We start from the raw sequence: 912,701 nt of genomic DNA on the forward strand, positions 1-912,701 counted from the left end.
GAACGCGACCTGCTGAAGCTGGTGAAGGAGTTGCTGGACCCCACGCCGGCCGAGCCTGAAAAGCCGCCGGTGATGGAAAGCCAGATCCTGAAAGGGCTGGAGCGCAACGAGATCCTGCAAGCGTTTGCCGGCGTGGGTGGCGGCAAGCTCAACCTGGAACAGGGCATGCTGAAAGGCGAGGGCGTGTTTGGCGACGATGGCGCGCGCGTGCGCAAGAATTCGCGCGGCGGCAAGAACAATTATCTATGGAATCCCGTCACCCTGGCCTTCGGCCTGCACGATGTGCACCGCGTGCCGATGCCGCATCTGAAAAAAGCGTTTGCCACCCAGCCGCTGTTGCGCCCCTGGAAAGCGGCCTGGCTGGAGTCGCTGGCCTTGCTGGGCGAGTAATCAGAAAAGGGTGCCCTGCGCCAGGTCGACCTGTCTGGCGCGCCGCGTGGCCAGCCCGGTTTTTTGCGCCTCTTGCTCGCTGGACAGGCCGATGCCTTCCAGCGCCAGCAGGGTTTGCTTGGCCTCCAGGCCACCCGCAAAGCCCGTCAGCGCGCCGGTGGCGCCGATCACCCGGTGGCAGGGCGCGATAATCGACACGGGATTCCTGCCATTGGCCGCACCCACCGCGCGCACGGCGGCCGGCCGGCCGATCTGGCGCGCGATCTCGCCATAGCTGCGCGTTTGGCCGAACGGGATCGTCAGCAGCGCCTGCCATACCTGCTTCTGGAAATCCGTGCCCAAAAAATCCAGCGGCACGTCAAACTGCTGGCGCGTGCCGGCAAAATACTCGCGCAATTGCTGCTGCGTTTGCAGCAGCACCGGATGCGCGCCGTCTTCGCGCAACTCGCCCAGGCGAACCCGGGTCGGCTTGTCGTCCTGCCACAAAATGGCCGCCAGCGCATCGCCGCGCGCCACCAGGGTCAGTTCGCCCACCGGTGAGGGCATAATCTTGTAGACACAGTGCATGGCCATTCCTTGTCAGCGACGATGGTGTCCAGTTTATCAGGAATAAAACCGGTGTAGCATGGCGGCAAGGAGGATGTCGATGGAAGCGATTGCAACTTACGAAACAATCCGCGCGCGGGCCATGCGGCTGGTGCAGGAACGTTATCCGGGCGCCGTGGCGGCGATCATCGGTGGCTCGTTCGCCACCGGCCGGCAGACGGCCACGTCCGATATTGACTTGCTATTGCTGTTCGACCATGTGGAAGCCGCCTGGCGCAGCACCATTGTGTACGAGGGGCAGACCGTCGAATTGTTTGCCCATGACCTGGGGACGTTCCGGTATTTTTGCGAGCAGATCGACGCGCCTGGCGGCAAGGTGCCGCTGGCGATGATGGTGATGGAAGGTGAAAATATTCTGGCCGCCAGCGCGCACCATGCCGGATTGCTGGCGCTGGCGCAAGCGAGCCATGCGGCCGGGCCGCCACCGCTCGATGCAGGGAACTTGCGGCAGCGCCGCTATGCGATTACCAACGCGCTGGAAGACCTGGTCGACAGTCGCCATCCCGGCGAAGCGATGGCGGTGGCCTGCGGCCTGTACGGCATGCTGGCCGACCTGCATCTGCGCGCGGCCGGCCAGTGGAGCGGCGGCGGCAAGCATCTGTTTCGCCGCCTGCAGGCTTACGATGCAGCCATCGCCGCGCAACTCGACAGTGCCCAGAGGTTATTGGCCAGCGACTTGCCGGCCGGCCAGCAAGCCTATGCGCAGGTAACTGGCGCGATACTGGCGCCGGCCGGCGGCCCTTTGCTGGAAGGCTATGATCTTCCGGCGCCGGCGCACTGGCGCAGCAGTTAGAACGTGGTGCGCAAGCTCAGGTTGACATTGTGCGGTTCGCCCCAGAACACGCTGTCATAAAAGCCCACGTTGCGGTAGTACTTTTTATCGAGCAGGTTGCTGACGTTCAGCTGCACCGTCGTCTTGGGCGTCACCGTATAGCTGGCCATCAGGTTGTACAGCGCATAGCCCGCTTGCGGAATGCGCGCCGTATAGTCGCGTGCCGGTGGCCGGCCGTACCAGGTTTCGCTGTAGGTGGCGCTTTGCGCGGTGGCGCTGCCGCCCACTTTCAGGCCTTGCCAGCGTCCTTCGAAGCGCCAGGCCGTCGACAAGCGCAGCAAATGGCGCGGCTGGTTCGGCACGGCGCGCTTGCCGTCGGCTTCCTCGGCCTTCAGGAAGGTATAGCCGCCGCTCGCTTCCCAGCCCGGCGCCAGCTGGCCCGAGAGATCGAATTCGATGCCCCTGGCGCTGATGCCCTCGCCATTGGCCACGTAGGCCGAACCGCCGCCCGGCAGCACAAAACCTTGCGGCACGGTGGTGTCGAGTTCGGCCAGGTTCTTCTTTTTCACTTTGAACACGGCCGCCGACGCGTTCAGCTTGCCGTCGAAAAATTCGCCTTTCACGCCCGCTTCGAGGTTGTCGCCCGTTTCCGGATCGAGGAAATGGTTGTTGCGGTCGCGGTTCGATTGCGGCGTGAACAGCTGGGTGTAGCTGGCATAGGCCGAGTATTGCGGGCTGATGTCGAACACCACCCCCACATATGGCGTGATTTCATTGCGCGTTTCGGAAAAATCGCTGCTGCCGGTGTAGACGCCGCTGGTGTTCCAGGCCCGCGTTTCGGTACGGTAGTTGCTGGTGCGCGCGCCGGCGATCACGTGCAGGGAATCGGCCAGGCTCAGGCGCGTGGCCACGTAGCCGCCGGCCAGGCGCGTCACGTCGCGCGTGTAGGAGCCGTCCGGCGTGAAGACCGGTTTGGGGATATTGCCGGTCCATGTGCGGTAATCGGGCACGGCGGCCGGGTACAGTATCGTCGCCTCGCCGCCCAGCGACTTCGAATTCGTATTGCCGCCATTCCAGCCAACGATGGCGGTGTGTCTGCGGCCCAGCAAGGAGAACGGGCCGCTGGCATACAGGTCATAATTGTCGGCCGTGCTCTTGCCTTCGCCCCAGGCGCCCGTCCACAGGCGCATGCCGGTGCCCGTTTGCGGATTCGGATAGCCGGCGCCGGCATAGGCCACCGTGGTGTTGTTGCTGCTTTCCGTGCGCGCATAGCCCAGGTGCAGCTTCCAGTTGCCGGGCAGATGCTGGTCCAGCGCGGCGAACAGCGTGTGCTGGTCGTTGGCCCAGGTGCTCCAGGGCGTGGTCAGGCTGGTGTTGCGCGGCAGGTTGGCCAGGCTGCCGTCCGCATTCCAGTAGGGCACGGCGCCCCAGGTGGCGCCGGTCGGCGTATTGTCCTGGAAGTCGATACCGGCCGTCAGCAGGGTGCCGGGGCGCAAGTCCGCTTCCAGCACGGCCATGCCGACCGTCTTGCGTTCGTGGTACATATCGAAATAGGAATCGCGCTCCTGCCAGGCGGCTGTGGCGCGGCCGCGCACGCTGCCATCCTGGCTGAACGGCGTGGAAATATCGGCTTCCACGCGGTGGTTGTCCCAGCGGCCCAGGCTGGCGCCGGCGCTGGCCTGGAAGGTTTTGGTGGGGCGCTTGCGTATCATGTTGATGGTGGCCGACGGGTCGCCCGTGCCGCCCATCAGGCCGTTGGCGCCGCGCACCACTTCCACCCTGTCATACAGCACCGTATCTTGCAGCGGCGAATTCGAACCGCGCGGCATGCCGTCGACCTGGATATTGTTGATGCTGAAACCGCGCGCATAAAAACTCGTGCGTTCGCTGTCCTGCTGGCCCACCTGGATGCCGGTGGTCAAGCCCAGCGCCTGGTCCAGGCGCACGGCGCCCAAGTCGTCGAGCAGCTCGCGCGTGATGATGCTGACCGACTGCGGCGTTTCGCGCAGCGACAATTCCATGCGCGTGGCGCTGCGCGCTGCGCCGCTGGTGTAGGACTGCGTGCCTTCGGTGGCTTGGGCCGCCTGGCCGGTGATGGTGATCGCTGGCAAGGTCGGGTCGGCCTCAAGCGTGGCCTCGGCCTCGGCCGCGTGCAGCGGCAGGCAGGCGCCGGCGGCCAGGCTCAGCAGGGTAAGGCGCAGCAGCCGGGGCAGCGGGCGCAGGGCGGGGCGGGGGGTACGGGCGTGTAAAGACATGATCATCCTGGATATTTTAGTTGTGGGTGTCCTATCGCTTCTGGCGCGAGGCGCAGTGGCTGGTGGGATGGCGTGTTGCCGGCCCGGTCTGGCTTGGATATCGAGACGGTGATGCACATTGCGTGAATGAGAATCATTATCAATATAAGTCTTATTGATTAAATGAGCAAGTATTTGCACCGCAACGGTGCATGCGGTGTTGCAAATCAGTCCATGGCCACCCATGCACATGACGCAAACGGTTCTGCGATAATGCAGACAGGATATTTGCCAGATGAAGGAATTGCATGCGTAGAAGAATCGGGATCGGGATCGGGATTGCCTGTGCCGGATGGCTGTGCGCCATGTCCCCTGGCCATGCGCAGGAAGCGCAGACGCCGCCGGCCGTGACGGTGCAGGAACAGCCGCCGCTGCCGCAGCAGCAGGAATTGCCGGCCACCCCCGCACCCGCCGCCCCGCCGGCGCAAGACGCCGCCCCGGCCGTACCCGCACCGGAACCCGTGGCGGCGGAATTGCTGGAGGTGACGCCGCAGTCCGTGACCGTGACGGCCAGCAATATGGCGGCGGCGCCGCGCGTGCGCTTCACGGCCTATCGCGACAGCTATCTGACGGCAAAAAAAGTGTGGCAGGTATCGCGCGGCAACGTGGTGATGGCCTTGCGGCTGATCCCGGCCAAGCTCAGCGCCACTATCGACGATGTGCGCGTGGCCCTGCAGGGCGATGGCGCGCCGGTGGCGATCAAGGTGGGCGAGGGCGGTGTCTTTATCGTGCCGATCAATGACGAGATCGCCGCCCAGGGCGGCAGTTTCCTGGTCAACAAGGGCAAGGGGGAATTGACGGCCAATATGGTGATCCAGCCCTCGGTGCCGCGCGACGCCTGGACGGTGGCGCGGGTGGCGCACGTCCTGCACGACGCCAGGCTGGCCGTGCACGCGATCACGCCATGGTACAAGCGCCTGTTTGCCAGCGAAGTGCAGTCGCTGGCCTTTTGCGCACCCGAGCGGGGCAGCGCCCTGCAACTGATGCAGGACCAGCAGCTGATCGCCACCCTGCCGATGAACGATGCCGCCGTCAACGACATCAACCAGCCTGTGTATTGCAAGATGTTCGATGGCGAAGACAAATATCCGGGCCATTACCGCCTGGTCATGCCCGAGCAGGCGACCGTGCTGATACTGTAAGGTGTCAGTTAGGCTGGCGCTGCACTAATTCCAGCGCCGCGGCCAGCGCCAGGTCCATCGTGGCCTGGTGAAACAGCAGCCATTGCGGCAGCAGGGTCAGCGCATGGCGGCCCTGTTCCACGTCGCCCTCGTCGACGGCGGCCCAGGCGTGGTGCAGGCCGCTGAGCACGCGCGCATGCTGCTCGCGGTGGTTGGCCAGCGATGGAAAGCCGATTGCCTCCATCAGGTCTTCTTCCTCGCGGAAGTCGCGTTCCACGGCCGCGATCAGCTCGCGAAAGCCCACGCTGAATTGCGGGTCGGCCAACTGCGCCAGCCGCGCCAGTTCGTCAAACAGCGCTTCGTGCGCCTCGTCGATGGCGGGAACGCCCAGCGCCATGTCCTGTTTCCATTGAGATGTCAACATGCCAGCTCCTGTGTCAGCCCACGGTCGGGCTGACCGGGCTGTTCCAGTGTGGGCGTGCTGAACGTGGAAATCCATGACCTGGATCAAAAGTTCGATGGGATCAAACGCAGACGATGGCCATCACGGCGTCATCGCTGTGGCCATTTCGACCACATGGCATGGGCATCGACATTCGGCGTCTGCAACACTTGCGCCAGCGAGGGACTGGACCGGTGCAGCATCACCGGCACCAGCATCAGGGACGAGAGGGCAAGGCAGGCCAGCACTTTGAGCGTCAACATGATCATCTCCCGGCAGGCCGGCGGCGGCGCGGGGATGCGGCGCCAGCCGGTTTGCGATGACATCATGCTTGCAGTTTAGGTCAGATGGCGATAAGTTCAACTTATTGCTGTGATGCACTGCACCAAGCCGTGGCCTGCCTTGCAGCTACTTTGCCTTGCGGCTCTTGCGCGGCTTGCCCGCCGCCGGCAGGAAGGAATCGAACCACACCTGCGTCAGCTGCCGCGTGTTCTTTGCCGCTTCACGCTTGATGGCGGCCGTCGCATGGCCGCGCGCCGTGTTGGCGACGCGGTTGGCGGCGCTCAGGTACATGCTCATCCAGGGGTTTTTCATGGCACACCTCACAGTGGAAAGATGGCCCCACTGTAGTCCGATGGCGTGGCACTACCGTGCGGCGCCCCACACAGGGCGCCGGGTTTGATCATCGTTTGTGCCAGATCAATAAACGTCGCGGCGGTAGCGTCCTTGCGCGCGCAAGTCGTCCAGGCCCTCCTGGCCCAGCGCCTCCAGCAGTACCGCATCGACGCCGGCCGCCATGCCCTGCAGGCTGCCGCAGACATACACGATGGCACCGTCCAGCAGCCAGGCGCGCAATTCAGCGGCTTCGCTGCGCAGGCGGTCCTGCACATATTCCTTGTGGTCGCCATCGCGCGAAAAGGTGCGGTCCAGGCGCGCCAGGTGGCCGTCTTGCACCCACGCTTCCAGTTCTTGCGCGCAGACACTGTCCGCGCTCTGCTGTCGCTCGCCGAACAGCAGCCAGTTGCGTGCCAGCCCCGCCTGCCGGCGCGCACGCAAATGGGAACGCAGGCCGGCCAGGCCCGAGCCGTTGCCGATATAGATGCACGGCACTTCGCTCAGCGCCGGCGCGAAGGCCGGGTTCGCTTGCAGCCGCAGGCGGATCTCGCCGCCCAGCGGCGCGAACTGCGTCAGCCAGCCCGAGGCCACGCCATAGCCGCCATTGTTCTCGCCCTGGTGGCGTTCCTGGCGCACCAGCAGTTGCAGTTCGCCATCGTGCGGCATGGACGCCAGCGAATAGCTGCGCGGCGCATGCGGCACGCTGCCGCCGCTGTCTTCGCCTTCGCTGCCGTCGATATTGCACGGAATAATCTCGGCCAGCGCGCCCGCTTCCCAGCTGGCGCCGGCGGGACCGGACAAGCCGATTTCAAACAGCTGGCCACCCTGGCTGCCGGGATTGAGCAGCACGCGGCGCGTCAGACGCCACGCTGCATAGGACGCTTCCTCCTGGCGGCCGATGGCGTCGATCGGGCTGCCGCTGGTGCGCGCCAGCGCCTGCGACCAGGCGGCCAGCGCATGGGCGTCGTGCTTGTCGACTTCGATCAGCGGGAACAGCGGCGTCGCGCCCAGGGCTTGCAGGCGCGAATCCAGCGCATGGCCGAAGCCGCAGAACTCGCGGTAATGGCGGTCACCGAGGGCCAGCAAGCCAAATTCCAGGCCGGTCAGTGCGGGCGCCTTGCTGTCATCGAGCAAGCGCGCAAAGCGGCGCGTGCCGTCCGGCGCTTCGCCCTCGCCAAAGGTGCTGGCGACGATCAGCGCGCGTTCGTACTGGCGCAGCTGGGCGGGAGATAATTGATCGAGCGACTGCACGTCGACCGGCACGCCGGCCTGCTGCAGGGCGCGTGCGCTTTCCAGGGCCAGCCTTTCGGCCTGGCCCGACTGGCTGGCGTAGGCCACCAGGGTCGGCAGGGCGCTGACATGGGGGCCGGGCGCGCCGGCGCCCAGCATGGCGCGCTGGGCGGCGACGGCGCGCTTGGCCTTGCGCCGGCCCAGGTACAACATCCATCCCGTGATGCCGAACAGCGGCATGCACAGGCTGGCGACGGTGACGATAATGCGCCCCGGCAAACCGAAATACGTGCCCATGTGCAACGGGTAGATAATGCTGACCAGGCGTGCGCCTTGCCCCTGCTGGCCATACGGCTTGTCTTCGGTGATGCTGCCGTCGGCCGGCAAGATGGCCATGGTGCTGCGCGCGCGGTCGTGCGGCGCGTCGGCCGCCAGCCAGGTGAACTGCACGGTGTCGTTTGGTCGCGTCGGCATGCGCACGGTGGCCAGGGTCCAGGCGCCGGCGCGTTGCTGGAACGTATTCCAGGCCAGGGTCGTGTCTATCGCGGCGCGCGCCGTTTCCGGTTTTTTCTCGCGTGCTGGTCCTGGTTTGGCGGGCGCCTGCGCCACGCGCGGCGGCTTGCCGGCCCAGGCGTCGATATTGTCGCGCACGATATCGTAGCTCCAGTACAGGCCGGTCAAGGTCAGCATCACATACACCACCAGGCACCAGGTGCCGATCACCGAGTGCAGGTTCCACAAGAACGAGCGGCCTTTCAGGGCCGGATCGAACGTCAGCCAGGTGCGCCAGTCGAGCGGACGGCGCGGCCAGCGCAGGTACAGGCCCGACAGGGCCAGGCCCAGCAGGCACAGCGCCAGCGCGCCCAGCACCTGGCGGCCCGGTTCGCGCGGCAGCAGCAGCCAGCGGTGCAGCGACTCGGTCCACTCGAAAAAGCCCGCGCCCTGCAACGCCGGCCGCGTCGCGCCCGTGTACGGGTGCACATATACGGATTCGCCACGGCGCTGGCCGGCCTTGGGCGCAAAGAACACGCGCGGCGCGGCGCCAGGCTCGGCATACATGGTGATGGAAGCGACCCGCTGGCCGTGTTCGGCGGCCGCCACGCTGGCCAGCTGGCCGGGCGTGAGCGCGGCGCGCGTTTCCACCGGCACATGACGCACGCCGGGATTCATCAGATCCAGCAATTCATCCTTGAACGAGATGGTCGCACCGCTCAAGCCGATGATCATCAACACGGTGCCGGCGGTAATCCCGATAAACCAGTGCAGCTGGAACCAGACCTGTTTCCAGGTCCAGTCCGGCAATAAACGCCGTTGCCGCGTGGCGGCGGGCGCGGCCTGTGGCCTGGCCGGCGCGGCGGTATCGTTGCCGGTGCGGGGCTGGGGCAGGGAAGAAATAGTCATCAATGGGCTTTCGATGGCGTCTGCGCGCAGCGGGAACGCGCATCATGAACGAGAAAGGCTGACATATTATCGCAAATGAGAACCATTCGTAAAAAAGCTGCGCCGGAAAATGTTGTTCGATGGCGGCAGTCGCAGGCAGGCCAATTTACAAGCACGCCCGATTATGTGAAAATGCAAATAGTTCTCATTCATATGTCATCGATCATGTTGATCGGGCCGCCAGCGGTCTTTCCCTTGAGTCGTCTCCCCGTGTCCACACTGTCTCCCGCCGCCGATGTATTTTCCTCCCTGTACGCCAGCCACCATGGCTGGCTGTACAACTGGCTGTGGCGCAAGCTTGGCTGCCGCGATGGCGCGGCCGACCTGGCGCAGGACACCTTCGTGCGCATGCTGGCGGCGCAGTCGGCCGACAGCCTGCGCGAGCCGCGCGCCTACCTGAGCACGGTGGCGAATGGCTTGCTGGTCAACCACTGGCGCCGGCTGACCCTGGAACGCACCTTCCTGGCCGCCCTGGCCAGCCGTCCCGAGTTGACGGCGCCGTCGCCCGAAGAGCGTGCGCTGGTGGTGGAAACCCTGTGTCGCATCGACGCCATGCTCGACACCCTGTCGCCGCGTGCGCGCCAGGCCTTTTTGCTGGCGCAGATCGACGGCCTGACCTACGCGCAGATCGCCGTGCAGCTGGCGGTATCGGAGCGGATGGTCAAGAAATACATGGCGCAGGCCATGCTGCAATGCATGTTGTGCATGGATGATGCCTGACTACGCCATTCTGCAGGAGGCGGCCGAGTGGTTTGCCGTGCTGCGCGGCGAAGACGCCGGCCAGGCCGAGCGACAGGCCTGGGCCCGCTGGCATGCCAGTTCTCCCGCGCACCAGGCCGCCTGGCGCAGGGTGGAAGCGGTCAGCGCCGAATTTCGCGTGCTGCCCGGCGAGCCGGCCCGCATGGCGCTCGACGATGCCGGGCCGCGCGCGCGCGAAGCGCAGCGCCGCCGCCTGGTCAAAGGCTTGCTGACCCTGTGCCTGGCAACGGGCCTGGGCGGCGCCGGCCTGCTGCGCCGCGATACGCGCGCCTGGATCGCCGGCGTGCAGGCCGGTCAACAGACGCGGGTGGGCGAAATCCGCCGCACGGCCCTGCCTGACGGCTCGCAGCTGTGGCTCAATACGGCCACCGCGCTCGATATCGACTACACCGCCAGCCTGCGCCGCATCGCCCTGCATGGCGGCGAAATCCTGCTCGACTCGGCCAGGGACGACCATCTGCCGGCCCGCCCGCTGGTGGTCGATACCGTGCACGGCCGCCTGCGCGCGCTGGGCACGCGCTTTACCGTGCGGCCCGATGGCGACGCCACCTTGCTTGCCGTCTACGAGGGCAGGGTGGAAGCGGCGCCGCGCGATGGGGGCGCCACCCGCATCGTGCCGGCCGGCTTGCGGCTGCGCCTGTCCGCCGATGGCGCCGGCCAGCCGTTTGCCCTCGATCCGAATGCCGCCGCCTGGACCGAACATCGCCTGGTGCCCGACCAGATGCGGCTCGACGATTTCCTCGCGCAATTGTCGCGCTACCGGCGCGGCCACCTGGGCTGCGCGCCCGAAGTGGCCCATCTGCGCCTGGTCGGCAGCTACCCGCTGGCCGATACCGATCGCATCCTGGCCGCGCTGGAGGCCACCTTGCCCGTCAAGGTGCGCCGTCTGCACGACTGGTGGGTGACGGTCGAACCGCTGGCGCAAAATAAATAGAATACTTTTCACGCGGCGGTTCCCTTTTTGCGCGTTCGCTTGGCAATGGAGAATAACCTTGCCATGATGTGAGAAAGAAACCGTGCCGTTGCCCCCTTGTTCCCTGCGATTTCAGCGCCGTCTGCTGCCCTTGTGCCTGACGGCCGCCTTGCTGGCGCTGCCGTGCGTGACGCAGGCGGCGGAGACGGCGCGCAGCTACCGCATCGCGCCGGCGCCGCTGGGCCTGGCGCTGCGCCAGTTCGCCGGCCAGGCGGGCATCCTGCTGTCGGCCGAGGGCAGCCTGACGCAGGGCAAGAACAGCGGCGGCGTCAATGCCACCGTGGCGACCGCCGAGGGCTTGCGGCAATTGTTGGCGGGTACCGGCCTGATCGCGGTGCAACTGCCTGACGGCAGTTATATCGTGCGCCTGGCGCCGGTCTCCACGCCGCCGCGCGCCGCGCTGGACTGGCAAACGCTGCCGGCTGTCAGCGTCACCGGCAGCCAGGAGGCCGGCTACCTGCGCGGCAGTTCATCCACCGCCAGCCGCAGCGAGACGGCCTGGCGCGACACGCCGCAAGCGGTCAGCGTGGTCACGGCCGAGCTGATACGCGACCAGGACATGCGCACCATGGCTGACGCCATGCGTTATATGCCGGGCGTGGGCACGGCGGCCGGCGAGGGCAACCGCGACACGGCCGTGTTTCGCGGCAATAGCTCGACCTCGGATTTTTACCTCGACGGCATGCGCGACGACGTGCAGTACTACCGCGACTTCTACAATATCGAACGGGTCGAAGCCGTCAAGGGACCGAACGCCATGGTGTTTGGCCGCGGCGGCGGGGGCGGCATCATCAACCGCGCCACCAAGCAGCCGCAATGGCGCGACGGCGGCGAGGCCACGCTGAGCCTGGGCGCCTGGCGCAGCCGGCGCGCCACCGCCGATGTGGAGCAGGTGATCGGCGAGGCGGCCAGCGTGCGCGTCAACGCCTTGCTGGACAACAGCGCCTCGTTTCGCGACGGCGTGAATCTGCGCCGCGCCGCCATCAACCCGGCCCTGGCATGGCGTCCGATTGCCGCCACCAGCGTGCAGCTGAACTATGAACATTTTCGCGACGACCGCGTCACCGACCGGGGTGTGCCGTCGTACCAGGGCCGGCCATTCGAGACCGGCCGCTCGACGTTTTTCGGCAAGGCCGGCGCCAGCCCGTCATGGGCGCGCATCGATGCTCTCAGCTCCATCGTCGAGCACGGCTTTGCCGGCGGCGCCGTGTTGCGCAACCGTACCCGCCTGGCCGACTACGACAAGCTGTACCAGAATGCCTTTCCCAGTGCCGTCAGCGCGGACGGCGCCAGCGTCACGGTGCTGGCCTATAACAGCGCCACGCGGCGGCGCAATCTGTTCAACCAGACCGATGTCGAGTGGACGGTCGACAGCGGCGCCGTGCGCCACCGCCTGCTGGCCGGCCTGGAACTGGGCCGGCAGAGCACAGACAATCTGCGCAATACCGGCTATTTCACCAGCCTGGGCAACGACGTCACGCATATCCTGCTGCCGACCAGCCATCCGGTAACGGACTTGCCCATCACGTTCCGCCCCAGCGCCACCGACGCCGACAACCACGGCGTGGCCGACACAAACGCGGTTTATCTGCAGGACCAGCTGCGGCTGTCGCCGCAATGGCAGCTGATTGCCGGGCTGCGCCATGAACGCTTCGCCGTCGACTTTCGCAACCGCCGCAATGGCGCCGTGATCGCCCGCACGGACCGGCCCTGGTCGCCGCGCGCGGCCGTCATCTATCAACCGGTGGCAACGCTGTCCCTGTACGCCAGCGCCAGCCAGTCTTTCCTGCCGCGCGCGGGCGAACAGCTGGCCTCGCTCACGCCGTCCAACGCCGTGTTCGAACCCGAGCGTTTCCGCAACCTGGAACTGGGCGCCAAATGGGAAATCCGGCCCGGCCTGGCGGCCAGCGCGGCGCTATACCGCCTGGCGCGCAGCAATGTGGCCGTGACCGACCCGGACGATATGCTGCGCGCGATCCTGGTCGACGGCCAGCGCAGCGAGGGACTGGAACTCGATCTGAACGGAAAAATCAACGAAGCCTGGAGCATCGCCGGCGGCTATGCGCTGCAGCATGCCGTGCTGGCGGCCACGCAGTCGGCCAGCGCCCAGGATGGCGCGCAAGTGGCCCATGTGCCGCGCCACAGCCTGTCGCTGTGGAACCGCTACGATTTCTCTCCCGCCTGGGGCTTGGCGCTGGGCCTGGTCGCCCGCAGCGCCGTGTATGCCTCGGCCTCGAACACGGTCACCTTGCCCGGCTACGCCCGCCTTGACGGCGCCTTCTATTTCAAGCCGAACCCGTCCTTCCAGCTGCAGCTGAACCTGGAAAACCTGACGGACAAAACCTACTACGCCTCCGCCCACAGCAACGACAACATCGCGCCCGGTTCGCCGCGCGCGCTGCGCATGACGGCGGCGTGGAAGTTTTAATTTGCAGCATTCCGCATCTTGCATTCCATAGCCAGCCAGCCGCGCGCGTGCGGTAGCCAGCCATTATTCATTCATCCGACATACTGAAAGAAAAGCGATGACCTCGAAAGACACAGCACGCACCAGCAAGCCTGGCGCCATTATCCGCAGCCGCAAGCACCAGCCGTCTTCCGCACCGCGCATGCACGGCACCGCGCTGGCCGCCTTTGCCACCCTGGCCCTGCCGTTCGCCGCGCACGCGCAAACGGTGGACAAGCCGCAGCAACTGCAGGAAGTCAAGGTGGTCGGCACCGCCGAGCGCCTGATCCAGGCGCCCGTGAAATCGGCCTCGGACAAGCTGACCGCGCCGCTGCTCGACACGCCGAAATCGGTGACCGTGATTCCGGCCGAAATCATTGCGCAAACGGGCGCCGTCTCGCTGACGGATGCGCTGCGCACCGTGCCCGGCATTACCATCGGCGCCGGCGAAGGCGGCAACCCGGTCGGCGACAACCTGTTCATTCGCGGCTACAACGCCCAGACCGACACCTATATCGACGGCATCCGCGACACCGGCTCGCAATCGCGCGAGATCTTCGCGCTGGAACAGATCGAAGTCGTCAAGGGCCCGAACTCGGCCTACGGTGGCCGTTCGTCGGCGGGCGGTGGCGTCAACCTGATCAGCAAGACGCCGAAAGCGGACAATTTCACCAATGCCTCCATCGCCCTGGGCAGCGCCAAATACCGCCGCGCCACGGCGGACCTGAACCGCGTCGTCAGCGACGACGTGGCCGTGCGCCTGAACGTGATGGCGCATGACGCCCATGTGGCGGGCCGCGACTTCATCAATGGCGACCGCTGGGGCATCGCGCCATCCGTCACCTTCGGCCTGAAATCCGCCACGCAAGCCACGCTCAGCTACTACCACATGCAGTCGAGCGAACTGCCCGACACGGGCTTGCCGTTCAATAATCCGTTCTCGTCCGGTGTCAACGTGGCGAAAAACGGCAACGGCACCCCCGTCGACGTGCCGCGCAATACCTTCTATGGCCTGGTCAACCGCGACTTCCGCGACACGCAAAGCGATATCGGCACCATCGACCTGCGCCACGATTTCGGCGGCAAGCTGGTGCTGCGCAATGTCACGCGCTACGGCAAGACCAGCAACGACTACGTCTGGACCCAGCCCGACGATTCGAAAGGCAACACCATGTTGTACGGCACCGTCTGGCGCCGCGCCAACACGCGCGTCACCGATACCGATGCGCTGGCCAACGCCACCAGCCTGGGCGGTGAGTTTTTTGCTGCGGGCGTGAAAAACACCTATACGGTGGGCATGGAACTGAGCCGCGAGGAAACCGGCCGCAGCTCGTATATCTTCAAGCCGGGCACCAACAACCTGGTCGATAACACGACCGTGTGCAAGGTGTCGGGCGCCGTCACCGGCTACAACTGCGCGCCATTGTTGAACCCGAACGCCAACGATCCGTGGGTCTACACGCGCACGGTGTCGCCGGCCCGCACCAATGTGGTCACCAACACGCGTTCCGTGTATGGTTTCGACACGCTGGAATTCACGCCGCAATGGCTGCTGAACCTGGGCATCCGCTGGGACGACTACAAGAGCGCCCTGAACGTGCCGCAATACACGCTGGACGGCAAGGTCACCAACGCCAGCAGCGCCAATGTGCACGCCACCTTCGCCAGCTACCAGGCGGGACTGGTGTACAAGCCCTCGACCAACAGCAGCGTCTACGTGTCGTACGGCACCTCGTCCACGCCACCGGGCAATGACGGCGGCGACGGCCTCGATGGATTGACGGCGGCGATCCAGAACCTGAAACCGCAGGAAAGCAAGAGTTTCGAACTGGGCACGAAATGGGAAGTGCTGCCGGGCGGCCGCCTGTCCCTGAGCGGCGCCTATTTCCAGAGCAATATGAGCAATGCGCGCGTGACGGCGCCGGACGGCACCACACAAAACGTGGGCGACAAGGAAGTCAAGGGCATCGAGCTGGGCGTGAGCGGCAATATCACGCGCGACTGGTCGGTATTCGGCGGCTACACGCACCTGAACGCCATCGTGAAAAACAACGGCTACGTCACGAATGGCGTGGTCAATGGCGTGACGCAATATGCGCCGTCGCCGTACAACGGCAACCAGTTCCCGACCACGCCGAAAAACAGTGCCTCGCTGTGGACCTCGTATGCGGTCACGCCGGCCATCACCATCGGCGGCGGCGTCAACTATGTCGACAAGGTCTACGCGTCGGTGGCCAACAACAAGTTCGCGCCGGCCTACACCCGCTTCGATGCCATGGCCAGCTATATCGTCAGCCGCAACGTCACCCTGCAGCTGAACGTGCAGAACCTGACCGACAAGCTGTACTTCGACAAGGTCTCCTCGCCGCACTACGCCGGCGTGGCGCCGGGCCGTTCGGCCACGCTGACGGCCAACATGAAGTTTTGATCGTCCTCATCAGCGCCGCCAGCCGAGCGGCGGCGCTTTTTTCATCACCAGGAGGAGCAATATGCCGATGGCCGGTGCCCATTCCATGCCAGGCGGCGATAGCCGTATTTTCGAACGCCTGCGCGCCGCGCGGCTGCGCCCGACCAGCGCCCGCGTCTGCATCCTGCAAATATTATCCGCCAGCGAGCGCGCCGCCCTGAATGCGGAAAGCATCTACCAGCAACTGCTGCAGATCGGCATCGCGGTCAGCCTGGGCACGATTTACCGCGTGCTCAAGGAAATGGAGCAGTCAGGCCTGCTGCTGCGTGAACGCGAGGCCAGTGCCAGCGGCAACAAGGCGCGCTACCTGATCAAGGCCGACCGGGTCGAGACGGACAGCTGCTACCTGGTGTGCCGGGTCTGCGAACGCAGCGTGCTGATGCAGGATGCCGCGCTGATCGAGCAGCTGCGCGGCACCGCCGCCTTGCACGGCATGGAAATCGGCGCCCGGGTGCTGTCGGTGCAGATGCGCTGCGCCAGTTGTGCGGAAGACGTGCCTGGCCGGCGATAGCGACGCCATCTGCCCCATCCGCCGCTTTGGCGCTACAATAGCTGACTCTCTTTTTTTGTAGCTTGCCGCCATGACCACGTCCACACCGAACATCACCATCACGCCTTCCGCCCACCCCCTGTCCGACGCCGAACGCGGCGAGCGCATGAACAAGCCGGCCTTTGGCCGCGTGTTTACCGATCATATGGTGGTGATTCCTTACCGCGACGGCAAGTGGCAGCAGGGCGAACTGAAAGCCTACGGCCCGTTGATGCTGGACCCGTCGGCCTCGTCGCTGCACTACGGCCAGGCCATTTTCGAAGGCTACAAGGCGTTTGCCCAGCCCGACGGCAGCATCAAGACCTTCCGTCCTGAACAGAACGCAGAACGCTTCAACCGCAGTGCCGCGCGCCTGGCCATGCCGGCCATTCCCGTCGACCTGTTCCTGGAAGCGGGCGACGCGCTCATTTCCATCGACCGCAACTGGGTGCCGGGCAAGACCGGCGAGAGCCTGTACATGCGTCCACTGATGATCGCCACCGACCCTTACCTGGGCGTGCGTCCGTCGGAAGAATACCTGTTCGTGCTGTTCGCCTCGCCTGCCGGCGCCTATTTCCCGCAAGGCGTGAAACCGGTCACCGTATGGATCAGCGAAGACTTCGTGCGCGCCGCGCCGGGCGGCACCGGTGAAGCCAAGTGCGCCGGCAACTATGCGGCCAGCCTGATGGCCCAGTCGCAAGCGCAAGAGAAGGGCTGCGACCAGGTGGTCTGGCTGGACGCCGTGCACCGCGAATTCATCGAAGAGATGGGCGGCATGAATTTGTTCTTCGTCTACAAGGACGGCGACAAGGTGACGGTGGTCACGCCGGAACTGACGGGCACCTTGCTGCCTGGCATTACCCGCCGCAGCCTGCTGGAAATGGCGAAAGACCTGGGCTATGCCACCGAAGAGCGCAAGCTGTCGGTACAGCAATGGCGCGACGATATCGCTTCGGGCCGCATGACCGAAGTGTTTGCCTGCGGCACGGCCGCCGTCATCACGCCGGTCGGCGTGGCCAAGGCCAATGGCTTTGAAATGACCATCAACAACAACGAGAACGGCGCCGTCACCCTGGCCCTGCGCGAAGCCCTGCTGGGCCTGCAGCACGGCACGGCCGCCGACACGCACGGCTGGATGCACAAGGTCTGCTGATTTACCGTGTTTGAATCACACTGCGCCGGCACCATGTTGCCGGCGTTTTTACATCGTTGAAGGAAATCCCATGCAACTGCGCTTTATCCTGCCTTTGTTATTGAGCCTGGCCAGCGGCCTGGCGCACGCTGCCGACGCCCAGTGTGTGGCGCCACGCAATATCAGCTTTGCCGACTACGACGTCAAGCCGTCGGACGAAAAAAATACCTGCTACAAGCAGAGCACCAACGTGCCCACCGATTACTTCATGCTGGCGCTGTCGTGGTCGCCCGGCTTTTGCGACAGCCAGCGCCGCCGCGGCGAGATTTCCAAAAAGGCCGCCTTCCAGTGCGCGGAAAGCAATCACTTTGGCTGGATCGTGCACGGCCTGTGGGCGCAGTCCGCCAACCCGGCCAGCTGCGACGATCTTTCCGTCACGCCGCCGCGCAAGACGGACCTGCATCCGCGCTATTGCAAGGGCAACCTGCCGAAACTGGCGCCGTCCGAGATCCTGCCTTATATGTGCATGCAGCCCGGTGAAGCATTGCTGCAGGGCGAATGGGAAAAGCATGGCGCCTGCGATTTCGGCACGGCCAAGGAATATTTCGAGAAGGAGCGTGAATTGTTCCAGGCCCTGAAATTGCCTGCCACTACCATGCCGAAGAACGAGTTGTTCCAGTGGATGAAGGAACACAATCCGCAGCTGAAAGGCCGCTGGCTCGGTTACGAAAAACACTCGGGCGAGCTGCGCATCTGCTACTCGAAGGATTTCAAGGTGATCGATTGTCAGAAGTAAAGCAGGCAGTGATGGTGGGCGAGGATGGCTTGCCGCCCGGTGCGCGCGGCTGGGCCATGTTGTCGCTGGCCATCGGCGTGGGCATGGCCTCGCTCGATACGGCGATCGCCAATACGGCCTTGCCGGCCATCGCCAGCGAACTGCATACGACGCCGGCGGCCTCGGTGTGGATCGTCAATGTGTACCAGCTGGCGATGGTGGCGACCCTGCTGCCGTTTTCTGCCCTGGGCGAGATCGTCGGCTACCGCCGCGTGTTTATCTCCGGCATGTTGCTGTTCACCCTGGCCTCGCTGGCCTGCGCCATGGCCTGGTCGCTGCCCTCGCTGGTGGTGGCGCGCCTGTTTCAAGGCGTCGGCGCCAGCGCCATGATGAGCGTCAACACGGCGCTGCTGCGCGTGCTGTACCCCAGGCATCTGCAGGGCCGGGCCTTCGGCAATAATGCGCTGGTGGTCGCGGTGGCGTTTGCCATCGGCCCCACGGCCGCCTCGCTGATCCTGGCGACCGCGTCGTGGCCGTGGCTGTTCGCCATCAACGTGCCGCTCGGCGTGGCCGGGTTTTTCCTGGCCCGCCGCATGCTGCCGGCCACCCGCTTGTCCGGTCATACAATGGATGGCCGCACGGCGCTGTACAACGTGGGCGCCTTCGGTTTGCTGATTTTACTGTTCGGCGACGCCGCCCACCATGCGCCATGGACCACCTTGCTGCCAGAGCTGGTGGCGGTGGTACTCTTCTTTATCCTGCTGCTGCGCCGGCAAAGCGGCCACCAGGCGCCGATGTTGCCGGTCGACCTGTTTCGCCGGCCGCTGTTCTTTTTGTCGTCGATGACGGCGATCTGCACCTTTGCCGCGCAAGGCCTGGCGTTCGTGTCGCTGCCATTCTATTTTGAAGTGACCCTGGGCCGCTCGCCGATCGAGACGGGCTTTTTGATGACGCCGTGGGCCGTGCTGGTGGCGGTGATGGCGCCGATTGCCGGGCGTCTCAGCGACCGCTATTCGTCGGGCCTGCTGGGCGGCATCGGCCTGGCGGCGCTGGCCACCGGCCTGCTGACCCTAGTGTGGATACCGGCCAACCCCGGCGTGGTCGATATCGGCTGGCGCATGGCGCTGTGCGGCATCGGTTTCGGCTTTTTCCAGGCGCCCAACCTGAAAGCCATCATGGGCAGCGCGCCACCCGAGCGCAGTGGCGGCGCCAGCGGCGTGGTCGCCACCTCGCGCCTGGTCGGCCAGGCCACCGGCGCCGCGCTGGTGGCCTACTGTTTTACCGTTTCAGCCACGCGCGGCACCAGCTATGCCTTGTTGCTGGCGGCGGGCTTTGCGGCGCTGGCCTGCATCGCCAGCTTTTCACGGCTGGTGGTGGCGCAGCCGGCCGCCCAGCCCTGAGGCGCTTCAGACGTCGATTGCCTTGTCGGACTGCATGCGCTTGCGCAGTTCGAACTTCTGGATCTTGCCGGTCGAGGTGCGGGGCAGGGGACCGAAATAGATTGCTTTCGGTACCTTGAAGCCGGCCAGGTTGTTCTTGCAAAACGCGATCAGTTCGGCTTCCGTGACACTGGCGCCCTCGCGCAGTTCCACGAATGCGCAGGGCGTCTCGCCCCATTTTTCGTCGGGCTGGGCGATCACGGCGGCGGCCAGCACCTGCGGGTGGTGATACAGGGCGTCTTCCACTTCCACGCTGGAGATGTTCTCTCCGCCTGAGATGATGATGTCCTTGCTGCGGTCCTTCAGCTTGATATAGCCGTCCGGATAGCGCACGCCCAGGTCGCCCGTATGGAACCAGCCGCCGGCAAACGCGTCCTGCGTGGCTTTCTCGTTTTTCAGGTAGCCCTTCATGCAGATATTCCCACGGAACATGATTTCGCCGATCTGTTCGCCGTCATTCGCCACCGGCTGCATGGTCTCCGGATCGAGCACGGCCACTTCGCTTTGCAGGTGGTAGCGCACGCCCTGGCGCGATTTTTTCACGGCCCGGTCTTCCGGCGACAGCGCGGCCCATTCCTCCTGCTCGGCGCAGATGGCGGCCGGGCCATAGACTTCCGTCAGGCCATACGAGTGGATCAGGTCAAACCCCATTTCTTCGATGCGCGCCACCATGGCCGCTGGCGGCGGTGCGCCCGCCACCATGCCGCGCACGGTCCAGTCGATGCCCTCGCGCCAGCCGGCCGGCGCATTGGCCAGCCCCGCATGCACGATGGGCGCCGCGCAATAATGGGTGACGCGCAGTTCGCGCATCAGGTCGAACACCAGCTTCGGCTCGAACTTGCGCAGGCACACATTGACGCCGGCGCGCGCGGCGATGGTCCAGGGAAAGCACCAGCCATTGCAATGGAACATCGGCAAGGTCCACAGATAGACGGCATGCTTGGGCATGTCCCATTCGAGGATGTTCGACAGGGCGTTCAGCGCTGCGCCACGGTGGTGGTAGACCACGCCTTTCGGGTCGCCCGTGGTGCCGGACGTGTAGTTGAGGGCGATCGCATCCCATTCGTCGGCGGGCGGCTGCCAGGCGTAATCGGGGTCGCCGCCGGCCAGCAGGCTTTCGTAGTCGAGCTCGGCAAACGCTTCCACCTGCGGCCCCAGTTCGTCATTGACCTGGATCACGCGCAGGCCGGGAATCTGTGCCGCCATCTGGCGCGCCAGCTCGGCAAATTCGGTATCGGCCAGCAGGACCTTGGCCTGGCCGTGGCGCAGCATGAAGGTCAGCGAGGCCAGGTCGAGACGGATATTCAGGGCGTTGAGCACGGCGCCGGCCATCGGCACGCCAAAGCTCGCCTCCACCATGGCGGGCGTATTGGGCAGCATCACGGCCACCGTGTCGCCTTTGCCCACGCCCAGTTTCGCCAGGCTGGATGCGAGCCGGCGCGTGCGGGCATAGGTGTCGCGCCAGTTCTGGCGCACGCCGCCATGTGCAATTGCCAGGCGATTGCCATATACTTCGGCTGCCCTGGCGATATAGTCGAGCGGGGTAAGGGCGGCATAGTTGGCGCTGTTCTTGCCCAGGCCGGTGTTGAAATCGGGTGTCATGGTGTGTCTCCTGATTGAAAATCTGCTGCTCCCTGTGGGCGGGGCTGGTGCCGGCCAGCATAGCACCGGTATTGAAAAATCACTGTCACTCAGTTGACAACTGCGGACCAGCAAGGATGGAATGGAACACGATCTGCCCGAACTCGACAGCCACGACTGGTTCCTCGCCCTCGACGCCGGCCACCAGGCGCTGCTGCGCGCCGGCAGCGAACTGCGCCAGTTCGAGGCGGGCACGTATGTCACGCGGCGCGGCGAGCCGTCGCAGCACTGGATCGGCGTGCATGCGGGCCTGATCAAGCTGGCCGTGTACAACGCCGATGGCCGTGGCGCCACGTTTTCGGGCGTGCCGGCCGGCGGCTGGTGCGGCGAGGGCAGCGTGCTCAAGCGTGAACTGCGCCGCTACGACGTGGTTGCCGTGCGCGCCTCCAGCCTGCTGCTGGTGCCGGCCGAGCTGTTCCACCGCCTGCTGGCCGAAAGCCTGTCCTTCAATGCCTATGTGATACGCCAGCTCAACGAGCGCATGGGCCAATTCATCGCCACCATCCAGAACCAGCGCCTGCTGGACGTCGATGCGCAGGTGGCGCAGGCGATCGCGCAGCTGTTTCACCCGATGCTATATCCGCGCACTTCCAGCGTGCTTGCGTTGTCGCAGGAAGAAATCGGCATGCTGACCGGCATCTCGCGCCAGCGCGTGAACCTGGCGCTGGGCCGGCTGGCCGAGCTGGGCCTGATCAGCATCGCCTGGCAGGCCATCCGCGTGGTCGACCTGGACGGCTTGCGCCATTACGGCGTGGCGTCGCTGTGATGACAGACGGCGCGCGCAAAGCATGGCATGCTGGGCGCTGTCATTATCAAGCGAGCTGACGCATGGCCCTGGTTTCCCATCATCCGCAACACTTGCTGGGCCTGCGTTTTCCGCTGCGCCTGCGCGTCACCGTGCGCCAGGGTTTTGTGACACTGCACAATGAAATCGCCGTCAAAAAGCTGGGCAGCGGCGACAGTTTTGTCGTGCCCGCCTTCTTGCGCTTTGCCTGCGACGTGATGCCGGGCCGCGGCAAGCCGGCCGTGTTCAGCCTGGCGCTGGAACAGGACGAGGCAGAGACAGCGGCAGATCATGGCGGTGGCAAGCGCTGGAGCCGCGCGCTGGCCCGGCATATTTTCCAGTCGCCGCAAGGCCAGTGGACGGCCGCCCGTTTGGCCGCGCTGTGGCAGGTGACGCCGCACAAGGCGCGCTCGCGCCTGTTTGCCGAAGGCGAAGCCTTGCTCAGCCTGGTGCGCGAACAGCGGCTGGCGCATGCCCTGCATACGGCGGCGCAAGCCGATCTTGGCAACGAGCGGGGGCTGGCGGAAGTGGCGGCTGGTTCCGGCTTTGCCTCGGTGCCCGCGTTTTGCGATGCCTGCACCGATGTGGCCGGCGTGCGCCCCGGCCTGTTCCTCGGCGGGCCAGGGCCCGCGCTGTGATACTCCGCTATAATCGCGGCATGGGACATTTTTTACAGCGCAAGCAGTGGAGTCTGTGGTTCGCCTGCCTGGCGCTGCTGCTCAATGCCCTGTTGCCGTCTTTGTCGCATGCGTTTGCGGCCAGCCAGGGCAGTGCCGCCGTCGAGATCTGCTCGGCCAGCGGCGCCGTCTACACGCAGGCCGACCTGGCGCCGCCATCCGGTCCGCAGCCCCAGCATATCGAACATTGTCTGTACTGCATGCACCATGCGGGCAGCCTGGCCCTGCCGCCAGCGCCTCCGCCGCTGGTCGCCGTGATCAAGGGACACGATGCGTATCCGCCGCGGTTCTGCCAGGCCTTGCTGCCGCAGTTTGCCTGGCGCGGCGCGCGCCCGCGCGGGCCACCTGCGGCCGCCTGAGTTACCGTCTTTCCCGCCGCCACGCGGCACCATCTTTATGCAGTACTACGCCCATCGGGCCTGATATCATATGAAACGTCGCTTATTCCTTCTCGCCGGCACGGCGGGCATGCTGACGCTTGCCGCCTGCGGCGAGCCAGAACCCAAACCCCATTACAACGGCATCGACCTGACCGGTGGCGATTACAAGCCCGACTTCAAGTTGAGCGGCCCCGACGGCAGGGTCTACACCCTGGCCGACTTCAAGGGCAAGTATGTGATGGTCTTCTTCGGTTTTACCCAATGCCCGGACGTCTGCCCGACGGCGCTGTCGCGCGCCGTCGAAATCCGCAACAAGCTGGGGCCGGATGCCGACAAGCTGCAAGTGATCTTTATCAGCATCGATCCCGAGCGCGATACGGCGGCCTTGCTGGGCGAATACATGCGCGCCTTCGATCCGAGCTTCCTGGGGCTGCGCACCGATCCGCAAGCCACTGCCCAGACCGCTTTCAACTACAAGGTGTTCTACCGCCGCGTGGTCAGCGGCAGTTCCTACACCATGGATCACACGGCCATCAGCTACGTGCTCGACAAGGAAGGGCGCATGCGCCTCGGCCTCAAGCACCAGCTGACGGCTGACGAATGCGCGCAAGACATCAAGACTCTGATGACCGCCAAATACACCTTATAAATCCCCTGAAAGGATCACATCATGTTTCACTTGAAAACCGTTGTTGCCGCCACCCTGGCCGTGCTGTCATTCTCCGCCGCCGCGCAAAGCGCCGTCACCGTCACCGAGCCGTGGGTGCGCGCCACCGTGGCGCAACAAAAGGCGACCGGCGCCTTCATGCAGATCACGGCGCCGAAAGCCATGCGCCTGGTCGAAGTGCGCAGCGCCGTGGCGGGCGTGGCCGAAATCCATGAGATGAGCATGAGCGACAATATGATGCGCATGCGCCAGGTCAAGGAACTCGCGCTGCCGGCCGGCAAGGCGGTCGAGCTGAAGCCGGGCGGCTATCATGTGATGCTGCTCGACCTCAAGGGCCAGGTCAAGGCGGGCGACAAAGTGCCGCTGACCCTGGTGCTGGAAGGCGAGGACAAGAAACGTGAAACCATCGAAGTCAATGCCGTGGCGCGTCCGCTGGGCGGCGCCCCGGCGGCGCATTCGATGCAGCACTGATCGTTGCTTTCCTGAAACCCGGTGCGCCGGGTTTTTTTACGTCCGCTTGAAAATTAAACAGTTGTTTGATATGATCTCAAACAACTGTTTAATTCATCCATACATCATGACCATCGAAAACAATACCGAACCCGCACGCGCCCGCATCTTGCAAACGGCGGCCGAGCTGTTTGCCGAACATGGCTATGCCAGCACCTCGGTGCGCAAGATTTGCGAGGCCGCCCAGGTCAACGTGGCGATGGTCAATTACTATTTTCACAGCAAGGAAGAGCTGCACCTGGCCGCCTTCGACCATGCGCGCGAACTGGCAGCGGCTTCGGCGCCGACGGTAGCCGAGGCCAGCGCGGCAGCCAACCTGCCGCCTGCCGAGCAATTGCGCCTGGCTATCGAAGCGCTGGTGTCCGACATGCTGCGCAGCGGTCCGGCGTCGCTGTTCAGCCGGCTGGTGGCGCGCGAACTGATCGAACCGACGGCCGCCATCCACAAGCTGGCCGAACGCAATGTGCGGCCCCAGCATGCGCTGTTTACCGGTTTGATCCGTGGCGTGGTGGGCGAGGCCATGCCGGCCGCGGTGGTGCAGAAATGCGTGTTCAGCGTGATCGGCCAGGCCGTGTTCTATGCGCGCTCGCGCATCGTGCATGAACTGGTGGCGCCCGAAATCACCTATGACCAGGCGGGCATTGCCGCCATCGCCAGCCACGTGGCGCAGTTTTCGCTGGCCGCGCTGGACGGCATGCGCGCCCGATACACGGCGGAGGTGGCCGCATGAAGGCGCGCAACCTGACCCTGGTGCTGGCCGGCCTGGCCATGCTGGGCCCGTTCGCCACCGATACCTTTTTGCCGTCGTTTCCCGCGATCGCCACCCATTTCGATGTCAGCAGCGTGCTGGTGCAGCAGACCCTGAGCGTCTACCTGGCCGCCTATGCCTTCATGACCTTGTTCTACGGCACCTTGTCCGACTCCTTCGGCCGCCGTCCCGTGATCCTCGGCTCCTTGCTGCTGTTCGCCGTCGGTTCGATCGGCGCCGCGTTTGCGCCCAGCTTTGGCTGGCTGCTGTTCTTTCGCGGCATGCAGGGCGCCTCGGCCGGCGCGGGCAGGGTGATCGGCCAGGCCATCGTGCGCGATACCCTGTCCGGTGCGGCCGCGCAAAAGATGTTGGCAAATATCATGATGGTGTTCGGCATCGCGCCCGCCATCGCACCGATTATCGGCGGCTGGCTGCATGTCGCCTACGGCTGGCAGTCGACGTTTGTGTTTACGTTTTCCGTCACCGTGCTGCTGATGCTGGCCTGCTTGAAAGGCTTGCCGGAAAGCTTGCCGGCCGCCCAGCGCCAGCCGTTTCACCCCGGCACCATCGCCGCCAACTACTGGCAGGCGCTGCGCCACAAGGTGTTCCTGCTGCGGTCCCTGGCCGTCGCCTTTGCCTTTGGCGGCTTCGCCCTGTATATCGCCTCGGCGCCGCATTTCATCCTGGACTTGCTGCGCCTGCCGGAAACGGCGTTCGGCTGGATGTTCGTGCCGATGGTGGCGGGCCTGGTGCTCGGTTCGGCCTTGTCGGGCAAGCTGGCCCATTCCGTGCCGAGCGCCACCCTGGTGCGGCGCGGCCTGCTGGTGATGGCCGCCACCGGCGTGCTGAACATGGCGTACAACCACTGGTTTGTCGCCAGCCTGCCGTTTGCCGTGGTGCCGGTGGCGCTGTATGCCTTCGGCATGTCGATCGCGCTGCCGGGCATGACCATGTCCACCCTCGATATTTTCCCGCAGATGCGCGGCCTGGCCGCCTCCTTGCAGAATTTCGTGCAGATGGTGCTGTTTGCGCTGGTGTCCGGCTTTGTCGCGCCGCTGCTGTTCGACAGCGGCTTCAAGCTGGCGCTGGGGCAGGCGGCGGCCGTCGTGTTGGCCGGTTTCTTCTGGTGGCTGGGCACGCGCCAGGCGGCCGCGCACGCAGTGCAGAAGGCGGTCAAAAGCAACTAATAGTCAGGCATGCATGCTGCTTTGTTACACTGTCACTATCGGCCGCCTGCACGGGGCCAGGCAGCTTTGTAACTTTATTGGCAGATCCATGCACCTTATCAACTCCAGTCTGAACCACGCCCTGCGTGTGCCGCTGGCCGCGGAAATCCATTCGCGGCCCTTTTTGCAACTCGATGCGCCGGAACTGATCACCCACCTGGCCGTCTACAGCAACGACCAGCCCGCTACAGGTGTATCCAACATGCAGGCCCAGCACGCCACCCTGGCGGCGCTGTGCACGCATTTTGGCGTCACCGGCCCCAGCAGCGAAGCGAAATATTTTTATTACGACTTCGGCCGTTTCCGGCTGAAGTGGGAATGCCATACGGAATTTGCCACGTTTACCTTTGCCGAGCATCCCGATGCTCCGGTGCCGCTGGTGCAAGCGTTCGAGTCGATGCCGCTCGAACAATTGCCGCAGCAGTGGCTGGCCGGCCTGAAAGGCAAGCTGATGGTGGCGGCGCACGTGGTGCTCGAGCGCGCCGTCGAGCCGGCTGACGCCTACATGCAGGGTTTGGCCAAGGTCTTCGAAGGCAATACCCTGGTCGGCAGCGAAGTGCTGCAGGGCGGCGAGTTGTGGACCGATTTCACCATCCAGTCCGACGGCTTCAGCCGCTTCATTATCCGCGACGCGGGCATGCGCTCGCAGCAGTCGGGGCGCTTGGTGCAGCGGGTGCTGGAAATCGAGACCTACCGCATGTTTGCCTTGCTGGGCCTGCCTTACGCCATGCAGGCCGCGCCGTCGCTGAACGCGATTGAAAACGAGCTGGCGACCCTGGCCGCCGCCATGGTCGAGACCGATAATGCGCGCGGCGATGACGGCGTCTCCGAGCAGGCCTTGCTGGACCGCATCACGCGCCTGGCGGCCCGCATTGAAAAACTGTCGCTCGACAATAGCTACCGCTTTTCCGCCTCGAAGGCCTACATGGGCCTGGTCCGGGCCCGCATCGAGGAGCTGCGCGAAGTGCGCATCGAGGGCATACCGACGGTCGAGGAATTCATGGACCGCCGCCTGACGCCGGCCATGAGCACCTGCGAAGCGATGGCCAGCCGCCAGGAAGCGATGGCCCAGCGCATCGCCAATACCAATGACTTGCTGCGCACCCGCGTCGGCATCGTGCAGGAATTGCAGAACCGGCAAATCCTGCAATCGATGAACGAACGCGCCGCCCAGCAATTGCGGCTGCAGCAGGCCGTCGAAGGCTTGTCGGTGGCGGCCATTTCCTACTATGTGATCGGCCTGTTCAGCTACACGGGCAAGGCGGCCAAGGTGATGGGCTTGCCGGTCAATCCGGAAATCCTGGTCGGCGCGCTGGTGCCCTTCGTGGCGGCCGGTGTATGGCTGGGGCTGCGGCGCATGCATCACAAGCTGCATGCGCACTGAGCAGGACGACAGCCGCGCCTGAAGTTTGCTATGGTCCGACATTGAGCTTAACAAGGAGCCATGGTGCTAGCAAATGTCGGCGATATCTACAGTGTGTTTTCAATGGAGGTGCAGCAATACGTGGCGTGTCAGGTCACCCAGCTCAAGCCAGCGTCGTCGCCCAAGGGCACGCCGCTGGCGGCCGTGCTGGAACTGGACTGGAGCAGCGATGCCTTGCCCGATGCAGAGGCGGCCGGCCGCATGCGGCCCTTGCGCTACAGCTATTTTTTCATCCGGGACCGCCTCGATCACGGCTTTGTGACGGCCAATGTGCCGCCCGACCACGTGTTCATTGCCAACCTGCCCCCGCTGGTGGAAGAGGAGGTCAACACCTACAAGTTCGGCTGGGACGTGGGCGCCAGCATGGCGCGCCAGCGCAGCTGGGAGAAAATTGATCCCGAACGGCGCGCGCAATTCCAGGCCGCATCGAGCGACAAGCAGGTGACCGTCGGCGGCCATGTCTTCAAGCAGGACGCGACCCGCATCAACGACAGCGTGCTGGACGCCATCAAGGACTTGTCCGAACTGGACCGGTTGCCTTGCCTGATGAACATCGAAACGAAGCAGGGCACGCCCGAGCTGATGGCGTATATGCAGCGGCATCCGTTTATCAACGAACTGGACTGGCAATCGTCGACCGTCACCGATATCGACGTCAGCGCCACCCGCCTGAACCGTCTTATTCTGCAGCCCGAGGGCGTTGCCAGGGTGCGCCTCAATCCCGAGCTGTACCTGTTCTCGCTGACGGCCATGCCGTCGCCGCAGTTGCGGGTCGAGCAGGCGGAGCAGGGGCGCGACCTGACTTTGCAGTGCGTGGAGAACATGCCGGTCCTGCAAGGCTTGGACCGCCTGGGCGCGTTGTCGCTGACCGGCGTCAGGGAGGTCGACCTGGCGCCGGTGGTCCGGCGCCTTCCTCAACTGAGGGAGTTGCGCATCTGGGGCAAGCCCGGCAACGCCAGCAATTTCCACAGCATCGCGCAGCTGCCGCAGTTGCAGATGCTGACCACGTTTGATGTGTTCGGCTTCGGCGCCGACGAGTTCCCCGCACCTGAACAATTGCCGAAGCTGTCGCAGCTGTGGATGACCAGCGTGTCGGCAGATGTCGCCAAGGCCGTCAAGACGGCGTACAAGAAAGCGGCGGCGCAAGGCCTGGATTTGTCGATCAGCAAGCCGCGCAAGCCTGAATGGCTGGCCGAGAACCTGCACAATCCGTTTCGCGACTGGGATGGCAGAGAGCAGATTTCGGCAGCCCAGGCAAAGAAGGCGGCGCTGGCCTACAAGAACTTGCTGGCTGCTACGCGCCGCATCGACGCCGGCATGCCGGCGGCCGAGGCTGCCGCCGCGCTGGACGCCATGGTGACGGCCTATACCGTGGATTTCAACAAGATGGACCGCTCCGGCATAATCGAAACCGTCGAGCGCGAGGAAATCTACAGCGTGCTGGTCGATGTATTGAAACAGTTGGAACAGGAGCTGGGAGAGCAGGGGGGCGTGCTGGTGCGGCAGGAACGCCTGTATGAATTATTCGACCAGTTGCGTGACTTCTGAAACAGGCAGGATTCATCTAGAAATAAAGTTCTAGACATAAAGTTCTAGTGTGGGTATGCTGGCGTCATGTCAAAACATAGCCCACTCCCCACACCTACCGCAGCCGAACTGGAGCTGCTGCGCATCCTCTGGCAGCACGGTCCGCTGGACGCGCGTGCCGTCTACGATGCGCTGGCGCTCGAGCGCGCCGACGCCAGTTACGCCACCGTATTGCGCCAGCTGCAACTGATGCATGGCAAAGGCCTGCTGAGCCGCGATGAAAGCCGGCGGCCTCAGCAATACTGCGCTGTGGAAGCGCAGGAAAAAGTGCAGACCAGCCTGCTCAAGGACCTGATCGGCAAGGTGTTTGCCGGTTCCGGCAAGGCGCTGGTGCTGACCGCCCTGCGCGAGCATGTCAGCGACGCGGACCGGCTGGAAATCGAAAAAATCCTGCGCAACAAGGATGCGGGCAAGCCATGAACCTGGCCATGCTGATTCCCGCACTGGGCTGGTCGCTGCTGTATTTTGTCTGGCAGGGACTGGCGGTCGGCGCGCTGGCAGCCGTGGCCCTGTGGCTGCTGCGAGGCGCTGACGCGCGTGCCCGCCATGCGGTGTGCGCGCTGGCGCTGCTGGCGTGCTTGGTCATTCCTTTGACGCATCTGCTGTATCTGCTCGGCGCCGTAGCGCCGCCGTCCTCCGCCTTTTCTTCGACGCTGCTGAACGCGTGGATGCCGTCGCTGGTGCTGGCCTGGAGCGCAGGCGTGGCCTTGATGAGCTTGCGCCTGTTGCTGGGCCTGGCCTGGGTCGCCCGGCTGCGCCGCCAGGCCATTGCCGCACCGGCCATCTGGCAGCAGCGCCTCGATGCGCTGGCCTTGCGCATGGGTCTGCGTTCCCCGGTCCCGCTCAGGCTGCATGCGGCGCTGGCCAGTCCGGTGACGGTCGGCTTTTTCCGTCCGCTGGTGCTGCTGCCGGCGTCCTTGCTGAGCGGCATGCCGGTGCCTTTGCTGGAAGCCCTGCTGGCGCACGAACTGGCGCATGTGCGGCGCTGGGATTACCTGGTCAACCTGTTGCAGAGCGTGGCCGAAGCGCTGCTGTTCTTCCATCCCGTGGTGTGGTGGTTGTCGGCGCGCCTGCGGATCGAACGCGAACTGGTGGCCGATGCGCTGGCGGCGCAGTCCTTGCAGGATCCGGCCCAGCTGGTCAGTGCGCTACACCAGCTCTCTTTGCAGCCAGCAACGCCTGGGCACGATGGCTTGTTGCTGTCGGCGCGCGGCGGCACCTTGCTCATGCGCATCCAGCGCCTGATGGCGCCCGCGCCCACGCTGATGCCGGGCAGGGCGGGCTGGAAACTGGCGCTGCCGGCCATGCTGCTGGCCGGTTCCACCTTGCTGGCCCAGGCGCCGCGCCCGTCCGCGCCGCCGATACGGCTTGCCGCCGCCAGCATGCTGGCGCTGCCCGTCAATGCCCGCCATATGCTGGTGATCGACGACGCCAGCGGCAAGGTGCTGATGGCGAAGGACGCCGATGCCATCGTGCCGATCGCCTCGATCACCAAGCTGATGACGGCCATGGTGGTGCTCGACGCCGGCCTCGACCCCGATGAAACACTGCGCATCGTGCGCGCCGATGGCGAGCCCAGCCAGCGCCGTGGCGTGCTGGCCGACGGCGTGCAAGTGCCGCGTTCGGTGGCCTTGCAACTGGCGCTGCTGCCGTCCGAAAACCGCGCCGCCGCCGCCCTGGCGCGTACTTATCCCGGTGGCCGCGCGGCGTTTGACCTGGCGCTGCAAGCGAAGATCCGCAGCCTGGGCCTGAAACGCACGACCCTGGACGACCCGGTCGGCACCTCGCCGGCCAACACCTCGACCGCCACCGAAGTGGCGCGCATCGTGGCGGCGGCCGCGCGCTATCCCGAGATCGCCCGCATCACCACGGCCGCGCAAGCGAGCGTGGCCGTCAACGGCAGGCCGCGCACCCTGCACAACACCAATGCGCTGGTCGGCCATGCCGGCTGGGACATCGCGCTGTCGAAAACCGGCAGCAGCAACGAGGCCGGCAGTTGCCTGACCATGCGCATGAAGAGTGGCGGCAAGCATGTCACCGTGGTGCTGCTCGATGCCGACGGCGCCGAGCGGCGCGGCCTCGATGCGGCCCATATCCGCACCGCGCTGGCTTCCAATACCTATTTTTAACCCTGGAGAATAATAATGACGAGATTGGCAAAACTGTTGGTGGTGGTGGCGATGACGGCGGCGGGCATGGCGCAGGCACAGGATGTGCCGGTGAACTGCGACGACTGCAAGGCGTGGAATGCGCCCGTCAAGCCGTTCAATATCTACGGCAATACCTGGTATGTGGGCGTGGCGGGCTTGTCCGCCGTGCTGGTCACCAGTGACGGCGGCCATATCCTGCTCGACGGCGCGCTGCCGCAATCGGCGCCGCTGATCCAGGCTAACATCGAGTCGCTGGGTTTCAGCATGAAAGACGTCAAGCTGATCCTCAATTCCCACGCGCACTGGGACCATGCGGGCGGCATCGCGGCGTTGCAGCGCGCCAGCGGCGCCACCGTGGTGGCCAGCGCCTCGGGCGCACAGGTGCTGCAGAGCGGTACCAACGGCCGTGACGATCCGCAATACCAGGCCAAGCCGGTGGTGCGGGTGGCCAAGGTCGACCAGGTCACCGTGGTAAAAGAGGGCGACGTCGTCAAGCTGGGGAAACTGGCGCTCACAGCCCATATGACGCCCGGCCATACGCCCGGCGCCACCACCTGGACGTGGCAATCGTGCGAGGACCAGCGTTGCAAGAATATCGTCTACGCCGACAGCCTGAACGCCTATTCCAGCGGCGACTTCACCTTTACCGGCAAGGGCAAAACGCCCGATATCTCGGCCTCGTTCCAGGCCAGCATAGACAAGGTTGCCGCTTTGCCGTGCGACGTGATTATCTCCGTGCACCCGGGCATGACCAAGGTGCTGGAAAAAGCCGCCGGGCGCACCAGCGAGCACAATCCCTTTGTCGACGCGGGCGCCTGCCGCGCGTACGCGGACAATGCGGGGAAATTGCTGGCCAAGCGATTGGCGAGCGAGCGGGGGGCGGTGGTGCAGGATGCGGCTACGGGTACGCCGCATAGCCATTAAGATACCTCATTTACGCCAGGATACTCGATGAATGCTGGCTATAACCGCAGCATCCTGCAGGGTGCTGTGAATAACGAAACGCAGACTCAGGCGATGAAAAAATGGCAGGCGAAAAAGCCGGAATGATTCGTTAAACGTGTTTATAACCAGGCGGGTCTTGAGAGCTATATAGACCAACAGACGCGTTTGCCTGCTACGCTTGCAGTGTCGGCACGGCCTGCCGAAGCCAGTGGCGGACAGGTCGTGTTGCCGCAAGACGCTCAGCAGATGATGGTTAGGCGATAATTGCCTGTGATGAGCAGAAACCGCTAGCGTATGGACGCCTGCCGCGCCTGCCTGGATGAGGCCAGAAAAAAATGCCTTCAGGTCTTTAGTGAGAATCGATTATCAATTACAATGCAAGCCTATTGCATTTCATTGACTGTTTTCAGGAAGCTCATGTCTCCATCCCGATTTTTACGCCGCCCCGCCGCACTGTTGCTCGCCGCCGCCAGCCCCCTGGCGCTGGCCGCCGATCCCGTGCCCGCCGAAGACACCACCGGCCACAGCCATATCCCGGAGGTGGTGAACGTGAAAGCCGAGCGCCAGCATTACCGCAGCCTGTCGGCCACCGGCGCCACCAAGACCGACGCCTTGCTGATGGATTTGCCGCAGAGCGTGCGCGTGCTGACCGGCGATTTGCTGCGCGATGCGGGCGTGACGAATTTGGCCGGTGCGCTTGAATTGTCCAGTGGCATTGCCAAGCAAAGCCCGCTGGGCGGCCTGTGGGACAGCTATGCCATGCGCGGCTTTACGGGCGACCCGAATTTCGGTTCCGACTATATGGTCAACGGTTTCAGTTCCAGCCGTGGCTACAACGGCATGCGCGACGCGGCCAATACGCAGAACATCGAGGTGCTCAAGGGGCCGGCGTCGGCCCTGTATGGCCGGGGCGAGCCGGGCGGCACCGTCAATATCACCACCAAGAAGCCGAAATTCGTGCCCGAATACAGCGCCGATGTTTCGCTGGGCAGCTTCAACATGAAGCGCGCCGCCGTCGACCTGACCGGCCCCCTGAGCGACACCGTCGCTTATCGCCTGAACGCCGCGCATGAACAGGGCGACAGCTTCCGCGACACGCTCAAGGTCGAGCGCAGCATCTTTTCGCCATCGTTCATCTGGCTGCTGGGCGACCATACGACGGTGTCCTACGAGATCGAAGCCGTGCGCCAGCGCGCGCCGTTCGACCGCGGCGTGCTGGCCGTCAATGGCAAGCTGGGCGTGGTGCCCGTGTCGCGCTTCCTCGGCGAGCCGAATGATGGTCCGATGACGGTCAAGTCGCTGGGCCAGCAGCTGTTCATCCATCACGATCTGTCTGGCGAGTGGATATTGCAGGCCGGGCTGTCCTACCGCGACAGCGAACTGACGGGCTATTCGAGCGAGGCGAACAACCTGCTGGCGGACGGACGCACCTTGCGCCGCCAGCGCCGCCACCGCGATTTTTCCTCGACCGATGTGTCGGGACGCATCGAACTGCTGGGCAAGCTGACCACGGGCGCGTTCAAGCATGAAGTGCTGCTGGGCGTGGACGCCTACCATTTCGACGACCACCGGGTGCAGCTGCGCCGCAACCCGTCCGCCGGCAATGCTTACGCGATCGATATCTTTGCCCCGGTGTATGGCGGCGTGGCCGATCCGCTGGCGTTGTCGATCGATACGCAAGAGGGGCAGAAGGCGCACGGCCTGTATGCGCAGGACCAGATCGACCTGGGTGCGCAATGGAAGGCGCTGGTCGGCGTGCGCCACGACAGCTATGACCAGGATGTGACGAACAATCGCCTCAAAGTGAGCAATAATCAGTCGCTGTCGGCCACCAGCCCGCGCGTGGGCCTGGTCTACCAGCCGTCGAAAGCGTGGTCGCTGTACGCCAGCGCCGCCAAGGGTTTCCGGCCCAACAGCGGCATCAGCATAGCCAACCAGGCGTTCCCGGCCGAGCAGAGCCGCTCGTACGAACTGGGCGCGAAACTGGACACCGGCAAGCTGACGGGTACCCTGGCCGTGTATGACATCAGCAAGCGCAATGTCTTGACCACCAATCCGCTCAATACCGATTTCGCCATCGCCGCCGGCGAAGTGGGCAGCCGCGGGCTGGAGCTGGACGTGTCGGGCGAACTGGCGCGCGGCTTGCGCGTCTCGGGCGCCTATGCCTACACGGACGCCACCGTCACGCGTGGCGACAATACCATCGTTACCGGCAGCCGTTTTGCCAACGTGGCGCGCCACAGCGCCAATATCGTTGCCACCCAGCAGTTCATCCTGGGCAGCGGCACGGCCAGCGTCGGTGGCGGCCTGCAATACGTGGGCGAGCGCCTCGGTGACGTGGCCGTCAGCAGCAACTTCACCTTGCCGGCCTATACCACCGCCAAGCTGCTGGCCTCGTACTCACCGACCGCGAAGCTGCGCCTGTCGCTGAATGTGGAAAACCTGTTCAACCGCAGCTACTACGCCAGTTCCTACAGCCCGCTGTGGGTGGCGCCGGGGGCGGAGCGGACGGTGACGTTGAATGCGCATTACAGGTTTTGATATGTTTAACCCCCAGTCTCCGCCGTTGGGTTAAATAACGCCATCCTCCCACCAACATTCCTCATGATTTAATGACTGTAAACGCTACTCTCACTCCCATCCCCCTGCGCGCCCGCATCGCCGTGATCGACGTGATGCGCGGCCTGGTGATGCTGATCATGCTGTTCGACCATGTGCGCGAAACCGTGTTCCTGCATCACCAGGTCGGCGATCCGATGGATGCGTCCACCGTCGACCCGGCCCTGTTTTTCACGCGCATGGCGGCCCACGTTTGTGCGCCGATGTTCGTGTTCCTGACGGGCCTGTCGGCCTGGCTGTACGCCCATCCGGCGGCAGGCCCGCGCAGCGCCACCGGCTTCCTGTTCAAGCGCGGCCTGCTGCTGGTGGTGCTGGAACTGGTGTTCGTCAATTTCGCCTGGAACGGCGCGTTTCCGCCGGCGGTGCTGTACCTGCAGGTGATCTGGGTGATCGGCCTGGCCATGATGGCGCTGGCCGTGCTGCACCGCTTGCCCCTGGCGGTATTGCTGGTGCTGGGCGTGGCGATCGTCGCCGGCCAGCATCTGTTTACCGATCTGCATGCGGAAGAGGGCAGCCTGGCCTACTATCTGCTGACGGTGCTGCTGCAGCGCGGCTATCTGGTGGCCGACGGGGCCATGAAAATCAAGGTCAGCTATCCGCTGCTGCCGTGGATAGGCGTGATCGTGCTCGGCTACGCGGCCGGCCCCCTGTATGCGCGCAGCCTTGGCCTGGCAGGGCGGCGCCGTTGGCTGCTGGCGCTGGGCGCAGGCTGTTTGCTGCTGCTGGCCGTGCTGCGCGGTTTTAATATTTACGGTGAAACCCTGCCGTGGGTGGCCGGCGAGACGGCCTTGCAGACGGCGATGAGCGTGCTGAACTTCACCAAGTATCCGCCGTCGCTGGACTTCCTGCTGTTCACCCTGGGCCTGGGCCTGCTGGGCCTGGCCTGGCTGGAAACCCTGGACAACTGGTTCGTGCGCGCCTGCGCCACCTTTGGCGGCGCGCCGATGTTCTATTATTTGCTGCACCTGTACCTGCTGTTGATCATCGGAAAAACTCTTACGGCCGTGCTGGGCGCCAACCATGGCGGCCGCTATGGCGTCGAGCATGTGTGGCAGGTGTGGCTGATCGCGCTGGCCCTGATGCCGCTGCTGTACTGGCCCTGCCGCGCGTTTGCCAACTACAAGCGCACCTCGAACAAAGCCTGGGTGCGCTACTTCTGAGCTGCTTTTTGCAAGACTATTTGCAGTACAGCCGGTCGATGCTGTGCGGCGAAGCCAGGTAGTGCCGCGTCTGCCAGCTGATCGCCACCCGGTAGGCGCAGGGCGCATCAAACGCCACGTTGACGGGGAAGCCGCCGTTATTGCCCGACAGATGGGGGCCGCCCGCGCCGCCGCGGAACAGGTAATTGCTGGCCGGTGGCGGTGGCGTGAAATTGGCGGCCGGCAGCGGTGGCGGCGGATGGGTGATGCCGTTGTTGTTGGAAATCGTCACATTGAAAAAGCGCAGATGCGGGTGGTCTATCGTGTACAGGATATGCACCACGCCGCCCGCGATCGGGTTGCAGGCATTGCTGCGCAGCTCTTCCAGGTCCAGCGCGACAATCACCGGTGAATTGTCGAAGACGATGGAATCGAGGCCGTCGCTGGCCACCAGCGCCAGGGTGGTGGCGTCGCGCACCTCGAAGCCAAGACGGTAGCGGCGCACGGGTTCGCTTTCGGTGCTGGCCAGGCTGCGGCCCGCGTCCAGAATCGGCAGGCCGCCCGGCAGCTTGGGCGGATGCAGGCTGGTGATGGCATCGGTATTGACCACCAGCAGGTCAAAGGTGCGCAGGAAATTGCCGGTACCGACATTGACGACCGAGGTGGTGCCGTCGCGCATGTCGACCGTCACCGCCTTGTTGTCGACCCGTATCCAGCCACCCGCCTGCAGGTCGGCCGTGTCGACGAAGACCGGTGCGGAGTCGCCCAGTCCCAGGCCGTTCGTGTAGAACACATAGCCCACATGGGTGCCGAGCATCTGCGTCAGCGGCGCCAGGCTGGCGGGTGCCACCGAGGGCAGGGCGGCGGGATCTTCGGTGCCGCCGGGCCAGGTCCACTCGCCGACCAGGAAGCGGTATTCGAGCGCATTGGCGGGAATGGCGCTATTGCGCAGCGGGCAATTGCCTTTCAGGGTGACGGCGCCGCCAAAGACATAGGATTGGATGGGGCCGCCCGCATAACCCTGTGGCGAAAAGCCGGGCAGCGACGGAAACGGGTGGATATCGAACACCTCGACCTGTTGCCAGTGCGGCACGGCTTCCACGTCGGGTGGCAAGACTTCGCTCGAGCACAATTCCACGCAGAAGCAGTGGCCGACGTTTTCGCGGCCCGGCTGGCGTCCGGCCGATTGCGGTTCCGACAGAATGGTCACGCCGCCCAGCTGGGCCGTGAAGTACACATCGGGGCCGCCGGCAAACTCGATATTGATCACGGGCGAGAAGGGCGTGAGGGTAAAGTCCGACGCCAGGTAGTCGATGCGAAAGCGGCCGCTCGCGTCCGTCACGGCGTCGCCCAGGGCGTCGTCCTGCAGCCAGTCGGCGTCAAACGCGCGCACGGTGGCGCCGGCGATCGGCGCATGCGGCGCGGCGCAGGTGCGCAGCATGCCGCAGATGGTCCAGGCGCCAAAGCGCGCGCGGATCAAACACCAGAACCGGTGCGGCAGGCAATAGTCCCAGATGGCCAGGAAATCCTCGCCGGCGCGGCGCCAGCGCGGCTGGATGATGGTGATGGAAAACTGCAGCGGTACCGGCTCTCGCGGCCCGGGCTTCAGGTGCGGCACGGTGGGGCACAGCACGTCGACCTCGACCGCCTCGCCCTGGTATTGCGTCTCCTCGTCGATGGTAAAACTGTAGTTGCCATCGGCATCGGTGCGCGCCTCGGCCAGCAAGAACGGCGTCTTGGCCTCGACGTCTTCGTCCCTGAGGATGGCGAAGGTTTCCTTGGCACTGGCCACGGCCAGCGCCGTGGCGTTCTGCGTATCGCGCACACGGTACAGGCGTACGATGACATGCGACAGGTTTTCCGGACACTCTGCACAGATCAAGCCGCACAGTTTGCCTCGCAGGATATAGGCCATGACGATCCCCTTGCTCGATTGAAACAGGCGCCGCAAGACGCTGCGGCTACCCTGTCAAGCTAGCAAACGGCAGCCTGAGGCGTTTGATCTCGCGTAAGGCCGACCCGCTATTTAATCAGGGCAAGCACCTCGCGGAAACGGGGATGGCGGCAGTCGCGCAGCCACTCGAAGGCCAGCATTTCCACCGTCAGCAATTGCGCGCCCAGGGTCGCCAGCCGGCTGAGTGCCGCATCGCGGCTGGACTGCAGGCGCGAGCCGACGGCATCGATGGCGATGATCACGTCGTAGTCGCGTTCCAATAGCCCGATTGCCGTTTGCAGCATGCAGACATGGGCTTCGCAGCCGGTGACGATCACCTGCGTGCGTCCGGCTGGCAACAGTTCCTGCAAACCGTCTTCGCAGGCGCCGAAATGGGTTTTCTGCAGCGTGTCCTGGCACAGCGCGGCGATCCCGGGCGCGTTCGGCCCCAGCTTGCCGCTGTTCTGCTCGGTGCCCAGCACGGGGATGTCGAGCAGCCGGGCAATCGTGGCCAGCCGCACATTCTGCGCCAGCACAGCGTCGCCATCGTGGATCGCCGGCATCAATCGTCCCTGCAGGTCGACAATCACCAGCACCGCTTTATTTGCATCCATCAGCATCGTGTTCTCCTTGGTTTATTCATGGTAACCATTCGGACGTGGACGACTCGCCCATCAGGTAATCATGGTTCAGTTCGATGACCTCGCGCAGATAATTCCACAAGGCCCGCACCCGGGCGATATTACGCCGCTCTGTCGGCGAGATCATCCAGAAAGACCGCTGCAGGTCGATCTGGCCGTCCAGCACCGGCACCAGTTCGGTGGACTGCTGGGCCACGAAGCATGGCAGGATCGCCAGCGCCTGGCCGGCGCGCGCCGCATGGTATTGCGCCAGCACGCTGGTGCTGCGAAAGGCGCGCAGCGACTCGGGCGCCACATGGTCCATATAGCGCAGCTCGGCGCTGAAGACCAGGTCGTCCACATAGCCGATGATGGGGTGCTGCGCCAGCTGGGCCACGCTGGCAATCGGCTCATGGCGCGCCAGATAGGCGGGCGTGGCGTACAGCTTCAGGCGGTAATCCGACAATTTCGTCACCACGTAGGGGCCGGACAGGGGCCGCTCGATGGAAATGGCCACGTCCGCCTCGCGCTTGGACAAGCTGACGAAACGCGGCACGGCGATCAGGTCGACGCTGATATGCGGATGGCGGCCGCAAAAATGCGCCAGGTGCGGCGCCAGCACCACCGCGCCAAAGCCCTCGGTGGCGCCCAGGCGCACCTGGCCCGACAGCAGGCGGTTGTGCTCGCCCAATTCCTCGGTGGCGGCAAACACCGTGCTTTCCATGGTTTCCGCATATTCCATCAGGCGGTGGCCTTCGGGCGTCAGCTGGTAGCCGACGTAATTGCGGTCGAACAGCTGGGTGCCCACCTGCTCCTCGAACTTGCGCATGCGGCGCGAGACGGTCGAGTGATCGATGCCCAGTTTTTTGGCCGCATCGACCAGGCCGGCGCTGCGCGTCAGTTCCAGGAAGACCCGTACATTGTCCCAATCGAGCATTTTGCCTCCTTGTGCATTTTTGCAAAGGAATTATGCAGTAATTTCACTTGAGTGCATATTTTTACACATGCAGAATGCAGATAAACATATAAGAAATATTCTTTATCCATCAGGAGACACTGCATGAAAAAGACCGTTCTGGCCATGGGCGCACTCGCGCTCGCCCTTTCCTTCAACACTGCCCAGGCGCAGATTTCCGATGGCGTCGTCAAGGTCGGCATCCTGACCGACATGTCCGGCCCGTATTCGGCGATGGGCGGGCGCGGTTCCGTCATCGCCAGCCAGATGGCGATGGAAGACTGCCTGAAAGCCGAATGCAAGGGCATGAAGATCGAAATCGTCTCGGCCGACCACCTGAACAAGGCCGATATCGCCGCCTCCAAGGCGCGCGAATGGATAGACCGCGACAAGGTCGATGCGATCGCCGATCTCACCAATTCCTCGGTGGCGCTGTCGGTGCAAAAGCTGATGAAGGAGAAGGGCGGCATCGCCATGTTCAGCGGCCCGGCCACCGGGCGGCTGACCAATGAAGACTGCTCGCCGAACGGCTTCCACTGGATGTTCGACACCTATTCGCAGGCGGCCGGCACGGCGGCGGCATTGACCAAGCTGGGACAGAAATCCTGGTACTTCGTCACCGTCGATTACGCCTTCGGCCACTCGCTGGAAAAAGACGCCAGCGATGTCGTCAAGCGCAACGGCGGTACCGTGCTGGGCGCCGTGCGCCACCCGCTCAACGCCTCGGATTTTTCCTCGTTCCTGGTGCAGGCGCAAGGCTCGAAGGCGCAGGTGATCGGCCTGGCCAATGGCGGCGCCGACGTTGTCTCGGCCATCAAGCAGGCGCGCGAATTCCGCATCGGCAGCGGCAAGGACCAGCGCCTGGCGGCCTTGCTGGTGTTCCTGTCCGACGTGCACGCGCTGGGACTCGAAACGGCGCAGGGCCTGGTCTACGCCGACGGTTTTTACTGGGACTACGACGACCGCAGCCGCGCCTTTGCCAAGCGTTTCGAAGCGCTCAACAAGGGCGCCAAGCCGACCATGGTGCAGGCCGGCGTGTATTCCAGCGTCTATCACTACCTGAAATCGGTAGCGGCCGCGAAAAGCGACGACTCGAAAATCGTCGCCGAAAAAATGCGCGAACTGCCGATCAAGGACGTCGTCATGAACAACGCCTCGATCCGCCCCGACGGCCGCGTGATCCACGATATGTACCTGGTGCAGGTGAAAACCCCGGCCGAATCGAAAGGCGCGTGGGACTACCTGAAAGTGCTGTCGACCATCCCCGCCGACCAGGCGTTCAAGCCGATGGATGCGGCGGCGTGCAACCTGGTCAAGAAATAACCCCCCTATTCTACGGAGCACACCATGAACCAAGCCCTCACCCAAGTCCCCGCCGTCCCCCTGCATATCGGCGGCAAGCACCACGCTTCAAGCACCACCGAATGGCGCGACGTGGTCAATCCGGCCACCCAGGAAATCGTCGCCCGCGTGCCGTTTTCCACCACCGCCGAAGTCGAACTGGCGATCGCCACCGCCAAGGAAGCGTTCAAAACCTGGCGCAATACGCCGCTGGCGGCGCGCATGCGCATCATGCTCAAGTACCAGCATCTGATCCGTGAAAATATCGGTGCCCTGGCCGAACTGATCACGCGTGAACACGGCAAGACCCTGCCGGATGCGGAAGGCGAAGTCATGCGCGGCCTGGAAGTGGTGGAACACGCGTGCTCGATCGCCACCCTGCAGCTGGGAGAAATTGCGGAAAACGCCGCCAACGGCGTCGATGTCTACAATATCTACCAGCCGCTGGGCGTGGGCGCCGGCATCACGGCCTTCAATTTCCCCGTGATGCTGCCGTGTTTCATGTTCCCGATCGCGATTGCCTGCGGTAATACCTTTGTGCTGAAACCGTCCGAGCAGGACCCGTCGTCGACCATGTACCTGGTCGAACTGATGTACCAGGCGGGCCTGCCGGCCGGCGTGCTGAATGTGGTGCATGGCGGCGCCGACGTGGTCAACCTGCTGTGCGACCATGCCGATATCAAGGCCGTCTCGTTTATCGGCTCGACCGCCGTCGGCACCCACGTGTACCGCCGCGCCAGCGAATCGGGCAAGCGCGCGCAGTCGATGATGGGCGCGAAAAACCATTGCGTGGTGCTGGCCGACGCCAACAAGGAGCAGGCGATCAACAACCTGATCGGCGCGGCGTTTGGCGCGGCCGGCCAGCGCTGCATGGCCAATTCGGTGGTGGTGCTGGTGGGCCAGGCGCGCTCGTGGCTGCCGGACATCGTGGCGCGTTCGCAAGCGCTGAAAGTGGGGCCGGGCAGCGACCGCGACGCGGACCTGGGGCCGATGGTCTCGAAGGCCGCCATGCAGCGCGCCGAAAAACTGATACAGGCCGGCGTCGACGAAGGCGCGCAGCTGCTGCTCGACGGCCGTGGCCACCAGGTGGCCGGTTTCGAAGGCGGCAACTTCATGGGGCCGACGATCTTCTCGAAAGTCAACGCCAGCAATTCCGTCTACACGCAGGAGATCTTCGGCCCCGCCATGTGCGTGGTGGAGACCGAGACGCTGGACGAAGCGATCGCCTTTATCAACGCCAACCCGAACGGCAACGGCACCTCGATCTTTACCTCGTCGGGCTGGGCCGGGCGCAAGTTCCAGAACGAGATCGACGTGGGCCAGGTCGGCATCAACGTGGCCATTCCCGTGCCGGTCGCCTATTTCAGCTTTACGGGGTCGCGCGCCTCGAAGCTGGGCGACCTGGGCCCGAACGGCAAGCAGGCGCTGTACTTCTGGACCCAGACCAAGACCGTCACGGCGCGCTGGTTCGCGCCGGACGATGGCGGCAGCGGCGTGAACACCACCATCTCGATGAAATAAGGGGAGGGCGATGAGCACGAATATCGTTTTTATCGGCCTGGGCAACATGGGCCTGCCGATGGCGCAGAACCTGGCGCGCGCCGGCCATGCCGTCACCGGCTTTGATCTGATGCCGGCCAGCGTGCAGCAGTTCGTCGCTAGCGGCGGGCTGTCGTCCGAAGACCAGGCGGCGGCGATTGCGGCGGCTGACGTGGTGATCACCATGCTGCCGGCCAGCCGCCATGTGCAGGGCGCCTACCTTGGCGACTCCGGCATCCTGGCGCACGCCAAATCGGGTGCCTTGCTGATCGACTGCTCCACCATCGCGCCGGAAGTGTCGCGCGAGGTGGCGGAAGCGGCCACCGCCAGGGGCCTGCGCATGATCGACGCGCCCGTCTCCGGCGGCACGGCCGGCGCGGCGGGCGGCACCCTGACCTTTATGGTGGGCGGGGCGGAAGCGGACCTGGCCAGCGCGCGTCCCTTGCTGGAACAGATGGGCAAGAATATCTTCCACGCCGGCCCCAGCGGCAGTGGCCAGACGGTCAAGATCTGCAACAACATGCTGCTGGGGATATTGATGATCGGCACCAGCGAAGCGATCCGCCTGGGCGTGGCCAATGGGTTGGACCCGAAAGTGGTGTCCGACGTGATGGCGAAAAGCTCGGGCCGCAACTGGACGCTGGAAGTGTACAACCCATGCCCGGGCGTGGCCGAGAATGTGCCGGCTTCGCGCGACTACACGGGCGGCTTCGGCGTGGACCTGATGCTGAAGGACCTGGGCCTGGCGGTGGAAAGCGCGGACGCTTCCGGCGCCAGCGTGCCGCTCGGTGAACTGGCGCGCCGGCTGTACGAGCTGCACAGCAAGTCGGGTGCGGGCGGGCTCGATTTTTCCAGTATCTACACATTGCAGAACACGCCGGCTACCCAGGCTTAAGCCGCGAAGCACCGCAGCCCGCACCGGCAGGTGGGGGCTGCGCCCGGACGTGGCTAGACAGCGATGAAGCCACCGTCCACGAATAGCTCGTCGCCTGCGACAAAACTGCTCTCATCCGACGCCAGGAACAGCACGGCATTGGCAATTTCCACGGGCTCCCCAAGGCGGCCGAACGGCGTCATTTGTTTGAAGACATCTTCCGTACCCGGGTTGGCCGTCAGGTAGGCGTGCATCGCCGGCGTCAGGACCATGCCGGGCGAGACCACGTTCACGCGGATACCCTGGCTCTTCAGGTCGGTGGTCCAGGTACGCGCCAGCGAACGGATGGCTGCCTTGGTGGCGCTGTACATGGACAAGGCGGGAAAGCCCTTGCTGCCCGCGCCTGATCCGGCAAGGATGATGGCGCCGCCCGCACTCATCAGCGGCAATGCCTGCTGCACGGTGAAGACCATTCCTTTGACATTCGTGTCGAACAGGCGGTCGATATGTGCCTCATCGATCTGACCGAGCGCTGCCGACTCCGAGATGCCCGCATTGGCAAACACGACGTCCAGGCGTCCGTGGTCCTTGGCGATGCGCGCGTAGAGCCGGTCCAGGTCGCCGCTGCTGCCGACGTCGCCCTGGATGCCAACCGCGCCATGCCCGATCTCTGCCGACGCCTGGTCCAGGCGGTCCTGCCTGCGCCCCGTGAAGTAGACGTGCGCGCCTTCCGCCGCGAATCGTTTTGCTGTCGCCAGGCCGATGCCATCGCTGCCGCCGGTAATGGCAACCACCTTGTTGTCGAATCGATTCATCACATAGTCCTTTCAAGTATTAAGTGGAGGATTGCTCCACATATGATATGGAGGTATCCTCCACTTGGCAAGAACATTTTGAGAAAGCATTCATGACCGAGCACACCTTGTTACGGGCGGACGCCCGGCAAAACCGCGAGCGCATCCTGGTCGCAGCGGAAGAAATTTTTATGGAGCAAGGAGGTGCGGCATCGCTCGACGCGGTCGCCAGGCGCGCGGGGGTCGGCATCGGCACGCTGTACCGGCGTTTTGCGACGCGCGACGCCTTGCTCGCCGCGACCTACAGCGACCGCCTGCTGGCATTTGCCGAAACCTGCCGCGACGGCGCGCCTGCGCGCGACCATTCCGGCGCACTGCGCGCGTATATCGAAGGGCTGGTCATCCAGATCAATATCTACCGCGGTCTGGCGGCGTCGATCGGCATGATCCTGCAAAGCGGAACGCCGGGCTGTGCGGCGGTCGGCGAAGTCGGCGCGACGCTGCTTCAGGCTGCCCAGGAAGGCGGTGCCGTGCGTGCCGACGTCTCATTCACCGACATCGTCCATGTGATCACTGCCGTGTCGCTGGCCGTCGAGCAGGAGGGCGCCGTGCCCGCGCGCATCCCCCATCTGGTCAGCCTGTTTTTCGATGGCCTGAACCGCAGCCCAGGGTGAGCCGGAATGGCGGATTGTTGCTGTCGGCCGCTGCAATCATGGCGGCGACGGTTCTTTCCGCATCGCCGACTACAACGCAGTTGTCCGCGTCCGCGCCGGCTCCGGTGCTGGGTTGCCGGGGGCGCTGAAATGCCGGCTCCGGCCTGCTTTAGCCGTATTACCACGGCTGCGCGGTGGGCATGACAAACAACTCCGCCACGTCGACGTGATCCGGCGCTTGCAGCGCGTAGAGGATGGCGTCGGCGATATCGCCGGGTTTCAGGAACGTCATCTGTTTCTTCAGCTGCTCCATTTGCGCGCGGTAGCCGGCATCCGTGATGTGCTCGAACAACTCGCTTTCCACCGCGCCCGGCTGCAGCGAGGTGACCCGAATATTGTATTTCGGCGCCACCTCCATGCGCAGGATGTCCGAGAAGGCGGCAACCGCGTGCTTGGTGGCGCAGTACACGCCCAGGCCCGGGAAGGTCTTGCGGCCGGCGATCGAGGAGGTGTTGATCATGTGGCCTGCGTTCTGCGCCCGCATGATCGGCAGCACGGCCGCAACCGTGTTGAGCAAGCCTTTGATATTCACATCGACCATGCGGTGCCACTCCTCCAGCTTCAGGCTGGCGATATCGGAAATCGGCATCAGGCCGGCGTTATTGAAGGCGATGTCGATACGGCCGTAGGTCGCGTGCAAGGTGGCCACGCCTGCGGATACCGAGGCCTGATCGGTGACATCCATGTGCAGCGCGATGGCAGCGCCGCCGGCGGCCTCGATTTCCTGCGCCAGCGCCTGCAGGCGATCGAGGCGGCGCGCGGCAAGGCCGACTTTGACGCCATGCGCGGCCAGTTTTTTTGCGGTGGCGGCGCCGATACCGCTCGATGCGCCGGTGACCAGGGCTACTTTGTCTGTGAGTTCCATCATGATTCCTTTCAAGGAGGATCGCTTCTGACCGAATTGTCTGAAGCACGTCACCATGATGGCGCCACGCGCCGTGTGCGTCGCGCGCAGGCTTGCGCGACCTATCGCGATTTTGCCATCTGCCTGATCAGCGATACGATGAAGGGGCGACGCCGGTGTGCTGGCGGAAGACGGACGCGAAGTGGCTGGCGCTGCTGTAACCCACGGCTAGCCCGATATGGATGATGGCCTTGTCGGTTTCGGACAGCAGGCGGCGCGCCTCTTCCATGCGCATGCGGATCAGGTACTGCGACGGCGACAGTCCGGTGGACTGCTTGAACACACGGCTGAAGTGACACGCGCTCAGGCCCGCCAGGCTGGCCAGTTGCGCCAGATGGAAAGGCTGCGCCAGGCCGGCGCGCATGGCCTCGAACACGCGGTGCAGCTTGAAGGCCGGCAGTCCGCCCCTTGGACGGGATGCGGCGATGCGGCAGGTACGGGCCAGGTGCACCGCCAGCGCCTGCGCGATGCCCTGGATGTAGCTGCCGCTGGGAGGGCGCTGGTCCATCAGCTCGGCGCGAATATGTTCCAGCAGCGCAGACAGGACCGGGTCGCGCGCGCCGGAGACTTCGCGCAAGGCGACGTCCCGCATCATGGCGACGCCGATGTACACATGCATCACGATGAACGGCGCATCGGGTTCGGCTTGCCAGCTCATCTCGGTGGGCGTGCTGGCCGTGGTAAGGAAGAAGTCGCCGGCGGCGACGCGATTGGCTTGCCACTCGCCGCCTGGGGCGCGTTCCCGCACCACCGCCACACCGGACAATATCCAGACGATCAGCGCTTCCGGCACCGCCGGGATGATGATGTGGTCCTGCACCTGGCGGCGCGACAGGATTTGCACCAGCACATCCCCGGCGGATTGCGCGCGGTGTTCCTTGAGCAGTTCGCCGTGCAGGTAGTCTTCGAAGGCCTCTGCGGATGTGCGCGGCGTGCAGTGCAATGCCATTCCGGACAGGCGATTAGTATGGGCTGGCGGTAGGCCGCACCACGATCTCGCTGACATCGACGTCGGCCGGTTGCAAAATGGCGAATTCGATGGCCCGTGCAATCGCTTCCGGCTTGATGGAGACCTGGCGGAAGTTGCGCATTTCCTCGCGGCCGGCCGGGTCGGAAATCGACTCCGCCAATTCGGATTCGACCACGCCCGGCGACACCAGCGTGACGCGGATATCCGCCCCCACTTCCTGGCGCAAACCTTCGGTAATGGCGGCGACGGCGAATTTGGTGGCGCAGTAGACAGCGGCCGTCGGGCTGACGGCATAAGCTCCGATCGATGCCATGTTGATGATCTGGCCGCTACGCTGTTCCTGCATCAGCGGCAGGGTTGCGGCGATGCCATGCAGCACGCCGCGAATGTTCACGTCGATCATCCGGTTCCATTCCGCGACCTTGCACGCTTCCAGCCGGGACAGCGGCATGACCCCGGCGTTGTTGATCAGCACATCGACGCGGCCATGTTTTTCGACCGCAAAGCGGACGAATGCATGCATGCTGGCCTCGTCGGTCACGTCCAGCGCAAACGCCGACGCCGAGCCGCCTTCGGCATTGATCGCTGCGGCCAGGCCTTCCAGGCGCTCGGTGCGGCGTGCGCCAAGCACAACGTGCATGTGCCGGGCCAGATGTCTGGCGGCGGCCTCGCCGATGCCGCTGCTGGCGCCGGTGATCAGGACGACTTTCTTGCTGGTTTCATTGCTCATTTTCAGGCTCCCTGGACAAGTTGAACTGCGATGCAGCCAGTATGCGTGCGGAGCAAAACGGACGAAAGATCGGATACTATCGCCGCATTGCCCGATCCTATGAATCCACATTCAACGCTGATGAACAACGAACATCAACACCGCCTGGTTGCCTTGTTAAATGGATTGGCGCCGTTCGAGGGCTACACCTTGTCGGCGCTGGAGGGCGTGCGCTTCATGCGCGCCAACCACCCGTTGCCGCGCATTCCGGTGATGTACGAGCCATCCATCGTCATCGTGTGCCAGGGCCGCAAGCGCGGTTACCTGGCCGATGCCTCGTATGTCTACGATGCCAGTCATTATCTGGTGCTGTCCGTGCCGCTGCCATTCGAATCCGAGACCGACGCCAGCGAGGAGGAACCCATGCTGGCCGTTGCGCTGCGCATCGATTTGACGGTGGCGGCGGAACTGGTGCTGGCGCTGAGCACATCGCGCAAGGACCAGATGGTGGCGCCGGCCGGCATCTGTTCAACGCCGATGAGCGACGACATGAGCGATGCCCTGCTGCGCCTGTTGACCGCGCTGACCGTGCCCGATGATGCGGCCATACTGGGCCCCGCGATCATGAAAGAACTGTTGTATCGGGTACTGACCGGTCCGCAGGGCGGCGCCGTGCTGGCGTCGTTGACGCAGCATGGCCAGTTCGGCAAGATCGGCAAGGCGCTGCGCAAGATCCATGAGCAGTACGGCAGCGGGATGGATGTCGGCACGCTGGCCAGCGAGGCGGGAATGAGCGTGGCGGCTTTCCATGCCAACTTCAAGGCAGTGACACACACCACGCCGATGCAATATTTGAAGAGCACCCGTTTGCACAAGGCGAGGTTGCTGATGGTCCAGGATGGCGTGAGCGCGGCGACCGCGTCCAGTCTGGTGGGCTATGAAAGCAGTTCGCAGTTCAGCCGTGAGTTCAAGCGCTTCTTCGGCCGCACGCCAGTGCAGGAAGCGGTCGAGATGCGCAGCGCCCTGATGCTGATGCCCGCGGAACCCGGCCCCGAGTACGCGATGCAAGGTCTGCGCCCGGGTTTTGAAATCCAACCGTACGCCATGGCAGGAAGCTAAGAATATACAATCAGCAACTTGATCTAATGCAAGATTGGGATGGCTGATGAACGATACGAGCAAACATGCCGCCGACGGTGAGCTGGCGGCGGCGCTGGAACTGGGTCTCAAGGGGCTGGCCGCCATCGACAAGGGGCTGTGGCAGCGCAGCTGCGCCTTTGTGCTGGCAGGCGAACAGGAAATCGTGCTGCAGCAATTGCAGCAGGCCAGTGCGGAGGCGGCCACCATGCTCGGCCATCCTGGCCGCCTCAGCCACGCTTTTTTCGCCATCGGCATCACCGACAGGGAAGCGAAGCAGGCGCGCGCCGGGCTGGTGGCGCGCGCGCAGTTTTATGCGCTGCTCGACGCCGACACCTTGTCGCCCGCCATGCTGGTGCGGCTGGGCAAGCTGCTGGCGGCGGCCGACCAGGGCCAGTCGTTCGAGCCGACCGGCGCCGACGTGCCGGACTGGCTGCACTACCTGGTCAACGACGCCCTGTTCGGCACCTGCAGCGAAACGCGGGAGGACGCCACCTCCGCCAACCGGCGTGCCTGGAATGTGCGGCTGCTGATGCGGCTGCTGGCGTCTGACGGCTTGCCCGAGGCCCTGGCGCTGGAACTGGTGTTCGAGCGCCGCCAGGTCGCCGACTACATGATGGAGCGCTGTCTGCAGCGGCTGCTGGTGCCGAATGTGATCGACAACGTCATGCAGGAGCAGCCCGACGATGTGCGCGCGCTGGCGCCGCGGCTGTCGGCCCAGGGCAAGCGCTTGCTGGCCGAACGCATCGGCGGCGCCGAGGAACTGGCGCAGACCTTTGACGATGTGCTGGTGCGGCTGGCGGTCGACGCCAGCAAGACCGTGCGCGCCGCTGCCGCGCCGTTTGTCAGCGCGATTGCGGAAGAGCGGCAGCTGGCATTGCTGCGCCCCTGGCTGCTGGACGGCAAGCTCGATGAGCGCACGCAGGCGGCCGAGCTGCTGGGCCGCACGCCATCCCAGGCGCGCAGCGCGCTGCTGGCGCAGGCCCTGGAAAATGAAGCGGGCAAGGCGGTCAGGCAGGTGATCGGCAACGCGCTGGCACGCATGGGCGACGTGCAAACCAGTCCAGCAGACGCAGTGCCGCCACCCGCGCCCGAAGCGCCGCTCACCTTCCTGGACGAAGAGGCGATGGTGATCCTGCTGGAAAACCATATCGCGCTGCTGAAAAAATGCGATGAAGACGCGCGCGATGAGGTGGAGCAAAACCGTGGCCGGCGCGAACAGTACGAATTCGAGCGGGAGCGCAGGGAGCAGCAGTATGCGTTCGGCGAGCCGCAGCTGCGCGCCGTGATCGACGCCTTGAATGGTGACGGCGACGATGCCGATCGCGCGCTGCTGAAAGACCATGCGATGCGCGAGACGATCGGATACCGCGACCGCATTTTCGCGCTGGACGGCTTCGGGCTGCGCCAGCTGGCGCTGTGGTATGGCCCGATGCGCCAGCGCTGGCTATCGGTCTGGAACGATGGCCCCTTGCGCGACTGGTTCGAACAGCAGGACCCGGCCGACATCGACCTGCGCACCATCGACACCTTGCTGCGCCAAGCGGGCGCGATGCCGGACCTGGTAGCGTTGGACTGTTTGCAGCCGGCCTGGCGCGGCTCGCCGCTGGACACGCTGCCGCCCGAAAGTATCTGGCCGCTGTTTCATGAGCAGCCGGCGCTGATCGAGCAGGGCCTGGGTCTGTCGGTGGCGCGCAGCGACGTCACCCTGGAACTGGCGTGGACCTTGAAGGTGATCGGAATGTTCCCGCAGCCGCCGGTGCGCTGGCGTCCGCGCCTGATGGAACTGGCGCTGGGCGAAGGCAAGACGTATCGCCAGGGCGCCCAGGATGTCTTGCGCAAGGTGCCCGATATCGGCCTGCAGGTGATCGACAGCCTGGCGTCCAGCAAGCAGGAAGTGCGCAGCGTGGCCGCGCGCTGGCTGGCCGACCTCGATTGCCGCGCGGCCGTGCCGGCGCTGTACCAGGCGCTCGACAAGGAAAGCCGCGAGACCGTCGGCGCCACCCTGATGGCGGCGCTGGAACTGCTCGGCGAGGACCTGGCGCCGCGTTTGAACCCCGACAAGCTGCTGGGCGAGGCGCGCAAGGGCCTGAAAGCCAAGGCGCCGACCGGGCTGGCCTGGTTCCCGTTCGAGACCCTGCCTGCGTGTACCTGGCAGGATGGCGCGCCGGTGGACCCCGACATCCTCTGCTGGTGGGTGGTGCTGGCCTGCAAGTTGAAGGAGCCGGGCGGCAATGGCCTGCTGGCGCGCTACCTTGGCTTGCTGTCGCCAGCCAGCCGCGCCGCGCTGGGCTCGACGATACTGCGTGCGTTTATCGCGTATGACGAAAGCCGCGGCAGCGTGATCGGCGAGAAAGGCGTGCTGGCCCTGGCCGCGCAGGCGCCGGGACCGGAAGCGGTGGGCCTGCTGCAGGCCTATATGCGCGCCTTCCATGTGCGCCGCGCGCAGATCGAAGCGATGCTCGAAAGCCTGGCCGGCGGCATGGACCCGGCCGTGATCCAGCTGCTGCTGGGCGTGTCGCGCCGCTACCGCACCGCCTCGGTACAGGACAAGGCGCGTGAACTGGTGGAACAGATCGCCGAACGGCGTGGCTGGAGCGAAGATCAGCTGGCCGACCGCACGGTGCCCACCGGCGGCCTCGATGACGATGGCCGGCTCGAACTCGATTACAGCGGAAGGCAGTTTGTCGTCACGCTCGACGCGGCCTTGAAACCGGTGCTGCACAATGCGGACGGCAAGGAAATCAAGGCGCTGCCCGAGCCGCGCCAGGGCGACGATGCGGACAGCGTCAAGGAAGCAAAGCAGGCGCTGACCGGCTGCAAGAAAGAACTGAAACAGGTGGTCGAGATGCAGGCGGCGCGCCTGTACGACGCCATGTGCACGGGCCGCGCCTGGCCGCTCGACGAGTGGAAAAATTATCTGCGGGGCCACCCGATCGTCGGGCGCCTGGTGCAGCGCTTGCTGTGGCTGGCGCAGGAAGGCGAGGGCAGTCGGGCGGCGGTGCTGCGCCCGACCGAGGACGGCAGCCTGATTGACAGTGATGACAACGAAGTGACACTGGCGCCAGGCAGCGTGCTGCGGCTGGCGCACGCGTCGCTGCTGGAACCTGGCCAGGCCGCCGCCTGGCAGCGCCATCTGAAGGATTACAAGGTCAAGCCGCTGTTCGAGCAATTGCAGCGCGCGTCGCCCGATGCCGCCCTGCTGAACGATATCGATATCGGCGACCGCCTGGGCTGGGTCAGCGACGCGTTCACCTTGCGCGGCGCCTTCGGCAAGCTGGGCTACCAGCGCGCGCAGGCCGAGGATGGCGCCATCTTCGACCATTACTACAAGGAGTTCGGCGGCGCCGACCTGCGCGTGGTGATCCATTTTTCAGGCAATGCGCTGCCCGAGGATAACCTGCCGGCCGCGCTGAAACACCTGAGCTTCGAGCGCCTGTCCGGGCCGTGGAAGCAGCGCGCGGTGTCGCCGGCGCAGGTGCCGCCAGTGTTGCTGGCCGAGGCCTATAACGACTACCTGGCGGTGGCGGCGCACGGCGCCTTTGACGCCGACTGGGAAAATAAAATGCCCTGGTAGGGCGTTCATGCACACCAAACACGAAAGACGACATGTTTAAAAAAATACTGGAAGTGGCGCAGCAGGCGGTGGGACTCGATGATTACGCGCAGCTCAAAAAAGGCTTGCGCGGCCTGACGCAGATTTCGACCCCGCTGTGGGAGCGTGCCTGCGACTTTGTCTGCAACGGCGGCGACCCGCAGGTGCTGCTGGAACTGCAACAGGAGGCGCCGCGCGCCGGCAAGCTGCTGGGCCGGCCGGGCCGCCTCATCAGCGGGTTTTACAGCTACAACATGGACAAGAAAGACGGCGCGCTGGCCTCCGAAAGCCTGCGCCACCGCCACCAGTTCTACGCGCAGTTCGATGCCGGCAAGCTCGATGCGGCTGTATTGACGCGCCTGGGCAAACTGCTGCAGGCGGCCGACCAGGGCGACTCGCTCGATCGCACCGGCGCGCCCGTGCCCGACTGGCTGCACTATGTCGTCAACGATGCGCTGCACGCCAGCTTCGACGATACGCGCGCCACCGCCACCATCGTCAACCGGCGCGGCTGGCATGTCGGGCTGCTGGTGCGGCTGCTGGAAGCCGAAGGCGAACCGGCCATCGCCGGCCTGCGGATGGTGTTCGAGCGCAGCGGTTTGTCCGACTATGAGCGCGACCGGGCCTTGCCGTACTTGCTGGTGGCGGGCGCGCTGGACGAATACATGCTGGCGCACGCCGAACTGGTGGAGCAGTTGCCAGCCCTGCTGTCGGCCAGCGGCAAGGTGCAGCTGGCCCGGCGCCTGGGTGGCGCACCGGCGCTGGCCGACCGTTTTGCCGCCATCCTGGTGCGCCTGGCCGTCGATGGCGGCAAGACCGTGCGCACGGAAGCGGCGCCGCACCTGGCGGCGATACCCGCGCAGCGCCGCGTCGAGCTGCTGCGGCAACTGCTGGAAACGGGCAAGACGGAAGAGCGCGTGCAGGCGGCCGAACTGCTGGGACGTAGCCTGGGTCCGCAACAGGCGCCGCTGCTGGAAAGCGCATTGGCGGTGGAAACGAGCAAACCGGTGCAGGCGGCGATCCGCAATGCGCTGTCGTGGCTCGGTGCGGCCAGCGATGCCGGCGCCAGTGAGTTGCAGATGCCGCCGCTGCCGCCCGCGCCGCCGGCGACCCGGCTCGGTGACGACGCGCTGCAACTGCTGCGCGCCAACCACGCCACGCTGCTGGCCAAGTATCGCATCGACGCGGAGCAGGAGCGCGAGCAGAACCAGCTGGGCAAGCACAAATACAAATGGCAGCAGGCCGCGCTCAAGCGCTACGAGGCACTGAAGGACGACTACCTGGTGGGGGCCATCCGCGTGCTCAATGGCGAGGGCCAAAAGGGTGACGATCAGCCTCTGAAAAACAATATGGTCACCGGCGTAGTCGAGTTCCAGGGCAAGCTGGCGGCCTTGCCGGAATTCGGCATGGCGCAGATGACGCGGTGGATCATCGCCACGCAGCACAACAGCCAGCGCTTCTGGCATGTCGGCTTCTTCCAGCAATGGCTGGCGCGCCAGGACCAGCAAGCATTCGACCTGCGCCTGCTGGACCGCGCCATGCGCGAAGCGGGCGACCAGAACGACAGCGTGGCGATGGTCTGCCTGGCCAGCAGCTGGTGGGGCGGCAAGCCGCAGCACATGCTGGACGCCGCCATGGTCTGGCCGCTGTTTGCCGAACGGCCGGAACTGATCGACCAGGCACTGGGCCTGCGCGCGCTGGAAAAGCGCCAGGGCGTGTCGCCGCCTGAACTGGGTACCACGCTGGAGATCCTGGCGATGTTCCCCAGCTTGCCGGCGCAATGGCTGCCGCGCGTGATGGAATTCGCGCTCGGCGAAGGCAAGCAGCACCGCGCCAGCGCGCAGCAGGTGCTGGCAGGCCTGCCGGACATCGGCAAGCGCGTGGCCGAAGCGCTGGGCTCGAGCAAGCAGGACATGCGCATCGGCGCGGCACGCTGGCTGAGCGATCTCGATTACCGCGCCGCCGTGCCGGCGCTATACCAGGCGCTGGACAAGGAATCGCGCGAGACCGTGATTGCCGCCTTGCTGACGGCGCTGGAAAAGCTGGGCGAGGACCTGAGTCCGCGCCTGTCGCCCGAGGTGCTGCTGGCCGCCGCGCGCAAGGGTCTGAAGGGCAAGGCGCCGGCCGGCCTGGCCTGGTTTTCGCTGGACCTGCTGCCGGCCTGCCGCTGGCAGGATGGCACGCCGGTCGAGCCGGACATCCTGCGCTGGTGGGTGGTGCTGGCCTGCAAACTGAAGGAGCCGGGTGGCAATGCGCTGCTGCTGCGCTATCTGGGCCTGCTCGACGAGGCCAGCCGCGCGGCGCTGGGCGAGACCATCTTGCGCCTGTTTATCGAGCACGATGTGCGCGGCCCGGCCATGGAGGTGGCCAATGCGCACGCCGCGGCGAACGCGCCGGGCCGCTATCAGCGCTACCAGGACAGCGCCAAGCGCTATCCGCAGTACTACAGCGCGCAGGGCAAGCTGACGCAAGACCAGGTGTTCGACGAGCTGCGGCGCGAAAAGCTGGCCGAATACCTGGGCAGCGCGATCGGCGAAAAAGGCATCCTGGCGCTGGCTTCCTACACGCCGGGCCAGGTGGCGCTGACCCTGCTGCAAGCCTATCTGCGCGATCATTACCCGCGCCGCGCGCAGATTGAAGCCATGCTCGATGCGCTGGCCGACGGCCACGATCCGGCCGTGATCCAGCTCCTGCTGGGCATCGCGCGCCGCTACCGTACCGCCTCGGTGCAGGAAAAAGCGAGATTGCTGGTCGAGCGCATCGCACAGGGCAAGGGCTGGAGCCAGGATCAGTTGGGCGACCGCACCATCCCCACCGGTGGCTTCGACGACCATGGCCGGCTCGACCTGCCGTATGGCGAACGGGTGTTTTACGTGACCCTGGACGGCGCCATGAAGCCGGTGCTGCACAACCCGGACGGCAAGGAAATCAAGGCCCTGCCGGAACCGCGTCAGGATGAAGCGCCGGAAGTGGCCAAGGAAGCCAAGCAGCAGCTGTCCAGCTGCAAGAAGGAGCTGAAGCAGGTCATCACCATGCAGACGGCGCGCCTGTACGAAGCGATGTGCGCCGGCCGCGTCTGGCCGGCACAGGAATGGCGCGACTACCTGCTGCTGCATCCGATCGCCGGCCGCCTGGTGCAGTCGCTGGTATGGATCAGCGAGGACGAGACAGGGCAGATTGTGCTGCGTCCGAGCGACGACGGCAGCCTGCTCGACGCGAATGACGACGAAGTCACGCTGACGCAAGGCAGCCGCGTGCGCCTGGCGCATGCCTCGCTGCTGGACGCGCAGCAGATCGCCGCCTGGCAGCGCCATTTCAAGGACTACAAGCTCAAGCCGCTGTTCGAACAGCTGGCGCACCAGCTGCCCGATGCCTCGCTGATGGCCGGCCGCGAGATCGCCGATCGCCAGGGCTGGGTGGGCGACACCTTCGGTTTGCGCGGCGCCTTCGGCAAGCAGGGTTATCTGCGCGGCCAGGCCGAGGATGGCGGCGTGTTTACCGAATATCACAAGGACTTCCCGAGTGCCGGCCTGCGCGCGCTGATCGAGTTTTCCGGCAGCGGCCTGCCCGAAGAGCAGATGGCGGCGGCGCTGAAAACGCTGGCCTTCTATCGCCTGCCGCAATCGTGGCGCGACGAAGCCGTGCCGCTGACTGAGGTGCCACCGGTGCTGCTGGCCGAAGCGTATGCCGATTATCACGCCGTGGCCAAATCGACTGGCGGTCATGATGCGCAGTGGGAAAGCAAGATGCCATGGTAGAGGTGGCTGCCTCGCACTTGCCGCCGGACGTGACGCTCGGCGACGATGCCTTGCGGCTGCTGCGGGACAACCGCGAGCAGTTGCTGCGGATGGTACACCGGACCATGCTGGCGGACCAGGAAGCCTATCCGGCGTCGCCCCATCCCTTGCAGCGGTACCAGCAGGTCGAACAGCAGTGCGCCTGGTGGAATGACGAGCGCCTGCAAGGACTGCTGCGCGCCGTGAATGGCGAAACAGGGGAGGCAGAGCAATTTTTCAGCCAGCCGCTGGCGTCCGAACTGCTGCGCTGGAAAAACCGGCTGGCCGTGCTGCCGGGCGTGACGTTCCTGCATCTGGCCCGCTACATGCTGGCCACGCGCCATCGCAGCCGCCTGTTCTGGAGCGATGACGGTTTTATCGCATGGCGGTCGCGCCAGCCGGCCGGCAGCATCGATCTGCGCATGCTCGATGCGGCCATGCGCGCAGCCGGCGATACGCAGGATGGCGTGGGCCTGGCTTGCCTGGCCGAGCGTTATTACCGCGAACCGTATCCGCATGCGGTGTTGCCGGCACAGTGTATCTGGCCGTTCTTTGAACAGCGTCCCGACTTGATCGAGCAGGGCCTGGGCTTGTCCGCTGATCCCCGCGTGCCGCCGGACCGTCTGCAGCTGGACGCCACCTTGGGCGTGCTGGCCACTTTCCCGGTGCTGCCACAGCGCTGGCTGCCGCGCGTGATGGAGATCGCGCTGGGCGAGTCCAGGCAATTGCGCGGCCTGGCGCAACAGCTGCTGGCCACGGCGCCCGAGATTGTCAGCCAGGTGGCTGCCAGCCTGGCGTCCGAGCGGCAGGAACTGCGCATCCGCGCCGCGCAGTGGCTGGGCCGGCTCGGCGACCCAGGCGCGGTGCCGGCGCTGTACCGCGCGGTGCAGCGGGAAAAGCGCGATGCCGCCAGCGCGGCGCTGCTGTCCGCGCTGGAGCTGCTCGGTGCGGACCTGGCGCCGCTGCTGGCGCCGGACGTGCTGCTGGCGCAAGCGCGCAAGGGCTTGAAGGCCAGGCAGCCGGCCGGCCTGGCGTGGTTTGATTTTTCCGCCTTGCCGGCATGCCGCTGGCTTGACGGCGCGCCGGTGGATGCCGACATCGTGCGCTGGTGGCTGGTGCTGGCCTGCAAGCTGAAGGAGCCGGCCGGTAATCCGCTGCTGATGCGCTATCTGGGCCTGCTGCAGCCCGGGAGCCGCGCCGCGCTGGGCGAAACGGTGCTGCGCCAGTTCATTGCGCACGATGCGCGCAGCGTCAAGTCGACCCTGTACGGCTTTGAAATGACGGACTACGTGGGCAGCGCGATCGGCGAAAAAGGCGTGCTGGCGCTGGCCTGCCATGCGCCCGGGCCGCTGGCGGTAGCGCTGCTGCAGGATTTCATGCGCGACCATTATCTGCGCCGCGCGCAGATCGAGGCGCTGCTCGAAAGCCTGGCCGCCGGTTGCGATCCAGCCGTGATCCAGCTGCTGCTGGCCGTGGCGCGCCGTTATCGCACCGCCTCGGTGCAGGACAAGGCGCGCCTGCTGGTCGAGCGCGTGGCGGCTGCCATGGGCTGGAGCGCCGGCCAGCTGGCGGACCGCACGATTGCATATGCCGGGCTCGATGACGGCGGCCGCCTCGCGCTGCGGTATGGCGAACGGCAGTATGTCCTGACACTCGGTACCGGCCTGAAGCCGGTGCTGCACAATGCCGAGGGCAAGGCGGTTGCGGCGCTGCCCGAGCCGCGCCAGGGCGACGATCCGGCCAGCATCAAGGAAGGCAAGCGCCAGCTGTCCAGCTGTAAAAAAGCGGTGGCGCAGGTGGTGCGGCTGGAGACGGCGCGGCTGTACGAATCCATGTGCGCGGGCCGGCTGTGGGCAGCCGGCGAATGGCGGCAATACCTGCACCGCCATCCGATCACCGGGCGCCTGCTGCAACAGCTGGTGTGGCTGGAACTGGCGCCGGACGGAGAGCTGCGGCAGGTATTCCGGCCGGCCGAAGACGGCAGCCTGCTCGATGCGCGGGACAACGAAGTCGCGCTGGCCGATGACAGCATGCTGCGCCTGGCCCACGCCGTGCTGCTGGACGCGGAGCGGATCGCCGCCTGGCGGCGCCACCTGCGGGACTACAAGAACACACCGCTGTTCGCGCAGTTTGACCACCGCGCGCCCGACCCGGCCTTGCTGGCCGGCCTGGAAATCGATGACCGGCTGGGCTGGACCGGCAACAACTTCAGCTTGCGCACGGCGTTCGGCAAGCGCGGCTGGGTGCGCGGCGCCGCGCTCGATGGCGGTGTGTTCGACGCCTACCAGAAGGATGTGGCCAGCGCCGGGCTGCGCGCGAACATCAGTTTCACGGGTAGCCAGTTGCCCGAGGAGCGCCAGCCGGCGGCGCTCAGGACCCTGTCGTTCCTGCGGCTGGCGGATTTGCAGGTCGTGCCGCTGGCCGAGGTGCCGCCCGTGTTGCTGGCCGAAGCCCATGCGGATTATCATGCGGTGGCCATGACCTGCGGCTACGATGAAAACTGGGAAAGCCGTACCCCCTTTTAGGCGAGAAAAACCATGAGTGACACAGATAGCAATCAACACGCGGTACGCCGCAGCGCCGAACAGCGCCATGCCGGCGAACTGGCGCGTTTGAAAGAAGCCGATACCGATCCGCGCCCGGAAGGCTGGCTGCTGTCGCCGCGCGCCGTGCGCCGCTTTATCCTCGGCGACGCGGCGCTGCGGGTGAACCGCAAGTTCTATGGCGACGATCCGCTGGTCGACCGCGCCATCGTCACCCTGATGGGCCACCAGGGCCTGATGCTGGTGGGCGAGCCGGGCACGGCCAAGTCGCTGCTGTCCGAATTGCTGGCGGCCGCCATCAGCGGCGATTCGGCGCTGGCGATACAGGGCACGGCCGGCACCACCGAAGACCATATCAAGTATTCGTGGAATTACGCGCTGCTGCTGGCCGAGGGCCCGAGCCGGCGCGCGCTGGTGCCGTCGCCCTTGTTCCAGGCGATGGAGGCGGGCAAGCTGGTGCGCTTCGAAGAGATCACGCGCTGCGCGCCCGAGATGCAGGATGTGCTCATTTCGCTGATGTCGGAAAAGCAGCTGATGATCCCCGAGCTGGGCGGCGACGCGCGCGTGCATGCGCGGCGCGGTTTCAACATTATCGCCAGCGCCAACCTGCGCGACCGGGGCGTGCATGAAATGTCGTCGGCACTGAAACGCCGCTTCAATTTCGAAACCGTGAAACCGATCCGCGACCATGGCTTCGAAGTGGAACTGGTGATGCAGCAGCTCAAGCGCGAGCTCGATGCCATCGGCGCCACCGTGGTGGTGGGCCGCGAAGTGGTCGAGCTGCTGGTGACCACCTTCCAGGAACTGCGTGCCGGCCAGACCCGCGAAGGCGCGGCCATCAAGACGCCGGACGCCGTGATGTCGAGCGCGGAAGCGGTCAACCTGGTGTATGCGGCTTCGCTCGAAGCGCTGCACTTCGGCGACGGCGTGCTGCGCCCGCGCGAACTGGCGAACCAGCTGCAGGGCGTGGTATTGAAGGACAACGCGGACGACATCAAGCGCGTGCGCCATTATTTCGACACGGTGGTGCGCGAGCGGGGCCGCCGCGACGACCTGTGGAAACACTTCGGCGAGGCGGCGCGTCAGCTATGGCTGTAGCATTGCCGCCGTCCTTGGCTGCGGCGCGCGAAAAACTGCATGCCAACGGCCTGTATTTCGCGCCGCTGCGCCACCACAGCCCGGCCTGCGCGTTTGCCTTGCAGGCGATGCTGCGCGAGCTGCGCCCCGCCGCCGTGCTGCTCGAAGGCCCGGACGGTTTCAACGACATGCTGCCCTTGCTGCTGGACCCGCGTACACGCCCGCCGGTGGCGCTGCTGTGCCAGACGCAAGCGGCCGGGGACGATGGCCAGCCACGCACGCAGTCGGCATTTTTCCCGTTCTGCGACTACAGCCCGGAATGGGTGGCCTTGAGGACCGGGCAGGAGGCCGGCGCGCAGCTGGCCTTTATCGACCTGCCATGGCAGGCGCGGGCGGACAAGCATCAAAACGACCAGGAGGCGCGCAGCCTGATGGCCGAACGCTACCTGGCGCACAGCACCTACCTGAATGCGCTGGCGCGGCAAGCCGGTTGCCGCGACCAGGACGAATTGTGGGACCATCTGTTCGAATCGCGCTCGCGCACGGCCTTGCTTGACTGGCGCAGCCTGTTCGGCGACGTGTTTTCCTATTGCGCCATGGCGCGCCTGGACTATGAGCCGGCCGTGCTGGAAGCGGAAGGCAGCCTGCCGCGCGAACGCCATATGGCGGCCCATATCGCGCGCTGGCGCAGCGAGGTGGTAGGGCCCATCGTCGTCGTGACGGGCGGCTTTCATACCAGCGCGCTGATCGACCTGCTTGAACAAGCCAAGCCGATTTCAAGCATGCCCGCAGCAGCCCCCAGCTGGCTGATACGCTACAGCTTCGAGCGCCTCGATGCCCTCAATGGCTATGGTGCGGGCATGCCGGCGCCGGCCTATTACCAGGCCGTGTGGGACGCGCTGCAAACGCCTGGCGACGCGCATCACCTGGCGGTGGCCGTCGACCAGCTGACGCAGCTGGCGCAGCATAGCCGTGCGCGCGGGCTGCAGGACCGCATCTCGACCGCCGAAGTGCAGGCGGCCGTGCTGCAGGCGGCGCGTCTGGCGGCCTTGCGCGGCCATGCGGGACCGGGCCGGATGGACCTGCTCGACGCCATGCGCTCCTGCTTCGTGAAAGGCGCCATCGACGACGGCATGCAGGGCTTGCTGACGGATGTGCGGCGCCAGATGACGGGCAGCCGCCTGGGCGACGTGCCGCCCTCGGCCGGCTCGCCACCGCTGGTGGAAGACGCGCGCGCGCTGGCGCGCCGCCACGGCTTGCGGCTGGACGACGGCGAGCAGCGGCTGGCGCGGCTGGACCTGTACCGCAAGGAGCGCCACCGCTTGCGCAGCCATTATTTCCATCTGATGCAATACCTGGACGCGGGCCTGGCGCGCTGGCAGGGCGGGCCCGATTTCCTGACCGGCAGCCGGCTCGAACTGCTGTTCGAGGAATGGTCGTATGCGTGGACGCCGCTGGTCGAGGCGCGCCTGATCGAGCTGTCCGGCGATGGCGCGACGCTGCTTGAAGTGGCGCTGGCGCGGCTGCTGCGCGAGGAGCAGGCCCTGGCCGCCGAAGGCCGCGCCAGGTCCGCCGGCAGCGCGGCCGCCTTGCTGGTGCGTGCCTGCGTGATCGGCCTGCATGAACGCCTGCCCGGGCTGCTCGATCTGCTGTCGCGTCACCTCGACGAGGACGGCGACTTCGCTTCCGTGGTCGCTTGCGGCCATGCGCTGGTGACCTTGTGGCGCGCGCGCGAGCCGCTGGGCGTGCGTGCGCATCCTGGCGTGCTGCAGCTGATGCGGCGCGTCTGGCCGGCCGCGCTGTTTTTGCTGCCCGCCCTGGCCGATGTGGACGAACACGCGGAGAGTGCGCAGGTGGGGCAGTTGCTGGCGCTACGCGAATTTGGCCGCGCGGCGCGCAGCGCCCTGGGCGAGGAGGAAGCTGGTCTCGCTTTCGAAGTGGACGACCTGCACCGCCATCTGGACAGCCTGGCGCGGCGCGGCGACTGCGCGCCCGGCATCTGCGGCGCGGCCAGCGCGCTGCTGTTCCTCGACGGCGCGTGGGACGAGCGGCAGTTGTCGCTGCTGCTCGAACAGCGCTTCGGCGCTGGCGCCACGCCGCAGGACGCCGTGCGGTTCTTGTCCGGCCTGATGGCCGCCGCGCCCGAGATGCTGCTGACGCAGCCAGCTTTGCGGCGCAGTTTCAATCAACTGGTGGGCAGCTGGGACGAGGCGAGCTTCATCCAGTATCTGCCCGATCTGCGGCTGGCGTTTACAGGCTTGAAACCGCAGGAAACGGGCGAACTGGCCGAAGCGCTGGCGCTGCTCAATGGCGCCGCGCCCGAGGCCTTGCAGGCGGAGCTTCATTACGACGTCAGCGAGGCCGAGATGCTGGCCGGCGGGCGCCTGAACGCGGCGCTGGCCGCCTGCCTGGAGCGCGATGCGCTGGCCGGCTGGTTGAACATCACACCGGAGGCGCCGCATGGCTGACCAACTAGACAATGCCGAACTGCTGCGCCGCTGGCGCCTGATCCTGGGGCGCTATGCGCAGCCTTTGCAAGGCGAAGCGTGGTCCGCTCACGATGGCCGGCTCGACGCCAGCCTCGATTACCTGTATGGCCGCGAATATGAGCGCAAGGGCATGCTGCTTGGCGGCCGCGCCGGTGGCGGCGGTTCGCTCGACCCCAGCCAGCTGCGCGCCATCGACTGGCTGAACCAGGCGCGCAAGCTGTTTCCGCAGGAGGTGTACGAGCGCGTGCAGGGCCATGCGATCGAACGCTATGAATTGAGCGGCCTGCTGCGCGACCCGGCGGTGCTGGCCAGCCTGGAGCCGAACCAGGCGCTGGCGCGCGCGCTGATCGGCATGCGCGGTCGCCTGAGCGCCGACATGCATGATGCGGTGCGCGCCATTATCCGCCGCGTGGTCGAGGAAATCACCGAGCGGCTGCGCAAGGATTTCGTCAATGCCGTGACGGGGCGGCGCAACCGCTTCCGCCGCACGCAGATGAAGAGCGCGCAGAACTTCGACTGGCGCGCCACCATCGCCGCCAACCTGAAGCATTACGACACGGCCAGCGCGCGCATGGTGATCGCGCGGCCCATCTTCAATGCGCGCGTCAAGCGCAGCCTGCCGTGGGACGTGATCCTGTGCGTCGACCAGAGCGGCTCGATGATGGATTCGGTAATCTATGCGGCGGTGGTGGCCGGCATTTTGTCCGGCCTTCCCGCCGTCAATGTGCGGCTGGTGGTGTTCGACACCAGCGTGGTCGACCTGACGCACCTGGCCAGCGATCCGGTCGAAGTGCTGCTGACGGTGCAGCTGGGCGGCGGCACCAATATCGGCCGCGCGGTGCAGTACTGCGAACAGCTGGTGGCCACGCCGCAGCGCACCATCTTCGCCCTGATCAGCGATTTCGAGGAGGGGGCGCCGCCGGCGCCGCTGCTGGCGGCATTGAAGCGCATGGCCGAATCGCGCGTGACCTTGCTGGGCCTGGCCGCACTGGACGAGCGCGCGCAACCCGTCTACGACCGCGGCATGGCGCAGCGCTTGGCCGACCAGGGCATGCATGTGGCGGCGCTCACGCCGCAGCATTTCGCCGAATGGCTGGCGGGGGTGATGCAATGAGCTGGCAAGCGGTGTACCGCAGCTTCGACGACGACAGCCTGGCGACCTTGGCCAATGCGGGCCTGCTGCGCCGCGCCCTGAAGGACGTGGAGGCGGGCAAGGTCGGCTGGCAGGGGGAAGCGGGTGGTGTGGTCCAGGCCGACGGCCAGCGGGTGACGCTCGATGGCGGCGGGCCGCAAAAGGCGCGCTGCGATTGTCCGGCGCCCGGCATCTGCAAGCATATCCTGGCCGCTGCCGTGTGGCTGCGCGAACTGCCCGCTGAAAACACCGGCGTGGCCGCCACGCTTGGCGTGCTGGAAGAAGTACTGGCGCAGGATAGCGCGCTGCTGTGCAAGCAGGCCGGCAAGCCGGCCGTGCGCCAGGCGCTGGCCTGGCTGGCCGAAGGTGATGAGGTTGCGGCGACGGTGGTCAACGCCCGGCTGCAGATCGAGTTGCCGGCCTTGAAGCTGGCCTGCGGCTATCTGCGCGGCGCCGGCTACGAGGGCATGGTGTCGGAGACGCCAGTGAAGCTGCGCAAGGCGCTGCACCTGTATGCGCTGGCCTGCGTGTGGCGCGCGCATGGCCAGGCGTTTGCGTGGCCGGCCGGGATGGACGCGGCACCGGCCGAGGAAATGCCAGGCGTCAGCAGCTCGGAACTGCTGTTCCTGGCCCAGGTGCGCCGGCTGCTGGGCGAACTGTATGACAATGGCCTGTCGCACGCCAGCGCGATCGCGGCCGGCCAGCTGCGCGCGCTGACCATGTCGGCGCGCGGCGAAAACCTGCCGCGCCTGGCCGCCATGCTGCGCGGCCTGGGCGGCACGCTGGACCTGCTGGTGCGGCGCGACTATCACGCCAGCGAACGGCTGGCGTTCGACGAGATGGCGTCGATTTACGCGCTGTGCGCGGCGCTGGAACAGGCCACCGGCCAGCCCTTGCAGCGGCTGCGGGGACAAACGCGGCGCAGCTTCGACGCCGCCGGCGAAGCACCATTGGAATTGCTGCCGCTGGGCGCCTGGTGGTGGGAAACGCGCGGCGGCGCGCATGGCCTCACCCTGTCGTTCTGGGATCACCGGGCGGGACGGATCTTGCAGGCGGTGCTGGCGCGGCCGGACGGCAGCGACCGCTCGTTTACGCGCGAATCGAGCTGGAATGCCATCAGCCTGTGGCAAGGCGCCGGCAGCGTGCAGCGCCTGTGCGAGCAGGGCCTGCTGCTTTCCGGCGCCTCGCTGGCCGACGATGGCCGCATCGCGATGGACAGCCAGGCGCGCGCCAGCAGCGTGCCTTTGTGGGAGCTCGACGATGCGCGCTGGCAGGAAACCGGCTTTGCCGACTGGGCGGCGCTGGCCGCCTTCCTCGGCGAGAACGTCGGGCTCACGGCGCAGCCGGTCGACTGCGTGCTGCTGCGGCCCAGCGCCGTGGCCGCGCCCCGGCTCGATGAGGTGCGCCAGCAGCTGGACTGGCAGGTGTTCGACGCCAGCGGGGCCGTATTGAACCTGGCGATCCCCGCGCAGGAGGCGCTGCGCCCGCGCATCGCGCGGCTGCAGGCGGCGGTGACCGATGGCGCCGATATCCGCGCCGTGCTGGCCAGCCGCGCGCGCGGCGAGCCGGACGGCTGGCAGCCGGTGGCGCTGTTGATCGCCAAGAACGGCAAGCTGCGCGTGGTGTCGCTCGATTTCGCCGTCGACGCGGGCAAGCTGCCGTCGGCGCTGGCGCGTTTTTTCAAGAGCCTGGCCGGCACCAGCATGGCGCCGCCGGTATTGCCGCAAACTTCAGGCCTGTCGCTGGTGCTTGCCCAGGTAATCGATCGGCTGGCGCTGCAATCGCGCAGCGGCCGGCCGCGCCTGGAGCCGGAGGCGGCCAGCGAACTGGCGCGCCATGGCGCCACCTTGCGCGCGCTGGGACTGGACCTGCCGGCCCGTTTGCTGGCCGACTATGTGCGCCATCCACATGCCGGCGAGGCCTTGCGGCTGGCGTATGTCTGCACCACGTGCCTGGCCCTGGATGCCTTGAAATAAGGGCCGAAAAATATTTTCATCTGGAAGGTTTTAAATTGATCATGTGATGCCCCTGGCATGCTTTTAAAGGATCAATGATGCGGTTACGGCAAGCGTGTGTGCTCAGTTTTCCTTTGGGCGGCGTGTATCGGTTCTCCCGTTCAGGCCAATTTCGCCGGGAGCGGGGGCCTGATGGTCGATGGCAGGGTCTGTGGTGCGCCGTTCTATCGCGATCATGCCGCATCGGGCAGCGGCTGGCGGTGAACGGCAACGCCGGCGCCATGTTTCGCGTGGCGCGGATGACTGAAAAAGGACGTGGCACCAGCAAGGGCGGGAATCTCGAGGCCGCCAAGCCCTGGTATCTCAAGGCGGGTGACGCGCGGACGCAGTCCTGGCTGGGCAGGGCGTACATGTCGGGCGATGGCATGCAACAGGATACGGTCGAAGCCTTGCGCTGGTTGCGCCTGGAGGCCGGTAATGGCGATGCCGAGGCGCGCAATGTGCTGGGCCGCTGGTACGAACGTCTCGGCAATGCGGAGCATGACCTGCGGCAGGCGAGTAAGCTGTACCGGCAGGCGTTTGAAAAAGGCGACTTCGATGGTCGCATCGGCTATGCGCGCCTGCTGCTGAACGGCCCGGTCGAGGATCGCGATTCGGTCCGCGCCGCCGCCTTGTACCGGCAGGCCGCCGAAGCGGGCGATCCGCGCGGCATGTTGGCGCTGTCGGTCTTGTATGTCAGCGGCACCGGCGTGAAAGCCGATCCGGAACTGGGGGAAAAATGGCTGGCTGACGCGCTCAAGTTCAGGGATCCGCAGGCGCGCGTGATGCGCTGCGATCAACTGCTGCAGGAGGGGCAGAGCGCGGCCATGCGCCGGTGCAAAGCAAGCTGGCCCGGTGTTTTGAAACGGGCGTGGGCATGCCGCAGGATGCGCGGCGCGCGCGCCTGTGGTACGCGCAGGCATTGCTGGAGGACGATGTGGCGGCGATCGCCGGCATGGCTCGCTTGACTTGGGGCGAGCAGGCGAGCGGCGCTGCGCGTACACTCCAGGCGCCAAGACTGGCGGGCCTGCAGCACCGCCAGTTCAGTCCTGGCTTGTCCAATCTTCCACCTTGTTGGTATTGCCCATCGTCCAGGTGTTGGCGGCGTCAAACCGCAGCCTGACGGCTTCGGCCAAGTCAGTTTGGTTGCTCATGGCGTCGGCTATACCTTCATGCAATCGCCCTGTGGAAGCACCAGCCAAGGCCCGGCCGCTCAGTCCGGCCTGCGCTGGCGGCTGTTCATCGTCGCTCCACTCAGGTCCAGGAACATCAACTTGATGCCATGCAAGGTACAAAAGACTTGCAACTCACGCTTCATTTTGGCGATGGCCAACACCCTGTCGCCCAGGCTCAGTTCCAGCAACTCAGCCGGCATGAGGTCCTGATGCGTGCTGCGGTCATGCAACATGTGATCCAGATCAGGCTGCGAAATGACGATGATCTGCACATCGTTGGCCCAGCTAATTTGTCCCCAACCTTGCGCCTCGATGAATTCATTGGGCGATGCCGCTTCCCCCACGCCGGCGAGCGAACACAGGTATTGCAGCTCCCGATCGGAAACACGCAACAAGACATTGGCAATCGTCGTGATCGAACAGATATCGATGGAATCCGGCGATTTCAGCATTTGCAGCGTGTCCGTCGCCGTGTAGGTGCAGCGCATTTTCACCGCGTCTTTATAGACCACGTAAGACTGGCCGTAGGGCGGAGCCCCGCCCTGCTGCAGGCAACCTGGGCTAAGGGCGATGTAAATTGGCCTGCCATCGCCCGTGGGGGCAATGGAGACGGAGGTGCTGAGTTCCATGAAGAGCTTTTTTTCGCCACTATCGCGCTCCATGCCATAGGCATCTTTGCTGCTCGAACCGAGCGCCCACATATTTTTCATCACGCCCGCCGAGGCCAGCATCTTCCACAGTCTGGGGGTCGGGAAATTGCTGGTGAGTTCAGCCTTGAGCAAGAGCTGGACAATCTTGTTGTAAAGTTGCTTGATAAGAATATCTTGCTGATAACCGAACCAATTGATATTGCCCATCAGCCGAGATATCCTCAACTGCATCGAGGTTTCGATTTCCAGTTGCCTGGTTTGGTTAGGCACGCTCACGCCACTCACGGCCGATACCGCCGCGCTGCGGGCATCTTCGCCATAAGCACGCGCCTCGCTGGAGCGGTGACAGACATCGCACACCAACTGACTGTCAGGGAAGCGGAGAAATACTCCCCAGTTCAATGCCGGCAAATTAAAGTAACACCCGTTGGGGCAGCGTATCAATGGCATAGGAACGGTTCTTCTGCAATGGAATATGGAGCGACTCACTACCATACGCCTCAACTTGGCGCGGCAGGCATGCGATTGATTTTGCCACAATTGCATGCCCACATAGTCATTGAATTGATATTTATTCACCGTGCCTGCGGACGCGGCGCCGGAGCCCGGCACTCAAAAAATTGGCGGGCAAACCCCATAGCCGTTATCGACAATGAATAAAATTGCCAGTAAAATAAGAAAATCGACATTCAAAAGAGGGCACTCATGGCCAGTTTGAGCAAGGCAGGAGAGGAATTATTTATCGCTGAATCGACCGCATTGTCAATTATCGGCGAAATGGATTCGAATGGAATGCTGGCATCCGCCTTGCACATGAGGCATAAAGTCCGGGAAGCGGATATTGAAAAATTATTGGAAACTTGTGCCAAGACGCCGCCGGAAACCTATGCCCGCCTGTTGGCGGTGGCTTATCTGATGTGTTATTCCAGTTCGGCCTACGCTGAAATCAATGCGCTGGTAAAGTCCCATAATTTGAAGGATGTCAACGTGACGCCCCATTTTGGAGGGGGTAGCAGATATTTGAAACTGGCCTGCATTGCGGAACCAATGAATCTGTGGACGGGATGGGCATTGGAAAATACAAAAAGCAACCAGACCACCTTCGATGGACATATGGTCGATATCATTGTCAATAGCGTGACATCGATCAGGATGACCGCGCTGTCAAATGCCCCGTCATCGGGCCAGACCATCACTACGGGGCAAACTGTCTGGAACTCAAGCTTCAGTCCAAACCAGAAACTGCAGGGCACGCATAGTTTCAACTCTTCTAACGCACCGCCAAAGCTTCAACGAACCCTGACGCCAACCAGTGAAGGATTGCAGCAAATGCTGAAGTCAGATCATGTCTACAAGAGTTCCATAAACGAGGGCGCCATCTCCGGCAGGGATGATCTGATCAAGGAGGTTTTGCAGGCCGCGAATAATCCTGGTGCCAATCACGCAGTTCTGCAAAATAAATTAAACGAGGATCTCGATAAAATCCGTGTTGCCTTTAAAGAAATGAAAACATTGGCATTGAATTTGAAGACAAAAGGAAAGCAACACTATCAAGAGTTGTATTCCCAGTTGGAACTCAGATTTCCTCATACCGGCAGGCCGGACATGATAAAAAGCATGCTGGATGTGATCGAGAGCGCGCATGATGGCTGGATCACCAATCGAAATCTGCTGGAGGCTGAGCTGGATCAGGTCATTCTGGCGCTTGCCTCTAAATCAGCTGTACCATTTTTCTTTGATCACTTTTGGGGTTGGCAATACACCTCTTCGTTTTATCTGAGGACGCCCTATAAGTAAAAGCCGGGTTTTCGAGAATTATTCTGAATAATGGCTGTCAAGGCTGGCGCGCCTGCAGCGCCGCCAGTTCGGCCTTGGCTTTTTCCAGTTTGCCCTCGAGCTTGGCGATCTTCTTCGGTTCCTTGTTCGCCTCCTGGGCCAGGCGCAGCGAGCGGTCGGTCTGGTTGACCTTGGCCTGGGCCTTGATGATTTTTTCGTTGTGGCGTTTTACCAGCGCGTCGTCGCGGCAGCTGGCGTTGTTTTCGTCGAGCGCGCGGCTCAGGCCTTCCACCTTGTTGGTATTGCCCATCTGCTGGGCGTCGCGCAGTTCGGCGCGGATGCTTTCGCGCTTGGCGGCGCAGCCGGCCAGCTGGGTTTCGGCCCAGGCACCGCCGCTGGCGGAAATGGCGACAAGCAGGGTCATTGCGGTGAGGGATAGACGGTTCATGGCGGCCTTTCAACAGTGGTGAACGATCCTACCATTATTGCGTGCCGGGCGCTGTCTTGCTGGCGCAGTCAAGTACCATGGCACCCATGCTTAAATATCTATTTGCGCTGGCGTGTCTGCTGCCGGCGTCTACCTTTGCAGAACCTGCACCGCGCCAGCATCCGGCGCTGCTGCCCTTCGACATGAGCGGGCTCGACGCGCTGCGTCAGCGGGTCGACGCGGTGGTCAACCGTCCGGCCGACCTGTCAGCCGACAAGGTCGCCGCGTTTGAGCAGGCGCGGGCCAGCGCGCAGGCCGGCGATGCGGCGGCCCAGCTGCGAATGGCCGGCATGCTGCACGAAGGCCAGGGCACGCCGCGCGACCGCGACGCGAGCCTGGCCTGGCTGAAAAAGTCGGCCGAAGGCGGCAACGGCACGGCGCAATCTGTTCTCGGCGTGGCGCTGACGCATGGACAGGGCGTGGCGGTGGACCGCAAGGCTGGCGAGTACTGGCTGCGCAAGGCGGCGGCGCAAGACATCGAACAGGCGCACATCACCCTGGCGCTGCAGTACGAAACCATCCACGGCAGCCCTGAAGAACGCGCGCATGCGCTGCACTGGCTGAAGGTCTGCGCGGAAAACGGCTACTTCCCGGCCTATAATGAAATCGGCTACCGGCTGATGATGACGGCCACCGGCGAGGCCCAGCGCGTGGAAGCGTTCGGCTGGTACATGCAGGCGGCCAAGGTGCTCGACCCGCCAGGCCTCAACAACGTCGCCTATTCGTACGAAGTGGGGCAGGGCGTGGCGCAGAGCGACGAGGCGGCGCTGGGCTGGTATGAAATGGCGGCGATCGCCAAAAGTCCGCCCGGCCAGACCGGTTTTGCGCGGCTGCTGGAACAGGGCAGGGGCGGGCCGACCCGGCAAGGGCCGGCGCCGCCGCCGTTCGCGCTGTATCTGCTGGCCGCGCAGCAGGGCGATGAGGAGGCGATGGCGCGGCTGGTCAAGGTGTTTGAACTTGGCGAACTGGGGCAGGCCGCCGATCCGGCACAGGCGGCGCTGTGGCGGGAAAAGCTGCGGCAAGCCAGGGCAGCAGGCGGCATGCTATGATATTTGTTATCGATAACAATATGATGAGAGACCGATGAATTCCGCAAGCAATCCCGATTTCCGTTCCAAGCACATGCTGGAACAGCATATCCTGCACACCATGCGTTTTTACCATCCGCGCGCGCTCGACGCCAGCGGCGGTTTTTACCATTTCTTCCTCGACGACGGCACCGTCTACGACGCCACCACGCGCCACCTGGTCAGCAGCACGCGCTTCATCTTCAACTACGCCATGGCCTACCGCCAGTTCGGCGACGACGACTACCAGGCGGCGCTGCGCCATGGCGTGGCGTTCCTGCGCGAGGTGCATCGCGATCCCGAAACGGGCGGCTATGCCTGGCAGCTGCACTGGGAAGACGGCCGCAAGACGGTGGAAGACGGCGCCAATCACTGCTACGGCCTGGCCTTCGTGCTGCTGGCCTATGCGCACGCGCTGCAGGCCGGCATGCAGGAAGCGCGCGCTTATCTGGATGAAACGTTCGAACTGATGGAGCAGCGCATGTGGCTGCCCGAGCACGGCCTGTACGCCGACGTCGCCAGCGCCGACTGGGCCAGCATGGACGGCTACCGCGGCCAGAACGCCAACATGCACGCCTGCGAAGCGATGCTGGCGGCGTTCGAGGCAACCGGCGAAGCGCGCTACCTGCACCGCGCCGAGACGCTGGCCCACAATATCACGGTGCGCCAGGCCGGCCTGGCCGGCGGCATGATCTGGGAACACTACAAACCCGACTGGTCGATCGACTGGGACTACAACCTGCACGACAAGAGCAATATCTTCCGCCCGTGGGGCTACCAGCCCGGCCACTTCACGGAATGGGCCAAGCTGCTCTTGATCATGGAGCGCCACGCCAAGTTCATGGCCGGACCATCGGACTGGCTGCTGCCGCGCGCGCGAGAGCTGTTCGACACGGCCCTGGCCAAGGCCTGGGACCACACGCATGGCGGCATCCATTACGGCTTCGGCCCGCAGGATGAAATCTGCGATGGCGACAAGTATTTCTGGGTGCAGGCCGAAAGCTTTGCCGCTGCCGCCGTGCTGGCCAAGCGTACCGGCGACGAAGGCTACTGGCAAACCTACGACAAGATCTGGGACTACAGCTGGCAGCATTTCGTCGACCATGACCATGGCGCCTGGTACCGCATCCTGACGCCCGACAATCAGAAGATCAGCAACGAGAAAAGCCCGGCCGGCAAGACCGACTACCACACCATGGGCGCCTGCTACGAAGTGCTGAACGTGATTGGCGGTGCGGCATGAGCGGCTTCCCTTCTTTTGTCTCGGCCGGCGAAGCGCTGACCGACATGCTGCGTACTGGCAGCGACCAGTGGAGCAGCCAGGTGGGCGGCTCGACCTGGAACGTGGCGCGCGTGATGGCCAAGCTGGGCGTGCCGAGCGCCTTTGCCGGCGCCGTCAGCCTCGACGTGTTTGGCGACGCGCTGGCCAAGGCCAACGATGCGGCCGGCCTGGATGCGCGTTTCCTGCAGCGTTATGCGAAATCGCCGCTGCTGGCCATCGTGCACGAGCTGAACCCGCCGACCTACTACTTTATCGGCGACGACAGCGCCGACCTGCATTTCGACGCGGCCCGGCTGCCGGCCGGCTGGATGCAGGGCGCGCAATGGGTGCACTTCGGCGGCATCAGCCTGGCGCGCGAACCGCTGGCCGGCAAGCTGGTGGCGCTGGCCGAAGAGCTGAAGGCGGCCGGTGTCAAAATCAGCTACGACCCGAACTTCCGCGTCATGATGGACGAGCGCTACGACGCCACCCTGGCGCGCATGACGGCGCTGGCCGACGTGGTGAAAGTGTCCGATGAAGACCTGGCGGGCCTGTTCCGCCACGACGATATCGACGCCTCGTTTGCCCTGCTGCGCAGCTGGAATCCGCAAGCCGGTTTCCTGTACACGCGCGGCGCCGCCGGCGCAGCCTTGTACCAGGGCGAGCGCAGCTGGCAGGCGGCGCCGCCAAAGATCGAGGTGGTCGACTCGGTCGGCGCCGGCGACGCCAGCATCGGCGGCCTGCTGTACAGCCTGATGTACCGGCCCGAGGTCGATGGCGGCGAGCATTTGCGCTTTGCCGTGGCCGCCGGCGCGGGCGCATGCCTGGCCGCCGGCGGCTCGCCGCCGTCGGTGGAGCTGGTGGAGTCACTGGCGGAACGCACTGTGGTCAGGTAAAGCAGGCGCCGCGGATGATGTCGGGTTACGCCCTGCGGGCTAACCCGACCTACGTGCCAGTGCCGTATCGGGTAGGTCGGATTAGCGGGGCCGCCTAGGCGTAGCGTAATCCGACAACATTGTTGGAGTCGCAGGCATTCAGATTCCCGGCACCCCCGACGACCCCCGCACCATCAGCGTAAATTCCAGCAAGCGGTGCGTCGCCGGCGCCACGTCGCCGGCGCGGCGCTGGCGTATCTCGTCGAGCACCAGGGTGACGGCGGCGCGCGCCATGTCGGCGATCGGCTGGTGGATGGTGGTCAGCTCGGGCCACACGGTGGTGGCCACCGGCGTGTCGTCGAAGCCGCAGACGGACAGCTGCTGCGGCACCTGCAGGCCCATGCCGTGCGCCACGGCCAGGGTGGCGGCCGCCATGTCGTCGTTGCTGGCAAAGATGGCGCTGGGGCGTGCCGGCCCCGCCAGCAGCTTGCGCGCGGCGTCGAGTCCCGAACGATAGGTAAACAGTCCCTGCGCCAGCCGCTCCCGCGGCACGCTCCATCCCGCTTCCCGCATCGCATCGAGAAACGCCTGCCGGCGCAAGAGGGCGGGCGTGTGGGCCGGGTCGCCCTCGATAAAGCCGATATCGCGGTGGCCCAGCCCCAGCAGGTGGCGCGTCATCGCCAGCGCGCCCTTGTAGTCGTCGATGCGCACGGCGGAAATGGCCGGCGACGGCTGGCCAGTGGCCACCGCAATCGAGGGCATGCCGATGCGGTTCAGTTGCGCCTGCACTTCGGGCGAGTCGCACAGCGGCGGCGGCACCAGGATGCCGTCGACCCCGGCCGCCACCAGTTTTTTAATCGCGGCGCGCTGGCTGGCCAGGTCGCTACAGCGTTCCAGCAGCAACTGGCCGCCGCTCTGGCTGCACTGCTCCATGGCGCCGACCAGGAATTCACTGAGATAGGCGGCGCTCGGGTTGCTGTACAACAGGCCGATGCGCAGGGTGCCGGTGCGCGCGGTCCTGGCCGCCAGGTTGGGCTGGTAGCGCAGCGCGGCGATCGCCGCTTCCACCTTGCCGCGCGTGGCGGCGCTGACGCTGGCGCGGCCGTTGATCACGCGCGACACCGTCATGGCCGAGACGCCGGCCAGGCGCGCCACGTCGTGCACGGTGGCGCCGCCCGGCGCATCTGCGGCGATGGGCGTCATCTTATTCGAGATGGCCGCCGAACTTCAGCTTGCCGCTGATGCGCATGCCGTGCAACTGGCCTTCATCGGGCTCGGCCGCGCTGGTGCGCTGCACCGTGTCGCGCCGCGCCAGGCCGACCGACAAGATATCGAGCATCATCAGCTGCAGCAGGCGCACGATCATCGGCACGAAATTGAGGTTGCCTTCGGGGTGGTTCAGGGTCAGCAGCACGTCGGCCTGGCGCGACAGCGGCGAGCCGCTGGCGGTAATGGCCAGCACGCGCGCGCCGCAGCCCTGCGCCACCTTCACCGTGCGCAGCAGTTCGGGCAGGGCGCCCGAGCGTGAAATCACCAGCGCGACGTCGCCTGGTTTGAGCATGGCGGCGCTCATTTCCTGCGCCTGCTGGTCGGCGAAATAACTGCTGACGATGCCCAGGTTGAGCAGCTTGTGCTGCATGTCGTCGGCCACCACGCGCGCGCTGCCGACGGCCAGCAATTCCACCCGCCGCGCGCCGCGCAGCATGTCGATCGCCTCGGTCAGCGCCTTGACGTCCAGCATGTCGCGCATGGCCAGCGCGGCCGAGGCGCTGTTGCCCAGCACCTTGCGCGCCAGTTCGGCGTCGGAGTCCGACATCTCCACATGGCAGTGCGCCACCGTGATGGCGCCGCCCGTCAGGCCCGAGGCCAGTTTCAGCTTGAAATCGGCCAGGCCCTGCACGCCGATCGAGCGGCAAAAACGCATCACGGTCGGCTGGCTGACGCCCACGCGCTGGGCGATTTCGGCGATCGGCAGGGTCAGCATGGCGTTCGGTTCTTTCAGCACCCAGTCGGCCACCTTGCACTCGGAGGGGCTCATGCGGCCGCGCGCCTGGCGCACCGATTCGAGCACCGGCGCGCCGGAATTGGCCCGCTTGAGCTTTTGCGCCAGGATGGCGGCGATGCCCAGAAACGTCGGCAGTTCGGCCGTGATCAGGAAGGTGGGGATCTGCGCCAGGTATTCGTTCAGGCGGCCCTTCTGCTCGAAGCGGGCGCGGAACTGCGAGCGTTCGAACAGGGGGCCCAGGCGCGGCACGATGCCGCCGCCGATATAGATGCCGCCCAGCGCGCCCAGTGTCATGGCGACATTGCCGGCGATCGAGCCGAGGATGGCGCAGAAGCAGTCGACCGCTTCCAGGCACACTTCGCAGTCGTTGGCCAGCGCGCGGCTGGTGATCTCGGCCGCCAGCAGCGGCTGCGCATCGGTCACGCCGGCGCGTTCGGACAGGGCGCGGTAGATCAGCTCCAGGCCGCGCCCGGAAGCGAGGCGTTCGGCCGACACATGCGACAGTTCGCGCCAGGCATAGGACAGCACGTCCATCTCGCGCTGGTCGCACGGCGCAAAGCTGACGTGGCCGCCTTCGCTGCCCAGCGCGATCCAGCGGTCTTCGGCCGGAATCATGCCCGATACGCCCAGGCCCGTGCCCGAGCCGAGCAGGCCGATCACGCTGTCGGCGCGCGCCATGCCGCCGCCGATCTGCATGCGCTGGTCGGGCCGCAGATAGGGCAGGGCCATCGCCAGTGCCGTGAAGTCGTTCACGACCAGCAGGGTGTCGAGGCCCAGCGCGGCGCGCATTGCTTCGATCGAGAAGAACCAATGGTGGTTCATCATGCGGATATTGTCGTCGTCGATCGGGTTGGCGATCGCGATGGCCGCATGGCGTACGCGGGCCGAACCGGCGGCGCGCGCGTCGGGACTGTCGATATAGGCGGTAATGGCCTCCAGCAGGGAGGCATAGTCGTCGCAGGGCAGCACGGCCACCGCTTCCAGGTGGCCCTGGCGCGTTTCCAGCACGAAGCGGGCGTTGGTGCCGCCGATATCGGCCAGCAGGCGCGGTCCGTCGCTGAAACGGTCGGCCGCATCGCCGCCCGCACTCTCTGTTCTTTCATCAATTCTCATGGCGGCGTTCAATGTCTCGTGTGCGTGCGCCGTCTTTGCGGCGCAACTGTCGTTATGGTGAAAACCAAGGATTCTAGAGGGTATTTGGTCTGCGTGCCAAAAAATGCCAGGCATGCCAGATCAGCACTTATCTGTGTTGAAAAAAAACACTTTGCGCAAGGCCAAAGATAGTCAAATAAAGTGTGGCTGACTAGTCGTAGGATTACAACATAATATGTTGATATTTGTTCGTAGTATAGTTACTATGTCTCTGCTGGAAAGATTTCTGGCCAGTACATTCGGCCACGAAGTACTAGAAAAAAACAACTACTGAGGAGACTTACCATGCTGCATCGCAACATGTTGAAGGCCGCGTTGAAAGCGCTGCCTGCTGCCATCGTATTAGCTATCGCCAGCGGTTCCGCCATGGCGGACCCGATGTACCCAACCGATTCCGAAGGCTTCCACGGCTACCTGCGCGCTGGCGCCGGCAGCAACACCTCTAGTGACGGCGGCTCACAAGGCTGCTTCGGCCTGGGTGGCAACACCATGAAATATCGTCTGGGCAATGAGTGCGACGCCTATACCGAATTCGGCTACACCAAAGCCATCGCCAAATCCGGCGACGTAACCTACATGGCCACCGTCTGGGTCAACGCCTACGCACCAAATTCCGATTTCGGCGACAACAAGGTCGGCATCGTCAAAGCCTACGTCGAAGCACAGGGACTCGACTTCCTGAACGGCGGCACGGCCTGGGTCGGCAAACGTTTCTACTACCGTCCTGACATCCACATGCTGGATCTGCAGTACATCAACATGAACGGTACCGGCGCCGGCCTGGACCGCATTCAGGCGGGCCCGGGTAAATTCTCGTATGCCTTCTTCAAGGACAACGACATTGCCCAGTTCGATGATGCCCAGGGTTCGAAGAGCGGCACGCCAGGTGTCTACCTTGGCAACCGTTCGGCCGTGCGCCAGAACTTCATCTACGGTGAAATTCCGGTCAACACCAACGGCACCCTGGACCTGGCCGCGACCTACATCATCGGCGAAGGCAAGGACAACGATTTCTTCGGCAAGAAAAACAACGGCTGGCAGCTGTCGGCATTCCACCGTCAAGGCAAGGTCTTCGGCGGCGGCAATACCTTCGGCGTGCAGTATGGCGTCGGTCCTGGCGTCGGCAAAGGTGCGCAGTTCGGCGCCGCCGGCGACACCTCGTTCGGTTCGGACGTGAAACGTACCCGCGTGTTCAATGACATGGCGATCCAGCCGATGGAAAACTTCGGCATGGAACTGGTCGCCCTGTGGCAAAAAGACGAGTCGAAAGCTGCCGGCTCCTCGACCTGGACCTCGGTTGGCGTGCGCCCTGTCTACGCTTTCACCAACAACCTCAAGCTGATTGGCGAACTGGGCACGGACCGCGTGACGCAATCGGGCGGCCCGACCAAGCGCCTGACCAAGATCACCATCGCACCGGCGATTTCGGCAGGTCCTGGCCTGTGGTCGCGTCCTGAACTGCGCGCCTTTGTCAGCTATGGCAAATGGAACGATGCGGCCACCGCGTCGGTCAACGCGTCGAACAACGGCGGCCCGATCTACAACAACAACACCAGCGGCACCTCGTACGGCTTCCAGGTTGAAGCCTGGTTCTAAGTTTTGACTGATGGGGCCATTCCCGCCGGGGATGGCCCCATCTGACTGTAAAGAGCGCCGGCACAGGCGCAAATTAACCTTTATCGGCAGATTGCGCCGAAGCCCCCTAAAAGCTTGATCAAAAAAAGGAATTGTGGAGATGAAACTGAAATTCAAGATTACCCAAGTCGCCGCCCTGACCGCACTGGCATTCGCCGGCAATGCATTCGCTGCCGACGTGGAAGTGCTGCACTACTGGACCTCGGGTGGCGAAGCCAAGTCGGTCGGCCAGCTGCAGCAGATGGTCAAGGAAGCCGGTTTCGGCTGGAAAGATTTTGCAGTCGCAGGCGGTGCCGGCGAAAACGCCACCACCGCACTGAAAACCCGCGTCATCTCCGGCAATCCACCGACCGCCGCCCAGATCAAGGGCCCGTCGATCCAGGAATGGGGCGCTGAAGGCGTGCTGGCCAATATCGATGAAGCTGCCAAGGCAGGCAAATGGGACGCCGTGCTGCCGAAAGTTGTGGCCGATGGCATGAAATACAAGGGTCACTACGTTGCCGCACCGGTCAATGTGCACCGCGTCAACTGGATGTGGGTCAACCCGGAAGTGCTGAAAAAAGCCGGCGTGGTCGGTACGCCAACCACCTGGCCAGCGTTCTTCGAAGCGGCTGACAAGATCAAGAAATCGGGCGGCATCGCGATTGCCCACGGCGGCCAGCCATGGCAGGACGCGACCGTGTTTGAATCGGTCGCACTGGGTGTCGGCGGCGCCGAGTTCTACAAGAAAGCCATCATCAAGCTGGACCAGAAAGAGCTGACCGGCCCGACCATGCTCAAGGTGTTCGACACCCTGGGCAAGGTCAAGACCTACATCGACAAGGATGCGGCAGGCCGCGACTGGAACCTGGCAACCGCCATGGTCATCAACAACAAGGCAGGCTTCCAGTTCATGGGTGACTGGGCCAAGGGCGAATTTACCGCCGCTGGCAAAGTGCCAGGCAAAGACTACCTGTGCGTCGCCGCACCGGGCAGCGAAAAAGCCTACACCTACAACATCGACTCGTTTGCGATGTTCACGCAAAAGGATGCGAATGCGAAGAAAGGGCAGATCGCCCTGGCCAACGCCATCATGAATCCGAAGTTCCAGTCGATCTTCAACCTGAACAAGGGTTCCATCCCTGTGCGTTCCGGCGTTTCCAAGGACAAGTTCGACGCTTGCGCCCTGAAATCGATGGACGACATGGATGCCAGCAACAAGGCAGGCACCTTGCTGCCATCGTTCGCGCACGGCATGGCGCTGCCATCGGCCACGCAAGGCGCCGTGTTTGACGTGGTTGCCAAGTTCATGAACACCAACATGAGCTCGAAGGACGCTGTTGCCGAACTGGCCAAAGCCGCCAAAGTGAAGTAATCACCACAGCGTCGGCTCCCCGCCGGCGCTGCTGCATCGCAGATGTTGCAGGTATCGCAGGCCCCCTCCGGCATCCGCCCGGACGGGCGCCATACGCAGTTCTACTTCTACGGCTGTCCTATGTCCATACGCAAGCAATTTGATCGATGGATACCACAACTGGTCCTGGGCCCGACGCTCATCGCCAGCCTGGTATTCGTCTATGGTTTTATTTTCCTGACCGGTTATCTGTCCCTGACCGAATCGCGCATGATGCCGAACTTCGAGTTCTCCGGCCTGACGCAATACTATAGTTTGTTCGATAACGAACGCTGGTGGACCTCGCTGAAGAATCTCGGTATCTTCGGCGTGCTGTTCATCGGCCTGTCGATCACCATCGGCCTGTTCCTGGCGATCCTGCTCGACCAGAAGATCCGTGGCGAAGGCTTTCTTCGCGCAATCTACCTGTACCCGATGGCGCTGTCGTTCATCGTCACCGGCACCGCCTGGAAATGGATGCTGAACCCCAGCCTGGGCCTGGAAAAGGTCATGCACGACTGGGGCTGGACCTCGTTCACCTTCGACTGGCTGGTCAATTCGGACATGTCGATCTATACGGTGGTGATCGCCGGCGTGTGGCAGTCGTCCGGTTTCGTGATGGCGCTGTTCCTGGCCGGCCTGCGCGGCATCGATGACGAGATCATCAAGGCGGCGCAAGTCGACGGCGCGTCCCTGCCGACCATCTACTGGCGCATCGTGATTCCCGCCATGCGTCCGGTGTTCTTCAGCGTGATCCTGATCCTGTCGCATATCGCGATCAAGAGTTTCGATCTGGTGATCGCATTGACTTCCGGCGGCCCGGGCAATTCGTCCGACGTGCCGGCAATCTTCATGTACCAGTTTTCCTTCACCCGCGGCCAGTTGGGCCTGGGCTCGGCATCGGCAATGATGATGCTGGCCACCATCGTGGCCGTGCTGGTGCCGCTGATGTACCTGGAAACGCGCAGCGCAAAGGCGATGAGATGACACACACACGCAAGCATCAATTTACCCTGGGGCGGGTGGTCCTGTACCTGTTGCTGATCCTGTTCGCCCTGTATTACATCATTCCGCTGTACGTGACCCTGTCGACGTCGTTCAAGTCGCTCGACGAGATCCGCAGCGGCAACCTGCTGGCGCTGCCGCAGGTATGGCAGTTCGAGTCCTGGGGCAAGGCCTGGTCCTCGGCCTGTACCGGCGTGACCTGCAACGGCCTGCAGCCGTTCTTCTGGAACTCGCTTGAAATGGTGGTGCCGGCCGTCCTGATCTCGACCTTCATCGGCGCCTTCAACGGCTATGTGTTCGCGCACTGGCGCTTCCGTGGTTCGGAACTGCTGTTCGCCGGCCTGCTGGTGGGTTGCTTCATCCCGTTCCAGGTGGTGATTCTGCCGATGGCGCGCTTGCTGGGCGACTTCGGCCTGGCCAATACCACCACCGGCTTGGTGTTCGTGCACGTGGTCTACGGCACGGCCTTCACGACCCTGTTCTTCCGTAACTACTACACCAGCGTGCCGGAAGAACTGATCAAGGCGGCCCGCATCGACGGCGCCGGCTTCTTCCTGATCTTCCGCAAGATCGTGCTGCCGATTTCCGGCCCGATTTTTGTCGTGTGCATCATCTGGCAATTCACGCAGATCTGGAACGACTTCCTGTTCGGCATCGTGTTCGCCAGCGGGGATTCGCAGCCGATCACGGTGGGCTTGAACAACCTGGTCAATACATCGACCGGCGTGAAGGAATACAACGTCAACATGGCGGCGGCGGTGATCGCAGCGCTGCCGACACTGCTGGTCTACCTGGTCGCAGGCCGTTATTTTGTGCGCGGCCTGACCGCAGGCGCAGTCAAAGGTTAAGGAAAAACATGTCTAGCTTATCGATTCGTAATATCCGCAAGGTCTACACCAACGGCGCCGAAGTCCTGAAAGGCATCGACATCGAGATCAAGGACGGCCAGTTCCTGATCCTGGTGGGCGGCTCCGGTTCCGGCAAGTCCACCTTGCTGAACATGATCGCCGGCCTGGAAAGCGTCACCTCGGGCGAGATCATGATCGACAACAAGGTCGTCAACGACCTGCCGCCGAAAGACCGCGACATCGCCATGGTGTTCCAGTCCTACGCCCTGTACCCGTCGATGACGGTGCGCGAGAACATCGCCTTCGGCCTGAACGTGAAAAAGGTCGCCAAGGCCGAACAGGAAGAGATCGTCAACAGGGTCGCCGAGACGCTGCAGATCTCGCACCTGCTCGACCGCCGTCCGGCGCAGTTGTCGGGCGGCCAGCGCCAGCGCGTGGCGATGGGCCGCGCCATTTCGCGCAAGCCGTCGCTGTTCCTGTTCGACGAACCGCTGTCGAACCTGGACGCCAAGCTGCGCGTGGAAATGCGCGCCGAGATCAAGCGTCTGCACCAGCGCCTGAAAGCCACCATCGTCTACGTCACGCACGACCAGATCGAGGCGATGACGATGGGCGACCTGATCGCCGTGATGAAGGACGGCGTGGTGCAGCAGCTGGGCACGCCGCAGGAAATCTACGACAATCCGGCCAATCTGTTCGTGGCCGGCTTCATCGGTTCGCCATCGATGAACTTCATCACCATCAAGCCGGTGATCGAGAATGGCGCCGTGTCGGCCGTGATCGAAAACGGCGGCAACAACATGCGCCTGGACCTGCCGTTCGATGCCGAAAAACTGCGCAGCCATGTCGGCCGCGACGTGATCCTGGGCATCCGCCCGGAACAGATCACCGACATCAGCAGCGCGCACGGCGACGTCGGCCAGGAACTCGGTTGCCTGGTCGACCTGGTCGAGCCGACCGGTCCTGATACCCTGCTGACGACCCGCCTGAACGGCGCGGCCGTGACTTGCCGCACGCATCCGATCGAGGCCGTGCGCCCCGGCCAGACCATGCAGCTGTCGTTCAACCTGTCGAAAGCGGCCCTGTTCGATCCGGCCAATGGCGAACGCATCGCGTAACTGATCGCGATTGAGCGCCACACGCTTGGCCCGGCAGCCGCAAGGTTGCCGGGCCATTGTCGTTTGCATGGCCAGCATTCCAGCTCGCACTTGTGCCGTGAAAACACTTGTGGCCACCCGGACAATGCGATACTTTCTCCTGCCAGCAGTGTGCCGAGTGGCCAAATTTGTTGTTAGCATGGAGTACGGTGGCGCCGTGTTGAAAGGATGGAGGCCATGGACAAGCCGCAGGGCACCGAGGGGCTGACAGCAGCGCAGGCCGCTGAACGACTGCAAAAAGACGGGCCGAATGCGCTGCCTGCGGCACGTCCTTTGGGTGCGGCCGGCCTGTTGATCGAGGTTGTCGTGGAACCCATGTTCCTGCTGCTGGTTGGCTGTGGCGTCATTTATCTGCTGCTCGGCGATCGCAATGAGGCGCTGATGCTGCTGGCCTTCGTTGGCATTGTCATCGGCATGACGTTTTTCCAGCGCAGACGTACCGAAAGCTCGCTGCGTGCGCTAAGCGACCTGTCCAGTCCGCGTGCGCTGGTGATTCGGGATGGAAATCAGGAACGCATCGCTGGCCGGGAACTGGTGGTGGGCGACCTGGTCTTGCTTGCCGAAGGCGACCGCGTGCCCGCCGACATGGAGCTGCTCAGTGCATCGAATTTGACGGCCGATGAGTCGTTGCTGACGGGAGAATCAGTACCGGTGGTCAAGTATGGTTGCTCCGAGGACGGCGTCGGTCCGGCCAGCCTTGTCTATTCCGGCACGCTGATCACTCAAGGCACGGCCAGCGGCCTGGTGGTCGCCACCGGCCCGCGTAGCGCACTCGGTCGCATCGGTGCCTCACTGGTCACACTGGGCAGCGAACTGACGCCAATCCAGTTGCAAACGCGCCGGGTCGTCAAGCAGGTCACCATCGGCGGCCTGGCTCTCGCCGCCGGCCTGGCGCTGGCCTATTGGTGGCTGCGCGGAGAGGGCCTGCAAGGGCTGCTGGCCGGACTGACGCTGGCCATGGCGGTCCTGCCGGAAGAGCTTCCAGTGATCCTGACGCTTTTCCTGGGCCTGGGCGCCTGGCGCTTGGCGCGCGAAAATATTCTGGCGCGCAGTATTCCCGCGATTGAATTGCTCGGCGCGACGACCGTACTTTGTGTCGACAAGACGGGAACACTGACCGCCAACAGCATGGTGGTGGCCCGCATCTGGTCGCAGGAAACCTCTTACGATTGCCGATATCCTGGCGCCGCCGCTTTGCCGGAGTTGCTGCACGGCGTGCTCGAATATGCCGTGCTGGCCAGTCACCGGCGGGCGTTTGACCCGATGGAGTCGGCCATTGTCCGGACCGGCGCAAGTTTGCTGGCCAATACCGAACACCTGCATGCCGACTGGCAGCTGGTCGACGATTATCCTCTGTCGCGGCAAATGCTGGCCATGTCGCGGGTGTGGCAATCGCCGGACCGCTCCGGGTTCCTGGTGGCGGCGAAGGGGGCGCCCGAGGCCATCATCGACCTGTGCCATCTTCCACCGGCGCGCGCGGCCGCTATTGCCACCGAAGTACAAGCCATGGCAGACAGCGGTTTGCGCGTGATCGGTATTGCCCGTGCCATCTTTGCCGCGCCACATCTGCCTGACAATCAGCATGGTTTTGATTTTGAATTTCTCGGCCTGCTGGGCATGCACGATCCGGTACGGCCGGAAGTCCCCGATGCAGTGGCGCAATGTCACGCTGCGGGGATGCGCGTGGTGATGATCACGGGCGACCATCCCGCCACCGCATCGGCGATCGCGCGGCAGGCTGGTATCGCGGGCATGGCGGACAAGCGCTTGTCGGGCAATGATCTGGCCATGCTCGATGACACGGCGCTACAGGAACGCCTGGCGGACACCGATGTTTTTTGCCGTATCGCACCGGAGCAGAAATTGCGTCTGGTGCTGGCGTTTCGCCGGCGCGGTGATATCGTCGCCATGACCGGTGACGGCGTCAATGACGCGCCTGCGTTGAAGGCCGCCCATATCGGCGTGGCGATGGGCGCGCGCGGCACCGATGTCGCGCGCGAAGCGGCCGCGCTGGTACTGCTCAAGGATGACTTTTCCTCGTTGCTGCTGGCGGTCCGTCATGGCCGCTGCCTGTTTGCCAATCTGCGCAAGGCGATCGTCTTTATCGTCGCGGTCCATGTTCCCATCGTTGGCCTGTCGATCCTGCCGGTGCTGCTGGGCTGGCCCATGCTGTTGATGCCGGTGCATATACTCTTCCTGCAGATGGTGATCGACCCTGCCTGCTCGATCGTATTCGAGGCCGAGCCGATAGAAGCCGGTGCCATGCTGAGCAAGCCTAGAAGGCCGGACATGCATTTGTTCGACCGCGACCTTCTGGTACGCGGTTTGCTGCAGGGAATAGGACTGCTGCTCATGCTGCTCGGCGTCTTTGCGTATGTTCGCTGGTCGCTTCAGTCCGACGACGTCGCGCGCACGACGACGTTCCTGGCCCTGGTGCTGTCGAACCTGGGGTTGATCCATGTCAATCGTCAATGGACCCAGCCGTCCTGGCGCAGCGGGGTACGCTCGAACCAGGCGTTCATATGGATCAGCATGGCGACCTTGCTGTTGCTGTTGCTGGCACTGGGTGTGCCGGCGCTGCGTGACCTGTTTGGCTTCGCGCTTCCGGGCATGGCCCAACTGGTGATGTGCTGCCTGGTCGCCATGCTCGCTACCCTCTGGTTCGAGTGCGTCAAGTGGGCGCTCGCCAGAGAGCGCAGGCGCAGTACTGTTGCTGTGCCTGATTGAGATCGGTTCACGCGGCAGCCGGGCGGATGCCGGGCGCATTTCCCCTGCCGGTGATTGCCGCAAGCTTGAAGAAGGAATCCCGATGCGAAAGACTGTTACCCATATGAAATGGCACCAGTCTCAGACTGAAACGACCGTACTGTACGCGCTGAGCAAGCTGAGTGCGCAAGCCAGTTGCGTTGCGATGGGCTCTACCATCGCAGGACTGGAGTGGCGCACCGCGCAGGAGCGGCTGCGGCGCTACGGGCCCAATCTGGTGAGCCGTGATGTGCCACCGGGCATGGCAAGGCAGTTGTGGCGCCGCTTGCGCCAGCCCTTGAACGCCTTGTTAATCGCGCTCGCCGCCGCAGCCTGGGCCTTGGGCGATCGCCCGGCCGCGGCATTGATCTTGTTGATCACCATGCTGGCCACCGGCCTGTCTTTTTTGCAGGAGTATCGTGCCACCGCGGCGGCGACCCGCTTGCGTTCGATGGTCACGAATTGCGCCCGTGTACGGCGTCGTGGCCGGGTGGATGCCGATGCCGATGGCTACGGCGAGCTGCCGATCGAGGCCTTGGTGCCAGGCGACATCATCGCCTTGGCGGCGGGTGACATGATCCCCGCCGATGTGCGCCTGCTGGAGACGAAGGATTTTTTTGTCAATCAGGCGGCCTTGACGGGGGAAGCACTGCCCACGGAAAAATTTTCGGCGCCATTTGACGCGGGAGCCGAGTCGCCTTTTGATCTGCCCAATATGTGTTTCATGGGCGAAAACGTGCAAAGTGGCTATGCTACCGGCGTCATCATTCGAACCGGCTCGGGTACCTTGTTCGGCGAATTGGCTGATCAGGTCGCGCACGGCCGTCCGGCCACCGCTTTTGACCTGGGTGTCAGGCAATTTACCTTGATGATGATACGCTGCATCGCGGTCATGGTACCGGTGGTGTTGCTGATCAATGGCTTGACCAAGCACGACTGGCTGGAGGCCATGATGTTCGCGCTGGCCATCGGGGTCGGATTGACCCCTGAAATGCTACCGATGATCATCACGGTCAATCTGGCAAAGGGTGCGCTGGTGATGGCCCGCGCCAAGGTGATCGTGAAGCGGCTCGATGCGATTCAGAATCTGGGCGCGATGGACATTCTCTGTACCGACAAAACGGGTACGCTCACGCAGGACCGGATCATTCTCAAGCGTCACCTGGACTTGAACGGCAATGAGTCCGAGCGCGTGCTGCGTTATGCCTGGATCAATAGCCATTTCCAGTCTGGCTTGAAAAATTTGCTCGATGTGGCTGTATTGAAACACGCCGAGTTGCATGGCCTGCTGGGCGTGGATGCGGGGTACGCAAAGGTGGATGAAATTCCGTTTGATTTTTCGCGTCGGCGCTTGTCGGTGGTGGTAGCGACACCGGAAGGCCGCCATCTCTTGGTATGCAAGGGTGCCGTCGAGGAAATCATGGCCGTCTGCAGCCACTATGAAGCCGATGGCCGATGCGCCATCCTCGACGCGACGCATATTGCCGCCGTCAATGCCCAGGCCCATGCTTTGAACGATGATGGCTTCCGGGTCGTGGCCATCGGGTATAAAGATGTGCTGGCGGACCAAGCCGGCGGCCATCGCGCTGATGAAACGGAACTGACACTGGCCGGCTATATCGCTTTCCTGGATCCGCCCAAGGAAAGTGCGGCTGCCGCACTCGACGCGCTGGCAGGGCAGGGCGTCGCGGTAAAGATCCTCACAGGCGACAACCCTGTCATTACCCGCAAGGTCTGCCGTGAAGTTGGCTTCGACGCCGGCGTGATCGTGCCCGGCACCAGCCTGGACAGCATGCAGGACGCGGAACTGGCCGTTCTGGCGGAGCGCACACGCGTGTTTGCCAAGCTGACACCGTCGCAAAAGGAGCGCGTGGTGCGCTTGCTGCGCGGCCACAAGCATGTGGTTGGCTTTCTCGGCGACGGTATCAACGACAGTCCGGCCTTGCGGGCTGCCGATGTGGGCCTGTCGGTGGATGGCGCGGTCGATATCGCGAAGGAGGCGGCCGATATCATTTTGCTGGAAAAAAACTTGATGGTGTTGCAAGAAGGGGTACTTGAAGGGCACAGGGTGTTTGCCAACATGACGAAGTACCTGCGGATGGGCGCCAGTTCGAACATCGGCAATATGTTCAGCGTGCTGGGGGCAAGCCTGTTCCTGCCGTTTCTGCCATTGACGCCGATCCAGGTACTGGCGAATAATCTGCTGTATGACTGCTCGCAAATGGCGATTCCGAGCGACAGCGTGGATGCGGCCGAGATTGCCATGCCGTGCCTTTGGGATATGGACCGCATGTTCAAGTTCATGCTGTTGTTGGGGGCGGTCAGTTCCTTGTTCGATTATCTCACCTTCGCCATGTTGCTGTGGTTCTTCGATGCGTGGCGCGATCCTGCACTGTTCCAGACCGGCTGGTTCATCGAGTCGCTGCTGAGCCAGACCCTGATCATCCATATTCTCCGCACGGCCAGGATACCGTTTTTTCAGAGCCGGGCCAGCGTCGTGCTGTCGGTGACCAGTGCCGCTATTTGCGCGCTCGGCATCTGGTTGCCGCACTCGGCCTTTGCCGCCGCACTCGGTTTGCGGCCCTTGCCCCCCTGTTACTGGATATTGCTGCTTCCGCTGTTGTGCGCCTATGCGGTATCGGCTTTTATCGCGAAAAGATATGGTGCGCGGCTCTGGACTGGGTGAATTCTTCTCTGCCAGCCAGTAAATTTGATGCCGCGCCGCTCTGGACGTTTGATCCGCATCAAGCGTGCGGCGCCGCTGTTTTCTATGCTGGTGAAGCAGGAAGGACCTTGCTATCTGATGGGGGCATGCACTGAAAACGGAGGTGGACATGTTGAGCGATGATGAAGTAAAAAAGCAGGTCGAACGTGAGCTGGAGTGGGTGACGAATGTCGCGGCATCGGATATCGGCGTGTCGGTCAAGAACAGCGTCGTCACCTTGTCCGGATTTACGCATAGTTTCGGCGACAAGGTGCAAGCCGAACGTTGTGCGAAAGGCGTCGCCGGTGTCGCCGGCGTGGCCAACGATATCGAGGTACGGCTGGCGGGGGAAGCGCGGCCCGATCCCGAAATTGCGCGCGATGCCGTGGCCGTACTCAAGGCGCAACTGCCTGGTTCATCCGACATGATCAAGGTAGTGGTACAGGATGGCGTGCTGCGGCTGGAAGGGCGGGTTGCCTGGAATTATCAACGTCAGCGTGCCGAGGAGGCGGTACATCACCTGCGCGGCGTGCGCAGTGTGCTCAACCAGCTCGCGCTCAAACCCACCGCCTCGGCCGGCGAAGTGCGGCAGAAAATCCTGTCTGCATTCCAGCGCAGCGCCGCCCTCGATGCCGCGCGCCTGGTGGTCGAGGCGAGTGGCGCGCGCGTGGTGCTGAGCGGCAGCGTGCGCTCGTTCATGGAGCGCGAGGACGCGGAAAAAGCCGCCTGGCACGCTCCTGGCGTGACCGAGGTGGAAAACCACATCAAGATTGATCCGACGCTGGCGTGCTAGCCCCCACGCGATAGCGGGACTGGCCCGGCACGATGTTTTTTGGGATATGCCGCCCAGGCCGATACCGCGTTAACAGGAGATGATGATGAACAGAACGACGCAGCAGATCGTGCACGGCTCAAGATTGTGGCACTTGTTTTCCATGGCCCGTATGGAGGAGTACCTTCAGCGCTGGCGTCTCAAGCATTCATTTTTTTCAATGAAGAAACGCCAGCACTTCCGGCTCGATGTTGTGGAAACGGAGGATGCTTATCTGGTCGAGGCAGAGATGCCCGGTTATGGCAAGGATGCGCTGAAGGTGGAAATCGACGGGAATGAAGTGCTGATTTATGCGCAGGCGAAGGAAGCCACCGGCGCCAACGACGGGGAAGCGCGGTTGACGCCACAGTACCGCTATTTCACCTTGCAGCAAGCCATCGACGATCACAACGCAACGGCGCGCTACCGGCACGGTATCCTGGAGCTGCGCCTGCCGAAAAAGCGTGGAAGCCGTACGGTCCAATTGGCCATCAACTGACGTTGGCCGATATGCGCTGCCCGACGTCAGCGCATCGCCTTCGGGCAGGCTGGCCATGCCCAGGCGCGACAAGGGCGGTGCGTGGCGGGCGCACGGCCGACATGTCACTAGTGCGACATGAGTACCGGCACGGTCATCGATTGCAATACAGTGCGCGTCACCCCGCCCAGCAGGATTTCGTGCCAGCGCGCATGGCCGTAAGCACCCATGACCAGCAGATCGGCATCCCGGTCAGCCGTCAGTGACAACAATGCGTCGCCTATCGGCAATCCGGCCGATGTGGTCTGTTGTAGCACCTCCACATGGACATCATGGCGTGCCAGGAACAGCGCGATGTCGGCGCCGGGCTGAGCGCCGTGTACCCCATATTCGCGCTCCGGATTGAATACGGCCACCGTCACGAGCTTGCTGGCACGCAGTAGCGGCAGCGCATCGCTGATGGCGCGCGTGGCGGCGCGGCTGCCATCCCAGGCCACGATGGCGTGCTGGCTCCAGCGATCCCTGACGCCTGCGTGCGGCAGCACCAGTGATGGCCTGCCCGCATGCAGCGTCACATATTCGGGTAGTTGCCCATTTGTCGTGTCGTCGCGATCCTGCGGATTGCTTTGGCTAAGCATGATCAGATCGGCATAGCGCGCATGCAGCGTCAGGTTGGCCGCGCTGTCTTGCGGTCCCATGCGGCGTTCGAAGGAAACACCGGCAAGGCGCGCCTGCGTTTCAAATCGATCGAATGCCGCCAGGATCTGGTGGCTGGCGGCCGGCAACACGGGTTGCGTTGCCAGGCCGACCAGATGGGCATGTTCGATACTGGCAATCTGTGCCGCCACGACGATACGGTCACGGGCCTGGACCGAGCCGTCAATATGTACCAGGATGGTCTTGTAATGCATGGCTCGCTCCTGTCGGATAAACAATGCCCAGCCTAGCAAATCGGCACGCAAAACCGCATGATCTGCGTCACGCAATCCGGCGTTGGTGGCGCCGGTGCAGACGACGGCCTGCATCGTCGTCGCGACGCTGCGGCCAGCACGGTAACGATCAATGTGCGGTTTCCGGACTGAGCTTATGGACGCCGTGTTCGATAGCGATGGGCCAGCAGCAATGCCAGCGCTGCCGATCCGCATGGCGCTGGCGCATTGTCGCTACCATTGCTCAGAGCGATCGGCACGGCCGCGCCCATGATCACGCCGCAGTTTTCCGCGCCGCCCAGGCATTGCAGCGTTCTGGTGAGCATGCTGCCGGCTTCGAGGTCGGGAGTGATCAGGATGTCCGCATGCAGGCCGACCGCCGACGCGGCGCCACTGGCGCGGGCGGCGAACGGCGAAATGGTCGCGTCGACAGTGAGTGGGCCATCGACCAGCGCGCCGGTGATCTGGCCGCGATCGCGCATCTTGCACAGTGCGGCCGCATCCAGCGTGGAGGCGATCTCGCTAGTCACGGTGTTCAGCGCGCACAGTAGCGCGACGCGCGGTTCCGCATTGCCGAGCGCATGCGCCAGTTCGATCGCGTTCTGCACGATGTCGATCTTGTCGGCCAGAGTGGGACGCACATTGAGCACGCCATCGGAGATCAGAAGGGGTTTGTCATACATCGGCAGTTCAAGGTGGCAGATGTGCGACAGGCGCCGCTTGGTATGCAAGGCCGGTAGCGCCAGCACGGCCTCGATCAGTTCGTCGAGATGCGCCGCTCCCGCCATCAGCATCTCGACCTTGCCGGCGGCGGCCATGGCGGCCCCGCGCGCCGCGGCGGCATGGCTGTGCGGGGCGTCGATCAGCACCACGTCATCGAGCGACAGGCCGAGCGATGCGCCCAGCGCGCGCAACCGCGCCTGCGGTCCGATCAGCAAGGGCGTGATCAGGCGCCGCTGCGCCACGTCGAGCGCCACGCGCAGCGATGGCGCATCGCATGGATGGATCACCGCGCAGCGCAGCGGTTCCAGCTGCGCCACAGCGGCCAGCAGGCTGGCGTAGGGAGGTTGCGCGAAAGGCAAATGCAGCAGCGGCACTCTGGCGCGCGGCCGGCGTATTTTCGCCTCTGGCGCGATGACGGTGGCGACCCCGGTCAATACCGACGTGCCGGTCTGGTTCTTGACTTCGCAATCGAGCTGCACATGACGGTTGGCGGGGTTCTTGGACGTTACCGTGGCCGTGATGCGCAATTCGTCGCCGATGCGTACCGGCCTGAGAAACTGCAGCGTTTGCGCCAGATAGATCGTGCCCGGGCCTGGCAGGCACGTGCCCAGCAGGCGTGAAATCAGCGCCGCTTCCCACATGCCATGCCCGATCACGCCGTGGAAGGGCGTGTGCTCGGCATACTCGGGATCGACATGGGCCGGATTGACGTCGCCGGACACCAGCGCGAAGGCGGCGATATCGTCCGGGCCAAGCTTGCGTGTCAGTCGCGCGCTCTGGCCAATCTGCAGCGCATCGTAGGTGGTGTTCTCAATGAACTCGGGGTCGTCGCTCATGCCGGCAGTGTAGTAAATATCGTCGCCGTGTACTTGATTGCGATCAAATACACGGTAGCGTCTTTTTTACCATAATGTGAAAGGACAGCTGTATCAAGGAGGGCAACATGAGCGCACTGTCATCATTGAGCGTCGTACCGGGCATGGTGCCGCCGCCACCCTTGCCGGCACATCGCAATCTGCTGGACCTGCATCTGCAGAGCCAGATTGCCCGCGTGACGGGAGGTATTTCGCCGGTCGCGATGTCATTGGCGTTCCAGGACTGGTGGCAGCATCTGCTGATGTCGCCTGGCAAATGCTGCGAACTGGCCGCATTTGCCGCCAGCGGCGTGGGCGGCGTCGGCCTGGCGCGCGACTCCGCCGGCGATGGGCGCTTTGCCGATGCCGCCTGGGGGGACTGGCCGTTTTCGCAGTACGCGCAAGGTTTCCGGCAGATCGAGCAGTTCTGGCGCCAGGCTACCAGCGGCGTGTGCGGCGTGACGCCGCACCATGCCGATGTGGTGGCTTTCACGGTGCGTCAGTTGCTTGATATGTATGCACCATCGAATTTTCCGTGGACGAATCCGGAAGTGATTCAGGCGGCGCTGGCCAGCGGCGGACGCAGTCTGCTGCGTGGCGCGCTGAATTGGCGCCAGGACATGTGCCGCCGTATTGCGCCACCGGATATGGCGGTACCGGAGCCGGTCGGTAGCGGCTACCTGCCCGGGCGTGATGTCGCGCTTACCCCGGGCAATGTGATTTATGCCAATGAATTGATGGAATTGATCCAGTACGCGCCGCAGTCAGGCAAGGTGTACGCCGAACCGGTGCTGATCGTGCCGTCCTGGATCATGAAGTATTACATCCTCGATCTGTCGCCACACAATTCGCTGGTGCGCTATCTGGTCGAACAAGGACACACGGTGTTGATGATGTCCTGGCGTAATCCTGACCGGCGCGACCGCGACCTGGGCATGGACGATTATCTGCAACGCGGTGTGTTTGCCGCGCTCGATGAGGTCAATGCGCTGTGTGGCGGCGCGCCGGTGCATGCCGTCGGATACTGTCTTGGCGGTACCTTGCTGGCGATCGCCGCCGCCGCCCTCGATTCCGGCGACCACCGTGCGCATGGCCGGCTGGCGTCGCTGACGCTGTTGGCGGCCCAGACCGATTTCAGCGAACCGGGAGAACTGGGCCTGTTCATCGATGACAGCGAACTGGCATTCCTTGATGCCCTGATGTGGGATCAGGGTTATCTGGCCGGCGACCAGATGGCGGCCTCCTTCCAGCTGCTGCACGCACGTGATCTGGTGTGGTCGCGCATGATGCGCGAGTATCTGATGGGAAGGCGCACCGCGCCAAACGACCTGATGGCGTGGAACGCCGACAGTACCCGCTTGCCATTCCGCATGCATAGCGAGTACCTGCATGGCTTGTTCTTGCACAACGACCTGGCCGAAGGACGTTACCTGGTCGATGGCATACCGGTTGCGCTGAGCGACATCCGCACGCCGATGTTTGTACTGGGCACGCAGCGCGATCATGTCTCGCCCTGGCGTTCGGTATACAAGATACACCTGCTGTGCGGCGCGCCGATGGAATTCGTGCTGGCCGCGGGTGGTCACAATGCGGGCATTGTGTCGGAACCGGGCCACGCCAGGCGCAGTTACTTCAGGCAAGCTGCCAACCTGGTGACTTATGGATACAGCAGCCCGGACGAGTGGCTCGACCGCGCCGTCCTCGCCGACGGTTCATGGTGGCCATACTGGCAACGATGGCTGGTGCAACGATCCAGCCGGAAGCGCGTCGCGCCGCCGCCGATGGGAATCGGTCCAACACTGGGTCCCGCCCCCGGGCGTTACGTACTGCAGTCCTAGTGTGCCACCAGCACCGGCAATGTCATGCCGCGCAGCACCGTACGGGTGGCGCCACCGAGCAGCATTTCCTGGACACGGCGATGGCGATAGGCTCCCATGACCAGCAGGCCGCAGTCCTGCGCGGCCGCCACGCTCAACAGCATTGCACCGATATCGCCGGCCGTGACCTCGCGCATGAGCCGGACCTGCACTGCGTGCCGGGCCAGATAGTTGGCGATGGCGGCACCGGGTTCGATGCCGTCGGGTGATGGCTGATGGCCGCCATTGAGCATCAGTACCGTGACATGTGCCGACAGGCGCAATAATGGCAGCGCGTCGGTCATCGCGCGCGCCGCCTGCATGCTGCCATCCCATGCCAGCAGCGAAGAGCGAGCTGCCAGTGTCGCTGGCGTGCCGTGCGATGCCGGCAGCAGCAATAATGGGCGAGCGGTGTGAAACAGCAACTCCGATGGCAGCGGCCGCGGTATGCCGCGCAGCACGTCATAGGCGTCGCTTTGGCTTAATATCAGCAGGTCGGCATAGCGCGCATGCCGCTGCAGCGCTCCTTCGGCGTCGTCCTCCTCCAGCCAGCGCGACCATTGGCCGACGCCCATGGCACAGGCCTCATGCGCAAATGAGTCGAGCGCTTCCGACGCTTGCTGGCGCCGCTGCGCGATGACGTTGCGTAGCAAAGGTCCGGCGCCGGACTGGGCGTTCCACTGAGCGTGGTGCGATAAGCCCGTCGCCGCGACGCCCGCCAGGTGAGCATCCGTCGCACACGCCAGCCACGTTGCCAGCGCGTAACGTGCCGCTGCGTGACGCGATTGGTCGCAATGGACGACGATCGTTCGATAGCTCATCGCAGTGCCTGACTATCGTGGCGCATCAGCGGCGCCACTACGGCGATGCACGGCCCGGTTACTCTCCGGTGCAAGGCGATCGGGATGAATGTCGCAGAGGGCATCATGAACTCCGGCGATGGTGGACACGGGCCTGGCCAGCCTGCGGGGAAGGCGAGTTCAGTGGTCTGGCGCGACAGCGAAGAGTTCGGTGTGGCCGAAACCTTGCTCATAGTCGAGCACGGAAATAAGCAGCGGATCAATCCGCACGAAAACCGCGCCTGGCCAGTTGCTGGCGGTACTGGGCAGCAGCTGGCGCAATTGCGGGAATCGAAACAGCATCAGGTCGGCGGCATGGGCGTTCTCCTCGGCGTCGCCGACCATCGTGGCCGTACCTGCTAGCGACAACGCGCGGATATGTTGCCAATCGGTATAGGGTGGCGTGATGGTCGCCGACACCTTGTTGTGTTGACGGATGTTATGTGCTTTCTGGCTATCAAGGCCGATGCCGGCATATAGCGTCAGGTCGTCGTGTACAAAACTGACGACCGTGGCCTGTGGGTAGCCATCCGGTCGCAATGTGGCCAGCGTCAGATCATGAGTGGCGCGCATGATGCTGAGAATAAATCGGTGCTGATGGTGGTTCAGTGCCTGCATGGAATTCCTCGCAAACGTCTTCAGGGACACGACGCGACCGAACGCTTACTATGCCATGCTTTTTACATCATCGTTTGCGCTGGATTAAGAGCGATGCACGTGGCGTGTCAAACCCACGTGCATGGTCGGTAGCGGATGCCCGTTTTTCCCATCGGCTGACAAGATGACGTGCGGTGGCGTCTTGCCGGCGTTGAGGGAGACAGCGGCCATGTCCGCATTATTGCCTGTGCGGCGCCACCTGCGCTGGCGGGCCTGGCGCTGCGCGCAACATGGCGCCACTTACGCCATGCGCGTGATGGAACTGCGAAAGCGATGCAGGGAGGCGATGAACAGCAGGGCGCCGATCGCCGCCAGGGCGCCCAGTTGGGGCCAGAGGATGTCAATGCCGGCGCCGCGGAACAGGATGGCCTGGCCGGCCGCCACGAAATGCGTGGTCGGCGCCAGCAGCATCAGATACTGTACCGGTACCGGCATGCTTTCGCGCGGCGTGGTTGCGCCCGAGAGCATCTGTAACGGCAGCAGTACCAGCACCAACAGCATGCCGAACTGCGGCATGCTGCGCGCCAGCGTGGCTAAAAAAATCCCCATCGAGCTGGCTGCAAACAGGTGCAGCAGCGTGACCAGCGCGAATAGCAAGACTGAGCCGCGCACGGGAACCTGTAGCGCCCCCTGTACGATGAACACGAGTGCGGCCATCGCCGCAAGTTCCACCACCAGCCCCATTGACCATATCTTGGCCAGCATGATCTCGATCGGTATGACCGGCATCGCCAGCAGGTGATCGATGGTGCCGTGTTCGCGTTCGCGTATCAGCGCGGCGCCGGTCAGGATGATCGACAGCATCGTGACATTGTTGATGAGTTCTGTGAGCGCACCAAACCAGGCGGGCTCCAGATTCGGATTGAATCGCATCCGCAGGGCCAAATCGACCGGCGGCGGGCCGGGTTGCTGATGTCGACGCATGAAATCGCCGACTTCGTCGGCGACGATACGCTGGATGTAGCCATTGCCTGTGAACGCCTGACTCATGCGCGCGGCGTCAATGCTGAGCTGTACTGCTGGCGCCCGCCCTGCCAGCGTGTCGCGCTGGTAGCCAGGTGGAATTGCCAGCACGAAGGTATAGTCGCCATTGTCCAGGCCGGTATCCGCTTGGTCGGTGGTCAGCAGTGCCGGCGTGCGGAAACGAGGTGGATAGAAGCTGGCGGCAATGCGTGCCGATAGCTGCGAGGAGTCCAGGTCGACAATGGCGACCGCCGCATTGTGGAGGCTCTCCGGCGTGGCCGTGGCCGCCACATAGATCGATAGCGAAAAGGTATACGCGATCAGTACCAGCATCGCTGGATCGCGGACCAGGCTCCATAGTTCCTTGATGCCGAGGCGGTAGATGTGCGCCAGGCTGATGGGCAGGGCGGAGCGTATCATTGGCGCTCCTGTTTCTTCAGCAGCGTAACCGAAGCGGCCAGAATCAGCGGCGCCGCTACCAGCAGCGGCCACAGCGAACCGCTCAGATCCGCCATTCCCAGCGCCTTGTTGAATACGCCGCGGCTGATCGTCAGGAAATGGGTGGCGGGATACAGGTGGCCGATCACGCTACCGGCGCCAGTGAGCCCGGACACCGGATTGAGCAGACCGGCGAACTGCACACAGGGAATGATGGTGCCGATCATCGTGACGAACAGGGCGGCGATCTGGCTGCGCGTAAACGTCGACACCAGCAGGCCCATCCCCGTCGAACAGACCACATAAACTAGCGCGCTCAATGTCAGCGTCGCCAGGCTGCCTTTGAGGGGAACGCCAAAGGCCGTTACCGCCAGCAACGTCAGCAGCATGAAGTTAAGCATGCCCAAGCCAATGTAGGGCAGCTGTTTGCCAAGCAGGAACTCTGCCCGGGTCACCGGCGTCACGTAAAGGTTGATGATCGAACCAAGCTCCTTTTCGCGCACCACCGACAGCGCGGCGAGCATCGCCGGTATCATCATCAGCAACAGGGGTATCACTGCCGGAACCATTGCCGGCAGGCTACGCACGTCTGGGTTGTAGCGATAGCGTGTTTCGATCTGGCCGGGGCTGGAGCTACGCACGCCGTGTCGCTGCCGCGCGATACCCGCCAGCCAATCCTGGTGCATCGCCTGCACGTAAGCGGCGGTCGTTTCTGCCCGCATCGGCATCGCGCCATCGACCCACGCGCCAACCGCCACCGGCGCCCGGCGTGCGATGGCGCGCCCGAACCCTGGCGGCAGCTCGATCGCCAATGCCAGTTCACCGCTGCGCATGCGGCGGTCGAGTTGCGCATGGTCGTCGAGCGGCGCCTGTTCGATGAAGTAACGCGATCCCGCCAGGTTCAGTGCGTAATTACGGCTCAGGCCGCTCTCGTCGCGGTCCAGCACGGCGTAGGAAAGATGTTCCACGTCCATGTTGATGCCGTAGCCGATAATGAACATCAGGATTGCCGCTCCCAGCAAGGCCAGCGTCGAGCGCACCGGATCCCGGCGCAGTTCCAGGGTTTCGCGCAGCGAATAGCTGGAGATCCGCCCCAGGCTGCGACGCCAGCGCGACAGGTCGGCTGGCGCGATCGCCGGTGGGGGGAGCATTGCGGGGGCGGCGGAAGGGACGGCAGGCTGGCCGCCCGCTTCGCGCAGATGGGCGATGAAGGCTTGCTCCAGCGTTGCCACGCCACGCGCCGCCACCAGTGCCGCCGGCGTGGCGCTCACCAGGACATGCCCGGCGTGCATCAGCGCGATGCGGTCACAACGCTCGGCTTCGTTCATGAAATGGGTCGAGATGAAGATGGTCACATGCTCGCGGCGCGCCAGCTCGATCAGCAGGCGCCAGAACAGCTCGCGCGCCACGGGGTCGACGCCGGAGGTTGGCTCATCGAGCAGCAGCAGTTCCGGCCCGTGCACCATGGCCACTGCCAGGGACAGGCGCTGACGTAGGCCCAATGGCAATTGCTCCGGCAGCGATTCGAACACGGTGTCGAGCCCGAAGCGCCCCGCCAGTTCCGCCACCCGGCCGGCAATGTCCGTTTCACGCAGGCCGAACAGGCGCGCATGCAATACCAGATTTTGCGCCACGGTCAATTCACCGTACAGGGAAAATGACTGCGACATATAGCCGACGCGACGTCTGGTCGCCATGTCAGCGGCATCGACGGCACGGCCAAACAGCATGGCCGTGCCGCTGCTGGCCGGCAGCAAGCCGGTCAACATTTTCATGGTGGTCGACTTGCCGCAGCCGTTGGAACCGAGAAAGCCGAAGATTTCGCCGCGGCGAATACGGAGATCCACCTGGTCGACGGCGATAAAATCGCCGAAGCGCTTGCTCAGTCCACACGCTTCGATCGCCACGTCGCCGCCATCGTCGCCATCGCCGCGCCCCTGAAACGGTGGTATCGTCAGCGGTCGCTGGTCGCCGCGCCGGTCGGCCGGCAGCAGGGCGATGAAGGCGGCCTCCAGGGTCGTTGTGGCGCAGCGCGCGCGCAGCGCCTGTGGCGTGCCGGTAGCGAGTATCCGGCCGGCATCCATCGCCACCAGCCAGTCGAAGCGCTCGGCCTCCTCCATGTAGGCGGTGGCCACCACCACGCTCATGCCGACGCGTTGGCGCCGCAACACATCGATCAGTTCCCAGAACTGGGCGCGTGAAAGCGGGTCGACTCCGGTGGTCGGCTCATCGAGAATGAGCAGCTCGGGGTCGTGTATCAATGCGCAGCAAAGGCCGAGCTTTTGTTTCATTCCCCCCGACAGTTGTCCGGCTGGCCGTTGCAGGAAGCCCGCCAGCCCGGTCGCTTGCGTCACCTGGTCGATACGCCGGCGCCGGCTGGCCGCATCCTGCCCGAACAGGCGCCCGAAGAACTGCAGATTTTCTTCCACCGACAGGGTTGGGTAGAGATTGCGCCCGAGACCCTGTGGCATATAGGCGATGCGCGGGCAGACCAGGGCGCGATGGCGCGGGTCAAGCAGGTCGCCGCCCAGCACGAACAGACTGCCGTGCTGCATAGCGCGTGCGCCAGCGAGCAGCGACAGCAGGCTGGATTTCCCGACCCCGTCCGGTCCGATCAAGCCGACCATGCGCCCGGCCGGCAATGCCAGGTCTATGCCTGCCAGTGCGGCGACCTTGCCGTAAGCGAGGCGCACCTGGCCCAGCCGGGCCACATCGTCCTGGTGTGCCGCGCTCATTGCGGCACCCGCACCGTCAGCGCGGCCGGCCAGGGTGTGCGAGGGTCAAGCCGTACCCAGGCCACGCCGGGCAGCCCTGTCTTGACCAACTGGCGGTGCTTGCGCAAGAGGGAAGGATCGATCTGTGCCTTGACGCGAAACATCAATTTTTGCCGCTCGCTGGCCGTTTCGACCGTCTTGGGCGTAAATTGTGCATTGCTGGCGACGAACGATACCTGTGCCGGGATGACGAATTGAGGCGCGGCATCCAGTACCAGCCTTACCGGCGCGCCCAACGGCAGCTTGCCGGCGGCCTGCTCGGGGACGAAGAAGGTCATGTAGACGTCGTCCAGGTCGACCAGGTTGAGGACTTTGTCGCCGCCACCGAGTACTTCGCCAGGTTGGGCGATGAGGTACTGGATACGTCCGGCGCGGGGCGCCAGCAGCGCACTGTCGGCGATGTCGACCTCAATGCGGGCGATGGTGGCCTGCGTGGCCGCCACCGAGGCGCGCGCGCCGCTGGCCTGGGTGCGGGCGGCGTCGATGGCGCTGCGTGCGGCGGCCGCCTGCGCTCGTGCCGCCGCGATCGCCGCATGGATACCGCGCACCCGGCCGCGGTCATCATCGAGCTCCTGTTCGGACGAAGCGCCTTCGCGCGCCAGCAGTTCGGAGCGGTTCAGGCGCCGCTGCGCGGCATCGAGTTCGGCCTCGCGTTGCGCCACCAACGCCAGCACTGCCTGGTAATCGCTTTGCCGTACGGCCACCATGGCCTCGGCGCTGGCAACGACAGAGATCGCTTGTTGCCGCATCGCCAGCGCCTCGTCGCGCTGGGCCTGCAGGGATAGGTCCTGCATGTGGCCGAGTAGCTGGCCGGCGATGACAAAGTCGCCGTCGTTGACCACCAGCTCGACCAGGCGTCCGGGCAATTTGGCCGCCACGTCGATTTCCGTGGCTTCGATACGACCATTGCCACTGATAAATTGTGGACCCCACCCCGCACGGTTCAGGCTTTGCCACGCATACAAGCCTGCGGCAAGAAGCATGACGCCGATGATGCCGGCCATCAGGTGCCTGGAAATCGGAGCGGTCATGAGCGCGGAGTGAGCATGGCGCTGTCCGGCAAGTGCTGCGCGCCACTGCCGGCACCCATCGGGTCGCCGCCCAGCGCCGTGTAGAGCGCGACCCCGGCGCTGAGCAGGGCCCGCTGCAGTTGCAGCACCAGTTGCTCGGCACCAAGAAGGTCGCGCTGGGCGTCGAGCACGTCCAGAAAGGGGGTGGCGCCGCTGTCGTAACGCATCTGCGCAAGGCGTGCCCTGTCGTGCTGCACTTCCAGCGTGCGCTCGGCGATCGCGATTTGCGCGTTCAGCCAGGTGTGTGCGGACAGCGCGTCGGCCACCTCGCGAAAAGCGGCTTGAACGGTCTTTTCGTAATTGGCCACCGCGCTGTCGCGGCGGGCTTGCGCCACGCCGAGGTTCAGCCGCCGTCGACCGCCGTCAAACAGCTGAAGCGTCATGCCAGGTAAGAAGGTCCAGACACGGCTGGCGCCTGCGAACAAGCTGTCGAGTTGGCTACTGGCCGTGCCGTAGGAGCCGGTCAGGGTGATTTTGGGGAAGAGCGCGGCACGCGCCGCGCCAACGTCGGCATGCGCGGCCTTCAGCTCATGTTCGGCGGCAAGCAAATCGGCGCGCCGCTCCAGCAGGGTTGAAGGCAGGCCCGCCTCGAGCGCGGGCAGCCGCTCGAGGCGGGCGTCCGGCAAGCCGGCCGGCAGCGATACGGGGACGCCGACCAGCGCCTGTAGCGCATGCCGCTTGAAATCGCGCTCCTGTTCGAGTTGGGCCACCAGCGCCCGGGCCTGCAGCAGGAGCGTTTCCACCTGCGCCAGATTAAAGCGCGAGGTCGCCCCGAGCGCTGTCCGGTGTGTCAGGATGCGGTAGCTTTCCTGGCGTGTGGCCAGCGTGCGTTGTGCAAGTGCAATACGCTGGTCCATTTCACGCAGGGCGAAATAGGCTTCGGCGACCTGCGCGATCAGACCGACGGTGACCGCGCGGCGTGCCGCGTCGGTGGCAAGATACGCTTCCAGCGCCGCGTCGCCCGCGCTGCGCAGCCGGCCCCAGAAATCGAGTTCCCAGGTTCCCAGGTCGATGCTTGCCTGGTCTTGCCGGCCTATCATTCCCTTGCCTGTCGCGCTCAGGTCGGCTGGTACCCGCTGGCGCTGCCTGGACCACTGCGCCGCCAGCGATGGCAAGCGCGTCGCCTGCGCGATGCCGTAGGCGGCACGCGCCTGCTCGACGCGTAGCGCGGCGATGCGCAAGTCGCGATTATTGTCGAGCGCCAGCGCGATCGTCTCCTGCAGCGGCTCAGCGGAAAAATAGCCGCGCCAGGATGGCAGCGCCGCGTCGGCCGGCAATGCGGGCGCCGTGGCGGTCAAGGGATAGCGTGTGGCCACCGGCAGCGCTGGCCGAACGTAGAAGGGCGCCAATGTGGTACAACCGCACAACAGCATCGCTGCGCACGCCTTTACTGCCGCGAACACCGGCTTGCTGGCGGGCCGCACCGGACTTTCCACATGCTTGCATTGCGCGGTAGCGCTTCGACATGGGCTATTCACATGGAATTTGAGCATCGTGCAACTCCTGATGGTGCGGCATCGGCAATCAGACCCGGGCTTCCCGGCGGGGCGGGCTTCAACTGCTGACTTCCAGCTGGTTCCTGACCGCCGCAATGCCAGGCGCCATCCAGGCTGCGCGTTCGACCTCGTCGCGCTCTTTCCAGGAGCGTACTTTGCCACTCAGGGTCACTGTGTCGCCATCGGCCTCGACCTTGATGCCACTCGCTTCAATCAAGGCGCTACGCCGCAACGCCGCCTGAATCTGGGCTTTCACATCGGCAGGCAAGGCCTTGTGAGCAATCCGGATGTCACTGTCGATGCTGCGAATACCCTGCACGTGGCGCAACGCGCGTACGGCATGCTCGCGCTGATAGTTCCATTCGACCGTGCCTGCCAACAAGACATGACCTTGATCCACCGTCACCTTGATGGATGCCGACGACACCGGTAACTGCAGTGCAATGGCGGCAATCGCATCGCGCAGAATCTCCGAATCCGGACGCGAGGGCGGGTGCACTTCGAGATCGTTGGCCACGCCCTGGACGCCAGCGACGCGCTGGGCATCGCGCTCCGCCGCCAGCTTGTGGCCATAGGCCCGCACATAGCCGGACAGTGTGACGGTCTGTTGCTTGACCGAAACTGCGATATGACTGGCGTCAATCCGCACGTCCCACTTCAGCTCTTGCTCGACGCGTGCCGTGATCTCCTGGTCGGCGTTCATGATGTGTCCCTATGGCAATTAGAAAGCGCCTGAGCGGCTTGGTGATGGCTGCTGCTGGTTGCTCGTTGCCCGTGCCAGTAGTGATACTGCCAGGCGCAACCAGAGGGGCCGGTACCGGCAAGTGCATCAGCGCGAGAGCGTGATCGCTTGTCGAAAGGCTGCGTTGGCGTTCAATGCATCACCAATACAGGCAGCGTGGAATGGCTCAGCAAATGGCGGGTGGTGCCGCCGAGTACCCATTCCTGAAATCGACTGTGTCCAAATGCCCCGGCCACGATCAGATCGGCGCCGTTCTCTTGCGCGATGCCACACAAAGCCGCACCGGATTCTTCGCTCGTCTCGTGGCATAACACTTCCGCCTTGGCACCGTGGCGTGCCAGGTATGTCGAGAGATCTGCCCCTGGTTCCTCGCCATGCCGTCCGGGATGCTGTCGCGGATTGACGATGACGATCTGCACGCGCCGCGCACGCAGCAACAGCGGTAAGGCGCCGATCACCGCGCGGCTGGCCTCGGCACTGGCGTTCCAGGCGATCATGACCGATTCAATGGAGCGGGCCATGGCGATTTCTCGTTCGGGAATGACGAGCAAAGGACGGGCAATATGGAGTGCGAGATAGGAAGGCAGCCGGGTTGACCAGATGAGTGACCGGTCACTCAGGTCGCTTTGACCGACAATTACTAAATCACAATACAAGGATTGCAGTATCAGTGCATCGACCGCGCTGCTATCCTGAAAACGCGTTTCATGTGACGCCACGCCGAGTTGCCGGCATCGGTCATCGAAACGGGCCAGCTGTTCCTGTGCCGCCTTGCGCAGCGGTTCGTAATCCATCGCCGGCGGCGGGGCCAGCGTCATCGCGCCAAAGACGATATAGTCGAGTTGCGGGCCGCCGCTGGCGACCGTTCCAATCAGATGTGATTCATCTTCGCGGGCAAGCGCGGCGGCCACTTGCAGGCGCCGCTCAAAACCGGAAAACTGGTCCGCATATATCAGTATCGTCTTGTACATGGTCGGCTCCGGAGTGAGTCTGGATCATTGATGGCGTTCGGCCTTTTGGTGAACCCCACAGATCGTGCTCGGGCTGACGGGGGCCGCCAGGATGGCGGGCGCGGGCTACGGCTTCTTTCTGCACTGAAGGTCCGCCCGATCGACACCCGCCATATTCATTTGACAGCGTGAAATCCGAATTCCTTCCGTCTTTCAGATTGATCCGGATCAGGCATGCGATTGACGGCCGGCCAGCGCACGGAATTCCCGCGCGCACAGTGGCTGGCTGAACAGGAAGCCCTGGAAAGCATTGCATTGATTCGCCACCAGGAAAGCCTGTTGCTCGGCCGTTTCCACGCCTTCGGCGATGACCGTCAGGCCAAGCGTGTGTCCCAGCACGATCATCACGCGTGCGATGGCGGCATCATTGGGATCGGTCAGCAGATCATGGCAGAAGCTGCGGTCGATTTTCAGCTGATCCAGCGGCAGCCGCTTGAGAGAGGCAAGCGAAGAATACCCTGTGCCGAAGTCATCCAGTGCCAGGCCAACCCCGGCGCGTTTGAGCGTGCTCATTTTTTCGGCGATGCTGGTGAAGTCGTCAAGCATCAAGCTTTCTGTCAGTTCCAGTTTCAGCCGCTGTGGTTCGGCGCCCGCGGCGCGCACGGCATCGTTGACCTGGGACACGAAGCCGGCTTGCTTGAACTGTTGCGGACTGACGTTGATTGCCAGCGTCAGATGCCGCATGACTGGCTCGCTCGCCCAGGTCGCCAGCTGCGCGCAGGCGCTCTTGAGCACCCACTGCCCCAAGCGCAGGATCAGGTCGCTGCTCTCCGCCAGTTCGATGAACTGGTCGGGCAGCACCAGGCCTTTGCGCGGATGGTGCCAGCGCAGCAGGGCTTCGGCGCCAATCAGCTGGCCAGTCGCATTGACCTGGGCCTGGTAGTAGAGTTCGAACTGTTCCTGCTCTAACGCCTGTTGCAGGTCGTGCTCCATTTCGGCTCGTGCGTTGGCCGCTTGCTGCATCCGCGGTTCGAAGAAGCGGAAGGTGTTGCGCCCCGCGGCCTTGGCCTGATACATGGCCAGATCGGCATGCCGCAATACCTCGTCGGTTGTCAGGCGGTGGTCGGAGATCAGTGTCACGCCGACGCTCGACGTGCACAGGTACTGGCGATCGGCGAGCGTGTAGGGACGATTCAGTTCCGCCAGAATATGTTCGGCGATATCCTGTGCCTTGTGGCTTGCTTCGGCCTCCTGGTGGCTCAAGCCTTCGAGCATGATGACAAATTCGTCTCCGCCCAGACGGGCGACCGTGTCGACGCTGCGCAGGCAGGCTGGCAGGCGTCGCGCCACTTCGCGCAGCAGCACGTCGCCCTGGTCGTGGCCCAGCGTGTCATTGAGCATTTTGAAGTTGTCGAGGTCAATGAACATGAGGGCGCCAATCAGATTGCTGCGGCCTGACTTGTCGATGGCGTGGCGCAAACGGTCGACCAGCAGCCGCCGGTTCGGCAGTCTGGTCAGCGGGTCGTAAAAAGCGAGTTGGCGAATTTCCTCTTCGGCCTGCTTGCGGCTGCTGATGTCGCTTTGCGTGCAGACATAGTGGCGAATGATGCCTTGCTGATCGCGGATGGCGCTGATGATGGTCCAGGTAGGATAGACTTCGCCATTCTTGCGGCGGTCCCAGCACTCGCCCTGCCAGGTGCCTTGCCGCGTGATGCTGTCCCACATGGCGGCATAGAAAGCGTCGTCGTGGCGGCCTGATCTCAGCATGTGCGGCGTGTGCCCGAGGATGTCCTGCTCGGTATAGCCGGTGCTGGCCGTGAAAGCGGAATTGATGCGCAGCACGGTCTGCCTGGCATCCGTGATCATCATCGGTTCGTGTGACTCGAACGCGACCGCGGCAATGCGCAGTTGCTCGGCGGCCCGGAGTGTTTCCGTGATGTCGAGCGAGATGGCCAACAGATGCGTTGGCTTGCCTGTATGGTCAAGCAGAACCATTTTTCTGGTATGCAGGAAGCGTGTCGTTCCTTGGGGGGCGCAAAATGTTTCTTGCGCGATATCCACGATCTCGCGTGAATCAATGACCTTGCGGTCGGCGGCCATGCGCGCCTGGGCCTCCGCGCCCGGGTACAGGTCCTGGTCGGTACGGTGGATGATGTCCGCCGACGATTTCCCAAACAGCACCTCCGCGGCCTGGTTGAAGAATTCGTAGCGCAGGTTGTCGGCACGCTTGACGACGATAATTGCCGGCATCTGCTCCATGATCAGCGAGACCAGATGGCGTGATTGCCGCAGGTCTTGGGTGCGCTCATGTACCTCGTGCTCCAGTTCGATGTTGCTGCGCCGGATCGCGGCTTCGGCGTCGAGCCGCACCGCGTCGTCTCGCCGCAGGCGTGCCGCCGCGTCGATCAAGGCATCGGCGACCTGTTGCGTTGCAGGCAGTCGCATACGCCGTGCGGGTAGCTTGCCGTCTGTGCCGAGCGCGCTCGCGAGCGTCAGGAGTTGTTCCATGTCTCGCCTGATCAGCCGGCTGGATCGCCTTGCCAGCAGCAAACCAGTCGCCAGCATGATGGCGCCCAATCCGATACCGCAAGCCAGCCAGCGCCACAGCGCGCCGTCACCACTGCTGTCCGGTGCCCGGTTGGCAGCCGTCTGCCGGCGATCCGGCGGCCGTGGCATCGTACTCAGGTCGGGCAGGCCTTGCCGCGCGTACCAGCTGCGCCGCCGCCATTCGAGCGCAGCCTGGGCAGCGATGTGGCAGTGTGGCAGGCGGCGGCGCGCCGCGATGCCGCCGCCGACGGTCCCGGCGTCAATCCGGGCTCGCGGCGTGTGCCACAAGGCGGGAACACGCCGCGACGAAGGCTGACCGCCATATTCGGAGAGTGGCGCGCCATGGGCGACGCAGGGCGCGCGCGCTTGCCGCGGCGCAGGCGGGATGTGCGCGGCCGGCAGCGTCAAGATCAGCGCGGCGGCGATGAGCAGCGCGAGATGGCGAATGGTGTGCGGTTCGTGCATGGCGTTCGTGCTGCGTGGGCGGCTCGCTGCTGTACGCGTTGAGACTCGATGAAGCGCTCAGCTGCGGTGCGCCTGTCCTCATGCCGGTATTCAGGCACGCGGCGGGCGGCGGGCGGTTGATGCGCATCACTCAATCTGCGTTGTCCGCAAGAAAACGCCGCATCCGGGTCACTTTTTATACCCATGGCAAGGGCTCGCGGTCCGACGCGTCACCTGACAGTCAGGTAAAAAGAAGCGGTGCGGCTGCCTGCCCGGCAAGTCCTGGACCTGTTGCGCGAGGCGCCGGGCCGGCAAGAGCGAGTCGGGATACTGTTTGCCGGCATGGGCCTTCGTGCTGCACTGGATGGGCATCAAAACCCGCCGCTGGCGGCTGGTGATGTGTTGCGAGGCGCGTTGCGTGGCGAGATCGGCGATGATGGCGTCGCCTCGTCGAGCCGGCCCAGTTCCGCACTGAAGCGCGTGATGCGCTCCAGGTAGCATCCGGTGCGGATTTCCCGTTCTCGCAAGCACAGCCTGGCGAACGGTTCACGATGGCACAGGATCGCCATGTCATGCATGGCCTTGTCGCCGCTCCTGCCGCCCATGGTGCAAAATACCGCGACGCGATGAAAATGGTGCTGTTGCTGCAGGATATAGCTGCGCATCGGCGCGCTTGCACGGCCTGCCCAGACCGGCGTTCCCAGCACGATGAACGGATAATCGGCCGGATTGTGCCGGACTGGCGCGATGGGCGCCGCAACGTCATGGACCGCATCCCACAGGGCGCGCAGGAAACCGAAGGCATTGCGATAGGTGTGCTGCGGCCGCAACGCTTCGACATCCGCACCGCTTGCCCTGGCCAGGGCAAGGGCGGCTGCTTCGGTCACGCCGGTGCGCGAGTAGTAGACGATCAGGCAGCTCTTCATTTCATTCTCCTTTGCCCCCGGCGCCGGGGCACATGCGGGACGCCGGCATGGCCCGCTTCATCGGCATGCCGCGTCGTTCGTGCGCCCGTCGGCGCCCGGCGCGATCGGGGCCGCATGGCCGGGGAAACCCACCGATTGTGCCAGCATCACGCGCTGGTTTGCCCGCAGGCCGAGCACGTGCGCCAGCACGGGGCGGTCCACCCAGGCGCGCGCGACAGTGGCGAGGCCCTGGGCGGCGCAGAACAGGTACACATTCTGGCTGATATAGCCGGTATCGAGCGCCGCATACAGCTTCTGCTCCCAGCGCGGTGCGTGATCCATTTTGGCCAGGTCGGCGACATACACCAGGTTGACCGGGACACCGGCGACGAAATCCTGCCAGCCGGTCGCCGCGCGCACATCGCGCTGGTCCAGCTGGCGCAGCGCGCCGGCGGCGGCCTCGAACAGGAACAGACCGTCTTGCTGGGCCACATAAATATCGATCTCCTGCCAGTTCTTCGCCGAGGGCGCGGTACGCTGTCCGGTGGCCGGACGGTTCACGCCGCATGCCGCCCACAGCAGTTGCGCCAGCACCGGCAACGGCACGCTGCGCGCCGAAAACTGGCGCTCGCTGCGCCGCTGTTCGAGTACCTGAAGCAAGGAGCGGCTCAGAGGAGTCAAGGCGGCTTGGCCGCCATCGAGTGGCAAATTGTGCAGCAGCGGATCGGTGGTCAGCAAGGTGCTCTCGGTAGGCATGGCGGACTCCTGCAGATAGGTTCGGACATGAGTGGCGGTTTCGGAACCCGCCATATTTCAGGTCAAGGAATTGATCCGGATGGCAGTTCGACCTTCCGACAGGCGAAAGAGTTCGCGCCGCAGTGACGCTTTCATGCCGCACTTTCGGCGTGGCCTGAATCGGCGTCCCGGCCGACTTTCATTTTTCCGGGATTTGTCGCACATCAAGGCAGATGGGGGCTGCCGTCGTAGTATGTTCTTCTGCGTGGAGCATCATTACGGCATCACGACAGACCGCAAGCACAGGAGGATGTCTGCATATCCGGCACGGCATCAAGGCCTGGCTTTTTGCCGGGTTGATCAGCGCGTTCGCCGGTGGCGCCATCGCCCATTCCGATGCTTTGTGGCCCCAGGACATCGCCGACGGGACGGTCAACAATCCACAGGCCGAGTCTTTGCAGCAGGCACTGGGCGATGTGTCCACTGTCACCAGGCAGGGTCCGCCTGGTCGGCCTTGAACCGCATGGTGTCGTGCTTCCGCCTCATCTTGCCTTGAAGGGAGGGTGTCATGTTTCGACATATTTTATTTCCCACCGATGGAGAAGCGCCGTCCCGCGCGGCCCTGGCGCAGTGCGTGGCATTTGCCAAAGCGTGCGGTGCGCGCTTGACCGGATTGCATGTGGTGCCGCCTTTCCACGTGCTCACCACCAACGCGGCCATGCTGCGTGATACGCCCGAGACTTACGCCGCACATAGCCAGGCGCATGCCAGGGCTTGCCTGGAGCAGGTGGCCGAGTCGGCGCGCGAGCAGGGCGTCGTCTATGAAACCTTGATTGTGGAACACGAGGCGCCTCATGAAGCGATCATTGATGCCGCGCGTAGCCACCATTGCGATCTGATCGCCATGGCATCACACGGGCGCCGCGGCATGCGGGCATTGCTCATCGGCAGCGAGACGCAGAAGGTGTTGACGCACAGTAAGTTACCCGTGCTGGTCTATCGTTGACGCCTATTTCCTGCCTTCCTGAAAGGTGGATAGTGGACAGATTGCCTGAGGAGCAGCGCATGCTGACCCTGGTACCGTCCGGGCAAGCGATGATGGCTGCATTGGCATGTCGCCTGCATGTCGACGCGTCCGGCCGCCAGCGTGTGCCGTTCATCGCGGCGGCATCGAAGGAGGGGGCGATGGGCAGCTTCTGCAAGACGGGTCGCGCGGAACTCATCGCTTCAGGTGCTCTGTGACGTCGGCCGGACAGCAGGACTGCGACGCTGTGCCACAGGCGCGGCTTGTGCGTCGCCTCGCACGCTGCCTGGATACGGCCGATGCGCGCACACAGCTGATCGAGACCGATATTTCCTGGGTATTGTTGGCTGGCGGCTTGGCCTATAAATTCAAAAAAGCAATTCGCCGCGATGTGCTGGACTACGGCAGCCTGGCGGCGAGACGCTTTGCCTGTGAAGAGGAGTTGCGCCTTAACCGTCGTCTCGCGCCGGAACTGTATCTGGGCTTGTCTACCGCCACCGGCAGCCAGGCCTGTCCCTCCATGGATGGGGTCGGCCCGGCGCTTGACGTGGCCGTTCGCATGCGCCGCTTTCCGCAGTCCGCGTTATGGCAGGCACGGCTTGATGCCGGACAACTTGGCACGTTGGAGGTCAAGGAACTCGCGGCGCTGCTGGCGGATTTTCACGTCCGCGCGCCGCGTGCCACGCGTGCGCTGCCTTGGGGTAGCGGCAGGCTGATTCGAGCCCGCACGATGCAGGACCTTGATGGGATTGTTGCCTTGGCAAGCAGTTCGCGCCAGCAGGGCATGCTCGCTGACATCGCAAGCTGGATCGGCGCCCAACACCATGGCTTGAAGCGGATTTTTGCGCGGCGCAAGGAGGACGGCTGGGTGCGTGAGTGCCACGGAGATTTGCATCTCGCAAATATCCTGACACTCGATGGCCTGGTGCGTGTGTTCGACGGCATCGAATTCAGTCCGGGCCTGCGCTGGATTGACGTGGCCCAGGATCTGGCTTTTATCTGGATGGATTTGCAATGTCACGGGCAGCCTCGGTTGGCTGCGCGCTTGCTCAATGATTACCTGGAACGCAGCGGCGACTACGGCAGCCTGGCGGTGCTGCCTTACTACCGGGTGCAACGGGCGCTGGTACGCTGCAAGGTGGCCCTGCAGCGTACCCTGCCCGGTACGCCAGGGCGCATTGCGGCCCTGAAGCAGGCGGCACGTTATCTGGCATTCGCGCATGCCCACACCGTGCCTGGCGCGGCATCGCTGATCATTGCGCACGGCCTGTCCGGCAGCGGCAAGTCCTGGTTGTGCGATGCGCTGGTCGAGCCGCTCGAGGCGGTGCGTTTGCGTTCCGATGTCGAGCGCAAACGGTTGTATGCCGGGGCGGTCATGCCGGCAACAGGATGGTATGACAGCATCCGCAACGCCGCCACGTATCGCCGGCTGGCACGGCTGGCGCGCACCGCCTTGCTGGCGGGTTTTACGGTTTTGGTCGATGCGGCCTTTCTGGAGCGCGATAAACGCCTGGTATTTTGCCGTCTCGCGCAACGCTGCCACGTCGCGTTCCTGCTGCTGCATGTCAGTGCGCCACTTGCCTTGCTGCAATCGCGCCTGGCCGAGCGCGCGGCGTCCGGCCACGATCCCTCCGACGCGGACCATGCAGTGCTGGCCGGCCAGATGGCGCGCTTCGGGCCGCAGGGGTTGCTGGCTGAGGAACTGGGCAATGCTGTCGTCGTTCTCAATGATGCCGGATTTGGCAGCGTAGCGGTGGCCGGGTTGGCGTGTCGCTTGCGTCGCACCTTGCGCAGGAACGCCGCGCCAGTGCGCGACGAACATGGCGTGATGGGTTCGGATGACGGCCTGCCACCGGTCGATTAGCGCGCCCGCATGTCCGCGCCAGCGGCGCGAGCCGGGTCGCCACTCATGCACCTGTCCGCTGGCTTGCCTTGGCTGTTGCAGTCATGCAGTTGGACATCTTGATCGAGATCATGCCAGGTACGGCTAGTGGGTGAGGCGGCATCACCGGGCGCAGCTGGAAGGTGACTTGTCCGGCAGTTTTTGAGCGTCGCAGGGCAGCCAATTTGATGTGCGTCAGATGTCGTTGGGCGGCGCCTTATAAGCTGGATGGGCTGTCTGTTGGAGATGGTCCTGATCTGGCAAGCTTATCGAGGGCATCCGGCAGGCGCGTTCCACTCAAGGAGAATTGCCATGGTCAACAGTTTGATGCCTTTTAGTTCGTTGCGTGATATTGCGCGTTTTGATCCATTCCGGGAAATGGATGATTTTTTTCAAGATTATGCGGCATTCCCGCGTTTGCGCATGGGTGACGCCGCGCAACGCATCCGCGTGGACATGTCGGAAAACGAGCAGGCGTATATGCTCCGGGCCGAGCTGCCCGGAGTCCAGAAGGAGGATATCAAGGTCGCGATCGACGGTAATCAGGTATCCATCACCGCCGAGGTGAAGAAGGAAGAGCAGCACGAGAACGGCAATATGGTCCGCAGTGAACGCTATTATGGTCAGCAGTATCGCAGCTTCAGCCTGCCGCAAGAGGTGGACGAGAGCAAGGCCGAGGCCAAATGCCATGACGGCATCCTGGAATTGACGTTACCAAAAAAACCTGGCGGCGGTGGCAGGACCCTGCAAATTCAGTAGCGTCACCAGGTGGTATCTGACACTGAATCAACCTCGCTGAGGTGATGCCGATGACGTTGACGGGCAGCATGCTGGCGATGCAATGGCCGGGGGCGGGGCGGGACCTGCAGGCGGTAAGCCTTCCGATTCCCGCCTGTGGCGCGCATGAGGTCCTGCTGCGGGTGCTGGCTTGCGGCATATGCCGCACGGATCTGCATATCGTCGATGCGGAGTTGGCGCCGCACCGCGTGCCGCTGATACCGGGGCATGAAATCGTCGGAGAACTGGTGCATGCCGGCAGCCATGTGAACCGCTTCAAGGTAGGCGAGCGACTGGGCGTGCCATGGTTGGGGGGCACATGCGGGCGTTGCCGTTATTGCCGCGCTTCGCGCGAGAATCTGTGTGACCGGCCTTTCTTTACTGGCTACGACCGCGATGGCGGCTACGCGCAGTATGCGCTTGCCGATGCGCGCTACTGTTTCGCGATCCCGCCGCGGTATGACGATGCGCATGCGGCGCCACTGCTGTGCGCCGGCCTGATTGGCTATCGCGCCTACCTGATGGCCGGTGATGGCAGGCGGCTCGGCTTGTATGGTTTCGGTGCCGCAGCCCATTTGCTGGCGCAGGTGGCGCTGGCGCAGGGACGCGAGGTCTATGCCTTTACACGGCCTGGCGACTCGCGCACGCAGCGTTTCGCACAATCGCTGGGCGTCACTTGGGCCGGTGACAGTGACGCCGCCGCACCTGTGCCGCTCGATGCCGCCATCATTTTTGCGCCGCTCGGTACGCTGGTGCCAACCGCGCTCGCTGCGTGCGTCAAAGGCGGTACGGTCGTCTGTGCCGGTATCCACATGTCGGCCATTCCCTCGTTTCCCTATGCGCTGTTATGGCAAGAGCGCTGTCTGCGCTCGGTGGCAAACCTCTGCCGTGCCGATGGAGAGGCTTTCCTTGCGCTGGCCGCCAGCTTGCCGCTGCAGACCACGGTAAGCACATTTCCCCTGCGGGAGGCAAACCGGGCCCTGGCGATGTTACGCGGCGGTGGCCTGGACGGCGCCGCCGTGCTGTTACCGGAATGGCAATCGTGAAGGTCTGCCTGATCCTTGCGCTTCCAGACCGGCGTCCGGGCTGTCTGGCGCATCAGGCGGCGTACTTTGTAGCACCGCGTGTGCCAGCCTCAAGAATGGTCGAGTTGAATCATTGAGTTCCGTTGCATGGAAGCCTGTTTTCACCTCCCTCACACTGCGCAAGCCGTAAAATAATTCGATAATATTTGAAGTATTGAATTTTTCGCGCTATGATAATTCAATATTTTTTGAATTATGAAAGAGTTCCCATGGATAGCAAAGAGGTTTTAGCCGCGCTCTCGGCCATTGCGCAGGAAAGCCGGCTGGGCATTTTTCGGCTGTTGGTACAGGTCGTGCCCGATGGAATGGCCGCCACCAAGATCGCCGAGCAGCTCGATATCGCACCATCATCGCTGTCGTTTCACTTGAAGGAACTGACGCACGCCAAGCTGATCACCTCGCGCAGCGAAGGCCGTTTCGTCATCTATTCGGCCGATATCGCGGTCATGAACGGCGTGATCGGCTATCTGACCGAAAACTGTTGCGGTGGTGTTCCTTGCGGCGCAGGCAGCTGCGACACCCAGCAATCGCCTGCCTGAACCGGAGAACTCCCATGCAAGACAAAGTCTGTAACGTGCTGTTCCTCTGCACCGGCAATTCGTGCCGCTCCATCCTCTCCGAAGCCACCTTCAACCATCTGGCGCCGGTCGGCTTCAAAGCGATCAGCGCCGGCAGCCAGCCGGCCGGCCAACTGCATCCACGTGCCGTCGCGCTGCTGCAGAGCAAGGGGATTGCCACCGAGGGCTACTACAGCAAGTCGTGGGACGATCTGCCGGTGACGCCGGACATTGTCGTCACCGTCTGCGCCAGCGCCGCCGGCGAAGCTTGCCCGGCTTACCTGGGCCCGGTGTTGCGCACGCACTGGGGCGTCGACGATCCCGGTCATGTGGTGGGCAGCGAGGAGGAGATCCTTGCCGCGTTCGAACAGACCTACCGCATCATCCGCGGGCGCATTGACGCCTTCCTGGCCTTGCCGCTGGCCGAGCTGGTCAACGACAGGCCCGGATTGAAAGCCGAACTCGACAAAATAGGTACCATCCTGGCCTGAGCCGGACATCACGCTTTTGACAACGACAAGGACCAGCCGTGCTGATCGCCTTTCTGATTTTTCTCGCCACCCTGATTCTCGTCATCTGGCAACCGCGCGGCCTGGGTATCGGCTGGAGTGCCGCCGCCGGCGCGATCGTCGCGTTGCTGGCCGGCGTGATCCATGTCGCCGATATTCCCGTGGTCTGGCACATTGTCTGGAACGCCACCGGCACCTTCGTGGCCGTGATCATCATCAGCCTGTTGCTGGACAAGGCCGGTTTCTTTGAATGGGCGGCGCTGCATGTCGCGCGCTTGGGCCGCGGCAGCGGCAAACGCCTGTTCGTGATGCTGGTCCTGCTGGGCGCCGCGGTGGCGGCCTTGTTCGCCAATGACGGCGCAGCGCTGATCCTGACACCGATCGTGATCGCCATGCTGCGGGCGCTGCGCTTTTCGGCCAGGGCCACACTTGCGTTCGTGATGGCGGCCGGCTTTATCGCCGACACAGCCAGCCTGCCACTGGTGGTGTCGAACCTGGTCAATATCGTCTCGGCCGATTATTTCAATATCGGCTTCGCGCGCTATTCCGCCGTGATGGTACCGGTGAACCTGGTGGCCGTTGCCGCGAGCCTGGGGGCCCTGATGTGGTTCTTCCGCAAGGATATTCCGGCTAACTACGACCTGGCTCAGTTGAAGGCGGCTGGCGAGGCGATCCATGACCGTGCCACGTTTGTCACCGGCTGGTGGGTACTGGGCTTGCTGCTGGTGGGCTTTTTCTGGCTGGAGGCGCAAGGCGTGCCGATCAGCGCCGTCGCGGCGGTGGGCGCCGCGCTGCTGCTGGCGGTGGCCGCACGCGGCCATCGCATTTCGACCCGTGAAGTGCTGCGCAACGCGCCCTGGCAGGTGGTGGTGTTCTCGCTCGGCATGTACCTGGTGGTCTACGGCTTGCGCAATGCCGGCCTGACCGACTACCTGACCGGCGTGCTCAATACCTGCGCGACCCATGGCGTATGGGGCGCCGCGCTGGGTACGGGTTTTATCACCGCGCTCTTGTCGTCGATTATGAACAATATGCCCACCGTATTGATCGGAGCATTGTCGATCGATGCCACCACCTCGCAAGGCGTGGTGCGTGAGGCGATGATTTACGCCAACATCATCGGCAGTGATCTGGGACCGAAGATCACGCCGATCGGCAGTCTCGCCACGCTGTTGTGGCTGCACGTCCTGTCAAACAAGGGCATCCAGATTTCGTGGGGCTACTATTTCCGCGTCGGCATCGTCCTGACCTTGCCGGTGCTGTTGATCACGCTGGCCGCACTTGCCGTGCGCCTCGCTTGAAGGAAGAACGGTCATGATCGTCATCATCCCCTCTGCCCAATATCAATCCCGAGCAGCTTGACCTGCCAACCCTGGACAAGCTCGCCCCTGTTGCTGAGCTGACGCACCCGTCGCGCATCCTGATGCTGTATGGCTCGCTGCGCGAGCGTTTCTTCAGCCGATTCCTGACCGCAGTCGTTCAACCTGTCGCAAGCGGCCCTGTTCGATCCGGCCAATGGCGAACGCATCGCGTAACTGATCACGACCGAGCACGCCACACGAATGGCCCTGCAGCCGCAAGGTTGCCGGGCCATTCTCGTTTACACTCCCGGTATCGCCATCCGACACCTTTGCCATGAAAAAACTTGCCCTAGTCCTGTGCTGTTCGCTGTTGTCACTGCCCGCCCTGGCCGGCAAGGAAGCGCATGAAGAAGCGGTCTCCGCCATGTTTGCCGACAGCGGCGCCTTGGGCATGGTGGTGGTGACGGTGCAGGGCGGCCAGATCCATGTGTACGGTCGTGGCGAGACGCGGCCCGGCAGCGGCCAGTTGCCCGATGGCCAGTCGCTGGTGCGCATCGGCTCGGGCTCGCAGGTATTGACGGCCGAGGTGCTGGCCCGCCTGGTGGAAGACGGCAAATTGAAACTGGACGATACGCTGCAGCGGCATGCAGGGGCCGGCCGCGTGGTGCCGCGCGCCCCCAGCGTACCCGAGATCACCTTGCTGGACCTGGCCACGCATATCAGCGGCCTGCCGCGCGGCGTATCAAGCGGGCCGCCGAAATATGCGGCGCCGTTTGCCTGGCCAGGCGAAGCCGTGCGCTGGGGCGAACTGAAAGACGGCAAAACGGATGCCGTGCCCCGCACGGAAGCGGTCTACTCGAATCGCGGCTATGACCTGCTCGGCGACGCAATGGCGTCGGCCGGCGGCGCACCGTATACCGAGCTGCTGGCACGGCTGGTGACGCGCCCGCTGCAGATGAAAGACACGACGGCCACGCCGACGCCGGAGCAATGCGCGCGCCTGATGAGCGGCCCCGATCTCGACAACAGCGGGCCGTGCGGCGCGACCACGGCCACCGCCGCCAGCAGCGGCCTGTTTTCCACGCCGCTCGACATGGGCGTCTGGCTGCGCAAGCTGGTCAGCGTGGTGCCGCCGGCGCCATCAACCTGCATGGTGCTGAAACCCTGGCTGACGCGCGCCGCCATGCCGGTCATGAAGGGTTTCGATTTCCCGGGGCCGGCCGATGCGCTGGGACTGGGCTGGGTGCGCCTGGGTGACGGCCAGCAGACCAGTTCGCCGCTCTGGCACAAGACGGGCAGCGGGGCCGGCTTCATGAGCTATACGGCGATCCTGCCCGCGCCGCGCAGCGCCGTTTTTATCGTCGTGAGCAAGGTCGACATGAAAATGCTGCCGCGCCTGACGCGGGCCGGCAATGCGCTGCTGCGCCAGCTGGGGCAGGAAGTGCTCGATACGGTGGGCAGCCAGTTCAATCAGCAGCCTTGCCCATGAGTTCACCCAGCCATTTGCCGCTTTATGTACGATGGCGAACACACGAGTTTTCGGCCAGAAATTAAAATCACTACCGAACATAGCGGTCAGCGAACACTCCCCGGACAATGCAGTGCCACTCGACGACTATTCCTTCGACGCCCTTGTTCCCATGAAGTTGACACCCTATGAACGACAACCGCACTGCCCAGCCGCGCGAACGGCGCAAACCGACCAGCCGCATTTCCACCGGCGTCGCCGGCCTCGATGACATCCTGTGCGGTGGCCTGACGGCCCAGCGCGTGTATCTGGTGGAAGGCTCGCCCGGCACCGGCAAGACCACGCTGGGCCTGCAATTCCTGCTCGACGGCGTGACGCAGGGCGAGACCGGCCTGTATATCACCCTGTCGGAAACGGCCGACGAGCTCGACGCCGTGGCCGAAAGCCATGGCTGGAGCATGGACGGCATCGCCGTGTTCGAGCTGGCGAATGACACCTCGCTCGATCCCGACGCCCAGCAGTCCGTATTCCACCCGTCCGAAGTGGAGCTGGGCGAAACCACCAAAAGCGTGATGGAGCGGGTCAATACCCTGAAACCCTTGCGCGTGGTGTTCGACAGCCTGTCCGAGATGCGGCTGCTGGCGCAGAACCCGCTGCGCTACCGGCGCCAGATCCTGGCGCTGAAACAATTCTTCTCGCTGCGCGACTGCACCGTGCTGCTGCTCGACGACAAGTCCAACACGCCCGACCAGCAGCTGCACAGCATTGCCCATGGCGTGATCAGCCTGGAACAGATCGCCCAGGAGTTCGGCAAGGAACGGCGCCGCGTGAATGTGATCAAGATGCGCGGCACCAAGTTTCGCGGCGGCTACCATGACTACATCCTGGAAACGGGCGGCCTGAAAATCTTTCCACGCCTGATCGCGGCCGAACACAACCGTGATTTCAGCGCCCAGGTCAGCTCGACCGGCTCGGCCGCTTTCGATGCGCTGCTGGGCGGCGGCCTGGCCAAGGGGACGAATACCCTGATCGTCGGCCCGTCCGGCATCGGCAAGACCACGGTGTCGGTGCGCTGCCTGCTGTCGGCGCTGGAACGCGGTGAAAAGGCCTCGTTCTATCTGTTCGACGAGGGCCTGGCGACGTTTTTTGCGCGCTCGGCCTCGCTGCAGATGGACTTGCGGCCGTACGCCGCCCGCGGCCAGCTGGCGATCCACCATATCGACCCGGCCGAGCTGGCGCCCGGCGAATTTGCCCAGATGCTGCGCGACGCGGTCGAGCAGTCCGATGTCAAGTTCATCGTCATCGACAGCCTGAACGCCTATCTGCAGGCGATGCCGGGCGAACATTTCTTGACCCTGCAGATGCACGAACTGCTGTCCTATCTGAACCAGCAGGGCGTGACTACCGTGCTGGTGCTGGGCCAGCATGGCCTGATCGGCGAAGTGCGTTCCGACGTCGACCTGAGCTACCTCAGCGACACTACCGTGCTGCTGCGCTTCTTCGAGTCGAACGGCAAGCTGCGCCGTGCGATTACCGTGATCAAGAGCCGCACCAGCAACCATGCATTGACCATCCATGAACTGAAACTCGGTTCCGGCGGCATCGCCATCGGCGGCGCGCTGGAAGGATTCGAGGGCATATTGACGGGCTTGCCAACCTACCGCGGCGCCACCCCCATGATGCTGGCGGGGCCCGATGAGCCTCGATAACGGCGCGCTCGACGAGCGTATCCTGATCCTGGCGCCGCATGGCCGCGACGCCGAAGTGATCCACCAGGTGCTGGCGCGCAACGGCTTTGGCGGCGGCGCGGTGGCCAGCTTCGACGCCATGGTCACCGAACTGCTGATCGGCGCCGGCGCCTGCGTGATTGCCGAAGAAGCGCTGCAGGATTCCAGCGTCAACCAGCTGCTGGCCTGGCTGCGCACGCAGGAGCCGTGGTCCGACTTTCCCTTCGTGATATTGATCTCCAGGCGCACCGGCCTTACGCCGCAGGCGGCGCGCAGCACCTTTGACCAGCTGGGCAATATCATCCTGCTGGAACGCCCGCTCAATGCCGAGACCCTGCGCAGCGCCGCTGCCTCGGCCCTGCGCGGACGCCAGCGCCAGTACGAGGCGCGCAACATCCTGGGCGAGCGCATGCGCGTGGCGGAAAGCCTGCGCGACAGCCGGGCCCAGCTGCTGCAGCTGAACGAGACGCTGGAATCGCGCATCGAGGAACGCACGCGCGCGCTGGCGCAGGCCAATGACCGCCTGATGAACGAAGTCATCGAACGCGAGCGGGTGCAGCTGGCCATGGTGCAGCTGCAAAAGATGGAGGCGGTGGGGCGCTTGACGGGCGGCATCGCGCATGACTTCAATAACCTGCTCAACGTGATCCAGGGCAGCATGGACCTGATCCTGTACTTGTCGAAGGACGAGAACGCCAAACGCAAGGCCGAAGTCGCCCGACGCGCCTGCGAGCGCGGCGGCAAGCTGACCAGCCAGCTGCTGGCGTTTTCGCGCAACCAGCGCCTGAACCTGCGCGCCACCGAACTGCACACCCTGTTCGACGGCGTGCGCGAACTGATGGCCACCTCGCTGGGCTCGGCGATCACCCTGTCGTTCGAGATCGACCAGCAGGTGCGGTTCGTGATGGCGGACGTCAACCAGATGGAAATGGCGCTGCTGAACCTGGCCATCAACGCGCGCGACGCCATGCCGGCCGGCGGCAAACTGGTGGTGCGGGCCAGCCGCGCGGCCGCGCCCGAGGGACTGCTGGCGAGCGGCATGTATTGCCTGATCGCCGTCACCGATGACGGCCAGGGCATGGACCCGGCGGTTGCCGCCAAGGTTTTCGAACCGTTTTTTACCACCAAGGCGATCGGCAAGGGCACGGGGCTGGGCCTGAGTCAGGTCTACGGCATGGCCCAGCAGTCGGGCGGCACCGCGCGCGTGATCAGCACGGCGGGCGTCGGCACCACGATTGAGATCTGGCTGCGCCTGACCGGCGACGCCACGGATGCCGAGGATGCGGAACCGGCCCAGCCGCCGCCGGTTCCCGGCGCCGGCGCGCGCATCCTGGTGGTCGAAGACGACAGCTCGGTACGCCTGTCGATGGTCGAATCGCTCGAAGCGCTCGGCTATTGTGTCAGCCAGGCGCAGGATGGCCAGGCCGGCCTGCACGAACTGCGGCGCGACAAGCCCAGCCTGATGATCACCGACTACCTGATGCCCGGCATGACGGGCGCCGAACTGGTGGCGATCGCCAACCGCGAGTTTCCCGGATTGCCGATGATCATCGCCACCGGCTATGCGGACATGGAAGCGATCGACCAGGTGATCGGCAGCAATACCGTGCTGCGCAAACCGTTCCAGCTGGCCGACCTGGCGGCGACGGTAACGCAGGCGCTGGGGCGGCAGGCGGGGATGGTTTGATGAGTGAAATCGTTGCGCCCGGCGACCTGATGCTGCCGTCCGAACTTGAACGGCAAAAGATCTTCTACACGCTCAAGAAAGTGAGCTCGATCACCGCCTGGCGCCGCAATTATGCCCTGTATAAAGCCTGGGCCGACGTGACCAAGGCCAGCCTGCAGGAAGCGACACGGCAGGGCTGGGCGCTGGTGACCTCGCTGCCGGCGTCGGAGCTGGCGTTTGTGCAGGGTGGACTGGATGAGTTCAGGAAAGCCATGGCGAAGCTGGAAAAAAACAACTTCAAGGACTTCGGCGATCCGCCTTTTTTCGAACTGATCGCCGCCCGCAAGCGCCTGACCATTCAGCTGAGCGTGCAGCGGCGGGTGGATGAAGGCGAGAACGGCGTCAACGAGCCACATACGCCGCTGTGGCAGGCGTATTGCGACGCCATGCACTCGGCCTACGATGAGTGGGCGGAATGCTCGATGCATCTTTATCAGCGTGATTATTTTCCTGGCGGCCTGTGGTATTACAACCGCTGGCTGAGAAACGATCTGCCGCTGATGCACTTTCCTGATGACATGGAAGCGGTGCCCGATCCTGCCGTCAACACCTTTGTTCGCGCGAATGGCTTCGTGCCTTTTGCCGGCATCTGGGAACCGGTCGCCGCGCCGGCCACGCGCTTTATCGACCGTTTCACCGGTGCCTGGAGGCCGCAGGCGCCGTTCAAGGTGGTGGCGCCGATGAAATATTTCGATCGCGGCGCGCAGGCGCATGCGATGACCTTGCAAGACAACAGCGACAGCGACGACAAGGGCGAAAAACTGCACCTGGCCTGGCGCCTGCTATGGCGCGAGGACCGCTACACGGACGGCACCATGCCCGCGGAAGAGGCGCACTACCGGTTCCTGGAACCCGAGCGTTCGCGCCCCACAACGTCTGGCGGCGAACCCGTCGATGGCGTGATCTGGGCCTGGAGCGGCGCGGCGGCGCCGGCCAGCGGCACCTGGCTGTGCGATACGCAAGGCAAGTACAGGGAAGTGCGAAAAAAGGGCCAGCGCATGGGCTTTTTGCAGGGGGCGCGCGTCGTGCGCTGGGTATTGATACGGCCGGATTGAGCTCTCAGACGGTGGGTATCGTCCCGCCATCGATCACATATTCGCTGCCATGGATGGAGGCCGCCCGCTGCGAGGCCAGGAAGGCGACCAGTTCGGCCACTTCGTCCGGTTTGCCCGGACGGCCGATCGGAATGCCGCCCAGGCTGTCCATCAATAGCTCGCGCGCAGCGATGTCGCTGGTGCCGCCATGCTCGGCGATGCGCCTTATCATGGCGCTGGCCGCCGTGGTTTCGATAAAGCCGGGCGCCACCGTGTTGATGCGGATGCCGCGCGGGCCGAATTCATTGGCCAGGCCCTTGCTGTAGTTGCTCAGGGCCGCCTTGGCGGCGGCATAGGCCAGGGTAGACTCGAACAGCGGCAGGCTGCGCTGTATCGATGAGATATGAATGATGACGCCGGCGCCCTGGTCCAGCATGGCCGGCAGCAAGGCCCGGTCCAGCCGCACCGCCGCCAGCAGGTTGCTCTGCAGCGCCTCCTCCCATAATTGATCGGTCAGTGCCAGCGCGCCGCCGCCGGGTGCGGTCGAGCCGCCGACATTGTTGACGAGGATATCGACGCCGCCATGCGAGACCAAAATGGCGTCGGCCACCGCATCGCTTCCTTCCCGGGTGCCGAGGTCGGCGCGGACGAACGCCACGCCGGGCGGCAGTTCACCGGACGCTTCCCTGGCGGTGGTGATCACCCGGGCGCCACGCGCCTGCATCAGGTCGACGATGGCGCGGCCCATGCCCCTGGTGCCGCCGGTGACGAGGACGCGCTGGCCGGCGAAGTCTTGCGGTTGATTCAATGCGTGGTTCATGATGTGATCTCCAGTACGGTGATTTTTGCGGCATCGATATTGAAAGCAAAGTCCAGCAGCACCGGGCTGCCCGGAAAATTGCCGCTGACTTCGCCCTTGGCCACGCAACCTTCCGCTGTGACGGTGCAGGCGAGGGGCTCCACCGTCGCGGCATATTTGTCGCTGGAGGCGCGTTTCCATTCAGTAATTGCGGCGTGGCCACGATGCACATGGTGCTCGTCGCGCACCTCGCCATCGGCACTGAAACACTGCGCCACTGCAGCCGCATCGTGCGCGTTTTCTGCTTGAAAGTAGGCTGCCACCACGGCAGGCAAGTTGATCGCCATGCTGTTCTCCTGTTGCGTTGATCGAGTGCTCATCATAAGTAACATGATTTATTCCCGATACGCTGGTTCGGCATGTAAGCTATCAACTCAAAGTTAATAATCAACGCCATGAAACCCATCTCGTTTGAAGCCATCCGTATCTTCCTCGCCGTGGCCGAGGCCAGGAGTTTTACCGCCGCGGCGATACGCCTGGGCGTGACGCCGGCGGCGGCCAGCAAGGCGGTCAAGCTGCTCGAAGCGCAGCATGGCGTCATCGTGTTCGTGCGCAATACGCGCCGGGTGGCGCTGACCGAGGCCGGCGGCGTCCTGTACGCCAGCCTGCTGGCGGCCACCGCGCAGATCGACGATGCGTTTGCGGCGCTGACCCGCTTTCGCGACCGGCCGGCGGGCACCTTGCGGCTGACCGTGCCGCGCGCCTTGGGGGCGCTGGTGCTGAAGGGCCTGGCGCCACGCTTCCAGCGCGCGTATCCCGATGTGTCGCTCGATATTTCGCTCGACGATGGCGAGGTCGACTTGCTGGAGCAGGGCTATGACGCCGGCATACGGCTGGGCCAGTCGGTGGCGCAAGGCATGGTGGCGGTGCGCCTGACGGGCGAGCTGGCCTGGTCGGTGGTGGCTACGCCCGCGTACTTCGCGCGCGCCGGCAGGCCGTTGATCCCGGAAGACCTGGTGCGCCACGACACCGTGCGCTACCGTTTCCACCGCTCGAAAGCGCTGGCGCCCTGGGCCTTCGTGCGCAATGGCGACACCTTCCATGTGGAAACCGGGCACAAGCTGGTGGTCAACGACACGGGCCTGATCGCCGACTTTGCCCGCTCCGGGCTGGGCCTGGCCTACCTGCCTGATATCGAGATCGCGCAGGACCTGGCCGACGGGCGGCTCGAACGCGTGCTCGAAGCGTTTGTTCCGCCGTCATCGGGCATGTTCCTGTATTTCGCCGCCAGGACGCAAAGCCAGCCCAAGTTGCGCGCGTTTATCGATATGGCGACTGCCGACAATGGCTTGTTGGCCTCAATGGCAGGCAAGGGCAGTGCATGACCGGCTCAGGTCTTGAACCAGGCTGGTGGCATTCACAGCTTGTCCCACGCGACGCTGGCCGTCTGCACTTGCAGCCTGTATCGATTGCGTATGGTCTCAAATTCAGCGCCGGAGACAGGTCCGGAAATATGGCCTGATTTGATGTCAATGACCATCCATCCGTCTCGGTCGCCACGAAACGTGGCGTATCGCTCGACGCCGATCATCTCGTCGTTCCAGGCCAGGCGAAGAACGGTGCCCTCGATCAGTCCGCCACCTTGCTCAGCCACATGCGATGGTCCGTGCAGATAATAGGTTTTGTTATCTTCCCATCGTTCCAGCTGGTAGTTGCCGGGTAATGATTTGGTGTTATCACATCCCGCCGCAAAAATCAGCGGAAGGGATGCAAACAGTACTCGCCAGGCAGTGCTTTTCATCGAGGTACCAAATAGGATTGCAGCACAATGTAATATCTCAGCTTTCTTCGAACGTCAGTTCGATTACGCTGTCGTCGCTCCAGTCCTTTTCGCGCAAGGGCGGCGTGAACGAAAAACCGCTGAATGGCACGGGTGCGGTTTTTCCATTGTAGCTGATGGTGGCGGCCGTAATGCGCTGCGGTTCGGTAAAGCTGTAAGTGCCTTTCTGCGACACGAAATTGCATGGTCCGCCCAGCGCGCTCAAGGTGGTGCGCATGGCAAACGGCAGCGTGTCCTTGTCGATTGCCCAGTGCACCTCGCACGTCAGCCGCAGGTCGCCCAGGCGGCGGCTGGTATCGGTGGCCGTCGCACTTCGGATATAGGGAATCCAGCGGACCGAGCCGGCTTTGCGGTTGAGCGTCAGGTCGGCCTTTGCAAGGAGCGGGTCCTGCTCGGCTGGCAGGCTGAAAATGCTTTTTTCTTCCAGCGCTATCGGCATACTCGCATAGTCGCTTTCCAGCCGGAGCTGGAGCGCGTTCATGTCGACATCCGCATGGCGCGGCTGCAGGATAAAGCGCAGCCTTGCATCAGGCGCCAGCGCGTGCTTTTCCTCGAATCGATGCACGCCCTTGAGCATGGCGCTGTACGGCTTCCAGTCCGGGTCCCGGATGCCCTTGATATTGACTGACGAGGTGGCCTCGTCCCCGGAGGGTGTCACGGGGGGCGCATCGTCCGCCTGTGCCTGGACCGCGTTACAGCAAAAATACGCCAACAGGCTGGCGGTTTTCAAAGCGCGCAAATGCATCATGTCGTTCAACCCTTTCTCTTCGTATCTATCGCTTTTTGCTGCACATATGCGAAAGACGTGAGTGTAGGAAAAAACAAGGCCGAAAGGCTGTTTTCAAGACAGGTGGTCAATTCAGGGGAATGGACTGCGCAATACCGGCGTTTTTCAGATCGCTTGCCTGGCATATGACGGCAAGCCCTTCGATCCGCAGGGGGTGCGGAGGGCTTGCCGTTGAGGAGGGAACGCTTTATTTCACCAGCGACTTCTTGTAGGCGATCGAATACGTCAGCTTGCCGGTCGGCGTCACCAGGTCGTCCAGCGCGGCCTGGCTGAAGACGCCGGTCCAGCCCAGGCTTTGCGCGGTTGCCGTGCCGCTGACGATGTCGGTCGCTTTCAGCGCCACCATCGCTTGCGATGCCGTCTTGATGGCGGCCATGTAGGCGGTGGTGTCGCTGGTGTCGACTTTCGACAGGTCGACCACCGGCTTGTTGCGCAGCCAGTTGGCCCAGTAGAATTCCAGGAATTCGGTGGCCGTCGACGGCACCACGTAGCCGGCGTCGCGGGTGAAGTAGACCAGGGCGCGGTACGGGTCGTTACCCAGGGACTTCAGGCCGATGGCGGCGGGCAGCTGGCTGGTGGCGATCGCCTGGTTGGTGCCATTCTTCAGCCAGACCTTGCTGGCCTTTTTCATTTGCGCCCAGAAATCATATTCGCCGAGCTTGCTGAAGTTGTCGGTCACCTTGACCCACACTTTCAGTTGATGATTCACGCCGTTGTCGGCATCCCAGAAAGCGCTGAAGGTGTGGTGGCCGTCCGTCAGGTACAGGGTGCCGTTCGGGCCGATGACGACTGTCTTCATGTCGCCCGGTTTGGTACCCACCGGCGACTTGCACTGGAAGCTGGCGGGCGGGTTGATCAGGGTGGCGCCGGCGATATTGGCGGTCTTGGTGACGACGTCGTCCTGGCCGTTGGCTTCGCACAGCTCGGCAAATTTCTTCGGCTTGTTGGTCTTGGCCATGATCAGGTCTTCCGCGCCGTAGCGGCCCAGCTTGTAGTACACCTGGTCGTAGCCGATGGCTGGCTGGGTCGGGCGCAATTCGTCGAGCGACACCTGCAGGAACACGGGCGCGGCGTCGGTGCCGGCGGCGGTCGCGGCCAGTATCTGCTGGCGCGCGGTCAGCACGGGCGGCGTTTCCAGTACCGTCTTGCCGGTGGCCATCGGTGCGCCGCCGTTGAGGATTTGCGCGACGATGCTGCCGCTGGCGTTGACGATGTCGACATCGGTGCCATTGGTTTTGACCTGCAGATTGTCGAGCAGGACGTCGGCCGGGTCCTTGCTGCTCGGGGTCAACGGGCCGTTGACGAAGTCATAGCTGGCAGCCATGCCCAAGGTTTGCAAAGGCGCGGCCAGCGCCTTGCCCAGCCGGGTTTGCGCCGCTTGCAGCTTTGCCGCGTCGACGGCGGCCAGGCTGGCGGCGGTCGCGGCGGCCGGCGTGGCGCCCAGCAACTGGGTGGTGATGATGGACGTCAGCTGGGTCAGGTTGATGGTGCGTTCCTTCAGCGATACCGCCGACAGCACGGTGCCGCTGGCGGTGGTGGCGGTGACCAGGAAGGGCGCCTTGGCGCCAGCGGTGATGGCGATATTGGCCTGGCCGCTGGCATCGGTGGCGCCGAAGCCGACTCTTTCCTTGCTGGCGTCGTAGACATTGACCGTGCTGCCGGCCGCGGCCTTGCCGGTGGCGGCCACCACGCTGACGATGCGCGCAGGCGCGGCTGCTTGTGGCGTGTCATCGGACGAGCTGCCGCCGCCGCAAGCGGCCAGGCTGGCGCCAAAAGCGAGCGCCAGGGCGGCCGACAAGGTGGTGCGGCCGAAGGTGGCCAAGGCGAGTTTGTTCTGCATGTCTGTCTCGTGATGTCGTTCTGAAAAGTGCCGACATGCTAGCGGACGGATATGTCAGGATGATGACAGAGGGCGGGTTTGCTCCGGCTAGTCCAGCAGGCCGGCCGGCGTACGTGGCGAGGACATCAGCTGGCGAAATGCCGCCCAGTGCTGCGCGCGCGTGCCGCCCTGGCGTTCGACCCAGGCCTTGGCCATGTCCTGGCCCAGGTTGTAGTTGATCACGTAGGCGCGCATCTCGTCGTAGAACTGCAGCCGCTGCACCGCTTTTTCCGCCGGATACAGGCGCACGTTGACCAGCCACTCCACCGCTTCTTCCTTGTCCAGGCCGCCTTCCAGGTACTGGCGCGCGATATCGTTGTCGGCATACGCCAGTTGCGCCAGCAGGCGGTTCAGTTCCAGGTAGCGCGGCGCCAGCGCCGGGTCCAGCCCGGCCAGCGGAAACAGTACCTGCTGTTCGAAGGCCAGCCGCTCCGCGTCGGTAAAGCACAGTTCGATGCCATGGTTGGCCGTGCCTTCGGCGATCAGCGATTGCGGCGAAAACAGGGGATAGACGCAATATTCCATCCAGCCCTTGCCGCGCACCAGGTCGCGTTCGAGCAGCACGTTGTACACATGGTGGCCCGGATAGGCTTCGTGGCAACCGAGGTCGACGGCGCGGTCGATATAGATCGGCAAATCGGTATTGATCTGGATCACGCTCTGGTAATTGCCCTTGTACCAGTTGTAGCCGCTCCAGGACTTGTCGGTGACAAATTCGAGCACGAAATCTTCTTCCGGCGGCAGCGCGATATAGCGCAGCGTGCGTTCGCGGCCGGCTTCGATGGCGGCCTGCATGACGGCCTGCAAACGCTCGGGCGCAATCACGAACTGGCGGCGAAATTCCTGCACCCGTGCGCTGACCGTCGCGCTGCCGGGCAGCAGGTCGGCCACCTGCGCCACGATGGCTTCATACCAGGCGCGCGTGTGATGGGGCGAGACGGCGTCGTAGAGGCGCGCGCTTTCTTCGTCAAAGCCCGGCTTTGCGCCGCCGAGCATGGCCACCTTCATTTGCATCGACAGCAATTGCGTGCGCAGGTTGGTGGCGCGCAGCCGCGTTTCCTCGTCAGCGCCCAATTCGCCGCCGTCGAGCTGCGCCAGCGCCGCCACGATGTCCTGGCTGATCTGCGGCAAGGAACGATGGGCGGCGGCAGCGTCCCGCTGCCATGCCGGGGGGCCGTAATACGCGTCGACATAGGAGAGATCATGCTGGCCGATGGCCAGTACCAGATGCACATAACGTTCTGCAATATCGGACAGGGAAGTGGACATGGCGGCAGGAAGAAGGGAATCGAAGAACCAGTATAGCAGCGCCGCGCTGTTGTAAATATGCCGATGGCCAGCAGCAACCCATGTCGCACACCCTTTTTATCAGGGAAATGAATAACTGGTATCTGAAATTGAAAGTGGCTTTATATCTTGGAACGCTTATGATGATATTGCACTGCAACAAACACCGTACATTTCCAGGAGCATCCCATGTCCCACACGACCTCGCCAGCATTGACCGTTTTCTCTTTCAACAGCCTGTCCGGCGCCTTTGAGAAGGCAGCCTCGGCAGTGCAAGCATTGATGCTGCGTCTGCACAATGCGGTCGCCAACGGCATCGAAGAGCGCGTGCGTGAAGAGCAGGATGCGGACCTGGCCGAAGCGACCGACCGTTATGACCTGGAGTTCCGCATGCGCAAGCAGGACCGTTCGGGCGGCGGCAGCTACTGGAGCAATGGCAACAATCGTTAATTCTTCGACGTCTATGTAAAAACCCCCATGCCTGGCAATCAGGCACGGGGGTTTTTTTACATCATGGCTGCATCACATTGGGCCGCGCTGGCGGCGGCACCGGTACCGTGCCGCTGCGTCCCGGCGCGAATGACGCCTCCGTCGTGCCCTGTACCGGCACGGCGGTCTTGCGCAGCTTGGCCACTTGCGATGCCGTTGCGGCGCTGCCGTGATTGCCCCAGCTGGTCTGGATAAAACTGACCACGTCGGCGATCTGCTGGTCGTTCAGGGTCTTGGCGTAGCCGCCCATCACCAGCGCGGAAGGCGCCGTGTGGGTGGCCGGCACCATGCCGCCCGACAGCACGATATTGATGGCCGAGGTCGGGTCCGCCGTCTGCAGCACCGCATTGCCGGCCAGCGCGGGGAAGGCCTTGCTGTAACCCTTGCCATCCGAACGGTGGCAGCCGGCGCAGTTGTTCAGGTACAGCTGCGCGCCCGTGCCATCCACCTTGCCGGCAAACAGCGCCTTGGCGACCTTGTCGTCGCCGACAAAAGGCGGGGCTTTGGCATTGGCCGGCGGCAGCGATTTCAGGTATTTGGCAATACTGCCCAGGTCGTCCTTGCTCATGTACTGCATCGAGTGCGCCACCACGTCGTTCATGGCGCCGAACGAGGCGCTGTGGCTGTTGCGGCCGGTTTTCAGGAACTCGGCAATATCGGCTTCGCTCCAGCGCGCCAGGCCACCGCCGTGCTCGTTGCGCAGCGATGGCGCGACCCAGCCGTCGATGGCGGCGCCGCCTGCCAGGTAGGCGCTGCTGTCGAGTTCGGTCAAGGCTTTCTCCTGCATGCCCACGCCGCGCGCCGTATGGCAGGCGCCGCAGTGGCCCAGGCCCTGCACCAGATAGGCGCCACGCAGCAATTGCTGGTCGCCGCCTGCTGCTGGTGTGTACGGCGCCGGCGTCGGGGCGAATACCCAGCGCCACACCGTCAGCGGGAAGCGCATCGACAGCGGCCACGGAATATCCGCGGCGCGGTTCGGCGACGCGTTGGCCGGCACGCCCTGCATCAGGTAGGCATACAGCGCGCGCATGTCGGCATCGCTCAGCCGCGAATACGAGGGGTAGGGCATGGCCGGGTAGACGGTATAGCCCTGCTTGGTCACGCCGGTGCGCATCAGCTTGTCGAAGTCTTCGAAACTCCAGTTGCCGATGCCGTGCTGCTTGTCCGGCGTGATATTGGTGGAATATACCTTGCCGATCGGTGTCGCCATGCCGAGGCCGCCCGCGTAGGGTTTGCCTTGCGGGGCGGTGTGGCAGGCGATGCAGTCGCCGGCACGGGCCAGGTATTCGCCCTGCTTGATCAGTTGCGCGTCGGCCGGGGCGGCCATGCCGGCGCCGGCCGACAGCAGCAGGGACAGCGTCGCGAGGAGGCGTTGTGTGTGTTTTTTCATGGGGCTGTCCTTACGCGGCGACCAGTGGCCGCGGGTCTTTCAGATATTGTTCGCGCACGGCCTTGGCGCACCAGTAAGTCAGCGCGGCGGCCAGGCCGGTCGGGTTGTAGCCGATGCCGACCGGGAACACGCTCGAACCGACGACGAACACGTTCGACACATCCCAGCTTTGCAGGTAGCGGTTGACGACGCTGGTGCGGCGGTCCGTGCCCATGGCGGTGCCGCCGGCCCAGTGGGTGGTCTGGTAGTTGCGCAAGTCCAGGTGGTCGCCGAAGTTTTTCATCGACACATGGATCGATTTCGGCTTCATGGCTTTCGCCACTTCCAACATCTTGCCGGTCACGTAGCGGCTCATCTTGATGTCGTTGTCCTTCCAGTCGAAGGTGAAGCGCAGCAGCGGCTGGCCGAAGACGTCGGTATAAGTCGGATCGAGGTCGACATAGCAGTCGCGGTAGACCATATTGGCGCCGTGCACGTCGAACGAGACGGTACTGGTGTAGTTGTCCTTGACGGCTTTTTTCCAGCCGGAACCCCACGACGGCGTGCCGTCCGGCACCGGAATGCCGGCGATCGGCTTGACGCCGGCCGGGTTGCACCAGGCGGGCGAGCCGCCGACAAAGCCCAGCGGGCCATGGTCGAAGTTGTCGCCGTTATAGTCATCGACCGCCACGCCGTTGCCGCCCGAGCCGATAAAGGGATTGGTGTTCTTGCCCGGCTCGTAGAACATCTGCACCGTCGACATGGTCTGGTAGGCGATATTGCGCCCGACCACACCTTCGTTGCTCACCGGGTCGTACGGTTTGCCGATGCCGGACACCAGCAGCAAATGCGCATTGTTGTAAGCGAAGGTGCTGGCGATCACCAGGTCGGCCGGTTGCTCGACCGTCTTGCCGTCGGCATTGACATAGGTCACGCCGGTGGCCTTCTGCTTGCTGCCGTCGAGGTTGATGCGCAGCACATTGCAGTTGGCGCGCAGTTCAAAGTTCGACGCCAGGCGCAGCGCCGGCATGATGTTGACCTGTGGCGAGGCCTTGGAGTAGTTGTAGCAGGCAAAACCGGAACAGAAGCCGCAGAAATTGCACGGTCCCATCTGGCAGTTGTACGGGTTGGTGTAGGGCTGCGACGCATTCGAGGACGCGGACACGAAGGGATTGAGCCCCACTTCCTTGGCCGCCAGCTGGAACAGGTGCGCCGTGTACGGCACTTTCTGCGGCGGCAGCGCGTAGTTGTCGGAGCGGTCCGCTTCGAAGATATTGCCGGGGCCGACGATCTTGCCGTTGACCTTGTAGGCCTGGCCCGAGGTGCCGAAGACTTTTTCGACGAAATCGAAATGCGGTTCCAGTTCCTCATACGTGACGCCGAAATCCTGGATCGTCATGCCGTCGGGGATGAATTTCTTGCCGTAGCGCTTTTCGTAATGGCTGCGCAATTGCAGCTCTTCCGGCAGCACGCGCCAGTGCTGGCCCGACCAGTGCAGGCCGGCGCCGCCCACGCCCGTGCCCGGCTTGAAGGCGCCGATCTGGCGATATGGCACGGCAATGCCTTTCACCTCGTGGCGAAAGGTAAACGAGCTTTTCGACATGTCCTGGAAGATCTTGCTGCGCTGGATATAGGTCAGTTCGTCCAGCGTTTTCGGATACGCGCCATCCGGGTAGGTGTCGCGGTACGGGCCGCGTTCCAGGGCCAGCACGTTCAGGCCCGCTTCCGTCAATTCCTTGGCCATGATGGCGCCGGTCCAGCCGAAGCCGACGATGACGACGTCGACCGGTTTCAATGTAATGTCTGCCATGGTGGTTCCTTATGCGATGGAGGCGGGTGGCAGCGGATAGTGGACGCCGTATTGCTCGACCCAGTCCATGTAGTCGGCACGCGCGCCCGGGAAATTGATCATGCGCCAGGCCGCCATGTCCTTGTTGCCGCCATGGGCCGGGTCGCAGAAATAGCCTTCGCGCGTGTTTTGCAGCAATTGCTTGAAGAACACGGTGGCCGGTACTTCGCCGATCGGCAAAGTACCTTTTTCCAGTTCGGCGACCAGCGCGTCACGCTGCGCCACGGGCAGCTCGGCATAGGCCTTGCCGGTCTTGCGCTGCACGGCCTGCGCGAAGCCGGGCAGGGCGCTGCGGTACAGTTCGCGCGGCGCCATATGGAACTGGTAGCCGAATTCGTCCGGCGCGTCGACAAACGGCGCCTGCATGAACCACAGCTTGCCGTAGGCATAGGGCGTATCCATCTGCAGGTCGATGAACTCATGCACGCCAGCCTGCAGCGCGCCAGGGCCTTCCGCATCGGCCGGGATCAGGCGGTCGACCAGCGCGCACAAGGTGGCCCATTCGGCGGCGTTGAAATAGGTGGGCTGGTAGGGCTTGTCCTGCCCGTCGCCGGTGGCCAGCACCGTGCCGGCCGTGCCGATGGCGCCGATGGCGGCTGCGACGGGAACGGCGATGGCCGCCTTGCGCAGGAAATTGCGTCTCTGCGGAGAGATGCCGATGACTTTCATGTAAAGCTCCTATGGCTGTATGGCTTGGAGGATGCGCATCATAACATTTTCAGTCATGTATAGTACATAAATGAACTAAGTAGTCGTGCGTAGAACGGAATGAAACAGTGTCAACATGGTTGCATTACAGCATGTTGAACCGTGCGAGGATATGGCAAAAAGATAGGGAGGGGCGCCGTGGTGGCGAAGGCGGGCTGGAGAGAGGGTAGATAGTCAGGGGGCAGACCCGACGGGGGACTACGTCCCAGTGGGACGTAGTGCGATCGCGAAGCGACTGACCCCGGAATTTCGCTGCTGACAGTTGACTTAAAATTCCACGATACGCCGTTCGCGCATCGCCTGCGTCATGGCAATCCCCAGCCGCGTCGCTTCGGTGGCGTCATTCAAGGTCAGCGACAGGGTGCGCCGGCCCAGCGCCGCGTCGGTAAACTCCTGCGCCTCGATCAGAAAGGCGTCGGCAAAGCGGGCATAGAAGTCGGGCGTGCATTCATTGCGCACGCCGTGCGCGTCCGAAATTTCCACGCGGTTCAGGCGCGGATTGCTGCCCACGGCGAGGCGTCCGCTGGTGCCGAACACTTCGGTCAGCGTTTCGTGGCCGTGCGCCAGGGTGCGCGAGGCCATGAAGGTGGCCATGCTGCCGTCGGAGAACTCGACCGTCGCCAGGCCGTTGTCGACGTCGCCGTATTCCTGCAGGCCCTTGTGGATGGCGTTGGTGCCGCTGGCATACACGCGGGTGGGCGTGGGGTTGCCCAGCAGCCAGCGCGCCAGGTCGATATCGTGCACGCTGCAGTCCAGAAAGATGCCGCCGCTGGTGGGCGCAAAGCGCATGAAGGCGCCGCTGGGGTCGTTCTGGTCGCAGGTTTGCGAGCGTACCAGGTAAGGCTTGCCGATCAGGCCCTGGGCGATCTTTTGCTGCGCGTCATGGTAGCTCGTATCGAAGCGGCGCACGAAGCCGATCATGGTGGTCAAGTGCGGATGGCGCGCCGCTTCCGCTTCCACTTTCAAACAATCGGCCAGGTCCAGCGACAGCGGCTTTTCGCAGAACACGTGCTTGCCGGCGCGCAGGGCGGCGATGATCTGGTCCGGGTGCATCGACGTCGGCGTGACGAGGAAGACGGCGTCCAGGCCCGGGTGGGACAGCAGGGCGTCATAGTCGGCATAGCCGTTGGTGATGCCCAGTTCGCGCGCGGCCCAGTCCAGTTCGGCTGGCACGGGGCTGCAGGCGGCGACGACGTCGGCGTTCGGCACGCGCTGCGCCAGGTTGATGGCGTGGCGCTGGCCCAGCCGGCCCAGGCCGACGATGCCGATTTTCAAGCTTGTATTTGACATGTGTTCTCCAATCTTCACAGGGTGACGACGCGCTGTTCGCGCCACGACAGGGTCGCCGCTTCGGCCAGTTCAAGCGCCTTCAGGCCGTCTTCGACGGTGGTGCGCAATGGCGTGCCATGGCTCAAGGCGTCAAAGAAATGCGCCATTTCCTGCGCATAGGCGACGCGGTAGCGTTCGAGGAAGAAGTCTTCCGGCTTGTCCACGCTGACATTCACCGCGCCATAGGCCGTCACTTCGGTCGGCTTGTGGTTGCCCGCCTGCAGCATCCCCTTGCTGCCCAGCACTTCGAAGCGCTGGTCGTAGCCGTAGGCGGCGCGGCGCGTGGCATTGATCTGGCACAGGCGGCCGCTGGCGGTGCGGATAGTGACCACGGCCGTATCGAGGTCGCCCGCCTCGCCGATGGCGGGGTCGACCAGGCAACTGCCGGTGGCGTGCACGCTGACGGCGGCGTCGTCGAGGATCCAGCGGAAGATGTCGAAGTCGTGGATCAGCATGTCCTTGAAGATGCCGCCCGATACCTTGATATAGCTGACCGGCGGTGGACCCGGATCGCGGCTGGTGACGATCAGCAATTCCGGCGTGCCGATTTCACCGGCTTCGATGCGCTTTTTCAGGGCATTGAAAGTGGGGTCGTAGCGTCGCTGGAAGCCCAGCATGCACAGCACGCCCGCTTCCTTGGCGGCGGCGGCGCAGGCGCGCGCGCGATCTATCGTCAGGTCGACCGGCTTTTCGCAAAAGATGGCCTTGCCGGCGGCGGCCGAGCGCAGTATCAGGTCGGCATGGGTGTCGGTGCTGGACGCGATCACGACCGCCTTGACCTCCGGGTCGGCCAGCGCGGCCTCGATCGTGGCGCTGCTGCCACCATGGATGGCGGCCAGCGCGGCGGCCGCTTCGGCGTTGACATCGACGACGTACTTGAATTGTACGCCGGCCTGGGCCGCCAGGTTGGCGGCGTGGATCTTGCCGATGCGGCCGGCGCCAAACAATGCTACTTGGATCATCTGTGTTCTCCTGTTGTGGTGTGGATCGTCTCGCAATAATTATAAGAGCGATTTCAAAAAACAGAAACAATTTTCTATTTGAAAAAATCTTGAAATTTTCATTGCGTTTGTCGTAAGCCTGGACTAATCTATGCGCAGTGCACCGGACTGCATGCCGCAAAGGTGGAGCAGGCCGGTGTCACCCTTCATCAAAAGCTGACAACTATAAAAATTAATCCATCTAGGAGACATTCATGTATAGCATCAAGAGCAAGGGTTTGTTGAAGTGCCTGGCCATCGCCGCCATGGGCGCCAGCCTGGGATTGAGCAGCGGCGCCAGCCATGCGGCCGGCGAGAAATTCGTGATGGTCAGCCATGCGCCGGACTCCGATTCCTGGTGGAACACCATCAAGAACGCCATCAAGCAGGCCGGCGAAGACTTCAATGTCACGGTCGACTACCGCAACCCGCCGAATGGCGACCTGGCCGACATGGCGCGCCTGATCGAGCAATCGGCGGCGCGCAACTACGATGGCCTGATCGCCGACATCGCCGACTTCAGCGTGCTGCAAAAACCGCTGGGCACGGTGGTGGCGAAGAAAATCCTGCTCGTCACCATCAACTCGGGCACCCTGGCGCAAAGCGAACAGCTCAAAGCCATCATGCACGTCGGCCAGCCTGAATATGACGCGGGCCTGGGCGCCGGCAAGCGCGCCAAGGAGGCGGGCATCAAGTCCTTCGTGTGCGTGAATCACTATGCGATGAATGCCTCGTCGTTCGAACGCTGCCGCGGTTTTGCCGATGCGCTCGGCGTCGACTTCAAGTCGTCCACGCTGGACACCAACGGCGTCGATCCTGGCGTGATCGAAAGCAAGGTCAGCGCCTATCTGCGCAGCAATCCGAAGACCCAGGCCGTGCTGGCGCTGGGACCGGATTCGGCGCCGCCGGCCATGCGCGCGGTGGAAAAAATGGGTCTGAAGGGCAAGATGTATTTCGCCAGCTTCGACTTGTCCGATGAAATCGCCAAGGGCATCAAGGACGGCAGCATCCAGTTCGCGATCGACCAGCAGCCCTACCTGCAAGGCTATATCCCGGTCGCCGTGATGGCCATCATGAAGCAGCAGAAGATCACCGACCTGGCCAAGGTCAAGGAAATCCTGATCGCCAATCCGAAGTACCAGGCGCGCCTGGCCGAATACGGCCTGGCTCCCATCTATGGCCCGCGCCACATCAGTTCCGGCCCCGGCTTCGTGACCAAGGACAACATCTCCAAGGTCGAGAAGTACGCCGGGCAATTCCGCTAATCCAAAAGTCTGCCAGCGGCCCGCAGCGTCTCGCTGGCGGGCCGGTTCCAGCGCCGCGCCACGTGCGTGGGCGGCGCGTCGGATACGTACGCCTGGCGTCCGTATTTCTGGCAAACAAGTAACTGAAAGGACATCACATGACTGCGCTTAAATCCAGCCTGGCCGCCCCCGGCGTGACCCCGGCCCTGAAGCAGGCCGCGCCTGCCGCCGACGAACGGGTCGGCAAGACCAGCCGCGCCAAGCAACTGTTCGGCCGGCCCGAATTCGCCTCCATCTCCGGCACGGTGCTGGTGTTTGCGTTCTTTATCATTACCGCCGGCGACTCCGGCATGTTCAACCTTGACGGCGTGGTCAACTGGATGCAGGTGGCGTCCTACCTGGGCATCATCGCCATCGGCGCCTGCCTGTTGATGATCGCCGGTGAGTTCGACCTGTCAATCGGCTCCATGATCGGCTTTGCCGGCATGATGATCGCCATCCCCACCATCTATTTCCAGTGGCCGCTGTGGGCGGCCATCGTGTTCGCGTTTGCCGGTTCGATGGCGCTGGGCTGGCTGAACGGCTATATCGTCATCAAGACGCGCCTGCCGTCGTTCATCGTCACCCTGGCCTTTCTGTTCATCCTGCGCGGCCTGACCCTGGCGCTGTCGATCATGTTTGCCAACCGTACCATCGTCAGCGGCGTGGGCGATTTGGCGGCCAACGACTGGCTGGCCAGCCTGCTGTTCCAGGGTAATGTTGCCACCGGCCTGTTCCACTGGCTGGGCGCCCACGGCTGGATCGCCGTGCTCGACGACGGCTCGCCGCTGGTCAAAGGCATCCCGAAAGTGATCGCCTGGTGGGTCGTGCTGGCCGGCGCCGCCGCCTTCGTGCTGTCGCGTACCCGCTTCGGCAACTGGATGTTCGCCGTCGGCGGCGACGCCAACGCGGCCAAGAACGTCGGCGTGCCGGTGCGCAAAGTGAAAATCTCGCTGTTCGTCTTCACCGCCTTCTGCGCCTGCCTGTTTGCTACCTTGCAAGTGTGCGACATCGGCTCGGCCGCCGCCGACCGCGGCATGCAAAAGGAATTCGAAGCCATTATCGCGGCCGTCATCGGCGGCGCCTTGCTGACCGGCGGCTACGGCTCGGTGGTCGGCGCCTGCTTCGGCGCGCTGATCTTCGGCGTGGTGCAGATCGGCATCACCTACACCAATATCAATTCGGACTGGTTCCGCGTGTTCCTCGGCGTGATGCTGCTGATCGCGGTGCTGTTCAATAACTTTGTACGCTCACGCGTCACGGAATCGAGGTAAATCATGAGCGACCATATTCTTGCCCTGGAAAATGTCAGCAAGCGTTTCGGCTCCGTGCTGGCGCTGCAGAACATCACCATGCGGTTGAAAGAGGGCGAAGTGCACTGCTTGCTGGGCGATAACGGCGCCGGCAAGTCAACCCTGATCAAGACCCTGGCCGGCGTGCACAAGCCGACCGAAGGCCAGTACCTGGTCGACGGCAAGCCGGTGGTGTTCAATTCGCCCAGCGAAGCGCTGGACATGGGCGTGGCCACGGTGTACCAGGACCTGGCGCTGGTGCCGCTGCTGTCGGTGGCGCGCAATTTCTTCATGGGCCGCGAGCCGATGAAAAAACTGCTGGGCCTGGTGCCCGTGATGGACATCGATTATGCGGCCGAGACGGCACGCGCCAAGCTGGCCGAGATGGGCATCATGGTGCGCGACCCGCACCAGGCCATCGGCACCATGTCGGGCGGTGAAAAGCAGTGCCTGGCGATTGCCCGCGCGATCCACTTTGGCGCCCGCGTGCTGATCCTCGATGAACCGACGGCGGCACTGGGCGTGAAGCAATCGTTCAATGTGCTCAAACTGATCTACAAGGCGCGCGAACGGGGGATTTCCGTGATCTTCATTACCCACAATGTGCACCACGCGTATCCGGTCGGCGACTCGTTCACCCTGCTGAACCGGGGCAAGTCGCTCGGTACGTTCACCAAGGATACGGTGACCAAGGACGCCTTGCTCGACATGATGGCGGGCGGCGAGGAAATGCAAACGCTGATGAGCGAACTCGACGGCGTCACGATTTAAGGATAACCATGAACAATCCCACACAATTTGCTCCGGGCCGCGCGCTCGATGTGATCTGCCTGGGCCGCCTGGCGGTGGACCTGTACGCGCAGCAGATCGGCAGCACCCTGGAAGACGCCACCAGCTTCGCCAAATACCTGGGCGGCTCGTCGGCCAATATCGCCTTCGGCACGGCGCGCCTGGGCCTCAAGTCCGCCATGCTGTCGAAAGTCGGCGACGACCATATGGGGCGTTTCCTGACCGATACCTTGTCGAAAGAAGGCTGCGATGTCAGCCATGTCGGCATCGACCACGACCGGCTGACCGCGCTGGTGATGCTGGGCATCAAGGACAAGGACACCTTTCCTTTGATTTTCTACCGCGAGAATTGCGCCGACATGGCCATCGACGCGGCGTCGGTGGACCAGGCGTTTATTGCCAGCAGCAAGGCGCTGCTGATCACCGGCACGCATTTCTCGACGGCCGCCATGCACGCCGTCAGCTCGCAGGCCTTGCGCCTGGCCCGTGCCAACAATGTGCGCACCGTGCTCGATATCGACTACCGGCCCGTGCTGTGGGGTCTGTCGGGCAAGGCCGATGGCGAAACGCGCTTTGTGTCGAACGAGGGCGTGACGCAACATCTGCAGGGCATCCTGCCGCAGTTCGACTTGATCGTCGGCACCGAAGAGGAATTCATGATCGCCGGCGGCGGTGCCGACATCATGGCGTCCCTACAGGCGGTGCGCGCCGTCAGCGCCGCCACCCTGGTGGTCAAGCGTGGTCCGCTGGGCAGCGCCGTGATCGAGGGTGATATTCCCGCCAGCCTGGACGACGCCTACAACTACCGCGGCGTGCGCGTGGCGGTGCTCAATGTGCTGGGCGCCGGCGACGCTTTCTTGTCCGGCTTTCTGAAAGGCTGGCTGCGCGGCGAAGACTACGAGGCCTGCTGCCGCTATGCCAACGGCTGTGGCGCGCTGGTGGTGTCGCGCCATGGTTGCGCGCCGGCCATGCCGTCGCCCGTGGAGCTCGATTACTTCCTCGCCAACGCCGACAAGCTCACGCACCCCGACCAGGATGCGACCCTGGCGCGCCTGCACCGCACGACGGTGGCGCGCAAGCAATGGGATGAGCTGTGCGTATTCGCGTTTGACCATCGCACGCAGTTTTTCGAACTGTCGCAGCAGGCCGGCGCGACCGAAGCGGCCATTTCAAAACTGAAACAGCTGATGGTGCGGGCCGTGGCGCAAACGCAGGAGGCCCTGCAGCTGTCGGGCAAGACCGGCGTGCTGATCGATGGCCGCTATGGCGTCGATGCCCTCAACGATGCCACCGGACGCGGCTGGTGGATCGGCCGTCCGGTGGAACTGCCGGGTTCGAATCCGCTGCAGTTCGACTGGGGCCGCTCGATCGGTTCGCACCTGGTCAGCTGGCCGAAAGAACATGTGATCAAGTGCCTGGTACAACTGCATCCGGACGACCTGCCGGAAAACCGGCTGGAACAGGAAGCGCAGATCAAGGCCCTGTACGATGCGGCGCAAGTGAGCGGTCACGAACTGCTGCTGGAAATTATCCCGTCCGATGCCTTCCCGCAAGACGAGCACACCGTGCTGCGCGCCGTCAAGCGCCTGTACAACCTGGGCATCTATCCGGAATGGTGGAAGCTGGAAAGCCTTTCCGCGCAACAGTGGCAGGCCATCGACGCGCTGGTGCATGAGCGCGATCCGTATTGCCGTGGCGTCGTGCTGCTGGGCCTGAACGCGCCGATTTCCGAGCTGGCCGCCAGCTTCGACGAAGCGAGAGAGAGCACCACCTGCCGCGGCTTTATGGTGGGACGTACGATCTTCCAGGAACCGAGCCGCCGCTGGCTGGCCGGCCAGATCGATGACGCCGCGTTGATTTCGCAAGTGCGCGCCAACTTCGAGCAATTGATAGTTCTGTGGCAACGCACCCGCAACCATCTGGAGCGTGCGGCATGACGACGCAAAACAAAACCATACGGCTGACCATGGCGCAGGCGCTGGTGCGCTACCTGGCGGCGCTGCGCGTCGAGAGTGGCGAACCCCTGTTCGGCGGCGCGTTTGCCATCTTTGGCCACGGCAATGTGGCGGGCCTGGGCGAAGCGCTGTACCAGTATCGCGCTACTTTCCCGACCTATCGCGCCCACAATGAACAGGCGATGGCGCATGCGGCCATCGCCTACGCCAAGGCCCATATGCGCCGCCGCATGATGGCGGTGACCAGCTCGATCGGTCCCGGCGCCACCAATCTGCTGACGGCGGCCGCGCTGGCGCACGTCAACCGCCTGCCGGTGCTGCTGTTGCCAGGCGACGTGTTTGTCTCGCGCGCGCCGGACCCGGTCTTGCAGCAGCTGGAAGATGGTGGTGACGGCAGCGTCTCTGTCAACGACGCCTTCAAACCCTTGTCGCGCTATTTCGACCGCATTATCTATCCGGAACAGTTACTGACGGCCTTGCCGCGCGCCATCGCCGCCCTGACCGACCCGGCCGCCTGCGGCCCCGTCACCCTGTCGCTGCCGCAGGATGTGCAGACCATGGCGTATGACTATCCGGAAGAGTTTTTTGCGCCGAGGATCGTGCGTTTCCGCGCGCTGCCGCCGGTGCCGTCCGAGCTGGCAGAGGCGGCCGAAGTACTGAAAAAGGCGAAGCAACCGCTGATCGTGGCAGGTGGCGGCGTGCTGTACGGTCAAGCCGGGGACGCCTTGCGCGCCTTTGCCGAACGCCACGGTATTCCGGTGGCGGAAACCCATGCCGGCAAAAGCTCCTTGCCCTGGGATCATCCGCTGCAGCTGGGCGCCATCGGCGTGACCGGTGCGCCGTCCGCCAATGCGCTGGCCAGCCAGGCCGATCTGGTACTGGCGGTCGGCACGCGCTTGCAGGACTTTACGACGGGATCGAATTCGCTGTTTGCGAAAGCCGAGCTGGTCAGCCTGAACGTCAACAGTTTTGATGCACTGAAACGCCGTGGCCTCGGTGTGCAGGCGGATGCAACCCTGGGCCTGCAGGGTCTGTCCGAATTGCTCGGTGACTGGTCGGCCAGCCGCGAATGGAGCGAGCAGGCCAGGCGCGAAGCGGCCGGCTGGCGCGAGACGGTCACGGCCATCACGGGCAAGCGCGAGGTGGCCGGCCTGCCGTATGACGGCGACGTGATCGGCGCCGTGCAGCGCTCGTCCACCACCTCGACGGCCAACGATATCGTGGTCTGCGCGGCGGGCACCCTGCCGGCCGAACTCCACAAGCTGTGGCGCACGTCCACGCCCGGTGGCTACCATATGGAATACGGCTACTCGTGCATGGGCTATGAGATCGCCGGCGGCCTCGGCGTCAAGATGGCCAAGCCCGCGTCCGACGTGATCGTGATGGTGGGCGACGGCAGCTATCTGATGATGAATTCGGAAATCGCCACCTCGGTCATGCTGGACAAAAAGCTGATCATCGTGGTGCTCGACAACCGCGGTTATGGCTGCATCAACCGCCTGCAGCAGGCCTGCGGCAATGCGCCGTTCAACAATATGCTGGCCGATTGCCTGCAGGCGGGCGAGGGCGCGCCACAGATCGATTTCGCGCTCCATGCGAAATCCCTGGGGGCCCTGTCCGAACATGTGGACGGCATTGCCGGCCTGGAGCAGGCCCTGGTGCGCGCCCGCGCCGCCAGCCGCACTTATCTGATCTGCATCGATACCGACGACACGCGCACCACCGACGAGGGTGGTTGCTGGTGGGAAGTGGCCGTACCCGAGGTCTCGACCCAGCCCGGCGTGCAAGCGGCACGCGCCCGTTATGAACTTGATCGCCAAGGACAAGCAAAATGAATACATGGAACGTAAAAATCGGCATCAACCCGATCTCCTGGATGAACGACGACCTGCCGTCGCTGGGCGGCGAGACGCCGTTGGAAACCGCCTTGAAAGAGGGTGCCGAGATCGGCTATGCCGGCTTTGAGTTGGGCAACAAGTTTCCGAAGGAATCGTCGGCCTTGCGCGCCGTGCTGGGCAAATATGACCTGGCCTGCGTGTCGGGCTGGTATTCCGGCCGCCTGGCCAGCCGCTCGGCGCAAGAGGAAATCGCCGCCGTCGGTCCGCATTTGCGGCTGCTGGCCGACAGCGGCGCCACCGTGATGGTGTATGGCGAAGTGGCCGACGCGATCCAGGGCGAAGCACGGCCGCTGTATAAACGCCCGCGTTTCCAAAGCCAGCAGCAATGGCAGGCGTACGCCGACAAATTGACGGTGTTTGCCCGGCACTTGCTGGACCACGGCGTGCGCCTGGCCTACCACCACCATATGGGTGCCTATGTGGAGTCGCCGGCCGATGTCGACCAGTTGATGACGCTCACGGACGACGAAGTCGGCCTGCTGTTCGATACCGGCCATATCACCTTTGGCGGCGGCGACGCGCTGTCGGTATTGAACAAGCACATAGCTCGCATCTGCCATGTGCACTGCAAGGATGTGCGGCCGAACGTGATCAAGCTGGCCAGGAATGGCCACTGGAGTTTCCTGCAGGCCGTGATCAATGGCGCTTTCAGCGTACCCGGCGACGGCAGCATCGATTTCCCCGGCATTCTCACCGCCCTGTACCGCCATGGCTATCAGGGCTGGCTGGTGGTGGAAGCCGAGCAGGACCCGGCCGTGGCCCCCAGTTACCAGTACGCCAAGATGGGCCACGATTATCTGGCCAGGCTGGTCGATGAAATACCACGCCTGGGACAGGAGGCCGCATGAACAGCCTGCTGGTCAAGGGAAACAAAGCCGCTGGAAAAATCGTCGAGGTGACGCCCGAATCGGCCGGCTGGACTCATGTCGGCTTTGCCGCGCACCGGCTGGCGGCGGGCGAACAACTCAGCCTGGAAACCGATGGCCGCGAGCTGTGCATCGTGGTCCTGACCGGCACGGTGACGGTCAAGGCGGGCGAGCAGCGCTGGGAAAACATCGGCGAACGGCTGAGCGTGTTCGAGGACCGCGCGCCGGCGGCCGTGTATGTGCCGCGCCGCATGCGGGTCAATATCATCGCCACCGGCAACGCGGAAATCGGCTTGTGCAGCGCGCCGGGCACGTCCGACCGTCCGGCCCGCCTGATTGATCCGCATACCATGACGCGCTCGGTGCGCGGCAGGGGCGCCAACACCCGCTATGTGTGCGATATCCTGCCGCAGACGGAAGCAGCCGATGGCCTGCTGGTGGTCGAGGTGGTGACGCCATCAGGCCATTCGTCGAGTTACCCGCCGCACAAGCACGATAACGACAATATCCCCACGGAGAGTTCGCTGGAGGAAACCTATTACCACCGCCTCAATCCCGAGCAGGGTTTTGCCTACCAGCGCGTGTATACGGACGACCGCAGCATCGACCAGGCGCTGGCGGTGGAAAACCACGATGTGGTGATGGTGCCGCGCGGCTACCACCCGGTCACCGTGCCGTATGGCTACGACGGCTACTACCTGAATGTAATGGCCGGCCCGAAACGGGTCTGGCATTTTAAAAACGATCCGGCCCATGAATGGCTGATGACGAAATAACCAAGGAAAAACAATGACAACCCCGACAATTGGCCACTTTATCGGTGGCAGCGCCATGGCCTCGCGTTCCGAGCGCAACAGCGACGTCTTCAATCCCGCCACCGGAGAAATCACCGCCAAGGTTGCGCTGGCAAACTCCAGCGAGCTGAACGCCGCCGTGGCGGCCGCCCACACCGCCTTTCCCGCTTGGTCGCAGACCTCGCCGCTGCGCCGCGCCCGGGTCATGTTCAAGTTCAAGGAATTGCTGGAAACCCATTCGGACGAACTGGCCGCGCTGATCACTGCCGAACATGGCAAGGTGTTTACGGACGCGAAAGGCGAGGTCACGCGCGGTATCGAAGTGGTGGAGTTCGCCTGTGGCATCCCGCAAATGATGAAGGGCGAATATTCGGAGCAGGTGGCCGGCGGCATCGACGCCTGGTCGATCCGCCAGGCGCTGGGCGTGTGCGTCGGCATCACGCCGTTCAACTTCCCGGTAATGGTGCCGATGTGGATGTTCCCGATGGCGATTGCCTGCGGTAACACGTTTGTATTAAAACCGTCGGAGCGCGATCCGTCGGCCAGCCTGCTGCTGGCGAAACTGCTCACGGAAGCGGGCCTGCCGGACGGCGTGTTCAATGTGGTACAAGGCGACAAGGAAGCCGTCGACGGCCTGCTGCACCACCCGGACGTGCGCGCCGTCAGCTTTGTCGGTTCGACCCCGATCGCCGAATATATCTACGCCACCGGCTGCGCGCAGGGCAAGCGGGTGCAGGCGCTGGGCGGCGCGAAAAACCATATGGTGGTGATGCCCGACGCCGATATCCCCCAGACGGTGGACGCCTTGATGGGCGCGGCCTTCGGTTCGGCCGGCGAGCGCTGCATGGCCATTTCGGTGGTGGTGGCGGTCGGCAATGTGGGCGACCAGCTGGTGGAAGCCTTGCTGCCGCGCATCGCCGAACTCAAAATCACGCAGGGCATGGACCTGGCGGCCGAAATGGGCCCGGTGGTCACGCAGGTGCACAAGGACAAAATTGCCGGCTATATTGCCGCCGGTGTGAAAGAGGGCGCCAAGCTGGTCGCCGACGGCCGCGGGTTTGTCTTGCCCGGCCATGAAAACGGCTTTTTCCTGGGCGGCAGCCTGTTCGACCATGTGACGCCGGACATGACCATCTACAAGGAAGAGATCTTCGGCCCGGTCTTGTGCATCGTGCGCGTGCCCGATTTCGCCACCGCGCTGGACCTGGTCAACGCCCATGAATACGGCAACGGCACGGCGATTTATACGCGCGACGGCAATACGGCGCGCGAATACACGCACCGGGTGCAGGTCGGGATGGTCGGCGTGAATGTACCGATTCCCGTGCCGATGGCCTTCCACAGTTTTGGCGGCTGGAAACGCAGCCTGTTTGGCGACCACCATGCGCACGGCCCGGAATCGGTGCGCTTCTATACGAAACAAAAGGCCGTGACCCAGCGCTGGCCGGCGTCGACCGCGGCCGGTGCCGAATTTGCCATGCCGACCCTCAAATAAAACGCTGGTTTGATTCTTGCTTACTGTAGTGGCAAATCATCAGCCACTGCAGAAGCCCACATGACGTCCAGCCGTCCCCCTGTTTATTCCGAGCGTCCCTTGCGCATCGTGGTCGTCAATACGATTGTCGACCACGCCGCGCACACGGATAGCGCGCTGGCCGCCCAGGCGCAGCGCGGCAATGCCCTGCGTATCGGCCTGCTGGAAGCGGGCTATGACATCATCGCCTCGCTGCCTGCCGACCTCTACCTCCCCGAGCGCATTGCGCAACTCCAGCCTGACCTGATCATTATCGATGCCGAATCGGACGCGCGCGACGTGCTCGAACATATCGTCATCGCCACCCGCGACGAGCGCCGCCCCATTGTGCTGTTCACCGAAGACGGCGCCACCGCCAGCATCGACGCGGCCATGGCGGCCGGGGTGTCGGCCTATATCGTGGCTGGCCTGCAGGCCGAACGCGTCGCGCCGGTGCTGAACGTGGCGCTGTCGCGTTTCCGCCAGGAAGAAAAGCTGCGCGCCGAATTGATTGATACGCGCCACAAGCTGGCGGAGCGCAAGGTAATCGAGCGCGCCAAGGGCCTGTTGATGACGCATCACGGCCTGACGGAAGAGCAGGCCTACCAGCGCCTGCGCACCATGGCCATGAACAAGAAACTGAAACTGGCCGAAATAGCCCAGCGCATTATCGATGTGGAGGACTTGCTGGGATGACACATCGATGCCGGCTGGCCAGCTCATTGTGGTGCGACGCACCAATACAGTGCATTATTTTTGAATGCCGCGCGACACGGCAGACTTTTCAGCAAGGAATGGTATGACAGAGCAAGCGGGTGGTCACATGCGATGGACGCAGCCTGAAAAACACGTGGTGCGGATCGGCTATCTGCCGCTGACGGACTGTGCCTCGCTGATCATGGCGGCGGAACTGGGCTTTGACGAGCAATACGGCATCAAGATCGAACTGAGCCGCGAGACCTCGTGGGCCGGCGTGCGCGACAAGCTGGGCAATGGCGAACTCGACGCCGCCCATGTGCTGTACGGCCTGGTGTTCGGCGTGCAGATGGGCATCGGCGGCCAGCAGCATGACATGGCCGTGCTGATGAACCTGAACCATAACGGGCAATCGGTGGCCTTGTCGGCAGACCTGGCGCGCGCCGGCGCGGTCGATGGCGCGTCGCTGGCGCGCCAGCTGGGCAGCGCCGGACGTCCTTATGTATTTGCGCACACTTTCCCTACCGGCAATCATGCGATGCTGCTGCAATACTGGCTGGCCGCGCACGGCATCGATCCGGTGCGCGATGCGCGCGTGATGACGGTGCCGCCGTCGCAGATGGTGGCGGCCCTGCGCGCCGGCCAGATGGACGGCTTTTGTGCCGGCGAGCCGTGGGGCAGCAAGGCGATTGCCGACGGCGTCGGCGTGACGGCCACCACCAGCGGCGCCATCTGGCCCGATCATCCGGGCAAGGTACTGGGCACCGGTGCCGCGTTTGCGCAGCAGCATCCGAATACCTGCCGCGCGCTGATCGCCGCCGTGCTCGAAGCGGGGCGCTGGATCGATGCGAGCGATGCCAACCGGCTGCGGATGGCCGCCATCCTGGCCGGCCCCGCCTACCTGAATACGCCGCAGGAACTGCTGGCGCCGCGCATCCTGGGCCACTATTGCGATGGCCTGGGCAAGTGCTGGAACGAACAGCATGGCTTGCGCTTCCATGGCGACGGCGCCGTCAATTTTCCGTATCTGTCCGACGGCATGTGGTTCATGACCCAGCACCGGCGCTGGGGCCTGCTGCGCGACGAACCCGACTACCTGGCGGTGGCCGGCCAGGTCACGCGCCTGGACCTGTACCGCCAGGCGGCCGAAATGACGGGCACGCCGGTACCAATCAGCCTGATGCGCGCATCGACCCTGTGCGATGGGGTAGTCTGGGACGGCAGCAATCCCGAACAGTACGCGGCCTCGTTCGCGATCCGCCACTTTTTTTGAAATTTGACTGAAAGCAGGAGATTTATCATGGCACAAGGCTACGTTACCCTGGTGGGCGCCGGTCCCGGCGACCCGGATCTGCTGACCATCAAGGCGGTCAAGGCCATCGCGTCGGCCGACGTGGTGCTGATCGACGACCTGGTCAACCCGGCCATCCTGGCCCATGCGGCGCCTGGCGTGCGGGTGGTGGAAGTGGGCAAGCGCGGCGGCTGCGCGTCGACACCGCAGGCATTCATCGAACGGCTGATGCTGGCCGAGGCACGCGCTGGCCTGCATGTGGTGCGCCTGAAAGGCGGCGACCCCTATCTGTTCGGACGCGGCGGCGAAGAGCGCGCCTACCTGCGCAGCCATGGCGTGCGGGTCGAGGTGGTGCCCGGCATCAGCAGCGGCCTGGCCGCGCCGTCGGCCATCGGCGTGCCGCTGACCCATCGCGGCTGGAGCCAGGGGGCGATTTTCGTCACCGGCCACGGCAAGGATGCGGCCTCGGAACCAAACTGGGCGGCGCTGGCGCAAAGCGGGCTGACCCTGGTGATCTACATGGGCGTGGCGCGCGTGGCGTCGATCCAGGCGGGGCTGCTGGCCGGCGGCATGGCGCCCGGCACGCCGGTGGCGGTGGTGCAATCGGCCAGCCTGGACGCGCAGCGCCAGTTGCTGAGCACCTTGCAGGACTTGCCGCTTGCCCTGCAGGCCAGTGGCCTGGGCAGCCCCAGCATCATCGTGGTGGGCGAAGTGGTGCGCTGCGCCGACGCCTGGGATGCGCATGGTGGCGCCCATGCGGTGGCGGCGGCGCGATAAGCCGGCATTTTTTTCGACGGGTGTGCATTGTTGGCGAGCTTTGATAGTATCCTCATGACGAGCGGGGCGTTATACCTGCAGGCCGAGGAACCGGAACAAGCGATTGACAATGCATACTCTGAACAAGGGCTGGACGGTATCACAGGTCAGGCTATGGGCCGGCGGCTTGCTGCTGGCGCTGATTGTCGGCGGCACCCTGTATGCGGGGGCGCTGCGCACCATCAACGACGATGCGCGCCAGCGCTTCGACAACCTTGCCTACAGCGCCCAGCAGAGCCTGGTGGCGCGCGTGAAAAGCTATTCCGATCTGCTGCGCGGCATGGAGTCGCTGTTTCGCACCACTGAAAACCTGTCGCGCAAGCAGTTCCACGATTACGTGTCCGGGCTCGATATCGCGCACCAGTTTCCCGCCGTCGAATCGCTGAACTATGCGGTGGCCGTCAGCGCCGCCCAGCGCGCCGCCTTTGTCGACGCCGTGCGCGCCGACGACAGCCTGGTGGCGGGCGGCTATCCCGCCTTCGATATCCGCCCGCCGGGCCAGCGCGCCGAGTACACTGTGCTGACCTTCCTCGAGCCCGATGTGCTGGTGGCCGAGCGCCAGGGCGTCGATATCGGCGCCAACCCGGCCATCGCGCAGGCGCTGGCGCAGGCGCGCGACAGCGGCGAGATCAGCGCTTCGGGCCAGGTGATCCTGATCAAGGGGCCGCCGGCGCGCATCGGCCTGGGCATGCGCCTGCCGGTGTACCGCAACGGCATGCCGCGTGCCACCGTGGCCGAGCGCCGCGCCGCCTACAAGGGCTCGGTCGGGATCGGCTTCGGCGTGGCGCAACTGGTGCGCAGCGCGCTGGAAGGCAATGCCCTGCAGCCGCTGCACCTGACCCTGTACAGCGCACCCGGGCCGTTTGCGACCACCGGCGAACTGCAGCTCACGCCCCACGACCGGTTGCTGTTCAACGATAACGGCGACCTGGCGGCAAGCCCTCCCCAACCTGGCCAGGACGCCGCCTATTTCGACCAGTTGCTGCCGATCGAATACCACGGCGGCTTGTGGAAAGCCCATTTCCGCGTGCGCAAGAGCGAGCTCTACAGCAGCTTCGACCGCTATCTGCCGGCGCTGGCGCTGGCCGTGGGCGTGGCCGGCACCTTGCTGGCCTACGGCTACATGCTGACCCTGTATCTGTCGCGGCGCAATGCCATGGCCCAGCGCGCCATGCTGGAATCAGTCCTCGACAGCGTCGATGCGTATGTCGTCGTGAAGGACGAAAACCTGCGCTTTCGTTATGTCAATGCGCGCATGCTGGAGATTCTCGAGCGGCCCATCGAGCAGGTCCTCGGGCGCCAGGCGGGCGAGCTGATCGGAGAGGAACTGGCGGCGACTTTCCATGCCCGCGAGCAGCAGATCTGCGCCACCGGCGTCAAGTTCGTCGGCGAGGAACGCTTTGTCGACCTGCACGGCAAGGTGCATCACCTGTGGAGCGTCAAAGTGCCGATGGGCCCGCCGGGCGCCGTGACCGGCCTGATCGGCCTGTCCACCGACGTGACCGAACTGCACCAGCTCAAGGAGCGCGCCGACGCGGCCAGCCAGGCCAAGAGCGACTTCCTGTCGAACATGAGCCATGAAATCCGCACGCCGATGAACAGCATTATCGGCATGGCCCACCTGGCCCTGAAATCGGTGGCCGATGCGCGCCAGCGCGACTACCTGCAGAAAATCTACCATTCTGGCCAGCACCTGCTGGGCCTGATCAACGATATCCTCGATTTTTCCAAGATCGAGGCGGGCAAGCTGGAACTGGAGGTCAAGCAGTTCCGGCTCGATACCCTGCTGGCGAATATCTCCAGCCAGCTCGGCGAGGCGGCCGCCGCCAAGCCACTGCATCTGCATTTCGACATTGCGCGCGACTTGCCGCAGCGCTGGTGCGGCGACGCCCTGCGGCTCGAACAGGTCTTGCTGAACCTGACCAACAACGCCATCAAGTTTTCCGACAGCGGCCATGTGTACGTGCGCGTGCGCATGGACGCGGAGGGCGGCCGCCAGGCCATGCTGCGCTTCGAGGTGCAGGACAGCGGCATCGGCATGAGCCCGGAAGAAGTGGCGCAGCTGTTCCGCTCCTTCCACCAGGCCGACGCGTCGACCACGCGCAAATATGGCGGCAGCGGCCTGGGGCTGGTGATCAGCAAGCAGCTGGCCGAGCTGATGGGCGGCGAGGTGGGCGTGCACAGCCAGCCGGGGCTGGGCAGCACCTTCTGGTTTACGGCCCGCCTGGACAAGTACGCGGGCGCGCCGGAAGACAGCGCCGGCGCGGGCGAGCCGCCGCTGCTGGACGTGATACGGGGCGCCTCCATCCTGCTGGTGGAAGACAATCTGTTCAGCCAGCAGGTGGGCTGCGAACTGCTGGAAGACGCGGGCGCCATCGTGCGCGTGGCCAATAACGGCCGCGAGGCGCTGGAACTGCTGGCCCGGCAAAGCTATGACTGCGTGCTGATGGACGTGCAGATGCCCGAGATGGATGGCTTCGAGGCGACCCGCCGCATCCGCGCCGATCCGCTGCTGGCGGGCCTCCTGGTGATCGCCATGACGGCCAATGCCGGCAGCGAAGACCGGGTGCGCTGCCTGGAGGCGGGCATGGATGAATTCCTCACCAAGCCGATCGCGCCCATGCTGCTGTTCCAGCTGCTGGCCAAATGGCTGCGCCGGCGTGGCGGCATCGCCATGCAGGCGCCGGCTGCCGTGACGCCGGCCGGTGGCGCGCGCGACGCCGCGGTGCTCGACGTGGCGGCGCTGTCGCTGACCTTCAGCAACGATCCCGTCAAGATGCGCAAGTACGCCCAGCTGTTCCTCGACACGGCGCGCGACGGCCTGGCCGAAATGGAGCAGGCGCTGGCGCTGGAAGACCTGAAGCGCCTGGCCGACCTGGGCCACCGCACCAAGTCGTCGGCGCTGGCTGTCGGCGCGAATGCATTCGCGGCCCTGTGCCTGGCGCTGGAAGGCTTGCGCCATGGCGGCGACCTGCCGCAGGCGCGCGCGCTGATGGCGGCCATGGGGCCGGCGCTGGCGCAGGTGGCCGAACAAATTTCCCTCGATTTTGCCAACAGCGACACCACCTGACGCAGGCAGCGGCGATAATAGGCGCTGGCCCACCCTGAACCTCATCGCATGCACACTCCCATCACGCCTGGCCTGTTGATTTTGCACGGCAACCAGCTGGAACACCTGCGCGCCGCCGTCTTCCAGTGGCTGCGCAATCATCCGCTGGCGCCGCTGGAAACCGATATCTTCCTGGTGCAGTCGAACGGCGTGGCCGAATGGCTGAAAATCGCGCTGGCCGAGGAAATGGGCGTGTGCGCCGCCACCCGCATCGCCCTGCCGGCGCGCCTGCTGTGGGAAAGCTACCGCGGCATGCTGGGCCGCGAGCGCGTGCCGCGCGTGTCGCCGTTCGATAAATCTCCGCTCACCTGGCGTCTGATGCGGCTGCTGCCGTCCCTGCTGGCCGACCCTGTTTTTGCGCCGCTGCGCTACTTCCTGGCCGATGGCGATTGCGAACGGCGGCTGCAGCTGGCCGAACGCCTGGCCGATCTGTTCGACCAGTACCAGGTGTACCGCGCCGACTGGCTGGCCGACTGGGCGGCCGGGCGCAATGTGCTGAAAACGGCGCGCGGCGACGCTGTCGCACTCAAGGAAGAGCAGTTGTGGCAGCCGCAGCTGTGGCGCGCCGTCAACGCCGACGTCGAGGCGTTCGAGCGCGACACGGGCCGCGCCGATATCCACGACGCCTTCCTGGCGGCGATCGCCGCCGGCGAACTGCCTGCCGGCAAGCTGCCGCGCCGGGTGGTGCTGTTCGGCGTGTCGGCCTTGCCGTATCAAACCCTGCAGGCGCTGGCGGCGCTGGCGCGCCACACGCAGGTGGTGCTGGCCGTGCCCAACCCCTGCCAGTACTACTGGGGCGACATCATCGAAGGGCGCGACCTGCTGCGCGCCAGCTACAAGCGCCAGCAGCAGCGCAACGGCCAGGATCTGGCGCAGCTGCCGCTGGAAGAACTGCATGCGCACAGCCATCCGCTGCTGGCCAGCTGGGGCCGGCAAGGGCGCGACTTTATCCGCATGCTCGACGAATTCGACGAACAGGCGCACGCCGAAGGGCGCGACGACAGCCTGCGCATCGACCTGTTCGGCGAAGAGCAGGGCGTCACGTTATTACAGCAGGTGCAAGTCGCCATCCGCGAACTGCGTCCCCTGGCAGAACATGAGCAGGTGCCGCCCGAGGAGGATGACCGCTCGATCGAATTTCACATCACGCACAGCGTGCAGCGCGAAGTCGAGGTGCTGCACGACCAGCTGCTGGCGATGTTTGCGCACAGCAGCCAGACCGGCCTGCGCCCGCGCGACGTGGTGGTGATGGTGCCTGACATCGATGTGTTCACGGCGGCGATCCACGCCGTCTTCGGCCAGCACCGCCGCACGGACGCACGCTTTATTCCGTTCGAGATCGGCGACGTCAAGGACCGCAGCGTCAATCCGCTGCTGGTCGCCCTGGAATGGCTGCTGCAACTGCCGCTGCAGCGCTGCCGCCAGAGCGAGGTGCGCGACTTGCTCGATGTGCCGGCGCTGGCCGCGCGCTTCGGCCTGCAGGGCGACGATCTCGACACCCTGGGCGCGTGGATCGAAGGGGCCGGCGTGCGCTGGGGCCTGGACCGCGAACACCGCGCCGGCCTGGGCCTGGGCGCGGCCGGCGAGCAGAATGCCTGGATCTTCGGCGTGCGGCGCATGCTGCTCGGCTACGCCAGTGGCGGCGGCGCCAGTTTCGACGGCATCGAGCCGTACGCGGAAGTCGGCGGCCTGGACGCCGCGCTGGCGGGCTCCTTGGCGCAGCTGGTCGAGGCGCTCTTGCACTGGCGCGCCGTGCTGGCGCAATCGCGCACGCCGGCGCAATGGGGCGTGCAGGCGAGGGCGCTGCTGGCGCGCTTTTTCGAGGCCGGCGACGAGGGCGACCGCCTGACCCTGGCGCAGCTGGAGGGCGCGCTGCAGGGCTGGCTGGAAACCTGCGAACATGCGGGCTTTGTCGAGACGGTGCCGCTCGACGTCTTGCGCGTGGCCTGGCTGGGCGCGCTCGACGAGCCGACCCTGAACCACCAGTTCGTTTCCGGTGGCGTGACCTTCTGCACCCTGATGCCGATGCGCGCCGTGCCGTTTCGCGTGGTATGCCTGCTGGGCATGAACGACGGCGACTTCCCGCGCCGCGCGCCGAAAGCCGATTTCGATTTGCTGGCGCTGCCCGGCATGGCGCGCCCGGGCGACCGCTCGCGCCGCGACGACGACCGCTACCTGATGCTCGAAGCCCTGCTGGCGGCGCGCGATAAATTGTATGTCAGCTGGGTCGGGCGCAATGTGCGCGACAATTCCGAGCAGCCGCCTTCGGTGCTGGTGTCGCAGTTGCGCGACTACCTGGCCGCCGGCTGGTCGCTCGACCGTGATTTGAACACGCTGACCACCGCGCATGCGCTGCAGCCGTTCAGCCGCCGCTATTTCGAGGATGGCGGCTTGCTGACCTATGCCGGCGAATGGCGGATCGCCCATGCCGAGGCCGGCCAGTCGCCCGACCTGCTGGCGCTGGGGCCCTACGAACTCGATCCTGGCACCCGGCTGAGCCTGGGCGAACTGGCCAGTTTCGTGCGCCAGCCCGTCAAGTATTTTTTCCGCCGCCGCCTCAGCGTGCACTTTGCCGACGCCGCCATGCTGGGCGAGGACGAAGAACCGTTCGGCCTGAATGCCCTGGAGCGTTATCTGCTGGAAGACACCATGCTCGATGATGGCGGCGCGCAGGAAGTGCTGGCGGACGTGCGCGCCGGTTTGCAGGCGCGCGCCGACAAGCTGGCGCGCGAAGGCGTGCTGCCGATCGGCCTGATCGGCCGGCAGGTGCAGGAGCAGCTGGTCGAGGCGCTGGTGCCGGTGCGCAGCGCCTGGCTGTCCTTGCGCGCCTCGTTTCCCGAGGCGGCCGCCAAGCGCGCCATCGCGCTGCCGTTCGGCGAGCTGCTGGTGGAGGACTGGCTCGACAAATTGCGCGGCAACGATGGTGAAACGGCCTGGCTGGAGCAGATCTCGTCCAAGGTGATGGACAAGTCCGGCCTGGCGCGTGGCGACAAACTGATGCTGATGTGGCTGCGCCAGCTGGCCGCCGCCGCGATTGGTTTCCCCGTCACCGGTTACCTGGTGGCGCGCGACGCCATCGTCAGCATGGCGCCGCTCGACCCGGCCGCCTCGCGCGCGGCGCTGGCCACCTTGCTGGCGCTGTGGCGCGAAGGCATGAACCACCCGCTGCCGACGGCCTGCAAGACGGGCCTGGCGCTGGTGCAGGAGGGCGATCCGCGCGCCGTGTATGACGGCGGCTTCGAGATTGGCGGCGAGCGCGAGGAACTGTGCCTGGCCCGCTTGTGGCCCGAATTTTCCGCGCTGGCGGCCGAGGAGGCGTGGCAGGACTGCACGCGCGAGCTGTACGGCCCGCTGGCCGACTGGCTGCGCGAGCATGTCATCCTGGACCCGATAGGCGCGCCGGACGGCGCGGGAGAAGAACCATGACCAGCCATCTGCTCAACCCGCTGGCATTTCCGCTGCACGGCTCGCGCCTGATCGAGGCGTCCGCCGGCACCGGCAAGACCTGGACCATCGCCGCGCTGTATGTGCGGCTGGTATTGGGCCATGGCGACGACGACACGGCTTTTTCGCGCCCGCTGCTGCCGGCCGATATCCTGGTGATGACGTTTACCCGCGCCGCCACGCGCGAGCTGTCGAACCGGGTGCGCGAGCGCCTGATCGAGGCGGCCGCTTATTTCCGCAATGAGTCCGATGGCAGCGATCCTTTTCTCGACGCGCTGCTCGATTCCTACCCGGACGACAGCGCGCGGCAAAAGGCGGCGCACCGGCTGATGCTGGCCGCCGAGACCATGGACGAGGCGGCGATCTTCACCATCGACGCCTGGTGCCAGCGCATGCTGCGCGAACACGCGTTCGACAGCGGCAGCCTGTTCGACGAAGAATTGGTCAGCGACGAGCAGGCGCTGTTCGAGGATGCGGCCCACGATTACTGGCGCCAGCAGGTCTACCCCCTGCGCGAGCAGGCGCTGGCCGTGCTGCTCGACTGCTGGCCCGATGTGGCGGCGCTGAAAAATGCCGTGCGCGACCTGGCGCGCCGGCCCGGCATGATGGGCCTCGGCGGCGAGGAAGCCTTGTCCTCGCTGATAGCCCGCGAACAGCAGGCTTTGGTGACGCAGCTGGCCGGCCTGAAGCAGGGCTGGGTCGCGCGCGCCAACGCCATGGAGGCGTGGATCGCCGGCCACCGCGCCGCCAATCCCAAATGCTTCAACGGCGTCAAGATGAAACCCGATAACCTGGCAAAATGGTTCGACGGCCTGCGCCGCTGGGCGCAAGATCCCTTGCTGCTGATGCCGGCGATTACCGCCAAGGCCTGGGAGCGTTTGACGCCCGCCGGCATCGAGGACGCGTTCGCCAAGAGTTTCACGGCCAGCGTGCCCGAGTGCTTCGAGCACACCGAGCAGCTGGGGCTGGATCTCGCGGCCATCACGCCGCTGGCGCATACCCTGCACCTGCACGCGGCGGCAAGGATCGCGCACCGCATGGACAAGCTCAAGCGCCAGTCGCGCCAGTTCGGCTTTGCCGACATGCTGCAGCGCCTGCACGACGCGCTGGCCGGCGAGAACGGCGCCGCGCTGCGCCAGCGCATCGTGGAACAATATCCGCTGGCGATGGTCGACGAATTCCAGGATACGGCACCCGCCCAGTACCAGATTTTCAACCTGCTGTACCGGATTGCCGACAACGATCCGGCCCAGGGACTGTTCCTGATCGGCGACCCGAAACAGTCGATCTACGGTTTTCGCGGGGCAGATATTCAAAGCTACCTGGCGGCGCGCCGCGCCACCGAGGGCCGCCACTACCAGCTGGGCACCAACTACCGCTCGACGGCGCCGCTGGTGGCCGCTGTCAACCAGCTGTTTTTGCACGCCGAGCGGCCGGAGGTGCCGTTGGGCGCCTTCCGCTACCGCACGCCGGACGCCAATCCGCTGCCGTTCGAGGCGGTCGCTGCCAAGGGGCGCGACGAACAACTGGTGAATGCGGACGGCGCGCTGCCGGCCCTGCTGGCCGCCTGCGCCAGCGACGAGTCGCTGCGCGGCGATACTTACCGCGCGTATTTTGCCGACCACTGCGCCGAGCATATCGTCGCCATGCTGAACGACCCGCAAGCGGGTTTTGACGGCCCCGATGGCTTTGCGCGCCTGCAGCCGGCCGATATCGCGGTGCTGGTGCGCGACCGCAAGGAGGCCGGCGCGATCCGCCGCGCATTGGCGCGCCGGCGCGTGGCCAGCGTGTATTTGTCCGACAAGGATTCCGTGATCGACAGCGAAGAAGCGGCCGATGTCCTGCGCTGGCTGGCGGCGCTGGCCAATCCGCTCGATGGCGGCCTGGCGCGCGCCGCGTTTGCCACCCGCACCATCGCCCTGCCGCTGGGTGAATTGGCGCGCCTGTCGAGCGACGAGCTGGAATGGGAACGCCGCATCGAACAACTGAAGGCGCTGCACCTGATCTGGCAGCGCCAGGGCGTGCTGGCCATGCTGCGCCGCTTTATCCACGAGCTGCAACTGCCGGCCATGCTGCTGCAGCAGACGGGCGGCGAGCGCCGGCTGACCAATCTGCTGCACCTGGCCGAACTGCTGCAATCGGCCAGCCGCCAGCTCGATGGCGAGCAGGCGCTGATACGCTGGCTGGCCGAGCAGATCGAGGGCGGCGGCGAGAGCGGCGACGAGCGCGTGCTGCGGCTGGAAAGCGACGCCGAGCTGGTGAAAGTGATCACCGTGCACAAGTCGAAGGGCCTGGAATATCCGCTGGTCTACCTGCCGTTTGCCGTCACGGCGCGCAAGGCCGAAAAACGCAACCGCAGCTTTGTCGACTATGCGGACGAGAATGGCGAGCGCCACCTGGACCTGTCGCTGTCGGACGAGGCGATGGCCTTTGTCGAGGAAGCGCGCATCGAGGAAGACTTGCGCCTGCTGTACGTGGCGCTGACGCGCGCACGCCATTTTCTGTGGCTGGGCGTGGCCGCGCTGGCGGCGCGCAAGGCGGGCGAGAATACCCTGCACGAATCGGCGCTCGGCTATCTGCTGACGGGCGGTGACAAGCTGCCGGGCGAGCAGCTGCAGCAGCGCTGGCACGAGGTGTGCGGTGGCTGCGACGCGATCGCGATTGCCAGCCTGGCGCAGCCCGGGCCCGCCACCTTGTTGAACCGCATCGAGCATCGACCCGAATTGCGCGAAGCGCCGCAATTCACGGGCCGCTTCGAGCGCGACTGGTCGGTCGGCAGTTTTACCTCGCTGACGCGCCAGATTGGCGCCGTGGCCAGCCATGTGCCGCAGCGGGCGCTGGAAGAAACCTTGCTAGAAGACGGTACAGGCGTGGCGCCGGCCCCCAGCCTGCCGGCGCCGCACACGGCCGACTCGCCGTGGCACCGTTTTCCGCGCGGCTCGATGCCCGGCAATTTCCTGCACGAGCAGCTCGAATGGATGGGCGGCGAAGGCTTCGATTGCGTGCATGACGCCACCTTCGATGCGCGCCTGGCCGCGCGCTGCGAGCGGGCTGGCTGGGGCAATCGCCAAGAGGACGCCATCGCCTGGTTGCGCGAGGTGGCCATCACGCCGCTGCCGCTGCTGGACGCCTCCCTGGCGCAGCTGGGCAGCACCTTGCCGGAGATGGAATTCTGGTTTCCCAGCGAGCACCTGGCCACCGAGGCGCTCGACCAGCTGTGCACGCGCTTGTTGCTCGATGGCGCGCCGCGCCCGGTGCTGCCGCGCCGCCAGCTGCACGGCATGCTGAAAGGCTTTGCCGACCTGGTGATCGAGCGCGAAGGGCGCTACTGGGTGCTCGACTACAAATCGAATGCCCTCGGCAATAACGACGCGAGCTACCACACCGAGGCGCTGGCGGCCGGCATGGCCCAGCACCGCTACGATATCCAGGGCGCCATCTATATGCTGGCGCTGCACCGGCTGCTGAAAAGCCGGCTGGGTGAACACTACGATCCGGCGCGCCAGCTGGGCGGGGCGATTTTCCTGTTCTTGCGCGGCATCGCCAATCCGGACACGCACGGCTGCTACTGGCTGGCGCCGCAGCTGGAACTGCTGGACGGCCTGGATCAATTACTGGAAGATACGCATGCATAGCACCACCGTGGAACCCTTGCTGGCCTTTTTCGATGGCCTGGCCGATGCGGGCCAGGTGCGCCGCCTGGGCGCGGCCTTTGCGCGCTTTGTCGGCAGCCTGGCACAGGACCAGGTGCAGGCGTCCGATGCACCGGCGCTGGCGGTCGCCTGCGTGGTGCTGTCGGAACTGGAAGGGCGCGGCCACAGCTGCGTGATGCTCGCTGAGCTGGCGCATGCGCCGTCGCAGCTGATGGGCTGGACGGACGAACAATGGCAGGCCGTGCTGGCCGTCTCCGGGCCGCTGCCCGCCACCCTGGAAGACTGGTGCGCGCTGCTGGCCAGGGCGCCGCAGGTGTGGTCGGCCGGCGTGGCAGACACCCATCAGCCGCTGGTGCTCGACGGCGAACGCCTGTATCTGCGCCGCTACTGGCGCGACGAAACGGCCGTCGGCATGGCGATCGCCACGCGCGCCGCCACCGTCGTGGCGCCCCCATTGCCGCAGGTGCGCCAGTGGCTCGATGTGCTGTTCGACCGGCCACCGGAAGGCGGCGGGCCGGACTGGCAAAAGGTCGCCTGCGCCATCGCCCTGCGCGGCAAGGTGGCCATCATCACGGGCGGGCCGGGCACCGGCAAGACCTATACGGTGGCCAGTCTGCTGACCTTGCTGTTTGCCGTCTCGCCGCAGCCCGAGCAGCTGCGCATCGCGCTGGCCGCGCCCACCGGCAAGGCGGCCGCCCGCCTCAAGCAGTCGATCGACCAGGCGCTGGCGGGACTGGCCGAAAAAGTTGGCGCAGCGGCTGGCAATGCGCTGCCCTTGCTGGCCCTGGCGCAGCGCATGGGCGCCGCGCGTACCCTGCACAGCCTGCTGGGTGCGCGGCCCGGCACGCGCGCGTTTGCCCACCACGCCGGCAACCAGCTCGACGTGGATGTCTTGATCGTCGACGAAGCGTCGATGGTGCACCTGGAGATGATGGCGTCGGTGCTGGACGCCCTGCCGTCCACCGCCATCCTGATCCTGCTGGGCGACAAGGACCAGCTGGCGTCGGTCGAGGCGGGCGCCGTGCTGGGCGACCTGTGCCACGATGCGCAGGCGGGCGGCTACGACGCCGCCACCATCGCCTATGCGCAGGCGGCCAGCGGCGTGGTTATTCCCGCCGGCTTTGCGGGCGATGCCGGCGCGCTGGCGCAGCAGACGGTGATGCTGCGCCACAGCCACCGCTTCGGCGGCCCGATCGGAGAATTGGCGCAGGCCGTCAACGATGGCCGGCCGGACCTGGCGAAAGCCTGTTTTGCCAACGACGCCGAAGGCAAGGTGGCGTGGAAGGTGCCGGCCCAGCCGGAAGAGGTGCTGCGCCTGGCCCTGGGGGGCCGCGAGGGCGCGCCGGGCGGCTACCGGCCCTACCTGGAACTGGTGAATGCGGGCAGTGAAGGTCACTTTGATCATGACGACTGGGTGCGCGGCGTGCTGCGCAGCTTCGAGGCGTTCCGCATTTTATGCGCCGTGCGCGACGGCGAGTGGGGCGTGGCGGGGCTGAATACGGCGATCGAACTGCGCCTCGAAAGGGAGGGCCTGCTGCGCCGCGCCGAATGGTATGTGGGCCGGCCCGTGATGGTCACGCGCAATGACTACGGCACCGGCGTGTTCAATGGCGATATCGGCCTGACCTTGCGCGATCCGTCGCGGCCTGCTTCCTTGCGCGTGTATTTCCTCGAAGGCGACAAGGTGCGCAGCGTGCTGGCCACCCGCCTGCGCCAGGTGGAAACGGCGTTCGCCATGACGGTGCACAAATCGCAGGGTTCGGAATTTCGGCACACGGTGCTGGTGCTGCCGCAGGAGGGCGGCGCCATGCTGGCGCGCGAACTGGTCTACACCGGCATCACGCGCGCGCGCGACTTTTTTACCCTGGTATCGCCGACGCAGGCGGTGCTGTTCGACGCAATTTTGCGCCGCACGCAGCGCGCCAGCGGCTTGCGTGGCCTGATCGCGCAGTCGCCTTAGCTCAGGGCGGCGGCGCGTCCTGCGCCGCCAGCCGCCGGGCCGCCTGCGCCGGCGGCGACTGTTTCATCGGCAGCAGCATGGCCGCCCGCGCCAGCAGGCGCACCAGCGTCGCCTCGCCCCGGCGCAGGCCCTGTCCGCGCAGTTGCGGCAGCGAGCGCACCGGTTCGGGCGTCATCTGCACGGCGGCGCGCATCAGCAGCCGCTGCAGCCAGCGCATCGGCGCCGGCAGGATGGCCGCGCCGGACATGATGTGCAGGAACTCGGCCAGGATCTCCGATCCTTCCAGCCGTGGCGCGGTGGCGGCCAGCAGCGTTTCCCATTCGGCCCGCGAACCCGGCGCGCCGCTGGCGCCATACAGCCGGGCGGAAGGCAGGGCTTCGAAAAAGGCGGCATCTTGCTCGCCCGCGCTGAAGGGGCGCACATAGCGGTGATAGGCCTCGGCAAAGCCGAACGTGGCCGTCGCATGCACCCAGTCGAGCAGCCGGGGATCGTTGGCGCGATAGGCCAGTCCATCGGGCGTGCTGCCCTCCACGTGGCCGTGCATGCGCACCACGCGCGCGATCAGTTTTTCCGTCGCCGAGCGCGGGCCATACACGGTCATCATGGCGGCAAAGCCGGTGCGCCTGAGGCGCTTGCCGGGGTCGCGCTGGAAGTCGCTGTGGTCCCAGACGCCTGAACGTACCGACGGTTCGGCCAGTTCGAGCAGCACCGCCGCCGCGCCGCCGATGAACAGCGAGACGGGATTGGCAAATACGCGCCAGGAGACGCCATCGGGTGGCGCCAGCGCCGGTTCTCCCGCCGGCTGGCTGAAGTCGAACGCCATGCCCGCCGGCGGGCGCATCAGTTCTCGCAGCGATGTAAGCATCAGCGCGCTCCCGTGGCGGTGTGGCGGTGCAGTATTGCTTGAGGCGGGATACCAGGCATACAAGCTCCGGAGTCGGCAGGCTTCCAGTGTACCTCGGGTCGCTCGCGCACGAGACAAGACCGCGTGCGCGGCTGCTTTCAGCGCCTTGGCTCGCGCCTTGGCGCCAAGGCGGGAGCCAAGGCGGGCGCCATCTGCCTGGCCAGTTCCAGGAAGGCCTCGGTGGCCGGCGTATTCTGGCGCCGGTCGCGCACGGCCAGGCCCACCTTGCGCATCACCGGTGGGTCGAGCGGCAGGGCGACCAGTTCCGGATACTGGCTGGCCAGGCGCTGCGGCAGCGCCATTTCGGCCACGATGGACACGCCCGTGCCGCGGCTGACCATGTCGAAAATGGTGATCATCTGGCTGATATGGTAGGGCACGTCGGGTTTCAGCCGGGCGTTGGCGAACAGCGGTTCGATCAGCGCCGCGCAACCGGCTTCGGACATGATGAAGGGATCGGTGCACAGCTGCGCCAGCGTGACGGACGCTGCACCAGCGAGCGCATGATTGCGCGGCAGCAGCGCCATCATCTGGTCTTCCACCAGCGGCACCGTATCGAAGCGCTCGTCGGGCAGCACCAGGAAACCCACGTCGACCCTGCGCTCGCGTATCCACTGCACCACCTCATGGTCGGCGCCCTCGTCGATGCGCAGCTCGATGCCGGGATAGCGCTGTTTGAACTGCGCGGTAATCGCCGGCAGCAAATTGAGGGACGAGGTGGCGCCGAACGAGCCGATGCGCAAGGAACCCTGGCGCTGGCCCAGCACATCGGCCGCTTCCTGGCGCATGGCTTCGGACAGGCCCAGGATTTCGCGCGCGCGCAGCAGCAGCTGGCGGCCCACCTCGGTCAGCTCGGCCGACGCCTGGTGGCGCACGATCAGGTCCACCCCCATCTCCTTTTCCAGCGCTTTTAACGCATGCGAGACGGCCGACTGGCTGATGCCCAATTGCATGGCGGCGGCGGAAAAGCCGCGCAGCTCGGCCACCAGGGTAAAAATTTCCAGTTGCGTGAAGGTCATCGGAGGTTCTTGGCGGGTTATGAGTAAATGCTCATTATTTCATGAGCCAGTATTAGTATTAATATATACGTACACCACCCGCCGCACAAGCGGCATCACAGGACTTTCCATGCGCACCATCGCCATTCCATCCATCGCCACCCAGTCGCCACTGGTCTATATCAAACTGATTTTCGTCGCCCTGTTCTGGGGCGGTACCTTTATCGCGGGGAGGGTGCTGGCCCAGCAGATGCCGCCGATGACGGCCGCCAGCGGGCGCTTCGGCGTGGCCGTGCTGCTGCTGGTGCTGCTGGCCTGGAAATTCGAAGGCGGCCTGCCGCGCCTGGACCGCAAGCAATTGGCGACCACCGCCGCGCTGGGGCTGACTGGCATCTTCCTGTACAACCTGTGCTTTCTGGCGGCCCTGTCGCGCATGCCGGCCGGCCGCACGGCGCTGTTTGTTGCACTGAACCCCATCGTCACGGCGCTGGCTTCGGCCCTGCTGTTCCGCGAGCGCCTGGGGGCCTTCAAATGGCTGGGCATCATGCTGGCGTTTTGCGGCACGGCCATCGTCATCACGCGCGGCGACCTGCTCGGCCTGCTGCATGGCAATGGCGGCGGCATAGGCGCCGGCGAGATCTTCATGTTCTGCGGCATTTCCAGCTGGGCCGCCTACACCCTGATCGGGCGCGTGGCCTTGAAAGGCCTGAGCCCGGTGGCCGCCACCACCTATGCCGCCATGTGGGGCCTGGCGTTTTTGCTGGTCGGCGCGGCGTTTGAATTCCCCACCGTGCCATGGCGCAGCTTCGGCTGGCAGGTGTGGGCCGCCATCGGCTACCTGGGCGTGTTCGGCACGGTGATCGGTTTTGTCTGGTATTACGAGGGCGTGAAAGCGATCGGCCCGTCGCGCACGGCCGTGTTCAACAATCTCGTGCCCGTGTTCGGCATCGTGCTGGCGGCCGGCTTGCTGGGCGAGTCGGTGCTGGCCTCGATGCTGGTGGGCGGGGCGGTGACGATTGCCGGCGTGGTCATGACCAACCGGCAAACAAAATAATTATTTGGCGCGGCGGCGCTTCGATGGCTTGGCCGGCGCTTTCTTGTGGCGGCTGGCCGACGCACGTACCGCTTTGCCGGCCGAAGCACGTATCACCGGGCTGGCCGAGGCGCGCACCACCTTCGGCTCTTCGATGCCGTTTTCGGCCGCCAGCATGCGGCGGATATTGACGGCGTCCATGGCGCGCACGGAATTGGCGCGCGCGTTGAGCAAAATCATCGTGGCGAACTTGCCGGCCGACTTGATGCGCATGATCAGGCAGCGCCCCGCTTCATTCGTAAAGCCGGTCTTCGACAGGCCGATATCCCAGCCCTTGGCGCCCACCAGGCGGTTCGTGTTGTGGTATTCCACGTCGCGGCCCTTGATCTGGATAATGTCCTTGGAGTCGGTCGTGATGCGGCTGATTTCCGGATAGCGCGAGGCGGCCACGGCCATCTTGACCAGGTCGGCGGCGGTCGACTGGTTGTTCGGCGACAGGCCGGTCGGCTCTTCGATCACGGTCTGGCGCATGCCCAGCGCCTTGATCTTGGCGTTGACGGCCACCGCAAAGGCGGTCGGGCCGCCCGGATAGGTGCGCGCCAGCGAGGCGGCGGCGCGGTTGTCGGACGACATCAGCGCCAGTTGCAGCACATCGTGGCGCGTCAAGGTGGCGCCCACCGGCACGCGCGAGGTGCTGTGTTTCAAGGTGTCCACGTCGACCTGGTCGATCAGGATCTCTTCCTTCATGTTGGCCTTGGAGTCGAGCACGACCATGGCCGTCATCAGCTTGGTCAGCGACGCGATGGGCACGACCACGTTGGCATTTTTTTCAAGCAGGATTTTACCCGTGCCGTCTTCGACCACCAGGATGGACTGGGAACCGAAGGGCACGGCGATGGCCGCTGTGGATAGCGTCATCAGCACGGCGGCGAACATTTTTTTGAGCATTGGATTTTGTCTGGGAAAGCAGTTTTGGGGCGCCACGGGAGGACGCTGCGCGCAATATAGCGACCATGTCCGCAGGCGTGACATGTATCTCTGAAGCAATATTTGCCAAGCATAGACGATACCATCAAAAACCTGGCAATGTCTATGGCACACCGGTTCGTCAACCCCATTTTGGACCAATCAGGCAAAATAAATCACGGACTATTGCCAGAGTGAAAATTCTCGCCCGCTTATTGATTTCATCTCGGAAACTTCGTACTATTTCAGCAATCTTGGCGGACCCTTATGGTGTTTTCGTCGTTGATGCCCGCCGCTTCGTGTTTCGTCGCCCGCCGCTGTGCCTGCAAAGGTCGCCGCCGTAGACTGCGTTCATGTTTGAATCACGGATCATGGAGAACGCAGCATGTTGAAAAAATTCAGGGACTGGTATCGCAGCATCGATGACGAATCGCTGATGGTGCTGAAACACCCCGAGATGGCGGCGCAGGTGAAGGGCCGCGCGCGCCGCTGCATCGCCCGCAATCTGTCGACCCTGACGCCGATCGAGCGCGAGCAATTGCATGATTTCCTGCTCAAGTACCGTGGCGCCGGCTTTTATATCGCCGCCTTCAAGCTGATGCTGCTGTTCAGCGCCATCGGCGTGGTATTGCACCTGCTGTTCCCGGTCAAGTTCGAATTGCTCAAGGCCGTGGTCTTCAGCAATGGCATGGGGTTTGCGCTGGTGTGGGGCTTGATCGGTGTCTGGTTCAATTACCGCAGTTCGGTGCGCCACAAGCTCAAGAAACTCCTGCTGATCGTCTCGACCTGCGCGGCGGGCGTGGTGACGGGCGTGATGCTGGCCGGCCTGAGCGACACCGGCTCCATGGGCATGGCCTTCGAGCGCCTGCTGCGCGTGGGCGGCATCGCCTTGCTGGTGGCGGTGGTGTTTTACATGGTGCCGCTGGCCATCGTCACCAGCTGGCGCAACCGCCAGTACGAAGCGCTGACCCTGCAGCTGCAACAGGATGCCGAGCGCGACCGCCTGGCGCGCGAACTGAGCGAATCGCAGCTGCGCCTGCTGCGGGCCCAGATCGAGCCGCATTTCCTGTTCAATACCCTGGGCGCGGTGCAGCAGCTGGCCGAGCAGGGTGCGCCAGGCGCGGCCCGGGCGGCGGCGCTGACGGCCGACCTGATCGCCTTTTTGCGCGCCAGCCTGGCCGAGATGCGCAGCGAGCAAGTCGCGCTGCAAAGCGAGTTCGACATGGTGGCCGCGTATTTGCGCGTGATGCAGGCGCGCATGGGGACCAGGCTGCGCTATGCGCTGGACCTGCCGGCCGAATTTGCGCAAATGACCATACCCAGCATGATCCTGCTGACGCTGGCCGAAAACGCCATCAAGCACGGCATCGAACCGTCCTTGCGCGGTGGCGAGATCACCATGTCGGCGCAACAAGTGGACGGCATGCTGCGCCTGCGCGTGCGGGATACGGGCATGGGCTTGCCTCAAGGCGATACCGAGCATGCGCAGGAAGGCGGCCTGGGCCTGGAAAACGTGCGCAGCCGGCTGCGCCTGTCCGACCCGTCCGCCAGCCTGAACCTGCGTGACGGCGAAGAGGGCGGCGTGATCGCCGACATAGTACTCCCCATCAAAATGGCAGCCAGCCTGAAAGAAAACGCCGCATGAATACCACCATCCTGATTGCCGAAGACGAGCCGCTGATGCGCGAGCGCCTGCAAACCATGCTGGCCGTGGCCTGGCCCGAAGCGCGCATCGTGCTGGTGGCCGAAAACGGCAACGACGCCTGGGATGGTTTCCTGGAGCACGAGCCCGAGGTGGTGTTTCTCGACATTCGCATGCCGGGCCTGTCCGGCCTGGAAGTGGCCCAGCGCATCGGCAAGCGCGCCCATGTGGTGTTCGTCACCGCCTACGACCAGTATGCGGTCGACGCGTTTGACGCCGGCGCCGTCGACTACCTGCTCAAACCGGTGCAAACCGAGCGCCTGCAGCGGGCCCTGTCCCGCCTGCGCGAAAAACTGGGCGCCCAGCCGGCCGACATGGCCGATTTGCTGCAATCGCTGCGCGCCGCGCTGCCGGCGCCACCACGCGAAAAAATGAAATGGATCAGGGCCAGCGTGGGCAAGCAGATCCGCCTGATCGATATCGACGAGGTGCTGTTCTTCCAGGCCGACACCAAATACACGCGCGTGGTACTGGCCGGCTCCGAAGCACTGGTGCGTACGCCGCTGAAGGACTTGCTGGGCGGCCTGGACCCCGACCAGTTCTGGCAGATCCACCGCGGCACCATGGTCAACGTCAAAGCCATCGAAGCGGCCGAACGCATCGATGCCGAACGGATGCAGGTGCTGGTCAAGGGCAGCACGGAAAAGCTGCCGGTGAGCAGGACGTTTACGTATTTGTTTCGCGATTAGTGCAGCATCTCTCCCAGCACCACTTGCAAGCGGTCATGGAAGGCCGCGAAGCTGGGCATTGCAGAGGCGCCTTTTGCATCGAATTCGATGTCGCGCATCCACTCGGCCAGTTCAGCCGCGCTTTTTTCGCCGCCGAGCGCACGTGCCAATTGTTCCTTGGCTGAATTTGGTGCGTTGTCATTGCCGGGGACGTCTTCGAGTTTGGCGCAGTGCTGGAATGGCTGTTTCTTTGCCGCACACAGCAGCCAGGCTTCCGACTTGGGATTGGGCAGCATCGGCACGCCACGAGGGAATTGCGCGCGGTGAAAACCGTCAAGCATGGATTTCCATTTTTGATGCCATAGTGCCGGCGGATCGGAGCGCATTTTGTCGTGGTCGCGGAATAGCACAGCCAGCGTCTTGTCCTTGGTTTCTTCTTCTAAATTCAGGCAGGCTTTTCCCAGAGTCATGGCATTGAGATGGAAGTAACCTGTTTCCGCGTCATGTTTTTTGCCAGGTAGCACCATGTTGCGCTTGTTGGCCTTGCGCTCGGCTGCAAGGTCGACCAGATGGGCCTTGCCTATCAGCTGGATGGCACCGGGAATATCGGCCAGCGTGTAACCGATTTTGAGTTCGATTAACTGTTCCAGCAGCACCGTGATTGGACCTGCCTGGAAGTCATCATCGCTACAGCGGCCCTGGGCATTGGTGCAGATACCCAAGTCGCTGGGGCCTTCGCCGCTCAGGACCAGTATCATGCGGCGGCTTTCCTTGATATTGGCGGTTTTTTCGCCTTCTTGTCCACTTCTTCGGTAGCAGCGTCCTGCTTGTCGAGTTCGACGCAGGTCGCCGTCAGTGCCACCAGATCGGTTGGGCCTTGCCTATCAGCTGGATGGCGCCGGGAATATCGGCCAGCGTGTAACCGATTTTGAGTTCGATTAACTGTTCCAGCAGCACCGTGATTGGACCTGCCTGGAAGTCATCATCGCTACAGCGGCCCTGGGCATTGGTGCAGATACCCAAGTCGCTGGGGCCTTCGCCGCTCAGGACCAGTATCATGCGGCGGCTTTCCTTGATATTGGCGGTTTTTTCGCCTTCTTGTCCACTTCTTCGGTAGCAGCGTCCTGCTTGTCGAGTTCGACGCAGGTCGCCGTCAGTGCCACCAGATCGGTATCGACAAAGGCCTCACCGGGTCCCATCAGATCGAGCTTTTCACCGACGCCAGGCAGCGAGAAGAAAGGCCGTACCCGTGTATAACCCTCAGGCGTTTTGTACACAAACAAAACCGACTCACGGGCCACGTCATCTTCCAGATAGTTCAGTATCATCGGGTTGTGCGTGGTAACAAGGATTTGCTGTTTTGCATTGACCAGCAAGTTCACCAGTTTTTCCACGATTTCCGGATTGACGCCATTTTCCACTTCATCGAACAGCAGCATGGCATCGCCATCGAGCGTTTGCGCCAGCATGGCCAGCACGCGCAGCAGGCCATCGTTGATATGGCGTACTTCGGTTTCTACATGCTTGCCGTCGAAGTCTTCGATGATCGACAGCCGTTTCCAGCCGCCTTTGGTTGGGGATGATTTGAAGTCGATCACACGGGGATAAAACGTGCGCAGCAGTTCCAGAGGGTGCTGTTTGTCGCCGCCCTTGATCGAGTGCAGGTAAGCTGAAAGTTTCTCGCCGCCGATGCCTATGCTAGCGGCGTTGTCACGGGTTCGTTGGCGCATTAAATGGGGCGAGAGCAGTTCCAGGGAGCGAATATCGCGCAGAGTGTCGCGAGTGCTTTTTAACGCTGGAGTAAGTTCGGTATCGCGCAGTTGAGTGAGGTGTACTGTCAATAGCGGACACTCTTGTTTCAAGCCACCCGCGGCTGTTTGCTGAATTTTTCAGCGAACAACGCGGGCGGAACATTGCCAAGGCGCGAATGGCGTCGCTGGCGGTTGTAAAAGCTTTCGATATATTCCTGTATTGCGGCTTTCGCGTCGGCCCGGGTCGCGTAACGTTGATGGTGCACCAGCTCGTTTTTCAGGCTGCCCCAGAAGCTTTCCATGGGCGCGTTGTCATAGCAGTTTCCTCGGCGCGACATGGACGGCTTCATGCCGAACTGCGTCACCAGTTTCTGATAGTCGTGGGCGCAATACTGACTGCCACGGTCGGAGTGGTGAATCAAGCCCGGCGCGGGGCGTTTGTTGCGCACGGCCTTCCACAGTGCTGTTGCCGTCAGCGTTTGCGTCATGCGCTCGTCCATCGCGTAGCCCACCAGCTCGCAGGTGAACACGTCCTTGATACCGGCCAGGTAAAGCCAGCCCTCGCCGGTCGCCACATAGGTGATGTCGGTCACCCAGGCTTCGTTCGGCCGGGTCGGCGCGAAAGTCTGATTGAGCAGGTTGTCGGCCACCGGCAGGTCATGATTCGAGTTCGTGGTGGCCTTGAACTTGCGCTTTTGCTTGCAGCGCAGGGCGAGCTCGCGACGCAGACGGACGATACGATCACGGCCGGCCGGAAAGCCTTGCGCCGTCAGTTCCGGCTGCATGCGCAACGGGCCATAAGTCTGCCGGCTCTGCGCGTGCACGGCCTCGATGGCGACCTTCAGGCGTGCGTCGTCCTGCGCCCGCTGCGACGGTTTGCCGTTCGCCCAAGCGTAGAAACCGCTGCGCGAGACGCCAAAGACGCGGCACATGATGGTGACAGGAAATTCGAGTCGCAAGGTCTTCATGACCGCGTACTTGGCAGCGACTCCCGCGCAAAGTACGCTGCCGCTTTTTTTACGATATCGCGCTCCATGCGTGCCTCGGCAAGCTCTTTGCGCAGCTTGGTTACCTCAGCCTCAAGCTCCGGCACGGAGCGGCTACCAGGGGCTACTTTGGGCGACGTGCCGCGCCTTGCCGCACTGACCCAGTTCGCTAGCGTGCCCTTGGGAATGGTGAGACGCAACGCGGCGTCTTCCAGCGTCAGGCCTTGTGTCAGGACCAGTTTTACCGCTTCTTCCCGAAGCTCCGGTGTGTATGTTGTTGAGCGTGTCATAAGTTCTCCAGTTGGTGAAGTTTACCAAACTAGAGTGTCCGAAAAAGTCAGGGTACCTCAGAGAGAGAATAGAGCCTTGATAGCTGAACGCGACCGATTTCATCTCAGAGTTGTTAATGCGATATTGTCTACCCCGTAATAAGAGCACTTCCTCTTCAACCAGTCCGTCATGCCAACATGTAGCTATTTCGAAAAGACATGCTAATTCTTTTCTATTGAACGAACCATACCAAAAATTGTTTAAATCATCATTTTTTTTGCGATTATTTGTAACAAAACTTATATTGCTTGCGGGAGCAAATTTCGATGCAATATCCGCTTTATCCCAACCTCGAGATATCAACCAATCATCAATTCTTCCAGTCATTAACTGAGAAAGAAAATCAAATGCTTGCAAAATAGTGGTTTTCCCTGCTCCATTCAAGCCAATCAAGACTGTGAATTTCGGTAGGGAAGCGCTGATCAATTCGGTTTTCTGACGAGGCTGGCGCGCCAAATACCCGACCGGCAAGCCGTTCAAGCCCGTTTTTCGTTCAATTTGACGCGATGCTGCGCGTCTTTCTGGAGTCAAGACGGACTACGGGATTCGGTGATCGTAAAGCGCCGTCCAGCCAGTACCAGATTGGCAAAGGCGAACAAGGTAAAAAGCTGTGCAGTGTTCTTGGCCAAGCCGCGATAGCGCGTCTTGCGATGACGGAACAGGTTCTTGATGACATGAAACGGATGCTCCACTTTTGCCCGCACGCTGGCCTTCAGATGCTCCAACTTTTCCGTCAGGCGCCCCAGTTTGTTATTGGGCAGCGCCTTGCGTTTGGAGCGCTTCATGGCCACGTGCCATGTCACCGATTTGCCGATGTTTTCGGGCCGTTTTTCCACGCCCTGATAGCCGGCGTCGCCGAGTGCGGCGGTCTCGTCGCCGTGCAGCAACGCGTGCGCCTGGGTTACATCGGCCACATTGCCGGCCGTGCCAATGACCGTATGGACCAGGCCAGAAGCGGCATCGACGCCGACGTGGGCCTTCATGCCAAAGTGCCAGTCGTTGCCTTTCTTCGACTGGTGCATTTCCGGATCACGCTTGCCATCCTTGTTCTTGGTCGACGGTGGCGCGGCGATCAGCGTGGCGTCGACGATGGTGCCTTCGCGCATTATCAAGCCTTTCTCGGCCAAGTGCCCGTTGATCGTGTCGAAGATCTGGCGCGTCAGCCCGTTGGCCTCAAGCAGGTGGCGGAACTTCAGCAAGGTCGTCGCGTCCGGCGCCGATTCGCGGCCCAGGTCGATGCCGACGAAAGCACGAATGGACTGGCTGTCATAGATCGCGTCTTCGATACCTTCGTCCGACAAGCCAAAGCATTGCTGGGCTACGTACATGCGCAGCATGCGCGCCAGTCCAATCGGTGGCCGGCCGGCACCTTCGACCTTCGGATAGAACGGCTCGACGGCTTTATGCAGCTTGCCCCACGGCGTTACGCTGTCAATCTCGGCCAGGAATCGGTCGCGCCGCGTCAGTTTCTTCTTGGCAGCATATTCAAGGTCAGAAAAGCTCTTTTGCATGGTCGATGGGGGACAGTGGGGATGCCGTTATTGTCTCAGGTCGGACCTCAGCAGGGAACGGTGCCAAATGAATAAATCAGTGCTTCCGTAGGGAAATTTGAAAATCAACAAGTGACTTGAAGTTGCTAATGCCAAAAAAATTAATCATCTTTGTAATTTACCTGTGCATGATGCGACAAGACCGTAATTTAATGTCTGTCGGTTTTGTCTATCATCCCACATCGCTAACACTTCTGTCGATTTGATCAAGATAGGTTTAAAAAGCGCTGGCTGTAATCATCGACTATCGGTGGTTTATTGAAACCACCCCGCAAACAATCGACAAACCACCGCCCCGCCGGCCCCGGCGGCGCCGCAGCCCTGTGCACGGACGAGATGATCAATGGGTAGCCCGTGCGCGGCATGTCTTCGGTGTCGAGGATGACGAGGGTGCCGGCGCGCACATCGGCTTGCACCATATGCAGCGGCATGCTGCCCCAGCCGACGCCGTCGCGCAGGAAAGCGTGTTTGGTCGACAGGTCTGCCAGGCGCCAGGTGGTGGGTGAGGACACGCCATAATCCTTGCCGGCCATCAGCGACGAGCGGTCGGTCAGGACCAGTTGCACGTGCTTTGCCAGTGCGTGGCGGGGAAGGCGGCCGCCTGCCCGGGCCAGCGGGTGATCCGGAGCGGCCACCGCCACCAGCGGGACCTCGGTCAGCCGTTCGCCCGCCAGCGAGGGAAAGGCCAGCGGCAGCGCCGCCAGGATGCCGATGCTGCAGCGGCCGTCCAGCACCGGCTGGTAGCCGGCGCCCAGGCCTTCGACGAACAGCCGCAGCGGCGTCAGCGGAAAGCGCTGCGCGAAGGCCTTGGCGGCGCGCGTGATGTCGGCGGTCGGGAAGAACACGTCCACCACCACCGACAGTTCCGCTTCCGTGCCGCCCGCCATCAGCCTGGCGCGTGCCTTGAGCGTATCGACGCCGGCCACGATATTGCGGGCGTCGGCCAGCAGCAGGACGCCTTGCTCGGTGAGGACGGGGAAGCGTGCCGAGCGGTCAAACAGGGTGACGCCGATCTGCTGCTCCAGGCTGCCGACCCAGCCGCTGACCGCCGACTGCACGCGGTTGAGCTTTCTGGCGGCGGCAGAAAAGCTGCCCTCGTCGGCGGCCGCGATAAAGGTCCTCAGTTGATCGAGTGATACGCCGTCCAGCATGCCGTGCTCCTGTATCTCAAAACCAGATGGATTGCATCGCAATATACCGGCTTCTCAGATATGCGTCCAGCGCGCATGATGGCCTTGCCGCTTGCGATCAGGCAGGCGTCTTCCTCCATCTTGCAAAGGACAACACCATGACATATTCGATTATCGGTTCCGGCAATGTCGGCACCGCCCTGGCCCGCCAGTTCGCCCGTAGCGGCATTGCCGTCGGCCTGGCCAATACGCGCGGCGCGGCGTCGATCGCCGCACTGTGCACCGAACTGGGTGACCATGTCAGCGCCTTGAGCCTGCGCGACGCGCTCCAGGCCGACGTGATTGTCCTGGCGATTCCGTTTCGCGCCCATCAGGCGGTGGCGGCGATGGCGCCTGGCTGGCAGGGCAAGATCGTGATCGATGCCATGAATACCTATGGCGTGCCGATCGAGGAACTCCGGGGGCAGGCGTCCAGCGACGTGGTGGCGGGCGCTTACGCGGGCGCGGCACTGGTCAAGACGTTCAACCAGCTGCCGGCCCGGCTGCTGGCGCAGGCGCCGGCAGAGCACGGTGGGCGCCGCGTGATGTTTGTGTCGAGTAACGATGATGCGGCGGCGGCAGAGGTCGCCAGCCTGGTGGAACGGCTGGGCTTTGCGGCGATAGGGCTGGGGACAATCAGGGAAGGCGGCGCCTTGCTGGGCATGGGCGGCGCGCTGATCTTGCAGAACCTCGTCAAGCATGTGTGAATGCCCGGGGCGGCCTGGCCGGGAGCGGATCCCGGCGCAGGGGCGGCTTACTGGATCTTGGCAATCGACACTTCCGTCGACTTGACCAGCGCGATGACTTCGCTGCCGACCTTCAGGTCCAGGTCCTTGATCGAGCGCGTGGTGATCACCGAGGTGACGATGCCATGCGGGGTCTCGACATCGACTTCGGAGACGACGGAGCCGAGGATGATTTCCTTGATCTTGCCGCGAAACTGGTTACGTACATTGATTTCCGAGATAGCCATGGTCTGTCCTTTTGCTGGTGGGTACGCCGGTTGGCGCGACAGGTACAGATTAAGGCCTGGCCGGCCGTTTGCAAACGAATCGATCCGCATACCCATATGCAAAAAATCGCCTGAACATTGCTGTCAGGCGATTTTTTTAAATAAGGCAAGGCGGGCGCCTTGACCTATTATTTTTGGTAGATCTTGTCGAACTCGCCGCCGTCGTCAAAATGTTTCTTTTGCGCTTGTTTCCAGCCGCCGAACACGTCATCGACCGTGAACAGGTTGATCGGCTTGAAGCTGGCCGCGTATTTCTTGGCAACGGTGGCCGAGCGTGGGCGCAGGAAGTGCTTGGCGGCCCATTCCTGGCCTGGTTCCGAGTACAGGTATTGCAGGTAGGCGGTGGCTTCCTTGCGGATGCCGCGGCGGTCGACCACCTTGTCGACCACGGCCACGGGCGACTCGGCCAGGATCGAGACGCTCGGGTAGACCACTTCGAAGTTGTCGCCGAATTCCTTGCGCACCAGTTGCACTTCGTTTTCAAACGTCACCAGCACATCGCCGATTTCACGCTGGGTGAAGGTGGTGGTGGCGCCACGGCCGCCGCCGTCCAGCACCGGCACGTTCTTGAACAAGCGGGTCACCAGGTCGCGCGCCTGCGCTTCGGTGCCGCCTTTTTTCACGGCATAGCCCCAGGCCGCCAGGTAGGTGTAGCGGCCGTTGCCCGAGGTCTTAGGATTCGGCACGATCACCTTGATGCCGGGCTTGGCCAGGTCGTCCCAGTCCTTGATCTGTTTCGGATTGCCCTTGCGCACCAGGTACACCATGGTCGAATAAAACGGTGCTGCATTGTTCGGGAATTTCTTGGCCCAGTCGGCCACCACCAGGCCACGGTCGGCCAGCAGGTCGATGTCATTGGCCTGGTTCATTGTGACGACCGATGCTTCCAGGCCATCGGCGACGGAACGCGCCTGCTTGCTCGAGCCGCCGTGCGATTGCTTGATGGTGATGGTTTCACCGGTCTTCTTTTGCCATTCGGCGATAAAGGCCGGGTTGACGTCCTTGAACAATTCGCGCATCACGTCATACGACACGTTCAGCAGCACCACCGGTTCGGCGGCGCTGGCGGCCATCGGCAAGCCCATGCCCAGCGCGCTGGCAGCCATGGCGCTGGCCAGGAACCAGCGGCGCGTACGCGCGGTGAGGGGCGATGCGGTGAACGGCAATGCAGCGTTTTGTTTGGACATGTTTTTCTCGTGTTGTGGTTGCAGATGGACATAGTCTAAAATTCTGGCCGAAAAGGAAACGAACATTTCGTAATATGCTTAGATCGTATGTCGATTTTCATCAAAAAACAGATATGGATTTTTGAAAACATTCGTGGGCAATGCCGTCGCCAGCGCTTAGCCTGAAACGGACCGCCATCGGCAGAACCGGCTGGCGGCACGGCGCGAAAAAACCGGATCGCGCCGCTTGGTGTATAGTCGGAATCGCGCGCTGCAGGGTGAAACCGCCTGTATCGGCAACCGTAATAATTTGTGAGTATCCATGAGTCTTGAAATTCGTATTGCAACATCGGCCGACGCTGTCGACGCGTGCACGGTATTGCGACGTTCCATCGTCGAATGCTGCGCGCTCGACCACCGGCATGATCCGGCCATCCTGGAAGCCTGGCTGGGCAATAAAACACCGCAGATGGTGGCGTGCTGGTTCGCCTCGCCCACCAATTTTGCGCTGGTCGCCGTCGAGGCGGACAAGGTCGTCGGCGTGGCGCTGCTGACGCGCGCCGGCAAGCTGGCCCTGTGCTACCTGCTGCCCGAAGCGCAGCATCGCGGCGCCGGCACGGCATTGGTGGAGCAACTGGAAGCGCAGGCGAAGCAATGGGGCATCAAGGCGCTGCAATTGCACAGCACCGCCAGCGGTCAGGCATTCTTTGTCAAGCAAGGGTATGCTGAAGCGGGCAATGTGCGTTCGCCGTATGGCGTGGAAACGATATTCTGCTGGAAGGCGCTCGATCCTTCCTGCCTGGTCACGGGCGATCCCAAGGGCGATGCCAAGCGCAAGCGTTTTTGCAACTGCAATTCGGCCTGAGTTTCCACTTGGCGTGACCAGCTTGCTGAAGTCAAGCTATCTGAAAGGCGCAAGGCAAAAAAGCTTGGCCCGATGCGCCTTTGCTTGCGACTAGTGTCTTAATTCTCTTCAATAACTGATCTGGATATACACGCCGCGTTGCGGCGGTGTGTCGTGCAGCAGTGCGCCGCCGGCAAACACTTTCAGTTCGCCGGGGGCAAATGCCGTCCACGGTTCGTTTTCCGTCAGTGGATGGGTGGCGATGACGGCGATGCGGTCGTCGAGGTGGTTGTGCTGGCGAAAGTCGATGCTGCGTTCGCAGTCGATCAGGTGCGCCACGGAAAAGGGGTATTCGCGTATCACATAGTGCAGATGCGTCGAGCAGTGGGCAAATAGGATGTCGCCATCGGACAGGATGAAATTGAAGCTGCCGTTGGCGGCGATCTCGCCGGCGATCTCGGTGATCGCCGCGCGCAGCACGCCGCGTGCCGGTTCGCCGTCGGGAAAGCGTGCGCGCAGCGCGCCCAGCAGGTGACAGAAAGCCTGTTCGCTGTCGGTGTCGCCGGTGGTCGAGTAGTGTGCGCTGGCCGGCGTGTGCCAGGGTTTCAGTTCGCCATTGTGCGCGAACGACCAGGTCTTGCCCCACAATTCGCGGGCAAACGGATGCGTGTTTTCCGGCGCGATGCGGCCGTGCGTGGCCTTGCGGATATGCGCGACGATGTTTTTTGCCTTGACGGGTTTCTCGTGCAACTGCTGCGCCAATGGCGAATCGATGGCGGCCAGGTGGTCGGTCAGCAGGGTGCAGCCTTCGCTGGAGTGGAAAGCGATGCCCCAGCCGTCGCGGTGCTCACCCGTGCGGCCGCCCCGTTCCGTAAAACCGGCGAACGAAAAACCCAGGGCGGCGGGCTTGCTGCTGTTCATGGCGAGTAACTGGCACATACTTGATTCCTCCTGCTGCTATCGGTACAGGATCACAGTAAGGGCAGCGGGGCCGGGCGAAAAGGATTTTTTCCGCATATGCATATGCCGTTGCACCGTGGCCACGCTTATTTGTTATCCGTATATCAAATGGTGAAAGCATTCGTTCATGTTTGCGCGGCGCTGGCTTAATCTGCACGCTTAGTCACCGGGCCTCCCCAAGGGGAAGACGGTGTAGCCCGATATCAAGGAGTCAGCATGCCATTTCCCGTCCTCAAGAATTACCTGGCCCGTTTGTCGCACCAGACGCAAGCCGGCACCAGTGTCTGGCTGGACGAGGAGGGCAGGGCGCTGGGCCGCTTTTTCAATTGCACCATGACCAGCGCCTTCCAGCCGCTGCGCGAGTTGGAAAGCGGCAAGGTGCTGGCCTTCGAAGGCCTGGCGCGCAGCGTGTCGAAGGCCGACGAAGGGCTGTCGCTGTGGCGTTTGCTCGACCACGCGGCCAGCGACGATGAATCGGTGGAGCTGGACCGCCTGTGCCGCATGCTGCATGCGATTAACTTTTTCCGACAGCCCGAGGCCGAACAGGCCGACCTGTACCTGAATGTGCATGATCGCCTGCTCAGTGCGGTGAGCAGCAACCACGGCCACGCCTTCCAGCGCATTCTCGACGCGCTGGGCCTGCCGATCGAGCGCATCGTGCTGCAACTGCCCACCGTCACCGCCAACCAGAGCTGGCTGTTGAACTATGTGGCCGACAATTACCGCCGCAACGGCTTTCGCCTGGCGATCAATGTCAACAGCGTCAACGAAGCCATCGGCCTGCTGGAACGCCTGCATCCGCACAGCTTCAAGCTGGACGCGGGCAACCTCAGCGATGAAACCGCGGCCGCCAATTTTGTCACCCTGTGCCATGCGGCAAAGATCCGCGTGATCTTCAAGCGCCTCGACACGCCCGCCGCGCTGCAGGCCCTGAGTCGCATCGCCGCTGCCACCGGGCTGCCGATCGTGGCCCAGGGCTATCTGCTCGACAAGCCCCTGAGCTCGCTGGCCGTGGCCCACGCGGCCCACCCGTCCGCCTTGCGCTCGCCTGTCGCCGCCTGAGCAATACCATCCCGCCGGCGCCCATCCCCGGGCGCCAGCCCCCGCACTTCTCCCCGCACTGATCGCATCCGCCGTTTCGTTCCTTTATACCGGTATCCGTTTTTTGCGTGACGCGCCGTTGCCGCGCTGATTGCCTGCGCCGCTGCCGAAATCGGATAGCGGCCGCCGCCGCACGCCTTTACAGTCGTTTCCAGCATCAACGCTTCCCCCCAACCGGCCCGCGCAGCGCCATCATGCGCCGGCCATGCCGCAACCGTGGCCAGCAGAGGAAATCCACATGAAACACAGTTTGTTGAAAGCCGCCTTGTTCTCCACCATGTTTGCCGGCCTGTCCGGCGGCGCGGCGCATGCCGCCGAGCAGATCAAGGTGGGATTTTTGACCACCCTGTCCGGCCCGGGCGGCGCGCTGGGCGCCGATATCCGCGACGGTTTCGAACTGGCCGTCAGGCACGCCGGTGGCAAGCTCGGCGGCCTGCCGATCGCGCTGAACATACGCGACGACCAGATGAGCCCGGACGTGGGCCGCCAGGAAACCGAGCGCCTGCTGAAGCGCGACAAGGTCGACGTGATGACGGGCACGGTGTTTTCCAATGTGCTGCTGCCGGTGCTGCCGGGCATCCTGGCCAGCGACACCGTGTACCTGTCGGCCAATACCGGACCGGCCGACTACGCGGGCGCCAAGTGCAACAAGAATTTCTACGTGGTGTCGTGGCAGAACGAGGACCTGCCGGCCGCGATGGGCAAGTACGTGTCCGAAAAAGGCCATAAAAGCGTGTTCCTGATCGGCGCCAATTACCCGGGCGGACGCGAGTCGCTGACCGGCTTCAAGCGCTATTACAAGGGCAAGCTGGCCGACGAGGTCTACGTCAAGATGGGCCAGCTGGACTTTTCCGCCGAACTGGCGCAGGCGCGCGCCTCGGGCGCCGACGCGGTGTTTTTCTTCCTGCCCGGCGGCATGGGCGGCGCGTTCTTGAAACAGATGGCCGGGACCGGTTTGAACAAGACCATGGCCGTCTACACGCCGGGATTCTCGGGCGACCAGGACACCATCAAGGCGGTCGGCCCGTCGATGACGGGCCTGCTGAATGCCTCGCAATGGTCGAGCGACCTGGACAACCCGGCCAACCAGCGCTTCGTGGCCGACTTCGAAAAGCAGTATGGCCGCATTCCCACCATGTACGCGGCGCAGGGCTATGACGCCGGCATGCTGCTCGACGGCGCCGTGCGCGACGTCAAGGGCAAGATCGAGGACAAGGAGGCATTCCGCAAAGCGCTGCGCGCGGCCAGCTTCAAGTCGGTGCGCGGCGCCTTCAAGTTCAACACCAACCAGTATCCGATCCAGAGCTTCTACATGCGCCAGGTGGCCGTCGATGCGCGCGGCCGCCTGAGCAACAAGATCGTCGGCACCATCATGCAGGACTACAGCGACCCGTTTGCGGCCAGCTGCAAGATGAATTGAGCAAGGAAAACACGATGAGCTATACCAACTATACCAACGACCATATCGCCGCCCTGGTGCGTGAGGACAGCGTGCACAAGTGCGTCTACACCGACCCGGCCCTGTACCAGCTGGAGATGGCGCGCATTTACGGCCAGGCCTGGATCTATGTCGGCCACGACAGCCAGGTGCCGAACCCGGGCGACTATCACGCCACCCGCATCGGCGACCAGGACGTGGTGCTGGTGCGCGCCAGCGACAGGAAAGTCCATGTGCTGTACAACCGCTGTCCGCACAAGGGCGCCAAGCTGGTGCCCGACGGCGCCGGCAGCGCAGGCAAATTCTTCCGCTGCCCGTATCACGCCTGGACCTTCAAGCTCGATGGCAGCCATCTTTCGGCGCCAATGAAGGGCGGCTACGAGGGCACCGCGTTCGACGCGAAACATCCTGACTTCGCCATGCGCCGCCTGGCCCGCGTGGAAAGCTACCGCGGCTTCGTCTTCGCCAGCCAGGCCGCCGGCGGCCCCGGGCTGCAGGAGTTTCTCGGCGGCGTGCTGTCCTCGATCGACAATCTGTGCGACCGCTCGCCGGTGGGCGAGGTGGAAGTGGCCGGCGGCGTGTTTCGCGTCATGCAGACTTCGAACTGGAAGGTATTCTACGAAAACCTGCACGACACCATGCACGCGCCGGTCACGCATGAATCGTCGTTCGTGGCGGCGCGCGAACAGGCCGCCGACATGGGCGAGATGCCGCTGGAACTGCATATCATGGACGGCAATGGCGAACCGTACGCGTTCTGGGAAAAGCTGGCGCTGCACGCCTATGACCACGGCCACGGCTATATGGAGGGCATCTTCAATCCCGGCGCGGCCAGTACCGACGCCGTCACGCGGGCCCATTTCGAGGTGCTGGAACAGGCTTACGGCGCCGAGCGCGCCAGCGCCATCCTGGGCCAGAACCGCCACAACACCATCATCTATGGCAGCGGTTCGCCGCATACCGTGTTCCAGCAGTTCCGCGTGATACGCCCGGTGGCGGTCGACCGCACCATGATCGAGATCCAGACGTTCCGGCTGAAAGGCACGCCGGAAGCGATTTTCCGGCGCAGCGTGATGTATGCCAACGTGATCAACTCGCCCTCGTCGAACGTGATGGCGGACGACGTGGAAGTCTACGACCGCTGCCAGAAGGGCAATCTGAGCAACGGCGGCGAATGGATCAGCCTGCACCGCTATGCCGGCCAGGACCTGCCCATCGAAGGCGGCATGCAGTCGACCAACGGCACCAGCGAACTGCCGATGCGCAACCAGTTCAAGGCGTGGAAGGAATATATGCTCGCTCCCGCCTTTGCACATGCCGTGATACCGATCGCCGTCGCCGGCGAGCATGCCTGCGCCGGGGAGGACTGCCATGTTGCTTGATACCGATTTCGATGTGTCGACCGGCGACCTGCTGCCGCTGGCGCTGACCCTGGAAACGCAGCACCGCCTGCAGCAGTTCCTGTTCCACGAGGCGCGCCTGCTGGACCAGCGCCGGCTCGACGACTGGATGGCCCTGTGGACCGACGAGGGCATGTACTGGATACCGCAGCAGCATGGCCAGGCCAGCCCACACGACCATATTTCGCTGGTATGGGAGGGCAAGATGCTGCGCGAAGTGCGCACGCGGCGCCTGAACAATCCGCGCAACTGGTCGCAGCAGCCGCCCACGCGCACCGCGCGCCTGGTCGGCAATATCAGCGCCATCGGCCAGGACCGCGACGGCCACTGGGTGGTGCAGGCGGTGCAGCAACTGAGCGAGTGGCGCAATGGTGAGTTGCGCCAGCTGGCCGCCGCGCTGACCTACAAGCTGCGCCCGCATGGCGACAGCTGGCAGCTGCACTTCAAGCGGGTCGACCTGGTCAATTGCGACGCCGTGTTTTCCAACCTGCAGGTATTTATCTGATGGCCGCGCCGCGCTGCGAGCTGGCGCTGCTGGCGCTGCACTACCAGAACGACGTGCTGCACGAGGACGGCAAGATCAAGGTCGGCCTGCTGGCGGGCAGCGAGCGTCGCGCCGGCGTGATCGCGGCGGCGCAAGCGATGCTGGCTGGCGCGCGCCGGCACGGCGTGCCGCTCATTCACGTGCGCGTCGCCTACCGGCCCGACCATGCCGACCTGCTGCTCAACGCGCCGATTTTCCGCAATGTCGCCGCCAGCGGCGCCGTGATCGAAGGCAGCTGGGGCGCCGATTTCCATGCCGGGCTGGAGCCGCTGGCCGGCGAGTTTGTTGTCAAGCACACCCGCATCAACGCCTTTTACGGCTCGCCGCTGGACGTGGTGCTGGCCGCGCTGGGCGCGCGGCGCCTGGTGGTGGCCGGCGTGGCCACCCACTCGGTGGTCGACAGCACGGTGCGGCACGCGGTCGACGCCGGCTACGAAGTACTGGTCAATGCCGACGCCTGCGCGGCCGGCGCGCCGCAGGCGCACGAGGCGGCGCTGGCCAGCATGGCCCTGATCGCCGAGATCGCCGACGGCGCCGGCACGCTGCGCCATTTTCACATGGCGTCATCATCACAACACGGCAGGTAAATCACATGGATACAAACAAGTTGTCAGCGACTTTATTGAGCGGCAAGGTGGCCATCGTCAGCGGCAGCACGCAGGGCATCGGCGCCGATATCGCGCGCGTGCTGGCCGCCTGCGGTGCGTCGGTGGTGCTGCTCGGCCACGGGGTGGCGACAGGCCAGGCGCTGGCCGCCGAACTGCTGGACGCCGGCGCCGCCGGCGCGCTGTACTGCGCCACCGACGTTGAATCCGACGACGATATCGAACACTGTATCGCGCAGACGCTGGCGCGCTTCGGCCGGCTCGACATCCTCGTCAACAATGCCTGCATCTACAGCGACCAGGGACTCGATTCGACCCGCGCGCAATGGCACCAGACGCTGGGCGTGAACCTGATCTCGGCCGCCATCTTTGCGCAAAAGGCGGTGCCGCACATGGGCGCCGGCGCCGTCATCGTCAACCTGGGCAGCACCGGCGGCAAGTTCGGCGCCGCCGGCCGCGCGCTGTATCCGGCCTCGAAAGCGGCCTTGCTGCAGCTGACCAAAAACCTGGCCGTGACCCTGGCGCCGAACGGCATCCGCGTGGTGGCGGTGTCGCCGGCGTGGACCTGGTCGCCGGCGATCGCGGCCCTGAGCGGCGGCGCGCGCGGCGCGGCCGACGCGGTGGCCGCGCCGTTTCATCCGCTGGGGAGAGTGGGCGACGGCGCCGAAGTGGGGCAGGCGGTGGCCTTCCTGGCGTCGTCGGCGGCCTCGTGGATCACCGGCGTCGACATTCCCGTCGACGGCGGCTTTTCGGTGCTGGGACCGGACCGGGGGATCGCACCGCGCGCCTGGTTTGCGCAGGCGGGAGAGGCGGCATGAGCATCATCAGCCTGCAGGTGGCGCAGATCACACCCTTGAGCGCGCATGTCACGCTGATCCGGCTGCGGCGGGCGGACGGCGCGCCACTGCCCGGCTACCTGGCCGGCGCCCACGTCAAAGTGGAAGTCGAGATCGATGGCGCGCCAGCCTGGCGCCATTATTCGCTGATCAATCTTGAGGCGCGCGCGCACGCCTGCGCCCAGCCGGCTGAATATGTGATCGCGGTGCGGCGCGAGGAGCGCACGCTGGGCGGGCGCGGTGGTTCGCTGTACCTGCACTCCGCCTTGCAAGTGGGCCAGCTGCTGCGCGTGGGCGCGCCCTTGAATGTGTTTGCGCTCGACCCGGAACACGACGACGTGCTGCTGATCGCCGGCGGCATCGGTGTCACGCCGCTGGCGTCGATGGCGGCCGCGCTCAGTGCCGCCGGCAAACGCTACGCGCTGCACTACAGCGGCCGCAGCGTGGCGCAGTTGGCGCTGGTGACAGAACTGCGGGCGCTGGCCGGCGCGGCGCTCACCCTGTATGGCGATGATGACGTGCGCCTCGATCTGAGCGCGCTGCTGGCCGGCTGCAAACCGTCGCAGCCTATCTATGTCTGCGGCCCGAAGGGCATGGTCGACGCCGTGCGCGCGCAGGCGGCGCTGGGCTGGCCGGCGGACGCGGTGCGCTACGAACTGTTCGCCGAGGCGGCCCCCGAGCAGGGCGACCAGCCGTTCGAGGTCGGGCTGCTGCAGTCCGGCTGCCGGCTGCAGGTGGGCGCGCGGCAGACCATTCTCGATGCGATGCTCGACGCCGGCCTGGACCCGCTGTACGACTGCAAGCGCGGCGACTGCGGCGTCTGCACGGTGGACCTGGTCGAGGGCGAGGCCGAGCACCGCGACAACTGCCAGAGCAAGGCCGAACGCGCCGCCGGCAAGGTGATCCAGATCTGCATTTCGCGCAGCAAGGGCGTTCCGCTGGTGCTCGACGCCTGATTCCTGCTTGCCTGCCAGGCTGCTCCAGGGACCCTCGCGGGTCCTTTTTTTCGGCCATCTTTTCCGGCCGCAGGATACGGACAAGCGCCATGTTGTTTTTGCATTTTCCGGATAGTGGCGGGGCAGGCGTGTTGCGTACCATCGTTATCGGTTTGATCCTGATTGATACTTAACAATAACCTTGGAAAGCCTGACCATGAACGATTTGATGACCCCGCGCACATGCGCCGCATCGACACCAGCTGCTGTGTTATTGGGACTGGCGCTGGCCGCGCCGCTGATGGCGCAGGCGCAAAGCAGCGTGACGATAGGCGGCGTGATCGACGCCGGCGTGACCCTCAATTCCAACCAGACGGGCAACCGGAACACGCTGGTCGACACCGGCATCCAGTCGCCCAATCTGCTGCGCTTCCGGGGCACCGAGGATCTGGGCGGCGGCAACAAGGCGATCTTCGTGCTGGAGAGCCAGTTCCAGCTCGACACCGGCGCGCAGGTCGGCAATTTCTTCGGCCGCCAGGCCTATGTCGGGATCTCGGGCGAGTGGGGCACACTGACCGCCGGCAACCAGTACGAGTTCATGTTCGAGTCGCTGTCGCTGCAGCGTTTCGGCCCGGTGATCAAATATGTCAGCCTGTACGATCTGCACCAGGGGCCGTTCCAGGCGCTGGGCACGGCCAATAACGGCATGGACTTCAACCGCGTGGCCGGCGCCTTCCGCGTCAACAACTCGCTCAAGTACACCAGCAAGAATTTCAACGGCTTCAGCTTCGGCGCGCTGATCGGCTTTGGCGAGCAGGCCGAGGCGTTCGGCCGCAACGGCACCACCAGTTTCGGCGCCAACTACGCCAATGGCGGCCTGGCGCTGAACGCGGCGTATGCCTATGCCAAGTCGGCCACCATCGACAACGGCAACGAAGGCATCCGCAACTGGGGCCTGGGTGGGCGCTATGTGCTGGGCGCGCCGACCGTCGACGTGCTGTACACGAATACCACCAACACCTTTACCAAAGGACAGGTCGACGTCTACGAAGCCGGCCTGACGGTGCCGCTGTCGGCGCCGGTCAACCTGCGCGTGTACTACCACCTGATGAAGGGCAACGCGCAACTGACCGACAACAAGTCGCACCAGGCCGGCATGCTGCTCGACTATGCGTTCTCGAAGCGTACCGATGTCTACCTGAACGCGGTGTACCAGAAGGCCAGCGGCGGCGCGTCCGCCCGCGCCTGGATCACCGCTTCGGGCGCCGCGTCCGGCGGCGACACGCAAACCGCGCTGCGGGTCGGCGTGCGCCACGCGTTTTAATCCGCCTGCCCGGCAGGCCGCACGGCGCCCCTGTCTCCGGCAGCGGGCGCCTTTTTCTTCTTCTCTGATTGACAGGAGCGAGCATGCATCAACCCCATCAACTGGCCGCGCGCAGCGACGACCACGCCCTCGAACCGGTACCCGACGGCGCGCGCCAGAACTGGCTGCAGCTGTCGTGGAGCACGGCCGGCATCGTCACCACGCTGGTGCAGCTGTTCCTCGGCGCGCTGACCACCTTTGTGGCCGGCTTTCGCATCGCCATCGTGGCCGGCGTGGCCGTCACCATCATTGGATCTTTACTGGGCTGGGGCATGGGCCACGTGGCCTACCGCACCGGCCTGGCCAGCACGGTGCTGTCGCGCCGCCACGGCCTGGGCCAGCGCGGCTCGGTGCTGCTGGCGCTGGTGTTCGGCTTCATGATCATCGGTTTCATCGCGCTGGAAAACGCCATGCTGTACAAGGGCTTCCTGTTCTATACGGAGCTGGCCGATACGCTGCCGCTGCGGCTGCTGGTGTATGGCGGCCTGACCCTGGCCTGGATACTGCTGACGGCCTTCGGCTACACGCTGGTGTCGCGCGTGGCGTCCATCACGCTGATCGCATTTCTGGCGGTGCTGGTCTACATGCTGTTCGACGTCATCGCCAGTTCCGGCCAGTCGTGGGCCTCGGTGCTGCAATATGGCGCGCAGGTGCCGCCGCAGATGCTGCAGGCGATGGGCGCCGACAGCGACAGCGGCAAGTTCATCTTTTGCGTCAATGTGCTGATCGGTTCGGCCGGCGCGCTGGCGCTGATGGACGCCGACCTGGGCCGCTATGCGCGCTCCTCGCGCGATATCGCGCTGGCGGCGCTGGCCGGCAACCTGTTCATGGACGTGGTGATGGTGGCCGTCGGCGGCATCATCATGTATGCCGGCATGGACCAGCTGATCGCCCATTATGTGCGGGTCGATGGCCTGGCGCCCGAGGCGGCGCGCGCGCTGGCGCTGCAAAGCCCGGACAGCGTGGCGGCCGCCTTCATCATCTTCGGCGGCGCGCTCGGCACGCTGCTGATGGTGCTGGCGCAATCGAAGGCGCAGGTGCTCAATACCTACAGCGCCTCGCTGTCGCTGACCAGCCTGTTCGACGCGCTGTTCGGCTGGCGCCCGGGGCGCTTGCTGTTCGTGGTGCTGGCCAACCTGCTGGCCTGTCTGATGCTGTCGGGCGCGATCCTGGAATGGGTGAACGGCTTCATTACCGTGCTGGGCGTGCTGACCACCTGCTTCTGCGGCATCATCCTGGTCGATTACTTTATCGTCGCGCCGCGCAGGACCGCCGCCGCCATCCCCGACGTGAATTGGGCCGGCGTGGCCACGCTGGTGCTGGCCTTCGTGCTGGCCCACTTCGTCCTCCAGCGCTGGCTGCCGCTGGAGTTTTTCACGGCGCTGGTGGTGTGCCTGGTGGTGTATCCGCTGCTGTCGCTGAAAGGGGCGCGCAGGGCGGGCGCCGCCGTCGCCCGCTAAGTAATCGTCAGGAAATTATTGTGAAGTTATGACGAACAGAACCGGATGCTATGCAAGGCGTCAACTGCGACGCAGTGCGAGCACTGCTAGCAGTTGGCAACGCCGCAGAGCGCCGGTTATGGAAGTCAGAAATCACAAGAATTTATTGGGGGTTACTTAGCTTCAGTGCATCAATTCGCCGGTATGCTTGGGCAGCACGCCGAAGCGCTGGCGGTAGTAGGCTGAAAAACGGCCCAGGTGGCAGAAACCGAATTCGAACGCGGTTTCGGTCACGCTGGCGTCGGGCCGTTCCTTGAGCACGGCGTGCGCCGCGTCGAGGCGCATATTGCGCAGCAAATCCATCGGCGGCACGCCGTGATGGCGGTGGCACAGCATGTTGAGCGTGCGCACGCTGACGCCGGCCGCCATCGCCAGGTCCAGCAGCGACACGGGCGCGCACAGCTTGGCGCGCATATAGCGCTCCAGCGCATCCATGCGCTGGCCGGCGCTGGCCGTCGCCAGGCCCTGGCCCGATTCGAACGCCGCGCTGGCGTGCGGGCCCGCCGCCAGCGGCGGCGCGGACTGCCCCTGCTGGGCCAGCAGGAACAGGCCGATATTGCGTTCGAAATGGTCGATCCAGGCCGCATGCGTGGGCAGGTCCGCCGGCTGCGCCAGGATTTGCAGCAGGGACTGCATCAGCAGGCCCCATTGCATCTCCATCATGTTCGATTGCAGCAGGCCCGAATGCAGGCCCGGGTGCAGGCCGGCGTTCGCTCCACGCTGCGCGCCGGCCGGGGCCAGGTCGTGCAGCAGGGCGTGCGGCACCTTCAGGATCAGCTGCTCGGAACCTTCTTCCCACCACAGGCGCAGATTCTTTTTCGGCGCGACCACCGCCACCTTGCCTTCCGGCACGCGCACCCTGCGGCCGTCGCAGTCGAATTCGGCGCAGCCCTTGAGCGACATGTGCACCAGCGCGAAATCATCGAAGGGGCTGGGCGTGACTTCGACCTGGGCCCCATAGCGCAGCACGAACAGCTGCAAGCGGCTGATGCGGGCCTGGAACAGGGCCGTGTCGGGCGCGCCGCGCTGCCAGCGCAAATCATGGTCGGGCAGCGCGCGAGCCACATGGCCATGCGAGTCGACCCGTTCGTTGCTGTGGAAAACGCAGCGTTGATATACCTGCGCCAGATCGAGTGAACCTTTGAGCATCTGCATCGGGTCTCCAATGGAAAAGGGGGATACGGGTGAGAGGCGGAAAAGCCAGGACACATGGTCCGACGATGAGTTGTTACTGCAAGTTGCGTGCCACTTGCCGGCGATTGGTGACCGTTGGTGGCAGCGCCGCGCCATTTGCCGGATTCGGACTATCCAGCGTGGCGCAGGCGAAAAATGTGCCGAATACGGATAGCGCCGGCCCAATGCGCGTGGTATGGACAGCTGCGGCGGCGCGGCCAGCCCGGCCGCCGGCCTGCGTTGCGATGGTGCGCCGGCCTGCCGCGCCCGGGCCCGATGCGCACCGTGCTGGCGCGCGCTGTCAATCCCCCGCTCGCACTAGCTCGGATGGGCTATGCGCCGGCTTGGCCTGCATGGCAAGAAATGGATAGCTGCGCTTGCCAAGATTGCCAGATGCGGATAGTCGGCCACCGAAGGCCTCCGTAGACTTTCCTCGTACCCCGCTCCGGGGGCCGCCATGCAGTTCGCATTCAACCAACGTTACAACCATCGACCTATAGGAATAACATGACGCAAGCACCTTTCTTCAAGCATCGTTTCGTGGCCGCCGCGGTGCTGGCCGTGATCTGTGCGCCGTCGCTGGCGGCGCCCATCAAGGTGGGCCTCGCGCTCGATGTCTCCGGCCCCTTCAGCGGCCCCGGCCAGGATGCGCGCAACGGCTTTGCGCTGGCCATCAAGCAGCTGGGTGGCAAACTGGGTGGCCAGCCGGCCGAATTCCTGCAGGTCGACATGGCCGGCAATCCCGACCAGGCGCGCCAGCTGGCCGAGCGCTTTATCCAGAAGGACAAGATCGACTTCTTTACCGGCCCCAGCCAATACGCGGGCGCCAAGTGCAGTCCGTATTTTTTCGGTACCGCCTACCAGAACGACCAGTTCCATGAGGCGGCAGGCAAGTTCGCCAGCGACCGCGGCTTCAGGAAAATCATGCTGATGGCGCCCAACTATCCGGCCGGCCGCGATGGCCTGACCGGCTTCAAGCGTGCCTATGGCGCGCCGGTGGCCGACGAACTGTACGTGAAAGTGGGGCAGCTCGACTTCTCCACCGAACTGGCGCAGCTGCGCGCCGACAAGCCCGACGCCCTGTATTACTTCCTGCCGGGCGCGATGGGCATCAATTTCGTCAAGCAGTTCGTGGCCGCCGGTCTGCAGAAAGATATCAAGCTGGTCAGCACCGGCTTTTCCGCCGACGAGGACGTGATCGGCGCGGTCGGCGCGCCGATGCTGGGCCTGTACAACACGGCGCACTGGGCGCACGACCTGGACAACGCCGCCAACCGTACCTTTGTCGCCGCCTACCGCAAGGAGTTTGGCGGGCGCGCGCCATCGATCTACGCGGCCCAGGCGTATGACGTGATCCTGTCGATCGACGCCGCCGTCAAGGCGGTGAAAGGCAATATGGCCGACCGGCCGGCCATCGTCGCGGCGCTGGAGAAAGCCGATTTCGCGTCGGTGCGCGGCCCGTTCAAGTACGCCAACAACCACTATCCGATCGAAAATTTCTACCTGCGCGTGGTCGGCAAGGATGACAAGGGCGTCATCAGTAACAAACTGTCCGGCACCGTGCTGACCGCGTATGGCGACGCCTATGCGGCGCAGTGCCCGATGCCGAGCATCGCGCGAGGCAAGTGATGAGCCTGGTCTTTATTACGGAGCAATTATTGAACGGCATCGGCTACGGCCTGATGCTGTTCCTGCTGGCGGCCGGGCTGACGCTGGTGTTCGGCATCATGGACGTGATGAACCTGGCGCATGGCTCGCTGTTCATGGGCGGCGCCTACGTGGCGGCGCGCGCCCAGGCGCACACCGGCTCGTTCGCGCTGGCCTGCCTGCTGGCCGTGCTGGCGATGGCGCTCGTCGCCGTGCTGGTCGAGCAGCTACTGGTGCGGCGGCTGTACAAGGCAGATCACCTGGTGCAGGTGCTGGCCACCTTCGGCATGATCCTGGTGGCCGACGACGTCGTCAAGATGATCTGGGGCGCGTCGCCGATGATGATCGCGCTGCCGGAAAGCCTGTCGGGTCCGGTGCAACTGCTGCCCGGCCTGATGTACCCCTCGTTCCGCCTCTTGATCATCGGCGCCGGGCTGCTGATCGCGCTGGGCCTGTATTTGCTGGTCAGCCATACGCGGGTCGGCATGCTGGTGCGCGCCGGCACCTCGAACCGCTGGATGGCGCAGCTGATGGGCGTGCGCGTGGCGCGGGTATTTACCAATGTGTTCGTGCTGGGCGCGATGCTGGCGGCGCTGGCCGGTGCGCTGATGGGGCCGCTGGTAGCGGTGCAGATCGGCATGGGCGAGGAAATCCTGATCCCGGCGCTGGTGGTGATCGTGATCGGCGGCATCGGTTCGGTGCGCGGCGCCTTTCTGGCCAGCCTGATGGTGGGCGTGGTCGACATTTCGGCGCGCGCCTTTTTGCCGTCCCTGCTGAAACTGGCGATGCCCGGACCGCTGGCGGCCGACCTGGGGGCGACGTTTTCCGCCCTGTCGATGTATCTGCTGATGGCGCTGGTGCTGCTGTTCAAGCCCAGCGGCCTGTTTTCGGAGCGCAGCGCATGAAGCCGACGACTTTATCCGGGGCGCCTGCCCGCATCATGATCATTGCCGTGCTGGCGGCGCTGCTGCTGGCCTTTCCCCTGCTGGCCGCCGCCACCGGCCTCGATTACTACATCGGCGTGCTGCGCCGCATCGTCATCTTCGCCCTGCTGGCCACCAGCCTGAACCTGGTGCTTGGCTACGGCGGCCTGGTGGCGCTCGGACATGCTGGCTTTGTCGGCGTCGGCGCCTATACGGTGGTGATCCTGGCAGAACGCGGCGTCACTTCGGCGGCGCTGGTGTGGCCGCTGGCGCTGGCGGCCGGCGCGCTGGCGGCCTTGCTGGTGGGCGCCATTTCGCTGCGCACGCGCGGCGTGTATTTCATCATGATCACGCTGGCCTTCGCGCAGATGCTGTATTTCGTGTTCGCTTCGCTGCGCAATTACGGTGGCGATGACGGCTATACGCTGGCGGCGCGGCCGGAACCGTGGCCCGGCGCGCAGCCGCTCGACGATGCCGGCCTGTACTGGCTGGTGCTGCTGCTGTGCGGCGTGCTGTTCTGGCTGTTCCGCCGCATCACCGCCTCGCGCTTCGGCCATGCCTTGAGCGGCATTCGCGACAACGAGGGCCGCATGCATGCGCTCGGCTATCCCGTCTACCGCATCCGCCTGCTGGCGTTCACGCTGGCCGGCGCGTTGGCCGGGCTCGGTGGCGCCATGCTGGCCGCCAATAACAATTTCGTGAGCCCGTCGATGATGCACTGGACCCAGTCGGCCACCTTGATGGTGATGCTGATCGTCGGCGGCGTCGGCCGCATCTGGGGCGGCGTGCTGGGCGCGCTGGTCTGGCTGGCGCTGGAAGAGTGGCTCAAGCAGCAGACCGAATACTGGCATCTGCCGCTGGGCCTGCTGTTGATCTTGATCGCGCTGTATCTGCCGCGCGGCCTGGCGGCCTTGCGCTGGCCGGCGCCGCGCCGCACCACCGGGAAGGAAACACCATGAGTTTGTTTGCATTGCACGGGCTGGTCAAGCGCTTCGGCGGCTTGCTGGTCACCGACCACGTCGACCTGGAGGTCGAACGGGGCGAAATCCACGCGCTGATCGGCCCGAACGGCGCCGGCAAGACTACCCTGGTCAACCTGATTTCCGGCACCCTGGCGCCGGACCAGGGCAGGGTGGTGCTCGATGGCGCCGAGCTGACCGGCCTGCCGGCCCACCGCCGCGTGGCGGCCGGGCTGTCGCGCTGCTTCCAGATCACCAGCATCTTTCCGAAAGCGACTGTGCGCGACAACTTGAAACTGGCCATGCAGGCGCATGCCGGCCACAGTTTTCACTTGCTGGCGGCGCGCGCCGGAGAAATCGCGCTGGACCGCGAGGCCGAGGCGATGGCCGCGCGCTGCGGCCTCGATGCGGTGCTGGAGCAGGTGGCCTGCACCTTGCCGCACGGCGTGCAGCGCACCCTGGACGTGGCGCTGGCGCTGGCGGCGCAACCCAAGCTGCTGCTGCTCGACGAGCCGATGGCCGGCATGGGGCCGCACGAGTCGGCGCGCATGCTCGCGCTGATCCAGTCCCTGCGCGGCGACATGGCGATCCTGCTGATCGAACACGACATGGACGCCGTGTTCGCGCTGGCCGACCGGATTTCGGTGCTGGTGTACGGCAAGGTGCTGATCTCGGGCGACGCCGACACCATCAGGAACGATCCGCAGGTGCAGGCCGTGTACCTGGGCGACGAGGCGGCGTCGGACGCCACCTTTGCCGCATTGGCGCAGGAGGTGGCATGAGCCGCCCGGATGTCTTGTTGAGTGCGCGCGGCATCGAGGCCGGCTATGGCGCCAGCCAGGTGCTGTTCGGGGTCGACCTGGAGATCTATCCGGGCCAGGTGGTGGCGCTGCTGGGCCGCAATGGCATGGGCAAGAGCACCACCATCAAGACCCTGACCGGCACCCTGGTCACGCAGGCCGGCGAAGTGCGTTTCGGCGGCGAGCGCATCAGCGGCACGCCGGTCGACCAGATCGCCCGGCGCGGCATCGCCATCGTGCCGGAAGGGCGGCATGTGTTCCCCAACCTGACGGTGCGCGAACACCTGGTGGCGTTTGCCGACAACCGCAATGGCCAGCGCGACAGCTGGACCCTGGAGCGGCTGTATGCGCTGTTCCCGCGCCTCAAGGAGCGCGAACGCAACCTGGGCAACCAGCTGTCGGGCGGCGAACAGCAGATGCTGGCGATCGGGCGCGCGCTGTCGACCAACCCGCGCCTGCTGATCCTCGACGAGGCCACCGAGGGACTGGCGCCGGTCATCCGCGAGGAGATCTGGCGCTGCCTGGCGGCCCTGAAGGCGGCCGGCCAGACCACGCTGGTGGTCGACAAATACGTCCACCGGCTGCTGCGGCTGGCGGACCGCCACGTGATCCTCGAACGCGGCAAGGTGGCCTGGCAGGGCACCTCGGCCCAGCTTGAAGCCGACCGCAGCCTGTGGAGCACCTACCTGGGCGTGTAGGGTCCAAGGCCCGGGCCGCCGCTGCCGAAAACGGATATCGCAGGTGCCGATACTTGCATTATCCGGATAGAGCGGCGCGGCCCGCCTCGCTAGACTGGCATCAACAGTTACCGCTGCAGTCGCAGTCCCAGTCACAGGAGAGGCCCCATGTCAAACACCGAGCAGCACGCAGCGCCCAGCGTCCACCCGCTGGTGCAATTTCCCCGCACCGACGGCTCGCGCATCCCCTATAAAGTCTTCAGCTCGCAGGAAGTCCACGAGCTGGAACAGGAACGCATTTTCCGTGGCCCCGTGTGGAACTTCCTCGCACTGGAAGCGGAAATCCTGCAACCCGGCGATTTCAAGTCCACCTTTGTCGGCGACACGCCGGTGGTGGTCACGCGCACCGACGACGGCAGCCTGGCCGCCTGGGTCAACAAGTGCTCGCACCGCGGCGCCACGGTCTGCCGCGAACCGCGCGGCAACGCCAGCTCGCACAGCTGCGCCTACCACCAGTGGAGCTTCGACCAGCGCGGCAACCTGCTGGGCGTGCCGTTTCGCCGCGGCCAGAACGGCATGGCCGGCATGCCCAAGGATTTCGATCCGAAATGCCACGGCCTGCGCCAGTTGCGCGTCGACAGCTACAAGGGCCTGGTGTTCGCCAGCTTCAGCGAACTGGCCGAACCGCTGGTCGACTACCTGGGCGCCGAAATGACGCCGTGGCTGGACCGCATCTTCCACAAGCCCATCGTCTACCTGGGCTGCACGCGCCAGTATTCGAAATCGAACTGGAAGCTGTACCTGGAAAACGTCAAGGACCCGTACCACGCCAGCCTGCTGCACCTGTTCCACACCACCTTCAATATCTTCCGCGTCGGCATGAAGGCGCGCTCGATCGCCGACAAGCGCCACGGCCTGCACAGCATCATCACCGCCACCAAGAACCAGGAAGAGACGTCCGATGCCTACAAGCAGCAGGCGATCCGCTCGTTCGACGAAGGCTTTGCGCTGGAAGACCCGTCGGTGCTGGGCCAGATCCAGGAGTTCGAGGAAAACACCACCAACCACATCCAGCCGATCTTCCCGCAACTGGTGGTGCAGCAGATCCACAACACCCTGGTGGCGCGCCAGCTGCTGACCAAGGGGCCGGACAACTTCGAGCTGATCTTCCACTTCTTCGGCTACGAGGACGACACGCCGGAACTGCGCGCGCTGCGCATCAAGCAGGCCAACCTGGTGGGTCCGGCCGGCTATATCTCGATGGAGGACACCGAGGCGACCGAGATGGTCCAGCGCGGCATCCGGCGCGACCCGGACTCGTGCTCGGTGATCGAAATGTCGAAGGACAAGCCGGACCAGGAAGACACCCTGATCACGGAAAGCCTGATCCGCAAGTTCTGGCAGGGCTACCAAAAGCTGATGGGATTCTAAGGAAAATGAACATGGAACAGATGATTTTGTGGTTCGAACTGAACCAGCTGCAGCAAAACTATATCAGCGCGCTCGACAACGACCGCCTGGAAGCGTGGCCGAATTTCTTCACCGAAGACTGCCTGTACGAGATCATCCCGCGCGAGAACGAGGACGCGGGCCTGCCGATCGGCGTGATGTATTGCGACAGCCAGCGCATGCTGCGCGACCGCGTGCTGTCGCTGCGCCACGCGAATATCTACGAGGTGCACAGCTACCGCCACCTGACCTCGGGCCTGCGGATCACCGCCATCGACGCCGACACGGCCGAGACGGAATCGAGCTATGTGGTGATCCAGACGCTGCAGGACGGCGAGTCGTTTGTCTACCAGGCGGGCCGCTACCTGGACCGCGTGGTGAGAACCAGGGACGGCTGGCGCTATGCCAGCAAACGCGTGATTTTCGATACCTCGCGCGTGGCCACCTTGCTGGCGACGCCGATCTGAGGCCGGGAGACTGACATGAGCAACTGGCACGATGTCGGCGCGGCCGATGATATCTCCGACGACACGCCGCTGGCGGCCCAGGCCGGCGGCCAGCCGCTGGCCCTGTTCCGCCTCGGCGACGAAGTGTTTGCCCTGCGCGACAAATGCAGCCATGGCAACGCGCGCCTGTCCGACGGCTATATGGAAGACGGCTGCGTCGAATGCCCGCTGCACCAGGGCCTGATCGACATCCGCAGCGGCGCGCCGCGCTCGGCGCCGATCACCGAGGCGGTGCGCAGTTTTCCGGTGCGGGTGGTGGCGGGGCGGGTCGAGGTAAAGGTGGAGGAGGCCGGCCAGGCGGCGGTGGTGGACTCCGTCGGCGGCTGCCATGGCGCCTGCGCCGCGCAAGCCATGCCGGCCAGCCGCCTTGTTTCGGCCCGCGTCGCCAGCATCGACAAGGTCGGCGCCGACGTGGTGGTGCTGCGCCTGCAGCAGGACGAACATGCTCCGCTCGACTACCTGGCCGGCCAGTATCTGGACGTGCTGCTGGCCGACGGCGTGCGGCGCAGCTATTCGATGGCGAGCGTGGGCGGCGGCGACCAGCTGGAACTGCATATCCGCCACCTGCCCGGCGGGCGTTTCACCGACCAGGTATTCGGCACGCTGCAAGCGGGCGAGCGCCTGCGGCTGGAAGGCCCGGCCGGCGATTTTTACCTGCGTGCCGGCAGCGCGCCGGCGCTGCTGCTGGCCAGCGGCACCGGTTTTGCGCCGATCAAGGCCCTGATGGAGGCGGCCATCGCGGCCGGTGGCGCGCGGCCGATGCGGCTGTACTGGGGCGGGCGCAAGCCGGCCGACCTGTATCACGACGCGCTGTGCCGTGGCTGGGCCGCGACCTTGCCGTGGTTCGACTACGTGCCGGTGATCTCCGAACCGGCGCCCGGCGACGGCTGGAACGGCCGCACCGGCTTTGTTCACGAGGCGGTGCTGCAGGATCACGCCGACCTGTCGGCGCATGAAGTGTATGCCTGCGGCGCGCCGCTGATGGTGGCGGCGGCGCAGCGCGACTTCATGGCGCTGCGCGCGCTGCCGGCCGAACGCTTCTTTGCCGACGCCTTCTTGTCGCAGGCCGATTTGCGCCAGCGCGCTTGAGGGCAACCACGTCACATTGACAATCTCTATGGAGCACAGCATGGCACACTATATCGATATCCCGGCCAAGGACGGCACGGGCAGTTTCAAGGGCTACCTGGCGCTGCCGGCCGGCGGCAGCGGCCCCGGCCTGGTGGTGGGGCAGGAAATTTTCGGCGTCAACCAGAACATGCGCGAAGTGGCCGACATGTATGCCGAGGAGGGCTATGTGGCGCTGGTGCCGGACCTGTTCTGGCGCATGCAGCCCGGCGTCGACCTGGGCTACACCGAAGAGGACTTCCAGCTGGCGTTCGGTTTTTACGGCCAGTTCGACGTCGACCTGGCGGTGGACGATATCGCGGCGTCCATCGAGGCGCTGCGCATGCTGCCGCAAGTGCCCGGCCCCGGCATCGGCTATGTCGGCTACTGCGTCGGCGGCAAGCTGGCCTACCTGGGGGCCGCGCGCACCGATGTCGCTTGCTCGGTCGGCTATTACGGCATGGGCATCGAGGCCATGCTGGACGAAGCGGTTAATATCCGTGGCAAGCTGGTGCTGCATTTCGCCGAAAATGATGCCTATTGCGACGCCGCCGCGCGCGCGCGGATCATGCCGGTGCTGGCCGCGCTGCCGCAGGCCGAGCAGTATGTCTATCCGGGCGCCGACCATGCGTTCGCCCGCGTCGGCGGCATGCATTTCGACAAATCGTCGGCCCTGATGGCGCACGGGCGCACCATCGCCGCGCTGAAATCGGTGATCGGTCCTCACTTCAACCTGTCGGACCTGTGGGAACAGCATGTGTACCACGAGTTCGTCACGCGCGACGTGCCGGCGACCATGGCGACCATGGTGGCCGAGCCATATGTGAACCATATCCCGACCCTGACCGGCGGCGTGGGCTCGCAGCAGCTGGCGCGCTTTTACCGCAACCATTTCGTGCATGCCAATCCGGACGACATGCGCATGATCCCGATCTCGCGCACGGTCGGCGCGCTGCAGGTGGTCGACGAATTCATCATGTGCTTTACCCACACGCGCGAGATCGACTGGATGCTGCCGAACGTGGCGCCGACCGGAAAGTATGTGGAAATTGCGATGATCGGCATTATCAACTTCCGTGGCGACAAGCTCTACCACGAGCATATCTACTGGGACCAGGCCAGCGTGCTGGTGCAGATCGGCCTGCTGGACCCGGCGCTGCTGCCTGTGGCCGGCATCGAATCGGCGCGCAAGCTGCTGGACGAAACGATACCGTCGAACCGGATGATGGCGCGCTGGGCCGGCAGCGAAGGAAAATAGTCGCCCGTTCCCGCGATTTGAGGCCAGCACGATAGTGTCCAGGGTTTTTCTTCGCGACACAATGCGCTATAGTATTCCCCATCGTTATTTGGGGTGGACTATGGCAACGCGCAGAAACTTTCTACAACACGGCATGGGCCTGGCCGCCATCGGCCTGGTGGCCACGCCGCTGATCGGCTGCGCTTCGCGCACGGAAAAACCGGCCATGGCTTCGGCCGGCGCCAAGCCGCGCATGCCGAAGACCGGCGTGCCGCCGCAGCAGCTGGCCAGCGTCGATCGTTCCATCACCACGCCGCGCGGCGCGCCGATCACGGAAATGGCACCGCCGCCCGATATTTTCGATGCGCAGATCCTCGACCTGGAATTCTGGCTCAAGCCGCGCACGCTGGAAGTGGTGCGCCCGGCCAGCAACGAGAAGGCCAAGCTGCTGTACTGGAAAGATGGCGAAGTCATCGATTCGGCCTACCAGGAGCTGTGCCATCTGCTGCGCGACGTCAACGGCAAGAAGACGGCGCCCATCGATCCGAAACTGTTTGAAACGCTGTGGGGCACGCAGGCCTTTATCGCCCGCTACGGCATCGAGCAGCCGCTGGAGATCCTGTCCGGCTACCGCACGCCCGAATCGAACAGCCGCCTGCGCGAAGCGGGCGTGCCCGCCGCGCGCCAGTCGCTGCATATTTCAGGCAAGGCGGCCGATATCCGCGTGGCGAATCTGAACTCCGAAGTGCTCGGTTCGCTGGTGCGCAGCTTCAAGCAGGGCGGCGTGGGCTTCTATTACCGCGCCGGCCCGCGCGGCGGCTGGATCCATGCCGATACGGGCCTGCAGCGCACCTGGAAAGGCTGATGGCTGGCGCGGCGCGACCGGCGCATGCGCGATGAAACTGTCCAGCCACAATATCGAACTGTTCCTGGCCGTGGTCGATGGCGGCTCGTTTTCCAGCGCCGCGCGCGCCCTGCGGCGCTCGCCGTCGGCCGTCAGCATGGCGGTCGCCCATCTCGAAGCCGAACTCGGCATTACCTTGTTCGACCGCGGCGCGCGCATGGCCGTGCCGACCCCGGCCGCGGTGGCGCTGCTGCCGCACGCGCGCCTGGTGGCCGAGCAGCTCAAGCAACTCCACCTGCATGTGCAGCAACTGTCGCAGGGCCTGGAAAGCCGCATCTCGCTGGGCATCGCTGCCGAACTCGACCATGCTCCCTTCCTGCGCGCGGTGCAAGCCCTGTCGCAGCGCCACCCGCTGCTCGATATCGAAGTGCTGACCGCGCCGCAGGACGATGTGCTGGACCTGCTGCACCGGGGCCGCATCAGCGCCTGCATGGCCTTTGGCGGCGGGCGCATCAATCACGAAGAACAATTCCAGCTGGTGGGCAGCGACGCGCTGCTGGCGATAATTTCTACGCAGCATCCGCCTGCCGAGGCGGGGCGCGCCGTGTACATCGAGGAACTGGTCAACCTGCGCCAGATCATCGTCGCCAGCCGCGAGCTGGAACTGGCCGACGCGCGTCCGGTGGTGGGCTTGTCGCACTGGCGCACCGACAGCCTGCCGATGGCGCTGGCGATGGTGGAGGCCGGCCTGGGCTGGGGTAACTTCGCGCAAGCGGCGATCGCGCCCTCGCTGGCGGCGGGCCGCGTGCGCCGCCTGGCGTTCAAGAACACCGGCAACGGCCTGGCGCTGCCGATCCACCTGGTGTGGATGAAGGACCGGCCGCTCGGTGTTGCGGCACGCACCTTTCTTCAGTTGCTGGCCGAAGCGCCCTGAATCGGACTGCTGTCTTCCTTGGGCTGCTGCGCCGACAGCGGCACGCCGAACAGGCCGTCGAACACATAATTGAAGACAAAGCTGTAGCAGGGAATGATCAGCATCAGCGCGAAGTCGAGCACGAAGGCGTCCCACAGGCTGATATCGAGCCACCAGGCGATCAGCGGAATCAGGTACACCACCAGGGTGATCTGGAAGCCGATGGCATGACAGACGCGGCGCCACACGGTGCGCGTGCGCGACACCTGCCGGATCTCCCAGTATTCGAAGGAGGTGTTGTACAGCAGATTCCAGATCACGGCGATGCTGGTGATCATCAGGGCCAGCGGCCCGGTGCTGGTGGGCGACTCGCCCGACAATAAGGTGAGCCACAGGGTGGAAATGGTCATGCCGATGATTTCAAAGGCGGTGACGTAGACGATTTTGCGTTGGATGCCTTGCATGTGCTGCCCGTAATAATGAACTGGCCAGCATGATAGGTCAGGCGTGCTGATATTTAAAGTTGATAGCTGTCAGTTTTACTGATGCTTGTCCAGGCTGGCGTGAACAGCGGATAATGATGGCTGGCGGACAAACGGTTTCGCCGCATCACCGCAAAGAAGGCAACCATGCAAGGCGCATCAGATAACGCAGCAAACAACGCAGCAGAGAACGCAGCAGACCACCAAACCGACGGCACGGCCGCCGACGAGATCCTGGCGCGTCCCCGTTTCCGGCCCCGTCCGTGGGAGCACCTGGAAACGCCGTACGACGTGGAAGTGTGGATCGAGGAGCACAACCGCAGCATGCAGGACAATATCGGCGCGCAGGAAACCGGGGTCGGCATCCGCTTCACCCTGGCCGAAGGGGGCGACATCTACATGCAGACCAGTGCCGACGGCGCCGTCGTGCTCGACGTGACGCCCGATGCGGCCTGGGTGGCACCCCTGATCAGCGCGGCCACCGGCTGTGAAACACCGGCCTCGTCATTGTGGATCTTGCCCGACGATAAATTGATTCAATTGATCGTGGGCCTGTCGAGCCTGGTGGCCAGCACTTTGCTGGTGGTGGGGCATGATTTTGGCTTGCGCCGGCGTGGCATGGGCCGATGAATGACGCTGTCGCCATCAGCGGCGGGTTTGTCGCCTATGTCAGGCCACATTTCCACCGCGCAGGAGGTCGCGCCACAAACGTAGCCTCCGGCTGATGGTTTGCCTGATATCAAAAATCAGGCTGCCGCCTAGTATCTGCTGCAACTGCTTGGCCTGTTTCTGCCGAAAGCGGGTTCTTTCCAGGGTTGCAGCGCTATCGCGCGTGCTGAGCAGGGCGCCCGCCTTGGGCATCGCCTCCAGCACTTCTTTCCAAGGATGAAACAAGGCATCAAGCAGAGTCGCCTTGATCTCCCTGCGCAAGCGTATTCCTTGTAGCAGCGGCAATTGATACGTATCTTTGGCGATACCGATATGAATATGACACAGGGCGATATCGAAAAAAAGCTTGCTGTTGCTGTTCAGGCCCGATGTTGCAAAGTGCTGGCGCGCTGGTAATAATGCTGTGGATAATTCACGAAACGATTTCAAACTGGGCGTTTTGCTGATGCTGCCATCGCGTTGCCGATAATTAATCAGGCAGTGCGGAAGGTAATACAAGTTACTGCAGCTATCCAGCAATTGCGGTATGGCCGTCACATCCTCATACACCCGGCCCTCTGGGAAAACAGGTAATGTTTGTTGCGAATAAATTTCCCGACGGAAAATTTTCGACCACACGAACATATGACATTCATTGAAATAGGTGCTGAGTATTTTTTCCTTATCGGTAGTCAATACATGTGGTGCAAAACTGCTGGTCACGCGTTTGTTTTTTGATTCTTTATTGGGGTACCAGAATTGCAGGTCACAAGCAATGACATCAGGATGCTTTTCTTTGATTACATTTTCAAGTTCATTCAACGATTGAGGCAGCAACAGGTCGTCGCTGTCGACAAAGACAATATATTCTCCACGCGCCAAGGCCAGGCCGTGGTTTCTCGCCGCGGCGACTCCCTGGTTGGTCTGCTCTGCAATATTAATGTGCAAATCGGGATGGGTATTTCGCAGGCCGTGCAGTATGGCCAGGGTCTGGTCGCTTGAGCCGTCATCGATAATAATCAATTCATGCGAGCCATTCATCTGCGAAGTAATCGCAGTAATGGTCGCCTCTATATATTTTTGAACGTTGTAGGCAGGTACTATGATACTGAGTAAATAAGTGTGACTCATGAGATTGCAGTTATAATTTTTTATTATTTAAAATCAAATCAAGAGCTGCGATCATTGATTGATTAACGCAGGCCCAGCAGCGAAATCACGCGTTCGCGGCTGATGCCGACGAGCGCGGAACTGATCGCCAGCAGCGACTCATAGCCCGGCTTGTTGGCCTTGTCGGTAAAGCTTTGCGCCACCGTATCCATGCCGACATCGACCGGCTGGGCCTGGGCGCTTTCGACGCGGGCCGTGGCCTGCGCCAGCGCCAGGCTGACCGAGGCGCGCGACTGCTGGATATGCGCCAGCGCCTGCACTACCTCGTGCAGCGTGGCGCGCAGCGCTTCGGTGTCGCCCGTGTCCCATTGCTCCGGCACGATGACGGCCGGTTCCGGGTCGGTCCTGACGCGGTTCATCTGGCCAGTGGGAAAACGGATGCCACTGCCGCGCACCGCCAGGCTGTCGCGCACATTGGCCCACGACGCTTCCGGGGTGCTGAACACCACCTGGCCATCGTCGCCCTGGCGCACGCGGATATTCGACGGCATCAGGGCGCGGTCGAAGCGGGCGATGATCTCTTCGTCCGACAGGCCCGGTTCGATATTCACCGAGCGCAGCGCCTGGTTGGCGCCGCCGACGGAAAACGCCAGCACTTCCTGCGAACCTTCCTGCAGGCTGGCCATGGTCAGGCCACGGATGGTAAAGCTTTGCTGCGCCGTTTGCGGGCTGCTGTAGCCAAGCTGGGCGTCGAGCGAGCCGCCCGAGGCGCTGCTGCGGTCGCGCCAGGTGCTGCTGAACTGGCGCACGCGCGCTTCGACCTGGCCATCGCGGCCTGCACGCGCGGCCAGCTTGGCCGCCAGCTCGCTTTTCAGCGCCTGCAGCTGGCTGCTGCTGCGTTCGAGGTAATCGAGGGTTTGCTGTGCATTCGAAATCTCGCCCTGCAACTGATGATCCCAATTGCTCAGCCCGCGCTTGAGCGTGGAGGTCGCCCCCCTGGGCGCGGCGGCGTCGGCGCGCGTGCTGGCGCCGTCAACGCTGCCCGAGGCGCCATCGACGCCGCGCGCCGTGCCGCTGCCTTTGCCGGCAATGCCTGAAGAAGTGGGTAGCTGAGCGATTTGCATGGGATCAGAGGAGGTCGAACAGGGAGAGTGAGCCCACTTTGCTGTAGGCTTTGTAGGTGGCTTCCAGCGCGGTCTGGTAGCCGGTCAGGTCGATCGCCGCCGCGCCGATGTCGGCCTTTTTCAAATCGAGCAGGGCGGTGTTGTTCGACAGCGAAACATTGTCCAGGTTGTTATCGAGCGTGGACAGGATGTTTTGCGCGCCGCCGAAGATGGCGATCTTGCCGGACAGCAGTTCCATGCCCTCATCGGTGCCGTCGAGCGCGGTGGTGACGACCGCGCGCACGGCCGGATCGGCGGGATTGAGGCCGGGCGCGCTCAGGGTCTCGATGGTCTGGTCGATCTTGTTAAGCCAGCTTTCCAGCTTGCTGACGTCGACATTGGCCGCCTGCGTGATGCCGTTGCCGACCACCACGGTCTGGGTTTCCGTATTGCCGGTGTAGCTATAGCGCGAGCCGGCCGGTGCGCTGGCGTCATAGGTGATCGCCGGCGCGTCGGTGGCGGTGCCGGAAAACATGTAGCGGCCTTCCTGGTCCTTCAGGTTGGACGTGTAGACCACGCTGTCGCGCATGGCGCGCAGCGATTCGGTCATCGCCTTCAGGTCGGACGGCGCATTGCTGCCATCGGCGGCCCACACCAGCAGGTCGCGCGCCTGGCCCATGTCGGTCACCATGCTCGACAGGTAATTTTCGTTTTTCAGCAGACGCGTCTGGACCGAGGAGATATTGTCCTTGTACTGCGTGATCATGGCCTGTTCGCGCGTCAGGCGCGAAATACGCACATTGCCGATCGGATCGTCCGACGGCAACTGGATGCGCAGGCCCGACGACATCTGCTGCGTCAGGTAATTGATGCGTTCCTGGTTCTGCTGGATCGATACATTGATCATTGTTTGATACTGGCTGCTCGCTACACGCATGATCTCTGCTCCTTAACCCATCATTGCCAAAGTGGCGTCAAACAAGGTGTTGGCGACTGAAATGACTTTCATGTTCGCCTGGTACATATTCTGGAATTCCACCAGGTTCATCGCTTCTTCGTCCTTGTTCACGGCGCTGGTGGCGTTCCAGTCGTTGACCGCCTGCGTGCGCACCGTGTCGGCCGTTTTCAGCAAGGCCTGGTTCTGCTGGCTGGCAATGCCCAGCTTGCCCACCAGCTGGGTATCGGCGTCGCTGATCAGCACTTCGCCCACCCAGCTGACAGTGATCGGCTTGTTCTTGATGTCGATCAGGCTTTGCAGGTTCTTGCTGTCGCCGGCGGCGCCGCCGGCGCTGGCCAGCGCCAGGTCGGCCGCCGTAAAATTCTTCTTGATTGACATTACGCCGTCGGTGTACTCGAACAGGTTGGGACCGGCGGTGCCGGCCATGGTCTGGCCCTGGTTCAGCTGATTGTTGATATTGTCGGTCAGCGTCTTGCCCAGGTCGCGCAGCGACTGCTGCAGCGGCTGCAGGGTATTTTGCTCGAATTCGCCCAGGCCGCCGATCTGGCCGCCGATGGCGATACTGTCGAGCTTGAAGGTCGAGTTGGCGAACTTCAGCGTGATGCTTTGTTCGCCAACCGCGTTCTCGCTGCTGGTCAGCGTGCTCGACATGTTGCCGATCACCAGCGGCTGGCCGCTCTTCAATGAAATATTCATCGAACCGTCCGGCTGGCTGTTGACTTCGATCGCCATCTGCGCAGCCAGGCCGTCGATCAGCTGGTCGCGGGCATCGATCAGCGCCGAGACGTTGGTGCCGGCCGCAGTCGAGGTCGAAATGCGCTGGTTCAGCGCGGCGATGTTCTGCAGCGCGGTATTGGCTTGAGGCATCATCGCGGCGCGCTGCTGGTGCAGCGACAGCACCTGGTTGTTCATCACGTTGTTGATGCTGTTGAAATGCTGGGCCATGGCGTCGGCCGAAGTGACGATCTGCTGGCGCAGCGGGGTCGAGGTCGGATCGACGGCGGCCGCATTCAGGGCCGTGAAAAAGCCGTCGATGCCGTTGCTGATGCTGGACTTTTCATCGCCCATCACGCGTTCGAGCTGGGTCAGGTAAGGCTGGGCCTGCGAGCGCAAGCCCTGGTCCGACGCGGCGCGCCACATCTGCTGGCTTTTGTAGGCGTCGCTGAAACGCATCAGGGCGCCCACTTCCACGCCGTTGCCGGCCGACCGCACGCCAGCGCCGGAAGAGAGCGATGTCAGCAGCACGCCCTGGCGCGTATAGCCCGGGGTCTGCAGGTTGGCGATATTCTGGCTGGCTGCACCAAGCGCCGCTTGCGCGGCGATGCTGCCCGACAGGGCATTGCTGATCATGCTCATGGCATTTCTTTCGTGATAAGGGGCGATGTCGCTACCTCAACTACAGGCGACACTTTATGTTGACTTATTAAGTCCGGCTGCAACTTTGTCCGATGTGACATCGATCCTCGGGGCTGGCGCCGCTGCGGCCGGCAGCAGCTGGCGCAAGATGGCGTCGGCGATGCCGAACGCGCGCTGGCCGGCCATCTTGTCGGCCACCAGGTTGTCGGCCAGCTCCTGCATGTCGCTGTTGACGGGGTCCTTGTAGACGCTGTCTTCGCCGGCCATCTCGCGCGTGCCCGAGCGCATCTGGCGCAGCATGTGCGAGATGAAGAAGGCTTCGAACTTGACCGCCGCCTCGGTGGCCTTGGCCGCATAGCGCGGATCGGTGGGCGCCGCCGCGGCGGGCGACTGGTCGTCCAGCGCCGAAGGCAGGGCGCCGCTGCTGTTGTCGATGGAGAAATTCATCAGATCACCACCAGTTCGCCTTCGATGGCGCCGGCCTGGTCCAGCGCCTGCAGGATCGCCATGATATCGTCGGGCGAGGCGCCCAGGCTGTTGACCACGTCGATGATGGCCTGCAGCTTGGCGCCTTCCGGCCATTTGAACATCTTGCCGTTGCCCTGGTCGACCGTCACCTTCGATTGCGGCGTGACGGTGGTCTGGCCGGCACCGAACGGCGCCGGCTGGCTGACCGCCGAACTCTCGGAAATGACCACTTTCAGCGAACCGTGGGTGACGGCCGCCGCTTTCACGCGCAGGCCTTCGGCGATGACCACCGTGCCGGTACGCGAATTGAAGACCACCTTGGGCATGTCGGTGCCGACGTCGACGCTGAGCGCCTGCAGCTTGGCCATGAAGGCCACGCGCTGGGTCGGGTTTTCGGGGGCGATCACTTCCACGCTGGTGGCGTCGCTGGTGGTGGCGACGGCGCCGAAACGGCGGTTGACGGCTTCGACGATATTGGTCGCCGTCTCGAAATGGGGATGGCGCAAATTGAGCGTGACGGTCGGCTTGGTGGAAAAGTCGCTGAGGATCTCGCGTTCGATATTGGCGCCGTTCGGGATGCGTCCCGAGGTCGGCGTATTGACCGTGACCGACGAGCCGCTCTGGCCGCTGGCGCTCAGGCCGCCGACCACCACGTTGCCTTGCGCCAGGGCGTAGGTTTCGTTGTCGGCCGCGCGCAGCTGCGTCAGCAGCAAGGTGCCGCCACGCAGGCTTTTCGCGTCGCCCAGCGAGGACACCGTGACGTCGATCGCCTGGCCGCGGCGGTAGCCGGGCGGAAACACGGCGCTGACCATCACGGTGGCGACGTTCTTGCTTTTCGATTCGGCGCCGTCGGGCAGCTTGACGCCGAACTGCTTGAGCATGTTGACCACCGACTGGCTGGAAAACTTCACCTGGGTGGTGTCGCCGCTGCCGTTCAGGCCGACCACCAGGCCGTAACCGACCAGCGGATTGTCACGCACGCCTTCGATGCTGACCAGGTTGCGCAGTACTTGCGCCGCCGTGGCGGGCAGCGACATGCTGCAAAAGGCGGCCAGCAGCAAGGTGGCGGGCAGGGCGGAACGAAATCTCATGATGTGACCTTAAAACGGCATCCATGGACCGACGAAAAAGCGCGTCAGCCAGCCCGGGGTATTGGCTTCGGCCAGGGTGCCCTGGCCGGAATAGGCGATACGCGCATTGGCGATGCGCAAGGACGATACCTGGTTGTTCGAATCGATGTCGGCCGCGCGCAGGTAGCCGCGCAGGCGCACGAATTCCTCGCCCTGGTTCAGGGTCAGGGTCTTTTCGCCCTGCACCCGCAGCAGCCCGTTCGGCAGCACTTCCTGCACGATCACGGTGATCGCGCCCGACAGCGCATTTTGCTGCGTGCTGGTCGAGTCGCCGGCGAAATTGCGGTCGGCCGACAGGTCGATGCCGGTCTTGGGGAAGGTCTTGCCCAGGATGTTGGCCGCCTGCACGCCCACCGAGGAACCCTTGTTGAAGGAGGTGCCGGCCTTCTTGCTGGCCTGGGTGGTTTCCTGCAGCGCCACGGTGACCACGTCGCCGACGCGGAAGGCGCGGCTGTCGGAGGTCAGCGACATGCCGGCATCGGGGTTGAACACGCCGCCGGCCACGCCGCCGCGGCCACTGCCGCGCTGCGCCACCAGCGGCTCTTCCGAAAACGTCGGCGCCACCGGCGCGGCCGGACGGCTGGCGCAGCCGGCCAGCAGCACAGCCGCCAGCAGCACCGCGATGGCTTGCCTGGTCGCTTGCATCAGCGTGCCGCTTGCGCCAGGTATTGCAGCATATTGTCGGCCGCCGACAGCACCTTGGTGTTCATTTCATAGGTACGCTGGGCCGCGATCATGTCGACCATTTCTTCGACCACCTGCACATTCGAGCCTTCCAGCGCGAATTGCTTGAGCTTGCCCAGGGCGCCTTCGCCGGGATTGCCTTCGGTCGGCGCGCCGCTGGCGGCGGTTTCCTGGAACAGGTTTTCGCCCAGGGCCAGCAGGCCGGTCGGGTTGATGAAGCTGCTCAGGGTCAGCTGGCCCAGCTGGGTGCCGGCCACATTGCCGGGCACCGTCGCCGAGACCATGCCGTTTTCACCGATGGTGATGCCGGTGGCGTTGTTGGGCACGGTGATCTGCGGCACCAGCGGCAAGCCCTGGGCGTTGACCATCACGCCATTTTCATTGATGCCCAGCTGGCCGGCGCGCGTGTAGGCCGCTTCGCCGTTCGGGCGCAGCACCTGCAAAAAGCCGTTGCCGGTGATGGCGACGTCGAATTCGCGGCTGGTGGTTTGCAGGCTGCCGGTGGTAAACACCTTTTGCGTGCCGACCATGTGGGTACCGTTGCCGAGCTGTACGCCCGACGGCGACAGGGTATTGTCGGCACGCTGCGCGCCCGGCTGCTGGTCGACCTGGTAGAACAGGTCTTCGAACACTACGCGGTCGCGCTTGAAACCGACCGTGTTGACGTTGGCCAGGTTGTTGGCGATGGCTTGCAGCTTGGCGTCTTGCGCCTGCACACCGGTCTTGCTGATCCACATTGCTGGATTCATGATTTACTCCTTGAATTTGGTTGGCGTGCGGGCTCAGGCGCCAAGCAGGCGGTTGCCCGATTCAGTCATGGAATCGCTGGCCTTGAATATTTTCATCTGCACTTCAAAACTGCGGTTCAGGCTCATGGTGGCGATCATTTCCTCGACCGCCGACACGTTGCTGCCTTCGATATGGCGGCCGCGCACCTGCACGTTCGGATCGGCCTGCAGGTTGGCGCCGCCACGCGTGACGATCAGCCCGGCTTCGTTCTTGGTCAGCTCGCCCGTTTCGGAGTTGACCAGCTTGAGCTTGTCGACCACCTGCATCTGCGCCGTGCCCGGGACCTGGATCGAAATCGAACCGTCGACGCCGATCGAGACGCTGGTGTGCTCGGGCAGGGTGATCGGGCCACCTTCGCCCAGCACCGGCCGGCCGTTGATGGTTAGCGCGCCCGTTTCATCGAGGTTCATGGCGCCGGCGCGCGTGTAGGCTTCGCCGTTTTGCCATTGCACCGTCAGAAAGCCGTTGCCGGTGATCGCCACGTCGAGATCGCGGCCGGTTTCCTTGACGGTGCCGGTGCGCGTGTTGATGGCGCTCGACTGCGTCTGCGCCATGTGGCGATCGTCGTAGCCGTAGCCGTTTTGCAGCGGCTGCGCGGTCGACACCTCCAGGTTGGCACGAAAGCCGCCCGTTTCGATGTTGGCCAGGTTGTTGGCGTGTACCTGTTGTGCCCGCAGGGCACGGTCGGCGCCGCTCATGGCGGTGTAAATCAGCGCATCCATGGTTGTTTACCTTTGCGTGTCAAAGATTACAACGCTTGCATCAGCGATTGCAGCATGGCGTTCTCGGTCGACAGCACTTTCGAGTTGGCCTGGTAGTTGCGCTGCGAGGTCATCAGGCCCACCAGTTCGGTGGTGATGTCGACGTTCGACTGTTCCAGCGAGCTGGTGGCCAGCTTGCCGGCCATGCCCACGCCAGGACGCTCGTACAGCGGCGCGCCGGAAGCGGTCGAGGCGGTCCAGCTGGTGTTGTCGGCGGCGGTCAGGGCGCCTTCGTCGGCAAAGTTGGCCAGCGCGATGGTGCCGACATTCTTGGTTTCGCCATTGGTATATTTCGCCATGATCGAGCCGTCCGACGCCAGCTCCACGCCGGTGTAGGTGCCCGAGGCGTAGCCGTCCGACTTGTTGGTCGAGGTGGTCGTTTCGCCGGCGTACAGGGTGGTGTCCGAGTAGTTCAGGTTGAACGCCAGCGCGGCCGCGCCGGAGTTGGCGATCGGGTCGCCCATCTTGACCGCGTCGAAAGTCGGTTTCCAGTCGGCGCCCCTCACTGCCGGTGCCACCGGTTCATTGTTCGGCGCGGCGCCGTTGACTTTCGCCAGCTGGCCATCGGTGCCGAACAGCAACGTACTTACCATTTCTTTCGCTGGCGTCGCCAGTGGCTGCTGCATCATAGGCTTGTCGTCGAGCGTGTAGTGCACTTCGACCGTGCTGGCATCGGTCTTGACGAAATACTGGCTCAGCGTGTGCTTGGCGCCCAGCGAATCGTACAGCACCGATACCTTGGCGCTGTTGTAGGTCTGGATGTCGGTCTTGTCGAACTTGGTGCCGTCCTTGATGGTCCACTCGGACGACAGGTTGGCGACGTAGGACAGGTTTTCGGTCGCCTGCGCGGGGATCTGGCCGGTCGGGATTTTCATGTCGCCCATCGGACCTAGCGTGGTGCTGCCTTTGGCGGCAGGCGCGTAGCCCTGCACCATCTTGCCGTTCGAATCGGTCAGGTAGCCGCTGCTCGAGGCGCTGAAAATGCCGACGCGGCTGTAGCTCAGGGTGTTTTGCGCATCGCGGCTGACAAAGTAGCCACGGCCATCGATGGCGGCGTCCAGGGTGCGGCCGGTGTTCAGCACGCCGCCGTTGACGCTCATGCTTTGCGTGGTTGAACCGATTTCGACACCGGTGGCGCGGTCGCCTGCGTACATCGACGAGAAGTTGGCGCGGCTGCTGCGGAAACCGTAGGTGCCGGCGTTGGCGATATTGTTACTCGAGGCGGTCAGTTGCTCGTTGATGGCCTGGATGCCGGACAGTGCGATGTCGAAACTCATGGTGAACTTCCTTTAGTGAAGGACGGGATTATTGGGCAAAAAGCAAATGGGCGCTACGGGCGGATCAGGAGGTCTTGCCGTTGAAGCCGGTGATCGCGCCAGGGCTGACTTCACCGAGGTTGGCGACGTTGAGGATCATGCTGCCGGTGGCCGACAGGCGAACACTGCTCAGCTTGCCGGCGATATCGACCGACGGCTTCTCGCCGCTGCTGGTGGTCACCGCCATCGTATAGGTGCCGGCTGGCAGGCCCAGCTTTTCCGGGTCGATGGTAAACGGCACGTTACCGGCCGATTTGGCGCCCAGTTCGATCGTGTATTCCTTGTCGAACGCATCTTTCAAGGTCAGGGTGGTCTTGCTGCTGTTGGACGACAGGGCGATGCTGCCGCTGACCTTGCCGCTTTCGAGCTGTACCGTGCTGCTGTTGACCATGACTTCCGAGCCCACCTGAGCGCCCAGGGCCAGCACCTGCATGCTCTGCAGTACGCTGGCGTTGGCGCTGGTCAGGGTCGACAGGTTTTGCATCGCTTCGGTCTGCGCCTGCTGCGTCAACTGGTTGACGAACTGGCTGGGGTCGGTTGGCGCCAGTGGGTCCTGGTTGCGGATCTGCGCCACCAGCAGCTTGGTGAACATGTCCTGCGTGGCGTTGTTTTGCGAGGCGACGGCGTTGCTGGTCGTGCCACCGCTGGTGCTGTTTGTAAAGAGGCTCGTTTCCATGGATTACGCTTCACCTAATTTGAGGAGGGATTGTTGCATCGACTTGATGCGGCCCAGGACTTCCACATTGGTTTCAAAGGCGCGCGAGGCCGACATCATGTCGGTCATCTCGGCCACCTGGTTGACATTCGGGTAGAACACCATGCCGTCGGCATTGGCCATCGGGTGGCCCGGTTCGTACACCTTGCGCAACGGTTCGTCGCTTTGCACCACGTCCATCACTTGCACGCGGCCACCGGCGCCGCCATCCATCACCGCCGTAAACACCGGTTTGCGCGCGCGGTAGGTCTCGCCTTCGGAACCGGCCACGGAATCGGCATTGGCCAGGTTGCTGGCGATGGTATTCAAGCGCACGGTCTGCGCCGCCATCGCCGAACCGGCGATCTTGGAAATATCCTGGAAGCTCATGCTTGTCCTCGTTGCTTATTGTCCCGAGATGGCCTTGGCCAGCCCTTTGAGTTTCATGTTGACGAAGGTCAGGCTGGTCTGGAAGTCGGTGGCGTTCTGCGAGAAGGCGGCCTGTTCCACGCCGATCTCGACGGTGTTGCCATCGCGGCTGGGGTGGTAGGGCACGCGGTACAGCGAACTGGCGTCGTCGTCGGTCGACAGCAGGCCGGCCTCGTTGTCTTGCAGTTGCTGCAAGGCGCTGCCGAAATCCATGTCCCTGGCCTGGAAGCCCGGCGTGTTTTCGTTGGCGATATTGGCCGCCAGCACACGCGTGCGGTCGGCACGCAAGGCCAGCACATCGGCGTGCACACCCAGTGCGTCCTTGAAATTAATCCCCATGGTCATCCTTTGTGTTGAATTTGATCGTACTGCTGCGGTTTGGGCTGGAAATCTGGATGCAGGAGTAAAATGCCTGCCTGGTCATGTTGACGCATGGTAAGGTCATGCTGCTTCAAGATTCTTGATTAGGATTAGCAAATAAGGTTAGTAATGATTTATTCGGACCATCATGTCGCGGCACCGCACAAGGCAGGAGCATTTCGCACGCTGCTCCCCGGCCTGTTTTTAATGACCAGCCTCTATAGTAGTGCAGGACGGGCCGAATTGCCAGCCGACAATATATTTTTGCAAGTGCAGCAATTGGCCCAGGAGCAGCTGGCGCAGCAGGCCGCCTCTGCCGGGCTGCTGGAACCGCTGTTCCAGGTGACTGTTGTAAAAACCACGCGTGTCATGCCCGCGTGCCCGGTGCGGGTCGCGCTCGAGGCCCTCGACAGCCGTTCGCCGCAGCGCATGCGCTTTGTCGCCAGCTGCCCGGGAGCGGCGGGCTGGCGCTATGAAATACTGGCGCGCGCCAGCATCAGCGCCAAGGTCGCGGTGACCGGCGTGCCGGTCACCGCCAACACGCCGCTGCAGGCCGGCGACGTGGCCCTGGAGCGGCGCGACGTGACGATGGTGGCCGACAGCATCGCTTCGCTGCCGGCGGTGGTGGGACAGTCGAGCCGGCGCAGCCTGCGCGCCGGCGAGGTGTTGCGGGAAAGCCAGCTGGCGTCGCCGGTGCTGGTGCGGCGCGGCAGTACCGTCAACATCGTTGCGCGAAAGGAACAGGTACAGGTCAGTACGGCGGGAGTGGCGATGGATCCGGGCGCGCAGGGCGAGATCATCCGCGTGCGCAACGCCGCCAGCGGCACCGTGATCCGCGCCGTGGTGACGGAGGCGGGCACGGTGGCGCCGGCGGACTTGCTGGGACGCTGATCAGTCGATCAGTCGGCTGCGGCAGTGCGTTGCAGGCGCGCTGCCAGCTGGCTCAGCTTGGCCGCGTAGTTGGGGTCGGTGGCATAGCCGCCGCGCGCCAGGCCTTGCGCAAACGCGCTGGCGTCGGCGCCCGTATTGAGCGCGGCGCGGTAGCGCGGGTTGTCGAGCAGCACTTGCGCATAATCGCGAAAGGCGCTGGCCTGGTCCGGATAGCTGCGAAAGCGCTCGGTCTTTTTCAGCGCCGTGCCGCTGTCGCCCGCGTATTCGGTGGTCAGGGCGTTGGTCACTTCCCCCTGCCATTTGGCGCCGGCCTTGATGCCGAACAGATTGTGCGTATCGGCCGTGCCCTGGCGCAGCGGACGCTGGCCCCAGCCCGATTCCAGCGCGGCGTGGGCGGCGACGATTTCCGGCGCCACGCCCAGGCGCGCGCCGGTTTCCTCGGTCCACGGCTTGATCGACGATAAAAACTGCTGCTGCACTTCGCCGATCTCGCCCCCTTGGCTGATCGCACCGAGCACATTGGCTGGCGCGCTGTTGGCCGACCAGGCCCTGCCCTCGGGACTGAGCATGCTGGCGTTGCCGCCACCGTGCTCGATAAATGTCGCCACTTCGCCCTGCACCTGCTGGAACACGCTGCTGAAGCTGGCGGTGGAGGCGGTGGCGCGCACATTGCTCTGGATGGCGGTGGTGGCGCTGGTCGGCAAGGTGGCCGCCAATGGGCGGGCATTGCTTGCAAAAAAATCAGCTTGGCGCATAGATATGTTCCTCGCCATGCAGCACGCGCTGCATGGTCGTGTATTGTTCCGTTAACAGCTGGCTGTTGCGGGTGTTCAAGCGCTTGCATTCAAGCACCATCTGTTCCAGTTCTTCCCAGTTGGCGACGGCTTTGCCACGCGCGTCCGCCTGCAGCAGCGCAAACAGCTGTGTCATGTCGGCCTTGGGGCCGAGCAGGGCGGTGACCAGGCTCATGCGCTGGCGGCGGCGGCCATCGAGCGGCTCGACCGCGGCGACGATCTGTTCGGCCAATACTTTCAATTGCCCGGTCTGGTGGCGCAGGGTGGCCTGGAATTGTTCTTCCAGCAAAGCCAGCAGTTCGGCATAACCGTGGCGGTCATCGGTGATGCCCTGCAGTACCCGCTGCACGGCTTCCTGGCGCGTGAGGCCCTTGCGTGGCGCGGTCATGCGTCGCTGCCGTGAAAGCGCTGGATCAGGCCGGCAATCTTGGACGGGTCGAACGGCAGCTCGCCCCTGGCCAGCGCATCGCGCAACATGGCCACTTTTTCATGGTCGACATCGGGCATGGCGCGCAGCGCCGCCATGGCCGGCTGCAACACGGCCGACTGCAGTTCCGCGCCGGCCGACGAACCGCCGGCGGCCGCCGCGGCGCCGGCATTCTCGGCGATCGCCTCGGCGGGCGCCACGGCGGAGTTGCGCAGCGTGGCGCCGGCGGCTCCCGAGGAGATTTTCATACGTTGTCCCTTGCCTTTAATTTGCATGTTCGGCCTGTTCTTTCTTCGCGGGCAAACCCAGCTTGTCACGCAGGCGTTGCAGCGTGGCCGAATCGGGCGCGCCCACTTCCAGTTCCTGGCCCTGCGACCCCTGGCCCGCCATGCCGAACATGGAGGCGATGCTGTCGGCCTGGCCACGCGTCAATATTAACAGCTCGATGCGGCGGTTGATGCCTGCGCCGGCATTTTTCGTGTCCAGCGGCGCGCGGTCGGCCATGCCGACCACCTGCAACACGCTTTCCGGGTTCATGCTGCCGGCCAGCAGTTGCGCGCGCGCCGACATGGCGCGGTTGGCCGACAGGGTCCAGTTGGAATAGCCATCATAGCCGGTATTGGCGTATTGCATCGAATCGGTATGGCCGACGATCAGCATCTGGTTTTCCATCTGCGCAAAGATCGGCCCCATTTCGCGCAGCAGCTTGCGGAACCGGTCGGTCGGCACGGCGCTGCCGCGCACAAACATGCCTTGCTTGTCGGTGTCGTGCAGCATCACGCGCAAGCCGTGCGGCGTGACCACCGACTGCAGGTTGCTCTTCAGGCCGGCTTCGTCGCTGAGCTTGTCGAGTGCGCGCGACAGCGCCATCAGGTCTTCCGGCGTCTGGTAGCTCATCTTCGGCTTGGCGTCGGCGGACTCCAGCTTGCCGTCTTTCTGCTTGCTGCCTTCCGTGCGGGTGTCGCCCATGCCGTCGCGCGGCATCGGGAAACGGTCGATCAGGCTGCCGCGCGGGCCGCCTTTCTGCTCCGGCATCACGCCTTGCCCTTCGCCTTGCCGGCTGCCCGCCAGCGCGTCCATCATGATTTCCTTCATCGCCTGCTGTTCGCGCGCGGCGATCAGCCACAGCACCAGGAACAGCGACAGCAAGGCCAGGCAGAAGTCGGCGAACGCGACTTTCCAGGCGCCGCCGTGGCCATCGTCATCGTGCTTTTTCCCGGCACGCTTGATGATGGCCTGGTCATGTTTCTCATGCGGCTTTAGCACGGCGGCCTCCCCGGCCTTGGCCTTGCTCAGGTTCTTCGCCGCCACTTTCCAGCGCATTGATCCAGCTTTCCAGCTGGGCAAAGCTCGGCTTGATATTGAGCTGCACCAGGCGCCGGCCCGAGTCGATCGCCAGCAGTGGCGGCTTGCCCGCGACGTGGGTCACCAGCACCACTTTCACGCATTCCATGGTCGAACCTTCTTCGCCGACCAGTTGCTTCATCATGTTGCACATCGGATCGAGCACGCCGTAGCAGAAGAAAATGCCGATAAAGGTACCGACCATGGCGGCGCCCACTTTCGACGAGATTTCCGCCGCATCGGCGCCGTCGGCCACCGAATTCATGGCCATCACGATACCGAGCACGGCTGCCAGGATGCCGAAGCCGGGCATGGCTTCGGCAATCTTGTGCAGGGACTTCGAGGGCTGCAGCAATTCATCGTGGATCGCTTCGAGTTCCTGCTCCAGCACGCCTTCGAGTTCATGCGCGTTGATCTTGCCCATTGCCATCAGACGGAAGTTATCGACGATAAAGGCCAGCAGTTTCGGCTCTTCCAGCACCAGTGGATAGCGCTGGAACAGCGGGCTTTCGCGCGGCGCTTCGACGTGGGCGTCGAGCGCCTTCAGGCCTCCGGCCGCCGTTTGCAGCAATTCATACATCAGCAGCAGCAACTGGCGCTGGAATTCCGAGCCCTGTTTCTTGTGCGTGACGACCTTGCGCATCTGGTGCAGCATTTCACCGAGCACATGCTTGGGATTGCCCAGCACCAGGGCGCCGACGGCGGCGCCGATAATGATGACCAACTCGACCGGATGCCAGATCGCTTGGACGGTACCGCCCATCAGGGCAAAGCCTCCGAATACGCATCCCATCACGATTAAGATACCGATAATTACCATGTCAACTGCCTTTCTGCTTGTGCTGCATCAATTTATGGGTGGAGCTCGATCTTACTTATCCTGCAGCATGGCTTTCATTTTGCCCAGTGCCATCTTGTTCAACTGGCATACGCGCGCGTCGCTCAGGTCCAGCACGGCGGCGATTTCCTTGTAGCTCAGTTCGAACTCGTAATACATCTGCACCACGCGCTGTTCACGCTCGTCGAGCGCGCGCAGGGCCTGCTCCAGGCTGCGCCGCACCATCAATTGCTCTTCCGGGCTCGGTGCGCTGTCGGCCTGGCCCAGGCTTTCCTGCAAAATATCGTCAAAGCTGGCGATCAGCTCGGCGTTTTCGGCCAGCTGGTATTCCTGGTACGCTTGCGGCGTCAGCTTCAGCGCCGCCATGATTTCCGCTTCCTGCGGCTCGCGGCCCAGGCGCCGGGTCAGTGCGCGCACACTGTCGCGCAGGCGGTGGCTTTCCTGGCGCACCGCGCGCGGGCGCCAGTCCTGGCGCCGCAGCTCATCGAGGATGGCGCCGCGGATGCGCAGGCTGGCGTAGCTGCCGAAGGACTGGTCCGGCACGCCGTAGCGGCGCAGCGCTTCGAGCAGGCCCATCAGGCCGATCTGCTCCATGTCGTCGCGGTCGATGGCGCCCGATACCTGCGAATTGAGCTGGCGTACGATGCGCTTGACCAGCGGCGCGTAAGCGACCAGGTGGCGCTGTTCCTCCTCCACGCTGAGCACGGCCGCGGCAGCGCCGGCGGCGGCATATTCGCCGGCGCCGTAGGCTTCCTGGTATTGCTCGGCATAAGCCACGGTATCTCCCATCAGTCGTACTGGCCTGCTGGCGTCGGCTTATTCAATGATCAGCTTGCCTACCATGACTTCACTGAACGGCTTTTCCATCTGCTCGCGTTCATAGCTGACAGTGAAAGCCTTGTTGATCTGCTCGGCGTACTGCTCCACCGTCATGGCTTGCGCCTTGTCCATCGAAAAGCTGGACAGGGTGCTGACGGCGATCGAGCGCATCAGCGGCAAATGGGATTTCGCCAGCTTTTCATTCTCTTCGGTGGTGGCGATCACCAGGTCGGCCGACAGATAATGCGTATCGGTTTCGCCGGGACCGTGGCGCAGCATCACGATGACCTTGTCGAGCGTGAGGAATTTGCGCGCCTTCTTGCCGGTCGCCGGCGGCGGCGCCGGCTTGGCGTCGGCAACCTCGCCGTGACCGGCCACCGGCTTGGCCAGGTACCACATGGCGCCGCCCGCGGCACCGGCGGCCAGCAGGGCCACCAGCACGAAGCCGCCGATCAGTTTTACTTTTGTATTCATCAGTTGTATTCCCGCTCATGCATGGCAAAGGTTGAGCCGTATCGTGTATCGGCAGGCGTGCCGTCGGACAGCGCGCGTCCCGGTTCGGCCTCGTCCTGCTGGCGTCCTGGCTGACGCTGGCCACGGCCATCGCCCTCGGCAAACGCCTGCGCGGCCGGGCTGCGCGGCGCGGCGCTGATAGTCACGGCCACCTCGGTGTACTGGCGCTGCGCCAGGTCGGTACGCATGGTTTCGCCGATGCCTTGCAACTGGCGCAACACTTCCGTGTTCGAGGCGGACAGGTTCACCTGCAGCGTGCCGGCCGTGTGGCGGATCGAAATGTCGATCCGGCCCAGCATCGGCGGATCGAGGCGGATCACCGCATGCTCGCTGTTGCGGCCGATCTGCGTCTGCAGGCGCTCGCCCAGCGCCTCGCGCAGCGGCTCCTGCCATTGCTGGGCAGGGCCGTTGAGCTTGATCGTGTCGGCGCCTGGCGTCGGCAGCGTACTGGCCGCAGCCGGCGCCGTCAGGCCCAGGCCTGCGGCAGGCGTCACTGCGGCTGTGGTGGAGGCAACGTTGCGTTCGGCGTCCAGGCTGCCGGCAACGGGGGCGGCAAACGATGGGCCGACCGTGCCTGCCTTTGCCGGCATGGCGGCAGTGTCGACCGGACCGGGATGCGGACGAAGCGCCGGCCGGACATCGACGGTGGTGTCGGCGGCAATGGTATTGCTGGCAGGGATATTGCTCACAGGCATGGATGGCAACACGGCAGCGGCTGGCGTGCCTGGCGCGGCGGCGGTGGCGGGTTCGAATGCCGCAGCAGTTCCATCGGACCTGGCCGACTGGACACGTGGCACAAGGCCTGGAACAGCCGGTGCCACGGCAGGGGGAGCGGGCAGGATGGCGCTTGCGGCCAGGTCGTCCGTGCCAGTGGCGGGCGCCGCTGGCACGCTGCCAGGCGCAAACGTTGCAATGGCAGCCGGCGTGATGGCCGGAATGAATGTTGCCGCAACAGCAGGCTGCACGGCAGCAACCGGCGCTGGCGCTTCCGCGGCGGCCGGCATGGCTTTGCCGCGCACGGCAGGCGCTGCGGTTTTTGTTTCGCCAGGCGGCACAGGCATGGCCGCCGCCAGTGGCTCGCCCAGCCGGGGCGCTGGCACCAGGGTGCCCAGTTGCGCATTGAATTGCATGGCGACCGGCCGCACCGCCAGCTGCGTGGTGGTGATCGCGGCCATGTCGCGCGGTGCGCCGGCAATCGCGGCGCGCGCGGTTTCCGGTGTCGCCGCCGCCGGGGCGGCGAGAGGCGTTGCCGTGCCGGGCGCCGTGGGCGCCGTGGGTGCCGTTGGCGCCGCTGCCACAGCTGGAGCAGCAGGAATTGATATCGCAACGGTGGCCGGCGTGGCGCTGACTGGCGTGATGGTGACAGGTGTGGCTGCAACCGGCACTGTGCCGGCTTCGGTCGCGATGACAGGGGCGGGTGCCGCCATGTCGTTGCCGCGGCTGCCGTCCATGTCGTGCCGCGGCGGTATCGCTGGTGGTGCCGCCGTCACCTGCGCAGACAGCCATGGCGCGGCCATGGACGGCAACGGGGTTGCTTGCGGCAACGCCGGCACGTCATCGGCTGGCGGTTGTTCGGGCTCGTCCGTCTTCGCGGGTGCCTCGGCGACCGGCCTGGCGGCATGCACGGCGTCGCCGAGGGCGTCCGCAAACAGCGGCATGGCAGGGGCGGGACGAATGCCGGCCAGCACAGGCGGTTGCGCTGTCACGGCCACACTTGCATCAATGGCGGCAGTGCCGCCAGTCGTGGGGGGGCTGCCGACAGTCACCGCTGCCATCGTGCCGAACAAATCGGCTGCGTTAAAACTCGCAGCCTTGAAATTGACTAAAGTATTCATGCTTGATTTCCATCTTGATACATGTCGCTTTCCAGCGCGTAGGCGACCCAGCCTTCCTGCTTGGAATGGATCTCGCCCAAGTGCAGGCCCAGCCTGTGCTTTTCATCGGAGCACAATTGAAACGCGCTTGCATGCGCCGCGCGCAGCGTGCGCAGCGCCACCTGCTCGTTCGCGCTCACGCCGCCCCGTTCGGACAGCAGCGCAAGCTGGCGCGCCAGGCGCTGGTCCAGCACATCGAGCGCGGCCCAGTCCCGCTTGCCGGCAGCGGCCTGGATCTCGCGCGCGAACTGCAGCAGCAAGGCGCTGTTATCCATGCTTGGCCTGGACACCCAGCCAACCCTGCTTGATGGTGGTGAGCAAAGTCGTCACTTCATCGATCAGCGTGGGGTCCAGGTTGATGCCGGCCAAGTAAAGGCGGCCGGTGCAATACTCATACAGGCGACCCAGGTTGGCGACCACCTCGCCACCTTGTTCGAAATCGAGCGAGCTCGACAGTCCGTTGATGATCTCCGTACATTTGTTCAGGCTGACAGCCTTTTGTTCGTAGCGTTTGCCGACGATATGCGCGCGCGCGCGCGCCAGTTCTTCCAGCAAGCCGTCGGTGAGCAGCAAGACCAGTTCGACTGGCGTGGCGCGCGAGGTTTGCGCATCCAGGTTGACGGCGTGGTAATCACTGTAGGCATCGTGGTTCATCATTTTCTTTCACTATAAAATGCTGAGACTGGCAACGGGCGCCAGCCTCTATTTTGTCTTGTCGTTGCCGAACAGGGCATCGAACATGTTGGTGGTTTGGGCCATTCGTTCCTGCAAGATTTGCAGTTCCGTAAATTGCGCCTTGTAGCGGTTGTACATGGTCGTGTAATCGGTTTCGAACTTGGCCTGCCGTTCTGTCAGCGTTTTTTGCAGCTTGGCCACCGAGGTTTCGCGCTGCGCCAGCTGGCCGTTGCTTGATGTCCATATTTCAACAAACTTGTCGAGCTTGCCGGCGATGCCGCTGGGCGCGCTGGCCGAGTTGTTGCCGATAGCCTTGTCGAGGCCGGTCGGATTGGCTTTGACTGCCGCTGCCAGCTTGGTCGTGTCGAGGGCCAGGGTGCCGTTGCGCTGCGCCGTGATGCCAAACGTGGCCAGCGCGCCGCTGGCTGTTTCGCGCAGGGTACGCACCAGCTGGTCGCGCAGGACGCGCACGCCGCTGTCGGTGGAAAACGCGCCGGCGGCCTTGCTGGAGGCCGGATCGCCGGGATCGGTCAGCCCATCGAGTACGGCTTTCAGTTTGTTGTAGGCGTCGACAAAGCTTTGCGCATTGGTGGCGGTGGCCGAGGTGTCGAGCGCCACCGTCAGCGTGATCGGCGCGTCGCCATCGGCCTGCGCCTTGGTAAACGTCATCTTCACGCCATCGATATTGCTGAAGGTGTTAGACGACTGCTTGACGCGGTTGCTGAGGTCGCTTGTGTCAGCCGGCTTGCCGCCAATCCAGATGACAGCGTCCTGCGCCTCGACCAGCTGTTTTGGCTTGACCGCCAGGGCGGTCTTCAGATCGCCATCGGCCATCGCGCTGCCGTCGATCGAGAGCGCGCCTTCTTCGCCACTGACGTTCGAGGTCAGTACCAGCTGCGGCACGCCGCCGATGGTGATCACGGAGGCGGTCACGCGCGAATTGTTTTTCGGTTCCGCATTGATGGCGGCGGCGATTTCCTTGGCCGACAGCGTCTGGTCGCCATCGCTGTTGGCCGTGCTCAGGTCGACCGTGAAATCCGTATTGTTCGCCAGCTTGATCTTCAGGGTGCCGTCGCCGCTGGCAGGTATGGCATTGCCGCCGATGCTGCCCAGCGAAATCTGGTTGCTGGTGGCCACTTTTTCGACGAACAGCGAATACGTGCCGGCCGCCGCCGTGGCGGTGGCGGTGGCGCTGCCGACGGCGGTATTGCTGAGGGTGGCGCCCTGCGCGACCATGGTCTTGCCGTTGGTCAGCGAAAGCAGGCTGGACGTGAAATTGTTCAGCGCCATCTTCATGCTGGTCAGGCCAGCCGAGGTGGCCGTGGCCGCCTTGGTCTGTTCCGTGATGCGCGCCTGCAGGTCGGCCGTATACTTGTCGGTCAGCGCCTGCGCCGATGCGGTCGGATCGTAGGTATTCGATGCGTTGGTGGTGATGGCCATGTCAGACTCCTAAAATTAGCATGCAGGATATACGCAATGACAAGGCGACCAAATATCGACAGTTGTGAAATTATTTCTGTAAAACATCATTTTACCTGCCCGCGGAACCAGAATTGCGTTGCCAGTTCATCTTGGCGCTTGGCATCCATCCGCTGTTGTTCGGTTGCAACGATACGCTGTTTTTGTGTCAGCACCTGGTCCAGCACCTCGCGCTTGGCCCATGCCGTGTTGAGCGCCCGCTGCGAGACGGCCATGTTGGCCTCGTGCAGGTGCAGGTCGGTGCGGTGCTGCTGCGCCATCTCCATCACCGATTGCTTGAAGTTGCCGCAGTTGACCGACAGCGCCAGGTGCAGGGCGCCGCTGGGGCCGCTGTCGGTGTACAGGCTGGTCAGGCGTTCGAGGTTCTTCTGGTAGCGGTCGCGCACGGCTGTCTGCGCCGCCATTTCGGTTTGCAGGCGCTCCACTTCGGTGCTGCGCAGGCCGACCAGGGTCGTCAGGTTGCGGATGGTATGCGAGTTGCTCATCAATGTGCCTAGGACATGATTTGTTCAAGTTGGGTAATGCAGGGCCCCATCGGCGCTTCTTCCTTGGTGCCCTGGCACAGGAACGCTTCGATCTGCGGATGCAGCTGCACCGCGCGGTCGGTGATCGGATCGGCGCCCGGCACATACGCGCCCAGCGGGATCAGGTCGCGCACGCGCGCATGGCGCGCCATGGCCGCCTTCAGTCCGCGCGCCGCCTGCATGTGGCCAGGCTGGATGACTTGCGCCATGCAGCGGCTGATGGAGGCGGCCACGTCGATGGCGGGGTAGTGGCCCCGCTCGGCCAGTTCGCGCGTCAGCACGATATGGCCGTCGAGAATCGCGCGCGCCGTGTCGACCACCGGATCCTGCTGGTCGTCGCCTTCGGCCAGCACGGTGTAGATGGCGCTCATGCTGCCGTCGACGTGGGCGCCGTTGCCGGCGCTTTCCACCAGTTGCGGCAGATTCGAAAATACCGACGGCGGATAGCCGCGCGTGGCCGGCGGCTCGCCCAGGGCCAGCGCCACTTCGCGCAAGGCCATGGCATAGCGCGTCAGCGAATCGACCAGCAGCAGCACGTGCTGGCCCTGGTCGCGGAAATGCGCGGCGATCGAGTGGCACAGCTCGGTGGCCATGATGCGCATCAGCGGCGACTCATCGGCCGGGGCGATCACCAGCACGGCCTTTTTCAAGCCTTCCGCGCCGAGCGACTTTTCGACGAATTCGCGCACCTCGCGGCCGCGCTCGCCGATCAGGCCGACCACCACCACGTCGGCCACGGTCTGGCGCGTGATCAGGCCCAGCAGCACGCTTTTTCCCACTCCGGAGCCGGCCATCAGGCCCACGCGCTGGCCCTTGCCCAGGGTCAGCATGCTGTTGATGGCGCGCACGCCGACGTCGAGCGGTTCGACCACCGGCTGCTTCTTCAGGGGATTTATCTTCGGCGGCGAGACGTCGAGGATATGCTCGCCGCCAAGGCGGCCCAGGTCGTCGATCGGCTCGCCCAGGCCGTTGATCATGCGGCCCAGCCAAGACGGCCCGATCTGCAGGCTGGCCTTGTCGGGCAGGGGCAGCACGCGCGCGCCGGTGGTGAGGCCGGCGGCTTTCTTGAACGGCATCAGGTAGGAGACTTTTTCGCGAAAGCCGACCACTTGCGCGTCCAGCCATTCGCCGCTGACAGTTTCGATCTGGCAACGCTGGCCCGTGTGCAGCTTGCAGCCGGCGCTTTCCAGCAGCAGGCCGGAAGCGCCCACCAGGCGCCCGGTGGGCGTGGCCACCGGGATATCGCCGATCTCGAAACTGCGCAGCGTGTCGGCGATCATGCAGGCGCGCCCTGGTCGGCGTGTTCGGCGGCCAGCGCCAGGTGGCTGCTGACCTGGTCCATGCAGGCGGCCAGGCGCTGATGGCAGCCGGCGTCGACTTCATTGTCGCCGGCCTTGATGCGGCATTCGCCGGCGTCAAGGCGCGCATCGGCGATCAGGTTCCAGCGCTTGGCGCGCTTCGGATCGAGTTCGCTGATGCGTTTCAATTCTTCGGGATTGAGGTAGACGTCGATTTCCTCGCGCGTCGGCGGCATCGAGGCCAGGGTCTCGTCGACCAGGGCCAGCAACTGCACCGGCTGCAGCGCCAGTTCGGCGCGGATCACCTGGCGTGCCACCTTGGCCACCAGGTCGACCACTTCCTTGCGCTGGGCGGCGCGGTAGTCGGCCCGTACTTTCTTCAGGTCGCGCAGGATCGCGTCGACCGGGCGCGCCAGCTTGTCGAGCGCCACTAGGGTTTCATTGCGGCCTTCTTCGCGGCCCTGGACCACGCCGTCGTTGCGGCCCGAGTCGTAGCCATCCTGCTGGCCGCGCACCAGGCCCACTTCATAGCCGTCGCGCTGGCCTTGCTCGAAGCCTTCCGAGACGGACGCCTGCCACTGGCCGTCGGTATCTTCGGAGCTCGAACGCTGGCCGGCGGCGATGAATTGCGACAGCGGCGGAAACCGGTAGGTGCGGAAAGGCTTCATTCGATCACCGCCTCGGCAAACAGTTGAACTTCGATTTCGCCGGCGTCGGCCAGTCCCTTGACGGTGGCCATGATTTCCTGGCGCGTCTGTTCGATGCGCGACATCGGCACCGGACCCGAGCGGCGCATCATGTCCTCGAAGCTTTGCGCCTGGCGGCGCGGCATGGTTTTCAGCACCGCGTCGCGGATAGCCGGCTCGGCGCCCTTGAGGGCGATGGCCCACTGTTCCATCGGCACGTCTTCCAGGATGCGCGTGAGCGTGACATCGCTTTGCGTGGCCAGGATCAGGAAGTCGTACATGCTCAGTTCGATTTCCGAGACCACTTCCGGATCATGCGCGCGCAGCAATTCCACCAGCGCGGCGCGGTTGCCCGGCATGCGGTTGAGGATTTCGGCGGTCTGGCGAATGCCTTCCACGCTGGTGCTCTGGGTGTCGAGCGTGCCCAGACAGCGGCCCACCAGTTCGTCCAGTTCGACCAGCAGGTCGCGGTCGATTTCGTCCAGGCGCGCCAGGTTCAGCAGCACCAGGTCGCGCCCTTCCACCGGCAGCGCGTCGAGGATCTGGCCGGCCAGCGCCGGCGGCAAAAAGGCCAGGAACACGGCCTGCATCTGCACGTGTTCGTTGACGATGTATTCGGCCAGCCACTTCGGCGAGGCCCATTGCAGGCGCGCCATTTTCGGCCGGATCGCATCGCCGTAGATATTGTTCAGCACGCTATTCGCGATATCGCTGCCCAGCGCCAGGTCGAGCGAGCGCTTGAGGTAGCTGCGCGAGGCGCCATGCACGCCGCTTTGCTGGCGGTAGTCGTCGAAAAAGGTCTGCATGGCGGTCTTCACGGCTTCGACCTTGATGCCGCTCATGCGCGACATCACCTGCGTCACTTCCAGCAACTCTTCGCGCGACAGGCAGCGCAGCACGGCGGCCGCCTGTTCTTCGCCTATGCTCAGCAGCACGATGGCCGCCTGCTCGACCGGCGTCAGGCGGGTGTTTTCATCGTCCTGTTCGTCAGGGAAATTATTGTTGTTGAGTTCGGCCATTTTTCTGCATCCATTGTTTGACGACTTCGGCGACACGTTCCGGTTCTTTTTCCGCCAGCACTTTCAAGTGGTCGACCATCACGTCGACGGCCGAACCGGGCGGTGGCAGGTTGTAGTTTTCCAGCAGCGGCACCACCGGCATGTTGCCGCCGGCAGCCGCCGCGCCTTCGAGTGCCGGCGCGCCGGGTGCGGCGCCCAGCGCCGGCACGGCCGCTGCGCTGCCCGCCGTGCCGGTAGCGGCGGCGGGCAGGCCGTTGCCGGGCAGCGCCAGGGCGGGATCGAGCTGCTTCAGTTCCGGTGGCGCCAGGCGGCTGGTCAGCAGGCGCAGCAGCGGCCGCAGGACCAGGAAATAACCGAGCACGGCGCCCAGTGCGTACAGCAGCCAGCTGCTGAAGTCGACCACAGTATCGCGTTCTTCCCACCATTGCGCCACTGGCTGTTTGGCAGGGAAGGGCAGGGTGGTCAGGCTCAGGCTGTCGCCGCGCTGGGCATTGATGCCCAGGCCGCTGCGCAGCATTTTTTCGATATTCGCCAGTTCGGCCGGCGTCCAGCCGGCCTTGGCGTCGGGCGCGGCGGCGCTGTTGAGCACGACGGCCACGCTGAGTTTTTCCAGTCGGCCACGGCTGCGCTTGATCTGCGTGATGCTGCGGTCATAGGCGTACTGGCGGGTGGTGGCATTCTTGCGGGCGGTGCCGTCGTCGGCCGGTTTCGGTGCGCCGCCATCGGCGCCCGCTTCACCGGCCGGGGCCGGCACTGCGGCGGCCGGCGGCCGGTTCGACAGGCTGCCCGGAATGCCGGCCACGGTGCGGTTGCGCTCCTGCTCCTCGCGCATCGCCTCGCTGGTCACTTTCGGCGCTTCGCCGTATTTTTCCAGGGTTTCCTCGACCCGGTCATTGTCGACCGCGGCCGTCACGCTGAGCTTGAAATTGTCTTCGCCGAGGACCGGGCCGAGCAGGCCGGTGATATTGCGGCGGATTTCATCCTGGTAGCGCTTGGCGCCTTCGTTGCCGGCGGCCGAGGCGTCGAAGCCGTCGGCCAGGTCGATATGCGAGGACAGCAGGTTGCCGCCCTGGTCGACCAGGCTGACGCGGGTCGGCGCCAGGCTGGCCACGCTGCCGGCCACCATGTTGATCACGGCGGCGATCTGTTCCGGCGCCAGGGTGCGGCCCGGTTTCACCGCCACCACGATCGAGGCCGACGACTTGTCGCCATCGCTGGCGACGAACGAGGTCGACTTGGCGATCGACAGGTGCACGCGCGCCGAGGCGATCGCATCCATGGTCATGATGCTTTGCGCCAGCTCGCCTTCCAGGCCGCGCCGGAAGCGCACGTCCTGCACGAATTGCGACACGCCCAGCGGGTCGTTCTTGTCCATCAGCTCCAGGCCGGCCGGCAGTTGCGCCGTCACGCCTTTCGAGGCCAGCAGCATGCGCACCTTGCCCAGCATGGCGTCGGGCACCAGCACCTGGCCGCTATCCGGATGCAGGCGGTACGGAATGTGTTCGGCGTCCAGGGTCGCCATCATGTCGGTGACCGCCACTTTTTCGCGCGCGCCGAACACCGGCTTGTAGTTGGCCTGGTCGCGCCAGAAATACATCATCACCATGGCTGTAATGCCGATGGCCAGGACAACGATGGGAACCAGGTTTTTCAGCAGGGCGGGTGGAACGGCGGGCTGGGCGCCAAGGCGCCAGCGCGCAAATGCGGACTTCATGGGGGTAATCACGTGGAATGACTTTCGCTTGGAGGCTGGGCGTGGGGGTAAGCGTATTACAGAGGCAGTTTGATCAATTCATCGACGGCGCCCATGACCTTGTTGCGTACCTGCATCAACATGGAAAAGGACAGGCTCGCTTCCTGGCTGGCCAGCATGGCGCCGACCAGGTCGTCGCTCTTGCCGCTGTCGACATCGCTGACCTTTTGCGCGGCCATGCGTTCATCGGTGTTGATCTTGCTGAAGGCATCCTGCATGCTTTGCGCAAAGGAAAAGCCTGACGGTTCCTGCGCGCCAAAGTTGGCGGCCGGCGCGATGCTGGCTCCCAGCGCGCGCGCATCGTTGCCCAGTGCTGCCAGGTCGGCCTTGATCAGACCTGCGAGTTCATTGCTCATCTTGCCCTCTACTTTCAAAATGCGGTGCGGTATCAATCAGAATTACTGGTGTTGCCATGTCGCCTGGCCCGGTGTTATCGGACCCATCAGTTTTATCAGTTGCCACGCCACGCACTGCGAGAACGATTTTCAAGCAAACTCACACTGTCGTATGCAATATGTCTGCAGGCCATGACAATAATAGTCAGCCGATAAAAACGGCATTTGACGGCAATATCAAACAAAATCAAATTGTCATCAAAGCGGAAATCGGCGAGGTGGAATGGCGTGCTGCAAAGCGATATTTTATGGTCGCAAGCTTACCTCGCGGCAACTATAAAGTAAAGGACGGATTGCCCTCGCCAATATTGACTCATGGCAATATGTATCGATTTACTGTATTGTTCAGCACCGTGGAGAACTAAGATAATCCGAAAGGCGCAATCGTTTGCTCGTGCATTGCGTTGCAGCATAGCGAGCGCTTGCCTTTTCTGTTCCGATTCCGCCGGTAATGGCGAGTGACGCTGTATATCCGCTGTATGCAAGACCGGACGATCCCGTATAATTTGTTCTGCCATCGCAATACCGACATGACCCACATGATAACTACCAAGACAGATCAAACTTTGCGCCATCAAGTCCTCGATTCCTGTCTGCTTGGGCGTCCTGTCCACTTGTTGCACGTCTTCGGCGCCCAGTTGCGCGACGACCTGGCAAGCGGACTGCGCCTGCCGATGAGCCGCCGCTACTGGGGTAATTTCCAGATCGACGACGTCAGCCTGTCGCGCGTGGACAACGAAGACAACAGCAACCGCTGGCTCGCCTTTGCCTCGCCGGCCGGCCAGGCCGGCTTTTCGCTGGACCGCCAGATCCTGCTGCACGTACTGAATTATCGCTACGGCCGCGCCGGCACGAAGAGCGTGGCGGCCGATCCGGCCACCGTGCGCGTGACGGCCACCGAAGAGCGCCTGGCTGTGGTGCTGGGACAACAATTGATTGCCAGCCTGTTTGCGCGCATCCACAATAACCTGCAGGCGGTCGGCAAGGCGAGCAGCATCGATCCGGCGGCAGTGCTGGCGGTGCAGCCCGGCGTGCGCCCCGCGCGCGGCAGCTGGATCGTCACCATCTCGCTCAGCGATGCAGAAGCCGGCCTGGCCGGACAAATCTGGTTTTCTCTCGACAAGCCATTGATGGCCGACGTGTTGCGTGGCCTGCTGCCCGAACGCGCGCAGGCGAAAAAGGCGCTGCGCAGCGTGCGCCCGCTCGCTTCGCGCTTGCAGGTGACGCTGGAAGGGCGCCTGGTCAGCAAGCAGGTGCAACTGGGCGCCTTGTTCGACCTGCGGGTGGGCGACGTGATTCCCGTCAGCCTCAGCCGCACCGATGTGATGCTCGACGATTCACGGCTGTTTACGGCCGCCGTTTCCGAACACAAGGGCAAGCTCTGTCTAACCTCATTTGAAGATGTTGAATAATATGAATATTACCGATACCAACCAGAGCGAAACCTTGCTGGAAGACCTGGGCGATGACATGATCATCGACCAGGGCGATGTGAACGGCGTGAGCGACGTGACCAGCACGCGCGCGCGGCGCGACATTCCGCAGATGATGCGCAAGATTCCCGTCACCCTGACCCTGGAAGTGGGCTCGGCCCGCATCTCGCTCGAAGAGCTGATGGCGATCGGCCCGGACAGTGTGATCGAACTCGACATGCTGGCCGGCGAACCGCTGGTGATCAAGGTCAACGGCACGCCGATCGGCCGTGCCGAGGTGGTGGTGGCCGGTGAAAACTACGGCCTGAAGGTAATCGATCTCGATGGCCTCAATCTCGATCTGATGACAGCATGAAGCTGGCGGTAACCGGCTGGCGCCGCCACCGCGGCGCGCTGGCCGCGGCGGCCGCCGTGCCCTTGCTGATGCTGGCGTGCGCCAGCGCCGGCGCACAGGATCTGCTGGCCGGCGTGGTGCCTGGCGCAAAGACCGACCTGTCGGTCAAGATGCAGATCCTGGTCATCATGACCTTGCTGGGCCTGTTGCCCTTGATGGTCATGATGATGACCAGTTTCACCCGTTTCGTGATCGTGCTGTCCCTGCTGCGCCAGGCCCTGGGCCTGCAGCAGGGCTTGCCCAACCGTATCGTCACCGGCATCGCCCTGATCTTGACCCTGCTGGTGATGCGCCCGATCGGCGAACAGGTGTGGAAAGAGGCGTTCGTGCCGTACGACCGCGACCAGATCGGCCTGCAGCAGGCCCTGAAAACGGCCGAAGTGCCGATCACCCGCTTCATGCTGGCGCAGACGAGCAAGGCGGCGCTGGCGCAGATCGCCCACCTGGCCGGCGAGCCGTCGACCATGCGCCCGCAGGATCACAGTTTTACCGTCAAGCTGGCCGCCTTCGTGCTGTCGGAATTGAAGACCGCCTTCCAGATCGGCTGCATGCTGTTCATTCCCTTCCTGATCATCGATCTGGTGGTGGCCTCGGTGCTGATGGCGATGGGCATGATGATGCTCTCGCCGCTGGTCATCTCGTTGCCGTTCAAGCTGCTGCTGTTCGTGCTGGTCGATGGCTGGACCCTGACTGTCAACACGCTGGTCACCAGCATACAGGCCTATTAAATGCTGACGCCGGAAGTTGCCGTTGACCTGGTCATCGAAGCGCTGCACATTGTCATGCTGCTGGTCGTGGTGCTGGTCGTCCCCGGTTTGCTGATGGGGCTGGTCGTGGCCTTGGTGCAGGCCGCCACGCAGATCAATGAGCAGACGCTGAGCTTTTTGCCCAGGCTGCTGGTCACCCTGCTGGCGCTGATCCTGGCCGGGCGCTGGATGTCGGGCTATCTGATGGATTATTGCGTGTCGATTTTTCAGCGCGCCGCCACCCTGGTCGGCTAGCGGGCGGGCGCATGAACGAGATTTTCAACCAGGTGCTGCCGTTCCTGCTGGCTGTATGGTGGCCGTTCTGCCGCATCCTGGCCATGCTCAGCGCCTCGCCCGTGATCGGCGACGTCACCGTGCCGGTCACCGTGCGCATCCTGTTGTCGCTGATCCTGGCGATCCTGATGCTGCCGGTGATGCAGGCCTCGGGCGCGTCGCGTGAACTCTTGAGCATCGATCCGTTTTCGCTGTACGCCATCGTCGCCACCCTGGAGCAGGCCGTGATCGGCTTTATCCTGGGCCTGGCGTTTCACTTCGCCATGTCGGTGATGTCGGTGCTGGGTTTCCTGGTGTCGAGCCAGGTGGGTTTTTCGATGGCCGTCATGAACGACCCGCTCAACGGCACCTCGTCGGACGTGATTTCGGGGCTGCTCACCATCATGTGCATGATCGTGTTTTTCGCCATCGACGGCCACCTGGTGCTGACCGGCGTGATCGGCGCCAGCTTCAAGGCCTGGCCGGTGGGGCAGGGCTATGGACCGATGCTGCTGCAGACGGTGGCCTACAACGTCTCGTGGATCTTTGCCGCCGCCATGCTGCTGGCCCTGCCGATCGTGTTTTCCACCATGGTGGTACAACTGGGTTTCGGTTTCCTGAACCGCGTGGCGCCGTCGCTGAACCTGTTTTCGCTGGGCTTTTCCATGATTACCGTGTTTGGCCTGCTGATGCTGGCGCAGATCGTGAAATTCATTCCCGAGCACTATATCGCCATGACCAACCGCGTGCTCGACATGATTCAACAACAGATGCGGGTGGCCCATGGCGGATAGCAGCACCGGCGACAAGACCGAAAAGGCGTCACAGCAGAAGCTGAAGAAGTCGCGCCAGGAAGGGCAGGTGGTGCGCTCGCGCGATCTGTCGACGGCGCTCGGCATCCTGATCAGCATGAAGCTGTTCGTGTACCTGCTGCCGGGCTACCTGGAAAGCTTTCGCGAGCTGTTCGCGATGTCCTTCATGCCGCTCGACAGTACGGGCGCGCTCGACAATGCCATGTCGACCGCGTTCACCACCTCGGTCGGCCTGTTGATCAAGATGATCCTGCCGCTGTTCTGCGTGCCGTTTTTTGTCGTGCTGGGCTCCCTGGTCCCGGGCGGCTGGGTGATCAGCACCAAGAACTGGATGCCGAAAATGGAGCGCCTGAGTCCGGCGAAAAACCTGGGACGGCTGGTGAGCCCCAAGCATGGCTTCGAGTTCGGCATCTCGATCGCCAAGGCCGTGGTGCTGGGCATGGTGCTGGTGCATGTCAGCCGCTCCAGCCTGGCGCAATACGTGGACCTGCAGCACCGGCCATTGCAGCAGGCCATGCTCGACGGCTCGGCGCTGATGCTCGACGGCCTGATGGCGCTCATTTCCGTGTTTATCCTGTTCGCCATCATCGACGTGCCGGCGCAGGCGTTCTTCTTTGCCAAGAATCAGCGCATGAGCAAGCAGGATGTGAAGGAAGAGCACAAGAGCAGCGAAGGGCGGCCCGAAGTGCGTCAGCGCATCCGCCAGTTGCAGCAGCAGCTGGGCCGGCGCAGCGTGCGCAAGACGGTGCCCGACGCCGACGTGGTGATCGTCAATCCGGAGCATTATGCGGTGGCCCTCAAGTACGACCAGGACCGTGCCGAGGCGCCGTTCGTGGTGGCCAAGGGCGTCGATGAAATGGCGCTGTATATCCGGCAAGTGGCAAAAGAGCACAATATTGAAACACTCGAGCTGCCGCCGCTGGCGCGCGCCATCTATAACACCAGCCAGGTGCAGCAGCAGATTCCCGTGCAGCTGTACCAGGCCGTATCGCAGGTGCTGAACTACATCCTGCAACTGAAAGCATTCCGGTCGGGGCAGCGCGCTGCCCAGCCCCTGTTACCCACCGAGATGGCAGTGCCATCGAATCTGAGCGAGGTTGTACCGTCATGAATTTCCTGAACCGACTGGTTGCCGAGATGCGCCGCCACAAGTTCGCCACACCGATGTTCCTGTTGGTGATCCTGGCAATGATCATCTTGCCGCTGCCGCCGGTGCTGCTCGATATCCTGTTCACCTTCAATATCGTGCTGGCCCTGATCGTCATCCTGGTCAGCGTCTCGGCCAAGCGGCCGCTCGATTTCTCGGTCTTCCCGACGGTGATCCTGGCCACCACCATGCTGAGGCTGACCCTGAACGTGGCCTCGACGCGGGTGGTGCTGCTGCATGGCCATACGGGCGCGGACGCGGCCGGTAAAGTGATCGAAGCGTTCGGTAACGTGGTGATCGGCGGCAACTTCGTGGTCGGTATCGTGGTCTTCGTGATTTTGATGATCATCAACTTCGCGGTGGTGACCAAGGGCGCGGAGCGGATTTCCGAAGTGTCGGCGCGCTTTACGCTGGACGCCTTGCCGGGCAAGCAGATGGCGATCGACGCCGACCTGAACGCCGGCCTGATCAACCAGGAAAAAGCCCAGATCCGCCGCAAGGACGTGGCCGCCGAAGCGGACTTCTATGGCGCCATGGACGGCGCCTCGAAATTCGTGCGCGGCGACGCCGTCGCCAGTATCTTGATTCTGATCATCAACATGGTCGGCGGCGTGGCGATCGGCTCGCTGATGCACGACCTGTCGTTCGGCGACGCTTTCCGCCAGTACGCCTTGCTGACCATCGGCGATGGCCTGGTGGCGCAGATCCCGGCGCTGCTGTTGTCGGCCGCGGCCGCCATCCTGGTCACCCGCATCAGCGATTCGGGCGACTTCGAGCAGCAGGTGGCGGGCCAGGTCCTGACCTCGCCGACCGTGATCTTCAGCGCGTCCGGCATGATGGTGGCGCTGGCCCTGATCCCGGGCATGCCGTGGTTCATGTTCATGACGTTTGCGGCGGTGCTTGCGTTTGTTGCCTGGCGCCTCACGCAGCAGCGCATCAAGGCACCCGATAACTCCGGCATGGCGGCCATCGAAGCGGCCTTGCTCGGCGACAAGCCAGCCGAGCTGGAATGGCAACAGTTGCCGGCCGTACAGCCGCTGATGGTGATGCTCGGCTACAAGCTGGTTGGCATGGTCGACAAGACCCAGGGCGAGCCGCTCAACAAGCGCGTCAAGGGCGTGCGCCAGAGCCTGTCCGAAGCGATGGGCCTGCTGCTGCCGCAGATCGGCGTGCGCGACGACCTGGCGCTGAAACCCTCGCAATACACCATCATGCTGTCCGGTACGGTGGTGGCCCAGGCCGAAGTGCAGGCCGACCGCCTGATGGCGATCCCGTCGCCCAATGTGTATGGCCAGCTCGACGGCATTCCCGGCATCGAGCCGGCCTACGGCATGCCCGTCACCTGGATCGAACCGGGCGCCAAGGCGCATGCGCTGGGCATGGGCTACCAGGTGATCGAGGCGCCCAGCGTTATCGCCACCCACCTGTCGAAGATGATCCGCGAGTACCTGCCGGAACTGTTCCGCCATGAAGACGTCTCGAACATGATGGAACGCCTGACGGCGCTGTCGCCGAAACTGGCGGCTTCGCTCGACAAGGCGCTGACGCACACCCAGCTGCTGCGGGTATTTCGCGTGCTGCTGGCCGAGAATGTGTCCTTGAAGGATATTGTGCCGATCGCCACCACCTTGCTCGACAGTTCGGAGACGACCAAGGATCCGATCCTGCTGGCGGCCGAAGTGCGCTGCGCGCTGCGGCGCCAGATCGTCGGCGGCCTGTTCGGCCAGAAGATGGAAATGCAGGCGTTCAACCTGGGCGGCGAGCTGGAAAACATGCTGCTGGGTTCCTTGAACCAGGCGCGCCAGTCCGGCAAGGTGACACTGGACAACTACCCGATCGACCCGCATCTGCTGTCGCAGCTGCAGGTGAACATGCCGGTCGCGCGCGAACAGATGAAGCAGCAGGCCACGCCGCCGCTGCTGCTGGTGCTGCCGCAGATCCGTCCGCTGCTGGCGCGCTATGCGCGCCTGTTCGCGCCGGGCCTGCACGTGCTGTCGTATAACGAGATCCCGGAAAACCGCGAAGTGAGCATCATCGGCACCGTAGGATAAGTCAATCCTGCTCGTCGATGGGCGTGAGTAGTGCCGGTTCCGGCGCATCGGCCGGCAGCACGATTTCTTCCAGCGTGGCGTCGCCCCAGTAGTCCTTCGGCGCCGCCACTTCCTTTGACATGATCACCGGCTCTTCCGGCACCGCCGGCGCAGCTTCCGGCCCGGCCGGATCCTGCGCCACTTCCGCTGGCGGGCGCGTCAGCAGCAACGCCACCCCGGCCATCGCCTGGAACAGCGGCTGCGACAGCGCGCTGGCGGCTGCCTGCATCGGATAGCCGGCGTGCGCCGGCTGCGCATGCAGCACGCGGTTCAAGCGGCAGCGCAGCAGCCGCAGGCCGGCCTGGCGCACGCAATCGGCGATCTCGGCCAGCATGCGGCGCAAGTGCGCCAGGACCAGTTCGTCATCGGACGCCAGTTCCAGCAGCACGCCATCGTTGGCCGGCTCCATCTGGATCACCACCCGCCCCACGCCATCGATCAGCAGTTCGACCCGCAGCGCCACCTTGCCGTTGCGCTTGCGCGGCGCGGCGTCCTCTTCGTTGCCGGGCAGCACGCGCAGCAGCAGGCGCTGGCCGCCCCAGCCGTAGACGGCAAAGCGCCACGCTTCGGTGTCGAGCGGCAAGGAGGCGCGCGCCACCGGCTGCGGCTCGGTCATGAACAGGGTGCCTGGCAGGTGCTGGCCGCGCGCGTGTTCCTGCAGCGCCGCATATTGTTCGCCGTAGGTTTTCACCATCACGCGCCAGGAGGCGGCCAGCTGCGCCGCATCGGGCGGCTGCCACACCAGCTGGCGCGTAAAGAATAATTGATTGACCTGCATCGCGCTGCTGTCGCGCGCGGTGGCGCCCAGTCCCGGGTCGCCGGGATTCGGCTTGATCAGGGATGCCAGGCCATCTTGCGCCTGCGCCAGCTGTGCCGGCAGATCGGGCGCCGGCGCCATGAAGGGGCCGACGGGCACCAGCGGCTGCACCACGCCGGGCGTCAGCGGCGTGGCCGCACTGACGTCCAGGCGCTGCGTAATCAGGGGCAGGGCATTGCCTGCGGAGATGCGGTCTATCGCCATTGCTGTTCTTCCCGCCTGGGAGGAAAAAAAAGCCAACTGCTTGCGCAGTTGGCTCTGGTCTGCCTGACCTGAGCCAGGTCAGGAGAATAATACTATTATTGCAGCAGGGACATGACCATCGAGGACATGCTGTTGCTTTGTTTCAGCATGGCGGTACCAGCTTGCAGCAGCATTTGCGACGCGGTCATGTTCGAGCTTTCGGTCGCGAAGTCGGTATCCATGATGCGGCCAGCAGCGCCGGCGGTGTTGGTGCTGACGTTCGACAGATTGCTGTAGACTTTATCAAGACGGTTACCAGCAGCACCCAGTGCCGAACGCGAGGTGCCGACCGAGTCAATCGCCGCTTGCAGCTTGTCGATGGCAGCCGATGCCGTGGAGGCCGTAGTCAGTTCGGCACCTGGGGCGTTCGATGCGGCGCCGAAGGTATTGAAGTTGGCGGTAGCGGCCTTGATGGCGCCTTGCATCGAGGTCAGTTGCGCCGACAGGTCAAAGCTCATCGTTTCGCTGGTCGAAGCGCCGATCTGGAATTGCAGATTGGCCGAGAATTTGCCGTCATTGGCCGCGTTGCTGTTTTGTGCGGCGGTATTGTATGCAGCCGAGGCTGCGGCAGTTGCCCGGGCCAGTTTGTCGGCTTTGTCGGCGTTCAATTTATCGTTCGTTGCGGTGACTACGGCAGCTGCATTGGTCGCGTTTGGCGTGCCGTTGTTCAGGGTCACTGCTGCTGCCAACTTGGTACCAGCTGTGGCGGCAAGGTCGGCAGTGCCTGTAGTTGCGGTGGTAACAACCAGGCCATCAGCGGTAGCTTTGTTCAGCGCATCTTGCTTTTCGCCTGTCGTTGCTGCTTTGGACATCAGCTTGGCGCCAGCGAACGAAGTATTGCCCAGAACGTTGCTCAGTTCGTTGGTCAGCGTGTCGAATTCAGCTTGCATGGCTTTTTGATCGTCAGTGGTCGACGAACCGTCGGCAGCTTGGGTCGCCAGGTCTTTCATGCGTACCAGGATGTTGACGGTTTCGTTCAGCGCGCCGTCGGCAGTCTGGATCATCGAGGTCGCGTTTTGGGTGTTGCGCATGGCCATCGCCATACCGCTGGTTTGGGCTTTCAGGCGGGTTGCAATTTGCAGGCCGGCAGCGTCGTCCATTGCCGTGTTGATGCGGTAACCGGTGGACAGGCGCGTCATCGACGTCGACAGCGATTGTTGGGTTTTCGAGATCGAATTTTGTGCAGACAAGGCCGCTGCGTTAGTGTGAAGGCTCAGCATGAAAGATACTCCAGTTGTTTGGTTACGGTACGGAGCAGCATTTTTGCGCTCTCAATAGTACAAGACGACCATTGCTTCGAAAAAATTAAATTCTTAAAGGAAATTTTTTAAAATAATTTTCATTCGGTGCCTGTGTTTGCCGCGACTTTGCAGCTGGGGTAATCTTTATCTTAGGATCAACTGCAGACTTGATGGCGCTGATAATTGTGTCACTGATAATTATTTTTCAGCGTTTTCATTCTGCAATGCCTGCGCCAGCGGACCTTGAAAATGACTCGTAGCATCGGTTGTCAGGCCGAGCGCATGCTGTGCTCTGGCAAGATTTTCTTGCGCGTCAGCGAATTCCGGTTCGAGTTCCAGTGCATGTCTGTAACAGTCAACTGCTTCTTTGTAATTGTCCTTAGCCTGCCATTCGTTGCCAAGATTGTTCCACGCCTGAGCGTCGCCGGGAGCCAGTTGTACTGCCTGCAGCAGCGTTTGCAAAGCATCCTTGCCTTGAAGTTGCAGCGCAGTACCCAGCACGCTCCAGGCAAAACCTGATGCTGGATAACGTGTTACCAGCGCTTGCGCCGCTGTTTCCAGTTCCCCGTGGCGGCCAGCTTCAAACAGGGCAATCAGCTGTTCTTCCTCTGCGGAGCTTGGGGTATGGTCATCGTTGCCGGACAACTGGCGCACGCGTTGTTGCAGTGCCTGCATTTGTATGTTGTCATGTCCCTGTTCGATGGCAGCGGTGATGGCGGTCAATGCTTGCTGCAATTGCCCTGCTTTCAACAAACCGTTTGCGTAGGAGTAATGAAAGTGGCCTTCGGTGCTGGCAGACTGCAGTGCCTTGTCAAAATAAGGCAAGGCTGCCTCGTGGTAGCCCAACTGGCCGGCCAGCAAACCCATATTGTGGTTGGCAATGGCGTGGTCAGACTGCACATGTAGAATTGCCAGATACAGCGTTTCAGCTTCTTCCAGTCGGCCTGCCTGATGATGCTCGAGTGCCAGAGGCAAGGCAACGTCCACATTGACCTCATGTAAGGCCTTATGGCTGCGGGCGCGCCCGATCAAGGCGCTTTGCTCAGGTTCGGACTCAAAAGAAATCGGCGGCAGGCCGTTACACCAGCGCTGCCAGATGGTGCGCAGTGCATGATCGAGGCCGGCTGCGATCAGTGCCGGCTGCCCGATAGCGCTGTTGCTCAGGCGCGCACGCGCCTGTTTGCGTATCGCGGCCAGGTGTGCCACGTCGGCTGCGAGCCTGACACCTTTCTCAATGAAGTCTGTTTCATCGCTGGCAACGAAGTCGTGCAAGTCTGCTTGCGACATAATGGTGGCGCCCACCCGACATGGCAGGCTCGGGCCTGTCATGGTCAGGGTAGGCACGCCCATCCACAACGCGTACAGCGTGGTTGTGCCGCCAGTGTATGGCGAGGTATCAAGACAGATATCTACCTGTTCATGGAGCTTGAGGTAATCTGCCATATGGGTATGGCGATGGAAGTCGATCCGTTCGTCGGCAATACCTTCCGCAACGAACCAGCCGCGCAAGGACGCAGTAATATGTTCGTCGGTCATGCCTGCCATGACCATACGTGCGGCAGGCAATGCCAGCAATAATTTCGACCAGCGGGCAACGACTTGTTGACTGATCTTACTTGGGCGGTTGAAACTGCCAAAAGTGATATGGTCGTTGCACAGTGCTGGCGGAGAGCTTATTGCTGGCGCAACGGCGGGCGGTAGAAAGGGTGCGCTGGCCGGCAGGCGCAGCAGTTTTTCGGTAAATTGTGCGTCAAGCAGGCCCGGCGGCGAATAATAGCGGTCGCTGAAATAGTAATCCATCGCCTGCAGTCCGGTCGTCATCGGGTAGCCGATCCAGCTGGCCTGCAAAGGGGCTGGCTTGGCGGCAAAAACTGGCAGTCGGTTGCCGCCGGTATGTCCGGACAGGTCGATCAGGATATCGATGCCGTCGCCGATGATCAGTTGAATGAATTTTTCATCGCTCATTTTTTCCACTTGCTGCCACATATTGACCAGCTTTTTCAACTGTCGGCTTGACTCATCGTCATGCAGACTGTTGGCATAGACGATCAGTTCAAGCCCGGTGGCATGGCGAAGATGTTCAAATACCGGCGTAATGAAACTTGCGACAACATGGTTGTACAGATCGGCGGAGACAAAGCCGATGCGCAGGCGGCGCTCGGGATCGCGCACGTTTGCGTGTTGCGGCCAGTTGGCGCGTTGTGGCGCTTCAAATTGTTCTGCGTAGCGCAGATGCTCGGAAAAAACCGCAGAAGGCGCTAATTGTTCGCTATGGGCAAGGGAAAACAGCAGATTGCTGTGGATGTATTTCCAGTCCGGATTGGTCTCTAGTGCCAGACGGCATTGCGTTATCACATCATCATTGCGCCCCTGTCTGAAAAGTATGGAAGTGATATTTGTGCGTGCCTGCAAATGTGCAGGGTTCAGCGCGATGGCGCGCCTGGTGTAGTCCAGTGCCTCGTCAAAGTTGCCCAGTCCCAGCATGCACACGCCCATATTGCACACGGCATCGGTAAAGTTTGGTTCCAGTTCCAGCGCGCGAAGAAAACTCTGCTTTGCCAGTTCTATCTGTCCCTGATTTTGCAGAATTGATCCGATATTGTTGTGAGCAGTGGCGCTCTCCGGCGTCAATTCCAGCATTTTTTGATAGGCAAGCAGGGCATCGTCCAGTGCACCCATTGCCTGTAAAGCCGAGCCAAGGCCGCAGAATACCGCCGCGTCTTCGGTGGCGAGCAGCGATGCGGCGCGGTAGTGAGCCGCCGACTCATCGTATCGATCAAGGCCTAGCAGCAGCGCTGCATAGTCTTTCAGTGCATCGATATGGTCGGGCTTGAGCTCGATTGCCCGTCGAAAGGCCGCCTCGGCATCATTAAATTTATCACTGAGGTATAAGGCATTGCCGATGGCGTAATGAACCTGTGCGTCTCTCGGTAACGTTGACTGCATCTTGCGATAATCGGCAATAGCCGCCGCGATGACCTTGTCAGCCTTGCTGTTGGCGCGGCTTGCGTTGGCGGGGACCGCGTTACGTGCCGATGGTGGAGTGGATGATTCCATATGTGTCCAGACCTCAGTGCAACTGCAGGAACAGCGCCGTACCCATCACGAATACACAGCTGAGACGGTTTTTATTTTCATTCAAGAATTCATCCCCCACCCGTTGCGGCCCGTCGCCATATGGCCAGACGTAATCATCAATGATGATCCAGCCCCCCTTGGTGACATGGCTGCTCCATACCACGACATCATCGCGTACCGCGTCGTAGCTGTGATTGCCGTCGACATGCAATATGGCTATCTTTCCACAATAGGCAGTGGTGCCAAAGGAGGAAGTGGTCACTTCGTGGTTTGTGCCGTAATGTTGTGCAGCATGCGTCGAGGGCAATCGCAAATAGTTAACGTTGCCGTTGCTGTAGGGTAGCAAGCTCATTTCAAAAACGCGCAAAATTTCGTCACTGTTGATTTCTTTGACATAAGTGTCGACCAATCCGGCTTTGTCATTCTGCACGAGGTACTCGTTTTTCCATGGATCGACGCAGAGGGTGTTGCCTATGTCATACAGGCGAGCAAGGCGGGACAAAACGAAGGCCGACTTGCCATAAGCGCTGCCAATTTCGACAATGTCGCCCTGCACACTGTGACGGGCGATTTCGCACAACGCTCCGATTTTTTCATCGTCGCACATCCCGGGGATAATACTGGCGTGACGGAACAGTGTACTGAGTTCAAGTTCAGTAGCCGAAGGCTTTTGCGGCACGCCAGACGCCAGCGACAGGGAGCGTTCCAGCAGATACTGGCTAAGCCGCGTTGCGGCGTGGTAGCCGCTGACTTCTTCCTGCGTAGGCGAGCCGTTGACCAGCGGCGTGCTTGGCGCAATCACTTTGAGCACACGGTTCAGATAGGACCAGGCGACCAGGTTCGGCGTGTAGATGCCTGCAATGTCGTGTTCCGCAATCAATGCGACCAAGGCATCGTTGAAAGCGGGATCGGTAATGTACGGTAAGGCTGCCCAGGCTGGGTACCTGGCTTTTGCCACATCGTAGGCAACTGACGACGAACCGAGGACCGGCTGGCCATTGCGCAGGCACTGTTCCAGGTATTCGATGGAACGGGGCATTCCGGCCGGAAAAATAAGGATGGGTTTGCCTGTACTGGCTACTTGGGTCATAGTAATTTTTGCCAAAGAAGAAGAGGTGATGATCGAGGATGAACGGTCCGCATTGAGGCTAGACGTCTTTGATGACGTTCAGAATATTCTCTAGCTGGATATCTGACAAGTCGGGGTAGATTGGCAGGCAAATAACCTGGGAGGCCATGCGGGACGCCTCCGGCAGGTTACTGCTGGTAGCTGACGGCATTCCACGATACATGGGGAACTCACTGATGAGTGGATAGAAATAGCGCCGAGCATATATGTCGGCGTCACGCAGTTTCTGGAACAGTGCGTCGCGGCTGATGCGATAGCCCGGTTGAACCAGGATCGGGAAATAGGAATGATTGGTCACTGCTCCTGAGGGTGCGGAGGGACAAACGATGCCGGCAACGGTACTAAGGCCGGCGCGGTACTGTGCATCGATTGCCGCGCGCTTTTGTAGGGCGCTGTCGATATTTTGCAATTGCAGCAACCCGAATGCCGCACTGATTTCGTTCATTTTTCCATTGATCCCGGGTGCCACCACCGTCACCTCGTCGACAATTCCAAAGTTTTTCAGATGGTCGATATGTCGCTTGGTCTTCTCGTTGGGAGAGACAATTGCCCCGCCTTCGAATGTGTTGAACACTTTGGTCGCATGGAAGCTCAGAACAGACAAATCTCCCTGATTCAGTACGCTGTTGCCGTCGTACTGCACGCCAAACGCATGCGCTGCGTCATAGATGACCTTCAGTCCATAGTTGCTGGCGATTCTTTCGATGCGGCTCACATCACATGGATGTCCATAGCAATGTACTGGCATGATGGCGGTGGTGTGCGGCGTGATGGCCGCCTCGATCCTCGCGGGGTCGATATTAAATCCGCCAGGCTCAATATCGACAAAAACTGGTTTGACACCGTTCCATAACAACGAATGGGCAGTGGCCACAAAAGAGTAGGGTGTAGTGATGACTTCTCCGGCGATGCGCAATGACTGTAACGCTGTCATCAATGCCAAAGTGCCGTTGGCAAACAGTGAAATATGTTTCACACCCAGATACTCTGCTAGTGCCGATTCTAATTCTTGATGGAATGGACCACAATTCGTCAATATTTTATTGCTCCAAATTTTCTCAAGATAGGGTAAAAACTCTTTAAGCGGCGGCAATGTTGGTTGAGTAACATAAATGGATTTTTCTCGCGTTTTATGTGTCATATCAAATTTGCTAATAATTTTGATTCAGCAAGCAACAAACTTCTGTTGCGACTTTTAATCAGTCTTGCCGGTCTACCTGCATAGATTCCCCAAGCAGCTAGCGACTTATTGACAAGAGTCAGGGCGCCGATGGCGACGCCTTCGTCAAGAAGCACGTTGGGTAGAACCACGCTGCCAGAACCAATGATGACGTGCCGACCCAGATGCACAGGACCGCTTGTGCAATTGGTAAACTCTTCCGGTACGGTGGGATTGGTCATGCTTTTGCCACTATAATCGTCGGTCTTGCTGTACAGGTGGACGCCTTGCGATAAGCCAGAGAAATCGCTCAGCGTAATGCCGGCGCTGCCGGAGAGGAAGCAGTAGCCACCGATATGCACATAGTTACCTATGCGAATATGGCCAGCTGCAGCCACAAGTGTGCTGTAGCCGTCAATGCGCACATTGTTGCCGATTTCGATATTTTCGATACCGATAACTATGCAGTTTTTAGCTATGCGCACATTGCTGCCGAGGCAGCGAAAACCGGCATGCTGTAAATCATCTTCAGTGTAATAACCTGGGTCGAAAAGTTTTGACATGGTTACCCTTCATGTACTTGAAATTGATATCCAGCGCTCTGCACAGGACAGGCAGGCTGGGAGACTTTGTCAGCATCCAGGCAATGGTTGGCAGAAAGCCATCCAATATTTGCGTATGCTGTGTCATGAAATAAACTGAATCGTGATCTATATCACTGGAGTCAAAAAAAAAGGAGAGGGAGCGCAAATTCAAGGTCGCCCGCCGTTTCGTCGGGAGCTGAAATGTGGCGCTGAGTGATGCAGGTCTTGTCGACAATTTTTTGTGCTGGCCAATCAGGAAAAATTTGCGCAAGGACGCTATTGTCGAGAGTTGCCACAGGTAAATGATATGCAATGGCAGCGATTCTTACGTTGTGCATGATCATCCCCTCACTCCTCAGCCGTTTGTTCAATTATCGCTTGTCCATCGACAGCGAACGAGATCGGGGGCAATCCTGCGCACCAGCGTTGCCACATATGACGCAGGGCGACTTCCAGCCTCCGTGCAATCTCGTCCGGGCGCCCGTTGGCTGCGTTGCGCATCCGTTCGCGCATTTCCAGGCGCATCCCGGCAAGCCGGCCGGGATCGCTGGCGTGCGCCACTCCCTTGGACAGGAAGTCTTCTTCGCCGTGGGCGATGAAATCGTGCAATCCCGCATGCGACAGGATGGCGGCGCTGACGTAGCCTGGCAGGGTGGGGCCGACCATGGTCAGAGTGGGCACGCCCATCCACAAGGCGTGAAAGCCGGTGGTGCCGCTGGTGTACGGGTAGGTGTCGAGGCAGAGATCGACCTGGCTGTGCAATGCCAGATAATCGTGGAGATTGGTGTAGCCATGAAACGTCAGCCGGCTCGCGGCGATGCCCTCGCGGGCAAACCACGAGCGCAGCCTGTCGCTGGTCTGCTTGTTGGGCATCGCCGCCAGTAGCATGTTTGCCTCGGGCACCATGCGCAGCAAGGCGGACCAGCGGGCGATGACTTCGCGGCTCAGTTTGCCGGCCCGGTTGAAACTACCGAACGTGATGTGACCGTTCGCGATCGAGGGCGCCGGACTGATGGGCGGCGCCTCGGGCGACGGCAGGAAGGGTGCGCAAGCGGGCAAGCGCAGCAGCTTCTCCGTGAACTGATCATCAAGGGTGCCGGGCGGGGAATAATAGCGATCTGTGAGGAAATAATCCATCGCCTGCAAGCCGGTGGTGCCTGGATAGCCGATCCAGGTCAGCTGCAGCGGCGCCGGCTTGCGCGCAAAGGTTGGCAGGCGGTTGAAGCCGGTATGGCCGGACAGGTCGATCAGAACGTCGATCTTGTCGCTCATGATTAACTGTGCCAGCTCCTCATGGGTCAATTTTTCGACTTGACGCCAGATGCTGAACAGACTGTGCAAATGCCGGCTGACCATATCATCATGGAAGCTGTTGGCGTATGCCACCATTTCCAGATGTGGCGAATCGGCAAGGTGCTCCAGCATGGGTGTAATGAAACTGGCCACGGCGTGGTTGTACAGGTCTGCCGAAACGATGCCAACCCGAAGGCGCCGTTCTGGGTCCCGCACATTGCTGTGTTGCGGCCAGGATGCGCGCAGCGGAGCTTCGAATTGCTCAGCGTAGCGCAAGTGTTCAGCAAACAGGTCTGCGGCCTTCACGTTCGGGCTATGTGTGAGGTTGAACAGCAGGTTGCTGTGTTGTTCATTCCAGTCCGGATGAACCTTGAGCACAGTGCGGATGTGACTGATCGCGTCGTCGATGCGACCCAGTCTGACCAGGGTGGAACCGATGTTGACATGCGCCCGGCGGTTGTCCGGCTCCAGCTTGACCACCGTTTCAAAGCTCCTCAGTGCGTCACTCAAGCGCGCCGCTTCCATCAGGCAAGTCGCCAGGTTGAAATGTGTGGAAGCGACTTTGGGACCCAGTTTCACGGCGCGCCGGGAGCTCGCCAAAGCTGCCTCCGGCTGGCCCATGGCATTCAGGATGGCAGCGATATTATTATGGCTGATCGGATTCTCGGGCGCGATGGCCAGCACTTGCTGAAACGAAGCCAGCGCCTGATCCAGTTGGCCGTCGTCCTGCAACGCCATGCCCAAATTGTTTATCGTATCGATATTGCCAGGTTCCAGCAACAGCGCCGCCCGGTAGACGGCAATCGCCACTTCTTTGCGGCGGGTTTCGCGCAGCAGATCGGCGTAGTGCAGCATCGGCGCGGCAACCGTTGGGTTCATTTCGATGGCGTGCCGGTATGCCGCTTCAGCCGCTTCGGTCTGGCCCCGTGCATGCAGGCTGCGAGCCAGCCCATGGTGATGCGCAGCAATTGCCGTGGTGTGTCCGGTAGCGGCGCGATAGCTGGCTTCCGCCTGCTGGTGGCGGCCTAGCCTGAATAACACATTGCCCAGCCCACCGTGGGCCATGGCATTGGCAGGATCAGCCAGCAACGCCGCGCCATAACGTTCGATGGCTTGCTCGGGCCGGTTCAGTTCCACGCTGACGTCGGCCAGCTTGCGGTGCAGCTCGGAAGCATCTGGTGCCAGCGCCAAGGCTTCCCGGTAACTCGCCTCTGCAAGCTGGAATTGCCGCTGCGCGTAGTGGATATCACCCTTGCCCAAATACGCCACGGCCAGCTTTGGTTCCATCTCCAGCGCACCGCGATAGCACTCCCCGGCTTCCTTCAAATGGCCCTGCGCCTGCAGCACATCGCCCAAGCGGCTCAATGCCTCGGCAAAGCCGGGCGCAATCTCCAGCGCGCGCATGAAGCTGGCCAGCGCCAGGTCAAGCTGGCCGCTGGCCAGATAGGCATTGCCCAGATGCAGCTGTGATTCGGCATCGTCCGGCGCCAGTTCGACGGTTTTCAGCAGGGCGGGCAGGGGGTCCTGACCTTGCGCTTGCAAAGCCACCGCCAGCACGCTCCAGGCGAAGGCCGACGCCGGATGGCGATCGAGCAGCGCGCGCGTGGCGCTTTCCAGTTGTACCGCATCGCCGCGCTCGTACAGCGCCACGAGTTGATCGAGGTCCTGTTGCGAGGGTTGTTGCTCGGCACTGAATGGGACTGCGGCAATATCGTTGGCGTGCATGACTGGGCGATGGAATGGGGCGAGTGTCAATTGTAACTGTTGGCAGTGCAATCGAGAAACTGTTCTGCAGAAGTCTGATCACGGGCCACAACGAAAAATGGCGTGGAGACCATCAGGTGTCCACGCCATGTTACCGCAGCTTGCTGCGACAGTGCTTACATATTCGGATAATTCGGCCCGCCGCCGCCCTCCGGCGTGACCCAGACGATATTTTGCGTCGGATCCTTGATGTCGCAGGTTTTACAGTGCACGCAGTTCTGTGCATTGATCTGCAGGCGTTCGGCGCCGTCGTCGTTTTTGACGAATTCGTAGACCCCGGCCGGACAGTAGCGCGCCTCCGGACCCGCATACGTGGCCAGGTTGACGTCGACCGGCACGCTGGCGTTTTTCAGGGTCAGGTGGATAGGCTGGTCTTCCGCGTGGTTGGTGTTCGAGATGAACACCGACGACATCTTGTCGAAGGTCAGCTTGCCGTCCGGTTTCGGATACACGATCTTTTTCGACTGTGCCGCCGGTTTCAGGCATTCGTGGTCGCCATGCGTGTGGTGCAGGGTCCACGGCGCCTTGCCGCGGAAGATGATCTGGTCGATGCCCGTCATCAGGCTGCCCAGGTACAGGCCTTTCGACAGCCATGGCTTGACGTTGCGCGCCACGTGCAGCTCTTCATGCAGCCAGGATTGTTCAAACGCGACCGGATAGCTGGCCAGTTCGTCGTGCTGGCGCTGCTCGCCCAGTGCGCCAAACGCCGCTTCGGCCGCCAGCATGCCGCTCTTGATGGCGGCGTGGCTGCCCTTGATGCGGCTCATGTTCAGGAAGCCCGCATCGCAGCCGATCAGCGCGCCGCCGGCAAACACCAGTTTCGGCAGCGACTGCAGGCCGCCGGCCGTGATCGCGCGCGCGCCGTACGAGATGCGCTTGCCGCCTTCGAAGAACTTGCGGATTTCCGGATGGGTTTTATAGCGCTGGAATTCCTCGTATGGCGACAAATACGGGTTTTCGTAGTTCAGGCCGACCACATAGCCGACCATCACCTGGTTGTTTTCCAGGTGATACAGGAACGAGCCGCCGTAGGTTTTCGCATCCAGCGGCCAGCCGGTCGAGTGGATCACCAGGCCCGGCTGGTGCTGGGCGGGGTCGATTTCCCACAGTTCCTTGATGCCGATGCCGTACGATTGCGGGTCCTTGCCGGCGTTCAGGTTATACCTGGCCATCAGCTGCTTGCCCAGGTGGCCGCGCGCGCCTTCGGCGAACAGGGTGTACTTGGCGTGCAATTCCATGCCCAGCTGGAAGTCGGGGCCAGGTTCACCGTCGCGCTTGACGCCCATGTTGCCGGTCGCCACGCCTTTGACGGAACCGTCTTCATTGTACAAAATCTCGGCGGCCGGGAAGCCCGGGAAGATTTCCACTCCCAGGTTTTCCGCCTGCTGGCCCAGCCAGCGCACCACATTGCCCAGCGAGACGATGTAGTTGCCGTGGTTCTCGAAGCAGGCCGGCACGGCGAAGTTCGGCGTCTTGATGGCCTTGGTTTCGGTCAGGAACAGGATGCGGTCTTCGGTCACGGCCGTGTTCAATGGCGCGCCCAGTTCCTTCCAGTTCGGGATCAGTTCGGTCAGGGCCTTCGGATCCATGATGGCGCCCGACAGGATATGGGCGCCCAGTTCGCCGCCTTTTTCCAGCACGCAGACCGACACTTCCTGGCTTTTTTCGGCGGCCAGCTGTTTCAGGCGGATGGCGGCGGCCAGGCCGGCCGGGCCACCGCCGACGATCACCACGTCATACTCCATGGCCTCGCGCGGTCCGTACTGTTCGATTAAATTATTTGGCTGTGTCATGGTCTCGTTTTATGGTTACTGAATTCGGTGAGCGGGAATCGCGGATAAATTTAAGCACGAGTGTGCTTGTTTTTGGCGCGGATTGCAACTTTGGCGCCATTTTGCGTGACAATGCCCCTCGCCGCAATCTAAATCCGGGCATTTTGTGTAATGATGGCGTTTACTTTAGCCCAGCCGTGGCCGGCAGGAACTTGTCCGGTTGACCATGCCAGCGATAAAGTGTTATTCAAAACAAAACAGGAGTAGCCCGTGGGCATAGAAGTCAATTTCGAGGGCAAGATCGCCCTGATTACCGGCGCCTCCAGCGGCCTCGGTGCGCGCTTTGCGAAAGTGCTGGCGCAGGCCGGCGCCCAGGTCGTGCTGGCCTCGCGCCGCACCGAGCGCCTGAAGGAACTGCGCGCCGAGATCGAGGCCGACGGCGGCGCCGCCCACGTGGTGGCGCTCGACGTGACCGACTTTGCCAGCATCAAGTCGGCCATCGCCCACGCGGAAACGGAGGCGGGGCCGATCGATATCCTGGTCAACAATTCCGGCGTGTCGACCACCCAGCGCCTGGTCGACGTCACGCCGGAAGATTACTCGTTCGTGATGGACACCAATTTGCGCGGTTCCTTCTTCGTGGCCCAGCAAACGGCCAAGCGCATGATCGCGCGCGCCAAGGGCGACCCGAAGAAACAGCACCGCATCATCAATATCGCCTCGATGGCGGGCCTGCAGGTGCTGCCGCAGATCGGCGTGTATTGCATGAGCAAGGCCGGCATGGTGCACATGACGCGCGCCATGGCGGCGGAATGGGGCAAGTATGGCATCAACACCAACGCCATTTGCCCGGGCTATATTTCTACCGAGATCAACGAGGATTATTTTGCCACCGAGCAGGGCCAGAAGCTGATCCAGATGCTGCCCAATAAACGGCCGGGCAAGCCGGAAGATCTCGATGGCTTGCTGTTATTGCTCGCTGGCGAGGATTCGCACTTCATCAATGGCGCGATCATCTCGGCCGACGGCGGCATGACGGCTTTTTAAGGTTGCCAGCGCAGTCCCACCAGCTTGTGCACCAGTTCCGATGAGGTCGAGGCGGCAAACTTGCGCATCAGCTTGGCGCGGTGCATTTCCACCGTGCGCGGGCTGAGATCGATCTGGCGGGCGATCAGCTTGCTGGTCTTGCCCTCCACCAGCAGCGCGGCGATTTCACGCTCGCGCGGCGTCAGCTGCGCCGTTACGGGGCGTTGTTCGCTGACATCCTCGAAGGTCCAGATGCCGGCCCCCAGCGGCTGGCCCGGCAGCATGGCGTGGCCCGTCACATGGCACCAGAACAGTTCGTCATCGTTGCGGCGCATGATGCGCTCGTCCGAGTAGCGCCCTTTGGCGTTCATGATGGGAATGATGCGCTCACCGGTGCGCAGGAATTCATCGTGGGTAGGGTAGAGTACTTCGAAGGACTGGCCATCGAGCTGGGCGCGCGTGTAGCCGAACATGGCCGCCAGCGCTTCGTTGCAGCTGCGCATGATGCGGTTCTCCGACATGCACATGCCGACCGGCGCGTGCAGGAAGATGCTTTCGTAGTCGACGGCGGGCGCGGCATTCATCTGACGGGGATCACTCTCACAGGGGGAAGCATGGCACGGCGCCGGTAGTTCTACGGTATTGTACTTTCGACCGGCGTATTTTATGCTGAGTCGCTGCAGGCGTCACAGACGCATGCCAAGATGCGGCAAAGAATTTCACAAAAAACTCAAACACACCAGAGGGACACCCATGAACAAAGTTTATCCTGACGCCGCTGCGGCGTTGGCAGGCATCGTCCAGGACGGCCAGACCATTGCCGTCGGCGGCTTCGGCCTGTGCGGCATACCCGAAGCCCTGATCGAAGCCCTGCGCGATTCCGGCGTGACCGGCTTGACCGCCATTTCCAACAATGCCGGCGTCGACGGCTTCGGCCTGGGCCAGCTGCTCACCACGCGCCAGATCAAGAAGATGATCGCCTCCTACGTGGGCGAAAACAAGGAATTCGCGCGCCAGTACCTGGCCGGCGAACTGGAACTGGAATTCACGCCGCAGGGTACCCTGGCGGAAAAACTGCGCGCCGGCGGCGCCGGCATCCCGGCCTTCTTCACCAAGACCGGCGTCGGCACCATCGTCGCCGACGGCAAGGAACTGCGTGAATTCGACGGCGAGCAATACGTGATGGAGCGCAGCCTGGTGGCCGATGTGTCGCTGGTGAAAGCCTACATGGCCGACCGCGCCGGCAACCTGGTGTACCGCAAGACGGCGCGCAACTTCAACCCGAACGTGGCGATGGCCGGCAAGATCACCATCGTCGAAGTGGAAAAACTGGTCGAAGTGGGCGAGATCGATCCGGACGACGTGCATACGCCGAGCATCTTCGTGCACCGCATCGTCGTCAACGCGACCCCGGAAAAACGCATCGAGCAGCGCACCGTGCGCACCGAAGCATAAAAAAGACAACGGAGATAGACATGGCTTGGACTCGTGATGAAATGGCGGCGCGTGCCGCGAAAGAATTGCAGGATGGTTTTTATGTGAACCTGGGCATCGGCTTGCCGACCCTGGTGGCCAATTATGTGCCTGAGAATATCGAAGTGTTCCTGCAGTCGGAAAACGGCTTGCTGGGCATCGGCCCGTTTCCCACCGACGAGGAGGTCGATGCCGACCTGATCAACGCCGGCAAGCAGACCGTCACGGCCTTGCCGGGCGCGGCCTACTTCAGCTCGGCCGATTCCTTCGGCATGATCCGTGGCGGCAAGATCAACCTGGCCATCCTCGGCGCCATGCAGGTGTCGGAAAAAGGCGACCTGGCGAACTGGATGATTCCAGGCAAGATGGTCAAGGGCATGGGCGGCGCGATGGACCTGGTGGCCGGCGTCAAGCGCGTGGTGGTGCTGATGGAACACGTGGCCACCGCCAAGGATGGCACGACGTCGCACAAGCTGCTGAAACAGTGCGACCTGCCGCTGACGGGCGTGGGCGTGGTCGACGTCATCATCAGCGACCTGGGCGTGATCGACGTGACGGAAAACGGCCTGAAACTGGTCGAGCTGGCGCCCGGCGTGACCAAGGAGCAAATCCAGGCCGCCACCGGTGCGGAACTGGACGTGTCGGCTGTGTAATACCCCGCTTCATGTAAAAAAATAGCGGCGGACAGCGATGTCCGCCGTTTGCTTTTGGGCGCCCCTGGCTTGCAGTCAGCGGGGATTTGCTCGATAATGAGAATGCTTCTCATTTATTATCGACTCGCCCCCAGGCAGTCCGCTCTCATGCCTGCCAGCAAGCCTTTCCCAGACACCGATGTCCAGCACGGCGACGCCGTGGGGCGGCTGTATGGCGAACATCATGGCTGGCTGCTGTCGTGGCTGCGCCACAAACTCGGTTCCAGCCACCTGGCGGCCGACCTGGCGCATGACACTTTCTTGCGCGTGCTGGCGGGCCGCGCCGGCCTGACCCTGCTGCAGCCGCGCGCTTATCTGCGCACCATCGCGCACGGCCTGGCCGTCAATCACTGGCGCCGCCTCGATATCGAACGCGCCTACCTGGACGCGCTGGCCGGCCTGCCCGAGGCCCTGGCGCCATCACCGGAAGAGCGCCTGCTGGTGCTCGAAGCGCTGCAGCAGCTCGACGCCATGCTGGCGCGCTTGCCGCACAAGGCGCGCCGCGCCTTCCTCCTGCATCAGCTCGACGGCAACAGCTATGCCGAGATCGCCCTTGAACTGGGCGTCTCCGAACGCATGGTGCGCAAATACATGGCGCAAGCCATGTTGCAGTGCCTGTGCCTGCAGCAGGAGGCCTGATGCACGCCGCCACGCCCCCGCGCGACCATTACATCATCCTGCAACAGGCGGCCGAATGGTTTGCCCTGCTCGAGTCCAGCGAGGCGGGCGAGGCCGAGCGCGCCAAATGGCAGCGCTGGCTGGACGCCGATCCGCGCAATGCCGACACCTGGCGCCAGGTGCAGGCGATCAGCGGGCAGTTTCGCGGCCTGCCGCCGCTGTCGGCGCATGGCGCCCGCGCCGCGCTTGCCGGCAGTCCGGCACAGGGCCGGCGCGCCTTTGCCGCCATGCTGGTCGCGGCCGTGGGCGGCCTGGCGCTGTGGTGGCGCGACGATGAGCAGCCGGGCGGCGTACTGGCAGGCACCGGCAGCCATGCCAGCGGCATCGGCCAGCTACGCCGGCTGCGCTTGCCTGACGGCGGCGAGTTGCAGCTCGATACGGATACCGTGGTCGACATCGATTACGGCGCCAGCGCGCGCCGCATCGTGCTGCGCCAGGGGCGCATCGAGCTCAGCACCGCCGCCGATACCGTGCAGCCGGCGCGCCCGTTGCTGGTGCGCACGGCGCAGGGCAGCCTGCGCGCGCTGGGCACGCGTTTCGAGGTGCGGCAAGCCGCCGGGCGCACCTGGCTGGCCGTGCAGCAGGGCGCGGTGGAAATCACGCCGCGCCATGGCCGGCCCGTCGTGATACCGGCCGGCCAGTTGACCCAATTTGACGCCAACCGGGTTGCCGCGCCGGCAGCCGAGGGCGTGGCGGCGCCGGCCTGGACGCGCCGCATGCTGCTGGCCGATAACATGCGCCTGGCGGACTTCGTGCAGGAATTGGCGCGCTACCGGCACGGCCACCTGGGCTGCGATCCGCAAGTGGCTGGCTTGCGGCTGGTGGGCGCTTATCCGCTCGATGACCAGGACGCCATCCTGGCCATGCTCGAAGCGAGCCTGCCGGTGCGCGTGCAGCGCACGATGCCGTGGTGGGTGACGATTGCGGCCCGCGACGCGCCGCCCTGAAAATATTTTTGCAAAGGGAGTTCCGCTTTTCAGCGCTCGATTGGCAAACAGGAGAAAGCTGATCTCAACTGAAAGGACCCCATGTCATCCCGTATCGCTCCACGCCGCCAATTGGCCCTGACCATCCATCTTGCCCTGCTGGCGCTGCCAGCCGTTGCCGTGCAACCGTCTGCCACCTTGCAGGTGGCCGATGCTGGCCTTGTGCGCCAGTACAACTTGCCCGCCGGCCCACTGAGCACCGTCCTGAGCCGTTTTGCCGGCGAGGCGGGGATCGCCTTGTCGGCCAATGCCAGCCTGACCGACGGCAAGCACGCGCCGGCATTGAGCGGCAGCCATACGCCGGCGCAAGGCTTGCAGCTGCTGCTGGCCGGCAGCGGCCTGGAAGCGATGCTGCGCGCGCCGGGCAGTTATGTATTGCGCGTCCAGGCCGCACCATCGCGCGAGCAGGCCATGGCGGTCATCACCGTGGTCGGCAACTGGCTGGCCCGGCCCGATGCGCACTCCAGCTTTGAACATGGCGGCGCGCGCGACGTGGTGGGGCGCGACCAGATCGTGCGCCTGGGCGCGACCGATGCGCGTGACGTGCTCAACTGCATACCAGGCGTCTCGGCGCCCGCCAACAATGGCACCGGCAGCCACGACATGGCCTTGAATTTCGGCGTGCGCGGCCTCAATCCGCGCCTGGCGGCCCGCTCGACCGTCCTGATGGACCGCATCCCGGTGCCGTTCGCGCCCTATGGCCAGCCGCAGCTGTCGTTCGCGCCGGTTTCGATGGGCAATATGGATGCGGTCGACGTGGTGCGCGGCGGCGGCGCCGTGCGCTATGGTCCGCAAAACGTGGGCGGCATCGTCAACTTCGTCACGCGCGCGATTCCGGAAACAGCCGGCGCCGAGGTCAGCGTGCAGGCCGAGCAAAGCCCCTCGTCGTCCAGCGACAGCATCAAGACCCACACCAGCGCGATGCTCGGGGGTACTTTGGACAACGGCCTGGGCGGCGCGATTTTGTACAGCGGCGTGCGCGGCAGCGACTGGCGCGAACACAGCGACACCAAAATCGACGACCTGATCCTGAAGGGACGCTACCGGATCGATGGCGCCAGCAGCGTCACCGCCATGCTGCAGCGCTATGACGGCGAAGCCGAGATGCCGGGCGGCTTGACGACGGCCGCCTTCGCGCGCGACCCGTATCAATCAACGCGCCCGTACGACAATTTCTGGGGCCGCCGCAACCTGGCCAGCCTGAGCTACGAATACAAGCCCGACCGCCAACGCCAGTTCACGATGCAGGCGTTCTATACGGATACCTTGCGCAGCGGCTACCTGGACCAGGGCCGCAACCTGACCCTGTCGCCGCGCAATTACACGGTGCGCGGCGTGGAAACGCGCTACGCGCAAGCGTTTCGCGCGGGCCAGGTGCGCCATGAAATCGGCGTCGGCCACCGCTTTGTCGACGAGTCCAGCCACGAACTGCGTTACTGGCGCCTGAAGACGGGCGGCGTTCTGCCGACCGAAAGCAGCCCGGTTGACCGCGACACCTCGGGCAGCACGCGCGCCCATGCGCTGTTCATCGACGACCGTATCGATATCGGCAACTGGACCGTCACGCCGGGCCTGCGCAACGAGCGCATCCGGTCGTACCAGGAAAACAACCTGACGGCCAAGCGCGATGGCGGCAACTACAATGTGCTGTTGCCGGCGCTGAGCGCCATCTATCACGTCAATGACGCCTGGAATCTGTATGCCAGCGGCGACAGTTCATTTGGCACGGTGCAGTACAGCAAAATGGCCAATGCCGTGAGCAGTGGCGGCGCCGAGCCGGAAAAGGCCCGCTCATGGGAAGTGGGCACGCGCTACCAGCAAGGCGGCCTGCGTGTTGACGCCAATCTGTTCCTGATCCGTTTCAGCAACCAGTACGAAAGCAACCAGCAGAACAATAGCGTGTATGCGCGCGGCAAGACACGTCACCGCGGCCTGGAAAGCAGCGTGCAGTACGAGCTGGGCGGCGGCGTGAATGTCTACGCCAGCTATGCCCTGGTCGACGCCGCCATCAAGGAAGACGGCCCCAACTTCGGCAAGCAGGTGCCGTTCTCGCCGCGCCACAAGGGGACGGCAGGCATCGGCTACCAGGCCGGCAAGTGGAGCGCCAGCGTCGACGGCATGTTCGAAGGCGGGCAATACGCGGACAGCGCCAATACCGTGACGGAAAACGCGGCCGGCAACAATGGCCGCATCCCCGGCTATGGCGTGTGGGCCGCGCGCGGCAGCGTCGACATCGCCAGCCTGCCGGCCGCGTTTCGCCTGAGCCTGGGCGTGAAAAACCTGTTCGACCAGCGCTACTACACGCGCTCGTTCGACGATAACAACCTCGGCAAATACGTGGCCCAGCCGCGTACGGTATATGTGCAGCTGAGCAGCCGTTTCTGATGTCGTGCAAGCTGCCCGGTCGATCAGCGGATCGGGTAGCTTGATGAAAATCTCAATTTGAGATATTCTGGAATCATCAAGACACTTGAGTGGTTCCGCGATGCGCGTCGTTACCAACAAGGCACTGGTGGATTTTTCTGAAAGTCATCCCTTGGCGTCGGAGCCGCTGCAGGTATGGCGAAAAATTATCGAGTCCAGGACATTTGCTGGTTTTGCTGATCTGAAGTCTGCATGCAATGCGACCGATCGGGTTGGCAATTACTATGTTTTTGATATTGGTGGAAATAAGTACCGGATCATCGCGGCGATTCACTTCAATCGCCAGATGCTGTTTATCCGGCACGTCCTGACACACAAGGAGTATGACGCATGGAAGCGCTGATGGATCGCGAGAAAGTCGCGGCAATTACCGAGCATTATCGCGCCCTGTCGGCCCTGGTGCCGCTGCACGCGATTCAGGATGAGTCCGCTTACAAGCAGGCGGTGCGGGTATTGAATGGCTTGCTCGATGCCGGTGCCGCAGATGAACACCATCCGCTTGCCGCCTTGGCGCATCATCTGGGCGGGCTGATCGGCGACTATGATGATGCCAATTTTCAGCCGCAACCAGTGCCCCCTGCCGCAACCTTGCGGCTGTTGATGGCGCAACATGGATTGACGCAATCGGACATGCAGGAGATCGGCACGCAAGGCGTGGTATCCGAACTGCTCAGTGGCAAGCGAGAAATGAATGTCCGGCAAATCAAGGCGCTGGCCAAGCGCTTCCATGTTCCAGCGAGTGTGTTTCTCGCATAAAGGCTGGCTTTGCAGTATCCAGTTCAGCGATTGTGTGCCTTGCCGCGCAGTCCATCCAGGCTGAACGCGCCGCCACCCGCCGCCGCGAAATACAGGAAGATAAAACTGTACAGCACCGCCAGTTCGCCGCCGTTCAGGATCGGCAGGAAGCCTTGCGGCGCATGCGCCATGAAATAGGCGGCCGCCATCTGGCCCGACAAAATGAAGGCGACCGGGCGGGTGAACAGGCCCAGCAGCAGCAGAGCGCCGCCCACCAGTTCCAGGATGCCGGCCACCCCCATCAGCGAGAACACCTGCAGGCCATCGAACATGGCCACGTGCGGCGCGCCGAACAGCTTAGCCGTGCCGTGCTGCAGATACAGGAATCCCGCGATGATGCGCAGGATGCCCAGCAGGCGTGGGGTCCAAGTGGCGAGGAGGGCGGGCGAGGGGAAGGTGGACATGGCGTACTCCATTCAAGGGTGAAATGAATCGGTGTCATGCTGCAATCCTGTGTGGATGATTATGCATGGGTTTGCCGACGAATGGATCAACTTTAAATGTTTTTGATACGTTGATCATCCAGCAAAAAATTGATGCATCGTTTCCTGTGAATTGATATTCGTCAAATGTTGCGGCCATAAAAAAAGCCCCGCGGAGCGATCCGCGGGGCTTTTTTGACAGGTGAAGGATTACTTCACGATACTGACTGCCGGTGTGATGAGCGTGTCATCGGCCGGGTGGGTCGGATTGGCCAGCTCGCTGTGCAGCTTGTCCATGTCCAGTTCTTTTTCCCATTTCGACACGACGATGGTCGCCACGCCGTTGCCGACGAAGTTGGTCAGCGCACGGCATTCGCTCATGAAGCGGTCGATGCCCAGGATCAGCGCCATGCCGGCCACTGGAATCGTCGGCACCACGGCCAGGGTGGCGGCCAGGGTGATGAAGCCGGCGCCGGTGATGCCGGACGCGCCTTTCGAGGTCAGCATCGCCACGCCCAGGATGGTGAGCTCTTGCCAGATCGTCAGCTCGGTGTTGGTGGCTTGTGCCACGAACAGGGCGGCCATGGTCATGTAGATGTTGGTGCCGTCCAGGTTGAACGAGTAGCCGGTAGGAACCACCAGGCCCACCACTGGCTTGGAGCAGCCCAGGCGTTCGAGTTTCTTCATCAGCGCCGGCAGGGCCGATTCCGACGAGCTGGTGCCCAGCACGATCAGCAGCTCTTCCTTGATGTACAACAGGAAGCGGCCAATCGAGAAGCCCGTGTATTTGGCGATCAGGCCCAGTACCACGAAGACGAACAGGAAGCAGGTCAGGTAGAACGAGCCCATCAGTTTAGCCAGCGGGATCAGCGAAGCCAGGCCGTATTTGCCGATGGTGAAAGCCATCGCGCCGAACGCGCCGATCGGAGCGACTTTCATGATGATGTTGACCATGCCGAAGATGGCATGCGACAGTTCGTCGATCAGCTTGGTGACCGGACGGCCGCGCTCGCCCAGCAGCGACAGCGAGAAGCCGAACAGGATGGCGATCAGCAGCACTTGCAGGATGTCGCCCTTGGCGAACGCATCAACGAAGGTCTTCGGGATGATGTTCATCACGAAGTCGGTCGTCGTCATGCCCTGGGCATGCGTGTATTGCTCGATCGACTTGGCGTCGAGGTGGGCCGGATCGGCGTTGAAGCCGGCGCCCGGTTTGAGCACATTGGCAACGACCAGGCCGATGGCCAGGGCGAAAGTGGAGACGACTTCGAAGTAGATCAGGGCCTTGCCGCCGACGCGGCCGATTTTCTTGACGTCCTGCATGCCGGCGATGCCGGATACCACGGTACAGAAGATCACCGGGGCGATGATCATTTTAATGAGTTTGATGAAGCCATCGCCGAGCGGCTTCATGTCGACGGCGTTCGATGGATAGAACACCCCCAGCAGCACGCCCGCCACGATGGCGAACAGCACCTGTACGTACAGGATTTTATAGAATGGTTTTTTCACGGAAAGTCTCCTCTTGCGGGTTGATGGATGCGATCATCCGCGCATTGGATCGCCCGCTCAATTGTGGATAACCGCAGATATGCACATTTTGTATATCGGGTATTTAACAATGGGAAAGCCGCACCGGGCATGCTGCGCCGCAGCAAATCAGCCGTGCGCTTGGAGCATTGCCCGTGCTGCGCTACACTTCGCCAGAGGCTTGCGCGCGGCACCCGTCACCTGGTACGGCGCGCTGCTGTTTTCCCATCGACTCCACCACCGGAATTAGCATGATCGAAGCCCGTATCCAGTCCGTCCAGTGCATTTCCCCGGCCGGCTTGCACAGCATGTCCTATAAAGAGTGGGGTGCGCCCGACAATCCCAATGTGCTGGTGTGCGCTCACGGCGTCACGCGCGTGGCCGACGACTTCGACAGCCTGGCGCAAGCCATGGCCAGCGACTACCGCGTGATCTGTCCCGACGTGGTCGGCCGCGGACGTTCCGGCTGGCTGGCCAACCCCGAGTTCTACCGCGTGCCGCAGTATGTGAGCGACATGGTGACCCTGCTGGCGCGCGTGCTGGACTATGGCGAGCGCCAGACGGTGGACTGGTTCGGCACCTCGATGGGTGGCCTGATCGGCCTGGGCCTGGCGTCCTTGCCGCACAGCCCGGTCAGCAAGCTGATCCTCAACGATATCGGCCCGACCCTGGCGCCGGAAGCCCTGCAGCGCATCGGCGACTATATCGGCCAGGATCTGCGCTTCGATACCTTCGACCAGGGCGCTGCCTTTGTGCGCGCCGTGTCGGCCAGTTTCGGCCCGCACACGGAGGCGCAATGGCACAAGCTGGCGCTGGACGTGTTGCGCCAGGACAAGGACGGTTACTGGCGCCGCCATTACGATATGGGCCTGGCGCTGCCGTTCCGTTCGGCCACGCCGGAATCGGCCGCGCGCGACGAAGCCATGCTGTGGGCCGCCTACGATGCCGTGCGCTGCCCGACCCTTCTGGTGCGCGGCGCCGAATCGGACCTGCTGACGCACGACACGGCGCAAGCCATGTTGCAGCGTGGTCCGAAGGCCCAGCTGGTGGAAATTGCCGGCGTCGGCCATGCGCCGACCTTTATCCATGAAGATCAGATCGCCATTGCGCGCCAGTTCCTGCTGAACAAGTAAAAGTTTTACCGAATTTGTCATACGATTTTGAAACAAACAGAAAGAAAAGCATGGAAATTACCCGCTTGCACGTAGGCAAACGCCTGTCCGAAGTCGCCATCCACAATGGCACCATTTACCTGGCTGGCCAGATCGCCGAAGACACCACCCAGGACATCGTCGGCCAGACCCGCGAAGTGCTGGGCCATGTCGACCGCCTCCTGATGGAAGCGGGCAGCGACAAGACCTGCATCCTGTCGTGCCAGATCTATATCGCCGACATGCAGCACTTTGCCGGCATGAACGAAGTGTGGGACGACTGGGTCGCCTCGGGCCACACGCCGCCGCGCGCCACCGTCGAAGCCAAACTGGCCAATCCGGCCGTGTTGGTGGAAATCGTCATCATCGCTGCAGAACGCTAAGGTCACCATGGTTTCCACTTCGGCCCCGAATAGCGCCACCACGGAACAACTGGTCGAGGGCCTGAGTGCGCCGGACAGCGCGCGCGTGCTCGATGCGCTGGCCTATGCGACCGAAGCGTATGGCGACAAGCTGACCTTTGCCGGCCGCCCGGCGCTCGACTTCGCCATCGGCGTGGCCACCACCCTCGCGTTCCTGCGCAGCGATGCGGAAACCCGGATTGCCGGTCTGATGTTCGAGCTGACCCTGCTCGAACCCGATACGGCGGCCGATATCGAACCGCGCTTCGGCAAGCAGGTGTGCGACCTGGCCACCGGCGTGCGCCAGCTGATACGCCTGCGCGCGCTGACCCAGACCTCGCATGCGGGCGGCGCCGGTGGGCGCGGCAAGAATGCGGCCCAGCAAGCCGTGGCGCAAGTGGAAACCCTGCGCAAGATGCTGCTGGCGATGGCGTCGGACATGCGCGTGGTGCTGGTGCGCCTGGCGTCGTGCGTGACCACCCTGCGTTATTTTGCGGAATTGAAGTTGTTCAATGACATGACGCGCGAATACGGCCGGGAAACCCTGGACCTGTACGCACCGCTGGCCAACCGGCTCGGCATCTGGCAGCTGAAGTGGGAACTGGAGGATTTGTCGTTCCGCTTCATCGAACCGGACGCCTACAAGCGCATCGCCAAGATGCTGGAAGAAAAGCGCATGATGCGCGAGGGTTTTGTTTCCTCGGCGATCTTGCGCCTGCAGACGGAACTGGCCTCGGCCGGCATCCAGGCCGAAGTGTTCGGCCGCCCGAAACATATCTACAGCATCTGGAACAAGATGCGCGGCAAGGAGCTGGACTTCACGGCGCTGTACGATGTGCGCGCGTTCCGCGTGATCGTCGCTGATGTGAAGACCTGCTACACGGTGCTGGGCGTGGTGCACAATATCTGGACCCCGATCCCGAAGGAATTCGACGACTATATCTCGCGCCCGAAACCGAACGGCTACCAGTCGCTGCACACGGTGGTGATGGCCGACGACAGCCGGCCGCTGGAAGTGCAAATCCGCACCAATGAAATGCACAGCTTTGCCGAATACGGCGTGGCGGCGCACTGGCGCTACAAGGAAGAGGGCGGCTCGAACTTTGCCGGTCAAAAATACGACGAAAAGATCGCCTGGCTGCGCCAGTTGCTGGCGTGGAAGAGCGATGTGGCCGACGCCGTCGTCGGCCAGGAGGAAATCCAGCGTGAATGGGTGGAAAAGCTCAAGTCCGCCACCCTGGACGACCGCATCTTCGTCATGACGCCGCAGGCGCGCGTGCTGGAGCTGCCGGTCGGCGCCACCCCGGTCGACTTTGCCTACCACCTGCACAGCGATGTGGGCCACCGTTGCCGCGGCGCCAAGGTCGACGGCGTGATGGTGCCGCTGAACACCCAGCTGAAAAACGGCCAGACCTGCGAAATCATCACCGCCAAGGGCGCGCCGGGCACGGCCGGGCCGTCGCGCGACTGGCTCAGCGCTGGCTACGCCGTCAGCACCCGCACGCGCTCGAAAATCCGCGCCTGGTTCCATGCGATCGACATGCAGGAAACCCTGGGCCATGGCCGCGCGCTGGTGGAAAAATCCTTGCAGCGCGAAGGCAAGACCGCCGTCAACCTCGAAGCGCTGGCGCACAAGCTGGGGTTTGGCAAGGTCGATGAACTGTTCCTGTCGGTCGGCAAGGATGAATTCAGCCTGCGCCACGTGGAGCAGGCGCTGCACGACAATGGCGAAGTGGCGGAACCGGAAGACGCCGTGCTGGTCGGCAAAAGCCGCGCCTCCAGCGTGGAGCAGGGCGCCAAGTCCGGCGTGCTGGTGGTCGGCACGGAAGGCCTGATGACGGTGCTGGCCAAATGCTGCAAGCCGGCGCCGCCGGACAGCATCGTCGGTTTTGTCACGCGCGGCAAGGGCGTCTCGATCCACCGCGCCACCTGCAAGAATTTCGAGGAAATGCGCGCCAAGGCGCCCGAACGCGTGATTTTCACGGAGTGGGGCAGCACCGGCGGACACGATACGGTGTATCCGGTCGACATCTTCATCCTCGCCGGCGACCGCCAGGGCCTGCTGCGCGATATCTCCGAGATCTTCTCGCGTGAAAAAATCAACGTCATCGGCGTCAACACGCAAAGCGCCAAGGGCCAGGCCCGCATGACCTTTACGGCCGAGATCAGCTCGACGGCGCAGTTGCTGAAAGCCTTGAATGTGATCAAGGACGTCAGCGGCGTGCTGGAAGCGCGGCGCAGCTGATGCTTGCCTGCAAAGGCCCGGGCCGGCCGCATGGCGACGGGCGCTGACCGCCTTCGCTGTGCCCCGTGGCGCCCCGCCGCGCGGTCTGTTGTCATTATTTTCCATCCGGATAAGATGGCAATTGACTTAAGTTCTTGATGGCAATACACTGCAAATTGAACATTTTGCAATTTATTTTGCCGCGGCATGCAGTTTCGCCACGTTTATGTTGTCCATTGCGCGATCAGGCATGCGCCAGGTGTTTCTCGCGTACCGCAGATTGCACCCGGAAATACCACCCTCTCCCTATCGTCGGACATCATGAATCGCATCTACCGCTCCATCTGGAACCAGGCCACCGGCGCCTACGCAGCTGTTTCCGAAAACGTCAAATCGGCCGGCAAGCGCTCGATGCCCGGCAGCGCCGGCGGCGGCGCGCATTTTGCCCTGACCAGCATGGCGGCGGCGCTGATGCTGGGCTATGGCAGTCTTGCGCTGGCGGGGCCCACCGGTGGCACGGTGGTGGCGGGCCAGGCGAACATCACCGGCGCGCCCGGTTCGACGGTGATCAAGCAGGGCAGCCAGAACGCGGTCATCAACTGGGCCAACTTCAATATCAACAAGGGCGAGTCGGTGCAGTTCGTGCAGCCGAACAGCAATGCGGTGGCGCTGAACCGCGTGCTGGGCAGTGACGGCACCACCATCCTGGGCAATCTGTCGGCCAACGGCAAGGTGTTTGTCGTCAATCCGAACGGCATCCTGTTCGGTAAAGAAGCCTCCGTGAATACGGCCGGCCTGGTGGCCTCCACGCTCGATATCAATAACGCCGACTTCATGTCGGGTAACTATAAATTTTCCGGCAACGGCACCGGCAAGGTACTGAACCAGGGGTCGATCAGCGCGCCGGGCGGCTATGTCGCCTTGCTGGGCGCGAATGTGTCGAACGAAGGCACGATCAACGCCCGCCTCGGTTCGGTGGCGCTGGCGGCGGGCCGCGCCATCACGCTGGATGTGGCCGGCGACGGCTTGCTGAACGTGGCGGTGGACCAGGGTGCGGTGGGCGCGCTGGTGCAAAATGGCGGCCTGATCCAGGCCGATGGCGGCAGCGTGCTGCTGACCGCCCAGGCCGCCGGCGACCTGCTGAAAACCGTGGTCAACAATACCGGCGTGATCGAAGCGCACACCATCGATACGCGCAGCGGCACCATCAAGCTGCTGGGCGACATGCAGACCGGCACCGTCAACGCCGGCGGCATCCTGGACGCCAGCGCGCCGACCGGCGGCAATGGCGGCTTTGTCGACACCTCGGCCGCGCACGTGAAAATGGGCGATGGCTTGAACGTCACGACCACCGCACCGCATGGCCTGACGGGGACCTGGCTGATCGATCCGACCGATTTCACGGTGGCGGCCACCGGCGGTGACAAGACCGGCGCGTTCTATACCGATCAGCTGAAAAACACCAGCATCGAGATCCAGACGGTGGCCACTGGCACGGGCCAGGGCAATATCAATATCAACGACACGATTTCCTGGTCGGCCAACAAGCTGACCCTGACGGCGCACAACGATATCAATATCAATGCACCGCTGCACGGTTCGGGCACGGCCAGCCTGGCGCTGCAGTATGGCCAGGCCAACGCCGTATCCGGCAACACGAGCAAATACAACGTCAAGGCCGAGATCGACCTGCCGGCGGGACAAAATTTCAGCGCCAAGCTGGGCAGCGATGGCGTGCTGACCAGTTACACGGTGATCAACAGCCTGGGCGCGGCCGGCAGCATCAGCGGTACCGATTTGCAGGGCCTGACAGGTGCGCTGAATGGCAACTTCGTGCTGGGCGCCAATATCGATGCCAGCGGCACGTCGAACACGTCGGTCTGGGGCGCCAACGGTTTCACGCCAATCGGCACCAGCGGCGTGCAATTCAGCGGCCAGTTCGACGGTCTGGGCCATGTCATTACCGGCCTGGCCAGCGGCACCACCACCGGCAACAGCACGGTCGGCCTGTTCGGTGTCACCAGCACCGCAGCAAGCGTGCGCAATATCGGGATGGTCGGGGTCGCGATCACGGGCAATGCGCCGAACGGTACCTACGGTACGGTGGCGGGCTGGTCGGCATCAATAACGGCAGCATCGATAATGCGTATGTGACCGGTTCGCTCAGCAGCCCGGCCAACGTGGTAATGGGCGGCCTGGTCGGGAAAAACGGCGGCATCATCAGCAACAGCTACAACAGCGCGACGGTGACCGCGCCGGGCACGAGCGCCTTTATCGGTGGACTGGTCAGCCAAAACTTCGCTAACAGCAAGATCATCAGCAGCTATAACAGCGGCGCGGTGACCTCGACTCTCAATAGTGCCGGCGGCCTGGCCAACTACAACCTGGGCAGCATCACCGACAGTTTTAACCTCGGCGCGGTGACCGCCAAAATCGGCGCCGGCGGCATTACCGCCAACAACCGCAGCAAGGCCACCATCAGCAACAGCTACAGCACCGGCGCCATCACGGCCAACGGGCAAGCCGGCGGCCTGGTCGGCTACAACTTTTCGACGGCGCAGATCAACAACAGCTACGCCACCGGAACCGTGACCAATCCCGGCATCGCCGTCTCAGGCGGCATCGCCACCGGTGGGCTGGTCGGCGACAACCGTGGAGCCATTGCCAACAGTTATGCCACCGGCGCGGTGAACGGCAACCTTGCGGTGGGCGGCGTGGTGGGCACGATGTCCATGGCGGGCACGTTGACGAATGTCTATTCGTCCGGCGCCGTGGCCTTGGTCAACGGCGGCATGGGTACGGTGGGCGGCGTGGTCGGCACCATGAGCGGAACCAGTTCGGTCAACAGCGGGTATTTCAATGCGACGCTGAACCCGGCGCAGATGACGGGCGTCGGCTTGAACAACAGCAGCAACAGCCAACCCATCACCTCGGTCATCGGCCTGAGCTCGGCGCAAATGCAAGTGGCCTCGAATTTCGCCAACTTCGCTTTCACGACCGACACTGGCGTGGCGGGCAACAACTGGGTGATGGTCAATACCGACGGTACGCTCAATGGCGCAGGCAACGCGACCGGCGCCACCGGGTCGATGCTGGCGTCCGAATACAGCACCGATATCCGCTCGTCGCACCAGTTGCAACTGATGGCGATGAATCTGGCCGGCAACTACACGCTGAAGCAGGATATCAACGCCGCCAGCACCGGCACCACTGGCGATGTGTGGAATGGCGCCACCTTTGTTCCGCTCGGCGCCAGCACGGCGACGCCGTTCACCGGCACCCTGAACGGTGCCGGTCATGTCATTTCCGGCCTGGTGATCAACCGTCCCGGCACGAATGTCGCCGGCCTGTTCGGCGCCACATCGGGCACCGCGATTGTGCGCGATATCGGCCTCGAAGGCGGCAGCATCACCGGCAAGGATGCCACCGGCGCCCTGGTCGGCAGCAACCTGGGTCTCGTCAGCGGCAGCTACAGCACCGCCAGCGTGACAGGCGGCAGCCAGGTCGGCGGCCTGGTCGGCTTGAACGGCATCGAAGGTGGCACGCCTGGCATCGTCACCAACAGCTACGCCAGCGGCGCCGTCACCGGCACCGGCGTCATCGGCGGCCTGGTCGGCGAGAATAGCGGCACGCTGACCAACAACTATGCCAGCGGCACCGTCACCGGCGGCAGCTCGGCGGGCGGCCTGGCCGGCAGCAATAGCAGCACCGCCACCGTCACTGGCAATTTCTGGGATAGCACGACCAGCGGCCAGTTGAACAGCGCGACCGGCGCCGGCTTGAGCACCGCGCAAATGAAATTGCTGTCCACCTATAGCGGCGCGGCATGGGACCTGGCCGGCGCGTGGATCGTCTATGACAGCTATACCTACCCCTTGCTGCGCGCCTTCATGACGCCGTTGCAGGTGACGTTTGCCGCCAACGCCAGCAAGACCTATGACGGTACCAATGTCTGGACGGCGCCGGGCGTCAGCAGTTCGAACGCCTACGGCTATGCGGCGCTGCAGGGCACACTGAACTATGGCGCGGCGGGCAATGCCGTCAACGCCGGCACCTATGCCATCACGGCCAGCGGCCTGTATTCGGGCCAGCGCGGGTATGCGATCACTGCGAACAGCACGACCTTGACCATCGACAAGCGGGCCTTGACCTTGACCGGCCTGGCCGGGGTCAGCAAGCAATACGATGGCTTGACCTCGGTCACGTTGACGGGCGGTACCTTGCTCGGTCTGGTCGGCAGCGAAGTGGTGACCGTCGGCGCGTCGAGCGGCAGCTACGCCAATGCGAACGCCGGCAGCGGCAAGGCGATCACGGTGGTGCCAGGCACGCTGGGCGACGGCAATGGCCTGGCCAGCAATTATTCGCTCGCCGCGCCGACCGGCGTCACGGGCGCGATCACGACCAAGCTCCTGACCTGGAGCGGCTTGACCGCGGCCAATAAAGTCTATGACGGCACCAAAGCGGCCACCATCACCGGCGGCTCCTTGAACGGCATGGTCGGCAGCGAAACGGTGACCTGGGTCCCCAGCGGCCTGTTTTCCGACAGCAACGCCGCCAATGGCAAGACCGTCACTGTCAGCACCGTCCTGGGCGACGGCAGCAATGGCGGCCTGGCGGCCTGGCGGCCAACTACAGGATCTCCAATACGGTCGCGCCGGCCAACGTCACGAAAAAAGTGTTGACGCTGACCGGCGAGACAGCCAACAACAAAGTCTACGACGGTTTGACGGCGGCCACGTTTACCGGCGGCACCCTGAGCGGCTTCGTCGGGTCGGAAACGGTCATCCTGGACAGCTTGGCCGGCAGCTTCGGCGACAAGAACGCCGGCAACGGCAAGCCCGTGACGATCACCGGCGGCACCTTGAGCAACGGCAACGGCGGCGGCCTGTTCGTCAATTATTCGGTCGGCAGCGTCACGGGCCTGTCCGCCAATATCGCGCAAAAAGCGCTGACGGTCAGCGGCGTCACGGTCGGCAGCAAGGCGTATGACGGCAACACGTCGGCGACGGTGACGGGCGGCACCTTGAGCGGCATGGTCAGCGGTGAAACGCTGGGCCTGTCCGGCCAGACGGGCGAGTTCAGCGACAAGAACGCGGCCAATGGCAAGACCGTGACGGTAAGCGGCGCCACCCTGGTCAACGGCAGCGGCCTGGCCAGCAACTACACGGTCAGCAACGCCACCGGCGCGACCGGCAATATCACGCAAAAAGCGCTGACGATCGACGGCGTGACGGCCGCCGACAAGGTTTACGATGGCAACACTGCGGCCACCTTGAGCGGCGGCGCTTTGACCGGCATGGCCGGTTCGGAAACGCTGGGCCTGTCGAGTCTGAGCGGTGTTTTCGGCGACCAGAACGCGGGCGCAAGCAAGGCCGTGACGGTGACCGGCGGCGCCTTGAGCGACGGCGGCAACGGCGGCCTGGCCAGCAACTATACGGTCGGCGCGGTGACCGGCGTGACGGCCAGCATCACGCAAAAAGCGCTGACGTTGAGCGGCCTGAGCGCCAGCGCCAAGGCGTATGACGGCAATGCCAATGCGACGCTCTCCGGCGGCACCCTGAGCGGCATGGTCGGCGGTGAAACGGTGACCGTGTCCGGCCAGAGCGGCGCGTTCAGCGACAAGAACGCCGCCACCGGCAAGACCGTGACGGTGTCCGGCGTGACGCTGGCCGACGGCAGCGGCCTGGCCAGCAATTATTCGGTGACCGCGCCGACCGGCTTGACGGCCGACATCACGAAAAAAGCGCTGACGATCAGTGGCATCACGGCCGCCAACCGGGCCTACACCGGCACTACCACGGTCACCCTGGGCGGTACCGTGATTCTCGACGGCCTGGTCGGTGCGGAAGGCGTCGGCGTCGGCGGCATGGTCGGTGTCTTTGCCGACAAGAACGTCGGCACCGGCAAGGCCGTCACCATCACCGGCGCGGTCATGACCGTCGGCAGCAACGGCGGCCAGGCCAGCAACTACACGATCAGCAATCCGACCGGCGTGACGGCCAATATCAACAAGGCCACCATCACCTCGGTCACCAACATCGTGACCAACAGCAAGGTCTACGACGGCGGCTTGAACGCCACCGTCAATGCGGCTGGCGCCACGTTCAACGGCATCAAACTCAGCGACAGCCTGACGCTGAGCGCGACGACGTCCACGTTCGCCAACAAGAACGTCGGCAATGGCAAGACGGTGTCGATCAGCGGCATCACGCTGGGCGGCACCGACGCCGGCAACTACAACCTGGCCAGCAGCACCAGCAGCAGCACCGGCAATATCACGCCGAAAGCGCTGACAGTATCGGGCCTGACGGCCGGCACGCGCGCCTACGACGGCACGGCGACGGCGACCTTGAGCGGCGGCACCTTGAACGGCGTGATCAGCGGCGAAACGCTGGTGATCAACGGCGGCAGCGCTCTGTTCGCCGACAAGAACGTCGGCGCGGCCAAGACCGTCACGGTGTCCGGCGTCGGCCTGCTGGATGGCACGGGCCTGGCCAGCAATTACTCGGTGACCAATCCGACCGGCGTCACCGGCGACATCACGCCCAAAGCGCTGACGGTGTCGGGCATGACGGCTGGCAGCAAGGTATATGACGGCTTGCTGGCGGCGACTCTTGCCGGCGGCAGTTTGAACGGCCTGGTCAGCGGTGAAACACTGGTCTTGTCCGGCGGCAGCGGCGTGTTCGGCGACAGGAACGCCGGCGCGGCCAAGGCCGTCACCATCAGCGGCGTCGGCTTGCTGGATGGCACTGGCCTGGCAAGCAACTACTCGGTGACCAGTCCGACCGGCGTGACCGGCACGATCACGCAAAAAGCGCTGACGCTATCGGGTACGCTGTCGGCCAGCGACAAGGTCTATGACGGCTTGACTGCGGCCGCCATTTCCGGCGGCGCCGTCAGCGGCTTCGTCGGCACCGAAACGGTCAGCCTGTCCGGCTTGTCCGGCGCGTTTGCCGACAAGAATGCCGGCAACGCCAAGGCCGTGACGGTTTCCGGCGCCACCTTGGCCGACGGCAGCAACGGCGGCCTGGCCAGCAACTATTCGGTCGGCGCCAGCGCCAGCCTGACAGCCAGCATCACGCAAAAAGCGCTGACGATCACCGGCGCGACGGCGGCCAACCGGCTCTATGACGGCACGCTCAATGCGAGCATCAGCGGCGGCGCCTTGAACGGCCTGGTCGGTTCGGAAACGGTCGGCCTGGCCACCTTGTCCGGCGCGTTCGTCGACAAGAACGTCGGCACCGCCAAGGCGGTCACCGTCAGCGGCGCGGGCTTGACGGATGGCGGCAATGGCGGCCTGGCGGCCTGGCGGCCAACTACACGGTCGCCATGCCGAGCGGCCTGGTCGCCAACGTGACGAAGGCGACCATCGGCAGCTTGAGCAATATCACGACGGTCGACAAAGTATACGATGCCAGCACCAAAGCGACCGTCAGCGGCGCGACGTTCAACGGCATGGTCAGCGGCGACAGCCTGTCGCTGAGCGGCAGCGCCGTGTTCGCCGACAAGAACGTCGGCACGGCCAAGGCGGCCACCATCAGCGCCCTGACGCTGGGCGGCCTGGATGCCGCCAACTACAACCTGACACCGACGACCGGCAGCGGCACCGGCAATATCACGCCGAAAGCGATCACCGTGATTAACATGACGGCGCTCAACAAGGTCTACGATGGCAATACCAAGGCGACCTTGTCGGGCGGTTCGCTGAGCGGCCTGGTCGGCTCGGAAACCCTGGGTTTGAGCGGCTTGACAGCCAGTTTCGCCGACAAGAACGCCGGCAACACCAAGACAGTGACGGCGAGCGGTTCGGTGCTCGTCAACGGCAGCAACGGCGGCCTGGCCAGCAATTATTCGGTCACCGACCCAACCGGCTTGACGGCCAATATCACCCAAAAAGCGTTGACGGTGACGGGCATGACGGCCGGCACCCGGGTGTATGACGGCACGACGGCGGCGACGTTGTCCGGCGGCGCCTTGTCCGGTCTGGTCAGCGGTGAAACGCTGGTGCTCAACGGCGGCAGCGGTGTGTTCGGCGACAAGAACGCTGGCGCGGCCAAGGCCGTCACGGTCAGTGGCGTCAGCCTGGGCAATGGCACCGGCCTGGCCGGCAATTACACGGTCGCCAATCCGACCGGCGTGACCGGCACGATCACGCAAAAAACGTTGACGGTCAGCGGTGCGACGGCGGGCAACAAGGATTACGACGGCAGCACCAAGGCCATGTTGTCGGGCGGCACGCTCGATGGCTTGATCGTCGGCGAAACCTTGACACTGGCCGGCGCGTTCGCCGACAAGAATGTCGCGTCCGACAAGTTGGTCACGGTCAGTGTCAACAACGGCAGCGGTCTGGCCGGCAACTACGCGCTCAGCAACCCGACCGGTCTGACAGCGACCATCACACCCAAAGCCGTCAGCGTCAGCGGCGCGACGGCGGGCAACAAGGTCTATGATGGCAGCATGACGGCCACGTTGTCGGGCGGCACGCTCGATGGCTTGATCGTTGGCGAAACCTTGACGCTGGCCGGCGCGTTCGTCGACAAGAATGCCGCGTCCAGCAAAGCGGTGACGGTCAGTGTCGGCGACGGCAGCGGCCTGGCCGGCAACTACGCGCTCAGCAACCCGACCGGTCTGACAGCGACCATCGCGCCCAAAGCGTTGAGCGTGACCGGCATCACGGCCGGCAACAAAATCTACGATGGCAAGACGACTGCCAGCGTGAACACCCTTGGTGCGACGTTCGACGGCATGGTGGCCGACGACAAGCTGACAGCTTCCGCCAATGGCGTGTTTGCCGACAAGAATGCAGCGACGGATAAAACCGTCACCATCAGCGGCATCGCGCTGGGCGGTGCGGATGCGGGCAATTACAAGCTCGCCAGCACTAGCGCCACCAGCAAGGCCGATATTACGGTCAAGGCCCTGACGCTGAGCGGTTTGACGGCGGACAGTAAAACCTATGACGGCACCAAAACGGCAGCCGTCAACACCGCCGGCGCCAGGTTCGACGGCATCGTCAGCGGCGATGCACTGACGGTCGGCGCGAGCGCCGAATTCAGCGACAAGAACGCCGCGACGGGCAAAACCGTCACCCTCAGCGGCATCGCGCTGGGTGGCGCGGATGCCGGCAATTACAAGCTTGACAGCGCCAGCACCAGCGCCACCACCAAGGCCGATATTACGGCCAGGGGCCTGGCGCTGAGCGGTTTGACGGCCGACAGCAAAACCTATGACGGCAGCAAAACGGCAGTGGTCAACACCGCTGGCGCCAGGTTCGACGGCATCGTCAGCGGCGATGCACTGACGGCCGGCGCGAGCGCCGAGTTCAGCGACAAGAACGCTGCCAGCGGCAAAACCGTCACCCTCAGCGGCATCGCGCTGGGCGGCGCGGATGCCGGCAATTACAAGCTCGACAGCGCCAGCAGCAGCGCCACCACCAAGGCCGATATAACGGCCAAGACGCTGACGCTGAGCGGTTTGACGGCCGACAGCAAAACCTATGACGGCACCAAAACGGCAGCCGTCAATACGGCTGGCGCCAGGTTCGACGGCATCGTCAGCGGCGATGCACTGACGGCCGGCGCGAACGCCGATTTCAGCGACAAGAACGCCGCGACGGGCAAAACCGTCACCATCAGCGGCATCGCGCTGGGTGGCGCGGATGCCGGCAATTACAAGCTCGACAGCGCCAGCAGCAGCGCCACCACCAAGGCCGATATAACGGCCAAGACGCTGACGCTGAGCGGTTTGACGGCCGACAGCAAAACCTATGACGGCATCAAAACGGCAGCCGTAAATACAGCTGGTGCCAAGTTCGACGGCATCGTCAGCGGCGATACACTGACGGCTGGCGCCAGCGCCGAGTTCAGCGACAAGAACGCTGCCAGCGGCAAAACCGTCACCATCAGCGGTATCGCGCTGGGCGGCGCGGATGCCGGCAATTACAAGCTCGACAGCACCAGCGCCACCACCAGGGCCGATATTACGGCCAGGGGCCTGGCGCTGAGCGGTTTGACGGCCGACAGCAAAACCTATGACGGCACCAAAACGGCAGCCGTCAATACGGCTGGCGCCAGGTTCGACGGCATCGTCAGCGGCGATGCACTGACGGCTGGCGCGAGCGCCGAATTCAGCGACAAGAACGCGGCGACGGGTAAAACTGTCACCATCAGCGGCATCGCGCTGGGCGGCGCGGATGCCGGCAATTACAAGCTCGACAGCACCAGCGCCACCACCAGGGCCGATATTACGGCCAAGGTCCTGACGCTGAGCGGTTTGACGGCGGACAGCAAAACCTATGACGGCACCAAAGCGGCAGTGGTCAACACCGTTGGCGCCAGGTTCGACGGCATCGTCAGCGGCGATGTACTGACGGCCGGCGCGAGCGCCGAGTTCAGCGACAAGAACGCTGCCAGCGGCAAAACCGTCACCCTCAGCGGCATCGCGCTGGGTGGTACGGATGCAGGTAATTACAAGCTCGACAGCACCAGCGCCACCACCAAGGCCAATATTACAGCCAGGGTCCTGACGCTGAGCGGTTTGACGGCCGACAGCAAAACCTATGACGGCACCAAAGCGGCAGTGGTTAACACCGCTGGCGCCAAGTTCGACGGCATCGTCAGCGGCGACGCACTGACGGCCGGCGCGAGCGCCGAGTTCAGCGACAAGAACGCCGCCAGCGGCAAAACCGTCACCCTCAGCGGCATCGCGCTGGGCGGCGCGGATGCCGGCAATTACAAGCTTGACAGCGCCAGCAGCAGCGCCACCACCAAGGCCGATATTACGGCCAGGGGCCTGACGCTGAGCGGTTTGACGGCCGACAGCAAAACCTATGACGGCAGCAAAACGGCAGTGGTCAACACCGCTGGCGCCAGGTTCGACGGCATCGTCAGCGGCGATGCACTGACGGCCGGCGCGAGCGCCGAGTTCAGCGACAAGAACGCCGCGACGGGCAAAACCGTCACCATCAGCGGTATCGCGCTGGGCGGCGCGGATGCCGGCAATTACAAGCTCGACAGCACCAGCGCCAGCGCCACGGCTGATATCACGGCCAAGGCCCTGACGATCAATGGTCAGGTTGCCGGTAACAAGGTCTACGACGGCAACACGCAAGCGACGCTGTCGGGCGGAACTTTGAGCGGCCTGATCGGCTCGGAAACGCTGGGCATCGCCGGTCAAAGCGCGACGTTCAATGACAAGAACGCCGCCAGCCGCAAAACTGTGACGGTGACCGGCACGACGCTGGTCGATGGCACGGGCTCGGCCAGCAATTATTCGGTGGACAACCCGACCGGCCTGAGCGCGTCGATCACGCAAAAAGCGCTGACGGTCACCGGCCAGCTGGCTGGCAACAAGGTCTACGATGGCAATGTGCAAGCGACGCTGTCGGGTGGCGCGTTGACGGGCCTGGTTGGCTCTGAAACGCTGGTCATTGGCGGTCAGACCGCAGTGTTCGGCGACCAGAACGCCGCCAACGGCAAGACGGTCACGGTGACGGGCACGACACTGGGCGATACAGCCAATGGCCTCGCCAGCAATTATTCTGTCAGCAATCCGACCGGATTGACGGCGTCGATCACGCAAAAAGCGTTGACGGTGACTAGTCAACTGGCCGGCAACAAGGTCTACGACGGTAATGCGGCAGCAACATTGTCGGGCGGCACATTGAATGGCCTCATCGGCTTGGAAACGCTGGGCATCGCCGGTCAGACGGCAGTGTTCAGCGACAAGAACGCGGCCAATGGCAAGACCGTGACGGTCACCGGCACGACCCTGGTCGATACCTCCACGGGCCTGGCATCGAACTACTCGGTCAGCAACCCGACCGGCTTGACGGCCAGCATTACGGCCAAGGCCTTGACGGTGACCGGCCAACTGGCGGGCAATAAAGTCTATGACGGCAATACCGCGGCGCAATTGTCCGGTGGCACCCTGAGTGGCCTGGTCGCTGGCGAGACCCTGGTGATCGGTGGCCAGAACGCGACGTTTGCCGACAAGAATGCCGGCACCGCCAAGGCCGTGACGGTGACGGGCACGACCCTGGTCGATACCGCCAACGGCCTGGCCAGCAACTATACGGTCAGCAACCCGACCGGCCTGACGGCCAGCATCACGGCCAAGGCCCTGACGGTGACCGGTCAACTGGCGGGCAATAAAGTCTATGACGGCAATGCGCAAGCCAGCCTGTCCGGCGGCGCATTGAGCGGCCTGGTGGCGGGCGAAACGCTGGGCTTTGGTGGTCAAAACGCCGTGTTCAGCGACAAGAACGCGGCCAATGGCAAGACGGTGACGGTCACCGGCACCACCCTGGTCGATACCGCCACCGGCCTGGCCAGCAACTATACGGTCAGCAACCCGACCGGCTTGACGGCCAGCATCACGGCCAAGGCTTTGATGGTCACGGGCCAACTGGCGGGCAATAAAGTCTATGACGGCAATGCGCAAGCCAGCCTGTCCGGCGGCGCCTTGAGCGGGCTGGTGGCCGGTGAAACGCTGGGCTTTGGCGGCCAGAACGCCGTCTTCAGCGACAAGAACGCGGCCAATGGCAAGACCGTGACGGTGACTGGCACCACCCTGCTCGATACCGCCAACGGCCTGGCCAGCAACTATACGGTCAGCAACCCGACCGGCCTGACGGCCAGCATTACGGCCAAGGCCCTGACGGTGACGGGCCAGCTGGCCGGCAACAAGGTCTATGACGGCACGGCGCAAGCCAGCCTGTCTGGCGGCGCCTTGAGCGGCCTGGTCGCTGGTGAAACCCTGGTGATCGGTGGCCAGAACGCAACGTTTGCCGACAAGAACGCCGGCACGGCCAAGGCCGTCACGGTGACGGGCACGACCCTGGTCGACACTAGCACCGGCCTGGCCCGCAACTATACGGTCAGCAATCCGACCGGCCTGACGGCCAGCATCACGCCGAAAGCCCTGACGGTGGCCGGTCAATTGGCCACCAACAAGGTGTATGACGGCACCACGGCGGCGCCATTGTCCGGCGGCGTGCTGGCGGGCCTGGTGGCGGGCGAAAGCCTGGGCCTGGCGGGTCAGACGGCGAAGTTTGCCGACAAGAACGCGGCCACCGCCAAGGCGGTGACGGTGACCGGCACGACGCTGGTCGATACCAGCACCGGCCTGGCCAGCAACTATACGATCAGCAATCCGACCGGCTTGACGGCCAGCATCACGCCGGCCAGCCTGCTGGTGCGCGCCACGGGAGCCGCGTCGCGCGTGTATGACACCACCACCAACGCCAGCGTGACCCTGGGCGACAACCGTATCGCCGGCGACGTGCTGACCATCAGCAACAGCGGCGCCAGCTTTGCCGACAAGAACGCCGGCACCAACAAGACGGTGACGGTGAACGGCATTGCGCTCGGCGGCGCGGATGCGGGCAACTATATTGTCAACACGACGGCGACCACCACGGCCAGCATCACGCAGGCGGCGCTGGGTGTCAAAGTGGACAATGCCGAGAAAGACCAGGGCCGCGCCAACCCGGCCTTCACGGCCAGCTACACGGGCTTGCTGGGCGGCGACACACTGGCGAACGAAGTCAGCGGCAACCTGGCGTTCACCACGCCGGCGACCACCGGCTCGCCATCGGGCAGCTATGTGGTGTCGGCGGCCGGCCAGGCATCGACCAACTATGCGCTGACCTACACGCCGGGCGTGCTGACGGTCAATCCGACCGAAGCGCTGCAAAGCGCGGTGGCCAGCGTGATCGCGGCGGTCAATGTGGCGCCATCGCAAGGCAATATGGTGCAGGCCGAGGTGGTGGCGAAAGGGGAAACCGTCACCAGCAAGGAGGACGCGGTGCAGGTGGCGGTGGAGGGCAGCCAGCCGCAGCAGCAGGGCAGCGCGCCGGTGGTGCAGACGACGGCCTCGGTGAACAGCAATGTGTTGCCGGGCTTGCGCCTGAATGTGATCGATACGGGCCTGCGGCTGCCGGTGGGCACAGGCAACAGCAGCGTCGAAAGCGAGTAACAAGGCCGGTCAACACCGTCGCGCGGCAGGGCAGGCGTCCCAGGGCTGGCCGGGCTGCCTGCTTCAGGCGATCCGGTCGTGACTGTGGTCTTGCTGGTGCAGGCCCGCCATGCCGGCGGTTTCCGCCTGCAAGGTGATATGGTCGATGCCATGCTGGCTCAGCAGCATGGCCTTGATGGCGCGCAGCACCTGCGGCCAGTCTTGCAGTTCATTGATCTGCACGTGGCCGATCAGCGCCGGCTGGCCCGGCGACATGTCCCACACGTGCAGGTCGTGGACCGACAGCACGCCGGGAATCTGCTCGACGTCGGCGCCCACCCGCAGGTAGTCGATCTGGTGCGGCACGCCTTCCATCAGGAAGTGGTACGAGTCCTTCAACACCCCAAACGTCGATTTCAAAATCAGCAAGGAGACCAGCACCGACAGCAGCGGGTCGATCCGCATCCAGCCAGTGAAGTAGATCACGGCGCCGGCGACGATGGCGGCCACCGAACCCAGCAAGTCGCCCATCACGTGGACCAGTGCGGCGCGCGTGTTGACGCTGTCCTTGTCTTTCGACAGCACCCACGCCACCACCACATTGATCGCCAGGCCGATGACGGCCACTACCACCACCGTGTCGCCATGCACGGCTTCGGGGGTGGAAAAGCGCAGCACGGCTTCGTAGCAGATCCAGCCCACCACGCACAGCATGGCCAGGCCGTTGACAAAGGCGGCCAGCGCTTCGGCGCGGCCAAAGCCGAACGAGTGGCGCGGCGAAGGCGGGCGGCGGGCGATCACCTGCGCCAGCAGCGCCAGGCCCAGCGCAGCCGCATCGGTGACCATATGGCCGGCGTCGGAAATCAGGGCCAGCGAGTTGGACAGGAAACCGAACGCCACTTCGACGCCGGCAAACGATAATGTCAGGCCCAGCGCCCACGCCAGCACGCTTTGCTTGCGCCCCGTGAACGAGTGAGTGTGCTTGGCGTCGCCTTTCAGGTGGGCGTGCAGATGGGTGTGGTCGGTGGTGTCATGCATGGCGTGCTTTGTGGAATGATCTTGCTGCCAGTGTAAAGTAAAGGCCGGCGTGCCGTGGGAACGGCTGGCGTAAAAAAACCTGCATGGCGTGAGCAATGCAGGTTTTTTCAGGCAGGCGGCAATTACGCAGTGGCAGCCGTCTCGCCAAACTTCCCTTCACGGAAGTCCTGTACCGCCTGGAATACCTCGGCCTGGGTATTCATCACGAAGGGACCGTACTGCGCGATCGGTTCGTTCAGCGGCTGGCCGGCGACCAGGATCACGCGGCCGCCTTCCGGCGCGGTGATGCGCACGCCGTCGCTGCCTTGTGTATTGGCGAAAATCGCCATGCGCAGGGCCGGCACCGCCTTGCCGTCGACTTCGACCGCGCCCCTGAACGTGTACAAAAAGGCGTTATGGCCGGGCGGCAAGGGCTGCTCGAAGGTGCTGCCGGCCGGCAGGTCGATATCGAGGTACAGCGGTTCGGTGCGATCGCGCTGCACCGCGCCCGCCACGCCATGGCTGCTGCCGGCGATCACTTGCACCGCCACGCCTGCATCGGTGGTGTAGCGCGGAATCTCGCTGCTGTCAAAATCGCGGTACCAGGGCGTGCGCATCTTGTCGCTGGCGGGCAGGTTCAGCCACAACTGAAAACCTTCCATCACGCCTTCTTCCTGTTCGGGCATTTCCGAATGGATCACGCCGCTGCCGGCCGTCATCCATTGCACGCCACCCGAGCTCAGCAGGCCTTCGTGGCCGGCGCTGTCGCGATGGCGCATGCGGCCCGTGATCATGTAGGACACGGTTTCAAAGCCGCGGTGCGGGTGCTCGGGGAAGCCGGCGATATAGTCGTTCGGCTGGTCGCTGGCAAAATTGTCGAGCATCAGGAACGGATCGAGGCGGCGCTGCAATTGCTGCGTCAGCACGCGGTTGATCTTCACGCCGGCGCCATCCATGACGGCCTGGCCGGCAATGACGCGCTCGACGGTGCGTGCGGTGGTGACTGTGGTGGCGGTATTGATATCGTTCATGATGCTCTCCAGTTTTCAGTATGAAACGCTTACACGAGGATGGCGTTGATCTCGGCGTCCGCCTGGGCTTGCGCCTTGGCCACGGCTTCCGGACCCATGCCCATGCCTTCCGAATACACGTACTGCACATCGGTCAGGCCGAGGAAACCGAACATGGTGTTCAGGTAAGGCACCTGGCTGTCGCTCGCGCCGCCACGGTGCAGGCCGCCACGCGACAGGCCGACCAGGACTTTCTTGCCTGTCAGCAGGCCGACCGGGCCTTTTTCCGTGTATTTGAAGGTGACGTTGGCGCGGGCAATCGCGTCGAACCAGCTTTTCAGTTGCACGGTGATGCCGAAGTTGTACATCGGCGCGCCGACCACGATCACGTCGGCCGCCTGCACCTGGGCGATCAGGGCGTCGTCGAGGGCGATGCGGGCCGCTTGTTCGGCAGTGCGCTGCTCGGCTGGCGTGAACAGTGCCTGCAGGGTCGGCTCATCCAGCACCGGATGCGGCTGGGCCGCCAGGTCGCGGCGCACCACGGCAGCTTCCGGGTTGGCGGCGACAACCTTGGCGACCAGGGCGTCGGCCAGGCGGGTGGATGCGGAACCGGTGCTGCGGGCGCTGGAATTGATTTGCAGGATGTTCATCTGTTTTTCTCCGTGTGAGTGAGGTGTCTTGCGATGAATGAACTATAGCAATTCCAAAATTGATGCGGAAGCCGTTAAAATGGATAACATTTATCCACTGATGGAACAATCAAACAAGGAACAAGATGGACATCGATCCCGGCGATCTGCTGCTGTTTGCCCGTGTGGTGGAATGCGGCAGTTTTTCGCGTGCCGCCGAGCGCGTCGACTTGCCCAAGTCGACCCTGTCGCGCCGTATTTCGCTATTGGAAGGCAAGCTGGGCGAACGCCTGCTGCAGCGGACGACGCGCAAGCTGGTGCTGACCGAGTTTGGCGCCAGCCTGCTGGAACACGCGCGCAAGGTGGTGGAGGAAACCGAGGCGGCCGGCGCGCTGGCCCAGCACCGCCAGGCCGGCCCCAGCGGCTTGCTGCGCATTTCGATGCCGGCCGATTTTGCCGATACCCTGATGCGGCAAGTCCTGGCCGAGTTCGTGCGCCGCTATCCGGCGATTTCGCTGGAACTGGATCTGTCGGCGCGGCGCGTGGATTTGCTGGAGGAAAATTTTGATTTGGCGATACGCATGGGTAACCTGCCCGACGACGCCAGCCTGGCGGCGCGCCGCGTGGCCTTCAGCACCCTGGCGCTCTATGCGTCGCCGCAGTACACCAGCGTGCATGGCTTGCCCGAGCATCCCGACGATTTGTTCCGGCACGACCTACTCAGCTTGCCGCGTGCCCAGCATGGCCTGGTGCGCTGGACCCTGATACGCGGCAAGACCACCTGGGAGCGCGACTTGCCGGTGCGCCTGCTGGCCAATTCGCCGGAATTGCTGGTACGCATGGCCTGCACCGGGGTGGGCATCGCGGCCAGCACCGACCGCTTCGCCAAGGCTTATCTGCAAACGGGGGAACTGGTGCGCGTGCTGCCGGAGTGGAGTTTTCCGCTGGTCACGGGCTGGGCCGTGTTTCCCGGCCGGCGGCTGATGCCGGCCAAGACGCGCGCGTTTCTCAACCTGATGGAGGAGATGTACCAGATGGATATGCCAGTCTAAAACGTTACTTGGGCAAATTACCCATCACTTCACCAAGCTGCACCGGTCCGGCCGGCTGCCACGCCGGGTTGAACTGCAGCGTGTCTTTCGGGAACAGCATGACGACGGTCGAGCCCAGCAGGAAGCGGCCCAGTTCCTCGCCTTTTTTCAGCACGATATTGTCGTTGGCATAGCTCCAGTCGCGCACTTGCCCCGAGCGGGGCGGGTTGACCACGCCGTGCCAAACGGTGGCCATGCTGCCGACGATGGTGGCGCCCACCAGGGTCATCACGAAGGGGCCATTGGCGGTGTCGAACACGCACACCACGCGCTCGTTGCGGGCGAACAGGCCGGGGATGCCGCGCGCGGTGGTCGGGTTCACGGAAAACAATTCGCCCGGCACATAGATCATGCGCGTCAGGCGGCCGTCGCACGGCATGTGGATGCGGTGGTAGTCGCGCGGGCTCAGGTACAGGTTGGCGAAGCTGCCGTGCTCGAATTGCGCGGCCAGCGCGGCATCGCCACCGACCAGCGCGGTGGTGCTGAAATGATGGCCCTTGGCCTGGAAGATCTGGTCCTTGTCGATCGCGCCGAACTGGCTGATGCGGCCATCGACGGGGCAGACATAATCGGCTTGCGCGATCGGGCGCACGCCGGGGCGCAGCGCGCGGGTAAAAAAATCGTTGAAGCTGGTGTAGTGCGTGATGTCCGAGTCGAGCGCCTCATCCATGTTGACGTTGTAGCGGCCGACGAACCAGCGGATCAGCCGGGTGGTCATCGAACCGCCTTTGGCACCGGCGACCCGGCCGGCGAAATTGGTCAATGCTCCCTTGGGCAGCAGATATTGGGGCAGGACGGCGAGACGGTCGGACACGATAGGAAGCCTTTGAGGGGATGGAAACAATGATGTAAACGCATTATAGCGGGGTCGCGAAGGCGGCGGCCACGTAATGCGTGCCAGTCAGCAGTTTGACGGCGCGCGGCAGGCCCGGCCAAATTTTATTTGTTATAAACTTTATTTTCTGGAAACTGTGCCGTAGGGCAAAATTTTGTTGCAAAATGCCGCTGCCGTTTTTAGCACCCAGCCACTTCATTCAGCCACGCAGCTCATTCATCATGCCATCGTCCTTGCCTCTGTTTCGCCTCACCCTGTGTACCGCCGCCGTCCTGTTTGCCTGGCATGCCCACGCCCAGCAAGCCACGCCTGACGCCAATCCCGCCGCGCCAGCCGCGCCTGCTGATTCCGCGCCTGCCGTGCAGAAGGTGGAAGTGAAGGGCAGCGGCTACGATCCGCGCCGTGACGACACGGCCAGCAAGATGGTGGTGAATAGCGAAGAAATCCTCAAATATGGCGATACCAATGTCACGGACGTGCTCAAGCGCCTGCCCGGCATTACCGTGACGGGCGCGGCCGGCCGTACCGGCGGCGAGATCCGCATGCGCGGGCTGGGCAGCGGCTATACGCAGATCCTGCTCAACGGCGAGCGCGCGCCGGCCGGTTTTTCGCTCGACACCCTGTCGCCCGACGTGATCGAACGCATCGAGATCCTGCATGCGGCCAGCGCCGAGTACAGCACCCAGTCGATCGCCGGCACCATCAATGTGGTGCTGAAAAAGGCCGTCAAGACGGCGCAGCGCGAACTCAAGCTGGGCCTGGCGGGCAGCCGCGACAGTTTTTCGCCGACGGTCAACCTGCAATTGTCTGACCGCGACGGCAATTTTTCCTACTCGATGGCCGGCTCGCTGTTCCGCTACGACTATCACTACGACAATCCCGCGCTGGAACTGGGCTACCTGCCCGACGGCCGGCAAAACCTGCGGCGCCGCACCACCGGCAGCGGCGACGGCCGTCCCGAAGGCATCAATCTGTCGCCGCGCCTGAACTGGACGCTGAAAAGCGGCGACACGGTCACGGCCCAATTCTTCGTCAACGCCGGCCGTGGCGAGCACCGCAATATCAGCCGCGCCGAGACCGAACTGGGCGCGCGTCCCGATTACGATACCAATACCGGCAGCTCCAGCAATCACAACGCCATGGGCCGCGCCGACCTGACCTGGATGCACAAGCTCGATGGCGGCGCCAGGCTGGAACTGAAACTGGGCGCGACCGGCGCGCGCAATACTTCCGACAGCCTGCAGCGCGGCTATATCGATGGCGCCGGCCTGGCGCTCGAACGCGCGGTGGGCGTCAAGGCGACCGAGAACGGGGTCAGTTCGACCGGCAAATACTCGACTCCGCTGGTGCCGGGCCACGCCCTGTCGATGGGCTGGGACGGCGCCTATACCGAGCGCGAGGAAGAGCGCCGCCAGCGCGAGGCGCAGCTATCCGCTGGCCGGCCGCCGTTCAACAGCGACGAGGATTTCGATGCGCTGGTACGGCGGCTGGCGCTGTTTGCCCAGGATGACTGGGAGATCACGCCGCGCTGGTCGATGTATGCGGGCGTGCGCTGGGAAGGCATCGATACGCGCAGCACGGGCGACAGTTTTGACGCCGTGCGCCAGCGCACCAGCGTCTGGAGTCCGCTGCTGCAAACGCTGTGGAAGCTGCCCGATACCAAAGGCGACCAGATCCGCCTGGCGTTGACGCGCACCTACAAGGCGCAGCCGGCGTCGAGCCTGATACCGCGCCGCAATACCTCGACCAACAACAGCCAGACCGATCCGGACCGCGAAGGCAATCCGAACCTGAAACCGGAGCTGGCGCTGGGCATCGACGCGTCCTATGAGCATTACTGGGCGCAGGGCGCGCTGCTGAGCGCCCGCGCGTCGGCGCGCCGCATCGACGGCTACACGCGCCAGGGCTTGCTGCTGATCGACGAGCGCTGGGTCTCGACGCCCGTCAACGATGGCCGCGCCAATACGCAAACGGTGGAACTGGAAGCGAAGTTTCCGCTGCGCGCCGTGCTGGCGGCCACCGTGCCGGCCATCGATGTGCGCGCCAGCATCAGCCGCAACTGGTCGCAGGTGGAGCAGGTGCCGGGGCCGGACAACCGGCTCGACCAGCAAACCCCCGTCAGCGGCAATTTCGGCCTCGACTACAAGACGGCCGACGGCATGTTGACGGCCGGTGGCAGCTTCAATTTCCGCAACGGCGGCCCGGTGCGCATCACGCAGCAGCAGAGCGCCTACAGCACGCCGCGGCGCGACCTCGATCTGTATGCCTTGTGGAAATTCAACCCGAAAAACCAGCTGCGCCTGGCGGTATCGAACCTGCTGGCGCAGGATTTTGAAAGCAGCACGGTCTATACCGACGCGAACGGGACGATTGCCCGCAACGCGATATCGCCCAGCTCGCCACAGGCGCGCGCGACCATGGAAATGAAGTTTTAAACGATGTCGCCGCGCGATGTCAAACCCTGCCCATGATGCCGTGCCGCCTGCTCGCCGTTCGCCTGGCTGCCGCCGTCATGGTGTTGCTTGCCTGGCAGGCCCGGGCGCAGCAACAGCCAGCTGCGCAGGAGGCGCCGGCAAAGCCGGCTGAACCAGCCCTGCAGCAGGTCGAAGTGACGGGCAGCTACGATCCGCGCCGCGACGACACGGCCAGCAAGATGGTGGTGAACAGTGAAGACATCCTCAAGTATGGCGACACCACCGTCACCGACGTGCTCAAGCGCCTGCCCGGCATCACGGTAACGGGTGCGGCCGGGCGCCAGGGCGGCGAGATTCGCATGCGCGGGCTGGGCAGCGGCTACACGCAGATATTGCTGAACGGCGAGCGCGCGCCGGCCGGTTTTTCGCTCGATACGGTGTCGCCCGACATGATCGAGCGCATCGAGATCCTGCACGCGGCCAGCGCCGAATTCAGCACCCAGTCGATCGCCGGCACCATCAACGTGGTGCTGAAAAAAGCCGTGAAAAAGGCGCAGCGCGACCTCAAGCTGGGCGCCGGCGGCGGGCGCGATGCGCGCTCCGGCAATGGCAGCCTGCAGTTGTCCGACAAGGACGGCATCCTGTCGTATTCGCTGGCGGCCTCGGTCTACCGCTACGACTACGATTTTGGCGGCGCCAGGGAGAGCCCGGCGCTGGACCTGGGCTACCTGCCCGATGGCGAGCAGAACTTGCTGCGCCGTATCAGTGGCGGCGGCAATGGCCGTTCGGAAGGTATCAACCTGGCGCCCAGGCTGAACTGGAATTTTATCGGCGGCGACAGCCTGACGCTGCAATTTTTCCTCAACGCCGGCCGCAGCGAAGGTCACAACAGCTACCACACGCAAACGCTGCTGGGCGCGCGGCCCGATTACGACAGCAACGACGGCCAGACGGCGAACCGGCAGCTGTTCGCGCGCACGGATCTCAGCTGGGTACGCAAGCTCGACGGTGGCGCCAGGCTGGAACTGGGCGTGCGCGCGATGACCAGCAACAGCTCGGCTGGCAACGACACGCTCGGCCGGATCGATGGCGCGGGTCTTGCGCTGGACCGCAGCGTGCGCGTAACGGCGTCCTACGATACCGTGTCGTCCAGCGGCAAATATTCGGCGCCCTGGATGCCGGGCCATGCGCTGTCCATGGGCTGGGATGGCACGCTCAGCCGGCGCGAGGAAGCGCGCCGGCAGCACGAGGAGGCCTTGGCCGGCGCCAGTCCTGTGCGCGACAGCGATGAACACTACCATTCCAGCGTCGGGCTGCTGGCCCTGTACGCGCAGGATGAGTGGGACATCACGCCGCGCTGGTCGATGTATGCGGGCCTGCGCTGGGAAGGGGGCGCTACCCGCAGCGCCGGCGACAGTTTTGACGCCGTGCGCCAGCGCAACAGCGTCTGGAGCCCGTTGTTGCAGACCCTGTGGAAGCTGCCCGATACCAAGGGTGACCAGCTGCGCCTGGCCCTGACGCGCACCTACAAGTCGCCCTCGACCTCGAACCTGATACCGCGCCGCAGTATCTCGACCAACAACAGCCAGGCTGATCCTGACCGCCAGGGCAATCCCCATCTGCAACCGGAACTGGCGCTGGGCATCGACGCCTCCTATGAACATTACTGGGCGCAAGGCGCGCTGCTGAGCGCCCGCGCGTCGGCGCGCCGCATCGACGGCTACACGCGCCAGGGGCTGCTGTTGATCGACGGGCGCTGGGTTTCCACGCCCGTCAATGACGGCCGCGCCGACACGCAGACGGTGGAGCTGGAAGTGAAGTTTCCGCTGCGCGCCGTGCTGGACGCCACCGCGCCGGCGATCGACCTGCGCGCCAGCGTCAGCCGCAACTGGTCGCAGGTGGCGCAGGTGCCGGGGCCAGACAACCGGCTCGACCAGCAGACTCCGCTCAGCGGCAACCTCGGCATCGACTACAGGACGCCGGGCGGCCAGTTGAGCGCCGGCGGCAGCCTGGTCTTCACCGGTGGCGGCCCCGTGCGCATCACGCAGCAGCAGTATGCCTATACCTCGCCACGGCGCGACCTCGATGTGTATGCATTATGGAAATTCAATGCGCAGGTCCAGCTGCGCCTGGCGGTGTCGAATCTGCTGGCGCAGGAGTATGAAAGCAATGCGATCTACCGCGATGCGAGCGGCAGCACGATACGTGCCGGTATCTCGGACACCGCGCCGCAGGCGCGCGCCACCATGGAAATGAAGTTCTGACCGGGGCACCCGGCTGGCCTATAATCGCGGCTTCTTATCCGCTTTGCTGCAAGGTTCCCCCATGACGTTTTCCTCCCTCGGCCTGATCGATCCCCTGGTCCACACACTCGCCGAACTCGGCTATGACAAGCCGACCCCCGTGCAGGCCAAGGCCATCCCCGTCGTACTGGCCGGGCGCGACCTGATGGCGGCCGCCCAGACCGGCACCGGCAAGACGGCCGGCTTCGCCGTGCCGCTGCTGCAGCGCCTGGCCCTGGAAGGCGTGGTGGCGCCGCAGTGCGTGCGCGTGCTGGTGCTGGTGCCCACGCGCGAACTGGCCGAACAGGTGTATGCGAGTTTTCGCAGCTATGGCGGCAGCTTGCCGCTGCGCAGTTTTGTCGCCTATGGCGGCGTGGCGATCGAACCGCAAATCAGCAAACTGCGCAAGGGACTCGACGTGCTGGTGGCGACGCCGGGCCGCCTGCTCGACCTGCAGTCACAGGGCGCGATCAAGTTCGAGCAGGTGCAGACGCTGGTACTGGACGAGGCCGACCGCATGCTCGATCTCGGTTTCGAGCGCGAACTCGACCTGCTGCTGATGACGATGCCGAAACAACGCCAGACCCTGCTGTTTTCGGCCACCTTCTCGGACGCGATCCGCGCCATGGCAAAAACCATGCTCAAGGACCCGGTGTCGGTGGAAGTGAGTCCGCGCAACAGCACCGTGAAAGCCGTGAAACAGTCGGTGATCGTGTGCGACAAGAAGCGCAAGCCCGAACTGTTCCTGCACTTGCTGAAGAAGAAACGCTGGGGCCAGGTGCTGGTGTTCGTGAAAACCCGCAAGGGTGTCGAGGTGCTGGTGAAAACCTTGCTGGAGCAGGGCGTGAGCGCCGATTCGATCCATGGCGACAAGACCCAGTCGAACCGCCTGCGCGCGCTGGCCCGTTTCAAGGCGCGCGAAGTGCAGGTGCTGGTGGCGACCGACGTGGCGGCGCGCGGCCTCGATATCGAGCAACTGCCGCAGGTCGTCAATTTCGATTTGCCGACCGTGGCCGAGGATTATATCCACCGTATCGGCCGCACCGGCCGCGCCGGCGCCAGCGGCGAGGCGATTTCGCTGGTCTGCGCCGACGAAGTGGAATTGCTGTCGGCGGTCGAAGCGCTGACGCGGCAGACCCTGAAACGCAGCGAGGAGCCGGGCTTCGAGGCCGAGCACCGGGTGCCGGGCACGGCCGCCGGCGGCGCGATCCAGAAAAAGCCGGTCAAGGTGCTGGCGCCGAAAGCGGCCGAACGCGCGGCCAAGCGCCGTTTTTACAAATAGCCTGATCGGACGAGTTGTGCTGCACGCCCGGCGCATTCGTGCCATCATGCGGGCATGACCTCGATACCCTTGTTTCCGCTCAATACGGTGCTGTATCCCGATGGCTATTTGCCGCTGCAGATCTTCGAGGTGCGCTACCTGGACATGATACGCAAATGCATCACCGGCGAGCAGCCGTTTGGCGTGGTGCAATTGCTCGACGGCACAGAGGTACGCAAGCCCGGCCAGGATGAAACCCTGGCCCAGGTCGGCACCCTGGCAAAAGTGGTCGACTGGGCCGCGCCCTTGTCGGGCCTGCTGCAAATCAAATGCATGGGCACCCGGCGTTTTCAGATTGGTTCCAGCGAACAGCTGAAAAACGGCTTGTGGGTGGCGGAAGTGGACTTGCTGCCGCCAGATTTGGCGGTGCCGATCCCGCCTGAACAGCAAAACGTGGCCGACGCCCTGGGCGCCTTGATCCGTACCTTGCAAGAACAAAAAATCCCGCTCGACCAGATGCCGATCCAGCCGCCATACCGGCTCGATGAATGCGGCTGGGTCGCCAACCGCTGGTGCGAGCTGCTGTCGCTGACGCCGGTGCAGAAGCAATTGCTGCTGAGCCAGGAAAATCCCGTACTGCGGCTGGAGCTGATCCAGGATAACTTATCCGAAAATGGCTTGCTGGAAGACTAAATTCGGCAGGCTGCACCTGGATCAAGATTCTGTTGTGCAATTGCAATTTCTGTTGAGAAATACTTTACGCTATGCCGCCGCTGGAATAATATGATGCCCCTGAGCAATGCGGCTTTTCCGCCGCAGGCAACGTAGACGAGAACAATCATGGCAAAAGCAAGCGCGGAACAGATCAATGCGGCGATGGACGCGATGGCGGCCGAGGGCCTGCCCATCACGGTGCGCGCGCTGCGCGAAAAACTGGGCAGCGGCGCCTGCCTGGGCACCATCAGCAAGCTGCTGCAACGGCGCAAGGCAGGCGCGCAGCGCCAGATCGCCGCCGCGGCCGAACTGTCGCCCGTGCTGCGCCAGGCCATACTCGATTTTGTAGGACAGGAACTGAGCGCCAGCAACAGCGCGCATGAAGCCGAGATGAATGACAATCAACAGGAATTGATGGACCTGGCCAGCGAGAACGAGCGCCAGCAAGAGCTGCTCGAATTGCAGGCCACCGAGCTGGACACCTTGCGCGCCGAACTCGAGCGCGAGCGCCAGGTCGCCAACCAGGCCCGCACCGACCTGGCCAAGGCCCAGCTGCGGCTGGAAGGCCTGCCGCGCCTGGAAGAGGCGGCCGAGCAGGCGCGCATGGACCTGGCCAAGGCGCAATTCAAGCTCGAAGGCATACCGCGCCTGGAAGCGGCGGCCGAAACGGCGCGCGCCGACCTGATCCAGGCCCAGCTGAAACTGGAAACCCTGACCCGCGTGGAAACCGAACTGGCCACCGCGCGCCTGGAACTGGAAGCCGAACGCGAGGAACTGGGCGAAACGCGCGCCGAGCTGGACGAAGAGCGCACCTTGCGAATCAAGGCCCAGCAATTTATAGTCGACCCGATCTTCAAAACCCCCGTCTGAAGGACACCTGACCAAACCTACTGCGCGTCGGTATAGGCAGCCTGCGATGCTCACCGGCTCGGCGCCCCCGTACTAAAGTACGGTTGCGCTTCTTAGCCGCCTCTCCCTTCCGCTCGCTACGGTTTTGTCAGGTGTCGAGGCGCCTGTTGTTATCCATTTATCTGAGCGTACTGTAGCGTTATCCACACAAATCCCGCCGTATTTACCACCACGGTAATCCAGAACACGATTTGAAACGAGCGCTTGGCGGTCTTGTGGCGCAGCCATTGCTGGGCCAGCAGGGCGCCCGGCCAGCCGCACAGCAAGCCCAGCAGCCAGAGGGTTTTTTCCGGCGTGCGCCAGGCTTGGGCGCGCGCGGCGCGCTTGTCGATCGCGTAGACGGCAAAGCAGGTAATGCTCATCACGCCGTACACGGCCGCCACCAGCAGCGGCAGCTGATATAGCACGGTGGCGGCAAGATACAGCAAAACGAACGCGGCAAGGACTAGATAGGGCATGGGCGGCATCGAAGCGAAGTGAGCCGCATTGTAACCGCTGGCCCGCGCGCTTACCTGTGTTAGCGAACGCACGGAATCGGCCCCGGCGTCCTTTCACAATCAAGGTCAGATGAATCTCCCGAGAGGAAAACAGCTGTGCAATCGCTGATCGTCATGGGGGCCTCCGTCGGCGGCATGGAAGCCTTGTCCACCATTTTTGCCGCCTTGCCGGCCGATTTTCCCGCCGCCATCCTGGTCGTCACCCATGTCGGTGCGCGCAAGAGCCTGCTGCCCGAGCTGCTGGCGAAAACCTCGGCCCTGCCGGTGCGCTATGCGCAAGACCGCGAACCGATACGCCCGGGCCGCATCCTGCTGGCGCCGCCCGACCTGCACATGCTGGTGGCCATCACGGCCGGCCAGGCCATGGTCGAGCTGACCCGCGGCCCGCGCGAAAACCATACGCGCCCCGCCATCGATCCGCTGTTCCGTTCGGCCGCCGCTGCGTTCGGTCCGCACGTGGTGGGGGTGATCCTCAGCGGCTACCTGGACGACGGCACGGCCGGCCTGCAGGCGATCAAGGCCTGCGGCGGCACGGTGCTGGTGCAGGACCCGGAAGAAGCGGTGGCGCCGTCGATGCCGCAAAGCGCGATGCGCAACGTGGTGGTGGACAGCCGCTTGCCGGTGGCCGACATGGCGCCGGTGCTGCTGGCGCTGGCCAGGGGCGCGCCGGCGCCAGCGCAGCCTGGCGCGCCGCCGCAACCGCCCGGCTGGATCGCCGTCGAAAACCGTTTCGCCAGGGGAGTAGGCAATATGGAACAGCTGCAAAAAATCGCCACGCCGTCGACCTTCACCTGTCCGGAATGCCAGGGTACCTTGTGGGAACTGACCGACCAGCAGCCGCAGCGCTTCCGCTGCCATACGGGCCACAGCTTTACGGCGCCGATCCTGGGCGAGCTGCAACACGAAAAAGCCGAGGACGCCATCTGGGCCGCCGTGCGCGCGCTGCAGGAAAAGGAGCAGCTGTTTGCCAGCCTGGCCGCCAAGGCCACCGCCTGGCTGCATCCGGCTACCGCCAGCGAATACACGCAAAAGGCGCGCCAGGCCAGGGAGCAGGCCGATCTGTTGAAGCGGGTATTGCTATCCTGACCGGACTGCCGCCAGCCAGGTTCAATGCAGCTTGATCTTGACCGCCATGTCGCCGTCTTCCACCGTGATGGCCGCATCGGCAAACTTGGGCGGGCCGAAGCGGCTGGCCGCGTCGCGGCTGAAGCCATAGTCTTCCTTGGGGATGCCGATCATGTTGCGGTCCAGTTCGGCGTTGCCGTTTTCATCGTGGTAGGCCAGCACGGCCCAGGTGCCGGCCGGCACGTTGGCCACCTTCAGCACGGTGTCGCCCGCTTGCGCCGGCGCCGACGCCGTATGCACGCATTGTTTCAGGAAATGCTCCTGGTCGCAGACGGCGACGCGGATCTGCCCCTTGGCGTTGCTGATATTGGTCACGTGGACCTCGATGGTGGCGGCCAGCGCCGCGCCGGTGGCCAGCATGGTGGCGCACAGCAGGGCCGCGGCGGCCAGGGTGGAGGCGATCGTGCGGTGTGCGGGCGCCGCTATGGTAGGCTTGCTCATCTTCTTGTCACTCCTGTAAAAAACAAATGTTAATCAATGCATTGATCGTGTTGGCCACCGTGGTGTTCATGGAGCTGTTCTCGATTGTGGCGCATAAATATGTGATGCATGGTTTTGGCTGGGGCTGGCACCGCTCCCACCATGAACCGCGCACCGGCTGGTTTGAAAAAAACGATTTGTACGCCGTGGTGTTCGCCGGCATCGCCATCGTGCTGATTTATCTCGGTACCGAAGGGCGCCATCCGCTCGAATGGATAGGCGCCGGCATGACCGCTTACGGCATGCTGTACTTTATTGCCCACGATGGCCTGGTGCACCAGCGCTGGCCGTTTCACTATGTGCCCAGGCGCGGCTACCTGAAGCGCTTGTACCAGGCGCACCGCATGCACCACGCCGTGCATGGCAAGGATGGCGCCGTGTCGTTCGGCTTCCTGTATGCGCCGCCCGTCACGCATCTCAAACAGCAGTTGCAGGCGCTGCATGGCGGCCCGCTGCGTGAATCGGCCGCTGCCACAGAGCCGCAGGACGGGCCGACGCCGTCTTCCTGAAACGCGACGCCAGCGCATCCACGCCGCCGCGGCACAGCAGCCACAGCTTGGTGGCGCGCGAGGTGCCCACCCGTTCATCCCAGGCCCGCGCGCCGCGCGCTTTCACTTCGATGCCGATCTGCCGATACACGCGGTGCGCGGTGGCGATCGCCCACGCCGAGCGCAGGGGCAGGGCGGCCAGGCCAACGGTCGCCGACGCATAATACGGTTCCGCCTGCTCGACCAGGCGCGCCGCCAGCCTGGCCAGCGCCGCGCGGTGCCGGGGCAACGCCAGTTCTTCCTGGGGAATGCCGGCCTCGCGCAGCCATTGCGCCGGCAGGTAGCAGCGGCCGATTTGCGCATCGTCGACGATATCGCGCGCGATATTGGTCAGCTGGAAAGCAATGCCCAGATCGCAGGCGCGGTCCAGCACCGCCGGCTCTTTCGCGCCCATAATGGTGGCCATCATCAGGCCCACCACGCCGGCCACGTGATAGCTGTAGCGCAGGGTGTCGTCCAGCGTTTCATAGCGCGCTTCCCGCACGTCCATCGCAAACCCTGCCAGGTGGTCGAACGCATGTTGCGGCGCGATCGCGCAGCGCAGCGCCACTTCCTGGAAGGCGGCAAAGGCCGGCTCCTGCATGGGTTCGCCCGCATACGCCTGGCGCGTCTGCGCTTCCAGCCGCGCCAGGGCAGCGGCGGCGGCGCCGGCATCCTGTGCCACCGCCGTAAAACCCAGTTCCTGGCCATCGACCACATCGTCGCAATGGCGGCACCAGGCATACAGCATCAGCACGCTGCGCCGCACCTCGGGCGCAAACAGGCGTGCCGCCGCGGCAAAGCTTTTCGAGCCGACGGCGATGGTGTGGGTGGCGTGTTCCAGCAAGGCTACGCTCATCGTGCGACGTCCTCCAGCATCAGGCCGGCCGTGGCCTTGGCCGAACCGATCACGCCCGGCACGCCGGCGCCGGGATGGGTGCCGGCGCCCACCAGGTACAGGTTGGCGACGTCGCGGTCGCGATTGTGCGGCCGGAACCAGGCGCTTTGCGTGAGGATCGGTTCGAGCGAAAAGGCCGACCCCACATGGGCGTTGAGTTCATCGCGGAAGTCATGCGGCGTGAAAATGCGGCTGGTCACCAGCTGGCTGCGCAGGCCGGGCATATAGCGTTCTTCAAGATAGTCGAAGATGCGCTCGCGATAGCGCGGCCCTTCGACCGCCCAGTCGATGTCGGCATTGCCCAGGTGCGGCACGGGCGCCAGCACATAGTGGCTGCCGCAGCCCGGTGGCGCCAGCGACGGGTCAGTGACGCAGGGCGCATGCAGGTACAGCGAAAAATCGTCGGCCAGGTGCTGGCCCTTGAAAATGTCCTTGATCAGCCCTTCGTAGCGCGGGCCGAAGCAGACCGTGTGGTGGCGCAGCTGTTCATGGTGATGATCGAGACCGAAATACAGCACGAACAGCGAATTGGAAAAGCGTTTCTTGCGCAAGGACGCGGCTTCCGCCACGCCGCGCGGGTGGTGGCCCAGCAGCGAGCCATAGGTATGGACCACGTCGGCGTTCGAGGCCACCATCTGCGCGGGAAACACGCGCCCGTCGTCGAGCCGCACGCCGGTGGCGCGGTTGCCGCTGGTGTCGATGCGCGCGACAGAGGCGTTCAATTCGATGCGCCCGCCCAAGTCCTCGAACAGGCGCACCAGGGCCAGGATCAGCGCACCCGTGCCGCCGCGCGGAAACCACACGCCCCAGCGCCGCTCGAGCGCGTGGATCAGGGTGTAGATAGCCGAGGTGGCGAACGGATTGCCGCCCACCAGCAGCGAGTGGAACGAGAACGCCTGGCGCAGGTGGTCGTCCTCGATAAAGCGCGACACCATGCTGTAGACGCTGCGCCAGGCTTGCAGCCGCGCCAGCTGCGGGCCGGCGGCAATCATGTCGCGGAATGACAGAAACGGCACCGCGCCCAGCTTCAGGTAGCCTTCTTCGAACACGGCTTTCGAGTACGCCAGGAAGCGCTGGTAGCCGGCCACGTCGTTCGGATTGCGTGCGTGGATTTGCCGGTCCAGTGATTCCTGGTCGTTGACGTAGTCGAACTGGTGGCCGTCTTCCCAGCACAGGCGGTAGAACGGCGCCACCGGCAGCATCTCGATATAGTCCGACATTTTTTTTCCGGCCAGCGTGAACAGTTCTTCGATCGCGCTCGGATCGGTAATCACGGTGGGGCCGGCGTCGAACACGAAGCCCTGGTCTTCATACACATAGGCGCGCCCGCCCGGCTTGTCGCGCTTTTCCAGCAAGGTTGTTTGCATGCCGGCCGCCTGCAGCCGGATCGCCAGCGCCAGGCCGCCAAAGCCGGCGCCCACGACCACCGCTTGTTTTGCATTGTTCATTCAGGTTTCCTGATTTGATGAGGGTGGAATTTGAGTGCGGCCTTGATCGCTTGCCCGACCGGCACCGGCGGCTTGCCCGATACCAGGCGCGCCTGGTCGGCAAGGGTCAGCCTGCCCGCATAAAAGCGCGCGATCAGCGGCGCCGGCAAATGATAGAAGCGCCGCATCACGCGCCAGCGGTGGTCCGCCTCGCCGGCCAGGAACAGCATGCGGTTGAGCAGGCGGAAAAAGCGCTGGCCGCGCCATTCCTGCAAGGCATCGGCACGGATGGCGGCGAACAGCGATGCGGCGTCGAAGGTGGCCAGGGCGGCGATGCGCTCGGCCAGGCGCACCGCATGCGGCAGCGAATAGCCGGTGGTCGGGTGGAACAGGCCGGCGCGCAGTCCGGAACAGGGCTGGCCCCGCAGGTCGCTCCAGAAGCTGTCGACATCGCCGGCCAGCACGATCGGCAGCGAGCCGTGTTCTTCGCGCAGCACTTGGGCGATGCGCCAGCCGCGCGCGGCGGCATAGGCCTTGACATTGGCGCGCAGGCGCTGCGGCTCCCAGGCGCTGGTGTCGACATAATGCGTGTCTTCGATCAGCACGCGGTCCGGGCCGAACGGCAGCACGTAGACGAAGCGGTAGCCGCCTTGCTGCTCCACGCTGGCGTCCATGATGATGGGCGCGGTCAAGCCGTGCGGCGCGGCCAGCCGCACGTCCTGGCCAAGAAAGGTCTGGTAGCCGAGCGCCAGGTGGCGGCTGGGCCGCATGCCGCGCCCGTCGATCACGGCGCGCGCCTGCAGTACTTCACCATCGGCCAGGCGCACGCTGGTGGGCGTGAGCTCCTGTATCGGCGTGTCCAGGCGCAGGCAATCGCCCAGCGCTTGCCCGATCACGCGCGCAAAATCCAGCGACGCGATGCTGGCATAGCCGCTTTCCAGCGTGCGCGCATGCTGCGGGAAGATGACCTCGTAACGGGGCCAGCGTGTCGATACCACTGGCGCGAGCCAGCGATGCTGGTCAGCGCTGAGGTCGCCGTCATGGAAGGACCAGGTGTGATTGCCGCCCAGCTGCGCGTCGCGCTCGATCAGCAGGATGCGCAGCTCGGGGCGCTGGGTGCGCAGGCGCCAGGCGATCAGGCCATTGGCCAGGCCGCCGCCGATCAGGATCAGGTCATGATGAGGCTGGCCCTTATGCAAACCGCGCTCCGTTGGCCAGGGCCGGTTTGAGCGATGCCTCGATCAGGGCGGCCGCGCGCGCGGTGCCGCCGGCCTCGCGAATTGATGCGGCGAGACCTGCACCATGGTGCACGAATTCGGGCTCGTCGAGCAGCCGGCGCAATTGCGCCGCCAGCTTGCCCGGACCGGCCCAGCGGGCGGACGCGCGCAGGCCAACGCCCGCATGTGCGATCCGCGCCGCCACGCCCGGCTGGTCAAACGCAATCGGCAGGGCCAGTATCGGCGTGCCGGCGGCAATCGCATCCATGGCGGTGTTCAGGCCCGCGTGCGACACCACCGCATCGGCGCGCGCCAGCACCGCCTGCTGATCGGCAAAGGCACACACCCAGGTCGCTCCTGCTTCCTTCAGCGCTTCGGCCTGGCGCGCATCGAGGCCGCCACAGTGGGCAATCAGCAGTTGCGCGTCGAGCCGGCGGCAGGCCTGGGCGATGCGCCGGAACAGCGCAAAGCGCTCGCCCTGCAGCGTGCCCAGCGAGGCAAACACAAAGGGCCGCTCGCGGCTGACCTGCGCCAGGTCGGGCGCGCCGCTGGTGTCGCGGCCAAGGCCGGGACTGGAACCAAATGGCGCGCGCAGCGGCCCGACATGGTGAAAGTGGGGCGGCAGTTGAAGGCGCGGAAAATCGAAGCCGGCGACAGTCTGGCTCAGTTGCAGCAAGGGCGACAGGCAATCGTGCAGGCCGTCGCGCGGTGACAGCCCCAGTTGCCGCGCGCCGGCGGCGATGGCTTGCCGGTGCGGCGTCATCAGCCAGTCGTACACTTTGCTGCTGCCTTCGCACAGGCGCAGGCTGCGCTCGTCCTGGCCGGCGGCGAACGGCATCACCGGCAGCGGCATGCCCGGTTCGCGGTTGACGGGCAGGGCGCAGGCGACCGATACAAACGGCAGGCCCAGCGCTTCGGCCGCCATGCCGCCGGCCGCTTCCATCTGATCGGCCAGCACGCAGTCGATCCGCTCTTGCCGCAGCGCGCCCGGCAGCTCGCGGCACAGCATGCCGGTCGTCTGTGCCATGTCGCGTATCACGCGGCGCAGCCCCATGATGCTGCCGGGATTGGCGGCCAGCTTGAGCGAGGCCGGCAGCGAGCCGGCCGGGTAGATTTCCTGGCCGAGTGCATGTAAGCCGATGCGGCGCTCTTTCAACAAGGCGCCGGCGTCCGGCCGGTGCAAAAATGTGATGCGGTGGCCGCGTTCCAGCAGGGCCACGGACAGGGCCTCCATCGCGCTGACATGGCTGTAGAACGCGGGTGTCACTACGCCAAAATGCGCCATGCGGTGTGTTCCTTCAGGAGGTCAATAACCGAGCGAGGCCGTGCTGGCCGCGTGGGCCGCCTTGCGCGGTTCGCACGGTGCGCTGGCGGCCGACAGGCTGTCGGCAAAAAAGCTGCCCAGCAAGCGGCGCGTGCCTTGCTGCGCGCCGACCGCGTCATCGAGGTGGCGCTCGGCTTCGTGCAGATGATGGCGCAGGCGCCGCTGCGCTTCCTCCACGCCCAGCGTGGTCAGCAAAGTGGCCTTGCCCGCATCGAGCCCCACGTCCTTGCCGGTGATGGCGCTGTCGTTGCCGGGCAGGTCTTTCAGGTCGTCGCGGATCTGGAACGCCTGGCCGGCGGCAAAGGCGAATGCGCGCAGCGATTGCGCCACGCGCGCGTCGGCATGCGCGATGATGGCGGCCATGTCGACCGTGGCGCCCAGCAGCGCGCCGGTTTTCAATTCGTTGGTCAGCGCGATATCGTCGACGCTGCGCGCCGCGCCGCCATGCAGATCCTGGAACTGGCCCTTCGCCAGGCCCTGCGTGCCGACCGCCTCGGCCAGTGCGCCGACCAGGCTGGTTCGCACCAGCGGCGCCAGCGCCTCGGCCCTGGAAAGAATCCGGAACGCGCGGCTCAGCAGCGCGATCGAGGCGAGGATGGCGACGTCCTGGCCGAAGGTGACGTGGATGGCCGGCGCGCCGCGGCGCAGCCTGGCGTCGTCCATGCAGGGCATGTCGTCCAGCACCAGCGAGGAGGCATGCACCAGTTCCACCGCGCAGGCCACGTCGACCAGCGCCGGCGAGGCGCAGCCCAGGTCGCGCGCGATCACCATCAGCAGCAGGGGCCGCATGCGCTTGCCCGAGCCCAAGGTGGCGGCACGCATCGACATCGACAGCAGGTCGGCGCCGTCGCTGTTGTCACTTAGCAGCTGTTGTATCCGCTCTTCAAAACTGCGCTTCATGGCGTCGAGTTCGTTTGTCGCCGGCTCCCGGAGGGAGTCGCTGGCAACGCTGCCCCGCCGTCGTTCTGTCGTCATGCGCAAATTCCTCCGATAGTGGGTTCGTGCCAGCTGATGAATCAATGATGAGTGTACCGGAATTAGCATGAACGCCGGCGTTCTCCTACGATCCTTGCAAAGCATTTTGTGCGCTGCCGAACATAAAGCAGCCGTAACGAAGGCAAATGCAGGGTGCGACCGTTTTTGTCAGTCATAACCGAAGACGGGAATGGCGCCTTGCGCCAGGTCAGGCAGTAGGGTGATGGTGCTTCGTTTGGGCGCGATATATTCCCACGCGCCCCGAGCACGCGTACGCCACCAGGCAGGCCAGCGCCGCGTACACGCCGATGCCGGGACCGAACAACTCCATCGCCATCACGGTCGAGGCCAGCGGCGTATTGGCGGCGCCGGCGAATACCGCCACGAAACCGACCGCCGCCAGCAATGCGAACGGCTGTTGCAGCAGCGGCGCCAGCGCGTTGCCGAGGGTGGCGCCGATAAAGAACAATGGCGTCACTTCACCGCCCTTGAAGCCGGAACCGAGCGAGACGATGGTAAACGCCATCTTGGCCAGGAAGTCATGGGCCGGCAGCGGCTGTTGCAGCGCGTCGACGATGGTGGGGATGCCCAGGCCGATATAGTGGTCGGTGCCCAGCAGCCAGACCGCCAGCGCCACCACCACGCCGCCCGCGAATGGGCGCAGCGGCGCATAGGCAATCGCGCGTTTCATGGCGCCCGCCAATGCATGGGTGGCGCCGGCAAATACCCGGGCCGTCAGGCCGAACAGCACGCCGGCGATCGCCATCGCGCCCAGGAGCGGGATGGTTACTGCGGGTATCAATGGCGCGGCGTAGTGGGTATGGTGCACGCCCAGCAGGCCACCCCACAGCAGTTCGACCTGGTCGGCCAGCAGGGCGGCGCCCAGGCAGGGCAGCAGGGCGCGGTAAAAGGTCAGCGGCAAGCGGCCCAGGGCCAGCACTTCCAGGGCGAACACGGCGCCGGCCAGCGGGGTGCCGAACACCGAGGCAAAGCCGGCGCTGATGCCGGCCATCAGCACCATGCGCCGGTCGGCCTCGTCAAGGCGGAACCAGCGCGTCAGCTGGTCGGCCAGCGCACCGCCCATCTGCACGGCCGTGCCTTCACGGCCAACCGAGGCGCCGAACAGGTGCGACACCACCGTGGCGCCCAGCACCAGCGGCGCCATGCGCAGCGGGATCGGTTTGCCAGGCGTCTTGATTTCCGTGATCACCAGGTTGACGCCACCTTCGACGGCGCTGCCGTAGCGCAGGTAGAGCCAGCCGGTGGCAAAGCCGGCCGCCGGCAGCAGCCAGATCAGCCAGGAATGCGCGTTGCGGGTGCCGGTGGCCCAGTCGAGTGCGAACAGGAACCAGGCCGAGGCGGTGCCGGCCAGCACCGCGACCAGCGCGGCCAGCAGCAGCCACCGGGCCTGCTGGCGCAGCCTAGCCACGCAGCCCAAGCTCGTCCACCAGCGCCTGGCCGATGGCGCGCTGTTCATCGAGGATGGCGCGCAAATGATGCGGCCGCGTTTTCACATTGCTCATCACCACGCGCAGCACATTGGTGGGGCCGGGGTAGCGCGTCGATTCGAGCACGGTGCGCGACACAAAACTGCGGCCTTCGGCCTTCTGCCGGTTCTGCAGCCTGGCGTTGAGGGAATTGAGCTGCTGGTTCAACGCCAGGGCGGCGTCGATGTCGCCGTTGGTCAATAGCAACTCCATGCGCTGGCGCAGCTGCATGGGCACATAGCGGTAGGTGAGGATAAAGGTGTCGGAACGGGTGATCAGTTCGAAATCCTGCTGGTCCGTCAGCAGGTCCTGGAATTGCTGGCTGAGGGTGGCGGCCTGTTGCAGCAAAGTCGTATAGCCGGACACGCCCAATACCTTGAACGAAGCCCACAGTTTCAGCGCGTCGAAGCGGCGCGAGCCTTCCAGCGAGGTCTGGCCCAGGTCGCCGGAATTGTCGCGCAAGATGTAATTGGCATTGTGCTTCAGCAGGTTCAGGCTGGCGCTGCGCTTGAACAGCACCATGCTTTGCGCCATCGGCACCCACAGCAGTTTATGGCCGTCGATCACCACCGAGTCGGCCAGTTCAATCCCCGCATACAGCGGACGGAACTGTTCTGCCACCAGCAGGGCGCCGCCCCAGGCCGCGTCCACATGGAACCAGATCGCTTCGCGCGCGGCAATCGCGGCCATGGCGGCCAGCGGGTCGATGGCGCCCGTCTCCGTCGTGCCGGCAATGCCGATCATGGCGACGATCCTGATCTTGCGCGCTTTCAGGTCCGCAATGGTTGTTTCCAGCTGTTTGATGTCGATGCGGTTGTCGCGGTCGACCGGCACCAGGTGCAGGGCCGTTTCGCCCAGGCCCAGGGTGGCCAGTGCTTTCTTGACGGAATAATGGCTGCGCGCCGAGCCGATCACGGCCAGGCCGGCATGGCCGGACTCCTGCATCGTCGCGAACAGGCCGCGCTTCCTCGTGCCCGGCAACTGGTGTTCCAGCGCCACGGCCAGCGCCGTCAGGTTGCCCAAGGTGCCGCCGTTGACGACATTGCCCAGCGCGCCACTGGTGGCCGCCATCGCGTCGCGATACACCGCGTCTTCCTGCTGGTAGACCTGGCGGTGCAGCCAGCCCAGCAGCTGCTTTTCGATCAGGGTCGACACATAGGCCGTCTCGATCTTCACCTGGTTCTGGTTCAGCGCGGCCGTAAACGCTTCGGCCAGCACGCTGACCCAGGGCAGGGCCTGCGTCATGTGGCCGATATAGCGCGGGTGGTTCAACTGGGCCGTGTTGGCCAGCACGGTGCTGTCCAGCTCCTGCAGGAAGGCGGCCACCGGCATGCCGTGCGCGGGCGGCCGGGTGTCGGACAATTGCGTCAGCAACTGCTCGAACGGCACGTGCGGATACGGCACCTCGCGCGCGCCTTCCAGCCAGCCGCCCAGCATGGCCAGCGCCTGTTGCAAGGGCTTTGGTGCCTGCCGCAGCGCATCGATGGAAAAATGCTGCGACAGCAGCAGGTCGATAGGGGTGTCGCTCATTGCATCAGAAGTAGTTCAAACCCAGCGCCGACTTGACCTCATCGGCCGTGCGGGCCGCCACTTCGCGCGCGCGGAAGGTGCCTTCTTTCAGCATCTGGATGACTTGTCCCTTGTCCTTGGCGAACTCTTCGCGGCGGGCACGGATCGGCGCCAGCATTTCCTGCAGCACCACTTCCAGGCGTTTCTTGACGATGCTGTCGCCCAGGCCGCCGCGTACATAATGGGCTTTCATTTCTTCCAGTGCCGCTTTGTCCTGGTCGAAGGCGTCCAGGTAGATGAATGCCACATTGCCTTCCAGGTGGCCGGGGTCGGCCACGCGCAGGTGCAGCGGGTCGGTATAGACTTTTTTCACGGCGGCCGTGATTTCTTCCGGCGTGGCGCCCAGGTTGATGGTGTTGCCCAGCGATTTGCTCATCTTGGCCTTGCCGTCGATGCCGGGCAGGCGGCCGATTTCCGGTACCAGCGCCTTGCATTCCATCAGCACTTCGCGGTTGTACATGCGGTTGAAGCGGCGCACGATTTCATTGGTCTGCTCGATCATCGGGATCTGGTCTTCGCCGACCGGCACCACGCCGGCCTTGAAGGCCGTGATATCGGCCGCCTGGCTGGCCGGGTAGGTGAGGAAGCCGGCCGGAATATCGCGCTCGAAGCCGCGCAGGCGGATTTCTTCCTTGACGGTGGGATTGCGTTCCAGGCGCGCCACGGTGACGATGTTCAGGTAATAGAACGTCAGTTCGGCCAGTTCCGGGATCTGCGACTGGATAAAGACGGTGGTCTTGCTCGGGTCGATGCCGACGGCCAGGTAGTCGAGCGCCACTTCCACCACGTTGCGGTGGACCTTGTCGATATCGTCCATATTGTCGGTCAGCGCCTGAGCGTCGGCCAGCATGATGAACTGCTTGAAATCATTCTGGTAAGTCACGCGGTTGCGCAGGCTGCCCACGTAGTGGCCCAGGTGCAGCGGACCGGTCGGGCGGTCGCCCGTCAGGATCACCGATTGCGAAGCGATGGCGGCGGCCGACAGCGGCGCGGCGGCTTCTTGATTGTCGGGAGTATCGGGGGTGTTCGGCAAGCTCATCAAGTTTCCTTTCGAGCCGCCTTGTCGGGATGATCCAGGGTTTGCCTGTTACGCCACCGAGCGAGGCGGCGTTGATCATAAATCACATCACTATGCAGTGGCCGCGCGGAGTGAGCGGGACCACCAATTCGTGCAGGCGTGTTGTGACTGGATAAAATTCATGGCGGTATGGTTGCAGTTTGACAGCGGTCTGTCAAGCTGCCCGGCAATTTATCTGCCGTAAGCGTTTTGTGTTACAGGTATTATTGCTTGTTGGCTATTTTGCCTATATCTTGAAATGGAGTCGCCATGCGCCTTGCACCACCCGTCCGGCTTGCCGGCCTTGCCCTCGCCACCAGCATGCTGGCGCTACCTGCGGCCGTGCTGGCGCAAACGCCGCCGATGACGCCCGATATCGGCAGCAAGCTGGTGATGCCGGATATAAACGACTACGTCAAGCGGGTGGTGATGATCCCCATGCGCGACGGCGTCAAGCTGTACACGGTGATCGTGGTGCCGAAAGATGCCAAGCGCGCGCCGATCATGCTCACGCGCACGCCCTACAACGCGGCGCGCCGCGCCCAGCGCGCCACCAGCGCCAGCATGCTGGCAACCCTGCCGCAGGGCGACGATACCCTGGTCGAGAACGGCTATATCCGCGTGTTCCAGGACGTGCGCGGCAAGCATGGCTCCGAAGGCGATTATGTGATGACGCGCCCGGTGCGCGGTCCGCTGAACAAGACGAAAGTCGACAATGTGACCGACGCCTGGGACACCATCGACTGGCTGTCGAAAAACATTCCCGAATCGAACGGCAAGGTCGGCATGCTCGGTTCTTCGTACGAGGGCCATACCGTGCTGATGGCGCTGGTCGACCCGCACCCGGCGCTGAAAGTGGCGATCCCGATGAGCGCCATGGTCGACGGCTGGCGCGGCGACGACTGGTTTCACAACGGCGCCTTCCGCATGCCCAGCTTGTCCTACCTGGCCTGGCAGACCAGCGTGCGCGGCAGCGCCGAGTCGCCGGTGCTGGGCGTGTATGACGATTACGAGGCCTATCTGCGCATCGGCTCGGCCGGCGATTTTGCCAAAAAGTTCGGCATCGACAAGCTGACTTATACCAAAAAACTGTTCGAACACCCGGCCTACGACAGTTACTGGCAGGAGCAGGCGCTCGACAAGATCCTGGCCAAACGGCCCTTGATCGTGCCGACCATGCACGTGGTGGGCCAGTGGGACCAGGAAGATATCTACGGCGCCTACGCCACGTATGCGGCGATGGAGGGAAAAGACAAGCTCAACAACCTGAACTACCTGGCCGTCGGCCCATGGCGCCACAGCGGCGTCAACTATGAAGGTTCCAGCCTGGGCGCCTTGAAATTCGACGGCGACACGGCGCGCCAGTTCCGCGAAAAGGTGATGCAGCCCTTCCTCAATCAATACCTGAAGGACGATGCGCCGCAGGCGAACACGGCGCCCGTGGTGTCCTACCAGAGCGGCAGCAATCAATGGCAGCGGCTGCAGCGCTGGCCCCTGGCCTGCGATACCTGCGACACCAAACTGACCCCGATTTACCTGCAGGATGGCAACAAACTGGGCTTTGATGCGCCGGCCGGCGCGCCCGAGGCCAGCGGCGCCTTCGACGAATACGTGGCCGACCCGGCCAAGCCGGTGCCGTTCGTGGCGCGCCCCGTGCGCCTGAACGATGGCGACGTGTGGAAGCCATGGCTGGTCAGCGACCAGCGCGGCTATGCCGACCGCACCGACGTGCTCAGCTATGTGTCGGCACCGTTGAAGGAGGCCGTGCGCATCGCCGGTGCGCCGATGGTCAATCTGTTTGCCAGCACCAGCGGCAGCGACAGTGACTGGGTGGTCAAATTGATCGATGTCTACCCGGACGAAGTGCCGTCGCAGCCGGCCATGGGCGGCTACCAGCTGGGCGTGGCGATGGATATCTTCCGCGGCCGCTACCGCGACAGCCTGGAACACCCGACCGCGATACCGTCAGGCAAGGTCGAGCGCTACCGCTTCGCGCTGCCGAACGCCAACCACGTGTTCCTGCCCGGCCACCGCATCGCCGTGCAGATCCAGTCGAGCTGGTTCCCGCTGTACGACCGCAATCCGCAGACCTTTGTGCCGAATATCTTCCTGGCGCAGCCCGGGGACTACAAAAAGGCGACCCAGCGTGTGTATCACGCGTTTGGCAGCGGCAGCGCGGTCGAGCTGCCGATCATTCCCGCGGAAGAGGCGGCGCGGGTGGCGCGCTAGCAGCAGGCAGAAGCAGGCGCCCGCAAGGGCGCCTAGCGCGGCCGTATGCTGGACGACAGCAGCTCGGCGCGGTGGCTGCGCTGGAAGCTTTCCATGATGGCGCCCGAGCGGGCGGCTTTTTCCAGCAGTTCGCGCAGCACCGCCTGGTCGTTCGCATTGAGCGATTTGCGCGAAATATAGGCGCCGGAGAGGCCCCACGGCAGTTCCGGCAGCGCTTCCAGGCGCAGGCGGTCGGCCAGGCCCAGCACACGCGCATCGTTTTGTACCGCGCCCGACAAAATGGTGGGATTCATGATGGTGGCGTCGATAAAGCCGCTTTGCATCAGGCGCGCAATCGACAGGGCGTCGACTTCGTAGAACAGCCGGCCCTGGCTGCTCAGTTCCTTGGCCAGCGCCTGGTAGGGGTGGCCATAGTCGTAGCCGCGCACCAGCGCCACGCGCAGTTCGCGCCTTTCGATCAGTTCCTGCATGCTGTTGACCGGTTCGCGCGCGCCTTGCAGGGAAATCAGCAGCGGGCGGTTGCCCAGCAGGGGAATGAACAGGCCATGCTGGTCGCGCCGCGGCGTGCTGCTTGCCGGAATCAGGATGTCGGCCTTGCCGGTTTCATACAAGGCTTCCAGGCGGGCGCGCGGCACCACGCTGAAGACGAAATTGCAGCCCATCTTGGCGCCCAGGCTGCGCAGTATCTCCGGGTAGATGCCGCTGACCGTGACGCCGCTGCCGACCACGCTGGCGCCGATCTGCGACACGGGGACATGGATGTCGCGCGAGCAATTGGCCCATGCCGCCAGGGGCAAGGCCAGCGCAGGCAATGCCAGCGACAATGCGGCCGCGGTACGGCGCCAGGCGCTGCAATTAAAGTCAGTCATACCCATCCTTGCTTGCCATCGGCTAGCGCTCCGGTAAGGCGCGGCCCATGTTGCGGTTTATCTGCGATCTCGTATTTTATTGTAACGCATTTTCGTCTCTATATTGCCCTATGGCAATGTTGTGCGGCGGTCTATTTTGTGGCGGACACCACCAACCCTGTGTCACCTTGCGTCTTGAAGTAACGCCAGGCCACGATCATGCCCAGGGTCTGCATGATGGCGCAGACAAAAAAGGTGCTGCCGATGCGCCAGTCATTGGCCGGCAAATGGCTGACTTCGCCGAGAATAATGCTGCCCAGCAGCGGCATGATGATGATGCCCAGGCTGCTGATCGACTGCAATGACCCCATCAGTTCACCCTGTTCGCCGGCCGCCGACCCTTTCGAGATAATGCCCTGCAGGGCGGGGCCGGCCGCAAAGGCCAGCAGGTTGCACAGGATCAGCGCATACATCATCCAGCCTTCGGTGGCCAGGCCATACAGCAGATAGGTGATGGCGCCCGAGGCCATGCCCAGCAGCGACAGGCGTACTTCGCCGAGGCGCTTGATCAGGATGCCCAGCAGGCCGGCCTGCACCACCGCCGCGCACAGGCCCACGCAAAACAGCGCGATGCCGTTCTGGCGCGGCGTCCAGTCGAAGCGGAAGTGCGTGTACAGCACCCAGGTGGTGTTGAGCATCATTTGCGCAAACGTCATCAGGCCGAAGGCCAGCACCAGGCCGCGAATCTCCACCCGCCGCGCCAGCTTGACCAGGGCCGCGAACGGGTTGATGCGGGCCAGGGTGAACGGCGCGCGCGGGCCAGGCGCCAGCGACTCCGGCACGAAAAAATAGCCATACACAAAATTGGCCGCCGACAGGCCGGCCGCCACAAAGAAGGGCAGGTGCAGGTTGATATCGCCCAGCAAGCCACCGAGCATGGGGCCGCAGATAAAGCCCAGGCCGAAGGCGGCGCCGATCTTGCCGAAGCTTTTGGCGCGGTTGTCCGGCGTGGAAATATCGGAGGCGTAGGCCGAAGCGACCGACATGCTGGCCGACGACACGCCGCCGATAATGCGGCCGATAAACAGGCAGGCCAGGTTGGGCGCCCAGCCGGTGGCCAGGAAATTGACGCACATGCCGGCCATGGAATACAGCAGCACGGGGCGGCGCCCGACGCGGTCGCTGATGGCGCCCAGCATGGGCATGAAGATAAATTGCAGCAAGCCGAACACGGCCGCCATGATGCCGTACCACATGGCTTGCTGGTCCTTGCCATCGACAAAGTCGCCGATCAGGATAGGCAGCACCGGCACCACCAGGCCGATGCCCAGCATGTCGATAAAGACGCAGACCAGGATGAAATTGAGATTGCCGGCGCGCGCTGGCGCAGCGGGTGGGGAAGAGTCGGGCGTGGCGTTGTCGGTCATGCAAGCTTTCGGCGCGCACCGCGCGGCAGTACGGCCGCGAGGCTGGAATGGTTGGCGTGGCGCCGGCGCCGGAACGCTGCAGCGCGCTGGCTGGACCTTGTATTATAGACAGCGCGCGCCGCGCTGGCTATCGCACGCTTGCCGCTCCCTTGCATCAGGCGCCAGCCGCGCCAGCGCCCCATTCCTCGGCAAAGGTGGCGCGGAAGTCGAGCAGGATCTGCAGCCGTTGCCCTGCCAGCGCGCGGCCGGCCGGCGTCTGCATCTTGCCGGGCAGCTTGTCGAGCTTGGTGACGATATGGTCCAGCGAATACGCCTTGTCGTCGAGCGGGCGGTGCAGTGCCAGCGGATCGCTGCCATGGGCCAGCGCGCTGTCCATGCGGGCCGCCGTATAAAACATGCGCGCCAGGCCCACCGCGCCCAGCGCGTCAATCCGGTCGGCGTCCTGCACGATCTGCGCTTCGATGGTGGTGGGCGCCAGGTTGGCGGAAAAACTGTGGGTTTCGATCGCGTGGGCGACGGCCGGCAATTTGTCTTCTGAAAAACCGAGTTCGGCCAACTGGCGGCAAGCCAGCGCGGCCGCCTGGCGCGAGGCAAGGTGGCGTTCGGCATGGTTTTTCGGCAGGTTGACCAGGTCGTGCAGATAGCAGGCCGCCATCACCACCAGGGCATCTGCCTGCGGGTAATCCTGCAGCAGGATGGACGCGTTGCGCCAGACGCGGTGCAGATGGTTGATATCGTGGGCGCTGTCGTCGCCGAGGCCGGCGGACGCCAGCGCCAGCAGGCGCGGCTGCCATTGTGTAAGCAAAACTTGCATGTTGAGAATGTCGTGAAAAGCAAAGCCGCCAGTGTGGCATAAAACACGGGCCGCAGTCGTCCCGCGCCGCCCGCTGTTCTTTTTTAGTGCAATGAAAATTTACATGCGGTAACATTGCTGAATTGCAATTCCAGTGCATTATTTAGTAATTTTCACGCAGAGTGCGCCAGGCCCGTGGGCCGGCGCATTTTCTGCTTATCAAAGGAATACCATGAACACCACCACCAGCGAGTCCGGCGCCACCGTCGCCAAGGCCGCCGAGTATCTGGCCTTTACCCTTGGCCAGGAAGAGTACGGCATCGATATCCAGAAAGTCAGCGAAATCCGCAGCTATGAAACGCCGACCCGCATCGCCAACGCCCCCGAATTCGTCAAGGGTGTCGTCAATCTGCGCGGCATCATCGTGCCGATCGTCGACATGCGCATCAAGTTCAACCTGGGCACGCCCAGCTATGACCAGTTTACCGTCGTTATCATCCTCAATATCGGCAACCGCGTGGTCGGCATGGTGGTCGACCGCGTCTCCGACGTGACGACCTTGTTGCCGGAACAGATCAAGCCGGCGCCGGACATGGGCCGCTCGATCAATACCGAATACGTGATCGGTCTGGGCACCATCGACGAGCGCATGCTGATCCTGGTCGATATCGACCAACTGATGTCGAGCGCCGACATGGGCCTGATCGAAAAACTGGCGGCCTGATCCCTTAGCCGCGATACCATCTCAGCCCCGCAGTTTGCCGTGGGGTGACAGGCGCACGGTTTGCTTACAAACCGTGCGCCTCTTTTCATGATTACGCCCGATTCCTCCAGCAGCCAGCCAGCACGCCTTGTGCAGTGCCGCGAGCCTGTTGCGCAGTCCGGCTCAGCTCCCAAGGATTTTCCATGAACTTATTCAGAAACATCGGCATCGGTACCCGCCTGGGCGCCGGTTTTGCCATCATCCTGCTGTTTTCCATGCTCATTACCGGCATCAGCGTCTGGCGCCTGCACGACGTGGCGGCCGACACGCGCGCCATGATGGAGCAGCCGCTGGCCAAGGAGCGCCATATTTCGGACTGGTACAGCCGCATCGACAGCGCCGTGCGCCGCACCATCGCGATTGCCCGCAGTTCGGACACGTCACTGAGCGCATATTTTGCCGAGGAATCGAAAGTCTCGTCGGCCAGCTCGGCCGAGCTGCAAAAGAAAATCGAGGCGCTGATAGCCCAGCCCGAGGAAAAAGCCATGTTCGCCGCCTTGCTCGAGCAGCGCAAGGTCTACCTGGGCTCGCGCGACCAGGTCTACAAGCTGAAGGGCGAAGGCCAGGCCGAGGCCGCCAACGAGGTGTTTGAAAAAACCTTTGTGCCGGCCGCCGCCACCTACCAGCAGATGGTGTTCGACCTGCTGGAACACCAGCGCGCCGCCATCGACGCCACCGCGCGCGATATCGATGCGGTGGCCGTCACCAGCCGCAACTTGCTGCTGGGCCTGGCCGCGATGGCGCTGGTGTTCGGCGTGCTGTGCGCCTGGCTGCTGACGATCGGCATCGTCCACCCGCTGCGCACGGCCGTGGGCGTGGCGCGCCGCGTGGCCGATGGCGACCTGACGGCGCAGATCGACGCCAGCGCCAAAGATGAAACCGGGCAATTGCTGCTGGCGCTGAAAGACATGAACGCCAGCCTGTTGACCATCGTGGCCGAAGTGCGCGGCGGCACCGACAGCATCGCCACCTCGTCGACGCAGATCGCAGCCGGCAACCAGGATTTGTCGAGCCGCACCGAGCAGCAGGCCGGTTCGCTGGAAGAAACCGCCTCGTCGATGGAAGAGCTGACCTCGACCGTGAAACAGAACGCCGACAACGCGCGCCAGGCCAACCAGTTGGCAGCCTCGGCCTCGCAAGTGGCCGTCAAGGGCGGCGAAGTGGTGGCGCAGGTGGTCGGCACCATGGAATCGATCAATGCCTCGTCGAACAAGATTGTCGACATTATCGCCGTGATCGACGGCATCGCCTTCCAGACGAATATCCTGGCCCTCAACGCGGCCGTGGAAGCGGCGCGCGCGGGCGAGCAGGGCAGGGGTTTTGCGGTAGTCGCCTCCGAAGTGCGCAACCTGGCGCAGCGGTCCAGCCAGGCGGCGAAGGAAATCAAGACCCTGATCGGCGCCTCTGTCGAGCAGGTCAATGCGGGCAGCATGCTGGTCGCCCAGGCCGGCTCGACCATGAACGACATCGTGGCCAGCGTGCAGCGCGTGAGCGACATCATCAGTGAAATCACGGCCGCCAGCAGCGAGCAGAGCGTGGGCATCGACGAGATCAACCGCGCCATCGGCCAGATGGATGCCGTCACGCAGCAGAATGCGGCATTGGTGGAAGAAGCGGCCGCGGCCGCGGAATCGATGCAGGACCAGGCGCACAAGCTGGCGCAGATCGTCAGCGTCTTCAAGCTCGACCACCAGGCGGCCGCACGCAAGCCGGCAGCCAGGCCGCAAGCGGCGCCGGCCCTGCGCCTGGGCCGCACGCGCTAGATTTTCCCCGGCGGTGCGCGTCCATGCGTGCCGCCTGCAACACCTTCCCCTTTCCAGCTTGCTCTCTTCTTGTTTTTCTTTTACCGTGCTGCTCTGACGCAATTTGCGTTCAAATAGCTTCTGCCAGGGTAATCATATGAATTTATTAAGAGACGTCAGCATCGGTGTACGCCTGGGCCTGGGTTTTGCCGGCATTTTGTTGTTTTCCATGCTGATCACCGGCATCAGCGTCTGGCGCCTGCACAATGTTGCGCAGGATACGCGTGACATGATGGAGCAGCCGCTGGCCAAGGAACGCTATATTTCCGACTGGTACAGCAAGATCGACAGCGGCATCCGCCGTACCACGGCGATTGCGCGCAGCAGCGACACCTCGCTGGGACCCTATTTTGCGGAGGAAGCTAAAGCGTCCTCGGCCGCGTCAAGCGAGTTGCAGAAAAAAATCGAGGCCTTGCTGTCGGCCGACGAAGAAAAAGAAATCTTCAAACAGGTCAGCGAGATGCGCAAGGTCTACCTCAGTTCGCGCGACCAGATCAACAAGCTGAAAGCGGCAGGCCAGCTCGACGAGGCAAAGGCGGTATTTGAAACTACCTTCGTGCCCGGCTCGGCCAAATACCAGAAACATGTGCTCGACCTGCTGTTGCACCAGCGCGCCAGCATCGATGCCACCGCACGCAATATCGACGCGATGGCCGTCACCAGCCGCAACCTGCTGCTGGGCCTGGCCGCGCTGGCGCTGGCCTTTGGCGCCGTCTGCGCCTGGCTGCTGACGATCAGCATCGTCCATCCGCTGCGCACGGCCGTGGGCGTGGCGCGCCGCGTGGCCGATGGCGACCTGACGGCGCGGATCGACGCCAGCGCCAAAGATGAAACCGGGCAATTGCTGCTGGCGCTGAAAGACATGAACGCCAGCCTGTTGACCATCGTGGCCGAAGTGCGGGGCGGCACCGACAGCATCGCCACCTCGTCGACGCAGATCGCGGCCGGCAACCAGGACTTGTCGAGCCGCACCGAGCAGCAGGCCGGTTCGCTGGAAGAAACGGCCTCGTCGATGGAAGAGCTGACCTCGACCGTGAAACAGAACGCCGACAATGCGCGCCAGGCCAATCAACTGGCGGCTTCGGCCGCGCAAGTGGCGCTCAAGGGCGGCGAGGTGGTGGCGCAGGTGGTCGGCACCATGGACTCGATCAATTCGTCCTCGAACAAGATCGTCGACATTATCGCCGTGATCGACGGCATCGCCTTCCAGACCAATATCCTGGCGCTCAACGCCGCGGTGGAAGCGGCCCGTGCGGGCGAGCAGGGCAGGGGTTTTGCAGTGGTCGCCTCCGAAGTGCGCAACCTGGCGCAGCGCTCCGCATCCGCAGCGAAAGAAATCAAGACCCTGATCGGCGCGTCCGTCGAGCAGGTCAATGCGGGCAGCATGCTGGTCGCCCAGGCCGGCTCGACCATGAACGATATCGTGGCCAGCGTGCAGCGCGTAAGCGATATCATTACCGAAATCACGGCCGCCAGCAGCGAGCAGAGCGTGGGCATTGACGAGATCAACCGCGCCATCGGCCAGATGGATGCCGTCACGCAGCAGAACGCGGCGCTGGTGGAAGAAGCGGCCGCGGCGGCCGAATCGATGCAGAACCAGGCGCACAAGCTTGCCGAGGTGGTCAGTGTGTTCAAGCTCGCAGCGTAGGTCGGATTAGCGCTTCGCGCGTAATCCGACACCACCCGTGACGCCAACAATATTGTCGGATTACGCGGCGTTCCGCCGCTAATCCGACCTACTCGTCGCGGCGGTAATCGCCATCTGCGACAGCCGGTCCGCCTCGCCATTGCGGTGACGCGGCACCCAGCGCAGCGACACGTCGGGCAATTGTTCCATCAGCGCCAGCACGGTCGCGCGCTCCGTTGCCAGTCCTTTGACAACGGCAGTGCCCAGCACATCATGGATCACCACCTGGCTGTCGCCATGCAGCAGCAGTTGTGCCGGCTTGACCTTGACGGCCGCCCGCAGCAAGGCGGTCAGGGCCGCATATTCGGCGTCGCTGCTGTCGCCGTCGCCGGCCGGCTCGCTGATTTCGATGCGTTCGCCATCGGGCCCCAGCAACAGGGCGCCGATGCCGAGACGGCCCGGGTTCGGGTGGGCCGAGCCGTCGAACCAGCCGCGCCAGGCCAGCGGCCCGCCATCGTCCTGGCGCTTGGCTGCATGCTGTTCACGCCGCAGCTGCGCCTTGCGCGCGGAAGCTGCCGACACCATTACCTGATGAACAGCAGGTCGACCAGCGCCGCGATCCAGCAGGCGACCAGCACGCCGACGGCCACTTGCATGCCGGGGCCGTCGTTGGCGGACAGGGCCGCCACTTTTTCCGTGATCAGCTGCACGTCGAGCGGCAGCGCGCCGCTGTTGATCTGGTCCATGATCTGCCCCGTGCGCTGCATGATGTTGTTGATCACCAGCAGCAGGGCGATCAATGACGGCACGATGAACAGCGCGCCGCGCGCCTTGCGGCCCAGCAGCAGATGTCCGGTGCCGGGAAAGACCAGGGTCGACAGCAAAATGGCCTTGGGCCGTCTGGAAGAGAGTGTGCCGCTCATGCGCGCCTTCACGGTGGTTACAAGCGGCACATCATACTATTGCCAGCCGAATTTGCGCAGATAAACGCGTTTCATCAATGTCGTCAGTACCGTGTAGGCGACCAGGATGGCCAGCAGCCACGGAAAATAGGCCAGTGGCAGTGCTTGCAGCTTGAAGTAGCTGGCCAGCGGTCCCATCGGCAGGAACACGCCCACCGCCATGATGGCCGTGGTGGCCACCAGCAGCGGCACCGAGGCGATGCTGTCGATAAAGGGCAGCTTCGGCGTGCGGATCAGGTGCACGATCAGGGTCTGCGTCAACAGGCCCACGACGAACCAGCCCGACTGGAACAGCGTCTGCTGGGCCGGCGTATTGGCGCCGAATACATGCCACATCAACACAAAGGTGCTGATGTCGAAGATCGAGCTCAAGGGGCCGAAGAACACCATGAAGCGGCCGATGTCGCGCGGGTTCCAGCTCAGTGGCTGCTGGATCAGTTCGGCATCGACGTTGTCAAAAGGGATAGCAATCTGCGACACGTCGTACAGCAGGTTCTGCACCAGCAGATGCAGCGGCAACATCGGCAGGAAGGGCAGAAAGGCGCTGGCCACCAGCACGGAAAACACATTGCCGAAGTTCGAGCTGGCCGTCATGCGGATATATTTCAGCATATTGCTGAAGGTACGCCGGCCTTCCAGCACGCCTTCCTCCAGCACCATCAGGCTTTTTTCCAGCAGGATGATGTCGGCCGCTTCCTTGGCGATATCGACGGCCGAATCGACCGAGATGCCGATATCGGCCGCGCGCAGGGCCGGCGCGTCGTTGATGCCGTCGCCCATGAAACCGACGATATGGCCGTTGCCGCGCAGCGCACGCACCAGGCGCTCCTTGTGCAGCGGGCTGAGCTTGGCAAACACGGTATGGCTTTCGGCCGCCTGCGCCACTTGCGCATCGTCCATGTCGTCCAGTTCCGGCCCCTGCAGCACGCCGCGCACGGCCAGGCCCACTTCTCGGCAGATCTTCGCCGTCACCAGGTGGTTGTCGCCAGTCAGCACTTTCACCGTCACGCCGTGTTCCTTGAGCGCGCGCAGGGCCGGCGCCGTCGATTCCTTCGGCGGGTCGAGAAAGGCCACATAGCCGATCAGGGTCAGTGCCGTTTCATCGGCCACGCCATACACGGTTTTGTGCGGCGGCACTTCCTTGACGCCGACGGCCACCACGCGCAAGCCTTCGGCGTTCAGGCCGTGGGTGGTGGCCAGCACACGGTCGAGAAGATGGGTGTCGAGCGGTACGTCGACGCCGTCCAGGCGCAGATGGCTGCAGGCGGCCAGCATTTCCTCGACCGCGCCCTTGCAGATCAGCTCGTGGTGATCATTGCGTTCGGAGACCACCACCGACATGCGGCGGCGCACGAAATCGAACGGGATCTCGTCGACTTTTACATAGTCGCGCGCCAGCTGCATTTCCGTCTGCAGCTGCACATGGTCGAGCACGGCGCGGTCGAGCAGGTTTTTCAGGCCGGTCTGGTAGTGGCTGTTCAGGTAGGCAAAGCGCAGCACCTCGTCGGACGGCTGGCCGAACACATCGGTATGGCGTTCCAGCACAATCTTGTCCTGCGTCAGGGTGCCCGTCTTGTCGGTGCACAGCACGTCCATGGCGCCGAAGTTCTGGATCGCATCCAGGCGTTTGACCACCACCTTCTTTTTCGCCAGTTTCACGGCGCCCTTGGCCAGGGTGCTGGTGACGATCATCGGCAGCATTTCCGGCGTCAGGCCCACCGCCACGGAGAGGGCGAACAGAAAGGCTTCCATCCAGTCGCCCTTGGTCCAGCCATTGATCAGGAACACCAGCGGCGCCATCACCAGCGCAAAGCGGATCAGCAGCCAGCTGACGCTGTTGACGCCCGCTTCAAACGCGGTCGGCGTGCGTTCGGTGGCCGTGACGCGGGTGGCGATCGCGCCGAAATAGGTGCGGTTGCCGGTGGCCAGCACCAGCGCCGTGGCGGCGCCCGAGATCACATTGGTGCCCATGAACAGCAGGTTGGCCAGGTCCATCGGATTCTTGCCATTGCCATCGGCGAGTTCGGCCATTTTTTCCACCGGCAAGGATTCGCCCGTCATCGCCGACTGGCTGACAAACAGGTCCTTGGCGCTGAGCAGGCGGCAGTCGGCGGGAATCATGTCGCCTGCCGACAGCACGATGATGTCGCCCTGCACCAGGGCGCGGATCGGCAATTCCGCTTGCGCGCCATCGCGCAGCACGGTGGCGGTGTTGCCGACCATCGCTTTCAGGCGTTCGGCGGCGCGGTTCGAGCGACCTTCCTGCACGAAGCGCAGCAGGGTCGACAGGATCACCATGCTGCCGATGACGATGGTGGCCTTGACGTCTTCGGTCAGGTAGGAAACGATGGCCAGCACCGTCAGCAGCAGGTTGAACGGATTCTTGTAGCACAGCCACAGATGCTGGTACCAGGCCAGCGGCTTTTCGTGTTCGACTTCATTCGGGCCGGTCTGCGCCAGCACGGCGTGCGCCTCGTCGTCGGACAGGCCCGTTTCGCGCGTGGCCAGGCGCGCCAGTGCGGCCGGCAGGGCTTCGGTGGCGGCGGCCAGCAACTGGCGCGCCAGGTGATCGGGCACAGGTACGGTCCGGGCGGTGCTGTTTGCCAAAGGCATGGCCTGGCGGCGGAAATGGCCGGCCGTGTGGCGCTTGCGCAGGAACGATTCGAACAGGCGGGTGAAGAGGGTCATGGCTCTTCCTTTCAGGCTAGGGTGAAATTCAATGTATGTTTTATTTATTGCAACGGCGCGCCGGTCCATACCAGGCCCAGCGACCAGGTCGTGGCGCGCGGCTGGTCCGACTTGCGGCCCCAGCTGGCGTCGAGCTGCAGGCGTCCGGGCACGATGGCGCGGCGCAGGCCCAGCTGGGTGGTGGCGCCACCGCCGCGCTGGCCGAAGCGTTCCAGGCCGATGCCGGTGAGTTCATCCAGCTGCCGTTCCAGGGCCAGGCCCCAGGTCGCCGCCGTACGAGCACTTTGGGGGCGTATCGCGCCCAGGTTGGCGTGCAGCAAAGTGTCCTGGCCTTGCCAGGCCAGGCTGACGGGCAGGTTGATGCTCGTCGCCGCCTGTTCGCCCGCTTGCCGCGCCAGCACCAGGCCAAGTCCCCAGCCGTTGTCCGTCACAGGACGCAGCACGGTCTTGCCCTGCAGGACGGCGGCGTTGCGATGGCCGTTGTCGGCGGGCAGGGAGGCGGCGCCGAGCGCCAGTTCCCAGTTGCCCGTGAAATTGCAAGCGGGCATGGCCCAGGCGGCCGACTTGCCACCGCTGGTTTCACGCCAGCTTTCCAGCTGGCAGTTGCCGCGGTCGGCAATGCCGGCGTCGTCCACCGTCAGGGGGCGGCCGGCGGGCGCGTCGGGCGCGGCCAGCAGCAGGCCCAGCGCGAGCGCGGGCAGTTGCGTGTTGCGTAGTAAATTGCGTTGTAAAGTTTGATGCCAGATCATCACCGACTCCTGTGTGTGCAGGGAGATCAGGCGAGACTTGTTACCGGGAGGGCGACAACAAGCCGCACCCACGGTCGGGCTCAGCGCCGTCCGTCAGGACAATCAATGGTCAGGGGGAGAGTGCGCAACAGGGAAACCTGTTGCGGACCGCACCTTGCTCGGCAAGGCGCGGCGGAAGAGTCGCGTGCTTGCCGGGATTAATTGTCGATGCAAGATCGACTACTGTCACTGGAACAAGTACCCACGTGGGACTCCGTAAAATGAATAATGCACGCATGATAAAAGTGCAGCTTGGCAAGGTCAAGCAAAGATGGGTCACATTACCGAAGCGTAATGAATGGACCTACGGAGCGAGACGTTAGCTGTCACAACCCTCGGCGGTTAGCTATGTTGACGAATAAGCAGATCACTTTTGGTAAATGCGCTGAGCGTCACGACCTAGTAATGTTAATAAGTTACCTGGACCACACAAATGTAAGGCGCCCACGGCGACCAATGTTCGCTTTGGGCTAGCCATTTTATTGAGCAGCATTGAAACCCAAGCTAAGTTCCGACCTTCCAATATGATTTGACGGAGCTTAGGATTTTGGAACATCGGCGATTGCGCTGCGATGTCATGCATCGCTGCTAAGTCCATGGTTATCCACGCTTGATACATCGCTTCGATGGAGCGTTGAGGCGCTGATAGGTCTGCAGCAAGAAGCTCTAGGCTTTGGACCACATCGTCTATAGGTGCGCGGTCTAAAGTCGATACCAGTTCTTCGGCAGACTCTAGGAAATACACTTGCTTTGATTGTTCTGCTGCCCATTGAAGGAACAAATTTTCTACGCCGGCAGAAAGACTAGAGGAAAATGTGGTGCCGAATAACGATACAGCCCATGGTTGGACCGATTCAATCGGGGGGAAATTCGCTGACTCTGGCCAGAGAGTTTGTAAGGTCTCCCAAGTAGCAGGGGTAAGGTGTTTTTTTAAGCTAACGCCAATAGTAGGGCATAAATGATCAATTATGGTTGAGGGATCTGACTCAAAAACAAGCTCTTCGCACCATTCATAGGCATTCACAACCCATTCCGGCAAGCCTGGACTACCGCTTGGAAGCAGGTGCATGGACCCTATGAGTCGCATGTTTGTTCCTGGTAATTCGAAGTACATGGTGGTGAACCTTTACGTTAGGTCTTTATGAAAAAATTCCATCTTGGATATGGATAACATTGCCTAAAAGTAGTCAATTTTACGTCGAGTAGCACCCCCTATGTCAGGATAGATGTCGCGTCACTTGAATCACTTTAATCCATCCGGGGGCGGAGCAAAGACGTACAGTGAATCAGTATCCAGCAGAACGCAAGGAAGCCATTCTTCGGCAGATGATGCCGCCGGAGAACAGGCCGGTGTCGGCCCTGGCGAAGGAGAATGGCATCTCGGAACAGACACTTTATACTTGGCGACGAAATCTACAGTCTCAGGGAGTGCCGGTGCCGGGAAATGGAAAGAATGCCGTCGTGTGGTCGTCGGCAGATAAGTTTGGGGTGGTGCTGGAAACGGCACGCATGAACGAGGCCGAACTGGCTCAATACTGTCGGGGCAAAGGCTTGTTCGTCGAACAGGTTGCCGACTGGCGCGAGGCTTGCCAGCAGGCCAATGAAGCGCCGGCCGAGCGCAACCGGGAACTGCGCGAGCAAGGCAAAAGCGACCGCAAAGAAATCAAGCAATTGAAGAAGGATTTGCAGCGCAAAGAGAAGGCACTGGCAGAGGCAGCGGCGCTGATCATTCTCAGAAAAAAAGCACAGGCGATCTGGGGGGAGCCCGAGGACGATTGATCGGCACCCCAGATCGCCAGCAGGTGATGATATTGGTTGAAGAAGCCGTTGACGGCGGGTGTCGGCGTGCGCAGGCATGTGGTGCGCTGGAGATCAGCCTTCGAACCTATCAGCGCTGGATGCTCGACAGTGATGGCAGCCAGGCCGACGGGCGCAAAGGCAGCCGCCGCAGGGCGCCGGCCAACAAGCTGAGCGAAGAGGAACGCCAGCAGATTCTGACGGTTGCCAACAGCCCTGAATTTGCCAGCAGTCCGCCTAGCCAGATCGTGCCGACCTTGGCTGACCGGGGCGAGTATCTGGCATCAGAATCGACCGTCTACCGGATCTTGAAAGAAGAGAAGCAGCAGCATCACCGCGGTCGGGCGAAGAAGCCCAGCACAAGGGTCGTCACGAGCCACTGCGCAATCGAACCGAACCGCTTGTGGGCGTGGGACATTACCTGGTTGCCGACCGGTGTGCGGGGTTTATATTTTTACTGGTACATGGTTCTTGACGTCTACAGCCGCAAGATCGTCGGGCATGAAGTGAACATCGCCGAGTCGGCGGAAATGGCCTCGCTGCTGATGCGCAAAGCCAGTCTGGCAGAGGGACTGGCCGGGCGTGAGGTGGTGCTGCACTCGGACAATGGCAGCTCGATGAAAGGCTCCACAATGTTGGCGACGTTGGAAAAGCTGGGGATCATGCCGTCGTTCAGCAGGCCCCGTGTGAGCAACGACAATGCCTACGCCGAGTCGCTGTTCCGGACCTGCAAATACCGGCCGAACTATCCGAGCAAGCCGTTTGAAAGTATCGAAAAGGCGCGGCAATGGACGCTGTCATTTGTGCAGTGGTACAACCATCAGCACAAGCACAGCGGCCTGAAATTCGTGACGCCTGCGCAACGCCATGATGGCCGGGACGGAGCGATCCTCAAGCACCGCAAGCAGGTCTACGAGGCCGCCAAGCAACGTCATCCAGAGCGCTGGACCGGGACTACGCGGGATTGGGAATTGAACGATGAGGTCTGGCTGAATCCGGAGCGGAAACCGCCAGAGGAATTAAGAAAAGCTGCATGACTTGACGCGACATCTTTGTTGACAACTACCGAGCATCAATGAATAAAATTTCTGTATAATTAGCAATTGACTGCCCAGGCAGGCAATTTCTTAAAGTGAACAACCCATGAAATTCGATCCTTCCTTGGAATGGAACCAGATGTTTGGCGGCGGCTTCGGCTTTTTGCTGACGCACGCCCGCAATACCTTCCTGGCCGATATGGAACGCGAGATGGCGCCGCTTAACCTGACGGCCGCGCAGTTCCTGGTGGTGGTCGGCATCGCCCACAAAAGGGCGCGCACGCTGACGGAATTCACGGCCTTTCTCGGTTATGACAGCGGTGCCATGAAGCGCTTGCTGGACCGCATCGAAGAGAAGGGCATTATCCGCCGCGTACCTTGCCTGGAAGACCGGCGCAGCCAGATCCTGGAACTGACCGACGAGGGCCGCGCCCTGTATCCACGCGTGATGGAAGCGGCGCGCGTGGTGCATGCGCGTTCGCTCGACGGTTTTACTGCACAAGAAGTCGAACAGTTCCAGGGCTTTTTGCAGCGGGTGATCGCATCGACGGCGCGCTGAACTTGCGCGTTTTTTTTAACTATTTAGCTGCCTGGGCAGTTAGTTTTCATGACCTCCATTTCCCCCTCCAAAACCGTGGTGATTGCCGCCTTGCTGGCCGGCAGCGCCCTGATTGCCTGGTGGCTGCTGGCGCCAAGCAACCATGAAGTGACCGAAGACGCGTATGTCGAAGGCAATGTGGTGCAGGTCACGCCGCAGCTGAACGGCAGCGTGACGGCAATTGCCGCCGACAATACCGATTACGTGCAGGCCGGCCAGGTGCTGGTGCAACTCAACGAGGTCGACGCGCAGCTGGCGCTGGCGCGCGCCGAAGCGCAGCTGGCGAAAACGGTGCGGCAGGTGCGCGCGCAGTTCGCCAGTTCGGGCCAGGGCCGCGCCGCCATCGTGCTGCGCCGGGCCGACGTGGCGCGCGCCGAAACCGACCTGGCCCGGCGCAGCAGCCTGGCCGGCAGCGGGGCGGTGTCGGGCGAGGAGATCAGCCATGCCGAAGACGCGCAGCGCACGGCGCGAGCAGCGCTGGCGGTGGCCGAACAGCAGTCGCTGTCGGCCAGCGCCCTGACCGACCAGACCAGCGTCGCCGGCCATCCCGACGTGCTGGCCGCCAGCGTCCAGTTGCGCGATGCCTGGGTGGCGGCTCACCGCACCACCTTGCGCGCGCCTGTCAGCGGCATCGTTACGCGCCGCACCGTGCAGCTGGGCCAGCGCGTGGCGGCAGGTGCCGCGCTGATGTCCATCGTGCCGCCCGGGCAGATGTGGGTCAGCGCCAACTTCAAGGAGTCGCAATTGCACGGCATACGCCTCGGCCAGCCGGTCGAACTGCGCGCCGACGTGTATGGCAAGGCGGTGCGCTACCATGGCCGCGTGGCCGGACTCGATGCGGGCACGGGCAGCGCATTTGCCCTGCTGCCGGCACAGAACGCCACCGGCAACTGGATCAAGGTGGTGCAGCGCGTGCCGGTGCGCATCGCGCTCGATGCGCAGGAACTGGCGGCCCATCCTTTGAAAATCGGCTTGTCGATGCGGGTGGCGGTCGATACCCGCCAGCGCGGCGGCCTGTTGGCCGCCAGCACGCCTTCCGGCAGGCCCGCCTGGCGTACCGATGTGTTCGACGGCGAACTGGCGCAGGCCGCGGAGCAGGCCGAGGCCGTGATCGCCGCCAATCTGGGCAAGGGCCGTTGAGATGACCGTCCGGCATCCGCGCGAAAAAACGCTGCTCGCCACTATCTTTGTGCTGAATGCCATCGAGTTCCTGCAGGCGGGCATGATCGCCTTTGGCGCCGGCCCCATCATGGGAGAGATCGGCGCCTCGCCCGAGGAATTCACCCTGGCCACCGTGGTGTATGCGGTGGTGGCGATCGCGGCGATCTCCAAGCAGGGCTGGCTGGTCGAGCGCCTGGGCTGGCGCGGCTTTATCATCAGCTCGGTGGTGGTGTTCGTGGCGGGAGCGGCCATCTGCGGCACCAGCAATGACTTTCACCAGTTTCTCGTCGGCCGCGCCGTGATGGGCATGGGTGGCGCCGCTTTCATGACCAGCGCGCGCTTGCTGATCACCCTGATGCCGCCCGGTCCACGCCGTTTTACCGGCATCAAGTCGTTTGCCAGCGCGCTGGCGATCGGCAACGCGCTGGCGCCGTGGCTGGCGGCGCAGTCGGTCGCGCATGACAGCTGGACGGCCATCTTCGTGATCCTGGCGGCGGCCGCCATGCTTGCCGGCTTGCTCGCCACGCAGTGTCTGCCGTCGACCACGGTGCCCCTCGACCAGCGCTCGGACGCACATCCCGTCGCCTTTTTTGCTTTGCTGGGAGGCTGTGCGCTGAGCCTGTATGCGCTGCAGCGCGCCACCTATGATTTTTATGGCAATGCCCTGCCGCTGCTGGCGACCTGGGCCTTGGGTGCGGCAGCGATTGCCTATTTCGTGCGCCACCAGCACGGCCACCCGCGGCCCTACCTGGTATTGAACCGCCTGCGCCAGCCGCGCTACCTGACCGGGCTGCTGCTGTTTACCGTCTGCTATCTGGTGCTGGGCGCCAATAACTACATGCTGCCCGTGCTGACCCAGCGCGCGCTCGGTTTCGGCTGGGAAGTGGTGGGCGGCGTGCAGGGCGCCGGCTTGGTGGCGGCGCTGATCGTGTTCTGGATCATGGCGCACATCCTGCCAAAATACCCGTCGCCGAAGAAATTCTATGTGGCCGGTTTCCTGTCGCTGGCCTTGTGCGGCGCGCTGTTGTCGCGCTTGAGCGGCGAGGCCGACCTGTGGCTGCATGTAATGCCGGCCGTGGCCGCGTATGGCGCGTTTATCATCCTGGTGATGGCCACCACCGCCATCCAGGCCTTTGCCAGCCTGCAGCAGGACGAGCAAGCGTTCGCCCACGGCCAGCAACTGAAAAACATGCTGTCGCAGTTTGGCCTGGCTGCCGGCGTGGCCGGCGCCGCGCTGGGCCTGCAATGGCGCACCGGCGAGCACTATGCAGTGCTGACGGGCCGCTTTGCCCATGGCGACGCAGTCTTCGACCAGGCGCTGGCACAGCTGAGCACGGCGTTTGCCGCCAGTCATGGCGCACAGGCGCCGCAAGTGGCGTTGGGGCAGCTGGTGCAGCAGCTGAATCAGCAAGCGGCCTTGCTGGCCAGTCTCGACTATTTCGGTTTTCTGGTGGTGTTTGCGCTGGTGGGGGCGGCGGCGATGTTGGGGCAGCGGGTGTTGAAGTAAGAGCCATAGTCATCGCGCAGGATTGTCCGGATACCAGGCGACGCTTTACCAGGTGTAGATATGTTGATACGATGAGACTTAAATCCTATTTATGAATGACATTGATCTGCGCATGGAAAAAATAAGTCTTGAAATAAGCGAGGATGACGCCGATGTCGCCTACTTGCGCTTGCCAGGCCACCCGGGAGCCGGTTCGGTTGGGGCGGTAAAAAAAACCATACGCTTGCACGATTTGCTGGTCTATAGCGGTCCTGATATTTACCTTGAATTGGATGAAAGTGGACATCTGATCGGCGCTGAAATTCTGGCCTGAGTCCGATGGCGTGCAACGTTTAACCTTGATTGCCGTTCTCCCCAGGTTCTTTGAAGCGTTCGAACGTCTCCCCCAAAAACCCGACAAACGTCCGTATCCGCGCCGACAGCTGCTGCCGCTGCGGATACACGGCGTAGATATCGGCATCCGGCGTGCGGTAGCCGGGCAGTACTCGTACCAGCCGCCCCGTCTCCAGGTAGCGTTCGATATCCCATTCGGCCCGCATCAGAATGCCGTGGCCGTCCAGCGCCCAGTTCACCGCAATTTCGCCATCGTTGGTGGCCAGGTTGCCACGCACTTTGACGCCCTGCGCATCGCGCTCGGCCTCCTTGCCGCCGTACAAACGCCACAGTCCATACGCTTCGTCGCCCTGGCGGATGCTGATGCAGTTATGCCGGCGCAAGTCCAAAGGCGTCTTCGGCTCGCCGTGTTTCGCCAGGTAGGCGGGCGCGGCGCACAGCAGGCGGCGGTTCGGCGCCAGGCGCCTGGCGATCACGCGCGTGTCGGCCGGGGCGCCGAAGCGGATGCAGACGTCGAACTGGTCGTCCGTCAGCGCGGGCGGGTCGACCGACAACTGCAGTTGCACGTCCACTTCCGGATAGCGCAGCACGTAGCGCGAGATGGCCGGCGCGATATGCAGGCGGCCAAAGCCCAGGGTGGCGTTGACGCGCAGCTGTCCTTTCGGCGCGCTTTTCGAGGCGCCCAGCAACTGGTCCAGTTCGGCAATTTCCGCCAGGATGCGGCGTGCATGCTCCAGCAAGACGTCGCCTTCCGGCGTCATGCTCATGCGCCGCGTGGTGCGGTTTACCAGCGGCACGCCCAACCTTGCTTCGATGATGGACAGCCGCTTGCTGACGGCCGAGGTGGTGATGCCCAGCTCGCGCGCGGCGCCGCTCAGGCTGCCTGCGCTGGACAGGGTGACGATAAAGCCCAGTTCGGCCGGCTGGAAGCCATTGCTCATGATTGTGGAGTCAGAGGTTAACAATGGATTGAGTTTAGCGGGCATTGCGCGTGGCGTCCACCGCGTAGAGTGGTGTCACTACCACCTCATTCCAGGAGACACCCCATGAAAACCTACCATATCGCCACCATTCCAGGCGACGGCATCGGCAAGGAAGTCGTGCCGGCCGGCCAGCAGGTACTGGCCGCGCTGGCCGCCGGCAGCAGCAGCTTCACGTTCGCCTTCGAAGATTTCGGCTGGGGCGGCGACTATTACCGCCAGCACGGCGTGATGATGCCGGCAGATGGCCTCGATGCCTTGCGCAACAAGGACGCGATTCTGTTCGGTTCGGCCGGCGACCCGGACATCGCCGACCATATCACCCTGTGGGGCCTGCGCCTGAAGATCTGCCAGGGTTTCGACCAGTACGCCAATGTGCGCCCGACCCGTATCCTGCCCGGCATCGACGGCCCGCTCAAGCGCTGCGCGCAGGACGACCTGAACTGGGTCATCGTGCGCGAAAACTCGGAAGGCGAATACTCGGGCGTGGGCGGTCGCGTGCACCAGGGCCATCCGATCGAGGCGGCCACCGATGTGTCGATGATGACGCGCGTCGGCGTCGAGCGCATCCTGCGCTATGCCTTCACGCTGGCGCAGTCGCGGCCGCGCAAGCTGCTGACGGTGATTACCAAGAGCAATGCGCAGCGCCATGCGATGGTGATGTGGGATGAAATCGCGGTCGAAGTGTCGCGCGATTTCCCTGACGTCACCTGGGACAAGGAACTGGTCGACGCCGCCACGGCGCGCATGGTCAACCGTCCGGCCACCCTCGACACCATCGTCGCCACCAACCTGCACGCCGATATCTTGAGCGACCTGGCCGCCGCGCTGGCCGGCAGCCTGGGCATCGCGCCGACCGGCAATATCGATCCCGAGCGCCGCTATCCATCGATGTTCGAGCCTATCCACGGTTCGGCTTTCGACATCATGGGCAAGGGCCTGGCCAATCCGGTCGGCACCTTCTGGTCGGTGGTGATGCTGCTGGAACACTTGGGTGAATTCGATGCCGCCAGGCAGGTGATGCGGGCGATCGAGCACGTGACGGCCAATCCGGCCCTGCACACGCGCGACCTGGGCGGCAACGCCACCACGGCGCAGGTGACGCGCGCCGTGTGCGACTTCCTGGCTGCCGCCACGCAATTGCAGGCGGCGTAAGGGCAGGGTCCATGCTCCTGACCGGCCGCAGAGCCGGCGGGGGCGCTGGAAAGCAAGCAATTCATAACAGGAGACAAGCATGTTCAAACGTATTTTTGGCAAGCTGTACGTGCAGGTGCTGATCGGCGTGGTCGCCGGCGGCCTGCTCGGCTATTTTTCCCCCGCGCTCGGCACCGACCTCAAACCCCTGGGCGACGGCTTTATCCGCCTGATCAAGATGGTGTTCGCGCCCGTGATTTTCGCCATGGTGGTGCTGGGCATCGCCAAGATGGAAAGCATGAAGGAACTGGGCCGCGTCGGCGCCCGCGCCCTGATCTATTTCGAGGTGATGTCGACCCTGGCGCTGCTGCTGGGATTGCTGGTGGTGAATCTCGCCAAGCCGGGCGTGGGCATGAATATCGACGCCGCCTCGCTCGACACCAGCAGCATCGCCAGCTATACGGCGGCGGCCGCCAAGTCCTCGCACAGCTTTGTCGACTTCGTGCTGCACATGGTGCCCGTCAGCGTGGTCGACGCGCTGGCCAAGAACGACATTTTGCAGATCCTCGTGTTCGCCACCCTGTTCGGCATTGCCCTGTCGCACATGGGCCGGCGCGCCAAGCCGGTGGTCGATTTCCTCGAAGCGTTCTGCAACAGCATGTTCATTATCGTCGGCATGATCATGCGCGTGGCGCCGCTGGCCGCGTTTGGGGCGATCGCCTTTACGGTCGGCAAATATGGCCTCGGTTCGCTGGTGTCGCTGGGCCAGCTGATGGGCGCCATGTATCTGACCTGCGCCGTGTTCGTCTTTGTGGTGCTGGGCATCGTCGCCCGCGTTTCCGGTTTCAGCCTGTACAAGTTCCTGCGCTATATCAGGGAAGAACTGTTCACCGTGCTGGGCACCAGTTCCTCGGAATCGGTGGTGCCGCAGCTGATGCGCAAACTGGAACACGCGGGCGTCTCGAAACCGGTGGTGGGGCTGGTGATACCGGCCGGCGTCACCTTCAATCCGGACGGCCAGTGCATTTATTACACCATGGCGGCCATCTTTATCGCCCAGGCCACCAATACGCCGCTCTCCATGATGGACCAGTTCATCGTGCTGGGCGTGCTGATGCTGACCTCGAAGGGTTCGGCCGGCGTCACCGGTTCCGGCTTCATCACCCTGGCGGCGACTCTGGCCTCGCTGGGCACCATTCCCGTGGCCGGCATGGTGCTGCTGTTGGGCGTGGATCGCTTCATGTCCGAAGCGCGCTCGATCACCAATACCATCGGCAACGCGGTGGGCACGCTGGCGATTGCCCGCTGGGTGGGCGCGCTGGACCGCGAACGCATGGAGCGGGTATTGAATGGCGAATCGACGGCGGCGGAAATGCAGGCCCTGTACGAGCATCCGGAAGAGGACGAGGCCGCACCGGCGCCGCTGGCGATGGTGCAAAAAGCCAGCGCGTGATCAGGGTGTCGTCAGGGTGTTTTTTTCGGCGGCTGTTGCGGATTGAATTCCATCGACCAGATCACCGAATTGATCTTCCAGCCATGCGTGGTACGCACCAGTTGCCACGCTTCCTGGCCCCAGTTGGATCGATAGTCGCCGCGGTTGAAGTTGTAGTCGAAGTAGACCTGGGCGATATCGCCATCGCTATCGATGCGCACATTGTCGAATTTCTCTTCGATCGCTTCCGTGTCGCTGACGATGGAATCGATGAACTTGACGGCGCTGGCGCCTGGCGTGATCTTGCTGACCTTGTCGCCCCGGTCTTCGATCATGTTCATGCTCTTGTCCTTGATCACGCCGATCCAGGGGATGGTCTCGCTGTACAGCAGCTTCATGAAGCTGGCCTTGTCCTTGTTGATCAGTGACAGGCGGAAGGTTTCCACCACCTGTTCCAGTTGCTGGCGGTCGGTCTGCGAGGGCGCCGCCTGGACGTTGAAAGCGCTGAAAAGCAGAAGGGCAAGCAGGCTGTGTTTCATGGGGTCTTTCAGGAGGTTAAGAAGATTGAATCGACAGCGAATCGGACAAAATCTGCCACAGCGCCGCGTGGCGCTGCTGCAAGGCGGCGCCGCCGGCATAGATCAGTTCCACGTGCAGGCTGTCGACGATGCCCAGATAGGCTTGCGAATACAGTTCGATGCGCGCAGACGGCAGGGCAGGGGCCAGGCGGCCCAGGCTGGCCACGTAGTGCTGCAGCAGTTGCACCAGCAGCGCTTCGAAGCCGGCGCCCACCTGCACCTTGAGTGTCGCCGGCGGCAGGTAGGCGGTGCGCAGCAGGAAACGCAAGTGGGCCGAATCGGCATAGCGCTCGGCCATGCGGTCGCAGTACAGCGAGCCGGCCTGCTGGCCGCCGCTGGCAAACCGGCTCGCTTCATCGGCAAAGCAGCTGTCCATGAAGGCCTGTTCCTGCTCCAGGGCATCGTCGAACACGGCCAGGAACAGCGCGTCCTTGCCGCTGAAGTGCGAGTACAGCGAGGCCTTGCGCATGCCGGCCAGTTCGGCGATATCGTTGAGGGACGAGGCGTCGTAGCCGTGGTCGGAAAAATGGGCGACGGCAACGGCGCAGATGTTATCGGCCGAGGCCGAGCGTTTCTTCATAGGGTTCAGCAAGTGAGCATCAATGTAATGGCAGGCTGGCCGTCTGCAGGGGACAGGAGCGGGCGCTGACCAGCGTCAGCCATGATACCAGCAGGCCCGCCGCGGTCAAGAACAACAGCCATGGCAGCGGTCCCAGCTGCGCCAGGCCGGCCGCCACCGGCGTGGCCAGTGACGAAATCGTCATCTGTATCGCGCCCAGCAGGGCCGCCGTCGAGCCCAGCGCGCGCTGCTGTGAACCCATGGCGATCGCCATCAGGGTCGCTTCGGCCACGCCCAACCCGCCCAGCGCCAGGAACAGGCCCGGCAGCACGCCGGGCAAGCCCAGTCCCAGCGCGGCCGCCGCCAGCGCCAGCACGGCGCCGCCCAGCATGGCGCAGGCGCCCGCCACCGACAGGCGCAGCACGCCGTAACGGCCCACCAGGCGGCCGCTGGCCATCGCGCCCAGCAGCACCGCCACGCCGGTGGCGCCGAACACCAGGCCGAAGGTATCGGCCGGCAGGCCGAAATCGTGCTGGTACACCAGCGAGGCGCCGCCGATATAGGCGAACAGGAAAAAGAAGCTGGCCGCCAGCGCCAGCGCCGGCAGCAGAAAGGCGCGGTCCAGGGCGATGCGGGCATAGGTGCGCAGCGCGCCTGTCGGCGGCACGCGTTTCGCTGCCGGCAGGGTTTCGGGCAGGAACAGCGCGCTGTTGAGCAGGGTCAGTGCGCCGAGGCTGGCCAGCGCCAGCATCACGGCGCGCCAGCCGTAGTGCGCGTCCAGCATGCCGCCCACGGCCGGCGCCAGCACGGGCGCCAGGCCGACGATGGTCATCAGCAGCGCGAACAGCTGCGCCGCCCGCACGCCGTCCGCCACGTCGCGCACCATGCTCATCACCACCACCAGGGTCAGCGCCGCGCCCAGGCCCTGCAGCAGCCGCGCCAGCAGAAGGATGTGCAATTGACCGGCCTGCGCGGCCCACAGGGCGGCGGCGATATACAGTGCGATACCGGCCAGCAAGGGCCGGCGCCGGCCCAGCATGTCGGTCAGCGGCCCGCACAGCAATTGCCCCATGCCCATCGCCAGCAGGAAGACGGTCAGGCTCAGCTGCACGTTCGCATACGAGGTGTGCAGTTCGCGCGCCATGGCCGGCATCGAGGCCAGATACATGTCGATGCCGGCCGGGCCAAGGACGGCCACCAGGGCCAGGGATGCCGCCAGGCCGAAGCTGCCGGTGCGGGGAAGGGTGTGCTGCTGCATGGACTACCTTTCAATAAAAAACAGGGCGTTGACACCGCCGGTGTTTTTTATTGTACACTTACTGCCTACCGGTAGGTAGCTACATTTTTAATCAAGCTTGTTAATCAAAGGAGATGGATATGATGCAATTCGGAATTTTGCTCAGTGGTATCGCGGCGGCCCTGTTGTTTGCGGCCTGGAGCACCAACCGCGCGCGCGGCGAGCGGCGCGACGTGGTGCTGCTGGGCGTGGTGGCCGGCGCGCTGGCCGTGCCGGGCGCGGCGATGCTGGCGCTGTGACATTTCAATAAAAGCGGTGTCAGCCAGCCGACGGTGTCGACCGCGTCCAGCGGTCGCCCGGCTGCTTCAGGTATGTCTTGATCACATGGCCCCATGGCATGGCGATCGGGATGATCACCACCACGCCGACCGCAAACAGGTTCTCCAGCATGGCCTGGTCCAGCGGCCCTGCGCGCCAGGCCGGCAGCGCGACGACGATCAGCCACAGCGTTTTCCAGGTCAGCTCCCACAGCAGCACCGGCAGCATCTGCAGCGGATAGCGGATGCCGAGTGCGCACAGCAGGCCAAACGCGGCCAGCATGCAGTTGACGAAGCCCTGCATCATGTCAAGGAGGTGGCATATGGCAAACACATATCCGGAAGTGGCGAGCGCCGAGGTGGCGGAGATTTATTTCCGCGGCGTCAAGAACCTGGCCGAGCGGCCGCTGGACGATATCTTTCGCTTGCTGGGCATGCCGGTGGACTACGATGACTGGGATCTTGGCCGCGTGGTCTATCAATGGCGCAGCGCCCGGCGTTGCGTGCGCATCCACACCAGGCATGACCGGGTCAATGCGGTGTACCTGATGGACCGGGTCGATATACCGCGATTTGGCGAAGCGCTGGAAGTGATCTTCGATAATCCGGACGGCCAATAAAAAAGCAGGCCGCGTGGCCTGCCTGTTGTCCGTCACCTGCGCGCCTGCGCGGCATCCACCGGACTCAAGCGGCGGCGGCCGATGCGCGGAGGTTGGCGCGCAGGTCCTCGACCAGTCGCTTGCGGCTGCTCGAAGCGTACTCAATCGGCGAGAACGGCATGGACGCCGCCGCGTAGGCGTCGATCAATTCGTGCGTCGCCTGCGCCTGCTGCGGCGAGAACACCGTTTGACTGCCGTTATCACTGATCTGCGTGAGTTTTTCCTGCAGCACTTCCTTGTACGCGATGTGCGCCTCGGAGATTGGATAGGCAACGCACAGGCCGAATGTTCCGTTCAAAAAATACTCCCACGCCGCATCGGTACGCACGCGCAGGCCGGCGTGAATCGGTGCGCCGTCGTCGCCGAAGCTGTCGCGCAAACGCCAGGTGGACAGATTCAGCGTTGCCAGCGCCGTGGCGAAGTTGACCGTGAACTGTGTCTTCAGGCTGGCCTTGATGTCTGCCATGGCGCCGGCCGCGATGGCGCGGCGTGCCCGATCGATCCAGGCCAGCTGCGATGGCGGGAAGTAACGGCCGGGCTTGGAGCCGGGCGCGCTCATCTCGCCGAACACAAAGGAACAGACGTTTCCCGCACTGGTGACCACATACGATGGTGCGGGTACCAGTCGGTCATGTATCAGGGCATCGAGCTCATCGATATGCATGGCGCTTGCGTTGGCCAGTTGTACCTCGTTAAGGAAATGTTTTTCGAGGTATTTATTCAGTTCTGTCATGGGGTGGCTTTCATTGTTGCCGAGTGCGGCCGTTTGCATTGCCAATTAAATACTGGGTATTTATACAGTGTGCCGCTATGTGCTCGTGCATGCAATCTGCTAATGCCTGTTGTCCGGGGCCAAAAAAAAGCAGGCGGCCTTGCGGTCGCCTGCTGTCGTCAAGCTGCCCGCTTGCGCGGGCGGCTGAGGTTTACTCTTCTTCGTACGAGCTGATCGGTGCGCAGCCGCAGAACAGGTTGCGGTCGCCGTAGACGTTGTCGGCACGGCCCACGGGCGGCCAGTACTTGCGCTCGCGCAGCGATGCCACCGGATAGGCGGCCACAGTACGGCTGTACTTGCGGTTCCACTCGTCCGACATCAATACCTGCGCTGTGTGCGGCGCGTTTTTCAGCGGATTGTCGTCATGGTCGAATTCGCCGCTGGCGACCTTGGCGATTTCTTCGCGGATCGCGATCATGGCGTCGATAAAGCGGTCGATTTCCGCTTTCGATTCGCTTTCGGTCGGCTCGATCATCAGGGTGCCCGGTACCGGGAAGCTCATGGTCGGCGCATGGAAACCGAAGTCCATCAGGCGCTTGGCCACGTCTTCGTTGCTGATGCCGGTGGCGTCGGTGAGCGGGCGCAGGTCCAGGATGCACTCGTGGGCGACCAGGCCGTCGTGGCCCGAGTACAGCACAGGGTAGTGCGGCGACAGGCGGCGCGCGATGTAGTTGGCGGCCAGGATCGCCGTCTCGGTCGCGGCCGTCAGGCCTTCGGCGCCCATCATGGCGATATACATCCACGAGATCGGCAGGATGCTGGCCGAGCCGAATGGCGCGGCGCTGACGGCGCCTATCCCTGCATCGGCCTTGTCGCGCCGGTAGCCGGTGGAGCGCTGGTTAGGCAGGAATTTTGCCAGATGGGCGCCGACACCGATCGGGCCCACGCCCGGTCCGCCACCGCCGTGCGGGATGCAGAAGGTTTTATGCAGGTTCAGGTGCGACACGTCGCCACCAAAACTGCCGGGTGCCGCCACGCCGACCAGCGCGTTCATGTTGGCGCCGTCGATGTAGACCTGGCCGCCGTGCGCGTGGATGATCTCGCACAGTTCCTGGATGCCTTCTTCGAACACGCCGTGGGTGGACGGGTAGGTCACCATCACGCAGGCCAGGTTGGCGCTGTGTTTTTCCGCCTTGGCTTTCAGGTCGGCCAGGTCGACGTTGCCGTTCGCGTCGCAGCTGGTGACGACCACCTGCATGCCGACCATATTGGCCGATGCCGGGTTGGTGCCGTGCGCCGACGACGGGATCAGGCAGATATTGCGGTGGCCTTCGCCGCGCGATTCGTGATACGCCTTGATCACCAGCAGGCCCGCGTACTCGCCCTGCGAGCCGGCGTTCGGCTGCAGCGACACGGCCGCATAGCCGGTCAGCGCGCACAGCATTTCTTCCAGCTGCGAGATCATTTCGCGGTAGCCGACGGTTTGCGCATCGGGTGCAAACGGGTGGATGTTCGAGAACTCGGGCCAGGTGACCGGAATCATTTCGGACGTCGCGTTCAGCTTCATGGTGCACGAGCCGAGCGGGATCATGGTGCGGTCCAGCGCCAGGTCCTTGTCGGCCAGGCTGCGCAGGTAGCGCAGCATTTCGTGTTCCGAGTGGTAGCTGTTGAAGACCGGATGCGTCAGGTAGGCGCTTTCACGCGCGAGGTTGGCCGGCAGCGTGCTTTCCACCGCTGCTTCGACGGCGTCCAGGTCCGGTGCGGCCGGCGCGTTGGCCACGCCTTGCGCAAACACGGTCCACAGCAGCGCGATATCGTCGCGCGTGGTGGTTTCATCGAGCGACAGGCCGACGTGGGTGGCGTCGATCTTGCGCAGGTTGACCCCGTGCGCAATCGCGGTGGCGTGCAGCTGTTCTGCATTGTCAACGCGAATCGTCAGGGTGTCGAAGTAGGTCTCGTTGACCACCTTGTGGCCCAGCGTTTTCAGGTTGGCGGCCAGCACACCCGTAAAGCGGTGCACGCGTTTGGCGATCTGCAGCAGGCCGACCGGGCCGTGGTAGACGGCGTACATCGAGGCCATCACGGCCAGCAGCACTTGCGCGGTGCAGATGTTCGAGGTGGCTTTTTCGCGGCGGATATGCTGCTCGCGCGTTTGCAGGGCCAGGCGATAGGCCTTGTTGCCCTGCGCATCGACGGTCACGCCGACCAGACGGCCCGACATATTGCGCTTGAAGGCGTCACGGGTAGAGAGGTAACCGGCGTGCGGGCCGCCGAAACCGAGCGGCACGCCGAAGCGCTGGCTGTTGCCGACCACCACGTCCGCACCCCATTCGCCAGGCGGCGTGAGCATGGTCAGGGCCAGCAGGTCGGCCGCGACGATCACCATCGCGCCATTGGCGTGCAGTTTTTCGACGCCGGCGCGGTAGTCGCGCACCACGCCATTGACGCCCGGGTATTGCAGCAGCACGCCAAAGCAGTCATCGAGCGACTCGATTTCGGCCGGATCAAACGTGCGCACTTCGATGCCGATCGGCTGGGCGCGCGTCTGCACCACTTCCAAGGTTTGCGGCAGCACGTCATTGGCGACGTACAGCACGGTGGACTTCGATTTGCCCACGCGCTGGATCAATGTCATCGCTTCGGCGGCGGCCGTGCCTTCATCCAGCATCGAGGCGTTCGAGATGCCCATGCCGGTGAGGTCCGTGATCACTTGCTGGAAGTTCAAAATCGCTTCCAGGCGGCCCTGCGAAATCTCTGGCTGGTAAGGCGTGTACGCCGTGTACCAGGCCGGGTTTTCAAAGATATTGCGCAGCACCACGCCTGGCGTGAAGGTGTTGTAATAGCCTTGGCCGATCAGGGATTTCAGGACCTGGTTCTTGCCGGCGATGGCTTTCAGGCGCGACAGGGCTTCCTGTTCCGGCATCGGCTGCGAGTAGGCGCCCAAGGGCAGCGCGCCCTGGTTGCGGATATTGGCCGGCACCAGCGCATCGATCAGCGCGGCGCGCGAGGCGTAGCCCAGCGTGGACAGCATGGCTTCCTGTTCGGAAGGGGAGGGGCCGATATGGCGGGCGATGAAGGCATCGCGTGCTTCGAGTTGGGTCAGGCTGGTGCGGGTCATGGTATAGAGGCCAAAAAGACTGAAAAAACCGGGGGCGGCGCGCAGGCGCTGCGAAGAAAAATGCGAACGGGCCGCAAGCGCGGCCCGTCGGTCAAGCGTGATTACTCGCCGGTGGCGGCGCCGTACGCGGCGGCGTCCAGCAGGCCGTCCAGCGACGACACGTCGGCTGGCTTGATCTTGAACAGCCAGTTGGCGTAGGCGTCGGCGTTGATCGATTCAGGCGCGTTGACGACGTCGTCGTTGACGGCCGTGACTTCGCCGGCGACTGGCGCGTAGATGTCGCTGGCGGCCTTGACCGATTCCACCACGGCGGCGTCGTCGCCGGCGTTGAAGGTGGCGCCGACGTCAGGCAGTTCGACGAACACGATATCGCCCAGTGCATCCTGTGCGTACTCGGTGATGCCGACGGTGGCCGTGCCGTCCGCTTCCAGGCGTACCCATTCGTGGGAGGCGGTGTACTTCAGGTCTGCAGGAATGTTCATGTGTGGCTCCAGATGGTAAATGTTTGATTGTTGATGATGTTTGATCGGTCTTGCGGGCGCCTCTAGCCGCTTACGCAACCAGGATTTTACCGTTGCGCACGAAAGGCAGCTTGACTACCGACGCGGCCAGTTGCTTGCCGCGGATTTCCACGTGCACGGTGTCGCCGACATTGACGCCGTTCGGCACGCGCGCCAGCGCGATCGCTTCCTGCATCGATGGGCTGAAAGTACCGCTGGTGATCTCGCCGGCGGCTTCATTGCCAGCCACGATGACTTTTTGATGGGCGCGCAGCACGCCGCCTTTTTCACGCAGGATCAGGCCGACGAATTGCGCGTTCTGGCCTTTGGCGACCAAAGCGGATTTGCCGATAAAGTCGCGCTCGCTGACCAGGTCGATGGTCCAGGCCAGGCCGGCGTCGAGCGGATTGACGCTTTCGTCCATGTCCTGGCCGTACAGATTCATGCCCGCTTCCAGGCGCAGGGTATCGCGCGCGCCGAGGCCGGCCGGCTTGACGCCGGCAGCCGCCAGCGCGTTCCACAGCGCTTCGACCTGGCTTGCCGCCACGCCGATTTCAAAACCGTCTTCGCCCGTGTAGCCGGTACGCGCCAGCATCACTTCGCCGAATGGCGTGTCCTTGACGATGACGGCGTTGAAGGGCTTGATCGCTTCGGACGCGGCTTGCGTCTGCGGCAGTACCTGCCATACCCTGGCGCGCGCGTTCGGGCCCTGCACGGCGACCAGCGCCATCGGATTGTTCGCGCTGCGGCGCTCGGTGATCGTCAGGCCGCTGTTGGTGGCGGTGTTTTGCTGCTGCATCCAGGCCACGTCTTTTTCGGCCGTGCCGGCGTTGACCACCAGGCGGAACCAGTTTTCGTTGAAGAAGTAGACGATCAGGTCATCGATGACGGTGCCTTCGGCATTCAGCATGCACGAGTACAGCGCCTTGCCCGCCACTTGCAGCTTGTCGACATTGTTGGCCAGCAGGCCGCGCAGGAAGGCGCGCACGTTCGGGCCTTCGATATCGACCACGCACATGTGCGACACGTCGAACATGCCGGCGTCGCTGCGCACGGCGTGATGTTCTTCGATTTGCGAACCATAGTTGACAGGCATGTCCCAGCCGCCGAAATCGACCATGCGGGCGCCGCTGGCACGGTGGGCGTTGTTGAGTGGGGTTGCGTTGAGCGTCATTGATTCCTCGGGACGAAGGTGAAAGGGGAGGGTTAACGGTACAGTTAACAGCACACATGCCTGGCCAGCCAATACGGCTTTCCAGCGTGAACATTCACCCCCCTGTCCTTGGTACCTGAGAGATTACGGAGAAAAAAGCTCCGTGCGCCCCTTCGGTGGACCGCCGGCAGTGCCGCGGTCGCTCTCCAGAGTTGAGCCGCAGAATGGCCATTGCCATCGTTGCGCCTCGCCTGATCGGTCCTTTTGCCTGAGAGTTTTTGGGTAGTGCCCCTTCGGCGGCAACGCGAGTTTGCCCTCTCCCGATCAAGTGGTGGGAATATATGCCAGCAGGGGTTTTCTGTCAATCTGTAAACACCCAGCCGGCATGCACCAAAACAGGGCTTGCGGCCTGATATTTCCTGGGTGTAAGTGTGTTGCGTCCGGGATCAGCAAGACGGCGGCGGGCACGAAAATTTGCTATGCTCAATACCATCATCACCGTCCTTTCGAAGAGTGATTGCCATGAGCGAAACCCATAACAGCATCGAACAGCACGGCTGGTTTACCTTGTCCGGCGACGTCAACAGCGACATGGTGCGCCGCGTCTTCAATGCGGTGGCCGACATGACCGAAGACAAGCTGACCACCGCGCATATCCTGATCCAGTCCAATGGCGGCTATGTCAGCGACGGCATCTGCCTATACAACTTTCTGAGCAAGCTGCCGATCAAGCTGGTGACCTACAACACGGGCGCCGTCGCCTCGATCGCCGTCACCCTGTTTCTGTCGGGCCAGCAGCGCTATGCCAGCGATACGGCGCGCTTCATGGTGCACAAGTCGCATGCCACGGCCTCGCCCGGTGCGCGGCCCGACGCGCTCAGCATCATCGTCGAAGGCTTGCGCGCCGACGACCAGCGCACCGAGCGCATCCTGCGCGGCCATGTGGCGCTGAGCGAGGACCAGTGGCTGGTGCATGCCTATTCCGACCTGCACCTGACGGCGGAACAGGCGCGCGAAGTGGGCATGGTCGAGGCGATTCGCGATTTCGAAATTCCCAAGGGCAAGCGCCTGACGAATATCTGACGCTGTGAAAAGGGCCTGGTCCGGCACGCCGGATCAGGCCCTGTTGCATGCGATCCCCGCCGCCAAAGCGGCTCAGGGAAAGTAATTATTTGCCGCTTTTGCTGCCGCTGCCCGACTGTTTGCTGTCGCTGCTGCCCGACTGCTTGTTGCCGTCGTTTTTATGGCTTTGGCGGCCTGCTTCCACGTGCTGCTCGTGGGTGCCGCCCTGTTTGCTGCCCTGGCTGGGGCTGCCCGACTGCTTGTTTCCGCTAGCGGGGGCGCTAGCGGATTGCTTGTTGCCTTGATCGCCTTTTTGATTCGAGTTCATCATATTTCCTTTGAGAAATTAAAGAGTCACGAAAAAAGTCATCCACCGGAGCGCATCGGCAAAGGGGCGCCAGTGGTTGTTGGCCATGCTGTCCTGGCTCCCCTTGGCTGATGTGTCCCGGTAAGGCATGATGCGCGGCAAGCATGAGCGCGACCATCGGAACACCACTTGACGCCGTGTAGGATTTGGCCTGCTTTCTTGATAGAAATATACCGGGCAAATGTAATCGGATGTAATAGTCGCGGGTCGTACCTTGAAAAGCCCGGCGTGACCCTTGCCAGTCTGGCATAGTGCAGCCTGATCATAATGATGCGCAGTGATGATGACTTGGTGGAATGCAATTTCTTTTACGGCCGACATGTCGGTGCTGGGGCCGGCTGGCGTGGCGATCGCCGTCTGGCTGCTGGTATCGAAACAGTGGCGCCTGGTGCTCGGCTGGAGCTTGTGGTACGGCGGCGGCATGTTGCTGGTGGTGCTGTCCAAGCTGGCCTTTATCGGCTGGGGTATCGGCAGCGCCAGTCTTGATTTCACGGGTTTCAGCGGGCACGCCATGCGCGCCGGCGCCGTCTTTCCCGTGCTGATGTATGTGGTGCTGCAGCGCGCGCCGCGCTCCTGGCGCCATGCCGGCGTGCTGTTCGGTGTGGCGTATGCCGTGCTGGTGGCCATCTCGCGCGTGGTGGTGCAGGCGCACAGCGTGTCCGAAGCGGTCAGTGGCTGCGTGCTGGGGCTGGCGATGGCCTTCGGCTTCATGTGGCAGGCGCGTGGCGCCGTCAATTTTGCCGTCAGCCATGCGCTGGCGCTGGCCAGCCTGGGTCTGATGGTGCTCATTACCTTCAAGGCCGAGCCGATGCCGACCGAAGACTGGCTGCAGAAAATCGCCTTGCACCTGTCGGGGCATGAGCGGGTTTTTTCACGCGCCGACTGGAAGCTGGCCGGCCGCCCCTGAGCCTTGACCCCGCACTGCGGTTTTTTGGCCAGAAAAATCATGGCAAATGGTATGATGGGCCACTTTTTTTGCGATGGCGGCAACCGGCGGGGCTGGTCCCGCGTTGCAACCACTGATTACCGCCAGCATAGGCAGGAACTTTAAAACACGTGCGTCTCTCTTCCATCAAGTTGTCGGGGTTTAAGTCTTTCGTCGACCCCACCAATTTCCAGGTGCCGGGCCAGCTGGTGGGCGTGGTCGGGCCGAATGGCTGCGGCAAGTCGAATATCATCGACGCCGTGCGCTGGGTGCTGGGCGAATCGAAGGCGTCGGAATTGCGCGGCGAATCGATGCAGGACGTGATTTTCAACGGTTCCACCCACCGCAAGCCGGCCGGGCGCGCCTCGGTCGAGCTGGTGTTCGACAATAACGACGGCAAGGCCTCGGGCCAGTGGGGCCAGTACGCCGAGATCGCCGTCAAGCGCACCCTCACGCGCGACGGCACTTCCACCTATTACATCAACAGCCAGCCCGTGCGCCGGCGCGATATCCAGGATATTTTCCTCGGCACCGGTCTCGGTCCCCGGGCCTACGCCATTATCGGCCAGGGCATGATCTCGCGCATTATCGAATCGCGCCCGGAAGAGCTGCGCGTGTTCCTCGAAGAAGCGGCCGGCGTATCGAAATACAAGGAACGCCGGCGCGAAACGGAAAACCGGCTGCAGGACACGCGCGAGAACCTGCTGCGGGTGGAAGATATCCTGCGTGAACTGAACGCCAACCTGGAAAAGCTCGAAGCGCAGGCGGCCGTGGCGACCCGTTTCCACGCCCTGCAGGCGGACCAGGAAGAAAAGCAGAAGCTGCTGTGGCTGCTGCGCAAGAACGAGGCGCAAAACGAACAGACGCGCTATTTCCGCGAAGTCGAGCAGGCGCAGACCGACCTGGAAGAGCAGACCGCCAAGCTGCGCAATGTGGAACTGACCTTGGAACAGATGCGCCAGGCCCACTTTGCCGTCGGCGACCGCCTGCACACGGCGCAAGGGCACCTGTACCAGACGAATGCGGAGATCGGCAGCCTGGAAGCGCAGATCAAGTTCGTGATCGAATCGCGCGCGCGCCTGCAGGCGCAGCTGGCCACGTTGACGGCCCAGCGCGACCAGTGGACGCAACAGGGTGGCGAGTACCAGGAACAGATCGAGGAAGCCGAGTTCCAGCTCGAAGAACTGGCCGCCAAGGTCGAGCAGTCGCAGATGATGGCCGAGCAGAAGGGCGAGCAATTGCCCGAGCTGGACGCCGCCTGGCGCGCCGCCCAGCACAAGAGCACGGAATCGCGCGCGAAAATCATGCAGGCGCAGCAGCAGCTGGAACTGGAATCGGCGCACCAGCGCAATGCCTCGAATATTTTGAACAGCCTGTTGACGCGGCGTGAGCGCCTGCAGCAGGAAAAAAACAGCCTCAGCCTGCCCGACAGCAGCCACCTGGAAAACCTCAAACTGCAGCTGGAGGAAAAGCAGCAGACGCTCGAGGAGCAGGGCTTTTACCTCGAAGAGGCACTGGAACAGCAGCCCAAGCTGGAGCAGGAGCGCAGCGAGGCACAGGCCCAGGTCAACGCCGAAACCGCCGCCAACGCCCAGCTCGAGGCGCGGCTGTCGGCCTTGAAGCAGTTGCAGGAACGGGTGCAAACGCAAGGCAAGGTCCAGCCCTGGCTGAAAAAGCACGAACTCGACACCTTGCCGCGCCTGTGGCAGAAGCTGCAGATCGAGGCGGGCTGGGAAGCGGCGATGGAATCGATCCTGCGCGAGCGCACCTCGGCCTTGCAGCTGTCGAACATCGACTGGGCCAAGGCCTTCTTTGCCGACGCGCCGCCGGCCAAGCTGGCCCTGTATGCGCCATCGACGGTGCCGCCGCTGCCACAGCCGGACGTGCCTGGCCTGAAGCCGTTTTTGAATTTGCTGAAACTGAACGATCCTGGCCTGCGCGGCCTGCTGCAGGACTGGCTGCACAATGCCTACGCGGTGGAAGACGCGGCCGAAGCGCTGGCGGAGCGATCCAAGCTGCCGCCGGGCGGCTATTTCGTCACCCGCGCGGGCCATGTGGTCACCGCCGGCAGCGTGCGTTTTTACGCGGCCGACTCGGAACAGGAAGGCATGCTGGGCCGCCAGCAGGAAATCGACAATATCGGTAAACAATTGCGCGCACAGCAACTGCTGGCCGAAGAAGCGCGCGCCCGTTCGGTGCGCGCCGATGCGGCGGTGGCTAGCTTGAGCCGCAATCTGTCCGACCTGCGCCTGCGCATCCAGCAATTGACCTCGTCGGTACATACCCTGCAGCTGGACGTGGTGAAATTGTCCGAAGTCGAGGCGCGCTTCAACCAGCGCAGCACGCAGATCGGCGCGGACCTGGCGGAAATCGCCGCCCAGGAAGCCGAGCAGCAGCAGATCAAGGCGGAATCGGAAGAAAAATTCGAACAGCTCGACATGGAGCTGGGCAATCTGCAGGAAGCGCACGAAGACGGCCAGACCGACTTCCTGCGCAAGGAGCAGCTTTTGTCCGAAGCGCGCGACGCCCTGCGCGACCTGGAACGCGCCGCCAAGGATACCGAATACGCGGAGAAATCGCAGCGCACCCGCATCGAGGAACTGCGCCGCAATATCGCCACCGCCAGCACCCAGGCGCAGCAAGTGACGGCCAGCCTGCAGGCGGGCCAGCTGGAACTGGCCAACCTGGAAAGCGGCGCGGCCAACGACGGCTTGCAGGATCTGCTGGAACGGCGCACCAGCCAGGAAAAAGCGCTGGCCGACGCGCGCCATGAACTGGACCAGATCACCCAGCAGCTGCGCCTGTCCGAAGACGCGCGCACGCAGTCCGAGCGCAGCCTGCAGCCGCAGCGCGACAAGATCATGGAAATGCAGCTCAAGGAACAGGCCGCGCGCCTGAACCAGGAACAATTCGCCCAGCAATTGCTCGAATCCGGCGCCGACGAAGCGGCCTTGAGCGAAAAGCTGCACCCGGACATGCGCCCGTCATATCTGCAGGGCGAAGTGACGCGCCTGACCAATGCGATTGCGGCGCTCGGTGCGGTGAATCTGGCGGCGCTGGACGAGCTGGCGCAGGCGTCCGAGCGCAAGAATTTCCTCGACGCCCAGAATGCCGACCTGACCGAAGCGATCAATACGCTGGAAGACGCCATCCACAAGATCGACAAGGAAACGCGCGACTTGTTGCAAGACACGTTCGACAAGGTCAACCACCATTTTTCGGAACTGTTCCCGATCCTGTTCGGTGGTGGGCAAGCCAGGCTGACCATGACGGGCGACGAAATTCTCGATTCCGGTGTACAAGTAATGGCGCAGCCTCCCGGCAAGAAAAATGCCACCATCCATCTGCTGTCAGGTGGAGAGAAAGCGCTGACCGCGACCGCACTGGTGTTTTCCATGTTCCGCCTGAACCCGGCGCCGTTCTGCCTGCTCGACGAAGTCGATGCGCCGCTGGACGATTCGAACACGGAACGCTTTTGCCGCATGGTCAAGCGCATGTCCGACCAGACCCAATTCCTTTTCATTTCGCATAACAAGATTGCGATGGAAATGGCCCATCAATTGATCGGTGTGACGATGCAGGAGCAGGGCGTATCGCGCATCGTGGCGGTGGACATGGAGTCCGCCGCAAATTTTGCTACCGAGGCACAAGCAGCATGACAGACCTTCAAATTACCTTGTTCGGCGCCGGTGGCGTCTTTATCGTCGCCGTGTTTTCCTACAATAAATGGCAGGAATACAAGGCCAAGAAAAGCGTCGAGCGCGCCTTTTCCACCGACCACGACGACGTGCTGATGCGCGAAGGCGAGGCGCCAGCCGGTTCGCCTGGTGCGCCGGCCGAGCCCGTGTTGCGCCAGGAGCCGCGCTTCGACCCCGCGCCTGCCGCCGCGTCCAACGGCAAGACCGAACCCTCGTTTGGCGCCGCACCTGCCCAGCCTGCACCGGCCGTGTTTGCCGATGAAGTGGGTCAGAGCGATACCGCCTATGGCCTCGAAGCGCAGCCATCGCCGTCGCAGGAAACGAGCGCGGCCAGCGAACTGGCCACCAGCCTGGTCGATCCGCTGATCGATTGCCTGCTGCCGCTGTCGCTGGAAGCGCCGGTGCGCGGCGAAAAGATCCTGCCGGTGCTGCAAACCTTGCGCCTGGTCGGCAACAAGCCGGTGCACTTCATCGGCCTGCATGTCAACGGTGACTGGGAACCGATCACGCACGGCGGCGTGTACACGAAAATGCAGGGCGGAGTGCAGCTGGCCAGCCGCACCACGGCCCTGAACGAACTGGAATACTCGGAACTGGTCACGCGCCTGCGCGTGGTGGCCGACGATATCGGCGCCGAGCCGGAAGTGCCCGACATGATGGAAGTGATGGCGGAAGCGCGCAATCTGCACCGTTTCGTGGCCGGCCACGACGCCCAGCTGGGCGTCAACCTGCATACCAATGGCGCGCCATGGGCGATTTCCACCTTGCTGGTGGCGCTGGAAAAGCAGGGCTTCGACGTGCGCCCGGACGGCCGCTTCGTGATGCCGGACGGCCAGGGCGGCCATCTGTTCTCGCTGTCGACCAATGTCACCCTGGCCGAGGAAACCACGCCACGATTGACCCTGCTGCTCGACGTGCCTTGCGTGGCGTCCGCGCGTGACGGTTTCGGCGCCATGGTCGCCTGCGCCCGTTCGCTGGTGGGCCGCCTGGACGCGACCATCGTCGATGATTACAACCAGGCCCTGTCGGACGCGGCCCTGGCCGAGATCGCCGGCCAGGTACAGGAGTTTTACCAGGAAATGGAAGCGGCCGATATTCCGGCCGGCTCCACCCGCGCCCTGCGCCTGTTCAGCTGAGAAGCGGGTAGCAATGACCGATATCACCAAGGAGGCCAGCGCGCGCGTGCTGGCGCTGACTGCCGAACTGAACCAGCACTTGCACGCTTACCACGTGCTCGACAATCCCACCATCCCCGACGCCGTCTACGACCAGCTCTTTATCGAACTGCAGACGCTGGAAGCGGCCCATCCCGAGCTGCGCGCGCCCGATTCGCCCACCCTGCGCGTGGGCGCGGCGCCGCTGCCTTACTTTGAACAAGTGACGCACGCGGTGCCGATGCTGTCCTTGAACAATGGTTTTTCGGACGACGACATCGTCAACTTCGACCGCCGCGTGCGCGAAGGGCTGGACCACGACGGCGCCGAGGTCGACTACGCGGCCGAAGTCAAATTCGATGGCCTGGCGATCAACCTGCGCTATGAGAACGGTCTGTTCGTTCAAGCCGCCACGCGTGGCGACGGCGCCACCGGCGAAGATGTGACGGCCAATATCCGCACCATCGGCGGCATCCCGCTGCGCCTGCATGGCGATCAGATTCCCGCCTTGCTCGACGTGCGCGGCGAAGTGATGATGTTCAAGAGTGACTTTGCCCGCCTGAACGAGCGCCAGCGCGAAGCAGGCCAGAAGGAATTCGCCAATCCGCGCAATGCTGCGGCCGGCAGCCTGCGCCAGCTCGATGCGCGCATCACGGCGCGCCGCAAGCTGCGCTTCTATGCCTATGGCATCGGCGCCCTGGAAGGGGCCGCCATGCCGGCCTCGCACTCGGCGCTGCTGGACTGGTATGTGACTCTGGGTATTCCCGTGTCGAAAGAGCGCAAGGTGGTGCGTGGCGCCCAAGGCCTGTTTGGCTATTTCAAGGATATCGGCGAACGCCGTCCCGGCCTGCCGTATGAAATCGACGGCGTGGTGTACAAGGTCGACGCCACCGAAGACCAGCTCGAACTCGGTTTCGTGTCGCGCGCGCCGCGCTTTGCGCTGGCGCACAAATTCCCGGCCGAAGAAGCGCTGACGGTTGTGCAGGGCATCGATATCCAGGTTGGCCGCACCGGCGCGTTGACGCCGGTGGCGCGCCTGGCGCCCGTCTCGGTGGGTGGCGTGACCGTCACCAACGCCACCTTGCACAATGAGGGCGAGGTCCGGCGCAAGGATATCCGGGTTGGCGATACGGTCATCGTGCGCCGCGCCGGCGACGTGATCCCCGAGGTGCTGGCGATGGTGCCCGACAAGCGTCCGGCAGGAACGGTTGCTTTCGTGATGCGCGATACCTGTCCCGTGTGCGGCTCGCACGTGGTGCGCGAAGAGGGCGAGGCCATCGCGCGCTGTTCGGGCGGGCTGTTCTGCTCGGCACAGCGCAAGGAAGCGTTCCGCCATTTCGCCGGCCGGCGCATGATGGACATCGAGGGCCTGGGCGAGCGCTATATCGATACCCTGGTCGAACTCGATTACGTGCACAGCCTGGCCGACCTGTACGGCCTGAGCCTGGAAAAACTGCTGGAAATGAAGGTGCGCGCCGACGAGCGCGACGGTTCCACGCCGGAGACCGTGCAGCAAGGAAAAATCCCCACCAAATGGGCGGAAAACCTGCTGGCCGGCATCGAGGCCAGCAAGCGCCCGCCAATGGAACGCTTTTTGTTTGCGCTGGGCATACGCCACGTGGGCGAATCGACCGCCAAGACCCTGGCCGAATGGCTGGGCAGCCTGGAGCGCGTGCGCCATGCCCCGGCCGCGCTGCTGCGCGTGCTGCCCGATATCGGCGGCACGGTGGCCGAGTCGATTGCCGATTTTTTTGCGGAAGACAAAAACCAGCAAGCCTTGCAGGCCTTGCTCGACGCCGGTGTCACGCCGCAAGGCGAACACGCGCCCAGCGCCAAGCTGCGCGAGCAGCTCGACCTGGTCAAGCTGCTGGCCGCCATCGGCATCCCCAAGCTGACCGAGCCGCGCAGCCGGCAGCTGGTCGAGCGCGGCGCCACCCTGGCCAGCCTGGCCGAACAGGGCGGTGGTTTCCAGGCCGGCTTGCCGGCCGGCGTGGCCGAGGCGCTGGCGTCGTGGCTGCAGGTGCCGGCGAACGTGGACTTGCTGCGCCAATTGAACGGCATGCGCGAGCATTTGCTGGCAGAATTACCACAACAGCCAGCAGCCGGCGGCAAGTTCGATGGCAAGACTTTCGTGCTCACCGGCACCTTGCCCACCATGAGCCGCGATGCGGCGGCGGCGCTGATCGAAGCGGCCGGCGGCAAGGTCAGCGGTTCCGTATCGAAGAAAACCAGCTATGTGGTCGCTGGCAGCGATGCGGGCAGCAAGCTGGCCAAGGCACAGGAACTGGGGGTGGCATTGCTGGATGAAGCGGGTTTGCTGGACTTGCTCGCGCAGTAATCGCCGGCTCCAGCCTCAAGACACTCTACACATTGCGAAGACCCATGAAAAAAATCAGAAAAGCAGTTTTCCCCGTCGCGGGCCTCGGCAGCCGCTTTTTGCCTGCCACCAAGGCGCAACCGAAAGAAATGTTGCCCATCGTTGACAAGCCGCTGATCCAGTATGCGGTCGAAGAGGCGGTTGCGGCCGGCATCACGGAAATGATCTTCATTACCGGCCGTAACAAGCGTGCCATCGAAGATCATTTCGATACGGCTTATGAGCTGGAAACGGAACTGGAAGCGGCCGGCAAGCGCCAGTTGCTGGACATGGTACAGAACGTGATACCGAAGCATATCAACTGCATTTATATCCGCCAGTCGGCGCCGTTGGGGCTTGGCCACGCCGTGCTGTGCGCGCGTCCGGTGGTCGGCGACGAGCCGTTCGCGGTCTTGCTGGCCGATGACTTCATGGACGTGGAAGAGGGCGTGCGGCCGGTGCTGGCGCAAATGGCCGACGTCTATCAGTATGAAAACTGTTCGCTGCTGGCGGTGCAGGATGTGCCGCGCGCCGATACGCGCCAGTACGGCATCGTCTCGGCGCGCCATTACCAGCCCGATCTGGAACTGGTGTCGGGTATCGTGGAAAAACCGACTCCGGAAGAAGCGCCTTCGACCCTGGCCGTGGTGGGACGCTATGTGCTTAGCAGCAGCATCTTTGATCACCTGGAAAAAATCGGCGCCGGCGCCGGTGGCGAGATCCAGCTGACCGACGGCATCGCCGCCCTGATGCGCGAAGAGCGCGTGCTGGCTTACCGCTACAAGGGCCAGCGCTATGACTGCGGCTCCAAGCTGGGTTACCTGAAGGCCACCATGGCGATGGGGCTCAAGCATCCTGAAACCGGTGCCTCCTTCCGCGCTTACCTCGACGAATTGAACGCGCCCGTGGAACCGAAATGACCGTACGTGAAATTCTGAAAATGGGCGATCCGCGCTTGCTGCGGATGGCCGAGCCGGTGCGCGACTTCGACACGCCCGAGCTGCACGCCCTGATCGCCGACATGTTCGACACCATGCACGCCGCCAATGGCGCGGGCCTGGCGGCGCCGCAGATCGGCGTCAACCTGCAGCTGGTGATCTATGGCTTCAAGCAGAATCTGCGCTATCCCGATGCGCCGCAGGTGCCGGAAACGGTGCTGATCAATCCCGTGCTGACGCCCTTGTCGGAGCGCAAGGAAGAGGGCTTCGAAGGCTGTCTGTCGGTGCCCGGCCTGCGTGGCAGCGTGCCGCGCTGGAGCGAGCTGCACTATGAAGGCGTGGACCAGTTCGGCAAAGCCATCAGCCGCGACTGCGACGGTTTCCATGCGCGGGTGGTGCAGCATGAAGTCGACCATCTGCATGGCATTTTGTATCCGATGCGGATTGTTGATTTCACGCAGTTCGGGTACACGGAAGTGATGTTTCCCGAACTCGATCCGAACGACGACGATTGATCTCAGGATAGAAAAATGGCCGCTGAAAGCGGCCATTCTTGTCTCTGCAGACGGTGTCAGCGCACCTTGCGCCCGCTGCCCATGGCATCGAGCAAGGCCACCACTTCGTCGCGCATCGCGTCCGTCAGGTTCAGGAAGCGGCAGCCGATCTGTACCTGTTCGCCCAGCAAAAACGAGCGGAAGGTGCGCGAGAGGCGGATTTCCAGGTCGGCGATCATGACCTTGTTCGGCCCCAATTCCAGGCGCACGCGCGACAGCTTGCGGCCCACGTACAGGCCGACCGTGTCGCGCGGATGGGCGCGCATGCCGATGCCGCCGGCCGAGAAGTCATATAGCTGCAGTTCATATGGCCGGCCTTCAAGCACGAAGGCCGCCAGGTAGTAGACACCGAGCGGTGTTTCCAGGCGCGCCGATTCGCGCCGTTCCAGCACCAGGCAATGGCTGGGGAAATTAGTCAGGTAGACGTTGGACCGCTCGGGATAGGCTTCCCATTCGCCATTGATGGTGAATTGCAGCTTGGCGCTTTGCACCCACGACACGAAGGTGGCACTGCCAGGCGGCAAGATCTGCCCTTCGTTCAGCTCCAGCACGAATTGCGGCAGGTCGTCGTCGACCGACAGCACACGCGCCATGATGGCGTCGTCGCTGCCGTTGGCGTAGATGGAGATCGCATCGCCATTATCGGCCAGGCTGCACAGGGTTTCACCGATATCCCACGGGTCGCTCATATGGTGCGGCTTGGTACCGGGCGCCATCGGTTCGGCGACGTCGGCCAGGCTGGGCGCACCTTTGCGCAGGGGATTGGGAATGGGATCGTTCACAACGGCTATCTCTTAGGTTCTATTGGGCAACAGTGTATAGGCTTACAGCAATATTTACTAAGTAAATATTGCACTTGTCGATAACACTATGCTTGCCGGGGGGGCTGTTTAAAACTGCTCGTCGGCACTCAGGTAGCGCCACTGGCCGGTGGGCAGGTCGCCCAGCTTGACCTTGCCGATGCGCACGCGCTTCAGGCCCAGCACTTTCAGGCCGACCAGTTCGCACATGCGGCGGATCTGGCGTTTCTTGCCTTCGCGCAGAGTAAAGCTCAGCTGGTCGTCATTTTGCCAGCGCACCTTGGCCGGCAGCAGAGGCTTGCCGTCGAGCCACAGGCCGTGGTTCAGCCGTTTCAATTCGCTGTCAGGCAGCTTGTCGCCCTTGGTATATTGCACGCGCACCAAATATTCCTTGTCGACATCGGTATCGTGGCCGATCAGCTGCTTGGCCACGCGGCCGTCCTGGGTCAGCACCAGCAAGCCGACCGAGTCGATGTCGAGCCGTCCCGCCGCCACCAGGCTGCGCAACTGGGTCGGGTGGAACTGTTCCGGGCTGCGGTCTTCAGCCCAGCGGTTCTCGGCCTTGATCAGGGCCACGGCCGGCGTGTAGCCGTCTTCGGCCTGGCCGCTGACATAGCCGACCGGCTTGTTGATCAGCACGGTCACGCGCTTGGACTGCTCGGCGGCCGCCTGGCGTTCGACGGTGATGCGCTGGCTGGGAAACACCTTGCTGCCCAGTTCGGACACCACCTTGCCGTCCACGCGCACCCAGCCGCGGGCGATCCATTCATCGGCTTCGCGGCGGGAGGACAAGCCCAGTTCGGACATGCGTTTGGACAGGCGTAATAATTCTTCGGTCATGGTCTTTGTTTCGGTAAAGGTAAAGCGACGCGCACAGGTTTACACTTTCAGCGCGTCGAGTAAATCGGTTTCCAGCAAGATCTGGTTACGGGCATTGTTCAGCGCCGGGCCATCGACCAGGAACACATCTTCGACCCGCTCGCCGAGGGTCATGATCTTGGCCGTGTGCAGGTTGACGCGGTATTTGGTCAGCACATTGGCGATCGAATACAGCAGGCCCGTGCGGTCGTTGGCGGCCACCGACAGCAGGTAGTACTGGCCCCGTTCGTCGGGCCGCAAATCGACCGTCGGCTGGAACGGAAAGGTGCGCGACAGGCGCGACAGCCGTCCCTTGCCGGGCGGCGGCAGCGGCGCCTGCGACAGCAGCAGTTCGCCCAGTTCATGCTCTATCAGGCTGATGATGTCGCGGTAGCTCTTGGCAAAACTCTGCTCCGTCACGAGGAAGGTGTCGAGCGCATAGCCGTTCTTCGTCGTATGGATCTTGGCGTCGAGAATGCTGAAGTTCTTGCGGTCGAAATAGCTGCAGATGCGCGCGAACAAGTCGGGCTGGTCGGGCACATACACGGCCACCTGCAGGCCTTCGCCGATCGGCGCGAGGCGGCATTTTACCACCGGCAGTTTGCTGTCGAGCTTGTCGTACAGCGAACGCGTCTGCCAGGCGATGTCGGACGCGTCGTGGCGCAAAAAATACGCCACGTCGAGCTGCTGCCAGAGTTTCTTGTGCGCGTCCGGCGGCAGGCCGTACAGGCGCAGGGTCGACAGCGCTTCCTGCTGGCGGTTCTTCAGTTCGCGGTCGGCCGAATGCGGCTCGCCCCCCAGCACGCGCAGGGTGACCTTGTACAGGTCTTCCAGCAGCTTGCCTTTCCAGGCGTTCCATACTTTCGGGCTGGTGCCGCGGATGTCGGCCACCGTCAGCAGATACAGCGCCGTCAGGTGGCGCTCGTCCCTGACCACCTTGGCGAACGCTTCGATCACGTCGGGATCGGACAAATCCTGCTTTTGCGCCACTTGCGACATGCTCAAATGGTTTTCCACCAGGAAGGCCACCAGTTCCGTGTCTTCCGCCGACATGCAGTGCTCTTCGCAGAACTGGGTGGCGTCGGCCACGCCCAGTTTCGAGTGGTCGCCGCCGCGGCCCTTGGCGATATCGTGGAACAGGGCCGCCACGTACAGCAGCCAGGGCTGCGAAAAATCGGCCATCAGCTGGCTGCAATACGGGTATTCGTGCGCGTGTTCGCTCATCGTGAAGCGGCGCATGTTGCGCACCACCATCAGGATATGCTGGTCGACCGTGTACACATGGAACAGGTCATGCTGCATCTGGCCGACGATGCGGCGAAAGTTCGGCAGGTAGCGCCCGAGGATGCTCATCTCGTTCATGCGCCGCAGCGCATGGATGATGCCCACCGGCGCTTTCATGATGCGCAGGAACAGGGCGCGGTTGGCCGGGTCATGGCGGAATTGCGCGTCGATCTTGAAGCGGGCGTGCCACAGCGCGCGGGTGGCGCGCGAGGTCATGCCCTTCAGGGCCGGGCGTTCCGTCATCAGGACAAAGATTTCCAGCATCGCCGACGGATAGCGTTCGAAGGTGTCGTCGGCGCTGATGTCGATCAGGCTGTTGACTTCATTGAAACGGGGATTGATGGCGACGGCCACGTCGTCTTGCGGGAACAGCCGCGCCTCTATGTTCTGCAGCAAGATGGTATTGAGTTGCGTGACCGTCTTGGCGGCCCAGTAATAGCGCTGCATCAGGAATTCGCTGGCGCGGCGCATGTGCGGACCGCTGCCGGTCGCCTGCAAGCCCAGCGATTCGGCGATCGCCGTCTGCACGTCGAACACCAGGCGGTCTTCGCGCCGCCCGGCGTGCAGGTGCAGGCGCACGCGGATATCCTTGAAGGCGCGCTCCTTTTCCATCAGCTGGCGCGCTTCCGTCAGCGTGATCAGCCCGCTGGTGGCCAGGGTGCGCCAGGAATTGGCCAGGCCGGCCGCCTTGGCGACCCACAAGATCACTTGCAAATCGCGCAGGCCACCCGGGCTTTCCTTGCAATTGGGCTCCAGGCTGAAGGCCGTGTCTTCGTACTTGGCGTGGCGCTGGCGCATTTCCGCCGTCTTGGCCTGGAAAAACGCCTGCGGGTCCATTGCCGCCGCATAGCGGTCCTGCAGTTGCGTGAACAGCGTCTCGTTGCCGCACACCAGGCGCGCTTCGAGCAGGCTGGTCTGCACCGTGATGTCGGCCCTGGCTTCGCTCAGGCACTCGTCGACCGTGCGGATGCTGTGGCCGATTTCCAGTCCCAGGTCCCACAGCAGCTGCACCAGCTCTTCCAGCTTTTCCGTGGTGGGCGCATCGGGCGCGTGTTCGAGCAGGATTAGCAGGTCGATGTCGGAATACGGAAACAGTTCGCCGCGGCCGTAGCCGCCCACTCCGACCAGCGCCGTGCCGGGCGGCAGGGCCGCTTCTTCCCAGGCGCGCGCCAGCACGCCGTCGACGCTCTGGCGCAGGTTGCGCAGCAGTTTTTCAGGCTTGCCGTCGGCCTGGAAGGCGGTGATGACGACCTGGCGGTCGGCTTTCAGTTGCTGCTTGAGCTCTTCGCGTACATGCTTTTTCATCGGTACCCTGGGGTGGCTGCTGCGGCTGCGGGTTGAAAATCAGGCTTTTTGCTGGATAAAGGCCGGTGGCGGCGGCATCTGCGGCGACACGGTCAGGATTTCGTAGCCGGTTTCCGTCACCAGCACCGTGTGTTCCCATTGCGCCGACAGGCTGCGGTCGCGCGTCTTGATGGTCCAGCCGTCGTTCATTTCGCGGATTTCGCGGCGGCCGGCATTGATCATCGGCTCGACCGTGAAGATCATGCCCGCTTCCAGGCGTTCCAGGGTGCCCGGCTTGCCGTAGTGCAGGACCTGCGGCTCTTCATGGAACACCGTGCCGATGCCGTGGCCGCAAAATTCGCGCACCACGCTGTAGCCGGCTTTTTCCGCGTGCTGCTGGATCGCATGGCCGATATCGCCCAGGTGCGCACCCGGCTTGATCTGGTCGATTCCCAGCCACATGCATTCATAGGTGATTTCCGCCAGACGCTTGGCGAGGATGGTCGGCGTGCCGAGCAGGAACATGCGGCTGTTGTCGCCGTGGTAGCCATCCTTGATGACGGTGATGTCGAGATTGACCGAGTCGCCGCTTTTGAGCACTTTGTCGCCGGGAATGCCATGGCATATCACGTCGTTGACGGAAGTGCAAATGGCCTTCGGATAGGGGGTGTAGCCGGGCGGGCAGTAATTGAGCGGGGCAGGGATGGTGCCCTGCACGTTGACCATGTATTCATGGCACAGGCGGTCCAGTTCGCCGGTGGTGACGCCGACCTTCACGAACGGCGTGATGTAGTCGAGCACTTCGGCGCCCAGTTTGCCGGCGACGCGCATGCCTTCGATGTCGGCGGCGGAGTTGATACGGATGGTGGACATGATGGGTATCGCAATCTGCAAGATATTCGGTGAAAAAGCGCAGAACAGTCCTGTCGGACAAAAAAAATCTGCAAATATGCCGAAATTATAAACGAGGCGGTAGCGATGCGCGGCGGCGCTTTCAGAGTGGGAAAGGAGTCGATGGCGAAATGCGCCAGATTGGTGCGCCAGGGAAAACAGGCAAACGAAATAAACCGTTTTTTTCCTGAGCATTGGCCATGTTTTTTGCGGCCGGCACTGGCGTGGCTGGTATTTGCGGAGTTTTAACGATAAATGCACCGGAAAAGCGCATTGCGCCATGCGGCGGCGACGCCATTGCACCGAAGAATGGCATGCACTCCTGTATTAAAGAATAACAACGTTCTTTTGCCCTGGAAATTGAAATATTTCACCGTGAAGAAAGTGTTGTTTCTTTGTTGAATTTAGTTTTTTGCAACATTGAATCGACATGCGCAATCTGGGCGCGAACCGCCTGCTGGTGCTGGTCGACGGCAAGCGCTGGACCCCATCGGTTGACGGCTACACCGACATCTCGACCATTCCGATCTCGATGGTCGGGCGGATCGAAATCCTGAAGGACGGCGCTTCCTCGATCTACGGCTCGGACGCAATCGCCGGCGTGGTCAATATTATCCTGAAGAAAACCATGGTACGGCAACTACTCGGTGCGCGAGGCTTACCTCGAAGCAAATATTTCAGTGCTGAAGGACGTGTTCCTGGCCGAGTACCTGTCGCTCGATCTTGCATCGCGCTATTCGGACTACAGCAACTTCGGCTCGACCACCAACAGCAAGGTCGGCGTGATGTGGAAGCCGGTCAACGACCTGCTGGTACGCGGCACCTGGGCAGAGGGCTTGCGCGCTCCGTCGCTGGGTGACACCTTCGGTGGCGGTTCGCAGTCGTTCGTCGACTACCTCGATATTTGCGATTCGGTCAACGGCGATGCTGCTACCAATCAAGCTGGAAACCGAAGGCGTCGATTTCGGCTTCAACTAACGTGTTCGACAAAGAGCCACGCATCGTTCGCCGCGGCCAGGCGTCGAGCAGCGTGGTGGACCCAGACGTGCCTATCGACCGTTTCGTCTACGTTCGCTACAATCAGTCGTTCTGATGCCACGCTCCGCCAGGAGCCTGACATGACAGTTTGAGCAAAGCCCGCCAGGTTCGCCCGGCGGGCTTTGCTCATGGGGCGTTCCATTTGTACGGCGCCCTTGATGTGCGGGGCGTTTCAGTGTAGAATCCCGGGTTGCTTGAATTCTCTTTCTGGCAATGCAACAAGCGGCCTGTAGCTGGGCTGACTTTAATTTATATAAACACGCGAATCCGGTCGACAAGGGTGCCTGTATGGTGACTGATCGGATTCCAGACCCAACCCTGGAGTTAATAATGTCCGTAACAATGCGCGAAATGCTGGAAGCCGGTGTCCACTTTGGTCACCAAACCCGTTTTTGGAATCCAAAAATGGCACCGTTCATCTTCGGTCATCGCAACAAGATCCACATCATCAACCTGGAAAAAACCATGGCGATGTACCAGGACGCAATGAAGCACGTGCGTCAACTGGCTGCAAACCGTGGCACCATCCTGATGGTTGGCACCAAGCGTCAAGCCCGCGAAATCATCGCTGCTGAAGCACAACGCGCTGGCGTGCCTTTCGTTGATCAACGCTGGTTGGGCGGCATGCTGACCAACTTCAAGACGATCAAGACCTCGATCAAGCGCCTGAAGGACATGGAAGCGATGGTTGAAGACGGTTCGATCGAAAAGCTGTCGAAAAAAGAAGCGCTGATGTTCTCGCGCGAAATGATCAAGCTGCAAAAATCGATCGGCGGCATCAAGGACATGGGCGGCGTTCCTGACGCAATCTTCGTCGTTGACGTTGGCTACCATAAAGGCGCGATCACCGAAGCCGCAAAACTGGGCATCCCGGTTATCGGCGTGGTCGATACCAACCACTCGCCAGAAGGCGTGAACTTCGTTATCCCAGGTAACGATGACTCCTCGAAAGCCATCATGTTGTACGCTCGCGGTGTTGCTGATGCAATCATCGAAGGCCGTGCAGCTGCCGGTAACGAAGTGGTTGAAATGGTTAAAGCCGCTGCTGGCGACGAATTCGTCGAAGTCAACGAACAGGCTTGATGCCACGCTACCCTCGGGTAGCGGTTTGTAAAGCTCAGCAGTAATGGAAAAGGGGTGGCAGCAGCTCCCCCTTTTTTTTAACAAAAAACGATGGTGGCAGGCGCCGGGACGCAAGTTCGCGCCGCCGCTCTCGACTCACCGAATCAGGAGAAACACATGGCAGCGATTACAGCAGCGATGGTAGGCGAATTGCGCGGCAAGACCGACGCACCAATGATGGAATGCAAAAAAGCACTGACCGAAGCCGAAGGCGACATGGCCCGTGCGGAAGAGATCCTGCGCGTCAAACTGGGCGGCAAGGCATCGAAAGCATCGGCACGCATCACCGCCGAAGGCGTCGTGGCAACCTTTATCGCCAACGGCGTGGGTGCCCTGGTTGAAGTGAACTCGGAAACCGACTTCGTTGCGAAAAACGACGACTTCCTGGCGCTGGCAAACAATGCCGCCCGCCTGGTCGCTGAAAACAACCCGGCCGACGTCGCTGCCCTGCTGGCCCTGCCACTCGATGGCAAGACCCTGGACGAAGTGCGCGCCGCCCTGATCGGCAAAATCGGCGAAAACATGACCATCCGCCGCTTCCAGCGTTTCGAAACCAGCGCCAAGCTGGCTTCCTACCTGCACGGCTCACGCATTGGCGTGATCGTCGAATTCGACGGCGCCGATGAGCAAGTGGGCAAGGACGTGGCGATGCACATCGCTGCCATGAAACCGGTATCGCTGTCGTCGGAACAAGTTCCTGCGGAACTGATCGAAAAAGAGCGTTCGGTTGCAAAACTGAAAGCCGAAGAAGATGCAGCCAAAGCGGCCGCCGAAGGCAAGCCAGCGCAATCGCCGGAAATCCTGGCCAAGCGCCTGGAAGGCTCGGTACAGAAGTACCTGAAAGAAGTATCGCTGCTGAACCAGGCTTTCGTGAAAAACGACAAGCTGTCGGTTGAGCAAATGCTGAAAGCCGCTGATACCAGCGTCAAGGCATTCGCCATGTACGTGGTCGGCGAGGGCATCGAGAAGAAGCAGGACGACTTCGCAGCGGAAGTCGCAGCACAGATGGCTGCCTCCCAGGGAGCGTAATCAAAGCGGGCCGAGAGGCCCGTTTTTTTGGCCCGCCCGCAGCAGAGCATGCCGGGCGGCGGCATGGGCAGCGTCCTCCCGCCTATCCGGCGCTGCAAGGCGCTGTGCCATGTCATACTCGAATAACCTCATTTATGGAGCCCCAGCTCATGTCAAAACCAGCCTACAAACGTGTCCTTCTGAAGTTGTCCGGTGAATCCCTGATGGGTGATGATCCTTACGGCATCAATCGCGCCACGATCGAGCGCACGGTGGCCGATGTGGCCGAGGTGGCCAAGTTGGGCGTGGAACTGGCAATCGTGATTGGCGGCGGCAATATCTTCCGCGGCGTCGCCCCGGGCGCGCAAGGCATGGACCGTGCCACCGCCGACTACATGGGCATGCTGGCCACCGTGATGAACGCACTGGCGCTGGCCGATGCCATGCGCCACGTCGGCATCACCGCGCGCGTCATGTCCGCCATCGGCATCGAGCAGGTGGTCGAGCCGTACGTGCGCCCGAAAGCGCTGCAATACCTGGAAGAAGGCAAGGTCGTGGTCTTCGCCGCCGGTACCGGCAACCCGTTTTTCACCACCGACACGGCCGCGGCCCTGCGCGGTGCCGAGATGAGCGCCGAGATCGTCTTGAAGGCCACCAAGGTGGACGGTGTCTACACGGCCGATCCGCAGAAGGATCCGAACGCCACGCTGTACCACACGATCAGTTTCGACGACGCCATCTCCAAGCACCTGCAAGTGATGGACGCCACCGCCTTCGCCCTGTGCCGCGACCAGAAGCTGCCAATTAAAGTTTTCTCGATCACGAAACCAGGCGCACTGATGCGCGTCATCATGGGCGAGGACGAAGGTACTCTGGTTCACGTATAAGTTAGCTGTAATTTTTGAATTCATTATCATTAACAACGCCTGACAAAACCGTCGCGAGCGGAAGGGAGAGGTGGCCGAGAAGCGCAACCGTACTGAAGTACGGTGAGCATCGCAGGCTGCCTATACCGACGCGCAGCAGGTTTTGACAGGCGCCACCACAAGACAAGGAGTACAGGAATGTCCTTAGCTGACGTTAAAAAGAACACCCAGGAACGCATGGCGAAGTCGCTGGAAACACTGAAGGCCGACCTGGCCAAGGTGCGTACCGGCCGCGCCCATACGGGTATCCTGGATCACGTGATGGTCGAGTACTACGGTTCGCCGACGGCGCTGACCCAGGTTGCCAACGTGACCCTGGTCGACGCGCGCACCATCGGCGTGCAGCCGTATGAAAAGAAGATGGCCAACACCATCGAAAAAGCCATTCGTGACGCCGACCTGGGCCTCAATCCTTCGGCACAGGGCGACATGATCCGCGTACCGACGCCACCGCTGACGGAAGAGCGCCGCAAGGAAATGGTCAAGCTGGTCAAGAGCGAAGCGGAAGACGCGAAGATTGCCGTGCGCAATATTCGCCGCGATGCCAATGAATCGCTGAAAAAACTGGTCAAGGACAAGGCTTGCTCCGAAGACGACGAGCGCCGTTCGTCCGATGAAGTGCAGAAACTGACGGACAAATTTATCGCCGACATCGACAAGATGGTGGTCGACAAAGAAAAAGAAGTGCTGACCGTCTAGTTTTTCAGGTAAGCCCACACTGCCCGGGACGGCTGCGCTATCCCGGGCAGTGCCATTTGGCGCATAATAGCGATCTTTTCATTTGGTATTATTGTTTTCATGATCTATTCGAGTTCGACAACGGCGGTACCGGACGTGGGCTGCGTGCCGCGCCATCTGGCAATCATTATGGATGGCAATGGTCGTTGGGCAACCAAGCGCTTCCTGCCGCGCGTGGCTGGCCACGTCAAGGGCGCGGACGCCGTGCGCAACGTGGTGGAAGCATGTCTCGACCGTGGCGTCGAATACCTGACCCTGTTCGCCTTCAGCTCGGAAAACTGGCGCCGCCCCGAAGAGGAAGTGTCGATGCTGATGCGCCTGTTCGTCACCATGCTGGAACGCGAAGTGGTACGCATGCACGCCAACGATATCCGCCTGAAAGTCGTGGGCGACATGTCGCGCTTCAACGCGCAGCTGCAGGAACTGGTGGCCAACGCCGAGCGCAAGACCGCCGGCAATAGCCGGCTGACCGTGACCATCTGCGCCAACTATGGCGGCCGCTGGGACATCATGCAGGCTGTCAACAAAATGACGGCTGAGGCCGCCGCGAATGGCTTGTCGCAAGAACACGCTTATACCGAAGAGCAGCTGGCGCCGCACCTGGCCATGGCCTACGCGCCCGAGCCCGACCTGTTCATCCGCACCGGCGGCGAGCAGCGCATTTCCAATTTCCTGCTGTGGCAACTGGCGTACACTGAGTTGTTTTTCACTGAAACCTTCTGGCCGGACTTCAATGTCGACAGCCTCGACGCGGCAATCGCGTCTTACCAGCAGCGCGAACGGCGCTTTGGCCGTACCAGCGCGCAACTAACCGAAAAGACAAACTGATGCTGAAAACACGGATAATCACCGCCCTGGTCTTGTTGGCGGTCTTGCTGCCGGTTCTGTATCTGAATTATTTCCCCGCCTTCGCCGTGATCGCCACGGCGTTCTTCGGCGCTGCCGTCTGGGAAAGCTTCCGCATTTTCAAAAATCGCCAGGCGCTGCTGATTGCCGGCGTCTGGACGGCCGCCTTTGCCTACACCTTCTTCTTCAGCAATGGCATGGCCCAGCTCAATTTCTGGTACGCGCTGTGCGTGGCCATCTGGCTGATCCGTTTCGTGCCCTCGCTGGCGACCGGCCTGCCGCCGCCCGAAGGCCTGGGCAACACCTTGCTCAGCCTGGTGTATGCGGTGACCATCGTCGGTTGCTTTGTCGCCATCGTGGCCTTATTCAAGTTTCATAGTCCGCTGTACCTGCTGTCGGTGATGGCGCTGGTGTGGATCGCCGATATCGGCGCCTATTTCTCCGGCAAGGCCTTCGGCAAGCGCAAGCTGGCGCCCAGCATCTCTCCCGGCAAGTCCTGGGAAGGCGCGATCGGCGGCGGTATCGCCGTGCTGGTGATCGCCGCCATCACGATCCTTGCCGCGCCGTCGGCGCCGTGGCTGCAGGATACCTTTGCGGTGCAGTTGCAATTGCGCCGCGGCTGGCCGATGGCCTTGCTGGTGCTGCTGGTGCTGGTGGCAGCGAGCATCGTCGGCGACCTGTTCGAATCCCAGCTCAAGCGCCGCGCCGGCATCAAGGACAGCAGCAACCTGCTGCCCGGCCATGGCGGCGTGCTCGATCGTATCGATGCGCTGATCCCCGTCTTGCCATTTGCCGCCCTGGTAGGCAGCTGGCTATAAGGAATTACTCTCAATGCAATACATCACCATACTTGGGGCGACCGGTTCGATCGGCGTCTCCACGCTGGACGTGCTCGCCCGTCATCCCGAACAGTACAGCGTGTATGCGCTGTCGGCCCACGGCAAGGTAGCCGAACTGGCTGCGCAGTGTGTGCGGTTTCGCCCCCAGCGCGCCGTGGTCGGCACGCCGGAGGCGGCGCAGGAGTTGCGCCGCCTGCTGGTTGAGGCGGGCGTCGCGACCGAAGTGGACCACGGCGTCGAGGCGCTGTGCGCGATTGCCAGCGCGCCGCAGGTGACCAGCGTGATGGCGGCCATCGTCGGCGCGGCCGGCCTGGCGCCGACCCTGGCGGCGGCCCGCGCCGGCAAGAAGGTTTTATTGGCCAACAAGGAAGCGCTGGTGATGTCGGGCCAGCTGTTCATGGATGCGGTGCAGGAAAACGGCGCCGTATTGCTGCCGATCGACAGCGAGCACAACGCCATTTTCCAGTGCCTGCCGCACAACTACGGCCGCGTGCCGCAGGTGGCCGGCGTGGCGAAGATCGTGCTGACCGCGTCCGGTGGCCCGTTCCTGACGCGTGACGTCGAGTCGCTCGGCAGCGTGACGCCGGACCAGGCGTGCGCGCATCCTAAGTGGGTGATGGGACGCAAGATTTCGGTCGATTCGGCCACCATGATGAACAAGGGCCTGGAAGTGATCGAGGCGCACTGGCTGTTCGGCGCGCCGGCCGACCGGATCGAGGTGCTGATCCACCCGCAAAGCGTGATCCATTCGATGGTCTCGTATGTCGACGGTTCGGTGCTGGCGCAATTGGGTAACCCCGACATGCGCACGCCGATCGCCAATGCGCTGGCCTGGCCCGAGCGCATCGATTCCGGCGTGGCGCAGCTGGACCTGGCGCAAGTGGCGACTTTGCAGTTCGAGCGGGCCGACATGCTGCGCTTTCCCTGCCTGCAGCTGGCCTACGACGCGCTGCGCGCGGGCGGCACCGCGCCGGCCCTGCTCAATGCCGCCAATGAAGTGGCGGTGCAAGCCTTCCTCGACCTGCGCATCGGTTTCCGCCAGATCGACAAGGTGGTGGCGCACGTGATCGAGACCGTGCCGCACGGCGCCGCATCCAGCATCGACACGGTGCTGGAGCAGGACCGCCTGGCGCGCGCCTGCGCCCAGGCCTACATTGCCGGCAGGCTGGCGGCATGACGCTGATCACGACGCTGCTGGCGTTTATCGTCGCACTCGGCTCGCTGGTCACCTTGCACGAGTTGGGCCACTACCTGGTGGCGCGCCTGTGCGGCGTGAAAGTGCTGCGTTTTTCGGTCGGCATGGGCAAGGTCGTGTATTCGCGCAAGTTCGGCAAGGACCAGACCGAATGGGCGATCTCCGCGCTGCCCCTGGGCGGCTACGTGAAAATGCTCGACAGCCGCGACCCCGACACGGGCGTGCTGACGCAGGACGACATGGCGCGCGAATTCACGCGCCAGAGCGTATGGCGCCGCATGGCCATCATCGCCGCCGGCCCGCTGGCCAATTTCCTGGTCGCCATCGTGCTGTACGCGGGCTTGTTCATGCATGGCATCGAAGAGCCGTCGAGCAAGATCGGCGTCGTCGCCGAGCAGAGCAGCGCCTATCTCGCGGGCCTGCGCACCGGTGATACGGTACACTGCGTCAATGGCAGGGACGTGGCCAGCTGGAGCGAATTGCGCTGGGAACTGATGCAGGCCGCGCTCGACAAGGAGCCCGCGCGCATCGAAGTGCGCCGTCCCGACCGTGGCGTGCAGGAAGCCACCATCCAAGCGTCCGTACTGGCCGGGCTGGACCTGGAAGGCGATGTGCTGGGCAAGCTTGGCCTGGTGCTGGCGCGTCCGGCACCGGTGTTGGGCAAAATCATGCCGGGCGGCGCCGCCGAACGGGCCGGCTTGCAGCCGGGCGACCTGATACTCGCCATCGACGACAAGCCGATGACGGACGGTATCGCCGTGATCGAAACGCTGATACATTCGCCAGGCAAGACCTTGCAAGTGCTGCTGCGCCGCCACGGCCAGGACCTCACGGTGCCGGTCACGCCGGAAGGCGAGGCGGGCAAGGGCGCCCAGGCAGCTGTAACAGTTGGTAAGATCAAGGCCGAGATCGCTTTGACGCCGGATATGATCGTCGTCGCCTCCGGGCCGTTGCAAGCGGTCGGCAAGGGTGCCGCGAAGGTCTGGGATACCAGCATCATGAGCTTGAAAATGCTCGGCAAGATGGTCACCGGCGAGGTCTCGCTGAAGAACGTGACGGGGCCGATCACCATCGCCGACTATGCGGGCCAGACGGCGCGCATCGGCCTGGTGAGCTACCTGAGCTTCATCGCCTTCATCAGTATCAGTCTGGGCGTGATGAATTTGCTACCCATTCCTGTTCTGGATGGCGGGCATTTGCTGTATTATTCGCTGGAAGTTTTGACCGGACGCCCCTTGCCGGAACGCGTAGGCGAGATTGCCCAGCGCCTGGGGCTCGGTCTGTTGCTGACCTTGATGGTGCTTGCCGTCTTCAATGACGTGCTGCGGCTGCTCAACTAATGCCACTGTTTCTGCCATTGCGTGAGTCGCACAAGCAATCTTTTGTGCATGTTGTCCACTGATTTATCCATTGATTAGCCAATGAAATTACATTCTGCTCGTATTGCCTTGCCTTCCTTTCGCCGCAGCCTGATCGGCGCCGCCGTCCTGGCACTCTGCTCCGGCCATGCGCTCGCTGTCGCTCCGTTCGTTGTCAAGGACATCCGGGTCGAAGGGATCCAGCGCACCGAAGCGGGCACCGTGTTTGCATACCTGCCGGTCAAAGTCGGCGAAACCTTCACCGACGAGAAAAGTATCGCCGCCATCAAGGCCCTGTACGCCACGAGCATGTTCAAGGATGTGCGCCTGGAAGCCGACGGCGATGTGCTGGTGGTGCTGGTCGAGGAGCGTCCGGCGATTGCGGCGGTGGAGTTCACGGGCACCAAGGAATTTGAAAAAGACGTGCTGGTCAAGGCATTGAAGGAAATCGGCGTCGGCGAGGCGAAGATTTTCGACAAGGCCTCGGTCGACCGCGCCGAACAGGAACTCAAGCGCCAGTATCTGTCGCACGGCCTGTATGGCGTGAAGATCACCACCACCGTCACGCCGATCGAGCGCAACCGCGTCAACGTGGTGTTCGCCGTCGACGAGGGCGACGTGGCCCGCATCAAGCAGATCAATATCGTCGGCAACAAGGCCTTTAGCGACAAGGAACTGCGCGAACAGCTGGCCCTGAACACGGGCGGCTGGTTCAGCTGGTACACCAAGGCCGACCAGTATTCGAAGACCAAGCTGACCGGCGACATCGAGTCGCTCAAGTCCTACTACCTGGACCGCGGCTATATCGAGATGCAGGTCGACTCGACGCAAGTGTCGATCACGCCCGATAAAAAAGACATCTACCTGACCATCAATATCACCGAAGGCGAGAAGTACACCGTCACCGGCAGCAAGTTCGAAGGCGAGATGTTCGGCCGCGAAGAAGAACTGAAAGCGCTGAACCTGATGCGCGAAGGCCAGATCTATTCGGGCGCGCGCCTGACGGCCACCAACAAGCGCATCCAGGACCGCCTGGCCACCTTCGGCTACGCGTTTGCCAACGTCAACGCCAATCCGGAAATCAACCGCGACAAGCATGAAGTGGGCTTCACCTTCTTCATCGATCCGGGCAAGCGCGTCTACGTGCGCCACATGAATATCGCCGGCAATACCACCACCCGCGACGAAGTGATCCGCCGCGAATTCCGCCAGTTCGAATCGTCCTGGTACGACAGCAACAAGATCAAGCTGTCGCGTGACCGTGTCGACCGCCTCGGCTACTTCAAGGACGTGACCATCGATACGCCGGAAGCGCAGGGCACGTCCGACCAGGTCGACGTCAACGTGACGGTGGTGGAAAAACCGACCGGTAACTTCCTGATCGGCGGCGCGTTCTCGCAATCGGAAAAATTCACCCTGTCGGCATCGATTTCGCAGGCCAACTTTGCCGGTAGCGGCAACACGGTCGGCATCGAACTCAATACCAGTCATTACAGCCGCACCATCGCGTTCTCGCAGACCAATCCGTACTACACGGATGACGGCATTTCGCGCAGCTTCGAAATCTACCTGCGCACCACCGAACCGCCGGCGCTGAACATCGGCAGCTACAAGATCAAGCAGACCGGTGGCCGCGTCAGCTACGGCGTGCCGTTCTCGGAAGTCGACACCATCTTCTTCGGTATCGGCGCCGAGCGCTCGCAGATCGAAACCGACTCGACCAGCCCGCTGCGCTTCCGTCAGTATGTGATCGACAATGGCGGCCCGTCGGACGGCATCGGTTCGGCTACCACCAACTCGATCCCGCTGACGGCGGCCTGGCAGCGCGACAGCCGCGACAGCGCATTGACGCCGTCGATCGGCCGCTACCAGCGCGTCAACCTGGAGGCCGACCTGATCGGCGACCAGAAATACTTCCGCGCCATTTATGAGCACCAGTATTTCCGTCCGCTGTTCAGCAAGGTCACGCTGGCACTGAAGGGCGAGCTTGATTACGGCCACGGCATCGGCAACCACGTGTACCCGGTCTTCAAGAACTTCTACGGCGGCGGCATCGGTTCGGTGCGCGGCTACCTGAGCTCGTCGCTGGGTGCGGTCGAACCGAGCACCAACGATGCCGTGGGCGGTGCCTCGCGCCTGATCGCCAACGCCGAATTGCAGATGCCATTCCCCGGTTCGGGCAATGACCGCAGCTTGCGCTGGTTCGGTTTCCTTGACGGCGGGCAGGTTTACCAGGAAGGCGAAAAGATGCGCATCTCGCAATTGCGCTATTCTGCCGGTCTGGGGATCAGCTGGATTTCACCGGTCGGCCCGCTCAAGCTGAGCTACGCCAAGCCGTTGAATGCCAAGCCGACCGACCGCCTGGAGCGTTTCCAGTTCCAGATGGGTACCGGTTTCTGACCGGCATCCGCATGGGGCGCCAGCTTACACATTTTGACCATGGAGTATCATGAATACCGCATCCGCCACCCTGCCCAAGTCTCTTGCCGCAATCGCATTGTGCTGGAGTTCGCTGTTGCCGGTGCACGCACTGGCCCAGGAATCGAAGATCGCCTGGATCAGCAGCGAACGTATTTATAACGAGTCGAAACTGGCGAAACTGGCCAGCGCCAAGCTGGCCGAAGAGTTCCGCTCGCGCGAAAAAGCGGTGCAGGAGCTGGGCGCCCGCTTCAAGGTGGCCAATGAAGCGCTCGAGCGCGACATGCCGACCCTGAGCGAGGCCGACCGAGCCAAGCGCCAGCGCGAATTTTTCGAGCTGGACAAGGAGCTGCAGCGCCGCCAGCGCGAGTTCCGCGAGGACCTGAACCAGCGCACCAACGAAGAGCGCAGCGCCATCGCGGAAAAAGCCAATACCATCATCCAGCAGATGGCGCATGTCGAAGGCTATGACATCGTGCTGCAGGAAGCCCTGTGGGCCAGCCCGCGCATTGACATTACCGACAAGGTACTCAAGGCGCTGGACAAATAATAGAACGGTTTTACGCCTGACATTGCCGTAGCGAGCGGATGTGAGTTGTGGTTGAGACGCGGAGCTGTGCGCATGCACGGGGCCGCCCGAGGCAGTGAGCATCGGAGACCGCAAACCGCGCCGCGCAGTAGGCAATGGCAGGCGTTTTTATAGGGGTTTTATAGATGGGCACTCGACTAGGTGAATTGGTCGAACGCTTCGGTGGACAACTGGCGGGCGATGCCAACCTGGAAGTGACAGGCATCGCACCGCTGGCCGACGCCGGCGCTTCGCACATCAGCTTTCTCAGCAATAGCAAATTCCGCGCGCAGGCCGCCAGCAGTGGCGCCGCGGCGCTGATACTCACGCCGGCCGATGACGCGCTGATCAACGGCGACTACGCCGGCGCGCGCATCGTCACACCGAATCCTTACGTGTATTTCGCCCGCGCGGCGCAGTTTTTCGCCGCCCTGACCGAGGTCAAGGCGCCGCTGGGCGTCCATGCCAGCGCCATCGTCGACGCCTCCGCACAGATCGATCCGACCGCTTCCATCGGCGCGCGCGCCGTGATCGAAGCGGGCGCGGTGATTGGCCCCGGCTGCGTGATCGGTCCTGGCTGCGTGATCGGCCGTGACGCCGTCATCGGCGCCGGCACCCGGTTGTTCGCCAACGTCACCTTCCATGCGGACTGCGTGATCGGCGCGCGCGGCATCATCCATTCGGGCGCCGTGATCGGCACCGACGGCTTCGGCTTTGCCAACGAAGCCGGCGTGTATATCAAGATCCCGCAAACGGGCAGGGTGGTGATCGGCGACGATGTCGATATCGGCGCCAATACCACCATCGACCGTGGCGCGCTGGCCGACACGATTATCGAAGACGGCGTCAAGCTGGACAACCAGATCCAGATCGGCCACAACTGCCATATCGGTGCGCACACCGCCATGGCTGGCTGCGTCGGTGTGGCCGGCAGCGCCGTGATCGGCAAGTACTGCACCTTCGGCGGCGCCGCCATGGTGCTGGGCCACCTGACGATCGCCGACCGGGTTCACGTGGGCTCGGGCAGCATGGTCTCGCGCTCGATCGCGGAACCCGGCCAGTACACCGGCTTTTACCCGCTGGCGAAAAACGCCGACTGGGAAAAAAGCGCGGCCATCGTGCGCAATCTCACCAGCATGCGCGAGAAGATCCGCGCGCTGGAAAAAACCATTAAAACACTGACCAAGCAAGACGAAAAATGACGACTACTGAAAACAAGACCCTCGACATCCTGGCCATCAAATCGCTGCTGCCGCACCGCTATCCGCTGCTGCTGGTGGACCGCGTGCTGACCTGGGAATCGGGCAAGACCATCACCGCCATCAAGAACGTGACCGTCAACGAAGAATTCTTCCAGGGCCACTTCCCGCACAAGCCGGTGATGCCGGGCGTCCTGATGATCGAAGCGCTGGCGCAAACGGCCGCCTTGCTGTCGTTCCTGACGATGGGCGTCAAGCCCGATGAGAATTCGGTGGTGTATTTCGTCGGCATCGACAACGCGCGCTTCAAGCGTCCGGTGGAGCCGGGCGACCAGCTGAAGATGGACGTCGAAATCCTGCGCGTGTCGCGCGGTATCTGGAAATACAAGGCGGTCGGCACGGTCGACGGCAAGGTCGCGCTGGAAGCGGAACTGATGTGCACCATCCGCAGTTCGCAGGACGCGAGCCAGCCAGCGGGGCAGTAATATGGGGTCCATTCACTCCACCGCGGTGATCGACCCGAAGGCCGAGCTCGACAGCTCGGTCGAAGTGGGTCCGTACACCATCATCGGCCCTGATGTGCGCATCGGCGCCGGCACCAGGGTCGGTCCGCATGTGGTGATCGAGGGTCATACCACCATCGGCGCGGACAATCATCTGTTCCAGTTTTCCTCGATCGGCGCACAGCCACAGGATAAAAAATGGGCGGGCGAGGCGACCCGCCTGGAAATTGGCGACCGCAACACCATCCGCGAATTCTGCACCTTCAACACCGGCACGGTGCAGGGCGGCGGCGTGACGCGCCTGGGCAATGACAACTGGATCTCGGCCTATGTGCACCTGGCGCACGACTGCCAGGTGGGGAGCAACACGATTTTCTCCAACAATGCCCAGCTGGCGGGCCACGTGGAGATCGGCGACTGGGTCATCATGAGCGGTTTTGCCAACGTCCACCAGTTCTGCAAGATCGGCGCGCACGCCTTTGTCGGCATGAGCACCAGCCTGACCCAGGACGTGCCGCCATTCGTGCTGTTGAACGGCAATCCGGCGGCGGCGCACGGCGTCAATATCGAAGGCCTCAAGCGCCGCGGCTTCACGCGCGAGCAGATCAACGGCATCCGCACCGCCTATAAACTGATCTACCGCTCGGGCCTGACGCTGGAAGAATCGAAGGCGGCGCTGTTCGAAGAAGAGCAGGGTTCCGCGCCGGAAGTGGCAGAACATATCCGCGCCATGCGCGAATTTTTAGGCGTGGCCTCGCGTGGCATCGTCCGATAAGCTCTCGGTGGCCATGGTGGCCGGCGAGGTGTCGGGCGACCTGCTGGCCAGCCGGCTGCTGTCGGGCCTGGCGCCGCAGCTGCCCGGCGCGCGCTTTCACGGCATCGGCGGCGAACATATGGCGGCCCAAGGCTTTGTGTCCGACTGGCCGCTGGACAAGCTGACGGTGCGCGGCCTGTTCGAGATCATTCCCCGCTACCGCGAGATCAAGGGCATCCAGAACGCGCTGCGCGACCAGCTGATCGCCGAGCGCCCGGCAGTGTTCATCGGCGCCGATTACCCCGGCTTCAACCTGGGGCTGGAACAGCAGCTGAAAGCGGCCGGCATCCCCACCGTGCATTACATCGGGCCGCAGATCTGGGCCTGGCGCGGCGGGCGCATCAAGAAGATCATCAAGGCGGTCTCGCACATGCTGGTGATCTTTCCGTTCGAGCGAGAGATCTACCGCAAGGCGGGCGTGCCGGTGACCTATGTCGGCCATCCGCTGGCCGAAATGATTCCCTTGCAGCCCGATGAAGCGGCCGCGCGCAGAGTGCTTGGCTTGCCGGAAGACGCCAATGTGGTGACCCTGATGCCGGGCAGCCGCATGGGCGAACTCAAATACAATACGGTGGCGTTTGTGTCGGCCTGCAAGCTGCTGCTGGCGCGCGACCGTTCGCTGCGCTTTGTCGCGCCGATGGCCGGCGAAAAGCAGCGCCAGTATTTCCTGCAACTGGTCAAGGAAGCCGGCTTGCAGGAGGTCGAGATCCTGCTGACGGACGGCGGCTCGCACACGGCCATCTGCGCCGCCGACGCGGTGCTGGTGGCGTCTGGCACGGCCTCGCTGGAAGTGGCGCTGTACAAAAAGCCGATGGTGATCGCCTATAAAATGATGCGCGCCTCGTGGGAAATCATGCGCCACATGGGCTACCAGCCGTGGATCGGCCTGCCCAATATCCTGGCGCGCGACTACCTGGTGCCGGAACTGCTGCAGAACGCCGCCAGCCCCGAAGCGCTGGCCGAGGCCGTGTGGCGGCAGCTGAGCGACATCCCCGGCCGCTTGCGCCTGGTGCAGCGCTTTACCGACATGCACCACAGCCTGCTGCGGGACAGCGCGCGCGACAGCGCCAACGCGGTGATGCAGGTGATCGCCGCCAACAAGAAGTAACTGAAAAAGATTCAACGTGAAAAATAGCTATCCCGGCCTGTTTGACGACTTGCCATTCTCTCTGGACGAAATCATCTGCGGCGTCGACGAGGCAGGGCGCGGCCCGCTCGCCGGCCCGGTCTTCGCCGCCGCCGTGATCCTCGACCCGAACCAGCCCATCGACGGCTTGCGCGACTCGAAAAAGCTCTCCGAAGCCAAACGCGACCTGCTGGCGCCGCAGATCCGCGCCAGGGCGCTGGCCTGGGCGATTGCCGAAGCGTCGGAAGAAGAAATCGACCGCCTGAACATTTTGCAGGCGTCGATGCTGGCCATGCGCCGCGCCGTCGAAGCACTGGCGACCGTGCCGACCCTGGCCCTGATCGACGGCAACCGCTGCCCGGTCATGCCGATCCGCGGCATGGCCATCATCGGTGGCGACGATAAGGTCGACTCGATCTCGGCCGCCTCGATCCTGGCCAAGACGGCCCGTGACGCGGCGCTGGTGCGGCTGCATGCGCAGTATCCTGAATACTGCTTCGACCAGCACAAGGGCTATGGCACCAAATTGCACATCGAACGCCTGCATCTGCATGGCGCCTCGCCGGTGCACCGCCGCTCGTTTGCGCCGGTGCGCAATGTGATCGCACTGTTCGGCGGCCAGGAGCTGGCCGCATGAAGACCATCACCTCGCGCGACAACGCGCAATACAAGGATCTGTTGAAACTGGCTGGCAGCTCGCAGGCGCGCCGCAAGTCGGGCCGCACCCTGCTCGACGGCGTCCATCTGTGCCAGTCCTATTTGCAGCTGCGCGGCCTGCCCGAGCAGTGCATCGTCAGCGAAAGCGCCTTGCGCAATCCGGAAGTGATGGAGATCGTCGGCCAGCTGGAAAGCCAGCGCGCCCATGTGCTGGGTTTGCCGGACGCGCTGTACAACGCCGTCAGCCAGGTCGAGCATGGCGTGGGCGTGATGTTTTTGATCGAGACGCCCGAGCGTGCCGTGACGGCGCCGCTGACGGTGTCGGCGGTGCTGCTCGATAACCTGCAGGACCCCGGCAATGTCGGCTCGATCCTGCGCAGCGCGGCCGCCGCCGGCATCACGCAGGTGTATTGCAGCGCCGGCACGGCTTTTTGCTGGTCGCCGAAAGTGCTGCGGGCGGCGATGGGCGCGCACTTCGTGCTCGACATCTTTGAAAACGTCGACCTGGCCGCGCTGGTGTCGAACGCCAAGGTGACCACGCTGGCCACCAGCGGCTACGCCACAAGGCAGCTGTACGACGTCGACCTGCGCCAGCCGGTCGCCTGGCTGTTCGGCCATGAAGGGCAGGGCGTGGCCGACGACCTGCTGTCGATGGCGACGCACCAGGTGGTGATCCCGCACCTGGGCCAGATCGAGTCGCTGAACGTGGCCGCCTGCGCCGCCGTCTGCTTCTTCGAGCAGCTGCGTCAAGGCCAATCCTGATCGGGCTATCGCCATGTCTTTTCCTCTGCTTGCCGACGGTGCGGTACGTGACGAGGCCTGGTGGCGCCGGGTCGCCACCTTGTATCCGGCGCCGCCCGATGCCGTCGTCAATCTCGAACACGGCTATTTTGGCGCGATGGCGGCGCCCGTGCAGGCCGCGTTCGAGCAGGCCGTGCGCTACACCAACGAGCAGCTGAGTCCCTTCGTGCGCGGCGACTTCACCTTGCGGCACGTCGATCTGCTGCGCGCGCGCATCGCCGCGCTGATCCGCGCCGAACCGCACGAGATCCTGCTGACGCGCAGCGGCACCGAATCGATGCAGGTGCTGATCACGCAATACCATGGCCTGGCGCCCGGTGATACCGTGTTGTGGAGCAATCTCGATTATCCGGCCATGCGCACCGCCATGCGCTGGCTGGCCCAGCGCCGCGGCGTGATCAGCACGCCAGTGAGGATAGACTTGCCTGTCAGCGACGACGAGATCATCGCCCGCTACGCGCAAGCCATGCGCGAGGCCACCAGGCCGAAACTGCTGCTGCTGTCACAGGTGACGCCGGCCAACGGCCAGCAGCTGCCGGTGCGCGAGCTGACCGCGCTGGCGCGTGAACACGGCATCGACGTGCTGCTCGACAGCGCTCATGCGCTGGGACAGGTCGAGGTGGATGTACAGGCCATGGACATCGACTTTGCCGGTTTCAATCTGCACAAGTGGATAGGCGCGCCGGCGGGGCTTGGTTTCGTCTACATGCGCGCTTCGCAGCTGCACAAGATCGAGCCGCATTTCGGCGACGGCGATTATCCGCTCGATGATATCCGTTGCCGCCTGCATATGGGCATGCCGCCGATCGGCGCCATCCTGGCCGCACCGGCCGCGCTGGATTTTCATGAAAGCCTGGGCGGCACGCCAGCCAAGATGGCGCGCCTGGCCTGGCTGCGCAATTACTGGGTCAGCCGCGCCGCGCAGCTGCCCGGCGTGCGCCTGCTGTCGCCGCCGGATGCGGCAAGGGGCACGGCGCTGGTGGCGTTCGCCGTCGATGGCCTGGACGCCCGCACCCTGCAACAGGCTTTGCTGCAGCGCTTTGGCGTGTTTACCGTGCAGCGCAATGCCGGCCACATCGACGTGGTGCGCGCCACGGTGGCCATCACCACCACGACAGAGGAACTGGACCGGCTGGTGGCGGCGCTGGCGGTGCTGGGCGCGGAGGCGGGCTGAAACCCCTGGATGCCGTCGATTTGCCTGCCTTGCATGCTTTGCACCTCCTTTCCATCATCTGATAAATCCTCGCTCCGACAGCCAAATTGTTTATCAACTGACTGTTCATGAGCTAAGATCGCCTTCTCTATTAATATAATGGTCAGTGAGGCGTGGCTTTGAACATCAATGAGTTTATTTTGCATTTGATGCCGACCGGTACGGACGCTTTTGCCATGCCTCGTGCCAAAAGCACAAACAGTCCGCCAACTTCGGAGTCATGGGATTGCCCGAACTGGCCGGTGGACCTCTTTGCCGTCACGGCTGCCCTCATTGATCGTTCCGGGTGCTATACCGAAGCAAGTCCCGATCGCCGCAATCTGGATGCTCATGGGCGTTACTTGAAAAAAGTTGGAAAGGCCGCCAAGGCTTGGAACGACGATCCGGGAACGCAGCCAAGGTTGGTGTTGAATCTGTGGCGCAATCTGACGAAGAAACGTGGTGATGTGGAGATCGAGCAGATATGTGGCAGCCCCGAGGTCATCGAAATACTGCTGGCTCTTTTTGCCATCGCTGATGAAACTTGTGCCGGCATGGGCTGGGATGTGTCGCAGGCAGAAGCGCCGTCACGGTTTTTTGCGGCTATCGCGATGGGGTGCATGGCGGACAAAAGCTTTGCCACGGAGTTGATGCATTATTTGCCGACATCTTTTTGTGTCGCTGTCCCACTAGATAGAGCTGTGGTGCTGCCAAAATCACTGACGCCGTCCGTTGGATGCACAATCAGATCGTTGAGTCATCACCTCGCGCTTCTTCCCTCCCGGACAGTCATCGCACCGGAATGGATCTGGTCCACTACCGAGCGCGCAACGGCGGACAGGCCGGACCCGAAGTTGCCCTATGATGTCAGGTTGTTGCTGGTGCCATTCCCGTTTACTGTCGATGGCAATTGCTTCCAGCTGAGCTCACCTCGCACGCCGTTCGGAGATGGTCACAAGATGGCGGCTTACTTCCGTCTCGAACAACTGTGGCTAAAGCATGAGGGCAAGCGATTGACTGGTGAGCAAGTGGCCAGTGATTTGATCATTCCACTCGTCCAGCAGGCCTATATTCATACGGGTCAAATGCCCGATGGCATTGTTTTGCCAGAATGCGCATTGACTTCGGAAATCGCCAAAGAACTGGTCGAGACGCTGAAGGCCAATGATATCAAGATAGAGTTTTTGATCACCGGCGTGCTGGATATCGATCCAGACACAAAAGCAACTTACAATCGGGCTCAAACGTTTGTTCTTCGAAAAGGAGAGGGAGCGGTGAAGCGCGAGCAAAACAAGCATCACCGCTGGCGCCTTGATCGCCGCCAGGCCGAGGGTTACGCGCTGGATTTTGACAATGACTACGAGAATGATCAGTGGTGGGAAGACATCGATGTCGGCAATCGCCAGCTGCCATTTTTTGGACTGCGCAAAGATATGTCGGTGACGACACTGATCTGTGAGGACCTGGCGCGGGCCGACCCGGCGATGAGTGTGATCCGCGCCGTGGGCCCTAATCTTGTTATCGCATTATTGATGGATGGGCCGCAGTTGGAAACCCGGTGGCCCGGGCGCTATGCAACGGTTCTGGCAGATGATCCTGGTTCAGCAGTGTTGAGCTTTACATGTTCGGCCATGGTGGACCGTTCCAATTGGCGCCAGGCGAGGCCGGCAAGGACCATCGGTCTGATTCGTGACGCAAGTGGCCGTACCCAGGAGGTTCCGCTTCCTCAAGACAGTCTTGGTGTACTATTGACTCTGGAGTCGGTGAAAAAACATCAAACAACGTTGGATAATCGGTCTGATAACGAAGTCTCTCGTCAATTGAAGCTTCGTCACATGCTGCCGTTGTTTTTGGATGAAAAGCCCGCTTGGATATAGGAAGATCATCATGAGCAAGATACAAGTTAATTTCAATCTCGGTAGCCGGGGACTCACTGCGGAAGAGAGTGTGGTCGTCGAAAATGCGAAGGATCTCTTCCGCTCAAGCCTTGAACGCCATGGCAAGAGCGTCGCCGGCCACGTAATTTTTGCCTCCAAATCCAAGGCCGTTGCGGCCTCGAAATCGGCTGCCAAACCACAAACTGAAGCCACTGGCAAGACTCCGGCCAGTGGTAGTGCTGCTTGGACATCCAATAGAACGACGGCGACAACGCGAAAGTATTGATACGTACTACGACGGGATGCCGGGCTGTGCTGCATCCAAGCTTGGATACGTTCATTCCGTAGTGACAAGTTGAACGTTTCGAGGAAGCAGTTGCCAGCCTGATTTTGACGTGACGCCTGAGCGATGGCCGTTCTTCCTGTATCAATACTCGCGGCGGTTCGGCTTGATTTCCTGCAGTATCGTCGTCGAGATCTCCTCGATCGATTTGGTGGTCGACGACAGCCAGCGTATCCCCTCGCGTTTCATCATTTTTTCCGCCTCGTTGACCTCGTAGCGGCAATTTTCAATCGCCGCATACTTGCTGCCAGCCCGTCTTTCGTTGCGTATTTCCGACAAACGTTCGGGCGTAATGCTTAATCCAAAAATTTTATTCTTGAATTCATATAAAGCCGATGGCAGCTTGTCGCGTTCGAAATCGTCGGGAATCAGCGGATAGTTGGCGGCCTTGATACCGTATTGCATGGCCAGATACAGGCTGGTCGGCGTCTTGCCCGAGCGCGATACGCCGACCAGGATGACGTCGGCCGAGGACAGGTTTTTATGCGACTGGCCATCGTCGTGCGCCAGCGAATAATTGATCGCCTCGATGCGGTTCTTGTATTCCTCGCTGTCGACGATATTGTGCGAGCGGCCGATGGTATGGGTCGACATCACGCCCAGTTCCTGCTCCAGCGGCGCCACAAAGGTCTGGATCAGGTCCATATGCATGCCGCTGGACTTGCGGATCACGGCCGACAGGTCGGACTTCACCAGGGTCGAAAAGATGATCGGGCGCTGGCCGTCGGCGGCGAAGGCTTCGTTGATCTTGCGCGCCGCCTCGTAGGCCTTGTCCATGGTGTCGATGAAGGGCAGGCGCACCTGGCGAAAGCGCAATTCGAACTGCGACAGCACGGAATGGCCGAAGGTCTCGGCGGTGATGCCGGTGCCGTCGGAGACGAAGAAAACGGTGCGGGCCGCCGAGGGCAAGGGGGGGCGTGGTTCGGTTGTCATGGTTTTGATATCAAGATTGTGCGTCGTCAATTTGCGCCGCACAAGGTAAAATGGCTGGAACGGTATTGATTGTGCTGCACGACGCCAAGAATAACAAGAAGACTGTCTGTGCGCCGCGCCTAAAGGTTTCTAATCAGTAAGGGTGTCATTATGACCAACGCAGCATTGCAGGAGCAGCAGAAAGACCAGGACGCGGTGTACGTCGCCTCGTTCGAACATTTGCGCATGACGGATGTCGAATCCGTCGGCGGCAAGAACGCCTCGCTGGGCGAGATGATCAGCCAGCTGGCCGAAGCCGGCGTGCGCGTGCCTGGCGGTTTCGCCACCACCGCGCAAGCGTTCCGCGACTTCCTGTCGTATAGCGCCAACGGCGGCCTGCCGCTGGCGCAGCGCATCGCCGACCGCCTGGAAGGCCTGAAGATCGACGACGTGCGTTCCCTGGCGCAAGCCGGCGCCGAAATCCGCCAGTGGATTGTCGAAACCCCGTTCCAGCCCCGCCTGGCCGCCGAGATCGATGCGTTCTACGCCAAGCTGGTGGCCGATTCCGATACCGAGATGTCGTTTGCCGTGCGCTCGTCCGCCACCGCGGAAGACTTGCCGGACGCTTCGTTCGCAGGCCAGCAGGAAACCTTTTTGAACGTGGTCGGCATCGACAATGTGCTCGACGCCATGAAGCAGGTGTTCGCCTCGCTGTACAACGACCGCGCCATCTCGTATCGCGTGCACAAGGGCTTCACGCACGCCGAAGTGGCCCTGTCGGCCGGCGTGCAGCGCATGGTGCGCTCGGACTTGGGCGCGGCCGGTGTGATGTTTACCATCGACACCGAATCGGGCTTCAAGGACGTGGTCTTCGTCACCTCCAGCTATGGCCTGGGCGAGACCGTGGTGCAGGGCGCCGTCAATCCGGACGAATTCTATGTGCACAAGCCGATGCTGGAAAAAGGCAAGTCGCCTGTGATCCGTCGCAATATCGGCTCCAAGCTGCTCAAAATGGAATTCACCAACGAAGCGAAAGCTGGCCGTTCCGTGAAAACAGTCGACGTGCCGGTCGAAATGCGCAACCGCTATTCGCTCAACGACAGCGAAGTGGTGGAGCTGGCGAAATACGCCGTCATCATCGAAAACCATTACGGCCGTCCGATGGACATCGAATGGGGCAAGGATGGCCGCGACGGCAAGCTGTACATCCTGCAGGCGCGTCCTGAAACCGTCAAATCGCAGCAGAAAGCGACCGACGTGCAGGAACGCTTCAAGCTGAAAAGCACCGGTACCGTACTGACGTCCGGCCGCGCCATTGGCCAGAAGATCGGCGCCGGTCCCGTGCGCGTGATCCACGATCCGGCCGATATGGAACGCGTGCAGCCGGGCGACGTGCTGGTGGCCGACATGACCGATCCGAACTGGGAACCGGTCATGAAACGCGCCTCGGCGATCGTCACCAACCGAGGCGGGCGTACCTGCCACGCGGCGATCATCGCGCGTGAGCTGGGCGTGCCGGCTGTCGTTGGCTGCGGCGACGCCACCGACGTGCTGAAGGACGGCACGTTCGTGACCGTGGTGTGCTCGGAAGGCGACGAAGGCAAGATCTACGACGGCCTGCTGGAAACGGAAGTGTCGGAAGTGTCGCGCGGCGAACTGCCGAAACTCGACACCAAGATCATGCTCAACGTCGGCAACCCGCAGCTGGCCTTCGACTTCCAGTCGGTGCCGAACGCCGGCGTGGGCCTGGCCCGCCTGGAATTCATCATCAATAACAATATTGGTGTGCACCCGCGCGCGATCCTGGAATACCCGAACATCGATGCCGACCTGAAAAAAGCGGTCGAATCGGTGGCCCGTGGCCATGCGTCGCCAAAAGCGTTTTACATCGACAAGCTGGCCGAAGGCATCGCCACCATCGCCGCCGCGTTCTGGCCGAAAAAGGTCATCGTGCGCCTGTCCGACTTCAAGTCGAACGAGTACAAGAAACTGATCGGCGGTTCGCGCTACGAGCCGGACGAGGAAAACCCGATGCTGGGCTTCCGCGGCGCGGCGCGCTACCTGTCCGCCGATTTCTCGGAAGCGTTCAACATGGAATGCGAAGCGATGAAACGCGTGCGCAATGACATGGGCCTGACCAACGTGGAAATCATGGTGCCGTTCGTGCGCACCCTGGGCCAGGCCGAGAAAGTGATCGACCTGCTGGCGAAGAATGGCCTGAAGCGCGGCGAGAACGAGCTGCGCGTCATCATGATGTGCGAAGTGCCGTCGAACGCCATCCTGGCCGACCAGTTCCTCGACCATTTCGATGGCTTCTCGATCGGCTCGAACGACCTGACCCAGCTGACCCTAGGCCTGGACCGCGATTCCGGCATGGAATTGCTGGCCGCCGACTTCGACGAGCGCGATCCTGCCGTGAAAGCGCTGCTGTCGCTGGCCATCAAGGCCTGCCTGGCGCGCGGCAAGTACATCGGCATTTGCGGCCAGGGTCCTTCGGACCACCCTGACTTTGCCGTCTGGCTGATGGAGCAGGGCATCGAGTCGATGTCGCTGAACCCGGATTCGGTGATCGATACCTGGCAAAAACTGGCGGCGTTGAAAGCGTAAGCTTTTCACTGGCCCCAACGAAAAACCCGCTGCCGGCAATGGCAGCGGGTTTTTTTTGGCCCGCACGGCGCCCAGTGATGAGATAGCGCAAGATTTGCTAAAATGGTTTTACTTTCACACAGACAGGAGTTGATATGGCAAGCAAGAAACCAACTGTAAATCCGAAAACTGGCTCGGCAAAAATCGATATCGGCATTTCCGAATCGGACCGCGCGAAGATCGCGGCAGGCTTGTCGGGCCTGCTGGCCGACAGCTACACCCTGTACCTGATGACCCATAATTTCCATTGGAACGTCAAGGGACCGATGTTCAATACGCTGCACCTGATGTTCATGACGCAGTACACCGAACAGTGGGGCGCGCTGGACCTGATCGCCGAACGTATCCGCGCGCTGGGCTACCCTGCGCCAGGTACCTACAAGCAGTTCGTCGAGCTGGCCTCGATCAAGGAAATCGAAGGCGTGCCGCCGGCGCTGGACATGGTGCGCCATCTGGTCTCGGCCCAGGAAGCGACGGCCCGCACGGCACGCGCCCTGTTCCCGCTGCTGGAAAAAGCCAATGACCAGCCGACCGCCGATTTGATCACGCAGCGCCTCGACCTGCATGAAAAAACCGCGTGGATGTTGCGCAGCCTGCTCGAAGAATAATAGTCTTGAAAGAATGAAATTCCGGCTCGCCTATTGACGTGAGCCGGAATTGCTTTAGACTGTTACTTATAGGTATACAGGCAAGAATAAATATCTGGCAATATTGTGAAGACCCCCGTCACCTATATCGGTCACGGGGGTTTTTATTTTTCCGCAACGGCTGACTGAAAGGAAAACATCATGGCCGATTGGATAGGCTGGTTTATCGCGGGTGGGCTGGTATTGATCCTGGAATTATTCAGCGGAACCTTTTATTTGCTGATGATCGCCATTGGCATGAGTGCCGGCGCGCTGGCCGCATTGGCCGGCGCAAATGGACCGCTGCAAGGCTTGTGCGCGGCCGTGGTCGGCGTGGTGGCGACCTTGTTATTGCGCCGCAGCCGCTTCGGCAAGGCGGCGCGCCGCGATGCGGCCCAGGACCCGAATGTGAATCTCGATATCGGTCAAAGCGTGGCGGTGGCGCATTGGGTCGATGGCGTGGCGCGCGTGATGTATCGCGGCGCCTTGTGGGATGTGGAATTAATGCCCGGCAGTGATACGCAAGCAGGGCAGTACACCATACGTGCCGTGCGCGGCAGCCGTTTGATTGTTGGATAACACTGGAGAGTAAACTATGGAAATTAGCATCGGGAGCGTATCGCTGATCTTGTTATTGCTGGCGCTGGTATTTGTCTTCAAGACCGTCAATGTCGTGCCGCAGCAGCATGCCTGGGTAGTGGAACGGCTGGGGAAATTTCACGCCGTGCTGGGCCCTGGCCTGAATATCGTGGTGCCGTTTGTCGACCGCATCGCCTACAAGCATGTGCTCAAGGAGATTCCGCTCGACGTGCCACCGCAGGTGTGCATCACGCGAGACAATACGCAGTTGCAAGTCGACGGTATTCTGTATTTCCAGATTACCGACGCGATGCGCGCGTCGTATGGTTCATCCAATTACATCGCCGCCATTACCCAATTGGCGCAAACCACCTTGCGTTCCGTGATCGGCAAGATGGAGCTCGATAAAACCTTTGAAGAGCGCGACCATATCAATACCGCCATCGTCAATGCCATCGACGAATCGGCGGCCAATTGGGGCGTCAAGGTATTGCGTTATGAAATCAAGGATTTGACACCGCCCAAGGAAATCCTGCATGCCATGCAGGCGCAGATTACGGCCGAACGTGAAAAGCGTGCATTGATCGCCGCTTCGGAAGGACGCAAGCAGGAGCAGATCAATATCGCCAGCGGCGAGCGCGAAGCGGCGATTGCCCGCTCGGAAGGTGAAAAGCAGGCCTCGATCAACCGCGCCGAGGGGCAGGCCACCGCCATTGTCGCGCTGGCGCAAGCCAACGCCGAAGCGCTGCGCCAGGTGGGCGCGGCCATCAGGGAGCCGGGCGGTGAGGACGCTGTCAACTTGAAAGTGGCGGAACAGTATGTGGGCGCCTTTGCGCAACTGGCCAAAACCAATAACTCGATTATCGTGCCGGCCAATCTGGGCGAGATGAGCAGTTTGATCGCTACCGCCATGCAAGTGGTAAAAACGCAAAAGCCGAAAGGCGGAGTAGCGCTCCCCTGAGTAATCACTAGTTATTCAATAGTAACTATCGCCCGCTGTTGCGGGCGTTTTTGCATCTTCTGTATTGTGCGCGGATACCGCATGCGGGAGTCGTCTCGCCAGTTTGCTACAATCACGCATTATTTGAATCAAGGTGGTTGATGCCTCGATTGAAGTGATGTGTAGCGTGCAGCGTGTATTCTCTTTTTCGATTAAAGTGTGCGTCATTGCAGGTGGCGGCAATGCACGGAGATGGTGCAGTGAAGTCGTTATTTGCAGTGTGCCGGTAAATTCAACATGCTTTTTTATAAATTGTCTTTTATGATGACGATAAATTGCAATGAATCAAAAAATACTTCAGGATTAATGGCACCATGGTGATTGCTGCTTGATGGGATGGTTGGCGATGTCGGCATCTTTGCAAGAATACGAAGCTCAATGCCGGGCGGCAGTGTTTTGTCTTTGCCACAGATGTCATGATAATGGCGCTGCCGGATGAAAATAATTGCAAAAAACTTTAAATTTTCAAAAAAAATCTCCTCAGGCACGTTACAATTGGATAGAATTTGCGTATACAGCACTCTTTTCAACTCATACAAAGGAAATATCATGGATCTGTCCAGTTTATCCCTGTCGGAACTGCGCACGCTGCAAGACGACATCAAGAAGCAGATGAAAAAACGCGAACATGACGATCTGTCAAAAGCGCGCGAGCAAATCCTGGCCATCGCGCAAAGCGTGGGCGTGTCTGTCAAAGACCTGGTGGGTACGGGTATTCGTGCAAAAACCGGTACGGTAGCCGTGCGTTATCGTAATCCTGACGATGCATCGCAACAATGGACTGGCCGTGGCCGTCAACCGAAATGGGTCAAGGAATGGACCGATTCGGGTAAATCGCGTGACCTGCTGAAGGTGTAATTACCTTTCATTCGGATGCTTGTACTGTGTGAATCTTGTCATGCTGGCCAAACAGCTTGCAAGCATCCGGAAGTTTTTATCTGCCGCAACCGGTCGTTTTCCAGGCCAGCCATTCTCCTGTTCTTAACTCCCAGCTTATCTCCCTGTTTATCTCTATTGTCATTCTGGCATCACGCCTGAATAACGCCGTATTATTCCCGTTTTCCTTGTTTTTATCCTGATGATGCCGCCCAGTTGGGCATGATGGCGCATGGCGCAGGCAAAATAAAACCCGGCGCATGGCCGGGTTGGTGGTGTGGGGTGCTTGCCAATCAGCGGCGATTGGTTTTCATCGCCGCCTGGACTTCGCGCGCGCCATCGCGGTCGCGCTCCGCGGCCCGCTTGTCATGCTGCTTCTTGCCCTTGGCCAGGCCGATTTCGCATTTCACGCGGCCGCCCTTGTAATGCAGGTTGAGTGGCACCAGGGTGAAGCCGGAGCGCTCGACCTTGCCGATCAGTTTGTCCATTTCCGCGCGGTGCAGCAGCAGCTTGCGCGTGCGCACGGCTTCCGGGTGGATATGGGTGGAGGCGGTCGGCAGGGCGCTGATATGCGCGCCGAACAGGAATAGTTCGGTACCGCGGACAACCACGTAGGCTTCCTTGATTTGTACGCGGGCGTCGCGAATGGCCTTGACTTCCCAGCCTTCGAGCACGATGCCGGCTTCGTAGCGATCCTCGATAAAGTAGTCGTGGAATGCTTTTCTATTGTCTGCTATGGTCATGAGAATGGTAAATGTGCGCGGGTCGGTTAAACTACTGTCTCGCGCAAGCGCGATAAAATCCAAGTGTATCCAACATCATAGCAAATGGTTCTTCAATGGCAGTAGTACATAAATCAGTTTTTCTCGGCTACAGCGCCGAACAAATGTTCGCGCTGGTGGCGGCAGTGGAAGATTATCCCAAATTCCTGCCTTGGTGCGGCGCGGTCGAGATACGCGAGCGCGGCGACAACACCGTCGTTGCCAGCGTGGGCATACAGTACCACGGCGTACGCCAAAGCTTCACCACGTCCAACGAGAACGTGCCTTTCAGCTCCATCAAGATGAAGCTGGTGGACGGTCCTTTCAAGACCCTCGATGGCGTCTGGACCTTCAAGGCCTTGCGCGAAGACGCCTGCAAGATCGAGCTGGACCTTCGCTACGAGTTTTCCAGCCGCGTGCTCGAACAGATCATCGGCCCAGTGTTCGGCATGATCGCCAACAGCATGGTCGATTCCTTCTGCAAGCGTGCCGAGACGGTCTATGGCGGCGCCTGACGCGACCGAAGTGCAGGTCGAGGTGCAGGTCTGCTACGCGCTGCCCGATGCCGCCTTCCTGCGCACCATGAGCCTGCCTGCCGGCAGCACGCTGCAGCAGGCGCTTGAGCAGAGCGGCTTGCTGCGGCAGCATCCCGAGATCGACCTGGCTGTCAATCTGGTCGGTATCCACGGCAAGAAGAAGACGCTCGATACGGTCTTGCGGGCGCAGGACAGGGTGGAAGTGTATCGCCCCCTGCAGGCCGACCCGAAAGAGGCGCGCCGGCGCCGTGCCGGGAGCAAGGGTGCCAAGGCTTAGCTGGCAAGCGTGCTGGCGCGTAGCTGCAAGCCCAGCGCGCGTGTCACCTTCAGTATCGTCGCAAAGCTCGGGTTGCCTTCGCCGGACAGCGCCTTGTACAGGCTCTCCCGGCCCAGTCCCGTATCCTTGGCCAGTTGCGTCATGCCACGCGCCTTGGCAATATTGCCGAGCGCCTTGGCGATGAATGCGGCGTCATCGCCGGCTTCTTCGAGACAGGCGTCAAGGTAGGCGAGCTCATCTGCTGGTGTCTTCAAATAGCTGCTGGAGTCCCAGCGGAGCAGCTTTTGTTCCATTAATGTCTCCCTTGATGTTTGTACTCATAGTAGTTTTTGGCAAACGACAGTGCAAGCGCAGTCCTGTCCAAGGTCTTGCCAGGGCGATTGCATGAAGCATCAGTGCTTGGTGTGGCCGTAGGTCGAAAATATTGCTTGTAAACGCATTGAGAAAGGCGTTTACTTTCGATATTTGGACGGACAAATGGCAAATGAACCAATCTCGTTGGTGGCGGCATTCGATGACTTGAGCGACCCGCGTGGGCGTCAATGTCCGTATCGACTCGACGAGTTGCTGCTGGCGGCGATCTGCGCAGTCATCAGCGGCGCGGAGAGTTGGACGGCGGTTGTCGAATGGAGCGAAACAAAGCTCGACTGGCTGCGCCAACAGCTGCCCTTTGCCAACGGCATCGCCTCGCACGACACCTTCGGGCGGGTGTTTTCGCTGCTCGATGCGACGCAGTTCGAGGCATGTTTCGTCAGATGGATGGGGACGATGTGCCCGGCGCTGCCGGGGCAGCACATTGCCATCGACGGCAAGTGCGTGCGCGGCTCCCATGATGGCAAACACAGCGCGATTCATCTGGTGTCGGCATGGAGCAGCGCCAGTGGCTTGACGCTGGGGCAAGTGAGGACCGCCGACAAGAGCAACGAGATCACCGCGATCCCTCAATTGCTGGCCACGCTGGACATCAAGGGCGCCGTCATCACGATAGATGCGATGGGGTGCCAGCATGATGTCGCCGCCAAGATTGTCGCTGGCGGCGCCGACTATGTGCTGGGGGTAAAGGATAACCAACCCAGTCTGGCCGAAGCGATACGGTTGTGGTTCGATGCCGCCGAGGCGGGTACCTTGGATCGTCCGTTCTGGGATCACAACCACACTGAAAAGGACCACGGGCGCATTGAAACCCGGCGCTGCCTGGTCACCAACGACGTTGCCTGGCTGGGCCAGCAAAACCAGCACTGGGCCGGCGTCCAAAGCCTGATCATGATTGAATCTAGGCGCGAAATCATCGGCAGAAACAGCAGCGGTGCCGCCAGCGTCGAGCGGCGCTATTACCTCAGCAGCCTAGCAGCCAAAGCGGCTCATCTTGCGCACATCGTCCGGGCCCATTGGGGTATCGAAAACAACATGCACTGGGTTCTCGACGTCGCGTTCCGCGAAGACGATTGCCGTATCAGGGTCGGCGAAGGAGCACAAAACTTCGCCATCCTACGCCGAATCGCCCTGAACTTGCTGAAAAATGAGAAGTCGACCAAGGTAGGCATCGCCACCAAACGCTTAAAAGCCGGCTGGAGTGCTGACTACCTTGCCAAGGTCTTGGGCTTGCCGATCTGATGCTTCATGCAATCGCCCTGAAGGTCTTGCAAAGGTTCAAGACAGCAGGCAGGAATTTCTGTATAAATTGCTTCGCATCCAAAGGCCCAGCATTCATGCGGGTTTCAAGTGCTTTTGAGAATTTGAGGGCGAAACGAGGGCGAACTGCTTACCGAATCATTCTTTTCTTACCTTCGATCATTCGCATGTAGAAGTCAGGCAGCAAGCCATCATCCTGCTCAAGCCAGCGTGCATAAATTCGCGTGACCATCGTCGTGTCGGCATGCCCCATCTGCTTGGCCACGTACATCAAATTTTCACCGGCTGATAGCAAGGTCGACGCGAAAGTGTGGCGCGTTTGGTACTGGGTTCGGTGCCTGACACCCGCTTTCTTCAAGGTTGGAATCCACACTCTATTCAGCCTGTCACTGGTATCCCACCCTCGTCCGGTTGCCGGATCGAGGAATACAGGGCCATTGGCCAGGCGGCTATATTGCTCCTGGGCCCCCAAGGCTTCGTATGCGCCGCGACGAAGATCGATCACGCGCTTGCTGGATTTCGTCTTTGTGTTCTTGCTTGTAACTCCGACAACCCGCGCTCGCTCGACTTTCACCGTGCAATTTTCCCAATCGATCGACTCCCATTGCAAGGCAATGTATTCGCTTGGCCGCATGCCTGTTGCAAATGCGAATAGCCAGACGTTGCGCAACTGCTCGTCTGCGACAGTCAGTATTTTTTTGATCTCATCCGCGCTGAACGGGTCGGCAGTAGGCGTCTTCTCATATGCATCGCGGCTGAGGACCTTCCGCAGCTTGACTCGATCAAGGGGGCTGCTGTCGATAAGGTCATCATTAACTGCCTGGTCCAGCACGCTTCGAAATGGGATCAGCATCTGATTGATAGATGCTGCCGACAGGCTCAACGTGCCAATCCAGGTCCTTATCGACGCTGGCGTTAGGTCGCGCACGCGGGTAGTCTCCCACTGCGGCTTCAGCTTCGACGTGTAGGTTCGCCAATAATTTTTCAGGCTGCTGGGGGCTAGCGTCCGCTTGTAGATCACGTACTGCTCGGCAAGCAACTCCCCCACCGTCACGTTATTGCGATCAGTGCGAATCCCCAACTTCGCCAGCTGAGGGGAGTCAGGAAAATATTTAACATATGAGAAGGTGCCCATCTCGATCGCGTTGAGGATCTCGCCTCGCAGACGCTCGGCGTATTTTATGTTTGCTTTCGAATGGGTCAGTCGCAAGGTCTCCCTGCACTCCGATCCTCGATACATGAACTTTATTCTTATCGACTCGCTTTTGGCATGCGCACGGAGCTCAACGCCTGGCGAGACGGACTTGTTTGTTCCCATTTTGCGACCCATTCTTCTACTGCCGGCAGATTAATCCACAGTCGGCCATCCACAATTTTGCATTGATTGCCATCGAGCCATTTGCCAGCCTTGCGACGAGCCTGCACGGAATCGACGGAATCGCCTGATATTTCGACGTAGCGCTCTAGCTTCACCCAGGCCAGAGGCTGACGCTGCGCCTCAGCCTTGGCGGCTGCTGCGCGCGCGTTGCGCTCGATGGTCTCGACAAGCTTAGCTACCATGTCGTGCTCGGTCATATTCATGGCGCACCCCCGGTTGCCACGTCGCCGGCGTGTCCGCTGCCACCACATGCAGGACAATCGAGCTCACCGTTGCCCGGCTCGGCGCCGTCGTTCATGAAGACCAGGCCGCCCGGCGTCGCAGCGACCGACTGGCCGGCGGCGCGCGCGGCCGCGATGGCCTGCTGCGTCTCGGGTGAGGGCGGGGCGTGACAGCGTGCAAGCCGCGCTTTTAACCTTGCAATCAGCGCATCACGCTCTCGCAGCTGGTTCTTGAATGCGGGCGCCTCGCAATCGCGCGCACACGGTGCCGGGTGCTGGCCATTGGCCTGGAGCGCCCCGCGATCCGCCGCGGCGGTGCATGGCTCATCCAGCATCTTGCGGATGCCCTTCATTGCCTTGAGCCGCACAACGTGGAGCGAGTGAGGGGTATCGAGCGCGATGTAAGCGAGCTCCAGGGTATTGCGCAAATCATCCGGCGCGGCCGCGGGCTGCACGGGTGCGTCAAACGCCTCACCGCGAACCTTGGTGAGCTGCGTCCAGTTCTTCGAGTCGCGTGTGAGCAGGTAGGCGGCAACAAGGCGGTCATAGCTGTCGAAGTATGCGCACCACTTGATGCGAACTGCCTGGCATGCCTCATCGGGTGCGTACAGAGCTTTATCGGCCTGGCTGGCAAACTGATGGATCCACTTTTCCCCCGCCTGCGCCGCTGGCAGCTCATCCATGTACATCAGTGCGGCCACCGGCACCGGCGCCTGCGCCAATCTCACATCGCCAACTCCATCGATCCAGACCGACTTGCCGTCAGCGCTGAGCGGCACCATGGCTTGCGGCGCCTGAACCGGGCCGACGGCCGCGCTAGCGGCCGCCAGATATGCTTCCAGCAAGCGGTCAGAGAGTTGGGCCAGCGAGTTGCCTGGCTTCGCCGGATCGCATTGCAGGGTGACGCCGTCGCTGTCGATCGTGTGCCCACAGTCCAGCGCTGCCATCATCAGTGCATTTCTGATTCGCTTATGTTGCTCGTTATTCATCATGTCGGTTGCTCCAATATGGTTATTGCGGATGGCGCGACCGGCTCAGTCAGGCCCTCGATGTACACGGTCATGTCGGCATCACCCTTGTGCCAGCAGAAGCCGGCAATAAAGCAGTTCAGGCCCTGGTAGCCGACCGGCCTGGCCAGTTGCTTTGCGCGGTGGATGCGCAGGTCGTGCTGGTCGGCCAGCTCGCGCGGTGTTTCGGCCGGCGCCGGCGTGCGGGTGCTCATGTTGCAGCCGGTGAGCGAGATGCAAACCAGGCGACCGGGCCGTCTTCATCTTCGTACAGGGCCAGCAAAAACCAGTCCAGCCCTGGGCTGGTCGGCTGCCAGTCCACCAGGGCTGAGGGATCACCCTCGCCCTCAAAGTAGCGATCCGCCAAATCGGGCGCATCCTCCTCCATCCAGACGCTTTTCACCACCAGGCATTGAGCCTCGGTCCACGCCCTGAAGCTGGCCGCGTCGCCTTCACCAAACGGTGGTAAATCGGGGTGGTCGTAATGCCCCTGGGCATCGCGCACGACAGGTGCGGCTTCAATTTTCTGTTCCATATTCGCTTTCAGGTTGTCGCGGCCAGGGCGCCCGCCAGGGTCGCCGCCACGTAAATCAGGATCAGGGCCACCGCCACGCGCGCGGCCGACCGGCTTCTCGTTTTGTTGCTCATCGCGTAGCCCGGACGCTGCCGGTGCGAACCCAGCGCGCAATGCCCAGTTCGCATGCACTGGTCAGCGCCACGCCGTTTGCCATCCCGGCGTGGGTGGCCGGGCCATTGCAACCGCAGTTGCAGGTGCGCCGGCGACCCGGCCGCGTGGGCTTCTTCTCGCTGTAGCGAATGTGGGCTTGAGCCGAACCGATCTTGCCCCAGCCTGCGGTGCCGCCACGCATGGCGGCTGACAGCGCGCTTTTGCTTAGGTCGTTCAGGTCGGTCATGGAGCCTCCGCCGGCGGCTCGATGCCGCGCCAGGTGTAGTAGGCCGGCAGATCACCTTGCGCAACGTACAGTTCTGGCGATCCATATTCATAGGTCGCGCCGTATCGTGCGCCCGGGAATAAGAATGAAACAGTGCACTTCATTCCACCGCCATCGTCGCGAGGTTCCAGCTTAGCGCCGTAGACGTGCACATCCTTGATCGAGCAGCCGGGAAACTTCGCTTCAAACAGCTCAATCAAAGCAACCTTTGCGGCACCGTTGGCTCGCCGCTCGGCATGGTTCCGCGCCTGGCAAGTCGAGCAGCAAAACACGTCCTGGCCTGACGCCACAGGAGTGCAGTCATCTGGATCGAAGTCCTCGTTGTCCATGTACTCGTCGATCTTGCGGCTGCACTGGTGGCACTCGAACCACCAGCCATCTTTGATCAGCACCAGCGGCGGTACTGGGCCGGGCGCGTAAAGGTCGTATGCAGGGTTGCGGCGGCAATGCTCGACACCTTCCCAGTCAACATTTAGCTCGCTGGCGCCCTCGCGGCGCGCGGTGGCGTTGTTGTTTGCGAAGATGATGCAGCAGTGCCCCTCGTCCGGCTCGCGCACTTCATAGGCAAGCAGGCGCTTCATGGAGCCACCCGCTTGAATTCAATGACCCACACCCATGGGTTGGCGTCCCAGCTGCCGGCGCCGTTGATGGATTCCCACAGCGATTCAAAGCTCTCGCGCGCCGAATATGCCGGGTCACCGTCAGCGCCATTCGTATAGTGCAGATAATCATCGCCAGGCCAGCCCTCGCCGCCGCGCCCGTTCGGTCCTTTGTCGAGCGGCCCTATCCAATTCGGCGCTACACCCTCGGCCAAGGCGTCTGCCTCGCTGCAGTCGTTCAGCCGCTCGACGCGGACCGACACGATCTGCAGCAGGATGCGGCTGGCCGCACGAGGCATGTGGATGCTTGGCTTCCATGGCCCTCCATAGTCGGTACGGTTGTCGCATTCGCGATAGACTGTCCACTCTTGGCCCAGCGCTTGGCATACGGTCGTCTTTGCGAATGCTTCGCGCACCCACAGCCGGTCGCCGGGCTGGCCGTGCGGGCAACCGATGGTCTCGCCAGTGCGCGTGTGCCAGATAACCACTTGCAGCGGCACTTCATTGCCGGCCGCCGTCCGCCCGCCGTTCTCGCCACCGATGGTTGACGCCAGCCATTCACCCAGCGCCGCCGGCGCCGGCGGCAACTTGATAACCCGCCTGGTTTGCGTCTTGGTGCCGGCCAGAGTGGCGCGCACCATGGCGCCGTTCATGAGGATGGGGTGCTCTTTCATGCTTTTTCTCCAGCGGCCGGCGTGGTCGCAAACATATCGACGGTTTTGGTATCGCGCACCACCAGCGGCGGCAGCACGTCCAAGAATTCGCCGATGGTCAGCGTGTTGTCGCGTGGGCCATACGGCATGCATTCGACGTCCCAGTGTCCCGGCAAATCATCCTCGGTCCGAATTTCCCGATCGGCCACAGCGTCGATGGGCTGGTCCTTGATCTCGCCAAAGCTCTCCCTGAAGCGAATTTCGGCCTCGCGCTCGCTGGTGGCCATAATGACGGCCGTGAGGGTGGCGCTGACGGTGTAGAGGCGGTTGATCATGTGGCGCCGCCATTGAGGAAGTTGTTGATCCGGACGGAAAGCGGATTGATGACTGGCTGCTCGCCGGCGGCCTTGAGGGCGGCCAGATGGTCGTCGTGCGGCTTCACTGCTTCGCTCAGCAGCACCCGTGCTGCGGCAAGCTTTTCTTCCAGGCCCTTGGCGTAGGAGCTCATGCCGCGCACGTTCCAGCCACCAGCAAGATGATCGTCGGACAGGCCATCGAGCGCATTCCAACAAGCGACCAGGCGCTGCGCGTTGGCCTCGCGCATGCCCGGATTGTTCGCGCCAAAGTCAATGGCCACCGCTACGCCAGCACTGCCGCCCATCCCACGGATCACGGTTTCCGGGCTGCAGCCGTCATCCTGGACCGTTTCGGCAACGAAAAGCAGGCCAGGGGTGCGCACGCCGCTCATGCTGCCGCTCCCGTCACCGCCGTCACCGTGTAGATGCCCTGCGTGCCCTTGACCACGCCTGCGGCTTCCATCGCCTCGATCAGCCGGGCCGCACGGTTATAGTCGATCAGTAGGTTGCGCTGTACCAGCGAGATCGACGCGCGCTGCTGCGTGCGCACGACCTCGACGGCCTGGTCGTACAGCGGATCGGTCGTGCTGCCGTCACCGGGAGGCACGGCGTCGGCGGCCCTGGGCTCCAGGTCGCGCATCGTGAGGCCTCGCTGTGCGAGTTGGCCGGCGATATGATCATTCAGCGACAGCACCTCGCGCTCTTCGCGTACAGGCTCGTGGCCTTTGGCCGGCGCCGCGTCAACGGCAGGGCCCGGCGGCCGCGCATCTACCTCGGCTTCGCCGCCCAGCACCTCGACCAGATCGGCCAGCATCTTGGCCAGCTCGCCGGTCATCAGGGCGAAGTCGCTGTCGAAGCGCTCGTCGTCATTCCGCGTGGCGCTTTCCTTGATGATTTCCAGCGGCTTGATCGACTTGATGGCCATGCTCTCGTCCAGCACGAAGGAAATCTTGTCGTTCCAGGTCATGGCCAGGCGCGTGCACTGCTTGCCGGCGGCGATGTGGCGGCGGATATCGTCCGCTTCCAAGGTGTGGCGCTTGTACGCTACCTGAGCCTTGCTCTCGCCGGTGGCGCGCATGATCGCGTCCTGGTCGACCGTGAAGCCGGCCGGGGATTCGTCCGCTTGCAGCCACTCCGTCATCGCGCCGACCGGCGAGCGCTGAACGCGCAGGCTTTCCAGCGGCAGTTTGTCGACGGACTTGAGTAGCAGCTTGACCACGTCGTCGGCCTTGGCCGGGCTGGCCGCGTCCACCACCAGCCAGCCATTCACCGAATCGATCCATACGTCCGTGGTGGTGGCCAGCGGGAACGCGCGCGGCAAAAGCTCGTCGGTAACGCGCTCTTTCAGTTCCTTCATGGCCTTTTTGCCGGGCGGGAAGCCTTGGGCCTCTTCCATTTCTGCCGCCCGGGTTTTCGTGAACTGGTTGATGACGCTGGACGGCAGCAGCTTCTTCTCGGTTTTCAGCTGCATCAGGAACTGGCCGCCGACGGCGTGCACGAGCGGCTGGTCGGCGCCGCGTGGTGGGGCCCAGCCTTGGCTGACCATATCCATGCTGGTGGCGTCGGTGAACTTCTGCGGCGCCAGCGCTTCGGCGAGGGCGTCAGCCGTCATCGGCCAGTTTTGCGGCAGGCGATATGCTTGGATATTTTTGAAAAACATGGCGGTTCCTATTCTGAAAATACGACGTCGCGCGCGGCGCCGAAGGCGTACAAAAATTCAATGAACTGCGCGGCTTCCTTCACATAGAAGTCGCTGGTCTGGACGCCCAGCTGCACGATGCGGCGACCGTCGAAGCTGGGCGTCACGCGTCCGTCGTGGTGCAGCGGCGTGCCGGCCATGCGCATTTCGTCGGCAAACTCGTCCACCAGCAGCCGCTTCATGTCATCCGCATCCCACTTGCGCCCGATGTGCTCGACCTGCTTGGCGATCTCGCCGATCATGGCGTGGTACTTTTCTTCCTGGGCGCGCTTCTTCTTTGGCTCGGAAAACACCACCATCCAGCCGACCGGCGCGGTCTTGGCGAATGCTGCTGCGCCCCGGCGCGCTTCGTCATGGGCGAGGAAAAACGTTCTCTTTGTCATGGCGGTGTCTCCAGCCCGATCGTCACCGTCTGGAAGAACAGCGCCGCCGCCGCGCGCGTCTCATCCAGCGTCAACCCCTTGACGGTGATGAATTCGCCGTTGGCCCGCTGGATGACGAAGCCAAGCGCGCCATCCTCGCCATCAAGCTGGCCGACCTCCACTACAGTGCCGGCGGCGATCATGCCGGCACTGCCTCGGCCGCCAGCCGCTTGGCAGCGTCGTATTGTTCGATGCCCCAGGCCAGCGCGTAGCAGCACCAGAGGAAGCGGGACGTATATTCCTTCGTATCGACCTCCCAAAAATCGGCGAACCGGAACTTTGCATTCGGACCATGGAATGCCTTCCACGCGTCGCCGGCGTGCGTGAAGTCGTTCGCGGCGTCGAAACATCGCACCTCGTTGCTGTCCGCGCTCAACACCTCCGATTCGACCTCGGCGCGCAACTCGGCATAGGCTTCGGACCACAGCACAAGTTGCTCAGGCTCGTCGTCGTCCGGCTTGTCGCCTTCTGCTTGCTGGTCCACCCAGTCAGTTATCTGGCGCGTGAACTCATCGTGACTGTGCTTTTCAACTCCGGTGCGGTCGGCCGCCTCGATCTTTTCGGCCCAGTAACGGCGATCGATGCCGTCCAGGCGTCCGTTTTTACGGAAGAAGCCGAACATGTCCTGCGTGCGCTGGAATACGTATGTGCCCATGTCGCCGCAGTAGCACAGGAAGCCCGGCCAGGTGATCAGGTCGAAGAACATCATGCCGCTGTCCGGCTGCTTGAACCGGATGTGGCGGTGCACGCCATCATCGCGAATCACGGTCATTTCGTGCTTGGCGACGTCGCGCAGGAAGCGCTCCTCGGTGCAGGTGGCGCTCATGCTTTTGCCACTTTCGAAGCCGTCACGCGGTCCAGGTCGTAGCAGCCGCTGATGCCATCGAGCCAGATTACTGCGCTGTGGCCGCTGAGCACTTGGGCCTCGCTGGTGGTGACCGTCTCGCGGACCTCACCGCTGTCCAGCTCGACGCTGACGGCGGCGCCGACCTTGTGCGCTGCGTTGAACTTGTCGCATGCCGCCTGGAGCTTTGCGGTCGCCTGTGCCTGGCGTTCGGCCCGCGTGGTCACGCCGCACCGCCCAGGTCGGCCACGTCGATCACGATGCCGCGGCAGTACGGTGCGCCGTCTTCCACGATTTCGAAGGTGGCGTGCGGGACGCCGGTGCGGAAAGTCCAGGCGTAGTCGCCTTCCTCACAGAACAGTGCTTCGACTTTGCGCGCCAAGGGCTGACGGGTGAAGAATTTCTTCAACTCGTCATCCTGTTCGAGGTTGTCACGATCGGGCAGCAGTCCATTGCTATCGATCAGCGCGGTGCCGCCGCTATAGCAGGAGAATTCGTCATGGATGGCGCCGCGCATCTCCATCAGGTCGTCGCTGGCGCCGAAGATGACGATCAGGCCGGCCGCCTTGGCCTGCATTACCTCTTCCTTCAGCATTTCCTTGCCGTATTCGCGGCCCGTCAGCAGGCCGGCCAACAGTTCTTTGCTCAGCTTGACCGGCGCGGCTTCGGCCAGGCTGGCCGGTTTGACGGCCGGTTGCGGCGCGGTGTGGTTGAACGCGGCCTGGTCGACCTTCGAATATGGGAACCGGTCAGCGCATTTCTTGATGCGCTGGATGAAAAACGAGCCATGCGACTCGGCGTCCAGGAATTCGGCGAACAGTTCCGCGCTGAAATTCTGGTAGTGGTAAATATCGCTCTGGCCAGTCGACTTCTTCGGGTGGAACTGGATGGCCAGCAGGCCGAGCTCTGGCGCATGGCCGATGGCTGCAAACTGGCTGGATTCGACCTGGTGCATGACGATTTGAGGGGTGGCGCTCATGGTGATTTCCTTGTGTGTGGCAATGGTTTAAATGGCGTGCTTGATTTGTACGGCGCTGATGTGGCGGCAGATGGCCGCGCACATGCTCTTGAAATCACCTTCGTGGTACAGCTTCGCGGCCTTGTCCGTGGCCGCCAGCGAGAAGCCGATGGATTCCATGAATGTGGCTGTGACCGTGAAGCCGAGGCGGTCGCTGATCTGGCCCAGGCGCAGGGTAGGCGGCGTGTGCGCGCGCTCAAAGTTTGCGGCGCCTTCTTGCTCGAACAGGTCTTGCGCTGTTTGCGAGAGGTCGGCGCCGTCCGGAGAAGTCTTGGCGCCGGCCAACTCTTCGGCAGCGTCCGCCAGGCGGCCTTGGTCAGCCAGTGCTGCTGCCTGGCCTTGGGCGAGACCTTGGGGCGTAGCGACGAGGGCGGTTTCGCGAATGGAGTGCGCTGTCTCGGCGGCACGGTCGGCTGCGGCCTGGGTGGCGCGGGTGGCGGCAACCTGGGCGGCCTGCAGTTCCAGTTGCGCCTTGTTCGCGGCGGCGACACGCTCGCGCTCGGCCTGGTCGGCAGCGGCTTGACGTTCCGCAGCGGCTTTGGCTTCGGCAGCCTGGCGCTCGGCGTCGGCGCGTCGCTGGGCGGCCAGTTCGGCGGCAGCGGCTGCTTCGGCCTTTTCCTTTTCCTCGGCCGCGATCTTGGCGCGCAATGCCTCCTGCTTGGCAGCTTCGGCCCGTTTGTGCTCGGCGATGCGGCTGTTGATGACGAGCTGGAAGTCATCCATCGGCTTGCCGATGATGCTGGCCATGTCCATGAACAGGAAGCCGTAGTTGGCGGCGTGCTCGCGGCACCACGCCTGCTTGGCGCGGTAGTCGGCCGCTTGCGTGTTGGCCGCAATCTTGGCATTGGCCAGCGTGGTGCCGACCGCATCGTGCAGGCTGGCCAGCGTGCGCTTGGCCTTCATGGCGCCGGCAAAGTCGGGCGTGGCCAGTTGCAGGCGGATCGGGGCGATCTCAGCTTCGAGCGCGGCAACGTGCTCGGCGTAAGCACGGCGGCCGTCGTTCAGGATCGTTTCCTTGATCTGCTCTTTGCGCACTTTGACCAGTTTTTCCAGGTCCAGGCGCTTGGCGCGGAACTGCGCCTTGATGTGGTCGACCGTGCGCATTACTTCGTCGATGGTCGAGCTTTGCGCCAGCGCCGCAGCCTTGGCATGCTCCAACTTGGCCTCGGCCTCGCCGCAAAACTTGACGTTGTATTCAGCATCCGCGAAGTCCTGATCGTCCTGCAGGTCGGTTTTGATGGTCGACAGGAACTTCTCGGCCGCCTTCTGGTAGGCCATCAAGTTGCTGCTGACGACCTTGCCTTCGGTCTGCACGACCAATGCAGGCAGGGCGGCGGCCGGCGCCGCTTCTGGCTTCACTGCATGGTCGACCTGGGTGTAGTTCGCCACGTCGACGTCAAACTGCTCCCAGCCAGCGACGATGCGCGAGAACCAGGCTGTGTCCGGATACACCCACATCCACACCATGTTCGCTTCGGTGCCGTCGGACGTCATGAACAGCCACTTCTCGGCGCCGGTTACCATCAGCTGTTGCTGGACCTGCGGCTGGTGCTCGTCCGGCAGTACGCCAGCGGCAATCGATGCGGCCAAGTCGGCATTCCACTGCTTGTGCTCGAAGCCGATGGTCTCGGCCATATTCAGGCCGTCGCAGGAGGCGCTTTCGCGGCCCAGCGACAGGGTGGCGGGGTAAAGGTCGTCGCCGAGGATGCGTTCGGCGAACGGGCGCGCCAGCGCTTCGACCTCGTGGCCATGGTCCAAGATGTTTTCCTGCACCCAGTCGCTGAATTCCTTAGCCAGGCCGGTGGCCTTCATGCGCACCAGTTCGCTGCGAGTTACTTTCTTCGACAGGCCCAGCATCGCGGCCGCCTCGCTGGCGCCGTGATGGTTGAAGCGGAAGGCGTGCCAGTCGTCGCTGCCCTGCAGCAGGTTGTGGATTTCGCGGGTGAGAGTGTTTTCGCGTTGCATGATGTGTCCTTGGTGATTTTCTTTTGTGGTGCTGCGATTAGTCGTTTTCGTGCGTCCAGCTGTCGATGGTCATTTTTTGCGCCTCGGTGAAGGTCGCCCGGGTGCTGAGCATGGCAATCAGCTGCGTCGGCGTTTTCTTCTTACTGAGGATGGTCTGGCGCCATTCGGGCGTTTTCTGCTGGAACAGCTCGTCGGTGCATTCCGGAAGGCTATCGATCACGTTTTGTGTGGCTGCCGTTGCTTGGGGCGTGATATCGCGCATTTCGCGGTTCACTTCATCCAACTCGTCCGGCGTATAGACGCCCAGGATCACATCAGGGGAGTACAGGCGAGTCCAGCGCTTCACCGCCAGGTAGGCCAGTTGCTGCTTGGGGTCGGTTGCCCAAAGCGGGGAGTTACGCACGCTGGCTTGCACCAGCAGCAGTTCGAGCACGCGCGGCTCAGCCTCGCCGCGTAACGTGGCCCAGATACGCACGCCCAGACCATCCTCGTCCTGCATCTGGTAGTCGGGCACACGGAACTGATATTCTTTCTTGTAGTCGGCAGCTCCCTTGGTGCCCTTCGCCGGCGCGGTGCAGACTTTGGATTTGCCGATGATCTTTTCCCACGGGCCGTACCATTCATAATTGAAGCGGTCGACCGTGACGCCGCTCGATTGGATTACGGCATTGACCAGCTGAGCCTCGTAGCCGAGCGTGCCGTTCACCAGGTGCGTTTTCTGCGCCACCGCGAAGGGGTTCATGCGCCACTGGATGGCCTGCATGATGACGGCGGCGCAGTCGGCCGGGCTGCCGCGCAGGTGCTCCGGGATCGTGGCGCGGCCCTTGGCCATGATGTCGGCCAGGCGCATCATGCTGTCCATGCTTGCGCTGTCGAGGATCAGCGAGGCGCTGCTGGTGGTCACGACGGGCATGTCGCCCTGTTCGTATTGCGTGGCCTGCATGGCGGTGCGGCTTTCTTGCGTAACTGCGTTCATGACGTTTTCCTTGTGAGTTTTGTAATTTCTGCCTTCAACAGCGCCAGGCGGACGGCGTGACCAATTGCATGGCCGGCGCGCCAGTTGCGAAAGGCCTGGCCTACTGCACGCATTTCGCTTCCCGGTGGACGTGGCCCAGGCGCCGCACCCGCGCTGCTGATGCGTCCAGGTCGATCAGCGCCTCGATCTGCGCCATGATCAATTCCTTGCGCACTTCGTCCAGGCCGGCCAGCTCGCGGCGCACGCCGGCCAGGCGCATCTTGTTCATGTGGTGCTGGTGCTGCGCCTGGTAGAAGCGGTGGGCGGCCAGCAGGCGGCGGAAGAGGGCGGTCATGGCGACACCAGCACGGTGATGCTCATCGGCTCGTCTTCCGGCAGCGCGGCGAGGGTGGCATCAGGGCTACCGGTGCCGGCATAGGTGTGCTGGCTGCCGGCGGCGGTGCAGGTGGTGATGACGTAGCTCACAGGCCGCCCCCTTCGCGGTCGGCCAGCACCAGGCGAATGCCGTTGCGCTTGGTCGATGCCTCGGCGCCGTAGCACGCACCGGCCGGCATATGGTCGGTCGCATCAAGGCAGCCGCTGTTCAGCGCCGATTCGACGCCGGCATCCTGGTGGGCAAAGGCGAGGGCAGCAGACACGGCCAGGCGGGACTGGCGGCCGGCGGTGACGTTGCGGGCGGCGATCATTTGACACGCTCGGCGAGCATGGTGTCGGCCATCTGGTAAGCGAAGCGAGCGACTTGCTCGATATCACTGAGGGTGTCGGCTGGGGTGTATCCAAGTTCCGACCATGAACAATCGCTCGTCATCATTCCGTGCATTGCCTTGGCAGCAAAGCGGTCGCGCAAATCGGCGTTCGCCGCCGGCGCCCCGAATGCGCGCGGCGCGGTGAACTGGATCATGTCCGCATTGACCTGCTGCACACTGCCGTCGGCACGCTCGATGATGGCGATCGCGTAGCTGCCGGCGCCATTCTCGAACTCTTCATAGGCGGCGCCGAACTGATGGAATGTGGCAGCACCATCCTGGACGCGGACGTTTTGCAATTTGCCGTCGCCGTCTCTTTCTTGAATCCACTTGAAAACTTGAACTTGGCGCATGGCCGCTCCTCTGGTTAATTGGCTGTTGACGACCCGGTCAATCCGTCGGGCGTGTGATTCCTGCGGCTGGTGGGCCGCCAACACATGACCATCGAGAACCCCGCACTGGGGCGCCGACACCGGGTGATTAATCCGGCCGTACCTGCTCGGTAATCACTCCGGCAGATTCGATGGTCATGTGTTGGCCGCCGGTTACGCCGGCGAGACGGGCCATGCTGGGCTCCAGGGGAATTTATCCGGCCTTCCGGGCCTGTCCCGCCATGACTGCGGCGGCGGGCAGCCGCTATACCTTTGCTGCAAATCAAAAGCCGCAATTCTCGTGGGCGCCCCAGCTCGGATCGTCGTCGCCGTAGGAGTCCCAGTCCGTCCTCCAGTCGCCACGATCGGCCTTCGGTGTGGGCGCGTTGCTTAATGCGCGATACTGCCCCGTGCTTTTTTCCTGCTTCATGGCCTTGCAACTCTTGGAGCAAAACAGGGCCCAGCCGCGATTCACGTCTGCAGTGCGTGCTTGGAATGCTTTCTTGCACCACTTGCAGGTTCGCTCCACCAATTTCGGCTGCGGGATCCGCTTGGCCGCCGGTGCCGCGCTTACCGCTGGCAGGGCGCGCAAATACTCGATTCCATTAACGACAATCCGATCCATCACACACCTCGCTTTATTTTTATTGATCAAGTTAGTGCGGCGGGCGACCGCTAAATCTGCAGCTTGTCCAGCGCCACGGCCTGCGCGCGGGTCTTGGCCTGGCAGCTCGCCGGATCGTTGCGCGCCAGCTGCGCGGCGCCGTCGATTTCTCTGGTGGCGACCGCCAGCGCATCGGTGTAGATCGTGTCGGCGACAAATTCCCGGAGAGCGTTGCCTGCGGTGGCTGCGTCGCATGCCAAGGCGGTGCGCGCCAGCACATTCATGGCGCCAGGCGCTGCCAGCGCATCGAGCAGCATGTTGGCGATGCCGCTGGCGCCAGCGCCGCCGGTCAGCACGATGGTGCGAGCGGCTGCATTTTTCTCAGCTGCCAGGCTGGTGATCATTTCCTCGCGCAGTTCGGCGGCGTTGTGGTCGCGGGCGCTCATGCCGCCTCCATCCGCCAAGGGCCGGTGTAGTTCCGGTAGGCTTCGGCGCGCATCGCGTCGGCAGCGCCGCATTCCAAATACTTCAACTGGCCGCGCGGCAAGCTGGCGCCGAACGAGTTGCAAATTTCCAGGCGGCGAGGGCAGCCGATGCTGGCGACCAGGCCGGCGCAATGGCCATCGTTGGTGGTCTTGGTGGTGACGATGCTTGAGGTGGTTTTCATGGCGATCAGCCGCGCGCTGGGATGACGATTGCCGGGATCACTTCGCCGTTGGCGATGAGGACCGCTGCGAGTGCTGCGAGCTCTGCTGGGGACATGTCGTACTCCTGTGTTTGCTTTCGATGGAGTTACTTTACCAAAAAGATAAACCATGCGCAATGGAAATTTACCAAAAAGATTAAATTTAGGTAAAATGCTTTCGTCGCCAGAGGTTCGGGCGATCGGATGCCCGGACAAAATCACGCCGGGCAGCGCGAGTCCAGATAGATGGAGCCGGCGAACGCTACGCAGTACTCAGGGTATTAACGCGAAACGGGCGTAGTGGAAGTGCCGCAAGAAGGACGACAGGCGGCGACGATGGGTGATAGTGGGGAGAGTCGAGTCGGGGGCCGCGAGCGGTCAAAGTCTCCCCTATGCGCAATGTCCGAAGTCGAAGAGGGGCATTCAGCGCTTTCACGGAGCCAGGCTTTATCGCTTGGCTACTGGGAGAGTGCTGCTCAGGAACCGAGCCTCCAAGGGCATAGGCTTCAAAACAGTAGCTTTAGAACTTGGAAAGGCAAGATCAAAAGCTTACTTCAAGAGCAAGATAATGATTTTTGAGTACCTTTTACGGTAGAAAACATAGTTAAAAATAATTCGGCCCGGCTGGCGCAAAAATCGCCGGGCGATGCTGCGCTCCGTAGCAGGCGGGGCTGGCGGCCGTGTTACTCTCGATTCCCGCTTCGCAACTTAAACCCGTTAGGAGATAGTCAATGTCCGCACGTGATCTGATTCCGTTTCAATTTGAAGGCCGCGATATCCGCGTTGTGTACGTGAATGGCGAGCCGCAGCTTGTGGCAAAAGATGTCGCCGAGGCTCTTGGTTACAGTTGGAACGGTGCCGCCGCCATTGCACACGTTCCGGATGAATGGAAAGGGGTCAGTTCCGTTCTGACCCCTCGCGGCATCCAGGAAATGGCTGTGCTGACTGAGCAGGGGCTGTATTTCTTCCTCGGTCGCTCCGACAAGCCCAAGGCCTTGCCGTTCCAGAAGTGGATTGCGGGTGATGTGATCCCGGCAATTCGGCTGACTGGAAAATATGCTTTACCCTCACTATCCGGGGCAGACAAACTGGGCGATCTTTCGCAAGCGCTGCGCCTGACGCCAATGGCTGTGCGGGCCGCTCGCGCGCTGGGATTGGATCAAAACGCTGCCGCTATCGGCGCCAACCAGCTGGTCCATAAGATCACAGGCCAAAACCTGTTGAAAGAATTCGGCAGCGTGCACCTGGTCGCCGAGCATCAAGATACGCAGTGGTTCACGCCGACAGAGTTGAGCGCCCAGGCGAAACTGTCCGCCGTGAAACTGAATCAGCTGCTGGCCAGCGCGGGCTTTCAAGTCCGGCGCGGGAAGGTATGGGAGCTGCTCGATGCTGGCCGCCCGTTTGCGCGTCTTTTCGATACTGGCAAGAAGCACAATTCCGGCGTGCCGGTCCAGCAGGTGAAATGGTCGCCAGCTGTGATTGAGGCGGCGCAGCGGGCTGGCGGGAGCGGTGCCCAGCTGGAGATATGTTAGATGATCGGCGGCAATAGCCGCGAGCTGATCCATGCCACCATGCAGTGGCATGCGTTGAGTGCTGCCCGCACGGCGTTAAACAAACAACGCCTCGCGCTTGAAAAGGAGATTTGGCCAAAGATTGGAAGGTCGCTAGGCGTCGGCCACCCGCACTGGCGCCTGCTAAATCAGGTCAAGGAGCAAATCGTCCTGCTCAAGCGCAAGGAACGCGCCGCGCTGGCCGTCCTCGCCAAAGTTTGCGCTGCCCAGCGTAGCGCGTATGGCGCTGCCGACGTTGTTGAGGCGGTCGACGGTATGCTTACGCTGGAAATGGAGGCTTGAGCGGGCAGCAGCGCCAGTCCCGCCAGCAGAGCACTAGGTGGGCGCCGGCGCCAGGCGTAAAAAAGCCCGCGCACGGCGGGCTGATGCTTACGGGTTGACGGCGGGCGCCGGAGGCGGCGCTGCCGTTGTCGGAGCGAGATCGCTTATAAAGAGCTTTGCAATTACACCATCCTCATCAATCTCTGCCTTAGCTAGAAATGATATGGGGGCTTGACTGGCCAATGCCATTGCATAAGGATTGTTCGGCAGGGATCGAATAGGATCGGTGATCTCGCATTGTATCCGCGGATCACTCTCGCTTAAGGAAACCTTGCAACTTCCTGTTTTCGTATCAAGCTCTGAAAAAACGCCGACATATGTCTTTGTTCTATCAAATCTGATGCTTGTTGTGGCCGAAAAATACTCCTTATTTTTATCATCAAGCTCGGAGATCTTGGCACCATTCGCGTAAATGCCGATATTGTTGCAGGTCTTGTCGATAGGGCTTGTGGCCATTCTGGCAGCGGGGCGCAGTGCCTCAGCCATCTTGTCGATGGTCGATATTAGCCTTTCGGTCATCTGTGCGCTATTCGCAAGTGACTTGTCTAATGCATCCTTTAGAAGCTTCATTTCTTCGCTCGATCTTCGGCTTAAGACGTATGCTACCACGGCGGTCAAGACGGCGCCGCCCGTACCGCTCCAAAAGTTCGCGGATGTCATGATCCCCTGGATATGAGCGACCACCTCATAGCAGTGATGCTCATCGGGCTCTCGCGCCACCACCTTTACGGCCAGGCTATCAAACTGCTTGTTGTATTTCCCGGTCTCTACAAAGTTCCCGCAAACCCCCAAAATACGAGCAAAGCCCTGAAGTGAAATTCCGAGTTGATTTAGGTCAATTTCATGATCTGCCGCATCACGACCTTCGTAGCGGATAGACATTTCTTCTTGCATATTAACCCTTAAAGTTGGGCCGTTTCAGCCCATTATAGTGGGCATGATCATATAGAAATTACCAACAAGAAATCTATCCAATAGTCACCAACTTCCCGCACAACCCGCACCACGCCGACTCGCTCAGCCCAGCCTTGCCGCAATACCCGCAAACCGAATCAGGCCGCATCAGGTAGCCATCCCGCGACCAGGCGCTACTCTGATGGCGTTAGGGATTCTGCGCCGATGGCGCGCCCTCTTGCGACGCCGAATCAATGGCCTTGCTCTGCGGAAGTTTCGAGCAGTCAATTTTCATTTCGGAGAATTTACGCCTAAATATGTCTCCTGTCCTTGCCAATCCCCGCCCGCAGCGATCCAACTCCACGAGCTGCTTTTCGATTAATGCGATTTTGATGCGGGGATTATCTGCATGTTTATCCACTGACTCTTTGTGAGTTTTTTGGGAGATCTCGCTGCCTAAAGCATAGCTGCAATAAAGCCCCTCCAGATCATCGGCAGGCATTGAGTCCAACTCTTGGAATTCGATTGCACCGCATTGCAATCCGCGTGAGGACAATTTTAGCTTTCTATCCACAGATTGCGCGGGCTTCGCTACGGCCAGTGCAGCCTGTGGTGGAAGCGCCGATAACCTGTCGAGAGCATCAAAACATGCCGATTTTTTCGCTGGTAACTTTATTGAACTGCATGCGTCACGAAGGGTGTCTTTGTCGCTTGCGGATGCGTTGAGGAAAAAAGACTGATGCAAGTGCGAAGATAGCAAGGTGTTTCACAGGGGCTTTCGAAAAAGTGAGTGATTATATGAAATACTGGCAACAAGCAATCTATCTATCTATTGTTTCACGGTTTTATAATTTTCCTATAAGGCTGCGTGCACCCTGATGCACAATTTTCCCGATGACGATACATTCTCCGCCGCGACACATAACCCGGCTGTACTGTTTATCTGGATTAAATGAGTGAAGCCACCAGTCTGGGCCAGCCTTCACCATCTGCTTTATGATCGCCTGCCCATTGAAATTAACTGCATAGATACCTCCGCTCACCGGCTTGATATCAGCAATATTCACCACGACAGAATCATCCTCAAATAGCATTGGCTCCATGCTGGAGCCGCGCACTTTGATGGATATGAGGCATTGCGGCACCAGATTATTTTCCTCTACCCATTTACGGGGAACGTTGACATAGCCACCGTCCTCAAAGTCCTGGTCCGCTTCAAAAGCCGGGAAGCCAGCCTCAAGCGTCAGAGTCACTTTCTTGATCGGAATCATATCTTCCTCGCTCTCGCGCTCCACTGAGACGCGAGTGCCATTCCCAACGAAGGGAATTTTTGAGGGCTCAACCAGGTCATTGACTGGATCTGGCTCGTCGGACAGTTCGGGGTGAGGGGAGTCGATGTAGTTTGCCGGCAGACTAAATGCATTCTCAATGCGCCGAGCGATCGAGTTGCCGATATTTTTCACTGGATTCGGGCCGATCAGGTGGCTCACCTGCGACGGCTCCATGCCTAGAAAACTGGCGAATTCTTTGTTGCCGCCGACCCTTGAGGCAAGGCGGCGCGCGTTGTCACGCCTGATTTCTTCTCTAGTCATAACGTGATCATCCATCAATTTATCAATTAGATAAACTACCAAAAAGATAAATCCATGCTTGCGTACACTTTATCTTTTTGGTAAAGTGGAATCATGGATATGAAAACTTACCTGAAGCAAGCCACGCCCGAACAGCGCGAGGAGTTGGCCGATATCGTGAAATCATCGGTCGGCTACTTCTACCTCATCGGCGGAGGGCACCGGCACCCCGGCGATAAGCTTTGCAGGCGTCTGGTGGCGGCCGAGCCAAAGCTCACGCTGCACGAATTGCGTCCAGATATTTGGGATGCCCCGGCCACACCCATCACCCGCCGCGCCACCGATCCCGCTCCGGCACCAGGCCACGCCGGCCGCCAGCCGCCCACGACGAACGGCATCCTCGACACCGTGCCAGACCACGCTGCTGTCGGCATCGACGCGAGAGGGATTCCATGATCCGCCTGATCCTCAATTCCCCGCCGTAAAGCGGGGCGCTCGACCGCCCCTGCAATTTCGCTGTACCCAAACCCTGTAACACCGACCACCAGGAGAAACCATGAAGTTGAAACAAAAACGCACCGCGCTCGTCAAGAGTTACATCACGGAAGAGAACAAGGACGCCCTGCAAGCCGCCTGCGCGGCCAAGGGCAAGTCGATCAGCGACGTGCTGAACGAATGCACCATCGTGATCATCCGTGACCACCATGACACCCGGCCGAAACGGAATGATACGCCGCCGTTCTCGGGCGGGAATAGACCCAAATCGCGGGAAAAACTGGGCCCACTCCAGGCGCAGCGCCCCAGCTTCGGCGTCGTCCCGCGCGTCGTTCGGATGCGGGTTTAACGGCATGGAGGCGGCTATTGAATAAACAACCCGAGGTCACGGCCGAGGAAAAAGAGCTCATCTTCCAGCGCTCGATGATTTACCGCCAGGCAGAGAAAGACCTGCAGGGTGCCAAGGACGGGGAAGGCGAGAGCGCGGCGAAGGCCGCACACAAGGAAGCGCGCCAGAAATGGCGCGATGCCACAGACAGGGTGGCGCGGAAATACGAAGTGCCGCGCCGCGAACCGCCGTAACTGGGCTCGCACCCGACAACTACAGCATCACACGGCCGCCTGGCGGCCGATTTATCCACCATCAATCAGGAGCATGACATGTCGCAAACCCCCATCCATTCCCCGAGCCAGGCGCTGGGCAACGCCGCCGGCAACTGTCAGCTGCTCGACGCCGTGATGGCAAAGCTTGGCCTGAAGAACGATGCGGCGCTGTCGCGCGCGCTCGAAGTCGCGCCGCCGGTGATTTCGAAGATCCGCCACGGCCGCCTGCCCGTCGGCGCCACGCTGCTGATCCGCATGCACGAAGTGACCGATATCGCGATCCGCGAATTGAAGGCCATCGCCACGCCGGCCGCGCCAGAGGTGGCAGTTTGACCTGGAAGACCATGCAGCCGGAAGGCGGCATATCGGCGCAGGCCGGGCAGGGCGCGCAGCAGCACGACCAGATCGAGCCGAATCCCGATTACGTACGGCCGCACGACCCGGACCCTGGCCATGTTCGCGCGCTGGCGCACTACATGGCAATGGCCGCTGAATTACTGGCTGAGCAATAAAAAAGCCCGCGTGCAAGCGGGCTTCATGAAACTTTACGTGAGGTAACACGATGGAAATGATTATACCACCGGGCGGTTTGCTGATGACCAGCGTCGAAATTGCGGCGCTGACCAGCAAGCGTCACGACCAGGTGCTGCGCACGGCCCGGGACTTGGCCGCGCAGGGCATAACACAATCTGTGGAATGCCAGTACCGCGCCACAGTTGGCGGCCGCGAGTATCCAATGCACCAACTGACTAAGCGCGATTCACTTGTTCTGGTCGCCCGACTGTCGCCCGAGTTCACTGGCCGCATCGTTGACCGCTGGATGGAACTGGAAGCGGTTATCGCGGTGCCGGCCATCAAGACGCCCGCAACTTTCAGCGCCGCACTGCGCCTGGCCGCCGAGCAAGCCGAGATCATCGAAGAGCAAGCAGCCAAGATCACCAGTGACGCGCCGAAGGTTTTGTTTGCCGAGACAATCCGCGCCATCGATGGAGTTTGCCATATCGATAAGGTAGGCAAGATGATCGGCATCGGGCGCACTAAGCTTTTCAGGCGCCTGCGCGAGGATCATATTCTGATCGAGGGCAGCCGCATGCCGTATCAGAAATACATCGACAAGGGCTATTTCACCGTCATCGAGGGAAGCCCGTACAAGGATAGCAAGGGCGTGGAGCATCCGACGTTCACCGCCATGGTGACCGGTGCTGGCCAGGTCTTCCTGGTTCGCAAGTATGCAAAAGTCGGAGGCGCTGAATCGTGAATGCTCAAGCAAATAAAGCAGCGGCAGAGGCGAGTCTCGCGCGCCTGATCGTATTGGCGAACATCGGCGAATTGACGCTGACGCATCACCGCGCATCGGTAGCAACCGGCGCCGCAAAGGTGGCGTACCACCAGGCGATCAAGGAATACGAATGCGGCGAGGGTCGAATTCACCCGGGCTGGCCCGGCTGGGATGAGTTGAAGGCGGAAACTGCAACCGAATTTGCTGCCTATCAAGCGGCCAAGCGCGCCGCGAGCAAGATCAAGGGCCGGCTGGATAGTGCTTGCCGCAAGGCGGTGCATCCATGACCGCCCCAGCCATGCGCATTCGCTGCACCACCATGACCGAGCAGCGCACTGCCAACCTCAAAAGCCTGATAGCAGAACTGGCCGCCCGCGAAATGCAGGCCGACGATATCTGCGCCCATCTGAAAATGTCGCCATCCGGCGCACGCAAATACATCGCCGACCTTCGCGCCGCTGGCGTGGCGGTGCTGGCGCGCTACGCTGACGGCACAGCGACTTACTTGGGCAAGGCCTGCTACCGCCTGGTGAGCGACCCGCTGCTCGTGAGCGAGTTCCTGGGGCGGATCGAGCAAAACAAGCACCAGCCGCGCATCCCGGCGCCACCAGTGCGCGCGCTGCCTGTGCTGCCTGGCCGCAGTTTCCATATCATGGCCGACGATACCCACTTTGCAGTCCGCATCAACCGCCACCCGGCGATGCGCGATCCGCTTGTGGCCGCGCTGTTCGGGCCGGCTGGCGAGGTGCGCCCATGAGCCGCGAACTGATCACCAGTACCAGAGAATTCCGCCACTTTCACTTTTGCTGCGGCCTTGGCGGCGGCAAACAGGGCTTTAATGCCGCGCAGCCGCAAGTTGGCAGCATGGCCGCGACGCTGCGCTGTATCGGCGGCATCGACAATGACCCAGCCGCGATCCGCGACTTCGACCGGGCCGGCCCTGGTCGTCCTGGTACCGTCATGGACCTGTTCACGCGCGCCCAGTACACGGCCTTTCACGGAAAAGAACCGCCAGCAGGTTGGCGCGAGGCCACCGCCGTCGACATCCGACGTGCTGCCGGCAACGAATCGCCGAACATCGTTTTCATCAGCTCCCCATGCAAGGGCGCCAGCGGCCTGCTGAGCGAGACGCTGAGCAAGACGGCCAAATACCAGGCATTGAACGAACTGACGCTGCGCTGCATCTGGCTGATGTGCGAGGCCTGGGCCGACAACCCCGTCGACCTGATCGTGTTCGAGAACGTGCCGCGCCTGGCCACGCGCGGCCGGCACCTGCTGGACCAGATCAACCAGCTGCTCCAGCAGTTCGGCTACGCCGTGGCCGAAACGACGCACGACTGCGGCGAGCTGGGTGGCCTGGCGCAAAGCCGCAAACGGTTCCTGCTGGTGGCGCGCCACATGGAAAAAGTGCCGCCATTTCTCTATGAGCCAGAGCGTAAGCGCCTGCGCGCGGTCGGCGACGTGCTGGGCCGCATGCCGTTCCCTGGCGATGCCGCTGGCGGCCCGATGCATCGCATCCCGCGTCTGCAGTGGAAAACGTGGGTGCGCCTGGCGTTCGTGGAGGCCGGCAGCGACTGGCGCAGCCTGAACAAGCTGGCTGTCGAGGACGGGTACCTGAGCGAATACCTGATCCTGCCCGAGCGCAGCCACGATTACCTCGGCGTCAACGCCTGGGACGAGCATGTCGGCGCTGTGTCCGGACGCGGCACGCCGACAACGGGGGCGTATTCTGTCGCCGATCCGCGCATGGATACGGTTGCTGAATACAGTCAGTACGGCGTCATGCCGTGGGGCGCAACCAGTGGAGTGGTCAGCGCGCAGTCAGCACCTGGTGGCGGCCGGTACTCCGTCGCAGATCCGCGCCCGGCAGACGGCCCGACGTTCAGCAAGTACGCGGTTACTCGCTGGGAAAAGCAATCCGGAACCGTGATTGGTGGCGGCGCCCAGGGCGCCTGTGCCGTGGCTGATCCACGGTCCAGCACCGGGTTTGGCGGCAAGGGCAAATATTTGGTCACGCCATTCGATGCGAATGCAGGGGTTGTGATCGCGGAAAGCACGACAGGCCATGGGGCATTCTGTGTCGCCGATCCGCGCGCGATCAATCGCCAAAAGGGTGATGCGTTCCTGACCGGCGGCCACTACGGCGTGCTGCCGTGGGATGGCCAGAGCGGCGCCGTCAGCGCTTCGGCCGGCTACGACAATGGCCGCTGGAGCATCGCAGACCCGCGCATTGACGAAGCGCCACAGCTGCCGGCCTTGAACCAGAAAACGGTCGCGCTGATCCGCGCGCTCGATGGCACCTGGCACCGGCCGTTCACCACGCTGGAACTTGGGGCGCTGCAATCGCTGATCGATCCGGACGAGCACTGGTCGACCGATCCGAAAATTCAGCGTGAGATTGACGAGCACAAGCGCCGGACTGGCGCCAGCGCGTTCCCGCTGCTCGATGGCACCAACGATAGCGCGCACCGCGAGCGCATCGGCAATGCTGTGCCGAAGCTGGCCGCGCAGGCCATTGGCGAGGTGATGGGCACCACGTTGCTTCTTGCCGCGGCCGGCGAGACGTTCATGCTCAGCGCCATGCCGATATGGGTGCAGCCCGTGGCGATCGCTATTGCTGCGTCGCAAGGACCAACGCCATGAGCGCCATCCAGTTCTGCCTCGACTTCGAGGCAATTGTCGAGGTCGCGCCGCAGTCGGGTGTCAAGGTCAAGCGCAGCTCACCGAAGGTGGGAGCTATCGAGCAGGAAGCGGAGCGTTTGCGCAAGGCGGCCTACTGGCAAGCGAAGGATGCCGAAGAACAGGCCGATGCGCGCGCCTACTGGTCTGTCGGCATGGTGACCGGCCTTCCGTTGTTCAGCGAAGTGCAGGATAGCAGCCAGAAATATACGCAGATGCTGCCGGGCGTGATCGAGTCGATCGAGGGCGACCTGGCCAGCGTGCGCATTTATGCCGCGCCCGAGTACGGCTGTTGGCTTGAGAACTACCCAATCCACCTGAAGCTGGCGATCAACGTGCGACTACGCGATCTGGGTAGGCATGGCCTGAGCGAGGGGCTGCAACGCATCGTCGATGGCGGCCTACTGGCTACCGGCGACGCGGAGCTGGCCGCCGATGTGCGCGGCCGCGCCAACGTTGTGCATGAGCGCGAGATTGCGAGGGTGGCGTGACCACCCTATTCACGAAAAGCGGATCCGCCGATCGGTCCAGGCATTGGCTCCGCATCGCTAAATTTCGCGAGGAAATCAAACACCGTGCCGGAGTTGGACTTCAGCCATTCGGCGGCCTCGTCATGCCTGGCCTGGGTTTCAAATTTGAAAAACTGATGACCCACGAAGATCATTTTTGCTGTCTCGGTTCCCATGCTCTGCTCCTTATTAACGATGCGCGAACTCTAAACCAAAACAAGAAAATTGTCAAATTAACCATATTTGATCAATGGAGAAATGAATGATCGCTAACCCTGCGCAAATTACCCGTCACCATCTGGCAAACCAAGCTGCGCCCGACTTCTCCCTGAAGCGAAAGGCCTGCGCCTGCGGCAAGGCCAGCACCGCCAAACAACTGTCCCTGCACGGCAAATGCGCCGCCTGCTCGCTGGCCGCAGTCCGCGCTGCAATCATGCCTGGCGACTTCGCCAAGCTGCAGCACATGCTCGGCGCCGTGAAGCAATACCCGAAATCCAAGTGGGGCTGGCGTAACTACTATGCCGCCGGCGGCGGACAGGTGCGCGAGGCCATGGAGCGCCTGGTGGCCGCCGGCCTCGCCACGGCTGGCCGGGCCGCCAACGAAATGACCTACTTCCATGCCACCCGCCTGGGCTGCAAGGCTGCAGGCCTCGATGGCGCTGGCATCAAGCGCGCGATGGAGGATGAATCGTGACCATCAAAATCTCAACCGCAACCGTATTCCACGGCGGCCGGCGCCGCTGGTTCTCGCTGGGGCCCGCCTGCCGCGCGGAAGCCTGTGCCATCGTCAATCGGTTCTGTGACTGCGAGCCGTGGGATGGCGATCACGTTACGCCCCCGGTTGTCTGCGCGCTGCACCGCGATCCGGCGCGCCGCGAGCGCCTGGTCAACTGGCTGGCCGCCCGCGTGCGTCGTCAGCGCTCGATCGAGCCGGTGGCGGCGCCTGCGCCCGAACAGCGCGCGCTGGCGGCGTGCCGGGAGCTGGCCGCAGCCACTGGCGAGGTCAAGCGCATCAGCAAGGTCATCGGCGACAACCTGAGCGCATGCCCGATGATGAAAGACCCTATTGAATTCAACGAGAGAGGCCCGGCCACACACCTTTCGCAGGCCTACGCCTCCGAAAACGTCGAGAACGACAGTGGCCATGGCATGCACAAGGAATGGATGGAGCCGAGCGACGCACTGGAAATCATCAGCGCATGCCCGCATTGCCTCGCCGCCCACAACGCAATTCAAGAGCGCAAGGTCGCGCGCCGCCGGCTGGGCGCGGCGCGCCGTGCTGTGACGATGATCGGAAAGTCAACATGAACCAGTCCGATATCTTTGCTGTCCTCGACACCATTCCAGCGCAGATCGACTCCCTGATTGCGCGCGGCGCCCTGTTCGTCATCAACCACTCTGGCGGCAAAGACAGCCAGGTCATGTACCTGCTGTTGCGCGGCCTGGTGCCTGCGGCGCAGCGCGTCATTGTGCACGCCGACTTGGGCGAGGTCGAATGGCCGGGCGCGGTCGACCACATCAAGGCTACGACCGCCGGCGAGCCGCTGCATGTCTGCCGATCGCGGCGCGGCCTGCTGCAGATGATCGAGGAGCGCGGCATGTTTCCCAGTCCGTCGCAGCGCCAGTGCACCAGCGACCTCAAGCGCGGGCCGATCGAGCGCACCGTTCGCGCCATCACGCGCGAGCGCAAGATGCTCGACATCGAGGCGTGGGGCCTGGTCGTCAACTGCATGGGCATGCGCGCCGAGGAATCGCCGGGCCGCTCGAAGTTGACGCCATTCAAGCGACACGAAGGCAACAGCAAGGCTGGCCGCGAATGGTACGACTGGCTGCCGATCCATGACCTGACCACTGGCGAGGTGTTCGAGCACATCGCGGCCGCCGGCCAATCTCCGCATTGGGTGTACGCAGCCGGCATGTCGCGGTTCTCGTGCTGCTTTTGCATCATGTCGAACAAGGCCGACTTGACCACGGCTGCGCGCCTCAACCCCGACCTCTACCGCCGGTATGTCGACCTGGAGCGCAGCACTGGCCAAGTGATGATGATGCCGAGCAAGAAGCATGGCCGGCAGACGCTTGAGCAAATCACTGGCGTGATGGTCGACCAGACGGTGATCGCATGAAGCGCTCACCCATGAAGCCCGGCGCAAGCCTGAAAAGAACGGCTTTCGCGCGCGGCGAGCGCATCGAGGCGCGCGAAGTGTCAAAGCTCAAGCGCACCTCGCCCATGTCCAGCACCGGCATGCTCTCCGTGCAGTCGCACCAGCGCACGGCGCCGAAGTGCAAGGCCAGATTGAAATCAAAAGGTCCACGCTTGACGCCGATCCGGCGCGCCGCGCGCGGCCAGGACTGCACGCTGCGCCTGGCCGTCTGCAACTCCGACCCTGACACCACCGTGCTCTGCCACAGCAATTTCCTGGCAGACGGGAAGGGCATGGGCCTGAAGGCACCCGACACCGCTGCGGCGTTCGGCTGCAGCGCCTGCCACGACGTGCTCGACGGCCGGCGCCTGCGCCCGGCTGATCTGTCGCTGGCTGGCCTGGAGGTCGCCTTTCGCGCGGCTGTCGGCACCACACACGAAATTTTACGGTCGATGGGCCTGCTCGATGCAGCGCCTGCCGCCATTCAACGCATTACGGAGCAATCATGAGTGAACTTATGGAAATCGTAGATGACAACGCGGCGCCGTTCTTCGCGCCAGTATCATCGGATATCATTGATGGCCTGCTGGGCCGCTACCAGACCCAGCGCGAATACATCAGCCATATTGCCGGCATCGCCGCCGGTGGCATGGGCGGAGCGATCAGCTGGTTCATCGCTGGCAACAAGGATCGCGGGCACATTCCCGGCGTCGAGCAACTGTTCGCCGAGCCCGGCGCCGTCGCGGCGCTGAACTCGCGCTTCTGGTCCGACGCCCTGGCGCTGACCGACGTCTACGACTGCATGCCGCAGGCGCGCCGCGACGAGTGGAATAAGACGATCAGCGAGCAGAAAGCGCCGGAATTCACCGAAGATGCTGTGCGGCCGACGATCAACAGCCTGCTGGCCGACCGCAACAAGTTCTTCGCCGAGCGCGTTGACGGCATCTTTCGCGGACTGTCTGGCCATCACGTCACCAATGTTCCGGAAGGCTTCAGCAAGCGCATGATCATCGGCTACGTGACCGACCAGCATGGCTACGCCAGCACCGGCCGCGCCGGCCTGATCAACGATCTGCGCGCGGTGATTGCCAAGTTTATGGGGCGTGACGAGCCGAAATGGAACATGAGCGGCCCGGTGGTGAAGCACGCCCGACGCAATTCCGGCGAGTGGATCACCGTCGACGGTGGCGCACTGCGGATCCGCTGCTACAAAGTCGGCACGGCGCACCTCGAAGTACATCCGGACATGGCCTATCGCCTCAACCAGGTGCTGGCCGGCCTGCACCCGCGCGCCATCCCGGCGGCGTTCCGCACCAAGCCCGCGAAGAAGCACAAGGAATTTCAGATGATGGGCCGGCCGCTGCCGTTCGCCGTGGTCGACGTGCTGGATGGCGTGGAGCCCGCCTACAAGCGGGTGGAGGACGACCGCGGCCGCGCCGGGCGAGAGCCTATCCCAAATGCTGTGCGCCTGCCGTACCTCCAATGCAGCGACGTCGTGTTTGAGGAAGCGCGCCGCGTGCTGGCTTCCATCGGAGGCGTGCTGACCAAGGCTGGCGATTGGCAGTTCGACTACGCGCCGAGCCAGATCATCGCCGAGATCGCCGCGTCTGGCTGCGTGCCTGACGTCAAAACGCACCAGTATTATCCGACGCCGGCCAACATCGCAAGCATCGTGGTCGACCTGACCGCCATCGGTCCGGCCGACACCGTGCTGGAGCCAAGCGCGGGGCAGGGCGGCCTTGCGCAGTTCCTGCCGATCGAGCGCACGACCTGCATCGAGATATCGAAACTGCACTGCGACATCCTGACCGCGAAGGGCTTCGCTGCAGTGCAGGCCGACTTCCTCGCCTGGGCGCCGGTCGCGCCGAAGTTCGATCGCATCGTGATGAATCCACCATTCAGCGAAGGCCGCGCGCTGGCGCACGTGCAGGTGGCCGCCAACCTGCTCAAGCCTGCTGGCCGACTGGTCGCCGTCCTGCCGGCATCGATGAAGGGCAAGGACGTGCTGCCGGGCTGGGCGCTGGAGTGGTCTGAGGTGTATAGCGGCGAGTTCGCCGGCACGGGCGTTTCTGTGGCGATCTTGACGGCGGTGCAATCATGAGTGCCTTTAACGAAGCGGAACTGCAAACGGTTGCGATGGCCGTGCCGCCGGTGGTGATCGGTGGGGCCACGCTGTATCTCGGCGACTGCATCGAGGGTATGCGCGCGCTGGCCGACTGCAGCGTCGATAGCGTCGTGACCGATCCACCTTACGGCATTTCCTTCATGGGTAAAGCCTGGGATGGCGCCGACATCGAAGCGCGGACAGCGCGCCGGCGCGGCTTTGCATCGCACACGCCGAACGCCGGCCCGAACGGCGGACACAAGTCAATCGCCGCAGAGGCCGGCAAGTACGACCTGGCGCCGGCGGCGATGCGCGCCTTCCAGGAGTTCAGTGAAGAGTGGGCGCGCGAGGCGCTGCGCGTGCTCAAGCCGGGCGGGCACTTGCTGTCGTTCTCGTCGGCGCGCACCTACCACCGCATGGTGAGCGGCATCGAGGATGCTGGCTTCGAGATCCGTGACCAGATCATGTGGCTGTTCGGTTCGGGTTTTCCGAAAGCGGAAATCTGGACCGAGGCCAAGGCAGCTGCCGGCCAAGCGGAAAGTGCGAAGATGATCGAGGCTGGCTTTGAGGGCTGGGCGCGCGGCGGGCTGAAGCCGGCGCATGAGCCAATTTGCGTGGCGCGCAAGCCCCTTATTGGCTCGGTCGCCACCAACGTCTTGGCGCACGGTACTGGTGCAATCAATGTTGACGCTTGCCGCGTGCACGCTGATGATGCGCTGGGCGGCGCGTACACGGTAAAGCGCTTGAAGCCTGGCGCCGTGCTGAACGAAGCGGGCGGCAACTGGTGCCCGGAAGATGCGAATGCGGCACTGTTTCACGGCCAGATGGCGGTAGGTCGCTTTCCAGCTAACATCATCCACGACGGCAGCGCCGAGGTGCTGGCTGCTTTCCCGGATGCGGCTGGGCAGCAGGGCGATATCAGCTACGACCCAACGCCACGCGAGCACCGTGGAATCTACGGCTCATTAAGAAAGGGGCGTGGCGCGGAACCGAGCGCCGAAAGCGAAAATGACGGCATCGTCGGCTTCAAGATGAAGCCGGGCGCACGCCGGCTCGACATTGGCAGCGCCGCACGCTTTTTCTACTGCGCGAAGGCCAGCCGCGCCGACCGTAATGCCGGCTTAGATAATCCTGGCCCGATTCACAAACACGGCGCCACGTTGCGCCACATGGAAAACGCTGTGCGCGATGGTATCGCCAAGGGCAACATTCATCCGACCGTCAAGCCGACCGACCTCATTGCCTACCTGCAGCGCCTCGTCACGCCACCGGGCGGCACCACGCTGGATTTGTTCATGGGCAGCGGCACCGGCGCCAAGGCAGCCGTGCGAGAAGGATTTAAATTCATTGGCTTTGAAATCAGTGCTGAATATTTCCCGATCGCCGCCGCGCGCATCCAACATGAAATTGATGTGGTTGCCGCAGCCGTGATCGCCGATGCGGCAGCGGCGAAAGAGTTGGCGCGCCAAGCCGACCTGTTTGCGGAGCGTGAAGCATGACGCGCGCAAATTTCAGTGAATTCGTGCTGGGCGCGATGCCTGGCACCAAGGCCGAGATCGTCACCAGGTCAGGCGTCAGCCAGGCGTCCGTGCTGAAGTGGGTGGGACAGCTGCACGCCGCTCGCAAGATTTACATCACCAACTGGAAGCCGCACCCGCGCGCCGGCGCCGCCATGGCCGTATATGCCGTCGGTGACTTGCCGGACGCGCCGTGCAAGCTGAAGCACCTGACGAAGCGCCAGATCCGCCTGCGCTTCGAGGCCAAGGCCAAGCTGGACGGCCGCTGGGACAGTATGCAGGCGCGCTGGCGCAGCAAGTACTGGATCCGCAAGGCCAAGGCCGTGGGCGATCCGCTGGTCGCTGCACTGTTCGGCGCAGCGCGTGCGCAGGAGGCTCGCCCATGATCCCGTATCACGGCTTGCCAATCACGCCAGCTACGGCCGCTGTGCGTGCCATCAAGGAAGGGCACGCGTTCGTATCGTTCCGCTACCCTGAGCAACTGGCTATTGCGCTGGAGGTAGCGCAGTCGTTCGCCGTAGACAATGGGGCGTTCTCGGCTTGGCGTAGCGGCCAGCCGATTACAGACTGGTCACTCTTCTACGAATGGGTGGGCGAGCTGCACCGTTACCCGAACTTCGATTTTGCAGTAATCCCTGACGTCATCGATGGCAGTGAGTCGGACAATGACGCGCTGCTGGCCGAATGGCCATGGCGCACCTCGGCGCCGCACGTCGGCGCGCCGGTGTGGCATCTGCACGAATCACTGGACCGTCTCGCCCGCCTTGTCAGCGAATGGCCGCGCATCTGCCTGGGCAGTTCGGGCGAATTCGGGCAGATCGGAACACCCGCCTGGTGGACGCGCATGGCCGAGGCGATGGACGTCATCTGCGATAAATCTGGCAGGCCTGCCTGCAAGCTGCACGGCCTGCGTATGCTCGACCCAGCTATCTTCTCGCGCTTCCCGTTCGCCAGTGCCGACAGCACGAACATCGGGCAAAACGTGGGTATTGATTCGGCCTGGCGCGGCACCTACACGCCGCCAACCAAGGAGGCGAGGGCGGCGATCATGCGCGAGCGGATCGAGTCGCACCAGGCGCTCACTTTCTGGAACCGCAAGTCAGCGCCGATTCAAGAATCACTGTTTATGGAGGCCCGGCCTTGAATTATTACCCCTTCCACATCGGCGATTTCCGCTCAGGTACGGTGAATATGTCTCGCCAGGCGCGCTGGATATATCGCGACATGATGGACGTCTACTACGACGCCGAAGCGCCGTTGTCGCTCGACATCGATGTGCTGTGCGACGCATTGGGCGTTGATACGGCGGACGAGCGCGCGATTGTCGGGCGACTGCTGCGCTTCAAGTTCATTAAAACTGACGGCGGCTACCGCCACGAGGTCTGCGAACAGGTGATTGCCGACTATCACATCAAGGCGGAAACGGCGAAAGCAAACGGCAAGCTGGGCGGTCGCCCCCGCAAGCAAGCGGCAACCAATCAAGAACCCAGCGGGTTTCCATCCGGTTCCGATTCGGATGCTACTGGCAAGCCAGCTGAAACCGAATCAAAAACTAACCAAGAACCAATAACCAATAACCATAAACCAGTAAACCTAAAACCTTCGTCGGCTTCGCCTCCTGGGGGATATTCCGAGGAATTCGAAACCGCATGGGATGCGTACCCGCCACGCCCCGGTGCAAGCAAAAAGGATTCGCACAAGGCCTGGGCTGCGCGCCGGAAGGAGGGTGTACCGGCCGAAGCGCTCCTTGCCGGCGTCCAGCGATACGCGAACTACGTGCTGCTGTCGCGCACCGAGCCGCAATTCACGAAACAGCCGGCCACGTTCTTCGGGCCAGGCGAGCACTACAAAGCCGACTGGGCGGTCGGCGCAACGCAAACACAGAAAGGCGTCATCCATGGAAAATTTGGCAAGCAGGATTACTACAAAGGCGTTGCGCCAGATGGCACCTTCTGAGGGCAGGCCGCGCTTTGTCAGCGCGCAGATCGAGCAGTGTTCGATGCATGGCGAATACACGGCGATGCTGATTCGCGGCGCCTGGTCCGGCTGCCTTGGCTGCATGAACGTCGAGGACCAAGTCCGCGAGGCAGAGCAGCGCGCCGCGTGGCGTCAGGAGCTCAAGGCCCGCGAATGGAGCGCAAAGCTCGGCCGGGCCGCCATCCCCGAGCGGTTCGCTGATCGGCGCCTGGCATCGTACCGGCCCGATTGCGCCAGCGCCGAGCGCGCGCTGGCCGTGGCCACCCGCTACGCCGAGAACTTCGAAGATGCCCGCGCAACTGGCGCATGCCTGCTTTTCGCTGGCGGCGTCGGCACTGGCAAGACGCACCTGGCCGTCGGCATTGCGCACCACATCATGGCGAACGGCCGTCAAGCCGTTTTCACCTCGGTGATGCGCGCGGTCCGCTCGGTCAAGGAAACCTATGGCAAGGGCGCCGGCCGCACCGAAGCGCAGGCGATCCGCGACTTGGTCGAGCCGGACCTGCTGATTTTGGACGAGGTCGGCGTGCAGCACGGTAGCGACACGGAGAAGCTGATCCTGTTCGAAATCATCAACGGCCGCTATGAGGCGGCGCGCCCGACCATCGTCATCAGCAACCTGGACGCGGAAGGCCTGGAGCAGTTCCTGGGTGAGCGCGCGTTCGATCGGTTGCGCGAGGGCGGCGGCAGGCTGGTGGTGTTCGACTGGCAGTCGCATCGAGGAAAGAGGTCTGGGCAGGCAGGGGTAAGTGCCGCAGCCGCTTGAACTGCGCTACCGCCACGCTGCGCGAGCGGTGTGGCGGCTACCCGCGTAGCGTACACATCAGAAAAACGGCTTAGAAAGGCCTCTATGCAGAATCAAGAAAATAAAATCGCAGCAAACAAACGCCTGGCCGAGCTGCTGGGCTGGTCCCGCATTGCCGAGGTGGGCGGCGCCCTGGTGGGCACGCCGCCAGCAGGCGCGGCCGAAAGCCGTGGCCAGGCGCTGGTACCGGACTGGATGGGCGACTGGGCGGAGGCCGGGCCGCTGCTCGCCCACTTCGAGATCCGCTTGACGCCAGCGTCGACCTGCATCGATGCCGGCGGCTTCCTGGCGCGGTACCGGTGCTATCCGGACAGGGATGCCGCAGCGCGCGCGGCGATAGTGATGGCGGCCATGCATCGCCTGGAGCGTGCACGATGATCGCCGTCACCTTGCCATGGCCGAGCGCCAAGCTCAACCCGAACCGCAGCAAGGGGTTGCACTGGGGCGCCACATCGGCGCTGCGCAAGCAGGCGCGCGACGGCGCGGTGCTGCTCACGAAAAGCGCGATGCAAGGCCAGGCGGTCGCCGCCGGCGCCATTGCCCTGACCATCACGTTTATCCAGCCAGACCGCCGTGCACGCGACCGCGACAACCTGCTGGCGGCGCTGAAACCGTCGCTGGACGGCGTGGCCGACGCCTTGGGCGTCAACGATGCCCGGTTCGACCCGGTCACGCTGCGGCGCGAGTATGGCGCCAAGCCGGGCGCGGTGCGCATCGAGATCGGCGGAGCGCCATGAGCGGCAACAAGAAGCCGCGCAAGCGGTACGTGCAGAAGCCGGCTGTGCTGCCGGCAGGTCTGCGCAAGGACTTAGCCTTTGAAATGCCGGGCTTCCAAGCCAGCGAGGCGATGGGCAAGGGCCACTTCCAAGAGCAGCACGTCTACGACCTGCTGAGCAACGCCGACATGGCGCGGCGCACGGCGCCGGACGGCCATGAGATCCTGCCTGTGGCGCAGGCCATGGTCGAAGCGATCGCTGAAATCCAGGCGCGCGCCCAGCGCACCGGATCCTTTGGCGTCACCGGCGACGAGATGCGCCTGCTGCGCGAGGGCATTGGCAAGACGATGGTTTTCCTGCGCAGCGTGTCGAATTTCGACATTTCCCAAGCTTCACTGGCGGCGATCCGCGAGTTCAATAAAACAGGGGTATTGAGGGTATGAAAAATCATCACAGGAAACACTATTTCGAACTGGAACTGGGTGAAATGGGTGTTAACATTGGACAACAACTGAAAGGCACCCATGGGATTTCCTGACCGCTACATCGCTTCAATCGGATCGACCAATCTGCTGGACGATGCGCTGCACCACCAGACCGAGCCGCTGGCCGCCGCAGCGCTTGCCGGCAATATCGGCGCGTTACTTTGCCGCGTGAAGTACGCGGATGGCACGCTTACGCGGCAGTTCGAAGGCAACGCGGGCAACCTGGCGCAACTGCTGCGCATCTGGACTGCCGAGGTGATCCGGCGCGGCCAAGCGCGGCGCTGGGTGCCAGCAAACACGGCCTGGGACGCTGCCGCTGCGCAGGCGCTGTATCGTCGCGTGGCCGAAAAGTCGCTGGCGCACTGGCTCGACAGCACGTGCAAAGGCTGCAGCGGCACCGGCGTCAAGGCGCTGCTGGGTAATGGCATCTGCACCAGCTGCAAGGGTTCGGGCGCCGCCGCGATTCACGGCACGGCCGGCCTGGAGCTGGAGCGCGTCAAGGATATGGTCTCCGAATTGAGCGCCATTGCCGACAGCCACTCGGGCCGCGCATCTGGCCTGTTGCGCGGCGGTGACCAGTAGCGAGAAATATGGCGCGCCTGTGTTTACAAACAGTATTCCGTTGTATAATGCAGGCTCTTATTCAAGAAAACTCTTCCGGAAATCGTAATGTGCGCTTGGCGCCACCGATAGCTGGAACTAGCGACAGCACCCGGACCCAGCGCCGTATCTGCACGCCTTGAATTTGCCGCTCACCACGCGCTATAGTCGTGGGAGCAACATCGAAGCCACCCTTGAGGTGGCTTTTTCTATGCTGCTATATTCGCTTCGACGTGAGTATTAGTTGTGACCCGTAGCATGTGTGCGAGAACATCTTCGTAGACGAACGCTACAACTGCAGCCGCGCTGCCGTTCTCGAAGCATAATTTTTCGCCAGCTTCCGAGGCCCAAGCCTTGACGCTCTTGTTGTCGAAGGGTGGTGCCGAGTTCTGTACGTCGATCGGAAATCGAGAGCCAAGATTTTGCTTGGCGGCGAGAAAAGCTTCCTGAGTACGTTCCGTGTAGAGGAAGACGTACGCAGGCAAATGTGGCTTGTTCATTGCGGCTCCAAATATGCAGCCGCCCTCAGGGGCGGGGAGGCGACTATCGGTCCATTGTATGCGCTTCTATCAATGTTTGCGAGAAATTAACTTAACACCAAGCGTATAGCCAAGATCAATTTCCCGCGCGGGCGTAGCTCAATGGTAGAGCGGAAGCCTTCCAAGCTTTCCACGCGGGTTCGATTCCCGCCGCCCGCTCCAGCTTCTCCTTGCTCGGCACGCCGGGTTTCGCCGCCGGCCGCATCACTGCGCCGGCGGCTTTTCTATTTGAGGTGGCGCATGTTCAATTTCGATTTCGGCGGCTTGATCATCGCCCTGATTCTGGCGGGCGCGCTGATCGGCGGCGCCATCGTCTCGATCATCCTGCTTGCCTGGCCCTGGCTGTGGGCGATCGCCAAGCCGGCGCTGCACGCCTGGACCACCTGACACTTGCGGCTGCCAGCGCGCTCCAGTGGCAGGCCTTTGAAAAACGGGCGCAGTCACCGACGCATCATGGCCAAGAGGCTCCACCGCAATTCATCGCGGCCCTGCTTGGCACGGGCGGTGACACTAGGTTAAATGCTCTATCGCGGCCTTCGGCGCACCCGTGGGTTGTGGCTCAAGACCCGCCAGGACGTTTTTATGCTCACCCCGTGGTTACGCAAATAATCCTCAGCTGCGGTCAAGCCAACTTCCATAACCATGCGCACGGCGATTTCAATAATCCGCTCGGTTTCGGCGTCTGGTCGAGAGAGTAGGGGTAGTGCTGGTGCGCTGTCGAGGTGGGCGTCTTGGCTCATATGTTTCTTTTCGGAAAATTAAAATGATGCCTCCAGGAAATAATACGATATTGATTTTTATCAAACTTTGCTCATTCTATTGCCATGGTTAAAATCCAACACCCGTCGAACGACGGCGTACTCGGTGCTCCCGCAGGCTGGGACCAAGGCGAGCTGCCATGTAACGCGCTGCCGGTCACGCACACGCACGTCGGCGACCTGCCGGCCGTGCTGTCGTATTGGCGCCCTGATGCTGACGAACTGGCCGCGCTGAACGCCGGCGGCGCCGTCCGGTTGTGGGTGGTGGGCGCAACGATGCCGCCCGTGATGATGGACGTCGACGGCGTTTAATTGGCCGGAAACATGAATAAGGCAGGGCCAAATGGCACGATCGCCAAAAAAGACGGACTACGAAAGGTGGTTCGAGACGACTGGCGCAGCTCTGCGGGAGCGGGAAGCGCTGGCGAGAGCCGAGAACGCTAGGCGACTTGCGGGCATTCCAGCGCCAGAGGAGTGCCGCCCAGTACCTGCGCAGAAGAAACGCAGAACGACGATGAGCGAACGAGAGCGGTTCTATCGCAGCCCTGAGTGGCGGGCAGTCCGCGAGACGGTCTTCATGCGCGATGGTCGTATTTGCGTCAAGTGCAAGTCACAGGAAAACTTGAATATAGCTCAGATTCTGCCGCGCTCGAAGTACAGGCATCTTCAGTTGGAGCCGTCGAACTTGCGTGTGCTCTGTTGGCCATGCAACAAGGCCAAGGCCGCCAGGATTGAGATAGCTGGGTAGGTCGGAATGAAGAAAAGCCGCAATTCCGCAGCGCCCACGTCGGCGCGCCCGATGCCGCCGACCGAATTCGCCGACCCGCTGAACGGCCGCTACATGCCCGCGCCCGAAGTACTAAAGTGGGCGCGCGCAACCATCCTCACCGAAGGCGGCGCGCTCTACAACGAAGACCACGCCCACCTGGAATATGCCGACGTGCAGTTCTTGTGGGCGCCGATGGGCTTCGTGAAGGCTGGCCGCACTGTGCTGGGCCAGTGCGAGGAAGTCACGTTCCGCTGCGGTCCGTGGCAAAAAGGCCGCCAGCAACAGCAGATGGCCGACTGGTTCGGCATGGTGCCTGACTTCCTTATCACCCTGGACGGCAGCTACTGCCTGACCTGCAGCGACGCCGAATTCTGCGCCCTGGTCGAACACGAGCTTTATCACATCGCCCAGGAGATGGATGACTTCGGCGCGCCGGCCTTCAACAAGTACGGATTGCCGAAGCTGTGCATGCGCTCGCACGACGTCGAAGAGTTCATCGGCGTGGTCCGTCGCTACGGCGCCAGCGAGGACGTGCAGCGCATCATCGACGCAGCAAAGACACCGCCCGAAGTGGCGAGAATCAACATCGCGAGGGCTTGCGGAACCTGTTTGCTGAAGGCTGCGTAGGCTTTACGTTGCTTTACAGGAAACTAAAACATGGCCGCACTCAAGGACGAGGTGAAGCTGTACGTCGTCACAGCGTTGGCCTGTTTCGACTCGCCGACGCAAGTATCTGTTGCAGTAAAGGAAGAATTCGGCCTCGATGTGCCGCGTCAGCAGGTGTCACTGTATGACCCGAACACTTACGTCGGTCGCAACCTCAGCCAGAAATGGCGAACGATCTTCGAAGAGACGCGCGCCAAGTTCCGCGCCACTGCCGAGGAAATCCCGATCGCCAGCAAGGCATTTCGCCTGCGCGGCCTCGCCCGACTGGCACAGAAGGCCGAGAACATGCGCAACTTGCCGCTGGTGGCCAGCCTGTACGAGCAGGCGGCCAAGGAAGTGGGCGATATCTACGTGAACAAGGGCAAGGCCGAGCCGAGCGATCAGCTGCCGACGCCCGTGCAAATCATCATCGGCGTCAAGGATGGGGCGCGAAAGAACGATGATCCAGCTTGACCTGAATATCCCGCAGGCTGCCTTCCTGAACCTGCCCCATAAGTACAAGGCCTATGTTGCGGGTTTCGGCTCCGGCAAAACCTTCGTGGGCTGCGTCGGTATCTGCATGCATTTCTGGCAGTGGCCAGGCATCAGCCAAGGTTACTTCGCGCCGACCTATCCGCAGATCCGCGACATCTTCTATCCCACGATGGAGGAGGTGGCCTATGCGATGGGCTTGCGCATCAAGGTGAAGCAGGGAGATCACGAGGTCGAGGTGTACGAGGGGCGGCTATATCGCGGCACGGTCATCTGCCGCTCTATGGAAAAGCCTGAAACCATCGTCGGCTTCAAGATCGGCCACGCGCTGATAGATGAGCTGGACGTGATGCCGATGCTCAAGGCGCAAACGGCCTGGCGCAAGATCATCGCGCGGATGCGCTACAACGTGCCGGGCCTGCTCAACGGCATTGACGTGACGACCACGCCGGAGGGCTTCAAGTTCGTCTACCAGCAGTTCGTGAAGGCGGTTCGCGACAAACCCGAGCTGGCGACGCTGTATGGCCTGATCCAGGCCAGCACGTTCGACAACGAGCTCAACCTGCCAGCCGACTACATCCCGTCGCTGCTGGCCAGCTACCCGCCAGCGCTGATCGATGCCTACTTGCGCGGCAAGTTCACGAACCTGACCAGCGGCTCGGTCTATCCGGACTTTGACCGCCTCAAGAACCGCACGACGCAGATCATCCTGCCTGGCGAGCCGCTGCAGGTGGGACTCGACTTCAACGTGCTGAACATGACGGCCTGCATCAACGTGGTCCGCGAGGGCCAGCCGATGACACTGGCCGAGCGCGTAAAAGTGCGTGATACGCCGGCCATGGCCAGGATCCTGAAGGAGGACTTCAAGGACAAAGGCCACCAGGTGAAGATTTTCCCGGATGCGTCCGGCCAGAACACCAGCAGCAAGAACGCGAGCGAGTCCGACCTGTCCATTTTGCGCCAGGCGGGCTTCCTGCTCGAAGTGAACCACTCAAACCCTGCGGTCAAGGACCGGGTCAACGCCTATAACGGCATGATCCTGAACGCCCAGGGCGAGCGCCGCTGGAAGATCAACACCGACCAATGCCCGACCACCACCGAGGCGCTGGAGCAGCAGGTATGGGGCGCCGACGGCCAGCCGGACAAGAAGTCTGGCCATGACCACCCGAACGATGCGAACGGCTACTTCATCGTGAAGCGCTACCCGATCGTAAAGAGCACAACGACCACCGCGCCGCTGCGCATGTAACAACAAGGATTTCCATGACCGACGCCGTACGCAAACAATCAGCCGAAGCCATAAAGCTGAACGAGGATTGCGCCCTGGTTGCCGCGCTGCTGGGCGGCACCAAGGCGATGCGCGCCGCCGGCAAGGCGTATTTGCCGCAGTGGCCGGGCGAGGATGACGAAACCTACAAGCTGCGCCTGGCCGTGGCCACGCTGTTCCCAGCCTATAGCCGCACCATCGACGTGCTCTCGGCCAAGCCGTTCAGCAAGCCGGTGACGCTGGGTGAGGACGTGCCGGAGCGCCTGAAGCCTTGGCTGCAAAACGTCGACCTGGCCGGCCGCGACCTGCACAGCTTCCTGTCCGAGATCACTCAGGAGGCGATGGGCTACGGCTTTTCCGGCATCCTGGTCGATTTTCCCAAGGCTGGCAATCTGGTGACCAAGGCCGACGAAGAGGCCGCCGGCGTGCGCCCGTACTTCGTCCAGATCCATGTGCAGAACGTCTTGGGCTGGCTGCCGAAGACCGCCACGAGCCTCGAAGGACTGACGCAGCTGCGCCTGCTGGAATGCGTGTCCGAGCCGGACGGCGACTTCGACACCAAGGAAATCGAACAGGTGCGCGTGCTGGGGCGCGGTACGTGGCAGACCTGGCGCCAGCGCGAGACTGGCAGCAAAAAGGAGTGGGTGCTGCACGAGGAGGGCGTCACCAGCCTGAAAATCATTCCGTTCGTGCCTGTCTACGGCAAGCGCCTGGGCTACATGCAGGCCACGCCGCCGCTGCTGGAGCTGGCATACACCAACGTCGAGCACTGGCAGAGCAAGAGCGACCAGCAGAATATCCTGCACGTCGCGCGCGTGCCGATTCTGTTTGCCCGCATGCTGGGCGAGGGCGGCATCACGGTCGGCGCCGGGACTTCGGTCAAGGCCGAGCATCCGGACGGCGACCTCAAATACGTTGAACATACCGGTGCTGCGATCGAGGCCGGCCGCCTGTCCATCCTCGATCTGGAAGATCGCATGCGCCAGGCCGGCGCCGAGCTGCTGGTGATCAAGCCAGGCAACGTGACGGAATCGCAGACGCTGGCCGACAACGAGCAGGGCGCCTGCGCGCTGCAGAAGATCGCGACCAACGTCGAGGACGCCGCCGACCAGGCGCTGCAGCTGATGGCCGACTGGGTGAATGAGCCAGAGGGTGGTCACGTCACTGTGTACAAAGACTTCGGCGCCGCCACCCTGGCCGAGGCCGGTGCCGAGCTGCTGCTGAAATCTACCCAAGCGGGCAATATGAGTAAGCAGTCGCTGCACGAGGAACTGCAGCGCCGCGGCATCCGGTCGCCGGACGTTGATTGGATTGAGGAGCAGGAGCGGCTCGAAGCGCAAGGCCCCGAGCTTGGCGTTTTGCCTGAGCCTGTCGTGCCATGATCGATCCCATCCTGAACGAGACCATCCGTCACGCCATCAATACGACCCAGTACGGCAATTTCGTGCTGGCGAAGATGATCCGGATACTGAATCTGACCGATGCCGACCTGATCGCGCAACTGACAGGGGCCCTGGCCGACGTCGACGCTGACACCTTTAAGGTGCAGCGCCTGGACCGCTTGCTAAAATCGGTATCCGAGCTGAATGCCCAGGCTTACGCCGCTTTCTATGATGGCCTCACGCAGGAGCTGCAAGGCTTCGTCGGGCTGGAGGGGCAGTTTCAGTACGATCTGTACAAGGCAGTGGCGCCGGTCACCTTCAGTATTGTCAGTGTCGTGCCTGAGCAGGTTTATGCGGCCGCGATGTCACAGCCGATGCAGGGTCGCCTGCTGAAAGAATGGGCTTCCGGCCTGAGAGACAGTCGCCTGCGCCGCATCAAGGACACGATCGCCATCGGCTACACGCAGGGAAAAACGACGGGCGACATCGTGCGCGAGATTCGCGGCACCAAGGCGCTGAACTACGCTGACGGGCTGTTGAACGCCAGTCGCAACGATATCGACGCCATCGTGCGCACGGCGCTGAGCCACACAGCGCAGACCACGCGCACGCGCTTCTACGACGACAATGACGACATTCTCGGTGATCTGGTATGGGTCAGCACCTTGGATGGGCGAACGAGTCACGAATGCCGGGCGCGCGATGGACTGCGCTACACCAAGGAAAACAAGCCGATCGGCCACAGCGTCGCTTGGGGCGCCGGGCCTGGTCGCCTGCACTGGCGCTGCCGCAGCTCAAGCATCGCCCTACTCAAGGGGCAGAAGCGCCTCACTGGCACTCGATCAGCTGCAGACGGCCCGGTCGACGTGAATATCTCGTACCGCGACTGGCTCAAGCAGCAAAAGCCCGAAGTGCAAGATGAGGTACTTGGTAAAGCCAAGGGCGCACGTTACCGCAAGGACGGTATGAGCGACGCGGCTTTCGTCAATGACAAGGGGCTGTCGATTTCGCTCAAGGAACTTGCCGCGCGAGATGCGAGAATGGCCGCCGCGTAGGTTATCATTGAAAAATGACCTTACACATCGTCCCCAAAACCGAGCCGCCGCCATCAAAGAGCGCGCGCCGCGTCCCCGCCAGAAAGCCGGCTGATATGTGCGAGTGCCCGCGCTGCGGTGGGCGCGAGGTTATCGAAACGCGGATCGGCGCCATGCTGGCGGGTGGCAAATTGAAGGGCGGCACGGCGCAGGTGTTGTGTGCCGGCTGCCTCATGCGGGGCGAGAGGGTGGTAGTTGGATGATATCTATCGCTCTTGCGCCCCCCCCCTCAACGATGTCGGAACTTGGGACTGATCGTGGGCGTTAAATTTTCTTGGAAGTCGATTCCAAGCCTCGGGCTTGGTGAATTCGATGGAGTTGCCGCAGTCACCCTGGGCGGTTTAGATGTTGATTTAAGAGTTTCCGACGCCGAGTGCAAACGAGTGACTTGTGCATGGCGGCTGACCGGGGGTGCGAAGATAACCATCTCTCTGGCCGGATATCAAATGGAGATGATGCTTGTTTCAGTTGCGGGTGCTCATCCCGCGACAAGCAGGGCGAGTGGATCGATACGGTTGTGTTTTGAGCACCCCAGTAGATAGACGGTCCTGCTTTTAGATGTTTTTATGACTAGATTTTCGAGCCGCCCTAACCAGGCGGCTTTTTTTATGCCGCAAGCGGACGCGACGCGGTGCACGGCCAGAAGGCCATTCACAAGGGCGGATGCCCAGAAAGTCACCAAATGAAACTCAAACTCGATGCAAATGGCAACGCAGTGCTGCAAGATGGCAAGCCTGTCTACATTCTTGACGATGGCCGCGAAGTTGCCCATGACGCCGCCGCGACCGTGGCGAAGATTTCCAGCCTGAACGGCGAGGCTATGAGCCATCGCCAGGCAAAAGAGGCTGCTGAAGCTGCGCTGAAGCCTTTCAAGGATGCTGGTATCGAAGATGCCGCCGCTGCTGCTACGGCACTCCAGACCATGGCGAATATCAATTCCGGCGACCTGACTACGGCGGCCAAGGTGCAAGAGATCAAGGACGCCGCGACCCGCTCGGCGAACGAGGCAGTCGCCGTCGCCACCCGCGCGGCCGAAGAAAAGCAACGTACGCTGACCGAGCAGAATACGAAGCTTACCAATGACCTGAACGATCACATCATTGGCGGCTCGTTTGCGAGCTCCAAATTCATTTCCGAGAAACTGGCTATCCCAGCTGACATGGCGCGGACCTTCTTCGGCAGTCGCTTCAAAGTCGATGGCGGTAAGCTGGTTCCGATGGACCAGCAGGGCAACCCCATTTTCTCGTCTACGAACCATGGCAACCATGCTGACTTCGATGAAGCCATCCAAGTGATGGTCGGCCAATACGCCAACAAAGACATGATCCTGAAAGGCAGTGGCGCCTCCGGTGGTGGCGCAGGTGGCGGCAAGAACGGCACCGGCGGTGGCAAGGAAATCCCGCGCTCCCAGTTCTTTGCCATGGCCCCGCAGGCGCAGGCCGAGGCAATCAAGGGCGGAGCGGTCGTTACCGATTAAGCAGTTGCAACCAATTCACCCAGTCTTCTCAATGAACTATTTTTATGCCTTGCTGATGGATGTCGGCGGGGTGCTTTGGGCTGGATAGCCTATCCGTTCTACAACTCAAATCATCCCGACAGGCTCGCACTACGCGGGCCTTTTTTATTCCCGAAAGGCATCAGCAAATGACCATCCTCACCCTTACCGGCCTCATCCCCGACATCTATGCAGCAATGAACGTAATTGCGCGCGAGCAAGTTGGCTTCATCCCGGCCGTGTCGCGCGATTCGACCGCCGAACGCGCTGCACTGAATCAGACCGTCCGCTCGCCAGTCGTTGGCGCAATGGCCGCTGAAGACCTGACGCAAGGCGCGTACGCCGAAGACGCTGGCAATCAGACCATCAACTACGTCGACATGACGATCTCGAAGCAGCGTTCCGTGCCGTTCGGCATCAACGGTGATGACACCCAGCGCCTGCAAAGCGCCGGCACCTACGCGAACATCAATCAGCAGCGTATCGCGCAGGCCTTGCGGACGCTGACGAACGAAGTGGAAGCGGACTTGGCCGCCACCAGTATCAAGTTGAGCCGCGCCTATGGCGCAGTCGGCACGATCCCCTTTGGCACCTCGGGCGACCTGTCCGACTTCGCCCAGCCGAAGAAAATCTTGAAAGATAACGGCGCGCCGCTGTCCGACCTGCATATGGTGCTGGGCTCCGCTGCGATGGCGAATATCGAAGGCAAACAGGCCGGTCTGTTCCGCGTCAACGAAGCCGGTACCGACGATCTGCTGCGCCGTGGCGCTGTCAGCGTGGTCCAGGGCTTCGACCTGCATAACTCGGGCGCGATTGGCGACCTGATCGTGGCCGGCAATGCTGCAGCGGCGACGACCAGCAATGCTGGTCACGCCAAAGGCGCGACCGTGATTAACCTGGCTGCGGCAGGTACCGGCGCCTTTCTCGCTGGCGACATCGTGAAATTTGCTGGCGACCCGAGCCAGTACATTCTGGCCGCTGGCGATGCAGATGCCTCGAACGGTGGCCAGATCCGCTTGCAAGCGCCGGGCCTGCGCCAGGCGATCCCGGCTGCAGCCACCAGCATCACGTTGATCGCGGCGACCGTACGCAATGCGTTCTTCCAGCGCGCAGCTCTCCAACTGGCGACCCGCGCGCCCGCCATGCCGGAAGGCGGCGACTCGGCCGATGACGTCATGTTGGTGCCAGATCCGATCTCGGGTATCACCTACGAATTCTGCATCTACAAGCAGAAGCGCCAGGTTCGCTACGAGGTCAACCTCGCCTGGGGCACTGCTGCGCCGAATCCGCACCTGGGCGGCCACCTGATCGGCGGCTAATCCATCAACCATCCCGGCGGCCAGCGTGGCGCCGGGTCACCTGAGAGAAATGCATGACCACCATCAAGATCAAATCAAGCCATCCGAGTCAGGGCGAATTTGTCCTGATCGAAAAGAAAGACTTCGACCCTTCGCAGCACGAACTGCTCGAAGGCGAAAGCCTGAACACCGATTCCAGTGCGGGTGACGCGCCCACGCTGGCCGAGCTGATGGCCGGGCGCGACCAGCTGCTGGCGCGCAAGGGCCAGTTGGATGACCTGGAACTGATGCTCGGCCAGCGCGCCAGCGAGCTGGCCGAGCGCGAGCAGGCGCTGTCCACACGCGAAGCCGCCGTCGCTGAGCGCGAGCAAGCCAACGAAGTCGAAGCGCAGCGCCTGCACGACGAAGCGGCTCGCCTGCAGGCCACCAAGGATGCCGCCACTGCCACCGCTTCAGTGCCGGCCACCACTGCCGCCACGACCGAAAAGCCAACCAAAGCCGCCAAGGCATAAACACTGGCCAGTACCGCCCCGCGCATCGGGGCATTTCATAAACCGCATTCCCGAAGGCCACCATGCCCACCATCACCGCCGGCGGCACGCCGCAAACCATCACGCTGCCCGAGGGCCAAGTCCTGAATGTCAGCGGCACTGCTGGCGCGGTTGGTGTTGTTTATCGCCTTGATCCCGCGTTGGGCGGCACGAATTCGCTGCAATCGTGGGCTGTGGGCGCTGGCGCACACCCCGCTATCGGACCTTACGCTGGTCAGCAGCGCTTTCTGGTTACCTGCGTGACCGGGAGCATTGATATTTCGACAGCTGATGCTGTGCTGGGCGCGATCCGGGCCACCTTGCCTGCGGGGAACATCAGTGCTGGCGGCAGCTTCCTTCCAGCTTACCCAAGCGGCAATGGTGCCGGCAGCGAGAACCGCACGTTCAGCGCGGCGATCTCGGCTTGGGGTGATTTCAATGCCTACCAGTTGATCTATGCAAACCGCTCGTCGGCGCCGTGCCGCATCAACGATGCGCGCGTGGGCGTGGGCGCAACGATCTACCCGAATGGAGCAAACAACATCGCGGCCCCGGCCACATGGCTGGCGCCCACTGGCGAAGAGGTGATCCCTGCCGGCGCCGATCACCGCCCGCGCTTCTACGTGGCACCGCGCCGCCAGGCGCGCTCAGTGCCGCGCGCCGCCGGCGAGCGGGACGGCGGCCTGTATCCGCTGCTCTTCGTGCGCCAGTACATCGCACCAGGCAATACCACCGAGTCGTATAGCGCGCTGTCTGCTGACTGGACGGCAAAGTGGGCCAAGTCCAGCGAGGGCCACACGCTGCAAACCGCGTCCGCCTACGGTGGTGATTACGTCACAAATGCCAACGACTGGGACGCGGCGACAGGCGAGGATGCGCCTGCGCTGGTGTTCGTCGGCGTCATCTTTCACTACGACCGACCATTCACGACCGTTTGCGGCGTGGGTGATTCGGTTTGGGCCGGCAATCTGGATGGCGGTACCGACATTTGCCCGTTCGGGTTCATTGCCACCGCGCGCATCCGCCGCACCGGAAAATTCGTCAGCTGGCATTCGGCTGGGGTCGGCGGCGCATCGATGCCTGACATTGTCGCGAACGGCCTGGATATCATCCGCCTGATCGCGCCGGGCATCCTGGTGCTGGCCAGCTATACGATCAATTCTCCTGTGGACACCCAGGGTGCATGGGATGCGCAGTGGACGGGCCTCATGGAACTGGTGCAGGCTCAGCTTGCGGGTAATCGCCAAGTGTTGCTGGTGACGCCGCTTCCGAATAACAGCCTCTCGGCCACCCAAAACGGCTATCGAAAACTGCAGAGGCAACGCGTCTTGGCCAGCGGCCTGCCGTTTGTCGACGTCGAATCGCTGGCCGATGCCAACGGTCACTGGCTCAATCCCGGCCACGCCGTCGACGATACGCACATGTCCGTACTGGGTCATCAGGCCGTGGCCGCCCTGACGCAACCGCGTCTCGATTCTATGGTTCCTTAAAATTATGGCAATTACAATCGAAACTGGCGCCGGCCTTGCCGATGCCGAGTCCTATGCCAGCGTCGCCGCGGCAGATGCTCGCTGCGTCAGCCTGGGCCTGACCGCCTGGGCTGTGCTGGACGAGGGCGCCAAGGAAATCGCCTTGCGCAGGGCCGCGCAGTTCATGGCCACCTACCGCACGCGCTGGGCCGGCCGCCGCGTATATCAGCGCCAGGCGCTCGACTGGCCGCGCTACAACGTGGTGGTCGACGGTTTCATCCTGCCCAGCACCAGCGTGCCGCTCGACGTGGTCAATGCTTGCATCGACCTGGCAGTGCGCGCCGGCAGCGGCGAGGAGCTGCTGCCTGACCTCGACACCGGCTCGAACGCCATCAAGAAGGATAAGACCGGGCCGCTGGAAACGGAGTACTTCCAGAACACCACGGACGCGCGCGAGCGCTTCGTGGCCGTGGACGCGCTCCTGGCGCCGTACTTCGGCTCGTCCGGTGGCGGCAATTCGATGAAGGTGACCCGAGCATGAGCGCATATCCCGCTGTGAAGATCGACGGCTGTTTCGTCGCTGATAACACCTACAGTGCCGATGGCAAGGTATGGACCGTTACCAACCTAATCGCACGCGCCAAGGATCTGGAGCCGTTCGATTTGCCGCTGGCGGCGATCTATCTCGGCGCCAACGTGTGGGCGGCAGAAAGCTCGCCGTACGGCATGGCCTTCCACATGCGCCGAGCGCTGGACGTCAATACCGACTATCCGATTATTCTCGGCGAAGACGGTTTCATCATGGATGGCTGGCACCGAGTGTTGCGCGCACTGATAGATGGCAAGCCAACGATCAAGGCCGTGCGGTTCTCGAAGACGCCGGCTCACGATTATTTGAAGGCGGAGTAAGGCATGACCGACTACACCAAGACCGCCGCGCGCGCTGACCAGTCACTGCGCCGCAAGGGCGGCATCGTGGTGCTGCGCCAGGTCGTGACCGGCGACTACGATCCTGGCCTGGGCACGGCGCCCACCGTCACCACGGACTACGAAGGCACCGGCGTGAAGATCGCCTACGAGGCCGAGAATATCGACGGCACGCTGATCCAGGCGGGCGACCAGAAGCTGCTGCTGTCGCCGCTGCAGCGCAACGACGTGCCAATGCCGACGCCGGCCACGGCCGACCTGGTGTTGTTCGGCGGCGCCAGCTATGCAGTGAAGGCGGTCGAGACAACCGCACCGGTCGACGTGGCCGTGCTGCATACACTGCAACTCAGGGGGCTTTGATGGCAGGTGCATTTAGCGCAGACTTGACCAAATTCCTCGAACACTTCAACGGCAACGTGGACAAAACCGTTCGCCACACGGTCGTGCTGGCATCCCAGGGTGTGATCATGAATACCCCCGTCGACACCGGCCGCCTGCGTGGCAATTGGCAGTTCGGGCGCGAGTTGCCGCCAGAGGGTGAGCTCGCCTTGCTCGACACATCCGGCGCCGCTGCCATCGCACGGATTGCCGGCCAGGTCACCAGTCTCAAGGCTGGCGGCGAATGCTGGGTCGTGAATAATCTCCCCTATGCCGGTCGTATTGAATATGGGCACAGCCGAGTGAAGGCGCCGCGCGGCATGGTCCGCATCACCCTCGCAAATCTGCCGGCCGCCATCGAATCGTATGTACAGGATCTGCAATGAGTGATGCAATTATCCGGGCCGCCATCGAGTCGCGCCTCGCCGTCTGGGCAAAGGCGCAGTCGCCAGCGATTCCAATCGCCTACGAGAACATGAGTTTCAAGCCAGTGACCGGCCAATGCTATTTGCGCGGCACGCTGATGCCAGCAGGAACGCTAAACCCCAGCTTGGGCGGCGAGCACAGCCGCTACCACGGCTTCTACCAGGTCGATGTGTATGTGCCAGCGAATGGTGGCACTGGGCCATCCAGTGCGCTGACCAAGGCCATCGAGGTGCTGTTCAAACGCCCGACGACGATCCCGGGTAGCGGCCTGAACGTGCGCATCAATCGCACGCCATCGATCGGGCCAGGCCTGCCGGATGATGCTGGGTTCTATATGGTCCCGGTGACAATCCGGTACAGCGCAGACGATTTCAGTTAAATCACCACCCCACCACCAAGGCGCCTACGGGTGCTTTTTTTACGTCCAAAGGCAATGACATGACAATCCAAACCCAAGTACTAACCAAGGTAATGCGCAAAAAAGAGGCGTCCTACGGTGTCCTGCCGGGCGCCACTGGCGCGCGCGAGATGCGTAAGGTCAGCGACAGCCTGCAGTTGAAAAAGAACTCGATCGCATCCAATACCATCCAGACCAACGCACAGCGCCCGCTTCCGCGCCATGGCGGTCGCACCGTCGACGGCAGCTTCGGTTTCGAGTTCTCGCTCGGCCTGATCGAGGATTTCCTCGGCTCGGTGGTGCGCCGCGACTGGACCGCCGTGCCGCCGCTGACAGGCCTGACCGTGACCGCATCGGTGGGCGCGCCGCACTTCGTGCGCTCGGCCGGCTCCTGGCTCGCCGATGGCTTGGCGCTGGGCATGCTGGTGAAATTCTCGGGCTTCGCCACCACCGGAGCGCCGAACAACGGCAAGCTGTTCACGGTTATTGCCATCGACGCACTGAACATCACGGTGGCCGAGCCGGTTGCAGCGGTGGCCAGCTCGGCTGCAATCGGCCTGACGGTGCCCGGCAAAGTCACCTACATCCCGGAAGCCGGCCACACAAACGACAGCTACGCGATCGAGAAATTCTATTCGGCTGTAAGTGAGTCGTATCGCTTCACTGGTCAGCGCGTCGGCTCGATCAACTTCGGCATGAATGCGGATGACAAGGTTTCGGCTGACGTCGCCTTCATGGGCCAGGATCGCAAGAAGGATGCGGTGCAGTACTTCACGTCGCCGGCGGTTGCGGGTGGCGGCGATATGCTGGTGACGCCGTCGGGCCTGGTCGTCATCAACGGCGCGGCGTCGAAGGTCTGCACCAACTTCACCCTGAACATCAATGGCAATGCGTCGGTCGGCAAAACGGTCGGCTCGAACGTCACGCCCGACGTGTTCATGGACATGCTCGACGTGGGCGGCCAGGTCAGCGTGTATTTTGAAGACGGCACGATGGATACCTATTTCGACAACGAGCAGACCGTATCCCTGATCAACCGCCTCGATGATGGCGTCGGCGGCGCGTTCGTTTTTGCCATGCCGGTCGTGAAAATCTCCGGCGGCGGCGAGTCGGGCGACAAGGAAATCATCCGCCAATACGACTATGCGGCCGGGCCCAACCCGTCGGGCGTCGGCGCCGGCAAGTCGACCATCCTGCTCCAAGACACCTCGCTCGTTTAATTCGTCCGATCCGGCCACACGCCGGTTTTCAGGCCGCCAGCTTGGCGTAAGCCACCCCAGCACCGGCCAGGCCCGCTTCGCCCTTCGAGGGGCGGGCGGGCCTGGCACGGGCATTTTTAACTCCCTCGAAGAAAGAAATACACCATGAATACCAACACCGCGCAAAAAATCATCAACTCCGGTTTCGATATCTCCCTGCTGAGCGGCGACGCTGCACCGGTCGAGAAAACGCATCGCGTGTCCGTCCTGTTCGATGACGAAGGCAACCACCGCGCCGGCTTCGACATGGTCGGCAAAAACAGCGACCAGTACCGCGCCGTCATCCGTGAAACCTCGGTCGTGGCCATCAAACGCTCCCAGCAGAAAAAACAGCAGATCGACGCGAAGACGGACGATGGCGCCGGCACGCTGTTCGACCTGGGCGAGGATCGCAACTTCAAGATCGCCTGCGCGGTCATCGTCGGCGCCCCTGGCTTCATGGACAAGGGTGAGCCGGTTGTCGTGACGACGGAATTCCTGCGCGCGGCCTTCACCAAGTTCCCGACCTGGCAAGACCGCATCCTGGCTGAGCTGGAAGCTGACGCCAATTTTTTGGCGATCTAAAGCGGCAACTGCTGGAGTTCGCCGAAGGCTCGCTCAGGCTCGGCGCCCGGCAGAAGGACGGCAAGTCGCTCCAATGGCATTTGGAGCGCGTGCGCGAGCAGACTGGCAAGACGCCACTGGAGCTCGACATTCCACCAGTGCCGCATGAGCTGGTGCACGTGTGGGGCTATTTCATCGAAATGAACCGCAAGCGTCAGTGCAGCATGGGCGTCAGCCCGCTGGCCGATTCGGAAATACTGGCTTGGGAGCGGCGCCACCGCATCACGCTGACGCCGTTTGAGAGCGAATGCATTGATGCGCTAGATGAGGTGTTTCTGGCAAGTGCGAGCGAGAAGTAGTGCTTTCGGCGCGGACGCGGTACTGGTGTATTATTCCGATACGCTAATGTACTGGAGATACCGGGATGGAAGGAATCGGAGTGATAATCGGCATCGCCGTTGTGTTACCTGTTTTATGGGCGATAGCATCCGCAATGTCGGTCGCTGGCGTTAAAAAGAAATTCGCGGATATGGGTGTGCTGACGGGTAAAACTAAAGGTGAAATTTATTTTGCCGTGGGCCCGCCAAATAGTATTTCCGTTATCGGGGAAGGGAAAGAGATTTTGCAATGGCAGAGAACCGGATATCATATTGCATTGATTTTTACCAATGGAATTTGTGACGGAATTTCGCACGAATATTCGGCCTGATAATTACTTTTTTAATAGAGACCTCTAGCTCGCTTCGGCGAGCTTTTTTATTGTGCAGCCACCCTCGGGTGGCTTTTTTTATGGGCAGCCCATGACTGTAGACATCGCGACCTTGCAAATTCGGATTGATTCGAGTGAGACGCAGAATGCCACTCGCAACCTTGAACAAATGAATGACGCTGGCGATCGCGCCGAAACAGTCACCTCCAACCTTGCGGACACCGCTCGCAAGTTGCAGAGTGCTTTGGCGGTGCTGGGTATCGTAAAAATCGTATCGGAAATTATCAAGATGTCCGACGCTTACGATCAGATGACGGCTCGGTTGAAGATTGCCACCAGCAGCACTGCGCAGTTCCTAATTGTGCAAAAAGAGCTGATCGGCCTATCGGAGCGTCAGCGAGTTTCTCTGGAGTCGACAACGGATCTGTATGCAAAGGCAAGTGCAGCAACCGCAGAAATGGGGGTATCCCAAAAAGACATCATAAAGTTCACCGAGGGCGTTTCGGCAGCCTTAATGATTAACGGATCATCGGCCGAGTCCGCTTCTGGTGCGCTGAATCAGTTGGGTCAAGCTTTGGGTGGGGCAAAAATTCAGGCCGAAGAATACAACTCGATTTTGGATGGCGCCCGCCCGCTGCTGCAGGCCGTTGCAAATAATATTGGAGCGACCGGCGGATCGGTTGCGATGCTGACGACACTTGTTCGGGCTGGGAAAGTTGATTCTGCCGAGTTTTTTGCTGCTGCCGTAAAAGGGGCTGATGAATTGATCGCCGCCGGGAAGGAAATTCCCATTACGTTCTCCCAGGCGATTGGCATCGCGAAGGACCGTCTGATGGTATTTGTCGGCGGAATGAATGAATCGACTGGCGTGGTAACGGCAATGTCGGATTCGATTGTTGCTGCATCAAAAGCCATCGTCTTCTTATCCAATCATCTTGATGTTCTCGTGAGTATTCTTGGCACGTTGATCGCCGCGCGGGTCGCTTCATGGGTCGATATCTTCATCTCAAAGCAGTACGCGCTCGTCACAGCAACCCGTGCCGCTGCAGCCGCAACAATTGTCTCGGCGCAGGCGGATGTCGCTGCGACGGCTGCTGCGCGCACGCTCGCGCTTGCGCGTGTTGTCGAGCTGGAGGCTACGGTTGCTGCAACAGCAGGGGGCTCGGCGCTTGCTATTGCAACCACCAGTCTGACCGGGGCGCAAGTGCGCGCGATCGCTGCTGAGGAGGCTCATGTAGCCTCGCTCATGGCATTGTCAGTTGCCCAGCGCGCAGCATCGGTAACTGCTGGTGCACTCACTGGCGCGCTTGCATTGGTTGGCGGCCCTATTGGCGCAATTATTACAGCGCTCGGCATTGGAGCAACTGCCTGGTATATGTGGGGCCAATCGGCTTCTGAAGCAGCGCGAACCGCAGCAGGAGATATGCGGGAAAGCACCCCTGAAATATTAGCGAATATCGATCGGCAAAACGTAAAGTTGCGTGAGCGCATTGCACTAGCACTTGCTGGGCAAACAGAATTGTCAAAAACGGACTCCCCAGCCGCGCAAGCTGCTGCGGAAACGCTCGTGAAATTAAATGCGCTAAGGGAGCGTGGCGCCACATTGACTGGCGTTGAGCAGATTACAGTGGTCGATCTGACCATAATCTATGAGAAGTTGACGGCGGCAATGAAGGAAACAGCCGGACTCAAAACCGAATTGGACCAACTCAATTCCAAAAAAACCACATCCGACTGGATGGTTGAGTACGCCACCAACTCCGAAAAATTGGCCGCCAAGCTGGCCGAGGTCGGCAAGTCTTACAAGGACGGTGTAATTCCTCCGGAGTTGAGAAAGAGAATTGAGGAGAGCTTTGCTGCCCATGACGAGGGGGCAAAAAAAGCAGCGGAGGCACTAAAAGAGGCCACCAAATCAGCCGTAGACTTCATCGCCGCAATGCAAATCGAAACCTCAGAAATCGGCAAAGGCGAAGACCAGCTGCGCATGATGGCCGCCGCGCGCGCCGCCGCGAAAGCACCAACGGCAGCGCTGCGCATGGAAATCATGCAGGGCGCCCTGGCACTCGACACTGAAACCAAAGCGTTTGCCGCGAGCGAGGCGACCAAGAAATCTATGGCTGACGCCACCCAGGCACTGACCGACAGTCGCGCGGCGGAATACGCGGCCATTGCTGGTGAGGTGCAGGCCAACAATGAGGCGATCCTCACCTACGGCCTGTCCAAATCCGCCATCGAGGCGCTGACGCTGGCCCGCATGGAGGACCGCCTGGCGCGCCGAGGCCCGCAAGATCTGGACTTGGACGAGGCCGAAGTCAATCACTTGATGCGGATGATCGGCTTGCAAAAAGAAAAAGCGGCCACGACCACGACGCTCGGCGTGCTCGACACCGGCTCCAGCGTCGCCAAGGCAAAAGAACTGCTGGACATCCTGACCGCTGTCGATGCCGCCACGAAGTCAGCCGCTGATGGTATGGCTGCGTCGTTTGGTCGCGTCGGTAGCGCCATCGGCGGCCTGACGACGGCACTGTCTGGCTATGCCGTACAACAGCAGGCTATTGCAGCGCAGTTGGCTGCGGATAAGGCGGATCCGAAAAACGCCACGAAAATTGCGGACTTGGAAAAGGCTGCGGCACGTAGCAGTGCGCAGGCGAAAATCAAAAGCTACGGCGACATGGCCAGTGCAGCGAAGGGATTCTTCAAGGAAAACAGCACCGGCTACAAGGTGATGGAAACCGCAGAAAAAGCGTTTCGCGCCTACGAGATGGCCATGGCCGTCGAGTCGATGGTCAAGAAGATCTTTTTTAAAGAGACGGAAGTGGCTGCCAACATCGCCCTGAACACAACCAAGGTGGGCGGCGAGGCGGCGGCCAGTGCAGCATCGACCGGCCTGGCGGCGACCGAAGCCAGCGCCTGGGGGATCACCGCCGTAGTCAAGGCCCTGGCCAGCCTGCCGTTCCCGCTGAACCTGGCGGCCGGCGCGGCAACGCTGGCGGCCGTGGTGGCCATTGGCGCCAAGATGCTGGGCGGCACAGGTGGAAGCAGCGTCAGCCTGTCGGAACAACGCCAGGCCGCCAATGGCACCGGCTCCATCCTGGGCGACTCGTCCGCGAAATCGGAATCGATCGCGCACTCGCTGGCCATCATGGAGAAAAACTCCGGGCTGGGCCTGGCGCACACCATTTCGATGGATTCCTCGCTCAAACAGATGGTGGCCGGCATTGGGAACCTGGGCAGCCTGCTGGCGAGGTCGGGCATTACTACAGCCGGCGCTGGCGCGACTGCCGGCATCGCCACCGGCAGCACATCGACGCTTGGCAAGGGCGGCCAACTTGCCCTGTCTGGCGCGGCCACCTATGGCGGCGCGATGTTGGGCGGCGCAGTCGGCAGCGTCCTGACAATGGGCACCATCGGCGGCACGCTGACCACGATGGGGGCGATCGCAGGCCCCATCGGCATGGCCATTGGCGCGGCCATCGGCTTTGTGGTGTCGAAAATGATCAAAACGTCCGTATCGGTCAAGGACTCAGGGATCATGGGCGCGGCCACGTCGCTGGGCAACGTCGACTCGCTGGGCTTCGATGCCCAGGCGTATGCCGACATCAATGTCAAAAAGAAGGCGCTCGGCATCAGCTACAGCAGCAAAAACAGCACGCAGACCGCTGCGCTGTCGGACGAAATGAACGACCAGTTCACCATGATCATCACCAGCATGGGCGACACCATTCGCAGTGCGGCCGACGTGCTGGGCCTGGGTGGTGCTGCGTTCAATGCGCACCTCAATTCGTTCGTGGTCGACCTGGGCAAGATCAGCCTGAAAGACCTGAGCGGCGAAGAGCAGCAGAAAGCCTTGGAAACGGCGTTCTCGAAAATGGGCGACGACATGGCGCGCTGGGGCGTGGCGGATATCGCTCAGTTCCAGTCCGTGGGAGAGGGCTATCTGGAAACCCTGGTGCGAGTAGCCAATGAGCAGATGCAGGTCAATGACGTGTTGGCCGTACTGGGCAAATCGTTCAACGTAACAGGCATTGACGCCATCAACCTGAGCCAGGGCCTGATCAGTGCATCCGATGGCCTGGAAAATCTGACCTCGCGCACCGGGTATTTTGTGCAGAATTTCCTGAGCGAGGCTGAGCAGATGGCGCCGATCACGGCATCTGTGCGCGCGGCGATGGATACGCTGGGCTATTCGAGCGTCACCACTGTCGAGCAATTCAAAAAACTCGTGTTGGCTCAGGATTTGAACACTGGCGCTGGCGTATCGATGTATGGCCAGCTGATTGCCCTGGCCGAGCCGTTCAAGAAGGCCGCCGATTACGCGGCCGAATTGGCAGCCGCCACCGGCAATTTTGCCGCAGTGGCGAAAACGGCATCCGAGATCGCCAGCGAGCACCGCGACCTGCAGCAGCAGCTGAACGAGCTGACGAAAAGCGAAAACGAATTGCTGGCCATCCAGCGTGCCGGCATCGCCGACGTCAACAAAGCGCTGTTCGACCAGGTGCAGGCCGCGAAAACGGTGGTGACCGCCAAGGATGCGCTGGCCAAGGCCTACGACACCGAGGCGGCAGCTGCCAAGACTGCGCTCGACAAGTCGAAATCGTGGGTAACCACGCTCAACGGCCTGAACGCCAGCATGGCGCTGGGTGCCCAGTCCACGCTGACGCCGGAGCAGAAGTATGCCGAGGCGCGCGCCCAGTTCGAGAAAACCCTGGCGGCTGCGAACGCCGGCGACAGCACGGCGCAGTCTGGCCTGTCTGCCGCTGAGCAGGCGTTCCTGACGGCCTCGCAGGTGGTCAACGCATCGGATGCCAAATACGTGGCGGATTACGCCCGCGTGATGGCCGCCAATGACGAGGCGATGCGATGGGCCAGCACCCAGGTCGACGTGCAGCAAGCCAGCCTGGACGCGTTGACGAAACAGGTTTCGGGCCTGATCACCATCAACGATTCGGTGCTGACGGTGGCGCAGGCCATCAGCAACTTGCAGGTGGCTATGGGCGTGTCGACTGGCTTGGGCGTGAAGTTCGACGGCTCGCATGCTGGCGGCCTGACCAGCGTGCCGTTCGACGGCTATTCGGCCGAGCTGCACCGCGGTGAGGTGGTGGTCGACGCGCAGGCGGCCGCCGCCATGCGTCGCTACTTCGGCGGCGCGCCGAGCCAGGGCGGTGGCAACACGGATGCGCTGGTGGCGGAAATCAAACTGCTGCGTGCCGAGGTGGCGGCAGGCCGTGCCGACGCGGACAAGCAAACCGGCGCCGTCGTCCAGGCCACAGTTGAATCGAACGCCAGCGCTGCCAAGACGGTGGTGTCGGGCGTCGAGAAATCGGCCAAGCAGTCCGCCTGGGCTGCTGCAAATGAAAAGGAAAAAGCGTATGTCTGATGATCAGTTTTTGGCGTGGCTGCAAGATCCCGCCGCCGCTCGCATGGTGCTGATCGAGGCCCAGGTCGACGTGGCGGGCGTCGAGGTGACGCGGTATATCGCCTCGCGCCTGTACACCACCGGTCCGGCCGACACGCCGGCCAACATCGAATACCAGCCGCTGGCCACCGGCGGCCTCGCGTTCACCGAGCAGGTCAGCCTGACTGGTGAGGCCGGGTTGTCCGGCGGCGATATCGAGCTGGACAACGCCGACGGCGCGCTGGACGGCTGGCTGGTCGACGTGTGGTCCAATCGGGCGATCCGCGTCTGGGTCGGTGATCCGGCCTGGCCGCGCGCCGACTTCCGCCTGGTGTTCGACGGCATCATCGCCGACGTAGGCGTGTCGGGCCGCGAATCGATCAACCTGGCGCTGCGCGACAAGCTCCAGCGCCTCAATACGCCGATCACCGAGGCCAAGCTGGGCGGCGCCACGCAGAACAAGGATTCCATCCTGCCGGTGCCGTTCGGCGAATGCCACAACGTCACGCCGCTGGCCACCAATCCGGCCGCGCTGGAATATGGATTTCTCGGCGCGGTCGAGTCGATCGCCGAGGTGCGCGCCAACGGCAAGCCGGTGTCGGCTGCGATCAACAATGCGACCGGCCGCTTCACGCTGATCACGAATCCGCTGGCCCAGGTGATCACCACCAGCGTGCAGGGCGACAACGTGGCCGGCTACGCGCCACGCATCGCGCCGCTGGTGCAGCGCATCGCCACCGGCTACGGCAAGGTCAGCGACCGATTCACTGCGGTCGATTTGGACCTGGCCAACTTGTCCGCCTTCGACGCGGCCCACCCGCAGCTGGTGGGCCTGTACGTGGCGGACCGGACCAACCAGGCGCAGGCCATCCAGCAGCTGGCCGCCAGCGTGGGTGCGCAGGCGATTATGTCGCGTACCGGCCAGCTGCGCCTGGTGCAGGTTGCGCTGCCTGGCCTGGGCGTGCCGGTGGCGATCGGCCCTGACCACATGCGCGAGCGCAGCCTGCGCCCGGTGCAGCGCCTGCCGGTAGTGGCGGCCGTGAAAATCGGCTTTGACCGTAACTACACGGCGCAGGCCAGCCTGACCACCAGTATCCCGCCTGAGCATGCGGACCTGTACGCCACCGAGTGGCTGACCGAAACCGTGGCCGACGAGGCCGTGCGCGCGCGGTACCGGATCAGCGACGACCCGGTGCAGATTGATACCTGCCTGAAAACCCGCGCCGACGCGCATGCCGAGGCCGCGCGCCGCCTGGCCTTGAACAGCGTGCCGCGCACCATTTACGAATTTGACGGAGAACCCGAGATGATGATGCTGGAACTGGGTCAAGCCGTGACGCTGACCGATGAACGCTATGGCCTGCAAGATGGCGCGCCTGGTGTGGTGGTGCTGCTGTCGCGCTACTGGCTGACCGGCCGCGTGACCGTCGGGGTGATGGTTTGAGCGCCCTGGGCGGTGAGCGCGACCGGCTCATCATGAATACGGTGCCGCGTTATTTTGTGTCGGTGGTGGAGAAAACATTGCTGCTGCAGGCGAGTACACCGGTGTTTGCCGTCAGCCGGACCGGCAACCCTACGCCGGCAGCGATCACGATCACTGCGGAACTGGTGAGCATTACCGGCACTGTGGAATTCAGCGTGTCTGCCGGCGCGGCGCTGGCCGTCGACGGCAAAGTGGCCACCTTGCGGTTTGTGGATATGTCGGTCGATGTGGCCTTCGTGCAGGCCAAGGTCAAAGACGCCGAGTCCGGCGTCGAGTTTCTGCGCTCGGCCGTGATCAGCAAGGTGTTCGACGGTGCCAATGGCGCCGCCGGTGCCGATGGTGCAACTTACTACACTTGGGTCAAATACGGCGACAGCGCGGCCGGTTCGGGACTATCAGATAACCCTGCAGGAAAAGACTTCATCGGCCTGGCCTATAACAAAACCACGCCCGTCGAGGGAGTGAGCCCAGCCGATTACACCTGGTCGTTGATCAAGGGTGTCGACGGAGTGCCTGGCGCACCAGGCGCTGATGGGAAAACGACGTACACGTGGATCAAATATTCCGACAACCCGGACGGGTCGGGGCTGTACGACGTGCCGACGGCTGCGACGCTGTATCTGGGGCTGGCGACCAACAAGACCACTACGATTGAAAGCGGCAATAAGGAAGATTACGTCTGGTCGAAATTCCGGGGCGATCAGGGCGTGCCGGGTACTGCGGGTGCGGCTGCGCCGACGCTTTATACCTGGGTGAAATACGCCGACTCGGCCACTGGCGCCAGCCTGTCCAACGATCCGACTGGCAAGGCCTGGATCGGGCTTGCCTATAACAAACTGACGCCAGTGGAGAGCCTGTCTGCAGGCGATTACGCATGGTCACTGATTCGTGGCGCTGATGGCGTGCCGGGTACCGACGGTGCAAATGGCCTGCCTGGCGTGAAAGGCGCCGACGGCCAGACCTTTTACACGTGGATCAAGTATGCGGACGTCCAGGACGGCGCCGGCATGTACGACACACCGAACGCCAATACGCTGTACCTGGGCTTGTCTACCAATCGCACCAGCCAGGCCGAGGGCAGCAACCCGGCCGATTACGTGTGGTCGAAATTCAAGGGTGACCAGGGCGTACCCGGCACGGCGGCGCCGGCGCTGTACACGTGGGTAAAGTACGCGGACAGCGCCGCTGGTGCAGGCCTGACCGATAACCCTGCTGGAAAGGCATTCATCGGACTGGCCTACAACCAGACAAATGCAATAGAAGGCACAGATCCCGCGCAGTACAGTTGGTCTCTCATCAAAGGTGCGGACGGCGTAATTGGCCCCAAGGGTGCTGATGGGCAATCGCTCTACACCTGGGTCAAGTACGCCGACGTTGCCGACGGCACCGGGCTGTACGACGCTCCTGGGCCGAACACAATGTATATCGGCCTGTCCGTCAATCGACCCGTCCAGTCCGAGAGTGGCAACAAGGAAGATTACGTCTGGTCGAAATTCAAGGGAGATCAGGGCGTGGCCGGCACGACTGGGCCTCAGGGACAGCGCGGCACCAAGACGGTGGTGACTGGCGGGTACTCGACCTGGTCCGATGCGTCGGCCGCAGCCGAACTGGCCGCCGCCGGCTTCGGAGCGCCCATCAACCGCGATGTGGTCACGCTGTACGGTCCGATTGTTTCCGCGCCGACGTTCACCATGACCAAGTTTTTCGATAACGGGAGCTGGCTCCCCATGGGCACGCATATCGACGGCGGGCTGCTGGTCACGGGCACGGTTGCCGCCGCAGCGATGTCCGTCGATCGACTGTCCGCCTTGTCTGCGAACCTGGGCAATGTCAATGCTGGCGATATGTATGGCGTATCGATTCGCGGAGGATCATTCGCGGATGTTAACTGGCCGGCGACTGGAGGCGGGTTTTACCTGGGTCCAGACGTTTTCCGGATGGGGAGTTACCCGACCGGAAAATATTTTGAGGTGTATCCGTCGGGCGACCTGCGTGCACCTGGATTTTCCATTATTAACGGGAGCGCCGTTTTTGGTGGCGAGTTGTCCGGTGCCACCGGATCGTTTTCCGGCAATTTGTCCGCAGCATCAGGCACGCTGGGTACGATCACGGCCGGCTATTTGCGCAATGCCGCCAATACGACATATGTGGACCTGAATGCGACCGGCAATCAAACGTTTTTATACGCCGGCGCCGGCAAAATTCGGCTCACTGCTGATGGGAGCGGGGAGTTCGCCCGCGCGATTATTTCGGAGCCGAATGTCGTGCGGAAGGGGGTAAAGCCGATATCGGTAGGCTGGCGAGATAACACTATGCCGTTCACAGACTACATCGACACTGGCGAAACATTTTCTGAACTCTGGTACGACGCACCCTCTGCTACCTACATTGGCAATGCAACGCTCGCTGGCGGCTTGGCAGAGTCAGGCGGACTCTCTGGCTATGTGGAAACCACGATTGTCGTTGGCGGTGGTCTGTACACAAGCGCGCAAACACCAGTCGGTCAGCGAATCTACTTGCGCGTTACCTGGACGCCAGGCGATGGCACGGGTCGCATCAACCCGGCGGCGATTGCATGGAAACTGGTAAAGGTTTAAAAATGACGAATTTACGCATCATCCACGACAACGCCGCCGACCGCGCGGTACTGACGGCCGCCAGCCAGGCCGGCGCGCTGGGGCAGGCCAATCTGCAGCGCGATGCCAAGGGCGCGGTGCTGCGCGCCACCAGCACGGCGCAAACCATCACCGCCACATGGCCCACGCAGGAGTGCATCGCCTGCGTGGCGCTCATTTTCACGAACATGACCAGCAGCGCGCGCATGCGTGTGCGTGGCTATGGCCAGCCAGGCGACGCAGTGCCTGCAATCGACACGGGCTGGACGATGCCGTGCCCCGAGGCGCCACTGGAATCCTATCCGTTCGGCGAGCTGCCGCTGGGCTGGAACGCCTATGCCTGGGGAGGGACGAACACCTGGGCGCGCGGTGGTGGAGCCGATGCCGTGGCCTGGTTCGCCCCGGTATTCGTGCGCAGCCTGGTGATCGAGGTGTATTGCCCGGACCTGCCTGCCGGCTACATCGAGATATCGCGCCTGGTGGCCGGCAATTACTGGTCGCCCGAGTACAACGCCGAATATGGCGCCAGCCTGCAACTGCAGGACACGACCGAGGTCTACCGCACCGCCGCCGGCACTGCCAAAACAGCTGTGGGCACCACCAGCGACAAATTGGCAATCAACCTGGCGCACCTGACGGCGCCTGACCGGGCGCGCCTGATGCGCATCCTGCGCGAGTGCGGCCCGGTCCGGCCACTGCTGTTCAGCCTGTTCCCTGAGCATGCAGATCCGGTGCTCGAGCAGGACCACATGCTGTACGGCCGTGTCGCCAACCTGGACGCGGTCAGCACGCCGTACTACGAAACCTATGCAGCGCCACTCCAGATAGAAGGGATTTAATAATGGCCAGTAAATTTACAGCCGGTATGAAAAACGTGGTCGAGGTACTCAACCAGATGTGGGACGCATTTGCGGCAGGGCCGTATAACGCGCTGCCCCTGACAGGCGGAACGCTGACGGGGCCATTGACGGCGCAAAAGGCCACCGTCAACGCCGGGCTAATAGTCGCAGGTGGCGATATCTCCACGGGCCAGAAGCTCATGGTGGCCTGGAGTGACACTGGCGGCGGCAGTATTCAAACCTACGCTGGAAAAGCGTTGTCAGTCAATGTCCTGGGAAACAATTTTTTAGTTGGCACGACTACCGATAATGGCTCTGACAAATTACAGGTTGAGGGGTCCGCCAAAGTCGCCATCACAGGGTCTGAGGGGGCTCTCGTGTTCCACGCTGGAGTCAGGGGAACCAACTCCTCAGTGATCCTCTACGCTGGTGATGGAGGAGCGCCCAGCTACCCCCCGTCTGTCATGTATGTGGCAAAAAACTCAATTACGATCCGGGGAATTACCACGCCCGGTACAGTTAATACCATGGGCAACGATTACGCCGAGTACATTTTCAAATCCACCCAGTGCGGAATAGTTGCCAGGGGCCAGATCGTTGGCATCACAGCAGACAACACCATCACCGACCAGTGGGCCGATGCCATCATGTTCTCCATCAAGTCGACGGCGCCGTCGTTCGTCGGTGGCGATACCTGGGCGAATGGCCTCGGGCCACGCCCACAGCCGCAGGCTGGCCCGGCGCCGACGCCACCGGCGCGCCGCGCCGATGTGGTCGAGCGCCAGCCGCTGCCCGGCACCGAGCCGCAGGAGTATCAGGACGTGCTGACGCCTGGCGACACTGATGCCGAGTGGGCGGCCAAAAAGGTGGCCTACGCTGCTGCGCTGATTGCGCACACCGCCGCCGCGCAATTGGACGCCCAGGCCATGGCCACATTCGACGCCGCCCTGGAGGTCGAGCGCCAGAAAGTGGACCGCATCGCGATCGCCGGCCGCGTGCCGGTCAACGTGATGGGCGCCCGGCCTGGCGATTACATTGTGCCGGTGCAGGATGGCGAGGGCATTGCGGGCATCGCCGTGCATGCGGACGATATCACCATGCCGCAGTACCTGCGTGCGGTCGGGCGTGTGATCTCGATCGAGCCGGATGGCCGAGCGTATGTGATGGTCAAGGCTGTGTAACGAATTCAACGCTCCACCCCAAACCCGCTTCGGCGGGTTTTTCATTTCCACCACCTGAGAGGCCCTATGGCAATTGAAACACATGGCAGCACCGTGGCTGGCATTTCCTACGCGGTGCTGATCGGCGCATTTATCGGCTCGGCCGCGTCGCTGAGCTACGCCAAGGAAATGACCAAGCGCCAGGCGATGACGGCGTTCCTGGTCGGCGGCGCCGTCGCCTGCGCAGCCACGCCCTTGGCCATCCACTACCTGAATGCGCCGACCGAACTGGCCGGTGCTATCGCGTTTTTCTGGGGGCTTGGCGCCATGCGTGCCGTGCCCGTATTTTTTGCCCTGATCGACCGCACGCGCAACGCGAAACTGCCAACACTGCCCGACCAACCAGACCCAAAGGAGTAACCATGTCGCTGATTTCAATTATCCAGGCGGTCATCTGGATCTATGTCCTATACCTGTGCGTCATCGAGCTGAACAAGATGACGCGGCAAACGGCGATGGTCGCGCGACTGGGGCATGTTGCCTTGTCGTGCGGCGCGGCGGCAGGCATCATGTCGGCGATCTCCGACCGCCAATTGTTCGAGTTGCTCATCGCCGCCGGCGTGGCGCTGCATATGACGTTCAACCGTCGAGGCGCTAAATGACACTCGACCAGCTGATCAAGATCATGCCCAATGCCCGCGCCAAAGCGGGTATTTTTTTGCCCGCGCTGAATGCGGCGATGCTGGAATTCGGCATCAACACGCCGGCGCGCCAGGCCTCGTTCCTGGCCCAACTGGCGCACGAGTCCGGGCAGCTGCTGTATGTGCGCGAGCTGGCCAGCGGAGCGGCCTACGAGGGTCGCAAGGATCTGGGCAATGTGCAGCCCGGCGACGGCGTGCGCTTCCGTGGGCGCGGCCTGATCCAGGTGACCGGCCGCACCAACTATGCCGCCTGCGGCAAGGCCCTAGGCCTGGACCTGCTGGCGCAGCCGGCGCTGCTCGAGCAAACCGTCAACGCCTGTCGCAGCGCTGGCTGGTTCTGGCAGTCGCGCGGCCTGAATGCGTTGGCCGACGCCGGCGACCAGGTCGCGGTGACGCGGAAGGTCAACGGCGGCACCAACGGGCTGGCCGAGCGCCTGGCCTTCTTCAAGGTCGCACAGAAGGTGTTGGCGTGAGCGCGCTGTCGAGGATCCTGCGCAGCGTGCAGGGCGACGGCCTCATGTTCGAGTGTCCGGGCTGTGGCGTGCCGCACCGGGTGTGAGTTGGTGCCGGCGCCGGCCCGCGCTGGACCTGGAATGGCAACACTGAACGGCCGACGTTCTCGCCGTCGATCCTGGTGCGCGGCACGCGGCCACTGGCCGACGAGGCGCACGCTGCGTGGATGCGTGGCGAGGCGCCGCTGCCGGCGCCGGTTCCGTTCGTTTGCCACTCCTTCGTGGTCGACGGCCGCATCCAGTTCCTGGGCGATTGCACGCACGAACTGGCCGGCCAGACGGTCGACATTCCCGATTTCGACACGGTCGCGCTGGAGGATGAGGCATGAGCGCCATCACCGCGCTGGCCGGAGCCGCTGTCGGCGGCATCTGGAAGGCGGCCGCCATCGTGCTTGCCGCCGTGCTGCTGGTAGTGGCCAGCGCCACCGGCACCGGCTGGTGGCTGGCGGCCGGCGACCGTGACCTGGCGCGCGCGGCGCTGCTGGCAGAGCAGGGCGTCGGCGCCGGCCTGCGCGCATCGATCGCCGAGCAGAACCGGGCCATCGACGGCATGGCCAAGGCAACTGCACTGGCCCAGCAGCGCGGTGAGGCAGCGCAGGCCGCCGCGGCTGCGGCAGGCAGGAGGTACGCTACTGCGCATGCGCGGCTGGCCGGCGTGCGCGCCACGACCTGCGACGAGGCTATGCCGGCCGTGCGGGCGATGCTGGAGAATGTGCGATGAGGCGGGATAATGCAAGCATAGGGCGGCCTGCTGAGGAGTCGAAAAGGGCCGGCGCGCCGCATGGATGCTCAATCTTGCCCGGCCACCTGGCAGTCTTTTTTGTCATGCTGGCGTTGGTCGGCTGCACCACGGCGCCCCTGGCGCCAGTGCGTGTCGAGGTGCCGGTGATGGTGCCGTGCATCGGCGAGGTGCCGCAGCGCCCGGCCTACGAGTTCGACAAGCTGCCGTCGACGGCAACGGATGGCGAGATCATTTTGGCGCTGGCGCGGGATTGGGTGCGCGGGCGGAACTATGAGGGTGAGTTGGAGGCGGTTATTGCGGGTTGTCGCTAATACGTAATTGTTTACTGTACAACTTGCAGCAAGCCGATATACTGTATGCATATACAGTATTATTGGTTGGCACTATGAAGATAAGAGTGGTTAAGATGCGCTCAGCCGGGGTGGCAGTGGAGCGCCGCATGCTGAATGACCGGTACACCGTCAAACACTACGGGTTGCTGGTCATCATGGACGTGACCGATCAGGGGCTGCGGCGTCCAGTGAAAGTGGCGCGGCTCACACAGCCCGGCAGGCCAGGCCCTTATATGGAATTGCTCGATCCGCACATCGTCTGGGCGAACGACGGAAAATTCACTTTGGCCGGCTTCGAGCGGACAACGAATGCAGAGGGCAAGATTGTCGAGTTTGCGCAGTCGTGGCTTTGCGCGCTGGATCTGGCCCTGCCAGAGCCTGAAGCTGACACCAGGAACGTTCGACCGATGCGGTCATGAGCAATTTTCGAAAGCCCCTAACGACAGTCGAACTGGTGGAAATTCGCCTGCGCAGCGATTCGCCGGACATGCTCGCAGTGCTGCGGGAGATCAGGCGCCTGCGCACAATCGTATCAAGGGCGGACCAGCTGGAGCGTAGTCTCGGGCCGACTGACGGAGAGGTAGAGATGATCCGTGATATTTTACGTGCCGACCTTGACGAGGAGCCATCCATTGCAGAGCTGGAATGGAACGATCGAAGTGTGCGATGAGAGTCTGCAATGAGTAGGATTCGAGCGCCGCTCAGCATCGAGCACCTGAAAGAGATCCAAGGCCGCAACGAGTCGGCAGATGTTCTCACGCTTTTGTGGGAGGTACGGCGTCTGCGCAAGATCGCTGCGACGGCCGATGAGTTGGATCGAAGCCTGGGGCCGCGCGTCGGCATGCCAGGGCTTATCCGCGCCTCGCTGCGGGTGCAGCTGGATGGCGGGCACTGCGTCGTCATGCAGCAGCCGCCAGCGCCTGAATAGATCAGGGTGCAGCGCATGCCTTGCCAGCGCTGAGCCAGCCCACTACGCGCTGGTCCTGGTCGATCAGCACGATCAGCCTGCAACCAGCCGCGGAGCCTCCGTAGTTCAGCTGCAGGTAGTCGTCCTGTTGCTGGTAGCTGGCCGGCGTGCCGTAGCGGGCAGCGAGGGCGAAGCTATCCATGCCCACCAAGTCACCGCTGCCATTGCGAGCGCTGCCATTGATAGTGCAGGCGGATAGTACTGGTAAGATGATGGCTGCAAGTTGACGTCTCATTGCTGCCCTTTGAAATAACGCGTATCTTATTGTCACCTGCAAGGGTTGGCGGACGGTTGCGCCACCTCAGTAAGCGGCCGGCGCCCTGCGCGAAATAGCTTCGAAAAAGAGGGCGAAACGAGGGCGAAACGAGGGCGAAAATGTAGACTTTTCCAGACCTTTCCAGACCTTTTGAAAAATGCAACTGCCGCATTTTCACTATGTCGGCAGTGGTTTGCAATGGTTCAAGACAAAAGCTGATAATTTCTGTATAATCTGCTTTTGCGCCAATAGGAAATGCTATGCGTCTACTTCAAAAAGCACTCACATTCGATGACGTGCTGCTCGTCCCAGCCTACTCCAACGTTCTGCCCGCCGATACGTCCCTCAAAACTCGCTTGACCCGCAATATCACCCTGAATATTCCCTTGCTGTCCGCAGCCATGGACACGGTGACCGAAGCCCGTCTGGCGATCGCGATGGCCCAGGAAGGCGGCATCGGTATCATCCACAAGAACTTGAACCCGAAAGACCAGGCACGCGAAGTAGCCCGCGTCAAGCGTTTCGAAGCCGGTGTATTGCGCGATCCGATCACGATTCCGCCGGAAATGAAAATCCGCGACGTGATCGCCCTGACCGAACAATACGGCATCAGCGGTTTCCCTGTGGTCGAAGGCAAGACCGTGGTCGGCATCATCACCAACCGCGACTTGCGTTTTGAACAGGAACTCGACGCCGAAGCGCGCGCCAAGATGACCCCGCGCGAAAAACTCGTGTATGTCACCGAAGGCGCCGACCGCGACGAAGCCAAGCGGCTGATGAACAAGCACCGCCTCGAGCGCGTGCTGGTCGTCAACGACGCGTTCGAACTGCGCGGGCTGATCACCGTCAAGGATATCCAGAAGTCGACTTCGCACCCGTTCGCGTCGAAAGACAGCCAGGGCAAGCTGCTGGTCGGCGCTGCCGTCGGCGTAGGCGCCAAGGATGAAGAGCGGATCGACCTGCTGGTTGCCGCCGGTGTCGATGTGCTGGTGGTCGATACGGCCCACGGCCACTCGCAAGGCATCCTCGACCGCGTACGCTGGATCAAGACGAAATACCCGCAAGTCGAAGTTATCGGCGGCAATATCGCCACCGCCGCCGCCGCCAAGGCGCTGGTCGAGTACGGCGCTGACGCCGTCAAGGTCGGCATCGGCCCAGGCTCGATCTGCACCACGCGTATCGTCGCCGGTGTCGGCGTGCCGCAAATCACCGCGATCTCGAATGTGGCCGAAGCACTGGCCGGCACGGGCGTGCCATGTATCGCCGACGGCGGCATCCGCTTCTCGGGCGATATTTCGAAAGCGCTGGCCGCGGGCGCCTCGACCGTCATGATGGGTTCGATGTTTGCCGGTACCGAAGAAGCACCGGGCGAAGTGATCCTGTACCAGGGCCGTTCGTACAAATCGTATCGCGGCATGGGTTCGCTGGGTGCCATGTCGGACGGTTCGGCTGACCGCTACTTCCAGGATGCCACCATGAAGGCCGACAAGTTCGTGCCTGAAGGTATCGAAGGCCGCGTCGCCTACAAAGGCAGCGTGCTGGCGATCATCTTCCAGCTGGTCGGCGGCGTGCGTCAATCGATGGGCTACTGCGGTTGCGCCACCATTGATGAGTTGCGCGAAAAAGCGGAATTCGTGGAAATCACCTCGGCCGGCATGCGCGAGTCGCATGTCCATGATGTGCAGATCACGAAAGAAGCGCCAAATTACCGTTCCGAGTAAATAGCGACAATCAGACCGGCGCCTAGTGCGCCGGTCTTGCAATTGAACCCAGATAAAGTCCTCCATCATGCACTCTAAAATCCTCATTCTCGATTTCGGCTCCCAAGTCACCCAGCTGATCGCCCGCCGCGTGCGCGATTCCGGCGTGTTCTCCGAAGTCTACCCGTACGACGTCAGCGAAGAATTCGTGCGCAACTATGGCGCCGCCGGCGTGATCCTGTCGGGCAGCCATAATTCCACCCTGGAAGGCGACTCGCCACGCGCGCCGCAAGCCGTGTTCGAGCTGGGCGTGCCGGTACTCGGTATCTGCTACGGCATGCAGACCATGGCGGCCCAGCTGGGCGGCAAGGTTGAAAACGGCCTGGTGCGTGAATTCGGCTACGCCGAAGTGCGCGCCCGCAGCCATACCAAATTGTTGAACGGCATCGCCGACTTCGTCACCGACGAAGGCCACGGCATGCTGAAAGTGTGGATGAGCCACGGCGACAAAGTGCTGGAAATGCCGCCAGGCTTCAAGCTGATGGGCAACACCCCAAGCTGCCCGATCGCCGCCATGGCCGATGAAGAGCGCCAGTTCTACGGCGTGCAGTTCCACCCGGAAGTGACGCACACGGTGCAGGGCAAGGCCATGATCGGCCGTTTCGTGCATGAAATCTGCGGCTGCAAATCGGACTGGAACATGCCCGACTACATCAGCGAAGCGGTCGAAAAAATCCGCGCGCAAGTGGGCACCGACGACGTCATCCTGGGCCTGTCCGGCGGCGTCGATTCGTCCGTCGCCGCCGCGCTGATCCACCGCGCCATCGGCGACCAGCTGACCTGCGTGTTCGTCGACCACGGCCTGCTGCGCCTGGACGAAGGCAAGATGGTGATGGACATGTTCGCCAAGAACCTGGGCGTGAAAGTGATCCGCGTCGATGCGGAAGACCAGTTCATGGGCCACCTGGCCGGCGTCTCCGATCCCGAGCAGAAGCGCAAGATCATCGGCCGCGAATTCGTCGAAGTGTTCCAGGTCGAGTCCGCCAAGCTGGTCAACGCCAAATGGCTGGCGCAAGGCACGATTTACCCGGACGTGATCGAGTCGGCCGGCAAAGGTAAAAAAGGCCAGACCATCAAGAGCCACCATAACGTGGGCGGCCTGCCGGACACGATGAAACTGAAATTGCTCGAACCCTTGCGCGAACTGTTCAAGGACGAAGTACGCAAGCTGGGCGTCGCCCTGGGCCTGCCGCACGACATGGTCTACCGCCATCCGTTCCCGGGCCCGGGCCTGGGCGTGCGCATCCTCGGCGAAGTCAAGAAAGACTACGCCGACCTGCTGCGCCGCGCCGACGCCATCTTCATCGAAGAGCTGCGCAACACGCCATACGAGCCGGTGGTGGTGCCAGGCTTCGACCAGGACAGCGTGCCGACCAACTGGTACGAAGCGACCAGCCAGGCTTTCGCCGTGTTCCTGCCGGTCAAATCGGTCGGCGTGATGGGCGACGGCCGCACCTACGAATGGGTGGTGGCCCTGCGCGCAGTGCAGACGCAGGACTTCATGACCGCGCACTGGGCACACCTGCCGCACGCGCTGCTGGGCAAGGTCTCGAACCGCATCATCAACGAAGTGCGCGGCATCAACCGCGTGGTCTATGATATTTCGGGCAAGCCGCCGGCGACGATTGAGTGGGAATAATCTCCCGTCCGGCAGCCGCTGGCAAAGCCGGGTAGGACGATCAAGACAAACCCCTGATTTTTCAGGGGTTTTTTCATTTTGGGACGCATTGTCAGGCAACCTCAGGTAACGCCGAGCAGGTTCTTTTGATGGTACTCAAGATGGTATGGCGTTCTTGGGATGATGCTACGGAGATACGTATACCATCAGGCGCGGTTGGGCCTTGATGGTATACGTGATGGTATACAGCGCGATAAGTCCTTGTTTTTATTGGTTTTTCCAAGTCTGGAAAACGCCGGAATCGTTGATGGTACTTTTGCCGGCTTTAGTGCCATTCATGCAATGGAAACAGCGTCTAAAATCGCATGCAAGTTACTGATTTTATTGATTGTTTCTTTGGTGTGATGGTATACGTTTGGAGGCAAATATGCTGACAGATGCAAAGCTCAAAAATATCAAGGGGACCGGGCAGCCCTACAAGGTGGCGGACCGGGACGGACTGTATGCGATGGTGGCGGCGTCCGGCAGCATTTCCTTCCGCTATAACTATCGCGTGAACGGACGCCAGGAGACCGTCACGCTGGGCCGGTATGGCGTGGGTGGCATGAGCTTGCGTGAAGCGCGCGAAGCGCTTGCCGAGGCGCGCAAGGCCGTCGCCGCAGGCGTGTCGCCGGCGCGCACGAAAGAAGAGAACATCCGGCGGCGCAAGGCACAGGAACCGTTTTCTGTCTGGGCCGAACGCTGGCTCGACAAACACAGGATGGCAGAATCGACGCGCGCCATGCGCCGCTGGACATATGAGCGGGACCTGAAAAAAGCGTTTGGCTCCTTGCTTTTATCGGAAATCAGCGATCAGATTCTGCGCGAACTGTGCGACCGCATCGTTGCACGCCAGGCGCCGGCGGTGGCCGTGCACGCGCGCGAGATCGTGATGATGGTCTTCAGGTATGCCGAAGCGCGCGGGGAAAAGCATCCTAACCCGGCCGATCGCGTGCCGCCATCGTCGATCGCAACCTTCGAGCCGCGTGACCGTACCTTGACGCCGGCGGAAATCAAATTGTTCTACCAGTATCTGGACCGGGCCCAGTGCGCCGCCACGGTACGCCTGGCGTGCAAGATGTTGCTGCTGACCCTGGTGCGCAAGTCGGAACTGACCGACGCCACCTGGTCGGAGATCGACTTCGAGCATGCGCTATGGACGATCCCTGGCGCGCGCATGAAAAGACGAAATCCGCATAACGTCTATCTGTCGCGTCAGACCATGGATATGCTGGTCGCGTTCAAGACCTGCGCCGGCGGGTCCCGCTATGTGCTGCCGTCCAGGTACGATCCTGACCGGCCGATGAATGGCGCGACCCTGAACGCGGTGCTGGTTTCCGTGGTCAAGAACGCCGCCGATGACGGCTGTATGCTGGACGGCTTTTCGCCGCATGACTTGCGCCGCACCGCCTCGACTCTGCTGCACGAAGCGGGCTACAACACGGACTGGATCGAGAAATGCCTGGCGCACGAACAGAAGGGCGTCAGAGCCGTGTATAACAAGGCGGAGTATGCGGAGCAGCGGCGCGGCATGCTGCAGGAATGGGCAGACATGATCGATGGGTGGACCGCCAGCTAGTGTCCGCGTGCCGACGCGGCAGGCTAGGACGTGCTTTTTTTCGCACCCGGAGCGCACCCTGGCAAGGCTGCGCTTTGCTGCGCGGCGATCCACGCATCGACCTCGGCCAGGTCCCACGCGACAAGGCGCGACGTGATGGTAAAGCGCTTGGGGAAGCCGCCGCGTTTTTCCATATTCAATATCGTGCGCTCGCAGAGCGGCACTTTCTGCAGCAACTGGCTGCGCTTAATCAAGACCCGGCCTGGCGTCAGCAGGTCGGTGGTGGTGATTGGACGAATGCGCATGATGGAAGCCCTCCTTAGGTCAGTGGGAATCCGGTCTGGTAACAATCATTATTTCGAATTCCTGAACCCAGTATCCGATGGCTGAAACGGCGTTTCAATCGGATTTCTCGTGCAATGCCGATTGGATCAATGCGGCGTGCATGCCTGCGTGGCGTGTGCACGCAAGGAGCGCTCAAACCGCCTTTAGCTGCTAAAAAAATGCTTCGATAGCGGAACGCTAGTTTGCTTTGCATCAAAGCCGCTGACAGCTGGCGGGGCGACGATGGCAATGTCGGCGTATCAGCTGCACGGTGCAGCAGGCCAAACGCGAAAGAGTCGAAACATGGCAGACATCATCCAGTTTCCATCCGATCCCGGCAAAGAAAAATCGTCGAAGTCGCCGTTGGTTACCGTAGGGCCGCCAGCAAGACCCTGCTTGCGTAAAATCCTGTGGGTCGTTGCCGTGCTGTGCTGGCCAGCGCTGCGCTTGATCATGGCGTGCGATGTGCTGCTCCAATTGATGCGCACATTGGTGCTGTGGGATACGCCTGGTGCGCATGCCGGCTGGGCGCTGCTGCTGCACTTTGCCTTCTTTTGCTACTTGACCTGGTTCGTCGCGTATGGCGATCCGGATGCGCCACGATGAAAAAGATTGGTGCGCAGCCGAAGGATGGTGTGGACCCCACGCCGGAAGGGCGGCCGCTGGCGCTGCCGCTCGACCATATCGATGAAGATCCCGGGCAGCCGCGCTCGGCCGCCAATCCTGGCTTTACAGCGCACAGCCTGGCCGAACTCGCTGCCTCGATTCGCCTGCGCGGCGTCAAGACGCCGATCTCGGTGCGCCACCATCCCGACAGGCCCGGGCGCTACATCATCAATCATGGCGCGCGACGCTACCGTGCGTCGCGGCTGGCGCAGCTGGCGACCATTCCCGGTTTCATTGACGACGACTATAGCGCGACCGACCAAGTGGTGGAAAATCTGCAGCGCAACGAGCTGACGGCACGGGAAATCGCCAACTACATCGGCCGCGAACTGTCGAAGGGGCTCAAGCGAGGGCAGATCGCCAGCAATATCAGCAAGTCGCCCGCCTTCGTCACGCAGCACGCGGCCCTGCTGGACTTGCCCGAGCCGATCGCCCTGGCGTTCAACCAGGGCAGGGTGCGCGACGTAACGACCGTTAATGAACTGGTGACGGCCTACAAGTCGCATCCGGATGCGGTAGCGGCCTGGCTGGGCGAGGGCGAGCCAGAGATCACGCGCGGCGCTGTCAAGCTGCTGCGCGCCTTCTTGGGCGAGAAGTTTGGCCAGGAGGAGGAGCCGGTTGTTGAAGAGGGCAGAGCAGATCCCGTGCAGCAGGAGGCGCCCGCTTTGGTGGCCGCTCCCGGCGACACGGGCCACCGCCGCTGGCGCTGTGGCGGTGTCGTGGTGCTGCACCAGCAGCGCGAGTGTGTCCTGTTGCTCGGGCGCCGTCCCGGTGGGGAGGGGTGGGCATGGATACGCCACGAGGATGGCGTTGAAGTCGAAATTGCGCTTGCCGAGGTTCAGCCCCTGAGACTGCTAGGCGCTGGCGAATGATGGCTGGCGCTGTCTTATAGCGACGAACAAACTGGCCGCTTGTCCTAAGAGCAACAACATCGTACACTGAGCCAGCGCGACCGACCGCTTTCGGCCAAAACAGTCATTCGCCTTTGTTAAAGCGCGTTTGATACTTACATAAAGCCTATCGAAATCCAAGCGGCCGCACCGGCCATCCCGAGAACACGCTGGATCAAGCTGTCGCTTTCTAAACGTGTTGCTATCCTGGTTGTTTTTTTATGCATTGCGCTTGTGGTACTTGACGCATGGCAACTATGGCGCACACGTGCTTTCCAGCTTCGCGAAACGGAAATTGCTTCCGTCAATCTGGCGAAATCGCTTTCGCACCATGCTTACGATACTTTCAAAGAGGCGGACACCACACTTGTCGTCTGGCAGAGCGGATGGAAAATGGCGATTCCAATGAATTAAAACTTGGTCTTCTGCACGCCCTCTTGGCAGCACGCGTGGCTGAGCTTCCACAATTGCACGGACTATTCGTTTACGGGCCAAGCGGAGCGTGGATTGTCAACTCGCAGCCAAGTCCGCCAGTTGGTCTGAATAATTCGGATCGCGACTATTTTATTTATCACAAGACTCATTCGACACGATCACCCCACATTGGCTCACCGATACGCAGCAAATCCACCGGCGAGTGGATCGTGAGGATTTCATGGCGCTTGAACGCACGCGACGGCACGTTTGCCGGCGTGATCCTGGCGACGATTCTGATGGATTACTTCCGGCAGTTCTATGAAAGCTTCGACATCGGAAAGCATGGCGCGCTTTTGGTGGCAACGGACAAAGGCACCATTCTGCTGCGCCGACCGTTTGATATCGCTTATTTTGGTAGGGACATCTCGGCAGGACCATTATTTAGCAAATACCTGCCTCAGGCGCCCGTCGCTACCAATATTTTTACTTCCAGCCTGGATGGGGGCACTCGTATCAACAGCCATCGCCGCTCTGCAGCCTATCCCCTCGTGATACTGGCGGCGCTGTCGCGCGACGATGCACTGGCTAATTGGCGGATGGACGTCCTCATGCACGCAGCAGTGATGACGCTGCTGGTGGCTGGCCTTGGATTTCTGGGATTGCGGTTAACTCGACAGATCGAACGTCGCACCACAGCCGAGGCGGCGTTGCTGGAAAGCCGCGCCGAACTCCTGGCGGCGAATGAAGCGCTCGAACAGATCGCCATGCAGGATGGTCTGACAGGCTTGGCCAATCGACGTTGCTTTGATTTGGCGATGGCAAAAGAATTTAGCCATGCCAGGCGAACCGCCACCCCAATTTCGTTGATCATGGTAGACGTGGACAACTTTAAACAATATAACGACATATACGGACATGCCGCAGGCGACGCCTGTCTACGCCAGGTAGGGGCGGCCGTTGGCGGGGTAGTCAACCGTCCCTGCGATTTGAGCGCGCGATACGGTGGGGAGGAGCTTGTCGTCCTCCTGCCTGATACCGATGCCGCCGGAGCATGGTGTGTCGCGGAGAGTATTCGCCGCCAGGTCGCCGCGCTGATTGTTCCACACAGCGGGGCAGCGGCTGGCTTTGTCACAGTCAGCGCAGGTGTGCATACGTTTGAAAAATTTGAGGTTGCGAGTACCCCGGTCCAGTTGATAGTAGCGGCCGATCAGGGACTGTATCAGTCGAAGGCGCTTGGGAGAAACCGCGTTTGCGTTAAAGACGAGAACTCTCGGGTAGATGCATTGGAGCGCGCTTCCTCTAACTCCTAAAGGAAAGGGGGGGGGGGGCGTCCCCTTTCCGCCTTGTGCTACTCCGCCCCACCCAGCAGCCGCGCCAGACGCTTTATCGTTCGCTGTCCAATCCCGGCCTCGCTTGCGGCGGCGATATCAATTTCACCCTTGCCTACCAAGGCCCTGAACTGATCTTCAATTCGTATCGTCCGGTGTCTGGCCACGAAATCAAAGACGTCGTCCGCACCGTCGACACATGCGTCCTCGACACCGATATACAGGTCCGTCAAAACCTCCGTTTCCACCTGATTCTGCATAGGCGCCACTACCACAGCGGCGAGAAGCCAGGGCAATAGCGATGGGTTGCGGCCTTTTGCTTCGACTGTGTGCATTGCGAGTTCGTCGACGGTTGTTGCATAGGTACAGGCGATGAACAATGAATTGTCGACAAACCGCGCCAATACCTCGGTTTCGGTATAGCGCGGATCGATTAGAAACCGTCTGTAACCTTGGGCGTATGCGCTTTCGATTGAGGGAAGAAAAGGCAGCATACCTACCGCCTCCGGTACCTGATCGAACTTGCTCATGCTGCTGCGATGGCGCGGCATGATGCGCGCTGCCAAGCCAAGATGCTCCGTCAATGCCAGGGCAGCTTCACCAATTTTCGCACCGTGATTCTCGACGTCCTCGATTGACGCCAGCGCAATGATGCCTCGATTTCTCTTCGCAAGCATGGCGTTTAGCTGGTCTTTTACCGGCCCTGGAAGGGAGTGCGTCTCTGTCACTGCGTGGCCCTTGAGAGGTGCGCTGTATTGTTGAACGAGACCAGGCTGAAGAGTGCCATCTTCAGCGACGGTGCCGACCAGATATTCATGAAGATCGTCGTATCCCTTGTCGAGCAACATCGTGGTCGCGTCAGCGCCTAGCAGCGTCGGCGTTGGGGTGTCGAACAGGATCGCTACCCGATGGCCGGAACTCTCCGCCCGGATGCAGGCCATCTCAACCCGATCGCTCGCTTCGCGCCACGACTGTTGATCGAGTTCAACTGGTCCGAGCACGATCAATGTGCCACTCGGGACTCGTTCCAGTCCACTCGACCAGAGCCCGCCGTCGCCGAGGTTGATGGCGGCGTCATGTTTCGCGCCGGCGCGTTCGGCATAGAACACGGCGCCGTCTGTCGCTTCTTGGTATAGCTCCACCAACGCATCAATTGCCGCTTGAGACGTCGTGACGTACACCCCGGCTTCAGGTCCAGCTGGCCAGATCTGCGGTGTCGAGGCATTTTGCAAGTCGGCAGGAGGAAGCAGCAGCTGCAGTAATTCAGCTGAACTCACTTCGTGCTTGTGCCTGCGGGCAAGCCGGTAGGCCAGACGAGCTGTAGCTGACAGGTCAAGTTCCTGCGCTTGCACGCGCTGAGGGAAGGCTTGGACTTCGGGCCAATTTCGCAGCCCAACGAGCGACGCGCTGAGGTCGAGCGCCTGACCATGCCCGATCTCGATCGCGGCGTCTTCTAAAAAGGCGCGCAGGCACCCAGCCAACTGCTTGAGTTGTTGCGTATCCATGGTTTCTCCAAGAGCGATGTTTCCGGTGCACGCTTTGCGGACCGCCCATAGGTACAAACCAAGATATGGAAGGGTTCTGGATATTCCCGTCTTCGTCGTACCCTTTCGGGCGCGTGCGGCAGGCGACGGTAGCCAGCCAGATTATATCCTTGGACATGACAGTACGGCGACATTGTTTGAAGACCATAGGTGCGTCGGGGGTAGCCGGCTTTCTGAAAATATCGACTGGCCGCCCGCCAATCTCAGTACAATGCCTTGATGAATCCAAACGACCCCTTCGACCGCGACAACTTGAGAGCTGCGGAAGCCATGCTCACCGAGCATGAAGTTGCCCGCGAGTACTTTCAGGGCGAGCTCTATCAGCGCGACGGCGATACCCGCCTCGGGGGCATCACGATTGAGCAACCCGACGGCGACACGCTAGATCTCGACGAGTGCGAGACCGGCAGGCTGTTCATGATCCCGGATGGCTCCACAGTGTGGGCGCTAGGAGTAGGGGAGCGCGGAGAGGCGCCAGCAGGCCTGGACGTTATGTCGAACAACCCGTTCATGGCAGAAGACGAGAACACCAGCGTCATCGCCTACAGGGATGAGGACGGTACATCCCTACATGTCGACGCGCTCTATATCCGCCGGCTGGTACTTGCCGTGGATGCTCCCGAACGCCTGGCCACGGTCGCATTCGGCCTGATGGCCATCTCGGCGTACCGCCTCGGCTTTGACCACATTTCGCTTTTCGCGGCTGGAAACGGACCGATCGATCCGGACGACCCAGATGGTTTCGTCGGATTCGCCGTTTGGCCAAAATTCGGGTTTGACGCCCGTCTAACACCCGCCGAATTGAACATGGCGCCATCCGAGGCTTTGCGTGCGTGCCGAACGGTCCAGGAGGTCATCGCAGTGGAGCCCGACTGGTGGAACGTGCACGGCCGGGGCCGGGATATGCGCTTCGACTTGAAAGCAGATAGTCGCAGTTGGGCGATCCTGCTAAACTATCTGTACCAATCACTTTCTGTGCAGGAGATTGAACCATGACCGCTTTGAAGAAGCCCGCCGCCAGTCCGACCAGCGCCTATAAATTGGCAGCTGCCGCGCGCCGTGCCAAGGTCGCTTCCATGGTTGGGCCGATCATTGGTGAAGTTAAACCATCCCAAGGCAGGATCCGCATCACGCTGAGTGGTAAAGCGATTAGCCGGAAAGCCCGCTCGGGTGTATTCGGACCGTCCGCCATCGACATTCCAGAATCTTCCAGCGTCCGAAAGCGCAAGTCAGCATGAGGAAGCGGCCAGTGGCCGCTTTTTTTTCGAATACTGTTTTTCGCGCGGACCGTACCCCGGAATACAGAACAGATATGGCCCAAGCAGGCGGTTCCGTCGCGTTACCGATCAAAGGCGGGATTTTCCCTCGTTGGCCCAGTGCTATTGATTTGCAGCGAAATCTGACCCACTTTGCCGCATAAGTTGCACACGAAACTGACCCACGTTTAAGACACAATCCTACTCACGACATTGAGTGGGGAATTGGAGTGATCGACGTGGCAACACTAGGCATTATTCGACGCTGGCACCTTCGTGACCAAGTCCCATTGAGAGAGATAGCGAGGCGTTTGGGTATCTCCAGAAACACCGTCCGGCGCTACCTGCGCTCGGAAACCATAGAGCCAGCCTACGCTGAGCGGCGCTCCAGCCGCGCCATCGACAAATACGCGTTCCAACTTTCAGCGTTCCTCAAGATTGAGGCGGCCAAGTCACGCAAGCAGCGGCGCACGCTGAAGCATATCCATGAGGACTTGAAGGAATTGAGGTTCGAGCGGTCTTACGACAGGGTCGCGGCGTTCGCGAGGGTGTGGCGGGAGGGTCAAAATGAGAGGGTCAATCCTGTCAGCAAACGAACAATGCCAGGAAAATTCCACCGATTCATCAACAATTCGACAGAACCGCTTCAAGTGGTGTGGGAATCTTTACGCTCGCCACTTGAATTTTTAGTAATACTAACCATTTATGGAAAGCAGTCGACGTGATTGCAAACTTAGGAAGTCAAAAATGACGTACAACATCAAACCAGGTCCAAAACCGAAAAAAGAAGATGGCACCGATGATCGCCGTCGGCATGTAGACGCGCCGAATGCCCCGAAGCATCCGACACTGCCGATCCACGTCCACCCGCCCGTCCCAAAGAAGAAGTAAGCAAAAAAGGGACGGCTGCACGGTGACCACGTTGGTGACGGCCAGGTCCAGGTCCGGCAAGTCCTGTGCGACATAGGGCGTGACGGTGGCGGCGACATGGGGATCGAGCGCTGACTTGGCGCCTGCCTCGATCTTCACCGCCGAACGGATGTAGCCGCCGTCGGCGCCGGTGACAGCCGGGTACCAAAACAGCAGTGTCTGCCCGTCCTTGTCATCGGCATCCAGCTCCAGCCGGTGGTGGCCAGCGGCAATGACGGTGGCCGCCAGATGGGCGAGTTGCGCTTTCAGTGGCCCCGCGACGTGGGACTGGCAGGCGGTGCGGATGGCGTCCAGGCGGACGCGGCGCTTTTTACCGCTCAGCGCTTCAAGGTCGGCAACTTCTGCAGGATAGCCCAGGTCGTCGCGGAACACCGTGATGTCAATATCTTCGGAAAACCGCGTAATCAGTCCGAACGCCTTGGACAGCGAGGTGCCGCCCTTAACAGCAGGCGTGGCCCGGCAGGCGCTAGGCTATCGAAGAGCGCATCCAAGGTCCAGCAGACCCAGAAGTCTTTTTCCACGTTCTGAACCGCCGTGCCCAGGCGAGTGGCCGCGCCGAGAAACAGGTCGCGCCGGTCTGCCTCGCTTGCGTTGATGATGGTGTGAAACGCCGGGTTCAAAGCGGGTCTCCCTATGGGGTCGTGTGCAGTCCCGTGCTGGTGGTCTTTACATTGCCAGAGGGCGGATGCTGCGCTTTCGTTGCTTGTTGCGGATCGCAGCAGCCAGGCAGTTCGCGCACCAGGCTTTGCATCCATGCCGGCAGCATGCCAAAGCCATCGAGCAGATCCTGGCGGATGGCGGCACCATGTGCCGTGTCGGCCAGGATCTTGCTGAGTTTTTTGAGGATGGCGGCCCGGTCAGACGGCAAGGTATCTTTTAGCCAGTACAGCGCCTGCACCACGCGCATGGCCGGACGCCCGGCCCAGTACAACCGGCTGGGCGCCGTGTGCTTGAATTCAATGGTCATGTTGTCGAGTTGAATCGTGCGGCGGCGCGTGTCGGTGTGGATGGTGACGCGGGCCGGTACCGCATCGGTCAGTCCAAGATCATTGGCGGCCGTCATGCCGTCGACCAGCAGGCGCAATTGGTCCCTGCGTGCAATCGCCTCGGTGACCGCACGGTAGTCCGGCGCGGTGGGCCGCTTGGTTAGGCCGCTGAGCCGGGGCCGGTCATACAGGCCCCGGTCGACGCGGCGCAACTCTCCCGCCAGCACCATGCGCTGCAAGGTTTTGTCGATGGCGTCTCGCTTGCTTAGCTGGCTGAAATCCGTAGGCACCCAGACCTGTCCCGGCGCTGATGCCTCAACCATCGCGTCGATGCTGGCTTTGAGTTCGGACATGCTTACCTCCTGTACGATATTTATAGCTCTTTTTCGGACAAGGAGCAAGAAATGTCCGAAAAATGTAGTTTTATTTTGGACGGAAATGCGCTGCCGCCTTACTGGCTTACAGTTGAGAGCGGGGCCTCCTGTCTTGCGTCGCAGGCGATGCGCGCAGCTCTTCGCCCCTGATACCGAACCTTTGCCGCAGATCAAAATCGATAGGAATAGTAGGAATAATATTATTCCTACACGGTGAGTCACGGAGGCAGTCATGCCCTTATCTGCGGAAGTCTATGAACGTATCTGCACAGCGGCGGATGCTCTGCATGCTCAAGGCGGCGGGGAGGCGTTTCCTACCGTGGATGCCGTGCGCAAGGCGGCCAGGGTCAGCATGAACGACGCCAGCGCGGGGATGCGCGAATGGCGCCGCGCGCATACGGTGCAGGCCGGCATGGCCGCCACCAGCGTGCCGGACAAGATCCGCGACGCGGGGTTGACGGCCCTGGCTGGCGTATGGAACGAGGCGCAAGCACTGGCGGGCGAGTCGCTGCGCCTGGCGCACTTGGCGTGGGAGACCGAACGCGGGGAAGCGGAAACGCTGGCGCGGCAGATGGCCGATGCCTACGAAGTGGTACTGGCTGAACTGCAGGCATGCCAGGCCCAGCTTGCCAGCACGCAAGGCGAGGTGCGGGAACTGGTGCAGCAGAAAGATACGATGGCAACCGCGCTTGCGGAAACGCAGGCCGCTGCCGCCCTGTCGGCAGTGCGCGTGCAGGAGATCGAGCGCCGTGCCCAGGAATTACGCACTGAGCTCGACCATGCCCATCAGGCGACGGCCCAGGCCAGGACTGAACTGGCGCAGGCCCACGTGACCAGCCGCAATGAAATCAAAGCCGCCAAGGCAGAGGCGGCGGCACTCACACGACAGGGAGCGCGCAAGTAGTGGCATCCGCGCGGAGGCGGCGATCAGGCGACGCGGCCGTTGATGCAGGCCTTGTCGTCTGCGCATGGCGAGGCCCGGGTTGAGCCGGCGGCATTAAAATGGCGGGCGGCGGAGCATCGTCTGGAACAGGTATTGGTCAACAGGAGCGTATTGATGAAGCAAAGAGTGCTGGTGATGAACGGGCAGCGCCTGCTGCAGAACGAGCAGGGCGGGCAATGGGCCACCAGCAAGGTGGACAAGGCCGGGGCGATCAAGCCCGGCATCTACGATATCTACCTGGCGCAGCCGGCCGACAAGGCGAAGACGTATGCCGGCGTCATCGTGCACGCCGATGGCGCCAGCGTGTACCAGCAGGTAGGCAAGACATTGATCAAGCACGCCGCCGGCGATTTCGCTAAAGTACCTGGGACGGGCATCGACACCAGTGTCAGCTATCAAGACGGCCTGGCGCACAGCAGCGGCGCCAGCGTCAAACAGGGGCGCAAGCTGAGCCGGTAGGTGGTGGCCGCGTTGATAGCGGAGGCGCGATCATGAAGATACCGATGGAGCGGCCACAGCAAGGCGCCAGCGCGCAGGCTGGCGCGCGAAGCGGCAACGCCGAGATGCAGGCCGATAGCCAGCTTTACCAGGCGGCGGGCGAACACTTGGAGCAGACGGCGATGCTGGAGGCCGCGCCGCTGGAGTCGCAATATGGCGCGGCGCTGGCGGCGCAGGTGGAGGCCAAGCACGAACAGGTCGAGCGCATTGAGGACAGGCTGGAGAACCTGATCGAGTCGCAGGCGTCGCGCCTGCAGCGCACGCAGCTGGGACAGCCTGGCATGCTGGCGCTGCCCGGCAAGCGCACGCAGTGGCAGCAACAGATGCAGCAGCAACAAAAAACCATGCAGCGCCTGCTGGGCCGCCTTGAACTGGTACGCGAGGTGCGCGACAGCATGGGCGTGCATGCGCCGCGCATCGAGGAACTCGCCACCCGCAAGCTGCGCGCCCAGCAGCCCGAACTGGCCAGCGACTGGGACGCACTGCAGCAGGCGCAGCGCCTGCACCAACTGCTGTGCCAGAGGGCGGAACAGCAGGGGCTTGACCGCAGCCACTCGCTGCAATCCGCGCGCGGCACCCGGCTGGGTCTATCGCATCACGGTCCATAAGGCCACCGCCGCCGCCAGGATCGCCAGGCAGCCGGCTGCGATATTCAGTAGGGCGACGGCATGCGCGGCGCGCACGGACGCGGCGAGCTGCTGCAAGGCGCCGTCGATTTCCCTCCGTGCGGCCCTGGCTGCTTGGGCACCGCCTTCCTGCATGGCGCCATCCATGGTCTCCCTGGCGGCGGCCAGCGCCGCGTTGAGGATGCGTTCCGCTTTTCCCCTGGCGTCCATGCTCCAGCGCTGCGATAGCGCTTCCATTTCCTCTTTGAACCGGTCGAGTTGCGCCTGCTGGGCCTTGGCTCCATCCTGCATCAGCCGGTTGTTGATGGTTTGCAAAATCAGAATGGGATCGTCGCGCGATACCGCCAGGCCGTGCTTCGCGGCGATCTCGCGCAGCAGTTCCTCGGTCTGGTCGCCCATCACAGCACCATCGCGGCATCGAGTTGGCCGTACACCAGGCGCTTGACGATCTTCAGGCGCTGGCGCGTCATCAGCGTCAGCGCCGGCGTGGCCAGCGCCTCGTCGAAGGTCAGGCGCTCCTGCAGCATGCTAGCCAGGTCGCGTCCGAAGGTTTCCTTCTTCAGCTCGGGCAGGCGAACGATGGCCGACAGGCGCTCCTTGTTGGCCAGGTAGGCCTTCATCTGTTCGAAGCTTTTTCCTTCGTGCTCGACCGGACCCCAGTAGGGATTGAGCCAGGCGATGAAGCGGGTTTGCTCCGGAAACTGGCTGGCGAGATGGGCGAAGCCGCTGACGGTATCGAGCAGGGCCTGGCCGCCCGTGATGACGGTATGCACTACCAGCTGGTGGCCGAGCTCTTCCAGCAAGGCGGGAATTTGGTTGCTGATCAGGTAATGCGACAGCGGCACGAAGGAACTGGCGCCATTGTCGATGATGGCGTCCCCGGTGGACTGGGCCACCAGGTCGATCAGGGCATCGAAGCCGCGCGGATTGATCTCGTCGTCCTCCATCAGCTCGATGCGGCGCACCTGCAGCGCCTGGTAGCCGTGGAAGGTGGCGTTGACCGGATCGGTATCGATGCACAGCGGTATAGCCGCCTTGCTGTGCATGTACTGGGCAAGCATGGCGGCGCTCAGCGACTTGCCGACGCCGCCTTTGCCTTGCAACATCATGTGGATATTGGCCATTACAGTAGCTCCTCTTTCTTGGGGACTGGGTTGAAGGTGAATCCGGCTGGTGCCGGCGCGTGAGCTGGTGCCCTGTTGCCTTTCGCAGGCAAGGCCGGGCGTGCCTGCTGCGCTGGGGCGCTGGATTTCTGCATGCGGTGCACGTGCTTGAGAAAGGTATCGTAGCCGAACGGTATGCGTCCCAGCGCATGCAGGTGGCGCCAGATGGAGCACATCGAAAAACCCGCCGCCAGGGCAGCGCGCACATCGTCGCTGACGGCCAGGAAAGCGACCAGGTACTGGTCGCGTTGCGCGGGCCTGGTTCCCTTGATCCATTCGCCCAGCTGCTCGGGATAGGGTTTATTCACGTCCTTGGCCCTCCATCATCCGCAAGGAAATTACACCGCCGACATGCTTTGGCCGCTGTTGCCAGATCGACGAACCCTTGGCGTGCCTCGGCGTCCATCCATCAGGCCCGTTTCGATATATTGACCGATGAAATTCGCGCCGCTTTGTGCCAAAACAAGGGTTAAATCGAAAGGCCGTCCTACGATTAAATGGCCCGGTCGCCGTGCGGACCGGGGCAGGATAGGTGAAGTTAGCTAACCGGCAGGCCGGTTCGCTATCTTCACTGGGCCTTATTCGCGCCTGCGGCGCTCAACGGAGATCCTGCTCTGCGAGGCCTGCCAAGGCCTGCGCTATCTACGCCAACCAGGAGCACACCATGGAAAACCCAACACCCGCCGCCACCCGTAAGGCCCGCCACCTGCGCGTGCCGGTGCTGCCAGCCGAAGAGGCCGAGATCAAGCGACTTGCCGCAGCGGCGGGCTTGCCGGTCGCCGCCTATCTGCGCAGGGTCGGACTTGGCTACCGGCTGCCGGGCATCCTCGATCATCGCCGCGTGGAGGAGCTGGCGCGCATCAATGGCGACCTGGGACGGCTGGGCGGACTACTGAAGCTTTGGCTGACAAATGACGAACGCACGGCTGCCTTCGGCGAGGCGACGATCCGCGCAGTGCTGGCCAAGATCGCCGATACCCAGGACCAGATGCATGCTGTTATGCGCGCAATAGTGTTGCCGCACGGTGGTTCGCAATTTAGCAGCTAAAAAAATTGGAAGCACGCGCCAGCGACAGACGGCGCCAGACAGCAGGGAGGGCACGGTGATCGCCAAGCATGTTCCCATGAAGGTCGCGAAAAAGAGCGGCTTTGCCAGCCTGCTGGCCTACCTGGCCGACACGCAGGCCAAGCGGGAACGCGTCGGCTGCTTGACGGTAACGAACTGCCAGTCCGACCAGGCCGTCGTTGCCATCACCGAGATCCTCAATACGCAGGCGCAGAACCAGCGCGCAGTAACGGACAAGACCTATCACCTGATCCTCAGTTTTCCCGCCGGCGAAGAGCCGGCCCCGGCCGTGCTGCAGGCGGTGGAAGCGCGCATCTGCCACGGCCTGGGCTACGGCGCGCACCAGCGCATCAGCGTGGTGCACCACGATACGGACAACCTGCACGTGCACATCGCAATCAACAAGATCCATCCCACCCGCTACACGATCCATCAGCCATACCGTGATCACGCTACGCTGGGGCAGTTGTGTGCCGTGCTGGAAGACGAATTCGGCTTGCTGCGCGATAACCACCAGGCGCGCCAGACTACTGCCGCCAGCCGCGCCATGGACATGGAGCGCCAGGCCGGTGTCGAAAGCATGCTGGGCCTGGTGCGCCGCACATGCCACGCGCAGATGCGCGATGCTGCCTCATGGCAGGCACTGCATGGCGTGCTGCTGGTGCACGGCCTGGCGCTGCGCGAGCGCGGCAACGGCCTGGTGATCGTGGCTGCGGACGGCACGGCCGTGAAGGCCAGTTCCGTGCACCGCGACTGCAGCAAGGCGCGCCTGGAGGCGCGGCTGGGGCCATTCGTTCCCGGGCCATTTGGTGTGGCAGATGTGAGAAGCGGCCCTGCGCGCCGGCCGCTGCACCTGGGGGTGCCCACCGACGAACTGTATGCGCGCTACCAAGAACAGCAGCAAGCTGCCGTCTCGGTCCGCACCGACATGCTGGCCGGTGCTCGCGCGCAGCACAAACGCCTGATTGCCGAGGCCAAGCGCAAGGGCCGGCTCAAGCGGACGGCGATACGCTTGATTGCCTGCGGCCCGCTGGTCAAGCGCATCCTGTATGCGGCGGCCTCGACAACGCTGACGGCGGACATCGCGCGTATCAACAGCGCCTACCTGGCGGAGCGCCGGGCCATCCGTAGCCAGCACGGGAGAATGGCCTGGGCCGACTGGCTGCGCACCCGTGCGCAGGCTGGCGACACTCAGGCGCTGGCGGCCCTGCGCGCACGCGGGGGAAGCCACGGCTTGAATGGCAACACACTGGCTGGCAGGCCGCTGGTGGATGCTGCGAACCAACTGCTGCCGCCAGCCGGCCTACTGCACGACAGCGTGACCAAGCAAGGCACACTCATCTATTGCGCTGGCGCGACCACGATCCGCGATGACGGGCATAAGCTGAAAATCACGCGCGGCGCCACGCAAGTGGGCCTGAAGCTGGCGCTGGACATGGCGGTGGCGCGCTATGGGCGCTGCCTGCATATCGGCGGCAGCGCCGCGTTCCAGGACCAGGTCATCCAGGCGGCGGCTGCCGCGCACCTGGCTGTCACGTTCGACGATGCCGTGCTGGAGCGGCGCCGTCAAGACCTGTTGCGTGCCCGGGGCACGAAGGAGAACCACGATGGAGAAGCAGGATCACCACGTCAGGGCGCTGAGCCCGGCACAAGCGCAGCGCGAGGCGCTGCTGGAACGGGCGCTGGAGTCGCTGGAGCGCGCGCCGCCGCCGGCTTCACCGACATCGCCGACCTCGCCGCCGACGCCAAACCACGGCGCGCCTTCGCATCCCGAACTGGCCCCGAGCCCGACGCTGGCGGCCCTGGACGCCATCCGCCGCCCGCAGCCAGGCACCGCCTGCGAGAGCTGCCGCAACTCGGTATGGTTCGCATCAAAAGTGGAACTGAAGTGTTATTGCCGCGTGATGTATCTGGTCACGTGGAGCAGCAACCAGCCGCAGCAGATCAGCGCGTGCGACGGCATGTTCCTGGGCGGCGAAGCGTAGCGGACAAGCGGACATTGGCCTCGGCGGCGGTGGAGGCGTTCCTGCTTGAGCGGGAACAAACAAGGCCGGGATTATCCGATATATCGAAATTTGAACGATATGATGGTGTCAAGGGAAGGGCTGTTTTTGCGGGGCTGCACGACGCCGGTGGCCAAGTGCTGGCGCTGCTGGAGCGGGGCGAAGCAACCATGGTCCTGCCGGTCAGCGAAAGAACAGCCAGGCGCTTGCGCAAGCTCTCTCCTGGAGATGCCGTCACCGTGACGCCGGATGGCGTCATCAAGACGAAAGGACGGACCAGATGAAAGACAAGTTCAATAACGCAGTCGGCCCACAGGTGCGCAGCGCTCGGCGCGGCGCCGGCAAGGCCATTCCCGTGCTCGCCGCGCTCACCCTGCTTGGCGGCTTCCAGGCGGCGACGCAGTTCTTTGCCCACGTTTTTCAATATCAGAGCGCGCTGGGGTGGCATGCCAGCCAGTTCTATCCCCCCTGGGCCATCGTCGGCTGGGCGGCCAGGTGGCGCGGCCAGTACCCGGACGCCGTGATGCAGGCGGGCAGCGTGGGCATAAGCGTGGCGGGCATCGGCCTGATCGCGCTGCTGGTGGCCAGGATGATCTCGGTCAACTCGGCCCGCGCCAGCGAATACCTGCACGGGTCGGCCCGCTGGGCGAACCTCGCCGATATCCGCGCCGCCGGCCTGCTGCCCCGGCATCGAGCCCTGTGGCAGCGGCTGGCGCGGCGCGCGCAGCCGGCCAGCGGCGGCGTGTACGTGGGCGCCTGGCTGGACCGGGCGGGCCGGCAGCACTATCTGCGCCACGACGGGCCGGAACATGTGCTCACCTACGCCCCCACGCGCTCGGGCAAGGGCGTCGGCCTGGTGGTGCCGACTCTGCTCGCCTGGCCGCACAGCGCCGTCATCACCGACCTGAAAAGCGAGCTGTGGGCGCTGACCTCGGGCTGGCGCCAGAAGCATGCCGGGAACAAGGTGCTGTATTTCGAGCCGGCCGCCGCCAAGGGCAGCGTGTGCTGGAATGCGCTCGACGAAATCCGCCTCGATACCGAGCATGAGGTGGGCGATGTGCAGAACCTCGCCACCCTGATCGTCGACCCGGACGGCAAGGGGTTAGAGACGCACTGGCAAAAGACCAGCCAGGCGCTGATCGTCGGCGTGATTCTGCATGCGCTGTACAAGGCGCGCGCCGAAGGCACGACGGCCACCCTGTCCGTGGTCGACGCCATGATGTCGGACCCGAATCGCGGCATCGGCGAGCTGTGGATGGAGATGATCACGTTCAGCCACGTTGGCGGGCGCAATCATCCGGTGGTCGGTTCGGCCGCGCGCGACATGCTCGATCGGCCCGAGGAGGAAGCCGGCTCGGTGCTGTCGACGGCCAAGTCCTACCTGTCGCTGTACCGCGATCCGATCGTCGCGCGCAACGTGAGCCGCTCGGAATTTTGTATCCGCGACCTGATGCACCACGACAGCCCCGTGAGCCTGTACATCGTCACACAGCCGACCGACAAGGCGCGCCTGCGCCCACTGGTGCGCGTGCTGGTCAACATGATCGTGCGTCAGCTGGCCGACCGCGTCAGCTTTGAAAACGGGCGCCCGGTGGCCCGTTACCGGCACCGCCTCTTGATGATGCTCGATGAATTTCCCAGCCTGGGCAAGCTCGATATCATGCAGGAGTCGCTGGGCTTCCTGGCCGGCTATGGCATCAAGTGCTACCTGATCTGCCAGGACATCAACCAGCTCAAGAGCCGCGAAACCGGCTATGGCCCCGATGAAAGCATCACGTCGAGCTGCCATATCCAGAACGCCTATCCGCCAAACCGGCTGGAGACGGCCGAGCACCTGTCCAAACTGACCGGCCAGACCACCGTGGCCAAGGAGCAGGTCACCACCAGCGGGCGGCGCACCAGTGCCTTGCTGGCGCAGGTGTCGCGCACCATCCAGGAGACGCAGCGCCCGCTGCTCACGCCCGACGAATGCCTGCGCATGCCAGGCCCGGTCAAGTCAGGCAGCGGCGACATCGAGAAGGCCGGCGACATGGTCGTCTATGTGGCCGGCTATCCGGCGATCTATGGCCGCCAGCCGCTGTATTTCCAGGACCCGGTGTTCCAGGCCCGCGCCTCGGTTCCGGCACCGGCCAAAAGCGACAAGTTGCGCCATGCGCACCGGCCTGCGGACGGCGAGGGCATACGGCTATGAACCGGACCGCCATGAAACTGGGCGCCTGGAGCGCTTATCTGTTCGCGGCGCTGCTGGTGCTGGGCATGGCCGCTCATGTCGCGGGTGCCCGCATCAACAGCAGCCGCAGCATCCCGCTCGGCTTGTACTGGACCAGTTCCGCACCGGTGGCCCCCGGGCGCTACGTGATGTTCTGTCCACCGCAGATCGGGGTGTTCGAGGAAGCACGGCGGCGCGGCTATATCGGCGCGGGTTTCTGTCCCGGTGGCTACGGCTACATGATGAAGAAAGTGCTTGGCGCCGGTAATGACATGGTCAGCGTGGGGCCTGACGGTGTGTGCGTCAACGGCCGCCTGCTTGCGCACAGCGCGCCGCTGGCTGCCGACGGCAACCAGCGCCCCATGGCCCGCTACCAGGCGGACCGGTACATCCTCAGCGAGTACCAGCTGCTGCTGATGGCCGATGCCAACCCCAGGTCTTTTGACGCGCGCTATTTCGGCCCGATCCAGCGCGCGCAGGTGAAGACCGTGATCGTTCCCGTGCTCACCTGGTAGCACGCCCATTTTGAACCGCAAGCCAAGGAGAAAACCGATGATAAATGAACGAGACATCCAGGCCGGCGCCGCGATGGCGGAAGCACGAGCCATGGCCGCCGTCCTGCGCGAGAAGCTTGGCGACGCCGCCGTGCCTGGCGGCGTCGCCGAGTTTGCGCCGGATGAAGCCGAGCAGGCCGGCTCCTTTGCCGAGGATGCCGTGGACGAACAGGATGCGGCGGCGGGCGTCATCGACCTGGCCGATGCCGGCGCGCCGCCGCCAACAGGGAGCGCAAGCCATGAACGGTCAAGCGAAGTCGCTGATTGACACCATCGCCGAAAAGCTTATCGCGCAGTTGAAGGAGGGCACGGCGCCCTGGCAAAAGCCCTGGCAGCCCGGCGATCCGGGGGCGTTCCTGCCATTCAACCCCACCACGGGCAAGCGCTACAAGGGGATCAATTCCCTGCACCTCATGAGCGAGGGGCATGCGGACCACCGCTGGATGACCTACAAGCAGGCCGCAGCCGTTGGCGCGCAGGTGCGCCAGGGTGAGAAGGGCACGCCGATCCAGTACTGGAAATTCAGCGAGAAAGAGGAGGCGGCAACTCCCACCGGCATGCCGCCATTGATTCCGGACGAACACCTGGAAAAGCAGCCTCTCAGGCTGGAGCGCCCTCAGATGTTTTTTTCCACGGTATTCAACGCAACGCAGATCGACGGCCTGCCGCCGCTGGTGCCACCTCCGTCTGTCGCCTGGGTGCCGGCTGAACGGGCCGAAGGGATATTGCAGGCTTCGGGTGCGAAAATCCAGCACGCCGGGCGCGAAGGCAGGGACAGCGCCTTCTACCGGCCGTCGACCGACACCATCCACCTGCCCGGCAAGGAGCAGTTCCCGACAGCCGACAATTATTACGCGATAGCCCTGCATGAACTGGGCCACTGGACCGGGCATGCGAGCCGCCTTGGCCGCGATCTTGGCCACCCATTCGGCAGCGAGGGATATGCGCGTGAAGAGCTGCGTGCGGAAATCGCCAGCATGCTGCTGGGCGATGAACTGGGCATCGGCCATGATCCCGGCCAGCATGCGGCCTATGTCGCGTCCTGGATCAAGGTGCTGCAGTCCGATCCGCTGGAGATTTGCCGCGCCGCGTCCGCTGCCGAGAAGATCCAGGCGTATGTACTGGGTCTGGAGCAGGTGCAGACGCAAGGGCTGGCAACATCGGTCGAAGCGCAGGAAGGGCGCTTTATCGTCAGCGAGCGGGTGGCTGGTGAGGACCGCTTTTCGCAGTCCTTTGCCACGCTGGACGACGCGGCACGCTGCTATGTGACGAAGTCGCAGTCCTTCAACCGCAGCATGGAGAAGGACGGGCGCCAGCTCGCTGGCGTGGTATGGGGGCCGGACGGCGATTTTGACGGTGAGCGCTTTGCGTCGCCGGAAGTGAAGGCGGCCGTCGAGAGGGCGCAGGAAGATTATTGGCAGGCGCTCGACGCGGCGCAAATCGGTGTGCCTGCAGAACAGGTGGAAGGGAAGGCGATTATGCAAACGGAAATGGACAATGTGGACGACAGCGAAGTGTCGCGGACGCGGCTGCAGATGCTGCGCGGCGATGTCGCTGATGCGGGAACGGCTTTTGATGATGCCGCCTTGCGGCACTTGGGCTTTACCCTGCCGCACGACTGGAACGGCCGCGTGATGGTGCAGGGCATGGCCACCGGGGAGGTGGATGGCGAGCAGCGGGAAGCATCAGCCGAACAACTGGGCCTTCGGCCCGAGTTCTGGGGAATCTACGCGCAGCAGGCCGATGGCCGCCACCAGTGGCTGGCCGAGCGCGACTCCCAGCGTGAAGCGACGCAGTTGGCGAGCAGGCTGGCGTTGATCGATGCGCACTCCGAGACCGATGAGCGCGAGCAGGCCGTGAAGCTGGCCAGATTGCATGAAGAGCGGGTGCGGCGCGATCCAGAGAGCGGGGTCGACGACCTGATGGCGGCGCGCGAAGCGCGCAAGGGGGCGGAACTGGCTGCCGTCACCGGCAGCGCGGACCTGCAGCGCCGCGTGGCGCAGTTCCAGGAAGGCGGCGGCCCCGTGCTGCTTGCCGTGCCGTTCAAGGAGAAGGACGAAGCCAAGGCGATGGGCGCGCGCTGGGACAGGGCGGCGCAGGCGTGGGCGGTGCCGCCTGGAGGCGATCCCGCCGTGTTTGAAAAGTGGCAGCGCAAACCGGCTGCGCAAGGAAATGGCGAACCGGCGCCGCAGGACGGCGCGCCAGCCGAAGCGCGCCAGCCGCGCCAGTATCTTGCCGTTCCCTATGGCGAACGCAAACTGGCCAAGGCGGCCGGCGCCGCATGGGACAAGGTGGCGAAGTCCTGGTATGCGGGCGCGAAGGCCAACATGGCACGGCTGGCGCGCTGGATTCCCGGCAAAGGGGACAGCCAGCAGGGACCGGCCATGACGGCGCATGAGGAATTTGCGGACGCGCTGCGTAGCCTGCGCTGCGTGGTCAGTGGTGAGCATCCCATCATGGATGGACAGAAGCACCGCATCACCGTGGAAGGCGAAAAGCACAGCGAGCATTCCGGTTCCGGCTTTTATGTTGCCCACCTCGATGGCCACCCCGCAGGCCATATCAAGAACAACAAGACGGGCGAGGCGATGGACTGGAAATACAAGGGCTATGCGCTCGACCCTGCACGGAAGGCCCGGCTGCAGGCCGAAGCGGCCATTCGCTTGCAAGAACGCCAGGCCGCCCAGGCCCGGCAGCAGGAAGCAGCCGCGAGCCGCGTTGCACGCCAGATGGCCAGCCTGCTGCCGATGGCGGAACCGACGCCGTACCTGTTATCGAAGGGGCTAATGCCGACACCTGGCATTTTTACCGACAAGGAAGGCAAGACCAGCTACATTCCCGCCACCGACGCCGACGGCAAGCAATGGAGCATGCAATACATTGGCGAGGATGGCAGCAAGCGTTTCGCGCGCGACAGCCGCAAGACAGGCTGTTTCCATGCCGTCGGCGGCCTCGAATCGCTGGCGCGGGCGCCCGCGCTGGTCATTGCGGAGGGCTATGCGACCGCCGCCAGCCTCTCCCGGTCACTCGGCTTCGCCACCGTCGCCGCCTTCGACTCGGGCAACCTGCCGCCGGTGGCGAAGGCGCTGCACGGCCGTTTCCCGGCCAAGCCGGTGATCATCGCCGGCGATAACGACCAGCATCTGGAAGCAGAGCAGGGCGTCAACCCCGGCAAGGTCAAGGCACAGGAAGCGGCGCGCCTGACGGGCGGTCGCGTGCTGCTGCCCATCTTCGCGCCGGGCGAGCAGGCCGCCGATCCAAAAGGATATACCGACTTTAATGACCTGGCCTGCAGGAGCCGCTTGGGAATGGAAGGGCTGGAGCGGCAGGTGCGGCCCGTGGTGCAGTCCGCGATTGAGAGCTTGCAGGCTAATAGCAACCAGAGTACTTTGTCGCTTGCGCTGGAACCGCTGCAGCGCCGGTTAGCCAGATCCGGACCGCAGTGACCGCATGCGGCTTGGCTGCCGTACGCGCGCGCCGCCGAGCTGATCTTTGATGTCTACGGCCTCGCGATCTCGCCGGTCACGTTGCTGGCGTGGGTTGCCGAAGCGCGCGCGGCCATGCAACGACGTCCGACCAGATCTCCTACCAATTGCGGGCCGCGCCGGTCCTCAACACCGACGAATCGGGCCTACGCGTGGCTGGCAAACTGCACTGGCCGCACATCGCCGCCAGCTACACGCTGACATGGTACGGCGTGCACGCCAAGCGGGGTTTGGAAGCGATCGAGGCACATGGCATCCTGCCGAACCGCCTCGGCGTGCTGGTGCATGATTGCTTGGCGCCTTCTGGGGAAACTCGACGATTCCATCCATGCCTTGTACAATACCCATTTGTTGCGTGAACTGGTCTACGTGAAAGAAATCACCGGCAAGCAGTGGCCCGAGTCGATGATGCAATTGGTGCTTTGCGCCAACCGGCTCTGCACGGCGGCGCGGCGTCAACAACGCACGCTCGACCCCAACGATATGGCCGCCTTCAGCACTGACTACGACGCCCAAGTGCGGGAGGGAGAAGCGATCCATCCCGAAACCGCACAACAGTTGGGACAACGCGTTCGCAGAAAACAATCGGTCGCCGCCAATCTGCTTCGCCGCTTCCGCCTGCACGCCGACGCTATCCTGTTCTTCATCAGCAACCCGGCCGTGCCGTTCACCAATAACGTTGGCGAGCGCGTCGTGCTCATGTCCAAGGTTAAAAAATCTCAGAATGTTTCCGCACGCTCGCCGGCGCTGAACATTTCTGCACCATTCGCTCCTGCCACGACACGCTGCTCAAGCAAGGGCACGGCATGTTCACCATCCTGCAACGTGCCTTCGCTGGCAGTTTTATCCTCCCAGCCGCATAGCCGCTGCACAGTCACGATCCACTTTCAATAATGCGAAAATATTGTTGTATTGGCTATAATTGGCGCAGAGTTGCAAAAATATGCTTTAGGTATAATATTACGCCCCGAAGAATGATATATTTTTAAAAAAAATAATTTTAAATTGTTTTTTGAAATTCTATCTTCGGTTAATGCTTTATGGTTTAAAGCGGAAGATGTTGGCCTATATAGCCTATTTCTACCGTAAAGTTGTCTGGGCAAATGTAGAGGTGAATTCGTCCGGAACTTCCATAGCGGGCGTGTAACTCGTAGAGTTGGGTTTTACCTTTATGATTTTTAAAGAATCTATGTTCTTTTAGTTTGGGATTTGACATGACACTGTGGCTTTCTGGTGTAACTTTTCGCCCCCAAATTAATGGCGTCGTCTTATTCCATTTATTTGCGCTTGTATCTAAATCTTTCAGGCAGCCCAGTATGGTTTCAAATTGGTTATCTCCTATTTCTAAAATATTTCTTTCGACATCTAACCCAAAAATAAGTGATGGAAATATTTTTTCCCTTTCACTCCAAAAATTGGAAGACCTTATGTTGTTAAAGGCACAATCATTGTAGCGAATAATTATTTGATCAGCTTGAGATCTTCCGGCTAAGTTGTCGACTTTTTCAGTGGCTTGCACGATACTTCCATCTTGCAATAACTCCTCAAAATTCACTGTTAGCTGGTCGTTCTCCCAAATTTTATCAGTGGGAAGGGAAATGGCGATTGCTGCTTGAAGCGCACACAATACCAATGAGTCAGTTCCATATACATTTTTTATCGCTGGTTCACAGCCCAAGAAACGATCTTTTACATGACAAGGTAATTCGGCGAGCAACGGAGACTTTGTGGCTAAACCCATCCAATAACTTGCCTCCTGTCTAGTTTTTGGATCTCGAACAAGGAGAACTAATAGGTCATAAAAAGTTGTTTCACCGGATATTTTTATCTCGCTCATCTCTCGAGGTAGTCTTAGACTTCTGCCTAAGTTTGTTACTTTTGCTAATGCTGTCATGCCACATGCCAAATTAACCAATGCCGTTGATGCACTTCCAATTAACCATGTAGTTGGAGCTAATGAAGCTTCGTTGAAAATCATATCTCTCATCGCAAGCTACCTTTTAACTCTCGGGGCTAATAATTCAATTAAATTTTCGTCATGTTGATCGAAGAACCCTGGCGGCCAACTGTCGAGACGTCCATCCTCTCCGATTTCTGGACTTGTAACATGAGATTCCGTGCCGTCACGTTCAAAGTAGTGAAACGCAGCATCCGTAGATTTTAATCGTCCTTTGCCACCATTGCGGATATCAATTCGTACTCCGTTCATAACATGGTCGCTATGTGTTTCCATTATGACCTGGATTCCGGCCGCTGCAGCTCGTGCTGCCAATTGACCTAGTCGAGTCTGCCCACGTGGATGCATGTGGGCTTCTGGATTTTCCAATAATACTAATGCGCCCTTCTCAGACGAGAGGAGAGCAACTAAAACCGGCATGACATAACTAAGCCCAAATCCGACGTTAGTGGCTCGAAAAGGCCTAGTTTTGACGTCTCCAGGGCGATCAAACACAAATCCTGTCAGAACCGAATCGGCACGTCGGATAGCTTCAACGGAAAGGTGACTGCCGGGACTAAATTCTTGCAGCCAAGCATCAACTTGTCCCTCAAGGTTATAGCCATATATAGAAGAGTTCAGTAATCTTGGGTCATCTATTTCTAGAACTATCTTTTTCCCATATTCCAGTAAAAAATGTAAAACATATTCACCATGTAATCCCATATTTTTTTCGATTATATGAGATTCCGACAAGGGCAACACTTGCCGTGGGCCAAATCGCTCGGAAAAGACGTAATGAAAATGGGAACTGAAAGGTGATATTTTTTCACGTTCGGCAGTATTTATCCAATCTATCGTATCTCGAACTTCTCTAATTGCTAGTTTTAATTGATCATCTTCACTTTGGTTTGCCAAACTATTTAGAGTATTTAATGAGGTAATGTTTTGGATGAGTTCAGCTTCAGTTTTGAAGTTGCTATTTTTGAGGATGCTCTTCATCAAATAATTTAATTTTGGATCTGGTAGAATAGATGTTAAATTATCTGATTTGTTATCGTAAAAATACCAGAAATCTATTTTTTTTAAACTATGAAAAGTATTTTCTGTTTTTTTAAATAAATCTAAACTGATTCGAACATGATCAGCGTCAGCTCCTTCAAATAATATGTCAGATCCTGTGCCGAGTTTCGCCAATTCGCCGTTTAGTTCTAATCGGCCATTTCTTAGGTTTCCGCTGCGCCAGGATTGACGGAGCAATAATATACTTTGAATTATACTGCTTTTTCCCATTCCGTTTAATCCAGCCAGCAATGTAAACATAGCAATTGGGAGTTTTAAATCCTTAAAACACTTGAAATTTGTAAGGCGTATTTCTGATATCATTTCAAAATTTCCTTGATTAGATGTTCTATTTTTGAAAATCTCAATGCCACTCTAGTCGACGCTCCAGTGGAGGCTGATATAGACGCATTGAAATATTCATCACTTGCTAATTGTCTAAATTTTTCGTAAATCTCCAATTTCTTATTAATAAGTATTTTTTGCTGTTCATCTGAGCAGTGAGCTATGTTAACGCTCCAAGCTTCAAATAGGGCCTTATTAATGGGATTTCTCCGAATGCCATCTTTTGGTTTTCGAAATGTTTCACTTCCAAAAATTTTATATGAACAGATCATTGAGTTTTTGAATTTCTTCGCGAGATTGGTGCGTTCTATTTCTGATAATTTATTTAATTCGCGCATGGTTCTTGTTAGGTAACTATCTAAGCCCATACTTCCGGTAACATACTCTTCCCAAGGATGTAAATAAAAAGAGAAGAATCTTAAAACCATTTCTTGTGCCTGCATCCGTGAATCATTGATCGGATTTGTGGTGGCTAGCGTAAATTCTTCCGCAGATGCAAGCGTCAAGAGAAACTCTCGAACTATACCTTTATTTAGAGCATTTCTAATTTCTTGTGCCGTTAATTCCATTCCACCGGTATTGATTCTTTTGAAAATATTAATCATTACTTCTTCTGGTGTTCCATCTTGAATAAGATGAACAACAAGTGATGTCTCTTCGATCCTTCGTTGGAATGAGCGGGGGAGTTGGTCGAATTTAAGGTCATTGAGTTTAATTAGATACTCGAGATCAGATAATGCATATTGATTTTTTATGAAGTCATATATTGTAGTTAACCGTTGAATGCCATCCACAACAGACCAACGGTCTTGGTCATCAGATGCAACATAGAAGACTGGCAACGGAATTCTAAGTAATAGAGATTCAATCAGTCTACTTTTGCGTGCGTGATTCCAAAGCCTAGCTTTTCGCTGAAAAGCCGGAGCCAAATCTATCTCGTTAAAATCTACACGTTTTACGATTCCATCGATTAATGCAGGTATGGTAGTTACTTTTATTTTGTCCGGATCAAATGGGCGTGTGATCCCGACTGAGGAATCTTCAAATTCGTCCTCTATATCAGAATCTAAATTTTCTTGCAATATTTTTTCTTGTGTAAATATCATGAATTTTATTGCTTAATAGTTGATGATAAGACCTATGAGGGCAATTTTTCTATCGACTTTGAGTCTGGTAGCAATGAAGTCTTTTTCCTTGTGTATTTCATCCCAATCGACGTGATGGCGCCTAATTGCAAATTTTGTTTTAATAGCAACAATAGATGAATTCCATACACACGCTAGTTGGTGGCTGCGCCCTGTTTTTCTTGACTAATATGGAGAGGTTTGAGTACGGTATTATGATACCTGAGACGATATCTATAGGTTTACGTTTTCTGCATTTTTTGGAAGATTTCTTGTTTTTTTGATATTTTATGGTTCTAGCGTACTGTGTGAGTGTTCATGGCCGTGGTAGACACTCCTGAGTCATAATTTAGAACGATATGCGGCATGAAAGAACGATTGTATTCTAGCCATAGTGCTCGCTTATATCCTTTTCTCACCAGATCAGCCCGATAGGGCAAATTGTATTGGACTGACCGCGAATGGTAGTTGGCTGCTCTGGCCCACAAATTTCCTGTATCGTGAAGCAAATGCTGCCTCAGCCGCAGTGCAGGTAGGTTGTGTGGATAGTAACTTTTCATCGTCACATGGGCTGACCGATTCCATGCTTTCTGAGCTCAAAGAGATAGGCTGAGTTGAATTGCTTCGGACCGATGTCATAAGTACCGTTTTTGTTAGCGATGATCATGCTTGGCTTACCACCTTCCTTCTCGGCAATTGCCAGCAGAATATTCGCAGGTACTTGGTATTTGATGGCGCTCGTGATCGCGCACAGGATACGCTCCTGCTGCAGGAGAGGGAGGTCGAGCATGATGTTTCTCCTCTGTTCCGTATGTGCTTGGGGAGCTATTCGGGCTTGCGGTCGCGGAATGCCGCCACCTCCCCACTTGGATCTGCGGAAGTGCTGTCTCCCGCAGAGAGACTTCCATCTTCCATCGCAGATGCCCCGCTATCCGGCGCTCCAGGCTGATTTCGGGACTTGATAGCTGCAGCAATCTCGCCGCCGAGGGTTTTGCTGACGCGATCACCGGCTGCCGCAAGACTTTGCCTGACCTTTTCCTTGCCGACGTCCCATGTTACCTGCACCAGATTGCCCGCTGCACCTGCCGCAATCCTGCCCGTTCTCGCCGCCAGTGCCGCTGCGGCGGCCGGGCTACCCATGCCGGGCACTGTTTTTGCTGCACGTTGGCCTGTTTTGCTCTCACGGGCCGCGTTGGTGGATCCGTTCGCGCTTTGCTGATTGGAAGGCGCGGCGGGAGGCTGCGCTTGCCGTGAGGGACTGCCTGTTAGCTGTGTTTCTGTCGTATCATTTCCAGCATCTGCACTGCTGCTTGCCGCCTGCACAGTGTCGCCCATGGCAGCGGCGAGTGCGCCGCTGCCCGTGCCTTGATCGGCTCCTGTCCCACTGTCAGCGCCTCTGGCCGAGGCCATGACGTCGTGAGTACCGCTTGCTGCGCTTTCCGCTGCATTCGCCTTGGATACTGCCGCCAGCAGTGCCTGCACTCCGCCTGCGACGTTCGCCGTTCCTGCAACGACTGCCGCACCGGCCGTCGCGGCGGCTGTCGCAGCCATCGCGGCGGCGCCCAGGGCTGTTCCTGCGCCGAAGCCGCTGCCTAGCGCACCGGTTCCTCCACCCATGGCCAGCCCACCCACCATCGACGGGACCTTGTTGACCAGGGCGAGCAGGATGATGGCGACGACCATGATCACTGCCAGTTCATTCATTTTGTAGGCAGAGCTCATGTTGGTGTAAAACTGGTCAATGAACGATTTTCCTATGCCGACGAGCAGCACCATCGTAAAGAGCTGGGCGCCAATGCTTAGCACGGTCTTGTAGTAATTGATCGCCATGTCCGAGGTCCAGCGCGAGCCTCCGAAACCGAGAAAGAAGATGCCCGCATAGGCCAGTATCCAGCCGCTGATCAAGAGAAGCAGCATGTTGACGCCAATCAGCGCAAGAGAAATGAGGGTGATCAGGCTGATCGCGACGCCAACTGCGCTGCTCAAAGGCGACCAGAGCGATGATTTTTCAAGTACGTTGGCGAAGAGTCCGAATCCGATGTCAACGATACCTGACGGCGATAAGCCTGGCCCTGTACCGGCGGCGCCAGCGCCTATTGTGCGCATCGAATCGATGATTGAGGTTGCAAAATTTGGGCCGTTGCGCAGCAGCCACCAGAAGAAGCCGGTAAAAATGGTGAAGCGTACGAACTCCGCAAAGAGCTCGCCGATATCAGCTTTGCGCATTGCCATCATGCCAAACGTCCATACCATGCTAATGGTTGCCAGTGTCCAGAAAAGGCGTGTGGCGTGCGAGGTGATCGTCGTCGCCCAAGTGGCGGCGACGGCGGAATAGCGTGCAAGGACGTTGTCGAGTACGCCCGTGTTGTCGATTTCTGCTCTGGCAGAGAACGACAGCGACGTCAGGCCCAGCAGAAGTAGCGCACAAAGCACGGTCTTCGATAGTGGCATGTGTCTTGGCGTATTGGTTTTCATCAGGTACTTCACCATTCACGTTTCGGACTCGGGCGGAAGGTATTACGCCGCAAGCACAGATCTGTGAATTGGCTCCTGGCCTTCCGGTCCTTGATCTTCGCAATCGCTTCGGGCTCGCAGTTTTCAGCTGTCACGGGCGGCAGGGAATCCGCCGGATCGCTAGGCGTGCACGCGGCAAGCTGGAGCAGGACGGCAAGCAATATGATCGGCTGGCGCATGGCAGTCTCCCTACCATCCGCGCACGGGGCTGGGTTTATAGGTGTTGCTCAGTACTACTTCGTCCGAAGCGCGCTGCATTGCCTCGCGGTCGGCCAGGCTCTGGTAGCGCGTGGCGATAACGTTCTGCTGGGAAATCAGCAGGCCGCGTATCTGCAGCAGCTGCGTGGCCTGCTGGCTTGCCAACTGGTTGGCGTAGCCGATGGCCTGCATCTGGCCGCTGGCGCCCTGAGCTGCGGCCTGCAGCTGCATCAGCTTGCGCGCGTCGGCTTCCATGGCATCCTGCTGGCGGTCCAGGCCCCGGAAGAGCGCGTCGGTCGAGCGTTTCTGCGCGTCCGAGCCGAGGCGCTGGGCATCGCTCATCGCGTTCCATTCGGCCTGGGTACAGCCGCGCACCGAGAAACAGGGCGAGCCACGGTAGTCGCTGGTGCTGCGGTATTTGCGCAGATAGGCGTCAATGCTGCCCAGGCTGCTCTTGTAGTAGCTGAGCGTGTCGATCTCGCGGCGCAGCAGGTTCATGGTCTGGGTGGCCTGGTCCCAGATGAACGATGGTGGCGCGGCGGTATTTTGCAGCATGTTCTGGTATTGCTGCAGCTGGGTGCGGTACTGCTGGATCTGTTTGAGGGTGTGCGCCACGTTTTCCAGGGCGCTTACGCTGTTTTGCGACAGGTTGCTCGAATCGATCACCGGCAGCGCGGCGCGCGCAGGCTGCATGGCGGCTGGAATGCACAGCGCCATGCCCGCCAGGATTTTAGCTGCTAAAGTTTTGTCCATGATGATTGCTCCTTGCCGTCAGTAGTCAAACGCCTTGTAGGGGCGGGAAAAGGTCAGGTCCTTGGTCACGATCACGTTGAAGCGGTAGCCGGGCCGGATTTCCAGCGTCGGCGCGATGTTCATGTTCCTGGCGATCAGCTGGGCCGTCACCTGGCCAAGCTGCTGGCCCAGCGCCTCGCTCATGGCGCTGCTGGCGCTCTGGCGCGTGCCCTGGCTCACCGTCTGCGGCTGGCTGATGGCGATGCCCGCCGTGATGCCCGACATCAGGAAGGCGGAGGAGAAGAGGCGCAAGTAGTGGTTGTTGACCTGGTCGCGCAGGCCCGCGTAGCCGGTGCTGTCGGCGCCGGGCATACTGCCGATGTCCATGGCCTTGCCATCCGGGAAGACGATGCGCTGCCAGGCCACCAGCACGCGCGACTGGCCGTAGACCAGGTCGCTGGAGTATTGGCCCACCAGGCGCGAGCCTTGCGGAATCAGCCGCCATTTGCCGGTCGCGGTATCGAACACGTCCTGGCTCACCTGCGCCACGATCTGTCCCGGCAGGTCGGAGTTGATGCCCGAAATGAGCATGGCCGGGACGATGAAGCCGGCGCGCAGTTCATAGGGGGAGCGGGGCGCTTCCACGCGCGAATCGAGCCGCCAGCGGTCGCCCTGGCCCAGGGCATCGAACTGGCGGTAGTCCTTGGCGCCCACCATGAGCGGCTCTGCCGCCACCGGCCGCGTCCCAGTGTCGCCCAGGCCCGCAGCCTGCAGCTGCTGCAGCCGCGCCATGTAGGCGCTGGCGGGGTTGTCGCGCCCCTGTGCATCAGCCTGCTGCTGCAGGGCGGCGATCTGCGTGAGCGCGTCCTCACGACTGAGCGGCGCGCCGCCAGCGGGTGCGGAGCCGGCGCTGCGCGGTGCGGTGGCCTGCACCGTGGTGCGCGCGCGAACCGCCTCGTCCAGTTGGCGCAGCTTGTCCATGCGCAGGCGCTCGCGCTCGTCCATGCTGCGCTGCTCCTCCATCGGCAGCGGGCCGCCAGGCGGGCGGGGCGGCGCTTCCAGGTCATCGGGACGGGCCACGATGATGGCGTCTGGCGGCGGCTGGGTGTCCGGCAGGGGCGGGGCTGTGGGCTTCGCGGGGGCGACGAAGCCGTCTTTTTCCTTGCCGGCGATCTCGCTGGCGAACATGCTGGTGCTGCCTGCCTTTGCTTCCAGTGGATCTGGCGGGCGGTTTTGCTGGACCGAGCGGTCCCAGGCTACAAGCGCCATCACCAGCAGAAAGATGCCCATGGCGCCGCCCACCAAGTAGACGGGCAGGTTGTTGACGCGCTTGACGCCCGACTTCTTGCGCACGCTGCCGGGCGACGCATCCGGCGACATGTCGTCGTCGCCGTTCATGGTGCCGCCTCCCTGCGTATCCAGGCGCTGGCCGGCCGCGCCGCGCCTTCATCCAGGAGATAGGCGCGGCTCAGCGATTCGCCGCCCGCATACAGGGTGAGGCGCGCCAGGCCTGGCGGGGCGGCCATGTCGAGCACATAGCGCAGCGCGATGGCCTCGGCAGCCGGTGGCTGGAGCGTTGCGGTGGCAGGCGCTTGGGTGCTGAATTCGGCGACGGCGTAGCCCTGCGCCCGCAGGCGCGCCAGCAGGTCCGTGCCGAAGCCGTCCTGCGCCGCATGCTGCAGCGCGAAGCGTGTTTGTGCTGGCGGGTAGCTGGCGGCAAGCCGCATGGCCGCATCGCCGGCGATGCCGCTTTCCTGCGCCGGGACCAGCGCGGCAAGCAGGTTGCCGTAAGCGGGCGTGTCGGCCCCCTGGTTTGCGGCGCATCCCGCAAGGCAAGCCAGCAGGAGTGTCAACATCAGTGGTGCAAGCAACAGGGGCCGCATGCTATTTCTCCCGCGTGATGGTGACCTTGTCCTGCGTGCGGCCCGCGCCGGCTATCAGGATGGCCTTGTCGAACACCGTGTCGACGATGTAGCGGTCGCCTTGCACGCGGTAGTTCACCATCGCCGTTTCGTCGTCGCGGAACAGGCCGCCGTCCTTGCGCACCACCAGCAGCGCGGGCGCTTCGGTCTGCGCCATGGCCAGCGGCATCTGGATAATGGTCTTGCTGCCGTTGTTGTACACGCGCACGGGCTTCCAGGGGGCGGAGCCCGTCACCGCATAGCCGAAACTGAGGTCGCCCAAGTACTCGCCGGTCTGCGCGATGGTGCGCTCCTGCTTTTCCTTGCTGTCGCGGACCTTCAGGGCATCCCACTTGGCTGCCGCATCCTCAACGTAGGTAAAGGCGATGCGCGGCATGAACTGGCTGCGGTGCGATCGCAGGCGGACATGGTAGGTGCGGCGGCTGGTCGTGACGATCAGCGAGGTCTCCAGCCCGACGTCGAGCGGCTTGATGATCAGGTGCTGGACTTCGGCCGGGCCGCTGCCGGTGATCGCCGGCTCCACCGTCCAGCGCGCCGTGTCGCCCAAGTGGATGGAGTTGACCTGTTCGCCCGCCTGCAGCTCCATATCGCAGACCTGCAGCACGGCGCATACGATGCCGGGCTGCTGTGCGCCGAACAGGAAGCGCACCGTGCCGTCCTCGCCGGGCACGGGCTGCACGCCGGTGCCGCCGCCGCTGCGCCAGCGCTGAGCAATGGCAATCGTGTCCTTTTCCTGCTTGGTGAGCGGCAGGTCCTTGCCCGAGAAATAGCTGTCGGCCACGCTCTTGCTGTCCGGCGCGTTCTGGGCTCTTGCCGCTACGGCGGCAAGGCACAGTATCAAAAGAAGGGAGATGGATTTCACGGCGTGCCTCCTCAGAGCTGTTTAGCCCAGGAAAAATCGCGGACATAGATGCCCAGCGGGTTGTTGCGTAGCTGTTCTTCCGTCGTCTGCGGCGTGGCGGGCACGGTGTAGACCGTCAAGAGGGCGCGCATGCGGAACGGCGCCGCTTTCAGCACGCCCTGGCGGTCGCGTACCGTTTCCGTCCAGTCCACCTGCCAGGTGTCGGCCGTCTGCGGCAGCGCGGATATGATTTCGGTGCTGACGGTTTCCATGGCGGCGCGCTTGAGCGGGCTGCTTTGATCGTTGCCGTTGAGCCATTCGTTTGCTTTGGCCGTGGCCGGGTCGTTTGTCGCCAGCATGGAGTACAGGCGGTAGATGGCCTTGCGCTGCAGCGCGATGTCCGGCGTGACCAGGCGTGCGTCGCTGACAAACGCGGCGACGGCGGCGCGCACGACGCGCGGGTCGGCTGCGAGCGCCTGTTGCGCCGGGGCCACCGCCGCCGGCTGGCCCAGCTTGTCGACTTCGACCACATAGGGCACGAACCGCGACTGGCCGGCGACATGCACCATGCCGCCGACGGCCGCCAGCGCCACCAGCAGCGACAGTACGGTCAGCAGCTGCCAGGACTGGCGCGACGACGCGGCCTGCGCCGCATGGTCGTTCCAGGTGCGCCGCGCCGACAGGTAGGGATTGTCGCTCTCGCCCTTGCGGCGTCCACCCTCAAGATGCTCGTCCTGTGCTGGCGCCTCGCCGCTTGCGGCGGCGCGGCGCGTTCTGAATAAGCGGGCAAGGTTCATGCTGGGCCTCCGTAGTCGTCCAGGTTGAGTCCCCGGCTGGCCAGCCATGGGCCGGTCCATGCGCCGCCGTGCCTGGCTTCCAGCGCCTTGACGGCGGCCACCGATTCCTTGTCCGTGGCGCCGACGAAGGCCATGGCCAACGGCCCCAGCGCCAGGTCGTACAGGCGCCGTCCGCTCTCCGACACGTAGTAGTACTGGCGCTTCGGGATAGCGGTGGCAAGGATCTCGATCTGGCGCGTGTTCAGGCCCATGCGCCGGTACAGCGCCGCTGTATCCTCGTCGCGCGCATAGACGTTGGGCAGGAAAATCTTGGTGGCCGTCGATTCGACCATCACGTCGAGGATGCCCGAGCTGGCCGCGTCGGACAGGCTTTGCGTGGCCATCAGCACCAGGCAGTTGGCCTTGGCCAGCACCTTCAGCCAGACCCTTATGCGCGAGCGGAAGGCCGGATGGCCGAGCGCCAGCCAGGCTTCGTCGACGAGGATGGCGGCGGGCTGGCCCTGCAGGCTGCGCTCGATGCGGCGGAACAGGTACAGCAGGGTGGGCAGCGCATATTTTTCGCCCATGCCCATCAGCTCCTCGATCTCGAACACGGTAAAGTCGGACAGCGACAGGCCGTCCTCCTCGGCGTCCAGCAGGTGCCCCATGCTGCCGTCGACCGTGTAGGGGCGTATCGCCTCGCGCACGGCTTCATCCTGGATTGTCAGTGCGAATTCCGACAGGGTCTTCGCGCCGCTGGCATGCATGCTCATGACGGCGTTGCCGATTTCGTTGCGCTGGGCCGGCGTGGTATTCACGTTGTTCAGCGCCAGGATGGTGTCGATCCACTCCATGGCCCAGGCGCGGTCGCTGCGCGTGGCCAGGAACTGCAGCGGGCAGAAGGCAAGGCTGTCGCCGTCGCCGGCCACCGTGTAGTGGCTGCCGCCCATGCCCCTGGCCAGCGGATACATGGACATGCCCTTGTCGAACACGTACACCGACATGCCGTGGTAGCGGCGCAGTTGTGCGGCGATCAGGCCCAGGTGCGCCGACTTTCCGCTGCGCGTCGGACCGAACATCAGCGTGTGGCCCAGGTCGCGCACATGCAGGTTCAGGCGGAACGGCGTGTCGCCGTGCGTCACGCAGTGCATCAGGGCTGGCGCCAGCGGCGGATACAAAGGGCAGGGCGCCTTGTCCATTCCTGTCCAGATGGTGCTTGTGGGGAGCAGGTCGGCCAGGTTCATGGTGTTGATCAAGGGGCGCCGCACATTCTCCACGCCATGGCCGGGCAGGCTGCCCAAGTAGGCGTCCATGGTATTGACCGACTCCACGCGCGCCGCAAAGCCGGTGCGGTTGATGGCCTTCTCGACCTGGCGCGCGGCGGCGTCCAGCCTGTCGCGGTCCTCGTCCATCAGGATCACGACGCTGGTGTAGTAGCCCTGCGCCACCAGGCCGCTGTTGACCTCCGCGATGGCCGCCTCGGCGTCGGCCACCATCGACAGCGCATCCTGGTCCACGGGACCGGTGCTGGTATTGAAAACCTGGTCGAAGAAGCCGCGTATCTTTTGCCGCCACTTCTTGCGGAATTTGTCGAGGTGCCGGGTTGCCTCGTGCGCATCCATAAAGATGAAGCGCGAGGACCAGCGATATTCGCATGGCAGTTCACCCAGCGCGGTCAGGATGCCGGGCGTGGACTCGAGCGGAAAGCCTTCGATGGCGACCACCTGGACGAATTTGCGGCCGATCCGGGGAACCACGCCGCCGAACAGCTCCTGGCCGCCGATGACGGCGTCAAGGTACATCGGATTGCGCGGCAGGATGACCGGATGGTTGATGCCGGTGACGCAGAACTGCAGCCAGCGCAGCAGCGCGTCATGCGTGGTGCTGCCGCCATCCTCGCCAATGACCTGCATGCCGCGCAGGCGCTCCAGCGCCACGGCCGACGACAGACGCGACTCGATGGTGGCGCATTCGCGGCTGAAGTAGTCGATCAGGCCCTGCGTGCGCGCCCGCTGGCCGGGCGCCGCCGCTTCATCATCGAACATCAGTTCGACGAACCGGCTTTGCGCCAGCAGCGGCGGAAGGTAGGTGGCACTCAGGACGAAGTAACCCTCATACATGGTGCCCATGCCTTCGAACAGGCGGCGGCGCTCCTCGTCGATGGCGGCGGATACCGGATCGGGGAAGTGCGACAGGCCTGCCGGCGCATAACCTGGCGCGGGCCGCCGCACCGCATCGACATGGATCATCCAGCCGCTGCCCAGAGCTGACAGGGCCTGGTTGATGCGGAACGAGACCAGTTCGCGCTGCTCTTCCGTGCTGCTGGCATTGTCGCCGCCCCGGTAGAGCCAGGCCGCCATGAAGGCGCCGTTCTTGCCGACGATGATGCCGTCGTCGACCATGGCGGCATAGTTCAGCAGGTCGGCCAGCCCGGCGTCGCGCGAGCGGTGCCGGTCGAGCCGCATGCCGGCGCTGGCCGTGCGGATGCGCGCGTACAGCATGGCGAGCATCATGGCGCCGCAGGCCGCCGTGGCGATGGAGATCGCTTCGGTCATTTGTATTGCCTCCCCTGGCTGTCCGGGTTGACGCGGAAGGGCGTGCTGCGCGCGGCGTAGTAGCGCCGGTAGCGTCGGTGGCGCAGGTACACCTGGCGCATCATCGGATCATGCGCCGCCATCAGGCGGCAGGCGAACAGCGCGCCTGTCCACAGCAGCAGCCCCACCACCGTCGCGCGCAGTTCCTGCGCACTGAAAATGAGCGCAAAGGCCAACAGGCCGGCAAACATGACCAGCTCGCGGTCACCGCCCATGAACAGGTTGTGCCGGTTGCCTGCGCGGCGGATGGGGATGGTGCGCAGTGCCATGTCTAAGTCATCCATGCGCCGCTGCACGAAGCGGCGTGGCGGATGGTGCCGCACAGCGTGTCGCTAGATGCCGCGATTTCCGCACCGCGCCCGAAAAAGGTGCTCATCACGTTCTGCGCGCCCACCAGCAGCGCCATCACCAGCACGATGAAGATCAGGGTGCGGAAGAATCCATTCAGGTCGCCGCCGAAAATGAGCACGCCCCCTGCAATGACGATGCCGATGATGGACAGGGCGAAGGCCACCGGACCAGTAACGGAATTGCGCAGGTTTTCCAGCCAGCTTTCATAGGGAAGCGAGCCGCCGGTGCCGGCGGCCGCATGCGCCTGGTGCGGCAGCGACAGGAACAGCAGCAGGACGATGGCCGCGCACAGCCAGAACTGCGCCTTGCGGTGGTCATGGCCCGGCGGGCCAGGCAGGAAAATGTTCATGGTCAGCTCCTTACAGTACGTGGGTGAGATAGCGGCCGTCCGCGTAGCCGGCCACTTCGAGGATTTCCTGCACGCGGCGGCCAGTTGGCGTACGGGCAATGTGCACGACGATGTGCACCACCTCGCCGATCAGCGGCTCGATATCGGCCGGCGCCGAAGGGTTGCGGCTGATCAGGGACTTGAGGCGCACCAGGCCTGCCGCCGGATTGTTCGCATGTAGCGTGGCCGCGCCACCTTCGTGGCCCGTGTTCCAGGCGTCGAGCAGGTCCAGCGCTTCGGGGCCGCGCACCTCGCCAACCAGGATTCGGTCAGGCCGCATGCGTAGCGCGGCTTTTAGCAGCGCCGTCATGGAGACGTCGAAGGACGTGTGGTACTGCACGAAGTTCTCGGCGGCGCACTGGATTTCTCCGGTGTCTTCGATAATGAAAACGCGCTCGCCGGGATCGCAGGCCACCATGTCGTTGATGATGGCGTTGACCAGAGTGGTCTTGCCGGAGCCGGTGCCGCCGGTGACGAGGATATTGCGGTGGCCAGCCACTGCCTGGCGCAGAATGCCGCACTGGCGCGCCGTCATGGACCCGGCTGCGACATACTCGTCGAGCGTATAGATCGCGATGGCCTTCTTGCGGATGGAAAAAGTGGGGGAGGGGACGACCGGCGGCAGCTGGCCCGCGAAGCGCGAGCCATCGAGGGGCAGCTCGCCTTCCAGCAGCGGCTTGCCGCGCGTGACTTCCTTGCCATGGTAGCCTGCCACGGTCTTGACGATGGCCTCGGCCTGCGCCGCGCGCAAGGTGCCGATGCACCGCATCCGTTCCCCGAGCCGCTCCTGCCACAGCCTGCCGTCGGCGTTGAGCATGACTTCCACGGTGCGCGGATCGTTCAGCGCCTCCACCAGAAGCGGACCCATGTCGCGTTCCAGCTTGCGCCGCGCGCGGTCCTTCAGCGTCGAGAAATCTTCCGTATCAGCCATGATCGGTATCCTTCTGCTGCATCGAAGCAATGTCAGATATGCAAAGGATATACCGGTAAAAATGACGGGATTAGACCTAGCGCAAAGGTCAGCCGTAAGCTTGTTGATGAGTTCGGTGTTTAATGCCGAATCCGCTTGACTATTTCAGGAAGGATATGGAGTTTTGGAAAATATGTGGGCAGCGGTGCTGGCGTTTCCGTGCGTCAGCTATCTTCAGGCTTGCCGTTCGCGATCTGCTTGCGGTTCGCCTCATTCCACTGGCGCACTTGGAAAGCCTGGTATTCAGTCAGTACCGCTGCCACGCGCACATAGCCCGACGGTAGGCTATTTGGCGCTTTGCCGCCCGCGAGCATATCGAGCGACTCCTGGTCCAGGTCGGTAATTTCCAGCAGGGCGGGCAACGCGACGTCAAGCGCCTTGGCGATCGATTCCATGATCTTGAGCGATGGATTCGCCTTGCCGTTGGTCAGGTCGGACAGGAACGACACCGACATGCCCGCACGGTCGGACAGTTCGTTCTTGGAGATGCCCAGTTCGTCGAGCACGCGCAGGACGTTGGTGAAGAAGATTTGGTTGTACACGGTGGCTGATGTCTTGGATTTATACTCTTAGATCACACAAAAAGTGTCAAGTTGGATATTTTCTAGTGCTCCTGACAATGTATCCATTGATCGGGCATATCGAAACAGGTTTCATAGCAGAAGGACTTTGCCCATAGTTATGCATTAAAAAATTTGGCAAGTTATTGTGGGCTGTCAGTAAGTGAAGGTTTTGTGGTACTGGTTTTTTCGCGACAGGTTTGAGTACCAAATTGTTGAACGCCGCGATTTAAATCCTGTAGCCTGGACGCTCATCTTGACTTTGATCACGCCTCAGCAATATACCTTGAGGTAGTAATCTGGTTTTTGTGCCTGACTGAGCTTGTTCAGGACGTCTTCATGCCGAACTTTCAACAATCTGAATTTGGAAAATTCTACCTTTTAATGTGATCATTTTGGCGCTGGTTACTCTCCGGGCATCGCACGACTTCCCCAGTAAAGTCGAAAAACGCCCCCTTGTCGATCAACCGCCTGCGGTCGTATGCCGCATCCCCAAATAGATATTCACCTACGGCCAGCGTTTGATCAAGCAATTGAGTACCATCTGCGCGCTAGTGGAGTCGGCAATGTCTGCTTGCGTCAGGCCCATCGCCAGCGAGCGATCATCCGTGTCCACCCCGATATGGTGTTTGCGCCCGCTGAGTTTCTTGTTGGTGTCATAACCTCGATTTTGCACGCAGAGCGCTTTCACGCTCTGGCTATCGATAATACAGGTACTTGATAGCACCACCCGCTCATTCCACGTACGGTCAAGCAACAACGCGAGATCATGAGTGGTACGAATCAGCATGCGTCGCATCTGTCGCCGAAACCAGCAATTGATCGTCTGATACGGAGGAAAATCATTGGGCAGCATGCGTCACTCGCATCTGGACCTTACCATGTAACGCAGCGCATTAATTACCGTGCGCAAATCCGTCTTGCGAGGTCTTCCCGTCTTCGCTTGCTTTGGCCGCAGCGGCGCGATCAGACGCCACTCTTCATCTTTCACATCCGTGGGATAGCCACGTTTGAGTGCCGTCCTCACCTGCTGATGCCGGTTTCGATTATCTTGCGTTTACATCATCAATCGCTCCAAAACATCAAAGATGCTTTGACCCAAAAGTTGCTATGAAGGTAAGCGGCCAGTCACCCCATCTGCTCAGCGGTTCAGCGTTGGCTAGAGTCTGGAAATGGCAGCAACGCGTCGATCTGTCGGTTGGGGCACGTCGAGAGACGTTCCAAGACCCTGGCCAACCGGCGTGCCGGATCAAGTCAGCTGAGCTAGGCGGTGGCGAACAGGCTCTGGATCGAGGTGGCGCGGCGGCCGGCCCGCTCCAAACCTGTGAACAGCCAGTTCTTTTGTTATGCGGAGCTCCGCAATAATTGACGCTATGTTTCGCATCTTTCTGCGCGTACAATGCATCGAGCGTTAATTTGTTAACTCATGCTCGTCTATCTTGGGATACTTCTAAAAATCACATAGCGCTCCCATTGATAATTTGATATTATCGTTGTTGTTAGCTGACAATAGCTGTTAGCGCCCACCTTCTACGTGCTTTGCAAAATAATCAGCGTGAATGCTGAGCGTCAGATGTCAAAAATAAAGCGCCGATTGTAGAATGACGAACTTAGGTGGCAAGCAGACTCAAAAGAAAGTCCCATTTAGCATTGACGAGTGGGAGCGTATCTTGGTGCGGCACTTTTTTGCAATCGGCGTGGATGGCGACGCGACAGACATTCGCACCTTAGAAGTAACTCCAGTTTCCCTCGCGCTTGCTTGCGGGATGGACGCAAGTTGCGCGGCTGAAGTCGAACAAGCGTTTCGCGATACCCTGTTGCGCAACCAGAACTATTTGTGGGATGTCTTGATGAAAGGCTCCTCCAAATATCCATCTCAAGAAATTCCCAACTGCTTTGTCCCACTTGCGTTGACGCTCCTAGTCGCTGGTCTATTAGGTGGAGATGAGTATGAAAACGACCAGTTTCGCTCGAAGCTTGCCGCCTGGCTGAAGGTAAAGCACGCATTCAATAATCTTGCCGGCGTAAAACTGATGTGGGAAGAGCTTGCGTCGTGGCTCGATAAGCAGTCGCTGGCGGGACGCCCCGTCAAACGGCTTGTCTTGCCGGAGCATCCTCGCAACTGGGTGCATATCGGCTATACACTGCGACTGTCGTTTCCCAACCGGACTGACGTCAGCACCGTGCGTCGCGTTCTTGCATCGACACCTATACAAGATCTGGACAAGCCAACGACCGTTATCCACGCCTTTTGGAATTACTCGAATAAGAAAAGCTTTTCGGTTGGACTAAGCGAGGCCTTCGATAGTTTCAAGAGGGCATATTACTCGCAACGACGCGCGCTGGCTGACCATCGTTTCTGGGCCTTAATCAATCATGTTCGCTCCGGGGCTCAGTCCAAGAGCATGCCACTCGCGCAGATTGAGATTACGCTGACGGTTGACGATGAGCGAGAGTTTAGCGTCGAACTCGAAGGCGACGTTGAGATTCGTCCTTACAAGACGTTGGCTGCGGCGCTGGACGAACGGTTCGTTTTGAACAGTCCTAACCTAGGCACAAGCGTGGCACGCGGACTGATTTTTTTCAAACAAACAGGCATGGGTCGATGGACTGCAGAGCCGGACTTGGGGAAATGTCGAGGGCTGGTATTTGCCGCCTATCATGACAAGATCGCTTCGCGCACTCAAGGTCGCATGGGACGAGTCGATCGATATGTAGACTGGCGTCTGACCGTTGATCCAATTAGCGCCGAGAAGCTTCGCGACGAGCTCGTTCGGTGCGGATTGATGACAGGGGACGTAGGGCTATTTCGGCCCGCAGTATCAGATGGTGTCCGCGTCAATGGGGCTTGGCTTGGTCTTCCGGGTTTTCTGCCACAGATCGCATCAGACACATCAGAGGTTCGCATTGTTTCCTGGACAGGCAAGCCCGAATTGACCATCTCGGCAGCCGACGGGCTTCGACTTGCAGCACAACATCCGGTCTCTGGAACGTGCGTAATCGAGCCGCGTCTTGCTGTAGGAGAGCGCGAGCCGCACTGGAGGTTGAATGTGCAGTTTGTCAATCACGCGGCACCTCATTATGAACTGAGTGGCGCGAGACGCAGCCAACCACTGCTGGCCGACTGGGATCGTTTGGCCTTAGAGTCCGGCCGAGAGGTGACCTGCCCCGTCCTGGATACACCTGCGTGGGGCCAGGCCGATGACGCCCTCGAATGGCTGCTTGAGGTAATCTATGCAAATGGTGCCAGTGGATGGGATGAGTCTAATATCGTTAGCTTGCTCAGGCGCTCTGATCGAGAGGCCGCCGCAGTACCTTGGCGCACGTTGAGAATGCTGCAAGACGGCGGCGTCATTGAGCCTAGGTTGCGGCGAGGATGGAAGGGTCGGGTATGGACGCTGTCGGCTCCACGCATCGTTAGCGTCGACAGCCCGGCCGGCCCTGTCGCACTTGCGGAAGGCGCGTTTTGCGTGCAAATGCTAGACGCCTTTGTTGTTGCCGCAAAGGCCATGGGTGCAACGCCCTTCCGCCATCCAGGCGCAGCGCGCTGGTCTGTACCGGTCGTAGGCGCGATTGGCGCAAATGCGGAACAATTGGCGCGCGTAATGCAGTGGGAGCATGTAGGTCGGCCGGAGACACCGGGAACCGCGCCTCTCGCATTGGCGGCAACAGAGCGGCGTGCGGAACATTACAGCGTGTCGGCCTCATGGTGTTGGCGCAACCGTCGCTTCCTTGGTGCCGGAGCGAATGATGCAGCCGTTAACCTGACGTTGCTTTCACACCGCGCGGATACCGACCACGATGTGTATCGCGTGGAATCTAACGGTGCCCGCGCTCACTTCTTGTCCCGTTGTGCCGCAATCGTCGCCGCGCATGCCGCCGCTTCGGTACCCCTGTTCGCATTTGATGGACGACACTTGAATGTCACCGGTCGAGATGGCGCGCTCCCCGACGCCATTGGTCGTACACTGCGCAGGCGAACACTTGCGAGCGGTGGGTTTGACGACGGCATCTACACCTACCCAGCAACGAGTTTGGATGCCCGCTGGGTCGCTGCGTTGTTGCCTGGATGCGTTTCAGGACTGACAGCCGAGGGCTCGCTCACGCCAGGCGCAGCGCTTTCTCGGACCCGCCGCTCCCAAGGAGCGTTGCGCCCCCAATGGATTGATGGAAATTTGACACTTTAAGGTGAGTAAGGCGAACAACCATGGCAGTTAATAATTTGGTCTGGTACGCGGGGCGCTGCCTCAAGCGCGCAGAGCACGACAAAGGCGCGCAACTCGAAGCTGCGGTCCAACAGGTTGATGGTGCATGGCGACCGATCGAAAATCGCAAGGCTCTGTTCAAGAGTATGGATAGCCTGGAGTGGCGCTCTACTGATACTCGGCATGTACGCCTGTTGGATTGGGTCGCTTTTACGCTTACACCGACAGGTATAAAGACAAAACCGTGGCAGGCAGGTCAGCATCGCCGTCTGTACCGGTATGCGGATTTTTCAGCAGACGGCGGTCAGGACCAGGTGCACCGCCGCCTGACGACCGAAGGTATCAAATTGCCGCATTTAACCGGCATATCGATTGTCCGCTGTGCAAACGATGAGGTACTTCTGCTCGACTTGAAACAGCAGGACGGTGCCGCGCATCTGGCTGGCACCCCTGGCAAAGTTACGGCGTACCGTTTCGACCCGGCATGCGTAGCGACGGTGACGACGGACGACGGCGATATCGAGTTATATGACTTGAACAATGCGCCCAGCAAATTCACCTACGATTGGGCCAGCGATGATGCTTTTGCGCTACGCATTGCACGTGCCGCAGCGAGTGCCGGCGACGTGCACGCGCACAACCTTATTGCATGGCTTGACGGGTTCGCAAAGCGGGGACGATCGCTGACATCAGTTGATCCGTCCGATGTCATTGCAGCGAACGACGCCATTCGGGCTGGCAAAATGGCCAAGCGGCTTGCCGATGATCAGGAATTGCTTCGCAAGTTCATCAACGCGTTCGCAGCGGACGAACGTATTAGCGGCGTCATCAGGTCGTGCGCTGCACAGATCGCTGAAGAGGAGCGGGATGCGGCGCGAAGTAGGGCCGGGAAGGCAGTCGTGGTGGAAATTGCGGCCCACCGTGAAAACATGCTGCAAGAACTTGAAAATGAGCTAGACAAGATCAAGCGGACGCAACTGTCTCAACTTGAGGAAGCTCACAAGCAGCGTTTGAATGAACTCAAGGTCGAGCTCGACCACCGACAGGTTGCTGAAGAAGAAGTGCTGCGGTGCGGTGCCGGCGCGCGACGCGCCGCCATAGAGGCGGCTGTTCTGATCCTCGAAAACCAGCATGTCGCGCTTAGCGAGGAGGTGAAGCACCTGACGGCGGCGAAAGACGAGGTTCAACGCGCATTGACGCCACTGCTTGCCGCAGCAAACGATGTCAACAGGTCGCTGGAGGCGCTTCGGCGCGAGGCAGACGATGTTCATACGGCATTGCTGGCAGAGCGGGCGACATTGACGGCGCTCGAGATGAAATATCCAACTCTGCACATGCCCGCCGGTGCCGCAATTGTATCGACAGCAAAGCTGGGCGAAAACATCGCAGTGTCCAAACTGTTGTCGACAGAGGGAAAAGAGCTCATGTTGCAGTTCGCCGCGCTTATGCTTGCCGGGGAGGTCCCGGTGTTATGCGGCCCAGGCGTGCTCGACTTTCTGTCGGTCGCCGAAATAATGCTTTCGGCTGGGCGCGCTATCCGGATGGAAGCGGACCCAACCATAATTACTTTTGAAGATCTCTGGGTGCGCCCGGGGCTCGGCGTGTCCACTAGGCTTGGATATGCACTACGCAGCGCCGTTGGCGCAGCGGACGAGCCGCGAACCAGTCTCGCTGTCATCGAGCGAGCGGAACGCTCGGGCGCTCGCTTCTGGTATCCATCGCTGTGCAACTGCGCGGAACAAGGTGATTTGCCACGACGCTTCCTGCTGTGCGCAACCGTTGAAGACTCAAGTTGCGACGAGGCGTCGGCGCTCTTCAACCACGCTGTACGCCTGGATATCAGCGACGCGCTGGCCCCAAATGGAGAATTCGCTCTGGCGATGGCGAGAACGAATGCCTCCGTACCGAAAGACGAGCTAGATCCGGGAGCTGCCCGCGCTGACACCACATTGGCTGCGGCCGATCTCATCAAGCATGTGAAGACGCTGGGCGCGGCCCGTAGCGTAAGAGCGCTACGCGTTCTTGCACAGGCGCGCGAGATGGACACCAACGCATCAGCGGCTATGTTCATCAAACTTTTCACGACTTCAAGCGGCACCGCCGCCATCTCTTTGCGGAGCGTTCTCAATGCTTGACCCGATTGGCGGTTTCAACCGTATCAAGGATTTTTTCATCTCCTATGTGGAGACCAGTTTTCGTATTTCCGATCCGGCTTCCGCTGCGGCGCGTCGCGCGTTGCTAAACTCGCTCGGTGCATTTACAACTGAACCATTTATTGAACCGGTGCTGCGCTACAAGAGCGACGGCGTCAAGCTGGAGGACCTGGCCAGAAGGGCAGATGGCCCTCTTGCACCGTTGTCCGAGGAAGGTCGCCGGGCTTTTGCAGAACTTGCCCTGTCGGGCCTGTTTGACGGTAAGCCCAGCAGCGGCGACATTCGCCGCGCTTCCAACTACGCGCCGTACCGCCACCAACTCGATATGCTTGAGCGTGGCGTGCGTCCGGGACATCCTGGCGTCGTCACGTCCGGCACCGGCTCCGGAAAGACCGAAAGCTTCATGTTGCCAGTGCTCGCTGCGATTGCAAACGAAGCTGTTAACTGGACAAGTCCCGACAGGAGCTACATGACCGAGCAGTGGTGGCGCAGTGCCACAGCTGATTGGTCGTTGGCGCGCGCTGGCGAACGCCGCCCTGCAGCCGTCCGCGCCTTGGTGCTCTACCCGATGAACGCGCTCGTTGAAGATCAAATGGTGCGCCTGCGTCGCACGCTTGACTCGGAGGAGGCGCGTGCGGTTATGACTGAGCGGTTTTCGGGAAACCGCGTATTCTTTGGACAGTACACGAGCGGCATCGAGGTGACTGGGCATCAAGCGCATCCAAGGCTTACCGGCGACACTGAGGAGAAAAAGCGACGAAAGCGGCGCCTTACGAAATTGCGCTCTACCTTGCAGCGCGCAGAACAGGACCAAAACGCGGCGCGTAAGCATGATTCGAGTGAAATGGAACGCTTTAACTTAGAGCGCGCGTTAGCTGATCAGGAAGGCCGCGATGCGCCAGAGGCTCCGGAGACAACTCGGTATATTTTTCCTGCCCTTGATGGTGGCGAGATGCTGTCCCGGTGGGACATGCAGGAGACCCCTCCTGACCTGTTGATTACAAACGCGTCGATGCTTGGTGCAATGCTTTCGCGAGAGGTTGAAGACCCCATTTTCGAGCAAACGCGCGAGTGGCTGTTGACCAATGATGATGCCTATTTTTATCTGGTGTTCGACGAATTGCACCTGGTGCGCGGATCGGCCGGTACAGAGGTCTCGTTCCTGGCGAAAGCGCTCATTGAGAGGCTAGGTTTGGCGAACCCCAAGCACCGGTACAAACTGCGCATCCTTGCGTCATCCGCGTCGATGCCGATGGATGGCGACGATGGCCAGCGCTCCAGACAGTATTTGCGCGACATGTTCGCGCCATACGGCACGAGTGTTGCCGCAGGCGACCTAGGCAAAGACGACGCCGGCTTCTGGAAGACGTGCGTGGTCGAGGGTTCCCCGAACATTCCGAATTGGGGCCAGGGAAAGCTCGATGCTGCACCGTTTGAGGCGCTGTTCAAGGCGGGGCTCGGCTCGCGCACGGATTTTATTGCCAAGCTGACGGGCACGCCAGAGCTCACTCATGCGCTCAAGGGAACTGCGTTAGCGCTTGGAGTGGCTGACGAAGACGAGGGAAGGCTGGTCGTCAAGGTGGCCGAGGCAGCTGCCGCTGCGCTGACAAACGCCTGTCGTGAACAAAACAGGGTACGCGCTTCATCAGCCTCTGTCATCAGCGAACGGCTTTTTAAAGGTGACGTGCAAGACTTCGACGCGGCGCTGCGAGGCTTGATGTTGGCGCGCGCCTTGCCTGAATCGAAAATATGGAAAGTGCGTGTGGCACTCGATACGCCAGCATTCCGTGTACACACCTTCATCCGAAATATTGAGGGGCTGTTCGGCGCGCCGACGGCCACGAAAAACGGCATTGTCTTTGACGACCTGACGGTCGAACGAGGACTGTCGCATGCACCGCCGCGTGCAAATCAGGCAAAAGGCAGAAGGCTGTTTGAGCTTTTGTATTGTGAAGCGTGCGGCGACATGCTGCTCGGCGGCCAGCGCGGAGAGCGTCGAATTATCTCTAGGTCGACCGAACTGCTGCCGTCATCGGGTAATCTGGAAAACCTTCCTGAACGTGCCGCCAACGACTACTACGACCGCATGACGTTCGAAGAGTTTGCGGTGTTCTGGCCGCGTCGTACCGCACCGATGCTTCCAGAATACGATTACGACGTGTGGCAGCCGGCACATTTAGACCCACATTCCGGCGTTGTTGTATGTGGTCTGGAGATCCCAGCGGGTAACGTTGGCGGCTATTTGTATTTTCAGACCGATAACGCCGTTAGTGTTGGTCGCAATGGCAATAATTCCAAGACAGAACCGAAGCGCGCAAAGTCTGCGCAGCCGTTTTGCTGCCCGAAATGTGGCACTGATTATTCGCGTAGGCCGTCCTCAAGCCGCCAGCGTTCACCAATTCGTGCGTTCCGCACCGGTGTCTCAAAAGCATCGCAGCTAGTGGCAACCGAAATGTTTGAGCTACTGCACGCCGTCGGTGCCGAGCCTAAGGGCATCTGTTTCTCGGACAGTCGTCAGGATGCGGCTAATCAGGCGCTCAACATTGAAGAAATGCACTTGCGCGACTTGCGTCGGGAGGTTCTGGTAGCGGCTGCGCGAGCTCGTGTTGAGAGGCCAATAGGGGAACAACTCAGTGAGGAAAAATACAAAGAAATGATGAGTCGCCTGCTACAAGCAAGCGATTACGATGCAATGGAGGATTTGTCTAAGCGGTTCGGTGGGCAGCGCCAAGGCGATCAAGTTCGCGCTTTGCGCAAAGTCGCGCTCAGAGATCTGCTGAACGGGTCCAATGGTTCGGGCGTGGGCGATATCGTTGCGGCATTCGTCAACATGGGCATCCATCCGTTTGACCGCCATGGACGAGCATTATACGGAGATCATCCATGGCATAAACTGTTCTGTGAGGCCAATGGATCTGTTGAATACGCGAAGAACTTGACTGGCGCAGCCCAGGCGGATCTGACGGCGAAAATTCTTAAACAGCAGTACGAGCTCAATGATGACGTGATTTTCGCTAATACGTTTTACTCGCTTGAGGAGACGGGTCTGGGATACCCATGTTTAAACTCTGGCGAAAGCCAAAACGCGATGGATGCCTGGCTGCGCGTGTTTGCTGGTGCTTACCGGATCAAGGACAACCATTTTGTCGAAGACGGCAAAGTGCGAGAGTGGGTGCAGGGTATTGATGTGCCGATTAAAAATCGCGTCAGAAAGATCGCCGATAAGGTGTTCCCGACAGACGCTATTGCAGGTCTGACGGACTTGCTACAGCGCTTTTCCCTGGCGGGACATAGATCAGGGTTGTTTAGCATCGAACACCTTTACATTAAGGTGGCAGACGAAAATGACCCTTACTGGCGGTGCCGCAACTGTGAACGCGTGCATTTGCATACCGGTTTCGGTTTGTGCACGCGCTGCGGCGAAGCGCTTGACAAGTCGCCGGTCGGTCGCGCCGGCGAACTGTGGACGACCAATTTCCTTGGAAAGCGAATCGTTCGCGGCGCGGCTGATGGTGTGCCACGTTTTCGCCTTCGAGTCGAAGAGCTGACTGGGCAAACAGAAGACTTCGCCGATAGACTACGTAAGTTCAAAGGCATCTTTGTAAATGGAGAAAGCGAAACTGAAAAACGCGCGAGCGCAATCGACATGCTCTCCGTTACCACTACGATGGAAGTCGGGATTGATATCGGTGCCCTGCAGTCTGTCTATCAGGCGAATATGCCACCGCAGCGGTTCAACTACCAGCAGCGCGTCGGACGTGCAGGCCGTCGAGCCCAGGCGTTCTCATTTGTCGTGACTTTCTGCCGCGGCCGGTCGCATGATGCGTATTACTTTGCACATCCTCATGCCATTACCGGCGACGCGCCGCCCCCGCCATTTTTGGCCGTGGAACACGATCCCATCCCGATGCGGCTGCTGCGAAAAGCATGGCTGCGTGCCGCGTTCCAAAAATTGAGGGATGATTGCGCGAAAGCGAACAAACCGTATCCAGGCGACGCGCTAACGCCGCCAGATGTCCACGGCGAGTATGTGACGACGCGCGATTATTACCATGATCCTGCTGCGCAGTGGTCTTTGCGCTTAAAGGCTGCGCTGGAGGCCACGCTCTCCGAACGCGACGCGTTCCTGAATGCGGCTGTGACGGGCGCGCAGCGCACTCGATTACTCGCCAATGCGACACCGTCCAAGATCATTGAGGAGATCGAGTCACTGCGAGAACATGCGCTTGATGCAGATTATGGACTTGCGAAGTTCCTTGCCGAAGGGGGGCTCTTCCCAATGTACGGCATGCCCACCCGCGTCAGGAATCTCTATCTCGGACTGCGTGAAGAGCGGGGCGAAAAGAATGAGTACGCATGGTCGACAATGGATCGCGATCTGGACATGGCCGTGCTTGAGTATGCTCCAGGAAATTCCTTGGTGAAAGACAAGTTGCGGCACAAAGTGGTCGGATTTTCCAGTAACCTGACTGACCCCGTTTATCGCGGGACCTTGACTGCGCAAGCAGTGGGGCGCTGGTGGGAGACGCAATCTTACGTGGCGCTATGCGCGTCCTGTGGGGCTGCCAAATTCACTGAGAATGAGCCAGAAGGCGATGCTGCATGCGACGACTGCCAGACTACCCTGCTGAAGGATGTGTTTTCCCGTTACGTTACACCAGCAGCCTTCCGCACTGATTTCACTCCTTCTAACGAAGAAGAAACAACGCCACGACTATCGCAACGTACGGTGGCGACAGTACTGAAAGAAGGGATACCTGTTGACCAGGCGAACATGCGGATCTGGCGTGGGGCGGGTGCGACCATCTTACAACTGAACGATGGACCGATGGACGCCGAGGGCGAGGCAACGCGCTTCCTTGTTGACGAGGCAGGGGACACGCGTGTTTCCATTCCGGGCTCTGGTGGGACATTGCGCTTGAAGGACGGGCAGGCTATTGAAACCAATGCCCGCCAAAAGAACCCTGCTCGATGGCCTCTGTCAGAACTTGGTCAGCAAGGCCTCTCCGTCGGTCTCGTAGCTCGCAAGGAAACGGATGCGGTCTATCTCGAATTACGCGAGTTTGACCCGCGCCTCAACTTGGACTGCGTAGCCCGAAAAGGAGATCATTCCGACATCGCAGCGCGCGCTGCGGCCATTAGCGCCACCCAAATCCTTATACAGCGGGCGGCGCTTGAGCTCGACGTGTCGCCGGAAGAGTTTGTAGCGTTGGAGCCCCGACTGCGGGGCGGTAGGCCAATGCTGCAGATCGCTGACGCTCTGATCAATGGATCCGGTCTATGTCGCCGACTTGGTGAACCAAGTGTACCGGGTGGGCCCTCGTATATCGGACAGATCGTTGAGGCGATTTTGTCGCGCGATGATGCTTGGCCGCTTAAAGATTTTGTAGAGGCGCATCCACACGCCGCCCATCACCAGGACCAGTGCATGACGTCCTGCTACCGCTGTGTTCAACGGTTTGGCAACCGAAGCTATCACGGCTTGCTTGATTGGCGCCTAGGCCTTGCGTACTTGCGCGCGTTGGCCAACCCAGCCTACAGCTGCGGGCTCAATCCAAGTGAGGACGAGTTGCCTGAATTGGCCGGATGGCGAAAGCGGGCGCAGGCACTCGCCGAAGAAGTGGCGTTAATGCGGCCGAGCGCTATACACAGTGAAACGTTGCCACATACTGGGCTGTCATGCATCGTTGAGCAGAGCGGCAAGGAGACGTGGCGATATGTAGTACTTCATCCGCTCTGGAAAAAAAATCCGGAGGCGCTCAGGACAATTTTGGGGGGGGACTACCAAGGAGGCATGATTCCTGTCGACACTTACAATCTTGAGCGGCGCCCACTTCGCGTCTTGGCGGATTTAAGAGAGCGGCGCGCCGGTCAACCAGAAAAGCTCTCAACTTAGTATTGCGAATTTACTGAATCAGCGGCACGCCACATGGTCCACGTGAAGTCTCCGGTTAGAGGTACAACGCTCATGAATACTATATTTTTTGACTAAAAGCTTCTCCGGTATTTCGGATAAAATGCTGCCTATGTCTACCTCTTTCATGTCGCTTGATCCTATGCTCCAAGATTGCTCTTCTGAGCAGTTGGATTCAGTTAAAAGTGCTCTACCTGCGGCCGTTCCCAAGCAGTTGCTGTCCTACTTTGAATTTTTCGCTGGAAGCGGCCTCGTCACGCAGGGTTTGAAAGGCATTTTCAATCCCGTTTGGGCTAATGATATCGACGCGAAGAAAGCTGCGGTCTACACCGCTAATCACTCAGGCAAACATTTCCATTTAGGATCGATCGCGGATGTGAAAGGGAGCGATCTTCCCGTGGCTCAGCTTGCGTGGGCGTCTTTCCCTTGTCAGGACCTTTCCCTTGCTGGACAAACTGGAGGTATTCATGGCAAGCGCAGTGGCCTCGTGTGGGAGTGGCTCCGCGTTATCGACGAGATGCCCGATCCGCCGCCGTTTTTGGTGGCTGAAAATGTTTTGGGACTGGTTTCCTCCAGCGGCGGTGCCCACTACCGTACTCTGCATGAAGCGCTGGTTCAGCGAGGCTACAAGGTTGGAGCTATGGTGATTGACGCTGTCCACTTTGTGCCGCAGTCTAGACCACGTATTTTTGTAGTCGCCGTCAAACGCGAGCTGTCTATTCCGCCTGAGCTCGAGCGCTCCACGCCTGGCTGGTGTCATCCGGAGGCGGTTCGCAAGGCTGCGGTGGGGCTCCCAGATTGGGTTTGGTGGGATTTACCCCAACCGACCGCGCGCGTCAAACCGCTGTCGGACATCATCGATTTTGATGCGGCGTATTCGGATGCCAAGGCAGATGAGCGTAATCTTCGGTTGATATCGCCAAAACAAGCTGATTTTTTAAACGCAATTCCGGAGCACGAGCTTGTTGTTGCACCGGGCTATAAGCGGATGCGGGGAAGTAAGCAAGTGTTGGAGCTGCGCTTTGACAATGTAGCTGGCTGCCTTCGAACTCCAAGCGGAGGCAGTAGCCGCCAAGTTTTAGTCATTCGCGAGAACGGCAAGCTGCAAAGCCGATTGCTCACTGTGCGAGAAACAGCGCGTCTTATGGGGGCTCCAGATACCTACAAAATTCCTGGCACCTACACCGACGGCTATAAGGCAATGGGTGATGCGGTGGCTGTGCCCGTTGCTGAGTGGCTTGCGGCCAAACTTCTTTTTCCTCTCGCGAGCGCTAATGCCCGTCAAACAAAACCTTGATTCAGTGCTCGCTGAAGTCAAAAATCGATTTCAAGTCAACGGTGTCGGCTTTCTTGCGGGCAATCTGTCGGTGCCATCGCCAAAATGAACTAGGCTGCAGAGATTCGTTGAACCATCGAGATCTTGCAGCCATTGGCTCAGTGCTTCTTTCAGGGGCGATGCCCGGGTCAGTCAGAAGCAGCGGAATGGGTCAATTTAGCGTCGGTGTCAACACTTGTTCCTACCATGTCGCCAAGAACTGCAGGCGTGCGTGCGCCGTAGCGCGTGGAGTAATACAAATGATTGAGCGATAGGAGCCGGATGAGTTGAGAGACTCACGTCCGTTTCCAGGAGAGCTGACCTACAGCGTAATACTGGAATGGCTGAAGAGCAGCTGGCCGGGCACGAAGGTCTGTGCTGTGGTCTAATTTGCTCGGACACCTCGATAGGTGGAAAATACACCACCTGAGGAGTTAGACATGACAACAAGAAAACGAAGAGTATTCGATGCCAGCTTGAAGCTGGAAGTAGTGCGCATGATCAAGGAACAGGGTCAGAGCGTCCAAAACGTCAGCGAGACCATGAGCATCGGCCAGACGGCGATCCGGCGCTGGTTGACGCAATACAGTGCTGAACAGAACGGCCAGCCAGGCATCGGAAAACCGCTCACCGCCGAGCAACAAAGGATCCGGCAACTGGAGCAGGAAAATCAGCAACTGCGCCAGGACGTCACCATCTTAAAAAAGGCATCGGCCTTCTTTGCCCGCGAAATGAAATGATTTACACGGTCATTCGTCAGCTGCAAAAGGAGGCCTTGCCTGTGCAGAAGAGCTGTGATTTGCTGGCCGTCAGCAGGTCGGGTTTTTACACGGCACAGCACCGTACCGCCAAGCCTGCATCCTGCAAAGCGAGCATCCATCTGAAAGCGGCATTCATGGCCAGCCATCAGAGCTACGGAAGCCGGCGACTGGTCACGGCCATGGCCAACGCGGGTGTGCGCATCGGGCGTTACAAAGTACGCCGGCTGATGCGCCAGGCGGCCTTGAAGCCGGTCTGGAAGCGTAAATTCGTACACACAACGGACAGCAAGCACGGCTTGCCGGTGGCCGCCAATGTGTTGAACCGGCAGTTCAATCCGGCCGCACCGAATCTCGCTTACGTCAGTGACATCACTTACATTCGGACTGGCGCAGGATGGCTGTACCTGGCCACGGTTCTCGATCTGTATGCACGCAAAGTGGTCGGCTGGGCCATGGCGCCGAGCATGCCCGCCCAACTGGTCTGCGATGCCTTGAGCATGGCGATCGGACAGCGGCGGCCAGCCCCGGGATTGATCGTCCATTCGGATCGCGGCAGTCAATATGCCAGCGCGCTGTACCAGGAGATGCTTGAGCGGCACGGCTTCGTTTGCAGTATGAGCCGTAAGGGGAATTGTTGGGATAACGCCGTCGCAGAACGCTTCTTCCTGAATCTGAAAATGGAGCGTGTGTGGCAGCGCCAATATGCCAACCATGCCGAAGCAAAAGCCGATATTACCGACTACATCGTCGGTTTCTACAACTGCAAGCGTCTCAATTCAGCATTGGGCAATCTGCCACCCACCGTCTACGAACGGAAAATGGCAACACGTGAACCTATCGTTGTGTCCGAAATTACTTGACCACCACATCCAGAAATTACGCGCAGATCCAAGTCAGGTGGCAGAACGAATTGTTTGTCAATACCTTCTCTCGCGATAGCCTCGTAGGCGTCGCCTAGTGTCGGCATATGTGGCATCGAGATGGTCTCGACCGGTAGTTGTCAACAAAGATGTCGCGTCAAGTCATGCAGCTTTTCTTAATTCCTCTGGCGGTTTCCGCTCCGGATTCAGCCAGACCTCATCGTTCAATTCCCAATCCCGCGTAGTCCCGGTCCAGCGCTCTGGATGACGTTGCTTGGCGGCCTCGTAGACCTGCTTGCGGTGCTTGAGGATCGCTCCGTCCCGGCCATCATGGCGTTGCGCAGGCGTCACGAATTTCAGGCCGCTGTGCTTGTGCTGATGGTTGTACCACTGCACAAATGACAGCGTCCATTGCCGCGCCTTTTCGATACTTTCAAACGGCTTGCTCGGATAGTTCGGTCGGTATTTGCAGGTCCGGAACAGCGACTCGGCGTAGGCATTGTCGTTGCTCACACGGGGCCTGCTGAACGACGGCATGATCCCCAGCTTTTCCAACGTCGCCAACATTGTGGAGCCTTTCATCGAGCTGCCATTGTCCGAGTGCAGCACCACCTCACGCCCGGCCAGTCCCTCTGCCAGACTGGCTTTGCGCATCAGCAGCGAGGCCATTTCCGCCGACTCGGCGATGTTCACTTCATGCCCGACGATCTTGCGGCTGTAGACGTCAAGAACCATGTACCAGTAAAAATATAAACCCCGCACACCGGTCGGCAACCAGGTAATGTCCCACGCCCACAAGCGGTTCGGTTCGATTGCGCAGTGGCTCGTGACGACCCTTGTGCTGGGCTTCTTCGCCCGACCGCGGTGATGCTGCTGCTTCTCTTCTTTCAAGATCCGGTAGACGGTCGATTCTGATGCCAGATACTCGCCCCGGTCAGCCAAGGTCGGCACGATCTGGCTAGGCGGACTGCTGGCAAATTCAGGGCTGTTGGCAACCGTCAGAATCTGCTGGCGTTCCTCTTCGCTCAGCTTGTTGGCCGGCGCCCTGCGGCGGCTGCCTTTGCGCCCGTCGGCCTGGCTGCCATCACTGTCGAGCATCCAGCGCTGATAGGTTCGAAGGCTGATCTCCAGCGCACCACATGCCTGCGCACGCCGACACCCGCCGTCAACGGCTTCTTCAACCAATATCATCACCTGCTGGCGATCTGGGGTGCCGATCAATCGTCCTCGGGCTCCCCCCAGATCGCCTGTGCTTTTTTTCTGAGAATGATCAGCGCCGCTGCCTCTGCCAGTGCCTTCTCTTTGCGCTGCAAATCCTTCTTCAATTGCTTGATTTCTTTGCGGTCGCTTTTGCCTTGCTCGCGCAGTTCCCGGTTGCGCTCGGCCGGCGCTTCATTGGCCTGCTGGCAAGCCTCGCGCCAGTCGGCAACCTGTTCGACGAACAAGCCTTTGCCCCGACAGTATTGAGCCAGTTCGGCCTCGTTCATGCGTGCCGTTTCCAGCACCACCCCAAACTTATCTGCCGACGACCACACGACGGCATTCTTTCCATTTCCCGGCACCGGCACTCCCTGAGACTGTAGATTTCGTCGCCAAGTATAAAGTGTCTGTTCCGAGATGCCATTCTCCTTCGCCAGGGCCGACACCGGCCTGTTCTCCGGCGGCATCATCTGCCGAAGAATGGCTTCCTTGCGTTCTGCTGGATACTGATTCACTGTACGTCTTTGCTCCGCCCCCGGATGGATTAAAGTGATTCAAGTGACGCGACATCTATCCTGACATAGGGGGCGACCTTCTGTCTCTCCTTTGCGATGAAGGCGGACAGGAGATCGGAAGCGTTCTTAATCATGGTGCGAAATTATTTTGAAATTTAAAAATATGTTTGACGCAGCTAGTGATAAACAGCGGCGAAGCTTGAAATTCCGGTTCAGCTTTCATTTGAACGCAAGAATTTTTTCGGTGCAGCCTCATCCCAATCTACAGAATTTGTACGATCTCTGCCTTAGCTAATTGGAAAAGCTCAACGTAAGCGTCTTCTCACCGGCGTCTATCTTTAAAAGCACGCGTACGCCAAAGTAGTTTCCGTCACTTTTTTTGATGGGAATCAATTTGGATACAGATAAAACGGCAGGCAACCGCAAAAGCCGCCCCAACTATCCTGCTGACTTCAAATGGCGTCCCGCCATCGAGGCTTGTGTACCTGGTATCTCGGTGTCCAAGTTGGCGCAGCAGAACGTCACCAACACCAATATGCTGTTTAAGTGGCGCCGCGAGCTGTGTACCGGTCTGTTCGAACCAGCCGCCTCAGTGCTGCTGTCCGTGCTGGTCAAGCCGACTATGACACGGTCGCCATCACTGCCTCCAGCTCGTCTTGCAAAGCCTGCGGCCATGATTGGCTAGTCGGCGGGAACGCGCATCTGGATCGCAGCCGGTATAACCTTGAAATACCTCTACCGCGCGGTTGCCAAGCATGGCAAGACAGTCGACTTCCTGCGGACGGCGAAGTGTGACATGGACGCAGTGTATCATCGACAAGGCCATGGGAGCGAACGGCGATCGGGGTAATGTCGCTATGGACAAGAGTGGCACCAACAACGCGGCGATCAATGCGAGCAACGCCGGGCGCGACGTGCCGATCTAGGTGAGCCAAGTTAAATACCTCAACAAACATCGTCGAGCAGGACCATCGCGCCATCAAGCGGGTGACAAAGCCGATGCTCAACTTCAAATCATTCGGCGCCGCCGGCATTGCTTTTTTTAAGTTCGAAACTTGCAATCCGTATTGAAAGTTGCTGGAAAGCGTATGATAATGAAGATGGTACGAAAGTGGTTAAGGCCCGTATTTTAATGATGGTGCTTTCGATGGTATTGAGAATCGATAGCACAGAAAATCCAAGAAAAATCAGTCACTTGCCGTTCTCATTGATAATCGAGTGGGAGTGATTTCCCGTCCGGCGTGAGCGGAACTGAAGTGAAGTAAACCATGCCAGGCCCGCTCATCGCGGGCCTGGTTTTTTTGCGTGTCAGCAGGGCTGCGCCGCCTGCGTCGTGCTCGGCACCAGTTCGATAATGTCGTCGTGGTAGTCGGCCACGGCAGTGCGGTGCGCCACGCTGATGATGGCGCTGTCGGGCAGCTCCTTGATCAGGACCTGGTACAGGCTGGCCTCGGTGGCCGGGTCGAGCGCGCTGGTCGCTTCATCGAGAAACACGAAGTCGGGCCGTTGCAACAGCACCCTGGCGAAGGCGACGCGCTGCTGTTCGCCGCCGGACAGCAGTTGCTGCCAGTTGTCGCGGGTTTTCAGCGACGTGATCCGGTTGCCCAGGCCGCAGGCGTCCAGCACGCGCCGGCAGGTGGCGTCTTCGAATTGATCGGGCGTCAAAGGGTAGCACATGGCGGCCTTGAAGGTGCCGCTCGGCAGGTAGCTGCGCTGCGGCAAAAACATGATGCGGGCCTTGGCCGGCAGCGTGACGGTACCCGCGCCATGCAGCCATAGACCGGCCAGGGTGCGCAGCAGCGTGCTCTTGCCGGTGCCAGACGGGCCGCGCACCAGCGTACGGCTGCCTGCCGCCAATTGCAGTGGCGCCACATCGGCCAGCGGGTTGCCTTCCGGGGTGCGCAGGGCCAGCACGCTGCTGTGGATGCCGTCCTGGCTGGCGCGCGCCAAGGTAAAACCGTTCGGCCGCGCATGCGCCTTGTTGATGGCCCAGGAAAAATCGCGCAGCCGGTTCGCCAGTGCCAGCCACATCGCAAAACTCTTGTACGACTCCTGAAAATAGCCGAGCGATGCGCTGAGCTGGCCGAAGGCGCCGACGGCCTGCGTCACGCCGCCCATCGTGATCTCGCCGGCAAAATAGCGCGGCAGGGCGGTCAGCGTTGGCAGCACGGCGAACAGGTGGCCGTAGACCGTCCTGGTCATCTCGAGCTTGGCGTTGCGCACGACCGTGGCCATGACGTTGTCGCGGATTTTCTCGAAGCGGCGGCGCAAGCGGCGCAATTCGTTGGCGGCGCCGCCGTAAAACGCGATCTGCACGGCGTTTTCGCGCACCTGCATGGCGCCATAACGGTAGTCTGCCTCGACGGTCTGCCGTTTCATGCCCAGCACGATCAGGCGCTTGCCTACCCAGTGGACCAGCAGCAGATACGCCACGTTGTAGATCAGGGCGACATAGACCATGTAGCCGGGAATCTGCAGGCGCAGCTCGCCGAGGGGAATCGTCAGGGTACCGGACAGCGTCCACAAGACCGCCGTGAAGGCCACGATATTGACCACCACGTTGACCATGTTGGAAATGTTCACCACGCTGCTGTTGGCAAACAGCCTGACGTCTTCGGCGATATGCTGGTCGGCATTGGAGAGCGCGCCATCGGGATCCATGTCGTAGTAGGCGTGCGAGCTGAACCACTGTTCCAGATAGTGGTTGCTCAGCCATGTGCGCCAGTCCAGGTCGATCAGGTCGATGATGGCGGTGCGCACCACGCCGAGCGCGCCCACCAGCAAGCCGACGCCGATCGTCATCCAGACCACCTTTTTCAGCACATCCCACTTGCGGCCCAGCAGTGCGTCGGTCAGTTCGCCGGTCAGCTCATTGGCCCGGACATACAGCCATGCCGAGCCGAGCGTGATGGCCAGCCACAGCGCCACCAGCAGCCAGGCGCGCCAGCGCTGGCGCGCGCCCCAGTAAGGCGCGAACAGGTGCAGCAGGCCGGGACGGCCGGCCGCGTCGATCGGCGAAGGTCCAGGCGAGTCTCTCACGGCTGAGGTGCTTGAGAAGTGCGGCCCGCAGGTGGGCATAGCAAATGTAAAGGGGCTGGCGGTGCCATGATATGCGCCTGTAAAAGTAATCTGGATGCATGAATTATCGGCTGCTGCACTGCATCATAACGTCAATATGGAAATGTTTCCAAAGCAACAGTACAACTGTGCGCGGCGATACAGTGCCCATGTGGCGTCAGCGTTCGCAATGCAACGATGGGGTAAAGCGATGCCGCCGCGGTGCAGCATCAAATTGCACCACCGCCAACCGCGGAGGTCTTTTCAGCAGGGCAGCGAGACGGCTATTTCTCGCTCTTGCTTGCGCACCCGGCGCAATCCGGGGATTTTTTGTGCATGGCGTCGAGGCCCTGTTGTACAAGCTTCAGGAGCTCTATTTCTACGGTGCTGCCATTTTGCATGGACAGCAGCTTCACGGCAGAGGCAAGCGCGGGGGGAAGTTCCAGAAAATTCAGGATCAGCCCGTCTCCGGTCGGCACTGGCGGATCGATTGCTGTCCCTCTGGCGATGGGCAACGTTCCATGCACAAGCCAGTCGGTGCTGACGTCGAGAGCCGAGGCAATCTTCTCTGCCACGTCCAGACGAAGAGTGGCTTTGCCTGATTCGTAGCGATACAGTTGCGTGGGATTGATGCCCGCCAGTTCGGCCAGCTGCACTTGTGAGTGACCAAGATTCTCGCGGCAGCTTTTAATCCGTTCAGAAACAGGGGTGTTGCCAGACATATATATTGCCTTTCAATCTACAGCGTTGGTGAATGACCTGCTGTGAGGCACCCGTCGCCGGGCTGGAAAGCACGTCCAGTTCAGCCAGCAAATCGCCCGGCAAAGCCGCAAGGACGTCCTCCAGGCTTTCTGTAAGAAATACTTCAGCTATGCCTGATGCACAAGCGGCAGCACCGGCAACGGCGTCACCGTCACCTGTACATCCAGATCCTGGCGCCCGCCACCGAGCACGATGCCGCGCATCGGCGTGACGTCGCTGAAATCGCGGCCCCAGCCCAGGGTGATGTGCTCGTGCTGCACCAGGCAGCGGTTGGTCGGGTCGAAGTCGACCCAGCCCAGGGCCGGGCAGTACACCGAGACCCAGGCGTGCGAGGCGTCGGCGCCGACCAGGCGCGGCTTGCCTTCGGGTGGGTGGGTCAGGATGTAGCCGCTGATGTAGCGCGCCGGCAGGCCGATGCTGCGCAGGCAGCCTATCATCAGCTGGGCGAAATCCTGGCACACGCCGCGCCGGCCGCGCAGCACCTGTTCCAGCGGCGTCGAAATCTCGGTGGCCTTGCTGTCGAATTCAAAGTCGTCGAAGATGCGCTGGGTCAGTTCCAGCGCCGCGTCGAGCTGGGGCCGGCCCGGCGTGTAGCTCTTGCGCGCGTAGGCTTCCAGTTCCGGGAACCAGTGAACGTGGGGCGACGCATACAGATAGCGGCAGGCTTCCAGGGTGGCGGCGCTTTTTTCCTTGCCCATCATGTCGCGCACGCTTTCCCACGGCAAGGTGGCGGCGATTTGCGCCAGGCTGGGGCGCGCATGCAGCAGCACCGTCGATTCGGCATGCACCAGCAGGCTGTCGTGCGGCACGGTGAGCGCCACGTGGCGGATGTGGTTGCCGAAGTAATCAAGGCCGTCCTTGCCCTCGCTGACCACCGGGTCGAGCCAGATCAGGTGCGATTCGGTCTGCTGCCAGGCAAACGAGCGCGGCGTCATGTGCAGGTATTGCTGCGACAAGGTGACCGTGCTCTGATACTGGTAGCGCGTTTCATGCACCACGCGGTAGCGGGCGCAGACCGCGGCGCTGGTCGGGCTGTCGCTCATGATGTGCGCTTTCTTTGCTGGCCATTGTCGGTGTAGCTGAAAAATTGCACGCTGATGTGCTCGGACAGGGTGGCGCTGGCCAGCTGGATACGGTTCAGCAGTTCGCTCAAGGTGGCGTTGCCGTAGTTCAGATCGGTGCCCGGCGCCAGCGCGGTCAATTCGTCCTTCAGCGGCGCCAGCAGGTGTTCGCCGCAGGCGCCGTGGGTCTGCGCGATCCTGTGCAGCGTGCCCAGGATGCCATTGATCTGGAACAGCACCGAGCGTGGATTGCTTTCGTCGCGCAGCAGCAGGTCCAGCACCGGCAGCCACTCGGGCTGGGCGCGGTAGCGGGCGCGGTAGGTGATGATGCTGTCGGACAGCTCGAGCAGCCAGTCCAGGTTGCCGTTGCGGTCCATCGCCAGCGCGCGCTGCAGCACTTCGCACTGGAATTGCAGCCGTTCGAGGCGGCGGCCGATCGACATGAAGCGCCAGCCGAGGTCGCGCGTCATGCCGTCGAGCGCAAAGCCGGCCAGCATCATCAGCGAGGCGGCGGCGTCGTCGAGGATGGTCATCGCCGCCGACTGCGACGGCCGCTCGCCGGGGTGGGCCGCCGGCTGCACCATGCGGTTCAGGGCGCGCCAGTTATCGACCGAAAAACGTTCGTGCAACTGGCCGGCCACCTGGTGCAGCTGGCGCTGCTGCCGCGCCAGCCCCGGCACGGCCGGCGACACCACCGCCAGCAGCAAGGCCGATTCGATCTCGGCGTCGCTGAAGATGGCGGCGGGCGCGACGCTCTGCGTCTGGGTCATGGTTAGCCCACCCAGGCTTTGCGACTGAGTCTGCACCGGCTTCTTGCCGGCGTCGAGGAGCTGGAAGTGGATGCACAAGGCTTCAACCGTGGGCCACTCGGCGCCGCGCTGGTCGAAGCGGACATTGAACAGGAAATGCAGGGCCACCCGCAGCAGGCGGCCGATATTGTCGCAGCGTTCGGCGTGGCGGCCGTACCACAGCAGGTTTTCCGCCACCCGGCTCGACAGGTTGGTGTCTTCGCGCACCAGGTTGTCGCTGGTGATGCTGCGGTGCTGGGGGCGATGCACTTCCACCTTGGCGCGCGCCTGGACCCAGGTATCCTTGCTGGCGCCGCCCATTTGCATGGTCAGCACGCGCGCATCGGGTCCGGTGGCCACCCGCGTCAGGCCGCCCGGCATCACCACATAGCCATTCGGCGTGGCGCAGGCGAACACGCGCAGGCCGATGGCGCGCGCCTGCAAACCTGGCGTGGCGCCGCCTTTCCATACGGGCGCCTGCGACAGCCGCACCACTTCCTGGGCGATGAACTTGTCCGGACTGGCGCGCAGCCTGGCGATAAAGGCCGCGCGCGCCGCGCCGTCCAGGTCCTGGCCGAACACCGCCGATTGCGGGCGCTGGGAAAAACTGGGCTTGATCACCAGCCGGTCGAGTTTCTCGATCACGGCTTCGAGTGCCGCCGGTTCGCCGCACCACCAGGTGGCGACCGACGGCATCTTCAATGGTTCGCCCAGCAGGCGGCGCGACAGCGCCGGCAGGAAGCCGAGCAGGGCGCCCGATTCCAGCAGGCTGGAACCGAGGCTGTTGGCGACCAGCACATTGCCGCGTCTTGCCGCCTGCGTCAGGCCCGCCACGCCCAGCATGGAGCCGTCCAGTTCGAGCGGATCGCAGGCTTCGTCGTCGACCCGGCGCATGATGACATGCACGCGCTGCAGGCCGGCCAGGGTTTTCAGGTAGACCACGCCCTCGCGCACGGTGAGGTCGCCGCCTTCGACCAGCGGCAAGCCGAGATAGCGCGCCAGGTAGGCTTGTTCGTAATAGCTGGCGGTGCGCGGGCCGGCGGTCAGCAGCACGATCAGCGGCATGTCGCCGTCGCGCAGCGGCGCCGGCGCGTCGCCGCCCGCGGCGCACAGCCGTCCCCAGTGCACCAGGCTGTCGTGCATGGTGCGGAAGAACGGCGTCAGCGGCTGCACCTTCAGCTCGCGCAGCAGGTCGGGGAAAGTGGGCGAGATGATGGCACGGTTTTCCAGCGCATAGCCGGCGCCCGACGGCGCCTGGGTGCGGTCGGCCATCACCCACCAGCGGCCATCGGGCGCGCGCGCCAGGTCCACCGCATAAAAATGCAGGGCCACGTCGTCGTGATGGCGGATGTCGTGGCAAGGGCGCAGGAAGCCAGCGTGGCCGTGCACCAGCGCCGGCGGCAGCAGCCCTTCGCGCAGCATCTGCTGCTGGCCATAGACATCGCCGAGGATCTGGTTGAGCAGGGTGGCGCGCTGGATCACCGCCGCCTCGATGACGCTCCATTCCTCGGGCGGCAGGATCAGCGGCAGCGCGTTCAGGTCCCACGGCCGCTGGCGGCCGTCTCGGTCGGCCGGCACATTGTAGGTGACGCCGTTTTCGCGTACCTGGCGCTGCACCATCTCGTTGCGCTGGCGCATCATGCCCGGCGCTTCGAGCTCCAGGTTGGCCAGCATCGCGCGCCAGTGCGCGCGCGGCACCTTGGCCGCGTCCAGCATTTCATCGTAGCTGTCGGGCGCGGCCAGGTAATGGGCGAGAAGAGAAGAGGGCATGGGCGCGCGCTACAAAAGGATAGGAGAGATTGCAGGAACGCAACAATAGGTCAATACGGCTGCCAGCGCAAGTCCAGGGTCATCGGGAAGCTCGGATTGTGTGCCTCTTTCATCACAGTCATCGGGCCCGGCGTGTGGCCGTGTGGCCAGAAGCGCGCAAACCGGCGCGCTTCGGCGGCGTTGGCGTTGACCGGCGAGCCGACCTCGCTGCGCCCGCCCGGATGCACCACGTGATAGGTGCAACCGCCGATCGCGCGCCCGCTCCAGGTATCGACCAGGTCGAACGTGAGCGGCGCCTGCACGCGGATGCTCGGGTGCAGCGCCGACCATGGGCTCCACGCGCGGAAGCGCACGCCGGCCACGTATTCGCCGGGCACGCCGGTCGGATGCAGCGGCAGCATGCGGCCATTGCAGGCCACCACGTGGCGCCCGTCCGTCAGGCCGCGCACCAGCAGCTGCATGCGCTCCACCGACGAATCGACATAGCGCGCCGTGCCGCCGGCGGACACTTCCTCGCCCAGCACATTCCATGGCTCGATGGCCTGGCGCAGCTCCATTTCGACGCCCTCGTAGACGACGGTACCGAAGCGTGGGAAGCGGAACTCGATGAAGGGCTCGAACCAGTGGTCCTCGAACTGGTAGCCGGCTTCGCGCAGGTCGCGCGCGACGTCGCGGATATCCTGCGCAACAAAATGCGGCAGCATCCAGCGGTCGTGCAGCGCCGTGCCCCAGTGCACCAGCTTGGCCTGGAAGGGCTGGCGCCAGAAGCGGGCGACGAGGGCCCGCAACAGCAGCATTTGCAGCAGGCTCATGCGCTCGTGCGGCGGCATCTCGAAGGCGCGGAACTCCACCAGGCCCAGGCGGCCGGTGGGGCCGTCCGGCGAATACAGCTTGTCGATCGAGAATTCCGAACGGTGCGTATTGCCGGTCAAATCCACCAGCATATTACGCAGCAGGCGGTCGACCATCCACGGCTTGTCGCCCGGGTGCATGGTCGGCAGCACCTGGTCCATCTGCTGGAAGGCGATCGCCAGCTCGTACAGATTGTCGTCGCGCGCTTCATCGACGCGCGGCGCCTGGCTGGTCGGCCCGATAAAGGTGCCCGAGAACAGGTACGAGAGCGCCGGGTGCACCTGCCAGTAGGTGATCAGGCTTTTCAGCAGGTCGGGCCGGCGCAGCATCGGGCTGTCTTCGGCGGTAGCGCCGCCCAGGGTGGCGTGGTTGCCGCCTCCGGTGCCGGTATGGCGGCCGTCGAGCATGAATTTTTCGGTGCCCAGCCGGGTCAGGCGCGCCTCCTGGTAGAGGGTCGACATGTTGTACACCAGCTCATTCCAGCTGGCCGCCGGATGGATGTTCACTTCGATCACGCCAGGGTCGGGCGTGACGCTGAGCAGCTTGATGCGCGGATCGCGCGGCGGCGGATAGCCCTCGATCCACAGCTTCATTTTCAGCTTCGAGGCGGTGTTTTCCACCGCGGTGACCAGCGCCAGGTAATCCTCGATGCGCTTCAACGGCGGCATGAAGATATGCAGGCGGCCGGCGCGCACCTCGATGCACAGCGCGGTATGGATCACCTCGCGGGCGGCGGGGTCCCGTGGCGTGCGTGCCTTGGCGGTACTCTCGGACTTGCCTGCGGCCAGGCCCAGCACGGGACGCTTGTCTTTTTTTGCCGCCGGCAGCGCGCCGCGCGGGGCGAACGGGTCGACATCGAACTCCATGTCCGCCTCGCGTTCTTCCGGAAGCACCCAGGGCAGGGTGGCCAGCGGCAGGCGCAGGCCCATCGGCGAGTCGCCTTCGATCAGGTACAGATGCTCGCGGCGCAGCGGCCAGGCCGAGGTGCGCCAGTTGGTGCCCAGCATGATCGCAGGATCATGGTCGGCCGCCTTCAAGGGCAGCACGTAGCCGGCCACCTGGCCCAGGCCGCGTTCCAGCAGGCGCGCCAGGCGGCGCCGCTCTTCGGGCGCCTTCAGGTCGGCCTGCAAGGGGTCCAGGTTGCGCGGCAGCGCCTGTTCGCGCTGGGCCTGCAGCAGCACGTCCTCGTAGGCGGCGATGGCGCTGTTGGCGGGCAGCCGCAGCGTCCTGGTCAGTTCGGCGGCGAAGCTGGCCGCCTCGTCGCTGCCATAGCCGTCGTCGACGTGTTCATCCGAGAACAAGGTGGCGTCGAGCCACATCGGCTGGCCGTCGACGCGCCAGAAGATATTGAGCGCCCAGCGCGGCAGCGGCTCGCCCGGATACCATTTGCCCTGGCCGTAGTGCAGCATGCCGCCCGGCGCAAAGTGGTTTTTCAGGCGGTGCATCAGGTTGCCGGCCAGCTCGCGCTTGTCGTCGCCGTGGGCCAGGGTGTTCCATTGCGCGCCATCCATGTCGTCGATCGACACAAACGTCGGCTCGCCGCCCTGGGTCAGGCGCACGTCCTGGCGTTTCAGGTCGGCGTCGACCTGCTGGCCCAGCTGGTCGATCTTTTGCCAGTCCGCTTCCGAATACGGTTTCGTCACGCGCGGGTCTTCGTGGATGCGGGTGACCGTCATCTCATGGTAGAACGTGACTTCGGCCTGGTCGGTATAGCCGCTGACCGGCGCCGCCGACGACGGCATGGCCGTGCAGGCGAGTGGAATATGGCCTTCGCTGGCCAGCATGCCGGAAGTGGGGTCCAGCCCGATCCAGCCGGCGCCGGGGATATACACCTCGGTCCAGGCATGCAGGTCGGTAAAGTCCTCGGCCGCGCCGCTGGGGCCATCCAGCGCCTCCTGGTCGGCGCGCAATTGAATCAGGTAGCCGGACACGAAACGCGCCGCCAGCCCCAGTTCGCGCAGGATCTGCACCAGCAGCCAGCCGGTGTCGCGGCACGAACCCGAGCGCTTTTCCAGCGTGTCTTCCGGCGCCTGCACGCCCGGCTCCATGCGCAGCAGATAGGCGATGTCCTGCTGCAGGCGCTGGTTGATGGCGACCAGGAAGTCGTTGGTCAGCATCGGCTGCGCCAGCAGGGCGGCGCGGGCCGCCGCCACCCATTCGGTCTGCAGCGGCCCCGCCGGCTCCGTGACCAGGTAGGGGCTCAGTTCCGCCGTCAGTTGCTCCGGGTAGGCAAACGGGAATTTTTCGGCATATTTTTCAACGAAGAAATCGAAGGGGTTGATGACCGTCATGTCGGCCACCAGGTCGACCGTGAAGTCGAGCACGTCGGTTTTTTCCTGGAACACGAAACGGCCGATGTAATTGCCGTATGGGTCTTGCTGCCAGTTGATGAAATGGTCCTGCGGCTGCACCGTCAGCGAGTACGACAAGATCGGTGTGCGCGCATGGGGGGCCGGGCGCAAACGTACTTCGTGCGGCGACAGGTTGACCAGACGGTCGTAGCGGTAACTGGTCTTGTGGTGCAGCGCGATACGGATAGCCATGCGGAGTGCCTTTCGATGTGGGCGCGGCCGAAGCCGGCGCGATACGCTGGAGTAAGCAGGATTCATACCTGATATTCCAGCGTAACACGCCGCACACCGCAGGCACGTTTCTTGATAAGTTTCTTGATAATACTGTCGGTGCTAAGATGCTTTGTCCTTTCGACACTCTTGCAACGCACCAAGCCGACCTGATGCATCCCGCACGGCGCACCATGATGGTGCAACCTGATCAAATAGTGAAAGCGATTCGCCATGTGGCTGCGTACTGCCTGCAAGCTGGAGTTCACCCTTGACGCTCCGACCCCGTTCATTCTGATGTTGCGTGCGCGCAGCGGCGCCCAGCAATGGGTGGCGCGCGAGGTCTACACGCTTGTGCCCAGCGTGCCGGTGGTGGAATTTACCGACATGTATGGCAATCTGTGCCAGCGCCTGGTGGCGCCGGCCGGCGAATTTGCCATCGAGACCTCGGCCGATGTGCTGACCGCCGAAGCCATCGATGTGGCGCCCGGCGCGCCGTTCGATGCCGTGCAACTGCTGCCCGACGCGGTGCTGGCCTTCCTGCTGCCCAGCCGGTATTGCGAATCAGAGCAGTTCGCCACCATGGCGGGCGAGATCGTCGCCGGCGTGGCGCCGGGATACGACCAGGTGGCCGCCATCTGCGACTGGATACGGCGCGAGGTGCGCTTCGACCCGGGCACCCTCTACGGCCATATGACGGCCACCGAGGTCAACTTGCGGCGCGAGGGCGTATGCCGCGACCTGGCCCACCTGGGCATCGCCCTATGCCGCAGCCTGTGCATCCCGGCGCGCATGGTGGTGGGTTACCTGCATGAGCTGGCGCCGATGGACCTGCATGCCTGGTTCGAGGCCTGGGTGGGTGGCCGCTGGTATACCTTCGACCCGACGCAAGCGATTGCGCGCGGCGGCCGCGTCACGCTGGGCTTTGGACGCGACGCCGCCGACGTGGCGATCTTCAACCAGTTTGGACCGGCGTTGCCGCCGCACCGGATGCAGGTAACGGTGCAGCTGCTTGAGGACCCTGTTTGATGCCGGTCTTCTTGTACGACGTCACCACCTTGTGCACGAACGTCAGCTTCTCCAGCACCGGCGTACTGAGCTTGAACGGATACGAGTCCGGCATGCCGATGCTGCGATTGAGGCTGTTGAGCACGTAAGTCAGCGCGAACCAGTCGCTCAATGTATCGTCGAACGTGTCTATCTTCGTGGGCAGGGTCACGCCGTCCAGCGACGGCTCGTCGGCCTTGGCGGGCTTGAGCGACAGGCCGCAGGCGTGCGCCGTTTCCAGCGTGTCGAGCATGTGCAGGTAATGGGCCCAGGTTTCGGCCCAGTCTTCCCACGGGTGGGAACTGGCATAGCTGCTGACGAAATGCTCTTCCCAGTCAGTGACCGGACCTTCGTTGTAGTGACGCTGCAGCGCTTCGCCGTAATCGGCGCGCTCGTCGCCAAACAGCGCGCGGAAACTGGCTATCCACTGGCTGTCGACTACCAGCCGGTCGAAATAATAGTGGCCGCTTTCGTGGCGGAAATGTCCCAGCAGGGTACGGTAGCGCTCATGCATCTGTTCGCGCGTGCGTTCGCGCTCGGCCGGATCGGCTTCGGCGATATTGAGCGTGATCAGCCCGTCGTCATGGCCCGTCATCACGCACTGGTCCGTCACGCCGTCCTCCAGGAACTGGAAGGCCAGGCCGGTGTCCGGTGCGTCCTCTTTCGAGTCCGGCGTCAGGTTCAGCGCGGCCAGCGAAAACAGCAGCCGGCGCTTGGCCGTTTCCAGGCGCGACCACAGCACCAGGTTCTTCTCCGACGACAGCGACGGAATCACCGTCGTGAACTGGCACGATTCGCACAGTTCATGCGCATCGTCGGCGGGGATCATCCAATTGCACACATTGTGCTCCACATAGTTGCCGCACTGCTTGTACAGTTTGCCCGCGTCCCGGGTGTTCAGGCTGCGCCACAGGCCATTCTCGGCCGGCTCGTAGCTGTTAATGGTGCGCAAGGCGGGCTCGTAGCCCAGCATGCTGTCGCAGTTGGAGCAGTGGGTATTTTCAAAAAAGACCTGTTGTGAACACTTGTCGCAATGAAACGTTTTCATGGGGTACCGGTTGAGAAGGGTTGAGGATGGCGTGGGCATGACAATCTAACAGCAAAGTTGTGGCTGCGATGGGTGTGTAGGACAATCGCCCGCAATCGTGCGCGCGGTGGTCTGCACACTGTCTGTTTCCGGACACCCGTGCCCGGAGCCGGGCAAATCAAGGCTCTTGAGCGGTTGCCGCTTGCGGCGCCAACTGATTGATTTGATTGATTTTTCCCGGCGCCGCAAGCTATGGCACGAAGATTGCAAAAGAGCCTGCATATTCCACTTGCACACGCCTCACCATGGATCTCGCCCTCGACCCCGGCATCATCAAACGCCGCCAGCGCCACAAGGCGCTGGCCATCGCCGCGCTGCTGGGCATGCTGTGCCTGGCCGCGTGGGGCATCAACCGGGTGGTCGGTCCCAGCGTGGATGCGGCCGGCCTGATGCTGGCGCAGGTGCGGGTCGGCAATATTGCCAATACCATCAATGCGTCCGGCATCGTGATTCCGGTGCACGAGGAACTGGTGTCGAGTCCGATCCAGACCCATGTGGCCAAGGTGCATGCCAAGCTGGGCCAGCAGGTACGGGCCGGCGAGTTGCTGCTGGAGCTGGACGAGCGCGCCGTGGTGCTGGCCATCGACAGCATCCGGGAGCAACTGGCGCAGCAGGAAAACCGTATCGCCGCGCTGACGCTGGAGCTGTCGCAGAAGCGCAAGCAGACGGCCAGCGCGATCGAGCTGCTGCAGCTCGACCTGGAGGCGGCGCGCGTGCGGCTGGCCCGTTCGCAGACCCTGCGCAAGGCGGGCGGCGTGTCGGCCGAGGATTTGCTGACGGCCGAGCTGAACGTGCGGCGCATCGAGATCCAGCTGCGCCAGCAGCGCGAACAGATCGACGACAACCAGCGCGTCACCTCGATCAATATCGAAGGGGCGCGGCTGCAAAAGAACATCTTGCAAAAGCAGCTGGCGCAACAGCAGCAGCTGTTCGAGCAGACCCGCGTGCGCGCGCCGTTTACCGGCATGCTGACGCAGCTGATGGCCGAGGAGGGCGCCAGCGTCGGCAACGGCCAGCTGGTGGCCAAGGTGTCCGAATTGAACAATTACAAGGTCGAGGCCTCGCTGTCCGACTATCATGCGCGCGCGCTCGGCGCCGGCCAGGCGGTGCTGGTGGAGCAGGGCAACGTCAAACTGGCCGGACAGGTGCAAACCATACTCCCGGAGATCCAGAACGGCACCGTCAAGCTGCTGGTCACGCTGGCCGAGCCGAACCATCCCATGCTGCGCAACAAGCTGCGGGTCGAGGTCAACATCGTCACCGAGCAAAAGAGCAACACCTTGCTGGCCGATGCCGGCCCGGCATTCAACGGCCGTGGCCCGCAAGACATCTTCGTGGTGCGCGACGGCGTGGCCCGCAAGACGACGCTCAATATCGGCGCCAGCGACGGCAAGAGCGTCGAGATCCTGTCCGGCGCGCGCGCCGGCGAGCGTCTCATCATTTCAGATACCAGCCGCTACAAGGACCGCGACAGCGTCCGCGTGGCCGAATAACCGTAAAAAAGAAAGGTGTAACATGATCCGCCTGGAAAAAGTCAGCAAGACCTACCGGACCGACAAGGTCGAAACCCTGGCCCTGAAAGACATCGACCTGCATGTGGCGAAAGCTGAATTCGTCTGCATCATGGGGCCCAGTGGCTGCGGCAAGAGCACGCTGCTCAATCTGATCGGCCTGCTCGACCATCCGGGCAGCGGCGCAATCACGGTGGGCGGTGCGCCGGTGGCCTCGTACAAGGACAAATATGTGGCCAGGCTGCGCAACAACACCTTCGGCTTCATCTTCCAGAGCTTTCATCTGATTAATGATTTGCGCGTGATCGACAATGTCGAGCTGCCGCTGCTGTACCGTGACATGTCGGCCAAGAAGCGCCAGCGGCTGGCGCGCGAGGCGCTGGAAAAAGTCGGCCTGGGCGCGCGCATGGACCATTACCCGAACCAGTTGTCGGGCGGCCAGCAGCAGCGGGTGGCGATTGCCCGCGCCATCGTCGGTCAGCCGCAGGTGTTGCTGGCCGACGAACCGACCGGCAACCTCGACAGCAAGATGGGCCAGGAGGTGATGGACATCCTGCTCAAGCTCAACAGCGAGGGCACTACCGTCGTGATGGTCACCCACAACGAGCAGGAAGCGCGGCTGGCCGGGCGCGTGGTGCGCGTGTTCGACGGCCAACTGGTCGCCTGAGGAGAGACGGCATGTTCAGGAATTATATGCTGACGGCGTGGAAGGTTTTTCTGCGCCGCAAAATGTTCACCGCCATCAACCTGCTGTGCATCGTGCTCACGCTGGTGGTGCTGATGGTGGTCGCGGCGCTGCTGCAAAACACGTTTTATCCGACCGGCGTGGAAGGCAAGAGCGCGCGTTTCGTACAGATGGTGATGGTGGAATCGAGCCATACCGACAAGGGCGCTCGCCGCCGCGGCACGCTGGGCTACAAGATGATCGCGCAATACCTGAAACCCCTCAAGGGCGTCGAAGCCGTGTCGGTGTTCAGCTTTCCGCAAGCGGTGTCGGTGTACCAGGCCGATCGCGTCAGCGACCGCCAGATGCGCCTGACCGACGCCGAATACTGGAAGATCCTCGATTTCGCGCTGGTGTCGGGCCGCACCATCAATGCCGACGATGTCGAGCAGGGCCGCATGGTGGCCGTGATCAACCAATCGACGGCGCGTCAGCTATTTCCGGGCCAGACCTGGCTGGGCCAGAAATTCAACGCCAACGGACAGATCTTCAGCGTGGTCGGCGTGGTGCGGGACGAGATGCACATCAACGCCTATTCCGACATCTGGGTGCCGCTGACCAGCGCGCCGTCGAGCGACTACAAGGACAAGCTGTTCGGCATGTTCAGCACCATGATCCTGGCCTACCGGGCCGAGGATCTGCCAGCCATCAAGCACCAGATCGTCGAGGTGGCAAAAACCGTGCAGTATCCCGACCCCAACCAGTTCAACACCACGCGCTTCTGGGGCGATTCCAAACTGCAGCTGTTCGCCCGTACCTTGCTCGCCGACCAGACCGAGGAGGGTGGCGCCGGCAAGCTGCTGGCCATCATCGTCACCCTGATGGTGCTGTTCATGATGCTGCCGGCGCTGAACCTGGTCAACCTGAACGTGGGCCGCATCATGGAGCGCAGCAGCGAAATCGGCGTGCGCAAGGCGTTTGGCGCCACCAGCGCCCAACTGGTGGCGCAACTGGTGCTGGAAAACGTGTTGCTGTGCCTGGTTGGCGGTGCCATCGGCCTGGTCTGCGCGGCCGGCGCGCTGTGGTGGCTGGAAAGCTCGGGCCTGATTCCGTATCTGAAAGTTCACCTGAACTTCGCCGTGTTTGGCTACGGCCTGTTGATCACGCTGGTGTTCGGCGTGCTGTCGGGCCTGATCCCGGCCTTGAAAATGGCCCGCCTCGACCCGGTCCACGCCCTGAAAGGAACTGCCTGATGTTGCGCCATCTGTTGAAGCTGATCTGGAAACGAAAATCCCGCAACCTGATGCTGAGCCTGGAAATCCTGCTGGCCTTTCTGGTGGTGTTCGCCATCGCCGCCTTCGGCCTGCGCCACTACCAGCTATACCAGTTGCCAACCGGGCACGAATGGCGCAATCAGTGGTCGGTGAGCATGCGCGCGGCCAAGGAGTTGCCGAATGACGCCGCCATCTTCGACAACCTCCGGCGCAGCCTGCTCGATTTGCCCGAGGTGGAGTCGGTCGCCTTCAGCTGGTTCGGCACGTACGAGATGTCGCGCTGGACCGAGGAGTACACGCTGCCGGATGGCAGCAGCCAGATCACGATCGATGGCCTGGGCGTGTCCGACGATTATTTCAGGACCATGGACATGAAGCTGGCCGCCGGGCGCTGGTTTTCCAGGGCGGACGACGGCGCCGACGCCACGCCGGTCGTCATCAACCAGCTTGTGGCCGACAAACTGTTTCCGGGCAAGAATCCGATTGGCCAGCTGTACATCACGAAACAGGAAGGCAAGGAAGCCCCGAAGCGCTACCGCGTGACCGGCGTGGTGGCGCAGTTCCGCCCCCAGGGCGAACTGCAGGAGCCGGTCTACCTGATGCTGCCGCGCTGGATACCGGGCGTGGGCAAGGACACGGTCAACAACATCATGCTCAAGCTGCGCCCGGGCACGCCGCGTACGTTTGAAACCCGGCTCAATGCGCGTCTGAAGCAGGTGCGCGGCGACTGGAACTATATCGTCACGCCGCTGCCCGATGGCCGCAAGTCGATGCTCGGCACGCAGATGATACCGTTGACGATACTGTCGGTGATCGCCGCCTTTCTGCTGGTGATGGTGGCCTTCGGCCTGTTCGGCGTGCTGTGGCAAAACACCACGCAGCGCATTCCGGAGATCGGCCTGCGCCGTGCGCTGGGCGCCAGTGCCGGCGATGTCTACCGCCAGATCATCGCCGAGCAGATGCTGCTCAGTTCGGGCGCGATGGCCGTGGCGCTGTTGCTGCTGGTGCAACTGCCGCTGACCGGCGTATTCGGCGAGAACCTCGACTGGACGGTATTTTTCATGGCCAGTGCGCTATCGGCAGGCGTGATCTATCTGCTATCCTTGCTCTGTTCGCTATACCCGGGCTGGCGCGCCGCGCGCCTGAGCCCGACCCAGGCGCTGCACTATGAATAAGGCGGTTTGAATCGATGGAACTATCGCGTAAGGAGCGTCCGCGCATCCTCGTCGTCGACGACGACACGGCGGTGCAGGTCTCGCTGGCGCTGCTGCTCAAGCAGTCCGGCTACGATGCCGTGTGCTGCGACGAGCCGGCCCAGGCGCTGGCGCTGGTGGCGCGGCAGGCGCCGGACCTGGTGTTGCAGGATATGAATTTTTCGCTGCATACCAGCGGCGAGGAGGGGCTGGCGCTGCTGGCCGCCATCAAGCAGTGCCGGCCTGATTTGCCGGTGCTGCTGATGACGGCCTGGGGTTCGATCGCGCTGGCGGTGCGCGGCGTGCAGGCCGGCGCCGCCAATTTCTTCACCAAGCCGTGGGACAATACCCAGCTCGCCGAACTGATCCGCGCCACGCTGGAGACCAGCGGGCCGGCGCCCCTGGCCAACCCGTCGCGCCAGGCGCTCGACGCGCAGTGCGATTTCAGCGCCATCGTCGGCGAACATCCGCGCCTGCTCAAAGTGCTGGCCACCATCGCCCAGGTGGCCGCCACCAGGGCGCCGGTGCTGATCCTGGGCGAAAGCGGCAGCGGCAAGGAGCTGATCGCCGACGCCATCCACCGCAACAGCCCGCGCGCCGGCCAGCCCATCGTCAAGATCAACATGGGGGCCATCACGCCGTCGCTGTTCGAGAGCGAAATGTTCGGCCACGTGCGCGGCGCCTTCACCGACGCCAAAACCGACCGCAAGGGCCATGTCGCCAGCGCGCACGGCGGCACCTTGTTCCTCGACGAGATCGGCGAATTGCACCGCGCCGACCAGGTCAAGCTGCTGCGCGTGCTGCAGGACCAGACCTACCAGGCGGTCGGCGCCAGCCGCACCGAGCAGGCCGATATCCGCGTGGTGTCGGCCACCAACCGCGAGCTGGCCGAACTGGTGGCCGGCGGCGACTTCCGCGAAGACCTGTTTTATCGCCTGAACCTGATCACCATACGGCTGCCGCCGCTGCGCGAGCGGCGCAGCGACATCCCCTTGCTGGCACGCCATATCATCGCCGAGGTGGCGCGTGGCTACGGACTCGGCACGGCCACCATCGCGCCAGCCGCGCTCGACTGGCTGAGCGCGCAGCCATGGCCCGGCAATATCCGCCAGCTCAAGCAAACGCTGGAACGCACGCTGTTGCTGGTCGGACGCAGCGAACTGCGCCAGGCCGATTTTGTCGACGCCGAGCAGCATGAGCATGGCGGCGCGTCCGGCAGGCGCCTGGGCGTCGATGGCATGACGCTGGAACAGGTCGAGCGCCACATGATCGGTCACGCGCTCGACCAGCACCAGGGCAATATCACGCGCGTGGCCAAGTCGCTGGGCTTGAGCCGCACGGCGCTGTACCGGCGCCTGGAACGCCATGGCCTCGGCGGCACCGACGGCGACGCCGCATGAGCTTGCGCTGGCGCTTGTACACCTATCTGTTCGCGGCGCACCTGCTGTTCGTGGCGCTGAGCGTGTTCCTGTTGCGCGCCACGCCGCTGCCGATGCTGGCAGTGGAGGCGCTGTTGCTGCTCAGCCTGGCACTGGGCGTGCGCCTGGTCGGCCGCGCGCTCGAACCGCTCGGCTACACGCGCCACTTCCACGACCTGCTGCAAGACCAGCATTACGCGGCGCGGCTGCAGGCCAGCGGCGATGGCGAGCTCAATGAACTGGTGCAGCTGTTCAACACCATGCTGGGCGCGCTATACCAGGAGCGCTTGCAGATCGGCGAACAGCAGGGTTTTCTCGACCGCCTGCTCGAAGCGACCCCCGGCGCGGTGGTGGTGTTCGACTTCGACGGCCGTATCAGCCTGCTGAACGCCAGCGCCCAGGCGTTGCTGGGACTGGGGCCGGAAGCGAAGGGGCGGGCGCTGACGGCTGGCGCGCGGCAGGGCAGGCAGGCATTGCTGGCACAGCTCGACGCGCTGCCGCTCGGCGACAGCCAGTTGCTGAGCGACGCCGACGGGCGCCGCTACCGCAGCCAGCGCGGCCGGTTTTACGACCGTGGTTTCGCGCGGCACTTTTTGCTGGTCGAGGAACTGACCCAGGAACTGGAAAGTTCCGAGAAAGCCACGTACGACAAGCTGATCCGCGTGCTGGCGCATGAGGTCAACAACACCGTGGCGGCCACCGGCTCGGTGCTCGATTCGCTGCTGTATTACCGTGGCCAGCTCACCGAGCGCGACGGCGACGACTTCGGCACGGCGATTGCCGCCGTCAAGCGCCGCAATACCAGCCTGGGCGAGTTCATCGAACGCTTCACGCGCGTGGTCAAGATGCCGGCACCGGAGCCCAGGCCGGTCGCGGTGCGCGAGATCATGGACGACATTCTGTACCTGTACCGCGAACCTTGCCGCAGCCGCGGCATCACGATCGGCTGGCGGCGTTGCGATGCGGTGCCAGCCATCGCACTGGACCGCCATCTGATGGAGCAGGCGCTGCTGAACGTGGTCAAGAACGCGATGGAGGCGGTCGAGCAGGCCGGCCCGGCGGCCGCTTCCATCTGGTTCGAGCTGGCGGCCGAGGCCCATGGGGTGCGCCTGTCGATCATCGACTCCGGCAACCTGCCGGGCGATTTGCCGGCGCGGCAGTTGTTCATGCCGTTTTTCACCACCAAGAAAGGCGGCCAGGGCATCGGCCTGTTGTTCGTGCGCGAGGTGCTGACGCGCCACGGCTTTGCGTATCGGCTGGCCGCCACCGGCCAGGACGCGACCAGTTTCGATATCTGGCTGCAGGGCGGGCCTGCTCCCCGGTCGCCGGCGCAAGGCGAGCGGCTTGCCGGAGCGCAGGACGCCGGCAGGGTTTGACTGTCAAATCGCACGGTTCTGCCGGACGCGCTATGATCGCTGTCACCAGCCATCGAACCCACGAAAGCCAGACCGACATGCCCAACCCGACTTCACGCCGCGGCTCCCTGCTGCTGCTGTTACCGATCGCCCTGATCCTGCTGGCCCTCGCCGCGCTGTTCGCGTGGGTCGGCGGCTGGTTCGGCAACCACCAGCTGACGCCGCAAAAAATGATGGACTTCGCCCAGGCGTCGGGTACCCAGGCGCCGGGATTCCGGCGTGCGCACAGCAAGGGCGTCTGCTTTGCCGGCACCTTCGCGCCGACGCCGGAAGCGGCGGGCCTGTCGACAGCGCGCGCGTTCTCGCAGCCGTCGATTGCCGTGATCGGCCGCTTTTCCGCGTCCTCCAACAACCCGTATGCACCGGACGGTGCGTCGCCGGTGCGCGGCATGGCGGTGCAGCTGAAGACCGACGACGGCCAGGAATGGCGCATCGCCATGAACAGTTTTCCCTTCTTTGCCGCCGCCACGCCGCAAGGCTTTCAGGCGATGAACGAGGCCGGCAAGCCCGATCCGGCGACCGGCAAGCCCGACCCGGACAAGATGAAAGCTGTGCTGGCCGCGCATCCCGAGATCGCCGCGTTCCAGGCCTGGGCGAAAACCGCGCCCCGGTCCGACAGCCTGGGCAGCACCCGTTTCAACGGCGTCAACGCGTTTCGCCTGACGGACGCAAAAGGCATTGAGCGCATGGTGCGCTGGTCGATGCGCCCGCGCACGCCATTCGTGGCGATGACACCCGAGCAGCTGAAGGCGGCCGATGCGAATTTCCTGATTGCCGACCTGGACCAGCGCCTGGCCACCGGCCCGCTGGTATGGGACATGGTGGTGCAAATCGCCGAACCAGAGGACCCGGTCAACGATCCTTCGAAGGCCTGGCCCGAGTCGCGCAAGGAGGCCACCATCGGCACATTGACGTTGGCGCATGCCGAGCCGCAGTCAACCGGCCCATGCCGCGACCTCAATTTCGACCCATTGATACTGCCGGTGGGCATCGCCGGCAGCGACGATCCCATCCTGCAGGCCCGCTCGGCCGCGTACTCGGTGTCGTTCAACCGCCGCGAGCGCGAAATCAGTGCCGGCAAGTCCGCCTATCCTGCAGTCCAGAACGGGAGCGCCAAATGAATCGTCCACGCCACTTCAATCTGCTCGCCCGCGTGCTGCACTGGGCCATGGCGCTGGCCATTCTCGCCATGCTGTTTGTCGGCGCCGGCATGGTCGTCTCGCTGCAGTACCGCGCCCAGCTGCTGGACCTGCATCGTCCGCTCGGCATTGCGATCCTGCTGCTGGCCATCGTGCGCCTGGTCAACCGCCTGAGCCGGCCAACGCCGGCGCTGCCGGGCGACCTGCCGGCGATCCAGAAATTCGCCGCGCACGCGTCGCACTGGCTGTTGTATGGCCTGATGCTGGCGATGCCGCTGATCGGCTGGGCCATGCTGTCGGCCGGTGGCTATCCGATCCCGCTGTTCGGCGGCGTCCACCTGCCGGCGATCCTGCCGCACAGCCCCGAGGTGTACGGCATGCTGCGCCCCCTGCATGGCGTGCTGGCGTATGTGCTGTTCGCCACCATAATGGCCCACCTTGGCGCGGCGCTGTTTCACGCCTGGGTGCGCCGCGACGAGGTATTCGGCCAGATGGCCAGGGGCGAGCAAGAATAAATGTTCAGTCGTCGAAGCCGCCACCACCGTGGCGCCATTCCGCCGGCAGCTTCTCGTTCGAGAGGGCGGCGCTGATCGCGTCGATATGCTTGGCCACCACCTCGATATCGCCGTCCTTGAGCAATTTTTCCGCCAGCTTCACCGCGAACGCCCCGGCCCGGTCAAGGTAGCTGGTATAGGATTTCAGCCGCGTGCATTGCAGCCGCATCTCCTCGGCATCTTTTGACTTCGCGATATTTTCCTTGAGCTTGCAGAAGTCTTCCGCCGCCACCGCCTGTCCCGATTCTCCGGCCAGTTTGGCAATCGCCACGTAAGCCCACGCCCGCATCGTGATATGCATGCGGATATCAAAGGCGACAAAGGCCTTCATGTCCTTGTAGCCGGCATCCTGCACCGCCTTTTCCAGGCGCGCCAGGCAAGGCCCGCACGTCAGCAGCGATATCGCCTTGTCGTCGCTCTTGAGCTTTTCCAGTTCCGGTGACGCCACGGCAAAATTATCGTAGGCCTTGATATAGCGGGCCACGTCTTCGTCGGTCAAGGCGCTGGAAAAAGCACCGCAGGCGGCCAGCAGCAGCGGCAGGCAAATCAGGAGGAGGAGTTTTTTCATTTCTTTATCATAACCGGACTGTAGTGCTTTGTAATGCCGTGTAATTGATATGGCACACCGGAAAGCACATGCTGTGGTTACGGGGCGAGCAAACACAACCGACGCGAGCGAGAGCAAGCGGTGCGGTGACTGGCTCCTTCGGAAAGTAAATGCCGCTGTGCATGTGCACTGCGGGCCTGGCCCATAACCTCATGTTTTCACGGAGTTTTACCATGACCATCGTCAGCTATGTTAATGAAAGCAAGCAACTTACCTCCAGCGACGCCGCAGCCCTGGGCACCGGTACGCCGTACTCGATCAAACTGGTGAACCAGTCGGCCGCGCCCTTCAAATTCTATGTGTACCAGCAACTGCCGAACCAGCAGTCGGCAAATGTCTTCTCGCTGGCGTGGTTTTGCAGCCCTTACAATATCGCGCCGGGCAACCAGATCACCTTCATGTGGGATATCCAGTACGGTTTCGTCTGGGGCGATTCGGGCGTGATCCAGCCTGGCGTGACATTCAATGCAGGCGGCAACGTGTCGGCCGATCCACAGAGCGCCAATTCCACGACCTTTTCCAGTTCGCCGAATACAGGCCCGAACCTGAGCTCACCGAAACCTGGCCAGCCGCAGGGCTCCCTGATCATCAGCGACGCCGCGAATGTACCGTCCAACGAGTTTTCGGTCGGCGTCAGCATGAGCGGCGCGGGTACCTTCGTGACCAATGCCGGGCCCAACCTGACCCATACGTTCACGCCAACGCCGACCTACTGGATCGCCGCCGGCAGCAATGTGCAAGTCGGTACCGTGATGGATATCACCACGGTCAACCAGAATACGCAGGTCATTTTCCCGCCGAATGTCTACAGCCTGACCTACGCGCTGAATTCGTCCAATCAGTGGGTTCCTGCTTAAGCTGCCGCCGGCGAAGGGGCGTCTTCAAGCGGGTTGTGGCTTGATAAGCCACAGCCGCGTCCTTGACGGGGCGCCATTGCCCAGCAAGCACGGCACCGTGTACCCCGGTGGTACACGGATAAGGAAAGACAAACCATGGGCAGCGTTCAGCAATACGACCTTTTTTTTGTCAACAACAGCATGGGTGGGGGCAAGGCCTGCGTCTACCAGGATGCCGGCAATATCATTTGCGGCGACGGCAGCCCCAGTGCGCTGGCCTGGATGATATGCGGTGCCAACCCCGGCGTGCAGATCGATTTCAAATGGCATGTGGAGTACGACTGCGCGTGGTTCAATGCCACCGCGCCCGCGACGCAGCAGATCAAGACCGCCGATGTCAACGCCGGGACCTCTGTCGTGCTTGCCCTGGATCAGTACGGTTACTCGTTTGTATCGGGGACGGTGCCGCCCGTGCCGGGCAAGCTGTCGCTACTGGGCGACTACACTATCCCTAGCGTCAATAACGTCCTGCTGGGGATAGGCATGAGCGGGGCAGGGACGTTTGCGTTCCCCGCCCAACCCAATGTGAGCCATGGCTTTTCGCCGGTGGCCGACACGTCGCTGTCCTATTGGCTGGCTTTTGGTGGCGACTTTCAGCGCAATCGGCCGGTCGGCCAGGTGGTGCCGTCGATCAAGCCGATATGCGTGCGTTTTCCCGCCGGGGTATTTGCCATGACCGTGACGCTTGACGCATCCAATATCCTGCGGCTGGTGCCAGGTTCGCCACCGAACGCAGCACTTGCCAGCGCGCCGTCGTCCGTGAAGATCGTGTACCGGGCCGGTCAGGACGGCTAACCTTGCATGCCATCGGCCGGCATGGCCGCCGGCGGCGTGAACTCGCCCTCAAGATATGAGCCGCGCACAATCCGAAACGGCAGCGGGCCCATACGCACTTCGCCGCGCCGGCGCTCGAATACCGCCTCGCTGTCGCTCGACGGCGGCAGCGCGCTGGCCAGATGGCGGCGCGCACGGTAAATATGGATGTTCAGGTGCGCGGTGTCGAGCCCCAGCATTTTCGCCAGCGCATCGACTGCAATCCACCCCTGGCCACTGGGATCGCCACCGCGGTGCGCATCTTGCAGCCGTTGACGCGCAAGCGTGACAAGGCAGTAGTGATGCACGCGTTCACCGAGGTCGATATGTTCGCCACGCTCAAGCGCCACACGCAGAAAAATATGTTCCTCGTCGAGGCTGACGTTGAATTGCAGCAGCGCCAGACGGTTGCCGGCGGCCGGCAGCAGGCGGCTGAAGAAAGGCGCAATACGGTGGGTGTCCATCTCGATGACCTCTGTTATGGAAAGTAATATTGATTACTTATCAAAAACCATGCCAGTCACCGTTGCGCTTGCCGCCCCGTCGTTCTACCGGGAAATGCCCAAGTTGTCCGTCAATAAGGCTGATATTGACACGTCAACAGCTGCGCCTTTACACGCCACTGGCAACCCGGCATCATGCTGACACCCACTACTTGCGAGGAAGCACCGATGGCGTCGCCGGATAACGAGCAAACCCTGACGTCGGTACTGTCGATGCCGCAACATGGCGCCCAGCGCCTGCTGGCGCTGACCATACTGTGGCATCCCGACCTGGCCAGGGTAGGCGAGCAATTCATCGCTGGCCATGGCGTGTCCGAACTGGCGCTGGACCGCTACGCGCCGGCATTTTGCCTGCCGGGCAAGGAACCGCGCCCGCTGGGCGAGCGCTGCATTGCGCGTGAGCCGCTGCTGCTGCAGGGCGATGCAGCCGGGGGGCTGACCCTGCGCCCGCCTGCCAGCCGCATGCTCGTCACGCTCGACGGCGCGCCACTGGCGGCGCCGCTGGCAGTCAGTGCCGCGCGCCTCGACAAGGCACTGGTGCTGGAGCTGGGTGGCGCCGTGCTGCTGTGCGTGCACTGGGCCGAGGGTTTGCCGAAACTGGAGCAGCAGGGCGAATTGATCGGCGTGAGCAGCCGCATGCGCCGGGTGCGCGAGTCCATCCGCCAGGTTGCCGCCACCGAACTGCCAGTGCTGCTGCTGGGCGAAACCGGTACCGGCAAGGAGCTCGCCGCGCGTGCCATCCACGCTGCCAGCCTGCATCGCGACGGGCCGCTGGTGGCCGTCAACATGGCGGCGCTCAATGAGACACTGGCCGCGGCCGATCTGTTTGGCGCGGCCAAGGGGGCTTACACGGGCGCCGAACGGCTGCGTGACGGATTTTTTGCCGAGGCGGCCGGCGGCACCCTGTTTCTCGATGAAATCGGCAATGCGCCGGTGGCGGTGCAGCCGATGCTGTTGCGGGTGCTGGACGGTGGCGAGTATCGTCCACTGGGCGCCGCGCGATCGCTGCAATCGCGGGCGCGCCTGCTGGCCGCCACAGACCAGGACCTGGCCAGTACGAATTTCAACCAGCCGCTGTTGCGGCGCCTGGAGAGTTTCGTGATCGAATTGCCCGCGTTGCGCACGCGGCGGGAAGACATCGGCTTGCTGGTCGTGCGCGTGATGCAGGAATGGAATGCCGCTGTCGGTGCACAAGTGAGCCTGCCTGTGGCGCTGGTGCGCGACCTGTGCTGTCATGATTGGCCGGGCAATGTGCGCCAGTTGCGCAATGTGGTCCGGCGCGCGCTGCTTGCCTTGCAGTCCGGTATCGTCCCTGCGCTGTCGTCGCTGGTGCCATTGGTGGCGCACGCGCAGGATCCCGCAGTACCGCCGCGTCGGGCCGAACTGGCCAGTGTGGAGCATGCCGCGGTACTCGACGCGATGGATGCCAACGGCTGGCAGATCCAGGCCGCGTCGCTGGCGCTGGGTGTGTCGCGCCCCTCGATGTACAAATTGCTGGCGGCCCACCCGCAGATACGCGAGGCGGGCGTGATTCCGCTGGAGCAGTTGCGCGCGGCGCTGGTCGCGCATCAGGGGGATGTCGCGCACTGCGCCGCATCGCTCAGGACGCCCTGCGAGGCCCTGCGCCGCCGCTTGCGCAGCGAGGGCCTGATCGCCTGAGCGGCGCCGCGCGTGCTTTACTTGAGCGTGCCGGTGCTGCCCACTTCCATTTCCGGATCGAACCAGAAGACCCGCACGTCGCTGACGGCGCCCACGCCGCGCGTAATACGCACCGTCAGTACCAGCGAAAAATCCCAGATGCCAGGGCTGACGCCGACATCGAGCGAGCCTTTCCATATCTGGTTGACGACGCGTTCGCCGCCTGGCGTGAGTGGATTGACGGTGGCGTAGAAATCGAGCGCCATCGGATAACAGGAGCCGACCGCCTGCAGGAAAGGCGAGGGCGGGGCGTACAGGGTATCGAGGCCCTGGCCGCGCTGTATCACCTGGGGCCGGGTGACGATCACGCAGTCGATGACCTGGAACGATTGGAAAGCGTTGGCGCCGGTGCTCGCGCCGCTGGCGGTAATGCGCATGAGTAATTGCTCGCCCGGTGCGAAATACAGGCTGGCGGCATGCGCGCCGTCGACTGGCGTCGGCTGGGGCGTGGTGGAAGAAACAGGCGTGAAATAGTGATTCAGCGTGTTACCGTGCTGGTCCGCGTCGAAAGACAGCTGCAGCAGGACCTGGGCAGGCGGCGTGAGCGAGATGGGGTGAGTCATCGTTTATTTTCCATGGCGAGGGTTTGATAACGGGAGTCGCGCCGCAGCGCGACCAGCTCGGGTTCGCTCTCGATGGCAGAGAGCGGGTACCCCAAGGCAATGGCGCGTGCCAGGTGGGCGATGGCGGCGCCACGTTGGCCGCTGAGTTCATTGGCGAGCGCTGCGCGAAAGCGCACGTCGGGGCTGGCCGGCGCCATCGCGGCGCCGCGCTCGGTCCATTTCAGCGCATCGGGCACATTGCCCAGATGGGAGGCATATAGCCCCATGCGCGTGAGAAAGGTGGGATCGTCAGGCGCGCGCGCCAGCATCGGCTGCAGCAACTGCATGGCGCGCCGGTAGGCATCGTGCGCGGCCTGTTCGCGCCCTGGCAGCCAGCGCAGCGCGTCGGCCAGGTTGGCCCATTTCAGGTAGTCATTCGGACCGCCCTTGATGGACGATACGGCATGTTCGAAAGCGGTACTGGCACCAAGAAAATCGCCACGCGCGAACAGCGCCGCGCCCAGGTTGGTGTACAAGGCGCCGCTGGGCTGCATGCGCAGGCCTTGCTGCAACACGCTCAGTGCCTCGTTGCCCCGTCCCAGGCGAGACAGGGCGGCGCTCAGGTTGGCGTAGCCGAGTACGGCATCGGGTTCCAGTTGCAGGCTGTGGCGAAATGCCTGTTCCGCCGCGGCATAGTCACCTTGCTGGAAGTGCAGCGTGCCGTCGAGGTCGGCGAAGGTGCGTTCCTGCGGCCAGCGCGCCCGGGCGCGGGCGATCAGCTCGCGGGCGGCATCGTGGCGCTGCATGCGCAGCAGTACATTGATCTTGGCGTGCAGGGCGGACAGGTCGTCTGGATCGAGCGCCAGCGCGCGGTCGGCGGCGGACAGCGCATCGGCGCCGCGGCCTTGCAGCGCGGCCACCCAGGACTGCGCCGCATGGGCCAGCGCCAGCTGGTCGTTCTCCTGGAGCGCCAGCGCGGCACCTGCTGCCGCGCGCGTCAGCCACGTCTCGTCGCGCCCGTCGCCAACATAGCGCATGCTGTACGCCAGTGACTGTCCCGCGGCCGCTCCGGCATGGTTGGGGTGGCGCTCGAGAATGGCGCCAAATTGCTGCAGCGCTTGTTCAATCGCGCCGTCGCGGTCGGTGTGGCGCAAGGCTTCCATGCCGGACTGCATCAGCGCGGAGTCGGATCGCCAGGCGACCGGTGCCTGCCATGATGGTCCTGGCAGCACCAGCGTCGAGGCAGCCATGGCCAGCAATAATATGGCACCGCTCAGCAACACGGCCCGCCGCGGCAGGCGCCTTGCTTGCCACCAGCGCGGCTTCGAGGGCGACGCTGGCGCGGGATCCATGTCGCGCGCGGGAGCGGTGCAGTGCAGCAGGGCAATCCGGTCGCGTACGGCGCTCATGCTTTGCAAGCGCAAGGACGTGTCGCGCGCGCACATCGCCAGTATCAGCTGCAGCATATCAGGCTTGATATCGCTCGGAAACTGCCATTGCTGCGCGCTGGAATGCATGTGCGCGCTGGCCAGCGCCAGGCCGTGCAGGCCGGCAAACGGACGTTCGCCTGTCGCCAGTTGATACAGCACCACCCCCAGCGAATAGATATCGGTGGCGGCGCTCGATGGACGCCCGACCAGGCGCTCCGGCGCCATGTAGGCGATGGTGCCCTGGGCATCCTCCGGCGTGCCCGACTGCGTGGCGAGCGGATCGATATGGCGCGCCAGGCCGAAATCGAGGATGCGCACGGTGCCGCCGGGTTCGAGCATGATATTGCTGGGTTTTAAGTCGCCATGCACCAGGCTTGATGCGTGCGCTTCCACCATGGCGGCGGCAACCTGATCGATGATATCGAGCGCGCGCGGCATGTCGTTCGCACACTCGGCGATGTGATCGCGCAGTGTCGCGCCGCGCACCAGCTCCATGACGATGTACTGGGAACGGCCGTCATCCTCGAAACCGAAGATCTTGACAAAGGCGAGATGCTGCAGCGACGCGGCCAGGCGCGCTTCCTGGATCAATTGCGCGCGTGTCGCTTCGCCTCCGGCAATGGCAAGACACTTCAGGGCTACGCTGCGATGCAATAGTTGATCCCACGCTTCATATACCTGGCCATAGCCGCCTTCGCCCAGACATTGCCGCAATTCATAGTGTCCAACGCGGGCTACATTTGTTGTGGACGCCAGAGTATGGGCCATGGTACTGCTCCGTGAGAGGCTGTCTATCGCAAAAGACACATTGCCTGAAGAATATCATCCTTGATCCAGGTATAGCTAACAATGTTTTTTTAAAATAACATTTTCCTGGTCAAACTTTACCGCTGTCACCACTGGCCGCCGGCGTGTTTCCGCTCTGCGCCACGTGCTCAAGGCGCCCGGCGTGCATTAGCCGGATGAACGTGCGTCCGGCCCGGCTACAGCACCGCCGGCTGCGCCAAGGGCGGGTGCTTCAGCGCGTCGGCGATGCGCTGCAGCGCCTGGCCGATCTCTTGCTGGCTGGCGATGCCGCCGATGCATACCCGGATCGCCTGCGGCGCCGTGCCGTCCACGGCGAAGGCGTCGCTCGGCACCACGCCGATGCCGGTGGCCCGCAGATGCGCGGTCAGCGCCAGGCGGTCCCACTGCGGCGGCAAGTTGATCCACAGATGAAAACCCTCGGGGTGGGCCAGGTAGCTGCCTGGGGGCAGGATGCGCGCCGCCAGCCGTTGCCGGGCCATCGATTCCTTGCGGATCGCGTTGAGCGCGAGGTCGGCGATGCCGTCCCTGATCCAGCGCGTGGCCAGCGCCGCCGTGAATGGCGCGGCCATCACGGCGGTGGCGCGCAGGGCGGCGGCCACCCGCGCCGCGCTCACGTCGTCCGGCGCGGCCACATACGCCAGGCGCAGGCCGGCGCCCACGCACTTGGCCAGGCCCGCCACATGATAGGTGATGTCAGGGCCGCTGGCGGCCAGCGGCGGCGGCCCGCTGCGCGGCAGGAAGCCATAGGCGTCGTCCTCGATGATGGGCACGCCATAATTGCGGGCCACCTGCACCAGCGCCTGGCGCCGCTGGGCCGACATGGTGGCCGTGGTCGGATTGAGCAGGGTGGGGTTGCAATACAGCGCGCGCGGGGCATACTGCGCGCACGCCGCCGCAAACGCCAGCGCGTCGATGCCTTCGCCGTCCATCGGCAGGCCCACCAGCCGCAGGTTCATCAGGCCGGCCAGCGCGCGCAGGCCCGGGTAGGTGAGCGCCTCGCAGCACACCACGGAACCAGGCGGTGCGATGGTGCTCAGTATCGCCAGCAGCGCCGCCTGCGCGCCCGGCACCACCAGCAGGCGTTCCGGCGCGATCGCCAGGCCGCGCCGCCGCAGCCACAGCGCGCCGGCCTCGCGGTCCGCCGCCGAGCCGCCAAAATCCTGGTAGCGCAGCAGGCCGGGCATGTCGGCGCCGATGTCGGCCAGGCTGGCGCGCATCAGCGCCAGCAGCTCCGGCGTGAATGGCTCCGGCGGCATGTTCATCGACAGGTCGACCTGCGGCCGCGCCGCCACCGCACGCGGGATCGCCAGCGCGCGCTTGCCGCAGACAAACGTGCCGCGGCCGACGGTGGAGTCGACCAGCCCGCGCTTGTGCGCCTCGGCGTAGGCGCGCGCCACGGTGGTGAAGTCGATGCCCAGCGCCTCGGCCAGGGCGCGCTGGGCCGGCAGGCGCTGTTCCGCCACCAGGCGGCCGATGGCGATGTCGGCGCCGATGGCGTCGGCGATCAGCAGGTAGACGGGGCCTTGGCCCTTTTTCAGCTTGGGCAGCCAGGCGGCGGCGTTTTTCGGCACGATCGATCCAGTCAATATCCAGGTGGGGTAGACGATTGTATGCAGATTTCATGCCGGGTCCGGCCTCTCCACATACGGGCGCCAGCACGGGCAAACGCGGCTGCGCGCCCGTTCGCCGTGCAGCGCCGCGCACCAGCGTGAGGCGGCCGGCGCGCGGCACGCCCGCTTTTGATACGCCCTGATCGCATAGGGGAAAATCGGGCGTTGGCGATTGACTGCATGGTTTGAATGGAGCCGGTGTTTTGGCGTGAAAGAGGGCGCCGCAGCGGGTCCGGAACGGCCCTGTGGCGTGGCTTCAAAAACCGCCGATTGACTGGATTTCGATCCAGTCAAACAGCGGGTCAGCCGCCCCGCCATGGCATGGCGCATGCATGCAATCCCGGGGCAACGCGACGCCTTTGGTGCCGCGCCAGCGCCCCCTTCAATCAACCTGAGAGAGATCACCATGCCAGCCATCGACCACAAGCCACACGCCAAGGGCGACTATTTTGTTGACTACGAAGAGAAGGTCTTCGAAGACGTGAAAGCCCTGCCCGGAGAGAAGGCGCTGGTCACCTTTCACACCGTGGCCTTCGAAGGATCGATCGGCTTCGTCAACCTGCTGCAGGCCACGCGCCTGCTGCGCAAGGGCTACGAAACGTCGGTGCTGTTGTACGGTCCCGGCGTCACGCTGGGCCTGCAGCGCGGCTTTCCCACCCTGGGCGATGAAGCGTTCCCGGGCCATATGAACCACAACAACCAGCTGGTGAAATTCATGGCCGAGGGCGGCAAGGTATATGCCTGCCGTTTCGCGCTGCAGGCGCTGTACGGCCATGGCGAGCCGTCGCTGATCGAGGGCATCCGCGCCATCGCGCCGCAGGACGTGCTGGACATCAAGCTGCTGCACCTGCGCGCCAACGCGGTCATCATCGACACCTGGACCGTGTAAGCGGAGCGGGCGGCCATGACGACGACCAAGAAAATGGTACGGGCGGCGGCGGTGCAGATCGCGCCGGACCTCGAGAGCGCCGACGGCACGCTGGCCAAGGTGCTGCAGGCGATTGCCGACGCGGCGCGCCAGGGCGCCGAACTGGTGGTGTTCCCCGAGACGTTCGTGCCCTACTACCCTTACTTTTCGTTCGTGCGGCCGCCCTTCCAGGCCGGCGCCGAACACCTGCTGCTGTATGAGCGCGCGCCGACCGTGCCGGGGCCGGTCACCGACGCGGTGGCGGGGGCCGCGCGCGAACATGGCGTGGTGGTGGTGCTCGGCGTGAACGAGCGCGATCATGGCAGCCTGTACAACACCCAGCTGGTGTTCGACGCCAACGGCGAGCTGGTGCTCAAGCGCCGCAAGATCACGCCGACCTATCACGAGCGCATGATCTGGGGGCAGGGCGACGCCAGCGGCTTGAAGGTGGTCGATACCGCCGTTGGCCGCCTGGGGGCGCTGGCCTGCTGGGAGCACTACAACCCGCTGGCGCGCTACGCCCTGATGGCGCAGCACGAGCAGATCCACTGCGCGCAGTTCCCCGGTTCCATGGTCGGCCAGATTTTCGCCGACCAGATGGAGGTGACGATACGCCACCATGCGCTCGAATCGGCCTGCTTCGTGGTCAACGCCACCGGCTGGCTGACCGACCAGCAGATCGCGGCCATCACGCCGGAACCGGCCGTGCAAAAAGCGCTGCGCGGCGGCTGCTGCACCACCATCGTCTCGCCGGAAGGCGTGCTGCTGGCCGAACCGCTGCGTGCCGGCGAGGGCATCGTGATCGCCGACCTCGACATGGCGCTGATCACCAAGCGCAAGCGGATGATGGACTCGGTCGGCCATTACGCGCGTCCTGAGTTGCTGAGCCTGATGATGGACGGCCGCGCCGCCACCCCGGTGCATGCCGCCGCCGAACACGTCGTACATCCAACCACACCGAGGGAGCCATCCGCATGAATACCTTCAATGCCGACCTGCCGGCCCAGCAGCTGATCACCGAACTGCAGTCGCTGGGCATGCGCCTGGCGGACCCCGGCCAGGGCGCGCCCAGCCGGCGCGGCGGCGCCGGTCCGTCCGACCACAAGGCGGTGATCGTCGACGGCACCACCGTCATGATCCCGGTGCATACCGGCAGCGCCTTCAATTCGCCCTACCTGGCGGCCGCGCCCGGCGCCGACGGCCGCAGCGCCATCCTGCGCGACGGCCGCACGGTGGGCATCATCGCGTTTCCGCGCCAGCCGCGCTTTTACAAGATGCAGACGCTCGACGGCGTGCCGTATTCGCATATCGCCACGCTGCACGGCAAGGACGTGCTGGCCACCACGGTGCTGCAAAGCTGCATCCGATACGAGAGCCGGCGCAAGTCGTGCCAGTTCTGCTCGATCGGGCAGTCGCTGGCGGCCGGCCGCACCATCCTGCGCAAGACGCCGGAGCAGCTGGCCGAGGTGGCCCGCGCGGCCGTGCTGCTCGACCAGGTGAAACATATGGTGATGACCACCGGCACGCCCAACGCCACCGACCGTGGCGCCGCCATCCTGTGCGAGAGTGCGTTCGCCGTCAAGTCGGCGGTGGCCTTGCCGATCCAGGGCCAGTGCGAGCCACCGGACGACGACGCCTGGTTCGCGCGCATGCGCGACGCCGGCATCGACGCGCTGGGCATGCACCTGGAGGCGGTCACGCCGGCCGTGCGGGCCCGCATCATGCCGGGCAAGGCCAGCGTGCCGCTCGAGCGCTACTTCGACGCGTTCGCGCGCGCGGTGGAGGTGTTCGGCCGGGGCCAGGTCAGCACCTACATCCTGGCCGGCCTGGGCGACACGCCCGAGGCGATCCTGCGCTGCTGCGAGCGGCTGATCGCCGCCGGCGTGTACCCGTTCGTGGTGCCGTTCGTGCCGATCGCCGGCACCCCGCTGGAAGACCATCCCGCGCCGTCCGCCGCCATGATGCGCGCGCTGCTCGCGCCCTTGGGCGACATGCTGGGCGCGGCCGGCATGCATTCGGGCGAGATCAAGGCCGGTTGCGGGCGTTGCGGCGCGTGCTCGTCGCTGTCCACCTTTGAAAGGAAACCATCATGAGCACGTTCGCCTTGCCGGAAGCGCCAACGCTGGCGGCGCGTATCAAGCTGGCCACCACGCCCGCCGAACAGGCGGCCGCGCGCGCCTTGCGGCGGCAGGTGTTCTGCCTTGAACAGGGGCTGTTCGACGGCGACGACACGGACGCCATCGACGGCACGGCCATCACGCTGGTGGCCGTGGATGCCGACCACGCGGTGATCGGCACGGTGCGCATCCACCATGCCGGCGACGGTGTGTGGTGGGGCTCGCGCCTGGCCGTGGCCAGGGTGGCGCGGCGCCAGGCGGCGGTCGGCAGCGGCTTGATCAGGCTGGCCGTGGGCGCCGCCCGGTCGTTCGGCTGCACCACCTTCCTGGCCCACGTGCAGCAGCAGAACGTGGCCATGTTCCGCCAGTTGCACTGGCAGGAACTGGCCGACGTGGTGCTGCACGGCCGGGCGCACAGCCTGATGCGGGCCGGCCTGGCGGCGTATGCGCCTATCCACGACGGCGAAACGGGCTTTATCTGCACGCGGGGTGGCGCATGAACGCCGAACTGGCACGGCTGGCGGCCCTGCTGCGGGCGGCGCCCGGCGTCAAGCACAAGCGCGATATCGCCCGCGTGGTGCGCACCCTGGCAGGTGGCGAGGGCGCGGCCCGGGGCGGTGCCTGGGCGGCGCCGGTGGGCGACGATTGCGCCGCGATTCCCGACGGCGACGGCTACCTGCTGCTGGCGATCGAAGGCTTCGTCAACGAATTCGTCGCCAGGGAGCCCTGGTTCGCCGGCTACTGCGGCGTGATGGTGAACGTGAGCGACATCTATGCCATGGGTGGCCGGCCGCTGGCCATCGTCGACGCCCTGTGGAGCCGCGACGGCGACGCCGCCCAGCCGCTGCTCGACGGCCTGGCCTGCGCCGCCGCCGTCTACGACGTGCCTATCGTCGGTGGCCACAGCAACCGCCGCAGCGACCGCGAACAGTTGTCGGTGGCGATCACGGGCCGGGCCAACCGCCTGCTGACCAGCTTTGACGCCCGCCCCGGCGAAAACCTGGTAGTGGCCTGTGACCTGCGCGGCCGCTACCAGGAACCCTACGACTACTGGAACGCCAGCCTGGGCGCGCCGGCCGAACGGCTGCGCGCCGACCTCGAACTGCTGCCGGCGATTGCGGAAGACGGCTTGTGCCGCGCCGCCAAGGACATCAGCATGGCCGGCGTGGTGGGCACCGCGCTGATGCTGCTCGAGTGTTCCGGCATCGGCGCCACCATCGACCTGGCGGCCATCCCGCGCCCGCCCGGCGTGGCGCTGGAGCGCTGGCTTGCCACCTTCCCCAGCTACGGTTTTATCCTCAGCGTGGCCGACGCCGACCTGGCGCCGGTGCTGGCGCGCTTTGCCGGCCGCGAGCTGGCATGCGCCGTGATCGGCCGCACCGACAGCGGTCGCCGGGTCCACCTGCGCCATGGCAGTGCGCCCGGCAGCGCGCTGCTGTGGGACTTTGCCGAAGAAGACCTGACCGGCTGCGCGCCAGCGGCGCTGCGGCCATCATCGAAGGAGAAGCACCATGCCTGAAGTGCGCTTTACCGTGCGCTGGCCCGACGCCAGCGTCAGCGACTGCTATTCGCCGTCCACCGTGATCCACGACTTTCTCGCCGCCGGCGCCAGCTACCCGGTGGCCGATTTCATGCAGCGCTGCCGTACCGCGCTGCAGCTGGCCAGCGACCGCGTGCGCCTGAAATACGGCTACGCCTGTTCCTCGGCGCTGGACCAGCTCGAGCGCCTGGAGGCGCGCGCCGCGGTCCTGCCACTTGACCCCACCGCCACCGTGACCATCGTCGCGATGCGGCCATGACCCCCAACCGGAGCTTTGCCATGCCACGCGAACCACACCACCAACACGTCGAAGTACTTATCATCGGCGGCGGCCAGGCCGGCCTGTCGCTGAGCTACCTGCTCAAGCAGCAGGGGCTGTCGCACCTGATCCTGGAAAAGAACCGGCTGGGCCACGCCTGGCGCAGCGAGCGCTGGGACAGCTTCTGCCTGGTCACGCCCAACTGGCAATGCACGCTGCCCGGCTTTCCCTACCAGGGCGACGATCCCGACGGCTTCATGGTCAAGGACCAGATCGTCGACTATATCGACGCCTATATCGCCGCGTTTGGGCCGCCGGCGCTTGAAGGCGTGGCGGTGACCGGCGTGCGCCGCGACGCCGCTGGCGGCTGGCTGGTGCAGACCGGCGCCGGCCCGTATCACGCGGCGCAGGTGGTGATCGCTGTCGGCGGCTATCACACGGCTATCGTGCCGGCCGATGCCGCGCGGCTGCCGGCCGGCGTGCTGCAGCTGCATTCGTCCGACTACGTCAACCCCGGTCAACTGCCGCCGGGCGAGGTGCTGGTGGTGGGCACCGGCCAGTCGGGCTGCCAGATCGCCGAGGACCTGCACCTGGCCGGGCGCCGCGTGCACCTGTGCGTGGGGGACGCCCCGCGCGTGGCGCGCCGCTACCGGGGCCAGGACGTGGTCAAGTGGCTCGACGAGATGGCCTATTACGATTTGCCGGTGGACCGGCATCCACTGGGCGCCGGCGTGCGCGACAAGACCAACCACTACGTGACCGGGCGCGACGGCGGGCGCGACATCGACCTGCGCAAGTTCGCACTGGAAGGCATGCAGTTGTATGGCCGCTACCTGTCGCTGGACAATGGCGTGGCCCGCTTCGGCGACGACCTGGCGCGCAACCTGGACGGCGCCGACGCCGTGTACCGCAAGATCAACGCCAGCATCGACCAGCATATCGCCGCCCATGCCATCGATGCCCCTTTTGAGGCGCCGTATGCGCCGCTATGGCAACCCGGGCCGGACGCGCCCGCCACGCTCGACATGGGCACCGTCAGCGCCGTGGTGTGGTGCATCGGTTTTCGCACCGACTTCAGCTGGGTCGACGCGCCGATCTTCGACCAGCGCGGCTATCCCGGCCATGAACGTGGCGTGACGGCCGAGCCGGGCCTGTATTTCCTCGGTTTGCCGTGGCAATACACCTGGGGCTCGGGCCGCTTCTCCGGCATCGCCCGCGACGCCGCGCATCTGCTCGAACACATCGTGCGCCGCGCGCAGGCGTCGTCTCAGGTGGAGGCCGCATCGCGCTAGGCTAGCGCTCCGGCATGACCGGCAGGCGCATTTTTCTCAGCGGCCTGGTTTTCCCCGTCTGCGCAAGGCGATGATTTGAACCGTCAGCCCGACCAGCAGCATGACAGCCAGGCTGGCCAGCGATCCGAGCAGGAGCGGAGCCTTTGGGTCCGTGACCAGCGGATGGCCGTCCGGCACCCGGCGCAGCGTTTCGCTGACGCTGGGCACCATCAGCAGGAACACGGTCAGGCTCAGGCAGACCGTTTCGATATAGCTGCTCGCGCGCCCCGCGAAAGGGCGGTACACCATGGCGTAGCCAGTCAGCAATAGCAGGATGGTGGCGATGGCAATGCCATGGCTGGCGGCTTGGTGCGCGACAAGAAATACCGTGACCGCGCCGATCAGCATCGAGATAAAGTAAGCAATACCGGCGCCATTGCGCGGCGTGATGCGGCCATGCCGTACCAGCATATACAGGGCCAGCGGTATGGCCGGCAGGCTGCCGAGGGTATGTATCCAGCCCAGTGGGGAAATTCCGAACATGATGGTGCCTTTTATAAGAGAGTGAGCCAACCTACTAGTTGGTAGTTTTGAAGTCAAAAAAAACGCCGTGCCATCAGCGTTTCACGGCCATGCGCTCCAGCAGTGGCTGCATGATGGCGGCAAACATGTCCGCCTCACCGTAGGCGCGGGCGGACAGCATCGCACCGTGCACGGTTGCCATGAAGGCCTCCGCTTCGACGCGCGCGGGGTACTGCAGTGAAATGGTGCCTTGCTGCACGCCGCGATCGAGCACCGACGTCACCCAGGCGGACAGAAAGCGGAAATGCGCCCGCACCGCCAGCGCCACTTCACCCGGCAAGGCGGGCAGTTCGCTGGCCAGCAGGGCGCACACACAGAAGGGCGCGCTTGCATCGCTGATGCAGGTACTCCAATATTGTATGTAGGCACGCAACTGGTCGAGCGGATCGGCGATGGCCGATTGCAGGCCCTGGAAGCCTGCTTCGGCTTCCTGGCGATACTGCGCCAGCAATGCTGTCACCAGATCGACCTTGGTCGGAAAATGGTGATGGATGCTGGGCTTGCGTATGCCGACCACCTCGGCGATATCGGCATAGCTGAAGCCGTTATAACCGCCGCCAACGATCAGTTTGCGCGTGCATGCCAGTATCAGGTCGGCAGTATCGGAAAGTTTGTTCATGTGTGATAGCCTACCTTCTAGTAGGTTTGATGTCAAGCGTTTCTGCACCGCCGTCTGATCATGAGCCTTTTCAATCTCGGCGCCATTGGTGCCGCGAAGGCACCATGCTGAAGCTCTGGGCGGGACTACCGCCCGGCGTGCGCCTTGCCTGGACTGGGATCGAGCGGCGACTGTCGTCACCATCCACCCGGGGAGCGGGGCATGAGCATCGTCGTCGTCTGGTCCATGGTCGATAACGACGGAGCCATGCGATGAAGCGTGCCCTAGCCTGCACCAGCAGGGGCTGCGCGCGGGCATGTCGATCACCACCGTGCTGGCGTAAGGCGGGTATCGGGGGGCGGACGGCCCGCCTTGATATATACTGCGTGCCAAGTAACAATGTTGCATTCTTCCTGCCGGCGCCGCCACCCATGCCCACTTCCCGTTTGCCACCGCTGGTCCTGTTCGTCGCTTTTCCGCGCATGGGGCTGCTTGACCTGACCGGGCCGCAGACCGTGTTCTGGGCCGCGGCCAAGCGCATGCCGGAGCGCGGGCTGGTGGCGTACGAACGCCAGACCGTCAGCCTGCATGGCGGCCCGGTCGAAACCGTGGAGGGCGTGATCATCCACACGCTGCCATTTTCCGCTTTCGCCGGCCGCGCCATCGATACCATCGTGGTGCCGGGCGCGCCCGAGATCGCGCTGGTGCTGGAGGAATCCGCCGAGACGGTGGCGTGGGTGCACCAGGCGTCCGCGCTGGCGCGCCGCACGGCCTCGGTGTGCACCGGCGCCTTCGTGCTGGCCCAGGCCGGCCTGCTACAGGGGCGCCGCGTGGCCACGCACTGGGCCATGACCGACCTGCTGGAAACGCGCTATCCGGAACTCGATGTCGACCGGGAAGCGATCTTCGTGCGCCAGCCGCCGATCTGGACTTCGGCCGGCGTCACCGCCGGCATCGACCTGGCGCTGGCGCTGGTGGAAGAAGATTGCGGACGCCATGTCGCGATGGAGGTGGCGCGCGAACTGGTGGTGTTCATGAAGCGCCCGGCTGGCCAGGCGCAGCACAGCGAGTTGTTGCAGGCGCAAAGCAAGGATGGCGCGGCGTTCGACGACCTGCATGCCTGGCTGTCGGACAATCTGCACGATAGCGACATCAGCGTCGATTCGCTGGCCGGACGGGCCAGCATGAGTCCGCGCAATTTTTCGCGCGTGTACAAGGAAAAGACCGGCCATGCGCCGGCCAAGGCGGTGGAATTGTTCCGCGTCGAGGCGGCGCGGCGCCTGCTGGAACACTCCGAAAACAACCTGGACCAGGTTGCCCGGCAGTGCGGCTTCGGCGATGAAGCGCGCATGCGCGTCACCTTCATGCGCAACCTGGGCCTCACGCCTTCCGACTACCGCAGGCGGTTCGCGGCGCCCTGACGGGCCGTCCTCCTTATCTGGCGGCCTGTGCCTGCAGCCAGGTGTCGACCTTGACCGTGCCCAGGCGGGCATCTGCGCCGGGGATCAGGGTGTCGTCCTGCAATTGCGCGCCGAAGTAGGGCGCCTGCCTGTCGGCGACGACGGTGCGCGTATCCTGCTTGAACGTCAGATAATGCTGGACCAGGTCCGACAGGCGCGTCTTTTCCGGGCCGGCGATTTCCACCACGCCGTTGACCGGCTGGCCGAGGGTGTAGTCGGCCATCGCCGCCGCCACGTCGTCCGAGGAAATCGCCTGGATATACGCTGGCGACAGCGCGATCGTGTCGCCGGCGCCCGCCGAGGCCGCGATGCCGCCCAAAAATTCGAAGAACTGCGTCGAGTGCACGATGGTGTACGGCAGGCCTGACTCGCGGATCAGTTTTTCCTGCGCGATCTTGCCGCGGAAATAGCCGCTTTCGGCCAGGCGGTCGGTGCCGACCACCGACAGCGCCACATGGTGCTTGACGCCGGCCCTGGCGGCGGCGCCCAGCAGCTTGCGCCCGGAGGTGGTAAAGAAGTCGAGCACGGCGTCATCGGCGAAGGACGGTGAATTGGCCACGTCCACCACGATGTCGGTGCCGGCCAGCGCGGCGTCCAGGCCTTCGCCGGTCAGCGTGTTGACACCCGAATTGGGCGAAGCGGCAATCGCTTCGTGGCCGCGCTCGCGCAGGATGCTGACCAGCTTGCTACCGATCAGGCCGGTGCCGCCGATAATGACGATTTTCATGATGTGCTTTCGTGTGGTGGATGGGGATGGGGGTGGACCGGTGAAACTCAGGCCAGGTTGGCCTTGTCGAGGCCGAAGGCTTTGTCGTAGGAACCGGGCACCACCTTGAAGGCGATGTTGACGCGGTTCCACGCGTTGATCGTCATGATCTCGAACGTCAGGTCGGACACTTCTTTCTCCGACAGCTGGGTGCGGACACGTTCGTACAGCTCGTCCGGCACGCCCAGCGGCGCCAAGGTGGTCAGCGCCTCGGTCCAGGCCAGCGCCGCCCGTTCACGCGGGATGAACAGGGTCGATTCGCGCCAGGCGGCCAGGTGATGCAGGCGCAACGGGCGTTCGCCGTGGATGGTGGCCTGCTTGATGTGCATGTCCACGCAGAAGCCGCAGCCGTTGATCTGCGAGGCGCGGATCGCCACCAGGTCGAGGATGCCGGCCTCGATCGCGCCGTCATGGATCAGGCCGTTGAATTCGACCAGTTTCTTGAACAGGGCAGGGGATTGTTGCATGTAGTCGAGGCGCATGGTCATGGTAGTTCTCCGTCAGTCGGGCGGGGCCCGTCCCCAGTACGGCTGGGTCCGATTGCGAATATCGCGTCACGCAAAACAGTGTAGGAGCTGTGCCTCACCGGCGGTAGACCTGCGCCGGGACGCAGCATGGTGCCTCACATGCACCAATCAGCGCGTCAGGCGTACCCCGGCCAGCACCAGGATCAAGGCCGGCGCCAGCCTGCTCATGCGGCGCTCCGCAGTTGCGCGCCCGGCACGGCCGACAGGCAATGCAGGTCGAGCTGGCGCACGTGCTGCGTCATGTAGTCGACAAACACGCGGATGCGCAGCGGCAGATGGTGGCGGCTCAGGTAGCACAGATAGTGGCCGCGGTCGTCCGGCGCGTAGTGCGCCAGGCACGGCACCAGGCGCCCGGCCCGCAGGTGCTCGCAGATCTGGTAGCCGGCCATTTGCGCGATGCCTTCGCCATCGAGCACCGACTGCAGCACCAGGTCGGCATCGTTGAAGCACTGCGCGCCTTTCGGCTGCACCTTGCGGATGGCGCCATCGACCTTGAATTCCCACTCGAAAACGCGGCCCGAGGCGAAACGGAAATTGATGCAGGCGTGTCCGGCCAGCGCGTCGATGCTGTCCGGCAGGCCGTGCGTACGCGCGTATTCGGGCGAGGCGCACAGCAGCATCTGCATCGGAATCAGCTGCTTGGCGACCACCTGGCTGTCGTCCATGCGGCCATTGCGAAACGCCACGTCGATGCGGTCGGAAATGAAATCGGTGGCGCGGTCGTCGAGCATCAGGTCGAGCCCGATGTCGGGAAATTGCGCGTGAAAGCCGCGCAGCAGCGGCGCGACCACCTTGCGGCCGAAGCCGACGGTGGCTGAAATGCGCAGCTGGCCGCGCGGCGTGCCGCTGCGCAGTTCGCGCATCTCTTCCACCGACTGCACGATGCGGTCGACGCCGGGCCGGCAGTTTTCATAAAACAGTTCGCCTTCGGCGGTCAGGGTGGTGCTGCGCGTGGTGCGCAGGAACAGCCGCGTATCGAGCTGGGTTTCAAGCTTTTGCACGCTGCGGCTGACGGCGGAGCGGCCGATGCCCAGCCGCTCCGCCGCCCTGGCAAAACTGCCTTCATGGACCACCGCGATAAAGGCCACCACGCCGGCGTAGGTGGTGGCAAAGCTCGACGCGAGGGCGTCGCTGCGGTCGCGGGCGAGACTGGTCAGGCTCATGCTGCGGGCGTGGGACATACATTCCTTTCAGTGCAAAAGCAGACTGAACGGTAGTGATGCCCACGGCGCCCGGCAATGACAAATAAGCCGCTTTTTAGGCCAAGGCGCGGCCCACCCGCCAGGCGAACCTGCGGGAGTGATCAGCGCCGGTACAGACCATGCCACGCCAGCGCGCCGCCGATTGGTGTTTTGACGGCAACAGCATGCGGCCCGCCGGGGGCATGGCGCCGGCGCCGGGCGCTGCCTAGACTGGGTGAGTTGCGCTTGCCGCGCTGTTTATCCCCAAATGTCCCCCGAAGGAGATTGCCATGTTCCGTCTTGCCCCACTATCCCGCGCCCTCGGCGTCCTCGTTGTTGCCGCCGGCTGCATGCAGGCGCCTGCCCACGCCGGCGCCACCGACCCGGTCGTCAAGGAATTGATGACCAAGGCCATGTCCGACCTGCCGGGCAAGGAAGTGCTGATGATCACGGTCGACTACCCGCCGGGCGGTTTTGACCCGGTCCATCGCCACGACGCGCACGGGTTCATCTATGTGCTCGAAGGGTCTATCGTGATGGGCGTGAAGGGCGGCAAGGAGCAAACGCTGCTGCCAGGCCAGACTTTTTATGAAGGCCCGCAAGACCTGCATACGGTCGGCCGCAACGCGAGCAAGACCAAACCCGCCAAGTTCCTGGTGTTCCTGGTCAAGGAGAAAAACAAGCCGGCCGTGATCCCGGTCGGGCAGCACTGAAGCGCCAGCCCGCCAGCTGGACCAGCGCGGTCGACTTCTTTTGCCGCGGCCCAGCGCAGCACGACGACCAGCTGGATATTAGCGGGTCAGCACCGAGCGGCCGATGCCGTGGTATTCGATGCCATACAGGGCCATGCTGTCCGGTTCGTAGAGGTTGCGGCCGTCAAAGATCACCGGCTGCTTCAAGCGCTTTTTGATCAGTTCGAAGTCGGGGCTGCGGAACGCTTTCCACTCGGTCACGATCACCAGTGCGTCGGCATCGACCAGGGCGTCGGACGGGCTGTCGGCATAGCGGACGTTCGCCAGTTGCGCCGGCGCCAGGTCCAGCGTCAGCACGCGCTGCGCCTCCGCCATCGCCACCGGGTCATACACGGCCACCGAGGCGCCGCGCGACAACAAATCGGCCAGCAGCACGCGTGCCGACGCTTCGCGCATATCGTCCGTGTTCGGCTTGAAGGCCAGGCCCCAGATGGCGAAGTGGCGCCCGGCCAGGTCATTGCCGAAGCGTGTGATCACCTTGCCGCCCAGAATGTGTTTTTGCCTGTCGTTCACGGCTTCGACGGCGCGCAATATCAGCAGTTCCTGGCCGTGGCCGCGCGCCGTGCGTTCCAGCGCCTGCACGTCTTTCGGGAAGCACGAACCGCCATAGCCGCAGCCGGCGTACAAAAAGCTGTAGCCGATGCGCGGATCGGAACCGACGCCACGGCGCACCGCTTCGATATCGACGCCGACCTTGTCGGCCAGGTTGGCCAGTTCATTCATGAACGAAATGCGCGTGGCCAGCATGGCGTTGGCGGCGTATTTGGTGAACTCGGCCGAGCGCACGTCCATCCAGTAGGTACGTTCGCGGTTGCGGTTGAACGGCGCATACAGGCGGCGCAGCAGGTCGCGCGCGCGCTCGCCTTCCGGTGTCGTATCGACACCGATCACGATGCGGTCGGGCCGCATGAAGTCTTCGACGGCCGCGCCTTCTTTCAAAAATTCCGGGTTCGAGGCCACCGAGAAGGTGGCATAGGTGGCGCGCAGGTCCAGTTCGGCCTGGATGGCGGCGCGCACTTTTTCGGCCGTGCCGACCGGCACCGTCGACTTGTCGACGATGACCTTGTATTCGTTCATGTACTTGCCGATGCCGCGCGCGGCGGCCAGCACGTATTGCAGGTCGGCCGAGCCGTCCTCGTCGGGCGGTGTGCCGACGGCGATAAACTGCAGCACGCCGTGATGGGCGGCCGCTTCCACGTCGGTGGAAAAGGTCAGGCGGCCGGCGGCGCGGTTGCGCGACACGACCTCTTCCAGGCCAGGTTCATGGATGGGGATGCCGCCGTTGTTGAGCAGTTCGACTTTTTTCGCGTCGAGATCGAGGCAAAAGACGTCATTGCCCAGCTCGGCCAGGCAGGCGCCCGTGACGAGGCCGACATAGCCGGTGCCGATAATGGTGATTTTCATAGTTATGCCACAAAAGTGTTTCGCTCATGCTAGCGAACAAAGATGAAGCAGGAATGAAGTCAGCTGATCACGTTGCGCACGAAGTGCAGCGGCTGCGTGCCCAGGTTGACATAGGCATAGGCCTGGTCGCTGCCGAATACCACGAAGTCGCCGGCGCCGATGGTGCGGGGGATTTGCGTCTCCAGCGTCAGTTCGCCGCTCACCACCCAGATCATTTCGCTGAAGCCGGACCCGTCGGGGAGGGCGTCGTAGCGCTCGCCCGGCGCCAGCGTCCAGCGCCACAGTTCCACCTGCCGGCTGGCCGGGGCCGCGCCCAGCAGTACCGCGCTGCTGGCGCCGCTGTCGCTGGTCCAGATCAGCGTCTGCAGGCGCTCGTCGGCTGACTGCGGCGGACGCACCAGATCGACAAAGGTGACGCCCAGCGCGGCCGCCACATGGTCGAGGTTGGACAGGCTGATATTGGTCTGGCCCGATTCGACGCCATTGATCATGCGGCGGCTGAGTCCGGCAAGCCGGGCCAGCGCCTCCTGGCTCAGGCCCGCCTGCCCGCGCAGGCGGCGCAGATTGAGGGCGACATGTTCGAGGACGTTGCCGGTGGCAGGTTGACTGTGCAATATATTGCGCATATGATGATGGGAAGTATTTTGCTCATAGCTTACCTTCTCATGTCCATGCACACAAGCTCCTTACCTGTTAGCGCGACTGGCCGCGGCTTTGGCCGTGCCGAACTGGCGCTGATCGCCGTCACCGTGATCTGGGGCGCCACCTTCCTGGTGGTGCACAATGCCGTGGCCGTCAGCGGCCCGTTCGCCTTTGTCGGCACGCGTTTCGCGATTGCCGCCCTGATCGGCGCCTGCCTGTGCCATCGCCAGCTGCGCGGCCTGACGCGCGCCGAATTGCTGGCCGGCGCCATCATCGGCGCCACCATCTATGCCGGCTACTCGCTGCAGACCTCCGGGCTGGTATATGTCAACAGCAGCAAGTCGGCCTTTATCACCGCCTTCTACGTGCCGCTGGTGCCGCTGTTCCAGTGGCTGTTCCTGCGCAAGCGCCAGCATCCGATGGCGTGGCTGGCGGTGGCGGTGGCGTTTCTCGGACTGCTCCTGCTGGCCGGTCCCGAAGGCGTGGCCGGCGGCGTGGGCAGGGGCGAGGTGCTGACGGCGCTCGGCGCGGTGGCGATTGCCGGCGAGATCATCGTCATCAGCCGCGTGGCGCCGCAGCTGAGCACGGCGCGCGTCACCATCGTGCAGCTGGCCGTGGCCTCGCTGTGCGCGCTGGCGACCATGCCGCTGGTGGGCGAGCACTGGCCGGCGTTTTCCTGGGTATTCGTGCTGAGCGCGCTGGCGATGGGCGCGGCCAGCACCTTGATCCAGTATGTGATGAACTGGGCGCAAAAGCGCATTTCCGCCACCAAGGCGACCCTGATCTACGCGGGCGAGCCGGTATGGGCGGGCCTGGTGGGCCGGCTGGCGGGCGAGCAGCTGCCCGTGCTGGCGCTGCTGGGCGCCGTGCTGATCGTGGCCGCCAGCATCCTCGGCGAATGGCGGCCGGGGCGCAAGGCGGCTGGAGCAGGGTGATGGGGTACTTACCTTTTGGTGCGTACTTATCAAGCGGCCTGGCATCCTCTACACTGGGGTTCCTCTTTACAGCGAGAATCTCATGACGAAAACCGTGGTTGTCTATCATTCCGGCTATGGCCATACCAAACGCGTTGCCGAATACGTCAGCGAAGGCGCGGCAGGCGAATTGCTGGCCATCGATGCGGAAGGCAATTTGCCCGAGGGTGGCTGGGAAAAACTCGAAGCAGCCGACGCCATCATCTTCGGCGCGCCGACCTACATGGGCAGCCCGAGCTGGCAGTTCAAGAAATTTGCCGACGCCACCTCCAAGGCCTGGTTCACCCGCGCCTGGCAGGACAAGGTGTTCGGCGGCTTTACCAATAGCGCCAGCTTTAACGGCGACAAGGCCGTTTCCCTGATTTCGATGCAGACCCTGGCGTCGCAGCATGGCGGCATCTGGGTCAGCCTGGGCCTGTCGCCATCGAACAGCAAGGCGGCGCAACGCACCGACCTGAACAACCTGGGCGGCTCGGTTGGCCTGCTGGTGCAATCGCCATCGGACGCCAGCGTCGAAGAAATCCCGCAGGGCGACCTCGATACGGCCAAGTCCTACGGCCAGCGCGTGGCGCGGGTGGCGGCGCGGCTGGGGTAAGTTACGACTGTGCTGTCGCAAGCACTTTTCTCAGTGGACTGATTTTTCCCTTCTGCCGATACAGCCATGAAAATGGTGGCCAGCAGCAAGCTGTCACAGCAAAGTCGATGACGATAGTTTTTTGAGCGCCATGCGTTTCAACAGAAGTTATTGTAATTCGCGATCCGGATCAAACGCGGGCCGTGGATTGAGGTATCACGATGCTGTGTCGGCATGGCTGGCGGTAGAAATTTGGGCTGGTTGGCCGGGTTCGGCCAAGAGCGGACATTTTCTATAACAGTTTTTAAGGTGCAAATGAGTGCAAGGTATGCGGACGGAGTAGGGTATCTAAGTAACCCCCAATAAATTCTTGTGATTTCTGACTTCCATAACCGGCGCTTCGCTGTGTTGCCAACTGCTAGCAGTGCTCGCACTGCGTCGCAGTCGGCGCCTTGCGCAGCATCCGGTTCTGTTCGTCATAACTTCACAATAATTTCCTGACGATTACTTAGCGATGTACCCCGAGCTAAGGCGCTGGATAAATACGTGCGTCTGCTGCCAGTTTAGCGGCTGCAAGCCTGAGATGCCGCCAAACGATGCCCCTCTTTTCAAAGGGCAGAATTTGAGACGTTACTTTTCGCCACTTCATGTCAGCTCTGAAGGCCTATGCACTCAATGTAGCGCAGCGCTAAGTCCATAGTTTTCTTTCCATGTGTGAACGTCTGCTTCGGGGCCAGAAGCCGGCATTCTTTCCAGCGGCAGCTGTTACGCCGAACACCCCAAATATGAGATTGCATTTATATGACTAAACACCTGTCGTCGGCGCTTGAAAAATTGCAGCGATACCCTACGCGAGCAGCCGAAAGGTATCTTTCCGAGCGATTCGGGCTAAGTTGGGATGACACCATGCAGGATTGGGAAATAACTAGTGCTAATGCGGATTTGTTGCCTGGATTTCTAACTGCACTTTCAGAGCCATCGTTGTCTGATGATGAAAGATTTACGTTAATGTCTTTAACAATCGCCTCAGTGGATGAAGCGTGCTGTGGTCTAATTTGCTCGGACACCTCGATAGGTGGAAAATACACCACCTGAGGAGTTAGACATGACAACAAGAAAACGAAGAGTATTCGATGCCAGCTTGAAGCTGGAAGTAGTGCGCATGATCAAGGAACAGGGTCAGAGCGTCCAAAACGTCAGCGAGACCATGAGCATCGGCCAGACGGCGATCCGGCGCTGGTTGACGCAATACAGTGCTGAACAGAACGGCCAGCCAGGCATCGGAAAACCGCTCACCGCCGAGCAACAAAGGATCCGGCAACTGGAGCAGGAAAATCAGCAACTGCGCCAGGACGTCACCATCTTAAAAAAGGCATCGGCCTTCTTTGCCCGCGAAATGAAATGATTTACACGGTCATTCGTCAGCTGCAAAAGGAGGCCTTGCCTGTGCAGAAGAGCTGTGATTTGCTGGCCGTCAGCAGGTCGGGTTTTTACACGGCACAGCACCGTACCGCCAAGCCTGCATCCTGCAAAGCGAGCATCCATCTGAAAGCGGCATTCATGGCCAGCCATCAGAGCTACGGAAGCCGGCGACTGGTCACGGCCATGGCCAACGCGGGTGTGCGCATCGGGCGTTACAAAGTACGCCGGCTGATGCGCCAGGCGGCCTTGAAGCCGGTCTGGAAGCGTAAATTCGTACACACAACGGACAGCAAGCACGGCTTGCCGGTGGCCGCCAATGTGTTGAACCGGCAGTTCAATCCGGCCGCACCGAATCTCGCTTACGTCAGTGACATCACTTACATTCGGACTGGCGCAGGATGGCTGTACCTGGCCACGGTTCTCGATCTGTATGCACGCAAAGTGGTCGGCTGGGCCATGGCGCCGAGCATGCCCGCCCAACTGGTCTGCGATGCCTTGAGCATGGCGATCGGACAGCGGCGGCCAGCCCCGGGATTGATCGTCCATTCGGATCGCGGCAGTCAATATGCCAGCGCGCTGTACCAGGAGATGCTTGAGCGGCACGGCTTCGTTTGCAGTATGAGCCGTAAGGGGAATTGTTGGGATAACGCCGTCGCAGAACGCTTCTTCCTGAATCTGAAAATGGAGCGTGTGTGGCAGCGCCAATATGCCAACCATGCCGAAGCAAAAGCCGATATTACCGACTACATCGTCGGTTTCTACAACTGCAAGCGTCTCAATTCAGCATTGGGCAATCTGCCACCCACCGTCTACGAACGGAAAATGGCAACACGTGAACCTATCGTTGTGTCCGAAATTACTTGACCACCACAGCGCTCCAGCTCGGTCTAGATGAGAAAAATATCGAGGAGTATCTGTCTTCGCTGGAATATTTACTTCTTCAGCACCCTCATCTTTACGTCTCGGTGGTTTTTTATTGGGCAGAGTCAGCGCTCCTTGAGCGGGGTAATGATGAGCAATTTTTAATTTCCAAGAATATGGCACTTTATTGGCCTCGAATTCTGGAAAAACTGAATGCGAATAACTTTAGCCAGTAAATTTTCATCCGAGCTGAAATGATCGAACGATACTCATATATTGCTGCGTGAACTTCCGCATCAGGGCCGAAACGGTCGCTGTAGCACGTGTGGAAAATAGTGCGGCTTGTGTCAAACCTTATTGTTCTTGCACACGTTGATATCGCGCCGCTGCCAACCGCCACGTCACAAATCCACGGCCTGTTCTGCAATAAACTCCCTGAACCACCGCTGCGCCGGGTGGCTGTCGCTGCGCCGGTGCCATATCAGGTGAAACACGATTTCCGGCAGCGCCAGCGGTGGCGCAAACAGCATCAGGCCATGGCTCGCCTGCGCCTGCAGCGCCACGCGCTTGAGGATGGTGGCCGCCATGTTGGTGCGCGCGACAACCGCCGGCACGGCGAATAGTTGCGGCAAGGTCAAGGCGAGCTTGCGCTTCAAGCCCTGTTGCGCGAGCGCCTGGTCGACCAGGCCGTGCAACTGTCCTTCGGATGACACGAGAACGTGCTGCAAGTCCAGGTAGCTTGCCAGGTCCATCGCGCGCCGGGTCGCCAATGGATCGGTTGAGACGATGGTGACAAATTCATCGCGCAGCAGCGGGCGCGTCAGGATGCGGCCATCCGTATTGCCGGGCAGCACACCGATGGCCACATCGATCATGCCCGCATCGAGCAGGTCGACCGCCGCGTCGCGGTCGTTGAAGGCCAGCACATTCAGCGACACGCCCGGCATGCTCTTTTCCAGCGCTTCCAATAATGCCGGCAGCAGGACCAGCGTCGGGTAATCCTGCAGCCCCAGTTTGAACGTCAGCGACGCAGTTTCCGGGTGAAATGCGGGCTGCCGGACCATCGCCGCTTCGATCTGTCGCAAGGCCTGTGCGATGGGTGCCGCCAGGTCCCGCGCGCGCGCCGTCGGCAGCAAGCCGTCAGCGCTGCGCTGGAACAAGGGGTCGCCGAGCAAGGTGCGCAGCCGCGACAGGGCGGCGCTCATCGCCGGCCGGCTGACACCCACCTGTATCGCGGCGCGCGTGACATTGCGCTCGCTCATCAGGGCATCGAAAGCCACCAGCAGATTCAAATCTATGCCATGAAAATCCATAAAACGAATATTTATATATACAGGTTATTTGTTGGACTGATTGTACGCGCGCGCCCACACTGATGCTTCTTCCATCAACGCAAGGATGCAACGCCATGAATACCCCAAGCCCGGATCTGTCCCGACAACTGCGCGCCGAACGCATCGCCGTCGAAACGCTGTACCGTGCATTCAGCGAACAAAACCCGGATCTGGTGGACGCCGTACTCGCGCCAGGCTGGGACGACATTCCGCTGGCGCCAGGCCAGGCCTCAGGCCCGGCCGGCATCAAGCCCATCATTCGCAGCATGGCCGCCGCCTTCCCGGACGTGCACATTACCGTCCACGACATGGTCCAGGAGCCAGGCAAGATTGCCGTGCGTGCCGAGATCAGCGGTACCCACCTGGGCGAGCTGTTCGGCATTGCGCCAACCGGCAAGCAGGTGAGCTTTCGCCTGCACGAGTTTCACACGGTGGCCAACGGCCTGGTGACCACCACCTGGCATATGGAAGACTGGTTCGGCTTGTTCCTGCAACTGGGCCAGTTTCCGCCACAAGCCTGAATGCCTCCGGTACGACCAGCAATGTGCAGCATCAGTTCCATCCCGCCCCGCCTATCCACCGCAACGCCCCCAGCGACGGCATGAACAGGTATTCCCCGCCGCGCAGCTGGTTGAAGGTGGTCACGCCATCGACCCGCTTGCGCACCGGCACCTGCGGCATCGTGAAGGTGCCCGGTGGTTCCTGCAGGCCCACCACCGGATCGCGTTCTTCCGCCAGGTCGATGAAGTTGCCGCGGTTGATCCATTCCTGCTGGAAGAATTCGATGGTGTCGTAGGCGCGTGCGCTGATAAAGATAAAGAAGATGCCACGCTCGCCAGTGTCGTCACTTGCTGTCAGCTCGCGCCGCCATTTCGGGCCAAAGGTGGAGGAGCGGCGGATGATGCGGTGGATATTGACGTCGGTCATGATCGTCAGCTGGCTGTCGCGCGGGTTCAAGCGGCGCATATGGGCGGCGTGCGGGCACATCAGGCCGCGCGTATCTTTCGAGAAATCGAAGCCGTTGTTGCGTGACGGATCGGCGCCCAGTTCCGTGTCGTCGCGCTCGGGCGCCAGGGTCAATGGCGCGCCGCTGCGCCAGCGGCCCACCATCTTGGCGGCCAGCAGTTCTTCGGCCGCCTCATCCTCGACCTGGCTGCGGATATAGTCGTTAAAGGCGCCCACGCGACTCTCGTATTTGCGCAGCACGACGAAGGAGCCATTGCGGCCCAGTTCCGGCGGCTCGGGCATGGCCACCGGTTTGCCCGTTTCGCTGTTTTCGCCGAGGATGAATTCACCGGCCGCGATCGGGCGTTCCTGGCCGGGCAAGGGCTCCACGCCGCTGCCGGCAACAAAAGGCTGCGAAATCGAGTCGCGAAAGCCGAACGGGTTTTTCGCGTCTGCATCGGCGCCAAACGTGTGCCGGCCCACCAGCGTCACGCCATGTGACCGCTCCAGTTCGGCCATCGCCTGCTCCAGCGCCACCTTGAGGGCCGCTTCGTCGCGCGCGTAGATGGTCAGTGCGATATGGCAGGTGCCGGGCTGGAACGCTTCGTCCCAATGTTCGGGCGCATTGCCGCCCACGTCGCGCAATTGCTCCGCGCGTCCGGCCATGCCTTGCTGGAACGGCAGCGGGAAGCTGGCCAGCGAGCTTTGCGGCACGCCCAGCGCCTTGAGACCTTCGAAACTGATCGCCACGCCCATCCAGGCGTCGCGGTCATCGGTCCAGCCAGCGGCCGACGGAATGTGTTCCGCCATGCGCAGCAGCAGGTCGCGGCCGCCTTGCGCGTCATCGACATGCAGCATGGCGTGGACGCCCACATACGGTTCCGGGCGGGATCGCAATATCAGCGCCTGGATATCGTCCAGCGCCAGGGTCACATGCTCGCGCGTGAAGCGCGCCTTCAGGTCGGTCAGGAATATCATCAGTAATCCACTCCTTCCGGCTGCGCCAGGGCCTGGCTCAAGGTGTCGAGCGCCTGGCGCGTGGCCTCGTCCTGCGGCGGGTGGGCGGCCATCTGGTCGAGGAACACGGTCAGCGCCTTGTCCATGCGCTGGAAGCGGCGCGTATCGACCACGGTCACCTGCGGATTGGCGACAAACCAGCCGGCCGCGTCGATCTGGTGGCCGGCAATAAAATCTTTGACGGCAGGGCTGTCGATGCCGGGCCAGCCTTCGATATTGGCAAACAGCAGGTCCATCAGCTCGGGGATCTTGGTGGCGAAATCATTGATGTAGCTGTCCCAGTCGCCGTCATAGGTGGTGGCAAACAGGATGCGCGTGTCGTCGTCGAAAAAGACGAAGCGCATGTCGTGCAGGGTGGAGACGCGCTGCGCGCCATCCATATTGCCGTTGGTGAGATCGAAAATGCGGCGCAGGCGCTCGGCGCCGCCCGCTTTCAACGGTGCGATCGCCGTCAGTTCCGACACATTGCCGGACTGCTTGCCGACCCTGCCGGCCGAGTTGGCCGTGCCTTTCAGGTCGGGATTGTGCTTGCGTACCATCGCTTCGAGGGCGATTTTTGCCAGGTGGGGCGCGTCGTGCGCGACGGCGTCGACCTGGCGGCGGATTTTTTCCAGCATGGTTTCGTCCGCCAGGCGCGGGTCGGGGTTGTGCTCGGTCATGGTGTGTTCCTTTGATTTAATCGGGGATGTCGGTGGCTTGCGCAGGTTCGACGCGCTGCTGCGCGTTCATGGAGTGGCGGAAGGCGGTCGAGCGTTCATACGCGGCGCGCCGGATGCGCATGATGCCGCCCAGCGGCTGGTGCGCCGCGACCCCGTTCCAGGGATTGAACGACAGCACATCGTCGCCATACACTTGGCGGGCAGGGTTGGCGGTGGCCTGTGGCGCAAAGCGCAAGGTGGCGATCGGGCGGTGCGGCGACAACGCCTCCGGCCAGGCGATGGCGGCGTCCTCCACCGGCATCTGGTGCAGGTCCGTGCACAGCTGGGCGCACAAGGTGTACTCGGCGCCGTGTTCGGCAAAATGCGCCGTGACGGCGTCGCGCATGCTTGCATATTCGACGTCGTCAACCGGCTGGCCGCTCAGGCTGGTCACGCTGGCCGAGCTTGGATGCAGCGACAGCTTGGCGATATAGTTGCCAAAGCGGATGGCCGCCTGCGTATGGTAGGTCTCGCCCAACGGGTGATGGTTGTCGCGCGCCAGGCCATCGAGGGTGGCGCCAGGCGTGCCGCCCAGGCTTTCCAGCACCTGCTTGGCGCCATGCGCGGTGCCGGCCAGCAGCCGCTGGAAGGTGTCCGGCGCGTGCGAGTTCGCTTCCAGCAGCCCCAGCATGCGTTTGTATTTGGCGATGGTGCCAAAGGCGAGGGCGGGAAAGTTCACCATCAGGAAATCCTGGTTGCGGCCTTCGATCCCGGGGGACAGGCGTTCGCCATCGACACCGATGATTTTGAGCGCAAAGCCGCGCGCGGCAGGGATCTTGTCGGAGTGGATATCGCTGGGGGCGGACGACAGGCGGGCGACCACGTCGTAGGTGCCGGGCTGCGCAAACACGCCCTGGCGCAATTCCTCGGGCAGGTCGGGATGGATGGTCAACTGGCCCTTGAGCAGGCCGTTCGACTTGGCGTGCGCATCGCGGATCGCATGGCGGTGGCGCTCGAACGCGCAGCGCGACGAGGCGGCCATGGTGTCGACGATGTCGTTGGTGAGCGCGGCCTCATCGTCTGTGATGACTTCGATATCGGGGGTATAGGGTATGGGCTTCAAATGGTCCTCAATAGGGCAAAGGGTTGATATAAAAAGAACGATAGTGCTTTTATATATTTAACAAAATATCATTTTTCTGTCGATCTCCCCGCACGATTGCGGCACGCCAACTTCTCGGCCAGGCAGCAGGGCGTGGTTTTCCGGAACTTTTTCGATTTTGCTGTCACGGCCCTTCATGAATTGCATCGCCGACCTGTAAAGTGGCGGGTGGATCTGGCCATGCGGAAATCGGCCTGCGTCTTGTCGCCGGCTGGCCGGCTGTCTCGGGAAGAAAAAAGGGAAGTAGTTGACATGGCATTAAAAAACACCGTGCTGTCACGGCCCGCGATGAGTTCGGCAGTGACCATCACCTGCGCGCTGGGCCTGCTGTATTTCGGCCGCCCGGTGCTCGAACCGCTGGTGCTGGCCTTGATTCTGAGCCTGGTGATCTCGCCGCTGATCCGCGTCTTCAATCGCTGGGGACTGGGCTTTTTCACCTCGACCGTGGTGTCGCTGCTGCTGGTGGGGGCGTCCGTGGCGGCGGTGGGCGCGGTGCTGGCGCTGCAACTGGTGTCGGTCACCAAAGAATTGCCGCATTACCGTTCCGCGATCCACACCAAGATCGAACGGATACAGGAGCTGACCGAACGCCCGTTCGTGCGCCTGGCCGCCGAATTGAATGCCGTGTCGCCGCTGGCCAAGAGTACCGGCCACACGGCGGTCGCCGGCCTGCCGCGCAATGCGATGCAGCCGATACCGGTGGAGATCCGCACGCCGGTGCCGGCCGCGCGCGATACCGTGGCGCGTTTCGTTTCCGTCATTTCAGGTCCGGTCGGCGAGGCGGGGCTGGTATTCGTGCTGCTGGTGTTTATCCTGCTGGAACACGAGTCGCTGCGCGAGCGCGCGGTGCGCCTGGCGGGGCAGGGCGACGTCAGCCGCACCATGCGCACCCTGGTGCATGCGGCCGAAGGCGTGTCGCGGTTTTTCTTCTCTCAGCTTATCGTCAACATCATCTTTGCGCTGACCGTCTCGCTGGGGCTGTGGCTGCTGCAGGTGCCGCATGCCCTGCTGTGGGGTTCATTGAGCGGCCTGCTGCGCTTCGTGCCCTACGTGGGCGCGCTGGTGGCCGGCCTGGCCATCACCGTGTTCGTGGCCGCCATCGATCCCGGCTGGACCCTGGCCTTGTCATGCATGGCCCTGTTCGCCGCGCTGGAGGTTGTGGTTGCCAATATCGTCGAACCGAAGGTGTATGGCCACAGTTCCGGCCTGTCGCCGCTGGCGGTGATCGTCTCGGCCCTGTTCTGGGGCACCATGTGGGGCCCGGCCGGGCTGTTGATTTCCACGCCGCTGACCCTGTGCCTGGTGGTGGCCGGCCGCCATATCCGCGCGCTCGAAGCGATCACCATCCTGTTTGCCGACACACCGGGCGTGAGCGAAGCCGAGCGCTTCTATCACCGCGTGCTGGCCGGCAGTTCCACCGCCATCATCGAGCATGCCCAGGCCTATCTGCGCAGGAACAGCTTTGCGCGCTACTGCGACCATGTGCTGCTGCCGGGCCTGGACCTGGCGATGCGCGACCGCGCGCTGGGCCTGATCGACCAGGCCCAGCAGGACCGCATCCGCGGCACCGTGATTGCCCTGGCCGATACCCTGGCGCAGGCCGCCAGTGGCAGCCGCTACGGCGCCTGGCGCCGCCGCAAGGTGTCGCTGGCGGAAGCCAATATCGGCGCCCACCTGCGCCATGCGCGCGAAGCGCGGCTGGGCACTTTCCAGGGCTCGCTCGACGTGCCGCTGCACTCGGTGATCCTGTGCGCCAGCCTGGCCAACGATCGTGACGAGTTTCGCACCGAACTGCTGGTGCTGGCGCTGCGCGAAGTGTGCGGCGACGTGCGCAGCATCGTGCTGGGCCAACCGCAACCGGAACCGGTGACCGAAAAGGGCGGGCTGGTCGGCACCGCCTTCATCATCTATCCGGACGAAGCGGCGCTCGACGAATGGCGCGTGCTGGCCGGCGAGCTGCGCGAGTATCTGCCCGACGCCACCCTGGTCACCATCCGCCACCGCACCGGCGTGTCGCCATCGCATCAGTCCGCGGTGGAGCAGTCGGTCGATATCGTCTTGCGCTCGTTCGAGGAAGGGCTGGCGTTCGTCACGCCGGAAAAAGCCAGCGTGGCCAAGCGCTGATTTGTTGTCTGGCTAGGCCGGCGCCGCCGCGCCGCCCTGCGCAAAAAACCAGCTGCGGAAGCGCTGCAGGGCGCGGTCGTCCGCCTTGTCTTCGCGATACGCCAGGTAGTGATGGGTGTCTTCCAGTACCAGCTCCTGCGCGAGCGGCCTGGTCAGCTGCCCCTGCGCGATCAACGGACTTACCAGGTGGTCGAAACCGAGCGCCACGCCCTGGTTGTTGAGCGTCATCTGTATCAGCAGGTTGTAGTCATTCGCATTGAAATAATGCGCCCCATGCTGCAGGCCGTCGGCCATGTCCAGGCGGTGCACGGCCAGCCACACGCTCCAGTCCACATGCTCGGCCACCTGCGATCGTCCGTAAGGGCTCAGGTTCAGCAGCACGCCATTCCTCAGGCCCTCCAGGCTGCCGATCTCGGGATGCTGTTCCAGGTAGCGCGGCGTGCACACCGGATAGATGCGGTCGTGGAATAGCGCCACGCTGACATAACCCTCGCGCACGCGCGACATCTTGGTGATGAACACGTCCGGATGCATGCCCGGCTCGAGCGACAAAAAATTCTGCGTGGTGACCAGGTCGAGGTCGATATCGGGATTGGCGCTGAAAAAGCTGGGCAGCCGGTGCGCCATCCACAAGGCGGAAAAAGCGGGCGTGCAGCAGACCGTCACCGTGTGCCTGGCGTGCTTGCCGTGATCCTTGCGCACTCTTGCCGCCGCCTGGGCAATGTTGAGAAACGATAGCTGGGCCGCCTCGAAGAAGATCGAACCGGCCGGCGTCAGCCTGACCGAGCGGCCGACCCGGTCGAACAGGCTGGCGCCCAGATGTTCTTCCAGTTCCTTGATCTGGCGGCTGATCGCCGCCTGCGTCACGCACAGGCTTTCGGCCGCCCGGGTAAAGCTCTGGTAGCGCGCCGCGGCAACAAAGGAACGTACCGCCCGCAGCGAAGGCATCTTGAGCAACAGCTGGTCGGTGGAGGGATGCTGATTCATAACGCCTTGTTATCAATTTTATGCACGAAAAGTCGTTTGTGCCCGGCTCGCGGAATATCTAGACTCTGTCATCAGATAAAAACATTATATCGGCATCAAACCACAATCACCAATCATTCCCCATTTCCCCGAATCGTGATTGATGGCGCAGTGACCGGCATAAAAAAACAAGCCTACGTTGAATTGCTTTTTGTGATGTATTGATTATTTATGAATATAAATAATCGGACATGGACCAAAAGCGGCACAGGAGACAAAACATGAATAAATCTATCGTTACGCCCAAGGACGATGCGATGTGCGGCTGGTTTCACACCGCCCCCGCACGCCAGGCCAAACCGGCGCACAGCGGCGAAAAAAAGGCCCGCTGGGCCGTGGTCGGCGCCGGCTTCACCGGCCTGGCGGCCGCGCGGCAACTGGCCTTGCATTTCCCCAGCGACGAAGTCGTGCTGATCGATGCGCAGGAAGTCGGCTTCGGTACCTCGGGCCGCAACGCCGGCTTTGCCATCGACCTGCCACACGACATCGGCGCCGACGACTATATCGGCGACATCGCCATCGCCAGGAGCACCCTCAAGCTCAACCGGATGGGCCAGTCCATCCTGCGGTCGCAGGTGGAGACGCATGGCATCGATTGCCATCTGCGCGCCAGCGGCAAGTACCAGGCGGCGGTCGAGGATCGCGGTATTGCCGTGCTGGAAGCCTACCGGCGCGGCCTGGACAAGCTGGGCGAGGCCTACGAGGTGATACCGGGCAAGGACTTGCCGGACCATATAGGCACCAGCTTCTATCGCCAGGCATTATTTACACCCGGCACCATGCTGGTGCAGCCGGCTGCCCTGGTCAAGGGGCTGGCCGACAGCCTGCCGGCCAATGTCACCCTGTATGAAAACACGGCGATCACCGGCGTCGAGTACGGCGCGCAGGTGGTGCTGACGCACGGCCAGGGCCGCATCATCGCCGACCAGCTGGTGCTGGCCAACAACGCCTTTGGCGCGCGCTTCGGTTTCCTGAAACACACCGTGCTGCCCATGTACCTGTACGCCAGCCTGTCGCGCCCGCTCACGGACGCCGAGCAGGCGCAGCTGGGCGGCAAGCCGTTCTGGGGCGTGATTCCCGCCGACCCGTTCGGCAGCACGGTACGCCGCACGCACGACAACCGCATCCTGATGCGCAACAGCTTCAGCTTCAATCCGGGCCAGCAGTCCAAGCCGCACTGCCTGAAGCGCTTCCTGGAAAATCATCGTCTGTCCTTCCAGCGGCGCTTTCCCATGCTGCCCGAGGTCGATTTCGACTACACCTGGAGCGGTTCGCTGGCGCTGACGCAGAACCACCAGGGCTTTTTTGGCCGGCTGGCGCCGAATGTGTACGGCGCGCTGTTCTGCAATGGCCTGGGCATCACGCGCGGCACCGTCACCGGCACCTTGCTGGCGGACATAATCGCCGGCAAGCGCCATGAACTGAGCGATTTCCTGCTGGCCACCTCCGGCCCGAATACCTTGCCGCCGGAGCCTTTCCTGTCGGTCGGTGTCAACGCCCGCCTGTGGTGGGGCCAGCGCCAGGCGGGCATGGAAAGCTGATTCATTCACACCAGCAATAAACCAGGGAACTCACACTGACTGATATTTTCTGAATCGAGAGATTCAGCAGGGTTGCATACGCGCAGAATTAATAAAACCACAGGAGATAATCTGCAATGAATAACAATTATAAAACCGATAAAGATGGATCGCTCACCTCCATCGAAGATGTGCCATTAAATGGATTCCATCAATTAATGACATTGCGTTCAGGCGGCGGCTGGATATTGGACGGCTATGTCCTGAGTATTATTGGCGTCGCCATCGTGCAGTTTTCCGATTACCTGCAATTGGATACATTCTGGCAGGGCATGGTCGCCGCTTCGGCCATGCTGGGCACGTTTTGCAGCGGCTTCCTCGGCGGCTGGCTGACCGACAGGGTAGGGCGCCGGCGCCTGTTTTTTGTCGGCCCCGTGCTGTTTATCGTGGGGTCCATCGGCTCATTGTGGGTCGAATCGGGCATCGCTCTGTTCGTGCTGCGCTTCCTGGTCGGCATCGGCGTCGGCCTCGAATACCCGGTGGCCGGTTCCCTGCTGACCGAGTTCCTGCCGCAAAAGAACCGCGGGCCGCGCCTGGCGGGGCTGACCATCCTGTGGTTTATCGGCGCGGCGCTGTCATATATTGCCGGCAACTTCATCCTGGCGCACAGCGGCGCCGATGGCTGGCGCTGGGTATTGGCCAGCTCCGCCGTGCTCGGTGCGCTGCTGTTCCTGGTGCGCCTGGGTACGCCTGAATCGCCGCGCTGGCTGGTCAGCAAGGGCCGCCTCGACGAAGCCGACCGGGTCATCAAACAAGTCTATGGCGCATCGTTTTCGGTGGCCAACATGCCTGCGCAGAGCACGGAAAAGAAAGTCTCGCTGGGCGACCTGCTGCATTCGGGCTACGGCAAGCGCATGCTGTTCGTGATCGTCTTCTGGACCGCCGCCGTGGTGCCGATGTTCGCCGTGTATTCGTTCGCTCCCGTGGTATTGCAGGCCCTGAAACTCAAGGGCGACTGGGCCGCCTATGGCTCCGTGCTGATCACCCTGCTGTTCGTGGTCGGCTGCGTGGTTGCCACCCGCCTGATCGACAGCATGGGCCGCCGCCCGTTGATCATCCACAGCTTCCTGTGGTCCAGCCTGGCGCTGCTGGGGCTGGGCGCCTTTGCCGACAGCGGCGAAATCCTGGTGCTGCTGATGTTCGGCGCCTATGCGCTGTTTATCGGCGGCGCCCAGGTGCTGGAACTGGTCTACCCGAACGAGCTGTTCCCCACCGAGATACGCGCCTTTGCCGTCGGCATCGGCTCGTCCATGACCCGCGTCGGCGCCGCCGTCGGCACCTGGCTGGTACCGATGTCGCTGCACAGCATCGGCATCGGCAACACCATGTATGTGGCCGCGGCCGTGTCGCTGGTCGGGCTGCTGGTGTCGGTCTGGCTGGCGCCCGAGACGCGCGGCATGAGCCTGGAGCAGGCCGCGTCGCTGCGTCGCTGATTCCGCACTTTTCCACCTCATTACTTCACCGAAAGAGATCATCATGACATTCGAAGGCATCTACACCCCCGCGATCACGCCCCTGGCGGCCGACGGCAGCATCGACAACACGGCGTTTGCCGAAGTGCTGGAATACCTGGTCGCCGAAGGCATCCACGGCATCATCATCGCCGGTTCCACCGGCGAATACTATGCGCACTCGACCGAGGAGCGCGTGGCGCTGGCCAGGCTGGCCAAGGACGTGATCGGCAACCGCGCGCAACTGATTATCGGCACCGGCGCCATCCGCACCGAGGAATCGGTCGAGTACGCCAGGCTGGCGAAAGCGATCCAGGCCGACGCCATCCTGGTCGGCACGCCGCCGTACGCTCTGCCGACCGAGCAGGAAAACGCCGCCCACGCGCTGGCCATCGATGCGGCCGCCGGCCTGCCCATCATGCTGTACAACTACCCTGGCCGCATGGGCATGTCCATGGGCCGCGAGTTTTTCAAGACCGTCACGCAGGCGTCGAAGAACTTCGTGGCGATCAAGGAAAGTTCGGGCCAGGCCAACCAGCTGCACATGCTGGCGCGCGACTTTCCTGACATCGGCCTGTCGTGCGGCTGGGACGACCAGGCGCTGGAATTTTTTGCCTGGGGCGCGCGCAGCTGGGTCTGCGCCGGTTCTAACTTTTTGCCGAAAGAACATATCGCGCTGTACCAGGCCTGCGCCGTCGAGAAGGATTTCGACAAGGGGCGCCGCATCATGTCGGCCATGCTGCCGCTGATGGATTACCTGGAAGGCGGCAAGTTCGTGCAGGCCATCAAGCACGGCAGCACCCTGGTGGGCCTGCGCGCCGGCGGCGTGCGCGCGCCGCTGCAAGGCCTGACGCAAGACGAGCAGCAAGCCCTGCAGGCGGTTGTCACCCGCTTGAAAAGCGACGTGGCCGCCATCACCGGCGCAGCTGCCTGATGGCCGCCGAACTGCTGTCCGCCGCACAATACGCGGCCCTGGCCGACAGCATCGTGCTGCCGACCCAGGCCTTTGTCGATGGCGGCTTTCGCCCCGCGCTGTCGGGACTGACCTTCGAGACCAGCAACCCGGCCACCGGCAAATTGCTGGCCAGTATCGCCGCCTGCGGCACCGAGGACGTCGATGTGGCCGTGGCCAATGCCAAGGCGGCGTTCGAAGACGGCCGCTGGAGCCGGCTGTCGCCCACCGAACGCAAGCATGTGCTGCTGCGCTTTGCCGACTTGCTGGAACAGCATGCGCATGAGCTGGCCGTGATGGAAAGCCTGGACAGCGGCAAGCCGATCCGCGAATGCCAGAACACGGATATTCCCGAAGCCATCCACACCGTCCGCTGGCACGCCGAGCTGATCGACAAGATCTACGATCATACGGCGCCGGTCGGCTCGAACGCGCTGGCGCTGGTGGTGCGCGAGGCGATCGGCGTGGTCGGCCTGGTGCTGCCGTGGAATTTCCCGCTGCTGATGCTGGCCTGGAAGATCGGCCCCTCGCTGGCGGCCGGCTGCTCCATCGTCGTCAAGCCGGCCAAGGAAACCACGCTGACCGCCTTGCGCGTGGCCGAGCTGGCGCACCAGGCCGGCGTGCCGGCCGGCGTCTTCAATGTGCTGCCCGGTGGCGGGCGCGAAGTGGGCGAGCCGCTGGGCCGCCACCGCGATGTCAGCATGGTCAGTTTCACGGGCTCGACCGACACGGGCCGCTTGTTCCTGCATTACGCGGCCGAATCCAACCTGAAGCGCGTGGTGCTCGAATGCGGCGGCAAGAATCCTGCCGTGGTGCTGAAGGACGTGGCGGACCTCGACACCGTGGCCCGGCACCTGGTCAACGGCGCATTCTGGAACATGGGCGAGAACTGCTCGGCCTCGTCGCGCCTGATCGTGCATGCGGACATCAAGCAAGCATTGCTGGAACGCATGGGTGTTGCCATGAGAGAATGGCAGATGGGCGATCCGCTCGACCCGGAGAATCGCCTGGGCGCCATGGTCAGCCGCGCGCATTTCGACAAGGTGCGCTCCTACCTGGAGGTGGCCGCCGAGGAAAAGCTGAAGGTGGTGTTTGGCGGCGAAACCGAGCAGGGCGTCTACGTGCAGCCGACCGTGGTCGATGGCGTGGGTCCGGACAGCCGCTTGTTCCACGAAGAAATTTTCGGCCCCGTGCTGTCGGTCACCACCTTTGCCACGGTGGACGAGGCCATTGCGCTGGCCAACGACTCGGTGTACGGCCTGGCCGCCTCGGTCTACACGGACGATCTGCGCAACGCCATCAAGGTGGCGCGCGCCATCCAGGCCGGCGTGGTGACGGTGAACTGCTTTGGCGAAGGCGACGTCAGCACGCCGTTCGGCGGCTACAAGGAGTCGGGCTTTGGCGGCCGCGACAAGTCCCAGTGGGCGCACGACCAGTACACCGAGATCAAGACCATCTGGATCGACGCGCCGGCATAGGCAATACCTTGCGCCCGGTGGCGGTCACCGGGCGCGGCAATGCAAGAACTGACTGGATAGAATAATGAAGAACACGAACAAGGCGACCATGATCGGCCTGGTCGCCATCTTGCTGTGGAGCTCGATTGTCGGCCTGATCCGCAGCGTCAGCGAACTGCTCGGTCCCACGGGCGGCGCCGCCATGATGTACAGCGTGGCGTCGGTGTTCCTGCTGCTGTCGGTGGGCTGGGTACGGCTCAGCGAGTTTCCGCGCCGCTACCTGGTGTGGGGCAGCATCCTGTTCGTCACGTACGAGCTGTGCCTGTCGCTGTCGATCGGCTATGCCAATACGGCGCAACAGGCGATCGAAGTGGGCATGGTCAATTATCTGTGGCCCACGTTTACCATCGTTGCCGCCATCCTGTTCAACGGCCAGAAGACCAATCTGCTGATCGTGCCCGGATTTTTGCTGTCGGTGGCCGGCATCTGCTGGGTGCTGGGTGGCGAGCAGGGTTTCGATCTGGCCGACATGCTGCACAATGTGCGCGACAATCCGCTCAGCTACGGCCTGGCGTTTGCCGGCGCGCTGATCTGGGCCGCGTATTGCACGGTGACGGCGCGCATTGCGGCCGGCAAGAACGGCGTGACGCTGTTCTTTATCCTGGTCTCGATCAGCCTGTGGGGCAAGTACCTGCTCGGCGGTGGCGGCCACATGGCATTTACGGGCGAGGCCATCGTCTATCTGCTGCTGGCGGCCGCCGCCATGGGCTTCGGCTATGGCGCGTGGAACGTGGGCATCTTGCACGGCAACGTCACGGTGCTGGCCGGCGCCTCGTACTTTATTCCCGTGCTGTCGGCGGCGCTGTCGACCTTGCTGTTGCGCGCACCGCTCTCCATCGCCTTCTGGCAAGGCTCGGCCATGGTGTGTGGCGGCGCCATCCTGTGCTGGGTCGCCACACGCGCGCGGCGCACCAGCGGCAAACCTGTCATCGACTGAGTTTTATCTTCCCTTTGGTTCCATCCTGACCCCGGCCACGCGCCGGGCAGGGGGAGCTTTTACCTGTTGAAAAGACGCCGCAGAGCGTTTTTCCCATCAAGGAGACCATCATCATGCATTACAAACAAGCTCTGGTGCTTGCCGGCGCCACCCTGGGTGCATTTGCCGCGTCCATGCCGGCCCGGGCGCAATCGTCGCTTACGCTCAATGGCATGCTGGACCTCGGCGTGTTCCGCGATTTCGACGGCGCCAGCAAGGTCGGCACCATCCAGCGCAGCAATCTGGCCATCGTCGGCACTGAGGACCTGGGCGGCGGCGTCAAAGCCGTGCTGCGCCTCGCCACCCGCGCCGAACTCGATACCGGCGCCAGCGAAGGCGCAGGCTACAAACCGTTCTGGCACGATGAAGCGACCATCGGCCTGCAGGGCGGCTGGGGCACGGTGCGCGCCGGGCGGGCCATGACGGCGATGTGGGCCAACGACTGGAAATTCGATCCCTGGGCCAACTTCAACCGCATCGCCTCGCCGGCCTGGCAGCACTGGCATTATCTGACGCCCAGCGACCCCTTCGGCAACAACGGCACGGCGGAATATGGCCGCCTGAACAACGGCATTTTCTACGACTCACCCACAGTGCGGGGCGTGACCTTGCGCCTGAGCGGCTCGCCCGAGCGCCAGCGTGAGCAGGGCGCGACGCGGCGGCCCGTGTCGGTGGTACTGGAATATGGGCAGGGGGCGGTGGCGGCCATGGCGGCCTTCGAGCGCAACAGCATCGGCGACCGCGACACGTTTGTCGCCGGCAAATATACCTTGGGTGTTGTGGCCATCATGGCCGCCCATGACGACAGCCGCGCACGGGCGACTGGCGGCAGGTCGCGCGCGGCCACGCTGTCCGCCACCTGGCAGGTGGCCCCTGCCGTCCTGCTGAAGACGGGCTACAGCCGCCAGCGGCTGGACGCCGGCGTCGATCATTTTGTGTCGCTGGGCGCGGATTATTCCCTGTCGCGCCGCAGTACCCTGTACGCCAGCCTGGGCCGCCATCGCACTACGCCGCAGATGCCGCAGATGCTGCATACGGCGTTCGGCTTCGGCCTGGCGCATCTGTACTGACTGATTACTCGTTCCAGCTTTTGATACTGTGTTTCATGATGCCGACCCTGCGCCGTTCCACCACCTGCAGCGGCGCGGGCGCGACGGTCAGCCGGTCGAATGTAACGACGATATCGGCGTCCTCGGGGCGCCAGGCAACGATGTCGATCAGCTGATACCGGCTGCCATCGGCCGCCGTGTCTTCGCCGCCCGGCCCGATGCGGACCAGCGCCGCATCGGGCGTGCGGGCCACCCACTGCGTGCCGGGTGCAACCGGCAGGCGGGCGCGGTTCACGCTATCGGTCTGGGCATGGAAGATGCAGCCGTCCGGCGTGGCGCCGTGTGCGGGGCAGTGCGCGGCGTGGGTGCCGGGGCGCAGGGCGTTGCGGATGGCAAATTCCGGTTCGGCGGCAAAGGTGCCGGCCGCCAGGCCCAGCGAAAGCAGGGCGGACAAGGTGCGCAAAATCATGCGAGATTTCCTGATATGAGAGTAAAGGCACCGGGAAACGCGAGGTCGCCCGGTGCCCGGGTGCTTACGCTTCGATGCCGGCCTGCGACTGGCCCCAGCGCAGGTTGGCGTTGACGCCCATCGCCAGGAACGGCTGCGGCGGATTGAGGGCCGGTTTCGGCGAGGCCAGCAGGAACTCGGTCAGCGGATGGCGCTTGCCGGCCAGCAGGTCCGCCAGCAGGGTGCCGGTGGCCGTGCCGCGCACGGTGCCCAGGCCATTGCAGCCCAGCGCGCCATACACATTCGGCCGCAGTTCGCCAAAGAAGCCGGCGCCGTTGCGGGTCATGCCCAGGCCGCCGCCCCAGGTATAGTCGAACTCGACCTGTTTCAGGGTCGGGAAGCGGCGCTCGAACGAGGTGCGGTGGCTGGCCGCAAACCGTTTGGTAAAGCCGTCCTTGAAACGGCCGTCGGCGTTATAGCTGAAGCTGTTGCGCACCAGGATGCGGTTGTCGTGTGTGCGGCGCAAGGTGGTGCCGAACGGGTCGGCCGGGATCACGCCCCAGTAATCCTTGCCGCCGATGCTGTCCTGTTCCGCCTTTGTCAAAGGCCGGGTCAGGCTGCCGTAGGTAAAGATCGGCAGGATGCGGTCTTCCAGGAAGCCGAAGTGGGTGCCGAAATGGTTGTTCGCCAGGATCAGCTTGTCGGCCACGATGCGGCCGGTGGCGTGCTGCAGCACGACTTTGCTGCCGTAGTCGACCGCCGTGATGACCGTGTTTTCATACAGCGTGACATTGGCCGGCAGGCTGTCGGCCAGGCCCTTGACCAGTGCCGATGGCTGCACCAGCATGGTGCCCGGCGTGTACAGCGCCTTGCGGTAGAACGAGGTGCCCAGGTGGTCGGGAATATCCTTGCCTTCGATGATTTCGCAGGGCTGGCCCAGCTTTTTCAGGCCGCCATGGTAGGCCTCGAGCACCGCGATGCCCTTGTCCTCGACGGCCGCCTGGTATTTGCCCGAGTGGCGCAGCTGGGCATCGGCCAGCTGGAATTCTTCCACCAGGTCGCGCAGGCGGAACTGGCCGTAGCGGTTCAGGTCGAGGATCTGTTTGGCGATAGTCTGGTCGCCGATATAGTCGGGTGCGCCGATATCGTGCGGCACATCGATCAGGAAGCCCGCGTTGCGGCCCGAGGTGCCGAAGCCGACCTGCTGTCCTTCCACCAGGATCACCTGGTCGTTCGGGAAATTCAGGGCCAACTGGCGCGCGGCCGCCAGGCCCGTAAAGCCGCCGCCGATCACCACCCAGGGCGCCTTGGCGTCGCCGATCAGCGGCTGCTTCGGTTCGCGCTGGCGGCTGGTGTGGAACCAGCCCGGCGTCGGATCGTCGGCCGGCAGCGCATCGACGCGGTGCAGGGTGGACGGATCGCCCGGCAGGCTGTCGTGCAGCAGCGTCGCGCCCGCACCCATGGCCACCACGCCAACGCCGGCGCCCGCTCCCAGGATTGCATTTCTTCTCGAAATTGCCATTGAACTTCTACTCCAATCAATATTGTCTACACTATGTATACAGAAAGTATATTGATTATAGTCAAAGTTTTGACAAGCTTCAACCGGGAGCAAGGCTAGTTTCTTTCAGGCAATAAAAAAGCCGGCACAAGGCCGGCTTCAACGCGGTCATCGAATAGACTAGCGGATCGTGTCGTGCTCCATCGGCAGCACCATGCCGGCTGGCACCACGTACTCCGTCATGCGCAGGCGCGACAGTTCCCAGTGCGCGCGCACCAGTTCGCCCGCCGCCTGGGCATCGCGGCGTTCGATCGCGGCGATGATCTGTTCATGCTGCAGCATGGCCGTGTCGAGGTTGGCCTGCATGTCGGGCGTGGTCGGCTGGCGGTAGAAGATCCGGCCCATGCGCGCATGGTCGATCAGCAGCCGGCGCAGGCTGGGCATCAGGTAGTCGTTATGCGCCATCTTGCCGATGGCCAAGTGGAACTGGTCGTTGCAATGGACGCGGGCGGCGAGGTCGTTTTGTTCGATGGCGGCGCGGAACTGCGCCTGGATCTGTTTCAGTCCGGCGATCTCCTCCGGACTCGCATGCTGGGCGGCCAGTTGCGTGGTGGCCACATAGATCAGCGGCGCGGCCAAAAAGAAACTGCGCATGGACTGGTAGCCCATCGCCGCCACGCGGGCCGGCCGGTTCGGCTCCAGCTCGATATAGCCTTCCGCCGCCAGCTGCCGCATCAGCTCGCGCACGGGCGGGCGCGACAGGCCGAACTCCTCGGCCAGCGTGACCTCGTCGATCACGGCGCCCGGCGCCAGCTCCATGCCGGTAATACGGCGCCGCAAGGTGTCGTTGAGCACGGCCTTGCGGTCGACCGCCACCTCCGCCGGCGCGGAATCGCTTGCTGCTGCTGCCTTCATGGGGGCTTTCATTCTGGGGTTGGAGGGACAGGGCAAACTCTATAGTGGCGTGTGCTGGGCGTCAACCTGATACCGTATGGCATTTTTTTTCCGCGCTAGCTGCATGTGTTTGTTGTAGTGTGTCCACTGACGCCGTCAAATATCCGGAAAGTGAGATTTGGTGATTAATTGCTTGTTTCTAATATGTTAATGTCTATCCATGAATGTTTCTATGGCAAAAATGTTTGCATAATAGCTACACAGTTCATTGAGTAAATCAACGGGGAAGTGTGTGGAACAAGCAGAAGACCTGGCGGCACATCCCGCCAAAGCAAAACCTGAATATGCGATTCGTATTTCAAATGCCAGCAAGCTGAATTTGGCGGATTTCCAGAACTCCGTGCCGCTGTTGCGCGAGTTGGGTATCGTGAACGAGAGCGAGCATGAGCTCACCGACTTGAAGCTGCGTCTGGAATCATTTCCGCCGTTCCTGAAACCGAAGACGTGGACCATCGATGCCTGCCAGGCAAGCTCTGTTTACGGCATCAGGGAATGCGATGTGCAGCTCGATGGCACTTTGTTCGGTAAATTGACCGAAGCTGTCACGTCGACCATCATATTGACGCTGGTCGGCAAGGCAGGGTCAGGCGAAGAGCGTATGCTGGCGAGCGATGAGCGTCAGGTCGAGCTCTTGCCACGCAATCAGTGGGGCGGTTTGTCGCATCTTCCCGATCTGGTAGCGGCATTCGTGCAACCGAATGAGCCAGCCATCGACCGCCTGCTCAAGCAATCGGCCGAAGTCTTGCGCCAGGCCGGCAAAAATGCCGCGCTGGACGGCTATCAGGGTGGTGCGAAGCGAGCATGGGAGCTTGCCTCGGCGCTATGGACAGCTGTGGCGGGGCTGGGTCTCGATTATGCCCTGCCACCGGCCAGTTTCGAACACCGTGGCCAGAAGGTGCGCAGTGCGGCGCAGGTGATGGACTCCCGTATTGCCACTTGCCTCGATCTGACTTTGCTGTTTTGTTCGGCGCTGGAGCAAATGGGCTTGAACTCCATCGTGGTGTTTACCAGGGGCCATGCGTTCGCTGGCGTCTGGTTACGCCAGCAAGAATTTTCCACGGTGGTGGTTGATGACGTGACGGCTATCCGCAAGCGCGTCCGGTTGAAAGAGATGGTCCTTTTCGAAACCACCTTGATTACCGCTCGGCCGGCGCCATCGTTTACGTATGCGATGGAGTATGCGGCCAAGCAGATCGCCGAGAACGTGGAGGAGCAATTCGAGCTGGTAGTCGATATCCGGCGTGCCCGCATGCAGCGCATCAAGCCGCTTGCCAGTGGAGAAAATCAGAACCTCGCCCCCGCTGATGATAGCCCATTGAAAGCCACCGCTGCGACTTTCGACGACGAGGCTCCTGAGTTGCCCGACGATGCCAATCTCGCGGTCGAGGATACGATACTCGACCCCAGAGACAGGCTGGCGCGTTGGCAACGCAAGCTGCTGGATCTGTCTCTGCGTAACAATCTGCTTAATTTCAAAAGCGGCAAGAAGGCCATGCGTCTTGACGCGCCGGAACCCGGTGCGCTGGAAGACTTGCTATCGGACGGTGCGCCAATACGTTTGCTGCCAAGGCCGGACCTCATGGACGGACGCGACCCTCGCAATCAGGCTATCCATGAACAACGCTCGCGCGAGGACGTGCGGCGCGAACATGCGATCGATGCATTGAAGCGGCGCGAGGTATTTGTCAGCGTGGACGGGCAGGAGCTTGAGGCCAGACTGGTCGATCTTTACCGCAGCGCCCGCACCGTATTGCAGGAAGGCGGTGCCAACACGCTGTTTCTGGCGCTGGGTTTCCTGAACTGGACACGCGACGACAAGGAAGGGCAGAAATACAAGGCGCCGCTAATCCTGATTCCGGTATCGTTGCAGCGCAAGAGCGCGCGCTCGGGCTTTACCTTGTGCCTGCACGAGGATGAACCTCGGCTCAACCCCACCCTTATCGAGATGCTGCGGCAGGATTTTCACCTCAATCTGGGCGTGCTTGATGGCCAGCTGCCGCAGGATTCCGCCGGGCTCGACGTCGCGTTGATCTGGCGCACCGTGTCCCATGCCATCCGCGACATCAAGGGATGGGAGGTATCGGATGAAGTCATGCTGGCCTCGTTCTCGTTCGCGAAATACCTGATGTGGGTGGATCTCGTGCAACGCACAGAGCAGTTGCGCCAGAGTCCGGTAGTGCGACATTTGATTGACAGTCCGCGCGAACCCTATCCCTCCACGTCCGCGTTTCCACTGGCGAGACAACTCGATGCGCAATTTGCGCCCGAAAAAACCTTTTGCCCGCTGCCTGTCGATTCGTCACAACTATCGGCCGTGATGGCCGGCGCGCAGGGCAAGGACTTCGTCCTGATCGGCCCACCGGGTACGGGCAAGAGCCAGACCATTGCCAACCTGATTGCCCAGTGCCTGGCCGAGGGCAAGCGTGTCTTGTTCGTGTCGGAAAAAATCGCCGCACTGGAGGTGGTTTACCGACGCTTGCGCGAAGTTGGATTGGGAGAATTCTGCCTGGAACTTCACTCCAGCAAGGCGCGCAAGCTCGATGTGATCACGCAGTTGCAAAGGGCGTGGGATGCGCAGGGCGACGTCGATCCTGCCGAATGGCGCGCGCAGGCGACGAAGTTGAAGCAGTTGCGCGATGAACTGAACCGATATGTCGAGCGACTGCATCACCGGCACCGCAATGGCCTGACGATCTACAAGGCGATCGGCATCGTGGTCGACGGCGAAGATGTGCCGAAGTTGGCGCTGTCGTGGCCCTTCGCTGATGTACACGACCAGGCCGATATCGAGCAGTTGCGGGACGTGACGGCGCGGCTCGAAGTCAACGCCACGGCCGTCGGCATCCAGGAATTGCTCGCGGGGCCGCTAGGGTCTGTCTGACTGATTTCAGAGGAGCCATAGGATCATTGTTGCGATAGTCACACCTGCCAAATAGTTGTGTCCGCGTTTGTCGTAGCGAGTTGCGACGGCGCGGAAATCTTTCAAACGGTTGATTGCGCGCTCAACGACATTGCGGCCTTTGTAAGCTTGTGCGTCAAAGCGCGGCGGTGCGCCACCTCGACGTCCCTTGCGTAAGCGGTTCTGTCGCGCATCTTGACGTTCAGGGCAAATGCATCGAATGCCTCTGGCCTGGATCTGTTGCCGATAATGTCGAGCACCATAAGCGCGGTCGACGCGCACGCTCGATGGTCTTTTTCGGGGGCGACCACGGCCCGGACGAGGCACATTAATCGCATCGAGTACCTGGCCGACGTGGGCGGCATCGCTACACTGGCCGGCAGTGACAAGAACGGATAGCGGCAAACCGTGTCCATCGACGCATAAATGGATTTTGCTGGTGATGCCCCCGCGTGAACGCCCCAGCCACTCGTCAGTTACGGCCCCCTTTTTTCGGCTGCTGGCAGCGTCTTTCGTGCCCCGACAGCACTGCGCTGGGCCTTGATGTATGTGGCGTCGAGCGCAGCGCCATCCCAGTCCACCAGGCCGGCCTCGTCGGCTGCAGCCTGCATGACCCGGAGAAGTCGCTGCCAAGTACCGCTCCTCGACCAACGAACAAATCGGTCATAACAGGTCTGCCAAGGACCGTAGCGCGGCGGAATGTCGCGCCAAGGAGCGCCTGTTCGCAAGCGCCATAGGATGCCATTGATCACGTGCCGATGCTCGACATACACGTGACCGTGATGGGGGTTGGAGGGCAGATGGGGCTCAAGTTTGCACCACTGCTTTTCGGTAAGGTCAGTTCGGCTCATCGCTCTATGACCATCCAACCTCAATTAAGTTCAGTCAGACAGACCCTAATGGCGGTCGGACAGGCTGACTGGACGCCGTCCTGGCAGCAGACGTTCATCAGCGCTGCCAGTGCCGTGTTGCCCTGTGCCGAAGAGCTGCAGCGGGCCATTGCCAGCTTCGAAGATGCGACCAATCTCGTGGGCCTGCCGACCGGACGGCGTGCACGCCTGGCGTTAGCCGATCTGGCGCGGGTGCTGCCGGATGCGTTTGGCCAGCAATGGGGCTTTGTGTTCCGTGCCGACGTACGCGAATTGCTGAGTTCTCTGCGCGATGGCGTGCAGTTCGTGGCCCTGCATCGTGAGCTGAGCGCGCAGATTCGCTCCGCCTGGCCGGAGTCCGTCGTGGCGCGCTGCAAAAAGGCGCTGGCGCTGCTGGCCGAGCGTGAACGCGTGGCGTCGCTGTTGGGCAGGCCGTGGCCGGAAGACGCTGTCATTGAACTGGAAAACGGTTTGCGCCTGCTCGACGATCTGGCAGCCGGCGAAAGTGGCTTGTCGGTACGCTATGGCGAGCAGCTTGAACGGCTCAATGTGCATCAGCTGCAAAAGGCCTGGGTGGAAGCGGAACGCAGCGCCTGGCCCCTGTCGTGGATACGCAAGCGCAAGCTGGAGAGGGTGGTGACGGACTGTGTGACGGGTGAAGGCGAAGCCGACATCGCGCGCGACTTGCCTTTGCTTGTGCGTATCCGTGATCTCAGAGCGGCAATCGGCAAGGTGGAAATGGGGCCGGTGACCGAGGGTATCTGGGCAGGCTTGAAGACGCGGCCCGACTTCGTTCGCACTGCGCTGCGGTTCCAGCAAGTGCTGGGGCAGGCGCGCCGGCAAGAGACGTGGGAGGATCAGGCATTCGAGGCAATCGAGAATGGACGTTGTGGCGCTTTGCTCGCGGCAGAGTTGCTTCGCTTGCGCGAACTGCGCGCGCTCGATGCCGACATCGCGGATATGCAGCCGCTGGCTGCGGAAACGGGAGGGCTGTGGGATGGCCAGGCGACACGTTCTCAATTGCTGGCGGCGGCCATGCGGTTTGCGACTGCCTTGCGCGCCGTGCAGCAGTCCGGCGTGCTGCAGGGTGAGCATGATGAAGTCGCGGCGTCTGACTGTGGCCCGGCATTGGCGGCGGACTATCGGCGCTTGCGCCAGCGCGACAGCGTCGAAGAGCAATTGCGTGCCTTCGATTACCTGCGTGCGTCAACCGGCGGCGTCTGGGGCGGGCTGCAAACCCGCGCAGATGATATCGAACGCGTGAAGGCCTTTCAGCTAGTGGTCTCTGCGGCGATTGCCAATCTGGCCGAGTCGGCGGAGGACGCAGGCGTGCTGCGGCAGGCGTTTGAACAGTTGGTGGTCGAAGGCAATGCCTTGCTGGATACCTCTGGCGTGGTGGCCAGTGCGGGCCGGCGGTATCAGGCCGCCCACAGCGCTCTGCAGCCGGTGCTTGCCAACCTCGGTACAGCCGGCATGTTCAGCGATGATGCCGCCATGCAGTTCAACGAGCTCTCTTTGACGGACCTGGTCGCCTGCTGCCGGCAGATCGTGGCTGCCGAGCCGCGGCTCAAGGCCTGGTGTGCGTGGCGCAAGGTGCGCACGCAAGCGCAGTCCCTGTCGTTGGCGCCGCTCGTCGATGCAATGGAGAGCGGGGCTGTCCGGCCGACGGACGCCTTGCGCGTATTTGAAGCCAACTACAGCCGGTGGTGGCTCAACCGTGCTGTCGACAACGAACCTGTCATCCGTAACTTCGTGTCGGTAGAGCATGACAAGCGGATCGGCGATTTCCGCGCCCTCGATCGCCAGTTCACCGACCTGACGCGCGCATGGGTGCGTGCCTCGCTGTGTGGCGGCATGCCGAACGCCGACGAAGTGACGCGTAACTCGGAGTGGGGTGACCTGCGGCACGAGATCAACAAGAAGAAGCAGCACAAGCCGCTGCGCGAACTGATGCAGAAGATACCGACAGTGCTGGGCAAGCTGGCTCCATGTCTGTTGATGAGCCCCTTGTCGATTGCGCAGTATCTGTCTGCCGACGCCGGCGCCTTCGACCTGGTGGTATTCGACGAGGCTTCGCAGATTCCCGTATGGGATGCGATCGGTGCCATGGCGCGCGGCAAACAAGTGGTGATGGTGGGCGACCCCAAACAGTTGCCGCCCACCGCATTCTTTGACCGCGCCGAATCGTCGCCGGACGACGAGGACGTCGAAGGCGATCTGGAAAGCATCCTCGACGAATGCATGGGTGCGAATCTGCCGACCATGCATCTGTCCTGGCACTATCGCAGCCGTCATGAATCCCTGATCGCGTTTTCCAATCACCACTATTATGGTGGTGGCCTGGTCACGTTCCCGTCGCCGGTGGCGCAAGACCGTGCTGTAAGCTTCCATCATGTGGACGGCGTCTACGAAAAGGGTGGGGCGCGCATCAACAAGCGCGAAGCGAAAGCGTTGGTGGCCGATATCGTCGCCAAGCTGCGCGCGCCGGACTTCCGGGACTCGAAGCTGACCATCGGCGTGGTCACTTTCAATACCGAGCAGATGAATCTGATCGAAGATCTGCTCGATGAGGAGCGCCGCAAGGATCCGGCGCTGGAACCGTATTTCGCCGAGACGGAACTGGAGCCGCTGTTCATCAAGAATCTGGAATCGGTACAGGGCGATGAGCGCGATATTATTTATTTCTCGATTACCTACGGCCCGGACCTGGGCGGCGCGGTGTCGATGAACTTCGGTCCGATGAACAGAGATGGCGGCGAGCGCCGACTGAATGTGGCAATCACGCGGGCACGGCAGGAATTGCGCGTGTTTTCGAGCCTGAAACCTGACCAGTTCGATCTGTCGCGTACGCAATCTGCAGGCGTGCGCGACCTCAAACACTTCCTGGAGTTTGCCGAACGTGGCCCGCATGCGCTGGCCGAAGCCACCAAGGGTAGCTTGGGCGGATTTGAAAGCCCGTTTGAAGAAGCGGTGGCCGCTGCGCTGGCGTCGCGCGGCTGGCAGGTGCATACGCAGATCGGCGCATCGTCGTTCCGGGTTGACCTGGGTGTGGTGCATCCCGATGCGCCAGGCATTTATCTGTGCGGCGTCGAATGCGACGGCGCAACCTATCACCGCTCGGCGACGGCGCGCGACCGCGACATGCTGCGGGAACAGGTATTGCGCGGCCTTGGCTGGGAAATCGTGCGCATCTGGTCGACCGACTGGTGGGTGGATCGGGCGGGCACCTTGGCCAAAGTGCACGCGGCGCTGGAGCGCCTGCTTGAAATCAGCAGGACAGAGCGCAGCAAGGTGGCTGCGCGCGAAGCCGTCGAAGCCGAAGCGCGCGCGGCGATCGACAGGGCAAGGGCTGAACGCGAAACGGTAGCGGTTGTCGAATCGGCCATCGAGCCGGTGGAGTCCGTGGATGCAATTCCGGAGCGCCAGTATGCCAGGCGTGCTGGCTCTGCTGAGCTGGAGGTCGATCCGGAGGCGCCGACAGCTTCAGACACGGCCGATGCCGGCGCCTTCTTCGATGCTTCTTACGATGGGCAACTACGACAGATGGTGGAACAGATTGTCGCACTCGATGGGCCGGTGCGCGATACGGTGCTGGCGCGACGGATCGCGCGGGCACATGGCTGGCAGAGAACGGGGGCGCGCATCCAGGAGCGCGTGTCATCGCTTGCGCTGTCGTTCCTGTCGGCTACGGAAGAGGATGTGGGGGTATTCTTCTGGGCGGCCGATCGCGGCCCCGACCTGCCTGTCGTGTTTAGTGGCGAAGGCGATACCAGCCGCAGCGTTGAAGAAATCTGCATTGCTGAACTGCGATCGCTGGCGAAAATGGTTGTCGCTGACGGGTTGGCAGGCGACGGTGCCGTGGCGGCGATGGCCAGGAGGCTGGGCATGCGCCATGTGAGAACGGCCAGCCGGAAGCGGCTGGAACAGGCGCTCGCGAATACGTAACAGCCCAGTTTTAACAGTGGTCGCGGGCGTGTCTGAACGTTGTGGACAAGCTGCTTATCTCGCTGCGCTTGGGCAAAGGGCCGTTGTCGCACACTGTGTTAAAAGGCTGCCTGGAAAACAGTAACTACAACGCCAATAGTGCAATCTCGAAAGGCATCAGCGCTGCCGTTAGGCCTGCCACGCGGGCGCGTCGGGAAACGCCGTGCCGGCGGGCCAAGTAGAGCAGGCGCCAGCAGTACACGCCGAGGCCACAGCCAATAATGAGGGCGGCGCAGGCGATCAGGACAGTATTGGAAAAACTGTCGAAGTCTGCCTGCATCAGCGACATGAAGACCAAACCCAGACCCAGCGCGGTCACTGCCATGCAAGCTATGGCATACACCGTTATTTTCTTGCTCAAGCTGGCTGAATTCATGTCTGTTTTTTTCTTTGTTTTGTGGTGCCGGCCCCGATTCCGTTCCCGGTGTTCGAGCATGTAGTCGGTACAGCATAATAATTGCATATCCCTGCGCATGGGCCAAGTGTGAAGCGCGTACGACGGCCAGAGTACCCGGCGCCATGCGGCCAGGCACGTTTGCGCCTGCGCAGGCGCAAACCTCCATGCAATCAAATTGTTAAACGGACGTCAAATCCAGCTGCGCCGACGCCAGCCCGTCCGCCGTGGCGGTGACGGTGATCTTTCCTGGTGTTTTCCCGGGCCGCACATACGCCATCGCCTTGCCCTGGTAGCTATGGCGGCGGCCGCGCCGGAAGCTGTCGGCGTTGTGCGGGTTGCCGCTGCCGACGGCCGCCAGGTCGCCGCCCGTGACGGCAAAGCGGATGCGCACCACGGCGTCGGGCACCAGCCGGCCCTGGCGGTCGACCACCTTCGCCAGCACATGGGCGAGGGCGTCGCGGCTGGCCGCCAGGCTGGTCTTGTCGGCCGTCAGCAGCAACGCCGCCGGCGCGCCCGCCGTGACCAGTTCCTTGCGGCCGATTTCGGCGCCGTTGCGGTAGGCCACGGCGCGCAGGGTACCCGCCTGATAAGCGACCCAGAACGAGGCGATGCGCTTGTTCGCGGCCGTGAGCGGCTGCGTGGCCAGCAGCGCATCGTTCAGGTACAGCTCGACCTTGTCGGCGCCAGTGTAGACATGCACGCGTAGCTGGGTAGCGGCGGCCACGTCCCAGCTCCAGCTTTCCAGTTCGTCGAACCAGCCGAAGGCGAACGCCTGCTGCTGGCGGTTGCCGGACACGGGGCGGGCCACGGCCATCTCGATCGGGCTGATGTCCCACACCGCGCGCCGGTACAGATGCTGCGGCGCGACCTGGCCGATCAGGTCGAAGTCGCCGCAGCCGGCGGCAAACCAGGGGTAGGGGCCCCACAGGCCGCTGGCCTGCTTGCCCAAGTCGCGCGACTGGCCCTGGAACGAGGTATCGGTATCGCTGTCTTTGGCGATCAGCTGCGGCACGTTCATGCCCGTCTCGCCCATGTAGTCCCAGGCCGACCAGACGAAGTCGCCGATCACGAAGGGGTTGTCGGTGACCAGTTTCCAGTGGTCGTAGGCCGAGCTGGCAAAGCTCTCCGACTGCATCCAGGCCTTGCCGGGCATGGCCTGGCGCGCGGCCGCAAACGACAGCTGGTAGTGGATGTCGCCCAGGTCGGTATAGGCGGCCGTGGTGGGCGCGTTGAAGGCGCCGAAGATGCCCTGCGCCGCGCCCTGCATGATGGGCCGGCTGGCGTCGATGGCGCGGGCCCGGGCGAACAGCTCCTTGCCGCGCGGCTCGGCGGCTTTTGAATCGAAGATCTCGTTGGCGATCGACCAGATGCAGACGGCGGGGCTGTTACGCGACGACAGCATCCAGCTTTCCAGGTCGCGCTGCCACCACTGCGCGAAATACAGATGATAGTCGTCCGGCGTCTTGGCCACATCCCACATGTCGACGAATTCGTTGATCAGGATGAGCCCCAGGCGGTCGGCCGCCTGCAGGAACTCCTGGCTGGGCGGATTGTGGGCGATACGGATCGCGTTGTAGCCGCCCTGCTTCAGGATCGCCAGGCGCCAGTATTCCTGGTCGTACAGGCTGATGGCGCCCAACGGGCCGTGATCGTGATGGACATTCCCGCCACGCAGTTTCAACGGCGCGCCGTTGAGCAGGAAGCCCTGGCCGCCGTCGACCGACACGGTGCGGATGCCGAAGGTCTCGATCACCTGGTCGGCCACGGCGCCATTGACGATCACCTGTACCACCGCCTGGTACAGCTGCGGCGTGTCCGGCGTCCAGGCCTGCGGGCTGGCCACCTTCAAGGTCAGCATGGCGTCCTTTCGCTCACCGTCGGCCATGCCGTGCGCATCGATATCGGTCGCCGCGACCTGCTTGCCCTGTGCGTCGAACAGCATCACCCGCAATGCCGGCGAGGCCAGGCCCCCGGAGGCATTGTGCACGGTGACCTGCGCCACGATGCTCGCCTCCGATGTGCTCAACTCGCGCGTGGTCAAGCCCACGCCGAAGCGCGGGATGCGCACGCCGCCGGTGACGGTCAGGTGGGTGTGGCGGTAGATGCCGGAGCCGGAATACCAGCGGCTGTTGTCGCCCAGATTGCGCACGCGCACGGCGACGATATTCTCGCCGGCCACCAGGTGCGGCGTCAGGTCATGGCCGAAGGCGGTGTAGCCATATGGATGAAAGCCCAGGTGCCGGCCATTGATCCAGACATCGGCGTTCTGGTAGACGCCGTCGAAGGCCAGTTCCACGCGCTGGCCGGGGTTGGCCGCCACGGTGAAATGCTTGCGGTACCAGCCTTCGCCGCCGACGAAACGGCCGGTCGCGCGGCCGCCGCCACTGAGTTGGCTGTCGAAGGGGCCGATGCGCGGCGGCGCGCGCTCGGCCAGCGCGGGGTCTTCAAAGTAGAACAGGTGCGAGGGCTGGGCCGTGGCGGCGCCGTCGTCGCTGCCACCTAGCAGGTCCTCGATGCTCCAGTCGTGCGGCAGGTCGAGCGCGCGCCAGCCCTGGTCCGCAAAGCCGGGCAGGGCGGCGGCGTCGCCGGTTTGCGCGCCGGCGGCAAACAGCCAGCCTTCGTCGAAGGAGCGCGTGCGCTGCCCCGAAAACTGCTGCGCCTCGCCCAGCGACGGCGCCGCAAAGCCGTCATCGCCGCTGCCGCAGGCGGTCAGCAAAGGCACGGCCGCCGCCGCGGCGGCCATTTGCAGGATGCGCCGCCGGTGTGGCGAGGGCAAGGGTGTGGCTGGTGGTTTTTGCATGGTCTTGTCTCCGTTTTTTATGGGTCGCAGCAGCTGGCCTGCGCCGTGTTGGGGAAAAAATCATAGCAGCGGCCACGCCCTGCCGATTGGCCGATGGTCGCGCCGCTTTGCCCTGTGGCGCGTCCTGGAAATTGTTTTTGCGGCAAGCGAAATCGTTTGACTGCGCGCGATGGGCGGCGCTATCGTGTGAGACGATATCAACGCCTGCATAACCATAAAAGAGACGACATGGCTGATAAAACGGTGTCCGCCGAGCTGGTGCGGCGTGGCATGGCGTTGGCGCTGCGCGCCGGCATCGGCGCTGAACAATTCCAGCACCTGACGGGCATCGCGCAGCACAGCGTGGTACAAACGGATGGCCGTATCGCGGGCAGCCGGTACACGGCGATGCTCAATCTGCTCGACCGCCTGCCCGAACCGGGCGACCTGGTGGTGCCCGAGGGCGATATCTGCTGGAGCGAGCCGTTCGTGACGAAAATCGCCATCGTCTCGAATGCGCCCGATCTGCTGGCGGCGTTCGAGCACTGCATCGCCTACCGGCCGCTGATCGGCGAGGTCGACGCCATGTCGTTCAAGCGGGCCGGCGACGACTTCGAGTTTGCATTCCATCTCGATGGCGAGGCGCGCACCGCGCTGATGGCCTTGAACAGCCTGAAAGGCATCGTCCAGCTGGCGCAGGTGTATAGTGGCGCCGGCCTGGCCCATCCATCGATCGAGCTGACGGGCGCCGAGCCGCCGGCCTGGCGCCGGCTGCTGCGCGGCGTGCCGTGCCCGGTGCGCTTCGGCCAGGCCCGCAACCGCCTGCGTTTCAGCGCGCCGCGCGCACAGCAACCCTTCGAGCAGCACAACCCCATGCTGTACCGGCTGTTTCGCGACAAGGCGGATGCGGACATGCGCGCGCTGCGCCGGCGCGATTCGTTTTGCGCCAGGGTCGAGGATTTCCTCGGCCAGCTGCTGCTGCGCGAGCAGCAGGGCGTCGACGCCAGCCCATGGGCGGCCCCAAGCCAGGTGTTGCTGGCAACCTGTGACCAGTTCGGCCTGTCGCGCTCGGCCCTGCACCGGCGCCTGCAGAAGGAGGGCAGCCATTTCCAGGCCATTTACACCCGCGTGCGGCTGGCCGAGGCAAAGCGGCTGCTGATGCTCGATCAGGCCTGCCTGTTTGAAATCAGCGACATGCTGGGATTTTCATCGGCCTCGGTACTGACGCGCTTCTTTTCGCAGCAGACCGGCATGACGCCCTCGCATTTCAAGGCGCGGCACTGCCCGTTTTGATGCTGGCGACCGGCGCCAGTGTGGCGATTTGGCCATTGGGTAATTTTGCTCTCCTGTTATATGTCTTATATAAGACTGGTTGAGATATAATAGTGGTCGAGACCGGCGGCCAGGCGGCCGTCCCTGCAATCAACCTTGATCGAGAGTATTTCATGCTAGCTGCTTATCGCAATCACGTCGCCGAACGCGCCGCCCTTGGTATTCCTCCACTGCCGCTGTCGGCAGCCCAGACCACGGACCTGATCGAACTGCTGTTGAACCCGCCTGCCGGGGAAGAGCAGTTCCTGGTCGACCTGATCACCCACCGCGTGCCGGCCGGCGTCGATGATGCGGCCAAGGTCAAATGCGCTTTCCTGGCCAGCGTTGCCAAGGGCACGGAAACGTCGCCGCTGGTGTCGCGCGAACTGGCGACCCAGCTGCTGGGCACCATGCTGGGCGGCTTCAATATCAAGCCGATGATCGACCTGCTGGACGACCCGGTGGTGGGCGCGGTGGCGGCCGAAGGCCTGAAGAAAACCCTGCTGATGTTCGACTACTTCCATGACGTCAAGGAACTGGCCGACAAGGGCAGCGCGCGCGCCGCCGAAGTGGTGCAGTCGTGGGCCGACGCCGAGTGGTTCACCTCGCGTCCGGAAGTGCCGCAAAGCCTGACCATCACCGTGTTCAAGGTCACCGGCGAAACCAATACCGACGACCTGTCGCCGGCGCCCGACGCCACCACGCGCCCGGACATTCCGCTGCACGCGCTGGCCATGCTGAAAAACCCGCGTCCCGGCATCAATCCGGAAGAGCCGGGCAAGATCGGCCCCCTGAAGCAGCTCGAAGCCTTGAAAGCCAAGGGCCACCTGGTCGCCTACGTGGGCGACGTGGTCGGCACCGGTTCCTCGCGCAAATCGGCCACCAACTCCGTGTTGTGGTTCACCGGCGAAGACATTCCCTTCATTCCGAACAAGCGCTTCGGCGGCGTGTGCCTGGGCACCAAGATCGCCCCGATCTTCTACAACACCATGGAAGACGCCGGCGCACTGCCGATCGAACTCGATGTCACGCAAATGGAAATGGGCGACGTGGTCGAACTGCGTCCCTACGACGGCAAGGCCCTGAAAAACGGTGAGGTCATCGCCGAATTCACGGTCAAGTCCGACGTGCTGTTCGACGAGGTGCGAGCCGGTGGCCGCATTCCGCTGATCATCGGCCGCGGCCTGACCGCCAAGGCGCGCGAATCGCTGGGCCTGGGCACATCGACGCTGTTCCGCCTGCCGCAAAACCCGGCCGACAGCGGCCGTGGCTACTCGCTGGCGCAAAAAATGGTCGGCCGCGCCTGCGGCCTGCCGGAAGGCACCGGCATCCGTCCGGGCACCTACTGCGAACCGAAGATGACCACCGTCGGCTCGCAGGACACGACCGGCCCGATGACCCGCGACGAGCTGAAAGACCTGGCCTGCCTGGGCTTCTCGGCCGACCTGGTGATGCAGTCGTTCTGCCACACCGCCGCCTACCCGAAAGTGGTGGACGTCAAGATGCACCGCGAACTGCCGACCTTTATCGAAAACCGTGGCGGCGTGGCCCTGCGTCCGGGCGACGGCGTGATCCACTCGTGGCTGAACCGCCTGCTGATGCCGGACACCGTCGGCACCGGTGGCGATTCGCACACCCGTTTCCCGATCGGTATCTCGTTCCCGGCCGGTTCCGGCCTGGTGGCGTTTGCCGCCGCCACCGGCGTGATGCCGCTCGATATGCCTGAATCGGTGCTGGTGCGCTTCAAGGGCACCATGCAGCCTGGCGTGACCCTGCGCGACCTGGTCAACGCGATTCCGCTGTACGCGATCCGCCAGGGCATGCTGACGGTCGATAAAAAGGGCAAGAAGAACATCTTCTCCGGCCGCATCCTGGAAATCGAAGGCCTGCCCGACCTGAAGGTCGAACAGGCGTTCGAACTGTCCGACGCCTCGGCGGAACGCTCGGCCGCCGGCTGCACCGTGCACCTGGACAAAGCGCCGATCATTGAGTACATGACCTCGAACATCACCCTGATGAAGTGGATGATCGCCAACGGCTACCTGGACCAGCGCACGCTGGAGCGCCGCATCAAGGCGATGGAAGCCTGGCTGGCCAACCCGGAACTGCTGGCGCCGGACGCTGATGCGGAATACGCCGCCGTGATCGAGATCGACCTGGCCGACATCCATGAGCCTATCGTGGCCTGCCCGAACGACCCGGACGACGTGAAAACCCTGGCCGAAGTGGCCGGTGCCAAGATCGACGACGTGTTTGTCGGCTCGTGCATGACCAATATCGGTCACTTCCGCGCCGCTTCCAAGGTCCTTGAAAACAAGACCGACATTCCGGTACGCCTGTGGATCGCGCCACCGACCAAGATGGACCAGCAGGTGCTGACCTCCGAAGGCCACTACGGCAGCCTGGGCCGCACCGGTGCGCGCATGGAAATGCCGGGCTGCTCGCTGTGCATGGGTAACCAGGCGCAGATCCGCAAGGGCGCCACGGTGATGTCGACCTCGACGCGCAACTTCCCGAACCGCCTCGGCATCGAGACCAATGTCTACCTCGGCTCGGCCGAACTGGCCGCCGTGTGTTCCCTGCTGGGCCGCATCCCGACCCGCGCGGAATACATGTCGCATATCGGCGTGATTGCCGAGAATGCCGACGAGATCTACCGCTATATGAACTTCGACAAGATCGAAGAATTCCGCTCGGTGGCGGACAAGGTGCAAGTCCCGGCGTAAGGCTGAGTGATTGAAGCGACCCCGGCAAGCTGGCAACGGCTTGCCGGGGTTTTTTTTGGGCAAACTATTCTGCGAGCAGGGCGGCGTTTTTTGGGTACCATATAAAGACTGAAAAAAAAGAAAGGATGACGCATGACTGTTTCTATTTCCGGCAGGCTGATTGAGCGCGCGGCCCAGCTGTCCGATCGCGCAAGAATGGTGCTGGGCCTGATCGATGGCGGCCAGCCATGGTTGGCCTGGGCCTGCACCAGTCCGATGGCTCACTATCATTTTGTCGATGAACTCACGCTGCTGGCCGAGGTGCAGAAGGGCTTGCACTCCGCGAGCCTGGTATTTTTGCCGCGCGCGGGTTTGTCGATCAGTCCGCTCAAACTGATGAGCCTGGAAACAGACACGCTGCGCCTCCTGGCGCGCGGGGAATCGGGCGATACCATCGAACGGCATGCAGCAGAGCTGGGTCATGCGCTGCAAACGGATCAGCTGCTGACCAACGATCAGCTGGCCAGCACCAATGGCTTCCTTGAATCGCTGGGCGTCGGGCAGGCTACGCTGTTCAAGCTGCAGGACCTGAATGACCGCCTTGCCTTGTTCACCTTGATGTCATCCCGCAGCGATGCCGTGGCCGGGCCGGCATTGCAAGCCGAGGCTGCCGCTTTTGCCGTGCAACAGGCCCGGACCGTGGCGCAGTTTTGCGACTATTATCAGTTTTTCCTGCTGACTGCGGGAACCAGCGATGTGCCGCATGCCGATCCGGCGGTGCGTGCGCAAATGGCCGAGGCGGCGCTGTATCGCTTGCTGCCCCTGATTTTTGGCCGACTTGATGGCCTGCAGCTGTCCGCGTCGCCGTTGCAGGACCGGGAGCTGATGTCCGCCATCCGGCAATGGCAGGCGGGCGGCCGATCGGTCGGTTTTCCCAATGTGTCGCAAGCGGCCTTGCAGATGGTGGCGCATGGCGGCTATCGTGGCGAGGAAAGTCCCGCCGCGATTGTTCGCCTGGTGGACGCTTATCTGGGGCAGGCCAATGCCTTGTTGGTAAGAGGGAGCATTACCGCGCAGAGCGTGGGACAGGATGGCGCGAGCCTGCGTTATACCGTTGAAGACGCGACACATCAGGCGCAGCTTGAAGTCAGCCCCGAGCGCATGGTGTACCTGCGCAGTTTTGCGCCTCTTCCGCCGGCAGCAGTGCCGCCGGCGGACTAAGAAAACTGGCCAGGCCTGGCGTCAGGCGGCCTGCTGCTCGCTGGCCAGCCGCTGCGCCATCGGCGCCGACAGCGTTACCGCAAACGGCATGCGCCGCAAAATATCGCGTTCGATCATGATGCCCTCGGGCGCGTCGACCAGCTGCAGGCCGTCCGGCATGAGCCGGAACACGGCGCGCTCGGTCACATACAGCACGGTCTGCCCGTCGGCGCGCGCGCGCCGGCCGCTGAAGGTGATGTGGCGCACCTGTGCTACCAGTTTCGGTATCGCGCCCGGCGTGACGATGCTGACCTTGCCGTCGTGCTGCGCCACCTGCAGTCCCTTTGCCTCGAAGGCGCCGCAGAACACCACTTTTTTTGCCCCTTGCGTGATGTCGACAAAGCCGCCCGGGCCGACGATGTCGGCGCCCAGCCACGAGGCGTTGACATTGCCCTGCGCGTCCATCTCTCCCATGCCCAGAAAGGCGATATCGATGCCGCCGCCGCTGAAAAAGTCGAACTGGTCGGTCGACTTGACGATGGCGCTGGCATGGCGGGTGGCGCCGAACAGATGGCCGGGCAGCAGCTCGCCGTTGTGTGGTCCCTGCTCGATGACGGTCCAGGCGATATCCGTGCCTTGCGCGGCGGCGATGGCGGGAATGCCGTCCGGGATGCCGAAGCCGAAATTGACGCAGGCGCCGGCCGTCAGTTCCTCGCTGGCGCGCCGCGCGATCAGGTAGCGCAGGCCGTCGGGTAGCGTTTGCGCGGCGCGCACGGCGGGCGCCTGCAACTGGCCGCTGATGGCCGGATCGTAGGGCGAGCCGGTGGTCTGGCACTGCTGCGGGTTGACGCAGATGCGGTCGACCAGGATGCCGGGAATGGCGACGTCGCGCGCCGGCGAGATCGGTGCGTCGAGCGCGTCGCGCACCTGCGCAAACACGCGCCCGCCGCTGTTGTGGGCGGCCATGGCGGCGGCAAACGCCTCCATGTCGGACGGTTCTTCGCGCTGGGTCAGGTTGCCCTGCGGGTCGGCGGCCGTGCCGCGTATCACGGCGAAATCGACCTTGAACGGTTTGTACCACAGCAGTTCCTTGCCGCCCAGGGTCACCACCTCCACGATGTCGTCGACGGCGCGGCTGTTGCACTTGCCGCCGCCATGGCGCGGATCGGCAAAGGTGTCGAGGCCGATATGCGTCACCAGGCCATGGCGGCCGGCGCCGATCTCGCGCAGCAAAGTCTGGATCACGCCGGCCGGCAGGGTGTAGGCGGCGATCGCATTGTCGTGCGCCAGTTGCTGCATGCGCTTGGACCAGGTCCAGTGGCCGCCGATCACGCGCCTGACCATGCCCTCGTGGGCGAAGCGGTTGATGCCGGACGCGACGCCGTCGCCGATGCCCAGCGCGTGCACCAGGGTCAGGTCGCGCGGATGGCCGGTGTCCAGGAAGCGCCGTTCGATCGCCGCGCAGATCATGTCCGCCTCGACCAAGCCGCCGCCCGAACCGCTCAATACCACCAGGGCGCCATCGAAAATGGCGTCGGCCATCGCCGCCGCCTCGCACCATGCTGCTGTCTTCATCTTGTCTGTCTCCTTGAATTAAACGTGTCGAGATCGCTTGCCAAATCCCGCAACTTGAAGAATAATGATATAACTAGTTAGTTATTTACGCAAGCAGCCAGAAACTCTGGCGAGTACAACAACAGGAGACCCAGCATGAATTTGTCCACCGAACACCAGCAAGTGGCTGACATGACGCGCCGCTTTGCCAATGAAGTGATACGCTCGCAGGCCGAACGGCTCGATCACGAAGAAGCGTTTGCCGGCGAAATCTACCGCGAAATGGGCGAGATCGGCCTGTTCGGCATCGCCGTGCCCGAGCAGTATGGCGGCGCCGGCCTCGACTGCCTGGCCTACAGCCTGGTGATGGAGGAACTGAGTCGCGGCTACGCCTCGGTGGCCGACCAGTGCGGCCTGGTCGAACTGCTGACCACCTTGCTCACGCAGCACGGCACGGAAGACCAGAAGCAGCGCTGGATCGTGCCGCTGGTGCGCGCGCAACAGCGCGGCGCCTACTGCATCACGGAAGCGGGCGCCGGCTCCGATGTATCGGGCATCAAGACCACGGCCGTGCGCCACGGTGATGGCTGGCTGCTGAACGGCACCAAGCTGTGGATCCATAACGCGCCGGTGGCCGACGTGGCGCTGGTGCTGGCGCGCACCGACCCGGCTGCCGGCAAGCGCGGCATGAGCATCTTTATCGTCGACTGCCACAGCGCCGGCGTGGCGCGCGGGCCGAAGGAACACAAGCTGGGCCAGCGTTCGTCGCAGGTGGGCGAGCTGCACTTCAAGGATGTGGTGCTGCCGGCGGACGCGCTGCTGGGCACCGAGGGCCGGGGCTTTCACATGATGATGAGCGTGTTGGAAAAAGGCCGCATCGGCATCGCCGCGCTGGCCGTCGGCATCGTGCAGGCGGGCCTGGAAGCGTGCGTCGAACAGGTCAAGATACGCCAGCAGTTCGGCCAGGCCATCGCCGAATTCCAGGCCATCCAGTTCATGCTGGCCGACATGGCCAAGGACGCCGAAGCGGCGCGCCTGCTGGTGCGTTCGGCGGCGATGAAGATCGACGCCGGCCTGGACGCCACCGCCGCCTCGTCGATGGCCAAGTGCTACGCCAGCGACGCGGCCGTGGCGCAAAGCTCGAACGCGATCCAGATTTTTGGCGGCAGCGGCTATATCCGCGGCTATGAGGTGGAGCGCCTGTACCGCGATGCCAAGATCACGCAGATCTACGAGGGCACCAACCAGATCCAGCGCGTGATCATCGCGCGCAACTTGCTGAAGGCCTGACCATGACCAACAAGACCGCCATCGTCACCGGCGCCTCGCGCGGGATCGGTCGCGCCACGGCGCTGGGCCTGGCCGCCGACGGCTTCGATATCGCCGCCATCGCCTATAACGACGCCGAGGCGCTGGCAACGCTGCAGGCCGAGGTGGCGCAACTGGGCCGCCGCTGCCTGGTGTTCGACCACGATATCGCCGACCTGGCCGCGCTGCCGGCCGTGCTCGACGCCATCGAAGGGCAGCTGGGCGCCATCGACTGCCTGGTCAATAACGCGGGCGTGTCGGTGCTGCGGCGCGGCGACCTGCTGGACGTGGCCGAAGACAGCTACGACCGCTGCTTCGAGGTCAATACGCGCGCCACCTTCTTTCTGACGCAGGCGGTGGCAAAACGCATGCTTGCGTCCACCGCCCGCGAAGAGGTCCACCGCAGCATTGTCTTCGTTACCTCGTCGAATGCGCAGGCGGCCAGCGTCGAACGGGGCGAGTACTGCATGTCGAAGACGGCGCTGCACATGGCCGCGCGCCTGTTCGCCATCCGCCTGGCCGGCGAGGGCATCGGCGCCTACGAGGTGCAGCCGGGATTGATTTTGACCGAGATGACGGCGCCGTCGAAGGCCAAGTACGACGCCCTGATCGCGCAGGGCATGACGGTGGCGCCGCGCTGGGGCATGCCGGCCGATGTGGCGCGCGTGATACGCACCATGGCCGGCGGCCTCTTGCCGTACACGGTGGCGCAGGAAGTGCGCGTCGACGGCGGCCTGCTGCTGCAGCGCTTCTAAGGAGAAGCCATGTCGCCGCTGAATATCAAGGACTGCTGCATCAATACCGCCACCCTGGGCTTTCGCGAACCGCTGGCGGTCAGCGCGCGGCGCATCGCCGATGCCGGTTTCGGCCATGTCACGCCGTGGCGCCAGGAAGTCGACGAGCTTGACCCCGAGCGGGCCGCCGCCGCCATCCGCGCCGCCGGCCTGCAGGTGGGCGCCTATTGCCGCACCATGTATTTCACGGCGCCCGATGCGGCGGGCCGGCAGGCCGCCATCGATTCGAACGCGCGGGCGCTGCGCACGGCCGCCGTGCTGGGCGCGCCCTACCTGGTGGCGGTGGTGGGCGGGCTGGCGGCGGGCAGCCGCGATATCGAAGACGCCCGCCGGCAGATACGCGACGGCCTGGCCGCGCTGCTGCCCGTGATGCGCGAGACGGGCGTGCGCATCGCGCTCGAACCGCTGCACCCGGTGTACGCGGCCGACCGCAGCGTGCTCAATACCATCGACCAGGCCGTGGACTGGTGCGAGGCGCTCGACCCGCAAGGGGAGGGCTGGTTCGGCGTGGCGGTCGACGCCTACCATGTGTGGTGGGACCCGCAGCTGTACCCGGCGCTTGCGCGCGCCGGCAAGCGCATCATGGGGCTGCATGTGTGCGACTGGCGGCTCGACACGCGCGACCCCTTGCAGGACCGGGGCATGATGGGTGACGGCGTGATCGACCTGCGCGCCATGCGTGGCGCGGTGCGGCGCGCGGGCTATGCCGGCCCGGTGGAAGTGGAGATTTTTTCGCGGCTGGACTGGTGGCAGCGCCCACCGGGCGAGGTGCTGGCCGCCTGCCGCGAGCGGCTGGAAAGCGTGTGCTGAAGACGCTTGCCAAATTGGCGCACTGCTGTAGAATTCAAGTAACTAACTAGATCGTTATATGGCGTGAGCCTGAAAACGCAAACCAGACACTGGAGACATTGTGGCAGAAATTCTCTTACCCGGCCCGGATGGCCGCCTGCAGCCCCATACCTTGAGCGGCACGCCGTGGAGCGCGCCAGCCGCGCCCGCGCAACCGTTCAACCGCATCGTGCTGTCGGCCGCGCATATTGTCGCCGACCCGCTGGCCGACGGCGACGCCATCGACTGGGACGCCACGCTGGCCTACCGCCACTACCTGGCCGGCATGGGCCTGGGTATCGCCGAGGCGATGGACACGGCCCAGCGCGGCATGGGCCTGGACTGGACCACGGCGCTGGAACTGATACGCCGCACCCGCGCCAGCCTGGGCGACGACAGCGTACCGGTCTTTAACGGCTGCGGCACCGACCACCTGGACCCGGCCGCCACGCATGCGCTCGACGACGTCATCGGCGCCTATAAAGAGCAGATCGACGCCATCGAGCAGGCGGGCGGCCGCCTGATCCTGATGGCCAGCCGCGCGCTGGCGCGCGTGGCGAAAACCCCCGACGACTATCTGTACGTCTACCGCCAGGTGCTGGCGCATGCGGGCCAGCCGGTGGTGCTGCACTGGCTGGGCGACATGTTCGACCCGGAGCTGGCCGGCTACTGGGGCACGAGCGAGCTGACGGCGGCGCGCGATATCGCGCTGGAAGTCATCCGCGAGTCCGCCGCCAAGGTCGACGGCATCAAGATCTCGCTGCTGGACGCGCAGCGCGAGATCGACATGCGGCGCCTGCTGCCGGCCGGCGTGAAAATGTACACGGGCGACGACTTCAATTATCCCGAGCTGATCGCCGGCGACGAGCACGGCTACTCGCATGCGCTGCTCGGCATTTTCGACGCCATCGCGCCGGCGGCGGCCCATGCGCTGGCGGCGCTGGCCCAGGGGGATCGCGAACGCTTTCTCGCCATCCTGGCGCCCACCGTGCCGCTGTCGCGCCATATTTTCAAGGCGCCCACGCGCTACTACAAGACGGGCGTGGTGTTCCTGGCCTACCTGAACGGCCATCAGCAGCACATGAAGATGCTGGCCGGCCACCAGGCCATGCGCGCCTTGCCGTATTTCGCCGACACCTTCCGCCTGGCCGATGCGGCCGGCCTGCTGCGCGATCCGGACGACGCGGTGGCGCGCATGCGGCGCTTTATGTCCTATTACGGCGTGCAGGCCTGAGGCGGCCATGGGTACCGTGCATGCGCGGCGCGACGGCGCGCTGCTGACGCTGACCCTGGACCATCCGGGCAAGGCCAATGCGCTGGACTTCGCCATGCTGCGCGAGTTCGAGCGCCAGCTCGGCATCGTCGAGCAGGACCCCGGCGTGCGCGTGGTGCTGTTGCGCGGCACGCCAGGCGGCACCTTTTCCTCGGGCGCCGACGTGCGCGACTGGGGGCCGCTGCCGCCGCGGCAGTTCGCGCACGACTGGATCGATTTCGGCAACCGCCTGTTCGACCGTTTCGAACGCCTGCGCTGCCCCACGGTGGCGGCCATCGAGGGTGTGTGTTTCGGCGGCGGCCTGGAACTGGCCCTGTGCGCCGACCTGCGGGTGGCCAGCAGCGGCGCCACCTTCCGCTTTCCGGAGGTGGGCATAGGCGCGATTCCCGGCTGGCAGGGCGGCGTGCGTCTGGCGCGGCTGGCGGGACGGGGCAGGGCGCTGGAAGCGGTGCTGAGCCTGTGCACCCTCGATGCCGCGCGCGCCGAGCGCTGGGGCCTGCTCAACGCCGTCTGGGACGGCGCCGCGTTCGAGCAGGAACTGGCCGCGCTGGCCGCGCGCCTGGCGGCGGTGTCGCCGCATGCGGCGGCGCTGGCCAAGGAAGCGATTTTGTGGAGCGCCGAGCCGGGCGAATTCCATGCGGCCCCCGGCGCCGAGATCAAGGGCAGCATTGATGCCGCCATCGGCCTGCAAGCTTTCCGCGACAAATGCAAGCCTGTATTCTAGTCAAAAAAAATAGTCAATAACAAGGAGCGAGACCATGAACAAACGAAGCCTGCCCACCGAGCCACGCCGGTTCCAGATGTATATCGACGGCCAGCCGGTCGATGCCGCCAGCGGCGAGACCATTACCCGCCACAGCCCCGCCCACGGCGTGCCCGTGGCCACCTGGCCGCGCGCCGGCAAGGACGACACCGAACGCGCGATCGCCGCCGCGCGCCGCGCTTTTGATCACGGCCCGTGGGCCGGCATGAGCGCCGCCGAACGGGCCAAGGTGCTGTTCAAGGCGGCCGACCTGATCGAAGCACAGGCCGAAGAACTGGGCCTGGTCGAATCGCTGGAAACGGGTAAACCGATCCTGCAGGCCATCGGCGAAATCCACGGCGCCGTCGACGTGTGGCGCTTTGCCGCGGGCGCGGCGCGCACCATGGCCGGCCAGGCCTACGACAATCTGGGCGAGCGCATCCTGGCGATGGTGCTGCGCCAGCCGCTGGGCGTGGTGGGTGTCATCACGCCGTGGAATTTCCCCTTCTTCATTCTCTCCGAGCGCCTGCCCTTTATTCTCGCCGCCGGCTGCACGACCGTGATCAAGCCGGCCGAAGCGACCAGCGGCACCACCGTCATGCTGGCCACGCTGCTGGAACAGGCGGGCCTGCCGGCCGGCGTGGTCAATGTGGTGACGGGGCGCGGCAGCGTGGCCGGCCAGGCCATCCTCGACAGCGAGCTGGTCGACATGGTGTCGTTTACCGGCTCGACCGCCACCGGTCAGAAGGCGATCGCCGCCTCGGCCGGCAATATCAAGAAGCTGGGGCTGGAACTGGGTGGCAAGAATCCGCACATCGTGTTCGCCAACGCCAACCTCGATGACGCGGCCGACGGCGTCGCCTTCGGCATGGCCTTCAATGCGGGCCAGTGCTGCGTGGGCGGCAGCCGCCTGCTGGTCGAGCGCAGCGTTGCCGCCGCGTTCACGGCAAAGCTGGCGGCCAAGATCGCCCGCATCCGCATCGGCGACCCGCTCGACGAATCCACCCAGGTGGGCGCCATGTTCGACGAAGGCCATATGCACAGCGTACTGGCGTATATCGAGCAGGGCGTGAAGGCGGGCGCCACGGTGGTCTGCGGCGGCGGCCGCCTGGAAACCGAACGTGGCTATTTCGTGCAGCCGACCGTGCTGGCTGACGTGCCCAAGGGCACGCCGCTGCTGCGCGAAGAGATCTTCGGCCCGGTGCTGGCGGTCGTGCCCTTCGATACCTATGAAGAGGCGATCGCGCTGGCCAACGACAGCGAATTCGGCCTGTCGGCCTCGATCTGGACGCATGACCTGAACCAGGCGCTGCGCGCCTCGCGCGAGATCCAGGCCGGCCGCGTCTGGGTCAATACCACGCTCGACAACGGCCCGGAAACGCCGCTGGGCGGCATGAAGCAGTCGGGCCAGGGCCGCGAGGCCGGCCTGGCCGGCATCGAGGAGTACACGGAAGTCAAAACCGTGCATATCAACCTGCAGCCGCGCCAGCACTGGATATCCTGAGGGGAGCGCCATGGACTACGACTACATCATCGCCGGCGGCGGTTCGGCCGGCTGCGCGCTGGCCGCGCGCCTGTCCGAATCGCCCGAGGTGCGCGTGCTGCTGCTTGAAGCGGGCAAGGCCGACAGCAATCCCTATATCCACCTGCCGGTGGGCTTCTACAAGATGACGGGCGGCCCGCTGACCTGGGGCCTCACCACGGTGCCGCAAAAGCATGCGCTGAACCGCGAGATTGCCTACACCCAGGCGCGCGTGCTGGGCGGCGGCAGTTCCATCAACGCCCAGGTCTACACGCGCGGCTGCGCCCAGGACTATGACTCCTGGGCCCTGGACCATGGCTGCACCGGCTGGAGCGGCGCCGAGGTGCTGCCGTATTTCGTGCGGGCCGAGGACAACGACAGCCTGGCCGGCCCGCGCCACGGCATCGGCGGCCCGCAGGGCGTCAGCACGCCCACGCCGCAGCCGATCACGCGCGCCTTCGTGCAGGCCTGCCAGCAGGTCGGCATGCCGTTCAACCCCGATTTCAACGGCGAAAAGCAGGACGGCGCCGGTGCCTACCAGACCATCACGCGCGGTGCGCGGCGCTGTTCGGCGGTGGTGGGCTATCTGCGCCCGGCCATGCAGCGGCCCAACCTGACCGTGCGCACCGGTGTGCTGATCGAACGCATCCTGGTCGAGCGCCAGCGCGCCGTCGGCGTGGAAATCATCGAGCACGGCAAGCGCGTGCAGCTTCGCGCCGGCGCCGAAGTGCTGCTGACGGCGGGCGCCATCGGCTCGCCCAAGCTGATGCTGTTGTCCGGCATGGGGCCGGCCGACGAGCTGCGCGCCCTGGGCATACCGGTGGTGGCCGACCTGCCCGAAGTGGGCCGCAACCTGCACGACCATTTCGGCATCGACGTGGTGTATGAACTCAATGGCCCGCACAGCCTGGACAAATACAACAAGGCGCACTGGATGCTGTGGGCCGGCCTGGAATACCTGCTGTTCAAGAAGGGGCCGGTGGCCTCGACCATCGTCGAGGGCGGCGCCTTCTGGTATGCCGACCGCCAGGCCGCCACGCCGGACCTGCAGTTCCACTTCCTGGTCGGCGCCGGCGTCGAGGCGGGCGTGCCGAAGATCGCTTCCGGTTCGGGCGTGACCATGAATTCCTATACCTTGCGGCCGAAAGCGCGCGGTTCCGTCACCCTGCGTTCGGCCAGCGCGCGCGACTCGGCGCTGGTCGATCCGAATTTCCTCGGCCATGAATACGACCTGAAGACGTCGATCGAGGGCGTGCGCCTGAGCCGCGAGATCTTCGCCCAGTCGGCGCTGGGAAAATACGTGAAAAAAGAGCATTTTCCGGGCGGCGCCGTCAGCAGCCACGCGCAGCTGGAACAGTATGCGCGCCAGTATGGCCGCACCTCGTATCACCCGGTGGGCACCTGCCGCATGGGCGGCGACCCGGGTTCGGTGGTCGACCCCGAACTGCGCGTGCGCGGCATCGCCGGCCTGCGCATCTGCGACAGTTCCGTCATGCCGGCGCTGGTCAGCTCGAACACCAATGCGCCATCGATCATGATCGCCGAAAAGGCGGCCGACATGATACGCGCGGCGCGCCTGGGCGCCGGCCTTGACACCCGTGTGAAGGAGGCGGCATGAGCATGGCGCACGCTAGCCCCACCATCATCCCCGCCACCATGCGCGCCGCCGTGCTGGTCGCGCCGGGCCAGTTCGAGGTGCGCCAGGTACCGGTGCCGCAGCTGGGGCCCGCCGACGTGCTGGTCAGGGTCACGCGCTGCGGCCTGTGCGGCACCGACATGCATATCTACCACGGCACTTACTCGGCCGACCGCCTGCCCCTGATCCCCGGCCACGAGTTTTCGGGCCATATCGCGGCCCTCGGCGGTGAGGTCACAGGCCTGGCGCTGGGCCAGGGCGTGACGGCCGATATCAACGTCGGTTGCGGCGCCTGCTTTTATTGCCGCAAGAACGAGATCATGAATTGCCCGGCCATGGTGCAGATCGGCATCCATGTTGATGGCGGCCTGGCCGAGTATGTGCGCGTGCCGGCCAGCCATATCGTGCCGGTGGCCGACAGCACGCCGATCGAACTGGCGGCGCTGACCGAACCCGTGTCATGCATCGTGCGGGCCGTGAAGCGCAGCCGGCTGCGGCTGGGCGAGTCGGTGCTGATCCTGGGCGCCGGGCCGATCGGCAACCTGCACCTGCAGGTGGCGCGCCAGGCGGGCGCCGCCCCCATCATCGTCTCGGACCCGAATCCCGAACGCGCGGCATGGGCCAGGACCAGCGGCGCCGATTACGTCGTCAGCGATCCGGCCATGCTGGCCGGCGTGGTGGCGCAGGCCACGCAGGGCAGGGGCGCCGACCTGGTGATCGAATCGGTGGGCCTGACGGCGCTGTATGAACAGGCCTTCGACCTGGTGCGCCCCGGTGGCCGGGTGCTGGCCTTCGGGCTGTCCGCACCGGACGCGCATGCGCATTACCTGCCGTTCAAGGTGGTGCTCAAGGAGCTGGGGCTGCAGGGCAGCGTGGCCGGCATGGGCGACGACATGCACGAGGCGATGACCCTGATCGCCCATGACCGGCTGGCGCTGGACGCCTTTGTGGCCACCGTGTATCCGCTCGACCGCATCGGCGAGGCGATGGAGGCCTTTATCGGCGACAAGCGCATCAACAAGATCCAGATCGCCATCGGCGATGTTCCCGAGGAGACCGCATGAGCATTTATTTTCAGCCGGGGCTGGAACGCAGCTTCGGCACGTATCCGCTGCGGGGCGAGGAACTGGCGTCGGCCGTGCGCGCGGCGCTGGCCACCGGCTACCGCGCCTTCGACACGGCGCAAGGCTATGGCAACGAGGCCGACCTGGGACTGGCCCTGCAGGACTGCGGCGTGCCGCGCGAGCAGCTGTGCATCACCTCCAAGGTCGCCCTGGAAAATTTTGGGTTCATCGCACTTTACCGGGGAACGCATCCTTGATTTTCAGAAAGAAGTAGGATGCGTCCCGAAATCCGTAAGCCATGCGCTTGATGACCTTGATGCGGTTGTTGACGCCTTCCAGGATCGATGAGCTCATTGGATAAATGGCCGAAGCCAGGATGCCGCGCCGGTACTTGGCCAGGCGCTTGGCAAACTGGATCACCGGTGCGATCTGGCTTTGCAAGGCGAGTTTGAACCATGATTTCCATCGTCGAGCACCTTCCCAAACCGATGGTGCGTACCAGATCTCCTTCAGCTCGGTCTTGAGCAGATAGACGGTAGCCAAGGGCTGGTTGGCAGCCAACAGTTCCTCCAGCTTGACGGCCTGTTCAGCTTTCAGGTTGTCTCGGTTGCGCAGCAAAAGCCAGCGGCTACGCTTGATGACCTGGCGGGCCTTTGGTTCGGCACGTAAGGTATTGGCTTGGTCGACGCGAACCCGGTCGACCACTTCGCGGCCAAAGCGCGCCACTACGTGAAACAAGTCGTAGACGACTTCCGCGTTCGGGCATTGCTGGCGAACTTCGAGGTCCATGGCCGTGTTCATGTCCATGGCGACGGCTTCAATCCGCTGACAGCCTTGCTCTCCCAGCAGCTCGAAGAACGGCCGGATCGCCTCTCGGCTGTTACCTTCACCAACCCACAGCACCCGCATGCGCTCGGCATCAAGGGCGACAGTGGCATACCGGTGCCCCTTGTGCAGGGCGAATTCGTCCATGACCAGGCGCCGTACGCCCTCTGCCGAGAAGTCACCATGCAGGTACTTCAAGCGCTGATGATCGATGTCCTTGATGGTATGCCAGTGCAGCCCGGTCAACCGGGCTATATGGGCAATGGGAAGCAGCTGCGCCAGCGCCTCGACCCACAGGCGTACGCGATGCGTGATGCGTGCGCGCCGGTCGAGCCAGGCAATGTGTTCAGCAACTCGTGCGTTGCAATGATGGCAGTCCAGCCGCCGCACCGGTACATCGAGCCAGACGCGCCTGTCGAGAATGTCGCGATCGCGCACTTTGCGCCTTCGGCGCTCATGCACCAGGGCGCAGGGCTGTCGGCATGCTCCGCATAGGGCCTCGCTTGCCGGGCAGGTATCAAGAGCGATTAACAAGGAGCCGTCTTCTTGTTCGTGGACGGATTCGACAATATGACCTTCCCAAAATGGGCTGGACGACATAGCATTGAGCATGGCGGTGGTTTGATAGACTGATTTGTTTGGCGACTATCAATCTACCAACATCAGGCCACCGCCGCCACCTCCCGCTCAGATCGTCAACCCCGTCTTCCCCCATTCCCCGCGAAGAACCAAATTTTGCGCCCGAACGCTTTGTTGCGTCGGTGCGCGAAAGCCTGGACAAGCTGAAACTGGCGCGCCTGGACGTGCTGCTGCTGCACTGGGCGCCTGTCGACGGCGATATCGCCCCCTCGCTGGCGCTGCTGGAACAGGCGGCGGACCTGGGGCTGGCCACGCATATCGGCGTGAGCAACTACACGGCCGCCATGATGCGCCAGGCGGCGCGGCTGGTGCGCCGGCCGCTGGTCACCAACCAGGTCGAGTTTCACCCGCTGCTCGACCAGGGCAAGCTGCTGGCGGCGGCCGGCGAAACCGGCATTCCCCTGTCGTCCTACTGTTCCGTGGCGCGCGGCGAGGTGTTCAAGTATCCGCTGTTCGCCGAGATCGGCGCGGCCGTCGGCAAGTCGGCGGCGCAGGTGGCGCTGCGCTGGATACTGCAAAAGGGCGTGGCGATCAACACCATGTCGACCAAGCCGGAAAATATCGCCGCCAACTTCGATATCATGGATTTCACGCTGTCGAGCGTGGACATGGCGCGCATCGACGCGCTGGGCGCCACCGACTACCGCGTCGTGACCAGTGCAAGAGTGCCATACGCACCATGCTGGGATTGATTTCACACCAAGGAGGAGACCAAACATGCAGCCCACCGAACAACGCCAGATCGGCCAGACCGGCCTGGAAGTGACCGCCTTTGCCTTCGGCACCGCGCCGATCGGCAATATCTTCGAACCCGTCAGCGAGGCCGTGGCCAGCGAGATGATGGCCACCGCCTGGGACGCGGGCGTGCGCTTTTTCGACACGGCGCCCATGTACGGCCACGGCCTGGCCGAGCTGCGCACAGGCCATAACCTGCGCGCAAAGAATCGCGACGATTTCGTGCTGGCCTCGAAGGTGGGCAGGGTGCTCACGCCGGCGCCGCGCGCCAGCATCGACTTCGGCCCCTGGGTCGACGCCGCGCCGTTTCGCAGCCGCTTCGACTACAGCTACGACGGCACCATGCGCGCCTTCGAGGATTCCCTGCAGCGCCTGGCGCTCGAGCGCATGGATATCTGCTTTATCCACGATATCGATGTGTATACCCAGGGTGCGGACCAGCCGCGCGTGTTCGAGGAAGCGATGGACGGCTGCTGGCGCGCGCTGGACCAGCTGCGTTCGGAAGGCCTGGTGAAAGCCATCGGCGTGGGCGTGAACGAGTGGGAGGTCTGTCACGAAGCGCTCAAGCGCCACGATTTCGACTGCTTTCTGCTGGCCGGGCGCTACACGCTGCTGGAACAGGCGGCGCTCGACGAATTTCTGCCCCTGTGCCAGCAGCGCGGCGCCACAGTGGTGGTGGGCGGCGGCTTCAATTCCGGCATCCTGGCCACCGGCGCGAAGCCGGGCGCCAAGTATAACTACGCACCGGCGCCGCCCGCCATCCTCGAACGGGTGGCGCGCATCGAGCAGGTCTGCCGCGAATTTAACGTGCCGCTGCCGGCGGCTGCGCTGCAGTTCGTCGTTGCCCATCCGGCGGTCGCGTCCTTTACGGCCGGCACCCGCACGGTGCAGCAGCTGCGGCAGAATCTGGAATGGTTTTCCACGCCGATACCGGCCGCGTTCTGGGAGGCCTTGCAGCGCCAGGGCTTATTGCGCGAGGATGCGCCGGTTCCCGCCTAAGCACGCGTAATCGAACGCTTTATCGGCACGGAATCGTCAGATTCCGATTGCAATCGCCGAATTTCAGGTTTATAGTAACTATCTAGGGAGTTACTTAAATGCTTCCGGATCGACCCCACCCCAGCCAGTTTGAAAATAACCTCCCCGCCACGACGGGGACACCACCAAACGGAGACAAAATTGGAAAAAGACACGTCCTTCATCAAGACCTTTATCGAACAGGAAACCGTCAGCCGCCGCAACTTCCTGCTGGCCGGCGCGGCCGGGATTGCCGGCCTGTCCGCCATGGGCATGGGCCTGCCCGCGATGGCAGCACCAGGCCAGCGCCTGCCGCTGGCCTGGAGCTACCGCGACCGCAGCAATCCGTACTGGAACGAGCTGGTGTCGGGCGGCGAAGCGTTTGTCGAAAGCCAGGGCTGGAAAAAATCCGACCTGGTCCATTTGATCAACAACGGCAGCAGCGAAAAGTCGCTGGCCGACATCAAGTCCTTCCTGGCCAAGACGGGCGGCAAATGCGCCATCGCCTGCGATCCGAACGACGCGCCCAATGCGCGCCCGGTGGTCGAATCGGTGGTCAAGGCGGGCGCTTTCGTGTCCACCATCTGGAACAAGACGGACGATCTGCACCCCTGGGATTTCGGCGACAACTGGGTCTCGCACATGACCTGGTCCGACGTCGAGCCGGCCGAAAAGACGGCCCGCATCCTGCTCACCGCCATGGGCGGCAAAGGCGCCATCGTCGGCATCGGCGGCATTCCCGCCAACGGCCCGGCGGTGGAACGGCGCAAGGGCCTGATGAACGCGCTCAAGGATTTCCCGAACGTCAAGCTGCTCGACTACCAGCCGGCCGACTGGAGCACGCAGAAAGCCAATGAAGTGATGCAGGGCTTCCTGACCCGCTTCGGCGAGCAGATCACGGGCGTCTTCAGCGCCAACGACTCGATGGCCTACGGCATCCTCGAAGCGCTGCGCGCCGAAGGGCGCAAGCTGCCGGTGGTGGCCTATGACGGCAACGCCCAGGCGGTTGACCTGGTGATGAAGGGCGAACTGTTGGCCACCTGCTTTACCAATCCGCCGTGGGCGGGCGGCATCTCGGTGGCGCTGGCCTACCACGCGGCCATCGGCACCTTCAAGCCGTCGAAAGAGCCCAAGGCGCACCGCGAGTTCTACGGCCCCACCATCCTGATCACGCAAAAAGACGCCCAGGCGTTCAAGAAGAAATACTTGTCGGGCAGCATACCCAAATACGACTGGAAAGACTTCTGGGGCCCGACCACCGGGCCGATCCGCGCCGCCTGATTCCACCGGCCCGCGGCACGAGGCGCGCCAGGACTGCATCCTGGCGCCCCGCTGCGGGCGCACGTCCCTGCATTGTGATTGAAGGCTTTACCATGACATCCTCCGCAACACCGTACGACCTCGCCTGGCAATGGGCGCCCGCCATCGTGCTGGCCGCGCTGCTGGCCTTTTTCACGGCGGTCAATCCGAATTTCCTCAGCGTGGCGAATCTGGCCCGCATGTCGATTTCCGCCACGCCCGCGCTGCTGGTGGCGCTGGGCGTGACCTTCATCATCATCATGGGTTCGATCGACCTGTCGATGGAAGGCGTGGTGTCGACCACGGCCGTCGTCTTCGGCTGGCTGTTCCTGGCGCTGGGCGGCCACCTGGCCGAAGGCTGGGCCTGGGTCGCGCTGCCGGCCGCCATCGCCGCCGGCGCCGTGTTCGGCTATATCAATGGCCTGATCCATATCCGCCTGTCGATACCGTCTTTCATGTCCAGCCTGGCGATGGGCTTTGTCGGCACCGGCATCGCCATCCTGATGACGGGCGGCGAGCAGATCCGCGTCGAGGACGACGTCTTCCGCGCCTTGCTGCTCAAGCGCTGGTGGAACTTTCCGCTGATGGCCTATGTGGGCGTGGCCGCCGTGCTGCTGGCCTGGTTTATCCAGCGCAAGACGGTCCTGGGCCGCAATTTCTATGCGGTGGGCGGCGGCGAACACCTGGCCCATGCGTCCGGACTGAACGTGTACCGGGTGCGCCTGCTGGGCTTCATGCTGGCCGGCATGTTTTACGCGGCGGCCGCCTTGCTGGCCACGGCCAGGCTCGGCATGGCCGAAGCCAATACGGGCTCGAACTATATGTTCGTGTCGATAACCTCGGTGGTGGTGGGCGGCACCACCTTGCTCGGCGGTAGCGGCGGCGTATGGAACACGGTGGCCGGCGTGCTGATCGTCAATGTGATCAGCAACGGCATGGTGGTGGCCGGCCTGCCGCGCTATCTGCAGGACGGTGTGCTGGGCCTGCTGGTGATTATCGCGGTGGTGCTGTCGACCGACCGTAAATCGATTTCTTTCGTGAAGTGACCGCCATGCTCGAATTTCGCAAAGTAGAAAAGAACTTCCCCAATGTGCGCGCCCTGAAGGGTGTCGATTTCAAGGTGGGCAACGGCGAGATCATCGGCCTGGTCGGCGAAAACGGCGCCGGCAAGTCGACCCTGATGAAGGTGCTGTATGGCAGCTACCAGCACGACGGCGGCGAGATCCTGATCGACGGCAAGCCGACCCGCTTCGCCAGCCCCCGCGCCGCCATGCAGGCCGGCATCGGCATGGTGTTCCAGGAACAGTCGCTGCTGCCCAACCTGAGCGTGATGGAAAATATCTTCCTCGGCTTCGAACAGCAGTTCTCGTCGTTTGGCGTGATCAACTGGAAAAAGATGGCGGCCGCCGCCCGCCTGCAGCTGAACAAGGTGCACCTCGATATCGACCCGAAGACCATCACCTCGCGCCTGTCGTTCGCCCAGCGCCAGATGGTGGAACTGGCCAAGGTGCTGACCCTGGAAGAGCGGGTCGACGGCCAGCTGGTGATCCTGCTCGACGAGCCGACCTCGGTGCTGTCGAAAGAGGAGACGCAGCTGCTGTTCAAGCTGATCCGCGAACTGCGCTCGCGCGCCGCGTTCATCTTCGTGTCGCACCGGCTCGACGAGGTGATCGAGATTTCGGACCGCATCTATGTGATGAAGGACGGCGAGGTGGTCAGCGTGGTCGACAGCGCGCAGGCGCAGGTCGAGCAGATCCAGCAGCAGATGGTGGGGCGCGAGATCAGCGTCGAATACTACCGCGAAGACAAGCAGCTGCCGCCTGGCGCCGAGGTGCTGGTCGAGCTGGACGGCTTGTGCCGCAAGGGCCACTACCACGACATCAGCCTGCGCCTGCACCGCGGCGAGGTGCTCAGCCTGGTGGGCGTGGAGGGCAGCGGCGGCGAAGCCATCCTGCGCACCCTGTTCGGCCTGGAGCAGCCGACCTCCGGCAGCCTGCGCCTCAAGGGGCAAGCCGTCAAGGGGCAGAGCGCGGCCAGGGCGGTGGCCGGCGGCATGGGTTATATCCCGCGCGAACGCAAGATCGAGGGCATCGTCGACGGCATGTCGGTGTGCGAAAACATGACCTTGTCGCAGCTGGGCAATTACAGCCGGGCAGGGGTGCTGCGCATGGCGGCCGAAAAGACCACCGCCGCGCAGTGGATGGCGCGACTGGCGATCAAGGCGCCGTCGGTGCACGCCAATGCGGGCAAGCTTTCGGGCGGCAACCAGCAGAAAGTGGTGATCGCCAAATGGCGCAGCGGCGGCTCGGACATCATCCTGCTCGACCACCCCACGCGCGGCGTCGATATCGGCGCCAAGGAGGGCATCTACGAGGTGATACGCGAAATGTGTGCGGACGGTTGCGGCGTGCTGCTGATGGCCGACACGCTGGAAGAGGCGATCGGCCTGTCGCACACCATCGTGGTGCTCAAGGACCAGCGCATCCGCCACCGCTTCGACTGCGTGCCGGGCGCCAAGCCGACGCCGTTCGACCTGGTGCACCACATGACCTGAGCCCTGCTCACTCCACTCCTGATACTGCGAGACCAAGATGAAGATAGAAAAACTGCGCGCCCACTTTCCGTGGCTGACGCTGGTGGTGCTGGCGCTGCTGGTCAGCCTGGCCCACCCCGAGTTCCTGCAGCCGGCCAACCTGCTGCAGATGGCCTCCGACGTTGCCGCCCTGTTCGTGATGGCGCTGGGGATCACGCTGGTGATCTATATCGGCGGCATCGACCTGTCGTCGCAATCGCTGGCCAATATGGCCACCGTGCTGGCCACCGTCGCGCTGCCGCTGGGCGGACCGTGGACGTCCCTGCTGGTGCTGCTGGCCGGCGCGCTGCTGGGCGGCGCTTCCGGCGTCGCCTCGACCAAGCTGAAGGTGCCGTCGTTTATCGCCACCCTGGCGCTGGGCGGCATCGCCCTGTCGCTGGGCGCGTATGTCTCGAAACAGCAGTCGGTGTCGATGGACGCCGAGCTGCGCACGCAGGGCTATGGCTGGATCTATGGCGCCACCCTGGCCATTCCGCACGAAGTGCTGATCGCGCTGGCCTTGCTGGCGGTGCTGCTGTTCCTGGAGCGTCGCACCACCTTTGGCCGCGTATTGAAGGCGATCGGCTGCGGCGAACTGGCGGCGCTGGCCTCGGGCATCCGCGTCGACCGCTACAAGATCGCCGCCTACGCCATTTCCGGCGCGCTGGCGGCGGCGGCCGGCCTGATCTTTGCCGCCCGCCTGGCCGGCGGCGGGCCGAACGTGGCCGAAGGCTTTCTGCTGCCGGCGATTGTCGCCGTGCTGGTGGGCGGCACCTCGCTGTCGGGCGGCGTCGGCGGCGTCCTGAACACCTTTGTCGGCACCCTGATCGTGGCGGTGATCCGCACCGGCATGGTCTACCTGGAAGTGCCGGCGCAGTCGCAGCAGTTCGTGTTCGGCCTGATGCTGATCGTCGCCATCGCGCTGACCATCGACCGCAGCAAGCTGCATATGGTCAAGTAACTCACTCAATTTCTCACGATGGAGCAACAATGAAGATACTCGTCCCCGTCAAGCGGGTAGTGGACTACAACGTCAAGGTGCGCGTCAAGATGGACGGCAGCGGCGTCGAGCTGGCCAATGTCAAGATGAGCATGAACCCCTTCGATGAAATCGCCGTCGAGCAGGCGGTGCGCCTGAAGGAAGCGGGCCTCGCCACCGAAATCGTCGCCGTGTCGTGCGGCGTGGCGGCCTGCCAGGACGTGCTGCGCAATGCGCTGGCGATCGGCGCCGACCGCGCCATCCTGGTCCACAGCGACGCCGAACTGCAGCCATTGGCCGTCGCCAGGCTGCTCAAAGCCGTCTGCGATCGTGAAACGCCGCAGCTGGTCCTGTGCGGCAAGCAGGCGGTCGACGACGACGCCAACCAGGTGGGGCAGATGCTGGCCGCGCTGGCCGGCTGGCCGCAGGCGACGTTCGCGTCCGCCATCACGCTGGACGGCAATGAAGCCACCGTCACGCGCGAAGTGGACGGCGGCCTGGAAACCCTGCAAGTGACCTTGCCGGCCGTGATCAGCGCCGACCTGCGCCTGAACGAGCCGCGCTACGTGACGCTGCCGAACATCATGAAGGCCAAGAAAAAGCCGCTGGCCACCGTCACGCCGGCCGAACTGGGCGTCGCTGCGGCCGCGCTTGAACCGCGCTACAGCATCGTGCGCGTCAGCGAACCGGCGCCGCGCGCCGCCGGCGTCAAGGTGGCCGATGTGGCCGAACTGATCTCGAAACTGACACTGGAAGCGAAGGTAATCTGATGACCACACTTGTTATTGCCGAACACGATCAACAACGCCTGCATGGCGCCACCCTCAATACCGTCGCCGCGGCGCTGCGGCTGGGTGGCGAGGTCCACGTGCTGGTGGCCGGCAGCGATTGCGCGGCGGTGGCCGCCCAGGCGGCGCGGCTGCAGGGCGTGACAAAAGTGCTGCTGGCCGACGCGCCCCATTATGCCGCGCAGACGGCGGAAAACCTGGCCGCGCTGGTGGTGGCCCATGCAGCGCCCTACAGCCATATCCTGGCGCCGGCCAGCACCTATGGCAAGAATGCCTTGCCGCGCGTGGCCGCGCTGCTGGACGTGGCGCAGATTTCCGAGATCAGCGCCATCGTGTCGCCCGATACCTTCGTGCGCCCCATCTATGCGGGCAATGTGCTGGCCACCGTCACCAGCATTGACGCCGTCAAGGTGGCAACCGTACGCACCACGGTCTTCGATCCTGTCGCCGAGGGTGGCGGCGATGCGGCGATCGAGGCGCTGGCGCCGGCCGCCGACACGGGCTTGTCGCGCCTGGTGTCGCGCGCCCTGGCCAGCTCGGAGCGGCCCGAGCTGGGCGCGGCGAAGATCATCGTCTCGGGCGGGCGCGGCCTGGGCAGCGGCGAGAACTATGCGCGCCTGCTCGAACCGCTGGCCGACAAGCTGGGCGCCGCCCTGGGCGCCTCGCGCGCGGCCGTCGACGCCGGTTACGTGCCGAACGACTACCAGATCGGCCAGACGGGCAGGGTGGTGGCGCCGCAGGTGTACATCGCGGTGGGCATCTCGGGCGCGATCCAGCACCTGGCCGGCATGAAGGACGCGAAAGTCATCGTCGCCATCAACAGCGATGCGGACGCGCCCATCTTCCAGGCGGCCGACTATGGCCTGGTGGCGGACCTGTTCGAGGCCGTGCCGGAACTGAGCAAGGCGCTCTAGCGGCGCGCCAGTTTTCGACATCGGACGGCTATAATGCGGGCAAGAAGATGCTGGACAATCAGCCAAGGAACAGGGCAATCATGGGAACAAAAATGGTATTTCGGGCGCGTAACGCCGATGCGACGCGCGACAGCATTTTGCAGGCGGCGCGCGCGGAGTTCGCCGCCTCCGGCCTCGGTGGCGCGCGCGTGGACGATATCGCGGAACGCTCGGGTTCGAACAAGCGCATGATCTACCATTATTTCGGCGGCAAGGATGACCTGTTCGCCGAAGTGATCGCGGCCGAATACGAAAAGATCCGCTCGCGCGAGATGGCGCTGAACCTGGAGGCGCTGCCGCCGATGGAGGCGATGAGCAAGCTGGTCGAGTTCACCTGGAATTACTATATCGAGAACCCGGAGTTCATCACCCTGGTCAACAGCGCCAACCTGCACAAGGGCCGCCACCTGGACGGCAAGAGCGGCCTGCGCGAAATGCAGGACAGCTATGTCGCCCTGGTCACCCGCATCCTCGACCGGGGCGTGGCGCTCAAGGTGTTCCGCGCCGGGGTCGACCCGGTGCAGCTGTGCATCACCCTGGCCGCCATTTCGTATTACTACCTGACCAACCAGTACACTGGCGAACACCTGTTCGGCTTCAATTTCACGCAGGACGCGGCCCTGAAGGCGCGCCTGCAATTCAATATCGACACGGTGCAGCGCATGCTGGCGGCGGCCGGCGGCTAGTCCTTGGCGATTTTCCTGGCGCCGATGCTCGATTCGCGCACGATCAGCCGCGGCGCCTCGAAATGCTGCACCGGCGGCGCCGCCGGCGTGGGGTTGCGCAGGCGTTCGAGCAGGGTCAGGCTGGCGATCGTGCCCAGCTTTTCGGCGCCGGCCGACAGTGTCGTCAGCGGCGGGTTGGTGTGTTCGGCGGCCACGATATTGTCGCAGCCGACCACCGCCAGCGCCTTGCCCGCGCGCTTGCCCATGGTGTCGAGCTGGTGCAGCACGCCGATCGCCACCTGGTCGTTATAGCAGACCACGGCGGTAGGGCGGGGCTTCATGTCGAAGAGGGCGCGCACGGCTTCGCGCCCGCCCTGCGGCGACAGTTCGACGTCGATCAGCCAGGCGTCGCTGACGGGCAGGCCGTGCTTGGCCATCGCCGCCTGGTAGCCGCCGATGCGCTGGGTCGCCACCGTGTAGCCCTTGCGGTTGCCGACAAAGGCGATGCGCGTGTGGCCCTGGGCGATCAGGTGTTCGGTGGCCAGCAGGAAGCCGTGATGGTTGTCGACGCCGACGGTGTCGACCTCGGCGTCCATCGGCCGCATCACCAGCACCAGCGGAATGCCCCAGGCCGCGATTTCGCCGGCCAGGGTGCCGGAGGTGCCCAGCGCGGGCGACATGATCAGACCGGCCACATTCTGTTCGCGCATCGACTGCAGCACCCGCGTCTGCGTCCCGGCGCTTTCGGCCGTGTGCGCCATCAGGGTGGTGTAGCCGGCCTCCATCAGCACGCGCTCGATGGCCACCAGCAGCTCCACAAAAAAGGGGTTGGTCAGGTCGTTGATGACCATGCCGATGGTGGTGCTGCGCCGGCCGCGCAGCATGGCCGCGCCCTGGTTGTAGACATAGCCGAGCTGCTGCGCCGCCGCACGCACCTTGGCGGCCGTATCGGGCTTGATGCGCGGGCTTTCCTGCAGCACCAGCGAGACGGTGGACTTCGATACGCCGGCCGCCTGGGCGATGTCCTGGATGGTGGGGGCGGATTTTTTCATGTTGCTATGCACAATTGGAACGTTCCAAAAAGGTTTGACATTGGCAGTATAAGGCACTACAGTTCAATCCAGCAGAAACACCATAACAAAAAATTGGAACGTTCCAATAAGGAGACTTTCATGCAGATACCAGTACATTGGGCGCTTGTGGGCGCCAGCACCATCGCCGACCAGTTCATGATCGCCGCCATCCGCGCCCAGGGCGGCGTGATCGCCGTGGTGGTCAGCGGCGACGCGCAACGCGCCAGCGATTTTGCGCAGAAAAACGCCATCGCACGCCATGCCACCGATCTGGACGCGGTGCTGGCTGATCCCGCCATCGACGCCGTCTATATCAGCAGCACCAATGAAAAGCATTTGCCGCAGGCACTGGCCGCCGCCCGCGCCGGCAAGCACGTGCTGTGCGAAAAACCGCTGGCGCTGAGCGCCGACGATGCGCAGCAGATGATAGCCGTCTGCGCCGAACAGGGCGTGGTGCTGGGCACCAACCACCACCTGCGCTGCGCCGCCACCCACCGCGCGCTGCGCGAGCAGCTGCGTGCCGGCGGCATCGGCAAGCCCTTGTTCGCACGCGTGTTCCACGCCGTCTCGCTGCCGCCGCAACTGCGCGGCTGGCGCGTGGAACAGCCCGAGGCGGGCGGCGGCGTGATCCTCGATATCTCGGTGCACGACGTCGACACCTTGCGCTATATCCTCGACGATGAGCCGGTGGAAGTGAGCGCCATGACGGCCGCCGGCAGCATGGGTTCGGCCGGCCTGGCCGACGGCGTGATGTCCATCATCCGTTTCCGCCAGGGCGTGCTGGCGCAGCTGCACGATGCCTTTACGGTGCCGTTCGCGCCGACCGGCCTGGAACTGCACGGCACGCAAGGTTCGCTGTTTGCGCGCGACGTGATGACGCAGCGCCCGGTCGGCGAGATCGTGCTGCGCAGCGCCGATGGCGAACGCGTGATCGAGGTCGAACACGCCAGCCTGTACGACTACGCCGTGCAGCGCTTCCATGCAGCCATCGCCGGCGAGGGCACGCCTGCCGCCACCGGCCAGGACGGCTACCGCTCGCTGCTGGCGGCCCTCGCGCTGGCGCAGTCGGCGCAGTCGGGCGCGCATGTCACGGTCGACAGCCGCTTCGGCAAATAAACACCCTCTAAAAAACCAGGAGAAACACCGTGGTAGCAAGTAAAGTCATGACAATGGCGGACGCCGCACGCCTGATCAAAGACGGCGACGTCGTCACGGTCAGCTCGTCGAGCGGCCTGGGATGCCCCGATGCGCTGCTGGCCGCCATCGGCGCGCGCTACGACGAAGAGCAGCATCCGCGTGGGCTGACCATGCTGCACCCGATCGCCGCCGGCGACATGTATGGCATCAAGGGTATCGACCACCTGGCCAGGCCCGGCCTGATCGATACCATCATCGCCGGCTCGTTCCCGAGTGGCCCGTCCAGTCTGCCGATGCCGGCCATCTGGCGCCTGATCGAAGACAACCAGGTGCGCGCCTTCAACCTGCCCAGCGGCGTGCTGTTCGACATGCACCGCGAAGTGGCGGCCAAGCGCCCGGGCGTGCTGACCAAGGTCGGCCTCGACACCTTCGTCGATCCGGAGCGCCAGGGCGGCGCCATGAATGCGCGCGCCGCGGCCGATCCCGTGATCTCGAAAGTGATGTTCGGCGGCGAGGAATGGCTGCACTACCAAAATGTGGTGCCGCAGGTGGCCATCGTGCGCGCCACCACCGCCGACGAAAAAGGCAACCTGTCGTTCGAGCATGAAGGCGCCTTGCTGGGCGGGCGCGACCAGGCGCTGGCGGCCCGCAACAACGGTGGCATCGTGATCGCCCAGGTCAAGCGCGTGGTCAAGGCCGGCTCCCTGCCGACCCAGTCCGTGCATATACCGTGCAACCTGGTCGATGTGATCGTGGTCGACCCGCAGCAGCAGCAAACCACGCAGATCGCCTACGACCCGGAAATCAGCGGCGAAATCAAGCTGCCCGACAGCGCCTTTGCTTACGCCGAATGGCATGCCGACAAGATCATCGCGCGCCGCGCCGCCATGGAAGTGGCGCACGGCGACGCCGTCAACCTGGGCTTCGGCATTTCCGCCAACGTGCCGCGCATTTTGCTGGAAGAAGGCTATCGCGACGACGTGACCTGGGTGATCGAGCAGGGCGCCGTCGGCGGCGTGCCGCTGCTGGGCTTTGCCTTCGGCTGCGCCGGCAATGCCGACGCCATCATGCCGTCGCCGTCGCAGTTCGTGTATTTCCAGGGCGGCGGTTTCGACGTCTCGCTGCTGTCGTTTTTGCAGATCGACCGGCACGGCCATGTGAATGTCTCGCGCCTGCCCAGCAAACCCTATCTGACGGCCGGCTGCGGCGGCTTTGTCGACATCACCACGCATGCGCGGCGCCTGGTCTTCAGCGGCTACTTCACGGCCGGCGCGCAGCTGGCGGTGGGCGACGGCAAGCTGTCCATCCTCAGGGAAGGCAAGCAGAAGCTGATCGCCGAGGTCGACCACGTTACCTTCAGCGGCCGCATGGGACGCGAGCGGGGCCAGGAAGTGCTGTATGTGACGGAGCGCTGCGTGATGCGCCTGACCCACAGCGGACTGGAACTGACGGAAATTGCGCCCGGCATTGACCTGCAGCGCGACATTCTCGACCAGGCAGGCTTCGCGCTGGCGGTCTCGCCAGACTTGAAACTGATGGACGCGGCCATCTTTACCGATGCGCCATTTGCACTGCAACTGAAGGAGGCCCGCCATGGCTGAAGCAGACCTGATCCGGATTGAAACGCGCGGCGAGATTGCCATCGTCACCCTGGACCGGCCGGCCAAACTCAATGCACTGACGCCGGCCATGCTGGACCAGCTGGAAGCGGCGGCCGATGCGCTGGAAGCCGACAGCGGCTTGCGCGCGGTGGTGCTGACCGGCGCCGGCGAACGGGCGTTTTGCGTGGGCGCCGATATCAATGAATGGGCGGCGCTGGCGCCGCTGGACATGTGGCGCCGCTGGGTCGCGCGCGGCCACCGCGTGTTCGACCGCTGGGCCGGATTGCGCCTGCCGGTGGTGGCCGCCATCAATGGCCCGGCCATGGGCGGCGGCCTGGAGCTGGCCGCCGTGGCCGATATCCGCGTCGCCGATCCTGGCGCCACCTTTGCGCTGCCCGAGGCCAGCATCGCCACCTGCCCGGGATGGTCCGGCACGCAGCGCCTGGTGTCGCTGATCGGCCCGGCCCACGTCAAGGCGATGGCGCTGACGGCGCGCCGCATCGATGCGCAGCGCGCGCTGGCGATCGGCCTGGTCGACGAGATTGCTGACGCAGGGCAGTCGCTGGCGGCGGCGATTGCGGTGGCGCGGCAGATCGCCACCTTGGCGCCGGTCTCGGTGCAGCTTGCCAAGCAGTTGATCAACGCCGCCGCCGGCCACGGCGCCGGCGCCACCCTGGAAGCGATGGCCGGCGCGCTGTCGGCCACCACCAGCGACGCCCAAGAGGGCATGGCCAGTTTTCGCGAACGCCGCAAGGCACACTACAAGGGACAATAAGATGAACCAGAGCACCCATAACCAGGCCCTGCCAGCCGCGCCTGCACTGCTGGCCGGCGCACCGAAGCCTGATCACGCCGTCTTCCACGGCCAGCTGTATATCGACGGCGCCTGGCGCGAGGCGCTTGACGGCGCGCGCTTCGAGCGGCGCAGCCCGGCCCATGGCCATTTGGTCAGCACCTTTGCCGAAGCGGGCAGCGCTGACGTCGAGGAAGCGATCGGCGCCGCCCAGCGGGCGTTTGACGACGGCCGCTGGGCCGGCCTGAAAGGCGTGGAGCGCGCGCGCATCCTGCTGGCGGTGGCCGATGGCATCACGGCGCGCGTCGACGAGATGGCGCTGCTCGAAGCGCTGGAAACGGGCAAGCCGCTGGCCCAGGCGCGCGGCGAAGTGGGCGGCTGCGTCGACCTGTGGCAGTACGCGGCCGGCCTGGCGCGCACCCTCAGCGGCGACGCCTACGACAGCCTGGGCCAGGACATGCTGGGCATCGTGCTGCGCCAGCCCATCGGCGTGGTGGGCCTGATCACGCCATGGAATTTCCCGATCTGGATACTGTCGCAAAAGCTGCCGTTCGCGCTGGCCGCCGGCTGCACCTGCGTCGTCAAGCCCAGCGAACTGACGTCCAGCACCACCGCCATCCTGATGCAGATCCTGGCGCAGGCGGGCGTGCCGCCGGGCGTGGTCAACCTCGTCACGGGCCAGGGACCGACTGTCGGTCAGCCGCTGGCCGAGCATCCCGCGATCGCCATGCTGTCGTTCACGGGATCGACCCGGGTCGGCAGCCTGCTGGGCGGCATCGCCTCGAAGGGCCTCAAAAAAGTGGCGCTGGAACTGGGCGGCAAGAATCCGCAGATCGTCTTTCCCGATTGCGACTGGGACGCCATGATCGACGCGGTGGTGTTCGGCGTGTATTTCAATGCCGGCGAATGCTGCAACAGCGGCAGCCGGGTGCTGGTGCATGCCTCGATCGCCGAACGATTCACGCAGGCCGTGGTCGAGCGTTCGCGCCAGGTAGCGATCGGCGATCCGCTCCACCCCGACTGCAAGGTGGGAGCCATCGTCAGCGAACGGCAGATGGCCGACATCCTGGCCAATATCGACAAGGGCGTGGCCGATGGCGCGCGCCTGCGCCTGGGCGGCAAGCGCTATGACGCCGACGGCCTGTACCTGGAGCCGACCGTCATCGGCGACGTCACGCCAGACATGCCGATCGCGCGCGAAGAAGTGTTCGGCCCGGTGCTGGTGATTATTGCGTTCGACGACGCGCGGCAGGCGGTCAGCATCGCCAACGATACGGCCTACGGCCTGTCGGCCGCCGTCTGGAGCCGCGATATCGACACTTGCCTGACGGTGGCGCGCGGCGTCCATGCCGGCACTGTATGGGTCAATACCTTCCTCGACGGCTACCCGGAACTGCCGTTCGGCGGCGTCAAGGCCAGCGGCGTGGGCCGCGAACTGGGCAAGCAGGCGGTGGAAGACTACACCGAAACCAAAACCATTCAACTGCATATGGGAGGACGAAGCAACTGGTGGCTGCCACGCCCGGCGGCCTGAAGCAAGGTAGGGAATCACCGACAAGCCCACAGACAAAAAATGCCCAACAAGGGTGTGTTCAAAGGAGACGAAAATGTTGAAGAAAACCGTAGCTGCCGCCGCCGTCGCGCTGATCGCGGCGCAAACCCTGCCTGTACTGGCGGCCGATGTCAAACAGGTCGAGGTCATGCACTGGTGGACTTCCGGTGGCGAGGCCAAGGCCCTGGGCGTGCTCAAGGACGATCTCAAGCAGCGTGGCTACAGCTGGAAGGACAGCCCGATCGCGGGCGGCGACGGCGAGGCGGCGCGCACGGTGCTGCGCGCGCGCGTGGCGTCGAACAATCCGCCGGACGCGATGCAGATGCTGGGCTTCAGCGTGCAGGATTATGCCGACGAAGGCTTGCTGACCAATCTGGATGCGATCGCCGCCAAGGGCGGCTGGGACAAGCTGATTCCGGCGCCCATCCAGCGCTTTTCCCGCGCCGGCGGCAACTGGTTCGCGGTGCCGGTCGGCGTACACAGCACCAACTGGCTGTTCATCAACAAGAAGATCTTCGACGAACTGAAACTGACGCCGCCGCAGACCTTCGACGAGCTGGTGGTGACGGCCGACAAAATCCGCAAGGCCGGCTATATTCCGCTGGCCCACGGCGGCCAGGCCTGGCAGGACGCCACCCTGTTCGACAGCGCCGTGATGTCGGCCGGCGGCACCAGATTCTATACCGATGCGCTGGTCAGACTGGACCCGAAGGCGCTGGGTTCGAAGACCATGGAAAAGGCCTTCGACCAGATGCGCAAGCTGCGCGGCATGGTGGACGCCAACTTCTCGGGCCGCGACTGGAACCTGGCCAGCTCCATGGTCATCAACGGCAAGGCCGCCATGCAGATCATGGGCGACTGGGCCAAGGGCGAATATGCCAACGCCGGCAAGAAGCCCGGTGTCGACTATATCTGCGCCCATTACCCGGGCACGCAGAACGCCTTTATTTTCGTGACCGACCAGTTTGCCACCTTCAAGGCCGGCAAGGAGCGCACGGCCGGCCAGTACGCGTTTGCCGAGGCCATCATGGACAAGAACGTGCAGGCCAAATTCAACCAGACCAAGGGCGCCGTGCCGGCCCGGCTCGACACGCCGATGGACGGTTTCGATGAATGCGGCGTGAAAGCCATGACCGACATGCGTGCTTCCCTGCAGGCCGGCACCATGGTCGGCAGTTTCGCCCATGGCCAGGCCATGCCGGAAGCGTCGAAGACGGCCGTGTATGACGTGGTGACGCATTTCTTCAACTCCAGCCAGAGCTCCGCCGACGCCGTCAAGCGCCTGGTGGCCGCCGTCGAGGGTTCGAAGTAAGCCGGCAGCAGCAAGGGTGGCGGGGGCCCGCTTCGCCGCCCCCGTCCCGATCCACTCCGTTCTTTGTCCTGCAGGTGACGCCATGTACCTTGAAAATCGCGCTCCGGTGGCTACGGCCGCCGTCGCCAATGCCGGGCGCGGCGCAAGCGCGCCGCTGACCCGGCGCTCGCTGCGCAACCGCTTCGAAGCGCTGCTGCCGAAGCTCGTGCTCGGCCCCACCCTGATCATCACCCTGGTGTTCGTGTATGGCTTTATCGCCTGGACCACCATGCTGTCGTTTACCCGCTCGCGCGCGTTCGCCAAGTTCGACTGGGTCGGGCTGCTGCAATATGCGCGTGTGTGGGACCATCCGCGCTGGCATGTGGCGGTGTCCAACCTGGCCGTGTACGCCACCTTGTACGTGGTGCTGTGCCTGGCCATCGGCCTGTTCCTGGCCATTTTGCTCGACCAGCGCATCCGCGCCGAAGGCGGGCTGCGCGCCATCTTTTTGTATCCGATGGCGCTGTCCTTCATCGTCACCGGCACGGCCTGGAAGTGGATACTCAATCCCGGCCTGGGCTTGACCAAGCTGTTTCACGACTGGGGCTGGACCAGCTTCGAGTTCGACTGGATCATCAACGACATGGCCATCTACACGGTGGTGATCGCGGCGGTCTGGCAGGCCTCGGGTTTCGTGATGGCGATGTTCCTGGCCGGCCTGCGCGGCATCGACCAGGAAATGATCAAGGCCGCGTCCATCGACGGCGCGCGCATGCCGGCCATCTACCGCCGCATCATCATCCCGCAGCTGCGCCCCGTGTTCATCTCGGCGCTGGTGATCCTGGTGCACCTGGCCGTGAAAAGCTATGAGCTGGTGATCGCGCTGACCGGCGCCGGACCAGGCTACTCGACCGAGCTGCCGTCGACCTTCATGTACTCGTTCACCTTCACGCGCAATGAGCTGGGCATGGGCGCGGCCAGCGCCGTGATGATGCTGTGTACCGTGGCCGCCATCATGGTGCCGTATCTGTATTCCGAAATGCGGCCCCGCTCGTCGGCTGGCGGCCATTAAATAAAAACAAGGAGACAACAATGGCTGCCAAATCATGGGACTCGCCGCAAATGGTGGTGGGCAAGCACAATACGATGTCGCGCGTGGTGATCTACACGTTGCTGGTCGTCCTGGCGGCGGTGTACCTGACGCCGCTGCTGGTCATGCTGCTGACGTCCTTCAAGCCGCTGCCCGAGGTCTACTCGGGCAATATCCTGGCGCTGCCGCAGGAATGGACCACCGCCGCCTGGCAAAAAGCCTGGGGCACGGCCTGCGTGGGCCTGGAATGCGAGGGCGTGAAAGGCTATTTCTGGAATTCGTTCCGCATGGTGTTCTGCGCCGTGGCCGTGTCGACCATTATCGGCGCGCTGAACGGCTATGTGCTGACCAAGTGGCGCTTCAAGGGCGACAACGTGCTGTTCGCGCTGGTGCTGTTCGGCTGCTTCATTCCGTTCCAGATCGTGCTCATTCCAATGGCCACCTTCCTCGGCAAGGTGGGGCTGGCGCAGTCGATCACGGGCCTGGCCTTCGTGCATGTGGTGTACGGCCTGTGCTTTACCACGCTGTACTTCCGCAACTACTACATCGCCTTTCCCGATGAACTGGTGAAGGCGGCGATGATCGACGGCGCGCGCTTCTTCCGCATCTTCTTTCGCATCCTGCTGCCCAATTCGGTGCCCATCATCACGGTCACCGTGATCTGGCAGTTCACCAATATCTGGAACGACTTCCTGTTCGGCGCCTCGTTCACCACCGGCAGCGCGGCGCCGATCACGGTGGCGCTGAACAATATCGTCAACACTTCGACCGGCGTCAAGGAATACAACGTGCAGATGGCCACGGCGATGATCGCCGCGCTGCCCACGCTGCTGGTGTATGTCGTCGGCGGTCGTTATTTCGTACGCGGCCTGATGGCCGGCTCAGTCAAGGGGTAAATCATGTCTTCTTTATACGTATCGAATGTCAGCAAGTCCTACGGCGCCACCGAAATCCTGCGCGATATTAATATCGACGTGGAAGATGGCGATTTCCTGGTGCTGGTCGGCCCTTCGGGCTGCGGCAAGTCCACCTTGCTGTCGCTGATCGCCGGCCTCGACACCCTCTCCGGCGGCGAGATCCGCATCGGCAAGGACAAGGTCAACGACCTGCATCCGAGCGAGCGCGATATCGCCATGGTGTTCCAGAGCTATGCGCTGTACCCGAACATGACGGTGGGGCAGAACATCAGCTTCGGCCTGGAAATGCGCAAGGTGCCCAAGCCTGCGCGCGACAAGGCGGTGCAGGATGCGGCGCGGCTGCTGCAGATCGAACACCTGCTGGACCGCCGCCCGGGGCAATTGTCGGGCGGCCAGCGCCAGCGCGTGGCGATGGGGCGCGCGCTGGTGCGCGATCCGAAGATCTTCCTGTTCGACGAGCCGCTGTCCAACCTGGACGCCAAGCTGCGGGTCGACATGCGCACCGAAATCAAGAAGCTGCACCAGCGCCTGGGCGCCACCATCGTGTATGTCACGCACGACCAGATCGAGGCCATGACCCTGGCCACGCGCATCGCCGTGATGAAGGGCGGCATCCTGCAGCAACTGGGCACGCCGGCCGAGATCTACAACACGCCGGCCAACACCTTTGTCGCCACCTTCATGGGCTCGCCGTCGATGAATCTGCTGCCGGCGCGGATCACACGCCAGGACGGCGCACTGCATTTGCTGGTGGGCGAGGGCGCCGCCGCCATCGACCTGCCGCTGCCGCCGCAGCCTGCCGCCATCGACAGCCATGTGGGCCGCGAGGTGATCGCCGGCCTGCGCCCGGAAGCGATCGGCGTGGAACACGGCCGCCCCGGCGCCGTGCTGCGCAGCGTGCCCGTCACCATCAATGTGCTGGAGCCGACCGGCCCCGACACCCTGGCCATGCTGGAACTGGGCGGCATGGAAGTGTCGGCCCGCCTGGGGCCGGACCTGTCGCGCCGCTGCGGCGAACGCTGCGAACTGATGGTCGACCTGTCCAAGCTGGTGCTGTTCGACGCGCAAACCCGGCAGCGCATCGCGTGAACCGGCAAGGAGATCATTCATGAACCATATTCCTGCCAGCCGCCCGACGGCGCTGGTCACGGGCGGGCGGCGCGGCATCGGCCGGGCGATCTGCGTGGCCCTGGCCGAACGCGGCTACGACATCGTGCTGACCGACGTGGTGCAAGACGCCGAGGCCGACGCCACCTGCGCACTGGTGCGCGCGGCCGGCGCGCTAGCCTGCTTTGTCGTCTCGAACCTGAGCGAGCTGGACTCGCACCAGGCGGTGCTGGACGCGGCGTTGGCGTTCAAGGGCGGCATCGACTGCCTGGTCAGCAATGCCGGCATCGGCTCGCCCAGCCGCGGTGACCTGCTCGATGTCTCGCCTGGCGCCTTCGATGCGGTACTGGACGTCAACCTGCGCGGCACTTTTTTCATGACGCAGGCGGTGGCGCGCCATATGGTGTCGGTGCCTTCGCCGCATGCGCGCGCCATCATCACCGTGTCGTCGGTGTCGGCCGAGATGGCCTCGGTCGAGCGGGCCGAGTACTGTCTGTCGAAAGCGGCGCTGCCGATGCTGTCGCGCCTGTTCGCCTTGCGCCTGGCCAGCGCGCAGGTCGCAGTGTTCGAGGTGCGGCCCGGCATCATCCGCACGCCGATGACCGAGGGCGTGGCCGAACGTTACGAGGCGCGCTTTCGCGGCGGCCTGGTGCCGGCCGCGCGCTGGGGCGAAAGCGATGAGGTGGCCCGCGTGGTCGCCACCCTGGCCGACGGCTCGCTGCCTTTCTCCACCGGCAGCGTGCTGCACGTCGACGGCGGCCTTTCGATTCCCGTTCTTTGAAAACAAACCAGATGAAACCACACTACGACTATGTGATCGTCGGCGGCGGTTCGGCCGGCTGCGTGCTGGCCAACCGCCTCAGCGCCGACCCGTCGGTGACGGTGCTGCTGCTCGAAGCGGGCGGCTCGGACCGCCACCCGTTTTTCGCCATGCCGGCCGGCTTTGCCAAGATGACCAAGGGCATAGGCTCCTGGGGCTGGCACACGGTGCCGCAACAGCACCTGAACAACCGCGTGCTGCGCTATACCCAGGCCAAGGTGATCGGCGGCGGCTCGTCGATCAACGCCCAGCTCTATACGCGCGGCGTGCCGGCCGACTACGACGAATGGGAAAGCCGCGCCGGCGCCACCGGCTGGTCCTACCGCGACGTGCTGCCGTACTTCAAGCACTCCGAGAACAACCAGCGCTACGCGAATGAATTCCACGGCTATGGTGGCCCGCTGGGTGTCTCGAACCCGATCAGCCCGATGCCGATCTGCGAAGCGTTTTTCCAGGCCGGGCAGGAACTGGGCATCCCCTTCAATCCCGATTTCAACGGCGCCAGCCAGGGTGGCCTCGGCTACTACCAGCTGACCCAGCTCGACGCGCGCCGCTCGTCGGCCGCCACCGGCTTTGTCAAGCCCGTGCTGGACCGGCCCAACCTGACGGTGCAGATGCAGGCGCGCACCTTGCGCGTGATCGTCGAAGCGAACCGTGCGACCGGCGTGGAAGTGGTGCTGGGCGGCAGCCGTGATGTACAGGTCGTGCGCGCCGCGTGCGAGGTGATCGTCTCGTCGGGCGCGATCGGCACGCCCAAGCTGCTGATGCAGTCGGGCATAGGCCCGGCCGAACACCTGGAGTCGGTCGGTGTGCCGGTGCGCCACGGCTTGCGCGGCGTTGGCGGCAACCTGCAGGACCACCTGGACCTGTTCGTGATCGCCGAGTGCACGGGCGACCATACCTATGACAAATACAACCGGCCCCACCATGCGGCGTGGGCCGGCCTGCAGTACCTGCTGCTGAAAAAAGGCCCGGTGGCGTCCAGCCTGTTCGAGACGGGCGGCTTCTGGTATGCCGACCGCGAGGCGGCCGAACCTGCCCGTTCGCCCGATATCCAGTTCCACCTGGGCCTCGGTTCCGGCATCGAGGCCGGCATGGCCAAGCTGCGCAACGCCGGCGTGACCCTGAACACGGCTTATTTGCGGCCCCGTTCGCGCGGCACCGTGCGCCTGGCGCATGCCGACCCGGCCAGCGCGCCGCTGATCGACCCGAATTACTGGTCCGATCCGCACGACAAGGCGATGGCCCTGAAAGGCCTGCGCCTGGCGCGCGAGATCCTGCGCGCGCCGGCCCTGCGCCGCTACGTGCAAAGCGAAGTGCTGCCCGGCAGCCGGCTTGAAACCGACCAGGAACTGTTCGAGTACGCCTGCGCCAACGCCAAGACCGACCATCACCCGGTCGGCACCTGCCGCATGGGGCAGGAAAACGATCCGGACAGCGTGGTCACGCCGGACCTGCGCCTGATCGGCCTGCAGGGCCTGCGCGTGGTCGATGCGTCCGTGATGCCGTTCGTCCCCTCGTGCAATACCAATGCCCCCACCATCATGGTCGCCGAAAAGGCGGCCGACATGATCATACAATCGCGCCAGGAGAGAACATGAAGATTATTTTACCGACTGAACTGGCCACGCTGGAGAGCCATGCCATGCGCCAGGTCGGGGACACTGCGGCGCTCACGGCGCTCCCCCCATTCAACCGCATCGCCTATGCGGCGGCCCATGTGGTGATCGATCCGCGCCGCCCTTACGATCCTTCCGGCCAGGCGCCGCCGATCGACTGGGATGCGACACTGGCCTTTCGCGGCTATCTGTATGGCCTGGGCTTCAAGGTGGCCGAAGCGATGGATACGGCGCAGCGCGGCATGGGCATAGGCTGGCCCGTCGCGGCCGAGCTGATACGGCGCAGCATCGCCCATGCGTGCACCATTCCCGGCGCGGACCTGGCCTGCGGCGTCGGCACCGACCACCTCGATGGCGGCGTGGCGCATGGGCTGGACGCCATCACCGGCGCCTATGGCGAGCAGTTCGAGGTGGTCGAAAAGGCCGGCGGGCGGCCCGTGATGATGGCCAGCCGCGCCCTGTGCGCCAGCGCGCGCGGTGCGGCCGACTACCAGCGCGTATATGGCGATGTCCTGAGCGCCTCGCGCGAAAAGGTGATCCTGCACTGGCTGGGCGATGCGTTTGACGCCGCGCTGCGCGGCTACTGGGGCAGCGAGGACGTGCCGACCGCGATGGCCACCGTGCTGGAGATTATCCGCCAGCACCGCGACAAGATCGACGGCATCAAGATTTCGCTGCTGAACGCCGGCCATGAACGCCTGCTGCGCGCCCAGCTTCCCGACGGCGTGCGCATGTACACGGGCGACGATTTCAACTACGGCGAACTGATCGCCGGCGACGAGACCGGCCATTCGCACGCACTGCTCGGTATTTTCGACCCGATCGCGCCGGTGGCCGCGCGCGCGCTGGCGGCGCTGGCGGCAGGCGATAGCGACGGCTACCAGCGGCTGATCGCGCCCACCGTCACCTTGTCGCGCCATTTGTTCGCCGCGCCGACCCAGTACTACAAGGCCGGCGTGGTGTTCCTGGCCTGGCTGAATGGCCATCAACAGCATTTCACCATGGCCGGCGGCATGCACGCCATGCGCAGCGTGCTGCATTACGCGCAGCTGTTCCGGCTGGCCGACGCGGCCGGGGTGCTGATACGCCCCGAGCTGGCGCGCCGGCGCATGGCGCAATTTCTCCAGCTGCAAGCGGGCATCGATCAATGACGGGAGCGTACACCATGACACAACAGATGCAATCAGACCTGGCGCGCATCGCCGAGCAGGAACGCCGGCTGCGGTTTCCCACGCTGGACCTGGACCAGCTGTGGCGGTTGGGCGGCCTGCTGCGCACCATGGCCCGTGAACGCGGCATGGCGCTGGCGATCGAAATCCGGGTCGGCGCCGACACCGTGTTCCAGTCCATCATGCCGGGCGCCAGCCCGAACAACGCCGACTGGGCCCGCCGCAAGCGCAATACCGTGCAGATGCTGCACACCAGCTCCTACGCGGTGGGGCTTGCCGCGCGCCTGAAGGGCGTCAGCCTGGAACAGGAATCGGGCCAGCCGCTGCGCGACTACGCCACCCATGGCGGCAGCTTCCCGCTGCTGCTGGCGCACTACGGCGTGGCTGGCGCCATCACGGTGTCCGGCGCGCCCGAGCGCGACGACCACGCGCTGGTGGTCGAGGCGCTGGCGCAGCTGCTGGGCGTGGAGCATGCGGCGCTGGCCTTCGACCGTCCAGCCTGACCGCGCGCGGCTGGTGGATTCGGCGCAGCCTGGCGTCGCCGGCCGGTGACCGATGCTGCAAATTCACCAGTTGGCGCGGCGATAAGGGGATTTCCCCCGGTTTTTGCTGGCACGTATCCTGCCTATAGGTGCTCAAGCGCAGGCGATGCCGTCTGCGCGTCCTTCCACCTACAGGAGCCACCATGAGCCATATCGCCGTCGCGGAACAAGTACAAGTCGACATCGTGAAATTCGTCCAGCAGTTCGAACAGGAATTCGAGCAGGCGCATCAGCTGCTATTGAAAAGCAAAACCCTGTCCGTTACCGAAGCGGGCAACCTCAGCCTGCGCGTGCCGGGCCAGGACAAGCTGGTGATCGCCAGCTTCAACGGCGCCGGCCACGGCGTGGCGGGCGTGGTCGATTTCGACCTGAACGGCCATATCGGCACGCTGTCACCCAGCCTGGCCGAAGTGGCGGCCCTGCATATCGCCATTTTGCGCGAGCGCCCGCAAACCAATGCCGTGATCCACACCCATTCGCCCTACCTGACGGCCTGGTCGATCGCGGGGCGGCCGCTGCCCGTGCGCTATGCCACCTTGCTGGGCCATGGCACCGACGACGTGCCACTGGCGGCCTGGGGCGCGCGCTACGCGGCCGAACCGGTGGTCGCCGCACTGCGGGCCCATCCGAACGCCTACGCCACCCTGTTGGCCAACCACGGGCCATTTACCTGGGCCGACAGCGTGCTGGGCGTGGCCAAGCAGCTGGTGTTCCTGGAAGAAGCCGCCTATTTTACTTTCCTGGCCGAACAGCTGGGCGGCGCCAAGCCCTTGCCGGAAGGCGCGTTCGAGGCGGTGCAGGCGGGCAAAAAGAAGTTTTACGCGGCTTGAATAGTGGTGTTTGGCCCGACCTGCGGTTATTTGACGAGCAGGTCGGGTTAGCGGGGCCGCCGAGGCGCGCAGCGCGTAAGCCGACAATATTGCTGGCGGCGCTGGTGGTGTAGGGTTACGCGCGCAGCGCTAACCCGACCTACGCGACATGCGCTTATTTTTCCAGCGACTTCAATGCCTCCTTCAAATAGCTGTCATCGGCCCACTGGCTTACCTCGAAATCGTTCTCGATATAGCCCTGGGCCAGCAGGAAATTCTTCTTGATCGCTATCCCCTTCAGGTTTTGCGCCGATAGTGCCGGCACGAAGTCGCGCTCGCCGATGGCCAGGGCGGCGATCCGGGCATTGGGCAAAAACGTCACCCTCGGGAAGATCTCGGCCGCCGCCGCGCGGTGGGTGTTGATCCATCGCCCGGCCCGTATCGAGGCGCGCAAAAAGGCGATGATGACTTCCGGGTGGGCTTGCGCGAAATCCGTGTTGACGGCATTGGTGTAAGGGCCGTTGGCGATCTGCAGGGTCCAGTCGGGCTGGGCGGACAGATCGAGAATGACCTTGAACTGGCCGCTGTCGACCAGCTTGCGCGTACGCGCCAGGCTGCTGTGGATGGCGTCGATGCGGCCGTCGCGCAGGGCGTCCGCTTCCGGGTCGCCATGTTCGCGGCCGGCGGCCTTGAGCTGGGTCCACAGCTCCACCGGGCGCGCCGCCGGTGCCAGCGCTGGCGCGTCGGCCGCCTGCGCAATATCGACGATCTCGACGTCGGCCAGGCCCAGGCCGCCCAGCTTCAATGCCTGGTGCAGGCCGAAATGGCTGGCCGCGCGTGAAAAATCGATGCGCTCGGGATTCGACGAGCGGGAAAGGCCGATGCGCTTGCCGCGCAAGTCGTCGATGCGGTACAGGTCGGCGTCGGCTCGCACCACGATCTGGCCGCCGGACTGGGTGGCGGTGCTGGCGATCAGGGTGGTATCTGTCAAATCGGCTTTCGCCCAGATGGTGGGAATGGCGCCGCCGTCGCGAAACAGCGGGTTCAATGAATGGCGGTAATGCGGCAGCCAGCCCGCGTTGCCGGCCAGCGAGCGCAGATAGGTGGGCGTCGCGCCCACGTGCTTGAATTCCTCGTCGAGCCAGCCGAATTCGACGGCGATATTCGAGGCGACCAGCACCGGGCAGATGGTGTAATAAGCGTGCGGGGAGGTACTGCTGTCGTTCAGTTTCGTCATGGTGGTTTCCTAGTGTGGATCAGGGTGTCAGGCTTCGATCGGCGCGCCGACCAGGCTGCCCCATTCCGTCCACGAGCCGTCATAGACGCGCACCTTGTCAAAGCCCAGCAGCTCGGTCAGCACAAAAAAGGCCAGGGTGGAGCGGTGGCTCAGACGGCAGTAGACGGCTGTCTCGCGCCGGGCATCGATGCCTTTGGCGGCCACCAGCGCGCGCAGCTCGTCGACAGGCCTCAGGCGGCTGTGCTCGTCGAGCAGCCCGGCAAACGGCAGCAGCACGGCGCCCGGGATATGGCCACTGCGTTCGGCGCCATGGTTGCCGCCATCCGGTCCCACTCGCAGGCCGGCATATTCTTCCGGCGTGCGGATATCGAGGATCTGCAAATGATCGTCGCCGAGCCTTTGCTGCAGCTGGTCGCGGCCGATGCGGATATCGTCTGTGGCGCGCGCCGGTGCCTGCAAGTCGCCATCGGCCGGCGGCAGCGGCGTGTGCACGGTGGCCAGCGGCGTGGTGGGCAAGCCGCCGGCCAGCCAGGCGCGCAGGCCGCCATCGAGCACGCTGACATTGGACAGTCCCGCGCGCAGCAGGACCCAGCGCGCATAAAAGGCAAACTGGCTGTGGTCGCCGTATAGCACCAGTTGCCGTTCGGGGTCCACGCCGGCCGCGCGCAGGCGGCGGCGCAAGGTATCGGCGCCAACGAACTGGCGCTGGCGTTCATCCCACAGCAGTTCCTTCCAGTGGAAAGCGTGCGCGCCTTCGATGGCGACCGCAGGGCCGCCTTCCTCGGGGCGCCTGCTGAGGATGGCGATCACATTGACGGCCGGGTCGTGCAGGTGTTCGGCCAGCCAGGCGGCCGGCGCCAGCAGCGGAAATGTGGTGGAAGCTTGAGCGGGTGCGTTCATGGTTTTCCTGTCGTGGTGGGTGGTCGTGCTGCTGATACAGCAAGGACCGGGCCAGATGGCGACAGGAAGGGAAAGCTTGGATTTATGAGGCGTTGCGCCGGATGGTGAAGGGCAGCGCTGCTGCAAACGCAACGCCCGCCGGTGAAAAATCACCGCCGTGGCGGCCCGATTACGCCAGCCGCGCGCTCCATAACACGCCGCCCACCACGGCCAGGCTGGCCGGGTCGACGTCGATGGCGCGATAGGCGGGATTGTCCGGCACCAGCCGGATACGCCCGCCCACTTCCAGCTGGATGCGGCGCAGCAGCAGGTTGCCGCTGTCTTCCAGCAGGAACACCTGGCCGTCGGCCAGCTCCTTGCGGGTGATATCGATCAGCAAGGTGTCGCCCGGCAGGAAGTGGGGCGCCATGCAGTCGCCGGGCATGATCAGGGCTTTCAGGTGCGAAGCGTCGAGGCCGTTGCGCTGCAGCCAGAAGCGGCAGAAGGCCAGTTCAGTCAGGGTGGTCGGGTCCAGCCGTGGTGGCGCGTGGTCGTTGGCCGCCTGGCCCTCGTACAGCGGCAGCAGGGTCAGGCTTTGCTTGGGCATGCCGGACGTCATTTCGCCGTGGCCGGTGGCCAGCCACGCCAGGTCGACATTGGCCGCCTGCGCCAGCGCGACCAGCACCTTGCGCGACGGGTCGCCGCCACCGAGGTAGCGCAATAGCCCGCTATGCGAAATGCCGGCCTTTTTGGCCAGCGCGCTGACCGAACCGGCGCGGGCGACGAGGGCTTTCAGGCGCAAGGTGAAGTCGTCGAGGATATCGAGCTGCAGTGTTGCCGTGGATTCGTTCATAGTTCGCTTTAGCATAAGGTCATGCCAAATTCTTCGTTAAGTATCAGGGGTTGATCATGCTATCGTTACAATGTAACACGGTGCTTATCGCGCTTTAGTAAAGCTTTTCACACTTTAGCGCAAAGCTGCCGCTACTTTCCACTTTTATTGAAAGCCGCTTATCGTGAGTGTCCTGCTGACCCTGCCCACCTCGAGTGGCGCCGCGCTGTCGATCCGAGCCAAGGCGCTGGTGTTCAACGATCCCCGTTCCGAAGCGCTGCTGGCGCTGGCCACGCATATCGCACCGACCGACGCTACCGCCCTGATTATCGGCGAAACCGGCACCGGCAAGGAATTGCTGGCGCGCTATCTGCACACGCACAGCAAGCGCAGCGGCCCGTTTATCGCCGTCAATTGCGGCGCCTTCAGCGAAACCCTGATCGACGCCGAGCTGTTCGGCCACGAAGCGGGGGCATTCACGGGCGCCACCCAGGCGCGCCAGGGCTGGTTCGAGGCGGCCAATGGCGGCACCCTGTTCCTCGATGAAATCGGCGACTTGCCGCTGTCGATGCAGGTCAAGCTGCTGCGCGTGATACAGGAGCGGCAGATCGTGCGCCTGGGATCGCGCCGCACCACGCCGCTCGACGTGCGCCTGGTGGCCGCCACCAATATCGACCTGTACGACGCGGTGCAGGCCGGGCGCTTCCGGGCCGACCTGTATTACCGGCTCGGCGTGGCCACGTTGGCCCTGCCGCCGCTGTATGCGCGCCAGGGCGATATCCTGCCGCTGGCCCAGCACTTCATGAAATACTATGCCGAGCGCCTGAAGATCGCCGATATCGTTATCGACGAGGCGGCGCGCCAGGTGCTGCTGGACTATGGCTGGCCCGGCAATATCCGCGAACTGGAAAACACGATTCACTACGCGATGATCGTCTGCCGCGATGGCGTGCTGCGCGCCGAAGACTTGCGCCTGGGGCGCCAGCCGGCCGCCACGCGCGCGCTGGCGCAGGTCCACCCCTTGCCGCTGCGCGAGCCGGAGACTCACATACCTGTGCCGGTACAGGAAGTGGTAGAACCGGTCGAAGCTGGCCTGCAGCAGCAACTGCGCACCATCCTCGAAGCGCTGCTCGACGCCGGCGAGGATGCCGCCTTCGACCAGATCGAGGCGGCCGTGACGGGCGCCGCGCTGGCGATCGCGCACAACAACCAGACGCAGACGGCGCGCCTGCTGGGCATTTCGCGCAACGTGCTGCGCACCCTGCTCAAGCGCCACCATTTTTCCGGTGGCGAGCAGGAAGCCGGCGAGGCCTGCACCGCCTGAGCACATGGCTTGCTTATTGTCGTGCTCGGGCATATGTAAACGCGCCTAGTGCGTGATCGAGATCGGCGATCAGGTCCCCCACCGATTCCAGCCCCACGTGCAGGCGGATGATCTGCCGTTTCGGATCGAGCGGCTGGAACGTGCGTGTCGCATGCGGCAGCTTGACCAGGCTCTCGTAGCCGCCCCAGCTTGCGCCCATGGCGAACAGCCGCAGGTGGTCGAGAAAGGTATTGAGCACCTGCGGTGCCGTTGCCGGCAATTCGAATGAAAATAACCCCGACGATCCCGTGAAATCGCGCTTCCACACGGCGTGGCCCGGATGGTGCTCGAACGCCGGGTGGCGCACGCCGATTACCGCTTCGTGGCGCGACAGCCATTCGGCCACCTCGATCGCCGAGCGCTCGTGGCGATCCAGCCGCACGCCCAGGGTGCGCAGGCCGCGCAGCGCCAGGTAGGCGTCGTCGGGGCCGGCGATATAGCCCAGGCCGCGCACGGTGGAGCGCACGTCGCTGTAAATCTCCTTGCGCGTGACGATCAGGCCCAGCATGGCGTCCGAATGGCCGACCAGGTATTTGGTGGCCGCGTGCAGCGAGATATCGACGCCGTGCTCGAACGGCTTGAAGAAATAGGGCGTGGCCCAGGTATTATCGAACAGCACCAGCGCGCCATGGGCATGGGCCACTTCGGCGATGCGCGGCACGTCCTGCACTTCGAAGGTGTCGGAACCCGGTGCTTCCAGGTAGACCACGCGCGTGTTCTTGCGGATATGCAGCGCCAGGTTGTCGACATCGAGAGGATCGAAAAAGCTGGTGTCGATGCCGTAGCGGGTCAGCACGTTGAGGAACACATTGCGCGCGCTGGGGTAGACGTTGTCGGTCACCAGGATATGGTCGCCCGACTTTGCCACGGCCAGCACGGCGCCGACAATCGCGGCCAGGCCCGAGGGCATGATCAGGCCGCGATAGCCGCCTTCCAGTTCCGCCACCGCGTCTTCGAAGGCCACCGTGGTGGGGTTGCCCAGGCGGCCGTACATGGTGCCGCGATAAGACGGATCTTGCGCCAGCTGGCGCTGCGCCTCTAGGCTGGCCGTGTCGGGCCAGATAAAGGTCGAGGCGCGATAAATCGGCGTGTTGACCGTGCCGCCGTGTGCGGCCGGGTCGCGCCCCACATGGCCCAGGCGGGTGGCGAAACTGTGATCGCGGCTGGCGCCGCCTGCGTGCTTGTCACTGCTCATTACAAAACCCTTTCTAAAAATGCGCGCGTGCGGCTGTCGCGCGGCGCGGTAAAAATATGCTCGGGCGTGCCCGATTCGACGATGCGTCCGCCGTCCGTGAAGTGGACGACGTCGGCGATTTCGCGCGCGAAGCGCATTTCGTGCGTGACGATCAAACAGGTGACGCCGCTGGCGGCCACGTCGCGGATGGTGGTCAGCACCTCCTTGACGGTTTCCGGGTCCAGCGCGGCCGTCACTTCGTCGAACATCATCACGCGCGGCTGCATCGCCAGGCTGCGGGCAATCGCCACGCGCTGCTGCTGGCCGCCGGACAGCTGGCCCGGGTAAGCGTGCTCCTTGCCGGTCAGCTTGACCTTGGCCAGCAGGGCGCGGGCGCGCTCTTCGGCCGGTCCCCGTTCTTCCTTGAGCACCGTCAGCGGCGCCAGGGTGATGTTGTCCAGCACGGACAAATGCGGGAACAGGTTGTAGCTCTGGAAGATCATGCCGACCTGGCGGCGCAGTTTCAGCAGGTCCGGCGCGGCGTCCGTCACGCGGATGCCGCACACGTCGATGGTGCCGCTGTCGACGCCGGCCAGCGCGTTGATGGTGCGCAGCAGGGTGGACTTGCCGGAACCGGAAGGGCCGATCAGGCAGGCGATCTCGGACTGGCGCACGTCGAGCGACACGCCATTGAGCACGGTGTGGCTGCCGTAGGACTTGACCAGGTCGCGGATCACGATCTGGTGTTCGCCGGTGGATGACTGGCTCATTCTTTCACGCTCCATTTTTTTTCAAGACGGCGCGACAGGCGCGAAATCGGATAGATATAGACAAAGAACACGATGAAGGTATAGGCGTGGGCCGGCAGCAGCAGGTCGGGCCGGGTTTCGCCGGCCAGGCGCAGGCCGACCGAGGTCATCAGCTCTTCCACGCCGAGGATATTGGCCAGCGAGGTGGACAAGGTCACGATGCAGTACAAGCTCATCCACGGTGGCGTCATGCTGCGCAGCGCCTGCGGCAACACCACCTTGCGCAATATCTGGCGGCGGTCCAGGCCCAGGGCGGTGGCCGCTTCCCATTGCTGCAGCGGGATCGAGCGTATGCCGCCGCGCACGATCTCGGACATATAGCCCGAGGCGGGCACGCCGATGCCGATGGCCGCCTTCAGCCAGTCGGGCAGGAAGAGGTATTCGCCGAACACCTTGATTTCATACGGCACCAGGTACATCAGGTAAAACACCGCCACCAGCCACGGCGCATTGCGCAGCACCAGGGTGAGCTGGCGCGCCACGGCCGCGCGGCGGCGGTGCGGCGAGCATTGCACGATGCCCAGCACGGTGCCGCCCGCAGTGGCAAAGGCAATTGCCACCAGGCCCATGACGATATTCAGCACGAAGCTGGACAGCAGGCCCGGCGTCCAGGCCACCAGGTAGCTTATCGGTTCGCGGTAGCGGTCATGCGTCCAGGCGGCCAGCGCCAGCAGCGCCGCCCAGCGCGCCCAGCGCCACAGTCCGGAGGCGCCGTTGCCATTGGTGGTGGTCAGGCGGGCGCTCATGCGGCCACGCTCCCTGGCAGCTGCAGCCGGCGTTCGATGGCGCGCATGCCGGCCGATACGCCGCCGATCAGCAGCAGATAGGTGACCAGCAGGATCTGTATCATCACCGGCACATTGAAGCTGTCGGACCAGATGCGGTTGCAGGCATAGGTCAGTTCGGGCACGGCGATGGCGAACGCCACCGAGGTCGCCTTGATGGTCTGGGCGATGCTGTTCGACAGGGCCGGCAAGCTGTGGCGCAGGGCCAGCGGCGCGATCACCTGGCGGAAGATCTGCAGCCGGCTCAGGCCCAGCGCTTCGGCCGCTTCGACCGTGGCGCGCGGCACGGCGTCGATGCTGCCGCGCAGCGCCTCGATCTGGAAGGCGCCCGAATGCAGGCCCAGCACGATCACGGCCCAGCCGAAGCTGCCCAGCAGGCGCACCTGTTCGCCGTGCTCGTTGACCACCATCGGCAGCAGCGAGCCGACGCCGAAAAAGAAGAAATACATTTGCGCCAGCAGCGGCGTGTTGCGGAACACCTCGACATAGGCATTGATCGCTTTCTGGCCGGCGGCAAAGCGGGAACCTTTTACGGCCGCACCGGTCACGCCGATGGCCAGCGACAGCGCCACGGCCAGCACGGCCAGCGCCAGCGTCAATCCAAGACCGAGCAGGAAGCGCCGTCCGTCGGCCGGGTCCCATAGTATGGTCAGGTTCAGGCCGTGTTCGATCAGCCATTCCCTGGCCGCGCCGCCTTCCGGAAAAAAACCTGCGCTCATCGTGCGCTGACCTTCACCGCGTAGCGCTCGGCCATCTGCTGCGCCCACACATTCGGCGGCAGCTGGTACTTGTGTTCCAGGCCGATGATAAAGCGCTCGCGGTGCCAGCGTTCGACGATGCTGCCCAGCAGCTGCTTGAGTTCCGGTTCGTTCTTTTTCAGCGCCACGCCCCAGGGCAGGCGCTCGTCGCCGATCAGCTTGAGTTCGAAGCCGCTCCAGCTATGGTTGTCTTCCTTGATCTTGGCATACCCCGTATCGTCGCCGATCGAGGCCACGCAGCGCCCGTCGGCCACCGCCTTGTGCACTTCCGCAAAGCCGGGGAAGGCGGCGATCTTCAGGCCCTTGGCTTCGTAGGGGCGCACCCACACCGACGCGGCCGGCGCGCAGACGGTCTTGCCCTGCAGGTCGGCCCAGCTTTCGATGCGCGTGCTTTTCAGCGCGAACACGGCCGCCGCCGCGCTGTAGAAGCCGGGCGAGGCGAAATCGATCTCGCGCCGCCGCTCGGGCGTATCGAGCAAAGACGTCACCATGAAGTCGCAGCGGCCCTGCTTGACGAAGATGATGCGGTTGACCGGCGTGATGCGCACCAGGTTCAGTTTCAAGGGCTTGCCCACGGCCGCGCCCACGCGCTGGTGCAGGTCGACGATCAGGTCCCAGGTCAGGCCGGCCGGCTTGCCCGCCTGGTCCAGGTAGGCGAAGCCGGGCGACTCGAAGCCTCCGTAGCAGACCGACAATTGTCCCCGGTCCTTGATCTTGTCCAGCGCCGTGTCGGCGCGGGCCGGCGTGGCCGCGAGCAGCAAAGACAAGGCGATGGAAATGGCGAGTGGTGATTGCATGTCGAAACTCCTCTAATGGAACATCAGAACGCGGTGGCCAGGCGCAGCGAGTAATAGGTGCCGAAGGCGCCGACCGGGGCCTGGCTGGAAGGATAGACATAGCGGCCGCCGGCCAGGCGCAGTTCCGGGCGCGTCTTGTCCGGGTAGGAATCGAACAGGTTGTTGGCGCCGAAGGTGATGCTGGTATGGCGGCCCAGCTTGTAGGCCAGGGTCAGGTCGGTCACCCATTGCGCGCCGAATACCTGGTCCAGCGCCGGGTTGTTGCCCGTGTCGACCACCGTGAACTTGCCGTAGCGCGCTTCCGTCACGCCGACCGTCCAGTCGCCGACGGCATAGCGGCCCGTCAGGCGCAAGGTCGAACGGGGCGAGTACGACTCGATATTGCCGCGCGTGGTGCGGCCCACCAGCGCCAGGCCGCTGCCGGCCAGCTGGCCCGAGTTGTCCTTCACGCCCGTGATCTTGGTCACGCCGTAGTTGTAGCCCAGGCCCAGGTCCAGGTTGCCGTAGCCTTGCAACGCCAGGCGGTGATTGCCCACCACATCCACGCCGCGCGTGCGGGTGTCGAGCGCGTTGACAAAGAAGGAGGCGCCGCTGACACCCGCGAAGCCCGCCTCGCGCAGCAGCCGCTCGACCAGCGCGCCGCTGAGGGTTTCGGACAAGGTGATGCGGTCGCGGATGGCGATCTGGTAGGCGTCGATGGTCAGCGAGGTATTTTTCGCCGGCTGGAACACCAGGCCGGTGGAAAAGTTGACCGATTTTTCGGGTTTCAGCGCGGTGGCGCCCAGGGCCCGCGCGGCCGGGTGGTCGACCGGGAAATTGCGCACGTCGAACGGCTCGCCGGCGCGGAAGGTGGTTTGCGTGGACGACAGGTTGGCCTGGCCCAGCGACGGCGCGCGGTAGCCATTGCTGGCCGTGGCGCGCAAGGCAACCGTGGGCGTAAAGTCGTAGCGCAGCGACAGCTTGCCGTTCCAGGTATTGCCGAAGTCCGAATAATGCTCGGCGCGGGCGGTGGCGCCCCACTGGAATTTCTCGGTCAGCTGGTTTTCCAGGCCCGCATATACGCCTTGCACGCTGCGCGTGAGGCTGCCCGCGTCGTCGGGACGGTAGCCGGGGAAACCCTGGGCGCCGGCCGGCGCGCGCGCACCCGCGCTGGGGCCGTCAAGAATCGGCACGGTGCCGGCGATCCACGACGCCTCGTCGCCCGCGTCGATCGAGAATTTCTCATGCCGCAAGGCCGCGCCGGCCGACACCACCAGCGGCTCGGTGGAAAAGCCGACGGCGGCGTTGCGCACATAGTCGAGCGTGAGATTGGTCTGGGTGTTTTTCATGCCGCCCGCATAAAAGCTGCGCGGGCTGGCCGCGCCCAGGCTGGCGTTGATGGAATCGGGCACGTCGAACTTGATGCGGTTGCCGCCATGATTGACGCCCAGGTCGAATTGGCCCGTCTTGTCGTTACCGTAGCGCAGGCCGGCATTCAGTGCGCCATCGTTCGAAGTGGTATTCAATAGCGGCAGGAAGCCGTCGGGAAACAGCGAGCGCACCGTGCCGTTGTCGTTGGGACGGCGGAACAGCCCCTGCGAGCGGCCCAGGCGGTGGCCCACGTTGCCGAACACATAGGCGCGCAATTCCGGCGCCAGGCCCCATTCGGCATTGAGCACGCCGTTGTATTCTTCCAGCGCGGGCGAGCCCACCAGCCATTCGCGCCTGGCCGCGCCCGAGGTTTCGCGCGGGTCGTTGGCAAAGTAGAACTGGCGCGTATCGGCCCCTTCGCGCAAGGTGGTGCGCTGGGTGTTGATGGCTTCGCCGGCCACCGTCAAAAAGCCGTCGCCGGGCAGGGCAAAGCCGGCCGAGCCGCTGGCGCTCTTGGAAAAGCCGTCGCCTTCGGCAAACTTGCCTACCTGGACCGCCGCAGCGCCACCCGCATCCTGGCTTTTCAGCACGATATTGATCACGCCTGCAATCGCATCGGAACCATATTGGGCGGCCGCGCCATCGCGCAGGATTTCCACCCGGTCGATGGCGGCCAGCGGGATCTTGGCCAGGTCGAACGCCTGCGCACCACGGCCCAGGCCACTCTTGTTATTGACAAAGGCCGACAAATGCGCCCGCTTGCCGTTGATCAAAACCAGGGTCTGCGACGGCGCCAGGCCACGCAGGGCGGCCGGCCGCACGGTGGCCACGCCATCGGAACCGGCCGTCACATTGTATTGAAACGAGGGCGCCAGCGCCTGCAGTGCCTGGTTCAGATTGACGGCGCCCGTTTCGGCCAGCTGCCGCGTCGAATACACATCGACCGGCGCCTGGCTGCTCAGCTCCGTGGTATTGGCCCGGCGGGTGCCGATTACCACCACATTGCCGGCGGCGGCGGCCGCACCGGCCAGCGCCTCTGCGCCGGACGCGCCGCCGTCCTGGGCCTGGGCGGGCGCCAGGAAAGCGGTCAGCAGTGGAAGGAAAACAAAATTGCGCGATGAAGGAGATGGCATGGCGGGGTCGTTCCTGATAGTGAGAATATCCTCCTTATCAGCACGATGTGTGCCATGCGTTTTTCAGCTGAAAAGCGGCTCTTTCACCATAAAACTGGTCAAAATCCACCGCTGCGCGCGCTGCCAGGCGCGGCGCCGTTGCGATTTCAACGGCCAGCCACCAGCGCCTTCTGCCCCATCGCCAGTGCCGCGCCGATCAACAGCAGCACGCTTGAAGCGATCAGGCCACGTTCCAGCCCCGCCTGGCGATCGGCGATCCAGCCGACCAGCACCGGGCCGGCGATCTGGCCGAAGGCGAACACGGCGGTAAACGCGCTGATGCCGGCCGGCCACGATTCCGGCGGCAGGTTGTGCCGCACCAGGGCCGTGGTGGAGGCCACCACCGACAGGAACACGGCGCCGAACACCAGGCCGGACAGGAAGATGAACGGCGCGGCGCTGGTCAGCGCCGGTATCAGGGTGGCCACGCCCAGCAGGGCGTTCAGGATGGCCAGCGACTGGCCGCCCTTGTTGCGGTCCAGCATGCGGGCCCAGATGCGCGAGGAGGCCACCACCGCCAGGCCCAGCAGGGTGTAGAACACGGTGATCAGCTGCTGCGACATGCCCTGCTGCTTGAGCAGGGCGACCACGAAGGTCATGTAGCCGATATAGCCGGCGCCGAACATGAAGTAGGCGGCCAGGCCGCAGGCAAAGTCCTTGCTGGAAAAGCGCTGCGCCTGGCCCTGCATCAATCGCGCCTCGCCGATGCTTCTGGCCGGCAGGGCCATCAGGGCGGTCGCCAGCAGGCAGGCGATGCCCAGCGCCAGCCAGGCCGATTGCCAGCCGTGCGCCGCGCCATGCTGCTGGGCCGACGACAGCGCGGCCGGCACCAGCAAGGCGGACAGCGCGATGCCGAAACCCGTGCCGCCGTAGTACAGGCCGATGATAAAGCCGGCCCGTTCGCCCTGCAGCGAGCCGAGCCGCGCGGCCAGTACGCCGCCGGCGACAAACACAAAGGCGCTGGCCGCGCCGGCGCACACGCGCTGCAGGAACAGGGCGGTGGTGTCGCTCACAAAACCGGACAGCAGCATGAAGATGCTGGCCAGCACGCTGCCAGCCATCAGCAGGCGCCAGGTGCCCATGCGGCGCAGCAGGGCGGGCGTGGCCAGGGCGCCGAGGAAATACCCGAGCGCATTGCAGGTGTTCATGGCGCCGGCCAGCAGGTAGGACCAGCCCAGGTCGTCGCGCATGGGCGGCAGCAGCAGGCCATACGAAAAGCGCGACAGGCCCAGCGCCACGGCGGCGCCCAGCGACAGGGCCAGCGCGACGGCCAGCGGATGCGAGATGGTGGGAGAGGGTGTGCTCATGACAGCCAGTGTAGCGAATCGGCCGGCCTGGGCGCGTGCTTTGGTTTGCCCACGCCGCAGCTCAGATGCCGGCGCCGGCAAACTGACACAATCTTGCCACAGTACTGATCACAGCACTTATGCCGTCTGGCCCAGTGCGGTCAAATGGGCCAGGGTATCGGCCGCATTCATGGTCTTGGCCAGCGAGACGGCCGTCATGCCGCGGCTGTCGACGGCGTCGATGCGGGCGCCGTGCTTCAGCAGCAACTCAAGAATGGCCAGGCGGTTGAACATGGCGGCCATCATCAGCGGCGTCTTGCCGTCGGGGCTGCCGCCTTCGACCTTGGCGCCGTGCTGCAGCAGCAGTTCGGCGATCTCCAGGTAGCCCTTGTAGGCGACGCCGGCCAGGGGCGTCTGGCCCTGGTCGTTCGGCACATTGGCGTCGGCGCCCGCTTCGAGCAGCAGGCGCGAGGTGTCCAGGTGGCCGTGATAGCTGGCCAGCATGATCAGGCTGTCGCCTTTTTCATTGCGGAAGTTGACCGGCACGCCCTTGGCGACCATGGCGCCCAGTTGCGCCGTATCGCCTTCGCGCACGAGGGCGAACAGGCCGCGGATGAATTCCAGCGTTTCCGCATCCATCGCGGGTTTGTTGGGGGTATCGGCGTTCATGTTTTTCTTTCAGCAAGGTTCAAGGCGCGCAGTTTACTATGGACACGGCGACGGCGCCGTGCCGCTTGTTATCGCTTATTTGACCACGCCGCACGCCATGCGCGCGCCGCCGCCACCGAGTTTTTCAGGATGGTCGCTGTGGTTGTCGCCGCCCACGTGCACCATCAGCGCGTGGCCCTTGAAGTCGGCGGCTTTCAGGCGCGGCGCCAGTACCGGATAAGTGGCCGTGCCATCGGCGGCCACGTAGATGGCGGGCAAATCGCCCTGGTGGCCGGAGGCGTCGTACGGGCCCTTGTGCGCGGCGGTCTTGGCCGGGTCCCAGTGGCCGCCCGCGGCGCCGGCCGGGGTTGGCTTGCCGTCCGTCACGCTGGCGTCGCACGATGGCTTTTCATGCAGATGAAAACCGTGCGTGCCGGCCGGCAAGCCTTTCAGGTCGGGCGTCAGCAGGGCGCCGTATTGGGTTTGCGAAATGCTGACCGTGCCGGCCGCCTGTTCCGCACCGTTCGGCCCCGCGAAGAATAATTCCACCGTCTGTGCGTGCGCCAGTTGCGCGCCAAGCGCCAGTACCGCCGTCAAAAGCATTTTCATGTCGTTCTCCCGAGGTTGAATGTCAAATAGGCCGCATCGTGATCGTGCTGTAGCAATTGTCGCATTTCAAACGGATTTGCCGCGTCCGGCTGGCAGTGTCCATTCAGGCCAGGCGTTCCGCAAGATAGTCGATAAAGGTGCGCACCTTGGCCGACAGGTGCTTGCGGCTGGGATACACAGCATGCACGCCCAGTTCGCCCGACTGCCATTGCGGCAACACTTGCACCAGGCGGCCCGCCGCCAGGTCGCCGGCGACGATAAAGCGCGGCTGGAAGATCAGGCCGGCATCGCGCAGCGCGGCCAGGCGTAGGATGTCGCCGTTGTCCGCCTTGATGGGGCCGTTCACGGCGATGCTGGCCATGGCGCCGTCGCCGGTGTTTTCCAGCCGCCACTCGTTGCCGGCGCCGGTCAGGGTATAGCCCAGGCAGGCATGGCCGGCCAGGTCGGACGGCAGTTGCGGCGCGCCATGGCGGGCCAGGTAGGCGGGCGTGCCGCAGACCACGCTGCGTTCGCTGCCGATCTTGCGCGCCACCAGGTCCGATGGCGGCAGGGCGCCGATGCGGATCGCCAGGTCGAAGCCGTCTTCGACGAGGTCGAGCTTGCGGTCGCTGAGCGTAATGTCAAGCTTTACCTGCGGGTAGGCCAGCGCATAGTCGCCGACGATGGCGGCCAGCCGGTGCTGGCCGTAAGCGAGCGGAATCGTCACGCGCAGCAGGCCGCGGGCCGTGCGGGTCAGGCGTGCCGCGCCTTGTTCGGCGTCTTCCACGTCGGCCAGGATCTGCACGCTGCGCTCGTGGAACTCGCGTCCCGTTTCCGTCAGGCTGATGCGGCGCGTGGTGCGGTTGAGCAAGCGCGTGCCCAGGTGCTCTTCCAGCTTTTGCACCTGTTTAGACACCATCGCGCGCGACACGCCCAGCTTGCCGGCCGCCGCCGCAAAGCTGCCGCCATCGACCACCGCCGCGTACATCTTCATTGAAGCGAATACATCCATATTGGCAGGGCTTTCGCGATTGTCAATCAAATGGAAATAGTCTAGCGGTCGCACGCTACTTTATCAACCATATCAAGATGGTTACGATAGGTCTGTCGATAACACAAGGTAAGCGATGAGCGAACAATTGAATCACACCCTGACCGAACCGGTCTCCGGCCTGGTGTACCGGCTGCGCGAGGGCAGTCGCGGCGCGGGCAAGTCGCCCTGTTTGATCCTGCTGCATGGCGTGGGCGCCACTGAACAGGGCTTGATGGAACTGGCGCGCGGCATCGATCCGCGTTTCAGCGTGATCCTGGCGCGCGGCCCGCTGGCACTGGGGCCGATGCAGTTCGCCTGGTTCCGGGTCAGCTTCACGGCAAACGGCCCGGCCATCGATGCGCCGCAGGCCGAGCGGGCGCGCACGACCTTGCTGGCGTTTATCGGGCAGTTGCCGCAAGCGCATGCCATCGATCCGGAGCGCATCTGGATCGCCGGCTTCAGCCAGGGCGGCATCATGAGCGCCAGCGTGGCCCTGAGCGCGCCGCAGCAGCTGGCCGGTTTCGGCATCCTGAGCGGGCGCATCCTGCCGGAAGTGCTGCCGCTGGTCACGCCGGGCAAGCCGCTGGCAGCCTTGCACGCGTTTGTCAGCCATGGCCGCCAGGACCAGGTGCTGGGTCTGCATTTTGCGCATCATGCCAGGCAGGTGCTGGCTGGCCTGAACGTGCGCCTGCAGTACCGGGAGTACGAGGCCGGCCACCGCCTGGAGCCGGCCATGGTGGCCGACTTCGAACAGTGGCTCGTGGCCCGGCTGGCCGACAGCTGAATCAGCCCGGCGGCGTTTGCAGCGCAGCCAGGCTTTGCTCGATCGCCGCGCGCGCCGCCTGCAGCGCTTGCCGTAGCGCGGGCAGGCTCGCTTCGAAGCGCGACGCCGGCGCCGCCACCGAAATGGCCAGCGCCGGCAGGCCCGGCACGCGGATCGCCGTGCCGATCGCGCACACGCCCAGCGCGTGTTCTTCGCGGTCGTAGCTGAAACCGCTGACGCGCGCCAGCGCCAGGTCGGCCAGCAAGGCGGGCAGGGTGGCGATGGTGTGGGACGTCAGCGCAAGCAAGTTGTCTTGCAGCAGGCGTTCGACTTCCGCGTCGCTCATGCTGCCGAGTAAAGCCTTGCCGTTGGCCATCGCATGCAGGCGGCGCGGCTTGTTGGTGATCGGCACCACGCGCAATTCCTGGTCGGACACGATACGGTCGAGAAAGGATACCTCGCTGCCCTGGCGCGTGGAAATATCGACGCTCTCGTGCGTCGCTTCGAACAGCGCTTCCAGGTGGGGCCGCGCCGCCAGCACGATATCGGACTGTGCCAGTTGCGCCAGCCGTCCCAGGCCCCATCCCAGCCGCACGCCCGCGTCGCCGGCCTCCACGAAATCCTCGGCCGCCAGCGCATCGACGATGCGCTGCACGGTCGAGCGCGGCAAGCCCGTCTGTTTTGCCAGCGCACCCAGGCTCATGCCTTCGCGCCCCAGCGCGCGCAGGATGGCGGCCGCCCGCGCAATCACCTGGATGCCACCCGTATCTTTTTGCATGGAATACCTTGTATCGTATGGTGATACACTATTGTATCGTTTAATTTGACTGCCCTAAACACACCATGACCAAGCCCATCGCCACCACGCCGTCCTACCACCCGATCTCGAAATTCCAGCACTGGCTGATGGCGCTGATCTGGATCGCCGCCTGGCTGATCGGCTTTGTGGCCGTGCATTTGCGCGACGAACTGAACCCCCATCACCAGCTGACCTTCTTGCACAAGGCCATTGCCAGCACGGTGCTGTTCCTGACGGCACTACGCCTGCTGTGGCGTTTTACCCATCCGGCCCCGCCGCTGCCGGCCTCGATGTCGCCGGCCATGCAGCGCATGGCGCACCTGGGCCATTATGGCCTGTATGCGGTGGCGCTGATCGCCTTGCCGCTGTCGGGCTGGATGTGGAGTTCGGTGGCCGACAAGCCCATCATGCTGCTGGGCCTGGTGCAATTGCCGCCGCTGGTGGCGCCGGCCCAGGAATATTATGGCCTTGCCAAGCTGGTCCATCAATGGCTGGCCTGGAGCTTCGGCCTGGTGGTGCTGGGCCATGCGGCTGCCGCCATCAAGCACCATGTGATCGACAAGGATGGCGTGCTGATGAGCATGCTGCCTGACTTCCTGCGCAAGAAGTAATTCCTGGCTGTAAGCCTTGTCCCACGCCCGGGCGCGAAGCGTACTGATGTGCGGATGCACCGTCCGTCTTGATAATGGAAGCATACCGGCCGCCGCCCGACTCCCGCAGTCCGGCCAGGCCTCACTTCTTTCAAGGCACGGTCATGCACAGCTTGCTTTCCACCGCAGCACAACCTGTTCAACGCGACTCGGCAGCGCGCCTGCCCGATGCGCGCGCCATCTACGATACCCTCGGCGCACCGGGCCATGCTGCCATGGCGCGCGCCACCGCCCGCCACTATCTGCAGCAGCAACTGCTGGCTGCGGACGATCTGCCCGATGGCTTGCCCGAGCAGCCGGAAAACTTGCTGAACTGGTCGCGCGGCAGCGCCGAACAGGTCGGCGTGGAATACCAGGCCTATCTGGCCGAACGCAAGAATGGCGCACCACGCCGCTTTTTCACCAGCAAGTCGCACGCCCTGTACTTTTTGCGCGCCGCCGCGCCGACCAAGCTGGTCGACGGCTCCTGGCTGTACAGCGCCTTGCAGCAATGGCAGCACCAGCGTTTCCGCGCCCTGATCCAGATCTACCTGGAGGAGCTGGGCGATGGCGTGGAAGAAAAAAACCATGTGGTGCTGTACCAGAAGCTGCTGGCCAGCCATGGCTGCGACGACTGGCAGGACCTGGACGACCGGTATTTCGTGCAGGGCGCCATCCAGCTGGCCCTGGCCCACGACAATGGCAACTTTCTGCCCGAAATCATTGGCTTCAACCTGGGCTACGAGCAGTTGCCCCTGCACCTGCTGATCACCGCCTATGAACTCAATGAGCTGGGCATCGATCCCTATTATTTCACCCTGCATGTGACGGTCGACAACGGTTCGACCGGCCATGCGCGCAAGGCCACTGATGCGGTGCTGCAATTGATGCCGCGCTTCGGCGACAGCAAGGCGTTCTACCGCCGCGTTCGCAACGGTTTTCGCCTGAATGACCTGGGCGCCGGCACCACCGACATTATCGCCGGCTTCGACCTGCGGCAGGAACTGGTGCGCATCCTGTGCGAGAAAAGCGTGGCCGGCAAAAACATGCATTCCGACTATTGCCGCATCGGCGGCAAGAGCATCAACGACTGGCTCGGCGACAAGAGCCAGGTGCCGGAGCTATTGGATAAATTGACCGCCACCGGCTGGATACAGCGCGGCGCACCGGTGGAGGACAGCCGCTTCTGGCGCTTGATCCAGAGCGAGCGGGCGGAAATGTTCGGCGTCTTCAGCCCCTACGAGCAGCAGGTGCTGCGCGACTGGATCGAGTCGCCAGTCGATGGCACCGGCATCGCCGCGCCGCGCATCATGTCGCACCGCGCCGCCATGCGTTCCATCGAAACCCTGGCCGAAGCTCAACCAAGCCCATCGCCGGCCGGCACCCGTGGCGTGTTCCGCCGCCACCTGGGCTTGCGGCAGCCTGGGGAGCAACCTTTCGACGCGGACCTGCGTGCGCTGGAACAGGCCGTGGCGGAGCAGGGCAGCAGGGGGTCGGCCATGGACATGTTGATACCGCTGATGTCGCCGGCCAACCACCATAGCGCGGCGGGGCTGATGGCGACCCGACTGTACCGGCAGTTGCTGGCGTGACTGAAAGAGATGGCCTTGGAAATGTCGCCACCAACGTGACATTTGGTGAGAATTATAATGTAAGTAATAAATTATAATTGCATTAAGGAAATTAACTTGCAAAAAATCACTATGCAAGCGTTTCCTTGACCTCTCACTTCTTAAGGGCATCATGAATAAAAATACCTGCGGCGCGCTGCTGATGGCCGCGCTGATCGGTGGATCGCTGGCCGGTTGCGCCACCGAAACATCGCAAGCCCTCGCTGTTCCTGCGGTCGCCAGTGCCGCCCGCCCTTATGTCGGCCAGCGCACGCTGATCGCCGTCGGCAAGTTCGACAACCGCTCCAGCTTCATGCGTGGCATTTTCTCCGATGGCGTCGACCGCCTCGGCAGCCAGTCGAAAACCATCCTGATCTCGCACTTGCAAGGTACCAACCGTTTCAATGTGCTCGACCGCGACAACTTGGCGGAAATCAAGCAGGAATCGGAATACAAGAAGCAGGCACAGAACATCAAGGGCGCCGATTTTGTCATTACCGGCGACGTGACCGAATTCGGCCGCAAGGAAGTGGGTGACCAGCAATTGTTCGGCATCATGGGCCGTGGCAAGACACAAGTGGCTTACGCCAAGGTATCGCTGAACGTCGTCAATATCGCCACCTCGGAAGTGGTGTATTCGGCCCAGGGCGCAGGCGAGTACAGCTTGTCGAACCGCGAAGTGCTGGGCTTTGGCGGCACCGCCAGCTATGACGCCACCCTGAACGGCAAAGTCCTGGACCTGGCCATGCGCGAAGCGGTCGAGCGCCTGGTGGCCGGCGTGGAAGCGGGCGCACTGCGCAAACAGCAATGATGAAGAACCTTATGAAAAAAGCCGGCGGCATGCTGGCGCTGGCGGCGTGCGTCGCATTGACTGGCTGCGCCACGGCGCCAAAGACCTTGTACCAATGGGACGGCTACCAGCCCCAGGTGTACCAGTACCTGAAAGGCGAAAGCCCGGAGCGGCAGATCGCCGAAATGGAAAAAGCCCTGGCGCTGATCAGTGCCAAGGGCAACAGCGTGCCGCCGGGCTTCCATGCCCATCTGGGCATGTTGTACTCGATCGCCGGCAAGTCCGACCAGGTGGCCACGCAGTTCGAAGACGAGAAAAAACTGTTTCCCGAATCGAGCGCGTATATGGACTTCCTGCTGGGCAAACTGAAAAAAGGTGAGAAATTATGATGTCGCGCTTGAAAAATATCGCCTTGCTGCTGGCGCCTGCCGTACTGATGGTCGGTTGCGCCACCAAGGCGCCATCGTACGACTACACGGCATTCAAGGCCGCCAAGCCGCGCTCGATCGTGGTCTTGCCGCCGCTGAACAATTCGCCGGAAGTCAACGCCGGCAACAGCGTCTACGCGCAAGTGTCGTATCCGCTGGCCGAGGCCGGTTACTACGTGCTGCCGGTGGCCGTGGTCGGCGAGACCTTCAAGCAGAATGGCCTGACCAATGCGGCCGACATCCACGGTGTCGACGTCAAGAAACTCAACGAGATCTTCGGCGCCGACGCCGGCCTGTATATCACCATCGACAAGTACGGCTCGACCTATACCGTGATCGACAGCGTGGCGGTAGTGGCAGTGACGGCCAAGCTGGTCGACCTGAAAAGCGGCACCCTGCTGTGGGAAGGCAAGGCCAGCGCCTCCAACAACGAGGGCGGCAACAACGGTGGCGGCGGGCTGATCGGCGCCTTGGTGGCGGCGGCCGTCAAGCAGATCATCAACAGCACCACCGATGCGGCGCATCCGGTCGCCGGCGTGGCCAATGCGCGCCTGCTGTCGGCCGGCATGACCAATGGTTTGCTGTACGGGCCACGTTCGGTCAAGTACCAAGTACAGTAATGACTGTTACAGTGCTGTCGTAGCGAGAAGCCCCTGTTCGCCAGGGGCTTTTTTAATATCGTGAAAAAATTGCTGATCCACGTTGAAACCATATGAATGAGAACCTTGCCCGCTTGATTTCGGATTACCAGAATAGCGTTCGCGCTGCATTGGTATTGATGAAACGATCTGGAATTCCCATGCCAGATAGCAGTACCGCATGGGCTGGAATGGACATTCCTTTTCGTGGCCAACTTGAAGGCGGTATTTCTTACTTCAAGCATGGCATTGGCTGTGCGGTAGGCCTGGCGACAGGCACGGTAGATTTCGATTTCGGGGACGATGGCGAAATCGACGGTGTTGACCTGGACCGGCTGACAGGATTTGCCAGGTCATCCCTGGAAAAATACGACTTTGAGGCCGAGGATTCATTGGCGCATTGTTTTAAGGCAGCGGTGGCGTCAGGTGCGTTGATATATTCCGGATATATGCTGTATTACCTTGCGAACCGGCCGCGTGCGCTGGCAGTTGATGTGGATGAATGATTGCCATATGGTGCGAGGCCAAGTCCAGGTATTAAGGAACCTTGTGCATCTTCACCTTGCGCATATCCGATAGCCCCACCGTGTGATGGCCGCCCGGCTCCACGGTGACGGTCAGCAGGTCATACGTCCTGACCATGTTCAGCAGGCCGGAATGGCCGAAGTTGGTCGGCGAGAATCCCGAGTCTGTCCGCTTCAGGTATTGTCCCAGCGCGCCCAATCCTACTTTTCCCTCGGCCGCATCGCCGACCAGCAGCCTGACCGCGTCGACCACCAGCAGCGGCTGCAGCTTGACGCCTTCCCTGGGCTTGGCTGGCGCGGGTTCAGGCTGCACCGGCGTCAGGATAACGGGCGCGGCATGCGCCGGGCTGGCGGCAGGCTCTGGCGTCCACTCGAAGAACTGGTCGCTGGCGTTACGCAGCGCCGACGGCGTCTTGGCTTCGCCGACGATGCAGACGGAAGCGCCGCGCTCGCGCAGCTTGCGGCACAGATAGGCGAAATCGGAATCGCTGGTGATCAGGCAGAACACGTCGGCACGCTGGTCGAACATGGCCTCCAGGGCGTCGAGCGCCAGTGCGATATCGGCCGTATTCTTGCCACTGGCATACTGGAATTGCAGGCAGGGCGTGAATGCCTGTTCCACCAGCGCCGCCTGCCATTTGGCGCTCAAGGTCGTATGGTTGCCATAGCCGCGCCGCAAGACCACGCGCCCGAATTGCGCCACCATCCTGAGGGCATACGCCAGGATGGCCGGGCTGGTGTTGTCGCAGTCGACCAGCACGGCGACGCGGGTTTCTGCCACGCTTGAAGGAACACTCATTTGCACCTTTCCATGGTTGGCCAGCTTGCGGCGGTATGCGCAATGCTGTTTGCTTTATTGTAATCGCACCGCGACGCGCGCGACACATCGCCATAGCGTAAATGGCCGAAGTGGCCGCCTGCCTGCGCGGTTCAGGCGCCGTTGCCCGGCTGCGTGCGCCGGCTTACGCCAGGTGTCTGGCCGGTGATGCGTTTGTAGGCGCGGCTGAAGGCGGCCTGGGAGGCGTAGCCCAGGCGCTGCGCCACGGTCTCGACCGGCAGCCGGCCCTGGCCCAGCCACTGGCTGGCCAGGTGCATGCGCAGCTCGGTGGCATAGCGCAGCGGCGGCGTGCCGATCGTCGCCTGGAAGCGTTCGGCGAACGCGGAGCGCGAACTGTGGCATTCGAAGGCCAGTTCTTCCACCGTCCAGTTGCGGCCCGGTTGCCGGTGCAGCGCCAGGATGGCGCGCGCCAGGCGCGGGTCGCGCAGCGCCGCCACCAGGCCGGAAGCATGGTCGCAACCACATTCCACCCAGCCGCGCACGATCATGGCGGCCGCCACTTCGGCCAGGCGCGCCAGGATGCCGGCAAAGCCGACGCGGCCCGAACACACTTCGCTTTTCATGGAGCCGAGAATGGCCGCCAGGCCAGGGTAGCGCTGCCCCATCACATCGGCCACCATCACCTCGGACATCAAGGGCCCCAGGCCTTGCATGCCGCCGAGATCGAATTCCATGCAGCCATAAAACAAGATGGTCCCCGGTGTCATGCCGAGGCTGGGGCAAGCATCGACGGCGTCGACCTTGTCGCCCAGCGGCGAAGCCTGATAGCTGTCGATGCCGATGGCCGGCATGTCGGCGCTCGACAAAAGTTGATGCGCGCCGCCGTGCGGCATCAATACGGCATTGCCTGCCGCCAGCGCATGCACGGTGCCGTCGCTGGTGCGCAGCACGGCCGAGCCGACCGCGAGGAAGTGAAAATAAGCATGACCCGGCCTGGCCTCGAAGTGCAGGCCGAACCGGGCACCGGCCTGCACCCGGCGGTATTGCACGCCGCGCAGGCGCATGTCCGTCAGCAGGGCGCTGATGAGGTCGGAAGATAAGGCGAATACGTCGGTGCGCGTCATTGCCGGGGTTTTGATCAAAAAATGCAGGGTTTCCATCATAGACCATCCGAATCAGCGCGTCTACAGTGAGCGTCTTGTTCAAACCTTGAGGAACCATGCAATGAGCGATTGTATCTGTGATGTATCACCCGGGACCGGGACCGGGACCGGGACCGGCAAGGCTGCTGCCGGCGCCGAACCTGCGGCGCCGGCCTGGATGGCGGTGTTTTCGCTGACGATGGGCGTATTCGGCTTGCTGACGGCGGAATACCTGCCGGCCAGCCTGCTGACGCCGATGGCCGCCGACATGCGGGTGTCGGAAGCACTGGCCGGGCAGGCGGTGACGATCACGGCCGTGGTGGCGCTGTTTGCCGGCTTGCTGGTGCCGCGCCTGACGCGGCGCTTTGACCGGCGCCTGGTGCTGCTGGCCTTTTCCACGCTGATGATCGCGTCGAACCTGCTGGTGGCCCTGTCTTCCAGCCTGGGCGTGTTGCTGCTGATGCGCATGCTGCTCGGTGTCGCCCTCGGCGGTTTCTGGAGCATGGCGGCGGCGGTGGCGATGCGGCTGGTGCCGGCCAGGCTGCTGCCGCGCGCGCTATCTATCATTTTCAGTGGCATCGCCGTGGGAACCGTGGTGGCGGTGCCGCTGGGCAGCTATCTTGGCGGCCTGTACGGCTGGCGCAGCGCATTTTTTGCCGCCAGCGCTATCGGCGTGGTCACCCTGGCATTCCAGTGGCTGACCTTGCCGCAGCTACCGGCCCGCCCGACGGCCGGGCACGGCACGGTAATGGGCCTGCTGCGCCGTCCCGGCATTGCCGTGGGCATGCTGGGCTGCGTGCTGGCGCATACCGGACACTTCGCCCTGTTTACCTATATCCGGCCCTTCCTGGAAACCACGGCACATGTCGCACCTGACACCCTGGCCCTGATGCTGCTGGGTTTTGGCCTGGCCAACTTTGCCGGCACCTTGCTGGCCGGGCAGTTGATGCAACGCAGCCTGCGCCTGACCCTGGTGCTGATGCCGGCGCTGGTGGGCGTCGCCGCGCTGGCGCTGGTACTGTTGCCGGCCTCGCTGGCCGGACAGGCCTTGCTGATGGCGATCTGGGGCCTGGCGTTTGGCGGCGTGCCGGTGGCCTGGTCGAACTGGGTGGCGCGCGCCCTCCCGGACCAGGCGGAAAGCGCCGGTGGCATGGTGGTGGCGTCGGTACAGTCCGCCATCGCGGCGGGGGCAGCGGCCGGAGGCGCCATGTTCAGCATCAGCGGCATCGCCGGCGTCTTCATGGCCGCCGGCGCCTTGATGCTGCTGGCGGCGCTGCTGATCGCGCTGCGCGTCAGGGTGCCCGCTGCGCAGGCTGGTGCGAACGCGGGCGCGGCGCTGCATGGCTGATCTGCCTGAAGCGGCAGGGCAGGGAAGGTTCAAGCCTTGCCCGGCGCCGCAATCGAACTGAGCAATTTTCTGACGGCGCCATGCGCCATGACGATCTCCGGCGCGTCGTGCAGCAGCGCGTTGTATTTGGCCTGGAACTCCTTGTCGCCGTCTTCCGACGGGCCGATCAGCGCTTCGAGCGCGCGGCGGTAGGTCAGGGCGACCGCCGCGGTGACCGGTTCCGGCTCGTCCAGGCGCTCGTCCATCTGCGCCATCAGGCCCGACAATTTCTGCAGCCAGGCGAAATGCGGGTGGTTGGTGACCAGTTGCAGCAGTTCCAGCGGGCTGCCGACGGCGCCGAAGTACTGGGTTTCCACGTTGATCAGGTGTTTGTGCAGGTCGCGCAGGGCGCGCGCCAGGGCGATCAGGCGGGCGCGTTCGGCCAGGTCGTTGTCGAGAGAGGTCATGCGTGGCTCCATGGGTGGCGGTGCCTCAGTGTAGCGGCAATTGCGGCTTTTTTGTCCCTGTCTTTGGGTCAGGCGGAACCTGCATACTGGTCTTCCGGCAGGCGGCAAGCGCGCGTTTTCGCGCTAGCATGGTTCATTTGCCCCCGACATCATGAACAAAAGCCGCCTGGAAGCGTTTACCGATGGCGTGGTCGCCATCGCGATCACCATCATGGTGCTGGCGCTGAAGGTGCCCAGCGGGCCGCACTGGACCGAGGTGCTGGAGCTGGCGCCGGTGCTGTGCGCCTACCTGCTCAGCTTTGTGTATGTCGGCATCTACTGGGTCAACCACCATCACGTGCTGCAGCTGGCGCGCCAGGTCAACGGGCGCATACTGTGGACCAATCTGCACCTGCTGTTCTGGCTGTCGCTGGTGCCGCTGGTCACCGCCTGGGCCGGCAATTACCCGCTGACCCCGGCGCCGATGGCCTTGTACGGCGTGGTGCTCCTGATGTGCGCGGTGGCTTTTCGCATGCTGGTACGCTCGCTGGTGGCCAGCGAAGGCCCCGATTCGCCGCTGGCGCAGGCGCTGGGCCATAGCCGCAAGAAGGAATTGTCGATCGCGCTGTACCTGGTGGCGATTGCGCTGTCGCTATGGTATGCGCCGGCCGGCGCCGCCATCTATGTGGCGGTGGCCGTCTTGTGGCTGATACCGCAGCGCAGGAAAGATACACCGTAATCATCCACAGGAGAGCAATATGAGCCAGGCTTGCCAGCATTTGCACGATATCCATACGCGCGGCGCCAATTCCGAAGGCTGCGAGGAGTGCCTGAAACTGGGCGACGATTGGGTCCACCTGCGCGTGTGCATGGTGTGCGGCCATGTCGGCTGCTGCGATGATTCGAAGAACAAGCACGCCACCAAACATTTTCATGCGACCAGGCACCCGATCATCCGCTCCAAGGAGCCGGGCGAGACCTGGGGCTGGTGCTATGTGGACGAGTTGTTCTACGATCCGATCTGACCCTGGCGGCGCAGGCCGGGGCTCAGACAGCAGGGCGCTCGCCGCTCCATGCCCGCTGCAGCAGTGCCCGCAAGGGCGCCGCTTCGACCGGACGCGGGTTCCAGTACGGGTTGGCCAGCGCGGTGGCGCAAGCGTGGTCCAGGCCATCGGCCGGCATGCCGATCTCGCTCAGCGCCTGTGCTATGCCCAGCTCTTGCGACAAGTCGAACATGCCTTGCGCCGCATCGTCGCTGCCCAGCGCGCGCGCGACGCGCCGCATGGCCTCGGGCGCCGCTTTGGCGTTGTAGGCCAGCGCATGGGGCAGGATAATGGCGTGGGTCTCGGCATGCGGCAGGTTGAACGAGCCGCCCAGGGTGTGGCACAGCTTGTGGTGCAGGGCCATGCCCACCTGGCCCAGCACCGTGCCGCACAGCCAGGCGCCATACAGGCAGCTGCCGCGTGCATCGAGGTCCTGCGGGTCCTGGCGCAGCTTGCGCAGGCCGCTGGCCAGCGAGCGTATGCCTTCCTCGGCCATCAGCGACATGACCGGGTTGCCGTCCTGTGCGTACAGCCCTTCGGCCGCATGGGCGATGGCGTTGATGCCGCTCACGAACGACATGGCGGCCGGCAGGCCCCGCGACAGGCGCGGATCGTAGATGACGGTGCGCGGCAGCACTTTGCTGTCGCGGCCCGTGCGCTTGATGCCGTTTTCGGTGATGCCATAGATCGGCGTCATCTCGGAACCCGCATAGGTGGTCGGGATGGCGATGATGGGCAGCGGCGATTCGAGCGCAATCGCCTTGCCCAGGCCGACGGTCGAGCCGCCGCCGATGGCCACCGCGCAGTCGGCGCCCAGGCGCGCCGCCACCGCCACCGCCTCGCGGGCGCTGGCGATCGGCACGTGCATGACGGCGCCCGCATGGATGCCGGCGCAGCGCCTGCCCAGCAGGCCGGCCACCATCTCGGCCTGCTGCGTCTGTTCTCGTGTGCACAGCACCAGCGCCCGGCTGGCGCCCAGCAGTTCGACTTCGCGCTCCACATGCTTGACGCTGTCGAGGCCGAATACCACGCGCGAGGCCAGCGCCGTATAGGTAAAGTCATACATGATCATTCCTCCCTTCGGTTGACGGTGGCGGGGACAGCGTAGTCGACCTGGTGGCGGGCGATGCGGCTGTCGCCCAGCAACTGCTTGACGCGCAGGTGCTCGGGGTGGCTGGCGTAGGCGGCCAGGCTGGCCCGGGAGTCGAAGTCCATGCACAGCACCACGTCGCAGGCATAATCGACCCCGCTCATGTCCAGCCCCACCTCGACGCTGCGCATGCCGGGGATGCGGCCGGCCAGCGCTTCGAACGTGGCCTTGATCAAGTGCGCCGCCGCGTTTTTTTCCTGCGGCGTCTCGCCGCGCACATCCCACATGACGATGTGCCTTACCACAGGCGGGTGCGATCCCGCCGTCGTTGCCTGTTCCATTGCGTATCCAATCGAGCGTGTTGTAAAGGCCGGCGCCTGGCGGCCGGCGCGAAATCAAGCCTTGTTCTTGTTGTAGACATCGAAGAACACGGCCGCCAGCAGCACCAGCCCCTTGATGATCTGCTGGTAGTCCACGCCGATGCCCATGATCGACATGCCGTTGTTCATCACGCCCATGATGAAGGCGCCCACCACCGCGCCCATCACCTTGCCGACGCCGCCCGAGGCCGAGGCGCCGCCGATAAAGCAGGCCGCGATCACGTCCAGTTCGAAGCCGGTGCCCGCTTTCGGCGTGGCGCTGTTGAGCCGCGCCGCGAACACCATGCCGGCCAGCGCCGCCAGCACGCCCATGTTGACGAAGGTGTAGAACACCACGCGCTCGGTGCGCACGCCCGACAGCCGGGCCGCCTTGGCGTTGCCGCCGACGGCGTACACGCGCCGGCCCATGGTGGTGCGGTTCATGACAAAGGTGTAGACGGCGATCAGCAGGCCCATCACCACAAGCACGGTCGGCATGCCGCGATAGCTGGCCAGGATGGCGGACAGGCCGACGACCATGCCGGCCAGGATGGCGTTCTTCAGCACGAACAGATACACAGGGCCGGTGTGCAGGCCATGTTTTTTCGCATTGCCGCGCTGGCGCCAGTCGAGCACGAAAAAGCAGGCGCCGACCAGGCAGCCCAGCAGCATGGACGTCAGCCGCAGCGGCGTGGTGCCCAGCAGCTCGGGGATGAAGCCGGCGCTCAGCAGCGAGAAGCCGGCCGGGAAGGGGCCGATCGACTGGCCTTCGAGCACGACGATGGTCAGGCCGCGAAACACCAGCATGCCGGCCAGGGTGACGATAAACGAGGGCATGTGCCAGAACGCCACCCAATAGCCTTGCGCCGCGCCGATCAGGGCGCCGGCCGCCACGCACAGCAGGGTGGCCGTGACGGGGTCGAGCTGGTAGTTCACCATCAGCACGGCGGCCAGCGCGCCGACAAAGCCGGCGATCGAGCCGACCGACAGGTCGATATGGCCAGCCACGATGACCATCAGCATGCCCAGCGCCATGATCACGATATAGCTGTTCTGCAGCACCAGGTTGGTGAGATTGAGCGACTGCATCAGCACGCCGCCGGTCGACCACTGGAAGAACGCCATGATGAGGATCAGCGAGATCATCAGGCCATAGTCCTGGAAGCCGCGCTTGAGCGCGCCCGTGAAGTGTGCGCCGGGCAGCAGGGCACCCGTGGGCGCGGCCGGTGTCGATAAGGTTGTCATTTCAATTGCCTCCATTTTTTACGATAGCCCGCATGATTTTTTCCTGGCTGGCTTCCTGCGCGCTGAACTCGGCCACGAAGCGGCCCTCGTTCATTACATAGATGCGGTCGCACATGCCCAGCAGTTCTGCCATTTCCGACGAGATCATCACCACGCACTTGCCCTCGGCGACCACCTCGTTGATGATGGAATAGATCTCGTACTTGGCGCCCACGTCGATGCCGCGCGTCGGTTCGTCGAGCATCAGCACCTCGGGCTGCGCATACAGCCATTTGCTGATCACCACTTTCTGTTGATTGCCGCCCGACAGCTTGCCGACCGCCTGCGCGCCGTTCTGGCAGCGGATGCGCAGCTTGCGCAGGAACTCGTGGCCGACCGTCACCTCGCGCTGCTCGTCGATCACCGCATAACTGGCCACGCCGCCCAGGTTGGCCAAGGTGATATTGCGTTCGATCGAGTCGTCCAGCAGCAGGCCGTCGCCCTTGCGGTCTTCCGTCACATAGGCCAGGCCGGCGGCGATCGCTCTGGGCACGCTGGAGACGTTGACCTTTGCGCCGCGCAGAAACACTTCGCCACGGATATCGGCGCCATAGGCGCGGCCGAATATGCTCATCGCCAGTTCCGTGCGGCCCGCGCCCATCAGGCCGGCGATGCCGACCACTTCGCCGGCACGCGCCTCGAAGCTCACGTCATTGACCACCTTGCGTTCGCGGTGCACGGGGTGGCGCACGTGCCAGTTGCGCACTTCGAACACGGGTGCGCCCACATGTGGCGTGCGTTTCGGGTAGCGGTCCGCCATGTCGCGGCCCACCATGGCGCGGATGATGCGGTCTTCGCTGACGCTCTCCGTATGGCAGTCCATGGCGTCGACCGTGGCGCCGTCGCGGATCACGGTGATGGCGTCGGCCACGCGCGAAATCTCGTTGAGCTTGTGCGAGATGATGATCGACGTCACGCCGCGCGATTTGAGTTCCAGCAGCAGGCCGAGCAGGCGTTCGCTGTCGTTTTCGTTCAGGCTGGCGGTGGGCTCGTCGAGGATCAGCAGCCTGACTTCCTTCGACAGCGCCTTGGCGATTTCCACCAGCTGCTGCTTGCCCACGCCCAGGCGGCCGATCGGCGTGTCCGGGCTGTCGCTCAAGCCGACTTTGTCGAGCAGCTGGCGCGTCTTCGCATACGACATGGCCCAGTCGATCACGGTGCCGCGCGCCTGCTCGTTGCCGAGGAAGATATTCTCGGCAATCGACAGCATCGGCACCAGCGCCAGTTCCTGGTGGATGATGATGATGCCCAGCGTTTCGCTGTCGTGGATCGAGGCGAAGCGCCGTTCTTCGCCCGCGTAGCACACCGCGCCGTCGAAGGAGCCGTGCGGATAGACGCCACTGAGGATCTTCATCAGGGTCGACTTGCCGGCGCCGTTTTCGCCGCAGATGGCGTGGATCTCGCCCTGCCGCACCGTCAGGTTGACGTTGTTGAGCGCTTTCACGCTGCCGAAGCTTTTCTGTATGCCCCGCATTTCAAGGATGGCTTGCATGGTTTTCTCGCTGTTGTCCGCCAGGCGCGATCTGGCCGCGCCTGGCAAAGTGGGTGGCGCTTACTTCAGCTGCGCTTCGGTGTAGAAGCGGCTGCGCGTGACCAGCACATCCTTCCAGTTGCCGGCATTGACCAGCACCGGCGCCACCAGGTAGGTCGGCACGATCTTCACGCCGTTGTTGTAGTTCTTCGTGTCGTTCACCTGCACCTGCTTGCCGGCCAGCGAGTCGGCGACGATGTCGGCCGTGCGCGCTGCCAGTTCGCGCGTATCCTTGAACACGGTGGTGGTCTGGTCGCCGCGGATGACGGCCTTGATGTTGGGGATGTCGGCATCCTGGCCCGTAATGACCGGCATTTTTTGCTGGCCGCTGCCGTAGCCGACGCCCTTGAGCGAGGAGATGATGCCGATCGCCACGCCGTCATTGGGCGACCACACCGCGTCGACGCGGCCGTTGCTGTAGAAGGCGCTCAGCAGGTTGTCCATGCGCGACTGCGCCGTGGCGCCGTCCCAGCGGTAGACCGAGACTTTTTCGATCGCCACCTGCTTGCTGCGGATGACCATCTTGCCGCTGTCGATATAGGGTTTCAGCACGGCCATGCCGCCGCCATAGATCTTGTGCGCGTTGTTGTCGTCGATCGAGCCGGCGAAGACCTCGACATTCCACGGCGTCTTGCTGCCGCTCTTGTCGTAGGCGCTGGTGATGCTTTGCGCCTGCAGCACGCCGACCTGGGCGTTGTCGAAGGTGGCGTAGTAATCGACCTTGGCCGTCTGCGTGATCAGGCGGTCGTAGGAGATGATCTTGATGCCCCTGCTGCTGGCGTTCTGCAGCACTTCGGACAGCGTCTTGCCGTCGATGGGGGCGATCACCAGCGCCTTGACGCCCTTGGTGATCATGTTCTCGATCTGGCTGACCTGGGTCGGCACATCGTAGTCGGCGTACTGCAGGTTGGCCGCATAGCCCTTGGCTTTCAGCGCGGCGACCATGTTCTGGCCGTCGCTGATCCAGCGCGCTTCGGTCTTGGTCGGCAGCGAAATGCCGATGGTGCCCTTGTCCTGGGCCAGGGCGGGGGAGGAGGCCACCAGCGCGGCGGTGAACGACAGTGCCATGACGGCGTGGTTAATCAGTTTCATCTTGCGTCTCCGTATAGTTATGTGGGCGTGCCGGAATTTCAGGGCGAACGCTGCCAGCGAACCTCGCGGGAGGTTCGGCACAGGGTGCTGGCAGCGTGGTGAAAATCAGTCGATAAAGACTTCCGCGCCGGCCTGCTTGCTGGACGCAAACATGGCTTCGATGACGCGGCTGATGTTGTAGGCCTGGCTGGCCGGGACGACCGATGGCGCGCCCGTGCGCAGAGCGTGGAAGAAGGCGTTCGCCTCGCGGTCGAAATACACGGGATTGCCGATTTCGGCCAGTTCCGGCGAATACTCGGTTTTTTTGGTGGCCCAGATTTCAGGGAAACTGGTCTCCTGCCATTCGGTCCAGCCGGCCGGGCGCGAGCCCTTGCCCGAGTCGTAGACCTTGTAGCTGGCCGGCAGCGAACGCGAGGACATGATGCCTTCCGTGCCGTAGGCCGTGATGTCCCAGCTTTCCGTCCATGGCAGCACGTCCCACGACATGAAGTCGAGCACCACCACCTTGTCGTCGTAATTGAGCACGGCGCCGGCGGCATCCTCGCGCGACTCGTCGCCACGGAAATTGGCGAACTTGGTGATGCGCGCATTGACCGATTTCGGCACGCCGAAGTGCAGCAGGATGCGGTCGACCAGGTGGCAGCCGATCACGAACATGGCGCCGCCGATGTCGCCCGGCTGCGTCATGTGGCTGGTGGCCGCCTCGTCATGCGAGCAGCCGCCATGGGCGCGCACCTGCACCACCTTGCCCAGGCGGCCCGACGTCAAGGCTTCCTGCATCGCGTCGACCGACGGCGCGAAACGCCAGCAATAGCCCACCTGCAGCAGGCCGCCCGTGCGCTCGACCACCTGCACGATGCGGCTGGCGTCCTGCGCGCCGCGTCCGGCCGGCTTTTCCACCAGCACCGCCTTGCCGGCCTCCAGCGCCTCGATCGCCAGGTCGGCCATCTTTTCGCTTTTCGAGTGGATCAGCACCGCGTGCACGGCGGGGTCGCCCAGGATGGCTTCCTTGCTGCGCACTTCCAGCCCCAGCGCCTCGACAAACGGCTGCAGCAGCGGGCTGTTGTCCCAGGCGCCCATCATTTTGGCGTCAGTACGGCGCTGGATGGCTTTCACGCGGCCGGAGGTGTGCGGGTGGGTGACGCCCAGGCAGGCAATCCCGGCCACCTGGTTCTGCGCAAGTTGGTAAGTCATGTCGTCTCCTTCGATCGATTATTCACGCGACAGGCTGGACACCGTCACCGTCAGCCCCGTGCGCGCCGATTCCACGGCGCACTCGGCCAGCAGCAGCGCCTGCAGGCCATCCTGGATGGTGACCGGCATGGCCGACTTGCCGGCCAGCGCGTCGACAAAGGCCGTCATTTCATTGCGGTAGGCGTCGACATAGCGCTCCAGGAAGAAGTTCAGCAGCGGTTCGCGCGCGTCGGTGGCGTCGGCCGTCCAGCGCCGCGCCGTCGATGGGCGCAGGTTGTCCTGCAACAGCATGCCTTTCGAGCCCGACACTTCGAAGCGCTGGTCGTAGCCATACACGGCTTCGCGGCAGCAGTTGATCTGGCACTGCTTGCCCGACGCCGTCTGCAGCAGCACCATTACGGTATCGTAGTCGTCCAGTTCGGCCAGCGAGCTGTCGACCAGGCGGCTGCCGATGGCCGTCACCTGAACCGGCTCCTCGCCCAGCAGCCAGCGCGCAAAATCGAGGTCGTGGATCACCATGTCGCGGAAGATGCCACCCGAATGCAGCACGTACTCGCGCGGCGGCATGCCGGGGTCGCGGCTGCTGATGATCACCTGGCGCACCTCGCCCACTTCACCCGCATCGATGGCCTTGCGGAAGGCCTGCGAGGTGGGGTCGAAGCGGCGGTTAAAGGCCAGCATCACGCGCCCGTCCAGGCGCAGCACTTCAGCGGCAGCGGCGCGCGATTTTTCCAGGTCCAGGTCGATCGGTTTTTCGCACAGCACGGCCTTGCCCTGGCGCACCGCGCGCAGCATGTAGGTGATATGGGTGTCGGTCGGCGTGCCGATGACGATGGCGTCGATGTCGTCGCGGTCGATCAGGGCCGCGCAATCGGTGGACGCTTCGCAGCCATGCTTGCTGGCCAGCGCCTGCGCCGCCGCTTCGATGGGGTCGGCCACGGCCACCAGGATGGCGTTGGGATTGGCGGCCACGTTGGCGGCGTGGATTTTGCCGATGCGGCCGGCGCCCAGTACTGCGATTCTGATCATGCTTGTCTCCAGTTGGTGTTGTTGTCGTTGCTTATTGAGCTGCTTGTTTTGCCTTGCGTGCTTCCAGCGCCGCGAATTGCGCCATCGTCGTGTCGAAGGCGCGCTGCGCCATCACCTCGAGCGGCAGGCGGCGGTAGGATTCGGAAATCATCTCGACGCCGTAGTATTTGCCCGTGTAGCCGGCCTGCTGCACCGCGCCGATAAAGCCGGGAATGTCATAAAAGCCTTCGCCGCACAGCTGGCGGTTGAAACGGGTGTCCTCGAACAGGGTACCCACCACTTTTTCGTCGGCGTCGTCCAGTTCCACCGACTTGATGAAGCGGGCCGGGATGGCGGCCACCTTGTCGAAGCCGTCGCCGCTGCGCACCACGTGCCAGCTGTCGACCGTCAGGCCGCCGTTGTGCTGGTCGGCCGCCTGCACGATGGCCAGGCCGTCCGCTATATTGCGGACGATGGAAAACGGCATGAATTCCAGCGACACGGTGGCGCCGATGCCGTCGATCTCTTCGCACAATCTGGCAAATTCGGCCGCCATGCGGGGAAAATCGGCCGGGCCCGGGTCGGCGAAGCTGGCGCAGACCTTCAGGTTGCACATGCCCAGCGCGCCACCCAGTTCCAGCACGTCGCGCTTGAACTGGTCGGAACTGGCGCGCAGTTCGCCGTCCTTGTACCAGTCGGCCAGGATCTCCAGTTCGAAATACTTCATGCCATTGTCGGCCAAAATATTGCGCACGCCATGGACGCCAACGCGGGCAATCGTCGCTTTCAGGTCGTCGAGTACCAGGCCCAGGCCTTTCCAGCCCACCCTGGCGGCCGTTTCGGCGCGCGCTTCGAGCGGGAAGGGGCTCACTTCGCTCGGTGAACAGGGGTAGACATCGCCCGCGATGGTCCAGTAGGCGGCCAGTAAATCAATCGGTGATGGTGTCGCTTGCGTCATGCTGTGCTCCGTGGTTCTGAGGTTGGGGTGGGATCAAGGTTGCTGGGGCGCCAGCGTGAAGTTCCAGTCGACGCGCCAGAACGGCGCCGTGGTGCCAAATTTTTCCGCTTGCGCCGCGTCGTCGACCTGCACGAAGTCGGCCACCAGCTCGCGCTTGACGCCGAACACCGTGTCCTGCGCCAGGTAGGGGCAGTCGGGCGTGAAGATATGCGTGATGACGGGCGCGTAGCCGGGCGCCGTGACGATGAAGTGCAGATGGGCGGCGCGGTTCGGATGGCGCCCCAGGCTGGCCAGCAGCTTGCCGACGGGGCCATCGTCCGGGATCGGATAGTGGCGCGGCTTGACCGATTTGAACCAGTAATTGCCGTCCGCGTCGCTGGTGAACACGCCGCGCAGATTGTGTTCGGGCTGGATGCCCTTTTGCTGCACGTCGTAAAAGCCGTCGTCATTGGTCTGCCACACTTCCAGCGTGGCGCCGGCCGCCGGCTCGCCATCGAGTCCCGCGACGCGGCCCAGCACCACCATGGGCTGGCCCTTGCCGTCCTGGCAGATATTTTCTCCCAGCGGGTAATGGGGGGCGTTGGCGATATAGAACGGTCCGAGGATGGTGTTCGGCGTGGCGGCGCTGGGGCGGCGGTGGTTGATGGCGTCGACCAGCATCGACACGCCCAGCACGTCCGACAGCAGGATGTATTCCTGGCGCCAGTCCGAGCACATCTGGCCCGTCTCCGTCAGGAACTGGATGGCCGCCAGCCATTCCTCGTGCGTGGGTTCGACTTCCTTGACGGCGGCGTGCAGGTGGCGCACCAGGGCGCCCATGACCTGGCGCAGCCGTGGGTTGACGTCGGCGCCCATGCGGGCGTTGACGACCTCGGCGGAACCGGCTTCGTCAAAATAGCCGGGCGCGTGCTGCTGCCCGGGTGGGGGTGGCGTTTGCATGACTTGTCTCCTGTCTGTTTTTTTGCTGCTTTTGTATGAAACGAGTATATATTGACTCCATTCGATAAAACAGAGCAGCAAAGGCAAAGTCTTTTGCTAAAAACGGGACAATCGCATGAATCAATTACGGGAAATCGAGTTGTTTGTCGGCGTGGCCGACCTGGGCAGCATCAGCAAGGCGGCCGAGCACCTGGAAATCTCCATTTCGGCCGCCAGCCGCCACCTGATCGCGCTGGAAGAGCGCCTGGGCGTGCAGCTGGTCAAGCGCACCACGCGCCGGCTGTACCTGACCGAGGCGGGCGTCAAGTTCCACCAGCAGTGCAAGACCATACTCGACAGCCTGCGCGAAGCGGAGAACATGGTGACGGCCACCGCCACCAAGCCCACCGGCACCTTGCGCGTCACCGCCTCGCTGTCGTTCTGCCTGCTGCATATTGCGCCGCTGCTGCCCGAATTTAACCGGCAGTATCCCGACATACAGGTGGAAGTGATCGCCGCCAACCGCTATTACGACATCATCGAGAACGGCGTCGATATCGCCATCCGCACGCGCCAGGTGGAAGCGGACAGCAATATCACCATCCGCCGCCTGGCCGAAACGCGCCGCATCCTGGCGGCGGCGCCAGGTTATATCGAGCAGCATGGCATGCCGATCTTGCCGCCCGACCTGCACCGCCACAAGGTGCTGAACTATGCGCTGGCGGCCAGTCCGCGTGAACTGCCGCTCAAACGGGGCAATGAAAAGATCGTCACGAAGATCCGCCCGCTGCTCGAATCGAACGACGGCCAGATACTGCGTCATGCGGCGCTTGCCGGCATGGGCATTCTGGTGCAGCCGAAATACATCGTGTATGACGACCTGGTGGCGGGGCGCCTGGTGCCGGTGCTGGACGACTGGGACTTGCCGCGCCTGACCATCAATATCGCCTTCCAGACGCGGGCCCATATGCCGGCCAAGGACCGGGTCTTTATCGATGCGCTGGTGGAGCGGTTCAGGAAGAATGATTACGAAAGGCTGTGGATTGCCTGAAGCGTCGTAGGTCGCATTGGCGGGGCAGAGCCCCGCGTAATCCGACAACATTGTTGGCGCGGATGGGAGTGTTGAATTTATTTGCCGCTTTGCGCCGCCAGGTGTTCGCCGATAAACCAGCTTTGCAGCTCGTTGCTGCGCACCACCTGGCTGACGATCAGGTCGTTGCTGCCGTCGTCGCCCATGTCGGCGGCGGCGCGCGCCAGCGGACGCGCTTCGAGCAGGATGGTTTCATGCGCGTCGAGCAGGCGCGACAGCTGCGCCAACGCCGATTCGCGGCCGCGCGGGGCGCGCGCGATCGACGACTCGTCGACCACGTCCTGCGCCAACGCGAAAGTGACGCCGCCCAGGGTCTGCACGCGCTCGGCGATGGCGTCCATGATCAGCACTTGTTCGCCATAGTGCTTGTCGAACAGCAGGTGCAACTGGTGGAAGGTGGCGCCGGAAGTCTGCCAGTGGGCCTTTTTATAGGCGTCGCGGATCGCCATGGTGTGGGCCAGCAGGCGGTTCAGCGCGTGTACGCCTTGCGCGCGTACTTCGGCCGACAGGCCGATGCGTACATTGGCCAGGGAACCGAAGTCTTGCAGGATGTCAGGAGAGTTGCTCATGATGTGCTTTCAAAGTGAGTGAAAATGCGGGCCGCGATGGCCCGTGCCAAAAAGATCAAGGTGCTGGCGGCAAGCCGTCGTAGTTGACCGGCAGCCATGTATAGCGCTTGCCGTCCTGGCGCAGATGGCCGAGGCCGGGAAAGGCGATATGCGCGGCGCCGACCAGCACGTGGTCCTTGCCGAGCTTGCCTAACAGCGCCGCGCGCGTGCTGCGCGCCAGGACCTGCTCGCTGTCGTACTGCACCGTGGCTTCCGGGTGCGGCAGCTGCAGCGCCGCCATATGGATGATGTCGCCCCACACCAGCAATTGCTGCTTGCCGCTTTGCACCATATACATGGCGTGGCCGGGTGTATGGCCGGGCGCGGGCATGGCGGTGATGCCGGGTGTCAGTTCGCCATAGCTGGAATAAGGACGGAATCGTTTGGCCGCGATATACGGCGCCGTGCTGGCCACGGCGGCGTCATAAAAGGTGGCGAGAAATGCCGGCCCCTTCGCCTTGCTGGCCGGGTCCAGCCAGTAATCGGCTTCCTGCTGCGACAGGCGCACGGTGGCGTTCGGAAACGCCATCTTGCCGTTGGCGACAATCCCGCCGGCATGGTCCTTGTGCAAATGCGTCAGCAGCACTTCGTCGATTTGTTCGGGCTGGTAGCCGGCGGCGCGCAGATTGTCCAGCAAACGGCCGCAGCAATTACCGTACAGCACGCCGGCGCCGGCGTCGATCAGCACCAGCTTCTTGCCCGTATTGACCAAAAAGGCGTTGATCGAACCCTGCACCGGCGCCGCCAGGTCGGCGTCAACCAGGCCGTGTCGTATCTGGTCCGGCGTGATGCCGCGCATTACCGTGTCGATCGGGAACGCATGCGTGCCGTCGGACAGGGCCGTGATTTCAAACTCGCCCAGCACCATGCGGTACCAGCCCGGTGCCTGCGTGTGCTGCTGCGGCGCGGCCGCGTACACGCTGGTGGCGGGCAGGGCCAATGGCAGCAGCATGGCGCCGGCCAGTAACAAGGAGGGGATGCTTGTCATGCGTTTCATGCGTGTCTTTCTGTGGTGTTGAGCCTGGATGCCATGTTAGCGGCGGGGCGTGCCGAATACGACTATCGGAAGACCAGTCAGGCCGGCGCGGATCAGGAGATGGCCATTGTGCGAAACGGCCGCGCGCTTGCCTAGTCATACGTGGGTATAGGACCAGGCTTGCCTTACACCTTGGTATGGGGTGACATACCTAAGTGTGATTTTCCTCCGCCGGCAAGCTGCCTATAGTGGCCGGCATCGGCAAGCGAGCTGCGTGCCGCGACCACACTCGTGAGGAAAAAAATGATGCCGATTGATCTGTTGCAGCGCCTGCCGCGACCGCGCCGCCGCGGCGCCGAATGGCTGGTGCTGGCCGGGGTGCTGCTGATGAGCGCACTGATGGTGGGTTACTTCATCTGGAGCGAGCGGCGCCTGCTGATCGCCTCCGACATCGAACGCATGCGCATGCAGACGCTGATCATCGATGAAAACCTGCAGCACCAGTTCGAAGGCGTGCGCAATGCGCTCGACAGCGCGCGGCGCGCCTTCCACCCCGGCAGCGGCTGCACGGCGGAGTGCCGGCGCGTGCTGCTGCAGTCGCTCAAGCGCGCCATGCCCGGCGTGCGGGCGCTGGTGGTGGTCGACCGGCGCGGCCATATCGTGCTGTCCGACGATGACTTGCGCGATGCGCGCCTCGACGACCGCCAGTACACGCGCCAGGTGGCCGGCATGCGCTCGCCCGATACCTTGTATTTGTCGCAACCGTATGAAAACACGCCGGGCGTGTTCAATATCAAACTGTCGCTGGCGAGGATGGACGGCGAGGGCAAGGCCGATGGCGCCGCCAGCGCCATCCTCAACCCCGAGTATTTCGACGCCGTGATGCGCTCGGCCCTGTATGCGCCGGACATGAACAGCGCGATCACCGAAGACGGCGGCCGGCGCATCCTGTATGTGCCGGCCGACCCTGCCGCCATGCGCGCGCGCGGCGCACCCGATCCGCTGTTCCTGCGCCACCAGCAAAGCGGGCGCATGCTGACCGTGCTGGAGGGCGAAGCGGCCGGCGGCGAACAGCGGCTGGTGGTCCAGCGCACCATGCGCCTGCACAGCCTGGGCCTGGACAAGACCCTGGTGATCAGCCTGTCGCGATCGACGGCGCGGATCGAAGCGGGCTGGCACAGCCTGGCCTGGACCAGCGCGCTGGCCTGGCTGCTGACCGGCGTGATCGGCGCCGTCGGCCTGGCCCTGGCGCAGCGCCGCCGCCTGGCGCTGGAACAGCTGGCGCAGGCGCGCAACGCGGAAAGGGCGGCCGCCGCCGAGCGGGTCGAGCTGGCGCTGAACGGCGCCAACCTGGGCCTGTGGGAGTGGGACATGCCCAGCGACCTGCGCACGTTTGACGCGCGCGCCGCCGCCATGCTCGGTTATGCGCCGGACGAACTGGCGCTGGCCCACGGCGAATGGCGGGTGCTGATGCATCCCGACGACCTGGCCTTGCTGGACGAGGCGCTGGCGCTGCACCTGGCCGACCGCAGCCGGCCGTACGAGGCGGAATACCGCATGCGCCACCGCAGCGGCCACTGGGTGTGGCTGCAAAGCCGCGGCAAGGTGGTCGACCGCGCCCAGGACGGCACGGCGCTGCGCATGGTCGGCACGCGCATGGACATCAGCGCGCGCAAGCTGGCCGAGGCGGAAATCGCCCACCTGGCGTTTTACGATGGGTTGACGGGGCTGCCGAACCGGCGCTTGCTGCTCGACCGCCTGGGCCATGCGATCGCCCGCTGCGAACGGGGCGGCTGCCACGGCGCGGTGCTGTTCGTCGATCTCGATAACTTCAAGCTGCTCAACGACACCATGGGCCACGACAAGGGCGACCGGCTGCTGGAAATGGTCGCATTCCGCCTGCAGCAGGTGATGCGCGACAGCGACACGGTGGCGCGTTTGGGCGGCGACGAATTCGTGATCCTGCTCGACGACCTGGGCGGCAGCGCGGCGCAGGCGGCGGCGCACGCCGATATCGTGGTCCATAAAATCCTGCAGGCGCTGGGTTTGCCGTATCCGCTGGACGGGCAGGACCTGCGCAGCACGCCCAGCATCGGCATCGTGCTGTTCGGCGAAGGCCATCACACCATCAACGACCTGCTGCGCCAGGCCGACATGGCGATGTACGAAGCCAAGGCGGCCGGGCGCAATACCTACCGCTTTTTCGATCCGCGCATGCAGGCGGCGCTCGATGCCTCGGCCTCGCTGGAAGCGGACTTGCGCTCGGCGCTGGCGCGGCGCGAACTGCTGCTGTACTACCAGCCGGTGGTCGACGCCGATGGCCGCATGACGGGCGCCGAGGCGCTGCTGCGCTGGCGCCATCCACGGCGCGGCATGGTGGCACCGGGCGACTTTATCGCGCAGGCGGAAAAAGCGGGCCTGATCGGCGAGATCGGCGACTGGGTGCTGGAAACGGCGTGCCAGCAGCTGGTCAGCTGGGCCGGCGCACCCGACACGCGCGAGCTGACCATCGCCGTCAACGTCAGCGCGCGCCAGTTCCGCCAAGGCGCGTTTGCCGAGCGGGTGCTGCAGATTATCGCGCGCAGCGGCGCCGATCCGCACCTGCTCAAGCTGGAACTGACCGAAAGCATGCTGCTGGCCGATGTCGAGGACGTGATCGCCAAGATGACCTTGTTGAAATCGCGCGGCGTGGGCTTTTCGCTGGACGACTTCGGCACCGGCTATTCCTCGCTCAGCTACCTCAAACGCCTGCCGATCGACCAGCTGAAGATCGACCGCTCCTTCGTGCACGACATGCTGCATACGCCGCATGCGTCGACCATCGTGCGCAGCATCGTCACCCTGGCCCACAGCATGGGCTTGCAGGTGGTGGCCGAAGGCGTGGAAAACACGCAGCAGTGGGACAGCCTGCGCCAGATCGGCTGCGCCGGCCTGCAAGGCTATCTGTTCGGCCGCGCCGTGCCCGTGCAGGAGCTGTTCAAGCACCCGGCGCCGCCAATTGCGTTACCATGCATTCGACCACCCGAAGAGGTTCTGCCATGAGCAAACAAGACCAACCGATCGGCAAGATCGCCCCCTACACCCACGCCGCCGCCGGCTGGGACGCCCTGCGCTATGTGGCCCAGGGCATGCTGCGCGAGCGCGTGCCACCGGCAGGCATCGGCGCCTTGCTGGCGCAAAACCAGCCCGATGGTTTCGATTGCCCCGGCTGCGCCTGGCCCGACCGCGCCCATGCGTCGACCTTTGAATTTTGCGAAAACGGCGCCAAGGCGGTGGCGGCCGAGGCGACTTCACGCCGCGTTACCAGTGACTTTTTTGCGCGCCATACGGTGGCCGAGCTGCTGCGCCAGTCCGACTTCGAGCTGGAACAGCACGGCCGCCTGACGCAGCCGATGGTCTACGACGCCGCCAGCGACCGCTACGTGCCGATCTCCTGGGATGACGCCTTCGAGGTGGTCGCCTGCGAGCTCAATGCGCTCGACGATCCGGACCAGGCGGCGTTCTACACCTCGGGGCGCGCCAGCAACGAGGCGGCGTTCCTGTACCAGCTGTTTGCGCGCGCCTACGGCACCAACAATTTTCCCGATTGCTCGAACATGTGCCATGAAGCGACCAGCCGCGGCCTGCCGCCGGTGGTCGGCGCCGGCAAGGGCACGGTCACCCTGGACGATTTCGAGCACGCCGACGCCATCCTGATCTTCGGCCAGAACCCCGCCACCAACCACCCGCGCATGCTGGGCGAGCTGCGCGCCTGCGCCAAACGGGGCGCCACCATCGTCTCAATCAATCCGCTGCGCGAACGGGGATTGCAGCGCTTCACCGACCCGCAGGCGATGGGCGAAATGCTGACCGGTGGCAGCACCAGGATCGCCTCGCTGTTTATCCAGCCGCGCCTGGGCGGCGATTTTGCCCTGATCAAGGGCGTGGCCAAGCGCCTGCTGGAAATGGACGACGTGGCGGCATTGAAGGGCACGCACCGGCTGCTGGATCTGGATTTTATTGCGTCGCATGCGGCGTTTTTCGAGGCCTTCGCAAACGACCTGCGCAGCGAAGCGTGGGAGCTGCTGGTGGCGGAATCGGGCGTGCCGCAGGCGCAGATCGCGCAGCTGGCCGACATCTATGCGCGCAGCGAACGGGTGATCGCCACCTGGGGCATGGGCATCACTCAGCACAAGCACGCGGTGGCCACCATCCAGATGCTGAGCAATTTGATGCTAATGCGTGGCAATATCGGCCGGCCCGGCGCCGGCCTGTGCCCGGTGCGCGGCCACTCGAATGTGCAGGGCGACCGCACGGTGGGCATCGAGGAGCAGCCAACCGCCGCCTTCCTGGACCGGCTGCAACAGGTCTACGGTTTCGAGCCGCCGCGCCACCATGGCCACGACGTGGTGGCGACGATTGCCGCCATGGAGCAGGGCACAGTGAAAGTATTTATCGGGCTGGGCGGCAATTTTGCCGTCGCCACGCCCGACACGCCGCGCACCTTTGCGGCCTTGCGCTCATGCGCCTTGACGGTGCAGGTAATCACCAAGCTCAATCGCAGCGCGCTGGTGCACGGCCGCGCCGCGCTGATCCTGCCGACCCTGGGCCGTACCGAAATCGACCTGCAGCAGGGCGTGGCGCAGGGCGTGACGGTAGAGGACTCGATGAGCATGGTGCACATATCCTATGGGCGCAATGCGCCGGCGTCAAAACAGTTGCTGTCGGAAGTGGCGATCGTGTCGCGCATGGCCGAAGCGACCCTGGGCAGCGGCACGGGGCAGGGTAGCCCCGGCCGCCATGGCTTGCCGTGGCCCGCCTGGCGCAACGATTACGCCCTGATCCGCGACGAGATCGAAAAAGTGTTCGACGATTTCCATGACTACAACCAGCGCATCGCCGTGCCGGGCGGCTTTCACCTGACGGTGGCGCCGCGCCACCGCACCTGGCATACGGCCAGCGGCAAGGCGCAGTTTGCCGTGCATGCGGTGCCGCGCGACACGCCGATTTCACGCGCGCGCGAGCGTCATGGCGAACGCCTGCTGGTGATGATGACGACCCGCTCGCACGACCAGTACAACACCACCATCTACGCGCTCGACGATCGCTACCGGGGCGTGTTCGGCATGCGCCGCGTGATCTTCATCCACCCCGACGATATCGCCATGCTGGGCATGCAGGCGGGCGACTGGGTCGATGTACGCAGCAGCTGGGACGACGGCGTCGAGCGCCGCGCGGACGGCTTCATGCTGGTGGCCTACGATATTCCGCGCGGCTGCGTGGCGGCGTATTATCCCGAGACGAATGCGCTGGTGCCCCTGGACAGCGTGGCCGACGGCGCCGGCACGCCCACCTCGAAATCGATTCCGGTGCTGTTGTTTCCTGGTCGCATGCCGGAAGGGGGCGGACGCTAGGGATTTATTGCATGCCGGCCGCATAAAACTATACTTTCGTATAGCGCACTTATCTTTCTTGCCATATTACAATGCCGGTCAAGAAGCTACGAAAGGTCAGGCATGGCACGTATTCCCGGCAGTCCCTTACTCTCCCTCCTGCTGGTCGGCGTGACCCTGCTGATTTTTGCGGTCGATGCGTTTACCGAACTCGATGTCGCCATCGCCGTCATGTACGTGGTGGTGGTGCTGCTGTCGGCCAGCGTCTGGGCGCGCCGCGGCGTGATCCTGACCACCGTGCTGTGCATGGCGCTGACCCTGCTGGCCTATGGCCTGATCCATGTGTCGATCTTTTCCGGCCCCGCTTCGGGTCGGCTGATGGTCAGCCTGGCGGCGATCGGCATCACCGCCTTTCTGGCGCTGACGGGCCAGGCCGCCACCGAACGGCTGCTGGCGCGCGAGCAGGCGCTGCGCCGCAGCGAAGCCTTCCTGGCCGGTACCCAGCGCATCAGCAAGACGGGCAGCTTCAGCTTCACGGCGCCCGAGGCCCGCCTGTACTGGTCGGACGAGGCGGCGCGCATCTACGGCTACCCCACCTGCCAGGCACCCACCGTCGAGATGCTGCTGGAACGCACCATGCCCGAAGACCGCCCGCTGGTGCGCGCGGCCATAGCCCAGGTGATGCGCTGCGAGGGCGAACTCGATGTGCGCCACCGTTTGCAGCTGCCCGACGGCAAAATAAAGTATGTGCACGTGCTGGCCCAGCCCACTTACGACCAGGCCGGCCGCTGCGAATACCTGGGCGCGCTGATGGACGTGACGGCCTCGGTGCTGGCCGAGCAGGCGCTGCACGAATCGCAGGTGCAGCTGGCCCACGTGACGCGCGTGACCATGCTGGGCGAACTGGCGGCCTCGATCGCGCATGAGGTGAACCAGCCGCTGGCGGCGATCGCCACCAACGGCGAAGCGAGCCTGCGCTGGCTGAACCGCCCGCAGCCGAACCTGGACGAAGCGTGCGCGGCGATCGGCAGCCTGCTCGAAGCGAGCCGGCGCGCCACCGAAGTGATACAGCGCATCCGTGCGCTGGCGCGGCGCAGCGACCCCTATCATCTGCCGCTCGACTTCAATGCGGTGGCCGAGGAAGCGGCCGCGCTGGTGCGTCGCGAGCTGGCCAGCCACGCCGTCAGCCTGAAGCTCGACCTGGCGCCGGGCCTGCCGCCAGTGCGCGGCGACAAGGTGCAATTGCTGCAAGTGCTGATCAACCTGATGATGAACGCCATGCAGGCGATGCAGGACTGCGCGCCAGGCCAGGCCTCGCTGCTGCTGCGCACGTCCCTCGATGCGAACGCGGATGGCGCGGTGCAGTGCCATGTCACCGACAGTGGGCCCGGCATCTCCACCGAACACCTGCCGCACCTGTTCGAGGCATTTTTCAGCACCAAGGCCGACGGCATGGGCATGGGCCTGCCGATCTGCCGCTCCATCGTCGAAACCCACGGCGGACGCATCTGGGCCCGCAGCACGCCGGGCCTGGGTGCGACCCTGTCGCTGTCGCTGCCATCGGCCGCCAGCTTTGCCACGGAGGGCGCATGAGCGGCGCCAGCATGACCGAGGCGCCGCCAGGCCTTGTGCATATCGTCGACGACGACGGGCTGCTCCGCGCCGCGATTTCCAGCCTGTTGCGTTCCAGCGGCCTGGCGGTGGCCGATTACGCCTCGGTGGCGCAGTTCCTGGCCCAGCCGCGCGCCGAAGTGGCCAGCTGCCTGCTGCTCGATGTGCGCTTGCAGGGGGTGTCTGGCCTCGACTTCCAGGCCGACCTCAATCGCGACGGCGCGCACCTGCCCATCATCTTCATGACCGGCCACGGCGACATACCGATGTCGGTGCGCGCGATGAAGGCGGGCGCCCTCGATTTCCTGGCCAAGCCCTTCCGCGACCAGGACCTGCTGGACGCCGTCAACCTGGCCCTGGCCGCCGACCGCGAACGGCGCGCACGCGAACAGGCCGCGCAGGGCTTGCACGACTGCTATGCCAGCCTGACCCCGCGCGAGCGCGAAATCATGGCGCTGGCCGCCAGCGGCCTGATGAACAAGCAGATCGCCGGCGAACTGGGTACCAGCGAAATCACCGTCAAGATCCACCGCGGCAACGCCATGCGCAAGATGCAGGCGCGCACCTTTGCCGACCTGGTAAGGATGGCGGAGGCGCTGGGGATCGATACGGCCAGACAAAAGTAGGTGGCAGGTCGGATCAGGCCTGAAAGGCCGTAATCCGACAATATTGCTGACGCCAACAATGTTGTCGGATTACGCGGCGCTGCGCGCCACTAATCCGACCTGCGGTCCGCGCGGCGGCAGCCCTATACCCTTGTATGATTTCGCGCGCGCGCCACGCCCTGTACAGTTCTCCCATACGTTATCAGGGAGTAAGCAGTGACCGAATCCGATCCATCGAGTTTTCATATCGCCATCGTCGATGACCATGAATCCGTGCGCGGCGCGCTGGCCAGCCTGCTGCGCTCGTATGGCTACCTGACCACCTGTTTCGATTCCGCCGAAAGCCTGCTGGCCGGCGCGCCGCTGGACAGCTACCAGTGCATCGTCAGCGACCTGCAAATGCCGGGCATGAGCGGCATCGACCTGCTGGAGCAATTGCGCCGCCAGGGCAGCGAAACGCCCCTGATCATGATCACGGCGTTTCCCGAGCCGGCCGTGCGCCTGCGCGTGCTGCAGTCGGGCGCCTCGTGCTTTCTGAGCAAGCCGTTTCAATCGAACGACCTGGTGCGCTGCATCCGCCAGGCCTGCAACGCGCTATAACGTCCGCGTCACCACGCCAGGAACCCGCCATGCGTACTGTCTTCCACCATACCGCCGCCTCGCTGCCGCTGTCCGGTTTTCATCCGTTTGTGCGCCGCCTGGCCGCGCTGCTGCGCCTGGGCGTGCAGCGCGTCAGGCAACTGCGCCTGCCGTTTGCGCGCTGGTCGGTGTATGCCCTGCTGATGCTGGTGATCGCCGCCAGTATCGGCTTGTCGGTGGTGATGGAGCGCGCCAGCAGCGGCATACGCAACAGCATCGGCCCCTTGCTGGAACAAACGCAGGCCAGCGAAGGAGGGCGGCAGGCGATCCATGCGGACGGCGCGGCGGCCGAGAAAAATGCCATGGGCATTACGCGGCTGGTGCACCTGTTCGACCTGCTGGCGCTGCTGAGCAGCGGCTTCTTGCTGTACCACGTGCGCGCCCGCTACCGGGTCGAGCAGCAGCTGGCGCACCAGGCCGGCCATGATCCGCTCACCGGGCTGGCGCACCGGCGCTCGTTCGAAACGCGCTTGCGCGGCCTGCCGGCCAGGCCGCACGCGGTGGTGCTCGGTACCATCGACCGCTTTACGCGCATCGTCGGCGGCCTGGGGCACAGCTTTGGCGACCACATGATCGTGGGGCTGTTGGGGCGCATGCGCCAGGCCGCCGAGTGCAGCGGCGGCGAAGTGTACCGGCTCGACGGCGCCAATTTCGCCATCCTGTACCAGTGGCCGCGCGAAAGCGCCGAATTCGAGGCGGCCGTGTCGGCCCTGCGCGACGAGGTGGGCGTGCCCTACAGCTGGCAGGGCCATGAAATCTTCACCAGCCTGAGCCTGGGCGCCGTCAGCTACCCGCTGCATGGCCGCGAACCGGAAGGGCTGCTGCGCAATGCCGACGCGGCGCTGCAGCTGGCCCGCCGCGCCGGCGGCGACACCCTGGTGCATTACTCCGAAGAGATCAACGCCCAGGCCGCCCAGCGCATCGCCACCGAGGCGGCCCTGCGTCATGCCGTCGAACGGGGCGAGCTGGAACTGCATTACCAGCCGCAGCAGGCGCTCGGCGACGACGCGCTGGTGGGGTTCGAAGCGCTGCTGCGCTGGCGCCGCGACGGTGCACTGGTCGCCCCCGACCAGTTCATTCCCCTGGCCGAAGAGTCAGGGCTGATCGTGCCGATCGGCGACTGGGTGCTGGAAGCCGCGTGCCGCCAGCTGCAGGCCTGGCAGGAGCAGGGCCTGGCCGTGCCGGTGGCCGTCAATATCTCGCCGCGCCAGTTCGCCGCACCGGGCTTTTTGTCGCACCTGGAAACGCTGCTGGCCACCAGCGGTGTCAAACCAGCGCTGCTGGAGCTTGAAATCACCGAAGGCGTGGTGATGGAAGACGCGGAGGCCGCGATTGCCTTGCTCAAGCGGCTGCGCGCCCTGGGCCTGCGCCTGGCCATCGACGACTTCGGCACCGGCTATTCCAGCCTGGCCTACCTCTCCCGCTTCCCCATCGACAAGCTCAAGATCGACCAGTCCTTCGTGCGCAATATGGCCAGCGTCGGCGAACAGCGCGCCATCGTGCAGGCCACCATCGGCCTGGGCCACAGCCTGGGCCTGTCGGTGATCGCCGAAGGGGTGGAAACGGACGAGCAGCGCAGCCTGCTGTGCGGCTGGCAGTGCGACCAGATACAGGGCTATTACTACAGCAGGCCATTGCCGGCAGCGGCGGCGACGGCATTTTTACAAGGCTGCCTTCAACGGCATGCCGCTTGAACCATGAAAGGGACAGACACCATGAACATGCAATCGACATCGTTCGACCTGGACGACAACCACGATGAAAAGATCGAAGTGGCCCGCATCCGCATCGGCCGGCAGAACCATCAAAGCGCCGTGCTGGGCGCCTTTCGCGAAGCCGACCGCCTGCTGGGATCGTGGGTGCATGGCGCCGGCGACCAGGTCGACATCGATTTCGAAGTGACCTTCAACGACGGCTATGTCTTCAAGGGCCGCTACGAATTCTGGCGCAAGTCGCGCCGCCGCCCGTCGCTCACGCGCCACGTGTATGAATCGTTCCTGGCCCTGTGGCAGGGCGGCGGCAGCGACATGTCGCGCTATGCGGTCAGCACGGCCTGAGTGCGCCGGTAGTGCGAGGGCGTGCTGCCGCCATGCCCTGAAAAGAAACGCGAAAACGCCGACGGCGAGGAAAACCCCAGCAGATCGCTGATCTCGGAGACGCTCAGGCCAGGCTGGCGCAGCAGGCGCCGCGCTTCGGCCAGGCGCACGCCGGCCAGGATGGCCTGGAAATTGGTGGATTCCTTGTGCAGGCGCCGGTGCAGCCCGGAACGCGTGATGGCCATGTCCGCGCAGACCAGCGCCAGTGGCTGCGACTGCGCCACGCCGTCGTGCTGCCTGAGCAGCTGCGTCAGCCGGTCTTCCAGCTGCATCGAGAATGAATGTGCCGCGTTCAGGCCGCGCAACTCCAGCCTGGCCTGGCCGCGCAGGATCCGGTAGCTGACCGGATTGTGCAGGGGGTAGGGCGCGTCCGCCAGCGCGGTGGAAAAGCGCAGGCGGTTGGCTCCCTGGCCGAAGCTGACGGTAAACGGCCCCAGTTCGGTCAGCTGCGCGATGCTGGAAAACGCCTTGCCCGTCAGTTCGATCGCCATATGCTGCTGGGTGTCCATCGTGTACTGGCGCACCAGTTTGCTGATCAGCAGCAGATTGCCAAACGCGCTGACGGCGCGCCGGCCTTCGCCTTCGAGTGTGTATTCCCACACGAAATCGTCGCCCGCGCGCCGCATGCCCAGCTGGTCGACATTGCCGATCAGCGTGCGCAATTGCAGGTAGTCGTCAAAGGCGGCCGACAAGCTGGGGGCATTGGTCACCACGCCCAGCACGGTGCTCAGCGGCGCGAACAGCGGGGCCCCCAGCTCGCCGTGAAAGACGTGGCCGGGCATCCAGCCCTGCTCCGTCAGGTTCAGCATGGCGATATGCTTGGCGCCGGCGATGCGGCCATTGAGCTGCGTCGTTTCAAGCTGGGCGATGCCGGTCAGCTTGCGGAACTCGTCCGGCCCGATGCCGCGGCTGGCCGCGCCGCGCAAGCTGAGCTGCGCCAGCACGTTCGATACGGTTTTTGGCTGGAAGATGACCATGCCTGTCTCCTTGCCGGTGACATGCAGCGCGCAAGCCCCGGAGTATTATTGTGGTGGTGTCCGGCGCAGGCCGGACAACGCCATCATAATCCACCGGGGCCGGCGCGGGCCGCTAGCGGGGGCGCGCTAGCGCGACAGCGGCAGCAGCCGGCCGCGCAGCTCCACGCTGCTGCCGGCCGCCTGTTTGTCGCGCGAAGAGCCGCCGATGGCCAGTGTGAATTTCCCGTCCGGCAGCCGCCACTGCTTTGCCGCCACATCCCAGATGGCCAGCCGCTCGGCTTTGGCGGTCACGCTGACGATCTTGCTTTCGCCCGGCGCCAGCGTCACCTTCTGCCAGCCGACCAGGCGCTGCGGCGGCTCGCCGGCCGCCGCCGGCAAGGTCGCATACACCTGCGCCACTTCCGCGCCGGCCACCTTGCCGGTATTGGCCAGCGTGAAGCTGACCGTCAGGTTGCCGGCCGCATCGACGCTGCTGCTGGCGCCCGTATACGCAAAGCGCGTATATGACAGGCCGTGGCCAAACGGGAACAGCGGTTCGATATTGTGCGCGTCGTACCAGCGGTAGCCGACCAGCAGGCCTTCGCTGTAGCGCACATCGTTATCGGTGGCCGAGATGGTTTTCTGCGGCACGTCCGCGTCGCTTTTCGGGAACGTGACAGGCAGCTTGGCCGACGGGTTGACGTCGCCAAACAGCACATTGGCGATCGCCTGGCCACCCTTGACGCCCGGGTACCATGCCGCCAGCACGGCATGGGTGCTGGCGATCCACGGCATGGTGACGGCCGTGCCGTTTTCCAGCACCACGATGCTGCGTTTGGCGCGCGCGGCGACGGCGGCGATCAGGGCGTTCTGGTCATAGGCCTGGTTGGCGCGGTCGGTGACGGCGTCGGGCAGGCTCAGCGAGGGCAGGTCGCCGGCCTCGGTCTGCCATTGCGTGGCAAACACGATGGCCACGTCGGCATTGGCCGCGGCCTGCGCGGCGGCCGCACGGTCGGAACCGTCCAAGTAGGTCACCACGGCGCGCGGCGCTTTGGCGCGGATCGCGTCCAGCGGTGACGATTTGTACCAGACGGCGCAGGCCGTCACCTGGCCGCCTATCATGCCGTTCGGGTCCAGGCAGGCGACGGCATTGCCATCGCGCGGCGGCGTGCCGGCCGCGCCGCCGCCGGACAGCACGGCGACATCGGCATGGCCGCCGATCACCACGATGCTGTTGATGGCGGCGGCGTCCAGCGGCAAGGCCGGTGCGGACGCCGCCGCTGGCGTATCGTTCTTCAGCAGCACCATCGACTGTTCGGCCACCTTGCGCGCCACGCTGTCGCCCAGCGCCTGGTCGATCTTGCCGGCTGGCGTGGCGGGCGAATCGTGGATGCCCAGGCTGATCACGGTGCGCAGCCGGCGTTTTACCATATCGTCCAGGCGCGCCATGCTGACCGTGCCGGCCTGCACCGCGGCCTTGAGTTTCTGGTTCAGATGGCTTTTCACGCCAAAGAACCCGACGTCGTCATCGACCGAGCCGGCCTGCTCCTCATCGAGTCCCGCATTGACCGACTTGACGGTATCGGTAATCGCCTGGAACCAGTCCGACTGGACCTTGCCCCTGAAGCCCCATTCGTTCTTCAGCACATCGGTCAGCAGGTATTTGCTCTCGCAGGATTTGTCGCCATTGACCAGGTTATAGGCGCACATGACGTTGCCTGGCTGGCCTTCCTTGACGCCGATTTCAAACGGCAGCATATGCAGTTCACGCAAGCTGCGTTCATCGACGATCGAATTGGAGGTAAAACGGTTGGTTTCCTGGTCGTTGGCGACATAGTGCTTGATGGTGGCCACCACCTTTTCCGACTGCGTGCCCAGCGTGCGGGCGACGATCATATTGCCTGCCAACACAGGGTCCTCTCCCGAATATTCGAAGGTGCGGCCATTGCGCAATTCGCGCGCCAGGTTGACGCCGCCGCCCAGCCCTTCGGTATAGCCCAGTGTGCGCAATTCTTTGGCGATATGGGCGCCGTATTCGCGCGCCAGCGCCGTATCCCAGCTGGCGGCCAGCGCAATGCCCGACGGCAGTGGCGTGGCGCCATTGTCGACCGCCGTCAAGGCATTGCCGTTCAGTTTGAGTTGGCTGACCCCGGTCGATGAATCGGCTGCGTAATAGTCGGCGATGCCCAGGCGCGCGATGCCCGGAATATAGCCGGCGCCGCCCAGCGGACCCACGCCGATGCCGGTGCCGTGCACCAGCTGGATTTTTTCGTCCAGCGTCATGGCGGCCACCAGTTGGCTGGCGCGGGTGTCGGCCGATGCGGTGGTGTCGCCGGCGGGCGTGGTCTCGCTGCTGCCGCAGCCGGTAATCAGCGTGGCGCAGGCGGCCGCCACCATGCATGAAAGCATAGTCTGTTTCATTTTGTCTCCTTGATGATTGTTATCACGTGCTGTCTTGCGCAGCCGTGTTTTTTTGGAGATAAAACGATAGCATTGCCACAATCAGCAGGCTTTACCTGGCGTTGCCTGGCTTGACCTGCGGTGGCGTGATGGCGCCTTTGTGCCGCCGGCTACCCAAAGTCATCGCATATTCATGAGTAAACAAGGCGCCAAAGAAGAAGATCTGCGCCGAATAATAGATCCAGGTGATCAGCGCGACGATGGAGCCGGCCGCGCCGTAGGCGTTGCCGAAGTCGCCGTGGCCCAGGTACAGGCCGATCAGCACCTTGCCGCCCATAAACAGGATGGCCGTCAGGATGGCGCCGACGATCACGTCGCCCCAGGCGATCGGCGTGGCCGGCAGGTATTTGTAGATAAACGCGAAGATGACGGTGACGATCACCATCGACAGGCCGGACAGCGCATATTGCAGCAGCTTGCCCGGATCGGTCGGATCGACCCAGCTGCCTTGCAGCGCGGCCAGGCCCGCGTTGACGGCCAGGGTCATCATCAGCATCAGGGCCAGCACCAGCAAGAGGCCGAACGACAGGATGCGCTCTTTCAGGAACAGCCACACGCCCGATCCTTCCGACGGCGGGATCTGCCACAGTTCGTCGAGGCTTTCCTTCAGTTCCGCAAACGCGCTGGTGGCGGTCACCAGCACGATCACGCCGGAGATGATGCTGGCGGCCAGGCCCTCGTCCGCGCGCTTGGCGCCGGCGATGATGGCCTTCAGGGCGTCGCCGCCCTGGGCGCCGGTCAGGCCGCCCAGTTCCGTCAGCAGGGCCGTGCGCACGGCTTCTTCGTCAAAGAAGATGCTGGCCAGCGCCACCACCAGGATCAGCATGGGCGCCAGCGAAAACAGCACATACAAGGTCAGGGCGGCGCCCTTGCTGGAAGCACGCCGGCCCAGCCAGGCTTCGGCGGCGGCGCGCGCCATCTGCGCCAGTGCGTACAGATAGGATGACCAGCCGCCCTGTTTGACGCGGCTGGCGATGGTGGCCCTGCGGTCGGCCACGCCATCGTGTGCATCGTGTTGCTGGGGAGTGGTAGTTTCCAAAGGGGCAGTTCCTATAGCAAGTCATCAAGGTGGATCGTGATGCCACGTTGCGCTTTTCATACGCTTTCTTCGGTGCGCGTGCGCACGCAAGGGCAAAATCAGGCAGGCACGGCATTGATGTGCGCTCGGTTAGGTGCCGTACAGAGCAGGGCAGGGCGCGGCCCGACACTTGCAGTTCACACAAGAGGCCAACCATGCGAACTTCCTTCACCCTTGCCATGCCTGCCATCCTCGGCGCCATCGCTTTGTGGTCCCACCCGGCACACGCCCAGCAGGGCGACGGCACCCATGTCGGTATCGCCGCCGCCATCGTCAAGCCCGACAAGGTCGAGGCCACGCCTGAACGCGTGGCCGGCGTCAAGGCGCCGCCCGGCTTTGCCGTCTCGGTGTTTGACTCGGGCCTGAAAAATATCCGCATCGTCGCGGTGGCGCCTGACGGCACGATTTACGTCAGCCGGCGCGACCAGGGCGATGTCCTGATGTTCAAGGATGCCGATGGCGATGGCCGACCCGATGCCGCTCCCGTGACCGTGGCCAGCCGCGCCGGCGCGCATGGCCTGGCGATCCGCGACGGCAAGCTGTACCTGGCCACCGTCAAGGAGGTGTTCGTGGCCGATATCCTGCCGGACGGGCGCCTGTCGCCATTGAAACTGATTATCGGCGACCTGCCCGACGCGGGCCAGCATCCGAACCGCACGCTGGCCTTTGGCCCGGACGGCATGCTGTATATCAGCGCCGGTTCGACCTGCAATACCTGCAATGAAAGCAATCCGGAAAACGCCACCTTGCTGCGCGCGTCGCCCGACGGCAAGCAGCGCAGTATCTTTGCCTCTGGCCTGCGCAACATGATCGGCTTCGACTGGCAGCCGCGCACCGGCGAACTGTGGGGCATGGACCACGGCATCGATTTCCTCGGCGACGACGACCAGCAGGAAGAACTGAACAAGATCGAACTGGGCAAGCAGTACGGCTGGCCGCACGTGTATGGCGCCGGCAGCATCTACCCGCAAAGCACGCCCGTCGGCGATATCAGCAAGGAAGAGTGGAAGGCGCGCAGCACGCCGATGGAGCTCGGCTACACGGCCCACGCGGCGCCGATGCAACTGCTGTTCTATCGCGGCGCGAACTTCCCGGCCGAATACCAGGGCGACGCCTTCGTCACCATGCGCGGCTCGTGGAACCGCAGCACGCCCTCCGGCTATGAAATCGTGCGCGTGCGCTTTGCCGATGGCCAGGCAAAATCGATCGAACCCTTCGTCGGCAGCTTCCTGACGGACGGCGGCAAGACCCATATCGCGCGTCCGGTAGGCCTGGCGATGGCCAAAGACGGTTCGCTGCTGATGGCGGACGACGCCAATGGCGTGCTGTATCGGATCGCCTACACCGGCAACGCGGCGCGCGGCGCCATGCTGCCAGCCGCTCCCGCCGCGCCGATGCAGCAGCAGGCGGCGCAGGGCACGAACGTGCCGCTGGCGCTGGTGCGTCCCGAAAGTGTCGGCGGTGGCAAGCTGGCGGTCAGCAGCAATGCCTTTGCCAGCAACGCCATGCTGGCCGCCAAGTACAGCGAGTATGCGGATGGCGTGTCGCCGCCGCTGTCCTGGTCGGCCGTCGCGGGCGCCAAATCCTATGTCATCATCATGGAAGACCCGGACGCGCCGCAAAAGCCGTTCGTGCACTGGCTGGCCTGGAATATTTCGGCCACCGTCACCAGCCTGCCCGAAGGACTGCAGGAGCAGCCGCGCCTGACCGAACCGGAAGGCGTGCTGCAGGGGCGCACCACGCGCGGCTCGACCGGTTACTACGGTCCGCGTCCGCCGGTGGGCGATCCGGCCCATCATTATCACTTCCAGGTGTTTGCGCTCGACACGGTGCTGTCGCTGCCGTTCGGTTCCGACCGCGACCAGCTGCTCAAGGCGATGCAGGGCCATGTGCTGGCCAAGGGCGAGCTGATGGGCCGCTACAAGCAGGTGCAGCCGCCGCTCAAGTAACATTTTCACAGCGTCTCCTGGTCTGGACACCCCAGACCGTTGGCCGTCACGGCAAGATCGCCGTGACGGTTTTTTTTCGTGTCCTTCTGGCGAACAGCCACTCGTGGCGGGACTTGCTAGAGTAGAGGTTTTTACCGAGATCAGGAGGCTGCATGCCTTTGTCAGAAAGCGGCCAGGCCGCTGCCATGGTATTTGATGCATCCACGCTGGCGCAGGCGCGCCGGTTCAACCGCCAGCTGGGCCGGGCGCCGCGTTTTCGCATCCGCAACCGCGTGATTCCCGTGCTGATCCAGTCGCTGCTGCACCTGTCGCAGCTGATGGGCGCGCGCAAGCTGGCGCGCGCGGGTATCCGCGCCGAGCGGCGCGTAGTGCACTCCGATGGCATCAATGTGCCGGTACGCATCCTGCAGGGCCTGCGTCCGGCACGAGCCGTGGTGCTCGACTTTCACGGCGGCGGCTGGGTGATCGGCAATGCGCAGATGAACGATGAGCTGAACCTGGCTACCATCGAAGCCTGCGATGTGGCGGTGGTGTCGGTCGACTACCGGCTGATGCCGTCCCACACCTTGCAGGACATGCTGGACGACTGCCTGGCGGCCGCGCGCTGGCTTTTGGAGACCCAGTTTGCGGGTCTCCCCATTTTTGTGGTGGGTGAATCGGCCGGCGGCCACCTGGCGGCAGCGACCCTGCTGCGGCTCAAGCAGTGGCCCGAGCTGCTGGCCCGCGTCAAGGGCGCGGTGCTGTATTACGGCGTGTACGACCTGGCCGGCACACCCAGCGTGCGCGCGGCCGGGCCGGATACCTTGTTGCTGCACGGTCCCAGCATGGCCGCTTCGATGCGCATGCTGACGCCTGGCCTGGATGAAGCGGAGCAGCGCTTGCCGCCGCTGTCGCCGTTGTACGGCGCGCTGGACGGCATGCCGCCGGCCTTGATGATCGCGGGCGAGCGCGATCCGCTGCGCGACGACACGGTGCTGATGGCGCGGCGCTGGGGCGAAGTGGCCGAGGTGGAAGTGCACTTGCCGCCGGAAGCGGCGCATGGGTTTATCCGCTTTCCCATCGCGCTGGCGCGTCAGGTACAGGCGCGCACGCATGCATGGCTCAATGAACGTATCAATGCGCGGATCGCCGCCGTCAGGCAGCCGCCTTGACCAGTCTCACTGCAATCGATTTCCCCGCCGGCACCATGCTCTCCACCGCATGGTGGGCCAGCGGCAGCAGCGGATTGCACTCGGGATAGTAGCCGGCGATGCAGCCGGGCGGCACGTCGTAGCCCACCAGCCGCAGGCCATTGACGCGGCGCTCGATGCCGTCCGGCGCCACGCCATGCACGTCGACCAGCGCGCCTTCGGCAAACCCGAGGCGGATGATGTCGATGGCATTGACCAGCAGCACGCGCCGGCCGCCATAGATGCCGCGGAAACGGTCGTCTTCATTGTAGATGGTGGTATTGAACTGGCTGTCGCTGCGGATGGTAAACATGCGCAGCACATCGTCGCGCGGGCTGGCCTGGTCCGGGTCTTCCAGCAGGGTTGCCGGCGTGATGAAATTGGCCAGGCCATTCGGTGTTTTCCATACGCGCTGGGCGGCGGGCACGGGACGGCGAAAACCACCGGGCTGCCACATGCGCGCGTTGAAGTCATGAAAAATCTCGGGATAGGTCTCGGCGATCGCGTTGCGCACTTCGGCATAGTCGGCCACCCAGGCATCCCACGGCGCCAGCGCAAAGCGTTCGGGCGGCAGCATGGCGCGCGCCAGGGCAGCCACGATGGCCGGTTCCGAGCGCAGGGTGTCGGCCGCCGGTTCGGCGCGGCCGCGCGAGCCGTGCATGCAGCCGGTGCTGTCTTCGACCGAGACGGCCTGCTCGCCGCTGGCCTGGCGGTCTATCTCGATGCGGCCCAGGCAGGGCAGCAAATACGATACCGCGCCCGGCACCAGGTGGCTGCGATTGAGCTTGGTGGCGATCTGCACCGACAGGCGCAGCTTGCCCCAGGCCGGTTCCAGCACGTCCGTGTCGGGCGCGGCGCGCAGGAAATTGCCGCCCAGGCTGATAAAGGCCTTTACAGACCCGTCCAGCAGTCCTTCGCAGGCGGTGACGGTGTTGAGGCCTTTGTGGCGTGGCGGCTCGAAGCCATATTGTTTTTTCAGTTGGGCTAGCGGCGCCAGTTCCGGCTTTTCCGTGATGCCCACCGTGCGCTGGCCCTGCACGTTCGAGTGGCCGCGCACGGGGCAGATGCCGGCGCCCGGCTTGCCGATATTGCCGCGCAAAAGCAGGAAATTCGACAGCATCTGCACGTTCTGCACGCCGTGGCGGTGCTGGGTCAGGCCCATGCCGAAGATGCCGATCACGCGTTCGGCCCTGGCATAGGTCTGTGCCGCCGTTTCCAGATCGGCGCGGCCCAGGCTTGACTCGCGTTCGATATCGAGCCAGGAGGTGGCGCGCGCCGCGCCGGCGAAATCGTCGAAACCCGAGGTGTGCCCGGCCAAAAAAGGCGCATCGAGCACGCGCGCATTGCCAGCGGCCTGCGCCGCGTCGTCCGCTTCGATCAGCGCCTTGCACAGCCCCATCAGTGCCGCACTGTCGCCGCCCGCTTTCACCTGCAGATACTGGGTGGTGATCTGTGTTTCGGCGGGAGTGAGCATGTCGGCCGGCGACTGCGGATTGGCAAAGTGCAGCAGGCCCGTCTCGCGCAGCGGATTGAAGGTGATCACCGGAATGCCACGCTTGCGCGCTTCCTGCAGCTGGTGCAGCATGCGCGGGCTGTTGGTGCCCACGTTCTGCCCGAAAAAAAAGATGCAGTCGGCCTGTTCGAAGTCGTCCAGCACCACGGTGCCGATCGGCACACCGATGGTCTTCGGCAGCGCCACCGAGGTGCTTTCGTGGCACATATTGGAGCTGTCGGGCAGGTTGTTATTGCCGTACATGCGCGCGGCCAGCTGGTACATATACGACGTTTCCAGCGAGGCGCGCCCGGAACTGTAGAACACCACGCTGCCCGGCGCCATCGGGCGCAGTTCCGCGCCGATTGCCGCAAACGCCGCATCCCAGCTGGTTTCCACATAACGGTCGCTGGCCGGGTCCCAGCGCAGCGGCACCGTCAGCCTGCCCACGCTTTCCAGTTCATGGTCGCTCCAGGTGCGCAGTTCGGCCAGGGTATGCTGGCTGAAAAAATCGGCGCCGATTTTCTTGCTGGTGATTTCCCAGGCCGTGGCCTTGGCGCCGCTTTCGCAAAATTCGAACGGATGCGGATTGGCCGGCTTGGCCCAGGCGCAGCCGACGCAGGCATAGCCTTCGGTCTTGTTCTGGTGCAGCATCAGGCCGCCGCCCTTGAACAGCACGCCTTCGGTCAGCAGCGCGGCGCCCACCTCCTTGACGGAACCCCAGCCGCCGGCAGGGTGGGGGTAGGGATCGGTATGGCTGGCATTCGTCATGGCGGGCTCCGCAGTGTTGGTTATCCAGTGCACGGTACGTGCGATTGCGGCCCGCCTCTGTGCTGCGCCTAACAGTCAGGGTAAGATGGCGTACTGTCAAAGAGGAGTATCCGGGTGCGATTGCTGCTGGTGGAAGATGATCCGATGATCGGCGAGAGCCTGGTCGATGGCCTGCGTGGCGAAAGCTATGCGGTGGACTGGGTGCGCGACGGCCGCGAGGCGCAGCTGGCGCTCGACGGTTTCGAGTATGACCTGATGCTGCTCGACCTGGGCCTGCCCGGCCTGCAGGGCATGGACGTGCTGCGCGCGGCGCGCAAGCGCGGGGCCGACCTGCCGGTGCTGATCATCACGGCGCGCGACGGCACGCCGGCCCGCGTCGAAGGCCTCGATGCGGGCGCCGACGATTACCTGGTCAAGCCGTTCGACCTCGACGAACTGCTGGCCCGCCTGCGCGCCTTGCTGCGCCGGCGCAGCGGCCATACGCGCTCGGTGATCGAGCATGGCGGCGTGACGCTGGACCTGGCCAGCCATGAAGCGAGCTTTCATGGCGTGCCCGTCAAGCTGGCGCGGCGCGAGTTTTCCGTGCTGCGCGCCTTGCTCGACAATCCAGGCAAGGTGATCACCAAGAGCCAGTTCGAGGAAAAACTGTACGGCTGGGACAGCGAAGTGGAAAGCAACACCGTCGACGTGTATATCTACCAGCTGCGCAAGAAGTTCGGCGCCGACCTGATCCAGACCGTGCGCGGCGTCGGCTACAAGATCCGGGTGGCGCCATGACCAGCATTCGCCACCGCCTGTTGCTGGGCCTCCTGGGCGCGACCCTGCTGTGCGTGCTGGGGGCCGGCGCCTCGCTGTACTTTTCGCTGCTGGAAGAAACCAATGAGGTGGGCGACCTTCAACTGCGCCAGCTGGCGGTGGCCGTTCCCGGTGAATTCGCGCCCGATACGGGCCGCCCGTCGCCGCAGGACCCGGAAGAAGCGTTCGTGCTGCAGTCGTGGGACGAGCGCGGCGCGCTGCTGTATGCGGCCGCCGGCAAGCCACAATTGCCGCGCTATGTGCTGGACGGCTTTACCCGGGTGAAGGTGAACGGCCTGCGCTGGCGCCTGTATGGCGAAACGCGGCGCGGCCGCTATGTGCAGGTGGCGCAGACCATGAATGTGCGGCGCCACCTGGCGCTCAGCATGGCCTGGCGCGCCGGCTCGCCGCTGCTGGCATTCGCCCTGATGCTGGCGCTGGTGATCGTGGTGGTGGTGCGGCGCGCGCTGCAGCCGCTGGACCGCCTGGCCGACAGCGTGGCCGGGCGCTCGCCCGATGCGCTGACACCGTTGGCGATGCAGCAGATGCCGCCCGAACTGCGGCCGGTGGTGCTGGCACTGAATGGCCTGATGCGCAAATTCGACGAGGCGATCACGGCCCAGCGCACCTTTGTCGCCGACGCGGCGCACGAACTGCGCTCGCCGCTGACGGCATTGAAATTGCAGCTGCAGGTGGCCGAACGGGCCACCAGCGACGCGGCGCGCAGCGTGGCGTTGAAAAAACTGCACGACCGGCTCGACCGCAGCACCCACCTGGTGCGCCAGTTGCTGAGCCTGGCCCGCCACGAAGCGGCGCTGGCGCCGGGCCAGCTGCGCACGGTCGACCTGGGCCAGCTGCTGGCCGGCGCCGTGGCCGACCATGGCGCGCTGGCCGACAGCCGCGAGATCGACCTGGGTGTGGTGGCGCCGGCGCAAGTGCTGGTCGAGGCCGATCCCGACGGCTTGCAGGTGCTGCTCAATAACCTGGTCGACAATGCCCTGCGCTACACGCAGCCGGGCGGCACGGTGGACCTGGAAGCGGCGCGCGTCGACGGGCGCGCCATGCTGCGCGTGCGCGACAACGGCCCCGGCGTGCCGGAAGAGCATCGCGCGCGCCTGTTCGACCGTTTTTATCGCCCCGACGGCCACGATGCCTGGGGCTGCGGCCTGGGTCTGTCCATCGTGCGCAATATCGCCGACCATCACCAGGCCGGCATCGAACTGGCCGAGAGCGGCGAGGGCAGGGGGCTGTGCGTGACGGTGTGGTTTGCGCCGCCGGCTCAATAATCCTTGCAAACGGCCTCGTCGAAGGCCGGATAGCCGGCGCTCGGCAGCTTGTTCATCCACAGGCGCAGGAAGTCGCGCGCATCGGGCCGCACCGCATACTGGCCATCGTCGATCAGGATGGTTTCCAGGCGGCTCAGTTCCCGGCACGTCAGGCGCGGCTCCTGCATCGCCAGCAGCATCGCCAGGATTTCCGGCATCACCTGCGCCGGCTGGTCGCCGTGCCTCAGCTCATTGTAGCGGCGGTTATATTCGGCCCTGGCATAGGCGCTGAAATCGGGCCGGAAGCCGAAGGCGACGGGGTCGTCGTACAGCGCATACACCAGCGGAAAATAGCGTGGCCCCGTCATGCCGGGAAAGACGTCGCGCCGCATCACCATGCCGCGCGCGCGGCCATCGCGCCGGATCACCAGGGGCCCGCTGCCGTCCTGCAGGTCGAGGGTGGCCATTTCCAGCGCCGCGCCCACCTGGCGAAACACTTTATACGTCGTATGCCGGCCACCCAGGGTGCCGCATAGCGCCACCAGCTGCGGCGTGAGCTGGCTGACCGCCGCGATCTCGCCGCAGCCGGCCTGCAAGGGTGTCTCTTCGGAGTAGACTTCATGTCCGTCGGCGCGCAGCACGCTGATGCGGCCCAGCGGCTGGCCGTGCAGATCGCCCGGCCCGTTTTCGACGCGCGGCTCGAAGCGGAACACGCGGGCGGTGTCGCCGTTGCCGGTCTGCAGCTGGGCGGCCAGGCAGCTGGTGCTGGCCAGTGCGGTCAAGAAAAGGAAGGGCAGGCGAAGATGGCACAGCATACGCAGATTGTGAGTTGGTTAGAAGAAACAAAATGGTAGCATAATCAATATGCATTGTTGCAATGATTTATTGCTAACTTCGACGGCCGGCGACGGCATGCCCGGCGTCTTTTGCGGCAATCAGGGATGCGCTGCGCCCAGTGCCGCGTGGATGGCGCCGAACAGCGGCTCTTGCGCGCGGCTGGCCAGGTGGGCGAACAGCTGGCTGACGGCCGGATGGGCCACGCACAGCAGGTCGACTTCGCCCAGGCGCTGCGCGTCGAGCGCCGTGTCGCCATGCAGCAGGCCGATGCCCAGGCGCTGCGCCAGCATCGGGCGCATCACGCTTTCGCGGTCGATGCTGATGATGCGGCGCGGGCGGAACCGGTGGGCCTGGAACAGCTGCTCGGCGGCACCGCCGCAGCACAGGCTGGCCGGCGCGAAGATCCACGGCAGTTCGCCCAGGGCGGCCCAGTCCAGCGGTGCGCGCGGGTCGACCATGCCGGCCGGCGCGGCCAGGTAGATGGGAAAGCGCGCCATTTCGCGCGTGGCCAGGTCGTCGCCCGGCGTGCCTGCTTCGTTGTAGAAGCCGGCGTCCAGCACGCCGCTGCGGATGGCGGCCAGGGTGGCGCCGGAGCTGCCGTATTCCAGCGACACTTCCACCTCCGGATGCTGTTCGGCGAAGCGCCGCAGCAGCCTGCCGATCAGCGCCGTGTCCGATTGCCCGCCGACGCCGATGCGCAACCGGCCGGCCAGCCGGCCTTTCAGCATGGCCGCTTCATCGATCAGCGCGCGGTGGCTGGCGATGGTGTGCTCGGCCATGGCCAGGATGCGCTGGCCGTGGCCGGTCAGGCGCATGCCGCGCGCCGTGCGTTCGAACAGGGCCAGGCCCAGGTATTCCTCCATGCCCTTGATGTGGGCGCTGACGGCGGGCTGGCTCAGGAACAGGCGTTCGGCGGCGCGCGTGATGCTGCCTACACGCGCCACGCAGGCAAAGGTTTTCAGGTGCAGGATATCCATGCGTCCATGGTAGCGTCATTTGCCGCGCCGTGCGATCGCCAGCGCGGAGATCAGCACGATGGCCGCCACCGCAAACGCGGCGTGCATGCCGCGCGTGACGGCGTCGCCCGGCGCCGTCGTCACGTCGCCGCCCGCGGCCAGGGTGAACACGCCGGCCATCAGCGAGGCGCCCGCCACCAGGCCCAGGTTGCGCGACAGGCTCATCCAGCCGGCCACGCCGCCGCGCCGGTCCGGCGCCACGCCCGTCATCATGGCCGTGTTATTGGCCGCCTGGAACAGCGCGTAGCCCGCCGTCAGCAGCACCAGCGGCAAGGCATACGCGGCCACGCCCAGGCTGGCCGGCAGCAGCGCCAACGCCAGGCAGGCCAGCGCCGCGCACAGCAAGCCGGCCTTGAGCATGCGGTACGCGCCATGGCGGTCGACCAGGCGCCCGGCCGGCACGCCGCACAGGGCGGCGGCCAGCGGCCCCAGCGCCAGCACCAGCCCGCTCACGGCGCTGTCCAGTTGCAGGCCGCGCGCCAGGTAGAACGGCCCCACCACAAGCGTCGTCATCATGACGGCCGAGACCAGCGCGCTGGCGAGCAGGCCCGCCGCCAGCGCGGGTGCGGTGCGCAGGACCAGGCGCGGCGGCGGCAAGCCCGGCGCTTGCCTGTCCTCGGGCAGGTAGCGCCACGCCAGCAGCAGCGCCAGGCCGGCTAGCGGCAGATTGATCAGGAACAGCGACGGCCAGCCGTAACGGGCCAGCAACAGGCCGCCCAGCGCCGGCCCCAGGGTGGTGCCCAGGGCCGACATGCTGCCCAGCAGGCCCATCGCACTGCCCGCACGCCGCTGGCTGACGGCGCCGGCCGCCATCGCCATGGCCAGCGCCAGCATGACGGCCGCGCCGGCGCCCTGCGCGATGCGCGCGGCCACCAGCAGCGGCAAGTTGGGCGCCAGCGCGCACAGCAGCGAGGCGATGGCGAACACGGCGATGCCCGCCAGCAGCAAACGGCGCCGGCCCAGCCGGTCGCCCAGGCGGCCGGCGTAGACGGACAGGGCGGTCACGGCCAGCAGGTAGGCCAGCACCACCCACTGCACCTGGCTGAAAGGCGCCTGCAGGCTGGTGGCGATCGCCGGCACGCCGATATTGGCGATGCTGGCGCCCAGCGCCGGCAGCAGCGTGGCCAGCGACAGGGCGGCCAGCGCGCCGCGCGCGGCGGGTGTCACGGTAGAAGTGTGCATGAGGTATCCATCGGAAAGATGGCCTACCTTACGCCACCGCCCGCTGGCGGGCAATTCGTCAATCCGGAGCCGTCACCTCAGGAAAGCCGAGGGCTTGCAAACCGATGGATTGTACCAGCGCCTGCGCCGCCATCGGCCGGGCGATATGGTAGCCCTGCAGATAGTGGCAGCCCATCGCCTGCAGGATGGCGGCCTGCCCGGCGGTTTCCACGCCTTCGGCCACCACTTCCATGCCCAGGCTGGCGCCCATGGCGACGATGGTGGCGGCCAGGCTGCGGCCACGCTCGTTGTGCTCGATCTGCATTACGAAGGAACGGTCGATCTTCAGCGTGTCGAGCCGGAAGCGGGCCAGGTAGGCCAGCGAGGAATAGCCGGTGCCGAAGTCGTCCAGCGACAGGCTCACGCCCAGTGCGCTCAGGCGCGACAGCGCCACTTGCACCCGGTCGGTGTCGTCGAGCAGCACGCGCTCGGTCAGTTCCAGCTCCAGACGCCGCGCCGGCAGGCCGTGCGCATCGAGCGCGCGCCGGACCTGGTCGGTGAAGCCGGGGTCGAGCAATTGCTTCGCCGAGACATTGATGCTGACGATCAGTTCGCCCATCTCGCCCTGCCACTGCGCCAGCTGGCGGCACGCCGCATGCAGCACCCAGTGGCCCAGTTCGACGATCAGCTCGCTGTCTTCCGCCACCGGAATGAAACGGTCGGGCGGCACCATGCCCAGCTGCGCGCTGTGCCAGCGCAGCAGCGCTTCGACCTTGCGCAGCTGCCGGCCATCGGCCGTGACGATGGGCTGGTAGACCAGCTGCAGTTCGTTCGCGGCGATGGCCAAACGCAGTGCGCCATCGATCGTCAGGGCCTCCCTGGCGTGCGCCGTCATGCCGTCGTCAAAAAAGCGCAGGTGGCCGCGGCCCGCCTTCTTGGCCTCGTACATGGCAATATCGGCATTGCGTATCAGCGCGTCGGCGCTGGCGCCATGCTGCGGATGGCAGGCCACGCCGATGCTGGCCGAGACCGACAGCGCCTGCAGCGGCAAGGTGAACGGCGCCGCCAGGGCGTCGAGCATGCGCTGGCCGACCACACGCGCCATGGCGACGGCGGCGCCGGGCAGCACGATAATGAATTCATCGCCGCCGAAGCGCCCCACGATGGCCTGCGCCGGCAGCACGCCCTGCAGGCGCTGCGCGAACTGGCACAGCAGCCGGTCGCCGGTTTCATGGCCGAAGGTGTCGTTGATGCGCTTGAAGCGGTCCAGGTCGATGAAAAACAGCGCGCAGTCGCCGCCCGCCTGCCGGGCCTGTTGCACGCAGCGTTCCAGCTCCTGCAGCAGGCCGTGGCGGTTGAGCAGGCCCGTCACGGGATCATGGTGGGCCGCGCGGTGCAGCAGGCCATCCTTTTTTTGCCGCTCGCTGATGTCGAACAGCTGCACCATGCAATACAGCTGGCCGCTCTCGATATAGGGCGAGGCGATCATTTCCAGCGGCACGGTGTGGCCGCCGGCCAGCACGATGGTGGCCGTCTCGATAAACGGATAGGCGCCTTGCGCCGCCTCGAAACGGCGGAAATACGCGGCCGCGCCCTGGCGCGAGGCGAACAGCCGGTGGTCGGCCACGTGCGTGCCGATCAGGGCGCCGGCGTGCGCATGGCCCAGCAGCCTGGCGCAGCGCTCATTGGCGACCTGGATCTGGCCGTTGCGGTCCTGGATTAGGAAACCGTTGCTGAGGCTGTCGATGGTATGCACATAGCGGTGGCGGATTTTTTCCTGTACCGCATAAATCAGGCACAGCATCGAAAGGGTCTTGACGGCGATCGAATACACGAACCACGATTCGTAGTTCTCCGCCACCCATTGCTGCGAATTGGCCAGGTTGAATGCGCCCCGGGCGATCAGGACCATGCCGAGGAAGCGGTAGCGGTTGCGGTGCAGGCCCAGCCGCAAGCCCGACCACAGCAGCGCCGCGCCCAGCAGGCCCGCCGTCACCAGCTCCACGCGCAGCGGCTGGCCCCGCCAGTAGCCGTACAGACCGATGACTGCCAGGCCGCAGGCCAGCGCCACCGGCGGCAGATGGCGCCGGCGCAGTTGGCCGAGAAAATATTCGGTGCCGCCCACGAAACCTGCCACGGCGCCGCACAAGGTGATCGCGGCGAACAGGTAGTGCTGCGAAAGCGTCGCGCCGAGAAACCAGCTGGCCGTGCCGATGGTAAGCGACAACTGGCCGCCGGCCCACAGCAGCGCATGCCATTCGCTGCGCTGCCTGAACCACAGGAACAACAGGATGACGATCAGGATGGCGTCTGCCGCCAGGGAAAACAGGATATAGGTCTGTGGTGCCATGGGAGATCGGATCAGCGCCAGGGGCGGAAAAGTGAGTTACTGTTTGTCCATGACGGCCTCATCTTAACCCAGGCCATGGCCTGGCGATAGGGTGGCGCCGCGCGGCAGGACCAGGGTCGCCACCAGGCCATGCGGTTCGCCATTGCGCAGCAGCAATTGGCCATGGTGGGCCTGCGCCACCGTCTGCGCGATCGACAGGCCAAGGCCAAAGCCGCCGGTGCCCGCATTGCGCGACGATTCCACGCGGTAGAACGGTTCCAGCGCGCGCGCCAGCAGGGCCTCGGGGATGCCGGGGCCGTCGTCGCGTACTTCGATGATCAGCTGCCTGTCGTCATCGCGCACGCTGATGCCGGCGCGCTGGCCGTAGCGGATGGCGTTGTCGACCAGGTTCTGCAGGCAGCGCTTCAGGCTGCGAGGATAGGCGGGCAGGGGCGCGGCCCGGCCCTCGACGCGCACTTGTCCGCCGGTTTCGGCAAAGTCGCTGCGCAGGCTGGCCAGCAGGCTGTCGATATCGACTATTTGTTGCCGCTCGTGCAGGCCGCTGTCCTGCACCATGGTGAGGGTGGCGCCGACCAGCGCATCCATTTCATCGAGGTCGCGGCGGAATTTCACGCGATCGATCTCTCCGGGCAACATCTCGGTGCGCAGTTTCAGCCGCGTGATCGGCGAGCGCAGGTCATGCGAGACGGCCGCCAGGAAGCGCGTGCGCTCGGCGATATTGTCGATCAGCCGCCGCTGCATCGCGTTGAACGCCTGCGAGGCCTTGCGCACTTCGGTCGGGCCCTCGGTGGCCAGCGGCGGACTGAAGATATTGGCGCCCAGCTTGTCGGCCGCCTTCGCCAGCTTCGCCAGCGGCTGCATCACCAGGCGCACGGCCAGCCACGCCAGCAGCAGCACGGCGGCAATCCGCAGCACATAGATGCGCAGCAGGTAATCGATGGCGGCCGCGCGCGGCGCCGTGCTCATGCCGGCCTGGCCTTCGCGCAGCTCGGCCTGCAGCCACTGCCCGTCATGCAGGCGCAGCTGGACAATAAAGTGACCGGAAGGAAAGGCGTCGTGCAGCAGCGAGAACCAGCTGGCCTGGCGCGGCGACGCGTGCGCGAGATCGATCGCCAGCACGCGCACCTGGTGCCGGGTCAGCTCATCGTGATCGCTACCCAGGCGCTGGCGCAGCACATCCTGGAACAGCGCGCTGCCGGAGACCCCATTGCGGTCGATGGCCGGCGTCGCGCCGGACGGCCCGTCGATCGCGCCCAGCGAAAAATCCGCGCTGCCGATGGCGTGCAAAATGGCCGGGCGGCTGGCGGCCGGCACGGCGTCGAGCGTGCGCACGGCATCGGCCAGGCGGGTGGCGGCCAGGCGCGTGGGAATCTCCATCGCCTTGCCATAGCGCATGTCATACCAGATGGTGCCCGTCAGCGCCTGCGCCGCCAGCATGCCGCTGACCAGCACCAGCGCCAGCCGGCCCGTCAGGCTGCGCGGCCACAGCCGCCATATCAGGCGTTTCATGCCTGGTAGGCCACGTCGGCATTGAGCAGGTAGCCGCCGTTGCGGATGGTCCTGATCAGATTCGGAATACGCGGATTGTCGCCCAGTTGCTGGCGCAGCCGGCTGATGCACACATCGATGGCGCGGTCGAACGGCAGGCTTTCCTTGCCGAACACGGTGGCCAGCAAAAAATCGCGGCTCAGGGTGCGTTGTGGATGGTCGAGCAGGGCGCGCAGCACCAGGTAGTCGGAACTGCCCAGCGACAAAGTGACGCCTTGCGGCGAGCGCATCTGGCGCGCGCGCGTGTCGAGCTGCCAGCCGTTGAAATGGATGGTGGCGATGCGGTCGGCTTCGTGTTTTTCAGGAAAACTGCGGGCGCGGCGGATGATCACCTTGATGCGCGCCAGCAGCTCGCGCGGATCGAACGGTTTCGGCAGGTAGTCGTCGGCGCCCACTTCCAGGCCGACGATGCGGTCGACCAGGGTGCCGCGCGCGGTCAGCATGATGACGGGAATGTCGCGCCGCGCGCGCAGTTGGCGGCACAGCTCCAGCCCATCCTCGCCGGGCAGCATCAGATCGAGGATGATCAGGTCGACCGGCGTGCTGGCCAGCACCTGCCACATCTGTTCGCCGCCTGCAGCCACATGGGCCTGGTAGCCGGCGCCCTCCAGATACACCGACAGCAACTGCCGTATTTCTCCATCGTCATCGACGATCAACACCTGATCCGCTCGTTTCATGCCGGTCCCGCCGCTCCCGTTCTATTTCTGTCAATCAACTGATTTGTAATGGCATATGTCGGCCATGTTGCGCCAACACATTCCATTACATTTCGGCGCAGCCAGCTGTTCTGCCTGCGCCAGCCCGCCATTATAGTACTTGCACATGAGAATCATTATCAACCAATCGGATACCACCATGCATCAACGCACTATCAACAGCAGTACGGCCGACGCCATCGCGGCACTGTTTTCACAATATGGCAGGCTGTCGGCCACCGTCGGCCTGACCATCGGCGCCGTCGGGCCGGCCATGGCGCTTGATGCCGCGCCACCGGCAGCGGCTGAACCGCAGCAGCTCAATGAAGTGGTGGTCAAGGCCGAACGCGAGGCACCCGCCTACAAGCCGGAACAGCTGAGCTCGGCCAAGTTCGCCCAGCCGCTGCGCGACACGCCGCAAAGCATCACCATCGTGCCGCGCGAGGTGCTGACGGAACAGAACGCGCAAAACCTGCAGGACATCCTGAAAAACGTGCCCGGCATTACGTTTACCTCGGGCGAGGGCAACCTGGGCTGGGGCGACCTGTTTACCATCCGCGGCTTTTCGTCCGAGCAGAGCCTGACGGTGGACGGCATGCGCGACGCCGGCATGTCCAGCCGCAACGACACCTTCAATATCGAGCAGGTCGAGGTATTCAAGGGCACCGGTTCGATCGAGTCCGGTACCTCGGCGGTGGGCGGCACCGTCAACCTGGTCAGCAAGGAAGCAAAAATGGGCAATGCCGGCAGCGCCTCGATGGGCGTGGGCAGCGCCGCCTACCGCCGCGTGACGGCGGACGTCAACCGCGAACTGGCGCCGGGCAGCGCCGTGCGCCTGAACCTGATGAAGCAGAAGAACGACGTGGCCGGGCGCGACATCACCAATAACGACCGCCAGGGCGTGGCCGCCTCGTTTGGCGCGGGCCTCGATGGCCCCACGCGCGTGCATGTGGATTTCTTCCACCAGGAAGACGACAACGTGCCCGACGGCGGCTTGCCGATCCAGCGCGGCACCGGTGGCCGGACCATGGGCAATATCGCGCACAGCGCCTGGTTCGGCGCCGACTCGTACACCCAGCGCACCACCTCGGATGCGGCCACCGTCAAGATCGAACACGATATCGCGCCTGGCGTAAAAATCCGCAACCAGACGCGCTGGGCGCTGACGGACAACCTGTCGGTGCTGTCGCCGGCCCGCTTCAATGCGGCCGGCGCGAATGGCGCCACCCTGGGCACCTCGCTGGGCTACGTGGGCGTCGGCGGCCTGCGGCCGGTGGCCGGCATCGCCTCCTACCAGGAGGCCGGCAACACGACCAATGCCTATGGCGTGCTGCGCGGCAGCGATTTCGGCACCTCCAAGCGCTACCGCACGGTCGGCAACCAGACGGATTTCAGCGTGGCGTTCGCCACCGGCGCCGTCCGGCATGAACTGGTGACGGGCCTGGACCTGTACCGCGAAACCTATGGCGACTACCAGCGCACCGTCAATGCGCCAAGCGGCACCTTGTGGTTCGACATGGCGCATCCGCAAGTGGCGCATGGCAGCGTGGCCACCGTCAAGGGCAATGGCGGCCTGGAGTCGGGCATCAGCAATGCCGGCATCTATGTCACCGATGCCATCCGTTTTACGGAGCAATGGCGCATGGTGGCGTCCCTGCGCCATGACCACTGGAAGGCGGACACGTCCCTGAAAGGCGTGCGCACCACCAGCAGCAGCGACGGCGCCGTCAGCGGCCGTGTGTCGGCCCTGTACAAGCCGGTCGACGAGGCCAGCATCTACCTGGCCTATGCGCAGGCGGCCCAGCCTTCGGCCTTGGGCGCTTCGACCAATAACGCCATCTACGGTTCGGCCGCGGCGGCGGCCTACTCGCCGGCCACCTCGAAGACCATGGAGCTGGGCGGCAAGTGGGATGTGCTGCGCCACCAGCTGGCCTTGACGGGCGCCGTGTTCCGCACCGAAGTGACGGATTCCTGGGAATACGGCGATGACGAGGTCTCGCCGGTGCGCGCGCTGCCTTCGAAGCGGGTCAAGGGCGCGGAGCTGGGCGTGCAGGGCAACCTGACGCAGCAATGGTCGGTATACGGCGGCGCGTCGCGCCTGATGAGCAGGCAGACCAAGGGCGCCAACAGCGGCAGCGAAGCGAAGAATGTGCCGGACCTGACGTTCAACCTGTGGACCTCGTACGAGGCGATGCGCGGCCTGGTGTTCAGCTATGGCGCGCAATACGTGGGTGAGCGCCGCTATTCGGACAATGCGTATGTTGGCGGCCTGAACAACAACAGCAGCACGGTGTCCGGGCCGGCCGGCCGCGCACCCACCTATGTATTCGATACGGAAAAGGCGCCGTCGTACTGGGTGCAGAGCTTCGCCGCCCGCTATCGCGTCAATCCGCGCCTGGCGCTGAACCTGAACGTGCAGAACCTGGCCAACAAGTTCTACTGGGCGCGCATCGGTTCGTCGCTGGACGGCTTCCAGCTGTACGGCGTGCCGGGCGCGGGCCGCAGCGTCACCCTCGGCGCGGACCTGAGCTTCTGATGGTGGGCGTTGCGCAGTTGCGCCGGCTGCCGGCCGGCGGCTGGGCGGCGATGCTGCTTGATGCTGGCGGGCAGGCGTTGCCATGGCTGCAGGCGGCCGCGCTGCAGGGTGTGCCGCGCGCCCAGGCCATCCTGGCGCAGCGCCTGTTGCCCGTGGATCCCGCGCAAGCCGTGCACTGGTTCCGCCAGGCGGCCGCGCGCGACGACGTCGAGGCCATCAACATGCTGGGGCGCTGCCTGGAAAACGGCTGGGGCGTGACTGCGGACGCGCAGCTGGCCGTGTACTGGTACCGCCAGGCGGCCGCCCTTGGCCTGGACTGGGGCATGTACAACCTGGCCAACCTGCTGATGAGCGGCAAGGGCATCGCCACCGACCGGCCGGCCGCGCTGGCGCTGTACCGCCAGGCCGCCGGCCTGGGCCACGCCAAGTCGCTCAATATCATCGGCCGCTTTCACGAGGAAGGCTGGGAGATGCCGGCCAGCGAAACGCGCGCCTTCGTGCTGTATGGACAGGCGGCCGTGGGCGGCGATTTTCGCGGCCAGTTCAATTACGCCCGCCTGCTGCTGGAGCGGGGGAGGGTGGCGCCGGCCGTGGCCTGGCTGCGCCGCATTCCGGCCACGGCCACGCCGGCGTTTCTGGCCAATTTGCACGGCTGGCTGGCCGCCTCGCCAGTGCAGACCGTGCGGGCGCTGGCCGATTCCATCGTCTTGAACAGGGAAACACCATGCTGCATCTGACATCCGTGCTGAACCCGCAGGAACTGGCGCAGGCGCGCGGTCCTGGCCGCCGCCGGCTGGGAGGATGGCCGCGTCACTTCCGGCAGCCTGCCTGCCGATATCAAGCGCAACCGGCAACTGCCTCAGCAGGGGCAGGCGTCTCAGCAATTGCAGCAACTGGTGCTGCAGGCGCTGCGCCGCAGCCAGCTGTTCTTTTCGGCCGCGCTGCCGCGCCGTATCGCGCCGCCGATGTTCAACCGCTACGACGCCGAGCACGGCGATTACCTGGACGACCATGTGGACGTGGCGCTGCGCTTGCTGCCCGATGGCGAGCGCGTGCGCACCGACATGTCCTGCACCCTGTTCCTCAGCGATCCGCACGAATACGAGGGCGGCGAGCTGGTGCTGCGCGACAGCTGGCGCGACGAAGCCGTCAAGCTGGCGGCCGGCGACCTGCTGCTGTATCCCGGTGATAAAATTCATCGCGTCAATCGCGTCACGCGCGGCTGCCGCCTGGCCAGCTTCTTCTGGCTCGAAAGCATGGTGCGCAGCGAGGAACAGCGCAACTTGCTGTTCCGGATGGACCGCGACCTGATGCTGCTGCGCGCCGAGGCACAGGGCGCGCCGTCGCCGGCCGTGCTGGGGCTGACGGGCGCCTACCATAATCTGCTGCGCATGTGGGCACAGGGCTGATGATGCAGGCGTGAAAAAGCGGAGGCCGCCTTGAGGCAGCCTCCGCTTTTTGCATCCGCTACAAGAAGCTTATGCCAGTTCGGTAACGAACTCGTCTTGCGGACGACGCACTTTTTCCAGGTTCTGCAGCCAGTCGCCTTCGCCGGCGCGGTAACCGAGCGGCAGGATCACCACCGAACGCAGGCCGCGCGCGCTCAAGCCCAGGATCTCGTCGACCTTGGCCGGATCAAAACCTTCCATCGGCACCGAATCGACTTTTTCCTGCGCTGCGGCGATCAGGGCCGTGCCCACGCCGATATAGGCCTGGCGGGCAGCGTGCTGGTAATTGGTTTCCGCGTCGCGCTGCGGGTAGGTGGCCAGGATCTGCTGGCGGTAGGCTTCCCAGCCTTCGTTCTTGAAGCCGCGTACGGTATTGACCAGGTCAAACATGTGGTTGATGCGTTCCACGGTGTAATTGTCCCAGGCGGCAAATACCAGCAGGTGCGAGCAATCGGTCACTTGCGCTTGGTTCCATGCATGCGGCTTGATCTGCGCGCGCAGGTCCGGGTTGGTGACGACGAACACTTCATACGGCTGCAGGCCGCTGGAGCTGGCCGTCAGGCGCACGGCTTCCACGATGCGGTCAACTTTCTCCTGTGGCACCGCTTTCGACGGGTCCATCTTTTTGGTGGCGTAACGCCATTGCAGGTCTTGCAGCAAATCGCTCATGGGAATCCTTTTCCGGTAAATTGTTCAGACTGGAAATGATAGCGGATTCGGCCATTTCAAGTGCAAGGCCGCAAACAGTTGTCTATGCCACTGGTTTGGCCGGCCAGCGAACGGTGAAGCGGCTGCCACCCGTGGCGCTGCGCGTGCACGACGCGCTGCCACCATGCGCGCGGGCGATGGCGTCGACCACCGCCAGCCCGAGCCCGCTGCCGTTCGAGGCCTGTACGCGCGCGCCGATGCCGCGTCGGAAGGCATCGAAGACATGGCGCGCCAGTTCTTCGGGCATGCCGGGGCCGGCGTCTTCCAGCGTCAGCACGTAATCGCCGCCGTCGAGGCGGGTACGCAGCGTGAGCGGGCCGGGATCGGCGTAGCGGCGCGCATTGTCGAGCAGGGCCAGCACCACTTGCGCGATGCGGGCCGCGTCGCAATCGACGGCGTGGCCGCACAGGTCCAGCCGCAGCCGCAGGCCGGCGGCCGCCAGTGCTGGCGCCAGCACGCGCGCCACGCCGCCGATTTCCTGTGCCAGGTCGGTGGCGGCCAGGCGCAGCCGCATCTGGCCGCTGTCGGCCAGGCTCAGGGTGCGCAGGTCTTCGATCAGGCGGCCCAGGCCTTCCACCTGCGCCAGCAGGCTGCCGAACTCCACTTCTTCGGGCCTGAACACGCCGTCGACCACGCCCTGCAAGGTGCCGCGCAAGATGGTCACGGGCGTGCGCAGCTCGTGCGCGATGGCCGCGTTCCAGGTCAAAATATCCTGCTCGCCCTTTTGCAGCCGTTCGGCCATGCTGTTGAAATCGTCGACCAGCATCGCCGTCTCGCCCAGGTTGCGGTCGCCGGCCACGGCGCGCGCGGCCAGGTCGCCATGCGCGACCCTGCGCACGCTGTCCATCACGGAATTGATGGGCGTGAGGATGCGCGTGGCCAGCTTGACGGCAAAAAACGCGGCCAGCAGCAGGCCGAAGATGGTAATGGCCAGTATCCACAGCCATTCCACCGTGGTGGGAGAAAAGTCGTCCGGCTCCGACAGCATGGCGGGATCGATCCTGAAGGCGACGGCAAAAAATATCCACGAGCCGATCCAGATCAGCAGGATGCTGCACACCATCAGCACCGACATCGACAGCACGATCTGCCGGTTCAGTCCCGTCAGGCGCATCAGGCTTCGCCTTCCAGCCGGTAGCCCACGCCGCGCAGGCTGGCCGGCATATTGGCCACGCCCGCTTCCTCCAGCTTCTTGCGCAGCTTGCTGACATGGCTGTCCACCGTGCGTTCCAGGGTATTGCCCTCGGGCAGGCAGGCTTCCAGCAGTTCGAGCCGGCTGCACACGCGCCGCGGCGTGCGCGCCAGGTGGGCCAGCAGGCGAAATTCGGTCAGGGTCAGGTTCAGGGGGCTGGCCACGCCATCGTGCAGCACGCTGGCGGCATAGCTTTCCTGGTCGATTTCGATCGGGCCGCAGCGCAGCCGCGCCGGCGGCAAGGCGGCCGGGCGCAGGCGCGAACGGCGCAGCACGGCCGCCACCCGCGCCACCACTTCGGCCGGATTGAAGGGCTTGACGATATAGTCGTCGGCGCCCACGCGCAGGGCCGCCAGCTTGTCGGCGTCCTGGTCGCGCGCGGTCAGCATGATGACGGGCGTGTCGCCGCGCCGGCGCACCTGCGCCAGCACTTCCCAGCCGTCACACAGCGGCATCTGCACGTCGAGCAGCAGCAGGTCGGGCGAGAGCGCCAGGTGCTGCGCCAGCGCCTGGCGGCCATCAAGGGCGAACGCCGTGCGGTAGCCGTCGCGCCCGAGGTAGCCAGCCAGGATGCGGGCGATCTGCGGCTCGTCTTCGGCGATCAATACAAGGGGAGAGAGGGGTTCTGGCAGGTGGTTCATGCGCGCAGTCTAGCACCGTTCACGGTCTCCATCGAATCTCCACATTTCCTCGACGAAACTTCCACGCGGCGCTTTTATGCTGGCGTATCAGTCGACCGGACCGCCGGTCGGGATACGCCACAGAGAAAGTCCATGCACGCCAACCGACCCTACACAACCACGCTCGCCATCGCGGCCGCCTTGCTCGGCCTTGCCGCCTGTTCCAAACCCCAGGAAGCGCCACCGGCCGCGCCGCCGCCGTCGGTGACGGTGCTCAAGCTGCAAGCCGCGCCGGTGGTGCTCAGCGACGAATTGCCCGGCCGCGTGGCCGCCTTCCGCACGGCCGATATCCGCCCGCAAGTGGGCGGCATCGTGCTGCGCCGGCTGTTCGAGCAGGGCGCCGACGTGAAGCCCGGCCAGAAGCTGTTCCAGCTGAATGCGGCGCCGTTCCAGGCGGAGGCCGATGCCGCCGCCGCCGCCCTGCAAAGCGCGCTCGCCACCGCCAACCGCGCCGGCGTGCAGGCCGAGCGCTTGAAACCGCTGATGGAGGCCGACGCCATCAGCCGGCAGGCTTATGACGACGCCGTGACCCAGCGCGAGCAGGCCGTCGCCAGCGTGGCGCAGGCGCGCGCGGCCCTGGCGCGGCGCCGGCTGGACCTGGCCTTCGCCAGCATCGACGCGCCGATCGCCGGACGCATCGGTTCCGAACTGGTCACCGAAGGCGCGCTGGTGGGCACCGCCGACACGGCGCCGATGGCGCGCATCGAGCAGATCGACAAGGTGTACGTGGACGTGCGCCAGCCGGCGGCCGCCCTGATGGCCCGCGCCGACGCGGAGGGCAAGCTGCCCGTCACCATCCTCGGCGCCGACGGCAAAGCTTACGCGCAGACGGGCCGCATCCTGTATTCCGGCACCAGCATCGACGCCGGCACGGGTGACGCCACCATCCGCGTGCTGGTCGACAATCCGCAGCGCGCGCTGTTGCCCGGTATGTTCGTGCGCGCCCGCATCGCCCGTGCCAGCGTGCCTGATGGCTTGCTGGTGCCGCAGCAGGCCGTGCTGCGCGCCGGCGACGGCCAGGCCCAGGCCTGGGTGCTGGACCGGGCCAACAAGGCCAGCCTGCGCCCGGTCGAGGTGGGCGACGTGATCGATCACCAGTATGTGGTCAGCAGTGGCTTGAAAGCCGGCGACACGCTGGTGGTCGAAGGCCAGGAGCGGCTGCAGCCGGGCGTGGCCGCCACGCCGCAAGCCTGGCAACGCGCCGCCGCGCCGGCCCCACGATGACTGCTCACTGAAAGCTCAAGACATGCCTCAATTTTTTATCGACCGCCCGGTGTTTGCCTGGGTGGTGGCGATCTTTATCGTGCTGTTCGGACTGATCGCCATCCCGCAATTGCCGATTGCGCGCTTTCCCTCGGTGGCGCCACCGAGCGTCAGCATTACCGCCAGCTACCCCGGCGCCACGCCGCAGACCATGAACGACTCCGTGATCGGCCTGATCGAACGCGAGCTGTCGGGCGTGAAGAATCTGCTGTATTTCGAATCGTCGTCCGATACCTCGGGCTCGGCCTCGATCACCGTCACCTTCAAGCCGGGCACCAATCCGGAACTGGCGCAGGTGGACGTGCAGAACCGCTTGAAGGCGATCGAGCCGCGCCTGCCGCAGGCTGTGCGCCAGAATGGCCTGGGCGTGGAATCGGCGTCCTCGGGCTTCCTGATGATCGTCAGCCTGAATGCCCCCGACGGTGCTTACGACGAAGTGGCGCTGGGCGACTACCTGGCGCGCAACGTGACGGAAGAACTGCGCCGCATCCCCGGCGTGGGCAAGGTGCAGCTGTTCGGCTCCGAGCGCGCGATGCGCATCTGGGTCGATCCGGCCAAGCTGGTGGCGTATGACATCGCCATGGGCGATATCACGGCCGCCGTGGCGCAGCAGAACGCGCAGATCGCACCGGGCCGCCTGGGGGACTCGCCGGCCGTCAAGGGCCAGCGCGTGACCATTCCGCTGACCGTGCAGGGCCAGTTGCAAACGCCGCAGGAATTCGCCGCTATCGTGCTGCGCGCCAACCGCAATGGCGCAAAGGTGACCATCGGCGACGTGGCGCGGGTGGAACGGGGGGCGCAAAGCAGCAACTTCAGCATCCGCGAAAACGGCCATGGCGCGTCGGGCGCCGCCGTCAGCCTGTCGCCGGGCGCCAACGCCGTGCAGACGGCCAGCGCCATCCGCGCGCGCATGGCCGAACTGGCGCCGGCCATGCCGGCCGGGATGCAGTACTCGGTGCCGTTCGACACCGCGCCGTTCGTGAAAATCTCGATCGAAAAAGTGGTCATGACGCTGATCGAGGCGATGGTGCTGGTGTTCCTGGTGATGTATCTGTTCCTGCAAAAGATACGCTATACCCTGATCCCCGCCATCGTCGCGCCGATCGCCTTGCTCGGTACCTTTACCGTGATGCTGCTGGCCGGTTATTCGGTCAATGTGCTGACCATGTTCGGCATGGTGCTGGCGATCGGCATTATCGTCGACGACGCCATCGTGGTGGTCGAAGCGGTGGAGCGGCTGATGGCCACCGAAGGGCTGTCGCCGAAAGAGGCCACGTCGAAGGCGATGCGCGAAATCACCGGTGCGGTGGTTGGCATCACCCTGGTGCTGACGGCCGTCTTTATTCCGATGGCGCTGGCCAGCGGCTCGGTGGGCGCCATCTACCGCCAGTTCACGCTGGCGATGGCGGTGTCGATTTTGTTCTCGGCCTTCCTGGCGCTGAGCCTGACGCCCGCCCTGTGCGCCACCATGTTGAAACCGATCGGCCCGCACGACCATGAAAAGAAAGGCTTTTTCCGCTGGTTCGACCGCCAGTTCGAGCGCATGACCGCGCGCTATGAACAGGGCGTGGTGGCGATGGTGAAACGTGCCGGACGCTCCATGTTTGTGTATGGCGGCGTGGTTGCCGCGCTGGCGTTTGCCTTCCTGCGCCTGCCGTCGGCCTTCCTGCCGGAAGAAGACCAGGGCTACTTCATCACCTCTATGCAGTTGCCGTCGGACGCCACCATGGAGCGCACGCTGGACGTGGTGAAGCAGTTCGAGCGGCATGTGGCGGCTCGCCCGGGGATTGAAAACAACCAGTCCGTGCTGGGCTTCAGCTTTTCCGGCGCGGGACCGAACGCGGCGCTGGCGTTCACCATGCTGAAGGACTGGAAACAGCGCGACGGCGCCACCGCGCAGGAAGAAGTGCTGCATGCGCAAATGGCGATGGCCAGCGCGAAGGAGGGCATGATCATGAGCCTGATGCCGCCCGCCATCGATGAACTGGGCAATTCGTCCGGCTTTTCGCTGCGCCTGCAGGACCGCGCCAACCAGGGCATTGCCGCCCTGCAGGCCGCGCAGAACCAGTTGCTGGGCCTGGCCGCGCAAAGCGGCAAGGTGGCCGGCGTGTATCCGGACGGCCTGCCGCCGGGCGCCAGCGTGCGCCTGGAGATCGACCGCGCCAAGGCCGAAGCGCTGGGCGTGTCGTTTGGCGCCGTCAGCGAGATGCTGACAGCAGCCATGGGTTCCACTTATGTCAACGATTTTCCGAACGCGGGCCGCATGCAGCAGGTGATCATCCAGGCCGATGCGCCGTCGCGCATGCAGTTGAACGACGTGCTGGGCCTGCGCATCCGCAACAGCGCCGGCGGCATGGTGGCGCTGGGCCAGCTGGTGCGGCCGGTGTGGAGCGAAACCCCGCTGCAACTGGTGCGCTTCCAGGGTTATCCGGCGGCGCGCATTTCGGGCAGCGCCGCGCCTGGCGTGTCGAGCGGCGATGCCATGCTGGAAATGGAAAGGCTGGTGAGCCAGCTGCCGCCCGGCTTTGCGCTGGCCTGGACCGGACAGTCGCTGCAGGAAAAAGAGTCGGCTTCGCAGGCGCCGATGCTGATGGCCTTGTCGATGCTGGTGGTGTTCCTGGTGCTGGCGGCCCTGTATGAAAGCTGGTCTATCCCGCTGTCGGTGATGCTGGTGGTGCCGCTGGGCCTGTTGGGCGCGGTGCTGGCGGTGACCCTGCGCGGCATGCCGAACGATGTGTTCTTCAAGGTCGGCATGATCACCATTATCGGCCTGTCGGCGAAGAACGCCATTTTGATCGTGGAATTCGCCCGCCAGTTGCAGGCGCAGGGCAAGGGCCTGGTGGAGGCCACCGTGGAAGCGGCGCGCCTGCGCCTGCGCCCCATCCTGATGACCTCGCTCGCCTTTGCGCTGGGCGTGGTGCCTTTGATGCTGGCCAGCGGCGCCAGCGCCGAAACCCAGCATGCGATCGGCACGGGGGTCTTTGGCGGCATGATCACCGCCACCGTGCTGGCCGTCTTCTTTGTGCCCGTGTTCTTTGTCGTCGTGCTGAGCGCGGTGGACAAGCTGGGGCAACGCTGGAGAAAAAGTAACCATGTAGTACAAGGAGAGTCGTGATGCGGTGCCGTTTTATATTACCGATGGCCGTGACAGCTGCCGCCTTGTCGGCCTGCAGCCTGACCCCAGTGCTGGTCAAGCCGGCGCTGCCGGTGCCAGCCACCTATGACGCCGGCGCTGTCGCCGGCCAGGGCAATGCGGCGGACCTGGGCTGGCGCCAGATGCTGCTCGACGCGCGTCTGCAGCGCCTGGTGGAACTGGCTTTGCTGAACAACCGCGACCTGCGCGTGGCGGCGCTGAACGTGGACGCCGTGCGCGCCCAATACCAGATCCAGGACAGCGCGCGCCTTCCCGCCATCGGCGCCAGCGCCAGCGGCGTGCGCCAGCGCATGACGGCTGCAACGCAAAACCAGTTCACGGCGGGCGTGGCCATGAGTGCCTTCGAGATCGACCTGTTCGGCCGCCTGCGTTCCCTGTCCGACGCCGCCTTTGCGCGCTACCTGGCCACGGAACAGGGTCGGCGCACGGCGCAGCTGGCCCTGATCGCCGCCGTGGCCGACGCCTATCTGGAGGAAAGGCTGGCCACGGAACAGCTGGAGCTGACGCAAGCGACCCTGCGCGACTGGCGCCAGGCACTGAGCATCACGCAGCGCCTGCACGCGGCGCGGCAGGGCAGCGGCCTCGATCTGGCGCAGGCCGAAGGGCAGGCGGCGACGGCCGAAGCGGACCTGCAGGCGCGTGAGCGGGCGCGCCAGCTGGCGCGCAACAACCTCGAACTGCTGCTGGGCGGCCCGCTGCCTGGCGACCTGCCGGCCGGGCGCGCGCTCGATGCCCGGCCCGTGCTGACGCAGCTGCCGGCCGGGGTGCCGTCCGACCTGCTGGCGCGCCGGCCCGACATCCTGCAGGCGGAACATGCGCTGGTGGCGGCCAATGCGGACATCGGCGCGGCGCGCGCCGCCTTCTTTCCCCGCTTGTCACTGACGGCGCAGCTGGGCTTTGCCAGCCCGGAAGTGGGCGACCTGTTTCGCGGCAGCGCGCGCAACTGGTCGTTCGCGCCGCAGATCACGCAGCCGCTGTTCCAGGGCGGCCAGCTGCGCGCCGAGCTGCGCCTGTCGCAGATCCGCAGCGAGGTGGCGGTGGTGCAGTACGAGCAGGCGATACAGGGCGCGTTTCGCGAAGTGCGCGACGGCCTGGCCGGCAGCCAGACCTATGCGCTGCAGATCGCCGCGCAGCAGCGCGTGGCGGCCAGCGCCGAACAGCGGCGCATACTGTCGCAACTGCGCTACGGCGCCGGCCAGGACAGCCGCCTGGAGCTGCTCGACGCACAACGGCAGTCATATGCTTCACAGCAAACTTTGCTAGACTTGCGGCGTGACCAGTTCAAGTCGGCCGTGGCCCTGTACAAGGCGCTGGGCGGGGGGCTGGAAGAGTAACCGCTTGCCGCTGACCGGGGGAGTGCCCATGCCTGCCAAGTCGCTTTTGCGTGCCATCCTGCTGATGTCGAGCCTGGGCTTGAGCTGCCTGCAAGCCTGGGCCCAGCCAGCGGACACCGCGCCGCTGCACGTGGTGGGCTTTCCCTATCCGCCGTTCATGGCGCTCGACGAACGCGGCAAGCCGTCCGGCCCCATGGTCGAGCTGGTGAGCGAGGCGTTCCGCCGCATGGGGCAGCCCGCCAGCATCGAATTGCTGCCCCTGGCGCGCGCGCTGCTGCAAATCGAAACGGGCGAGGCGGGCGCCATGTTCACCGTCAAGAAGACGCCCGAGCGCGAAGCGAAATACCTGTTTTCCAGCGAGCCGGTGCTGTTCCAGGACTATGTGATCTTTGTCTCCAGCGACTCCCCGCTGGCCTTTCGCGGCGACCTCAATGCGCTGGCCATGGCGTCCATCGGCGTGGTGGCAAACACCTCCTACGGCGCCATTTTCGACGCGGCCGCCCGCCAGGGCACGTTCAAGAAGCTGGAAATCAGCGGCAGCCACGACGCCAGTTTCAGGAAGCTGCTGGCAGGCCGCATGGAGGCGGTGGTGTGCAGCCGCGCCGTGGGCGTGGAAATCCTCAAACAATTACAGGCCACCCGGCGCGTGAAAATCAGCGGCCCGCCGATCGAAACCACGCAGAGCTACCTGATGTTCAACAAGGCCGTCGCCACGCCGCAGCTGGTGGCGGGGTTTGACCACGCCATCCGTGCCATGCGGCAGGAGGGGCTGTTCTCCACTAAAGCCGCAAATATTGCCAAATGAAGATGATCGCCAAGTTTATGCTCAGGCTTTCCTGAGAGCTTGAGTTCCAGCCGTAGCAGTCCGGCTAGGCAGGATAGACATGCATTTTCCGCATAAACAAGATGAAATAATTATAAATAAAATTCATACTTGCATATAGAAAATAATTAGTTTGAGCATAATCATTGCCGCCATAAGATGCGTTGACCGAAGTTCAACCCATCTTGTGCGGAGTGATAATGAGTGTGACGCGTCGTCATTTTTTGATGCAACTGGCCGCCAGCAGCGGCTATACGGCTGCCCATGCGGCCATGACTACCCTGGGCCTGGGGGCCGTCGGCGTGGCGGTGGCCGCCGCCGCGCCCGTGCTGCCGCCGCCCGGTTCCGGCAAGGGCTTGCGCGTGCTGGTGCTGGGCGCCGGCATCGCGGGGCTGGTGTCCGCCTGGGAACTGCGCAAGGCCGGCTACCAGGTGCAGCTTGTCGAAGCGCGCGAGCGGGTGGGCGGACGCAACTGGACCATCCGCGACGGCACGCGCATCGATTACACGGATGGCTCCAGCCAGACGGCCCGCTTTGACAAGGGCCAGTATTTCAACGCCGGGCCGGCGCGCCTGCCCAGCCACCACCAGACCATCCTTGGCTACTGCCGCGAGTTCGGCGTGGCGCTGGAAGCGGAAGTCAACACCAGCCGCAGCGCCTATTTTCTGCCGGATGCGGCGAAAAACAAGCCGGCGATCCAGCTGCGGCGCGCCGTCAACGATGCGCGCGGCCGCATCTCCGAACTGCTGGCGAAAGCCACCGATGCCGGCGCGCTGGACCGCGAACTGAGCGTGGCGGACCGCCAGCGCCTGCTGGAATTTTTGAAAGTCTATGGCGACCTGGCGCCGGATCACAGCTTCAAGGGCACCGAGCGCTCGGGCTATACCGTGTTTCCCGGCGCGGCCGAACAGGTGGGCGTGCGGCCCGATCCCTTGTCGCTCGACGAGCTGCTGGACCCGGATCTGTGGACGTCCCTGATTTTCGATGAGCTGCTGATCTTCCAGCCCACCATGCTGCAGCCGGTGGGCGGCATGGACAAGATTCCGGCCGCCTTCAGCCAGCGGCTGCAAAAAGAACTGCGCCTGAACACCGAAGTCACGCGCATCCACAACGAGGCCGATGGGGTGGCCGTCACCGTGCGCAACCGCGCCAGCGGCAAGCTCGAGACCTTGCGCGCCGACTACGCGATCACCACCTTTCCGTTGCCCGTGCTGGCCAAGGTACAAACGAATTTCTCAGCCAAGGTGCAGCAGGCGATCGGCTCGGTCGAGTACGACACGGCCAGCAAGATCGCCTGGCAAGCGCCCCGTTTCTGGGAAACCGACAGCCATATCTACGGCGGCATCTCGGTGGTCAAGCATGTGACGTCGCTGATCTGGTATCCGAGCGGCGGCTTCCACCAGCCCACCGGCACCCTGGTCGGCTGCTACAACATCGGCCAGGCGGCGCGCGACTTTAGCAATCAACCGCTGGCGGCGCAATTCGCGTCCTCGCGCCAGGTGATCGACCGCGTCCATCCGGGGCGCGGCGCCGCGCTGCAGCGCCCCGTCAGCGTGGCCTGGCACAAGGTTCCGTACAGCCTGGGCTCCTGGGTGCACTGGGCCACGCCGGCCGAACCGGCCTATGTGCTGCTGAACCAGCCCGATGGCCGCGTCCATTTCGCCGGCGAATACCTGAGCCAGATCGGCGCCTGGCAAGAGGGTGCCGCCTTGTCCGCCCACCACGCCGTGGCGGCCATCGCCGCCCGCGTCGCAAGTTAAATTTTCTTCCCACTGAGAGACCATCATGAAAAAAACCGCCATCAACCTGACCGCCGCCGCCTTGCTGGCCGCTGCAGCCACCACCAGCGCGCAGGATATCAAGCGCACGCCGATTCCGAATTCGAACTTCCCGATCTCGGTGGCCGTCACCGTGCCGGCCACGGCCAGCACCGTGTATTTCAGCGGCGTGCTGCCGGACGTGGCCAATGCCGCCGCGCCGAAAGGCTCGTTCGAGTCCTACGGCGACACGCAGACGCAAACCCTGTCGGTACTGCGCAAGCTGCAGGCGGCGCTGAAAGCGGAAGGCCTCATCTTTGCCGATGTGGTGCAGCTGCGCGTGTTCCTGGTCGGTGATCCCAAGCTGGACGGCAAGCTCGATTTCAATGGCCTCAATGCCGCCTATGGCCAGTTCTTCGGCACCGCCGAGCAGCCGGCCAAGCCGGCCCGAACGGCCTTGCAGGTGGTGGCCTTGCCGCTGCCCGGCGCCTTTGTCGAGATCGACCTGGTAGCGGCCAAGGCCGCCCGCAGCAACTGATATGAAGCCCCTGACCATGTACAATAATATTCACACTCTCAAGCCACGCGCCTTGCCCCTGGCCTTGTTCCTCGCTTTTTCTTCCGGCGCGTCGCTGGCCGCCGATGCCGTGGATGCCGCCGCCAGCCTGGCCGCGGCGGAAGGGGGCGTGGTGGTGGTGACCGGCACGCGCGACACGCGCCGCTCGGCCGATGAAAGCCTCAGCCCTATCGACGTCATCAGCGCCAAGGACTTGCAGCGCACGGGGCAGACCGACTTGCGCGATGCGCTGGTCAAGCTGCTGCCGTCCGTGAACCGGCTGGCGCAGGCGGGCGACGCGGCCAATCTCACCAGCGCGCTGACCTTGCGCGGCCTCAGTCCCAACCATGTGCTGCTGCTGATCAACGGCAAGCGGCGTCATACCTCGGCCAATATCTCGGCCGATCCGGGCGCGCAGCAGGGCGCCACGCCGGTCGACCTTGACCTGATACCCGTCAGCGCCGTCGACCATATCGAGGTGCTGCGCGACGGCGCGGCCGCCCAGTATGGCTCGGACGCCATCGCCGGGGTGATCAACGTGATTCTGAAATCGTCGGCGCAGGGCGGCAACGTCACAGTCAACAGCGGCCAGTACTACAAGGGCGACGGCTTTACCCTGGGCAGTTCGGCCGATATCGGCCTGCCGCTCGGCGAAGACGGTTTCGTGCACCTGAGCGCGGAAACCAAGCGCCATGACCACAGCGTGCGCAGCGGCCCGGACGAGCGCACCGGCACCGTGGTCAACCGCACCTTGGGTGACCCGAAAAGCCGGCGCGAAGCCGTCGGCGTCAATGCCGGCTATGCGCTGGGCACCACCGAGCTGTATGCCTTCGGCAGCGTGGCGCACCGGGATGGCGAAAGCGTGCAGAACTACCGCCTGCCGAATCGCTTGCCGCAGCTGTATCCGAACGGTTTCAGCCCGGTCGAGACCAGCAACGAGCAGGACGGTTCGCTGACGGCCGGCGTGCGCGGCGAACAGCTGGCCGGCTGGCGCTGGGATCTGAGCGGGACCTACGGCGTGGACAACGTCAAGATTGGCATGCGCGACTCGGCCAATACCGACCTGTATGCGGCCACCGGCGCCACCCCGACCTCGTTTCACCTGGCCAGCTACAAGAATACCCAGTGGGGCGTGAACCTGGACGTGGCGCGTCCGTTCGACGTCGGCCTGCCGGCACCCTTGTCGGTGGCGCTGGGCGCCGAGTACCGGCGCGAGACCTATGACGTGGGCGCAGGCGACGCGGCATCGTCGTACGGCAGCGGTTCGCAGGCCCTGCCTGGCCTGTCGGCCATCAGCGCGGGCAAGCACGGCCGCACCATCTCCGCCGCCTATGCCGACCTGTCGACCAAATTGAGCCGGCAATGGGAAGCGGAGCTGGCGGCCCGCCATGAACGCTACAGCGACGCCGGCAACACCACCAATGCCAAGCTGTCCGCGCGCTTCCAGGCCAGCGAACGCTATGCCTTGCGCGGCACGCTGAGCACGGGTTTTCGCGCGCCGTCGCTGGCGCAGGAGTACTACACCAGCCTGGCGGTCTCGCCGACCACGGCCGGCGGCCAGCTGGCCGTCAATTCGGTGGCTGCGCGCAGCCTGGGCGCCAGCGCATTGAAACCGGAAAAGTCGCGCAGCATCAACCTGGGCCTGGTGGCGCAGCCGTGGGACAGGTTCAACCTGACGGTCGACGCCTACCGCATCGAGATCCGCGACCGCATCATCCAGGGCGGCACCTACACGGGCGCCACCGCCATCAACGCCCTGACGGCCGCCGGCATCAGCCTGCCGACAGGCCTGTCGTCGGTCAGCGCCAGCTATTTTGCCAATGGCGTCGACACGCGCACCCAGGGCGTGGACGTGGTGGCCACCTACACCACCAATCTGGGGGCGGGGCGCATAGACTGGGACCTGGGTGGCAACGTCAATACCAGCTCCATACTGCGCACGGCCGTCGACACCAATGGCAGGCCGCTGCTGAACGCCCAGCAGGCCGGCTATCTGACCACCTCGACGCCGAAAAACAAGGTGATACTGGGCGGCGTGTGGAGCCAGGGGCCTTGGGGCGTCAGTCTGCATGCCACGCGCTATGGCAAGACGTCGACCGAAGCGACCTTTTATTCGGGGCCGAACATTTATTCGACGTCGGTGTTCAACCATATCGAAAACGCGCCGCGCACCCTGACCGACCTGGAAGTGCGCTACGCCGTCAGCAAGAAGCTGCAGCTGGCCCTGGGCGCCAACAATCTGTTCGACGTCTATCCGAGCAAGGTGCCGCTGGCCAGCCGCTATCTTGGCGTGTACCAGTACGACACGGCCGCCTCGCAGACGGGCTTCAACGGAGGCTATTATTATGTACGCGCTTCCTATGCGTTCTAGGCGGCGCGCCCGCGGGCGCGTTAAGATGGCATTTTGGAGGTTACCGGAACAGCATGCCCATGAAGATAGATGACATCAGCGCCTTTGTCGCCGTCGTGCGCAACCACTCCGTCAGCGCGGCGGCCGAGTCGCTGCGCCTGACGCAGTCGGCCATCACGCGCCGCGTGCAGAATTTCGAGCAGGACCTGGGCGTCGAGCTGCTCGACCGCAGCGTCAAGCCGCCGCGCCCGAACGCCACCGGCAAGCGGGTCTTCGAGCAGTGCAGCAAGGTGCTGCTGGAAGTGGACCGCCTGCGCGACCTGGTGCAGAACGACCAGGCGCCTACCGGCGTGTTTCGCATCGGCGTGATCCAGACCGTGGGCGACATGGTGCTGCTCGATACCCTGCAGCGGCTGAACGCGGCCTTTCCCGGCCTGCACACGGAAGTGGCGTCGGGCTGGGGCGCCCAGCTGCTGGAACGGGTGGCCAACGCCGAGATCGACGCGGCCGTGGCCCTGTTCCCGGCCACCAAGGTGCTGCCCGAAGGCCTGGTCGGCCGCGCGCTGGGCCGGCTGGAACTGGTGGTGGTGGCGAAGAAGGGCAGCATGCCGCGCCGCAGCTACAAGCTGCGCGAGCTGTATGACGTGGGCTGGGTGCTGAACCCTGACGGCTGCGGTTTCCGCGCCGGCCTGGCGCGCACGCTGGCGCAGCAGGGCCTGTCGTTCAAGCTGAACCTGGAAACCTTCGGCACCGACCTGCAACTGGGCCTGGTGGCCAACGGCGCGGGCCTGGGCCTGATGCCGCTGCCGATACTGGAGCGCAGCCGCCACCTGGCGCAGCTCGACATCATCAACGTCAGCGACTTCAAGCCGCTGCTCGATATTTGGCTGATCCAGGCGCAACTGCCGGGACCGGTGCAGCACGCGATCGATTTCGTGGCGCAGGCGGTGGGGGAGGCGTTTGCGGCGCCGGCGCCGGTGCAGAAGGTGAGGGCGGTGTAGCAGCAGGCAGTTGTTAGCATGATTTTCACCCTGAAAGCAACTACCGGGTCGGACCCTAGGGTTCGACCCCAGCCTTTTTTGGGGTCAACGATTAAAAATATTGTCCTGCAACATTATTCTTAAAAATCATATATCAATAGAATAAACAATTAGTTTCGTCATAATCATTTGCTCCCTATACTGAATTTCATCGGCTCTGGATCACGCCAGCAGCCACTTCAGAACAGGGAAGCCAGATGTCAGTTTCTACCTCCGCCAGCAGTCCTCCGCAACAAGAACCCATCGCGGCCAGCCGCAAGCGTCCCTTCCTTTCCGCCGTCCTTGAACGCGCCATCAGCCCGCTGATTTTGCTGGCGGCATGGGAAATCGCCGCCCGCACCGGCGTGCTGCCCGAGCGCGTGCTGGCGGCACCGTCGCAGATATTGACCACCATGGGCGAGCTGATACTGTCCGGTGAAATCGGCAGCAATGTGGTGGTGTCGCTGCGCCGCGTGCTGATCGGCCTGGCCGTCTCGCTGTCGCTGGGCACGGCGCTGGCCTTGATCGCCGGCCTGTCGCGGCGCGGCGAAGTGGCGGTCGATTCGCCGATGCAGATGGCGCGCACCCTGCCGTTCCTGGGGCTGGTGCCGTTGTTCATTCTGTGGTTCGGCATCGGCGAATTCACCAAGATCGCGCTGATCGCGTTTGCCACCACCTTCCCGATGTATTTGACCCTGTACAGCGGCATTCGCGGCATCGATTCGAAACTGGTCGAGGCGGCCCGCCTGTTCGGCCTCTCCTACCCGCAGCTGATCGTGCACGTGATCCTGCCCGGCGCCTTGCCCTCGTTCCTGGTCGGCCTGCGCTATTCGCTGGGCGTCAGCTGGTTGTCGCTGGTGGCCGTCGAGCAGATCAACGCCACGGCGGGTCTCGGCTACCTGATCAACAACGCCCGCGACTTCATGCGCACCGACATCATCGTTGTCTGCCTGCTGGTCTACAGCTTCCTGGGCCTGGCCACCGACTTCCTGGTGCGCGCCATCGAACACCACGCGCTGGCCTGGCGCCCGACTTTTATCAAGGATTGAACATGACGACTCTGGAACTGGACCGACCACACGCAGCCGCCCCGGCGCAGCGTGCCACGCACTCGGGAGTGCAAGCCGCCAGCGCCGCCGTGCGGGCGCGCCAGGTCAGCAAGCGCTTCGGCGCCAATGTGATCCTCGACCGGCTGGACCTCGATATCCGCCCCGGCGAATTCGTCGCGCTGCTGGGTCGCAGTGGCTCGGGCAAGACCACTTTGCTGCGCGCGCTGGCTGGCCTCGACCAGATCAGCTCCGGCACCCTGGACGTGCCATCGGCGCGCGCCGCCGTGTTCCAGGAGCCGCGATTGATGCCGTGGAAGCGCGCCTGGCGCAATGTCACCCTGGGCCTTGATATCGCCCAGCCGCGCGAGCGGGCCAGGCAGGCCTTGCAGGAAGTGGGGCTGGCGCACCGCGAAAATGCCTGGCCGGCCACCCTGTCGGGCGGCGAAGCGCAGCGCGTGGCATTGGCCAGGGCCCTGGTGCGCGAACCGCAGCTGCTGCTGCTCGACGAACCGTTTGCCGCCCTCGACGCCCTGACGCGCATCCGCATGCACCAGCTGATCCTGGACCTGTGGCGCCAGCACAAACCGTCGGTGCTGCTGGTCACCCACGACGTCGATGAAGCCGTGCTGCTTGCCGACCGTGTGCTGGTGCTGGACCAGGGCCGCATCGCCGCCGATATCGCGATTACCCAGCCGCGTCCCCGCAGCGCGCAGCAGCCCCAGTTCCAGCAGGTGCGCGCCCAGCTGCTTGCCCTGCTGGGCGTGGAACTCGATTCGCTGCCGGCGCCAGCGGTCGAAACAGCCGTCGCGGCGCCTTTGGCCAGCCCATTCAACTTCAGTAATTTTTCGGTGTAACCATGTCCTCATCCATCCTGCACCTGCCCACTTCCTCGCACCAGCACCAGCTGGACAGCCCGCAATTTGCCTCGTTGCTGGCTGAATTGACGGCCCGATTTGCCGCCGGCGCGGCACAGCACGACCGCGAGGCCAGCTTCCCGCACGAGAACTTCGAGCATCTGCACGAACTGGGCCTGCTGGCGCTGACCGTGCCGCGTTCCCTCGGCGGCCTGGGCGCCAACCTGGAACAGACGGCGAGAGTCGTTGCCGCCGTGGCGCGCGGCGAACCGTCCACCGCGCTGGTGCTGACCATGCAGTATCTGCACCATGCGTCGAACAAGCACGCCACGCGCTGGCCGCGCCATCTGCTGGAACGGGTGGCGCGCGAGGCGGTGGAAGAGGGCGCGCTGATCAATGCGCTGCGGGTGGAACCGGACCTGGGCACGCCGGCCCGTGGCGGCCTGCCCGCCACCACGGCGCGCCGTACGCCCGAGGGCTGGCGCATCAGCGGCCGAAAAGTGTATTCGACGGGCGTGCCGCGCCTGACCTGGCTGGCCGTGTGGGCCCGCAGCGACGACGCGCTGCCGCTGGTGGGCAGCTGGCTGGTGCACAAGGACACGCCCGGCATCACCATCGTCGAGACCTGGGATCACCTGGGCATGCGCGCCACCGGCAGCCACGACGTGGTTTTCGACGACGTGCTGGTGCCGCTGGACCATGCGGTCGACGTGGCGCCGTTTGGTACGGCGCAGGAACTGGACGCCGAACTGCTGACCTGGATGTCGGTGCTGCTTTCTTCGATCTACGACGCTGTCGCCCGCTCGGCGCGCGACTGGCTGGCGCAGTGGTTGCAAGAAAGGGTGCCGGCCAACCTGGGCGCGCCTTTATCGAGCCTGCCGCGCTTCCAGGAGGCGCTGGGCCTGATCGACACCTGGCTGTTTTCCAACGCCACCCTGATCGCCTCGGCGGCTGCCGGGCGCATCGCGCCGAATGACAGCTTCCGCATCAAATACCTGGTCACCAACCAGGCGATACAGGTGGTGGAAAAAGCCATCGAATTGAGCGGCAATCCGGGCCTGTCGAACGCCAACCCCTTGCAGCGCCATTACCGCGACGTGCTGTGCAGCCGCATCCACACGCCGCAGAACGACACCATTTTAATCAACAGCGGCCGCGCCGCATTTGCAGCACTGTCCGCCCTTGCCACGTCTCTCCCACCCGTCACCACTACCACGAAGGAAGCAAAATGAGCATCGAATTCATCGGCTTTAGCGCCACCCAGGAAGTGTCCGAAACCGTGCTGGGCACGGGTCCCGTCGTCAACAAGGCTTTCCTGGGCGCCGTCGCCCGCGCCCACGAATACGCGGGGTTCGACCGCGTGCTCGTGGCCCACGGCAGCGGCTCCGTCGACGGCTTCCAGGTCGCCTCGTATATCGCCTCGCAAACGGAAAAGCTGGGCATCCTGCTGGCGCACCGTCCGGGCTTTGTCTCGCCGACCCTGGCCGCGCGCCAGCTGGCCACGCTGGACCAGTTCAGCGATGGCCGCCTGGCCGTGCACATTATCAGCGGCGGCGACGACACGGAACAGCAGCGTGACGGCGACTTTTTGAATCACGACCAGCGCTATGCGCGCAGCGACGAATTCCTCGATGTCGTCAAGCAGACCTGGAGCAGCAGCGGCCCGTTCGACCACGACGGCGCCATCTACAAGGTCAAGGGCCAGAACGCCGGCGTGCGTCCGGTGGCGGGCAACCATCTGCCGATCTATTTCGGCGGCTCCTCGGAAGCGGCGATCGACGTGGCCGGCAAGCATGCGGACGTGTATGCGCTGTGGGGCGAATCGCTGGCGCAGGTGGAAGAGATTATCGCCAAGGTGCGTGCGGCGGCCGCCAAATACGGCCGCGCCGACCAGATCCGTTTCAGCCTGTCGCTGCGCCCGGTGCTGGCCGAGACGGAAGAACAGGCCTGGGCCAAGGCCGACGCCATCCTGGCAAAAGCCACCGCCAAGGTCCAGCATAACCCGCATTTCAGCGGCCGCCCGCAGCAGCCCGTCAATGTCGGCTCGCAGCGCCTGCTGGCCACGGCCGCCAACGGCAAGGTGGTCGACGAGCGCCTGTGGACGGGCATCGCCGCGCTGACCAAGGCGGCCGGCAATTCCACGGGACTGGTGGGCACGCCGGAACAGGTGCGCGACGCGCTGTTGAAATACTGGGAATTGGGCGTGACCACGTTCCTGATCCGCGGTTTCGACCCGATCCAGGACGCGCTGCAATACGGCCGCGAGCTGATCCCGCTGGTGCGCGCGGCGATTGCCGAACGCGAAGCGCACGCCGCGCAGCCCGATGCCACCCGCCTGGCCGCCTGAGAAGAGACCGACATGACTGCCTTGACCATCGCCAGCCAGTTCGACCCCAGGGTCAATGCGCTGCTGGCCGCACAAGCCGGCTTGCCGGTGCTGGACCTGGCACCCGGCCCTTTGACCGCGCTGCCCGACGCCGACATCCTGTTCGTGCTGCCGGCGCCGAAAGGCCAGAGTCTGCTGGCGACACAAGCGCCAGAACAATGGCCGTCGCGCGTGCGCTGGGTGCAGCTGGCCTCGGTCGGCATCGATTACTACCCGCCCTGGCTGTTCCAGGGGCCGGTGGTGACCTCGGCGCGCGGCACGGCGTCCGACGCGATCGCCGAATACGTGCTGGCGGCGATTTTTTCCGCCACCAAGCGCATACCCGAGATCTGGCTGGGCGACGCCGGCGACTGGCGCCGTTTGTCGCTGGGCCTGGTCAAGGGATCGACCCTGGGCCTGTACGGCTTCGGTTCCATCGGCCAGGCCTTGGCGCAGCGCGCGCTGGCGCTGGGCGTGAAGGTCATCGCCTTGCGCCGCTCCGGCGCGCCGTTCGAGATAGCTGGCGTGGAAGCGGTGGCCGATCTCGCCACCTTGCTGCAGCGCTCCGACCACCTGGTGCTGGCCGCGCCATCCACGCCCGAGACCCATCACGTGATCGATGCTGCCGCGCTGGCCCATGCCAGGCCACATCTGCACCTGATCAATATCGCGCGCGGCAACCTGGTCGACCACGCGGCGCTGCATGCGGCGCTCGATGCGGGCCAGCTGGCGCTGGCGACGCTGGACGTGACGGAGCCTGAACCGCTGCCCGCCGGCCATGCCTTCTATACGCACCCGAAAGTGAGGCTGTCGCCGCATATCTCGCCCAGCACCGACGCCATCGTGCCGGCCCTGATCGATAAATTCTTGCACAACCTGCGCCATTTCCGCGCCGGCACGCCGTTGAGCGACGTGGTCGACACCGCGCGCGGCTATTGACGCCACTGAATAAACCACAGAACAAGGAAACGTCATGAGCAGCACCGCCCCTTTGTATTCCGCCCCCTTGTCGCGCCCGCACTTGCGCGCCGTGGGCGCCCCCGCGCCACGGCCCGCCATCTACAGCGCGCCGCGTGACGCCAACGGCAATATCATCTTTGCCGAACCGCCGCCGCCACCGACCCTGGCCGCCCAGCGCCAGCACCGCAAGGAGCGCCTGGCCGTGTCGTTCCGCCTGTTTGCCCGCTATGGCTACGACATGGGCGGCGCCGGCCATATCACGGCGCGCGACCCGGAGTTTCCCGACCATTTCTGGGTCAATCCGGCCGGCGTGTATTTCGGCCATATCCGTGTGTCCGACCTGATCCTGGTCAGCCACGACGGCAAGGTGGTCGAAGGCGACGGCCTGCTGAACCGCGCCGCGTTTGCCATCCACTCCGAACTGCACAAGGCGCGCCCCGACGTGATCGCCGCCGCCCATTCGCACGGCCTGTACGGCAAGGCCTTCGCGGCCCAGGGCCGGCTGCTTGACCCGCTGACCCAGGATTCCTGCATGTTCTACGAAGACCACGCGATTTTCCAGGACTTCAGCGGCGTGGTGCTCGATACCAGCGAAGGCGAGCGCATCGCCGAAACGTTGGGGCCGCGCAAGGCCGTGATCCTGCAAAACCATGGCTTGCTGACGGTGGGCGCTTCGGTGGAGTCGGCCGTCTGGCGCTATATCGCGTTTGAAAACGCGGCCCAGGCGCAGTTGCTGTCGGAAGCGGCCGGCCCCACCAAGCCGATCCCGCACGCGGTGGCGCGCCATACGGCGGGCCAGATCGGTTCCGATGCGGGTGGCTGGTTCAGCTTCCAGCCACTGTGGGACGTGATTACCCGCGAAGAGCCTGATTTGTTCGACTGAAAAGGGGATATCCATGAACAGCGCTACCTTGACCTTTGCACCACTGACGCGTGAGCCCGTCGCGGCCCCGGCCACGCCGGTGCTGGCTGTCGCCAGCCTGCCATCGCTGCAACCGGGCACGCCGGCATGGCGCCGCTACCGCGGCGTGCTGATCTCCGGCCTGCTGCATGGCGGCGTGGCGCTGCTGGCCTGGAACCTGGCCGGCTCGCACCCTGCGCCGAAAGCGGTGGCCACGGTGGTGGAACTGATACGCGTGGCGCCGCCGAAAGCCATCGTGCCGCCACCGCCGCCGCCGGAACCGCAGGCCAAGCCGGTGTCGCTGGCGCCGCCAAGGCCCGTGGCAGCCGCTGTCCCTCAACCTAGAACGGTGGAGGCGCCGGCCGCCAGCGCGGAAACGTATAGCGCGCCAACGACGCCGGCGCCCGCCACGACTATCGGTCCCGTGACACCGGTGGCTCCCGCGCCAGCGCCGGCCCCCGCACCAGCTGCCGCCAAACCGGCGCCACCGGCGTCGAAAGTGGTCAGCACGGAAGGCATACCCACCGACTATGTGAACCAGGTGTATGCCCGCATCAACCGCAATGCCGACTATCCGCAGGCGGCCAGGCAGCGCCGCCAGCAGGGCAAGGTGGGCTATGTGCTGACCCTGGACCCGCAGGGCGCGCTGCTGAAAGTGGAGCTGCAACCGTCCGGCGTGGAAGCGCTGGACGAAGCGGCGAAACAGGCCATCGAAGGGGCCGCGCCGTTCCCCAAATTGCCCGACCTGGGCGGCAGTACCTATCTGCTGGCCGGGAATATCGTTTTCAAACTGAATTAGTCAATTGAACCCCTGGAGAACCGCATGAACCCAACCACCATTTCCGCCCATCTGTCGCCGCTGGAGCTGTTCCAGCAGGCCGACCTGATCGTCAAGGCTATCATCGTGCTGCTGATCCTGGCCTCACTGGTCAGCTGGGGCGTGATCATCGACAAGCTGCTGCGCTTCAAGCGCCTGCAGCGCAGCGCCGCCGCGTTTACCACGGCGCTGGCCGGCCAGCCGACCTTGCACCGCCTGGCGCAGCAGCTGCGCGAGCAGCCGCAAGACCCGTTCGCCCGTATCTACCAGGCCATCGCCGGCGAGTGGCAGCACAGCCACCGCCTGCATCTGCATGCGGATGCCTCGGGCCGCGACAGCCTGAAAGAGCGCATCAACCGGGTCGGCCAGAGCGCCAGCAACGTGGAAGCCGAACAGCTGCAAAAGGGACTCTCGGTGCTGGCCACCGTGGGATCGGTGGCGCCGTTCGTCGGCCTGTTCGGCACCGTGTGGGGCATCATGAATGCCTTCCAGGGCATCGCCGCCAGCAACAGCACAAGCCTGGCCGTGGTCGCCCCAGGCATCGCCGAAGCGCTGTTTGCCACGGCGCTCGGCCTGGTGGCGGCGATCCCCGCCGTCGTCGCCTACAACCGCGTGGCTGGTGACCTGAACAGCTATACGGGCCGCCTGGCCACCCTGACGGGACTGGTGGAAGTGCAGCTGTCGCGCCAGCTCGAAGCGGGCGAAACGCAGATCGACAGCGTCGAAGCGACGGCGGGCAAGGCGGAACGCGCCCATGTCGTCGCCGGCTTGACGCCGCAAGGAGCCTGAGATGGGCGCCAAACTGTCAACCGGGTCCGGGCACAGGATCGGTCCCGTCAGCGACATCAACGTCACCCCGCTGGTGGACGTGATGCTGGTGCTGCTGATCGTCTTCATGGTGGCCGCGCCGATGATGGCCACCGGCGTGAAAGTCGACCTGCCGACCGCCAATACCAGGCCGCTGGAGGAACCGAAGCCACCGATCGTCATCAGCATCGACACGGCCGGCACAGTCTACGTCAATGAAAACGCGGCCAAGGCCAGCCCGGCCGACCTGCTGGCCCTGGTGCAGCAGGAATCGAAAGGCGACCATGAGCGCCGCATCCACCTGCGTGCCGACCAGGCGCTTTCCTACGGCAAGGTGGTGGGCACCATGGGCGTGCTGAACGACGCCGGCTACGCCCGCATCGCCCTCGTTTCCGAAGCAGCAAAATAAGGATCCAGCATGGACAACACAACACCGACGCGCCGCCGCTTTTTGACAACCTCGGGACTGGCGCTGCTGGCCGGCGGCCTGGGTGCCTGGGGCCCGGCCTGGGCCGCGCCTCAGCTGGGCGGCACCCTGCTGCGCATCGGCACCTACAAGGGCGGCGACAGCTATTACTTTACCGAAGCGGGGGTGGAAAAAACCCCGTATAAAAGCGCGCTGGCCGAATTTGCGGCCGGTAACCTGATCGTCGAGGCGCTGGCCGCCGGCTCGCTCGACTGCGGCGGCATGAGCGAAATCCCGCCCATCTTCGCGGCCGCCTCCAACGCGCCCATGAAGGTGATCGCCGTGCTGCGCGGCGACGTCAACAACCAGGTGGTGCTGGTGCCGAAAAATTCGGCCATCACCGACGCATCGCAGTTCAAGGGCAAGCGCATCGGCTATGCGCGCTCGACCACTTCGCACTACTTCCTGCTGCAGCTGCTCAAGGAGAAGGGCCTGAGCTTCAAGGATATCGAACCGGTGGCGCTGGCGCCGCAGGATGGTTTCGCGGCCTTCCAGAGCGGCCAGCTGGACGCCTGGGTGATCTTCGGCCTGGTGGTGGAACTGGCCAAGAACCAGGGCGCCCGCGTGCTGCGCACGGCCGACGGCGTCCTGTCGGGCAATTACGTGATCAGCGCTTCTACCCGCGCGATCGCCGACCCGCTCAAGCACGCGGCCATCGGCGACTACCTGCAGCGCATCGCCAAGGTCTATCAATGGATCAATGACCACCCCGAGCAATGGGCCGCCAAAAGCGGGCGCATCGCCGGCGTGCCGCCGCAGCTGTTCCTGAACCAGGTCAGGCTGCGCAGCCAGCCCTACAAGCTGGTGGCGGTCGACGACGCCGCCATCGCCTCGCAGCAACAGGTGGCCGACGCGTTTGCGCAGGCGGGCCTGCTGGCCAGGCGCATTGACGTGGCGCCGCTGTGGGATCGCAGTTTTGCAAAGTATTTGGCGTAATCCAAGGGCAAGGGCCGGTGTCGGACGCGTAGGTCGGATTAGCCGGAACGGCGTAATCCGACAACACCAATATAAAAAACCATCAAACAAGGGAAATCCCATGCTTCACACTTACCAGCCGCTCCGTTTCAAACCCCTGCACCTGGCGCTGTTGGCCTGCGGCGTGGTCACTTCCATGGCGCATGCGCAGAACAGCATCGGCCAGGTCCAGGACGTGGTGGTGACCACCGGCGTGCGCGGCGAGCAGCGCACGGTGGCCGACAGCCCGGCGCCGATCGATGTGATCAATGGCGAACAATTGCTGCACACGGGCCGCGCCGAATTGAGCGAGGCGCTGGCGCGCCTGCTGCCGTCGTTTAACTTCGGCACCAACCAGGCCGGCGTCAATTCGGTGGTGCGCCCCGTCAGCAACCGCGGCATGGGCCCGGCCTACACGCTGGTGCTGGTCAACGGCAAGCGGCGCCACAATGCGGCGCTGCTGACCAATGGCGGCGGCGACACCAGCGGCGTCAATCCGATCGACCTGGACACCATACCGCTGTCCGCCATCGACCATATCGAAGTGCTCAAGGACAGCGCGGCCGCGCAATACGGTTCCGATGCGGTGGCCGGCGTGGTCAATGTGATCCTGAAGACGGGCAATCACGGCGGCTCGCTGGGCGCCACGGCCGGCCGCCTGAAGGAAGGGCAGGGCGACCGCAACAACTTCAAGCTGGAGGCCGATGCCGGCTTCAAGCTTGGTGACGACGGTTTTGTGCATATCGCCGCCAATGCGCGCCAGCGCGGCCAGTCGTGGAACAACTTCAAGTCCACCAACCTGGTCAACTACTCGCCGGCCAGCAATCCGAAGAACGCGACCTGGGACCGCGAAGGCGCGCGCAATGGCGATCCGGGCATCGAAGCCTATAACGTGGCCTTCAATGCGGAGCTGCCGTATGGCGCGACCGGTACCACCTTCTATGCCTTCGGCACGGCCGGCACGCGCAACACCATCGCCGGCAATAACTTCCGCCGCGCGAATGGCCTGGCGACCCTGGGCCAGCTGTTCCCGGACGGGTATTTTGCGCAAAATAACATGAGCGCCTACGACTACCAGCTGAACGCCGGTGCGCGCGGCAAGACGGCCGGCTGGAACTGGGACCTGAGCACGGGCTACGGCAAGAACCGTGCGCGCCAGTACAGCAACCTGACCAGCAATCCCTCGCTGGGCCCCACTTCACCGACCAGTTTCGACAAGCTGGCCGTGTATCAGTTCGAGCAGTGGACCACCAACGAAGATTTTACGCGCGCCTTCGACATCGGCTGGAGCAAACCGCTGCAATGGTCGCTGGGCGCCGAGCAGCGCCTGGAACGCTTCACCACCTATGCCGGCGACCCGCTCGGCTACATCAACGGCGGCTATATCTTCCAGCCGGGCGACCAGGAAGGCAATCCCAACGTGGGCAAACCGGCCGCTGTCGGCGCCCAGGCCGGCGTGGCATTGTCGCCCGCGGACGCCACCCGCGTCACGCGCACGGTGCTGGCGCTGTACAACGATATCGGCTTCTATCCGACGCCGGACTGGTTTGTCGACGTGGCCGTGCGCGGCGAGCACTATAACGACAGCGCCGGCAATACCCTCAGCGGCAAGCTCAATTCGCGCTACGACATCACGCCGCGCGTGGCCCTGCGCGGCACCATCGGCACGGGTTTTCGCGCGCCGGCGCTGACGCAGCTCGGTTATGCGCAGACCGACAACCGCACCAATATCAACCCGGTCACCGGCGAAGTGGCGCCCAGCCTGTCCAAGCTGCTGCGCAACGATTCGACCCTGGCGCGCCAGCTGGGCGCCAAAGACCTGGAGCCGGAAAAGTCGACCAACGTCGGCCTCGGCGTGGTCTTCAAGGCCAGCGACAACGCCAATATCACGCTGGACGCCTACCAGATCCGCATCACCGACCGCATCGTGCGCACCGGCTACATGTTCGGCCCGGCGTTTGCGCCGCTGCTGCGCGCCTCCGGCCTGACGGGCAGCGAATGGGTGCAGTATTTTGCCAATGGCGTCGACACGCGCACGCGCGGCGCCGACCTGGTGGCCGACATCACGTCCGATTACGGCGCGGCCGGCGTGGTGCGCTGGGGCGCGGCGCTGAACTGGAACCGTACGGCGCTGCTGAAGGTCAAGGCGACGCCGGCCGAGATCACGGCGCTGGGCGCCAATCCGGGCGGCACGCAGGTGTGGTACGGCTATGCGGCGGGCGGCGGCATCGGTGATTTGACGGCGGCGCCGCGCACCAAGCTGATTTTGTCGGCACGCTGGTTCGTCGGCGATGTCGATGTCAACCTGCAGACCACGCGCTACGACAAATCGACCTGGCAGACCACGGCCAACCGCGCCCAGGATTATCATTTTGGCGCCAAATGGCTGACGGATCTCGACGTGACCTATGCGCTGGGCAAGAACACCAAGCTGGTGCTGGGCGCGGCCAATCTGTTCAATGTCTTCCCGGACAAGAACGGCCCTGGCGACGCCAACACGGGTTCGTCCGGCTTTGTCTACGGCCCGTCACCGTTCGCGCCCACCGGCGCCTACTACTATGCGAAGGCCTCGTATGACTTTTGATCCCCGGCGCCGCCGCCTGCTGGGCGCACTGCCGGCCGCCGCCTTGCTGGCCGCTTGCGGCGAGAAGGTGCTGGCACCGTCCTCGACCGACCTGTCGAAGGTGACCCTGGTGCTGGGCGACCAGGTCAACCTGCTGCGCTCGAAAGCGGAAGCGGCCGGCGTGCTCGAAGGCGCGCCGTACAAGATCGAATGGGCCAGCTTCCAGGGCGCGGCGCCGCTGTTCGAAGCCGTGGTATCGGGCGATGTCGATACCGCCATGGCGGCCGACACGCCGGCGCTGGCGGCCGCCGCTGGCGGCGCGCGCGTGAAAGTGGTGGCGGCCAGCGTGTCGTCGCCCAAGGCGGTGGCCATCCTGGTGCCGCCCAATTCGTCGATCCTGTCGGTGGCCGATCTGAAGGGCCGTTCGGTGATCGTCTCGTCGGCGCGCGGCAGCGTGGCGCATTATTTGCTGTTTGGCGCGCTGCGCGAGGCGGGCTTGTCGATTGACGACGTGAAGACGGGCTTCATGCTGCCCGGCGACGCGGCAGTGGCGTTTTCCAGCGGCCAGATCGAGGCCTGGGCCACTTTCGGCACCTACCAGGCCAGCGCCGAACTGCGCGGCGCGCGGGTGCTGCGCGATGGCGTCGGCATCAATTCGGGCATCGGCGTGATCGCCGCGTCCGATGCCGCCCTGGCCCATGCGGGCAAGCGCGCCGCGCTGGCCGACGTGCTGCTGCGCCTGGCCAGGTCCAACGTGTGGGCCAATGAACACCCGGATGACTATGCGCGCGTGTTCGAGCGCATCACCAGATTGCCACCCGACGTCGTGAAACTGGTGGTCGGGCGCGACCGTCCGCAGCTGCGCGCGCCGGACCAGCAAATCGTCACGCAACTGCAGCAGGTGGCCGACGCCTTTTACGAAGCCAAACTGTTCCCGCGCCGGGTCGACGCGCAGCAGCTGGTCGACGCCAGCCTGTTCCATCCCGTTTGAATTATTCCAAGGAGCCTTCCATGAGCACAGCACAATTGAAACTCGGTTTTATCCTGCATGGCGTCGGCCCCGGCTGGGGCGACTGGCGCCATGCGGACGCGCATGCGGGCGCCAGCACCGATATCGACTTTTATATCCGCCAGGCCAAACTGGCGGAAAAGGGCAAATTCGATTTCCTGTTTGTCGCCGACAGCGTGCATATCACGGAAAAATCGAGCCCACATTACCTGAACCGCTTCGAGCCGTTGACGATCTTGTCGGCGCTGGCCACCGTCACCAAGAACATCGGCCTGGTGGGTACCCTGACTGTCAGCTACAGCGAGCCGTACACGGTGGCGCGCCAATTTGCCTCGCTCGATCACCTGAGCCATGGGCGCGCGGGCTGGAACGTGGTCACGTCCTGGCTGTCGGGCAGCGCCGAAAACTACGGCAAGCCCCAGCATCCGCCGCATGAAGTGCGCTACCGTATCGCCGCCGAGCATTTGCAGACGGTGCAGGGCCTGTGGGATTCGTGGGAAGACGATGCGCTGACCCACGACAAAGCCAGCGGCCAGTTTTTCGACCCATCGAAACTGCACACGCTGAACCACCACGGCGAATTTTTCCAGGTGCGCGGCCCGTTGAACATCAGCCGTTCGCCGCAGGGCCAGCCGGTGATCTTCCAGGCCGGCGCGTCGGAAGAGGGGCGCAATTTCTCGGCGCGCCATGCGGAAGCGTTCTTTACGGAAGGCTCGACGTTCGAATCGTCGCTCGCGTATTACACGGACATCAAGGCACGCGCCACCGCCTTTGGCCGCCCTGCGGCGCAGCTGGCCGTGCTGCCGGCCCTGCGCGCCATTGTCGGCGAAACCGAGGAAGATTCGCAGCGCTTGTACCAGGAGGCCGTGGCGCTGGTGCGCATCGAAGACGCGCTGGTGGCGCTGGCCCGCTCGTTCAATGAACACGACCTGACGCAGTACGCGCTGGACGAAGCCTTTCCCGATATCGCCCAGTATGGCGCGCAAAGCAACCGCAGCGCCTCCGAGCGCATTATCCGCACGGCAAAGGAGGAAAACCTGACGCTGCGCCAGACGGCGTTGCGCCAGGCCAGCCCGCGCCAGGAATTTGTCGGCACCGGTGTACAGGTGGCCGATGCGATCGAGCGCTGGTTCAAGGGCGGCGCGGCCGACGGTTTTATCCTGTTCGAATCCCTGCCTTACCAGCTCGACGCCTTTGTCGACCATGTGGTGCCGGTGCTGCAGGAGCGGGGACTGCTGCGCCGCGAATACACGCACAGCACCCTGCGCGGCAACCTGGGTTTGCCGGTGCCGGAAAACCGCAACACGGCCGCGCGCCGCCAGGCCGCGTAAGCCGCTACCATCGCATCAGGAGACGATCATGACGACACATGCCGATTTGCCGGCGCCCTTGAAAAAGCTGGTCACCGGTTTCGAGGCGCTGCTGGAACAAAACGCGGCCGAAGCGGTGGTGGTGGCGCAGGGCGGGGCGCTGCTGCGCACCTTGCTGGCCACCGACGACTGGTTGCCGGACGCCGCCGCGCAGCCAGACCCGCAATACTACCGCCAGTACCTGCTGTACCGCGATCCGCAGGCGCGCTTTTCCGTGGTCAGCTTTGTGTGGGGGCCGGGCCAGGCCACGCCCATCCACGACCATACCGTATGGGGCCTGATCGGCCTGTTGCGCGGCGCCGAGATTTCGCAGGATTTTCGCCGCACGCCCGATGGGGCGCTGGAAAAGGTGGGCCCGCCGCAGCGCCTGGAAACGGGCGCGGTGACGGCCGTCTCGCCCGCCATCGGCGATATCCACCAGGTGGCCAACGCCCATGACGACCGCGTCTCGATCGGCATCCATATCTATGGCGCCGATATCGGCGCGGTGGATCGCTCCGTGTTTACACCGGAGGGCGCAGTCAAGCCCTTCCGTTCCGGCTACGCCAATTAATCATTTTGAATGAGCAGACCATGACCAAGAATCCCGCAACAAACGGCCTGGCCGTCTTCCCCCGCCGCAGCTACCAGCAGGTGCGCGAACAATTGCTGGCCGGGCGCGAGATCGCGCTGCTCGACGTGCGCGAGGAAGACCCGCACGCCCAGGCCCACCCGCTGTTTGCCGCCAACCTGCCGCTGGGCCGCATCGAGCTCGATGCCTGGACCAAGCTGCCGCGCCGCGACGTGCCCGTCGTGCTGATCGACGGCGGCGAAGGGCTGGACCAGATCGCGGCCGAGCGCCTGCGCACCCTGGGTTACACGGACGTAGCGCTGTTCGACGGCGGCATAGACGGCTGGCGCGCGGCCGGCGGCGAGTTGTTCCGCGACGTGAATGTGCCGAGCAAGGCCTTCGGCGAGCTGGTGGAAGAAGAGGCGCATACGCCATCCCTGAGCGCCGAGGAACTGCAGGCCCTGATCGATGCGAAAGCCGATATCGTTATCCTCGACGCGCGCCGCTACGACGAATACCACACCATGAGCATCCCCGGCAGCATCAGCGTGCCGGGCGCGGAGCTGGCGCTGCGCGCGCGCGCCATCGCGCCCGATCCCGCCACCACCATCGTCGTCAACTGCGCCGGCCGCACGCGCAGCATTATCGGCACGCAGTCGCTGCGCAATGCCGGCGTGCCGAATCCGGTGGCGGCGCTGCGCAACGGCACCATCGGCTGGACCCTGGCGGGCCAGCAGCTGCAGCATGGCCAGACGCGCGTCTATCCAGACGATGCGGAGCATGGCCAGCAGGAGGTGGTGCAGACGCGTGCGCGGGCGCTGGCCGACCGCGCCGGCGTGCAGCGCATCGATGCCGGTGGCCTCTCGGCCTTGCAGGCCGATGCCGGGCGCACCACGTACTGCCTCGACGTGCGCAGCCCGGCCGAATTTGCGCTGGGCAGCCTGGCCGGCTTTCGCAGCGCGCCCGGTGGCCAGCTGGTGCAGGAAACCGAACAGTTCGGCCCCGTGCGCGGTGCGCGTTTCGTGCTGGCCGACGACGACGGCGTGCGCGCCAACCTGACGGCGTCGTGGCTGCGCCAGATGAACATTGAGGTGCATGTGGTCGATGGCCTGTCATCGCTTGACTTCAAGTCGCAGCAAGGCTGGAGCGCGCCGCTGCCGCCGCTGCCGGTGGTCGATGAGGTGAGCCCGGCGCAGCTGGCCCAGTGGCTGGCCGAGGATCCCGTGCACACGGTGGTGCTGGACTTTACCAGCGGCGTCAACTACAACAAGCGCCATGTCGCCGGCGCCTGGTTCGCGCTGCGCTCCGACCTGCGCGCGGCGCTGGCGAAACTGCCGGGCGACACGCGCCGCTATGTGCTGACCTGCGGCAGCAGCCTGCTGGCGCGCTTTGCCAGTGCCGACCTGCGCGAGATCACCGGCGCGCCCGTGTTCGTGCTGGCCGGGGGCACGGCGGCGTGGGCCGAACAGGGCCTGCCGCTGGAAACCGGGCCGACCCGCCTGGCCTCGCCCCTGATCGACCGCTATCGCCGGCCGTATGAAGGCACCGACAACCAGCGCGAGCAGATGCAGGCCTATCTCGACTGGGAGTTTGGCCTGGTGGCGCAGCTGGGGCGCGACGGCACGCATGGTTTCAAGGTGCTGCGCGATTAACCGTTCTCTAAGCGTTCTTTTTCCTGAACTGCGCCGCCTTGTAGCGGTTGCCGCACAAGGCCATGCTGCACCAGCGGCGCTTGTGGGCCTTGGTGCGGTCGACAAACCACAGGATGCAATCGGGGTGTTCGCACTGCTTGACGAGGGCGAAATCGCCCTCCGCCAGCAGCTGCGCGACGGCTTCGGCGACCGGCCCGAGCAGGCAGGCGAGGGCGTTTGCGCGCGCGCGGCGGCCCAACATCAGCTGGCCATCGGCGCCGCGCTCCAGTAGCGGCGCGCTCAGGTAGGCCTGCAGATACGTGTTCAGGCCGTCGATATCTCCTTCCTTGCCGTCCTTGCCATTCTTGCACCTCGTGATCAGCTGCTGCGCCAGCGCGCGCAGCGCCTGCGCCTGTTCCAGCAAGGCTGCCAGGTCGACCGGCCCCGCATCGGGCGCCGGCGTGATGCCGCAGCGCGCCAGCCAGCGCAGCACATCGTCTCCCGTCCTCCAGAACTCCTGCAATTCGCCATGGCTGCGCGCCTGCGTGTTGATCAAGTCCATCGCCAGGTGGTCGCCCAGCAAGGGCGCTTCCGGTGCCGTGGAAGCCTGTTGAATTCCTGAATAGTGCATTAAGTAACCTCTTAAAAATAACTTGACAGGTTACTTTGTGCTGCCCATACTGGACTAAAGTAACCTTTAAAGAGTAATTATAATAGTTATTCAAAACCTTGCCCAACTGATTGAAGGAGTCATCATGTCCATCCAGGTTCATTACCACACCATTGCCATAGACGGCGTCGAGCTGTTCTACCGCGAAGCCGGTGCGCCCGATGCGCCGACGCTGTTGCTGCTGCACGGCTTCGGCGCCTCGTCTCATATGTTCCGCGACATGATGCCGCAACTGGCGCGCCACTACCATGTGATCGCGCCGGACCTGCCAGGCTTCGGGCAGACCAGCGTGTTGCCGGATGCGTCGTTCGAGTACACCTTCGACCGGCTGGCGGCGGTGATCGACGCGTTTACCGTCGCCAGGGGGCTGGACCGCTATGCGCTGTATGTGTTCGACTACGGCGCGCCGGTCGGCTGGCGCCTGGCGGTGAACCACCCCGAAAAAATCACCGCCATCGTCAGCCAGAACGGCAATGCCTATGAAGAGGGCCTGAGCGAGGGCTGGGCCGACATGCGCCGTGCCTGGGCCGAGCCGACTGCCGCCAACCGCGAGGCGCTGCGCCGCTTCAACACGCTGGAGATGACGAAGTGGCAGTACACGCAAGGCGTGAAGGATGCGAGCCTGATCGCGCCGGAACCGTGGCAGCTGGCCCATGCGGCCATCGAGCGCATCGGCGTCGAAGCGCAGATGGACCTGCTGCTCGACTACGGCCAGAACATCAAGCAGTACGCGCAGCTGCACGACTACTTCCGCCGCCATCTGCCGCCGACCCTGGCGATCTGGGGCCGCAACGATCCGTTTTTCATCCCGGCTGGCGCCGAGGCGTTCAAGCGCGACAATCCCGATGCCGAGGTGCGCTTTCTCGATACCGGCCACTTCGCCATCGAAACCCATGGCGCCGAGATCGCGGCGGCGATGCTGGACTTCCTCGGCCGCCATATCGGGCGCGCCGCGCTGGCCTGATCAGTTAGCATGGCGGCAAGGGGGATGGAACGATGAAACTTAAATTCGTGGTGGGGATTGCGGCCTTGCTGGCGACGCACGGCGCCTTTGCGACCAGGCCTTGCCCGCCGCAGTTTGCCGAGTGCGGTCCGAATCCGTTTTATTCGCTGGTGGCCGGTATGTCGCAGGTGTGCGCCGAGCGCGATCCGGCGCGCGCCGCGCTGTACCGGTCCATATTGGCCGGTGTCGTGTCGCAGTACCCGCAGGCCTATGCGCAGCTCGATGCCGATCCGGGCTTCCGTAAGGAGCTGGCGGAGGTGGTGGGAGAGCTGCGCGCCATGAACGCGGAAAAAATACAGAAGGAATGCGGCGGCTTCATTGTCGATGGCCAGGCGCCCGCGGTTCCGTCACCGCCTGCGTCCGCTCCGGGATCGAGGTGAGCCAGGAAATTTATTTTGCATGGCCTGCATCCAAAGCCGCATCCGGTGGGTAGTAGAGAGGTGCGCTCCCTGTTTTCGCAGGCGGGCGTCACCTCTACAACCATTACAGGAGCCACGACCATGCCCCAACTGCCGTTTGCCAAGCTGCTGCTTGTTTCCTCGATTGCCCTGTCCCTCGCCGCTTGCGGCGGCAGCGACAATGACGATGTCGTCACGCCACCACCGACCACGCTGCCGGTGCTGACGGCGGGCGATGTGTTCGTGCTCACCGCCAGCAACAAGCTGATCTCGTTCGACCGCGCCTCGCCTGGCGCGGTGCGCACCACGGTCGCCATCACGGGCCTGCAATCGGGCGAAAACCTGCTGGGCATCGATTTCCGTCCGGCCGACGGTCAGTTGTATGCCGTCAGCAGCACCGGCCGCATCTATGTGATCAATGGCGGCACGGGCGCGGCCACCCTGAAGGCGACCCTGGCGGCCGATGCCACCGACACTACGGCGCCGTTCACGGCGCTGGCCGGCACCGCCTTCGGCGTCGATTTCAATCCGGTCGCCGACCGCCTGCGCATCGTCAGCAACACGGGGCAGAGCCTGCGCATCAATGTCGACACGGGCGCCACCACCACCGATGGCAATATCAACGGCGGCGCGGCCAATACCGCCATCACGGCCGCCGCCTACACCAACAGCTTTGCCGGCACCGCCAGCACCACGCTGTTCGTGATCGACGCGGCCAACAGCACCCTGTACACGCAAAATCCACCGAACAACGGCACCCTGGCCAGCCCGGTGCCGCTGGGCGTCACCGCCACCGCCGTGACGGGTTTCGATATCGATGCGCGTACCAATACCGGCTACGCCATCATGACGGTGGGCGGCGTGCGCAATCTGTATGCGGTCAACCTGTCGGCCACCACGGCGCCGGCCACCTTCGTGGTGTCCGTGGCCGGTGGCGAAGAGCTGCGCGGCATCGCCCTCAAGACGCCTGCCGCGCCCGTCGCCTACGGCCTGACGGACGACAGCCGCATCGTTACCTTCAAGACCGCCACGCCGAACACCCTCGACGCCAATGTGGCCGTCAGCGGCCTGGCTGCGGGCGAACGCCTGCTGGGCTTTGACGTGCGGCCCAAGGATGGCCTGCTGTATGGCATCTCGTCGAACGCGCGCATCGTCACCATCGACCCGGCCACCGGCGTGGCAACCGTCAAGGCGACCCTGTCTGCCGATGCGGCCGACACCACCGCGCCGTACACGGCGATCGCCGGCACCGCCTTCGGCGTCGACTTCAACCCGGTGGCCGACCGCCTGCGCGTGATCGGCAATACGGGCCAGAGCCTGCGCATCAATGTCGACACGGGCGCCACCACCACCGATGGCGCCATCAACCGCGCCGGCGCGCTGCCGGTCGTCACGGCCGCCGCCTATACCAACAGCATTGCCGGCGCCACGGCCACCGCCTTGTACGATATCGATACGGCCAGCGCCAGCCTGGCGCTGCAAAATCCGCCGAACGACGGCACCCTGGTCAATGTGGGCCTGCTGGGTGTGCTGCCGGCCGGCGACGTCGGCTTCGATATCGCCGGCGGCGCCAATGGCCTGGCGCTGGCGGCGCTGCGTACCACGCCGACCGGCGCGAGCTCGCTGTACCGCATCGACCTGACGACAGGCGCGGCGGTCCTGGTTGGCGGCGCCACAACGCCGGCCACCTCGCTGGTCGGCAACGGCCAAGTGGGCTTGACCGACTTGGCGATCGCCATCAAGTAAGGTAGCCGATGGTGTAGTGACCCGGCCCGGCCTGCTTGCTCCTGCAAGCTGGCCGGGCTTTACATTGCTTCCACATTTCGATTATTATTGAAACGTCGAATTAATTATCGGATCTTATGCAAACCCAATCTGCCCTGGCCGCCCTGGCGGCCCTGGCCCAGGAATCGCGCCTGGCCGTTTTCCGCTTGCTGGTGCAGGCCGGTCCCGACGGCATGGCCGCCAGCAAGATCGCCGAACACCTGGCCATCGCGCCGTCGTCGCTGTCGTTCCACCTGAAAGAGCTGTCGCACGCGCAGCTGGTGACGGCGCGCCAGGACGGGCGCTTCATCATCTACGCCGCGCAGATGGACAGCATGAACGCGCTGATCGGCTTCCTGACCGAAAACTGCTGTGGCGGTGCGCCATGCTGACCGCCTTTGCCATCTTTGCCGCCACCCTGGCACTGGTGATCTGGCAGCCGCGCGGCCTGGGCATCGGCTGGAGCGCGGTGCTGGGCGCGGCCGTGGCGCTGGCGGCCGGCGTGATCGCGCCGTCCGATATTCCCGCCGTCTGGCAGATCGTGTGGAATGCCACCGGCGCCTTTGTCGCCGTCATCATCATCAGCCTGCTGCTGGACCAGGCCGGCTTTTTCGAATGGGCCGCGCTGCACGTGGCGCGGTGGGGAGGCGGCAGCGGGCACCGGCTGTTCGTGCTGCTGGTGCTGCTGGGCGCGGCGGTGGCGGCCATTTTCGCCAATGACGGCGCGGCCCTGATCCTCACGCCCATCGTGATCGCCATGCTGCGCGAACTGAAGTTTTCCGCCAGGGCCATGCTGGCCTACGTGATGGCGGCCGGCTTTATCGCCGATACGGCCAGCCTGCCGCTGGTGGTGTCGAACCTGGTCAATATCGTTTCGGCCGACTATTTCCATATCGGTTTTGCCCGCTATGCATCGGTGATGGCGCCGGTCAACGTGGTCGCCGTGCTGGCCAGCCTGCTGGTGCTGCTGGCCTTTTTTCGCCACGATATCCCGCGCGACTACGACCTGGCGCAGCTGGGCCGGCCGTCCGCCGCCATTCGCGACGGCGCCACCTTCAAGGCGGGCTGGCTGGTGCTGGCGCTGCTGCTGGCCGGCTTTTTCTGGCTCGAGCCGGCCGGCGTGCCGATCAGCGCCGTCGCCGCGGCGGGCGCCGGCGTGCTGCTGCTGGTGGCCGGGCGCGGCCCGGTGATTTCCACCCGCGCCGTGCTGCGCGGCGCGCCGTGGCAGATCGTGATTTTTTCGCTCGGCATGTACATGGTGGTGTACGGCTTGCGCAATGCGGGCCTGACCGGCTACCTGACGGGCTTGCTCGACCATTTCGCGCACTACGGCGTATGGGGTGCGGCCATAGGCACCGGCGTATTGACGGCGCTGCTGTCGTCGGTGATGAACAATCTGCCCACCGTGCTGGTGGGCGCGCTGGCCATCGAACCGACCACCGCCCACGGCGCCGTGCGCGAGGCGATGATCTACGCGAACGTGATCGGCAGCGACCTGGGGCCGAAGATCACGCCGATCGGCAGCCTGGCCACCTTGCTGTGGCTGCATGTGCTGGACCAGAAGAACATCCATATCTCCTGGGGCTATTACTTCCGCGTCGGCCTGGTGCTGACGGTGCCGGTACTGCTCCTGACCCTGGCGGCGCTGGCGCTGCGTCTGAACTGAACTGAAAGGCTGAACATGGACATCGTGATTTACCACAACCCCGCCTGCGGCACGTCGCGCAACACGCTGGCGCTGATACGCAATACGGGCGCCGAGCCGCAGGTCATCGAGTACCTGCAACACCCGCCCTCGCGCGAAGTGCTGGCCGGCCTGGTCGCGCGCGCCGGCCTGACGGTGCGCGAAGCGATCCGCCAGAAAGATACGCCTTACCTGGAACTGGGGCTCGACGATCCGGCGATAGGCGATGCGGCGCTGCTGGACGCCATGCTGGCCCATCCCATCCTGATCAACCGGCCGTTTGTCGCCACGCCGCTCGGCGTGCGCCTGTGCCGGCCGTCGGAGGTGGTGCTGGGAATCCTGCCGTTGCCGCAACTGGCGCCGTTTGCCAAGGAAGACGGACAGCGCGTGGTGCCCCATGACTGAGATTGCCGGCATGCCCAACCTGAGCGCGGCACATGTCGATGCGCCGACCGTTGAAAAACTCTCACCGGCGGCGATGACGCATGCGCCGCGCATCCTGCTGCTGTATGGCTCCCTGCGCGACCGCTCGTTCAGCCGTTTGCTGGTGCTGGAGGCCGAGCGCCTGCTGCGCCATTTCGGCGCCGAGACGCGCGTGTTCGATCCGCACGGCCTGCCGATGGTCGACAGCGTCGGCGCCGACCACCCCAAGGTGCAGGAGCTGCGCGAACTGTCGCTGTGGTCGGAAGGGCAGGTGTGGTGCAGCCCCGAACGCCATGGCGCCGTGACGGGCGTGTTCAAGTCGCAGATCGACTGGCTGCCGCTTGAACTGGGCAGCGTGCGCCCGACCCAGGGCCGCACCCTGGCCGTGATGCAGGTGTCGGGCGGTTCGCAATCGTTCAATGCCGTCAACGGCCTGCGCGTGCTGGGACGCTGGATGCGCATGGTGACCATACCGAACCAGTCGTCGGTGGCCAAGGCCTGGCAGGAATTCGGCGACGATGACCGCATGAAGCCCTCGGCCTATTACGACCGCCTGGTCGACGTGATGGAGGAACTGGTGAAATTTACCCTGATCGTGCGCGAGCGCAGCGACTATCTCACCAGCCGCTATAGCGAACGGAAGGCGGCGCAGCAGGATTTTCCGTTGTAGCCGGTCAGCGCCATGCTGTATCGTGTGGCGTACAAGCGAACAAGGAGAACCCGATGCAATTGCTACTGGTGGGCGCCACCGGCCTGGTGGGCCGGCATGTGCTGCGCCTGGCGCTGGCGGACGCGCGCGTGACAACGGTGGTGGCGTTGGCGCGCAAGCCCTTGCCGGCGCACCCGAAACTGATCGCGCCGTTGATCGATTTTGACGCGCTGGCGCCCGATGCGAGCTGGTGGCGGGCCGATGCCGTGATCTGTGCGTTGGGCACGACCATGAAGGTGGCCGGTTCGCAAGCGGCGTTTAGCAAGGTCGACTTTGACTACCCGCTGGCCGTGGCGCGCCTGGCCCGGGCGGCCGGCACGCCGGCCTACGTGCTCAATTCGGCGGCCGGCGCTAATCCGGCTTCGCGGTTTTTCTACAACCGGGTCAAGGGCGAACTGGAACGCGCACTGGCGACTTTGGACTTTGCCTCGCTGACGCAGGTGCGCCCGGGATTGATCGGCGGCGAACGCGAGTCGGTGCGCACCGGCGAGGCGGCATTGGCCATTGTCTTGGGTGCGCTGGCGCCGGTGCTGCCCCGGCGCTGGCGCATCAATCCGGCAGAGCGCATCGCGCAGGCGCTGCTGGAGGCGGCGGTGGCCAGCGCGCCCGGCGTGCACGTCGTCAGCTCCGACCATTTGTCCTGAAGAACAAGGAACAGCATGCAAAGTTATCTCAAGGAAGTCCCGCTGGAAAAAGCCTACCGCCTGATCAACCACGGCCCGGCCGTGCTCGTCTCGGCCCGCCACGATGGCGTCGACGACGTGATGGCCGCGTCCTGGGCCTGCGCCCTCGATTTTGCGCCACCCAAGCTGACCGTGGTGCTGGACAAGGCCACCCGCACGCGCGCGCTGGTCGAAGCCAGCGGCATCTTCGTGATCCAGGTGCCGACCGCGGCGCAGTTGCAGCTCACGCATATCGTCGGCACCAACAGCCTGGCCGAGATGCCGGACAAGCTGGCGCGCGCCGGCGTGGAACTGTTTGATGTCGACGGCCATGATCAGCCCTTCGTGGCCGACTGCGCCGCCTGGCTGGCCTGCCGGCTGGTGCCGGAGCCGCACAACCAGACTGCCTACGACCTGTTTATCGGCGAGGTGGTCGGCGCCTGGGCCGATACGCGCGTGTTTCGCGACGGCCACTGGCATTTCCAGGACGCCGATCCGTCGCTGCGCAGCCTGCACTATATCGCCGGCGGGCAGTTTTATGCGATCGGCGAGTCGCTGACGGTGTAAGCGCGCCAAAAGTCAATCACCCATGCGGTATTCCAGGAAAGAAAGGATAATAGCGCCTAACTCTTTTCAAGCAAATATTGGATTACCCCATGGAAATTAAAGTCAACTTTCTCGACAAGCTGCGTCTCGAAGCCAAGTTCGATGATTTCACGGTCATCGCCGACCAGCCCATCCGCTACAAGGGCGATGGCTCGGCGCCTGGCCCCTTCGATTATTTTCTGGCGTCGTCGGCCTTGTGCGCAGCTTACTTCGTGAAGTTGTATTGTGATACACGCAATATTCCGACTGAACATATCCGCCTGTCGCAAAACAATATCGTCGATCCGGAAAACCGCTACCAGCAGATCTTCAAGATCCAGGTCGAGCTGCCGGCCGATATCTCGGCCAAGGACCGCCAGGGCATCCTGCGCTCGATCGACCGTTGCACCGTCAAGAAAGTGGTGCAGACCGGCCCCGAGTTCGTGATCGAGGAAGTCGAGAACCTGGACGCCGACGCCCAGGGCCTGCTGATGCTCAGTGGCGACGCGCAGGCGAGCACCTATATCGCCGGCAAGGACCTGCCGCTGGAGCAGACCATCGCCAATATGTCGGCCATCCTGGCCGGCCTGGGCATGAAGATCGAGATCGCTTCGTGGCGCAATATCGTGCCCAATGTGTGGTCGCTGCATATCCGCGACGCCCATTCGCCGATGTGCTTTACCAACGGCAAGGGCGCCACCAAGGAAAGCGCGCTGGCGTCGGCGCTTGGCGAATTCATCGAACGCATGAATTTCAACCATTTCTACGGCGGCGCTTACTGGGGCGAGGACATCGCCAACGCGCCCTTCGTCCATTATCCGGACGAGCGCTGGTTCAAGCCCGGCCGTAACGACAAGCTGCCGAAAGAGATCCTCGACAAGTACAGCCTCGCCATCTACAACCCCGACGGCGAATTGCGCGCCTCGCACCTGGTCGACACCAATTCCGGCAATGCCGAGCGCGGCATCTGCTCGCTGCCGTACGTGCGCCAGTCCGATGGCAAGGTGGTGTATTTCCCGTCCAACCTGATCGAGAACCTGTACGTCAGCAATGGCATGAGCGCCGGCAATACGCTGGCCGAGGCGCAAGTGCAATGCCTGTCCGAGATTTTCGAGCGCGCCGTCAAGCGCGAAATCCTCGAAGGCGAAATGGCCTTGCCGGACGTGCCGCAAGACGTGCTGGCGAAATACCCGGGCATCGTGGCCGGCATCCGTGGCCTGGAAGAGCAGGGCTTTCCGGTGCTGGTCAAGGACGCTTCGCTCGGTGGCGTGTATCCGGTGATGTGCGTGACCCTGATGAACCCGCGTACCGGCGGCGTGTTTGCGTCTTTCGGCGCGCACCCGAGCCTGGAAGTGGCGCTCGAGCGCAGCCTGACGGAATTGCTGCAGGGCCGCAGCTTCGAAGGCCTGAACGACCTGCCGCGCCCGACCTTTGCCAGCAACGCCGTCACCGAACCGAACAATTTCGTCGAGCACTTCATCGATTCCAGTGGCATCGTCTCTTGGCGCTTTTTCAGCGCCAAGGCCGACTACGATTTTGTCGAATGGGATTTTTCCGGCCACGGCGAAAACTCGAACGCCGAAGAAGCGGCCACCCTGTTCGGCATCCTGGCCGACCTGGGCAAGGACGCCTATATGGCCGTCTATGACAACCTGGGCGCGGCCGCCTGCCGCATCCTGGTGCCCGGTTATTCGGAAGTGTATCCGGTCGAAGACCTGGTCTGGGACAACACCAACAAGGCGCTGCTGTTCCGCGAGGACGTATTGAACCTGCACCGCCTCGACAATGACAGCTTGGAAGCGCTGCTCGACCGCTTGGAAAACAGCGAGCTCGACGAGTACGGCGATATCGCCACCCTGATCGGCGTCGAATTCGATGAAAACACGGTGTGGGGCCAGCTGACGACCCTGGAACTGAAGCTGCTGATCCAGCTGGCCTTGCAGAACTTTGACGAAGCGCAGGAACTGGTCGAAGCCTTCCTGCAATACAACGACAACACGGTCGAGCGCCGCCTGTTCTACCAGGCGCTGAACGTGGTGCTGGAAGTGGAACTCGATGACGAGCTGGAACTGGACGATTACGTCGTCAATTTCCGCCGCATGTTTGGCGACGCGCGCATGGACGCGGTGCTGGGTTCGGTGGACGGCAGCGTGCGCTTCCATGGATTGACGCCGACCAGCATGAAACTGGAAGGCCTGGACCGCCACCAGCGCCTGATCGACAGCTTCAAGAAACTGCATGTGGCGCGGGGCAAGGCGGCGGCGACTTCCGGCGAAGCCTGACCTTTCCATCGATGATGCGGGGGAGTTGCGCTATAAGGCGTGAAGCACTCGCGCATCGCCACGATGTCGTGATCGTGGAGCAAGTGGTGATGCCGCTCGTACAAGCTGGCCAAAGCAGGCTTGTTCAGGCTGACGACATCCATCCCCCGGTCGTCATAAGCGTGCGCAACAATCCCCTTGTTCGTGTTGAGCAGATAGACCCGGCAGCGCGGTCTTGGCCGCAATGGATACAGGTCCAAGGTGACGGCACACCACAGCAGGTTTTGCAGTTTGGCGGCAGGCACTTCAAAAGCACAGTGGATACATATGTCATCTTCGTCGCCGCTTTGCTCTTCCCTGTCAAGCCACACCTCTCGTTCCCTGGGTACAGCCACCCCTGCCAAGCAGAGCTCATTGAGCATGGTTCGCAAGCCGAAGACGGATGCCGGGGCATGGGCCATCAGGTGGACCAGAATGCATTCCTCTCCGGCAAAAACGTCATCGCAAACGATGGTTGCCTTGCGCAGCGCCACCAAAGCCATGTCCAGCTGACTGCCTCCCTCTGACAACGCGAAGCGTAGCCCACCCGGGAAGTGATAGAAGAGGGCATGCCGGTATTTGCCTCCAACAATTTCCTGGATTTTTATTTGGTGGTTCATGCTGAGTCGGCTGAGAGGTGCCATCTATTAGCCAGCAAGCAGCGAGTCTTGAGCTGCCGTTAAGGCTAAAGCGGATGCAATTTCGAAGCTTCCTTCGTTGGAATCAGTCTCGTGTGATCTTCCGTCTATGATGCGGACCAAGAGTCCATCAGTGGAGTATGTGCCAAATTTTGCATCAGGGCGAAACATTGCCTTAATACCTCGATAAACCGCTTCCTTGAATACATCAGGTATTTGCGCAGGTAAAACCTCCCACGAGATCGAAAACTCCGTTTGCGTCGCTTCAACAGCTACTATGATGTGACCATATCGATGTAAACCCCCGGCTTGCCGCACGATGCGGCCCTCCCCACGCAAGGGACTTTTGAGCTCAAATTTTTTCATCAATCGGAGGGCTCGGTGAAAATGGTTGGATCTTCAAGATGGAAGTGTGGTTCATCATATGTCTAGTGTTCAGTCCAGCACCACCACCCGGTCATTTTCCCCCGCCACACAGCCCTCGGCCACCGGCTCCCAGCCCTTGTGCACCACCACCTGCTTGCCGTCATGGCAGATTTCCACGCGCTCGCTGGCGGGTAGGCGCTGGCGCACCAAGGTTTCCAGGGTCGAGGGCAGGCTGACCTGCAGTTGCATGGTGTCGACGGCTTCCTGCGGGTGGTCGGACACATGCACCAGCGGCACGAAAATGGCTCCGAACATCAGCCAGCGCGAGGGGATGGTGACGGGGTCGGGGGTGTAGGGGGCGGTGCGCAGCCAGGCCTGGGCCCGTGCGCGCAGGTCGGCGCCGTCAGGCAGCTCGCCCCAGGCGGCGGCCAGCAGTTCGACCACCCATTGATTGCAGTTCTGGTATTGCAGGCCGTACGCATAGGCGTTGGCGCTGTAGCTGCCGGCCAGCAGATGCTGGACGCGGGCCGGGTCGAGCAGGGCGCGGCGCAGCGGCGGGACTGTCTCGGCAGGCAGGCGCACGATGGAGATATAGCCGAGCCGGGGGTTGTCGGTACCCATCGCAAAGCCGGCCGTGCCTTGATCAAAAATGCGCGGGCGGCCTTCGTCGCAGGCGTAATACAGCTGGCGCGCGGACCAGCCGGCGTCGCTGTCGTGGCGCCAGGCCAATGCGGCGTGGGAATAGCGGATGCCGAAGCGCGACAGATCCAGGCCCGAGCGGCTGATCAGCGCCACGCTGCCTTCGGTGGCGGCCAGTTCTTCGCGCACCACGGCGGCAAAGCGCAGCAGTTTGTCCTGTTCGGCAGCCGTCAGCTCCTGCGAGCGGTCGCAGAAGCGCGAGGACGACAAGGATCCGCCGGCATGGGCTGTACCTGCGGCAAGCAATAGCAGGGCTGGCGCCAGGAAGCGGCGCAGCTTCACATGCTGACCGGACGCGTACCCAGTTCGCCGTACCATTCGTCGGCCAGCACCAGGAAGAAGGCGGCGCGCGTGTCGTTGCGGGAAAATTCGATGCCGTAGGCGCGGTTTTGCGCATGCACCATGTCGCCTTGCGCCAGCTGCTGCTGCTCAAACGTCGCTTGCGGCAGGTCGAGCACCAGCGGTTGCTGTGCCGCTTCGGCCTGCATGGTCAAACGCGTCATGCCGGCGTGGCCCGGCGTGGCGGCGATATCGATGATGCGGTAGGGACCATTGTCGACGCGCTTGTCGGTTTTCGAGCTGTTGCTCGAACCGCTGAGCGAGTCCGACACACTGCCGCTCGACGCGGAGCCCGCGCTGGACGCCGAGGAGGCAAAGCTGTCGGCGTGGGCGTTGCAGGCCACGGTCAGTGCTGCGGCCAGGCCGAGCATGCGAAGTGAGATAGTCAAGGCAATATCCAGTGCTGATGATGCAATCGGGGGCTAGCCGGGTGTACCCCCGGCAACTTTCCCATCATAGCAGATCGGATCAGGCCAGCAAAACCGCGATCAGCTCTTTTGCCTCGTTTGACGGATTGTTGCGTAATTCCTGCAACACCGGGTCTTGTTCCAGGTAGTGCTGCAGCCGTTCGTTGAGGATGGCTGGCATCTGCGGCAGCGGCGAGGCGACCGGTGCGATGGCCTTGGCCAGCAGCAGGGTGTCGCGCAAGCCGCCCGGTGGCAGCAGCACGGTGGCGCCGGGCAAGGTGACGACCGCGTCGGCCACCTGGTTTGGGACGATCAGCTGGCGCATCAGCGCGCGGCCGACGATTTCCAGCACCGGCGCCATCTGCGTTTCCAGCTGCTGGTACAGGCCCGGCGCCTTGTCGGCTTCGGCCAGCAGGTACAGGCCGCCCACTTCGTGCACGATGCCGGCGAACAGGGCGGTGTCGGGGTCGACATGGGTGATGGTGCGGGCGATTTCATGCGCCAGCGCCGCCACGTGCACGCTGTGCGCCCATAGCTGCGAGGCCATGGCGCGCAGGGCCTGGTCCTTGATGCCGGTGTTCATCTGGCGGATCACGGCGGCGGTGGCCAGCGACAGCAGGTTGCGGTAGCCGAGGCGTTCGACGGCCGCGCGCACGCTGGTGACGGTGGGCGTGTGGCCATGGGCAAACATCACCGAGTTGGCCAGCGACACGGCGCGCGCCGACAGGCCCGGCTCGGACAACAGCAGGCGGTGGATGTCGGCCGCATGGCAATCGGGATTGCCCAGTTCCTGCTGCAAACGCAGGGCCGTATTGACATTGGTGGGAAAGGCGAGCGTCTCGCTGTGGGCGCGGGCCAGGAGTTGCGACAGGCTGCTGAGGGTATCGGCTTGCATGGATGGTGTGGTCAAGAGAATCATTGCTTGAAAAGGATGGTTCTATTATCGGTCAATTTTGCCGGCTGTGTCGTATCGCAAGTCATCTGGCGCGCCGCCGGCCAGTATCGCCAGGAACGCCGCCACCAGCCGGCTTTTCTCGTCGGCCCGTGTGACGGCCACCACGGTGGTGCTGGCGGCAATATCCGTCACCGGCAGGAACACCACATCGGTGCGGTTGTTCTCGGCGATCGAGCGCGCCACCAGGGTCGCGCCGAGGCCGGCGGCCACCAGCGACAGGGCCGTGTAGATTTCCACCGCCGAATACGCCACGGCAGGCTCGGCCCCGGCCGCCTTGAGCGCGCCGACGATCTGCTGGCCGAAGGGGCTGATCGGGTCCTTCGGATACAGGATGAAGGGAACCGCCGCGAGTTGGGCCGCGCTGACCGACGCCTGGCCGGCCAGCGGATGGTGGATCGGCAGGGCGGCCACCAGCGGATCGTCGAGCGCCAGCGCGTGGCACAGGTCGGGCGGCGCTTCGAACGGGCCGATAAAGCGCGACAGGCCGATATCGATGCGGCCCTGGCGCAGCTGCGCCGGCTGGTATTCCGACAACGCTTCCACCAGGTCCAGCTGCACCTGCGGCCAGGCGGCGCGAAATTGCCGTATCGCCCTGGGCAGCACGGAAAACGTCGCCGAACGGGTAAACGCGATACCCAGCCAGCCGTGGCTGCCGCTGGCGATGCCCTTGGCTTCATCGTCGAGGCGGGCCGCCTGCAACAGCAATTCCTTGGCGCGTGGATAGAAAAACCGGCCCAGCGCGGTCGGCTCCATCGGCCGGCGCGAGCGGTCGAACAGCTCGCCGCCAAGGTGGGCTTCCAGCTGGCTGAGCTGCATGCTGATGGCGGTCGGCGCCACGTGCAGGCGCTCGGCCGCATGCGCGGCGCTGCCCGCTTCCACCACTTCGCAAAAATAGCGTATCTGCCTGAGGTTGGTCATAAGTTCAATTTAATTGATCCAAGAGTCAATAATCGATGTTTGGTATTGAATTCACTTTATATGAAACTGGGCTTCACGACAACAAGATCGATGGAGACGTTGTATGAAACAAGATCAATTCGCCCAGGCCCGTGGCCTGAGCAGCGCGGAGGTATCGGACGCGCTCGACTATTTCGGCCTGCCTGGCAGCGCCGTGGGCGTCCGTCCGGTGGCCGGTCCGCGCAAGCTGTTCGGCCCCGCCTTCACGGTGCGTTTCGGCCCGGTCGACACCAGCCAGCCGGGTACCGTTGGCGATTACCTCGATGAGATGCCGGCCGGCAGCGTTGCCGTGCTCGACAATGCCGGCCGCCCGGACTGCACCGTATGGGGCGGCATCATGAGCCAGCTGGCGGCGCACCGCGCCATCGCCGGCACGGTGGTCAATGGCGTGTGCCGCGATACGCAGGAAGCCGATGCGGCGGGCTACCCGCTGTTTGCGCTGGGGCGCTTCATGCGCACCGGCAAAGATCGCGTGCAGGTCGATGCCGTGGGCGGCGCCGTGTCCGTGGCCGGCGTGCGCGTCTCGCCCGGCGACATCGTCGTGGCCGACCAGGACGGCGTGGTGTTCGTGCCGGCGGGCAGGGCGGCCGAGGTGTTCGAGCGGGCCCTGATCATGCAGGCGGTCGAAGCGCGCATCGTTGCCGCCGCGCTGGACGGCATGCCGCTGGCGCAGGCGCGCCGTGAATTCGGCTACCACACCCTGCAGCGCAAACCCGCGCAAAACGCCTGACTCCTTTTACTTTCAACCACAGGACTACCATCATGGACCAAGCAGTTTCCATCGCGACCTTGCACGCCCTGCGCCAGCTGGGCGCGGCCACCGTGCACGAAGCACAGGGCGGCAAGGGTGCGCTCGACAGCGGCATCAAGCCGATCGCTTCCCACATGCGCCTGGCCGGGCCGGCCTTTACGGTCGACACGCGTCCGGCCGATAATCTGATGTTGCACTACGCCATGCTCAAGGCCCGGCCCGGCGATGTGCTGGTGGTCGACGCCAAGGGCTTCCTGGAAGCGGGCGTCTGGGGCGACGTGTTTACCGAGCAAGCCCAGCGCATCGGCCTGGCCGGCCTGGTGATCCACGGCGCCGTGCGCGACGCGGCCGCCATGACGGAGGCGGGCTTTCCCGTGTTCAGTCGCGGCCTGTCGATCAAGGGCACCGGCAAGCACCAGCCGGGGCGCATCAATGTGACGGTCACGATCGGCGACGTCAGCATCAACCCGGGCGACATCATCATCGGCGACCAGGATGGAGTGGTGGTGGTGCGGCGCGACGAGGTGGACGAGGTGCTGGCGAAAAGCCGGCAGCGCGAAGAAAAAGAGGCGCATTTCCGCCAGCAGATCCGAAACGGCGCGACGACCGTGGAACTGCTGGGACTGGAAGAGACGCTGCGCCGGCTGGAACTCGATTAATTCCGCCAATAACTAGAAAAACCAGGAGACACCCTCATGCATACCACCACTACCGCCGCGCCCGCAGTATCGCCGGCTGCGGCGCCGGCCACCGTGCGCCCCACGCGCTACCGCTGGATCGTTGCCGCGCTGTTCTTTATCGTCTACACCATCGCCGCCGCCGACCGCGCCAACCTGGGCGTGGTGCTGCCGTTCCTGCGCCAGGAATTTGAAATGAGCAATACCGATGCGGGTGGCCTGGTCAGCCTGTTCCTGATCGCCTATGCCCTGGCGCAACTGCCGTCCGCCTGGCTGCTGTCGAAGTTCGGCGTGCGCAAGGTGTTTACCATTTCCATGATTCTGACCTCGATCGCCACCGGGTTGACGGGCCTGGTGGGCTCGTTGCTGTCGCTGAAGCTGTGCCGCATCGGCCTGGGCCTGGCGGAAGGACCGCTGCCGATTGGCGTGACGACCACCATCAACCACTGGTTTCCCTCGCGCGAAAAAGGCACGGCCTCGGGCATTTTCCTGTCCTCGGTGAAATTCGGCCCCGTGATCACGCCGATCCTGGGCGCGGCGATTATTGCCGCCTGGGGCTGGCGCGAAGTGTTCATCTGGTTTTCCGTGCCCGGCATCGTGCTGGCCATCGTCTGGTATTTTCTGGTCGCCAACAAGCCGGCCGAGAGCCGCTACGTTAACCAGGCGGAGCTGGCCACCATCGAGGAAAAGACGGTGGATGGCCGCATTACCAGCGAGGCGGCCACCTCGAAACCGATGCCCTGGCTCGACAAGCTGATCCGCGTGCGCAAGGTGCCGACCGTCACCACCAGCCGTGGCGTGTTCAAGTCCTGGAACATTATCGGCTGCTCGCTCGGCTACTGTTGCCAGCTCGGCATTTCCAGCGTGCTGCTGGCCTGGATACCGACTTATCTGCTGACCGTCAAACAGTTTTCCATCATGAACATGGGCATGGTGGCGGCCGCGCCGTGGGTGGGTGCCGTGTTCGGCAATATCCTGGGCGGCCTGCTGGCCGACCGCGTGCTCGACAAGCGCCGCAAACCGGGCATGCTGATCTCGGCCCTGTCGACCGCCGTCATGATGTATCTGCTGATCCATGCGCCGGCCGATCCGCTGCAATACGGCGCGCTGCTGTTCCTGACGGGCGTGCTGCTGAGCATCGGTTTCTCGGCCTATATGGTCTATCCGATGCAGTTCGTGTCGAAAGAAAAATTCCCGGTCGCCAATGCGGTGGTGAATATGGGTGGCCAGCTGGGTGGCGCGGCCACGCCTTGGATCGTCGGCATGCTGCTCGACCATTATGGCTGGGACTATGTGTTTGCCTTTATGGCGGCGATATCCTGTTTGACGTTCATGGTGGTGCTGACGATCGCCGAGCCCTTGAATCTGCGGCAGAAAGCCGCATGATTCCTCATATTCATTAGCCATACTAATAAGATCATCCCGACATGAGTATCTAGTCGGCGGCCGCCATCCATCCTACAGTAGGGGCATCGGGGAAACCTCCCCACCCATACGGATGGCGGCCATGGCGAGCGGCAACAGCCCCGCACAGCAAGCTGGCGCCTCCGATTCCACCAGGAGTCCACCAGTGCTGATCGATGCAGTCCGCCTTGCCTTGCGGCGCCCCTATACCTTTGTCGTGATGGCGCTGGTGATCCTCATCATCGGCCCGCTGGCCGCCTTGCGCACGCCGACCGATATCTTTCCCGAGATCCGCATGCCCGTCATCGCGGTGGCCTGGCAATATACGGGCTTGCCGCCGGACCAGATGGCGGGGCGCATTTCCACCTTGTACCAGCGCATCCTGACCACCGCCGTCAACGATATCGAGCATATCGAAGCCAATACCTATCCCGGCATCAGCGTGGTCAAAATCTTTTTCCAGCCGGGCGTGAATATTGCGGTGGCCAATGCGCAGGTGACGGCCGTGTCGCAGGTGGCCTTGCGCCAGATGCCGGCCGGCATTACACCACCATTGATCCTCAATTACAACGCGGCCACCGTGCCGATTTTGCAACTGGCGCTGTCGGGCGCGGGCCTGTCGGAACAGAGTCTGTTTGACCTGGGCATGAACACCGTGCGCACGCCGCTGACCACGGTGCCGGGCGCGGCGATTCCTCTGCCTTATGGCGGCAAGCAGCGCCAGGTGCAGATCGACGTGAAACCCGACGCCTTGCAGGCGCGCGGCCTGTCGGCGCAGGATATCGCGGCCGCGCTGGCCGCGCAGAACGTGCTGGTGCCGGTCGGCACGCAAAAGATCGGTGCGCTCGAATACACGGTGCAGCTGAACAGCGCACCGTCGGCCATCGAGGAGCTGGGCCGGTTGCCCGTGAAAGTGGTCAATGGCGCCACGGTTTATTTGCGCGACGTGGCCGATGTGCATGACGGCAATGCGCCGCAGACGAATATCGTGCATGTGGACGGCAGCCGCTCGGTGCTGATGTCGGTATTGAAAAACGGTTCGGCGTCCACGCTGGCCATCGTCGATGGCGTGCGCGCCAAACTTGCCGAGCTGCAGCCGTCGTGGCCGGCCGCCCTGAAAGTCACGCCCATCAACGACCAGTCGCTGTTCGTGCGCGCCGCCATCAAGGGCGTGGCGCTGGAAGGGGCGATCGCGGCCGCGCTGACCAGCATCATGATCCTGCTGTTCCTGGGCAGCTGGCGTTCCACCGTCATTATCGCCGTCTCGATTCCGCTGTCCATCCTCGGCTCCATCATGGCGCTGGCCGCGTTCGGCGAAACCTTGAACCTGATGACCCTGGGCGGGCTGGCGCTGGCGGTCGGCATCCTGGTCGACGACGCCACCGTCACGATTGAAAACATCAACTGGCACCTGGAACAGGGCAAGGAAGTGGAAACCGCCATCCTCGACGGCGCGCGGCAGATCGTCACGCCGGCGCTGGTGTCGCTGCTGTGCATCTGCATCGTGTTCATTCCCATGTTTTTCCTCGAAGGCGTGTCGCGCTTTTTGTTCGTGCCGATGGCCGAGGCGGTGATGTTCGCCATGATCTGTTCGTTCATCCTGTCGCGCACCCTGGTGCCGACCATGGCCAATTATTTGCTGCACAAGCATGCCCATGCCGATGCGCCGCTGGCTGCCACGCGCAACCCGCTGCTGCGTTTTCAACGCGGCTTCGAGGCCCGTTTCGAGCGCCTGCGCGCCGGCTACGCCAGCATGCTGGCCGCGGCGGTCGCCGGGCGCAAACTGTTTATCGTGGCTTTCCTGGTGGTGGTGGCGCTGTCGTTCACGCTGCTGCTTTTTATTGGCAGTAACTTTTTCCCTGCCGTCGACTCGGGCCAGCTCCTGATGCATGCGCGCGTGCCGATCGGTTCGCGGGTGGAAGAAACGGCCGCCAGGTTTGCCCGTATCGAGCAGGCCGTGCGGCGCGTGATCCCGGCGGCCGAGATCACCACCCTGGTCGACAATATCGGCCTGCCGCCCAGTAGCATCAATCTGACCTATAACAATACGGGCGTGATGCGCACGCATGACGGCGACTTCCAGATTGCCCTGCGCGAAGGCCACCGGCCGACGGCCGATTATGTGCGCCAGTTGCGCGAAGTGCTGCCGCGCGAGTTTCCGGACACCACGTTTTCCTTTCCGCCGGCCGATATCGTCAGCCAGATCCTGAACTTCGGCGCGCCGGCGCCGATCGACGTGCAGATACGGGGCCGCGATACCGAGGCCAATTTTGCCTACGCGCAGCTGTTGCTCAAGCGCCTGCGCGCGATTCCCGGAGTGGCCGACGCGCGCATCCAGCAATCGATCAAGGCGCCGGTGCTCAATGTCGCCGTCGATCGCACCCAGGCCCAGTTGCTGGGGCTGACCACGCGCGACGTGACCAACAGCCTGGTGGTCAACCTGGCCGGTAGCAGCCAGGTGGCGCCCACCTATTGGCTCAACCCTGCCAACGGCGTCAGCTATCCGATCGTGATGCAGACGCCGCAGCACCGGCTCGACAGCCTGGCGGCGCTGTCGAACCTGCCGGTGGGCAATGGCGCCAACGCCAGCGCCGCCACCCTGGGCGCGCTGGCCACCTTCGAGCGCAGCGCCGGCAGCGCGCTGATCAGCCAGTACGATGTGCAGGGCATGGTGCAGATCCATGCAGCCACGCAAGACCGCGACCTGGGCGCCGTCGCCAACGCTATCCGGCGCGTGCTGGCCGACACCGCCGCGCAGGCGCCGAAGGGCGCAAGCGTGCAACTGCTGGGCCAGGCCCACACCATGGACCGCGCGTTTTCGGGCCTGCTGTATGGCTTGCTGGGCGCGGTGCTGCTGATTTACCTGCTGCTGGTGGTCAACTTCCAGTCCTGGCTGGACCCGGCCGTCATCGTCTCCGGCTTGCCCGCCGCGCTGGCCGGCATTGTCTGGATGCTGTTTGCCACCCAGACCACCTTGTCGGTGCCGGCCCTGACAGGCGCCATCATGTGCATGGGCGTGGCGACGGCCAACAGCGTGCTGGTGATCAGCTTTGCCCGCGAGCGTTTTGCCGAGCTGGGCGACGCCACGCAGGCGGCGCTGGACGCGGGCCATGTGCGTTTCCGCCCGGTGCTGATGACGGCGCTGGCCATGATACTGGGCATGCTGCCGATGGCGCTGGGCCTGGGCGAGGGCGGCGAGCAGAACGCGCCGCTGGGCCGGGCCGTGATCGGCGGCCTGCTGTTCGCCACCGTCGCCACCCTGGTCTTCGTTCCCGTCGTTTTCAGCCTGGCGCATCACAAGAAATCGCGCGCCGCCGCGTCCACCCCTACCGGAGTTCCTCTTCATGCACACTGATTTTTTCCGCTCGCGCAACAAGTTGCTGGGCCTGGCCTTGACGGCGATTGCCGCCGCCATCGTGATTGCCGGCCTGGCCAGCCGGCGCTCGCAGGCCGAAGTGATCGCCGACCGCGCGGCGGCCAACCGCGTGCCCAGTGTGGTGCTGGTGTCGGCGGCCAGGCTGGAACGCGCGCCGCTGGCGCTGCCGGCCCGCCTGGAAGCCTGGGCCAGCGCGCCCATCCATGCCCGCGTCGACGGCTATCTGCGCGACTGGTCGGCCGATATCGGCACCCACGTCAAGGCCGGCCAGCAACTGGCGCGCATCGATACGCCCGAGCTGGACCAGCAACTGCTGCAGGCGCAGGCCGAACTGGCCAGCGCGCGCAGCACCCTGGCCTTGTCCGCCAGCACCGCCAAGCGCTGGCGCGAACTGCGTGCCATCGACGCCGTGTCGCAGCAGGAAACCGATGAAAAGCTCGGTGATCTTTCAGCGCGGCAATCGGCCGTGGCCGCCTTGCAGGCCAGCATGGAGCGGGTGCAGGCCCTGAAACGCTACGCGCGCCTGGTGGCGCCGTTCGACGGCGTGGTCACCGCGCGCAATACCGACACCGGCGCCCTGGTCAGTGCCGGCGGCGCCGCGGGCAATGCCTTGTTCGTGGTGGCCGACGTGCGCCGTTTGCGCGTGTATGTGAACGTGCCGCAGCGCCAGGTGGCGCAGGTGGCGCCCGGTGCCCAGGCGCAACTGGCCGTGCCCGAGCGGCCCGGGCAAACCTATGCCGCCACCGTGCTGTCGCTGTCGCAGGCCATCGACGCCGGCTCGGGCGCCATGCTGGTGCAGCTGGCGGTCGATAACAATCAAGGCGAACTGCTGGCGGGCGGCTTTGCCACCGTCAGCTTTGCGGGCGCGGCGGCAGGGAAGGGCATCAGCGTGCCGCCCGGTGCGCTGATATTCGGCAAGGATGGCGTGCGCGTGGCCACCGTCACGGCGAACAACACCGTGCGCCTGAAAAAGGTCAGCATCGCGCGCGACTTCGGCAATGTGGTGGAGCTGGCCGGTGGCATCGATGGCCTGGAAAAGATCATCGACAGCCCGCCTGATGGCCTGCTCGATGGCGATATGGTGAAGGTTGCCACGGCCAGGTAAGCCTTGAATTTGCGGCAGAAGACGGTTAATTGAAATAAAGCCTGTCCGTTAGTTTTGGAGAGAAATACCAGGCAGGGCTTTGATATGATCGCCCGCTCACGCCAAGGCCCCAGCCCCTGCATGGCCCGGCCATTGCCATTGATTGGAAAACTGCCGATGACTCCCTTGTTTCGCGCCTTCGGCATGCTGGCCCTGACTGCGCTCTGTGCTTGCGCCGAGGAACGGCACCCGCTCGACCTCCACCTGGAGCAGTTGCGTCCCGACACAGTCGCAACGCTGCCCGACATGGGATGGCCGCCGGGCACCTTGCTGTGCCCCATGACACCTTACCAGAGTGAGTTGCGCGGTGTCGAGCCGCCTGCCGATAGAGTCAACGCATTCCTGGCGAGAAAGAAATTCCGCGGTGAAGAAGGGCTCTGGTCGCTGATGGTGGTCAGACCGGCGACGGATGGTGACGCCGGTATCGAGCATTTGCTGTTCAAGCGCGCAAAGAATTTTGACGTCATCAACGACCCGGAACTGCTCGCCCGCGATGCCGGAACACCGCCTGCGGGGTTTACCATGAAAACTTGCGTGCCGGTGGAGCAGGCGCGCGTGCTGGCCGTGCGCGAGCAAAGAAGCCATCGCATCCTGGTGGTTTTTGGCACGCAGTAGGCGCCGCCTGACGATGACGCAACGCCAGCTTGCCGAGCTGGCGGCACTTCCCCGTTTGCCAGTTAATTGTTATATTGCAACATTGACGAACATGGCATACAGACGGGAACGCAATGGACACACCGGATTACAGCAAACACAGCGCCGAGCAACTGCGGCAGATATTGGGCCGTATCGATGCGGCTCGTTACCCGGAGCGGGTGGCCGAGATCGAGGCGCGGCTGGCCGCACTGGCCGCGGCGCCAGCGACGCTGGAGGCGAGCAAGGCGCAGCCCACGGCAAATGCCATCCTGGGGCGCAGGATACTGGCGTTCATTGTCGATACGATATTGCTGGGTGTGATCGGCGCGGTGGCCGGCGCCTTGTTGCATGCACAGTTTGCCGCGCTGGGCCCGTGGGGACGGCTGGTGGGATTTGTCGTTGCCTTGCTTTATTTTGGCCTGCTGCAGAGCAATCTGCGGGGCGGCCAGTCGGTCGGCATGCACCTGCTGGGGGTGCGCGTGGTGACACGCACGGGCGAACCGCTCGGCATGCTCGCCGCATTCATACGCGCGGGCATTTTTTGCCTGGCCTATTTCCTGAACGGCGCCGTCATCGACTCCGGCCAGGCCTGGATGGATACGGCCGTGTTCATGCTGGTCGCCTCGCTGACTTTCGCCATCTATTATTTGCTGCTGTTCAACCGGCGCACGGGCCAGTCCCTGCACGACCTGGCCGTTGGCGCCTACGTGGTGAGTGCCGGACCGGGCAAGATACTGCCGGCCAGCACGCAGATCTGGCGCGGCCATGGGGCGGTGATCGCCGCGGCGGTGCTGTGCGTCTGTGTCGGCACGACCATGTTTCTCAAGCACACACAGCTTGGCGGCACGCTGGCCGGCATGCTGTCGGTACAGCAGACGATCGGCAGGATGCCCGGCGTCGACCGTGTCGGCGTCAGCCTTCAAACCGTCAAATCGAAGGACAAGGAAACGCATCGCCTGATCGTCAGCGCGGTGGTCGATGCCGCCACGCCGGAGCCGCAAATGCTGGCGCCGCGCATCGCCCTGGCGACCTTGGAAAATTATACCGATGCCGACAAGCAGGATCAGCTGATCGTGGTGCTGTTGTCCGGCTATGACATCGGTATCGCGTCGTCGATGCAGGTGACGAATTATGCCTACACGCCGGAAGAATGGCGGGCGCAGCAGGAAAAGCGGTAAAGTAGGCGGCTTCACCTGAACCATGAAAGCCTACCCATGAGCCTGCCGATGCCGCCAGCCCTGGCGCCAGATATTGCCGAGCGCGTGCGCGCCAGTTTTGATTTGCAGAACGCCATGGTGCTGATACGCGCCAGCCTGCCCGTGCTGGGCCATGGCAGCGCCGAAATCCATGTGCCGCACTGGAGCGGTATCGAGCAGCAGCACGGTTTCGTGCATGGCGGGGTGGTGGGCATGATCGCCGATTCGGCCGCCGGTTACGCGGCCATGACGGTGGCGCCAGAGGGCGCTTCCGTGCTGACGGTGGAGTACAAGATGAACCTGCTGGCGCCCGCCGATGGCGACCTGCTGATTGCGCGCGGCAAGGTGGTGCGGCCCGGGCGCACCCTGATCGTCACCCAGGCCGAAGTGTTTGCCGTGCGCGATGGGCGTGAAACGCTGTGCGCGCTGATGCAGCAGACCATCATGGCGATGCAGGGCAAGGCTGAAAAGCCGAAGGGTCAGCTCGGCCTGGCAGGGTAGCGCAAGGCCTCCACCATCAGCGTAAACGCCGGCGTCGGATGGCGCCGGCTCGGGTAGTACAGCTTGTAGCCGGCATACGGCGGGCACCAGTCTTCCAGCACGCGCAGCAAGGTGCCGGCGGCCACATGGGACGCGGCCACATCCTCCGGCATGCAGGCCAGGCCCAGTCCGCCCAAGGCCGCCTGCAGGCGCACGGCCAGGTTGTTGTAGACCAATTGTCCTTCGACCCGCACATTGATTTCCTTGCCGTCTTTCGCGAACTCCCACACGAACAGGCCGCCATGCGTGGGCAGGCGCATGTTGATGCAGTTATGCAAGGTCAACTCCTGCGGCGTGGCCGGCTTGGGGCGGCTGGCGAAATAGGCGGGCGCGGCAACGATGGCCATGCGAAAGTCGCCGCTGATGGGCACGGCGATCATGTCCTTGGCGACCTGCTCGCCCAGGCGCACGCCGGCGTCGAAACGGTTGGCGACGATATCGGTCATGCCGTTGTCCACCACCACTTCCACGTTGATGTCGGGATACTGCGGCAGCAGGCGCGCGATCGCCGGTTGCAGCACCGTCAGCGCCGAGTGCTCGCCGGCGCTGATGCGAATGGTGCCGGCAGGCTTGCTGCGCCGTTCGCTGAGCATGGCCAGTTCCGATTCGATCTCGTCGAAGCGGGGCGCCACCGTGCGCAGCAGGTGTTCGCCATCTTCCGTCGGCGAAACGCTGCGCGTGGTGCGCACCAGCAAACGCAGGTCCAGCCGCGCTTCCAGGGCGCGAATGGTCTGGCTCAGCGCCGACTGCGACACGCCCAGCCTGGCTGCTGCCTTCGTGAAACTGCCTTCGCGCGCCACCGCCACGAAGGCCAGCAAGTCGTTGTAATTGGTCTGGGCCATTGATTAGCTATCCTAATAAGTTCATGCGGACTTTAGCATCTAGTCGCTACAATCGCCAGCGTTTATAGTGGAGGCATGACAAATTCCACCGCCCCCGTTTCCAAGAACGCCATTCTCGCCATTATCCTGGTCAGCTATGTGATGATCGTGCTCGACACCTCCATCGTGCTGACGGGCCTGCCCAATATCCGCCGTGACCTGGGCTTCGGCGACACCGGCCTGGCCTGGGTGCAAAGCGCGTATACCCTGAGCTTTGGCGGCTTCATGCTGCTGGCCGCGCGCGCCGGCGATACCTTCGGCCGGCGCCGCATGCTGATGCTGGGCCTGTCGCTGTTTACAGTAGCCTCGCTGGCGATCGGCCTGGCCCACTCGCCGGTCGCCATGGTTGCCGCGCGCGCCATCCAGGGCCTGGGGGCCGCCATCCTGGCGCCCTCGACCCTGGCCTTGCTGCAAACCACCTTTGCCGAAGGACGCGAACGCACGCGCGCCATCTCGCTGTACAGCGCGGTGGCCGGCATCGCCGCCAGCGTCGGGCTGGTACTGGGCGGCGTGCTGGCCGAATGGCTGTCGTGGAGGGTGGGTTTTTTTATCAACCTGCCGATCGGTATCGCCATGCTGTGGGCGGCGCGCCGTTTTATCCGGGAGAGCGAACCCGTCAAGGGCCGCTTCGACGTGGCCGGCGCGGCCAGCTCCACCCTGGGGATGACGGCGCTGGTCTACGGCCTGATCCGTTCGGCCAGCGCCGGCTGGGGCGATACCTGGACGCAAGCCTCGCTGGCGGCCGGCCTGCTGTTGCTGGCGGCGTTTATCCTGATCGAAAAGCATGCGGGCCAGCCCATCATGCCGCTGCGCCTGTTTGCCAGCCGCCAGCGCTCGGCTGCCTATGCGGCGCGCGTGCTGTTCCTGGGCGCCATGATCGGCTTCTTCTTTTTTGGCACGCAATTCCTGCAGGTGGTGCTGCATCTTTCGCCGTCGCTGACGGGCCTGGCCTTTTTGCCGATGACGCTGGTGAACTTTGCCATGGCGCTGCGCGTGCCGGCGCTGACGCGGCGCTTCGGCAATGCGCCGCTGCTGGCCACCGGCCTGGCCTGTACCCTGGCCGGCATGGCGTGGCTGAGCCTGGCCGGCGGCGATACGCCGTACTGGCTGGGCGTCGCGCTGCCCATGGTGCTGATCGGCGCAGGGCAGGGCATGACCCTGAGCCCGCTGACGGCGGCCGGCATCGCGGGCGTGGCCAAGGCGGATGCGGGCGCCGCCTCCGGCATCGTCAATGTGGCGCATCAGTTGGGCAATTCGCTGGGCCTGGCGGTGCTGGTGGCCGTGGCCGCCATCGGCGCCGGCGCCAGGACGGGCGTGGCGCTGATGGCGCACCGCGTCACTTTTGCGCTATCGAGCGCTGCCGGCATGCTGGCGCTGGCCTTGTTGCTGGTGCTGGCCCTGCTGGTGCGCCCTGGGGGCAAGAGGGCTGGTCTATAATCGCGGCGACGCTGCCAACGGTGGCGCGGCATATGGACGATGGAAACGCGCATGCACAAATTGATTTCTGAACTGGCCAGGCTGTACCTGGCCGACGGCCAGCAGGACACGGATGGCCAGCCTGTCACGCCAGAAGTGCTGGCGCGCCAGGTGTCCGGCGGCCCGGCCGTCACCGCCCAACTGGTCAGCGAGACCGGCCAGGTGCGCGCATTGGTGCTGGAATTTGGCGGCAAGGGCGGCGGCGACAAGCACTGGAGCGACTTGTGCGCGATCGCCAATGCCCTGCAGCATGAGCTGGACCTGCCGGCGCCGGCCGTCAGCATCTCTGGCCGCACCTCGTTTTACCTGTGGCTGTCGCTGGAAACCCCGGTGCCGCTGGCGCAGGCGCAGCAGTTCCTGCAATTGCTGCGCGCCGTATTCCTGCCCGCCAGCACCGATATTCTGAGTGCCGCGCCGGCCGCCTTCCTGGAGTCGGTCGAACTGCCGCCGTGCCTGCAGCCCTCGGGCAAATGGGCGGCCTTTATCCACCCCGGCATGGGCGCCTCGTTTGCCGACGAACCGGGCCTGGACATGCCGCCGCCGTTGCAGGCGCAGCTGGGCTTCGTGGAAAGCTTGCGCAGCATGACAGCGGCGCAGTTCGCCAAGGCCCTGGCCGTGCTGCAACAGCATGCGGGCGTGGCGCCGGTGGCCGCGCCTGTAGTTGTCACCGCGCCCGTCATCAAGGCGCCGCCATCCAGCGGTGGCTTGCTGCTGCAGGACGCCACGCTGGAAGATATCGTGCAATGGCTGCATGCGCGCAATATCGAGCCCACCTTCCGCCACCGCCTGCCTTGAAGGAGGGCCCCATGACGCCTGAACTGGCGATTGCCATTGTCGAAGCGCGCCTGCTGGGACCGCATTCCATTCCCGTCAGGATCAGGACCCGGGATGAAGTCACGGAAGCGGAGATTGCCGAGCTGCTGGCGGCGGTGGATTTCCTGATCGTGCACTACCGGGATCAGGACACCGTGCCGAAGAGGCTGGCGGCCGCCTTTGTCGATATCTACAACGGCTTTGTGCAGGCCGGCGGACAGATGAGTGAGGAGCAGGCGCAACGCCTGGAGGATGTGGCGATAGCCTTGCAGGACAAGGCGTATAGGCTGTTTGGGGTCTGATCCTGCTATCGTTGCCGGTACCGCTGGAATGCCCGGCTTGTCTTGTTGGCAATCGTGCTCAAAACTGCGATGCCGGGTGGTCCGCGAGTGGGACGAAACTTCCTGTAGACTCATCGAGCGCATCCAGGGAACCATTCTCGATATCGTAGACCCAGCCATGGAGACTGAGCCGTTTTTGCGCGATGCGCACGGCTACCGAGGGATGCGTGCGGATATTATTGAGCTGTGCGACAACGTTGGCGCGTACCATGCCGTCGATCCGCGCCTGTTCCGTTGGATGGTCGAGTGACTCGTTGATCATCCGTGCCGCATCGGCATGGCGCAGCCAGTTCTTCACCGCAGGCATATGGTCCAGGCAAGCGCAGGTGGCGATCGCTTTCATTGCGCCACAATCGGAGTGCCCGCAGATGACGATGTCGGTAACATTCAGGGCGGAAACAGCATATTCGACCGTCGCGCTCACACCCCCTGGTTCCGGGCCATAGGACGGCACGATGTTGCCAGCGTTGCGGATCACGAAAAGCTCGCCAGGCTCGCGCTGCGTCACCAGTTCGGGCACCATCCTGCTGTCCGAGCATGAAATGAACAAGGCCTTGGGCGTCTGTCCTGTTGCCAGTGTTTTGAACAACTCGCGGCGCGCAGGAAAAACTTCTTTTTGGAACCGTAGAAACCCAGCAATGATGTCGCGCATAAATATGAAGAGGAATGGTCGGTTGAATTGATATTATCGCCGATGCGGCGTAGTTGAGACAGCTCGCGTGTTGCAGGCAAACCATGGCCTGGATGTGGAACTCTTGTGTAAAAAAAGCCGCGCCCCTTTCGAGGCGCGGCTTTTGCTGATGCGAACAACGATCAATTCGACAGCAGTATCTGCGTAATCACGCCGGTGGCAATCGCGGCCAGCACATAGTCATTGCCTGCACGCACCCATTGGTGGCCGCGTGGCGGCGCGTTCAGGTGGCGGGCTTTCCAGTCGTTGACGACGTAGCGCTTGTCTCGGTATTCCTGGCTCAGGCGCTGGCCGCGGCGCAGGTCGTGCCTGGGGCCGCCGCCGCGCGAGTCATCGCGCCTGAACTTGCGCGCATCGTCATGGCGGCCATCGCTGTCATGCTGCTGGTATTGCTGGCCGTGGTCGTTACGGTCGTTATGGTCATTGCGGTCATGCGAGTCGTTGCCACGCTGGGCCAGGGCGCTGCCGCTGGCGGCGATACTGATTGCGATAAGGGCCGATACGATCATTTTCGATTTCATTTTTGTTCTCCTTGATAACACGGTTGCCATGTGGTGAATCCATTACACCGTGATTCCGTCCTAACAGATAAGACGTTCCCGTAAGAAATGTTACGAGACGTTTCACTCGTCTGTGACATTTGCGACCGTATGCTGGCGGCATTCGCATTCCTACAAAACCGGCGACATGCCACCATCGACCCGCAGGTTGGTGCCGGTAATGTAGCCGGCCAGCGGGCTCGCAAGAAAGGCCGCCACATTCGCGATGTCGTCGACCTGCCCGACGCGCCCGACCGGCACCTGCGCGAACAACGGCAGCACGGTGCGTTCAATGCTGGCCCATGGTGCGTCCATCTCCAGGCCATGCTGGGCCGCGACTTCACGGAATTTACGGTCCAGCGTGGCGCTGTGGATGGTGCCCGGGGAAATCGCGTTCACGGTAATGCCCTCGGCAGCAACAGCCTTGGCAAGCGATGCGGTCATCGCATTGATCGCCGCCTTGCATGCGGCGTAGTCGGGGCCGCCAGCTGGCGGCATCGTGGCGGCCAGGCTGGAGATATTGATTATGCGGCCCCATCCGGCCTGGCGCATGGCCGGCAGCAGGCGGCTGGTGACGCGCAGCGCGGCGAGCACGTTGCGGTCATACGTCGCAGCCCAGGTTGCCGGCTGTGTCGCGGTCCAGTCTTCCTTGACGGCACTGGAGCCACCGGCGTTGTTGATCAGGATATCGATCATGCCTGCCTGCCGGGACGCCTCATCGAGCAGGCCTTGCACGGCATCGTCGTTCGTCAGGTCGCCCAGCACCACGTGGGCGCGCCCGCCATGTCCGACGATGGCATGGGCGACCTCGTCGGCTTGAGTGCGGTCACGGCCATGCACGATGACGATGGCGCCTTCCAGCGCGAATTTACTGGCAATGCCGGCGCCGATCCCCTTGCTGCTACCGGTGACCAGTACCTTTTTTCCGTCCAGTTGCAAGTCCATGCTGCTGCCTTCCTTTCAGTGTGAGGAAGGTGGATGCTAGAGTGGGGCGATGAACATGACAAGTACGCACCTTTTTGTACCCATCGAGGTATCTTCCGCGCAGTATCGTGCAAATTGCCTCGGTCCGGACGGCGCCGTTGCCCACGTCAGCCGGGTGATCCGCATGATCCAGGGCCGCTGGAAGCTGCCGATCCTGTTCCGTTTGTATGCGGACGAGGCGATGCGCACGCTGCAAATGAAGCGAGACCTGCCCGGCATTTCGCAAAAGGTGCTGACCCAGCAATTGCGCGAACTGGTGTCCGATCTCCTTATCGAACGCATCGACTTCCATGAAAAACCGCTGCGCGTCGAATACCGCCTGTCTCCGCTTGGCCGTGAACTGATGCCGGTGCTGATAGCCGCGCGCGCGTTTTCGGTCCGGCACGCAGCCGAAAGCGGCGCCCAGGCTTGAAGGCACGGGCAAGAGGTTTTATCCGGTTTTTCGATCCACTTCGCCCAGCCATTGCGCCACCGTCTGCGCCACCCAGTCCGGCTGGTCGAGCGGCAAGTCGTGGCCCGCATCGGGATGGTTTTCAAACGCCGTTTGCCACGCTCGCGCCAGCCGGCGTGAACAGCCGGGATCGACCAGCCGGTCGCGGCTGCCCGCCAGTACCAGCAGCGGCATCGGAGGACGGCTGGCCGGGGCCCGAAAGCGTGCCGCCGACAGCAACTGGCGCAGCGCATTGCGCCAGCTGACGGGATATTGCCGCTGGTACGCCAGCCATTGCTCGACCAGCGCCGCATTGCCCGCGCCATGTTTGACACTGGTCAGCCTTAAAATCAGCGCCTCCTGGCTGGCCTGGCTCCCGAATAGCAACTGCCGCAGCAGGGCCGGATAATTCTGCCAGCGCAGCCGGCGGTAGAATGGGCTATAGGGCCGCATGCTGGTATTGATCAGTACGCACGAGGCGATTTCCTGCGGATACCTGCCGGCCCATTCGACGGCCACCATGCCGCCCAGCGACAGCGCCAGCAATCGATAAGGTGGTTTCAAGCCGCGCGCCAATAAATCCTGGCGGCAGAATTCCACCATCTCGGTCACGCGCGTGGCGCTGTCCAGCAGATGACGTTCGCCATTGCCGGGCAGGTCGGGGGTAATCATCCGCGCATCGGGCAGGGCGGAAGCCAGCGTGGCGGGAAACTCGCCCCAGTGGCGCTGCTCGCGCATCAGCCCGCGCAGCAAGACCCAGGTGTTGCCGTTCATGATTCGTACCACTGCGCCAGCGCGCGCCGGCGATGGGCCTTGCGCGCCAGTCCTTCCGGCATCCAGCGGCCGTGGCTGTTGGTGGCGCGCATCAGGAAGTCGAACCAGACCAGGTGGCCGCGCAGCACGCGCTGCAGGCGGTGGGCGGCCGTGGGGTTGAAGATGCCGGCGCGGTTGAACAGCTGGCGCGGGTTTTTCTTGACCCATAGCCAGGAACCCATTTCCAGGGTCAGCGGCAGGAACACGCGCGCGCTGTCGCAGGTCGCCCGCAGGTACAGATAATCCCACAGGTCGCCATGGGTGCGGTATTGCCGGCTTTGCGGCTCGAACACATAGTTGTGATTGGGATAGGTGCGGCTGTACAGCTCTTCCAGCGCGCCGATATCGGCCAGGTGGGCGATCGGCGTGGCCGTGTGCGCATGCGGAAACCAGATGCGGTCACGCAGGCCGAAACCGGAATGGCAATCGAGGGCGATGCTGAACTGGCGCGACAGCAATTCGCGTTCGACCAGGTCGCACACGGCCTGGCTTTCCACCTGCATCGGCGCGCCTTGCCGGCCCCGGTACCAGGGCAGCTTGTTGCTGTAGCGCTGGCCGCCCAGCAGGAAGGGCACCGGTTCGCTGGCCGACAGCGGCGCATTGCGCATCAGGTCCACGCCCTGCGGATTGCAGCGCGTGCCTTGCCACATGCCGCCCGGATTGACCAGCGGCATGAACACCAGGCGCATCGATTCGAGCTGCTGGTGCAGGGTGCTGTCCCATTGCAGGCGGGCCAGGATGCTTTGCAAAAAGGCGAGGATGACTTGCGTGCCGATGCGTTCCAGCCCATGGATGCCGCCAAAGAAGCCCAGCACGGGCACGTCGGGGCTGGGGTTGCCCAGCGCAATCGTATACACGGGAAAGTCGCGACCATCGATGGGGATGCTGCATGGTGCGGCCACTTCCAGGTGGCGGCCGCCTTCATCGATCAGGCGCTTGAGCATGACCAGTTCGGGGAGATTCTTTTCGATCATGGGCGACGCTGAAAAAGAAGGTGCACCAGTGTAGCCGATATGGCCGGGTTTCAGCCCGTCTGCGTTCAATAATGTACGTTCGCGTACAGACCTTTTTTCCTGCGGTCCTTACACTGATTCCTGGGCAGGCATGCGCCCACCCAGCCACTAGCAAGGCGCTACACAATCAGCCAGGAGGACGCAAGGATGGACAAGGTCAACAACAAGATGAGCGATATTAATACGGGCCGGCGCGATGTCCTGATTGCGGGGGCCTTGTCGGCCACTGCGGCGGCCATGCCCGGCATGGCGGCGGCGCAGGCGGCCAACACGGCGGCTGGCGGCACCGGCGCACCATCGGCGCCACCGGTAATGGCCGGCGTGCAGTTCGAAATCAACGGCAAGGCACATGCGCTGGAGCTCGACACGCGCACCACCTTGCTGGACGCCTTGCGCGAACACCTGCACCTGACGGGCACCAAGAAGGGCTGCGACCATGGCCAGTGCGGCGCCTGCACCGTGATCGTCGACGGCCAGCGCATCAACTCCTGCCTGAGCCTGGCGGTAATGCACCAGGGATCGAGCATCACCACCATCGAAGGACTGGGCACGCCGGGCAAGCTGCACCCGATGCAGGCCGCCTTCATCACCCACGATGGCTATCAGTGCGGCTACTGTACCCCCGGCCAGATCTGTTCGGCGGTGGCGGCGCTCGGCGAAATCCGGCGCGGCATCCCCAGCCATGTCAGTACGGACCTGAACGCGAAACCGGAAGTCACGCCCGAGGAATTGCGTGAACGCATGAGCGGCAATATCTGCCGCTGCGGCGCGTATTCGAATATTGTCGACGCGATTACCGACGTCGCAGGGAGGCCGGCATGAAGGTCTTCAGCTACCAGCGCGCCACCACGCCGGCCGAAGCGGCTGCCGCTTCGCTGCGCACCCCGGGCGCCAAATTCATTGCCGGCGGCACCAATCTGCTCGATCTGATGAAACTCGAGATCGAAGCGCCACCGCACCTGATCGACGTCAACGGCCTGGGCCTGGACCAGATCAGCGCCACGCAAGACGGCGGCCTGCGCATCGGCGCCCTGGTGCGCAACACGGCGCTGGCCGCCGACGACAAAGTGCGGCGCCACTACGGCGTGCTGTCGCGCGCCTTGCTGGCCGGTGCTTCGGCCCAGCTGCGCAACAAGGCCACCACGGCCGGCAACCTGCTGCAGCGCACGCGCTGCCCGTATTTCTATGACACCAACCAGGCCTGCAACAAGCGCAACCCCGGCAGCGGCTGCCCGGCGATCGCCGGCTTCAGCCGCCAGCTGGCCATCGTTGGCGGCAGCGACGCCTGCATCGCCACCCATCCTTCCGACATGGCGGTGGCGATGCGCTTGCTGGACGCCGGCATCGAAACCGTGCGCCCCGACGGCGCCACGCGCACCATCCCGATCGCCGACTTCTACCGCTTGCCGGGCAATACGCCGCAGATCGAAACGGCCTTGCAGCCGGGCGAGCTGATCACCGCCGTCACCCTGCCGAAACCGCTCGGTGGCACGCATGTCTACACCAAGGTGCGCGACCGCGCCTCGTATGCGTTTGCGCTGGTGTCGGTGGCCGCCGTCATCATGCCGGACGGCGCGGGCCGCGTGGCGCTGGGCGGTGTTGCGCCGCAGCCTTGGCGCTTGCCGCAGGCGGACCAGGCGATGGGGCAGGGCGCGGCCGCCGTCAGCAAGCTGTTGCTGGCGAACGCGAAACCGACCGAAGAAAACGCCTTCAAGGCCACCCTGGTGCAGCGCACCCTGGCTGGCGTGCTCAATGGAGTGCTCAATGGAGTACCCACGCAAGCGCGCGATACTGCGCAGAAAGTGACATCATGAAATTCACCACGCCCGCCACCACCAATCCCATCGACAAGCTGCGCTATATCGGCCGCGCCACCGACCGCATCGATGGCCCCCTGAAAACCACCGGCACGGCGCCGTATGCCTATGAACAGCACGAAGCGGCGCCGAACGCCGCCTACGGCGTGGTGCTCGGCGCGGCGATCGCCAAGGGACGTATCGCCTCGATGGATACCAGCGCCGCGCTGCGCGCGCCGGGCGTGCTGGCCGTCGTCACGGCCGACAACGCCGGCAAGCTGGGCAAGGGAAAAATGAATACCGCCAAACTGCTGGGCGGCCCCGAGATCCAGCATTACCACCAGGCGATTGCGCTGGTGGTGGCGGAAACCTTCGAACTGGCCCGTGCCGCGGCGCAGCTGATCGCCGTGAAATATACCGGGAGCAAGGGCAAGTACGACCTGGCGGCGGCGAAAAGTTCGGCCACCAAGCCCAAGGAAGACAAGCCCGACAGCAAGGTGGGCGACTTTGCCGGCGCCTTTGCGGCCGCACCCGTGCGTGTCGATGCGGTCTATACGACGCCGGACCAGTCGCACGCCATGATGGAACCGCATGCCTCCATCGCTTCGTGGAAGGGAGACCAGCTGACCATCTGGACCTCGAACCAGATGATAGACTGGGGCAAGGGCGACGTGGCCTTGAACTTGGGCATTGCCAAAGACAAGGTGCGCATCGTGTCGCCGTATATCGGCGGCGGTTTCGGCGGCAAGCTGTTCGTGCGGTCCGAAGCCGTGCTGGCCGCGCTCGGCGCGCGCGCCGCGCAGCGCCCGGTCAAGGTGGCGCTGGCGCGCCCGCAGATGATGAACAACACCACCCACCGTCCCGCCACCATCCAGCGCCTGCGCATCGGCGCCACGCGCGCCGGCAAGATCACCGCCATCGGCCATGAATCGTGGTCGGGTGACCTGGAAGGCGGCAAGCCGGAAACCGCCGTGATGCAGACCAGGCTGCTGTATGCGGGCGCCAACCGCATGACGGCCATGCGCCTGGCCGTGCTGGACCTGCCCGAAGGCAACGCCATGCGCGCACCCGGTGAAGCGCCGGGCCTGATGGCGCTGGAAATCGCCATGGACGAACTGGCCGAAAAACTCAAGATGGACCCGATCGCCTTCCGTATTTTGAACGACACCAAGGTCGACCCGGAAAAACCGAGCCGGCCATTCTCGCAGCGCCGTTTGATCGATTGCATGCGCACCGGTGCGGTGGAATTCGGCTGGAAGGACCGCAGCGCCACGCCGGGCAGCAAACGCGACGGCCGCTGGCTGGTCGGCATGGGCGTGGCGGCCGCTTTCCGCAACAATATGGTGATGAAGTCCGCCGCCCGCGTGCGCCTGAACGCCCAGGGCGTGGTGACGGTGGAAACCGACATGACCGATATCGGTACCGGCAGCTACACCATCATCGCGCAGACGGCCGCCGAAATGCTCGGCGTCGAGCTCGACAAGATCGTGGTGAAACTGGGCGACTCGGACTTTCCCGTCTCGGCCGGTTCCGGCGGCCAGTGGGGCGGTAACAGTTCCACCGCCGGCGTGTACGCCGCCTGCGTGAAATTGCGCCAGGCCATTGCCGGCAAGCTGCAGATGGATGCCGGCGAGGCGCGTTTTTCAGACGGCCAGGTCAGCGCGGGCGACCGCAATGTGCCGATCGCGCAGGCGGCCAAGGATGGCGAGATCGTGGCCGAAGACCATATGGAATACGGCGACCTGGACAAGAAATTCCAGCAATCGACCTTCGGTGCGCATTTTGTCGAAGTGGGGGTGGACAGCTACACGGGTGAAGTGCGCGTGCGCCGCATGCTGGCCGTGTGCGCGGCTGGCCGCATCCTGAATCCGAAATCGGCGCGCAGCCAGGTGATCGGCGCCATGACCATGGGCGCCGGTGCGGCCCTGATGGAAGAGCTGGTGGTCGACCAGCGCGGCGGCTTCTTCGTGAACCACGACCTGGCCGGCTATGAAGTGCCGGTGCACGCCGACATTCCGCACCAGGAAGTGATCTTCCTGGAAGAAACCGACCCCATGTCGTCACCGATGAAGGCCAAGGGCGTGGGGGAGCTGGGTATTTGCGGCGTGGCGGCGGCGATCGCCAATGCCATCTACAACGCCACGGGGGCCAGGGTGCGCGAGTATCCGATCACCCTGGATAAATTGCTGGACAAGCTGCCGGCAGTCGCTTAAGGCAAGCAGTCCGGCGTCAACCCAGCGCCGGTGCGCCGCCGGCCGGCAAGCTCAGCGTTGCCGGCTTGCGGCGTGCCGGCCGCGCCGCGCCGGGCGCAGGCTGCGCTTCCTCCGCCGCCATCACCACCGCATCGTCGACCGTAAAGAAGCCCACCACGCGCAGCAGGGTGGTCGCTTCGCTATGCACCGACTCGGCGGACGCGGCCGCTTCTTCGACCAGGGCCGCATTTTGCTGGGTGACATTGTCGATATCGGTGATGGCGGCATTGATTTCACCGATGCCCGATTCCTGCTCGGCGCTGGCCGAGGCGATCTGCGCCATGATGCCGGTCACGCGCTCCACGCTGGCCACGATCTCGGCCATGGTGTCGCCGGCCGCATGGGCCAGCACGCTGCCCGTCTCAATCTTGTCGACCGAGGCATTGATCAGCTGCTTGATCTCGCGCGCCGCCGTGGCCGAACGCTGCGCCAGGTTGCGCACTTCGCCGGCCACGACCGCAAAGCCGCGTCCTTGCTCACCGGCCCGGGCCGCTTCGACGGCGGCGTTCAGCGCCAGGATATTGGTTTGAAACGCGATACCGTCGATCACGCCGATAATGTCGACGATCTTTTTCGCCGCCGCGCTGATCGCATCCATGGTGTCGACCACGTCATCGACCACCGTGCCACCTTTTTTTGCCACCTGCGAGGCTGACAGCACCAGTTCGTTGGCCTGGCGCGCATTGCTGGTATTGCCTTTCACGGCGGCGGTCAGCTCTTCCATCGACGAGGCAGTTTCCTGCAGCGCGCCCGCCTGGTGCTCGGTGCGGCGCGACAGGTCCAGGTTGCCGGTCGACAGTTCGCGCGAGGCGGTGTCGATGGTGACGGCGCCGTCATGCACCAGCTTGACGGTTTCGCCCAGGCGCACCGTCATATTGTGCAAGGCATTGAGCAACTGGCCCACTTCATCGCTGCGTTCTTGCACCTCGACATGGCGCAGATCGCCCCTGGCGACGCGCTCGGCGATATTGACGGCATGCTGCAGCGGCACCACGATGCTGCGCGTGATCGCCCACGCCAGCGCGGCGCCCGTGATCAGCGCCAGCGCGCCAAATGCCAGCAGGGTGGCCACGCTGCTGTTGTACTGGCTGGCCGAGGCGGCCGCCAGTGCGTTGGCTTCCCTGGTCTGGTAGTCCAGCAGCTTGGACAGTGCCGCGGCATAGACGCCGAACGTGGTTTTCATGGTCGTGCCGGTCAATTGCTCGACTTCCTGGGTACGGCCCTGGTCCTTGAAGGCAAACACTTCCTTGCGCACGGCAAGATAGGCTTTCTGGCCCTTGGCGACCTCGTCAAACAGCGCCGCCTCGGTGCCGTTCCTGGGCAGGGCGTTCATTTGTGCCATCAGGCGCTCGACGGCCTTGTCGCCCAGTGTCAGCTGCGCCTGGAAATATTCGCCCGTTTCCAGGCTGTCGCTCTTGGCGATCGACATGGCGTTATTGCCATTGAGCTTGGCCGTGCCCAGCAGTTCGGAAGCGAGCTGCTGCTTGGCCAGCTTGTCCTTGACCAGGTAGTCGGTATTGTCATTGGCCGCATGCAGCCGCCACAAGGCGATGCCGGTAATGCAGGCCATGACGAACAACACCATGGCAAACGAGATCAGGACCCGGGGTCCGGTTTTCAACTGGATGAATTTCATGTTGTGGGTAACGCTTTTCGGTTGACTGCTGACGGATTGCTGATGAACGCAAGCGTAGCAGCCCAGTGTGACGCAATCATTACATCAAAGAAATTATATTTGTTGAAAAATCATTATTGCTTTTCGCTGGTGATCGTTCAGTAACGATGAATACATCAGCGTTTCATAGTGAATTACTTTTTGCGAAGTTCTCAAAATGCGATATACTGCACGCAGGAAAAGTAAGACATCCACTATCACTGACACGACTGCTAACACTGACACAAATTCAATAAGTCTTTTCCTAGGAGAAAAAATGAAATTAAATAAACAACATTTTTTAGGAAAGGGTATTCCATGTGGATTACCTCCAAAGCAGCGTTGGCGGCATTTTCTGAGAAGCATCCCGAAGCCAAGGATAGGTTGAGCGCTTGGTACAAGGTCATGGAAGCTTGCGGCGCCAATAATTTTACTGAGCTGAAGTCGACATTTAATACGGCTGATTATGTGCCTGCGAAGTACACCATTTTTGATGTTGGTGGGAATGCTTACCGCATCGTGACGGTGATCCACTACGACAAGCAGCGGCTGTTCATCCGCGCGATATACACTCACGCCGAGTACGATAAGTGGACTAGACAAAACCGAGGAAAATGAATATCCATAACCAGTTGAGCACCATGCCCGAGTTGACAAGGGCATGGACGACATTTCAGGATTGCACCGGTCTACGCCCAATCCGGGATAACGCTGACTTCATGTCTGTCCAGGAGTTGGCTAACCGGCTGGCCGATGACGTCGGCGACGATGAGTTGCATCCCCTGTATTCGCTGTTCGAGATCGTATTGGATATGATCTCGCGCTGGGAAGACGAGCACGTTGACATTGCATCGGCACCGCCGCGCGAAGTGTTGCGCCACTTGCTGGAGGCAAACAATCTCAGGCAAAAGGACTTGGGTGACATCGCGTCCCAGACATTGATCAGTGACATCCTTGCAGGCCGCCGCGAGATCAGCAAACGCTTGGCCAAGGCGCTCGCCACCCGTTTTCACGTTAATGTCAGTGCTTTTATCTGATGGTTGCTGTATGACTTGACGAGAGTTCAGGCGTAGTTACTTCATTGGCATGGGCATTCTGATTTGTTGCCTGAAATGCTGGGACATTCGCACTATCCTGCAATATAATGAGAATCATTACCATTGACGCCGCCGGATGTTCCCTTGTCTGCCTTGCCCCTGCCTCAGAACGATCATGCGCTGGCCGCCAGCCTGTTTACCGGCCATCAGGGCTGGCTGCTGCAGCGCCTGCTGGCGCGGCTGCGCAACCGGGCCGAGGCGGAGGATGTGGCGTCCGAGACCTTTTTGCGCATCCTGCATGCGGGCAGCCTGGCGGCGATACGCGAACCGCGCGCCTATCTGACCACGGTGGCGAAAAGCATCCTGCTGCAGCAATGGCGGCGGCGCGATATCGAGCAAGCGTATCTCGATACCCTGGCACAGCTGCCGGATGCCGTCCAGCCGTCACCGGAGGAGCGCGCCGTGCTGTTCGAATCGCTGGAGCGGCTGTCGCGCGCGCTCGATACCCTGTCGCCCAAGGCGCGCGCGGCATTCCTGATGAGCCAGCTCGACGGCCTGACCTATGCCGAGATTGCCGAAAAAATCGGCGTGTCCGCCAGCATGGTGCGCCAGTATATGGCGCAGGGCTTGCGCTGCTGCCTGGCGGTTGCGGGCAATCCATGACGATCCAGGAGCAAGCCATCCACTGGCTGGTGGAACTGCGCTCGGGCGACACCAGCGCGGTCCAGCAGCGCGACTTTGCGTGCTGGCTGGCGGCCGATGCGCGCCACCAGTCGGCGTGGCAGCGGCTGGGCCAGGCGGTCGATCACAGTTTCGGTCAGCTCGATACGGCGGGCGGGGCGCAGGCCGTCGAGCAGACGCTGGCCCGCGCGGCAAGCCGGCAGGGCCAGCGCCGCCAGTTCCTGCGTGGCGCCCTGTGCCTGGCGGGCATGGCCGCAGGCAGCACCTGGCTGCTGCGCGGCAGCCCTTTCGTGCCGGACTGGCCGGCCGACCTGCATACGGCGACCGCCACGCGCGGCCGGTTTACCTTGCTGGACGGTAGCGAGCTGGTGCTCGACGCGCGCTCGTCGGCCGATATCGACATCGGCTCGGCGCGCCGGAATCTCCGTCTGCGCCAGGGCCAGCTGCTGCTGACAAGCGCGCCGCAAGCTGGCGCGCCATTCGTGTTGAACAGTCCTCACGGCACGGTGCGTGCGTTGGGGCGCCGGCTGATGCTGCGGCGCGAGGAAGCGGGCACGGTGGCGCTGGCCTTGCAGGGCGGCCTGGAGATCGTCACCGCCGAGGGCGGCGCGGCACGTGTGTTGCGCCAGGGCCAGGCGGCCTGGTTCGATGGCCGGCAGTCGCGCTTGCTGCCCGGCATGCTGGCCATGCAGGCCGCAGCGTGGGAACAGGGCATGCTGGTGGCCGTCGACCAGCCGCTGGGCGAGCTGGTGGCGGCGCTGCGGCCGTATCGCCACGGTTATATCGACATCACGGCGCAGGCGGCGCAGCTGCGCGTGTCGGGCAATTACTCGCTTGACGACAGCGATGCGACCTTGCTGGCGCTGGCCGAAACCCTGCCGATCGAACTGCGGCTGGGCCCGGCAGGGGTGTGGGCCGGCATCACCATCAAGGCGGCTTGAACAATATTTTTACCCGCACACTGTCACTTTTCACGCGCCGCGACTCATACCAGGTGAAGCAGCACTTTCATTCACCCCTTTCCGAGTCCAGCATGCCACCATTGTCGATGCGCCAGATCTCCCTGGCTGTAATGTTGTTGTCCTGCGCCGCAGGCGCCACCGCACAAACCGCGGCACCAACCGCCATCCAAGCCGCCGCCACCCACCGCTACGATGTGCCGGCCCAGCCCCTGAACGCCAGCCTGATCGCGATCGCCAGCCAGGCCGGCGCGCGCATTTCGATTGCCGCCGACCTGGCGCGCGGCGTCAACGCACCAGCGGTGCAGGGCGAGCTGACGGCCGAACAGGCCATGCGCCGCGCGCTGCAGGGCACCTCGCTGTCCTTGCTGAAAACCGATAGCGGCGTTTATACCGTCACGCAAGGTACGCCACAGGCCGGCGCCACGCAGGAAGCGGCCGTGATGCCGGAAGTAATCATCACCACCAATTACCTGGGCCAGGTGACGGAAGACACGGGCTCGTACACCACCGGCGCCATCAGCACCGCCAACCGCCTGGTGCTGGCGCCGCGCGACACGCCGCACGCCGTCAGCGTGGTCACGCGCCAGCACATGGACGATTTCGGCATGGTGCAGCTGAGCGAGGTGCTGCAGCACACGCCGGGCGTGTACGTGCAGCATATCGACAGCGAACGCACGATTTATTATGCGCGTGGCTTTTCGCTCGACAATTTCAGCTATGACGGCCTGCCGTGGACGCGCGACGCCTCGCTGAACCTGGGCGAATCGCTGGCGAACATGGACCTGTATGACCGTGTCGAGGTGCTGAAAGGCGCGAATGCCCTGATGAGCGGGGCGGGCACGCCGGGCGCCACCGTCAACCTGATCCGCAAGAAGCCCACGCGCGAGCTGCGCGCGCTGGCCGACCTGTCGGCCGGGTCATGGGACAACTATCGCGGCATGGCCGACGTCGGCGGTCCGCTCAATGACAGCGGCAGCGTGCGTGCGCGCGCCGTGGCGTCCTACCAGGACAAGCACTCGTTTGTCGACCGCTACCAGCGCCGCTCGGAACTGGCCTACGGCACCGTGGAAGCGGACCTGTCGCCGCGCACCTTGCTGACCGTCGGCGCGGACTACCAGCACACGGTGCCGAAATACAGCGACTGGGGCGGCGCGCCGCTGTTCGACGCGACCGGCCAGCGCTTCTTCATGTCGCGTTCCTTCAATGGCGCGCCGAGCTGGAGCACGCAGCAGACGGAAGCCAAGTCTGTTTTTGCTTCGCTGGAACACACTTTTGACAGTGGCTGGATGGCCAATCTGCGCCTGATCCACCAGGCCAACAGACTGTATGCGCCGGTCGCCTATGTCGACCGTTTCCCCGACGCCAGCGGTGCGGGCACCAGGGTCACGGCGCGCCAGTTCAACAGCGACGCCACCAGCAATGGCGTCGATCTGTACGCCAGCGGCCCGTTTGCCGCTTTTGGCCGCCAGCATCAGCTGGTGGTGGGCGCCAACGCCTACCGCAAGCAGTCCGACAATCTGTACAGCCCGTATTACTCCATTCCGGTCCCCAATATTCATACCTACCGCGGCGACGTGCCGGAACCCATCTGGGCACTGGAAAAAAGCCGCGAGGTGATACGCCAGAAATCGCTCTACGCCACCGGCCGCTTTTCGCTGCCGCTCAATATGCACCTGATCCTCGGTGGGCGCGTGTCGTCGTATGACAACCTGAGTTCGCAGATCGACGAAGCGTCGATCTTCACGCCATATGCGGGCGTCACCTGGGCTTTTACGCCCACGTTGACGGCGTATGCCAGCTACAGCGATATTTTCAGCCCGCAAGACGCGCGCGACGTCAACAACAAGACGCTGGACCCGCAATTGGGCAAGAACTTTGAAGCGGGCGTCAAAGGCGTATTCCTGGACGGCCGCCTGAACGCCAGCGCCGCCGCCTTCGAAGTGCGCCAGGATAACGTGGCCGAGTATATCGACGAGGTCAACAAAGTCACCGGCCTGGACGCCTACCGCGCCATCGACGGCGTGCGTTCGCGCGGCGTGGAGCTGGAAGTGTCTGGCCAGCTGGCGCCGTGCTGGCAGTTGCAGGCCGGCTATACCCACAAGATCGCGCGCGGCCCGGACGGCAAGGTCAATACCTTGGCGCCGGAAGACCAGGTCAGCCTGTACACCACCTGGCGGCCGATGCCGCGCCTGACGATCGGCGGCGGCGCCCGCTGGCAGGCGAAGACCTGGCAAAGCACCTGGGCCGTCGTCGGTGACGGCTTTACCACCGTGCATCAAGGCGCCTACACGGTGATCGACGCCATGGCGCGCTACCAGGTGTCGGATAAACTGGCGCTGTCGCTGAACGTGAATAACGTGGGCGACCGCAGCTACTACGGCATCAGCACCGGCCGCCGCGTCAGCTATGGCGATCCGCGCAATGTGATGCTGAGCCTGAACTACCGTTATTGACCTCAATGCGCCTGTTGCCGCAACGCATAGTTACGGCAATGTTCGAGGTAGCCTGTTTCGTGGTGGGCGATCAGCTGCAGCACGCTGTTCCACAGCCACGACGGAATCGCGCTGCCGTCCTCGCGGCCTTCCTGCAGTTGCCGCACCCAGTGCATGCCGGTGGCCCAGTCCATCTGCCGCGCATGCGCGCAGCCCACCACATACGCCAGGTAACTGGCGGTGCTGGCCGCGTCTTCCACGCTCAGTTCGTCGATTTCCAGTTTCAGATCTTGCGGCAGCAGCTCGCGCACGAAAATGCCGCGGCCCAGAAAGCGCTGCGGCATGGTGCGTTCGCCCAGCGCCGGCGACAGATGGCGCGCACCCGTCACCACGCGCTTGGCGTTATCGCGCGGCATGCTGGAATCCGCGTAGCGCACGGAGGTGGCCTGCACCGCTTCCTTGATATCGATCAGGCAGTATTCGCCGTCGCCGATACCCAGCAGCACGGCGTAGCGCAAAAATCCCAGCGAACTGCAGCCCTTGACCCAGTAAGCCGCGTCGATCACTTCCAGCTTGACTTTTTTATGGCGTGATTTCAGCCGCGTCACCAGCGCGCGCAGGGCGGAGGACTCGCACAGCTCGCGGATGGCTTTCTTTTCTTTCTTTGAAATCGGCCAGAAGTTGCGCCCCATGGGGATGATGGGACGCGTTTCCAGGAAGCGCTCTTCCGCCAGTTCCTTCCACGAGCGCTGCTCGGCGCCGCGCAAGGCCATGCTGACGGCGGCGGGGCGGGGCAGGGTGCCCTGCAGTTCGGCTGGTAAAAAGGCGAACGCATAGCCCTTGAGCAGGTGTTGCAGCATGCTGGCCGTTACCACGCCGGGCAGCGAGGAGCCGCGCGCGGCCACTGCCAGCGACAGCGCCAGGCGCACCAGGTCGTGCGCGGGATTGCCGATCACGCTCTGGTCGAAGTCGCGGATCTGCAGTTGCACGCTGCCGTCCGCACTGGCCAGTGGGCCCAGGTTGCCCATATGGCAGTCGCCGCAGATCCAGATCGGCGGCCCTTCCGGCAGACTGTGGCCGGGCTGGGCTTGCAGCCATTCGTAATACTGTGCGGTATTGCCGCGTACATAAGCATGGGGCGAGCGCGCCATTTTCTCATCGCGCCGGTCCAGTAATACCTGGCGGCGCTCTTCGGGGGCGGGCAATCTGGGCACGGTGCGATCCTTTTTAGTGAGTATGCTTCATACTATGCCCGCAAGCATCATTCGGCTGTGCAATGCTTAACAGAATCATTACCCCGCCTGCGTTAAGCTGCATGCCTCTACACTTGGAATCATCGTATGGACCTGAGTCAACACGCCGCCGTCGTCAATTGCGAAGCCTATCGCCACGGCAAAAAAATGGCGCACTTCGAGATCGACAAGGTGGGCGAATTCCTTGGCGACCCCGATTGTTTCGTCTGGATCGGCCTGGCCGGGCCCGACAGCGCCGCCATGCGCGCGCTGCAAGCCGCTTTCGGCCTGCACGAGCTGGCGGTCGAGGATGCCGAGGGCGCGCACGAGCGGCCCAAGCTGGAAGAATATGGCGACACCCTGTTCATGGTGCTGCACACGGCCAGCCTCGACGGCCAGGCCATCGTCTACGGCGAAACCCACGTGTTTCTCGGCTGCCGCTTTATCATCACCGTGCGCCATGGCCCCTCGGCCGGTTACGCCAAGCTGCGCGAGCGCAAGGAAACCGTGCCCGAGAAACTGGCCAGCGGCCCCGGCTATGTGCTGTATTCCATCATCGATTTTATCGTCGACCAGTACCAGCCCTGCATCGACATGCTGCAGGCCAAGTTCCAGCAATATGAAACCCAGCTGTTCAAGCCCAGCCTGAATGAAGACAAGCTGCAGGATTTTTACCAATTAAAAACGGAATTGCTGAAGCTGGACGCGGCCGTCAATCCGCTGCATGAAATCTGCACCCAGCTGATCCGCTTCCATGGCGATATCGTGCCCAAGGAAAACCGCATCTATTACCGCGACATCCTCGATCACGTGAAACGCGTGACGCACACGGCCAACCAGATGCGCGAAATGGTCAACGCAGCCATGCAGGTGGCGCTGGGCCAGATCTCGATCCGCCAGAACGAGGTGGTCAAGCGCCTGGCCGCCTGGGCCGGCATCCTGGCCGTGCCGACCATGGTGTTCAGCCTGTACGGCATGAACTTCGAGTTCATGCCCGAGTTGAAATGGCGTGGCGGCTATCCGGCCGTGATGGTGGTGATTGTGGCCGGCTGTTATTTCCTGCACCGGCGGCTGAAGCGGGAAGGGTGGTTGTAGGCTTTATTTCAGTCCGTCATGACGATGTCGCGCAGCTCTCTGCCGTCGTAATACAGAATTCGGCACGATGCTTCACCAAAGCACAGTCCGATTGCCTGGTTGGCGATATGCACCGTCTCGCATGAACTACCCGGATGGCAAGCAGGCTGGTAGTCGCCAGGCACTATCATCGACAAGGCCGGCGGATTGGCATCGCCCTCGTTGTACTTGAACGATTTCAGCAGGCTGGAATAACCACCGCCAGGCGTAAAGGTGACCATCACCACGCCGACCAGCTGTTGGTCATCGTTGTACATCAACTGGACGTTATCGTCGGTATCGGCACTCTGGATATGGCCCCTGATGGACGGCAAGGGCATCATCCGCCAGCCTGGTGGCGTCTGTACGCCCACCTGCCCTTGGGCGTCGGCAGCGGTGGCGGCTGTCGTGGCGCCAAGCGTGATGAACAGGCAGGCGGCGGCGATCCGGGCGAACAGGCGAGGAAGGGGAAAGTGGCGCATGGCGAGCTCCGGTTGCATGCGGGCGGGTTGCCGCATTTGCAATCCATGCTAGGCAGTCGCGGTGCTGGCGTCAACCACTCTGGCATTACAAATCGGCAAGGTTCAGCGTTGCTGGCGATGGCCCGCCGTCAGTCAATCAAGGCACCGTATCCAGCCTTGCCACTGTGTATCGGGCGCGCCTCCCAGGCTGCGGTAAAACGCCTGCGCGCGCAGATTGCCTGGCAGCACATCCCATTTCAGGCGCGCGCAGCCTTGCGCCTTGCCTTCCTCCATGACAGCCGCCATCAGGGCGTGGCCGATGCCCAGGCTACGCGCGGTATGCTCCACATACAGTTCCTTGAGTACCAGGGTCGGCCGCAAGTCAAAGGTGAAAGTTATGGTGTAGACCACGGCGTGGCCGAGCAGGGCGCCGCTGGCGCTTTCGGCGACCAAGGCCGTGAATTCCTGCCGCGATTCAACGCCCAGGCCACGCTCGAGCAGATCGTTTTCGCTGACGCGGAACTGGTCAAGATAGCCTTCGAAGCGCGCCGGTCCGCGCATCAGCGCAAGCAAGGCCGTGGCATCGCGCCGGTCCGCGCGGCGCACCGTGTACAGGCTGGTCATGCTTGCGCGGCAAGGTCGTCGGTTGCCGTGTCCAGCGCAAATCCTTCATCGATCCAGCCCGTGATTCCTCCTGGCATGATCTTCACGGGCCGGCCCAGCCTGGCCAGGCGGATCGCGGCGCGCGCGGCGCCGTTGCAGTGCGGGCCGGCGCAATAAGTGACGAACACGGTGTCGTCGGGGTAGTGCGCCAATTTGCTCTTGATGATTTTTCCATGCGGCAGATGGGTGGCGCCGGGAATATGGCCGGCGGCGAACTGCGCCGGTCCGCGCACGTCGAGCAGCACGAAGTCGGCGGTGCCGGAGGCCAGCGTGTGGTGGACGTCCCAGCAATCGGTTTCAAATTGCAGCATGGCTGCAAAGTGGGCAAGGGCGACGGCTTGCGGTGCTGCGGGGACTTCGGTAACGAGCGACATGGTGTTTTCCTGGTTGGTTGCGGTGGGATGATTGTCGGCGGCGGGCGCCGCCTGGAATAGTGGCGTGAATGCCGAACTGCGGTAACATTGCGCCATGAACAATCATCTTGTTGTAGCTCTCGCGTATGACCGCCTGTGCACGTTTGAATTCGGCTGTACCGTCGAAATTTTCGCCCTCGACCGCGCAGAGCTGGGTGTGCCCTGGTACGACTTTGCCGTCTGCGCGGCCGAGCCGGGGCCTATCCGCGCCATGGGCGGCATTGCCGTGCAGGCGCCGTATGCGCTCGATCTGCTGGATCAGGCCGACACCATTGTGATTCCCGGCTGGCGCGATGCCGACGAGCTGCCGCCGGCGGCCCTGCTGGACAAGCTGCGCGCGGCCCATTTGCGCGGCGCGCGCCTGTGCTCGATCTGCTCCGGCGTGTTCGTGCTGGCGGCGGCCGGCGTGCTTGACGGCAAGCGGGCCACCACGCACTGGCGCTATGCCGAACGGCTGGCGCAGCGCTATCCGGCGATCGACGTGGCGCCGGACGCGCTGTATGTGGATGAGGGCAACATCATCACCTCGGCCGGCTCGGCGGCCGGGCTGGACATGCTGCTGCACCTGGTGCGGCGCGACCATGGCGCGAAGATCGGCAATATGGTGGCGCAGCGCCTGGTCACGGCGCCGCATAGGGAAGGCGGCCAGGCGCAGTTCGTGCCGCGGCCGATGGCAAAAGACGAGGCCGGCCGGCTGGCCGCCTTGATCGACTGGCTGCGTGCGCATCCGGCCTTGCCGCATACGGTCGCCAGCATGGCCCGGCGCGCCTTGATGAGCCCGCGCACCTTGCAGCGCCAGTTCCAGGACGCCACCGGCATGGGCCCCGTCGGCTGGCTGATACGCGAGCGCGTGGCGCTGGCCAGGGACTTGCTGGAGTCGCCCGCCACGCCGATGGCGCAGGTGGCCGAGCTGGCCGGCTTTGGCTCGGAAGAATCGCTGCGCCGGCATTTCCGGCGCATCGTCGCCACCAGCCCGGGCGCGTACCGGCAGCGCTTCTGCCATGCTGAGATGGTTGCGAAAAAATAATTGCCATGCCTGTCACAATGGCTCATTTACAATCACCAGGCCATGCTGGTTCCCGACGATGACCCCGATTGAAAGATGACCATGATGAAGCTCACTCTGTGTGCAATCCCCGTTTCCCTGGCGCTGGCCGCCATGCCGTTTTCCGCAGCGGCCCTCAATGCCGCGCCGCTGCCCGGCCTGGGCGCCGACCTGGGCCAGGCTTCCGTTTCGGGCCTGTCGTCGGGCGGCTTCATGGCGGCGCAGATCGCCACCGCGTATTCTTCCGCCATCAAGGGCGTGGGCATTATTGCCGGCGGCCCCTATGATTGTGCCTCGACCTATCCCGACCAGCCGCCGCTGCAAAATGCGATGAGCGCCTGCATGCAGCCCGCTTCGGCGGCGACGGCGGCGGACGCCGCGGTGTCCTGGCGCAATGCCCAGCGTTATGCGCAGGAAGGGCTGATCGATCCGGTGGCCAACCTGGCGCGGCAGCGCGTGTATGTCTTCAGCGGCACGGAAGACCGGACCGTGCGCACCATCGTCGTCGACCAGGTGGAAAAATACTATCGCTTGGCGGGCGTGGCCCCGGCAGCCATCGCCTACAGCAAGAATGTCGCCGCCGGCCACGCCATCCTGACCGACCGCCCCGAGGACGGGCCCTGCGCCGCCACCCAGGCGCCGTATATCAACAACTGTGGTTTTACCCAGTCGCACGACTTGCTGCGCCACCTGGCCGGCACGGGCAGCCAGCCACCGAACCTGGGCCAGCCCATGGGGGAACTGATCCGCTTTGACCAGAACGAATTCGTCAAGGGCAGCCGCAGCAGCATGGACGACAGCGGCTACGCCTATGTGCCGCGCGATTGCCGCGAGCATGCCTGCGCCGTGCACGTGGTGTTTCATGGCTGCCAGCAGGGCGCGAGGCGTATCGGTGCCCGTTTTTACGCAGGCACCGGCTACAACCAGTATGCCGACAGCAACCGCCTGATCGTGCTGTATCCGCAGGTGCGCGCATCGAATGGCATTCCCGTCAACCCGCAGGGCTGCTGGGATTTCTGGGGCTATTCCGGCGACAACCCTTCCAGGCCGGACTTCCAGACCCGGCAAGCGCCGCAGATGGCGGCCGTGATGGCCATGGTTCGCCGACTGGGGCAGGCCCGCGCGACAGCGCGGTAAACAAGATCAGCGGCAGGTCAAAATGCCTGGCTGACGGTATGGATCAGCAGGCCCGCCAGCCCGCCCACCACGGTGCCGTTGATGCGGATGAACTGCAAGTCGCGGCCGATCGCCAGTTCGATGCGCTCGCTCATCTCCTCGCGACTCCACAGGGCCAGCCGGCTTTCGATAAAGGCGCCCACTTCGCCGCGGTAGCGGCGCACCAGCGCGCTGCTGCCAGCGACGATGGTGGCGTTCAGCCACCCGCTGGCCTGCGCATCGCTGGCCAGCACCTTGCCGGTATTTTCCGCGATGCCGGCAATGGTGCGCGCCAGCGCGGGCTGCTCGCTGTCGAGGTCCGCCTGCAGGCGTTCGACCAGGGTATCCCAGGCTTCGCCCAGCATCGCCTGCACCTTGTCGCTGGCCAGCGCCTGCCGCTGGTAGTGGCGGACGGTGTCCTGCCAGCGGGCGTCGCTTTTCAGGTGCAGCGCGCTGTCGGCGATCCAGCCAGACAGGCGCGCGCGCATCGGGTGCTGCGGGTCGGCGCGCACGGCGACAACGAATTCCTGCAGCGACCTGATCATGCGCGCCTCGTACAGCACCATGGCCGCCTTGAGCAGCTTGTTTTCAATATGGAAGGCGTTCAGCGCGAAGTCGCCGATGGCCGCATGGTGGCTTTCGTCGGCCAGGTAGGCGGCGCCCTGGTCGAGCACGAAGTCCAGCAGTTCCTGCGGCTTGCCGTCGGCGATCAGCGCATCGATGCAGTCGGCCGCCACGCTGGACAGATTCAGCTCGCCCAGGTAGCCGGTGGCTTTACGGCGCACCAGTTCGCGCATCTGCGCATGGTCGAGCATGGCCAGCAGTTGTTTTGCCACCCGGGCGGCGGAGTGGCCCAGTTGCTCCGCGTGGCGCGGGTCGCGCAGCCAGGCGCCCAGCAGGCCGGCCGGATTGGCCCCGGCGATGCGCTCGGCGATGCCTTGCTCGGTAATGAAATGGTTTTCCACGAACGCGCCCAGGCTCTGGCCGATGCCTTCCTTGCTGTTCGGGATAATCGCCGTGTGCCAGATGGGAATGCCCAGCGGGTGGCGGAACAGGGCGACCACGGCAAACCAGTCGGCGATCGCGCCCACCATCGATGCTTCGGCGAACGCCTCCAGGTAGCCCCAGGCCGGGTGGCCGCCACGTTGCGAGCGGGCCAGCGCAAACAGCAGGGCGGCGGCCACCAGCAGGCCGACGGCCACCCACTGCATGGTGCGCAGGCGCGCGCGCTTGAGCTGGTCGGCTTTCTTTTCCAGCTGTTCGATCAGGGCGGGGGCGGGGTGCATGGCGAACTCTCTGCAAATAACAAGAGTGCCATCATAACTGCGGCGCGCGACAAGGGCTGTCGCGTACGCCGCAGGGGTACAACAGGGTCAGGCTTTCGGATGCAGCAGCGAGCGCCGGCGGGCGTAGCCGAAATAAATCGCCAGGCCGATCGCCAGCCAGATGCCGAAGGCAATCCAGGTCACCAGGCTCAAATAGCTCATCAGGGCCACGCAGAAAATCACGGCCAGCGCCGGAATCACCGGCACGCCCGGGCAGCGGAAGGCGCGCGGCAGGTCGGGACGCTTCTTGCGCAGTACCACCACGGCGATCGCCACCAGGGTGAACGCGGCCAGGGTGCCGATATTGATCAGTTCAGCCAGAATGTTCAGCGGGATCACGGCGGCGATCAGGCCGAACACGATGCCGACCAGCCAGGTGGCGAAGAACGGCGTCTGGAAGCGCGGATGCACGGTCGACAGGCGGGCCGGCAGCAGGCCGTCGCGCGACATGGCGAAGATGATGCGGGTCTGGCCGAAGGCCATCACCAGGATCACGGTGGTCATGCCGAGGATGGCGCCCAGGTCGACAAAGCCCGCGATCCAGTTTTCACCCGCATATTGCAGCGCCAGCGAAACAGGGTGGTCGACGCCGAGGAATTTCTGGTACGGCACGATGCCCGTCATGATGGCGGACACCACCACATACAGTACGGCGCACACGGCCAGGGAACCAATAATGCCGATCGGCAGGTCGCGCGACGGTTTCTTGACTTCCTCGGCGGCCGAGGTGACGGCGTCAAAGCCGATAAAGGCAAAGAACACCAGCGCCGCCGCGCTCATCACGCCGTTCATGCCGAAGGGCATGTAAGGCTGCCAGTTGGCCGGCTGCACATGGCGCGCGCCAAACACGATAAACAGCAGCACCACGCCGATCTTGATGGCCACCATGATGTTGTTCAGGCGCGCCGATTCGCGCACGCCCCAGCCCAACATGGCGGTGAGCAGCAGCATGATCACCAGCGCCGGCAGGTTGATCCAAGTGGACACGCCGGGCAGCGCACCGGGCGCGGCCGTCAACTCCACCGGCAGCACGATACCAAAACCGGCGATCAGCGACTGGAAATAGCCGGACCAGCCGACACAGACGGCAGCGGCCGCCAGGCCGTATTCGAGCAGCAGGTCCCAGCCTATCATCCAGGCGGCCAGCTCGCCCATGGTGGCGTAGGTGTAGGTATAGATCGAGCCGGCCACCGGCACGGTGGAGGCGAACTCCGCATAGCACAGCGCGGCAAAGCAGCAGGCCACGGCCGCGATCACGAACGACAGCGACAGGGCAGGCCCGGCCGTCAGCGCGCCGGTGCCCGTCAATACAAAGATGCCGGTGCCGACGATGGCGCCTATGCCCATCAGCACCAGGTCGAACGGCCCCAATACCTTGGCCAGTCCGCCCGGTTTCCTGCTGTGGGCGATCATGTCGTCCAGATTCTTGGTTCTCAATAAGCTCACTGTCACTCCCGTGCGTTTTTATAGTGGTTTTGTCATCGTGGCCGCCTCGTGGGTGGCCAGGCGAAGGCAGATTCTAGCGCAGGGGAGGAAAGTTATTGAAGGAAATGTGGGAAATGGCGTGTGGGCTTGTTTATTTTTGCAGTGAGTGTGAAGCTTGAAAAACAGCGGGCCGGAGTGACGCGGACCTGAGAAAATGCCGATGGCGGTGTTGCAGTTTCCTTGCCGACCATGCGTACTGTCTGCGTCGCTGCGCCTTGCCTTCGACATTTTTCAGGCCCGCTTGGCCCGGTTATCCTTGGCTGTAGGCTTGGGCCTAAACAGGTTTTACTTGTATGTGTTTTTTGTAGGGATGACTTGTCTATTCGATGATTGTCTGCTTTCGCACCAAAGCGGACTCACAGGGCATAGATGTCCAAAGTAGCGGTGACCTGCGCTGTGCGGCTTTATCGCCCAGCGTACAGTGCGTGCAGGAAACGTGGTCGACCGCCGGGTTAACGCCGCCCTATTATTTACTTTTTGGAGGATTACTAGATTTGCTAGGTTTGAGAGATGGTGTATTTCCTAGTGTGGTTTTGTTATCACGGCGGAGCTGATCCGGCTGCCCTGTTGATTTTGCTATCGGCTTTGGTCCTGGTTTAAGCGTCATGAATGCTCTCCTTTGTGGTTCAAAAATTACAGTTTGTGCTTACCTTCCAACGTAAAGCGGACGTTAAAATGACGCCTTTGAGATTTCCAGTATGACGCAATAACACACTTTAAGCTATCTTCACCGGGCTAAAATGGACTGTGGTGAACTTTAGGCGTCCCAACGTCATGAGCATTGTCTGCTTATGGCCGTTGTCAGTCGACCAGCTTCCCATCCTGCCAATATTCATATACTGCGCCAGCCGTCTCGACATAGAAAATGATTCGGTCGTTCAGCACTTCCAAACTTATGACCGAGGGAGCAACACCTCCAACCGAAGCTACTTCACAATTGGAGTTTGCGGGTAGAAGAAATTCCACGGCTCACGGCTCAATTACAAGTAGAAGTGTTGCGCCAGAGGTATTTTTTAGCTGAATCGAATCGCAATTAGCCATACGTAATCCCGAAAATCGTTATAAATATTTTCCCACGTGGCCGTCCGGTAATCGCCGAACCCAGCTATGGCCGGCTGAAGAAAAGCCTGAAGTATTGTTGTTTAAAATCACTTCAATTGTAGAGTGCCAGCATTGGTAGGCAACACATGAAGGCAAAAATGTCAGTCTTGGATGGACTGGTCGTCAACATATGCATCAGGTTTGGGTAAAAAATCGGTAAACAGATACGCTATGCCCAACTCGACTGCCGAAGCGTGCGCGTAATCGCCGCCTCCCGAACTCCAGAGATATAACTCAGCGCCCAACCCGGCCGTTCGTGCCTAATGACAATACGTAAGCGTCTACAGGTCCAGGGCTGGAATCCGATTGAGGAACTTCGCGTGAAAAGTACCTTCACGCGAATATGAAGACGCAAAGGTGACTTCGTAATCTGCGAGTGCCCATTGCCGGTCCGATATGTCGATGACTGTGCAAGTGCAGCCGAGAGGCGAAGGTAAAACAAATCCGCCTTCCAAGGTCACCCCTGTAAGTTCGATCCAGTTGAAACCCTCTAAAAACAGGCAGATCCTGTTTGGACTTTGGCTAGACGGTTCAATCTCAAGGTAGGCTTTCAGAACTTGCCCACTAGCTACTTCTATCATTCAACTTCCTCAAAATTCTCACTACAAGTTTACTCACGAAATTAGCGCTTTAGTTAAACATCAAAGGACCGCTTTTGGCCGGACCCGGCCGTTCTGCCCGGCATAGCAGGTTGCCATGATGAAAATCTAGCGGCTGCATCGAAGGGCTGGATTCGCCCCTTGGCGGACCTCGGAACGTTGCGAAAATTTTTCGGACGACAGCACGTCCGGATGATTGGATGGTCGAAGAAAATCTACTCCCTGAGACTCCAAAGAATCTCATCAATACCCATTACAGCTTTGTCGCCCTTGTCAAACTCTCCTGCGGCATATGCCGCGATACCTTCAGAGGTCAACTCTTCAAGCTTCGCAAGTAAGCGGGGATCTTTATCCCAATTTTCCCTCACAGCTGCAAACTTCAACGCGCAGCGATCTCTCTGCTCTTGACGCGTCTCTGAGGACTCATCTTCCGGTTGATCGGAATCGAAGCTCATAACAGTTACCGCTCCAGAGAAGACCGCCAACGTCTCATTCAATTTCGCCGTGGACATAATCGAACAACTTTCTTTTATCTTCCTACGTCATTGATCAGCAGCGCCGTCAGGTTTCTCTTCTGGCCGATCACTTACATTTCAATTCAAGAAGGCAGCGGGAGGCGACGAAGAGTGCAAACTTAAAATCGCCCTTAGCTCCATTCGACACTCGGCAACGGTACCGTAAATTCCTTGCTCGGCCAGATTCAACTCGTCTTCAATAGAATCAAACAGGCAGTATAGCTCGGTGTTTTCAGCTGACCTGCCTGCCGACATCGCAACTTGCTTAGCTGCCGTTATCGTTCGCCAAAGGAGTTCCTCATCAGGCATCTCATGGAGCAAAATGTATAACAACCACCGACCGGCTATTTCGATGTTCGCGTCGCCTTGGACAGAATGTAGATCGCTAATCAGTTGGGGTACCGGCTTATTCCAGGATACCTCAATTATTTCATCTGGAGGCTCGTCCATCTTTTCGATTACCGATAACGCCCACGTGCGGACGACATCAGGCTTGCATACGCCAGCCTCAAGCCCGATGCGAAAAAACTGAGCACAAGTAGCTAATGACGGTGTCATAAGATCTCTCTGATGATTCTTGGAACGGGCCGCGCAATAAGCGGCCGTCCTGTATTGGCCGATAGCGGCACCAGAGCATAGCGGATGGCAAAGCAGAAATCCCACACATTGTCACCATGCTGTAAATTGCGGCTCTTCGCTGTCCAGCGATTGGTTTCCTGGGCGCGCGTCGAATTACCGCTTTTCCTTGTTAATCTGCTGCAAAAGCTTGAACGCCTCATGCTCGATCACCGGCTCGGCCTCATCGAGCTCCTTGCTCGCCTTGACATAGGCGGCGCGCTTGCGCTCCTTCTTTTCTTCGGGCGGCACGGCCTTCGTGGCGCCCGGCATGATCAATTGCGCACCGGAGTTGTACTTCTTGTAGATGACCTGCTTGCCGTAAGCGGTGTTGTAGTAGCGGTTCATTTCGGTTGCGGTGTCGGCGGAAATGGCGCTGGTCAGCGCTGGCGCCAGGCGCTGATACACTTCAGCAGGGGCAATTTTGTCGAGCTTGGCGAGCACCGCCTGTTTCTGCGCTTCGTTCGGGTAGCGGCTGCGGGCGGCCACGCCCTTCAGCACTTTTTCTATCTGCATCGCGCCCAGCAGATCCTGCACGGCTTTCAGGTGTGTCGCGTTGGGAGCCGCAAGCGGCGCTGCCGGTGGCGTGGCGGCGGCAAATGCCGGGGTGGAAAAGACCAATGACAGACCCAGTACGGCTTGGACGGCAAACTTCATAAATTCCTTCAGGACGAGGTTGTGAAAGCATTACGCGCGGTGATGCGCAAGGAAATGCAAACTGGTGTTGTTTCGCTATTTTTGCACATTTTCTTCTGATAACTTTAATCGCGCATCAGGAGCGCCGGTGGCAAGGCGTGGCGCGATTTCCCTGACGATGTCGCAGACCCACTGGACAAACATGTCCTTGTCGCGCGTCGCGTGGGAAACGACGGCGATCTCGATGGTGGGCAGCTCGAGTGGAATGGCGGCGGACAGCAGGCCGAAATCCTTTTCCCATAGGGGCGCCAGGCCGCCCGGCACTGCCGCGACCGCGTCCACGCGCTGCAGTACCCGGGGCAGGGAGGAGAAATGCGGGCTGGTATGGACCACATTGCGCGACAGCCCGAGCGTGGCCAGGGCCTTGTCGACGCGCCCCTCGAACGCCCCCCGGTGCGAGACGAGCAGGTGTGGCAGGCCGATATATTGTTCCAAAGTCATTTTTCCGCCGCTACCGATGAGCTCGGGGCGCCCGACGCAGCGAAACGTCATCGATGCCAGCGCCATGCGCCGCTGCCAGGGCGGTCCCTGGTCGAATGCGCCGATGGCAAGCTCGATTTCCTCTTGCGCCAGCATGTCCGAGACCGTATAAGGGTCGGTTTCCAGCACCCGTACCCGCACATTCGGCGCTTTGCGGCTGAGCGCGGCCAGCAGCGCTGGCAGCAGCCAGGTGTCGATCCAGTCCGGCATGCCGATGGTGAGCGTCCCGGACACGGTCAGCGGATCAAATGACGGTGGCTGGAACAGGGCGACGTGCATGTCGGACAGCGCCTGGCCCACCTGACGCTCCAGTTCCAGTGCGCGCGGCGTGGGCAGCATCCCCGTACCTGTGCGCACCAGCAGTTCGTCGTCGAACAGGCTGCGCAAGCGGGCCAGGGCGCCGCTCACCGCAGGCTGGCCCAGGTGCAGGTGCTCGGCGGCCCGCGTGACGCTGCGCTCGCGCAACAGCACCATCAGCGTGACCATCAGATTGAGGTCGACGCCGCGAAAATCATTTTCACTGATATTGGTGATCATAACAATCGATTTGTATGATTATGCAGGGGCGCTTATCGTAACACCGTCCCACCACCACCCAGGAATTATCATGTTCACTCAACTCTTCAATGGCGCTGCCATCCGCCGTGCGCTCGTGTCCACCTCACTTGTCGTCCTCGCCACGAGCGGGACCATCATCCCGGCGATGTCGCACGCCGCCGCTCCCATGGCCGCCACCGAGGCGCCAGGCTATTTCCGCATGATACTGGGCGCGTTCGAAGTGACCGCGCTGAGCGATGGCACGCTCGACTTGCCGGTCGATGCACTGCTGTCCGCCGACGCACGCCAGACCCGCGCCGATGTCGCCAGCCTGCATCTCGAGGTTCCGCTTGAAACATCGTTCAACGCTTACCTGATCAACACGGGCGAGAAACTGGTGCTGGTCGATACCGGCGGCGGCGCGCTGTTTGGCAGCCGGCTAGGCCAGCTGGCCCGGCATATCGAGGCGGCCGGCTACAGGACGAGCCAGATCGACGAGGTATTGCTGACCCATCTGCATTCGGATCATATCGGAGGATTGATGTCGGACGGCCAGCCGGCATTTGCCAATGCGACCGTGCGGGCTGACGAGCGGGAGTCCGGCTATTGGCTGTCGGCCGAGGCCAGGAAGAGCGCGGCGGCGAATGACTTGCAGTTTTTTGATGCGGCTGCGGCTTTGTTGACGCCGTATATCACGGCTGGAAAATATCGGCCATTCAAGGCAGGTAGCCAGGTCGTGCCGGGCATCTCCGCGGTCTCCGCGGATGGCCACACCGCAGGCAGCACGGTGTATCAGGTCGAAAGCCAAGGCAGGCGCTTGTTGCTGATCGGTGACCTGATACACGTCGGACCGGTGCAGTTCAAGCGGCCCGACGTCACAATCGCATTCGATGTCGACCGCAACGCCGCGCGCGCTACCCGGGTGGACGTGTTTCAGCGGGCTGCCGTATCCGGCGATCTGCTGGGCGGCAGCCACCTGCCATTCCCTGGCCTTGGGCACCTGCAAGCCAAGGGCCAGGGCTTCCAGTGGTTGCCGCTTGATTACACCACGAAGGTGAAATAACGCCCTGAAAATCAGGACCGCTTCGACTGGCCGATAATGCTGGCCACCTTGGCGGTAATCATGTCGACCGCCGGGCCGTTGGCGCCATGCGGCAGGATGACATCGGCGTTGCGTTTGGTCGGTTCGATGAACTGCTTGTGCATCGGGCGCACGGTTTCCAGGTATTGTTCGACCACGCTTTCCACCGAGCGGCCGCGTTCGATGATATCGCGTTGCATGCGGCGGATAAAGCGCACGTCGGAGGCGGTGTCGACAAAGATCTTCAGCGACATCATGTCGCGCAGGTCTTCGTCATACAGGGCAAACAGGCCTTCGATCACGATCACCGGGGCCGGCTTGACGGTAATGGTCTTGTCGGAGCGGTTGTGCAGCGTGAAGTTGTATTCCGGCATTTCGATCGATTCGCCGTTGCACAAGGCGCGCACATGCTGCACCAGCAATGGCCACTCGAAAGCCTGTGGATGGTCGTAATTCTGCTGGGGGCGCACTTCCGGCGCGAGATGGGTCTGGTCGCAGTAGTAATCGTCCTGCATCACGACCGACACCATGTCGGCGCCGAACGAGGCCAGCACTTGCTGGGATACGGTGGACTTGCCACTGCCGCTGCCGCCAGCAACACCAATGACAAAGGGAGAGTAGGAAATTTTATTCATCCCGCATGATACCGGAACCGCGGGCGAACCGACAGGGACCGGCTGATATCGCCATCACACTTCCCACTGGAATTTGACAGTCAGCGCCTGGTTGGTGACGGTCGGCGCGCGTGTTTTGTCGCGCGAATAGCCGACCGACATCGAGCGCCCGTGGCGCCACAGGTGGCGGTACAGCAGCGAGCGGTGCAACTGCTTTTCGGCCCACGGTTCCAGTGCGCTGACGCCATCGTCGCGCCGTTCGCCGGCCGTGTTCTGCGCCAGCAGGCGCAAGGAATCGGCTGGCGTGAAGTGCAGCATGGCCAGCACCCGCCAGCCGGTGTCGGTAAACGCCGGCTGGCCCAGGGTGCCTTGCACCCAGGCGCGGTTCCAACGTTGGTCCAGTTCCACCGCCCAGCCGTTGGGCAAGGCGTGGCGCCAGCCCAGGTTCAGCGTGACATTGCCGCCACGGCCGACCCGGTCGGCGTCGACGTCGAGCTGGCGTCCCAGGGTCACTTCCGCATTCAGTTTGGGCAGCCAGGACAGGGGTGACGATTCGAAGCCGAAGTGCACCGCGGGCGTATCGTGCAGCCGGCCCAGGCGGTTGGCGCGCTGCTGGTCGAAGCCCAGGTTGGCCCAGAAATTGAGCTGGCGCGGGCCACGGAACCAGACGCCGGGCTGCAGCTTGCGCTCCACCACCTGGCCGCCGGCCTGGCCTGCAACGCGGTCGCCGACGGTGCGGATCTCGTGCAGGCCCAGGTGCGCTTCCGCCTCGTACAAGTCCAGCGCCAGCCCGTTCCAGGCCGGGCGCTGCGCCCCCAGGCGGCGGTTCAGGTTGATGTCGACCTTGAGCACGCCCGTTTGCGGCACGAAGCCGTTGTCGTTGACAAAGCCGCCGCTGCTGGCCTCGAAGGCCGCGTCGTTCCACCAGGCGTCGCTGATATGCGTGAATTTGCCCCAGCCATAAACGCCGCGGCGGGTGGCGGCGCGCTGTGCGGGCTGCGCATCTTCCGCCAGCGCGACATTGCTGTTCGACTGCATCAGCAGCCACGCCGCCTGCTGGCCGTCGCCGCGCCACTGGCCGTCCAGGCCGAACACCGTATTGGCGCCGGCGCGGCCATTATCGTGACTGTACCCGCGCTGCGAGGCAAAGGCACCCAGCAGCAGGCCATCGCCATGCCAGCGGCCGCGCACCAGGCTGGCCAGGGTGCGCGTGGTCTGGTCGTATTGCGCCGTTTCATACGGGCCGCCGCGCAGCACCACGCCGCCCGGCTGGTCGCGCAAGCTCATGGCCGTCGCGTCATGCCGGGCCGAGCGCCAGGTGGCACGCAGTCCCCATTCCGGATCGGCCACGGTGCGCGAATAAAAGGCCGCCAGCGGCAGGCCCAGCACGTCGGCGCTTTCCAGGAAAAATCCCCGTTTTTCAGGCAGGCTGAGGGCAATCCGGCTGGCGCCCGACGACGTCGGCTCGTCGATTTCCACCTGCGAGTAATCGGGATTGAGCGTGCCATTGAAGACCCAGTCGGCGCGCGGGCGGGCATTGACCTCCAGGCCCAGGCTGGCGCGGTTGGCGCGGCGCCGCCCGTTAGCATCGTCGTCGCGGGTAGAACGCAGGGTCAGTTCGGGTTTCAGGTCCAGAAAGGCCCTGTCGCGCACGCCGGCCACCGTGGCGCCCATGCCGTCTATCTGCTGCAGCACCGCGATATGGCTCAGGGCGTCGCTGGTCAACGGCGTGCTGGTCAGCAGCAGGCCGCCCGCATGCGGCACGCTGCGCTCGATCATGGCGCACCAGGTCTTGCCGCCTTCGTAGGGGAAACGCAGGTTGGACAAGGGCCAGCGCACTTCCATGCTGTAGCCGTCGTCCAGCAGCTTGACGGCGGCGTCGATCGGAAAGTCCGGTCCCAGGTCGGACAGGTCCTCGTCGGCGCGGTACATGCCGTCGCTGATCACGCCGGCCGTATTGATGCGCACGAACTGCGCCGCGCGGCCATGGCCCGTGGGGTCGAGCCAGATGCCGACAAAGTCCTGATCAAGGCCCACCTTGTCGCGCCGCGCCAGCGCGCCACGGCGCTGCTGCGGCGCGTCGTCCCAGGCGCGGATGCCGAACACCAGCGCGCCATCGGCCACCAGCAATTGCACCGTGGTGCGCAGCTGCGGTGGCGCGGGGCGGCCGTTTTCGGGCAGGTATTCATAAAAGGTGTCATATACGGGCGCATGGCGCCAGGCGTCGTCATTCAACGCGCCGTCGAGTTGCGGCGGCGCGCCCGCAGTCACCAGCGCGGGCAGGGCGGTGGCCGCAGGCACGTTGGCTTCAGCCGTGGCGGCCACGCCGGCGAGCACCAGCGCGGACAGCAGATTACTGGTCTTGTAGTGATTGAAGATGGATGGCACCGTATCCCTTGCAGTCGATGCAGCCATGCGCGCGGGTGCGGCATGGCTGGGCCGCAAGTGTAAGCGAGGTCATGTTTAATAAGCAAGTGCCGTCGCGGCCGGGATCACAGCCGGCCGAATACCAGGCTGGCATTGACGCCGCCAAAGCCGAAGCCATTCGAGATGGCGTAATCGGTGGCCAGTTTGCGCGCCGCGCCGGTGACGATGTCGAGACCTTCAGACGCCGGATCGGGCTGCGCCAGGTTGAGGGTGGCCGGCGCCAGCTGGTCGCGCAGGGCCAGCACGGTGAAGATCGCTTCCACGCCGCCGGCCGCGCCCAGCAGATGGCCGGTCGACGATTTCGTGGCCGAGACGGCGGGGCCGCTGCCGCTGCCAAAGATCGCCCTGATGGCGGCCAGCTCACTCATGTCGCCGACCGGCGTGGAGGTCGCATGGGCGTTCAGGTGGCCGATCTGTTCGGGGGCGATATTGGCCTGCCGGATCGCCAGCTGCATGGCGCGCCGTCCGCCGGCGCCGTCTTCGGGTGGCGACGTCATGTGATAGGCGTCGGCGCTGGTGCCGTAGCCCAGCAGTTCGGCAATCGGCGTGGCGCCGCGGCGCAAGGCGTGCTCCAGTTCTTCGATCACCAGCATGCCGGCGCCTTCGCCCATCACGAAGCCGTCGCGGGCCATGTCGAAGGGGCGCGATGCCTCGGCAGGGCGGTCATTGAAGCCGGTCGACATGGTCCTGGCGGCGGCAAAGGCGCCGAAGCTGACCCGGTCGATGCAGGCCTCGGCACCGCCGCACACGGCGATATCGGCTTCGCCGGCGCGTATCAGCCGTGCCGCGTCGCCGATGGCTTGGGCGCTGGCGGCGCAGGCCGTGACGGGAGCGCCCAGCGGGCCGCGAAAGCCGTGGCGTATCGAGATGTGGCCGGCCGCCATATTGGCCAGGAAGTTGGGCACTGTAAACGGCGACAGCCGTTTCGGGCCTCGGCCATCGGTGGTGCGCACGGCGTCGACAATGGCGCCGAAGCCGCCCACGCCGGAGCCGACGATGGTGGCCGTGCGTTCGCGCGCGCTGTCGGTGTCGGGCTGCCAGCCGGCCTGCCGCAGGGCTTCCTGCGCCGCGGCCAGCGCGAACATGGTAAAGCGGTCCATTTTCTTGAGGTCTTTCGCTTCCACGGCGAGGGCAGGGTCGAAGCCCCATGGACATTCGGCGCTCAAACCCGGCACGACGCCGGCAACCTTGGCGGCGATGCTGTCAGTGAGGTCATCAGGTAAAGCCACCAGTCCCGACTGCCCATCGAGCAGGCGGCGCCAGGTGGCTTCAACGCCGTTACCCAAGGGCGTGACCATGCCCATGCCCGTCACCACTATGCGTCTTGTATTCATTCATGCTCCTGTTTGAACGATGCCGCCATCTGAATCGTGATGGATGGCGATAGGCAAAATGCGCCATGCAGCAGCCATCCCGCATCGCCGCCGGCGTGGAAATCAGGCCTCAGTATAGGCAGATAAGGCAGGTGTGGTTGCCACATCGCGCCAATGAATATGCAAACTGCGCCATAATGGTGGCACGATGATGCTCTCCGTGCAAAACTCCCTGACCGTACCCGCGCACTTTTTGCACGGCATGCTGCACTGGGTGCGCGTCCGTCATGGAGAAACGGCGGTGGCGCGGGTACTCGCCGCCGCCGCCATTCCCGCCGCGTTCCTGCATCGGCCCGAGGCCCGGCTGACGCGCCAGCAATACGTGGCGCTATACCGGAGCGTCGCGGCGACACTCGACGACGAGATGCTGGGCCTGTGGTCGCGGCCGATCCGCACCGGCACCTTGAAATACCTGATGCTCAGCCTGCTCGATGCACCGACCGTGATGGTTGCCCTGAACCGGTTTGTGCGTTTCTGGAATTTGCTGCTCGACGATTACCGGCTGCACATTTCCAGCAAAAATGCGCTGCTGCGGCTGGCCCTGGTGGAACGGGCGCCTGGCACGCCGGTCGCGCCACTGGGCCATGTGCTGATGATGAAGCTGATCCACGGCATCGCCTCGTGGCTGCTGGGTCGCGAGATCAGCCCGCAGCGGGTCGAATTCAGCTTCGACCGGCCGGAACACGTGGACCAGCATGGCTTGCTGGTTCCGGGCGAGGTGCGCTTCAATGCCGGCATCACCAGCATCCACTTCGCCTACGACGATTGCGCGCAGCAGTTCAAGCGCGAGAAGCACGAACTGTGGGCCTTCCTGAAACGCGCACCGGAAGACTGGACATTCAGCGCCGTGCATGGCGCCTCGATGGCGGCCAGGGCGCGCGAATATCTGGAGCGGCGCCTGGCGCAAGCGGTGACGATACAGGACCTGGCGCAGGCCTTGCACACCACCGTGCGCACGCTGAACCGGCGCTTTGCCGAGGAAGGCACGCATTTCCAGGCCGTCAAGGACGCGCTGCGGCGCGATATCGCCATCCATCGCCTGGCCAATTCGAACACCAGCGTGGCGGCGCTGGCGTTTGACCTGGGCTACGCCGACGCCACCGGTTTTTGCCGCGCCTTCAGGCAGTGGACCGGCAGCAGCCCGGCCGCTTATCGACAGGGTGCGCGGCAGGGCGAGTAGGGCCCGTTACCGCGCCTTGTTTGCATCCACCTGCGCCTGCACACCCCGAAAATACGCCAGCGGCCGCGCTATCGTCACGCCCATCAGGGCGGCGGCCTGGATGATGTCGGCGGTATCGCGCCGGTACACGATCAGCGCATCCATATTGTCGGTACCGGAACCCTCGATCCAGATCAGGTCATAGCCGCCTTCTTCCACCGCGCGCTGCGCCAGTTCGCCATCGAGCCATTCGTAATAGGGCAGCACGCCACGCTCATGATCCTCGACCAGTTCGTAAGGAAAGTCGGGAAATTCGTCGAACATCTCCTGGATCTGCTCATGCAGCTCGTCGATCTTGTCGCTCGAGGCGATATAGCCGCCCAGCTGGTCGATGATCTCCAGCGCGTACGCGTGTGCATCGCTGGTCACCCACTCTTCGTCGGCGTTGGCGGGCGCATTGGTGATGGCGGCGACGGCGTCATCGAGTTCCTCGCCTTCGAGGTCGCCGCAGGTCAGGCGGGTCAGCAGTTCGGACAAGAGCATGGTTGCCTTTCAAGTGTTTGCCGATGGCCGGAGCGGCCAAGGTGGGCAATATTGATTGAGAACGTGGCAAATGCTATCACTGATTTTCCCCGGCTGGCGGCCTGCACGCACGCCACCGCATGCGCCCAAGTAACCCCCAATAAATTCTTGTGATTTCTGACTTCCATAACCGGCGCTCTGCTGTGTTGCCAACTGCTAGCAGTGCTCGCACTGCGTCGCAGTTGACGCCTTGCATAGCATCCGGTTCTGTTCGTCATAACTTCACAATAATTTCCTGACGATTACTTAGAACGCGCGTCTGGCGCGCACGCCCCAGGTGCGCGGTGCGCTGGCGACCACGATATTGTTGGCCAGCGCGCGCGTAAAGTAGCGCGCGTCGGCCAGGTTGTTGCCATACACGCCCAAGGTCCATTTGCCTGCGTGGTAGTCCAGGTGGGCGTTGCTCATGGTGTATGCCGGGTTGACGGTGGTGCTGGCCGGGTACAGGTTGGACTTGCCCTGGCGCGTGACGGTGGCGCCCAGTTCCCACTGCGGTGCGGGCTGCCATTGCAGCCCGGCGCCCACGCTGTGGCGCGGCGTATTGGCGAACTGCTGGCCCGCGTAATCGACCGCGCCCTTGCGGTATTCGTCGTATTCGGCGTGGGCGATGGCGGCAAATGCATTCAGGGTCAGCGTGGGCGCGGGGCGCAGCAGGCCCGTCAGTTCCAGGCCCTGGCTGTGCGAGCGTCCTGCGTTGTCGATGCGGCTCTGGCCGTTGGTGTCCGTCACCGTCACCTGCTGGTCGCGCAGGCGCGTGTGGTAGACGGTGGCGGCCAGTTCCCAGGCGCGCCGTTCGCCGCGCAGGCGGTAGCCCAGTTCCACATGGTTGCCGTATTCGGGCCGGTAGGCGGTGCCGGCCGCGTCGGGTGCCGTCGCATACAGGTTGAAGCCGGATGCCTTGTAGCCGCGCGCCACGGTCAGCCAGCCGAATTGCGCGCCATCGGGTGTGAACTCCAGCGTCAGGCGCGGCAGGGCCACCGTATCGCGCGCTTTCGCATCATTGACGACGGTGGTGGCGTCGAACGGCGTATCGGGCATGCCGTCGCCGTCGCTGTCGAACAGGCCGGCCTGGCGGCTGCTCCAGTCCAGCTTGCGCCTGTCGTGCTGCAGGCGCAATGCGCCGGCCAGGCGCCAGGCTGGCGCCAGTTTCCAGCCCAGCTCGCCGAATGCGGCGGCGCTGCTGCCTTTCACGCCGGCCGTGGTGCCGCTCAGGTAATAGGGCATGGAATCGAAGTCGTACGGCGAATCGCGCGTGATATGCGCGCCGAACACGCCGGCCAGCCAGTCGAGCCGGCCTTCGCCGCCCGACAGGCGCGCTTCCAGGCTCCATTGCACGTTCTTCATGTCGTAGCCGGTGCGCGCCTGGAAGGTGGAGCGGGGCAGCCAGTAATTCCATTCACTCTGGCTGGCGCCGGCCGTGACGGCCAGCCGCGTGTTGCCGGCCAGCGCGCGCGCATATTCGCCCGACAGCAAGGTGTATTTGACGTTGTTGGTACCCGCGTCGCCCGCTTGCGAGCGGTGCTCGCGCGCGTCCGGTGCTGCCGCAAAGTAGTCGTTGCCGCCGCGCATGTTGGCGTGATGCAGGCCCAGGCGCCAGGTGCCGCCCGCGTCGTCGCGGTGCAGCAGCTTGATGCGTGCAAAGGCACTGTCCCAGCCGCCCGTGTCGCTGCGCCCCAGGCGCGGATTATCGATAAAGCCGTCGGCCGACTCGCCGCCGGCGGCGATGCGCACGGCCGATTTCTCGCCCAGCGGAACGTCCATCGCCAGGCTGGCGCGGCGCCGCTGGCCGCTGCCGATATCGAGCTGCGCGTTGCCGCCCAATATCCGGCCCGGATCGCGTGAGCGCAGCGCCACCACGCCGCCCATGCTGCTCTGGCCGTACAGCGTCGATTGCGGGCCGCGCAGCACCTCGAGCTGTTCCAGGTCGAACAGCTGGCCCAGCACCATGCTGTAGATGGGTACGCCGTCGAGCATCACGCTGGTGCTGGTGCTGTCCGATTCGTCGTCGGAAAAGCCCAGCCCGCGTATCGTCAGCGACGGCGTACTGCGCGTGAAATTGGTCAGATACACATTCGGCAACTGCTGCGCCACCTCGCCCAAGGTTTCCAGGTGGGCCTGCTCGATGGCGTCGCCGCCGAGCACGTTGACGCTGGCCGGCGTCTGCATCACGCTGCGGCCGGCCTTGCTGGCGCTGACCAGCACCGACGGCAAAGTGGCGTCATCATCGCCCGGCGACGATTGCGCCAGCGCGAAGGCGGGGGCGGCGAGCAGCAGGCACAGGGTCAGCCGGGGAGGGAGGGGTGCGGACATGGTTTCCTTGTTGGCGGAAGTGAAAGAAGAATCCATGGTAATCAGCACCTCCGGCGCGCGCCGCCCCGATCCGGTCCGCCAACGTCCGAAGCGGGACTCTTTCATCTGGCGTCAGGTTTGCATTGTAAATAGGAATCATTATCATTAAAATGTGGCGATGCACCATCGCATGGCAAGCTCACAGGGGATGCAATGTATGAACTGAAATCGTCCGAATTCTTTGACGGGCCGCCCGCCGGCGTGGCCCATCCGCCCGGCACGCTGGTGCGCACCGTCGACGTGCGGGAGGGCCTGGCCGTGTCGCTGGTCTCCTTGCGGCCGCAGCAGGCATTCCAGGTGGCGACCGTCAATGACAGCGACCACCTGCATTTCAGCTGCCAGTTGCGCGGCATGACGGAGGTGGCGGTGCAGGGCGGCGTGGGACGCGAACCGCGCCAGTTGCATGCCAACAGCCTGGTGGCCAGTTGCGCGCCGGGCGAACGCTTCCAGCTCAATTTCTACCCTGTCGGCTATGGCAACGTGGAGCTGCGCATCCGTCCCGATATCCTGAGCCAGCTGGCCGGCGACGAATACGGCGGCGTGGGCGAGCGCCTGCAAGGCGCGGGCTTCCTGCACCAGCAAGGTGGCCACGCGCGCGCGCGGGAGGCGGCCCTGAAGCTGGAACAGCTGCTGAGTTGCCCGCAGCCGTCGCGCCTGCTGGTACATGCGGCCACGCTGGAGTTCCTGGCCTGGAACCTGCAGGCACTGCAGGGCAGTGATGACGGCGCGGCCCAGCCATCGGCGCGCGAACAGAAGCTGCTGCGCGCCGCGCACGAGCGGCTGCTGGCCGACCTCAGCGATCCGCCGACCATCGAGCAGCTGTCGCGCGAGGTCGGTCTGAACCAGCTGAAGCTGAAACGCGGCTTCAAGGCCATGTTCGGCCTCAGCATCTACGCCCTGTTCCAGCGAGAGCGCATGGGCCGCGCCAAGGCGCTGCTGGACCGGCACGGCGTCAGTGACACGGCGGCCATGCTTGGCTACAGCAACATGAGCCACTTCAGCGCGGCATTCCGCAAGCAGCATGGCGTGCTGCCCAGCCAGGCCAGGCGCGGCATGCTGGCCTGAGCCGGCGTTCTAGGATTGCTGCGCTTGCCACAGTTCAGCATACAATCCATCCTGTGCCAGCAGCGCCGCATGGCAGCCCCGCTCGACGATGCGGCCCGCGTCCAGCACCAGGATCTGGTCCGCATGGCGCACGGTCCGCAGGCGGTGGGCGATCATGATCACGGTGCGTCCTCGCGCCAGCCGCGCCAGCGCCTGTTCGATTTCATGCCGGGCTTGCTGATCGACCGAGGCCGTCGCTTCGTCGAGCAGCAGCAGCGGCGCGTCTTTCAGCAGGGCGCGGGCGATCGACAGACGCTGGCGCTCGCCGCCGGACAGGCGCTGGCCGTTCTCGCCGATGCGGCTGTGGTAGCCCTGTGGCAGTCGTTGTACGAAGGCGTCGCAATACGCGTCGCGGCAGGCAGCCATCACTTCCTCGTCGCTGGCGCCGGGGCGGCCGATGCGCACATTGTCGAGCACCGTGCCGTCGAACAGCTGCACCTCCTGGAATACAAAGCTGAGCTGCTGGTACAGGCGCTCGCTGCCCAGCGCGCGCAGGTCCGTGCCGCCCAGGAAAATCGCGCCTTCCTGTGGATCGTCGAAGCGGGCCAGCAGGTGCAGCAGGCTGCTCTTGCCGGCGCCGGACGGGCCGACGATGGCCGTCACCGTGCCCGGCGCCGCCTCCAGGCGGATATCGCGCAAGGCCCAGGCCGCGCTGCCTTCGTAGCGCAGGCCCACGCCGTCGAAACGCAGTGCGTGGTTGCCGGGCGCAAGCACCGCCTCGCCCTGCGGCATGGGCGCTTCGGCCAGCAGCGCTTCGAGGCGCGCTTCGGACAGGGCCATGAAGCGCAGTTCCGACAAATGGGCGGCGATATCGTGCAGCGGATCGATCAGTTTATAGGCCACCAGCACGAACAGCAGCCAGTGCCGCTGCGTTGGCGCATCGTGGCCGGCCAGCCATGCCGCCGCCAGCAGCAATAGCACCAGGCTCAGCTCCACCGTGTAGCGGTAGGCCTGGATCGGGCCGGCGCCCCAGGCCTCCACGCCCAGGCTGGCGTTGCGCAGCCGGGCAAAGCGCGCGTCGAGGCGCCCGACCCACTGTGCGGCGCGGCCGTACAGGCGCAAGGTGCGCAGGCCGCCGATGAATTCCACCAGCATGCCCGCTGTCTCCCGCTGCAGTTCCTGCTTGTGGCGGCCGGCGGCGGCAAAGCGGCGCCGCGCCAGGTTGAGCAGCCACAGCGCCAGCGGAAACGTCAGCGCCAGCGTGGCGGCAAGGCGCCAGTCGGCCAGCAGCAGCACCGCCAGGTACAGCAGCGGCACGGCGCAGGCGGCCACCAGTTCGCCGACCAGGTGCGTGAAAATATCCTCCACCCGCTTGACATCGTCCGTCAGCAGCGACGCCAGTTCGCCGCTGCGCCGCCCTTGCACTGCAGCCAGCCGCAGGCGGCTCAAGTGGCCCAGCGCCTGTTCGCGGTAGCCTTTCATCAGTGCGTAACTGCCCAGGAAGCAGTGCAACTGTCCCCAGTAGGAAAACAACAGCTGGGCGCCCAGCAGGCCGGCCAGCAGCAGGCAAAGCAGGGGCAATGAGCGCAGCTGGCCGGTGGCCGCCAGGTCGGCCAGCCACCACCAGGCGGCAAAAAAGGGGGCGATGGCGAACGCGCGTTCGAGCACGCGCAGGGCCAGGCCCAGCAGCATGCGGCGCGGCGTGCGTCCGCTGCGGCGTATCACGCGCCTGAGCATCTCAGTGACAGACATGGGCAGCGTCTCCGTTGATGTGCCATCGTTCGCTGTCGAACTGGCGTTGCCACAATTGGCGGTACAACTGGCAGTCCCGCAGCAGCGCGCCATGCGTGCCGCTGGCGACCAGGCGGCCGCCATCCATCACGAGGATCTGGCTGGCGCCCGCGACGCTGGCCAGGCGGTGCGCGATGACCAGCACCGTTTGCCGCGGGTAGCTGGCGCGCAGGGCCTGGTAAAAGCGCAGTTCGGTGCGGCTGTCGGCAAATGCTGTCGCTTCGTCGAGCAGCAGGATGGGCGTGGCGGCCAGCAGCGCGCGGGCAATCGCGATGCGCTGGCGCTCGCCGCCGGAGAGGCGCACGCCGCGTTCCTCGACATGGCTGTGCCAGCCGTCCGGCAGCGCATCGACGCAGTCCAGCACCTGGGCCACGCGCAGCGCCTCGCGCACTTCCACGTCGCTCGCCGTTGGCCGGCCCAGGCGCAGATTGTCGAGCAGGCTGCCGCGAAACAGAAAGGCCTCCTGCGTTGCCAGCGCGACCAGCGCGGTGCGTGCGGTGTCGTCCAGCGCGGCCAGGTCCACGCCGCCGGCCAGGATGCGCCCGGATGTGGGCTGCAGCAGGCCGGCCAGCAGGGCCGCCACCGTGCTCTTGCCCGCACCCGAGGGACCCACCAGCGCCGTCATGGCGCCGGCAGGCAGATGCAGGCTGAAGCCGGACAGCAACGGTGACGCTTCATGAGAGAAGCTGACGTGTTCGAGGCGCACGTCCGGCGCCTGCGCCAGCGTGGCCGGCGTGGCACCGGGTGCCGCCGGCGGCAGGGCTGGCAAGCGTCCGATGCGCGCCAGGCTGGCCTCGATTTCACGCCACTCCGACGACACCCTGACCACCTTGAACAGGGGCTTGAGCATGCCGGAGCCGAGCACCAGCGCCAGTACCAGCTGCGGCAGGCTGATGGCGCCCGCATCGAACAGGTACAAGCCGGTGGGCAGCAGGGTGACGATATTGGCGCTCAACAGTACCATGAAGGCCGACCAGCCGGGTACCGTCAGGCGCGTGATGCCGCTCATCAGCGATTCATATGCCTGCAGGCTGTCGCGCATGCGCGCAAAGGAGCGGGCATCCTGGCGGCAGGCCTTCATGACGGGCATGCTGCGCACATATTCGATGGTGGCGCCGTGCAGCTCGTCGAGCGCCGTATTGAATGCCGCCAGATGGCCGCCCAGGCCGCGCATCATCAGCGTTTGCAGCAGCAGCGCGAACGGCACGGTGGCCAGCGCGGCCAGCGCCAGGCGCCAGTCGAGCGCCGCCAGCAGGCCGGCCACCAGCAGCGGACTGGCCAGCGCCGCCGTCAGTTCCACCGTATGGTGGGCGATGAACTGATCGAGCCGGTCCACGTCCTGCAGCACCAGCCGTTTCAGCTCGCCACTGCCGGCGCCATTGAGCCAGCGCAGCGGCACGCCCGCCAGTTGCCGCACCAGCTGGCGCCGTGTGTCGAGCAGCACCTGGAAGGCGGCGACATGGCTGAAATAATAGGCCGCGCTGTAGAGCGCGTACTTGAGCGCCAGTGCCAGTGCCAGCCAGCCGGCCAGGGCCAGCAAGGCGTCAGCGGCGCCCGGGGCCTGCACGGCCACGCCGGCGGCCTTTCCCAGCAGCCAGCAGGGCCACAGTTCGGCGCCGGCCGCGAGCGCGGCCAGGGTGATGGCCAGCGCCAGACGGCGCTGGTGGCCGCGCAGCAGGCGGCGCATCAGTTGCCGGGGCGTTTCAGTCATCCGTGCTCTCCAGTGTGGTGGCGCCGCGCCGTACCCACAGCAGCATGGCGATGGCCAGCAGCGCGCTGGCGGCGCCGACCAGCATGCCGGCGCCGTAGCCGGCGCGCGCGGCCAGCGCCGTGGCGGCCGAGGCGACCACGATCTCGCCCAGGGTTTGCGTGCTCTGGAAGATGGAAAAATCGGTGGCCGGCTGATCGCCCAGCTGGGCGTGGCGCATCAGCAGCGTGTACAGGCAGACGCTGGTCACGCCGATGCCGATGCCGATCAGGGCGGTGGCCAGCCACACCAGCTGTGTACTGGCGCCATGCGGGTCGTTGCCGATCAGCAGCCATAGCGCGCTGGCCCCGGCCAGCACCAGCAGGCCGGCCAGCAGCGCCGTCCAGCGCGCCAGCCGCCGCATCAGCACGGCGGCCAGCGCGCAGCCGGCCAGCACCATCACCGAGTTGGCCACGCCGGACAGGGCGGCGATGCCATTGGTGCTCCAGCCGGCATCGACCAGCACCAGCTTGGCCAGGCCGAACAGCACCGATCCTGTCAATGTGGCCAGCATGCCGGCCACCATCAGGCGCAGCGCCTGCGGACGGCGAAAAAAACCGCGCAGCGAGGCGTGGCGAGCGGTTGCCATCGGGGGGCCTTCGCGCCAGCGCCATACAGGTAGGCCGCACAGGACCGCGGCGCCAGCCAGCGCCAGCATGGCCGCCTGCTGGCCCACCGTGGCCACCGCCGCCAGCACGGCCGGCCCGCCCAGCAGCATGCCCAGCATGAAGCAGCCCACCTGCAGCGCGTTGACATGGGTGATGCCGCTGCCGTGCAGCACGTCGGCCGCCAGCCCATCGGTGGCGATATCCTGCGTGGCGCTGGCCAGCGAGGCCACCGCGATCAGCCACAGCAGCGCAGGCGCGTGTTGTGCGTCAAACGGCTGGAAGGCCATCGCGGCCAGACTGGCGGCCAGCAGCAGCTGCATCGGCAGTATCCAGCTGCGGCGCCGGCCCACGCCGGCCAGCCAGCGATTTTCCACCAGCGGCGACCAGCAGAACTTGAAGGCCCATGGCAGGCTGGCCAAAGGCACCAGGGCGATCATGTCCAGCGGCGCGCCGCCCTGGCGCAGCAACACGGGATAGGCCTGGAAAGCCAGGCCGATCGGCATGCCCTGGGCCTGGTAGAGCAGGGCGATCAGCCACAGGGGACGGCTGCGTGCGGAGGAGGCAGGAAAAAGGAGTGGAGAAAAAGGTGAGTCGGTTTGCTGCGTCATGGCGGCCTTTCATATCGAGCTGAAAGGCCAGCATAGGTGCGTGCGGGCGGCGCCGCTGCCCGCTTCGGTGCGCGCGCCGCCCGTATCCGGATACTATATTAAAAAGCGTACTTCGCCGACAGCAGCACATTGACCGGCGCGCCGAAGTGGTTGTTGTCCTGCGTGCTGCCGACGGCCTGGTAATAATATTTGTCGAACACGTTGTACACATTCAGCTGCAGCGACAGCTGGCGGCTGGCCTGCCACGAGGCCATCAGGTCGAGCAGGCTCATGCCGCCCTGGCGCACCGTCACGCCACTGTAGGTGGCGCTGATGGCGCTGCGCGTGCGCAGCGAGCCGCCCAGCTTCCAATCGGACAGGCCGCCGGGCAGGCGGTAGCTGGTCGACAGCTTGAACAGGTGGCGCGGGGTTTGCGTGTCGTAGCGCGCACCGGCCTTGCCGGCGTCCGCATCGTGCACATAGGCGCTGGTGTTCCAGGTATAGCCGGCCAGCACCTGCCAGTCGCGTGACAGCGCGCCGGCTAGTTCGAACTCCGCGCCGCGGCTGCGCACTTCGCCGGCCTGCCGGTAGCACGATGTGGCCTGGTTGCGGCAGGTTTGCTGCGCCAGTTGCAGCGGCAGGTTTTTCTGTTCGATCTGGAACAGGGCCGCGCTGGCCGTCAGGGCGCCGCCAAAATACTCGCCCTTGACGCCCGCTTCGGCATTGCTGCCGGTGACAGGGTCCAGCAGCGCGCCGCCGGCCGCCTGGTAATTTTGCGGCTGGAAGACGCTGGTCCAGCTGGCATAGGCCGAGTGCCGTGCGTCGAGCTGGTACACCAGGCCCGCGTACGGCGTCACTTCGCGCCGGACTTCATAGCCGCTGTCGTCCTGCCAGGTGCCCGAGGTCAGGTGCATGCGGTAGTGCCAGGAGTCGACGCGCGCGCCCAGCATGGCGGTCAGCGGATCGGCCAGTTGCAAGCGCGCCGTCGCGTACAGGCCGGTTTCGGCCTGCTTGCCCTTGCGCGACCACAGGTAGTCGATGGCGGGCTGCGGCACGGTGCTGGAATTCCAGGTCAGCGGATCGACCGTGACGTCGTAGTCGGCGGGCCAGCCGCCTGGGCCGTCGTTTTCACGGTTGCGGCGGTAGCTGCCGCCGACCACCAGTTCATGCGTGCGGCCGAACAGCCGGAAAGGGCCGCTGGCGTAGGCGTCCACGCTCAGCTGGGTCTTTTTGTATGCATACTTGCCCACGCCCTGGCCGAAGTTGCTGGAGTCTTCCAGCGGATACAGATAGGTGCCCAGCATCGCCATCTTCGTTTCCAGCGCGCGCGCCGTGACGCGCGTGCGCCAGCCGCCAGCGAGCTGATGGTCGAGTTCCGCAAAGGCGCTGCGGTTGTCCTTGTTCCAGTATGCCCAATCGGGCGTCATGCGGGCGGAGCGCGAAAACGGATAAAAGCTGCCGTCGCGGCGCGTGGGCAGGCCATTCCAGTCGGCGCCCGGATTGTCTTCGCGGCTGGCATAGGCGCCCACGCTGAGCACCGTGCCGGGCGCCAGGTCGATATCGAGGGTACCGTAGGCCAGCCGGCGTTCATGGCGGTAGGCCTTTTTGAAGGTGTCGCTATCCTGCGCCGCCAGCACCGCGCGCCCGCGCACGCTGCCCGACGCATTCAGGGCGCCGCCGGCGTCAAGCTCGGCGCGGTAATTGTCCCAGCTGCCCGCGCTGGCGTTGACCAGCACCTGCGGCGTGGCGCCCGGGCGCTTGCGCACCAGGTTGATGGTGCCGGACGGATTGCCGGTGCCGGTGACGATGCCTGCCGCGCCGCGCAGCACTTCCACATGGTCGACCATGGCCATGGTGGCCAGGCCCATGGTGTCCTGGTCGAAGGCGACCGGCACGCCGTCGAGCATGAAGTTGTTGACCGCGAAGCCGCGCGAAAAAAACTGGGTGCGCTCGCCGCCGCCGATCTGGCGCGTGGTGATGCCGGTGGCGTCCTGCACCGCTTCGTCGAGCGACTGGAAGCCCCGGTCGTCCAGTTGCTGGCGCGTGACCACGCCGACCGACTGCGGCGTTTCGCGCGCCGACAGGGTCAGCTTGCTGGCCGTGCCCATGGCCCGCGTGGTGTACGACCCGCTGCCTTCGGTGCTGGCCGGACGGTCGACACTGGCGGTGACGGCGATGCCGGGCAGGGTCTGCGTGCCGGCAGCGGCAGGTGAAACGCCTGCCTTGCGCAGCGCATATGCGCCATTGCCCACATCGACCGCTTCCAGGCCGCTGCCGGCCAGCAGTTGCGCGAAGCCCGCCGCTACCGTAAAGCTGCCGTGCAGGCCCGCGCTGCGCGCCGCGCCCAGCTGCGCCGGCTCGAACGACAGCGGCACGCCGGCGGTGGCGGCAAAGTCGGCCAGCACGTCGCCGAGCTTGCCGGCGGCGATGGCGTAGGTCTGGATGCTGGCGGCAGGCGCCGGTGCCGCCTGGGCCATATGGAGCGGTGCGCCCGCCAGCAGGCCGGCGATGGCCAGGTGCATGGCGAGAGGTGTCAATCGGGGGAAGCGGCGTTGCGGGTGCGGTGACATGATTTCCTTTGTTCGGTGGGAGGGATGCGGCGCGTTACTGATGCGCTGTCATCCGGTACACCGGACGAGGATGAAAAAGGTGTCACTGCAAAGCAGACTATGTTTCAGGCGGACGCTGGACGGTGATCCAGTACGGCCCCACGCTGCTCGTCTGCAGTCCCAGCGTCTGGCGCAGCAGGCCCAGGCTGCGCTCGAAGTCGTGTACTGGAAACGCGCCCGAGACGCGCAGATTGGCGATCGCAGGGTCGCAACGCACGATGCCGCGCCGGTAGCGCGCCAGTTCATCGAGCAAGGCCGCCAGGCGCATGTCCTTGGCCACCAGCATGCCTTTTTCCCATAGCGCGGCACTCGGCTGCACGGCGTGCGCCTCGCCCACCGCACCGCTGGTGAACTCCAGTTCCTGGCCGGCCCTGGCGGTGGCGGTGACAGTGGTGGCGGCGCGCGCTGGCGTGACGGCCAGCGCGCCGTCGAACACGGACAGCCGCGTGGCACGGGCCAGCAGGCGCACGGCAAAGCGCAGCTTGGGCGTATCGCGTGCGCGCATGGCACCATGCTCTGATTGAACGATCAGGGGCGGCAAGTGACGCTGATCGCGGCCGTTGGTGACGAGGATTTCGCCGGCCAGCAGATGCAGCAGGCGCGCTTCGGCGGCGTAGCGCACGTCGACCGCGCTGGCCGTATTGAGCACCAGCCGCGTGCCGTCGGCAAGCTCGATGGTGCGCTGTTCGCCGGTGGCGGTGCGCAGGTCGGCGGTCCAGGATGGCAGCTCGCGCCAGGCCAGCCAGCTGGCCGGCGCCGCCGCCAGCATCAGGCCCAGTACCTGCATCGCCTGGCGGCGGCGCGGCGCTTTCAGGCGCGACAGGGTCTGGCGCGCGGTGTCCGGTGGCAGCGCGGCGAAGTCGCCCAGCACGGCTTCGGCCCGCTGCCAGGCGGCCGCATGCAGCGGGCTGCTGGCGCGCCAGCGCTCGAACCGGGCGCGTTCGCGTTCGGTCATCTCGCCGGACTGGAAGCATACCAGCCAGTCGGCCGCTTCACCGAGCAAGTCCATCGACGGCGCCGAGGTGGTCATGCGGCCGCCATGCAGGCCAGGAAAGCGGCGCGCATATGGCGCTTGACGGTGGCCAGCGACGTGCGGCGCCGGTCGGCGATCTGCTGGTAGCTCAGTTCATCGAGCTGCGCCATGAGGAAAATCTCGCGCGTTTGCGCCGGCATGGCGCGCAGCATGGCTTCCACCCGATACAGCGTTTCCAGCACCAGCAAGCGCGTTTCGGGCGAGGGCGATTGCGCTTCGGGCAGCAGGGCGATGGTGTCGAGGTAGGCGCGCTCGACCTCCTGGCGGCACCAGTGGTCGATCAGCAGGCCCTTGGCGACATGCGTCAAAAAGGCGCGCGGCTGGGCGCCAAAATCGGCGCGGCGCGACTGCAGCAGCCGCACATAGGTGTCATGCGCCAGGTCGGCCGCCTGGCTGGCGTTGCCCAGCTTGCCCCGCAACCAGCCTTGCAGCCAGCCGTGATGGTCGCTGTAGAGGGTGGCGATGGTGGGAGCAGCTGCCGGCATGTGCGATGATTTGTGAATGCGAATTATTCTCAATTATAGCCGCGTGCCCGCTCGCATGGCAAGGCGGCTGTGTCCCGCCTGCCACGCCGTACGGTGATTGAAACGGCGTGGTTGCACGTCCCGCACCGGGCCAGTTAGAATGCGAATCATTATTGTTTGAACGAGGATACGCCGTGCCGCCAGCCCAGAGCGACGTTCACCAGGAGGTGGGCGGCCTGTACCAGAACCATCATCGCTGGCTGCAGGGCTGGCTGCGCCACAAGATCGGCAATGCTTTCGATGCGGCCGACGTGGCGCACGACACCTTCATGCGCCTGCTCGCGCGCGACGAAGCGGTCGGTGCGCGCGAGCCGCGCGCTTTCCTCACCACCGTGGCCAAGGGCGTGCTGGGCAATCTGTACCGGCGGCGCGACCTGGAAGCGGCCTATCTGGAAACGCTGGCGGCCCTGCCGCCGCAGCTGGCGCCCGATCCGGAGGCGCAGGCCATCCTGCTCGAAACCCTGTTCGATATCGACCGCCGTCTCGACGGCCTGCCGGCGCCGGTACGCCGCGCGTTTTTGCTGTCGCAGCTGGACGGCATGCCGCAGGCGGAGATCGCCGTCGCGCTCGACGTGTCGCTGGCCACCGTGCAGCGCTACCTGGTGAAAGCGATGCACCAGTGCTTTTTTGCCGGGCCGCCCGCATGAGCGGCGCGCAGGCGTCCGAAGCGGCCAGCCTGGAAGCGGTCGAATGGCTGGTGCGGCTGCAGGCCGGCGAGGTGCCGCCCGAGGTGGATGCCGCCTGGCGGCGCTGGCGCGAACAAGACCCCGGCAATGAGCTGGCCTGGCAGCATGTGGAAGGCTGCATGGCGCGTCTGCGCTCCTTACCGGCGCCGCTGGCGCATGGCACCCTGGCGCGCGCGCCGCTGCATGCCCGGGCGCGAGAAGAGGCGCGGGTCACGCGCCGCCAGTCGCTGGCCTTGCTGGCGGTGTTTGGCCTGGGCACGGCCGGCTGGCTGGCCGGGGGCGACCGGCAGGCGACGATCTGGCTGGCGGACTACCGCACCGGCACAGGAGAACTGCGCCAGATCGTGCTCGATGACGGCACCCGCGTCACGCTCGGTACCAGCACCGCCATCGACGTGCGGTTCGACGCGCGACAACGGCAGCTCACCGTGCGCGGCGGCGAGATCATGGTGGCCACCGCGCCGGACCGCGCGCAACGCCCCTTCGTGGTACGGACGGCGCAGGGCAGCTTGCGGCCGGTCGGCACGCGCTTTGCGGTACGCCAGGACGCGGGGCACACGCGCCTGGGCGTGTTCGAAGGCGCTGTCGATATCGCCCCCGAACAATTGGCTGGCGCAGCGCGCCGCGTGCATGCCGGCGAACAGGCCAGCTTTACCCGCGAACAGATCGGCGCCCTCGAAGCCCTGCCTGCCGGCGCCGACGCCTGGACCACCGGCATGCTGGTGGCGCACGAGATGCCGCTGTCGAATTTCGTGGCCGAACTGGCGCGCTACCGTCCCGGGCGCCTGGCTTGCGACCCGGCCATCGCGCATTTGCCGGTCTCCGGCATTTATCCGCTGGCCGACACCGGCCAGGTACTCGACATGCTGACCCGCACCTTGCCGGTCGATGTGCGCCAGACCACGCGCTACTGGGTGACGGTGGTGCCGCACCGGCCAGCTTCCTGACAATATTTTTAAAAAGGTGAGGGTTTTTCGATTTTCGCGTGGCACAGGTAGTGAAACCCTTTCATTACCAGGAAAATCGCTTATGTCCATCACTCAAATACCTTCCATCCGCCGCACGCTGGCGGCCGTCGCCGTCAGCCAGGCCCTGTGGCTGCTGGCCGCAGGCTTTGCACCGGTGGCCCATGCGGCCGGTCCCGTGGCGGCCGCGCGTGCGCCGCTGGCCATTCCGTCCGGTCCCCTGGAACAGGTGCTGGTGCGCTTTGGCCAGGAGACCGGCACCATGATTTCCTACCAGGCCGCCAGCGTGGCGGGCAAGCGCAGCGCCGGCGTGGCCGGCAGCCATGGCACGGCCGAAGCCTTGAGCGCCATCCTTGCTGGCTCCGGCCTGCGCGCCGTGGCGCAAGCCAATGGCGGCTATGTGCTGGCGGCGGCGCCCGCGACGCTGGGCCAGGCCATGCCGGAGACCACCATCACCGCCGTCGCCGATGACAGCGGCGTGACGGAAGGCAGCGGCTCCTACACCACCCGCAGCATGCGTTCGGCCACGCGCCTGGGCCTGTCGGTGCGCGACACGCCGCAAGCCGTCGGCGTGATCACGCGCCAGCAGATGGACGACCAGAACCTGCAAACGGTGGAAGAGGTGCTGCAGAACGCGGCCGGCGTCGCCGTCAACCGCTACGACAGCGACCGCACCTCGTTCTTTGCGCGCGGCTTTTCGATCGCCAGCTACCAGTACGACGGCATTCCCACCACGGTCGACAACGCCTATAACGTCGGCGACAGCACGCTCGACATGACGGCCTATGACCGGGTCGAGATCGTGCGCGGCGCCACCGGCCTGCTGACGGGCGCGGGCGAGCCGTCGGCCACCGTCAACCTGGTGCGCAAGCGCGCCTCGTCGACCGAACTGGCCGGCGTGGCGGCGCTGAGCCTGGGCTCGTGGAACAATGCGCGCGCCAGCGCCGACCTGTCGGCGCCTCTGAGCGCCGACGGGCGCGTGCGCGGCCGCGTGGTGGCCAGCTACCAGGATGCCGAATCGTATGTCGACCTGTACCACGGCAAGAAAGCGATGGCCTACGCCACCGTGGAAGCGGACCTGGCGCCAGGCAGCGTGCTGATCGCCGGCTATGAGTACCAGGACAACCGTCCGCGCGGCGGCATGTATGGCGGCCTGCCGCTGTGGTACGCCGATGGCGAGCGCGCCACCTGGCCGCGTTCGGCCACCACGGCCGCCACCTGGAGCCGCTGGTACAGCGTCAGCCAGACGGCGTTCATGCGCCTGGAGCAGGAGCTGGGCGGCGGCTGGAACCTGACCGCCATGCTCAATCACGGCTGGGGAGATTATGCGGCCGCCGAATCCTTTGCCTATACCTGGCCTGACAAGCTGACGGGCCAGGGCATGCTTGGCAGTCCGGGCCAGTACCGTGGCACGCGACGCCAGGACAGCGTCGACGCCTATGTGCAGGGCCCGTTTGAACTGTTGGGCCGCAGGCACGACCTGGCGCTGGGCGTTTCGGGCAGCAAGCAGTTCGCCAGCAATCCGGGCAACTCGGGCGGCAGCGTCGACTACGGCAATTTTTATCAATGGCAGGGCGTGGCGCCGGAGCCGGACTGGAACGACCCGAATTTTTATCGCTGGAAGCTGCTCGACACGGTGCGGCAGCGCGGTATTTACGGCACCGCGCGCTTTTCGCTGGCCGATCCGGTCAAACTCATACTCGGCGCGCGCTACAGCCGCTACAAGGCCGACCATATCGACGACTGGGGCGGCAACTACGCGTACGCCAAGCACGCCGTCACGCCGTATGCGGGCCTGGTGTGGGAGATCGACCGGCGGCATTCGCTGTACGCCAGCTACAGCAAGATCTTCAAGCCGCAGGGCAACCAGGACCGCCTGGGCCGCTACCTCGACCCGGTGCAGGGCAAGAATCTGGAAGCGGGCGTGAAAGGCGAATACTTCGGCGGCAGGCTCAATGCGGCGCTGGCCGTGTTCCGCATCGTGCAGGACGGCCTGGCGCAGGAAGACACGGGCCACTTTGTCGGCAACTCGCTGACGCAGGCGTATTACGCGGCCGACGGCGCCACCAGCCGCGGCGCCGAGCTCGAGCTGTCGGGCGAGCTGGCGCGCGGCTGGCATCTGTCGGCCAGCGTGTCGCATGCCCAGGCCGAGGACAATACCGGCGCACGCCTGAACAGCTATGTGCCGCGGACGCTGGCGCGTGTGTTTACCAGCTATCGCCTCGATGGCGCCTGGCAGGCCTTGTCGCTGGGCGGCGGCGTCAACTGGCAAAGCGCGGCCTGGCGCGAAGCGACCGGGCCGAATGGCCTGGAAACGGTGGGCCAGGGCGGCCACGCGGTGGCCAGCCTGATGGCGAAATATGATATCTCGCGCCGCCTGTCGCTGCAGGCGAATATCAACAACCTGTTCGACAAGCGCTATTACAGCCAGGTCGGCATGTACAACCAGGCCTACTGGGGCGCGCCGCGCAACGCCAGCGTCGCGCTGCGTTACGCGTTCTGACGCTGTTTACAGTGCTTGCAGTGGCCAGGGCTGCCTGGTCACGGCCACCGCCACGATATAGGCAAACACCAGCAGCGCGGCGACAAAGGCGGTGGCGCGCACGGCCAGCGTCTTGCCGCGCTTGAGGGCGATGGTGCCCAGCACGATATATGCCACCAGCGCGCACAGCTTGGCCATCAGCCAGGGATGTTTGCCTGGCGACTGGCCGCTCCATACGGCCAGGGTGATGGCGCTGACCAGCAGCGCCGTGTCGATCAGGTGCGGCGCGATTTTTACCCAGCGCTGCTGCAGCGCGGGCGAGGCGCGCAGCATCCAGGCGCCGCGCAAGAGGAACAGGGCGCCGCTGGCGGCGGCGCAGCCCATGTGGAAATGCTTGAGACTCAGGTAATCCATGTGCAGGTTTTCAGGGTGGTGAAAGAGCGGCCAGCATAGCGTGAATTGCCCCGGCCGGCCATATGTCATGGGAACCAGGATTTTGGGTACGCCAGATACTGCGTGAAAAAAAGCGGCGCCCGGCATAGAATGGCCGCTCATTCTGAATGCCACAGGGAGCAGCGATGCCATTGAAGACGCCGGTTGGGTATGTCGTGGAAGCCAATACGCTGCCCGATTCGCTGGTGGCAGCCGCCACCGGCATGGCCCTGTTCCTCGGTTATACGGCAAAGCCGGGCAAGGATACGGCCGAGGGGCCGGTACTGGTCGAGTCGATCAGGCAGTTCGAGCAGCAGTTCGGTGGCCCGCACGCACCGCTATTTTCGCTCCACGTCGAGCAGGGCACGCTGGAACTGCTGCCGACGCACCACGACCAGGCGCGTTTTTTTCTCTACCACGGTTTGCGGTCCTACTTCGACAATGGCGGCGGCCCGGCCTATGTGCAGTCGGCCGGCACGCATGCGCAGGCGATTGCGCGCGGCAAGCGGAAAGAAGACTTCCTGGACCTGATTGATGGCTTGAGCAAGGTGGCTGGCGTCGGCCTGATCGTGGCGCCGGATGCCACGCTGCTCGCTAGCAGTGACGCGTGTCATGCGGTATGGCAGGCATTGCTCGACCATTGCGGCGCCATGCAAGACCGGATGGTGCTGATCGATGTCTACGGTGGCGGCCAGCCACGCACCAGGCACGTGGAGGACGATATCATCTCGGGCAGCCGCCATGGCTTGCGCGCGTCGCTGCACGGCAGTTTTCTCGGCTTTGGCGCCGCCTATTATCCGTGGCTGCATTTCAATCTGCTCGATCCCTTGAGCATCACCTGGGACAATCTCGACGACGCGTCGCTGGCGCTGCTGTCCGGGGCGCTGCTGCAGGAGCTGGCCAGGCAGTCGCCACCGCCTTCACCAGATGCCAGCGCGGCGCTCACGGCGCTGTTCCATGCCATTGGACGCCGCATTCCGGCCGACCAGCGGCAGCGCGCCACGCTGGTGGCTGACACGCACCGCACATTATTGACAGCCAGTCCCTTGTACTACCGGCTGGCGGCGCTGCTGCTGGCGCTGGCCAACCAGCTGCCGCCGGGCGCCGCAATGGCCGGCGTGTACGCGCGCACCGATGCGCAGCAGGGCGTGTGGCGGGCGCCCGCCAATACCGGCATCGTCGGCGCCGTGGCACCGGTCGAAGAGATTTCGCAGCAAGACCACGAAGAACTGAACCTGCCGCCGGACGGCAAGGCCGTCAATGTCATCCGCAGCTTTCCAGAGGGCGGCTTGCATGTCTGGGGCGCGCGCACGATGGACGGCAACAGCGACGACTTTCGCTACGTCCCGGTGCGGCGCGCCGCCATCATGCTGGGACAGTCGATCAAGGCGGCCATGGCGGCCCATGCATCCCTGCCCAACGACGCCCATACCTGGCAGTCGCTGCGCGTCATGATCGCCGCCTTCCTCACCGCGCAGTGGCAGAACGGCGCCTTGCCGGGCGCCAGCGCAGGCGACGCCTTCCGTGTCGAGGCCGGCCTGGGGAGCACCATGACGGGCGACGACATCGTGCAGGGCACCCTGCGCGTCAGCATCGCCGTCGCGCTGGTCCACCCGGCCGAATTCATCCACCTGCGCTTCGAGCAGCCGATGCGCTCGTCCTGATTGCTTTTCCCGGCACGGGACGCCCTGCGTGCCCGTCATGGCTTTCTTCTCCTTGCCCGCCTGCAGCGCCAGGTTGCCTAGTCACTTCTGCCGACCTCTCTATTCAGATTGCCTTGCCAAAACCACCCTGTGGCCGATAGTGCCGCGGGCGGCTGGCACGTAAGCTGGTCGGGACGGCTGGCCAGACGGCCAGTGCATTCATGGAGAAGCATCGTGGCTACCTTAGATGGCACCAACAATAACAGTAGTAGCAATCAACCTGGCATCCGGCGCAAGCAGCTGTCCGTGCTGGCCGGCAGTACCTTCGCCTTCACCATCTGCTTTGCGGTCTGGATGATGTTTGCCGTGCTGGGCATCCCGATCAAGGCCAGCCTGGGCCTGAGCGAGACCGAATTCGGCCTGCTGGCCGCCATGCCGGTGCTGACCGGCTCCCTGGTGCGCGTGCCGCTGGGGATCTGGACCGACAAATACGGCGGGCGGCGCGTGTTCTTCCTGCTGATGCTTGCCAGCGTGGTGCCGATCTGGCTGATTTCGTATGCCACCGCCTACTGGCATTTCCTGGTGCTGGGCATGTTCGTCGGCCTGGCCGGCGGCTCGTTCTCGGTCGGCACGCCGTACGTGGCGCGCTGGTATGAAAAGGAGCGGCGCGGGCTGGCGATGGGCATTTTCGGCGCGGGGAATTCGGGCTCGGCGCTGACCAAGTTCGTCGCGCCCGGCATCGTCGCCGCCTTCGGCTGGCAGATGCTGCCCAAGGTGTATGCGGTGGCCATGCTGGCCACGGCCATCCTCTTCTGGCTGTTTTCCTTTACCGACAAATCACACCTGGCGCCGTCGGGCGAAAGTTTTACGTCGCAGATGCGCGTGTTGAAAGATCCGCGCGTATGGCGCTACTGCCAGTACTACTCGGTGGTGTTCGGCGGCTATGTGGCGCTGGCGCTGTGGATGACCAAGTACTACGTGGCCGAATACGGCTTTGACCTGAAACACGCGGCGCTGCTGGCGGCCTGCTTTTCGCTGCCCGGTGGCGTGCTGCGCGCGCTGGGCGGCTGGGTCTCGGACAAATACGGCGCGGCGAAAGTGACGTGGGCCGTGATGTGGGTGTGCTGGGTGTGCTTCTTCCTGCTGTCGTATCCGCAGACCCAGATGGTGATCGAAACCGTCACCGGCCCGCTGGCCTTCCATGTCGGCCTGTCGCCGGTGCTGTTCACCGTGCTGCTGTTCGTGGTCGGCATCGCCATGGCGGTCGGCAAAGCCTCCGTCTTCAAGTTCATCGGCGACGATTTTTCCGACAATATCGGCGCCGTCTCGGGCGTGGTGGGCCTGGCCGGTGGCCTCGGCGGCTTCGTGCTGCCAGTGCTGTTCGGCGCCCTGGTCGATTTCACGGGCGTGCGCTCGAGCGCCTTCATGCTCCTGTATGGCACCGTCTGCGTGTCCCTCGTCTGGATGCATTTCTCGTTCAAGCCGCAACGCGCGGCAACCATTCATCAATCCGCAGGAGTCACAGCATGAGCAAATACATGATCAATACCTGGGAGCCTGAAACCCCCAGTTTCTGGCAACAGACCGGCAAGGCCACGGCCGGGCGCAATCTGTGGATCTCGATCCCCGCGCTGCTGCTGGCGTTCGCCGTGTGGATGGTGTGGAGCGTGGTGGTGGTCAACCTGCCCAATATCGGCTTCACCTACAGTAACAACCAGCTGTTCTGGCTGACCGCCTTGCCGGGCCTGTCCGGCGCCACCCTGCGCATCTTTTATTCGTTCATGGTGCCCATCTTCGGTGGCCGCCGCTGGACGGCCATTTCCACCGGTTCGCTGCTGATTCCTGCCATCGGCATCGGCTTTGCCGTGCAGGACGTGAATACGGGCTACCCGACCATGCTGGTGCTGGCGCTGCTGTGCGGCTTCGGCGGCGGCAATTTCGCCTCGTCGATGGCCAATATCAGCTTCTTTTACCCGAAAGCGAGCAAGGGCTTCGCACTGGGCATGAATGCGGGCCTGGGCAACCTGGGCGTGTCGGTGGTGCAGTTCGTGGTGCCGCTGGTGATCACCATGGCGGTGTTTGGCGCCTGGGGCGGCGAGTCGCTGACATGGGCCAAGGCCGGCGCCACCAAACAGATGTGGCTGCAGAACGCCGGCTTTATCTGGGTGCCGTTCATTGCGCTGTCGACCTTGCTGGCCTGGTTCGGCATGAATGACCTGGCCTCGGCCAAGGCCTCGTTTTCCGAGCAGGCGGTGATCTTCAGGCGCAAGCACAACTGGCTGATGTGCTGGCTGTACACGGGCACCTTCGGCTCCTTCATCGGTTACTCGGCCGCGTTTCCGCTGCTGATCAAGATCCAGTTCCCGGACGTCAATCCGCTCGATTACGCCTTCCTGGGCCCCCTGGTCGGCGCCTTGTCGCGCGTGGCCGGTGGCGTGATTGCCGACAAACTGGGCGGCGCGCGCGTCACCCTGTGGTCGTTCTACCTGATGATCGCCGCCGTGCTGGGCGTGCTGTACTTTATGCCGCAAGCGGGCCTGGGCGGCAGCTTCTCAGGCTTTTTCTGGATGTTCATGGTGCTGTTTGCCGGCACCGGCATCGGCAATGCGTCGACCTTCCGCATGATCCCCGTGATCTTTTTGACCGAGCACCAGCGCGCCAGCGCCGGCAAGCCAAAGGCGGTGCAGGAGCAGGCGATCGTCGACGCCAACAAGGAAGGCGCGGCCGTGTTGGGCTTTACCTCCGCCGTGGCCGCGTATGGCGCCTTCTTTATCCCGAAAAGCTACGGCACTTCGATCGCGTTGACGGGCAGCCCCGACGCGGCGCTGTGGGCGTTTATCGGCTTTTATGTCAGCTGCATCGCGATCACCTGGTGGTGCTACGCGCGCAAAAACGCGACTATGCCCTGCTGAGTCGAGGCCATGATGGAAGAACTGGAAAAATTCGTCAACGGCTTCAGCCTGTTCCAGCAGCAGTACTTCAGCGAGCCGCAGACTTTATATGACAGCCTGCGCGACGGCCAGCGGCCGTCGACCCTGCTGATCGGCTGCTGCGATTCTCGCGTCGATCCGATGCTGCTGACGGGCAGCGACCCGGGCGACATGTTCGTGATCCGCAATATCGCCAACCTGGTGCCGCCGTGTACGCCGGACGCGCCGCCAGGCGTCAGCTCGGGCATCGAGTTCGCCGTCTGCAAGCTGGAAGTGGCGCGGGTGATCGTGCTGGGCCACGCGCGCTGCGGCGGCATCCGCGCGCTGCTCGAACCCCAGCCAAGGTCGGAAGGGCAGGAAACCGACTTCGTCGGCCAGTGGATGCGCATCGCCGAACCGGTGGCGCAGCGCGTGCGGCGCGACCTGGGCCACCGCCCGCCGCACGAACAGCGCCATGCCTGCGAGCTGGCCAGCATCCTGCAGTCGCTCGACAATCTGCTGACCTACCCCTGGCTGAAACGGCGTGTGGAGCAGGGCGCCTTGAAGCTGCACGGCTGGTATTTCGATATCGACAGCGGCGCGCTGATGGCGTATTCGGCGCGCCAGCAGCAGTTTTTGCCGCTGGTGTGTCCGATTGAACGGGCGCGCCATCTGCATCAGCGGCCGTGGCCCGATTCAGCTGAAGCGCAATAACTCCCCGCTGCGATCAAACGCCAGCAGATTATCGATCCTGCCTTCCTCGATCGCCTTGACCATCGCCCGCAGCGGTGCTTCGCATTCTTGCGACGCCGGCGGCTGGCCACCGCTGCCGGCCAGCCCGGCCACGAAGACCACGTCCCAGTGCGCGGGCATCTGTTTTGACTCCTCCAATAAAGCTTCAAAACTTTTCAATTCATCGGGCAGCTTGTCGGCGCACAGCACCGGCGTAAGCGATTTGCCCTGGCCGCCCGGTTCCGCTTCGGCGCGGGCAAAGGTAAACAGCAGTCGCTGCGGCTGTTCCTGCTCGCTTGCGCTGGCGACGAGGCTGGCGTAATCGGTAATGCTCATGGTGCTCACTCCTGTATGTACGGTCAAGGCTGACAGGTATACCGCAGCGGGCGTTTTCGGCCCATAGGCATTAGTGCCTATGCCCCTATGCATTCCTGGTGCCGAAAACCGACTTCCTGCCAATACCGCTCACGGTACCCGCTCGCTAGACTCATTACATCGACGCTTGAGCCATTCAGCTTGCAGCGTTTCTTAGACCCGGCGCCGCCCTGCGGCGCATGTGTGGAGGTAGCATGAGTCACTTTCTGGACCGTCTTAAATTTTTCAACAAGAGCGCCGAACCGTTTTCGAACGGCCATGGCACCGTGGTCGACGAAGACCGCACCTGGGAAAACGCCTACCGCCAGCGCTGGCAGCACGACAAGATCGTGCGTTCGACGCACGGCGTCAATTGCACCGGTTCGTGCAGCTGGAAGGTGTATGTCAAGAATGGCTTGATCACCTGGGAAACCCAGCAGACCGACTATCCGCGCACCCGCCCGGACCTGCCCAACCACGAGCCGCGCGGCTGCCCGCGCGGCGCCAGCTATTCCTGGTATGTGTATTCGGCCCAGCGCGTGAAATATCCGATGGTGCGCGGCCGGTTGATGGAAATGTGGCGCGAAGCGCGCAAGACCATGGACCCGGTCACCGCCTGGGACTACATCAGCCAGGACCCGGTACGCTCGCAGCAGTACAAGGCTATCCGCGGCCTGGGCGGCTTCGTGCGCGCCACCTGGGACGAATCGAACGAGATGATCGCGGCCGCCAATGCGCTGACGATCAAGAAGTATGGCCCGGACCGCATCGTGGGGTTTTCACCGATTCCCGCCATGTCGATGGTCAGCTATGCGGCCGGCACGCGCTACCTGTCCCTGATCGGCGGCGTGGCGCTGAGCTTTTACGACTGGTACTGCGATTTGCCGCCGGCCAGCCCGCAAGTGTGGGGCGAACAGACCGACGTGCCGGAATCGGCCGACTGGTACAACTCGACCTTTTTGATGGTGTGGGGCTCGAACGTGCCGATGACGCGCACGCCCGACGCCCATTTTTATACGGAAGTGCGCTACAAGGGCACGAAAACCGTCGCCGTGTCGTCCGACTTCGGTGAAATGGCCAAGTTCGGCGATATCTGGCTGGCACCGAAGCAGGGCACCGACGCCGCGCTGGCCATGGCCATGGGCCATGTGATCCTCAACGAATACCATAAACATCATCAATCGGCCTACTTCAAGCAGTACGCCAAGCAGTACACGGATTTCCCGATGCTGGTGCTGCTGAAAGAACAGAACGGCATCCTGGCGCCCGAATACTTCCTGCGCGCCTCGCACCTGGCCAATAACCTCGACGAAACCAACAACCCGGACTGGAAAACGCTGGTCATCGACGAAGCGTCCGGCCGCATCGTGGCGCCGGCCGGCTCCATCGGTTTTCGCTGGGGCGAAGCGGGCAAGTGGAACCTGGAGATGAAAGAGGGCGGCAATAACGCACCGGTCGATCCGCAGCTGTCCCTGCTGGGCAAGAGCGATGAAGTGGTCGCGGTCGGTTTTCCTTACTTTGGCGGCAAGGACAGCAGCGACATGCTGATGCGCCATGTCCCGGCCAAACGACTGCAACTGGCCGATGGCACGAGCGTGCTGGTGGCCACCGTATTCGACCTGACCCTGGCCAATTATGGCGTCGACCGTGGCCTGGGCGGCGGCAATGTCGCCACCGGCTATGACGACGATGTGCCTTATACGCCAGCCTGGCAGGTCAAGCATACTGGCGTGAAAGCGGCGGACGTGATTACCGTGGCGCGCCAGTTTGCCGAGAACGCCGACCAGACGCGCGGCAAGAGCATGGTCATCGTCGGCGCGGCCCTGAATCACTGGTACCACATGGACATGACCTATCGCGGCATCATCAACATGCTGATGATGTGCGGCTGCGTGGGCCAGTCCGGAGGCGGTTGGGCCCATTACGTGGGCCAGGAAAAACTGCGTCCGCAAACGGGATGGACGCCGCTGGCCTTCGCCCAGGACTGGAACCGCCCGATGCGCCAGATGAACGGCACCTCGTTCTTCTATGCGCACACCAGCCAGTGGCGCCATGAAAAGCTGCATACCGAGGAAATCGCCTCGCCCACGGCCGGCCCCGACGTGGCGCCGATGACCTTGCTGGACTACAACGCCAAGGCCGAGCGCATGGGCTGGCTGCCTTCCGCGCCGCAGCTGCAGACCAATCCGCTGGACGTGACGCGCGCCGCGCAAGCCGCCGGTGTCAATCCGGTCGATTATGCGGTGGCCCAGATCAAGGACAAGCAGCTCGAATTTTCCTGCGACGATCCGGACAATCCGGCCAACTTCCCGCGCAATATGTTTGTCTGGCGCTCGAATATCCTGGGCAGCTCGGGCAAGGGCCACGAGTACTTCCTGAAGTATTTGCTGGGCACGCAGAACGCCCTGATGAGCGACGAGAACAACTGCATCAAGCCGCGCGACGTGAAGGTGCGCCCGGCCGCCGAAGGCAAGCTCGATCTGCTGGTGGTGCTGGACTTCCGCATGTCGACCACCTGCCTGTATGGCGACATCGTGCTGCCGACCGCCACCTGGTATGAAAAGGACGACCTGAACACGTCGGACATGCATCCGTTTATCCACCCGCTGTCGGAAGCCGTGCAGCCGCTGTGGCAATCGAAGTCGGACTGGGATATCTACAAGGGGATCGCCAGGAAATTCGAGGAAATCGGCGGGGCATACCTGGGCACCCAGCAGGATATCGTCCTGACGCCGCTGATGCACGACACGCCCGGCGAGTTGGGCCAGCCGTTCGATCCGAAAGACTGGCGCGCCGGCGAGTGCGAGCCTATCCCCGGCAAGACCATGCCCAACTTTACCGTCATCGAGCGCGATTACACCAAGATTTACCAGAAATTCACTTCGATCGGCCCGCTGCTGGAAAATATCGGCAATGGCGGCAAGGGTATCAGCTGGAAGACCGGCCATGAGGTCGAGGTCCTGCGCGGCATCAACCGCACCGTGCTGGCCGAGGGTGTGGCGCATGGCCAGCCAAGGCTGGACACGGCCATCGATGCGGCCGAGATGATTTTGTCGCTGGCGCCGGAAACCAATGGCCACGTGGCCGTCAAGGCCTGGGCCGCGCTGTCCAAAATCACGGGGCGCGACCATACCCACCTGGCGCTGCCGCGCGAGCACGACACGATCCGTTTCCGCGACGTGCAGGCGCAGCCGCGCAAGATCATCTCGTCGCCGACCTGGTCGGGCCTGGAATCGGAAGAAGTCAGCTATAACGCCTGCTATACCAATGTGCATGAACTGATCCCGTGGCGCACGCTGACCGGCCGCCAGCAGTTTTACCAGGATCACCGCTGGATGCGCGATTTTGGCGAGGGACTGTGCGTGTACAAGCCGGCGATCAACACCAAGACCACCACGCAGATGCTGGGCGCGAGCCCGAACGGCAACAAGGAACTGGCGCTGAACTTCATTACGCCGCACCAGAAATGGGGCATCCATTCGACCTATTCGGACAATCTGCGCATGCTGACCCTGTCGCGCGGCGGCCCGCACGTGTGGCTGTCCGAGATCGACGCGAAGAACGCCGGCATCGTCGACAACGACTGGATCGAAGTGTTCAACGTGAACGGCACCCTGACGGCCCGCGCCGTCGTCAGCCAGCGCGTACCGGAAGGCATGACGATGATGTACCACGCACAGGAAAAGATCATCAATGTGCCGGGTTCGGAACAGTCGGGCAAGCGGGGCGGCATCCACAACTCGGTGACGCGCGCCGTCACCAAGCCGACCCACATGATAGGCGGCTACGCGCAGCTGTCGTGGGGCTTCAATTACTACGGCACGGTGGGCTCGAACCGCGATGAATTCGTGTTGGTCCGCAAGATGAACAAGATCGACTGGCTCGAAGGCTCGTTGAAAGAAGAACAAGGGAGCATGGCATGAAAATCAGAGCGCAAATCGGCATGGTGCTGAACCTGGACAAGTGCATCGGCTGCCATACTTGCTCGGTGACCTGCAAGAACGTATGGACCAGCCGCGACGGCGTGGAATACGCGTGGTTCAACAACGTGGAAACCAAGCCCGGCATCGGCTATCCGAAACAGTGGGAAAACCAGGAGAAATGGAATGGCGGCTGGCGCCGTACCGCGGCCGGCAAGATCGAGCCGCGCCAGGGCAGTCGCCTGAAAATCCTGGCCAATATCTTCGCCAACCCGAACCTGCCGCAGATCGACGAGTACTACGAGCCGTTCACGTTTGACTACGAGCGGTTGCAGAATGCGCCTTTGAGCGAAACGCCGCCGACGGCGCGGCCTATCTCGGTGTTGACCGGCAAGAAGATGGACAAGATCGAGTGGGGGCCGAATTGGGAGGATGACCTGGGCGGCGAATTTGCCCAGCGCAGCCAGGATGCGCTGTTCGACAATATGCAGAAGGAGATGTACGGTACTTTTGAAAACACCTTCATGATGTATCTGCCGCGCCTGTGCGAGCATTGCCTCAACCCGACATGCGTCGCATCCTGCCCATCGGGCTCGGTCTACAAGCGCGAGGACGACGGCATCGTGCTGATCGACCAGGACAAGTGCCGCGGCTGGCGCATGTGCATCTCCGGTTGCCCGTACAAGAAGATTTACTACAACTGGTCGTCCGGCAAGGCTGAAAAATGCACCTTTTGCTTCCCGCGCATCGAAGCGGGCCAGCCCACCGTGTGCTCGGAAACCTGCGTCGGTCGCATCCGCTACCTGGGCGTGCTGCTGTACGACGCCGACAGGATCGAGGCGGCCGCTTCGGTGGCCGACCCGCGCGACCTGTATCCGTCGCAACTGAATCTCTTCCTCGACCCGCACGACCCGGCCGTGATCGACGAGGCGCGCCGCCAGGGCATTCCCGATTCTTGGCTGGAATCGGCCAAGCGTTCGCCTGTCTACAAGATGGCGGTCGAGTGGAAGGTGGCCTTCCCGCTGCACCCGGAATACCGCACCTTGCCGATGGTGTGGTATATCCCGCCGCTGTCGCCGATCCAGGCCGCCGCCGAATCGGGCAAGCTGGGCAAGAACGGCATCCTGCCGGACACGTCGAGCCTGCGCATCCCGGTGCAATACCTGGCCAACCTGCTGACGGCCGGCGACCAGCCGCCGGTGATCCGCGCCCTGGACCGCATGCTGGCCATGCGCGCCTACATGCGCAGCAAGCATGTGGCGCCGACGCCCGACCTGGCGGTGCTGGAGCAGGTGGGCCTGGACGCGGCCACCGTGGAAGACATGTACCACATCATGGCGATCGCCAATTACGAAGACCGTTTCGTGATCCCCAGCAGCCACAAGGAAATGGCCGAGGACAGCTTCAACGACAAGGGCAGCTGTGGCTTCACTTTTGGCAATGGCTGCTCGGACGGCACCAGCGACGCCAGCCTGTTCGGCAAGCGCAAGCACGGTTCGGAGATTTTCATGGCGATGCCGAAGTCACGCAAAAAAAAGGAGAGCCTCGATGTCTGATCATCTGAATACCATGCAGGGTTACCAGGTGCTGTCGGCCTTGCTGCTGTACCCGGAGCCGGAACTGCAGCAGGAGCTGCCCGCCTTGAATGGGCTGCTGGTCGAGACCCTGCCAGCCTGGCATGCGACCTTGCAGCCGCTGCTGGCGCACTTGCAGGCCACCGCCCTGATCGACCTGCAGCAGCAATATGTGATGACCTTCGACCGCAATCCGTCGCAGTCGCTGCACCTGTTCGAGCATATTCACGGCGAATCGCGCGACCGGGGCCAGGCCATGGTCGACCTGCTGGCCGAATACAGCCGCCATGGCCTGCAGATGGTGGGCGACGACTTGCCCGACTATGTGCCGCTGTTCCTGGAGTTTTTGTCGCAGCAGGAGCCGCCGGAAGCCGAGCGCCTGCTGGGCGACGCCATCCACGTGCTGGCCTATATCGGCCGCAAGCTGCGCGCCAATGGCAGCAGCTACGCCTGCGTGTTCGACCTGCTGCAGACACTGACGCCGGTCCAGGCCGAGGAACTGAGCGAGCCGCCGATCCGCGACATGGACGAAGCGCTGGAAACCTTCGGACCCGGCGCGGACGGCATCGAGCCGCTGCTCAAGCCCGGTGGCCTGGCTGGGACGCACCCGGTCAATTTCTATCCCAAGGCGGCAGCACCGCATCACTGAAGGAGAGCGTCATGAACTACCTGCATCAATTTGTGTTCGGGATTTATCCCTATATCGCGCTGGCGATCTTCCTGCTCGGCAGCCTGGTGCGTTTCGACCGCGAGCAGTACACCTGGAAATCGGAATCGAGCCAGGTGCTCAATACGGGCATGCTGCGCCTGGGCAGCCCGCTGTTCCACGTCGGCATACTCGGCCTGTTCTTCGGCCATGCGGCCGGCCTGCTGACCCCCGTATGGGTGTGGGATGCGCTGGGTGTCACCCACGGTGTCAAGCAGACGGTGGCCATGGTGGCCGGCGGCGTGATGGGCACCTTGTGCCTGGTCGGCATCCTGATGCTGCTGGCGCGCCGCTTCGGCAATGACCGCGTGGCCGCCCGCACCACCTTCAAGGACAAGCTGGTACTGCTGTGGATCTTGCTGACCCTGTTGCTGGGACTGTCGTCGATCTTTGTCTCGGCCTCGCACATGGACGGCCACATGATGGTGCTGCTGATGACCTGGGCCCAGCACGTGGTCACTTTCCGTGGCGACGCCGCCGGTTTTATCGCCGACGCGCCGTGGATCTTCAAGCTGCACCTGTTCATGGGCATGTCGCTGTTCGTCATCTTCCCGTTCACCCGCCTGGTGCATGTATGGAGCGGCTTTGGCGCCTTGGCCTATCTGGGCCGCACCTGGCAGCTGGTACGCCGGCGCTAATCGTAATCGAAAGAGGAGAACATCATGGGTATCTCGGTCAATGGCGTCGATATCGACGACACGGAAGTGGAACAGGAGCTGGCGCATCACCAGGGCGCCGGCAATCCCCTGAAACAGGCGGTGCAGGAACTGGTGTTGCGCCGGCTGCTGCTCGACGAGGCGCGCCGCCTGGGCCTGTCGGCTGCCAGCGATGACGACCTGGTCGAAGCGCTGTTTGCGCAGGAAGTCAAAGTGCCGGTCGCCGACGATGCCGCCTGCCGCACGTTTTACGCGCAGCGCCCTCAGCTGTTCCGCAGCGGCGCATTGGTGGAAGCGCGCCATATCCTGTTCCAGGTCACGCCGGAAGCGCCGCTGGACCTGCTGCGCACCACGGCGCAGGCCGTGCTCGACGCCTTGAAGGCCGCGCCGGAGCGTTTCACGGAGCTGGCGGGCCAGTATTCGAACTGCCCCTCGGGCGCCGTGGGTGGCAACCTGGGCCAGCTGTCGCCGGGCCAGAGCGTGCCGGAGTTCGATGCGCTGGTATTCCTGCTGGACGAAGGCGAGCTGGCCGGGCGCCTGCTGGAAACGCGCTTCGGCTACCACATCGTGCAGGTGCTGCGCCGCATCGAAGGCAGGGCGATCGCGTACGAGGCGGTGCAGGCGCAGATCGCCGACCGGCTGTCGCGCGCGGCCTGGCAGCGCGCCGTGCACCAGTACCTGCATCTGCTGGTGGGGCGCGCCGAGATCGGCGGCGTGGAGCTCGAAGGCACGGACAGCCCGCTGGTGCAATAGGCCAAAGTGACTAGGATGGTGGCTCGTCTGGTGTACAGCCAGGCGCTGCCCCAGGCTTTACAATCAGATGATGAAACGGAGCGCGTGATGTTGCTTGATCGATTTGGCAGGTCCATCGACTATATACGCTTGTCGGTGACCGACCGCTGCGACTTGCGCTGCAGTTATTGCATGCCCAAGGGCTTTCGCGGTTTCGAAGAACCGAAGGACTGGCTCACGTTCGACGAGATCGAGCGCCTGCTGGGCGTGTTCGTGCGCCTCGGTACGCGCCGGGTGCGTCTGACGGGCGGCGAGCCGCTGTTGCGGCGCAAGCTGCCGGAGCTGGCAGGGCGCTTGTCCGCGCTGCCCGGCCTGCTGGATCTGTCGCTGTCGACCAACGCCACCCAGCTGGGCCGCCATGCGGTGGCGCTGCGCGCGGCGGGGGTGAGTCGCATCAATGTCAGCCTGGATTCGCTGGACCGCGCCTGCATGCAGACGATTACTGGCCGCGACAGCCTGCAGACCATACTCGACGGCCTGATGGCGGGCAAGGCGGCCGGTTTCGATCCGATCAAGATCAATATGGTGGCCATGCGCGGCGTCAATGACGACCAGATCGAGGCGATGGCGGCCTTTTGCATCGAGCAGCACTTCATGCTGCGCCTGATCGAGGCGATGCCGATGGGCAGCACGGGGCGCAATGCGCAGTACATGCCGCTCGGTGCCGTGCGCGAGCGCCTGACGCAAAAATTCGGCCTGGTGCCGCAGGCGCAAGAACTCGGTGGCGGGCCCGCGCGCTACCTGTCGACAGCGGACGGGCAGGCCAGCATCGGCTTTATCACGCCGATGTCGCAGCATTTTTGCGCGACCTGCAACCGCGTGCGCCTGTCCGTCGACGGCACCTTGTACCTGTGCCTGGGCCAGGAAGAAAAATTTGCGTTCGGCCCCATGCTGCGCGGCGGGGCCAGCGACGCGGAACTGGAAGCGGCCATCCGCGAGGCCATCGAACTGAAGCCGCAGCAGCATGATTTCAATACGCAGCCGGACAAGATCATCCGTTTCATGGCGCAAACGGGTGGGTGAAGGGCGCGGCATAGACTAGGAACAGCATGAGCCTCAACCAAATGATCTCCTCCTGGCAAAAACTCTCGACCAAGATCGTCGGCGCCTTGCTGGGCATGCTGGCGCTGGCGTTGACGGCCATCGCCTGTACCCTGTTCCTGTCGTGGCAGCTCGAAGGCAGTTCGGCCGCCATCAATGAAACGGGCCGGCTGCGCATGCAGACCTACCGTTTGACCCTGCTGGTAGGCGGCGAGAGCCGCTCCGGCGTGCAGCCGCAAGTGCTGCTGGTCGACGACATGCTGGCCAAGATCGGCCGCGGCGATCCGCAGCGCCCCTTGTTCCTGCCGCCGTCCGCCGCCATCAAGACCGAATTCGAGCGCATCGTCCAGGCCTGGCAGCGCGGACTGCGCCCGGCCGCGCTGGCGGTAAGTTCCGCCGCCCAGGCGCGCCAGTTCGAGCAGGAAGCGCAGGGCTTCGCCGGCCAAGTCGACCAGTTGGTGCGCCTGATCGAGCGTGACAGCGAGCAGCGCACCTTCTGGCTGCGCGGCTCGCAGCTGATTTTGGTGGGCATGGCGATCATCGGCACGGTCAGCATGATCTATTTGATGTTCATGCTGATTATCGAACCGGTGACGCGGCTGCGGCTGGGCATGCAGCGCATGAAGGAGCGCGACTTCAGCGTGCGCCTGGCGGTCGACAGCAATGACGAATTCGGCCAGCTGGCCAGCGGTTTCAACCAGATGGCCGACCGTTTGCAGGCCCTGTACGGCAACCTGGAAGAGGGCGTGCGCAGCAAGACCGCCACCCTGGAATACCGCAACCGCGAACTGGCCTTGCTGTACGAAAGCGCCGCCTTTTTGCAGCGTCCGCAGCCGCTCGAAGCGCTGTGCGGCGGCTTCATGGAGCGCATCGTGTCGTACTTCGAGGCGGACGGCTCCACCGTGCGCGTGCTGGACGCGGAACGGGGCAACCTGCACATGGTGGTGCATACGGGCTTGTCGGAGGAACTGGTGGCGTCCGAGCACTGCCTGAAAGTGGGCGACTGCCTGTGCGGCACGGCCGTGCGGGAAAACGTCGCCAGGATCCACGACATGCGCCGCATCGACCGCGCGCACGAACTGAAATGCCACCGCGAAGGTTTTGCCACCGTGTCCGTGTTCCAGATCCACGCGCATGAACAGCACATGGGCTTTTTCAACCTGCATTTCCGCCATGCGCGCGTGTTTTCCGAACGCGAGCTGGCGCTGCTCGAAACCCTGGGCCAGCTGCTGGGCATCGCGCTGGAAAACCTGCGCCTGGCCGCGCGCGAACGCGAGATGGCGGTGTCGGAAGAGCGCAACCTGGTGGCCCAGGGCCTGCACGACAGCATCGCGCAAAGCCTGAATTTTTTGAACCTGCAGGTGCAGATGCTGGACGACTCGGTGCGCAAGGCCCGCTACGACCAGGTGGAAGACATCGTGCCGGCGTTGCAGGCGGGCATCAAGGAAAGCTATGATGACGTGCGCGAGCTGCTGCTGAATTTCCGCAGCCGCCTGATGGAGGACGACCTGATCGGCTCCCTGCGCGCCGCGCTCGACAAATTCCGCCGCCAGACCGGCATCGCCGCCGAACTGCTGGCCGACGTCGATGGCGCGCCGTTCCCGCGCGAGCAGCAATTGCAGTTACTATTCATCGTGCAGGAAGCGCTGTCGAATATCCGCAAGCACGCCCAGGCCAGCCATGTCGAAGTGCGGCTGGCCGATGACCAGGATTTCACGCTGACCGTCAGCGACAATGGCGTCGGTTTCGACGCCGCCGCCGTGCTGGAAAAAGGCGAAAGCCATGTCGGCCTGCACATCATGCGCGAACGGGCGGAGCGTATAGCCGCCACCTTTGACGTGCATGCCTCGCCGGGATGCGGCACCACCATCGAATTGCACCTGCCGCGCGAACAGCGCCGGGCCGCATGAGCACATACAAAGGATCATCATGGACATTCCCGACAAACCGATTACCGTCATGCTGGTCGACGACCATGCCCTGTTTCGCAGCGGCATACGCTCGCTGCTGCAGCGCCACGACGAATTTTCCGTGGTGGGCGAGGCGGCCGACGGCGTCGAAGGCATCAAGCGCGCCATCCAGTTGCAACCCGACGTGGTGCTGCTGGACCTGAACATGGCCGGCATGTCGGGCGTGGAGGCGCTGCAGCTGATGCAGCACGACTGTCCCGACACCGCCATCGTCATGCTGACCGTCTCGGAAGACGCCGACGACCTGGCCACGGCGCTGCGCGCGGGCGCCTGCGGCTACCTGATCAAGAATATCGACGCCGACTACCTAGTGCGCGCGATCCGCCGCGCCGCCGCCGGCGAAGTGGTGATCGCCGAGGCGATGACGGGCAAGCTGGTGGCCCAGCTGCAGGCCGGCACGCGGCGCGAGGAACCGGCATCGGAACTGGACAAGCTGACCCCGCGCGAAAAGGAAATCATCGACTGCCTGTCGCGTGGCGAAAGCAACAAGGGCATCGCCCGCACCCTGGACCTGGCGGAGAGCACGGTCAAGATCCATGTGCAGAACGTGCTGAAAAAGCTGAACCTGAACAGCAGGGTGCAGGCGGCCGTGTATGCGGTCGAGCATCGACAGGGGAGGTGAGGCTGCCGGCTTCGACGCCGGCGCAAAATGCTTGACGACGTGTGACAGATGTCGCATGATTGTGGTGTGACGCATGTCACATGCCGTCATGTCTGCCGTTGTCATTCAGTCGAGGAAACAAGTCTATGTTGAAGCCCATTATTCTGTTCATGGCACTGTGCGCTACGGTCAGCGCCCCGCTGGCCGCTTCCGGCACGCCACCATATGTTCTCGACCAAACCGAGGTGCGCGATATCCATGCCACGGCATTGAACCGTGATTACCAGGTCTACGTGGCATTGCCCGACTCCTACCGCGACAGCAAGAAGCGCTATCCGGTCTTGTTTGTCGTCGACGCCAATTATGCGTTTCCCGTGGTGCGCAATATCGCCCAGCGCCTGGCCAGGCATGCCGGGATGGAAGAAGTGGTGGTGGTCGGCCTGTCGTATGCGAAGGGCGATGACGGCGTATTCAGCCGCCGCCGCGATTACACGCCGACGGTGCCGCGCAACCATACCTATCGCTCGGACATGCCGGGACGCAAGGCGTTGTTTGGCGAAGCGGCGGCGTACGGGCAGTTCCTGTCCGCTGAAGTGTTGCCCATGATTGCCGCCACCTACCGCGTCAATATGGAGCGCAAGGTGTTTATCGGCCATTCCTACGGCAGCCTGCTGGGCTTGCAAATGCTGTTGACCGAGCCGCGCACCTTCAATCATTACATACTCGGCAGCCCGTCGCTGTGGTACGACGCCGGCATCATGTTCGACCGGGAGCGCGCCTATGCCAGGGCGCACAAGGATTTGCCGGCCTCGGTATTTTTCGGCATCGGCGGCATGGAACGGCTGGCGCCGGGGAAAAAGCGTTCGCGTTCCGAAGAGGATGCCGACATGGTGGAGGATCTGCGCGAATTCGACGCCAAATTGAAATCGCACAAATTCGCCAGTCTCAAGACCCGCCTGAGCGTGTTTGATGACGAGGATCACGCCAGCGTGTTTCCTCTGGTATTGACGCATGGATTGCGGGCATATCTGAGTTCGTCGAAGTGAGTGGTGCCGGGTTGGCAGATGGGTAATCTTCTGATACTGTCATTTATGAGGCAGAAAAAATGACATATGATTTCAAAAATATTTTATATATTCTTGTGATTGCCACGCTTTGCAGTTCGGCGGCTATGTCGTTTTATTTCCTTACCTTCCTGATGAATACCCGCTTGCTATTTGGCGTTTTGCTCATCAGTTTCGCCTTTGCTGGTGGCGGTGTGTGGCATTATCTGCCGTGGTCCAGAGGCCCGGTTGCCCATGCTTTTTCACTGGGAGTTGGTCTTGGCCTGTTTGCCGCATTGATTGTTTTCTTCATCCCATGACGATACTCGCCGATATAAAAAAATCCCAGTCCGCCATGCACGATCTGGCCTTGCACTTCGACTTCGATCTGGGCCGCGCTGCCCGCGACTACGCCTGGATCAAACTGGCGCCGCAACAGGCGTTTTCAGCGGTTGCCGGTGACAGCAGCGGTGGCGTTTTTCTCGCTTATGGCGACGGCGAGATCGAACGTCGCCCCGTTCTGTATGTCAGCTCCGAAGGCCAGGCCGGCCGCATTGCGTCCAATCTTGCCGAGCTGCTTGCCGTGATGATGGCGATCCCTGGCTGGCATGATCTGCTCAAATTTTCAGGCGGCGGCAATCTGGAAGAGATGCGCAGGACCGCCGGGTTGCTTGAGCGGGACGGCCCCGATAACGAGGAAGTTCCGGCCGCCACGCAGCGGATCGTGGCGGCTTTTTCCCTTCCGGCCATTGCCGACCCGGTCAGGCTGCTCCATGATTGCGTGCACGCCAGCGATTGCAACGTCGTTGCCGATGATGGCTGGCCTTATGAATCGCTGTTTGGACATTTCAAATCAAGCGACAATCCTTTTTGGAAATGAAGGCCATGAAAATGGTTGTCAGGTATTTTTTTGCCAGTGATTATTTAAAAGTGCCGCATGCCGCATGCCGCATGCTTCTGCTACCAGTCCGATATGATTGAAAAATCAGCTTTCGCAAACCAGGAGACGGAAATGCTTGTAGGGTCAGCCAAATATGCAATGCCATGGCGTTCAATATTGATCGCTCCCTTGGCCAGCATCCCCGTCATGACCATCGCCGGAATGGGCAGCTCGGACGCCGGCATGCTGAGTGACCTAGGCATAGGCTTGTTATTCGGCGTTATCCTGGGCGTACCAATGTCATTTTTCGGTATTGTCATGATCGGCTTGCCGCTATATTTTTTGCTGCAAAGATTTGAATCGCTTCGATGGTGGATAGTTTGCATGGCCGGAGCACTGGTTCCGTTCCTGCTCTTTTTTAATGACGCAGCGATAAGAACGACACTGGCGGCAGTTGTGACGGGTTTGTGCGTTGGCGCACTCGCCTATGCATTGCGTCCGCGAGAAATAATGAAACCGATATTTGAAAAAGACAGAAAGGATGCATCATGAGCGTTTCACCAGCATTTGCATGCTTTATGCAAGAAGCGCCGGCGCATGCCGCGGCGTGGATGCAAGTGGCCCAATCACTCGATGTCGCCAGCGCCCTCGATAAAAAGACCGAAGAGCTGGCCTATATCGCCGTGCTGGCCGCCACCGGCAATACCTCCGGTATTCCATTTCATGTGCTGTCAGCCAAATCGCATGGCGCATCGCGGCAGGAGGTATTGAGCGCCGTCCTGATTGGCTTGCCTGCCGCCGGGGCGGTGGTGATAGGCGCCGTCCCCGTTGCCGTCGATGCCTACGATCGGCAAGGCCAGCAAGGCGTGCCATAAGCAGCATCGCATGCCGAATTGAAGGGGCGTTGACGCAAAGAAGCGCTACACCAGCCGTTTTTGCATGAACACGCTGAGCGGATCGTCGCGATAATCGCCAAACGGCCCGCAGCGCTCAAACCCCTGGCGCTCATACAAGGCAATCGCCTCGGGCTGCAACGGTCCCGTCTCCAGCGTCATCAACGGGCAGGCCGCCTTGCGCGCCGCCTGTTCCAGCAGCGCCATCAGTTTCTTTGCGGCGCCCAGTCCGCGCACTGCCGGTTTCACATACATGCGCTTGATTTCACCATATTCGGGATTCAATACCACGGCCGCGCAGCCGACGATGGCCTGGTCCGCATCGCGCGCCACGGCGAATTTCACATGCGGCTGCAATAGTGCCTGCAAGTCCAGCGCATACACGGATTCGGGCGGATACAGGGTCAACTGGTAGGCGTCCAGGTCGGCGATCAGGGCGATGATCTCGGGCTGGTTTGGCGATTCGAAGGCGATCTGCGGCATGGTGGTGGCAATGGTGGTGGATGAAAGATTATAGCCATAGTCATTTTTGCTGATGGCGGAGATTGCCGGTTTAAAGTAGCATATTGAATATATCTTTAAGAGCGAGTCCATCATGGCCCTCAATACCATCAGCGAACCATCCCGTCCCTTGCCCGCCCGAAGCGCCTTGCCCTGGCAGCCGGGCCACCCCGTCTGGCAACTCGGTTTTCGCCCGTTTTACCTGCTGGCCGCACTGTTTGCGGCCGTCAGCATTCCGCTGTGGCTGGCCAGTTACCTGGGCGTGACCACCGCGACGCTGCAGGTCAGCATGGGCTGGCATATGCATGAGATGGTGTTCGGCTTTGCGGTGGCGGTGGTGGTGGGGTTTTTGTTCACGGCCGGGCGCAACTGGACCGGGCTGCCGACACCGCACGGCTGGCACCTGATGGCGCTGGCGGCGGTCTGGCTGGCGGGCAGGGTGGCGATGCTGGTGGCGCCGGCGGCGGTGGCGGCCACCATCGACATGCTGTTCCTGCCCTTGTCGGCCTGGCCCTTGTTCCAGGTGCTGCATCGCTCGGGCAATCACCGCAACCTGTTCCTGGTCGGCCTGCTGGCGCTGCTGACGCTCGCCAACGGCCTGTATCACGCGGCAGCGATGGGCCTGCTGGCGCTGTCGTATTTTATTCCCGTGCAGGCGGCGATTTTTATTATCGTGCTGATCGAATCGGTGATCGGTGCGCGCGTGATCCCCATGTTTACCCGCAATGGCGCGCCTGGCAGCACGCCGGTGGCCAGCCCAAGGCGGGCCTTGGTCGCCGTGGGCTTGATGGCGCTGGCCGGCGTCAGCTGGCTGGCCGGTGCGCCGGGTCTGTTGACGGCGCCGTTGTGCCTGGCGGCCGGCGCCATGTCGCTGGCCAATCTGCTGGCCTGGCAGCCGCAGCGCACCCTGCGCGTGCCGCTGCTGTGGATACTGCATCTGTCGTATGCCTGGATAGGCATCGGCTTTGCGCTGCTGGCGGCGGCCAGCCTGCACTGGCTGCCGGCCAGCGCGGCCTTCCATGCGCTGGCGGTGGGCTCGATGGCCGGGCTGATCATCGGCATGATGACGCGCACCACCCTGGGCCACACGGGCCGGCCGCTGAAGGCGGGCGCCAGGGAGGCGGCCATGTACTGGCTGGTGCAGCTGGGCGCCGTGGCGCGTTTGCTGGCGGCCGTGGGGCCGGCCTCGCTGGCCATGCCGGCGCTGCTGGCGGCGGGTGTGTGCTGGTCAGTGGCTTTCATCTTGTATGCCGTGACCTATGCGCCCTACCTGTGGCGGCCACGGGTCGATGGCCGCGAAGGATAGGGCGCGCACACGAGCAGGCAGACTTCTGACGACCAAATCATTATCGGGATAGTATGGATATTCCTCTCCATTCTTGACCAGGATCATCATGACTCCCTCTGGCTCTGCTACTGCGCGGCCCGGACCACTGCTGCTGGTGACCGGCATTGTCTTTATATTATTGGGGCTGGTACTGGCGGGCGGCGGCATCTGGCTGCTGACCCTGGACGGCTCCTGGTATTACATCCTGGCCGGTCTCGGCATGATCGTCGCCGGCGCGCTGGTGTTCAAGGGCCGCCGCACGGCGCGCTCCTTCCTGGCCTTCTTGCTGGCCGCCACCCTGATCTGGTCGATTTTCGAGGTGAAGTTCGACTGGTGGCAGCTGCTGCCGCGCCTCGATATCTGGTTCGCCGCCGCCGTCTGGCTGCTGCTGCCCTTCGTCGGCCGCCGCCTCGAACGCGCCGACCGCAGCATTGCCAGCAAGGACACGGGCAAGCGCGCCCTGCTGGTGGCCGTGGTGGCGACCCTGGCCGTGGGTATCTTCGCGCTGTTCCAGGATTACCATAATCTGCATGGCGAAGTGTCCGGCGAGAGCATGGCGGCCACGCCGCAGGGCGACTTTGCGCCCGGCGTGGCGCCGAATGACTGGTCGGCCTACGGCCGTTCCGGCTATGGCGACCGCTATGCGCCGGCCACGCAGATCACGCCGGCCAACGCCGCGCAGCTGAAGCAAGCGTGGGTATTCCATACGGGCGACTTCAAGGGACCGACCGATCCGGTGGAAATCGCCAACGAGGTCACGCCGCTGAAAGTGAACGGCATGCTGTACCTGTGCACGCCGCACAATATCGTTATCGCACTGGACCCGGATACGGGCAAGGAAATCTGGCGCCACGACCCGAAGATCAACCGCGACGCGGCCAGCTACCAGCACATGATCTGCCGTGGCGTGTCGTACTGGGACGTCAACGCGGGCCGCGCCAAGGATAATCCGGCGCCGGAAGCGGCCGGCATGGAATGCCCGCGCCGCATCTTCGCGCCCACCATGGACGCCACCCTGATCGCCGTCAACGCCGATACGGGCGAAGCGTGCAAGAGCTTTGGCGAGAATGGCGTGATCGGCCTGTACCACGGCATGGCGATGAAAAAGCGCGGCTTCCTGATGCCCACTTCGCCGCCGGCCCTGTCGCAAAAGATGATCGTGATGGCCGCCAGCGTGACGGACAACGATTCGACCGAAGAGCCTTCCGGCGTGATCCGCGGCTATGACCCCGTCACCGGCAAGCTGATGTGGAACTGGGACGCCTCGAAACCGGACGCCACCGAACCCATTGTGGCCGGCCAGACCTATACCAACAACTCGCCCAATTCCTGGGGCGTATCCAGCGTCGATGAAAAGCTGGGCATGGTGTATATCCCGATGGGTAACGAAACGCCCGATACTTGGGGCGGCAACCGCAATGTGAACGGCGAAAAATACAATAGCGCCATCGTCGCGCTCGATCTGGCCACCGGCAAGGTGCGCTGGGTCTACCAGACCGTGCACCACGATATCTGGGACATGGATATCGGCGGCCAGCCGACCCTGGTCGATATCGACACGCCGAAAGGCAAGGTCCCCTCGGTGGTCGCCACCACCAAGCGCGGCGACATCTATGTGATCGACCGCCGCGACGGTAGCCTGGTGGTGCCCGCGCCCGAGAAGCCGGTACCGACCGGCAACGTGGCGGCCGGCGACCGCGTCTCGCCCACGCAACCGTTTTCGGCATTGACCTTCCTGCCCGAGAAAAACATCAGCGAAACCGATATGTGGGGCACCACGCCGTTCGACCAGCTGGCTTGCCGCATCATCTTCCGCCAGCACCGCTACGAGGGGCCATTCACGCCGCAGACCGTGGCGTCCGGCAAGATCAAGGGCGCCATCATCTCGCCGGGCCCGCTGGGCATCTTCGAGTGGGGTGGCGCGGCCGTCGATCCGGGCCGCCAGCTGCTGCTGCTGAACCCCGACTACATGGGTTTCCTGGAAAAGCTGGTGCCGCGCGCGCAAGCCACGGCCAAGGGTGGCACGGGTACGGAAATGGGCCTGCAGCCGCAGACCGGCACGCCGTTTGCCGTCGAGATCAAGCCGTTTTTGTCGCCGCTGGGTTTCCCCTGCCAGGCGCCGCCTTGGGGCTATGTGGCCGCCGTCGACCTGCGCACCATGAAAAAAGTCTGGATGCATAAAAACGGCACGACCATGGACAGCGCCCCCGTGCCGATTCCGCTGCCGCTGGGCGTACCCAGCCTGGGCGGCATGAGCACCACCGGCGGCGGCGTGGCATTCCTCAGCAGCACGCTTGACTATTACATTCGCGGCTACGACGTGCGCAACGGCAAAGTGGTGTGGAAGGCGCGCCTGCCATTCGGCGGCCAGGCCACGCCGATGAGCTATGTGTCCGATAAAACCGGCAAGCAGTATGTGGTGGTAATGGCCGGCGGTCACGGCTCGCTGGGAACCAAGATGGGCGATACCTTGATTGCCTATGCGTTGCCGGAGGGGGTAACAGCGGCTGGCAAAACCAAGTAAGACTTGCTTGCGGCACCGCGCAATGCGGTGCCGCCATGTGGGTTCAAGCTTTAAAGATCAAGAACAGCGGGCCGGAGTCGCGGGCCCGAGAAAATGCCGATGGCGGCGTTGCAGCTTCCTTGCCGTACATTCGTACTGTCTGCGTCGCTGCGCCTTGCCCTCGACATTTTTCAGGCCCGCTTGGCCCGGAGAGCCTGGGCTGCTGGCACGGGTGAATAAGTACTTTGCCATTTCAATGACAATTCTTGCGAATGATTCTCGTTACCGATATCATGTCGGTAACTGCCAGTTTTGATTCATTGTCTTGTTGAAGGTTTTACCATCCATGCCCGCCGTATTGCTCCCCCGTTTGCTCCCCCTCGCTGCCGCGCTGTCGCTGGCTTTTGTCCCCGCTGTCCACGCTCAAACTGATGACGACACGGTCATGCAAGCGGTGCAAGTCACAGGCGCCCGCGCGCAAGGGCTGGTGCCGCTGACCACCGAAGCCGGCAGCTTTCGCGGCTCGAACATCATGGACGTGCCGTCGACCGTCAACGTGATCACGCGCGAATTGCTGGAGCTGCAGGGCGCCGCCGGACTGTACGACGCGGTGCGCAATACTGCCGGCGTTACGCGCCAGCAAAATGGCGGCGAAACCTGGGACCAGCTCGTCATTCGCGGCATTGCCGTGGAAAACCGCACCAACTATCGCCTGAACGGCTCGATGCCGGTCATGAATTTCTCGCAGGTGCCGATGGAGAACAAGGAGCGGGTGGAGGTGCTCAAAGGCGCGTCGGCCCTGTACTACGGTTTTACTTCGCCGGCTGGCGTGGTCAATTTCGTCACCAAGCGCGCCGGCAGTACGCCCGTCACCAGCCTGGGCCTCTCGCTGGACGACCGTGGCAGCGCGGTGGCCAATATCGACCTGGGCCGGCGCTTTGGCGAACAGCGGCAGTTCGGCATGCGCATCAACGCGGCCGGCGGCACCTTGGGCTCATACCTGGACCATGTCGGCAACGGCAACCGCAGCTTTGTATCGGCGGCGCTGGACTGGCGCGTGACCAACAAGCTGCTGCTGAAGGCCGACTTGGAATACGACCGCCGCAAGGTCACCGAACAGGCGGGCGTCAACCTGCCCACCGCCGTCAATGGCGTGATCACCTTGCCGCGCGCGGTCGATCCAAGCAAATTGATCGGCCCGGACTGGGCCAAGTTCGAAGCACAAACGAAAAACGCCCAGCTGCGCGCCGATTATGCCTTGAGCGACCGCTGGGCGCTGACGCTGGAGGCGGGCCGCTCGGAAACGGCGCGCGACCGCCGCCTGGCCATCTTCCGGTTGAATAACGCCGCCGCGCTGGCGACGGGCGCGGGCCGCATCACCGGCAATATCCAGCATGGCGTGAATACCTCCGACCTGCTGCGCGCGGAACTGGCCGGCCAGTTCAACACGGGATTTATCGCCCATGAACTGACCCTGGGTGCGTCGCGCACCGACAAGTCGCAAGACCCGATTTACCAGCGCAATTACACGATCGCCTCGCAAAACCTGTACAACCCCGTCCCGATAACGAACGTGGTGTTCGGCGCGGCACCGGCATCGCCCACCACGGCGGCGCTGGAGACACGCGACACGGGCCTGTACGCGCTCGACCGCATGGTCTTCAGCCCGCAATGGCAAAGCGTGGTGGGCGTGCGCCGCAGCAGCTACCGCAGCGACCAGGGCGCCAGCCACTATGACGTCAGCAAGACCACGCCGATGGCCTCGCTGATCTACAAGCTGACACCCGCTGTGTCATTCTATGCGTCGCTGGCGCGTGGCCTGGAAGAGGGCGAGACGGCGCCGACCGGCAGCGCCAACCAGGGCGTCAAGATGGCGCCTGGCGTCAGCAAGCAACAGGAACTGGGTGCGCGCTGGATGACACCAAGCGGCTCCTTGCTGTCGGCCGCGTTGTTCGATATCGTGCGCCCCGGCTATTACACCAATACCGGCAACCTGTTCACGTCCGACGGCGAGCAGCATTACCGGGGCCTGGAACTGGCCACGCAGGGCAAGCTGACGCGCCAGTTGTCTTGGCAGACCTCGGCGCAGTTCCTCGACCCGAGCTTCGAGCATATCAATGCGCTGTACAACGGCAAGGCGCCCGAGAATGCCTCGAAACGCACGGGCAGCGCCTTTGTCTCGTATGCCTTCGACGGCGTGCCTGGCCTGTCGCTCAATGGCGGCGCGTATTACTACAGCGTGCGCCCGGTCAATGACTTGAACCAGGCCTTCCTCGGCGGCGTGACTCTGTTCAGCGCGGGCGCCCGTTATGCGGGCAAGGTGATGAACAAGTCGGTGGTGTGGCAGCTGAATATCGACAATGCCGCGGACAAGCGCTACTGGGCCGGCGCCGGCACGCGGCTGGCGTCCGGCGCGCCGCGCGCGGTCAAACTGAGCGTGAAGGTCGACCTGTAAGGCAGCGTTGCTTTCTTGACGGCGGTGCTGGGAACGGGGCAGGGCGGCGGCTATAATGCCCCCATGTTCACCAGCAAAGCCAGGGCAAGATGGGTACTGTGGATGGCGTGCTGCGCCATCCTGCTGGCCGCGCTCGCCCCCACGCTGTCGCGCGCGCTGACCGTCGCGCAAGGCGGCGCCGTCCCCAGCCTGGAAATCTGCTCGGTGGCCGGCGGCATGAACATGGTGCCGCTCAAACTGTCTCTTGACGATTCCACGCCCGCCAAGAACGCCATGCAGATGGGCGATTGCCCGTGCTGCGGCATGCATGCGGCCGTGCTGGCGCTGCCGCCGGTGTCGCTGGCGCCCGCTTCCGGCGCGCTGATCACGGGCTTGCTGCCGGTCCTGTTTTACCAATCCGCCACGCCGCTGTTTGCCTGGACCCCGCTCCAGCCGCGCGGCCCGCCTGCCGCTTTCTGATTCCCCGCTCCGTTTGAACCGTTGCCTGCCGCGCCCAGGGTGCGCGCCGGCGGCCGTTCGTCTTGATCATCGAACCGAAAGCAGCATCATGAACCACACATCCTTATTGATTTCCCTCGCGCTGGCGCTGCCGGCATTGGCCCACGCAGACCACGGCGACGTCGTCCTGCCCGAACAAAAAGTCATCGTCAGCGCGCTGGCCAACAGCTATCCGGCATCGAGCGACACGGCGCAGATGCTGGGCAATCTGCCCGGCTACGGCGTGGCGGCCGGCGGCGGCGTATCCGGCCTGCCGGTGGTGAACGGCTTTGCCGACGACCGCCTGAAAATCCGCATCGACGGCATGGAGATCACCTCGGCCTGCGCCAACCACATGAACGCGCCGCTGTCGTATATGGCCCCGTCCCAGGTGCAGCGCATCCGGCTGATCGCTGGCGTGACGCCGGTCAGCGCGGGCGGCGACAGCATCGGCGGCACCATCGAGGTACATTCGAACGCGCCGGTCTTCGCCGCACCTGGCGCGGGGCTGCTGACGCAAGGCAGCTTCGGCTTGCTTGGTCGTAGCGTCAATAACAGCGTTTCCAGCAATGTGACGGCATCCGCAGCCACTGAAGCGTTCTCCATCGGCTACAGCGGCGCCTACACGCGCAGCCGCAGCTACGAAGACGGCCGTGGCGACAAGGTGCTGGGCAGCATGGTCGAGAGCATCAACCAGTCCATCGTGCTGGCCGCCAGAGGCGATGGCCAGCAGCTGACCCTGCGCGCCGGAATTCAGCATATTCCCTACCAGGGTTTTCCCAACCAGTATATGGACATGACGGACAACCACGGCCGCTTCGCCAACCTGGCCTGGCAGGGCAGTTTCGGCTGGGGCGTGCTGGACGCGCGCGCCTACTGGCAGCAGACCGACCATGAGATGGGCTTTTTCAGCAGCGAGCGCCCTGGCACCATGCCGATGATCACGCATGGCAAGAACACGGGCTACGCGCTGCAGGCCAGCCTGCCCACCGGCGTGGGCGAGCTGCGCCTGGGCCATGAATTCCACGCTTTCCGCCTCGACGATTACTGGCCGGCGGTGCCCGGTTCGATGATGATGGGGCCGCGCACCTACCTCAATATCAACGGCGGCAAGCGCGACCGCGCGGTGCTGTTCGGCGAACTGGAAAGCAAGCTCGATGCGCGCTGGACCAGCGTGCTGGGCCTGCGCGGCGAATCGGTGCGCATGGACACGGGCGACGTGCAGTCCTACGGCAGCGGCATGATGAATATGGCCGACTCCATGGCGGCGACCGCCTTCAACGCCCGCTCGCGCCGCCAGCGCGACACCAATATCGATGCCAGCGCACTGGCGCGTTTTGTGCCCGACGCGTCCGGCAGCTATGAATTCGCGCTGGCCCGCAAGGTGCGCTCGCCCAATCTGTACGAGCGCTACTCGTGGGGCAGGGGCACGATGGCCATGACCATGACCAACTGGTTTGGCGACGGCAACGGCTATGTCGGCAATATGGACCTGAAACCGGAAACGGCCTATACCGTCGCCTTCACCGCGGACTGGCATGGCGCGGGTGACGACAGCTGGTTCGTGCGCGTCAATCCGTATGTCAGCCGCGTCAGCGACTATATCGACGCCGACGTGCTGGCGCCGTTCAACCCCTATATGCAGATGGGGGCGAAAGGTAATCTGCTGCGCTTCGCCAATCATGACGCCAGATTGTACGGATTGAATGTGTCGTGGCAGGCGCCGCTGGCGGCCAGCCCGCGCTGGGGCAAATTCACCGCCACCGGCAACGCCGCCTACACGCGCGGCAAGCGCAGTGACGGCGGCGGCGATTTGTACCGCATGATGCCCCTGAATGCCTTGCTGGGCGTCGAGCATGCCGTCGGCGCCTGGAGCAACCGCATCGAAGCGAAGGTGGTGGCGCGCAAGGACACGGTCGACGCGCGCCGGCTGGAACCGGAAACCGGCGGCTACGCCATCGTCAACCTGCGCAGCCAGGTGGCGCTGAACAAACTGGCCAGCATGCATGTCGGCGTGTCGAATGCCTTCAACCGCGCCTATGCCGATCCGCTCGGCGGCGTGTATCTGTCGGGCTTGCAGGCCAACGGCGGCGCGCTGCAAGCCTTGCCGGCCGAGGGGCGCTCGTTCGACGTGGGCTTGCAGCTGAAGTTTTAAACAGCAGCCCGCACGCGCAGCTTTGCCATCGGCGGCGCGATGCGGTCTAATCATGGATTGCTTACCAAGGAGGTCCCATGTTGCCACCCCCATCGATCGCCGCCCTGCGCGCCCAATATCCGCTGATCGAACGCTTGTCAGCACTGCAGCCTGTCAGCTGGTTCAACCCGGCTATCGCGCCCGCAGCCGTTGCGCTGGCCGACGTCGGCCTGGATGCGAACGACGTGGCGGCCGCCAGCGCGCGCCTGGCCCGCTTTGCGCCTTTCCTGGCGCGTGCGTTTCCCGAGACGCAGGCCGCCGGCGGCGTGATCGAGTCGCCGCTGGTGCCGCTGCCGGCCATGCAGGCGGCGCTGGCGGCGCGCCTGGGCCGCGCGATCCCCGGTCAGTTGTGGCTCAAGCAGGACAGCCACCTGCCGATTTCCGGCTCGATCAAGGCGCGCGGCGGCATCTACGAGGTGTTGAAGCATGCGGAAGGGCTGGCGCTGGACGCGGGCCTGGTCACGCAGCACGACGATTATGGCCTGCTGGCCAGCGAAGCCGTGCGCGGTTTCTTCGGCCAGCATGCGATCGCCGTCGGCTCTACCGGCAATCTGGGCCTGTCGATCGGCATCATGGGCGCGCGCCTGGGCTTCCGGACCACCGTCCACATGTCGGCGGACGCGCGCCAGTGGAAGAAGGACAAGCTGCGCGAACACGGCGTGACCGTGATCGAATACGCGTCCGACTACAGCGTGGCGGTGGAGCAGGGCCGCCGCCAGGCCGAAGATGACCCGACCTGCCACTTTGTCGACGATGAAAACTCGCACGACCTGTTCCTCGGCTATGCGGTGGCGGGCGAGCGCCTGAAAAAGCAGTTCGACCAAGCTGGCGTGACGGTCGACGCCAGCCATCCGCTGTTCGTCTACCTGCCGTGTGGCGTGGGCGGCGGTCCCGGCGGCGTGGCCTTCGGCCTGAAGCTGGCTTTTGGCGACCATGTGCACTGCGTCTTCGCCGAACCGACGCATTCACCGCGCATGCTGCTGGGCGTGCATACGGGCTTGCATGAGCGGATCAGCGTGCAGGACATCGGCATCGACAACGTGACGGCCGCCGACGGCCTGGCCGTGGGCCGGCCTTCCGGCTTTGTCGGCCGCGCCATGCACCGGCTGATCGACGGCTACGCCACCGCCAGCGACGAAGAACTGTACCGCTTGCTGGCGCTGCTGGAGCAAACCGAAGGCTGGCGGCTGGAGCCGTCGGCGGTGGCGGGGTTTGCGGGAATAGTGCCGGTGCTGGAGCAGCCCAACTATGCGTCAACGCTGGCAAATGCCACGCATCTGGTATGGGGCACGGGGGGGAGCATGGTGCCTGAGGTCGAAATGGATGCCTATGTTGCTCTGGGACGTGATTTGCTGGGACAGGAAATTTGATACACTGCGCCCCTTGTTAAAAACGCGCACCCAGGCTCCCATGCACTTATCTCCCTCGCTTGACCACGCCCCGCAGGAACTGCGTGCCTGTGCGCTGGCCTGCCTGCTCGAACCCGATCCGGCGCGCAAGGTGGTGATGGTGGCCGCCATGGCACAGGCCCGTCCCGCCGCCGATCCCGCCGCAGCATTGCAGCCGCAGGGCGCCATCCCCGGCCGCCCGGAACGCCCCGAACTGGTGCCGCCGCGCCTGGTTGGCCGGCGCTCAATGATCACGCAAGAAGGCCGCGCCATGCTGGTGCATGCGCTGGCGCATATTGAATTCAACGCCATGAATCTGGCGCTGGACGCGCTGTGGCGTTTTCCGGATCTGCCGTCTGAATATTACACGGACTGGCTGCGCGTGGCGGCCGAAGAGGCCACGCATTATTCGCTGCTGGTGGCGCACCTGGACGTGCTGGGTCACGCCTATGGCGACTTTCCGGCCCACGACAGCCTGTGGGAGATGGTCGATAAAACGCGCGGCGACGTGCTGGCGCGCATGGCGCTGGTGCCGCGCACGCTGGAAGCACGGGGCCTGGACGCGATCCCGCCGCTGCGCGCCAAGCTGGCGCAGGCCGGCGACATGGCGGCCGCCGCCATCCTCGACATTATCCTGCGCGACGAAGTGGGCCATGTGGAGATCGGCAACCGCTGGTACGGCTACTTGTGCGAGCAGCGCGGCCTGGAGCTGCGCGCCACCTATGCCGAACTGGCGGCGCGCTACGAAGCGCCGACCTTGCGCGGACCGTTCAACTTGGAAGCGCGGCGCCGGGCGGGGTTTTCCGAGCTGGAACTGAGCGACCTGCCGGTTTGATACCGCAAAGCACGCTGGAGAGCAGGCGTATATAAAAATGCATGTTTATATTTTATCTGAAACATCGATCTGTTATCGCAATATTTTTAAAATAAATTAAAAAATTAATTTTTTTAATTTTATGGATTTTTAAAATAAAAATATTGATTAATTTATTGCATATATTTACACTTTGGTTTTTGCCTGCTACAGGGAAGTGTGATGAAATTGAATGATCCGGCGATTGAGGTCCAATCAAATTATTTGTTGGCGATTGAGGAGGTCGTGGCTTGGCAAATAGAGGGTTTGCCTGTCCTGAGAAAAAATGGCATGCGCTCCCGCATCCATGCCGAATTGCCCGCTTTGCAGCGAGGTGCCGTATGGAGCGCTGGTAAGGTGGAGGCATTCTGGGATTCTTTGATACGCGGTTTCCCCATCGGATCTTTCTTGCTTTCTCCGTATGACGGGAAACTGGGACGCAGTGATTATAAACTAGGAAGTAATACTGCTCAAGGCACTCATATAGATCGATTTCATTTGCTTGATGGGCAACAGCGCGCAACTGCAATAGCAAGTGGATTTGTTGATGTGTGGGCTGATTCGCGTACTGAACATGGACTCGCGCTGTGGGTTGATTTGGGCAATCGCTCCAGTCCAGCGGGAGATCGCGCATTTCTATTTCGCCTTTTGACCCGTTCACATCCTTGGGGATACCGGGCAGTAGATCCCGGCATGCGTCTGACTCATGGATATATCCGTTCAGCCTTGACCAGCTATCGTACAATCGCGAATGATCCCACTGTGCGCGGTGCAACATTGCCTTTGCGTTTTGCCTGGCCTTGGGATTCTGTGTGTCCTATGCCTGTTGCTATATTGATCAAGGCCGCAGCACACGAGGACTGGCGTGCAGAACTGCAGCGCCAGTTACAAGCATTGCCCATGTGGCATGAGGACGCAGCCTTGATTGATCAAAACAAGCTTGTTGTCCAATGGCGGAAGGCGCTGGAGGGAGAGTTTTATGCGCGGTTGGAGTGGATGATCGCAGCGTTGCGTGAAGAATTACACACCCGGACAATTCCCGCGCTTATCATGCATGAGCGAGCATTACCCCACGAATTGCAAGCAAATCCTTCTGAAAACGGCATCGAGCCATCGGTTGATGCCATTGAGACGCTGTTTGTACGCATAAACACGGCCGGGGTGCCACTCAGCACTGAGGAATTAATCTATTCCTCGCTTAAGGCAGTGTGGCCAGATGCACCCAAAGAACTGGATGCTTTACTCGGCAAGCAACGTATCGTGGCACCTGAGCACATGGTGACCTTTCTATACCGTTTGCATCTGGCTTTTCCAGTTGACCGCGTCACTGACAAGCTGCCTTTGACGCCTGATGTTGCTTCGTTCAGAACCGCCATGCGCGACGATGAAAAATTGGAGGCTTTTCAGACGTTTGTCACTGACAGGGTGCGTGGCGCCACCCTCTTGCGCTTGTTTGACCTCGTGCGACTTAATGGCCCCATGGATAAGGCCTCATGGAAATTGCCGCCTACTTTGGCTGCAGCTATGTTTTCGGGCGGGAAAGGGCTGGAACTTCTGTTTATCAGCGCCGCTTGGATACTACGCCTGGAAAGGGCCGGTGTCGGTATTACGCAGCTAACGGTAAAACAGCAGAGACGATCACTAGGATTTCTGGTTGCCATGTCCGAATTTGCTATCTTGCCAGAGCAATGTATCGCGCGTTTGTGGGAGGAATTGTATCAGTTTCCAGTAGATAAATTGCCAGATTTTTTCAATGCCAAGCGTTATGAAATGCTATTGCCAACTCACAAAGATAATTTTGTTATGTTACCTTTGGTGCCACCTCATGTACTTGCGGACGTAATACGTTGCCGGGTTACCGGTGGTCAAAAAGGATTTCCTGGTCCTGCCCATACTGAATTCTGGAAAGCAGAGCCGCTGTGGCATCACTATTATTCTCGCCTCACACCTGAAAGTTTCAGTCAACTCGAATCTGGTCTGCGCAATTGGTTGTACATACAGAATATGGAGGAGAAGGGAAAAGATATCCCTGATGATGCAACAAAGAAAGATCGTCGTCGCTTGGCCTGGAAAAATTTCTTTGATCGATTGTGGGATAAACGTTCTTTGGTCGATTATGCTCAGCGAGCTTGGCTGATGCGCTGGTTTCCTGACTATGACCCAACGCTTCCTGGTCAAATGGAAGATGTGAATCGTCCGTGGGATTATGACCACATTCATCCCCAAGGTTTGTTATGTAATGAAATGCCCTCGGCAATCCGGGACTGGCATCGATCAATCGGCAATTTGCGTGCGTGGCCGCTAGAATTGAACCGTGCGGATCAAAAGGATGCTCCGGCGAAAAAGCTTTTGAAGGCGAAGGGCGGCGATGAACTTGATGCCAACAATTTTGGCTTGGTTGACGGTGCAGCCATGCGTGCAGCCAGCTTCATATGTGAAGATCAGCAATGGATTAATTGGACTGGATGTGTCCCGGATGAAAGCAGATTTCACCAACGCTATCTGGCTATTTATCCTGAATTCAAAGACGAGGGCAATGCGCTCGTCAACGCTGTGACTTCGCGCTTTTGCGCCATCTATACACATTGGTTCGAGCACCTTGCACTAGGGGAATTACAGCGAAAATAGCAAAGATGTGGCGTGTCAATCAATATGGCTAGCAGCGCTTGTATCAAGGAGGCTAGCTGTCAAGACCCGCTTGGTTATAAACACGTTTAACGAATAATTCTGGCTTTTTTGCCTGCCATTTCTTCATTGCCTGAATCGGCGTTTCGTTGTTGAGAGCACGCTGTGGGATGTTGTGGTTATAGATTTTCAGGTAATTGCGCAGTGTTGATTCGAGCTCGGCCCTGGACGCGAAGCGAGTCTGGTTGACGACCTCGCTGACGCGGCCGTTGAAGCGTTCAACCATGCCGTTGGTCTGCGGATGACGTGGCGGGATCAGGCGATGTTCGATCGCCAGTTGCTTGCATAGAACGTCAAACGCGTGCTTACCGCTGGGAATCCGCTCGCCCGTTTCCGGGTCTTTTTTCCTGCTGCTAAAGCGGTCGGTGAACTGGCTGCCATTGTCGGTGAGCAGCTTGACGATGGCAATCGGACAGGCTTTGTTGAGCTTGATCAGGAAGTCGGTGCTACTACTGTCGGACTGGTCGGCATAGATCTCCATGAAGACCCAGCGCGTGGCGCGGTCGATGGCGACGAACAGGTAACGGCGTTCGGTTTCGTCAGGCATCTGCGGCAAGTACTTGATATCCATATGTAAAAAGCCGGGCTCGTAGTCCTTGAACGACTTTTTGGTGACGGGCTTGTCGGTTTCCCGGGCGGCCAATTCAAGCAGGCTGGAGACACCATGGCGACGCAGGCAGCGCCCCAAGGCGGCGCGCGAAAGCGCTGGATTGACGAACTCGCGGGCCACCGCCAGCAGGTCGTCGGTGGGCAGCAGCAGCGTGGTACGCAGCTCCACGACGATCAATTCCTGCGCAGGCGTGAGCGTGGTGTGCATGGTACGTGGCCGGTGCGAAAGATCCTCGGCGCTGTCGCGGTTCTGCCATTTGCGGATCGTCAGACGACTAACGTTGTAGCGCTCAGCCAGTTCCCGTTGAGAGAGCGTCGAGTTGCGGATTTCGTCCCGGATCAGATGAGTGGTGCGGGCTTGGCTGTGAAGGGCTTGGCTCATGGCGCTGGTAGTTGGGTGACAGAATTCAACAGTGTACTCAAAAGCAACCTAGCCCTGAAAAATGGCAGGCTGCGAGTTGGAATATGATCACCCAAATCTAAACACTTAAGGAGAAGCGCAATGGCATTGGCATCGGAATGGGAACTGGTAGGACGGCTGGCGTTTTCGGCCTTGCTGGGCAGCGTGATCGGCTATGAGCGCGAGCGGCTGGCGTGGGTGGCGGGGCTGCGCACGCATATGCTGGTATGCGTGGGGTCGACCCTGATCATGATCGTGTCGGCCTATGGTTTTTCCGAGGTGCTCAGCGAGCGGGTGACGCTCGACCCTTCGCGGATGGCGGCGCAGGTGGTGTCGGGCATCGGTTTCCTGGGCGCCGGGGCGATCCTGGCGCGTGGCGAGATCGTGCGCGGGCTGACGACGGCTGCCAGCGTGTGGTCGGTGGCCGGCATCGGCCTGGCCGTGGGTGGCGGTCTGTACACGCCGGCGGTGGCGGCGACCGTCATCATCCTGATTATCCTGGCGGGCATCAAGCCGCTGGAAAAGCGTTTTATCGGCAGCCGCCAGCGGCGCGAGCTGTTGATCACGGCCGAGCGCGATGCGCTGTCGCTGGACAAATTGCATGAAGCGCTGGGCGCTGGCACGACGCGGGTGCAGCAATTCATCATTCGCCAGAAAGAGGGTGTGCCGCAGCTGGACGATATCGTCATCACGTTTGCGCGCGTGACGCCGATGCAATTTCTGGCGCTGCAAAAACGCCTGGAAGCGGTGCCTGGAGTATCGAGCGTGAAGGACCCGGATGCCGACCAGGATGCCCCGCAACCCTGATGTAGCCTAGGGTTGAGCTTGTCAGCATAGTCCTACCTCAGCTGCGGTAGCTGTCTGATTGTATGCATTGTGAAAACACGAGATGATGATTCCACTCTGCAACCAATCAACGGACAACGCCATGAACAAGCCAGCGATCAACAAAAACAACGGTGTCAACAAGCCCTTCGTGCTGATCTGCCTGTTCACGGTATCGACCCTGGCTGCCACCGTCTGGAATGGCGATGTGAATGCTGAAACGACGGCGGCCAAGGCCACCATCGCCGCGCCGACCCAGATGGCAGGCGATGAAGGTCGCGCCTTGCCGGCATGCGGCATGCGCGAACTGAGCCTGTCGGCCCAGTGCCAGCCTAGCGGCGACGCTTGAGCTTCTGTTTGATCGGTTCTTCGCTTTGCAGGCGCCGTTGCAGCAGCGCCAGCACGGCCGCTTCCTCCGGCGCCAGCGCATGCAGGTCTTCCTTGAGTTCCTGTTGCGCGCGCGCTTTCAGTCCCTCCAGCAAGCTGCCGTCCAGGTAGGAATCGAGTACCGCCGGATGCACATAGCATTTGCGGCAGATCGACGGCGTATTGCCCAGCTTCTTGGCCACCGACTCGATGGCCTGCACGATATTTTTCTTGGCCTGCGCCTCGGAATCGACTTTTTCAAATTCTTCCAGGGCCAGCGCGGCCAGCAGGGTGCCTGACCAGGTGCGGAAATCCTTGGCCGTGTAGTCCTCGCCGGTAATGTCACGCAAGTAATCATTGACGTCGCCTGAATCGACGCCATGGCGCTGCCCGTCTTCATCGAGGTACTGGAACAGCTCCTGGCCCGGCAAATCGCGGATGGTTTGCAGCACGCGCGCAAGGCGCCGGTCGCTGAGCTTGATGTCGTGGTGCACGCCGCTCTTGCCGCGGAAATGGAATTCCACGCCGCTGCCAGCCACTTTCACATGGCGCGTGCGCAGGGTGGTCAGGCCGAACGACTTGTTGGTGCGCGCATATTCTTCGTTACCGATACGCATCATCGTCAGTTCCAGCAGGTGGACGATGGTGGCCAGCACTTTTTCGCGGGGCATGCCGGGCAGCTTCATGCCGGCCTCGACGGCTTTTCGGATGGCGGGCAGGGCGCGGCCAAAGCTCAGCATGCGTTCGTACTTGGCTTCGTCGCGCACCTGGCGCCAGCGCGCGTGGTAGCGGTATTGCTTGCGGCCACGGGCGTCGCGGCCGGTGGCCTGCACATGGCCGTTGGCGCGGGCGCAGATCCAGACGTCGGTCCAGGCCGGCGGTATCGCCAGCGTCTTGATGCGCGCCAGGATATCTTCGTCGCCCAGCTTCTTGCCGTCGGCGTCCAGGTAGTGAAATTTGCCGGGCTTGCCATGGCGGGCGATGCCGGGTTGATGATCGCCCACATAGCGCAGGCCGGCCGCCCTGGCAATCGCCGGCGCCGGATCGGCAGTGGGGGTTTCAAGAGCGGGTGTTTCCATTTTCATGTACGGTACTCCAGGGTTCGCCATAGGCGATTTATGATAATGTGCGCGTTCAAGCAGCCAGGCCGCGTGTGGCAAAGAGGAGCAGCATATGTTTGGCAAGAGAAAAACTCTCGATCAGGATCATTCCGCCCAGGCCAAGGCCCACGAAAAGAAATATACCGACGACAGTTTCTGGGACAAGGTCATCAAGTTCGCCAAAACGGCCGGCCGGGAAGTGATCGAAAAGGCGCTGTGGCTGTATTACGCCGCGCAGCAACCGAGCACGCCGCTGTGGGCCAAGACGGCCATCTACGGCGCGCTCGGCTACTTCATTTCGCCGATCGATGCGATTCCCGACATCACGCCGGTGGTGGGCTACGTGGATGACCTGGCCGTGCTGGCCGCCGCCGTGGCAACGGTGGCGACCTATATCACGGCCGACGTCAAGCTGCGCGCCGCCGACAAGCTGCAGGGCTGGTTTGGCGCCTGAGCTTATGCCGCCGGCTGTCCCTTGACGGCATTGCGGTATTTTTCTTTCGCGATCGCTTTTTTTACCGCCTCGTTGGCGATATTCGATGCCTTGATGCGGGCTTTTTCGCTTTTGCTGCGTTGCTGGGCGATATCTTTGTTGCCGATGCGATTGGTCATGCTGGTCTCCTGATATAGGTCAAGTAAGGTCAAATAAAGTCGATGTGACCGTTCCAGCATACTTCCCTGGCAGTTCGCCACCGTGCGGCCGCCCACACAATGGCGCCAGGCACCTTACTTCTTGACCGTCTCGTTGGCGCGCGCCAGCAGGCGCTGCACGACTTCCTTCTGGAAGCTGCGGAACTCGCGGTCGGCGCTGATGTTGGAAAACGCCAGCACGGCCGTCTTGCTGGCCGTATCGACGCAGACCACCGATGCCGCGCCCGGGTCGCCGCCGCTATGCGAGGCCAGCTGCATGCCGTCCAGGTCGCGCAGCACCCAGGCCAGCGCCTGGCGTACCTGCGCGTCGGCGGCGGCCATGCTGACCGGCTGCGGTTCCAAAAAGGCCTTGACAGTCTCTTCCTTCAGATAGCGGTGGCCCTTGACCATGCCGCCATTGCTGAAAATCGCCAGGAAGCGCGCAAAATCATGGGCCGAACTGCGCAAGAGGCCGGCCGGCCAGTCGGGATAGCCGACCGGCGGCAGCACTTGCAGGCCCGGGTCCTTGTCTTTGTAGGGCTGGGCCACCGTCGTGCTGCGCGGCAGGCCGGCCAGTTTCCAGGCCGTGTCATCCATGCCCAAGGGGTCGAACAGATGATCCTGGGAATAGATATCGAGTCCTTCGGGGTTCAAACGCCCGACCAGATAGCCGAGCAGGGCGTAGCCGACATTGCTGTAGCGCCATTCGGTGCCGGGCCGTCCCGCAAACGACAGGTCGGCGTCGTACCAGCCGCCACCGCGCGACAGATAGCCCTTCAAAAAGTCGCGCAGGGGCAGGCGCGGGTCGCCCTCGACGGAAAACGCCGGCGTTTTTTCGTACACGGCGTCGGAAATGCCCGAGGTATGGGTCAGCAGATGGCGGAAGGTGATCGGCACATCGGGATATTTCGGATGCAACAGGGGAAAATCCAGATGCGGCGCGACCTTGTCGTCGAGCTGGAACAGGCCTTGCTCATGCAGCATCATGATGGCGGTCGCCGTCACCACCTTGCTGACGGAGGCGATATGGAATGCCGTGTCGGCGTCCGCTTGTTGCCCGTCTTCGACATCGGCCATGCCATAGCCGCGGGCAAAGATGGTCTTGTCGCCGCGCACGATGGCCACGCTCATGGCCGGTGTTTCGGTGCGTGCCAGCCCGTCGCGTATAAAGGCGTCAAAGTCGGTTTCCCAGGCCGTGTCGGCGGGATTGGTGGCGCAGCCGGTTTGCAGCAGGGCAAGCGCGACGCCCAGTCCCAGTACGCTTCGTCGTTTCATGGTGTCTTTTCTTTCTCGGCTAAATTCTTGCCAGGTGCGGGCGTTTTGACGTTTTGATTATCTTATCTTAACAATATTTTCTCAAAAAGCAGTGCCAATTGGCAAAACATTGCTGCGCAGCAATGACAAGCGTCGCAGCGCGCCGTCTATTCCCGCCAATAGCGATTCAGCATGGGCGTGACGCTGATACCGTGCGCGACGATGGACACCATCACCACCACGATGGTGATATGGCTCAGTTCGCGCGCCAGACCCACCGGCAAGCCGTGGTTGATGGCATAGCACAGGTAGTACACCGAACCGATGCCGCGCACGCCGAACCAGGCGGCCATGCCGCGCAGGCGCAGGCTGGTGTTCGATCCCAGCAAACCCAGCAGGACGCTGACCGGGCGCGCCACCAGCAGCAGGAACAGCGCCATGCCGACCGTGCGCCAGTTCCAGACCGACTGGCTGACGGCGCCGCCCAGCAGCAGCACCAGCGTCAGTTCCGACAAATGTTCCAGGTGTTCCTTGAATACCAGCGACTCGGCGCTGACGGTCAGCGGTGCTTGCGGTTCCTGCGGCTTGACGGCCGACCCCGCATGCACTTCCTCGGCCTGCAGCAGGCCCTGCTTGTCTTCGGGCGCGCCGGCCAGGCGCAGTTCGGTCTGGCGCAGCGCCACGCCGGCAAAAAAGACGGCCAGGAAACCCCAGGCGTGCAGCCAGGTGGTCGCGCCATACACGACGGCGATCAGGCCCAGCCCGACCAGGTCGTCCAGCACTTCGTGCTTCGGATCCTTGCCGCGCAACTGCCAGCCCAGCCAGGCCAGCAGCGCGCCGCCGGCCACGCCCAGCGCGATCGCCGCCGCGCTGGCCCATAATAAATCGTGCCACAGCCAGGTCCAGCCGGTGTGGCCCAGCTCGTGATAACCGAGCAGGCCCAGGCCCAGCATCACGAAAGGAAAGCCACTGCCGTCGTTCATGCCCGCTTCGCAGGTGAGGGTAAAGCGCAGCTGGTCGCTGTCGCCGGGGCGGCGCACCTGCACGTCGGTGGCCAGCACCGGGTCGGTGGGGGCCAGGATGGCGCCGATCAGGATGCCCGCGCCCAGCGGCAGATCGAGCACCAGGCAGGCAAAGGCGGCCACCAGCCCCACCGACAGCGCCATCGACAGCCAGGCCAGGCGCAGCGACGGCAGCCAGCGTGCCAGGCTGAACGGCACCGGCATCTTGACGCCGGCCGAGAACAGGGAAATCAGGACGGCGATTTCGGTCAGGGTTTCCAGCAGCGGCGCCTGCTTGACCAGGTCGAGCGAAAACAGGCCCAGTACCATCGGGCCGACCACCAGGCCCACGCCCAGGTAGGCCATCGAGGAAGTGAACGGCAGGCGGGCGATGCTGGTGGCGGCCAGGCCGCGCGCCAGCATCAGGCAGCCGATCAGGATGAACCAGGCGGTGGTGCTCATGTCGGTTTTCCTTCAGGCTGGGGTGTTTGAAGCAGAGCTTACACCTTGGCGGTCGGCGCGCCGTCGATAATCGTCTCGAGCGCGTCCGGGGTGTTGATGACCCTGGCCGCGGTGGTGTTGAGCTCGACCGGGTCGATCGACGAGCGCAGGCGCGGCAGACCGTGTGGATAATGCTGGGCCACATAGCCGAGGATGCCTTCGCGTATCACGCAGCGCAGCTCGAATGCGTCGCCCGAATTGTTGGCGCTGATCAGGAAACGCAGCTGCATGGCGCGGTCGGTGGCGTCCGTTACCTGCACCTTGCAGACGCGCTGGTCCCATAGCGGCGATTCCTGGCAGATGCGGTCCAGTTCGGCGCGCAGCGGCTCGACCGGCACGCTGAAGTCCAGCCACAGGAACACCGTGCCGAGGATGGTGGACGAGGTATGGGTCCAGTTCTCGAACGGGTTTTCGATAAACCAGGTCAGCGGCACGATCATGCGGCGCTCGTCCCAGATGCGCACCACCACATACGTGCCCTTGATTTCCTCCACGCGGCCCCACTCGCCATTGACGATCAGCACGTCATCGATGCGGATCGGCTGCGAAAACGCAATCTGCAGGCCGGCGATAAAGTTGCCCAGCACGGGCCGGGCGGCAATACCGGCCACCAGGCCAGCCACACCGGCCGAGGCCAGCAAACTGGCGCCGATCTGGCGCGCCCCGGGCAGGGTCAGCAAGATAAACGACAGGCCGAGGATGATCACGATGGCGTGTGCGCTGCGCGTGAGAACCCTTGCCTGGGTGATCAGGCGGCGCGCGCGCAGGTTGTCGGCCACGTCGACCGGATTGATTTGCGCGATGGTCAGGCTGAGCGCTTCGATGCATTTCATGGCCAGCCAGGTCAGCGCCACGATCAGCGCCACGTTGGCCAGGTGCGACATGCCGACCAGGCCTGGCGTATCGCCCGGCGCGCCGGCCAGCACGATGCGCAGGCCAAACATGATCAAGCTCAGTTGGCTGGCGCGAAACGCCACCCGCGTGACATGGGTGGTAAACGGGCGGCCATTGGCCAGGCGCTTGAGCAGGCTGATGCTGGCGCGGTGCACCGCCATGGCGATCAGGGTGGCGATAATGGCGCTGAGCAAAACGGTGACTGCGGAAGCGAGCCGTCCTCCCATCAACGAATGGTAGGTGGTGAGATCCATGGGCTAAAACTCCTTGTGACTTGTAAATGAATGGCAGCAAATGTATATTTTAAAGCCTGACGGCGGCGCCGGGGCGTGCGTTGACTAACGGACAAGACGTTTCCTATGGGAGATACTGAAAGTACCTCATGATGCGCGTTCTCGGCGGAATTGAAGTTTCAATAAGGAAACCAACAGAACGACGCTACATGGAAAATATTGGCATACTTGCCATGCTTTTAGCTTTTGCAAAGGAAAATGATGATTTTAAGATCGCTCAGAATGTCCTTGCGTTTCATTCTGCCACTCGCCCTCGTGCTGGGACTGTTCGCGTATATCGTGGTCCCGCTGCTCGACAACATTACCTTGCGCTGGTATGTGCGTGACCTCGACAGCCGCGCCGAATTGCTCGCCGGGACCTTGCGGCCGCCACTCACCCAATATCTGCCTGAAAACGATACCGCCCGTATCGATGAACTGTTCCAGGGCGCCACGCGCGACGAACGTCTGATCGCGCTGGGCTTCTGTGACAACGCCGGCAAACTCATCTACAAGACGGCACAGTTCCCCGCCTCGATCGGCTGCTGGACCACTCCAAGCTCGGGCGGCCTGTACAAGTCGCTGGCGCAATTGCCGCAAGGCCAGGTACACCTGAGCGAAACGCCCGTCATGAGCGACGCCCACCAACTGGGCCGCCTGGTACTGGTGCAGGACATGACGTTTGTCGAGCGCCGGAATACCGATACCAAACGCTTCATCTTTGCCTTCCTGGCCGTGCTGGCCGTGCTGATTTCCTTGATGACCGTGTTCGTGGCGCACCTGAGCTGGCGTGGCTGGCTGGCTGCCGTCAAGGATGTGCTGCGCGGTGAATTGCTGTCCAAGAAGAATGTTGCCGCGCCAACCGATGCCACCCCCGTGCCCATCATCGCGCCAGCGCCTGCCGAAATGCAGCCGTTGATCGGCGACCTGCGCGAACTGCTGCAGGAATACCATCTGGAACGCCAGGGTGAAAACAATGGCTGGACCTCCGAATGGACGCCGGAAAAACTGCGCGGCCTGCTCGAAGCGGACCTGGCCGGCGATCAGGTGCTGGTGGTGTCGAACCGCGAGCCGTATATCCATGCCAAATCGGAAGACGGCACCATCAAGGTGCAGCGCCCGGCCAGCGGCCTGGTGACGGCGGTGGAAGCGGTGATGCGCGCCTGTTCGGGCACCTGGATCGCCCACGGCGCCGGTTCGGCCGACCGTGAAACGGTGGACAAACTCGACCATGTGCCGGTGCCGCCCGACAATCCAAGCTACACCTTGCGCCGCGTCTGGCTGACGGAAGAGGAAGAGCAGGGCTATTACTACGGCTTCGCCAACGAAGGCATGTGGCCGCTGTGCCATATCGCCCACGTGCGCCCCGTGTTCCGCTCGTCGGACTGGGACCAGTATGTGAAAGTGAACCGCCGCTTTGCCGACGCCGTGATCGCCGAAGCGAAAACCGACAACCCGGTGGTGCTGGTGCAGGATTACCACTTTGCCCTGTTGCCGCGCATGGTGCGCGAAGCGCTGCCGAAAGCGACTATTATTACTTTCTGGCATATCCCCTGGCCGAACTCGGAGTCCTTCGGCATTTGCCCATGGCGCGAGGAAATCCTCGACGGCCTGCTGGGCAGCACGATTTTGGGCTTCCATACGCCGTTCCACCGCAAGAATTTCCTGGAAACCGTCGACCGCTACCTGGAAACCCGCATCGAGCCGGAAGCGTCGACCATTTCCTATGGCGGCGAGATGACCCAGGTCGAGGACTATCCGATCTCGATCGCCTGGCCCGATGAAGATCCGAACCTGCCGGACGTGGCCACCTGCCGCGCCGAAATCCGCGCCGCCATCGGCGTGCCGGCCGACCATTTGCTGGGCATCGGCGTCGACCGCCTCGACTACACCAAGGGTATCGTCGAGCGCTTCCAGGCCGTCGAACGCATGCTGGAACAGCAGCCGGGCATGGTGGGGCACTTTACGTTTATCCAGATTGCCGCGCCTAGCCGCGCGTCGCTGGACGAATACCAGAGTTTCGACACGCGTGTGCGCAAGATGGTCGAGCGCATCAACCGCCGCTTCGGCAGCGGCGATTATGTGCCGATCCTGCTGAAGGCCGAGCACCATGGCCAGGATGCGCTGCAGCGTTTCTTCCGCGCCTCCGAGGTCTGCATGGTGACCAGCCTGCATGACGGCATGAACCTGGTGGCCAAGGAATTCATCGCCTCGCGCGAAGACGAGATGGGCGTGCTGGTGCTGTCACAATTCACGGGCGCCGCCCGCGAGCTGCACGAAGCGCTGATCATCAATCCTTACCATATCGAGCAGGGCGCTGAAGCCCTGTACCGTGGCCTGGTGATGCCGCCGGTGGAACAGCGCGAACGCATGAAGAGCATGCGCGCGCGTGTCAAACACTTCAATGTGTACCGCTGGGCCGGCCGCATGTTGCTGGACGCCTCGCGCCTGCGCCAGCGCGACAAGGTCATGACCAAGATCGACGCTCACCGCCGCCTCAGCCGGCGCAAGGGGGTTTGATGGCGGTAACGACAGATACCTTGATCGACGACAGCGCGGTGCTGGCGGGCTTGTTCGACACCCCCGGCTGCGCGATTTTCCTGGACTTTGACGGCACCCTGGTCGACCTGGCGCCCACGCCCGACGGCGTGCGCCTGGAAGCGGGCGTGGCCGAGGCGCTGGCGCTGCTGTCCAGGCGCCACAAGGGTGCGCTGGCGATTATTTCCGGCCGCCCCGTGGCGCAGATCGACGCCATGCTGGCGCCACTGGTATTGCCGGTGGCGGGCGTGCATGGCGTGGAGCGGCGCGGCGCCGATGGTCAATTGCGCCTGGCGGCCACGCCGGACGTCTCTCCCGTGCTGGCCAGGGCGCAAGCCCTGGCCGCCTTGTACCCCGGTTTGCTGGTGGAACAGAAACGCGGCGCCGTGGCCCTGCATTACCGCCTGGCGCCGGAATTGCAGGAACTATGCGTGCGGGAAATGACGGACGCCGTGCAAGCGTGCCCCGGTATTTTGCTGTTGCATGGCAAAATGGTGCTTGAAGCCAAGCCTGCCGCCACCGACAAGGGCGGCGCGATCGCCGCCTTCATGCTTGAAGCGCCATTTGCCGGCCGGCGCGCCGTGTTCGCCGGCGACGATACCACCGACGAAGCCGGTTTTGCCTTCGTGGAACAGGCAGGCGGGCAGGGCGTCAAGGTCGGCAGCGGCGCCAGCGTGGCCTCGCTCAGGCTGGCCAGCCCGGCCGCACTGCGCGTGGTGCTGTTGCACGCGGCCGTGCTTGCCGCATCCCCCCAAACTCAAGGAGTAGCCGATGACGACAGCCTATGACACACCGAGCGGCGCCCCTGCGCCGGCCTCCAGCAAACCATCGGCCCAGGCCAGCCTCAATTGCGGCGTGGTGGGCAACTGCGCCTTCAGCGCCCTGATCGACCAGGCCGGCCAAGTGGTCTGGTCCTGCCTGCCCCGTTTCGACGGCGACCCGGTGTTCAACACCCTGCTGGACGACACCGAAAACGGCAGCGTGTGGGGCATCGATATTGAAAACTATGCCCGCACCGAGCAGTTTTACGAGCCGAACACGGCCGTGCTGCGCACGCGCTTGTACGACACCGACGGCCGTGGCGTGGAAATCACCGATTTCGCACCCCGTTTCCTCAGCCGCGACCGCATGTTCCGTCCGCTGATGCTGATCCGCCGCGTGCGTCCGCTGGACCGCGCCGTGCGCATCCGCGTGCGCCTGCGTCCCCGTTTCGACTGGGGCAAACTGGCGCCGCAGATCACCCAGGGCAGCCACCATATCCGTTATGTGGGCCCGGAACAGACCCTGCGCCTGAACACCGATGTGTCACTCAACTATGTGCTGAGCGAATCGTATTTCGTGCTCGACAAGACCGCCAACTTCCTGCTGGGCCCGGACGAAACCCTGGCCGGCGGCATCGACGAGACGGCGCGCATCTTTGAAAAAGAGACCATCAACTACTGGCGCACCTACACGCGCCGCCTGGCCGTGCCGCTGGAATGGCAGGACGTGGTCATCCGCGCGGCCATCACCCTGAAACTGTCCTTGTACGAGGACACCGGCGCCATCATCGCCGCCATGACCACCAGCATCCCGGAAGCGCCGGGCAGCAGCCGCAACTGGGACTACCGCTATTGCTGGCTGCGCGACGCCTTCTTTGTCGTGCGTGCGCTGAACAGCCTGTCGGAAGTGGGCACGATGGAGGAATATTTGCGCTGGCTGACGAATATCGTCGCCCGCTCCAAGGGTGGCCATATCCAGCCCCTGTACGGCATCGGCCTGGAAGAATTGCTGCCGGAATCGCTGGTCGATCACTTGCCCGGCTACCGCGGCAACGGCCCCGTGCGCGTGGGCAACCAGGCGCAGGAACACTTCCAGCACGATGTCTACGGCAATATCGTGCTGGGCGCGGCGCAAGCTTTCCTCGACCACCGTTTGTTCCACCGCGCCGGCAAGGCGGAGTTTACGGCGCTGGAAGCGGTCGGCGAGCAGGCCTTCAAGCTGCACGCGGAACCGGACGCCGGCATGTGGGAACTGCGCACGCGCGCCCGCGTCCATACCTCGTCGATGCTGATGAGCTGGGCAGCCTGCGACCGCTTGTCCAAAGTCGCCCACAAACTGGAGCTGCCCGACCGCGCCGACCACTGGCAAAGCCGCGCCACCCTGATCCGCGAGCGCCTGCTGCGCGAAGCGTGGAGCGAAGAGCGCCAGGCCTTCGCCGAAAGCCTGGGCGGCCGCGACCTAGATGCGTCGGTACTGTTGATGGCCGAAGTCAATTTCATCGACCCGATGGACCCGCGCTTTATCGCCACCGTCGACGCGCTGGAAGCCTCGCTGTGCGACGGCCCCTATATGCGCCGCTACGAAGCCCCGGACGACTTCGGCAAGCCCGAAACGGCCTTCAACATCTGCACCTTCTGGCGCATCGACGCCCTGGCCCGCATCGGCAGGAAAGAAGAAGCACGCCAGATCTTCGAAACCATGCTGATGGCCCGCAACCACGTGGGCCTGCTGTCGGAAGACACGCATCCCGTGACGGGCGAAATGTGGGGCAACTTCCCGCAGACCTACTCGATGGTGGGGCTGATCAATTGCGCGGTGAGGTTGTCGGCGCCTTGGGATAGTGCGATCTAGAATGATCACGGGCATCTGTCGCTTGCGGCAGATGCCTTGCACATTACTTCAATTTCATGGCGGCCTTCAGGACCCTGGCCTCCATGGTTCCGTCAATGATCTCTATCTGTCCGCTGGAAGATTGGTAGTACATCAAGGGCACGGACACAGGTCGGTAGCCCGGATCCAGAGTGATCAGCAGCTCGGTGTTGCTGTTCACCGTGGATACCGACGCTTCGGACGGTTCCGCCGTCACTGTCAGCATCGTGCCGGACTTGCGCATCGCTGCTTCATTGGCCGACATGAGGCTGCTCGGGTCCGCCGAATCGAGCGTGGCCGCACCGAGCATTGCGCCGTCATCGCCCAACAAAGCCACCGGTATCCACACGAATTCGACCTGGTCTTTCAACAGCATCGTCTCCCGCCACAGGTCACTGCAATAGGAGCAAGCGGGGTCAAAAAACACCCAGGCCCTGTTCGGCGAACCCGCTCCCACGGAGAATCCCTTTGCTTCTTTTTCCACCCGTGCCAGCATTGCGGCGCGTTGCTCCTGCGTCAGGCTTTTGATGTGCGCCGCCATCATGGTTTCTGGCGGTGCCTTGATGATGGGCGCACAGGCGGATAGGAATAAAAGCAGGAATGGAAAAATAATAGTGGTAAAATGCATATTAATTTGATCAAAGTGTTTCTACCAGCGAGGGCGGTCTCAAGTTCCAGCTGCAGTTTGATCCATAACAGTTATTCAATTTTGATATCAAATTGATTAACGTCGTAAAGCTTCTTCTCGGCCATCCAGGCGTCAAGCAGATTTCCTTCGATCGGTTCATATTCTTCCCACTCGGCGTCCCATTGCACAACGCTTTCATTCGCATCCAGAAGTATAAACCAAGTGGTTCCCGTGCCGTTACCGCCTATGGCAACGGCTTGTTTTAGCCAGTCAGGAAAATAATCTTCACTACGAAAGAATTGTGTAAAGGTGACGAGTGATTCTGCACCGGGTCGGGGGCGGTCAAGAATGGGAAAAAGAAAGCTGGCAGCGGTCGGCCCTAGAAAACCATTAAAATCGAAGAAAAGCTTCTTGAGCTGCTCGGGCAATCGGTGTCCGAGTAAGTTCTCTGCCTTGGCTATCATTGTGGGGTCGGCAGGTTTTTCAAAAACACCAGCAGGGAAAGCTTGGCGAACATCTTCTGGTGTAAACATAATGTCTTTTCAGTAAATGCGTCATCTTTTTGATTGGAATAAAAGATAGGAGGCGGTATGCGGCAGACTGAACGAAATTTCTCTCAGTGCTATTTATTTCCTGATTTTAACTCCAGTTTGCTGCGGCATAGTTAAAATTTCCACGTCAGACAATAGGACACGAAGCACTTCTCTACCGATTGCCCGCTGGCGACATAGTCAGGATTTTTTACTATCTTATTATTTCAATATGTAGCCTGCTATCGCGACGAGCTGTTGACGCTTTGGCTACCCCGCCCATACAACCTGCACTCCGCCGCCAACGCCAGCAAATTCGCATCGCGCTCCCGGCTATTCAGCATCAACAAAGTGATTTGCTGGTGCGAACTGTAGCGCTCATCAAGCGGCAGCAATTCGATGCGCGAGCTGAAGGCGCGTACGCGTCCCGGCAGCAGGCTGTAGCCGATGCCGCCGCTGACGAGATTAATTAGCGAAAAGATATCGCCCACGCGCATCGTGGTGTCCGGTACAAAGCCAGCCAGCTCAAACGCATGGCTGAAGCTTTGCGAGGTGACGAAGCCTTCGTTGAGGGTAACGAATTTTTCATTGCGCAGCGCCTGCAGGTCGAGGGACGTCTGTCCCGCGTACGGTGAATGCAATGGCGCGGCCAGATACACATCATCCTGGAACAGCGGCACCGACACCAGGCCCGCATGATGTTCCTCTTCCTGCACGCCGATAATGATGGCGTCCAGCCGACCGTCCGCCAGGCTTTGCAGCAGTTCGCGGTTCGACCCCAGTGTCAAATCGATATCGAGGCCGGGGCGGCGCAGTTTCAGGGCGATCACCAGTTGCGGGATGCAGTGGAGCGTCAGCGAATACAGCGAACCGATCTTCAGGCGGACCGGGTTGATGCCCGACATTTCGCGCACCTTGCGCACGCCTTCTTCGCACTCGGCCAGCGCGCGGCGCGCCGATTCGGCGAAGGTGTAGGCCGCGTGCAGCGGGATCAGGCTGCGGCCTTCGCGCTTGAACAGGGGGCAGCGCAGGCCGTCTTCCAGGCTGTGCAGGGCGCGATGCACGCTGACGGTGCTCTGGCCCAGCGCGTCGGCGACGCGCGATAAATTGTTCAGCTCCATAAAGCTCAGGAACACTTCGAGCTTTTTCAGCGTGATTTCTTCATTGATGGCCATGGATCACCGTGAATATCGTTAGTTCATTAATCTGAGAGTAATGAACATGGTAGCAGGTTGATTGAAGCGGGTCTGTCTTTCCCCTATCGTGGAAGCTCGATAGTCGACAAGGGGAGACACAATGTCCACCACCACCCAGGCGCCACCGCAGCGCAAAGAGGGAGGCAAGCGCTGGGATACGCGCCGCACCGAGAAGCGGCGCCGGCTCGATGCCGTGCGCCAGTTTGCCGATGGACCGGTATTGCGGCAGGGCGATATGGTCGCCGTGCTCGAAGCGCTGCTGGCGCCCGGCGACCGCGTTGTTTTGGAAGGCAACAACCAGAAGCAGGCGGATTTTCTGGCGCGCATGCTGGCCAAGGTCAATCCGGACAAGATTCACCACTTGCACCTGATTATGCCCAGCGTCAGCCTGCCCGAACACCTGGACCTGTTCGAACGCGGCATCGCCCGCAAGCTCGATTTCTCGTTCGCCGGCACGCAAAGCCTGCGCATTGCCCAGTTCCTGCAGGACGGTTTGCTGGAAGTGGGCGCCATCCACACCTATATCGAACTGTATGCGCGCCTGTTTGTCGACCTGACGCCAAACGTGGTGATGGTGGCCGGCTATATGGCCGACCGCCAGGGCAATCTGTACACGGGCCCCAGCACGGAGGACACGCCCACTTTGGTCGAATCGGCGGCCTTCCGCGACGGCATCGTGATCGCCCAGGTGAACCAGATCGTCGACGATGTGAGCGATTTGCCGCGGGTCGACGTGCCGGGGTCGTGGATCGACTTCGTGGTGGAAGCGGACAAGCCGTTTTTTATCGAACCCTTGTTTACCCGTGACCCGCGCGTGATCAAGCCGGTGCATGTGCTGATGGCGATGATGGCGATCCGCGGCGTCTACGAAAAACACCAGGTGCAGTCGCTCAATCACGGCATCGGCTTCAATACGGCCGCCATCGAACTGATACTGCCGACCTATGGCGAGCAGCTGGGCCTGAAGGGCAAGATCTGCCGCAACTGGGTGCTCAATCCGCATCCGACCCTGATTCCCGCCATCGAGACGGGCTGGGTCGAGAGCGTGCACTGCTTCGGCGCCGAACTGGGCATGGAAGGCTATGCGGCGGCGCGGCCCGATGTGTTCTTTACGGGCCGCGACGGCTCGATGCGCTCGAACCGCGCGCTGTGCCAGCTGGCCGGCCAGTATGCGGTCGACCTGTTTATCGGCGCCACCCTGCAGATGGATGGCCTGGGCAACTCGTCCACCGTCACCAATGGCCGCCTGGCCGGCTTTGGCGGCGCGCCGAATATGGGCCACGACCCGCATGGCCGGCGCCACCCGACGCCCGCCTGGCTGGACCTGATCGAAACCGACGATCCGCTGGCGCGCGGCAAAAAGCTGGTGGTGCAGATGGTGGAGACCTTCCAGGACGGCGGCCAGCCGACCATCGTCGAATCGCTCGATGCGGTGGCGGTCGGCAAGGCCAGCGGCATGCCGCTGGCGCCCGTGATGATCTATGGCGACGACGTCACCCACGTGCTGACCGAAGAGGGCATCGCCTACCTGTACAAAGCGCGTTCGCTCGATGAACGCAAGGCCATGCTGGCGGCGGTGGCTGGCGTCACGCCGATCGGCCTGCGCCACGATCCGAAGACCACGGCCAGATTGCGCAGCGACGGCCTGATCGCGCTGCCCGAGGATATCGGCGTGCAGCGCGGCGAGGCAAGCCGCTCGCTGCTGGCGGCGAAAAGCATCGCCGACCTGGTCGAATGGTCCGACGGCCTGTATCAACCGCCCGCCAAATTCAGGAGCTGGTAATGAACACCATGATGACAACGAAAACCACGGCGCTGGCGCGCCAGGTGCTGCAGGCGCTGCTCGACGAAGTGACGCTGACGCCCAAACCGGGCCTGGTCGACCTGCGCAGCCGTGGCGCGCACACGGATTTGAACTGGGCTTTGATGTGCCATTCGGCCTGCGCGCTGCAGCCGGTATTCCAGGCCATGGCCGATGCCGGTGCGGACAGCAGCGACGACGATGCGCTGCGCCAGCGTATCGGCGCCATTGGCCGCGAGGGCGAAGCGGTGATGATGGCGGCCACCGGCGGCGTCAATACCCATCGCGGCGCGATCTGGGCGCTGGGCCTGCTGGTGACGGCGGCGGCGCAATTGCAGGAGCGCGGTGACCCTTTGGTACCAACGGCGGTGGCGGCGCGGGCCGGCGCCCTGGCGCGCCTGACGGACCGCAGTGCACCGCTTGATACCGGCAACAAGGGCCAGCTGGCTTGCCGCCGGTATCACGTCGGTGGTGCGCGCGGCCAGGCGCTGGCCGGTTTTCCGCATGTGCTTGACGTGGCTTTGCCAACCCTGCGCGCTGCGCGGGCACGCGGCGACAACGACACCACGGCGCGGCTGAACGCCTTGCTGGCCATGGTCGCCAGCCTGGACGACACCTGCGTGCTGTCGCGCGGTGGCGTGGACGCTTTGCTGGCGGTGCAGGCCGGAGCAAGCCAGGTGCTGGCCGCTGGCGGCGCCGGCACGCGACAGGGCACCCAGGCGCTGCTGGCGCTGGAAGCGACGATGCTGGAACTGAATGTCTCGCCGGGCGGCGCGGCCGACCTGCTGGCGGCGACCCTGTTCCTCGATAGCCTGGAAGAAGGAGAACAGCATGGAAAAGCGTGACTATACATTTCCCGCCGGGCGGCCCGCAACAGGGCGCGCGCTGGCCGGCGTGGTCGGCTCGGGCGACCTGGAAGTGCTGCTGCAGCCGGGAGACGATGGCGTGACGCGCATCGTCGTCAACACCTCGGTCGACGGCAAGGGGGCCGTGTGGGACGCGCTGCTGGCGCGCGTGTTTACGGGCGAACTGCTGCCGGCGGCCAGCATCGTCATCAACGACTGCGGCGCCACGCCGGGCGTGGTGCGCATGCGGATCGAGCAGGCATACGAAGAACTTCAGGCGGGGAGGCCAGCATGAGCACCATCCAGGAACTTTTGCAGCGCGACAGTTTTATCGAACGCGGTGCGCGCAGCCGGGCCAGGGCCTTGCTGGATGCGGGCAGCATGCGTGAACTGCTGGACCCGTTCTGCGGCATCGGCTCGCCGTGGCTGCCGCAGCAGGGCGTGACGGCCCAGGCCGATGATGGCGTGGTGGTGGCCAAGGGCCTGTTTGACGGCCAGCCGGCGGTGGTGCTGGCGATCGAAGGCGGCTACCAGGGCGGCAGCATGGGCGAAGTCGGTGGCGCGAAGATCGCCGGCGCGCTGGAACTGGCGGCGCGCGATAACCGCAACGGTATTGCTACGCGCGCCGTGATCCTGTTCGAGACGGGCGGCGTGCGCCTGCAGGAAGCCAACCTGGGCCTGGCCGCGATTGCCGAAATCCAGGCGGCCATCGTCGACCTGCGGCGCTACCAGCCGGTGATCGGCATTACCGCCGGCACGGTCGGCTGCTATGGCGGCATGTCGATCGCGGCGGGCCTGTGCAGCTATCTGGTGGTGACGCGCGAGGCGCGACTGGGCCTGAATGGCCCGGCGGTGATCGAGCAGGAGGCCGGCGTGACGGAATTCGATTCGCGCAACAAGCCATTTATCTGGAGTCTGACGGGTGGCGAGCAGCGCTTTCATACCGGCCTGGCCGACGCTTACGTCGAGGACGACACGGCGCAGATCCGCGCCACGCTGGCCGAACTGTTCGTACGCGGCGTGCCCCAACAGTACCGCAGCGGCCAGGCCGAGCATTTCCTGGCGCGCCTGTCTGAAGTCGACGCCACCGTGCAAGCCACGCCCGACGCCGTGCGCACCATCTACAGCAAAGGAGCCGCATCATGAACAGCACCACAGACACCAGCCGCGGCGCCATCTGGCTGGCCGCCTTGACCGGTCACGCCACGCCGCTGGGCGATTATCCGCCGTCGGTGCGGGTGGTCGACGCGCCGCTGGCGGAGAGCACCGCGCGCTATATCGCCGTGCTGCCTGACCCCGACAACCGTTTTACGCGCGCACGCACCGGCGAGATCGGCCTGGTCGAAGGCTGGCAGCTGGCGCGCGCGGTACAACAGGTGGTGGAAGCTGACCACGATCAGCCGGTCAAGCGGCCGATTGTCGCCGTGATCGACGTCGCCAGCCAGGCCTATGGCCGGCGCGAGGAAGCCTACGGCATCCACCAGGCGCTGGCCGGCGCGGCGGGGGCGTATGCCGAAGCGCGGCTGGCCGGCCACCCGGTGATCGGCCTGATCGTCGGCAAGGCCATGTCGGGCGCTTTCCTGGCGCACGGCTACCAGGCCAACCGCCTGATCGCATTTGACGATCCGCAGGTGATGGTGCATGCCATGGGCAAGGTGTCGGCGGCGCGCATCACCTTGCGCACGGTGGAAGCGCTCGAAGCGCTGGCGGCGACGATACCGCCGATGGCTTATGACATCGGCAATTACGCGAGCCTGGGCCTGCTGTGGCGGACTTTGACAGTGGCGCGGCCCGATGCGCCATCGCAGGACGACGTGGCGCAGGTGGCGGCCAGCCTGCGGGCGGCGCTGGCCGATATCCGTCTTGACCCCGAGCGGGGCCTGGCCAGCCGGCTGGGCGCGCCGCACCGCCAGGCCTCGGCCAGGGTCAGGGAGGTGCTTGAGCAGCAGTGGTAAGAGCATTGGTAACAAAAGAGAAGACGCATAAGTCATTCCTCATTCCTATAACGGAGACAGTACCATGATCATTTACGGAACCGCACTACTGGCCTTGTGCCATTTGCTCGGCATCTTCCTGGGCGACCTGCTCGGGCAGCTGATGGGCGTGAAAACCAATGTCGGCGGGGTTGGCATTGCGATGCTGCTGCTGATCTGCGCGCGGCTGTACATGCAGCGGCGCGAGTGGATGCCGCAGATGACCGAGCGTGGCGTCGAATACTGGGGCGCCATGTATATTCCGGTGGTGGTCGCCATGGCGGCCCAGCAGGATGTGGTGGCGGCGCTGCGCGGCGGACCGGTCGCCTTGCTGGCCGCCATCGGCTCGGTCATCATCTGCGCGGGCGTGATTTCGCTGATCAACCGTGCCGAAAATCCGGCTGCGGTCGCTGCCGCCGAAGCAGCCATGTCCAAGGAGGTGCGTCATGCTTGAGATCTTTGAAAAAGCCGCCATCCATAACGGCCTGGTGACCGCTTTCGCGTTTGTTGGCCTGATCATGCTGCTGTCGGTGGCGCTGTCCAAATACCTGACCATGGGCCGCGTGCATGGCTCGGCGATCGCCATCGTGATCGGCCTGGGGCTGGCCTACTGGGGCGGCATCCATAGCGGCGGCCACAAGGGCCTGGCTGACCTGTCGCTGTTCGGCGGCATCGGCCTGATGGGCGGCGCCATGCTGCGCGACTTCGCCATCGTCGCCACCGCCTTCGAAGTGCAGGCCACCGAGGCGCGCAAGGCGGGCCTGATCGGCGTGGTGGCGCTGCTGCTGGGCGTGGTGCTGCCGTTCCTGGTCGGTGCCGGCGTGGCCTATGCGTTTGGTTACTCGGACGCCGTCAGCATGACCACCATCGGCGCCGGCGCCGTGACGTACATCGTCGGCCCCGTCACGGGAGCGGCCATCGGCGCCAGTTCCGACGTGATGGCGCTCAGCATCGCGGCGGGCCTGATCAAGGCCATCCTGGTGATGGTGGGCACACCGGCCGCCGCGCGCTTCCTGCGCTTGAAAACGCCGCGTTCGGCGATGGTGTTCGGCGGCCTGGCCGGCACTGTTTCCGGCGTGTCGGCCGGCCTGGCCGCCACCGACCGCCGGCTGGTGCCGTATGGCGCGCTGGTGGCGACTTTTCATACGGGCCTGGGCTGTCTGCTGGGACCATCGCTGCTGTTCTTTGCCGTCAAGGCGGTGGTGGCCTGATGCACGGCTACCGGGCGCATGATCTGCTGTGGCTGGACGCCATGCCGGACGAAATGGCATTGCCGCCCTGGGCGACAGCCGCCTGGCTGCGGCAGGCGCCGCTGGTGGTGCGCCGCGCCACGACGGCGCCGGGCCGCCTGCCGGTGGGCTTGCGCGGCCCGGCGCGCAGCGAGCGCCATGCTTGCGAGATCGACGTGGCCAGTGTGCTGCGCCGCGTGACACCCGAGATGCTGTCGGCCCGCGTCGCCGCCATGCCGCCCGATGCCATCCAATGTGCAGCGCTGGCCGCCTTGCGCACGGTGGCGCCACTGCTGGACGCCACCGGCTGGGCCTGGGGGCCGACCGGCGGCGTCGGCTTCGCGCTGGCCAGCGGCCTGCCCGTGCTGCACGTCGACAGCGACCTGGACCTGGTGCTGCGCATCGCGCAACCTCCCGATGCGGCGCAGTCCGATGCCTTGCGGGCGATTGCGGCCAGCGTCACCGGCTGCCGTCTGGACCTGCAGATCGATACTGGCCATGGCGGGTTTGCGTACGCGGAATGGGCGGCAGGACGCGGCAAGGTCCTGCTAAAAACGGACCGGGGGCCGCTGCTGACGGCCACGCCATGGGAGCCTGTATGAGTATGCTGTCATGAGCGTCCTGTTTACTTTTCCCGGCCAGGGTGCCCAGCGCCCCGGCATGCTGCATGCGCTGCCCGGCGATGCGGCGGTGGCGGCCACGCTGGCGCAAGCGGCCGACGTATTGCGACACGATCCTCTGCTGCTCGATACGACAGCGGCGCTGGCCTCGACGCGGGCCGTGCAACTGTGCCTGCTGATCGCCGGCGTGGCCATGGCGCGCTTTTTAGCCGCTTGTGGCGCCGTGCCCGATATGGTGGCCGGCTTCTCGATCGGCGAATATCCGGCGGCGGTGGTGGCCGGCGCCCTCGATTTTGGCGACGCCGTGCGGCTGGTGGCGCAGCGTGGCCAGTTGATGGAGGAAGCCTATCCCAGCGGCTATGGCATGGCGGCGATTATAGGGCTGGAACTGGCGCAACTGGAACCGCTGGTGGCCGGCGTGCACACCGCCGAACAACCGGTGTATGTGGCCAACCTGAACGCGCGGCGCCAGATCGCCATTGCCGGCAGCGACGCCGGTTTGCAGGCCGTCATGGTCCTGGCCTTGGCTCATGGCGCCAGCAAGGCCGAACGCCTGGCCGTCAGCGTGCCCTCGCATAGCCCGCTGTTCGATGGCGCCGCCGCGCAGTTGCGCGCCGATTTCGACCAGGTAACGGTGCGCCGGCCGCAGCTGGCGTATTTGAGCAGCAGCGCCGCGCGCACCCTGTTCGATCCGGAGCGCATCCGTGACAGCCTGGCCTCGAACATGGCGCGCCGCGTGCATTGGGCCGATACGGTACGCCTGGCCTGGGAGAGGGGGGCGCGGCTGGCGGTGGAAATGCCGCCCGGTAGCGTGCTGACGCGGCTGACGGCGCCCGAGTTCGGCGAAGGCGTGGCGGTGTGCTGCGACGGCCAGCGCGCCGAGAGCTTGCTGGCGCTAATAGACAAGCAGCATGGCGGCGCCTGAGAGGCGAAGATCAGATCTTGCCCGTCACCCCCAGCTGGAAGCCCCGGCCCGGCAAGGGTGCGATATATTTCAGCGGTGAATTGTGTGGCCGGGCGTCTTGATCGAGCAGGTTGGAGGCGCTGACGAATACCTCGATCTCCTTCACGCTCGAGTTGGGCAACTGGAAGGCGCGGCTGAGCTGGAAGCTGACCATGGTGTAGCCATCGAGCGGGATTTCGTCGCTGACGCTCTTGCCCAGGTACTGTTGCTTGTCGTAGCGGGTGCCGGACAGATTCGCCTTCCAGCCCTGGTTTTCCCACAGCAGATTGGCGCCATAGCGGTTGGTGGGCATGTTCGGCAGGTATTCGCCATCGTTGTGGGCGCGCAGCGAGTCCGGATTGTCCGCCTTGTTCTTGACCAGGTCGGCAAACGCAGAGAGAGCCAGCTTGCCGTAGCCGCCCAGGTCCAGCGCCTGCGATGCGTCGACCTCGAAGCCCTTGACCGTGGTGTCGGTCTGCTTCCAGTACTTTAACGGCAGGCGGTTCGCGGTTTGCAGGCCCGAATGGCCAAGGTAGAGGTAGTTTGCGTACTTCATGCTATAGGCGGTGGCCGACGCCTTGAAGCCGCGGTTGCCGAACAATATGGTGAACTCGGTCGTTTTGGCACGTTCCGCTTTCAGCTTCTGGTCGCCTTCTTCCTGGGTCATGATGGAATAGTGGCGGTTGCTGGCATACAGCTCGTTGACCTCGGGCGCGCGCTGCGACGATGAATAGCGCAGTTTGGCGCCGAACAGCCGGCCAAGCTCGGTTGAAGCCCCCAGGTTGTAGCTGTTCAGGTTGAAGTCACGGTCTTCGAGCCTGGAATTTTTCGCATTCCTGGAAGTCTTGAAGGCACTGCTCTGTATCTCGTGCTGCACTTTTTCATGACGGAAACCGGCGTCGAACGAGGCCCAGGCGAAGTCCAGGTTCTGCTTGACGAACATGGCGCTGCTGGTCGTGTTCACGTCCGGCAGGTACAGCTGCGAGCCGCTGCCGGTGATCTCCCTGGCTTGATAGTTCACGCCAAGCAGGCCGCTCAAGGGCCCCGCGCGCCGTTGCGCCAGCAGCAGTTCGGCCTGGTTCGTGTCGAACTGGTAGTCGTTTGCCTTGGTGGCGCCCAGGCGTTCGCCCGACCCATTGTTCAGGCGCGAGACGCGCAATTGCGCGCTTTCAATATACGGTACGGGCTCAAGCAGCTTGGCTTCCAGCGCATATTTATCCTGCCTGATCACGACGCCGACCGGCATCCCTTGCGCATAGTTAGAACCGAAGGACAGGTTTTCCATGGAAAAGCCCGGCACGCCGTACTTGCTTTCCTTGCTGTCGACACTGGCCGCGACGTAGCCCCCGTCGAAAAAGTAGGTCGTGCCCACCGCAAAGTGGGCATTGCTGGAATAGCTGTTGCCCAAAGTGCCATGGTAGTCGGGCGTCACATCGCGGTTGATCTTGTTCTGCACCGTGGTGGGCGTGCCCGGAACGTAAGCCGGGTTGACGGGATTGACATAGGTCTTGCGCTGCCAGACCGAGGTCGGGTTATTGGTATAGAAGGAAAAATCGCCGTCCGCCCAGTCCGGATTTTCCGTCATGAACTGGTCGATATACGGCTGCGACGACTTGTTGTAGACCTGCTGGATGCGCGCTTCCTTCTGGCAGCTGTCGGCCAGGAAGGTGTTGACGCCACCCTTGGCGGGGAACAGCTGACCGTTGCACACCGATGCTTTGCTGTTGCCGGGAATAGTGTAATGCGAGATTTTCTGGAACGACAGCTGCACATTCGTCGAGAAGTGATTCTGGTCGTTGAAGTTCAGGCGCAGGCCCTGGGCATCGGCGTTGTTGAACCCCTTGCGCAGCACCAGCTCCACTTCTTTTTCCTTGTCTTCCATCTTCCTGGAAACGAGGCCGGAATCGACGTCGACGCTGCCGCCGATCGCATTGCCGCCGAAGCGCACGCTATCGGACGATTTGTTCACGGTGGCGCTGCGCACGAACAGCGGATCGAACGGAATATTGATGTCGCCGCTGAGCGCATTCATGCCCATTATCGACTGGCCGTCTTCCAGGATCTGCACCCGGTTGCCGGACAGGCTGCGGATGACCGGCGCGCCGGCATTCGGCCCGAAGGCGCTGCTTTGCACGCCCGAGACATGTTCCAGCATGCCGCCCAGTGTTCCGTTCTGGGCCTGTTTGTTTTCGACCACCACCACGCTGTCGATGTTTGAGGGCCGCTCGGCCTGGATATTGATGGTCTGCAGGGTGACCTCGTCCGAGGCGTAAGCGTATTGGAAAGTGGACAGGATGGCAGCTGCAAGTACGTGAAGGCGCATTGATTACTCTGGAAGTGGAAGAGGGAGTCGGTTTAAATGCAAATTAGTTGCATTTAAAATGCAATAGTAGTCGATGCGCAATATTATTGCAAGGCAATTGCATTTGGATGAGTGCCGCCGATTGGCGAGGGGGGGGGCGGCAAGCCGCGAATGCGGCCTGCCGGTGGACTTGCTTGCTTACGCGGGTTTCAACAGCTTTTTCGCCTGCAGCCGGCGCGAGCGGCGCTTGCGTTCCCAGATCACGATGCCGGTGACCGACAGCATGGCCACCATCACGCCCATGAAGGACATCAGGATGCGCCCCGGCATGCCGAGGATGCGGCCCGAATGCAGTGGAAACTGCAGCTGCACGAAGACGTCGGCGGCCGTGCCTTCCCAAGGCTTGTGCTGGCCGATGATGCTGCCGTTCATGCCATCGACATACAGGTTGGACAAGCCCATGCCGGCCGTGCCGAATTCGTCGGCCGGATCAAAAAACGACACGTTGTAGAAGGAATAGTCGCCGCCATAATAGATGCCGCCGATCGGCGAGGTGATGCCGCGCTGGACAGCTTCTTTTTTCGCAATCGCGACCGCCTGCTCGAAGCCGACCACCGGTTTGACATAGGTGCCGAACGGCGCCGGCGTCTGGGTTTCATATGGTCCTGGCGTGGTTTTCGAGACCAGTGACATGACCGGGTAAAACACTTCGCGGTACAGGTTCAGCGAGAACGAGGTAAAGGCGACGACGATGATGATGCCCCAGACCCACAGGCCGCCCGCGCGGTGCAGGTCGAAATTGAGCTTGTAGCCGCCGGCCGCCCAGCGCAGCAGCCAGGACGGCTTCCAGCGCTGCCACCAGGTGGCGGGGCTGCGGTGTGGCGCCGTGTCGTCGAGTGCGCGGGCGCGCAGGCGGCGTGGCGTGGTGAGGTAGAACGCCACCACGCTGTCGAGCAGCCAGACCAGCGCGACGGCGCCCATCAGCCAGTAGCCCCAGCGGTCCGTGCCCCAGAAAGCCGGCACGTGCAGGCTGTAATGCAGGTGGCGCAGGAAGGGCATCAGGCTGCGGCGCGACAGGGAAATCGCGGTCGAGTCGCGCGTGCCGGTGATCTGCGCCGTGACTGGGTCCACGTACACCGTGTTGTAGTCGAGCACGAAAGGCTTGCCGGTGGCCGGATCGGTCAAGGGGCGCACCAGGAACTGCGCCGCATGGCCTTCTTCCAGCCCCAGGGTGATGTAATTGACTTCCACGCGCGGATCGGCGGCGGCCACTTTTTCGGCCAGCACGAAGGGCTGTTGCAGCGGGCCGCGGCCCGGTGTTTCCATGATGTCGGCATTGAGCCATTCGTCGAGCTCATGGTCCCACGAGGTGACGGCGCCGGTCAGGCCGGCGACGATCAGGAACAGGGCGACAGTGAGGCCGGCCCAGCGGTGTACAACGGTCCAGAAAGCGCGCATGCGGTAGCAGTCTTCAGAAACACGGGCGTGTCGCGGGCAGCGCCCGGAAGCGGGCCGCGCTGACTGAACGCATGTGAAATTATTAATGGGAATCGTTCTCATTATCCGCTGTGACGCTTTGTTTGGCAAGGAACCTTGGCATTGCCATCCGCGGGCGGCCCCATGTTAAGATGCCAGCGAGGATATGGCCCTCTTTACAGTCAACATAAGGCGAGACCGGCATGCGTATCGAGCAGCGCAACAATATCCGCATCAACCAAGCCGCCAACCCGGCCGATGGCGCCCCCATCGCCACCATCGTCTTCGCGCATGGCTTCGGCTGCGACCAGACCATGTGGCGCTACCTTGAGCCGATGTTCCGCGACCGCTACCGCACGGTGCTGTTCGACCTGGTCGGCAGCGGCGGCTCGGATTTGACCGCTTATGATTTCGACAGTTACACCAGCCTGCAGGCGCATGCGGACGATTTGCTGCAAGTGGTCAAGGCGGTGAGCGATGGGCCGGTGATCTGCATCGGCCACTCCGTCAGTTCCATGACGGCCTTGCTGGCCTCGATCGCCGAACCGCAGCGTTTTGCCGCGCAGATCATGCTGGCGCCGTCGCCCTGTTATGTCGACGATCCCGACGCAGGCTATTACGGCGGCTTTTCGCGCGCCGATATCGACGACCTGCTGGGCGCCATGGACAGCAACTACCTGGGCTGGGCCAGCACCATGGCGCCGGTCATCATGGGCACGCCCGGCCAGCCCGCGCTGGGTGAGGAACTGGCCCACAGCTTTTGCCGCACCGACCCGAACATCGCCCTGCATTTTGCGCGCACCACCTTTTTGTCCGACCACCGCGCCGACCTGCCGCGCAACACCACGCCGGCGCTGATCGTGCAATGCGATGACGATTTCATTGCGCCCATGCCGGTCGGCGACTACCTGCGCGCCAACCTGCCGCACAGCACCCTGCAAGTGATCGAGAACATGGGCCATTGCCCGCACATGAGCGCGCCGCAGGCATGCCATGCGCCGATCCGCGCCTTTCTCGATGGCCTGCATCTCTGAAGCGACGCCGCCCAGTGACTTTCCTGCCTGATGCCGAGACCCTGTTCCAGCACGCCGCCTGCGGCTTGCTGCTGTGCGCCGAAGACGGCGTCATCCTCAAGGCAAACGCCACCTTCTGCGGCTGGCTCGGCTATGCGGAACACGAACTGGTCAGTGAAAAAAAGCTGCAGGACCTCTTGACCATCGGCGGGCGCGTGTTTCACCAGACCCACTGGCGCCCGCTGATGCAGATGCAGGGCAGCGTATCGGAAGTGCTGCTCGACGTGCGCCAGCGCCAGGGCGACAAGCTGCCGATGCTGTTCAACGCCGTGCGGCGCGAGCATGGCGGCGTGCGCTACGATGAAATCGCCGTGTTTGTCGCCACCGACCGCCGCAAGTACGAGCAGCATCTGCAACTGGCGCGCAGCGACGCCAGCGCCCTCAATGCCCGGCTGGCGCAAGCCGACCGGCGCAAGGACGAATTCCTGGCCACCCTGGCGCACGAGTTGCGCAATCCGCTGGCCCCCATGCGCAATGTGCTCGAGGTGCTGAACCTGGCGCAGCTCGACGATCCGCAATTGAACTGGGCGCGCGATGTGCTGGGGCGCCAGGTCAGCCACATGACCCACCTGGTGGACGACCTGATGGAAGTGTCGCGCATCACCCAAGGCCGGATGGAATTGCGCCGCCAGAGCGTGGAACTGGCGCCGGTGCTGGAGATGGCGCTGCACAGCGTGGCCAGCCTGGCGGACAAGGCTGGCCATACGGTGCAGGTAGAGCAGCCCGACGAACCCATCTGGCTCGATGCGGATTCCACGCGGCTGTCGCAGATGATCGCCAACCTGCTGACCAACGCCGTCAAGTACACGCCGGCCCGGGGCCATATCTGGCTCGGCGTCGCGCGCAGTGGCGGCGAAGTCGTGATTACCGTGCGCGACTCCGGCATCGGCATCGCGCCCGAGCACCTGCTGACGGTGTTCGACATGTTTTCACAGCTGGAACCGGCCCTGTCGCGCGCCCAGGGCGGCCTCGGCATCGGCCTGTCGCTGGTGCGCGGCCTGGCCCAGCTGCATGGCGGCAGCGTGAGCGCGCGCAGCGCCGGCGTGGGGCAGGGCAGCACATTCGAATTGCGCCTGCCGCTGCCGGCCGCGCCGCCGGTCGTCGCCGAACCGCCGGCCAGCCGCCAGCTGCAGGCCGGCACGCGGGTTGGCAAGGTACTCGTGATCGACGACAATGCCGACGCGGCCGACACCCTGGCAATGGCGCTCGAGATCCTCGGCTATGAAGTGGGCACGGTCTATGATGGCCCGTCCGGCCTCACCCTGGCCGCCGCCTTCGCGCCGGATGTGGTGCTGCTCGATATCGGCCTGCCGCAGATGAATGGCTACGAGGTGGCGCGCCATCTGCGCGGCCAGCCTTGCGGCCGTGACGCCATCCTGGTGGCGGTGACCGGCTGGGGCCAGGACAAGGACCGCCAGCTGGCCTCGGATGCGGGCTTCGACCTGCACCTGACCAAGCCGGTCGACTTTGTCGAGCTTGATGCGGTATTGCAAAAGATGCTGGCCGCGAGGCCGGCCTGAATCACCTTTCAAGAATATGTCGATAGAAAAAACGCCTTTGCAGCAACGCTTGCCACCGCGCAGTGCCATCCCCTCCACCCCCGAAGCAATGCTGGCCAAAAAGCAGGCGCGTGAACAAAAAGACGCGCAGGTGCGCGGCGTGCCGTCCATCGACGCCATGCGCGAGGCCATCAAGCGCGCCGCGCGCACCTTGCCGGCGATTACCGACGTGCCGCGCGTGGGGCCGCTGGACGCCGCCCGTTTCCGCGCGCTGGCCGCGCAAGGCCTGCCGTTCCTGATGACGGGTGTGGTGAAACGCTGGCCTTTGTGCCAGCTGACGCCGCAAACCCTGCGCGAACGCTACAGCCATTTGCCGGTGCGCGCGCGCGTGGGCGACTATGTCAATACCGCGTTCGCGCCCGACCGGGCGATGCAGGACATGTCGATGCTGGACTACCTGGACCTGGTGGCGCAGGGTGTCCATGAGCTGCCGCCCTACCTGGGCAACCTGGAACTGCGCGAACTGAACAGCCTGTGCCATTGGCCCGCGTATTTCGACAAGATCGGCCCGCCGCGCTACTGGCTGGGTCCTGCCGGCACCGTCACGCCGCTGCACTGCGACTATGACGACAATCTGTTCGCGCAGATCTGGGGCAGCAAGCGCATCATTTTATCGCCGCCGCATCACGACGAATTCCTGTATCCGCGCGAAGCGAACGCGATTTTGTTCGGCTCGCCGTTCGATCCCGAAGCGCCCGACTACGAGCGCTTTCCGCTGGCGCGCCAGGCCACCATGATCGAATGCCTGGTCGAAGCGGGCGACATGCTGTACGTGCCGGCCGGCTGGTACCACCAGGTCAGGTCGCTGGCGTTTTCGCTGTCGTCGAACCGCTGGGCCAGGGCCGTGCCGTTCGCCTTGCGCGGCGACGCCGCGTTCGACATCGGTTAGACTGGCTGTTCGCCATTTTCCGGGAGCACTCAACGATGCCGCGTCGTCTTTCCACCCTGGCCAGCCTGCTGCTGGCCGCCGCCTTCTCGCCGGCCCATGCCGCCACCACCTACGGGCCGGAGCTGCAGGGTTTCAGCTATCCACACCCTGTCCAGCACTACAAGTTTGTCTCGCAGGGCGAGCAGCTGCAGATGGCGTACATGGATGTGGCGCCGACCGGAAAGGCCAATGGCAGGACGGCCGTGCTGATGCACGGCAAGAATTTTTGCGGCGCCACCTGGGACAGCCAGATCACGGCCCTGCGCGGCGCCGGCTACCGCGTGATCGCGCCGGACCAGATCGGCTTTTGCGCGTCCAGCAAGCCGGCCCATTATCAATACACCTTCCAGCAGCTGGCCGTCAATACGGCCGGCCTGCTGAAACAGGCGGGCGTGAGCCGCGCCGTGCTGGTGGCCCATTCGACGGGCGGCATGCTGGCCACGCGCTACGCGCTGATGTACCCGCAGGCCGTGTCGCAGCTGGTGATGGTCAACCCGATCGGGCTGGAAGACTGGAAGGCGCTGGGCGTACCGTACCGCACGGTCGACCAGTGGAACGAGCGCGAACTCAAACTGACGGCCGACAGCGTGCGTTCCTATGAAAAAGCGACCTATTACGGCGGGCGCTGGAAACCGGAATACGAACGCTGGGTCGACATGCTGGCCGGCCTGAACGCGGGGCCGGGCAAGCAGCTGGTGGCCTGGAATTCGGCGCTGATCTACGACATGATCTTCACCCAGCCGGTCATCTACGAGTTCCCGAAACTGACCGTGCCCACCGTGCTGATGATAGGCGACGCCGACACCACCGCGATCGGCAGCGATATCGCGCCGCCCGAGGTCAAGGCAAAACTGGGCAAGTATGCGGTGCTGGGCAAGGAGGCCGCCGCCCTGATACCGGGCAGCCGCCTGATCGTGTTCCCGGGCATGGGCCATGCGCCGCAGATGGAGGAGCCGCAGGAATTCAACCGGCAGTTGCTGAAAGCGATGGAAGAGTAATCAATGACGCGCAAACTGCTGATCTTCGACCTGGACGAAACGCTGGTGCATGCGAGCACGGCGCAGCTTGCGCAGGCTGCAGACTTTGCATGCGGCCCGTATCTTGTCTACCAGCGCCCGTATCTGCATGAGCTGCTGCGGGCCATGCAACCGTATTACGACTTTGCGGTGTGGTCGTCTTCGTCGCGCGCCTATGTCGATGCGGTGGTGGCGCAGGTTTTTGGCAGCGAATTCGAACTGAAATTTGCCTGGTCGGTCGAGCGCTGCGTGCAGCGCGTCGACGTGCAGGCAAATGGCTATGTGTATATCAAGGACTTGCGCAAGGTGCAGGGCCAGGGGTATGCGGTGGAGGACATTACGATGCTGGATGACTCGCCAGAAAAGATCGCGCGCCAGCCGCGCAATCATTTCAGAGTAAAGCCCTACCTGGGCCAGCTTGATGACAGGGAATTGCTGGTGGTTGCGGAGGAATTGCTGCGCCGTAGGCACATCGCGTAGGTCGGATTAGCGTAGCGTAATCCGACAACATTGTTGGCCAGGCCGCTGGTGTCTGTCGGATCACGCGCTTGCGCGCCTGGGCGGCCCCGCTAATCCGACCTGCCGAAGCCACCCGACCTACGTAAAATCGTTCAAGCCGGCTGCACGCCCGCCAGATTGCGGCTGCGGTTTTCCACCATCACCGAAATGCCCAGCACGACGATGCCGCCGCAGGCCAGCAGGGCGCCGACCCAGCCGGTCGACTGCAGGCCCGCGCCCATGGCGATCGCGATGCCGCCGGCCCAGGCGCCCAGGGCGTTGGCGATATTGAAGGCCGAGTGGTTCAGGGCGGCGGCCACGGTCTGCGCGTCGCCGGCCACGTCCATCAGGCGGGTCTGCACGGCTGGCGCGACCGCGATGCCGGCGCCGATGGCGAACAGGTTGATCGCCGTCAGCCAGACATTGGTGGTGGTGTAGCTGAAGGCGACCAGGGCCACCACGTTCCATACCAGCACGCCGAAGATGGTCCACAGGCGCGAGCGGTCGGCCAGCCAGCCGCCGACCATGTTACCGACCGTCATGCCGATACCGATCACGGCCAGCAGGATCGAGATCACCAGTGGCGAGACCTTGGTGATTTCCGTCAGGGTTGGGGTAATGAAGGTGTAGACGGCGAACATGCCGCCGAAACCGATCGCCACCATCAGCAGGGTCAGCCACACTTGCAGACGGCGGAAGACGCCCAGTTCACGGCGCGGGCTCGAATCGCCGGCCGCTACTTTCGGCACGAAAATGCGCATCATCAGCATGGTCAGGAGGCCCAGCGCGGCGACCAGCAAAAAGGCCGGGCGCCAGCCCATGGTCTGGCCGATATACGTGGCCAGCGGCACGCCGAAGATATTGGCCACCGTCAGGCCCATCAGCACGCGGGCGACGGCCTGGCCGCGCCGGTCCGGTTCGGCCATGGCCGCGGCCACCAGCGCCGCCACGCCAAAGAAGGCGCCGTGCGGAATGCCGGCCACGAAGCGGGCCACCACCAGCAGGCCGTAGTTGGGTGCGATCGCGCTCAGCAAGTTGCCGCCGGCGAACATCAGCATCAAGCAGATCAGCATCAGCCGGCGCGGCATGCGCGCGAGGAAGATCGTGATCAGCGGTGCGCCGACCACCACGCCCAGCGCATAGGCGCTGATCATATGACTCATTTCCGGCAGGGTGGTGCCCAGGTCATTCGCCACCACGGGCAGGATGCTCATGGAGGCGAATTCGCCGGTGCCGATCGCCAGGCCGCCGATGGCCAGGGCCAGGTCGGCATAGCCAGCGCCAAAAGGCGCATTAACGCGCGGTATGAATGAGTCTGCGGAAGCGTGCATGTTCTAAGGTTCGGTAAGGGGTGGAGACGGGAGGGAGTGGCGCGCCCGGGTTCTGGTTGCCACAAGCGTTATTGTATTGGATACGGGCCGGCTCTGCAGGCGGCGGCATAAAAATGCTGCGCCGCACACCACAGCGGGCGGGGCGCGTCGCCTTCGGTGGCAACGTGCCCCGCCTGTTTTGTACCGGCTTATTGCGTCAAGGTCTGCTGCAGCGCAGAGAGACCATCGCTATAAATGCCGTGAAACAGGGCCGCGACCTCGTCATCGCTGACGCCGACCGGCGTGAATTGCCCCGACCAGGTGACCCGGCTCCCGCTTCCGCCATCGATGCCATCGACCTGCAAGGTAGACAGATAATCGGTGGCGGGAAACGGCGCCTGCAGGATGGAATAGCTGTAGCTGCGCGCCGCATGGTCGTACTTTTCCAGCCGCTCGACGATGGCTTCGCCGGCCGGATTGGCCAGGTGGCGCACGCTGCCGCCTTCGCTGAGCGTGCTGGCGGGGATATACGGCAGCCAGTCCGGCAGCGAGTTGAAACCCTTGATCAGATTCCACACCCGATCCGGGGTGGCGTCGATCTCGATGGAAGTGGTGGTGCTGGCCATGAGTGGCTCCTGATCAGATAGGCAGTGGCGCGTTGGCGGCCACCAGTTGTTCGGCGCGCATCTCCTGCCAGAAGGCGGCGGGGATCACGCTGTTCAGGGCTGCCATGTCTTCGGCCAGGCGGCCAGGGCGGCTGGCGCCGGGAATCACGGCGGCCACGGCCGGATTGGCCAGCGAGAATTGCAGGGCGGCGGCCTTGACGCTGACGCCGTGGCGCGCGGCAATCGCCTTGATGCGTTCGACCTTGGCGATGATTTCGGGCGAGGCCTGCTGGTATTCGAAATGGCTGCCGCCGGCCAGGATGCCCGAGCTGTAGGGGCCGCCAACGACGATGTCGACGTTCTGCAGTGCCGCCTCCGGCATCAATCGCTGCAGGGCACGTTCATGGTCGAGCAGGGTGTAACGACCGGCCAGCAGGAAGCCGTCCGGCTGGGCTTCGGCCAGGCCCAGGGTCAGTTCCAGCGGTTCCACTTTGTTCACGCCGATGCCCCAGGCCTTGATCACCCCTTCTTCGCGCAGGCGGGTCAGCACGCGGAAGGCGCCGGTGCGGGCGATTTCGAATTGCGCCAGCCAGTTGTCGCCATGGAAGTCCTGGGCAATATCGTGCACCTAGACGATGTCGAGCCGGTCCGTATCGAGGCGTTTCAGACTGTCTTCGATCGAGCGCAGGGTGGCGTCGGCCGAATAGTCATCGACGATCTTGTTCGGGCGGCCGAATTCGAACAGCCCGCCTTTTTCGCCCAGTTCGCGGCTGGCCGGGTCTTCCACTTCGTCCAGGATCAATCGGCCGACCTTGGTGCTCAGCACATAGTCGTCGCGGCGGTGTTTTTTCAGGGCCGCGCCCAGGCGCAGTTCGGCCAGGCCGGCGCCATAGAAGGGGGCGGTATCGAAGTAGCGGATGCCGCTGTCCCAGGCCGCGTCGACGGTGGCCAGCGCTTCGTCTTCCGGAATATTGCGGAACATATTGCCCAGCGGTGCGGTGCCAAAGCCCAGTTTGCCAGTCAGCAGGTGTTTGATGCTCATGATGTTTTCCTTGAAGGTGTTGGGTAGTGCAATCAGAATAGCTGGACAAGTTAAGCCTGTCCAAGACATAATTTGCGCAACTTAAGTCTTTGAAGGTCTGATATGCTTGATATCCGCCAGTTGCAATACTTCGTCGCCGTGGCCGAGGAAGAACACGTTGGGCGCGCCGCCGAGCGTTTGCATATTTCGCAGTCTCCGCTGAGCCGGCAGATCGCGCAACTGGAAGACAAACTGGGCTTGACCCTGTTCGAACGCAATGCCCAGCGCATCCGCCTGACGCGCGATGGCCGCACGTTCCTGGCCGAAACGCAGGCGTTCCTGACGCATGGCAACCGGCTCGAAGCGCTGGCCAGGCGCCTCGGCAGGGGTGACGAGGGCGGCCTGTGTATCGGCTATATCGAAAACGCCATGCATTCGGGCGTGCTGCCGGACGGCTTGCGGGCGCTGCGCCTGACCCGGCCCGCCGTCCATATCGCGCTCTACAATATGCATTCGGCCGAACAGGTGGAAGGCTTGCGCCAGCGCAGCCTCGATATCGCGCTGCTGTGCGAGCCACCGCTGCCGGGCGACCCCGATCTTGATTGCGCACAAGTGCTGAGCGATCCGATGCTGCTGGCCATGCCGGAAACGCATGCGCTGGCGAGCAAGGAAAACCTGACGCCGGAAGACCTGGCGGGCCAGGAATGGATCGCCGTGCTGCACAAGGAAAGCGCGCTGAAACACGATAATTTCGTGGCCGCCTGCGCCCGCGCCGGTTTTACGCCCGATATCCGCATGGAGGCGACCGAACCTCTGACGGCCCTGGGCTTGGTGGCGGCGGGGCTGGGCATGGCCATGATCCAGCACAGCCTGCGCCAGCATGCGCCGGCCGGCGTGGTGCTGCGCGCCTTGCCCTGGTTCGCTTATCGCACGCCGCTGTGGGCCGCCTGGCACAAGGTCAACCTGCGCCCGCTGGTGGGCATCTTCCGTGCAACCTTGCTGGCGCAAGCCGGCGTCGACAGTGCGGCGGCCGAGGCCTGAACCGGCGTATCCCGATCTCAGCGGTTTTTTAAAATCACGCCGCTCATGTAGTCATTGAGATCGCGAAAATCCTTCACCCTCCACGCATAGGGCGCCAGCTTGACGCCATTCTCTTTCAGCGTGCGCGGTATCAGGTCGCCATTCGGACGCAGTATCACCGACGAAACGATCACGCCCGGATATTCCTGCAGCCGTTTTTTGAATGCGGATGTCGTCAGGTCGGGTGTGCGGGGAGTGCTTTTATTTGCCAATGGTCCGCTTCCCCTGATATCGGCGCCGTGGCACACGGCACATCGCTGCACATACAGATTTTTGCCGTTGAGATTCTCCGCGAACGATGGCGATGAGTTAATGAGCGATAAGATTCCCAGTGTGGCGATCAATACTGTCTTCATTGTGGTCGTTGATTTCTGAATAATTCCAATGGCCGCCATCCTACTTCCGGGCGCCCTGGCTTGCAAGGGTCGCCTGCAGCGGATTCATTGCCCGGCCGGCCCAAGAAATTGCGTCGGCGTCATGGCCGTGACCTGCCGGAAGGCGCTTGAAAACGCGGCCGTGCTGGAAAAGCCGAACTCGGTGGATACGCGGGCGATCGGCGTGCCCCGGGCCAGGCTGTCCATCGCCTGCACGATGCGCGCCCGCTGCCGCCAGGCCTTGAAGGTCAGCCCGGTTTCTTTCGGGAACAGCCGGCTGACGCTGCGCACCGAGGTCGCCGCGCGCGCGCTCAGTTCGTGCAGGCCCAGCAGTTGTTGCCGGTCGGCGAGCACAACCTCGGCCATGCGCCGCCCGACCGCGCTCGCCGGCAGCGGCAGGAACGTCGGCGCATGGGCCGTTTCGGTCAGCTCGTGCAACATCAGCCTGACGATCAGCTCGGCCTTGGCCGCGCCGATACCGTCCGCCATCGCTGCCGTGAGCAGGGAGCGCAGCAGCGGCGTGACGCGCAGCGCGAACGGCCGGTCGACGGCGATCGGGGGCGCCCACGCGCCGACCATCGCCGGCTGCCACTGCACCATCCACAATCGGGCATCGGACAGTACCTCCAGCCTGTGCGAGGTGCCCGCGGGTATCCAGACGGCCAGCTGCGAGGGCACCAGCCAGCGCCCTTCAGGCGTATGAATCTGCACCATGCCTGCGGCGGCATAGATCAGTTGCGCCTCGTCGTGGGCGTGCATGGGCAAACCCATGCCGCGCCGCTTGCTGCCGCGATGGATGGTGAAAGCGGGTTCCTGCATGGATTGGCCTTTGTGCGATGTGGACAGGCGTTACATCGTGTAGCGCCTGGTCTACCATTGTCTTGTATCACCAAAACAAGTCAAGGATAAACATGAAAGCAATCATCATCAACGAATACGGCGACAACCACGTGGTGCAGCTGGTGGACGCGGTTCGTCCCGAACCCAAGGCTGGGCAATTGCTGGTCAAGGTGCATGCGGCCGGCGTGAATCCGCTCGACTGGAAGATCCGCGATGGCGCGGGTCAGCGCATGGGCATGACCCTGCCGATCGGCCTGGGCAGCGAGATGGCCGGCACCGTCGAACAGCTGGGCGAGGGCGTCGGCGATTTGAAAGTGGGCGATGCCGTGTTTGGCATTATCCGCTCGGGCGGTTTTGCCGAGTATGCCATTGCCAGGGCCGGCGAGATGGCGCTCAAACCGCCCAACCTGGACTTCATCGAGGCGGCGGCCGTGCCGCTGGGCGCCCTGACGGCATGGCAGGCGATGTTCGGACTGGCCGGCTTGAAGCCTGGACAGCGCCTGTTCATCACCAACGCTTCGGGGGGAGTCGGCGCGCTGGCGGTGCAAATCGCCAAATCGATCGGCGCGCATGTCACGGCCATGGCATCGAGCGCGAACGAAGCGTATGTGCGCGGCCTGGGCGCCGACGCATTCGTCGGTCACGACCGGCAGCTGTTCGAGGACGTCGTGCGCGAGATGGATGTGGTGTTCGACACGGTCGGCGGCGACATTTTCCAGCGCGCCTTTGCGAGCCTCAAAAAGGGTGGTTTCATGGTGACGGCGGTCGCGTTTCCCCAGGATGAGGCGCGGCAGCATGGCGTCGGCGTGGCGCGCGTGTTGTGCAAGGCCGACGCCGCGCAGCTGGCGGCCATCCGCATGCTGGTGGAAGCGGGCCAGCTCAAGGCGAAAGTGGGCGCGGTACTGCCGCTTGGCCATATCCGCGAAGCGCTGGCGCTGGTGCGGGCGGGGAGTACGCGTGGCAAGGTGGTGCTGCAAATCGCCTGAGCTGCAGGCCTGGCCGCCAGCTCAGATCGTCGTGCGGTGCCGCAAGTACATTGGCATCCACCACCACATGGCCATGATCAGCGTGCCGATGATGGCGCAGGCGACGATGCCGGCCACCTGGCCGAACACTTCCGAGATGACCAGGTTGGTACCCAGGGTAAATGCGAAGGCCAGCGACAGGGCGCCGGCCATCATGATGCGGTCGGCCACGCGCTTGAAGCGCTCGCGGTCGTTCAGTGGCCGCATGATGCGGTGCTGGATGGCGGGCGCGCTCAGCAGCACCAGGCTGGTCATGGACAGGAAGAAGGTGGCCAGGAAGACGATTTTTTCCGCCTGCACGATTTTCGCAAAGCCGCCGTTGAATGGCAGGATGATCAGAAAGGCCGTGAGCATCTGCGCGCCGGGCAGCAGGATGCGCAGCTCGCTGAGCAGGTCGGACAGGTCGCCGCTGTCGCTCGCGTCCTGCTGTTCCTTCTGGTCCCGCTCGGTATCGATATTGTTGACCATGTTGCGACTATCCCGCTTGCTGTAAAAATGCCAGTCTAGGCCGGATCGCAGGCCCCGACTGTGGGCGTGCGCACATTCAGAACCATTGTTGCCAGCGCTGCGGTGTGCGCAAGGCGAATTCGCGCAGGCGCTGCAAGGGATTCGAGACCATCGCTTGCGCGCTCCGGCTGGCGTCGTGGCCACAGTTGCCGCAGTAATGGCGCCGGTGCGCTTCCTGCGCGAAGTCGCCCAGGTCCAGGTGCGGATGGCCGCAGCGGCCACAGTCGCTGCAACCCAGCGGCGCACCTTGTTGCAGCGCCTGCACGTAGGCCAGCGCGGCCGGTGGCGTGATATTGATCTGCACCACAGACGGATGAAACAGGCCCGGCAGGGCGCGGCAGTCGATCGCCAGCGCCATCGCGGTGCGTACCAGCAGGGCGCCGCCATCGTCGGACCTGGCCTGCAAGTGCAGCAGGCCATCGTCGCCCAGGCTCAGGCTGCTGGCGTGATGGCGGGCCGGATCGAACACTTCCGGGTACAGCAGATAGCCCATCGGGCTGTCATGCAGCTTGCATTGCCGCCGGCCGGACGCCTCCAGTTGCGCCAGGTCGGCGTTGACGCCCCAGTAGCACTGGTGGGTGCGGCACCACTGGCGTGGCGCGCCGTTGCGAAATTTTCCGGCGTCGACCAGCTCGCATTGCACGATGGCATCGCTTCCCGCACCGGCCTTGAAGTGCCCGGTGATGCTTTGCGTGGTGACGGCGATATGCCCCACCGTTGCTTGCAGGGGCCAGCTGATGCCGGGCAGGGTCAGGGGAGGCATGGCCATCAGCGTGCTTCCTTGGGGAGATTGAGCGGGGCCGGGAAAAAGGCGCCCGCCTGCCAGCGGCGATCAGCCCTGCGTTCCAGCAAGAGAAAGTCGGCGACGGTAGCGGCCATGGCGCATCCCCCAATGAAGTCGTGGCGAAAAAGGCCATCATAGTATTTTTTCAAGGGGCGTGGCGCACGGGCACGAGGAAAGGCGCCGCCGGACGCAGTACAATCATGCGGGGCAGGGACGTTCCCTGCCGCGCACATGGCTGACATAGGGAGAAAATCATGGGTTTGTTTGATCAACTGGCAGGACAGGCCATCGATATGCTGGGGAACAAGGGAGACGTGGCGGGCGCGGCGGCAGGAGGCCAGTCGGGCTTGCTGGCCAGCGTGATGGACTTGATCAACCAGCATGGCGGCTTGGCGGGCCTGCTGCAGAAATTCCAGGAAAGCGGCTTGCAGGACCAGGTGGCCAGCTGGATCGGCACGGGTGCGAACGCGTCGGTGTCGGGCGAGCAGGTGCAAGGGGCGCTCGGTGCGGACACCATCAGCCAGATCGCCGCGAAACTGGGCCTGCCGCAGGATGCGGCCTCGGGCGGCCTGGCGGCGCTGCTGCCGCAACTGATCGATCATCTGACGCCGAACGGCCAGGTGCCGGAAGGCAATGACCTGATGGCGCAGGGCTTGAATTTGCTGAAGGGCAAGTTTTTCGGACAATAATCAGGCGGCCCGCAGGCCCAGCTGCTGGCCCGGATAGCCGGGCTCGCCGCTAAGGCGGGCCGTGCTGCCTTCGATCAGGCAGGAAACATACTGCCGCCGTTCCGCCGCGCCGGGCCGCCGTTCCATCAACTGCAGCAGCATGGCGACGGCATCGGCGGCCATTTTTTGCGTCGGCTGGCGCAGGGTGGTGACGTCATAGCTGAGCCAGCCCGACGCCTCCAGCGCGTCGAAGCCGGCCACCGACATGTTCAACGGCACTTGTATGCCCAGCAAATGGCGTGCCGTGTCGAGGCAGCCGATGGCCATGATGTCGTTGCCGCAGATAACCGCGTCCGGCACCCGGCCTAGGCGGTCGATAATCTTGCGCAAGCCCTGGCCGCCGCTGGCGTAATCATAATTGCCGCTGACCACCACCGGCAACGGCAGGCCCAGTTCCAGCAAGCGCTCGACCATGCCGGACTTGCGTTCCTGGGCCGTGGTCGAGTCGCCGGGGCCGTCGATCATGGCGAACTGGCGGTGGCCGGCCTCGGCCAGGCGCGACACCAGCAGGCGCGCCGCCTCGGCCTGGTCGCACAGCACGGCATGCACGGCATGGCCGCGCGGGCAGCGGTTGTACAGCACCAGCGGCACTTCGCGCCGCGCGAATTCGGCCAATTGCTCGTCAGACAGCCAGGCCGCCACGATGGCGCCATCGACCTGGTATTGCCAGACATCGCACAAGACCTTGCCGACGTCGGCCTCGCGTTCCAGTGTAAACAGCAGCAAGCGCTTGCCCTGGCGCGCGATCTGCTCGCTCAGGTCGGACAGTACTTGAGGGTAATACAGATTGGCCAGGTTGGAGACGATCACGGCCACCAGGTTGGAGCGGCGCGTCGACAGGCTGCGCGCGGCCGCGTTCGGAATATAGTCGAGCGCGGTGGCCGCCTGCATCACCTTGGCGTGGGTGGTGGGCGAGACGCTGGCGCCCGGCTTGAAGCTGCGCGACACGGCCGATTGCGAGACGCCGGCCAGCAGCGCCACGTCATAGGAGGTGACCCGGCGCGCGGCGCCATCGACGGGGCCGCTGCCGGCCCGGCTTTCAACTGCAGTCTGTTTTCGCATGGGATCCTGGCTCGCCACCTGTCTCGGGTAGTCTTGCGGTCCTGGCCGCGCCAAGTGCGGGGCGGCCGGGTCGGACGGTGAGCATAGCGCAGAAGATTGCTTCTTGGCAAGACTGTTTCTTTTGTATACGGCAAAATTATTTTGCTGGCAAGAACCCTTGCCGGCGCCAGCTATTGCGCCGTATCGCAGGGCCCCGTGCCGTAGGGACTGGTCTGTCCCGGTGGCGGCACGCGGCGTGCGCTGAAATCCGTGGCCAGGGTGGGCAAGGTCAGCTCCGTGGTGGACGCCGCCTCCGTGCCGGCCACGCTGCCGCGCACGCTCAGGGCCAGTTGCACCCAGGAGCCGTAGTTGCGCGGATAGCTGATGGTGAGCGTGGCCAGGCCCAGCGCATCGGTCTGGCCGCTGGCCGTGACCGTCAAGGGGATGCCGGGGTCCAGCACGCCGTTGCCGTTGAGGTCGTAGGCCGCATCGAAGATGCCGTTGCGCAGCACGTCTTCATTGGCGCAGCTGTAGCGGGGCAGCGCCAGGCGCCAGGCGCCCGTGTCGGGGAACTCCTGCTTGTCCGCCTCCCACACATAATAGCCCTTGCCGTAACGGCTGGGCCAGCCGGCCGCCGTGATGGCCACGCCCGGCACGGCATTGCCGGCGCTGTCGGAAACAAACACGGCGATGTCCTTCTGCAGTACGCTGGCGGAATATTCGCGCACGTTGTTGCCGGTGCCAAACTTGATCGACAAGGCTTTCCTGGCCACCGTCAGGCGCACTTGCGCCGTCGCGGCGGCCTGGGTCGCGCCGGCGATGCTGGCCTGGATCAGCACGCCATCGCGCCCGCTGTCGGCCGGGCCGGCCACATACACGGTGCTTGCCAGGCCGTTTGATCCCGTCAAGATATGCCCCGCCTGGCGCAGGTAGCCGCCGCTGGGGTCGCTCAAAATGCTAAACACCACCGGCGCATGCTTGACCAGGTTATTCGCGGCGCCGTCGCGCACCACGGCGCTGAGGGTGGCGACATTGTCGCTGGCACCAGCCGCGTTCGCGCCCAGCACGGCGGGGTCGGCCTGCACGCCGAGCTTGCTGGCCGCGCTCAGCAAGGCGACGAATTCCAGCCGCGTTTGCGCAGTGGGTCCGCCGGCCACCGTCGCCGTGATGGTGGCCACGCCGGCATTGGCCGACTGCACATAGCTGCGCGGCAAGTTGCCATTGGTAAATGTCAGGCTGGACGGCAAGGCGACGCCGCAGGCGCTGTCGGCATATAAAGTGCCGCGCGAGGTCGACAGGCTGGCGCTGCCGGTCCGCGCCACGCCGTTGGACTCGTAGCGCACATCGATGGCCTCGCAGGCCATCGCCGGCACTTCCTGCAATATTTCCCCGCCGCCGGCATCCATGCCCACGGCGGGCGTCAGGCGCAGCTCGCCGCCGGCCACCGTGTAGGCGTGCGAGACGGTGGCGCCGAGGGCGCTGGCCGACACCGCGTTATTGCCCAAAGCGCCAGCGGCCAGGCGCAGCAGCAGCTGGCCTTGCGCATTGCTGAGCGCTGCCGCGCCATCCTTGACCGCCAGGCCGGCCGCGCCATTGCCCGCATAGCTGATGGTGGCGCCGCTGACGGGCTGGCGCGCCGAGTCGCGCACCGTCACCGTGAAGTCCGCTTGCTGGCCCAGGGTCAGCAGGCTGGGGCCGGCCAGCTCCACCGTGCTGCCCGTCACCGCCACCGTGCCGCTGCCGGCCTGGCTGCCGACCGTGGCCGTGACCTTGATGCTGCGATTGTTCTTGTCGCCGCCGGTGCCCAGCACGGCACGCGCCTGGCCGTTCTTGTCGGTGACGGCGTCGACACTGCCCAGGATGCCGGAGTCGGCGGCAAACGCGATCTTGGCGCCCGGCAGAGCCAGATTGGCGGCGTCCTTCACCAGCGCGGTAACGCTCACTTCGCTGCCGGCCACGCCGCTCGATGCCAGTTCGGCGCCGGAAAACACCAGCCGCACGGAACTGGCCAGGCTGGCCGGGTCGCTGGGGGTCACGGGCGTGGTAACTGGCGGTATCACCGGATCGGGCAGGGTGCCGCCGCAGCCCGCCGTGCTTTGCAAGGTGCAGCCGCTGGCGGGCTGGGTGTCGGCGGCGCCTCCGCCGCAAGCGCCCAGCAGTATCAAGATGGATAGTGGCAAGGCGCTTCGGATCAATCGGCTAGTGGTCACGGCGGTCTCCAGGAACGGTCTAGTTGCTCGAAGTCAATTTCCTAAGAGTAGCTTTTGCCCGTGCTTGCCTCTTGATGCAAAGCAAGCTTGCCCCGCAAGCGGGCAGCCACGCTTATTTTTCTGGTGAAAGAGACTGCTTTCTGGTAGCATGACGCCCCTTTATTCAGGGAAGGGTCGACATGGCCAATGCTTGCGGCGTCGATTTCGGTACGTCAAATTCCACGGTAGGCTGGGCGCGTCCCGGGCAGAGCACCATGCTCGGCCTGGAAGACGGCAAGACCACGCTGCCGTCGGTGGTGTTCTTCAATGCGGAAGACGAAGAAGTGAGCTTTGGCCGCGCCGCCCTGGCCGGCTACCTGGCCGGCTACGAAGGCCGCTTGATGCGCTCGCTGAAAAGCCTGCTAGGCACCAGCCTGATCGATGGCCAGACGGAAGTGGGCGGCCGCGCGATTCCGTTCCGCCTGCTGTTGTCGCAATTTATCGGCGAAGTCAAGAAACGCGCCGAGCAGTCGGCCGGCCGCGAATTTACCTCGGCCGTGTTTGGACGCCCCGTCTTCTTTATTGATGACAACGCCCAGGCCGACCAGCTGGCCCAGGACACCCTGGCCGAAGTGGCGCGCTCGGTCGGCTTCAAGGACGTGGCCTTCCAGTTCGAGCCGATCGCCGCCGCGTTCGATTACGAGTCGCAAATCGATCGTGAAGAGCTGGTGCTGATCGCCGACATCGGCGGCGGGACCTCGGACTTCTCGCTGGTGCGCCTGTCGCCCGAACGCGCCAAAAAGGCCGAGCGCCGTGACGATATCCTGGCCACCGGCGGCGTGCATATCGGCGGTACCGACTTCGATAAATACCTGAGCCTGTCGTCGGTAATGCCGCTGCTGGGCTATGGCAGCCGTTTGAACAACAATAGCGAAGTGCCATCCAGCTATTATTTCAACCTGGCCACATGGCATACCATCAACCTGGCCTACACCAAGAAGATCTGGGTGCAGCTGGCCGATGTGTGCCGCGATGCGCGCGAGCAAGATAAAGTAAAACGCCTGCAAAAGCTGATCGACGAGCGCGCCGGCCACTGGCTGGCGATGAAGGTCGAGGAAGGCAAGATCGCCCTGTCCGACGCGCAGGAAGTGCAGCTGGAGCTGGATCGCCTGTCGCCGGCGCAAAGCCTGCTGCTCAAGCGCGCCCAGTTCGACGAAGCCATCGGCCACCTGTGCGGCAGCGTGGAAGACACCGTGCTGCGTTTGCTGCGCGACGCGGGCGTGGCGCCGGAAGCGGTCGATACCGTGTTCTTCACGGGCGGCTCGAGCGGCGTGCGCCTGCTGCGCGAAAAAATCGCGGCCCTGGTGCCGTCGGCGCGCAAGGTGGAAGGCGATCTGTTCGGCAGTATTGGTGCCGGACTCGCGCTCGACGCGGTGCGCAAGTTCGGCTAATAAAATGCCCATGGCGGCGTTGCCGCGTCTTGCCGTACTATCGTACTGTCTGCGACGCGGCGCCTTGCCCTGAGCATTTTATTGATGTGCCCACTGCTGCACCTGAGAAAGCCCGCTACATGAATGTGTTTGAGCAACCGATCGTCATGATCGACTTTGAAACCACCGGTTTGTCGCCCGACATGGGCGACCGCATCACGGAAGTGGCGGCGCTGCGCATCGAGGGCGGGCGTATCACCGACCGCTTTGTGTCGCTGATCAACTGCAATGCACGCATTCCGTCGTTTATCACGGGCTTGACCGGGATTACCCAGGCGATGGTCGACAAGGCGCCGCCGGTGGCCGAGGTGGTGCCGCAGTTGCTGGACTTTATCGGCAGCGATGCCTTGTCGGCCCATAACGCCAGCTTCGATGAAAAATTCCTGCGCGCCGAAAGCGCCCGCCTGGACCTGGCACCAAAGCACCGCTCGCTGGTGTGTTCATTGAAACTGTCGCGCCGCGTGTTTCCAGGCCTGTCCAGCTACAAGCTGGGCCTGCTGTCCGGCCAGCTGGGCATCGCCTTCAAGAGCGCGGCCCACAGGGCCGAGTCCGATGCGGAAGTGGCCGCCCAGGTGCTGATCCATATCGGCCGCCATTTGCACAGCAATTACGGCATCGATGGCGTCGACGCCGAGCTGCTGGTGTCGCTGAACAAGCTGGCCGCCGCCAAGGTGCCGCAGTTTCTGCAGAAACATCCGCGCAAGCGTTAACTCAGCGCGCCGACCCTCGCAGCCCGCCTTCCAGGCGGGCTCGGCAATCGATATAATTTTATTATTGCCTTTGAGTTCGCTCAAGCCTGCCGGTTCCCCCGAATTTACAATTCACTGCATCAGCGATATTGCCGTTGCGGGCTGCCGTGCCTGGCCGCCTGGCGTGATGACAGGGCAATCGAGGGGGCGCACATGGACAAGCACCATACTGCCAGGGACAGCCACCAGGCCTATATCTGGTTCCGCACGGCGGCCGAGCAAGGCAATGCCTATGCGCAATTCAACCTGGGTTTGATGTATAAAAAAGGCGAGGGCGTCAGGCACGACGACGCGCGCGCCTTTATCTGGCTGCGCCTGGCCGCGCTGCAGGGGCTGGCGTTTGCGCAGAATCACCTGGGCGCCATGTATTACCACGGCCGCGGCGTGGCACAAAGCGACGAGGAGGCGGTGCAGTGGTTCCGCCGCGCGGCGGCGCAAGGCGACGCCTCGGCCCAGCAGAACCTGGGGCAGATGTACCGCAAGGGACGCGGCGTGCTGCAAAACGACGAGCTGGCGCTGGCCTGGTTCTACCGTGCGTCCGAGCAGGGCGTGGCCAGCGCCCAGTCGCTGCTGGGCGAGGCCTATGCGCGGGGGCTGGGCGCAAAACGCAACGATGCGCTGGCGCTGGCCTGGTTCCGCAAGGCCGCGCTGCAGGGCGACGCCCAGGCCCAGCTGAACCTGGGCCTGGTGTACAAGCGGGGCCAGGGCGTGATGCAAAGCGATACCCAGGCCGTGGCCTGGTTCCGCCAGGCGGCCGCGCAAGGCCTGGCCGTGGCGCAGCGCCAGCTGGGCGTGGCCTATGCCGAAGGCGTGGGCGTGGCGCTGGACCAGTTGCGCGCTTACGCCTGGCTGCTGCGGGCGGCCGAGCAGGACGATGCCGACGCCCAGTTCAACCTGGGCCTGATGCTGGCGCGCGGCCAGGGCGTTGACCAGGACGAGGCGCGCGCCGTGGCCTGGTACCGCCGTGCCGCCCGACAAGGCCACTGCTCGGCGCAATACAACCTGGGCGGCATGCTGGCCGGCGGGCGCGGCGTGGCGCGCAATGTGCGCGAGGCCGTCGAATGGTATCGCAAGGCGGCCGAGCAGGGCGCCGCCAACGCCCAGTTCAACCTGGGCGTGCTGTACGCCAACGGCGAGGGCGTGCCGCACGATCCGGCGCGCGCCGTGCGCTGGTACCGCAAGGCCGCCGACCAGGGCGACGCCAGCGCGCAAAACAACTTGGGCGTGATGTATGCGAACGGCCATGGCGTGCCGCAGGACGACGACATGGCCGTGCACTGGTATGCGCGCGCGGCCGAACAGGGCCATGCGCTGGCCCAGTACAACCTGGGCGGCATGTACAACAGCGGGCGCGGCGTGCCGAAAGACCCGGTGCGTTCCTATATGTGGGTGGCGTTGGCGGCCGAGAGCGGCGACGCCACGGCCGGCGGCGCCGTCGCCGGCTATGCCCGCAAGCTGTCTACCGACGACCTGGGCCGGGCCCGCGCGCTGACCCGGCAATGGAAGCGCACGCGCGCCCCGGCGCCCGACTGCTAGATAGCGTCCGGGCGCGGCGCCGCCGCTTGCCGCCGGTCCAGGAACAGGCTGTTGCCATGGATTTTCTTGGCTTGCCGCTTGGCTTCCGCCGCCTGCGTGGCGATCTGGTGGTGGGTGTAATACTGGTGCGCCGAGACCTTGATCACGCCCAGCGACAGGCTGATCAATGAATAAAACACTTTCTTTCCCTGCCGGTCTTCGCTGATATAGCCGCCGCGCTCGCAGTCGTCCACGCTGTAGAAGGCCAGGATGGCGGCCGCGAAGTCGTCCAGCATGGCCTGGCAGCGAGTCTCCCAGTCTTCGCTCTGGAACAGGATCATGAAATCGTCGCCGCCGATATGGCCGATGAAGTCGCGGTTGGCATCGCAATGGCTGCTGAGGATTTCTCCCGTCAGCTGGATCACGTCGTCGCCCTTGCGGTAGCCATACACGTCGTTGAAGGGCTTGAAATGATCGAGGTCGCAATAGCAGACCCAGAAGCGGCTGCCACTGTGCAGCAAACGGTCGATATGCTCGTTGATCGGCACATTGCCGGGCAATTGCGTGAGCGGATTGGCGTAGCGGGCCGCATTGATCTGCATCTGCGTGATTTCACGCATCAAATCGTGGCCCGTGCCCATGCCCATGTAGCGGCCGTGCTCGGTGATGATGAAACCGTTGTACAGGTGATGGGCATCCGACTGGGCCATGATATAGCTCAGTTCCTGCAAGCTCGTTTCATGGTCGGCGATCAGGGGCTTGGCGTCCATGAACACGCTGCACGATTTCTTGCCATACAGTTCGCGCTGATACGGGCGGGCAAAATGGTCGATCATGTCGAAGCGGCTGATCAGGCCCAGCGGTACGCCGTCGTCCACCACGGGGATGATCATGAGCTTGGGTTCCTTCATGAAAATCTCGTACACCTCGTTGTTGTTCCTGGCCGTCGAAATCGATGACACGCGGTGCAGCAGCTTGCGGATGCTGGCGCCATTCTTTTCCAAACTGCTGCGCTGCGGATACACGGCCACGCCGTTGCGCCCCAGCGCCTGCACCACTTCGGCCGGCAGCGCGCGCGCCGGCATGGCGTTGGGCCGGCCCAGATGGTAGCCCTGGCCGAACGCCACGCCCAGGTCGCGCAAGACCAGCAATTCCGTCTGTGCCTCAATGCCCTCGGCGATCACCAGGGTGCCGGACTTTTCCGCGATCTCCTGGATCGAGCGCACGAACTGCAGTTTCACGGGGTCGTTATTGATGCCCTGGATAAAATGCATGTCGATCTTGACATATTCCGGCCGCAGCTCCGACCACAGGCGCAGGCTGGAAAAACCTTCGCCCAGGTCGTCGATGGCGATCTGGAAGCCCATGTTACGGTAATGCAGCACGGCTTCGCGCATCAGCTCGTAATCATAAGTGGGCTGGTTTTCCGTCAGTTCGATGATCACCCGTTCCGGGTTGATGCCGATCTGCTCGATGTATTCCAGGGTTTCACCGTGGCGCGCATTGCGCAGCAACAGGCATTCCGGGCTGACATTGAGAAACAGCTTGCCTGGCAGATTCAATTCGGCGAAGCGTTCCAGCACCACCTGCCGGCACAGATGCTCGACCTCCAGCGTCAGGCCGCAGGCGCGCGCCACCTTGAACAGATTCATGGGCGCATGCAGGGGGCTGTCGGACGGCCCGCGTATCAGGCCCTCGTAGCCGATGATGTTGCCGCTGGCCATCTGGATAATCGGCTGGAACAGGGCGCTGAGCTTGCGCCCGGCCAGGATATCGTGCAATACATCGGCGGCTTCGACTGTCATGGGGAGCGGGGACGATGCCGGCGGTTTCAAATAGGCCACATTCGCAGGCAGCGCTGGGTCCGGGGCGGACATGGCGGAAGAGAGAGCGAATGTGTGCATGGCGAAAGGTGGTGCGTGATAGTGGCACGGCCACCGGACGGGCCATGATCATGTTGCCTATAGTAAATATGTTTTATGACCGCTTGATGAAATGCGAGCGCTTCTGACAATATTTCTTTACTGGCGATTAACAGTGCGTGATTTTCCGTAGCACGCAATAAACGGCTTTTTGAGCCGTAGTATCCTGAAATTCTCCAAATAAAAAATGGAGAAACGCTGGTATAACTGTGCATTAAAAACTGCGATACGCGCTATGATTTATGTTGGCGAAAGTCAACATGGGCAGCCGCAGGCTTGCTTCCTTAGACATCTACAATGAGACATCTCCCCATGCAATTACGTAGTGCAACCCTCGTATTCAGTTTGCTGGCCGCCTTCGGTGGTAATGCCTTGGCACAGACCTGTCCGGCTGGCGACAGCCCGGCCGTGACCTATCCGGTCACCAAGAAAGTCGACCAGCAGGACAGCTATTTCGGCACGACCATCGCCGACCCGTACCGCTGGCTGGAAGACGCCAACAGCGCCGAGACGCATGACTGGGTGGTGGAACAGAACAAGCTGACCCAATCCTACCTGGGCACGATTCCCGAACGCGAGGCGATCAAGCAGCGCCTGACCAAGCTGTGGAACTACGAGCGTTTCAGCACGCCAAGCAAGCAGGGCGGCCGCTACTTCTACACGCGCAACGATGGCTTGCAAAACCAGGCCGTGCTGTACACGGTGAAGAAACTGACGGACGAGCCGCGCCTGCTGCTGGACCCGAACACCCTGTCGGCTGACGGCACGGTGGCGCTGGCCGGCACCTCGATCAGCCCGAACGGCAAGTTCCTGGCCTATGCGACGGCCGCCTCCGGTTCCGACTGGAACGAGTGGAAAGTGCGCGATATCGATACCGGCAAGGATTTGACGGACGAAATCAAATGGGCCAAGTTCTCGGGCGCCTCGTGGACCAAGGACAATACGGGCTTCTTCTACAGCCGCTACGACGCGCCGAAGGAAGCCACCAAGCTGGCCGATATCAATTACTTCCAGAAACTGTACTTCCATAAACTGGGTACGCCGCAAAGCGCCGACGTGCTGGTGTTCGACCGTCCTGACCAGAAGGAATGGGCGTTCGGCGGCAGCAAGGTCAGCGATGACGGCAACTACCTGATCATCACCGCCACGCAAGGCACCGAGCGCAAGAACCGCATTTTCTACAAGGACTTGCGCCAGAAAAACGCCAAGGTCGTCGGCCTGCTGGAAGAATTCGACGCCTCGTACTCGTTTATCGACAATGTCGGCCCCGTGTTCTACTTCGCTACCGACAACAAGGCGCCGAAGTCACGCGTGATCGCCATCGATATCCGCAAGCCTGCCGTGGCTGACTGGAAAGAAATCGTGCCGCAAAGCGAGCAGACCCTGGTCTCGGCCAATATCCTGAACAACCAGCTGGTGCTCGACTACCTGAAGGATGCGCAGACGCAGATCACCATCACCGACCTGAACGGCAAGCTGGTGCGCGCAGTGGAACTGCCGGGCATCGGTTCGGCGGGCGGCTTCGGCGGCAAGCGCCAGGATACGGAAACGTTTTACTCCTACACCAGTTTCACCACGCCGGCCACCATCTACCGCTACGACATGAAGACGGGCAAGAGCACGGTGTATCGCCAGCCGAAGGTCGATTTCGACCCGAACGCGTTTGACGTGCGCCAGCAGTTCTTCACCAGCCGCGACGGCACCAAGGTGCCGATGTTTATCGTCTCGAAAAAAGGCATGAAGCTGGACGGCTCCAACCCGACCTATCTGTACGGCTATGGCGGCTTCAATATTTCGCTCACGCCGGCATTCTCGGTGGCGAATCTTGCCTGGGTCGAAATGGGCGGCGTCTACGTGATGGCCAACCTGCGCGGCGGCGGCGAGTACGGCGAAGCATGGCATCAGGCCGGCACCAAGCTGAACAAGCAAAACGTGTTCGACGACTTTATCGGCGCGGCCGAATGGCTGGTGGCCAACAAGGTCACCTCGCCGGCAAAACTGGCTATCGGCGGCGGCAGCAATGGCGGCCTGCTGGTCGGCGCGGCCATGACGCAGCGTCCGGACCTGTTTGCCGCGGCGATCCCGCAAGTGGGCGTGCTCGACATGCTGCGCTTCCACAAGTTCACCGTGGGCTGGGGCTGGGTGCCTGACTACGGTTCGTCGGACGATGCCGAACAGTTCAAGGCACTGGTGAAATATTCGCCATTGCACAACCTGAAAGCCGGCGGCTGCTACCCGGCCACCATGATCACGACCGCCGACCATGACGACCGCGTGGTGCCCGCCCACAGCTTCAAGTTCGCCGCAGCCGCCCAGGCAGCGCAAGGCGGCGCCGCACCGGTGCTGATCCGCATCGACAGCAAGGCCGGCCACGGCGCCGGCAAGCCGACCGCCAAGCAGATCGAGGAAGTGGCCGATCGCTGGGGCTTCTTGAGCAAGGCATTGAAGATGACGCCAGAGCCGGCGAAAGTGGCGGCGCAGTAAGAAGCGCAGGTCGGATTAGCGGGGCGCAGCCCCGCGTAATCCGACAACATTGTTGGCGTTGATTAGCGCCTCTGGTGGTGTTGGATTACGCGCAAGCGCTAATCCGACCTACGGTCACACGGCGACATGGTCACAATCCTGGCCAATACACCGTCCCCAAACACCGTCTGAAACGGCAAATCCTTGCGCTGCGCATAGCCGATATAGCAGTCGCACTTGAAACGCGGGCAGCTGCGTTCCTGCAGCATGTCGGCCAGATTATCCTGATACAGATTCCCCAGCCGCTCCGGCAAAAAATGGCAGCGCGCCAGCTCGCCGTCGCCGTCGACCGACAGCGCCGTCTCGCCGGCGTAGCATCCCTTGCCGCGTGACGGTACCGGGCGCCGGTTCTGCAAAAACCACGGATCGATGGCATCGAGCCATTCCAGGTCCTCGGCGCTGTAGTAGCCGGGACCGCGCCGGTCATAGGCATTCAGCCATAAATAGACGTGTTCTGGCAGCGCCGCGCGCAGCGCTTGAATGGCGTCGTAGTGTGCATGCAGCGCCACCACCCCGACCGAATAGCGCACGCCCATGGCGTCCAGCCGCGCGCAGCGTTCGACAAAGCGCGCGATTGTCGTCTGGCCCGGGTGATAGGTGCACCACAGGCCGATCTTGGCGCGGCTGGCAGCATGCATCTCGCTCAGCCACGCAAGCGGGCCGGCCAGGTTGGTCTGCAGCGCCACCTGCCGCACATGGGGCAGGGCCGCCAGCGCCTGCATGGCGCTGCGGTAATGGCGCCGCACCAGCGCTTCGCCCCACGGCGTAAACAGCACGCTGATGGCGCGCGTCTGCCGCGCCACCCAGCCGGTAAAGCGGGCCACTTCCCGCGCATCGCGCGCCAGCACGGCGCGGCTGTCCTGCTTCTTGGCGAAGGGGCAGTAGGCGCAGGCGTAGTTGCAGCTCGATAGCGTACCCCTGTATAAGAGGGACAAGCTTCCGGGTGGCGCTGTCAGCATGCCTGGCCGCTTTCGGCCATCAGCGCGCGCACGGTATTCGACGCCAGCCAGGGGCCGATGGTGTCGGCGTAGGAGTAGCCATTGTCATTCAGGCGCAGCAGCGGCCCATGCTGCGTCACCAGTTCCAGCGCAAACAGTTCGGCCAGCTGCGGCAGGTCCAGCAGGCAGTCGCTGCCGAAACGGGCCATGTAGGCGTCCAGGTCCAGGCCCGGCTCCGTCAGCAGCGACTGGATCACATAGCGGCGCCGTTGATCCTCGTCCCCCAGCCGATAGCCATGTTCGGCCTGTGCGAAGCGCGCTTCGTCCAGCGCCAGGTAGTTGTCGATAATGCCGATGGTTTCCGTGCGCGCCACCGCGTATTCGCTCGAATAGTGCAGCTGCGACGTGTACGAACGGGCGCCCGCACCCAGGCCCACCATGCCGTCGTTCTGGCAGCAGTAGGAGGGGCCGGCGTCTTCGGGCGCATGCGGAGCGCGGAACATGCGCATCGAAACCTGCACATAGCCCTGGGCGCGCAGGTGGTCGCGCGCGGCCGCGTACAGGGCCAGGCGGCTGTCGCCGTCGCGCGCCAGCATGATGGGGTCCAGGGTCCCGGCGCCCTTGCGGCGCGCGATCTTGCCCAGGCCAGTCTGCTCGCGCACATACAGCGGATACAGATAGATTTCTTCGGGCCGGAACGCCAGCGCGCTGTCGATCGACGCCAGCAGGCTGGCCACCGTCTGGCCCGCGATGCCGTAGATCAGGTCCAGGTTCAGGGTGGGAAACCCCGCTTCGCGGATCAGGGCGATGGCCTGGCGCACGGTGGAGTTTTGTTGGGGCCGCGCCAGCGCGCGCATTTCGCCGGCGGCAAAGCTCTGGATGCCCAGGCTGACCCGGTCGATGCCATGCGCGCGGCAGACGGCCAGCCGCTCGGCCGTAATGGTTTCGGGCGAGGCTTCGATGCCGGCCGGCGTGGCCTGCAAATCGATGCCGAGGATATCGCGCGCGCCGCACAGCAGGGTGTCGAGCTGCGACGCCGACAGATAGGTCGGTGTACCGCCACCGAGCGCGAAGCGGGCAAAGCGTCGCTCACCGAGGGCGCCGTCCATCGCGCGCATCTGCACCAGCACCTGCTGCACATAGCGCTCGACCATCTCGGCGCTGGGCCGCGCCATGGCGAACAGATTGCAGAAGCCGCAGCGCATTTCGCAGAACGGAATATGGATGTAGGCGAACAGGGCGGAACGGTCCTGCCGCGCCCAGATGGGCGCCAGCGGCGTGGCCCGGGCCAGTGTGCGGTAGGCCGCCTTGTGCGGGTAAGAATAAGAATACGCCTGGTAAGGCGTGTGGCGCATGCGCTGCGCCAGGGTACCCGGCTGTTCGGATGGATTCACGGTGCGGCTCCCTGGGAATGCTGGTGTGAAGGTTCAATGAAAAAATGCGCGTACGGCACGTTCCAGACGCTGTCGTGGGCCACGCGGTGGCCGCGGTAGCCGTCTTCGCCATAGGCACTGCCGTGGTCCGAGCAGACGATGGCAAAGGTCGGCGCACGTCCGGCGCAGGCGTCGAACAGCGGCGCCAGCGCCTGGTCGACATAGCGCAGCGCGGCCGCGTGGCTATCGAGATTATCAAGCCGGCAGCCGGGCAGGTAGGCGCGGTTCGGCGTATGCAGGGCCGCCACGTTGATGAATAAAAAAGTGCGCTGGTCGTTTTCCGCCAGCAGCCGGGTGGCCAAGGCCACCTGTTTTTCCGTGGAATGGCGCCCGGCCACGCCCATGCCGGCGCTCCAGTGACTTTCCTGGAACAGCGCCGGCAGCACACGGCCCAGCGCCGTTTGTTTGTTAAAAAAGCCCACGCCGCCGATGCAGATGGTGCGGTAGCCGCGCGCGGCCAGCGCCTCGGGGATGCTCGCTTCCTCGAAGGCGAAGGTGCGTGGCGACGTCGTCTCGCTGCCGGCAAAGGCGCTGGCGAACAGGCGCGGATGGCGGCTGGGCGCGCAGGGCGTCGGCAAAAAGCCGGCAAAGAAGGCCTGGTGTGCGGCGTAGGTAAAGGTGGCGGGCGAGTGGCGCTTGTCCCAGCCCGTGGCCGGCAGGAAGCGCCCAAGCACCGGCAGTTCGCCTGCCTCGAACAGGGCCTGCGCCACGTCGTAACGCAGGGTGTCGAGGGTAAGGAAGACCATATCGTGGCTGCCCACGACAAGGTTCATGTCGGGAATGGCCGGCTCAGTCATGATGGAAGTGCCGCAGCTGCGCCACATGGGTATCGTGCCCCTGCCACAAGAGGCCGGGCAGCAGGTCGCCAAACGCATTCGCCTCCAGCACGTGGGCCTGACCACGGCGCACCACCAGGTCGTAGCCGGCCACGCCGCTGGCGGGAAAGGCCAGCGCCGCCTGGCGGGTAGCCGCTTCCAGCGCCGCCATGTCAAGCTCGTTCAGCAGCGAGCAAGGATCGCCGCGCTGGTTGTCCAGGTGCAGATTGGTCATCATTTGCGTGCCCAGGCGCGCCACCCGGTGCGCGGGCTGGCCGGCAATCGCCACCACGCGCAGGTCATAATGGCTGTCGCCGCAGCGCGGCTTGGCTAGCCAGGCTTCCGCATACAATTCCTGCTTGGCCAGCGCGTCGACTAGGGCGGCGATATCGGCGGCGTTTTCATGGCGCGCGATGCGCTTGACATTGAACAGCCGCGTTGCGCCGTCCACCTGCACGATGCTGGCCGAGGTGGTGGCCTGCTGGCGGCCGCTCCGGTTGCGCCGGTAGGCCACCACGCCCGAGGCGGACGAGCCATAGCGCGGTTTCAGGTAGACCCGATCAAGATCGTGCTGGTGCAGCAGCGACTGCAGATGGTCGTAGCCGTCGATACGTCCAAGCAGCGCGGGGATCACTACGCCGTGCTCGGCCAGGTGGCGCTGGCAAGCCAGTTTGTCGGTCATCAGGGTAATCTCGCCCGGCGCGTTGAAAACATGCGCCCGGGGCAGGGCGGCCAGCTGGCGTGACAGGCGCGCCATGGCGTCCGAGAAACCGGCAAACCAGGCGTCCATCGCCAGCAGTTCGCCATGCTCGGGCGCACGCACGGGCGCGCGGTCCAGCAGGCGGCAGCCGTCGTGCAGCAGCTGCACATGCGTTGCCGCATCGTCGCCCGGCGGTTCGATCTTGAACCGGCAGGGCTGGCTCAGCGCGGTCTCAAGCAAGGCCGGCTGCGCCAGCCAGTCGCGCCATTCGAGCACCCGGGCAGGCGGCAGCGCCAGCTGCGCGCGCGCCGCCTGCAGCAGGCGCACGCGCTTGCTGCCACCGGTGGCCAGCAAGATCATCGCGGACAAGGCGTACCCTCTTTACTCGCCGACGGCCACGTAGCGATACACGTCGCCATCGTCTTCGTCGTCTTCCTGCGGATCGTCCAGCACCACCTCGAACGGCAGGGCCTTGAGTTTTTCCTGGTTCGCTTCCGAGATATAGTGGTGCGACAGGTCCAGGAGGGTCAAATTGCCAAGTTGCGTGCCGTGCAGCAGCGCTTCGGCGCCCACGTCGCCGAGCGTGCCCAGCGACAGGTCGAGCGTGGTGATGGTGGCCAGCAGCGGCTCGTTGGCCAGCCAGACGGCCAGTTCGTCGGCGATCTGCGCGTCGCGCAGGCCCAGATAGCGCAGGGTCGGCGTGGCCAGTTGCGCCAGCACTTTCCGGTATAGCGCCACGTCGCCCGAAAAGCCATAGTCGTCGGTGCCCAGCCACAGCTCCAGGTGTTCCAGTTTCGGCATGCTCGATTCCGCCAGGGCCTGGGCTATCTTCTGGTCCAGGCCACCGGATTCGATGGTGAGCTTGCGCAGGTTCTGGTGCGCGAACGGCTCCAGTATCAATTCATTGCCGCCGCGGATACGCAACTCTTCCAGCTGCGGGAAGGCGTCCAGCAGCGGCTTGTAGCTGCCTTGCACGATCCACGAGATTTCGCATTCCTCGTACGTCATGTCGCCGATAAACAGCGCGCGCAGTTTTGGCAGCTGCGGCGCATGGCCGGCCAGCGCGGCGATCACCTCGTCGGCGCCCGCTTCATACGGGTCGCCCCACATGCCGATGATCAGCGCCTCCAGCGCATTCTTGTCGGCTTTTTCCAGGAAGCCGGCGATCAGGTCCGGCATCTTGCGCTTGTCGTCATATTCCAGCGACAAACGATACACCACGTCCGGCGAGGGATCGAAAGCGATCTCGGGGTCGTACTGCACGACTTTTTTATGGTGGAAGGTGGTGGTGCTGTCGGAAATGGTCATTGCGGAGGCTCCATGAAAGGCAGTGGAAAGCTTGTCTATTCCAAAATCTTAGCATGGGCGCAAGGGCTTCTTGCACACCGCTGGACAGCAACTATCGGTGGATGACAACCAGCAGTGCCTTGCCTTCGGTCTTGCCGAGGTTGCGGATGGTATGCGGCTGGTCGGCAGGATAGCGCGCCGTGCCGCCATTCTTGACCTTTTTCTTTGCTGTGCCCACTTCCAGTTCCAGGTTGCCGTGGATGACGGTCAGGTGTTCGGTGGTGCCCGGGTCGTGCGGCTGCGAAGCCAGTTCGCCGCCCGGCGCCAGGGTCACCTCATACCATTCATATTTGCCTGCCAGTTCCATCGGTCCCAGGATGCGCAGCACATAGCCGGCATGGTCGCCGGGCAGGGTGGGGGTTTCGTGGGCGTCGGTGACGCGGATGGTTTCCACCGCTTTTTCCGCGCTGGACAGCAATTCGCCGATCTGCACGCCCAGCGCATTGGCCAGGCGCCAGGTAATGGCGATGGTCGGATTGGCCTTTTCGCGCTCGATCTGCGACAGCATGGACTTCGAGACGCCCGCGATGCGCGACAAATCCTCCAGTGTCAGGCCGCGCGCCAGGCGCAACCGTTGCAAAGTGGCGCCCACTTCGGGCGGAGAATTGGTCGAAACACTGGTTTTCATCGGCGGTTGGCTTGCAAAGTTCAATAGGCTTGGGTAATATCCACTATATTGAATTTCAGTTCGACATAGTGGATTTTGAGGCGAAACACGGAAAACGTGTAGACTTCAAACAGCGCTTCACGGTACAGCATATGGCGCGCAGCGGTCAAGCGGCCGGCCTTTCCCTATGGCGGCGGGTACGAAACATACAACACGGACACAAGGATCATCATGAGCGAGCAAGCGAAGAACACCTTTTTCAGCGGTCTGCAACAGAACCTCGATCAACTGCGCCAGCAGGGCCTGTACAAGCCCGAGCGCGTGATCGCCTCGCGCCAGGGCGCTGAAGTGGTGTGCGACGATGGCCGCACCCTGATCAATATGTGTGCCAACAATTACCTGGGCCTGTCGGGCGACCTGCAGACGCAGCAGGCGTCGATCGCCGCCACCGAAAAATACGGCTATGGCCTGTCGTCGGTGCGCTTTATCTGCGGCACGCAGACCGTGCACAAGGAACTGGAACAGGCCATCTCGTCTTTCTTGGGCACCGAAGACACGATACTGTACGCGGCCGCGTTCGACGCCAACGGCGGCGTGTTCGAGCCGCTGTTCGACGAGAACGACGCCATCATCTCCGACGCGCTGAACCACGCCTCCATCATCGACGGCATCCGCCTGTGCAAGGCCGGCCGCTACCGCTATGCCCACAACGACATGGCCGACCTGGAAGTGCAGCTGCAGGCCGCGATCGCCGCCGGCAAGCGCCACAAGGTGATCGTCACCGACGGCGTGTTTTCGATGGACGGCACGATTGCCCAGCTCGACAAGATCTGCGACCTGGCCGACAAATACGATGCGCTGGTGATGATCGACGAATGCCACGCTTCCGGCTTTATGGGCGCGACGGGGCGCGGGACGCACGAACACCACAATGTGATGGGCCGCATCGACATCATCACCGGCACCCTGGGCAAGGCCCTGGGCGGCGCCATGGGCGGCTTTACCTCGGCACGCAAGGAAGTGATCGACACCCTGCGCCAGAAGTCGCGTCCTTATCTGTTCTCGAACACGCTGGCGCCATCGATCGCCGGCGCCTCGCTGTCGGTGCTCGAGCGCCTGGCAAAGTCGACGGAACTGCGCGACCGCCTGCATAAAAACACGGCCTTCTTCCGCAGCGAGATCGAACGCATCGGCTTTACCATCAAGCCGGGCACCCACCCTGTGGTTCCGGTGATGCTGTTCGACGCGCCGGTGGCGCAAAAATTCGCCGCACGTCTGTATGAACTGGGCGTGCTGGTAACGGGCTTTTTCTATCCGGTGGTGCCGATGGGCCAGGCGCGCGTGCGCGTGCAGCTGTCGGCCGCACATACCCGCGAACAGCTGGTGACGGTGCTGGCCGCGTTCGAGCAGGCCGGCAAGGAACTGGGCCTGATCCAGGCCACCACGACCACCAATTAATAATAAAAATTTAGGAATACAGCATGGAACGCATTTTAGTCATCGGCGCAAACGGCCAGATCGGCAGTGAACTGGTCGGCGCCCTGGCGCAGCAGCACGGCGCGGACAACGTCATCGCCAGCGATATCGGCACCAAGAACGTGTACGACGCCAAGCGCTATGCGCAGCTGAACGTGCTTGACAAGGACGGCCTGGCACAGATCATCGCCGACGAAAACATCACCCAGGTGTACCAGCTGGCGGCCATGCTGTCGGCCACCGGCGAAGCGGCGCCGCTGAAGGCCTGGAGCCTGAACATGGATGGCCTGCTCAATATCCTGGAGCTGGCGCGCGAACGTGGCGAGGCGGGCAAACCGCTGCGCATCTTCTGGCCTTCGTCGATCGCCGCCTTCGGCCCGAATACGCCGCAGGTCAACACGCCGCAGATGACGGTGATGGACCCGACCTCGATGTACGGCATCAGCAAGCTGGCCGGCGAGCGCCTGTGCGAGTACTACCATGCGAAATACGGCGTCGACCTGCGCAGCATCCGCTACCCGGGCATCATCAGCTACAAGTCGCCTCCGGGCGGCGGCACCACCGACTACGCGATCGCGATTTTCCATGCGGCCCTGCGCGGCGAGCGCTATGACTGCTTCCTGAATGCGGCCACCACCTTGCCGATGATCTACATGCCCGACGCGATCCGCGCCACCATCGAACTGATGGACGCGCCGGCGGAATCGATCAAGATCCGCTCCTCGTACAACGTGGCCGGCGTGTCGTTCAATCCGGACCAGCTGGCGCAAGCCATCGCCGCCAAGGTGCCGGGTTTTGCCATCAGCTACACGCCGGACAGCCGCCAGGCGATCGCCGACAGCTGGCCGCAAAGCCTGGACGACAGCACGGCCCATGCGGACTGGGGCTGGACGGCCCGGATCGGCGTCGAGCAGATGGTGGCCGACATGCTGGCCAATGTGGACGTTGGCCAGTCCGAAAAAGCCGCGCAGGCCGCGTAGGTCGGATTAGCCGCGCCAGCGGCGTAATCCGACAAACACCCAATACATAGAACATAGATAAAACAATAAAGAGACATCGCATGGATATGAGCGTATTTGACCTGTTCAAGATCGGCATCGGGCCGTCGAGTTCCCACACGGTGGGGCCGATGGTGGCGGCGCGGCGTTTTCTGGTTGAATACGGTGCTCTGGATGACGTCATCGGCGTGGAAGCGGCCCTGTATGGCTCGCTGGCGCTGACCGGCGTCGGCCACGCCACCGACAAGGCCGTGATCCTTGGCCTGATGGGGGAAACGCCGCAGGACGTGGCGCCCGATGCGGTCGACGCCAAGCTGGCGGCCATCGAGTCGGCAGGCAGCATCCATTTGCTTGGCATTCATCCCGTGCCGTTTACGGCCGCGACCTGCCTGCTGTGGCACAAGAGCGAGTCCTTGCCCGAACATCCGAACGGCATGCGCTTTACCTTGAAGCTGGCCGATGGCACGCGCGTCGACAAGGTGTATTACTCGATCGGCGGCGGCTTTATTCGCGAGGCGGGCGAAGTGCCGGTGCCGGCGGCGCCTGGCGCGCAACCGGTGTTCCCCTTCGATACGATGGAGCAGTTGCTGGCGCATGGCGTGGCCAGCGGCCTGTCGATCCCCGAGATGCTGCGCGCGAACGAGGGAGTGCGGCGCAGCGAAACCGAATTGAACGAAGGCCTGGACCGCATCTGGCACGTGATGCGCGACTGTATCGCGCACGGCCTGGAGACCACCGGCAAGCTGCCGGGCGGCCTGGATGTGAAACGCCGCGCCGCCAAGCTGTGGCGCCAGGCGCAGGACGCGAAAGCGTCCGACAACCGCGCCAACGACCTGCCGCACGACGCCGTGCACCTGGTCAGCCTGTATGCGATGGCCGTCAACGAGGAAAACGCGGCCGGCGGACGCGTGGTGACGGCACCCACCAATGGCGCGGCCGGCATCATTCCCGCCGTGCTGCGCTACTACGCCGAGGATTGCCGCCCCAGCGATCCGGTCGGCGGCGTGCGCCGCTTCATGCTGACGGCCGCCGCCATCGGCATGCTGTGCAAGCGCAATGCCTCGATCTCGGGCGCCGAAGTGGGCTGCCAGGGCGAAGTGGGCGTGGCCTGCGCGATGGCGGCGGCCGGCCTGGTGGCGGCCCTGGGCGGCACGAACGAACAGATCGAGAACGCGGCCGAAATCGGCATCGAGCACCACCTGGGCATGACCTGTGACCCGATCGGCGGCCTGGTGCAGATCCCCTGCATCGAACGCAACGGCATGGGCGCCGTGAAAGCCATCACCGCCGCCTCGCTGGCCCTGAACGGCGACGGCACCCATTTCGTCAGCCTCGACGAAGTGATCGAAACCATGCGCCAGACCGGCGCGGACATGCAGGACAAATACAAGGAAACGTCGCTGGGCGGCTTGGCCGTGCACGTCATCACCGTCAATCACGCGGCTTGCTGATCCTTCATTCGTCCTCGAACAATTGCTCCAGCCGTCGCGGATAGTTGTTCAGGAAATCGCGCGTCACCGCATAGTGCTCGGTGTCCTCATACGCCACCTCGTGGATGCCGCCGCCCGTAAACATGTAGATCCTGGCATGCGGGTAGGCCAGCAGGATAGGCGAGTGGGTGGCGATGATCAGCTGCGAGTCGTCTTCCACCAGCTGGTGGATCACCGACAGCGCCGCCAACTGGCGGCTCGGTGACAGGGCCGCTTCCGGTTCGTCCAGCAAATACAAACCTTTTCCCCGCAGCTTGTTGAGCATGGTGGCCATGAAGGCTTCGCCGTGCGACTGGGCGTGCAGCGACTTGCCACCGTAGCTGGTCAAATATTCGGCAGGCATCTCGTCCATGTAGCTGGCGACGTTGAAGAAGCTCTCGGCGCGCAGGAAGTAACTGTCGTCCGGCTTCTTGTAGCTCTTGCTCAGGCGCAGGTGTTCGTGCAGGCCCGAGACCTGGTCCGATACGGCCGTGATGCGCACGCTGCGCGTGCCGCCATCCTTGCCGAAGCCCAGCGCCACGGCCAGCGCTTCGAGCATGGTCGACTTGCCGCTGCCGTTCTCGCCGACGAAAAACGTCACGTCGCGATGGAAATCCATCTGCACGAAATCGCGGATGGCCGGAATGGTGAACGGGTAGCGTTCCAGGTCGACCACGGCATCGGGCCGCAGCGCGGCGCTTTGCAGATAGGGCTTTTTGCTGATCGGCATGGTGTTTTCCACAGATGGCCTCCGCGAGGCGGACAAGTTGCAGTTTGGCCCAATTGGACAGAGTGCGCCAGCGATTGTGGGCGATTTCTTGACTTTCCCTGTTTTCAGGCAGGCAAAGAAATACGCGCGCAAGAGCCGCTACCTGTCTCTTCGGTTGGCAGGGTTTCCCAAGAAACCGAATCGAAACAGCGCAAATCATAGCCCAGCATGAATAAGCATGCCTCAAAGGCATGGCAGCGCGTGGCCATGTCAGTATCATGGGTGCTGAACCAGTCACCTCGCTCGAGCGTGGCGCGTAATATCCATCCGAGTTTTACCTGCCATTGTGCCCAGTCCTGCACACTGACTGCCGACGTATAAAATTGCGGCGCCTTGGCAAGTTCACTATGGATATGTACTGGGTTGCGCAACTGTTTGCCTCGTGCTGGCCCGGAAGGAAACGCGAGTTGCTGATGTTTCGGTACAGGTAGCGCCTTTTGGCGCTGATACAAGGCATACAGCATGGCGATGGCGGCGCCGACACGCGTGTCGTAAATGGGTGATCCGCTGTCGTCAATCAGGGCATGGATCTTGGTAATGCCTGCGTCGAAATGCTCAATTCTGGTTTCGTTGAGTGCATCGAGCGATGTGTCGGAGGTGAGCGACATCCACGGGGTCAGTCGGGTGAAATAGGCGACCAGACGGCCTTGCGCGTGCAAGTCCTTGAGAAAGGGAATAGCGCCCTTTACTCCGCCCCAACGCAAGACCGCGAGGCAAGCGGCCAGCATCTGGTCTTCATTCCTTTGTGCCATAGCCGATTTGAGCCAAGCTCGCAGCTTGCTGAGCGATGTACGGGTTTCAGCCCACGTGGCCGATTTTACCGTTACTCCTCGCGCATCTTTCCATCTGGTGCTCCACACATAGTGGCGCAATACCGCTTCGAGACCGGTGACTTTCACTGCCAGGCCGCCTGGCACATACCTGCTGTGCGCCATCCTCAATTGAAAAGACCGCGTGGGCAAGCTCTCTGCCAGCCAGTCGATAAAGCCCTTGATATCATCCTGCTTGAGAAAATCGTCGCGATTCATCTGTTCTACATTCCATCGTCGTTTTTGGTGGGGTGCGCCGCATCATCGGCAATGGCGCGGTTTCAGAAATCTTCGGCCCGGCGATCCCAGTAGCCTGGTTCGTCATGGGCGGCATTTTTCATGGCGTGGTCCAGCGGTTGCACGCAGAACCGCACACCGGCGTGGCGCATGCTGCCATCGGGTAATTCAAGATAGTCGCGCAACTGGCAGTACGCCGGCAGTGCCTCGTCATAGGCAATGTCAAAACAGACTTGGCCGCGCCAGGAACTCATGGCGAGCGGCGAGCTGGCATTCGGTCCGCACGGCAGCCAGTCGATGCCATTGGCAGCGAGCCACGCCAGGATGGTGTCGCGTTGCGGGTCGGCCTCATGGTGATACAAACGATATCGTTCATGGTCTTGCGGATGGAACTCCAGGTACAGCACGTCGCATTGGCGCTGACGCGCGATGGCGTCGATATGGTGGATCAGGGTGGGCATGATGTTGGTGCGCAATCAGTTCGGCTGAGGTAATAGACAGAGCGCATCATACAGTTACTATACGACAAGATGTGTCGTTTGATAATAGTTCTTGCTTGAATGGCTGAGCACTTGACTTGGCGGACGTCGCGCGATTCCCCATGGACTGCCGCTCGCACTATAATATCGGCTCGTTTGCCATTCATTTTCAACGCTCTCAGCCCAACTGGACTCTACTCTCATGCACTATGTGTCTACCCGCGCTGACCAAGCGCCATCGCAATCGCAACAGCCGCAACAATTTTCCGACATCCTGCTGGGCGGCCTGGCCCCCGATGGCGGACTGTATCTCCCTGAACACTACCCGCAAGTCAGCGGTGCCGAGCTCGATGCCTGGCGCACATTGTCGTATGCCGACCTGGCATTCGAAATCCTGAAAAAGTTCGCCACCGATATCCCGGCGGCCGACTTGAAGGCGCTGACCGCGAAAACCTATACCAAGGCGGTTTACCGCAATGCCCGCGCCGGCGAAAACGCCGCCGACATCACGCCGCTGCGCGTGCTCGAAGAAAACCTCGTCAAGGGCGGCTCGACCACCCTGATCCTGCAGGCGCTGTCCAACGGCCCGACTCTCGCCTTTAAAGACATGGCGATGCAGTTGCTCGGCAATCTGTTCGAATACACCCTGGCCAAGACGGGCGCCGAACTCAATATCTTTGGCGCGACGTCGGGCGACACCGGCAGCGCGGCCGAATATGCGATGCGCGGCAAGAAGGGCATCCGTGTCTTCATGCTGTCGCCGCACAAGAAGATGAGCGCGTTCCAGACGGCGCAGATGTTCAGCCTGCAGGACCCGAATATCCATAATATCGCCGTCGAAGGCGTGTTCGACGACTGCCAGGACATGGTCAAGGCGGTCTCGAACGACCTGCCATACAAGGCCAGGCAGAAGATCGGCACCGTCAATTCGATCAACTGGGCGCGCGTGGTGGCGCAGGTGGTGTACTACTTCCGCGGCTACCTGGCGGCGACCACCAGCAACGACCAGAAAGTGTCGTTTACGGTGCCGTCGGGTAACTTCGGCAATATCTGCGCCGGCCATATCGCGCGCATGATGGGCTTGCCGATCGCGAAGCTGGTGGCTGCCACCAACGAAAACGACGTGCTCGATGAATTCTTCCGCACCGGCGTCTACCGCGTGCGCAAGTCGTCCGAAACCTATCACACCAGCAGCCCGTCGATGGATATCTCGAAGGCCTCGAACTTCGAGCGCTTCGTCTACGACCTGGTCGGCCGCGACAGCGCGCGCGTGAAAACCCTGTTCGCCAAGGTCGATACGCATGGCGGTTTTGACCTGTCCGGCAAGCCGGGCAGCGACGGCGACGAATTCAAGCTGGTGGCCAAGTATGGCTTCAAGTCGGGCAAGTCGACCCACAAGGACCGCCTGGACACCATCCGCGACGTGGCCGACGACTACGGCATCACCATCGACACCCACACGGCCGACGGCATCAAGGTGGCGCGCGAGCACCTGGAGCCGAACGTGCCGATGATCGTGCTGGAAACGGCATTGGCGGCCAAGTTCAACGAAACCATCCTCGACGCCCTGGGAGTGGATGCGGAACGACCAAAAGGCTTCGAGAACATCGAAGACCTGCCGCAAAAATTCGTCGTGATGGACACCGACGTGGCGAAAATGCAGGCGTATATCGCCAGGCATACGGGTCTGTGATGGCGGACGTGACCGAACGCAAACCGATGCTGTCGGTGGCCGAGGCGCAAGCCTTTATGGCCGCCGCCTGCAGACCAATCACCGAAATCGAGCAGGTCGACACCATGCATGCCAACGGCCGCGTGCTGGCCGTGGCGCAGACGTCGACCCTGAACGTGCCCGAGCGCGACAATACGCAGATGGACGGCTATGCCGTGCGGGCGCTTGACTGCGCCAGTGGCGCGGCCAGCTTGCCGGTGTCGCAGCGCATCGCGGCCGGCCACGTGGGCCAGCCCTTGCAGGCAGGTACTGCAGCGCGCATCTTTACCGGCGCGCTGATCCCCGATGGCGCCGACTGCGTGGTGATGCAGGAGCAGTGCGTGCTGAACGACGGCGTGGTCACCATCAACCATCTGCCGCAGGCGGGCGAATGGGTGCGCCGCCAGGGCGAGGATATCCGCGCCGGCAGCGTGATCCTGGAAGCGGGCCGGCGCTTGCGCAGCCAGGAAATGGGCCTGGCCGCGTCGGTCGGCCTGGCGCGGTTGCCGGTGCTGCGCAAGTTGCGCGTGGCGCTGTTTTCCACCGGCGACGAGCTGGCCATGCCGGGCCAGCCCTTGCCGCCAGGTGCCGTTTATAACTCGAACCGTTTTACCTTGCGCGGGCTGCTGGAAAACCTGGGCTGCGAGATCCACGACCTGGGCATCGTGCCCGATACGCTGGCGGCCACGCGCGCCGTGCTGCGCCAGGCGGCGCAGGGCAGCGATCTGATCATCACCTCGGGTGGCGTGTCGGTCGGCGAGGAAGACCATATCAAGCCGGCGGTGGAAGCGGAAGGGCGGCTGAACATGTGGCAGATCGCCGTCAAGCCGGGCAAGCCGCTGGCGTTCGGCGAAGTCGAGCAGGCCTTTTTCGTCGGCCTGCCCGGCAATCCGGTGTCGAGTTTTGTCACCTTTCTGCTGTTCGTGCGGCCGTTTATCCTGCGCCTGCAGGGCGTCACCGGCAGCGTGGCGCCGCGCAGCTACCGGCTGGCGGCCGCGTTTGAACGCGTCAAAGCCGACCGGCGCAACGAGTTCCTGCGCGCGAAAATCAACGACGATGGCGAGCTGGAACTGTTTGCCAACCAGAGTTCGGGCGTGCTGACGTCCACCGTGTGGGGCGACGGCCTGATCGACTGTCCACCGGGGCTGTCGATCGCGCGCGGCGACCTGCTGCGGTTTATCCCGTTTAATGAATTGCTGTATTAAGGAAGTCGATGAAAATCAATCTGCGTTTTTTTGCCAGCGTGCGTGAACTGGTGGGCACTGGCCAGGAAGTGCTGGAGCTCCCGCAAGCGACCACCACCGTGGGTGAACTGCGCGCCGTGCTGGTGGCGCGCGGCGGCAACTGGGCCGAGGCGCTGGCCGAAGGCAAGCTGCTGCGCATGGCGCACAACCAGCTGATGTGCAAGGCCGATACGCCGGTGGCCGATGGCGATGAAGTGGCGTTTTTCCCGCCCGTGACGGGCGGGTGACGGCATCGGCTTAGCGTGGCTTGACGGTATCGCTGCAGCTGGCGCATTGCACCGCCTTGCGGTAGCGCCAGTATTTCGAGCCGATAAAGATGGCGGAAGCGACCAGCGACCAGGCCAGCGCGCTCAAGATGTCGGCCTGGCTGGTGGTGCCCTTGCTGTATTCGACCACGGTCAAGATGATGAATAAAATGCCGCTGGCCAGAAAATAGCGGGAAATCCAGAAACCTGCGCCCATGTCACTCTCCTGTGTTTTATCTTCATAAAACTAGTTTGTCGCAGCAGTATGCACTAATTTGCGGCTTTGTCGTCATTTGGCCGCTCAATCTCGACTAAAATGCCGGGGTTTTCATCGCCGCCTTCCATACCCATGTCTTCCGTTTCCCTACCTTCTTTTCGTGTCGCCGTGATCGGTGGCGGTCCCGCCGGGCTGATGGCCGCGCAGGCCGCCGCCAGCAGTGGCGCGCAGGTCGACCTGTTCGACGCCATGCCCTCCGTCGGCCGCAAATTCCTGCTGGCCGGGCGCGGCGGCATGAATATCACGCATGCGGAAGGCTACCAGAGCTTTGTCACGCGCTATGGCCGGCAGTCGCACCGGCTGCGCCCCGCGCTCGACCAGTTCGGCCCGCAGCAGGTGCGCGACTGGGTGCATGGCCTGGGCGTGGATACTTTCGTCGGTTCCTCGAACCGCGTCTTCCCGACCGACATGAAGGCCGCGCCCTTGCTGCGTGCCTGGCTGCACCGGCTGAGGGAAAGCGGCGTGCAATTCCATATGCGCCACCGCTGGACGGGCTGGCAGGACGGCCAGCTGGCCTTCGACACGCCCGACGGCCCACGCCTGCTGGCATTTGACGCCGTGATCCTGGCGCTCGGTGGCGGCAGCTGGGCCAGGCTCGGTTCCGACGGTGCCTGGGTGCCGCTGTTGCAAGCCCAGGGCGTCACTGTGGAACCGTTGGTCCCGGCCAATTGCGGCTTCGACGTGGACTGGAGCGCGCATTTCAGCAGCCGGCACGCGGGCGAGCCGCTGGCGACGGTGGCCATCACCGCGACGGATAGCGATGGCTTGACGATCAAGCGGCAAGGCCAGTTCGTGATCACGGCTGGCGGCGTCGAGGGCAGCCTGATCTATGCGCTGTCGGCGGCGCTGCGCGAGCAGATTGCGCGTGACGGCAGCACCACCATCTGGCTCGACCTGGTACCCGATTTCAGCGCCGAGCGCGTGTTCGATGAAGTGACGCGTCCGCGCGGCGCGCGTTCGATGTCCAGTCACCTGCAAAGCCGGCTCGGCATCAAGGGCGTGAAGTCCGGCCTGCTGCGCGAATGCGTCAGCGCTGCCGACTTTGCCGACCCGGAAAAACTGGCGCGCGCCATCAAGCTGCTGCCGGTCATCCTGACGCGTCCGCGTCCGATCGACGAAGCCATCAGCAGTGCCGGCGGCGTGTCTTTCGAGGGCATCGACGGCAGCATGCTGCGCGCCATGCCGGGCGTGTTCGTGGCGGGGGAAATGCTGGACTGGGAAGCGCCGACCGGCGGCTATCTGCTGACGGCCTGCCTGGCCGGCGGCAAGGCGGCCGGGGAGCAGGCGGTGGCGTGGCTGGAAAAATCTCTCTCTTCATAATGTAGTTGACAATAAAATCTCGTTTGCGCTACTATCGGGTCTCGCTATATCGACTATCGATATAGCGAACAGCGATATAGGGGTGTTATGGATGATATCGATTTTTCGCGCTACCTGCCCTTGTCCGAGGCGACGTTCTACGTGCTCGCCTGTCTGCACGAACCTTTGCACGGCTACGCCATCATGCAAAAGGTCGATGCACTCAGCGGTGGCAGTGTCAGCATCGGACCCGGCACGCTGTATGGCGCATTCGCCACTCTGGAAAAGCAGGGTCTGATTCTCAAATTGAGGGAAGAGGAGCGGCGCAAGGTGTATGGCATGACGGCGCTTGGGCGGCGCGTGCTGGCCGAGCAGGCCCGGCGCCTGGCCATCATGGCTGCCGCGGCAAACAACACATTGGCACTTTTGGGGGAGATGGCATGAGCACAGCGACGCAAGGGCAAGCGGTAAAAAAATTCAAATGGTGGTGGACGTGGCAGGACGGCATGCACGAGCAGTGGCTGCAGGCGCAGGCGCGCCAGGGCTTGCACTTGCGTTCCACCGACCCCTTGGGCCTGTTGATGACGTTCGAGCGGGGCGAGCCGGCCCAGATGGCCTACCGATGGGATTATCACGCCTTCAAGGCCGATCCGGCCTACACGCAGCTGTTTGTGGATGGCGGCTGGGAACGGGTAGTGGACGTGGCTGGCTGGCGTTGCTGGCGCAAGCCGGTCATCAATGGCAAGACGCCGGAAATTTTCACGGATACGGCCTCGAAAGTGCGCAAGTATGGGCGCAATCTGGCGACCGTCATGGTGTGTGGCCTGCCGCTGATCCTGGTGGCGGCCATGCCGTCGTCGCGCCAGGCGGTGCTGGCCGAGCCACGCGCAGCCTGCGTGGCGGGCGCTGGCTTGCTGATGCTGGCCTATGCGGCAGGCGGTCTGGTGCGACGCATCCGTCAGTTACATGCCGGCCGTTCTTGAACTGGTTTGTGAAAAGCAAAGCGGGACGGGAATGGCGCATCAAACCGAGCGCCATGACCGTCGCGCGAACGTTAAATATTACCGAGCAAAAATGGCGGCCAGAACGACCATGGAAAAACCGATTGCTCCGATGGAAAGACTTGCCACGCAAATCGCGGTCATTGCATGTTTCGGATCAATAAAATGACTTTTCACCCAAGCTGTCATGATTTTCTCCTTCTGTTGGTCATTGCTTTAGTACGCCATAGTGTACCACGCTGTAAGCGAGGGCCGACAGAAACGTCAGGGCCAGCGAGGTAGCAAGGGCCTGGTAATGTTTGTGCCAGCTGTTCCGTCTGACTGCTTTGATTTTTGTGGGAAATACCGCGCCACCTGCTGCAATCACCGCCGAGGTCGCCAATAAAAGAACAAAGCCGCCATTCAACCAATGAACGGTGTTTCCCGATGCCAGTGGACCTTGCGCACTTGGCACAGCGATTTCATACATCGCCAGCGCGCAGAAGGCGACAGAAGCCCAGCAAAGTTGGCCATCCTTTATCGGGATTAACAGGTGTTTCTGACTATTATTGACAGGCAATGGCAGGCGCTGCAAGACCAGCATGCCGAGTATGGGAGCAATTAACGGTATCAGTATGCTGACGACAAACCAGCCCCACGGCAGTTCTCCTTCTGCGATGGGCCAGTATATGACCTAAGACACGTGCTCAAGCCGGCTGCAAGCACTTCAGTACGCATATTTTTGCGCAGGAACAGGAGTTCAACCGTTCAATGCCAGGTAATCTCGCCCGACCCCGTGCGCTGTGCGTCGCGCTGGCGCGGGTTGCCGTGGACGTGGATGTCGCCGCTGCCGCGCAGGGTCAGTTTGGCCGTGTCGCGTACAAACACGGTGCTCTGGCCCGAGCCTTGCAGGCTGACGGTGGCGGTGTCCGAGGCCAGGTGTTCGGCGTCGATATCGCCGGAACCGCTCAGCTCGGCGTTCAGCACCTTGCTGTTGCCGCTGGCGCTGATGCGGCCCGAACCGATCATTTCCAGGGTCACCTTGTCGCTGTTGCCGCCGTTGATGTCGAGGTTGCCGCTGCCGTTGACACTGGCTTCGACCTGCTTGTAGCGGCCCGTAAAGCTGATATCGCCCGAGCCGGCCAGTTCCAGGGTGAACTTGTCGCCGCTGAAACCGGTGATGCGGCTGTTGCCGGTGCCGTGGACTTCGATGCCCGTCAGCGCGGGCAGGACCAGTTCGACCTGCAGCGGCTGGCGGTGGTGGAACAGCATGCCTTTCGGGCCGATATGGAGGGTGGAACCGTCGACAGTGGTGTCGACATTGGCCAGCAGGCGCTGCTCGCCGCTCACTTTCAGGGACGCCGTGGCGCCGCGGCGCAGGGTCAGGTCGATCGGGCCGCTGAGGTCCACATGGGTCACGGCGGCGGAAATCGGGCGGGTATCGGCGCGCACGGCGCGGCCCGCTGAACTGCTGGGGTTGCTGATGCCCTTGGCACGCAGCGCCGTGTAGGACAGGGCGATCAGGACCAGGGCCAGCAGGAACATGGACAGGCCGACTTTGAACAGGCGTTTCATGGCGTGTCTCCTTAATGACCTTTGAGCAGGGAAATATTCATCGCGATATAGCGCCTGATGCCGATCAGGGTGTAGCGGGTGACGACCAGGCTGAGCAGGAACAGCGCAATGCCTCCCAGCACCATGGCCATGCCGAACAGGGTTTGCGTGGTGCGCGCATCCTGGTCCAGGTCGGTGTAGATATGGATGCCGCTGCCGGCCAGCGCCTCGGCCCGTTCGATCACGCGTGAAGACGGCGACGGCGGACTGTCCGGGGCCGTGCCAACCGGGCCGGGCAGGTGGTCGATCTCGATGCCGGTGTCGCCGATGGTGATGCGGGTCTGCCGCTGGTCGTCGCCTTCGCCGCCATCGTCGTCGTGGATCAGCATGTAGCGCAGCGGGCCGTCGAGCAGCAGTTCGTTGGCGCCCGACAGGCCGCTGGCCGTGATGGCGATGCCGGCCAGGTAAAAGCTCAGGCCGACGGCATACAGCGTCGCCAGCAGCGCCGCATAGACGGCGGCGGGTATCACCATGAACAGATTGAAGATGGCCAGCCCTGCCAGCGAGACCAGCAGGCGCAGCAGGTTGACCGGTGTTTTCTTCTGTTCGAAGGCCCGGCGCTGGGTGCTGGCGCGCAGGGTGAGGGCGATTTTTTTCGGATCGCCCAGGTCGTGTGCGATTTCCTGGGCGCTGCGCCCGGCGGCCAGGCCTTCGTTGAAGCGCTGCTCATAATAGCTCATGGTCTTGGCGACCAGGTCTGGCGGCAGGCCGGCCAGCGCGCGCCGCAGCGCGTCGAGATAGTCTTGTTGATGCATGATGTTTCCTGTGCTTTCCGTTTCCACCGGCGTCCGGTCTAGCCCAAGGCCGGCAGCAGCATGCTTGCCTGGCTCAGCATCAACGGTGCGTGCCGGGCCGCCTGGCCTTGATGGGTGCCGGCCACGATCGCCATCGCCAGCGCCACGAAGCCCAGCAGCAGCACGGTTTTGCAAGCGGTTTTGAAAGACGTGGTTTTCATGGTATTTCCTGGGTTGATTGCGTTGGTGGCCTGGTAGCCGATGATGTGACTGTATCCAAACCGCCTGGCACGCACCAGTGCGGTGCGACAGGCTGCACAAATCAAGGGGTCAGCGACGCCACAGGGCGATACGCGGTCATGCTTTCGTGGCAGGCGTGTTGATCTGGCACACGAGAGCGGCCGCCTGCACGCCGCTGCGCACGGCCGCCTCGATGGTGGCCGGATAGTCGCCGGTCGTGTAGTCGCCGGCCAGCACCAGGCCCGGCAAGCCGGTGGCGTTGGCCGGGCGCGGCAAGTCCGGCGTGCAGGCAAAGGTGGCGCGTTTTTCGGTAATCACCTGCGTCCAGGCGGGCTGGGCCAGCTGCGGCATGCGCAATACCTGCGCCAGTTGCGCCGCCACCGCCTGCGCCAGGGCCTCGTGGCCTTGCGCGGCGGCCCGGCCCGAGGCGCTGATCACCACCGCCAGCAAGCCCGCTTGCCGCGCATCGAGCTGCCCGCGGTCGAACACGAACTGACCCCAGTGCGCCTGTTCGGGCGCATCGACCAGGGCGTAAAAGGGCAGGTCCAGGCGCACGGCGGTGTCGTACTGCAGGTAGCAGGTGCTGATCGCCTCGAAGGCAAAAGCCTGCAATTGCGCGACCACGCCCTCGACGGCTGGATCGCCCACGCTGGCCAGCAGGCTGGCGGCCTGGCTGCTGGAGGTGGCCAGCACCACGCGGTCATGGGTGGCTGCACGGTTGAGCTGCCAGCGTCCGTCCGGCAACGCTTGCAGGGAGACCACCTTGGCCCCCAGCTTGAGCTGCCCGCCATGGCTTTCCACGTAGCGGGCGGCGGCTTCGGGAAACAATGCGCTTAAATTAGTTTTCGGAATCAGCATGTCCGAGGCGCGGCGCCGGCGCGCGCCCAGGCTGTCGTGCAGCACGTTGACGAAGACCTTGGCCGAGGCCCGTTCGGGCGGCGTGTTCAGCGCCGCCAGGCACAGTGGGCGCCACATCAGCTGGATCAGGCGGTCGGTCTGGTCGAAGCGTTCGAGCAGTTCGCTGACCGTGCAATCGTTGTACAGTTGCCAGCCCATCCAGCGCATGGCGCTGGAAAAACGCATCAGCGCTACCTTGTCGGCGCGCCCCAATCCTGTGGCGCGCAGCAGGGCCCACGCCAGGTGCAGCGG

838 protein-coding genes, 1 tRNA gene, 6 pseudogenes and 2 riboswitches (2 of these 847 cut by a window edge) are annotated in these 912,701 nt (G+C 63.5%); of the genes and pseudogenes, 495 read left to right on the plus strand and 350 right to left on the minus strand.

Annotated features, from left to right (window positions below):
- On the plus strand, positions 1–390 hold the 3' portion of the coding sequence (locus Q8L25_RS15565) for a hypothetical protein (RefSeq protein WP_308920212.1). The gene continues 336 nt to the left of window position 1, outside the view; only the last 390 of its 726 coding nucleotides appear in the window; the start codon falls outside the window, past its left edge; its stop codon occupies positions 388–390.
- Here Q8L25_RS15565 and Q8L25_RS15570 read toward each other — a convergent pair whose 3' ends face one another.
- A complete protein-coding gene (locus tag Q8L25_RS15570) occupies positions 391–957 on the minus strand; it encodes a methylated-DNA--[protein]-cysteine S-methyltransferase (RefSeq protein ID WP_308920213.1) in 567 nt (188 codons plus the stop codon).
- Positions 958–1,036: 79 nt separating this feature from the next.
- Here Q8L25_RS15570 and Q8L25_RS15575 point away from each other — a divergent pair, with 79 nt between their 5' ends.
- Positions 1,037–1,789 carry a nucleotidyltransferase domain-containing protein gene (locus Q8L25_RS15575; RefSeq protein ID WP_308920214.1) on the plus strand — a complete coding sequence of 251 codons (753 nt, stop codon included), beginning with the start codon at positions 1,037–1,039 and terminating at the stop codon, positions 1,787–1,789.
- Here Q8L25_RS15575 and Q8L25_RS15580 read toward each other — a convergent pair.
- The gene (locus tag Q8L25_RS15580) at positions 1,786–4,023 is read right to left on the minus strand and encodes a TonB-dependent siderophore receptor (protein ID WP_308920215.1); all 2,238 of its coding nucleotides are present in this window, start codon (positions 4,021–4,023) and stop codon (positions 1,786–1,788) included. The two genes, Q8L25_RS15575 and Q8L25_RS15580, sit on opposite strands and share 4 nt — an antisense overlap.
- A 344-nt stretch (positions 4,024–4,367) precedes the next feature.
- Between Q8L25_RS15580 and Q8L25_RS15585 the strand changes: the two genes are divergently transcribed.
- On the plus strand, positions 4,368–5,204 hold the full coding sequence (locus Q8L25_RS15585) for a hypothetical protein (RefSeq protein WP_308920216.1): 837 nt from the start codon (positions 4,368–4,370) through the stop codon (positions 5,202–5,204).
- Between the two features lie 4 nt (positions 5,205–5,208).
- On the opposite strand, the gene Q8L25_RS15590 is transcribed toward Q8L25_RS15585, so the two are convergent.
- The 4 genes from Q8L25_RS15590 to Q8L25_RS15605 form a co-directional block, all read right to left on the minus strand.
- Entirely contained in the window at positions 5,209–5,607 is a 399-nt protein-coding gene (locus tag Q8L25_RS15590; RefSeq protein ID WP_308920217.1) for a hemerythrin family protein, read from the minus strand.
- A gap of 128 nt (positions 5,608–5,735) precedes the next feature.
- Complete coding sequence (locus Q8L25_RS15595; RefSeq protein WP_308920218.1) at positions 5,736–5,888, minus strand: hypothetical protein; 153 nt, start codon at positions 5,886–5,888, stop codon at positions 5,736–5,738.
- A gap of 145 nt (positions 5,889–6,033) precedes the next feature.
- Positions 6,034–6,219: a hypothetical protein gene (locus Q8L25_RS15600; RefSeq protein WP_308920219.1), complete on the minus strand. Its 186-nt coding sequence runs from the start codon at positions 6,217–6,219 to the stop codon at positions 6,034–6,036.
- 105 nt (positions 6,220–6,324) lie between these two features.
- Positions 6,325–8,871: a sulfite reductase flavoprotein subunit alpha gene (locus Q8L25_RS15605; protein WP_308920220.1), complete on the minus strand. Its 2,547-nt coding sequence runs from the start codon at positions 8,869–8,871 to the stop codon at positions 6,325–6,327.
- Positions 8,872–9,120: 249 nt separating this feature from the next.
- On the opposite strand from Q8L25_RS15605, the gene Q8L25_RS15610 reads away from it, so the two are divergent.
- The 8 genes from Q8L25_RS15610 to Q8L25_RS15645 all read left to right on the plus strand — a co-directional run bounded on the left by Q8L25_RS15610 (position 9,121) and on the right by Q8L25_RS15645 (position 19,391).
- Complete coding sequence (locus Q8L25_RS15610) at positions 9,121–9,630, plus strand: sigma-70 family RNA polymerase sigma factor (RefSeq protein WP_308920221.1); 510 nt, start codon at positions 9,121–9,123, stop codon at positions 9,628–9,630.
- On the plus strand, positions 9,620–10,603 hold the full coding sequence (locus Q8L25_RS15615) for a FecR domain-containing protein (RefSeq protein WP_308920222.1): 984 nt from the start codon (positions 9,620–9,622) through the stop codon (positions 10,601–10,603). Before Q8L25_RS15610 ends, Q8L25_RS15615 begins: the two co-directional genes overlap by 11 nt.
- Before the next feature lie 82 nt (positions 10,604–10,685).
- Positions 10,686–13,070 carry a TonB-dependent siderophore receptor gene (locus Q8L25_RS15620; protein WP_308920223.1) on the plus strand — a complete coding sequence of 795 codons (2,385 nt, stop codon included), beginning with the start codon at positions 10,686–10,688 and terminating at the stop codon, positions 13,068–13,070.
- 97 nt (positions 13,071–13,167) lie between these two features.
- A complete protein-coding gene (locus Q8L25_RS15625) occupies positions 13,168–15,516 on the plus strand; it encodes a TonB-dependent siderophore receptor (protein ID WP_308920224.1) in 2,349 nt (782 codons plus the stop codon).
- 61 nt (positions 15,517–15,577) lie between these two features.
- Positions 15,578–16,066: a transcriptional repressor gene (locus Q8L25_RS15630; RefSeq protein ID WP_308920225.1), complete on the plus strand. Its 489-nt coding sequence runs from the start codon at positions 15,578–15,580 to the stop codon at positions 16,064–16,066.
- A gap of 70 nt (positions 16,067–16,136) precedes the next feature.
- Positions 16,137–17,237 carry a branched-chain amino acid aminotransferase gene (locus Q8L25_RS15635; protein ID WP_308920226.1) on the plus strand — a complete coding sequence of 367 codons (1,101 nt, stop codon included), beginning with the start codon at positions 16,137–16,139 and terminating at the stop codon, positions 17,235–17,237.
- Positions 17,238–17,307: 70 nt separating this feature from the next.
- Positions 17,308–18,012 carry a hypothetical protein gene (locus Q8L25_RS15640; protein ID WP_308920227.1) on the plus strand — a complete coding sequence of 235 codons (705 nt, stop codon included), beginning with the start codon at positions 17,308–17,310 and terminating at the stop codon, positions 18,010–18,012.
- Between the two features lie 11 nt (positions 18,013–18,023).
- Entirely contained in the window at positions 18,024–19,391 is a 1,368-nt protein-coding gene (locus Q8L25_RS15645) for an MFS transporter (protein WP_308925735.1), read from the plus strand.
- Between the two features lie 6 nt (positions 19,392–19,397).
- Here Q8L25_RS15645 and Q8L25_RS15650 read toward each other — a convergent pair whose 3' ends face one another.
- Positions 19,398–21,032 (minus strand): acyl-CoA synthetase, encoded by a 1,635-nt coding sequence (locus tag Q8L25_RS15650; protein WP_308920228.1) that lies wholly within the window; start codon positions 21,030–21,032, stop codon positions 19,398–19,400.
- A 121-nt stretch (positions 21,033–21,153) separates the two neighbouring features.
- On the opposite strand from Q8L25_RS15650, the gene Q8L25_RS15655 reads away from it, so the two are divergent.
- The 14 genes from Q8L25_RS15655 to Q8L25_RS15720 all read left to right on the plus strand — a co-directional run bounded on the left by Q8L25_RS15655 (position 21,154) and on the right by Q8L25_RS15720 (position 35,947).
- A complete protein-coding gene (locus tag Q8L25_RS15655) occupies positions 21,154–21,837 on the plus strand; it encodes a Crp/Fnr family transcriptional regulator (RefSeq protein ID WP_308920229.1) in 684 nt (227 codons plus the stop codon).
- 62 nt (positions 21,838–21,899) lie between these two features.
- Positions 21,900–22,493 carry a hypothetical protein gene (locus tag Q8L25_RS15660; protein WP_308920230.1) on the plus strand — a complete coding sequence of 198 codons (594 nt, stop codon included), beginning with the start codon at positions 21,900–21,902 and terminating at the stop codon, positions 22,491–22,493.
- A gap of 20 nt (positions 22,494–22,513) precedes the next feature.
- Positions 22,514–22,891, plus strand: coding sequence for a DUF2946 family protein (locus Q8L25_RS15665; protein WP_308920231.1), 378 nt, complete (start codon positions 22,514–22,516; stop codon positions 22,889–22,891).
- A gap of 70 nt (positions 22,892–22,961) precedes the next feature.
- On the plus strand, positions 22,962–23,561 hold the full coding sequence (locus Q8L25_RS15670) for an SCO family protein (protein ID WP_308920232.1): 600 nt from the start codon (positions 22,962–22,964) through the stop codon (positions 23,559–23,561).
- Positions 23,562–23,582: 21 nt separating this feature from the next.
- A complete protein-coding gene (locus Q8L25_RS15675; protein ID WP_308920233.1) occupies positions 23,583–24,050 on the plus strand; it encodes a copper chaperone PCu(A)C in 468 nt (155 codons plus the stop codon).
- A 106-nt stretch (positions 24,051–24,156) separates the two neighbouring features.
- Positions 24,157–24,819: a CerR family C-terminal domain-containing protein gene (locus Q8L25_RS15680; protein ID WP_308920234.1), complete on the plus strand. Its 663-nt coding sequence runs from the start codon at positions 24,157–24,159 to the stop codon at positions 24,817–24,819.
- Entirely contained in the window at positions 24,816–26,024 is a 1,209-nt protein-coding gene (locus Q8L25_RS15685) for a multidrug effflux MFS transporter (protein ID WP_308920235.1), read from the plus strand. Before Q8L25_RS15680 ends, Q8L25_RS15685 begins: the two co-directional genes overlap by 4 nt.
- Before the next feature lie 88 nt (positions 26,025–26,112).
- Entirely contained in the window at positions 26,113–27,447 is a 1,335-nt protein-coding gene (locus tag Q8L25_RS15690; RefSeq protein ID WP_308920236.1) for a DUF3422 domain-containing protein, read from the plus strand.
- Between the two features lie 60 nt (positions 27,448–27,507).
- Positions 27,508–29,034 carry a hypothetical protein gene (locus Q8L25_RS15695; RefSeq protein ID WP_308920237.1) on the plus strand — a complete coding sequence of 509 codons (1,527 nt, stop codon included), beginning with the start codon at positions 27,508–27,510 and terminating at the stop codon, positions 29,032–29,034.
- A gap of 66 nt (positions 29,035–29,100) precedes the next feature.
- Positions 29,101–29,493 (plus strand): BlaI/MecI/CopY family transcriptional regulator, encoded by a 393-nt coding sequence (locus Q8L25_RS15700; protein ID WP_308920238.1) that lies wholly within the window; start codon positions 29,101–29,103, stop codon positions 29,491–29,493.
- Entirely contained in the window at positions 29,490–31,202 is a 1,713-nt protein-coding gene (locus tag Q8L25_RS15705) for a M56 family metallopeptidase (RefSeq protein ID WP_308920239.1), read from the plus strand. The genes Q8L25_RS15700 and Q8L25_RS15705 overlap by 4 nt, the downstream gene beginning before the upstream one ends.
- Positions 31,203–31,217: 15 nt before the next feature.
- Positions 31,218–32,147: a subclass B3 metallo-beta-lactamase gene (gene bla, locus Q8L25_RS15710; RefSeq protein ID WP_308920240.1), complete on the plus strand. Its 930-nt coding sequence runs from the start codon at positions 31,218–31,220 to the stop codon at positions 32,145–32,147.
- 438 nt (positions 32,148–32,585) lie between these two features.
- Positions 32,586–34,709, plus strand: coding sequence for a TonB-dependent siderophore receptor (locus Q8L25_RS15715; protein ID WP_308920241.1), 2,124 nt, complete (start codon positions 32,586–32,588; stop codon positions 34,707–34,709).
- A gap of 71 nt (positions 34,710–34,780) precedes the next feature.
- A complete protein-coding gene (locus Q8L25_RS15720; RefSeq protein WP_308920242.1) occupies positions 34,781–35,947 on the plus strand; it encodes a heparan-alpha-glucosaminide N-acetyltransferase domain-containing protein in 1,167 nt (388 codons plus the stop codon).
- 16 nt (positions 35,948–35,963) lie between these two features.
- Here Q8L25_RS15720 and Q8L25_RS15725 read toward each other — a convergent pair whose 3' ends face one another.
- The 3 genes from Q8L25_RS15725 to Q8L25_RS15735 form a co-directional block, all read right to left on the minus strand.
- Entirely contained in the window at positions 35,964–37,841 is a 1,878-nt protein-coding gene (locus Q8L25_RS15725) for a hypothetical protein (RefSeq protein ID WP_308920243.1), read from the minus strand.
- 107 nt (positions 37,842–37,948) lie between these two features.
- Positions 37,949–38,479 carry an isochorismatase family protein gene (locus Q8L25_RS15730; protein WP_308920244.1) on the minus strand — a complete coding sequence of 177 codons (531 nt, stop codon included), beginning with the start codon at positions 38,477–38,479 and terminating at the stop codon, positions 37,949–37,951.
- A 19-nt stretch (positions 38,480–38,498) separates the two neighbouring features.
- Positions 38,499–39,416, minus strand: a complete 918-nt coding sequence (locus tag Q8L25_RS15735; protein ID WP_308920245.1) for a LysR family transcriptional regulator — start codon at positions 39,414–39,416, stop codon at positions 38,499–38,501.
- 144 nt (positions 39,417–39,560) lie between these two features.
- Between Q8L25_RS15735 and Q8L25_RS15740 the strand changes: the two genes are divergently transcribed.
- From Q8L25_RS15740 to mmsB (Q8L25_RS15750), 3 genes are read left to right on the plus strand one after another with little or no spacing between them, the layout of a single operon-like run.
- On the plus strand, positions 39,561–40,757 hold the full coding sequence (locus Q8L25_RS15740) for an ABC transporter substrate-binding protein (protein WP_374694308.1): 1,197 nt from the start codon (positions 39,561–39,563) through the stop codon (positions 40,755–40,757).
- A 24-nt stretch (positions 40,758–40,781) separates the two neighbouring features.
- Positions 40,782–42,296, plus strand: a complete 1,515-nt coding sequence (locus tag Q8L25_RS15745) for a CoA-acylating methylmalonate-semialdehyde dehydrogenase (RefSeq protein ID WP_308920247.1) — start codon at positions 40,782–40,784, stop codon at positions 42,294–42,296.
- Positions 42,297–42,306: 10 nt separating this feature from the next.
- Positions 42,307–43,209, plus strand: coding sequence for a 3-hydroxyisobutyrate dehydrogenase (gene mmsB / locus Q8L25_RS15750; RefSeq protein ID WP_308920248.1), 903 nt, complete (start codon positions 42,307–42,309; stop codon positions 43,207–43,209).
- A 53-nt stretch (positions 43,210–43,262) separates the two neighbouring features.
- On the opposite strand, the gene Q8L25_RS15755 is transcribed toward mmsB (Q8L25_RS15750), so the two are convergent.
- The gene (locus Q8L25_RS15755; protein WP_308920249.1) at positions 43,263–44,003 is read right to left on the minus strand and encodes a glucose 1-dehydrogenase; all 741 of its coding nucleotides are present in this window, start codon (positions 44,001–44,003) and stop codon (positions 43,263–43,265) included.
- A gap of 92 nt (positions 44,004–44,095) precedes the next feature.
- On the opposite strand from Q8L25_RS15755, the gene Q8L25_RS15760 reads away from it, so the two are divergent.
- Entirely contained in the window at positions 44,096–44,656 is a 561-nt protein-coding gene (locus Q8L25_RS15760; protein WP_308920250.1) for a helix-turn-helix domain-containing protein, read from the plus strand.
- A gap of 157 nt (positions 44,657–44,813) precedes the next feature.
- On the opposite strand, the gene Q8L25_RS15765 is transcribed toward Q8L25_RS15760, so the two are convergent.
- The 3 genes from Q8L25_RS15765 to Q8L25_RS15775 all read right to left on the minus strand — a co-directional run bounded on the left by Q8L25_RS15765 (position 44,814) and on the right by Q8L25_RS15775 (position 47,299).
- Positions 44,814–45,563, minus strand: coding sequence for an SDR family oxidoreductase (locus tag Q8L25_RS15765; RefSeq protein ID WP_308920251.1), 750 nt, complete (start codon positions 45,561–45,563; stop codon positions 44,814–44,816).
- A gap of 124 nt (positions 45,564–45,687) precedes the next feature.
- Positions 45,688–46,548 carry a helix-turn-helix domain-containing protein gene (locus tag Q8L25_RS15770; RefSeq protein ID WP_308920252.1) on the minus strand — a complete coding sequence of 287 codons (861 nt, stop codon included), beginning with the start codon at positions 46,546–46,548 and terminating at the stop codon, positions 45,688–45,690.
- Between the two features lie 13 nt (positions 46,549–46,561).
- Positions 46,562–47,299: an SDR family oxidoreductase gene (locus tag Q8L25_RS15775; RefSeq protein ID WP_308920253.1), complete on the minus strand. Its 738-nt coding sequence runs from the start codon at positions 47,297–47,299 to the stop codon at positions 46,562–46,564.
- Between the two features lie 120 nt (positions 47,300–47,419).
- Between Q8L25_RS15775 and Q8L25_RS15780 the strand changes: the two genes are divergently transcribed.
- From Q8L25_RS15780 to Q8L25_RS15820, 9 genes are all read left to right on the plus strand, one after another.
- The gene (locus tag Q8L25_RS15780; protein ID WP_308920254.1) at positions 47,420–48,397 is read left to right on the plus strand and encodes an AraC family transcriptional regulator; all 978 of its coding nucleotides are present in this window, start codon (positions 47,420–47,422) and stop codon (positions 48,395–48,397) included.
- Positions 48,398–48,443: 46 nt separating this feature from the next.
- A complete protein-coding gene (locus Q8L25_RS15785) occupies positions 48,444–51,992 on the plus strand; it encodes a DUF4132 domain-containing protein (protein WP_308920255.1) in 3,549 nt (1,182 codons plus the stop codon).
- Between the two features lie 32 nt (positions 51,993–52,024).
- Positions 52,025–55,768 (plus strand): DUF4132 domain-containing protein, encoded by a 3,744-nt coding sequence (locus Q8L25_RS15790; RefSeq protein WP_308920256.1) that lies wholly within the window; start codon positions 52,025–52,027, stop codon positions 55,766–55,768.
- Complete coding sequence (locus Q8L25_RS15795; protein ID WP_308920257.1) at positions 55,762–58,311, plus strand: DUF4132 domain-containing protein; 2,550 nt, start codon at positions 55,762–55,764, stop codon at positions 58,309–58,311. The genes Q8L25_RS15790 and Q8L25_RS15795 overlap by 7 nt, the downstream gene beginning before the upstream one ends.
- Positions 58,312–58,323: 12 nt before the next feature.
- Positions 58,324–59,427 carry an AAA family ATPase gene (locus Q8L25_RS15800; protein WP_308920258.1) on the plus strand — a complete coding sequence of 368 codons (1,104 nt, stop codon included), beginning with the start codon at positions 58,324–58,326 and terminating at the stop codon, positions 59,425–59,427.
- Positions 59,418–61,874, plus strand: a complete 2,457-nt coding sequence (locus tag Q8L25_RS15805; protein WP_308920259.1) for a DUF5682 family protein — start codon at positions 59,418–59,420, stop codon at positions 61,872–61,874. The genes Q8L25_RS15800 and Q8L25_RS15805 overlap by 10 nt, the downstream gene beginning before the upstream one ends.
- Positions 61,867–63,009 carry a VWA domain-containing protein gene (locus Q8L25_RS15810; protein ID WP_308920260.1) on the plus strand — a complete coding sequence of 381 codons (1,143 nt, stop codon included), beginning with the start codon at positions 61,867–61,869 and terminating at the stop codon, positions 63,007–63,009. Before Q8L25_RS15805 ends, Q8L25_RS15810 begins: the two co-directional genes overlap by 8 nt.
- The gene (locus tag Q8L25_RS15815) at positions 63,006–65,003 is read left to right on the plus strand and encodes an SWIM zinc finger family protein (RefSeq protein ID WP_308920261.1); all 1,998 of its coding nucleotides are present in this window, start codon (positions 63,006–63,008) and stop codon (positions 65,001–65,003) included. Before Q8L25_RS15810 ends, Q8L25_RS15815 begins: the two co-directional genes overlap by 4 nt.
- Positions 65,004–65,242: 239 nt before the next feature.
- On the plus strand, positions 65,243–65,989 hold the full coding sequence (locus tag Q8L25_RS15820) for a tetratricopeptide repeat protein (protein WP_308920262.1): 747 nt from the start codon (positions 65,243–65,245) through the stop codon (positions 65,987–65,989).
- Positions 65,990–66,234: 245 nt separating this feature from the next.
- Here the strand turns inward: Q8L25_RS15820 and Q8L25_RS15825 are convergent, their stop codons facing one another.
- Positions 66,235–67,296 (minus strand): DUF3626 domain-containing protein, encoded by a 1,062-nt coding sequence (locus Q8L25_RS15825; protein ID WP_308920263.1) that lies wholly within the window; start codon positions 67,294–67,296, stop codon positions 66,235–66,237.
- 255 nt (positions 67,297–67,551) lie between these two features.
- Here Q8L25_RS15825 and Q8L25_RS15830 point away from each other — a divergent pair, with 255 nt between their 5' ends.
- Positions 67,552–68,643: a hypothetical protein gene (locus Q8L25_RS15830; RefSeq protein ID WP_308920264.1), complete on the plus strand. Its 1,092-nt coding sequence runs from the start codon at positions 67,552–67,554 to the stop codon at positions 68,641–68,643.
- Positions 68,644–68,680: 37 nt separating this feature from the next.
- Here Q8L25_RS15830 and Q8L25_RS15835 read toward each other — a convergent pair whose 3' ends face one another.
- A complete protein-coding gene (locus Q8L25_RS15835; RefSeq protein WP_308920265.1) occupies positions 68,681–69,070 on the minus strand; it encodes a DUF1090 family protein in 390 nt (129 codons plus the stop codon).
- Positions 69,071–69,156: 86 nt separating this feature from the next.
- Here Q8L25_RS15835 and Q8L25_RS15840 point away from each other — a divergent pair, with 86 nt between their 5' ends.
- From Q8L25_RS15840 to Q8L25_RS15850, 3 genes are read left to right on the plus strand one after another with little or no spacing between them, the layout of a single operon-like run.
- Entirely contained in the window at positions 69,157–70,158 is a 1,002-nt protein-coding gene (locus tag Q8L25_RS15840; protein ID WP_308920266.1) for a tetratricopeptide repeat protein, read from the plus strand.
- 34 nt (positions 70,159–70,192) lie between these two features.
- On the plus strand, positions 70,193–71,419 hold the full coding sequence (locus tag Q8L25_RS15845) for an AGE family epimerase/isomerase (RefSeq protein ID WP_308920267.1): 1,227 nt from the start codon (positions 70,193–70,195) through the stop codon (positions 71,417–71,419).
- Positions 71,416–72,333 carry a carbohydrate kinase gene (locus Q8L25_RS15850; protein ID WP_308920268.1) on the plus strand — a complete coding sequence of 306 codons (918 nt, stop codon included), beginning with the start codon at positions 71,416–71,418 and terminating at the stop codon, positions 72,331–72,333. The genes Q8L25_RS15845 and Q8L25_RS15850 overlap by 4 nt, the downstream gene beginning before the upstream one ends.
- Positions 72,334–72,471: 138 nt before the next feature.
- On the opposite strand, the gene Q8L25_RS15855 is transcribed toward Q8L25_RS15850, so the two are convergent.
- The gene (locus Q8L25_RS15855; protein ID WP_308920269.1) at positions 72,472–73,515 is read right to left on the minus strand and encodes a LacI family DNA-binding transcriptional regulator; all 1,044 of its coding nucleotides are present in this window, start codon (positions 73,513–73,515) and stop codon (positions 72,472–72,474) included.
- 1 nt (position 73,516) lies between these two features.
- Positions 73,517–75,430 (minus strand): glucokinase, encoded by a 1,914-nt coding sequence (locus Q8L25_RS15860; RefSeq protein ID WP_308920270.1) that lies wholly within the window; start codon positions 75,428–75,430, stop codon positions 73,517–73,519.
- Between the two features lie 324 nt (positions 75,431–75,754).
- Between Q8L25_RS15860 and Q8L25_RS15865 the strand changes: the two genes are divergently transcribed.
- The 9 genes from Q8L25_RS15865 to Q8L25_RS15905 all read left to right on the plus strand — a co-directional run bounded on the left by Q8L25_RS15865 (position 75,755) and on the right by Q8L25_RS15905 (position 88,245).
- Entirely contained in the window at positions 75,755–77,065 is a 1,311-nt protein-coding gene (locus Q8L25_RS15865; protein WP_308920271.1) for a carbohydrate porin, read from the plus strand.
- A gap of 139 nt (positions 77,066–77,204) precedes the next feature.
- Positions 77,205–78,458, plus strand: a complete 1,254-nt coding sequence (locus Q8L25_RS15870; RefSeq protein WP_308920272.1) for an ABC transporter substrate-binding protein — start codon at positions 77,205–77,207, stop codon at positions 78,456–78,458.
- Positions 78,459–78,578: 120 nt separating this feature from the next.
- Complete coding sequence (locus Q8L25_RS15875) at positions 78,579–79,463, plus strand: sugar ABC transporter permease (RefSeq protein ID WP_308920273.1); 885 nt, start codon at positions 78,579–78,581, stop codon at positions 79,461–79,463.
- Positions 79,460–80,329 (plus strand): carbohydrate ABC transporter permease, encoded by an 870-nt coding sequence (locus tag Q8L25_RS15880; RefSeq protein ID WP_308920274.1) that lies wholly within the window; start codon positions 79,460–79,462, stop codon positions 80,327–80,329. Before Q8L25_RS15875 ends, Q8L25_RS15880 begins: the two co-directional genes overlap by 4 nt.
- An 8-nt stretch (positions 80,330–80,337) precedes the next feature.
- Positions 80,338–81,447, plus strand: a complete 1,110-nt coding sequence (locus tag Q8L25_RS15885; protein WP_308920275.1) for a sn-glycerol-3-phosphate ABC transporter ATP-binding protein UgpC — start codon at positions 80,338–80,340, stop codon at positions 81,445–81,447.
- Positions 81,448–81,663: 216 nt separating this feature from the next.
- A complete protein-coding gene (locus tag Q8L25_RS15890) occupies positions 81,664–84,213 on the plus strand; it encodes a cation-translocating P-type ATPase (protein WP_308920276.1) in 2,550 nt (849 codons plus the stop codon).
- Positions 84,197–86,917 (plus strand): magnesium-translocating P-type ATPase, encoded by a 2,721-nt coding sequence (gene mgtA, locus Q8L25_RS15895; protein ID WP_308920277.1) that lies wholly within the window; start codon positions 84,197–84,199, stop codon positions 86,915–86,917. The genes Q8L25_RS15890 and mgtA (Q8L25_RS15895) overlap by 17 nt, the downstream gene beginning before the upstream one ends.
- 148 nt (positions 86,918–87,065) lie before the next feature.
- On the plus strand, positions 87,066–87,728 hold the full coding sequence (locus Q8L25_RS15900; RefSeq protein WP_308920278.1) for a BON domain-containing protein: 663 nt from the start codon (positions 87,066–87,068) through the stop codon (positions 87,726–87,728).
- 85 nt (positions 87,729–87,813) lie between these two features.
- Complete coding sequence (locus Q8L25_RS15905; protein WP_308920279.1) at positions 87,814–88,245, plus strand: Hsp20/alpha crystallin family protein; 432 nt, start codon at positions 87,814–87,816, stop codon at positions 88,243–88,245.
- Positions 88,246–88,352: 107 nt separating this feature from the next.
- On the opposite strand, the gene Q8L25_RS15910 is transcribed toward Q8L25_RS15905, so the two are convergent.
- A complete protein-coding gene (locus Q8L25_RS15910) occupies positions 88,353–89,135 on the minus strand; it encodes a universal stress protein (RefSeq protein ID WP_308920280.1) in 783 nt (260 codons plus the stop codon).
- A 173-nt stretch (positions 89,136–89,308) separates the two neighbouring features.
- Complete coding sequence (locus Q8L25_RS15915) at positions 89,309–90,712, minus strand: bifunctional enoyl-CoA hydratase/phosphate acetyltransferase (RefSeq protein WP_308920281.1); 1,404 nt, start codon at positions 90,710–90,712, stop codon at positions 89,309–89,311.
- Positions 90,713–90,819: 107 nt separating this feature from the next.
- Between Q8L25_RS15915 and Q8L25_RS15920 the strand changes: the two genes are divergently transcribed.
- On the plus strand, positions 90,820–92,568 hold the full coding sequence (locus Q8L25_RS15920; RefSeq protein ID WP_308920282.1) for an alpha/beta fold hydrolase: 1,749 nt from the start codon (positions 90,820–90,822) through the stop codon (positions 92,566–92,568).
- Here Q8L25_RS15920 and Q8L25_RS15925 read toward each other — a convergent pair.
- From Q8L25_RS15925 to Q8L25_RS15975, 11 genes are all read right to left on the minus strand, one after another.
- Positions 92,565–93,407 (minus strand): universal stress protein, encoded by an 843-nt coding sequence (locus Q8L25_RS15925; protein WP_308920283.1) that lies wholly within the window; start codon positions 93,405–93,407, stop codon positions 92,565–92,567. The two genes, Q8L25_RS15920 and Q8L25_RS15925, sit on opposite strands and share 4 nt — an antisense overlap.
- Before the next feature lie 159 nt (positions 93,408–93,566).
- Positions 93,567–94,043 carry a pyridoxamine 5'-phosphate oxidase family protein gene (locus Q8L25_RS15930; RefSeq protein ID WP_308920284.1) on the minus strand — a complete coding sequence of 159 codons (477 nt, stop codon included), beginning with the start codon at positions 94,041–94,043 and terminating at the stop codon, positions 93,567–93,569.
- 279 nt (positions 94,044–94,322) lie between these two features.
- Positions 94,323–95,465, minus strand: a complete 1,143-nt coding sequence (locus Q8L25_RS15935) for an ABC transporter permease (RefSeq protein ID WP_308920285.1) — start codon at positions 95,463–95,465, stop codon at positions 94,323–94,325.
- Positions 95,462–98,218: a ribosome-associated ATPase/putative transporter RbbA gene (gene rbbA, locus Q8L25_RS15940; RefSeq protein WP_308920286.1), complete on the minus strand. Its 2,757-nt coding sequence runs from the start codon at positions 98,216–98,218 to the stop codon at positions 95,462–95,464. Before rbbA ends, Q8L25_RS15935 begins: the two co-directional genes overlap by 4 nt.
- A complete protein-coding gene (locus Q8L25_RS15945) occupies positions 98,215–99,288 on the minus strand; it encodes an HlyD family efflux transporter periplasmic adaptor subunit (protein ID WP_308920287.1) in 1,074 nt (357 codons plus the stop codon). The genes rbbA and Q8L25_RS15945 overlap by 4 nt, the downstream gene beginning before the upstream one ends.
- On the minus strand, positions 99,285–100,700 hold the full coding sequence (locus tag Q8L25_RS15950) for an efflux transporter outer membrane subunit (protein ID WP_308925736.1): 1,416 nt from the start codon (positions 100,698–100,700) through the stop codon (positions 99,285–99,287). The genes Q8L25_RS15945 and Q8L25_RS15950 overlap by 4 nt, the downstream gene beginning before the upstream one ends.
- 181 nt (positions 100,701–100,881) lie before the next feature.
- Complete coding sequence (locus Q8L25_RS15955) at positions 100,882–101,526, minus strand: BON domain-containing protein (RefSeq protein WP_308920288.1); 645 nt, start codon at positions 101,524–101,526, stop codon at positions 100,882–100,884.
- A gap of 170 nt (positions 101,527–101,696) precedes the next feature.
- Positions 101,697–102,536: a universal stress protein gene (locus Q8L25_RS15960; protein ID WP_308920289.1), complete on the minus strand. Its 840-nt coding sequence runs from the start codon at positions 102,534–102,536 to the stop codon at positions 101,697–101,699.
- A gap of 207 nt (positions 102,537–102,743) precedes the next feature.
- Positions 102,744–105,527, minus strand: a complete 2,784-nt coding sequence (locus tag Q8L25_RS15965; protein WP_308920290.1) for an EAL domain-containing protein — start codon at positions 105,525–105,527, stop codon at positions 102,744–102,746.
- A gap of 350 nt (positions 105,528–105,877) precedes the next feature.
- On the minus strand, positions 105,878–106,432 hold the full coding sequence (locus Q8L25_RS15970) for a flavodoxin (protein WP_308920291.1): 555 nt from the start codon (positions 106,430–106,432) through the stop codon (positions 105,878–105,880).
- A gap of 57 nt (positions 106,433–106,489) precedes the next feature.
- Entirely contained in the window at positions 106,490–107,167 is a 678-nt protein-coding gene (locus Q8L25_RS15975; RefSeq protein WP_308920292.1) for a nitroreductase family protein, read from the minus strand.
- A 547-nt stretch (positions 107,168–107,714) separates the two neighbouring features.
- Here Q8L25_RS15975 and Q8L25_RS15980 point away from each other — a divergent pair.
- The 12 genes from Q8L25_RS15980 (at position 107,715) to Q8L25_RS16040 (ending at position 120,257) form a co-directional block, all read left to right on the plus strand.
- Positions 107,715–108,152 (plus strand): universal stress protein, encoded by a 438-nt coding sequence (locus Q8L25_RS15980; RefSeq protein ID WP_308920293.1) that lies wholly within the window; start codon positions 107,715–107,717, stop codon positions 108,150–108,152.
- A 59-nt stretch (positions 108,153–108,211) separates the two neighbouring features.
- Positions 108,212–108,388, plus strand: coding sequence for a hypothetical protein (locus Q8L25_RS15985; RefSeq protein ID WP_308920294.1), 177 nt, complete (start codon positions 108,212–108,214; stop codon positions 108,386–108,388).
- Positions 108,389–108,435: 47 nt separating this feature from the next.
- Positions 108,436–110,034, plus strand: a complete 1,599-nt coding sequence (locus Q8L25_RS15990; RefSeq protein WP_308920295.1) for an AAA family ATPase — start codon at positions 108,436–108,438, stop codon at positions 110,032–110,034.
- A 330-nt stretch (positions 110,035–110,364) separates the two neighbouring features.
- Positions 110,365–110,811 carry an Hsp20/alpha crystallin family protein gene (locus tag Q8L25_RS15995; RefSeq protein ID WP_308920296.1) on the plus strand — a complete coding sequence of 149 codons (447 nt, stop codon included), beginning with the start codon at positions 110,365–110,367 and terminating at the stop codon, positions 110,809–110,811.
- Positions 110,812–110,867: 56 nt separating this feature from the next.
- Positions 110,868–111,875 carry a zinc-dependent alcohol dehydrogenase family protein gene (locus tag Q8L25_RS16000; protein WP_374694309.1) on the plus strand — a complete coding sequence of 336 codons (1,008 nt, stop codon included), beginning with the start codon at positions 110,868–110,870 and terminating at the stop codon, positions 111,873–111,875.
- Between the two features lie 248 nt (positions 111,876–112,123).
- Positions 112,124–112,453 (plus strand): metalloregulator ArsR/SmtB family transcription factor, encoded by a 330-nt coding sequence (locus tag Q8L25_RS16005; protein ID WP_308920298.1) that lies wholly within the window; start codon positions 112,124–112,126, stop codon positions 112,451–112,453.
- 14 nt (positions 112,454–112,467) lie between these two features.
- Positions 112,468–112,962, plus strand: coding sequence for an arsenate reductase ArsC (locus Q8L25_RS16010; protein WP_308920299.1), 495 nt, complete (start codon positions 112,468–112,470; stop codon positions 112,960–112,962).
- 38 nt (positions 112,963–113,000) lie between these two features.
- The gene (locus tag Q8L25_RS16015) at positions 113,001–114,281 is read left to right on the plus strand and encodes an arsenic transporter (RefSeq protein WP_308920300.1); all 1,281 of its coding nucleotides are present in this window, start codon (positions 113,001–113,003) and stop codon (positions 114,279–114,281) included.
- 334 nt (positions 114,282–114,615) lie between these two features.
- The gene (ampH, locus tag Q8L25_RS16025) at positions 114,616–115,770 is read left to right on the plus strand and encodes a D-alanyl-D-alanine-carboxypeptidase/endopeptidase AmpH (protein ID WP_308920301.1); all 1,155 of its coding nucleotides are present in this window, start codon (positions 114,616–114,618) and stop codon (positions 115,768–115,770) included.
- 167 nt (positions 115,771–115,937) lie between these two features.
- Positions 115,938–117,458, plus strand: a complete 1,521-nt coding sequence (locus Q8L25_RS16030) for an ATPase domain-containing protein (RefSeq protein WP_308920302.1) — start codon at positions 115,938–115,940, stop codon at positions 117,456–117,458.
- Positions 117,445–119,163, plus strand: coding sequence for a response regulator (locus Q8L25_RS16035; protein WP_308920303.1), 1,719 nt, complete (start codon positions 117,445–117,447; stop codon positions 119,161–119,163). Before Q8L25_RS16030 ends, Q8L25_RS16035 begins: the two co-directional genes overlap by 14 nt.
- Complete coding sequence (locus tag Q8L25_RS16040) at positions 119,163–120,257, plus strand: Imm71 family immunity protein (RefSeq protein WP_308920304.1); 1,095 nt, start codon at positions 119,163–119,165, stop codon at positions 120,255–120,257. Before Q8L25_RS16035 ends, Q8L25_RS16040 begins: the two co-directional genes overlap by 1 nt.
- A 4-nt stretch (positions 120,258–120,261) precedes the next feature.
- On the opposite strand, the gene Q8L25_RS16045 is transcribed toward Q8L25_RS16040, so the two are convergent.
- Both Q8L25_RS16045 and Q8L25_RS16050 read right to left on the minus strand, forming a co-directional pair.
- The gene (locus tag Q8L25_RS16045; RefSeq protein WP_308920305.1) at positions 120,262–121,056 is read right to left on the minus strand and encodes an SDR family oxidoreductase; all 795 of its coding nucleotides are present in this window, start codon (positions 121,054–121,056) and stop codon (positions 120,262–120,264) included.
- Positions 121,053–121,382 carry a nuclear transport factor 2 family protein gene (locus Q8L25_RS16050; protein WP_308920306.1) on the minus strand — a complete coding sequence of 110 codons (330 nt, stop codon included), beginning with the start codon at positions 121,380–121,382 and terminating at the stop codon, positions 121,053–121,055. Before Q8L25_RS16050 ends, Q8L25_RS16045 begins: the two co-directional genes overlap by 4 nt.
- Positions 121,383–121,490: 108 nt before the next feature.
- On the opposite strand from Q8L25_RS16050, the gene Q8L25_RS16055 reads away from it, so the two are divergent.
- Positions 121,491–122,420: a LysR family transcriptional regulator gene (locus tag Q8L25_RS16055; RefSeq protein WP_308920307.1), complete on the plus strand. Its 930-nt coding sequence runs from the start codon at positions 121,491–121,493 to the stop codon at positions 122,418–122,420.
- Between the two features lie 32 nt (positions 122,421–122,452).
- On the opposite strand, the gene Q8L25_RS16060 is transcribed toward Q8L25_RS16055, so the two are convergent.
- The 4 genes from Q8L25_RS16060 to Q8L25_RS16075 form a co-directional block, all read right to left on the minus strand.
- Positions 122,453–122,836, minus strand: a complete 384-nt coding sequence (locus Q8L25_RS16060) for a hypothetical protein (protein WP_308920308.1) — start codon at positions 122,834–122,836, stop codon at positions 122,453–122,455.
- A 37-nt stretch (positions 122,837–122,873) separates the two neighbouring features.
- Positions 122,874–123,533 (minus strand): hypothetical protein, encoded by a 660-nt coding sequence (locus Q8L25_RS16065; RefSeq protein WP_308920309.1) that lies wholly within the window; start codon positions 123,531–123,533, stop codon positions 122,874–122,876.
- A 316-nt stretch (positions 123,534–123,849) separates the two neighbouring features.
- A complete protein-coding gene (locus Q8L25_RS16070) occupies positions 123,850–125,502 on the minus strand; it encodes a ParB-like protein (protein WP_308920310.1) in 1,653 nt (550 codons plus the stop codon).
- An 87-nt stretch (positions 125,503–125,589) separates the two neighbouring features.
- Positions 125,590–126,810, minus strand: coding sequence for a hypothetical protein (locus Q8L25_RS16075; RefSeq protein ID WP_308920311.1), 1,221 nt, complete (start codon positions 126,808–126,810; stop codon positions 125,590–125,592).
- A gap of 300 nt (positions 126,811–127,110) precedes the next feature.
- Between Q8L25_RS16075 and Q8L25_RS16080 the strand changes: the two genes are divergently transcribed.
- On the plus strand, positions 127,111–127,278 hold the full coding sequence (locus tag Q8L25_RS16080) for a DUF3563 family protein (protein WP_308925737.1): 168 nt from the start codon (positions 127,111–127,113) through the stop codon (positions 127,276–127,278).
- Positions 127,279–127,339: 61 nt separating this feature from the next.
- Here the strand turns inward: Q8L25_RS16080 and Q8L25_RS16085 are convergent, their stop codons facing one another.
- The 5 genes from Q8L25_RS16085 to iolG (Q8L25_RS16105) all read right to left on the minus strand — a co-directional run bounded on the left by Q8L25_RS16085 (position 127,340) and on the right by iolG (Q8L25_RS16105) (position 133,534).
- Entirely contained in the window at positions 127,340–128,707 is a 1,368-nt protein-coding gene (locus Q8L25_RS16085; protein WP_308920312.1) for a cytochrome c, read from the minus strand.
- A gap of 10 nt (positions 128,708–128,717) precedes the next feature.
- Complete coding sequence (locus Q8L25_RS16090) at positions 128,718–130,496, minus strand: GMC family oxidoreductase (protein ID WP_308920313.1); 1,779 nt, start codon at positions 130,494–130,496, stop codon at positions 128,718–128,720.
- Positions 130,497–130,505: 9 nt separating this feature from the next.
- Positions 130,506–131,204, minus strand: coding sequence for a gluconate 2-dehydrogenase subunit 3 family protein (locus Q8L25_RS16095; protein ID WP_308920314.1), 699 nt, complete (start codon positions 131,202–131,204; stop codon positions 130,506–130,508).
- A gap of 306 nt (positions 131,205–131,510) precedes the next feature.
- On the minus strand, positions 131,511–132,533 hold the full coding sequence (locus tag Q8L25_RS16100; protein WP_308920315.1) for a Gfo/Idh/MocA family oxidoreductase: 1,023 nt from the start codon (positions 132,531–132,533) through the stop codon (positions 131,511–131,513).
- Between the two features lie 14 nt (positions 132,534–132,547).
- Complete coding sequence (iolG, locus tag Q8L25_RS16105) at positions 132,548–133,534, minus strand: inositol 2-dehydrogenase (protein WP_308920316.1); 987 nt, start codon at positions 133,532–133,534, stop codon at positions 132,548–132,550.
- A 233-nt stretch (positions 133,535–133,767) separates the two neighbouring features.
- Between iolG (Q8L25_RS16105) and Q8L25_RS16110 the strand changes: the two genes are divergently transcribed.
- The 15 genes from Q8L25_RS16110 to recD all read left to right on the plus strand — a co-directional run bounded on the left by Q8L25_RS16110 (position 133,768) and on the right by recD (position 158,911).
- A complete protein-coding gene (locus Q8L25_RS16110; protein WP_374694172.1) occupies positions 133,768–134,817 on the plus strand; it encodes a sugar ABC transporter substrate-binding protein in 1,050 nt (349 codons plus the stop codon).
- Positions 134,818–134,954: 137 nt separating this feature from the next.
- A complete protein-coding gene (locus Q8L25_RS16115) occupies positions 134,955–136,109 on the plus strand; it encodes an ABC transporter permease (RefSeq protein WP_308920317.1) in 1,155 nt (384 codons plus the stop codon).
- A gap of 3 nt (positions 136,110–136,112) precedes the next feature.
- A complete protein-coding gene (locus Q8L25_RS16120) occupies positions 136,113–136,898 on the plus strand; it encodes an ATP-binding cassette domain-containing protein (protein WP_308920318.1) in 786 nt (261 codons plus the stop codon).
- 8 nt (positions 136,899–136,906) lie between these two features.
- The gene (iolC, locus tag Q8L25_RS16125; protein WP_308920319.1) at positions 136,907–138,853 is read left to right on the plus strand and encodes a 5-dehydro-2-deoxygluconokinase; all 1,947 of its coding nucleotides are present in this window, start codon (positions 136,907–136,909) and stop codon (positions 138,851–138,853) included.
- Complete coding sequence (gene iolD, locus Q8L25_RS16130) at positions 138,850–140,706, plus strand: 3D-(3,5/4)-trihydroxycyclohexane-1,2-dione acylhydrolase (decyclizing) (protein ID WP_308920320.1); 1,857 nt, start codon at positions 138,850–138,852, stop codon at positions 140,704–140,706. Before iolC ends, iolD begins: the two co-directional genes overlap by 4 nt.
- On the plus strand, positions 140,703–141,617 hold the full coding sequence (gene iolE / locus Q8L25_RS16135) for a myo-inosose-2 dehydratase (RefSeq protein WP_308920321.1): 915 nt from the start codon (positions 140,703–140,705) through the stop codon (positions 141,615–141,617). The genes iolD and iolE overlap by 4 nt, the downstream gene beginning before the upstream one ends.
- Positions 141,614–142,411, plus strand: a complete 798-nt coding sequence (iolB, locus tag Q8L25_RS16140; RefSeq protein WP_308920322.1) for a 5-deoxy-glucuronate isomerase — start codon at positions 141,614–141,616, stop codon at positions 142,409–142,411. The genes iolE and iolB overlap by 4 nt, the downstream gene beginning before the upstream one ends.
- A 13-nt stretch (positions 142,412–142,424) precedes the next feature.
- Positions 142,425–143,924, plus strand: a complete 1,500-nt coding sequence (locus Q8L25_RS16145; protein WP_308920323.1) for a CoA-acylating methylmalonate-semialdehyde dehydrogenase — start codon at positions 142,425–142,427, stop codon at positions 143,922–143,924.
- Positions 143,925–143,984: 60 nt separating this feature from the next.
- A complete protein-coding gene (locus tag Q8L25_RS16150; protein WP_308920324.1) occupies positions 143,985–144,638 on the plus strand; it encodes an ANTAR domain-containing protein in 654 nt (217 codons plus the stop codon).
- Positions 144,639–144,741: 103 nt separating this feature from the next.
- Positions 144,742–145,911 carry a CmpA/NrtA family ABC transporter substrate-binding protein gene (locus Q8L25_RS16155; protein WP_308920325.1) on the plus strand — a complete coding sequence of 390 codons (1,170 nt, stop codon included), beginning with the start codon at positions 144,742–144,744 and terminating at the stop codon, positions 145,909–145,911.
- A gap of 27 nt (positions 145,912–145,938) precedes the next feature.
- Entirely contained in the window at positions 145,939–146,706 is a 768-nt protein-coding gene (cobA, locus tag Q8L25_RS16160) for a uroporphyrinogen-III C-methyltransferase (RefSeq protein ID WP_308920326.1), read from the plus strand.
- A 109-nt stretch (positions 146,707–146,815) separates the two neighbouring features.
- Positions 146,816–149,815 carry a CHASE domain-containing protein gene (locus Q8L25_RS16165; RefSeq protein ID WP_308920327.1) on the plus strand — a complete coding sequence of 1,000 codons (3,000 nt, stop codon included), beginning with the start codon at positions 146,816–146,818 and terminating at the stop codon, positions 149,813–149,815.
- Positions 149,816–149,863: 48 nt separating this feature from the next.
- Positions 149,864–153,280 (plus strand): exodeoxyribonuclease V subunit gamma, encoded by a 3,417-nt coding sequence (gene recC / locus Q8L25_RS16170; protein WP_308920328.1) that lies wholly within the window; start codon positions 149,864–149,866, stop codon positions 153,278–153,280.
- Positions 153,277–156,933 (plus strand): exodeoxyribonuclease V subunit beta, encoded by a 3,657-nt coding sequence (gene recB / locus Q8L25_RS16175; RefSeq protein ID WP_308920329.1) that lies wholly within the window; start codon positions 153,277–153,279, stop codon positions 156,931–156,933. The genes recC and recB overlap by 4 nt, the downstream gene beginning before the upstream one ends.
- Positions 156,926–158,911: an exodeoxyribonuclease V subunit alpha gene (gene recD, locus Q8L25_RS16180; RefSeq protein ID WP_308920330.1), complete on the plus strand. Its 1,986-nt coding sequence runs from the start codon at positions 156,926–156,928 to the stop codon at positions 158,909–158,911. Before recB ends, recD begins: the two co-directional genes overlap by 8 nt.
- A gap of 1 nt (position 158,912) precedes the next feature.
- Here recD and Q8L25_RS16185 read toward each other — a convergent pair whose 3' ends face one another.
- Together Q8L25_RS16185 and Q8L25_RS16190 are read right to left on the minus strand one after the other, a co-directional pair.
- A complete protein-coding gene (locus tag Q8L25_RS16185) occupies positions 158,913–159,776 on the minus strand; it encodes an oxygenase MpaB family protein (protein WP_308920331.1) in 864 nt (287 codons plus the stop codon).
- A gap of 137 nt (positions 159,777–159,913) precedes the next feature.
- A complete protein-coding gene (locus Q8L25_RS16190) occupies positions 159,914–160,834 on the minus strand; it encodes a LysR substrate-binding domain-containing protein (RefSeq protein ID WP_308920332.1) in 921 nt (306 codons plus the stop codon).
- A gap of 109 nt (positions 160,835–160,943) precedes the next feature.
- On the opposite strand from Q8L25_RS16190, the gene Q8L25_RS16195 reads away from it, so the two are divergent.
- On the plus strand, positions 160,944–161,867 hold the full coding sequence (locus Q8L25_RS16195) for a DMT family transporter (RefSeq protein WP_308920333.1): 924 nt from the start codon (positions 160,944–160,946) through the stop codon (positions 161,865–161,867).
- Here the strand turns inward: Q8L25_RS16195 and Q8L25_RS16200 are convergent, their stop codons facing one another.
- Positions 161,868–162,794 carry a serine hydrolase gene (locus tag Q8L25_RS16200; RefSeq protein WP_308920334.1) on the minus strand — a complete coding sequence of 309 codons (927 nt, stop codon included), beginning with the start codon at positions 162,792–162,794 and terminating at the stop codon, positions 161,868–161,870.
- A gap of 403 nt (positions 162,795–163,197) precedes the next feature.
- On the opposite strand from Q8L25_RS16200, the gene Q8L25_RS16205 reads away from it, so the two are divergent.
- The gene (locus Q8L25_RS16205) at positions 163,198–164,457 is read left to right on the plus strand and encodes a histidine kinase (protein ID WP_308920335.1); all 1,260 of its coding nucleotides are present in this window, start codon (positions 163,198–163,200) and stop codon (positions 164,455–164,457) included.
- A complete protein-coding gene (locus tag Q8L25_RS16210) occupies positions 164,454–165,203 on the plus strand; it encodes a LytTR family DNA-binding domain-containing protein (RefSeq protein WP_308920336.1) in 750 nt (249 codons plus the stop codon). Before Q8L25_RS16205 ends, Q8L25_RS16210 begins: the two co-directional genes overlap by 4 nt.
- Here the strand turns inward: Q8L25_RS16210 and Q8L25_RS16215 are convergent.
- From Q8L25_RS16215 to Q8L25_RS16245, 7 genes are all read right to left on the minus strand, one after another.
- On the minus strand, positions 165,200–165,940 hold the full coding sequence (locus tag Q8L25_RS16215) for a hypothetical protein (protein WP_308920337.1): 741 nt from the start codon (positions 165,938–165,940) through the stop codon (positions 165,200–165,202). The two genes, Q8L25_RS16210 and Q8L25_RS16215, sit on opposite strands and share 4 nt — an antisense overlap.
- A gap of 94 nt (positions 165,941–166,034) precedes the next feature.
- Entirely contained in the window at positions 166,035–166,241 is a 207-nt protein-coding gene (locus Q8L25_RS16220) for a hypothetical protein (RefSeq protein ID WP_308920338.1), read from the minus strand.
- Entirely contained in the window at positions 166,238–167,023 is a 786-nt protein-coding gene (locus Q8L25_RS16225) for an AAA family ATPase (RefSeq protein ID WP_308920339.1), read from the minus strand. The genes Q8L25_RS16220 and Q8L25_RS16225 overlap by 4 nt, the downstream gene beginning before the upstream one ends.
- A gap of 17 nt (positions 167,024–167,040) precedes the next feature.
- Positions 167,041–168,152 (minus strand): IS3 family transposase gene (locus tag Q8L25_RS16230; RefSeq protein WP_374694310.1). Its coding sequence is split into 2 segments (ribosomal slippage): positions 167,041–167,942 and positions 167,942–168,152, totalling 1,113 coding nucleotides; the frame shifts between segments, so codons are not numbered across the junction.
- The gene (locus Q8L25_RS16235; RefSeq protein WP_308920340.1) at positions 168,034–168,729 is read right to left on the minus strand and encodes an AAA family ATPase; all 696 of its coding nucleotides are present in this window, start codon (positions 168,727–168,729) and stop codon (positions 168,034–168,036) included. Before Q8L25_RS16235 ends, Q8L25_RS16230 begins: the two co-directional genes overlap by 119 nt.
- A 47-nt stretch (positions 168,730–168,776) precedes the next feature.
- The gene (locus Q8L25_RS16240; RefSeq protein ID WP_308920341.1) at positions 168,777–169,760 is read right to left on the minus strand and encodes an IS5 family transposase; all 984 of its coding nucleotides are present in this window, start codon (positions 169,758–169,760) and stop codon (positions 168,777–168,779) included.
- A gap of 245 nt (positions 169,761–170,005) precedes the next feature.
- Positions 170,006–170,950 carry a LysR family transcriptional regulator gene (locus tag Q8L25_RS16245; protein WP_308920342.1) on the minus strand — a complete coding sequence of 315 codons (945 nt, stop codon included), beginning with the start codon at positions 170,948–170,950 and terminating at the stop codon, positions 170,006–170,008.
- A gap of 137 nt (positions 170,951–171,087) precedes the next feature.
- On the opposite strand from Q8L25_RS16245, the gene Q8L25_RS16250 reads away from it, so the two are divergent.
- Positions 171,088–171,675: an NAD(P)-binding domain-containing protein gene (locus tag Q8L25_RS16250; RefSeq protein WP_308920343.1), complete on the plus strand. Its 588-nt coding sequence runs from the start codon at positions 171,088–171,090 to the stop codon at positions 171,673–171,675.
- Positions 171,676–171,722: 47 nt separating this feature from the next.
- Here the strand turns inward: Q8L25_RS16250 and Q8L25_RS16255 are convergent, their stop codons facing one another.
- Positions 171,723–171,941, minus strand: coding sequence for a TOBE domain-containing protein (locus Q8L25_RS16255; protein ID WP_308920344.1), 219 nt, complete (start codon positions 171,939–171,941; stop codon positions 171,723–171,725).
- A gap of 167 nt (positions 171,942–172,108) precedes the next feature.
- Complete coding sequence (locus Q8L25_RS16260; RefSeq protein WP_308925740.1) at positions 172,109–173,086, minus strand: sulfate ABC transporter substrate-binding protein; 978 nt, start codon at positions 173,084–173,086, stop codon at positions 172,109–172,111.
- 382 nt (positions 173,087–173,468) lie between these two features.
- Here Q8L25_RS16260 and Q8L25_RS16265 point away from each other — a divergent pair, with 382 nt between their 5' ends.
- The gene (locus tag Q8L25_RS16265; RefSeq protein WP_308920345.1) at positions 173,469–174,011 is read left to right on the plus strand and encodes a GNAT family N-acetyltransferase; all 543 of its coding nucleotides are present in this window, start codon (positions 173,469–173,471) and stop codon (positions 174,009–174,011) included.
- Positions 174,012–174,119: 108 nt separating this feature from the next.
- Here Q8L25_RS16265 and Q8L25_RS16270 read toward each other — a convergent pair whose 3' ends face one another.
- Positions 174,120–174,929, minus strand: coding sequence for a class II glutamine amidotransferase (locus Q8L25_RS16270; RefSeq protein WP_308920346.1), 810 nt, complete (start codon positions 174,927–174,929; stop codon positions 174,120–174,122).
- 237 nt (positions 174,930–175,166) lie between these two features.
- Here Q8L25_RS16270 and Q8L25_RS16275 point away from each other — a divergent pair, with 237 nt between their 5' ends.
- From Q8L25_RS16275 to Q8L25_RS16315, 9 genes are all read left to right on the plus strand, one after another.
- The gene (locus tag Q8L25_RS16275) at positions 175,167–176,012 is read left to right on the plus strand and encodes an EAL domain-containing protein (protein WP_308920347.1); all 846 of its coding nucleotides are present in this window, start codon (positions 175,167–175,169) and stop codon (positions 176,010–176,012) included.
- A 277-nt stretch (positions 176,013–176,289) separates the two neighbouring features.
- A complete protein-coding gene (locus tag Q8L25_RS16280; protein WP_374694173.1) occupies positions 176,290–177,471 on the plus strand; it encodes an ABC transporter substrate-binding protein in 1,182 nt (393 codons plus the stop codon).
- A gap of 14 nt (positions 177,472–177,485) precedes the next feature.
- Positions 177,486–178,871, plus strand: coding sequence for an aromatic ring-hydroxylating dioxygenase subunit alpha (locus Q8L25_RS16285; protein ID WP_308920348.1), 1,386 nt, complete (start codon positions 177,486–177,488; stop codon positions 178,869–178,871).
- The gene (locus Q8L25_RS16290) at positions 178,861–179,394 is read left to right on the plus strand and encodes an aromatic-ring-hydroxylating dioxygenase subunit beta (protein WP_308920349.1); all 534 of its coding nucleotides are present in this window, start codon (positions 178,861–178,863) and stop codon (positions 179,392–179,394) included. The genes Q8L25_RS16285 and Q8L25_RS16290 overlap by 11 nt, the downstream gene beginning before the upstream one ends.
- Positions 179,394–180,020: an isochorismatase family cysteine hydrolase gene (locus Q8L25_RS16295; RefSeq protein WP_308920350.1), complete on the plus strand. Its 627-nt coding sequence runs from the start codon at positions 179,394–179,396 to the stop codon at positions 180,018–180,020. Before Q8L25_RS16290 ends, Q8L25_RS16295 begins: the two co-directional genes overlap by 1 nt.
- 5 nt (positions 180,021–180,025) lie before the next feature.
- On the plus strand, positions 180,026–180,856 hold the full coding sequence (locus Q8L25_RS16300; RefSeq protein ID WP_308920351.1) for an SDR family oxidoreductase: 831 nt from the start codon (positions 180,026–180,028) through the stop codon (positions 180,854–180,856).
- Complete coding sequence (locus Q8L25_RS16305; protein ID WP_308920352.1) at positions 180,853–181,830, plus strand: PDR/VanB family oxidoreductase; 978 nt, start codon at positions 180,853–180,855, stop codon at positions 181,828–181,830. The genes Q8L25_RS16300 and Q8L25_RS16305 overlap by 4 nt, the downstream gene beginning before the upstream one ends.
- A 196-nt stretch (positions 181,831–182,026) precedes the next feature.
- A complete protein-coding gene (locus Q8L25_RS16310) occupies positions 182,027–183,133 on the plus strand; it encodes a porin (protein WP_308920353.1) in 1,107 nt (368 codons plus the stop codon).
- Positions 183,134–183,216: 83 nt separating this feature from the next.
- On the plus strand, positions 183,217–184,632 hold the full coding sequence (locus Q8L25_RS16315; protein ID WP_308920354.1) for a purine-cytosine permease-like transporter: 1,416 nt from the start codon (positions 183,217–183,219) through the stop codon (positions 184,630–184,632).
- 162 nt (positions 184,633–184,794) lie between these two features.
- On the opposite strand, the gene Q8L25_RS16320 is transcribed toward Q8L25_RS16315, so the two are convergent.
- Positions 184,795–185,826, minus strand: a complete 1,032-nt coding sequence (locus tag Q8L25_RS16320) for an AraC family transcriptional regulator (RefSeq protein WP_308920355.1) — start codon at positions 185,824–185,826, stop codon at positions 184,795–184,797.
- Positions 185,827–186,351: 525 nt separating this feature from the next.
- Here Q8L25_RS16320 and Q8L25_RS16325 point away from each other — a divergent pair.
- The 11 genes from Q8L25_RS16325 (at position 186,352) to Q8L25_RS16375 (ending at position 196,927) form a co-directional block, all read left to right on the plus strand.
- Positions 186,352–187,473: an ABC transporter substrate-binding protein gene (locus Q8L25_RS16325; RefSeq protein WP_308920356.1), complete on the plus strand. Its 1,122-nt coding sequence runs from the start codon at positions 186,352–186,354 to the stop codon at positions 187,471–187,473.
- Complete coding sequence (locus tag Q8L25_RS16330; RefSeq protein WP_308920357.1) at positions 187,473–188,396, plus strand: branched-chain amino acid ABC transporter permease; 924 nt, start codon at positions 187,473–187,475, stop codon at positions 188,394–188,396. Before Q8L25_RS16325 ends, Q8L25_RS16330 begins: the two co-directional genes overlap by 1 nt.
- Positions 188,393–189,373, plus strand: a complete 981-nt coding sequence (locus Q8L25_RS16335) for a branched-chain amino acid ABC transporter permease (protein WP_308920358.1) — start codon at positions 188,393–188,395, stop codon at positions 189,371–189,373. The genes Q8L25_RS16330 and Q8L25_RS16335 overlap by 4 nt, the downstream gene beginning before the upstream one ends.
- The gene (locus Q8L25_RS16340; protein WP_308920359.1) at positions 189,370–190,155 is read left to right on the plus strand and encodes an ABC transporter ATP-binding protein; all 786 of its coding nucleotides are present in this window, start codon (positions 189,370–189,372) and stop codon (positions 190,153–190,155) included. Before Q8L25_RS16335 ends, Q8L25_RS16340 begins: the two co-directional genes overlap by 4 nt.
- Entirely contained in the window at positions 190,152–190,871 is a 720-nt protein-coding gene (locus Q8L25_RS16345) for an ABC transporter ATP-binding protein (RefSeq protein ID WP_308920360.1), read from the plus strand. The genes Q8L25_RS16340 and Q8L25_RS16345 overlap by 4 nt, the downstream gene beginning before the upstream one ends.
- Positions 190,872–191,018: 147 nt before the next feature.
- Positions 191,019–192,281 (plus strand): anthranilate 1,2-dioxygenase large subunit AndAc, encoded by a 1,263-nt coding sequence (gene andAc, locus Q8L25_RS16350; RefSeq protein WP_308920361.1) that lies wholly within the window; start codon positions 191,019–191,021, stop codon positions 192,279–192,281.
- 11 nt (positions 192,282–192,292) lie between these two features.
- Positions 192,293–192,766: an anthranilate 1,2-dioxygenase small subunit AndAd gene (gene andAd / locus Q8L25_RS16355; RefSeq protein ID WP_308920362.1), complete on the plus strand. Its 474-nt coding sequence runs from the start codon at positions 192,293–192,295 to the stop codon at positions 192,764–192,766.
- Between the two features lie 15 nt (positions 192,767–192,781).
- Entirely contained in the window at positions 192,782–193,894 is a 1,113-nt protein-coding gene (gene andAb, locus Q8L25_RS16360; RefSeq protein ID WP_308920363.1) for an anthranilate 1,2-dioxygenase ferredoxin subunit AndAb, read from the plus strand.
- Between the two features lie 40 nt (positions 193,895–193,934).
- The gene (locus Q8L25_RS16365; RefSeq protein ID WP_308920364.1) at positions 193,935–195,170 is read left to right on the plus strand and encodes a dienelactone hydrolase family protein; all 1,236 of its coding nucleotides are present in this window, start codon (positions 193,935–193,937) and stop codon (positions 195,168–195,170) included.
- A gap of 316 nt (positions 195,171–195,486) precedes the next feature.
- A complete protein-coding gene (locus Q8L25_RS16370) occupies positions 195,487–196,014 on the plus strand; it encodes a DUF882 domain-containing protein (RefSeq protein ID WP_308925742.1) in 528 nt (175 codons plus the stop codon).
- A 31-nt stretch (positions 196,015–196,045) separates the two neighbouring features.
- The gene (locus tag Q8L25_RS16375) at positions 196,046–196,927 is read left to right on the plus strand and encodes a LysR family transcriptional regulator (protein WP_308920365.1); all 882 of its coding nucleotides are present in this window, start codon (positions 196,046–196,048) and stop codon (positions 196,925–196,927) included.
- Here the strand turns inward: Q8L25_RS16375 and Q8L25_RS16380 are convergent.
- Positions 196,903–197,370 carry a PACE efflux transporter gene (locus Q8L25_RS16380; RefSeq protein WP_308920366.1) on the minus strand — a complete coding sequence of 156 codons (468 nt, stop codon included), beginning with the start codon at positions 197,368–197,370 and terminating at the stop codon, positions 196,903–196,905. The genes Q8L25_RS16375 and Q8L25_RS16380 overlap by 25 nt on opposite strands.
- Positions 197,371–197,535: 165 nt before the next feature.
- On the opposite strand from Q8L25_RS16380, the gene Q8L25_RS16385 reads away from it, so the two are divergent.
- Positions 197,536–198,018, plus strand: coding sequence for a hypothetical protein (locus Q8L25_RS16385; RefSeq protein WP_308920367.1), 483 nt, complete (start codon positions 197,536–197,538; stop codon positions 198,016–198,018).
- Positions 198,019–198,057: 39 nt separating this feature from the next.
- Here Q8L25_RS16385 and Q8L25_RS16390 read toward each other — a convergent pair whose 3' ends face one another.
- The 13 genes from Q8L25_RS16390 to flgB all read right to left on the minus strand — a co-directional run bounded on the left by Q8L25_RS16390 (position 198,058) and on the right by flgB (position 209,173).
- On the minus strand, positions 198,058–199,167 hold the full coding sequence (locus Q8L25_RS16390) for a glycosyltransferase family 2 protein (protein WP_308920368.1): 1,110 nt from the start codon (positions 199,165–199,167) through the stop codon (positions 198,058–198,060).
- A 62-nt stretch (positions 199,168–199,229) separates the two neighbouring features.
- Positions 199,230–200,270, minus strand: a complete 1,041-nt coding sequence (locus Q8L25_RS16395; RefSeq protein WP_308920369.1) for a hypothetical protein — start codon at positions 200,268–200,270, stop codon at positions 199,230–199,232.
- Positions 200,271–200,274: 4 nt separating this feature from the next.
- Positions 200,275–201,186 carry a flagellar hook-associated protein FlgL gene (gene flgL / locus Q8L25_RS16400; RefSeq protein ID WP_308920370.1) on the minus strand — a complete coding sequence of 304 codons (912 nt, stop codon included), beginning with the start codon at positions 201,184–201,186 and terminating at the stop codon, positions 200,275–200,277.
- 12 nt (positions 201,187–201,198) lie between these two features.
- Complete coding sequence (flgK, locus tag Q8L25_RS16405) at positions 201,199–202,563, minus strand: flagellar hook-associated protein FlgK (protein WP_308920371.1); 1,365 nt, start codon at positions 202,561–202,563, stop codon at positions 201,199–201,201.
- Between the two features lie 54 nt (positions 202,564–202,617).
- Positions 202,618–203,010, minus strand: a complete 393-nt coding sequence (locus Q8L25_RS16410; RefSeq protein WP_308920372.1) for a rod-binding protein — start codon at positions 203,008–203,010, stop codon at positions 202,618–202,620.
- Positions 203,010–204,122, minus strand: coding sequence for a flagellar basal body P-ring protein FlgI (locus Q8L25_RS16415; protein WP_308920373.1), 1,113 nt, complete (start codon positions 204,120–204,122; stop codon positions 203,010–203,012). The genes Q8L25_RS16410 and Q8L25_RS16415 overlap by 1 nt, the downstream gene beginning before the upstream one ends.
- 9 nt (positions 204,123–204,131) lie before the next feature.
- Positions 204,132–204,806, minus strand: coding sequence for a flagellar basal body L-ring protein FlgH (flgH, locus tag Q8L25_RS16420; protein ID WP_308920374.1), 675 nt, complete (start codon positions 204,804–204,806; stop codon positions 204,132–204,134).
- Positions 204,806–205,594, minus strand: a complete 789-nt coding sequence (gene flgG, locus Q8L25_RS16425; protein ID WP_308920375.1) for a flagellar basal-body rod protein FlgG — start codon at positions 205,592–205,594, stop codon at positions 204,806–204,808. Before flgG ends, flgH begins: the two co-directional genes overlap by 1 nt.
- A gap of 33 nt (positions 205,595–205,627) precedes the next feature.
- Positions 205,628–206,356, minus strand: coding sequence for a flagellar basal body rod protein FlgF (locus Q8L25_RS16430; protein WP_308920376.1), 729 nt, complete (start codon positions 206,354–206,356; stop codon positions 205,628–205,630).
- A gap of 26 nt (positions 206,357–206,382) precedes the next feature.
- Positions 206,383–207,672, minus strand: coding sequence for a flagellar hook-basal body complex protein (locus tag Q8L25_RS16435; RefSeq protein ID WP_308920377.1), 1,290 nt, complete (start codon positions 207,670–207,672; stop codon positions 206,383–206,385).
- Positions 207,673–207,736: 64 nt separating this feature from the next.
- Complete coding sequence (locus tag Q8L25_RS16440) at positions 207,737–208,387, minus strand: flagellar hook capping FlgD N-terminal domain-containing protein (RefSeq protein ID WP_308920378.1); 651 nt, start codon at positions 208,385–208,387, stop codon at positions 207,737–207,739.
- A gap of 3 nt (positions 208,388–208,390) precedes the next feature.
- Positions 208,391–208,795 carry a flagellar basal body rod protein FlgC gene (flgC, locus tag Q8L25_RS16445; RefSeq protein ID WP_308920379.1) on the minus strand — a complete coding sequence of 135 codons (405 nt, stop codon included), beginning with the start codon at positions 208,793–208,795 and terminating at the stop codon, positions 208,391–208,393.
- A 15-nt stretch (positions 208,796–208,810) separates the two neighbouring features.
- Positions 208,811–209,173, minus strand: coding sequence for a flagellar basal body rod protein FlgB (gene flgB, locus Q8L25_RS16450; RefSeq protein WP_308920380.1), 363 nt, complete (start codon positions 209,171–209,173; stop codon positions 208,811–208,813).
- 228 nt (positions 209,174–209,401) lie between these two features.
- Between flgB and flgA the strand changes: the two genes are divergently transcribed.
- Entirely contained in the window at positions 209,402–210,085 is a 684-nt protein-coding gene (flgA, locus tag Q8L25_RS16455; protein ID WP_308920381.1) for a flagellar basal body P-ring formation chaperone FlgA, read from the plus strand.
- Positions 210,086–210,093: 8 nt separating this feature from the next.
- Here flgA and Q8L25_RS16460 read toward each other — a convergent pair whose 3' ends face one another.
- The 17 genes from Q8L25_RS16460 to Q8L25_RS16540 form a co-directional block, all read right to left on the minus strand.
- Positions 210,094–210,840 (minus strand): glucosaminidase domain-containing protein, encoded by a 747-nt coding sequence (locus tag Q8L25_RS16460; RefSeq protein WP_308920382.1) that lies wholly within the window; start codon positions 210,838–210,840, stop codon positions 210,094–210,096.
- Positions 210,827–211,267, minus strand: coding sequence for a flagellar export chaperone FlgN (gene flgN / locus Q8L25_RS16465; RefSeq protein ID WP_308920383.1), 441 nt, complete (start codon positions 211,265–211,267; stop codon positions 210,827–210,829). The genes Q8L25_RS16460 and flgN overlap by 14 nt, the downstream gene beginning before the upstream one ends.
- Positions 211,264–211,554, minus strand: coding sequence for a flagellar biosynthesis anti-sigma factor FlgM (gene flgM / locus Q8L25_RS16470; RefSeq protein WP_308920384.1), 291 nt, complete (start codon positions 211,552–211,554; stop codon positions 211,264–211,266). Before flgM ends, flgN begins: the two co-directional genes overlap by 4 nt.
- 16 nt (positions 211,555–211,570) lie before the next feature.
- Complete coding sequence (locus Q8L25_RS16475) at positions 211,571–212,629, minus strand: flagellar motor protein MotB (RefSeq protein WP_308920385.1); 1,059 nt, start codon at positions 212,627–212,629, stop codon at positions 211,571–211,573.
- Positions 212,556–213,413, minus strand: a complete 858-nt coding sequence (gene motA / locus Q8L25_RS16480) for a flagellar motor stator protein MotA (RefSeq protein ID WP_374694174.1) — start codon at positions 213,411–213,413, stop codon at positions 212,556–212,558. Before motA ends, Q8L25_RS16475 begins: the two co-directional genes overlap by 74 nt.
- 108 nt (positions 213,414–213,521) lie before the next feature.
- Entirely contained in the window at positions 213,522–214,265 is a 744-nt protein-coding gene (locus Q8L25_RS16485) for a FliA/WhiG family RNA polymerase sigma factor (RefSeq protein WP_308920387.1), read from the minus strand.
- A gap of 39 nt (positions 214,266–214,304) precedes the next feature.
- Positions 214,305–214,781 (minus strand): flagellar basal body-associated FliL family protein, encoded by a 477-nt coding sequence (locus Q8L25_RS16490; RefSeq protein WP_308920388.1) that lies wholly within the window; start codon positions 214,779–214,781, stop codon positions 214,305–214,307.
- The gene (locus Q8L25_RS16495) at positions 214,781–216,655 is read right to left on the minus strand and encodes a flagellar hook-length control protein FliK (protein ID WP_308920389.1); all 1,875 of its coding nucleotides are present in this window, start codon (positions 216,653–216,655) and stop codon (positions 214,781–214,783) included. The genes Q8L25_RS16490 and Q8L25_RS16495 overlap by 1 nt, the downstream gene beginning before the upstream one ends.
- A complete protein-coding gene (locus Q8L25_RS16500) occupies positions 216,652–216,969 on the minus strand; it encodes a hypothetical protein (RefSeq protein WP_308920390.1) in 318 nt (105 codons plus the stop codon). The genes Q8L25_RS16495 and Q8L25_RS16500 overlap by 4 nt, the downstream gene beginning before the upstream one ends.
- Complete coding sequence (gene fliS, locus Q8L25_RS16505) at positions 216,962–217,351, minus strand: flagellar export chaperone FliS (RefSeq protein WP_308920391.1); 390 nt, start codon at positions 217,349–217,351, stop codon at positions 216,962–216,964. Before fliS ends, Q8L25_RS16500 begins: the two co-directional genes overlap by 8 nt.
- A gap of 45 nt (positions 217,352–217,396) precedes the next feature.
- Positions 217,397–218,809: a flagellar filament capping protein FliD gene (gene fliD, locus Q8L25_RS16510; RefSeq protein ID WP_308920392.1), complete on the minus strand. Its 1,413-nt coding sequence runs from the start codon at positions 218,807–218,809 to the stop codon at positions 217,397–217,399.
- An 86-nt stretch (positions 218,810–218,895) separates the two neighbouring features.
- Positions 218,896–219,333 carry a flagellar export protein FliJ gene (locus Q8L25_RS16515; protein WP_308920393.1) on the minus strand — a complete coding sequence of 146 codons (438 nt, stop codon included), beginning with the start codon at positions 219,331–219,333 and terminating at the stop codon, positions 218,896–218,898.
- A gap of 8 nt (positions 219,334–219,341) precedes the next feature.
- Positions 219,342–220,652, minus strand: a complete 1,311-nt coding sequence (fliI, locus tag Q8L25_RS16520; protein ID WP_308920394.1) for a flagellar protein export ATPase FliI — start codon at positions 220,650–220,652, stop codon at positions 219,342–219,344.
- Positions 220,649–221,338, minus strand: a complete 690-nt coding sequence (gene fliH / locus Q8L25_RS16525; RefSeq protein ID WP_308920395.1) for a flagellar assembly protein FliH — start codon at positions 221,336–221,338, stop codon at positions 220,649–220,651. The genes fliI and fliH overlap by 4 nt, the downstream gene beginning before the upstream one ends.
- A complete protein-coding gene (locus Q8L25_RS16530) occupies positions 221,335–222,375 on the minus strand; it encodes a flagellar motor switch protein FliG (RefSeq protein ID WP_308920396.1) in 1,041 nt (346 codons plus the stop codon). Before Q8L25_RS16530 ends, fliH begins: the two co-directional genes overlap by 4 nt.
- Complete coding sequence (fliF, locus tag Q8L25_RS16535; RefSeq protein ID WP_308920397.1) at positions 222,353–224,089, minus strand: flagellar basal-body MS-ring/collar protein FliF; 1,737 nt, start codon at positions 224,087–224,089, stop codon at positions 222,353–222,355. Before fliF ends, Q8L25_RS16530 begins: the two co-directional genes overlap by 23 nt.
- Before the next feature lie 56 nt (positions 224,090–224,145).
- The gene (locus tag Q8L25_RS16540; protein ID WP_308920398.1) at positions 224,146–224,484 is read right to left on the minus strand and encodes a flagellar hook-basal body complex protein FliE; all 339 of its coding nucleotides are present in this window, start codon (positions 224,482–224,484) and stop codon (positions 224,146–224,148) included.
- Between the two features lie 56 nt (positions 224,485–224,540).
- Between Q8L25_RS16540 and Q8L25_RS16545 the strand changes: the two genes are divergently transcribed.
- The 8 genes from Q8L25_RS16545 to Q8L25_RS16580 all read left to right on the plus strand — a co-directional run bounded on the left by Q8L25_RS16545 (position 224,541) and on the right by Q8L25_RS16580 (position 231,379).
- A complete protein-coding gene (locus Q8L25_RS16545; protein WP_308920399.1) occupies positions 224,541–224,888 on the plus strand; it encodes a hypothetical protein in 348 nt (115 codons plus the stop codon).
- Positions 224,889–225,137: 249 nt separating this feature from the next.
- Positions 225,138–225,935, plus strand: coding sequence for a FliM/FliN family flagellar motor switch protein (locus Q8L25_RS16550; RefSeq protein ID WP_308920400.1), 798 nt, complete (start codon positions 225,138–225,140; stop codon positions 225,933–225,935).
- Position 225,936: 1 nt separating this feature from the next.
- The gene (locus tag Q8L25_RS16555) at positions 225,937–226,311 is read left to right on the plus strand and encodes a FliM/FliN family flagellar motor switch protein (protein ID WP_308920401.1); all 375 of its coding nucleotides are present in this window, start codon (positions 225,937–225,939) and stop codon (positions 226,309–226,311) included.
- Entirely contained in the window at positions 226,308–227,078 is a 771-nt protein-coding gene (fliP, locus tag Q8L25_RS16560) for a flagellar type III secretion system pore protein FliP (protein WP_308920402.1), read from the plus strand. Before Q8L25_RS16555 ends, fliP begins: the two co-directional genes overlap by 4 nt.
- Positions 227,079–227,351 (plus strand): flagellar biosynthetic protein FliQ, encoded by a 273-nt coding sequence (locus tag Q8L25_RS16565; RefSeq protein WP_094440865.1) that lies wholly within the window; start codon positions 227,079–227,081, stop codon positions 227,349–227,351. It begins immediately after the preceding gene.
- Positions 227,352–227,362: 11 nt separating this feature from the next.
- Complete coding sequence (locus Q8L25_RS16570; RefSeq protein WP_308920403.1) at positions 227,363–228,163, plus strand: flagellar biosynthetic protein FliR; 801 nt, start codon at positions 227,363–227,365, stop codon at positions 228,161–228,163.
- A complete protein-coding gene (locus tag Q8L25_RS16575) occupies positions 228,153–229,292 on the plus strand; it encodes a flagellar type III secretion system protein FlhB (protein WP_308920404.1) in 1,140 nt (379 codons plus the stop codon). The genes Q8L25_RS16570 and Q8L25_RS16575 overlap by 11 nt, the downstream gene beginning before the upstream one ends.
- On the plus strand, positions 229,289–231,379 hold the full coding sequence (locus Q8L25_RS16580) for a flagellar biosynthesis protein FlhA (RefSeq protein WP_308920405.1): 2,091 nt from the start codon (positions 229,289–229,291) through the stop codon (positions 231,377–231,379). Before Q8L25_RS16575 ends, Q8L25_RS16580 begins: the two co-directional genes overlap by 4 nt.
- A 1-nt stretch (position 231,380) precedes the next feature.
- Here the strand turns inward: Q8L25_RS16580 and Q8L25_RS16585 are convergent, their stop codons facing one another.
- The 9 genes from Q8L25_RS16585 to Q8L25_RS16625 all read right to left on the minus strand — a co-directional run bounded on the left by Q8L25_RS16585 (position 231,381) and on the right by Q8L25_RS16625 (position 244,519).
- Positions 231,381–232,439 (minus strand): hypothetical protein, encoded by a 1,059-nt coding sequence (locus Q8L25_RS16585; RefSeq protein ID WP_308920406.1) that lies wholly within the window; start codon positions 232,437–232,439, stop codon positions 231,381–231,383.
- Between the two features lie 95 nt (positions 232,440–232,534).
- Positions 232,535–233,698 carry a flagellin gene (locus tag Q8L25_RS16590; protein WP_308920407.1) on the minus strand — a complete coding sequence of 388 codons (1,164 nt, stop codon included), beginning with the start codon at positions 233,696–233,698 and terminating at the stop codon, positions 232,535–232,537.
- A gap of 219 nt (positions 233,699–233,917) precedes the next feature.
- On the minus strand, positions 233,918–236,776 hold the full coding sequence (locus tag Q8L25_RS16595; protein WP_308920408.1) for a tetratricopeptide repeat protein: 2,859 nt from the start codon (positions 236,774–236,776) through the stop codon (positions 233,918–233,920).
- Between the two features lie 13 nt (positions 236,777–236,789).
- On the minus strand, positions 236,790–237,887 hold the full coding sequence (locus tag Q8L25_RS16600; protein ID WP_308920409.1) for a class I SAM-dependent methyltransferase: 1,098 nt from the start codon (positions 237,885–237,887) through the stop codon (positions 236,790–236,792).
- A gap of 58 nt (positions 237,888–237,945) precedes the next feature.
- The gene (locus tag Q8L25_RS16605; protein WP_308920410.1) at positions 237,946–239,067 is read right to left on the minus strand and encodes a DegT/DnrJ/EryC1/StrS family aminotransferase; all 1,122 of its coding nucleotides are present in this window, start codon (positions 239,065–239,067) and stop codon (positions 237,946–237,948) included.
- On the minus strand, positions 239,064–239,648 hold the full coding sequence (locus Q8L25_RS16610) for an acyltransferase (protein ID WP_308920411.1): 585 nt from the start codon (positions 239,646–239,648) through the stop codon (positions 239,064–239,066). Before Q8L25_RS16610 ends, Q8L25_RS16605 begins: the two co-directional genes overlap by 4 nt.
- Before the next feature lie 161 nt (positions 239,649–239,809).
- Positions 239,810–240,013, minus strand: a complete 204-nt coding sequence (locus Q8L25_RS16615) for a hypothetical protein (protein WP_308920412.1) — start codon at positions 240,011–240,013, stop codon at positions 239,810–239,812.
- 4 nt (positions 240,014–240,017) lie between these two features.
- Positions 240,018–242,687 (minus strand): tetratricopeptide repeat protein, encoded by a 2,670-nt coding sequence (locus Q8L25_RS16620; protein ID WP_308920413.1) that lies wholly within the window; start codon positions 242,685–242,687, stop codon positions 240,018–240,020.
- 155 nt (positions 242,688–242,842) lie between these two features.
- Positions 242,843–244,519 (minus strand): electron transfer flavoprotein-ubiquinone oxidoreductase, encoded by a 1,677-nt coding sequence (locus Q8L25_RS16625; protein ID WP_308920414.1) that lies wholly within the window; start codon positions 244,517–244,519, stop codon positions 242,843–242,845.
- Positions 244,520–244,768: 249 nt separating this feature from the next.
- Between Q8L25_RS16625 and Q8L25_RS16630 the strand changes: the two genes are divergently transcribed.
- The gene (locus tag Q8L25_RS16630; RefSeq protein ID WP_308920415.1) at positions 244,769–245,545 is read left to right on the plus strand and encodes an SDR family oxidoreductase; all 777 of its coding nucleotides are present in this window, start codon (positions 244,769–244,771) and stop codon (positions 245,543–245,545) included.
- Here Q8L25_RS16630 and Q8L25_RS16635 read toward each other — a convergent pair.
- Entirely contained in the window at positions 245,542–246,108 is a 567-nt protein-coding gene (locus Q8L25_RS16635) for a LuxR C-terminal-related transcriptional regulator (RefSeq protein WP_308920416.1), read from the minus strand. The genes Q8L25_RS16630 and Q8L25_RS16635 overlap by 4 nt on opposite strands.
- A gap of 169 nt (positions 246,109–246,277) precedes the next feature.
- On the opposite strand from Q8L25_RS16635, the gene Q8L25_RS16640 reads away from it, so the two are divergent.
- From Q8L25_RS16640 to Q8L25_RS16670, 7 genes are all read left to right on the plus strand, one after another.
- Positions 246,278–246,979, plus strand: coding sequence for a CoA transferase subunit A (locus tag Q8L25_RS16640; RefSeq protein WP_308920417.1), 702 nt, complete (start codon positions 246,278–246,280; stop codon positions 246,977–246,979).
- A 20-nt stretch (positions 246,980–246,999) separates the two neighbouring features.
- A complete protein-coding gene (locus Q8L25_RS16645) occupies positions 247,000–247,650 on the plus strand; it encodes a CoA transferase subunit B (RefSeq protein ID WP_308920418.1) in 651 nt (216 codons plus the stop codon).
- Between the two features lie 147 nt (positions 247,651–247,797).
- Positions 247,798–248,328 (plus strand): sigma-70 family RNA polymerase sigma factor, encoded by a 531-nt coding sequence (locus Q8L25_RS16650; protein WP_308920419.1) that lies wholly within the window; start codon positions 247,798–247,800, stop codon positions 248,326–248,328.
- Positions 248,328–249,314 (plus strand): FecR family protein, encoded by a 987-nt coding sequence (locus tag Q8L25_RS16655; protein WP_308920420.1) that lies wholly within the window; start codon positions 248,328–248,330, stop codon positions 249,312–249,314. Before Q8L25_RS16650 ends, Q8L25_RS16655 begins: the two co-directional genes overlap by 1 nt.
- 81 nt (positions 249,315–249,395) lie before the next feature.
- Positions 249,396–251,738 (plus strand): TonB-dependent Fe(3+) dicitrate receptor FecA, encoded by a 2,343-nt coding sequence (gene fecA / locus Q8L25_RS16660; protein ID WP_308920421.1) that lies wholly within the window; start codon positions 249,396–249,398, stop codon positions 251,736–251,738.
- Between the two features lie 100 nt (positions 251,739–251,838).
- On the plus strand, positions 251,839–252,120 hold the full coding sequence (locus Q8L25_RS16665; RefSeq protein WP_308920422.1) for a type II toxin-antitoxin system HigB family toxin: 282 nt from the start codon (positions 251,839–251,841) through the stop codon (positions 252,118–252,120).
- The gene (locus tag Q8L25_RS16670; RefSeq protein ID WP_308920423.1) at positions 252,108–252,533 is read left to right on the plus strand and encodes a transcriptional regulator; all 426 of its coding nucleotides are present in this window, start codon (positions 252,108–252,110) and stop codon (positions 252,531–252,533) included. Before Q8L25_RS16665 ends, Q8L25_RS16670 begins: the two co-directional genes overlap by 13 nt.
- Before the next feature lie 23 nt (positions 252,534–252,556).
- On the opposite strand, the gene Q8L25_RS16675 is transcribed toward Q8L25_RS16670, so the two are convergent.
- Together Q8L25_RS16675 and Q8L25_RS16680 are read right to left on the minus strand one after the other, a co-directional pair.
- Entirely contained in the window at positions 252,557–252,976 is a 420-nt protein-coding gene (locus Q8L25_RS16675; protein WP_308920424.1) for a DoxX family protein, read from the minus strand.
- A gap of 228 nt (positions 252,977–253,204) precedes the next feature.
- Entirely contained in the window at positions 253,205–254,506 is a 1,302-nt protein-coding gene (locus tag Q8L25_RS16680) for a dicarboxylate/amino acid:cation symporter (protein WP_308920425.1), read from the minus strand.
- Between the two features lie 269 nt (positions 254,507–254,775).
- Here Q8L25_RS16680 and Q8L25_RS16685 point away from each other — a divergent pair, with 269 nt between their 5' ends.
- From Q8L25_RS16685 to Q8L25_RS16715, 7 genes are all read left to right on the plus strand, one after another.
- Complete coding sequence (locus Q8L25_RS16685) at positions 254,776–255,657, plus strand: alpha/beta hydrolase (protein WP_308920426.1); 882 nt, start codon at positions 254,776–254,778, stop codon at positions 255,655–255,657.
- A gap of 50 nt (positions 255,658–255,707) precedes the next feature.
- On the plus strand, positions 255,708–256,058 hold the full coding sequence (locus tag Q8L25_RS16690) for a RidA family protein (RefSeq protein ID WP_308920427.1): 351 nt from the start codon (positions 255,708–255,710) through the stop codon (positions 256,056–256,058).
- Between the two features lie 7 nt (positions 256,059–256,065).
- Complete coding sequence (locus tag Q8L25_RS16695) at positions 256,066–258,321, plus strand: bifunctional (p)ppGpp synthetase/guanosine-3',5'-bis(diphosphate) 3'-pyrophosphohydrolase (RefSeq protein WP_308920428.1); 2,256 nt, start codon at positions 256,066–256,068, stop codon at positions 258,319–258,321.
- Between the two features lie 300 nt (positions 258,322–258,621).
- Positions 258,622–260,454: a filamentous hemagglutinin N-terminal domain-containing protein gene (locus tag Q8L25_RS16700; protein WP_308920429.1), complete on the plus strand. Its 1,833-nt coding sequence runs from the start codon at positions 258,622–258,624 to the stop codon at positions 260,452–260,454.
- Positions 260,451–262,982 (plus strand): YDG domain-containing protein, encoded by a 2,532-nt coding sequence (locus Q8L25_RS16705; protein ID WP_308920430.1) that lies wholly within the window; start codon positions 260,451–260,453, stop codon positions 262,980–262,982. The genes Q8L25_RS16700 and Q8L25_RS16705 overlap by 4 nt, the downstream gene beginning before the upstream one ends.
- Positions 262,976–265,657: a YDG domain-containing protein gene (locus tag Q8L25_RS16710; RefSeq protein ID WP_308920431.1), complete on the plus strand. Its 2,682-nt coding sequence runs from the start codon at positions 262,976–262,978 to the stop codon at positions 265,655–265,657. The genes Q8L25_RS16705 and Q8L25_RS16710 overlap by 7 nt, the downstream gene beginning before the upstream one ends.
- The gene (locus tag Q8L25_RS16715; protein ID WP_308920432.1) at positions 265,630–272,277 is read left to right on the plus strand and encodes a YDG domain-containing protein; all 6,648 of its coding nucleotides are present in this window, start codon (positions 265,630–265,632) and stop codon (positions 272,275–272,277) included. Before Q8L25_RS16710 ends, Q8L25_RS16715 begins: the two co-directional genes overlap by 28 nt.
- A gap of 63 nt (positions 272,278–272,340) precedes the next feature.
- Here Q8L25_RS16715 and Q8L25_RS16720 read toward each other — a convergent pair whose 3' ends face one another.
- The 3 genes from Q8L25_RS16720 to Q8L25_RS16730 all read right to left on the minus strand — a co-directional run bounded on the left by Q8L25_RS16720 (position 272,341) and on the right by Q8L25_RS16730 (position 274,933).
- Entirely contained in the window at positions 272,341–273,294 is a 954-nt protein-coding gene (locus Q8L25_RS16720; protein ID WP_308920433.1) for a cation diffusion facilitator family transporter, read from the minus strand.
- Positions 273,295–273,416: 122 nt separating this feature from the next.
- Positions 273,417–274,304, minus strand: coding sequence for a pirin family protein (locus Q8L25_RS16725; protein ID WP_308920434.1), 888 nt, complete (start codon positions 274,302–274,304; stop codon positions 273,417–273,419).
- A gap of 29 nt (positions 274,305–274,333) precedes the next feature.
- Positions 274,334–274,933 carry an NAD(P)H-dependent oxidoreductase gene (locus Q8L25_RS16730; RefSeq protein WP_308920435.1) on the minus strand — a complete coding sequence of 200 codons (600 nt, stop codon included), beginning with the start codon at positions 274,931–274,933 and terminating at the stop codon, positions 274,334–274,336.
- Positions 274,934–275,058: 125 nt separating this feature from the next.
- On the opposite strand from Q8L25_RS16730, the gene Q8L25_RS16735 reads away from it, so the two are divergent.
- Positions 275,059–275,964, plus strand: coding sequence for a LysR family transcriptional regulator (locus Q8L25_RS16735; RefSeq protein WP_308920436.1), 906 nt, complete (start codon positions 275,059–275,061; stop codon positions 275,962–275,964).
- A gap of 4 nt (positions 275,965–275,968) precedes the next feature.
- Here Q8L25_RS16735 and asd read toward each other — a convergent pair whose 3' ends face one another.
- Positions 275,969–276,817, minus strand: coding sequence for an archaetidylserine decarboxylase (asd, locus tag Q8L25_RS16740; RefSeq protein ID WP_308920437.1), 849 nt, complete (start codon positions 276,815–276,817; stop codon positions 275,969–275,971).
- 242 nt (positions 276,818–277,059) lie between these two features.
- On the opposite strand from asd, the gene Q8L25_RS16745 reads away from it, so the two are divergent.
- The 5 genes from Q8L25_RS16745 to Q8L25_RS16765 all read left to right on the plus strand — a co-directional run bounded on the left by Q8L25_RS16745 (position 277,060) and on the right by Q8L25_RS16765 (position 284,379).
- Positions 277,060–279,273, plus strand: a complete 2,214-nt coding sequence (locus Q8L25_RS16745) for a TonB-dependent receptor (RefSeq protein ID WP_308920438.1) — start codon at positions 277,060–277,062, stop codon at positions 279,271–279,273.
- Positions 279,274–279,305: 32 nt separating this feature from the next.
- Positions 279,306–281,516: a TonB-dependent receptor gene (locus Q8L25_RS16750; protein ID WP_308920439.1), complete on the plus strand. Its 2,211-nt coding sequence runs from the start codon at positions 279,306–279,308 to the stop codon at positions 281,514–281,516.
- A gap of 61 nt (positions 281,517–281,577) precedes the next feature.
- On the plus strand, positions 281,578–282,816 hold the full coding sequence (locus tag Q8L25_RS16755) for a DEAD/DEAH box helicase (RefSeq protein ID WP_308920440.1): 1,239 nt from the start codon (positions 281,578–281,580) through the stop codon (positions 282,814–282,816).
- 54 nt (positions 282,817–282,870) lie between these two features.
- On the plus strand, positions 282,871–283,488 hold the full coding sequence (locus Q8L25_RS16760) for an LON peptidase substrate-binding domain-containing protein (RefSeq protein ID WP_308920441.1): 618 nt from the start codon (positions 282,871–282,873) through the stop codon (positions 283,486–283,488).
- A 147-nt stretch (positions 283,489–283,635) separates the two neighbouring features.
- Positions 283,636–284,379 carry a DNA-binding protein gene (locus tag Q8L25_RS16765; RefSeq protein WP_308920442.1) on the plus strand — a complete coding sequence of 248 codons (744 nt, stop codon included), beginning with the start codon at positions 283,636–283,638 and terminating at the stop codon, positions 284,377–284,379.
- A gap of 149 nt (positions 284,380–284,528) precedes the next feature.
- On the opposite strand, the gene Q8L25_RS16770 is transcribed toward Q8L25_RS16765, so the two are convergent.
- On the minus strand, positions 284,529–284,876 hold the full coding sequence (locus tag Q8L25_RS16770; protein ID WP_308920443.1) for a DUF1294 domain-containing protein: 348 nt from the start codon (positions 284,874–284,876) through the stop codon (positions 284,529–284,531).
- A 135-nt stretch (positions 284,877–285,011) separates the two neighbouring features.
- Between Q8L25_RS16770 and Q8L25_RS16775 the strand changes: the two genes are divergently transcribed.
- On the plus strand, positions 285,012–286,001 hold the full coding sequence (locus Q8L25_RS16775; protein WP_308920444.1) for a chemotaxis protein CheB: 990 nt from the start codon (positions 285,012–285,014) through the stop codon (positions 285,999–286,001).
- 21 nt (positions 286,002–286,022) lie between these two features.
- On the opposite strand, the gene Q8L25_RS16780 is transcribed toward Q8L25_RS16775, so the two are convergent.
- Complete coding sequence (locus Q8L25_RS16780; RefSeq protein WP_308920445.1) at positions 286,023–286,481, minus strand: DUF2141 domain-containing protein; 459 nt, start codon at positions 286,479–286,481, stop codon at positions 286,023–286,025.
- A gap of 26 nt (positions 286,482–286,507) precedes the next feature.
- On the opposite strand from Q8L25_RS16780, the gene Q8L25_RS16785 reads away from it, so the two are divergent.
- Positions 286,508–287,029 carry a sterol desaturase family protein gene (locus Q8L25_RS16785; protein ID WP_308920446.1) on the plus strand — a complete coding sequence of 174 codons (522 nt, stop codon included), beginning with the start codon at positions 286,508–286,510 and terminating at the stop codon, positions 287,027–287,029.
- On the opposite strand, the gene crtB is transcribed toward Q8L25_RS16785, so the two are convergent.
- The 8 genes from crtB to trpS all read right to left on the minus strand — a co-directional run bounded on the left by crtB (position 286,938) and on the right by trpS (position 296,983).
- Positions 286,938–287,906: a 15-cis-phytoene synthase CrtB gene (crtB, locus tag Q8L25_RS16790; RefSeq protein ID WP_308920447.1), complete on the minus strand. Its 969-nt coding sequence runs from the start codon at positions 287,904–287,906 to the stop codon at positions 286,938–286,940. The genes Q8L25_RS16785 and crtB overlap by 92 nt on opposite strands.
- Positions 287,903–289,393 carry a phytoene desaturase gene (locus tag Q8L25_RS16795; protein ID WP_308920448.1) on the minus strand — a complete coding sequence of 497 codons (1,491 nt, stop codon included), beginning with the start codon at positions 289,391–289,393 and terminating at the stop codon, positions 287,903–287,905. Before Q8L25_RS16795 ends, crtB begins: the two co-directional genes overlap by 4 nt.
- Positions 289,390–290,571, minus strand: a complete 1,182-nt coding sequence (gene crtY / locus Q8L25_RS16800; protein ID WP_308920449.1) for a lycopene beta-cyclase CrtY — start codon at positions 290,569–290,571, stop codon at positions 289,390–289,392. The genes Q8L25_RS16795 and crtY overlap by 4 nt, the downstream gene beginning before the upstream one ends.
- Complete coding sequence (locus Q8L25_RS16805; protein WP_308920450.1) at positions 290,564–291,874, minus strand: glycosyltransferase; 1,311 nt, start codon at positions 291,872–291,874, stop codon at positions 290,564–290,566. Before Q8L25_RS16805 ends, crtY begins: the two co-directional genes overlap by 8 nt.
- Positions 291,875–291,895: 21 nt before the next feature.
- Positions 291,896–292,888 carry a polyprenyl synthetase family protein gene (locus tag Q8L25_RS16810; RefSeq protein WP_308920451.1) on the minus strand — a complete coding sequence of 331 codons (993 nt, stop codon included), beginning with the start codon at positions 292,886–292,888 and terminating at the stop codon, positions 291,896–291,898.
- A 208-nt stretch (positions 292,889–293,096) separates the two neighbouring features.
- On the minus strand, positions 293,097–294,317 hold the full coding sequence (locus Q8L25_RS16815; RefSeq protein WP_308920452.1) for a voltage-gated chloride channel family protein: 1,221 nt from the start codon (positions 294,315–294,317) through the stop codon (positions 293,097–293,099).
- Positions 294,310–295,905 carry a pyridoxal-dependent decarboxylase gene (locus tag Q8L25_RS16820; protein ID WP_308920453.1) on the minus strand — a complete coding sequence of 532 codons (1,596 nt, stop codon included), beginning with the start codon at positions 295,903–295,905 and terminating at the stop codon, positions 294,310–294,312. The genes Q8L25_RS16815 and Q8L25_RS16820 overlap by 8 nt, the downstream gene beginning before the upstream one ends.
- A gap of 4 nt (positions 295,906–295,909) precedes the next feature.
- Complete coding sequence (gene trpS / locus Q8L25_RS16825; protein ID WP_308920454.1) at positions 295,910–296,983, minus strand: tryptophan--tRNA ligase; 1,074 nt, start codon at positions 296,981–296,983, stop codon at positions 295,910–295,912.
- A 288-nt stretch (positions 296,984–297,271) separates the two neighbouring features.
- On the opposite strand from trpS, the gene Q8L25_RS16830 reads away from it, so the two are divergent.
- The gene (locus tag Q8L25_RS16830; protein ID WP_308920455.1) at positions 297,272–299,230 is read left to right on the plus strand and encodes a CocE/NonD family hydrolase; all 1,959 of its coding nucleotides are present in this window, start codon (positions 297,272–297,274) and stop codon (positions 299,228–299,230) included.
- A gap of 32 nt (positions 299,231–299,262) precedes the next feature.
- Here the strand turns inward: Q8L25_RS16830 and Q8L25_RS16835 are convergent, their stop codons facing one another.
- The 3 genes from Q8L25_RS16835 to Q8L25_RS16845 all read right to left on the minus strand — a co-directional run bounded on the left by Q8L25_RS16835 (position 299,263) and on the right by Q8L25_RS16845 (position 302,319).
- On the minus strand, positions 299,263–300,099 hold the full coding sequence (locus Q8L25_RS16835) for a transporter substrate-binding domain-containing protein (protein ID WP_308920456.1): 837 nt from the start codon (positions 300,097–300,099) through the stop codon (positions 299,263–299,265).
- A 131-nt stretch (positions 300,100–300,230) separates the two neighbouring features.
- Positions 300,231–301,505, minus strand: coding sequence for a TCR/Tet family MFS transporter (locus Q8L25_RS16840; RefSeq protein WP_308920457.1), 1,275 nt, complete (start codon positions 301,503–301,505; stop codon positions 300,231–300,233).
- 154 nt (positions 301,506–301,659) lie between these two features.
- Positions 301,660–302,319, minus strand: a complete 660-nt coding sequence (locus tag Q8L25_RS16845; protein WP_308920458.1) for an HD domain-containing protein — start codon at positions 302,317–302,319, stop codon at positions 301,660–301,662.
- Positions 302,320–302,530: 211 nt separating this feature from the next.
- Between Q8L25_RS16845 and Q8L25_RS16850 the strand changes: the two genes are divergently transcribed.
- From Q8L25_RS16850 to Q8L25_RS16860, 3 genes are all read left to right on the plus strand, one after another.
- Positions 302,531–303,022, plus strand: coding sequence for a chemotaxis protein CheW (locus tag Q8L25_RS16850; RefSeq protein WP_308920459.1), 492 nt, complete (start codon positions 302,531–302,533; stop codon positions 303,020–303,022).
- A gap of 182 nt (positions 303,023–303,204) precedes the next feature.
- Positions 303,205–304,824, plus strand: coding sequence for a methyl-accepting chemotaxis protein (locus Q8L25_RS16855; protein WP_308920460.1), 1,620 nt, complete (start codon positions 303,205–303,207; stop codon positions 304,822–304,824).
- 136 nt (positions 304,825–304,960) lie between these two features.
- Positions 304,961–306,511: a methyl-accepting chemotaxis protein gene (locus Q8L25_RS16860; protein ID WP_308920461.1), complete on the plus strand. Its 1,551-nt coding sequence runs from the start codon at positions 304,961–304,963 to the stop codon at positions 306,509–306,511.
- A gap of 78 nt (positions 306,512–306,589) precedes the next feature.
- Here the strand turns inward: Q8L25_RS16860 and Q8L25_RS16865 are convergent, their stop codons facing one another.
- The 5 genes from Q8L25_RS16865 to Q8L25_RS16885 form a co-directional block, all read right to left on the minus strand.
- A complete protein-coding gene (locus Q8L25_RS16865) occupies positions 306,590–307,075 on the minus strand; it encodes a ribonuclease HI family protein (RefSeq protein WP_308920462.1) in 486 nt (161 codons plus the stop codon).
- Entirely contained in the window at positions 307,075–307,413 is a 339-nt protein-coding gene (locus tag Q8L25_RS16870; protein WP_308920463.1) for a hypothetical protein, read from the minus strand. Before Q8L25_RS16870 ends, Q8L25_RS16865 begins: the two co-directional genes overlap by 1 nt.
- A gap of 36 nt (positions 307,414–307,449) precedes the next feature.
- Positions 307,450–310,140, minus strand: coding sequence for a magnesium-translocating P-type ATPase (mgtA, locus tag Q8L25_RS16875; protein WP_308920464.1), 2,691 nt, complete (start codon positions 310,138–310,140; stop codon positions 307,450–307,452).
- A 44-nt stretch (positions 310,141–310,184) separates the two neighbouring features.
- Entirely contained in the window at positions 310,185–310,889 is a 705-nt protein-coding gene (locus tag Q8L25_RS16880; RefSeq protein ID WP_308920465.1) for a hypothetical protein, read from the minus strand.
- Positions 310,890–311,295: 406 nt separating this feature from the next.
- Positions 311,296–312,042 carry a TraB/GumN family protein gene (locus tag Q8L25_RS16885; RefSeq protein WP_308920466.1) on the minus strand — a complete coding sequence of 249 codons (747 nt, stop codon included), beginning with the start codon at positions 312,040–312,042 and terminating at the stop codon, positions 311,296–311,298.
- Positions 312,043–312,209: 167 nt separating this feature from the next.
- Between Q8L25_RS16885 and Q8L25_RS16890 the strand changes: the two genes are divergently transcribed.
- From Q8L25_RS16890 to Q8L25_RS16910, 5 genes are all read left to right on the plus strand, one after another.
- Positions 312,210–313,762, plus strand: a protein-coding gene (locus Q8L25_RS16890) for an IS3 family transposase (RefSeq protein WP_308920467.1) whose coding sequence is annotated in 2 segments (ribosomal slippage) — positions 312,210–312,675 and positions 312,675–313,762 — 1,554 coding nt in all. Because the reading frame shifts where the segments join, the coding sequence is not laid out codon by codon here.
- A 106-nt stretch (positions 313,763–313,868) separates the two neighbouring features.
- Positions 313,869–314,321 carry a MarR family transcriptional regulator gene (locus tag Q8L25_RS16895; RefSeq protein ID WP_308920468.1) on the plus strand — a complete coding sequence of 151 codons (453 nt, stop codon included), beginning with the start codon at positions 313,869–313,871 and terminating at the stop codon, positions 314,319–314,321.
- A gap of 48 nt (positions 314,322–314,369) precedes the next feature.
- A complete protein-coding gene (locus tag Q8L25_RS16900) occupies positions 314,370–315,500 on the plus strand; it encodes an efflux RND transporter periplasmic adaptor subunit (RefSeq protein WP_308920469.1) in 1,131 nt (376 codons plus the stop codon).
- A 1-nt stretch (position 315,501) separates the two neighbouring features.
- Entirely contained in the window at positions 315,502–317,028 is a 1,527-nt protein-coding gene (locus Q8L25_RS16905) for an MFS transporter (RefSeq protein ID WP_308920470.1), read from the plus strand.
- Positions 317,029–317,119: 91 nt separating this feature from the next.
- A complete protein-coding gene (locus Q8L25_RS16910) occupies positions 317,120–317,341 on the plus strand; it encodes a DUF2283 domain-containing protein (RefSeq protein ID WP_308920471.1) in 222 nt (73 codons plus the stop codon).
- A 19-nt stretch (positions 317,342–317,360) separates the two neighbouring features.
- Here the strand turns inward: Q8L25_RS16910 and Q8L25_RS16915 are convergent, their stop codons facing one another.
- On the minus strand, positions 317,361–318,302 hold the full coding sequence (locus tag Q8L25_RS16915) for a LysR substrate-binding domain-containing protein (RefSeq protein ID WP_308920472.1): 942 nt from the start codon (positions 318,300–318,302) through the stop codon (positions 317,361–317,363).
- A gap of 105 nt (positions 318,303–318,407) precedes the next feature.
- Between Q8L25_RS16915 and Q8L25_RS16920 the strand changes: the two genes are divergently transcribed.
- Positions 318,408–319,496 carry a tartrate dehydrogenase gene (locus Q8L25_RS16920; protein ID WP_308920473.1) on the plus strand — a complete coding sequence of 363 codons (1,089 nt, stop codon included), beginning with the start codon at positions 318,408–318,410 and terminating at the stop codon, positions 319,494–319,496.
- A 79-nt stretch (positions 319,497–319,575) separates the two neighbouring features.
- Positions 319,576–320,928 (plus strand): dicarboxylate/amino acid:cation symporter, encoded by a 1,353-nt coding sequence (locus Q8L25_RS16925; RefSeq protein ID WP_308920474.1) that lies wholly within the window; start codon positions 319,576–319,578, stop codon positions 320,926–320,928.
- An 11-nt stretch (positions 320,929–320,939) separates the two neighbouring features.
- Here the strand turns inward: Q8L25_RS16925 and Q8L25_RS16930 are convergent, their stop codons facing one another.
- The 3 genes from Q8L25_RS16930 to Q8L25_RS16940 are packed head-to-tail and all read right to left on the minus strand — an operon-like array spanning position 320,940 to position 323,302.
- Entirely contained in the window at positions 320,940–321,446 is a 507-nt protein-coding gene (locus Q8L25_RS16930; RefSeq protein ID WP_308920475.1) for a nuclear transport factor 2 family protein, read from the minus strand.
- Between the two features lie 16 nt (positions 321,447–321,462).
- Positions 321,463–322,065: a helix-turn-helix domain-containing protein gene (locus Q8L25_RS16935; RefSeq protein WP_308920476.1), complete on the minus strand. Its 603-nt coding sequence runs from the start codon at positions 322,063–322,065 to the stop codon at positions 321,463–321,465.
- 19 nt (positions 322,066–322,084) lie between these two features.
- Positions 322,085–323,302, minus strand: a complete 1,218-nt coding sequence (locus tag Q8L25_RS16940; RefSeq protein ID WP_308920477.1) for a Bcr/CflA family efflux MFS transporter — start codon at positions 323,300–323,302, stop codon at positions 322,085–322,087.
- Between the two features lie 119 nt (positions 323,303–323,421).
- On the opposite strand from Q8L25_RS16940, the gene Q8L25_RS16945 reads away from it, so the two are divergent.
- Positions 323,422–323,580 carry a hypothetical protein gene (locus Q8L25_RS16945; protein WP_308920478.1) on the plus strand — a complete coding sequence of 53 codons (159 nt, stop codon included), beginning with the start codon at positions 323,422–323,424 and terminating at the stop codon, positions 323,578–323,580.
- Positions 323,581–323,599: 19 nt separating this feature from the next.
- On the opposite strand, the gene Q8L25_RS16950 is transcribed toward Q8L25_RS16945, so the two are convergent.
- Positions 323,600–323,905, minus strand: coding sequence for a hypothetical protein (locus tag Q8L25_RS16950; protein WP_308920479.1), 306 nt, complete (start codon positions 323,903–323,905; stop codon positions 323,600–323,602).
- 16 nt (positions 323,906–323,921) lie between these two features.
- Here Q8L25_RS16950 and Q8L25_RS16955 point away from each other — a divergent pair, with 16 nt between their 5' ends.
- A complete protein-coding gene (locus Q8L25_RS16955; RefSeq protein ID WP_308920480.1) occupies positions 323,922–324,218 on the plus strand; it encodes a hypothetical protein in 297 nt (98 codons plus the stop codon).
- 64 nt (positions 324,219–324,282) lie between these two features.
- Here the strand turns inward: Q8L25_RS16955 and Q8L25_RS16960 are convergent, their stop codons facing one another.
- The 4 genes from Q8L25_RS16960 to gcvT form a co-directional block, all read right to left on the minus strand.
- On the minus strand, positions 324,283–324,990 hold the full coding sequence (locus tag Q8L25_RS16960) for a DUF6058 family natural product biosynthesis protein (RefSeq protein WP_308920481.1): 708 nt from the start codon (positions 324,988–324,990) through the stop codon (positions 324,283–324,285).
- Between the two features lie 190 nt (positions 324,991–325,180).
- Positions 325,181–328,087, minus strand: a complete 2,907-nt coding sequence (gene gcvP / locus Q8L25_RS16965; protein ID WP_308920482.1) for an aminomethyl-transferring glycine dehydrogenase — start codon at positions 328,085–328,087, stop codon at positions 325,181–325,183.
- Positions 328,088–328,188: 101 nt separating this feature from the next.
- On the minus strand, positions 328,189–328,569 hold the full coding sequence (gene gcvH / locus Q8L25_RS16970) for a glycine cleavage system protein GcvH (protein ID WP_308920483.1): 381 nt from the start codon (positions 328,567–328,569) through the stop codon (positions 328,189–328,191).
- A 70-nt stretch (positions 328,570–328,639) separates the two neighbouring features.
- The gene (gene gcvT, locus Q8L25_RS16975) at positions 328,640–329,761 is read right to left on the minus strand and encodes a glycine cleavage system aminomethyltransferase GcvT (protein WP_308920484.1); all 1,122 of its coding nucleotides are present in this window, start codon (positions 329,759–329,761) and stop codon (positions 328,640–328,642) included.
- A 92-nt stretch (positions 329,762–329,853) separates the two neighbouring features.
- Positions 329,854–329,960: riboswitch (glycine riboswitch) on the minus strand.
- Between the two features lie 26 nt (positions 329,961–329,986).
- A riboswitch (glycine riboswitch) is annotated at positions 329,987–330,073 on the minus strand.
- 189 nt (positions 330,074–330,262) lie between these two features.
- Between gcvT and Q8L25_RS16980 the strand changes: the two genes are divergently transcribed.
- Entirely contained in the window at positions 330,263–330,823 is a 561-nt protein-coding gene (locus Q8L25_RS16980) for an ATP-dependent Clp protease proteolytic subunit (protein WP_308920485.1), read from the plus strand.
- Between the two features lie 85 nt (positions 330,824–330,908).
- On the opposite strand, the gene Q8L25_RS16985 is transcribed toward Q8L25_RS16980, so the two are convergent.
- Entirely contained in the window at positions 330,909–331,130 is a 222-nt protein-coding gene (locus tag Q8L25_RS16985; RefSeq protein ID WP_308920486.1) for a hypothetical protein, read from the minus strand.
- 319 nt (positions 331,131–331,449) lie between these two features.
- Here Q8L25_RS16985 and Q8L25_RS16990 point away from each other — a divergent pair, with 319 nt between their 5' ends.
- The 6 genes from Q8L25_RS16990 (at position 331,450) to def (ending at position 340,755) form a co-directional block, all read left to right on the plus strand.
- Positions 331,450–332,076 carry a phosphatase PAP2 family protein gene (locus tag Q8L25_RS16990; RefSeq protein WP_308925743.1) on the plus strand — a complete coding sequence of 209 codons (627 nt, stop codon included), beginning with the start codon at positions 331,450–331,452 and terminating at the stop codon, positions 332,074–332,076.
- Positions 332,077–332,225: 149 nt separating this feature from the next.
- Complete coding sequence (gene smc / locus Q8L25_RS16995) at positions 332,226–335,753, plus strand: chromosome segregation protein SMC (protein WP_308920487.1); 3,528 nt, start codon at positions 332,226–332,228, stop codon at positions 335,751–335,753.
- Complete coding sequence (locus tag Q8L25_RS17000) at positions 335,750–336,928, plus strand: cell division protein ZipA C-terminal FtsZ-binding domain-containing protein (RefSeq protein WP_308920488.1); 1,179 nt, start codon at positions 335,750–335,752, stop codon at positions 336,926–336,928. Before smc ends, Q8L25_RS17000 begins: the two co-directional genes overlap by 4 nt.
- Positions 336,929–336,941: 13 nt before the next feature.
- Complete coding sequence (gene ligA, locus Q8L25_RS17005) at positions 336,942–339,284, plus strand: NAD-dependent DNA ligase LigA (protein WP_308920489.1); 2,343 nt, start codon at positions 336,942–336,944, stop codon at positions 339,282–339,284.
- A 44-nt stretch (positions 339,285–339,328) separates the two neighbouring features.
- The gene (galU, locus tag Q8L25_RS17010; RefSeq protein WP_308920490.1) at positions 339,329–340,222 is read left to right on the plus strand and encodes a UTP--glucose-1-phosphate uridylyltransferase GalU; all 894 of its coding nucleotides are present in this window, start codon (positions 339,329–339,331) and stop codon (positions 340,220–340,222) included.
- The gene (def, locus tag Q8L25_RS17015) at positions 340,219–340,755 is read left to right on the plus strand and encodes a peptide deformylase (protein WP_308920491.1); all 537 of its coding nucleotides are present in this window, start codon (positions 340,219–340,221) and stop codon (positions 340,753–340,755) included. The genes galU and def overlap by 4 nt, the downstream gene beginning before the upstream one ends.
- A gap of 56 nt (positions 340,756–340,811) precedes the next feature.
- Here the strand turns inward: def and Q8L25_RS17020 are convergent, their stop codons facing one another.
- The 5 genes from Q8L25_RS17020 to Q8L25_RS17040 form a co-directional block, all read right to left on the minus strand.
- A complete protein-coding gene (locus Q8L25_RS17020) occupies positions 340,812–341,576 on the minus strand; it encodes a flagellar regulator YcgR PilZN domain-containing protein (RefSeq protein WP_308920492.1) in 765 nt (254 codons plus the stop codon).
- Positions 341,577–341,684: 108 nt separating this feature from the next.
- Positions 341,685–342,434 carry a pseudouridine synthase gene (locus tag Q8L25_RS17025; RefSeq protein ID WP_308920493.1) on the minus strand — a complete coding sequence of 250 codons (750 nt, stop codon included), beginning with the start codon at positions 342,432–342,434 and terminating at the stop codon, positions 341,685–341,687.
- 39 nt (positions 342,435–342,473) lie between these two features.
- A complete protein-coding gene (locus Q8L25_RS17030; RefSeq protein ID WP_308920494.1) occupies positions 342,474–345,041 on the minus strand; it encodes a [protein-PII] uridylyltransferase in 2,568 nt (855 codons plus the stop codon).
- Positions 345,042–345,080: 39 nt separating this feature from the next.
- The gene (map, locus tag Q8L25_RS17035) at positions 345,081–345,893 is read right to left on the minus strand and encodes a type I methionyl aminopeptidase (RefSeq protein WP_308920495.1); all 813 of its coding nucleotides are present in this window, start codon (positions 345,891–345,893) and stop codon (positions 345,081–345,083) included.
- A 121-nt stretch (positions 345,894–346,014) separates the two neighbouring features.
- Positions 346,015–346,227 (minus strand): hypothetical protein, encoded by a 213-nt coding sequence (locus Q8L25_RS17040; protein ID WP_308920496.1) that lies wholly within the window; start codon positions 346,225–346,227, stop codon positions 346,015–346,017.
- A 114-nt stretch (positions 346,228–346,341) separates the two neighbouring features.
- On the opposite strand from Q8L25_RS17040, the pseudogene Q8L25_RS17045 reads away from it, so the two are divergent.
- From Q8L25_RS17045 to Q8L25_RS17145, 21 genes and pseudogenes are all read left to right on the plus strand, one after another.
- Positions 346,342–346,455: pseudogene (locus Q8L25_RS17045) on the plus strand (hypothetical protein); the annotation flags it as partial.
- Between the two features lie 148 nt (positions 346,456–346,603).
- Entirely contained in the window at positions 346,604–347,041 is a 438-nt protein-coding gene (locus Q8L25_RS17050; protein ID WP_308925744.1) for a TonB-dependent receptor domain-containing protein, read from the plus strand.
- Between the two features lie 238 nt (positions 347,042–347,279).
- A complete protein-coding gene (gene rpsB, locus Q8L25_RS17055) occupies positions 347,280–348,032 on the plus strand; it encodes a 30S ribosomal protein S2 (RefSeq protein ID WP_086145236.1) in 753 nt (250 codons plus the stop codon).
- A gap of 156 nt (positions 348,033–348,188) precedes the next feature.
- Entirely contained in the window at positions 348,189–349,100 is a 912-nt protein-coding gene (gene tsf, locus Q8L25_RS17060; RefSeq protein ID WP_308920497.1) for a translation elongation factor Ts, read from the plus strand.
- Positions 349,101–349,249: 149 nt separating this feature from the next.
- Positions 349,250–349,966: a UMP kinase gene (pyrH, locus tag Q8L25_RS17065; RefSeq protein ID WP_308920498.1), complete on the plus strand. Its 717-nt coding sequence runs from the start codon at positions 349,250–349,252 to the stop codon at positions 349,964–349,966.
- A 177-nt stretch (positions 349,967–350,143) separates the two neighbouring features.
- The gene (frr, locus tag Q8L25_RS17070; protein WP_308920499.1) at positions 350,144–350,704 is read left to right on the plus strand and encodes a ribosome recycling factor; all 561 of its coding nucleotides are present in this window, start codon (positions 350,144–350,146) and stop codon (positions 350,702–350,704) included.
- 99 nt (positions 350,705–350,803) lie between these two features.
- Positions 350,804–351,571, plus strand: coding sequence for a polyprenyl diphosphate synthase (uppS, locus tag Q8L25_RS17075; protein WP_308920500.1), 768 nt, complete (start codon positions 350,804–350,806; stop codon positions 351,569–351,571).
- Positions 351,571–352,407, plus strand: a complete 837-nt coding sequence (locus tag Q8L25_RS17080) for a phosphatidate cytidylyltransferase (protein WP_308920501.1) — start codon at positions 351,571–351,573, stop codon at positions 352,405–352,407. The genes uppS and Q8L25_RS17080 overlap by 1 nt, the downstream gene beginning before the upstream one ends.
- Positions 352,408–352,420: 13 nt before the next feature.
- Positions 352,421–353,605 (plus strand): 1-deoxy-D-xylulose-5-phosphate reductoisomerase, encoded by a 1,185-nt coding sequence (ispC, locus tag Q8L25_RS17085; RefSeq protein ID WP_308920502.1) that lies wholly within the window; start codon positions 352,421–352,423, stop codon positions 353,603–353,605.
- Positions 353,602–354,963 carry an RIP metalloprotease RseP gene (gene rseP / locus Q8L25_RS17090; RefSeq protein WP_308920503.1) on the plus strand — a complete coding sequence of 454 codons (1,362 nt, stop codon included), beginning with the start codon at positions 353,602–353,604 and terminating at the stop codon, positions 354,961–354,963. Before ispC ends, rseP begins: the two co-directional genes overlap by 4 nt.
- An 81-nt stretch (positions 354,964–355,044) precedes the next feature.
- Complete coding sequence (bamA, locus tag Q8L25_RS17095) at positions 355,045–357,381, plus strand: outer membrane protein assembly factor BamA (RefSeq protein WP_308920504.1); 2,337 nt, start codon at positions 355,045–355,047, stop codon at positions 357,379–357,381.
- Positions 357,382–357,430: 49 nt separating this feature from the next.
- Complete coding sequence (locus Q8L25_RS17100) at positions 357,431–357,949, plus strand: OmpH family outer membrane protein (RefSeq protein WP_308920505.1); 519 nt, start codon at positions 357,431–357,433, stop codon at positions 357,947–357,949.
- 164 nt (positions 357,950–358,113) lie between these two features.
- Entirely contained in the window at positions 358,114–359,169 is a 1,056-nt protein-coding gene (gene lpxD, locus Q8L25_RS17105; RefSeq protein ID WP_308920506.1) for a UDP-3-O-(3-hydroxymyristoyl)glucosamine N-acyltransferase, read from the plus strand.
- Positions 359,166–359,651: a 3-hydroxyacyl-ACP dehydratase FabZ gene (fabZ, locus tag Q8L25_RS17110; protein ID WP_308920507.1), complete on the plus strand. Its 486-nt coding sequence runs from the start codon at positions 359,166–359,168 to the stop codon at positions 359,649–359,651. The genes lpxD and fabZ overlap by 4 nt, the downstream gene beginning before the upstream one ends.
- Before the next feature lies 1 nt (position 359,652).
- Complete coding sequence (gene lpxA, locus Q8L25_RS17115) at positions 359,653–360,444, plus strand: acyl-ACP--UDP-N-acetylglucosamine O-acyltransferase (protein ID WP_308920508.1); 792 nt, start codon at positions 359,653–359,655, stop codon at positions 360,442–360,444.
- A gap of 13 nt (positions 360,445–360,457) precedes the next feature.
- Positions 360,458–361,591, plus strand: coding sequence for a lipid-A-disaccharide synthase (gene lpxB / locus Q8L25_RS17120; protein WP_308925745.1), 1,134 nt, complete (start codon positions 360,458–360,460; stop codon positions 361,589–361,591).
- A 16-nt stretch (positions 361,592–361,607) separates the two neighbouring features.
- On the plus strand, positions 361,608–362,246 hold the full coding sequence (gene rnhB / locus Q8L25_RS17125) for a ribonuclease HII (protein ID WP_308920509.1): 639 nt from the start codon (positions 361,608–361,610) through the stop codon (positions 362,244–362,246).
- A complete protein-coding gene (locus Q8L25_RS17130) occupies positions 362,243–363,028 on the plus strand; it encodes an RNA methyltransferase (protein WP_308920510.1) in 786 nt (261 codons plus the stop codon). Before rnhB ends, Q8L25_RS17130 begins: the two co-directional genes overlap by 4 nt.
- Positions 363,029–363,041: 13 nt before the next feature.
- On the plus strand, positions 363,042–364,241 hold the full coding sequence (locus tag Q8L25_RS17135; RefSeq protein ID WP_308920511.1) for an aminotransferase class V-fold PLP-dependent enzyme: 1,200 nt from the start codon (positions 363,042–363,044) through the stop codon (positions 364,239–364,241).
- 158 nt (positions 364,242–364,399) lie between these two features.
- The gene (locus Q8L25_RS17140) at positions 364,400–366,136 is read left to right on the plus strand and encodes a hypothetical protein (RefSeq protein ID WP_308920512.1); all 1,737 of its coding nucleotides are present in this window, start codon (positions 364,400–364,402) and stop codon (positions 366,134–366,136) included.
- 10 nt (positions 366,137–366,146) lie between these two features.
- On the plus strand, positions 366,147–366,422 hold the full coding sequence (locus tag Q8L25_RS17145; protein WP_308920513.1) for a hypothetical protein: 276 nt from the start codon (positions 366,147–366,149) through the stop codon (positions 366,420–366,422).
- A gap of 141 nt (positions 366,423–366,563) precedes the next feature.
- On the opposite strand, the gene Q8L25_RS17150 is transcribed toward Q8L25_RS17145, so the two are convergent.
- Entirely contained in the window at positions 366,564–367,412 is an 849-nt protein-coding gene (locus Q8L25_RS17150) for a pyruvate, water dikinase regulatory protein (protein WP_308920514.1), read from the minus strand.
- A 150-nt stretch (positions 367,413–367,562) separates the two neighbouring features.
- Here Q8L25_RS17150 and ppsA point away from each other — a divergent pair, with 150 nt between their 5' ends.
- From ppsA to Q8L25_RS17170, 4 genes are all read left to right on the plus strand, one after another.
- A complete protein-coding gene (gene ppsA / locus Q8L25_RS17155; protein ID WP_308920515.1) occupies positions 367,563–369,998 on the plus strand; it encodes a phosphoenolpyruvate synthase in 2,436 nt (811 codons plus the stop codon).
- Between the two features lie 134 nt (positions 369,999–370,132).
- Entirely contained in the window at positions 370,133–370,645 is a 513-nt protein-coding gene (locus Q8L25_RS17160; protein WP_308920516.1) for a Dps family protein, read from the plus strand.
- Positions 370,646–370,825: 180 nt separating this feature from the next.
- On the plus strand, positions 370,826–371,242 hold the full coding sequence (locus tag Q8L25_RS17165) for an NfeD family protein (protein WP_308920517.1): 417 nt from the start codon (positions 370,826–370,828) through the stop codon (positions 371,240–371,242).
- A gap of 16 nt (positions 371,243–371,258) precedes the next feature.
- Positions 371,259–372,203 carry a stomatin-like protein gene (locus Q8L25_RS17170; RefSeq protein ID WP_308920518.1) on the plus strand — a complete coding sequence of 315 codons (945 nt, stop codon included), beginning with the start codon at positions 371,259–371,261 and terminating at the stop codon, positions 372,201–372,203.
- A 284-nt stretch (positions 372,204–372,487) separates the two neighbouring features.
- On the opposite strand, the gene Q8L25_RS17175 is transcribed toward Q8L25_RS17170, so the two are convergent.
- The gene (locus Q8L25_RS17175) at positions 372,488–372,793 is read right to left on the minus strand and encodes a hypothetical protein (protein ID WP_308920519.1); all 306 of its coding nucleotides are present in this window, start codon (positions 372,791–372,793) and stop codon (positions 372,488–372,490) included.
- Between Q8L25_RS17175 and Q8L25_RS17180 the strand changes: the two genes are divergently transcribed.
- Positions 372,792–373,100: an H-NS family nucleoid-associated regulatory protein gene (locus Q8L25_RS17180; protein ID WP_065305939.1), complete on the plus strand. Its 309-nt coding sequence runs from the start codon at positions 372,792–372,794 to the stop codon at positions 373,098–373,100. The genes Q8L25_RS17175 and Q8L25_RS17180 overlap by 2 nt on opposite strands.
- Positions 373,101–373,411: 311 nt before the next feature.
- Here Q8L25_RS17180 and smpB read toward each other — a convergent pair whose 3' ends face one another.
- Positions 373,412–373,861: an SsrA-binding protein SmpB gene (gene smpB, locus Q8L25_RS17185; protein ID WP_308920520.1), complete on the minus strand. Its 450-nt coding sequence runs from the start codon at positions 373,859–373,861 to the stop codon at positions 373,412–373,414.
- Positions 373,862–373,956: 95 nt separating this feature from the next.
- Between smpB and Q8L25_RS17190 the strand changes: the two genes are divergently transcribed.
- Both Q8L25_RS17190 and Q8L25_RS17195 read left to right on the plus strand, forming a co-directional pair.
- Positions 373,957–374,394 carry a type II toxin-antitoxin system RatA family toxin gene (locus tag Q8L25_RS17190; RefSeq protein WP_308920521.1) on the plus strand — a complete coding sequence of 146 codons (438 nt, stop codon included), beginning with the start codon at positions 373,957–373,959 and terminating at the stop codon, positions 374,392–374,394.
- Positions 374,381–374,692, plus strand: coding sequence for an RnfH family protein (locus Q8L25_RS17195; RefSeq protein ID WP_308920522.1), 312 nt, complete (start codon positions 374,381–374,383; stop codon positions 374,690–374,692). The genes Q8L25_RS17190 and Q8L25_RS17195 overlap by 14 nt, the downstream gene beginning before the upstream one ends.
- Here Q8L25_RS17195 and Q8L25_RS17200 read toward each other — a convergent pair.
- Positions 374,689–374,985, minus strand: a complete 297-nt coding sequence (locus tag Q8L25_RS17200; RefSeq protein ID WP_308920523.1) for an addiction module antidote protein — start codon at positions 374,983–374,985, stop codon at positions 374,689–374,691. The two genes, Q8L25_RS17195 and Q8L25_RS17200, sit on opposite strands and share 4 nt — an antisense overlap.
- Positions 374,986–375,184: 199 nt before the next feature.
- Here Q8L25_RS17200 and Q8L25_RS17205 point away from each other — a divergent pair, with 199 nt between their 5' ends.
- The gene (locus Q8L25_RS17205) at positions 375,185–376,306 is read left to right on the plus strand and encodes an ISAs1 family transposase (RefSeq protein WP_374694299.1); all 1,122 of its coding nucleotides are present in this window, start codon (positions 375,185–375,187) and stop codon (positions 376,304–376,306) included.
- Between the two features lie 148 nt (positions 376,307–376,454).
- Here the strand turns inward: Q8L25_RS17205 and Q8L25_RS17210 are convergent, their stop codons facing one another.
- From Q8L25_RS17210 to Q8L25_RS17335, 26 genes and pseudogenes are all read right to left on the minus strand, one after another.
- Positions 376,455–377,654 (minus strand): Arm DNA-binding domain-containing protein, encoded by a 1,200-nt coding sequence (locus Q8L25_RS17210; protein WP_308920525.1) that lies wholly within the window; start codon positions 377,652–377,654, stop codon positions 376,455–376,457.
- Positions 377,576–377,905, minus strand: a complete 330-nt coding sequence (locus Q8L25_RS17215) for a hypothetical protein (protein ID WP_308920526.1) — start codon at positions 377,903–377,905, stop codon at positions 377,576–377,578. Before Q8L25_RS17215 ends, Q8L25_RS17210 begins: the two co-directional genes overlap by 79 nt.
- Positions 377,902–378,915: a hypothetical protein gene (locus Q8L25_RS17220; RefSeq protein ID WP_308920527.1), complete on the minus strand. Its 1,014-nt coding sequence runs from the start codon at positions 378,913–378,915 to the stop codon at positions 377,902–377,904. Before Q8L25_RS17220 ends, Q8L25_RS17215 begins: the two co-directional genes overlap by 4 nt.
- Entirely contained in the window at positions 378,912–379,145 is a 234-nt protein-coding gene (locus Q8L25_RS17225; RefSeq protein ID WP_308920528.1) for a hypothetical protein, read from the minus strand. Before Q8L25_RS17225 ends, Q8L25_RS17220 begins: the two co-directional genes overlap by 4 nt.
- Positions 379,142–379,465 (minus strand): hypothetical protein, encoded by a 324-nt coding sequence (locus Q8L25_RS17230; RefSeq protein ID WP_308920529.1) that lies wholly within the window; start codon positions 379,463–379,465, stop codon positions 379,142–379,144. Before Q8L25_RS17230 ends, Q8L25_RS17225 begins: the two co-directional genes overlap by 4 nt.
- Before the next feature lie 109 nt (positions 379,466–379,574).
- Positions 379,575–379,844: a hypothetical protein gene (locus tag Q8L25_RS17235; protein WP_308920530.1), complete on the minus strand. Its 270-nt coding sequence runs from the start codon at positions 379,842–379,844 to the stop codon at positions 379,575–379,577.
- Positions 379,841–380,464 (minus strand): hypothetical protein, encoded by a 624-nt coding sequence (locus Q8L25_RS17240; RefSeq protein ID WP_308920531.1) that lies wholly within the window; start codon positions 380,462–380,464, stop codon positions 379,841–379,843. Before Q8L25_RS17240 ends, Q8L25_RS17235 begins: the two co-directional genes overlap by 4 nt.
- A complete protein-coding gene (locus Q8L25_RS17245; protein ID WP_308920532.1) occupies positions 380,461–381,156 on the minus strand; it encodes a hypothetical protein in 696 nt (231 codons plus the stop codon). The genes Q8L25_RS17240 and Q8L25_RS17245 overlap by 4 nt, the downstream gene beginning before the upstream one ends.
- Positions 381,153–381,470, minus strand: coding sequence for a hypothetical protein (locus Q8L25_RS17250; protein WP_308920533.1), 318 nt, complete (start codon positions 381,468–381,470; stop codon positions 381,153–381,155). The genes Q8L25_RS17245 and Q8L25_RS17250 overlap by 4 nt, the downstream gene beginning before the upstream one ends.
- A complete protein-coding gene (locus tag Q8L25_RS17255; protein WP_308920534.1) occupies positions 381,467–381,883 on the minus strand; it encodes a hypothetical protein in 417 nt (138 codons plus the stop codon). The genes Q8L25_RS17250 and Q8L25_RS17255 overlap by 4 nt, the downstream gene beginning before the upstream one ends.
- On the minus strand, positions 381,880–382,131 hold the full coding sequence (locus Q8L25_RS17260) for a DNA translocase FtsK (RefSeq protein WP_308925746.1): 252 nt from the start codon (positions 382,129–382,131) through the stop codon (positions 381,880–381,882). The genes Q8L25_RS17255 and Q8L25_RS17260 overlap by 4 nt, the downstream gene beginning before the upstream one ends.
- Positions 382,132–382,263: 132 nt before the next feature.
- Positions 382,264–383,151: pseudogene (locus tag Q8L25_RS17265) on the minus strand (recombination-associated protein RdgC); the annotation flags it as partial.
- Positions 383,152–383,159: 8 nt separating this feature from the next.
- Positions 383,160–383,573 (minus strand): recombination protein NinB, encoded by a 414-nt coding sequence (locus Q8L25_RS17270; protein ID WP_308920535.1) that lies wholly within the window; start codon positions 383,571–383,573, stop codon positions 383,160–383,162.
- Entirely contained in the window at positions 383,570–383,755 is a 186-nt protein-coding gene (locus Q8L25_RS17275; protein WP_308920536.1) for a hypothetical protein, read from the minus strand. Before Q8L25_RS17275 ends, Q8L25_RS17270 begins: the two co-directional genes overlap by 4 nt.
- The gene (locus Q8L25_RS17280) at positions 383,752–384,438 is read right to left on the minus strand and encodes a hypothetical protein (protein ID WP_308920537.1); all 687 of its coding nucleotides are present in this window, start codon (positions 384,436–384,438) and stop codon (positions 383,752–383,754) included. Before Q8L25_RS17280 ends, Q8L25_RS17275 begins: the two co-directional genes overlap by 4 nt.
- On the minus strand, positions 384,435–384,683 hold the full coding sequence (locus Q8L25_RS17285) for a hypothetical protein (RefSeq protein ID WP_308920538.1): 249 nt from the start codon (positions 384,681–384,683) through the stop codon (positions 384,435–384,437). The genes Q8L25_RS17280 and Q8L25_RS17285 overlap by 4 nt, the downstream gene beginning before the upstream one ends.
- Positions 384,680–385,435, minus strand: coding sequence for a KTSC domain-containing protein (locus Q8L25_RS17290; RefSeq protein WP_308920539.1), 756 nt, complete (start codon positions 385,433–385,435; stop codon positions 384,680–384,682). The genes Q8L25_RS17285 and Q8L25_RS17290 overlap by 4 nt, the downstream gene beginning before the upstream one ends.
- A gap of 27 nt (positions 385,436–385,462) precedes the next feature.
- Positions 385,463–387,439, minus strand: a complete 1,977-nt coding sequence (locus Q8L25_RS17295; protein ID WP_308920540.1) for a YqaJ viral recombinase family protein — start codon at positions 387,437–387,439, stop codon at positions 385,463–385,465.
- A 37-nt stretch (positions 387,440–387,476) separates the two neighbouring features.
- Positions 387,477–388,415 carry a RecT family recombinase gene (locus Q8L25_RS17300; RefSeq protein WP_308920541.1) on the minus strand — a complete coding sequence of 313 codons (939 nt, stop codon included), beginning with the start codon at positions 388,413–388,415 and terminating at the stop codon, positions 387,477–387,479.
- A gap of 100 nt (positions 388,416–388,515) precedes the next feature.
- On the minus strand, positions 388,516–388,749 hold the full coding sequence (locus Q8L25_RS17305; protein ID WP_308920542.1) for a hypothetical protein: 234 nt from the start codon (positions 388,747–388,749) through the stop codon (positions 388,516–388,518).
- Positions 388,746–388,880 carry a hypothetical protein gene (locus Q8L25_RS17310; protein WP_254926668.1) on the minus strand — a complete coding sequence of 45 codons (135 nt, stop codon included), beginning with the start codon at positions 388,878–388,880 and terminating at the stop codon, positions 388,746–388,748. The genes Q8L25_RS17305 and Q8L25_RS17310 overlap by 4 nt, the downstream gene beginning before the upstream one ends.
- Positions 388,877–389,101: a hypothetical protein gene (locus Q8L25_RS17315; RefSeq protein WP_308920543.1), complete on the minus strand. Its 225-nt coding sequence runs from the start codon at positions 389,099–389,101 to the stop codon at positions 388,877–388,879. The genes Q8L25_RS17310 and Q8L25_RS17315 overlap by 4 nt, the downstream gene beginning before the upstream one ends.
- Entirely contained in the window at positions 389,098–389,514 is a 417-nt protein-coding gene (locus tag Q8L25_RS17320; RefSeq protein WP_308920544.1) for a hypothetical protein, read from the minus strand. The genes Q8L25_RS17315 and Q8L25_RS17320 overlap by 4 nt, the downstream gene beginning before the upstream one ends.
- A 301-nt stretch (positions 389,515–389,815) precedes the next feature.
- Positions 389,816–390,187, minus strand: a complete 372-nt coding sequence (locus Q8L25_RS17325; protein ID WP_308920545.1) for a hypothetical protein — start codon at positions 390,185–390,187, stop codon at positions 389,816–389,818.
- A 20-nt stretch (positions 390,188–390,207) separates the two neighbouring features.
- The gene (locus Q8L25_RS17330; protein ID WP_308920546.1) at positions 390,208–390,582 is read right to left on the minus strand and encodes a hypothetical protein; all 375 of its coding nucleotides are present in this window, start codon (positions 390,580–390,582) and stop codon (positions 390,208–390,210) included.
- The gene (locus Q8L25_RS17335) at positions 390,579–390,803 is read right to left on the minus strand and encodes a hypothetical protein (protein ID WP_308920547.1); all 225 of its coding nucleotides are present in this window, start codon (positions 390,801–390,803) and stop codon (positions 390,579–390,581) included. The genes Q8L25_RS17330 and Q8L25_RS17335 overlap by 4 nt, the downstream gene beginning before the upstream one ends.
- Positions 390,804–391,552: 749 nt before the next feature.
- On the opposite strand from Q8L25_RS17335, the gene Q8L25_RS17340 reads away from it, so the two are divergent.
- Both Q8L25_RS17340 and Q8L25_RS17345 read left to right on the plus strand, forming a co-directional pair.
- On the plus strand, positions 391,553–392,353 hold the full coding sequence (locus Q8L25_RS17340; RefSeq protein WP_308920548.1) for a BRO family protein: 801 nt from the start codon (positions 391,553–391,555) through the stop codon (positions 392,351–392,353).
- On the plus strand, positions 392,354–392,674 hold the full coding sequence (locus Q8L25_RS17345; RefSeq protein WP_308920549.1) for a hypothetical protein: 321 nt from the start codon (positions 392,354–392,356) through the stop codon (positions 392,672–392,674).
- An 87-nt stretch (positions 392,675–392,761) separates the two neighbouring features.
- Here the strand turns inward: Q8L25_RS17345 and Q8L25_RS17350 are convergent, their stop codons facing one another.
- From Q8L25_RS17350 to Q8L25_RS17360, 3 genes are all read right to left on the minus strand, one after another.
- A complete protein-coding gene (locus tag Q8L25_RS17350) occupies positions 392,762–393,607 on the minus strand; it encodes a hypothetical protein (protein WP_308920550.1) in 846 nt (281 codons plus the stop codon).
- Between the two features lie 208 nt (positions 393,608–393,815).
- Complete coding sequence (locus Q8L25_RS17355) at positions 393,816–394,367, minus strand: hypothetical protein (RefSeq protein ID WP_308920551.1); 552 nt, start codon at positions 394,365–394,367, stop codon at positions 393,816–393,818.
- An 85-nt stretch (positions 394,368–394,452) separates the two neighbouring features.
- Positions 394,453–395,214, minus strand: a complete 762-nt coding sequence (locus Q8L25_RS17360; protein ID WP_308920552.1) for a S24 family peptidase — start codon at positions 395,212–395,214, stop codon at positions 394,453–394,455.
- 84 nt (positions 395,215–395,298) lie between these two features.
- On the opposite strand from Q8L25_RS17360, the gene Q8L25_RS17365 reads away from it, so the two are divergent.
- The 10 genes from Q8L25_RS17365 to Q8L25_RS17410 all read left to right on the plus strand — a co-directional run bounded on the left by Q8L25_RS17365 (position 395,299) and on the right by Q8L25_RS17410 (position 400,725).
- Positions 395,299–395,634 carry a hypothetical protein gene (locus Q8L25_RS17365; protein ID WP_308920553.1) on the plus strand — a complete coding sequence of 112 codons (336 nt, stop codon included), beginning with the start codon at positions 395,299–395,301 and terminating at the stop codon, positions 395,632–395,634.
- Positions 395,635–395,734: 100 nt separating this feature from the next.
- Complete coding sequence (locus tag Q8L25_RS17370) at positions 395,735–396,022, plus strand: hypothetical protein (RefSeq protein WP_065308980.1); 288 nt, start codon at positions 395,735–395,737, stop codon at positions 396,020–396,022.
- A gap of 17 nt (positions 396,023–396,039) precedes the next feature.
- On the plus strand, positions 396,040–396,255 hold the full coding sequence (locus Q8L25_RS17375; RefSeq protein ID WP_308920554.1) for a hypothetical protein: 216 nt from the start codon (positions 396,040–396,042) through the stop codon (positions 396,253–396,255).
- A 78-nt stretch (positions 396,256–396,333) separates the two neighbouring features.
- Positions 396,334–396,609 (plus strand): hypothetical protein, encoded by a 276-nt coding sequence (locus tag Q8L25_RS17380; RefSeq protein ID WP_308920555.1) that lies wholly within the window; start codon positions 396,334–396,336, stop codon positions 396,607–396,609.
- Complete coding sequence (locus Q8L25_RS17385) at positions 396,606–396,788, plus strand: hypothetical protein (RefSeq protein ID WP_308920556.1); 183 nt, start codon at positions 396,606–396,608, stop codon at positions 396,786–396,788. Before Q8L25_RS17380 ends, Q8L25_RS17385 begins: the two co-directional genes overlap by 4 nt.
- 50 nt (positions 396,789–396,838) lie before the next feature.
- On the plus strand, positions 396,839–397,534 hold the full coding sequence (locus Q8L25_RS17390; protein WP_308920557.1) for a phage regulatory protein/antirepressor Ant: 696 nt from the start codon (positions 396,839–396,841) through the stop codon (positions 397,532–397,534).
- Positions 397,531–397,842, plus strand: a complete 312-nt coding sequence (locus Q8L25_RS17395; protein WP_308920558.1) for a hypothetical protein — start codon at positions 397,531–397,533, stop codon at positions 397,840–397,842. The genes Q8L25_RS17390 and Q8L25_RS17395 overlap by 4 nt, the downstream gene beginning before the upstream one ends.
- Positions 397,839–398,312, plus strand: coding sequence for an HTH domain-containing protein (locus tag Q8L25_RS17400; protein WP_308920559.1), 474 nt, complete (start codon positions 397,839–397,841; stop codon positions 398,310–398,312). The genes Q8L25_RS17395 and Q8L25_RS17400 overlap by 4 nt, the downstream gene beginning before the upstream one ends.
- Complete coding sequence (locus tag Q8L25_RS17405) at positions 398,309–400,198, plus strand: DNA cytosine methyltransferase (protein WP_308920560.1); 1,890 nt, start codon at positions 398,309–398,311, stop codon at positions 400,196–400,198. The genes Q8L25_RS17400 and Q8L25_RS17405 overlap by 4 nt, the downstream gene beginning before the upstream one ends.
- Positions 400,195–400,725 carry a hypothetical protein gene (locus Q8L25_RS17410; protein ID WP_308920561.1) on the plus strand — a complete coding sequence of 177 codons (531 nt, stop codon included), beginning with the start codon at positions 400,195–400,197 and terminating at the stop codon, positions 400,723–400,725. The genes Q8L25_RS17405 and Q8L25_RS17410 overlap by 4 nt, the downstream gene beginning before the upstream one ends.
- 5 nt (positions 400,726–400,730) lie before the next feature.
- Here the strand turns inward: Q8L25_RS17410 and Q8L25_RS17415 are convergent, their stop codons facing one another.
- Positions 400,731–400,919: a hypothetical protein gene (locus Q8L25_RS17415; RefSeq protein ID WP_308920562.1), complete on the minus strand. Its 189-nt coding sequence runs from the start codon at positions 400,917–400,919 to the stop codon at positions 400,731–400,733.
- An 86-nt stretch (positions 400,920–401,005) separates the two neighbouring features.
- Here Q8L25_RS17415 and Q8L25_RS17420 point away from each other — a divergent pair, with 86 nt between their 5' ends.
- The 14 genes from Q8L25_RS17420 to Q8L25_RS17485 all read left to right on the plus strand — a co-directional run bounded on the left by Q8L25_RS17420 (position 401,006) and on the right by Q8L25_RS17485 (position 411,070).
- Positions 401,006–401,437, plus strand: a complete 432-nt coding sequence (locus Q8L25_RS17420; protein WP_308920563.1) for a hypothetical protein — start codon at positions 401,006–401,008, stop codon at positions 401,435–401,437.
- Positions 401,434–402,051 (plus strand): hypothetical protein, encoded by a 618-nt coding sequence (locus Q8L25_RS17425; protein ID WP_308920564.1) that lies wholly within the window; start codon positions 401,434–401,436, stop codon positions 402,049–402,051. Before Q8L25_RS17420 ends, Q8L25_RS17425 begins: the two co-directional genes overlap by 4 nt.
- Positions 402,048–402,866 carry a phosphoadenosine phosphosulfate reductase family protein gene (locus tag Q8L25_RS17430; protein ID WP_308920565.1) on the plus strand — a complete coding sequence of 273 codons (819 nt, stop codon included), beginning with the start codon at positions 402,048–402,050 and terminating at the stop codon, positions 402,864–402,866. The genes Q8L25_RS17425 and Q8L25_RS17430 overlap by 4 nt, the downstream gene beginning before the upstream one ends.
- Positions 402,863–403,393: a nuclease domain-containing protein gene (locus Q8L25_RS17435; RefSeq protein WP_308920566.1), complete on the plus strand. Its 531-nt coding sequence runs from the start codon at positions 402,863–402,865 to the stop codon at positions 403,391–403,393. Before Q8L25_RS17430 ends, Q8L25_RS17435 begins: the two co-directional genes overlap by 4 nt.
- The gene (locus Q8L25_RS17440) at positions 403,390–404,985 is read left to right on the plus strand and encodes a DUF4942 domain-containing protein (protein ID WP_308920567.1); all 1,596 of its coding nucleotides are present in this window, start codon (positions 403,390–403,392) and stop codon (positions 404,983–404,985) included. The genes Q8L25_RS17435 and Q8L25_RS17440 overlap by 4 nt, the downstream gene beginning before the upstream one ends.
- Positions 404,982–406,487 (plus strand): DNA methyltransferase, encoded by a 1,506-nt coding sequence (locus tag Q8L25_RS17445; RefSeq protein WP_308920568.1) that lies wholly within the window; start codon positions 404,982–404,984, stop codon positions 406,485–406,487. The genes Q8L25_RS17440 and Q8L25_RS17445 overlap by 4 nt, the downstream gene beginning before the upstream one ends.
- Positions 406,484–406,891: a hypothetical protein gene (locus Q8L25_RS17450; RefSeq protein ID WP_308920569.1), complete on the plus strand. Its 408-nt coding sequence runs from the start codon at positions 406,484–406,486 to the stop codon at positions 406,889–406,891. Before Q8L25_RS17445 ends, Q8L25_RS17450 begins: the two co-directional genes overlap by 4 nt.
- Entirely contained in the window at positions 406,888–407,649 is a 762-nt protein-coding gene (locus Q8L25_RS17455) for a hypothetical protein (protein ID WP_308920570.1), read from the plus strand. The genes Q8L25_RS17450 and Q8L25_RS17455 overlap by 4 nt, the downstream gene beginning before the upstream one ends.
- Positions 407,646–408,461, plus strand: a complete 816-nt coding sequence (locus tag Q8L25_RS17460; protein WP_308920571.1) for a YdaU family protein — start codon at positions 407,646–407,648, stop codon at positions 408,459–408,461. The genes Q8L25_RS17455 and Q8L25_RS17460 overlap by 4 nt, the downstream gene beginning before the upstream one ends.
- Complete coding sequence (locus tag Q8L25_RS17465) at positions 408,448–409,248, plus strand: ATP-binding protein (RefSeq protein WP_308920572.1); 801 nt, start codon at positions 408,448–408,450, stop codon at positions 409,246–409,248. Before Q8L25_RS17460 ends, Q8L25_RS17465 begins: the two co-directional genes overlap by 14 nt.
- A gap of 84 nt (positions 409,249–409,332) precedes the next feature.
- The gene (locus Q8L25_RS17470; protein WP_308920573.1) at positions 409,333–409,665 is read left to right on the plus strand and encodes a hypothetical protein; all 333 of its coding nucleotides are present in this window, start codon (positions 409,333–409,335) and stop codon (positions 409,663–409,665) included.
- Positions 409,662–410,024 carry an endonuclease gene (locus tag Q8L25_RS17475; protein WP_308920574.1) on the plus strand — a complete coding sequence of 121 codons (363 nt, stop codon included), beginning with the start codon at positions 409,662–409,664 and terminating at the stop codon, positions 410,022–410,024. Before Q8L25_RS17470 ends, Q8L25_RS17475 begins: the two co-directional genes overlap by 4 nt.
- The gene (locus Q8L25_RS17480; RefSeq protein WP_308920575.1) at positions 410,021–410,446 is read left to right on the plus strand and encodes a hypothetical protein; all 426 of its coding nucleotides are present in this window, start codon (positions 410,021–410,023) and stop codon (positions 410,444–410,446) included. Before Q8L25_RS17475 ends, Q8L25_RS17480 begins: the two co-directional genes overlap by 4 nt.
- Positions 410,447–410,527: 81 nt before the next feature.
- A complete protein-coding gene (locus Q8L25_RS17485) occupies positions 410,528–411,070 on the plus strand; it encodes a hypothetical protein (RefSeq protein ID WP_308920576.1) in 543 nt (180 codons plus the stop codon).
- A 227-nt stretch (positions 411,071–411,297) separates the two neighbouring features.
- On the opposite strand, the gene Q8L25_RS17490 is transcribed toward Q8L25_RS17485, so the two are convergent.
- Positions 411,298–411,588: a hypothetical protein gene (locus Q8L25_RS17490; protein ID WP_308920577.1), complete on the minus strand. Its 291-nt coding sequence runs from the start codon at positions 411,586–411,588 to the stop codon at positions 411,298–411,300.
- A gap of 127 nt (positions 411,589–411,715) precedes the next feature.
- Here Q8L25_RS17490 and Q8L25_RS17495 point away from each other — a divergent pair.
- From Q8L25_RS17495 to Q8L25_RS17665, 36 genes are all read left to right on the plus strand, one after another.
- Positions 411,716–411,789: transfer RNA gene (locus tag Q8L25_RS17495), tRNA-Gly, on the plus strand.
- Between the two features lie 78 nt (positions 411,790–411,867).
- Positions 411,868–412,014: a hypothetical protein gene (locus tag Q8L25_RS17500; RefSeq protein ID WP_308920578.1), complete on the plus strand. Its 147-nt coding sequence runs from the start codon at positions 411,868–411,870 to the stop codon at positions 412,012–412,014.
- A 437-nt stretch (positions 412,015–412,451) separates the two neighbouring features.
- Entirely contained in the window at positions 412,452–412,697 is a 246-nt protein-coding gene (locus Q8L25_RS17505; protein ID WP_308920579.1) for a hypothetical protein, read from the plus strand.
- Positions 412,698–412,962: 265 nt separating this feature from the next.
- Positions 412,963–413,133: an HNH endonuclease gene (locus Q8L25_RS31740; RefSeq protein ID WP_374694311.1), complete on the plus strand. Its 171-nt coding sequence runs from the start codon at positions 412,963–412,965 to the stop codon at positions 413,131–413,133.
- A gap of 6 nt (positions 413,134–413,139) precedes the next feature.
- Entirely contained in the window at positions 413,140–413,781 is a 642-nt protein-coding gene (locus Q8L25_RS17510) for a putative metallopeptidase (protein ID WP_374694176.1), read from the plus strand.
- 30 nt (positions 413,782–413,811) lie between these two features.
- Positions 413,812–414,273 carry a DUF2280 domain-containing protein gene (locus Q8L25_RS17515; protein ID WP_094444286.1) on the plus strand — a complete coding sequence of 154 codons (462 nt, stop codon included), beginning with the start codon at positions 413,812–413,814 and terminating at the stop codon, positions 414,271–414,273.
- The gene (locus Q8L25_RS17520) at positions 414,260–415,540 is read left to right on the plus strand and encodes a terminase large subunit domain-containing protein (RefSeq protein ID WP_308920580.1); all 1,281 of its coding nucleotides are present in this window, start codon (positions 414,260–414,262) and stop codon (positions 415,538–415,540) included. The genes Q8L25_RS17515 and Q8L25_RS17520 overlap by 14 nt, the downstream gene beginning before the upstream one ends.
- A gap of 14 nt (positions 415,541–415,554) precedes the next feature.
- On the plus strand, positions 415,555–416,940 hold the full coding sequence (locus tag Q8L25_RS17525; RefSeq protein WP_308920581.1) for a DUF4055 domain-containing protein: 1,386 nt from the start codon (positions 415,555–415,557) through the stop codon (positions 416,938–416,940).
- On the plus strand, positions 416,937–417,995 hold the full coding sequence (locus Q8L25_RS17530) for a hypothetical protein (protein WP_308920582.1): 1,059 nt from the start codon (positions 416,937–416,939) through the stop codon (positions 417,993–417,995). The genes Q8L25_RS17525 and Q8L25_RS17530 overlap by 4 nt, the downstream gene beginning before the upstream one ends.
- Before the next feature lie 721 nt (positions 417,996–418,716).
- Entirely contained in the window at positions 418,717–419,511 is a 795-nt protein-coding gene (locus tag Q8L25_RS17535; protein ID WP_308920583.1) for a DUF6651 domain-containing protein, read from the plus strand.
- 167 nt (positions 419,512–419,678) lie between these two features.
- On the plus strand, positions 419,679–420,848 hold the full coding sequence (locus tag Q8L25_RS17540) for a P22 phage major capsid protein family protein (protein WP_308920584.1): 1,170 nt from the start codon (positions 419,679–419,681) through the stop codon (positions 420,846–420,848).
- 53 nt (positions 420,849–420,901) lie between these two features.
- Entirely contained in the window at positions 420,902–421,339 is a 438-nt protein-coding gene (locus Q8L25_RS17545) for a hypothetical protein (protein WP_308920585.1), read from the plus strand.
- 62 nt (positions 421,340–421,401) lie between these two features.
- On the plus strand, positions 421,402–422,847 hold the full coding sequence (locus Q8L25_RS17550) for an SGNH/GDSL hydrolase family protein (RefSeq protein WP_308920586.1): 1,446 nt from the start codon (positions 421,402–421,404) through the stop codon (positions 422,845–422,847).
- Between the two features lie 4 nt (positions 422,848–422,851).
- Positions 422,852–423,367 carry a DnaT-like ssDNA-binding protein gene (locus Q8L25_RS17555; protein ID WP_308920587.1) on the plus strand — a complete coding sequence of 172 codons (516 nt, stop codon included), beginning with the start codon at positions 422,852–422,854 and terminating at the stop codon, positions 423,365–423,367.
- The gene (locus tag Q8L25_RS17560; RefSeq protein WP_308920588.1) at positions 423,364–423,735 is read left to right on the plus strand and encodes a hypothetical protein; all 372 of its coding nucleotides are present in this window, start codon (positions 423,364–423,366) and stop codon (positions 423,733–423,735) included. Before Q8L25_RS17555 ends, Q8L25_RS17560 begins: the two co-directional genes overlap by 4 nt.
- Positions 423,736–423,738: 3 nt before the next feature.
- Positions 423,739–424,113: a hypothetical protein gene (locus Q8L25_RS17565; RefSeq protein ID WP_308920589.1), complete on the plus strand. Its 375-nt coding sequence runs from the start codon at positions 423,739–423,741 to the stop codon at positions 424,111–424,113.
- Positions 424,114–424,136: 23 nt separating this feature from the next.
- Positions 424,137–424,517 carry a hypothetical protein gene (locus Q8L25_RS17570; RefSeq protein ID WP_308920590.1) on the plus strand — a complete coding sequence of 127 codons (381 nt, stop codon included), beginning with the start codon at positions 424,137–424,139 and terminating at the stop codon, positions 424,515–424,517.
- Positions 424,514–424,936 carry a DUF4128 domain-containing protein gene (locus Q8L25_RS17575; RefSeq protein ID WP_308920591.1) on the plus strand — a complete coding sequence of 141 codons (423 nt, stop codon included), beginning with the start codon at positions 424,514–424,516 and terminating at the stop codon, positions 424,934–424,936. The genes Q8L25_RS17570 and Q8L25_RS17575 overlap by 4 nt, the downstream gene beginning before the upstream one ends.
- A gap of 59 nt (positions 424,937–424,995) precedes the next feature.
- Entirely contained in the window at positions 424,996–426,174 is a 1,179-nt protein-coding gene (locus Q8L25_RS17580) for a phage tail tube protein (protein ID WP_308920592.1), read from the plus strand.
- A gap of 144 nt (positions 426,175–426,318) precedes the next feature.
- Positions 426,319–426,777 (plus strand): hypothetical protein, encoded by a 459-nt coding sequence (locus tag Q8L25_RS17585; RefSeq protein ID WP_308920593.1) that lies wholly within the window; start codon positions 426,319–426,321, stop codon positions 426,775–426,777.
- An 89-nt stretch (positions 426,778–426,866) separates the two neighbouring features.
- Entirely contained in the window at positions 426,867–427,115 is a 249-nt protein-coding gene (locus Q8L25_RS17590; protein WP_308920594.1) for a hypothetical protein, read from the plus strand.
- A gap of 65 nt (positions 427,116–427,180) precedes the next feature.
- Positions 427,181–427,465 carry a hypothetical protein gene (locus Q8L25_RS17595; RefSeq protein ID WP_308920595.1) on the plus strand — a complete coding sequence of 95 codons (285 nt, stop codon included), beginning with the start codon at positions 427,181–427,183 and terminating at the stop codon, positions 427,463–427,465.
- Between the two features lie 91 nt (positions 427,466–427,556).
- Positions 427,557–432,842 (plus strand): tape measure protein, encoded by a 5,286-nt coding sequence (locus Q8L25_RS17600; RefSeq protein ID WP_308920596.1) that lies wholly within the window; start codon positions 427,557–427,559, stop codon positions 432,840–432,842.
- Positions 432,835–434,304, plus strand: coding sequence for a hypothetical protein (locus tag Q8L25_RS17605; RefSeq protein ID WP_308920597.1), 1,470 nt, complete (start codon positions 432,835–432,837; stop codon positions 434,302–434,304). Before Q8L25_RS17600 ends, Q8L25_RS17605 begins: the two co-directional genes overlap by 8 nt.
- A complete protein-coding gene (locus tag Q8L25_RS17610) occupies positions 434,301–436,940 on the plus strand; it encodes a hypothetical protein (protein ID WP_308920598.1) in 2,640 nt (879 codons plus the stop codon). Before Q8L25_RS17605 ends, Q8L25_RS17610 begins: the two co-directional genes overlap by 4 nt.
- Before the next feature lie 2 nt (positions 436,941–436,942).
- Positions 436,943–437,797 (plus strand): hypothetical protein, encoded by an 855-nt coding sequence (locus tag Q8L25_RS17615; protein WP_308920599.1) that lies wholly within the window; start codon positions 436,943–436,945, stop codon positions 437,795–437,797.
- 2 nt (positions 437,798–437,799) lie between these two features.
- The gene (locus Q8L25_RS17620; protein WP_308920600.1) at positions 437,800–438,978 is read left to right on the plus strand and encodes a hypothetical protein; all 1,179 of its coding nucleotides are present in this window, start codon (positions 437,800–437,802) and stop codon (positions 438,976–438,978) included.
- Between the two features lie 66 nt (positions 438,979–439,044).
- Positions 439,045–439,377, plus strand: coding sequence for a hypothetical protein (locus tag Q8L25_RS17625; RefSeq protein ID WP_308920601.1), 333 nt, complete (start codon positions 439,045–439,047; stop codon positions 439,375–439,377).
- Between the two features lie 2 nt (positions 439,378–439,379).
- A complete protein-coding gene (locus Q8L25_RS17630) occupies positions 439,380–439,619 on the plus strand; it encodes a hypothetical protein (RefSeq protein ID WP_219117023.1) in 240 nt (79 codons plus the stop codon).
- Complete coding sequence (locus Q8L25_RS17635; RefSeq protein ID WP_308920602.1) at positions 439,616–440,131, plus strand: glycoside hydrolase family 19 protein; 516 nt, start codon at positions 439,616–439,618, stop codon at positions 440,129–440,131. The genes Q8L25_RS17630 and Q8L25_RS17635 overlap by 4 nt, the downstream gene beginning before the upstream one ends.
- 206 nt (positions 440,132–440,337) lie before the next feature.
- Positions 440,338–440,499 (plus strand): hypothetical protein, encoded by a 162-nt coding sequence (locus Q8L25_RS31745; protein ID WP_374694177.1) that lies wholly within the window; start codon positions 440,338–440,340, stop codon positions 440,497–440,499.
- Complete coding sequence (locus tag Q8L25_RS17645; RefSeq protein WP_308920603.1) at positions 440,496–440,891, plus strand: hypothetical protein; 396 nt, start codon at positions 440,496–440,498, stop codon at positions 440,889–440,891. Before Q8L25_RS31745 ends, Q8L25_RS17645 begins: the two co-directional genes overlap by 4 nt.
- A 74-nt stretch (positions 440,892–440,965) precedes the next feature.
- Complete coding sequence (locus Q8L25_RS17650) at positions 440,966–441,223, plus strand: hypothetical protein (protein ID WP_308920604.1); 258 nt, start codon at positions 440,966–440,968, stop codon at positions 441,221–441,223.
- A gap of 128 nt (positions 441,224–441,351) precedes the next feature.
- Positions 441,352–441,663: a hypothetical protein gene (locus Q8L25_RS17655; protein WP_308920605.1), complete on the plus strand. Its 312-nt coding sequence runs from the start codon at positions 441,352–441,354 to the stop codon at positions 441,661–441,663.
- Positions 441,660–441,914, plus strand: coding sequence for a hypothetical protein (locus tag Q8L25_RS17660; protein ID WP_308920606.1), 255 nt, complete (start codon positions 441,660–441,662; stop codon positions 441,912–441,914). Before Q8L25_RS17655 ends, Q8L25_RS17660 begins: the two co-directional genes overlap by 4 nt.
- Positions 441,915–441,923: 9 nt before the next feature.
- Complete coding sequence (locus Q8L25_RS17665; RefSeq protein WP_308920607.1) at positions 441,924–442,172, plus strand: hypothetical protein; 249 nt, start codon at positions 441,924–441,926, stop codon at positions 442,170–442,172.
- A 1-nt stretch (position 442,173) separates the two neighbouring features.
- Here Q8L25_RS17665 and Q8L25_RS17670 read toward each other — a convergent pair whose 3' ends face one another.
- Positions 442,174–442,353 (minus strand): hypothetical protein, encoded by a 180-nt coding sequence (locus tag Q8L25_RS17670; RefSeq protein WP_308920608.1) that lies wholly within the window; start codon positions 442,351–442,353, stop codon positions 442,174–442,176.
- A 374-nt stretch (positions 442,354–442,727) separates the two neighbouring features.
- Between Q8L25_RS17670 and guaB the strand changes: the two genes are divergently transcribed.
- From guaB to Q8L25_RS17685, 3 genes are all read left to right on the plus strand, one after another.
- The gene (gene guaB, locus Q8L25_RS17675; protein WP_308920609.1) at positions 442,728–444,188 is read left to right on the plus strand and encodes an IMP dehydrogenase; all 1,461 of its coding nucleotides are present in this window, start codon (positions 442,728–442,730) and stop codon (positions 444,186–444,188) included.
- 67 nt (positions 444,189–444,255) lie between these two features.
- Positions 444,256–445,866: a glutamine-hydrolyzing GMP synthase gene (gene guaA, locus Q8L25_RS17680; RefSeq protein ID WP_308920610.1), complete on the plus strand. Its 1,611-nt coding sequence runs from the start codon at positions 444,256–444,258 to the stop codon at positions 445,864–445,866.
- Between the two features lie 406 nt (positions 445,867–446,272).
- Positions 446,273–447,463, plus strand: coding sequence for a tyrosine-type recombinase/integrase (locus Q8L25_RS17685; RefSeq protein WP_308920611.1), 1,191 nt, complete (start codon positions 446,273–446,275; stop codon positions 447,461–447,463).
- Positions 447,464–447,486: 23 nt separating this feature from the next.
- Here the strand turns inward: Q8L25_RS17685 and Q8L25_RS17690 are convergent, their stop codons facing one another.
- On the minus strand, positions 447,487–447,747 hold the full coding sequence (locus Q8L25_RS17690) for an AlpA family phage regulatory protein (protein WP_308920612.1): 261 nt from the start codon (positions 447,745–447,747) through the stop codon (positions 447,487–447,489).
- Positions 447,748–448,069: 322 nt separating this feature from the next.
- On the opposite strand from Q8L25_RS17690, the gene kleE reads away from it, so the two are divergent.
- The 3 genes from kleE to Q8L25_RS17705 all read left to right on the plus strand — a co-directional run bounded on the left by kleE (position 448,070) and on the right by Q8L25_RS17705 (position 451,049).
- Positions 448,070–448,372, plus strand: coding sequence for a KleE stable inheritance protein (gene kleE, locus Q8L25_RS17695; RefSeq protein WP_308920613.1), 303 nt, complete (start codon positions 448,070–448,072; stop codon positions 448,370–448,372).
- Positions 448,369–449,304 (plus strand): ParB/RepB/Spo0J family partition protein, encoded by a 936-nt coding sequence (locus Q8L25_RS17700; protein ID WP_308920614.1) that lies wholly within the window; start codon positions 448,369–448,371, stop codon positions 449,302–449,304. The genes kleE and Q8L25_RS17700 overlap by 4 nt, the downstream gene beginning before the upstream one ends.
- Before the next feature lie 404 nt (positions 449,305–449,708).
- Positions 449,709–451,049 carry a diguanylate cyclase gene (locus tag Q8L25_RS17705; protein WP_308920615.1) on the plus strand — a complete coding sequence of 447 codons (1,341 nt, stop codon included), beginning with the start codon at positions 449,709–449,711 and terminating at the stop codon, positions 451,047–451,049.
- 38 nt (positions 451,050–451,087) lie between these two features.
- On the opposite strand, the gene Q8L25_RS17710 is transcribed toward Q8L25_RS17705, so the two are convergent.
- Positions 451,088–452,572 carry a hypothetical protein gene (locus tag Q8L25_RS17710; protein ID WP_308920616.1) on the minus strand — a complete coding sequence of 495 codons (1,485 nt, stop codon included), beginning with the start codon at positions 452,570–452,572 and terminating at the stop codon, positions 451,088–451,090.
- Between the two features lie 258 nt (positions 452,573–452,830).
- Here Q8L25_RS17710 and Q8L25_RS17715 point away from each other — a divergent pair, with 258 nt between their 5' ends.
- The 3 genes and pseudogenes from Q8L25_RS17715 to Q8L25_RS17725 all read left to right on the plus strand — a co-directional run.
- Positions 452,831–453,607, plus strand: coding sequence for a hypothetical protein (locus tag Q8L25_RS17715; protein ID WP_308920617.1), 777 nt, complete (start codon positions 452,831–452,833; stop codon positions 453,605–453,607).
- Entirely contained in the window at positions 453,604–453,849 is a 246-nt protein-coding gene (locus Q8L25_RS17720) for a hypothetical protein (RefSeq protein WP_308920618.1), read from the plus strand. The genes Q8L25_RS17715 and Q8L25_RS17720 overlap by 4 nt, the downstream gene beginning before the upstream one ends.
- Positions 453,850–454,097: 248 nt before the next feature.
- Positions 454,098–454,466, plus strand: a pseudogene (locus Q8L25_RS17725) (helix-turn-helix domain-containing protein); the annotation flags it as partial.
- Between the two features lie 142 nt (positions 454,467–454,608).
- On the opposite strand, the gene Q8L25_RS17730 reads toward Q8L25_RS17725, so the two are convergent.
- Together Q8L25_RS17730 and Q8L25_RS17735 are read right to left on the minus strand one after the other, a co-directional pair.
- Positions 454,609–455,223 carry a nucleotidyl transferase AbiEii/AbiGii toxin family protein gene (locus tag Q8L25_RS17730; protein ID WP_308925748.1) on the minus strand — a complete coding sequence of 205 codons (615 nt, stop codon included), beginning with the start codon at positions 455,221–455,223 and terminating at the stop codon, positions 454,609–454,611.
- 205 nt (positions 455,224–455,428) lie between these two features.
- Positions 455,429–456,136, minus strand: a complete 708-nt coding sequence (locus Q8L25_RS17735; RefSeq protein ID WP_308920619.1) for a DUF6088 family protein — start codon at positions 456,134–456,136, stop codon at positions 455,429–455,431.
- Positions 456,137–456,389: 253 nt separating this feature from the next.
- Between Q8L25_RS17735 and Q8L25_RS17740 the strand changes: the two genes are divergently transcribed.
- From Q8L25_RS17740 to Q8L25_RS17750, 3 genes are all read left to right on the plus strand, one after another.
- Entirely contained in the window at positions 456,390–457,061 is a 672-nt protein-coding gene (locus Q8L25_RS17740; protein WP_308920620.1) for a DNA-binding protein, read from the plus strand.
- A gap of 153 nt (positions 457,062–457,214) precedes the next feature.
- Positions 457,215–457,559: a KfrB domain-containing protein gene (locus Q8L25_RS17745; protein WP_308920621.1), complete on the plus strand. Its 345-nt coding sequence runs from the start codon at positions 457,215–457,217 to the stop codon at positions 457,557–457,559.
- 32 nt (positions 457,560–457,591) lie between these two features.
- The gene (locus Q8L25_RS17750) at positions 457,592–458,206 is read left to right on the plus strand and encodes an IncP plasmid survival protein KfrC family protein (RefSeq protein ID WP_308920622.1); all 615 of its coding nucleotides are present in this window, start codon (positions 457,592–457,594) and stop codon (positions 458,204–458,206) included.
- Here the strand turns inward: Q8L25_RS17750 and Q8L25_RS17755 are convergent.
- From Q8L25_RS17755 to Q8L25_RS17765, 3 genes are read right to left on the minus strand one after another with little or no spacing between them, the layout of a single operon-like run.
- On the minus strand, positions 458,186–458,623 hold the full coding sequence (locus Q8L25_RS17755) for a conjugal transfer protein TraM (protein ID WP_308920623.1): 438 nt from the start codon (positions 458,621–458,623) through the stop codon (positions 458,186–458,188). The genes Q8L25_RS17750 and Q8L25_RS17755 overlap by 21 nt on opposite strands.
- Complete coding sequence (locus Q8L25_RS17760; protein ID WP_308920624.1) at positions 458,623–459,348, minus strand: conjugal transfer protein TraL; 726 nt, start codon at positions 459,346–459,348, stop codon at positions 458,623–458,625. Before Q8L25_RS17760 ends, Q8L25_RS17755 begins: the two co-directional genes overlap by 1 nt.
- Entirely contained in the window at positions 459,348–459,695 is a 348-nt protein-coding gene (locus Q8L25_RS17765; protein ID WP_308920625.1) for a TraK family protein, read from the minus strand. Before Q8L25_RS17765 ends, Q8L25_RS17760 begins: the two co-directional genes overlap by 1 nt.
- A 356-nt stretch (positions 459,696–460,051) precedes the next feature.
- Here Q8L25_RS17765 and traJ point away from each other — a divergent pair, with 356 nt between their 5' ends.
- The 7 genes from traJ to Q8L25_RS17805 all read left to right on the plus strand — a co-directional run bounded on the left by traJ (position 460,052) and on the right by Q8L25_RS17805 (position 469,598).
- Complete coding sequence (traJ, locus tag Q8L25_RS17770) at positions 460,052–460,435, plus strand: conjugal transfer transcriptional regulator TraJ (protein WP_308920626.1); 384 nt, start codon at positions 460,052–460,054, stop codon at positions 460,433–460,435.
- 55 nt (positions 460,436–460,490) lie between these two features.
- Positions 460,491–462,740, plus strand: a complete 2,250-nt coding sequence (gene traI / locus Q8L25_RS17775) for a TraI/MobA(P) family conjugative relaxase (RefSeq protein WP_308920627.1) — start codon at positions 460,491–460,493, stop codon at positions 462,738–462,740.
- Positions 462,737–464,647, plus strand: a complete 1,911-nt coding sequence (locus Q8L25_RS17780; protein ID WP_308920628.1) for a type IV secretory system conjugative DNA transfer family protein — start codon at positions 462,737–462,739, stop codon at positions 464,645–464,647. The genes traI and Q8L25_RS17780 overlap by 4 nt, the downstream gene beginning before the upstream one ends.
- Positions 464,644–465,180 carry a conjugative transfer signal peptidase TraF gene (gene traF, locus Q8L25_RS17785; RefSeq protein WP_308920629.1) on the plus strand — a complete coding sequence of 179 codons (537 nt, stop codon included), beginning with the start codon at positions 464,644–464,646 and terminating at the stop codon, positions 465,178–465,180. The genes Q8L25_RS17780 and traF overlap by 4 nt, the downstream gene beginning before the upstream one ends.
- Before the next feature lie 37 nt (positions 465,181–465,217).
- A complete protein-coding gene (locus Q8L25_RS17790) occupies positions 465,218–465,487 on the plus strand; it encodes a hypothetical protein (protein WP_308920630.1) in 270 nt (89 codons plus the stop codon).
- Positions 465,459–468,665, plus strand: a complete 3,207-nt coding sequence (locus Q8L25_RS17795) for a zincin-like metallopeptidase domain-containing protein (protein WP_308920631.1) — start codon at positions 465,459–465,461, stop codon at positions 468,663–468,665. The genes Q8L25_RS17790 and Q8L25_RS17795 overlap by 29 nt, the downstream gene beginning before the upstream one ends.
- 324 nt (positions 468,666–468,989) lie before the next feature.
- Positions 468,990–469,598 (plus strand): transposase, encoded by a 609-nt coding sequence (locus Q8L25_RS17805; protein ID WP_308920633.1) that lies wholly within the window; start codon positions 468,990–468,992, stop codon positions 469,596–469,598.
- A gap of 151 nt (positions 469,599–469,749) precedes the next feature.
- On the opposite strand, the gene Q8L25_RS17810 is transcribed toward Q8L25_RS17805, so the two are convergent.
- From Q8L25_RS17810 to Q8L25_RS31755, 19 genes and pseudogenes are all read right to left on the minus strand, one after another.
- Positions 469,750–470,682 (minus strand): hypothetical protein, encoded by a 933-nt coding sequence (locus Q8L25_RS17810; RefSeq protein WP_308920634.1) that lies wholly within the window; start codon positions 470,680–470,682, stop codon positions 469,750–469,752.
- Positions 470,683–470,697: 15 nt separating this feature from the next.
- The gene (locus tag Q8L25_RS17815) at positions 470,698–472,026 is read right to left on the minus strand and encodes a DUF3696 domain-containing protein (protein WP_308920635.1); all 1,329 of its coding nucleotides are present in this window, start codon (positions 472,024–472,026) and stop codon (positions 470,698–470,700) included.
- Positions 472,023–473,153 (minus strand): DUF262 domain-containing protein, encoded by a 1,131-nt coding sequence (locus Q8L25_RS17820; protein WP_308920636.1) that lies wholly within the window; start codon positions 473,151–473,153, stop codon positions 472,023–472,025. The genes Q8L25_RS17815 and Q8L25_RS17820 overlap by 4 nt, the downstream gene beginning before the upstream one ends.
- 580 nt (positions 473,154–473,733) lie before the next feature.
- A complete protein-coding gene (locus Q8L25_RS17825) occupies positions 473,734–473,961 on the minus strand; it encodes a hypothetical protein (protein WP_308920637.1) in 228 nt (75 codons plus the stop codon).
- A 35-nt stretch (positions 473,962–473,996) separates the two neighbouring features.
- Positions 473,997–475,646 (minus strand): P-type conjugative transfer protein TrbL, encoded by a 1,650-nt coding sequence (trbL, locus tag Q8L25_RS17830; RefSeq protein ID WP_308920638.1) that lies wholly within the window; start codon positions 475,644–475,646, stop codon positions 473,997–473,999.
- An 8-nt stretch (positions 475,647–475,654) separates the two neighbouring features.
- Entirely contained in the window at positions 475,655–475,864 is a 210-nt protein-coding gene (gene trbK, locus Q8L25_RS17835) for an entry exclusion lipoprotein TrbK (RefSeq protein WP_308920639.1), read from the minus strand.
- A gap of 10 nt (positions 475,865–475,874) precedes the next feature.
- Complete coding sequence (gene trbJ, locus Q8L25_RS17840) at positions 475,875–476,642, minus strand: P-type conjugative transfer protein TrbJ (RefSeq protein ID WP_374694312.1); 768 nt, start codon at positions 476,640–476,642, stop codon at positions 475,875–475,877.
- 12 nt (positions 476,643–476,654) lie between these two features.
- Positions 476,655–478,013, minus strand: a complete 1,359-nt coding sequence (locus Q8L25_RS17845) for a TrbI/VirB10 family protein (protein WP_308920641.1) — start codon at positions 478,011–478,013, stop codon at positions 476,655–476,657.
- Entirely contained in the window at positions 478,010–478,471 is a 462-nt protein-coding gene (locus tag Q8L25_RS17850; protein ID WP_308920642.1) for a conjugal transfer protein TrbH, read from the minus strand. Before Q8L25_RS17850 ends, Q8L25_RS17845 begins: the two co-directional genes overlap by 4 nt.
- 28 nt (positions 478,472–478,499) lie before the next feature.
- On the minus strand, positions 478,500–479,399 hold the full coding sequence (trbG, locus tag Q8L25_RS17855; protein ID WP_374694178.1) for a P-type conjugative transfer protein TrbG: 900 nt from the start codon (positions 479,397–479,399) through the stop codon (positions 478,500–478,502).
- Between the two features lie 11 nt (positions 479,400–479,410).
- The gene (locus Q8L25_RS17860) at positions 479,411–480,175 is read right to left on the minus strand and encodes a VirB8/TrbF family protein (protein WP_308920643.1); all 765 of its coding nucleotides are present in this window, start codon (positions 480,173–480,175) and stop codon (positions 479,411–479,413) included.
- The gene (locus Q8L25_RS17865; protein WP_308920644.1) at positions 480,172–482,709 is read right to left on the minus strand and encodes a VirB4 family type IV secretion/conjugal transfer ATPase; all 2,538 of its coding nucleotides are present in this window, start codon (positions 482,707–482,709) and stop codon (positions 480,172–480,174) included. Before Q8L25_RS17865 ends, Q8L25_RS17860 begins: the two co-directional genes overlap by 4 nt.
- Positions 482,706–483,017, minus strand: coding sequence for a conjugal transfer protein TrbD (locus tag Q8L25_RS17870; RefSeq protein ID WP_308925750.1), 312 nt, complete (start codon positions 483,015–483,017; stop codon positions 482,706–482,708). Before Q8L25_RS17870 ends, Q8L25_RS17865 begins: the two co-directional genes overlap by 4 nt.
- A gap of 2 nt (positions 483,018–483,019) precedes the next feature.
- Positions 483,020–483,448, minus strand: a complete 429-nt coding sequence (gene trbC, locus Q8L25_RS17875) for a conjugal transfer system pilin TrbC (RefSeq protein ID WP_308920645.1) — start codon at positions 483,446–483,448, stop codon at positions 483,020–483,022.
- Positions 483,449–483,458: 10 nt separating this feature from the next.
- The gene (trbB, locus tag Q8L25_RS17880) at positions 483,459–484,418 is read right to left on the minus strand and encodes a P-type conjugative transfer ATPase TrbB (RefSeq protein ID WP_308920646.1); all 960 of its coding nucleotides are present in this window, start codon (positions 484,416–484,418) and stop codon (positions 483,459–483,461) included.
- 203 nt (positions 484,419–484,621) lie between these two features.
- Positions 484,622–484,999 (minus strand): transcriptional regulator, encoded by a 378-nt coding sequence (locus tag Q8L25_RS17885; protein ID WP_308920647.1) that lies wholly within the window; start codon positions 484,997–484,999, stop codon positions 484,622–484,624.
- 526 nt (positions 485,000–485,525) lie between these two features.
- Entirely contained in the window at positions 485,526–485,873 is a 348-nt protein-coding gene (locus Q8L25_RS17890; protein WP_308920648.1) for a transposase, read from the minus strand.
- Positions 485,874–485,876: 3 nt separating this feature from the next.
- The gene (locus Q8L25_RS31750; protein ID WP_374694179.1) at positions 485,877–486,044 is read right to left on the minus strand and encodes a transposase; all 168 of its coding nucleotides are present in this window, start codon (positions 486,042–486,044) and stop codon (positions 485,877–485,879) included.
- A gap of 122 nt (positions 486,045–486,166) precedes the next feature.
- Positions 486,167–486,361 (minus strand): annotated as a pseudogene (locus Q8L25_RS31755) (transposase domain-containing protein); the annotation flags it as partial.
- A 257-nt stretch (positions 486,362–486,618) separates the two neighbouring features.
- Here Q8L25_RS31755 and Q8L25_RS17895 point away from each other — a divergent pair.
- The 5 genes from Q8L25_RS17895 to Q8L25_RS17915 all read left to right on the plus strand — a co-directional run bounded on the left by Q8L25_RS17895 (position 486,619) and on the right by Q8L25_RS17915 (position 500,225).
- A complete protein-coding gene (locus Q8L25_RS17895) occupies positions 486,619–489,204 on the plus strand; it encodes a hypothetical protein (RefSeq protein ID WP_308920649.1) in 2,586 nt (861 codons plus the stop codon).
- A 20-nt stretch (positions 489,205–489,224) separates the two neighbouring features.
- Positions 489,225–491,357: a hypothetical protein gene (locus Q8L25_RS17900; RefSeq protein ID WP_308920650.1), complete on the plus strand. Its 2,133-nt coding sequence runs from the start codon at positions 489,225–489,227 to the stop codon at positions 491,355–491,357.
- A complete protein-coding gene (locus tag Q8L25_RS17905) occupies positions 491,350–497,271 on the plus strand; it encodes a DEAD/DEAH box helicase (RefSeq protein ID WP_308920651.1) in 5,922 nt (1,973 codons plus the stop codon). Before Q8L25_RS17900 ends, Q8L25_RS17905 begins: the two co-directional genes overlap by 8 nt.
- A gap of 130 nt (positions 497,272–497,401) precedes the next feature.
- Entirely contained in the window at positions 497,402–498,586 is a 1,185-nt protein-coding gene (locus tag Q8L25_RS17910) for a DNA cytosine methyltransferase (RefSeq protein ID WP_308920652.1), read from the plus strand.
- Positions 498,587–499,044: 458 nt separating this feature from the next.
- Positions 499,045–500,225 (plus strand): IS3 family transposase gene (locus Q8L25_RS17915; RefSeq protein ID WP_308920653.1). Its coding sequence is split into 2 segments (ribosomal slippage): positions 499,045–499,315 and positions 499,315–500,225, totalling 1,182 coding nucleotides; the frame shifts between segments, so codons are not numbered across the junction.
- 162 nt (positions 500,226–500,387) lie between these two features.
- Here Q8L25_RS17915 and Q8L25_RS17920 read toward each other — a convergent pair.
- Positions 500,388–501,940 (minus strand): IS3 family transposase gene (locus Q8L25_RS17920; RefSeq protein WP_308920467.1). Its coding sequence is split into 2 segments (ribosomal slippage): positions 500,388–501,475 and positions 501,475–501,940, totalling 1,554 coding nucleotides; the frame shifts between segments, so codons are not numbered across the junction.
- 394 nt (positions 501,941–502,334) lie between these two features.
- On the opposite strand from Q8L25_RS17920, the gene Q8L25_RS17925 reads away from it, so the two are divergent.
- Positions 502,335–502,625, plus strand: coding sequence for a transposase (locus Q8L25_RS17925; RefSeq protein ID WP_308920654.1), 291 nt, complete (start codon positions 502,335–502,337; stop codon positions 502,623–502,625).
- 623 nt (positions 502,626–503,248) lie between these two features.
- Here the strand turns inward: Q8L25_RS17925 and Q8L25_RS17935 are convergent.
- From Q8L25_RS17935 to Q8L25_RS17955, 5 genes are all read right to left on the minus strand, one after another.
- A complete protein-coding gene (locus Q8L25_RS17935) occupies positions 503,249–504,979 on the minus strand; it encodes an ABC transporter ATP-binding protein/permease (RefSeq protein WP_308920655.1) in 1,731 nt (576 codons plus the stop codon).
- A 302-nt stretch (positions 504,980–505,281) separates the two neighbouring features.
- On the minus strand, positions 505,282–505,719 hold the full coding sequence (locus tag Q8L25_RS17940) for a helix-turn-helix transcriptional regulator (protein ID WP_308920656.1): 438 nt from the start codon (positions 505,717–505,719) through the stop codon (positions 505,282–505,284).
- A gap of 147 nt (positions 505,720–505,866) precedes the next feature.
- A complete protein-coding gene (locus Q8L25_RS17945; protein WP_308920657.1) occupies positions 505,867–506,802 on the minus strand; it encodes a transglutaminase family protein in 936 nt (311 codons plus the stop codon).
- On the minus strand, positions 506,799–509,378 hold the full coding sequence (locus Q8L25_RS17950; protein WP_308920658.1) for a circularly permuted type 2 ATP-grasp protein: 2,580 nt from the start codon (positions 509,376–509,378) through the stop codon (positions 506,799–506,801). The genes Q8L25_RS17945 and Q8L25_RS17950 overlap by 4 nt, the downstream gene beginning before the upstream one ends.
- A 50-nt stretch (positions 509,379–509,428) precedes the next feature.
- Entirely contained in the window at positions 509,429–512,773 is a 3,345-nt protein-coding gene (locus Q8L25_RS17955; RefSeq protein ID WP_308920659.1) for a transglutaminase family protein, read from the minus strand.
- A 5-nt stretch (positions 512,774–512,778) separates the two neighbouring features.
- On the opposite strand from Q8L25_RS17955, the gene Q8L25_RS17960 reads away from it, so the two are divergent.
- Together Q8L25_RS17960 and Q8L25_RS17965 are read left to right on the plus strand one after the other, a co-directional pair.
- Positions 512,779–513,066 (plus strand): hypothetical protein, encoded by a 288-nt coding sequence (locus tag Q8L25_RS17960; protein WP_308920660.1) that lies wholly within the window; start codon positions 512,779–512,781, stop codon positions 513,064–513,066.
- The gene (locus Q8L25_RS17965; RefSeq protein ID WP_308920661.1) at positions 513,026–513,820 is read left to right on the plus strand and encodes a transglutaminase family protein; all 795 of its coding nucleotides are present in this window, start codon (positions 513,026–513,028) and stop codon (positions 513,818–513,820) included. Before Q8L25_RS17960 ends, Q8L25_RS17965 begins: the two co-directional genes overlap by 41 nt.
- On the opposite strand, the gene Q8L25_RS17970 is transcribed toward Q8L25_RS17965, so the two are convergent.
- Positions 513,747–514,886 (minus strand): putative zinc-binding peptidase, encoded by a 1,140-nt coding sequence (locus Q8L25_RS17970; protein ID WP_308920662.1) that lies wholly within the window; start codon positions 514,884–514,886, stop codon positions 513,747–513,749. The genes Q8L25_RS17965 and Q8L25_RS17970 overlap by 74 nt on opposite strands.
- Before the next feature lie 284 nt (positions 514,887–515,170).
- Between Q8L25_RS17970 and Q8L25_RS17975 the strand changes: the two genes are divergently transcribed.
- Genes Q8L25_RS17975 through Q8L25_RS18010 form a run of 8 tightly spaced genes read left to right on the plus strand, consistent with a single transcriptional unit; the run spans position 515,171 to position 524,054 of the window.
- The gene (locus Q8L25_RS17975) at positions 515,171–516,418 is read left to right on the plus strand and encodes an HlyD family efflux transporter periplasmic adaptor subunit (RefSeq protein ID WP_308920663.1); all 1,248 of its coding nucleotides are present in this window, start codon (positions 515,171–515,173) and stop codon (positions 516,416–516,418) included.
- A gap of 22 nt (positions 516,419–516,440) precedes the next feature.
- On the plus strand, positions 516,441–517,103 hold the full coding sequence (locus Q8L25_RS17980; protein WP_308920664.1) for an ABC transporter ATP-binding protein: 663 nt from the start codon (positions 516,441–516,443) through the stop codon (positions 517,101–517,103).
- An 11-nt stretch (positions 517,104–517,114) separates the two neighbouring features.
- Entirely contained in the window at positions 517,115–518,353 is a 1,239-nt protein-coding gene (locus Q8L25_RS17985; protein ID WP_308920665.1) for an ABC transporter permease, read from the plus strand.
- A complete protein-coding gene (locus Q8L25_RS17990) occupies positions 518,353–519,549 on the plus strand; it encodes an ABC transporter permease (protein WP_308920666.1) in 1,197 nt (398 codons plus the stop codon). Before Q8L25_RS17985 ends, Q8L25_RS17990 begins: the two co-directional genes overlap by 1 nt.
- A 14-nt stretch (positions 519,550–519,563) precedes the next feature.
- Entirely contained in the window at positions 519,564–520,967 is a 1,404-nt protein-coding gene (locus Q8L25_RS17995; protein WP_308920667.1) for a sigma-54 dependent transcriptional regulator, read from the plus strand.
- Entirely contained in the window at positions 520,964–522,361 is a 1,398-nt protein-coding gene (locus Q8L25_RS18000; protein WP_308920668.1) for an ATP-binding protein, read from the plus strand. The genes Q8L25_RS17995 and Q8L25_RS18000 overlap by 4 nt, the downstream gene beginning before the upstream one ends.
- Before the next feature lie 32 nt (positions 522,362–522,393).
- Positions 522,394–523,521 (plus strand): catalase family peroxidase, encoded by a 1,128-nt coding sequence (locus Q8L25_RS18005; protein ID WP_308920669.1) that lies wholly within the window; start codon positions 522,394–522,396, stop codon positions 523,519–523,521.
- The gene (locus Q8L25_RS18010; RefSeq protein ID WP_308920670.1) at positions 523,518–524,054 is read left to right on the plus strand and encodes a cytochrome b; all 537 of its coding nucleotides are present in this window, start codon (positions 523,518–523,520) and stop codon (positions 524,052–524,054) included. Before Q8L25_RS18005 ends, Q8L25_RS18010 begins: the two co-directional genes overlap by 4 nt.
- 4 nt (positions 524,055–524,058) lie before the next feature.
- Here the strand turns inward: Q8L25_RS18010 and Q8L25_RS18015 are convergent, their stop codons facing one another.
- On the minus strand, positions 524,059–524,661 hold the full coding sequence (locus Q8L25_RS18015; RefSeq protein WP_308920671.1) for a hypothetical protein: 603 nt from the start codon (positions 524,659–524,661) through the stop codon (positions 524,059–524,061).
- A gap of 212 nt (positions 524,662–524,873) precedes the next feature.
- On the opposite strand from Q8L25_RS18015, the gene Q8L25_RS18020 reads away from it, so the two are divergent.
- Together Q8L25_RS18020 and Q8L25_RS18025 are read left to right on the plus strand one after the other, a co-directional pair.
- Entirely contained in the window at positions 524,874–525,557 is a 684-nt protein-coding gene (locus Q8L25_RS18020) for a hypothetical protein (protein WP_308920672.1), read from the plus strand.
- Positions 525,558–525,692: 135 nt separating this feature from the next.
- Positions 525,693–526,391 carry a hypothetical protein gene (locus tag Q8L25_RS18025; RefSeq protein WP_308920673.1) on the plus strand — a complete coding sequence of 233 codons (699 nt, stop codon included), beginning with the start codon at positions 525,693–525,695 and terminating at the stop codon, positions 526,389–526,391.
- Here Q8L25_RS18025 and Q8L25_RS18030 read toward each other — a convergent pair.
- Positions 526,388–526,873, minus strand: a complete 486-nt coding sequence (locus tag Q8L25_RS18030) for a hypothetical protein (protein ID WP_308920674.1) — start codon at positions 526,871–526,873, stop codon at positions 526,388–526,390. The two genes, Q8L25_RS18025 and Q8L25_RS18030, sit on opposite strands and share 4 nt — an antisense overlap.
- 174 nt (positions 526,874–527,047) lie before the next feature.
- Between Q8L25_RS18030 and Q8L25_RS18035 the strand changes: the two genes are divergently transcribed.
- Positions 527,048–528,571 carry a sigma 54-interacting transcriptional regulator gene (locus tag Q8L25_RS18035; RefSeq protein WP_308920675.1) on the plus strand — a complete coding sequence of 508 codons (1,524 nt, stop codon included), beginning with the start codon at positions 527,048–527,050 and terminating at the stop codon, positions 528,569–528,571.
- Between the two features lie 17 nt (positions 528,572–528,588).
- On the opposite strand, the gene Q8L25_RS18040 is transcribed toward Q8L25_RS18035, so the two are convergent.
- The 3 genes from Q8L25_RS18040 to Q8L25_RS18050 all read right to left on the minus strand — a co-directional run bounded on the left by Q8L25_RS18040 (position 528,589) and on the right by Q8L25_RS18050 (position 532,960).
- On the minus strand, positions 528,589–529,173 hold the full coding sequence (locus Q8L25_RS18040; protein WP_308920676.1) for a hypothetical protein: 585 nt from the start codon (positions 529,171–529,173) through the stop codon (positions 528,589–528,591).
- Positions 529,170–531,296, minus strand: a complete 2,127-nt coding sequence (locus tag Q8L25_RS18045) for a protein kinase (RefSeq protein WP_308920677.1) — start codon at positions 531,294–531,296, stop codon at positions 529,170–529,172. Before Q8L25_RS18045 ends, Q8L25_RS18040 begins: the two co-directional genes overlap by 4 nt.
- A gap of 269 nt (positions 531,297–531,565) precedes the next feature.
- The gene (locus Q8L25_RS18050; protein WP_308920678.1) at positions 531,566–532,960 is read right to left on the minus strand and encodes a PLP-dependent aminotransferase family protein; all 1,395 of its coding nucleotides are present in this window, start codon (positions 532,958–532,960) and stop codon (positions 531,566–531,568) included.
- 445 nt (positions 532,961–533,405) lie between these two features.
- Here Q8L25_RS18050 and Q8L25_RS18055 point away from each other — a divergent pair, with 445 nt between their 5' ends.
- The 7 genes from Q8L25_RS18055 to Q8L25_RS18085 are packed head-to-tail and all read left to right on the plus strand — an operon-like array spanning position 533,406 to position 539,114.
- Entirely contained in the window at positions 533,406–533,888 is a 483-nt protein-coding gene (locus Q8L25_RS18055) for an MSMEG_0572/Sll0783 family nitrogen starvation response protein (RefSeq protein ID WP_308920679.1), read from the plus strand.
- Between the two features lie 15 nt (positions 533,889–533,903).
- A complete protein-coding gene (locus Q8L25_RS18060) occupies positions 533,904–534,884 on the plus strand; it encodes a Nit6803 family nitrilase (protein ID WP_308920680.1) in 981 nt (326 codons plus the stop codon).
- On the plus strand, positions 534,881–535,999 hold the full coding sequence (locus tag Q8L25_RS18065; protein WP_308920681.1) for an MSMEG_0568 family radical SAM protein: 1,119 nt from the start codon (positions 534,881–534,883) through the stop codon (positions 535,997–535,999). The genes Q8L25_RS18060 and Q8L25_RS18065 overlap by 4 nt, the downstream gene beginning before the upstream one ends.
- Positions 535,996–536,523, plus strand: a complete 528-nt coding sequence (locus Q8L25_RS18070) for an MSMEG_0567/Sll0786 family nitrogen starvation N-acetyltransferase (RefSeq protein ID WP_308920682.1) — start codon at positions 535,996–535,998, stop codon at positions 536,521–536,523. Before Q8L25_RS18065 ends, Q8L25_RS18070 begins: the two co-directional genes overlap by 4 nt.
- The gene (locus tag Q8L25_RS18075; RefSeq protein ID WP_308920683.1) at positions 536,520–537,542 is read left to right on the plus strand and encodes a sll0787 family AIR synthase-like protein; all 1,023 of its coding nucleotides are present in this window, start codon (positions 536,520–536,522) and stop codon (positions 537,540–537,542) included. Before Q8L25_RS18070 ends, Q8L25_RS18075 begins: the two co-directional genes overlap by 4 nt.
- On the plus strand, positions 537,535–537,822 hold the full coding sequence (locus tag Q8L25_RS18080; RefSeq protein ID WP_308920684.1) for an MSMEG_0570 family nitrogen starvation response protein: 288 nt from the start codon (positions 537,535–537,537) through the stop codon (positions 537,820–537,822). Before Q8L25_RS18075 ends, Q8L25_RS18080 begins: the two co-directional genes overlap by 8 nt.
- Before the next feature lie 20 nt (positions 537,823–537,842).
- Positions 537,843–539,114, plus strand: a complete 1,272-nt coding sequence (locus tag Q8L25_RS18085; protein WP_308920685.1) for an MSMEG_0569 family flavin-dependent oxidoreductase — start codon at positions 537,843–537,845, stop codon at positions 539,112–539,114.
- 36 nt (positions 539,115–539,150) lie between these two features.
- On the opposite strand, the gene Q8L25_RS18090 is transcribed toward Q8L25_RS18085, so the two are convergent.
- Entirely contained in the window at positions 539,151–539,636 is a 486-nt protein-coding gene (locus tag Q8L25_RS18090) for a hypothetical protein (protein ID WP_308920686.1), read from the minus strand.
- A gap of 73 nt (positions 539,637–539,709) precedes the next feature.
- Positions 539,710–540,294, minus strand: a complete 585-nt coding sequence (locus tag Q8L25_RS18095; protein WP_308920687.1) for a TetR/AcrR family transcriptional regulator — start codon at positions 540,292–540,294, stop codon at positions 539,710–539,712.
- A gap of 410 nt (positions 540,295–540,704) precedes the next feature.
- Here Q8L25_RS18095 and Q8L25_RS18100 point away from each other — a divergent pair, with 410 nt between their 5' ends.
- Entirely contained in the window at positions 540,705–541,694 is a 990-nt protein-coding gene (locus tag Q8L25_RS18100; protein ID WP_308920688.1) for a helix-turn-helix domain-containing protein, read from the plus strand.
- Between the two features lie 13 nt (positions 541,695–541,707).
- On the opposite strand, the gene Q8L25_RS18105 is transcribed toward Q8L25_RS18100, so the two are convergent.
- The 3 genes from Q8L25_RS18105 to Q8L25_RS18115 all read right to left on the minus strand — a co-directional run bounded on the left by Q8L25_RS18105 (position 541,708) and on the right by Q8L25_RS18115 (position 544,207).
- Positions 541,708–542,460: an SDR family oxidoreductase gene (locus Q8L25_RS18105; protein WP_308920689.1), complete on the minus strand. Its 753-nt coding sequence runs from the start codon at positions 542,458–542,460 to the stop codon at positions 541,708–541,710.
- Positions 542,461–542,507: 47 nt separating this feature from the next.
- Positions 542,508–542,987: a carboxymuconolactone decarboxylase family protein gene (locus Q8L25_RS18110; RefSeq protein ID WP_308920690.1), complete on the minus strand. Its 480-nt coding sequence runs from the start codon at positions 542,985–542,987 to the stop codon at positions 542,508–542,510.
- Positions 542,988–543,190: 203 nt separating this feature from the next.
- Positions 543,191–544,207 carry a LysR family transcriptional regulator gene (locus Q8L25_RS18115; protein WP_308920691.1) on the minus strand — a complete coding sequence of 339 codons (1,017 nt, stop codon included), beginning with the start codon at positions 544,205–544,207 and terminating at the stop codon, positions 543,191–543,193.
- A gap of 290 nt (positions 544,208–544,497) precedes the next feature.
- Here Q8L25_RS18115 and Q8L25_RS18120 point away from each other — a divergent pair, with 290 nt between their 5' ends.
- Entirely contained in the window at positions 544,498–544,920 is a 423-nt protein-coding gene (locus tag Q8L25_RS18120; protein ID WP_308920692.1) for a cupin domain-containing protein, read from the plus strand.
- A 78-nt stretch (positions 544,921–544,998) separates the two neighbouring features.
- Here Q8L25_RS18120 and Q8L25_RS18125 read toward each other — a convergent pair whose 3' ends face one another.
- Together Q8L25_RS18125 and Q8L25_RS18130 are read right to left on the minus strand one after the other, a co-directional pair.
- Positions 544,999–546,363 carry a UDP-glucose/GDP-mannose dehydrogenase family protein gene (locus Q8L25_RS18125; protein WP_308920693.1) on the minus strand — a complete coding sequence of 455 codons (1,365 nt, stop codon included), beginning with the start codon at positions 546,361–546,363 and terminating at the stop codon, positions 544,999–545,001.
- Positions 546,364–546,422: 59 nt separating this feature from the next.
- Positions 546,423–546,977, minus strand: a complete 555-nt coding sequence (locus Q8L25_RS18130; RefSeq protein ID WP_308920694.1) for an XRE family transcriptional regulator — start codon at positions 546,975–546,977, stop codon at positions 546,423–546,425.
- 51 nt (positions 546,978–547,028) lie between these two features.
- On the opposite strand from Q8L25_RS18130, the gene Q8L25_RS18135 reads away from it, so the two are divergent.
- The 5 genes from Q8L25_RS18135 to Q8L25_RS18155 all read left to right on the plus strand — a co-directional run bounded on the left by Q8L25_RS18135 (position 547,029) and on the right by Q8L25_RS18155 (position 551,072).
- Complete coding sequence (locus Q8L25_RS18135) at positions 547,029–547,940, plus strand: DMT family transporter (RefSeq protein WP_308920695.1); 912 nt, start codon at positions 547,029–547,031, stop codon at positions 547,938–547,940.
- Between the two features lie 82 nt (positions 547,941–548,022).
- A complete protein-coding gene (locus Q8L25_RS18140; RefSeq protein ID WP_308920696.1) occupies positions 548,023–548,574 on the plus strand; it encodes a flavodoxin family protein in 552 nt (183 codons plus the stop codon).
- Between the two features lie 780 nt (positions 548,575–549,354).
- On the plus strand, positions 549,355–549,648 hold the full coding sequence (locus Q8L25_RS18145) for a hypothetical protein (RefSeq protein WP_308920697.1): 294 nt from the start codon (positions 549,355–549,357) through the stop codon (positions 549,646–549,648).
- A 10-nt stretch (positions 549,649–549,658) separates the two neighbouring features.
- Positions 549,659–550,839 (plus strand): IS3 family transposase gene (locus Q8L25_RS18150; protein WP_308920653.1). Its coding sequence is split into 2 segments (ribosomal slippage): positions 549,659–549,929 and positions 549,929–550,839, totalling 1,182 coding nucleotides; the frame shifts between segments, so codons are not numbered across the junction.
- Entirely contained in the window at positions 550,836–551,072 is a 237-nt protein-coding gene (locus Q8L25_RS18155) for a hypothetical protein (RefSeq protein ID WP_308920698.1), read from the plus strand. Before Q8L25_RS18150 ends, Q8L25_RS18155 begins: the two co-directional genes overlap by 4 nt.
- Positions 551,073–551,237: 165 nt before the next feature.
- Here the strand turns inward: Q8L25_RS18155 and Q8L25_RS18160 are convergent, their stop codons facing one another.
- Positions 551,238–552,116, minus strand: a complete 879-nt coding sequence (locus Q8L25_RS18160) for a LysR family transcriptional regulator (protein ID WP_308920699.1) — start codon at positions 552,114–552,116, stop codon at positions 551,238–551,240.
- Positions 552,117–552,244: 128 nt separating this feature from the next.
- Between Q8L25_RS18160 and Q8L25_RS18165 the strand changes: the two genes are divergently transcribed.
- Positions 552,245–552,691: an ester cyclase gene (locus Q8L25_RS18165; RefSeq protein WP_308920700.1), complete on the plus strand. Its 447-nt coding sequence runs from the start codon at positions 552,245–552,247 to the stop codon at positions 552,689–552,691.
- Between the two features lie 31 nt (positions 552,692–552,722).
- Here the strand turns inward: Q8L25_RS18165 and Q8L25_RS18170 are convergent, their stop codons facing one another.
- From Q8L25_RS18170 to Q8L25_RS18180, 3 genes are read right to left on the minus strand one after another with little or no spacing between them, the layout of a single operon-like run.
- Entirely contained in the window at positions 552,723–554,093 is a 1,371-nt protein-coding gene (locus tag Q8L25_RS18170; RefSeq protein WP_308920701.1) for a peroxidase, read from the minus strand.
- Entirely contained in the window at positions 554,093–554,791 is a 699-nt protein-coding gene (locus Q8L25_RS18175; RefSeq protein ID WP_308920702.1) for a hypothetical protein, read from the minus strand. The genes Q8L25_RS18170 and Q8L25_RS18175 overlap by 1 nt, the downstream gene beginning before the upstream one ends.
- Positions 554,792–554,807: 16 nt before the next feature.
- Positions 554,808–555,893, minus strand: a complete 1,086-nt coding sequence (locus Q8L25_RS18180; protein ID WP_308920703.1) for a catalase family protein — start codon at positions 555,891–555,893, stop codon at positions 554,808–554,810.
- A gap of 291 nt (positions 555,894–556,184) precedes the next feature.
- Here Q8L25_RS18180 and Q8L25_RS18185 point away from each other — a divergent pair, with 291 nt between their 5' ends.
- A complete protein-coding gene (locus Q8L25_RS18185) occupies positions 556,185–558,056 on the plus strand; it encodes an AI-2E family transporter (protein ID WP_308920704.1) in 1,872 nt (623 codons plus the stop codon).
- 12 nt (positions 558,057–558,068) lie between these two features.
- On the opposite strand, the gene Q8L25_RS18190 is transcribed toward Q8L25_RS18185, so the two are convergent.
- Complete coding sequence (locus tag Q8L25_RS18190) at positions 558,069–559,043, minus strand: LysR substrate-binding domain-containing protein (protein WP_308920705.1); 975 nt, start codon at positions 559,041–559,043, stop codon at positions 558,069–558,071.
- Between the two features lie 260 nt (positions 559,044–559,303).
- On the opposite strand from Q8L25_RS18190, the gene Q8L25_RS18195 reads away from it, so the two are divergent.
- The 6 genes from Q8L25_RS18195 to Q8L25_RS18220 all read left to right on the plus strand — a co-directional run bounded on the left by Q8L25_RS18195 (position 559,304) and on the right by Q8L25_RS18220 (position 566,628).
- The gene (locus Q8L25_RS18195; protein ID WP_308920706.1) at positions 559,304–560,623 is read left to right on the plus strand and encodes an FAD-binding oxidoreductase; all 1,320 of its coding nucleotides are present in this window, start codon (positions 559,304–559,306) and stop codon (positions 560,621–560,623) included.
- A gap of 197 nt (positions 560,624–560,820) precedes the next feature.
- On the plus strand, positions 560,821–562,095 hold the full coding sequence (locus tag Q8L25_RS18200; RefSeq protein WP_308920707.1) for an MFS transporter: 1,275 nt from the start codon (positions 560,821–560,823) through the stop codon (positions 562,093–562,095).
- A gap of 43 nt (positions 562,096–562,138) precedes the next feature.
- Complete coding sequence (locus tag Q8L25_RS18205) at positions 562,139–563,047, plus strand: dihydrodipicolinate synthase family protein (protein WP_308920708.1); 909 nt, start codon at positions 562,139–562,141, stop codon at positions 563,045–563,047.
- On the plus strand, positions 563,047–564,543 hold the full coding sequence (locus tag Q8L25_RS18210; protein ID WP_308920709.1) for an aldehyde dehydrogenase: 1,497 nt from the start codon (positions 563,047–563,049) through the stop codon (positions 564,541–564,543). The genes Q8L25_RS18205 and Q8L25_RS18210 overlap by 1 nt, the downstream gene beginning before the upstream one ends.
- 64 nt (positions 564,544–564,607) lie before the next feature.
- Positions 564,608–565,519, plus strand: coding sequence for an aromatic amino acid DMT transporter YddG (gene yddG / locus Q8L25_RS18215; RefSeq protein WP_308920710.1), 912 nt, complete (start codon positions 564,608–564,610; stop codon positions 565,517–565,519).
- A gap of 113 nt (positions 565,520–565,632) precedes the next feature.
- Entirely contained in the window at positions 565,633–566,628 is a 996-nt protein-coding gene (locus tag Q8L25_RS18220) for a porin (RefSeq protein WP_308920711.1), read from the plus strand.
- 4 nt (positions 566,629–566,632) lie between these two features.
- Here the strand turns inward: Q8L25_RS18220 and Q8L25_RS18225 are convergent, their stop codons facing one another.
- From Q8L25_RS18225 to Q8L25_RS18235, 3 genes are all read right to left on the minus strand, one after another.
- Positions 566,633–567,076 (minus strand): hypothetical protein, encoded by a 444-nt coding sequence (locus Q8L25_RS18225; RefSeq protein WP_308920712.1) that lies wholly within the window; start codon positions 567,074–567,076, stop codon positions 566,633–566,635.
- Positions 567,077–567,140: 64 nt separating this feature from the next.
- On the minus strand, positions 567,141–568,463 hold the full coding sequence (locus tag Q8L25_RS18230; protein WP_308925751.1) for an FAD-binding oxidoreductase: 1,323 nt from the start codon (positions 568,461–568,463) through the stop codon (positions 567,141–567,143).
- A 273-nt stretch (positions 568,464–568,736) separates the two neighbouring features.
- Positions 568,737–569,471, minus strand: coding sequence for a GntR family transcriptional regulator (locus Q8L25_RS18235; RefSeq protein WP_308920713.1), 735 nt, complete (start codon positions 569,469–569,471; stop codon positions 568,737–568,739).
- Positions 569,472–569,742: 271 nt separating this feature from the next.
- Here Q8L25_RS18235 and Q8L25_RS18240 point away from each other — a divergent pair, with 271 nt between their 5' ends.
- Positions 569,743–572,391 carry a DUF4011 domain-containing protein gene (locus Q8L25_RS18240; protein WP_308920714.1) on the plus strand — a complete coding sequence of 883 codons (2,649 nt, stop codon included), beginning with the start codon at positions 569,743–569,745 and terminating at the stop codon, positions 572,389–572,391.
- Between the two features lie 6 nt (positions 572,392–572,397).
- On the opposite strand, the gene Q8L25_RS18245 is transcribed toward Q8L25_RS18240, so the two are convergent.
- Positions 572,398–573,260, minus strand: a protein-coding gene (locus Q8L25_RS18245; RefSeq protein ID WP_308920715.1) for an IS5 family transposase whose coding sequence is annotated in 2 segments (ribosomal slippage) — positions 572,398–572,918 and positions 572,918–573,260 — 864 coding nt in all. Because the reading frame shifts where the segments join, the coding sequence is not laid out codon by codon here.
- Between the two features lie 6 nt (positions 573,261–573,266).
- On the opposite strand from Q8L25_RS18245, the gene Q8L25_RS18250 reads away from it, so the two are divergent.
- Entirely contained in the window at positions 573,267–577,223 is a 3,957-nt protein-coding gene (locus Q8L25_RS18250; protein ID WP_308920716.1) for a DUF3320 domain-containing protein, read from the plus strand.
- A 124-nt stretch (positions 577,224–577,347) separates the two neighbouring features.
- Here Q8L25_RS18250 and Q8L25_RS18255 read toward each other — a convergent pair whose 3' ends face one another.
- Both Q8L25_RS18255 and Q8L25_RS18260 read right to left on the minus strand, forming a co-directional pair.
- Positions 577,348–577,638 carry a hypothetical protein gene (locus Q8L25_RS18255; protein WP_308920717.1) on the minus strand — a complete coding sequence of 97 codons (291 nt, stop codon included), beginning with the start codon at positions 577,636–577,638 and terminating at the stop codon, positions 577,348–577,350.
- Positions 577,639–577,837: 199 nt separating this feature from the next.
- Positions 577,838–580,459, minus strand: a complete 2,622-nt coding sequence (locus tag Q8L25_RS18260) for a sugar-binding domain-containing protein (RefSeq protein WP_308920718.1) — start codon at positions 580,457–580,459, stop codon at positions 577,838–577,840.
- Between the two features lie 228 nt (positions 580,460–580,687).
- On the opposite strand from Q8L25_RS18260, the gene Q8L25_RS18265 reads away from it, so the two are divergent.
- The 3 genes from Q8L25_RS18265 to Q8L25_RS18275 all read left to right on the plus strand — a co-directional run bounded on the left by Q8L25_RS18265 (position 580,688) and on the right by Q8L25_RS18275 (position 585,675).
- Positions 580,688–581,731 (plus strand): helix-turn-helix domain-containing protein, encoded by a 1,044-nt coding sequence (locus Q8L25_RS18265; protein ID WP_308920719.1) that lies wholly within the window; start codon positions 580,688–580,690, stop codon positions 581,729–581,731.
- Between the two features lie 152 nt (positions 581,732–581,883).
- On the plus strand, positions 581,884–584,475 hold the full coding sequence (locus Q8L25_RS18270) for a bifunctional aconitate hydratase 2/2-methylisocitrate dehydratase (RefSeq protein ID WP_308920720.1): 2,592 nt from the start codon (positions 581,884–581,886) through the stop codon (positions 584,473–584,475).
- Positions 584,476–584,607: 132 nt separating this feature from the next.
- Positions 584,608–585,675 (plus strand): hypothetical protein, encoded by a 1,068-nt coding sequence (locus tag Q8L25_RS18275; protein WP_308920721.1) that lies wholly within the window; start codon positions 584,608–584,610, stop codon positions 585,673–585,675.
- 21 nt (positions 585,676–585,696) lie between these two features.
- Here the strand turns inward: Q8L25_RS18275 and Q8L25_RS18280 are convergent, their stop codons facing one another.
- Positions 585,697–587,229: a CoA-transferase gene (locus tag Q8L25_RS18280; RefSeq protein WP_308920722.1), complete on the minus strand. Its 1,533-nt coding sequence runs from the start codon at positions 587,227–587,229 to the stop codon at positions 585,697–585,699.
- A 135-nt stretch (positions 587,230–587,364) separates the two neighbouring features.
- Here Q8L25_RS18280 and Q8L25_RS18285 point away from each other — a divergent pair, with 135 nt between their 5' ends.
- The 9 genes from Q8L25_RS18285 (at position 587,365) to Q8L25_RS18325 (ending at position 596,632) form a co-directional block, all read left to right on the plus strand.
- Positions 587,365–588,498 carry an acyl-CoA dehydrogenase family protein gene (locus tag Q8L25_RS18285; protein WP_308920723.1) on the plus strand — a complete coding sequence of 378 codons (1,134 nt, stop codon included), beginning with the start codon at positions 587,365–587,367 and terminating at the stop codon, positions 588,496–588,498.
- Between the two features lie 2 nt (positions 588,499–588,500).
- Positions 588,501–589,271 carry a 3-ketoacyl-ACP reductase gene (locus Q8L25_RS18290; protein WP_308920724.1) on the plus strand — a complete coding sequence of 257 codons (771 nt, stop codon included), beginning with the start codon at positions 588,501–588,503 and terminating at the stop codon, positions 589,269–589,271.
- A gap of 9 nt (positions 589,272–589,280) precedes the next feature.
- Complete coding sequence (locus Q8L25_RS18295) at positions 589,281–590,120, plus strand: sugar phosphate isomerase/epimerase family protein (protein ID WP_308920725.1); 840 nt, start codon at positions 589,281–589,283, stop codon at positions 590,118–590,120.
- A gap of 97 nt (positions 590,121–590,217) precedes the next feature.
- Positions 590,218–591,372 (plus strand): dihydrodipicolinate synthase family protein, encoded by a 1,155-nt coding sequence (locus Q8L25_RS18300; protein WP_374694313.1) that lies wholly within the window; start codon positions 590,218–590,220, stop codon positions 591,370–591,372.
- A gap of 7 nt (positions 591,373–591,379) precedes the next feature.
- Positions 591,380–592,135, plus strand: coding sequence for an enoyl-CoA hydratase/isomerase family protein (locus Q8L25_RS18305; RefSeq protein ID WP_308920727.1), 756 nt, complete (start codon positions 591,380–591,382; stop codon positions 592,133–592,135).
- A 34-nt stretch (positions 592,136–592,169) separates the two neighbouring features.
- Complete coding sequence (locus Q8L25_RS18310; protein ID WP_308920728.1) at positions 592,170–593,657, plus strand: aldehyde dehydrogenase family protein; 1,488 nt, start codon at positions 592,170–592,172, stop codon at positions 593,655–593,657.
- A 10-nt stretch (positions 593,658–593,667) separates the two neighbouring features.
- Positions 593,668–595,293 carry a GMC family oxidoreductase N-terminal domain-containing protein gene (locus Q8L25_RS18315; RefSeq protein WP_308920729.1) on the plus strand — a complete coding sequence of 542 codons (1,626 nt, stop codon included), beginning with the start codon at positions 593,668–593,670 and terminating at the stop codon, positions 595,291–595,293.
- Positions 595,290–596,375: an alcohol dehydrogenase catalytic domain-containing protein gene (locus Q8L25_RS18320; RefSeq protein ID WP_308920730.1), complete on the plus strand. Its 1,086-nt coding sequence runs from the start codon at positions 595,290–595,292 to the stop codon at positions 596,373–596,375. The genes Q8L25_RS18315 and Q8L25_RS18320 overlap by 4 nt, the downstream gene beginning before the upstream one ends.
- Entirely contained in the window at positions 596,372–596,632 is a 261-nt protein-coding gene (locus Q8L25_RS18325) for an aldo/keto reductase (RefSeq protein ID WP_308920731.1), read from the plus strand. The genes Q8L25_RS18320 and Q8L25_RS18325 overlap by 4 nt, the downstream gene beginning before the upstream one ends.
- Here the strand turns inward: Q8L25_RS18325 and Q8L25_RS18330 are convergent.
- Positions 596,601–597,812 carry an ISL3 family transposase gene (locus tag Q8L25_RS18330; RefSeq protein WP_308920732.1) on the minus strand — a complete coding sequence of 404 codons (1,212 nt, stop codon included), beginning with the start codon at positions 597,810–597,812 and terminating at the stop codon, positions 596,601–596,603. The two genes, Q8L25_RS18325 and Q8L25_RS18330, sit on opposite strands and share 32 nt — an antisense overlap.
- A 149-nt stretch (positions 597,813–597,961) precedes the next feature.
- On the opposite strand from Q8L25_RS18330, the gene Q8L25_RS18335 reads away from it, so the two are divergent.
- The 9 genes from Q8L25_RS18335 (at position 597,962) to Q8L25_RS18375 (ending at position 606,868) form a co-directional block, all read left to right on the plus strand.
- Positions 597,962–598,531 carry an aldo/keto reductase gene (locus Q8L25_RS18335; protein ID WP_374694180.1) on the plus strand — a complete coding sequence of 190 codons (570 nt, stop codon included), beginning with the start codon at positions 597,962–597,964 and terminating at the stop codon, positions 598,529–598,531.
- 25 nt (positions 598,532–598,556) lie between these two features.
- On the plus strand, positions 598,557–599,573 hold the full coding sequence (locus Q8L25_RS18340; RefSeq protein ID WP_308920734.1) for an aldo/keto reductase: 1,017 nt from the start codon (positions 598,557–598,559) through the stop codon (positions 599,571–599,573).
- A gap of 180 nt (positions 599,574–599,753) precedes the next feature.
- The gene (locus Q8L25_RS18345) at positions 599,754–600,872 is read left to right on the plus strand and encodes a sugar ABC transporter substrate-binding protein (protein WP_308920735.1); all 1,119 of its coding nucleotides are present in this window, start codon (positions 599,754–599,756) and stop codon (positions 600,870–600,872) included.
- 92 nt (positions 600,873–600,964) lie between these two features.
- The gene (locus Q8L25_RS18350) at positions 600,965–601,936 is read left to right on the plus strand and encodes an ABC transporter permease (RefSeq protein WP_308920736.1); all 972 of its coding nucleotides are present in this window, start codon (positions 600,965–600,967) and stop codon (positions 601,934–601,936) included.
- 5 nt (positions 601,937–601,941) lie between these two features.
- Complete coding sequence (locus tag Q8L25_RS18355) at positions 601,942–603,444, plus strand: sugar ABC transporter ATP-binding protein (protein WP_308920737.1); 1,503 nt, start codon at positions 601,942–601,944, stop codon at positions 603,442–603,444.
- A gap of 37 nt (positions 603,445–603,481) precedes the next feature.
- The gene (locus Q8L25_RS18360; RefSeq protein ID WP_308920738.1) at positions 603,482–604,423 is read left to right on the plus strand and encodes an ABC transporter permease; all 942 of its coding nucleotides are present in this window, start codon (positions 603,482–603,484) and stop codon (positions 604,421–604,423) included.
- Positions 604,424–604,452: 29 nt separating this feature from the next.
- Positions 604,453–605,211 carry an electron transfer flavoprotein subunit beta/FixA family protein gene (locus Q8L25_RS18365; protein WP_308920739.1) on the plus strand — a complete coding sequence of 253 codons (759 nt, stop codon included), beginning with the start codon at positions 604,453–604,455 and terminating at the stop codon, positions 605,209–605,211.
- Positions 605,211–606,143 carry an FAD-binding protein gene (locus tag Q8L25_RS18370; protein WP_308920740.1) on the plus strand — a complete coding sequence of 311 codons (933 nt, stop codon included), beginning with the start codon at positions 605,211–605,213 and terminating at the stop codon, positions 606,141–606,143. The genes Q8L25_RS18365 and Q8L25_RS18370 overlap by 1 nt, the downstream gene beginning before the upstream one ends.
- A gap of 80 nt (positions 606,144–606,223) precedes the next feature.
- On the plus strand, positions 606,224–606,868 hold the full coding sequence (locus Q8L25_RS18375; RefSeq protein WP_308920741.1) for a TetR/AcrR family transcriptional regulator: 645 nt from the start codon (positions 606,224–606,226) through the stop codon (positions 606,866–606,868).
- Here Q8L25_RS18375 and Q8L25_RS18380 read toward each other — a convergent pair.
- Entirely contained in the window at positions 606,865–607,899 is a 1,035-nt protein-coding gene (locus Q8L25_RS18380) for a LacI family DNA-binding transcriptional regulator (RefSeq protein ID WP_308920742.1), read from the minus strand. The genes Q8L25_RS18375 and Q8L25_RS18380 overlap by 4 nt on opposite strands.
- A gap of 120 nt (positions 607,900–608,019) precedes the next feature.
- Between Q8L25_RS18380 and Q8L25_RS18385 the strand changes: the two genes are divergently transcribed.
- The 13 genes from Q8L25_RS18385 to Q8L25_RS18445 all read left to right on the plus strand — a co-directional run bounded on the left by Q8L25_RS18385 (position 608,020) and on the right by Q8L25_RS18445 (position 622,388).
- Positions 608,020–609,036, plus strand: coding sequence for a Gfo/Idh/MocA family oxidoreductase (locus tag Q8L25_RS18385; protein WP_308920743.1), 1,017 nt, complete (start codon positions 608,020–608,022; stop codon positions 609,034–609,036).
- 47 nt (positions 609,037–609,083) lie between these two features.
- Complete coding sequence (locus Q8L25_RS18390; RefSeq protein ID WP_374694181.1) at positions 609,084–610,658, plus strand: acyl CoA:acetate/3-ketoacid CoA transferase; 1,575 nt, start codon at positions 609,084–609,086, stop codon at positions 610,656–610,658.
- A complete protein-coding gene (locus Q8L25_RS18395) occupies positions 610,651–611,433 on the plus strand; it encodes an enoyl-CoA hydratase/isomerase family protein (protein ID WP_308920744.1) in 783 nt (260 codons plus the stop codon). Before Q8L25_RS18390 ends, Q8L25_RS18395 begins: the two co-directional genes overlap by 8 nt.
- A gap of 1 nt (position 611,434) precedes the next feature.
- On the plus strand, positions 611,435–612,985 hold the full coding sequence (locus Q8L25_RS18400; protein ID WP_308920745.1) for an aldehyde dehydrogenase family protein: 1,551 nt from the start codon (positions 611,435–611,437) through the stop codon (positions 612,983–612,985).
- Positions 612,986–613,058: 73 nt separating this feature from the next.
- Complete coding sequence (locus Q8L25_RS18405) at positions 613,059–614,315, plus strand: ABC transporter substrate-binding protein (RefSeq protein ID WP_308920746.1); 1,257 nt, start codon at positions 613,059–613,061, stop codon at positions 614,313–614,315.
- Between the two features lie 82 nt (positions 614,316–614,397).
- Positions 614,398–615,366, plus strand: coding sequence for a sugar ABC transporter permease (locus Q8L25_RS18410; protein WP_308920747.1), 969 nt, complete (start codon positions 614,398–614,400; stop codon positions 615,364–615,366).
- Positions 615,367–615,386: 20 nt separating this feature from the next.
- The gene (locus Q8L25_RS18415) at positions 615,387–616,280 is read left to right on the plus strand and encodes a carbohydrate ABC transporter permease (RefSeq protein ID WP_374694182.1); all 894 of its coding nucleotides are present in this window, start codon (positions 615,387–615,389) and stop codon (positions 616,278–616,280) included.
- Between the two features lie 3 nt (positions 616,281–616,283).
- Positions 616,284–617,390: a sn-glycerol-3-phosphate ABC transporter ATP-binding protein UgpC gene (locus Q8L25_RS18420; protein WP_308920748.1), complete on the plus strand. Its 1,107-nt coding sequence runs from the start codon at positions 616,284–616,286 to the stop codon at positions 617,388–617,390.
- Between the two features lie 19 nt (positions 617,391–617,409).
- On the plus strand, positions 617,410–618,189 hold the full coding sequence (locus tag Q8L25_RS18425; protein ID WP_308920749.1) for a 3-ketoacyl-ACP reductase: 780 nt from the start codon (positions 617,410–617,412) through the stop codon (positions 618,187–618,189).
- A gap of 11 nt (positions 618,190–618,200) precedes the next feature.
- Positions 618,201–619,829: a GMC family oxidoreductase N-terminal domain-containing protein gene (locus Q8L25_RS18430; RefSeq protein WP_308920750.1), complete on the plus strand. Its 1,629-nt coding sequence runs from the start codon at positions 618,201–618,203 to the stop codon at positions 619,827–619,829.
- Complete coding sequence (locus Q8L25_RS18435; protein ID WP_308920751.1) at positions 619,826–620,998, plus strand: dihydrodipicolinate synthase family protein; 1,173 nt, start codon at positions 619,826–619,828, stop codon at positions 620,996–620,998. Before Q8L25_RS18430 ends, Q8L25_RS18435 begins: the two co-directional genes overlap by 4 nt.
- A gap of 14 nt (positions 620,999–621,012) precedes the next feature.
- The gene (locus tag Q8L25_RS18440; RefSeq protein ID WP_308920752.1) at positions 621,013–621,519 is read left to right on the plus strand and encodes a heme-degrading domain-containing protein; all 507 of its coding nucleotides are present in this window, start codon (positions 621,013–621,015) and stop codon (positions 621,517–621,519) included.
- A 182-nt stretch (positions 621,520–621,701) separates the two neighbouring features.
- A complete protein-coding gene (locus Q8L25_RS18445; protein WP_308920753.1) occupies positions 621,702–622,388 on the plus strand; it encodes a class II aldolase/adducin family protein in 687 nt (228 codons plus the stop codon).
- A gap of 154 nt (positions 622,389–622,542) precedes the next feature.
- Here Q8L25_RS18445 and Q8L25_RS18450 read toward each other — a convergent pair whose 3' ends face one another.
- The 3 genes from Q8L25_RS18450 to Q8L25_RS18460 form a co-directional block, all read right to left on the minus strand.
- Entirely contained in the window at positions 622,543–623,604 is a 1,062-nt protein-coding gene (locus tag Q8L25_RS18450) for a hypothetical protein (RefSeq protein ID WP_308920754.1), read from the minus strand.
- A 27-nt stretch (positions 623,605–623,631) separates the two neighbouring features.
- Positions 623,632–624,504 carry a sulfurtransferase gene (locus Q8L25_RS18455; RefSeq protein ID WP_308920755.1) on the minus strand — a complete coding sequence of 291 codons (873 nt, stop codon included), beginning with the start codon at positions 624,502–624,504 and terminating at the stop codon, positions 623,632–623,634.
- A 169-nt stretch (positions 624,505–624,673) separates the two neighbouring features.
- The gene (locus Q8L25_RS18460; protein ID WP_308920756.1) at positions 624,674–625,336 is read right to left on the minus strand and encodes a S24 family peptidase; all 663 of its coding nucleotides are present in this window, start codon (positions 625,334–625,336) and stop codon (positions 624,674–624,676) included.
- 163 nt (positions 625,337–625,499) lie between these two features.
- Between Q8L25_RS18460 and Q8L25_RS18465 the strand changes: the two genes are divergently transcribed.
- On the plus strand, positions 625,500–626,639 hold the full coding sequence (locus tag Q8L25_RS18465; RefSeq protein WP_308920757.1) for a sigma-54 dependent transcriptional regulator: 1,140 nt from the start codon (positions 625,500–625,502) through the stop codon (positions 626,637–626,639).
- Between the two features lie 13 nt (positions 626,640–626,652).
- Here Q8L25_RS18465 and metC read toward each other — a convergent pair whose 3' ends face one another.
- The 10 genes from metC to Q8L25_RS18515 form a co-directional block, all read right to left on the minus strand.
- Positions 626,653–627,873 carry a cystathionine beta-lyase gene (gene metC / locus Q8L25_RS18470; protein WP_308920758.1) on the minus strand — a complete coding sequence of 407 codons (1,221 nt, stop codon included), beginning with the start codon at positions 627,871–627,873 and terminating at the stop codon, positions 626,653–626,655.
- Complete coding sequence (locus Q8L25_RS18475; protein ID WP_308920759.1) at positions 627,873–628,622, minus strand: amino acid ABC transporter ATP-binding protein; 750 nt, start codon at positions 628,620–628,622, stop codon at positions 627,873–627,875. The genes metC and Q8L25_RS18475 overlap by 1 nt, the downstream gene beginning before the upstream one ends.
- Complete coding sequence (locus Q8L25_RS18480) at positions 628,619–629,407, minus strand: amino acid ABC transporter permease (protein ID WP_308920760.1); 789 nt, start codon at positions 629,405–629,407, stop codon at positions 628,619–628,621. The genes Q8L25_RS18475 and Q8L25_RS18480 overlap by 4 nt, the downstream gene beginning before the upstream one ends.
- Complete coding sequence (locus Q8L25_RS18485; RefSeq protein ID WP_308920761.1) at positions 629,404–630,165, minus strand: amino acid ABC transporter permease; 762 nt, start codon at positions 630,163–630,165, stop codon at positions 629,404–629,406. Before Q8L25_RS18485 ends, Q8L25_RS18480 begins: the two co-directional genes overlap by 4 nt.
- A complete protein-coding gene (locus tag Q8L25_RS18490; protein WP_308920762.1) occupies positions 630,162–631,001 on the minus strand; it encodes a transporter substrate-binding domain-containing protein in 840 nt (279 codons plus the stop codon). Before Q8L25_RS18490 ends, Q8L25_RS18485 begins: the two co-directional genes overlap by 4 nt.
- Before the next feature lie 23 nt (positions 631,002–631,024).
- Positions 631,025–633,484 (minus strand): TonB-dependent receptor, encoded by a 2,460-nt coding sequence (locus tag Q8L25_RS18495; protein WP_308920763.1) that lies wholly within the window; start codon positions 633,482–633,484, stop codon positions 631,025–631,027.
- A gap of 146 nt (positions 633,485–633,630) precedes the next feature.
- Positions 633,631–634,830 (minus strand): YbfB/YjiJ family MFS transporter, encoded by a 1,200-nt coding sequence (locus Q8L25_RS18500; protein ID WP_308920764.1) that lies wholly within the window; start codon positions 634,828–634,830, stop codon positions 633,631–633,633.
- A gap of 117 nt (positions 634,831–634,947) precedes the next feature.
- On the minus strand, positions 634,948–635,478 hold the full coding sequence (locus Q8L25_RS18505) for an ankyrin repeat domain-containing protein (protein ID WP_308920765.1): 531 nt from the start codon (positions 635,476–635,478) through the stop codon (positions 634,948–634,950).
- Between the two features lie 75 nt (positions 635,479–635,553).
- Positions 635,554–636,066 (minus strand): superoxide dismutase [Cu-Zn] SodC, encoded by a 513-nt coding sequence (sodC, locus tag Q8L25_RS18510; protein WP_308920766.1) that lies wholly within the window; start codon positions 636,064–636,066, stop codon positions 635,554–635,556.
- Between the two features lie 103 nt (positions 636,067–636,169).
- Positions 636,170–637,039 carry a LysR family transcriptional regulator gene (locus Q8L25_RS18515; RefSeq protein ID WP_308920767.1) on the minus strand — a complete coding sequence of 290 codons (870 nt, stop codon included), beginning with the start codon at positions 637,037–637,039 and terminating at the stop codon, positions 636,170–636,172.
- 133 nt (positions 637,040–637,172) lie between these two features.
- Between Q8L25_RS18515 and Q8L25_RS18520 the strand changes: the two genes are divergently transcribed.
- Positions 637,173–637,862 carry a PHB depolymerase family esterase gene (locus tag Q8L25_RS18520; RefSeq protein ID WP_308920768.1) on the plus strand — a complete coding sequence of 230 codons (690 nt, stop codon included), beginning with the start codon at positions 637,173–637,175 and terminating at the stop codon, positions 637,860–637,862.
- A 1-nt stretch (position 637,863) separates the two neighbouring features.
- On the opposite strand, the gene Q8L25_RS18525 is transcribed toward Q8L25_RS18520, so the two are convergent.
- The gene (locus tag Q8L25_RS18525) at positions 637,864–638,619 is read right to left on the minus strand and encodes an IclR family transcriptional regulator (RefSeq protein ID WP_308920769.1); all 756 of its coding nucleotides are present in this window, start codon (positions 638,617–638,619) and stop codon (positions 637,864–637,866) included.
- 65 nt (positions 638,620–638,684) lie between these two features.
- On the opposite strand from Q8L25_RS18525, the gene Q8L25_RS18530 reads away from it, so the two are divergent.
- From Q8L25_RS18530 to Q8L25_RS18555, 6 genes are all read left to right on the plus strand, one after another.
- Entirely contained in the window at positions 638,685–639,251 is a 567-nt protein-coding gene (locus Q8L25_RS18530) for a cytochrome b (RefSeq protein WP_308920770.1), read from the plus strand.
- Between the two features lie 143 nt (positions 639,252–639,394).
- Positions 639,395–640,861, plus strand: coding sequence for an iron-containing redox enzyme family protein (locus Q8L25_RS18535; RefSeq protein WP_308920771.1), 1,467 nt, complete (start codon positions 639,395–639,397; stop codon positions 640,859–640,861).
- Between the two features lie 151 nt (positions 640,862–641,012).
- Positions 641,013–641,690 carry a CsgG/HfaB family protein gene (locus Q8L25_RS18540; RefSeq protein ID WP_308920772.1) on the plus strand — a complete coding sequence of 226 codons (678 nt, stop codon included), beginning with the start codon at positions 641,013–641,015 and terminating at the stop codon, positions 641,688–641,690.
- A gap of 11 nt (positions 641,691–641,701) precedes the next feature.
- Positions 641,702–642,058, plus strand: coding sequence for a DUF4810 domain-containing protein (locus tag Q8L25_RS18545; protein ID WP_308920773.1), 357 nt, complete (start codon positions 641,702–641,704; stop codon positions 642,056–642,058).
- Positions 642,055–642,717, plus strand: coding sequence for a DUF799 domain-containing protein (locus tag Q8L25_RS18550; protein WP_308920774.1), 663 nt, complete (start codon positions 642,055–642,057; stop codon positions 642,715–642,717). The genes Q8L25_RS18545 and Q8L25_RS18550 overlap by 4 nt, the downstream gene beginning before the upstream one ends.
- A gap of 92 nt (positions 642,718–642,809) precedes the next feature.
- Positions 642,810–643,241 carry a hypothetical protein gene (locus tag Q8L25_RS18555; RefSeq protein ID WP_308920775.1) on the plus strand — a complete coding sequence of 144 codons (432 nt, stop codon included), beginning with the start codon at positions 642,810–642,812 and terminating at the stop codon, positions 643,239–643,241.
- Positions 643,242–643,272: 31 nt separating this feature from the next.
- Here Q8L25_RS18555 and Q8L25_RS18560 read toward each other — a convergent pair whose 3' ends face one another.
- Complete coding sequence (locus Q8L25_RS18560; protein ID WP_308920776.1) at positions 643,273–644,058, minus strand: NYN domain-containing protein; 786 nt, start codon at positions 644,056–644,058, stop codon at positions 643,273–643,275.
- Positions 644,059–644,189: 131 nt separating this feature from the next.
- On the minus strand, positions 644,190–645,200 hold the full coding sequence (locus Q8L25_RS18565; RefSeq protein ID WP_308920777.1) for an AraC family transcriptional regulator: 1,011 nt from the start codon (positions 645,198–645,200) through the stop codon (positions 644,190–644,192).
- Positions 645,201–645,261: 61 nt separating this feature from the next.
- Between Q8L25_RS18565 and Q8L25_RS18570 the strand changes: the two genes are divergently transcribed.
- Positions 645,262–646,527, plus strand: coding sequence for an MFS transporter (locus Q8L25_RS18570; protein ID WP_374694183.1), 1,266 nt, complete (start codon positions 645,262–645,264; stop codon positions 646,525–646,527).
- A 29-nt stretch (positions 646,528–646,556) separates the two neighbouring features.
- On the opposite strand, the gene Q8L25_RS18575 is transcribed toward Q8L25_RS18570, so the two are convergent.
- Positions 646,557–646,973, minus strand: a complete 417-nt coding sequence (locus tag Q8L25_RS18575; protein ID WP_308920778.1) for a hypothetical protein — start codon at positions 646,971–646,973, stop codon at positions 646,557–646,559.
- Positions 646,974–647,124: 151 nt separating this feature from the next.
- Here Q8L25_RS18575 and Q8L25_RS18580 point away from each other — a divergent pair, with 151 nt between their 5' ends.
- Together Q8L25_RS18580 and Q8L25_RS18585 are read left to right on the plus strand one after the other, a co-directional pair.
- Positions 647,125–647,691: a TMEM175 family protein gene (locus Q8L25_RS18580; protein ID WP_308920779.1), complete on the plus strand. Its 567-nt coding sequence runs from the start codon at positions 647,125–647,127 to the stop codon at positions 647,689–647,691.
- A 19-nt stretch (positions 647,692–647,710) separates the two neighbouring features.
- Complete coding sequence (locus Q8L25_RS18585; protein ID WP_308920780.1) at positions 647,711–647,977, plus strand: UBP-type zinc finger domain-containing protein; 267 nt, start codon at positions 647,711–647,713, stop codon at positions 647,975–647,977.
- Positions 647,978–647,999: 22 nt separating this feature from the next.
- On the opposite strand, the gene Q8L25_RS18590 is transcribed toward Q8L25_RS18585, so the two are convergent.
- The 9 genes from Q8L25_RS18590 to Q8L25_RS18630 all read right to left on the minus strand — a co-directional run bounded on the left by Q8L25_RS18590 (position 648,000) and on the right by Q8L25_RS18630 (position 657,366).
- The gene (locus Q8L25_RS18590) at positions 648,000–649,061 is read right to left on the minus strand and encodes a maleylacetate reductase (protein ID WP_308920781.1); all 1,062 of its coding nucleotides are present in this window, start codon (positions 649,059–649,061) and stop codon (positions 648,000–648,002) included.
- Between the two features lie 2 nt (positions 649,062–649,063).
- Entirely contained in the window at positions 649,064–649,426 is a 363-nt protein-coding gene (locus Q8L25_RS18595; RefSeq protein ID WP_308920782.1) for a Dabb family protein, read from the minus strand.
- A gap of 54 nt (positions 649,427–649,480) precedes the next feature.
- Positions 649,481–650,689 (minus strand): multiple monosaccharide ABC transporter permease, encoded by a 1,209-nt coding sequence (gene mmsB / locus Q8L25_RS18600; protein ID WP_308920783.1) that lies wholly within the window; start codon positions 650,687–650,689, stop codon positions 649,481–649,483.
- 1 nt (position 650,690) lies between these two features.
- Positions 650,691–652,220, minus strand: coding sequence for a multiple monosaccharide ABC transporter ATP-binding protein (gene mmsA / locus Q8L25_RS18605; protein WP_308920784.1), 1,530 nt, complete (start codon positions 652,218–652,220; stop codon positions 650,691–650,693).
- Positions 652,221–652,280: 60 nt separating this feature from the next.
- On the minus strand, positions 652,281–653,351 hold the full coding sequence (chvE, locus tag Q8L25_RS18610; RefSeq protein ID WP_308920785.1) for a multiple monosaccharide ABC transporter substrate-binding protein: 1,071 nt from the start codon (positions 653,349–653,351) through the stop codon (positions 652,281–652,283).
- A 105-nt stretch (positions 653,352–653,456) separates the two neighbouring features.
- Positions 653,457–654,545 carry a Gfo/Idh/MocA family oxidoreductase gene (locus Q8L25_RS18615; RefSeq protein WP_308920786.1) on the minus strand — a complete coding sequence of 363 codons (1,089 nt, stop codon included), beginning with the start codon at positions 654,543–654,545 and terminating at the stop codon, positions 653,457–653,459.
- A gap of 18 nt (positions 654,546–654,563) precedes the next feature.
- The gene (gene iolG, locus Q8L25_RS18620) at positions 654,564–655,574 is read right to left on the minus strand and encodes an inositol 2-dehydrogenase (RefSeq protein WP_308920787.1); all 1,011 of its coding nucleotides are present in this window, start codon (positions 655,572–655,574) and stop codon (positions 654,564–654,566) included.
- A gap of 31 nt (positions 655,575–655,605) precedes the next feature.
- Entirely contained in the window at positions 655,606–656,511 is a 906-nt protein-coding gene (locus Q8L25_RS18625; protein ID WP_308920788.1) for a sugar phosphate isomerase/epimerase, read from the minus strand.
- A gap of 33 nt (positions 656,512–656,544) precedes the next feature.
- On the minus strand, positions 656,545–657,366 hold the full coding sequence (locus Q8L25_RS18630) for an intradiol ring-cleavage dioxygenase (protein ID WP_374694314.1): 822 nt from the start codon (positions 657,364–657,366) through the stop codon (positions 656,545–656,547).
- A gap of 199 nt (positions 657,367–657,565) precedes the next feature.
- Between Q8L25_RS18630 and Q8L25_RS18635 the strand changes: the two genes are divergently transcribed.
- Positions 657,566–658,480, plus strand: a complete 915-nt coding sequence (locus tag Q8L25_RS18635; protein WP_308920790.1) for a LysR family transcriptional regulator — start codon at positions 657,566–657,568, stop codon at positions 658,478–658,480.
- A 77-nt stretch (positions 658,481–658,557) separates the two neighbouring features.
- Here the strand turns inward: Q8L25_RS18635 and Q8L25_RS18640 are convergent, their stop codons facing one another.
- A complete protein-coding gene (locus Q8L25_RS18640) occupies positions 658,558–659,088 on the minus strand; it encodes a DNA starvation/stationary phase protection protein (RefSeq protein ID WP_308920791.1) in 531 nt (176 codons plus the stop codon).
- Positions 659,089–659,143: 55 nt separating this feature from the next.
- The gene (locus tag Q8L25_RS18645) at positions 659,144–660,124 is read right to left on the minus strand and encodes an MBL fold metallo-hydrolase (RefSeq protein WP_308920792.1); all 981 of its coding nucleotides are present in this window, start codon (positions 660,122–660,124) and stop codon (positions 659,144–659,146) included.
- Positions 660,125–660,406: 282 nt separating this feature from the next.
- On the opposite strand from Q8L25_RS18645, the gene Q8L25_RS18650 reads away from it, so the two are divergent.
- From Q8L25_RS18650 to Q8L25_RS18680, 7 genes are all read left to right on the plus strand, one after another.
- The gene (locus Q8L25_RS18650) at positions 660,407–663,145 is read left to right on the plus strand and encodes an EAL domain-containing protein (protein ID WP_308920793.1); all 2,739 of its coding nucleotides are present in this window, start codon (positions 660,407–660,409) and stop codon (positions 663,143–663,145) included.
- Complete coding sequence (locus Q8L25_RS18655; protein ID WP_308920794.1) at positions 663,142–665,496, plus strand: FdhF/YdeP family oxidoreductase; 2,355 nt, start codon at positions 663,142–663,144, stop codon at positions 665,494–665,496. The genes Q8L25_RS18650 and Q8L25_RS18655 overlap by 4 nt, the downstream gene beginning before the upstream one ends.
- 102 nt (positions 665,497–665,598) lie before the next feature.
- On the plus strand, positions 665,599–667,068 hold the full coding sequence (locus Q8L25_RS18660; protein ID WP_308920795.1) for an ATP-binding protein: 1,470 nt from the start codon (positions 665,599–665,601) through the stop codon (positions 667,066–667,068).
- Positions 667,065–667,712 carry a response regulator transcription factor gene (locus Q8L25_RS18665; protein WP_308920796.1) on the plus strand — a complete coding sequence of 216 codons (648 nt, stop codon included), beginning with the start codon at positions 667,065–667,067 and terminating at the stop codon, positions 667,710–667,712. The genes Q8L25_RS18660 and Q8L25_RS18665 overlap by 4 nt, the downstream gene beginning before the upstream one ends.
- Positions 667,713–667,907: 195 nt before the next feature.
- Positions 667,908–668,291, plus strand: a complete 384-nt coding sequence (locus Q8L25_RS18670) for a response regulator (protein ID WP_308920797.1) — start codon at positions 667,908–667,910, stop codon at positions 668,289–668,291.
- A 29-nt stretch (positions 668,292–668,320) separates the two neighbouring features.
- The gene (locus Q8L25_RS18675; protein ID WP_308920798.1) at positions 668,321–670,024 is read left to right on the plus strand and encodes a bifunctional diguanylate cyclase/phosphodiesterase; all 1,704 of its coding nucleotides are present in this window, start codon (positions 668,321–668,323) and stop codon (positions 670,022–670,024) included.
- A 21-nt stretch (positions 670,025–670,045) separates the two neighbouring features.
- Positions 670,046–670,387: a hypothetical protein gene (locus tag Q8L25_RS18680; RefSeq protein ID WP_308920799.1), complete on the plus strand. Its 342-nt coding sequence runs from the start codon at positions 670,046–670,048 to the stop codon at positions 670,385–670,387.
- Here Q8L25_RS18680 and Q8L25_RS18685 read toward each other — a convergent pair.
- The 3 genes from Q8L25_RS18685 to Q8L25_RS18695 form a co-directional block, all read right to left on the minus strand.
- Positions 670,366–671,403, minus strand: a complete 1,038-nt coding sequence (locus tag Q8L25_RS18685; RefSeq protein ID WP_308920800.1) for an AraC family transcriptional regulator — start codon at positions 671,401–671,403, stop codon at positions 670,366–670,368. The two genes, Q8L25_RS18680 and Q8L25_RS18685, sit on opposite strands and share 22 nt — an antisense overlap.
- Positions 671,404–671,529: 126 nt before the next feature.
- Positions 671,530–673,803, minus strand: a complete 2,274-nt coding sequence (locus Q8L25_RS18690) for a glycoside hydrolase family 3 C-terminal domain-containing protein (protein WP_308920801.1) — start codon at positions 673,801–673,803, stop codon at positions 671,530–671,532.
- Positions 673,804–673,894: 91 nt separating this feature from the next.
- Complete coding sequence (locus Q8L25_RS18695) at positions 673,895–674,881, minus strand: YihY/virulence factor BrkB family protein (protein ID WP_308920802.1); 987 nt, start codon at positions 674,879–674,881, stop codon at positions 673,895–673,897.
- Between the two features lie 194 nt (positions 674,882–675,075).
- Here Q8L25_RS18695 and Q8L25_RS18700 point away from each other — a divergent pair, with 194 nt between their 5' ends.
- Together Q8L25_RS18700 and Q8L25_RS18705 are read left to right on the plus strand one after the other, a co-directional pair.
- Complete coding sequence (locus Q8L25_RS18700) at positions 675,076–676,869, plus strand: YbhB/YbcL family Raf kinase inhibitor-like protein (protein WP_308920803.1); 1,794 nt, start codon at positions 675,076–675,078, stop codon at positions 676,867–676,869.
- 152 nt (positions 676,870–677,021) lie between these two features.
- Complete coding sequence (locus Q8L25_RS18705) at positions 677,022–678,020, plus strand: alpha/beta hydrolase (protein ID WP_308920804.1); 999 nt, start codon at positions 677,022–677,024, stop codon at positions 678,018–678,020.
- Here Q8L25_RS18705 and Q8L25_RS18710 read toward each other — a convergent pair.
- Positions 678,004–680,301, minus strand: coding sequence for an FdhF/YdeP family oxidoreductase (locus Q8L25_RS18710; protein WP_308920805.1), 2,298 nt, complete (start codon positions 680,299–680,301; stop codon positions 678,004–678,006). The two genes, Q8L25_RS18705 and Q8L25_RS18710, sit on opposite strands and share 17 nt — an antisense overlap.
- 114 nt (positions 680,302–680,415) lie before the next feature.
- Between Q8L25_RS18710 and Q8L25_RS18715 the strand changes: the two genes are divergently transcribed.
- Together Q8L25_RS18715 and Q8L25_RS18720 are read left to right on the plus strand one after the other, a co-directional pair.
- Positions 680,416–681,078 (plus strand): response regulator transcription factor, encoded by a 663-nt coding sequence (locus tag Q8L25_RS18715; RefSeq protein ID WP_308920806.1) that lies wholly within the window; start codon positions 680,416–680,418, stop codon positions 681,076–681,078.
- Positions 681,075–682,382, plus strand: coding sequence for an ATP-binding protein (locus tag Q8L25_RS18720; protein WP_308920807.1), 1,308 nt, complete (start codon positions 681,075–681,077; stop codon positions 682,380–682,382). The genes Q8L25_RS18715 and Q8L25_RS18720 overlap by 4 nt, the downstream gene beginning before the upstream one ends.
- Here the strand turns inward: Q8L25_RS18720 and Q8L25_RS18725 are convergent.
- The 6 genes from Q8L25_RS18725 to Q8L25_RS18750 form a co-directional block, all read right to left on the minus strand.
- Positions 682,376–683,176 (minus strand): hypothetical protein, encoded by an 801-nt coding sequence (locus tag Q8L25_RS18725; RefSeq protein WP_308920808.1) that lies wholly within the window; start codon positions 683,174–683,176, stop codon positions 682,376–682,378. The genes Q8L25_RS18720 and Q8L25_RS18725 overlap by 7 nt on opposite strands.
- 120 nt (positions 683,177–683,296) lie before the next feature.
- Positions 683,297–684,175, minus strand: coding sequence for a LysR family transcriptional regulator (locus Q8L25_RS18730; protein WP_308920809.1), 879 nt, complete (start codon positions 684,173–684,175; stop codon positions 683,297–683,299).
- A gap of 15 nt (positions 684,176–684,190) precedes the next feature.
- Positions 684,191–685,396: an MFS transporter gene (locus Q8L25_RS18735; RefSeq protein WP_308920810.1), complete on the minus strand. Its 1,206-nt coding sequence runs from the start codon at positions 685,394–685,396 to the stop codon at positions 684,191–684,193.
- A gap of 58 nt (positions 685,397–685,454) precedes the next feature.
- Positions 685,455–687,725, minus strand: a complete 2,271-nt coding sequence (locus Q8L25_RS18740; protein WP_308920811.1) for an EAL domain-containing protein — start codon at positions 687,723–687,725, stop codon at positions 685,455–685,457.
- A gap of 63 nt (positions 687,726–687,788) precedes the next feature.
- Positions 687,789–689,234, minus strand: coding sequence for an ATP-binding protein (locus tag Q8L25_RS18745; protein ID WP_308920812.1), 1,446 nt, complete (start codon positions 689,232–689,234; stop codon positions 687,789–687,791).
- A complete protein-coding gene (locus Q8L25_RS18750; protein WP_308920813.1) occupies positions 689,231–689,953 on the minus strand; it encodes a response regulator in 723 nt (240 codons plus the stop codon). The genes Q8L25_RS18745 and Q8L25_RS18750 overlap by 4 nt, the downstream gene beginning before the upstream one ends.
- Positions 689,954–690,131: 178 nt before the next feature.
- Here Q8L25_RS18750 and Q8L25_RS18755 point away from each other — a divergent pair, with 178 nt between their 5' ends.
- The 3 genes from Q8L25_RS18755 to Q8L25_RS18765 are packed head-to-tail and all read left to right on the plus strand — an operon-like array spanning position 690,132 to position 693,916.
- Positions 690,132–692,507 carry a TonB-dependent receptor domain-containing protein gene (locus Q8L25_RS18755; RefSeq protein ID WP_308920814.1) on the plus strand — a complete coding sequence of 792 codons (2,376 nt, stop codon included), beginning with the start codon at positions 690,132–690,134 and terminating at the stop codon, positions 692,505–692,507.
- A complete protein-coding gene (locus Q8L25_RS18760; protein ID WP_308920815.1) occupies positions 692,507–693,244 on the plus strand; it encodes a tetratricopeptide repeat protein in 738 nt (245 codons plus the stop codon). Before Q8L25_RS18755 ends, Q8L25_RS18760 begins: the two co-directional genes overlap by 1 nt.
- A gap of 42 nt (positions 693,245–693,286) precedes the next feature.
- Entirely contained in the window at positions 693,287–693,916 is a 630-nt protein-coding gene (locus Q8L25_RS18765; protein ID WP_308925755.1) for a Fe2+-dependent dioxygenase, read from the plus strand.
- Positions 693,917–693,985: 69 nt separating this feature from the next.
- Here the strand turns inward: Q8L25_RS18765 and Q8L25_RS18770 are convergent, their stop codons facing one another.
- The 3 genes from Q8L25_RS18770 to Q8L25_RS18780 all read right to left on the minus strand — a co-directional run bounded on the left by Q8L25_RS18770 (position 693,986) and on the right by Q8L25_RS18780 (position 696,496).
- Positions 693,986–694,624, minus strand: a complete 639-nt coding sequence (locus Q8L25_RS18770) for an NAD(P)H-dependent oxidoreductase (RefSeq protein WP_308920816.1) — start codon at positions 694,622–694,624, stop codon at positions 693,986–693,988.
- An 82-nt stretch (positions 694,625–694,706) separates the two neighbouring features.
- The gene (locus Q8L25_RS18775) at positions 694,707–695,777 is read right to left on the minus strand and encodes an ATP-binding protein (protein WP_308920817.1); all 1,071 of its coding nucleotides are present in this window, start codon (positions 695,775–695,777) and stop codon (positions 694,707–694,709) included.
- A complete protein-coding gene (locus Q8L25_RS18780) occupies positions 695,777–696,496 on the minus strand; it encodes a response regulator (RefSeq protein WP_308920818.1) in 720 nt (239 codons plus the stop codon). The genes Q8L25_RS18775 and Q8L25_RS18780 overlap by 1 nt, the downstream gene beginning before the upstream one ends.
- A gap of 132 nt (positions 696,497–696,628) precedes the next feature.
- Here Q8L25_RS18780 and Q8L25_RS18785 point away from each other — a divergent pair, with 132 nt between their 5' ends.
- From Q8L25_RS18785 to Q8L25_RS18895, 23 genes are all read left to right on the plus strand, one after another.
- Positions 696,629–697,759, plus strand: coding sequence for an efflux RND transporter periplasmic adaptor subunit (locus Q8L25_RS18785; RefSeq protein WP_308920819.1), 1,131 nt, complete (start codon positions 696,629–696,631; stop codon positions 697,757–697,759).
- A gap of 22 nt (positions 697,760–697,781) precedes the next feature.
- Complete coding sequence (locus Q8L25_RS18790; protein WP_308920820.1) at positions 697,782–700,913, plus strand: efflux RND transporter permease subunit; 3,132 nt, start codon at positions 697,782–697,784, stop codon at positions 700,911–700,913.
- Positions 700,913–702,286, plus strand: coding sequence for an efflux transporter outer membrane subunit (locus Q8L25_RS18795; protein WP_308920821.1), 1,374 nt, complete (start codon positions 700,913–700,915; stop codon positions 702,284–702,286). Before Q8L25_RS18790 ends, Q8L25_RS18795 begins: the two co-directional genes overlap by 1 nt.
- A 28-nt stretch (positions 702,287–702,314) precedes the next feature.
- Complete coding sequence (locus tag Q8L25_RS18800) at positions 702,315–703,091, plus strand: transporter substrate-binding domain-containing protein (RefSeq protein ID WP_308920822.1); 777 nt, start codon at positions 702,315–702,317, stop codon at positions 703,089–703,091.
- A 218-nt stretch (positions 703,092–703,309) separates the two neighbouring features.
- Positions 703,310–704,869, plus strand: coding sequence for an FAD-dependent oxidoreductase (locus Q8L25_RS18805; RefSeq protein WP_308920823.1), 1,560 nt, complete (start codon positions 703,310–703,312; stop codon positions 704,867–704,869).
- Between the two features lie 25 nt (positions 704,870–704,894).
- Positions 704,895–705,404 carry a RidA family protein gene (locus Q8L25_RS18810; protein ID WP_308920824.1) on the plus strand — a complete coding sequence of 170 codons (510 nt, stop codon included), beginning with the start codon at positions 704,895–704,897 and terminating at the stop codon, positions 705,402–705,404.
- Between the two features lie 16 nt (positions 705,405–705,420).
- Complete coding sequence (locus Q8L25_RS18815) at positions 705,421–707,793, plus strand: TonB-dependent receptor (protein ID WP_308920825.1); 2,373 nt, start codon at positions 705,421–705,423, stop codon at positions 707,791–707,793.
- A gap of 59 nt (positions 707,794–707,852) precedes the next feature.
- Positions 707,853–708,773, plus strand: a complete 921-nt coding sequence (locus tag Q8L25_RS18820) for a LysR family transcriptional regulator (protein WP_374694315.1) — start codon at positions 707,853–707,855, stop codon at positions 708,771–708,773.
- Between the two features lie 236 nt (positions 708,774–709,009).
- Positions 709,010–709,840: an ABC transporter permease gene (locus Q8L25_RS18825; protein WP_308920827.1), complete on the plus strand. Its 831-nt coding sequence runs from the start codon at positions 709,010–709,012 to the stop codon at positions 709,838–709,840.
- 2 nt (positions 709,841–709,842) lie between these two features.
- Positions 709,843–710,694, plus strand: a complete 852-nt coding sequence (locus Q8L25_RS18830; RefSeq protein ID WP_308920828.1) for an ABC transporter ATP-binding protein — start codon at positions 709,843–709,845, stop codon at positions 710,692–710,694.
- A gap of 2 nt (positions 710,695–710,696) precedes the next feature.
- Entirely contained in the window at positions 710,697–711,926 is a 1,230-nt protein-coding gene (locus Q8L25_RS18835; protein WP_308920829.1) for an acyl-CoA dehydrogenase family protein, read from the plus strand.
- Positions 711,923–713,041, plus strand: a complete 1,119-nt coding sequence (locus tag Q8L25_RS18840) for an LLM class flavin-dependent oxidoreductase (RefSeq protein WP_308920830.1) — start codon at positions 711,923–711,925, stop codon at positions 713,039–713,041. The genes Q8L25_RS18835 and Q8L25_RS18840 overlap by 4 nt, the downstream gene beginning before the upstream one ends.
- A gap of 12 nt (positions 713,042–713,053) precedes the next feature.
- The gene (locus tag Q8L25_RS18845; protein WP_308920831.1) at positions 713,054–713,998 is read left to right on the plus strand and encodes an NAD(P)-dependent oxidoreductase; all 945 of its coding nucleotides are present in this window, start codon (positions 713,054–713,056) and stop codon (positions 713,996–713,998) included.
- A gap of 82 nt (positions 713,999–714,080) precedes the next feature.
- Entirely contained in the window at positions 714,081–714,902 is an 822-nt protein-coding gene (locus Q8L25_RS18850; RefSeq protein ID WP_374694316.1) for a class II aldolase/adducin family protein, read from the plus strand.
- A gap of 13 nt (positions 714,903–714,915) precedes the next feature.
- A complete protein-coding gene (locus tag Q8L25_RS18855) occupies positions 714,916–715,719 on the plus strand; it encodes an energy transducer TonB (RefSeq protein WP_308920833.1) in 804 nt (267 codons plus the stop codon).
- A gap of 24 nt (positions 715,720–715,743) precedes the next feature.
- Positions 715,744–716,526 (plus strand): protein TolQ, encoded by a 783-nt coding sequence (tolQ, locus tag Q8L25_RS18860; protein WP_308920834.1) that lies wholly within the window; start codon positions 715,744–715,746, stop codon positions 716,524–716,526.
- 1 nt (position 716,527) lies between these two features.
- A complete protein-coding gene (gene tolR / locus Q8L25_RS18865; protein ID WP_308920835.1) occupies positions 716,528–716,953 on the plus strand; it encodes a protein TolR in 426 nt (141 codons plus the stop codon).
- Positions 716,954–716,962: 9 nt separating this feature from the next.
- Positions 716,963–717,946 (plus strand): ABC transporter substrate-binding protein, encoded by a 984-nt coding sequence (locus Q8L25_RS18870; protein WP_308920836.1) that lies wholly within the window; start codon positions 716,963–716,965, stop codon positions 717,944–717,946.
- Between the two features lie 100 nt (positions 717,947–718,046).
- On the plus strand, positions 718,047–720,548 hold the full coding sequence (locus tag Q8L25_RS18875) for a TonB-dependent receptor (RefSeq protein WP_308920837.1): 2,502 nt from the start codon (positions 718,047–718,049) through the stop codon (positions 720,546–720,548).
- Entirely contained in the window at positions 720,538–721,518 is a 981-nt protein-coding gene (locus Q8L25_RS18880; RefSeq protein WP_308920838.1) for an ABC transporter substrate-binding protein, read from the plus strand. Before Q8L25_RS18875 ends, Q8L25_RS18880 begins: the two co-directional genes overlap by 11 nt.
- Positions 721,519–721,538: 20 nt before the next feature.
- Positions 721,539–722,867, plus strand: coding sequence for an LLM class flavin-dependent oxidoreductase (locus Q8L25_RS18885; RefSeq protein ID WP_308920839.1), 1,329 nt, complete (start codon positions 721,539–721,541; stop codon positions 722,865–722,867).
- A gap of 28 nt (positions 722,868–722,895) precedes the next feature.
- Complete coding sequence (locus tag Q8L25_RS18890) at positions 722,896–723,459, plus strand: cysteine dioxygenase (RefSeq protein WP_308920840.1); 564 nt, start codon at positions 722,896–722,898, stop codon at positions 723,457–723,459.
- Between the two features lie 20 nt (positions 723,460–723,479).
- The gene (locus Q8L25_RS18895; protein WP_308920841.1) at positions 723,480–725,108 is read left to right on the plus strand and encodes a rhodanese-related sulfurtransferase; all 1,629 of its coding nucleotides are present in this window, start codon (positions 723,480–723,482) and stop codon (positions 725,106–725,108) included.
- Positions 725,109–725,115: 7 nt separating this feature from the next.
- Here the strand turns inward: Q8L25_RS18895 and Q8L25_RS18900 are convergent, their stop codons facing one another.
- Positions 725,116–725,718 carry an ABATE domain-containing protein gene (locus Q8L25_RS18900; RefSeq protein WP_308920842.1) on the minus strand — a complete coding sequence of 201 codons (603 nt, stop codon included), beginning with the start codon at positions 725,716–725,718 and terminating at the stop codon, positions 725,116–725,118.
- Between the two features lie 124 nt (positions 725,719–725,842).
- Between Q8L25_RS18900 and Q8L25_RS18905 the strand changes: the two genes are divergently transcribed.
- The 10 genes from Q8L25_RS18905 (at position 725,843) to Q8L25_RS18950 (ending at position 735,267) form a co-directional block, all read left to right on the plus strand.
- A complete protein-coding gene (locus Q8L25_RS18905; protein WP_308920843.1) occupies positions 725,843–726,721 on the plus strand; it encodes an alpha/beta hydrolase in 879 nt (292 codons plus the stop codon).
- Between the two features lie 32 nt (positions 726,722–726,753).
- Positions 726,754–727,140, plus strand: a complete 387-nt coding sequence (locus Q8L25_RS18910) for a hypothetical protein (RefSeq protein ID WP_308920844.1) — start codon at positions 726,754–726,756, stop codon at positions 727,138–727,140.
- A 120-nt stretch (positions 727,141–727,260) separates the two neighbouring features.
- Positions 727,261–728,904: a DUF4394 domain-containing protein gene (locus Q8L25_RS18915; RefSeq protein ID WP_308920845.1), complete on the plus strand. Its 1,644-nt coding sequence runs from the start codon at positions 727,261–727,263 to the stop codon at positions 728,902–728,904.
- Between the two features lie 116 nt (positions 728,905–729,020).
- A complete protein-coding gene (locus tag Q8L25_RS18920) occupies positions 729,021–729,314 on the plus strand; it encodes a metalloregulator ArsR/SmtB family transcription factor (protein WP_308920846.1) in 294 nt (97 codons plus the stop codon).
- Entirely contained in the window at positions 729,308–730,588 is a 1,281-nt protein-coding gene (locus Q8L25_RS18925) for an arsenic transporter (RefSeq protein WP_308920847.1), read from the plus strand. The genes Q8L25_RS18920 and Q8L25_RS18925 overlap by 7 nt, the downstream gene beginning before the upstream one ends.
- Positions 730,589–730,603: 15 nt before the next feature.
- Positions 730,604–731,011, plus strand: coding sequence for an arsenate reductase (glutaredoxin) (gene arsC, locus Q8L25_RS18930; protein WP_308920848.1), 408 nt, complete (start codon positions 730,604–730,606; stop codon positions 731,009–731,011).
- Complete coding sequence (gene arsH, locus Q8L25_RS18935; RefSeq protein ID WP_308920849.1) at positions 731,004–731,699, plus strand: arsenical resistance protein ArsH; 696 nt, start codon at positions 731,004–731,006, stop codon at positions 731,697–731,699. The genes arsC and arsH overlap by 8 nt, the downstream gene beginning before the upstream one ends.
- Positions 731,700–731,752: 53 nt before the next feature.
- Positions 731,753–732,382 (plus strand): NAD(P)H-binding protein, encoded by a 630-nt coding sequence (locus Q8L25_RS18940; RefSeq protein ID WP_308920850.1) that lies wholly within the window; start codon positions 731,753–731,755, stop codon positions 732,380–732,382.
- A 15-nt stretch (positions 732,383–732,397) separates the two neighbouring features.
- Entirely contained in the window at positions 732,398–732,967 is a 570-nt protein-coding gene (locus Q8L25_RS18945) for a flavin reductase family protein (protein ID WP_308920851.1), read from the plus strand.
- A gap of 89 nt (positions 732,968–733,056) precedes the next feature.
- On the plus strand, positions 733,057–735,267 hold the full coding sequence (locus Q8L25_RS18950; RefSeq protein ID WP_308920852.1) for an OsmC domain/YcaO domain-containing protein: 2,211 nt from the start codon (positions 733,057–733,059) through the stop codon (positions 735,265–735,267).
- Positions 735,268–735,377: 110 nt separating this feature from the next.
- Here the strand turns inward: Q8L25_RS18950 and Q8L25_RS31760 are convergent.
- The 6 genes and pseudogenes from Q8L25_RS31760 to Q8L25_RS18980 all read right to left on the minus strand — a co-directional run.
- Positions 735,378–735,929, minus strand: a pseudogene (locus Q8L25_RS31760) (hypothetical protein); the annotation flags it as partial.
- Between the two features lie 3 nt (positions 735,930–735,932).
- Positions 735,933–736,289 (minus strand): hypothetical protein, encoded by a 357-nt coding sequence (locus tag Q8L25_RS18960; RefSeq protein WP_308920854.1) that lies wholly within the window; start codon positions 736,287–736,289, stop codon positions 735,933–735,935.
- 69 nt (positions 736,290–736,358) lie between these two features.
- On the minus strand, positions 736,359–737,270 hold the full coding sequence (locus tag Q8L25_RS18965) for a DUF2145 domain-containing protein (protein ID WP_374694184.1): 912 nt from the start codon (positions 737,268–737,270) through the stop codon (positions 736,359–736,361).
- Entirely contained in the window at positions 737,267–737,722 is a 456-nt protein-coding gene (locus Q8L25_RS18970) for a hypothetical protein (protein ID WP_374694317.1), read from the minus strand. The genes Q8L25_RS18965 and Q8L25_RS18970 overlap by 4 nt, the downstream gene beginning before the upstream one ends.
- A gap of 73 nt (positions 737,723–737,795) precedes the next feature.
- The gene (locus tag Q8L25_RS18975; protein WP_308920855.1) at positions 737,796–738,644 is read right to left on the minus strand and encodes an HDOD domain-containing protein; all 849 of its coding nucleotides are present in this window, start codon (positions 738,642–738,644) and stop codon (positions 737,796–737,798) included.
- A gap of 30 nt (positions 738,645–738,674) precedes the next feature.
- Complete coding sequence (locus Q8L25_RS18980; RefSeq protein WP_308920856.1) at positions 738,675–739,607, minus strand: LysR family transcriptional regulator; 933 nt, start codon at positions 739,605–739,607, stop codon at positions 738,675–738,677.
- A gap of 103 nt (positions 739,608–739,710) precedes the next feature.
- On the opposite strand from Q8L25_RS18980, the gene Q8L25_RS18985 reads away from it, so the two are divergent.
- The 8 genes from Q8L25_RS18985 (at position 739,711) to Q8L25_RS19020 (ending at position 749,331) form a co-directional block, all read left to right on the plus strand.
- Positions 739,711–740,376: an RraA family protein gene (locus tag Q8L25_RS18985; RefSeq protein WP_308920857.1), complete on the plus strand. Its 666-nt coding sequence runs from the start codon at positions 739,711–739,713 to the stop codon at positions 740,374–740,376.
- A 32-nt stretch (positions 740,377–740,408) separates the two neighbouring features.
- The gene (locus Q8L25_RS18990) at positions 740,409–741,056 is read left to right on the plus strand and encodes a 4-carboxy-4-hydroxy-2-oxoadipate aldolase/oxaloacetate decarboxylase (protein ID WP_308920858.1); all 648 of its coding nucleotides are present in this window, start codon (positions 740,409–740,411) and stop codon (positions 741,054–741,056) included.
- A 36-nt stretch (positions 741,057–741,092) separates the two neighbouring features.
- Positions 741,093–742,460, plus strand: a complete 1,368-nt coding sequence (locus Q8L25_RS18995; RefSeq protein WP_308920859.1) for an MFS transporter — start codon at positions 741,093–741,095, stop codon at positions 742,458–742,460.
- A gap of 187 nt (positions 742,461–742,647) precedes the next feature.
- Positions 742,648–745,833 carry an efflux RND transporter permease subunit gene (locus tag Q8L25_RS19000; RefSeq protein WP_308925757.1) on the plus strand — a complete coding sequence of 1,062 codons (3,186 nt, stop codon included), beginning with the start codon at positions 742,648–742,650 and terminating at the stop codon, positions 745,831–745,833.
- A complete protein-coding gene (locus tag Q8L25_RS19005; protein WP_308920860.1) occupies positions 745,823–746,959 on the plus strand; it encodes an efflux RND transporter periplasmic adaptor subunit in 1,137 nt (378 codons plus the stop codon). Before Q8L25_RS19000 ends, Q8L25_RS19005 begins: the two co-directional genes overlap by 11 nt.
- A gap of 156 nt (positions 746,960–747,115) precedes the next feature.
- Positions 747,116–747,613 carry a hypothetical protein gene (locus Q8L25_RS19010; RefSeq protein ID WP_308920861.1) on the plus strand — a complete coding sequence of 166 codons (498 nt, stop codon included), beginning with the start codon at positions 747,116–747,118 and terminating at the stop codon, positions 747,611–747,613.
- Between the two features lie 113 nt (positions 747,614–747,726).
- Positions 747,727–748,812 carry an RDD family protein gene (locus tag Q8L25_RS19015; protein WP_308920862.1) on the plus strand — a complete coding sequence of 362 codons (1,086 nt, stop codon included), beginning with the start codon at positions 747,727–747,729 and terminating at the stop codon, positions 748,810–748,812.
- Between the two features lie 48 nt (positions 748,813–748,860).
- Complete coding sequence (locus tag Q8L25_RS19020) at positions 748,861–749,331, plus strand: PaaI family thioesterase (protein ID WP_308925758.1); 471 nt, start codon at positions 748,861–748,863, stop codon at positions 749,329–749,331.
- Here Q8L25_RS19020 and Q8L25_RS19025 read toward each other — a convergent pair.
- The gene (locus tag Q8L25_RS19025; protein ID WP_308920863.1) at positions 749,310–750,212 is read right to left on the minus strand and encodes a LysR family transcriptional regulator; all 903 of its coding nucleotides are present in this window, start codon (positions 750,210–750,212) and stop codon (positions 749,310–749,312) included. The genes Q8L25_RS19020 and Q8L25_RS19025 overlap by 22 nt on opposite strands.
- Before the next feature lie 75 nt (positions 750,213–750,287).
- Between Q8L25_RS19025 and Q8L25_RS19030 the strand changes: the two genes are divergently transcribed.
- The 3 genes from Q8L25_RS19030 to Q8L25_RS19040 are packed head-to-tail and all read left to right on the plus strand — an operon-like array spanning position 750,288 to position 752,842.
- Positions 750,288–751,688 carry an MFS transporter gene (locus Q8L25_RS19030; RefSeq protein WP_308920864.1) on the plus strand — a complete coding sequence of 467 codons (1,401 nt, stop codon included), beginning with the start codon at positions 750,288–750,290 and terminating at the stop codon, positions 751,686–751,688.
- Positions 751,689–751,739: 51 nt separating this feature from the next.
- Positions 751,740–752,522 (plus strand): hypothetical protein, encoded by a 783-nt coding sequence (locus tag Q8L25_RS19035; protein WP_308920865.1) that lies wholly within the window; start codon positions 751,740–751,742, stop codon positions 752,520–752,522.
- Between the two features lie 11 nt (positions 752,523–752,533).
- Positions 752,534–752,842 carry a hypothetical protein gene (locus Q8L25_RS19040; RefSeq protein ID WP_308920866.1) on the plus strand — a complete coding sequence of 103 codons (309 nt, stop codon included), beginning with the start codon at positions 752,534–752,536 and terminating at the stop codon, positions 752,840–752,842.
- Positions 752,843–752,900: 58 nt separating this feature from the next.
- Here Q8L25_RS19040 and Q8L25_RS19045 read toward each other — a convergent pair whose 3' ends face one another.
- The 3 genes from Q8L25_RS19045 to Q8L25_RS19055 form a co-directional block, all read right to left on the minus strand.
- The gene (locus Q8L25_RS19045; RefSeq protein ID WP_308920867.1) at positions 752,901–753,533 is read right to left on the minus strand and encodes a carbonic anhydrase; all 633 of its coding nucleotides are present in this window, start codon (positions 753,531–753,533) and stop codon (positions 752,901–752,903) included.
- 161 nt (positions 753,534–753,694) lie between these two features.
- Positions 753,695–754,093, minus strand: a complete 399-nt coding sequence (locus Q8L25_RS19050; protein ID WP_308920868.1) for an RcnB family protein — start codon at positions 754,091–754,093, stop codon at positions 753,695–753,697.
- Between the two features lie 150 nt (positions 754,094–754,243).
- Positions 754,244–755,056 carry an SDR family NAD(P)-dependent oxidoreductase gene (locus tag Q8L25_RS19055; protein WP_308920869.1) on the minus strand — a complete coding sequence of 271 codons (813 nt, stop codon included), beginning with the start codon at positions 755,054–755,056 and terminating at the stop codon, positions 754,244–754,246.
- Between the two features lie 55 nt (positions 755,057–755,111).
- Between Q8L25_RS19055 and Q8L25_RS19060 the strand changes: the two genes are divergently transcribed.
- On the plus strand, positions 755,112–755,507 hold the full coding sequence (locus Q8L25_RS19060) for a helix-turn-helix domain-containing protein (RefSeq protein ID WP_308920870.1): 396 nt from the start codon (positions 755,112–755,114) through the stop codon (positions 755,505–755,507).
- A gap of 18 nt (positions 755,508–755,525) precedes the next feature.
- Here the strand turns inward: Q8L25_RS19060 and Q8L25_RS19065 are convergent, their stop codons facing one another.
- Together Q8L25_RS19065 and Q8L25_RS19070 are read right to left on the minus strand one after the other, a co-directional pair.
- Positions 755,526–756,299, minus strand: a complete 774-nt coding sequence (locus Q8L25_RS19065) for an alpha/beta hydrolase (RefSeq protein WP_308920871.1) — start codon at positions 756,297–756,299, stop codon at positions 755,526–755,528.
- Positions 756,296–757,312: a M14 family zinc carboxypeptidase gene (locus tag Q8L25_RS19070; RefSeq protein WP_308920872.1), complete on the minus strand. Its 1,017-nt coding sequence runs from the start codon at positions 757,310–757,312 to the stop codon at positions 756,296–756,298. The genes Q8L25_RS19065 and Q8L25_RS19070 overlap by 4 nt, the downstream gene beginning before the upstream one ends.
- A 186-nt stretch (positions 757,313–757,498) precedes the next feature.
- Between Q8L25_RS19070 and paoA the strand changes: the two genes are divergently transcribed.
- Genes paoA through paoC form a run of 3 tightly spaced genes read left to right on the plus strand, consistent with a single transcriptional unit; the run spans position 757,499 to position 761,360 of the window.
- The gene (paoA, locus tag Q8L25_RS19075; RefSeq protein WP_308920873.1) at positions 757,499–758,173 is read left to right on the plus strand and encodes an aldehyde dehydrogenase iron-sulfur subunit PaoA; all 675 of its coding nucleotides are present in this window, start codon (positions 757,499–757,501) and stop codon (positions 758,171–758,173) included.
- Positions 758,170–759,165, plus strand: a complete 996-nt coding sequence (locus Q8L25_RS19080) for a xanthine dehydrogenase family protein subunit M (protein WP_308920874.1) — start codon at positions 758,170–758,172, stop codon at positions 759,163–759,165. Before paoA ends, Q8L25_RS19080 begins: the two co-directional genes overlap by 4 nt.
- Positions 759,162–761,360, plus strand: coding sequence for an aldehyde oxidoreductase molybdenum-binding subunit PaoC (gene paoC / locus Q8L25_RS19085; RefSeq protein ID WP_308920875.1), 2,199 nt, complete (start codon positions 759,162–759,164; stop codon positions 761,358–761,360). Before Q8L25_RS19080 ends, paoC begins: the two co-directional genes overlap by 4 nt.
- A 16-nt stretch (positions 761,361–761,376) precedes the next feature.
- On the opposite strand, the gene Q8L25_RS19090 is transcribed toward paoC, so the two are convergent.
- Positions 761,377–763,035, minus strand: a complete 1,659-nt coding sequence (locus tag Q8L25_RS19090) for a methyl-accepting chemotaxis protein (RefSeq protein WP_308920876.1) — start codon at positions 763,033–763,035, stop codon at positions 761,377–761,379.
- Between the two features lie 336 nt (positions 763,036–763,371).
- Between Q8L25_RS19090 and Q8L25_RS19095 the strand changes: the two genes are divergently transcribed.
- The 5 genes from Q8L25_RS19095 (at position 763,372) to Q8L25_RS19115 (ending at position 768,186) form a co-directional block, all read left to right on the plus strand.
- On the plus strand, positions 763,372–763,671 hold the full coding sequence (locus Q8L25_RS19095) for a type II toxin-antitoxin system HigB family toxin (RefSeq protein WP_308920877.1): 300 nt from the start codon (positions 763,372–763,374) through the stop codon (positions 763,669–763,671).
- Positions 763,668–764,090: a helix-turn-helix domain-containing protein gene (locus Q8L25_RS19100; protein WP_308920878.1), complete on the plus strand. Its 423-nt coding sequence runs from the start codon at positions 763,668–763,670 to the stop codon at positions 764,088–764,090. The genes Q8L25_RS19095 and Q8L25_RS19100 overlap by 4 nt, the downstream gene beginning before the upstream one ends.
- Before the next feature lie 144 nt (positions 764,091–764,234).
- A complete protein-coding gene (locus tag Q8L25_RS19105) occupies positions 764,235–764,753 on the plus strand; it encodes a sigma-70 family RNA polymerase sigma factor (protein WP_308920879.1) in 519 nt (172 codons plus the stop codon).
- Positions 764,750–765,712 (plus strand): DUF4880 domain-containing protein, encoded by a 963-nt coding sequence (locus Q8L25_RS19110; RefSeq protein WP_308920880.1) that lies wholly within the window; start codon positions 764,750–764,752, stop codon positions 765,710–765,712. Before Q8L25_RS19105 ends, Q8L25_RS19110 begins: the two co-directional genes overlap by 4 nt.
- 92 nt (positions 765,713–765,804) lie before the next feature.
- Entirely contained in the window at positions 765,805–768,186 is a 2,382-nt protein-coding gene (locus Q8L25_RS19115) for a TonB-dependent siderophore receptor (RefSeq protein WP_308920881.1), read from the plus strand.
- Positions 768,187–768,188: 2 nt separating this feature from the next.
- Here Q8L25_RS19115 and Q8L25_RS19120 read toward each other — a convergent pair whose 3' ends face one another.
- Complete coding sequence (locus tag Q8L25_RS19120) at positions 768,189–769,379, minus strand: DUF2252 family protein (protein ID WP_308920882.1); 1,191 nt, start codon at positions 769,377–769,379, stop codon at positions 768,189–768,191.
- 126 nt (positions 769,380–769,505) lie between these two features.
- Between Q8L25_RS19120 and corA the strand changes: the two genes are divergently transcribed.
- Positions 769,506–770,492: a magnesium/cobalt transporter CorA gene (gene corA / locus Q8L25_RS19125; RefSeq protein ID WP_308920883.1), complete on the plus strand. Its 987-nt coding sequence runs from the start codon at positions 769,506–769,508 to the stop codon at positions 770,490–770,492.
- Between the two features lie 8 nt (positions 770,493–770,500).
- Here corA and Q8L25_RS19130 read toward each other — a convergent pair whose 3' ends face one another.
- The 3 genes from Q8L25_RS19130 to Q8L25_RS19140 all read right to left on the minus strand — a co-directional run bounded on the left by Q8L25_RS19130 (position 770,501) and on the right by Q8L25_RS19140 (position 772,008).
- On the minus strand, positions 770,501–770,992 hold the full coding sequence (locus Q8L25_RS19130; protein ID WP_308920884.1) for a hypothetical protein: 492 nt from the start codon (positions 770,990–770,992) through the stop codon (positions 770,501–770,503).
- 132 nt (positions 770,993–771,124) lie between these two features.
- Positions 771,125–771,595 carry a GNAT family N-acetyltransferase gene (locus tag Q8L25_RS19135; RefSeq protein WP_308920885.1) on the minus strand — a complete coding sequence of 157 codons (471 nt, stop codon included), beginning with the start codon at positions 771,593–771,595 and terminating at the stop codon, positions 771,125–771,127.
- On the minus strand, positions 771,592–772,008 hold the full coding sequence (locus Q8L25_RS19140; RefSeq protein WP_308925759.1) for a rhodanese-like domain-containing protein: 417 nt from the start codon (positions 772,006–772,008) through the stop codon (positions 771,592–771,594). The genes Q8L25_RS19135 and Q8L25_RS19140 overlap by 4 nt, the downstream gene beginning before the upstream one ends.
- Positions 772,009–772,102: 94 nt before the next feature.
- Between Q8L25_RS19140 and ftrA the strand changes: the two genes are divergently transcribed.
- A complete protein-coding gene (gene ftrA / locus Q8L25_RS19145) occupies positions 772,103–773,074 on the plus strand; it encodes a transcriptional regulator FtrA (protein WP_308920886.1) in 972 nt (323 codons plus the stop codon).
- An 81-nt stretch (positions 773,075–773,155) separates the two neighbouring features.
- The gene (locus tag Q8L25_RS19150; protein ID WP_308920887.1) at positions 773,156–774,229 is read left to right on the plus strand and encodes a poly(3-hydroxybutyrate) depolymerase; all 1,074 of its coding nucleotides are present in this window, start codon (positions 773,156–773,158) and stop codon (positions 774,227–774,229) included.
- Positions 774,230–774,246: 17 nt separating this feature from the next.
- Here the strand turns inward: Q8L25_RS19150 and Q8L25_RS19155 are convergent, their stop codons facing one another.
- From Q8L25_RS19155 to Q8L25_RS19190, 8 genes are all read right to left on the minus strand, one after another.
- A complete protein-coding gene (locus tag Q8L25_RS19155) occupies positions 774,247–775,533 on the minus strand; it encodes a DUF445 domain-containing protein (protein WP_308920888.1) in 1,287 nt (428 codons plus the stop codon).
- An 87-nt stretch (positions 775,534–775,620) separates the two neighbouring features.
- Positions 775,621–777,018: an amino acid permease gene (locus Q8L25_RS19160; protein WP_308920889.1), complete on the minus strand. Its 1,398-nt coding sequence runs from the start codon at positions 777,016–777,018 to the stop codon at positions 775,621–775,623.
- A 505-nt stretch (positions 777,019–777,523) separates the two neighbouring features.
- Entirely contained in the window at positions 777,524–777,664 is a 141-nt protein-coding gene (locus Q8L25_RS19165; protein ID WP_308920890.1) for a hypothetical protein, read from the minus strand.
- Positions 777,665–778,439: 775 nt separating this feature from the next.
- Positions 778,440–778,739, minus strand: coding sequence for a hypothetical protein (locus Q8L25_RS19170; RefSeq protein WP_308920891.1), 300 nt, complete (start codon positions 778,737–778,739; stop codon positions 778,440–778,442).
- A gap of 233 nt (positions 778,740–778,972) precedes the next feature.
- Positions 778,973–779,212 carry a hypothetical protein gene (locus Q8L25_RS19175; RefSeq protein WP_308920892.1) on the minus strand — a complete coding sequence of 80 codons (240 nt, stop codon included), beginning with the start codon at positions 779,210–779,212 and terminating at the stop codon, positions 778,973–778,975.
- 138 nt (positions 779,213–779,350) lie between these two features.
- Positions 779,351–779,830 carry a hypothetical protein gene (locus Q8L25_RS19180; RefSeq protein ID WP_308920893.1) on the minus strand — a complete coding sequence of 160 codons (480 nt, stop codon included), beginning with the start codon at positions 779,828–779,830 and terminating at the stop codon, positions 779,351–779,353.
- Positions 779,831–780,004: 174 nt separating this feature from the next.
- The gene (locus Q8L25_RS19185) at positions 780,005–780,544 is read right to left on the minus strand and encodes a hypothetical protein (RefSeq protein WP_308920894.1); all 540 of its coding nucleotides are present in this window, start codon (positions 780,542–780,544) and stop codon (positions 780,005–780,007) included.
- A 75-nt stretch (positions 780,545–780,619) separates the two neighbouring features.
- Complete coding sequence (locus Q8L25_RS19190) at positions 780,620–781,600, minus strand: LysR substrate-binding domain-containing protein (RefSeq protein ID WP_308920895.1); 981 nt, start codon at positions 781,598–781,600, stop codon at positions 780,620–780,622.
- 70 nt (positions 781,601–781,670) lie between these two features.
- Between Q8L25_RS19190 and Q8L25_RS19195 the strand changes: the two genes are divergently transcribed.
- Positions 781,671–782,663, plus strand: coding sequence for an MBL fold metallo-hydrolase (locus Q8L25_RS19195; RefSeq protein ID WP_308920896.1), 993 nt, complete (start codon positions 781,671–781,673; stop codon positions 782,661–782,663).
- A gap of 11 nt (positions 782,664–782,674) precedes the next feature.
- Here the strand turns inward: Q8L25_RS19195 and udk are convergent, their stop codons facing one another.
- The 3 genes from udk to fabF form a co-directional block, all read right to left on the minus strand.
- Positions 782,675–783,316, minus strand: a complete 642-nt coding sequence (gene udk, locus Q8L25_RS19200) for a uridine kinase (RefSeq protein WP_308920897.1) — start codon at positions 783,314–783,316, stop codon at positions 782,675–782,677.
- A 54-nt stretch (positions 783,317–783,370) separates the two neighbouring features.
- Entirely contained in the window at positions 783,371–785,710 is a 2,340-nt protein-coding gene (locus Q8L25_RS19205; RefSeq protein WP_308920898.1) for a hypothetical protein, read from the minus strand.
- A gap of 77 nt (positions 785,711–785,787) precedes the next feature.
- Positions 785,788–787,056: a beta-ketoacyl-ACP synthase II gene (gene fabF, locus Q8L25_RS19210; protein ID WP_308920899.1), complete on the minus strand. Its 1,269-nt coding sequence runs from the start codon at positions 787,054–787,056 to the stop codon at positions 785,788–785,790.
- 190 nt (positions 787,057–787,246) lie between these two features.
- On the opposite strand from fabF, the gene Q8L25_RS19215 reads away from it, so the two are divergent.
- Entirely contained in the window at positions 787,247–788,275 is a 1,029-nt protein-coding gene (locus Q8L25_RS19215; RefSeq protein ID WP_308925760.1) for an AraC family transcriptional regulator ligand-binding domain-containing protein, read from the plus strand.
- A 6-nt stretch (positions 788,276–788,281) separates the two neighbouring features.
- Here the strand turns inward: Q8L25_RS19215 and Q8L25_RS19220 are convergent, their stop codons facing one another.
- The gene (locus Q8L25_RS19220; protein ID WP_308920900.1) at positions 788,282–788,797 is read right to left on the minus strand and encodes a hypothetical protein; all 516 of its coding nucleotides are present in this window, start codon (positions 788,795–788,797) and stop codon (positions 788,282–788,284) included.
- 285 nt (positions 788,798–789,082) lie between these two features.
- The gene (locus Q8L25_RS19225; protein ID WP_308920901.1) at positions 789,083–791,146 is read right to left on the minus strand and encodes a TonB-dependent receptor domain-containing protein; all 2,064 of its coding nucleotides are present in this window, start codon (positions 791,144–791,146) and stop codon (positions 789,083–789,085) included.
- Between the two features lie 192 nt (positions 791,147–791,338).
- Here Q8L25_RS19225 and Q8L25_RS19230 point away from each other — a divergent pair, with 192 nt between their 5' ends.
- Positions 791,339–792,250: an AraC family transcriptional regulator gene (locus Q8L25_RS19230; RefSeq protein WP_308920902.1), complete on the plus strand. Its 912-nt coding sequence runs from the start codon at positions 791,339–791,341 to the stop codon at positions 792,248–792,250.
- Positions 792,251–792,259: 9 nt separating this feature from the next.
- Here the strand turns inward: Q8L25_RS19230 and Q8L25_RS19235 are convergent, their stop codons facing one another.
- The 6 genes from Q8L25_RS19235 to Q8L25_RS19260 form a co-directional block, all read right to left on the minus strand.
- On the minus strand, positions 792,260–793,981 hold the full coding sequence (locus tag Q8L25_RS19235) for an ABC transporter ATP-binding protein (protein ID WP_308920903.1): 1,722 nt from the start codon (positions 793,979–793,981) through the stop codon (positions 792,260–792,262).
- Positions 793,968–795,731 carry an ABC transporter ATP-binding protein gene (locus Q8L25_RS19240; protein WP_308920904.1) on the minus strand — a complete coding sequence of 588 codons (1,764 nt, stop codon included), beginning with the start codon at positions 795,729–795,731 and terminating at the stop codon, positions 793,968–793,970. The genes Q8L25_RS19235 and Q8L25_RS19240 overlap by 14 nt, the downstream gene beginning before the upstream one ends.
- On the minus strand, positions 795,724–796,983 hold the full coding sequence (locus Q8L25_RS19245) for an MFS transporter (protein WP_308920905.1): 1,260 nt from the start codon (positions 796,981–796,983) through the stop codon (positions 795,724–795,726). Before Q8L25_RS19245 ends, Q8L25_RS19240 begins: the two co-directional genes overlap by 8 nt.
- A 98-nt stretch (positions 796,984–797,081) precedes the next feature.
- A complete protein-coding gene (locus Q8L25_RS19250) occupies positions 797,082–799,532 on the minus strand; it encodes a TonB-dependent siderophore receptor (RefSeq protein ID WP_308920906.1) in 2,451 nt (816 codons plus the stop codon).
- A 97-nt stretch (positions 799,533–799,629) separates the two neighbouring features.
- Entirely contained in the window at positions 799,630–800,601 is a 972-nt protein-coding gene (locus Q8L25_RS19255) for a FecR domain-containing protein (protein ID WP_308920907.1), read from the minus strand.
- Positions 800,598–801,089 (minus strand): sigma-70 family RNA polymerase sigma factor, encoded by a 492-nt coding sequence (locus Q8L25_RS19260; protein WP_308920908.1) that lies wholly within the window; start codon positions 801,087–801,089, stop codon positions 800,598–800,600. The genes Q8L25_RS19255 and Q8L25_RS19260 overlap by 4 nt, the downstream gene beginning before the upstream one ends.
- Before the next feature lie 173 nt (positions 801,090–801,262).
- On the opposite strand from Q8L25_RS19260, the gene Q8L25_RS19265 reads away from it, so the two are divergent.
- The 3 genes from Q8L25_RS19265 (at position 801,263) to Q8L25_RS19275 (ending at position 805,282) form a co-directional block, all read left to right on the plus strand.
- Positions 801,263–801,775: a sigma-70 family RNA polymerase sigma factor gene (locus tag Q8L25_RS19265; protein WP_308920909.1), complete on the plus strand. Its 513-nt coding sequence runs from the start codon at positions 801,263–801,265 to the stop codon at positions 801,773–801,775.
- Positions 801,772–802,761 carry a FecR domain-containing protein gene (locus tag Q8L25_RS19270; protein WP_308920910.1) on the plus strand — a complete coding sequence of 330 codons (990 nt, stop codon included), beginning with the start codon at positions 801,772–801,774 and terminating at the stop codon, positions 802,759–802,761. The genes Q8L25_RS19265 and Q8L25_RS19270 overlap by 4 nt, the downstream gene beginning before the upstream one ends.
- A gap of 82 nt (positions 802,762–802,843) precedes the next feature.
- Entirely contained in the window at positions 802,844–805,282 is a 2,439-nt protein-coding gene (locus Q8L25_RS19275; protein ID WP_308920911.1) for a TonB-dependent siderophore receptor, read from the plus strand.
- 6 nt (positions 805,283–805,288) lie between these two features.
- Here Q8L25_RS19275 and Q8L25_RS19280 read toward each other — a convergent pair whose 3' ends face one another.
- Positions 805,289–805,675 carry a SirB2 family protein gene (locus Q8L25_RS19280; RefSeq protein ID WP_308920912.1) on the minus strand — a complete coding sequence of 129 codons (387 nt, stop codon included), beginning with the start codon at positions 805,673–805,675 and terminating at the stop codon, positions 805,289–805,291.
- Between the two features lie 164 nt (positions 805,676–805,839).
- Between Q8L25_RS19280 and Q8L25_RS19285 the strand changes: the two genes are divergently transcribed.
- The 4 genes from Q8L25_RS19285 (at position 805,840) to Q8L25_RS19300 (ending at position 810,959) form a co-directional block, all read left to right on the plus strand.
- On the plus strand, positions 805,840–807,357 hold the full coding sequence (locus Q8L25_RS19285; protein ID WP_308920913.1) for a phage tail sheath subtilisin-like domain-containing protein: 1,518 nt from the start codon (positions 805,840–805,842) through the stop codon (positions 807,355–807,357).
- Between the two features lie 333 nt (positions 807,358–807,690).
- Positions 807,691–808,866: a nitrate/nitrite transporter gene (locus Q8L25_RS19290; RefSeq protein ID WP_374694318.1), complete on the plus strand. Its 1,176-nt coding sequence runs from the start codon at positions 807,691–807,693 to the stop codon at positions 808,864–808,866.
- The gene (locus Q8L25_RS19295; protein WP_308920914.1) at positions 808,863–810,248 is read left to right on the plus strand and encodes a NarK family nitrate/nitrite MFS transporter; all 1,386 of its coding nucleotides are present in this window, start codon (positions 808,863–808,865) and stop codon (positions 810,246–810,248) included. Before Q8L25_RS19290 ends, Q8L25_RS19295 begins: the two co-directional genes overlap by 4 nt.
- 12 nt (positions 810,249–810,260) lie before the next feature.
- Positions 810,261–810,959, plus strand: coding sequence for a carbonic anhydrase (locus tag Q8L25_RS19300; RefSeq protein WP_308925762.1), 699 nt, complete (start codon positions 810,261–810,263; stop codon positions 810,957–810,959).
- Here Q8L25_RS19300 and Q8L25_RS19305 read toward each other — a convergent pair.
- On the minus strand, positions 810,942–811,313 hold the full coding sequence (locus tag Q8L25_RS19305; protein WP_308920915.1) for a ribonucleotide reductase subunit alpha: 372 nt from the start codon (positions 811,311–811,313) through the stop codon (positions 810,942–810,944). The two genes, Q8L25_RS19300 and Q8L25_RS19305, sit on opposite strands and share 18 nt — an antisense overlap.
- A gap of 233 nt (positions 811,314–811,546) precedes the next feature.
- Here Q8L25_RS19305 and Q8L25_RS19310 point away from each other — a divergent pair, with 233 nt between their 5' ends.
- From Q8L25_RS19310 to Q8L25_RS19370, 13 genes are all read left to right on the plus strand, one after another.
- Positions 811,547–815,254, plus strand: coding sequence for a nitrate reductase subunit alpha (locus tag Q8L25_RS19310; protein WP_308920916.1), 3,708 nt, complete (start codon positions 811,547–811,549; stop codon positions 815,252–815,254).
- Positions 815,251–816,807: a nitrate reductase subunit beta gene (gene narH / locus Q8L25_RS19315; protein ID WP_308920917.1), complete on the plus strand. Its 1,557-nt coding sequence runs from the start codon at positions 815,251–815,253 to the stop codon at positions 816,805–816,807. The genes Q8L25_RS19310 and narH overlap by 4 nt, the downstream gene beginning before the upstream one ends.
- Entirely contained in the window at positions 816,800–817,474 is a 675-nt protein-coding gene (narJ, locus tag Q8L25_RS19320) for a nitrate reductase molybdenum cofactor assembly chaperone (RefSeq protein WP_308920918.1), read from the plus strand. The genes narH and narJ overlap by 8 nt, the downstream gene beginning before the upstream one ends.
- An 11-nt stretch (positions 817,475–817,485) precedes the next feature.
- Entirely contained in the window at positions 817,486–818,169 is a 684-nt protein-coding gene (narI, locus tag Q8L25_RS19325; protein ID WP_308920919.1) for a respiratory nitrate reductase subunit gamma, read from the plus strand.
- 24 nt (positions 818,170–818,193) lie between these two features.
- On the plus strand, positions 818,194–818,940 hold the full coding sequence (locus Q8L25_RS19330) for a peptidylprolyl isomerase (RefSeq protein ID WP_308920920.1): 747 nt from the start codon (positions 818,194–818,196) through the stop codon (positions 818,938–818,940).
- An 87-nt stretch (positions 818,941–819,027) separates the two neighbouring features.
- Positions 819,028–820,002, plus strand: a complete 975-nt coding sequence (gene moaA / locus Q8L25_RS19335; RefSeq protein ID WP_308920921.1) for a GTP 3',8-cyclase MoaA — start codon at positions 819,028–819,030, stop codon at positions 820,000–820,002.
- 26 nt (positions 820,003–820,028) lie between these two features.
- Entirely contained in the window at positions 820,029–821,930 is a 1,902-nt protein-coding gene (locus tag Q8L25_RS19340; protein WP_308920922.1) for a type IV pili methyl-accepting chemotaxis transducer N-terminal domain-containing protein, read from the plus strand.
- Between the two features lie 19 nt (positions 821,931–821,949).
- The gene (locus tag Q8L25_RS19345) at positions 821,950–822,612 is read left to right on the plus strand and encodes a response regulator (RefSeq protein ID WP_308920923.1); all 663 of its coding nucleotides are present in this window, start codon (positions 821,950–821,952) and stop codon (positions 822,610–822,612) included.
- Positions 822,613–822,737: 125 nt separating this feature from the next.
- Positions 822,738–823,637 carry an alpha/beta hydrolase-fold protein gene (locus Q8L25_RS19350; protein ID WP_308920924.1) on the plus strand — a complete coding sequence of 300 codons (900 nt, stop codon included), beginning with the start codon at positions 822,738–822,740 and terminating at the stop codon, positions 823,635–823,637.
- 59 nt (positions 823,638–823,696) lie between these two features.
- A complete protein-coding gene (locus tag Q8L25_RS19355; RefSeq protein WP_308920925.1) occupies positions 823,697–823,954 on the plus strand; it encodes a hypothetical protein in 258 nt (85 codons plus the stop codon).
- Positions 823,951–824,514: a hypothetical protein gene (locus tag Q8L25_RS19360; RefSeq protein WP_308920926.1), complete on the plus strand. Its 564-nt coding sequence runs from the start codon at positions 823,951–823,953 to the stop codon at positions 824,512–824,514. Before Q8L25_RS19355 ends, Q8L25_RS19360 begins: the two co-directional genes overlap by 4 nt.
- Positions 824,515–824,571: 57 nt before the next feature.
- On the plus strand, positions 824,572–825,066 hold the full coding sequence (locus Q8L25_RS19365; RefSeq protein ID WP_308920927.1) for a hypothetical protein: 495 nt from the start codon (positions 824,572–824,574) through the stop codon (positions 825,064–825,066).
- On the plus strand, positions 825,063–825,389 hold the full coding sequence (locus Q8L25_RS19370) for a carboxymuconolactone decarboxylase family protein (RefSeq protein ID WP_308920928.1): 327 nt from the start codon (positions 825,063–825,065) through the stop codon (positions 825,387–825,389). Before Q8L25_RS19365 ends, Q8L25_RS19370 begins: the two co-directional genes overlap by 4 nt.
- Before the next feature lie 45 nt (positions 825,390–825,434).
- Here Q8L25_RS19370 and Q8L25_RS19375 read toward each other — a convergent pair whose 3' ends face one another.
- The gene (locus Q8L25_RS19375; RefSeq protein ID WP_308920929.1) at positions 825,435–825,890 is read right to left on the minus strand and encodes a GNAT family N-acetyltransferase; all 456 of its coding nucleotides are present in this window, start codon (positions 825,888–825,890) and stop codon (positions 825,435–825,437) included.
- Positions 825,891–826,002: 112 nt separating this feature from the next.
- On the opposite strand from Q8L25_RS19375, the gene Q8L25_RS19380 reads away from it, so the two are divergent.
- From Q8L25_RS19380 to Q8L25_RS19415, 8 genes are all read left to right on the plus strand, one after another.
- Entirely contained in the window at positions 826,003–827,214 is a 1,212-nt protein-coding gene (locus Q8L25_RS19380) for an NnrS family protein (protein WP_308920930.1), read from the plus strand.
- 88 nt (positions 827,215–827,302) lie between these two features.
- Complete coding sequence (locus tag Q8L25_RS19385) at positions 827,303–829,759, plus strand: membrane-bound PQQ-dependent dehydrogenase, glucose/quinate/shikimate family (protein WP_308920931.1); 2,457 nt, start codon at positions 827,303–827,305, stop codon at positions 829,757–829,759.
- Positions 829,760–830,084: 325 nt separating this feature from the next.
- On the plus strand, positions 830,085–832,193 hold the full coding sequence (locus Q8L25_RS19390) for a TonB-dependent siderophore receptor (protein WP_374694185.1): 2,109 nt from the start codon (positions 830,085–830,087) through the stop codon (positions 832,191–832,193).
- Between the two features lie 63 nt (positions 832,194–832,256).
- Positions 832,257–832,652: a DUF2946 domain-containing protein gene (locus Q8L25_RS19395; protein WP_308920933.1), complete on the plus strand. Its 396-nt coding sequence runs from the start codon at positions 832,257–832,259 to the stop codon at positions 832,650–832,652.
- An 88-nt stretch (positions 832,653–832,740) separates the two neighbouring features.
- The gene (locus Q8L25_RS19400; RefSeq protein ID WP_308920934.1) at positions 832,741–834,825 is read left to right on the plus strand and encodes a TonB-dependent receptor domain-containing protein; all 2,085 of its coding nucleotides are present in this window, start codon (positions 832,741–832,743) and stop codon (positions 834,823–834,825) included.
- Between the two features lie 77 nt (positions 834,826–834,902).
- The gene (gene dsdA / locus Q8L25_RS19405) at positions 834,903–836,234 is read left to right on the plus strand and encodes a D-serine ammonia-lyase (RefSeq protein ID WP_308920935.1); all 1,332 of its coding nucleotides are present in this window, start codon (positions 834,903–834,905) and stop codon (positions 836,232–836,234) included.
- Between the two features lie 40 nt (positions 836,235–836,274).
- Positions 836,275–837,087 carry a ferritin-like domain-containing protein gene (locus Q8L25_RS19410; protein ID WP_308920936.1) on the plus strand — a complete coding sequence of 271 codons (813 nt, stop codon included), beginning with the start codon at positions 836,275–836,277 and terminating at the stop codon, positions 837,085–837,087.
- A gap of 201 nt (positions 837,088–837,288) precedes the next feature.
- Entirely contained in the window at positions 837,289–839,733 is a 2,445-nt protein-coding gene (locus Q8L25_RS19415) for a DUF262 domain-containing protein (RefSeq protein WP_308920937.1), read from the plus strand.
- A 52-nt stretch (positions 839,734–839,785) separates the two neighbouring features.
- Here Q8L25_RS19415 and Q8L25_RS19420 read toward each other — a convergent pair whose 3' ends face one another.
- Complete coding sequence (locus Q8L25_RS19420; RefSeq protein ID WP_308920938.1) at positions 839,786–840,781, minus strand: IS481 family transposase; 996 nt, start codon at positions 840,779–840,781, stop codon at positions 839,786–839,788.
- Between the two features lie 126 nt (positions 840,782–840,907).
- Here Q8L25_RS19420 and Q8L25_RS19425 point away from each other — a divergent pair, with 126 nt between their 5' ends.
- Together Q8L25_RS19425 and Q8L25_RS19430 are read left to right on the plus strand one after the other, a co-directional pair.
- Positions 840,908–841,606, plus strand: a complete 699-nt coding sequence (locus tag Q8L25_RS19425) for an MgtC/SapB family protein (protein WP_374694319.1) — start codon at positions 840,908–840,910, stop codon at positions 841,604–841,606.
- A 121-nt stretch (positions 841,607–841,727) separates the two neighbouring features.
- Positions 841,728–841,973: a hypothetical protein gene (locus tag Q8L25_RS19430; protein ID WP_308920940.1), complete on the plus strand. Its 246-nt coding sequence runs from the start codon at positions 841,728–841,730 to the stop codon at positions 841,971–841,973.
- Here the strand turns inward: Q8L25_RS19430 and Q8L25_RS19435 are convergent.
- A complete protein-coding gene (locus tag Q8L25_RS19435) occupies positions 841,957–843,075 on the minus strand; it encodes a DNA topoisomerase IB (protein ID WP_308920941.1) in 1,119 nt (372 codons plus the stop codon). The two genes, Q8L25_RS19430 and Q8L25_RS19435, sit on opposite strands and share 17 nt — an antisense overlap.
- Before the next feature lie 88 nt (positions 843,076–843,163).
- On the opposite strand from Q8L25_RS19435, the gene Q8L25_RS19440 reads away from it, so the two are divergent.
- Positions 843,164–843,544 (plus strand): DUF1232 domain-containing protein, encoded by a 381-nt coding sequence (locus Q8L25_RS19440; RefSeq protein ID WP_308920942.1) that lies wholly within the window; start codon positions 843,164–843,166, stop codon positions 843,542–843,544.
- A 2-nt stretch (positions 843,545–843,546) separates the two neighbouring features.
- Here the strand turns inward: Q8L25_RS19440 and Q8L25_RS19445 are convergent, their stop codons facing one another.
- The 4 genes from Q8L25_RS19445 to Q8L25_RS19460 form a co-directional block, all read right to left on the minus strand.
- Entirely contained in the window at positions 843,547–843,702 is a 156-nt protein-coding gene (locus Q8L25_RS19445; protein ID WP_308920943.1) for a hypothetical protein, read from the minus strand.
- Between the two features lie 114 nt (positions 843,703–843,816).
- The gene (locus tag Q8L25_RS19450; RefSeq protein ID WP_308920944.1) at positions 843,817–844,995 is read right to left on the minus strand and encodes a serine hydrolase domain-containing protein; all 1,179 of its coding nucleotides are present in this window, start codon (positions 844,993–844,995) and stop codon (positions 843,817–843,819) included.
- A gap of 146 nt (positions 844,996–845,141) precedes the next feature.
- Positions 845,142–846,437 (minus strand): cation:proton antiporter, encoded by a 1,296-nt coding sequence (locus tag Q8L25_RS19455; protein WP_308920945.1) that lies wholly within the window; start codon positions 846,435–846,437, stop codon positions 845,142–845,144.
- A gap of 38 nt (positions 846,438–846,475) precedes the next feature.
- On the minus strand, positions 846,476–847,624 hold the full coding sequence (locus Q8L25_RS19460) for a mechanosensitive ion channel domain-containing protein (RefSeq protein ID WP_308920946.1): 1,149 nt from the start codon (positions 847,622–847,624) through the stop codon (positions 846,476–846,478).
- A 261-nt stretch (positions 847,625–847,885) separates the two neighbouring features.
- Between Q8L25_RS19460 and Q8L25_RS19465 the strand changes: the two genes are divergently transcribed.
- From Q8L25_RS19465 to Q8L25_RS19475, 3 genes are read left to right on the plus strand one after another with little or no spacing between them, the layout of a single operon-like run.
- Positions 847,886–850,162, plus strand: a complete 2,277-nt coding sequence (locus Q8L25_RS19465; RefSeq protein WP_308920947.1) for a trehalose-6-phosphate synthase — start codon at positions 847,886–847,888, stop codon at positions 850,160–850,162.
- Entirely contained in the window at positions 850,162–850,968 is an 807-nt protein-coding gene (gene otsB, locus Q8L25_RS19470) for a trehalose-phosphatase (RefSeq protein ID WP_308920948.1), read from the plus strand. Before Q8L25_RS19465 ends, otsB begins: the two co-directional genes overlap by 1 nt.
- Entirely contained in the window at positions 850,952–852,793 is a 1,842-nt protein-coding gene (locus Q8L25_RS19475; RefSeq protein ID WP_308920949.1) for a glycoside hydrolase family 15 protein, read from the plus strand. The genes otsB and Q8L25_RS19475 overlap by 17 nt, the downstream gene beginning before the upstream one ends.
- A gap of 43 nt (positions 852,794–852,836) precedes the next feature.
- Here the strand turns inward: Q8L25_RS19475 and Q8L25_RS19480 are convergent, their stop codons facing one another.
- The 3 genes from Q8L25_RS19480 to Q8L25_RS19490 all read right to left on the minus strand — a co-directional run bounded on the left by Q8L25_RS19480 (position 852,837) and on the right by Q8L25_RS19490 (position 855,144).
- Positions 852,837–853,439, minus strand: coding sequence for a hypothetical protein (locus tag Q8L25_RS19480; RefSeq protein ID WP_308920950.1), 603 nt, complete (start codon positions 853,437–853,439; stop codon positions 852,837–852,839).
- A gap of 71 nt (positions 853,440–853,510) precedes the next feature.
- The gene (locus Q8L25_RS19485) at positions 853,511–853,972 is read right to left on the minus strand and encodes an SMI1/KNR4 family protein (RefSeq protein ID WP_308920951.1); all 462 of its coding nucleotides are present in this window, start codon (positions 853,970–853,972) and stop codon (positions 853,511–853,513) included.
- Positions 853,973–854,211: 239 nt separating this feature from the next.
- Complete coding sequence (locus tag Q8L25_RS19490) at positions 854,212–855,144, minus strand: LysR family transcriptional regulator (protein WP_308920952.1); 933 nt, start codon at positions 855,142–855,144, stop codon at positions 854,212–854,214.
- Between the two features lie 121 nt (positions 855,145–855,265).
- On the opposite strand from Q8L25_RS19490, the gene mdcA reads away from it, so the two are divergent.
- The 9 genes from mdcA to mdcH all read left to right on the plus strand — a co-directional run bounded on the left by mdcA (position 855,266) and on the right by mdcH (position 862,558).
- Entirely contained in the window at positions 855,266–856,948 is a 1,683-nt protein-coding gene (gene mdcA, locus Q8L25_RS19495; protein ID WP_308920953.1) for a malonate decarboxylase subunit alpha, read from the plus strand.
- Positions 856,948–857,811 carry a triphosphoribosyl-dephospho-CoA synthase gene (locus tag Q8L25_RS19500; RefSeq protein ID WP_308920954.1) on the plus strand — a complete coding sequence of 288 codons (864 nt, stop codon included), beginning with the start codon at positions 856,948–856,950 and terminating at the stop codon, positions 857,809–857,811. Before mdcA ends, Q8L25_RS19500 begins: the two co-directional genes overlap by 1 nt.
- Positions 857,798–858,106 (plus strand): malonate decarboxylase subunit delta, encoded by a 309-nt coding sequence (locus Q8L25_RS19505; RefSeq protein ID WP_308920955.1) that lies wholly within the window; start codon positions 857,798–857,800, stop codon positions 858,104–858,106. Before Q8L25_RS19500 ends, Q8L25_RS19505 begins: the two co-directional genes overlap by 14 nt.
- Positions 858,103–858,957: a biotin-independent malonate decarboxylase subunit beta gene (locus Q8L25_RS19510; RefSeq protein WP_308920956.1), complete on the plus strand. Its 855-nt coding sequence runs from the start codon at positions 858,103–858,105 to the stop codon at positions 858,955–858,957. Before Q8L25_RS19505 ends, Q8L25_RS19510 begins: the two co-directional genes overlap by 4 nt.
- Complete coding sequence (gene mdcE, locus Q8L25_RS19515) at positions 858,954–859,766, plus strand: biotin-independent malonate decarboxylase subunit gamma (RefSeq protein ID WP_308920957.1); 813 nt, start codon at positions 858,954–858,956, stop codon at positions 859,764–859,766. Before Q8L25_RS19510 ends, mdcE begins: the two co-directional genes overlap by 4 nt.
- A gap of 64 nt (positions 859,767–859,830) precedes the next feature.
- Positions 859,831–860,238: a malonate transporter subunit MadL gene (gene madL, locus Q8L25_RS19520; RefSeq protein ID WP_308920958.1), complete on the plus strand. Its 408-nt coding sequence runs from the start codon at positions 859,831–859,833 to the stop codon at positions 860,236–860,238.
- Complete coding sequence (madM, locus tag Q8L25_RS19525) at positions 860,231–860,995, plus strand: malonate transporter subunit MadM (protein ID WP_308920959.1); 765 nt, start codon at positions 860,231–860,233, stop codon at positions 860,993–860,995. The genes madL and madM overlap by 8 nt, the downstream gene beginning before the upstream one ends.
- Positions 860,995–861,615: a malonate decarboxylase holo-ACP synthase gene (locus Q8L25_RS19530; protein ID WP_308920960.1), complete on the plus strand. Its 621-nt coding sequence runs from the start codon at positions 860,995–860,997 to the stop codon at positions 861,613–861,615. Before madM ends, Q8L25_RS19530 begins: the two co-directional genes overlap by 1 nt.
- A 10-nt stretch (positions 861,616–861,625) precedes the next feature.
- Positions 861,626–862,558 carry a malonate decarboxylase subunit epsilon gene (gene mdcH, locus Q8L25_RS19535; protein ID WP_308920961.1) on the plus strand — a complete coding sequence of 311 codons (933 nt, stop codon included), beginning with the start codon at positions 861,626–861,628 and terminating at the stop codon, positions 862,556–862,558.
- A 10-nt stretch (positions 862,559–862,568) separates the two neighbouring features.
- On the opposite strand, the gene Q8L25_RS19540 is transcribed toward mdcH, so the two are convergent.
- Positions 862,569–864,899, minus strand: a complete 2,331-nt coding sequence (locus Q8L25_RS19540) for a TonB-dependent receptor domain-containing protein (protein WP_308920962.1) — start codon at positions 864,897–864,899, stop codon at positions 862,569–862,571.
- A gap of 177 nt (positions 864,900–865,076) precedes the next feature.
- Positions 865,077–866,336, minus strand: coding sequence for a PepSY-associated TM helix domain-containing protein (locus tag Q8L25_RS19545; RefSeq protein ID WP_308920963.1), 1,260 nt, complete (start codon positions 866,334–866,336; stop codon positions 865,077–865,079).
- 221 nt (positions 866,337–866,557) lie between these two features.
- Here Q8L25_RS19545 and Q8L25_RS19550 point away from each other — a divergent pair, with 221 nt between their 5' ends.
- From Q8L25_RS19550 to Q8L25_RS19570, 5 genes are read left to right on the plus strand one after another with little or no spacing between them, the layout of a single operon-like run.
- A complete protein-coding gene (locus Q8L25_RS19550) occupies positions 866,558–867,388 on the plus strand; it encodes an alpha/beta hydrolase (protein WP_308920964.1) in 831 nt (276 codons plus the stop codon).
- A gap of 14 nt (positions 867,389–867,402) precedes the next feature.
- Complete coding sequence (locus tag Q8L25_RS19555; protein WP_308920965.1) at positions 867,403–868,947, plus strand: ATP-binding protein; 1,545 nt, start codon at positions 867,403–867,405, stop codon at positions 868,945–868,947.
- Positions 868,948–868,963: 16 nt separating this feature from the next.
- Positions 868,964–869,875, plus strand: a complete 912-nt coding sequence (locus Q8L25_RS19560) for a cupin-like domain-containing protein (protein ID WP_308920966.1) — start codon at positions 868,964–868,966, stop codon at positions 869,873–869,875.
- A 35-nt stretch (positions 869,876–869,910) separates the two neighbouring features.
- On the plus strand, positions 869,911–870,912 hold the full coding sequence (locus tag Q8L25_RS19565) for an alpha/beta hydrolase (protein WP_308920967.1): 1,002 nt from the start codon (positions 869,911–869,913) through the stop codon (positions 870,910–870,912).
- A 3-nt stretch (positions 870,913–870,915) separates the two neighbouring features.
- Positions 870,916–871,410 (plus strand): HAD family hydrolase, encoded by a 495-nt coding sequence (locus tag Q8L25_RS19570; protein WP_308920968.1) that lies wholly within the window; start codon positions 870,916–870,918, stop codon positions 871,408–871,410.
- A gap of 131 nt (positions 871,411–871,541) precedes the next feature.
- Here the strand turns inward: Q8L25_RS19570 and Q8L25_RS19575 are convergent, their stop codons facing one another.
- The 3 genes and pseudogenes from Q8L25_RS19575 to Q8L25_RS19585 all read right to left on the minus strand — a co-directional run bounded on the left by Q8L25_RS19575 (position 871,542) and on the right by Q8L25_RS19585 (position 874,385).
- Positions 871,542–872,759 (minus strand): MFS transporter, encoded by a 1,218-nt coding sequence (locus Q8L25_RS19575; RefSeq protein WP_308920969.1) that lies wholly within the window; start codon positions 872,757–872,759, stop codon positions 871,542–871,544.
- Positions 872,760–872,947: 188 nt separating this feature from the next.
- Positions 872,948–873,364: an SRPBCC family protein gene (locus Q8L25_RS19580; protein WP_308920970.1), complete on the minus strand. Its 417-nt coding sequence runs from the start codon at positions 873,362–873,364 to the stop codon at positions 872,948–872,950.
- Positions 873,365–873,377: 13 nt separating this feature from the next.
- Positions 873,378–874,385, minus strand: a pseudogene (locus Q8L25_RS19585) (aldo/keto reductase).
- A 102-nt stretch (positions 874,386–874,487) separates the two neighbouring features.
- Here Q8L25_RS19585 and Q8L25_RS19590 point away from each other — a divergent pair.
- Positions 874,488–875,405 carry a LysR substrate-binding domain-containing protein gene (locus Q8L25_RS19590; protein ID WP_308920971.1) on the plus strand — a complete coding sequence of 306 codons (918 nt, stop codon included), beginning with the start codon at positions 874,488–874,490 and terminating at the stop codon, positions 875,403–875,405.
- A gap of 17 nt (positions 875,406–875,422) precedes the next feature.
- On the opposite strand, the gene Q8L25_RS19595 is transcribed toward Q8L25_RS19590, so the two are convergent.
- Together Q8L25_RS19595 and Q8L25_RS19600 are read right to left on the minus strand one after the other, a co-directional pair.
- Complete coding sequence (locus Q8L25_RS19595) at positions 875,423–875,800, minus strand: cytochrome c (RefSeq protein ID WP_308925763.1); 378 nt, start codon at positions 875,798–875,800, stop codon at positions 875,423–875,425.
- Between the two features lie 84 nt (positions 875,801–875,884).
- The gene (locus tag Q8L25_RS19600; protein ID WP_308920972.1) at positions 875,885–876,637 is read right to left on the minus strand and encodes a helix-turn-helix transcriptional regulator; all 753 of its coding nucleotides are present in this window, start codon (positions 876,635–876,637) and stop codon (positions 875,885–875,887) included.
- A 92-nt stretch (positions 876,638–876,729) separates the two neighbouring features.
- Between Q8L25_RS19600 and Q8L25_RS19605 the strand changes: the two genes are divergently transcribed.
- Positions 876,730–877,644 carry an NADP-dependent oxidoreductase gene (locus tag Q8L25_RS19605; protein WP_308920973.1) on the plus strand — a complete coding sequence of 305 codons (915 nt, stop codon included), beginning with the start codon at positions 876,730–876,732 and terminating at the stop codon, positions 877,642–877,644.
- Between the two features lie 21 nt (positions 877,645–877,665).
- Here the strand turns inward: Q8L25_RS19605 and Q8L25_RS19610 are convergent, their stop codons facing one another.
- Together Q8L25_RS19610 and Q8L25_RS19615 are read right to left on the minus strand one after the other, a co-directional pair.
- Positions 877,666–878,151: a DUF6328 family protein gene (locus Q8L25_RS19610; RefSeq protein WP_308920974.1), complete on the minus strand. Its 486-nt coding sequence runs from the start codon at positions 878,149–878,151 to the stop codon at positions 877,666–877,668.
- 76 nt (positions 878,152–878,227) lie between these two features.
- Positions 878,228–878,959, minus strand: coding sequence for a hypothetical protein (locus Q8L25_RS19615; protein WP_308920975.1), 732 nt, complete (start codon positions 878,957–878,959; stop codon positions 878,228–878,230).
- 269 nt (positions 878,960–879,228) lie between these two features.
- Between Q8L25_RS19615 and Q8L25_RS19620 the strand changes: the two genes are divergently transcribed.
- Complete coding sequence (locus Q8L25_RS19620) at positions 879,229–879,663, plus strand: YidB family protein (protein ID WP_308920976.1); 435 nt, start codon at positions 879,229–879,231, stop codon at positions 879,661–879,663.
- Here the strand turns inward: Q8L25_RS19620 and Q8L25_RS19625 are convergent, their stop codons facing one another.
- Positions 879,664–880,764 (minus strand): LacI family DNA-binding transcriptional regulator, encoded by a 1,101-nt coding sequence (locus Q8L25_RS19625; protein WP_308920977.1) that lies wholly within the window; start codon positions 880,762–880,764, stop codon positions 879,664–879,666.
- A gap of 170 nt (positions 880,765–880,934) precedes the next feature.
- Positions 880,935–882,953 carry an Ig-like domain-containing protein gene (locus Q8L25_RS19630; RefSeq protein ID WP_308920978.1) on the minus strand — a complete coding sequence of 673 codons (2,019 nt, stop codon included), beginning with the start codon at positions 882,951–882,953 and terminating at the stop codon, positions 880,935–880,937.
- A gap of 179 nt (positions 882,954–883,132) precedes the next feature.
- Between Q8L25_RS19630 and Q8L25_RS19635 the strand changes: the two genes are divergently transcribed.
- The 3 genes from Q8L25_RS19635 to Q8L25_RS19645 all read left to right on the plus strand — a co-directional run bounded on the left by Q8L25_RS19635 (position 883,133) and on the right by Q8L25_RS19645 (position 886,707).
- The gene (locus Q8L25_RS19635; protein ID WP_308920979.1) at positions 883,133–884,383 is read left to right on the plus strand and encodes an Hsp70 family protein; all 1,251 of its coding nucleotides are present in this window, start codon (positions 883,133–883,135) and stop codon (positions 884,381–884,383) included.
- Positions 884,384–884,502: 119 nt separating this feature from the next.
- Positions 884,503–885,132, plus strand: coding sequence for a 3'-5' exonuclease (locus Q8L25_RS19640; protein ID WP_308920980.1), 630 nt, complete (start codon positions 884,503–884,505; stop codon positions 885,130–885,132).
- Positions 885,133–885,324: 192 nt separating this feature from the next.
- Positions 885,325–886,707, plus strand: a complete 1,383-nt coding sequence (locus tag Q8L25_RS19645; protein ID WP_308920981.1) for a tetratricopeptide repeat protein — start codon at positions 885,325–885,327, stop codon at positions 886,705–886,707.
- Here the strand turns inward: Q8L25_RS19645 and Q8L25_RS19650 are convergent.
- Positions 886,704–888,491, minus strand: coding sequence for a GGDEF domain-containing protein (locus tag Q8L25_RS19650; protein ID WP_308920982.1), 1,788 nt, complete (start codon positions 888,489–888,491; stop codon positions 886,704–886,706). The genes Q8L25_RS19645 and Q8L25_RS19650 overlap by 4 nt on opposite strands.
- Positions 888,492–888,920: 429 nt before the next feature.
- On the opposite strand from Q8L25_RS19650, the gene Q8L25_RS19655 reads away from it, so the two are divergent.
- The gene (locus tag Q8L25_RS19655) at positions 888,921–891,092 is read left to right on the plus strand and encodes a prolyl oligopeptidase family serine peptidase (protein ID WP_308920983.1); all 2,172 of its coding nucleotides are present in this window, start codon (positions 888,921–888,923) and stop codon (positions 891,090–891,092) included.
- 98 nt (positions 891,093–891,190) lie between these two features.
- Here the strand turns inward: Q8L25_RS19655 and Q8L25_RS19660 are convergent, their stop codons facing one another.
- The 7 genes from Q8L25_RS19660 to Q8L25_RS19690 form a co-directional block, all read right to left on the minus strand.
- Positions 891,191–892,066 carry an STM4011 family radical SAM protein gene (locus Q8L25_RS19660; protein WP_308920984.1) on the minus strand — a complete coding sequence of 292 codons (876 nt, stop codon included), beginning with the start codon at positions 892,064–892,066 and terminating at the stop codon, positions 891,191–891,193.
- Positions 892,067–892,083: 17 nt separating this feature from the next.
- On the minus strand, positions 892,084–893,463 hold the full coding sequence (locus tag Q8L25_RS19665) for an STM4012 family radical SAM protein (protein WP_308920985.1): 1,380 nt from the start codon (positions 893,461–893,463) through the stop codon (positions 892,084–892,086).
- Entirely contained in the window at positions 893,460–894,299 is an 840-nt protein-coding gene (locus tag Q8L25_RS19670; RefSeq protein WP_308920986.1) for an STM4013/SEN3800 family hydrolase, read from the minus strand. Before Q8L25_RS19670 ends, Q8L25_RS19665 begins: the two co-directional genes overlap by 4 nt.
- Positions 894,292–895,377, minus strand: a complete 1,086-nt coding sequence (locus tag Q8L25_RS19675) for an STM4014 family protein (protein WP_308925764.1) — start codon at positions 895,375–895,377, stop codon at positions 894,292–894,294. The genes Q8L25_RS19670 and Q8L25_RS19675 overlap by 8 nt, the downstream gene beginning before the upstream one ends.
- Positions 895,378–895,398: 21 nt before the next feature.
- Positions 895,399–896,325, minus strand: a complete 927-nt coding sequence (locus tag Q8L25_RS19680; RefSeq protein WP_308920987.1) for an STM4015 family protein — start codon at positions 896,323–896,325, stop codon at positions 895,399–895,401.
- Between the two features lie 91 nt (positions 896,326–896,416).
- Positions 896,417–896,992, minus strand: a complete 576-nt coding sequence (locus Q8L25_RS19685; RefSeq protein WP_102299134.1) for a helix-turn-helix domain-containing protein — start codon at positions 896,990–896,992, stop codon at positions 896,417–896,419.
- A 20-nt stretch (positions 896,993–897,012) separates the two neighbouring features.
- Positions 897,013–897,141, minus strand: coding sequence for a hypothetical protein (locus Q8L25_RS19690; protein WP_308920988.1), 129 nt, complete (start codon positions 897,139–897,141; stop codon positions 897,013–897,015).
- Positions 897,142–897,202: 61 nt separating this feature from the next.
- Here Q8L25_RS19690 and kbl point away from each other — a divergent pair, with 61 nt between their 5' ends.
- The 3 genes from kbl to Q8L25_RS19705 all read left to right on the plus strand — a co-directional run bounded on the left by kbl (position 897,203) and on the right by Q8L25_RS19705 (position 900,896).
- Positions 897,203–898,429, plus strand: coding sequence for a glycine C-acetyltransferase (kbl, locus tag Q8L25_RS19695; protein ID WP_308920989.1), 1,227 nt, complete (start codon positions 897,203–897,205; stop codon positions 898,427–898,429).
- 23 nt (positions 898,430–898,452) lie between these two features.
- Entirely contained in the window at positions 898,453–899,427 is a 975-nt protein-coding gene (locus Q8L25_RS19700) for an NAD-dependent epimerase/dehydratase family protein (protein WP_308920990.1), read from the plus strand.
- Between the two features lie 80 nt (positions 899,428–899,507).
- Entirely contained in the window at positions 899,508–900,896 is a 1,389-nt protein-coding gene (locus tag Q8L25_RS19705; RefSeq protein ID WP_308920991.1) for an L-serine ammonia-lyase, read from the plus strand.
- 4 nt (positions 900,897–900,900) lie between these two features.
- Here the strand turns inward: Q8L25_RS19705 and Q8L25_RS19710 are convergent, their stop codons facing one another.
- From Q8L25_RS19710 to Q8L25_RS19720, 3 genes are all read right to left on the minus strand, one after another.
- Entirely contained in the window at positions 900,901–901,644 is a 744-nt protein-coding gene (locus Q8L25_RS19710) for an AAA family ATPase (protein ID WP_308920992.1), read from the minus strand.
- Between the two features lie 104 nt (positions 901,645–901,748).
- A complete protein-coding gene (locus Q8L25_RS19715; protein WP_308920993.1) occupies positions 901,749–902,711 on the minus strand; it encodes a hypothetical protein in 963 nt (320 codons plus the stop codon).
- Between the two features lie 62 nt (positions 902,712–902,773).
- Positions 902,774–903,205 carry a hypothetical protein gene (locus Q8L25_RS19720; protein ID WP_308920994.1) on the minus strand — a complete coding sequence of 144 codons (432 nt, stop codon included), beginning with the start codon at positions 903,203–903,205 and terminating at the stop codon, positions 902,774–902,776.
- A 205-nt stretch (positions 903,206–903,410) separates the two neighbouring features.
- Here Q8L25_RS19720 and thrC point away from each other — a divergent pair, with 205 nt between their 5' ends.
- Genes thrC through moaD form a run of 3 tightly spaced genes read left to right on the plus strand, consistent with a single transcriptional unit; the run spans position 903,411 to position 906,390 of the window.
- On the plus strand, positions 903,411–904,901 hold the full coding sequence (thrC, locus tag Q8L25_RS19725) for a threonine synthase (RefSeq protein ID WP_308920995.1): 1,491 nt from the start codon (positions 903,411–903,413) through the stop codon (positions 904,899–904,901).
- A complete protein-coding gene (gene glp, locus Q8L25_RS19730; RefSeq protein WP_308920996.1) occupies positions 904,901–906,124 on the plus strand; it encodes a gephyrin-like molybdotransferase Glp in 1,224 nt (407 codons plus the stop codon). The genes thrC and glp overlap by 1 nt, the downstream gene beginning before the upstream one ends.
- Positions 906,125–906,132: 8 nt before the next feature.
- A complete protein-coding gene (gene moaD, locus Q8L25_RS19735) occupies positions 906,133–906,390 on the plus strand; it encodes a molybdopterin converting factor subunit 1 (protein ID WP_308920997.1) in 258 nt (85 codons plus the stop codon).
- Between the two features lie 10 nt (positions 906,391–906,400).
- Here the strand turns inward: moaD and Q8L25_RS19740 are convergent, their stop codons facing one another.
- Positions 906,401–906,625, minus strand: coding sequence for a hypothetical protein (locus Q8L25_RS19740; RefSeq protein ID WP_308920998.1), 225 nt, complete (start codon positions 906,623–906,625; stop codon positions 906,401–906,403).
- Between the two features lie 132 nt (positions 906,626–906,757).
- On the opposite strand from Q8L25_RS19740, the gene Q8L25_RS19745 reads away from it, so the two are divergent.
- From Q8L25_RS19745 to Q8L25_RS19755, 3 genes are all read left to right on the plus strand, one after another.
- Positions 906,758–908,005: a TIGR03862 family flavoprotein gene (locus tag Q8L25_RS19745; RefSeq protein WP_308920999.1), complete on the plus strand. Its 1,248-nt coding sequence runs from the start codon at positions 906,758–906,760 to the stop codon at positions 908,003–908,005.
- Positions 908,006–908,092: 87 nt separating this feature from the next.
- Entirely contained in the window at positions 908,093–908,428 is a 336-nt protein-coding gene (locus Q8L25_RS19750) for a PadR family transcriptional regulator (protein WP_308921000.1), read from the plus strand.
- A complete protein-coding gene (locus Q8L25_RS19755; RefSeq protein WP_308921001.1) occupies positions 908,425–908,967 on the plus strand; it encodes a DUF2812 domain-containing protein in 543 nt (180 codons plus the stop codon). The genes Q8L25_RS19750 and Q8L25_RS19755 overlap by 4 nt, the downstream gene beginning before the upstream one ends.
- Before the next feature lie 78 nt (positions 908,968–909,045).
- On the opposite strand, the gene Q8L25_RS19760 is transcribed toward Q8L25_RS19755, so the two are convergent.
- From Q8L25_RS19760 to hpnE, 6 genes are all read right to left on the minus strand, one after another.
- Positions 909,046–909,174: a hypothetical protein gene (locus tag Q8L25_RS19760; RefSeq protein ID WP_308921002.1), complete on the minus strand. Its 129-nt coding sequence runs from the start codon at positions 909,172–909,174 to the stop codon at positions 909,046–909,048.
- 19 nt (positions 909,175–909,193) lie between these two features.
- A complete protein-coding gene (locus Q8L25_RS19765; RefSeq protein ID WP_308921003.1) occupies positions 909,194–909,568 on the minus strand; it encodes a hypothetical protein in 375 nt (124 codons plus the stop codon).
- A 164-nt stretch (positions 909,569–909,732) separates the two neighbouring features.
- Positions 909,733–910,539: a head GIN domain-containing protein gene (locus tag Q8L25_RS19770; RefSeq protein WP_308921004.1), complete on the minus strand. Its 807-nt coding sequence runs from the start codon at positions 910,537–910,539 to the stop codon at positions 909,733–909,735.
- Between the two features lie 11 nt (positions 910,540–910,550).
- Positions 910,551–911,333 (minus strand): HAAS domain-containing protein, encoded by a 783-nt coding sequence (locus tag Q8L25_RS19775; protein WP_308921005.1) that lies wholly within the window; start codon positions 911,331–911,333, stop codon positions 910,551–910,553.
- A gap of 38 nt (positions 911,334–911,371) precedes the next feature.
- Positions 911,372–911,533 carry a hypothetical protein gene (locus tag Q8L25_RS19780; RefSeq protein WP_308921006.1) on the minus strand — a complete coding sequence of 54 codons (162 nt, stop codon included), beginning with the start codon at positions 911,531–911,533 and terminating at the stop codon, positions 911,372–911,374.
- A 136-nt stretch (positions 911,534–911,669) separates the two neighbouring features.
- A protein-coding gene (hpnE, locus tag Q8L25_RS19785; protein ID WP_308921007.1) for a hydroxysqualene dehydroxylase HpnE crosses the window boundary here: on the minus strand, positions 911,670–912,701 show its 3' portion. The gene runs 345 nt beyond the window's last position; only the last 1,032 of its 1,377 coding nucleotides appear in the window; its start codon lies beyond the right edge, outside the window; its stop codon occupies positions 911,670–911,672.

Source organism: Janthinobacterium sp. J1-1, from assembly GCF_030944405.1.
GTDB lineage: Bacteria > Pseudomonadota > Gammaproteobacteria > Burkholderiales > Burkholderiaceae_D > Janthinobacterium.

Coding starts and splice junctions, on each gene's coding strand:
- Q8L25_RS15570 (WP_308920213.1), bottom strand. CDS start 957: ATGCACTGTGTCTACAAGATTATGCCCTCACCGGTGGGCGAACTGACC.
- Q8L25_RS15575 (WP_308920214.1), top strand. CDS start 1,037: ATGGAAGCGATTGCAACTTACGAAACAATCCGCGCGCGGGCCATGCGG.
- Q8L25_RS15580 (WP_308920215.1), bottom strand. CDS start 4,023: ATGTCTTTACACGCCCGTACCCCCCGCCCCGCCCTGCGCCCGCTGCCC.
- Q8L25_RS15585 (WP_308920216.1), top strand. CDS start 4,368: ATGTCCCCTGGCCATGCGCAGGAAGCGCAGACGCCGCCGGCCGTGACG.
- Q8L25_RS15590 (WP_308920217.1), bottom strand. CDS start 5,607: ATGTTGACATCTCAATGGAAACAGGACATGGCGCTGGGCGTTCCCGCC.
- Q8L25_RS15595 (WP_308920218.1), bottom strand. CDS start 5,888: ATGTTGACGCTCAAAGTGCTGGCCTGCCTTGCCCTCTCGTCCCTGATG.
- Q8L25_RS15600 (WP_308920219.1), bottom strand. CDS start 6,219: ATGAAAAACCCCTGGATGAGCATGTACCTGAGCGCCGCCAACCGCGTC.
- Q8L25_RS15605 (WP_308920220.1), bottom strand. CDS start 8,871: ATGACTATTTCTTCCCTGCCCCAGCCCCGCACCGGCAACGATACCGCC.
- Q8L25_RS15615 (WP_308920222.1), top strand. CDS start 9,620: ATGATGCCTGACTACGCCATTCTGCAGGAGGCGGCCGAGTGGTTTGCC.
- Q8L25_RS15625 (WP_308920224.1), top strand. CDS start 13,168: ATGACCTCGAAAGACACAGCACGCACCAGCAAGCCTGGCGCCATTATC.
- Q8L25_RS15630 (WP_308920225.1), top strand. CDS start 15,578: ATGCCGATGGCCGGTGCCCATTCCATGCCAGGCGGCGATAGCCGTATT.
- Q8L25_RS15635 (WP_308920226.1), top strand. CDS start 16,137: ATGACCACGTCCACACCGAACATCACCATCACGCCTTCCGCCCACCCC.
- Q8L25_RS15640 (WP_308920227.1), top strand. CDS start 17,308: ATGCAACTGCGCTTTATCCTGCCTTTGTTATTGAGCCTGGCCAGCGGC.
- Q8L25_RS15645 (WP_308925735.1), top strand. CDS start 18,024: ATGGTGGGCGAGGATGGCTTGCCGCCCGGTGCGCGCGGCTGGGCCATG.
- Q8L25_RS15650 (WP_308920228.1), bottom strand. CDS start 21,032: ATGACACCCGATTTCAACACCGGCCTGGGCAAGAACAGCGCCAACTAT.
- Q8L25_RS15655 (WP_308920229.1), top strand. CDS start 21,154: ATGGAACACGATCTGCCCGAACTCGACAGCCACGACTGGTTCCTCGCC.
- Q8L25_RS15660 (WP_308920230.1), top strand. CDS start 21,900: ATGGCCCTGGTTTCCCATCATCCGCAACACTTGCTGGGCCTGCGTTTT.
- Q8L25_RS15665 (WP_308920231.1), top strand. CDS start 22,514: ATGGGACATTTTTTACAGCGCAAGCAGTGGAGTCTGTGGTTCGCCTGC.
- Q8L25_RS15670 (WP_308920232.1), top strand. CDS start 22,962: ATGAAACGTCGCTTATTCCTTCTCGCCGGCACGGCGGGCATGCTGACG.
- Q8L25_RS15675 (WP_308920233.1), top strand. CDS start 23,583: ATGTTTCACTTGAAAACCGTTGTTGCCGCCACCCTGGCCGTGCTGTCA.
- Q8L25_RS15680 (WP_308920234.1), top strand. CDS start 24,157: ATGACCATCGAAAACAATACCGAACCCGCACGCGCCCGCATCTTGCAA.
- Q8L25_RS15685 (WP_308920235.1), top strand. CDS start 24,816: ATGAAGGCGCGCAACCTGACCCTGGTGCTGGCCGGCCTGGCCATGCTG.
- Q8L25_RS15690 (WP_308920236.1), top strand. CDS start 26,113: ATGCACCTTATCAACTCCAGTCTGAACCACGCCCTGCGTGTGCCGCTG.
- Q8L25_RS15695 (WP_308920237.1), top strand. CDS start 27,508: ATGGTGCTAGCAAATGTCGGCGATATCTACAGTGTGTTTTCAATGGAG.
- Q8L25_RS15700 (WP_308920238.1), top strand. CDS start 29,101: ATGTCAAAACATAGCCCACTCCCCACACCTACCGCAGCCGAACTGGAG.
- Q8L25_RS15705 (WP_308920239.1), top strand. CDS start 29,490: ATGAACCTGGCCATGCTGATTCCCGCACTGGGCTGGTCGCTGCTGTAT.
- bla (WP_308920240.1), top strand. CDS start 31,218: ATGACGAGATTGGCAAAACTGTTGGTGGTGGTGGCGATGACGGCGGCG.
- Q8L25_RS15715 (WP_308920241.1), top strand. CDS start 32,586: ATGTCTCCATCCCGATTTTTACGCCGCCCCGCCGCACTGTTGCTCGCC.
- Q8L25_RS15720 (WP_308920242.1), top strand. CDS start 34,781: ATGACTGTAAACGCTACTCTCACTCCCATCCCCCTGCGCGCCCGCATC.
- Q8L25_RS15725 (WP_308920243.1), bottom strand. CDS start 37,841: ATGGCCTATATCCTGCGAGGCAAACTGTGCGGCTTGATCTGTGCAGAG.
- Q8L25_RS15730 (WP_308920244.1), bottom strand. CDS start 38,479: ATGCTGATGGATGCAAATAAAGCGGTGCTGGTGATTGTCGACCTGCAG.
- Q8L25_RS15735 (WP_308920245.1), bottom strand. CDS start 39,416: ATGCTCGATTGGGACAATGTACGGGTCTTCCTGGAACTGACGCGCAGC.
- Q8L25_RS15740 (WP_374694308.1), top strand. CDS start 39,561: ATGGGCGCACTCGCGCTCGCCCTTTCCTTCAACACTGCCCAGGCGCAG.
- Q8L25_RS15745 (WP_308920247.1), top strand. CDS start 40,782: ATGAACCAAGCCCTCACCCAAGTCCCCGCCGTCCCCCTGCATATCGGC.
- mmsB (WP_308920248.1), top strand. CDS start 42,307: ATGAGCACGAATATCGTTTTTATCGGCCTGGGCAACATGGGCCTGCCG.
- Q8L25_RS15755 (WP_308920249.1), bottom strand. CDS start 44,003: ATGAATCGATTCGACAACAAGGTGGTTGCCATTACCGGCGGCAGCGAT.
- Q8L25_RS15760 (WP_308920250.1), top strand. CDS start 44,096: ATGACCGAGCACACCTTGTTACGGGCGGACGCCCGGCAAAACCGCGAG.
- Q8L25_RS15765 (WP_308920251.1), bottom strand. CDS start 45,563: ATGATGGAACTCACAGACAAAGTAGCCCTGGTCACCGGCGCATCGAGC.
- Q8L25_RS15770 (WP_308920252.1), bottom strand. CDS start 46,548: ATGGCATTGCACTGCACGCCGCGCACATCCGCAGAGGCCTTCGAAGAC.
- Q8L25_RS15775 (WP_308920253.1), bottom strand. CDS start 47,299: ATGAGCAATGAAACCAGCAAGAAAGTCGTCCTGATCACCGGCGCCAGC.
- Q8L25_RS15780 (WP_308920254.1), top strand. CDS start 47,420: ATGAACAACGAACATCAACACCGCCTGGTTGCCTTGTTAAATGGATTG.
- Q8L25_RS15785 (WP_308920255.1), top strand. CDS start 48,444: ATGAACGATACGAGCAAACATGCCGCCGACGGTGAGCTGGCGGCGGCG.
- Q8L25_RS15790 (WP_308920256.1), top strand. CDS start 52,025: ATGTTTAAAAAAATACTGGAAGTGGCGCAGCAGGCGGTGGGACTCGAT.
- Q8L25_RS15795 (WP_308920257.1), top strand. CDS start 55,762: ATGGTAGAGGTGGCTGCCTCGCACTTGCCGCCGGACGTGACGCTCGGC.
- Q8L25_RS15800 (WP_308920258.1), top strand. CDS start 58,324: ATGAGTGACACAGATAGCAATCAACACGCGGTACGCCGCAGCGCCGAA.
- Q8L25_RS15805 (WP_308920259.1), top strand. CDS start 59,418: ATGGCTGTAGCATTGCCGCCGTCCTTGGCTGCGGCGCGCGAAAAACTG.
- Q8L25_RS15810 (WP_308920260.1), top strand. CDS start 61,867: ATGGCTGACCAACTAGACAATGCCGAACTGCTGCGCCGCTGGCGCCTG.
- Q8L25_RS15815 (WP_308920261.1), top strand. CDS start 63,006: ATGAGCTGGCAAGCGGTGTACCGCAGCTTCGACGACGACAGCCTGGCG.
- Q8L25_RS15825 (WP_308920263.1), bottom strand. CDS start 67,296: ATGCCATTGATACGCTGCCCCAACGGGTGTTACTTTAATTTGCCGGCA.
- Q8L25_RS15830 (WP_308920264.1), top strand. CDS start 67,552: ATGGCCAGTTTGAGCAAGGCAGGAGAGGAATTATTTATCGCTGAATCG.
- Q8L25_RS15835 (WP_308920265.1), bottom strand. CDS start 69,070: ATGAACCGTCTATCCCTCACCGCAATGACCCTGCTTGTCGCCATTTCC.
- Q8L25_RS15840 (WP_308920266.1), top strand. CDS start 69,157: ATGCTTAAATATCTATTTGCGCTGGCGTGTCTGCTGCCGGCGTCTACC.
- Q8L25_RS15845 (WP_308920267.1), top strand. CDS start 70,193: ATGAATTCCGCAAGCAATCCCGATTTCCGTTCCAAGCACATGCTGGAA.
- Q8L25_RS15850 (WP_308920268.1), top strand. CDS start 71,416: ATGAGCGGCTTCCCTTCTTTTGTCTCGGCCGGCGAAGCGCTGACCGAC.
- Q8L25_RS15855 (WP_308920269.1), bottom strand. CDS start 73,515: ATGACGCCCATCGCCGCAGATGCGCCGGGCGGCGCCACCGTGCACGAC.
- Q8L25_RS15860 (WP_308920270.1), bottom strand. CDS start 75,430: ATGAGAATTGATGAAAGAACAGAGAGTGCGGGCGGCGATGCGGCCGAC.
- Q8L25_RS15865 (WP_308920271.1), top strand. CDS start 75,755: ATGCTGCATCGCAACATGTTGAAGGCCGCGTTGAAAGCGCTGCCTGCT.
- Q8L25_RS15870 (WP_308920272.1), top strand. CDS start 77,205: ATGAAACTGAAATTCAAGATTACCCAAGTCGCCGCCCTGACCGCACTG.
- Q8L25_RS15875 (WP_308920273.1), top strand. CDS start 78,579: ATGTCCATACGCAAGCAATTTGATCGATGGATACCACAACTGGTCCTG.
- Q8L25_RS15880 (WP_308920274.1), top strand. CDS start 79,460: ATGACACACACACGCAAGCATCAATTTACCCTGGGGCGGGTGGTCCTG.
- Q8L25_RS15885 (WP_308920275.1), top strand. CDS start 80,338: ATGTCTAGCTTATCGATTCGTAATATCCGCAAGGTCTACACCAACGGC.
- Q8L25_RS15890 (WP_308920276.1), top strand. CDS start 81,664: ATGGACAAGCCGCAGGGCACCGAGGGGCTGACAGCAGCGCAGGCCGCT.
- Q8L25_RS15900 (WP_308920278.1), top strand. CDS start 87,066: ATGTTGAGCGATGATGAAGTAAAAAAGCAGGTCGAACGTGAGCTGGAG.
- Q8L25_RS15905 (WP_308920279.1), top strand. CDS start 87,814: ATGAACAGAACGACGCAGCAGATCGTGCACGGCTCAAGATTGTGGCAC.
- Q8L25_RS15910 (WP_308920280.1), bottom strand. CDS start 89,135: ATGCATTACAAGACCATCCTGGTACATATTGACGGCTCGGTCCAGGCC.
- Q8L25_RS15915 (WP_308920281.1), bottom strand. CDS start 90,712: ATGAGCGACGACCCCGAGTTCATTGAGAACACCACCTACGATGCGCTG.
- Q8L25_RS15920 (WP_308920282.1), top strand. CDS start 90,820: ATGAGCGCACTGTCATCATTGAGCGTCGTACCGGGCATGGTGCCGCCG.
- Q8L25_RS15925 (WP_308920283.1), bottom strand. CDS start 93,407: ATGAGCTATCGAACGATCGTCGTCCATTGCGACCAATCGCGTCACGCA.
- Q8L25_RS15930 (WP_308920284.1), bottom strand. CDS start 94,043: ATGCAGGCACTGAACCACCATCAGCACCGATTTATTCTCAGCATCATG.
- Q8L25_RS15935 (WP_308920285.1), bottom strand. CDS start 95,465: ATGATACGCTCCGCCCTGCCCATCAGCCTGGCGCACATCTACCGCCTC.
- rbbA (WP_308920286.1), bottom strand. CDS start 98,218: ATGAGCGCGGCACACCAGGACGATGTGGCCCGGCTGGGCCAGGTGCGC.
- Q8L25_RS15945 (WP_308920287.1), bottom strand. CDS start 99,288: ATGACCGCTCCGATTTCCAGGCACCTGATGGCCGGCATCATCGGCGTC.
- Q8L25_RS15950 (WP_308925736.1), bottom strand. CDS start 100,700: ATGCTGTTGTGCGGTTGTACCACATTGGCGCCCTTCTACGTTCGGCCA.
- Q8L25_RS15955 (WP_308920288.1), bottom strand. CDS start 101,526: ATGAACGCCGACCAGGAGATCACGGCACGCGTCGAGCAAGAGCTGAAG.
- Q8L25_RS15960 (WP_308920289.1), bottom strand. CDS start 102,536: ATGTACAAGACGATACTGATATATGCGGACCAGTTTTCCGGTTTTGAG.
- Q8L25_RS15965 (WP_308920290.1), bottom strand. CDS start 105,527: ATGCACGAACCGCACACCATTCGCCATCTCGCGCTGCTCATCGCCGCC.
- Q8L25_RS15970 (WP_308920291.1), bottom strand. CDS start 106,432: ATGAAGAGCTGCCTGATCGTCTACTACTCGCGCACCGGCGTGACCGAA.
- Q8L25_RS15975 (WP_308920292.1), bottom strand. CDS start 107,167: ATGCCTACCGAGAGCACCTTGCTGACCACCGATCCGCTGCTGCACAAT.
- Q8L25_RS15980 (WP_308920293.1), top strand. CDS start 107,715: ATGTTTCGACATATTTTATTTCCCACCGATGGAGAAGCGCCGTCCCGC.
- Q8L25_RS15985 (WP_308920294.1), top strand. CDS start 108,212: ATGCTGACCCTGGTACCGTCCGGGCAAGCGATGATGGCTGCATTGGCA.
- Q8L25_RS15995 (WP_308920296.1), top strand. CDS start 110,365: ATGGTCAACAGTTTGATGCCTTTTAGTTCGTTGCGTGATATTGCGCGT.
- Q8L25_RS16005 (WP_308920298.1), top strand. CDS start 112,124: ATGGATAGCAAAGAGGTTTTAGCCGCGCTCTCGGCCATTGCGCAGGAA.
- Q8L25_RS16010 (WP_308920299.1), top strand. CDS start 112,468: ATGCAAGACAAAGTCTGTAACGTGCTGTTCCTCTGCACCGGCAATTCG.
- ampH (WP_308920301.1), top strand. CDS start 114,616: ATGAAAAAACTTGCCCTAGTCCTGTGCTGTTCGCTGTTGTCACTGCCC.
- Q8L25_RS16030 (WP_308920302.1), top strand. CDS start 115,938: ATGAACGACAACCGCACTGCCCAGCCGCGCGAACGGCGCAAACCGACC.
- Q8L25_RS16035 (WP_308920303.1), top strand. CDS start 117,445: ATGAGCCTCGATAACGGCGCGCTCGACGAGCGTATCCTGATCCTGGCG.
- Q8L25_RS16040 (WP_308920304.1), top strand. CDS start 119,163: ATGAGTGAAATCGTTGCGCCCGGCGACCTGATGCTGCCGTCCGAACTT.
- Q8L25_RS16045 (WP_308920305.1), bottom strand. CDS start 121,056: ATGAACCACGCATTGAATCAACCGCAAGACTTCGCCGGCCAGCGCGTC.
- Q8L25_RS16050 (WP_308920306.1), bottom strand. CDS start 121,382: ATGGCGATCAACTTGCCTGCCGTGGTGGCAGCCTACTTTCAAGCAGAA.
- Q8L25_RS16055 (WP_308920307.1), top strand. CDS start 121,491: ATGAAACCCATCTCGTTTGAAGCCATCCGTATCTTCCTCGCCGTGGCC.
- Q8L25_RS16060 (WP_308920308.1), bottom strand. CDS start 122,836: ATGAAAAGCACTGCCTGGCGAGTACTGTTTGCATCCCTTCCGCTGATT.
- Q8L25_RS16070 (WP_308920310.1), bottom strand. CDS start 125,502: ATGCAGAACAAACTCGCCTTGGCCACCTTCGGCCGCACCACCTTGTCG.
- Q8L25_RS16075 (WP_308920311.1), bottom strand. CDS start 126,810: ATGTCCACTTCCCTGTCCGATATTGCAGAACGTTATGTGCATCTGGTA.
- Q8L25_RS16080 (WP_308925737.1), top strand. CDS start 127,111: ATGCTGCGTCTGCACAATGCGGTCGCCAACGGCATCGAAGAGCGCGTG.
- Q8L25_RS16085 (WP_308920312.1), bottom strand. CDS start 128,707: ATGAAAAAACACACACAACGCCTCCTCGCGACGCTGTCCCTGCTGCTG.
- Q8L25_RS16090 (WP_308920313.1), bottom strand. CDS start 130,496: ATGGCAGACATTACATTGAAACCGGTCGACGTCGTCATCGTCGGCTTC.
- Q8L25_RS16095 (WP_308920314.1), bottom strand. CDS start 131,204: ATGAAAGTCATCGGCATCTCTCCGCAGAGACGCAATTTCCTGCGCAAG.
- Q8L25_RS16100 (WP_308920315.1), bottom strand. CDS start 132,533: ATGTCAAATACAAGCTTGAAAATCGGCATCGTCGGCCTGGGCCGGCTG.
- iolG (WP_308920316.1), bottom strand. CDS start 133,534: ATGATCCAAGTAGCATTGTTTGGCGCCGGCCGCATCGGCAAGATCCAC.
- Q8L25_RS16110 (WP_374694172.1), top strand. CDS start 133,768: ATGTATAGCATCAAGAGCAAGGGTTTGTTGAAGTGCCTGGCCATCGCC.
- Q8L25_RS16115 (WP_308920317.1), top strand. CDS start 134,955: ATGACTGCGCTTAAATCCAGCCTGGCCGCCCCCGGCGTGACCCCGGCC.
- Q8L25_RS16120 (WP_308920318.1), top strand. CDS start 136,113: ATGAGCGACCATATTCTTGCCCTGGAAAATGTCAGCAAGCGTTTCGGC.
- iolC (WP_308920319.1), top strand. CDS start 136,907: ATGAACAATCCCACACAATTTGCTCCGGGCCGCGCGCTCGATGTGATC.
- iolD (WP_308920320.1), top strand. CDS start 138,850: ATGACGACGCAAAACAAAACCATACGGCTGACCATGGCGCAGGCGCTG.
- iolE (WP_308920321.1), top strand. CDS start 140,703: ATGAATACATGGAACGTAAAAATCGGCATCAACCCGATCTCCTGGATG.
- iolB (WP_308920322.1), top strand. CDS start 141,614: ATGAACAGCCTGCTGGTCAAGGGAAACAAAGCCGCTGGAAAAATCGTC.
- Q8L25_RS16145 (WP_308920323.1), top strand. CDS start 142,425: ATGACAACCCCGACAATTGGCCACTTTATCGGTGGCAGCGCCATGGCC.
- Q8L25_RS16150 (WP_308920324.1), top strand. CDS start 143,985: ATGACGTCCAGCCGTCCCCCTGTTTATTCCGAGCGTCCCTTGCGCATC.
- Q8L25_RS16155 (WP_308920325.1), top strand. CDS start 144,742: ATGACAGAGCAAGCGGGTGGTCACATGCGATGGACGCAGCCTGAAAAA.
- cobA (WP_308920326.1), top strand. CDS start 145,939: ATGGCACAAGGCTACGTTACCCTGGTGGGCGCCGGTCCCGGCGACCCG.
- Q8L25_RS16165 (WP_308920327.1), top strand. CDS start 146,816: ATGCATACTCTGAACAAGGGCTGGACGGTATCACAGGTCAGGCTATGG.
- recC (WP_308920328.1), top strand. CDS start 149,864: ATGCACACTCCCATCACGCCTGGCCTGTTGATTTTGCACGGCAACCAG.
- recB (WP_308920329.1), top strand. CDS start 153,277: ATGACCAGCCATCTGCTCAACCCGCTGGCATTTCCGCTGCACGGCTCG.
- recD (WP_308920330.1), top strand. CDS start 156,926: ATGCATAGCACCACCGTGGAACCCTTGCTGGCCTTTTTCGATGGCCTG.
- Q8L25_RS16185 (WP_308920331.1), bottom strand. CDS start 159,776: ATGCTTACATCGCTGCGAGAACTGATGCGCCCGCCGGCGGGCATGGCG.
- Q8L25_RS16190 (WP_308920332.1), bottom strand. CDS start 160,834: ATGACCTTCACGCAACTGGAAATTTTTACCCTGGTGGCCGAGCTGCGC.
- Q8L25_RS16195 (WP_308920333.1), top strand. CDS start 160,944: ATGCGCACCATCGCCATTCCATCCATCGCCACCCAGTCGCCACTGGTC.
- Q8L25_RS16200 (WP_308920334.1), bottom strand. CDS start 162,794: ATGCTCAAAAAAATGTTCGCCGCCGTGCTGATGACGCTATCCACAGCG.
- Q8L25_RS16205 (WP_308920335.1), top strand. CDS start 163,198: ATGTTGAAAAAATTCAGGGACTGGTATCGCAGCATCGATGACGAATCG.
- Q8L25_RS16210 (WP_308920336.1), top strand. CDS start 164,454: ATGAATACCACCATCCTGATTGCCGAAGACGAGCCGCTGATGCGCGAG.
- Q8L25_RS16215 (WP_308920337.1), bottom strand. CDS start 165,940: ATGATACTGGTCCTGAGCGGCGAAGGCCCCAGCGACTTGGGTATCTGC.
- Q8L25_RS16220 (WP_308920338.1), bottom strand. CDS start 166,241: ATGATACTGGTCCTGAGCGGCGAAGGCCCCAGCGACTTGGGTATCTGC.
- Q8L25_RS16240 (WP_308920341.1), bottom strand. CDS start 169,760: ATGCAAAAGAGCTTTTCTGACCTTGAATATGCTGCCAAGAAGAAACTG.
- Q8L25_RS16245 (WP_308920342.1), bottom strand. CDS start 170,950: ATGCTGGACGGCGTATCACTCGATCAACTGAGGACCTTTATCGCGGCC.
- Q8L25_RS16250 (WP_308920343.1), top strand. CDS start 171,088: ATGACATATTCGATTATCGGTTCCGGCAATGTCGGCACCGCCCTGGCC.
- Q8L25_RS16255 (WP_308920344.1), bottom strand. CDS start 171,941: ATGGCTATCTCGGAAATCAATGTACGTAACCAGTTTCGCGGCAAGATC.
- Q8L25_RS16260 (WP_308925740.1), bottom strand. CDS start 173,086: ATGGCTGCCAGCGCGCTGGGCATGGGCTTGCCGATGGCCGCCAGCGCC.
- Q8L25_RS16265 (WP_308920345.1), top strand. CDS start 173,469: ATGAGTCTTGAAATTCGTATTGCAACATCGGCCGACGCTGTCGACGCG.
- Q8L25_RS16270 (WP_308920346.1), bottom strand. CDS start 174,929: ATGTGCCAGTTACTCGCCATGAACAGCAGCAAGCCCGCCGCCCTGGGT.
- Q8L25_RS16275 (WP_308920347.1), top strand. CDS start 175,167: ATGCCATTTCCCGTCCTCAAGAATTACCTGGCCCGTTTGTCGCACCAG.
- Q8L25_RS16280 (WP_374694173.1), top strand. CDS start 176,290: ATGAAACACAGTTTGTTGAAAGCCGCCTTGTTCTCCACCATGTTTGCC.
- Q8L25_RS16285 (WP_308920348.1), top strand. CDS start 177,486: ATGAGCTATACCAACTATACCAACGACCATATCGCCGCCCTGGTGCGT.
- Q8L25_RS16290 (WP_308920349.1), top strand. CDS start 178,861: ATGTTGCTTGATACCGATTTCGATGTGTCGACCGGCGACCTGCTGCCG.
- Q8L25_RS16295 (WP_308920350.1), top strand. CDS start 179,394: ATGGCCGCGCCGCGCTGCGAGCTGGCGCTGCTGGCGCTGCACTACCAG.
- Q8L25_RS16300 (WP_308920351.1), top strand. CDS start 180,026: ATGGATACAAACAAGTTGTCAGCGACTTTATTGAGCGGCAAGGTGGCC.
- Q8L25_RS16305 (WP_308920352.1), top strand. CDS start 180,853: ATGAGCATCATCAGCCTGCAGGTGGCGCAGATCACACCCTTGAGCGCG.
- Q8L25_RS16310 (WP_308920353.1), top strand. CDS start 182,027: ATGAACGATTTGATGACCCCGCGCACATGCGCCGCATCGACACCAGCT.
- Q8L25_RS16315 (WP_308920354.1), top strand. CDS start 183,217: ATGCATCAACCCCATCAACTGGCCGCGCGCAGCGACGACCACGCCCTC.
- Q8L25_RS16320 (WP_308920355.1), bottom strand. CDS start 185,826: ATGCAGATGCTCAAAGGTTCACTCGATCTGGCGCAGGTATATCAACGC.
- Q8L25_RS16325 (WP_308920356.1), top strand. CDS start 186,352: ATGACGCAAGCACCTTTCTTCAAGCATCGTTTCGTGGCCGCCGCGGTG.
- Q8L25_RS16330 (WP_308920357.1), top strand. CDS start 187,473: ATGAGCCTGGTCTTTATTACGGAGCAATTATTGAACGGCATCGGCTAC.
- Q8L25_RS16335 (WP_308920358.1), top strand. CDS start 188,393: ATGAAGCCGACGACTTTATCCGGGGCGCCTGCCCGCATCATGATCATT.
- Q8L25_RS16340 (WP_308920359.1), top strand. CDS start 189,370: ATGAGTTTGTTTGCATTGCACGGGCTGGTCAAGCGCTTCGGCGGCTTG.
- Q8L25_RS16345 (WP_308920360.1), top strand. CDS start 190,152: ATGAGCCGCCCGGATGTCTTGTTGAGTGCGCGCGGCATCGAGGCCGGC.
- andAc (WP_308920361.1), top strand. CDS start 191,019: ATGTCAAACACCGAGCAGCACGCAGCGCCCAGCGTCCACCCGCTGGTG.
- andAd (WP_308920362.1), top strand. CDS start 192,293: ATGGAACAGATGATTTTGTGGTTCGAACTGAACCAGCTGCAGCAAAAC.
- andAb (WP_308920363.1), top strand. CDS start 192,782: ATGAGCAACTGGCACGATGTCGGCGCGGCCGATGATATCTCCGACGAC.
- Q8L25_RS16365 (WP_308920364.1), top strand. CDS start 193,935: ATGGCACACTATATCGATATCCCGGCCAAGGACGGCACGGGCAGTTTC.
- Q8L25_RS16370 (WP_308925742.1), top strand. CDS start 195,487: ATGGCACCGCCGCCCGATATTTTCGATGCGCAGATCCTCGACCTGGAA.
- Q8L25_RS16375 (WP_308920365.1), top strand. CDS start 196,046: ATGAAACTGTCCAGCCACAATATCGAACTGTTCCTGGCCGTGGTCGAT.
- Q8L25_RS16380 (WP_308920366.1), bottom strand. CDS start 197,370: ATGCAAGGCATCCAACGCAAAATCGTCTACGTCACCGCCTTTGAAATC.
- Q8L25_RS16385 (WP_308920367.1), top strand. CDS start 197,536: ATGCAAGGCGCATCAGATAACGCAGCAAACAACGCAGCAGAGAACGCA.
- Q8L25_RS16390 (WP_308920368.1), bottom strand. CDS start 199,167: ATGAGTCACACTTATTTACTCAGTATCATAGTACCTGCCTACAACGTT.
- Q8L25_RS16395 (WP_308920369.1), bottom strand. CDS start 200,270: ATGCAAATCGCTCAGCTACCCACTTCTTCAGGCATTGCCGGCAAAGGC.
- flgL (WP_308920370.1), bottom strand. CDS start 201,186: ATGCGTGTAGCGAGCAGCCAGTATCAAACAATGATCAATGTATCGATC.
- flgK (WP_308920371.1), bottom strand. CDS start 202,563: ATGAGCATGATCAGCAATGCCCTGTCGGGCAGCATCGCCGCGCAAGCG.
- Q8L25_RS16410 (WP_308920372.1), bottom strand. CDS start 203,010: ATGAATTTCTCCATCGACAACAGCAGCGGCGCCCTGCCTTCGGCGCTG.
- Q8L25_RS16415 (WP_308920373.1), bottom strand. CDS start 204,122: ATGAGATTTCGTTCCGCCCTGCCCGCCACCTTGCTGCTGGCCGCCTTT.
- flgH (WP_308920374.1), bottom strand. CDS start 204,806: ATGCAAGCGACCAGGCAAGCCATCGCGGTGCTGCTGGCGGCTGTGCTG.
- flgG (WP_308920375.1), bottom strand. CDS start 205,594: ATGAATCCAGCAATGTGGATCAGCAAGACCGGTGTGCAGGCGCAAGAC.
- Q8L25_RS16430 (WP_308920376.1), bottom strand. CDS start 206,356: ATGGATGCGCTGATTTACACCGCCATGAGCGGCGCCGACCGTGCCCTG.
- Q8L25_RS16435 (WP_308920377.1), bottom strand. CDS start 207,672: ATGAGTTTCGACATCGCACTGTCCGGCATCCAGGCCATCAACGAGCAA.
- Q8L25_RS16440 (WP_308920378.1), bottom strand. CDS start 208,387: ATGGAAACGAGCCTCTTTACAAACAGCACCAGCGGTGGCACGACCAGC.
- flgC (WP_308920379.1), bottom strand. CDS start 208,795: ATGAGCTTCCAGGATATTTCCAAGATCGCCGGTTCGGCGATGGCGGCG.
- flgB (WP_308920380.1), bottom strand. CDS start 209,173: ATGGGGATTAATTTCAAGGACGCACTGGGTGTGCACGCCGATGTGCTG.
- flgA (WP_308920381.1), top strand. CDS start 209,402: ATGACCAGCCTCTATAGTAGTGCAGGACGGGCCGAATTGCCAGCCGAC.
- Q8L25_RS16460 (WP_308920382.1), bottom strand. CDS start 210,840: ATGCGCCAAGCTGATTTTTTTGCAAGCAATGCCCGCCCATTGGCGGCC.
- flgN (WP_308920383.1), bottom strand. CDS start 211,267: ATGACCGCGCCACGCAAGGGCCTCACGCGCCAGGAAGCCGTGCAGCGG.
- flgM (WP_308920384.1), bottom strand. CDS start 211,554: ATGAAAATCTCCTCGGGAGCCGCCGGCGCCACGCTGCGCAACTCCGCC.
- Q8L25_RS16475 (WP_308920385.1), bottom strand. CDS start 212,629: ATGCGCTGGAAAGTGGCGGCGAAGAACCTGAGCAAGGCCAAGGCCGGG.
- motA (WP_374694174.1), bottom strand. CDS start 213,413: ATGGGCGGTACCGTCCAAGCGATCTGGCATCCGGTCGAGTTGGTCATC.
- Q8L25_RS16490 (WP_308920388.1), bottom strand. CDS start 214,781: ATGAATACAAAAGTAAAACTGATCGGCGGCTTCGTGCTGGTGGCCCTG.
- Q8L25_RS16495 (WP_308920389.1), bottom strand. CDS start 216,655: ATGAATACTTTAGTCAATTTCAAGGCTGCGAGTTTTAACGCAGCCGAT.
- Q8L25_RS16500 (WP_308920390.1), bottom strand. CDS start 216,969: ATGGATAACAGCGCCTTGCTGCTGCAGTTCGCGCGCGAGATCCAGGCC.
- fliS (WP_308920391.1), bottom strand. CDS start 217,351: ATGATGAACCACGATGCCTACAGTGATTACCACGCCGTCAACCTGGAT.
- fliD (WP_308920392.1), bottom strand. CDS start 218,809: ATGGCCATCACCACCAACGCATCGAATACCTACGATCCGACCGCATCG.
- Q8L25_RS16515 (WP_308920393.1), bottom strand. CDS start 219,333: ATGAGCAACTCGCATACCATCCGCAACCTGACGACCCTGGTCGGCCTG.
- fliI (WP_308920394.1), bottom strand. CDS start 220,652: ATGATCGCCGACACGCTGCGCAGTTTCGAGATCGGCGATATCCCGGTG.
- fliH (WP_308920395.1), bottom strand. CDS start 221,338: ATGAAGCCTTTCCGCACCTACCGGTTTCCGCCGCTGTCGCAATTCATC.
- Q8L25_RS16530 (WP_308920396.1), bottom strand. CDS start 222,375: ATGGCCGAACTCAACAACAATAATTTCCCTGACGAACAGGACGATGAA.
- fliF (WP_308920397.1), bottom strand. CDS start 224,089: ATGAAGTCCGCATTTGCGCGCTGGCGCCTTGGCGCCCAGCCCGCCGTT.
- Q8L25_RS16540 (WP_308920398.1), bottom strand. CDS start 224,484: ATGAGCAATGAACTCGCAGGTCTGATCAAGGCCGACCTGGCAGCACTG.
- Q8L25_RS16545 (WP_308920399.1), top strand. CDS start 224,541: ATGTCGCCTGGCCCGGTGTTATCGGACCCATCAGTTTTATCAGTTGCC.
- Q8L25_RS16555 (WP_308920401.1), top strand. CDS start 225,937: ATGAATATTACCGATACCAACCAGAGCGAAACCTTGCTGGAAGACCTG.
- fliP (WP_308920402.1), top strand. CDS start 226,308: ATGAAGCTGGCGGTAACCGGCTGGCGCCGCCACCGCGGCGCGCTGGCC.
- Q8L25_RS16565 (WP_094440865.1), top strand. CDS start 227,079: ATGCTGACGCCGGAAGTTGCCGTTGACCTGGTCATCGAAGCGCTGCAC.
- Q8L25_RS16570 (WP_308920403.1), top strand. CDS start 227,363: ATGAACGAGATTTTCAACCAGGTGCTGCCGTTCCTGCTGGCTGTATGG.
- Q8L25_RS16575 (WP_308920404.1), top strand. CDS start 228,153: ATGGCGGATAGCAGCACCGGCGACAAGACCGAAAAGGCGTCACAGCAG.
- Q8L25_RS16580 (WP_308920405.1), top strand. CDS start 229,289: ATGAATTTCCTGAACCGACTGGTTGCCGAGATGCGCCGCCACAAGTTC.
- Q8L25_RS16585 (WP_308920406.1), bottom strand. CDS start 232,439: ATGGCGATAGACCGCATCTCCGCAGGCAATGCCCTGCCCCTGATTACG.
- Q8L25_RS16590 (WP_308920407.1), bottom strand. CDS start 233,698: ATGCTGAGCCTTCACACTAACGCAGCGGCCTTGTCTGCACAAAATTCG.
- Q8L25_RS16595 (WP_308920408.1), bottom strand. CDS start 236,776: ATGGAATCATCCACTCCACCATCGGCACGTAACGCGGTCCCCGCCAAC.
- Q8L25_RS16600 (WP_308920409.1), bottom strand. CDS start 237,887: ATGACCCAAGTAGCCAGTACAGGCAAACCCATCCTTATTTTTCCGGCC.
- Q8L25_RS16605 (WP_308920410.1), bottom strand. CDS start 239,067: ATGACACATAAAACGCGAGAAAAATCCATTTATGTTACTCAACCAACA.
- Q8L25_RS16610 (WP_308920411.1), bottom strand. CDS start 239,648: ATGTCAAAACTTTTCGACCCAGGTTATTACACTGAAGATGATTTACAG.
- Q8L25_RS16615 (WP_308920412.1), bottom strand. CDS start 240,013: ATGATCATGCACAACGTAAGAATCGCTGCCATTGCATATCATTTACCT.
- Q8L25_RS16620 (WP_308920413.1), bottom strand. CDS start 242,687: ATGCACGCCAACGATATTGCCGCAGTCCCATTCAGTGCCGAGCAACAA.
- Q8L25_RS16625 (WP_308920414.1), bottom strand. CDS start 244,519: ATGACACAGCCAAATAATTTAATCGAACAGTACGGACCGCGCGAGGCC.
- Q8L25_RS16635 (WP_308920416.1), bottom strand. CDS start 246,108: ATGAATGCCGCGCCCGCCGTCGACTACGAAAGCATCTTCCTGCACGCG.
- Q8L25_RS16640 (WP_308920417.1), top strand. CDS start 246,278: ATGAACAAAGTTTATCCTGACGCCGCTGCGGCGTTGGCAGGCATCGTC.
- Q8L25_RS16645 (WP_308920418.1), top strand. CDS start 247,000: ATGGCTTGGACTCGTGATGAAATGGCGGCGCGTGCCGCGAAAGAATTG.
- Q8L25_RS16650 (WP_308920419.1), top strand. CDS start 247,798: ATGCCTGCCAGCAAGCCTTTCCCAGACACCGATGTCCAGCACGGCGAC.
- Q8L25_RS16655 (WP_308920420.1), top strand. CDS start 248,328: ATGCACGCCGCCACGCCCCCGCGCGACCATTACATCATCCTGCAACAG.
- fecA (WP_308920421.1), top strand. CDS start 249,396: ATGTCATCCCGTATCGCTCCACGCCGCCAATTGGCCCTGACCATCCAT.
- Q8L25_RS16665 (WP_308920422.1), top strand. CDS start 251,839: ATGCGCGTCGTTACCAACAAGGCACTGGTGGATTTTTCTGAAAGTCAT.
- Q8L25_RS16670 (WP_308920423.1), top strand. CDS start 252,108: ATGGAAGCGCTGATGGATCGCGAGAAAGTCGCGGCAATTACCGAGCAT.
- Q8L25_RS16675 (WP_308920424.1), bottom strand. CDS start 252,976: ATGTCCACCTTCCCCTCGCCCGCCCTCCTCGCCACTTGGACCCCACGC.
- Q8L25_RS16685 (WP_308920426.1), top strand. CDS start 254,776: ATGATCGAAGCCCGTATCCAGTCCGTCCAGTGCATTTCCCCGGCCGGC.
- Q8L25_RS16690 (WP_308920427.1), top strand. CDS start 255,708: ATGGAAATTACCCGCTTGCACGTAGGCAAACGCCTGTCCGAAGTCGCC.
- Q8L25_RS16695 (WP_308920428.1), top strand. CDS start 256,066: ATGGTTTCCACTTCGGCCCCGAATAGCGCCACCACGGAACAACTGGTC.
- Q8L25_RS16700 (WP_308920429.1), top strand. CDS start 258,622: ATGAATCGCATCTACCGCTCCATCTGGAACCAGGCCACCGGCGCCTAC.
- Q8L25_RS16715 (WP_308920432.1), top strand. CDS start 265,630: ATGCCGAGCGGCCTGGTCGCCAACGTGACGAAGGCGACCATCGGCAGC.
- Q8L25_RS16720 (WP_308920433.1), bottom strand. CDS start 273,294: ATGCATGACACCACCGACCACACCCATCTGCACGCCCACCTGAAAGGC.
- Q8L25_RS16725 (WP_308920434.1), bottom strand. CDS start 274,304: ATGAACGATATCAATACCGCCACCACAGTCACCACCGCACGCACCGTC.
- Q8L25_RS16730 (WP_308920435.1), bottom strand. CDS start 274,933: ATGAACATCCTGCAAATCAATTCCAGCGCCCGCAGCACCGGTTCCGCA.
- Q8L25_RS16735 (WP_308920436.1), top strand. CDS start 275,059: ATGGACATCGATCCCGGCGATCTGCTGCTGTTTGCCCGTGTGGTGGAA.
- Q8L25_RS16745 (WP_308920438.1), top strand. CDS start 277,060: ATGCCATCGTCCTTGCCTCTGTTTCGCCTCACCCTGTGTACCGCCGCC.
- Q8L25_RS16750 (WP_308920439.1), top strand. CDS start 279,306: ATGATGCCGTGCCGCCTGCTCGCCGTTCGCCTGGCTGCCGCCGTCATG.
- Q8L25_RS16755 (WP_308920440.1), top strand. CDS start 281,578: ATGACGTTTTCCTCCCTCGGCCTGATCGATCCCCTGGTCCACACACTC.
- Q8L25_RS16760 (WP_308920441.1), top strand. CDS start 282,871: ATGACCTCGATACCCTTGTTTCCGCTCAATACGGTGCTGTATCCCGAT.
- Q8L25_RS16765 (WP_308920442.1), top strand. CDS start 283,636: ATGGCAAAAGCAAGCGCGGAACAGATCAATGCGGCGATGGACGCGATG.
- Q8L25_RS16770 (WP_308920443.1), bottom strand. CDS start 284,876: ATGCCCTATCTAGTCCTTGCCGCGTTCGTTTTGCTGTATCTTGCCGCC.
- Q8L25_RS16780 (WP_308920445.1), bottom strand. CDS start 286,481: ATGAGCAAGCCTACCATAGCGGCGCCCGCACACCGCACGATCGCCTCC.
- Q8L25_RS16785 (WP_308920446.1), top strand. CDS start 286,508: ATGTTAATCAATGCATTGATCGTGTTGGCCACCGTGGTGTTCATGGAG.
- crtB (WP_308920447.1), bottom strand. CDS start 287,906: ATGAGCGTAGCCTTGCTGGAACACGCCACCCACACCATCGCCGTCGGC.
- Q8L25_RS16795 (WP_308920448.1), bottom strand. CDS start 289,393: ATGAACAATGCAAAACAAGCGGTGGTCGTGGGCGCCGGCTTTGGCGGC.
- Q8L25_RS16805 (WP_308920450.1), bottom strand. CDS start 291,874: ATGGCGCATTTTGGCGTAGTGACACCCGCGTTCTACAGCCATGTCAGC.
- Q8L25_RS16810 (WP_308920451.1), bottom strand. CDS start 292,888: ATGACGACAGAACGACGGCGGGGCAGCGTTGCCAGCGACTCCCTCCGG.
- Q8L25_RS16820 (WP_308920453.1), bottom strand. CDS start 295,905: ATGAGCGACACCCCTATCGACCTGCTGCTGTCGCAGCATTTTTCCATC.
- trpS (WP_308920454.1), bottom strand. CDS start 296,983: ATGAGCTTGCCGAACACCCCCGATACTCCCGACAATCAAGAAGCCGCC.
- Q8L25_RS16830 (WP_308920455.1), top strand. CDS start 297,272: ATGCGCCTTGCACCACCCGTCCGGCTTGCCGGCCTTGCCCTCGCCACC.
- Q8L25_RS16835 (WP_308920456.1), bottom strand. CDS start 300,099: ATGACTGACTTTAATTGCAGCGCCTGGCGCCGTACCGCGGCCGCATTG.
- Q8L25_RS16840 (WP_308920457.1), bottom strand. CDS start 301,505: ATGACCGACAACGCCACGCCCGACTCTTCCCCACCCGCTGCGCCAGCG.
- Q8L25_RS16845 (WP_308920458.1), bottom strand. CDS start 302,319: ATGCAAGTTTTGCTTACACAATGGCAGCCGCGCCTGCTGGCGCTGGCG.
- Q8L25_RS16850 (WP_308920459.1), top strand. CDS start 302,531: ATGAACACCACCACCAGCGAGTCCGGCGCCACCGTCGCCAAGGCCGCC.
- Q8L25_RS16855 (WP_308920460.1), top strand. CDS start 303,205: ATGAACTTATTCAGAAACATCGGCATCGGTACCCGCCTGGGCGCCGGT.
- Q8L25_RS16860 (WP_308920461.1), top strand. CDS start 304,961: ATGAATTTATTAAGAGACGTCAGCATCGGTGTACGCCTGGGCCTGGGT.
- Q8L25_RS16865 (WP_308920462.1), bottom strand. CDS start 307,075: ATGGTGTCGGCAGCTTCCGCGCGCAAGGCGCAGCTGCGGCGTGAACAG.
- Q8L25_RS16870 (WP_308920463.1), bottom strand. CDS start 307,413: ATGAGCGGCACACTCTCTTCCAGACGGCCCAAGGCCATTTTGCTGTCG.
- mgtA (WP_308920464.1), bottom strand. CDS start 310,140: ATGACCCTCTTCACCCGCCTGTTCGAATCGTTCCTGCGCAAGCGCCAC.
- Q8L25_RS16880 (WP_308920465.1), bottom strand. CDS start 310,889: ATGATCTGGCATCAAACTTTACAACGCAATTTACTACGCAACACGCAA.
- Q8L25_RS16885 (WP_308920466.1), bottom strand. CDS start 312,042: ATGTACTTCGAATTACCAGGAACAAACATGCGACTCATAGGGTCCATG.
- Q8L25_RS16895 (WP_308920468.1), top strand. CDS start 313,869: ATGAAATTCGATCCTTCCTTGGAATGGAACCAGATGTTTGGCGGCGGC.
- Q8L25_RS16900 (WP_308920469.1), top strand. CDS start 314,370: ATGACCTCCATTTCCCCCTCCAAAACCGTGGTGATTGCCGCCTTGCTG.
- Q8L25_RS16905 (WP_308920470.1), top strand. CDS start 315,502: ATGACCGTCCGGCATCCGCGCGAAAAAACGCTGCTCGCCACTATCTTT.
- Q8L25_RS16910 (WP_308920471.1), top strand. CDS start 317,120: ATGAATGACATTGATCTGCGCATGGAAAAAATAAGTCTTGAAATAAGC.
- Q8L25_RS16915 (WP_308920472.1), bottom strand. CDS start 318,302: ATGAGCAATGGCTTCCAGCCGGCCGAACTGGGCTTTATCGTCACCCTG.
- Q8L25_RS16920 (WP_308920473.1), top strand. CDS start 318,408: ATGAAAACCTACCATATCGCCACCATTCCAGGCGACGGCATCGGCAAG.
- Q8L25_RS16925 (WP_308920474.1), top strand. CDS start 319,576: ATGTTCAAACGTATTTTTGGCAAGCTGTACGTGCAGGTGCTGATCGGC.
- Q8L25_RS16930 (WP_308920475.1), bottom strand. CDS start 321,446: ATGAAACACAGCCTGCTTGCCCTTCTGCTTTTCAGCGCTTTCAACGTC.
- Q8L25_RS16935 (WP_308920476.1), bottom strand. CDS start 322,065: ATGAAGAAACGCTCGGCCTCGGCCGATAACATCTGCGCCGTTGCCGTC.
- Q8L25_RS16940 (WP_308920477.1), bottom strand. CDS start 323,302: ATGCAGCAGCACACCCTTCCCCGCACCGGCAGCTTCGGCCTGGCGGCA.
- Q8L25_RS16945 (WP_308920478.1), top strand. CDS start 323,422: ATGATGCAATTCGGAATTTTGCTCAGTGGTATCGCGGCGGCCCTGTTG.
- Q8L25_RS16950 (WP_308920479.1), bottom strand. CDS start 323,905: ATGATGCAGGGCTTCGTCAACTGCATGCTGGCCGCGTTTGGCCTGCTG.
- Q8L25_RS16955 (WP_308920480.1), top strand. CDS start 323,922: ATGGCAAACACATATCCGGAAGTGGCGAGCGCCGAGGTGGCGGAGATT.
- Q8L25_RS16960 (WP_308920481.1), bottom strand. CDS start 324,990: ATGACAGAACTGAATAAATACCTCGAAAAACATTTCCTTAACGAGGTA.
- gcvP (WP_308920482.1), bottom strand. CDS start 328,087: ATGACCCGCACCAGCCTGACCCAACTCGAAGCACGCGATGCCTTCATC.
- gcvH (WP_308920483.1), bottom strand. CDS start 328,569: ATGAACATTCCTGCAGACCTGAAGTACACCGCCTCCCACGAATGGGTA.
- gcvT (WP_308920484.1), bottom strand. CDS start 329,761: ATGACGCTCAACGCAACCCCACTCAACAACGCCCACCGTGCCAGCGGC.
- Q8L25_RS16980 (WP_308920485.1), top strand. CDS start 330,263: ATGAGCGAAACCCATAACAGCATCGAACAGCACGGCTGGTTTACCTTG.
- Q8L25_RS16985 (WP_308920486.1), bottom strand. CDS start 331,130: ATGAACTCGAATCAAAAAGGCGATCAAGGCAACAAGCAATCCGCTAGC.
- Q8L25_RS16990 (WP_308925743.1), top strand. CDS start 331,450: ATGATGACTTGGTGGAATGCAATTTCTTTTACGGCCGACATGTCGGTG.
- Q8L25_RS17000 (WP_308920488.1), top strand. CDS start 335,750: ATGACAGACCTTCAAATTACCTTGTTCGGCGCCGGTGGCGTCTTTATC.
- ligA (WP_308920489.1), top strand. CDS start 336,942: ATGACCGATATCACCAAGGAGGCCAGCGCGCGCGTGCTGGCGCTGACT.
- galU (WP_308920490.1), top strand. CDS start 339,329: ATGAAAAAAATCAGAAAAGCAGTTTTCCCCGTCGCGGGCCTCGGCAGC.
- def (WP_308920491.1), top strand. CDS start 340,219: ATGACCGTACGTGAAATTCTGAAAATGGGCGATCCGCGCTTGCTGCGG.
- Q8L25_RS17025 (WP_308920493.1), bottom strand. CDS start 342,434: ATGACCGAAGAATTATTACGCCTGTCCAAACGCATGTCCGAACTGGGC.
- Q8L25_RS17030 (WP_308920494.1), bottom strand. CDS start 345,041: ATGAAAAAGCATGTACGCGAAGAGCTCAAGCAGCAACTGAAAGCCGAC.
- map (WP_308920495.1), bottom strand. CDS start 345,893: ATGTCCACCATCCGTATCAACTCCGCCGCCGACATCGAAGGCATGCGC.
- Q8L25_RS17040 (WP_308920496.1), bottom strand. CDS start 346,227: ATGCCATTCTTCGGTGCAATGGCGTCGCCGCCGCATGGCGCAATGCGC.
- rpsB (WP_086145236.1), top strand. CDS start 347,280: ATGTCCGTAACAATGCGCGAAATGCTGGAAGCCGGTGTCCACTTTGGT.
- tsf (WP_308920497.1), top strand. CDS start 348,189: ATGGCAGCGATTACAGCAGCGATGGTAGGCGAATTGCGCGGCAAGACC.
- pyrH (WP_308920498.1), top strand. CDS start 349,250: ATGTCAAAACCAGCCTACAAACGTGTCCTTCTGAAGTTGTCCGGTGAA.
- frr (WP_308920499.1), top strand. CDS start 350,144: ATGTCCTTAGCTGACGTTAAAAAGAACACCCAGGAACGCATGGCGAAG.
- uppS (WP_308920500.1), top strand. CDS start 350,804: ATGATCTATTCGAGTTCGACAACGGCGGTACCGGACGTGGGCTGCGTG.
- Q8L25_RS17080 (WP_308920501.1), top strand. CDS start 351,571: ATGCTGAAAACACGGATAATCACCGCCCTGGTCTTGTTGGCGGTCTTG.
- ispC (WP_308920502.1), top strand. CDS start 352,421: ATGCAATACATCACCATACTTGGGGCGACCGGTTCGATCGGCGTCTCC.
- rseP (WP_308920503.1), top strand. CDS start 353,602: ATGACGCTGATCACGACGCTGCTGGCGTTTATCGTCGCACTCGGCTCG.
- bamA (WP_308920504.1), top strand. CDS start 355,045: ATGAAATTACATTCTGCTCGTATTGCCTTGCCTTCCTTTCGCCGCAGC.
- Q8L25_RS17100 (WP_308920505.1), top strand. CDS start 357,431: ATGAATACCGCATCCGCCACCCTGCCCAAGTCTCTTGCCGCAATCGCA.
- lpxD (WP_308920506.1), top strand. CDS start 358,114: ATGGGCACTCGACTAGGTGAATTGGTCGAACGCTTCGGTGGACAACTG.
- fabZ (WP_308920507.1), top strand. CDS start 359,166: ATGACGACTACTGAAAACAAGACCCTCGACATCCTGGCCATCAAATCG.
- lpxA (WP_308920508.1), top strand. CDS start 359,653: ATGGGGTCCATTCACTCCACCGCGGTGATCGACCCGAAGGCCGAGCTC.
- lpxB (WP_308925745.1), top strand. CDS start 360,458: ATGGTGGCCGGCGAGGTGTCGGGCGACCTGCTGGCCAGCCGGCTGCTG.
- Q8L25_RS17130 (WP_308920510.1), top strand. CDS start 362,243: ATGAAGACCATCACCTCGCGCGACAACGCGCAATACAAGGATCTGTTG.
- Q8L25_RS17135 (WP_308920511.1), top strand. CDS start 363,042: ATGTCTTTTCCTCTGCTTGCCGACGGTGCGGTACGTGACGAGGCCTGG.
- Q8L25_RS17145 (WP_308920513.1), top strand. CDS start 366,147: ATGAGCAAGATACAAGTTAATTTCAATCTCGGTAGCCGGGGACTCACT.
- Q8L25_RS17150 (WP_308920514.1), bottom strand. CDS start 367,412: ATGACAACCGAACCACGCCCCCCCTTGCCCTCGGCGGCCCGCACCGTT.
- ppsA (WP_308920515.1), top strand. CDS start 367,563: ATGACCAACGCAGCATTGCAGGAGCAGCAGAAAGACCAGGACGCGGTG.
- Q8L25_RS17160 (WP_308920516.1), top strand. CDS start 370,133: ATGGCAAGCAAGAAACCAACTGTAAATCCGAAAACTGGCTCGGCAAAA.
- Q8L25_RS17165 (WP_308920517.1), top strand. CDS start 370,826: ATGGCCGATTGGATAGGCTGGTTTATCGCGGGTGGGCTGGTATTGATC.
- Q8L25_RS17170 (WP_308920518.1), top strand. CDS start 371,259: ATGGAAATTAGCATCGGGAGCGTATCGCTGATCTTGTTATTGCTGGCG.
- Q8L25_RS17180 (WP_065305939.1), top strand. CDS start 372,792: ATGGATCTGTCCAGTTTATCCCTGTCGGAACTGCGCACGCTGCAAGAC.
- Q8L25_RS17175 (WP_308920519.1), bottom strand. CDS start 372,793: ATGATATTTCCTTTGTATGAGTTGAAAAGAGTGCTGTATACGCAAATT.
- smpB (WP_308920520.1), bottom strand. CDS start 373,861: ATGACCATAGCAGACAATAGAAAAGCATTCCACGACTACTTTATCGAG.
- Q8L25_RS17190 (WP_308920521.1), top strand. CDS start 373,957: ATGGCAGTAGTACATAAATCAGTTTTTCTCGGCTACAGCGCCGAACAA.
- Q8L25_RS17195 (WP_308920522.1), top strand. CDS start 374,381: ATGGCGGCGCCTGACGCGACCGAAGTGCAGGTCGAGGTGCAGGTCTGC.
- Q8L25_RS17200 (WP_308920523.1), bottom strand. CDS start 374,985: ATGGAACAAAAGCTGCTCCGCTGGGACTCCAGCAGCTATTTGAAGACA.
- Q8L25_RS17210 (WP_308920525.1), bottom strand. CDS start 377,654: ATGGGTCGCAAAATGGGAACAAACAAGTCCGTCTCGCCAGGCGTTGAG.
- Q8L25_RS17215 (WP_308920526.1), bottom strand. CDS start 377,905: ATGAATATGACCGAGCACGACATGGTAGCTAAGCTTGTCGAGACCATC.
- Q8L25_RS17220 (WP_308920527.1), bottom strand. CDS start 378,915: ATGATGAATAACGAGCAACATAAGCGAATCAGAAATGCACTGATGATG.
- Q8L25_RS17225 (WP_308920528.1), bottom strand. CDS start 379,145: ATGAGCACCCGCACGCCGGCGCCGGCCGAAACACCGCGCGAGCTGGCC.
- Q8L25_RS17230 (WP_308920529.1), bottom strand. CDS start 379,465: ATGGAACAGAAAATTGAAGCCGCACCTGTCGTGCGCGATGCCCAGGGG.
- Q8L25_RS17235 (WP_308920530.1), bottom strand. CDS start 379,844: ATGACCGACCTGAACGACCTAAGCAAAAGCGCGCTGTCAGCCGCCATG.
- Q8L25_RS17240 (WP_308920531.1), bottom strand. CDS start 380,464: ATGAAGCGCCTGCTTGCCTATGAAGTGCGCGAGCCGGACGAGGGGCAC.
- Q8L25_RS17245 (WP_308920532.1), bottom strand. CDS start 381,156: ATGAAAGAGCACCCCATCCTCATGAACGGCGCCATGGTGCGCGCCACT.
- Q8L25_RS17250 (WP_308920533.1), bottom strand. CDS start 381,470: ATGATCAACCGCCTCTACACCGTCAGCGCCACCCTCACGGCCGTCATT.
- Q8L25_RS17255 (WP_308920534.1), bottom strand. CDS start 381,883: ATGAGCGGCGTGCGCACCCCTGGCCTGCTTTTCGTTGCCGAAACGGTC.
- Q8L25_RS17260 (WP_308925746.1), bottom strand. CDS start 382,131: ATGCGCGACCTGGAGCCCAGGGCCGCCGACGCCGTGCCTCCCGGTGAC.
- Q8L25_RS17270 (WP_308920535.1), bottom strand. CDS start 383,573: ATGACAAAGAGAACGTTTTTCCTCGCCCATGACGAAGCGCGCCGGGGC.
- Q8L25_RS17275 (WP_308920536.1), bottom strand. CDS start 383,755: ATGATCGCCGCCGGCACTGTAGTGGAGGTCGGCCAGCTTGATGGCGAG.
- Q8L25_RS17280 (WP_308920537.1), bottom strand. CDS start 384,438: ATGAGCGCCACCTGCACCGAGGAGCGCTTCCTGCGCGACGTCGCCAAG.
- Q8L25_RS17290 (WP_308920539.1), bottom strand. CDS start 385,435: ATGAGCGCCACCCCTCAAATCGTCATGCACCAGGTCGAATCCAGCCAG.
- Q8L25_RS17295 (WP_308920540.1), bottom strand. CDS start 387,439: ATGCAACGCGAAAACACTCTCACCCGCGAAATCCACAACCTGCTGCAG.
- Q8L25_RS17300 (WP_308920541.1), bottom strand. CDS start 388,415: ATGAACGCAGTTACGCAAGAAAGCCGCACCGCCATGCAGGCCACGCAA.
- Q8L25_RS17305 (WP_308920542.1), bottom strand. CDS start 388,749: ATGACCGCCCTCTTCCGCCGCCTGCTGGCCGCCCACCGCTTCTACCAG.
- Q8L25_RS17315 (WP_308920543.1), bottom strand. CDS start 389,101: ATGATCGCCGCCCGCAACGTCACCGCCGGCCGCCAGTCCCGCCTGGCC.
- Q8L25_RS17320 (WP_308920544.1), bottom strand. CDS start 389,514: ATGCGCCAAGTTCAAGTTTTCAAGTGGATTCAAGAAAGAGACGGCGAC.
- Q8L25_RS17330 (WP_308920546.1), bottom strand. CDS start 390,582: ATGAGCGCCCGCGACCACAACGCCGCCGAACTGCGCGAGGAAATGATC.
- Q8L25_RS17335 (WP_308920547.1), bottom strand. CDS start 390,803: ATGAAAACCACCTCAAGCATCGTCACCACCAAGACCACCAACGATGGC.
- Q8L25_RS17340 (WP_308920548.1), top strand. CDS start 391,553: ATGTCCGCACGTGATCTGATTCCGTTTCAATTTGAAGGCCGCGATATC.
- Q8L25_RS17345 (WP_308920549.1), top strand. CDS start 392,354: ATGATCGGCGGCAATAGCCGCGAGCTGATCCATGCCACCATGCAGTGG.
- Q8L25_RS17350 (WP_308920550.1), bottom strand. CDS start 393,607: ATGCAAGAAGAAATGTCTATCCGCTACGAAGGTCGTGATGCGGCAGAT.
- Q8L25_RS17360 (WP_308920552.1), bottom strand. CDS start 395,214: ATGGATGATCACGTTATGACTAGAGAAGAAATCAGGCGTGACAACGCG.
- Q8L25_RS17365 (WP_308920553.1), top strand. CDS start 395,299: ATGAAAACTTACCTGAAGCAAGCCACGCCCGAACAGCGCGAGGAGTTG.
- Q8L25_RS17370 (WP_065308980.1), top strand. CDS start 395,735: ATGAAGTTGAAACAAAAACGCACCGCGCTCGTCAAGAGTTACATCACG.
- Q8L25_RS17380 (WP_308920555.1), top strand. CDS start 396,334: ATGTCGCAAACCCCCATCCATTCCCCGAGCCAGGCGCTGGGCAACGCC.
- Q8L25_RS17390 (WP_308920557.1), top strand. CDS start 396,839: ATGGAAATGATTATACCACCGGGCGGTTTGCTGATGACCAGCGTCGAA.
- Q8L25_RS17400 (WP_308920559.1), top strand. CDS start 397,839: ATGACCGCCCCAGCCATGCGCATTCGCTGCACCACCATGACCGAGCAG.
- Q8L25_RS17405 (WP_308920560.1), top strand. CDS start 398,309: ATGAGCCGCGAACTGATCACCAGTACCAGAGAATTCCGCCACTTTCAC.
- Q8L25_RS17410 (WP_308920561.1), top strand. CDS start 400,195: ATGAGCGCCATCCAGTTCTGCCTCGACTTCGAGGCAATTGTCGAGGTC.
- Q8L25_RS17415 (WP_308920562.1), bottom strand. CDS start 400,919: ATGGGAACCGAGACAGCAAAAATGATCTTCGTGGGTCATCAGTTTTTC.
- Q8L25_RS17420 (WP_308920563.1), top strand. CDS start 401,006: ATGATCGCTAACCCTGCGCAAATTACCCGTCACCATCTGGCAAACCAA.
- Q8L25_RS17430 (WP_308920565.1), top strand. CDS start 402,048: ATGAACCAGTCCGATATCTTTGCTGTCCTCGACACCATTCCAGCGCAG.
- Q8L25_RS17435 (WP_308920566.1), top strand. CDS start 402,863: ATGAAGCGCTCACCCATGAAGCCCGGCGCAAGCCTGAAAAGAACGGCT.
- Q8L25_RS17440 (WP_308920567.1), top strand. CDS start 403,390: ATGAGTGAACTTATGGAAATCGTAGATGACAACGCGGCGCCGTTCTTC.
- Q8L25_RS17445 (WP_308920568.1), top strand. CDS start 404,982: ATGAGTGCCTTTAACGAAGCGGAACTGCAAACGGTTGCGATGGCCGTG.
- Q8L25_RS17450 (WP_308920569.1), top strand. CDS start 406,484: ATGACGCGCGCAAATTTCAGTGAATTCGTGCTGGGCGCGATGCCTGGC.
- Q8L25_RS17455 (WP_308920570.1), top strand. CDS start 406,888: ATGATCCCGTATCACGGCTTGCCAATCACGCCAGCTACGGCCGCTGTG.
- Q8L25_RS17465 (WP_308920572.1), top strand. CDS start 408,448: ATGGCACCTTCTGAGGGCAGGCCGCGCTTTGTCAGCGCGCAGATCGAG.
- Q8L25_RS17470 (WP_308920573.1), top strand. CDS start 409,333: ATGCAGAATCAAGAAAATAAAATCGCAGCAAACAAACGCCTGGCCGAG.
- Q8L25_RS17475 (WP_308920574.1), top strand. CDS start 409,662: ATGATCGCCGTCACCTTGCCATGGCCGAGCGCCAAGCTCAACCCGAAC.
- Q8L25_RS17480 (WP_308920575.1), top strand. CDS start 410,021: ATGAGCGGCAACAAGAAGCCGCGCAAGCGGTACGTGCAGAAGCCGGCT.
- Q8L25_RS17485 (WP_308920576.1), top strand. CDS start 410,528: ATGGGATTTCCTGACCGCTACATCGCTTCAATCGGATCGACCAATCTG.
- Q8L25_RS17490 (WP_308920577.1), bottom strand. CDS start 411,588: ATGAACAAGCCACATTTGCCTGCGTACGTCTTCCTCTACACGGAACGT.
- Q8L25_RS17500 (WP_308920578.1), top strand. CDS start 411,868: ATGTTCAATTTCGATTTCGGCGGCTTGATCATCGCCCTGATTCTGGCG.
- Q8L25_RS17505 (WP_308920579.1), top strand. CDS start 412,452: ATGGTTAAAATCCAACACCCGTCGAACGACGGCGTACTCGGTGCTCCC.
- Q8L25_RS31740 (WP_374694311.1), top strand. CDS start 412,963: ATGCGCGATGGTCGTATTTGCGTCAAGTGCAAGTCACAGGAAAACTTG.
- Q8L25_RS17510 (WP_374694176.1), top strand. CDS start 413,140: ATGAAGAAAAGCCGCAATTCCGCAGCGCCCACGTCGGCGCGCCCGATG.
- Q8L25_RS17515 (WP_094444286.1), top strand. CDS start 413,812: ATGGCCGCACTCAAGGACGAGGTGAAGCTGTACGTCGTCACAGCGTTG.
- Q8L25_RS17520 (WP_308920580.1), top strand. CDS start 414,260: ATGATCCAGCTTGACCTGAATATCCCGCAGGCTGCCTTCCTGAACCTG.
- Q8L25_RS17525 (WP_308920581.1), top strand. CDS start 415,555: ATGACCGACGCCGTACGCAAACAATCAGCCGAAGCCATAAAGCTGAAC.
- Q8L25_RS17530 (WP_308920582.1), top strand. CDS start 416,937: ATGATCGATCCCATCCTGAACGAGACCATCCGTCACGCCATCAATACG.
- Q8L25_RS17535 (WP_308920583.1), top strand. CDS start 418,717: ATGAAACTCAAACTCGATGCAAATGGCAACGCAGTGCTGCAAGATGGC.
- Q8L25_RS17540 (WP_308920584.1), top strand. CDS start 419,679: ATGACCATCCTCACCCTTACCGGCCTCATCCCCGACATCTATGCAGCA.
- Q8L25_RS17545 (WP_308920585.1), top strand. CDS start 420,902: ATGACCACCATCAAGATCAAATCAAGCCATCCGAGTCAGGGCGAATTT.
- Q8L25_RS17550 (WP_308920586.1), top strand. CDS start 421,402: ATGCCCACCATCACCGCCGGCGGCACGCCGCAAACCATCACGCTGCCC.
- Q8L25_RS17555 (WP_308920587.1), top strand. CDS start 422,852: ATGGCAATTACAATCGAAACTGGCGCCGGCCTTGCCGATGCCGAGTCC.
- Q8L25_RS17560 (WP_308920588.1), top strand. CDS start 423,364: ATGAGCGCATATCCCGCTGTGAAGATCGACGGCTGTTTCGTCGCTGAT.
- Q8L25_RS17565 (WP_308920589.1), top strand. CDS start 423,739: ATGACCGACTACACCAAGACCGCCGCGCGCGCTGACCAGTCACTGCGC.
- Q8L25_RS17575 (WP_308920591.1), top strand. CDS start 424,514: ATGAGTGATGCAATTATCCGGGCCGCCATCGAGTCGCGCCTCGCCGTC.
- Q8L25_RS17580 (WP_308920592.1), top strand. CDS start 424,996: ATGACAATCCAAACCCAAGTACTAACCAAGGTAATGCGCAAAAAAGAG.
- Q8L25_RS17585 (WP_308920593.1), top strand. CDS start 426,319: ATGAATACCAACACCGCGCAAAAAATCATCAACTCCGGTTTCGATATC.
- Q8L25_RS17595 (WP_308920595.1), top strand. CDS start 427,181: ATGGAAGGAATCGGAGTGATAATCGGCATCGCCGTTGTGTTACCTGTT.
- Q8L25_RS17600 (WP_308920596.1), top strand. CDS start 427,557: ATGACTGTAGACATCGCGACCTTGCAAATTCGGATTGATTCGAGTGAG.
- Q8L25_RS17605 (WP_308920597.1), top strand. CDS start 432,835: ATGTCTGATGATCAGTTTTTGGCGTGGCTGCAAGATCCCGCCGCCGCT.
- Q8L25_RS17615 (WP_308920599.1), top strand. CDS start 436,943: ATGACGAATTTACGCATCATCCACGACAACGCCGCCGACCGCGCGGTA.
- Q8L25_RS17620 (WP_308920600.1), top strand. CDS start 437,800: ATGGCCAGTAAATTTACAGCCGGTATGAAAAACGTGGTCGAGGTACTC.
- Q8L25_RS17625 (WP_308920601.1), top strand. CDS start 439,045: ATGGCAATTGAAACACATGGCAGCACCGTGGCTGGCATTTCCTACGCG.
- Q8L25_RS17630 (WP_219117023.1), top strand. CDS start 439,380: ATGTCGCTGATTTCAATTATCCAGGCGGTCATCTGGATCTATGTCCTA.
- Q8L25_RS17635 (WP_308920602.1), top strand. CDS start 439,616: ATGACACTCGACCAGCTGATCAAGATCATGCCCAATGCCCGCGCCAAA.
- Q8L25_RS31745 (WP_374694177.1), top strand. CDS start 440,338: ATGCGTGGCGAGGCGCCGCTGCCGGCGCCGGTTCCGTTCGTTTGCCAC.
- Q8L25_RS17645 (WP_308920603.1), top strand. CDS start 440,496: ATGAGCGCCATCACCGCGCTGGCCGGAGCCGCTGTCGGCGGCATCTGG.
- Q8L25_RS17655 (WP_308920605.1), top strand. CDS start 441,352: ATGCTGAATGACCGGTACACCGTCAAACACTACGGGTTGCTGGTCATC.
- Q8L25_RS17660 (WP_308920606.1), top strand. CDS start 441,660: ATGAGCAATTTTCGAAAGCCCCTAACGACAGTCGAACTGGTGGAAATT.
- Q8L25_RS17665 (WP_308920607.1), top strand. CDS start 441,924: ATGAGTAGGATTCGAGCGCCGCTCAGCATCGAGCACCTGAAAGAGATC.
- Q8L25_RS17670 (WP_308920608.1), bottom strand. CDS start 442,353: ATGGATAGCTTCGCCCTCGCTGCCCGCTACGGCACGCCGGCCAGCTAC.
- guaB (WP_308920609.1), top strand. CDS start 442,728: ATGCGTCTACTTCAAAAAGCACTCACATTCGATGACGTGCTGCTCGTC.
- guaA (WP_308920610.1), top strand. CDS start 444,256: ATGCACTCTAAAATCCTCATTCTCGATTTCGGCTCCCAAGTCACCCAG.
- Q8L25_RS17685 (WP_308920611.1), top strand. CDS start 446,273: ATGCTGACAGATGCAAAGCTCAAAAATATCAAGGGGACCGGGCAGCCC.
- Q8L25_RS17690 (WP_308920612.1), bottom strand. CDS start 447,747: ATGCGCATTCGTCCAATCACCACCACCGACCTGCTGACGCCAGGCCGG.
- kleE (WP_308920613.1), top strand. CDS start 448,070: ATGGCAGACATCATCCAGTTTCCATCCGATCCCGGCAAAGAAAAATCG.
- Q8L25_RS17700 (WP_308920614.1), top strand. CDS start 448,369: ATGAAAAAGATTGGTGCGCAGCCGAAGGATGGTGTGGACCCCACGCCG.
- Q8L25_RS17705 (WP_308920615.1), top strand. CDS start 449,709: ATGGAAAATGGCGATTCCAATGAATTAAAACTTGGTCTTCTGCACGCC.
- Q8L25_RS17710 (WP_308920616.1), bottom strand. CDS start 452,572: ATGGATACGCAACAACTCAAGCAGTTGGCTGGGTGCCTGCGCGCCTTT.
- Q8L25_RS17715 (WP_308920617.1), top strand. CDS start 452,831: ATGAATCCAAACGACCCCTTCGACCGCGACAACTTGAGAGCTGCGGAA.
- Q8L25_RS17720 (WP_308920618.1), top strand. CDS start 453,604: ATGACCGCTTTGAAGAAGCCCGCCGCCAGTCCGACCAGCGCCTATAAA.
- Q8L25_RS17735 (WP_308920619.1), bottom strand. CDS start 456,136: ATGTCCGAACTCAAAGCCAGCATCGACGCGATGGTTGAGGCATCAGCG.
- Q8L25_RS17740 (WP_308920620.1), top strand. CDS start 456,390: ATGCCCTTATCTGCGGAAGTCTATGAACGTATCTGCACAGCGGCGGAT.
- Q8L25_RS17745 (WP_308920621.1), top strand. CDS start 457,215: ATGAAGCAAAGAGTGCTGGTGATGAACGGGCAGCGCCTGCTGCAGAAC.
- Q8L25_RS17750 (WP_308920622.1), top strand. CDS start 457,592: ATGAAGATACCGATGGAGCGGCCACAGCAAGGCGCCAGCGCGCAGGCT.
- Q8L25_RS17755 (WP_308920623.1), bottom strand. CDS start 458,623: ATGGGCGACCAGACCGAGGAACTGCTGCGCGAGATCGCCGCGAAGCAC.
- Q8L25_RS17760 (WP_308920624.1), bottom strand. CDS start 459,348: ATGGCCAATATCCACATGATGTTGCAAGGCAAAGGCGGCGTCGGCAAG.
- traJ (WP_308920626.1), top strand. CDS start 460,052: ATGGAAAACCCAACACCCGCCGCCACCCGTAAGGCCCGCCACCTGCGC.
- Q8L25_RS17780 (WP_308920628.1), top strand. CDS start 462,737: ATGAAAGACAAGTTCAATAACGCAGTCGGCCCACAGGTGCGCAGCGCT.
- traF (WP_308920629.1), top strand. CDS start 464,644: ATGAACCGGACCGCCATGAAACTGGGCGCCTGGAGCGCTTATCTGTTC.
- Q8L25_RS17790 (WP_308920630.1), top strand. CDS start 465,218: ATGATAAATGAACGAGACATCCAGGCCGGCGCCGCGATGGCGGAAGCA.
- Q8L25_RS17795 (WP_308920631.1), top strand. CDS start 465,459: ATGAACGGTCAAGCGAAGTCGCTGATTGACACCATCGCCGAAAAGCTT.
- Q8L25_RS17805 (WP_308920633.1), top strand. CDS start 468,990: ATGATTGCTTGGCGCCTTCTGGGGAAACTCGACGATTCCATCCATGCC.
- Q8L25_RS17810 (WP_308920634.1), bottom strand. CDS start 470,682: ATGATTTTCAACGAAGCTTCATTAGCTCCAACTACATGGTTAATTGGA.
- Q8L25_RS17815 (WP_308920635.1), bottom strand. CDS start 472,026: ATGATATCAGAAATACGCCTTACAAATTTCAAGTGTTTTAAGGATTTA.
- Q8L25_RS17820 (WP_308920636.1), bottom strand. CDS start 473,153: ATGATATTTACACAAGAAAAAATATTGCAAGAAAATTTAGATTCTGAT.
- Q8L25_RS17825 (WP_308920637.1), bottom strand. CDS start 473,961: ATGCTCGACCTCCCTCTCCTGCAGCAGGAGCGTATCCTGTGCGCGATC.
- trbL (WP_308920638.1), bottom strand. CDS start 475,646: ATGAAAACCAATACGCCAAGACACATGCCACTATCGAAGACCGTGCTT.
- trbK (WP_308920639.1), bottom strand. CDS start 475,864: ATGCGCCAGCCGATCATATTGCTTGCCGTCCTGCTCCAGCTTGCCGCG.
- Q8L25_RS17845 (WP_308920641.1), bottom strand. CDS start 478,013: ATGAACGGCGACGACGACATGTCGCCGGATGCGTCGCCCGGCAGCGTG.
- Q8L25_RS17850 (WP_308920642.1), bottom strand. CDS start 478,471: ATGTTGACACTCCTGCTGGCTTGCCTTGCGGGATGCGCCGCAAACCAG.
- Q8L25_RS17860 (WP_308920643.1), bottom strand. CDS start 480,175: ATGAACCTTGCCCGCTTATTCAGAACGCGCCGCGCCGCCGCAAGCGGC.
- Q8L25_RS17865 (WP_308920644.1), bottom strand. CDS start 482,709: ATGACCGAAGCGATCTCCATCGCCACGGCGGCCTGCGGCGCCATGATG.
- Q8L25_RS17870 (WP_308925750.1), bottom strand. CDS start 483,017: ATGGCACTGCGCACCATCCCCATCCGCCGCGCAGGCAACCGGCACAAC.
- trbC (WP_308920645.1), bottom strand. CDS start 483,448: ATGAACATTTTCCTGCCTGGCCCGCCGGGCCATGACCACCGCAAGGCG.
- trbB (WP_308920646.1), bottom strand. CDS start 484,418: ATGGCTGATACGGAAGATTTCTCGACGCTGAAGGACCGCGCGCGGCGC.
- Q8L25_RS17890 (WP_308920648.1), bottom strand. CDS start 485,873: ATGCTGCCCAATGATTTTCCTCCGTATCAGACGATCAATTGCTGGTTT.
- Q8L25_RS17895 (WP_308920649.1), top strand. CDS start 486,619: ATGACGAACTTAGGTGGCAAGCAGACTCAAAAGAAAGTCCCATTTAGC.
- Q8L25_RS17900 (WP_308920650.1), top strand. CDS start 489,225: ATGGCAGTTAATAATTTGGTCTGGTACGCGGGGCGCTGCCTCAAGCGC.
- Q8L25_RS17905 (WP_308920651.1), top strand. CDS start 491,350: ATGCTTGACCCGATTGGCGGTTTCAACCGTATCAAGGATTTTTTCATC.
- Q8L25_RS17910 (WP_308920652.1), top strand. CDS start 497,402: ATGTCTACCTCTTTCATGTCGCTTGATCCTATGCTCCAAGATTGCTCT.
- Q8L25_RS17940 (WP_308920656.1), bottom strand. CDS start 505,719: ATGTCTGGCAACACCCCTGTTTCTGAACGGATTAAAAGCTGCCGCGAG.
- Q8L25_RS17945 (WP_308920657.1), bottom strand. CDS start 506,802: ATGAGCGACAGCCCGACCAGCGCCGCGGTCTGCGCCCGCTACCGCGTG.
- Q8L25_RS17950 (WP_308920658.1), bottom strand. CDS start 509,378: ATGCCCTCTTCTCTTCTCGCCCATTACCTGGCCGCGCCCGACAGCTAC.
- Q8L25_RS17955 (WP_308920659.1), bottom strand. CDS start 512,773: ATGGCTATCCGTATCGCGCTGCACCACAAGACCAGTTACCGCTACGAC.
- Q8L25_RS17965 (WP_308920661.1), top strand. CDS start 513,026: ATGTGGCTGCGTACTGCCTGCAAGCTGGAGTTCACCCTTGACGCTCCG.
- Q8L25_RS17970 (WP_308920662.1), bottom strand. CDS start 514,886: ATGAAAACGTTTCATTGCGACAAGTGTTCACAACAGGTCTTTTTTGAA.
- Q8L25_RS17975 (WP_308920663.1), top strand. CDS start 515,171: ATGGATCTCGCCCTCGACCCCGGCATCATCAAACGCCGCCAGCGCCAC.
- Q8L25_RS17980 (WP_308920664.1), top strand. CDS start 516,441: ATGATCCGCCTGGAAAAAGTCAGCAAGACCTACCGGACCGACAAGGTC.
- Q8L25_RS17985 (WP_308920665.1), top strand. CDS start 517,115: ATGTTCAGGAATTATATGCTGACGGCGTGGAAGGTTTTTCTGCGCCGC.
- Q8L25_RS17990 (WP_308920666.1), top strand. CDS start 518,353: ATGTTGCGCCATCTGTTGAAGCTGATCTGGAAACGAAAATCCCGCAAC.
- Q8L25_RS17995 (WP_308920667.1), top strand. CDS start 519,564: ATGGAACTATCGCGTAAGGAGCGTCCGCGCATCCTCGTCGTCGACGAC.
- Q8L25_RS18000 (WP_308920668.1), top strand. CDS start 520,964: ATGAGCTTGCGCTGGCGCTTGTACACCTATCTGTTCGCGGCGCACCTG.
- Q8L25_RS18005 (WP_308920669.1), top strand. CDS start 522,394: ATGATCGCTGTCACCAGCCATCGAACCCACGAAAGCCAGACCGACATG.
- Q8L25_RS18010 (WP_308920670.1), top strand. CDS start 523,518: ATGAATCGTCCACGCCACTTCAATCTGCTCGCCCGCGTGCTGCACTGG.
- Q8L25_RS18015 (WP_308920671.1), bottom strand. CDS start 524,661: ATGAAAAAACTCCTCCTCCTGATTTGCCTGCCGCTGCTGCTGGCCGCC.
- Q8L25_RS18020 (WP_308920672.1), top strand. CDS start 524,874: ATGACCATCGTCAGCTATGTTAATGAAAGCAAGCAACTTACCTCCAGC.
- Q8L25_RS18025 (WP_308920673.1), top strand. CDS start 525,693: ATGGGCAGCGTTCAGCAATACGACCTTTTTTTTGTCAACAACAGCATG.
- Q8L25_RS18030 (WP_308920674.1), bottom strand. CDS start 526,873: ATGGACACCCACCGTATTGCGCCTTTCTTCAGCCGCCTGCTGCCGGCC.
- Q8L25_RS18035 (WP_308920675.1), top strand. CDS start 527,048: ATGCTGACACCCACTACTTGCGAGGAAGCACCGATGGCGTCGCCGGAT.
- Q8L25_RS18040 (WP_308920676.1), bottom strand. CDS start 529,173: ATGACTCACCCCATCTCGCTCACGCCGCCTGCCCAGGTCCTGCTGCAG.
- Q8L25_RS18055 (WP_308920679.1), top strand. CDS start 533,406: ATGCCAGCCATCGACCACAAGCCACACGCCAAGGGCGACTATTTTGTT.
- Q8L25_RS18060 (WP_308920680.1), top strand. CDS start 533,904: ATGACGACGACCAAGAAAATGGTACGGGCGGCGGCGGTGCAGATCGCG.
- Q8L25_RS18065 (WP_308920681.1), top strand. CDS start 534,881: ATGAATACCTTCAATGCCGACCTGCCGGCCCAGCAGCTGATCACCGAA.
- Q8L25_RS18070 (WP_308920682.1), top strand. CDS start 535,996: ATGAGCACGTTCGCCTTGCCGGAAGCGCCAACGCTGGCGGCGCGTATC.
- Q8L25_RS18075 (WP_308920683.1), top strand. CDS start 536,520: ATGAACGCCGAACTGGCACGGCTGGCGGCCCTGCTGCGGGCGGCGCCC.
- Q8L25_RS18080 (WP_308920684.1), top strand. CDS start 537,535: ATGCCTGAAGTGCGCTTTACCGTGCGCTGGCCCGACGCCAGCGTCAGC.
- Q8L25_RS18085 (WP_308920685.1), top strand. CDS start 537,843: ATGCCACGCGAACCACACCACCAACACGTCGAAGTACTTATCATCGGC.
- Q8L25_RS18090 (WP_308920686.1), bottom strand. CDS start 539,636: ATGTTCGGAATTTCCCCACTGGGCTGGATACATACCCTCGGCAGCCTG.
- Q8L25_RS18095 (WP_308920687.1), bottom strand. CDS start 540,294: ATGAACAAACTTTCCGATACTGCCGACCTGATACTGGCATGCACGCGC.
- Q8L25_RS18100 (WP_308920688.1), top strand. CDS start 540,705: ATGCCCACTTCCCGTTTGCCACCGCTGGTCCTGTTCGTCGCTTTTCCG.
- Q8L25_RS18105 (WP_308920689.1), bottom strand. CDS start 542,460: ATGAAAATCGTCATTATCGGCGGCACCGGCCTGATCGGTAGCAAGCTG.
- Q8L25_RS18110 (WP_308920690.1), bottom strand. CDS start 542,987: ATGACCATGCGCCTCGACTACATGCAACAATCCCCTGCCCTGTTCAAG.
- Q8L25_RS18115 (WP_308920691.1), bottom strand. CDS start 544,207: ATGTCCCACGCCCGCAGCATGAGCCTGACCAGTCTCGCCCGCGACCGC.
- Q8L25_RS18120 (WP_308920692.1), top strand. CDS start 544,498: ATGTTCCGTCTTGCCCCACTATCCCGCGCCCTCGGCGTCCTCGTTGTT.
- Q8L25_RS18125 (WP_308920693.1), bottom strand. CDS start 546,363: ATGAAAATCACCATTATCGGCACCGGCTATGTCGGCCTCGTCACGGGC.
- Q8L25_RS18135 (WP_308920695.1), top strand. CDS start 547,029: ATGTCCATGCACACAAGCTCCTTACCTGTTAGCGCGACTGGCCGCGGC.
- Q8L25_RS18140 (WP_308920696.1), top strand. CDS start 548,023: ATGACGAAAACCGTGGTTGTCTATCATTCCGGCTATGGCCATACCAAA.
- Q8L25_RS18145 (WP_308920697.1), top strand. CDS start 549,355: ATGACTAAACACCTGTCGTCGGCGCTTGAAAAATTGCAGCGATACCCT.
- Q8L25_RS18165 (WP_308920700.1), top strand. CDS start 552,245: ATGAATACCCCAAGCCCGGATCTGTCCCGACAACTGCGCGCCGAACGC.
- Q8L25_RS18170 (WP_308920701.1), bottom strand. CDS start 554,093: ATGATATTCCTGACCGACCTGAAGGCGCGCTTCACGCGCGAGCATGTG.
- Q8L25_RS18175 (WP_308920702.1), bottom strand. CDS start 554,791: ATGACCGAGCACAACCCCGACCCGCGCCTGGCGGACGAAACCATGCTG.
- Q8L25_RS18185 (WP_308920704.1), top strand. CDS start 556,185: ATGGCATTAAAAAACACCGTGCTGTCACGGCCCGCGATGAGTTCGGCA.
- Q8L25_RS18190 (WP_308920705.1), bottom strand. CDS start 559,043: ATGAATCAGCATCCCTCCACCGACCAGCTGTTGCTCAAGATGCCTTCG.
- Q8L25_RS18195 (WP_308920706.1), top strand. CDS start 559,304: ATGAATAAATCTATCGTTACGCCCAAGGACGATGCGATGTGCGGCTGG.
- Q8L25_RS18200 (WP_308920707.1), top strand. CDS start 560,821: ATGACATTGCGTTCAGGCGGCGGCTGGATATTGGACGGCTATGTCCTG.
- Q8L25_RS18205 (WP_308920708.1), top strand. CDS start 562,139: ATGACATTCGAAGGCATCTACACCCCCGCGATCACGCCCCTGGCGGCC.
- Q8L25_RS18210 (WP_308920709.1), top strand. CDS start 563,047: ATGGCCGCCGAACTGCTGTCCGCCGCACAATACGCGGCCCTGGCCGAC.
- yddG (WP_308920710.1), top strand. CDS start 564,608: ATGAAGAACACGAACAAGGCGACCATGATCGGCCTGGTCGCCATCTTG.
- Q8L25_RS18220 (WP_308920711.1), top strand. CDS start 565,633: ATGCATTACAAACAAGCTCTGGTGCTTGCCGGCGCCACCCTGGGTGCA.
- Q8L25_RS18225 (WP_308920712.1), bottom strand. CDS start 567,076: ATGATTTTGCGCACCTTGTCCGCCCTGCTTTCGCTGGGCCTGGCGGCC.
- Q8L25_RS18235 (WP_308920713.1), bottom strand. CDS start 569,471: ATGAAGGCAGCAGCAGCAAGCGATTCCGCGCCGGCGGAGGTGGCGGTC.
- Q8L25_RS18250 (WP_308920716.1), top strand. CDS start 573,267: ATGACCATCCAACCTCAATTAAGTTCAGTCAGACAGACCCTAATGGCG.
- Q8L25_RS18255 (WP_308920717.1), bottom strand. CDS start 577,638: ATGAATTCAGCCAGCTTGAGCAAGAAAATAACGGTGTATGCCATAGCT.
- Q8L25_RS18260 (WP_308920718.1), bottom strand. CDS start 580,459: ATGCAAAAACCACCAGCCACACCCTTGCCCTCGCCACACCGGCGGCGC.
- Q8L25_RS18265 (WP_308920719.1), top strand. CDS start 580,688: ATGGCTGATAAAACGGTGTCCGCCGAGCTGGTGCGGCGTGGCATGGCG.
- Q8L25_RS18270 (WP_308920720.1), top strand. CDS start 581,884: ATGCTAGCTGCTTATCGCAATCACGTCGCCGAACGCGCCGCCCTTGGT.
- Q8L25_RS18275 (WP_308920721.1), top strand. CDS start 584,608: ATGACTGTTTCTATTTCCGGCAGGCTGATTGAGCGCGCGGCCCAGCTG.
- Q8L25_RS18280 (WP_308920722.1), bottom strand. CDS start 587,229: ATGAAGACAGCAGCATGGTGCGAGGCGGCGGCGATGGCCGACGCCATT.
- Q8L25_RS18285 (WP_308920723.1), top strand. CDS start 587,365: ATGAATTTGTCCACCGAACACCAGCAAGTGGCTGACATGACGCGCCGC.
- Q8L25_RS18290 (WP_308920724.1), top strand. CDS start 588,501: ATGACCAACAAGACCGCCATCGTCACCGGCGCCTCGCGCGGGATCGGT.
- Q8L25_RS18295 (WP_308920725.1), top strand. CDS start 589,281: ATGTCGCCGCTGAATATCAAGGACTGCTGCATCAATACCGCCACCCTG.
- Q8L25_RS18305 (WP_308920727.1), top strand. CDS start 591,380: ATGGGTACCGTGCATGCGCGGCGCGACGGCGCGCTGCTGACGCTGACC.
- Q8L25_RS18310 (WP_308920728.1), top strand. CDS start 592,170: ATGAACAAACGAAGCCTGCCCACCGAGCCACGCCGGTTCCAGATGTAT.
- Q8L25_RS18315 (WP_308920729.1), top strand. CDS start 593,668: ATGGACTACGACTACATCATCGCCGGCGGCGGTTCGGCCGGCTGCGCG.
- Q8L25_RS18320 (WP_308920730.1), top strand. CDS start 595,290: ATGAGCATGGCGCACGCTAGCCCCACCATCATCCCCGCCACCATGCGC.
- Q8L25_RS18325 (WP_308920731.1), top strand. CDS start 596,372: ATGAGCATTTATTTTCAGCCGGGGCTGGAACGCAGCTTCGGCACGTAT.
- Q8L25_RS18330 (WP_308920732.1), bottom strand. CDS start 597,812: ATGCTCAATGCTATGTCGTCCAGCCCATTTTGGGAAGGTCATATTGTC.
- Q8L25_RS18340 (WP_308920734.1), top strand. CDS start 598,557: ATGCAGCCCACCGAACAACGCCAGATCGGCCAGACCGGCCTGGAAGTG.
- Q8L25_RS18350 (WP_308920736.1), top strand. CDS start 600,965: ATGACATCCTCCGCAACACCGTACGACCTCGCCTGGCAATGGGCGCCC.
- Q8L25_RS18355 (WP_308920737.1), top strand. CDS start 601,942: ATGCTCGAATTTCGCAAAGTAGAAAAGAACTTCCCCAATGTGCGCGCC.
- Q8L25_RS18360 (WP_308920738.1), top strand. CDS start 603,482: ATGAAGATAGAAAAACTGCGCGCCCACTTTCCGTGGCTGACGCTGGTG.
- Q8L25_RS18365 (WP_308920739.1), top strand. CDS start 604,453: ATGAAGATACTCGTCCCCGTCAAGCGGGTAGTGGACTACAACGTCAAG.
- Q8L25_RS18370 (WP_308920740.1), top strand. CDS start 605,211: ATGACCACACTTGTTATTGCCGAACACGATCAACAACGCCTGCATGGC.
- Q8L25_RS18375 (WP_308920741.1), top strand. CDS start 606,224: ATGGGAACAAAAATGGTATTTCGGGCGCGTAACGCCGATGCGACGCGC.
- Q8L25_RS18380 (WP_308920742.1), bottom strand. CDS start 607,899: ATGAAAAAATCCGCCCCCACCATCCAGGACATCGCCCAGGCGGCCGGC.
- Q8L25_RS18385 (WP_308920743.1), top strand. CDS start 608,020: ATGCAGATACCAGTACATTGGGCGCTTGTGGGCGCCAGCACCATCGCC.
- Q8L25_RS18390 (WP_374694181.1), top strand. CDS start 609,084: ATGACAATGGCGGACGCCGCACGCCTGATCAAAGACGGCGACGTCGTC.
- Q8L25_RS18395 (WP_308920744.1), top strand. CDS start 610,651: ATGGCTGAAGCAGACCTGATCCGGATTGAAACGCGCGGCGAGATTGCC.
- Q8L25_RS18400 (WP_308920745.1), top strand. CDS start 611,435: ATGAACCAGAGCACCCATAACCAGGCCCTGCCAGCCGCGCCTGCACTG.
- Q8L25_RS18405 (WP_308920746.1), top strand. CDS start 613,059: ATGTTGAAGAAAACCGTAGCTGCCGCCGCCGTCGCGCTGATCGCGGCG.
- Q8L25_RS18410 (WP_308920747.1), top strand. CDS start 614,398: ATGTACCTTGAAAATCGCGCTCCGGTGGCTACGGCCGCCGTCGCCAAT.
- Q8L25_RS18415 (WP_374694182.1), top strand. CDS start 615,387: ATGGCTGCCAAATCATGGGACTCGCCGCAAATGGTGGTGGGCAAGCAC.
- Q8L25_RS18420 (WP_308920748.1), top strand. CDS start 616,284: ATGTCTTCTTTATACGTATCGAATGTCAGCAAGTCCTACGGCGCCACC.
- Q8L25_RS18425 (WP_308920749.1), top strand. CDS start 617,410: ATGAACCATATTCCTGCCAGCCGCCCGACGGCGCTGGTCACGGGCGGG.
- Q8L25_RS18430 (WP_308920750.1), top strand. CDS start 618,201: ATGAAACCACACTACGACTATGTGATCGTCGGCGGCGGTTCGGCCGGC.
- Q8L25_RS18435 (WP_308920751.1), top strand. CDS start 619,826: ATGAAGATTATTTTACCGACTGAACTGGCCACGCTGGAGAGCCATGCC.
- Q8L25_RS18440 (WP_308920752.1), top strand. CDS start 621,013: ATGACACAACAGATGCAATCAGACCTGGCGCGCATCGCCGAGCAGGAA.
- Q8L25_RS18445 (WP_308920753.1), top strand. CDS start 621,702: ATGAGCCATATCGCCGTCGCGGAACAAGTACAAGTCGACATCGTGAAA.
- Q8L25_RS18450 (WP_308920754.1), bottom strand. CDS start 623,604: ATGACGAAACTGAACGACAGCAGTACCTCCCCGCACGCTTATTACACC.
- Q8L25_RS18455 (WP_308920755.1), bottom strand. CDS start 624,504: ATGAACGCACCCGCTCAAGCTTCCACCACATTTCCGCTGCTGGCGCCG.
- Q8L25_RS18460 (WP_308920756.1), bottom strand. CDS start 625,336: ATGAACGAATCCACGGCAACACTGCAGCTCGATATCCTCGACGACTTC.
- metC (WP_308920758.1), bottom strand. CDS start 627,873: ATGAGCAGTGACAAGCACGCAGGCGGCGCCAGCCGCGATCACAGTTTC.
- Q8L25_RS18475 (WP_308920759.1), bottom strand. CDS start 628,622: ATGAGCCAGTCATCCACCGGCGAACACCAGATCGTGATCCGCGACCTG.
- Q8L25_RS18480 (WP_308920760.1), bottom strand. CDS start 629,407: ATGAGCGCCCGCCTGACCACCACCAATGGCAACGGCGCCTCCGGACTG.
- Q8L25_RS18485 (WP_308920761.1), bottom strand. CDS start 630,165: ATGAGCGCAGGTTTTTTTCCGGAAGGCGGCGCGGCCAGGGAATGGCTG.
- Q8L25_RS18490 (WP_308920762.1), bottom strand. CDS start 631,001: ATGCAATCACCACTCGCCATTTCCATCGCCTTGTCTTTGCTGCTCGCG.
- Q8L25_RS18495 (WP_308920763.1), bottom strand. CDS start 633,484: ATGCCATCTCCTTCATCGCGCAATTTTGTTTTCCTTCCACTGCTGACC.
- Q8L25_RS18500 (WP_308920764.1), bottom strand. CDS start 634,830: ATGAGCACACCCTCTCCCACCATCTCGCATCCGCTGGCCGTCGCGCTG.
- Q8L25_RS18505 (WP_308920765.1), bottom strand. CDS start 635,478: ATGAACGCCGATACCCCCAACAAACCCGCGATGGATGCGGAAACGCTG.
- sodC (WP_308920766.1), bottom strand. CDS start 636,066: ATGAAAATGCTTTTGACGGCGGTACTGGCGCTTGGCGCGCAACTGGCG.
- Q8L25_RS18515 (WP_308920767.1), bottom strand. CDS start 637,039: ATGAAGATGTACGCGGCGGTGGTCGATGGCGGCAGCTTTGCGGCGGCG.
- Q8L25_RS18520 (WP_308920768.1), top strand. CDS start 637,173: ATGAGCGAACAATTGAATCACACCCTGACCGAACCGGTCTCCGGCCTG.
- Q8L25_RS18525 (WP_308920769.1), bottom strand. CDS start 638,619: ATGCAAAAAGATACGGGTGGCATCCAGGTGATTGCGCGGGCGGCCGCC.
- Q8L25_RS18530 (WP_308920770.1), top strand. CDS start 638,685: ATGACCAAGCCCATCGCCACCACGCCGTCCTACCACCCGATCTCGAAA.
- Q8L25_RS18535 (WP_308920771.1), top strand. CDS start 639,395: ATGCACAGCTTGCTTTCCACCGCAGCACAACCTGTTCAACGCGACTCG.
- Q8L25_RS18540 (WP_308920772.1), top strand. CDS start 641,013: ATGAATAAAAATACCTGCGGCGCGCTGCTGATGGCCGCGCTGATCGGT.
- Q8L25_RS18545 (WP_308920773.1), top strand. CDS start 641,702: ATGAAAAAAGCCGGCGGCATGCTGGCGCTGGCGGCGTGCGTCGCATTG.
- Q8L25_RS18550 (WP_308920774.1), top strand. CDS start 642,055: ATGATGTCGCGCTTGAAAAATATCGCCTTGCTGCTGGCGCCTGCCGTA.
- Q8L25_RS18555 (WP_308920775.1), top strand. CDS start 642,810: ATGAATGAGAACCTTGCCCGCTTGATTTCGGATTACCAGAATAGCGTT.
- Q8L25_RS18560 (WP_308920776.1), bottom strand. CDS start 644,058: ATGAGTGTTCCTTCAAGCGTGGCAGAAACCCGCGTCGCCGTGCTGGTC.
- Q8L25_RS18565 (WP_308920777.1), bottom strand. CDS start 645,200: ATGATGGAAACCCTGCATTTTTTGATCAAAACCCCGGCAATGACGCGC.
- Q8L25_RS18570 (WP_374694183.1), top strand. CDS start 645,262: ATGAGCGATTGTATCTGTGATGTATCACCCGGGACCGGGACCGGGACC.
- Q8L25_RS18575 (WP_308920778.1), bottom strand. CDS start 646,973: ATGACCTCTCTCGACAACGACCTGGCCGAACGCGCCCGCCTGATCGCC.
- Q8L25_RS18580 (WP_308920779.1), top strand. CDS start 647,125: ATGAACAAAAGCCGCCTGGAAGCGTTTACCGATGGCGTGGTCGCCATC.
- Q8L25_RS18585 (WP_308920780.1), top strand. CDS start 647,711: ATGAGCCAGGCTTGCCAGCATTTGCACGATATCCATACGCGCGGCGCC.
- Q8L25_RS18590 (WP_308920781.1), bottom strand. CDS start 649,061: ATGTATGACTTTACCTATACGGCGCTGGCCTCGCGCGTGGTATTCGGC.
- Q8L25_RS18595 (WP_308920782.1), bottom strand. CDS start 649,426: ATGGAACAGGCAACGACGGCGGGATCGCACCCGCCTGTGGTAAGGCAC.
- mmsB (WP_308920783.1), bottom strand. CDS start 650,689: ATGACAACCTTATCGACACCGGCCGCGCCCACGGGTGCCCTGCTGCCC.
- mmsA (WP_308920784.1), bottom strand. CDS start 652,220: ATGCAAGCCATCCTTGAAATGCGGGGCATACAGAAAAGCTTCGGCAGC.
- chvE (WP_308920785.1), bottom strand. CDS start 653,351: ATGAAACTGATTAACCACGCCGTCATGGCACTGTCGTTCACCGCCGCG.
- Q8L25_RS18615 (WP_308920786.1), bottom strand. CDS start 654,545: ATGACTTACCAACTTGCGCAGAACCAGGTGGCCGGGATTGCCTGCCTG.
- iolG (WP_308920787.1), bottom strand. CDS start 655,574: ATGATCAGAATCGCAGTACTGGGCGCCGGCCGCATCGGCAAAATCCAC.
- Q8L25_RS18625 (WP_308920788.1), bottom strand. CDS start 656,511: ATGACGCAAGCGACACCATCACCGATTGATTTACTGGCCGCCTACTGG.
- Q8L25_RS18630 (WP_374694314.1), bottom strand. CDS start 657,366: ATGGGCGCCGACGTCAACCCACGGCTGCGCCAGGTCATGGGCGCCCTG.
- Q8L25_RS18635 (WP_308920790.1), top strand. CDS start 657,566: ATGAATCAATTACGGGAAATCGAGTTGTTTGTCGGCGTGGCCGACCTG.
- Q8L25_RS18640 (WP_308920791.1), bottom strand. CDS start 659,088: ATGAGCAACTCTCCTGACATCCTGCAAGACTTCGGTTCCCTGGCCAAT.
- Q8L25_RS18645 (WP_308920792.1), bottom strand. CDS start 660,124: ATGAAACGCATGACAAGCATCCCCTCCTTGTTACTGGCCGGCGCCATG.
- Q8L25_RS18650 (WP_308920793.1), top strand. CDS start 660,407: ATGATGCCGATTGATCTGTTGCAGCGCCTGCCGCGACCGCGCCGCCGC.
- Q8L25_RS18655 (WP_308920794.1), top strand. CDS start 663,142: ATGAGCAAACAAGACCAACCGATCGGCAAGATCGCCCCCTACACCCAC.
- Q8L25_RS18660 (WP_308920795.1), top strand. CDS start 665,599: ATGGCACGTATTCCCGGCAGTCCCTTACTCTCCCTCCTGCTGGTCGGC.
- Q8L25_RS18665 (WP_308920796.1), top strand. CDS start 667,065: ATGAGCGGCGCCAGCATGACCGAGGCGCCGCCAGGCCTTGTGCATATC.
- Q8L25_RS18675 (WP_308920798.1), top strand. CDS start 668,321: ATGCGTACTGTCTTCCACCATACCGCCGCCTCGCTGCCGCTGTCCGGT.
- Q8L25_RS18680 (WP_308920799.1), top strand. CDS start 670,046: ATGAACATGCAATCGACATCGTTCGACCTGGACGACAACCACGATGAA.
- Q8L25_RS18685 (WP_308920800.1), bottom strand. CDS start 671,403: ATGGTCATCTTCCAGCCAAAAACCGTATCGAACGTGCTGGCGCAGCTC.
- Q8L25_RS18690 (WP_308920801.1), bottom strand. CDS start 673,803: ATGAAACAGACTATGCTTTCATGCATGGTGGCGGCCGCCTGCGCCACG.
- Q8L25_RS18700 (WP_308920803.1), top strand. CDS start 675,076: ATGCGAACTTCCTTCACCCTTGCCATGCCTGCCATCCTCGGCGCCATC.
- Q8L25_RS18705 (WP_308920804.1), top strand. CDS start 677,022: ATGCCTTTGTCAGAAAGCGGCCAGGCCGCTGCCATGGTATTTGATGCA.
- Q8L25_RS18710 (WP_308920805.1), bottom strand. CDS start 680,301: ATGACGAATGCCAGCCATACCGATCCCTACCCCCACCCTGCCGGCGGC.
- Q8L25_RS18720 (WP_308920807.1), top strand. CDS start 681,075: ATGACCAGCATTCGCCACCGCCTGTTGCTGGGCCTCCTGGGCGCGACC.
- Q8L25_RS18725 (WP_308920808.1), bottom strand. CDS start 683,176: ATGCTGTGCCATCTTCGCCTGCCCTTCCTTTTCTTGACCGCACTGGCC.
- Q8L25_RS18730 (WP_308920809.1), bottom strand. CDS start 684,175: ATGGATATCCTGCACCTGAAAACCTTTGCCTGCGTGGCGCGTGTAGGC.
- Q8L25_RS18735 (WP_308920810.1), bottom strand. CDS start 685,396: ATGCACACTTCTACCGTGACACCCGCCGCGCGCGGCGCGCTGGCCGCC.
- Q8L25_RS18740 (WP_308920811.1), bottom strand. CDS start 687,725: ATGGCACCACAGACCTATATCCTGTTTTCCCTGGCGGCAGACGCCATC.
- Q8L25_RS18745 (WP_308920812.1), bottom strand. CDS start 689,234: ATGAAACGCCTGATATGGCGGCTGTGGCCGCGCAGCCTGACGGGCCGG.
- Q8L25_RS18750 (WP_308920813.1), bottom strand. CDS start 689,953: ATGAAACGAGCGGATCAGGTGTTGATCGTCGATGACGATGGAGAAATA.
- Q8L25_RS18755 (WP_308920814.1), top strand. CDS start 690,132: ATGCATCAACGCACTATCAACAGCAGTACGGCCGACGCCATCGCGGCA.
- Q8L25_RS18760 (WP_308920815.1), top strand. CDS start 692,507: ATGGTGGGCGTTGCGCAGTTGCGCCGGCTGCCGGCCGGCGGCTGGGCG.
- Q8L25_RS18770 (WP_308920816.1), bottom strand. CDS start 694,624: ATGAGCGATTTGCTGCAAGACCTGCAATGGCGTTACGCCACCAAAAAG.
- Q8L25_RS18775 (WP_308920817.1), bottom strand. CDS start 695,777: ATGCGCCTGACGGGACTGAACCGGCAGATCGTGCTGTCGATGTCGGTG.
- Q8L25_RS18780 (WP_308920818.1), bottom strand. CDS start 696,496: ATGAACCACCTGCCAGAACCCCTCTCTCCCCTTGTATTGATCGCCGAA.
- Q8L25_RS18785 (WP_308920819.1), top strand. CDS start 696,629: ATGCACGCCAACCGACCCTACACAACCACGCTCGCCATCGCGGCCGCC.
- Q8L25_RS18790 (WP_308920820.1), top strand. CDS start 697,782: ATGCCTCAATTTTTTATCGACCGCCCGGTGTTTGCCTGGGTGGTGGCG.
- Q8L25_RS18795 (WP_308920821.1), top strand. CDS start 700,913: ATGCGGTGCCGTTTTATATTACCGATGGCCGTGACAGCTGCCGCCTTG.
- Q8L25_RS18800 (WP_308920822.1), top strand. CDS start 702,315: ATGCCTGCCAAGTCGCTTTTGCGTGCCATCCTGCTGATGTCGAGCCTG.
- Q8L25_RS18805 (WP_308920823.1), top strand. CDS start 703,310: ATGAGTGTGACGCGTCGTCATTTTTTGATGCAACTGGCCGCCAGCAGC.
- Q8L25_RS18810 (WP_308920824.1), top strand. CDS start 704,895: ATGAAAAAAACCGCCATCAACCTGACCGCCGCCGCCTTGCTGGCCGCT.
- Q8L25_RS18815 (WP_308920825.1), top strand. CDS start 705,421: ATGTACAATAATATTCACACTCTCAAGCCACGCGCCTTGCCCCTGGCC.
- Q8L25_RS18820 (WP_374694315.1), top strand. CDS start 707,853: ATGAAGATAGATGACATCAGCGCCTTTGTCGCCGTCGTGCGCAACCAC.
- Q8L25_RS18825 (WP_308920827.1), top strand. CDS start 709,010: ATGTCAGTTTCTACCTCCGCCAGCAGTCCTCCGCAACAAGAACCCATC.
- Q8L25_RS18830 (WP_308920828.1), top strand. CDS start 709,843: ATGACGACTCTGGAACTGGACCGACCACACGCAGCCGCCCCGGCGCAG.
- Q8L25_RS18835 (WP_308920829.1), top strand. CDS start 710,697: ATGTCCTCATCCATCCTGCACCTGCCCACTTCCTCGCACCAGCACCAG.
- Q8L25_RS18840 (WP_308920830.1), top strand. CDS start 711,923: ATGAGCATCGAATTCATCGGCTTTAGCGCCACCCAGGAAGTGTCCGAA.
- Q8L25_RS18845 (WP_308920831.1), top strand. CDS start 713,054: ATGACTGCCTTGACCATCGCCAGCCAGTTCGACCCCAGGGTCAATGCG.
- Q8L25_RS18855 (WP_308920833.1), top strand. CDS start 714,916: ATGAACAGCGCTACCTTGACCTTTGCACCACTGACGCGTGAGCCCGTC.
- tolQ (WP_308920834.1), top strand. CDS start 715,744: ATGAACCCAACCACCATTTCCGCCCATCTGTCGCCGCTGGAGCTGTTC.
- tolR (WP_308920835.1), top strand. CDS start 716,528: ATGGGCGCCAAACTGTCAACCGGGTCCGGGCACAGGATCGGTCCCGTC.
- Q8L25_RS18870 (WP_308920836.1), top strand. CDS start 716,963: ATGGACAACACAACACCGACGCGCCGCCGCTTTTTGACAACCTCGGGA.
- Q8L25_RS18875 (WP_308920837.1), top strand. CDS start 718,047: ATGCTTCACACTTACCAGCCGCTCCGTTTCAAACCCCTGCACCTGGCG.
- Q8L25_RS18880 (WP_308920838.1), top strand. CDS start 720,538: ATGACTTTTGATCCCCGGCGCCGCCGCCTGCTGGGCGCACTGCCGGCC.
- Q8L25_RS18885 (WP_308920839.1), top strand. CDS start 721,539: ATGAGCACAGCACAATTGAAACTCGGTTTTATCCTGCATGGCGTCGGC.
- Q8L25_RS18890 (WP_308920840.1), top strand. CDS start 722,896: ATGACGACACATGCCGATTTGCCGGCGCCCTTGAAAAAGCTGGTCACC.
- Q8L25_RS18895 (WP_308920841.1), top strand. CDS start 723,480: ATGACCAAGAATCCCGCAACAAACGGCCTGGCCGTCTTCCCCCGCCGC.
- Q8L25_RS18900 (WP_308920842.1), bottom strand. CDS start 725,718: ATGCACTATTCAGGAATTCAACAGGCTTCCACGGCACCGGAAGCGCCC.
- Q8L25_RS18905 (WP_308920843.1), top strand. CDS start 725,843: ATGTCCATCCAGGTTCATTACCACACCATTGCCATAGACGGCGTCGAG.
- Q8L25_RS18910 (WP_308920844.1), top strand. CDS start 726,754: ATGAAACTTAAATTCGTGGTGGGGATTGCGGCCTTGCTGGCGACGCAC.
- Q8L25_RS18915 (WP_308920845.1), top strand. CDS start 727,261: ATGCCCCAACTGCCGTTTGCCAAGCTGCTGCTTGTTTCCTCGATTGCC.
- Q8L25_RS18920 (WP_308920846.1), top strand. CDS start 729,021: ATGCAAACCCAATCTGCCCTGGCCGCCCTGGCGGCCCTGGCCCAGGAA.
- Q8L25_RS18925 (WP_308920847.1), top strand. CDS start 729,308: ATGCTGACCGCCTTTGCCATCTTTGCCGCCACCCTGGCACTGGTGATC.
- arsC (WP_308920848.1), top strand. CDS start 730,604: ATGGACATCGTGATTTACCACAACCCCGCCTGCGGCACGTCGCGCAAC.
- arsH (WP_308920849.1), top strand. CDS start 731,004: ATGACTGAGATTGCCGGCATGCCCAACCTGAGCGCGGCACATGTCGAT.
- Q8L25_RS18940 (WP_308920850.1), top strand. CDS start 731,753: ATGCAATTGCTACTGGTGGGCGCCACCGGCCTGGTGGGCCGGCATGTG.
- Q8L25_RS18945 (WP_308920851.1), top strand. CDS start 732,398: ATGCAAAGTTATCTCAAGGAAGTCCCGCTGGAAAAAGCCTACCGCCTG.
- Q8L25_RS18950 (WP_308920852.1), top strand. CDS start 733,057: ATGGAAATTAAAGTCAACTTTCTCGACAAGCTGCGTCTCGAAGCCAAG.
- Q8L25_RS18960 (WP_308920854.1), bottom strand. CDS start 736,289: ATGAAAAAATTTGAGCTCAAAAGTCCCTTGCGTGGGGAGGGCCGCATC.
- Q8L25_RS18980 (WP_308920856.1), bottom strand. CDS start 739,607: ATGACCAACCTCAGGCAGATACGCTATTTTTGCGAAGTGGTGGAAGCG.
- Q8L25_RS18985 (WP_308920857.1), top strand. CDS start 739,711: ATGAAACAAGATCAATTCGCCCAGGCCCGTGGCCTGAGCAGCGCGGAG.
- Q8L25_RS18990 (WP_308920858.1), top strand. CDS start 740,409: ATGGACCAAGCAGTTTCCATCGCGACCTTGCACGCCCTGCGCCAGCTG.
- Q8L25_RS18995 (WP_308920859.1), top strand. CDS start 741,093: ATGCATACCACCACTACCGCCGCGCCCGCAGTATCGCCGGCTGCGGCG.
- Q8L25_RS19005 (WP_308920860.1), top strand. CDS start 745,823: ATGCACACTGATTTTTTCCGCTCGCGCAACAAGTTGCTGGGCCTGGCC.
- Q8L25_RS19010 (WP_308920861.1), top strand. CDS start 747,116: ATGACTCCCTTGTTTCGCGCCTTCGGCATGCTGGCCCTGACTGCGCTC.
- Q8L25_RS19015 (WP_308920862.1), top strand. CDS start 747,727: ATGGACACACCGGATTACAGCAAACACAGCGCCGAGCAACTGCGGCAG.
- Q8L25_RS19020 (WP_308925758.1), top strand. CDS start 748,861: ATGCCGCCAGCCCTGGCGCCAGATATTGCCGAGCGCGTGCGCGCCAGT.
- Q8L25_RS19025 (WP_308920863.1), bottom strand. CDS start 750,212: ATGGCCCAGACCAATTACAACGACTTGCTGGCCTTCGTGGCGGTGGCG.
- Q8L25_RS19030 (WP_308920864.1), top strand. CDS start 750,288: ATGACAAATTCCACCGCCCCCGTTTCCAAGAACGCCATTCTCGCCATT.
- Q8L25_RS19035 (WP_308920865.1), top strand. CDS start 751,740: ATGCACAAATTGATTTCTGAACTGGCCAGGCTGTACCTGGCCGACGGC.
- Q8L25_RS19040 (WP_308920866.1), top strand. CDS start 752,534: ATGACGCCTGAACTGGCGATTGCCATTGTCGAAGCGCGCCTGCTGGGA.
- Q8L25_RS19045 (WP_308920867.1), bottom strand. CDS start 753,533: ATGCGCGACATCATTGCTGGGTTTCTACGGTTCCAAAAAGAAGTTTTT.
- Q8L25_RS19050 (WP_308920868.1), bottom strand. CDS start 754,093: ATGAAATCGAAAATGATCGTATCGGCCCTTATCGCAATCAGTATCGCC.
- Q8L25_RS19055 (WP_308920869.1), bottom strand. CDS start 755,056: ATGGACTTGCAACTGGACGGAAAAAAGGTACTGGTCACCGGTAGCAGC.
- Q8L25_RS19060 (WP_308920870.1), top strand. CDS start 755,112: ATGACAAGTACGCACCTTTTTGTACCCATCGAGGTATCTTCCGCGCAG.
- Q8L25_RS19065 (WP_308920871.1), bottom strand. CDS start 756,299: ATGAACGGCAACACCTGGGTCTTGCTGCGCGGGCTGATGCGCGAGCAG.
- Q8L25_RS19070 (WP_308920872.1), bottom strand. CDS start 757,312: ATGATCGAAAAGAATCTCCCCGAACTGGTCATGCTCAAGCGCCTGATC.
- paoA (WP_308920873.1), top strand. CDS start 757,499: ATGGACAAGGTCAACAACAAGATGAGCGATATTAATACGGGCCGGCGC.
- Q8L25_RS19080 (WP_308920874.1), top strand. CDS start 758,170: ATGAAGGTCTTCAGCTACCAGCGCGCCACCACGCCGGCCGAAGCGGCT.
- paoC (WP_308920875.1), top strand. CDS start 759,162: ATGAAATTCACCACGCCCGCCACCACCAATCCCATCGACAAGCTGCGC.
- Q8L25_RS19090 (WP_308920876.1), bottom strand. CDS start 763,035: ATGAAATTCATCCAGTTGAAAACCGGACCCCGGGTCCTGATCTCGTTT.
- Q8L25_RS19095 (WP_308920877.1), top strand. CDS start 763,372: ATGTGGATTACCTCCAAAGCAGCGTTGGCGGCATTTTCTGAGAAGCAT.
- Q8L25_RS19100 (WP_308920878.1), top strand. CDS start 763,668: ATGAATATCCATAACCAGTTGAGCACCATGCCCGAGTTGACAAGGGCA.
- Q8L25_RS19110 (WP_308920880.1), top strand. CDS start 764,750: ATGACGATCCAGGAGCAAGCCATCCACTGGCTGGTGGAACTGCGCTCG.
- Q8L25_RS19115 (WP_308920881.1), top strand. CDS start 765,805: ATGCCACCATTGTCGATGCGCCAGATCTCCCTGGCTGTAATGTTGTTG.
- corA (WP_308920883.1), top strand. CDS start 769,506: ATGGACCTGAGTCAACACGCCGCCGTCGTCAATTGCGAAGCCTATCGC.
- Q8L25_RS19130 (WP_308920884.1), bottom strand. CDS start 770,992: ATGCGCCACTTTCCCCTTCCTCGCCTGTTCGCCCGGATCGCCGCCGCC.
- Q8L25_RS19135 (WP_308920885.1), bottom strand. CDS start 771,595: ATGACCAGCCTGTACACGGTGCGCCGCGCGGACCGGCGCGATGCCACG.
- Q8L25_RS19140 (WP_308925759.1), bottom strand. CDS start 772,008: ATGTCGCTCGTTACCGAAGTCCCCGCAGCACCGCAAGCCGTCGCCCTT.
- ftrA (WP_308920886.1), top strand. CDS start 772,103: ATGAACAATCATCTTGTTGTAGCTCTCGCGTATGACCGCCTGTGCACG.
- Q8L25_RS19150 (WP_308920887.1), top strand. CDS start 773,156: ATGATGAAGCTCACTCTGTGTGCAATCCCCGTTTCCCTGGCGCTGGCC.
- Q8L25_RS19155 (WP_308920888.1), bottom strand. CDS start 775,533: ATGCACCCCGCCCCCGCCCTGATCGAACAGCTGGAAAAGAAAGCCGAC.
- Q8L25_RS19165 (WP_308920890.1), bottom strand. CDS start 777,664: ATGACGCTTAAACCAGGACCAAAGCCGATAGCAAAATCAACAGGGCAG.
- Q8L25_RS19170 (WP_308920891.1), bottom strand. CDS start 778,739: ATGATAGAAGTAGCTAGTGGGCAAGTTCTGAAAGCCTACCTTGAGATT.
- Q8L25_RS19175 (WP_308920892.1), bottom strand. CDS start 779,212: ATGAGCTTCGATTCCGATCAACCGGAAGATGAGTCCTCAGAGACGCGT.
- Q8L25_RS19180 (WP_308920893.1), bottom strand. CDS start 779,830: ATGACACCGTCATTAGCTACTTGTGCTCAGTTTTTTCGCATCGGGCTT.
- Q8L25_RS19185 (WP_308920894.1), bottom strand. CDS start 780,544: ATGAAGTTTGCCGTCCAAGCCGTACTGGGTCTGTCATTGGTCTTTTCC.
- Q8L25_RS19190 (WP_308920895.1), bottom strand. CDS start 781,600: ATGATCACCAATATCAGTGAAAATGATTTTCGCGGCGTCGACCTCAAT.
- Q8L25_RS19195 (WP_308920896.1), top strand. CDS start 781,671: ATGTTCACTCAACTCTTCAATGGCGCTGCCATCCGCCGTGCGCTCGTG.
- udk (WP_308920897.1), bottom strand. CDS start 783,316: ATGAATAAAATTTCCTACTCTCCCTTTGTCATTGGTGTTGCTGGCGGC.
- Q8L25_RS19205 (WP_308920898.1), bottom strand. CDS start 785,710: ATGGCTGCATCGACTGCAAGGGATACGGTGCCATCCATCTTCAATCAC.
- fabF (WP_308920899.1), bottom strand. CDS start 787,056: ATGAATACAAGACGCATAGTGGTGACGGGCATGGGCATGGTCACGCCC.
- Q8L25_RS19215 (WP_308925760.1), top strand. CDS start 787,247: ATGCTCTCCGTGCAAAACTCCCTGACCGTACCCGCGCACTTTTTGCAC.
- Q8L25_RS19220 (WP_308920900.1), bottom strand. CDS start 788,797: ATGCTCTTGTCCGAACTGCTGACCCGCCTGACCTGCGGCGACCTCGAA.
- Q8L25_RS19225 (WP_308920901.1), bottom strand. CDS start 791,146: ATGTCCGCACCCCTCCCTCCCCGGCTGACCCTGTGCCTGCTGCTCGCC.
- Q8L25_RS19230 (WP_308920902.1), top strand. CDS start 791,339: ATGTATGAACTGAAATCGTCCGAATTCTTTGACGGGCCGCCCGCCGGC.
- Q8L25_RS19235 (WP_308920903.1), bottom strand. CDS start 793,981: ATGTCTGTCACTGAGATGCTCAGGCGCGTGATACGCCGCAGCGGACGC.
- Q8L25_RS19240 (WP_308920904.1), bottom strand. CDS start 795,731: ATGACTGAAACGCCCCGGCAACTGATGCGCCGCCTGCTGCGCGGCCAC.
- Q8L25_RS19245 (WP_308920905.1), bottom strand. CDS start 796,983: ATGACGCAGCAAACCGACTCACCTTTTTCTCCACTCCTTTTTCCTGCC.
- Q8L25_RS19250 (WP_308920906.1), bottom strand. CDS start 799,532: ATGTCACCGCACCCGCAACGCCGCTTCCCCCGATTGACACCTCTCGCC.
- Q8L25_RS19255 (WP_308920907.1), bottom strand. CDS start 800,601: ATGACCACCTCGGCGCCGTCGATGGACTTGCTCGGTGAAGCGGCCGAC.
- Q8L25_RS19260 (WP_308920908.1), bottom strand. CDS start 801,089: ATGCCGGCAGCTGCTCCCACCATCGCCACCCTCTACAGCGACCATCAC.
- Q8L25_RS19270 (WP_308920910.1), top strand. CDS start 801,772: ATGAGCGGCGCGCAGGCGTCCGAAGCGGCCAGCCTGGAAGCGGTCGAA.
- Q8L25_RS19275 (WP_308920911.1), top strand. CDS start 802,844: ATGTCCATCACTCAAATACCTTCCATCCGCCGCACGCTGGCGGCCGTC.
- Q8L25_RS19280 (WP_308920912.1), bottom strand. CDS start 805,675: ATGGATTACCTGAGTCTCAAGCATTTCCACATGGGCTGCGCCGCCGCC.
- Q8L25_RS19285 (WP_308920913.1), top strand. CDS start 805,840: ATGCCATTGAAGACGCCGGTTGGGTATGTCGTGGAAGCCAATACGCTG.
- Q8L25_RS19290 (WP_374694318.1), top strand. CDS start 807,691: ATGATGTTTGCCGTGCTGGGCATCCCGATCAAGGCCAGCCTGGGCCTG.
- Q8L25_RS19295 (WP_308920914.1), top strand. CDS start 808,863: ATGAGCAAATACATGATCAATACCTGGGAGCCTGAAACCCCCAGTTTC.
- Q8L25_RS19300 (WP_308925762.1), top strand. CDS start 810,261: ATGGAAGAACTGGAAAAATTCGTCAACGGCTTCAGCCTGTTCCAGCAG.
- Q8L25_RS19305 (WP_308920915.1), bottom strand. CDS start 811,313: ATGAGCATTACCGATTACGCCAGCCTCGTCGCCAGCGCAAGCGAGCAG.
- Q8L25_RS19310 (WP_308920916.1), top strand. CDS start 811,547: ATGAGTCACTTTCTGGACCGTCTTAAATTTTTCAACAAGAGCGCCGAA.
- narH (WP_308920917.1), top strand. CDS start 815,251: ATGAAAATCAGAGCGCAAATCGGCATGGTGCTGAACCTGGACAAGTGC.
- narJ (WP_308920918.1), top strand. CDS start 816,800: ATGTCTGATCATCTGAATACCATGCAGGGTTACCAGGTGCTGTCGGCC.
- narI (WP_308920919.1), top strand. CDS start 817,486: ATGAACTACCTGCATCAATTTGTGTTCGGGATTTATCCCTATATCGCG.
- Q8L25_RS19330 (WP_308920920.1), top strand. CDS start 818,194: ATGGGTATCTCGGTCAATGGCGTCGATATCGACGACACGGAAGTGGAA.
- moaA (WP_308920921.1), top strand. CDS start 819,028: ATGTTGCTTGATCGATTTGGCAGGTCCATCGACTATATACGCTTGTCG.
- Q8L25_RS19340 (WP_308920922.1), top strand. CDS start 820,029: ATGAGCCTCAACCAAATGATCTCCTCCTGGCAAAAACTCTCGACCAAG.
- Q8L25_RS19345 (WP_308920923.1), top strand. CDS start 821,950: ATGGACATTCCCGACAAACCGATTACCGTCATGCTGGTCGACGACCAT.
- Q8L25_RS19350 (WP_308920924.1), top strand. CDS start 822,738: ATGTTGAAGCCCATTATTCTGTTCATGGCACTGTGCGCTACGGTCAGC.
- Q8L25_RS19355 (WP_308920925.1), top strand. CDS start 823,697: ATGACATATGATTTCAAAAATATTTTATATATTCTTGTGATTGCCACG.
- Q8L25_RS19360 (WP_308920926.1), top strand. CDS start 823,951: ATGACGATACTCGCCGATATAAAAAAATCCCAGTCCGCCATGCACGAT.
- Q8L25_RS19365 (WP_308920927.1), top strand. CDS start 824,572: ATGCCGCATGCCGCATGCTTCTGCTACCAGTCCGATATGATTGAAAAA.
- Q8L25_RS19370 (WP_308920928.1), top strand. CDS start 825,063: ATGAGCGTTTCACCAGCATTTGCATGCTTTATGCAAGAAGCGCCGGCG.
- Q8L25_RS19375 (WP_308920929.1), bottom strand. CDS start 825,890: ATGCCGCAGATCGCCTTCGAATCGCCAAACCAGCCCGAGATCATCGCC.
- Q8L25_RS19380 (WP_308920930.1), top strand. CDS start 826,003: ATGGCCCTCAATACCATCAGCGAACCATCCCGTCCCTTGCCCGCCCGA.
- Q8L25_RS19385 (WP_308920931.1), top strand. CDS start 827,303: ATGACTCCCTCTGGCTCTGCTACTGCGCGGCCCGGACCACTGCTGCTG.
- Q8L25_RS19390 (WP_374694185.1), top strand. CDS start 830,085: ATGCCCGCCGTATTGCTCCCCCGTTTGCTCCCCCTCGCTGCCGCGCTG.
- Q8L25_RS19395 (WP_308920933.1), top strand. CDS start 832,257: ATGTTCACCAGCAAAGCCAGGGCAAGATGGGTACTGTGGATGGCGTGC.
- Q8L25_RS19400 (WP_308920934.1), top strand. CDS start 832,741: ATGAACCACACATCCTTATTGATTTCCCTCGCGCTGGCGCTGCCGGCA.
- dsdA (WP_308920935.1), top strand. CDS start 834,903: ATGTTGCCACCCCCATCGATCGCCGCCCTGCGCGCCCAATATCCGCTG.
- Q8L25_RS19410 (WP_308920936.1), top strand. CDS start 836,275: ATGCACTTATCTCCCTCGCTTGACCACGCCCCGCAGGAACTGCGTGCC.
- Q8L25_RS19415 (WP_308920937.1), top strand. CDS start 837,289: ATGAAATTGAATGATCCGGCGATTGAGGTCCAATCAAATTATTTGTTG.
- Q8L25_RS19420 (WP_308920938.1), bottom strand. CDS start 840,781: ATGAGCCAAGCCCTTCACAGCCAAGCCCGCACCACTCATCTGATCCGG.
- Q8L25_RS19430 (WP_308920940.1), top strand. CDS start 841,728: ATGAACAAGCCAGCGATCAACAAAAACAACGGTGTCAACAAGCCCTTC.
- Q8L25_RS19435 (WP_308920941.1), bottom strand. CDS start 843,075: ATGAAAATGGAAACACCCGCTCTTGAAACCCCCACTGCCGATCCGGCG.
- Q8L25_RS19440 (WP_308920942.1), top strand. CDS start 843,164: ATGTTTGGCAAGAGAAAAACTCTCGATCAGGATCATTCCGCCCAGGCC.
- Q8L25_RS19445 (WP_308920943.1), bottom strand. CDS start 843,702: ATGACCAATCGCATCGGCAACAAAGATATCGCCCAGCAACGCAGCAAA.
- Q8L25_RS19450 (WP_308920944.1), bottom strand. CDS start 844,995: ATGAAACGACGAAGCGTACTGGGACTGGGCGTCGCGCTTGCCCTGCTG.
- Q8L25_RS19455 (WP_308920945.1), bottom strand. CDS start 846,437: ATGAGCACCACCGCCTGGTTCATCCTGATCGGCTGCCTGATGCTGGCG.
- Q8L25_RS19460 (WP_308920946.1), bottom strand. CDS start 847,624: ATGGATCTCACCACCTACCATTCGTTGATGGGAGGACGGCTCGCTTCC.
- Q8L25_RS19465 (WP_308920947.1), top strand. CDS start 847,886: ATGTCCTTGCGTTTCATTCTGCCACTCGCCCTCGTGCTGGGACTGTTC.
- otsB (WP_308920948.1), top strand. CDS start 850,162: ATGGCGGTAACGACAGATACCTTGATCGACGACAGCGCGGTGCTGGCG.
- Q8L25_RS19475 (WP_308920949.1), top strand. CDS start 850,952: ATGACGACAGCCTATGACACACCGAGCGGCGCCCCTGCGCCGGCCTCC.
- Q8L25_RS19480 (WP_308920950.1), bottom strand. CDS start 853,439: ATGCATTTTACCACTATTATTTTTCCATTCCTGCTTTTATTCCTATCC.
- Q8L25_RS19485 (WP_308920951.1), bottom strand. CDS start 853,972: ATGTTTACACCAGAAGATGTTCGCCAAGCTTTCCCTGCTGGTGTTTTT.
- Q8L25_RS19490 (WP_308920952.1), bottom strand. CDS start 855,144: ATGGCCATCAATGAAGAAATCACGCTGAAAAAGCTCGAAGTGTTCCTG.
- mdcA (WP_308920953.1), top strand. CDS start 855,266: ATGTCCACCACCACCCAGGCGCCACCGCAGCGCAAAGAGGGAGGCAAG.
- Q8L25_RS19500 (WP_308920954.1), top strand. CDS start 856,948: ATGAACACCATGATGACAACGAAAACCACGGCGCTGGCGCGCCAGGTG.
- Q8L25_RS19505 (WP_308920955.1), top strand. CDS start 857,798: ATGGAAAAGCGTGACTATACATTTCCCGCCGGGCGGCCCGCAACAGGG.
- Q8L25_RS19510 (WP_308920956.1), top strand. CDS start 858,103: ATGAGCACCATCCAGGAACTTTTGCAGCGCGACAGTTTTATCGAACGC.
- mdcE (WP_308920957.1), top strand. CDS start 858,954: ATGAACAGCACCACAGACACCAGCCGCGGCGCCATCTGGCTGGCCGCC.
- madL (WP_308920958.1), top strand. CDS start 859,831: ATGATCATTTACGGAACCGCACTACTGGCCTTGTGCCATTTGCTCGGC.
- madM (WP_308920959.1), top strand. CDS start 860,231: ATGCTTGAGATCTTTGAAAAAGCCGCCATCCATAACGGCCTGGTGACC.
- Q8L25_RS19530 (WP_308920960.1), top strand. CDS start 860,995: ATGCACGGCTACCGGGCGCATGATCTGCTGTGGCTGGACGCCATGCCG.
- mdcH (WP_308920961.1), top strand. CDS start 861,626: ATGAGCGTCCTGTTTACTTTTCCCGGCCAGGGTGCCCAGCGCCCCGGC.
- Q8L25_RS19540 (WP_308920962.1), bottom strand. CDS start 864,899: ATGCGCCTTCACGTACTTGCAGCTGCCATCCTGTCCACTTTCCAATAC.
- Q8L25_RS19545 (WP_308920963.1), bottom strand. CDS start 866,336: ATGCGCGCTTTCTGGACCGTTGTACACCGCTGGGCCGGCCTCACTGTC.
- Q8L25_RS19550 (WP_308920964.1), top strand. CDS start 866,558: ATGCGTATCGAGCAGCGCAACAATATCCGCATCAACCAAGCCGCCAAC.
- Q8L25_RS19560 (WP_308920966.1), top strand. CDS start 868,964: ATGTCGATAGAAAAAACGCCTTTGCAGCAACGCTTGCCACCGCGCAGT.
- Q8L25_RS19565 (WP_308920967.1), top strand. CDS start 869,911: ATGCCGCGTCGTCTTTCCACCCTGGCCAGCCTGCTGCTGGCCGCCGCC.
- Q8L25_RS19570 (WP_308920968.1), top strand. CDS start 870,916: ATGACGCGCAAACTGCTGATCTTCGACCTGGACGAAACGCTGGTGCAT.
- Q8L25_RS19575 (WP_308920969.1), bottom strand. CDS start 872,759: ATGCACGCTTCCGCAGACTCATTCATACCGCGCGTTAATGCGCCTTTT.
- Q8L25_RS19580 (WP_308920970.1), bottom strand. CDS start 873,364: ATGGCCAGCACCACCACTTCCATCGAGATCGACGCCACCCCGGATCGG.
- Q8L25_RS19590 (WP_308920971.1), top strand. CDS start 874,488: ATGCTTGATATCCGCCAGTTGCAATACTTCGTCGCCGTGGCCGAGGAA.
- Q8L25_RS19595 (WP_308925763.1), bottom strand. CDS start 875,800: ATGAAGACAGTATTGATCGCCACACTGGGAATCTTATCGCTCATTAAC.
- Q8L25_RS19600 (WP_308920972.1), bottom strand. CDS start 876,637: ATGCAGGAACCCGCTTTCACCATCCATCGCGGCAGCAAGCGGCGCGGC.
- Q8L25_RS19605 (WP_308920973.1), top strand. CDS start 876,730: ATGAAAGCAATCATCATCAACGAATACGGCGACAACCACGTGGTGCAG.
- Q8L25_RS19610 (WP_308920974.1), bottom strand. CDS start 878,151: ATGGTCAACAATATCGATACCGAGCGGGACCAGAAGGAACAGCAGGAC.
- Q8L25_RS19615 (WP_308920975.1), bottom strand. CDS start 878,959: ATGGCCATGCCTCCCCTGACCCTGCCCGGCATCAGCTGGCCCCTGCAA.
- Q8L25_RS19620 (WP_308920976.1), top strand. CDS start 879,229: ATGGGTTTGTTTGATCAACTGGCAGGACAGGCCATCGATATGCTGGGG.
- Q8L25_RS19625 (WP_308920977.1), bottom strand. CDS start 880,764: ATGCGAAAACAGACTGCAGTTGAAAGCCGGGCCGGCAGCGGCCCCGTC.
- Q8L25_RS19635 (WP_308920979.1), top strand. CDS start 883,133: ATGGCCAATGCTTGCGGCGTCGATTTCGGTACGTCAAATTCCACGGTA.
- Q8L25_RS19640 (WP_308920980.1), top strand. CDS start 884,503: ATGAATGTGTTTGAGCAACCGATCGTCATGATCGACTTTGAAACCACC.
- Q8L25_RS19645 (WP_308920981.1), top strand. CDS start 885,325: ATGGACAAGCACCATACTGCCAGGGACAGCCACCAGGCCTATATCTGG.
- Q8L25_RS19650 (WP_308920982.1), bottom strand. CDS start 888,491: ATGACAGTCGAAGCCGCCGATGTATTGCACGATATCCTGGCCGGGCGC.
- Q8L25_RS19655 (WP_308920983.1), top strand. CDS start 888,921: ATGCAATTACGTAGTGCAACCCTCGTATTCAGTTTGCTGGCCGCCTTC.
- Q8L25_RS19670 (WP_308920986.1), bottom strand. CDS start 894,299: ATGACTGAGCCGGCCATTCCCGACATGAACCTTGTCGTGGGCAGCCAC.
- Q8L25_RS19675 (WP_308925764.1), bottom strand. CDS start 895,377: ATGATCTTGCTGGCCACCGGTGGCAGCAAGCGCGTGCGCCTGCTGCAG.
- Q8L25_RS19680 (WP_308920987.1), bottom strand. CDS start 896,325: ATGACCATTTCCGACAGCACCACCACCTTCCACCATAAAAAAGTCGTG.
- Q8L25_RS19685 (WP_102299134.1), bottom strand. CDS start 896,992: ATGAAAACCAGTGTTTCGACCAATTCTCCGCCCGAAGTGGGCGCCACT.
- kbl (WP_308920989.1), top strand. CDS start 897,203: ATGAGCGAGCAAGCGAAGAACACCTTTTTCAGCGGTCTGCAACAGAAC.
- Q8L25_RS19700 (WP_308920990.1), top strand. CDS start 898,453: ATGGAACGCATTTTAGTCATCGGCGCAAACGGCCAGATCGGCAGTGAA.
- Q8L25_RS19705 (WP_308920991.1), top strand. CDS start 899,508: ATGGATATGAGCGTATTTGACCTGTTCAAGATCGGCATCGGGCCGTCG.
- Q8L25_RS19710 (WP_308920992.1), bottom strand. CDS start 901,644: ATGCCGATCAGCAAAAAGCCCTATCTGCAAAGCGCCGCGCTGCGGCCC.
- Q8L25_RS19715 (WP_308920993.1), bottom strand. CDS start 902,711: ATGAATCGCGACGATTTTCTCAAGCAGGATGATATCAAGGGCTTTATC.
- thrC (WP_308920995.1), top strand. CDS start 903,411: ATGCACTATGTGTCTACCCGCGCTGACCAAGCGCCATCGCAATCGCAA.
- glp (WP_308920996.1), top strand. CDS start 904,901: ATGGCGGACGTGACCGAACGCAAACCGATGCTGTCGGTGGCCGAGGCG.
- moaD (WP_308920997.1), top strand. CDS start 906,133: ATGAAAATCAATCTGCGTTTTTTTGCCAGCGTGCGTGAACTGGTGGGC.
- Q8L25_RS19740 (WP_308920998.1), bottom strand. CDS start 906,625: ATGGGCGCAGGTTTCTGGATTTCCCGCTATTTTCTGGCCAGCGGCATT.
- Q8L25_RS19745 (WP_308920999.1), top strand. CDS start 906,758: ATGTCTTCCGTTTCCCTACCTTCTTTTCGTGTCGCCGTGATCGGTGGC.
- Q8L25_RS19750 (WP_308921000.1), top strand. CDS start 908,093: ATGGATGATATCGATTTTTCGCGCTACCTGCCCTTGTCCGAGGCGACG.
- Q8L25_RS19755 (WP_308921001.1), top strand. CDS start 908,425: ATGAGCACAGCGACGCAAGGGCAAGCGGTAAAAAAATTCAAATGGTGG.
- Q8L25_RS19760 (WP_308921002.1), bottom strand. CDS start 909,174: ATGACAGCTTGGGTGAAAAGTCATTTTATTGATCCGAAACATGCAATG.
- Q8L25_RS19765 (WP_308921003.1), bottom strand. CDS start 909,568: ATGCTGGTCTTGCAGCGCCTGCCATTGCCTGTCAATAATAGTCAGAAA.
- Q8L25_RS19770 (WP_308921004.1), bottom strand. CDS start 910,539: ATGAAACGCCTGTTCAAAGTCGGCCTGTCCATGTTCCTGCTGGCCCTG.
- Q8L25_RS19775 (WP_308921005.1), bottom strand. CDS start 911,333: ATGCATCAACAAGACTATCTCGACGCGCTGCGGCGCGCGCTGGCCGGC.
- Q8L25_RS19780 (WP_308921006.1), bottom strand. CDS start 911,533: ATGAAAACCACGTCTTTCAAAACCGCTTGCAAAACCGTGCTGCTGCTG.